Genomic DNA, 858,136 nt, shown 5'->3' with positions numbered 1-858,136 from the left:
CTTTTTTGAATATACTTATTTATATAAAAAGCAAAAAACTCGTTACCATGATAGTAACGAGTTCATCTCCAATACTTTATGCGCTAGTATTATTTTCAATAATATGGCGGAGGAAGAGGGATTCGAACCCCCGCGGGCTTTAACACCCCTGTCGGTTTTCAAGACCGATCCCTTCAGCCGGACTTGGGTATTCCTCCGTATCGACAAAAATTAATATACCATAGTTCAAAAGTGGATGTCAACATTATTTAATAAATTTTTTATAGGCCAGGATAAAAGAAAATCCTGGCCATTTCGTTTTCTTACTTTTTCGGACCGATTACTTCCTTATTCCCCATATATGGACGTAATACTTCAGGAATGATGACTGTACCGTCTTCCTGTTGGTAATTTTCTAAGATCGCAGCTACAGTTCGACCAATTGCAAGTCCAGAACCATTTAATGTGTGAACATGTTCTGGCTTAGAATCTCTGTCGCGACGGAAGCGTATATTTGCACGTCTTGCTTGGAAAGCTTCAAAGTTACTACAAGAAGAAATTTCACGGTACGTTTCATAGCTTGGAATCCAAACTTCAATGTCATACTTCTTTGCAGCCGTGAATCCTAGATCAGCACTACACATGCTTAAAACACGATATGGAAGACCGAGTAGTTGAAGTACTTTTTCAGCATTTGCTGTTAGGCTTTCAAGTTCTGCGTAAGAGTCTTCTGGTTTAACAAACTTCACCAATTCCACTTTATTAAATTGATGTTGGCGGATCAAGCCTCTTGTATCTCTTCCTGCGGAACCCGCTTCAGAGCGGAAACACGCACTAAATGCTGCATACTTAATAGGTAGTTCTGCCCCACTCAAGATTTCATCACGGTGAAGATTCGTAACCGGAACCTCTGCAGTTGGAATTAAGAAATAGTCTTCACTTTCAATGAGGAATGCATCCTCTTCAAACTTTGGAAGCTGGCCTGTTCCAGTCATACTTGCACGGTTCACTAAATATGGAGGGATGACTTCCTCATACCCATGCTCCTCCACATGAAGGTCTAACATAAAGTTAAATAATGCCCTTTCTAGTCTAGCTCCAAGCCCCTTATAAAACACAAAACGGCTTCCAGTAACCTTTCCTGCACGTTCGAAATCTAAAATCTGAAGTTGATCAGCAACTTCCCAGTGTGGTTTTGGTTCAAAACCAAATTCAGGGAGTTCACCCCACTTGCGAATTTCAACGTTGTCATCTTCAGATTCACCAATAGGCACACTTTCATGAGGAATGTTTGGTATAGATAACATGAGATGTTCTAATTGTTCCTCGACACCCCTTAATTCCGTATCCAATTCCTTGATTTGATCTCCTACCTCACGCATTTCCAAAATAAGAGCGTCAGCATCCTTTTTCTCTTTTTTTAAAGCTGCAATTTGGCCAGAGACCTCATTCCTACGGCTCTTTAGCTCTTCAGTTTTCGTAATAAGCCCACGGCGTGTCTGGTCCAATTCTTCAAAACGCCCAAGGTCCGTTAAATCCTCACCACGATATTGAAGTCTTTCCTTTACCTCATTAAAATGGCTTCGTAAATATTTAATATCTAACATCACTAAAACCTCCTAAAATCTATGTAGTAAATACCGTAAAAATGAAACCCTCCCAGTGACTGTCTTGAATCAAGCCAACGAAGAAACTCGCTGCTTATCGACAGCTAAACGGCAAATAAAAAACTCCCGCCCCTAAAAAAAGGGACGAGAGTTAACCCGCGTTACCACCCTAGTTGAGGATACAAGTATCCCCCTCTTGAAAAAGATAACGGATTTACCGAAAATACCTACTAGAAAACTTACGGTTCAGTATTTCACTCAAGGATGGATTCACAAGCCTTTTTCGTCGGTTCACACCAGCCACCGACTCTCTTAAGAAAAAAAACAAGTTACTATTTCCTATCATAGATTTTTCATTTAATTATTTATCTTAAGTTTTACCATGTTTTGATTGTTTATACAAGGTTTTTCGCTTTTGATTCTTCGACCATTTTTACAAAATATGCAGTAAAACGATGATCATCTGTTAATTCTGGATGGAAAGAACAGCCTAAAAATTGCCCTTCGCGCGCTGCCACAATTCTACCATCATGTTTTGCAAGGACCTCAACATTTTCTCCCGCTTCTACAATATGTGGTGCACGAATAAACACACCTACAAAATCCTCAGCGATCCCAGGTATCATTAACTCTGCTTCGAAGCTCTCACGTTGACGGCCAAATGAATTTCGTTCAACCGCTACATCCATCAGCCCAAGATGAGGCTCTTTATAATCAACTAGCTTCTTTGCTAGAAGGATTAACCCTGCACACGTACCAAACATCGGTTTTCCTTGTGCTGCAAATGTACGAAGTGGTTCCATAAAATGATATTTATCAATTAAACGGCGCATTGTAGTGCTTTCCCCACCAGGGATAATCAATCCATCAATTTCTTCAAGCTGTTCTACTTTTTTTACAATCACTGCTTCTGCTCCAGAGGCTTCTACTGAACGAACATGTTCCCTTACAGCCCCCTGCAGCCCTAAAACACCAATTTTAACCACGACTGAACACCTTCTATCTTACCAGCCTCGTTCTTGCATGCGTTGGTCTGGTAATAATGATGAAATTTCAATACCCTTCATAGCATTTCCTAAACCTTTTGATAGATGGGCAATTAATTCGTAATCTTGATAATGTGTAGTTGCTTCAACAATTGCACGAGCAAATTTTGCAGGATTGTCTGATTTAAAAATACCAGAACCTACAAACACACCGTCAGCACCGAGTTGCATCATTAATGCAGCATCTGCTGGAGTTGCAACACCACCTGCTGCAAAGTTAACAACTGGTAAGCGTCCTTCTTGTTTGATTTGAAGTAATAATTCAAATGGCGCCCCTAAGTTTTTCGCTTCTGTCATCAATTCATCTTCGCTCATACCGACAACCTTACGAATTTGAGCATTTACTTTTCTCATATGACGTACTGCTTCTACGATATTTCCTGTTCCAGGCTCACCCTTTGTACGAAGCATGGATGCACCTTCAGCAATACGTCGAGTTGCTTCACCTAAATCACGGCATCCACATACAAATGGAACAGTGAAATCACGTTTATTTAAATGGAACTCCTCATCTGCTGGAGTTAATACTTCACTCTCATCAATATAGTCAACACCCATAGCCTCTAATACTCTTGCTTCTACGATATGACCAATACGAGCTTTTGCCATAACAGGAATAGTAACAGCATTCATTACTTGCTCAACTATTGTTGGGTCTGCCATTCTAGCTACTCCACCTGCTGCACGAATATCAGCTGGAACACGCTCTAATGCCATTACTGCCACAGCACCCGCTTCCTCAGCTATTCTAGCTTGCTCTGCATTCACAACGTCCATAATGACGCCGCCTTTTTGCATTTCAGCCATTCCTCGTTTTACTCGATCTGTACCTGTATTTGCCACTACGATTCCCCCTATTAGATGTTAATTTAGCTTATTATTTATAGGCTTTATCATATCATATTTTGATAGATAATATATAAATGCCCATTAAAAAAATCTTAAGATTATTCTAACGCAATTTTTCTATATTTCCTAGTAATTGTATCAAAATAGTACACAGTGGATAATATTGAAAAAACCTCCCTCTATAAATAGAAGGAGGATGTTACCAATTAAAGCTTAAAACCAGCCTTTTACGGTATTCGCTACACTTGACCAAATATCACCAAAGAAGCCGCCGATTCCTCTCATCATGAGAACAAACCAATTTGTCTTCTCAACGCCTTTATCTGTTACAAGTGCAACCTGTAATTTATCACCGCCGCCTGGTGTGATATATCCTAAATCATCGCCATCATAGGAAACTGCCATATGGCCGACCTTTGTTCCCTCTTTAAATGGTGCTGTTAACTCTTTGTCTTTTGAAACAACCTTTTTATCAAACACATACTTTGCTTTAAATGCTGACTTATCTACACCCTTTGGAACAATAATTCTCACAGGTGCTTCAGTTGAAATTTCTACTTCTTTTTCTTTTCCTTTAACAACCTTTAGATCTTTATTACCCTTTAATTGGTAGCCTTCAGGGTAAACTTCAATTTGCTCAAAATTATTAAAACCGTAATCTAACAATTTACTTGTTTCTCTGAAGCGTTCAGGTTCACTAGTAGCACCCATTACTACAGAAATTAATCTTTTCCCATTTCGTTCAGCTGTTCCAGTGAAACAATAACCAGCTGCAGGCGTAGTACCTGTTTTTAACCCATCCATTCCTTCATAATAAAATTGAGCAAGGTATGGAGAAACACTTGGATCATGCTTTAACATCCAGTTCCAGTTATCAAGTTTTTCACCATAGAAATCAAGTTGTGGGATACTCGAAATATCCAAAACATGAGGATAATCCCGAATTAATGAATAGGCTAATAAAGCTACAGATCTTGCAGAAAGCATATTATCTCCATCTGGACTTGTTCCTTCAGGATAATTGTCACCTAACATAGAATTCGATAGCCCTGTACTATTTACAAACTCATAGTCAGGAAGACCTAATTCTTCTGCTTTTTTATTCATTAACTTTACAAATTCGCCTTCAGAACCAGCTAGTAATTCTGCTAATGTAATCGTTGTTGCATTATCAGAGTAAATCGCCATTGCTTTATAAAGCTCTTCAACCGTATAATCGTGATTTAATCGTAAGCCAACACCTGAGAAGTTATTATTCGCAGATATATCATAGGCATATTGACTAATTTGAGTCGTCTGATCCCATGAAAGTCTACCTTCATCAATAGCCTCCAATACTAAGTACTCGGTCATCATTTTAACCATACTTGCAATTGGTGCTGCTTGATCGGCATTTTTTTCATATAGGATCTTACCTGTAGTTGCATCTATCAATATTGCATTTTTTACATTTATATCAAGAGCAGGAGCCGCCTTTGCCGGAGGTACTTGCCCCACAATTAGCGATAGCAAAAAGACTGCTATAAAACTTAAAATCAATCTTTTTTGTGTTTGTTTTTTCACGTTTTAAACCTCCACTTTCGTATTACACACAAAAATCATTTTAACACATCAGCACCAAAAAAAATAGACAGAGTACATGACTCTATCTACCTTAATATAAAAATCCTACCAATGGATTATATTGTCGGAATTTAGCTTATAATGTTGAATAGTTTGGTGCTTCTTTTGTAATTTGAACATCATGTGGATGACTCTCACGTAATCCTGCACCTGTCATTTTAATAAATTGAGCATTCTCTCTTAGCTCTTCAAGATTCTTTGTACCACAGTACCCCATACCTGAACGAATACCACCAATTAACTGATAGATTGTATCTGTAAGTGGTCCTTTGTATGGAAGACGTCCTTCAATACCTTCAGGAACAAATTTCTTTGCATCCTCCTGGAAGTAACGATCTTTACTTCCTTTTTCCATTGCAGCAACAGAACCCATACCGCGATATACCTTAAAACGACGACCCTGGAAGATTTCTGTTTCACCTGGGCTTTCGGATACACCTGCAAGTAAGCTACCAAGCATAACTACGTGTCCTCCTGCAGCTAATGCCTTTACAATGTCACCAGAGAATTTAATACCACCATCCGCAATAATCGAGACACCATGTTTTCTTGCTTCTGTCGCACAATCATAAATAGCTGTAATCTGTGGAACACCAACACCTGCAACAACACGTGTTGTACAAATTGAACCAGGCCCAATACCAACCTTTACAACACTAGCACCAGCTTCAATTAGAGCTCGAGTTGCTTCAGCAGTTGCCACATTACCAGCAATTATATTTAAGTCTGGATACTGATTTCGAATTTTTCTTACTGTTTCAAGAACACCTGCTGAGTGACCATGTGCTGTATCAACAACAATTGCATCAACTCCAGATTCTACAAGCTTCGCAACACGTGGCGCCGTATCTTTTGATACACCAACAGCTGCTCCTACCAATAAACGTCCCTGTGCATCCTTTGCAGAATTAGGAAACTCAATTACTTTTTCAATATCCTTAATCGTAATAAGTCCTTTTAATACACCACTCTCATCAACAAGTGGAAGTTTTTCAATTTTATACTTTTGTAAAATCTTTTCCGCCTGTTCTAAAGTCGTACCAACAGGGGCAGTCACGAGATTTTCTTTTGTCATGACATCAGAAATCAGAATGGAATAATCTTGAATAAAACGAAGGTCACGATTGGTAATAATACCAACTAAGATTTGTTCTTGTGGGTTATTTACAATTGGGACACCAGAGATACGATATTTCCCCATTAAATGCTCTGCATCAAATACTTGATGACTTGGAGTTAGGAAAAATGGATCGGTGATTACGCCACTTTCTGAACGTTTCACTTTATCAACCTGTTCGGCTTGTTGCTCAATAGACATATTCTTATGAATGATACCTAATCCGCCTTGACGCGCCATGGCAATTGCCATTTCGTGCTCTGTAACAGTATCCATACCTGCACTAATAATCGGGATATTTAATTTAAGTGTCTCTGTTAACTGAACCCCAAGATTTACATCTTTAGGTAATACTTCTGACTTTGCAGGTAATAATAATACATCATCAAATGTTAATCCTTCTTTAGCAAACTTCGTTTCCCACATGTAATAAATCCCCCTTCGATTGAAAAATATTATTAGTAGATTATCAACTGGGTAAACTACTGTCAAGAAAGGAATGATAAGTTTAATTATTCTGAGTTTTTTATTATTTACTTACCCTTAGTCTTGCACTTTCTTTTGCTTGTTATTGGAGGTTTCGAATTTGTTGGATTATCGTTTTATTTGGCAATCATTTAATGCACTACATGCTGCAAATACTACTCAACATGTACTTCAAAAATGCTATGAAAAAGCTGCTGTCCCCGATGCTGAGAAAAAAAGTTATGAAAACAGCTATCCCTTTATATATTATTTGGAGCATGGTCAAAATTACTATCAACTTTCTCAAAATGCTCCACTATCCATTAAGCCCGTTCTTCTTTTTTACGGCATGGTACAGTTGTTGAAGGCTTGTCTGCTTACCGTTGATCCTCAGTATCCAGAATCAACCTCTGTACTAGCTCACGGAGTCTCAACTAGAAAACGAAAAAAGCAAAGCTATGAGTTTTTCCATGATGAAGTGAAGGTCCAAAAAAACGGATTGTTTTCACATTTTTCTGAACGTATGTTTCATGTGAAACAGATGGAAGGCGAAAAGTTCACAATGGAACAGCTATTTAAAAGAATTCCTGAATTACAAAATTTGTTTAGTTTACATTTTCAACAACATTGCTATTTTGAAACACCCGTAATCGATGGAAAAATGCTTGTCATTCCGACAGATGCATTAGATAGTTATCACATGACATCGCGGAGATTCCTGGATTTCATTGCACACACATTACCCTTTTCAACTTCTCAAAGTAATGAAGAAACAAATCGAGAAAATCGTAATCCTATTTCATTAAAGATAAATACAACAAACTTTCCTTTGCCACTGGCAAGCTCTCCACTTTTATATCATTTATACGAAAATAACTATTATTTGCCAAAGGAGCGTGAACTATTAACGTTCTTCCCAGAAATCATGACGCATTATTTATTACTGTACAATCTAAGTATGATATCAAGATATGAAACAGAGTGGTGGAGCGAATTGCTTCATTCATATTCTAGTAATGATTATCCGTTTATTAGACAGTTTCTAGCAGTATCAGCAGACAAAGTACCTTTTCTACTTTATCTTTTTTTAAAGGAGAAAATTGATGGGGTTTGAAGGCTTAGTATGTATATTGCAGTTGTAATCCAGAGAAGACCCTAGGTTTTTAACAAATGAATTAACTGGGATAGATATGTGGTATACCGTTTATACCTTTGTTGTTTTTCGGTTAGGCGATTCACAGCTTATAGAGTCTAGGGTTTTCCATTTATCGTTTTTCAATTTGATAATAGCTCGATAATAATACTTCATTATGCTTTTTATTAACTCAACACTAAAAAGGTTCACGATTCCCGAATGATTTATTTAAGCACAAAAAAAGACCAACCATATTGGCTAATCTTGTGTGTGCCTAGCGACGTCCTACTCTCACAGGGACAAAGTCCCAACTACCATCGGCGCTGAAGAGCTTAACTTCCGTGTTCGGTATGGGAACGGGTGTGACCTCTTCGCTATCGCCACTAGACTATTTGAAGGATTCATTCCTTCAAAACTAGATAACGCTCCTACATTCATCAGTTTGGTTAAGTCCTCGATCGATTAGTATCAGTCAGCTGCACATGTCACCATGCTTCCACCTCTGACCTATCAACCTCGTCATCTTCGAGGGATCTTACTAGTTTAACACTATGGGAAATCTCATCTTGAGGGGGGCTTCATGCTTAGATGCTTTCAGCACTTATCCCTTCCACACATAGCTACCCAGCTATGCCCTTGGCAGGACAACTGGTACACCAGCGGTGTGTCCATCCCGGTCCTCTCGTACTAAGGACAGCTCCTCTCAAATTTCCTACGCCCACGACGGATAGGGACCGAACTGTCTCACGACGTTCTGAACCCAGCTCGCGTACCGCTTTAATGGGCGAACAGCCCAACCCTTGGGACCGACTACAGCCCCAGGATGCGATGAGCCGACATCGAGGTGCCAAACCTCCCCGTCGATGTGGACTCTTGGGGGAGATAAGCCTGTTATCCCCGGGGTAGCTTTTATCCGTTGAGCGATGGCCCTTCCATGCGGAACCACCGGATCACTAAGCCCGACTTTCGTCCCTGCTCGACTTGTAGGTCTCGCAGTCAAGCTCCCTTGTGCCTTTACACTCTACGAATGATTTCCAACCATTCTGAGGGAACCTTTGGGCGCCTCCGTTACTTTTTAGGAGGCGACCGCCCCAGTCAAACTGCCCACCTGACACTGTCTCCAAGGCCGATAAGGCCTTCGGGTTAGAATTTCAATACAGCCAGGGTAGTATCCCACCGACGCCTCCACCGAAGCTGGCGCTCCGGCTTCCAAGGCTCCTACCTATCCTGTACAAGCTGTACCAAAATTCAATATCAGGTTGCAGTAAAGCTCCACGGGGTCTTTCCGTCCTGTCGCGGGTAACCTGCATCTTCACAGGTACTATAATTTCACCGAGTCTCTCGTTGAGACAGTGCCCAGATCGTTACACCTTTCGTGCGGGTCAGAACTTACCTGACAAGGAATTTCGCTACCTTAGGACCGTTATAGTTACGGCCGCCGTTTACTGGGGCTTCGATTCAGAGCTTCGCTTGCGCTAACCCCTCCTCTTAACCTTCCAGCACCGGGCAGGTGTCAGCCCCTATACTTCGCCTTGCGGCTTCGCAGAGACCTGTGTTTTTGCTAAACAGTCGCCTGGGCCTATTCACTGCGGCTTTTCAGGGCTATTCACCCTAAAAAGCACCCCTTCTCCCGAAGTTACGGGGTCATTTTGCCGAGTTCCTTAACGAGAGTTCTCTCGATCACCTTAGGATTCTCTCCTCGCCTACCTGTGTCGGTTTGCGGTACGGGCACCTTCTACCTCGCTAGAAGCTTTTCTTGGCAGTGTGGAATCAGGAACTTCGGTACTATATTTCCCTCGCCATCACAGCTCAACCTTACGGTAAGCGGATTTGCCTACTTACCAGTCTAACTGCTTGGACGCGCATATCCAACAGCGCGCTTACCCTATCCTCCTGCGTCCCTCCATTGCTCAAACGGTAATGAGGTGGTACAGGAATTTCAACCTGTTGTCCATCGCCTACGCTTTTCAGCCTCGGCTTAGGTCCCGACTAACCCTGAGCGGACGAGCCTTCCTCAGGAAACCTTAGGCATTCGGTGGAGGGGATTCTCACCCCTCTTTCGCTACTCATACCGGCATTCTCACTTCTAAGCGCTCCACCAGTCCTCTCGGTCTGACTTCGCTGCACTTAGAACGCTCTCCTACCATTGTTCGTAAGAACAATCCACAGCTTCGGTGATACGTTTAGCCCCGGTACATTTTCGGCGCAGAGTCACTCGACCAGTGAGCTATTACGCACTCTTTAAATGGTGGCTGCTTCTAAGCCAACATCCTGGTTGTCTAAGCAACTCCACATCCTTTTCCACTTAACGTATACTTTGGGACCTTAGCTGGTGGTCTGGGCTGTTTCCCTCTTGACTACGGATCTTATCACTCGCAGTCTGACTCCCGAGAATCAAGTCTTTGGCATTCGGAGTTTGACTGAATTCGGTAACCCGATGAGGGCCCCTAGTCCAATCAGTGCTCTACCTCCAAGACTCTATACTCGAGGCTAGCCCTAAAGCTATTTCGGAGAGAACCAGCTATCTCCAAGTTCGATTGGAATTTCTCCGCTACCCACACCTCATCCCCGCACTTTTCAACGTGCGTGGGTTCGGGCCTCCATTCAGTGTTACCTGAACTTCACCCTGGACATGGGTAGATCACCTGGTTTCGGGTCTACGACCACGTACTATATCGCCCTATTCAGACTCGCTTTCGCTGCGGCTCCGTCTCTTCAACTTAACCTTGCACGGGATCGTAACTCGCCGGTTCATTCTACAAAAGGCACGCCATCACACATAAATGTGCTTTGACTACTTGTAGGCACACGGTTTCAGGTTCTATTTCACTCCCCTCCCGGGGTGCTTTTCACCTTTCCCTCACGGTACTGGTTCACTATCGGTCACTAGGGAGTATTTAGCCTTGGGAGATGGTCCTCCCAGCTTCCGACGGGATTTCACGTGTCCCGCCGTACTCAGGATCCACTCAAGAGAGAACGAAGTTTCGACTACAGGGTTGTTACCTTCTCTGACGGACCTTTCCAGGTCGCTTCGTCTACTTCGCTCTTTTGTAACTCCGTATAGAGTGTCCTACAACCCCAAGAGGCAAGCCTCTTGGTTTGGGCTATCTTCCGTTTCGCTCGCCGCTACTCAGGAAATCGCGTTTGCTTTCTCTTCCTCCGGGTACTAAGATGTTTCAGTTCCCCGGGTCTACCTTCTCTTACCCTATGTATTCAGGTAAGGATACTGCCCCATTACGAGCAGTGGGTTTCCCCATTCGGAAATCTTCGGATCAATGCTTACTTACAGCTCCCCGAAGCATATCGGTGTTAGTACCGTCCTTCATCGGCTCCTAGTGCCAAGGCATCCACCGTGCGCCCTTCATAACTTAACCTATTCGGCTTTGATAAGCGTCGAATCTCTTTGTCACCTCATTCGTCATCATCCTTACGTACGTTAAAGTACGCTCCGGTGATTCCTCAATCGGTTCCTCGACCTTCTCGCTTCTCATTCACCTTTAAGTTTTAAAGAACTTTACTTCAATGAATGTTTTGTTACGTTATCTAGTTTTCAAGGAACGAAAAAACTGATTTCAATCAATGATGATTTTGTCAGTAAAATTTGGTGGAGCCTAGCGGGATCGAACCGCTGACCTCCTGCGTGCAAAGCAGGCGCTCTCCCAGCTGAGCTAAGGCCCCGTAAGATATTTAATTGAATGGTGGGCCTAAATGGACTCGAACCATCGACCTCACGCTTATCAGGCGTGCGCTCTAACCAGCTGAGCTATAGGCCCATTCAAATATTTATTTCGAGAACAATTAGTTCTCTCAAAACTAAACATAATACAAAACGTCTTATTATGAAGTTCGTAGAACTTCAGTTTCCTTAGAAAGGAGGTGATCCAGCCGCACCTTCCGATACGGCTACCTTGTTACGACTTCACCCCAATCATCTGTCCCACCTTAGGCGGCTGGCTCCTTACGGTTACCCCACCGACTTCGGGTGTTACAAACTCTCGTGGTGTGACGGGCGGTGTGTACAAGGCCCGGGAACGTATTCACCGCGGCATGCTGATCCGCGATTACTAGCGATTCCGGCTTCATGCAGGCGAGTTGCAGCCTGCAATCCGAACTGAGAATGGTTTTATGGGATTGGCTTAACCTCGCGGTTTTGCTGCCCTTTGTACCATCCATTGTAGCACGTGTGTAGCCCAGGTCATAAGGGGCATGATGATTTGACGTCATCCCCACCTTCCTCCGGTTTGTCACCGGCAGTCACCTTAGAGTGCCCAACTAAATGCTGGCAACTAAGATCAAGGGTTGCGCTCGTTGCGGGACTTAACCCAACATCTCACGACACGAGCTGACGACAACCATGCACCACCTGTCACTCTGTCCCCCGAAGGGGAAAGTCCTATCTCTAGGAGTGTCAGAGGATGTCAAGACCTGGTAAGGTTCTTCGCGTTGCTTCGAATTAAACCACATGCTCCACCGCTTGTGCGGGCCCCCGTCAATTCCTTTGAGTTTCAGTCTTGCGACCGTACTCCCCAGGCGGAGTGCTTAATGCGTTTGCTGCAGCACTAAAGGGCGGAAACCCTCTAACACTTAGCACTCATCGTTTACGGCGTGGACTACCAGGGTATCTAATCCTGTTCGCTCCCCACGCTTTCGCGCCTCAGCGTCAGTTACAGACCAGAGAGCCGCCTTCGCCACTGGTGTTCCTCCACATCTCTACGCATTTCACCGCTACACGTGGAATTCCGCTCTCCTCTTCTGCACTCAAGTCCCCCAGTTTCCAATGACCCTCCACGGTTGAGCCGTGGGCTTTCACATCAGACTTAAAGGACCGCCTGCGCGCGCTTTACGCCCAATAATTCCGGATAACGCTTGCCACCTACGTATTACCGCGGCTGCTGGCACGTAGTTAGCCGTGGCTTTCTGGTTAGGTACCGTCAAGGTACCGCCCTATTCGAACGATACTTGTTCTTCCCTAACAACAGAGCTTTACGATCCGAAGACCTTCTTCGCTCACGCGGCGTTGCTCCGTCAGACTTTCGTCCATTGCGGAAGATTCCCTACTGCTGCCTCCCGTAGGAGTCTGGGCCGTGTCTCAGTCCCAGTGTGGCCGATCACCCTCTCAGGTCGGCTACGCATCGTCGCCTTGGTGAGCCGTTACCTCACCAACTAGCTAATGCGCCGCGGGCCCATCTGTAAGTGATAGCTAAAAGCCATCTTTTAATACGAGACCATGTGGTCTCATATGTTATCCGGTATTAGCTCCGGTTTCCCGAAGTTATCCCAGTCTTACAGGCAGGTTGCCCACGTGTTACTCACCCGTCCGCCGCTAATCTTTGGGAGCAAGCTCCCTCAGATTCGCTCGACTTGCATGTATTAGGCACGCCGCCAGCGTTCATCCTGAGCCAGGATCAAACTCTCCAATAAGAGTATTGATTGCTCAATAAGTTTGTTACTTAGAATTAACGTTGACGCTTGTATTATGTTTAGTTTTCAAAGAACTTCATTATCGCTCTCAAGCGACTTTATTAATATATCATATTATCATTAATAAAGTCAATTACTTTTTTAAAATAATATTTCTTGCGGATACAACTTTAAAAGTATAAACGGAAATAAACTTATTATCAAGTATTTCAGTAATAAATATTATTTAACTTTACTTCTTACAAAAAAATAAAACCTCCTATTGGAGGTAATTAAATGATCTCTTCTATGAAGATTTCACGGTAGTTTTTTAAATCTAAAAACTCACTTTCGCTAACCTTTAGTAATGGCCTTGTTGGTTGAGATTTATCAATAAATACAATCTCTCCAGATTGCCCATTTGATAGTTTTATTTTTGTTCCAATTGAAATGTTTCCAACTCCATTTGTTAGCGCCTCAACAACTTTCATGTCAAATTTCCCAAACGTTTCCCTTCTGATTTCCTCGAGGGCTTTGAACGGGGATTGGCGGTTGCTGTAGGGTCTTTCTAGGGTTATCGCCGAGTACACATCAGCTACTGCTACTATTTTACTGAATGGATGTAGCTTTTCCCCGGTAACCCCTAGCACATAGCCGGTTCCATCAATTCGTTCGTGATGCTGGAAAACTGCTAATTTTACGCTATCTTTTACAAGTGGTATCTTTTCAATCATGCGATAGCTGTATAAAGGGTGCTTTTTTACTTCATTGTATTCAGCTAATGTTAATGATGAATTCTTTAAAAGAATTTTAGGATCTATTTTTGACATTCCACAGTCACTAAGTAGTCCCGCTATCGCTAGATGATTGCAATCAGCATCGCTATATTTTAGCTTTTTCCCTAAATATCCTGAAAGCAAACCTAGCATGAGGGAGTGATGGTAGATATAGTCTTCTCGATTTGTATATCTATGTAGGGAGAAAAGTTCTTTAGGTTGTTCCTGTATTCTTTTAAATAATGGGAGAATTATTTGGCGAACTTTTGAAATCTCAACAAGTGCACCAGCCTGCCAACTTTGGAATATTTGCTTGTATTCCTTTACCGATTTAAGATAACTCTCCACAATAGAACTTTCTTTTTCCGTAACATCAATTTCTACTACTTGGTCAGTTGGGGTAAAAGGCTCTCCATTGATTAAAAAGGATTCAACCTGTACATCTTTTACTAAAAAAGCCTCAAGCACATGGATATGTTCGGAAGCTAAAACAGTTTTTTTAGGAATGATTGGTTTATTTGTTAAGGAAAAAATGTCATTTGACAGAATACATCCTTCTTGTAGTTGGCTTATTCTTACACGCATATTATTCCGCCCTCGTCTCTCATTCGAATACTAGAATCATTTTACCAAAAAAAGAGAAATACTGCACTGCAGCATTTCTCTTTTTAGACAATTTATTCGATTTCGTCTTCGGTTTCTGATTGTTGTTCTTCAGTAGCTGTTTCTTCTACAGTTCCCTCATTTTCAACATCGTGCTCTTCTTCTTCCTCTTCCTTTTCAACGACTGCAACTGTTGCTACATGTCCATTTTCATCTAAACGGATGAGCTTAACCCCTTGAGTTGTACGGCCAATTTGCGAGATATCGCTGATTGACATTCTAATTAGAACACCATCAGCAGTAATAAGCATGAGGTCACTTTCCTCTGTTACAGCCTTAACAGCAATAACCTTTCCATTCTTTTCGGTGATATTGACTGTTTTTAGTCCCTTACCACCACGGCTTTGGATCCGGTATTCACTTGCCGGGGTACGTTTTCCATAGCCATGTTCAGTGACAATGAGGACATCTAGATTGTCTTCTAATATTTCCATTCCTACTACTTCGTCACCTTCGGATAGGTTAATTCCTTTAACCCCCGCAGCAGTACGACCCATGGATCTTACATCAGATTCTGGGAAGCGAATGAGCATACCATCTTTCGTTCCAATGATAATATCCTTTGAGCCATCTGTAAGACGTACAGATATAAGTTCGTCACCTTCATGAAGTCCAACCGCGATTAAACCACCTTTACGAATATTGGCAAAGGATGAAAGTGGAGTTCGTTTTGAAATACCTTTTCTTGTTGTAAAGAATAAGAACCAATCATCGACAAGCTCGGATACTGGAATAATTGCATTGATCCATTCTTCTTTATCAATTTCGAGTAGGTTGATGATCGGAATTCCTTTTGCTGTTCTACTAAATTCAGGAATTTCATACCCTTTTAGACGGTAAACTTTTCCTTTATTTGTGAAGAATAGGATTGTATCATGGGTTGATGTTGATAAAAGTTGTTCAACAAAGTCATCTTCATTTGTGCCCATTCCTTGAATTCCTCGACCGCCACGTTTTTGGCTGCGGTATGTTGATACTGGAAGACGTTTGATATACCCTTTGTTAGTGAGAGTTATAATAATATTCTCTCTTGGGATTAAGTCTTCGTCTTCAATCATTTCATATCCGCCTGCAAGAATTTCTGTGCGTCTTGTATCGTTAAAACGCTCTTTAATCTCTAGAAGTTCTTCACGGATGATTTCGAGTACCTTTTCTTCGTCAGCAAGAATTGCTTTTAATTCTGCAATTAATGCAACTAGCTCTTGGTATTCTGCCTCAATCTTGTCGCGTTCTAAACCTGTTAAACGCTGCAAGCGCATATCTAAAATCGCTTGAGCTTGTTTTTCAGATAGATTAAATCTTGTCATTAAGCCTTCGCGAGCAATATCTGTAGTTTGAGAGCCACGAATTAACGTGATAATTTCATCAATATGATCTAACGCAATACGTAAACCTTCTAAAATATGTGCTCTTGCTTCAGCTTTTCGAAGTTCAAATGCTGTTCTACGTTTAATGACTACGACTTGATGGTCTAAGTAATACTGTAAGCATTGCTTTAAGTTTAGAACCCGTGGATGACCATTCACAAGAGCAAGCATATTGATTCCAAACGTTGTTTGCAATGCAGTATGTTTATATAAATTATTCAAAAGAACATTTGCATTGGCATCTCTTCTTACTTCCATCACGATTCTCATACCGTTACGGTCTGATTCATCACGAAGATCCGTTATACCATCAATTTTTTTATCACGAACTAATTCTGCAATCTTTTCAATTAATTTCGCTTTGTTCACTTGGTATGGAAGTTCAGTTACGAGAATAACTTCCTTTCCATTTTTCATCTGTTCAATTTCAACTTTTGCGCGTAGGGTAATCGAGCCTTTTCCAGTTTCATAGGCTTTTCGAATCCCACTTCTACCAAGAATATGACCGGCAGTTGGGAAGTCTGGACCAGGTATAATATCCATCAATTCAGCAATTGTTATCTCAGGATCTTTACTAACCGCCAAGACTCCATCAATAACTTCACCTAATTGATGTGGTGGGACATTCGTTGCCATACCTACGGCAATACCCGCTGCTCCGTTTACTAGAAGGTTAGGGAATCGGGCAGGGAGAACGGCTGGTTCTCTTTCAGAACCATCGTAGTTATCCTGGTAGTCAATGGTGTCCTTGTTGATATCACGCAAAAGCTCCATTGAAATTTTAGACATACGTGCTTCCGTATAACGCATCGCAGCGGCTGCGTCACCATCGACAGAACCGAAGTTACCATGGCCGTCAATTAGCATATAGCGGTAGTTAAAGTCCTGGGCCATACGAACCATCGTATCGTAAACAGCAGAGTCCCCGTGTGGGTGATATTTACCAATTACTTCACCAACGATACGAGCTGACTTTTTATAAGCTTTATCAGCTGTCATACCTAAGTCGTTCATCGCATATAAAATCCGGCGGTGTACCGGCTTTAGGCCATCACGAACATCCGGTAGGGCACGTGACACAATAACACTCATCGCGTAGTCCAAAAATGATGTTTTCATCTCTTGGCTTATATTAATCTCATGAATATGCGAATTTTGATTTTCAGACATAAAAAGAAACCTCCCTTATCAGGGGTATAAAATAAATCGGATTCTTATTTTAACCCATTCCATATATGTAACCAAAACACAGGATAGTTACGAAAAGCACAAGGTGCACAGCTTTCGGTGAGATAAGACAAGCACCGAGAGAAGGTGTATTTTACCTTCTGAAGTGATTGTCTTATGATCAGAGAGCAGATGGCACCTGAAGCTAGACATCAGAACTATCCTGCATAAAATCATTAAACGTCTAAGTTTTTCACGTATTGTGCATTTTCTTCAATAAAATTACGTCTTGGCTCAACCTTGTCACCCATAAGCATTTCAAAAGTTTCATCCGCTTCAATTGCATCCTGAAGGGTAACCTGTAGCATCGTACGGTTGTTTGGGTCCATGGTCGTTTCCCAAAGTTGCTCAGGATTCATTTCTCCAAGACCCTTGTAGCGTTGAATACCTGGCTTTGGATTGCTTGGCATTTCTGCTAAATACTTTTCAAGTTCTCGGTCATCATACGCATATTCAACACGTTTACCTTGTTGGATTTTGTATAATGGCGGTTGTGCAATATAGACAAATCCATGTTCAATAATCTGACGCATAAAGCGATAGAAGAATGTCAATAATAAAGTCCGGATATGCGCACCATCAACATCGGCATCAGTCATAATGACAACCTTGTGATAACGTGCTTTTGAAATATCAAAGTCTTCTCCAATACCTGTTCCTAGTGCTGTGATCATAGAACGCACTTCATTATTTGATAAAATGCGGTCGAGTCTTGCCTTTTCGACGTTAAGAATTTTTCCTCGAAGTGGCAGAATTGCTTGGAAGTGACGGTCACGACCTTGCTTTGCTGATCCACCCGCTGAATCACCCTCAACGATGTAAAGCTCACTAATGGAAGGGTCCTTCGATGAGCAATCAGCCAGTTTTCCAGGTAGGCTTGAAACCTCTAATGCACTTTTTCTTCTTGTTAATTCACGTGCCTTTTTCGCAGCCATACGAGCTCTTGCTGCCATTGTTCCTTTATCGACAATTTTTCGAGCGACAGATGGATTTTCTAATAAAAAGGCTTCAAACTTCTCAGAAAACACAGATTCAGTAATCGTTCTTGCTTCACTGTTTCCAAGCTTTGTTTTAGTTTGTCCTTCAAATTGTGGGTCTGGATGCTTAACAGAAATAATCGCAGTTAGTCCTTCACGAACATCATCACCTGTTAAATTCGTATCATTTTCTTTGAAAATATTATTTTTGCGTGCATAATCATTGATAATTCGAGTTAACGCTGTTTTAAACCCTGATTCATGCGTTCCACCTTCATAGGTGTGGATGTTGTTTGCGAATGAATAGATATTACTTGTATAGCTATCGTTATATTGAAGGGCAATCTCTACTGCGATTCCTTCCTTTTCACCTTCAACAAACACTGGCTCTTCATGAATGACTTCTTTTGTACGGTTAAGGTGTTCAACGTACGATTTGATTCCACCTTCGTAATGGTATTCCCTACGCTTGTTTTCTTCACGTTTATCTTCAATTGTGATTTTAACGCCTCTTGTTAAGAAGGCAAGTTCACGAAGACGGGTCGCTAGTGTGTCAAAGTCATACTCTAGTGTTTCAGTAAAGATTTCACCATCTGGTTTAAAATGTGTTGTTGTACCTGTATGATCTGTTTCGCCGATTACCTTTAATTCAGAAACGACATGACCACGTTCAAAAGCAATATAATGGATTTTACCATCTCGGTGTACATATACTTCTAGTTTAGTGGATAGGGCGTTAACAACAGACGCACCAACTCCGTGTAAACCACCAGAAACTTTGTAACCGCCACCGTCAAACTTTCCTCCGGCATGAAGGACAGTCATAATAACTTCGACAGCTGGACGACCCATTTTTTCTTGAATTCCGACTGGTATACCACGGCCATTGTCTTTTACGGTAATACTATTATCTTCTTCGATGATGACATTAATCTCATCGCAATAACCTGCTAATGCTTCGTCAATACTATTATCGACAATTTCCCATACTAAATGGTGCAATCCTTTCCCAGATGTTGAACCAATATACATACCTGGGCGTTTTCTTACCGCTTCTAAGCCTTCTAAAACCTGAATTTGACTCTCATCATATTCTTGTTGTTGCAATTCTTTTTCTTCCATTGCCACCAATATCACCTACACTTTATTTTAACGAAAAAAGATCGAGTTTCGAGTCGCTCTTTATCCTTATATCTCTTCTAAAATGGTTTCAAAATCAGATACTTGCTGTGAACGTTTTTTCAATGTACTAGAGGACAAAGGTGAAAAATATACGTTATCTACCGTTACCACGACTGATTTTGTATTCCCATTAGACAATTCTACCACTCTGTCTTTTTGTACATCTAAAAATTCATTAACGATAGAGGAGGATTTTAAAAGCTGTCGATCTAATATCGTAATGACATCTGATGAACGAACCATAACATTATCTCCCAAATGTATGAACAAACCTCATCACCTCATTTTAACTTTGTTATAACTCCTGCAGACACAGCATAAGTAGCTGCTTGCTTCAGTGTATCATGAGTGATTCCCTCTACGCTTGTTGTTGTGACAAAGGTTTGCACTTTGCCTTGAATTGTATTTAATAAATGGGACTGTCTAAAATCATCCAACTCCGAAAGGACATCGTCTAATAGTAGAATTGGATATTCCCCAATTTCTGCTTGAATTAATTCTATCTCTGCTAACTTTAATGATAGGGCTGTCGTACGTTGCTGTCCTTGGGATCCAAAGGTTTGAACATCCTTTCCATTCACAAAAAATGCAAGGTCATCCCGATGTGGCCCCGCTAATGTAACGCCTCTTTCAATTTCCCTCTCTCTTATTTTAGCAAATTTTTCGTCGTATACATCTACCATTTTCGACAAATCAGCGGTTTCTAATACCTCAATAGACGGTTTATATTCAATTTGAAGCGTTTCGAGCCCTCTACTGATTCCATGATGGATGGGTTCAGCCCATTTCTGTAATAATACGAGAAATTCAAATCGTTTTTTGACAATTTTTGCTGCTGCTTGAATTAATTGTGAGGTTAATACATCATGCATCGTTTGATCGTGTTGCTTTTTAGTCTGAAGCTGTTTTAAATAGTGGTTTCGCTGGTGGAGAATTTTTTGATACTGGCTTAGGTCGTGTAAATAAACAGCTGACACTTGACCAATTTCCATATCAATAAACCGTCTTCTCACCTGTGGACTTCCCTTGACAAGATTTAAATCTTCTGGGGCAAACATGACCACATTCATATTTCCAACATATTGGCTCAGCTTTTGCTGCTCCAAATGATTACTTTTTGCTTTTTTACCCTTTTTAGAAATAACAAGCTGCAAGGATAGAGGACCGTTCCTTTTTTGAACCCTACCTTCTATTTTAGCATATTCTTCATCCCAGCGAATCAATTCTTTATCATTTGAGGTACGATGTGATTTCGCCATCGCTAAAACATAGATGGATTCCATCACATTTGTTTTGCCCTGTGCATTTTCACCTAGAATGACATTGACCTTATTTTCGAATTCGATGGACAATTTTTCATAGTTACGATAATTCGTTAGTTCTATTTCTTCAATGAACAATGGATTCACCCTTTGCGCTAAGCGCCAGGGAAATCTCCCGGGCTAAGCTTTTGATATGACAAATGTTCCAAAGCCAGGGATGTCAACCACATCCTGATCAACTAGCTTTTTTCCGCGGCGATTCTCTAGCTCTTCATTTACGTAGACTTCATGTTCACTAAGAAACCACTTTGCCATACCACCCGATTGGATGACTTCCGCAAGCTTTAAAAACTGTCCTAATGTGATAAAGTCTGTCGAAATTTCTATTTCTTTTGCCATTTAATTCGCCTTCTTTCTTTTATTTTACTAAAGAAACCACAACTAGAAAAGAAAACTACTAGGTTTTTACGGCCTAGTAGTTCCTTTTTAGGCCCACACGAGGTGGGGCACAAAGACGTTGCCACAGGACGTGGCATTCTTAGTCTTTAATCAATTTAATAAGTACGCACTGGGAGAATTAAGTGAAAGACTGTATCGTCATCAAGTGCTTTTATATAGAACGGTCTCATTGCACCGGTAAAGCTAATTCGAATTTCAGAGCTTTCTATTGCTTTTAATGCATCCATCATATATTTTGCACTAAAAGAGATCTTTAATTCTTCACCGTCAATTGATTTAGTTTGTATTTCCTCATTTACCTTTCCAATTTCAGGGGATGTGGACGAAATTTCGACAACTCCTTCAGGTAAAGTCGTAAATTTTACAACATTGTTATTTGCTTCTCTTGCAAGCAGAGAAGCTCGATCGATTGATTGTAAAAATTCCTTTGTTGCTAAAACAATCTCCGTTTTACTTTCAGTAGGAATCAATCTAGATGTATCTGGATAGCTGCCATCTAATAAACGAGAGAAGAATAACAAATGCTTTGTTTTAAATAGTATTTGGTTTTCAGTTATGACGATATCCACCAAATCTGTTGTATCATCTAAGATTTTACTTAATTCATTTAAGCTCTTTCCTGGGATCACAGCACTATAAGATCCATCATTCTCTGTTTCAATCGTTGCCGTTCTCATTGCAAGTCGGTGACTATCTGTTGCGATACATTGTAGTGTATTGTTTTCAACCTTCCAGTTTACACCGGTTAAAATAGGTCGTGTTTCAGATGTTGATACAGCAAAAACTGTTTGACGAATCATATTTTTTAGTAGATCTGCTGGAATGCTAAATCCATGATTACCTTCAATTTGTGGTAAATGTGGATATTCATCAGCATCTAGACCATTTAAATTAAATTCAGCTTTACCTGAACGGATAATCGTGAGTAGGTTGGAATGAACTTCAATTTCAACAGTATCCTTAGGAAGCTTTTTAACAATCTCACTAAAGAAACGTGCTTGTAAAACAATGCTTCCTGTTTCTTTAACTTCAACAATTTCATCTCCAGCTTCTTCAGTAGGAATAAAGGATTCGATTGAAACATCAGAATCGCTACCTGTAAGAGTTACGCCTTCAGTTGTTGTGACAATTTTTATCCCCGTTAAAATTGGAATAGTTGTTCTTGAAGATACAGCTTTCATTACATCTTGAACACTTCGAACAAGATAGTCTCTTTGAATGATAAATTTCATCAAAAATCCTCCTAAGATGGTTCTATTTTTGATTTCATGCGAATACATTTGTTAGTTATATATTTATATTTTTTTTAAAAGAAAAGATCGTAGAAGTACTAGTAGGCCCTGTGAATATGTGGATAACTAGAATAAAGCAAATCAAAACAGCCTATCCACATGTGGACAGACTGTGCGCAACAACAAAGAAGTTATTCACAGTATTCACGTTACAAGTACTTGTCCAAAATAAAAGATAATTTCCTTAGCCCTTTAATTGGGTGATGATTTCATCTATTTGTTTTTGTAATTGTGTGTCTGTTTTTAATAGGTTTGTGATTTTCTCATGGGCATGAATAACCGTTGTATGGTCACGTCCTCCAAATTCCTCTCCAATTTTAGGCAGTGAGGAATCTGTCATTTCTCTTGATAGATACATCGCAATTTGACGAGGGAAGGCAATCGATTTTGTACGTTTTTTTGCCTTAAAATCCTCAAGCTTTATATTATAGTGCTGTCCAACGACCTTTTGAATTTCAAAAATGGTGATCACTTTTGGTCTTGAACTTGGAATGATATCTTTTAAAGCTTCTGCAGCAAGATCCGCATTTATGTCTTTATTAATTAAAGAAGAGTAGGCAACGATGCGAATAAGCGCACCCTCAAGCTCACGAATATTCGTGTTGATTTGGTTCGCAATATAAAGCATAACCTCATTTGGAATGTCGAGTCCCTCTGCCTTTGCCTTTTTGCGTAAAATGGCAATCCTCGTTTCAAGATCTGGAGGGGTAATATCGGTAATTAATCCCCATTCGAAACGGGAGCGAAGCCTATCCTCTAATGTTGGAATCTCCTTCGGCGGTCTGTCACTCGAAATGACGATTTGCTTACTTTCTTCATGCAAGGTATTAAATGTATGGAAAAATTCTTCCTGAGTAGATTCTTTTCCTGCCAGAAATTGAATATCATCTATAAGTAAGATGTCGACATTTCGGTATTTATTTCGAAATTCAACAGCTTTGTTATCCCGAATGGAGTTAATGAATTCATTTGTAAATTTTTCTGATGAGAGATAGACCACTTTCGCATTTGGATTATGCTCCTGGACATAATGGCCAATTGAATGCATTAAATGGGTTTTACCCAATCCAACTCCACCATATAGAAAGAGTGGGTTATAGGCTTTCGCTGGTGCTTCTGCAACGGCTAAGGATGCAGCATGTGCGAAGCGATTACCAGATCCAATTACAAATGTGTCGAATGTATATTTTTGATTTAGCATGTTTTGAGAGTGTTCAGCTGGTTCATCTTGTTTCGTAGCTTTTTTCTCAGGTGTTTTCAATTCGAATTCTTCATCTAGTTGATTTTGAGGAATAATAAATTTGATTCCGAGTTCTGCACCGGTTAAATCGTAAATTGTTTCAGCGATTAGATGCAGATATCTAGATTCTAGCCAATCTCTAGCAAACTCATTAGGAGCTGTAATAATAAGTGTATCTTTTTGTAGGGCATGGGCCTTTGTTGATTTCAGCCATGTTTCAAAGCTAGGTTTGCTTAACTTTTTCTCGATCTCCTGGAGTGCTTTTGCCCATAAATCTGCAATATTCTCCAACAATATCCCTCCTTTTTTTTCTAAATATGATTTATTAATGTATAAAAATAAGTATTTATGCAAATTTTTATTTGTGAATGAATAGGATTTTATAATTATACATTTAGTAAAATGTGAATAACTATATAATATAGTAGGAAAACATCTTTTCGACATAATCCACTGGTTGTGGACAAGTCTCTATTCACAATGTTGAAAAATCTATCCACACGATATCCACATTCTGTGGATAAATAAAAATTGTTGATAACTTATTACGAGTGAAAACAAAACTATAATATCAGATAATGACTAGATAATCAATGGTTTTTGAAAACTTATCCACATAATCTATACCTTGTGGAAAATAATTATCCACAACACAAGATGATGTGTAAAACTTGTCGATAATTGTTGTGGATTAAAAAAACTGTCGAAAAAAGTTGTCCACAACCAAGAAAAGCGGAAGCGACTCGCCCAGAAACGAGGAAATTGGCCGACTTAGATCGCCACGTCCTGTGGCTAAGTCGGCACTAGCACTTCCTGTGCGTCGAAGGCTCCGACAAAGAGGCGCTTTTTGCCTCTGCCGGAAGAGATGAAATTTCTTGAGTTTCTAGCCGCTGGAGTTGGACAACATAGAAAAGCGGAAACGCCTCGCTCAGAAATGAGAAAATTGGAAGCTCCGACAAAGAGGCGTTCTTTGCCTCTGCCGGAGGAGGCGAAGTTTCCCGAATTTCTAGGCGTTGAAGCTGGACAACATAGAAAAGCGCAAACGCCTTTCTCAAAAATGAGAAATCTGGAGGGATCCGACAAAGAGATGTTCTTTGCCTGTTTCGGAGGAGGTAAAGTTACCTGAATTTCTAGGCGTTGAATCTGAACAACCAAGAAAAGTGGAAGAGGGAATTTTAGGTTTGAGTAAATTTAAGGGGACTGTTACCGATCTCAATGCCCTTTTTCTATGAAGGAAATTTTATATCCAAAATATAGTACTTCAAATAAGGTTGACATCTTTTATTGATTTTCACTATAATTAGTAAGACTGTCTGATGTGTAAATTGAGAGTTAATTCCTCAGGGAGGTGTCATATATGAAAAGAACATATCAACCAAGCAAACGTAAACACAGTAAAGTTCACGGATTCCGTAGTCGTATGAGCTCTAAAAACGGACGTAAAGTTCTTGCTCGTCGTCGTCAAAAAGGAAGAAAAGTATTATCAGCATAGGCCACTGAAAGCTCAGTGGTCTTTTTTTCTAAAAGGACATGCCGTACGGGAGTTGTAAAAAATGAAAAAAGAATACCGTATAAAAAAGAATCAAGATTTTCAAACGGTGTTTAAATCAGGGAAATCTTCAGCCAACCGGCAATTTATTGTCTACGTCTATCATAGAGAAGAGTTAGAGCATTTCCGCATTGGCTTATCCGTCAGTAAAAAAATTGGAAACGCTGTTACTAGAAATCGCATTAAACGATTGATTCGTCAATTCTTTCATGAGCACAAAGAACAGGTTCAAATTAAGGATTATGTGATCATTGCCAGGAAGCCTGTTGCTGAGATGAACTATGAAGAAGTAAAGAAAAGCTTACTTCATGTACTTAAGGTGGCAAAAGTGTTAAAAAAAGTCCAAAAATAGGCGACTTTTTTCAAAGGAAAGAAAGAAATTTGACTATAAAGATGGTAGAATACAAGGGTACATATTGATTTTTATTCGAATGAATATGTTTCATAATATATATTTACCTTTAGGATATTTAGAACTAGGAGGAAAAGTAGTTGAAAAGGCGAATATTACTAATAAGTGCGCTAATAGGATTGATTCTTCTATTATCTGGGTGTTCCCAAATAAATGATCCGATTACCGCGGAAAGTACAGGGTTTTGGAACAAATATTTTGTTTATCCATTATCCTGGCTGATTACTTATTTTGCTGAACTTTTTGGCAACAACTATGGTTTAGCAATTATCATTGTTACTCTATTAATTCGTTTTGCTTTATTGCCATTAATGATCAAACAAACAAAGAGTTCAAAAGCAATGCAAGCAATTCAACCTGAGCTAAAAGCACTTCGTGAAAAATACAGCTCAAAGGATCAAGCAACACAACAAAAGCTACAACAAGAAACGATGCAGCTTTTCCAAAAACATGGTGTTAATCCACTAGCGGGATGTTTTCCTTTATTGATTCAAATGCCAATTTTAATTGGATTCTACCATGCAATTATGAGAACGAGAGAAATTGCTGAGCACAACTTCTTATGGTTTGATTTAGGTGAGTCAGATCCATATTATATTCTTCCTTTAGTTGCTGGTATAACGACTTTTATCCAACAGAAAATTACGATGATGGGTATGGAAAACAACCCACAAATGGCAATGATGCTATGGTTAATGCCAATTATGATTGTTGTCTTTGCGATCAGCTTCCCAGCAGCGTTATCTTTATACTGGGTAGTGGGTAACATCTTTATGATTGTCCAAACGATTTTAATAAAAGGTCCAGATATTAGAGCGGCTAGGTCTGGAGATGCGGGAGGAGCGAAAAAGTGAAACAAGTAACTGCTACAGGGCAAACCGTCGATGAAGCAGTAGAGTCAGCTTTAGCTCAACTAAGTACAACAAGAGACCGCACCGAAATACAAATCATCGATGAGGGTAAAAAAGGGATATTTGGAATTTTTGGAACAAAGCCAGCTGTTGTCAAAGTAACGGTGAAAATCGACCCGGTCGAAGAGGCACAAAAGTTTTTAGAAAAGGTTATTTCATCAATGGGTGTTCAAGCAAAATTGGATGTTTTTCGAAATGGAAAGAATGTGACTTTCCAATTATCCGGTGAAAAAATGGCTGTATTAATAGGAAAAAGAGGCCAAACCTTAAATTCATTACAGTATTTAACACAACTGGTTGCCAATCGATTTTCAGATCATTATTTAAACATTATGGTGGACGCTGAAAACTATCGAGGTCGTCGAGAAGAAACCTTGGTTCAATTGGCAGAAAGACTTGCTGATAAAGTAAGTCGAACAAAGCAGGATGTTAAATTAGAGCCAATGCCTTCGTACGAACGAAAGGTTATTCATACAGCCCTTGCCAATCATGCGAAGGTTAAAACATCTTCAAGTGGTTCAGATCCAAACCGATATATTGTGATTTCACCAGTAAAATAAATAGAGAAGAAACCTAGGCGTATGTGCCTAGGTTTTTTTGTGCGCTTTTTTAATAGGGAAAGGGACCTATTCTTTTTAGAGAACAAACTGTTATATTACAGCGATTATGTTTAATGTACCTAAGGATGAGTTCTTCATGATTGTTATTCACATGTGGATAAGATAAAATGGAGTGTAGTTTATTTTAGGGAAACTAGAATTTGTTTTCCTTGTGGATAAATAGGTAATACTAGTGGAAAGAAGATATCTAAAAAGTTATTCACAGTTTTAGGAAAAGCAGAATGAATGAAATGTTGATATATAAGAAGGTGAAAAAATGGAGTTTGATACAATAGCAGCCATTTCAACTCCAATGGGAGAAGGAGCAATTGCGATTGTTCGATTAAGTGGGGATGAAGCAGTTGATATTGCTAACCGAGTATTTAAAGGGAAAAATCTAAAAGAGGTAGACTCACATACAATTCATTATGGACATATTGTCGATCCAGATACGAATCAAGTCGTCGAGGAAGTAATGCTAACCTTGATGAGAGGACCTAAGACCTTTACGAGAGAGGATGTAATTGAAATCAATTGCCACGGTGGACTCGTATCGGTAAATCGAGTTCTACAATTGGTCCTTACCAATGGCGCAAGACTAGCTGAGCCTGGAGAATTTACAAAGCGTGCCTTTTTAAATGGTCGGATAGATCTCTCGCAGGCAGAAGCAGTTATGGATTTAATCCGTGCAAAGACTGACCGTGCAATGAATGTAGCAATTGGTCAAATGGAAGGGAAGTTATCTACCCTTATTAATCGTTTACGGCAAGAATTGCTTGAAACATTGGCTCATATTGAAGTGAATATAGATTATCCAGAGTATGATGACGTCGAGGAAATGACCCATCGTGTGTTACTGGAAAAAGCCAGCAAAGTACGTGTGGAAATCATAAAATTATTAGAAACCTCAAACCAAGGGAAAATTTTACGAGAAGGCTTATCTACTGTTATTATAGGTAGACCGAATGTTGGAAAATCGTCTTTATTAAATAGCCTCGTTCATGAAAATAAGGCAATTGTAACAGATATCCCAGGAACAACTCGAGATGTGATTGAAGAATATGTCAATGTACGAGGTGTTCCTTTACGTCTTGTCGATACTGCCGGAATCCGTGAAACGGAGGATATCGTAGAACGAATTGGTGTTGAACGTTCACGCGAAGTTTTGAAAAAAGCGGATCTTATTTTACTTGTGTTAAACTACGGGGATGAGTTCACGGAAGAGGACGAGCGTTTATTTGAAGCCGTCTCAGGTATGGATACAATCGTTATCATTAATAAAACAGACCTTCCGCAAAAGATAAATATGGAAAGAGTTAGGGAGCTTGCAAAAGACAATCCAATGGTTACAACCTCTTTACTAGAGGAAAAAGGGGTAGATGCTCTAGAAGAAGCTATTTCCTCCTTGTTTTTTACTGGTAATGTCGAAGCAAATGATTTAACATATGTTTCTAACTCTCGTCATATTGCCTTGTTGACGCAAGCGAAAAAATCAATTGAAGATGCTATTTCAGGTGTGGAGTCTGATTTACCAATTGATATGGTTCAAATTGATTTAACAAGAACATGGGAGCTATTAGGGGAAATTGTCGGAGATGCTGTTCACGAAAGCTTAATCAATCAGCTATTTTCACAATTTTGTTTAGGGAAATAGAAGTAGAGGAGGAAGTAACATTGAGCTATGATGCCGGTAATTACGATGTCATTGTCATTGGTGCAGGTCATGCGGGCAGTGAAGCGGGTTTAGCTTCTGCTCGTCTAGGTGCCAAAACACTGATGATTACAATCAATTTAGATATGGTCGCATTTATGCCGTGTAACCCATCCATAGGAGGACCTGCCAAAGGAACTGTTGTTCGTGAAATTGATGCCTTGGGCGGTGAAATGGCTAAAAATATAGATAAAACACATATTCAAATGAGAATGCTGAACACAGGGAAAGGTCCAGCTGTTCGTGCTTTACGTGCACAGGCTGACAAGTTTTCCTATCAACATGAAATGAAAAAAACATTAGAAAACGAACCGAATTTAACCCTTGTTCAAGGAATGGTGGAACGTCTAATCGTTGAAGATGATGTCTGTAAAGGTGTTGTTACGAAAACAGGTGCCACCTACCATGCCAAAACAGTAGTCATTACAACAGGTACATTTTTACGTGGTGAAATCATTATTGGTGAATTAAAGTACTCAAGTGGGCCAAATAACCAACAGCCATCTATTAAGTTATCTGAGCAACTTGAGGAGCTAGGCTTCAATTTAGTGCGTTTTAAGACGGGTACACCACCACGTGTTAATAGCCATACGATTGACTACAGTAAAACAGAAATCCAACCAGGTGATGAGACACCTAGAGCTTTTTCCTATGAAACGACAAAATACATCACCGACCAGCTTCCATGCTGGTTAACATACACAAGTGAAAAAACACACCAAATTATTGATGCAAATTTACATCGTTCTCCTATGTATTCTGGAATGATTAAAGGAACTGGACCACGTTACTGTCCATCAATTGAGGATAAGGTAGTACGTTTCCATGACAAGCCGAGACATCAAATTTTCCTTGAGCCAGAAGGAAGAAACACACAGGAGGTCTATGTTCAAGGACTTTCTACAAGCTTACCTGAAGAAGTACAGCATCGTTTAATTGCGTCTGTTCCAGGACTTGAAAACGCCCAAATGATGAGACCAGGATATGCGATTGAATACGATGCGATTATCCCGACTCAACTTTGGCCAACACTTGAAACGAAAAAAATTAAAAATCTTTATTCAGCGGGTCAAATAAATGGAACATCTGGATATGAGGAAGCGGCAGCCCAAGGGATTATGGCTGGTATTAATGCGGGGAGACGTGCTCTTGATAAAGAGGAAGTTATTTTAAGCCGTTCAGATGCTTATATCGGTGTACTTATTGATGATTTGGTTACAAAAGGTACAGCTGAACCCTATCGTCTCCTAACTTCACGTGCGGAATATCGTTTACTTCTTCGTCACGACAATGCCGATCTACGTTTAACCGAGCTTGGTCATGAAATTGGGTTAATTCCTGAAGAAAGATATCAAAAATTCTTAGATAAAAAAGCAGCTATTGAACAAGAAATGGAACGTCTTCAAGGTATACGCATCAAACCAACAGATGAAGTACAAGAACTAATTCGTTCAGTTGGTGGAAGTGAGTTAAAAGATGGCATTTTAGCATCTGATTTATTAAAACGTCCTGAAATGACATATGAGCATATTCGGAAATTAGCTCCTAGCGAACAAGTGATTCATCCTGATGTTGCGGAGCAAATTGAGATTCAAATCAAGTATGAAGGATATATTCAAAAATCCTTACAGCAAGTTGATAAATTAAAGCGGATGGAAGATAAAAAAATCCCTGAAAACATTGATTATGATGCTATTTCTGGATTAGCAAATGAAGCTAGAGCGAATTTGAAAGAAGTACATCCTTTGTCAATTGCTCAAGCGTCTAGAATTTCAGGTGTAAATCCAGCTGATATTTCCATTCTGCTCGTATACCTTGAGCAAGGGAAAATTGCACGGGTAAACTAATTGGGAAGGAAACGCTAAATGGACACTTCATTATTTACATCTATGTTGGAGGAGAAGGGGATTTCCCTTTCTTCAACCCAACTAAATCAGTTTGAAACCTATTACAAATTATTAGTTGAATGGAATGAAAAAATGAACCTTACGGCGATTACAGAGAAGCCTGAGGTATATTTAAAGCATTTTTACGATTCGATTTCAGCTGGATTTTATTTTGATTTTACAAAGGAATATTCGATTTGTGATGTAGGAGCGGGTGCGGGCTTTCCAAGTATCCCTCTAAAAATCTGTTTTCCAAATTTAAAAATTTCAATTGTTGACTCCCTTCAAAAGCGAATTACTTTCCTCAACGCGCTTTCAAAGGAGCTTCAGCTTGAAAATGTGACATTTTATCATGATCGTGCTGAAACCTTTGGGCAAAAGAGAGAAATTCGGGAATCTTTTGATATTGTAATGGCAAGAGCTGTTGCTAGAATGTCTGTATTAAGTGAATTATGTTTGCCACTTGTGAAGGTAGATGGAACGTTTATTGCAATGAAAGCTGCCTCCGTAGCAGAAGAGCTGGAGGAAGGGAAAAAAGCCATTACAGCACTGGGTGGAAACTTAAAAGAGGTACATCACTTTTTATTACCGATTGAAAATAGTGATCGAAACATTGTAATCATCGAAAAGAAGAAGCCAACACCAAAAAAATACCCTCGTAAACCAGGGACACCAAATCGTTCACCTATTAAATAATCAGTGGTGGACGATTTTATTACATGTATATCTTTTGTAGCCCCACGAATTAGTAGAAAGATAGTAAGATTTTTGTAAAATTCATGTTATAATAGAAGGAATGAGAGAGAAAATAGAGAATACGTATTAGTGGGAGTTCTAAGGGGTGGTGGAATTATGAAACATCCATTTTCACGATTATTCAGCATCGGTGAAAAAGATGATAAACAACAAATGAATCAAGAACAGGTGGTAGAAACACAATTAGAGGATTCAATAGATGATGAAGAGACACACCTGGAGGAAGTACGACAAATTCCGATAAATGAGATTGTTCCAAACCGATATCAACCAAGAACTGTTTTTGCAGAGGATAAAATAAAAGAGCTTGCATTAACCATACGTACACATGGAATCATCCAACCAATTGTTGTTCGACAATTTGCTGATAATCAATATGAAATCATTGCTGGTGAACGACGTTGGAGAGCCGTTCAAACCCTTGAATGGGAGACAATTCCAGCAATTATAAAAGAATTCAATGATGCAGAAACCGCATCCGTTGCGTTAATCGAAAACCTACAACGAGAAGAATTATCAGCGATTGAAGAAGCGTATGCTTATGCTAGATTACTAGAATTACATAATCTTACACAGGAAGCGCTAGCTCAGCGATTAGGGAAAGGTCAGTCGACAATCGCAAATAAGTTGCGTTTATTAAAGTTGCCTGAAGAAGTCCAACAAATGCTTATGCAAAAGAAGCTTACAGAGCGTCATGCAAGAGCCTTGATCCCTCTTAAAGATCCAGAAAAACAAATTAAACTGATGCATGACATTATTGAAAAAGAGCTTAATGTTAAGCAAACAGAGGATCGTGTCGTAAAAATCCTTGAATTAGAAAAGGAGCAAAAGCGACCAAAGCCTAAATTCAAAGCAGTCAGTCGCGATATGAGAATCGCAATGAATACGATTCGTCAATCATTAACAATGGTTGAGGAAAGTGGTGTCAACTTAAATACAGAAGAAGAAGAATTTGACGACTACTTCCAATTCACGATTCGAATACCTAAAAATAATTAATCAAATTCATTTCCTTACCTATACGTGGTAAGGGATTTTTTTTGAATTAGTTTGTAAACTGTTTATTTTTGTGAAAAACTTTGTGAAAAACAAACAGTTTGTCATAAGAAATGTTTCACGTGAAACATTTTTTATAAAAAAAGATAAACCCTATCATTTTTTCATGATAGAATAGTAAAAGTGATAGTATAAACGTATTCAGTTGGCAAACCTCAACCGAATACGTTTAAGCCTCCGGCGGATGCCACAGATTTTCAAAGGGAATTTTGAGTATAGGATCAAAGACTAAGAACACCACTTCATGCAGCAACGTCTTTGTGACCCACTTCCTGTGGGCCTAAAAATCTGGGCGCAAATACGCCAAGGCGCATTTGATAAAAACCCTCACTTTGTAAAAAAATGTAGAAAAGTAGTTTATAAGTGAAAGTAGGTGACATCGTGGGGAAAATCATCTCAATTTCTAACCAAAAGGGTGGAGTAGGGAAAACAACTACTTCTGTTAACCTTAGCGCATGTTTAGCTTATGTCGGAAAGCGGGTTTTACTTGTCGACATTGACCCTCAAGGGAATGCAACAAGTGGTTGCGGCATAGAAAAGGCAAATGTAGATCAATGCATCTATGATGTGCTTGTTGATGATGTAGAAGCGAAGGATGTTACAGTTCCAACGACAGTTGAAAATTTATATATGATTCCAGCAACAATCCAATTAGCGGGTGCTGAAATTGAGTTAGTGCCAACAATTTCTCGCGAGGTTCGTCTGAAAAGAGCCTTAGATGAAGTTAGAGACCAATATGACTATATTATTATTGACTGTCCACCATCATTAGGTCTGTTAACATTAAATGCATTAACAGCTTCTGATACAGTGATCATTCCAGTTCAGTGTGAATATTACGCACTTGAGGGCCTAAGTCAGCTATTGAATACCATTCGTTTGGTTCAGAAACATCTTAATACAGATTTAATGATTGATGGAGTACTTTTAACCATGCTTGATGCAAGAACAAACTTAGGTATTCAAGTCATTGATGAAGTGAAAAAGTATTTCCAAGACAAAGTATATAAAACAATTATTCCAAGAAATGTACGATTAAGTGAAGCTCCAAGTCACGGAGAACCGATCATCATCTATGATCCAAAATCAAGAGGTGCTGAAGTATACTTAGATCTTGCAAAGGAAGTGATTGTGAATGGCTAAGGGGTTAGGGAAAGGTTTTAATGCTTTATTTCCAACCATGGACGAAGTAGGTAAAGAAGAGGTTGTACAAGAGATTAAGGTTAATGAGTTAAAACCAAATCCATATCAACCAAGAAAGACATTTGAGCCAGAGGCAATTGCTGAGCTAAAGGAGTCCATCCTTATACATGGAGTTTTACAACCTTTAATTGTCCGAAAAACGATTAAGGGATATCAAATTGTAGCAGGTGAGAGACGATTCCGTGCTGCAAAGGAAGCTAAGTTAGCAACAGTTCCTGTTGTAGTTCGAGAGCTTGATGAGCAACAAATGATGGAAATTGCATTGCTCGAAAATTTACAGCGTGAGGATTTATCACCAATAGAAGAAGCATTTGCTTACCAATCCTTAATAGACCATTTAAAATTCACCCAAGAACAGCTTGCAAAAAGAGTAGGAAAAAGTAGACCACATATCGCGAACCATCTTCGTCTTTTATCTCTACCTAAACATGTACAAAATTTAATTTCTGAAGGGAAATTGTCCATGGGACATGGACGTACATTATTAGGTCTTAAAAAGAAGGAAAAATTGAACGCGATAGTTGAAAAGGTTCTTGCAGAAGAACTTAATGTTCGTCAATTAGAGGCGTTGATTAATCAATTGAATCAAAATGTTCCACGTGAAACATCTAAACCACCAAAAAAGGAAAAGGATGTCTTTATTAAAGAACAAGAGTCCTTCCTTCGCGAACGTTTTGGTACATCTGTAACGATTAAACAAACGAAGAAAAAAGGAAAAATTGAAATTGAGTTCTTTTCAAATGAAGACCTTGAAAGGATTCTTGAACTGTTAGAATCACCAAAAATCTCATAATGACCAATAGAAAGCCTGCATGTTTTTATTTAATTAAATAAGACCGTGCAGTGTTTTTTATTACATATAAATTTATATACTAGGGGAAATGAAAATTGGTTTTATTAGGGACGATTGTAAATGGGTTGTGTATAGCAGCTGGAACCTTATTAGGTAAGGTGTTACACCGAATTCCTGAAAAGATAAAAACAACGGTTATGCATGGAATTGGGCTTGCGGTCTGTTTGCTAGGAATTCAAATGGGACTTAAAAGCGAACAATTTTTAATTGTTATTTTTAGTTTAGTATTTGGAGGCATTCTCGGTGAATGGTGGGGCCTTGAAGACAAACTAAATAAATTAGGAATATGGATTGAAAAGAAGGTTGGCTCATCTTCGGGTGAGGGTACGATTGCAAAGGGCTTTGTTACAGCTACCTTGATATTTGTAATAGGGGCAATGGCAATCATTGGAGCCCTTGATAGTGGATTACGCAATGATCACCGTGTTCTTTATACAAAGTCCATACTAGATGGATTTACTAGTTTAATATTATCGACGACATTAGGCATTGGTGTACTGTTTTCTGCAGTGCCTGTTATTCTTTATCAAGGCTCTATTGCTTTATTTGCAACACAAATTGATAAATGGGTACCAGCAGAGCTTATGGACTCGTTTATTGTCGAAATGACGGGAGCGGGAGGCTTAATGATTGTCGCAATCGGAACAAATTTATTAGGCATTACAAATATACGTGTTGCTAATCTTTTACCAGGTATTTTAGTAGTCGCTATCCTCGTAACAGTATTGTATTATTGGAACTCGATTATCTATTTCGCACAAGCTATTTTTTAAACCTCTTCTATCATTGAAGAGGTTTTTTTTATAGGGTAAATCGATCCTTCTCAATTGGGTCGAGTTCCATCTTTCGAAGATACTTATGTTCAGCCATATAAATACCATTTGAAATGGCATCTGCTAGTTTCATAACTAAACTTAATCTTGTGTTTTGTAGGACGAAAAACTCCATAAATCCACTCACATTTACAATCCCTGTAATATGCATGTCGCCAATAGGGGTTAATTCCTTGTTTACGCCCGCACCAGGCTTAATTGGCCCTTCACCAATAGTAATGGAACCTACGCTCTTTAAACGCCCTAAACAGGCATCTATTCCAATAATAAAGGGATTTACATAGGCTTGTTTCATTTCCTCAATTTTATCTTGAAGATTAACTGCATGAATAGGTTCGTCCAAAGTGCCATATACATGAAAGTGGGACAGTCCTTTTTCGATAATTTTTGAACCGATTAAGGGCCCAAGACAGTCGCCAGTGGAACGGTCTGTGCCAATACAAAAGATTACAATTGGCTGATCAATCGTTGGTGGGAGCATTGAAGTGATTTTTAAGGCAATTTGGTGGTCAGCTAATTCTTGGTCATGTGAAATTCGAAAAGGTTCATTTTTTAGATGGTCAAATAATTTGTATCTAAGATTCATAGGTTTTTCACCCCTTTTTAACTGTAGTAACAGTATACGGAAGAATCTTATATTCTATACATCTGAAAAAAAGGAATCTTAATTTTGCATTTAGTTCGTTTTAGTAGATAGAGGAATTATGAGCGGCGGGGGGATTATATGTTTCAGGCAGGGATTCGGTGGATGTTTCTAATTTTAGGAACGGCTATTGGTGCAGGGTATGCATCAGGCAGGGAAATTTGGCAGTTTTATGGTGAACAGAGTGGTCTAGCTATTATTTTTTTTACATTTATTTTTATCATTTGTTGCTATATCATTATGAAAATTAGCTATGAAAAAAAGGCGGAGCATTTTGTTCCGGTCTTAAAAGAACTAGTAGGAGAAAGGGTCTCACACGTATATGATGTCATTACGATTTTATATTTATTTTCTACGACAGTCGTAATGTTAGCTGGTGGTGGTGCTACTTTAGAATTGTTTAATATACCGTTTTGGTGGGGAATTTTAATTTTTGGCTTTTTACTTGTTTTAGTCTTTTTATGGAATATTAATGGTCTGGTCTCGATTAATATGGCGATTATTCCAGCCTTAATTCTATTTTTAGTCACGGTTTTGTTCATTTTTTTAACATCAGGTGGAAAGGAATTCTCATTTAATCTCCATGAGCAAAGCAATTGGCCGTCTGCCTTTACGTTTACAGCACTAAACATTTTACCACTTGTTGCTGTGTTAGGCGCAATTGGCAAGGAAATGAAATCAAAAGGAGAGGCCTGGGTTGCAAGTATTGGAAGTGGATTGTTTTTAGGTGTGATTACCTTTATTTATAATGAGGCTCTTATTGAGGTGGCACAGGAAATTATGCTATATGAAATTCCATTATTTGTGATCCTGAAGAACTTCCCATATGTTGCTGTATTTATTATGTCCATCCTCTTATTTGGTGCGATATTCACAACTGCTGCATCTGGGTTATTAGGATTATCCACACGTTATAAGGAAAAAATGAAAATGCCCCTGTGGATGATTGCCGTTGTCTTCATTTTGCTGATGGTTCCTTTTACAACTTTTGGCTTTTCAACCCTTGTTGCAATTTTATATCCTATTTATGGTATTGCGAATTTATATTTATTAGCCGTTATTTTACTTTATCCGATTGTAAATCGCTACAATTTCAAATGATTTCTTGGTACAATACAATAAATAAGAAGTGTAAAAGGGTGAATGTCATGGTTGATAAAGACTACGGATTACATGATGTTGTAGAAATGAAGAAACCTCATCCGTGTGGAACAAATAAATGGAAAATCATTCGACTAGGGATGGATATTCGAATAAAATGTGAGGGTTGCTCACATAGCGTGCTCATTCCGCGAAAAGAATTTGGACGAAAATTAAAAAAGATTTTAGTGAAGCATGAGGAATAGAGCCTCGTGCTTTTTTTTATGGATAAGATTAGCATGTTTGTGATGAATCTTTTTAGTAGTATTTTGGAAAAGGTGATTTATAATATAGGATATGATATTTGGTATATGTGGGGAGATGAGTGAATTGACCACATTTAAATCTGCATGTCCGTTAAATTGTTGGGATAGCTGTGGTTTTGTCGTTGAAGTAGAAGATGGAAAAATTTTAAAAATAGATGGCGATAAAGAACATCCAATTACAAAGGGGAAAATTTGCGGTAGAGGCCGTATGTTGGAAGCAAGAACAAACTCTGATGAACGGATTCTTTATCCTCTGAAAAAAATAGATGGAGAGTTTCAGAGAATTACGTGGGAACAAGCTTTAACTGAAATTTCAGCGAAACTTGCAGAGGTAAAACAGAAGTATGGTTCTACGGCTGTATTACATAGCCATGACTATGCAAATGGAGGACTATTAACAAAAATCCCAGATCGCTTTTTTAATTGTTTTGGAGGCGCAACTGAACTAGTTGGCAGCATTTGTTGGGGGTCCGGAATTGAAGCGCAAAATTGGGATTTTGGTAATGCGGCAAGTCATGCACCTGAGGATATTTACAATAGTAAAAATGTAGTTATTTGGGGAAGAAATGTGACACGAACAAATATGCATCTTTTTGCGTATTTACAGGAAGTAAAAAAGAAGGGTGCCAACTTAATTGTTATTGATCCTATCTATAATGGTACGGCAAAAATTGCACATTCATATATCTCCATTACTCCAGGAATGGATGGGTTCTTGGCGATTGGAATTATGAAGGAATTGCTTCGCTTAGAGCTACAGAATCAAGATTTTGTTGAAAAATATACAATTGGTTTTGAAGATTTAGTCGACGTAATAGACTCGGTTTCAATGGAACAAATTGAGAAAATAACGAATGTTCCACGTGAAACAATTTCAAATTTAGCACGTGTTTACGGTGATGGTCCAACAGCGACCTATATGGGATTAGGAATGCAGCGCTATGCTAATGGGGGAAATACAATTCGTTTAATAGATGCCCTTGTTGCAATTAGCGGGAATGTCGGGATTCCTGGTGGTGGTGCAAATTTCGGAAATACACAGGTTGGTCAAAGCTTTGATAGTGTTGCAATAACTCTTCCTGAGAGGAAAAAGGAAACAAGAGCATTTGTAATGGCTGAACAAGCGGAAAAAATCTTAACGGCTTCAGAGCCACCAATCAAAATGATTATGGTATCGTGTGGGAATCCATTAACGCAGGTGCCAAATACAGCACTAGTGGAGGAAGCTTTTCGGTCAGTAGACACGGTTGTTGTACTAGAACAGTTTATGACTGACACAGCAAGATTGGCTGATTATGTTCTCCCATCAGCGACAGTTTTTGAGGAAGAAGATATTTACTATTCTTCTATGTATCATCATTTTGTAAATTATGGACCAAAGCTAGTCGAACCCCGTGGTGAAGCAAAGTCAGATGTATGGATTTGGACAGAACTAGCAAAAAGGCTAGGTTTTGGAGAAGATTTTGACTATACAAGAGAAGAGTTTATAAAAATGGGATTGGGTTCATTACAGGATGAAGGTATTACTTTTGACATCATTAAAGAGAAAAACCATGTTCCACTTCCAGTGCAACTTGTTCCTTGGCACGATTATCAATTTAAAACTCAATCGAAAAAATTTGAGTTTACTTCATCGCTAGGGGAGATAAAAGGATATGATGGACGTTTGAAAATCTCATATCCGAGAGAATCCGTTTTTTCAAACAATGAATTAGCCAAAAAATATCCATATTCACTATTAACGATACATCCTTTGCGTTCGAATCATTCACAAAATTATCATTTAATTGAAGGATTGCAATCAGTAAAGGTTGAAATCTCAAAGGATATTGCAGAGCAAAAGGGTCTCGAGCCAAATGATAGGGTGAGAGTGTTTAATGAACGTGGTGAAATTACAGGAAACGTTCAAATTTTAAAGGACTCTGCTCAAAATATCGTTTGTATTGATGAAGGACAATGGCATATTTTTGGTGGTAGTGTAAATCAACTGACTTCTCACCAGGTTTCCGATAATGGGCTTGGTAGTACGTTATATGATTGTCTTGTTGGAATTGAGAAGATAAACGAATAGAATTATGTGTTATTCCTACGAAAGCCGTTTCTAGCCGAAACGGCTTGTGTTTTTGATGAGGAATATCTATAATTGTTGAAGGCTAGTTAGTATGTTACGGATAAGAGGAGTGGAAAAATCAATGGCGTTAACAGCAGGTATCGTTGGTCTTCCAAACGTTGGAAAATCAACTCTTTTTAATGCAATTACTCAAGCAGGCGCAGAATCAGCGAACTATCCGTTCTGTACAATCGACCCAAATGTGGGGATTGTTGAAGTGCCAGATGAGCGTTTAAATAAATTAACAGAATTGGTACAACCTAAAAAGACTGTTCCAACAACGTTTGAATTTACGGATATTGCAGGAATTGTAAAAGGTGCTAGTAAAGGGGAAGGTCTTGGGAATAAGTTTTTATCACATATCCGCCAAGTGGATGCGATTTGTCATGTTGTACGCTGCTTTGCAGATGATAATATTACACACGTAGCGGGTAAAGTGGATCCAATTGCAGATATTGAGACAATCAATTTAGAGCTTATTTTAGCGGATTTAGAATCAGTAGATAAGCGTATTGATCGTGTTGCGAAGCTCGCAAAGCAAAAGGACAAAGATGCTGTTGCAGAGCATGAAGTGCTTGTCATGCTAAAAGAAGCATTTGAAAACGAACAGCCGGCTCGTGCAGTAGAATTTAGTGACGAACAAATGAAATATGTAAAAGGTATGCATTTACTAACAAGTAAACCAGTTTTATACGTTGCTAATGTTGGTGAAGATGATGTAGTTGATCCTTCATCAAATGAGTATGTTCAATTGGTTCGTGAGTTTGCACAAAAAGAAAATGCTGAAGTCATTGTTATTTGTGCAAAGATTGAGTCAGAGATTGTCGAGCTTGAAGGGGAAGAAAAGGCAATGTTCCTAGAAGAGCTTGGAATTGAGGAATCTGGACTTGACCAATTAATTCGTGCTGCATATCATTTATTAGGTCTAGCTACTTATTTTACAGCTGGTGTACAAGAGGTAAGAGCGTGGACGTTTAGAAAAGGAATGAAAGCTCCACAGTGTGCAGGGATCATTCACTCTGATTTTGAGAGAGGGTTTATCCGAGCGGAGACTGTATCGTATGAAGATTTACTTTCAGGTGGTTCTATGACAGCTGCTCGTGAGGCAGGTAAGGTACGTCTTGAAGGAAAAGAATATGTTGTTCAAGATGGAGATGTCATTCACTTCCGTTTTAATGTATAAGGAATATTAAAAGTAGCCACAGGACGAGTTTTCGTTTTGTGGTTTTTAAACATTTCTTGCCTACAAATTATTCATGTGATATAATATCTTTCTGTGAGTAATTGAAATAATTGCTCCTTGCTCTTTTTAGATAAAGAGCCGTTAGTCCAAAAGGAGGTGTAACGTGATGAGAAAATACGAAGTTATGTATATCATCCGTCCAAACATTGATGATGAAGCAAAAAAGGCTTTAGTTGAGCGTTTTAATGGCGTTTTAACTGACAATGGTGCGGAGATTACAAACGTAAAAGAATGGGGTAAGCGCCGTTTAGCTTATGAAATCAATGATTTCCGCGATGGTTATTACATGATTCTTAACGTAGTGTCTAACGCTGAAGCTGTTAGCGAATTCGATCGTTTAGCGAAGATCAGTGAAGACATTATCCGTCATATCGTTGTTAAAGAAGAAGAATAAGAATATTTAAGAGTATAGACTCTGTTTCAATATCCTGTTAAGGAGATGGTTCTGATGATGAATCGCGTAGTTCTCGTTGGGAGACTTACAAAGGATCCGGAATTACGATATACCCCAAGTGGAGTTGCGGTTGCAACCTTCACACTCGCAGTGAATCGAGCATTTACGAATCAGTCAGGGGAACGTGAAGCTGACTTCATTAATTGTGTTGTATGGCGCCGACCAGCTGAAAATGTCGCGAATTTCCTAAAAAAAGGGAGTTTAGCAGGCGTTGATGGTCGTCTTCAAACAAGAAATTATGAAGGTCAGGATGGCAAACGCGTCTATGTTACTGAGGTTGTAGCAGAGAGTGTTCAATTCCTTGAACCTCGAAATGCAAATGACCAACAGCGCAGCGGTGGAGGTAACTTTGGTGGCAATAATGGCGGAGGCTATGGTGGTAATCAAGGTGGCTATGGTGGCAACCAGGGTGGAAACCAAGGCGGTGGCCAAGGTGGATACTCTCCATTTGGACAGAGTCAGAACCCGAATCAAAACCAAGGACCTACAAGAGTAGACCAAGATCCATTTGCAAATGATGGACAGCCTATCGATATTTCAGATGACGATCTTCCGTTCTAACTTGTAAGTCAATCGTATAAATTAAAAACTAAAAAAGGAGGGAAAATCAATGGCAGGCGGACGTAAAGGTGGACGTGCAAAGCGTCGTAAAGTGTGTTACTTCACAGCTAATGGAATTACACACATCGATTACAAAGAAGTAGATTTACTAAAAAAATTCGTTTCTGAGCGTGGTAAAATCTTACCTCGTCGTGTAACTGGTACAAGCGCAAAATACCAACGTAAATTAACTGTTGCTATTAAACGTGCTCGTCAAATGGCATTATTACCATATGTATCTGGTGAATAATAAAGAAAAGCGATGATCGTCAATGCGGTCATCGCTTTTTTTACATCTTGTTTTTAAAGGAACCGCGAGAACCGTCCCTATGGTTCCTATTTTTGTTTTAGTACGATAAAACGTGGTGAAGCAATGATTAGGATCGATAGTACGATTGTACATAAAACGAATGTTGCTAGCATTGTTATTCCGTTGAAGGTGAAGGAATACCAAACTGGGTTTTCAATTTCTGGTGCAAAATATTCAATAAAGATAAAGCCAGCTAGGAAGTGCCAGAAATAGCGTGCAAGACTACCAATAAATATTGCAAAGGTAATGGCAATCAGTGCTTTTGATTTCTGGTTGTTTTTTAAACTTTCCTGTACGATTGATTTGAAAATTCCTCCTAATCCAATGAACGAAAAGGCAATGATATATTCCATAATGGCTTGAACAGGGTGTACAATCCATGGGTCAAATACTAACTGCAGTAATCCCCATAACAAACCAGATAACATTCCAATTTTTATACCCCATCTTAAAGCAATAATAAAAACAGGGACCATTGCAAATGAAATAGATATGGCTGGAGTAATGTCAATCGATGGAAGTAAATCCAACACTAGTGCTAAGGCAGCAAAAATTGCGGCTTCAATCATTGCTTGTAATCTTGTGCTTCTCATAAAAAAATCCCCCTTGAAGTATGTTGTAAAAAAAACGCACCCCAAAGGAGAACAACTTTAATAAAAGTATAAGTTCACAGGTAACTCTCACATCCCTACGCTAGCATTAACTAACAGGTTCGAAGGGTCTGAACTTTAATGTTCACTCTCAGCAAAATTGCTCCCCTTGTGGTTACGTTTATTCATTTAATTACTATCATAATAGAAAATAGGGAAAAGTAAAACAAAAAGTTTTAGTTTACAGAGGAACTTCAACAAAAGACTGAACATCCGGTGTCAACATCGAAGTAACCCATCCTGTAGAAGTCCAAAAGTTGAAGACTTTCTAGTAAATCTTTAAAATAGAAAGTGATTGTAAAAATAGGCTCATGTTTACAAGGGTCATCTAAGTTGAGGTGAAAAGGTGAAAAACGCTAAAAATTTAACAGAAGGCGCCATGCTGCTAGCGGTATATAGTGTACTGTTACTTCTTACTTTATATATCCCACTACTTGGAACAGCACTTTCATTCCTTTTACCCATACCATTTATCTTGTTTACTGTGAAATATAGGGTAAAGCAGTCATTGTTATTTATACTAATTGCCTTTTTATTATCCGGTCTATTAGGTTCGGTTATGGGGATTATACATACGGTTACGTTTGGAATTACAGGAATCTTACTAGGTGAATTGATTAATCGGGGAAGAAGCGGTATCGAGCTATTTCTAGGCTCCTGTTTATCGTACTTGTTCTCAATCGTGCTCCTGTATGTTACAGCTATAATAGTTCTGCAAATTGATGTATATGACATGATTCGAGAGAGCTCGCGGGAATCTTTTGCCATGGCAGAGAGTATAATGAGGGCAACAGGGGGCGAAGTGAATAAAGAAGTCATTGCAAGGCTTGAAGATTCGATTAACATGATGCAATACATGATCCCAAGTATGTTTGTTTTGTTTTCGATGATTTTAGCCTTTGTTACGGTCGTAGCCATGAAACCGGTGCTTGTCCGACTTCAAGTAAAATTGAATCCATTCCCACCTTTCCGTGAAATTAATTTCCCTAAGAGTATTTTGTGGTATTACTTACTAATTTTACTTTTTAGCTTTGTTGAACTGGAAAAGGGCACGTTTGGGTATACCGCCTTTTTAAATCTCTTTTTTGTTCTGCAGTTGTTCATGGTGATTCAAGGCTTGTCGCTCATTTATTATTTCTGTCATCAAAAAGGAATTACAAAGGCTGTGCCAATTATACTGACAATCTTAACACCATTTCTCCTTTATATTATTCGAATCTTAGGTATAATTGACTTAGGGTTTCAACTGAGAAATCGAATTAGTGGAAAGAAGTAAAACAAAGCTTTAGGAGCTGAAAATTACATGCCAGACTTTTACAAAAGGAAGTTATTTCGCTATCCTATTTATGCATTGCTTGTTCTTACAAGTGTTTTTAGTGCAATTCTCATTTTTTTTCATTGGATGATTGGGTTAGCATGTTTTCTGCTCCTTGGATTTATTGTGTATTTTTTATTAAAAGCAAACTCGATTCTAAAAAAGGAAATGGAGCATTATATCTCGACCCTTTCGTATCGCTTAAAAAAAGTTGGCGAAGAAGCGTTAATGGAAATGCCGATTGGGATCTTGCTTTATAATGAGGAGTTTCAGGTAGAGTGGGCTAACGCCTACTTATCGAACTTTCTTGACGCAGATACGCTGGTAGGTAGATCACTTTATGATGTTGAGGAACTGATTGTTCCCTTAATTCAACAAGAAATCGAAAGTGAGACAATTACATTAAATGAGCAGAAATTTAAGGTCATCATAAAGAGAGAAGAACGTTTACTTTATTTCTTTGATGTAACTGAACAAATGGAAATTGTGCAATTGTATGAGGCTGAGCGGACTGTTTTAGGGATTATCTTTTTAGATAACTATGATGAAGTAACCCAAGGGATGGATGATCAACGAAAGAGTTCATTAAATAGCCAAGTCACATCCATACTGAATGAATGGGCGAATGAGCATGGTGTCTTTTTAAAGAGGACTTCGTCTGAGCGCTTTATCGCTGTGTTGAATGAAGAAATCTTATCGAATCTTGAAAAAACAAAGTTTACGATTTTGGATGATGTGAGGGAAAATACCGCAAAAGATAGCGTAGCATTAACCTTAAGTATTGGGATTGGAATAGGGGTCCAAACACTTCCAGAGTTAGGAGTTGCGGCACAATCAAGTTTAGACCTAGCATTAGGACGTGGCGGAGACCAGGTTGCGATGAAACTCCCGAATGGGAAGGTTAAGTTTTATGGCGGCAAAACGAATCCGATGGAAAAACGGACTAGGGTTCGCGCTCGCGTGATTTCACATGCATTAAAGGAAATTGTCTCTGATAGTGATAAAGTCATCATAATGGGCCATAAATACCCTGATATGGATGCAGTAGGGGCTTCCATTGGGATTTTAAAAGTGGCACAAATGAACCATAAAGAAGGATACATTGTTTTAAATCCGAATGAAATTGATTCAGGTGTAGGACGTCTCCTTGAGGAAGTGAAAGAAAATACAGAACTCTGGTCCTATTTTATTACACCGGAGCAAGCTCTTGAAATCGCTACAAATGATACGCTACTTGTTGTTGTAGACACCCATAAGCCGTCGCTTGTAATTGAGGAGAAACTCGTATCAAAAATTGATAAAGTAGTGGTCATTGACCATCACCGTCGCGGTGAGGAATTTATACAATCACCATTACTCGTATATATGGAACCTTATGCGTCATCTACGGCGGAATTGGTTACAGAGCTTCTTGAATATCAGCCAAAGCGTAAGAAAATCGATATGCTGGAGGCAACGGCTTTACTTGCGGGAATTATTGTTGATACAAAGAGCTTTACGCTTCGAACAGGATCTAGAACATTTGATGCGGCGTCCTATTTACGTGCTCAAGGAGCGGACACCGTTCTTGTTCAGAAATTCCTGAAGGAGAACATGGAACAATATAAAAAGCGTTCAAAACTGATTGAATCAGCGTTTATTTATAAAAATGGAATTGCAATTGCAAAAGGAAAAGAAAATGAGACTTACGATCAAGTGATGATTGCTCAAGCAGCAGATACATTACTTACAATGAATGATGTAGTCGCATCATTCGTGATTTCCATCCGCCATGATTTAAAAATTGGAATTAGTGCTCGTTCATTAGGAGATGTCAATGTACAATTGATTATGGAAGGTTTAGGTGGAGGTGGTCATTTGACAAATGCAGCTACTCAGCTAGAGGACACAACGATTGAAGAAGCAGAAGAACAGCTACTTTTAGTTATAGATGAGTATTTAGAGGGAGGTACCAAGGAATGAAAGTTATTTTCTTAAAAGATGTAAAAGGTAAAGGAAAAAAGGGAGAAGTGAAGAACGTATCTGATGGATATGCACACAATTTCCTATTCAAGCAAAACCTTGCGATTGAAGCGACACCAGCAAACATGAAAACATTAGAAGCAAAGAAAAATAAAGAATCAAAAGAAGCTGCAGAAGAATTAGAACAGTCAAAGCAATTGAAAGAGAAACTCGAAGCTTTAACTGTTGAGTTACAAGCAAAAGCGGGTGAGGGCGGCAGACTTTTCGGATCTGTAACAAGTAAGCAAATTGCCGATGAGCTTGCGAAAAAGCAAGGTATCAAAATTGATAAGCGTAAATTTGATCTTCCAGATGGAATTAGAGCATTAGGTTATACAAATGTACCTGTAAAATTACATCCAGAAGTATCAGCAACTGTAAAGGTACATGTCAAAGAACAGTAATTTCCATTGAAAAAGAATATAGAAAACAGATAGAATGAAAAATGTGGTTTTGTTTACATACAGGATCACATTTTTTTCGTATAACAAGCTTTTTCATTCTGAAATAAGTATAATAGATAAATAGATATATAAGAAAAGCTTAATGCTTCCGTTTATCGACGATAAGCATAAGACGAGCGCTGGCAGAATGTGCATTTTACCTTCAGAAGCTATTGGCTTAGACTAAAGAGTCTATAGCGCCTGGAGCTAGACAACAATCACAAATTTATACAAATAAAGGGAGTGGAGAATAGTTGAGTGACATTTTTGCTGATCGTATTCCTCCGCAAAATATAGAGGCAGAGCAGGCGGTTTTAGGTGCGATCTTTCTAGAACCAAGTTCACTTACTCTTGCTTCAGAAATATTGATTCCAGAAGACTTTTATCGGACATCCCACCAAAAGATTTTTGACGCGATGCTAAATCTCTCAGATAAAGGTGAACCGGTCGACCTTGTCACGGTTACTTCTGAGTTAGCGGATGTAAAAATTTTAGATGAAATTGGTGGAGTTTCTTACTTAAGTGAATTGGCAGGGTCTGTTCCAACCGCCTCCAATATAGAATATTATGCGAAAATCATTGAAGAAAAATCGATTTTACGACGATTGATTCGTACGGCAACGACGATTGCAACGGATGGTTATTCACGGGAAGATGAGGTTGACTCTCTTTTAAGTGAGGCTGAAAAAAATATTATGGAAGTGGCAAACCGTAAAAATGCGGGTGCTTTCCAAAATATTAAAGATGTTCTCGTCCAGACCTATGATAATATTGAAACCCTTCATAATCGTGTAGGCGATATTACGGGAATCCCAACAGGGTTTACTGAGCTTGACAAAATGACAGCTGGATTCCAACGAAATGACTTAATTATCGTAGCAGCCCGTCCGTCTGTTGGTAAGACAGCCTTTGCTCTTAATATTGCCCAAAACGTAGCAACAAAGACCGATGAGAATGTTGCCATCTTCAGTTTAGAGATGGGAGCTGAGCAGCTAGTAATGAGGATGCTTTGTGCTGAAGGAAACATCAATGCCCAAAATCTACGTACAGGCTCCTTAACACCTGAAGACTGGAGTAAGCTAACGATGGCAATGGGAAGCTTATCAAATTCAGGAATCTACATTGATGATACCCCAGGGATTCGTGTTAATGAGATTCGCTCAAAATGCCGTAGACTTAAGCAAGAAAGTGGATTAGGGATGATTCTGATCGATTACCTTCAATTGATTCAAGGAAGCGGTAGAAGCGGCGAAAACCGCCAACAAGAGGTTTCTGAAATCTCACGTTCCTTAAAAGCATTAGCTCGTGAGTTAAAGGTTCCTGTTATTGCCTTATCCCAGCTTTCCCGTGGTGTTGAACAAAGACAGGACAAGCGTCCGATGATGTCAGATATTCGTGAATCAGGAAGTATTGAGCAGGATGCGGATATTGTAGCTTTCTTATACCGTGATGATTATTATGACAAAGAGTCAGAGAATAAGAATATCATTGAAATTATCATTGCGAAGCAACGTAACGGCCCGGTAGGAACGGTTTCGCTAGCATTCGTAAAAGAATATAATAAATTCGTTAATCTCGAACGAAGGTTTGACGACGCCGGTATTCCACCAGGAGCGTAAAGAAAAGACGTGTCACAATTTGTGATACGTCTTTTTTTATCTATGTCATTTTATCTATGAAATATAGTAAATAGATGCCTTTAGATGTGGAGAATCGACAAAAAATGCGAGGTTCTATAAGTTGATAGACCCAAATCTATGTCAAAATCCCACATTTTTGTGTAAAAAATTGGAAGCAATACTACAATTATATTACATATTGGAAACTAGTATACTATTTTTCAAATTCTATGGTAAATTAATAAAGTATAAAATAGAGAGATTTGTCGAACTATCGAATACGTCTTGGCGTATTTTGTAAGACAACGCTTTTCAACTCACAGGGTGAGAGGAACGAGTATTTCGGACAAGCAACCTTTGTTCAGGGAGGAAAGACCGTGTCAAATCAAAATAATAATGAAAAAGCACCAAGAACATACATGACTTTATTTAAACGAGTTGCCATTACATCTGTTGCACTTTCAACACTCGTGTTTGGAACTGTATCAGCGGATACAAAAATTCAAACCGTGTATCACATATACATAGATGGCCAAAGAGTTGGAACAGTTGATTCCAAAAATGTCGTTGAAAAAGTAATTGATCAGAAGGTTGATTCTTTAAAGGACCAGTATCAAGGACTAGAATTAGTTGCAGATAATGTATCCGTGATTGAAGAACAAGCTTTTCATCCTACTTTTAATAATGCTACAACTGCAAAGAGGTTAGAAACTGAGCTAGAAATTGCAGCTGAAGCTAAAGCTATTACTGTTGACGGAGAGCCAGTTGCCTACCTTAAAAATGAGGAAGAAGCAAATGAAGCTCTTAAACAATTAAAATTACAATATGTAAACGAAGAAGAGTTGCAGGAGCTTGAAGCTAGAGCAAACTCAGAAGAGCCCCTACCAGCATTAGCTGAAGGACAATCTCGTTTATTAGACGTTTCATTTGTAGAAAAAGTTTCAATTTCAGATGAAAAAGTTTTACCTGAGCAGGTTCATAGTCCTGCTGATACTGTTACATTGCTTCAAAAGGGAACTTTAGAGGAGAAAAAGTATCAGGTTAAAGAGGGGGATGTTCTAGGCTCTATCGCAGTTGACCATGATTTGAAAACTGCTGAATTACTAGCATTAAACCCGGGGATGACTGAAGATACTTTGCTTCAAATCGGACAAGAGTTAAATGTAACAGCGTATAAGCCATTTTTAACAGTTGTTGTTAAAAAAGAGGAAAATCAAAAAGAAACAATTAAGTTTGAAACAAAGGTAAATGAAAATTCAAATATGTTTAAAGGTGACAATAAAGTAACCCAAGAAGGTCAAGATGGTGAAAAGACTGTTCACTATGAATATAAAATCATCAATGGTGTGACAACTGAAACAAATAAGCTGGGTGAATCCATCACCAAGGAACCAGTAACTGAGATTATCGAAAAAGGAACAAAGGTAGTTCCATCTCGAGGATCTGGTCAGCTTGCATGGCCGACAGTTGGCGGTTATATTTCTAGTCATGTTGGATATAGATGGGGAAGACTTCATAAAGGAATTGATATTGCAAGACCAAGCAATTATGCGATTAAGGCAGCGGACAATGGAACTGTTGTAGAAGCTGGTTATGATGGAAGTTTCGGTAATAAAATTGTGATTAACCACAACAATGGAATGAAAACAATTTATGCACACTTATCCTCGATTCATGTAAGTGTTGGACAAACTGTTACAAGAGGCCAACAAATTGGTGTAATGGGGTCAACTGGAAACTCAACCGGAACTCACTTACATTTTGAATTATATATAAATGGGGCTCTGAAAAACCCGTTAGAATATCTAAACTAAACTAAATGTGACACAAAACCTTCAGCATGATGCTGAAGGTTTTTTCATAAGTATAAAGAATGACAAAGGCGGAAAAGGAAAGGACAAACGTCCTAAATCACCGTTTTTTTCACACTTACTAATGATATACCTCCCTTTTTCTGCTAAAGTTAGAGATAAAGGAGCAAAATAAAAAGAACAATTCGAACTATATAAATGAAACCACATAAATTATTTCAAAGTGAAGGAGTAATCGCGAATGGAAAAAGTAATTCTTGTAGTAGATGATGAGAAACCAATTGCAGATATATTACAATTTAATCTTGAAAAAGAAGGATATAAGGTAGTATGTGCCTATGATGGCAATGAGGCCTTAGAAAAGGTGGAAGAAGTGGAACCAGACCTTATTCTTCTCGACATCATGTTACCACATAAGGATGGGATGGAGGTATGTCGTGAGGTACGAAAAAAACATGATATGCCAATTGTCATGTTGACAGCAAAGGATTCTGAAATTGATAAAGTATTGGGTCTTGAGCTAGGTGCTGATGACTATGTCACAAAACCGTTTAGTACAAGAGAACTGCTTGCACGGGTAAAAGCAAACCTACGTCGACACCAACAAATTTCCGAGGCGGTTAGCCAGGATACATCAAGTGAAATAACAGTAGGTTCACTTGTCATCCATCCTGATGCCTATGTAGTAAGTAAACGTGGTGAAACGATTGAATTAACTCATCGCGAATTTGAACTCTTGCATTATTTAGCGAAGCACTTAGGTCAAGTCATGACAAGAGAGCATTTATTACAAACCGTATGGGGCTATGACTATTTTGGAGATGTACGAACAGTAGATGTTACCGTCCGTCGTTTGCGTGAAAAAATTGAAGACAGCCCAAGTCATCCAACATGGATTGTGACAAGGCGTGGAGTTGGCTATTATTTACGAAATCCTGATCAGGAGTAAATCCCAAAATGAGACGACTAGGTTTTTTTCAGTCCATTCACATTAAATTTGCACTTATTTATTTGCTACTCATTTTAATTGCCATGCAAATTATCGGTGTATATTTTATTGGGAAACTGGAGTTGCGATTAGTAGAAAACTTTAAAGTATCGTTAAATGAACGTGTCAATATGCTAGCGTTTAGCATGGAACAGGAAATGATTAAGGAGCGGGAGGATCCAACAACTTTAGAAAAGGATATCCGGAGTATTTTAAGAGACTATGAGTCAGAGGATATTCAGGAAATCCAGGTAATTGATAATAAAAGTCGCGTAATAGGAACCTCCGATCCGTATAGTCAAGGCGTTGTTGGACGAAAGTCAAATATAGATTTGGTCAAACGTACGTTATTATTAGGTGATAATCTAGATGATGTACGGCGACAGGAATATGACCGCGTATATATATCTTCAACACCGATTCGTTCGAATGGAGATATCATTGGCGCCATTTATTTAAAAGCAAGGTTGGAAAATGTCTACGATGATATAAAAGAAATCAACGACATTTTCGTAACAGGAACAGGGATTGCGATGGCGATTACCGCAATTCTCGGGATCTTTGTTGCACAGACCATTACAAGGCCAATTTCCGCAATGAGGAAGCATGTAGTGGAATTAGGGAAAGGGAATTATTCGAAAAAGGTAAAGGTGTTTGGTCAAGATGAGATTGGTCAATTGGCCATGACCTTTAATAATTTATCCAGTAAAATACAGGATGCACAGGCGACAACAGAAGGTGAACGTCGGAAGCTTTCCTCGGTATTGGCCCATATGACAGATGGGGTAATTGCCACTGATAAAAAGGGAAGAGTCATTTTAATTAATACGCCTGCAGTTAATATGCTTGATGTTTCACGTGAAACAGTCCTTAATGAATCCATTGTATCTGTCTTAGGATTAGACGAGCAATACACGTTCGAGGAGCTTGTTCACGATATTGATACAGAAATACTTGATTTTAGTACCCATAAAAAGCAATACATTATCAAGGTTAGCTTTTCGGTTATTAAAAAGGAGTCAGGCTTTATTAATGGGTTAATTGCTGTTTTATATGATGTAACTGAGCAGGAGAAAATTGAAAGTGAACGAAGAGAGTTCGTGGCAAATGTTTCGCATGAACTTAGAACGCCATTAACGACCATGCGTAGCTATCTTGAAGCACTAGCAGAAGGAGCATGGAAGGACGAAAAGATTGCACCGCAGTTTTTAAATGTTACACAAACTGAAACTGAGCGAATGATTCGACTCGTGAATGACTTGCTGAAGCTATCAAAACTTGATAGCAAGGACTACAAATTCTCAAAAGAGCTAATTAACTTTACAAAATACTTTCATCGAATTATTGACCGATTCGAGATGTCGAAGGAGCAGCATGTTTCATTCGTCCGTAATTTACCAGAGAAGTCAATTTATCTAGAATTCGATCCGGATAAAATTACACAGGTACTTGATAATGTCATATCAAACGCATTGAAGTATTCCCCAGAGGGAGGTACAGTCACATTCCAATTGATGGAGGTAAATGATGAAATTGTAATAAGTGTGGCTGACCAGGGTGTTGGAATCCCTAAGGATAACATTAATCGTATTTTTGACCGTTTTTACCGGGTGGATAAAGCGCGAACTCGTAAATTAGGGGGAACTGGGTTAGGACTCGCAATTGCCAAAGAAATGGTCGTTGCTCATGGAGGTAGAATTTGGGCTGAAAGTGAAGAAGGGGTTGGAACAACTGTTTTCTTTACTCTACCAACTGATGGAAATCAAGAGGGGCTAGAGGATGAATGGGATGAAGTATGAATCAATTAAAACAACCATATTAATCATCTTGGTGCTTTCAAGCATTGTTCTAACTTGGACTTTGTGGACTTATCAGCCCGAATATAAGGCCATAGAAGGAGACAATTTAGTTCAGGAAGTAACGGAAAATGTTAAAAAGGAAACATCTTTGATTATTAAACCAAGTAAAATTCTCTATCACATTGATGGCCAGCATTTTGGAACCTTTAGTGAGACAGAACTAAATCGAGTGATGAAAGAAATTGGGACATGGGAAATTCAAGATGTTCAAAACATTACACATGCTGTTCAAGAAGTTGGTTTAGCAGACTTTTTGAGTCAAAGTGGACATGCTGAAATTTTCTTCCCAGATCCATTTCCCTTGCAACTATATAAATCATTTTTAAAAATTAATGATAAAGAACATTCGTTGATTTCATTTGATCGATTTGTTATTGATGTCAATTCGGAGAATCGTGAAGAGGGCATCGTGTACTTTGTGTCAACAGGTGATAACTTGGTGTATGAGGCCCGGATTAATAGCAGGTTAACACGAGATTTTAAAAGAAGTTTCTATAATACGGCGAAGAGATATCCTGAGCAAATTGAATATTCACTTTCAGAGACAAATTCGGTTTATTTGCCAAAGGATGAAACAGTTGTAAATCGCCTTGACTATTTTACTGATACAATCGATATTAAAACCTTTATTGACCGTTTATTTACGGATCCTGACCTTGTAAAAGGGGATAGACTCTCTACAGGTGAGGTTCATACGGATGGAACAAGACTTCTTAGGGTCTTTAACAATCAGAAGTACATTGAATTTATTAATCCAACGGGAATGAGTGGAAATCAATCAGATACGACAGATTTAATTCAGACAAGTATAGATTTTGTTAATGAACATGTTGGCTGGACAGATGACTACCGCTTTTTTAGCTGGAATAAAGAGAGCCAAACGACAGTGTTTAAATTATATGTTAAAAACATTCCTGTCTTTGACCACAGGGGTCTGGTGGATATCACACAGCAATGGGAGAATAATGAGATTGTGAAGTATGACCATCCGATGGTAAGCCTACAAATTGGTTTGCCTCCAAGCCCGGAGAACCTTTTAAAGGGTGAATTAGTAATGGAGAAAATCACCTCTAAGCGGGATTTTAATCCTGAGTTGCTTGACAGTGTGACAGTTGCATATGAGCTAAAGGAGAATGAAGATAATTCCCAATTTGTTTCACTTCAACCGATTTGGTCATACAGGTATAATGGACAATGGGGAAAGGTTGATGTAAAGGGTGAGGATATAGGGGGGCGTGAAGATGGATTGGAGTAAAACCAAGTCTGTATTTATCATTACCTTCCTGATTCTAAATATCTTTTTAGGGTATCAGCTTGTTCAAAAAAGGGATAGTAGCCAATTGGATGAAATAGCAGAACGTACTATCGATGAGAAACTAGCGGATGAAGGAATTACGTACGAAGCTTTACCGAAGGAACCGAAAGAATTAAGTTATATCAGTGGCAAGGTAAAGATTTTTACAGAGGACGATGTCAAAAAACTTAAAAACCAGGACGTTAACCTCGAAACCACTGGGGTGTTAAAGGGTAAATTTAGTGACCCTATTAAAATATCGATAACGGACCAAGTGAAAATACATCAGTTTGTGAAGGATCATTTGCTAGACGGTGAGAAATATACCGTTTGGAGTGTGGATGAAGAGACAGGGACGATTGTTTTAGTTCAACAACATAATAATTACAAGATCTTTGGTCAGTCTCTAAATATTAGTGGGGTTATTTACTTATATGTAAATGACGATCATGAAGTCGTATCATATGAGCAAACATTAATTCCTGAGTTTGAAGAGCATAAGTTGGAAGAGTTAATTACGCCTATCAAGACCTTAGAAAATCTTTATGAAAATTATCATTTAAAATCAGGTAGCCATGTATCTAAAATGGAATTTGGGTATTACCCACTCGTTCCATATTCTGAATCACAGTTATTAGCACCGACATGGCATGTTGTTATTGATGATGAGACAGAGGTTTACGTAAATGCCATTGAAGGACAAATTCTTAATAAGACGGAGTGAACGATTATGGGGTTGCATTTTAGTGTGCTTGCAAGTGGGAGCACAGGAAATGCGTTCTATGTTGGGACAGACAAGCATTCCTTGCTTGTAGATGCAGGGTTAAGTGGGAAACAACTAGAACTTTTATTTAAAGAAATCAACAAAGAAATTAAGCATCTTTCAGGGATCCTTGTGACACATGAGCATAGTGACCATATAAAAGGGCTTGGTGTACTCGCAAGAAAGTACAAGCTACCCATCTATGCAAATGAAAAGACATGGAAGGCAATGGAGCACAATATTGGAGAAATCCCGACTGAACAGAAGTTTATTTTTCAAATGGGGACGGTAAAGACATTTGGAAATATGGATGTTGAATCATTCGGTGTTTCTCATGATGCGGCCGAACCGATGTTTTATGTATTCCATCATGAGGGGAAAAAGGTTGTTGTCATTACGGATACAGGCTACGTCAGTGATAGAATGAAAGGTACGATTGAAAATGCCGATGCCTATGTGTTCGAAAGCAACCATGATGTGTCGATGCTTCAAATGGGCCATTATCCATGGAGCATCAAGCGCCGTATTTTAAGTGATGTTGGGCACGTTTCAAATGAGGATGCGGCACTCGCGATGTCAGATGTGATCGGAGACCGCACGAAACGAATCTATCTGGCGCATTTAAGTAAGGATAATAATTTAAAAGAATTAGCACGCATGTCTGTTAAGCAAACTTTGGAAAGCAAGGGGTATGTGGTTGGAGAACAATTTGATCTGTATGATACTGATCCAAAAGTTCCAACGAAGCTTGCTTACGTGTAATGAAAATAGCCCAGAAGATTATGCAAGGGGGCATTTTCATAGAAGCTCATTTGATTTTGATCAGATGGGCTTTTTGTTTTGGAAAACACTTGCCGTACCCATTATTTTCTAGTAACTTGAAACTAGGATGAAAGTGGGGATGGTATGAAAGCTTTTGTTTTGCGGACAGCGGGTTTCATGGTGATTTGGACGTTGTTTTTTATCTGTGAAAAGTCAGTTCCATCCGCGTATTCAATTATGATTTGTGCGGCTGTCCTGACATTCTATTTTTTTCTGAAAATCTCACCTAATCCGGTTTATTTATATGGGGGAATAACCGGACTTCTATTGGTGCTTGGTGTTGTTGAAGAAGGAAACTCATTTATCTACTTATTATTGATGTATGTTGTCATGTTAGCAGCGAATCAGTTAGAAAGTAAAACATTTAAATGGTTTGGAGCTATAACGATAGCTGCTTTATTGGGCTTGTTTTTATTAATGGAAATGGAATTATCCGTGTATGTTTTGATACTCTTATTCTATCTTGTTGCGCTACAGGTTAATGAACTGTGGACTAAGCGGGAAGAACAGCGCGGCCTATATGAGGAATTGCTTGGGGAATATCGAAAGGTAAAAAGGGTTGCTCTTGTTACCGAGGAGGAAGCTCGCTATCAGGAAAGGACCAAGATAGCTAGGGACATTCATGATTCAGTTGGGCATAAGCTTACAGCACTACTTATGCAGGTAGAGATTCTTTCTATCCAACAAGGTCCTGAACATTACAACGAATTAAAGGAATTGGCAAAAGAGAGCTTAGAAGAAACTCGATTTGCAGTCCGAACCTTAAAAAACAGGGAGCATGAAGGAATTGCAACGATTTTACAGTTGATTAAAAAGCTTGAGGCAGAAAGTCATATCATGGTTCAGTTTACAACAAAGCAAGGCATTCTTTCAGAGCGACTTACCAATGAACAAAGTGTCGTGCTCTATCGCGTCATTCAGGAAGGACTAACAAATGCCATGCGACACGCTCACTCACGTGAAGTTCAGGTGGTACTAGGAAAGACAGCAGACGGGAATATGGAGTTTGTCATTAAAAACCGAATTCATAAGAAGGAGCCATATCAAGAGGGGTTTGGGCTTTTAAATATGCGAAAACGTGTTGAGGAAGTAGATGGAACACTAGCAGTCTATCAAACGGATGAACAGTTTGTGATTAAGGGAATGATTCCGTTGGAGAAACTGTAAAGGCGGGGAAACGAACATGTGGAATGTGTTAATTGTAGAGGACCAATCGATTGTGAGACAAGGCTTGAAGTTGATGCTACAACAGGACGAGCAAATACGGGTTGTAGCAGAAGCAGAAAACGGAGAAGAGGCCATCAAAAAGATGGAGGCCCATGTTATCGATGTTGTGCTAATGGATATCCGCATGCCGGTTATGAATGGCCTTGAAGCGACGAGAAAGATTAAGGAGCGCTGGCCAAATGTGAAGATTTTAATCCTCACGACCTTTAATGATGATGAATATGCAATCCAGGCATTGAAATATGGTGCCAATGCATTTCTATTAAAAACATCAGATCAAAAAGCATTGATACATGCCGTTCATAGCTGTTTTCAAGGCGGGCTGCCGATTCATGAGGAGGTTGTGGCAAAGGTGATGCCGCGATTATTACATAAAGTGGAGAAAAAGCTTGAATTGCCTTTGTCTGCAAGGGAGTTGGATATTACCAGATTAGTAGGTGAAGGAAAGACAAATAAAGAAATCGCAGATGAATTATTTTTATCGATTGGTACGGTAAAAAACCATATTACACAAATCTTGCATAAGCTAGAGCTTCGGGACCGTACTCAGTTAGCGATTTTTGCTGTAAAAAATGATATTACATAAGGCGTAAGGGATGTCCAAACAAAAGGGTCAGCCCTTTTTTAATGGAAACATGACTAAAGTCATGTTTTTTACATAAACAAGTGACCGGAGATAGTGCTGTCTAGAGAAAGTAAAGTCTATGATGGAAGTATAAAGGAGGATGACGTGATGTTAGAAATTATTGATTTATCGAAGAAATATAAACAAAAGTTTGCTGCACAAGGGATCAATATGTTTTTGGAAAAAGGAGAGATTGTTGGGCTACTAGGTCCGAATGGAGCGGGAAAATCGACGACCATTTCGATGTTGTCATCATTGGTTGTTCCGACTTCAGGGGATGTACGGTTAATGAACGAAAGCACGATTAAGCATCCACATAATATCCGAAAAATTCTAGGTGTGGTTCCACAGGAAATTGCCCTATATACGGATTTATCAGCGGAAGAAAATTTACGTTTTTTTGGAGAGATATATCGATTAAAGGGTGCCGAATTGAAGCAGCGAATCGAAGAGGTATTGGAGCAAATTGGTTTAACTGACCGAAGAAAGGATCTCGTGAAAACTTTTTCGGGTGGTATGAAAAGAAGGTTGAATATTGGAGTGGCACTGTTGCATAATCCAGAAATCATCATTATGGATGAGCCAACGGTTGGAATTGACCCACAATCCCGTAACTATATTTTAGAAACGGTTAAGCGTCTGAACAAAGAACGTGGAATGACTGTTTTATATACGAGTCATTACATGGAGGAAGTCGAGTTCTTATGTGACCGGATATATATTATGGATAAAGGACATATTATTGCATCTGGAACGAAGGAAGAGTTAAAGAATATTTTATCCTCTGAAAATACGATTTCTATCAAAGTAGAACGAGCAAATGAGGAATTTACTCAGTTGCTTGAAGCAGATTCGACCGTTCGTCAAGTAAAGGTACAGGATCGTGATGTTACGGTTATTGTTCCAAAGGAGTATAATCTGTTCCAAAAAATCTCTCAATTTGCTGAAGAAACAGGAACAGTATTAATTTCAGTTGAAGTAAAGGCACCGACACTTGAAGATGTCTTTCTGCATCTGACAGGTAGAGCACTAAGAGACTAGGGGGTGAAGCAATGATTATTCCATTTATAAAAAAAGATTTATTAGTGTTAATACGGAATCCACAGGAACTACTCGTTTTAGTTCTAATGCCTCTCATCCTTATTGCCATTCTGGGCTTTGCTTTAGGTGGGGTGATGGCAGGTGACACAACTTCCATTTCAGCTAAGGTTGCTTTCATTGATCATAGTGATGAACAAAAGGACATAGATGCTTTTGTCCAAAAGGTAAAGGCAGAGGGATTGCCACAAGAGGCAGAAACTGCATTAATCCAGGGAGCGGACCAACTACGTCCTATTCAGATTTTACTAGATGAAGTGTTTGGTAGTAAGGAATTAAAAGAAATTGTAGAGCTTGAGCAAGTGAAGCCCGAACAATTGAATGAACTTAAAAAAGATGACCAGTATTCTGCTGTCATAGAGATACCTGAAAATTATACATTTGATGTACTTTCCTCAGCATTACTTGATGAGCCTTCCACAGCGACGATCAGACTCTATAAAAATGAAGGAAAAGAGATTTCTCCAAAAGTAGTGGAGGATGTACTAGTGAATTTTCAAAAGCAATTGACTTCTATGATTGTCATTGGAAAAGCGGGAATCCAGTTAGAAGCAGTTGGTAGTGCAAAGTTAGGAGAAATTGACACTGTAACCAAACGAGAACCAATCAATTCCCTGCAATATTATTCCGTCGGTATGAGCGTTATGTTTATTATGTTTATTGCGTCTCATCTAGGTTCATTTGCGTACCGTGAAAAGCAGTTACAGGTGTATAATCGAATTATTTTATCGAATACATCAAGATGGTCGTATTTAGGTGGTATTTTTTTCTCAGTTATGGTGATTTCGATTGTTCAGCAAGCGATTTTATATGGAGTTACTTCTCTTGTATTTGATGTGGTTTGGAATGATCTTCTTGGTTTTTTCCTGGTTAATTTGTCATTATGCTTTGCGATTGGTGGAGTAGGGGCATTGTTAACCGCATTAAATTTCCGAATTGATTCAGAAGGTGTGTCAAACTTTTTTGGAAATGTGATGGTTGCGATTTTATCCTTTTTAGGTGGTAGTTTTACACCGATTGGTGAAACTTCTTCGCTAATTGGGGTATTGGGCAATTTCACGCCAAATGGTGCAGGGATGACTGCATTATTGCAATTGCTGCAGGGAGTAGAGCTTTCAGAAATTGATCATCATATCATATATTTGCTTGGCTTTGGTTTAGTGATGTTAACAGCGGCTGTATTTAGCTTTCCGAGAAGAGGTGATGCTATATGATAAGTATTTTACAGGCAAAATTTAAATTGTTTTTGAGAAAGCCAATGCTTATGATTGGCATGACCGTGATGAGTATTGTCTTTGCATTATTATTAGGTGCTGCAAATTATACAAATATCAATATACCCGTTTATACAGATATTGAAAACATAGAAGAAACGACTCTCTGGAAGAATTTAACCCAGTCGCAAAGCTTTGAGTTTAAACCAGTTACGGAAGAGGAAGCTAAGAAAATGGTGAGTGAAGGTGATGCTGAGGCTGCGGTGAAGTTGGAGGAGGACTCCTACAAGATTGTCGTAGTGACAGAAACGTCTAATCTTCATTTGTTAGAAAGCTATCTTCAAACCTTTTATGGGGATCTTTTGCTGGAAGATAAAATTAAAGAGGCAACGGCAACAAGTAGCCATATCGACCCTAATGCCATTATAGAAGAATTAAAAGAAAAGGAAGAGAACCCGTTATTTAAGATTCAGGCTGCTTCATTCCGTGGTGATGATGCCGTGATTATTGATAACCAGCTACAGACGATTTTCGGGTTTACTTTATTCTTTGTCATTTACACGATCTCCTATAATGTCCACAACATTTTACAGGAGAGAACGTGGGGAGTCTGGGACCGCATGATTTTATCGCCATTAAAAAAATGGGAGATGTACGCGGGTAATTTAGTATATAGCTTCCTCATGGGATATGCTCAGGTTGCTCTTATCTTTTTCGTGTTCCGGTATGGTGTTGGAGTGGACTTTTACGGGGGATTTGGAAAAACATTAATTGTTTTAGTCCCATATGTGTTTTCAATTGTCGCCTTAGCTCTGTTTTTAGTTAGTGTTGTAAAAAGTACGCAGCAATTCAATGCCATTATTTCACTTGTATCGGTCTCTTTATCGATGCTTGGCGGGGCTTATTGGCCATTGGAAATTGTTAGCTCTGACTTTTTATTGAAGGTATCAAACTTTGTGCCAATTAAACATGCGATGGAAGGCTTAAAAGCCGCTACCATTTACGGAGCATCGATTAATGAATTACTATATCCAATCAGCATTTTAACATTAATGGGAGTGGTGCTAATCGGAATCGGAATAAATGTGATGGAACGAAAAAACGCATAATCTTGGACTGGAAAAAGGCAGGGGTGATCAGCTCCTGCCTTTTATTCGTTTAGGGTTAGGTCATGATTTACATAAAATATGGGTAAAATTGAATATAAAAAGAACTTTGAGAAGGAGAAATGGCGGTATGGGGTATTATGATCAGGATTATGTAAATCAGAGATCAAAACGAAGAGGTCGTGGTGGCTGGTTTTTTTCAGCATTAATTGGGGCCATCATTGGTGCGTTGCTTGTTATTGTTTTATTACCGACGTTATCCAAGTATCATTTACTTCCATACGAGGAGAATGCTGCTCCCGAAGAGGTAAACGGACTAGATGATGTGGAGAAAAAAGCACCGGCAACAGGAGAGAGTGTCCAGCAGACAATTAATGTTAGCGTGACGTCTGAAATCACCAATGCTGTGAATAAGGTAAATGAAGCAGTCGTGGGCATTGTTAATCTTCAACAAACCAATTTTTGGGCGGAGGAGGCTACTGCAGCAGGAACAGGCTCAGGAGTTGTCTATAAAAAGGGAAATGGAAAAGCATTTATTGTTACAAATCACCATGTCATTGAAGGAGCTTCAGATATAGAAGTTAGCTTAAGTGACGGCTCAAGGGTGAAGGGAAGATTACTTGGGAGTGACATTTGGACGGATTTGGCGGTCATTGAAATTGACGCGAGCCATGTAGAAAAGGTTGCTCAATTTGGGAACTCCGATACTATTAATCTGGGGGAGCCGGTCATTGCTATTGGAAACCCATTGGGACTTGAATTTTCCGGGTCCGTTACTCAAGGCATTATTTCTGGCTTAAATCGGACGATTCCGGTTGATATTAATCAGGATGGAGTGCCAGATTGGAATGCCGATGTCATGCAAACAGATGCTGCAATTAATCCAGGGAATAGTGGAGGAGCGCTTGTGAACATCAAGGGCGAAGTCATCGGCATCAATTCGATGAAAATCGCACAGGAAGCGGTTGAAGGAATTGGTCTATCGATTCCCATTACAAGTGCAAAGCCCATTATTGAGGATCTTGAACTATATGGAGAGGTGAAACGCCCATTTATGGGAGTGGGACAGCTTAGGTCACTAAGTGAGATTTCCTCCTACCATCGTGCACAAACCTTACATCTACCGAATGACGTAACAGAAGGAGTAGCTGTTTTAGAGGTATTACGAAATACACCGGCATCTCAAGCGGGATTACGCGAGCTAGATGTTATTGTAGAACTAGATGGTGAAAAAATTATATCAGTGGTAGAACTAAGAAAGCATTTATATAAAAGATCGGTAGGAGACAAAATGGAGGTCACCTTCTATCGAGCGGGCGAAAAGCAAAAGGCGACCATTCAATTAGCAAGAGAATCCATGTAGTGTCAAAAACAGGGGAGTGAGAATTCGCCTGTTTTTTTGTGGACAAAATAATGTGCTAAAATGGGTAAGATAGGAACATGTGAATAAGAAAAAATAAACAGAAAAAGTTATACCCATAATTCCCAAGTGGTTGTGGGTAAGATAGATGGAGGAAGAAAAAATGATTAAATGTTGTGAAGAGCATATCGAATTAGCGTTGGATATCGTGGTGGATGAACATGAGGTTGCACCAATTATGACGAAAATTGAAGATGAAAACTTATCAACAACCTGTGAATTTTGTCAAAATAAGGCGGTATATGTTGTGGGGAACTAATATTCCCATACAAGATGCGGATAGAAAATGTGGATATGTGGATAACTTCTGTGGATAGTTTGTTTGTAAAATGTGAGTGGGGTGGGGATAACTGTGAACATCACAATTGTGACAATTGGAAAGTTAAAAGAAAAATATTTGATCCAAGGGATCAATGAATACTTAAAACGATTAACAGCTTATGCAAAAGTGGAAATCGTGGAACTTGCTGATGAAAAGGCACCGGAAAATTTAAGTGAGACTGAAATGGAGCAGGTGAAGCAAAAAGAGGGAGAGCGGATTCTAGCAAAGCTATCAGATGACACCCATGTGATTGCATTAGCGATTGAAGGGAAAATGAAATCATCCGAGCAGCTAGCAGCGGATATTGATAACCTAGCAACCTATGGAAAAAGCAAAATTGCCTTCGTGATTGGAGGTTCTCTAGGATTAAGCAAGGATGTCATAAAGCGAGCGAATGATACATTGTCATTTTCAAAAATGACTTTTCCGCATCAGTTGATGAGGTTGATATTGGTGGAGCAGGTGTATCGGGCTTTCAGGATTATTAGGGGAGAACCGTACCATAAGTAAATGAGGTTTTCTATGTAATGGTGATTTTATGTTGAAAGTGAGTTAATTAGCTATAATGTGAAAGCCTAACTTCGTTTAGTTAGGCTTTTTTCATTGTATAATTGAATTAATTAACAGTTTGTCAAAGGGGGATATTATTGAAGTATCTAAGAACTATGAACCATGATTTATATGGTATAAAGAAATTGCTTTTGTTTAGTAATGACAATAATTATTCTAGTGTGGCTGTACATTCACTTTTTCGTGATAGTTGTTTAATGCTATATGAAATAATAAAGGTCCTAAGAAATGACGGAGTATTAAAGGGAGATATTCCTATTTATAAAAAAATCGAACCTATTCGTCACAAAGTTAAATCTAGTCAGGGAAAGAATAACAGAGATATTTTAAATAATATACTTAATGTTCATTTTAACTTATTTGGTGAAGATATTGATAACTTAGGATTTTATTTAGATCAAGGCGAGCTTGTAGGAAGTACAATATACGTTACTTATGTGTTAGACAATACGCCATTTTTTAATTCTATTAATTCTGGACAGATAATAAAAGGGTTCTCTGAAGAAATTGGACAAAATATTGCTGATATTATTAATACTATTCAACAGCCACTTTTAATACCTTCGAAAAATATATTGTGTACTAATGAGCCAGACTATGATTTGAAAGATGTTTGGCACAAAAGGTTTTTCACTGAAGATATAACATTAAATGTTTGTTTAATGAGATTATTAATAATACAAAATGAAATTTCCAGCTGCTTATGGATTGAAAAACACCTTGATTATAATGTAAAAGAGTTTAGTTTAGAAAAGTATTTACTTTTAAGATTATCATCAATTAAATTTTATCAAACAATGGAAAATTTAATTGATATTAAAGATAGAGCTCCTCAATATTACTCTTCTTTAGGATTAAATGATTTGGATATAATTTTAGTACAATATAAAAATTACTTAAGAAAGGAGTGTAAAATTCTAAGAAATTTATTGCACTATAGTAATAATCAAATTAATTTCTTTGAATATGTAACAGAGAATATTGAGAAAAACAATGTATACGTAGATAATTTACTGCAAACTGTATTGCTAGAGTTTTTTCCAAAGATTAAAAGTGAAATATCCAAATCATTAAATATATCTTCTATTGAAAGTATGAGTGATTGGGAAAAAATAAAAAGAAGAATATGGACAAAATTTAAATCTAGAAAAAAGTTATAAGGCATACTACAGAGTTGGAATACTTTTCCATAGCCCTAATTTAATAAATTATCTTCGTCTTTACATAGAATTACTCTAATAAATGGTTTTAAGATGGTATCGCGTTAATATGTACAAAGTTGTAGAATGATGTCTAACACAAGAAAGGGGCTACTTATGATTAAGCCAGATTGGGATATCTTTAAAGCAAAATTTAGCGAGAACCCACAAAATAACTTTGAATGGCTATGTTATCTTTTATTTTGCGTAGAATTCGGAAAAGAGTTTGGTATTTTTAGATATAAAAATCAATCAGGTATTGAGACCAATCCAGTATATGTAGATATGGAATTTATAGGATGGCAAGCGAAGTTTTATGAAACCACTTTGTCAATCCATAAAAGTGATCTAATTAAAACCTTAATAAAAAGTAAAAGGGACTATTCAAATTTAACAAAAATTATTTTTTATACAAATCAAGAGTGGGGACAGAGTCATAATCCTGAAAAACCTGAACAAAACGATCCCCAAGTAAAAGTTGATATTGAAAATAAGGCTAAAGAGCTTGATATCGAAATTGAATGGAGGACGGCTAGTTTCTTTGAATCACCATTTGTAGCTGTGAAAAATGAGTTAATTGTTGAACATTTCTTTAGTTTTGCAAAAAATATTGTTCAACTCTTAGCGGAAAAAAAAGCCCATACCGAGTCTATTTTAGAGGACATTCAAACATCCATCAACTTCAATGAGGAGAATATAGAAATAAGTAGAAATGTCCTTCTTGAAAGGATAAATAATGGTATTGAAAATGAACAAGTATTGATGGTAACTGGTGTAGGTGGAGTTGGAAAAACAGCGGTTATCAAAAGGCTATATGAAGATCTAAAAATAAATACTCCTTTTTATATTTTTAAGGCAAGTGAGTTCGAATTAAATAATGTAAATAACTTATTCGGCGAACATAGTTTGCATGATTTCATTAGAGCTCATCAAGAGGAAGAAAAAAAATTAGTCGTAATTGATTCAGGTGAAAAGTTATTAGATTTAGATGATACAGACCCATTCAAAAAATTTGTCTCCGCTCTAATAAAAAATGAATGGAAAATTATATTTACAGCAAGAAGCAATTACTTGTCTGACTTGGATTTGCAGTTTATTGACCAATATCAAGTTAAACCCATCAAATTTTATATTGAAATTTTAAATGTAGAAGAATTGATAGAATGCTCTCAAGCCTATAATTTTAACTTGCCAACCGACAAGAAACTGTTGGAGTTACTAAGAAACCCTTTTTATTTAAACGAATATTTAAAGTTCTATAATAATGACGAAGTTATTGACTATCAAATTTTTAAAGAGAAATTATGGAATATGTTGATAAAAAAATCCAAGCCAATCAGAGAGCAATGTTTTATGAGGATTGCTTTTCAAAGAGTATGTGAAGGGCAATTTTTTATTTCTCCTGATTGTAATGAATCGACCCTTAATTCCTTGGTGCATGATGGGATCCTCGGATATGAAACAGCGGGATACTTTATTACCCATGATATTTACGAAGAGTGGGCTTTAGAAAAGAAAATCGAATCTGAATTTATCAGACAAGAAAATTACCATGATTTTTTCAAGGAAATTGGGGAGTCTCTGCCCATTAGGCGAAGTTTTAGAAAATGGGTGTCTGATAAGCTTTTATCCGAGGATAATTCCTTTGAAAATTTTATAGAAGAAATCATTGAAGATGAAAGCATTCCTTATTTTTGGAAGGATGAAGTTTTGATATCAGTGTTACTGTCTGCTTACTCGGATTACTTTATTGATTTATTTGAGGAAAAGCTACTTGAGGATAACCAAAGATTATTAAAAAGAGTAACTTTTTTATTAAGAATAGCATGTAAAGAGGTTGATGAAGATTTACTTAAAGGGTTAGGATTCGATAAATATTCCATATCCGATATGCAGTATATATTTACGAAGCCAAAAGGAAAAGGCTGGGGAAGTATAATTGAACTAATTAACAAATATAAAGATGAATTTGGAGTGGAAAAACTAAACTTCATATTGCCGATAATAAATGAATGGAATAAAAAATTTAAAAGTGGAGTAACGACAAAGTTAGCAGCTTTAATTGCCCTAAAATATTACCAATTAATCGTTAAGGAAGACATTTACCTTTCAAAAGGAGAGGACATTGAAGATAAACTTATTCAAACAATTTTAAATGGAGCTGCTGAAATTAAGGAGGAACTTTCTACTGTTTTTGATGAGGTAATAATAAATGATTGGAGAAATTATAGAGATCCTTATTATAACTTAGTAAATACTATTTTATCGAAACTGGGCGAAAATCAGGAAGTTCTTAAGTCACTTCCTAATTATGTATTAAGACTGGCAGATTTATATTGGTTTAATCCTCAGGAAAAACGTCACCAATTTCATTATAGTCCTGGTGTCGAAGATGATTTCGGTATAAATGGGAATCAAGAAGATTATTATCCTCCAAGTGCATTCCAAACACCCGTTTATTGGTTGCTCCAATATTCATTTAAAGAAACGGTTGATTTCTTACTTAGCTTTGTAAATAAAACGGTTGAATGCTATGTAAAATCAGATATTGATAAATTCGAAGTTAAAGAAGTGGAAGTTGTTACAGAACACAAAAAAGTAAAACAATATATAAGTGAAAGACTTTGGAAAGCGTATAGAGGCACCTCGGTTACACCTGATGTTTTTCAATCGATTCATATGGCATTAGAAAAGTTCCTTCTTAAAACAGCAAAGAACATTGATTCTAAATTACTAGAAAGTAATCTTTTATACTTAATAAAAAACTCAAATTCTGCATCGGTAACTTCAATAGTGGTGAGCGTAGTTCTAGCCTACCCTGAGAAAACTTTTAATGTTGCCAAAGTTTTATTCCAAACAAAAGAATTTTTTCTTTATGACTCTAGCAGAATGTCAGAAGATAACTCTGCAATCAGTCTATTTTTGATTGGAAGTGGTTTGATACCTAAAAATAAAATTCATGAAGATGAGAGAATAAATTCTTGCAATGACAGTCATAGAAAAAAATCACTTGAGCAACTCGCTTTAATGTACCAATTTATTAAGGGTGAAGGTGTAACTGATGAGGAAGTAGAAGAAAGGCAAAAGGTAATATGGGCGATTTTTGACCAGTATTATAAGGAAATTACAGACAATACAAGTGAAGAGGATAAAATATGGAGACTTTTTCTTGCTCGAATGGATAGGAGAAAAATGAATCCTACTTTTGAAGAAGTCGATGAAGGATTTCAAATAAGTTTTAATCCAGAAATCGATCCTAGCTTGAAAGAATATAGTGATGCAGCACTTAAAGAAAGTTCTGAAGCAACAAAGTACCTTTCATTAAAACTGTGGGCTGAGTTTAAAGTCAAAAATGATGAAAAGTATAAAGATTATACTCAATATGAAGAGAATCCAAACCAAGCATTGCGGGAAGTTAAGGAGATTCTTGAAAACTTTAAAAAAAATGATGAGACTTTTCAGCTTTTCGAAGAGAAGATTCCTGCTCATGTTTGTACTGTTTTAGTCCGGGATTATTTTGAGGATCTTTCAAAACCTGATAAGGAATTATGTAAAGAAGTCATTTTAACAATTGCTTCTTCCTCTTTTAGACCGAATTATTTGTATCAGATATGGGACGGAGTTGAAGCTGCAATTTCTGTATTGCCCCTTATATTTGAGAAGTTTCCCGAAGAAAAAGAAAATATAAAAGTCATTTTGTTATTAACTTTATTCGATCCTCGTTCCATAGGAGCCTATGCTAAATTTTCAGATTACTCAGCGAATGCAATACTTAATCATTTGTGGGGCATTAGTTTCTCTGACGCACAATCCTTACTCCTTGGATTTCTATATTTAAAACCGAAATATGAAGCGATGCGAGAGGATATGAGACAAGAAAATTATAAACAAAATAAATACGAACTATATGAAAATGAATTAATCGAGAATTTTATCAGTGAGTATGAAAAAGATATAGAAAAGGTTATAAAAAATTCAATTACCTTAGATGATATAACAAATATACAAGATATAAATTTACGCATCTTAAGAACAGCATTTCAATTAATTCCTTTAAAGAGTATTGATAAGACCCATAAATTAATAACTCAAAACATCATAAATGCTTTTGCAGAAAAATTACTATCCGCTGATAGAGACAAAAAAGTTGATTACCAGGTTAGACATGATTTCTTAATGAAACTTTCTAGGGTAGTTTTAACTTCGCCAAGGGATGATGTCAATGTGTATTTAAACCCATTTATTGAGGGTTTTAATAACACTGAATCTATGGCAGATTTATTCAAAGAGTTCATCATTGCTGAGGATGCACTCAAAACTTATGAAAATTTTTGGTTGGTATGGGACTTGTTTTATGAAAAAGTCGCCGAGTTAAGCAAGGGTGAAAGTTACGGTTATTATAATCAAAACATCATTAAAAGTTATCTCTTTGCTCTGTCACCATGGAAAGAAAACGTTACGCAATGGCATGTGTTTAAAGATACGAAAAAAAGGTTTTTTAGTAAAGTGTCAAGAAATATTGGAAAATCTCCATCTGTTTTATATGCAATAGCAAAATTACTAAATGGAGTAGGGCAAAGTTATCTTTCTAATGGAATCAAGTGGATTTGTACAATTTTAACTGAGCATCAGAATATATGGATAGATCAGTTGGAAGTTAATACTATTTACCATTTAGAAAACATAATTAAAAGCTATATTTATAAGAATCGTGAAAAGTTAAAAAGAGAAACAAAATTAAAACAAGAAGTTCTTGTCATATTAGACTTTTTAGTGGAGAAAGGTTCAGTTGCTGGATATATGTTAAGAGAGAGCATTTTATAGTAACTTGTAGTATTGCTAAAAAATAAATATAGTGAGAGCTTGAAAATTATTTTAGGTTCTCTCTTTTTATTTCTATTCTTAGTATCAATTGGTTACATAATGAAATTCAATATGTATAGAAAAAATTATTTAACAAAATAATTAACTAAGTAGCATATATGTTCCAAATATAAAAAGCACATCATTTTTTTATTTTACTTAATATCGACCTTCTTTAATCAATAGTGTTTTCTCATTTTGATTTATTACGGAGAACCGTACCATAAATAGAGGCAAGTTAAGGTTGTTTGAATTAGTTAAAACTGTATTAGAAAAAATATACATAATAAATTGACAGCCCCCTGGGACTCTTAAACTGGTCTTAGGGGGCTTAATTTTAACGATAAGATAAAAGTTTTCTGTTAGTTAATATTAAATATCTAGTGTTGAAATGTTATTAAGCATTTGTCGATACAGGGAAGTGTACCTGTTCCTCCCCTATATATTAAAGTTATGGGAAATACTGACACCCAAAAATAATCAAATCACATCATTCACATGAAATCCAACTTGTATATGGCTTGGTTTTATGAGGTTTGTGTATTCCCATGCTCCGCGACCGCCAATATAAAAGTCAATTTCAGGAAATTTTTTCGCAACAAGATCTAGATCTTGCAATAAATCTTCTGTTTCTTGAAAAGGAATGAGAGTTGAAGCAGAAAATAATACTTTCTCTGGTTGTAGATGGTTGATTAACCTTTCAATTGCTGTGAACTTAGGGGATGCAGAAATACGTGTCGTGCGCCAACCTTTCATCTTTATTTGTAATAATATAATTTGTAAAGGAATTTCATGTAATTCGCCTGGTAAGCAGAAACCTAGTACATGGGGAGCATCATCTATAATTTGAAAATGCCGATCAATCTCTGCTAGGTAATCTTTTACAAGGAGACTAGACACGCTTTCTTGACTTTCGTCCCATTCTTTCGTTTCCCATAGAACCCCTATTTTCTCCAAAAAAGGCTGCACCGTATTTTGTAAAAATAAAGCTAGTCCATATTGATGATGCGCTTTTTGAAGTATATGCATCATTCCCTCTTCATCATAAACCATTCCTCTATCAATAAGTTGCTCAACATACGGGCTTTGCTCAACCTGAGGTAATCGTTCCATTATACTCTCTAATTTTTTATTTTCTAAAATGATTTGAACAGCATTTTTTATTGAAACGTTTTGGTCACGTAATTTTTTCAATTCCATAAATGTAGTTACGTCGTCGGAAGAGTAGACGCGATAACCGTTAGCTAATCTTTCTGGTTTTATGATATGGTAGCGATTTTCCCATTTGCGAATCAGTTGTTCAGAAAGGCCAGTAATCTTAGCTACATCTTTAATGTATAATTTCGAATCCTTTTCCACGTTAATACCACCTTCATAAGCATCATATCATAACATTGTACAAAGTTCATCACCTTTTAATTAGATTTGTAAGATGATTTTACTTTTAATTTGATACAGAGAAAAAGTATCGATCTAGGTAAAACGTGGATGAAAGCCAAAAATACAAGGAAATAACCTTGATGAGCACAAAAATATATACTTGTTCTTAAATTTTATTCGAAACAAACATTGTACAAAAGAATAATATAAATGTATAATGTTTGTGAGATGGCAAGATGGAAACAACATGCCCTCCTTATTCAATTCGGAGGGCAATGTTCCAATGGTGCTTATAGGAAGCTTATGAATGAAGAGTTAGAAATAAACTACATACAGGTTTCTTGGTGATCAATGAATATACAAACGTTATACAAATGTACGTAATTTATAAAGAAAAAGAAAAGACAGAAATAACCTAGAGGAGTACAAATATGAAGAAAAAAGTAATTGTTATTGGAGCAGGTGTAGCAGGCTTAGCAAGTGCGATTCGTTTACAACATGCAGGGTATGAGGTGGAATTGTTTGAAAAGGAAGCATTACCTGGAGGGAAGATGCATCGCATTGAAAAGGACGGTTTTAAGTTTGATTTAGGACCGACCATTGTCATGATGCCGGAATTGTACAGAGAAATATTCGAATTATGCGGACGTGATCCTGATGATTATATTCCAATGCAGCAGCTCAATCCGATGTTTCAAGTTTATTTTAACGATGAAATGGATCGCCCATATAAAGGTTCATCTGATTTAACAAAAATGATGAATACCCTAGAAAGTATAAATCCTGATGATGCGCAAGGTTTCCTTGATTATTTACAGGAAATCTATAAACGTTTTATTGTTGCAAGGGATCATTTCATTCAACGACCATTCCGCAATTATAAAGACTTTTACAATCTATTTATGCTTAAACAAGCCTTGAAATTGAAAACCTTTGACAGTGCAGATCATTTCATCGGTAAATATATCAAAGATGAACGAATCAAAAACATGCTTAGTTTCCAAACGTTGTACATAGGTATTTCTCCATATAACGGGCCTTCCTTGTACTCGATTATACCAATGATTGAATTCATGTACGGGGTTTGGTTTATCAAGGGCGGAATGCACACTATGGCTACATCAATGGAAAAATTATTCTATGAACTTGGCGGGACGATTTATTACAATGCAAATGTTGAAAAAATCTCCATAGAATCGGGGCGTGCAGATGGTATTTATGTGAATGGGAAAAAGAAAAAAGCAGATTACGTTGTTTGTAATGCGGATTTTCCATACGCAATGAAGTACCTTGTACAAGATAAAAAGGCGAAAGGAAAATATACAGATGAAAAGATTGATGCACTGAAATATTCTTGTTCTTGCTTCCTTCTATATCTAGGAACTAATCGAAAATATGATGAAGTCGAAGAAGTGCATAACTTTGTCTTTAAGAGTGATCTGGAAAAAAATATCAACGACATCTTCACAGGGGAAAAACTAGAAGAGGGTGCATTCTATATTCATATTCCATCTAAAGCTGACCCATCAATGGCACCTGAAGGGAAGGAAGGAATTTATGTCTTGCTCCCCGTGTCCGAGCTTTCAACAGCAAAGTACGAATGGAACAAGGAAACAATTCAATATTACCGCGATTATTTAATTCGAGAAATGAAAAAAATAAAGGGTTTTGAAAATATCGATCAAGAGATTATCTCGGAATCTTATATAACGCCAATAGATTTCAAAGAACGGTTTAATGCGTATAATGGTGCGACATTCGGACTACAGCCAACACTGAAGCAAAGTAATCATATGAGGCCGCAAAGTAAAGCAACCCATTGTGAAAACTTGTACTTCACTGGTAGCAGCACACATCCGGGAGCAGGTGTGCCTATAGTACTTCTGTCCGCAAAAATAGCTACCCAGGAATTAATATCAGATGACCAGGGAATTCTATTTGACTATTAAACTATTAAAGGAAGGGAGAATCATATGTTGCAGCATCAGTTAAAAGCAGATTTTCAATACTGTGAAAACATGATTAAAAAACATTCAAAAAGCTTTTATTATGCATTTTCAGGCCTTCCAGCTGAAAAGAGCTATGCTGTCTACGCCATTTATGCGTTTTGTAGGATTGCCGATGATAGTGTGGACGAAAACCATACGACTGCAGCTAAAAAGACAGCTTTAAAACAATTACGCAATGAACTTGATTCATTTAGCCGTCAGGAAGAGCCTGATTACCCACTGTGGCGAGCATTACGACATGTATTTAATACTTTTGAAATGGATATCCAACCATTTTATGATCAACTTATTGGGCAAGAGATGGACATTTATTTCTCATCTCCAAAAACATTGCAAGAGTTGGAACAGTATAGCTATTATGTTGCTGGCTCTGTCGGGTTAATGCTTCTCCCTATTATAGCCTCAGAGAAACAGCAAGAACTCAGACAAGCTGCTATTGATCTCGGTGTTGCCATGCAAATCACTAACATATTACGTGATATAGGAGAAGATTATTATGAAAAGAATCGAATCTATCTTCCTGTAACGGAGCAATTACGTTTTGGCTATGGGGAAGAAAAGTTGGTTGATGGGATAATTGATGATTCATTTATCACTCTCTGGGAACATTTAGCAATACGAGCTGAAAACTTATATAATGCTTTCACAGAACATCTTGCTAAGTTTGATAACGATAGTAGATTGCCAGTAGCGGCGTCTGCGAATGTTTACCGAGGTATTTTAGATGTTATTCGGGAAAATAACTATGACTGCTTATCGAAAAGGAATTTCGTTGCCCAAGAGCGACTGGAGCAGATTAGAGCTTAGAGAAAGAGAAAAGCAGAGGAGGTTACAAGATGTCCAATAAGAAACAAGTGATTGTAATAGGCGGTGGTCTTGGTGGACTATCTGCAGCGATATCACTTCAGCAACATGGATATGATGTTACGTTATATGAACAAAATAATCATCTCGGCGGGAAGGTGAATCGTTTAGAGCAGGATGGATTTGGCTTTGATTTAGGACCTTCCATCCTCACCATGCCTCATATATTCGAAACCTTATTCCAACAAAGTGGAAAGCGAATGACCGATTATGTACAGTTTCAACGATTGAATCACCAGTGGCGTTCATTCTTTCCTAACGGCAGTGTGCTTGATTTACATGAGGGTCTACAGGAAATGGAAGAGCGAAATCCATCCTTGACTAGCAAGGATATCAAAGAATATAAGAAGTTATTGAAATATGCGAAGGAACTATATGACATAACAGAACAAGGTTATTTTAAGCGAGGATTTGATAATTCAAAGGAAGTTATGAAGTACCATGGTGTCTATCAATCGATGCGTAAATTCGATTTATCCTCAACGATGTTTGATGCCATCAATCAGAGAATCAGTCATCCACAACTTCGAGATATGCTGAGTTATATCGTGAAATATGTTGGATCCTCTGCTTATCATGCACCTGCGGTTCTCAATATGATGATTTATATGCAGCATTCACAGGGGATTTTCTATGTGCCTGGCGGTATGCATCATCTAGCAAATGCCTTGGTAAAACTAGCGGAAGAATTAGGTGTTACTTTCCACCTCGGGAAAAAAATTGTGAAGTTGGATAAATCAAAGCAAAAAATTACAGCTGCATATGTAGATGATGGAACGAAACTAACTGCTGATTACTTCATCTCTAATATGGAGGTTATTCCGACATATAAACAATTAATCCAGGAAAAACCATCCTATATTGATAAACTAAATAAAAAATTCGAACCTGCAAGCTCTGGCCTAGTGTTGCACGTAGGGGTAAGAAATAATTACCCTCAACTTGCTCATCATAATTTTTTCTTTTCTAGAAATATGAAGCAGCAAATGGATTCGATTTTTAAAAAGCATAAACTTCCGGATGATCCGGTTATTTATTTGGTGAATGTGAACAAAACAGATGCGAAACAAGCGCCTGCTGGTCATGAGAATCTTAAAATACTTCCTCATATTCCTTATATCCAAAAAAATCATTTGACTCGACAAGAATATACGGAATTTGCCGAGAAGGTGTTAATTAAATTAGAAAATATGGGATTAGAACGGCTCAGGGAGAGTATTGTCACAAGGAATATGTGGACTCCACATGATATTGAACGCACTTATTTATCAGACCGAGGGGCGATTTATGGTACGGTTTCGGACAAAAAGGTGAATAAAGGGTTTAAGCACCCGAAACAAAGTGAACTCTATCGTAATTTGTATTTTGTCGGTGGTACTGTTAATCCAGGTGCTGGGATGCCAATGGTAACGCTTAGTGGACAACAAGTGGCCAAGAAGGTTTTAGAAAGTGATAAGCGAAATGGATAAGAAAGTCATTTCTATTGAAAAAAGAAAACAATTATTACTGCGATTAAAACGAATGTTAATGAAAAATGAAGGGGCACTTTTACAAGCATTGCAGGCAGACTTGGGAAAACCACAAATGGAAGGCTACACCTCGGAAATAGCTGTTCTATTAAATGAAATTGATTTTACGCTTAGACAATTACATAAATGGGTAAAGCCAGAGAAGAAATATGAAATAAAGATCGGATATTTCGCCAAAATAACTAAACGCCCCGTGCCATATGGTAGAGTGCTCATCATTAGTCCATGGAATTATCCCTTGCAATTAGCTCTTTTACCTGTAATTAATGCCATTGCTGCTGGGAATATCTGTGTCATCAAGCCATCCGAATATGCTCCTGTAACTAATAAATTATTGAAGAAACTCATTCACTCCCATTTTACGGAGAAGGAGATTTGTGTGGTTACAGGAGGTGCAGCTGTTGCACAGAGATTGATTGCTCGTGGTTTCGATTTAATCATCTTTACAGGAAGTCATGAAGTTGGACAGAAAGTGTACGAACAAGCAGCTGCAAAACTTACTCCTACCATAATGGAATTAGGCGGAAAAAATGCATGTATCATAGATGAAACAGCTTTTAAAGAGGTGCATATTCGAGAAATTGTTTGGGGGAAATTTTTTAATGCCGGTCAAACATGCATTGCCCCTGACACCCTCTATGTTCCTGAGTCGATTTATACCAAAGTAGTTGAGATGGTGGTGCGAACAATCCTTAATTTTTATGGTGAAGAACCTGACGAGTGTTCTGATTTTGCCACAATAGGGCATGATGTTCACTTTAAGCGTGTAAGGGAATTTTTATCACAAGGTACTATAGTGCATGGTGGCAAGGTTGATGCGTCTCGGCGGTCTATATCCCCGACGGTATTAACAGATATAGATGAATCCAGTGAAATTATGAAGAAAGAAATATTTGGGCCGCTTCTACCGATTATACCCTACTCTAGTTTGGAATCGTTACTCGCTTCTGATCTTCTTCAAAAAGATGCGCTTACAACATATCTGTTCACTAAAAAAATGGACCAAATACAATTGCTTCGTCAGAATTTAAAGGGAATGGTCAGTGTCAATAAGGTGATCCATCATGCAGGAAGCAGTCAAGTTGCCTTTGGTGGAATTGGGCGGAGCGGCTTTGGTGCCTATCATGGAGAAGCGGGATTTTCCGCTTGCAGCTATCAGCAAACAGATTATAGAGCGTTTAACTATAAATACTTAAGAAAGAAGTATCCACCTTATTATGATCATGCATTTGTATGGGTGAGAAGGTTACGTAGGTGGATATTTTAGTGGAAGGAACGTGAGAAATGGAAGCGTTGTATATTATCGTGCAAATACTTTCCTTAATAGGCTTATTTGCTGGACTGATTATGTTTTGGTCTGCTATCCATCCACAAAAACAACAGAAAGAACAATCATTCCCTCTATTGTCGATTATTATACCAGCTAGAAATGAAGCACATCGTTTGCCCTCATTGTTAACATCTCTACAAGCACAAAAATGGAAGCATTTTGATGTGATTGTTGTTGACGATGGTTCCGTTGATCATACGTATGAAATTGCAACTACATATGGGGCAAAGGCTGTAAAAAGTAACCCAATAGGCGAGATGAATCCGGGTAAATCTAATGCCTGTGCTTATGGAGCACGTCATGCAAAAGGAGAATGGTTGCTTTTTTTAGATGCGGATGTCCAGCTTGCAGATCAAGATAGCTTGTCAATGATACTCTCTACTTTTAATAAACAAGATGGGAAAGGCATCTTATCCATTCAACCATATCATCGCATAATTAAGCCATACGAAAATCTGTCCGTAATATTTAATATTATTGTTTTAACAGGAATGAATGTATTTACCATTTGGAAAGAAAAATTCAAAACAGCAGGGTCATTTGGTCCTTGCATTCTTTGTGATAAGGAGAGCTACCTAGCAACAGGAGGACATGAAGCTGCAGAAGAATCTATTATGGACGACTTCGCACTGAGTGATGTTTTTTTAGAAAAAGACTTAGCTGTCACTAATTATGTGGGTAGAGGAATAATAAACATACGAATGTATGGAGAAGGATGGGAGCAATTAATTGAAGGGTGGACAAAAAACCTAGCTATAGCATCTCAATCTACTCATAGAGTGGTTATGTTGCTGATTCAATTATGGATATTCGGTGTTATCATGGCAGTTGGTGCCCTGATAGTTGCTTTTCTAACTGAATCATATTTGGCAATCGGATGTAGTGTCATATGCTATTTAATTTATGGGGCTCATGTTTATTTTCTAGCTAGAAGAGCAGGCAATTTCCGAATTAGTGTTCTATTTTTTTACCCACTTTTTGTTCTGTTTTTTACAGCTATTTTTCTATATTCATTATATCGTACACATGTCTTACATTCAGTAATGTGGAAGGGTAGAAAGATAAAAGTGTAAATGGGGGGAAATTATGAAGGTTTCAGACGCAGTTTGTCTTCTTGTTGTTAATATAGTGGGGTGGTTTATCCTCCATTTTGCGATTTCAGCTATATGCTTTAAAATTCCTTTACGTTATCTTCTAAAAGATATAGCGTTTTTTCGAATCGCTAGTTGGGAGGGGAATGGAAGGATATGGAACCGTCTGTTTTTAGTGAAGAAATGGAAAAGGTACTTAATAGATGGGTCTTACATTGTGAAAAAAAGTTTCAATAAAAGCCATTTACATGGAACGAAACATGAGGATTTAATTATCTTTGCAGCCGAGACAAAAAGGGCTGAGCTCACCCATTGGTTATTAATGTTCCCAGCGCCATTTTTTTTCTTATGGAATCCATATTGGGCAGGGTGGATTATAATAGCCTATGCACTCCTTGCAAATATCCCATTTATCATCACGCAACGCTATAACAGAGGAAGAATTGAGTCTATTGTTAAGTAAATGAGGTTTTACTTAAGATTAAATATAGATGGCGAATTCCGCAATTGGCTAGGAAATGAAGAACAATTCTTTATAGAAAAGTTTGATAAAGCTCTTTCAACCAGTTAAGACTTCACGCTGAACCCATTTATTTAGGGGAGTACATTTCTTATCATAAATTAACCGATTGGTTTATATAAATAAATATGTTACACAAAAATTCCAATCCAATATGAAGAGGCTAGTCTTATATTCATGATACTAGGAGTGATTAGAATGAAGCCAATGATACATGTGGAGAATCTGGTTAAAACCTTTAAAGGGAATGTGCAAGCCGTAAAAGGGGTCTCATTCGATGTTGAAGAGGGTGAGTTTTTTTCTTTCCTTGGACCTAATGGCGCTGGTAAATCAACGACTATACAAATGATCACCACTTTATTAAAACCCACATCGGGCAGAGCTGAAATTGCAGGCTTCGATGTCATGAGTGAGCCGGAACATATACGGCGTGTGATTGGAGTGGCTTTACAAGAAACGGGAATTGACCCTCAGTTGACGGCTCGTGAACTCTTGGAGATTCAGGGGAGGTTATTTGGTTTTCAGTCAAGCGTGGCGAGGAAGAGAGCCGACGAATTATTAGAACTGGTAGGTTTAACTGAAGATGCCCATAGAAAATGTGGAAAGTATTCAGGTGGGATGCGTAGACGTCTAGACTTAGCATTAACTCTTGTTCAGCGCCCGAAGGTCTTATTTTTAGATGAACCTACGACAGGCCTTGACCCATATAACCGAAAACTCATCTGGGAAGAAATCCGTTCTCTAAATAAAGAAAAAGGCACGACGATTTTTTTGACAACTCAATATCTTGAGGAAGCGGATGAATTAGCAGATCGTATTTCGATTATCAACGAGGGGAAAATTGTTGCATCTGGTACTCAGGATAATTTAAAAGCATCTATTGGTAAAGATGTTATTGATTTGGTCTTCACAACTGAAGAAGAGGCTATGCGTGCGTCAAAATCGCTTGCACGATTAGCAGGTGATAAGAAACATACAGGGCCAGAACTCAGGTTGTTTGTGGAGAAAGGGACAACCAAATTGCCAGAAATTATTCGTCTATTAGATCAGGAGTCAATTACTCCTATTACCCTGAACGTGTCTCCTCCTTCTTTAGATGATGTCTTTTTAAACTTGACTGGTCATTCCATTCAATCTGAAAAATTAAAGAGAGAGGAGGCTTATGCATGAAAATATTTGTAAAGCACACATTGCTTTTTACTAATAGGAGTTTATTGAATACAATTCGTAACCCTTTCGCCTTCATTCCAAATATGGTGATTAGTCTCTTCTTTCTATTTGTATATCAAGCTGGACTAAGTGGGATTGCAGAACTTCCAGCATTTGGTGGTGCTAGTTATTTAGCGTTTATTTTGCCTGTAGCTATTGTTTCGGGAGCCATTGGAGGTGCAGGAGGTGCAGGACAGTCTCTTATTACAGATTTGGAAAACGGCTATTTTTCGAGATTATTATTGACCCCCGCATCACGTCTTGCTATTGTTTTAGGTCCCATTATTGCAGGGATGTTGCAACTTCTAGCTCAAACGATTCTCATACTCCTTATTGGGTTTTTAATGGGACTAAAAGTGGTAACAGGCTTCGGAGGAGTTGTCGTTGTACTTCTTCTCGCAGTGGGATGGGGTCTGGCTTTTGCGGGCTATTCCGTTGGATTTGCTCTTCGAACGAAAAATGCTCAAGCTGCACAGGCTGGAACGTTTATCTTCTTCCCATTGTTATTCCTTAGCACGACCTTTGTCCCATATGATCTCATTGAAGCAGGTTGGCTAAAAGTAGCTGCGTTAATTAATCCAACGACTTATGTCTTTGAAGGCATGCGTGCAGTCATGATTGATGGCTGGGGTGAAAGTGACATATGGAAGGCGTTTATTGTCATTGTTTTATTCTGTATTGCTACCATCAGTTTTGCTGCTGTTAGTGCTCGTCAGGCTGTGAGCAGAGGATAGGGTTATATATCAGTTGAAATGGAAGAAGATAACGACTCGGGTTGTTGTTTTTAGATGAAAAAGATTTGGAAGGTTCCTCAATTTTTCCGCCTTGAGTTTTTTGAAAAATTATAATTGGCTTGAGTGATATATTTTTAAAATTTTCTTTTGCAGTAACTTATGTTTTATATTAGGAATGATTGTGTCTTTTAAAGAAATTTTGCACCTAAGAAGGCCCGACTAGGATAGGAACCAGCCGGGCCTTTAGAAAACGAAAGGCAGGATTTATTTGAAAGTTTGATGTGATAGTACGTCCCTTGTTTCATCGTACTACCTGGTTGATACAATTGATTTTCTTTTATATAACAAGGAACCCATGATAAAGGCAATTCCACCCCATAGGAGCATGTTTCCAAAACCAAACCAAAGGGGGGCTGAAAGAATAGAAGTATTATAGACCATACTGTCTCTTAGACCGTCTGCAAAATAGGTGAGCGGAAGAATGTTTGATATAGGCTGCAGCCATTCGGGCATTGTTTCAATCGGAAAGAAAATCCCGCTTACAAACATCATCAGAAAGCTGATAATGTTCGCTACTCCCATATAGGCCTCATTTGTATTGCTAAAAGAAGAGATAAGATAACCAATTGCATTGAAGGAGAGGGCTCCCATTAAGAAAACCAGCAGTAAACTAGGGAAATTAATAAACAGATTAGCTCCGAATAGGAATACGCCTATTAAGGATAAGAGAAAGATTTGAATAATGCTAAATAACAGACGCATTACCATATCACTAAGGCCAAAGATACCCATTTTTGCCGGGGTCATCCGCAGCCTTTTTATTAACCCTTTTCTGCGCATGTCAACTAAGTCAACCATTCCGAATAAGCCACCTTGGGCAATCGACAAAGCAATCATTCCGGTTAAGAGAAAATCATTATACTTTAATTCCGGACTGCCTGAGGAAATGGTTTCAAATTGCTGCTCATAGGTTGGGGTTGCACCAACTGCTTGCAAGTTTGCCTGCTGAATGAATTTATCCAGGATACCTGATACGACTTGGGTTGAAACACTTTGTTCATTTTCTTTGTTTACGATCAGTTTAATCGAAGTTGCCTGTGCTGATTCTGGCAAGATGATGGCAGCATCGACTTCCTTCTCTTTTACTAAAGCTTTTGCTTTCTCTTCACTTACAGAACTAATTTCATTCGTTTCAATAATAGGGATTTTTTCTAATTGACTGGCCATCATAGTAGATATTTCATTTGAAGATTCATTAACAATAACAACTTTGGTGCTGAAATCGTCATTTGAACCACCACCAAAGATCGTCATAAAGATAACCATTAGAATAATTGGAAAAAAGATTCCCCAAAACCACGCTTGTTTTTCACGGAATGTTAATTTTAATTGTGCAAGGAACATTTGTTTAAATTGCTTGAAATTATTCATCTTAATCCCTCCACTCCTTACCGGTATAAGCGATAAAGACATCTTCAAGACTCATTTCATGAATCGAAACTTGTTCGACTTGATATTCCTTGTCTTTTGTAAATTTAAATAGGTCAAACAGTAAATCCTCGGGTTTAATTGTCCATAGCTTAAGTGCGGCATCTTCACGTTCCGTCCGTGTCACAGAATCAAGAGCTTTTGCAAAACGCTCTGCATCAAGAGCGGCTTTCTCTCCATCAAGGAAGGATAGTCGAACCTCTCTTTCATTTGTTAATTTTTCGATTAATCCGGTAGGGGAGTCCAAGGTTACGACCAACCCCTGGTCAACGATGCACACCCGGTCGCTAAGTTTTTCCGCCTCTTCCATGTAATGAGTGGTGAGAATAGTCGTTTTCCCTAATTTCTTAAGCTCAAGAATAATCTCCCAAACATTGCGTCGTGCCTGAGGATCCAGTCCAGTTGTTGGTTCATCCAAGAATACGACTTCAGGATCACTAATCATGGCAAGCCCGATTGCAAGGCGTTGCCGTTGACCACCAGATAATTTTTTGACTTGATTCTTACGGTGCTCGGTTAGATTAACTAATTTAAGAATTTCCTCTGTTGACCGCGACTTATCATAAAATGTAGCAAATAGATTCAAGTTTTCTTCAGGCGTCAATAAGTCAAACATGGCACTAGATTGTGGCTGAACACCAATTTTCTTTTTAATGGTTATTGCGTGCTTGTTCCAGTTCAATTCACCAAACTGTATTTCTCCATGATCCGGTGTAACCAAGCCTTCAATCATCTCAAGTGTTGTGGTTTTTCCTGCCCCATTTGGTCCGATGATGGTAAAAATCTCTCCTTCTTTTACAGAAAAGCTAATATCTTTAACGGCTTGAATGGAACCAAAGGATTTTTTTAAATTCCGAACCTCTAAAATATTCATAGTTACATCACCTTTCTTAAATGCCAGTGATTTTTGTAAAACTCTCAATTTCCAAAAATAATACCAAGTTATTTTTATGTTGTGGAATCTTTAAAGATTCATAAATTTTGAGGATACTCAGGTCAAGATTAGCAAATGGCTTTTTGAAAAACTGCCGCTTATACAGATAGGGAACTGGATCATAAGTAAATGAAGTTTTAAAAGAGGAGTCAAAAATTACAAAAAGAAGGGCGTTCTTGACGGGGAAAACTGTATAAAACAAAAAAATGGAGTTGTGACCCCATTTTTTCATCCCTTGTTTATCAAGGGGCGTTCTTGTAAGTATAAAGCGAGATCTGGACTGTTTCCTTCAACAATCTCCTTTACAATCAATTTCGAAAGCAATTGGCTGTAAACCGTGCCATTATCGCCAAAGGCAAATAGAAAATAGCTATTAGGATATTCTTCATATTTACCAATAATCGGAATGCCGTCTAAAATGCCTCCATAAAATGCAGTCAAGTAATATTCGGGCTGTACTCTAATATTTGGAAACAATTTATTAAACTCTTCAATTAGTTTATTCTTTTTGTGAATCAGTTTACTGTCGCGGTCATTAGGATAGGTGGTAGTATCATCAAGTCCGCCTATGATAATTCTGTTATCTCTAGTTGTACGCAGATATAAATAGGGACGTGCCGTTTCCCAGATAAGTGTCCGATTATACCATTCAGAGAGATTTTCAACTGGATTGGTGGTTACCGTATATGTACTTACAAAGGAAGCTTTTTTCTCCTTTTTAATTTCTATTCCTTCATAACCTGCTGCAAAAATAACATAGCGTGCTTGGATAGAACACTCATTCTTTGTAGAAACAATCATCTTTCCAAGTTCCTTATCATAACGGTGACCGTTCATTTCTGTATGTTCATATACACGGATTCCTTTTTTGGTGGAGTAATCCAACAAAGCATGGGTGAATCGGAAAGGGTTGATTTCTGCATCATCGTACGAATAAATAGCGGCATCTCTGCTAAAAGGATATCTTGCTTCAATATCTTCCTTTGTTAAAAAAGAAAGTTCACAATTATTCTGCTTTAAAAATTCATATTCTTTTTTTAGGCTTTCAACGTCTTCTGCACAGCTAGCAGAATAAAGAGTATCTCTTCTGTTGAATTCACAATCAATTGAGACATTTTTTGAGGATGCTTCAATGTCATTAATAGCCTCTTTTAATAGGTGTAAGTGCCTCTTTATGTAATTTTCTCCAAAGGTATTGATCAGATCTGTAAACATTTTTTCACCGGAGTATTGAATAAGAGCTGTATTCGTACTAGTACTGCCGCTGCCAATTTTTGATTTTTCAATTACAACCACATCTAAATTTGCATCAGCAAGATAATATGCACACTGTGCCCCGGAACTTCCACCTCCAATAATTAATACATCACAAGATAGGTCTTCTTCCAATGCTGGGTATGAGGGAGCATCAGGAAAAGTAACAGGCCAATAATATGTTCCAGATTGTAAATTCATTGATATCACCCCAAGTATAAAAAAGTATAAGGTTAATATACCCAAGCTTCTTTTTTACATGCCAAAATGACACTCGGACTTAAGGGTCTGCCGTATGGGAATGGACCGTTTTGGATTAAATATTGCTGTTAAAATTCTGGAAGGTACCCCAATTTTCCTGTTTTGCAAACTGTGGATACGTGGACATAAAGGTGATAATGATGGGAACTTGGTCTAAATGGGGAAATGTGTTGAAAAATACTCGATCGCCATAGCGAATTGCTGTTAATGCAAGTGGTAATTCACGTCTAAATATTTCATTTCGTTTTGCTGCTACTTTCTGGTTAAATTGTCCTTGATCTATATATAAATAAACACAATAATAAAAGGAACTTCCACTTAGCCTCCATTCGCCTAAGACCTCATCTCTCATTGAATTGATTTTATTCCAGGCATAATCAAATCCAATGGTTAAAAATAGGTCTCCTGTTAAATCAGAGTGTGTTAGTGTGTAACGTCTTGGTATAACAGGATGTGAAGAGGTCAAGCCATCCATATATTCAACAGATAATTTTTCAGGATAAAAAGTACTCAAGTAATCAACTCCCATCTTTTTTAATAGATATATGTCTTAATCCTAAAAAGATTTAAGTTTTTTGTCATTATAAACAAAAAGTAGCTCTACGCATAGGGGAGAGCTACTTTTTAGTTCCGAAACAAAGATGGTTATGAAAGGAAAGTTTCCTTTTTATCACCCCTCTGATTGAAGTACAGGATCCATTCTCTCTTCGAATGAAACTTGCGGCTTTTTCACATGTCTCTCGATTGCAGTGGAAAGGACACCATCCGTCATTTTATAAACTTTGTCACAATAACTTACGAGCCGAATATCGTGGGTTACCACAATAGTCGTTGTATTTTTCTGCTTTGTTACCTCTTTTAATAGACCCATAACTTCATAGGCTCGGTCAGAGTCGAGGGAGGCTGTAGGTTCATCAGCCAAAATGATTGAAGGATTGCTATACAAAGCCTTCGCGATAGCTACACGCTGACGCTCTCCACCGGATAAGTCGGAGGGATATTTCAAGAGTAAGTCAGCAATACCTAAGTCTTCGTATAGTTGGTTTCGCTCCTGTTTTGTCATATTTCCTTTTTTCACTTTGTCCAACAGTTTCAATTGATTGGCTACGGTGAGAAAGGGAACTAAGTTGGACGCTTGTAAAACAAACCCGATTTCCTTAAGTCGAATTTGTGAGCGTGCTTTTTCGTTCAAAGCGGTTAGGTTTTGCCCATTGATGATGACATCACCTGAAGTAGGTGATAATAATCCTCCAACAATAGTAAGAAAGGTACTTTTTCCAGATCCTGATGGTCCAATGATAGCAATCAATTCACCTCGGTTAGCATGAAAATCCGTTTCCTTTAAGGCTTCTACCATCTTATGACCACTACCAAAACTTTTCTTTACTTGATGTAACTTTAATACGGCCATGTTTATCCTCCTATCGCTTTCAGCGGATCAATTCGAACAATCGTCAAGACTGAGAAAACGGCACCGGCAGTTGCAACAATTATTAGGATTAGCCCATAAAATATCATTAAGGCGAGATCAAATGAAACAGGAACAGCTGCTGGTAAAAAGGCTCCTGAAAGGAGTGTTAAGACAAATCCGAGCAATGTCCCGATAAACGCTAAAATAAAGGTTTGTGCTATAACAGACCACGATAAATAAGAACTGGAAATACCTTGAGCTTTCATGACCCCGAACATACTGATCTTCTGCACGGTTAACACATACAAGAAAATGGCTACGATGATGGATGAAATCCCGAAGAGAAAGTAAATCATGAAATTTAAGGTGAGTTTCTGTTCCGTATAACCAGGTAAATTTTCAATGAATGATTGAATTTCAATGGTCTCCAGGTCAGTATTTTGGGTGAGATTTGTAATAGACTCATCCTGAACAACAATCCCGTTAATTTGGTTTACTTTCTGATCAGCTCCTTCACCAAATTTAATTTGGTGGAAGGTTTCAAGATCGGAATATAGAACAGGTGCAGCATTAAATCGAGCTTGATCTGTAAACCCAACGATGGTTAACAGTTGGTCACTGGAGGATAGGGATAATTGATCACCTAAATTGAATCCCATTTCTTTAAGAAAATCGTCGGCAATAACCTCATTGGTCCTTTCAAAAGGTTTTCCTTCTGTCACATCTGGCATCAGAAATTCTTCTTTTTTAATACCAAAGAGAGATATATTTTGCTTGTTTTCCCCGTTATTGGCAATCGCGTTTAGCTGACCAATTACAGCCGTTTTTTTCGCTTTAATGTCTTTAAGTTGATCGGTGGACATGAATGATTGGTATAAGCTTTTATCTGATTCCTCGGTTAGGATAATAGCGGTTGCATTCCATTTATCAACAGCTTCCCTATTTAGACTAGCGAGGCCAGTTGCAAGTCCAGAGAGAAAAAATACAAGATAAGAAACAAGCATTAAAATTCCTGTAATTAAGGTGAAGCGAAGTTTATTTTTTTTAATCTCCTGCCATGCTAAGAACACCATTTCACTCCCTTTCTAAAAACATATAAGATTTATATTTTATTTCATTATTAACTAAAACAACTCTCTTTGTCAAATGTTTGTATAATTATATTATATAAACATTATACATCAGTTGTGGTGTTTGATCATCAAGAAGGAGATCCTTCAACTTAAATGTTTGTACAATGTTATCTGGACAACATTGTACAAGCTGAAAGCATTGGTTATACTTAACATATCTACAGGACTCAACAAGGTATTAAGGGGATGAACGGAATGATTCAATCAGATGAAAAAGGGTTATTTACCATTCAACAAGTGGCAGATATGACCGGATTATCGAAACAAGTGATTAGGAAATGGGAAGAACGTTATGGAATTATTCAACCGAAGCGTTTAGAGAATGGTTATAGAATATATAGTCAACAGGATGTAAAAATGCTTTTAAAAATCAAATTGCTTTCGGAACAAGGTCACTCGCTAAAACAAGCGGCTCTTCTTGTAAAAGAGTTTTCTGAAGAACCTGAAGTACCAATGAAAAAGGAAAAATTACCCAATTACGAGCAGTGGAATGAGTATGTCCTCCAGCTTCTAGAAAAAGGTAGGCACTGTGATGAAATAGAATTAACGTATATTTTAAAACAAGCATACCATCATGTAGGGTTAGAGCGCTTTTTAACAAATATCGTGGTTCCTTTTTTAAAAGAGGTAGGGAAAAAGTGGGAGAACCATGAGTGGGATGAATATCAGGAATCTGTATCAAGTCTAGTTGTAAGAGACTTCTTAGTTCAGATTAGACGAAATTATCAATATAGGGAAGATGCACCATTCGTTCTTGGAGCATGTCTGCCTTATGAACATCATGAAGTACCCCTGCACCTGACCTTATTGCAGTTCATGATGAAAGGGTGGAAAACCCAATTAATCGGGGCATCTCCAGCTCCAGGAGCAATAGAATCATTGGTAAGCAAATTAAAGCCGGATGTGGTTTTGTTGTCCGCTACAACCACAATACCTTTTGAAACTGATCCTCATCTTCTAGAAAGATTGGAGCAATTTGCTGAGAAGCAAAAGGATATAGCCTTCTACCTTGGTGGTCAAGGGGCAGTCACGTATCTTGCTGATTATAAACCACGGGCAATTATTGTGACGAATGCCATTTCAGATATTTTAAAATAGAACATAGAAGCCGCGCAATGGCGGCTTCATTTTATTGCTCCGTTATTTTTCCTTCACTTAAAAGGTAGGTCTTGCCATATTGCGGTAATAGCTGCACTCCATTTTTCGGCTTCAATCTTTCTGGATAAAAGCTGTGAAGCGGGATAAGTGTTGCTGGATCCAGTTCATCGACAATGTATTTTAAATGCTGCGGAATCGCATGTCCGCCAGTTCCAATCAATACTCGTTCAAGTCCAATGAGCTGCAATACTCGTTCCAGGTTTTGAAATGCAGGATCAAATGAACCTAATGGTACTCCATTTGAGTGAAGATAAATGCCATTCTCTACATTCAAATCAAAAAGCTCCAAAGAGCGGTCATAGGAATTTTGGACAAAATACTGGTCAGGATGTTGGTTGATTTGTTTATATGAAATTGTAGAAACCTTATTAAATAATCGAGTTTGCCATTTTGGAACAGGAGCTTGTCTTATTTCTTCGGATTGAAACACGAGGAAATTTTGTGCTCCTAAATGGTTTAATGCGATTTGGGCAGTCTCAGCTTCTAATACAACTTTTCGACCAGATTCAACTCCAGCTTGTAAGATCCCGCGTATGCGATCAATATTTCGATGGTAGATATTAAAAATACCTATACCATTGGTTGCTTTTAATACCTCAGCCATTTTGGATGGAATCATTGTTTCTGTAACCAAATCTTCGGGAAGTGCCTTGTTAGAGACTAGCGTTTCTTCAGCTAATTCTTCTTCACTGGATAAAGTGGTTCCTTCCATAATGACAGCATCAAATCCGATTTCGTTTGCTTTCTGAATAAACGATTGAATTCGTTCTGGATGTGCACCGTGCATTCTCAAATCTCCGGTGTAAAGGATAGCTCCATCAGGTGTTTGAATATGAAAGGCACAAGCGCCTAAAACATCATGGTCAACTTGAATCGGTGTAATTGAAATTTCACCGACTGTAAAAGGCTGATTGTATTTACATGATTGATAACTACGATTTCTTTGAACACCCTCACCAATTTCGTCCAATGTTTGATATAAACTCAAGGAGTCTTCAGTCATGTAGACAGGTACAGAAGGGTCAATCATTCCCATTGCTCCCATATGGTCTAAATGTAAGTGGGAAATAAGAATAGCCGTATTGCCTGGATAGGTATCAGCCGAAATGAGAGTTGAATGATCGGGAAGGTCTTCTTTGCTGTATACACCATCAATACTTGGAATAAGTCCCAGTTTTAAATAATCTCTAACAACTGAGCTTTTCCTTAACTTGATTTGTCCATCAAATATATGATTTTGAGGACTATATACAAGCCCAAAATCAAAGATGATTCGAGAATCACCATATTGTAAAGAGATGATGGTTCCTCCAATTGTTCTAAGACCGCCATGAAAAGTAAGTGTCGTATGATTCATGCTTTTTCCACCTTCATTTAATAAAATTGAAGGAACCTGTTTTCCCAGGCTCCTTCACGTTAAACTACTAGATTATCTATTACTGACCAAGCTCTCTTTTGGCAGCATTTTCTGCATTTGTTAAGCCTTCTTCAACAGAAATTTCACCAAGTAGTACTCGGTCAAGCTCTTTTGCAACGGCATTTTTTAAAGCATAAGCTCCTTTAATACGAGGATCATAGAAACCTGCATCAAATTGTTGTTCACCTACACCATATTCGGGATTTTCAGCAATGTACGCTTTCCATTCTTCGCTTTCTAAAGCAGAATAACGAATAGGTAGGTAACCAGATTGCATTGCCCAATAAGTTGTATTTTCAGTGTTAATTAAGAATTTAATGTATTCCCAAGCAGCAAATTTTTCTTCATCGGTTGCAGATGCGAAAACAGATACGTTTGTTCCTGCAAATGGAGTAGCTGCTTTTTTACCTTCGGGTAATACGGTTGCCGCCCAGTTTATTCCGTTTTCCTCAGCAGGGGCAGCTACATAAGGAATACCAGCAGAAGATCCAATATAAAGTCCTACATCTCCACGTGCAAATGGTTCAGACATATATCCATCTTCACCAGCTGTACGTGCAATACCATCTTCAATCATTCCGTAAACAAATTCCAATGCTTCTTTTCCTTCAGGGGAATTCATCATAAATTTCTCTGAATCCTCATCGAAATAGACACCACCAGCTTGATGAACCCACTGATTAAACTCTAGAGTTACAGAGTTTTCTAAGCCAAGCCCGATTACATTCTTTCCATCTTTTTCGCCTGTTAATTTTTCAGCTACTGAATAAAGCTCGTCCCAAGTAGTTGGAGGTTCAACACCAGCATCTTCTAAGTAATCCACATTGTAGAACATAATACGAGTACTTTTGTTAAAAGGCATTCCGTAATATTTGCCATCCCAAACATTCATTTCACGGAAAACTTCAACAATATCATTTAATTCATCATCACTAAAACCAACTTCAGGATGGGTTACATATGGAGTTAGGTCTGCTACTAGATCATTTTCAAGATACTCAGTAATCCAGTCTTCATAAGCTTGAGTTAATACAGGAAGATTCTTCGCTTTCGCTGCAGCCATATTTTTAGTAGACAAGTCACCATAGCTACCTTGATTGACTAGTTTAACAGTAATCATTTCTTGAGACTCATTAAAATCATTTGTGATTTTTTCTAATGCTTTTTCGTGTCCACCACTCATAGCATGCCAGAATTCAATTTCAACTGGCTCATCTAATGAAGTTACAAGACCATCTGTTGCATTTTTATTTTCAGCTTCTTTGCTATCTGTGTTTGTTTTTTCTCCACCATTACATGCCATTAATGTCACCGCTAAAATTGAAAAAAGCAATGTTAGTAAGATTTTTTTCAAAGTCGTTTCCTCCTATAAATCAACAAAATTGTATTTTTAGTATGAAATTCTGTAGAGCCCATGATAGATGACTAGATTCGTGAGTATCACCTCCTTAAAGGATGAGAGCAGTTTAGCCTTTAATACCAGCTTTCGCAACACCTTCAATAATGTACTTCTGCAGAATGAGGTAAAGGATGATCATAGGTAGAATGATCATGGTTGATGCAGCCATTAATAATTCGTAAATCGTACCTGCTTCTGTACTAAAGGAGGTAAGCCCAACAGGAAGAGTCCGCATTTCTTTCGATTGGGTCACAATTAAAGGCCACAAGAATGCATTCCAGCTTCCAATAGCTTTTAATAATACAATGGTAATGAGAGCTGGCTTTGCCAATGGCACCATAATTGTCCACAGAAATCGAAAATCACGGCAGCCATCAATTTTTGCTGCATACGACAATTCTTTCGGTATTCCCAAAAAGAATTGACGCAATAAAAAGATAGAGAAGATACTTGCAAGCCATGGGACAATTAAAGCTTCATATTGGTCAATCCAACCGATATTCGATAGAGTTACATAGTTTGGAATTAACAGAACTTCCCCTGGAACCATCATCGTCCCTAGCAATATAGCAAATATCACATCACGCCCATAAAAATTCACTCGTGAAAATGCATAGGCTGCAAGAATCGTCGTTAGTAACTCTCCAATTGTTGAGAGCACCGTTACAATGACACTATTGATGGCATATCTAATAAAAGGAGCCATATCAAAGGCCTTTGCATAGTTTTCCCACTTGAAATCCTCTGGAATCCAAATAGGAGGCAGAGTGGTTACTTCACCGGAAGACTTTAAGGATGTACTAAGCATCCAAATAAATGGTAATAGCATCAATAAGCTTCCAAGAATCAATATGAGATAGATAAAACCTTTAGAAAGTGCTGCTTTTCTTTGCATTTTTCTTTCCCCCTCCGGTCAGTAAGTCACCCTGCGTTTTCCAATGTACAATTGGATAAGGGTAAAGATGAATATAATGATAAACAAAACATAGGCAGCTGCAGAGGCAATACCAAATTCCCACTCGTTATAAAATTTTTCATAAATATAGTAAACGAGCGTTTGCGCACTATAGGCTGGACCCGGCTTACCATCAAACAAAGCAAAGATTTCATCGAACACTTTAAAGTTATTGATAACCGCCACAATCGAAACAAAGAATGTTGTGGGGGATAAAAGTGGTACAGTAATATGCAAAAATCGTTTAAAAGGTTTGGCACCATCAATTTGAGCGGCTAAATAGTACTGCTTGTCTATATTCTGCAGGCCTGCTAGGAAAATAATGATGTTATAGCCTAATCCTTTCCAAATACTCATGATGATCAGGGCTGGCATCGCCCATTGCGGATCGGTTAACCATTTAATCGGTTCGATACCGAAGAAGCTAAGAAAATAGTTCATTAGCCCATACTCTGTATGGTAAATCCAGCGCCATACGATAGAGACAGCTACCACAGAGGTAACAAAAGGAATAAAGTAGATAGACCGAAATAAGCCCTTCAATTTAATATTTGAGTTTAGTAGAATGGCAATTCCAAGTGAAATTAAGATGGAAAGAGGAACTACACCAAGGACGAAAATAAAGGTGTTTTTAATAGCTGTCCAAAATTCCTCATCCTGAAAAATATAGGTAAAATTAGCAAACCCGTATTCTTTTACAATGTCATTAAAGTAGTCATAGTCTGTGTAAAAGCTCATTAAAAAGGATTTAATGATCGGATAAAAATTGAATACACCTAAAATGATGAGTGCTGGTGCTAAATATAAGAGAGCTTTTAATGTACTAGTTAATGTTGGTTTTTGATTCAACCAAAAGCCCTCCTTGTACATTATTTACGTTCAAATTCACTTCAGATTGAGCATCAAATAAGTGGAATCGGTTATTTCGAACGGATAGGTCCACATAATCACCAGCCTGAACCTCAAACTCCGGACTAACTAGGGCACGGATAGAGTGTTCACCTATAGTTGCACTTAATAATGTATCCCGTCCAATCCGCTCAACCATTTCTACTTTTGCTTTTAGAGAAAAAGTGGCGTTATGGGAAGCAATTATCCAATCTTCGGCACGCACACCTAAGACCATTTTGCTAGAAGTAGAAAGTTCTGTATTCAAAGGCAGGTCAAGTGCAAAAGACTCATCCGATTGATCAACAGTAAAAACGGATTGTTCCTGATTATATGAAACTGGAATCATGTTAATAGGGGGGCTCCCCATAAATTTTCCAACAAAGGCATTGACCGGATGATCATACATTTCTTGTGGTGGACTATATTGCTGATATTTCCCGTCCTTCATTAATAAGATTCGGTCGGAAATGCTCATGGCCTCTTCCTGGTCATGGGTAACGAATATCGTTGTTATACCGACCTCCTGCTGAATCCGACGAATTTCTTCGCGCATTTCTAAACGTAAGCGTGCGTCTAGATTTGAGAGGGGCTCATCTAAAAGTAATAATGATGGCTTTTTAACAAGAGCACGTGCTATTGCAACACGTTGTTGCTGTCCACCGGAAAGCTGTTTTGGTTTACGGTCGAGTAGATGATCGATTTGTACAAGCTGTGCCATCTCAATGGCTCTTTCTTCCGCTTCCTTTTTTGGTATTTTTGTCATTTTTAAAGGAAACATGATATTTTTAAGGACTGTCATATGTGGATAGAGTGCATAATTTTGGAAGACCATGCCAATCCCACGGTTTTCAGGTTCAACGTTATTCACTAATCTATCACCGAAATATAGCTCACCAGAAGATGGCTTATATAAACCTGCTAACATGAATAATGTTGTACTTTTACCGCAGCCACTTGGTCCAAGAAGACAAACGAGTTCACCTTCATTAATCGTGACATTTAAATTGTTAACTGCGGTCACATCATCAAATTTCATGGATATATCTTTTAACTCTAGTTTCAAGGTGCAACCTCCCCAATAAAATGTAATACCAAAGTCAACATTTCCATTCTAAAGCTACTCTTTTAACCTGCTGTAAATAATTTGTAAAAATATTATTTGTTATCTTAATATTCCAGGCACACAGAGATAATTTGAGTGGAATAAATAAGTATTTCCAACGATTAGCAACAAGTTTGCGAAAACAACCTTTAAAAAATCACACAATAGCCGTACTATAAGTAAATACGGTTTTTTCGCTTTTTGAGAAATAGAGTAATTAAGCGCGATTTGACGAAAGATAGTGATAAAAGAAAGGAGTCACCCCGTTATGCACTCAATAAACAAGATAGGAAAGAGTTTTTGGTATATCACGCCAATATCGGAGACCGACCGGCCCATTTTAGGGATGGTGGTTGGAAATAACAAGACATTAATGATTGATGCAGGTAACTCGGAAGACCATGCCCATTATTTTATGAAAGAAACGTTGAAAAATGAGGTAGGGCATCCTGATATGGTTGTTCTTACTCATTGGCATTGGGATCATATCTTTGGCCTTTCAGCTTTACCAAATACAGTTTCAATTGCTTCTACAAAAACAAAAGAGGAAATGGAGAAACTCATTCCGCTTTCATGGTCGGACGAGGCTATAGATGAACGAGTTAGAGAAGGAACTGAAATTGAATTTTGTGCGAAGGCTATTAAGAATGAATATACAGATCACCGAGATATCAAGATTGTCTTACCGGATATAACCATAGAAAAACGATTGGAAATTGACCTTGGTGGGGTAACTTGTGTAGTTCAACACGTTGGGGGAGATCACGCAGCCGACTCGGTCATTGTGTATATCAAAGAAGAAAAAATTCTATTTTTGGGTGATTGTATATATCCTGATATTTTTTCGGAAAAGGATAACTACACAATCAAGACAACTCTTGCGCTTTTAGATGAGTTAGAACCATTTGATGCAGATACATATATCCCTTCGCATCAACGGCCAATTTCAAAAAAAGAATATAATCAGGAAGTCGCAAAGCTTAGAACCGTTGCGAAATATACAGATATGTTCGGTGGTGATAAACCGAAAATAATAGAGGAATACGAAAAGCACGTAAAAAGGGAACTGACAGAAGACGAAAGGGAAACCATTGATAACTTTGTTAATGGATATTGATGTATCCCTTAAATAGCTAGATTAAAAATGGAACCCACTACTTAAGTAGTGGGTTCTATGTTTTATAAAACTAAACTAACGATGATACCTGATAGGATACTTACAAGTGTGGCACCATATAATAGCTTCAGCCCGAAACTTGCGACGACATTTCCTTGCTCTTCGTTCAAGCTTTTTACCGCCCCGGTAATAATGCCGATGGATGAGAAGTTGGCAAAGGATACCAAGAACACAGAAAGAATCCCAAGGGTGCGGGAACTAAAGTTATGATTACCTCCGGATAAATCCAACATCGCGACAAATTCATTCGTCACGAGTTTAGTCGCCATAATTCCCCCGGCATTAACGGCCTCTGATAAAGGAATTCCCATAATGAGGGCAATCGGAGCAAAAATATAACCTAAAATTTGCTGAAAGGATATATTAAATATGAGCTCAAACACGTGATTGATTCCCGCCATTAAAGCAATGAACCCGATTAACATGGCCCCGACGATAATGGCAACCTTAAAACCATCAAGGATGTATTCCCCGAGCATTTCAAAAAATGATTGCCTTCTAGATTCCTGTATCTCTAACATATCTTCATTTGGTTGTACCTCATACGGATTAATAATAGAAGCTATGATAAAACCACCAAATAAATTTAATGCTAAAGCTGTGACAACATATTTTGGTTCAAGCATTGTCATATAGGCACCCACTATGGAAATGGATACAGTCGACATCGCTGAAGCACAAAGAGTATACAAACGCTGTTTTGAAAGAAGGCCAAGTTGTTTTTTTAATGTAATGAAAACCTCAGATTGTCCCACCATTAACGAAGCTACTGCGTTATATGATTCAAGGGTCCCCATCCCATTCACTTTACTTAATAGCCATCCAATTCCCTTCATAAGAAGCGGTAGAATTCTCAGATGCTGGAGAATCCCAATTAATACAGAAATAAATATAATTGGCAACAATACAGTTAAAAAGAAGGGAGCCTCTCCTTCGTTTGCCATGCCGCCAAATACAAAGGAAATCCCTTCGCCTGCATATTCAAGCAGTTTGTTAAAAACATTTGAAATGGCTGTGATAAGGATAAACCCAAATTCTGTATTTAATAGGAACACCGATAAAATGATTTGAATAACAAGCATTGTGATAATAGGTTTAATTTTCACCTTTTTTCGATTAGAGCTTGCTAGCCAAGCTAAAAATAAGACAACAAGAATACCTAAAATTGAAATAACATATTGCATATGTAACCTCCTGATGATTTAAACATGATGTATATGCTTCCAGTATCGTTTCCGCTCGCAATGGATATTTTGCCCTTATTTTAGAAAAAGTACCCAGACAACATTCTTTAGAATGATAAAAAAATATGGACAAGATTTACGGTCACCACAATATCTGAAAACATAGGATAACATTAAAAAGGGAATGTAGGCAATTGACGAATATTTCTTAAAAAGATGGTATGATAGATGAAATATGCCTTAAGGAGAAGAGAATTCTATGAAAATTCCCATTTTGTATGAGGATAATCATCTGCTTTTGGTAGAAAAGCCAATTAATATTCCTGTACAAGAAGATAGTAGTGGAGACCTTGATTTGTTAACGATGTTAAGAAACGATATAAAAATACGCTACAAAAAGCCTGGTAATGTATATTTGGGACTCATACATCGTTTAGACCGTCCCGTTGGAGGTGCCATGGTGTTTGCAAAAACGTCTAAGGCGGCTTCTAGATTATCAGATATGTTTCGCAGACATGTGATTGAACGAAATTACTTTGCAGTTGTTCATGGAACCCTAAAGAAGAAGAGGGGGCAGCTCGTACATTATCTTCATAAGGATCATCGGAAGAATAAGGTGTTCGTTGTCCATCCTACTCATCCAAACGCTAAAAAAGCAGTGCTAGATTATGAGGTTATGGAATCGAAAAAAGGATTTAGTCTACTTTCTGTAAATCTTCAAACGGGGAGACCTCATCAAATCCGAATTCAGTTATCAACTATAGGTAATCCAATCTTTGGGGATCAAAAGTATGGAGGGCATCTAAAGAGGTCAGGCCAGCAACTTGCGCTTTGGGCCCATTCGCTTTATTTTGAACATCCTGTTAGGAACGAACCGATAGGGGTTTTTTCGTTACCACCAAGTCGTTATCCATGGGATCTATGGTCGATCATTGCAAATAGAGGTGAAAACTTCAAATCTAACAAAAATCCTGCCTTTTATTGACTTGGTTGGAGTTTTTTAATTTATAGCTAAAAAATCAAAATCCGCCCTCGCAAGTGCTTGGGCGGATTTTGACTTCCAAATGAGAAATAAATTATTTGTTTTTTCCAGGTTTTATTTTTTCTCCGACATTAGGAAGATCAATATATCCAATGTTTCCTGGATTTTGGGAACTGACCATGAGGTAATTTTCCCCATTTAAATCGTTTATGGCTTGTAGACCGGTTACTTCACCGCCATCCGGAGCTGAAATAATCCTTTCAAGTTCTTTCGTATCAATATTATAAGCCCAGCCAAAGTTATTGGTATGCATGCCACTATCTTCTGCAATAAACAGAGTTCTTAATTCTTCATCATATACAATGTTGTCCGGATTCGCCATCTTATCTGGATGTGCTGTATTCCCATCAGCATCTGGAGATGGGAGATCTTCACCGTTCAACATTCCATGCATATCAGTAACAACATAATCACTATTTATGGTGTTTCCATTCATATCCTTTTGGTTAGCTGCAATATTCATTTGATAGATTGTACCAGCGCTTAATTTTGGCAAGCGAATATCATCAACAGGGTCATTCGGGTTTTCTAACATCCCACCTTCTACATAGGACATTGCCATATAAACCTTGTTATCAGCTTTGTTAAACGTTAGTGTTTCCATTTTATTAAACTCAGATGTTGCACCAAGAATGGCACCATAACGACGAGACTCCAAGAAAGCTGCCGCTTTTTCCATACCTGGTTTAACTTTTAAGTATTCCTCGCCAACAGTTGTTTTGATATGAGAAAATCCATTCGCCTCAGCATAGGCAGGATCGTTTGTAGTTTCAAAAATGTCACTGAAGGTTAAAGTTTGGGCTAGATCTTTCACTTCTTCATCTGTTGCATGTCCCAATTCAATCCATTCAAATTCACCGGCACCACCATTTTCAGCACTAGTTTGATTAAATTTAGCAGCGTATAGGGTACCAGCGGATAAATCTCCGGCTTTGTCTGCAATATACATGAATGGCATTACATAACCACCGTCATCCCCATAGTAAACCGTACGATTATCTGGAGCAACGGCTACATTTTCAAAGGATAAGCGCCCCATGCTGTAGTGTTTTACAGCTTCTGCCTTACCATTTGGGGATACTGTAATTTCAGTCGTGTGCCCGTAAAGGTATGGATTTCCTACAGCATTTGCATCTTGATAATAGTTACGTGCAAATTGTGTGACTTTAGAGTTTTCTGGTTTTTTTTCATGTGCACGTGCATCCGGTTCGTATTCTTCACTGCCTAAATGAGTATTCCAAGGGGAAAGAACGCCCGCACAAGGTGTCCATACTCCACCATCAGCAGAAAAATCAATTGGTTCAATATCCGTAATTTTCAATTCACCCGTTTCCTTATTTTGAACGACAGTATTTAGGTAAACGGCTTTTGGCATTTCACCGATTTCATTTTTTGGCATACTTTCAAAATGGTTGATTAAATATAATTTTCCACTCTTTCCGTTTACACTTAACAGGGAATTCATATCTGGTGCAGTAGAAAAAATTGGGCTTCCATCGGCACGTGTAATAGCATTACCATTAACATCCACGGCACCCCCAACAATTTTGCCATTAATGACTTCACCTGGTTTAGCTAAGGAGTGATAGTCTAATTCCATCGTTTTTTGGGAGCCATCTGATAATGTAACGAGGGCTTTAGCATGCGTATGCATTGTTGATTTTTCCTCTTGTGTTTTAGGTGCCTCCATACCTATAAAATCAACCTTTGTAACCTCAAGTGGTTTGTTTGGTTGTGCAAATACGTTTGCTGCAGTCGGGAATAAAAGTGCTGCACTTAAAACGGGAATGACTAACTTTTTCTTATTCATTGACTATTTCCTCCTAAAATTTTTGATATTAGGTTTGTACAAATTAATGATAGGATTCAAATGTTAAGGGAATGTGCATTTATTATTAATAATATTTAAAATATTTTGGTTATTTAGACCTAGTTCAATTAGCATGCATTACTGAAGGGGAGATTGCGTATAGGTAAAAAGGATTAGAACGATGCAAAAAACCATATCACATCCTCCCTTATAAGAAATGGGTGCAATATGGTTTGAATAGAATTCACACTTAATAAAAAAATAGTTCGACTACAAAAACCGATAAACAGGCCAATAACGCCACACTTACTAGGCTTGCCCCCCGGTAGGCAAAAAGAATGGCTACAATAAAGCCAACTAGCGCAGACCATGTCGATTCTGTTGCGTCTAAAATGGCCGGAAAAACCATCACAGCCAATGTCACAAATGGAACATAGTATAAAAACGATCGGATATAGACATTTTTGATTTCTTTTCTGACAAGGGTAAGTGGGAGCACCCTAATGAGGTACGTCACAACTGCCATTACCAAAATATAAAAAATAGCATTATTCATACGTATCCTCCTTTACCGGAAAGGCAAACGCTGCAATACCTGCAATTAAAATCGTTAAGATGATAATTTTCACACCGGATGAGATAGATTCAAGAATCGGCAACTCAGCGAATAGTAGACTTAGTACCATTGATATGACAATCAATCCGGTAAGGACTTTATTCCCTTTTGCCGGAGGGATAATAACAGCAATCAGCATTCCAAACAGGGCGATACTTAGGGCACTAATTAATCTTGGTGGTAGTAAATTGCCAGAAAGAACTCCAAATAATGTACCCAGTGCCCATCCTGGGACCGCAGCACTCATCACGCCATAAGCGTAATAAGGACTTAACCTTCCAGGAACCGCAACAGTCACCCCGAAGACCTCATCTGTAATCCCATATGCCATGATTGAACGATGGAAAAAGGATGTGTTTGGGTCAATCTTTTGAGATAACGCAAACGACATTAGAAAATACCTAGAGTTGATAATTAACTGTGTAATAGCAATTTCGACAACTGTTGCAGCACCGGCAATTAACGTAAGACCAGCAAACTGTCCAGCTGATGTTAAATTTGTTACGGACATCAAGACGGCTTCAAACGGATTTAGCCCGGCTTGCTCGGCAAGAATGCCAAAGGTAAACGAAACCGCAAAATAACCGATTGCAATGGGAATTCCATTCTTTAACCCACTTGTCCATTCTTTTATGTTTGTTTTCATTTTTCTTTCCTCCAACGATGATCAAACAATATGATGTCAATTGATAGGTTTGGTACCTTTTCTATTAAAATGATTCTAGCATACGTTTGCTAGAAATGCCTTTTAGTAAAACTCTACTTTTTGTGAACAATATGTACAAAATAGTATTTAATTACCGAAAATAACTTTATTAGGTAAACGTTTTCATTTTGAGGTATTTTGGTTACTATTAGAGAGAGGTACGGACTAGATTAGTAGAGTAAATGAGAAAATTAGGTGGTACAAGTATGAAAATGAAGTTATTGCAAAAAACGCAGACGATCGTTCGTTATCAGAGTCAAAATAACCAAGTATATTATGGGATTGTAGAAGATGACGAAATTTTACAGTTATCTGGTAATTTTAATGACATGATAAACGATAAGTTCAAATTTGATGGCGTAAAAGTTAAAGTTAAAGATGTGAAAATACTAGAGCCTGTTACACCCCAAAAGGTGATCAATTTTGGATGGACATATGCACAACATGCAGAGGAGACCGGGGGTACGGCTAATCTCAAAGAACCATTTTTATTTCTAAAACCTACATCTTCCCTGATTCCAAATGAGGGTGAAATCATGCTTCCCCCAACACACTTAACGAAGCAGGTGGAAATGGAGGGCGAACTGGCACTCATTATAGGGAAACGCGGGAAAAATATTAAGGAAGATGAAGCGTTGGATTTTGTTTTTGGCTATACCATATTTAATGATGTAACGGCTCGGGACCTAACAAAAAAGGATCCACAATTTACACGAGGCAAAGGTTTTGACACATTTGGACCATTGGGTCCTTGGATTGTGACAGGAGTAGATCCAACCAATTTAAACATAGTTACAACGTTAAACGGGAAAGTGGTACAAGAAGGCAATACAAATCAGATGTCTTTGTCCATTCCTTATCTTATCAGTTGGATTTCGAATGTGATGACCCTGGAGCCAGGTGATGTAATAGCTACTGGTTCACCTTCAGGTAGCTGCCCAATGAAATCAGGAGACGTAGTTACTGTTGAAGTTGAGCACATCGGCAAACTGCGTAATTATGTAAAATAGTGTGATTTTTTAAAAGTTGAATGAATCAGGGTCTGGTATGCAACCAAAGTTGCATACCCTTTTTTCGATAGGAAGGTATTCGAGGAAAACATGTAGAACATATAAAGATGTACTGATTCATATCGTAAGATAATTTTATAATAGAAAGTAGTAGGTACGTCCGAAAATGATAGGGGAGGATTGGATGAAACAACTGTATATAAAGCAAAAGGTATTTAGTTTAAGCGGCAAGTTTACGGTCAAAGATCAGCAGGAGAAGGATGTCTATTATGTAGAGGGAAGCTTTCTGAAAATACCCAAGACCTTCTCCATATTGAATACAAAACGAGATGAAGTTGCACTCATTACGAAAAAGGTATTTAGCTGGTTACCTAAGTTTTTCGTTGAGGTGAATGGTCGAGAAGTGTTAACAATTAAAAAAGAGTTTTCCTTCTTTAAAGCACGTTATACGATTGATGCGGCAGGGATTGAAGTACATGGCAATTGGTGGGATATGGATTTTCAGGTTTTACAGCATGGGGAAGTTGTCGGCAAAGTGAGCAAAGAGTGGTTCACATGGGGTGATAGCTACAAGGTTGAAATCTTAAATGAAGAGATGGAAGCCATCATCATTGCAATCGTTGTCGCCATTGATTGTGTGAAAGCTGATCAAGCAGCTGCTTCTTCAGCAGCAACGACTTAACTTCGTTATACTAATTAATACAATTACTATGATTCTTTTAACAGCTAGTTCTCCACCTCCTCAATTCGGTGGAGAACTAGCTCTTTTATTTAGCCAAATGGCCATTTGTAATGCAAAGGCATCTTTAAAGTTTTGCGGATCATATCCGCTTTCTGTTTTGATTTTATTTAGACGGTAAATTAAAGTGTTGCGATGAATGTAAAGTTTTTTTGCCGCTTCCTTTATATTAAAATTTGAGTCAAAGAATGCTTGGAGTGTGTCTAAGTGATTGTTAAGATCACCTTCTCCCTGTAGTATTCTTTTGCAAAACGGTTCAGCTAGCTTCGGGTTAATTTGGTGAACCAGTGCCTCAGGTTCAATGTCTAGATAAGAAATTACTTTATGTTCAGATTTACTAATGGCTAAGGCAATTTCACATTCACAATAACCTTGGTTAATGATTCGAAGATGATCAATATGTGAAGAGTATGCCAAACGAGCATAAACCTTCATTCTTTCAAATTCTTTATGAAGATTTTTTAACTTCCTTTTTGCTTCCTCATGAGAAACCTCAGATAAAATCAACAGCAATTTGTTAACATGTACAAATCCAGCTAACACCTTTCCTTTACCAATCACTTCTTCCGTGTTTTTAATAAGAGAGTGACTTGAAAAAGAATAATCAACTATTTCGATTAAGCTAATGACGAAAGGGCCCTTTAGCTTCATTTGAAGTAGACTAAGCCAGCGTTCAATATTACTTGTGTTCGGTTCTTCCTTTAAAAGTTCTTCGATAATCCTTTCTTTTGTTCTTTGGCGCCACTCCGTCTGTGAAGCCATATAAGCTTGCTTAATTAATAGTTCTGCCATCATTTTTACAAGACCGCCGCGATCACCTATCATCCTTGGTTCGCCGGTAATGCCAATGACTCCGACAACCCCATCATGAAAATGAATCGGTAAATTTATTCCTTGTTGTGTTCCGCGAAGTTGCCCTTGATTTTCGGATGTAATTTCAAGTAGCTGTCCGGTTTTAACAACTTCTAAAGCACCTTCATGGATTGAATTCAGACGAGAGGGGTCACCCGTTGCAATAATGACTCCTTCTTCATTCATTATATTAATATTTAAATTAAGAACTTTGGAAGTTTCCTTTACAAGCATCTCAGCAATTTCCCGCGTAATCATTGAATTCTCCTTTTGGTTATTGCATACAAATAATTGTTTGAATTTATATAATAATTTGTATTTTACATATAAAGAAGATTTGAAGCAAGTACGTTATAATAAATAAACAGAAAATTGTAAACGTTTACAAGGGAGGGTTGCAAAATAAAAATTTTAATTGCACCCGATTCATTTAAGGGCAGTGTGACAGCAATTGAAGCAGCCTTGTCCATTGAAAAGGGAATAATAAATGCATTTCCACATGCAGAAACAAAGTTAATACCTATGGCAGATGGTGGAGAAGGAACGATGGAAAATCTCATTACTTCGACGGCGGGACATAAAGTTGCAGTAACTGTAACCGGTCCTTTAGGTAAACCAATCGAGGCATTTTTCGGGGTGCTTGGTGATAATGAGACATGCATTATTGAAATGGCCAGTGCGTCTGGCTTGGATTTAATTAGTCCTTCAGAGCGAGATCCATTAACTGCAACAACCTTTGGTACTGGGGAATTAATTAAGAGAGCACTTGACGATGGGTACCGAAAATTTGTATTAGCGATAGGTGGTTCGGCCACAAATGATGGTGGCGTTGGTATGCTACAGGCTCTTGGTATACAAATTATTGACAAGTCAGGGAACGAGATTGGCTTTGGTGGAGGTGCATTAAGTCAAATTCACGAAGTACGTATGGATCATTTTGACAAACGGATTTCTGAAAGTCATTTTTTAATTGCCTCGGATGTGGAAAATCCACTTGTTGGTGATAACGGAGCTTCTCATGTGTTCGGACCACAAAAAGGTGCAACAGATGAAATCGTTCAGATCCTTGATCAAAATCTTACCCATTGGGCGAATGTGGTAGAACAGGTAACAGGTATCCGATTACATGATATGCCGGGTGCTGGAGCTGCCGGAGGAATAGGCGGAGCCTTTCAAGCATTTTTCCCTTCAACAATGAAAAGAGGGATAGATGTTGTTATCCAATATTCAAAATTTGTCGATCATCTTGAGGATGTTGATCTTGTGATAACAGGGGAAGGACAGGTAGATTTCCAAACGGCGTTTGGAAAAACTCCTATGGGGGTGGCGCAAACAGCTAGGAAACTGAACATTCCAACTATTGTAATTGCAGGGTCTGTTGGTAAAGGAATTCAAACATTATATCAATTTGGGGTTATTGGGGTCTTTAGTATTATTAATCGTCCATTACGTTTAGAGGATGCGATGCAGGAAACGAAAAAGTTATTAGAACACACAGCTGAGCAAGTTTGCCGTACTTATTTTTTCAATAGACAGGGGGAAAAAAGAAATGAAGATCAAGCAAGCAATTGAAAAAGTACCTGGTGGATTGATGGTTGTACCTTTGATGCTAGGGGCATTGTTTAATACAGTGGATCAAATGCACATACCAGCAGTTATGAATTTTTTAAAAGCTTTAGGAGTTGCTCCAACTGCTGACGGCAACTATGAGCTTTTACGTATTGGTGGTTTTTCTGAAGCGTTATTTAAAAATGGTTCATTAACATTGATTGCATTATTCCTATTCTGTGCAGGTAGCCAAATGAATCTTAGAGTCGGTGGAATTGCATTGAAAAAAGGAGTAATGCTGACAACGTCAAAATATTTAACTGGACTTGCTGTTGGAGTATTGTTTGGATATCTTTTTGATCCAATGAATGGCTTTCTCGGGTTATCAACGATGGCAATAATTGCGGCAATGACAAATGGAAACGGTGGGATGTATGCTGCTTTGACAGGCCAATATGGAAATAGATCGGATGTAGGTGCTGTATCCGTCTTATCCTTGAACGATGGTCCGTTTTTTACGTTAATGTCATTAGGTCTTTTAGGTTCTAAATTCCCAATTATTGCGTTTATCGCTGTTTTATTACCGATTGCATTAGGAATGATTCTTGGGAACCTCGACCCTGAGGTTCGTGAATTTTTAGCTCCTGGTGAAATCCTGCCAGTTCCATTCTTTGCGTTTGCCCTAGGTGCTGGAATGAACTTTATGACATTCTTCAATCCTAGCGTCGTTGGGGCTGGGTTGCTTTTAGGGATTATGACGGTCGTATTAACTGGATTAACTGGAATTCTCGTGTTTAAGCTGTTTAGAGAAAAAAGTTATATCGCGCCAGTAGCTGAGGCGTCTACAGCAGGTAATGCAGTAGGTACGCCAGCAGCAATTGCAGCTGCTGCAGTTGTTGCATCAGGTTCTGGCATGATGAGTGCTGCAGAAGCCCAGGCTTATCAGGATATTGCGAACTTGGCGACGATGCAAATTTCAATATCTACCTTAACGACGGCCATTCTTTGTCCAATTGCTGTAATACTGGTGGATAAATACCAACGAAGTAAAGGCATTGACGGTAAACTGGAAAATCCTAAGGTGCCAAAAGATCCTGGATTACCAGTGTAAAAAAGTACCCCACCCCTGGCTGGATAAGAGGCTAGGGGTGGTTATTTATTAGAAGTGATGGATGAAAGGGAGAAGAAAATGCAAACAACTTTGTTATATGGAAAAGACAATTTAACGATCAATGTTCCGGATCATGCACTCATTTTAGAACCGAAAAATCTCTCAGGACTGAATGATGAAATGGGGGCATTAAAAGAGGCACTCAAAAATCCAATTGGGTCACCACCTTTAGCGGAAATGGTAAAAGCAACGGATAAGGTAGCCATTGTAATTAGTGATATTACCAGGCCGACACCAAATGAAAAACTCGTCCCAGCTTTAATAAAAGAATTAAGTCATGTTCCGCTTGAAAATTTTGTGATTATTAATGGAACGGGTACACATCGTGACCAAACGAAGGAAGAGTTCATCCAAATGTTAGGACAATGGGTTGTTGATAACATTCGGATTATTAATAACCAATGTCATAACAAGGAAACACTGATCAAAGTAGGACATAGTAAATTTGGATGTGACGTATATTTAAATAAAGAGTATGTTGAAGCGGATTTTCGAATTGTAACAGGTTTTATTGAGCCTCATTTTTTTGCTGGCTTTTCGGGTGGACCAAAGGGAATCATGCCCGGGATTGCAGGGATAGAGACCATAATGACCTTCCATAATGCACGGATGATCGGTGATCCATTAGCTACTTGGGGAAATATGGAGAATAACCCATTGCAGGAGATGACAAGGGAGATAAACATGATGTGCAAACCACATTTCATGTTGAATGTTACCTTGAACCGTGAAAAACAAATTACAAATGTGTTTGCTGGAGAATTAATAGCAGCCCATGACAAAGGCTGTGAATTTGCAAAAGAGCATGCAATGACGAAATGTGATCAGCGTTTTGATGTAGTTATCACATCAAATTCTGGTTACCCACTCGATCAAAATTTGTACCAAGCTGTAAAAGGTATGAGTGCAGCCCACAAAATCGTAGAAAAAGGTGGATCGATTATTGTCGCGTCAGAGTGCTCGGATGGACTTCCAAGCCATGGGAATTATGCGGACATATTAAAGATGGCCAATACCCCACAAGAACTACTAGATATGATTAATAATCCTGAATTTAAAACCTTTGACCAATGGCAAGTACAAAAGCAGGCAGTCATACAAGTATGGGCGGATGTATATGTATATTCACTGCTTACAGATGAACAAGTGACACAAGCGATGTTGAAGCCAACACACGATATTGAAGCAACGTTGGAACATCTTAAAGAAAAGTATGGAGAAGACATGTCTGTTGCCGTACTTCCATTAGGACCATTAACCATTCCTTATGTCGATTCGGAGGATAAGGAGTACGTCTCTATAAAATAGTCCAATCGATACTGTTATCGGCACCTAACAGTTGGCTTACCCATTATTCGTACGAGTGTTGACCATGGTACTGCTTTTGATAGTGCAGGTAAAGGGATTGCGAACGAAAGAAGCTTAACTGAAGCTATTCGCCATGGTAGATTTTGTACCGAAAAGATAGTGACTTCTTTAACATTTCCAATTGACGTTCTCACCTATATATTATATATTAGATTGAAGTAAAGAATGCCCAGGCAAGTATGGGAGAGGTTCATAGCTGATACCCTCTATAAAAAACTATGGAAACATGACAATGCCATGTCCATAAGCGGATGTGGCTTTTTCTGTTTTTACATACGTATTTTATAGAACTGGCTAAACCTCTTTTGATAAGTGTTGGGATACATTTACAAGGAGGTTTTTTTATGTCTGGCCGAAGCCATGAAGAAGGTTTAAAAGATTTAACACTATTAGGTAATCAAAATACTCAATATTCATTTGAATATGCACCAGAGGTACTTGAAGCAGTAGATAATCTTCATTCTAATCGTGATTATTTTGTGAAATTTAATTGTCCAGAGTTCACTAGTCTATGCCCACTTACACATCAACCTGACTTTGCGACAATATATATATCATATATTCCTGACAAAAAACTTGTTGAGAGTAAATCATTAAAATTATATTTATTTAGTTTTAGAAATCATGGTGATTTTCATGAGGATTGTGTGAATATCATAATGAACGATCTAATCAAATTACTTGATCCAAGATATATCGAGGTATGGGGGAAGTTTACTCCGCGTGGAGGTATCTCAATTGATCCGTGGTGTAATTATGGGAAGCCAGGAACGAAATACGAGGAAATGGCGGATTACCGTTTAATGAACCATGACTTAAACCCTGAAAAAATTGATAATCGATAAAAAAGAATTGAATGAAGAAAGAGGTTTTTAGCTACCCTCTTAAAAAAACTAAGAAACAGCACTTTTTCTTAGGGTGCTGTTTTTTCGTTAAAAGGTGGTTTTGACAATGAAGCGAGATAAAGCAATTGTTGTGTTTAGTGGAGGTCAAGATAGCACAACATGTTTGTTTTGGGCAAAGGAACGTTTTGAAGCGGTTGAAGCTGTGACTTTTGATTATGGTCAAAAGCATCGTCTTGAAATCCAATGTGCAAAGGATATAGCAGCAGAACTGGGTGTCAAACATCATATTCTTGATATGTCACTTCTGAATCAACTTGCTCCGAATGCATTGACACGTCAAGAAATAAAGGTAGAAGAGGGAGAAAATGGCGAGTTGCCATCCACCTTTGTGCCTGGTCGAAATCTGCTCTTCCTTTCATTTGCTGGGGTTTTAGCGCGTCAAATAGGAGCAAAGCATATCGTGACAGGCGTTAGTGAAACAGATTTTAGCGGATATCCTGATTGCCGAGATATTTTTATGAAATCGTTGAATGTAACGTTAAATTTATCGATGGACGATTCCTTTGTGATTGACACACCGTTGATGTGGCTGAATAAGGCACAAACTTGGGAGCTTGCTGATCAGCTTGGAGCTCTTGAATTTATCCGGGAAAGAACATTAACGTGCTATAACGGTGTAATCGCAGATGGGTGTGGCGAATGCCCGGCGTGCAAATTGCGCAAAAAAGGGCTAGATGAATTCTACTTAGGGAAATCAAACTTAGAGGAGTAATATCATGAGAATACTATTTTACTTGTTATCGATTGTTACCGCGAATGTGGTAACAGCAGCATTAGCGCCATTGCAGTTTGGAATTTTTATCGTTCCAATGGGGACGCTGTTGGTTGGAGCGACCTTTATTCTCCGGGACCTGGTGCAACATAAATATGGTAGAGGGAAAACATACTTATTTATTTTCATAGCTTTAATCCTATCAGCATTGGTATCATTCATGCTGGGGGATACATTATTGATTGTGGTGGCTTCGGCCATTTCATTTATTGTGTCCGAATCAGCTGATACAGAAATTTATACGAGATTGAAACTACCAATAGCTTGGCGCGTGTTCTACAGTGGAATTGTTGGAGGATTTCTTGACTCCGTTATTTTTGTAGTGATTGGCTTAAGTCCACTCGGGGCTAATATTCTACCTTGGGAGGCTGTGCCAGCGGCTATTTTAGGGCAAATTATTGTTAAGACCATCATTCAAATGATTGGTGCTCTAATATTGAACCAATCTCGATTGAAGGGTTTGAATAACGCAGAGAGCCATTAAATAAAATCCTTTGTAAAAAGCCACAAAAGGGTGGCTTTTTACTTTTATAATGAAAAACACTGCGAAACCTCGAATTTCCTGATTTTGCAGTGTCCTATCTAAAGCAAAGCTGATTCTGAATTAGTCTAAAACAGTCACCTTCACTTGTTTTCTACCGAAATTGATGGCTTCTTGTTTAGAAGGAATAAAGACATCGATTTTGTTTCCTTTGATGGCTCCACCAGTGTCTCCGGCAATTGCTTCGCCATAGCCTTCCACATAGACTTTGCTGCCAAGAGGAATAATAGATGGGTCAACTGAGATCACCTTTGCATTAGGGTTTTCTAATAGATTAATTCCAGTTGATGTAATGCCTGAGCATCCTTCACAAGTTGCGGTGTAAGCTGTAGCTTCCATGATAAATTCCTTTGAAGCTGTCTTACTTGTTTCAGTAACCGGCGCTGATGAAGTGCTAGTATTTGCAGCTACAGTTGTTGGTGCTGTAGCTGTCGTTTCCTTTTGTGTTTCAATAGCAGGTACTGAACTTGCACTTACCTTTGTTGCTACTTCAACAGACTGTACCGGTTTTTCCGCAGTAACAACAGCCGCTGCTTTTACACCTTCAAAGATTACTAGATTTAATCCAGGATGGATAAGATCTGTATGTAATTGATTCCACTGTTTAAGTTGAGAAACTGTAACCTGATGATCCCTTGCTATATCCCATAATGTGTCACCTTGCTTAACTGTATATTGTTTTTCGGGTACTATAGTAAGTTCATCCCCAGGATGGATAAGGTCTGTCGTAAGTTGATTTAGCATTTTAATATTCTTTACGGATGAGTTATTTGCCCGTGAGAGATCCCAAAGTGTATCTCCTTTTTGAACTGTAATCGTTGAAGCTTGTACATTAGCACTTACTGTTACTGAGAGCACAGTACCCGCCAAAATTGAGACCATTTTTTTAAGCATTCTTTTACCCTCCATGTTTCTTTAGTTGCTAATTTTCAATAATCGTAACATAGTTTTTTGGTAGACAAAGAACAGGGAGGTGTTAATTTGGTAACATCTATGGCAATTATATTGCAAGAATATTTCTGGTAGCCCATAAAAAGGGATACCACTGGTCATAGTAAAGTATAAAGTATGCTAATATGTAGAGGATGATATCAATATAATTAATGGAGGAATTAAATTTATGAGCAATCTACCAAATTGTCCAAAATGTAATTCTGAATACACTTATGAGGATGGAGCATTATTGATTTGCCCAATATGTGGTCATGAGTGGGCTCAAGGGTCAGAAGTGGAGAATAATGAAGATAATAATGTAGTCAAGGATGCAAATGGAAATATATTAAATGATGGAGATACTGTAACGGTTATTAAAGACCTTAAAGTAAAAGGAAGTTCCTCCACACTAAAGCAAGGTACCAAAGTAAAAAGTATACGTTTGGTAGAAGGCGATCATAACATCGACTGTAAAATTGATGGGTTTGGAGCAATGAAATTAAAATCTGAGTTTGTTAAAAAGGAATAATTGGTTTTTATTAAAGGCTCTTTTCTAAAAAATTGTTGTTATTAACTTAAAGTTTATTGGTGGAACTAGGGTGATTTCCGCTTCTGGCACTCGCTTTCCGCGGGCGATCCGCAAGCCTCCTCAGGCCTACACGATGTAGGTCACGAAGCCGTTGCCACAGGACGTGGCGCTCTTAGGCTTCGAACATTAATTCCTCACTGCGGGGTCTCGCTTGGCTCGCTATTCCCGCAGGACATTGAATAGGCTTCCTTGAAACTACACCGCACGAAGAAAATGCTTGCATTTTCAAGGATCTCGTACCATACGTTCCAATCACTTGAAGGTGCACCTAAGTGTCTAATAATACTTATTAAAGGCTATGTCAAAAACAACATAGTTTGCGAAAAATAGCCTTATTAAAAAAGCGTCAAAGACTATTCTATGTCTTTGACGCTTTAATTATGAAGGGTGTTCTAGAAAGCTTTCAAAACGCTACCCCTCAACTTGCTTTCTTGCTCTAGTAAGTCTACTACCAAGTTCATTCAAAGCAATCGCTGCTATTATAATAATGGTACCTAACCACTGAAGCCCCGAAACGGTTTCAGATAAAATAAGACTGGCTGATAGAATAGCAATTGGTAATTCAATGGGGGAGCCCACTGCGAAAAAGAGTGGGGGAAGAACAGCTCCAAATAATGAAACACCTGCGGCAGCTGATAATAAGTTTGTCTCCAATGGCAGTACGGATGGTATTTCACGCATGAAAAGGACAAGTATTAAGATGGTTGACCCAGTTGCCATTAAGGAAGTCCGAGTTAATGGATCTACATCTACTGCAACCTTTCCGCTGAAAAAAATAAACCCCGCATACGTAAATGCAGAAAGAATCCCAAATAGGAAACCTTTAAGAGGGAGCCCTTGGATGTCGCCATTTACTATATTGGAAGCAAAAAAGACCCCGATCAAAATGAATACGATAGAAAGAATCGTGATAGGTGCGGGTTTTATTTTGGTGAAAATCCACTCTAATATAATTCCAATCCAAACGAATTGAAACATTAAAATGATGGCCAATGAGGCTGGTAGATACTGCATCGACCCATAATAAAAAATACTTGTCAATCCGATAAAACAACCGGTAATCATAATTTGTGGGACATTCTTTTTATTCAGTCCTTTAAAGCTAGGGCGTTTTATTAGGGTGATAGACCATAAAATAAACGAGGATATAATCATCTGAACAATATTAATTTGGCCGAGGGAATAACCATAGCTGAAACCCAATTTAGCAAAAATCGGTGTAAAACCAAAACATCCAGCACCTAATAGTACAAATAAGATGCCCTTATTCATTTTCATTATGTAACCTCTTGATGCGTAAAAACTATTAGACTATTATAGCATACAATGGAGGGAGACAGGTCTTTTTCAAACCTTTATAAGAGTGGTTCTATTTGGAAGTTATCCAATAAAAAATCTCCTTGGAATCAAGGAGATTTTTTGTGCTGTCAATTCTTTATGAAGCGGGTTAAATTTTTATTTCCTTTTTGTACGTCAACTTCACTTTTTAAACCTTTCAATAATGAGAAGCACATGACAATCAAGATAATTGTAAAAGGAAGCGCTGCTGCGATGGAGGCTGTTTGCAATACCTCCAATCCCCCTGCTAAGAGCAGTACAGCGGCTAGAGCTGATTGAATAACGCCCCACGTGACTTTAATTTTATTCGAAGGATTTAATGTTCCGCCTTCACTCAACATGCCGAGTACAAAGGTGGCAGTATCGGCAACCGTTATATAATAAATAGCGACCACCGCAAACCCCAAGATACTTAACAAAGAACTTAATGGGAGATAATCAAAGAATGTAAAGATGGACAATGAAACATTTTCAGTAATATGGGTTGCTAGATCATGATTTCCTGTGTTTTGAACAAGTTCTAATGCAGAACCCCCAAATACGGACATCCAAAGACATGTTCCAAGGGTAGGGAAAATCAAGACGCCAATAACAAACTCTCTTACCGTTCTTCCTTTAGAAACGCGTGCAATAAACATTCCCACGAATGGCGCCCAGGCAATCCACCATGCCCAATAAAATAGAGTCCATGATGCAATCCATTCCCCTGTACCAAAAGGCTGTAACCTTAAACTCATATGAATAAAGTCACTAATATAGAGACCTGTTGTATTAAAAAATACTTTTATAACAGTCAAAGTTGGTCCCACAATTAAAATTGCGAGCATTATCGCAAACGATAAAATCATTGCAGCATTTGATAAGTATTGGATTCCTCTCTCTAAGCCTGTATTAATGGAAATTGTAAACAGGACTGTTGCGACTGCAATCACAATTAGCTGGACGATTAACCCATTAGGAACCCCGAATATGTCATGCATTCCAGCCGTAACTTGCATGGCACCAAGGCCTAAGGATGTGGCAATACCAAAAACGGTTGCGAAAATGGATAGTATATCAATTGTCTTTCCAATCGGTCCATAGATTCGATCGCCAAGCATTGGATAGAATGCTGAACTGATCGATGCGGGAAGCTTTTTATTATATTGAAAGAAAGCAAGAGCTAAACCAATGATTGTATAAATCGCCCAAGGGTCTAGACCCCAATGGAAAAATGTATATTTCATTGCGGTATTAGCTGCGTCAATCGTATAAGGCTCGCCATAGGGAGGATTCGTGTAATGGGTGACTGGTTCGGCAACACCCCAATAGACAATCCCTATTCCCATCCCTGCACCGAACAACATCGCAAGCCAAGAAGCGGTATTGAAATCAGGCCGGTCTGTTTTTTTACCTAGCCGGATATCACCATATCTTGAGAACAATAAAAATACAGAGAAAATCACAAAGAATAAGGTCGCCGCAAGATATACCCAGCCAAGGTAATCAATTGAACCATTATAGATGATATCGGTGACATGAGCGAGATTATCTGTAAAAAAGACTCCCCATACAATAAAAATCAGAGTAAGTATTAATGAAATAATAAAAACACTTGAACCGTTTTGACCTTTCTTAGCCATGGGAACCTCCTAGTAAAGTAAATACAATATTTTTGTGTCATCATTCGAACATGAAAAGAGGTTATCTTAATCCTGAAGATTATAAAGGAACTCCCACTTGTCGGCGTTCATCAACTCAAAAGCCGATACTTCTAGTCCTCCTCCTAGATAAACCGTTTCGGCTTTAACTGCCAGGACCATCGTTATAAATAATTCGGGACTGTCCTTTTTTTGATAGATGTCTCCTAAGGCTGGCAGCAAAACATTGTCTGAAAGATTCACATTTTGGGGCGGGAGCTCCTGTAAGTCTGCTACATCACCAGATTCCATGTCTTTAAAATCAATCGGGTAGCTGTTTTTGTCCCGTCCGGGTACCATTAACAAATACTCATTGTGCTTGACGCCGTGAGAATTACTTGTAATGATTCCTTTTTTATCTACCGTTTCAACCATTTCAATTTCATTTAGTGAATACGTATCTAAGGAATCGGGCCTTGGGTTGTGAATTAATATATAATCTCCTTCTTCAGCATTTTGGTCGAGTTTGAGCGTATAAGCCTTGTGATTGAAAATAAAGCTATCAAGCTCCTTAGGTTTGTACCTTTCTACTTGTGCTGCACTGGTTAAATGCTGTGATAAATCCCTTAACTTTATAAGATGAACAGATTGCTTATACATTGGTTTTACCCCATAAACCTTATGTAACTCATTGTTGTAATAGACAAATTGTCCTTTTCTGACTTGAAACAATTTCACCAATAAAACTCCCTTCGACCATAGGTTTATAAAGCTGCGTAATCACTCGAGATCTTGCATGTAGTGGAAGTCTTTTCACATTATCTTTTATTAGCATGTCTTTTTTATGGAAAACAATGTAGGAATTGGAAAGTTTAAAAGAGGGATTCGTTGAGGCATTTCGGAAGATTTTAATAAACTCAAACAAGCCAAAAAAAGATACAGACCTTTTCTTAAAAGAAAAGGTCTGTATCTTTTTTTATATGGACATCTCTCCGCTGTCATAGTTAATTTGCCAATGGATTCCGAATTTATCTGTTACTTGACCGTAGAGCTTGCTCCAGAATGTTTCTTGTAGCTCCATTTCAACATTTCCGCCATCTTTTAATTGTTCATACCAGGATTTTAAATGATCCGTATTTTTACTAATTAACGCTAGTGTAACGTTGTTACCTACAACAAATGGTTGGCCAGGGAAGTTATCTGAAAACATGACATTGCTTCCATCGATGTTAAGACGTGCGTGCAGCACCAAATCTTTTGCCTCCTCCGGAAGCGGGTATTCTGGACTTTGTGGTGATTGAGCAAAGGTCATAATGTGAGGTGTTTCAATATTAAACACTTTTGCGTAAAATTCAACAGCTTCTCGGCAATTGCCATTAAAAACAAGATATACATCTACAGACATCTCATCACTCCTATAAATTGTATTGTATACAAATTTCATTTTATCCGTTTTAGAAAATCATAGACACTTTCTTTAGTAAATATATGGAAAGGTAAAGCGAATTAGACTTTCCAAAGAAGGACTTACTCAATTGGAAATTGGGGTTATTTGCAAATTTTGTGTCGATTTAGTGACAAAGTGGTGATTCATTTTGGACAAAGAAAAAACGTAGTAAAATAGACTAGACACAAGGTTTAAAACATATTCTACCAAATGGGTAAGAGAGGAAGTAAGGGGTAAAATTGAAATCATATAATAGATTTTTTGCACTACTAATGACTTTACTGATGATTAGTTTGGCAGGTTGTGGAAAGGAAGAAATCATAACAAATGTAGGAGAGCTAGACTTTACGCAACCATTAAAAATTCCAGAACTTGTCGAACCTACAATAGAACCAGATGGCACTAAAAATTTTACTTTAACCATGCAAACAAGAAAAACTGAATTGTTGCCAGGGAAAATGGCGGACACATTTGGAATTAATGGGACTTATTTAGGACCTACCATTAGAGTTTTGCGCGGTGACAAGGTTTCTTTTAATGTTGTTAATGACCTAGGAGAGACATCCACTTTACACTGGCACGGAATGAGATTGCCGGCTGTAATGGATGGAGGTCCGCACCAGATGATTGAAGCGGGGGAGACATGGACACCACATTGGACAATTGACCAGCCATCTGCAACTACTTGGTATCACCCACACTTACATGGGAAGACAGCACAACACGTATATAAGGGACTTGCTGGCATGTTTATCATCGATGATGAAGATTCCAAAAAGCTTCCTTCTGATTATGGAGTGGATGATATTCCACTTATTATCCAAGATAAGTTGTTTACGAGCGATGGTCAAATGAAAGAGGATGAAGAAGGAATTTTTGGTACACTTGGGGATGAAATTCTTGTAAACGGAACGTATGACCCGTATCTTGAAGTGACATCAAGCCAGGTTCGATTCCGATTGTTGAATGGTTCAAATGCAAGAGCATATCATTTTGGCTTTACCGATGGTCGTTCTTTTAAGCTTGTCGCGAATGATGTTGGGCTTCTTCAAGAGCCAGCTTCGATGGAACAAATCATGTTAAGTCCTGGGGAACGTGCAGAAATTGTGGTGGATTTCAAGCCCGGAGAGGAAACCATTCTCCGTAGTTATAGTGGGAATAATGGTATTGATAATGGGGAATTTGATTTGTTGAAGATCATTGCAGCTTCAGATTTAAAAGAATCAGCGCCAATAGATGGACAGCTTTCAACCGTTCCACCAATCGAAGTACCAAAAAATGCACTGATTCGTGAATTCAAATTAACCATGGAGAACAAAATTAACGACAAAGTAATGGATATGTACCGGGTTGATGAAGTTATTCCAGCTGGTACAACGGAGATTTGGGAAATTAATAATTTTGGTTGGTCTCATAATTTTCATATTCATAATGCAGCGTTCCGTATTTTGGACATTAACAATAAGGAACCTCAAGAGTATGAAAAAGGCAGAAAGGACACCGTATTTATTCCAAATGGTTCAAAGGTTAGGATCGTTGTAGAGTTTGGTAACTATTCTGACCCTAATGTTCCGTATATGTATCATTGTCATTTACTGCGTCATGAAGATGACGGTATGATGGGGCAATTTTTATTGGTAGAACCAGGTACAGAATCACAGGTGCCAACGACATTGCCTAAAGGCGACAATGGACATGATAATCATCATGAATAAAGAGGATTAATAACGTAAGAAAAGGGTAAGAACTTTAAATAGTTCTTACTTTTTTTCATTTAAATAAAAAAAATCACCTTACTACCGGTAGGGCAATAAAGTGACTTTCCTATATATAATTTTATTGATGAACTAGTGTTTTCTGTTCAGCTTCATCAGCTTTTGTATCCCAATTGTTTCGGATGATGTAATCAAATGCACTTAAAGACGCAGTTGCACCTGATCCCATTGAAATAATGATTTGTTTATATGGACTATTTGTACAGTCCCCTGCAGCAAACACTCCAGGAATACTCGTTGCACCACGGTTATCGACAACAATTTCACCCATTCGATTACGTTCAATTGTGTCATCAAGCCAATCCGTATTTGGTACAAGACCAATTTGAACAAACACACCCTGTAATTCAATATGATGTTCTTTTTCAGTTTCACGGTCAACATAAGAAATACCGTTTACTTTGTCAGTTCCCGTAATTTCTGTAGTTTGAGCATTCGTGATTACTGTTACATTAGGAAGACTGTGAAGGCGATCTTGAAGTACAGTGTCAGCCTTCAATTCTGAATTAAATTCAAGAACTGTCACATGCTTCACAATGCCTGCAAGGTCAATTGCAGCTTCAACACCAGAGTTACCTCCGCCAATAACGGCTACGTGCTTGCCGGCAAACAATGGACCATCACAATGTGGACAGTATGCGACACCTTTGTTTTTGAACTCAGCTTCACCTGGTACATTGACATTACGCCAACGGGCACCAGTTGAAAGGATTACGGTTTTACTCTTTAAGACAGCGCCGTTTTCCAGTTCAATTTCAACAAGGTCTTTCTTTTCAATACGTTTCGCACGCTGTAAGTTCATTACATCAACGTCATATTCTTTTACATGTTCTTCAAGGCTAGCTGCTAGCTTAGGACCTTCAGTGTACTTAACACTAATAAAGTTCTCAATGCCAAGTGTGTCCATAATCTGGCCACCAAAGCGTTCAGCAACAATACCTGTACGTATGCCTTTACGTGCTGCATATACGGCTGCACTTGCACCCGCAGGTCCGCCACCAACAACAAGAACATCAAATGGCTCTTTATCAGCAAACTCTGAAGCGTCTGGAGTACCTCCAACTTTTGATAGGATTTCCTCTAATGTCATGCGACCGCCGCCGAATGCTTCACCATTTAAGAATACGGTTGGTACTGCCATGATATCTTTGCTTTCAACTTCCTCTTTATAAGCAGCCCCGTCAATCATGGTATGTGTAATGCCAGGGTTTAGAACGCTCATTACGTTTAATGCTTGTACAACGTCAGGACAGTTATGGCAACTTAGGCTGACATATGTTTCAAAGTGGTATTCGCCTTTCAAATCTTTGATTTGGTCGATCAGCTTTTGATCGACTTTCGGCGCTCTTCCGCTAACTTGTAAGAGAGCTAACACGAATGAGGTGAACTCGTGTCCAAGAGGGATACCTGCAAAGGTTACTCCGCTATCTTGGCCAACACGATTCACACTAAAGCTTGGTGTTCTTTCTAATTGTGTATGCTCCACTTTAATTTTAGGGGACATAGCTGTCAACTCTTCAACGAGAGACAGCATGTCCTTTGAAACATTATCGGAGCCTGTGCTAACTTTTAGTAGCACATCATTTTCTAAAAGCTGAAGATATTGCGCTAATTGTTGCTTAATATCTGCATCTAGTATCATTTTGGGCACCCCTTAAATTTTACCTACTAAGTCTAGGCTTGGCTTAAGTGTTTCGCCACCTTCTTGCCATTTAGCTGGGCAAACTTCACCTGGATTGTTACGTACATATTGTGCAGCTTTAATTTTGTTAACAAGAATGCTTGCATCACGGCCAATACCGTCTGCATTAATTTCCATAGCTTGTACAACGCCGTCTGGATCAATGATGAAAGTTCCGCGTTGTGCAAGGCCAGCTTCTTCATCTAGCACGTCAAAGTTACGTGAAACTGTTTGTGAAGGGTCACCAATCATAATATACTCAATTTTGCTAATCGCATCTGAGTGGTCATGCCATGCTTTATGAGTAAAATGTGTGTCTGTTGATACAGAATATACTTCAACACCTAATTCTTTTAATGTTGCATATTGGTTTTGAAGATCCTCAAGTTCAGTTGGGCAAACGAATGTAAAATCTGCTGGGTAAAAGCAAACAACACTCCACTTTCCTTTTAGGTTTTCTTGAGAAACCTCGATAAAATCGCCAGAACCGGCATTATAAGCTTGTGCTGTGAATGGTAATACTTCTTTTCCAATAAGTGACATACTAAATTCCTCCATTGTTATAATATTTAAAAATAGATTATTAGTAGTATGGACTAAAAATCTATAATTATTACTTGTTTATACTAATTATTATATAGACATTATTATTTATGTCAACGATAAAGCATTAATTAATTATAATTAAATAGTATTTTCCTTTTTTGATAAAACATTCATTCCCAATTCTTCCTCTCATATTATCAGTTAGCGACATTGACATTGCAACAAATTTGATTCATAATATTCCTAATCATAAAACATAATTAGTCATGCACACATGTATATATAAGAGGTAAAGATAGGGAACTAGTAAATAGTCCTCAGGTAAAAGAGAGTAAAATTCATTGGCTGAAAGATTTTACGCGCCTGCAATGCTATTGAACCTGTCCCTTGAACTGTTAGGCAAAACCTAACCGTTGCCCGCGTTAAAGGTTTTCGAGTGGGTATTAGAATGAATTTCTAGTGCCAATAAAGGTGGTACCACGAGAGACAATGGTCTTTTCGTCCTTTTTATAGGGATGGAAGGGCTTTTTTTTATAACAATTTGGCGGTGAATGAAATGAAGAAAAAACGCATTGTTGTCAAAATAGGGAGTAGTTCATTAACAAATCAAAATGGTGGCCTTAGTATTGAGAAACTACGCGAGCACGTTGATGCGATTGCACGATTAAAGAAGCTTGGGCATGAAGTCATTCTCATTTCATCAGGTGCTGTTGCAGCCGGGTTTATGGATCTTGGATATTCTTCTCGACCTAAAACCGTGGCAGGGAAGCAAGCAGCTGCAGCTGTTGGACAGGGTTTACTTTTAAAAGGGTATACCGAAGAATTTAAAAAACATGGGATTGTTGCTGCACAATTGTTGTTAACCAGGCAGAATTTCTTATATAAAGACCAATATAACAATGCTTATGCAACCTTATCGGAACTGCTAAAACGAAATGTTGTACCTATTATCAATGAGAATGATTCGGTCTCACTAGAAGAATTAAATTTCGGGGATAATGACATGTTATCAGCGCTAGTAAGTGGTCTCGTACATGCAAACTTTTTGATCATCATTACCGATGTCAATGGCATCTACGATCAAAACCCACGAACACATCCAGAAGCAAAAAGGTACAATTTCCTCGAAACCATTCATGATGAACTATTAAGTGGTGCCACCGAAACAGGTTCTAAGGTAGGCACAGGGGGAATGAAATCAAAAATTGAGGCAGCACGTACTGCGTTAGGTCTCGGGGTTAAAGTGTTTATTGGCTCTGGTTCTGGTGAGGAAAAATTTGTTGATATCCTTGCAGGAAAAGGGGATGGAACATATATTGGGAACTCCTCACTTACTAGTATGAATACATCAAAGCAGTGGCTAGCGTTACATTCAATTCCTAATGGAAAAATTGAAGTTGATCAGGGCGCAGCAACGGCTATTCTAAGACATGGTAAAAGTCTTCTTCCTGCAGGAGTGACAAATATTATTGGCAATTTTAGAATCAATGACGTTGTTGAGGTTGTGAACGTAAAGGGAGATATTATCGGAAAAGGAAAAGTTAATTTTTCTTCCGATCAATTAATCGAAATAAAAGGATTATCCAGCACCAAAGCAATGGTTAAGGTAAACAGTGATCAAGGTGTTGTCATTCATAGGGACAATTGGGTAAGTCAAAAAGGGAGGAGAGTTAAATATGAGTGAGTTAATTGAAAAGGCGAAAAAGGCAAAAAAAGCAGCTTCGGTTCTAGCAAAAGCGTCCACAGAACAAAAAAACAAGGCACTTTCTGCAATTTCTGAGCAACTCATAAAGGAACAAGCGTTTATTTTACAAGAAAATCTTAAAGATTTACAGGCTGGAAAAGAAAATGGGATGAGTGAGTCATTACTAGACCGCTTAACGCTAAATAAACAGCGAATTCAAGATATGGCAGACGCTCTTATTCTTTTGACAGAGCTTGAAGACCCAATTGGACAATTATTAGAAGAATGGGAGCGTCCAAATGGTCTTAAAATTGCACAGGTTCGAGTTCCTCTTGGGGTAATTGGAATGATCTATGAGGCAAGACCAAATGTAACAGTAGATGCATCAAGTCTTTGCTTAAAGACAGGAAATGCCGTAGTGCTTCGAGGCAGCTCCACAGCGATCCATTCTAACAAAGCAATCGTAAAGGTAATCCAGCATGCGCTTGAAGGAAGTAATCTACCAATTGAGGCCGTACAATTATTAGAAGATACTCGACGAGAGACAGCATCAGAAATGTTCAAACTAAATGAATATCTTGATGTTTTAATTCCGCGAGGTGGCGCAAAGTTGATTCAAACGGTTGTCCAAAACTCAACCGTTCCAGTACTAGAAACTGGTGCAGGAAATTGTCATGTGTTTATTGATGAAACAGCTGACGCTAAGATGGCTATAGACATTGCGATTAATGCAAAAACGCAAAGACCATCTGTATGTAATGCGATTGAAAATGTTCTTGTACAAAAGGATTGGGCGTCTAACCACTTAGAGGAGTTAATAACGGCTTTACAGGAGCATGATGTTCAAATTCATGGTGATGAAGTAGTCCAACAAATAGGGAAAGATATTATTCCTGCTCGTACGGAAGACTGGGGTACGGAATTTTTAGGGCTAGAGGTTGCCGTAAAAGTAGTTGAGAATGTAGGAGACGCCATTGCCCATATTAATCAATATGGAACAAAGCATTCAGAAGCGATTATTTCTGAATCAGTTGAAAATGTGGAGCAATTTTTCACAGAAGTGGATGCAGCGGCTGTTTACCATAATGCATCAACCAGATTTACAGATGGATTTGAATTTGGATTTGGCGCTGAAATCGGAATTAGTACGCAAAAACTCCATGCACGTGGACCAATGGGGTTACCGGCTCTTACTTCTACCAAATATACAATTCGAGGAAATGGACAAATAAGGTAAGTTGAATACAAAAAGCGGGGGATGTATCCAAGATATTTTGGAACATCCCCTTTTCATTTTTAAAGTTTACACATCTGTTTACACGTATACAAACTGTAAACAAAGTGTGCGCAATTCCGTTTACATGTTTACAAACTTGTATACATCCGGGAATACCGCCATGTGTACGGATTTGTACACAAAGATAACAAAAATGTTTACAAATAACGACATGTTTACAAGGTGTTTACAGGTTTACAGTTATGTTTCTTTTCGTCCAGAGTTATTGAGGAATCTAGCAATCTCTTATACCCTTTTATTAAGGCATACATAGCAATAAAAAAATCTACTAAAAGGGATGATGTTTGAATGTCTATGTCTAGAATTGCAGCAGTTGATGTTGGAAATGACTCTATAAAGGCGATCTTCGGAGAGCTAGATTACGAATTAAATATACCTAATATAATCGCTAGAGACACGGAGGATCGTCCAATAATTGGAATAGAAGAATTAAATAGTAAGGACCCACTGGAAGGAATACATATTAAGGTCCACTCCCCTGCTTTAAAGGAAAATAACGTGATTTATCGTGTTGGCCATTTGGCGACAAAAAGTGGCAGTGCTTCAGAATTGGACCCAGGGAGCAGCAAATCAGAAGAAGATCAAACATTGATTATGCTTTTTGCAACTTTGGCATTGGATGCGGTAAGTGAAGAAAACACGGCTTCTTTTCCACGTTCAAAAAATGTGATTGATGCGAATTACACGTTGGGAACAGGATTACCGCTTCGAGAAGTAAAGGAAGGAAAGGATGCTGGATACCGATCAAAGTTAACTGGTTCCGTTCATCAGGTGGAATTTCTTGTAACACCAAGATACCAAGGGCTAAAGGTAAATATTAAATTTAATGAAGTTAAAATTTATCCTGAAGGCTTTGCCGCTTATATTAATCTGGTAATGGATAATAATTTGAAGGTAATCAATAAGGATTTAATTGATAAACGAATTTTAATCCAAGATATTGGCGGACTCTCAACAGATATTGCGGTTATTCGAAACCGAACGGTCGATGATGATAAGGCTCAAGGCTTTAATCTTGGGGTATCTGAATCATTGGAAGCCATTAGAGAAGAAATCCGCTCCAAGCACGGAATAGAATTAGATAGTCGCCGAGATGTAGTTGAAATTATCACAAGAAAAAATAACCGTAATCATATTATGGTAAAGGGGAGCAGGACAAGTGTTCATGACATAACAGATCGAATTCTGCTCGAATTAGCGAAAAAGCAATATCGGTTACTCCGCAATGTATGGTTAAAAAACTCGCAAACGGAAATTTGCTATTTTGTTGGTGGTGGGTCCATTGTATTAAAGGATTATATCAAAACGTTAAATAATAATCTGGATGGCTATAATATTGAATTCTTTGAAGATGAAAAAGAGAGCATTTGGATGATGGCGAACGCTTATTATAAGCTTATAACGGATTATGTAAGGAAGAATGAGAAGCAAAAGGTATCACAAGAGCCGGTGAAAGAGCCAGTAAAGAAATAGAATAAGGTGATTCTATGAAAAAGTCTACCTCAACCGAGGTGAAAAGGGGCCAAGCGATATCATTTCGCGTACCATCCGATACACCTGATCATTTATTAAAGCATCTACAAAAATTAAAGGAAACCGAGCGAAGGAATTTTTCAAGTAAAATTGCCGAATTCGTCATGCAGGGTGTTGGCCAGTCCTACTCAAAGGAGAGAGAAGTCATTACGGTTCCACTCCCTCAGACTTTAAGTAAATCACAGCGGAACTGGCTAAAGCATGAGCACTCCGAGGCCTTACTTGGAAGTATCATTTATCATCTCTTATCAGATCCAGTTCGTGCAACTGCGCTACTTGCTTCGTTAAATAGCAATTCCTTGGATCTGGACGAGGCTTTGTACCTCCAAGAGGAAGTTGCGACTAATGAGATGCAAATTGCAGCTTCACAGGAGGAGGATGAAACTACCTCTATTAATGATAGTGATACGAATGATAGTGATACGTTCGAGGATGAATTAAATCAATTTAACTGGGAAACAGCAAAGCAAGATAACTCAATTGAAGAAGAAAAGGATGAGGATGTATCCGATTTAGATAGCCTATTAGGGGATTTCCTTTCTGCGATGAATAAGTAAAAAAAGGGGCAGTTCTTCGTTACTTTAAGGTAACGTGGGACTGTCCCCTTTTAAAATGACTTCGGGAAAGGTATCATAAGGAAAAAGCAGGTTAGAGATAAGGATGGAGATTATGGGAACGGAATTGAGTATAAAGGTAAAATCAAATCTTGTGAATAAGTATAGGGGAGGATATCCTCTGATTACAAAGCAAGTAATGAATAACATCGGTTCTTTAGAAGAAGGAGTACTTATTAACCTTGTTGATGAACATGATGCATTTATAGGTAAGGGCTATTACGGTAAGCAAAATAAAGGGTATGGTTGGGTGCTTACGAGGAACAAGGATGAAAAGATTGACCAATCATTTTTTGAAAGGAAGCTTAAATCAGCCCTAGATAAAAGAAGGTCTTTTTTTCAAGATAAGGAAACGAACGCCTTTCGAGTATTTAATGGAGAAGGGGACGGAATCGGTGGCTTCACCATTGACTATTTTGACGGTTATTACTTAATTAATTGGTATAGCAAAGGAATTTATAGATATTTCGACCATGTGCTTACATCACTAAAAAATCTTGTTCAGTATAAAGCGATTTACCAGAAAAAAAGGTTTCGTGCAGATGGGAAATTTGTTGAAGAAGACGGGTTTGTGGCAGGTGAAAGAGGCCAATTTCCGATTCTTGTAAAAGAGAACGGGGTTCATTTTGCTGTTTATTTTAATGAGGAAGCGATGGTTGGGGTATTTCTCGACCAGCGGGATGTAAGAAGAACCATTCGTGATAAATATGCAAAAGGGAAAACCGTATTAAATACCTTTTCTTATACCGGGGCATTTTCTGTTTTTGCGGCATTGGGTGGGGCTGCAAAGACAACCAGTGTTGATCTGGCTAATCGTAGTTTACCAAAGACGATTGAGCAGTTTAGTGTAAATGGCATTGATTATGAAGCCCATGATATTATCGTGGAAGATGTTTTCCATTATTTTAAATATGCGGGTAAAAAAGGTTTGAAATTTGATATGGTAATCCTGGATCCCCCAAGCTTTGCGAGGTCAAAGAAGTTTACCTTTAGTGCCGAAAAAGATTATAAGAATCTCTTGAAGGAAGCAATTGCGATAACGGAGAAGAATGGGGTCATTGTCGCTTCAACAAATAGTGCGTCATTTGATATGAAAAAATTTAAAGGTTTTATTGATACGGCATTTAAGGAAAGTAACAGCAAATATAAAATGGTCGAAGAATTTTCATTACCTCGGGATTTCCAAACAATTAGGGAGTTTAAAGAAGGAAATTATCTTAAGGTTGTGTTTATCGAAAAGATTAATGGTTAGATGAAGCAATCTGGTTCCGGGAAATTAAAGATATTTTGAAAAAAGGGATGGTTATTTTGCTTTGATGCAGAATAGCCATCCCCATTTTGTTTTATTAACTTGGCATTTGAATATCGATCAGTAAAAGTTCTTCATCACTATTTATTGCTTCCTTCAAAACTTGGTCGAACTCATTCAAATGAGTCGGTCTAACTCCCTTTACCCCAAAGCTTTCGGCAAGTTTCAGAAAGTCGGGGTTTCCAAAGTTGGCTCCGAAGCTGTGATAAAATTTTTCCTCCATCATTTGTTCCTCTAATTTTAACGTCAAATTATTTAACACAATCACAATAATCGATAACCCTAATCGATTGGCAGTCTCTAACTCTGAAATATTCATTAAAGCTCCTCCATCTCCAGTAATACAAATAACGGGAGCATCTGGGCATGCTAGTTTGGCACCAATGGAGCCAGGTAAGGCAATCCCCATTGAGGCTAAGCCATTTGAGATAATAAGTCGACCAGCTTGTTTTGGTGGATAGGTGCGGGCGATAGCTAGCTTATGGGCCCCAACATCAGAGACCACAATGGTCTTTTCTGTTGAATGAGATTCGATAACGGTAAGAATATTCTCGATTGATAGAGCTTGTTTTCCTTTTACATCTTGATTGATTTGATACATGGTTTCCATTCGTTCTTTTAGATTCCCAGTGGGTACCCATTGTTTTGATGGAAGTTCCAGTTGAGTTAGTGCCTGTAATGTCTCATTTAAATCTCCAATTAATTCTGCTTTTACAGGGTAGTATTCATCCGTTTCGGCCGGGAGTGGGTCGAGATGCAAAATGGGACATTTCCTTTTATTCCAATCCATAGGCGGTTTCTCAATTACATCATACCCAATGACAATAAGTAAGTCCGATTCATCTATTAAAGGTAAAGCTTCATCCTTCTTCATTAACCCAAACGTGAAATAATTAAGTGGGTGGTCTTTGGGCAAAATTCCTTTTGCCATAAAACTGTGAATAACAGGTGATTGAAGTTGTTTAACAAATGTATGGAGCTCTGCCACAGCGTCTTGTCTTACTACCCCGTTTCCTACGATTATAACCGGCTTTTGGCTCTGTTCTATTAAAATCCGTGCGGCTTCCATTGCTTCCACAGTTGGTTTACTTTTTGGGATAGGTATAAACGGTAATGGCTGGGAAGCAGTCTTTTCTGGTGCTAGATTTTCTGGCAATTCAATTAAGACGGCGCCTGGCTTTTCCATTTGAGCTTCCCTAAAACCCCTGCGGATTATTTTAGGTATGGTTTTTGAATCCTTAATTTGAACGCTCCATTTTGTGGCAGGTTCAAACATTTCCACGATATCAAGATATTGGTGGGACTCCTTATGTTGTCTTTCAAAGCCTGCTTGTCCCGTAATCGCAACAACCGGTGAATGGTCAAGAGTAGCACTTGCTATTCCAGTTATCAAATTGGTAGCACCTGGTCCTAGTGTCGCCAGGCAAACACCAACCTTTTTGGATAATCTTCCATAAACGTCGGCCATAAAAGCGGCTCCTTGTTCATGACGTACATTGATATACGTAATTTGTTTTGATTTTGACAACGAATCCATGAGATCAAGCGTTTCTTTTCCCATGATGCCAAACACATACTCAACACCCTCATTTTCCAAGCAATCTATAAGTAGATCAGTTGCCTTCATTGAAATCATCCTTTCGACCTTCGTTTTCCTTATCTTTCTCCTAGAATCAATTAAAAAACAATTTTTCTTCATCTTCTTTGAATGATTTCCATGTTTAATTGTAAAATGGGGATAGGCAGTAAATAGTTGGAAGATGGAGGCGGTTTGAGTGGATTTTATCGTGAATAAGGAATGGCTTGTTGAACAACTACAAAACAATGATGTAAAAATAGTCGATTGCCGGTTTGCATTAGGAAATCCAACCCAAGGGGAACAGCTTTATCAGGAAAGTCATATTCCAGGGGCCTTTTATTTTGATTTAGAACAGCAGATGTCCGCGCCTGTATCAGTGCATGGGGGAAGACATCCACTTCCAGATATGGAGCAGTTTAAGCATGAAATTGAGAAGGCAGGAATCGACCATTCAAAAATAGTCGTTGCCTACGATGGTGGCGAGGGGCAGTTTGCATCTCGCTTTTGGTGGCTGCTAACCTATCTTGGTCATAACAAAGTATATGTGTTAAACGAAGGTTTTAAGGGCTGGGTTGAAGCGGAATACCCGATGACGAAGGAGGTACCGAAAGGAGAACCTGCTTCATTTGAAGTTCGTATCCGCGAAGACATGCTGGCTTCTTATGAGGAAGTAAAGGAAATTGTTAACCAGAAGAAAAAGTCTCCCGTTTTAATAGATTCTAGGGATGAAAGTCGCTACTTAGGGGAGGTTGAACCGATAGACCGAATTGCGGGGCATATTCCAGGGGCGATTAATAAGTGCTGGGTAGAAGGTATGGAGCAAGGTATCTTTAAAAATAGCAACGAACAGAAAAAGAGATTTGCAGACCTTAACAAGGAAGATGAGATCATCGTTTATTGCGGCTCGGGTGTAACAGCGACACCGAATTTTATTGCCTTAAAAATGGCAGGATTTAAACATGTAAGATTATATGCAGGAAGCTATAGTGATTGGGTTTCCTATGAGGAGAATCCAGTAGCAAAAGGGAAAGAGGGTTAATATTTTGGCAAGGGGAGTAGTGGACATGCGTGTATCATATGATGAATTGAAAAGTGAATTGAAAAGGGTGCTTTTAAATAGAAGTTTTAAAGAGGAGATGGCAGAGACGGCTGCATCCATTATCGCTGATAATAGCCGTGATGGCGTCTATTCACATGGGTTGAACAGGTTTCCCTCTATTGTGCAGGCGATAGACGAAGGTGCGATTAAACCAAATATGCGTCCTGAAAAACGAAATGGGATTGGCGCGCTTGAGCAATGGGATGGGCAACTGGGCTTTGGTCCAATCAATGCAACAATCGCAATGGAAAGAGCGGTTGAACTAGCTGGGGAATTTGGCATTGGTTGTGTTGCCTTGAGCAACACAAACCATTGGCTTCGGGGCGGTACATATGGATTGAAGGCAGCTAATGCAGGCTGTATTGGTATTTGTATGACGAACACTTTTCCTAATATGCCACCTTGGGGTGGAACTGAAAAGCGAATTGGAAATAATCCGTTGATTATATCCATCCCACAAAAAAATGGCGAACATGTTTTATTAGACATGGCACAGTCCCTATTCTCATACGGGAAGCTGCAAACCTATTCGTTAGCAGGAGAGAAACTACCTTTTGCTGGAGGATATGATACAGCAGGTACTCTTACGAATGATCCAGACGCTATTTTGAACGGTGGCGAGATTCTTCCAGCTGGTTTTTGGAAAGGCTCAGGGCTTTCAATAGCGATTGATATGGTGGTTTCAGCATTGACCGTTGGGCGCTCTACATTTGATATGAGAATGGATAAAAGGGATGAAGGCATTTCACAAGTATTTATTGCAATAAACCCAATCGCCTATGCGGGTGAAAATTACGCTGATGCTTATATTAAGAATATGTCTGAGTATATAAAAACTTCAGCAAAAATGGACGGTGTTACGGATATACTTTACCCGGGTGAAAGAACGGCAAAAGAGCGCGAGAAGAATCTTGAAGAGGGAATTCCAGTCAATGAAAAAATCTGGGAAACTGTGAAAAAGTTATAAGAAGAGTAGGGGCTTTCCATATGGAGAGCTCTTATTGTGTTATTGAAAAAAATTTGAAAGTGGAAATTTGCTCCCGATTTCAATGAAAAAAAACGGTCTAACATGATGACGCTTCCACCATTCATAAAGTATAATTCAAATAATAAAAGATTATTGGGCGGGTGAATGGTAGGGTGAAAAAAATAACAGTAGAAGACTTAGTTCGCAAGTTTTCATTAAAGGTATTGGCCGGTGAAAGTAAGCTGAAAAATCCGATCAGCCAATCACGTGTGCATCGTCCAGGGCTAGAGTTCGTTGGCCACTTCGACTTTTTTCCAACAGAGAGGGTTCAAATTTTAGGAAAAAAAGAAGTAACGTATTTACATAAACTCACAAAAGAAGAACGTAGAATCCGGATTGGGAATGTTGTTCAGTATCATCCTCCTTGTTTTATCGTTACATGTGGGGAAGAAGGACTTACTTATTTAAAAAAGCATTGTGTTGAGCAAGGGATTCCATTGTTAGTTACGAAAGAACCTGAAATTACTTCAGACTTTATCGTAAGATTGGATGCCTTTTTGATTAAGGAATTAGCGGAAGAAATTGCTGTACATGGGGTTTGCATGAATGTATCTGGGATTGGTATTCTGATTCGTGGAAATTCAGGGGTTGGAAAAAGTGAGACAGCCCATACGCTAATTCGGAGAGGACACCGACTCGTAGCCGATGATATCGTTGTTTTGAAAAAGCTAAGCCCACAAACCATTCTGGGGACACATGATGAAAAGACAAAAGAATTTCTGGCTCTCCGCAGTATCGGATTATTAAATGTGGTTCGCATGTACGGACGTAAGGCTTTCCAAGATGAAACACGGATTTCTCTAGATATTCATTTAACGAAATGGGAAAAAGATGGCTTGTATAATGATTTGGATCAGGAAATTAACACAATGGAATATATGGGTGTTAAGATTCCTTCGATTGAAATCCAGCTCCAGCCTGGACGTGATGTAGCTGGTCTTATTGAGGCAGCGGCGAATAACTGGTATTTAAGGCAGCAAGGCTATAATGCGGCAGAGGAATTCATGAGTAGAATTGAAGCCGACATTAGCCAAGAATAAGTAGTACTTCACACTATTCCAAGAGATAAAATGCCAGATCCCTTATCACTAGCGTTATATGAAAGGGAAAGGGACCTGGCATTTTATATAAGTTACTTTCTTAATGAGGACAAGAAAACATGTTGTGCTGCATTTACCCCAGCACCAGGCTCAAATCGATAGCCAAAGTCTTGTAAACCTGCCTCCATTAGGGAGACGGCTTGAAGGATATCGCTTGGGAAACAGTAGCCCATATGGCCAAATCTGAAAATTTTACCTTGTAGATGGCCAAGACCACCTGCAAAGTCAAGATGATACTTCTTCTTTAAGTGTCCTAAATAGGCTGGAAGATCCAAACCTTCAGGGGCGTGGATTGCAGTGATAGTTGGTGACGCATATTGATCATTCGTTAATAATCCAATTGATAAGGCCTTCATAGATTCCCGAACCATTTTTTTCATGACTTCATGTCGTTCAACTGTTTTAGAAAATCCGCCTTCCTCTTCAATTAAATCGCACACCGCGGAAAGCCCCATAATGAGCGAAATAGCTGGTGTATTAGGTGTCATTCCTTTTGATGCCCACTCACGATAGCTTAATAGGTTTAGATAATAGGCAGTAGTAGGATTAGCCTCTATCACTTTCCAAGCACGGTCACTTACGGCTAAAAGTGCAAGTCCCGGAGGAAGCATCATTGCTTTTTGTGAACCTGTTACTAAAATATCAATACCCCATTCGTCCATTTCAGCAGGGGCGCCGCCAATACAGCTCACACCATCGACGATAAAGAGAGCATCTGAATGATTGCGAACGACTTCTGCTAATTCACTAATTGGATTTAATATACCTGTAGACGTTTCGTTATAAGTAGCAAAAACGGCTTTAACAGTAGATAGCGGTTTCAAAAAGTCAACCAGATCTTCCTTGGTACAAGCTTCACCCCAACTTTTTGCAAGTTTATGTACCTTTAAGCCATATTTTTCGCAGATTGAAACGAAATAATCACCAAATGCGCCTACTGTAATGACAACTACTTCGTCTCCTGGGGAAACCGTATTTACAACAGCTGCTTCTAATGCTGCAGTTCCCCCTGAAGGAAGAAGTAAAATATCTTGTTTCGTCCCGAAAACGGCTTTGACACGTTCCGTAGTGTCTCGGTATAGCTTGACAAATTCTTCAGTGCGATGGCTGATCATATTCTGAGCCATTGCTAGTTCCACTTTTTTAGGAATTGGAGTAGGTCCAGGATGTCTAAGGATATTAGGATACATTATTAGTTCCCCCATTTCGCAATTTTCATAAGATTGGTATATCTAGAATTGATTATATCTTATTTTAATATATTTTTCAGGTGAAATTCCGCTTAATGTAAATGTTTGCAAAAAAATACCCTCTACACATAGATGTAGAGGGTTAACACGTTAAGCGACGTACTCTTCTTTTTTGACATCAGTGGCTCTCTTCTTTGTATAATATTTTCCCTTTGTAGCAATGGCTAAAATAACAGTTAGGATTGATGCTAGAATGCTAGCAAAAAATGCTGCCGTACTTTGTAAAAAGGTTCCCATAAATCCTAGTGCAGCCACAGTACCAAGACTACATGAAATTAACAGTGCCCCAACACCGACGGGATTCCATTTGTATAAGTTCTCTTGTTTAGCATCATAATACCGAGGTCCAATCTTTAATATTTTCTTAACAAAAACAGCATCTGTAACTAAAATAGATGCCCAAGACAAAAGGAAAACTCCTTGGAAGGTCAAGACTGTACCAAGATGGTTGACTATATCAGTAAGCATTAAGAAGATGGCAGATACTCCGGTTACAACGACCCAAAAGCGTCTTCCGGGTTTAAAATGAAAAATGTTTTCGAAGAAATTTGAAAGTGATAGTGATCCACTATAAATATTTGTAACGTTAATTCTTACTTGGGTAATCATCGTAAATAGTGCTCCCCACATACCTAGAAGCGTAACGATATAGACACCAGGATTTGGCTCACCAAGACGAACGCCAAACCAAATACCTAAGCCTCCCATCACACCGAAACAAAAGATTTGCGGGACAAATCCAATCGCAAATATTCCAATTTTCGTGTCCTTAGGTTTAAGAAAACGTGCGTAATCAGATGCAAGCAGGGGAGTTAATCCCATAATCCCGTGTTGCATACCAATACATAGAAGAAGAGCAGTTCCTCCAACTTGAACGTTTTCTGGCATGTAGGTCCAGAAACTTCCGTCGTAAACGGACGGTGTCATAGCAGCGACAATTATCGCAGCAAGTAAAAAAACGCCGAACAGCGGCAATGACCATTTCTGTAATTTATCCAATTGCTTGATTCCAAACCAATTTAATGGAATGACAAGGGTTCCAAAGAAAAGAATTAAAGCCCATTCGGGAATAATAGGTAAGAATTCGTGGACTGCGGAAACTAAAATTAAGCCTTCAAGTGCACAATACATGATGAAGTTTGTGGCATAAATAATGGAGGTTAATGATGCGCCAATATAGCCGAATCCGCCACCCCTTGATAATAAATTGACATTCATACCAGACTTTGCTGATAAGTACGCAATGAATGTTCCAAGAATACCGGCAACGATAATCGCATATATTGCGGAAATGATTGCGTTAATAGCACCAAACTGAAGGGCCATAACACTTCCCATTTGAAAATAAAAAATAGCCGTTGCAATTCCGAATGTAATATTCGTTATACTTAACCAACCCATGTTTCTTTTGTTAAGTGGTACTCTATCCAAGGAATAGTCATCACTCAACGCTTCGTTGCGATTTTGCTCCGATTGGATAACAGATCCCATCCTATCAACTCCCTTTTTCTTTGTGAATAATTTCACAATAATATTTCTTGAAAAATAAATAGTAACGTACGGTTTGCTTAACCGATTTTAAGTATATCAATAATAAAGTAAAGGAATCAAATGCGATAATCCAACGTATTTCGTGATAAGACCCCTTATAAGCGTTTCTAGTAGACATAATCTGCCGATATCTTAGGATTAGTCCTGAATACCGAATTATACACATAAAATGCTATTAAATATGCGTAATTACCATTTCGAAAGGAATAATTGACATGAAGGGGCATGGGAATTTTCGGATTTTGGTTAAAGGTAGGCATGTTAGTTATAAAAAGTGTTTCTTAGAAATATTTTAGTGAAGTAACTTCTAAAAAGTATGTTAAAATAAAAATAGTCGAGATAACGTTATCAAATAGAGTATGTGAATTTTTTCACAATAAATCCACTATTGAATAGTAGTCGCGACTACACAGGGATTGGGGGAAAAACTATGACTGCTGGACTTATTATCATTCTACTACTCGTTTTATTTCTACCTTTTGTTGTAAAGCCAATCGAACGAAACTTAGAACCTTTTTTATTTGTCATGGGCTTTCTAGCGGCACTCGTAAGTGGCGTCTTTAATGGGGAATTATTCGTTCATGCCTTAAAAGACCCCATTTTCATTACGCTAGCAGTCCTTATCGCGGGCTTGTTGTTCAAATGGTTGAAGAAGCCAATTGAAGGGGCAATCTTAAAAGTAAGTCACAAAATGGACATTCGTCTATTTCTTGCAATAATTATTGTCGTTTTAGGATTATTGTCAAGTTTGATTACTGCTATTATTGCAGCGATCGTTCTCGTATCAATTGTAAGTACTTTAAGTTTAGATCGTAAGACTGAAATTAGAGCTGTTATCCTAGCATGTTTTTCGATTGGATTAGGAGCCGTGCTTACACCAGTGGGGGAACCATTATCAACGATAACAACAAACAAATTAAATGAGAATTTTTTTTACCTCTTTCAGTTGATTGGGGTTGAGGTTATTGTTGCTGTTCTTGCGATAGGGGTTGTAGCATTCTTTGTCTTAAAACCAATTGAGGGTGATAGTGGGCTAGATGGGGACAACCAAGCAGAAGGCTACTCTGAGATTATTATTCGATCTTTTAAAATTTACTTATTCGTAATGGGTTTAACTCTTCTAGGCGCTGGTTATGAACCATTAGTAAACCAGTATTTACTACATTTACAACCAGGAGCTTTATACTGGATCAACATGATTTCAGCCGTTCTTGATAATGCTACACTAGCGGCTGCCGAAATTAGTTCATCGATGAGTACAGAAACGATTCGCTTCTTGTTACTAGGACTAATCATTAGTGGTGGAATGTTAATCCCAGGAAATATTCCAAATATCATTTCGGCAAACAAACTTGGAATTACCAGTAAAGAATGGGCAAAATTTGGTGCTCCATTTGGTTTAGTTATGATGGTTGTGTTTTTTATTTACTTGTTAATTATGGGATAGAGAAAAAGAGGAAGGCTACTTGCTTAAATTGATAGCAAGTGGCTTTTTTTGTGTTCATTACTATAGGAAAAACTTATCTATTCATATAACGAAGATTACATTTTCTAATCAGCCTTTTGCCACTATACTTAAGCTACAAGGGGTGGTAGTAATTGGAATATATTATTCTATTTTTTATTGGGATTTGTGCAACGACTTTAGGGACTCTTGCAGGTGGTGGGGGATTAATTAGCCTGCCATCGATGTTGCTATTAGGAGTACCGGTTCATTCGGCGATTGGAGCGAATAAGGTTTCGAACACAATTAGTTCGTTCTCAAGTTTTTTCTACTTATTGCGGAAAAAGCAACTCTCGTTAAAAGAATCTTTATGGATCATACCTGTTAGCCTAGCCGGTGGGATCAGTGGCGGCTTTATTGCTTCAAGGATTTCAGCTGAAAACATGTATATAGTGGCAATTGTTTTGCTATTGTTTGCTTTTTTTGTTTCCTTTGTGGGAAAAGGGAATTTTACAGGAAATGAACCATTGAAGTTCAATAAAATAAGTGCCCCAGGGCTGTTCAGTATTGGAATTTATGATGGGTTATTTGGTCCTGGGCAGGGGACGTTAATGCTCTATTTATATAATCATTTAAATGTCGCATATATTCGTGCAGTTGGATTAGTAAGGCTTGCTACGTTTTCTAGTTGTTTTGGGGCTGCGATAACCTATATTGCGACTGGTAAAATAATATGGCCAGTTACAATTGCATTGTTGTTAGGATCATTTACAGGGGCACAAATTGGGGTGCGGATTGCACAAAAATTAAAGCCTCAATATGTTAAGCCGATTTTAAGGATTGTAACAGTGCTACTTATTTTTCAAATCGTGAGTGAGAATGTACTTTAATACATTCTTTATCTTAGATTTTCATATTCCAGATTTGGTTATCCTAACCTCAAGGAGTGTGAAGGAATGTGAATTCGTTTTGTCCGGTTATGTGGCGGGAGGATCCAACGCCTGAAGACCAAAAGGATTGTAAGGAATGCGGCTTGTATCAGCAGGGGTCTAGAATGATATGGGGTGAGGGAAATCCGAAAGCACCGATTATGATTATATTGGATAATCCGGGCGCTCGTGAAGATCATGAAGGCAATCCGATGATTTGTGGAACAAGGCAGACCCTGCAGAAAGCAGCTTATGAAGCAGGAATAGATAAAGAACATTTGTATGTTACATATATTATAAAAAGACAACCCAAACGCGCCTATGATAAGGAGAAGACACGCGAAATCTGTATCAAGCATTTATTTGTTCAGTTGGAGGAACAGAAACCTAAGCTCATTTTATGTTTGGGTAATGTTGCGGTTCAGTCATTTTTCGGAAATCCAGAGCTTGAAGTTAAAGGATTAAGGGGAAATTTCTATCAGATGAATGGTTATCAAACAACTGTCGCATACCACCCACTCGCGGCGAGAAGAAGGCCGAATTTGTATGCACTTCTTCTTGAAGATATGCAATTAGTTGCATCGGAGCTTCGAAAGCAAATCTGAAAAAAAGGACAAGTCCTTCACATGAAGAACCTGTCCTTTTTAGTTGCCGGTATATTTAAATGAGTATATATGGGTTTTGGTTAACTCAATGACCTCCCCAATAAACTCCTCCTGAGATTCCTTAAAGTTACTTGTAATCCAATTTTGGATAAGTCCGTAAAAGCCATATGCCGTATACCGCTTGAAATAGTCCATGTTGACAGGAATGTTATTGATCGTTTCAAAAATAAATTTTTCTTGATATATTTTTAAAATCGTTTGTGGGAAACTTGTATGTAACCCTGGTAACGTGTCCTCATATTTAATTAGTTCAAAAAAATTCCGATGCTCATCAATGTAGGAAACGATATTAAAAGATGGTTTACCAATCTTTGATGTAAATACTTTTTGTCCAGGTCTATATGGTTTTCCAACAGAATTCCACAATCCTGTCATCATGGAATCTAGCAAGTCCTCGGCTAAATCGATTTTATCCTGGTAGTGAACATAAAAGGTGCTGCGATTATAGGAAGCTTTGTTCACAATGTCCTTTACAGAAATGGAATGATAGCCCTTTTCTTTGATAAGGTCGATGAAGGCGAGCTTTAGATGTTCTTTTGTTCGATTACGACGTTTCGATAGGTTATCTACTTCATCATTCATTTAAAAAACCTCCCCAAAAAAGACAATTATGATAAAACTGTCTACTAATTAAACAGTTTGCTTTTCTTTGATGATTGTTTACTATAACCAAAATAGTAGAATGAAAATGTGAACAAATGGTGACAATGCCGTTTGTAGAACATTATATCCATATTATATATTAAGGGGAGGATTTATAATGGGGAAATTACAAGATAAAGTGGCTGTTATAACTGGAGGAGCTTCAGGAATTGGAGCGGCTACAGCTCGTTTATTCGTTGAAGAAGGAGCAAAGGTTGTTCTTGTAGACTTAAATGAAGAAAAAGGAAAAGCTTTTGAAGCGGAATTGAAAGCGCTAAATAAAGAAGCTTTATTTGTAAAGGCAAATATTACAAGTGAAGAAGAAGTTGCAAACATCTATAAACAAACAATTGAAGCATTTGGTAAAGTGGATGTTGTTTTCAATAACGCAGGTATTGGTCGAGTTCAACCATCACATGAATTAGAATACTCAGAGTGGAGAAATACGGTGAATGTTGACTTAGACGGCGTTTTCCTAGTTGCACGCGAAGCAATCCGTGAATTCTTAAAAGCAGATGGTGGCGTAATCGTGAACACTGCTTCTATGTACGGATGGGTTGGTTCACCGGGATCAGCAGCATATAACGCAGCAAAAGGTGGCGTAGTGAACTTAACACGTTCACTTGCACTTGAATATGCTGAGAAAAATATTCGTGTAAATGCTTTATGCCCAGGCTTCATTGATACACCAATTATTCCTGAAGAGAGTAAAGAGGTATTACGCACTATGACTCCAATGAAGCGTCTTGGACAAGCAGAAGAAATGGCGAAAGCTGTATTGTTCCTTGCTAGTAATGATTCTTCATTCATGACAGGAAATAGCTTAATTGTTGACGGTGGGTATACTGCACAATAATTACAATTTAATCAATCAATGAAAAAGGGGCATCCAGTCAAACGGATGCCCTTTTTCAAATTATCGTTTACACATTTTATCTAGGTTTCCTCTATTACGATGAAGGGTGACCCGAAGTGACATCGGACTTGCCTTTTGCGTCGAATGCCTCTTTAATAGCTTTCCGCAATTGACGTTCAACTTCCCACTGCTCGCCATTAACTGTTTTAGCAATCACTCGCAACACAATATCAGAAGTTCCAATGTCTTGAACACCAATGACATTTGGACCATCGACAATACCGGGATTATTGGCAGCTACTCGTTCGCAAGCTTCTTGCATCACGATAATGGCTTGATCGATGTCTTCATCGTAAGCAATTTTTATATCGACAAGTGCACGCATATTACCGCGAGAATGGTTACTCACAGTTTTAATGTCACGATTCGGAATATAATGTAGGGTTCCATCAAATCCTCGGATTTGCGTAGTACGTAATCCTACAGATTCAACAACTCCATCAAGAGCTCCAAGGGTTACATAATCGTTCACATCAATTTGCTTTTCTAATAATAAGAAGAAGCCAGTTACAACATCACTTACTAGTCCTTGTGCTCCAAATCCAATTGCTAGTCCCACGACTCCAGCCCCGGCAATAAGACTTGCAACAGGGATATTAAAAATGCCAAATATCGAAGCCACTAATATGAAAATCAGCGCATATGATAGAATATTTTCCATTAACTTTTGAAGAGTATGAGCCCGTCCTAACGAAATATTTTGTTTATCCTTTAATTTCGTAAAGGCGCGGTCAATTACTTTGTTACCGATCTTTTTTACAATGAAAAAAGCAATGAAGATCCCAATTATCTTTAAGACTTTGATTCCTACTTCGATAAGGAGGGCTTCCCAATTGAAACTGAGTAAATCGAACAAACTATCATCCTTTCTCGTATCTTATCTTTTTCCTAAGTAAGAGAATACCACAATCGGCTGAAATGAAAACATGTTTGCGTAAAAAAGTCCCCTGGGTATTTACAGGGGACTTGAACCTACTTATTTTGTATAGTTATCGAAGTAACCTTGGATATATACGAATGGAGTACCTTTGTCTCCACTTCCTGAGGTTAAGTCAGAGAGAGATCCAATAAGGTCAGTTAGTCGTCTAGGTGTTGTTCCTTGTGCTTCCATTTGACCAACAAGGTCACCTTCTTTGTTCGCAATAAACTCAGAGATCGCTTTTTTAAGTTCTTCACCTTTTAAATCAGCAAAATTGTTATCAGCAAGGTACTTTAATTTCACTTCATTTGGAGTACCTTCAAGACCTGCAGTATAAGCAGGGGAAACAACTGGGTCAGCTAGTTCCCAAATTTTTCCGACAGGGTCTTTAAAGGCACCATCTCCGTAAACCATAACCTCTACATTTTTACCAGTTTTATCTTTAAGAAGTTCTTGAATTTTATCAACGATTGGTTGGCAATTACGAGGGAAGAGCTTCACGCTTTCCTCTGTTGCTTTGTTTGAACCAAGTAAACCATATTGTTCATTAAAGCCACTGCCATTGTTTGATTCAGAAAGAATATTGTCAAGGCTGTAGACCTTTTCGCCACCGTTAGCTTTTAAAATTTTCTTCGTACGGAATCTTGTATGAATGTCACAAGTTAACACACTCTTTGTATAGTCTAGAATGGTTTTTGGATTGTTTGAGAAGATAACCTCACATTCAACCCCATATTCTTCGATTAATGATTTATAGTAATCAATATAATCTACACCAGTAAAAGGATGTTTATTATGTCCGAATAGGTCACGGAATTGTTGTTCTGTTAAAACGTCTGTCCAAGGATTTACCCCTTTTTCATCAAGAAGATCAAGGTCCACTAAGTGGTTTCCAACTTCATCTGACGGATAGCTTAACATAAGGACAATTTTTTTTGCGCCTTTCGCAATTCCTCGAAGACAAATTGCAAAACGGTTACGGCTAAGGATTGGGAAAATAACGCCAATGGTCTCGTCACCAAATTTTGCTTCTACATCCTGCGCAATATCATTAATGGTCGCATAGTTTCCTTGAGCGCGAGCAACAATAGATTCAGTTATAGTTACGATGTCTCTATCTTGTATAGTGAAACCTTCAACCTCGGATGCTTTTAATACTGTATCTACAACGATTTGCTCAATGCTGTCTCCTTTATTGATGATGGGACCACGTAATCCTCTTACAACTGTTCCTACTACTCTTTCCAAAACAATCACTCCTAAATGCTGATAAGATTAATGTAAATATTATCTATTAGTACTATACATCTATTATGTGTTATAAGTAAAATTAATATATCTAATAATGGGTATAAGGGTGATTTATATGATTGGTAAATTAGATTTATATAAGGTTTTTAGTATAGTTGCTAAGAATGGAAGTTTTTCGAAGGCGGCAAAGGACCTTTTTATGACACAACCTGCCGTCAGTCAGTCAATAATGCAGCTGGAAAGGGAACTGGATATACGGTTGTTTAACCGAACGCCAAAAGGGGTTACCTTAACAAATGAGGGAAAACGTCTTTTTGAGTATGTCCATTCTGCAATGAATCTTCTCAACGTAGGTGAGGAGATGATTTTAGAATTTAAAAACTTAACAAAAGGTGAATTGAAAATTGGTGTAGGGGATACGATTTCGAAATACTTTTTGCTTACGTATTTAGAATCCTTTCACACAGAATATCCAAATATCAAGTTTAAAATTGAAAATGGGACTACCCAGGAACTGATATCTTTATTGAAATTGGGTGAAGTTGATCTTGCGATTTGTAATTTCCCTGTGGATGATCCTACCTTAGCTCAAATTCAATGCATGGATATCCACGATATATTTGTGTGTGGGAATAAGTACAAAAAACTCTTACCAAAGCAAATGAGTATAACGGAATTAATGAAGCATCCTTTAATTATCCTTGAACCAAAGTCCATTTCCCGTAAATATGTGGACGAGTTTTTATTATCCAAGGGCTTAAGAATTTCACCCGAATTTGAACTGGGATCCCATGACTTACTTTTAGAGTTTGCGAAAATTAATCTAGGAATTGCTTGTGTCACCAAGGAGTTTTCACAGGAATATTTAAAGAAGGGCATCTTACACGAGGTGGTGCTCAAAGAAAAAATCCCAAAACGAAGCATCGGTATTTGCTACGTAAAAAATGTTCCACTATCACCTGCATCGACAAAATTTGTCGAGATCATTAGGAGCCAGAGGGACGGTTCTTCTGGTTCGCATTGAACCGTCCCGAATCCTTATTCTACATAATAAATTTCTGAATGGCTAGCATCATAGCAATAAAGCCTTCCACCATATGCACAGCCACCATCAATGCCGATGATGTTATTTTTACCGAAATACATTTCGTTGCTTTTATGTAAGTATTTTGTGGGGGTATGTCCGAATACCACTGTCTTTTCTCCGGAATATCCATTGTGAAATTCCTCTCGAATCCAGACGAGCAGATGGGGGTCTGTTGATTCTAGTGGTGTTTCCGGATGAATACCTGCATGAACAAATATATGTGAATCCGTTTCATAGTAATAAGGAAGCTCTTTTAAAATGTCTAAATGGGGCCGGATTTCTTCTTTTATTTGAAGAAGGTTTGGCATTTCTTCGGTTGTGTACCAATATTTTGCATCATCTTTTTCAATATGGTATCCGTAATTTTGCAGGGTTTTAATCCCGCCATTGTAAAACCATCTTTTAACGCTCATTGAATCAGCGCGGAAAGCTTCCATCATCATTTTTTCATGATTGCCAATTAACGCAATCGCGCCTTCTTTTCGTAATTGAATCACTTTATCTAAAACAGCCCTTGACCTGGGACCACGATCCACATAGTCTCCTAACAACAAAAGCTGATCATGCTTGTGATCATATTGTACAAGCTCAAGTAGTCGTTCGAATTTATCTAAATCCCCGTGAATATCACTAATCGCAAGCATTCGCTTCACACACTACACAACCTTTTCAATATCGATTCTTCTATTTTATCACACCCTTGTTCTGATTGAGGAGTAGCCAATTATGTATAATCTTTATGCATTCAAAAATACTATAGGTATCAAAAGGAAAGAAAGTGCCGTATATGAAATTAAAAAGTCAGTTATCAATTGCTTTTATTCTTTGTCTGTTTTCGCTTATCGTGTTTGGCCTATTGGCGTATTTCGTTCATGGCCATGATATTATCCGGTTTGATAGCCGTGTAATATCGCTAGTACAGGGGTTGGAGTCCGTGGGGCTCACCTTCCTGATGAAATTCCTTTCGTTTATTGGTTCAGCACCGGTGATTATTGTTTTATCCATTTTTATTCTGTTTTTTCTATATAAAGTATTGAACCATCGCTATGAGCTCATTTTGTTTGTTGGAGTCATGGTTGGGTCACCGATTTTAAACTATTTATTGAAGGAGTTATTCAAGCGGGCTAGGCCGGACTTCCACCGACTGGTTGAAATTTCAGGTTATAGTTTTCCGAGTGGGCATGCGATGAGTGCTTTTACCTTTTATGGGATTTTTGCATTTCTGTTGTGGCGTCATATCCCGGCATGGTGGGGAAGGACAGCTCTTGTTTTATTTAGTGCAGTGATGATTTTTGGGATTGGGATGAGTCGAATTTATCTAGGGGTTCATTACCCAACCGATATAATAGGCGGATATTTTGCAAGCGCTACGTGGCTAGGATTTTCAATATGGACATTTCAGCGGTTTAAAGAACGGAGTGCACTTAGGCATACAAGTTTGAAAACGGGTTAAATTTCACGGCTGGACCACTAGAACCGTCCCAACAGTTCCATGTGTCGAATTTTAGGGAATGGTTTTTATTGAAAATGAAAGCGCTGCCAATTATAATAAAGACAGGTGGATGACATGTGTGGTCATCGTGGTATTTGGCGAAGGTGGGGCCGATACTGTAGTGGAGTAACACATTAATGAATAACTTTTTTAAAGCATTCTTTAAAAGAGACCTTTTAATTCGGAGAAGAATTAAAATGGTCTCTTTTCTTTTGATTTTTTTATCAGTCAAATCAAGTCAGTGTCATTATATTCTTGGTAACTCAATATTTGCTTTGGAGCAATCCATTTCTCATAAATTGTATTGAAAATAAAATTCATAAAAGCATTTAAGGAAAATAGTGTGAAAAGTTGGGCTGAACTAGTGTTTAATTTAAAAAACTGCAATTTTTTTAGCAATGTAATGAGTGGAAATGCGAAAATCCAATCTGCAATAAGGTTAATGAGGGTGTATAGGAGAATTTTTCCTTTTGATAAATGAAACACCCAAAAATTCGCAAAAACATAAGGACCTAACATAAATATGATGGCATCACATACCATAGCACTAACGCCACCTTTTACCTTCCATAGTTTGTGTACCGTAAAATAGAAGACTTCGAACATAAGAACAACAGAAGAAAATAAGGTAACAGGTAAGTATGTAATATAGGATCTTTTAGGAAGTAACACGGCAGCAACAACTGAACATAAAACGATAAAGACCCTGATGCTGTTTTTTATCATATAAGCACTCCTTTTGTTACCCATTTTTTTTAATTTGTTCTAAGGAAGTGATTCTTATTCGGAAAACAAACCTGCATCGTTTAACTGATGCAGGCTAATAACTAAATTTCGACTAATTTAATTGTAGAAAAAATTTCTTCCTCGGCATTAGCTGAATTCCACTCGTGTGGATAATATCCTAGTGGGTTGCAGATTATTTCGATTCCATTATAATGCTCATGATATCGCGTATGGATGTGTCCAAAAATATATTTTTTCACTTGATATTTATCCGCTAACTCACCGAAATGCTTACTTCCCATCATGGCATTGAAGAAATCCCAGCCAGGTTCGTCCTTTACTTGAATATATCGTGAGAAAGGGACGACATGTGTAACCATAATAATATTTTTACCTTCATTTTCTTTCAGCCAGCCTTCAAGTTTTTCAAGGTACCGTTTCGTTTCACATTGGTCAGAACTTTGCCAATGTGCACTTGTTTTATCAGGCCAGGTAAAATCATTAAATGTTCCAACTGAAAACTGTTCGTCTGTATAGCCCTGGATTCCAAAGGTATAGTCATACCAGCCCCCATCTCCAATTACAACCCAGCTGTCGTTCAATTCGACTGGACCGTTTCCAAGATTGCCTGGAAATTCAAGTAGCATATCATAAGCAGATTTGGAGTCTTCATGGTAAATATCATGATTTCCATGCACAAATAATAGTTTCATCATTGGGAATTCCTCTTGTAGGTGATTCAGCAGATCAAGGCTTTTTCTAGGACCAGCAGTGATATCACCACTTATAATAAAAACCTCAGGCGAGTTGACTTTGATCCACTTTATTAAGTGGGACATGATATCCATTCCCGTATTTTTCCGATTCAATCCCTCATGAATGTCCGATAAAATAGCAATCTTCATATGATCATCCCTTTCATCTTTTTAGTTATTACTACTTCTGTATTATAAGGGGAGAATCCTTCAAGTAATTTAAGTTAAAAATGAGCCATGGAACCATAGGAACCGTCCCTTTGGTCCGTTCTAGTACAATGGAACTATATTCCAATGCTTACATTTATTATAAATAATATTTTGATATAATTCTATTTTCTGAAAAGTGTTGCTTTTGGGTATTTTGTGTGATATATTAATGACTATCAAATTGAGATTTGTAAGCAAGCGAGTTTACTAGTATAATTTTTTGCTCTAGATATGTTAACGGAATTAAATAGATGTCTAGGGTGTTTTAGGAGGATACCGATATGTCATCAAGAGACTCATTTGGTAATATCATCGCGGTAGGATTTATGTTATTTGCGTTATTTTTTGGAGCAGGGAATTTAATTTTCCCAGTTCAATTAGGTCAATTAGCTGGGAGCAATGTTTTTTCAGCGAATCTTGGTTTTATTATTACAGGAGTAGGATTACCTGTACTTGGTATACTGGCTTTAGCCTTCTCAGGTAAAAGCGATTTGGAATCATTAGCAGGACGAGTAAATCCTATTTATGGAGTTTTCTTTACTGTAGCTCTATATTTAACAATTGGTCCTTTATTTGCTATTCCAAGAACAAACACGGTTGCATATGAGATCGGGATTGTTCCATTCTTAGAGAATCAATCAAGCTATATTCCATTATTACTTTTTACAATTGTTTTCTTTGGAGTAACATTATACTTTTCTTTAAAAACCAGTAAGATTGTTGATATTGTTGGAAAAATGTTAACACCAATCCTATTAGTGGTTATTGCTATTTTAATTATCGCAGCTTTTGTGAACCCAATTGGAGCAATCCAAGAACCTACTGAAACGTATATGACAAATAGCTTCTTTAAAGGCTTCCAGGAAGGCTATAACACTATGGATGCACTTGCAGCATTCGTATTTGGAATTATCATTATTAACATCATGAAAGACCGTGGAGCGACTTCCAGAAAAGAAATCATGGTTTCAACCGGTAAAGTGGCCTTAGTTGCGGGAGTATTATTAGCAGTTATTTATTCGTCATTAGCATTTTTAGGTGCTACAAGTGTTGAAGGACTTGGCTTATTAAACAATGGTGGTTCAATATTAGCAGCTGCTTCTCAGCATTTCTTTGGATGGTATGGTAAAGTCATTCTTGCTGTAATCGTTGTGGCAGCTTGTTTAACAACAAGTATTGGACTTATCACATCTTGTGCGGCGTATTTTACTAAATTAATTCCTGCTCTTTCTTATAAGCAATGGGCAGTTATCTTTACATTATTTAGTGCAGTAATCTCAAACTTTGGGTTAAAAACAATTATTAGCTTCTCTATTCCAGTTCTAGTAGCACTTTATCCATTGGCTATGTGTTTAATGGTATTAACATTCTTACATCCTCTATTTAAAGGTCGTAAGGAAGTATACCAAGTAAGTATTTTTGTTACATTTATCCTAAGTTTGAATGATGGATTGAATGCAGCTGGTGTTAAAATTGCGGCTATTAATGAAGTATTAGAATCCATTCTACCTTTATATTCTGTGGGCTTAGGTTGGATTGTTCCAGCAGTAGTCGGTGGGGTAATTGGATATTTAATTAGCATCATTAAGCACGGCGCTCTAAGTGCAGAGCCAATTGAAGAATAAGAATAAGGCTACTTGCGATATATCGTAAGTAGCTTTTTTATGTAATGAATCGTGAACTTTGTAATAATCGTTTAACTTGTTATAATAGAACATAGGATTGTTACTGGTAAAGCAGGCAAAACCTAAGTAGAGTGTTTCTTTTTGGGGACAGTTTATTTAGGTTTTTTTATTTTATAATGAAAGAGGGATTTGGGATATGAAACTGATTGCTTCTGATTTAGATGGAACTCTGTTAAATGAAGATAGCAAGGTAAGCGCGGCAAATGTGCGAGCGATTCAAAAAGCGATGGACAGAGGGGTAAAATTTGTGGTTGTAACAGGAAGATCCTATGATGCTGCTAAAATGCCTATTCAAGAAGTGGGAATCACTTGTCCGATTATTACTTTAAATGGCGCAAGTTCATTTGATATAGAAGGCAACGTTTTACGTGACATTCCAATGGATCCAGCAGTTTGTAAGAAAGTGTACACTGCGTGTCATAATGGTGAGATGTATACGGAGTTTTTTACAGACAAAGGTTTATTTTCATTTGGCAGGGACAAGTTTATTGATCGGATGACGAGATGGTGGAAAACGGTGAATCCCGATTTTACAGATGAGGATATCAATCAAAGAATTGAACAACGTTTCCAAGATGAGAGTGTTCAGTTTGTTGAGGATTACGACCAGCTTGAAGCTATAAAAGATCTTAAGATTTATAAGTTATTAAGCTTTGCAGAAGATGAAAAAAGCCATAAGCAAGTATTTAATAATCTAAAAGATGAGGCTGGAGTAGTAATTACATCTTCCGGATATTTGAATTTGGAATTTAACCACCCAGAGGCTAAAAAAGGCTTAGCCCTCCAGGAATTGGCGAAAAACATGGGGATTGACATGAAGGATGTCATGTCAATGGGTGATAATTTAAACGATAAAAGCATGCTCGAAATGGCAGGACGTGGTGTTGCGATGGGGAATGCTGACCCAGAAATTTTGAATCTATGTAAATATACGACAAAAACAAATGAAGAAGATGGGGTAGCATTCGCGATAGAAGAGATGCTACGAGAATATAATCTTTAAAAATCCCCTTTGGATTGGGGGGAATGACAGGTTTATTTATTTGATATAGACAAGGCAATCAATTAATATAGTTTTATGGATGTTAGGTTCGGTAGGAAAAACCTATATTTGTGGTAGATTATCATCAATGGTATTCTGTATACAAATATAGGCTTTTTTACTTTTATTTGGCTATGTAAGGAGGGGTGGGTGCATGAAAATTGAAAAGGTTTTAAATAACAATGTTGTGATGTGTAGAAATGAGATGGGGCAAGAAATTGTCGCGATGGGCAAGGGCTTAGCCTTTCAAAGGAAATCGGGAGACACGATTGACCCCTCAACAATTGAGAAAACCTTTGTATTACAAAAGCATGGGATTTCCGAAAAACTTGCCAATTTGCTTGAAGATATATCAGAACTCTATTTAAGTATATCTTCCAAAATTTTAGACTATGCCAGAACCCAATTGCCGAATAAGTTAGATGACTATTTATATGTTGCCTTAACAGATCATATTAGCTTTGCAATCAGTAGACATAAGCAAGGAATTCAATTGAAGAATGCCTTGTTATGGGAAATCCGAAAATATTACAAACAGGAATTTCAGATTGCATTAAAAGCATTGGATATTATTGAAGATGAAACTGGTATCCGGCTTGATGAGGATGAGGCGGCATCAATTGCACTGCATTTAGTGAATGGGCAGCTTTCAGGGGAGAATATGGGAGCAGCTATTCAGATTGCAGAGATGGTAAATGATATTTTAAATATTGTGAAACAGCACTATAAAATGGAGCTCGATGAGACCTCTGTTAACTATGAACGATTTTTAACACATCTTCGTTTCTTTGGAATGCGATATATGCGTAAGGAAAAGCTGTCTAATTCCATTGACGACTTTTTCCATGAACAAATTAAGCTTAAATATACAGATGCTTATACTTGTACGAAAAAAATTGCCACCTATTTAAAAACAAAGTTTGGGTGGGTGATTTCTAAGGATGAGGAAATTTATTTAACTGTGCATATTCATCGAGTTACAAATCGACATTATTTCATGAAATAAAGGAAAGGGGTTTACTTAATGAGCAAATTTATTGGATATGTAGGAACCTATACAAAAGGGGACAGCAAAGGGATATACTCTTTTACATTAGATACAGTTGAACAAAAAATATCAGACGTAAAACTTGCAGCAGAATTGGGAAATCCTACATATGTAACTGTAAGTCAGAACAATCGTTTTCTTTATTCAGTGGTAAAGGATGGCGAAGCAGGTGGCGTCGCAGCATACTCTGTAAACAGTCACACAGGTGAGCTAAAGTCACTAAATAACGACGTTTCAGAAGGAGCATCCCCTTGTCATGTCAGCGTGAATAAGGCAAACAACCAAGTTGTTACAGGCAATTATCATAAAGGTACAATCGAGCTTTACTCAGTGAATAGTGAAAGTGGCAGCATTGAATCCTCCCTGTCGGTGGTTGCACATGAAGGCACGGGACCACATGAAAGACAGGAAAAACCACATACCCATTATTCAGGATTTACTCCAGATGAAAAATATGTTGTTGCAATTGATTTAGGGATCGATAAGCTGATTACCTACGATATAAAAGATGGAGCTTTAAAAGAGGTTAACAGTTTGTCTGTTCGACCAGGAAGTGGGCCAAGGCATATTGCCTTCCATCCAAATGGAAAATATGCGTACATCATGACAGAGATTAGCAATGAAGTCGTTGCTTTATCTTACGAAAGCAGTAATGGTAGCTTTACAGAGCTTCAATATATTTCGACGATTCCTGAGGACTATACAGAAAACAGTCAAGGTAGTGCCATTCACATTTCAAAGGATGGGAAATTTGTCTATGCGGGAAACCGTGGGCATAACAGCATTGCAGTTTTCGAAGTAAATGAAGCTACAGGTGAACTAACACTGGTTGAAATGGCCTCTTCAGGAGGAGATTGGCCGCGTGATTTTGTATTTGATCCAAGTGAAAAATTCATCGTAGGCTCCAATCAAGAGTCAAGCAACCTGGTATTGTATGCAAGGGATGAACAAACCGGAAAGCTAACTCTAATTGATTCAGATATAACAGTTCCATACCCGGTATGTGTGAAGTTTCTTCATGTTTAATTATATTTAAGGAAGAGGACTTCGTAACATACTAAGCTAAGCCTTGAAAAAATTATTAATTGAGACAAGCGTTCAAGAATTAATAGATGCAGTAATGAAAACAATTCTTAAAATTTGTCGTTACTAGAAGATAAATAGTAAAAAGTTGTCTTGAATAGAAAATGGAAAACAGCGGGAAAATCATTTTTCGCTGTTTTTTTCTGCATAAAGGTATAGCAATCGACAGAAGTTGCGATATTTATATTTTTATTTTTCTAAAAATTATTGATTATTAGAATAGTAGTGTGGTAGTATACTAGTGTATTCATAAAGCGCTTTCATATAAATGGAAGCGCTTTATGGTAAAAATATAAAAAATAGGAGGGGCAAAATGAAAAAAATTATTAGTTTAGTAGTTTTAGTTTTCATTACAGCGATTGTTGCTGCAGGCTGTAGCAGCGATTCATCATCTGGTAAAAAGTCAGATGACAAGGTGTACATATTAAAAATGTCTACACAACAAGCTGAAACAGCTCCAATTGTTGAAGGTTTCAAAGAGTTAGCAAAGAATTTAGAGGAAAAATCAGATGGTAGACTTAAAATGGAAGTCTATCCTAGTGCACAGCTTGGATCAGATGATGACGTTATCGAACAAGCTGAGCAGGGTGTTAACGTAGCAGTATTAACTGACGGTAGTCGAATGGGTGTATATGTAGAAGAAATGGGAATTATCGGAGCTCCATATTTTGTAGATAATTATGAAGATGCTCTTAAAGTAACACAAGGTGATACATTTAAAGGTTGGGAAAAACAACTAGCTGAAGAGCATGGACTTCGTGTTCTTTCTTTCAACTGGTATGATGGTCCAAGACATTTTCTAACAAATGAGCCAATCGAAAAACCAGAGGATCTTAAAGGTCTTCGAATTAGAACTCCTGGTTCTCCTGTATGGCAAGAATCTGTAAAAGCGCTTGGAGCAACTCCAGTAGCAATGCCATGGGGAGAAGTATATACAGCAGTTCAACAAGGTGCAGTTGACGGAGCAGAGGCCCAACATACATCAACATATCCTTCACGAATCTATGAAGTCATTAAATATGTAAACAAAACAGGTCACTTCCAGCTCATCAATGGAATCATTGTTGGTGAAAAGTGGTTCGAAACATTACCCGAAGATTTACAACAATTACTTTTAGATGAAACTAAAGCAGTTGCACAGAAGAATGCAGAATACGTAGCAAGCCTACAAGCAGACTTTGAAGACAAAATGAAGGCAGAAGGTATGGAAGTTGTAGAACCTGATGTAGAAGCGTTTAAGAAAGCTGCAGAAAAGGCTTATGAAGTACTTGGTTTAACAGAATTAAGAGAGCAAATCTATCAAGAAATGGGTAAATAACTCTTTAAAGAGGGGTACAGATGAAGAAAGCATACGAGTATTTTTGCAAACTTGAAGAGTCATTTGTAAAGTTATTTTTAGTTTCAATTACATTACTCGTTTTTGTATCCGCTATCACAAGGACCTTTAAATACCCATTAAACTGGGCGACAGATGTATCATTGCTTCTCTTTGCTTGGGTTATATTTCTAGGTGCCGATATGGCACTTAGAAATACTAACCTAGTAAGTGTCGACATTATTCTAAAAAGGTTCTCTGATAAAGGGCAAAAATTTGTAGTAGTTCTTTGGAACGTTGTTATCATTGGGTTTTTAGTATTTTTAATATTCCATGGGGTTCCACTTGCAATCGAAAGTGTAGACAGATTGTTTCAGACCCTTCCTATTAGTTATTCTTGGGCAACAATGAGTGTGCCAGTTGGTTCAATTTTAATGATCATTACGACTTGTATTAAAACATACCAATTTCTGAAAGAAAATAAACGATAGGAGGGCAAACAAATGTTATTAGTATTACTTGTATTTCTATTTCTATTAATTTTCGGGATGCCTGTTGCCTTTGCTATCGGAATTTCAGGATTGGTATTCTTCTTAACAACTCCTGATGTGCCAATCTCAATTGCTGTTCAAAGGACGTTAACCACATCTCAATCATTTACAATGCTAGCTATTCCTTTGTTTATTTTTGCCGGTCATTTAATGAACAGTACGGGAATTACGAAACGACTGATTAAACTAGCAAATGTTTTAACAGGTCATATGTATGGTAACCTAGCACAGGTAAGTGTTGTGCTAAGTACTTTGATGGGAGGAGTTTCTGGCTCCGCTGTTGCAGATGCAGCAATGCAATCAAGAGTATTAGGTCCGCAAATGATTAAAAGGGGCTATAAGCCTGCTTATGGTGCAGCCGTTAACGGAATCACATCACTTATTACAGCAACAATTCCCCCAAGTATGGGTCTTATCATTTATGGATCTGTAGGTGAGGTTTCAATCGGAAGGCTTTTTGCCGGTGGTATTGTTCCTGGTATCCTGATGATGGTTGTCCTTATGGCTACTGTTTCTTACACAAGTAGAAGAAATAACTATTTACCAGAGCGTACAACCTATCCAAGTATTAAAGAGGTATTAGTTGCTTTTAAAGATGGAATTTGGGCACTTTTATTCCCAATTATCCTAATTGTGGGTATTCGATTTGGAATATTTACTCCGTCAGAATCAGGTGCATTTGCCGTTATGTATGCAATTTTCATAGGGGCAATCGTTTATAAAGATTTATCATGGGAAAAGTTCTGGAAGACGGTTCACGATAGTGCAATGGATATCGGGGCAATTATGCTAATTGTTTCCTTGTCTGGAATTTTTGGATATGGAATTGTGTATGATGGGGTAACTCAAAGCTTATCTTCCTTAGTGACTGGTGTTACGGATAATCCATATTTCCTATTTGCATTAATTATTCTATCCTTAATCATTGCTGGAATGTTTGTTGAGACGACGGTAGTAACATTATTATTAACGCCTATTTTTATACCAATTATAACAAGTGCTGGAATTGACCCAGTACACTTTGGACTTGTTATGATGACCGTTACAACATTTGGTATCATGACACCGCCATTAGGTGTATCATTATATGCAACATCACAAATAATGGGCGCATCTCCAGAAGATACCGTTAAAGAAGCGATTCCTTTCTATCTCGCGGTAATGGCTGTTGTATTAATTATGGTGTTCTTCCCTGATGTCGTTCTATTTATTCCTGACTTGGTGTTTGGTAAATAACATGATTTGATAATTGAAGGAAGGCAGGGTTTACTGGCTGTCTTCCTGTTGGGAATAAATAGGTTGTGATGGAGCCCACTTTTTGGAAAGTGGGTCTATTTTATGTAAGCGTTTTAGGTTAAAATTATACTAGATTAATAATTTTATAACCACATGAAGGGAAATGCTTACAGGTGGTATTTTTCAAGGAGAGAATAATCATGAAATATAGTGGAATGGGAAGAAATAACGGAGGCACAAGAAGACAATTTGTATACTCCTATTTATATGAAAAGATTATCGATTTATCTTTAAAGCCAGGGACACCTATTTCGGAAAGTGAGATTGGTGCACAGCTCAATGTGAGTAGAACTCCTATCAGAGAAGCGTTAATGCAGCTTGCCAAGGAAGACTTAATCGATATAAAACCACAAATCGGAACATTTGTATCATTAATTGACCCCAAAATTATTGAAGAATCAAGATTTATGAGAAAAGCTGTGGAGATCGCTGTTATTCGTGAAGCGACAGAGAAACTTACACAGGAAACATTGTACAAGCTGGAAAAGTGCATGACTATGCAGGAACTGGCACTTAAAGAGGAAAATAGTAAAGACTTTTTAGCTTTCGATGATCAATTTCATGAACTCATTTTTAAAGGGGTAGAGATGGACCGCATTTGGCAGGGGATCGATCAAATGAATGGGCAGTATAAACGGGTTAGGATGCTACGTTTAGTCACGACAGAACCGTCAGAATGGGCGACGGTGCTGGATGAGCATAAAGAGATCTATGATGCATTGAAGAGTAAAGAAGTTGAAGCTGCTGTGGCAGTTACAAATGATCATATTACTAAGGGTATTTTTCACATGTATGATATTAAAATACAAAACCCCGATTACTTTAAAAAGGAAAGTGTCACAAACATAAACTAAACATCAACTAGGGGGTATAAGTTATATGAATATGACTTTTCGTTGGTATGGCCGCGGAAATGATACAGTGCCTCTCGAGCATGTAAAGCAAATACCTGGAGTCAAAGGTATTGTTTGGGCTCTACACGAAAAACCTGTAGGTGAGATTTGGAACAAGGATGAAATAAAATCAGAGATTGATTATATTTCAACATTTGGTTTTCATGCTGAAGTCGTGGAAAGTGTAAATGTCCATGAATCTATTAAACTTGGAAATGAAGAGAGAGACTATTATATAGAAAATTATAAGCAAACCATTCGGAACCTTGGGCAATTTGGTGTAAAGGTCATTTGTTATAACTTTATGCCTATCTTTGACTGGACCCGTTCTGAATTATTTCGAGCTCTTCCGGATGGCTCAACTGCCTTATTTTATGAAAAGGAAAAGGTAGAAACAGATAATCCAAGCGAGTTGATTGAAATGTTCTCCTCCTACTCAGAGATGACTTTACCAGGGTGGGAGCCAGAAAAAATAGGGAGAATAAAGGAATTATTTGGTGCTTATGAAGGAATGACAAATGAGAATTTATGGGAGAACCTTGCTTATTTTCTAAATGAAGTTCTGCCTGTTGCACAGGAGTCTGGGATTAAAATGGCAATTCATCCTGATGATCCGCCGTGGTCGATCTTCGGGTTACCAAGAATTATCACCGGTAGGGAAAGTTTTCAAAAGCTTTTATCTATTTCCGACTCTCCATCAAATGGAATAACTTTTTGCACAGGTTCATTAGGGGTCAATCCGCAAAATGATATGGTGGCTCTTGCGCGCGAATTTGCTAGTAAATCACCATTTGCACATATACGAAATGTGAAGCTATTTCCAAATGGGGACTTTATTGAAACATCACATCTAACATCTGATGGATCAATTGATATTAAGGGTGTTATGAGAGAGTTATCGGATATGCAATTTGATGGGTACATAAGACCTGATCATGGAAGACATATCTGGAACGAGAAGTGCCGACCTGGCTATGGATTATATGACCGTGGACTTGGCATCATGCACTTACTTGGGCTTTGGGATGCCTATCAAAGTTTGAAATAAAAGGAGAAGTCAGAATGTTACCTATTCATAAAGGTTTAAAAGGAAAAACGGCTGTTATTACTGGAGGAAGTGGTGTACTTTGTTCAGAAATGGCACGTGAGCTTGCACGTCAGGGTGTTAATGTGGCAATCCTTAACCGTACAGCTGAAAAAGGGGAAATCGTAGCTTCTGAAATTAACAAAAATGGTGGACAGGCAATAGCTGTTGCGGCAGATGTACTCGACCGGCAGTCTCTGGAGAAGGCAAAAGAAACAGTACTAGAAGCTTTTGGTCAAATTGATATTTTAGTGAATGGTGCAGGTGGAAATCACCCTGATGCTATCACCTCTGATGAAAACTATCAGGAAGAGGGGACTTCTGAAAAGTCATTTTTTGATCTTGATGAAAACGGGTTTTCGAAGGTTTTTGCAAGTAATTTTACAGGCACGTTTTTGACGAGTCAGGTATTTGGTCAGGAGCTGCTTAAGCAGAAGTCTCCCATTATTATCAATATTTCATCAATGAGTGCGTACTCTCCTATGACAAAGGTCCCTGCCTACAGTGCAGCAAAGGCGGGCATCAATAACTTTACAATGTGGATGGCAGTCCACTTCGCTGAGAAGGGAATGCGTGTAAATGCGATTGCACCGGGATTTTTCCTCACAACACAAAATCGTAATCTATTATTAAATGATGATGGTACTCTTACAGCAAGGTCGCAAAAAATTATTGGTCATACACCAATGAGACGATTTGGAGATCCAAGGGATTTACTCGGTACTTTACTGTGGCTTATTGATGAAGAAACTTCAGGATTTGTAACGGGTGTAACAATACCTGTTGATGGCGGATTCATGGCATATTCCGGCGTTTAGCAGTGAGGGAAGTGATTATTTTGAATAAGAAGCTAGAGGGGTCAAAACCAATTAAATTATCTTCTACGAGGGCTTGGCGGACATATATAGGCGGCAAATTATTAGAGGAATTATTGGGAGAAGAAAATCCTACAGATAGCCATTTTCCAGAAGAATGGATTATGTCTGTTGTGTCGGCACGGAACAAGGGGCGCGAGCATGTTATTGATGAAGGGTTGAGTAAGGTTGATAGACATGATGTTGAACTTACATTAAAGTCACTAATTGAAAATGACCCTGAAGGATTTTTAGGAGCTGCCCATGTAGAAGAGTTCGGTGCGAAAACAGGTGTCCTAGTAAAAATCATAGATGCTGCTGAAAGATTAACTGTGCAGGTTCATCCCGATCGTATCAAAGCTCGTGAGCTTTTTAATTCAGCATATGGAAAAACAGAAGCTTGGCATATACTCGGGGGCAGAGAAATTGATGGAGAGCCTCCATATGTGTACTTAGGTTTTAAACCAGGAGTAACAAAAGAGAAATGGAAACAATTATTTGAGAAACAGGATATACAGAGTATGTTGGATTCTATGCATAAATATTATGTAGAGCCAGGTGACACCTTCTTAATTGAGGCAGGTACACCTCATGCAATTGGAGCGGGATGTCTTCTTGTTGAAATCCAGGAGCCAACAGATTTTACAATTCGTATCGAAAAAACCACACCTCAAGGGTTTACTTTGGATGATTTTATGTGCCACCAGGGAATTGGGTTTGAGAAGATGTTTGAGTGCTTTACGTATGCAAACTATACAAGAGAAGAAACACTAAATAAGTGGAAAATTACCCCTACACAAATAAAAGAGACGAATGGAAACAAAGAGTCTGAATTGATTGGGTATAACAATATTCCTTACTTTAAAATGGACCTACTCGAAGTAAATAATGAAACAAAGATAGAGGGAAATGATATTTTTTATGGTCTATTAGTTGTTTCGGGTAATGGTTGTATTGTTTCAGATAAAGATGAGCTATCACTTACTCGAGGGAATCAATTCTTTATTCCAGCAAAGGTGTCTTCTGTAACATTACGGAATACTGGTGAGGAATCATTGAAAGTCATGAGACTGTTTGGGCCACAGGTAATTTGAAAAATGAGACTAAAAATTATCGCGGTAGCTAAATGCTACCGCAAAATTTTTATTCCATTTCCTTTCGAAGCTCGTCCATTTTACGAGTAATGAGAGGATAGAAATACTTTTGTGCGCTAGTTGTGGAATTTCCTCCAAAAAATCCTGTTCCTGGACAGGTTTTTACATTGTAGTCAGGCCCTTTGTCCAAGACCCTCTCCCCATTTCGCAAATCCCACCAATGATGGTAGGTTATACTGTCAATCGAAGGAGTTAATCCAAATTTAAGGCTCAAAATAGCATTGACATAGATGATTGTGTCACTGTGTTCTTTCGTCATGACATCGTGACCGATATCAAAATTCCCAAGGTGTTCAATTGCAATTCCGACAGAGTTGGCTTTGCTACCAATGGTGCCTTCTGGGGCAATATAGAGTGGACGTGAGACAGCAACCTTCCCATCTGGAAAAGTTGTAATGTTTTGTGCGATATGTTTCCATCCCATCGTGTTTTTATGGTAATTTTCCATTCCAGTTAGAAGTACAAAGTGGTTGGAGCCATTAAATCGACTATAATCAGGCACCCATGTGTGATGCTGTTGGATGAGGGTTATTTTTCGTTTAATCTTCTGATTCATAAGCCAATCCTTAAACTCTTCTTTTGTCATTAAAATATGTTCACCATGCATGTTCATCTTTTTCGGGACAATTTTCAGTACTTGCCCAGGGACAACTTCCTCGGATGAAATCCCATTTGTTCTCTTGATCTGCTCAGGGGATGAATGAAACCTAGCTGCAATCTCCTTTAAGGTATCTCCAGATGCTACTTCATAGGAAAAAGGAACCCAAAGCTTTTGTCCGACAACTAATAGATCGGTTTGAAGACCGTTGGTGACTTTTAATTCATCAACTGTGGTATCAAATCTTTTTGCAACTTCAGGTAATGTATCACCTGCTTGAATAACATACGTATTTTCGTGATTGTTTGCACTTGTATGAATGGGTGAAAACATGAAAAAAACTCCGATTATCAAGGCAATCCTAATTTTCATAGCTCGTTTCCTTTCGTAACATGTTAGTATATAAATGCAAGTTCAAAAAGGAGGATGAAAAAGAACGCGTCCTTCTCACTGGACTTTTTGAGCAACCTTTATTAGTTTGTAAAAGAAACGTAATATTATGCGATATAGGTACTAATGGCGGGGGTATTTTGATTTTTTAAAGGAAAAGTGTGACAAAAATCGAAGGAGTATTACGAAAGATATAATATAAATTCGAATCTTTTTAGGAAGAAGGCAATGGGCGGCAAGGAGGAAAAATCATGCTCGAGTTTGAACCATACATAGATCAATTTGCAAGAATAAAAGTAGTAGGTGTTGGCGGCGGTGGGAATAACGCCGTTAATCGAATGATAGAGGCAGGGGTAGAAGGTGTTGAATTCATCGCAGTGAATACGGATGGACAAGCCCTTAATCAATCGAAAGCAGAGGTTGTCATTCAAATTGGGGCATCGTTAACACGGGGGCTAGGTGCTGGTGCAAATCCGCAAATTGGGATGAGAGCTGTTGAAGAAAGTGAAAGAGAAATTGAGGATGCATTAAGAGGAGCAGACATGGTCTTTGTCACAGCCGGAATGGGCGGTGGCACTGGAACCGGGGCAGCACCAGAAATTGCAAGAATCGCTAAGGAGCTAGGTTCTTTGACAATCGGTGTGGTAACTAGACCGTTTCGATTTGAAGGCCGTAAACGAGCTGTCAATGCAGATGCTGGGATTGACGCAATGAAGGAAGCAGTCGATACATTAATCATTATCCCGAATGAGAAATTATTGGAGATTGTTGATAAGCGTACGCCGATGATAGAAGCATTCCGAGAAGCCGATAATGTTCTTCTTCGTGGGGTTCAAGGGATTTCCGATTTAATTGCTGTACCTGGGTTAATCAACCTTGATTTTGCCGATGTAAAAACAGTTATGTCTCATAGGGGAACAGCTTTAATGGGAATTGGAATGGCAAAAGGAGAAGGGCGTGCGGTTGAAGCAGCCCATAAAGCAATCAATAGTCCACTGCTTGAAACATCGATAAGTGGCGCTCGAGGTGTTATTTTGAATATCACTGGCGGACGAAACTTAAGCCTCTTTGAAATTCAGGAGGCGGCAGATGTGATTTCGTCTGCAACACATGAGGATTTAAATATGATCTTTGGATCAGTCATTAATGACAATTTAAAAGATGAAATAATTGTAACTGTAATTGCTACAGGTTTTACGGAAAATTAATAGGAGAGGCACCTTTTTGTAGGTGCCTCTTTTTGCATTTATGGTAGAAGATAGCCAGCAGCAAGGAAAATGCTGTACCAATCTTCACGGCTTAACTGAACATCACTTGCTTTTACGGAATCCTTTAAACGATTAAGATTCATGGTGCCTATAACCGGTTGCATATTGGCTGGATGACGTAATAGCCATGCAATCGCAATCGTTGTGTTGGATACACCATATTTTTCTGCCATTTCATCAATTTTTTGATTTAATTCGGGGCATTTTTCATTGCCAAGAAAAGGTCCTTCGAAATAACCATATTGGAATGGTGACCAAGGCTGAATGGTAATGTCATTTAATCGGCAAAAATCGAGTACATCTCCATCACGGTTAATGGATTGATCAATTTGCATATTTGAAGAGACGCCATTTGCAATCATATGGGCATTCGGAATGCTTAGTTGCAATTGATTGGCAACGATTGGTTGCTTCACATATTTTTTAAGCAATTGAATTTGCATGGGTTTTTGGTTGGAGACTCCAAAGTGACGAACCTTACCTGAAGACTCTAGTTGATCAAATGCTTCTGCAACCTCTTCAGGCTCAACAAGGGCATCGGGACGATGTAAAAGTAAGATATCAAGATAATCTGTTTTGAGTCGTTTTAAGATACCGTCCACAGAATTGAGGATATGTTCCTTTGAAAAATCAAACATACCTTTTCGAATGCCACATTTGGATTGAAGTATGATTTTTTCTCTCACGTCATCATTCATATGTATTGCATCTGCAAAGATTTCTTCACAAGCACCACTACCGTAAATATCGGCGTGATCAAAGAAATTGGCACCGATTTCTAATGCGGTTTGTACAAACTTTTCTGCTTCAGGCTTTTCTAAAGAATTAATCCTCATACAGCCTACTGCAACAACAGGTACCTCTAATGAACTTGTTCCTAGTTTTATTTTTCGCATAGCTGACTTACCTCCAATTTTTAGAACTGTTAATACTGTTTACTCTTTCTAGTCTACATATTTCGAGAGTGAATGGAAAGTCTAGAAAAAAGGAGGTTTTGTGATGAAACGGTTGCTAATGCTGTTCCTACTATCGTTCCCGATGTTTTTCTTAATGGGATGCGGAGATGATGATGAAATGCCAGAAAAAGGGGAAGACATTGAGGAAATCGAAGAAGAGGATGAAATAGGTGACGGCGAAATTGATGATGAATAAAACATAAAAAAGTGTTCCCCCTAGCTTAGGAGGAACACTTTCATTTATGTCTAGCTCCAGGGGCCATCGGCTTGTGCTGGTCGCCGATATGCAGGCCCCTTGCGCTTTTCTCGTTACGCTACGTTTGTAGCTGTTTTTGTAGCTTTTTTGTCGTTAATTCGTTTTGTAAGGTAAGGTACTGCGAATCTGTCTACACCGTAGTAGTAAGTTGCAGCTCCTGCGAATAAGAGAATGATTGCTACTGTGTAAAGCGTTGGGTTAGTGCTTGTTGTACCAGCAAGTAAGAAGTTAAGGTTCATGAATGCACCTGCAAGTAATGCTGGGATAGTTGCAAAACCTAGAATTAAACCAAGTCCTACTAAGAATTCACCCCAAGGAATGAGTACGTTGAATAACTCAATGTTTGGTACGGCAAATCCTTCAAGGAATGCTGCATACCAGCCTTGTACTGCTGGGTGATCTCCACCTGCATTTGCGATGGCACCTTGGATAAAACCACCTGCATCAAATCCACCTGCTGTTATTTTATGAAAACCAGCTTCTAGCCATTGAATTCCTAACCATACACGTAATACTGTCCAAATAACTGCCATTTTAGGTCCTTTTAAGAATGCTCTCATCTTAATCTCCCCTTATAATTAATTTGTGAAACTCTTCACAAGTCGTTGTAAAAAAATATGAGTGCGTTAGCTGCCAGCTTTTGTAGTAGTTTGTGAAGTATTTCACTAACTTTCTACACTCTTAATATACAGCGGATTTACAATAAAAGCAATAGGCTTCACAAATATGACACAAATGAATTTATGGTCTATTTTTAGTCGCTAAAACATAGGAATAAGGGGATTGATTATAACCTCAAATAATATTCAAATAAAATAAAATATTTCCAAAAGTGTTTGACTTTTGATTTTCCGCATACTATAATCCTTTTATAAAGCAAAACAGAGACGTATTAATTTAATAAAGAACTCTTATCCAGAGCGGTGGAGGGACATGGCCCTACGAAACCCGGCAACCTTCAAGGTAATTCTTGAAAAGGTGCTAAATCCATCAGGTACGATTACCTGAAAGATAAGAGGAGGAAAAAAGCCCTCTTCTTACTGAAGAGGGCTTTTTCTATCGCTTAAAAGATGAAGGTTTGGAGTTGTATTAATATTATTCTCAGTTTACCAATTGGAATTTATGGAAAAGGAGAAAAAAGATGAAAAAAATAAGTGCTGTTTTTATTGTTTTATTGTTGTTTGTTGGAATTGTAGGTTGTTCTAATAGTTCAGGTAAGGCTAGCCAAGGGAATGAAAAACCGGAGAAAATTAAATTGGATTATGCCTTTTATTCTCCAACAAGTCTTGTGCTAAAAGAGTTTGGTTGGGCTGAAGAGGCATTTGAGGAAGAAGGAATTGAGGTTGAGTTTGTACTTAGCCAAGGCAGTAATAAGGCCCTCGAATTCTTGAACAGTGGTAGCGTCGATTTTGGTTCATCGGCAGGGGCAGCGGCCTTAATGGCTAAAGCAAATGGTGCGCCGATTGAAGCTGTTTATATTTATTCAAAGCCAGAATGGACGGCATTGGTGGCAAATAAAGACTCAAAGATTCAAAGTGTAAGTGACTTAAAAGGGAAAAAGGTTGCCGCAACAATCGGAACTGACCCTTATATTTTTCTATTACGTGCCCTAGATGAGGAAGGACTCAGTCCATCAGATGTTGAGATAGTTAATCTACAGCATGGAGATGGAGCGGGGGCATTATCGTCTGGTCAGGTAGATGCTTGGTCAGGACTAGATCCTCACATGGCAAGAGTTGAATTAGAAACAGATGCAACTCTTTTCTATCGGAATGCTGATTTTAATACGTATGGGACCTTAAATGTCCGTTCGGAATTTGCTGAAAAGTACCCTGCATATGTTGAAAAGGTCATAGAAGTTTACGAAAAGGCTCGAAAATGGGTGTTAGAAAATCCAGAGGAAGCTGCAGAGATTCTAGCAAAATCAGCAAATATTGATATTGAAGTAGCAAATAAGCAATTAAATGAACGCAATGATTTTTCTAATCCGATGCCTGGTGAAGAACAAATTGAGGCTTTAACGGAAGCGGGTAAGGTTCTCCAAGCACAGAATATTATCAAAAAAGATGTTGAATTAGAAAAATTAGTTCAAGAATTGATTAATCCGACATTTGCGCAAAAAGGAATAAAGCAATAAGAGGAGGAGCTATGAACATAAAAGGTGAAGCGGTATCCAGACAAATAAAGGTGAAGTCAAAAACTCAGTTTGTTTTATCGGGCAATGTGAAAATCATTTTACTTGGTAGTATCATTCCTGCCATTTTACTAGTGGTTTGGCAGTATTTAAGCCATATTGGTGTCCTTGAAGCACATCTTATGCCGGCACCAACGGTCATTCTGGCAAAAATAATTGAATTTGCTGGAGATGGAAGCCTTTGGGGTCACATTGGGATTACTTTATATCGAATCTTTTTTGGTTTTCTTATCGGAGTGGTCGCTGCTGTCCTATTTGGTTCATTGGTCGGCTATTTTCGAGTAGCTGAAGCATTATTAGATCCAATGCTTCAAGCGTTCCGTTCAATTCCATCGCTTGCATGGGTACCCCTTTTTATCCTTTGGATGGGAATTGCCGAACCTTCAAAAATCACACTAATTGCTGTCGGAGTGTTTTTTCCGGTCTATTTAAACATCGTGTCTGGCATTCAGGGTGTTGACCGAAAGTTGATTGAAGTAGGGAAAATTTATAATTTTTCAACGTTCGAGTTAATTAGAAAGGTCATCTTGCCTGCTTCCCTTCCATCCTTTTTAGTAGGGATCAGAAGTGGTCTAGGGTTAGGATGGATGTTTGTTGTTGCGGCCGAATTAATGGGAGCCAGTCAGGGGATTGGGTATTTGCTTGTCGTTGGTCAAAACTCTTATTCTCCTGAAACGGTCATTGCCAGTATTGTGCTATTTGCAATCCTAGGAAAAATAACGGACTCCATTCTGAAGAAAACAGAGGAAAAAACACTTCATTGGCAAGATAGCTATGTGAAAAAGGCGTGAAAGGATGAAAAAGAATGCTAGCAGTTCAAAATGTTTCACGTACCTTTTCGAACGGTACGACGGGGTTTAGAAATATCAGCTTTGAAACAAAACAAGGTGAAATTATTGGCGTTTTAGGTACGAGTGGTTGTGGGAAAAGTACCTTATTGCGAGTCTTATCTGGATTAGATCCAGATTACACAGGAACGGTTGAAATCAGCGGTGACAAAATCAAATCCGTTCATGAAAAGGTAGGCGTTATTTTTCAGGAATCACGTTTAATGCCATGGTTAAAAGTAATCGAAAACATTTCATTTGGTTTGAAGAATGAGAGCCAGAAGCATGAAAAGGCACAGGAATATTTAAAACTAGTTGGGCTAGATGGCTTTGAAAATCACTATCCAAAGGATATTTCCGGTGGGATGGCGCAACGAGTTTCGATTGCTCGGGCACTTATTACAGCACCAGAAGTGTTGCTCTTAGATGAGCCGTTTAGTGCACTTGATGCATTTACGAAAATGCAGCTCCAGGATTTACTGTTAACTATTTGGGATACATACAAATCCACGATGATTTTAGTAACCCATGATATCGATGAAGCCCTTTATTTATGTGATTGGATTATCGTTTTAAAAGGGCAACCTGGCGAAGTCTATCAATCGATTCAAATTGATGAACCAAAGCCAAGGTCTCGTGGGGATGTAAAGCTAGCACAACTAAAGGCGGAAATATTGGAACTATTAAAATGAGTGATTAAAAAGGAGGATGAAAGGGACCAAGAAGTTCAAGGCGGTGCAGCTTTGAGCAGCGGAACGTATGCTGTTAATACGTGAGCATAAGGAGTGCTTCTTTGAATCTCCTTCGCACGCAGGAAAGGTGATTTTCCTTTCCAAGGAACGCAAAAGCAAGCCAACGAGCTTCCACAGGATGTGGTGACTTCGACGTTCGACACAGGACGTGTCGGCATTTAGTCGAAGTTCCTCTTATAATGTGTCATTTTCACCGGACTTTTTGAACATCCACTATTAAGTTAGCGAAAGGGGAGTGCAGATTTGACAACCACAAAATTAGATTTCATAAAACCTTTTGACGGAGATTATAATCTTCACAATTATGATAAGGTTCGCGAGCAATTTTCTTGGGAAGAGGTTAAAAAGGAATTTAGCTGGTACCAAACAGGGCAAGTGAATATGGCCTATGAATGTATCGACCGCCATGTTGTAGAAGGGTATGGGGACAAAATTGCCCTTCACTATATTAATGAAGAAGAGGAACAGATCTTTACATTTAAAGAGATAAAAGATAAGTCTGACCACCTAGCAACCGTATTGAAAAAATACGGAGTGAAAAAGGGAGATATCGTGTTTATCTTTTTGCCCAAAAATCCTGACATGTATATTGCGATGATTGCAGCGGTTAAGCTAGGGGCAATTGCGGGTCCTCTGTTTGAAGCGTTCATGGAGGATGCGGTTAAGGACAGGATTTCCGACTGCGAGGGTCGCTTTCTCATTACAGATTCTGAGTTGGTCAAAAGAGTTCCTAAACAACAATTGCCTTCATTAAAAACGGTGTTCATTACAGAAGGGCCAGAAAAATGTGAGGAAAATGAAATCTCACTTGTAGAGGTGCTAGCAAATACTCCAAGTAATAATCAGATAATCGAATGGTTGGACCTTGAGGCAAGGCTTAATATTCATTATACAAGCGGGTCTACAGGAAAACCTAAGGGGATTGTCCACGCACATCGAGCTATGATTCAGCAATACCAAACGGGAAAATGGGTCCTTGATTTAAAAGAGGATGATGTTTATTGGTGTACAGCACACCCAGGTTGGGTGACAGGAACCGTGTATGGAATCTTTGCACCTTGGCTAAATCGAGCAACAATTGTAGTCAATGGGGGGAGATTTAATGCAGATTCCTGGTATTCAACAATTGAAAAGACAGGTGTCACGGTTTGGTATAGTGCTCCTACAGCATTTAGAATGTTGAAGGCGGAAGGAAATGAGGTACTTAAAAAATATAAACTTCGTTCACTACGTCATATTTTAAGTGTGGGTGAACCGTTGAATCCTGAAGTTATTGTTTGGGGATTGGAAACGTTAGGGAAAAGAATCCATGATACATGGTGGATGACGGAAACAGGAGCGCAATTAATCGTCAATTTGCCTTCAGAGGTCATTAAACCAGGATCGATGGGTAGACCTATTCCTGGAATTGAAGTAGCGGTATTAGATGATGATGGAAATTCGCTCCCTAATGGGCAGGTTGGTCATCTAGGTATCAAGGCATCCTGGCCATCCATCATGAGAGAAGTATGGAAAAATGAAGAGAAATATCATTCCTATTTTTTAAATGGCTGGTATATATCTGGTGATTTGGCTATTTTAGATAGTGATGGATATGTGTTTTTCCAAGGACGCAGCGATGATATGATTAATTCATCAGGTGAACGTATCGGTCCTTTTGAAGTCGAAAGCAAGTTGATTGAACACGAAGCAGTGGCTGAGGCTGGTGTCATTGGAAAACCTGACACATTAAGAGGAGAAATTGTAAAGGCCTTTATTGTACTAAAGAAAGACTATCATCCAACAGCTGATTTACTGGAGGAAATTCGCGTATTTGTGAAACAACATCTTGCGGCTCATGCTGCACCAAGGGAAATCGAAGTGTTAGATGAACTTCCAAAAACAAAGATCAGCGGGAAGATTTTACGAAGAGAACTAAAGGCCCGTGAACTCCAAAAAACTCATTAAGAAGTAAGACTGGATATTTAACTGGAAAATGTAACCTTAAATGATGTAGATTCGTCATATAAGCAGGGGTGTTTACCCTTGCTTTTTTGTGTAAAAGAACTTTATCCAGTCCAAGATTTTTACGTAAGTGGGGCGCAAATGATATAATTTGTGAAAAAGGGCGGTGGCTAGAATGTGTTTAATTTTGTTTGCCTACCAAGCACATCCGGTCTATAAATTAATTGTTGCGGCAAACCGGGATGAGTTTCTGCAGCGACCAACAGCTCCGATTCACTTCTGGGAGGATGAGCCTACTCTATTGGCTGGAAGAGATCTTGAAAAAATGGGAACGTGGATGGGGGTTACTACATTTGGTCGTTTTGCGGCCTTAACAAACTATCGTGACCCAAGTGAGATATTAGAAGGCAAACAATCGAGAGGAAAACTAGTAAAAGATGCGCTTACCTATAATGGAGCCATTGCAGAATATATGAAGCAGCTAGAGAAGACGAACTCTCAGTATCCAGGCTACAATCTATTAGTGGGTGATCTGGATAACCTCTATTATTATTCCAATGCTGGAAAAATCATTGAAAGAGTAAAACCAGGTATACATGGGCTTAGCAACGATTTGCTCGATACAAACTGGCCGAAAGTGAAAAGAGGAAAAGAAGGGATTTCTACTATTATAAACGGAGAAAATCTAGTGGAGAACCTATTAGAATTACTTCAAAATACAGATCGGCCAAATGACAATCTCCTACCTAAAACAGGCGTGTCACTCGAATGGGAACGAATTCTTTCTTCTTTATTTATTAAAACAAATGGGTATGGGACGAGAAGTTCTACCATATTATTAATGTCGGAGACAGAAATTCAGTATGTGGAACGAACTTTTTCTAGCTCAGGAACAAGCGATCAAACATTCCGTTTTCCGATTAAATCTAAAATGAGCGGGACTGTGGAATAGTATATAATAGAACAAAGATGATAAATCTACTATAAAAAGAGTTGGGAAAAACGTCGAAAAAGGGGATTAGAGTACGAAAACATCTATACTGTACTCTATTTTTTGTTTTTATTTTTCAATTGTTACAGCTTAATAACAAGCGGGATAAAGGTGTATTTCATCTTGAAACACCCCTTATTCTGTGTCAATATTGTACTATTAGTACGAGTTCAAAAAGGAGAGTGAAAAGGACCGAGAATTTCAAGGCGGCGCAGCTTTGAGTACCGGAGCGTATGCAGTTAATACGTGAGGAACTCCAAAAGCAAGCCAACGCAGAAATTCGATGTGTCATTTTCGGACGACTTTTTGAACATCCTCTATTGACAAAGAGTCAAATTAGGAAGTAAATCAAGGAGTCTGGTAACGTATGAACAATAAAGCAGTTGTTTTAGGAAACAATTATTATATAGGCTTAAGTACGATGAGATGTTTGGGTAGTGAAGGGATACATACGGTAGCCGTAGATTATTCCTATGAAAATACGTACGGAGCGGAGTCGAAATATTGCTCGGAGCGCGTAATTGCACCGCATTATCGAAAAGAAAAGGAGCAATTTATAGCCTTTTTAAAGGAATATTCGAGAAAGCAAACGGCAAAACCGGTGTTAATTCCATGTCACGACTCCTATGTAGAAGTGATAGATGAATATTTAGATGAACTAAAAGAATTCTATCTCATCCCTCAAACGGAGCAAGGACTTTATACCAAAACGATGGATAAGGATGAATTACATAAATTGGCCGTGAAACACGGAGTTGCGGTACCGGAAACTGTTCATCTTGGGGAAGAAAACTTTTATGAGAAAATTGAAGAAAATATTAAATTTCCATGTTTAGTGAAACCAACTGATTCTCCTACGTTTGTATCTATTTTCCGCAGGAAGTTATTTAAAGTTAACAACCGTCAGGAATTAGATGAGGCATTACAAAAAGCGAAAGAAGCGAATCAAGAAGTCATTGTGCAACGAATCATTCCTGGGTTTGATGACCATATGTATACATTTGATGCGTACTTAAACCAAGAAGCAAAGGTAACGCACTGGATGACCTGTCAGAAATACCGTCAATATCCTATAAATTTTGGTGCATCTGTGTACACTGGACAGAAATATGTACCAGAGCTTTATGAAATTGGTTCTAAGTTTTTAGAAGCAATTGGGTTCAAAGGTTTTGTAGAAATCGAATTTAAAAAGGACTCTGAAACGGGTACCTATTACTTAATTGAATTAAATGTAAGGATTACTAATTTGAACAGTATGCTTTACAAGGTAGGGCTTAACTTTCCATACATTACATATCGAGAACTAACAGGTAACCCATTACCGCCAAAGGCGATTGAACATGATACAAACCTAGTCTTTTGGTATGCGTATGAAGACTTCTATGCAATAAAGGGTTATTTAAAAACGGGTCAATTAACGATGCCGCAGGTCATAAAGTCCTTCTTTAAACCGAAAGCATATGCGATATGGGATTGGAAGGATCCGAAGCCTGCATTTTCATATGCTGGTATCATTTCCAAAAAGCTACTAAAGAAAATAAAGAAATAATGCTGTAAGTTAAGGTCATTAATTGGAGTGGATAACAATGCAATTACAATCAATTTTACGTAATCTGGATTATACCGAAATAAAGGGAAGTCTTGATGTAGAAGTGACCTCTATCGCTTATGATTCAAGGGAAGTAACAACGAACGGCGTTTTTGTTGCCATATCTGGCTTCACAGTTGATGGTCATGATTATATAGAAAATGCCATTAAAAAAGGTGCAACTGTTATTATTGTTGAACGAGATATATGGCTTGAGGACTATGTGACAATCATCAAGGTTTCGGATACAAGATTAGCGTTAGCAAGAATGTCTGCTAATTTTTATGATAATCCCACTGAAAAATTAAATCTGATTGGGATTACAGGGACGAACGGGAAAACATCGACAACCTATTTTGTTAAGTCTATCTTTGAACAGGCAAAAAAATCCATTGGTCTGATAGGAACTATGGGTACTATAATAAACAATAGACATTTTGAAAATAAAAATACGACTCCTGAATCATTAAATTTACAGGGTATTTTTTCGAAAATGGTAGATGAAGGTATTGAAGATTGCATCATGGAAGTTTCCTCTCACGCATTAGACTTAAATCGTGTAGCTTATTGTGATTTTAATACGGCTATCTTTACGAATTTAACGCCTGATCACTTAGAGCTTCATAAAAATATGGAAGAATATTTTAACGCGAAGGCAAAGCTTTTTGATTTAGCTCAGGAACATTTAGTGATAAATGTAGATGATCCATATGGAAGAAGACTTATCGATAGGGTAAAAGACTCGAATAAATCGATTCTTACGTATGGTATCAATCAGAAAGCAGATATTTACCCAACAGATCTTCACTTTTATGCAGATTACAGTACGTATCAATTAAATACTCCAACTGGTTCAGTAGACATAAAGGTGAACATACCAGGTGTAATTTATGTTTATAATAGTTTAGCAGCTATCGCTGCTGCCTATACGAATCAAATGTCTTTGGAAGACATTAAAGAAGGAATAGATGCTGTAAAAGGAATAAGAGGAAGGCTTGAGGTCATCTACCAAGATAAAGCTAGAAAAGTTGTCGTTGATTTTGCCCATACGGAAGATGGCTTAGAAAAAGCACTCTCCACTTTAAGACCATTTACCAAAGGAAGACTAATTGTTGTCTTTGGCGTGTATGCGGCACCTGGAAAAGATGGAAGTGATAAGCGAAGAGCGATGGGAAAAGTTGCAGCTACATATGCCGATTTATCGATTGTAACCTCTGATAATCCGAAAGAACAGGATCCAAATTTGATTGCAAAAGAAATCGTAGAATCCATGAATGAGGTTGACGGTAAATATCATGTAGAAATTGATCGTAGAGAAGCGATTAAATATGCAATTGAAAACAGTCAAGAAGGAGATGTTATCCTTCTAGCAGGGAAAGGCCATGAAACTGCACAAGTAATTGGCGATAAGGAAATTCCGTTTAATGAAAGAGAAATTGTGAACGAACTACTAGCTAATATACGAAAAAACAGACTCAAATTACAGTCAACAAAGAAATTTATAAAAATAAAAAGGTGATTAAACTATGTGTGGCTTCGTTGGTTTTGCTGATTCAAAGCTTGAAATAGATAAAGTACAAGTAATAAATGATATGATGGACACAATTATTCATAGAGGTCCTGATAGTGGTAACTATTTTTCAGATGATCGAGCAACTTTAGGTTTTCGCCGCTTAAGCATCATTGATTTATCTGATGAAGGAAACCAGCCCATGCTCAATGAAGATGGTAGCTGTGTTTTAGTTTTCAATGGTGAAATCTACAACTATCAAGAGCTTCGCGAAGATCTTATTGAAAAAGGACATATTTTTAAATGTGATTCTGACAGTGAAGTTGTCGTCCATGCATACGAGGAATATGGGGTTGACCTTTTACAAAAGGTTCGCGGGATGTTTGCATTTGCGATTTGGGATAAGAACAATGAATCAATGTTTTTAGCACGTGATTTCTTTGGGATAAAGCCTTTATATTATACGCAAAATACAGCAGACAACTCGCTTATCTTTGGTTCTGAAATCAAGTCGTTTTTAAAACAGCCAGCTTTTAAGAAAGAACTAAATAAAGATGCGATAAAGCCTTATTTAACCTTCCAGTATTCAGTGCTTGATGAAACCTTTTTTAAAGGTGTTTATAAATTAAAGCCTGGTCATTATATGCTTTACAAAAAAGGGAATATTGAAATCAAGCCTTATTGGGATATTGATTTTGATGCCGATGATAAAGGGCTTGACCATTATATTGAAGAAATTAACAATACCTTAAAGGAATCGGTAAATTACCATAAAATTAGTGATGTAAAGGTTGGTTCCTTCCTTTCAGGTGGGGTTGATTCGAGTTATATCACGGCTTTATTAATGCCAAATAAAACATTTTCTGTAGGATTCCAAGATCATGAAGGAATCTTCAATGAAACGAACTTAGCAAAGGATTTATCCGATATCCTTGAAATTGAGAACTATAAAGAACTAATGACGGCAGATCAGGCGTTTGAAATGCTACCTACCATCCAATATCACATGGATGAGCCACAATCAAACCTATCATCGGTTCCATTGTACTTTTTATCAAAATTAGCAAGTGAGCACGTAACGGTTGTTCTTTCTGGTGAAGGAGCAGATGAAATTTTTGGGGGCTATGCATGGTACCAAAAGTCTGGAAAGCTAGAAAAATACGAAAAGATTCCCTATGGAATTCGACGTGTGATTTCCGGAATCAGTGCTGCTCTGCCGCAAAATAAAATTACAAACTTCCTTGTGAAGGGTGGTCAACCGGTTGAGGAAAAGTTCATCGGTCAAGCGAGAATATTTGAGGAAGAAGATGCTCGCAAAGTCTTAAAAGATGAATATCAAACAGGCCCTTCTGTACAAAGTATAACGAAAAAAGTATATGATAAGGTTAAAGGGAAAGATGATGTAACAAAAATGCAGTATCTTGACCTTAAACTTTGGCTTCCGGGGGATATCCTCCTAAAAGCAGACAAAATGAGTATGGCTCACTCCATTGAATTACGGGTACCATTTTTAGATAAAGAAGTCATGTCAATGGCTTCTCACATCCCTAGTGATTTACGAGTGAACGACATCGATACCAAGTATGCCCTACGTGCTGCATCTGAAAAGGTGCTACCTGAAGAATGGGCAAAACGTGAAAAAGTAGGATTTCCAGTTCCGATGAGACACTGGCTCCGTGAAGAGAAATACTACAACATCGTAAAAGAAATGTTTGAATCTGATATTGCAAAAGAATTCTTCCAAACAGAAGAGCTTATGAAATATCTTGATGACCACTACCATGGAAGACATAACTATGCAAGAAACATCTATACGGTTTATGTATTCCTTGTGTGGTATAAGAAATTTTTCATCGAGTTATAAAACCTGTTTTTTCACATATACATGGTTTCTAGTGATTGTCTAACTTTATTCAGCAGAAGGAACCTACTGGTAAGAGTGGGGGAAGGGGCAGATAGAAGTGAAAAAAATAGTAACGGGATTATTATTTTTGAATCTCATATGTGTCGGTTATTTATTATTGAATGTTGAAACTGTTAAGGGAATTGCTAGAAGTGTGATTTCTGGAACAGATGGAGTGTTTTCTGGGTTTACAACGGTGTATGCCCAGGAAGCCAATCCATATCGTGAAGTATTGAATGGTAAAATTGAGGTGTTTATTCCAGTTGACAAAGTACTCCAGTTACCGGAGTTGCCGAACGGATGTGAAATTACCTCGTTGACTTCGGTATTAAATTTTCATGGTTACGACGTTTCTAAATTAGACATGGCTGACAATTATTTACCGAAGCAGCCCTTTAAGACAGTCAACAAGGTATTGTATGGACCAGATCCGAATAAAGCATATGCTGGAAACCCACGCCAATGGAGTGGCTTCTTTTCCTATGCGCCTCCGATTGTAACAGCAGCACAAACTTACATTGATAAGGTAGGTGCTCAATTAGAACCCATTGACCTAAGCGGGAGTTCACGTGATGAAATCATGATGGAGCTTGAAGAAGGGAACCCTGTGGTCGTTTGGGTAACCTTAGATTTAAGTAAGAAGAAAGTGAATTATTCTTGGAATATTCACGAGACAAACGCAACGTTCAATGCTCCGACGAACTTACACGCTGTTGTCCTAAATGGCTATGTAGGAAACAAGGTGCACGTCATGGATCCATTGCAGGGGCAAATTACGTATGATGCGGATGCGTTTTTTGCAAGCTATGAGGACTTAGGGAGTCATGCAATGACAGTTAAGTAATTAGGAAATAGGTGTTAACATGGAACAAAAAACATTAGGTGTTATAGGTGGCATGGGTCCAAAGGCAACCTCTGTTTTCTTTGATAAAATTGTTAATCGAACAGAGGCTCATCAGGACCAAGATCATCTCAATATGGTCATTCTTAATCATGCAACCCTTCCAGACCGAACCCGTGCAATTCTTACAAATACGGGTGAAACGTTTTTAAATGCCGTTAAAAATGATTTCAAGTTGCTAGAAGCAGCAGGAGTTGCGAACATTGCCATTCCTTGTAACACTTCTCATTATTTTTACAATGAGCTGCAAAAAATGACGAAGATCCCGATTATCAACATGGTCGAAGAAACAATAAAGGATATCCATGATATGTATGGGGAGGGCGCGAGGATTGGTATTCTTGCTACAAACGGAACGATACAGAGTGGAATCTACGCGGATGTTTGTGAGAAGTATAAGCTAAATCTTCATGCCCCGAATGATAGCTTACAAGAAAAGGTCATGGATATTATTTATAACAATGTCAAAAGTGACCTAGATGTAGATTCGAGTGAGCTTGAAGAGTTGATTATGCACCTTGTTGAAAAAGAGAATTGTAAAACGGTCATTTTGGCATGTACGGAACTATCCTGTATAAAATTAAATGATGAAGCAGCAAAGTATAGTATAGATGCGATGAACGTACTAGTGGAGAGATCCATTTTACGTTCGGGCAAACATCTTAAATAAATGTTCGGAGAATTATAGGAAACTCGTCTAATAAGGCGAGTTTTTTATATTTATGAAGTGCTATACGTGTCTACTTCGTTTGTCGAAAAATCTTTGCTTAATCCAGTGTTTTCAACAGATTATGAAATATATTTGTAATATTACTTTGACGTTTTGAGACAAATTTTTATGTTATAATACAAAACATGAGAATATATAGCAAAATATGATATTTGTGGTGATGGACTAATAGGGTTGTCACCCATTAAAATGATAGATTGCTAGGTTGGTAGAAGGGGGATGCTATTTCGTTGAAGCGCAAACTTCTAATGGTTGGAGTAGGTATATCAATAGGAATCGGAAATTTATTGACGGCCATGCCTAATACTGCATTAGCGATTCAAAAAAATGAACAGCTAGAAAGTGAAAAGAAGGAAGTTCAGGAAAAAAAATCAGAGTTAGAGTCTGAAATTACTCAAAAAGAAGAAAAAATTGGTGAGATTAAACAACAAAAAGTCGGTGTCGAGCAGGAAATTAAACGACTTGATCTTGCCGTAAGTGAAACCCGCAGCAAAATTGATGGAACAAAAGCACAAATCCAAGAAACAAAAGAAGAAATTGAACGTCTTGAGGCCGAAATGAAGGTGCTTGAGGAACGGATTCAAAAGCGGGACGAGCTTATCAAAGAGCGGATGCGCAGTCTTCAGCAAAGCGGTGGAGTAGTTAGCTATGTGGATGTGTTGCTCGGCGCTAAAAGCTTTAATGATTTCATTAATCGGATTAGTGCAGTATCTACATTTGTACAAGCTGACCGTGAAATTATGAATGAGCATGAAGCAGACATTAAACAACTTGAAGAAAACAAAGCAGAGGTTAAAACCTTACTTGCACAGCAAGAAGACCAGCTAAAAGAACTTGACCGGTTAGAAGTTCAGCTACAGGGTCAAATTCAAGAACAAAACAAAGTAATGGCCCAATTAGAGGTTGAGGAGCAAAAGATGCACGAGGAGCTCCATGCTTTGGAGGATGTTGGAGAATTATTAGCCGCGCAGGAAAAGGCGATCCAGATGGAAATCAATGCTTGGAACCAAAGGCAAAAAGAGCTTGAGGAGCAGCGAAGAAAAGCTGAAGAAGAGCGGAAAAGGGTCGAAGAGGAACGTAAAAAGGCCGAAGCAGAAGGGAAAACACCGCCTCCTCTACCTGAAGCACCGCCTCCTGTTGTGAACAATGGGGCATTTATGAACCCGACAACAGGGCGTTTAACGTCAGGTTTTGGAATGCGTTGGGGAAGAATGCATTTTGGAATTGATATCGGAAAAGGTGGCCGTGTAGGAAATGTTCCAATTTATGCAGCGGCAAGCGGTACAGTTACACGTTCCCGTTTAGAAAGCAGTTATGGAAATGTCATTATGATTACCCATTATATCAATGGACGTCAAATGACAACCGTATATGCCCATTTAGATCAACGTTTTGTTGGCCAGTATGACCGAGTAGAGCAAGGTCAACTAATTGGCTACATGGGGAATACAGGTGACTCAACCGGCCCGCATCTTCACTTTGAAATCTATGACGGACCATATAGCCCGACCCAATACAGTGGAGGACACTCAAATGCAGTCAATCCACTTCAATATGTTTCATTTTGATGATAAAAGCGCCTGACCATAGATGGTCGGGCGCTTTTAATTTGATACAAAAACGCCCCACATTTCCGAATGTGGGGTTAGACCTTTATAATGTTTTTGCCTTCTTTTTTAAGCCCTCAAGATCGAGGATGTGAATATTCCTTTGACCATTTACCTCAATTAAGTTTTCTGAAATGAACTTAACAAACTTCCGGCTGATGGTTTCAGGTGTTGTACCGATAAGAGAAGCCAAAACCTTTTTTGTAATAGGAAGCTTAAAGCGACCATCCTTGGAACGAACTCGATTATTAAACAAGAGGAGTACACTTGCTAACCGTTGCTCAACCTCCATTAAGCTTAGTAAACTCATCCATTCGTCAGCTTGATAAATTCTTTCGTTTAAAGCCCGCATGAAGCGTAGCGCCATTTTATGATTGCGCTCTAATGTATTAAAAAAGTCCTGTTTCTGAATGGTATAGATAACGGTATCATTTATGGCAACCGCATTAGCATAATGATTTTCTGATTGAAGCATTGCAGACTGACCAAAAAAATCGTCAGGGAATAAGAGACGAACAATTTGTTCCTTGCCGTCCTCTGCCACCTTTGTGATTTTGATAATGCCCTCTCCAATAATATAGAGAGTGTCAGAGGGATCACCTTCTCTAAAAATCACATCGCCTTTTTGATAATCTCGAATTTGAACGACGTTTTGTAAAAGAATCATTTCTTCCTCATTTAAACCTTGAAAAATAGGTACCTGACAAATATAGCTTGGATCATGTGGACTGCTTATCATACAGAACACTTTTTCTCCTTTCAAAATGCCCATAAAATGCGGACTCCTGTTGTACTTTAGTTTACCTACCCTGCCGAAGTCTAAACGGACTTTTGGTTCTAAAAGTGTAAGTGGATCAACAACTTTTCTAACGGTTCCTTTACTTCAAGTGGAATGTTGTACTACAATAGAGACTTCACTTTATGTTATTCCAAATCATGTATTTTTCTTTAGCAAAATTCCTTCGAAAACTTGATTTATATCAAGGAAACTTTCTGCTTTCAACTATAAGATAAGGATAACATATTTAATCAGAATTATGACTATATAATGACTCTTATTTTGCCTATTTTTCTGGCTTTTTTCTGGAAAATTCCAATGTAAGCATTTTACTAGAAATTAATTGGAAATGGGGTATAGTATGGGTAGACGTCATAGTTCAAAAAATTTGTCTATTAAGTATTACAAAGTATGAATGTAATATGGAGGCTAACAACAAAATGGATAACCAACAAAGGAAAAATGTGTGGGAGTCATTCTATGGCCCAAACATGGGTTATGTCTTTGACATGTATGAAAAGTACAAGAATGATCCAAGTTCAGTAGACCCTTCTGTGAAAGCGCTTTTCGAAGAACTTGGTCCACCACCAGCAGATGAGAATGCAGCAACAGCAGAATTAGTAAGTGGGGGTATCTCACCGAAGACAATCAAGACGATCACATCTGGAAGTAAATTAATCAAAAACATTCGTGCGTATGGGCATTTGGCAGCTGATATCTATCCGCTTCGCACCAGACCGAAACCGGATACAAGCTTTTTAGAGCCTAGCTACTACAACCTCACGAAAGAAGATTTAATGGATATTCCAGCGACATATATATGGGAGGAAGCTCCTCCATCCGTTCAGACTGGATGGGATGCATATGAGCATTTAAAATCTGTTTATACGCAAACCATTGCTTATGAATTTGGACATGTTGATGCTGAAGATGAAAGACAATGGTTAAGACAGCAGGTTGAAATCAATGGAATGGGCTTAAAACTCAGTGCCGATGAAAAGAAACAACTTGCAGAGCGTCTAATGAATGTGGATGGCTTTGAAAAGTTCTTACACAAAACATTCGTTGGCCAAAAGCGTTTCTCAATCGAAGGATTAGATATGCTGGTACCAATGCTGGAACGTTTAATTCAAGAAGGCAGTAGTGATGGTACCGACAATATTATGATCGGTATGGCTCACCGCGGCCGATTAAATGTGTTAGCACATGTTCTTCACAAGCCATATGAATTGATTTTCTCTGAGTTCCATCATTCACCAAACAAAGATTTAATTCCTTCTGAAGGCTCACGAGGAATTAACTATGGTTGGTCTGGAGACGTGAAATATCACTTAGGAGCTGATCGTAGATTTAAAGGTCCTAAGGAGCACGTAACTCATATTAATCTTGCGAACAATCCAAGTCACTTGGAGTTCGTAAACCCTGTTGTATTAGGGATTACCCGAGCTGCACAGGACAACACTAGAAAAGCAGGATACCCTGTTCAAGATAAGCAAAGCGCAATTAGTGTTCTTATTCATGGTGACGCTGCATTCCCTGGAGAAGGTGTTGTAGCCGAAACATTAAACTTAAGCAGATTAAAAGGCTATGAAACTGGCGGAACGGTCCATATCATTGCCAATAATATGGTTGGATTTACAACCAATAATACAGATTCTCGTTCAACACGTTTTGCAAGTGATCTTGCGAAGGGGTATGAAATTCCGATCGTACGTGTCAATGCAGATGACCCTGAAGCATGTCTTTCAGCAATTCACTTTGCTTATGAATACCGTAAGCGTTTTGAAAAAGATATTTTAATTGACTTAGTTGGATACAGACGTTTTGGTCACAACGAAATGGATGACCCGAGTGTGACACAGCCATTATTGTACAAGAAAATTACAAATCACCCTGTTATTGCTGATAAATACGGTCAAGAGTTAGTTGACAAAAACGTTATGACAGCTGAGGAGCTTTCTGCAAAACGTGAAGAATTCATGCAAAGTCTTCAAGCGATTTATGATGATTTTGTTGAAAATGAAGAGCGTGTGAAGCCGAAGAAACCGAAAGCTCTATCTGCTATTCCAGAATTCGATACGACAGTTCCTGCTGAGCTATTACGTAGTATGAATAAGGGATTATTACAATGGCCACAATCTTTATCTGTGTATCCAAAGCTTGAGCGTATTTTAAAGCGCCGCGAAACGGCTTTGGATGAAGACAATAAAGTAGACTGGGCATTAGCTGAAACACTAGCATTTGGATCTGTTCTTGCAGAAGGAAAAACCGTTCGCTTAACGGGTCAGGATAGTGAAAGAGGAACCTTTGCTCATCGTCATGTCGCATTAAATGACTATGAAACTAATGAAAAATATATCCCATTACACAATATACCAGAAGCAAAAGCTTCGTTCTCCATCTATAACAGCCCATTATCTGAAACTGCTGTTCTTGGATTTGAGTATGGGTATAGTGTACAAGATGAGAATGCGCTTGTCCTTTGGGAAGCACAGTTTGGTGACTTTGTGAACGTGGCTCAGCCAATTATTGACCAATTCATTTCTTCAGGCCATGCGAAATGGGGTCAAAAATCAGGTCTTGTCATGCTTTTACCACACGGATATGAAGGACAAGGTCCAGAGCACTCAAGTGGTAGAGTGGAGCGTTTCTTAAATGCGGCTGGAGAAAATAATTGGATAGTTGCGAACGTAACAAGTGCTTCACAATATTTCCATTTATTAAGAAGACAATCCTTGCTTACTTCAACTGATGAAGCAAGACCATTGATTGTCATGACACCAAAGAGTCTGCTTCGTCACCCGCAAACAGCTTCATCACTAGCTGATTTAACAAATGGAAGCTTCAAGCCATTACTTGAACAGCCAGGAATGGGAACTGAGAAAGATAAAGTAACACGCTTAATACTTTGTACTGGAAAAGTAGCAATTGACCTAGCGACAGAAGCGGCTAACTTACCTGCGGAACAAGCACAAAGCTTGCATATTGCAAGAGTGGAACAACTGTATCCATTCCCTAAAAAAGAGGTAGAGGAATTAGTTAGTCAGTATCCAAACCTTAAAGAGGTTGTTTGGGTTCAAGAAGAGCCTAAGAATATGGGTGCATGGCCAGCTCTACAACCAGTATTAATGGACGTTTTATCTGAAGAGATTAAAGTAGATTATATTGGTAGACCGAAGCGCTCAAGTCCAGCTACGGGCGACCCAGATATTCATAAACAAGAACAAGCTTGGATCATGCAAGATGCATTGCATACAGACAAAGGAGGGAATCAGCAATGATCGAAATTAAAGTACCGGAATTAGCTGAGTCCATTACAGAAGGAACAATTGTTGAATGGTTAAAAAAAGAAGGCGAGCTCGTTAACAAAGGTGAGTCAATCGCTGAACTTGAAACGGACAAAGTAAATGTTGAAATTAACAGTGAATATACAGGGGTTATTAAGGAATTCTTATTCCAACCAGGTGATAATGTGGAAGTAGGTCAAGTGATTGCAAAGCTTGATGAAAATGGTTCTGAATCAAGTGCTCCAGCACAAGAAGCAGCACCATCTGAAGAGCCTAAAGCGGCTGCACCAGAAACAAAACAAGAGCCAGTTGAACCTGAATCTACAGAAGAAAAAGGTAAGCAAGCCATTGCTTCACCTGCAGCTAGAAAACGAGCAAGAGAGCTTGGCATTGACTTAAATGAAGTTCCATACAAAGATCCACTTGGTCGCGTTCGTGTTGAGGGAGTAGAAGCTTATAAGCAAGCACAGGCAGCACCAGCTCCAGCGCCTGCAGCAAAACAACCTGCAGCAGCACCAGTGGTAAATGACGATCCACGTGTAGAACGTATTAAAATGTCTAGACGTCGTCAAACCATTGCAAAACGTCTTGTTGAAGCACAGCACACAGCTGCAATGCTAACAACATTTAACGAAGTAGATATGACAGCTGTGATGGATGTAAGAGCTCGTCGTAAAGATGCTTTCTTTAAAAAGCATGGCGTTAAACTTGGTTTCATGTCCTTCTTTACGAAAGCTGTTATCGGTGCATTAAAGGCATATCCTTTTGTTAATGCTGAAATTCAAGGAAATGAAATCCTGCTTAAAAAATTCTATGACATCGGTATTGCAGTCTCTGCAGAAGAAGGATTAGTAGTACCAGTTGTACGTAATGCTGATACATTGAGCTTTGCGGGTATTGAAGCTGAAATTGGCCGTCTAGCAGAAAAAGCAAGAAATAACCAATTAGGTTTAAGTGACTTACAAGGTGGTACATTCACCATTACAAACGGTGGTACATTCGGTTCTCTAAATTCAACACCGATTATTAATGCACCACAGGTTGGTATTTTAGGAATGCACAAAATCCAAAGACGCCCAGTTGTTGTAGATAATCAAGACACTGTAGAAGTACGTCCAATGATGTATGTGGCACTATCTTATGACCACCGAATTATCGATGGTAAGGATGCTGTAGGATTCCTTGTAAAAGTAAAAGAACTATTAGAAGATCCAGAAGACCTTTTATTAGAAGGTTGATCTTAAGAAAAGCGCAAGCGCCTTGTCCAGCCCCGACAAGCATAAGAAAAGCCGGCGAGAAGGATGCCTTTTATCCTTCTTGACGGATTGGCTTATGACCTCGAGGGGCTAGGCGCTGGAGCTGGACAATAAAAATAGGGCGCATGCTCCAATTGGGGGCATGCGCCTTTTTAATGGGGACAAAAAACGCTGTTTCCCATAATTGAGAAACAGCGTTTGTATGTTTATATTTGAATTAGATTACACCGTGAGCGATCATTGCGTCTGCTACTTTTATGAAGCCAGCGATGTTCGAACCATATACTAGGTTTCCAGGATGGCCGTATTCCTCAGCAGCATCCATGCTGTTGCGATAAATGGAAGCCATGATATCCTGTAGCTTGCTGTCTACTTCTTCGAATGACCAAGAAAGTCTCATACTGTTTTGTGACATTTCAAGAGCAGAAACGGCAACTCCACCAGCATTCACAGCTTTTCCAGGTCCAAAAAGAATATCACTTTCTACGAATAAGTCAATTGCCTCTAATGTAGAAGGCATATTAGCACCTTCACCAATTGCTTTTACTCCATTTGAAATGAGAGTTTGTGCAGATTCACTATCAATTTCGTTTTGAGTCGCACACGGTAATGCGATATCACAAGGAATCGACCAAATACCTGAGCAGCCTTCAACATATTCTGCTTCTGGGTGCTCTAACACATATTCCTTAATGCGTTTACGGTCTACTTCTTTAATGCGTTTGATTGTTTCGAGGTTTAAGCCATTTTCATCATAGATATAGCCATTGGAATCACTACACGCAACAACCTTTGCACCAAGCTGTTGAGCCTTTTCAATTGCATAAATAGAAACATTACCAGAACCTGAAACGATAACTGTGCTTCCCTCAAAAGAAAGACCTTGTTCTTTCAGCATTTCTTCTACGAAGTATACAGTACCATAGCCTGTTGCTTCCGTACGGACTAAGCTTCCACCATAACCAAGACCTTTTCCAGTAAAAACGCCTGCTTCAAAGCTGCCACGAAGTCTTTTATATTGACCGAACATGTAGCCGATTTCTCTTGCGCCTACACCGATATCTCCTGCTGGAACATCGATATCTGGGCCGATGTGTCTTGTTAGCTCAGTCATAAAGCTTTGCGTAAAGCGCATGATCTCATTATCGGATTTTCCTTTTGGATCAAAATCAGCGCCACCTTTACCGCCACCAATTGGAAGACCAGTCAATGAATTTTTTAGGATTTGCTCAAAGCCAAGAAACTTTATGATGCTTGCATTTACGGAAGGGTGGAAACGCAATCCGCCTTTGTATGGGCCAAGTGCGCTGTTAAACTGAACACGATAGCCACGATTCACATGAATTTGACCTTGGTCATCAACCCAGGGTACTCGGAATGTAATCATTCTTTCCGGTTCTACGAGTCTTTCTAAAATAGCGTGTTTCATATATTTTGGATTTTTAGCAAATACAGGTACAAGCGATAGGAAAATTTCTTTCACTGCCTGGTGAAACTCAGGTTCGTGAGGATTTCTCTTCTTAACCTCCTCATATACTTTGTTCATATAATCGGTTGCTTGTTTTAACTCTGGTACAGGAATAGACTGTTCGATCATAGCCATCGTGTACATTCACCCTTTCTTTGCTATATATTTTTTTAAGGATGTTCAAAAAGAACAGTGATCTTTTTGAACATACACATTCAGTCAAAATCAACGGACAAAATTTTTATCTGTAAATTCTTGATATTAATCATTGTATAATGAATAATTAATCTAAACAATATTAATAAAAGATATAAACGATGCCGAAATGAGATGAATCGAGGAGGAAGGCCATTGGAACTCAGACAACTCACCTATTTTATTGAAGTTGCTAAGCGAGAACATGTAACGGAAGCGGCAAATTCCATGCATATTGCACAATCAGCGGTAAGTAGGCAATTATTCAATTTGGAAGCGGAATTAGGCGTAGATTTATTTATACGAGATGGACGAAATGTGAAGTTAACGCCAATTGGGAGAGTCTTTTTAGATCATGTTGAGCAAGCATTAAATGTTTTGGATAATGCTAAACGTGAGATTGAAGAATATTTGGACCCAGAACGCGGGACAATTCGAATTGGATTTCCAAGTAGCTTGGCTGCTCATACATTACCAACAGTTGTATCGGCTTTCCGAGACAAGCATCCTAAAGTGAAGTTTTCATTATCACAAGGTAACTACTATTCATTAGTTGAGCGTGTCAAAACGGGTGAAATTGATATGGCATTGCTTGGACCCGTACCAAACCAGGAAAAGAAACTCATTGGAACCACTTTGTTTACCGATAGAATGGTAGCACTTTTGCATCGCTCACATCCACTGTCATCCAATAAATCATTAAGCCTAAGTCAATTAAAGGAAGAGCAATTTGTGTTATTTCCAAATGGGTTTGTGTTACGAGATATTATCGTAAAAGCATGTAACCAACTTGGTTTTCAGCCGACCGTTTCGTTTGAAGGAGAAGATATTGATGCAATCAAGGGACTTGTGTCAGCAGGACTTGGTATTACAATTATACCTGAAGTAACCTTGATTGAAAATATTCCGCATTCAACTGTGAAACTTCCAGTTGTACACCCAGAAGTTACCCGTTCAGTAGGAGTTATTATTCCCAGAGAGCGAAAATTGCTTCCTACGGAACAACTCTTTTACGACTTTTTAAAGGACTACTTCTCATTTTTAGACAAATTTCAATACTGATCCTCGTTGTATTTCCTCGGAAATAGGAGGAACTTGTCGATTGGTGGGGAGCCTAGTAGTGGAGGCTCCCTTAAGATTATTGTCAAACCTCTCATACAGCCCTCACTTGGCTCCGCTCGTCCGCTCATAAGATAACTGTGTACAAAGGAATTTTCAGTTTTTCTCTTTTTTCTCCTTTCTCTCCTTTCTAAAAAATGGTTGTTATTAACTTAAAGTTTATAAGTCGAAGTAGGGTGATTTTTGCTTCTGGCACTCGCTTTCTGCGGGTGATCCGCAAGCCCTTCAGGCCTACACGATGTTGGTCACGACCCTTGAAAAAGCACGCAATTTCTTCGTGTGGTGTAGTTTCAAGGAAGCAAACTCAACGTCCTGTGGGAACCCTTATGTGAGAAGGGGAAAAATTTCCTTGGATGTTTTTGGTTGAAAGTGAACGTTTTTGATTGATTTATAAAAAAGGCTTCAATATAATGAGAGTACAATCCATTAAGGAAGTGACATGATGTTAACTCCAGAAAGACATCAGCTTATCTTATCCTTATTAAAGGAACACGGTGTTGTGAAACTCCAAGAGTTGATCGAAAGAACAAACTCTTCGGAATCAACGATTCGTCGTGATTTAGTGCAGCTTGAACAAGAAAATCAGTTGAAAAGGGTTCATGGTGGAGCGGCTCTTATGCATGGAAATCGAACAGAGCCCAGTTATAAAGAAAAAATAGCAAAGAATATAAAAGAAAAAATAGCGATCGCTAAATTTGCTTCTCAGTTCATTCAAGAGGGTGATTCCATTTTTCTAGATGCAGGGACAACTACACAGGAAATCATCCCATTTCTTGACCACGAGGGACTTACAGTCGTAACAAATGGGGTGAATTTAATTGAGCCATTACTTGAAAGAGGAATCGCAACCTATCTCATAGGTGGGATTATTAAACCACAAACGAAAGCAATGATCGGGAGTAGAGCGTTATCAAGCTTGAACCTATATCGGTTTGATAAATGCTTTTTAGGAGTGAATGGGATTGATTTGAGATATGGCTTTACAACCCCTGATCCTGAAGAAGCACTGATTAAACAAACGGCTATGGGATTGGCGAAGAAAAGTTTTATTCTAGCTGATCACACAAAATTCAATGAGGTTTCATTTTCAAGAATTTCTTCATTAAAGGATGCCGTTTTAATTACAGATGATGGATTAACCAAAAAGGAACTAACATCCTATCAGGAACATATCAACATAAAGGTAGTGACAACATGATTTACACAGTTACATTAAACCCCTCCATCGATTATTTTATCGAGTTGGATGACTTTAAGGTTGGAGAACTAAATCGCATTAAAAACGATCGAAAAAGCCCTGGCGGAAAAGGGATAAATGTTTCAACCGTATTGCAAAATGTTGGAATAAGTAGTGTTGCCTTAGGGTTTGTTGGCGGTTTTACAGGAAAATTTTTAGTTGATACGTTAACGGAAAAGAACATCCAGACGGACTTTGTAGCTGTTGAAGGTGACACTAGAATCAATGTGAAGCTCCATTCAAATATTGAGACAGAGATAAACGGCGCTGGTCCGAAAATAACATCTGTTGAGCTTGAGCAACTTTTTGAAAAGTTTAATCAGCTACAAAAAGGAGATGTGTTGGTACTTGCAGGAAGCATTCCTTCTTCGTTGCCGTCCACGTTGTATCAGCAAGTCACAAACAACTTACAGGACAGGGAAGTTAAAGTTGTCGTGGATGCTACAAAAGATTTATTAGTCGAAGTCCTTCCTTATAAGCCTTTTTTAATCAAACCCAATCATCACGAACTAGGTGAAATATTTGGTGTTGAGATAAAGAGTGCAGAAGAAGCTATACCTTATGGGAAAAAGCTCATTGAAATGGGAGCGGAGCACGTCATTGTTTCGATGGCTGACAAGGGCAGTCTGCTATTTGTGGGAAACGAAGTCTACTCTGCAAACATTCCAGATGGAAAGCTTATTAACTCGGTTGGTGCTGGAGACTCTGTTGTTGCAGGTTTTATTGCATCTTATTCAAAAAATCAAAATGCAACAGAAGCCTTTCGCTTTGGGGCAACGGCAGGCAGTGCAACAGCCTATTTAGAAGGATTAGCAACAGAAGAGAAGATAAACGAATTAATTTCACAAGTACAAGTGAAGAAGTTATAGAAAGGAACATGCAGTATGAGAATTACGGATTTGTTGAAGAAAGATACAATCATTATTGAACTTTCTTCTTCATCAAAAGCCGAGGTCATCGACGAATTGGTCTCCAAACTTGATGAAGCTGGACGATTGCAAGATAAGGAACAATTCAAACAAGCCATTTTAACTAGGGAAAGCCAAAGCACAACTGGAATTGGTGAAGGAATTGCCATTCCGCATGCGAAGACTGCTGCGGTGAAAACACCAGCGATTGCGTTTGGACGTTCGACTAACGGAATTGATTATGAATCATTAGATGGACAGCCAAGTCATTTATTTTTCATGATTGCCGCAAGTGAAGGGGCGAATAATGCGCATCTTGAGACCTTATCAAGCTTGTCTTCATTGTTAATGGACGTTGGTTTTCGTGAAAAATTAATGAAGGTACAAAGTCCAGATGAACTCATTCGAGTTATTAATGAAAAAGAAAGTGAGTCGGAAGAAGAAGAAGCCCCAATTGAGAAAAAAGAGGGGCAGAAAAAGGTTCTTGCGGTGACAGCTTGTCCGACCGGAATTGCCCATACGTATATGGCTGCAGACGCATTAAAAGCGAAGGCAAAAGAGATGAACATTGATTTTAAGGTTGAAACGAATGGTTCAACTGGTGTAAAAAATGCACTTACCCAGGAAGAGATCGATGAAGCAGTAGCCATTATTGTTGCTGCCGATAAACAAGTGGAAATGGCTCGTTTTAATGGTAAAAAGGTCATTCAAGTTCCTGTTGCCCAAGGGATTCGCATACCAGAAGAATTGTTAACAAAAGCCGTTAACCAGGATGCGCCAACCTACCATGCCGAACAAACAACTAAGCAAAAAGCAGAAGGTGGAGAAAGAAGTGGCTTCTATAAACACTTAATGAACGGTGTCTCCAACATGCTTCCGTTCGTTGTTGGTGGCGGTTTGTTGATTGCCATTTCATTTATCTTTGGAATCAATGCATCTGACCCGAATGATCCATCTTATAACCCGATTGCTGGTGCTTTGATGACAATCGGAAGTGCAAATGCTTTTCAATTAATGATTCCTGTATTAGCCGGATTTATTGCAATGAGTATTGCTGACCGCCCGGGATTAGCACCAGGTATGATCGGTGGTTTAATGGCGACAACTGGTGGAGCCGGATTTTTAGGTGGACTTATTGCAGGGTTCCTCGCTGGTTATGTTGTACTCTTAGTGAAGAAAGTTGTTTCAGGTTTACCTTCGTCATTTGAAGGACTTAAGCCGGTATTGATTTATCCATTCTTTGGAATTTTAATTACAGGTGCAGTCATGTATGTTCTAGTAGGTCCATTAAAATATGTCATGGATGGGTTGACTGCATGGCTTGAAGGATTAGGAACTGGAAACTTAATTGTACTTGGTTTAATACTAGGTGGAATGATGTCGATTGATATGGGTGGTCCAATCAATAAGGCTGCATTTACCTTTGGTATTGCGATGATTGACGCTGGAAATTACGCACCACATGCAGCAATCATGGCAGGTGGAATGACCCCACCACTAGGACTAGCCTTAGCGACTACACTATTCAAAAATAAATTTACAAAACAAGAACGCGAGGCTGGAAAAACAGCTTACTTCATGGGAGCGTCGTTCATTACTGAAGGTGCGATCCCATTTGCAGCTGCTGACCCCGGACGTGTTATCCCGTCAGCTGTGATTGGATCTGCAATTACTGGTGCGCTAACAATGCTGTTTGGAATTGGGTTACCTGCTCCACACGGAGGAATTTTTGTCATTCCGTTTGTGACAGGTAGCTGGATGCTATATGTACTTGCGATTATCATTGGTACAATTGTTACAGCTCTGTTAGTTGGATTCTTAAAAAAGCCAATTAAATAAAGATGTGTACCCCGTGCTAAGGTGAGCACGGGGTTAGTTTTTAAGTGAGTGGGATAGGGTCATAGGTAATTATATTGTTGGTTTGTAGCAATACATTTTGGACAGTGTCCTGAGTGAGGATGAGATGTCCAAGGTTATTGTCGGTTTCAATAATGGGACCTTGGTTTGTTGATAAATATCTTATTTTTTCTTTCCACGTAAAATTAGCTGGACAAGAGTCCTTTCTTTTTTGCTTTACGATATCGTAGGTCTCATCACAATATCGATTGATTTCCTTGTTTCTTCGTTTAGCTGCATTTATTGTAACAATTGCCTTCATTAATCCACCTTGTATGCCGGAAAAGCTCATATTGTTCATTGGACTACTTGTAAATTGGTAGATGCAAAGGTTTTCGCCGGTATTGAATTCGACATTGGTTTTGACAGCAGATGCGTAATGGACGTCGCCTGATAAAATAAGGCAATGACTAGGATGCCACTCTTTAACCTGGTTAAGGAGTTCGCTAAAACCCTCTCCGTTATATTTCCAAGACTCGAAATCAAAAGCTGTTGTCACAGGGACCCCAATTGTTTTTAAAGGATAAATATATTGATTGAGAAAAGATTCGATTAAACCAATTCCATAGACAGGTGTTGGAGAAACTACTAGGAGTGGTTCTCCATTTTTCCATCCGCTTGCGTATAAACAGTCTGTAGTCGAATGCCAACCTTGTTCACCGATGAGCTGTGGGGGACGATCCTTTTCTTTGATGTTTCGACCAAGGGATACAGGAAGTGGGGAAGGATCGTATTTTCTCTGTGTCCGCGTATCGAGAAAGATTGAAGTTGGATTTGTCGGTGCGACAAAATGCCATTCATCAAAATTCCAAAGTGCTTCCTTCCACACCTCATGGGAACGTGAACCTGAATCATAGCTTTTGCTATACTTCCACATCTTCTTAAGAAAGGATTGATCAAAACGGTCAGGGTCATTGCCCCAAGCTTGAAACAACCAATAAGCCATAAGCCCGTTGGCGATAACATGTCTTCCAAGGTTGGATTGGTGTACACTGCTCTTCCAATGATGGCTAATGTTCCAGTCATCTGTGATATCATGGTCATCGAAAATCATATAAGTTGGAATATTGGCAAGTAATCTTCTCACCTTTGAAAGAGTTTGATATGTTTCCTTCACATCGGTGACATGTTCTTTATACTCTTTTTTGTAAATCTTTTCTTCTTTTTTTCGTTTATCTTTCTTCTTTTTTTGGTAAATAAAGTAGATCTGATCCTTCTCGATGGCTTCTTTAAATGCAGGGAAATCCCCACTGTCTACATAAGCATTCCACAGCTCAGGTGACCAAGATAGTAAATATAAGGTTGCATATTCACCAAATGTCATCGCATGATTACCTGAATGTGAGGAAGTGAATTTGCAAAAGCTCTCCATGATATATTGTCTTCCACGAGTTTGAAAGATTGATTTTTTAAAAGGATTCTCGTTCAGACGAGGTTCAATTTCAGTAAGTTTTTCACCTTTTCCAATAAGCTCTTTACCGGCTTTCACCATAATAGGAAAAACCGGATTAGGCACATCATCTGCATAAATTTGATCACCCAATAGAAATAAGGCGCTGGGGCGTTTCTCAAGGTCAAGGAAATTCCTTTCAATTGTTTCGTCTCCTTGACTAAGAGCATCCTCACCTTTCCCATGAAGCTTACGACATGATCCATATAAGAGATTCGTTTGTTTTTGGTAGGGGTCAGGAATAAAAAAGCTTGGAAATGGAAGGTCTCCATATGTGATGGAATTTAGTTGGTCTTTCCCTAAAAGACCGAAATCGTGTAGATCCTGAATTTCAGCATTCCTTTGAAAAAAAATATTATACCCAAGCAGTGTATCTATAGGAAATTGGGTTTCGTGAGGTGTCAGTTTGATAAGGCTGATATAAAGTTGTTTCCCTGCACGAAATGTGGTCGTTTCAGTATTGCAATTTATTTCATGGTACGAAATAGCTGTACCCTCTTTATTTTCAACTTGGTACAGCTTTGCACCAAGTTTGTATCGTTTGCTTAAAGCAATCCAAATATAGATGTGAGAAGGCTCAACACGACGCAGGATTGGCCCCGATAAAACCGTTGGTATATCCATCTGGTTCACCATCCCATTTTGTTATTTCTATATAACTATTCAGGGACCAAGGGGACGGTTCTTGTGGTTCGGGAAAGTACTTATTGTTGGGGAGGAGGACACGGTGGTGAGAAAGGTCTAGCGGTAGTAGGCAGAGAGAAAAAGAGTTAAAGCATGTACCGTGAGAAGGTTCTAGAAGTACAAGGCAGAGAGAAAAAGCGTAAGAGCATGTACCGCAAGAAGGGTCTAGAGGTACAAGGCAGAGAGAAAAAGCGTAAGAGCATGTACCGCAAGAAGAGTCTAGCGGTACACGAAAGGGAAAAGCGGCCAAGCATGTATCTCAACCTCACTATTAATATTTCGACCAACTAAATAGTTTGTCAAATTCAAGGGTAACAGCTTATAATTCGTAATAGGTATGTGTCATAAGGAGAGAATAGGATGTTACGACGTTTTTTAACATATTACAAGCCACACCGGACGCTATTTTTAATTGATTTCAGTTGTGCGGTGATTGTGGCAATTTTAGAACTTGCCTTTCCGCTTGCAGTGCAGTGGTTCATTGATTCACTTTTGCCAACCAATAACTGGTCTGCAATTGTGTGGGTGAGCATTGGTTTATTAGTTTTATATTTAGTTAGTTCAGGGTTGCAATTTATCGTGGGTTATTGGGGCCATAAGCTTGGAATTAACATAGAAACGGATATGAGGCAGCAGCTGTTCCAGCATGTGCAACGTCAATCGTTTCGTTTTTTTGATAATACAAAAACAGGTCATATTATGAGTCGGATTACAAATGATTTGTTTGATATCGGTGAGCTTGCCCATCATGGTCCAGAGGATTTATTCATTGCCATCATGACCTTTATTGGGGCATTTTGGATTATGCTAACGATTAATGTGAAGCTAGCCTTAATTGCAATCATTGTTGTCCCATTTTTAATTTGGCTTATTGCTTTTTCGAATGTTCGCATGAATCGTGCATGGAAAGCGATGTATAGCAATATTGCCGATGTCAATGCAAGGGTAGAGGACAGCGTTGCAGGGGCGCGAGTGGTCCAATCCTTCACAAATGAAGAATTTGAAATTTCAAGGTTCACGGTAGACAATCGTAAGTTCCGCCGATCTAAACTGAGTGCGTACAAGGTAATGGGGTCAACATCTGCTGGGATTTATCTCATGACGCGCTTGTTTGTGTTAATCGTGTTAGTCGTTGGCGCATGGCTGAGCTTTAATGGGGACCTGACTTATGGGGAACTAGTTGGATTTGTCCTTTATGTCAATGTTCTTTTTAAGCCGATTGATAAAATAAGTGCTTTGTTGGAGCTTTATCCAAAGGGCATGGCAGGCTTCAAACGATTTACAGAGCTCCTCGATATGGAGCCAGAGGTAAAGGATGCAAAGGATGCAGTGGCTGTTCCATCCCTCCGTGGTGATATCGTGTTTGATCATGTCACTTTTGGCTACGATGAAAAGCAGGGATCTGTCTTAAAGGATATTAATTTAAAGATCCATGCAGGGGAAACGGTTGCGTTTGTCGGTCCGTCCGGGGCAGGGAAAACAACCATTTGTTCCTTAATCCCACGTTTCTACGATGTGGATGGTGGTGCCATTTCAATTGATGGCATGGATATTCGAAAAATGACAAAGCAATCACTGCGGTCTCAAATTGGAATCGTGCAGCAGGATGTTTTCCTTTTTACAGGGACATTAAAGGAAAATATTGCGTACGGGATGCTTGGGGCAACAGACGAACAAATTGAAGAAGCGGCAAGACGTGCCCATTTAGAAGACTTTATCGCTGGTCTGCCGGATGGTTACGAAACGCAGGTTGGAGAAAGAGGACTTAAGCTTTCGGGTGGTCAAAAACAAAGGATTGCGATTGCTCGGATGTTCTTAAAAAACCCGCCAATCTTAATTTTAGATGAAGCTACTTCGGCTTTAGATACAGAAACAGAACAAATTATCCAAAAGGCGCTAACAGAGCTTTCGAAAAATCGCACAACCCTTGTGATTGCTCACCGTCTGGCAACGATTCGTAATGCAGACCGCATTGTGGTTGTAACAGAGGATGGTATAGCTGAACAAGGTGGACATGATGAGCTACTTGAAAAGGGCGGCATCTTCGCGAATCTACATCAAGTTCAATATCAATCTTAATGACCAGGAAATCCTGGTCATTTTTTTATTGACTAGGTCAATAGTCATATAAAAATTTCAGCCATAAAGCGGTCAATTGCTATAGATAGAATAGAAGAAAAAAGAATCTTGTCGTTTTCTATCAGAAGATAGAAAACTGTAAAATACATATTTAAAATTTAATTTTAAAAAATAGTAAATTTGTATGAAAGGTAATTTTAACCCCCTAACGAACTTATCTATATGACGAAAAATGAGTAGGGGGAATAGCGTGTGAAGAGAGTTTTAAAGATATTATTTGTGTTTACCTTTGTCAGCATTTTATCGCTGCAGGGGATATGGGACAATCTAGCAGAAGCAAGTGAGGGAGAAGAACCAACGATTCGCATTGGAGTTGTGCCTTCTGAGGAGTCACTTAGTGTGGGAGGAGTGAATGATTTTTCTATCAAAGACAAAGTAACAGGTGAAGTCCTTTTAACAGGATCTAATAATGAAGTACAAGTCGAATTAGCGGGATCATCCGTTGTAAAGACAAACTATCGATTACAGGTTGCATATTCAACGAGCAATGCTTATATTGCCGATTGGCTGCAACGAGCGGAATCATTTGGGTATCCAACTTATATCGAGGAATACAATAATGGGTGGAGATTATTGATTGGCGAGTTTCCAGCTGATGCCTCATTTTCAGTGAGAACGGCTTTTAAAAATGAAATCATCTCCAGAGGTTTAGGTGCTAGCGATGCTTATTGGAGGCTCATTACAACTGTTGAAGGTGAGTCCACAATCAAGATTTCTGATGGAGAAACAGCAAAAACAACGACTAACTCCATCCAGGTCATTTCAAATGATTTAGTGACAATTAACGGTAAAAAATACAGAGGTATCGCGGAGGTTGGTTTTAACAGTTCTGGGTCACTTGCGGGAATTAATGAACTTCCCATAGAGGAATATTTATATGGTGTCGTTCCACGTGAGTTGCCCCCTGTTCCATATGGTGAATTAGAAGCGCAAAAATCACAGGCGATTGCTGCTAGAACCTATGCCTTATCCAATATGGGAAAGAGAGGCAAGGATGGCTATGATCTTCTTCCAACAACATCTGACCAAGTGTATGGTGGCTATGAAGCTGAACACCCAATCTCAAATGGTGCAGTTGATGGCACACGAGGAATTGTCGCAACTTATGAAGGTAAATTAATAACGGCCGTCTTTAACTCTACTAGCGGGGGATTCTCGGCAAATAATGAAGATGTGTGGAGTTCAGAGCCTGTTCCATACCTAAGAGGGGTGCCAGATGCACAAAGAGGAAAGGCGTTTGAGCATGTTCCATCCTTAGAGGTCTTTAAAAATCATAGCAATTCAAAATCTTTACGAGCAGCAAAAGAAGGAGACTTTGAAGCAGATTGGTCGAAATACCATCGCTGGAATTTTGAATGGACGGCAGAAGAAATGAGCGATGTGTTAAGCACATCATATAATACGAAAGTAGGTAAGGTGCACGAAATCAATGTGACTGAGCGCTCAAGCTCAGGCCGCGTGATCGAAATTGAGTTTGTCACGGAAAATGGTACTTTTTATGAATACAAAGACCGAATTCGTACGACATTAAAATACATTAATGCGAGCGGTAACCAAGCTTCACTTTTAAGTACTTTGTTCCACATTGAACCGGTTATAAACAATCAAACAAAAGAAGTCGTTGGCTTTAAAGTATATGGTGGTGGCTGGGGCCATGGTGTCGGCTTGTCACAAACAGGTGCAGTGGGTATGGCTGAAAAAGGCGCAACCTTTGAGGAAATTCTTAAACACTATTACCAAGGCATTGATTTAGAGGACAGATACTAAAAAGAAGACTCGTGCAACACGATTGGTGTGCACGAGTCTCTTTTTTATAATTTGAATGAACTTTTTAATGAAACAATTCGGTTAAAGACAAGATGGTCTTCGGCAGTGTGTTTTGGATCCACATTAAAGTAGCCATGTCTAAAGAATTGGAACTTATCCTGTGGCTTCGCATTTTTCATGTTTGGTTCAACGAACCCATTTAAAATCTCAAGGGAGTTTGGATTGACATAATCAAGGAATGTTTTGTCTTCATCCTCATCCTCATTTTCTTCCGCATCTAAAATCAGTGGCTCATAAAGACGGAACTCAGCAGGCACCGCTTGTGTAGCCTCAACCCAGTGAATCGTACCCTTTACCTTACGACCAGTAAAGCCAGTACCACTCTTTGTTTCAGGGTCATACGTACAACGCAGTTCAACTACATTTCCTTCTTCATCCTTAATGACTTCTTCACATTTAATAAAGTAAGCATGCTTTAGACGCACCTCATTACCAGGGAAGAGACGGAAATATTTCTTAGGTGGATTTTCCATGAAATCCTCTTGTTCGATATAAATTTCACGAGAGAATGGGATTTGTCTTGTTCCCATTTCTGGATTTTCAGGGTTAATTTCCGCATCAAGCATTTCCACTTGTCCTTCTGGATAGTTCGTAATCACGACTTTAAGTGGGTTAATAATACCCATTGTACGTGGTACTTTTAGTTTCAAATCTTCACGAACAAAATGCTCTAGCATTTGTGTATCAACGGTACCGTTGTTTTTTGCGACCCCTAATTCACGCAAGAATGTACGGATTGCTTCAGGTGTATACCCTTTTCTTCTTAATCCCGAAATAGTTGGCATGCGAGGGTCGTCCCATCCGTCCACATGGCCTTCCTCAACTAGTTGCTTCAACTTACGCTTACTCATGACAGTATTTGTTAGGTTGATGCGACCGAATTCAATTTGCTGCGGTTTTCTTTCCATTTCACATTGCTCAACAACCCAATTATAAAAAGGACGTTGATCCTCAAACTCAATTGTGCAAATAGAGTGAGTCACACCCTCAATTGCATCCTCAAGTGGGTGAGCAAAGGCATATAATGGGTAGATACACCATTTATCACCTGTATTATGATGAGTCGTATGTGAAATTCGGTATATAACAGGGTCACGTAAATTGATGTTTGGTGACTTCATATCAATTTTTGCACGTAATACTTTTTCACCATTTTCGTACTTGCCAGCACGCATGTTTTCAAATAACTCAAGGTTTTCCTCGATCGTACGGTCACGGTATGGACTTTCCTTTCCAGGCTCTGTTAGGGTTCCGCGGTATTCACGGATTTCATCTGCACTCAAATCATCCACATATGCAAGGCCTTTTTTGATTAATAAAACAGCCCGGTTATACATTTCTTCAAAGTAATCCGAAGCAAAAAAGAGACCGTCCCAATCATATCCAAGCCATTTTACATCCTCTTTGATTGAGTTAACGAATTCAATATCCTCTTTCAATGGGTTTGTATCATCAAATCGCAGGTTAGTTGTACCCTTAAATTCATCCGCAAGGTCAAAATTTAGAATGATTGATTTGGCATGTCCGATATGTAAGTACCCATTTGGTTCTGGAGGGAAACGGGTAACGACATGATCGCGTTTTCCTGTTTCTAAATCATCGATTATAATATTTCTAATAAAGTTTGAAACGTTATTATTGTCCACGCTTATAACCTCTTTCGTTATCCTGTAGTAAACGCTCAAAAATCACAATCGGTTCGTTTTTTTTTGAACATCCTCTATAATGGATGAATATATCATAAATCCAGAAGAATTACCATTATTCTCATGTTTACCAAACTTTAAGTTGATTATGAGGCTGTCTTTCATATAAGCTTTACAATATGTTATTTTTTAATCTATGGAGCGGTGTTTTATGGAAAAAAAGAGTGAAGTTATGGAAATCTGCTTGTTAGCGGGAAAAATAATGCTTGAAAGTGGAGCCGAGACGTATCGAGTAGAGGATACGATGAACCGAATGGCCGCTGCATTTGGGATTTTATCTTCCCATAGTTATGTGACACCAACTGCCATTATGTTTTCGACGAGTGATACAGAACCTACTAACTTAATACGAATCAATGAGCGCTCAACTGATTTAGAAAAGGTAACCCTGGTGAATAGCATTTCACGCAAAATTAGCAGTGGGGATTTAACCCTTCAGGAGGCAAAGCATGAGCTAGACGACCTTTCAAAAAAGGATCTCTCCTATCCCGTCTGGATTCAGATTCTGGCAGCAACCCTTGCTAGTGGATGTTTTACCATCATGTTCCTTGGAACGTGGACGGACTTTTTACCAGCATGTGTTGCGGGAGGAGTAGGATTTGCCTTTTTTATCTACCTTCACCGGTTGATTCGAATCAAATTCTTTGCGGAGTTTTTGGCTTCATTTTTAATAGGAATGGTTGCCTATCTATTTATTAGGACAGGGATTGGAGCAGAGCTTGATAAAATTATTATCGGATCTGTGATGCCACTTGTTCCCGGGTTGGTGATTACAAACGCAGTTCGTGATTTGATTGCAGGACACCTCGTTTCCGGGATTTCAAAGGGAGCAGAAGCGTTTTTAACAGCCTTTGCAATTGGAACGGGAGTAGCTGTGGTCCTTGCGATTTTCTAAGATGAAAGGAGTTTACAATGCTTGCTCATTTGATTACAAGCTTAATTGCTTCTAGCACATTCGGGATCATCTTCAATGTTCCTAAAAAGTCCCTTTTAAAATGTGGACTAGTTGGGATGATTGGTTGGATGTTATATATCTTTTTATTTTTGCGAGGCGTCGATGCCGTTTATGCGACGCTTGCTGCCTCTGTATTGGTCGCGATTATCAGCCATATTTTTGCTAAAGTATATAAAAACCCAGTTATTATCTATAGCATCGTCGGAATCATCCCGTTGGTGCCAGGTGGAATTTCGTATGACGCGATGAGGAACTTTGTTGAAAATGACTATTCTACAGCTTTGCCACTAGCGGCAAGGGCTTTTATGATTTCAGGTGCAATTGCATTCGGTCTCGTTATCTCAGAGGTATTGAATCAATTGATTATCAGAAGAAGAAAAAAAGTGTAGTTTGAAGCCACTGGGAAACGGATTTCCAGGTGGCTTTTTATTATGCGCTAAAATCGATAGAGCTGAAATAAAAACGATAGATCTGGATTAAAATCGATAGAATCAAAATAAAGTCGATAGAATTGAAATAAAACCGATAAAGCCCAGAACCGCCAAAGAAAATCATAAATATGTAGGATTTTTCAGCATATTCATAGAAAGTAATGAGTAGGATTCAAAATGGAAAGGAGATGTGTATGAGTAAAAACGACGGTATTTACAATGATCTATCAAAGGACATGACGTATGGTGATTATCTTCAGTTAGATACTTTGCTTTCAAGCCAGCAACGACTGTCTGAACACCATGATGAGATGCTGTTTATCATCATTCACCAAACGAGTGAACTGTGGATGAAGCTTATTTTACATGAGGTAAATGCGGCAAAAGCATCTATTTTAAAAAATGACCTTGAGCCCGCGTTTAAAATGTTATCAAGGGTCTCACGCATTCAGCAGCAATTGATTCAATCATGGGATGTTCTATCAACGTTAACTCCATCAGAATATATGGAATTTAGAGGCGAACTTGGAAAATCCTCAGGCTTCCAGTCGTATCAAAATCGGTTAATTGAGTTTGCGTTAGGACATAAAAAGCCGAATGTACTCGGTGTTTATAAGCATCAGCCTGAAGTTTACAAGCAGGTTGAGGCGGCGCTCAGAGAAAAAAGTATTTATGATGCGGCAATTCTTGCCCTGTCAAAAAGAGGCTTTACAATCGACAAAACCTGCCTACAAAGGGATTGGACAGAGGATTATAGGGCCAACGAAAGCGTCGAACAGGCTTGGCTTGAAGTCTATCAAAATATTGAAAAGTATTGGGATTTTTACGAGCTTGCGGAAAAGCTAGTGGATATTGAATCCCATCAACAGAAATGGCGCTACAATCACATGATTACCGTCGAACGAATCATCGGGTACAAGAGGGGGACAGGTGGCTCGGCAGGGGTCGAGTATTTGAAGCAGGTCATGAACCATCGCTTTTTCCCAGAGTTGTGGAATATACGGACGAGACTATAGAGGTGTATCACTTAAACATGGACATTCAAATTCAAGCTGTTTCGAAAGAGGAAGAAGAGGTCTTACATAACCTCATGGAATTTTATATATACGAATTTACAAAGTATATGAGTACGATAAAGATAAACGAGGATGGTTGTTTTGACAGGTTTAATCTTGATGCCTATTGGACAGGTCGAAACCATCACGCTTATTTTGTAAGAGTAGATGGTTTGCTTGCAGGCTTTGTATTAGTGCAAAGCCAAACGGAAGAGGAACCTAATTCAATAGAGGAATTTTTTATTATGAGAGGTTATGAGGGTAAAGGAATCGGGTCAACTGTTGCCGAGCAAATCTTTGCTATGTTTCCTGGAAGGTGGCAGGTGAGACAGTCAGAGAAGAATGAGCGAGCCCGGGCATTTTGGAGAAATATCATTTCAAAATGTACAAAGGGAAACTTTGCGGAACGATTTGATGAAAGAAACTGTTCGATTCAGGAGTTTACCATATAGTTGTCTTTATAAAAAAAGGAGTTTACCGCGAGGAGAACTCCTTATTTTATGACAAATTGGTCAAACAGCAAGTAATAAACGGGGTAATGATCTAGTTGTTCAAAGCCAACTTTCTTTGCAATCGCAATGGAGTCCTTGCGAAATGATTCTGTTGTCCAATGCGGGTTTCCGCCACGACTCAGACATTCCTTAATAAAGGCGCTTGCCATTGCGGTAGCAAGCCCTTTTCCGCGATGACTTGGGTCATAAGTGTTAATTCCTATCTCGTATTCATTGTTCGATACAAAAACAGACAGACATGTTCCGATAATAGTTGACCCTCGAACGACGGCACATCCCAAGCCTTTTTGAAAAAATGAATCTAAGGATTCGCCCCAAAACTTCGTGATTTCATTTTTAACGATGTGGCTTTCATCCCAATCAATAAGATCCTTGTTAATTACTTTTAACTTATAGCCCTCAGGAATGACCTGTGTATCGTTTGGAGTAAACCATTCTTTATGAAAAACAAAAGGAACACGTTCACCTTTCAGCAGAGGAACTCGTGTGAAAATGGATTCAATGGATCCATTCCACTGATGGTTTGGATAAATTTCGAGATTTAATGTATCTTCCTCTGGGAGTGCCTCGAACCTAATCACGGATGCAATATATTCCTCAAGTTTAGAATTAAATTCCTGATTATCAACCTTGCCACAAAGATAGAACATCTCATTTTTCGCCCAAAAAAATGCTGTTTCGGGGTAATTCTGATTGTCTACAAAAATCTCTCCTGGATTGTTCCCATCAATAACACCATTTATAACTGGATGGTTCGTTAATCCCGGAAGAAGTGGTTTTACTACTTTAAAGTTACCTTTTTTTAGCTTATCAATCATTTCCCCCACGACCTTTTCCGATTTAAATACCCTTGTATATTCAATTTATTATAATGGATTCGGACATCCCAAAGAACAAATATTTATCGAAGTTACTAAAATTCCTTTTGTACTTGAAAGAATTGTGTAAAATAAAGAGGAATGAACTGTACTGGAGGAAATGTCATGGTGACAATGAAGGAAATTGCGAGACTGGCGAATGTGTCGAGTGCGACTGTTTCGCGCGTGCTGAACAATTCAGGATATGTAAGTGATGATGTTCGCAAGCGTATTTTAAAAATTATCGAGGAAACAGGCTATATACCAAGTGAGCACGCAAAAGCATTGCGGACCAAGCAATCCAATGTCATTGGTGTCATCCTGCCAAAGTTAAGCACAGAAACAGCAAGTAGGATTGTTAATGGAATCAGTGAAGAACTCGCAAAACACGGCTATCAAATCTTACTTACAAATACAAATTTGGATCCGAAAAAAGAAATCGAGTATGTAAAGCTTTTAAAAAGCAAACAAGTTGATGGAATTATTTTGCTTGCAACCAATCGAGGCGAGGAACTTTTAGAGGAAATCAATAAACTACGCATTCCATTTGTTGCGACTGGACAGGAGATGGAGGGAGTACCTTCTGTCATTAATAATAACTTCCAAGCAGCAAAGGAAATCACAAATCTGTTAATAGAAAAAGGTCATCGGAATATTGCATTTATTGGTGTAGACGAGATGGATTATGAGGTCGGGTACAAGCGAAAAGCTGGATACTTAGCGGCAATGGAGGAAAACCTACTGCCCGTTGTTAACAAGTGGATTGGAAAAGCAGAATTTACAATCGAATCAGGGTATTTGGCGGCGAAGAAAATTTTTGAAGCTTCTATTAAAAAACCAACTGCTATTGTGGCTGTAACTGACCGTTTGGCGATTGGAGCAATGGAATATTTAAAAGAACAGGGAGTGGAGCTTCCAAATGATGTTGCCTTAACTGGAATGGGTGCATCTGATTTATCAAAGTATGTTTCTCCAAAATTAACGACCGTTGATTTTCTTAGTGAATATACAGGCGCTGAGGCAGCTAAGACATTGTTGGAGATCATACAGGAAGGGACTTCCATAGAAAAAAAACAAATCGATTATAGACTAATTGTTCGAGATAGTATATAATCGGTTTTATAACGAATGTGTAATCGATTACACAAAAAACCTTTAAATTTTTTTAACGGGATGTGTAATCGATTACCTATTCTTTTGAGGTATATGTAATCGATTCCATACAGACACTATTTTTAGGGGTGATTCTAAATGTCAGAAAATCGTCGAATTGCAGAAGAAATTATCGAAGCAGTTGGGGGTAAAGAAAACATTCTTTCTGCTGCACACTGTGCAACAAGATTACGAATTATGGTTCAAGACAAAGAAAAAATTAATCAAGAAAAAGTTGAAAATGTAGATAAGGTTAAAGGGGCATTCTTTAACAGTGGTCAGTTCCAAGTCATCCTTGGTACAGGAACAGTAAATCGGATTTATGAAGAGGTTGAAAAGATAGGGATTGAAACAACAACAAAAGCTGATCAATCAAAAGAAGCAGCGAAAAGCGGAAATGCTTTTCAACGTGCAGTTCGTTCATTCGGTGACGTGTTTGTCCCAATCATACCTGCACTAGTTGCAACAGGTCTTTTCATGGGTGTCCGTGGATTGGTGATGCAAGAGCAAATTCTAGCATGGTTTGGCTTAACGCCCGCGGATATCTCTCAAAACTTTATATTATTTACTGAAATCTTAACGGATACAGCCTTTATTTTCTTACCTGCACTTGTCGCATGGTCCACATTCCGTGTGTTTGGGGGTAACCCAACGATCGGACTAATACTTGGTTTAATGCTTGTTAGCCCTTCATTGCCAAATGCATGGGGAGTTGCAGGCGGAGAGGTTGACCCAATTAAATTCTTTGGATTTATACCAGTAGTCGGTTACCAAGGTTCCGTTATTCCAGCGTTTATCACAGGTATTGTTGGTGCGAAGCTTGAAAAATGGATCCGTAAACGTGTTCCAGAAGCACTAGATTTAATTGTGACTCCATTTTTAACATTACTCATCATGATTGCATTAGCTCTATTTGCAATCGGACCAGTGTTTCATACAGTTGAAAATATCATTTTAGATGCAACAGTTGCAGTACTTGAGTGGCCATTTGGTATTGCCGGATTAATTATTGGCTTCCTTAACCAAATTATCGTTATTACAGGTGTTCACCACGTCTTTAACCTATTAGAAATCCAATTACTTGAAAAATTTGGATTCAACCCGTATAACGCCATTGTCACATGTGCAGTTGCAGCACAAGGTGGTGCGGCTTTAGCAGTAGGATTAAAAACAAAATCCGTAAAATTAAAAGCTTTAGCCTTACCATCTACCTTGTCTGCATTCTTGGGAATAACAGAACCCGCGATTTTCGGAGTTAACCTTCGTTATGTAAAACCATTTATCATGGGACTCATCGGCGGTGGTGTTGGAGGCTTCTTAGCTTCGATCCTTGGTCTTAAGGCAACAGGAATGGCAATCACGGTAATCCCGGGTACATTGCTATATTTAAACGGACAAATTTTACTTTATATCCTCGTGAACGTAGTATCCATTGCTATTGCCTTCGTTCTAACTTGGATGTTCGGGTACTCAGATAAAATGCAAGAAAAAACAGAAGGCAAGTAATCACTTGCCTTCTTTACGTAAGGAGTTCATCATGAATCAGCATGAATTAATCGAAAAAGCAAATCAGGAAGTTGAGCGAAATAGGGTGAAGGTCGAAAGCGACCCGTACCGTTTGAAATTTCATTTAATGCCACCAGTTGGTTTGTTAAATGATCCGAATGGGTTCATTCAATATAAGGGTGTGTACCATTTGTTTTACCAATGGAATCCCTTTGAAACGGCACATGGTTCGAAGTTCTGGGGACATTACACCTCAAAAGACCTTGTGAATTGGGAACACCAGCCGATTGCACTTGCCCCAAGTGAATGGTTTGAGAAAAATGGCTGTTATTCGGGAAGTGCGGTTGAGCATGACGGAAAAATGGTGTTATTTTATACAGGGAATGTGAAGAGTGAAAAGGGTGAACGTGAGACATATCAATGTATGGCGATCTCAAGTGATGGCAATACTTTCGAGAAAATGGGACCAGTCATCCATCTTCCAGAAGGCTATACAGCCCATTTTCGTGACCCAAAGGTTTGGAAAAAAGAAGATACATGGTACATGGTGTTGGGTGCACAAGACCTCGACGAACAAGGGAAGGTTGTTCTTTACTCTTCACAGAACTTAACAGATTGGGAATATCAAGGTGCTGTTACAGGTTCTGAAATGAACGGATTAGGATCGTTTGGATACATGTGGGAATGTCCCGACCTTTTTGAATTGGATGGTAAGGATGTTCTTCTTGTTTCTCCACAAGGGCTTGAGCCAGAAGGTGATTTGTATCATAATTTATTCCAAGCGGGCTATTTTGTGGGAGAGTTAAATTATGAAGAGCCATCTTTTCAGCATGGTGTTTTTACTGAATTAGATCGTGGTTTTGACTTCTATGCTCCTCAAACCACCATCGATGAAAAAGGACGAAGACTTCTTTTTGCATGGATGGGAATGACCGATGATTATGAAAAATATCAGCCGACGATTGAAAATGGCTGGATTCATGCGATGACATTGCCACGTGTTCTTTCACTTAAAGGTGAAAAAGTTATCCAACAACCTGTAGAAGAACTAAAGCAGTTAAGGAAAAATGAAATATCGTATCAAAATGTTCAAGTCCATAGAGAGATTAAAACGCTCGAAAAGATACAAGGGACATCAATGGAAATGCTCATTGACGGAATCTCGTATCATTCAGATTCCTTTGAAATCACATTTAGAGGGGCCACGAGCTTCTTTTATTCCGCAAAAGAAAATAAAATAAGTCTTCATCGAAAGAACTTTAAAAATGGGCGTGTGGAATCACGGCATTGCCAGATTTATGGGATTAAAAAGCTACACGTGTTTTTGGATACCTCCTCAATTGAGATTTTTGTGAATGATGGAGAGGAAGTTTTTACAGCGCGATTTTACCCAAGTACGGAAAACGAGTCCATTTCTTTAAAAGCTGAAGGTAATCTTCAATTTAATATGAAGAAATGGGATTTGGCTTGAGGTATATCTTCGAATTAAGCATGGTTCCGTAAGAGAGGTTTCAAGGTACATGCTCAGGCGAAAAATGTTCAAGGGTGTAACATGGTTTAAGCAGTCTAATAATAACGAAGGGAAGTGAAAAGGTGAAACAGGGAGTCATTTGTTTAGGTGAAGCTTTAATTGATTTCATTCCACTTGACCAAGACAATATGCAATTTTTAAAAAGCCCGGGGGGAGCACCGGCAAATGTAGCGGTTGGAGTAGCGAGACTTGGTGCGAAGTCCTCTTTCATAGGTAAAGTAGGAGACGATGTTCTTGGGAATTTTTTAAAACAGACCTTGGAAAATTACAATGTCCAAACAGGGGCTATGTTTCTTTCAAAGGAAGTGCGAACTGGACTTGTATTTGTAACTCTTGATGAAGAGGGGGAGCGGGAGTTTTCGTTTTATATTGAGAAAAGTGCGGACCGCTTTTTAACTCCTGAGGAGATTCCTGCGTCTCTTTTTGATGAGCATAATGTGTTCCACTTCGGTTCCATTTCGTTAATAGACGATCCGGCGGAATCCGCGACGAAAAAGGCACTTCAACTGGCAAAAGAAAAGGGCCTACTCGTTTCTTATGATCCTAATTTACGACCAATGCTTTGGGAGAGTCTCGACATAGCGAAACAAAAAATAGTTTCCATGCTAAGTGAAGCGGACGTCGTTAAACTATCAGAGGTAGAGTTAGAGTTCATTACGGGTGAAACGGATATAGAACGCGGTGTTGAAAAACTAGCTGAGTACAATATTCCGCTCTTATTCATCACGCTTGGCAAGGATGGTGTGCATGCATTCTACAAGGGTGAGGCTATTTTTGTGAAAGCTCAGAAAGTAAAAAGTGTGGACACGACAGGTGCGGGAGATGCGTTTGTGTCAGGTTTGCTGTACAGATTCAGCGAAAGAGATATAAAGGTAACAGATTATACCTTAGACGAAATTAAGGAAATCGCTACTTTTGCCAGTGTATCTGGTGCGCTGGCTGTTTCACAAAAAGGAGCTATGAGCGCATTGCCAACGATTGAGCAGGTTCAAGCGTTTTTGGCAGGAAAATAAGGTGCGGTCAAAAGGACTCTTTTGGTTGATTGCGTATTAATAAAGGATAATTGCGCTTTATTTTTATGAACATGCCCCTGTCAAGTAGACACTATTAAAAACGCACAAAATTAAGCTGCTTGAGTCCTATATTCAACAGGACTCATTTCTAATTTCGTTTGGATACGTTTATTGTTATAATAATGAATATAAGCTTCTACTGCTTGTCGCACTTCTATCACTGTTTCAGGGTGGCTGAAACAAGGCATTTCACATTTCAAATGCCCAAAGAAGTTCTCTATGCAAGCATTGTCCCAGCAGTTGCCTCTGCGGGACATAGATTGGCTAATACCCATTTCTTGTAGTCGCTTCATATACCGATGGTTTGTGAATTGAGTACCTTGATCGCTATGCATGATCGCTCTATTCTCAAACCCTCTTTTTTTCAATGCATCTAACGCTCTATATACTAGTTTCATCCCCTGATTCGTTCCAAGTGAATGAGCTACTATTTCCCCGTTGAATAGGTCTTTTATTGCACATAAATACATCCATTTCTGAGAACCTTTTTCCACTTCAATATATGTAATATCAATCGCTAATTTAATCCCAGGTCTCATCGCACGAAAATTTCTATCCAATATATTCGGTATTAATCCATTTGGTTGAGGTCTATTTTTGAACTTCTTTCTTCGAACCTTACACTGTAATCCATATTTACGCATGATTCTAGAAATTCGTTTCTCATTAACAACCAACCCATAATCTTTCTTTAACCCAATTTTAATTCGCTTTCTACCAACTGTTCCTCGATTATCAGTAAATATCTTGTGAATATAAAGAAATAGAGATTCATCTATCCTATCTTGATTATTGCTTCCGTTCCTTTTTAACCATTTATAGTAACCAGAACGTGATACCTCCGTTATTTCCACCAATTTTGTGACTGGGTATTCAGTTGAATAAGCATGAATAAAAGCGTATTGTTCTTCCTTATCGTTCACCCCCTTTTTAGATCCAACAACTTTTTTAAGTATTCATTCTCCAACTTTAGTAATTCGAACTCTTCTTCTAACGTCTTTTTCTTCTTACTCTTCCCCTTACTTTTCTGTCCCCTAGAATTGTTTAATGCAGAGTACCCCTCGGCTCTCACCTTCTCTACCCAGTCATATACTCTACGTTGATTTTTTATCTCAAATTTCGTTGCCAATTCAGCCGCAGAATATCCCTCTAAGAACATCTCTACAACTTGCTTCTTTAAATCATATGGATAATTACTTTGAATACTCATTTTTACACTCCCCCTAAACTAAATGTAACATTTTGAGAGTGCGTTTTTCTAAAGTTGTCTACCATATGGGTACAATAGCATTATTAATTGCGTACTAATCCCTAAGATATGCGCGTTAATTTTAATAATTGCGTTATACCAAGCTTCAACCCCAAAAAAGGTGGACCCCAACACGGGGATCCACCTTTTCTCTTACAATGACTTCTCTAACTCAAACCAGTACGTGCACAATGTCTCCAATCCCTTATCAAAATTCTCAAGATGGAAGTGCTCATTTGGAGCATGGAAGTTTTCAGTTGGAAGTCCAAAGCCCATCAATACAATTGGAGCATGTAGAACTTCGTCCAATGTCGCAATAATCGGCAATGATCCACCGCCGCGAGTAAATGATGTTGGCACCTTGTAGACTTCCTCATAAGCACGGCTTGCTGCTTGAATCGCTGGATGGTCAAATGGCGTCACATATGGTGCACCCTTATCAAAAAGCTGAAGGCTGACTTCAACACCAACTGGTTTGTTTTTCTCAATATGTTGCTTTAGCTGTTCAACGATCACATCAGGATTCTGATTTGGAACAAGACGGCATGTGATTTTTGCATGAGCTTCTGATGGAATAACAGTCTTAATACCATCACCCTGGAATCCACCGTAAATGCCATTAATATCAAGGGTAGGACGGACCCATGTTCGTTCAAGGTAGCTATAGCCCTTTTCACCATAAAGAGCAGGAACACCAAGCTCTTGACGTTGTTTTTCCTCATCAAAGTTTAATGCTTCATATGCTTGCTTTTCTTCATCTGTTAATGGCTGCACATCTTCATAGAATCCTTCAACAGTTACTTTTCCGTCCTCATTATGGAAGGTGTCCAATAATTGAACAAGCGCATTGATTGGGTTATGTACACCACCGCCGTATAGACCAGAGTGTAAGTCGCTGTTAGAGCCTTTTACATCAATTTGAAGACCTGCCAGTCCTCGTACGCCGTAGCAAATCGTTGGTTTTCCACGTTCGTTCATGCTTGTGTCAGAAATAACAATGACATCAGCGGCGAGTAACTCTTTATTTTCCTCAACAAAAGCAGGGAGGTTCGGGCTTCCGATTTCTTCCTCACCTTCGATACAAAATTTGAAATTAAGTGGCAATGTTCCTTCTGTTTTAAAAATGGTCTCTAACGCCTTCAAATGCATGAAGGTTTGCCCTTTATCATCACTTGCTCCACGTGCGAAAACTTTATCATCGCGAATTTCTGGCTCGAAAGGAGGGTTGTCCCATAAATGAAGGGGGTCAACCGGCTGAACATCATAATGCCCATAAATTAATACAGTTGGTTTGCCTTCAGCATGCAGCCAGTCCCCATATACAACGGGATGTCCTTTCGTTGGATGGATGCTGATATTTTCCATCCCAATTTTACGAAGGGCCTCAGCAACCCATTCTGCAGTACGGTTGACATCGTCCTTGTGGTCAGGCAATGCACTAATGCTCGGAATTGAAAGTAACTCAAAAAGCTCCTGTAAATGTGATTCTCGGTTTTCTTTTAGATAAGTTTTGATATTTTCGTTCAAAGCTGTTTCCTCCTTTTCGTAAATCAGCTCTATGTCATTATTTTACATCAATTAAAAAGGCAATGGAATGTTTCTAGATTTTGAAAAGTAAAACAAAAGGACTAAAATTTTATTTCATAAAATGGTACAAAAGTATGAAGGTAAATTTTAGATATTTAAAGAAATGAGTATGTAAGTAAAACTAGTACATTTTTTCTGATTGTGCGTTAAGGAAAAGCATGCTAGTTCTAAACTATACTAGGGGAGTGGGGAATTATTTTGCTGATTAGAAAGGGACGTAGCTTTGTAAGCGCTTTTGTGATGATTGTTCTTATTACTGGTCTATTTTCTCAAACGGGCCAAGCTTCAGCAGCCGAGGATAACAGATCATGGGTTGAATACACAGAAAAAATTATGGCGAAGGATACAGATAATGGAACTTTAGAACTTGAGCTACAGGGCAATATAAAGCTTGCAAAAAATTATGATGTCACTCTAAAAGGAAAAAAACGAGTATACCAAAAGTCACTTGCTGATGTAAGAGTTGGCGCGGAAAATGTAACGGTTCGCGTGAATCATAAAGATGAAATTACAAAAATTTTTATTGATGGACCTACCCCGATTGAAACGATGCGTGTGGGGATTATGACATCAGGCTTTGCAACGGTTGACCACGATACAATTGTATTAAGCTCTCAAGCAGGGCTTGAAATCGTTGATAAAGTAGCAGAAGAAACATTCGTAGTCCCAGCAAACGAGAAAGTCACGTTCACGCCTTCTAATAATGAAATCACTGTAACAAGTGCTACAGGTGAGGTTTTATATACAACAACTAACAGACTTTATGCCTTTACCGATGAAGGAAACAAAATTAAAGTTGAAAATATCACACGAGCAAGTGGTGACCCGTCATATCGTGGGTTCTTTGAAATTACTACTTCCTCAACAGGAAACAAACTTAACCTAATCAATGAAGTTGATTTTGAACAGTATCTGTATCAAGTGGTTCCAAGTGAAATGCCTGCATACTTTGGTGTAAATGCACTAAAAGCCCAGGCTGTAGCAGCTAGGACCTATGCGTTAGGTGACTATTTAAGCGATCGTTTTGCAAAGGATGGATTCTTTGTATTAGATAGTGTGATGAGTCAGGTTTATAACAACACACCTGAAAATGCTGCAACAACTCAAGCTGTGAATGAAACAGCGGGAGTTATTATGTTAGGTGAAGATGGTAGTTTAGTAGATGCACGATATTATTCAACGTCAGGGGGCTATGGTGCATCAAAGCATCAGGTATGGGCTGAAGCAGACGGGACATTCCCAAGCAAGGTACTACCATACTTAATTGCACAAAGCCATACATTTGATCCGAATGATCCTAGTAAAATGTTAGAAATTGATACACAAAGCGAAGAAGAGATTCTTGAATTCTATAAAACCTTATCCCATACAGGATACGACGGAAATTCTCCATGGTTTAGATGGAAGGTAAGCCTTTCTAAAGAAGAGTTGGAGAATACAATTAATGCTAACATTATAAGTAGACAAGCTGCTGATCCTAAGTTTGTGTTAACTCAAAATGAAGTAGGAGACTTTGTAAGTCAGCCAATCCCGGCAGAAGGAATTGGGGAGTTCGTTAATATGTATGTTGCAAAACGAGGTGACGGCGGAAACATCATGGAGCTTGTCATCGAAGGTACAACGGGGACGTACAAAATCATTAAAGAATATAATATTCGTTTCACGATTAGACCAACTAATGCATTTACAAAGGGAGAAACGGTTGTTCTACACCGTGCTACTGCAGGAAGCTCAGGCTACACAGGCACACTAGATAACTACACCATCCTGCCTTCAGCCTTCTTTGGTTTTGAACTTGATGAAGAGAATACCGTCACGTTCTATGGGGGCGGAAATGGTCATGGTGTTGGTATGAGTCAATACGGTGCCTATTATCTTGGCACAACGTTAGGGTATGAGTTTGATAGGATTTTAACTTCCTATTATCCAAATATGTCGTTGGAAAGTACGTCTATTTTGAGTAAAGAATAAAAATATCTAAAACTGCTGTTCCAAAAGGGCGGCAGTTTTTTATTTTATGAAATAATATTTTATAATTATTTAAAATATATTGAAATTTAATTTCTGTAACGTATAATAAAATTAACAACCAATTGAAAGTTGGGGGCTAGAATATGTATGTTTTAGGGATTGATGGGGGAGGAACGAAGACGAAAGGAATTATTGCTGATGAGTGTGGGAATGTTTACGCTGTGGCTCGGGTTGGGGCGACCAACCAGAATGGAGCTGACCTCGAAAGCATTGAAAAAGAATTTGAGTCCTTGTTTTCGTCCTTAGAAAATCAGAATAAAGATGCCTTTAATAACCTACATACCATTTTTGCTGGAATAGCGGGTGTAGATCGACCTGAAGCAAAGGAGATTATTAAGGCCATACTTGGTAAACTCGCACCTTCCCAAGCAACAATCATCATCGATAATGATGGGGTCAATGCTTTATATTCAGGAACCCTTGGGGCACCAGGGATTGTCCAAATTTGCGGAACCGGTTCAATCACCTTTGGTGTAAATGATCAAGGTGAACGAAAACGTATTGGTGGTTGGGGTTATTTGATTGATGATGAAGGCAGTAGCTATGAACTAGGTAGGGAAGCATTATATGCTATTTTTAAGGCATATGACAAGAGAGGCCCTAAAACAGCACTCACAGAAAAAATCGTCCAGCATTTTCAAATCGCGGATCCAACAGATTTAATATCCATTGTATATAGTGCCAAACATCCACGTGATGTAATTGCACCATTAAGTAAGTACGTGACAGAGGCAGTTGACCAAGGAGATGAAGTGGCTAAGGAACTCATCCGAGGCTCTGGAAACAGGATAGCAAGGTCCATCCATCATTTGTACGATCAGCTTTTCCCATTAAATGAAAGAGAAGTTCAAGTAGTGCTGGTTGGTGGTCTATTTACACGCAGCGATTTGTTTATTCCGATCATTGAGACTTATTTGCAAGAAGCTTTTCTACCACTCAAACTTGTCACACCTCATATTGAGCCTGTAGGAGGAGCGGTTGCTGCCGGGATTGTTCAAGCGGGCGGCACGTTAGGTGTGGGGTTTAAAAACAATATAAATGAAATAATAGTACAATAATTTTATATTAATATTGATTTTTTATTTCAAACCTTACAAATATTTGCTATAATTGGTTTAAAAATAGGTTGTAAATGTTAATGGGGGAACCATGATGAAATTTTTACAGTTGGATGTGCAATGGGAATCACAAGTCATAAATCTATGGAATCGTGAACTTGGTTCTGATTTCCCAATGAGAGACACGCTTTTTAAACAAAATAGCATTCAAGATCCTAGTGTACTTTCTTCAGGTTCGTACCTTGCTGTAAATGAGCAGGACCAGGTCATTGGTTTCGTTATAAGCAAATACGTTCAGGATAAAACGGAAGCACTTGTGAATCGTGAAATCGGTTGGATTCAGGCATTACTTGTTGATTCACATTTTCGTAAAAATGGAATTGGAAGCGTTTTATTGGAGAAGGCTGAAAAAGCGCTGGAAAAACAGGGATGTAAGACCATTTTTCTCGGTCGTGACCTAGCACATTACTTTCCCGGGATTCTACTCCAATTTAAGGGCACTAAAGAATGGTTTGAAAAAAGAGGCTACCAAGCTTCTGGTATTGAATCGGACTTAATTCGAATCTTTGCCCCCTATGAAAAGTTCGTTTTTCAAACACCTAAGGATATCGAGGTTTCCTTAATAGAAAATAAGGATGAACTTGTCTCCTTCATGCATCGTTGCTTTCCTGGAAGATGGGAGTATGAAGCAAAACAATATTTTGAAAATGGTGGAACAGGTAGGGAATTTGTTGTATTTCGTAAAGACAATAAAATCATTGGCTTTTGTCGAATTAATGATCCTGAGTCACCAATAATTGGACCCAATGTTTATTGGGCACCACTGTTCAACGAAGGAGTGGGCGGTGTAGGACCACTTGGAATCGATAAAGAGGAAAGGAAAAATGGTTATGGGCTAGCGATTGTTAAGGCAGGTATTTCTTTTTTAAGAGAAAGGCAAATAAACACGATCATTATTGATTGGACAGGATTACTAGACTTTTATAAAAAGATAGATTTCAAGGTTTGGAAAGAATATCAGCAATATAGTAAACAGATTTAGTCCTTTCTAAAGAAAGAAAAAGAACCCAGACAGGTTGGAAAGGCGTGGCGAATTTGAAGGTTAATATTACATCACTAACAACAGAACAACGAAATCAAAGGTCTGTAAATATTGATCAACTCACGACATCTCAAATTATTGAGCTAATGAATGAGGAGGACGAAACGGTTTCAAAGGCCGTTAGAATGGTTCTTCCTCAAATTGATAATGCGATTGAAGCCATCTATGCCACTTTAAAACAGAATGGACGTCTGTTTTATATCGGTGCAGGAACAAGCGGTAGACTTGGAGTCTTAGATGCAGCAGAATGTCCACCGACATTTTGTACGCCTCCAGAAATGGTTCAGGCGATTATGGCAGGTGGCGAGACAGCGATGTTTACTGCGGTTGAAGGAGCAGAGGATGACCTAGAAGGAGGCGCAAGGGACTTAGAAAAAAGAGGCTTTACGAAAAACGATATTTTAGTGGGAATCGCGGCAAGCGGTCGCACACCATATGTCATCGGTGCATTAAAGTATGCACAGAGTCTCGGTGCCATCACAGTTTCCTTAGCCTGCAATCAGAATGCAGAAATAAGTAAATATGCACACCATAGCATCGAAGTGATTGTTGGACCTGAAATTCTCTCAGGATCAACAAGGTTGAAGTCAGCAACAGCACAAAAAATGATTTTAAATATGCTATCAACAACAGCAATGATCAAGCTTGGTAAGGTCTATGGAAACTTAATGGTCGACCTCCACGCAAGTAATCTGAAGCTAATTGAGCGAGCTAGAAGAATTGTTATGGATGTGACGGGCATTACGTATCAGGAAGCCGAAACAATCCTTAATCAAACAAACCAAAAAGTAAAGCCGGCAATTGTAATGGTGTTAGCAGGCGTCTCCTTGGAAAAGGCCAATGAAGTGATTGATAAAGCAAATGGATTTACGAGGAAGGCAATCGAATTAGCAAATGAAGGGAAGTGATGGGGATGAGGGATAGGGTGTTGGCTTTCCTACAAGAGGAAATCGACCAGCAGCACATACCAGGTGCTGTCATTCACATCTCATATCAAAAGGAATGGATTCTTCAAGAAGCAATTGGACATAGAGTCGTTTATCCGAAAAAGGATCCAATGAAGCTTGATACCATTTTTGATCTTGCTTCCCTGACAAAGGTGGTGGCCACCCTGCCCTCGATTTTATTGCTTATCGAGGCAGGAAAGCTACACCTTGATGATAAAGTTGCTTATTTTTTACCGGAATTTGCAAAACACGATAAAGCAGCTATTACGATTAAAGATTTACTTACACACTCATCAGGATTACCTGCACATCGGGAGTACTTCAAAGAGACTTTAAATACCAATCAAATCATGGAACGGGTTTTTGATGAAAAGTTAGCTGCGGGAATTGGCGAGAAGGTCATCTATAGTGACCTAGGATTCATCCTTCTCTATAAAATAATCGAAAAAGTAACAGAAGAGGACTTTCAGACCTTTCTAAAACGTGAGTTATTTGACAAAGTGAATATGAGTGAAACTAGTTTTCTACCAAACTATGAACGAGAAAGATTTGCGGCAACTGAATTTAGTGAAGCCTTACAGGATTATAAGCATGGGATTGTTCATGATGACAATACCGAAAGTATGGGGGGCGTAAGCGGTCATGCTGGTTTATTTTCCACTATTTCCGATCTCGCCAACTATGCTTTGATGATTGAAAATAATGGGGTATTTCAAGGGAGACGGATTTTGTCAGAGCAGTCCATTCGCATAACGAGGCAAAATTATACCACTTTTAGTCGTGAATATAGGGGCTTAGGTTGGATATTAAAAAACCCAACGTTCTCAAGCTGTGGCGACCTATTCTCTAGTGATTCTTACGGTCATACCGGGTTCACAGGAACGAGCATCTGGTTTGATCCAGAGATTCAGTTAAATGTCATCCTTCTGACCAACCGCGTTCATTTTGGAAGGAAGGATCCAATTCTTAGGTTAAGACCAAGGTTACATAATTTAATTAAAGCGCAGCTTACGAGGGGGTAAGAAAGATGGCTGAAAAAATCCATTTGATGATTGTTGGGGCACACTGTGGCGACGGAGAAATCCAAGCGGGAGCCATCGCTCATAAATATGCCAAAGCAGGACATGAGGTCACCTTCCTTCACCTAACTGCAGGTGAAAAAGGCACGCCACCCCATCTTAGCGTGGAAGAATACAGGATTCAGAAAATAAAAGAAGCCGAAAAAGCAGCTGAAATATTGGGAGCCAAGAGCTTTACTCTTTCCTATAAGGACGCAGAACTGAAGGAAGATGAGGAAACGGTCACTGAACTTGCAACCATTTTTAGGAGGCTAAAACCGACTCTTGTTATTACGCACTGGGAAAAAAGTATGCATCCTGATCATGCCCTTTGTCCACGACTTGTTCAAGCAGCCTGGTTAAAGGCGGCATTGCCGGGCTTTGAAATGGAAGGGCTTCCACCACACTCCCTTCGAAGAATGCTGCATAGTGAGAATTGGGAGGACATGGAGGGATATGTCCCGGATATTTATGTAGATGTAACAGACGAATTTGAAACCTATTTAGAGGCGTTGTCCCAATACTGGTTTATTATGAATTCTACTGATTTCAGGTATTACGACTATTATAAGGCGCTTGGAACTATGAGAGGTTGCTTGAATCGTACAACATACGCACAAACCCTTAAGTTCCCGGTAGGTGCAAATGTTCGAAAAGGACCAAGTATACCTGGCTTTGAATTATAGATGTGGAGGTGCGTCCTATGGATATTACACGTTTGCGAAAAAAAGTCGGTCAGTTGATGGTCGTTGGATTTAAAGGAATAACAGCCTCCGATGATATAAAAGAACTGATTCGTGAGCATCATGTTGGCGGAATCATTCTTTTCGGACGAAATATTGGTTCACCCCAGGAGATTCTTTCGCTAACCCAGGAACTACAACAGGTCGCAAAGGATGCGGGGCATGAGCAACCACTCTTAATCTGTATTGACCAAGAAAATGGAGTAGTTCGTAGACTAGGAGAAGGCACAACCATTTTTCCCGGAGCGATGCTTTTAGGAGCAACAGGTGAGCCAGAGAATGCCTATCAAGTAGGTGTAGCAACTGGAAAAGAGCTAAAAGCACTCGGAATTAACTGGAATCTAGCACCTGTCATGGATGTCAATAATAATCCTGAAAATCCAGTCATCGGCGTAAGATCCTTTGGTGAAGCAGCAGATATGGTTTCAGAGTTTGGAAGAATGGCGATGAAGGGAATGCAGGAAGCTGGTATCATCACAACATTAAAGCATTTTCCTGGACATGGGGATACAAATGTCGATTCCCATCTAGATCTACCTGTGATTTCTCATAACATCGAACGTTTGGAACAAATTGAATTAAAGCCTTTTATCGACAGTATAAAAGCGGGTGCAGATACGATTATGTCGGCACATGTATATTTTCCGGCAATTGAAGATACACCGGGTGTCCCTGCAACATTGTCGAGAAAAGTAATCACGGGTCTTCTTCGAGGAAAGCTTGGATTTGATGGAGTCGTAACAACCGATTGTATGGAAATGAATGCAATAGCTAATACAATCGGTACGGCAAAAGGCGGGGTTGAAGCAATTAAGGCGGGTGTTGACCTGATTATGGTCTCGCATCTCCATCACCTTCAAAAGGAAACAATTGATGCTATAGTAGCAGCAGTGGAATCTGGGGAAATTGATGATGCTCAGATTGAAGCAGCCGTTACGAGAGTGACGAGATTGAAAGAAAAGTATTGCAGCTGGGATGAGGTTGGTTCAAGTCAGGTACCGTCAATTGTTGGCGGAAAAGAGCACCAACAGCTGGCACATGACATCTATAAGCAAGGAATTACGATTGAAAAAAACAATGAGATTTTGCCATTGAAGGATAAGCGTGTTCTAGTCGTTTACTGTGAAAATAAATATACGATGCAGGTTGAGGATAAGCGCTATTCATCGATGTATCTCGGCGAAGCCATTAAAGAGATAGATGAGACAGCAGAGGTTGTTGAATTATCAAACCCAGCGACAGGCGAAGAAATTCAGGAAGTAGCTGCAAAAGCCCAACATTATGATGCGGTTATAGTTGGAACCCTGACTGTTCAAAAAAGAGATGCACAGACAAAGCTAGTCGAGGCACTGGTTAACACAGGCGTACCGGTTGTCGTTGTTGCGACAAGAAGTCCGTATGATCTTGCATTTTTACCAGAAGTTCATGCCTATATTTGCACATATGAATTTCCATACCCAGCTTTAAGAATGGCAGCAAAAGCAATCTATGGACTAGAAAAGGTAACGGGGAAATTACCAGTTACCATTCCAAAGTAAGGGAGATGTTGGAGTGAGTGAAAAGGTAGTTGTGGGATTAATGTCAGGCACATCACTTGATGGCATTGATGCAGCTTTAGTTAACATTTCCGAAAGTGACAATCAAAAAATCCGTGTAAAACTTATTCATTTTTCAACACTTCCCTACTCGGAATCAATGAGAGAGAGAATATTAGAGCTGTGTGACCCTAATAGAGCGCGGCTCGAGGGTATTTCAATATCCAATATGCTTCTGGGTGAACTGTTTGCGAAAGCGACGAACAAGGTCGTTGCTGAAGCGGGTCTTGAGATGAAGGACGTGGATCTAATCAGCTCACATGGTCAGACAATTTTTCACCAGCCTGAAGGTAAACCTGTAGAAGGCTACAATCTTACATCAACCTTACAAATTGGAGATATCGCAGTAATAGCAGAGCGTACAGGCGTGATGACGGTAGGGGACTTTCGCCCGCGTGATATGGCAGTTGGTGGTCAAGGTGCACCATTAGTTCCATATGCCGATAATCTTCTTTTTCGGACAAAATCACATGGTAGAATCCTAGCCAACATTGGAGGAATTGCCAACATAACCGTTTTACCACCTACCGACAGTGATGAACAAGTACTCGCGTTTGATACAGGCCCAGGGAATATGCTCATTGATGCATTTACGACATGGGCAACACATGGAAAGCAAACCTATGATAAAAATGGTGAGCTGGCTGCAAAGGGAAAAGTGGATGAGAAATGGCTTGAAGAGCTGTTAGCTCATGACTATTACCGGTTGCCAGCACCCAAAAGTACAGGTCGAGAGCTATTTGGACTTCAATATGCCAAGGACCTGTGGAATACAAAAGCCGATTTGGCACCAGAGGATCAGATAGCGACGATTACGGAGTTAACGGCTCGTACAATCGCAGATGATTGTAAGAGATTTGTAGATTCCTATAAAATCAATGAGATTTTTATAAGTGGTGGTGGCTGGTACAATCAAACGCTACGAAGAAGATTGCAAGAACATCTGCCTCCATCCATCAAACTAGGCAGCACAGATGAACTGGGACTCCCAGCCGATGCCAAGGAAGCGATCGTATTTGCATTACTAGGATACCAATGCATCAACAAACGACCGAATAATTTACCATCAGCAACAGGAGCAAGTACCCCTGTTATCATGGGAAAAATTGCTCTAGCATAACTTTATCCAGCAGAGCTGAATAAAGTTAAAGCCTCCGGCGGATGCCACAGATTTTCAAAGGTTACTTTTCGCGTGTAAGGCCAAAGACTAAGAACGCCACTTCCTGTGGCAACGTCTTTGTGACCCACATCGTGTGGGCCTAAAAAATCTAGGCGCAAATACGCCAAGGCGCATTTGATTATGTAACAAAATGATGAAGGGAGGCGAGGGCAAGAGCTACTTAATAAAGTTTGTGTTGGCACTGCAATGAAAACAATGATGAAAGATACGTAAGGGGGAAAAGTAAAATGAAAAAATGGCTTAGTCTTTTTCTTATAAGTATTTTAGTAATTGGATTGTTAGCGGCATGTAGCAAGAAAGAAAACACAACAAAAGGCAGCGATGGGGACAGTGATAAGGCTTGGACAGGAACGATCACAGTGTGGGATGGACCACGTTGGCCAGATGACAAAGATAATAAATTCCACTGGATGGAAAGTAAAATTAAAGAATTCGAAGCAGCTCATGAAGGTGTAAAAGTTGATTTAGTTCAGGTTCCATGGGCAGAACTTCCTGATAAATTAGGCGTTTCGATTGCAGGGCAATCTTGGCCAGATGTTGCACCAGTTGACATAAGTGGTAGTGCAGTAAGCATCGACCATATAGAACAAGGTGTCATTGAGTCGGTTGATGATTTATTTACTGAAGATGAGCTAAAGGACTTCTATGAAAATGCACTTGATGCTTATACATTTGATGGAAAATTATATGGCGTTCCTAACTCTTTAACCGTACATGCAATGCTTTTAAACTTAGATTTATTTGAAGAGCGTGGAGTTGAGCCTCCTGCAAACGGTGAGTGGACATGGGATGAATTCTTTGCAGCAGCAGAAAAGCTAACATTTGACCGTGATAACGATGGTAAAACAGATGTATACGGATTCTCAACGTATATCCTTCCTGGATATTATGAAGCTTGGCCATTCTTCTACATCAATGGTGGAAGTCCATTGAATGAAGATATGTCAAAATTCACTTTTACTGAGCCGGAAGCAGTAGAAGCCATTCAACAGCTTGCAGATTTAAAATTAAAGCATAATGTAGCTCCTGAAACATTAGGAGGTCAAGATGTTGGTGGTACATTCCAAGCGTGGGCAAACGAAGAGCAACGTACTGTTGCGATGCAACCTTGGGCTACTTGGGCAATCAGCTCAGCACAAACAAAATATCCAACAAACTTTGCAGTTGCTAACTACCCAACAGGTAAATCAGGTGACCCTGTAACAATCGGTGGTGTAGGTGGTTGGACAATGTTCCACCAAGAGGATGCAGGTAAGAAGGAAATGGTTGGCGAATTTATTAAGTTCATTTCTACAGCTGATGAACAATTTACAATGGCAACTGAGTATGGAATTTTCCCTGCACGTAAGAGTGCTGCAGACATGGATCCATATAAGGACAATCCAGAAATGAAGCGCGCACAAGAGATGTCTTCACAAGTCGTGATGCTACCACGTCACCCTGAGTGGAAGAAAATTGACGAAGCGATTCAAACAGAGCTTCAATTAGTATTTAATGGTGAAAAGACAGCCGAAGAAGCAATGAAAGCGGCTGAGAAGAAGGTCAATGAATTATTAGGTGAGTAGTAATTGGCAAGGTGGGCAGTCCATATTGGGCTGCCTACTGCCAAATGAAAGATTGGGGGAATCGCGGTGAAACCCGTTCATCAAGCTGCCAATGCAGTAGTACTGACAAAAAAGACTAAGATATGGAAAGAAATGAAAAAGAACTATTCCGCATATTTATTTTTACTTCCAAAACTTATCCTGTTTATTGCATTTATTGCGATCCCGGTGGTGTGGGCGTTTATCATCTCCTTCCAGGAATACAAAATTTTTGGGAGTGAATGGGCAGGTCTCGACAACTATATTAAGGTGTTTAAAAGTGACGCCTTTTACGATGCGCTAGGTAATACATTCCTTTTTACAGTTGTAACGGTACCTTTTAACGTAATAAGTGCACTTATCATTGCTTCTCTCATCCATCCTCTTGGAAAATTATCTCAAAGCTTCTTCCGGGGAGCCTTTTATTTACCAACCGTTACATCGATGGTTATTGTAGCGATGGTTTGGCGCTGGATGTATAACTATGATTTTGGATTATTTAACTATGTGTTAGGGTGGTTTGGCATGGAGCCGCTAAACTGGTTGGGTCAATCCTCATCCGCACTATGGGCTCTAATCATCATGCAATGTCTAATTCCATTCGGAGTTGGGATTATTCTTTACCTTGCTTCAATGGGTTCCATTTCAAATACATTATATGAGGCAGCTACCATTGACGGGGCAAATAGCTTCCAAAAATGGTTTCACATCACATTGCCATTACTAAAACCTTCAACATTATATTTAGTTTTATTGAGTACCATCGGTTCGTTTCAGGTGTTTACACAAATCATTATGATGACGGGTGGAGGACCAGGAACGGCGACAGAAACCCTTGTTCACTTAATCTATAAAACTGGTTTTAGGGACTTTGAATTTGGTTTTGCTGCGGCACAATCAGTTATTTTATTCTTTATTATTCTACTATTTTCTGTTATTCAATTCCGTTTACTTCGGTACGATGACTAGGAGGGAAACACAATGACAACAGGTATTCAAAAAGTAAACAAGCTTATAATTTATGTGCTCTTGTCCATCTTCGCGATTGTTTCCCTTTTACCATTGTATTGGGTTTTCAGTACATCCTTGCAGTTAAGTAGCTACCAGGATGAGGAACTAGAACGTCAAGTATCGTATGTTGATTCAAACCCACCGAAAATGTACCCAATGGGGATTACAGAGTACTTTGAGCATTGGGGAAAAGCCAGAGATGCAGAAAATTCTGGTGATGCTGAAGCTGCAACCTATCACCGAGAAGTTATGGATAACATCATTGAAGATACATTTTCAGGATTTACGACACTGTTTAATAAAAATAACGTAGGCATCTGGTTTTTTAATAGTTTTTATATTGCAGTCGTCGTAACAATTGGAATTCTCCTCTTTGACTCGATGGCGGGGTACGTCCTCGCTAAAAAACGGTTCCCGGGACGGAATCTCATTTTCTGGTCAATTATTGCGACAATGATGATACCAGGACAGGTTACCCTAGTGCCGTTGTTTATTATGGTTCGAAATTTTGGGATTATGGATACACATTGGGCGCTTATTTTCCCAGACCTAGCAATGGTTTTCGGGGTATTCTTAATGAGACAATTTATGCACTCAATTCCGGATGAACTCATAGATGCCGCCAAAATCGACGGTGCAAGCGAATGGAAGACGTATTGGAAAATCATTCTGCCACTTGCTAAACCAGGTCTTGCAGCTCTAGGAATCTTTACATTTATGAACGTCTGGAACTCCTTCCTATGGCCAATTATCGTATTAAACGATGCAAATCTATATACATTGCCAGTTGGATTAAAGACATTACAGGATGCAAACTTGGCAAGCTTCAAGCTTCTAATGAGTGGAGCAGCAATCGCATCCGTCCCAATGATTATCGTGTTTATGTTGTTCCAACGTCATTTTGTAAAAGGATTAACACTCGGTGGAGTGAAGGAATAAGGAGAGAGTATCTCTCCTTTTTTGAGGCGAGGAGGAAGAGGTTTTGGAGATTGGGCTTGATCGCTTTTTAAAGAACTCTGTGAATCTATGTAAAGGAAAGCGTGTTGGAGTAGTAACGAATATGACTGGGGTTAACCAGCGTCTAACACCAACCATTGATTTATTCCATGCGCATCCAGATATTCATGTTACTGCCCTGTACGGTCCGGAACATGGAATTCGAGGAAGTGCCAAGGAAGGAGAAAAGATTGATTCCTTTGTAGACCCTTATACAAAAATTCCAGTCCATAGCCTGTACGGAACAACGAAAAAGCCAACAAAGGAAATGCTTGAAAATGTGGATATGATTGTCTTTGACCTTCAAGATATTGGGGCGAGGTATTATACGTTTATTTATACAATGGCTTATGTCATGGAGGCATGTGCTGAGTTCGGAAAGCAATTTGTTGTCTTGGATCGACCAAACCCCATAACCGGCACCGTAATGGAAGGGAATTTGGTAGAAAAGAATGTACGCTCCTTCGTTGGTCTCTATCCGATTCCAAATCGCCACGGGATGACCGTTGGAGAACTGGCGCTCATGTACAAGCACGAATTTGGCATCAATTGTGAGGTAACGGTGATACCAATGGAAGGCTGGCGTCGTGTTATGTTTTATGATGAGACAGACCTGTTTTGGATCCCACCTTCGCCTAATACGACAGGAATGGACATGTGCACCTTGTACCCTGGAACTTGCTTGGTCGAAGGAACAAATTTGTCGGAAGGCAGAGGCACAACGAAGCCTTTTGAATATGTAGGAAGTCCCTATATCGATGGCTACCGCTTGGCAAAATATTTTAATGAGAAAAAGCTACCTGGCGTGATTGCTCGGCCGATTTCCTTCGTTCCAACTTATCAAAAACATAAGGAAAAGGTATGCGAGGGTATTCAGCTTCATGTGACAGATCGAAGAAAAATACACTCGCTGAAAACAGGTCTAACCTTATTGGAAACCATTGCTGAGATGTACCCTCATGATTTTGAGTTTCTTCAATTTGGTGAAAAGAAAACCTATATGTTTGATCTTTTAGCGGGGACAAAAGATCTTAAGAAACTCGTTTTAAATGGCAAGACTAGTCATTTTATAGAATCTTGTGAAGTGGAAACGGAAGCCTTTAAAAAACAAAGAGAACCTTATCTATTGTACAAATAAGGAAGGAGATGGGCCGTATGGTATCATTTCGTTATTATCAATCAGGTGATGAAAAAGGGATTGTCGAGCTTTGGAATGAGTGCTTGTTAAGGGACCCACTCACACAGAAAAGGTTTCGAAATCTTGTTCTTTTAGATGCAAATTTTGATCCGCTGGGATTACGTGTTGCTATAGAGGGGGGTAAAATCATTGGCTGTTTATATGCAATACGGAGATTGCTGCCGATGGCTGGTACCGAGCTAGAACCAGAAAACGGCTGGATTCCATTCTTTTTCGTTCATCCAGACATCAGGCGGACAGGTGTCGGAGATAAATTGATGAAAGACGGCTTAGAATTCCTTGCAGCAAATGGTCGGAAAAATGCATTCTTTGCTTCATATGCGCCGAATTACATCCTTCCGGGACTTGATGAAGAAGCCTATCCAGAAGGCTATGCCTTCCTCTTGAAAGAAGGTTTTGAAAAACAATATTCACCTGTCGCAATGGATCGAAGCCTAGTGGGATTTACTCCATCCTCAGATGTGCTTGAACTAAAAGCAAAACGGGAAAAAGAAGGCTACACCTTTTTAACGGCAGAAGACAAGGATATATATGAAGTGATTCAATTTGCAAAAAATGTTTTTAATCCTGATTGGGGACGTGCGATTCGAGAAGGAATCTTGCAGGGGCTGCCACTCCACCGCATTTTGATTGCAAGAGACAACGAAAAATTAGTAGGCTTTTGCATCTATGGTGGTTATGAAGGAATTCCAGAACGCTTCGGCCCATTCGGAGTCGGCCCAGACCAACAAGGAAAAGGGTTAGGCAAGATTTTACTGAATGAATGCTTGAAAAATATGCGTGCTGAAGGATTACATGGGGCTTGGTTCCTCTGGACAGGTGAGAAGAGTTCAGCAGGGTATCTTTATAAGAAAACAGGATTCGAGGTAACACGAAAGTTCCATGTTATGAAAAAGTCGTTATAATAATAGTAGAATGAATAAAGAGAGTTGATGAAAATGTCCTTTATGACCGGGGGACTCGTCATGCTTCAGGAAATGCATGAAAACCTCCCACCATCTGAAAAGAAAATAGCTCTATATATATTGGGAAATCCGCAGGAAACGATCACACTAACGGCCAGTGAACTTGGAAAAAGAAGCTCAACAAGCAGTGCCGCTGTTATTCGACTTTGTAAATCACTTGATTTAAAAGGATTTCAGGATTTGAAGCTGCGCATTGCAGGAGACCTGCAAAAGAAAAAAGCAACTGGCTTCCGCGATATTGAGCCGAATGAGTCAACATTGTCTATTATTGAAAAAATGACTGACAATAGCGTTCAAACCCTAAGGGAAACAGCAGAGTTGCTAAACAATGAGGAGCTTGAGCGAGCGGTAGAAGTCCTGAAAAGTGCTGGGACGATTCACTTTTTCGGTGTAGGCGCATCAAGCATCATTGCCCAGGATGCTCAACAGAAGTTTTTGCGAATTAACAAAAAAGCAACAGCATTTCCAGATGTACATATGGCGGCAACTTTGGTTGCGAATGCTGGTGAAAATGACGCTGTTGTTGGAATTTCTTTTTCAGGTGAAACGTTTGAGGTTGCAAAAATCCTTGAGCTTGCGAATAAAAAGGGTGCCCGTACAATCAGCTTAACGAAATATGGTTCTTCGCTTGTAACTGAACAGGCAGATATTCGTCTGTACACTTCAGCTACCAGGGAACCAACATTCCGAAGTGGTGCCACTTCATCTAGAATCGCTCAGCTTCACGTGATCGATATTCTTTTTATGAGTGTCGCTTCTCAGGCGTACGACCAAACAGTAAGACATTTAGATGAAACACGAGAAATGATCAATATCTTGCATGACCCAATAAAATGAGACCAGAGATGGTCTCTTTTTGTTGGTCGAAAATGTGGGGGGAGGGGCGTCAATCTCCTAGAAAAAGGTAATTAGTAGCACTCCTGAGGGGTTGGAGAGTATTCAGACTCCTAGGAAAAGGAAATTGGTAGCGCTCTAGGTGGCTTGAAGAGTAGTCAGTTTCCTAGAAAAATCCAATTGGTGGCACTCCAATAGGCTTTATGCTATCTTATTTTACTTTTTATTCCAAAAGCAATGTCATATCATTCATTTAAGTAAAGGGTTTTTCCTGAAATACCCAATAGTGTATACATAACGGACTTTTATATCATGGGTGGTTCCATAAATATCCAAAGGTCATAACCTATCACACTTTTACACCACCTGTTTTTCTAATATTATACAATCACCTCCCGTATCATACTTTTATATGACGCCATTTCCCTAAAAATTCCAAAACCCCATCCTTATCATGCTTATATACCTCAACATTTCCTTAAATCCTCCAAATGCACACTCAAATAATACCCGTCTCAGAAACATAAAACTGACCTTTTGTATCACAATTTCAAAACTAACAAATAATATAATAATGATTAGAAAAAGTGTCCACTGGGTATAAACATTTGATGAATAATGTGGTAAAGTATAAAGTATAAATGTTGATATAAAAGGGTTTGTAAAAATAGATTTGTGTTTTTGGAGAGTACACTTGTGTTTTACAAACATACAAAAGGAGGATATTCCATGTCGAATGTGTTGGACTCATTTTTGCATGAAAATCTGGAGGATTTAAAGAAGAAAGGTCTTTATAATGTGATTGACCCTCTTCAAGGTGCAAACGGACCTATCATCAAAATCAATGGGAAGGAACTGATTAACCTTTCCTCAAACAACTACTTAGGCTTAGCTACGGATGAGCGCTTAAAAGAGGTAGCGAAGGAAGCAATTGATACGTATGGGGTTGGTGCAGGTGCGGTTCGGACCATTAACGGAACACTTGACCTTCATCTAAAACTAGAAGAAAAGCTTGCTGAGTTTAAGCACACGGAAGCAGCTATTTCATATCAATCTGGATTTAATTGTAATATGGCTGCGATTTCAGCTGTTATGGATAAAAATGATGCAATCCTTTCTGATGAACTCAATCACGCGTCAATCATCGATGGATGCCGTCTTTCAAAAGCAAAAATCATCCGTTTTAACCACTCTGACATGGATGATTTACGCAAAAAAGCAAAAGAGGCAACTGAATCTGGTTTATATAACAAAGTTATGGTCATCACTGATGGTGTTTTCTCCATGGATGGTGATATTGCAAAACTACCTGAAATCGTACAAATCGCTGAGGAATTTGACCTTATTACATATGTAGACGATGCCCACGGTTCAGGAGTATTAGGAAAAGGTGCGGGTACGGTTAAGCATTTTGGTCTTTCCGACAAAGTTGATTTCCAAATTGGAACTCTTTCAAAAGCCATTGGTGTTGTTGGTGGGTATGTAGCGGGTAAAAAGGAGTTAATTGACTGGTTGAAGGTTCGAAGCAGACCCTTCCTATTTTCTACAGCTGTGACACCTGCTGATGCTACTGCTGCAACAAAAGCTATCGAAATTTTAATGGGCAGTACAGAACTCCACGACAAACTATGGGATAATGCCAACTACTTCAAACAGCAATTAAAGGAACGCGGCTTTGATATTGGTCACAGTGAAACTCCAATCACACCAGTTATTGTTGGTGAAGAAGTGAAAACACAGGAATTTAGTAAGAGATTAATTGAGGAAGGCGTCTATGCAAAATCAATCGTATTCCCAACTGTCCCACAAGGTACGGGAAGGGTGCGTAATATGCCGACTGCGGCACATACAAAGGAAATGCTCGATCAAGCAGTAGCCATCTACGAAAAAGTTGGTAAGGAAATGAACATTATCTAAGTCGACAAACTCGGGGGAATGAATCATGGAGAAAATTATTGTTACCGGAGCCCTGGGCCAGATTGGGTCAGAGCTTGTCACGAAGCTTCGCAAAGTGTATGGTGCTGATAATGTTGTTGCGACAGATATTCGAAAAACAGATTGTGAGGTTGTTCAATCTGGTCCATTTGAGCTTTTAGATGTAACAGATGGAAAAGCGATGTATGACATTACGAGAAAATACGATGCTGATACGTTAATTCACTTAGCTGCATTGCTGTCTGCAACGGCAGAAGCAAAGCCGCTGTTAGCATGGAATTTAAACATGGGCGGACTCGTCAATGCATTAGAGGTTGCTCGTGAGTTGCGTTGCCAATTTTTCACGCCAAGTTCAATCGGTGCTTTTGGTCCATCTACACCAAAGGATGGAACCCCGCAGGATACGATTCAGCGTCCCACGACAATGTACGGTGTAAACAAGGTTTCAGGTGAATTGCTATGTGATTATTACAATCATAAGTTTGGCGTAGATACGAGAGGTTTGCGTTTTCCAGGACTCATCTCATATGTGACCCCACCTGGTGGCGGTACAACGGACTATGCAGTAGAAATTTATTATGAAGCTCTGAAAAACAAAAGCTATACTTCTTATATTGCGGAAGGAACATATATGGATATGATGTATATGCCAGATGCGCTTCAAGCCATCATTGATTTGATGGAAGCTGATGAGTGCAAGCTGAAGCATCGAAATGCCTTTAATGTAACGGCTATGAGCTTTGCGCCAGAGGAAATTGCGGCAGAAATTAAAAAGCATATTCCGAAGTTTGAGATGACATACGAGGTAGACCCAGTTCGCCAAGCCATCGCTGAAAGCTGGCCAAATTCAATTAATGCCACAGCGGCAAAAGAAGAATGGGGCTTTAAGGCAAGGTACAATCTTGAAACAATGACAAAGGATATGCTTGATCAATTAAGTATGAAGATTGTAAAAAGCGCAGGATGAATAAATGAGGAGTATGGAGAAATTCATACTCCTTTTTTGATGGGAAAAGAAGGGTATTCAATGTGCCGTACGGAATAATTACGGGTAGAGGAGGTCATATCATGGAATTTTATAAATTTGATAAAAGTAGCGGTAAACAAATTCCACAGTTTGATTCTGATTTCGTTATGTCTCGTATTATTCAAACCAGTAAACCTGCCCACATTGGTTGTATGCATCTTGGGGAAAAGGGGATTGTCGGGTACCACCAAGCTACAGTGCCACAACTGCTTTTAATAGTTAGTGGTGTAGGATATGTCCGAAATGAAAAAGATGAGTATGTGAAAGTTTTGCCTGGTGATGCCGTATTTTGGGAGAAGGATGAATGGCACGAAACGAAAACAGATACCGGATTAACTGCGATTGTCATTGAAAGTGAAGAACTGATGCCGTCATTGTTCATGCCGGTAAAGAAGCTTTGACAATACGGATAAGTGATAAGGGAGAAATTTATGGGAGAGCAAGAAAGAATAAAGATTTTTGATGATCATAAGAACCTAATCGGTGTAGCTTCTCGGAGTGATGTACATAGAATTGGATACTGGCATGAAGTTTTTCATTGTTGGTTTATTCGTAACGAAGAGGGAATCGATTATATCTATTTACAGCTTCGAAGTAAAAATAAAAAGGACTATCCTAATCTATTAGATATTACTGCTGCTGGACATTTGTTAGCTGATGAAACAGTAGAGGATGGAGTAAGAGAAATTAAAGAAGAACTTGGGATAGATGTTGCTTTTGAGAAGTTAATAAAATTAGGTGTAGTTGATTATTCTGTTGTGCAAGAAGATTTTATCGATAAAGAATTAGCAAACGTTTTTTTATATAAGAGCACAAATGACCTTGATGACTTCACTCTTCAAGTGGAAGAGGTTTCTGGAATAGTGAAAGCTACATTTTTTGATTTTTCTCAACTTTGGTTTGGTGCAGTAGATGAAATCGAAATCAGTGGATTTGAAATAAAGGATGATGGGAAAAAGAAAAAAATTAACAAAAAAGTGAATAGGGATAGATTCGTTCCACATCAAGTTTCTTTTTATAGAGAAGTTATTCGAAAAATACACGAACACGTATGAAAATCTTCAGTTATTGGTGCAAGGGTATTTAGGTAGCATTTTAGAATGTAACTGGGGAAAAGTGAGGGATAGGCATTTCATCATACCTTTTGAGGAATAAATAAAACCAAAGCAAAAAGAGATGACCACCCAAAAAGGTAGTTACCTCTTAATTGTTAAAAATATCATTTTTTATTCGATAATCCTAAAATTAACTCTTTATAGATTTCAAAGAATGCAAAGTAGTAATCTTTATAGACATATTCATCTGTTTTGTGTGCCATTTTTGTTTGGCCTGGACCAAACATCATGAAAGGGAAGTTTTCATCTTTACCTCTTAATAGGTTTGATGCATCTGTCACCCCAGGCGAACCTTTAACCGAAATTTCTAATCCTAAATGTTTTTTACCGAGTTTTTTAGCGAAATCTACCATTTTAGATTGTCCTGAAGTGAAGACACTCGGTAGTGACATTGTTACTTCAACACCAATATCAGAGCCTTTTTCATTGTATTTTTTAGCTGTTGTGTGGAAGATGTCAATCACTTCATCGTTATTAAATTCTGGGATAGTACGCACGTTTATTTCAGCAACAGCTTTTGCAGGAACTGAGTTTACTTGGTTCCCTGCATTAAAAATAGTTGTACTCATAACCAACTTATCTAGAACTTCATTTTTCCGATCATCGCCATTCAATTTTTCGTCTACTTCTAAAAGATATTCCATTAATGGATTAATTGCATTATACCCTTGGTCAGGCATAGAACTGTGTGCTGCTTCACCAATAGACGTTACACGCAAGTTAAGTGATCCTTTGTGGGAGTAAATAATCGTGTCATGAGAAGGTTCAGCTACCCATAGGTAATCTACATCATCCATATAGCCTTCTTCAAATAATTTTTTTGAACCTGCGCCACCGACTTCTTCACCAGTGGTTGCCATAAAACGGACAGTGCCATTTTTTAGATCATTATTCTCTTTGAGTTCAATCATCACTAAAGCAAGGTTTATTAAACCTGCTTTCATGTCATTTGTTCCTCGTCCGTATAATTTTCCGTCTCTTACTGTCAATGTGAACGGATCTGAAGTCCACTCGCTTTCATCACCAGGAGAAACGACATCCATATGACCAGAAACACCGATGACTGGACTCCCGCTTCCAACTTCAGCCACTAAGTTAACACGAGTGTCTGTAACGGGAACGATTTTAGATTCAATGCCGTATTCTGCAAATAAATCTTTCAAGTAATTTGCCACTTCGATTTCGTTTTCATTAATCGACTTGATCGCAATGATGTCAGATAAAATTTTTATCTTTTCCTCTTCTGTAAAAAGTTTAATATGAATCCCTCCATCATTTTCTCTATCTTAATTAGAATACAATTTTATTTTACCCGAAGACTTCATTGAAAATATCGAAATTGCTTTTCATCTGAGAGTGCAAGCGGTATGTCAATTAAACAAAGACTTTTAGCCTGTATCATTGATTACTAAGTAATCTGATACAGGCTTTGTCTAACAGTAGAAAATGGTGTTAATCGCGCATTGCACCAGCTTCGCGGGAGGTTATGTCACCTTGTCCTTGACTGACATCCTTTTGGATTTCTTGTTTTACTTTCTGTGGATTGGTTCCAGCAACATCTGTCTGCATATTACTTTTTTTAGGTTGTTTTTGTGGCATTCGAATCCTCCTAAATTTGATTTACTAGGCTTAGTATTTACATAAAGTGATTATAAATTCGAGAATTCGTTAAAGGAGAGTCTTCTCATTAAGATCAATTAAAGCGAGTGCATTAATACTCAGATAGCGATCCTGGTTATGCGTAAATGCTAATGTACGAGGTAGGGCATTCCTTTTCGTGAGGAATGTTTATTTTCATAAAAAATCAATAATACTTTATTGCAAAACGATAAATTTTATATTAGAATCAATATGTAAATGATTTAATGAGGTGTTTTTTTATGAAACGAGGGTCAACGCTCTTTTTAAAGGTAGCTTTATTGATAATAGGAATCCTAGTTCTAGTTGTGTTTATATTTGGGTTGTTTTCGCTAGTCGATAATCCGGTAAATCCAGATGATGCCTATATACTTTATCCGATTGTAATAGGTATATATGTATCTGGGATCCCGTTTTTCGTAGCATTGTATCAGGCTTATAAACTTATAAGCTATATTGATAAGAACCATGCCTTCTCAGGGTTGTCTGTCACGGCTTTAAAGAAAATCAAGTTCTGTGCGATGACATTTAGTGGATTATATGTTGTAATCTGGCCATTTCTTTTTCCCATTGCAAAGCTAGAAGATGCACCAGGTCTCGTCGTGATCGGTATAGTCCCTATCTTTGCATCAATGGTTGTTGCCATTTTTGCTGCTGTGCTCCAACGGCTATTACAAGAAGCAATTAATATTAAATCAGAAAACGATTTAACGGTCTGAGGTGAAAATGATGGCGATTATAATTCATCTTGATGTGATGTTAGCTAATAGGAAAATGAGCGTCACAGAACTTTCGCAAGAGGTTGGAATAGCAATTGCTAACCTTTCTATATTAAAAAATGGTAAGGCAAAGGCGATTCGATTTTCGACTTTAGAAGGGATCTGTAAGGCATTAAAAAATGTCAGCCTGGAGATATTTTAGAATTCCGGAGTGAGGAATGAATACCTGTCCCTATAACCATCTACAAAAAAGGAGGCACAATTGATGAGAGCTTTAAGTCAGCTTGTACGTTTTGGATGGGAGCAAGCCTTATCCTGTTTGTTTCCTGTTGTTATTTTTGCTTCATTGGCGATTACTCAAGTAATCTCACTCCCCTTCTTACCTAGGTACGACTGGCTACTTATCATTTGTCTCTTCATGCAGTGGGTGATGGTGCGCTCTGGGCTTGAAACACGTGATGAACTAAAGGTTATTACCATGTTCCATCTTATTGGTCTAGCGCTTGAAATCTTCAAGACACATATGGGGTCATGGTCCTATCCAGAGGAAGGGATATTTAAAATTTTTGGAGTGCCTTTGTATAGCGGATTCATGTATGCAAGTGTAGCAAGTTATCTTTGCCAGGCGTGGAGGAGGCTTAAGGTGGACCTAGTAAAGTGGCCACCGTTTTTGATAGTGGTACCTCTCGCAGCGGCGATCTATTTAAATTTTTTTACCCATCACTTTTGGGTGGACGTCCGTTGGTGGTTATCTGCTCTTGTGATTATTGTTTTTTGGAAATCATGGGTTACATACGAGGTTGGTGGAACTCGCTACCGTATGCCACTCGTACTATCGTTTGTGCTCATTGGATTTTTTATATGGATAGCTGAAAATATTGCGACATTTTTTGGTGCGTGGCAATATCCAAACCAAACTGAAGCATGGAGTCTCGTTCATCTCGGAAAGGTAAGTTCGTGGCTTTTACTAGTGATTGTTAGCTTTCTAATCGTAGCGACGTTAAAACTCGTTAAGGGGAAAAACTCTACAAGGGTTGTTACGGGTCAAACTGTTGGTCGAGGGTGAATGTGAAACATATGATTACAGATGGACATTTAATGGAGATTAAGAAAAAGTATGAGGAGCTAGGTGTTCGAAATGAAATTTATCTCTTTACTACTAATAGTATTTCAATCCGTTATTTTAATACTATGGGTTAAGAATTCGAGTTATTTATTTTCTAAAATAGGAATAATCATTTGGGTCATTTCAATTTTTATTGGTTTTATCTTGATTAAGATGATGAATAAAAAAAGTAGTATAATAAGAAATTTAATGATACTATCCAATTGGTTTATGTTGTTTTTAGTTTTCATTACGATATGTATTCATTTCATTACGAGTTCAATGCCATAGATTTATTTTCGTATATGTCCCTCTAGCTCACAAGTTAATTACGCATAGTACTAGTCCAATCGTGGATGTTATGTAAAAATAGGGTGAAACTAATTTTCAAGCACATCAGAGGGAGCGATAATATGATTGAGGGTTTAAAACGGATTAATGAGTTAGCGAAGAAAGCACGTGAAGAAGGACTAACGCCCGCGGAAAAAGTGGAACAACAAGTACTACGTGAAGATTATCTGCGTGAAATCCGAGGTCAAGTAACTCATACTTTCTCATCATTAAAGGTGCTTGATCCACTTGGAAATGATGTGACACCTGAAAAAGTGAAGAAATTAAAATCTGACGAATAAGACAAATACAATTTTATACGTAATCAAAAAGCTAGGGGCCGAGCATCCCTAGCTTTCTTCATGTACCTTAATTCATTTCAACCTGTACGTTTTCCTTCTTCATCTTAATGGCAAAATACCCAATTGTAATCGCCATGAAAGCAACCATATAGGTTAAGAGAATCAAGTTGTTATGCCACATGTAGGCAAAGTCACCACTTGATATAACCGCCTTAAACGACTGAACCGAATACGTCATTGGTAACAGTGCGTTAATTGGTTGAAGTGCATTTGGAATTAATTCAAGTGGGAAGGTTCCAGCACTTGTTGTTAATTGTAAAATTAAGATCACAATCGCAATAAAGCGACCAGGGTCACCCATCATCGTAACAAGCATTTGAATTAAGGTTAAAAAGACAAAGCTTGTGATCAATGAAGTAATAAAGAATAATGGAATGCTAGCGACCTCAATTTTTAATCCTTCTAGTAAAATGAAATCAACTAGAATTGCCTGGATGACGCCGACAATTGCCAACACACCAAATTTGCTAAAGAACCAACGAAATGCATTTTTCGGTTGAATAACAGGTTCTTTAAGCTTAAACACAATTGACATGAGCAATGCACCAACAAATAAACCGAGTGAGATGAAATAAGGTGCAAAGCCGGTTCCATAGTTAGGGACTGTGTTAATTTCTTGTTTTTTGACGGTAACAGGTTCACCCATCATGTCATATGTTTCGTCATTCGCTTCAACAGAATTTGCTTGTTCAGCACCTTCTGCTAGTTTCCCTGCAAGTTCGGCTGACCCATCAGCTAGTTGAACCGTACCTTCTTTTAATTCCTTCGATCCTTCTGCAAGCTGTCCGGCACCATTTTGTAGTTGGCCAGCCCCGTTTGTTAACTGACCCATACCGGCTGTTAAATCTTGGGCGCCATTTTGAAGTGCGACCGAACCGTTGTATAATTTGTCAATTCCTTGTTGTAGGCTGACTTGACCTTCATTAACCTGTTGTAGCCCTGCTAGTAATCGGTTAAAGGAAGGAGCAGTTTGAGAGGCTAATTTGTTTTTTAAGCCTGCTGTTGCTGTACCGAATTGTTGGTGTAAACCAGTTTTGAATTGACTAAAACCTTGATCTAATCCATTAGACACTCCAGCTGTTATGCTTGGTTTAAGCTGTTCGATTAATTGTTGTTTAAGTTGTTCTTGGAGTTCGTCTCTCGTTGGCTGTCCTTGTGCCATTTGGGCGATAAAAGCAGAGGCATGTGCCTCATCCATAATTTGATTTTCAATAAGTGCAGCTTTTAGTTGCCCCATTTGTTGCGTTTGAGATGCAATCATTTGATCTGCCAAACTTTTCGACAGCTTATCTGCAATCCCATTTGTAAGCTGTGTGGGAAGACCAGTGCTAAGCTTTGTTTCTAACTCATCAAGACCAACATCTACCTGACCAACACTTTCGTTAAGTTGAGCGGTTATGCCTTCAGCAATTTGCTCTGGAAGTTCGTCCTTCATAAGGGCAACCCCGTCTTGGACTTGGTTTGTTCCATTTACTAAAGAAGGAAGTTTTTCATTCACTTCGCGAAGCCCAGCTTTTACTTGGTCCGTTCCAGCTGCAAGATCGCTTGCACCTGACGACGCTTTTTGGACCCCATCTGTGAATTCAATTGATTTTGAGGCTAATACGGCTACATTTTCTTCCAGCGTTTTTGAACCGTCATTAACCTTCGCGACACCTTCAGCCAGCTGTTTAGATCCGTCACTTGCTTGAGTTAATCCGTCTGCTAAGTCCTGAACCTTGTCAAACATCGTTTCAGCGTAAGTGGCTGTTACGTTTTTTGAGATTTCAGTCTTTATTTTTTCGATCGCTGTTTCTCCAATCTGTGAAGATAAAAAGTTTGTGCTTTCGTTTGGCACATATTTAAGCTCTAATTTTTGTGGATGGCTATCTAACAAAGTAGTTGCATTCGATGAAAAATCTTCAGGAATCTCAACTAGTAAATAATAGTCCCTGTTTTCAAGTCCTTTATATCCATCTTCCTTAGACACAATATGAAAATTAAAATTGTTGTTATCCGAAAGCTTATCGGTCAGCTCTTTTCCAAGCTGTAATTCGTTTCCTTCGAAATTAGCTCCTGCATCCTCATTTACAATCGCTACCGGTAAATCCTCCATATGGTCGTATGGATCCCAAAATGCCCAAAGGAACATTCCGGCATATAAAACCGGTACAAAAGTGACTGCCAAGATAGGAATAAGGATATTTCGATTGGAAAGGATGCTTTTTAATTCAGCAAAAAAGGATGATCCCTTCATATAAAATCCCTCCTAAATAAATAATTGACTATTTTGTTCAAATGGTCATTTTTAACCAAATAAGATGGGTACTCAATTTGAGGACCCTTGATATATGGCTATTTTTCCAATCCGTTGAAGAAATACAGCTTAAATAAATTTGAGATTTCTTCTTTTTCTAGTGGCTCGTGATTTCGTTCCCAATCAAAAATTAACGAAACATAAAGCTTTAACATGACAAAAGCGGTAATTTCAGGGTTGCAAGGCTTAATCTCATCACGGTCAATGGCCTCTTGAATAATGCCTTTCATATAGTTGATGATGGCTTGCTCGACGCGTTGAACGACTTCAACAACAGCTTGCGTTCCAATATCTCTTTCTTCCTGAAATAGCTTGATTGTTAGCTGGTGAGACTTACGAAATTCTAGCAATCGAAAGAGCACACGGTGCGCATTTTCATAAAAGGTACTATTTTTGTCCATCGCTTCTTCGGCTACAACCTTCATGTCCCGTATTAGAGTACTGATGATTTCATCGAATAATTCCTCTTTGTTTTTAAAAAAGGTATAAATCGTGCCTTTTCCAACATTCGCGAGCTTAGCAACTTGGTCCATTGTCGTCGCTTTGTATCCGAATATAGAGAATGACTTTGTAGCAGCTTCAATGATAAGTTGTCTTCTATCAATTGCCACCTTCGTTCACCCCATTTTTAGTAATGTGACCAAATGAGGAATTTGGTCATTTGATTGACAACGAACAATATATCACATCAAAAACAGCATTGCAAGTATCCATTTATTGTTCACGTTAATAATAGTTTTAATAGAAAAAATGAAAACGATTAAACTTTTTTGTTGAAATTCTATTTTGCTCATGCTAATATAAATCTTGTAAAGGGAATGCAACCGTTTGCGCAAAGTTGCGCAAATGTGATATAACATGTTAAGTATAGTAGTATCAAGGTTTTTTGAGTGTAAAATATGGTGTTGTCGTTTTGTGTATGATTCACAAAGTTGACAAAACATCTAAATTCATGCAAACGATTTCCTAAATTTGTGCAACGGTTCCTTCCTTTCAAAAATGAACATATGGGGGTTTTACCATGAAGGCAAAGAAAATTATCCCTACATTAATGGCACTATTAATTTTAATAAGTGTTGCACTTGTAGGATGTTCTTCAAAAGAAGAAGGCTCAAGCAAAAGTGAAAGCGGTTCAACAACTAAAGTTGATATCTTCCAATTCAAAGTAGAATTCAAGGATCAATTTGAAGCTGTTGCAAAACAATACGAGGAATCACATGATGGAGTTAAAATCAACATCACAACTGTTGGTGGTGGTGAAGATTACGGTGCAGCACTTCGTTCAAAATTTGCTTCAGGAGAAGAGCCAACAATCTATAATATTGGTGGACCTCAAGACGTTGCAGACTGGGCGGACAGCCTAGCAGACCTTTCTGACACTGCTGCTGCTGATGCTGCATTAGAAGGAACTCTTGAAGGTGTTTCTCAAGACGGTAAAGTATTGGGACTTCCATTTAACCAAGAAGGATATGGATTGATTTACAATACTGCAGTTTTCGAAAAAGCTGGAATTAATCCAGATGAAATTACAACATTTGCTGCTTTAGAAGAGGCAGTTAAAACATTAGACAGCAAGAAAGATGAATTAGGTTTAGATGCAGTGTTTGCCCTACCAGGTAAAGAAAAATGGGTAACAGGCTTACATTTATCAAACGCATTCTTATCTCCTGAATTCGAAGGAAATGTATTAGGAACTTTTGATTCTAAGTCTGTAGAATTTGAATATAGCGATGCATTTAAGAAAGTATTAGATTTACAAAATGAGTATTCTGTTCAACCAACAGTAAGCTTAGACTATGCAATGCAAGTAGAAGAGTTATTCTCTACTGGTCGTGTAGCAATGATTCAACAAGGTAACTGGGTATATGGTTCAATCGCTGGTATTGATGAAGAACTTGCAAACAACGGTGTAAGTATTCTACCAATTCCTGTTGAAGGCTACAAAGAAGATTCAATCCCAGTTGGTATCCCAATGTACTGGGCTGTAAACAGTAACAAAGATGATGCAGAAGTTAAGGCAGCAAAAGACTTCTTAGATTGGTTATACACTTCTGAAGAAGGAAAAACAGCTGTATTAGAAGACTTTAAATTCATTCCTGCATATGAAGGATTTGACGCTTCAAAAGTTTCTGATCCACTTGGAAAAGCAGTTTATGAGTATTCAACAGAAGGAAAAACAATTCCTTGGGTATTCATGGGCTACCCAACTGGTTGGGGAGAGCAACAGCTTGGTGTAAATATTCAAAAATACATCAGTGGCGAAATGAGTTGGGATGACCTTGTGAAGGAATCTCAAAAAGCTTGGGAAGATTCAAGAAAATAAGATTTTACAATCGAAAACAAGGCAGCACAACGTTGCTTTGTTTTCTTTTTAACAAAACGTTGACTCATTAAATGTTTCGGGATTTCGAGCAAATGGAGGAATTATATTATGCGAAACCGGAATCTATGGTATTGGTTATTTTTAGCACCAACGCTATTGGCGCTTGCAGTTGTTGTAATCGTACCATTAATTTTTGGAACTTATTACTCTTTTACAAACTGGAATGGAATTAAGATTACCGAGTTTGTCGGACTTGAACACTATCAAAAGCTAATTCAGGATAAAGAATTCATTGATTCCCTATGGTTTACTGTGAAATTCTCAGTTGTTTCCATCTTCCTAATTAACTTTTTCGGACTATCTTTAGCTTTGCTTGTTACACAAAAGCTTAAAACCAATAATATTTTACGTACTATCTTTTTCATGCCTAACTTAATTGGTGGACTCATCCTCGGATTTATTTGGCAATTTATTTTCATGAAGGTATTTGCGAGTATTGGAGATTTAACCGGTATTGCAGCGTTCAAAGGCTGGTTATCTACGGATACAACTGGTTTTTGGGCATTGGTTATTCTCATGAGTTGGCAAATGTCAGGTTATATCATGATCATCTATATTTCTTACCTAGAAAGTGTTCCACAGGAATTACTAGAAGCAGCAGAAATCGATGGAGCAAGCAGTTTCCAACGTTTTAAAAATATCACGTTCCCTCTTGTTGCACCAGCGTTTACGGTTAGTTTGTTCTTAACGTTATCAAATACGTTTAAGCTTTATGACCAAAACCTAAGTTTAACAGGCGGTGGTCCATATAACTCAACTCAAATGGTAGCAATGGAAATTTTTAAAACAGCGTTCTCAGTCAACCAATACGCATACGGACAGGCAAAAGCGATTATTTTCTTCTTGATCGTAGCAGCTATTTCATTAACACAGGTTTACATTAATAAGAAACGGGAGGTCGAAATGTAATGAAAAGTAAAAAAAGAAATCTATACTTGCTTGAAATACTAGGCATTGTTCTTGGCCTCATTTGGCTCTCCCCTTTCTATTTAATGATCGTAAACTCATTTAAAACAAAACGTGAAATTTTTACAGATACATTAAAACTACCGGATGTTTTTACATTTGATAACTATGTTCAAGCATTTGAAGAACTTGATTTTATCCGCACCTTCTTTAACTCTGTGCTGATCACGGTATTAGGTGTTGCGGTGATTGTTCTTTTTTCATCAATGGCAGCATATGCGTTAAACCGTCGTAAAGGAAAAATTAGCGGTCTGATTTTCTTCCTGTTTATCGCGGCCATGCTAATTCCATTCCAATCAGTCATGATTCCATTAGTATCACTGTTTGGTAAATTTGATTTATTAAATCGATTTGGCATTATTTTCATGTATCTTGGTTTTGGTAGTAGTTTATCGATTTTCTTATATCATGGTTCCCTTCAAGGAATTTCAAAATCATTGGATGAAGCCGCTACTATTGACGGCGCAAACCGATGGCAAATTTTCTGGCACATCATTTTCCCGATGTTAAAGCCAATTTCAGTAACGGTAGCCATTTTAAATATCATTTGGATTTGGAATGACTATTTATTACCATCCCTTGTGATTAACCAAGAAGGAATGCATACAATTCCGTTGAAGATGTTCTTCTTCTTTGGTCAATATACAAAACAATGGCATTTAGCCCTTGCAGGTTTAACAATAGCGATTATTCCGGTGATTCTTGTGTATTTCTTCATGCAAAAACACATTATCAAGGGAATTGCAGAAGGCTCTGTAAAGTAAAATTGGATAATCAAGGGGACTCCCCCTTTTTTTAAATAAAGATAATATAGTTTAAATATTTTAAATGAGTTTATCTATGTCTAGCTCCAGGCGCCATCGGCTCTATGGTCATAAGCCAATCGCTTCGGAAGGTGAAAAACACCTTCTGTTAGCGCTCGTCTTATGCTTGGACTTGCACAGGACAAGGAAGGCTTCGACAGTATAATCATCGCACGAAGAAAATGCATCGCATTTTCGAGGAAGTGCTGACATCGACGTTCGCCACAGGACGTGGCGGTAGTTAGTCGATGTTCCGCTAACAAGGCGCCTTGCGCTTTTCTGATATGGAGGGTATGTATGGCTATTACGATTAAAGATGTCGCAAAAGAGGCAAATGTATCGCCATCCACTGTTTCAAGGGTCATTGCGGATAACCCTCGAATAAGTGAAGAAACGAAAATACGCGTACGAGAAGCGATGGAAAAACTCGGGTATCATCCCAATTTTACAGCGCGTAGTTTAGCCGTGAAAAGCACGGCAACAATTGGGGTTGTGATGCCATTCTCAGCATCCCATGTGCTCCAAGACCCCTTCTTTCCGGAAGTCATTAGAGGAATCAGTGTTCAAGCCCGCGAGCATAAGTACGGATTGTACCTTTCGACAGCTGGAACTGAGGAAGAAATCTTTGAGGAAGTTGTGGGGATGGTTCAAGGTCGCCGTGTGGATGGCTTAATTCTCCTTTATTCTCGGACGGATGACCGAGTCATTAATTATCTACAGAAAATTGATTTTCCTTTTACAGTCATTGGTCGTCCAGTGCTTGGAGCAGAACGTATTATCCATGTTGACAACGACAATATTTATATTACAAAAGTTGTAACGGAATATCTGATTGGATTGGGACATACGAAAATTGCGTTTATTGGTTTTGATGGCGACTTCGTGTTTATGCTAGACCGCCTCGAGGGCTATAAACAAGCTCTAAGTGAGTCTGGGATTCCTTTTAATGAGGACTATATCGTTCATAAACGTGCACTAAGCAAAGGGAAAGAGGCAATTAAGTCTTTTTTAAGGTCTGTTGATTCCCCTTCTGCATTGGTTTGTACAGATGATTTTATCGCAATCGAGTTGATGAGTCATTTTGAGGAAATGAATATTCGAGTGCCAGAAGATGTTTCAATTGCAAGCTTCAACAATGTGTTACTTGCACAATATTCAAAGCCTCCCCTCACTTCAGTGGATATTGATATTTTTCAGCTAGGAATGCAAAGTGCAAGTTGTTTACTTGAAAAAATAAAAGATCCGAATGTCCTACCGAAACGGATTACAATACCGGCCAGGTTAATTGAACGAAAGTCGTGTGCACGGATTAAGTAGAAAGTGGGGAATAGGAAATGGGAAACAAAGCATGGTGGAAAGAAAGTGTTGTTTATCAAATCTACCCAAGAAGCTTTAACGATACAAATGGTGACGGAATTGGGGATTTAAAGGGAATAACGGAAAAGCTTGATTACTTAAAGGATCTCGGCGTTGATGTTATCTGGCTCTCCCCTGTCTACGATTCTCCAAATGATGACAACGGATATGACATTAGTAACTATCGCGAAATCATGAAGGAATTTGGTACGATGGCCGATTGGGATGAATTGCTTTCACAAATGCATGAACGCGGGATGAAGCTAATGATGGACTTAGTTGTCAATCATTCCTCTGATGAACATGAATGGTTCCAACAGTCACGGAAGTTCAAGGATAACCCTTACCGGGATTACTATATTTGGCGTCCTGGTAAAGACGGAAAGGAACCGAATAATTGGGAGTCTGTCTTTAGTGGTTCAGCATGGGAATATGATGAACAAACCGATGAATACTTTTTACACCTATTTAGTAAAAAACAACCTGATTTGAATTGGGAGAATCCAAATGTTCGTCAGGAAGTCTATGACCTGATGACGTTCTGGCTTGAAAAAGGAATTGATGGTTTCCGTATGGATGTGATCAATTTTATTTCAAAGGTACCTGGATTGCCAGATGGTGAGCTTCAAGAAGGAAAAAAATATGCTTCCGGTGCACCGTATTATATGAATGGACCACGCATTCATGAGTTTTTACAAGAAATGAATCAACAGGTTTTATCGAAATATGACATTATGACTGTTGGTGAAATGCCGGGTGTTACGGTCGATGAGGCGAAAGCTTACACAGGAGCAGACCGGAATGAGCTCAACATGGTCTTCCAATTCGAGCATATGGATTTAGACTCAGGCCCAACTGAAAAATGGGATGTACGTCCATTGAATTTACTAGATTTAAAGCAAAATATTACGAAATGGCAAAAGGGGCTTGAAGGTTCTGGCTGGAACAGCTTGTATTTAAACAATCATGATCAGCCTAGAATGGTGTCCAGGTTTGCAGATGATGGTGAATATTGGGCAGAGTCAGCGAAAATGCTCGGAACATTTTTGCATATGTTGCAGGGAACCCCATATATATATCAAGGTGAAGAAATTGGGATGACCAATGTTCAGTTCGATTCGATTGACGATTACAAGGATATCGAAACCCTTAATATGTATAAGGAAAAAGTAGAGGTTGGTGTAAAACCGGAACAGATTATGCAGTCAATCTACGCAAAAGGAAGAGACAACGCGCGTACACCGATGCAGTGGGATGACAGTGAGAATGCTGGGTTTACAACAGGAACACCTTGGCTATCTCTGAATCCGAATTATCGTGAAATTAATGCAGCAAAACAGGTTGGCGATCCAAATTCTATTTATACCTATTATCAAACATTGATTAAGCTACGAAAACAGCATGAGATTATGGTGTATGGCAGCTATGATTTGCTGTTACCGGAGCATCCAACGATCTACGCGTATACTAGAATACTAGACAATGAAAAATTACTTGTAGTATCGAATTTTTCAAAAAAGAAATCATTATTTGAGCTACCAGAAGATTGTAGCTACAAAACACAAGAATTATTGATTAGCAATTATGAAGTAGACCGAAATGAATCAATTGAAAAAATAGAATTAAAGCCTTACGAGGCAAGAGTGTATCGGTTAACGATCTGAGTAGAAATGCAAAAAGAAGAGGGATAAAAATGAAGCAGGTATGGTGGAAGGAAGCTGTCGCCTATCAGATCTATCCAAGAAGCTTTATGGATTCGAATGGTGATGGAATCGGTGACTTACAAGGGATTATTTCAAAACTAGATTATGTAAAAGACCTTGGCATTGATGTTATTTGGATTTGTCCTGTTTATAAATCGCCAAATGACGATAATGGATATGATATTAGTGATTATCAGGACATAATGGCCGACTTTGGAAATATGGCCGATTTTGATGAGCTTCTCGAGGAAACGCATAAGCGTGGGATGAGGTTAATAATTGACTTGGTGATCAACCACACAAGTGATGAGCATCCTTGGTTTATTGAATCTCGTTCTTCAAAGGATAATCCAAAGCGTGATTGGTATATTTGGAGTGACGGTAAAAACGGGAAGGAACCAAATAACTGGGAAAGTATTTTTAGTGGCCCCGCTTGGGAATTTGACGAGAAAACTGGGCAATACTACATGCATATTTTCTCAACGAAGCAACCTGATTTAAACTGGGAAAACAAAAAGGTTCGTCATGAGTTATACAGCATGATCAACTGGTGGCTCGATAAAGGGATTGACGGGTTCCGAGTGGATGCCATCAGCCATATTAAAAAGGTTCCTGGTTTCCCGGATATGCCAAATCCAAACGGTTTAAAATATGTTCCGTCCTATGATGGTCATATGAATCGCCCGGGAATCCAAGAATTTTTACAGGAATTAAAAGAAGAAACCTTTGCGAAATATGACATTATGACCGTTGGGGAAGCAAATGGTGTCAGTGCAGATGACGCGGACGAATGGGTCGATGAGAAGCAAGGTAAATTCAATATGGTCTTCCAGTTTGAGCACCTAGGCCTTTGGGATGTGGAAAAGAGAGAACTGGATGTCGTTAGTCTAAAAAGGGTTCTTACAAGATGGCAAAAAGGACTTGAAAACAAAGGCTGGAATGCATTGTTTATTGAGAACCACGATCAACCTCGTGTCGTTTCAACATGGGGAAATGACCAGGAATTTTGGAAGCAAAGCGCAACAGCTCTTGGTACAATGTACTTCTTTATGCAAGGAACTCCGTTCATCTATCAAGGTCAAGAAATTGGGATGACAAATGTTCAATTCCAGACAATTGACGAGTATAACGATGTCGCAACGAAAAACCTGTATCGGGAAAAGCGCAGTGAAGGCGTTTCGCATGATGAAATTATGAAGGGAATCTGGGCGACAAGTCGTGATAACTCCCGTACGCCAATGCAATGGTCGAGTGATGTAAATGCTGGCTTTACTACAGGAAAACCGTGGATGGGTGTAAACCCAAATTTTGTTGAAATCAATGTGGAAAAGCAGTTGGCTGATAACGATTCAGTCATACATTTTTATAAAAAAATGATTGCACTCAAAAAGAGTAACAAGGTGTTCACTTACGGTGTGTATGATTTATTGTTAGAGGAAGATCCAAAACTGTATGTTTACACACGAACACTTAGTGACGAGAAAGTGATTGTGGTAACGAATCTGTCTTCTGAAAGTGCGGTTTGTCGAGTGCCAGAGGGTGAGTTTACGTACGATGGGCTAATGCTAGCTAATTATCCTGTTGAGGCCCATGAGGCGACTGATTTGATTGAATTAAGACCGTATGAGGCGCGAGTGTATCGATTAGCTTGATTTTAGACCCCTATGTTTAGTGACATAGGGGTTTTGTGTTCGCCCAGCATGGGCGAACTCTAACGGGTGAAAGTCCCGAGTGCGACCTTGTAGCGGTAAGCACATAGCTAAAAGCAAGGGTGTCCATGGAGACGTGGAATCTGAAGGAAGCTCACGGCAAACCTCCGGTCTGACGAACAGAAACCATATAGGAGGCAACGTATGAGGATAAGACTGCACAAGAAGTTAAAGTCCAATAGCTACAGTAATCATACGGTGTAAATATGGCAGATAGATGGAGGGAAAGAGTTCGTACCTTAACTGGGGAGGTCTCACTAAGCTATACCAAAATCTTATAGAGATATAAGACTGGATGGTGAGAAGTCAGCAGAAGCCGTAGTAGTGAAGATGTCTAATGAAAGTTAGAAGGAGCGAAGGGCTGAACAATTTTATCGTTATAGAAATCTCAATTGGAAGAGGAAATAGACCACTGGCACATCGCGACAAAGTGGATACCGCCTTCACGAGACAGAAAGGAAATAACAAGCATGTATGAAGGAAAACTACTTGATAAAATCCTAAACAGGGATAATCTTAACCTGGCATTCAAGCAGGTGGAAAAGAATAAGGGTGCAGCTGGTATAGATGGAATGACTGTAGATGAATTGGGGGCATATATGGCATTAAATAAGGATGAAATCATCTTACAAATTCGCCAAAGAAAATATCAACCCTCTCCCGTATTAAGAGTGGAGATTCCTAAACCAAATGGCGGAGTTAGACTTTTAGGAATACCAACGGTCAAAGACAGGGTCATTCAACAAGCAATTGCACAAGTACTTACACCTATATTTGATAGGCAATTTAGTGAATATAGTTATGGATTCAGACCAAGACGGTATGCAGAGATGGCTATATTACAAGCTCTAGAATTTCTAAATGAGGGTCATGATTGGATTGTAGATATTGACCTAGAACGTTTCTTCGACACGGTCAATCACGATAGACTAATGAATCTTGTATCAAAAACAGTAGATGATGGTGACGTCATTTCTCTCATTCGTAAGTTTTTAGTGAGTGGGGTACAAATAGATGAAGATTATGAAGAAACAGTTATAGGAACTCCGCAAGGAGGAAACTTATCACCCTTACTCAGCAATATCATGCTTAATGAATTGGATATGGAACTTGAAAGACGAGGTCTCCGTTTCGTCAGATATGCGGACGACTGCATTATTATGGTCAAAAGCGAGATGGCTGCGAGACGAGTGATGAGGTCAGTGACAAGGTTTATAGAAGAGAAGCTAGGCTTGATTGTTAATGCCAGTAAAACGAAAGTAACAAGGCCAAATGACCCCTCCATGAAATTTCTAGGATTCGGTTTCTTCAAAGATTATCAAATGGATTTGTACAAAGCAAAACCACATCAAAAGTCAGTAGAAAACTTCAAGTTTAAGTTGAAACAATTAACACGGAAAAACTGGAGTGTTGATACGAAGTATCAGGTTGAAAGAGTCAACCAAGTAATACGAGGATGGATAAACTATTTCAAAATTGGTTATATGAAAAAGCTGTTGGGAACAATAGATTCCCACACAAGAGTTAGACTACGGATGTGTATTTGGAAGAAATGGAAAACAGCCAAAAACCGTAGAAAGAATTTAATTAAACTGGGAATGAACAAATATAATGCTTATAAATATAGCCACACCAGTAAAGGAATAGTACGTATCGCTTACTCATGGGTACTTACCACAACAATAACGAATAAGAGATTAGCCCAATTTGGACTAATCTCATGCGTGGAACATTATAACAAAGTACATGCTTAGTATAAAATTGAACCGCCGTATACGGAACCGTACGTACGGTGGTGTGAGAGGACGGCACGAAAGTGCCTCCTACTCGATTATGGGCTAAGCTACCCCTTCACAGAACCTGCAAGAAGGCCACGGACAAAGTATTTGCCGAGGAAGATATAGACTAGCAAGGTGGGAAGAGCTGCAAGTAGGGCTCCTGCCATTTGCACGTTCCATTGGACAATCTGACTGCCTGATAAATTTTGTAAGGCGACCATGATCGGTTGTTGGTCTGATGTTGTAATCGTAACCGCAAATAAAAACTCATTCCAAATATTTGTGAATTGCCAGATGGCAACAACAACAAAGCCAGAAATAGAAAGAGGTATCATAATATATCTAAAAATTCGCAGGAATCCAGCTCCGTCTATTTTTGCTGATTCAATCATTTCATCAGGAATATTGGCGTAAAAGTTCCTAAACATGAGTGTCGTAATCGGAATCCCATACACCACATGGACAAAAATAAGTCCTGTAATTGAGTTGTAAAGTCCGACTTCTCGTAAAAATTGAATCATAGGAATTAAAATGCTTTGATACGGGATAAACATCCCGAATAAAATCAACGTAAATAGTGAATTAGCGCCTTTAAAACGCCATTTTGATAGTACATAACCGTTCAATGCGCCTAATAAGGCAGACAGCAACGTCGCGGGTATTACTAAATAAATAGAATTAAAAAAATTTGGGACAAGCTTTTCAAATGCGAGCTGATAGCTGCTAAAGTCAAGTGTGGCAGGTAATTTCCACATCTCACTTAATGAAATTTGATCAAGCGGCTTAAGGCTTGTCACGATAATCACGTAAATGGGCATTAAATAAAAAAGGCTGAGGCCAATTAGCGCCAGGTAAAGCAATGGCCGAGTGATTGTTTTAATGGTCATGATGCTTCACCCTTTCTACTTGAAATCAAATACGGAACAATAAAAATAGCAACAGAGATGAGCATGATGATCGCAATAGCGGCCCCGTTTGCATAATAATTACCACGGAATGTTGTTTCAAACATGTATACTCCCGGAACGTCAGTGACAAAGTTAGCCCCTGGACCAGTCATCGCATAAATTAAATCAAATATTTTAAGAGAGATATGTGCCATGATAATGACGACACTCACCGTAATTGGACGTAGGATGGGGAGGATGATCTTTGTGTAAATTTGAAATTCCTTTGCCCCGTCCATGCGTGCAGCTTCTCTTACTTCTTCAGGTATTCCGCGAAGCCCCGCAAGATACATCGCAAGTGAGAATCCCGTCATTTGCCAGACGGCGGCAATGATGACAGCGATGATCGCGAATGGAATTCCAAACTCAATTTTCCCCCAATTAAATCCAAATAAGATCTCAGTATTGGTATACCACTTTGAATCTAGCCCAATTTTTTCTAAAAATAGGTTGACCCCTGTGGAGGGATTTAGCAGCCATTGCCATACGACACCTGTTACAACAAAGGATAAGGCCATTGGGAAAAAGAAAATGTTACGGAAGATGGACTCCCCTTTTAAAAAACTTTGGTCTAGTAATATGGCTAAAAGCTGGCCGATAATAATCACTACCCCGATAAATAAAACAGTGAAGACCAGTGTATTCCGTAAATCCGCTTGGAAACGGAAGTCGCCAAATAGATAAAGATAGTTTTTCAGGCCGGCAAACGACATATCAGGAACAAGTGAATTCCAATTACTAAGAGAAACGTATCCCGTCCATCCGATAAACCCGTAAACAAAAATGGTTATTAACAGAATAGAGGGCAAAAGGAAGGCAATGGCCAATAATTGGTCGGTATTAAAAACACGTTTCTTTTTAGGAAGGATTTCTGCTTGTTTTTGAGTGGATTTTTTCGACTGTTTTGCTAGTTCCATAGATATCCTCCTCTTTATAGTAAGATAATTGTCCAAAAAGTTGACGAATCAAAAAGCAAGAAGATCAAAGAACTCGCGACTCGAGGACCTGAGCGTATGTTTTTGATACGAGAGGACTGGAGAGAACGAGTGACGCAGAGATTCGAAGCTTATCATTTGGCGACTTTTTGAACTTCCTCTAAAAAGAAGGGGTGAGAGAGCTCTCATCCCCTTCATCGTATTATTTCAATTCCGCAGCAGCTGAAGTAAGTGAATCCGTAAATTGGTTGACATCGAGCTGTGTAACGAAGATGTTAACAGCTTGGTTTACCTTTGTTAGGAAACCTTCTGCAGCAGCAGAGCCGTGTGCTAGGCTTGGTGCTAGCTTCGCAGATTTGAAATCTTCAATTGTATCTTTTCCGTATTGGTCGTATTTGGAAACGTCAGCATCTACACGTGCAGGGATAGATCCCTTTAGCGGGTTGAATTCATCCTGACCTTCAGTTGAACCTAATACAGATAAGAACTTCTTCACGTCTTCAGCATTTGAAAGCCCCTTTGGTAATCCAAATGTATCTGTAATAACCATGAACATACCATCCGTTTCAGGAGTTGGGATATAGCCAAAGTCCTCATTGACTACTAGTTTTAGGTCGTTAACGAAATAACCCTTCGCCCAGTCACCCATGACGTTCATAGCTGCTTCGCCATTAGCTACTAACTGAGAAGCATCCTGCCAGTTGCGAGAGGCATGGTCTTCATTAATATATCCAAGCATCTTCTTGTAAATTTCGGTAGCTTCAACAACCTTTGCATCATCGAAGGCTATTTCCCCTGTCCATAGCTTCCCATAACCCTCTGTACCAAGAACTCCTAATAGAACTGTTTCATAGAGGTGGGTAGCCGTCCAAGGCTCTTTATCGCCTAATGCTAGTGGTGTAATTCCTTTTGCTTTTAACGCATCAGCAACCTCGAAGAATTCGTCAAAAGTAGTTGGTGCCTCAAGACCATTTTCTTCAAACACATGCTTGTTGTACCAGAGCACGTTTCCACGATGAATATTCACTGGGACTGAGTAGATATTACCGTCTTTACTAACCATATCAATTAAGTCTTGTGGGAATTTGTCATTCCATCCTTCAGCTTCATAAAGGTCGTTTAATGGTTCCATTTTTCCAGCGGCAACCCAACCTTCGTTAAGCTCAGCTCCACCATGAACCTGGAATGTAGCCGGTGGATCATCCCCTTGCATCCGGCTAGCAAGAACCGCCTTTGCGTTTGTTCCAGCCCCACCTGCAACAGCGGCATTTTCAATCGGCACATCTGGATATTTTTCTTCAAACAAAGCAATTAAAGCTTTTAATCCATCTTCCTCACCAGCACCTGTCCACCAGCTGAAGATATCTAACTTTGCTTTGTCTCCATCCTTTTCCTTTGAGCCGGGTTCGGAGCTACATGCAGTCATTGCAAAAACAAATACAAACAAAAGTGACAATAGAAAACCTTTTTTCATACGAATATCCCCCTTATTTTTATTGGAAGCGTTAACAATTTAAATGTAACACGGATTAGAGGGAGGGAGAGAAACTACAATCTGTACTTTCTTGCGAATACCTTCACTTTTTTGTGGTGGTTGAAATGACAAAAAAAAATCAGCTTATCCCAAGCTGATTTCGAAAGGTTATTTCAATGAGATGCTTCGATATTCTGATGGTGACATACCGGTATATTTTTTAAAAACCCTGCTAAAATAATTGGGGTCCTTATAGCCAACGGAATAACAGATTTCTTTTAAGCTTTTACTAGGGTCATCCATTTCCTTTTTCGCATGATCAACTCTCACAGTTGTGAGGTAGTCAATGAAGGTAACGCCCATTTTTTCTTTAAAAAGCTTACTAAAATGATACGGGCTTAGTTCTACATATTCTGCTACTTCCTCAAGTGTTAGAGATTCATAGTAACGCAAATCAATATATTTTTTGGCTTTTGACAATAACCCGTGGAGTTGATTGTTTTTCCATAGTTCGGTTGAATGGTGATGATCCTCATTGATTGATGTGATTCCTTCCTTTTGGGCGAGGACCAGTAATTCCTTCATTCGATTTTTAAGCTCGGTTTGAGCTTCGGCCTGTCGTCTTTCCTGCTCAATCTCCGCTTTCACTCTATCAATGGCAGCTAAGATGTCGGCTTTACGACTTGGCTTTAAAATGTATTCCTTCACACCCTGCTGCATCACTTCTTTTGCATATTCAAACGTGTTAAATGCGGATACCATAATGAATTTAATGTCAGGTTCTAATTGTTTAATCCGCTTAACCGCTTCCACTCCATCAATCCCGGGCATCTTGATATCCATGAGGATCAAGTCTGGCTTGAGTTGTGTAGCTTTCTCAATGGCTACTCTTCCGTTTGGAGCCTCACCGATAACTTCAACATCTGTACATTCGGTTTGAATGATTTTTGTAATCGCCTTCCGTTCAAATAATTCGTCATCGACAATTATCACTTTAATCATGATCTGTCACCCCTTTTTGATCATAAGGAAGCAAAAGTCGAAATGTGGTTCCACTATCTTTTATTGATTCTATTTCTACAACGTCCATTCGCTTATAAAATAACTGAAGTCTTTGGATGACATTTTTTATCCCAATTCCGGTTGAATGTCCGGTTGATTTTTCAAGAGGGACACGATCCTCTGGCGAAGTTCCATCTGCCATCTGCCTAAGCTTAGTTAGTGTGTTTTCATCCATCCCTGCTCCATTGTCTGTAATTTCTACACATATTCGATCAGACACCCGAAAAACGTGTAGCTTGATGATGCCACCATCCTCCATCGATTCAATCCCATGAATAAATGCATTTTCAATGATGGGCTGGAGGGAGAGAGATGGTATCTCGATGTTTAAGCAATCCGGGTCAACCTCCATTTTAAAATCAATCCGTTCGCCAAAGCGGGTACGTTGGATATAGAAATACTCTTTAACAATTTTAACTTCGTTTAAGAGAGTCGAAGATTTATGTAAGTCTCCCAAATTATAGCGAAGCAGTGCAGCAATTGCTTCGATTAACCGAGAGGTGTTTTGAGCCTCTTCCAAGTAAGCCATCTTTGAAACAGTATTAAGTGTATTAAACAAAAAGTGTGGGTTGATCTGGTTTTGTAGGCTTTTTAATTCCAATTCCTTCAGGAGCTTATCAAGCTCTGATTGTTCCTTGATCTCACTTACCAATTGACGAATATTAAGCCTCATTTGATTAAATGTGTTCGTTAATAATTTTAACTCATCATTAGTTGTCACCTTGATTTCATCACCGGAAAAGTTACCTTCTGAAATTTCAGTGGCTGCCTTGGATAATTGACGAATTGGTTTTGTAATTCCGCCTGATAACCACATAGCTAGAAGCAAACTTAATAGAAATGTTGAACTAAACAGGGACATACCCATTAAATTAAAATAACGGTTCTGCTTTTCGATTTCTTCATAAAATAATTGATAATCGGTTAGTTCGTTATTGACTAATGACAACGTTGTCTCTTGAATAAAACCTGCAAATTTCGTTGCTTCATTTAGGTGTGTGGAGTATCGATTAATTTCTTTGTTCTGGAACATCCCAATCGTTAGATCGGTGGCTTCAATATAACTACTAATGATATTTTTATAATTCGATAGAGTAATGGCGTTATTTTCATTCGATAGCTTATTGGTCAGCTGTCCCTGATAGGTTAAAAGCTGCTTTCTAGCGCCAAAATAGTCTTTGAGAAAGGTATCTTCCTCTTCAACGATAAAGGATTGCATTTTTTCATGGACGAGATTAACCTGCTGAGAAATATCATTTAATAACAGAAATTTTTCAAAGCTATCATCATATTCAGAAACGATTTTTTCACTGCTTTTATAAAACAAAAAGGCAACAGCATTCAAAATAATAAAGACAATCATAAAATAAAGAAGTAATTTCGTACGGATTCGAATAATCATGATGGATCCATCCTTATGATACGCTTTGAATCAAGTGGCAGGTCTTCGGGCCGTATGACTCTAGTCTCTGTATGTACCGTATCCGGAACGTTTCGTCCCTCGATTAAGTCGATCATCAGTTGCACAGAACGATATCCCATTTGATAAGGCTCTTGCATGACGGTAGCGTCGATTGTGCCTTTTTTCATATAGTGAAGGGTATCTTCAATGGTATCAAATCCAATAATATAGATTTGATCTTGTTTCTGATAATGCTCAACAACCTGTGCAATTCCGATCCCATCTAAGGCGCTTGTTCCATAAAAGGCCGTGACCTCTGGATGATCTTTAAGGATTTTGTTAGCGGCCTCTGCGGCTCGGACCCTTGTGATATTTGATTCTTCAATTGCAATAATTTGAATCCCTTCCTCATTCTGAATCGCATCTTTAAAGCCTTGAACACGCAGCTGTTGATGAGAAGCGTAGAAATGTCCAGTGACAATCGCAACATTTGCTTTCCCGCCTGTATCTTGAATAAGCGCCTGACCGGCAATAAAGCCCGAATAATAATTATCAGTACCAACATAGGAGTATCGCTTGCTTGTTGCTGCATCGGTATCGACGGTAATCACAGGGATCCCCTTTTCAACGATCTGATTTATCAGTGGGGTAAATTGATCTTCTTGAAGACCTTGTGTTAAAATGCCGTCCACCCTAGAAGCAACGGCCATTTCCAGTGTCTTAAGATGCTCCTCTGTATTTGCTTGTTTTGGTCCGGTATATTCAAGGACAACATTGAAATGCTGAGCAGCTGCTTTTGCTCCATTTTCAACAAGTCGCCAATAATCATTATCCAGCTCTTGTGGAACAAGAACGAAATGATAACGAGGCGCTTCGCTTGTTGCTTTTGCAGAATTGTTCCCAAAGTGGAAAATTTGATAGGCATAATAGCAGGTAAGTGAAAAAGTAATGAGAAATAATAACACCCCAATGCCGTATAGGAATTTGGAAAGGGCAGACAAAGCGAATTCACCTCCAATTTGAAAGCGTTTGTATATTCATTTTAGCGATAAATGGTTGGGGTGTAAAAGAAAAAACTGCCCAGGTGTTTTTGGGCAGTTGCAGAATTATTGATCTTTCCTTCCTATTTCATTACCTGTTGTGTACTCATAGCTTGCTTCATAGCCAGATTCTCTTGCTTTTGGTCCTTTTGCAACCTTGTACTGACCATGATTGGATTGACCGACACGGTTTTTGGTCTTTGCCATATTGAAGAATGCCTCCTTACCCCCGTTTATTTAAGTTCTCCTGTGCCATGCGGATCATTTCTTTGACCATATTGCCACCGATGTTTCCACCTACTTTTCCGGCTTGTTTGGATGTAAGGTTGCCGTTGTACTCATCATTTAGTGGGATTCCTAGTTCCCTTGCGACCTCATATTTTACGTTGTCGGGATTAGTTGGGTCTGTTTTATACCCTTGCTTTTTCATGACGTTTGCTTTTAATTGGTCAAGTTCTTCTCTTGCTTCTGGAACAAGTGGTCGACGTTTTCTTCGTGCCATGTTGAGTCCTCCTTTCATGCTTCATTTTTTAGTAGTATTTCCAAGTATAAAAACTAGAATTTCGGTAAAACTTGGTAGTAACAAGAAATTTTTAAAATATTTATCGAAAATTAGTTTGAAATGCTTGTTTTTTGACTAATCTAGTGATGTAATAGCTTATACCAACAGTTTAATAGGGAAATTTCGCTTAATATCTTGCGAACCTATGAAAAAAGTGGTAAAAAGAATATGTGCTTATTTGGAGAGGAGAATTTAAAATGAACAAAACAGAACTAATCAGTGCAGTTGCTGAAAGTGCAGAACTATCTAAAAAGGATGCAACAAAAGCTGTAGATGCAGTATTTGAAGCTGTTCAAAATGCATTAAGCAACGGAGATAAAGTACAATTAATCGGATTCGGTAACTTCGAAGTTCGTGAGCGTGCTGCTCGTAAAGGCCGTAACCCACAAACTGGTGAAGAAATCGAAATCGCAGCTAGCAAAGTACCTGCATTCAAACCAGGTAAGGCTCTTAAAGACGCAGTTGCTGGTAAGTAATTTTACATAATGATCTGCGTAAATGCCCCTCAGAGATGATCTGAGGGGTTTTTTCATACGGTTAGACTCCAAATTGCTAGATTGACAACATGTGAGTTTGACGCGCATCCTCCTACATGGGAAAATGAGAGTATCGATTTTTACAAAAAGGTAGTGAAGGGATGCAAAAGAGAGTCAATTGCTTAAAATGCAAACACTTTTACACGACATGGGACCCGAAATTTCCTCGCGGGTGTCGTGCCTTCAACTTTAAAACGCAGGCGATGCCGTCTATCACGGTATTTCGGTCCTCTGGGGCACATTGTATGAAGTTTGAAGAAAAGCGTCTACAGACGAAGCAGAAGCCTTCCTACAACGTAGATATTCGGGCATAGGGGTTGAAATTTATGAATATATCTGTCGGTAAGATTTTAGATAAAATGCAACAAGAATTACAGATGGCAAAAAGTGAAGCAAGTGAACAAAAGGTAAGAGAGCGGTTAATGGCAATTCGAACATTATGTGACCTTGTTTTGGATGAGGCACCAGCTGAGGTGAGACGGGTTGAAACTGTGCCAGTGCAGCCAATGCCGAAGGTTGTGCAACCCATTCAGACGATGCAACCAACGACGATTCAAAACTCAACAAAATTAGAAGAAGACGATGCAAACGGAGACTCTCTATTTGATTTTTAAGTAGAGATTTTCCTATTTTGGGCTTTGTCCGATATCCTGGACGTGAAAAAAAACCTTCAGGGTAACGTTATCCCTGAAGGTTTTCAAGAAATTTTTCTCTTTTTTTGTAGAGTTCGTGCGCGGTTTCGATCCTGCAGTGCTCAAATCGAATCTTTCCACCGGGTGCCAGTTGCGCAATTTTATAAATATCAACAGAAATGACGGTTGCAATCCGGGGATAGCCTCCTGTCGTTTGTCGATCGGCTAATAAGATGATGGGTTCACCGCTACTTGGGACCTGAATGCCACCAAGTGGGATGGCGTCAGATGGGATTTCAGCTTTGTCTTTATGCTGTAACGGCGTTGTCCCCTGTAATCGATAGCCCATTCGATCGCCTTGAACAACTCGATAAAGATCTGTGAAGAATTTTTCGATCGCATCCTCTGTAAAATAATTGTCATGTGGTCCCAGAATGGCGCGGACTGTAATCTCTTTTTCAAACGTTGGAATAAAATGACGCGAGAGCCCGGTATTTTTTCGGAAACGACTCCTAGTTCCATAAAGAATATCCCCATCATTGATTTCCGTTCCAAGCTTTGCCTTCGGGTAATACGATTTGCTTCCGAGTACTTCCTCTGCATGAAATCCACCAGCCGCCGCTAAGTATGTGCGAGTACCTGAAACTGGTTTGCCAAACCGGATAATGTCCCCTTTTTTCACGATAAAGGATTTCCATAACGGAGCTTTATTTCCATTAACGGTCATGCTTAAATCAGCACCACATACTGCGATTGAAATTGTGTCTGCCTCAACAAGTAATGTTGGTCCAATCATAGTAATTTCAAGTACAGCTTCACCCCTTGGATTGCCGACAAGAATATTTGCGAGTTGGCTTGAATATGAATCCATTGCGCCGCTTGTGACGACTCCAAATTGTTGATACCCATAGCGACCTAAGTCTTGAAAAGTGGTATATAGCCCTTTTTTAAGGACGGTAAAAAGTGGTTGTCCCATTTAAATCACCTGATTGCCTTAATTGTGATGCCTTCATTGGTTAGTGCGTGATTTAACCTTTGTACGAATTGAATGGCATGAATGTTGTCTCCATGAACACAAATCGAGTCTGCTTTGATGGGAATGACTTCGCCAGTAATCGTTTGGACGGTTTGCTCTTTCACCATTTGCAGAACTTGTTTGATGGACTGGTTGCTGTCATGAATGACGGCGTTTGGCTCGGTTCTTTGGGTTAAGGTTCCGTCAGGCTGATAGGTTCGGTCTGCGAAAACTTCGGAAACGGCATGTAGTCCGTATTTTTCCCCTGCTTCGATTAGCTTGCTACCGGCAAGACCGTATAACACAAGTGTAGGGTCAAAATTAGCGATTGCCTTTGCAATCGCCTCAGCAAGGCTTGTATCGACTGCAGCCATATTATAAAGGGCTCCATGTGGCTTTACATGCGTGAGTTTCACATCATGCACCTGGCAAAAGGCAGAAAGGGCCCCGATTTGATAGATCACGAGATCATAGACGTCAGACGGGGAAACGGCCATGGCTCTTCTGCCAAACCCAACAAGGTCCTGGAAACCAGGGTGGGCACCGATGGCAACGTCATATTTTTTCGCGAGCTGGACGGTTTGACTCATCACATGTGGATCGCCAGCGTGAAACCCACAAGCGATGTTGGCACTAGAGATATGTGGTAATACCTGCTCATCGTTGCCGATTTTATAAGCTCCAAAGCTTTCTCCTAAATCACAATTTAAATCAATCGTTTTCAATTATTTTCACCTCAACCTATCAAATGCGCCTTGGCGTATTTGCGCCCAATTTTTATGCCCACAGGAAGTGGGTCATAAAGACGTTGCCACAGGAAGTGGCTTTCTTAGTCTTTGATCTTATGCGAGATACAGTGAAACTTCAATCTGTGGATGTATTTTTCCGCAGATTGTTAGTTGAACCAATCAGGCTTTTACTGGCAATTGCCCTCAGTGAGGGCTTAGTGCCAGTTAATGCTGAAAAATTTCCTTTGAAAAATCGTGGCATCCGCCGGAGGCTTTACTTTATTTAGCAGAAGTTTGGGACTTCTGCTGAATAAAGTTGTATCGATTTTCGTTTACGAGATTTTCAATTTCCTGATATTCATCAGCCGATATCGGTGTAAACCGTAGAAAGTCCCCTGCTTTCAGTAAAAAAGGTTCTCTCTTTTTAGGGTCAAATAATGGTACCGGTGTTCGACCAATGAGATTCCAGCCTCCTGGTGATTCGAGTGGGTAAATGCCAGTTTGGTCACCGCCGATGCCAACTGCCCCTTTAGGAACTTTAAGTCTAGGGTTTGATAGACGCGGTGTTGCAAGCCTATCTGAAAGCCCTTTTAAATAAGGGAAGCCTGGTAAAAAGCCAATCATATAGACGAGATAGTCAACACTACTATGTATGGATATGACTTCTTCCGTTGATAGTCCTGAATTAAGCGCAACATGCTCAAGGTCCTCGCCATCATAGCAGGTTGGAATAACGATTACCTCTTTTAAAGTGTCGTTCTCGATTGGAGATATTCCTCTGCAAATCTCTGAAACCTGCTCAGAAAGACTTTTATAGGAAGTGAGAATGGGATTATAGTAAATCGTGATCGATTGAAAAGCAGGGACAAGCTCGACGACCCCTTGTAACCTCATTTTCTCAATTTGTTTAGTCGTTCTCTGGATTTGTTTCTGCAAGTCTTTTGAAGCCGGTCTGTTGTAAAAAATCTGTAAGGCCATGTCTCCGACAGGTAATATGTCTAGGTCCATAACAAAACACCTCTTACTACTATCTTATAATGAATATGTTAAAATGAAATAGGAATTTTCAAAAAAGGATGGAGAACGAAAATGAAACTATTTTTAATATTGGGAGCGATTAATGCATTTTTAGCGGTTGCGCTGGGTGCTTTTGGTGCACATGGATTAGAAGGTAAAATCACAGAAAAATATTTAAAAACGTGGAACACAGCGGTTCAATATCAAATGTTTCATGCCATCGGCTTGTTTATTGTGGCGTTTTTAGCGGACAAGTTTTCACAGGTAAACCTGATTACGACAGCTGGTTGGAGCATATTTGTCGGGATTATTTTATTCTCAGGAAGCTTGTATGTATTAAGTGTATCTGGAATTAAAATACTAGGTGCCATCACTCCACTTGGTGGTGTAGCCTTTTTACTAGGCTGGGTTTTATTGATGGTGGCAGCCGTAAAACATTTATAGTATGTGAAAAGGAGTGTCCGTGGACACTCCTTCTTTTTAGCGTGGTGGGTAAGATACTAGACCTTGTTGGGCTCCACCGCCAAATGGATATTGATATTCGATTTCTTCGTCAAACGTAATATATTGTAGGAAGACCATTAACAATAAGTAGCGCATACCTGTTTGTGGATCACTTAAAATCAGGTGGTCACGTCCTGCAGCTTCAATAAGCCCTTTAAATACTTTTTGTTGGTTGGTGTTATCAAAGCCCATGTATACAGTCGCAGCCTTACCTTTGTTCAGGCGAAGAATGTTTTCGATATAGGATTCTTCAAGTGGAAGCATCCCCGGTACATTTTGTGCGATACCACCCGTTTGAGCGAAAGTTGGCGTTTGTGGCATCTGAAAGCCCCCTTGTTGCTGTTGGGTCGGATACGTATATCCGAATTGGCGTGGATCCATGTAGAATCCATACTGTCCATAGCTTTGAGGGTTATACCCGTAAGCTTCATATGGATTTTGCGATTGTTGATTGTCTTTACTCAATGTAAGCCCTCCTCAGAATATGTTTTACTTTTTTTCTAAAAGGCGAATTGCCTTAAAACACGCCAGGACAATCCTCCTGAGTAGGTTGGTAGAAGCAATGTGCCTTATACCGTCCTACGTTCCACTGGTTATACCATTGTGCCGGACAGTTTCCTGATGGTTGAAAAAACCACAATGAAAACCTGGCAGGGTGAAATCTTTCCCCCTTTAGTACCCTTCGTGCAAGTGCGATCTCAGTTGGTCGAGCGGCTTGGTAAAAGTAGCCCTTTTGCGTCGCTTCAAAGCCTCCAGGACTTTGAAAGACCATTCTTCGAATGGTGTTAATGTCCTTAAAATCCAGGCAACGAGATCTCGTACGGTTTACCCCAACATTCCCTACTAATAGCATGCCTTGCCTGCCTTCGCCTTCTGCCTCAGCACGTAATAGCCTTGCTAATAGCTTTACATCTTCCTCCGTGTGCGCAACTACTGCCATTTTCTCACCTCACTTAAAAAAGAAGACTTGTCGAAAGTCTCTTTATTAACTTATTGATAAGGTGAAAAATGGGTTCCTACTTCTAGATTCGTTTTTGGGATACTTTATTAGATTTCTGGTGGATATGTTTAGTGGATTCATCATTGAATTGTATGAGAGAGGAAAAAGGATTATGAATATGGATGAAAAAAAAGAGAGGAAGCCCTCTCTTTTTTTTAATTTATGTGTAAAAATTGTGGAACTTTTTCTTCGGTTAAAATGTTTCCTACAAAGAATGCACCGAATTCACCATAGCGTGCACTTACTTCGTCAAAACGCATTTCATAAACGAGCTTTTTGAATTGAAGTACATCGTCGGAGAATAGGGTTACGCCCCATTCGTAATCATCAAAGCCGACAGAGCCAGTGATGATTTGTTTTACAATACCAGCATATTGGCGGCCAATCATACCGTGGCTTCTCATAAGCTCCTTGCGTTCTTCCATTGAAAGCATGTACCAGTTGTCATTGCCATCACGGCGCTTGTCCATTGGATAGAAGCACACATATTTGTTTTTTGGTAGGATAGGGTATAAGCGTCCGCGTACATAAGGATTTTGGTATGGATCCTCTTTGCTTTCGCCTGCCATATAGTTACTTAATTCAACAACAGATACATACGAATAAGTAGGAATTGTGTATTCAGCTAGCTTTGTTTTGTTGAATTCGTTTTCGATTTCATTCAACTCTTCCATTGTTGGACGAAGAATCATCATCATGAAATCAGCTTTTTGACCAACAATTGTGTATAATGCATGACTTCCTTGGCTTTCGCTTTGAGTCTTATTCCACTTCTCAACTAGACCAAGAAATTCATGAATTGCTGCTTGGCGCTCGTCACTTGAAAGAGTTTTCCAAGATGTCCAATCAATCGAACGGAAATCATGAAGGCAATACCAGCCATCAAGCGTTTGTGCTGCTTCAGCCATTACTATCACTCCTCGTATTACATTGATTATGTATTCAACCACTACTATATCATAGTTTCCCCTATAGCCAACTTAGTAAACTCCGGACAATTTTGTGAACATAAGCATGAGTGAGTAATTTGTAAGGTTGTTGGGAAAATTGAAGATAGTGTCATAATACTGTCACAAGAATTCTAAGGCTTTTTAGTTTTCATTTTGTAAAAAAAGCCGTATCCTTATGGTTGGCAGTTTTAACTTAATTCAGAAGGGGTTGAACCCCAACTAAATAAAGTTAAAGCCTCCAGCGGATGCCACGATTTTTCAATGGAAGTTTTTCGAGCAAGCTCGAAAAAAATCGGGCGGCAAATACGCCAAGGTGTATTTGATCGGGGTACTGGATGACCCAATTTACATAAAAGCATGTAAATGCACGAGATTTAGGAGGTATAAAAGTGAGCGATTTATTTACTCAATTAAAAGAAAAGGTATCAGGAAAGGACATGAAAATTGTGTTTCCTGAAGGACTAGATGAGCGTATTTTAAATGCAGTAAGCCGTTTAGCAAGTGAAAAGGTACTTGTGCCAGTCGTAATTGGTGAGAAGTCTGCGGTTGAAAGCAAAGCAAAAGAGGTAGGCGTTTCACTTGATGGAGTGGAAATCTATGATGCTGATTCTTACCCAGAGTTTGACCAACTTGTTGCTTCATTTGTTGAAAGACGTAAAGGGAAAGCAACGGAAGAGGATGCACGCAAAATTCTTAAGGATGAAAACTACTTTGGAACAATGCTTGTATACACTGGTAAGGCACACGGACTTGTAAGTGGTGCTGCCCATTCTACAGCAGATACAGTTCGCCCTGCTCTTCAAATTATTAAAACAAAGCACGGTGTAAAGAAGACTTCTGGTGTGTTTATCATGGTTCGTGAAGATGAGAAATATGTATTTGCTGATTGTGCGATCAATATTGCACCAGACAGCCAGGATTTAGCGGAAATTGCAATAGAGAGTGCCAATACAGCAGAAATGTTCGATATTGAGCCAAGAGTTGCAATGCTAAGCTTCTCAACAAAGGGATCTGCGAAGTCTCCTGAAACGGAAAAGGTAGTAGACGCAGTTAAGATTGCAAAAGAAATGAATCCGGCCTTGGTATTGGACGGAGAATTCCAGTTTGATGCGGCATTTGTTCCTTCTGTAGCTAAGAAAAAAGCACCGGATTCCGTGATTAAGGGTGACGCAAATGTATTTGTTTTCCCAAGTCTTGAAGCAGGTAATATCGGGTACAAAATTGCACAGCGCCTTGGAAATTTTGAAGCAGTAGGTCCTATTTTACAAGGCTTAAATCAGCCGGTAAATGACCTATCACGCGGATGTAATGATGAAGATGTGTATAAGCTTGCATTAATCACAGCAGCACAAGCTTTATAGGAATGAGAAATGGCCATGTCAGGGAACATGGCCATTTTTTGTGGTTGTATTTGGTTAGTGGCAGTATTTCTGGAATAGTGGCAGTAAACCCTCATCCTTGGACTCAAACCTAACAATCATAGTCCCCAATCCATTTTTAATACATTTTTAAGAAGTTTGATTTGGTCATCCCCGATTTTTTCAGCGAGCTGCTTTTCAATCTTCGCTTTAAGCGCCTCATTTTTCTCATAACATTCCTCACCAAATGATGTGAGTTCAATCGATTTTTCTTTTCTATTGTGTTCGACATCCATTACGTTAACGAGCCCTTTCGCCTTCATGTTTTTTATAAACTTATGAGTAGCCTGTCTCGAGATGTCTACATTTTTTGAAACATATGCAATTGTTGGTTGCTTTTTATATATTCTCGACATGATGTACCATTCGGAGTTTGAGATTGCGATGTCACTAGTCTCATTCCATAATTTTTCTGCAATACCACGAAGTTGACCATGCCTTTCACTTATAAGGTCAATGAGATCTAATTGTTGAAGTACAGGATCCATACATTCCACTCCCGTTTTAATAATCGTCATTACTATACAAAAAACGATAGACATTGTCAACTGAGTTGACAAACCGCGAAATAACTACAGTTAGGGGATTTTGTCTTTATTACAACCCGTAGAGATGATAATCTTCAAATGTCAACCAAGTTGACATTTTTCGCAAAATGGAGTATGATAAGTATAGTCAACTAAGTTGACAATCCATTGGATAGGAGCATGGTACATGTTTAATATTGGGGATCTGGTGATTTATTCAAATCAGGGGATTTGTCGAATAGATGATATTTGTGAGAAAACATATTCTGGGATTACTCGAAATTATTATATTATGAGCCCAATTGAGGATAGTACTTTGACGATTCAAAATCCAGTAGACAATGACCGCAATTTAATGCGAGAAATCATTGGGAAAAGTGAGTCAGAGGAGATATTGGACTCGTTTAAGCTACCGGGAATTCAGTGGATTGATCATGCGTCAGAACGTCATAAAAATTATTCTGAAATCGTTTCTTCTGGAGACAGAAAAGAAATTTCGAGCGTTTTAAATACATTAATGAGTAAAAAATATGAATTTGAAATGATTGATAAGAAGTTATCTGAACATGACCGTAGACTTCTCCTTCATATTCAAAAAATACTTTTTAAAGAGTTAGCCATTACGTTGGATACGACGGTAAAGGCCATCGAGAAAGATATTAATCGTATGATTGCGCAAAAAATGAGCAAGACCTCCCATCACGAGGTAGCCAATTTCGTAAATTAAAGGTAAAATAGGGAATGTTAAAACCAGGCAATGCCTGGTTTTTTAGGGTTCATTTGCATTTGCGATTTTTAAAAAAGTACCTTTTGTGTAATAGGAGTATGACGTATGACCGAAAGTCTTTTACACCAGCCAAGCTGGCGGATTATAGATCAATCAAGTTTAGGCTATCAATTTGATGCATTGCAATCGTTTGCGATAGATGATACGCTTTGTGCATTTGTAGGAAAAGGAGATTCACCAGCTACTGCAAGGGCCTGGGTTCATCATCAGACCATTGTGCTTGGGATTCAGGATACGAAACTTCCCTTTCTTGAGGAGGGGATAGAGCTCCTTGAGTCAATGGGCTTTCGTGCAATCGTACGAAATTCGGGCGGACTAGCAGTGGTTCTTGATGAGGGAGTGCTAAACATCTCGCTTATCTTTCCTGAAACAGAAAAAGGCATTGATATCAACCGTGGCTACGATACAATGCTTGAGTTGATTCGAAAAATGTTCGATGGCTATGAAGTCGACATAGTAGCACGAGAGGTTGTCGGTTCATATTGTCCAGGAAGTTATGATTTAAGTATAGATGGGAAAAAGTTTGCAGGAATCTCCCAGCGTCGTCTTCGTAATGGGGTGGCTGTCCAAATATATTTAGGTGTGACAGGAAGTGGATCTGAGCGTGCAGAAATCATTCGAAAATTTTACGAGGTGGGGCTGCAAGGGGCAGAGACGAAATTTGTCTATCCGGATGTAAAGCCCGAAACGATGGCGTCCTTGGCAGAATTGATTGATCCTAATCTTACTGTCCAAACCGTCATGTTACTGCTACTTCAAACCCTAAAAAACGAAAGTGAAAGTATCTTCGCTTCACAGCTTACCGAAGAAGAAATGCCATTATTCGAGCAAAACCTTTTACGAGTGCTCGAACGGAATAACAAAGTATTATAAGGGTCCAGGGGGACGGTTCTCCTGGTCCCTTTTTTTGTGGAAGCTGTTAATTGCGCGTTAGTCGGGCACATATGCGTCATGATACGAAAAAAGGCAAATTACTTCCTTTCCCACTATTAAAATATTTTTTATAATAAAAATATTGAAATTTGTTTTTGACCATGATATGATTCTCGTCAAGTAAGATATTTGAATATGATTGCTGTATTTTCTCTTATCAAGAGTAGGCTGAGGGATTTGGCCCGATGACGCCCAGCAACCGACCGTAATACCATTGTGAAATGGGGCGACTTAGTTCGCCGGGTAAACAACCCGCAAGGCACGGTGCTAATTCCAACAGAAGGATGATTCTTTCTGGTAGATAAGAGGTGCGAAGACTTTTGTATGCTTCAAGCCTCTTTCTGATAAGAAAGAGGCTTTTTTACATCTTCAAAAAGAAGCCTCAACAAACAGGAGAGTGATGGGTTTTCAACTTGAGTAAACAGATGTGAAAAATAAGATTACATACAAAAGAAGGGGAGAAAATTAAATGAAATTATCAAAACTATTATTCACGACATTATTAATTATTGCAGTACTAGTTGGCTGCCAACCGAAAGTAGCTGAAGAAACAACGAAAACAGATAGTACAGAAGTAAAGAATTCTGATCATCCATTAGCAAACAAAAAAGTTGCGTTAATCATGCAGCAAAACTTAGGAACATTCTCAGCGCAATATATTGAGGGTGTTGAGGAACAAGTGAAAAAGTTCGCAGGAGAAACAACGGTTTTTACATCTGATGGTGACCTCGCGAAAATGGCGTCAAACGTAGATGCAGCGTTAAACCAGGGCTTCGATGCCATTTTAATTGACCATGGAACAAAGGAAGCACTACAAAGTTCTGTTCAAAAGGCAGTCGATAAAGGAATTCCAGTTGTTGTTTTTGATGCAGAAGTGGAAGTGGAAGGTGTAACCGTTCTTGAACAAGGTGACCAGCAAATGGCACAAATGACACTTGAAAAATTGGCAGAAGACGCTGGTGGTGAAGCAAATATCGTAAAAATTTGGGTTGCGGGCTTCGCACCAATGGAAAGACGTCAGTTGGCCTACCAAGAGTTTCTTGATAACAACACAGGCATAAAAGAGATCGCAACATTTGGTGCCGCTACGGCAAACACGGCTTTAGATACACAAGCACAGATGGAAGCTCTTTTAAAACAATACCCTGAGGAAGGTCAAATTACAGCGGTTTGGGCAGCGTGGGATGAGTTTGCAAAGGGTGCTGTTCGTGCCATTCAACAAGCAGGACGTACAGATATTAAAGTGTACGGAATTGACATGAGCGATGAGGATTTACAAATGATTCAAGCGGATAATAGCCCATGGGTTGCGTCGGCAGCGGTTGATCCAAAAGATATCGGACGTATCCAAGTTCGTTTTGCATACCAAAAACTAAACGGTGACGAAACACCTGAACGCGTAAAATTAGAACCTGTTTTCGTAACAAAGGATGCACTTCCAGGAGAACAAATAACAACTGCCGAGCTTGACCAGTACATTGAAGGCTGGGGTAAAAGCGAACAAGGCTACACAGACGAGTTGAAAAAGCTTGAAGCTGGAGAGTAAAAGAGAGGGCCTTCAAAGGTTCTCTGTAAAGGAGGATATGTAGATGCCCTTACTCGACATGAAGGAAATAACAAAAAGCTTTGGAAAGGTGATTGCGCTGGAGCAGGCTTCTTTTGAACTAGAAGCTGGTGAGGTTCATGCCTTACTTGGTGCAAATGGAGCGGGAAAGAGCACGCTGATGAAAATTCTATCGGGTGCTTATGAGCTTGATACAGGGGTGATTACCCTTGAAGGCGAAACGATCAACATTCGTAATCCAAAGGATGCGAAAACACATGGAATCCACTGTGTCTATCAAGAGGTCGACACTGTGATTGTACCGCAGCTCACCGTTGCTGAAAACATTTTGCTAGATACGTTTTCGACTGAAAAGAGCTTATTTATCAATAAACGAAAGCTTCGTGAAAAAGCAGCTTCGATTTTAAAGCTTTTGAATGTAACAGACATTCCAATGACGAAACAAGCATTGGAGCTGTCACTAGCTGAAAAACAATTAGTGCTAATCGCAAGAGCACTCGCCCATGAGGCAAAGGTCATTATTTTTGACGAACCAACAGCGCCTTTATCGATTGAAGAAACGAAGCATCTATTTGAAATCGTAAAAACATTGAAGGATAAGGGAGTCGGCTGTATTTTTATTTCACACCGGCTTCCAGAAGTGTTTGAAATCTGTGACCGCTTAACGATTATGCGCGATGGGAAAACGATTACTACTTTTTCGACGAAAGAAGTTACCCAAAAAACCGTTATTGAAACGATGCTTGGTAATTCCTATAAAGAACAATCCACGAAACGGAAGACAGTGAGGGGTGACCTTCTTTTAGAGGTGAGTGGTCTTGATGATGGAGAAAAGCTTGCCAATGTATCGTTTACGGTTTCCGAGGGGGAAATTGTTGGGGTTGTTGGATTGGTAGGTGCCGGAAAAACGGAGCTTGCGAAAACATTGTTTGGTCTCCGCTCCTACGAACAGGGTGAAGTCAAAGTAAAGGGCAAGTCACGACATTTTACGCATTCCCAGCAGGCAATTGAAGCGGGGGTAGCACTTGTTTCAGAGGAGCGTCGTAAGGAAGGACTGTTCGTTCACGAGTCAATCTCTACGAATCTATCCTTTGCTAATTTGAAAAAATTCTCACCGTTTTTATTCATGGATCGGAAGGCTGAGAAAAGCTATGCTAGCTCTATCATTGAATTGCTTGGGATCAAGGCGAAAGATACGGAAGTGTTGGCTGAGCATTTAAGTGGGGGAAACCAGCAAAAGGTTGCAATTGGGAAATGGGTATCTCGAAATGCGAATCTCTATTTGTTTGATGAGCCGACAAAAGGGGTGGATGTCGGTGCAAAGCAGGATATTTTCCAGCTTATCTATTCCCTCGCCGATGAGGGGAAAGGGATCCTTTATTTTTCCTCTGAAATTGATGAAATCATCCGAATTTCAGATCGAATTCTAGTCATGTATGACGGGGAAATTGTGAAAGAACTTTCGCGAGAAGAGGCAACACAGGATAAAATCCTCTTGTATGCTAGCGGTGGAAAGGAAGACGTACATGAAAGGGAATATCATCAGCTTCTTGTTTAAATACGGGGCAATTGTATTAATGAGCTTTATCTTAATCTATTTTAGTTTTGTAAATGATGCCTTTTTTTCATATGGCAATCTATCCGATATCTTAAGGTCAATCTCAATCGTGACACTCCTTGCGTTAGGGGTGACCTTTACACTGGTTGTTGACGGCTTTGATTTATCGGTTGGGTCAACGATGTCGTTGTCGGTTGTAATCACGGCGTCATTGATGGTGTGGTATGAATTACCGCTTTGGGTGGTTCTGCTTCTACCACTTTTAGTTGGAGTTGCTGTAGGACTAGTCAATACGTTTTTAATCGTAAAGATAGGAATACCGGATCTACTCGCGACACTTGGAATGATGTATATCGTGTCAGGTTTACACCGGACCTACACGGAAGGGTACTCTATCTACAACCATATGCCATTAACTAGCGGAGGGACTGCACCAGGTGAGTTTAGTTCTGCATTTTTGTGGATTGGGCAAGGCGAGATGCTAGGACTCCCGGTTCCAGTCTGGATTATGCTTGTTTTTGTGCTTCTTGCTTATGTGATTCTCAACCATACAAGATGGGGACGGATTTTATACATGACAGGCGGAAATGCTGAAGCGGCAAGACTATCAGGAATCAACACAAACAAGGTGAAGCTGGTTGCTTATACGGTATCTGGTGTGTTTGCGTCAATGGCAGGGATCTTGTTTACAGCGCGCGTTGGCTCAGGGCAAATTGATGCAGGTGCTTCGTTGTTAATGGAGTCAGTGGCTGCTGTGTTTGTTGGATTTTCCGTGCTTGGTGCGGGTAAGCCAAATGCACTCGGAACCTTTTTTGGGGCAGCACTCATTGGGGTTCTACTAAATGGACTAACAATGCTGAATCTACCATACTATGCATTTGAAATTGTAAAAGGCTCCGTACTAGTTTTGGCACTAGCTGTGACGTACATTGGAGTCAAATATCGACCAAAGGTGATTCGAAAAAGGAGAGAGCAAAAACATGCCGCTTAAAAAACTAGAACATGTGGGGATTCAAGTAAAGGATTTAGATACAACGATTGAGTTTTATACAAGAGTACTAGGCTTGGAGTTGCTAGAAAAGCAGGATCATGTGGACCCAAAGCTAAAGCTTGCTTTCCTAGGTTTTAGTGATTCAGATGAAACGGTAATCGAATTGATTTCTGGATACAATCCAAACCTTCCAACAGAAGGAAAGGTTCATCATATCGCGTTTACCGTCGAAAACATTGAAGAGGAAATAGCGAGAGTGAAGGAGCACGGTGTTACATTTGTCGATGAAAACATCACAACCCTCCCAAGTGGAGCAAAATATGTGTTCTTTAATGGGCCAGACGGAGAATGGATTGAGTTGTTTCAAAAATAAATGACAAATCACAAATGGGCCCGCTCGAGTTTCAAAGGACTTGGGCGGTGTCCCTTTTTTTATTCGACAAAGATCAGAAGGGGGCACCAGGTTCTTGCATATTTTACATTATATATGACCTCACTTTTCAAAAATGGTAATATAAATGATGTAATAGTACTTGGTCTGTATGTGTTTACAAATTTAGAAGGCAGGATTGAAGTGTAGATGAACATTAAAATACACATCGTGGCACCCTATGAATCAATGATTCCAGTTATTCAAGAATGCATTGGTTTTTTTCCTACATTTGAAATTCGTTATTCAATAGGTGACTTACACGAAGGGGTAAAGCAGGCGATTCATGCCGTGAGTAATGGGGCAGAGATTATTATTAGCAGAGGTGGGACGGCTCAATTAATTAAAAAAAATGTCCGTGTCCCTGTGCTCGATATGCAGCTTTCTGGGTATGACATGATTCGGTCGCTATCTTTGGCTACGAATTTGGAGAGTAAGACGGCGATTGTTGGCTTTTCGAATATTACCTCTGGTGCTCAGTCCATCATAGATTTATTGGATCTGCCCTTAAAAGTTTTCACGGTTGCTGATTCTGATGAGGTAGCACCCTTAATCTTAGAACTTAAAAACTCCGGATATCAGCAAATTGTAGGGGATGTAATTACAGTTAAAACTTCGAACGCATATGGTCTTAAGGGGTTTTTAATTCAATCTGGTAAAGAGTCTATTATGAATGCGTTAGAAGATGCGAAACTGGTTTATGGTTATTTAAATGACAAAAATTATCTAATGAAAGTCATGGAGCAATTTATCTTAAAAGACCACCCAAATATGATGATATTGGACGATAAAAATGAGATTATCTATGAGCGCTGGAATGATTTTCACTCCAGCCCATTAACCGAAGCTGATTTATATATATTAATTACCGACCTCGAAATAAATAAACAGAAGGTTACAAGGAGCTTCATGACTCAGGATAATTTGTTTGATGTAACTGGCTATTTTATTCAAGTGAACCAACAGTCTTTTAAGGTCATTGTTACTGAAAAAACAGTTTCTATTCTGGAACAAAAGGGTCTTTCTATTGATGCCGATACGACAAGTGAACCAATTGCAGCAGCGTCGGAAGTAATTAGGAATATACTAATTCATATAGAAACCCTCTATAAAAATAATCAAATAATCCTTTTACAGGGTAGAAAAGGTACTAGTAAGGACTTTATTACTCGTTATATTCATCAGAGATATTCGGATGAAGGCTTGCTCCTTACAATTAATTTTAAAGAGTTCGATCATGATTATTTGGATAAAATGCCACTAAGGAATATTCGTACAATTAGACTTATACATCCTGAGTATATAGACGACTATCAAAGGCTATCACATTTTATAAAAGAGTGTCTGACACATCATGTACGTATTTTCATCCTTACAGAAAGTATGTTACCTACTGAGTTTATTCAAGAGGTAAAGATGAATAAGATTATAATGCCGGATTTATCTGAAAGAAAAGAAGATATTCGCATTCTTGCTCAATACTTTATTGCTTATTACAATCAAAAGTACGGAACGATACCAGTTAAGATTAACGGTGAGGCAATACGATTTTTGGAGAATTTTACCTATCCTAATAATATCGACAATCTAAAAAATCTTATTAAGCAGGTTGCCTTAAATGAAAAGGACTATGTGATTCAAAAAGAAACAATTGAAAGAGTAGCTACAAATGAGCATCTTCCGGCTGATGTGATTTTTCAACAAGGTACTTTAAAGGAAATCGAAAAGGAAATTATTAAATTAGTCTTGAAAGCAGAAAATAATAACCAAACAAGAGCAGCGGAACGGCTAGGAATTAATCGAGCAACCTTATGGCGTAAGCTTAAAGAGTAATCTTTAGGTTTACGCTTTTTAATTAGGTTGATTGTTGCATTTTTAAACACTTTTAATATTTAAATATATTTTTAGTAAAAAAGTGTTGCTTTTATAAACGATTTATTCTATATTACTAGTGTAAACGCTTTACGAAAATAAGGGGGAAAACAAAATGAAAATTAAAGCAACTTTAGATAAGATTCCCGGCGGAATGATGGTTGTTCCGTTGTTGCTAGCAGCAACGATTAATACATTCTTTCCAAATATGCTGAGAATTGGCGGTTTTACCGAATCGTTATTCGTAACAGGAGCAAATACATTGATTGCACTTTTCTTATTTATTGCGGGTGCACAAATCAGTGTGAAAAACGTAGGGGTATCACTTGGTAAAGGTGCAACATTACTTGGATTAAAATGGGTAGTAGGGGCAGCTTTCGGATTAGTAGCATACTTGTTAGCAGATAGTAATGGATTATTCATAGGAATGGCTCCGCTTGCAATTATTGCGGCTATGACAAATAGTAATGGTGGAATGTACATGGCCCTAGTTGGTCAATACGGAAAAGAAGATGACAAGGCCGCATATTCACTATTAGCTCTAAATGATGGACCATTCTTAACTATGATCGCATTATCCATTTTTGGTACAATGGGCTTTGTTGATGGAATGTTTTCTATTCAATCATTCGTTGCAGTACTTCTTCCTATCGTTATTGGTATGGTTTTAGGTAATTTAGATCCAGAAATGAAAGAGTTTTTAACCAAAGGTAGTGACATGTTAATTCCGTTTTTCGCTTTTGCACTAGGTATGGGAATCAACTTCACAGCGATTATTGAAGGTGGATTAAGTGGTATTTTACTAGGTGTTATTACAGTAATTTTCACTGGTGGTGCTGGTTACCTAGTATTTAAATGGATTGGCTGGAACCCACTTGTTGGTGCAGCAGAAGGTACAACAGCGGGGAATGCTGTTGCAACTCCGGCAGCTATAGTTGCTGCTAATGCATCTTTTGCACAATTTGCTGAACTTGCAACAGTTCAAATCGCAGCAAGTGTTGTAACAACAGCTATTTTACTACCAATTGTAATAGGATTCTTAGCAAAACGCTTAGAGAAAAATGGCCAGTTAGCTAAATATAATTAAGATTTTGTTTCAAATGGAAACAATCTCAGAGCAAAGTGACTATAGTAAAAGATTTATAGCTATAAAATAAAGAAGAGGGACGAAAATGCTCTCTTCTTTTTAGGAGGATTACACAATGAAATTAGCAATCATAGCAGACGATTTAACGGGTGCTAATGATAGCGGGGTTCAATTAGCACAGCATGGTCTTAAAACCTCCGTATTGTTTGATATAGATAGAGAATCTATTCATGCTTATGAAGCAATTGTATTTGATACAGATAGCCGATCTATTGATCGTGAAGAAGCCTATCAAAAGGTAAAAGATGCAGCCCAATTTTTAAAAGGTGCAGGCTTTTCATATATATTTAAGAAACTTGACTCAACGATGAGAGGAAATATTGGTGCTGAAATTGATGCAGTATTTGATGTATTGCAACCAGATTTCATGATGATTGCGCCAGGATATCCTAAAAACAATCGCACTATCCTACAATCAACCCACTATTTAAAAGGGATTCCGCTTGCTGAAACTGAAATTGCAAGGGATCCTAAGACACCTGTTACCCAATCCTATTTGCCTGATCTTTTAAAAGAGCAAACAAAGCAAAAAATTGGTACGATTACAATCGATGACTTGGATAAGGGCTTTACATGGATTCAAGAAAAAGTAGATGCGTACTTCCAACAAAAAATCCCGTATATACTTGTGGATTCAACCGAGGAACATCATCTTGAACAAATTTTAGATTATACTAAAAAGCTACGTTATCAGTTCTCTTGGGTGGGTTCGGCAGGAATTGCTAATTATTTACCTGATTATTATGATATGCCCAAAAGGCAGAAAGAATTGATTATTCCCCAAAATGAAGGACCAATACTTACTGTTGTTGGAAGTGTAAATAAAAATTCAAGGGCACAGCTACAGTTTCTAATGGAAAATACAAATGTGTATCCAATTGCGTTTGAATCATTTAAGTCCGTTTCAGATGAAGATGTACGTGAAAAAGAGATAAGAAGAGTATATAATCTAGCGATGGAAAAAGCACAGCAGGGATTAGATGTTATTATCTATTCCACAGGTGAAGCAAACGATATCGAAAAAGCATGGAATATTGGAGAAACTAAGGGTTTAACACATACTGAGGTAAGTAATGAAATTGTAAAGGCAATTGGCTCTGTATGCTCAGTCCTTTTGGAAAAGGGATATTTTAAAGGGGTATCGATGACCGGAGGAGACACTGCTAAGCAAATTTGTTATTTATGGGATGTAAAAGGCTTTGAGTTATTGGATGAATTGGAAATTGGTGTCCCACTATCGAAGTTTTTTGGACATGATAATTTATATGTTATTACAAAGGCTGGCGGGTTCGGTACACCGGAAGTATTTATTAATGCCATCAAAAAATTAAAGGGGGAACTATAATTATGAAGCCAGTGATTGGAATTACAATGGGAGATGCAGCAGGAATTGGACCAGAAATAATTGTAAAGGCCCTAACTCATGAAGAAATTTATCAAAATTGCCGCCCACTCGTGATTGGTGATGCAAAAATTTTAGAGCGAGTACAGCCAATTGTTCATTCAAATGCAAAAATAAATCTTATTAACGACCCTGAGGAAGCTAAATTTGAATTAGGTACAATAGATGTAATTGATTTAAACATTATTCCTGAGGATTTACCATTTGGACAAGTGTCTCCAGTTGCGGGAGATGCAGCGTTTCAATTTATTGCAAAAGCTGTTGAACTTGCAAAAGATAAAAAGATTGATTCTATTTGTACAGCGCCATTGAATAAAGAGGCGTTACACAAGGGCGGCCATATGTACCCAGGACATACAGAAATTTTGGCAGATTTAACAGGTACAGAAGATTTTTCAATGATGTTAACAACACCGAATCTAAAAGTAATTCATTTAACTACACATATAGGATTAATTGATGCGATTAACAGTATTAATCCAGAGAGAACCTATAAAGTAGTAAAATTAGCACATGAGACTCTTTCAAGAGCAGGATTTGACGATCCAAAGATCGCTGTTTGTGGAATTAACCCACATGCTGGGGAGAATGGTTTATTTGGATATGGTGAAGAAGAGGAAAAACTACAACCAGGTATTGAGCGTGCGCAAGCAGAAGGAATAAATGTAACTGGACCGCTACCTGCTGATACTCTTTTCTTTAGAGCAGGCAGAGGGGATTTTGATATCGTGGTTGCATGTTATCATGACCAAGGACATGCACCAATTAAAGTAATGGGAATTGAAAGTGGCGTAAACATTACGGTTGGGCTAAAGGGTGGAATAATCCGAACTTCGGTGGACCACGGTACCGCTTTTGATATTGCAGGCAAAAACATTGCCGATGAGCAAAGCATGATCGCAGCAATTAATTCAGCAATTGAATTAGCTCCAAAAAGATAATTGAGTAGAAAACATGATTGAAGCTAGGAGATTCATTTCCTAGCTTTTTTTGTTTGTAATCTATTCGACAAGTCTTACATGAAACTTCTTATAGTTTTTTTACGTCCCATATTATGGGTATTTTCTGAAAATAACATATATGGTAGTCTATAGGTACGTATTCCTATTTTTTACAATTGGTAATCTGGTAAGGGGGGATTTGGTTGCTTAAAAGAATAAGAGTGTTTAGTGGGCGGGATTTCATTTCGATTCTCTATTTCGGCCTTGTTGTTCTTGGAATTGCATATTTTTTAGGGAATGGGGATATTGTGAAGTTTTTCTCAACGATAAAAACGATGCTACCTGTTTCTGAGAGCTGGAACACGATCAAGCAATTAATTAGCAATCTACAAACCGAAGGAAGTCTTGGTGCAACAAAAAATAAGGAGCCGTATGAAGGGATCGTCCTTGAATATTTCCCACGAAGTTTATCAGTTATTGCAACAGCTTTATTGTTAGCGATTTCTTTAGGGATAGCAAAGGGGATCTTTGATTATCGAAATCGTTATACATACCTGAATTTTTTAGGAACAGGGGTAACCTCGGTCCTCAATTCTTTACCAGATTTTTTTATGATTATCGTTCTACAATGGGTGATTATGATTCACTTTAATTTTATTGACGTTTTTGGTCATGACCAGTGGTTTAACTTTATTTTTCCGGGGATTCTTGTATCTCTGTACCCCATGATGTATTTTGCTAGAATTACGTTTACAGCCCTTGCGAGTGAGGATGGGGAGATGTATATCCAATATGCTCGCGCGAAAGGATTAACTCAGAGGCTTGTTATACATAAGCATATCCTGAAAAAATGCATGCGCTCAATCTTACAGCATATTGGTGTTGTCATGACGTATGTCGTTTCCAATCTATTAATTGTTGAGTGGCTGATGGCATATAAGGGTGCTGCTTGGCGAATGATGCTATCGATTAATCGGTTGAATTTATCAATTCCACTAAGCCAACCCTATGCAGATTATCCGGAAATAGGTTTAATTGTAGAAATTTCTTTCTGCTTTGTCTTGCTTCTATTAATCACCCAAATCGTTAGTGTAATTTGGCAAAACAAGTACGAAATAGAGAAGCGTAACATTTGGGTCCGAATCACAAAAGTGATTGTCCAATATGCCTTTATTTGGATTTTTGTACTTTTTATTATTTCTTACTTAAAGGTAGGATACTAGGAAGGAGGAGCGCTTATGAAAAATTGGTCGCTTTGGACAGGTTTCGTACTTTTTGGACTCATGTTATTTATTAGCTTTGTTGGACCACAGTTTTCGTTTATTGAGCACACTCCTCCCGAGCATAGAATGAGGTTTTACGATGGAGGTGAACTTGGAAGGGCACCATTCCCACCTTCAAAAGAAGATCCACTTGGAACAGATCGTGAAGCAAGGGACATCTTAAGCATGCTTATTCTTGGAGCAAAGGACACGCTAAAAGTTATCGTGTTAATCACCTTGATTCGCTACATTATTGCGATTCCAATGGCTTTTTTGGCCTCCACGAAAAAAGGTCTTGCTTACATGGTTTCCAATGGTTGGTATTCCTTGTTTGGAAGTATCCCCACGATTTTCGCAGCGATTTTACTATTGGAAATTTTCCAGACAAACGGGCTTGAAAATGCTGTGTATTGGAATGTCCTATTATTAGCGCTCATCGAAGTCGGAAGGGTTAGCTATATTTTTGCTCATGAAATTTACGAGGTGTCTCAAAAAGAGTTTGTCCAAGCAAGCATGACGGTGGGGAGTACCCCGTTTCAATTATCATTGATGCATTATCTGCCCACCGTTGCCCAGAGTTTGGTCGTCAACTTTTTTAATGATTTGGCAAGGGTCACTTTATTATTAGGACAGCTGGCAATATTCCAATACTTTATTGAGCATGCGATTGAATTTATTCCAGGTGGTGGGGTTTTTCATGATGAATCTGGATATAACTCTTTAACCGGACTGTTTACCTGGCCAGGGTTATTGTCGGCGGCACGATATGAGGTAATGAAAGCTTTGTGGATTCCGTTATTCCCAGCGATTGCCCTAACGTTACTCCTCCTAACATTCCAATTGCTAAGTGAAGGCTTTAGGAAGTTGTTTGAAAGGCAGATGTCGAGTGGGAAAAATAGGGTCATGCACCGAGTGGCTGAACGAGTAGGCGAGGCGTTGGTTGCAAGTAAAATGGTAGGTGTAATAACACTGGTTGTGTTTGTGGTAGCTATAAGCGCTATGATTGTAACCGGTACTATGAAACATTCAACTGAAGCAGATGCGCCAGCTTTAGAAGAGATAGAAGTAGTAGAGGAAGAAGAAATCAATGAAGATGACCCATTTGGTGATGGGATGTATACCTTTTACAATGAAACTCTTGAGGCAAAGACTATAGCAACCACAACAAAAGGTGGGTATTATGATAAGCTAGAATTCCTTGAGTTCCAGATGGCGAAAAAAACAGATCGAGATTTTGAGACGGACACATTAACACTGAGGTGCAGAACAATTGGAACGGGAAGATGTGAGAAACCCATGATTACATTTAAAGAACCAGTTTCAACAGTGGAGGAAGCCTACCAGTTAATCCTCGACCATTTGCCAACTGATGCTACGATAAAAAATGAATGGCACAAAAATGAAAGTGAATACATTTATAATGTAACAAGTCCCATGTTGAAAAACAGCTATCATTGGATAAACAAAGACTATGGTTTAGGTGAACTGGCAGTAATTATGCACATAACAGCGGAAAAGGTAGTCGAACAAGTCGAAATCGAAGTCGGCTACCGATAACAGATTCAAACCCCTGAACTGTTGGTTATACAAACAGTCAGGGGTTCCTCTAATTTATTCCGCCAACTTCTCCAAATTACCATTTCGGTCCATTTTAAAAGTAGTAGCAGGACGTTCTTCCTCTTCGAATAAGACAAGTTTTCGTGCGCGATTCATGATTTTCATTAATGTTTCGTAGTCCTCTTGAATGTTCGCTGAGTTTTGCTCAAGTTGAGTAATCTTCTTTTGTAGTTCTTCATTTTTAAGAAGTATCTCATTCTTTTCATTTTTCAATCTCTCATTCTCAGATTTCAGTGCTTCAATTCCGAGACTTGAATTACCTAAGGACTGAAGGTAGGAAATCACGGAATCCAATGTCAATGTTGGTCGAGGAGAAGAATATTTTGGCATCTTCACTTCCTGACGAACACTGGTAGATTCAGATGTAAATAGCGGAAACTCGTCCGCAAATTCTTCTAGACTTGGTGTTGGTGGTGTATACAAAAGTTGTTTCTTCACTGGTTGATTCTTACCAAGTGCACGTTGGCGTTGTTTGCGGTGCTTTTTCGCAAGTTGAAGATCCTTCTCATAGCTATGGCGCACAACGGCGTTCCAGCGGAAACCGCATGCGGCAGAAGTACGATTTAATCGGTCACCAACCTCTTCAAAAGCGTTTAATTGAGTACTACCCTCTCTAACGTGTTTTAATACAGTCTCAGCTAATAAGAGGTCATTTTCCTCTGTCCAAGCGTCTTGTCTTTCCTTCATATTGATTCATCTCCCAATATATATGTTTATATTTGCGTTAGGTTATTACATATATTGGTCAATTGTTTCAAACTTTATACCAAAATCATAAAAAGGATAATAGATTAATTTACTTAAAAATATTTTAATATCGCAAACTCTTACTTGTGGAGATTTTTTGAAACTTATTTTGTTCCCTTGCAAATACTGTAGGGGAGGAGTAAAATACCGTTTAGTGTATAAAAATAGCTAAATCGACATGCTTAAACATGATCGATTCACATATGGAACCATTTAGAATTTACAAGATGAAAGGATTGTACGCAAAATGGCAAACGAATTTCGCATTTGTGATGATTGCCAGGCAACCAATATCAAAACCTTAGTGCCACGCTTAAAAGAAGTCGATGGAGAAGCAACGATTGACATCGGCTGCCAATCATACTGTGGTCCAGGTAGAAAAAAATCATTCGCATTTGTTAACAATCGTCCTTTATCAGCTCCAACAGAAGACGAATTAATCGAAAAGATTGAAAAGAAGCTGAAAAAGGACTAATATCGCCTTTCTCTCTTAAAGAGAAAAGGTGATTTTTTATGCTCCGCAAACAGGAGATTCCAAGTCCTTCCTCGAAACTTTTATTCATGTCGAAAAATTTTCCAACCATTGATATGACTTGGTTAAGCCGTTTTTTGGTGAATTTTAGGTTTTTTTGTCAGAAATAAATAGATATAATAGTAGCATGCCAGTATGGAAGAGGTTGAATACATGACAAATTCCAATGGGAAATTAAGTGAAGAAAAGGTTTTTAAAGACCCTGTACATAGCTACGTACATGTTCAGGATCGAGTGATTTGGGAGCTCGTGGCAACAGCAGAGTTTCAAAGACTACGACGAATTCGCCAATTAGGGACAACCTATTTTACCTTTCACGGGGCGGAGCATAGTCGTTTCAACCACTCATTAGGTGTATATGAAATTGTAAGAAGAATTATTGATGATGTGTTTCGTGATCGATCCTTTTTAAATGAAGAGGAGCGCTTGTTGTGCCTCTGCGCAGCTCTTTTACATGACCTTGGCCATGGGCCATTTTCACATTCGTTTGAAAAAGTATTCCATTATGATCATGAGGAATTTACACAGGCAATCATTGTCGGGGATACTGAGGTAAATCGAGTCCTTAAGCAAGTTGGGGATGATTTTCCGAAAAAAGTGGCTGAAGTGATTGCAAAAACATATAAAAATAAATTAGTTGTGAGCCTCATCTCCAGTCAAATTGACGCAGACCGTATGGATTATTTATTACGTGACGCATATTATACAGGCGTTAGCTATGGAAACTTTGACATGGAGCGGATTTTGCGTGTGATGCGACCACTCGAAGACCAGGTCGTTTTTAAAAGCAGTGGGATGCATGCGGTTGAAGATTACATCATGAGCCGATACCAAATGTATTGGCAGATCTATTTCCATCCTGTCACACGGAGTGCAGAGGTCATTTTATCGAAAATTCTCCATCGTGCTAAACAGCTGTATAAGGAAAACTACGCATTTCAAACGGCCCCAGTCCATTTTATATCCATTTTCGAAGATACGCTAACACTAAAGGATTATGTGAAGCTTGATGAAGGAATTATCTCTTTCTATTTCCAAGTTTGGCAGGACGAGGATGATGCGATTTTAAGTGATCTGTGCCGTCGTTTTCTTAATCGCAATCTGTTTAAATATGTGGAGTTTGATCCAAGTACACAAATGATGAAGATGATGGAGCTCAGAACGCTTTTTGAGGAAGCGGGGATTGACCCGACTTATTATTTAGTCGTCGATTCATCCTCTGATTTACCGTATGATTTTTATCGGCCGGGTGAGGAAGAGGAGCGACTTCCAATTAACCTTTTAATGCCTAATGGCGAGATTCGCGAGTTATCAAGGCAGTCAGAAATTGTGGATGCCATTTCCGGTAAAAGGCGAACCGATCATAAACTTTATTTTCCACAAGATTTGATTGAAACATTACCAGAAACATTCAAAGAGAAGATAAAAGCGGTACTAGGTATATAAGTTTGGGTGAGGAGATGAAGGGGTTTTGTTAACAGAACATGCAAAAGTAATGAAGGCATTCGCTGCTGCAGGGGAAATCACAGGTCGGAAAAAGCTACAAAAAATGATTTATATCGCGAAAAAGATTGATTATCCGTTTTATGAAAAGTACAACTTCCATTTTTACGGACCATACTCAGAGGAGCTAACGTTACGTGTGGAGGAGCTTTGTAACCTTGGATTTTTAGATGAGGTGAAAGAGAAAAAGGGTGGCTATTATCAGTATCGGTATTCATTAACTGAAAAAGGCGAGCAATTTTTAGGGCACTATCAGTTGGACATGCCACCATTAGATGACTGTATGCAAACCTTAAATAGTCAGTCTGCACGCTTTTTAGAGCTGGTGTCCACCGTTTTATACTTCGAGGGACTGGATAAGGAAGAAGTCAAAGAAAAGGTATTTACGCTTAAAGCAAAACAACGCTATACAGAGGAAGAAATTGACGAAGCCTATCAATATATTGATTCTCTTCGCGATCTTGTAAAGCATTAAACGAAAACTCGGCAGGTATAAATCCTGCCGAGTTTTTTTATTAGTGTGGTAAGAAGGCAAGCTGGTAGAAGAACAATACAGCAAATAAATAAACGAGTGGGTGTACTTCTCTCCACTTTCCTCTGACAACCTTCATCAATGGGTAAGAAATAAATCCTAATGCAATCCCAGTCGCGATACTAGATGTAAGTGGCATGCTTAGTATGATTAAAAATGCGGGAAAGGCTTCATCAATCTCATTCCACTTAATATCCTTGATGCTCCCCATCATTAAAGATCCTACAATGATTAAGGTAGGGGCTGTAATGGCCGCAATTCCAGAAACGGCACTCACTAACGGTCCAAAAAAGGCAGCTAGAATAAAGAGTCCTGCAACAGTAACCGAGGTTAAACCTGTTCTTCCACCTGCAGCCACCCCTGTTGAAGATTCAATATATGCACTAGTCGGGCTTGTTCCAAACATCGCTCCAACCGTTGTACCAACTGAATCCGCAAGTAGTGCCTGTCTAGCACGTGGCATGACATTTCCTTTCATAAGCCCAGCTTGCTCGGCAACTCCGATCATCGTACCTGTTGTGTCAAAAATGGTAACAAGTAAGAAAGAGAAGACAACAGCATATAGCCCGTACTGAATCACATCACCTATAGCAGTTAAAGGGTTTGCGATAATTAAACCTTCAGGAAGTGACGGTGTATTTACCAACCCTTCTTTAAATTCAAGCTGACCAGTAAAGTAAGCAATAATAGCAGTGATGATCATTCCGAAAAATAACGCACCATTTATGTTACGTGCCATGAGAATGAGGGTAATCGCCAATCCCACAAGCGCCAAAATGACCGATGGAGAGTGTAAATCACCTAGAGTCACTAAATTTGTTGGGTGTGCGGTAATAATTCCAGTAAGCCGAAGACCGATAAAGGCAATAAATAACCCAATTCCTGCGGTGATTCCGTGCTTTAGGTTTGGTGGAATGGCTTCAATTAACTTTTCGCGAAACGGCGTTAACGACAATATCACAAAAATGATACCTGCCACAAATACAGCGGCAAATGCCGTTTGGTAGGTAATATTTTCATTGGCACCAACAACGGAATAAGCAAAAAAGGCATTCAAGCCCATTCCTGGAGCAATCGCAATTGGATAATTTGCAAACAGTGCCATCCAAAGTGTTCCAACAACAGTTGCAATGATGGTTGCTAAAAATACTTGCTCAAACGGAACACCTGCATCTGATAAAATAACGGGGTTAACGACAACAACATATACCATTGTTAAGAAGGTCGTAATCCCGGCAAGAACCTCTTTTTTTACAGTTGTATTTAATTCTGATAACTTAAACATAGTTGTGTACCTCCAAAAGGCGAACAATTTTAAAAATCCTTTTCTATAATATTCGTTTTTGTTTAAGACTGCAAGACCTAATTAAAATTGTTTGTGGCTGTTTTCGTAAACATTGTTGTTTTTGGATATGATTGTGCGAAAGGAATAGTAAGTATTGTTCTTCCTGTGATTTCAGCGAATGGTACGAGATCCTCGAAAATGCACGCATTTTCTTCGTGCGGTGAAATTTCAAGGAAGCAAATTCAACGTCCAGCGGGAATAGCGAGCCAAGCGAGACCAATTAATGTTCGAAGCCCAAGAGCGCCACGTCCTGTGGCAACGGCTTCGTGACCTACATCGTGTAGGCCTGAGGAGGCTTGCGGATCGCCCGCGGAAAGCGAGTACCAGGAGCGGAAATCACCCTGTGTTTTAGAAACAATAATCTTTTAAAAAAGAGCCATTGTTTTTGACTCTCTTCTAGTAAAAGTTCAATAATGTCAACAATTTTATAGTGTCACCTTTAAATGTTAAGAAATAGGGTTTGTTTTCATCGTCAAACACCATTAAATAGGGACTCTCTTGATCAGTAAAAATAAGCGTTACTTCATCTACAAGGTCATCAAACCATTGAGTTCTTACCATTATAGTAGGTTCTAAAGGAATTCTTATCATTAAACCTGTATTCGGAATCGGATTGTATTTAACATATACACCGTTTATGCCTTTGAGAATGTACTCAACTTCTTGTTGGATATCTGTACTTACTGGTAAGTGTTTTATAACCATATCTTGGTTGATATCAAAAATTTGTATTTCCTGGGTTTGGGCCAGAACATTTGTTGAAAACAGTAGAAAAATAAAGATATGAAGCAATACACTTTTTAACATTTGGACCACCTCTTATGTATTGTTCCCAAAAACAAGTCAGTATTTGTATTTTTGGAAAAGTGAAACTTTTCCTTAACATTATTCGTAAATACTAATATGACTGGGGGGATAGAGCGTGTTGCAAAGAATTGATAAAGCATATTGGGTAGTTTTATTAATCATCAGTATAATCGTAGGCGTGATAGTTGGCTTTATAGGTCCAACCATATTCCATCACATATTCTTTAAAAATGGTGACACCTTTTTAGTTTTAACCCCATCCATTTCAAATATCTTCATGTTTATTGCAGTTGGCTTTTTTATTTTGTTTTGTATTGGAATGATAGTTGAAAATAAAAAATGGAATTATGTTGGTATACTATTTTTAGTATGTTCAATTGCAATGGGGTATTACGCTAGTTTTGGAAATTATACGCTTATCTCAAATAACGAGATTACCATTAAGAAGTCAATGTCCGAAAAAGTTTATAAATGGGATGAAATTAAAGAAGTTGCCTATATCAATGAAACCGAGGAACCCGTTAAAAGGATCCATCTGATTTTGGAAAATGGTAAAGAGGAAACACTAGAAATAAATAGACAATATGTTCAAGAACTCAATAAAATACAACAGAAGTTTATTCAGAATGATATTATGTTTTATAAGTAACGCAAAAAGGAGGAAATAAACGTGAAACAGGAGCTGTCATCAGAACAACGTGAACAATTAGTAAAAGTACTAAAAGCTCGTTTTGAGAAAAATCCAAACCGTCATGAAGGGCTTGAATGGGCAAAAATCGAAGCGAAGTTAGAGGCTAATCCTGAGAAACTGTGGTCGCTCAATGAGATGGAGAAAACTGAAGGCGAGCCAGATGTTGTGGGTTATGATGAAAAGAAGGACGAATACATATTTGTTGATTGTTCAGCAGAAAGCCCTAAAGGTCGCAGAAGTGTATGTTACGACCGAGCAGCACTGGAATCTAGAAAGAAATTCCCACCCGAAAATAGTGCGATGGATTTGGCAAACGAAATGGGCATTGAGATGTTAACGGAAGCACAATACCGTGCATTGCAGGAGCTTGGTCAATATGATTTGAAGTCATCAAGTTGGGTTCAAACCCCAGATAATATAAGAAAACTTGGTGGGGCCATCTTTTGTGATCGTCGTTATGACACTGTTTTTGTATATCATAATGGGGCAGATTCTTACTATGCCGCGAGAGGGTTTCGGGGTTCACTTAGGGTCTAAAAATAGGAGGATTGTTCATGATTTGGACAATCCTCCTTTTTGCATTTTTAATGATGGGCCTTTTCTAAAGCTAGTTTGATTCCAAAACCAATTAGGATAGCACCTGTGATTCCCTCAATCATATTTTGGGTTTTCGGTTTTTTCATGAACGTACTAATCTGGTTGAGTAAATAGACATAAAGGAAAAACCAAATGGCAGTCAATACTGTATAGGTGAACCCCATGATAAGAAATGGTAAAAAGGTATCGCTCCCAGCGTCCACGAATTGAGGTAAAAAAGTTAAGAAAAAGACAGCGACTTTAGGATTTAAGAGATTGGTTAGAAATCCTTGTTTAAAACAGGATTTGTTTTCAAACTGGCTTGCTGTGTTCATCTCCACGCTTGCAGCTACTTCCTTTTTCCGCAAAGCCCATAATGTTTTAACCCCTAGATAGATCAAATAGATAGCCCCAACGTATTTAAATACAGAAAATAATAAAGCCGACTTCACAATGATCGCTGATAATCCGAATACAGCTGCAGAAGTATGGATAAGAAGAGCGCAACAAGTTCCTAAAGCGGTTTTAAGCCCCCCAACTCTTCCAACAGTGAGAGTGTTTTTCGTAGCAATGGCAGTATCGGGACCAGGTAAAATAATAAGCAACACACACATAAAGACAAACAGATAAAAGTTCTCCACTTTATGCATCCCCTTGGCTTTTAATAGATAATTCATATTCTGTATTATATATAACTGGTGTTGTTAATTGAACATAATTTTTTGTAAAGTAAAACCCGGGGTTCGCTACCACGGGTTTTACACTTTCTATTCTTGGTCGCTTAAACGTTTGCCAGCTACTGCGTAGTGATTTTTAGTCATTTCCTCAATGAAAACTACAACTTTATCGACAGAGGCTCCTGTCGTTTCAGTTACAGCTGCAGTTACTTTTTCAACGAGCGCTTTTTTTTGTTCTTCAGTGCGTCCTTCTAGCATTTTAACTGTTACGTATGGCACAATGAATCTCTCCAATCTATGTTTTATAATGCTTTAAGAGTATTGTATACTGAAAATAATTACTTTTCTAGAAGAAGGGGAAATTTAGTGGAACAATTCAGTCGATTTTTAGCGTTTGATTTATCTTTGATACCATATGTAGTCATTACTCTACTCGTAGCATTTACCGTGCATGAATTCGCACATGCCTATGTCGCATACAAGTTTGGTGATGATACGGCAAAAAAGCAGGGGAGATTGACGTTAAACCCCATTGCTCATTTAGATCCATTTGGAACGATCCTTATTTTTCTAGCAGGATTTGGTTGGGCACGTCCTGTACCTGTAAATCGATTTTATTTTAAAAAGCCACGGCTTGCAGGAATTCTAGTCTCGCTAGCAGGTCCGTTAAGTAACCTTGTTGTTGCAGCACTAGCTTTACTCATTTACATCGTCCTTATTCGAGTAGGGGTGTTTGCTGCCATTCCAGAAGCAGCAGGAGAAGGTTTTGAAACGTTCTTTAACCTTTTTGTACGCCTAAACATTGTGCTTTTCATTTTTAATCTATTGCCGTTTCCGCCACTTGATGGATACCGTATCATTGAAGATCTTGTACCAGCACGGATTCGCCCTAGATTGACGCAGTATGAGGGCCTTGGAATTGTATTATTTCTTGTGCTTGTCATTACACCACTTGGCGAACGATTTTTGTTTCCGTTTCTTTATAAAGGAGTTTACGCCATCACGGGTATTTTGGTTGCGATTTTCAGACCAATCCTGCAATTATAAATTCAGGCACTCATATGATAAAATGGTTGGTAACGAGTAAAAGAGGATGTTCAAAAAGTCCGGTAAAAATGACACGTCTGTAGAGGAACTTCGACTAAGTACTGACACGTCCTGTGTCAAACGTCGAAGTCACCACTTCCTGTGGAAGTTCGTTGGCTAGCTTTTCCGTTGCTCACGTATTTAAAATGCATACGTTCCGCTACTCAAAGCTACGCCGCCTCGAACTTTCGACGCACAGGATGTGCTAGTGCAGGCTACGCCACAGGACGTGGCGTTTGTAGCCGGCGTGGCCTTTTTATCCTCCTTTTTGAACACTTAGTAAAAGGAGAAAGGTGGATGTATGGTGGATCAAAATAAGAAAAAGGTTGCTTTTAATATCATTAAAAATGATCCAACAGATGGTCACAAAGGATATGGGATAGGGGCACTTAGCCTTGAAAATATTTCACCTGTATTCATTGATATAGAAAATGAAGATGTTTTCGTGGATGTCGGCGCGATGCATGCTAGAAGTGTCGTTGAAAAAGGGATTAAATTTCTTCCGAATAAAGAAGACGTTCCAAATGGTAAGCCATTTTGGTTAGTTTGGGTTACGATTGACCGAAAGGAAGAAGGACCTTATTACGCGGGAGTCACAGCTTGTGAAATGACAGTTGACCGCTCAATTCGCCGTGGCTACAAATCATTACCAGAGCATGTGAACAAAATGGATAAATCATTAAAACGCCACATCATGGTTGATTTTATGGACAATAAATCCAAAAAGCTATTAGTGGACTTCTTAATCAACCATAACAAAGAAATTTGGGATAACTCAAGTGACGAGTTAAAAGAGGGGCTAAGGGTCGAATAAGGCTCTTTTAATTGTGACATTTTGGTGAACAAACGTACTTTAGCTTGAGCTTTTTTAATAAAATAAAGTACACTAAATTTACAATGTACACACATTGAAACTAGGACACAGAAACCCCCAGGACCTACACATCCTGGGGGTTTCGCTTTTTGGTTATTCTAAATGTGTCTTCGCATATTTACCTATCTGATTTTTTTAGGTTCACAGGAGGTTGCGACTCCTAGACGTACATAAGACCGATGAAGCCCGTTTTGAGTGAATAATCCCTTCAAAACGTTCTTCATAAGTAACCCGCATATCTCCCGTGGGACAAGTGACCTGTCCCCTATGTCCACCATTAAAACCAATCAAACATCCGTTTAAAGAAGCCTTTCTTTTCTTTTTCTTCCTTTTTCTTCGGTTTTTCCTTTTTCACATCTTCCACATTCTTTGAACAATACTCTGTTGGTTCAGTTCCTTTTTTATAATAAGTCAATCTTGAAACAGGGCAATCCTTTGTTGGAAGCAAGCCAGTGTCTGGGTTTACATATACCCCAACAACACCTTCTGTCGGTTTGAATGGCTTGGGTGCAATATCCTGATGGGCTTCCTCCATGAACCCGGCCCAAATATTTTTTGCATATTGGCTTTCTTCGACAATCGTCAGTGGTTCATTATTGTCGTATCCAGTCCAAATGCCGGCGACAAGCTGTGGCGAATATCCAATCATCCAGCTATCTGTTTCCGTTGAACCAGACTTTCCAGCGTAAAAGCGGGTCAGCTTATCGCTAATCGTCGTTCCCGTTACAGCCGTATAATCATTTAATTTTTCATCAAACATACCTGTCATGAGTTGTGTTGTCACAAACGCGAGATCTTCATCAAGCACCTTTTTTGGTTTTAGATTTTTTTCATAGATGACTTCACCTTTATAATTTTCAACTCTCGTGATAAAAATGGGCTTATGGAGTGTACCACCATTATCAAAAGTGGCGTACGCATTGACCATTTCTAGTACACTTACCCCAGAAGTCCCTAACGCAAGTGAAGGGACATCCTTAAGTTTGCTTTTGATTCCCACCTTTTTCGCGGTGTCAACCAATTCACCATCACCAAGGAAAAGATGCGTTTTAACGGCGTATACATTATCGGACAAGGCAATTGCCTGTGCTAACGTAATCGAGTCATTTGCATAGTAATTTTTATAATTTCGCGGTGTATATGTTGATCGATCATCATCATACGAGAATGTCGTGAGTTCACTACGAATTTGGGTGGACGGCGTGTAACCTTTCTCCAGTGCAGCGTAATATAATATGGGCTTAAAGGTTGAACCGGGTTGACGTTTTGCCTGTATGGCCCGGTTAAAAGGGCTCTCCTCGTAATCACGCCCGCCAATTAACGCTCGCACTTCACCATTCTTCGGGTCCATCGCAACAAATCCAAGTTGAATCCCGGAATCTTCTTTTACAAAGTTCACGACTTTTTCCTCCGCAATTTCTTGAAGGTCTGGGTCGAGTGTCGTGTAGACACGTAAGCCGCCCGTTTCAATCATGTCTTGGTCAAGTTTTAATTTAGAGTGCAGCTCTTTTTTTACAACATCCTGAAAATAAGGTGCAATGTCTTCACGTCCAACAACCTTACTTCCAGTAAAAATGAGTTTTTCTGTAAGTGCTTGTTCAGCTGTCTTTTTTGAAATGACACCATTCTCAACCATAGAATGAAGGACAACATTCTGGCGCTGCTTTGCCTTTTCTTCATTTACTAAAGGTGAGTAATGCGTGGGACCTTTTGGTATTCCTGCAAGCATGGATGCTTCAGCGAGTGAAAGTTCGCTGGCCCTTTTTCCAAAGTAGTAATTAGCTGCCGCTTCAATACCATAGACACCATGTCCATAATAGATCGTATTTAAATACCCCTCTAAAATCTCTTCCTTAGAATAATTTTGCTCAAGTCGAATTGTATAAAGGGCTTCGGTGAGTTTTCGATTCCATGTTTTTTCATGTTCTAAAAAAAGGTTTCTGGCGTATTGCTGGGTAATCGTGCTCGCACCTTGTACTTTTGCCATTGCTTTAATATCAGCAAGGACCGCTCCACCAATCCGCTTGTAATCAAAACCATTATGGTCAAAAAAGTTCCGGTCCTCAATCGAAACCGTTGCGTCAATAACAGCCTCTGACATATCATCGAGCGACACCCAATAGCGGGTTTCACCATGATGGCGTTCTTCCCCGATTAATGTTCCATCCTCCGCATAGAACAAGGTCGATAAAGGAACCGCAAGTGGAGGTGCTCCCTGGGTTTTTGCATAGGAAAGCACGCCCAAAATACCCACCGTTACAAGGGCACAACCAATTAGGCCAATAAAAAGACAAGCGCGCAAAATCTTAATTGCAATTTTTAACCGATCATTTGTAATAAGCTCCACCAGGGTTCACCTCTCTTTTTTTCTCTTTTTCTTAGGCATATATCAATCAGTATGAAAAAAAATCTTCCTTTCTAAACATTTATTTGCTAAAAGATGAAAAATTTTCTTGCATTTTCGCTAGTTTCATCTATACTTTTTTCAGTTGAGATAGAAAAGCGGAGGCGACTTGGTCAGAAACGAGAAAACTGGAGACTCCGACTAAGAAGCGCATTTTGCTTCTGTAGGAGGAGTTGAAGTTTCTCGAGTTTCTAGTCGCTGCAGCTAGACAGCGGAAGTACGGGACTAGGGTACATGCCAAGGCAATCCATCAACTTTTGCCTTTAGCGGATTAGGCAAAAACATCAATTTTTTTGAAGGAATAGGGAACGATAAGGGGATAGAATCCCTCAGACTGTTGACAAACGCTCGCATACTGCGTTGCTTGCCTGAAAAGTGTTTTCAAGACAGTCTGAGATGTTAATCAAACAAAGATTTTCTAGGGAAACAGGATATAAACCCCTGAATTTTTCAATCGAAAGGATGTTATAAACATGGAATTATGGTTTACGGAGAAACAAACAAAAAGCTTTGGGATCACAGCAAAAATTAAACAAACCTTACATACAGAACAAACGGAGTTTCAAAAGCTCGATATGATAGAAACTGAGGAATTCGGCAACATGCTTGTTCTTGATGGCATGGTGATGACCACTCAAGTGGACGAGTTTGTTTACCATGAGATGGTGGCGCATGTACCTCTATTTACTCACCCTAATCCTCAGAATGTCCTTGTCGTTGGTGGAGGAGACGGAGGGGTAATCCGTGAAGTGTTAAAGCACCCAAGTGTGAAAAAAGCGACAATAGTTGATATTGATGGAAAAGTAATTGAGTACTCAAAGAAATATCTTCCTGAAATTGCTGGTAAGCTTGAAGACCCACGTGTGGATGTAAAAGTGGATGATGGTTTCATGCATATTGCCAACAGTGAAAATGAGTATGACGTCATCATGGTTGATTCCACTGAGCCTGTAGGTCCAGCGGTAAATCTGTTCACAAAAGGCTTTTATGCAGGAATTTCAAAGGCATTAAAAGAAGACGGCGTATTTGTTGCGCAAACGGACAACCCTTGGTTCACACCAGACTTAATCCGTAACGTTCAACGCGATGTAAAAGAAATCTTCCCAATCACACGTCTTTATCTTGCGAATATCCCAACATACCCAAGTGGTCTATGGACATTCACAATCGGTTCGAAGAAATACGATCCATTAGAGGTAAGCGACGACCGTTTCCATGAGATTGAAACAAAATACTATACAAAAGAAATCCACAAAGCAGCGTTTGTATTGCCTAAATTTGTTGCTGACTTAACGAAATAATTGGGGGGTTTTTTGATGAGATTTGATGAAGCTTATTCTGGAAATGTATTTATCAAAAGCCATCCGAATTTTGAGGAGAGCGAAGCCGTCATTTATGGCATGCCGATGGACTGGACAGTAAGTTATCGTCCGGGTTCACGTTTTGGTCCAGGGCGAATTCGCGAAGTATCAATTGGGCTTGAGGAGTATAGTCCATACCTTGATAAAGAACTAGATGAGGTTAAATATTATGATGCTGGCGATATTCCGTTGCCATTTGGAAATCCACAGCGCAGTCTTGATATGATTGAGGATTTTGTGGATAAGGTACTAGCTGCCGGAAAATATCCACTTGGCATGGGTGGCGAGCATCTCGTATCGTGGCCAGTAATGAAGGCTGTGTATAAAAAGTACCCAGACCTTGCGATTATCCATATGGATGCTCACACAGATTTGCGCGAGAATTATGAGGGGGAGGCACTTTCTCATTCAACGCCGATTCGTAAAATTGCAGAATTGATTGGACCAGAGAATGTCTTTTCATTCGGAATTCGCTCAGGAATGAAGGAAGAGTTCCAATGGGCGAAGGAAAACGGCATGCATATTTCAAAATTTGAAGTACTAGAGCCGTTAAAAAAGGTTCTGCCGAAGCTAGCAGGTCGTCCTGTATACGTAACGATTGATATTGATGTATTGGATCCTGCACACGCACCTGGAACAGGTACGGTGGATGCTGGCGGAATTACGTCGAAGGAATTATTAGGTGCCATTCACGAGATTGCAAAATCCGATATTCGAGTGGTGGGGTCAGACTTGGTAGAGGTTGCGCCAATTTATGATGCATCTGAACAAACCGCGAATACGGCTAGTAAGTTAATTCGTGAAATGATTTTAGGGTGGATCCCAAAAAATAAATAAACAAAAGGTCATGAATTCCAAATAGGAGTCATGACCTTTTTTGCTGATAAAAACTCCTCAAATGGGGAGTTCTTCTAATTTTGACGGAGGTCAAATATTTAATCCTGACTTCCAATTATTATAAAGATATAGAAGGAAAGGGGAGAAATAAAAAATGATCAATTGGATAAATAAACAAAAAACGAAAATAACAGCCGTTTCGGGAGCACTGCTTGTTCTTGCATTGATTTTTCATTTAACAGGACATGACATGTTAAAATCAACGTCGCTTATCCTTGTGACAGTCATTGCAGGAATTCCAATCTTCATTAAAGCCCTTCAAGCATTAAGAATGAAGGCATTCAGTATTGAACTTCTCGTGACGATTGCTGTTATTGGTGCATTGTTTATCAGTGAATTTGTCGAGTCGGCAGTCGTTACCTTTCTCTTTTTATTCGGTGATTATTTAGAAGCACGCACGTTGGAAAAAACACGTACTTCACTAAAAGATTTAGTAGAAATGGCACCACAGGAAGCGGTTGTTGTCCGAGATGGCAGCCAAATCACGATACCGATTGAAGAAGTACTTGTAGGAGACCGTGTGATTATCCGCTCTGGAGGGAAGGTTCCAGTCGATGGCAGAATCGTTTCAGGTCAGGCTTCACTAAATGAAGCAGCGGTTACTGGTGAATCTGTACCGGCTACAAAGAAACTAGAAGACAAGGTATTTAGTGGAACCATCGTCGACAATGGCTATATTGAAATGATTGCAGAGAAAGTGGGAGACGATACGACTTTTGCCAAAATCATCGAACTAGTGGAAGAAGCACAGGAATCTAAATCAAAAACCGAAAAATTCCTTAATAAATTTGCAAATATCTACACACCAGCTGTCGTTGTTTTATCCGTACTTGTCTATCTATTCACTCGAGACATCCATATCGCGATCACCTTCCTTGTCATTGCCTGTCCAGGTGCACTTGTGATTGGAGCTCCGGTATCCAATGTTGCTGGAATCGGGAATGGAGCGAAGAACGGTGTCTTGGTTAAAGGTGGAGAAGTCATGGATATTTTCTCTAAGGTAGACACGCTCGTTTTCGATAAAACAGGAACACTGACGAAAGGGAAACCAGAAGTAACAGACATTAAGACGTTTGGAAACTTTGAAACAAATGAATTATTGCAGCTCGTTGCCCAAGCAGAAACCATTTCTGAGCACCATTTAGGACAAACAATTGTAAAAGAAGCAAAGGTGAGAGAACTAGCTTTAAAGAATGAACCGGAAGATGGCGAAGTCATTAAAGGAAATGGAATTCAAGCAAAGGTGGCTGGTCATGTACTCGCAATCGGAAATCGCAAACTGATGGATTCAGAAGGTATCGAAGTTCCGCAAAACGTTGGAGCCTATGCAATTGTTCAAGAAAAAGCGGGAAACACCGCAATCTTTGCTAGTGTCGATGGCAACATCGCAGGTGTTTTCTCAATCGCCGACCAAATTCGGGAAGATGCGCAAAGAGCACTTGCCCAAATGCGGAAAAATGGCATTAAGAAAATCGTCATGCTGACGGGTGATAACAAACACACCGCAGAGCTTGTCGCTACTACTTTAGGCTTGGATGAATTCCATGCAGAGTTGCTCCCAGAGGATAAAGTAGAATACGTGAAAAAACTAAAAGCAGCAGGTCATGTCGTTGCCATGGCAGGAGACGGGGTCAACGACGCTCCAGCAATCGCAACTGCGGACATCGGACTCGCAATGGGTGAAGGCGGTACAGATATTTCGATGGAAACAGCAGATGTCGTCTTAATGGCAGATAAGCTTATGCAGTTTTCACACGCTTATTCATTATCAAAAGCAACGATCCGTAACATGAAGCAAAACACATTCTTTGCAGTTGGCATTGCCTTTGTACTCTTAACGGGGGTACTCATGGGAACGGTTCACCTAGCATCTGGAATGTTCATTCATGAAGCAAGTGTCCTACTAGTTATCCTGAACGCAATGAGATTAATGGGCTTCAATCGCAAAACCATGAAGAAAGAACATGGCTTGCGAATAGCAACTGCCTAAATTTGACGTAGGTCAAAGAAGGACAAGAAAAATCATTTTACAATAATAATAGAAGGCGGTTTTCGTAAGCTTTGTTGTTTTGGGATATGAGTTTGCGAAGGACAATAGTAATTATTGACCCTTCTGTGATTTCAGCGGATGGTACGAGACTCCTGCGGGAATAGCGAGCCAAGCGAGACCCCGCAGTGAAGCGAGGAGGCTTGCGGATCACCCGCGGAAAGCGAGTGCCAGTAGCAGAAATCACCCTTTGTTTTAATAGAAACAATCTTTTAGAAATTAGCCTAATAGAAAAAGAAAAAAGGAGAGATTGACATGGAAACCATTAAACTACAATTAGAACCACTTACTTGTCCATCATGTATTAAAAAGATCGAAACAAAAGTTGGAAAAATGGAGGGTGTAGAAGAAGCAAAAGTATTATTTAACTCAAGTAAGGTAAAGGCAACATTTAATTCCGAGCAAGTTTCAAAAGGTCAAATAGCTGATACTATTGAAAAACTTGGTTACAAAGTATTACATTAAAGATGAACCGGGCTAGCGACCTTAAAGCTTGTCCGGTTTATTTTTGCGTGACCAAAGCCCATTATAAAATATATTTTAACAATTATGACAATTCTTTTTGCTTAAGTGAATATACTACATTTGAACTAGATGTTTACTTGAAAAAGGAGGAGTATCATGGTTGGGATTCGCTTTTTAAAAATGGCGGCAGTGTATTTTGTGATTGGTGTTCTGATCGGAATGGGTATGTCAATGTCACACTCGTACACCTTAACAGGAGTTCATGTTCATATTAACTTACTTGGTTGGGCATCTATGGGGCTTGCAGGAATTGTCTATTATTTATTCCCACAGGCCGGAGAATCAAAGCTTGGAAAGATCCATTTTTGGCTTCATAATATCGGTTTACCGGTGATGATGATTGGTCTCACGATGTTGTTGCTCGGCAACCCAGCGGTCGAACCGGCCATTGCGGTCGGCGGTACGGTTACAACCCTCGCAATCATCCTTTTTGCTGTTAATATCTTCATGAACGTTAAAGTCACCAAACAATAATACCTTCATAAAATTCACCCCTTACTCGGCATCCGCCGAGTTTTCTATTTTAATTTGAAATCCCCTCACAAAATGCCGTATACTAGTAAAGTTAATGACAAAGTTTAGTGTTCAAAAGGGAGGATGAAAAGGACCAAGAAGTTCAAGGCGCAGTTTTGAGTAACTGAACGTATGCAGTAAATACGTGAGTAACGGAAAAACAAGCCAACGAAGAAATTCGATGTGTCATTTTCACCGGACTTTTTGAACATCCACATATAGGGATGTGTAAAAATGAGTCAAGCAGGAGTACCTATTGACCTCAAATTTGTAACTGAAATTAGAGACGGCAAGCGGAAAGAAAACGTTGCTTTTGACGCAAATGGTCAATACTACATAAAGGGAAACAATACATACTTGCAGTTTGATGAAAAGCAAGAAGCAGGGACGGTTAAAACGGTCATCAAAATCTCAGAAAAAGAGGTTCTCATTCTTCGTTCCGGACAGGTGAAAATGAGGCAAGTTTACCGAAAGAATGAAACCACAACCGGCTCTTTTCAAAATCAGATCGGAACATTTAACCTCACAGCTAAGACGAATAATATCGAATACAAGTGGTACAAAAACTCTCGAAAAGGGATGTTGTTTTTAGCATATGAACTTTCACTTCACGGTGAAAAGTCTGGATTACATAAAATAACCATAACATTTAAGGAGCGAAACTAAATGAATGTTGTTGATCAAGTAAAAGAACGTTTGAAAGCGGAAGTTAAAGACGCAGTTTTAAAGGCTGGACTAGCTACAGAAGAACAAACTCCTGAAGTTGTGTTAGAACTTCCAAAGGATAAAGCGCACGGAGACTATGCGACAAACATGGCAATGCAGCTTGCACGTGTGGCGAAAAAGGCACCTCGTATGATTGCCGAAGACATCGTTGCAAACTTCGACAAATCAAAAGCATCGATTGAAAAAATTGAAATTGCTGGACCAGGCTTTATCAATTTTTATATGAACAATTCCTATTTAACGGACTTAATTCCGACCATTTTAACAGCTGGTGAGGCGTACGGTGAAACATCAGTAGGAAACAAGCAAAAGGTTCAGGTGGAGTTTGTTTCAGCAAACCCAACAGGTGACCTGCACCTTGGACATGCTCGTGGAGCAGCGGTGGGTGATTCGTTAAGTAATATTTTACAAAAAGCGGGCTATGATGTATCCCGCGAATATTACATCAATGATGCTGGTAACCAAATTAACAATTTAGCCAAGTCTGTTGAGGCACGTTATATGCAAGCACATGGCAAGGACGCAGAAATGCCCGAGGACGGCTATCATGGTCAAGATATTGTGGGAATCGGAAAGCAACTTGCCGAAGAATTTGGCGATAAATATGTCAATATGGATGAAAAGGAACGCTTCGATTTTTTCCGAGAATATGGCTTGAAATATGAAATGAAAAAGCTTCAAAAGGATTTAGAAGAATATCGCGTGCGTTTTGATGTATGGTATTCTGAGACTTCTCTTTACCATAACGGAAAAATTGACCGTGCTCTAAATGCGCTGCGTGAAGCAGGTCATATTTATGAAGAGGATGGCGCGACATGGTTCCGTTCCACAACATTTGGAGATGACAAAGACCGTGTTTTAATTAAAAATGACGGCTCATATACGTATTTAACACCGGACATTGCCTACCATCAGGACAAGCTTGAGCGTGGCTTTGAAAAATTAATCAACGTATGGGGTGCCGACCACCATGGCTATATCCCACGTATGAAGGCTGCGATTCAAGCATTAGGCTATGATAAGGACACACTTGAGGTTGAAATCATTCAGCTCGTTCACCTCTTTAAAAATGGCGAAAAAATGAAGATGAGTAAGCGTACAGGAAAAGCTGTTACGATGCGTGAACTTACTGAAGAAGTTGGCTTAGACGCTGTTCGTTACTTCTTTGCGATGAGAAGCTCTGATACACATCTTGATTTTGACCTAGATTTAGCAGTATCCCAATCAAATGAGAATCCTGTGTATTATGCACAGTATGCTCATGCGCGTATTTGCAGCATGCTTCGCTCTGGGGATGAAATGAATATTGCCCTAGACGGAAATTATGCGCTTGAACATATCAATTCTGAAAAAGAAATTGATCTCTTGAAAAAGCTTGGTGAGTTCCCAGCAGCTGTAACAGAAGCAGCTGAAAAGCGGATTCCACATCGCATCACAAATTATGTCAATGAACTAGCAGCGGCACTTCATAGCTTCTACAATGCAGAGAAAGTGCTGGACCAAGACAATTTGGAAAAAACAAAGGCACGTCTTGCGTTAATGAAGGCTGTTCAAATTACGTTACAGAATTCATTAAAATTAATCGGTGTATCTGCACCAGAGAAAATGTAATCTTTTTGCCTGTGGCCCCTACTTTGAGTAGAGGGCCTTTTTGTCCCGCATTAACGGGCAGTAAAACCCCACCTCAAAACTTTAGTTAAAACGAAGACGTTTAGGTAGGGGTAACTGCCCGCAAAAGCCCGATTTAAGGAACAAAGACTTAAATCGCCACGTCCTGTGGCAAAGTCTTTATACCCACATCGTGTAGGTATCAACTAACAACTAGTGGGGGATGAAAAACCCCCACTGATTGAGGTTTCATTTTGAGGGAATAATGAGGGAAAAGGGGAGGGTTCTACAAATGAAAGAAGTTATCATAGCACTCGTAACGGGTGTAATTGTCGGTTTTTTATTTGCTTTATTAAAACTTCCAATCCCAGCACCACCAGCGCTTGCAGGAGTTACTGGAATTATCGGGATTTATTTAGGATTTAAATTATTTCAATGGATAGCGCCACTTATTCAATTTGGACCAAAATGACAGGCACCCGTGCTGCAGCGGGTGCCTGATTTTCGTTTAGTGACAGTATTTTTCTGATAGTGACAGTAAATAGAAATAGCGGCAGTCTTCCGCACCATCAATTTACAAAAAGTGTGAAATCCAGGTTGCAATTTTAATTTTGAACTTTTTCTCCGCCTTAAGTTCATTAATTCGGTCTCGGGTGAGTTCATTTGATGTCGCGAAATCATCTTCCACAACCTTTTTAATCTCTTTAATCACGTTTTTATCATGGATATAACAATTAATTTCATAATTCGAATAAAGACTTCTTTTATCAAAATTGGCCGTACCGATGTCGCAAAGCTTGTCATCAATACAAATGACTTTTGCGTGGTAAAAACCTCGTGTGTACATATTAAACTGAATGCCAAGCTTTGAGAGCTCATCCAAATACGGAACGGAAGCTTCTTTTACGAGAGGATGGTCTGGTTTTTTTGGTAAAAGGATTCGTACTTTTACGTTTCGTTTTACGGCATTGATTAATTCTTTTTTGATTTGGTCGCTTGGTACAAAATAAGGGGATCCTATTATTATTTCCCTTTCAGCTTGTTTGATCATATTGACATAATCGTCCTCAAGATAAGCCCCGTTTGTTGCAATAAGCCTTGTTTGTGAAGGCCCTTTTGGAAGCGGTGGAAAATAGGTTTCGCGATTAGCAACGGCTTCCCTAGTTGAGTGATACCAATCCTCTAAAAACTGTGTCTGTAAGTCTGCGACACCCTCACCGGTCATCCTCAAATGATAATCGCGCCAGAATCCAAATTTCGGGTCCTTGCCAAGATATTCTTTTCCAATATTAAATCCGCCGATATACCCCATTTTTCCGTCAATAACGGTAATTTTCCGATGGTTACGTTCATTGAGTTTGTATAAATAGTATGGGAAGTTAGGTTTGTTGCTATAGGCAAACGAAACGCCTGAGCGGGTCAGACCTTTTTCCATCTCCTTCGTGACCTCATGGGCGCCAACCCAATCCAAAAGCAAACGTACTTTTACACCTTGCTCCGCTTTTTTCTTTAAAAGGGAAACAAATTCCTTGCTGATGTCATCGTTTTTCAAAATATAAAACTGGACATGGATATGTTCGGTCGCATTTTGAATGTCTGAAAAAAGGACGGAGAAGAGCGATTCCCCAGTCGCATATAGAGCGACTTCACTATTTCGCAATGGATACTCATCGTCCACTTGTTTTTTTAAGTGACTTTTTCTTCCGAGACTGTAATCAAGGCGGAGTAACAATAATAGAATGATGATAATAAGGACGATCCAGAAGATAGTTCTTAACAAAATTACCCCTCCTATAGTGGTGTTCACTTAGTTTATACGAAAATTAGCATGATTATTTGAGATTTCAAAAGAAAAATATATTGACTGAATGCTCATTCATTATATAATGAAAGTATAAACAATATAGTCAGAAAATATATTCCATTCAGGCAACAATGCCTAAATGAAATATAGCCCCGGCGGATGCCACAGATTTTTCAGATGAAATTATCGAAAACCTCGATAAAAATCTGGGCGTAATTCGCCTTGGCGAATTGATTTCTATTAAAAATGTTAAGAAAGGAGTTTAAACATGGATATCCTCTTGGTTATAAACCTTTTTGCGTTTCTAGCTGTAACCGCTTACGCAATTTATTTGTTTGTATACCTTATTAAGACTAGAATTGCTTATATCAAGCTTGGCAAAAAGGTCGAATTTGATGGAAAAATAAAGGAGCGCCTTGAACGGATTTGGGTAAATGTGTTCGGCCAGAAGAAGCTTTTAAAAGATAAAAAAAGTGGAGCCATCCACGTTATGTTTTTTTATGGGTTTATTCTTGTCCAATTTGGGGCGATTGATTTTATTTGGAAGGGCTTAAAGCCAGGATCCCATCTTCCACTGGGACCATTGTACCCAGGCTTTACATTTTTCCAAGAAATCGTCACATTTATGATTTTAGTTGCTGTCGTATGGGCATTCCATCGCCGTTATGTGGAAAAGCTCGTACGTCTAAAAAGAGGCTTTAAATCAGGGCTTGTTTTGTTATTTATTGGTGGCTTAATGCTGTCCGTTTTACTTGGGAATGGGGCAGGAATCGTTTGGCATGGTCATGATCCATCATGGACTGAGCCAATTGCATCTCTAATTTCACTTGCTTTAGGTGGTCTAAATGAAACAGCAGCGATCGTCGTTTTCTATATCGCTTGGTGGATTCACTTACTCTTCCTGTTAAGTTTTCTTGTTTATGTGCCGCAATCCAAGCACGCGCACTTAATTGCAGGACCTGCGAATGTGTATTTAAGCAGACTAACAATTCCAGGGAAGCTTGAAAAAATTGATTTTGAAGATGAAACACAAGAAACCTTTGGTGTTGGAAAAATTGAGGACTTTAAGCAAACACAATTAGTTGACCTGTATGCATGTGTTGAATGTGGCCGCTGTACAAATATGTGTCCGGCGACAGGAACTGGAAAAATGCTGTCACCAATGGATTTGATTGTAAAATTACGTGATCACCTAACGGAAACTGGTGCAGTCGTGACTTCACGTGTCCCATGGGTACCAGCAGTTGCTTTCAATCATACAAAGGGGAATCAGCTAGCACTAGCATCCGCTAGCCAAGGGGCAAATGAAACTGCTGCAACAGCTGAATTAGCCTACAGCCCAAGCTTAATTGGGGATGTCATCACAGAGGAAGAAATTTGGGCATGTACAACTTGCCGAAACTGTGAAGACCAATGTCCAGTCATGAACGAGCATGTCGATAAGATCATTGATTTACGTCGTTACTTAGTACTGACAGAAGGAAAAATGGATGCGGATGCTCAGCGTGCGATGACGAACATTGAACGTCAAGGAAATCCATGGGGTCTTAACCGTAAGGAAAAGGAAAACTGGCGTGAAGTACGTGAAGATGTCCATGTTCCAACTGTTAAAGAAATGAAAAAGGCAGGCGAAGAGTTTGAATACCTGTTCTGGGTTGGTTCCATGGGGGCATTTGATAACCGAAGCCAAAAAATCGCGCTCTCTTTTGCAAAATTGATGAATGAAGCAGGCGTGAAGTTTGCGATTTTAGGAAACAAGGAGAAAAACTCTGGTGATACTCCACGTCGACTTGGAAACGAATTTTTATTCCAAGAGCTTGCGACAAACAATATTGCGGAATTTGAAAAGGCAGAAGTGAAAAAGATTGTGACAATCGACCCGCATGCCTACAATATATTCAAAAATGAGTACCCAGACATGGGGCTTGAGGGTGTTGAGGTCTTCCACCATACAGAGCTCTTATATGACCTTGTAAAAGAAGGTAGATTAGTTCCTAAGCATGCAGTGAACGAAGTCATCACTTGGCATGATTCCTGTTATTTAGGACGTTACAATGACGTGTATGATCCGCCTCGTGAAATCCTAAAACAAATTCCAGGTGTCAAACTCGTTGAAATGGAACGTAACCGTGAAAAAGGGATGTGCTGTGGAGCTGGTGGCGGACTAATGTGGATGGAAGAGGATACAGGTACACGCATAAATGTAGCAAGAACAGAGCAGGCACTTGCTGTTAGCCCAACAACCATTGGTTCCGGTTGTCCTTACTGTTTAACCATGCTGAGTGATGGTACGAGGGCGAAGGAAGTTGAAGAGCAAATTGGCACATACGATATCGCTGAAATACTTGAAAGATCGGTTGTTGGAGAACAAAGAGAAATTGCATCTTAGTGGTAAAAGATGGTTTATCTTCCATTCCTAATGTTGTAAAATAGAATTATAGGAAACTTCCAATAATTTTTTAATAGTATAGGAGAAGCGAGAGAGGTGTACATTCGTACGCCTCCCTCTTTCAGACAAGGTTGAGCGAGCGTTCAGTCGAAAAAATGTAAGCGGTTTCTGATTTGCGTGTTTGAATAAAAATGTAGGAGGTTGGAGCATGGGGAAAACAGTTATTGTAAGCGGTGTTCGTACTCCATTTGGAAAATTAGGAGGAAGTCTGAGTTCGTTAACAGCATCTGAGCTTGGTGGAATTGCCATTAAGGAAGCGCTGCTGAGAGCAGGTATCGAAGGCGAAAATGTGGATGAAGTGATCTTTGGAACGGTTTTACAAGGTGGTCAAGGCCAAATTCCTTCCCGTCAGGCAGCACGAAACGCAGGAATTCCTTGGGAAGTAAAAACAGAAACCATAAATAAAGTGTGTGCATCAGGACTTCGCAGTGTCACACTCGCTGATCAAATCATTCGTGTTGGTGACGAAGATGTAATTGTGGCAGGTGGCATGGAATCCATGAGTAATGCGCCATACTTTTTATCGAAAGCACGCTTCGGACTAAGAATGGGAGATGCAAGCTTAAAGGACTTAATGGTTCATGATGGCTTAACATGCAGTTTCCAAGGTGTTCACATGGGTACCTATGGAAATGAGGTAGCATCAGAGCTCCACATATCACGCGAGGAACAGGACGAGTGGGCACTTCGTAGTCACCAGCGTGCGGTTGCGGCGATAGAGTCAGGTAAGTTTGCAGATGAAATTGTAGCGGTAGAAGTAAAAGGGCGCAAAGGTACAGTTACACTTGTTGACAAAGATGAGGCACCGCGTGCAGACACCACACTTGAAAAATTAGCAAAGCTAAAGTCTGTGTTTAATGCAGACGGCACAATCACAGCTGGAAATGCTCCTGGCGTGAATGATGGTGCAGCGGCCCTTGTTCTGATGAGTGAGGAGCGGGCAAAGCAAGAAGGAAAAGAGCCTCTTGCAACGATACTTGCCCATGCTGCAATCTCCGTTGAAGCAAGAGATTTTCCAAAGACGCCGGGACTCGTCATCAATGAACTACTAAAGAAAACAGGAAAATCCGTTGATGAAATTGATTTGTTTGAAATCAATGAAGCCTTTGCTGCAGTAGCGTTAACTAGTGGAAGAATTGCCAATCTTGATCCTGAAAAAGTGAACGTTAACGGAGGAGCAGTAGCGCTTGGTCATCCAATCGGGGCAAGTGGAGCAAGAATTATCATTACACTAATCCATGAATTAAAACGTCGTGGCGGTGGCATCGGAATTGCAGCCATCTGCAGTGGTGGAGGCCAGGGCGACGCGATTATGGTTCACGTATAACTTTATTCAGCAGAGGGTCCTACTTCTTTAAGTGACGGGATAGGTGTAAATAAGTAATCAATTAAGTAGTGACTTAAAACCTGGCTGAAAAAGTTAAAGCCTCCGGCGGATGCCTCAGATTTTTAGAGGGAATTTTTCGAGCAAGCTCGAATAAAATCTGGGCGCAAATACGCCAAGGCGCATTTGATTAATAGGAGGTATGTTAGATGAAAGTACAAAAGGTAATGGTTATTGGTGCTGGGCAAATGGGTTCAGGGATTGCGCAGGTTTGTGCAATGGCAGGCTATGACGTGAAGCTACACGATTTAAAGCAGGAGTACCTAGATCGCGGCTTTTCGACGATAACAAAAAACCTTACCCGGCAAGTGGATAAAGGTCGAATGAACGAAGAAGACAAGGCTGCAACATTAGGAAGACTCACCCCTTCTCTTGACTTACAAAATGCATCTGATGTTGACCTAGTCATCGAGGCGGCCGTTGAAAACATGGACATCAAAACAAAGCTTTTCTCACAACTAGATGAAATTGCACCTCAGAACGCTATTTTAGCAACAAATACTTCCTCTCTTCCAATTACAGAAATTGCGGCTGCAACAAAACGTCCAGAGAAAGTAATTGGCATGCATTTTATGAATCCAGTTCCAGTTATGAAATTAGTTGAAATTATCCGCGGCTTAGCAACAGCCGATGAAGTATATCAAGTCATTGAAGACATGACAAAAACGTTAAACAAGGTTCCAGTTGAAGTGAATGACTTTCCGGGATTTGTGTCAAACCGCATTTTAATGCCGATGATCAATGAAGCCATTTATACCCTTTATGAAGGTGTCGCCACAAAAGAAGCAATTGACGAAGTCATGAAGCTTGGCATGAACCATCCGATGGGACCATTAACTTTAGCTGATTTTATCGGACTTGATACTTGTCTATATATTATGGAGACCCTCCATGAAGGCTTTGGTGATGACAAATATAGACCGTGTCCATTGCTCCGCAAATACGTTAAAGCAGGTTGGTTAGGTAAAAAATCAGGTCGAGGTTTCTACACATATGAAGGATAGGGGTGAATTTGAGTGACAACTCTTACAAACTACCCACATCATCAAGATCCCACACTGGAGGGAAGCAGCATGAATTTTCATTTTACAGAAGAACAAACAATGATGCGAAAAATGGTCCGTGATTTTGCGAAAGAAGAAATCACACCATTTATAGAACGCATGGAAAATGGCGAGTTTCCACGAGAAATTGTTTCTAAAATGGGGTCCCTTGGCCTAATGGGAATTACAACCCCCGAAAAATATGGAGGCGCCGGGATGGATTTTACATCCTACATTATTGCGATTAATGAACTATCTAAAGTGAGCGCGACAATTGGGGTTATTTTATCCGTTCATACCTCAGTTGGTACACACCCGATTTTATATTTCGGAACTGACGAGCAAAAGCAAAAATACATTCCAAAACTCGCTAGCGGGGAGTATCTTGGGGCATTTTGTCTCACCGAACCGAGCGCTGGCTCAGATGCCGCCAGCTTAAAAACAAGGGCTGTGAAGCAGGGAGACCATTATGTGCTAAATGGCTCAAAGGTGTTCGTCACAAATGGTGGAGAAGCGGATGTATATATAGTGTTTGCCCGCACAAACCCTACCGAAACTGGTAGCAAGGGAATCACAGCGTTTATTGTTGAAAAAAATACCCCGGGCTTTGTGTTTGGGAAAGATGAACATAAAATGGGGCTCAATGGTTCTCGGACCCTACAAATTACATTAGAGGATGTTAGGGTGCCAGTAGAAAATGTTCTAGGTGTTGAAAGTGAGGGCTTTAAGGTCGCAATGGCGAATCTAAGTATTGGTCGAATCGGCATCGCGGCTCAGGCACTAGGAATTGCGGAGGCAGCCTTAGAACACGCCGTGGAATATTCGAAGAGTCGTTATCAATTCGGTAAACCAATTGCCGCTTTACAAGGTGTTGGCTTTAAGCTATCGGATATTGCGACGGCAGTGGAAGCTGCAAGACTACTTGTCTATCGTGCAGCATTTTTACAGGAGCAAGGTATACCATGTGCTAAAGAATCCTCGATGGCGAAGCTGTTTGCATCTAAAACCGCGATGGAAGTTACTACAGAGGCGATTCAGGTCTATGGCGGCTATGGCTATACGAAGGATTATCCAGTTGAGCGATTCTTCCGAGATGCAAAAATCACAGAGATTTATGAGGGCACCAGCGAGATTCAAAGAATTGTGATTAGTAAGCATTTGTAATTATTCATGAAAATTTGATAAAGCGTAATTCTGGATCGGGATAACGCAATTCATGGTCAGTAACGCGCAATTCGTGCTTCGGATACTGCAATTCCCGCCCGGGTCGAAAAACAATTACTAGGAACACGCAATTCATCACAAAAACTAACATTCTATAAAAGTGGAGGTACCAGCTATGTACTTTAAATTATCAGAAGAGCATGAAATGATTCGGAAAATGGTTCGTGATTTTGCCAAAAATGAGGTGGCACCAACTGCGGCAGAGCGCGATGAAGAGGAGCGCTTTGATCGTGAAATTTTCGATAAAATGGCAGAGCTTGGCTTAACGGGGATTCCGTGGCCAGAGGAATATGGTGGCATTGGCAGTGACTATTTAGCATATTGTATCGCTGTCGAGGAACTTTCAAGAGTTTGTGCATCAACAGGTGTCACTCTTTCTGCTCATACATCACTTGCAGGATGGCCCATTTACAAGTTTGGTAGTGAGGAGCAAAAGCAAAAATATTTACGACCAATGGCACAAGGTGAAAAAATTGGCGCTTATGGTCTAACAGAGCCCGGCTCAGGTTCAGATGCAGGTGGAATGAGAACATCTGCGAGATTAGAAGGTGACCATTATGTGTTAAATGGTTCTAAAATCTTCATCACTAACGGTGGGATTGCCGATATATATGTAGTATTTGCGCTGACAGACCCATCCTCTAAACATAAAGGAACAAGCGCGTTTATTATCGAGAGTGACTTCCCTGGCTTCTCTGTTGGGAAAAAAGAAAAGAAGATGGGAATTCGTTCATCACCGACAACTGAAATTATTTTTGAAGAATGCCGTGTACCTAAGGAAAACCTACTTGGCGAAGAGGGAGAAGGCTTTAAAATTGCGATGATGACGCTTGACGGTGGTCGAAACGGAATTGCCGCACAAGCAGTCGGAATTGCTCAAGGAGCACTTGATGCGGCAACAGAGTATGCGAAGGAACGTGTTCAGTTCGGCAAACCAATTGCTGCTCAACAAGGGGTTGGTTTTAAGCTTGCGGATATGGCAACTAGTGTTGAGGCAGCACGTCTCTTAACCTATCAAGCGGCATGGCTAGAATCAGAGGGGCTTCCATATGGTAAGGAATCCGCGATGTCGAAATTATTCGCTGGAGACACTGCCATGAAGGTCACAACAGACGCAGTCCAAATCTTTGGTGGCTATGGGTATACAAAGGATTATCCGGTGGAGCGTTATATGCGTGATGCAAAAATCACCCAAATTTACGAAGGTACTCAAGAAATTCAACGCCTAGTAATCTCTAGAATGTTAACAAAATAGTGGGACGCGGGGACAGGTCCCGTGTAGCAGAAGTAGAGCAGGGGGTGGAAAAATGCGTAGGAATGATGTGCCGGCCTCGGTAAAGGATGAACGGCTGATTAAGAAACGGCGAGACCAGATGATTAAAGGAGCAGTGACGCTTTTTAAGGAAAAAGGGTTTCATCGCTCCACAACACGGGAGATTGCAAAAGCTGCCGGTTTTAGCATCGGTACGCTGTATGAATATATTCGAAAAAAAGAGGATGTACTCTATTTGGTTGTAGATAGTATCTATGACCAGGTTCAAGAACGACTCCAGCAAGCGATTAACACGAAGGAAGGTAGTATCGAAAGCTTGAAACTGGCGATTCGTAATTACTTCCTCGTCATGGATGAGATGCAAGACGAAGTTCTTGTCCTCTATCAGGAGGCCAAGTCTCTTTCGAAGGACGCGCTGCCATATGTGCTAAACAAGGAAGTAGAAATGGTCGGCATGTTTGAAAAAGCAATTGAGGACTGTATTGCAAAAGGGGAACTTCAATTGCCAAAGAAGCAGGTCGAGCTTGTAGCCCATAATATTTTCGTGCTTGGTCAGATGTGGGGCTTTCGCCGCTGGGCAATGCGCAAGCTTTTTACACTTGAAGAATACATTGAAATGCAAACAGAGCTTTTATTAAAGGGGATTGAAAAATAAAAGGGGTTAGGGGGAGAAGTAAATGAGTACGGTAGAAGTATATCGTCCCAAGCATCATGTACGGTTTGTGACGGCTTCAAGTTTGTTTGATGGGCATGATGCTTCGATTAATATTATGCGCCGCATCCTGCAGGCAAGTGGAGCCGAGGTCATTCACCTTGGGCATAACCGTTCTGTGGAGGAAGTGGTCAATGCAGCCATTCAGGAGGATGCACAAGGCATTGCAATTTCCTCTTATCAAGGTGGTCATGTGGAATATTTTAAATACATGTATGATCTTCTTAAGGAGCGGGGAGCCTCTCATATCCGCATTTATGGCGGTGGTGGCGGTGTTATCATTCCTCGTGAAGTCAAGGAGCTTCATGAATACGGAATTGCCGGTATTTTTTCACCTGAGGACGGCCGTGTGATGGGACTTCAAGGGATGATCAACAAAATGCTACAAGAATGCGATTATCCAACAAGTACGGAGCTAACAGATGAGCTTGAGTTACTTCAAACAGGGGATTACAAAACAATCGCAAAGCTCATTACGATTGCTGAAAATCACATTGGAAACACAGCCGAGACAGCGGCAGCCGCAGAAACCATCATTCAAAAAATAAAAGACCTAGAGAAAAAGGTCCCCGTTGTGGGGATTACAGGCACAGGGGGAGCTGGAAAGAGCTCACTTACGGACGAATTAATTCGTCGTTTTATTAATGAAATGGAGGACAAAAAGGTAGCAATTCTGTCCGTTGACCCAACAAAGCAAAAAACGGGCGGGGCCTTACTCGGTGACCGAATCCGGATGAATGCGATTTTTAACCCAAGAGTCTATATGCGAAGCCTTGCAACGCGGGGATCAAAATCAGAGTTATCACTTGCGATTAAGGACGCCATCGCAGTTGTAAAAGCAGCAGGCTTTGACTTAATCATCGTTGAAACGAGTGGAATTGGGCAAGGAGATGCTGAGATTACTGAGGTCTGTGACATCTCGATGTATGTCATGACAAGTGAATTTGGTGCACCTTCACAGCTTGAAAAAATCGATATGATTGACTATGCCGACCTCATTGTTATTAATAAATTTGAGCGCAAGGGATCAGAGGATGCAAAGCGACAGGTGCAAAAACAGTATCAGCGCAGCCATCTTTTATTTGAAAAAGACTATGAAGCGATGCCGGTGTTCGGAACGATTGCAAGTCAATTTAATGATCCGGGAACGAACGCCCTTTTTGCAAATTTAGTTGCTACAATTAACGAAAAAATGGGCACGGATTGGAAAACGTCCTTTGAAAAAACAGCAGATGTTCAAAAACAAAATGTGATTATCCCAAATGACCGCCGTTATTATTTGCGTGAGATTTCAGATACGGTTCGAAATTACCATAAAAAAGCAGCAGAGCAGGTCGAAATTGCGCGTAAGCTATTCCAAATTAGCGGCACCATTGAAAGTGTGAAGGAGCTTGGAAACACCGAAGTCGTGACAACCCTTGAAAACTTAAAAGCTCAATATGAATCAAAGCTTTCGGATGAATCGAAAAAGATCCTAGCAAACTGGGGAGCGACAAAAGAAACCTACAAAGGCGACAAGTTCATTACGAAAATCCGCGATCGGGAAATCGTTACGATTCTCAAGACAAAGAGCCTATCTGGTTTATCGATTCCTAAAATTTCTCTACCAGGCTTTAAGGACTTTGGGGAAATTTTACGGTGGGTATATAAAGAAAATGTGCCGGGGGCATTCCCATATACGGCTGGGGTATTTCCGTTCAAGCGTGAAGGGGAAGATCCGAAGCGTCAGTTTGCTGGGGAAGGAACTCCTGAACGAACTAACCGCCGATTCCACTATTTATCCAAGGATGATGATGCGAAACGATTAAGTACGGCATTTGACTCTGTTACATTGTATGGAGAAGACCCTGCATATCGCCCTGATATTTATGGAAAGGTTGGCGAAAGTGGAGTCAACGTTTGTACGCTTGATGATATGAAAAAGCTATACAAAGGCTTTGACCTATGTGCACCTTCAACATCAGTTTCAATGACAATCAATGGCCCAGCGCCAATTATTCTGGCGATGTTTATGAATACAGCGATTCACCAGCAGGTGGAAAAGCGAGAGCATGAGCTTGGTCGCATGTTAACAGTGGACGAATTCCAAGAGGTACGCGCAAAAACTTTACAAACAGTTCGCGGAACTGTTCAGGCAGATATTTTAAAAGAAGACCAAGGTCAAAATACTTGTATTTTTTCAACGGAATTTGCACTTAGAATGATGGGGGATATTCAAGAGTATTTCATTGAAAACAAAGTGCGTAACTATTATTCCGTTTCGATTTCGGGCTACCATATTGCTGAAGCGGGTGCGAATCCCATTTCTCAGCTTGCTTTTACATTATCAAACGGGTTTACGTATGTGGAGTACTACCTCAGCCGTGGCATGAAGATTGATGATTTTGCGCCAAACCTGTCCTTCTTCTTTAGTAACGGTTTGGACCCGGAGTATACGGTTATTGGCCGCGTGGCACGCCGCATTTGGGCAACTGTTATGAGAGAGAAGTATGGGGCAAATGAACGCAGTCAAAAATTAAAATATCATGTGCAAACATCAGGTCGCTCCTTGCATGCTCAAGAAATTGACTTTAATGATATCCGTACGACTTTACAGGCGCTTATGGCACTTCATGATAACTGTAATTCCCTCCATACGAACGCGTATGATGAGGCGATTACCACACCGACTGAGGAATCTGTCAGACGGGCAATGGCGATTCAAATGATTATTACGAAAGAGCATGGCTTAACGAAAAATGAAAATCCGTTACAAGGATCATTCATCATTGAGGAGTTAACGGATTTAGTTGAGGAAGCAGTGCTACAGGAATTCGACCGACTAAATGACCGCGGCGGAGTTCTTGGTGCGATGGAAACTCAGTATCAGCGCGGAAAAATTCAAGATGAGTCGATGTATTATGAAATGAAAAAGCATACGGGAGAGCTTCCGATTATTGGGGTGAACACATACCTTAACCCTAACCCACCAACAGAAGAGGAATTAAACAATATCGAGCTTGCTCGCGCAACAAAGGAAGAGAAAGAACTTCAGATAAAAAATTTAAAAGAATTTCAGGATCAAAATAAGGATAAAGTAGAAGAAGCATTGAAGAAATTAAAACAGGTTGCAGTTAATAATGGTAATATTTTTGCGGAATTAATGGAAACGGTACAGGTTGCAAGTCTTGGACAAATCACACAGGCCCTTTATGAAGTGGGTGGACAATACCGTAGAAATATGTAGAATATTATCGAGGCTGGGTCAAAAAAGGTTGACTCAGCCTTAAAAAATGTATTGACTGGCATAAAGTGGTTGATTTTGTTTATAATGAATGATATGTATTTTACAGAACTTATTTTTATTGTAGTTCATGGTTAAACATTATACTCTAGTTTTTTACCAAGGTTTGTAGTTACATACATAGAAAGGGAGTGCCTTGATGAGTCTAGATCAATACTCACCAGAGCAAATAAAAGAAATGTCAATGCTTGAAGTAGCGTATGAGATTTTCTTAGGGAGAAAAGATGCAATCGCATTTACCGAGCTAGTTGACGAGGTAGCAAAAGTATTAGAGCTTTCTGAAGAAGAGCTTCACGCAAGAATTTCTCAGTTTTATACAGATATCAATATCGATGGTCGTTTTATTACATTAGGTGATAACCGCTGGGGACTTCGTACATGGTATCCGTATGAGCAAATCGATGAAGAGGTTACTCATACTGAAAAGCCGAAGAAGAAGAAAAAGGGCAAGAAGAAGAAGGACGAAGATGACGATCTTATCGACTTCGATGACCTTGATGAAGATGATCTTGATTTCGATGAAGATTATGATGAAGAAGACGAAGATTTGGTAGACATTGACGACGAAGACGAAGATGAAGATGACGACTTCGATGACATTGACGATGAGGAAGACGAAGATTTCGACGATGAGGAAGAACTTCTCGATGATGAAGAATATGAGTTAGATGAAGAAGATGAAGAACTAGCGGAAGAGGACGAAGACTAACGTCTAGAGAGATCATTGGTAACTAAATTCCACTTAAACTTCATATTGACTTTTCAATCTTAACTCGGTAGAATACTTTTTGGGCTCTAAAAAAAGAGTATCTACGAAACCATATTACAAGTTTCGCTCCCTTACTTATTGTAAGAGGAGCTTTTTTATTTTTATAAGGTAAAAAGGTACGTAAGTGAAAAAAGACATACCCCCGCATTAAGAAAGATTCCTTTATACAATTTCATAAATTTGAGCAAACTTTAACTAATTACATGATTGGGGGAAAAAAGAAAGATGACAAAATATATTTTTGTAACAGGTGGGGTTGTATCGTCCCTTGGAAAAGGGATTGTTGCCGCATCTTTAGGCCGTTTATTGAAAAACCGAGGATTGAATGTAACGATTCAAAAATTCGATCCATACATTAACGTGGACCCAGGAACAATGAGTCCATACCAGCATGGTGAAGTGTTCGTTACCGATGACGGCGCTGAAACAGACCTTGATTTAGGACACTATGAGCGTTTTATCGACATTAACCTAAACAAATATAGCAATGTAACGACAGGTAAAATCTATTCAACTGTCTTAAAGAAAGAACGTCGTGGTGATTATTTAGGTGCAACCGTTCAAGTTATTCCGCACATCACAAATGAAATCAAGGACAGAGTAATCCGTGCTGGCCATGAAACAAATGCAGATGTCGTCATAACTGAGATTGGTGGTACGGTTGGAGATATCGAGTCTTTACCTTTCCTAGAAGCTGTTCGTCAAATCAAAAGTGACGTGGGCTCCCGCAATGTCATGTATGTGCATTGTACACTTGTTCCATACATTAAAGCTGCCGGGGAAATGAAAACAAAACCAACCCAGCACAGCGTAAAAGAACTTCGTAGCCTAGGAATTCAGCCAAACATCATTGTTCTCCGTACAGAAATGCCGATTTCAGAAGATATGAAAGATAAAATTGCGTTATTCTGTGACATTGATTCAAGAGCTGTTTTTGAGAGCCGTGATGCGGAAACTCTGTATTCAATTCCGTTGTCTCTTCAAGAGCAAGGCATTGATCAAATCGCATGCGAGCATCTTCAACTAGATTGCAAGGAAGCAGACATGACAGATTGGGTCCAGCTTGTTGAGAAAGTGACAAACCTTACAAAAACAACAAACATTGCGTTGGTTGGAAAATATGTAGAACTTCAGGATGCGTATCTTTCTGTAGCAGAAGCATTAAAGCATGCTGGTTATGCATTTGACTCAGATATCAATATCAACTGGGTGAATTCTGAAGAAGTCACAGATGAAAATGTAGCTGAGTTTCTTGCTGGTGCAGATGGAATTCTCGTGCCTGGTGGATTTGGCGACCGTGGCGTAGATGGCAAAATTTCGGCACTGAAATATGCTAGAGAAACAAAAACGCCATTACTAGGCATATGTCTTGGCATGCAATTAGCTTCTGTTGAGTTTGCCCGCAATGTACTTGGTTTAGAAGGAGCACATTCTGCAGAGCTTGACCCAGATACTCCACATCCAGTTATCGACTTATTACCTGAACAAAAGGATGTTGAAGATTTAGGTGGAACGCTTCGTCTAGGACTTTTCCCTTGTAAAATTGAAGAAGGGACTAAGGCATACGAGGCATATAATGATGAAGTGGTGTATGAGCGTCACCGCCACCGTTATGAATTTAACAATCATTATCGTCAAGCAATGGAAGCTGCTGGATTTGTCTTCTCGGGAACAAGCCCAGACGGACGTCTTGTTGAAATTATCGAGTTGAAAGACCACCCATGGTTCGTGGCTTCACAATTCCATCCAGAATTTAAATCACGACCAAACCGTCCACAACCATTGTTTAGAGAATTTATTCGAGCATCATTAACAAGCGCAGAGAAAATGTAATAAGGGAATATAAGAAATGGCGAGTGGAATGCACACTCGCCATTTTCTTTTTTTATAAATGGTATATCATTTGACGATAAAACAATTATGTTATATATTTATAACATAATGTGAGAAATATATAACATTTTGACAGGGAGGAGGGTGTCGCTATTTGTTAAAGACAAAACTAAAGGAATTTCGTGCAAAACATAACATGAATCAACAGACATTGGCAGATAAGGTAGGTGTTAGAAGGGAAACGATTGGGCATCTCGAACGTGGAAACTACAGTCCTTCACTAAAATTAGCATGGGACATTGCTCAGGTTTTTGATGTTCGGATAGAAGAGATATTCCAATATGAGGAGGAATAAGAGATGGATGAAAGAAGTCAGCATCAGATTGCAAAGGGATTGGCGATTACTTTAGGCATTGTGTACTTATCTCTTTTTGGTTTCGCTATTTGGAAGTATGTGAGCACGAAGGATATATCCAGCATTACTTGGGAGTTAGTGTTCATAGTTATGATACCAGCATCCATTGCATGGTTTGCACGTCGTGATGAAAGCTTAACAATTCCTAAAACGATTTCAGGTAATTTAATCGATACCGGATTAAGTAAAAAGTCTCAATCAAAAAGAAAAAAATATTATTTTTTGGATTCATTGGGCTTTGCTATTGTTGTGTTGGTTCTCACAATCATTACAACCTTCTTTATCGAAAAAGATTGGCAACACTTATCTTTGTTCCCTCAATTGAGTGAAGTCTCAAATATTATTGTGACTTTGTCCCTTGAATTTGTAATCTCCCTAGTTGTGTTTTTTGCTATTTCCTACGTATGGGAGGAGTTCAATATAAGAAGATACAACCGAAAACTGGATGAGTTGGAGGACAACCATGAATAAATTTGATGAAAAAATCATGCAAATTGCTCAGGAAAATGATGAGATATTCGAATTGCTTCAAAGTGAAGTGCGCAGTAATGGTGGAAAAGTATTAAATTTTTTATTAGAGGGTTTATTTTCGTTTGACTCAGCTGTAAAACAATTGGAAAAGAGAGAGGCCTTTTATCTCGTCATGAATCATGAAAAGGCAGAACTAGTTACCTTTCAAAAAACACTAGAGCTTTCCCGTCAAGATGTAACAGAAGCTATACAATTGGCATCTGGTAAAAAAACGTTTGATTTTAATGGATATAAATATAAGCTGTTTCGAAAAATCAAATAACCACCATAAAAAAACTTGCCACCAAGTAGGCAAGTTTTTCATTCTAATCAAATTCCTCGACCATTTCTTTGATTGTGAATTTTAGTCCGAAATAGGCATATAAGGCTGTCATCACGCTGGGGAAACCGAAGCGGGTCCCGAGATCATCTGGAATAAGTGGCTTCGTTAGCTTACTATCAATATGGATATCGACGACTTCATTCAGAGTGTGTTCACCCTCTGTTTTTACAATGGCGGAAATCGCCACCGTTTGAATTCCGTTGTCATGAAGTTCTTCCGCGAGTTTGATCGCTTCTTTATCTGTTGAAAATCGTGTGATTAATAAAACAGAGTCAACACCCTCAACCTCATTCATTTTATCATTCGTAAACAAAGGCTTAGCCGAAAGTAAGGGTTCAGCACCAAATAAAGCTTCTGTTTCAACCGCAGCCATTTCACCGCAGCCATGAACGAAAATAGAACCTTCGCTTATGATAGACTGGGCAAGGATTCTTGCGCCATCCTCCATATTCATTTCTTCTTGTTCCATGATCCGATTAAAATGTCCCTGAAGTTGGGTTGTAAAAATTTTTAACATACGGGTAAAATTCCTTTCTATTGTATTACTCATTTCCACTATTTTCATTATAACGTTATATGAAAAAAATAAGAAATCATGTCGATTTGTGTTGGCAAATCTTGTTTCGGTCTTGGAAATAAAAGTTTTCTGCGTAAAAAGAAGGAAATTTGTTACTTTTGGTAGAATTAAAAATGAATAACGATATAATAATATTCGAAAAAACGAACGTATCAAAGCGATCGTAAAAAACAAAAAATCATTTTACATTTTTTATTTATTTTAAGGGGGGTTTTTACAAGAATGTCAGAGAAAATCTTAATTGTTGATGACCAATACGGAATACGAATACTGTTAAACGAAGTTTTTCAAAAAGAAGGTTATAAGACATTCCAAGCAGCTAATGGAGTACAAGCAATCGAAATCGTTCAAAAACACTCTCCAGATTTAGTGTTACTAGATATGAAAATCCCAGGTATGGACGGGATTGAAATCTTGAAAAGACTTAAAAAAATCAATAAGGACATTCGAGTCATTATTATGACAGCTTATGGTGAACTTGATATGATTCAAGAAGCTAAGGATTTGGGAGCAATTACCCATTTTGCAAAACCTTTTGACATTGATGAATTACGTGAAGCGGTTAGAGCAAATATCCCATTAAAATCCGAATAAAAATCACAAAAAATACAAAACCGCATTGTTATTAATATGAAAACGCTTCATGGTAAAATCGGGAAATAATGGTCTCTTGCGAAATCAAAATCTTGTGATATGCTTAGTACTGTATTGTTGCTATTCCTTAAGGCGAAGGGCATTTTGTGTGCTTTTTGACTGTTATTTTCTATCTTAAGTCTACATATTATGTTTTTGTTTCGGTCACTCTATTAGGTGATACGAAATTCTTGGAATAGGTATACAATTAACCCCGGCGTTTCTTTGCCGTGGTTCTATGTGTATAGGGACTAATCCTTATTTTACACAATAAAAACGGTACAAAAGGAGGAAATTCACATGCCTTTGGTTTCAATGAAAGAAATGCTTGAAAAAGCAAAAGCAGAAGGGTATGCAGTAGGTCAATTTAACCTAAACAATCTAGAGTTCACACAAGCAATTTTACAAGCTGCACAAGAAGAAAATTCACCAGTTATTTTAGGTGTTTCTGAAGGTGCTGGCCGTTATATGGGTGGATTCAAAGTGGTAGTTGCAATGGTTAAAGCAATCATGGAAGAATCTAACATTACTGTTCCAGTTGCAATCCATCTTGATCATGGTTCTTCTTTCGAGAATTGTGCGAAAGCAATTCACGCTGGATTCACATCTGTTATGATTGATGCTTCTCATCATCCATTTGAAGAGAACATTGAGATTACTTCTAAGGTTGTCGAACTTGCACACTTCCACGGAGTATCTGTAGAAGCTGAGCTTGGTACTGTTGGTGGACAAGAAGATGACGTAGTAGCTGAGGGTGTTATCTATGCGGATGTAAATGAGTGCGTTGAGCTTGTTAATCGTACTGGCATTGATTGCTTAGCGCCTGCTTTAGGTTCAGTTCACGGTCCTTACAAAGGTGAACCAAACCTTGGTTTCAAAGAAATGGAAGAGATTGGAAACAAAACTGGTTTACCATTAGTACTTCACGGTGGAACTGGTATTCCTACAAAAGACATCCAAAAGTCAATTTCTCTTGGAACAGCTAAAATCAACGTAAATACAGAAAATCAAATTGCTTCAGCGAAAGCAGTTCGTGAAACACTTGCTGCTAAGCCAGAAGAGTATGATCCTCGTAAATACTTAGGACCTGCTCGCGATGCAATTCGTGAAACTGTTAAAGGCAAAATGCGTGAATTCGGTTCTTCTGGAAGAGCGTAAGAAACCTTTTTATTGAATCAAATGTGCCTTGGTGAATTTGCGCCCAGATTTAAGGCCCACACGAAGTGGCGTCTTTAGTCTTTGAACTTATGCCCGAAAAATTTCCTCTAAAAATCTGTGGCATCCGCCGGAGGCTGAAACTTTTAATAAAGTTTCCACGTCTAATTAAATAGATTGGAGATTTGTCTCCAAACCATATAGAAAAGCCGCTTATTTCCTGTTATGTATAACGTGATTTGGAAATAGCGGTTTTCTTGCGTTATAATAAGAAAAGCGCAAGACGATTTTGAAAAATCCTTGCCGATGAAATGGGAGTCTAGGGGTAATTACAGATCATCAACACATAAAATAAGTGGAAGGAGCTGATTTGTGTCTTTTACCCAATCATTTTGAAACTAGATGAACGTAGCAACGTAGATAGTAGAGACCTTCAACAAGATTCACTTCAATTGCACTAAACTTCACGTAAAACGATATCTCAAAACTAAAAAGAAAAAGTATAACCTAAGTCCTATGGAATTTTCCCTAAAGAAATATCTTTAGTGGGTTTATTTGATTGTTTTTGTTAAAAGGTATACAATGATACATGATTTTTATATTTTTGTGTAAACATAGAATTAATACTTGTACAAACTGCAATAAATTTATGTTAAAATATACCAACTTGAGTGAAGTGCCGTATGTTTTATTTAAGGTAAATAAGGGAATAGAACTGCCTAACAAGCTAGATTTCATCCAGTAGTAATCGTCGGATAGCGTCTACCCGTGGCAATTCGAGGTTTCCCTTACTAACCGTCATCTTCGCTAGAAGGGAGCCACATATGGAAAAACTTAAAATAGCAGGCGGTTATCCACTAAAAGGATCTGTAAAAATCAGTGGGGCGAAGAATAGTGCAGTTGCCCTCATTCCAGCAACAATCCTTGCAGAAACGCCAGTTACAATTGAGGGTCTTCCTGATATTTCAGACGTGCAAATTTTAGGTGATTTGCTTGAAGAAATCGGGGGCCATGTCGAGATAACTAAAGAAGAAATTTATGTTGACCCAACTAATATTGTGTCAATGCCATTACCGAACGGAAAAGTAAAAAAGCTTCGCGCTTCTTACTACTTAATGGGTGCGATGCTCGGTCGCTTTAAAAAGGCTGTAATTGGTTTGCCGGGTGGTTGTCACCTAGGTCCAAGACCAATTGACCAACATATTAAGGGCTTTGAAGCACTAGGTGCAAAAGTGACGAACGAACAAGGTGCAATTTATCTTCGTGCAGACGAGCTAAGAGGTGCTCGTATATACCTTGATGTTGTTAGTGTTGGTGCAACCATTAATATCATGCTGGCAGCAGTGCGTGCAAAAGGACGTACAATCATTGAAAATGCCGCGAAAGAACCAGAAATTATCGATGTTGCGACATTATTGACAAGCATGGGTGCAAAAATTAAAGGTGCCGGAACAGATGTCATCCGTATTGATGGCGTTGATTCCTTACAGGGTTGCCGCCATACCATTATTCCAGACCGTATCGAAGCAGGTACATATATGATTATTGGAGCCGCGATGGGTGAAGGAGTATTAATTGATAACGTGATCCCACTTCACTTAGAATCCTTGATTGCCAAGTTCCGCGAAATGGGTGTAACTGTTGAAACAAGCGACGATCAAATCTGGGTTGCTGGCAATAAAGATTTAAAATCTGTTGATATTAAAACGCTTGTGTATCCAGGTTTCCCAACTGATCTTCAACAGCCTTTTACATCTTTACTAACAAAAGCAAGTGGAACAGGTGTTGTCACAGATACAATTTATGGCGCAAGATTTAAGCATATCGACGAGCTACGTCGCATGAATGCACAAATTAAAGTTGAAGGTCGTTCAGCCATTGTCACTGGACCTGTTCAACTACAAGGTGCAAAAGTGAAAGCAAGTGACTTACGTGCGGGTGCTTCACTTGTTGTTGCAGGCCTCATGGCAGAAGGTGTAACAGAAATTACAGGACTAGAGCACATCGACCGTGGCTATAGCCATTTAGAAGAAAAACTAACAGGATTAGGCGCTACCATTTGGAGAGAAAGCCTAACAGAAGATGAAATTGAACAACTGCAAAATTCATAATCGAGTAATAATATATAAACTCCCACTACAAAAAGTGGGAGTTTTCATGTATCCTTAAAAGGAAAAGTAGAGAGAAAACGTTTTTATGATATGAGAATGTTAAACATACGGCAGAAAGAGACTACTACCGGCTAGGGGGAAGGATCATGGAAAGAAGCTTATCAATGGAGCTTGTACGTGTAACCGAAGCAGCAGCATTGGCATCAGCTCGTTGGATGGGGCGAGGTAAAAAAGACGAAGCAGATGGTGCAGCAACATCCGCGATGAGAGATGTATTCGACACAATCCCAATGAAGGGACAAGTTGTTATCGGAGAAGGAGAAATGGATGAGGCCCCAATGCTTTATATAGGTGAAAAGCTTGGGAATGGCTACGGACCAAGAGTGGACGTTGCAGTCGATCCGCTTGAAGGAACCAATATTTTAGCTTCCGGCGGATGGAATGCGCTTTCTGTTTTGGCGGTTGCCGATCATGGGAATTTGCTGCATGCTCCAGACATGTATATGGATAAAATTGCAGTGGGTCCAGAAGCAGTCGGGTTAATTGATATCAACGCACCTATTATCGATAACCTAAAAGCAGTCGCAAACGCAAAAAACAAGGATATTGAAGACGTTGTGGCAACTGTATTAAATCGTCCGAGACATGAGCATATCATCGCACAGCTACGTGAAGCAGGAGCTCGTATTAAATTAATTAATGACGGTGATGTTGCAGGTGCGATTAACACAGCCTTTGATCATACTGGTGTAGACATTTTATTTGGCTCAGGTGGTGCTCCCGAAGGTGTGTTGTCAGCGGTTGCATTGAAGTGTTTAGGTGGAGAAATTCAAGGAAAGCTTCTTCCACAAAACGATGAAGAGATTGCCCGTTGTATAAAGATGGGACTAGATGTTACAAAGGTTCTTCGTATGGAAGACTTAGTCAGCGGTGACGATGCCATTTTTGCAGCAACAGGTGTCACAGATGGAGAGCTTTTACGTGGTGTTCAATTTAAAGGCTCAATCGGAACCACTCATTCTCTGGTTATGCGAGCAAAATCTGGAACTGTTAGATTCATAGATGGAAGACACAGCTTGAAGAAAAAGCCAAATTTAGTAATTAAATAGAGTAGAGGCGAGTCTTTGTACTCGCTTCTCTTTATAAAACAAGGACTTTACCACGAAAACGTCATAACTCTATCAAAATAAGGGTATTGATTAAAAATACGAGAATAGGGTAAAATAAAGGAGAATAGACTGGTCATTATACTTCTTAAAAATTTCAAAACAAGGGATTTCCTTTGCACAACCGCAACGCGGTTAAAACTTCAATGCAATCCTCAAAATGCTTCTAAATCATTCCATCCATATCTATCCATATAAAATGTTTCATGGTGTCTCTTTATTTCTGAGAGGAGAAAGTACGAAAACGCTTTTATATGATGGAGAATGAACCAATCAAATGCGAATTGGTGTATCTGCTAAAAAGTGTTAAGCGAATCAATTGGAAAGCATTACGAGAAATCGAAATAAACTAAAAATCAAAGAGTGGTGTACGAATGAGTATTACAATTTCAAGCTTGGAAAACATGAAGCTAAAAGAATTATATGAATTAGCGCGTGAATATAAGGTTTCCTACTACAGCAAATTAACGAAAAAAGAGTTAATTTTTGCGATTTTAAAAGCGCGCGCTGAGCAGGATGGCCTTTTATTTATGGAGGGTGTCCTTGAGATTATCCAATCAGAAGGATTCGGATTTCTTCGCCCGATCAATTATTCCCCATCCTCAGAGGATATCTACATTTCAGCCTCCCAAATCCGTCGTTTTGACCTACGAAATGGGGATAAGGTTTCAGGTAAGGTACGTCCTCCAAAAGAAAATGAGCGCTATTACGGTCTTCTACACGTAGAGGCTGTAAACGGGGATGACCCAGAATCTGCAAAGGAACGTGTTCACTTTCCAGGTTTAACACCTCTATATCCAGATCGCCAAGTGATCTTAGAGACAAAGCCAAACCATATTTCAACACGAATTATGGATATTCTAGCACCAGTTGGTTTCGGTCAGCGTGGACTAATCGTGGCGCCTCCGAAGGCTGGTAAAACAATGCTGATAAAGGAAATTGCAAACAGCATTACAACTAACCATCCAGAGGCTGAATTGATCGTTCTATTAATCGATGAGCGTCCGGAAGAGGTTACAGATATTGAACGTTCAGTAGCAGGTGATGTGGTAAGTTCCACATTCGATGAAGTGCCAGAAAACCATATAAAGGTTGCGGAACTCGTGCTTGAAAGAGCGATGCGCCTTGTTGAGCACAAACGTGACGTAATCATTCTAATGGATAGTATCACACGTCTTGCAAGAGCTTATAACCTTGTAATTCCTCCAAGTGGGCGTACGCTATCAGGGGGGATAGACCCTGCAGCATTCCACCGTCCAAAGCGGTTCTTCGGTGCAGCAAGAAATATCGAAGAGGGTGGAAGCTTAACAATCCTAGCGACTGCACTGGTTGATACAGGCTCTCGTATGGATGATGTCATCTATGAGGAATTCAAGGGTACTGGTAACATGGAGCTCCACTTGGATCGCTCACTTGCTGAGAGACGAATTTTCCCTGCCATCGATATTCGTCGCTCTGGTACACGTAAAGAAGAGCTTCTAATCGAAAAAGAAAACCTCGATAAAATCTGGGCAATCCGTAAGGCAATGTCAGATCAACCAGATTTTGCGGAGAAATTTTTACGTAAACTTAAGCAAACTAAAACAAATGCAGAGTTCTTTGAAATGCTTGAAGCAGAAAAGAAAGCGGCAATTGCTCGAAGAAGCAGCAGTAGACCTGAGGCATAAGAAGTATGTGGTGACGTGAGTCTGCGCTGAAATTCATGTTGGAAAAATTAACGTTTTTTAACAGCAGGATTAAGTTGCAATTCATGGCTTCACTTGTTATAATTTCAACATGTGCGTTTTAGGTTTTCAAAATTGTACATGCAACTATGTCATTTTGCTAAAACGTAACTCTGTTTCGATCAAGGATTCAGGGCGGAAGGAGATGAGACGAATGAAATCAGGAATTCATCCAAACTACAAAAAAGTTATGGTGAAATGTGCTTGTGGAAATGAATTTGAATCTGGTTCTGTAAAAGAGGAGATACGCGTTGAGGTATGCTCAGAGTGTCACCCATTCTATACAGGCCGTCAAAAATTCGCTGATGCAGGTGGACGTGTAGATAAATTCAACAAAAAATACGGTATTAAATAATATCGTTTTTGAAAAGCCAAAAACAGGCAAGTTTTTTCTTCTTGCCTGTTTTTTGTGCTACTAGACATATTTTTCTCGCATTTATTTTAACCTCATATCAATAATCCTCATACTTACGGTCAATAGTTGACTCAAGAATAGTAACAACCGAGGAAAGGAAGGACCAAGTTTCATGTATATTATGAAGCAAAGTGGCTGGCTTGAAGTAATTTGTGGAAGCATGTTTTCAGGAAAATCCGAAGAGTTGATTCGACGTGTTCGTCGTACTGAATTTGCCAGACAATCTGTTCAGGTGTTTAAGCCTCAAATTGATAATCGATATAGTGATAATTCTGTTGTGTCTCACAATGGGACATCCTTTGTCGCAATTCCAGTGGCAAGCTCTGCTGACATTTTAGAAGAAGTATCTGCTGATACAGATGTTGTCGCAATCGACGAAGTGCAATTTTTCGATGATGAGATCGTAGAAGTTGTCCAAATTCTTGCAAACCGTGGCCACCGCGTCATCGTTGCTGGATTAGACCAAGACTTCCGCGGTGAACCGTTTGGAAAAGTTCCAGAATTACTTTCTTTAGCTGAGTTGGTTACAAAATTACAGGCTGTTTGCTCTGTATGTGGATCTCCCTCAAGCAGAACACAGCGTTTAATCAATGGAAAACCAGCCTCTTATGATGATCCAGTAATTTTAGTCGGTGCTTCTGAGTCATACGAGCCTCGTTGCCGCCATCATCATGAAGTACCAGGAAAACCACTATTAAAGGCAGTTGCACAAAAGGATACAATGAAGTTATAAAGCGCTCCGAGTGGGTGCTTTTTGCTATTTGTGCATGAAAAAAGACCAGGTTGTTCTTCCTGATCTAAAATAGAAACCCAAGTACTTTTTTACGTTTTCTTGACCCTTCTACTTTTTCAAGGGTAATGGCTGTTTGTTTTTGAAGCTCTTCTTTTTCCCTTTCCAGCTGCTCGATGTATGCTTCCATTTTCTGCATTCTTTTTTGTAGCTCATCGATTTCTTTGCGATGCTGCAGTAGCTGGTAGGATACTACATCACTTGCTTTTTCCTCGATTCGCCTTTCGTTCTCTTTAATCCGTTCCATGATCGTGTTTAATTTATCTGAAAGAGTTTTTTCTGAAGCTTGTACCATTTTCCGTGCAGTCCCCTTCCTAGGTTCTGGTGGTGATAGTTTGATTTTATCAAATGGGACCCCAGATTTCACTTGATTCCGTATCTCTTCGAATAATGGAAGGTCGATTTCCTCAAATACATAGTGCCCATATTCATTTTTTTTACATGGTATTTCAAAGTTTTTAATCCACTTCCGGACGCTTTTAGTTGAAACACCCAACTTTTTTGCAAACTCCGCAGTATTCACACCAATCACTCCCCCTAGTTTTCCTCTTCTTCTCCAAGCCTCAATGTTCACCGATTCTTTGTATAGTAGTACGATTCTCCCTATTCAATGTAAAATCCTGCCGGGTAGACAAAACTAGTACCTTTTCGTCAAAGAAAGAAGCAAACCTACAGAAAACCAGCTATTCGACAGCGAATTTTGTGGGAATTAAGTTTGGGGTGAAGGTACAACGGGACAATCTAAGGAGGAGTTCGAACAAAAGAGAAAATGGGTCTGCCAAGAGCATTTGGAGTGCCCTCAACATCCTAGAAAAAGGAAACTGGAGGCAGTCCAAAGGTTCTGGAGTGCCCTCAACATCCCAGAAAAAGGAAACTGGAGGCAGTCCAAGGGTTCTGGAGTGCCCTCAACAACCTAGAAAAAGGAAACTGGAGGCAGTCCAAAGGTTCTGGAGTGCCCTCAACATCCCAGAAAAAGGAAACTGGTGACAGTCCAAGGATTCTCTGGAATACCCCCAACATCCTAAAATGAGGAAACGGGTGGTGGTCTAGAAACTTAATCATTCCGAATGAGTATCGTCAAACATTCATCCCACTGTAATTTGCTTTGACCTATATGGGTACCCTATACTATAATTATACTGTTATGGACTAAATTTTGAGGTGAAGAGCGTGTTCGATCGTTTAGAGGCTGTTGAGGCTCGTTATGAAAAATTAAATGAACTATTAAGTGATCCAGATATCGTTAGTGATACAAAAAAACTACGTGAATATTCAAAAGAACAATCTGATATACAAGAAACCGTTGAGAAATATAGAGAGTACAAAGAGGTTAAGGAACAGTTAACCGATGCGAAAGCGATGCTTGAAGAAAAGCTCGATGCCGAAATGCGTGAAATGGTGAAGGAAGAAATTAATGAACTTGAGGACCAAATGGAGGAGCTTGAGGAGCGTCTTCATGTACTCTTATTGCCGAAGGATCCAAACGATGACAAAAACGTTATCATGGAAATACGCGGTGCTGCAGGTGGAGATGAGGCTGCGTTATTTGCTGGTGACCTTTACCGCATGTACAGCCGCTTCGCTGAGCACCAAGGTTGGAAGACTGAAGTTATGGATGCCAACACAACAGGTGTTGGTGGATATAAAGAGATCATTTTTATGATTTCCGGAAAAGGTGCTTATTCGAAATTGAAATTTGAAAATGGGGCACATCGTGTGCAACGTGTTCCTGAAACGGAGTCAGGCGGACGTATCCACACATCAACAGCAACTGTTGCGGTATTACCTGAAGCAGAAGAAGTTGAAGTTGAAATTCATGAAAAAGATATCCGTGTGGATACATTTGCATCCAGTGGACCAGGGGGACAAAGTGTTAACACCACAATGTCGGCGGTTCGCTTAACGCATTTGCCAACTGGAACTGTGGTTTCCTGTCAGGATGAGAAATCTCAAATTAAAAATAAGGAAAAAGCAATGAAAGTATTGCGTGCACGTGTTTATGATAAGTTCCAACAAGAAGCACAAGCGGAATACGACCAAAACCGTAAGCAAGCCGTAGGAACAGGTGACCGTTCTGAGCGTATCCGTACGTACAATTTCCCGCAAAACCGTGTAACTGACCACCGCATCGGGTTGACCATACAAAAGCTTGATCAAATTCTAACTGGGAAGCTTGATGAAGTGATCGATGCACTAATCATGGAAGACCAAGCTAGAAAAATGGAGCAAGCCGAATAATGGCGGAATTCCAAAAGATATTCGAAGCCCTCAAATGGGCTTCTTCTTTTTTACGGGAAAATGGTCGGGACGAAAATATTGCGGAAATGCTGTTGTGTCATTATCTGGGGATGAGTAGAGCAAAGTTACTCGGTGAACTACGTGAGGAACTAGATGATGCAGTGAAAGAAAAATTTATGGGTGCTGTTGATAAGGTTGTGAGCGGAGTTCCGGTTCAACACATTATAGGCTATGAGGAGTTTTACGGGCGTAGATTTTTGGTAAATGAGGAAGTTTTAATTCCGAGACCTGAGACTGAAGAGCTGGTTCAAGGATTGCTTGCCAGAATTAAGCGATTATTCGGTACAACCGAAGGAATTAAGGTTGTGGATGTGGGAACAGGAAGTGGCGCGATTTCGATTACGCTTGCTCTTGAAAATGAGCACCTTGACGTAATGACAGTTGATATAGCGAAGGCTTCAATTGAGGTTGCCCGAGAAAATGCAGATCGGTTAGAGGCGAACGTAAGGTTCTTTGAAGGTGATTTATTAGCACCGTTAGTGGAAGAAGGAATGACAGTCGATGTGGTCGTTTCGAATCCGCCATACATTCCAGAAGAAGACATTGAGACGCTATCTACAGTCGTGAAGGACCATGAACCACTCCGGGCGTTAGTTGGCGGTCAGGATGGCCTAGATTTTTATCGTAGATTTATGAAGGAAATTCCACTTGTATTGAAAGAAAATGGAATTGTAGCCTTTGAAGTCGGGATTGGGCAAGGTGAGTCTGTTGCAATCATGTTGCGAGATACTTTTCCTGGGGCAACCGTAGATGTCGTTAACGATATCAACGGCAAAGACCGAATGGTGTTTGCGGAAATAGGTTTTTAGAAAAGGCTTGGGGACGTGAACCCAAGCCTTTTTTAATGAATCGGCAGTTTCAATAGTTTCTCTTCCACGAAATAAAATAAACGATCATCTGAATCAACGGATATAGCAGTAGTAAGATAATTGGATAGTACGGGGCGTAATCTGAGATGAATGGATAGACAAAAAATAGGGCAGTGATGATTGGAAACGTGTACCACATACTAATATAAGAAGCCCGACATGCTTTTCCGGTTAGTTCCTTTTCACGCTCATCTCCTTCTTCAAATTCGACTGGTAACAAAAATGCACCTTTCCATGATTTGCGTTTCTTCTTCAGTTGTGGAACCATAATGGCTGAAAAAATAATTCCCACTACGATTGCAATAAACGTGGGTAACATGTTAATTTCAACGGTCCAAGGTGGTTCTTGATTGGTTTTTACAATCTCAGCAAAGTCTAAATGTGCGTAATACATCGTTGAAAATGCCCAACCCAAAAGTGCGATCGAAATAATTGAATACACCACATTACGAAAAATACTCATTTTTCCTCATCCTCCAAATAAAATATTTCTTCAATTGGCAAGTTAAACGTTCGTGCGATGTTCATTGCGAGTAGTAGGGAAGGGATATAGCTTCCTTTTTCCATGGCGACGATTGTTTGCCGTGTTACATTGACCCTTTCAGCTAGTGCGCCTTGTGTCAAGCTGTGCTTTGCGCGGAGTTCCTTCACGCGGTTTTTAATCTCCATTTACAATATCCTCCATTTGTTTCTACACTCATTGTAAAGTAAACTATACATTTTGTAAAGTCAACTTGACATATTTTTTAAAAAATATGAAAATCACCCATTAAAAACTAGTTTAATAGATTTTTCAAATTTGGTAGTTTAGGAATCTATATTTTTGGCGAGAATGGGTTGTGAAGGGATGGTGCTAGAAAATGAGTAAACAAATTACGATTGTATCATTTATATTTTTACTGTTAATTGGGGCGAATAGCCATTTATTGATAAAAGAAACAAGTGCACAGGAGCCACAGGTAATTCCGGATGAAGCAATTCGTCTTCGGATTTTAGCCAATAGTGATTCCGATAAAGATCAGGCTTTAAAGCGCAAGGTACGTGATGCGGTCAATGCAGAAATTACGGACTGGGTGGCGGAGTTAACTTCGATTGATGCGGCTAGAGAGTTAATTCAAGAAAGACTACCAGAAATTGAAAAAATCGTTGCTGGTGTATTAGAAGAAGAAAATAGCAATCAAGCATATACGGTTGATTACGGACGCAATGTTCAATTTCCAACAAAGCTTTATGGGCAATTCCTATATCCGGCCGGTGAGTATGAAGCAATCCTGATTTCATTAGGTGAAGCTGAAGGTGCAAATTGGTGGTGTGTGTTGTTCCCGCCTTTATGTTTCTTAGATTTCTCAACAGGAGATGCTATTGAAGCATCTGATGAGGAAGGAAAAGATGTGGCGCTTGAGCAAAAGACTGAAAAGGAAGATAAGAAAGAAAAGAAGGACAAAGAAGATAAAGATGAAAATGACGAGGAAGAAGTCGAGGTCAAATTTTTCTTAGTTGAATTTTTCACATCTTTATTTAGCTAAAAATCTAGCATTTAGTTCTATTTTTTAAGATGCCTCATAGAGTAGTTACTAGGATAACGAAAGATGGGGTGGCGAAAATGAAACAAATTAGAACGGCAAATGAGCAAGATATTGAAAAGGTCTCTGCCTTTTTGGGACAAGCTGAAGTTAGTTCTGAAGGTGTTGGTTCGATTATTGATCACTTTATTTTATTGGAGGACGCTGAACAAAAAATCCTTGCGACGTTAGGGATTGAAAGAATTGAGCAAGATGGATTGCTTCGATCGCTGGTGATTTCTCCTGGTGTAGATCAAACGAATTTATTAACTCTATTTAAAAGTGCCATTTCACTTGCAAAGCATAAGGAGTTAAATCGACTGTTTTTAGCGACAAATAAACAAGCGTCGATTCAATTTTTTGCAATGCTTGGCTTCGAGCAAGTAGAAGTCGATGAGCTTCCTGGCCATATTGAAAGCTCGAATCATATCTCACAGCTCCTTAAAAAGGCTGATCCGATGTTCATGGTTTCGCAAATTGAAAAATAAGAGTATTTTTAAACTCCTAAATGTGGACGGTATGTGCGCAAGTGGGGGTTTTTATTTTGGTTTTGACGTCTGATTGTGGATAATGTGGGTAAGTTCTGTTGTTAAAGGATGGATAAATGTGATAATCTATGGAACATGGTGAAAAATATGGGCTGTGGATGAAATATTTCCTCTTTGTGTGGGTTGTGGCAAAACTGGTTATATCCACATAATTATCCACATTTTAGAGTTTGTTATCCACAAAATGTGGATAACACTTGTTTTCCACCACTTATAAACCTATACTTTTTTATATTACAATAATTAAAAAGTGACATTACTAAAGGATTTTTACATAGGAGTTGCGTTACATGGAAACAAAGCAATGGGTTGTGGATAAACACCAACAAAATTTAGAAATTTATCCACAAATAATAGAAGCGGCAAGTCTTCTACAGAAAAATGAAGTGGTGGCTTTCCCGACGGAAACAGTATATGGGCTTGGGGCAAATGCCTTATCAGATGAAGCTGTTTCGAAAATTTACGAGGCGAAGGGTCGTCCTAGTGATAATCCACTGATTGTCCACATCTCCACAATCGGGCAGCTACATAAATTTGTTCAGGAGATTCCTGAGCAGGCGGAGCGGCTAATTGCGAAATTTTGGCCAGGTCCCCTAACACTTGTTTTAAATAGAAAAGAAGATGCAGTTTCGAAAAAGGTGACAGCAGGACTTAAAACGGTAGCGGTACGAATGCCAAGTCATCCGGTTGCATTAGCTTTGATTTCCGCAACAGGTCTACCACTTGCTGCGCCGAGTGCAAATACTTCTGGCAAGCCAAGTCCGACACTTGCAAAGCATGTAGCTGATGATCTGACTGGTAAAATTGCGGGGATTCTTGATGGCGGAGCAACAGGTGTTGGATTGGAGTCAACTGTTCTGGATTGCACGGGTGAAGTTCCTGTGATTCTACGACCAGGTGGAGTGACAAAGGAACAGCTTGAGGCAGTATGTGGTATCGTCGAGGTCGATAGGGCCATTTTAACAGAAGGCGAAGCACCGAAGTCACCTGGAATGAAATATACACATTATGCGCCAACTGCACCTCTTACGATTGTGAATGGCCAGGTGGAATTTATCCAGTCTCTTGTAAAAGAAAAACAAAACGAGGGGTTAGAGGTTGGAGTCCTGACAACGAAAGAGCGCGAAAATACGTATGAAGCGGATAAAGTTATTGCTTGTGGTTCCCGCGAGGACTTGGAGTCAGTTGCTAATAGACTGTATGATGTGTTGCGCTTATTTGATGAAAGTGGTGTCGATGTGATTTTTAGTGAGAGCTTTCCAAGTGAAGGCATCGGACAAGCGATCATGAATCGCCTAACCAAGGCAGCAGGACATAAAATGATAACTGAATAATTGGGAAATCCTTCTTCTATTTCGATTTGTACATGCATATGTTGAAATAGGCACGTCCAAGGAGGTAGAAGATGGATATTACAGCATTTCTCGGAGAAATTATAACCTTATTTATCATGGCATTTGCTTTAGGAATGGACGCATTTTCCGTTGGGCTTGGGATGGGATTAATCCGGTTGAGGCTCAAGCAAATTTTTTCAATCGGGATCACCATTGGTCTGTTTCACATGTGGATGCCATTGGCGGGCATGATGATTGGACATTTTTTATCAGATACATTTGGAGCTATTGCAACCTATGTAGGCGGTGGATTGCTTTTATTTTTAGGCTTACAAATGATTATTTCTTCCTTCAAGGACGATGATCACCAGCGTATGATTACACCGGTTGGATTCGGCTTATTTATTTTTGCTTTAAGTGTGAGTTTAGATAGTTTTTCCGTCGGGCTTTCGCTAGGGATATACGGTGCAAAAACAGTCATGGTGATTCTCATGTTTGGGATCGTTAGTATGGTTCTTTCGTGGATCGGACTTCTATTAGGTCGAAAGGTCCAAAACTGGCTTGGTACATACAGTGAGGTTTTAGGTGGATGCATTCTCCTCGTCTTTGGGGTAAAATTACTATTTCCTTTATAAAAGGGTAAAATTATGACAAAACTGCGAGTGCGGGTGAAAATCCGTGCTCTTTTTTTAAATATTGGCTATATCTTTCATGTGAATCTCGATTATAATGGAATTATATCGAATTTTGTCTAAATATTTGGGTCGAAAGTAGCATGAGGGCAATGATGAAAAAGGGTGATGAAATGATACGTGTTTTATTTGTTTGCACAGGAAATACATGTAGAAGTCCGATGGCTGAAGCCATTTTACGAAAAAAGGCAGGCGAAAGCATTGAGGTCAAATCGGCAGGGATTTTTGCTAGTGACGGAAGTCCTGCTTCAACGAATACTGCCCATGTTTTACAGGAAAATGGAATCGAGTGTCAGCATTCGTCTTCCTTGTTAACGCAAGATCTTATAGAGTGGGCGACTTGTATTTTAACCATGACCAGTCATCATAAACAGGCAATTCTTCACAGTTTCCCGGAAGCTCGGGACAAGGTATTTACATTAAAAGAGTATGTGGACAGCGGTGGAGATGTTTCAGACCCTTTCGGAGGACCGGTTGACATTTATAGAGAAACCTATGTGGAACTCGAACCATTAATTGAAAAAGTACTTTCTAAACTAAAATAGATAGATTCAGGGGGAGAATCGGGTGGAAAAAAGGCGCTACAAATTTGGTTTAAGATTAAAATTAGTACTATTTACAACTATTTTAGCGGTTGTGACGTATTCAACATCAGCATTATTCATTTATTTTGTGTATCCTTTCGTTGAAGAAATGGTGAGTCAACAAGTCTTTGTGATAAGCACATTGGCTTTAGGTATTATCTGGTCTGGCATTCTTGCTTATTTTGCGGCATCCTTTATTACAAAGCCACTTCAGAAGTTAGAACAGGTGGCTATTCATGCTGCAAACGGTGATATTCGCGAGGATGTACCTGTTTTAAAATCAGATGACGAGATTCGTAGCCTAAGTCTTGCGTTTAATAAAATGCTACATAATCTACGTGAGATGGTACATAATATCGAGGAAAACTTTGAAAATACAAATGAAAAAGTGATTGAGATTACGAAGGCGTCCAGTCTTGCTTCTGAGCAGGCAGAAAATATTAATCGTACAATATCTGAGATTTCCAAAGGTGCTGACAGCTCTGCAGTATCGATTCAAGAAACGGCTGAATCCGTGGAAGATGTGATTCAAATTGCCGAAGAGGTTCAGCAAAATGCGAAAACGTCACAGAAATTATCTGTTGAAATGGTTGATACCTTAAATGACAGTAAAGATGTTGTGCATTCGCTCGTATCTGGAATTAATAAGCTTGTTGAAAACAATCAAACCTCGCTTGAGGCGGTAAATCGTCTAGAAACGAATGCAAAGGAAGTAGAACATATCATTTCACTTGTTGGCGATATCGCTGGTCAAACGAACTTGCTTGCCTTGAATGCTTCGATCGAAGCGGCACGCGCGGGTGAACATGGAAAAGGTTTTGCGGTTGTAGCGGAAGAAGTGAGAAAGCTAGCAGATGAAAGTTCAAAGGCCGTACAAGGCATTTCCGAGTTGATTAAAAATATCCAGCAAGAGGTTCGAAATGTAGTTGTTCAGATATCCGAACAAGTTGCGGTTGCTAACGAAGAAGCGAAAAAAGGAACGATTACAAATGAGGCAATTGCTGAAATGACAACGTCTGTCCATGAAGTGGCTGATGCCGTTAAGCAAATTGCTACATTGGTTGAAAAACAAATGGACCGTATTCAAGCGACTTCCTTGCAATCACAGGAGGTTGCGGCGATTGCAGAAGAAACATCAGCTGGTGCACAGGAAGTAAGTGCAGCAACCCAGCACCAAACAAGTGTGATTTGTGATGTGGACAGTTTAGCCCAGGAGCTTGCTGGTCAAGCTAGTCAGTTAAAGCAAACCATTCAGCGATTTACGTTATAAAACTCATGAAAAAAAGCTCCCGTTTTGGTTCGGGAGTTCTTTTTTAGGTATAATAAGGGTAAAGTTTATGTCTTTTGGTGTTGAAATAGTCAAAAGTACATTTGATACTAGGGGGATTTACAATGAAAGTTGCAATTGCATCGGACCATGGTGGTCTAAACTTACGTGAAGAAATCAAGCATTTAATGGACGAACTTAAGATTGAATATGATGACTTCGGTTGTGAATGCTCAACTTCTGTTGATTATCCGGATTATGCCTTACCAGTTGCTAATAAAGTAGCAGACGGGGAATATGATCGTGGTATTTTAATTTGCGGAACTGGAATTGGAATGAGCATTGCTGCGAACAAGGTTCGTGGTATCCGTTGTGCACTTTGCCATGATGTATTTAGTGCAAAGGCAACTCGTGAGCACAATAACAGCAACATCCTGGCAATGGGTGAGCGTGTGATTGGCCCAGGACTTGCCCGTGAAATTGCAAAAGCATGGCTTACAACTGAGTTTTTGGGCGGTCGCCATGAAAACAGAATCAATAAAATTACTGAATACGAAAACAGCACAGAAGAATAGAAGATATGGCGCCTGAGAACTTTTTGAATCAGGCGTATTCTATTAAGTTTATGGAGTCAAACATAAATGTTCGACTCCATAAACTTACAGCCTCCGGCGGATGCCACAGATTTTTAAGGGAAACTTTTCGAGCAGGCGAAAAAGTCTGGGCGCAAATCCGTCAAGGCGTATTTGATTGCAGGGGGGGTTCGGTAATGGTTGGGGATATTGAAGTATGGAGAGGTCAGCTTCGGACGATCCTTTTAGAGTTTGCGGAAAAAGCTTCGTTGAAAAAAGGAGAACTGCTCGTTGTTGGTTGCAGTACGAGTGAGGTTATTGGCGAACGTATTGGAACAGCAGGGTCTGAGGAAGTGGCCGAAATGATTTTTAGTGAGCTAAATTCTCTTCGTAAAAATGTCGGCGTCGAGCTTGCGTTTCAGTGTTGTGAGCATTTAAACCGCGCATTGGTTGTTGAGCGTGAAACTGCATCACACAAAAATTATGAGCAAGTAACGGTGGTGCCTGTTCGAACAGCCGGTGGCGCAATGGCAACCTATGCATACGGACATTTTAACGATCCAGTTGTAGTTGAGTTTATTAAAGCTGAAGCGGGAATTGATATTGGCGACACCTTCATCGGGATGCATCTAAAGCATGTTGCAGTACCCATTCGAAGCTCAGTAAAGGAAATTGGTGGAGCCCACGTCACAATGGCCAAAGCCAGACCAAAACTCATCGGAGGAGAGCGTGCTGTCTATCCCGATAAAAAAGAAAATAAAAAATGCTAGATGAGCTACGAGGAGTCGCGGGACCAAGGGGACGGTTCTGTGGCTCTTTTTTTATTTTTGATTTTATGTGTACAATTAACGGAAATTCTGGACAGTTTAGAATCCGCCCCCTATAAATCACCAAATGTAAAACCGATAAAAGACTCTGATTTTGTAGACTACAGATGCCGGTTTGGTGACTTTAGAAGAAAATGTGATATTAACTATCATAGTTTTAGATATTGGGTCAGGTAGTGAAATATAAACGGATATGCTTTCCTATTAACTTCTTCAATATTAACCTTCATATGAATTTCCACAGATAAATAAAATCCTATAATTCTTTTTAAAGTAAAAATATAGTTGCATTGGTATCTCTTTTAAGGAGCCAATAGAACCGTCCCTACGGTTCTAAATAAGTGAACGATTTTTTAAAAAAACAATTGAATGTTCGTGTTTTGCGAAAAGAATATAAGTCTATTAAGTTGAAGCGAAAACCAGCCATAGCAACGTTTTAACAGCTAATAAACCCGGTTAATAGCGATTTTGTAGGGATATCGATAAAAAACTTAATCTTCCTACTACCGAATAAAAGTGTTACAATGGAAAGGTATTTTTCAAATTAGCGGAATAATTCATACATCGATTAAAAGGAGGATTCCAAATGAAACATTTATCGGAGCAAGATCAACAAGTATTTAGTGCGATTCAAGATGAACTACAAAGACAACGTACAAAAATTGAACTGATTGCATCTGAAAACTTTGTAAGTGAAGCAGTTATGGAAGCTCAAGGTTCTGTATTAACAAATAAATATGCAGAAGGGTACCCTGGCCGTCGTTATTATGGTGGTTGTGAGCATGTGGATGTTGTGGAGGACATTGCAAGAGACCGTGCGAAGGAAATCTTCGGTGCTGAGCATGCGAATGTGCAGCCACACTCTGGAGCTCAAGCAAATATGGCTGTATACTTTACAATCCTAGAGCAGGGCGACACTGTGCTTGGGATGAATCTTTCCCATGGTGGACATTTAACACATGGTAGTCCGGTAAACTTCAGTGGAATTCAATATAATTTTGTGGAGTACGGAGTCGATCCTGAAACACATAAAATTAACTACGACGATGTACGTGCGAAAGCACTAGAACATAAGCCGAAGCTGATCGTTGCAGGTGCGAGTGCATATCCACGTGCCATTGATTTTAAAAAGTTCAGAGAAATTGCGGACGAAGTTGGCGCTTATTTAATGGTGGATATGGCTCATATCGCAGGATTAGTTGCGACTGGTCTTCATGAAAACCCAGTTCCATATGCGGATTTCGTTACGACAACAACTCATAAAACATTACGTGGTCCACGTGGTGGTATGATCCTATGTAAAGAAGAATATGCAAAGAAAATCGATAAGTCAATCTTCCCTGGTATCCAAGGTGGTCCTTTAATGCACGTAATTGCAGCAAAAGCTGTTGCATTCGGGGAAGTTTTAACAGACGAATTCAAACAATATGCTAAAAATATCGTGGCCAATGCAGCTAGATTAGCAGAATCTTTACAAAAAGAAGGCTTAGACCTCGTATCTGGTGGAACTGACAATCACTTATTACTATTGGATGTTCGTTCATTAGGACTAACTGGTAAAGTGGCTGAAAAGGTTCTTGACGATATCGGCATCACTGTGAACAAAAATACGATTCCATTCGATCCAGAAAGCCCATTTGTAACAAGTGGTATCCGTATCGGTACTGCAGCAGTAACAAGCAGAGGCTTTGGTTTAGTGGATATGGATGAAATTGCGTCAATCATCGCATTTGCATTGAAAAATTCAGATGACGAAGCGAAGTTAGCTGAAGCAAGCGGGCGTGTAGAAGCATTAACTAGCAAGTTCGTACTTTATAACGAGTATTAAGATACTTGAAGGCAGGACTCCTTTTTTGGGAATCCTGCCTTTTTTAGGTAGGGTGTGATTATTTATAGGTAGGGAACAATCCTCTTAGGTCAGGGCACTATTATGGAACTTGGGGCGCAATCCCCGAAAAGCCTTCCGTGTAAATGAGTTTTTTTCGATAACCGAAGCCATTGTCCGATAAACCTCAACCATCCCCCAGCCAAAAACAAAGCGCCTAGACCATGGTCTAAGCGCAATCTCAAATTACTGTTTATTTTTCGGAATTCTACCTGCCTTTTTAGCCGCTTCTCTTAAAAGAAACTCGATATGGCTGTTGACACTTCGAAAGTCATCGGCAGCCCATTTTTGTAAAATTTCATAGAGGTCGGGATCTAGCCGCAATGGAAAGCTCTTTTTTTTAGACATGCTAGCCCCTCATCAATAGAGAGTACCTGCGTTAATGACAGGCTGAGTTGATTTTTCAGAGACGATTGCGACTAATAGGTTGTTCACCATTTGCACCTTACGCTCATCGTCAAGGTCCACGGTCTTATCCTGCTCGAGTTGCTTGATTGCCATTTGTGCCATTCCGACCGCACCTTCGACAATTTTTTGGCGAGCTGCAATAATGGCAGTGGCTTGCTGACGTTGAAGCATCGCTTGGGCAATTTCGGTTGAGTAGGCAAGATGAGTGAGGCGCGCTTCAAGAACTTCGACACCTGCTACTTTTAAACGATCCTGTAGCTCCGCAGCCAATTCATTTGAGATTTCCTCGGAATTTCCACGCAAAGTGAGTTCAACATTTTCAAATGTGTCATAAGGGTAGCGAGTAGCAACATGTCGAATCGCGGTTTCGCTTTGAATTTCTACGAATTCCTCGTAATGGTCTACATCGAATACGGCTTTTGCTGAATCAACAACCTTATACACAATAACTGCCGCAATTTCAATTGGATTCCCTTCAACGTCGTTAACCTTTAGCTTTTTACTATTAAAGTTGTTTACGCGTAAGGAGACGCTTCGGCGAATAGAGAATGGTACGGTTAAAAACATGCCACTGTCGCGAATGGTTCCCAAATATTTTCCGAAGAAGATTACAACACCTGCCTTGTTAGGTTGAATGATTGTAATACCAGAAGCCAAAATCACCGCAATAGCGACAAACAGAACTCCAAACACAACCTTTGTGTTGATCAGCATCATGACTCCTAGTGTAATGAATACAGCAATGACTAGAACCCCTAAAAAACCGTTAAGTTTCCATACTTGTGTTTCTTTCATGGGATCGACCTCATTTCATTTCGATATTTATTTTATATTATTATGATATCACTTTTGTATAAAAATGTAAATAAATTAACTGAACATTTAAAATTTAATCATTCTATGTATTTTTTAGTTTCGTCTTGAACATGCTTTGTTTTTTCTGTAAAATTTATTGAAGTGCAAAAAATGCAGTTCGTAGTGTTATTTTTTCAACAGAAGGAAATTCTAAAAGAAGCATACTTAAAAAGGAGAGATGGACGATGGGGAAAGTGTACGTTTTTGATCACCCACTAATTCAGCACAAGCTTACATACATACGTGATATAAACACAGGTACGAAGGAATTCCGTGAATTAGTAGACGAAGTAGCAAGCTTAATGGCGTTTGAAATCACACGTGATATGACACTCGAGGAAGTGGAGGTTACAACTCCTGTAGGTAAGGCAAAATCCAAGGTTTTATCTGGGAAGAAAATCGGGATTGTACCAATTCTTCGTGCTGGTTTGGGTATGGTAGACGGAATTTTACGTTTGATCCCAGCAGCAAAGGTAGGGCATATTGGTCTTTATCGAGATCCTGAAACCTTACAGCCGGTTGAGTATTATTTTAAAATGCCTTCTGATATCAAAGAGCGTGAATTCATCGTGGTGGATCCAATGCTTGCAACAGGTGGTTCAGCAGTTGAAGCCATTAATGCTTTAAAGAAACGTGGCGCAACGAATATTAAGTTTATGTGCCTAGTAGCAGCACCTGAGGGTGTGGAAGCAATGAAAAATACTCATCCTGATGTTGATATCTATATCGCGGCACTTGATGAGAAGTTGAACGACCATGGTTATATCGTTCCAGGTCTTGGAGACGCTGGAGACCGTCTATTCGGAACAAAATAAGCGAAAATGATGGAAGCGCCTTGCATAGAAATGAGAAAACTGGCCGGCTAAATTCGCCACGTCCTGTGGCGCCGTCGGCATTAGCACTTCCAGTGCGTCGATACTCCGACAAAGAGGCGTACTTTGCCTCTGCGCAGAGGAGTTGAAGTTTCTCGAGTTTCTAGGCGCTGCAACTGGAACTCACATATTCGACCACCTTTTGAGAAATGCTATCTCAAAGAGGTGGTTTTTTTGTGAAAATGTTACTGGGTATTTGTATAAGTATGATCCTCCTATTTTCAGCAAATCCTGTCGAAGCGCACCGTTTTCCAGACCGACCCCCTTTGCCTAAAGAGGATATGGATGAAATGGTGCACGAAATTATAATAACGGATGAAAATCAATTTAATTCCATAATAGAGAAAACAAAAACAATCTATTCCTCCATAAAAATTAACCACATATACAAGCATGTATTTTCAGGTTTTTCCGTAACAGGAAGAAGACGTGAGGTTCAACAGTTAAAAATGGAGTCTGGCGTTCAACATAGTTCTCCGGTTACAACCTATCAGATTTCTGTTAAAGAAAGTGTTCCTTTTATTGGGGGGGACGAGATTCGAAGTCATTTTGATAAAAAGGATCATCGCTTAACCGGAAAAGGCGTCAAAGTTGGTGTGATTGATACCGGTGTTGACTACACACATCCAGACCTAAGAAGAAATTATAAAGGGGGCTATGACCTCGTTGATGGTGATGATGACCCGATGGAGACCAAGGGAGTTGAAGGGCGAAACACCTCGCATGGAACCCACGTTGCGGGGATTATAGCGGCGAATGGAAAAATCAAAGGAGTGGCGCCTGAAGCTGATATCATTGGCTACCGCGCACTTGGACCAGGGGGAATGGGAACCTCTGAACAAGTCATTGCGGCTATAGATAAGGCAATTGAGGATAAGGTCGATGTCATCAATCTATCTCTTGGTAATACCATCAATGGACCCGACTGGCCAACAAGTCTTGCGTTGGATAAAGCAACAGAAAAAGGAATTGTGGCGGTAACTTCGAGTGGAAATTCAGGCCCAAAGGTATGGACGGTTGGTTCACCTGGGACATCATCAAAGGCGATATCTGTTGGTGCATCAACACCGCCAATGACTGTACCATATCTTACAATAGGATTTTCGAATCGGAAAATTGAGCTTCAACCTCTCCAAGGGTCAATACCATGGAAACTCATAAAGAAATATGAAATTGTTGATGCGGGAATAGGTACGGAAAAAACATTTCCAAAGGCAAAAAATAAAATTGTATTAATGGAAAGAGGGCAAATAACATTTACCGAAAAAGCCGTTCGCGCCCTCAAAGCCGAAGCGATTGCTGTTCTAATCTATAACAATACGGATGGAAACTTCTCAGGTTCATTAGATCAGGAACTTCAAATACCTGTTGCATCCCTTTCAAAAGCAGATGGGGAATGGCTAAAGAAACAATTGAAGTCTCAGAATGCTGTTGTGAAAACCTCGTTCCAAGAGGTGAAAGACACAATTGCTTCCTTTAGTTCCCGAGGTCCTGTCACGCACACATGGGCGATTAAGCCGGATGTGGTGGCACCAGGAGTAGCGATTGATAGCACGATTCCAAATGGATACGAGGAAATGCAGGGGACAAGTATGGCTGCGCCGCATGTAGCTGGAGCAAGTGCCATTTTAAAACAGGCACACCCTGAGTGGACACCGGAACAAATTAAAGCCGCACTCATGAATACAGCACGGCTATTAGAAAAAGATGATGGAACCTTGTACAAGCCATATGAACAAGGAGCGGGTAGAATTCAGCTTCATGAAGCAATTCACTCGGAAACACTAATCTATCCAGGTTCTTTTTCGGCGGGGCTGTTACATCATCAAGATAAACGCACAGAAAAAAGGATAAACATAACGATAGATAATCAGTCTGAAGAAGAAAAGAAATATTCTTTCGAGTTTCCAAAAAACAGAAAAGGAATTCAATGGGACTTGCCCATACCCTTTACTGTAAAACCGAAACAAAAAAAGGAGATTTCAATCGGGCTTGATATCACACCAAGTACCATTGGTGCTGGGCTCCACTATGGGAATTTATTTTTAAACGAAGGAAAAAATCGATATCACATTCCATATATGTACGTGATTGAAGAACCCGATTATCCTCGTATTATGGGATTTCAATTTGGAAAAGGGGATAAGAAAGATGTGTTTCGATATGAATTGTACTTACCTGGTGGAGCAGATGAGTATGGGATTGTTCTCTATAATCCAGACAGTTTAAGGTTTGTGACGTTTTTAGATTGGGACCGAAATGTCGCAAGGGGATTAGTAGAGAAAGAGGTGAACAGAAAAGATCGAAACTTAAGTGGAATATTTAAGGCGATCATTTTTGTTAGAAAAGCCGGCAAAGAGGATATACTAGAAACTGAAATCTCATTTGAGGATACAATGATAGGCGGCCACTAAAACTTTGGTCGCCTACATCTAATTATGAACTTTTTGTGAACGATAAGTGAATTTTTGGATTAATACTACGGTGATAGGACTAACAAAAATCACGATTAAATGGCTTTTGTAAGCGGATGTGGAATGCGATAAAATCGCTTGTGAGAAGGTGAACTTTTTCCTTACAAACAATTGACATTAATAGGTGCCTATTGTATGCTTACAAAGGGTATGAATGAGAAGGTTTTCATCGTAGTATTACTTGGAAAATTGAGTATTTTCTGACACGTTCAAAACCTACCTCAAACGCGTAAAGTGGGGGTTGCTGATGTCTAAAAATGATAAGCATCCTTTACGAGCTTATGCGCTAATGTCTGGTATTCTATCTCAGTTAGTAGGATCGATTCTAATAGGTATTTTCCTCGGTAGATGGATTGATCAGATGCTAGCCACTGAACCGCTTTTTTTAATTCTTGGCCTTCTATTAGGACTAGCAACAGGAGTCTACGCAACACTTCGTCTAGTCAATCATTTTTTCTCGGGAGATTAACTTGATATGCAGGATCTATCCATAGCGTTTACGAGATATCGTAAATACATATTCTACTTACTCGCAATCTATGTACTAGGCTGGGGATTCACTGCATATAAATCGGTCTTCCTAGGATTAATTCTAGGAACACTAGGAAGTCTGTGGATTCTATTTTCGTTGGCTCGCAAAAACAAGCAATTTACGAAAGCCTTTGAAGAGGGTCGAACAGTCCGATCGCTTGGAACAATGTCTAGAATGGCGGTTGCAGGTTTAGCGGTATTAGTCGTAATGGAATATCCAGAAAAGTTCCACTTAGGTAGTATGATTATTGGATTAATGACAGCATACTTTGTCATTATGATAGATTTCTTTTTTCAAAAACTTCATAAATAGACTAAAGCGTAAAACTCAGGTTTGCGCTGGACAATATGGGAAGAGAGGTGAATACTGTTGGGTCACGAAGCTCCTACGTTTGAATTGTTTGGACTTTGGTTTAGTAAATCTAACATGCTGATGATCACAATCGCGAGTGTGATTGTATTCATTATCGCGGTTCTCGGAACTCGTACCCTTGCAATGAAGCCAACCGGTGCTCAGAACTTTATGGAATGGGTCATGGACTTTGTTCGAGGAATTATCAAAAGTTCAATGGACTGGCAAACAGGTGGACGTTTTCAAATACTAGGGATTACATTAATCATGTATATCCTTGTAGCAAACTTTCTAGGATTACCGTTTGCGATCATTTTGGGCCATGAATTATGGTGGAAGTCCCCAACTGCTGATCCAACGATTACGTTAACACTAGCAGTTATGGTTGTTGGATTATCGCATTACTATGGAATAAAGATGAAAGGTGCAAAAGAATACGGTAAAGATTTCTTTAAACCTATGTCATTTATGTTCCCATTAAAAATTATCGAAGAATTTGCAAACACATTAACTCTCGGACTGCGTCTATTTGGTAACATCTATGCTGGTGAAATCCTACTCGGATTAATTGCTGGTATGGCAGTAAGTGGTTATGAAAGTGGCATTCTCGGAGGTATCTTAGGTACAATCGGAGCCTTTATTCCGATGATTGCTTGGCAAGGATTTAGTATCTTTGTTGGTGCCATCCAGGCATACATTTTTACAATGTTAACAATGGTTTATATTTCACACAAAGTAAGTACAGACCATTAAAAATAAACCTTGTCCAAAATGAGACTTTTTGGGCAAACAAAAATCAATTATTATAAATTTTTTTATACAATTAAAGGAGGACTTTTTCAATGGGTTTATTAGCAGCAGCAATTGCAATTGGTTTAGCGGCACTAGGTGCTGGTATTGGTAACGGTCTTATCGTATCTCGTACAGTTGAGGGGATTGCTCGTCAACCAGAAGCACAAGGTAAACTTCAAACTACTATGTTCATCGGGGTTGCGTTAGTTGAGGCGATTCCTATCATCGCAGTAGTTATCGCGTTCATGGTATTCGGCGCTAACGCATAAGATGATTTTTCGAAGCTTTCCTTGAAGTTGCATCTAAGGTCTTTCCTTATTTCGTAACCTTAAAAAGTGAAGGCTAGATAACAAAATGGCGAAGATCATTCCAAGAGAACCTTCGCCATTCCTTTGTATTACCCAAAAAAAGACTTAATCGTGCTTATTATTGCACGTGATGATGAAATGAAGGACTTCCATTCGACCTGGAACTCGCGAAAAAGGAGGGAATATAGGTGTTAGATCTTTTTGTCTTAGGCGCTGCCGCTGGTAAATTGCCTGTTAACCTTGGAGATATCATTTTCCAATTGGTTGTATTCATCATTTTATTAGCGTTACTTCGTAAATTTGCGTTCGGTCCAATCATGAATATCATGAAACAACGTGAAGAACATATCGCAAATGAAATTGATTCTGCAGAGCAAAATCACCAAGAAGCGAAAAAATTAGCAGAAGAACAACGTGAACTTCTTAAAAAGTCACGTTCAGAAGCTGCTGAATTAATCGAAAATGCACGTAAACTAGGTGAAGAGCAGAAAGAAGGAATTATTCAAGCTGCTCGTGACGAAGCCAACCGTTTAAAAGAAGCTGCAAAGCAAGAAATCGTTCAAGAAAAAGAACAAGCCGTTGCTGCTTTACGTGAACAGGTTGCATCACTTTCAGTGTTAGTTGCTTCTAAAGTGATCGAAAAGGAACTTAGCCTTGAAGATCAAGAGAAGTTAATTAACGAATATATTCAAGAGGTAGGAGAAGGGCGATGAGCAAAGGAATCGTAGCAAAGCGATATGCAGTAGCTCTTTTTCAATTAGCAAGTGAACAACATGCACTTGATCAGTATGAAGAAGAAATTCGTACAGTGAAACAAGTGTTTTCAAATAGCGGTGATTTCCAATCTGTATTAAAAAATCCAAAGCTTACAGCTGATAAGAAAAAAGCGATTGTAACACAATCCTTTCAAGGTTTTTCACAGATGACATTAAATACGCTGTATTTATTAATTGATCGTCATCGTGAAGATATTATCGCTGATGTTGCGGAAGAATTTATTGCACTTGCAAATGACAAACGCGGAATTGCGGATGCAACTGTCTACTCTGTCCGTCCATTAACAGACTCAGAGGAAGCAGGAATCTCAAGTGTATTTGCTAGAAAAGTTGGAAAATCTTCTTTACGTATTCAAAACATTGTAGATCCAAGTCTGATTGGTGGCGTAAAGCTTCGAATCGGAAATCGTATATTTGATGGAAGTGTAAAAGGTAAGTTAGACCGCTTAGAGCGTCAACTTATTGCGAAAAGATAGGGGTGAAATTCATGAGCATCAAAGCTGAAGAAATTAGTGCGCTGATAAAAAAGCAAATTGAAAACTATCAGACTGAAATACAAGTGAGCGAAGTTGGTACAGTTATCAGTGTCGGTGACGGTATCGCACGTGCTCATGGCCTCGACAATGTCATGGCTGGAGAACTCGTTGAATTTTCAAACGGTGTCATGGGTATGGCACAAAACCTTGAAGAAAACAACGTAGGTATTATCATCCTTGGTCCTTTCACAGATATTCGTGAAGGTGACGAAGTACGTCGTACAGGACGTATCATGGAGGTTCCAGTTGGTGAAGCATTGATCGGCCGTGTTGTTAACTCTCTAGGACAACCAGTTGATGGTCTAGGTCCAATCGAAACTACAAAAACTCGTCCAATCGAAAGTCCAGCTCCTGGGATCATGGACCGTAAATCTGTTCATGAACCACTACAAACTGGTATCAAAGCGATTGACGCATTAATTCCAATCGGTCGTGGTCAGCGTGAGTTGATCATCGGTGACCGTCAAACAGGTAAAACATCTGTTGCAATCGACACAATCCTTAACCAAAAGAACGAAAATATGATCTGTATTTACGTTGCTATTGGTCAAAAAGAATCAACTGTTCGTGGTGTTGTTGAAACATTACGTAAAAATGGTGCATTAGATTACACAATCGTTGTAACTGCTTCTGCATCTCAACCAGCTCCAATGTTATTCTTAGCTCCTTATGCGGGTGTAACAATGGGTGAAGAGTTCATGTACAATGGTAAGCACGTTTTAGTTATTTATGATGACTTAACAAAACAAGCTTCTGCATACCGTGAACTATCATTATTACTACGTCGTCCTCCAGGTCGTGAAGCATATCCAGGGGATGTATTCTACCTACACTCTCGTTTACTTGAGCGTGCTGCGAAGCTTTCTGACGCAAAAGGTGGCGGATCGATTACAGCTTTACCGTTCATTGAAACACAAGCTGGTGACGTATCTGCATACATTCCAACGAACGTTATCTCGATTACAGACGGACAAATCTTCTTACAATCTGACCTATTCTTCTCAGGTGTGCGTCCTGCTGTTAACGCAGGTTTATCCGTATCACGTGTTGGTGGATCTGCGCAAATCAGTGCGATGAAGAAGGTATCAGGTACATTACGTCTTGACCTTGCTTCTTACCGTGAGCTAGAAGCGTTCGCTCAGTTCGGTTCAGACCTTGATAAAGCAACTCAAGCGAAACTTAACCGTGGTGCACGTACAGTAGAGGTTTTAAAACAAGGTTTAAACAAGCCACTAGCAGTAGAAAAGCAAGTTGCGATTCTATATGCATTAACTCGTGGATTCCTTGATGATATTCCAGTAGAAGATATCTCTCGTTTTGAAGAAGAATACTTCGTATGGTTAGAACATAACCGTAAGGCTGAAATCTTTGATCACATTAAGTCAACTGGTAAGCTTCCAGAAGATGAAGTATTTACTTCTGCAATCAATGATTTCAAAAAGACATTTGCAGTTTCTGAGTAAAACGAAATGCGTAAGCGACGTTCAATACGTGCGTCGCTTATCTGAATAAAGCTAGGAAGACTCGGTTCCAAAGCGTTTACGAATAATCGAGGAAAAGGTGGTGAGAACCTTTGGCATCCTTACGTGATATAAAAACAAGAATCACTTCAACAAAGAAAACAAGTCAAATTACTAAAGCGATGCAGATGGTTTCAGCATCTAAATTTAGCCGTGCTGAAGCAAATGCAAAATCGTTTGTTCCATATATGGAAAAAATTCAAGAGGTCGTTGCAAATATCGCAGTGGGCAGTTCGGAAGCAAGTCATCCGATGCTACTTCACAGACCTGTTAAAAAGACTGCTTATATTGTCATCACATCTGACCGTGGATTAGCAGGTGCATATAACAGTAACGTGATTCGTGGTGCGTACCAGGCGATGCAAAAACGTCATAAAAGCACTGATGAGTTTACAGTTATTGCAATCGGTCGTGTCGGCCGTGACTTCTTTGTAAAAAGAGGGATTTCCGTTAGCTTAGAAATCGCTGGTTTATCTGATCAACCTTCTTTCGCTGAAATTAAGGATATTGCAAATGCAACTGTAAATATGTTTGCAGATGGTACGTATGATGAGCTTTACATGTGGTATAACCATTTCGTAAGTGCGATTCAACACGATGTAACGGAGAAAAAGCTATTACCGTTATCGGATTTAGCTGCTAACAAAAAACAAACTTCTTATGAATTCGAACCTTCACAAGAAGAGATCTTAGAGGTATTGCTTCCTCAGTATGCTGAAAGTCTCATCTACGGAGCACTTTTAGATGGAAAGGCAAGTGAACACTCTGCTCGTATGACTGCGATGAAAAATGCGACAGACAATGCGAAAGAGCTTATCGATTCACTTACTCTCTCATACAACCGTGCTCGTCAAGCGGCAATTACGCAAGAAATTACGGAAATTGTCGGTGGAGCAGCAGCACTCGAATAGAACATATAACAACATTAGATAGATTTTAAGGCATTCAAGTGAACGTTAAGAATTGAATGACCGCCAAAAGTAAGTTAGGAGGGAAAACGATGACAAAAGGACGCGTTACCCAAGTTATGGGTCCTGTTGTAGACGTACAGTTTGACAGCGGCCATCTTCCTGAGATTTATAACGCCCTTACTATTAAACATAGTGCGCGTAACGAAAATGAAGTTGACATCAACTTAACATTAGAAGTTGCGCTTCACCTAGGTGATGATACTGTACGTACAGTTGCGATGTCATCTACTGACGGTGTAGTTCGTGGATTAGAGGTAACTGACACTGGTAAGCCAATTTCTGTACCAGTTGGTGATGTAACACTTGGACGTGTATTTAACGTTTTAGGTGAAAACATTGACCTTGATGCTCCAGTACCTGCTGATGCACGTCGTGATGCAATTCACAGAGAAGCACCAACATTTGAACAACTTTCAACTGAGGTTGAAATTCTTGAAACAGGTATTAAGGTAGTAGACCTTCTTGCTCCATACATTAAAGGTGGAAAAATCGGTCTATTCGGTGGTGCGGGTGTTGGTAAAACAGTTCTTATCCAAGAGCTTATCAACAACATCGCACAAGAACACGGTGGTATTTCCGTATTCGCTGGTGTAGGTGAGCGTACTCGTGAAGGAAACGACTTATACTACGAAATGAAAGACTCTGGAGTTATTTCAAAAACAGCGATGGTATTCGGACAAATGAACGAACCACCAGGTGCGCGTATGCGTGTAGCTTTAACTGGTCTTACAATGGCGGAATACTTCCGTGATGAGCAAGGCCAAGACGTGTTATTCTTCATCGATAACATTTTCCGATTCACTCAAGCAGGTTCTGAGGTATCAGCCCTACTTGGACGTATGCCATCTGCCGTTGGTTACCAACCAACTCTAGCAACTGAGATGGGTAAATTACAAGAACGTATTACATCAACAAACGTTGGATCTGTTACGTCAATCCAAGCGATTTACGTTCCTGCCGATGACTATACTGACCCGGCTCCAGCTACAACGTTTGCTCACTTAGACGCAACAACAAACCTTGAGCGTAAGCTTTCTGAGATGGGTATTTACCCAGCGGTGGATCCATTAGCATCTACTTCTCGTGCTTTATCTCCTGAGATTGTTGGCGAAGAGCACTACAATGTTGCACGTCAAGTACAACAAACATTACAACGTTACCGTGAACTACAAGATATTATCGCGATCCTTGGTATGGATGAGTTAGGTGATGAGGATAAGTTAGTCGTACACCGTGCGCGTCGTGTCCAATTCTTCTTATCTCAAAACTTCCACGTTGCGGAGCAGTTCACTGGTCAACCAGGTTCATATGTTCCAGTTAAGGAAACTGTTCGTGGATTCAAGGAAATCCTAGAAGGTAAATACGACTATCTTCCTGAAGATGCGTTCCGTCTAGTTGGTCGAATTGAAGAAGCAGTAGAAGCTGGAAAGCGCATGGGTGTTGAAGCATAATTAACGGGACCTAGGAGGGTATAAAATGAAGACAGTAAAAGTCAATGTCGTGACTCCTGATGGCCCAGTTTATGAAGCTGATGTGGAAATGGTAAGTGCCAAAGCTCAAAGCGGTGAGCTCGGTATTTTACCAGGACATATTCCTATGGTTGCTCCTCTTCAAGTAGGGGCAGTTAGACTTAAGAAGGAAGGCAACACTGAACTTGTGGCTGTAAGTGGAGGCTTTCTCGAGGTTCGTCCTGACCAAGTAACAATTCTTGCTCAAGCTGCTGAAACAGCAGAGCACATTGATGTTCACCGTGCACAACAAGCAAAGCATCGTGCTGAACAACGCTTGCAGGCGAAACAAGAACATGTCGATTTTAAACGAGCAGAGCTCGCTTTAAAACGTGCCATCAATCGATTAAACGTAATACAAAATAAATACTAATTTTAGTATTGGAACCCCCGGAGACCTTTGGTCCCGGGGGTTTTTTTCGTATTTGGGGTTGGGTTATGGGATGGATTCGCTGACAGGTATATTGAAAAATTGGCTAAAATCGATAGAATCAGATTATAATCGATAGAATCAAAATAAAGTTGATAGGATTAAAATAACGTCGATAGAACAAAATTAACGCCGATAGAATCCGATTATCGTTGGTGGAAGGCTGAAATTTAGTAAGTAGGATTAGAATTCAAACTAGCTATCCCTATAATTTAATCCCTTATATAATGGTTTTAACAGTATTGGCCATTAGATAGGGGTTTTTTTTATATTTGTTGAAACCTTTTGCCTTTTTCTTGTATCTAAGGATTAGGTTGACTCGGAAAGGAGAGCATACTTTGGATATTGCAAAAGAGGTGAAAAAGGCGAGGCGTGGGAGTAAGTCTTCCTTTGAAAAACTAATTATGGCCCATAAGCTTTTGATGTATCGTGTGGCGAAAACAATCTTAACGAATGACGAAGACTGTGCGGATGCGATTCAAGAAGCGATCATCAAAGCTTATCAAAAAATGGATACGTTGAAAGAGCCTGCTTATTTTAAAAGTTGGTTGTGCCGAATTGTTTTAAATGAATGTTACCAACTGTTAAGGAAGAAAAAGAATGTCATAAATTTTGATGATTTGTTTGAGCCTCAGATAACGGAACAAGGATATGAGGAAGTAGAGGTTGAACAAATGCTCGGTAAACTACCTGAAGAGCAATCTCAATTGTTGAAGCTTTTTCATATAGAAGGAATGTCAATTTTGGAGCTAGCGCAAATATATGAGGTACCGGAAAATACCGTAAAAACTAGATTACGTCGTGCGCGTGAAAAAATGCGTGAGCTATGGGATATAAAAGAGGAGGGATCATCATGGATAAATGGGAAAATCAAATAAGGATGAGGGCAAACCCACAGGTTCCTACAAATGTGGAACAGCGCATCAACGAAACACTCCGTTCCCTTCCAAAAAAGAAGACATATCCACGCTTCTACTATCCAGTTGCAGCTGTGTTTTTGGTGGGCTTCCTTTTGTTTGGAATATCCTTTATGTCGCCAACTTTAGCTGAGACGTTGAAGTCTGTACCAGTCATCGGGTCTATTTTTAAGATGGTAGGGGATGTCGGTACCCAGAAGGGAGAGAAAGAGGGGTTAACCACTTTATTAGGGCAACAGGTGGAAATAGATGGGCAAGTGATTACTTTTACGGAGAGTCTTTATGATGGATCACAGATTCATATTGGGTATCTGATTGAATCTTATACCCAAGTGACGGCAACCTATCCTACTGATTTTTTATCGAACTTACAGTTAACCATTGATGGCAAGGGTGTGAGTTATGGGATGGGAGAACGCGGTGAGGTATTAGAAAATGGAGATTACGCTGGGATATTGAGTATTCGTGTGGATGACGAATTACCAGATCAGTTTACTCTTGGCATACGTTCTCAAAAAGAAAAAGCATTACATGTAGAGTTGCCAATTACAAAACAAGGAGACAACCGATCGTTTCTTGTCAATGAAACGGTAGAGTCTGAGGATTTAACGATGCATGTGGATAAAGTGACATTTTTTCCAACAAGTACGGAGATTATGTTTCGTCAGATTATGGACGAAAAAGTATTTGAGAGTAAAAAGTATGATTGGTTAGATTATCAAATCGTTGATGACAAGGGGAATGTACTGCAGCCGTTTAGCGGAGGTGGTGGTGGGGGACCAATGAAGAACGGTCAGTTACTACAAACCTTCAATTATTACTATGAGCCTCTGGAGACTATACCGAAGTCACTAACGTTTAAACCTTATTTGAATGTTGGGAACGAGAAGGTGGAAGAAGTGAAAGCAGACTGGACGGGTGAAAAACTGACTCTTTCACAAGGAGGAATAGGAGAAATAACTGTATTAGACATTAAGAGTGAAAATAACTTAGTAACCCTCATTGTGGAAACAAAGGGTGATGATGCGTACTGGCAGGCAAATAGCATTTTGATTGAGAAGAATAATGGAGAGCCTTTTTATCAGGAAAAGACACCAAAGCGAGTCGAGAATGCAGTAAATCAATATGAGATTCAGTTTGCGGCCGATGTGGCAGAGAAAGATATTCGTGTTGTCACCTATAAACAAAAAGCTCCGAAATTTTTGGAGGAGCTAGAGGTGACGATTGAGTTGGGTGAGTGAATGTGAGTTAGGGCTACTATTATGTAGTCCTTTTTTCGTTTTTGGACAATAATTTTGAATTATGGCTGATAATTTTTGTTATTGGACAATAGGTTATTAGTATAGATGATATTTTGTAATTATAGGCTGAAAGGTTATTGGGGAGGGCTTGGATGTATTGGGTAAGTAGGTTTCTAGAGGTGTAATCTTGCCATCAAGGGGCTGAAGTCGAGGAGATGATGGTACGAAAAAGGGATAAACGTGCCCTCAGGAGATGGAAAGCGATAGGGTGATGGTACGAAAAAGGACTAATCGTGCCCTCAGGAGGTGGAAATCGATTGGGTGATGTTACGAAAAAGGGTTAATCGTACCATCAGGGGAGATATATCGAATGAGTGATGATACGAATATAAAAACACTTTTTTGTGGGCGTAACTTCGTTACGATTATTTGTTTTGTTGAAGAAATGGGGAATACGCCAAAAACGCCTGCGGCCTTTTTGGCTAGAAAGGGGGGACCAAGTGTCGACCAACTGAGTTCTTATGTTCTATGAAATAGGAAATTACCATTTTGATGAAACTAAAGTTTCATCATTTCAGCCAAGGCTGAAACTGCAAATGGGGAAAAATAGTATAGGGAAAGCGAGCTTTCCCAGCCTGTTTTTTCCCCATTTGTCAGAAATGGTAATTTCGTAGAATAAGTGGCAGGTTTGGTCGACACTTGGTTGGGAAAAGTGCTATAATGAATTCGGTTACATTTATAATATTTTGTTAATAAAATATTGGGGATATCGGAGGGGGCTGCATGGAGGATCTGTTGAATCAGTATTTGAATAGTTACATGATTGTGTTTGTCTTCTTGTTGTTGGGTATTCTACTCCCGATTGTGGCGTTGTTTCTGGGGAAGTTGCTTCGTCCACACGCACCTAGTGAGGAGAAGGCTACTACATATGAGAGTGGGATTGAGCCATTCCATGATTCTCGGGTACAGTTTAATGTACGTTATTATATTTTTGCGCTATTGTTTGTTATTTTTGATGTTGAGACTGTATTTTTATATCCATGGGCTGTTGCCTACGAAAAACTCGGAATTTTCGCAGTAGTTGAGATGTTTATTTTCGTTGTTATGCTCGTTATCGGCTTAGTATATGCTTGGAAGAAGGGCGTGTTGAAATGGATTTAAAAATGGATGGTATTTCAGATTTAGAGATGGAAGAATTAAAGAGAAGTATATTTTTGACGACGCTGGAGCAGGTGAAAGGTTGGGCACGAAGTAATTCGTTATGGCCACTTACATTTGGTCTGGCTTGTTGTGCGATTGAAATGATGGGGACAGGTTCTTCTCACTATGATTTGGATCGATTTGGTTCCTTTTTCCGTACATCTCCTCGTCAGTCCGATTGTATGATTGTGTCTGGGACGGTAACAAAGAAAATGGCGCCAGTTTTAAAGAGATTGTATGATCAAATGCCTGAGCCAAAATGGGTGATTGCGATGGGTTCTTGTGCAACTGCGGGGGGACCTTATGTGAAATCGTATGCGGTTGTAAAAGGGGTTGACCAAATTGTACCGGTTGATGTGTACATTCCGGGTTGTCCTCCAAATCCTGCTGCGCTCATTTACGGGATTAATAAATTAAGAGAGAAGATTCGCTATGAGGCTAAAACGGGGAAGAAGGTGATTTAGCATGAGCGAAGAAAAAGACCTTGAACAACTTAAGCGTGAGGCTGCGGAAAAAGCGAAGGAAGCTGCAAAAAAGCGACTAGCTGAAAAACAGGCGGCTGAAGCGAAAAGTGAAGATGAATCAAAGGAAGAGAATATAGATTTTGCGAAGGCGAAAGCAGCTGCTGCGGCGAAGGCGAAGGCAGCGGCATTAGCCAAGCAGAAGGCGAAACAGCAGGCTGAAGAGAAAGCAGCGACTGAAAAAAAGTCAGAATCATCAGAAGAGGGTGATTTGGACCTTGCAAAGCAAAAAGCCGCGGCGGCAGCAAAAGCGAAGGCCGCAGCGCTAGCGAAGCAAAAAGCGGCAGAAGCGGCATCCGAAGAATCACCGCAAGCAGATGACAAAGCAACGGCGAAAGCGAAAGCAGCTGCGGCAGCCAAAGCAAAGGCAGCAGCACTAGCAAAGCAGAAAGCAGCAGAAGCTGGTTCTGGTGGAGACGACGACTTAGCAACGGCAAAAGCGAAAGCAGTTGCGGCGGCGAAAGCAAAGGCAGCAGCGTTAGCGAAGCAGAAAGCGGCTGAAAAGGCAGGAGCAGGCTCGGACGATGACGAGCTGGCAAAAGCCAAAGCGAAGGCGGTAGCAGCAGCCAAGGCAAAGGCAGCGGCCGCAGCGAAAGCGAAAGCAGCAGCTGGTGCCGGTGGAGCAGACGATCTTGCTAAGGAAAAGGCAAAAGCCATTGCGGCGGCAAAAGCGAAGGCAGCCGCAGCAGCAAGAGCAAAGGCCGCAGTTGGCGGAGAGCCGGAAGAAGTCGAAGAGGCAGCGCCATCTCCAAACCAAAAATATTTAGATAAGTACGTGAAAGTAATCACGGAACACCTTGGGGCAGACGTTTTAGAAGATTCATATATTAATACACTATCAAAAGACGTACCAACACTTGTTGCAAAGCCAGATACATATTTTAAGATTGCACAGTTTTTAAAGTTTAATGAGCAACTTGGGTTCGATTACCTGTCAGAACTGCATGGCACAGACTTCCAGACACATATGGAAGTGTATGTTCACTTATTCTCTTATAAAAACCGTCAATCTGTTGCGTTAAAAGTAAAACTTGACCGTGATGAGCCAACAGCTGCTTCCTTGCAGCCATTATGGGAAGGGGCAAATTGGCCTGAGCGTGAGACATATGATTTGCTCGGTATCACATTCACTGGACATCCGAATTTAACACGAATTCTTTTGCCGGATGACTGGGTGGGGTATCCACTTAGAAAAGACTATGAACCGTATGATGTGGAGGTGTAGCATATGATTCGTACAGAAGAAATGCTCCTCAATGTAGGGCCACAACATCCAAGTACACACGGGGTATTCCGTCTTGTTGTTAAGATTGACGGGGAAATCATCAAGGAAGCTACACCTGTAATTGGATATCTACACCGTGGTACTGAAAAGCTTGCAGAGGATTTGCAATATACGCAAATTATTCCGTACACAGACCGAATGGATTATTTATCGGCGATGACCAATAACTATGTACTTTGTCACGCTGTTGAAACGATGATGGACATTGAGGTTCCAGAACGGGCGGAGTATTTACGCATCCTTGCGATGGAATTGGGTCGCGTTGCAAGTCACCTTGTATGGTGGGGGACATATTTGCTTGATATTGGAGCAACAACGCCATTTCTCTATGCGTTTAGAGAAAGAGAAATGATTATTAATCTACTAAATGAACTGTCCGGGGCAAGGCTTACGTTTAACTACATGCGTGTTGGTGGAGTGAAATGGGATGCGCCTGAAGGATGGATTGAAAAAGTAAAAGAATTTGTTCCTTATATGAGATCACAGCTTCCAGGGTATCACCAGCTTGTTACGGGTAATGAAATTTTCCGTGACCGTGTAATTGGCGTTGGAAAGTACACGAAGGAGGATGCGTTGAATTATTCCTTGAGTGGTACGAACCTTCGCTGTACAGGGGTGAAATGGGATCTCCGTAAAGATGAGCCCTATTCCATCTATGATCGTTTCGATTTTGACGTTCCGACAAGGGATGGCGGAGATGCATGGGCGCGCTATCACTGTCGTATGGCAGAGATTGAGGAATCCTTAAAAATTATCGAGCAGGCAGTAGAACAATTCCCTGAAGAGGGAGAAATTATGGCTAAGGTTCCGAAAATTATTAAAGCGCCAAAGGGCGAGGCATATGTACGGATTGAATCACCACGAGGAGAAATTGGCTGTTATATTTCAAGTGACGGAAAAAAGGAACCCTATCGTTTGAAATTTAGACGACCGTCCTTTTACAATCTTCAAATCCTTCCGAAGCTTTTAAAGGGTGAAAATATGGCGAACTTGATTGCAATCTTAGGTGCGATAGACATTGTCCTTGGGGAGGTTGATGGTTAATGATCGAAAACCTATTAAATTCACCTCCGAGTTGGCTGAATTTTGGTATTTTCTTTTTACTTGCGACCGTCTTACTTTTTGTCATCTTAGGATTCGTTACATATGGAATCCTTGCAGAGCGGAAAGTTATGGGATTTATGCAAGCACGTATGGGTCCAAATCAAGTCGGTGGACGCTGGGGACTTTTACAAACAGTAGCTGACGTCTTAAAACTTCTTATAAAAGAAGACGTCATCCCGAAGGTTGCAGATCGTCCATTATTTATTATCGCACCCGTCATCGCATTCGCTCCTGCCTTCATGGTTGTTGCAGTACTGCCGTTTACGGATAGTTATAAGTTTGCAGATATTGGTGTGGGCTTACTTTATTATATTGCCGTATCTGGTCTTACTACGATCGGAATTGCTGCAGGTGGTTGGGCATCGAATAACAAATATGCCCTTATGGGAGGAATGCGTGCAGCAGCACAGATGATTTCCTATGAGATTCCACTCGTAATGTCAGTAATCGGAGTTATTTTATTATCTGGTAGCTTAAACTTATCTGATATCGTGGAAGCGCAGGATAAGGTTTGGTTTATATTTGCACAGCCGATTGCCTTTATTGTCTTTTTTATTGCGTCTGTCGCGGAGCTCAACCGTGTTCCGTTTGACTTACCTGAGGCAGAATCAGAGATTGTCGCAGGTTTCCATATTGAGTACTCAGGATTTAGATGGGCCTTCTTCATGCTAGCAGAATATGTATATATGTTTGCGATGGCTGCGTTAACGACTGTCCTATTCTTAGGGGGATGGAAACCTGTTTTATTCCTAGATTTTATACCAGGTGCCGTTTGGTTCTCCTTGAAATTTAGCTTGGTTATCTTCGTCTTAATCTGGTTCCGTTCCACATTCCCGCGTTTACGTGCGGACAGACTGATGGAATTCGGCTGGAAGGTCTTACTTCCAATCGCGCTAGCCAACATTTTCTTATCGGCTTTAATTAAGGAATTGTTTTTCTAGAGTAACTACCTAATAAAGGGGTGACAAACTATGTTTGGCTTACTAAAAGGGATGAAGTACACCCTTAATCAATTAACCTATAAAAAAGTCACATATGATTATCCGAATGAACCACTGCCACTGCCAGATCGTTTTCGTGGTATTCAAAAATTTTATCCGGAAAAATGTATCGTATGTAATCAATGCGCCAACATTTGTCCAACCGATTGTATTCAGTTAACCGGGAAAAAGCACCCTGATCCAACCAAAAAAGGGAAAATCATTGATACGTATGACATCAACTTTGAAATTTGTATTCTATGTGACCTTTGCACAGAGGTTTGTCCGACAGAAGCAATTGTCATGACAAACAACTTTGAGCTCGCAGAATATAGTCGTGACGATTTGTTTAAAAACCTTGAGTGGTTAGATGAAAACGATACGAACGTAAGGAAGGAGAATAAAGCGTGACCGGAGAATTTTTAGCATTCATTGTCCTAGCAATTAGTGCGATTGGCGGCGGTATATTAATGCTGAACCTCCAAAAGGTCATACATATGGTTATCGCACTTGTCTTCACCTTCATTAGTATCGCAGGTTTGTACGTCATGCTTCATGCGGAATTTGTTGCAGCTGTGCAGGTCTTAATTTACTCAGGAGCCATCACCATTTTAATGCTCTTTGGAATTATGCTCACGAAGCATAATGACACAAGCGAGCCAAAGGTTAGTCGAGGTCGAACCCTGCTTGTTGTTTTCGGGATTCTTGCATTCGGTGTTGCCGTGTATCTCGGCATTTACGACTTGGATTTTGGCGGGCAAGCAATCGAACTTCATGTGAACAACACTGAAAAGATTGGAATTGAGCTTTTTGCAAAGTATGTCATTCCGTTTGAATTAACTTCTGTTGTGTTGCTTGTTGCGTTAATAGGCGCCATCATCTTAGCGAAAAAAGACAATGAAGAGGAGGCGAATGAGGAATGAGTTCAATTCCATTAGCAGCCTACCTAGTCCTAGCGTTAATTTTATTTTGTATCGGCCTATATGGTGCGTTCACAAAAAGAAATACAGTGATTGTCTTGATTTCCGTTGAGTTGATGCTGAATGCAGTAAATATTAATTTTGTGGCTTTTAGTAAATACGGAATGGCCCCAGGGATTACCGGGCAAGTTTTCGCACTGTTTACGATCGCCATTGCAGCAGCTGAATTTGCTGTAGGTCTAGCGATTTTGATGGCACTGTACCGCAACAAACGCACAGTTAACATTGATGAAATGAATTCGATGAAACATTAAAAACGTAAAGGCGGTGGGCTCAGGAGGTTCTGCTTGCCTTTAACGCAAGTCAAAGAAGGGGATTGTGATACGATGATGGAAAATGCATGGATCATACCGCTTTTCCCGCTTATCTCTTTTTTGTTCCTTCTTATATTCGGTAAACGAATGAAAGAGTCGAGTGCCTATATTGGCATTCTGCTAACGTTTGTCTCATTCGTCTACTCGGTGTTGGTTCTCGTGGCAAGACTTGGAAATCCAACATTCAAATATGAGAGCACGTGGTTATCAATTGGGGATGTTCACTTAACAGCGGGGTTTGAAGTCAATCAATTAAATGCACTTATGTTAGTGGTAGTATCACTTGTTAGCTTTTTAGTACATATGTATTCCAAAGGGTATATGCATGGGGATGAACGCTTTCCTGTATTTTATGCGTACCTTGGGTTATTTACCTTCGCAATGCTAGGCTTGGTGATCTCACCAAACCTACTGCAAACGTATATTTTCTGGGAGCTTGTTGGACTCGGTTCCTTCTTATTAATTGGCTTCTACTTTTATAAGGAAGAAGCAAAGGCTGCTGCAAAAAAAGCGTTTATAATGACGCGCATCGGGGATGTTGGCCTATTAATCGGGATGATTCTATTATTCTGGCAAGTTGGAAGCTTTGAATATGATAAAATTTTTGACGCAGTTGGTGCAGGGGAAATTTCATCCACCATGATTACCTTAACCGCGATTTTAATTTTTGTGGGTGCCGTTGGTAAATCTGGTCAATTCCCACTTCACTCTTGGTTGCCAGACGCGATGGAAGGTCCGACACCTGTTTCGGCTTTAATTCACGCGGCTACGATGGTTGCGGCAGGGGTTTATTTGGTGGCAACAACTTATCCCTTATTTGCAGCAAGCCATGCTGCGATGATGACAGTTGCTGTGATTGGTGGTATTACTGCTATTTTTGCAGCATCTATCGGCTTAGCGCAAAAGGATATTAAACGTGTTCTTGCCTACTCCACGGTGAGTCAACTAGGCTACATGATGCTTGCGTTAGGATCAGCCGGCTATGTTGCAGGGGTATTCCACTTAATGACACATGCTTTCTTTAAAGCATTGCTGTTCCTAGCGGCGGGTAGCGTGATTCATGCCGTCCATACTCAGAATATCGAGGAAATGGGCGGATTATGGAAAAAGCTTCGTATTACAGGTCCGTTGTTCTTACTTGGAACCTTAGCAATCAGCGGTGTTCCGCTTTTCTCAGGATTCTTCAGTAAGGATGAAATCCTACTTGCAACCTGGGTACAAGGGAATTACGTATTGTTCTGGTTGGCAGTACTTGCAGCGTTCTTTACAGCATTTTATATGTTCCGTTTGTTCTTCATGGTCTTCACTGGTGAGGCAAGAGGAAACCAAACAAATGTGAAAGAGTCACCAAGCTCAATGACGATTCCAATGATTGTTCTAGGTGTCCTTGCGGTTGTAGCGGGTTATGTGAATACACCTTGGTTTGGAACGTTTTTAGGGGATTGGTTAACGGAAGGGACGAATCTATACGGACCGGGTCATATAGAAGGACCAGGTTGGATTATGGCGGTTGCAACTTTCGTATCTCTATTTGGTATCTTGCTTGCCTATGCGATGTATCAAAGAAAATCAATTTCAAGAGATTTTTTCAGTTCTCGAGCACCAATCATGTACAGCATCGTTTACAACAAATATTTTATTGATGAGTTTTACAACATGACCATTGTCTATGTGACAAAGGCATTCAGCTTATTCCTCGCGTTTATTGATGAATTTTTAGTAGGTGGCATTGTAAAGGGTGTGGCTCAGGCCACACAAGGAATCGGGAAACTTGGAGCTAAGCTTCAAAATGGCCAGGTACAAATGTACACATCCGTTGCCTTTGTGGGATTAGCCATTTTACTTCTCGTTGTAGCACTGACAGGGGGGTACTTAAGATGAGCTCATTTATTCTTTCACTTTTAGTATTCTTCCCGATTTTAGGTATTGCGGTTCTCGCGTTTATACCAAGAACTGAAGAAAAAACAATCAAGCTCGTTGGGGTCTTGGCAACGATTCCTTCACTTGTTCTTGCCCTGTATGCATACGGGTTTTATACAGGTGGTGGAGACCTTGTAAAGCTAAAGGAAACAGTCTCTTGGTTTGGCTTTTTACCGAAAGGAAATCCGTGGGAAGTCAATTATGAGATGGCACTTAACGGTCTAACCTTAGTGCTCGTCCTATTAACAACCGTGATTTCGACTCTTGCGGCGATTGCCTCTGTTCATATTAAAAAGGAATGGAAAGGGTATTTCATGTTATTCCTTTTACTCGAACTTGGCATGCTTGGTGTGTTTACAGCAGGTAACTTGATTTTATTCTTCATCTTCTTTGAAATGACACTCATTTCGACGTTCTTCCTGATTGGGAAATGGGGTTATTTTGAAAAAGAAAAGGCAGCGTTTAGCTTCTTAATCTTTAACGGACTCGGATCTGCCATTTTGTTGATTGTCATTATGATCATTTTTGCAAAGTCTGGAACAACGAACATTGCGGCATTAACCGCAATCTTTGCAAGCCCGGCAGATAGTTTACCAATTCCAGGTCAATTTTCGAAAGAATTGCGTCTTGGATTGTTGATTGCCATCCTTATTGGATTTGGGATCAAATTACCGATTTTTCCATTGCACACATGGATGTTACGTGTACACGTACAGGCACCACCATCGATTGTTATGATTCACTCTGGGATCCTTTTAAAAATTGGAGCGTACGGAATCATCCGCTTCGGAATGGGATTCTTCCCGGATGAGTTTAGCAGTCTAGCACCAATTGTTGCTGTTCTTGGGGTAATCAATCTTTTATATGGTGCCTTTCTAGCATTTGTCCAAAAGGACTTCAAAATGGTTCTTGCCTACTCGAGTATTTCTCACATGGGAATTGTGTTGATTGGTCTCGGTGCGATGAATGAGGCAGGAGTGCAAGGCGCGGTCTTCCAGGTTGTGTCTCACGGGTTAATCTCAGCATTATTGTTCTTCTTAATTGGGGTCATGTATGAGCGGACTGGAACATCGTATATTGACAAACTTGGCGGTCTTGCGAAGGTGATGCCACTAACAGCTGGATTTTTATTAGCAGCGGCAATGGCTTCACTTGGATTACCAGGAATGTCCGGATTTGTTAGTGAATTTATGGCCTTCCTTGGATTGTTCAAGGAGATGCCGGTACTTGCTGCAATTGGGGCAATTGGTATCATTATGACAGCTGTGTATTTATTACGTGCGGTGTTAAATGTGACATACGGAAAATCAAATCAATCCTATGAGGGCGCGGTTGATTTACGTCCGATTGAGATAGTTCCGGTATTTGTGTTACTTGCGTTTATCGTATTAATTGGTGTTTATCCTAACGTGCTTACACAGCCACTTCAGGTCGCACTTGAAACAATCATGCTAGGGTTAGGAGGGTGAGCCGATGGATACAGAAACTTTGTTAAGCTTTGAATGGGGAGTTATGGCACCAGAATTTATCATCCTCGGTGTTGCAACCCTTCTATCGTTAGTTGATTTATTTATGGGGAAAGACAAGGACCGACGCCCCCTCGGTTGGATTGGGATGGTTGGAATTCTTGTTGCGATTGGGTTTACGATCTCCTTAATTGGAAATGACGTTACGTCCATTTTGTACGATACATTTAGACTAGATTCATTTGCGATTGCGTTTAAATTGATTTTATTAGTAGGAACTGGCCTTGTCATCTTACTTGCCATGAGCTATGAGCCGAAGGATGGCATCGGTGGGTACCGCGGTGAATTTTACTACTTACTTCTAGCAGCACTCTTGGGTACGATGATTATGGCATCAAGTGCTGATTTGATTACATTGTTTGTAGGATTGGAATTACTTTCGATTTCATCTTATATATTAGCTGGAATACGAAAGCGCAATAAGCTTTCCAATGAATCCGCAATGAAATATGTGATTAACGGAACGGTTTCAACCGCAATCTTTTTATTCGGTGTCAGTTATGTATACGGGCTAACTGGAACCTCCAATTTAAAGGAAATCATGATGGTGTTCGCAAGGCTTCAGGATCCGCAGCATATTTATCTTGTCGCCCTCGCACTGTTTATGATTGTTGTCGGTTTATCCTTTAAGATTGCAGCTGCTCCATTCCATATGTGGGCACCAGATGTGTATCAAGGAGCACCAACACCTGTTACAGCCTTTTTAAGTGTTGTTTCAAAGACAGCGGGCTTTGTCATCATTTTGCGAATCGTGGTAACAGTCTTCATTCAAGCTCCGTCTGGAAATCAAGAAACGCAGTTTATCCTGTTCCACTTACAAGATCTGTTAGCGATTATTGCGGGAGCAACAATGATTATTGGTAACACTGTTGCTTTAAGACAACGAAATGTAAAGCGGATGATGGCCTATTCAAGTATTGCTCATGCTGGATATTTATTAGTAGCATTTGTCGCTTTCTCTTATTTTATGATGGATGCGATTTGGTTCTATTTGGTGGCCTATCTGTTCATGAGTCTAGGATTCTTTGCGGTTCTTCAAGTCATTACGCAAAAATCGGACTCAGAGGACATTAGTCAATTTGCAGGATTGTATAGGCGCTCACCTGTACTAGCTGTGGGACTTGGTGTATTCATTCTTTCGTTAGCGGGTATTCCGGGAACAGCAGGCTTCATCGGAAAACTTGAGATTTTCATTGGAGCATTTGTCACAAGTCCATCGCATTATGTGTTAGCGTCGATCATGATTGCGACAACCGTCGTTTCGTATTTTTATTACTTTGGAATCCTTACACAAATGTTCTTTAGACCAGCAGAAGATGACAGCAAAATTAAACTGCCATTAGGTGTGTTGATTGTTGTGATTGTTGCTGTAGTCGGAACAATCGGATTCGGGATATTCCCAGGTGTCGCCTTCGAATTCATTCAACAGTTCGAAAGCTTCGGTGACTTTATCGGTTAAAGAATAGGGCTGGAGCTTTCGAGAATAACTAGTCCTTTTCAAACAAATAGGGGTGTATTTTACTGGGAGAGGTATGGGGATGCCTCTTCCTTTTTTCATGCTTGTTTTTAGGGGACTTTCGTTATAATAGATGGTAAAATGGAGTGGTGTGATTTCGGCCCATACGAGGTGGGTAACAAAGACGTCGCCATAGGACGTGTGGTCTATGATTCCGAAAGGAGTGGTTTTATGTTAGCTGGTTTTGGGTATCAAGCACTTATCAGTATTATTTCACATTTATTTTTTATAGCGATTACGTGGTGGGCCCTGCAAAGCATTCGGTATGAGCATTTGGTGAAGCCAAATCATGTTTTCCAAGTGCGCGTTCTTCTGATCCTAGTGACAATTGCTATCGGGTCAACGGTCAGCAATTTCTTCTTAGATTATCTCCTCTGGTCACAACAATTACCAACTATACTTGATTAAAGGTCTGACCCTTATGCAGGAAGTTTATGTAAGGTTAATCCTAACTAAAGCTTTGGAATACGTTCTCCACTACTTTCCACGTATCCGTAAGTAGGGCACTGGTAAAAATGTAAGTAAGGAGAGGAAATCAGAAAAACATGAACTCATGCTCCAAAAGCGCATGGCTTTTATCAAAACATTTCTTAGTATGCTTCATCATCGAAAATATACGATGGATATTATTGGGATGACCCTTTTGAAGGGAAAGGTGATAATACGAGGAACTTCATTTTTAGACTTGATGATTTTCACGGACTAATTCCATTGGCGATAATTCTGCATAAGTTTGCCCCCTATGAATGTCATCAAATTCTATATTAGGATAATTTGAAATGTAGTAAATAAAGAAGACAAACCCTCATAAATAAGAAGTTCCTTTCGTATTAAATGTACTATGTGAACTATGGAAAGTTTTCACCTAAAAATATTCCTTCAAATATTCAAATATTTGTCGACAATTATTGCGAAATTCCCACAAATTTCACTTGTGCCAATGTGGCTTTGAGTGATATGATGTAAATTGGTTTTGTGTAAAATTTGTACATGAATAAGCCGTGTTAGCACGGTGATCATTCAATTTTTATGGATTGATGTACACAATACTTTCACACCCAAAACAGAGACATTTGCCCGGTGGGTTGCATATACTACATCAGTGCGAACGAAATTTTCCACTACAAGTAATGAATATGCAAAGATTGGGTTCTATAAACAGCAGTCAAGATGGAACACCAATTGTTACGAATGAATATGAATATATAGAAAATGGGACGCGGAGGGGAATACCTTGGAAAAAATCATCGTCCGCGGCGGTCATAGGTTAAACGGCACAGTCAAAGTAGAAGGCGCAAAAAACGCTGTTTTGCCAGTTATCGCTGCATCCTTATTAGCTAGTAATGGTAAAAGTGTGATAAATGAAGTACCCACGCTCTCAGATGTGTATACGATTAATGAGGTATTGCGCCATTTAAACGCAGAGGTTACATTTGCAAACAATCAAATCGTTGTCGATGCATCAAGAGAGCTAAAAACAGAAGCACCTTTTGAATATGTTCGAAAAATGCGCGCATCTGTACTTGTTATGGGGTCATTGCTTGCCCGCAATGGTCACGCGAGAGTTGCTCTTCCTGGCGGCTGTGCAATAGGTTCAAGACCGATTGATCAGCACTTAAAAGGATTTGAAGCAATGGGTGCAGTTGTGAAAGTTGGAAATGGATATATCGATGCCGAAGTCAATGGAAGACTTCGCGGTGCAAAAGTATATATGGATTTCCCAAGCGTAGGAGCTACTGAAAACATTATGATGGCTGCTACACTTGCTGATGGAGTTTCCATCATTGAAAACTGTGCAAAAGAACCAGAAATTGTAGACCTTGCCAACTTCCTAAATGCAATGGGAGCAAAGGTAAGAGGTGCAGGCACTGGAACCATTCGCATTGAAGGTGTAAAAGAATTGCATGGAGCAATACACAATATTATTCCTGATCGCATTGAAGCAGGCACATTTATGGTAGCCGCTGCAATAACAGGTGGTAATGTGCTTGTTCAAGGTGCAGTACCAGAACACCTTAGTTCGCTAATTGCAAAAATGGAAGAAATGGGCGTTACTATCATTGAAGAACAAGATGGTTTACGTGTCATTGGCCCAGAAAAATTAAAGGCTGTCGATATTAAAACGATGCCACATCCTGGTTTTCCGACTGATATGCAATCGCAAATGATGGCATTATTACTTCGTGCACAGGGTACAAGTATGATCACAGAAACTGTATTTGAAAATCGCTTCATGCATGTCGAAGAATTCCGACGCATGAACGGTGACATAAAAATTGAAGGTCGTTCTGTTATTATTAACGGAGAATCTCAGCTTCAAGGAGCTGAAGTAGCTGCAACTGATTTACGCGCTGCTGCTGCACTTATTTTATCCGGATTGGTTGCAGATGGCTACACTCGTGTAACAGAACTGAAGCACTTAGACCGTGGTTATGTGAACTTCCATCAAAAGCTTGCGGCATTGGGTGCTAACATCGAACGTATGAACGAAGAAACCGAAAGCCTCGTGGAAGAAGTTAAAGTGAACTTTTGACTAACCACAAAAAGCTAGGGACATTACCCATACAAGGTAATATCTCTAGCTTTTTTATTTTTATACATATAATGTTAATCCTTTTTTGTAAGAGGCATGATGTTTGCGATAATGAGAAGTACTAATATGACGCCTGTGGCTTGAGAGTCTGGATGATCAGTAATAAAAAAATTATAAACCGTAATTAACAAGGCAAGTGCAAGACATATTCTGATTACCAAGTTTTTATTCATTTTGCTCGTTTCCCCTTATATTAAAAATGGAAATACCAGGTAAATTATACTATGTATGGTAGAAAGTAGAATATATAATTTTTTACTATTTTTGAGTCATAAACGCTTGTCCACCACCATAAATATTGAGATATAGGTGCATGAACGAAATGCATTAATTTTAATGTGGAGGCTTGCATTCATGAAACAGATTAAACCCATCGTTGTACTAGTTTCTGTCCTTTTTGTCCTGATTCTATTGATTCCATCGATGCTTGTTATTCCGTTTTCCGGTAAGGAAGCGGTAAAACTCGCAGAAGAACGACAATCGAATCCAGAACCGCCTCAAATTGCTTCGGGCCCGACAGTGGAGGTGGCTGTGCACCGCGTCAGTGCTCAAAAGATTGAAAATGTTCCTCTTGAGGATTATGTGGTAGGTGTTCTAGCAAAGGAAATGCCTGCAAAATTTGAACTAGAAGCATTAAAGGCTCAGGCATTGGCGGCAAGAACCTATGTGGTGCGGCATATGCTCAGTGAGGAAAAAATCGGTGTTCCAGACGGTGCTGATGTGTCTGATACGACGAACCATCAAGTATATAAAAGCATTGAGGAGCTAAAAGCGGAATGGAAAGGCGATTATGATTGGAAAATCAAAAAAATAACGCAAGCCGTAAAAGAAACACAAGGTCAAATTCTTACCTATGACGGAGCGCCAATTGATGCCCAATTTTTCTCGACGAGTAATGGCTATACGGAAAATTCCCAGGATTACTATAAAAATGAGTACCCCTATTTAAAAAGTGTGGAAAGTCCGTGGGATGTAAATACAGAGAAATTTCACGATCAAGTTCAAATCTCAGTTGCTGATTTTGAACAAAAGCTAGGGATTAAGCTTGGCAGTGGAAATGATGTTGGAAAAGTAACAGCGAGAACACAGTCTAATCGTGTTGCAACGGTTGAGATTGGCGGAAAGAGTTTTACAGGCAGGGAAGTTCGTGAAACGTTAGGACTACGCTCAACAGATTTTTCATGGGAGCGCAAAGGCAACAACATTGTCATTAAGACGAAAGGCTACGGCCATGGGGTTGGCATGAGTCAATATGGTGCGGACGGAATGGCGAAGGATGGAAAGAGCTACAAGGAGATTGTGTCGCACTACTATCAGGGTGTAGAAATTTCATCCACTGAAAACTTTTTAAATAAATTAACGGTCAAGAAATAAGGGCAGAGGGATTAGTTCCCCTCTGCCTTTTTGCTGTTCAATCCTTCTATCCACTGAAGAAGATTTTTGAATCGTGGTAGCTTTTCACCAAAATAGCTTACTTTAACAATCGTAAATAGCACGAGTACGCCAATAGTGTCTTTAACCAGATCAATGACGGTCGCGGACCGGTAAGGGACAAAGTATTGGTGAAGCTCATCAGAGAACCCATACGCGATGGAGAGAACTGCAGCCAGAATACTTGTTTTGGGCGTAAACTTTCCTTGTACGAGAAAAAACATAACCCATAGACCGTAGAGAATTCCGAATTCGATTAGATGGAGTGATTCTTTAAAAGCATGATCCCACGAAAACGGCGTGTTCACGATTGCGTCAGATGGAAGGCTGGATAAAATAAAAATAAAAATCATATATAAAAAAGGTGCTATTAATAGTAGTAATCGCAAAAAAACTTTCATGAATGAGTCTCCTTTTTAAAATGTACTTACATATTATAGCATTCATTGTGGCTGTGAGGGAGATGCTGTTAGAGTATCCATGAAGATGTTTAGGATTGAAACGTTGTCAGGGCAGCTAGCGAAAGAGGAGCCTAAAAGGAAATTAACGGTGGTAATCTACTTCATTGAGGGGATGAAGAGGAAGGTGGGAGGTGCGCTAGGATTAAATCAACTTCTTGGGGTTATGAAGACCGAAATGCAGGTCCGGGTGAAGCCGGAAAGGTCATCATCGAGGTTATGAAGACCTGAGAGCGGACCAGGCGTTTTGAGAAAGGTCATCATCAAGCTTATGAAGTCCCGAAAGAGCCGAGGGTCAACTCCGAACGGTCCTCATCCGGCCGATGAAGACCCGAATGTAAGCCGGGATGTTGTGAAAAGTCCTTCATCTGAGTGTGAAGCCGCGATTGAGCGTCTGGCCGCGAAAAATCTCATAAAGTGAGAATAAGCCTCAAAAGCTCCCCCGCCCCCTGATAAATAAATTCCTCCATCAACACGGGATCCACAAGAACCATGCCTGTGGCTCCATGAACCACAAAACTTTGGGACCACCGGAACCGTCCCCTTAACCCCCTTTTTTAACAAAATTTTGGATTCTATGAATAATATTTTTAGGTTTGTCGAAAAATAATCGAAAAAAATTTTTTGAATATGTATATAATTCCGCGAATGTGTTCAGAATGGTTGCTGAGGTGATAAACATGAGAGAGGAAGAAAAGAAACGTACTTCTCAAAAATCAAGTTTACAACGCTTATTTAGAAAGCGTTGGGTGTTTCCAGCAATCTACTTGGTAAGTGCAGCACTCATTCTAACCGCGGTTTTATGGTTCACAGGACAAAACGATGTAGCGAAGGATGATTTGAAATATGGTGAAAATCAACCGGGAACAGCTACAGGTGATGAGCCAAGCTTACCAGTAAACCAAGCGGCAGAAAACTTTAAGATGCCTGTCATTGACGAGGATGCCATTCAAGTCTTTAGGGAATTCTACGATGCAGAGGCTTCAGCAGAAAAGCAAGAAGCAGCTCTTGTAGTCTATAACAATATTTATTCCCCTAACAAAGGAATTGACATCGTCGCTAAAGACGGTAAGACATTTGAAGTAGTTGCATCATTAGCTGGAACTGTAACACGTGCAGAAAAGGATCCACTACACGGAAATGTTGTGGAAATTGAGCACACTGACGGTGTGGTCACAATGTATCAATCACTTGCAGACTTAAAAGTAGCAAAAGGTGACGTAGTTGAACAAGGTGAAGTCCTTGGAATGGCTGGCGAAAATCAATTTGACAAAGAGGCAGCAATTCACGTACACTTTGAAATCCGTAACAACGGAGTAGCTGTTAATCCACTTGAGTACTTTGGACAATCTGTAACGAAGCTTGAAAAGAGTGAGCAAGGTACAGAAGACAAAGAAGCTGCAAGTAACGAAGAAGACAAGCAACCTGCAGAAGATAAGCAACCTAAAGAAGAGAAACCAGAAGACAGTAAGAAGCCAGCAGATGAAGAAGGCACTCCTGCTGACGATGAAGACTCAGATGAAGAGGAAAATGCAAATTCAACTGATGCTTCAATCGGAATGGCGAAAGCTTAAGCTAGGAGAAACAGTAGTCTAGCTGTGGTGGCAACTTTAGCTAAAATTCAAACCGATTACTCAAACCGAGTAGTCGGTTTTTTTATGATGTGCAAGGTTAGAGGGACCCTGCAAAAATATGGTGGCGCTATGAACTTGTCCCTCTATCCCAAAATCTTTTTATTTTCCACTGAACTTTTTCTTATCCTCAATCGTATTATCTTCGGAAAAACATTTGAAAGGAACGTGATCCAGCATGACAGGGTTTGAAGATATTAACTGGGCGCTTATCGCACCGATTATTGTGATTCAATTAATTTTAATGGTGACAGCTTTAATTGACCTTGCAAGAAGTGAAGGAACGAATGGGCCAAAGATTTTATGGGTGTTTGTCATCATTTTAGTCAGCATGATTGGTCCAATTCTCTATTTTGTAATTGGAAGGAAGAGATAGAATGACGGAAACTCTAGTTTCAATCGAAAATATAGTAAAGCGGTTTGGGAAGGAGCCAGCGGTGAATAATCTTTCTTTTGAGATTAAAAAAGGGAGTTGCACCGCATTGCTTGGTCCAAATGGAGCGGGAAAAACAACAACACTCAGGATGCTAGCGGGACTCCTTCACCCAACCTCGGGAAAAGTTGCATTTGATGGCATGGAAAATGGCGACAATCGGAAGTACATTGGCTATCTGCCACAACACCCGGTTTTTTACAACTGGATGTCAGCAAGTGAATTTTTAGTATATGTCGGACAGCTTGCACATTTATCAAAAAAAGAATCCCACCAAAAAGCGGAAGAATTACTAGAATTAGTAGGACTCGCTGACGCGAAGAAAAAGAAAATTGGCGGATTTTCGGGCGGTATGAAACAGCGCTTAGGAATTGCACAAGCGATGATTCATGAACCAAAGCTTGTCATGCTTGATGAACCTGTGTCCGCGCTAGACCCTGTCGGTCGCCGTGAGGTCATTGAAATGATGCGAGAATTGAAAAAGAAAACAACGATTCTCTTCTCTACACACGTATTGCATGATGCAGAAGAGGTTTGTGATGATATTGTCATCATTCGTAAAGGTGAATTGGCATTAAGCGATTCGTTGGCGGGTCTACGAAAAAAGCACCAGCATGATGTGATCGTTATCGAAGCCGAAACAGATATCTCTGACTGGGCAAACGGCTTAACAGCGATTGAGTCGGTTCATGAAGTGAGCGTAGAGCGGACGACGGCCACAATTGTGGTAACACAGCTTGATACAGCGCGAAATGCTATTTTACAAGATATCTTGATTAAAAATATACCAGTTTCCACGTTTAAAATTGGTCAATCGTCGCTCGAGGATGTATTTATGAAGGTGGTGAAGTCATGAGGCAATGGATGGTATTGTTTAAAAAGGAATGGATTGAGATGACACGGAATTTTAAAATTCTGTGGATTCCACTTGTGTTTATTTTATTAGGTATCATGCAACCGGTCACCTCGTATTATTTGCCGGAAATTATAAAAGCAGCGGGCGAACTGCCAGAGGGAGCGGTTTTTGAAATGCCAATCCCATCGCCTCAAGAGGTCATCGTGCAAACCTTTGGACAGTACACTCAAATTGGAATACTTGTGTTAGTGCTAGCGTTCATGGGGATTGTTGCAGCTGAAAAAAACAGCGGCGTGTCCGATATCATTCTCGTAAAACCCGTTTCGTTTGCCAATTACATTACAGCAAAATGGGTCAGTATCGTTTTCATGACAGTAGGTTCATTTTTATTAGGAATCTTAGCGTCTTGGTATTATACCGGAGTTTTGATTGGCGATATTGGATTCGGGGAATTAATAAAGGGCTCACTTGTCTATGGAACATGGCTTGTATTCCTTGTGACGGTCACACTTCTATTAAGCTCACTGTTTAAAAGTAATTTAATTGTAGCTTTTGTCTCGTTATTAGTAGCGATTGGGCTGTCAGCCATTACATCCTTATTATCGAAATGGATGACATGGAGCCCGGCAAGACTTTCAACACATGCAAGCAAGCTTCTATTAACAGGTAGCCCAGACAAACATTTTGCTCTATCATTGACGATATCCATTCTTTTAATTGTAATTCTGTTGATCGGTTCAATCTATCTTTTCGCGAAAAAAGAACGTGCAGCATAATGAAACAAAGCATGGCCAGTTGGCCATGCTTGTTATTTTACAATGACTTGTCCCGTCATTCCTTCCTTGGAATGGTACCGACATATCAGTTCATATGTACCGGGCGTTTTTGGTCCGACAGTAACAATTTTAATTTGTTTTGGTTTCAGTTCATAGTCAATTCCGAGCTTTTCTACTGTGAAGGTGTGTTCCTTAACTCCGTTGTTTTTCAAGACCAACACGAACGGTTTTCCTTGGGGTAACGTGATGGCTTTCGGGTTAAAATAATCATCGTTTATTTCGACCTCAAATTTTGCCATCGGCTCTAAAGGCTGTGTTTCGGCAAATACACCCATTGAGCCAACCACAAATAACGCAAGGATAACACTCAAGCTTGTTAACCACTTAATCGCAGACATTTGCATCCCTCCTTTCTAGTATTAGCTTCTTCTAAGTCATAAAATATTATCACTACAAGTTATCCTTAATATGAAAAAAACAACGCTGCGATGCTCCGACCGCTCCATTCATATGCAATCTTTCGTTTTTCCATAGTCATGTATTTTCAAGTATTGACTCATATCTACAAACCTCGAGTAAATACGAAGTTATTTTCGAAATAAGTCTGATCGTATCGGATTTATTGTCAGAATAATAGGGACAATTACTCAAGGAAAAAGGTGGGAATCCGTAGAATTTCTTAGTATTGGTGAAAGTCCTGCAAAAAGATAAAGGAGGAGGGATTGGTTTTATAAGAAAAAGGACTTGCCCAATAGTATGTTTAGGGAGATGAAACTTAGGTCATGGGTAAAAAACGAACACTTAAATTTACATTAATTCTATTAGTCTTTTTATTAACATTTTCTTCATTTGGAATGGGAGCATTCGCACAAGTAAACAACGAAAAATCCTCTGCTCCGAAACAACTAGCAGAACTATATGGCAACATAGATCTGAAATCCTCAAAGTCTACAACCGTAATAGTGGAACTTACCGAAGCATCGATTGTCGAAGCAAAACAGACTGGAAAATCTCAAACAAAAGCAAATCTAGCAAAAGAGCGTCAGAAGGTAAAGGACGCAGTGAAACAAGCGGCGAAATCTAGTAAAGTGAACCGCGAGTACGATTATGTATTCTCTGGGTTCTCTGTCGAATTAAAAGCAAATGAAGTTCCGGCATTACTTGCAGTGCCTGGGGTAAAAGCGGTATATCCCGATGTGGAATATACGATTACAGAGGATACTGGTGAAACCATTTCGCAAGAGGCATTCAGTCCTCAAATGGCTGCAAGTGCTCCATTTATTGGCGCTAATGACGCTTGGGAAGCAGGTTTTACAGGGGAAGGGATTACAGTAGCTGTTATTGATACAGGTGCTGATTATACTCATCCTGACTTAAAACACGCATTTGGAGACTACAAAGGCTGGGATTTTGTAGACAATGATAATGATCCACAGGAAACACCAGCTGGTGATCCACGTGGAGCAAAAACAGATCATGGTACTCACGTATCTGGCACAGTAGCCGCAAATGGTGGTATTAAGGGAGTAGCTCCAGAGGCCGCACTTTTAGCTTACCGTGTATTAGGCCCTGGTGGTAGCGGGACAACTGCAAATGTAATCGCAGGAATCGAGAAAGCTGTTCAAGATGGGGCGGACGTAATGAATCTTTCATTAGGTAACTCATTAAACGACCCTGATTATGCAACAAGCATTGCCTTAGATTGGGCGATGGCAGAAGGTGTTGTCGCAGTTACTTCAAATGGAAACGCTGGACCTGCAAATTGGACAGTTGGATCACCAGGTACATCGCGTGATGCCATTTCTGTAGGAGCTACACAGCTTCCGTTTAATGTGTATAATGCGTCTATTTCAACAACGGAGGGTGTTGAATATCCGTCTGCGAAGGTGCAAGGATTCCCAAGTGATGGTGAGTTACTCGCTCTGAATGGAAAAGAGTTTGAGTTTGTACATGTAGGATTTGGTTCACCAGAGGAGTTCGCTGGAAAAGATTTAAATGGTAAAATCGCGTTAATTAGCCGTGGAGCAGGAATTGCATTCGTTGATAAAGCAATTGCTGCTAAGGAAGCGGGTGCAGTGGGTGCGATTATTTATAACAATGTCGCAGGGGAAACTCCTGATGTTGCTGGCATGGCTGTTCCGACGATTAAAACAACGTTAGAGGACGGGAACAAGCTATTAGACGAGCTTGCAAAAGGAAATAACAAAGTAAGCTTCAATATTGAATTCTCACACGGTGTAGGTGAAACGATGGCTGACTTCTCCTCACGTGGTCCAGTAAACCAAACTTGGATGATAAAGCCTGATGTATCAGCACCAGGGGTAAACATTACAAGTACCATCCCAGGTGGTTATGGTGCGAAGCAAGGAACAAGTATGGCATCTCCGCATGTTGCAGGTGCAGCTGCATTGATTTTACAAGCACATCCTGATTGGAATGTAGAAGATGTAAAAGCAGCATTAATGAATACTGCAGTGGAGTTAAAAGATGCGAGTGGAAAAGTATACCCACACAACACGCAAGGTGCTGGAAGTATCCGTCCGCTAGATGCAATCAACACAAGCACACTTGCAGCCCCAGGGAGCTATTCATTTGGTGTGTTCGATAAGGACAAAGGAAAACAAGTTGAAAAGCAGCATTTTACACTGAAGAATCTTTCAAATGAACGAAAAACATATAGCTTTGACGTTTCATTCGCTGGAAACCCAGCAGGCATTAAAGTGATGACAAGCAACAACCTAAAAGTAAATGCAGGTCAATCTCAAAAGGTAAATCTGAATGTTCAGGTGGATGCTGGAAAGCTTGACCAAGGATACTATGAAGGAACGATTACAATTAGCGATGGAGACCAAACATTCGACGTACCGACAATCCTATTTGTGAAAGAGCCAGACTATCCACGTGCTGAAGCAGCATTTGTTACATTTGACGGTTATGGCAACCTAACTCAGGTTGGAGGCTTCTTCCCTAGTGGGGCGGAGGAAGTAGAATTCTTTGTTTATTTATCAAATTCAGCTGGTCAGGCAATTGGTTATTTGGGTGACATTGCTGTTTATGAAAACGTACCTGCAGGATATCAATATTTTGATTGGGATGGAACGATCACTTCTGCAGCAAATGGCCAAAAACTCAAATTACCAAAAGGCAATTATTACAACGTCTATGCTTATGCAACATACAAGGGTCAAAGTGACCTTGCAGGAACAAACTTCCTGTACAAATAAGTAAGAAAAATGGTGTCAGGCTCATTTGCCTTGACACCATTTTTCTTTATAGCTTCAACCCTGTTCGACTCTTAAATCTCCTTAATAAAATATGACTTTCCACTCTTGTGATCCCGTCCAAACTATAGAGCTCTTCATTAATAAATTTTTCAAGCTTGGCGAAATCCTCAACAAGGACGTGCATATGCAGGGTGCTTGGTCCTGTCATTTGATAACAACTTGCGACACTTGGATTGTTCGCGAGTGTCTCCGCGACCCTTACAAGTGAAGCGGGCTCACAGTCCACTTCGAAAAAGGCAGACACTCCTTTACCCACTTTTTCAGAGTTGATCACGACTGAAAATTTTTCAATGACGCCTTTTTCAATCAATTGATTGACGCGTTCGCGAATCGATACCCTTGAAAGACCAAGTTGTTTTCCAATATCCACGTAGGACATTCTTCCATTTATGGTTAACAACTCAAGAATTTTTTTATCCGTTTCATCGATTTTCATTGAATCCCCACTTTTCAACGGTTTACTTGCTTACATTTATTTTACCATCGGTTGAAACAACACACAGCAACAAAATGGACATGCTTACGTTTTGGTGTATGTCGAAAACCCACTTCTTCGCATTTTTGCTTATTTCGTTAAAATTATAGAATATATTTTAAATTTCAATTATAATCATAATTATAAACAAAAAATTCCGTTTGTTAATCAATTTTCGAAAAATAACTAACAATTGTCAAAAATGGGGTACATAGAAGGGGGATTTTAAAAGTGAAATTGGATTATTTGAATTACCCGTATGCTTCACAACGAATGGCGACTTTCGCGAAAAATGGGATGGTGGCAACGTCCCAGCCATTAGCGGCCCAAGCAGGGTTAGATATTCTAAAAAAGGGCGGAAACGCAATTGATGCAGCCATCGCAACAGCTGCAACCTTAACTGTTGTTGAACCGACCTCGAATGGAATTGGTGGGGATGCATTTGTACTTGTATGGGTGAAGGGTGAGTTGCATGGTCTAAACGCAAGTGGACCAGCGCCAAAAAGCATTTCAATTGATGCGGTGAAAGCAAAAGGTCACGAAGAAGTGCCGACATTTGGCTTATTACCAGTAACAGTGCCTGGTGTTCCTTCCGCATGGGCAGAGCTGTCTCGACGTTTCGGAAAGCTTCCTTTAACCGAAGTTTTAAAGCCTGCAATTCAATATGCTGAGGAAGGCTACCCATTATCACCTGTTCTTGCGAAATACTGGAAGGGTGCCTATAAAAAATACAAAGAAATATTTACAACACCAGAATATAAAAGCTGGTTTGATACATTTGCGCCTGAAGGTCGTGCACCTGAAATTGGAGAGGTATGGCGATCGGAAGGCCATGCAAATACTCTTCGTTCCATTGCGGAAACCAATGCGGAAAGCTTTTATAGAGGCGAGCTAGCAGATAAAATCGATGCTTTCTTCAAGGAACATGGGGGCTTCCTTTCAAAAGAGGATCTAGCAGACTATAAGCCTGAGTGGGTGCAGCCCATTTCGGTAAACTACCGTGGCTATGATGTATGGGAGATTCCGCCAAACGGTCAGGGAATTGTTGCGTTAATGGCGCTTAATATCCTGAATGGTTTTGATATAAAAGAAAAAGAATCGGTTGAAACCTACCATAAGCAAATTGAAGCTATGAAACTCGCCTTTTCAGACGGCAAAAAATATGTGACAGACCCTGAAAAAATGTCAGTGACGGCAGCGCAGCTCTTATCTGAAGAATTTGCGGCACAAAGACGAAGCCTGATTGGTGAAGAGGCACTAACACCTGAACCAGGAACACCACCACGTGGAGGCACTGTCTATTTAGCGGCTGCTGACTCAGAAGGTAACATGATTTCCTATATTCAAAGTAACTACATGGGCTTTGGCTCTGGAATCGTAATTCCGGGAACAGGGATTGCCTTGCAAAACCGTGGACATGATTTTTCATTAGACCCTGCACATGAAAATGCATTGGAACCAGGCAAAAAGACGTACCACACGATCATCCCTGGATTTTTAACAAAGGATGGGGAAGCGGTCGGTCCATTTGGAGTTATGGGTGGATACATGCAGCCACAAGGTCATGCGCAAGTGATTATGAATACGATTGATTTCCATTTGAATCCGCAGGCAGCACTTGACTCGCCAAGATGGCAATGGATTGAAGGTAAAAAAATAGTGGTGGAACCGAACTTCCCAACGCATGTTGCGCAAGCACTGGCAAGACGTGGTCACCAAATTCAGGTAGCTCTTGATGGCGGCAGCTTTGGTCGCGGTCAAATTATCTGGAGGGACCCGAAAACGGGCGTCCTTGCAGGAGGTACGGAAGCGAGAACAGATGGTAGTATTGCATCTTGGTAATCAAAACAGAAATGAGATGATTGTATGAAATACCTTAATATATTTATCGCCTTTTTTCGTTCGGGGATATTGGGTTATGGAGGCGGACCGTCTTCCATTCCTCTCGTTCATAAAGAGGTCGTTGGTACCTTCAAATGGATGAATGATGATGAATTTTCAGATGTACTCGCACTTGCAAATACATTACCGGGCCCGATTAATACGAAAATGGCAGGCTATATTGGCTATCGTGTAGCAGGAATCCTAGGTCTCTTGACAGCATTATTTGCAACGATGGTTCCGACGATTATACTCATGATTCTTCTATTAACTTTTTTATCGTCAATCAAGGATCAGCCTTGGGTGCACGGGATGGTAAAGGCGGTAATTCCAGTCGTCTGTGTCATGATGGCAACATTAACTTGGGACTTTTTAAAAAAATCAAAGGATTCTCTAGGCTGGAAGGTTGCTGTAGGAATCGTTGTAGTAAGCTTTATATTAATTGAGTTTGTGGGAATTCACCCGGGTATCATCATTGGGGTACTTCTTGTTGCCGCAATCGTTAAGAGAGACAAAGCAAAAGAAGTCGAGCAAACAATAGAAAAGGGTGTTGGCATGTGATTTATTGGCAAATTTTCTTAGCCTTTTTTATACCTGGCATTGTTGGATATGGTGGGGGACCATCCTCCATTCCTCTTGTTGAAAATGAGGTTGTTGGACGTTATGGTTGGTTAACCGTTTCCGAATTCAGTGAGGTGCTCGCTCTCGGAAATTCCTTGCCCGGTCCGATCGCAACAAAAATGGCAGGCTATATTGGGTATGAAGTAGCGGGAATACCAGGTTCAATTATTGCAGTCTTTGCGACTGTAGCTCCTTCTCTCATTTTGATGATTGTTTTACTGGGCTTTTTATACAAACATAAAGATTCGCCAAAGGTAAAACGCATGTCCAGCTATGTTCGCCCGGCGATTGCAGTTTTACTAGGTACTTTAACAATAAGCTTTTTCGCAACATCATATGCGGATGCAGGCATGTGGCAAACCATTATCATAATAGTGGTGAGTTTTGTATTAATGGAAAAATTGAAGGTTCACCCCGCCTATGTCATCATTGGGGCACTCGGATATGGCGCGTTTTTTCTAGCATAAAGAGGTGTAAAAAATGAAACTTTTATTAACAGGATTCGTTCCTTTTTTAGATAATCCCATCAATCCAACCGAGGAAATCGTAAGAGCTTTAGAAGGGCAAACCATCGGTGGATATGAAATTATAGGAACAGTGCTACCAGTTGATTTTGCAGAATCAGCTAAACAATGTATCGAGCATATCAATGAGGTAAAACCCGATGTTGTGATTTCATTGGGGCTTGCTGCAGGAAGAAATAAAGTCACGCCTGAACGAATTGCAATCAACTGTCGTGATGGGGCTGCGGATAACAGCGGCGTGAAATTGCAGGATGCACTGATTGAAGAGGAAGGTCCTGCGGGTTATTTTTCAACATTGCCGATTCGAGAGTTTGTAAATGCTTCGGTTGAAAAAGGATACCCTGCCACGATCTCAAATACAGCAGGGACCTATCTTTGCAACAATGTCATGTACTCGGTGTTGCATAAAATCGAGCAGGAGAATCTTGAGATGCGTGCGGGCTTTATTCATATTCCAGCTTCACATGAACTTGGACTTAAGAAAAATGGCATCCCAAGCTGGTCATTAGCGGATCTAACTGCTTCGATTCAAGCGATGATTGAGGTGCTAGGGGAGTAAAGTTGAATTAACGGCTGTTACACAAATAGCTGTTTGAATACAAGAACATTATTTGAAAACACTAAGAGGGAGCCTAATTCGAGGCTTCCTCTTTTTCACTTACGAAAGGACTTATACCATGAAGCAATTTCATATTTTTATTGCGTTTTTTAAAGTTGGTTTACTTGGCTATGGAGGCGGTCCGTCCTCCATTCCACTTGTCCATAAGGAAGCAGTAGAGCGTTACAAATGGCTAAATGATGATGATTTTGGCGATATCCTGGCCCTCGGGAATACTTTGCCCGGCCCAATTGCAACGAAAATGGCTGGCTATATTGGCTATCGTGTTGGCGGCTGGCTTGGGATGATCAATGCTGTTTTGGCAACCTCAGTCCCGACAATCGTATTAATGATTATTTTACTTACTTCATTGACCTCCTTTAAAAATCTTGCCTGGGTACAGGGGATGACAAAGGCTGTATTGGCTGTAGTTGGGGTTATGCTAGCCCAATTAACCTGGGAATTCTTCATCAATGCCAAAAAGGGACTGGGTTGGAAAAGGGTCATCTTATTAGGGGTGGTAAGTGTGCTAGTGTTGGATGTGTTTGGCGTGCATCCCGGTATTTTAGTTGGTGCATTACTTGTACTTGCCTTGGTGAAAAAGGATAAGCAGGAGGAGAAGCAAACATGATATACGTGCAGCTTTTTATTGCTTTTTTTATTCCTGGGATCCTCGGCTATGGAGGCGGTCCTGCATCCATTCCTCTTGTTGAAAATGAAGTAGTCCATCGTTATCACTGGATGTCAGTTCATGAGTTTAGTGAAGTGATTGCGATTGGGAACGCGTTACCGGGTCCAATTGCTACTAAAATGGCCGGGTATATAGGGTATCAACAGGCAGGTGTGATGGGCGCGACAGTTGCCATATTTGCTACAGTTGCTCCTTCACTACTTTTAATGATCGGCTTGTTAAGCATTTTGAAAAAGTTTAAGCACTCTCCGAAAGTAAAGCGGATGACGAACTATATCCGGCCAACAATTGCTGTTCTTTTGGGAGCAATGGCGTATCGCTTTTTTCAGGAATCATATGAGGATGCCGGGTTGGTCCATAGTATTATTTTAGTGGTGCTCAGTTTTTTGTTGCTTGAAAAATGGAAGGTTCACCCTGCGTATGTGATTGTTGGATCACTTGTATATGGGGCGGTGTTGTTATAGAAGGTTTTAAAAAGGAGACCGGCTTAACCTGAAAGTGCTTGGGAAAAGGCTATTATGGCTAGCGCCTTTTCTTGAAATATCTGGCTGTCAGTACAAATAGGAGATTTATATTATAGTATTTTCCAACAAAATCCAAAACTGTGGCCATAAAAGTTCTTTATGTTGAGGGATTTTCCTTATATATCCAAATTTCTAGACATAACATGCTTTTATCTTGTGGCTTTTTCCGGTATGTACCAAAACCGCAAACATAAAAGCGATTTAAGCGAAGAGGTTTTCCTTAAAAAACCAAAAGCCTACTAATATCATAACTTTATATCGAGTATCTTCCAATAAAATCCAAAATCGCACTTGTAAAAGGTCATTATGTTACTGCGTTTTCAGGTAAACCCCAAAGCTCATTCATAAGATTTCGACCTCTCTGAGCAGGACTCACAATGTCCTTCTTTCCCCAAAAATTCGCCAAAATCTTTTCTTGACGAGCCCTGAAAATAAATCGATAATATAAATATTAGTAATTTTCGTAATATTATAAAATGTGCATAGTAAATATAGAAAGTGTAATCGTCCACTATACGATATTTTTGACAACGCTTTCATATTAAGGGGTGTTATCTATGATCTTATATTTAATGCTAATAATTGTTGGATTTAGCCTTTTCATGGCGTTTAAGCGTAAGCGCCCACTCTTTTTACTTCTGCCGTTTGTGTCCATCTTTGCGTATTTTGTTTTTGAAATCATCCGTTTTCCCGCACCACTAGGGGAAACGCTCCGTTTTATTTTTAATCTAGGCTAATAACCTAGTACATACCTTAAAGGAGGTGATCTAAAAGACAATACGGATTACCGAAAGTTCACATCAATTCTATTTTTATGGAGGTGCTAGTAGTTGAAAAAAGTTGATAAGAAAATTGCCGATGGATACTTTAGGGAGAAAACGAGAAATATTATTATCTATCTCATTATCGGTTTTCTTGTTTCATTTGGGGTGGTCCTATTTGCGAAGCCACTTTCCACGTTTTCAGTAAATGGATTGCCATTCCATTACTTCATGGGAGCACAGGGTGCAGTTGTTACTTTTATCATTATTCTATTTGTTAACGCGAAGGTAAGCGATAAGATTGACCAAAAATACGGCATCGACGAAGAGAAAAATGAGCAAATCAGCTCTGGAAAAGTACTTGATCATTAAAAATCTATCCTATCAAACAATCATACTCACGAAAAACTAGTTCTACGTAACAGAAATAACCCCTACTTCTAAGACGTGCCTTGATGAAAAAGCAAGTCTCAGCTTAGCAAAAACTTTATCTCACACAATTTGACTCAAAACCTACAACAATTACACAAAACGATAGAAAAAAGAGACAGGTTTTCCTACAAATAAGCAGTACCTATATTTGAACCCAAAGGGGGAGGAAATTTGGATACACAATTTCTGGTCTCATTAATCATTATTTTAGCGTCTTTTGCACTTTATATCGGGATCGCCATTTTCAACCGGGTAAATGCGACGTCGGACTTTTATGTTGCAGGACGTGGTGTCCCTCCGATTTATAATGGAATGGCAATCGGAGCAGACTGGATGAGTGCAGCGTCGTTCATCGGGATGGCGGGAACGATCATGGCTCTTGGATATGGTGGTTTGGCCTATATCATGGGATGGACAGGTGGATATTTATTATTAACCTTCCTCCTTGCACCGCAGCTTCGAAAATATGGCCGCTACACAGTACCTGAGTTTATCGGGGACCGTTTTGATAGCCATACAGCTCGAATTGTCGCGGCAATCTGTACAATCATCATTTCGTTTACGTACTCCATTGGTCAGTTATCTGGTTCTGGGGTTGTAATCGGGCGTCTTTTTGAAATTGATGCTGGAATCGGAACAATGATTGGGGTAGTGCTAATTGCCTTCTACGCTGCTATGGGTGGAATGAAGGGGATCACTTGGACACAGGTCGCTCAATATATCGTGTTAATTGTCGCGTACTTGATTCCGGTTATTTTTATCTCCTTACAATTAACAAGCAATCCATTGCCATGGTTATCGTATGGAAAAGTTGTTGCAGAAATTGGAGAGCTTGACCGTCAGTTGGGCTTCACAGAATACTTTGCACCGTTTGCAACAGGTTCTGAGTGGCAGTTCCTTGCGTTAATGTTCACATTAATGTGTGGTACGGCTGGATTGCCTCACGTTATTGTACGATTCTACACGGTTTCGACAATGAAGGCAGCTCGATGGTCAGGTGCTTGGGCGCTTTTATTCATTGGATTATTATACTTGTCAGCTCCTGCGTATGCAGCATTCTCACGTTTCATTCTGATGACTAAGGTTGCTGGTCAAAAAATGACGGACCTTCCTCATTGGACGCAAAGCTGGATTGACACGGGTCTATTAAAGCTTGCGGATACAAATGGTGACGGGATTTTACAATGGCAGGAAATGACAATCGCTAATGACATCGTTGTTATGGCAACCCCGGAAATCGCAAATCTTGGAGTATTCGTTATTGGACTAATGGCAGCTGGTGCAATGGCGGCAGCATTATCGACGGCTGGCGGATTGATGATTGCACTTTCTTCTTCATTTGCGCATGACATTTACTATCGTGTCTTAAAGCCTGATGCAACTGAAAAAAATCGCTTGAATGTGGCACGTTGGTCAATTGTCGTTGCCACACTGATCGCAGGGTTAGTTGCGTTAAACCCACCGGGAGCAATCACACAAATTGTAGCTTGGGCCTTTGCGATTGCTTCTAGTACGTTCTTCCCGGCACTCGTTCTGGGAGTGTGGTGGAAGCGTTCGAATGCGAAGGGTGTTATAGCAGGTATGCTTATCGGATTGGTCGTCGTGTTATCGTATATTTTTGCAGCAAAATACGGTGGCTTCACAGTACTCGGTATTATTGATACAGGAGCAGGAATCTTTGGGGCATTAGCAGGTTTCTTAGGAAACATCATTGTTTCCCTTATGACTGAGGCGCCTTCACAGGCTAAACAAGACGAGGTAGTCGATATGCGTTACCCAGAGCAAATGGTATACAAGGATGGCGAGGTTTGGCTTAAAGAGGATGCTTAAAAGTAAATCTGACTCACGGAAAAAATTTCAACGGTTCTATGCGATTTTTGCATAGGACCGTTTTAAAAGAGGGGAAAACATGGAACAGATCTATGAATGGGTGAAGGATCATCCTTTGTTTAAAGGATGGTCGAAGAAGGATGTCTTTGAGTTTCTCTCCTTATGTCAGCAAAAAACAATTAAGCAGTCTGATCTATTGTTTCATGCCAATGAGCAGCGGGAGGGAATACTTCTGCTGCTTTCTGGCGTTGCGGAAGTGTTTGTGGGACCTAATGAAAATCGTGAGGTTCTTGAGATCATAAAGCCTGGAGAATTAATTGGACTATCAAGTATTGCAGATTTAATCGGGGGTCCAAAGCGCGACATGGAATACCGAGTTGGTGTCATAGCAACAGAGGCTGGACAATGTTTGTTCATCCCCAATCGTGTCATTCAAAAACGCCTCCACGACCCCAATTTTCATCATTATCTTTTCACTCAACTTGCGATTCGTTTGAAAGAAATCTATAACTCGTTAGCTGAGCAGGTGATGATTACAAGAAAAGCAAAAGATAGTGGATCCCTCGTCCGAAGGGTCCAGGATGTCATGACAACCTCACTCGTTACTGTTGATCAAAGCACAGTCTGCAGTACCGTTGCACAACAAATGACAGAGCGGAGAACGAGCTCTGTTCTTGTTGTTGAAAACAAAATACTTCTTGGAATTATTACAGAGCGAGACCTTGTTTCAAGAGTCATCTATAAAAGAAAAAATGGAAACACAAATGCTTCCGAATTTATGACGAAAAGTCCCATGACGATTTCGAAGTATGCCTATTGTTATGAAGCACTCTCAACTTTCATTTTACATGGTGTGAAGCATTTGCCTGTCATTGAAGAAAATGAGGTAGTGGGAATTATTACGTTATCAGATGTGTTGCGACAAAATACAGACAGCATGATGAGAACGATTAAGACAATCGAGATGGCTACACATGAAACTCTACCAACTGTAAAAAACGCAATTTATGATGTAGTTGATGCCCTTTTGCAAGACGGTGTTCCGATTTTTAAAGTATTAGATAGTGTCACAAAACTGTTTGACCGCCTCGTAAAACGATGTATTGAGCTGGCCATTGAAGAATTATCCGATAGCGAAGGTCTGCTGCCCCCAACCAAGTTCTGCTTTTACCAAATGGGAAGCGCCGGTCGTGAAGAACAGTTTTTGTTAACAGACCAGGATCACTTTCTTGTCTACGAAAATAGTTCACTAGAGGTGAACGACTATTTTTCAAAATTAGGAGATGAGATCGTAAGTTTATTAGAAACAGCAGGGTACGCACGCTGTCTTGGGGATATGATGGCGAGTAATCCAAATTGGCGAGGTTCAGTAGAAACTTGGATGTGGCGGGTTCAGAGTTGGATCAGCCAGGCAACAAATCAAAATATGCTACTTGCACAGAATTTCTTTTCCTACCGTTTTTTATACGGGGATGAAGAATTAAACCAGGAGTTTGAAACCCAACTTTTTGAAAAAATGAAGCATGCCAAAATTTTTTTGTTCCGTCTTCATGAACAGGAGCATCAGATTCCTTCCTTGGAACAACCAATTCGTGCCTTGTTTAAATTAGATCGTAAGCAGTTAGATATTAAAAAGGAAATCTTATTTCCTTACCACCATAGTTTGCAAGTCCTATCTTTGGAATATGGCATCATCTCAGGAACACCGTTTCAGCGGATTGATAGATTAGTAGAGAAAAAGGCGTTTAGTACAAGTTTTGGAAGAGATGTGAAGGCTGCTGTATCAGATGTGATGCGTTTTTATGTGAACCACAGGTGGCATCAATTTAAAAATAAGGAGAATCTCACATCTATTCTCCATTTTTCACATTTAACAACAAAGGAAAAGGAAGAACTAATTTTGAGCGTAAAAATAGTAAAGGAGATGCAAACTCTAGTAAATGCCCATTTTCAAATATGAGAGGAGTCGGATCTGTGATATTTGGTAAAAAGCCACTTTGTCCTCAAATTCATAAGGAAATTCCGTTATCGACTCCAATTGATGAGATTAGATTTACAGTTTTTGATACGGAGACAACTGGATTTCAGGTGGCAACTGTTGATCGATTAATTGAAATTGCAGCTGTTCAAGTGGATGGATTGAAGGTTTGTGAGGAAGTAAAATTCCATACATATGTGAACCCAAACCGACAAATTTCTCAGGAAATAATCGAATTGACAGGAATAACGGATGATACGGTCGAAAATGCACCAACCGCAATTGAAGGAATTACGAATCTTTTTAAATTTATAAAGGAGAATAACAGCAACTGCCTGATTGGCCATTATGTATTGTTTGATATTGTCACTTTAAAAAGTGAACTGAAGCGCCAGAAATACAGCCTACAGCGGGTGCCGACGATTGATACACTGGATTTGATTGGTGTTATCTCCCCATCCTATGATATGCGAGATTTACAAAGATACGCGCAGAACTTTGGAACACGCATCTATGAAAGACATACGGCCACTGGTGACGCTTTAACAACTGCCTATTTATTCGTTGAACTCCTCCAACATTTTAAAGATCGGGGGAAACGAACCTGGGGAGACCTTCTTCAGGCGACCGAAAATCAGAATCGGATTTTCTGAGAAAATGGGTTGTCCAGGGTTCAATACAACCTGTCCAAGAGGAAAAAAACAGCGATTTTCAAAAATATTTTGATAAAAGCCTTGTCCCTCTTGACTTTTATAGCATAATCCCTCAACCAAGCTAATAAAATGTTACAAACCTAACAAAGAGAGTGTTTGAGGTGAGGGGGCGTATACCGTCTTCAAAGATCTAGCAATTCATTTGACGAATATTATCCAAACAAGACAATTTCTTCGTTGAAGCAATAACGCGTCTCATTTCACACTTCTCACATCCACATAGGGAGGGCGAGTAGTGTGCACGATTACATCAAAGAACGAACTATCAAGATTGGAAAGTATATCGTGGAGACAAGAAAAACAGTTCGCGTCATTGCGAAAGAATTTGGCGTTTCCAAAAGTACTGTCCATAAAGATTTAACCGAAAGGCTACCTGAAATCAATCCCGAACTAGCAAATGAAGTAAAAGAAATCTTGGATTACCATAAATCAATAAGGCATTTACGGGGTGGAGAAGCGACAAAACTAAAGTATAAAAAAGAGGAAGAATTACAAGAAGAACCAGTTAAATAAGATGAAAGGGACTTTCTTCCTATATTTCACTACAGCGCCTAGGCCATTGAGGTCACAAGCAAATCCATCAAGAAGGTCAATAAGCAACCTTCTCGGTGGGACGTCTTGTGCTTGTCGGGGCTTGCACAGGATGTGCTGACGTTAACGTTTTCCACAAGACTTGGCAGGTTTTAGTCGACGTTCCATCCAAGGCGCTTTCACCTTAAAGTTAGCATTTTACGACATTTTCCTACAAAAAAATTACAAAAAGTCTATTATATATGGCAAATTGTGATACAATACAACATAGGAAAATATGTGCATTTGTGAATCAAATGCAAGGAGGAAAGTTACCCAAATGTTAGCTAGGGATATCGGTATTGATCTTGGAACTGCGAACGTACTTATACATGTTAAAGGCAAAGGTATTGTATTGAATGAGCCTTCAGTTGTGGCATTAGATAAAAACTCAGGTAAGGTTTTAGCTGTTGGTGAAGAAGCAAGACGCATGGTGGGTCGTACACCAGGAAATATTGTGGCTATTCGACCATTAAAAGATGGAGTTATTGCTGATTTTGACGTAACAGAAGCAATGCTCAAGCATTTTATTAATAAGTTAAATGTAAAAGGATTTCTTTCAAAACCAAGAATTTTAATTTGCTGCCCAACAAACATTACCTCTGTTGAGCAAAAAGCAATCAAAGAAGCTGCTGAAAAAAGCGGTGGGAAGAAAATTTATCTTGAGGAAGAACCGAAAGTGGCTGCAATTGGAGCTGGAATGGACATCTTCCAACCAAGCGGAAACATGGTCGTAGATATTGGCGGTGGTACAACAGATGTTGCTGTATTATCAATGGGCGATATCGTCACCGCCTCTTCCATTAAAATGGCTGGGGACACTTTTGATGCAGAAATCCTAAGCTATATTAAGCGTGAGTACAAGCTATTAATCGGGGAAAGAACAGCAGAAAACATTAAAATTCAGGTTGCAACTGTATTCCCAGATTCACGTCATGAAGAAATCGATATTCGTGGACGTGACATGGTAACAGGATTACCACGTACACTTACCATCAAATCTGATGAAATCGAAAAAGCTCTACGTGAGCCGGTTTCTGCCATTGTACAAGCTGCGAAAAGTGTTCTTGAAAGAACACCACCAGAGCTTTCTGCGGACATCATCGATCGTGGCGTGATTTTAACGGGCGGTGGAGCATTGCTGCACGGAATCGATCAGCTTTTAGCGGAAGAATTACGTGTTCCAGTATTAATTGCTGAAAACCCAATGGAGTGTGTAGCTATTGGAACAGGCATTATGCTTGAAAACCTGGACAAGCTTCCACGTAGAAAATTAGTCTAAATACTGTAAATAGGACCTTTCCGAAATGGCAGGTCCTTTCCCACTTTTTCTTAATAAATGCAAGTGTGGTAAATTTTACAGATGAAGAAATAGGGATTTCCTACTATAATAAAAATAATAAGTGCTCAAAAAGGAGGATGAAGAGGACCGAGAATTTCAAGGCGGTGCAGCTTGGAGTACCGGAGCGTATGTAGTTAATACGTGAGGAACGGAGAAGCAAGCCAACGCAGAAATTCGATGCGTCATATTCACCGGACTTTTTGACATTCCTTTAACTAGGTATATGTTCGGATATAAAAATGAGGTGAGACCATGTTACGTGGATTTTATTCTGCAGCAGCAGGAATGCTTGCGCAGCAACGTCGTACAGAAATGCTTACGAACAATATTGCAAATGCCAACACACCTGGCTATAAAGTGGACCAAGGCTCTTTACGTGCGTTCCCAGAATTGCTCATGCAACGTCTTGAAGGTGTCCAAAGCCCGGCAAAAAACGGCGGCACTCTTCGGACTTCAAGCAGCATTGGTGGACTTAACACAGGTGTATACATGCAGGAAATGATTCCGCTGTTCAAGCAGGGTGATATCCGCGAAACTGGACTTGCGACAGATGTGGCGTTGGTAAATGGCAATCTACCGATCAATGAGGAAACCAATAAACCAGGTTCCTTGTTTTTCACGGTTCAAAATGCAAATGGTGATGTGCGCTATACAAGAAACGGAAACTTCACAGTTGATCCGGCAGGTTTTCTAACCACGAATGAAGGCTTCTATGTGCTCGATGAAAATGGAAATCGGATTGCACTTGAAGATGATCAGTTCGAGGTTACAGCAGATGGAAGTGTTCTTGTCGGCGGTTTGGCACAAACACGTTTAGGGGTAGCCTTCTCAGAAAATCCATTGAACTTGATTAAAGAAGGAAACGGTTTGTACCGGACAAATGATGGTGGCGAGCTGCCGAATGCAGCGGCAAATCCTGAAGTGTCCTTTACGTTGAAACAGGGATTCCTTGAAGGTTCAAATGTCGATGTGACACAGGCAATGACAGAGATGATGACAGCATACCGTACGTTTGAGGCCAATCAAAAGGTACTTCAGGCGTATGATAAGAGCATGGACAAAGCGGTTAACGAGATTGGAAGATTATAAGAAAAGCATTATTGGCGATAAGGATAAGAAAAAGCGTTTGGTGTCTAATAGAAATAAAATTTGGGGTGAAGATAAATGCGTTCGATGATTACAGCAACAAATACGATGAGTCAGCTGCAAAAACAGATTGATACAATTGGGCATAATCTAGCTAATATAGATACGACCGGATATAAAAAACGTCAAGTCAACTTTAGTGAGCTGCTATCCCAGGAATTCAATAATCAACCCGTTAATGCGCAAGATGAAGGCCGCTTAACCCCAAATGGTATTCGTGTAGGCGTTGGTGCACGCCTTGGTCATACGAATATGGTGATGACTCAAGGTGCAATCAAAACAACAGACCGTGAACTTGATATCGCGTTTACGAAGGAAAATCAGTTTTTACAAGTGATAGTGGATGAAAACGGTGTTCAGGTTCCACGCTTTACAAGAGAGGGTGCACTTTATTTGTCTCCTGCAAATGATGGAACGAATCGTGTTGGCCTTGTGACAAGTGGTGGACATCCTGTTTTAGACCAAGATGGGGAGCCAATTGTGTTTGTTGACAATTTTAAGGAGATTAAAATTTCGACAAACGGGGAATTAACCGTTGTTCCAGAGGCGGGTGCGCCGCAACAATTTAATCTTTCCGTGGTGGAAGTTAAAAAACCACAGCTTTTACAAGCGATAGGACAAAATCAATTTTCGTTACCGGACTTGGCGGAACTCGGGATCGCGGCAGATGATGTATTTGTTTCCCTTCAGGGAGCTTTGCGGGAACAAGTAAGTATGCAGCAAGGTGCACTTGAACAATCGAATGTTGATTTGACAACTGAAATGTCTGTCTTGCTGTTAACCCAACGCTCCTATCAATTCAATGCAAAATCAATCTCCATCTCCGATCAAATGATGGGACTTGTAAATGGCATACGATAATTGAACAAAGTAGATACTATAAGGTAGGCAGACAATCGAGAAACTTGGCAACAACCTAAAGATAAGGGGTAATCTCAGTGACAAGTGAACTTAACAATACACAAGTAAAATCACGCGAAGAATTTCGAAAGGCGCGTGACGAAGAAAAGAATACGGATAAAGAGCCGAAAAAGAAGCGTGAAGGTAAACTTCGAATCCGCTTAATTCCAATTTGGATACGACTTTTGCTTGTCGTTGTTCTTTTTGCAGCCAGCGTCATGATTGGTGTGGTTGTAGGTTATGGAGTCATTGGAGATGGTGATCCGAGCGATGCCTTGAAAAAAGAAACATGGCAGCATATCGTGGACCTTGTCAATAAAGATGCTGAAAAATAAGGGGGCATAAGCCTTCTTTTTTTATGTCTAAACATGGAGCCTTTTGAAGCTTTGCAGATGAGGTTTACAACTTACCACAATACTTGTATTATAATAGGCATTATAAGCAAACTTTATTCAGTAGAAGATAATAACTTCTAATGAATAAAGTTAGAGCCTCAGGCGGATGCTTCAGATTTTTGAAGGAAGTTAATCTACCTTAGGATCAAAGACTAAGAACGCCACTTCCCGTGGCAACGTCTTTATGACCCACATCACGTGGGCCTAAAATTCTGGGCACAAATACGCCAAGGCGTGTTTGATGAGGATACATAAGGGAGGAAATGGTTAAATATGTACGATATCAATGAAATAAAAGAAATTATTCCACATCGCTATCCATTTTTATTGGTTGATCGAATTCTTGAACTGGAAGAAGGAAAACGTGCGCTTGGTATTAAAAATGTAACGGCAAATGAGGAGTTTTTCAATGGGCATTTTCCTGACTATCCAGTAATGCCTGGTGTATTAATCGTAGAAGCCTTGGCACAGGTTGGTGCAGTGGCCATGCTTAAAAAGGAAGAAAACAAAGGCAGACTTGCTTTCTTTGCGGGAATTGATAACTGTCGTTTTAAAAAGCAGGTAGTCCCTGGGGATCAACTTCGTCTAGAAGTGGAAATCACGCGTCTTCGAGGGTCGATCGGTAAAGGAAAAGGAATAGCAACTGTAGACGGCGAACTTGTTTGTGAAACAGAAATCATGTTTGCGTTAGGCGAAAAAACAGAATAAGTTCATTTGGAAAACCAGATGGGAGAAGCCATCTGGTTTTTTTATTCTCTTTTGATGAATTTGTAATTTCTTTGATACATTTTTAATCTTCGGGGAAAGCTAAGCGAAGACCAAGATGGTCACAACAATACTTAGAAGAAAGCAGAAAGGAGAATATGCAATGAACAACAAATGGTTCTTAAAGCTAATCGGGTCGCTCCTTGCCGTGTTTTTAATAACAGGCTGTAACAATGATGACCAAAATCCCCCACCACAGGATGATGGACTAGAAACACCTGGCGAGGATTTCAATAATAATAATAATATGGATAATAATGACCTCGATAACAATGTGACTCCAGAGGAAGACGTTGTACCTGACAACAATGGTATGAATCCTGGGGATCAAGACGTCGTTGAAGATGAGAATAATGACGGAGATCTTGATATCAACAAAGACGATGATGACAACAACAACAACAATCTGAGAGACGACGAAGTAAATCCTGGCGGAACAGGTGGAGCAGGCGGCGTTGGTAACGGTAAATAGTCAACACGATTGTAAAAAGGCGGGATTTTGTCCTGCCTTTTTAACTTTGTATGGGCTTTTTCTTTTCTTGAAGGCGGTTTTTGAATTCGGCAAGTAGACCTTCACCTTGTAGGCCTTGTTGAATAAGGTCGGTCAGAACAATCTCGGCCATGTTGAGTCGACTTGGAACTAAATTTCCCTCCAAAAGAACACTTACGCTATTGTCCATGTCTTTGATGATTTTAACTTCACCCATTAAAGAGGCAGGATCATTAGATTTTTTGGAAATGGTGACCTGGAGATTCAGCTTTGTATCATTTTGTTTTGCCTTTTCGAAAATGGATTTATACGATTTTTCAATAAAAGCTTCCACAATCCAACTGTTTTCCCCGTCCTCTTGATTAATGATCAATCCATCAATCAACGGTATTTCCTCAATACGACTAGGTTGTTCATCCTGGTGAAGAACCATAAGCGAAACCAATCTAAATGTTTTCAAAATCCTGACCTCCTTATATTTCGTTCGTACTATATCAGATAGTTAAATTATAGCATATTTACCTGTTTATTATATGGAGTAGACGAGGAAATGAACCAGAAGTTCTACTCTGAAAAAAATATGTAGAAATTAAGATAATGGTTCGTTATGAAAAATTAACGATATAAAATATGAAAATTGTATGGTGAATTTCCAGTTTTGTAGAAAAAAATCCTGTAATAATCCGTTTTCCCTTATTTTACCTATGTCGAATCCTGAAGTATGATAGCCTTGTTAGATTTAATCAAGGAGGAAAAATACATGATTAATCAGGTGATTTTGGTAGGACGATTGACCCGGGATCCGGACTTGCGTTACACCCAAGAAGGGAAAGCAATTGCTCATGTGACGCTTGCGGTTAGCCGGAATTTTAAGAATGCAGGAGGTGAAATTGACACCGATTTTGTGAACTGTACACTTTGGCGTAAAACAGCTGAAAATACGGCAAACTATTGTAAAAAGGGATCTATTCTAGGTGTAACAGGGCGCATCCAAACGCGTAACTATCAAAACAATGATGGAAAAAGGGTTTATGTGACGGAAGTGTTAGCAGATTCTGTGAAATTTCTAGGTGGAAAGCCAAGGGAACTCGTTGAAAATTAAGGTTCTTGGTGCTTAGAACTTGGGAGGAAACGATAATGAAACAGGATGAAATCAAGTCTATTAATGAAAAGCTAAATAAGCTTGCGATGGGAATTGCGCTACATCTGGAAACGTTACAGGGCCAAATCGGTGACCGGATGGATCAAATGGATCAAACCTATAATGAACGACTTTTACAAATTAATCGAATGTTAGAAGGGAAGTAGGTATCATATGAAAAATGTAAAAAAGAAATTCAGAATATGAAAAATGTATGTAAACCCTCTATCCATGTGCCTCGCAACAAGAAACCTCGTTTGCCTTTTCAAAAGTGATTCCTCAAGAGATAGATGGATACTTCGGCCATTCCTCATTTTTGCCAATCATGGTCACAACATGGTTGGCTTTTTCTTATTTAAAATATAGAACATTTGTTCCGGTTTGTCAATGGATATATTTTAAAAAATTCATGTTGACAGGGGTAGTGTATTAATCATATAATACATTGTGTATTAACCTATTGATACACGGTGTATTTTTTTATCATAGCTGTATGGTGCGTTTAATACAGTTTTTTTATATGTGGTGTATGAACCCCTTGATACAGGGAGATGAAATTTTTAGGAGTTGGGTCTATGGATATCAAATTTAACAATCGAGATCCCGTTTACGTGCAAGTCATTCAGTATTTCAAGGAGCAAATTGCAAAAGGCTTTTTTGAACCAGGTCAGGAGATCCCGTCAAGAAGGGAATTGGCGAATCGGTTGAAGATTAATCCGAATACGGCGCAGCGTGCGTATAAAGAAATGGAGGAACAAGGGTTGATTTTTACAGAAGGAAATTTACCAAGTCGCATTACGAAGGATGAACAGGTGTTGAAAATGGTTCGCGAGGAATTGATTTTGGATGCAGTATCTACCTTTATTCAATCAGTTCGGTCCATTAATGTACCTTTACCAGAAGTCTTACATCTCGTTGAAAAAGAGTACGAAAAGGAATAGGGGGGATTTTAAGTGATTGAAGTAAAGAATGTAACGAAGAAGTTTGGCAGGAAGACAGTGTTGAAGGGTGTTAACTTTACTGCTGAAAAAGGAAAGATTACTTGTTTGATTGGCATTAACGGTGTTGGGAAAACAACGGTCATGAAGGCGATAATGGCGTTAACCCCAATTAATAGTGGAGAAATTCTCATTAATGGTGAAAAAATTCATAAAGGTAGCTATGAAAAAGTAACGTTTATCCCAGATACAATTACGATGCTGCCACAAATGAAAATCAAAGAGGCATTTACATTTATGGCGGATTTCTATGACAGCTGGAATCCAAAACGTGCGAATGAACTGCTTGAATTTTTTAGACTAAAAGAAACGGATCGAATCTCAGAGTTATCAAAGGGAAATACGGCAAAGGTCAACCTTATCCTTGGACTTGCCTTGGATGTTGATTATGTTCTTATGGATGAGCCGTTTTCAGGAATCGATATTTTTAGCCGTGAACAAATTGCTGAAGTGTTTACGAGTCATTTAATTGAAGACCGTGGCGTGATTATCACAACACATGAAATTAATGATATTGAGCACTTAATTGATAAAGTTGTATTACTTGATGATGGTGTTGTGTTAAAAGAATTCGATACCGAAGAAGTTAGAGAGAATGAAGGGAAATCGGTAATTGATGTGATGAGAGAGGTGTACAAGGGATGAAACGTTATTTAAAACTAGTGAACTTCGAGTTCTCTCGATTTTTAAAACTCTATCTTGTTTTGATTGGGGTTACGGTATTTTTTCAGGTGATTGGCATTATTTTTACGTCAAAAAGATACTTAGGTAGAGCAAATGAAGCGATGTTTGAAGAGATGATTTCAAAGAATGACTTTATTTCACAATTTGGGAAAATCTCGATGATCGATTTTGCCCAGACCCTTTGGTTTATGGGACCGATTATGATGAGTGGTGCCACTTTACTGATTTATGTATTTTTTATTTGGTATCGTGATTGGCTCGGGAAAAACACATTCAGTTATCGTTTACTCGTATTGCCAACGGCTCGGTTGAATGTATATTTGTCGAAGGCTACAACGATTTTACTTTTTGTTTTAGGTCTCCTTGCTGTGCAATTAGTGTTAATACCTATTGAAAGCCGTGTGTTGCAGTGGATGGTTCCAGGGGAGTTTCGTACAGATTTCACAGTAGGAGAAATCACGAATATCCAATTTTTACAACTATTATTTCCAAGATCATTTGTGGATTTTATCCTCTACTATGGCGCTGGAATAGCGGCTGTCTGTGTTGTTTTTACGGCTATTTTGTTTGAACGTTCTTACCGTTTAAAAGGGATTTTCTTTGGAATTCTATATTGTGTAATTTCTTTCTTTTTCCTTTTGTCACCGATTTTTCTGGATGAATATATGTTAGGTAACTATTTTTATCCAAATGAACTGTTTTATTTGGTGGTTGGGGCAGGATTAGTTGCTTTGGCTGCAGCAATCTGGATTGGCAATTATCTATTAAATAAGAAAATAAGGGTTTGATAGGAGGTAGCATCAATGAAACGATATTGGAAAATCCTCACGCTCTGTCTCGTTACAGTTATCGTGCTTGGCACTTTTTATATACAATCTAGTGTAGCAGCTGAGAACATCCAAATTGAATTTGAAAAAGTGAGTGGCGATGAGAGTCTAGTGGAAAATGTGGAAATAAGTGCTGATTATGTAGTAGGAGATATTCATCAAACTCTACTGATATCTGATGAGGATACAAAGAATCTAAGCAATCGATCCGTAGTTCAACAACTAACTGGCCTTTACGCGGAGGCTCCTGCAGAACAATTAGTTGCGAAATATAAATCATTTATGAGAGGGAAAAATTTATTCTCTTCTAATTTTTATGAGGATGAACATGTAGTTGTTTATGCTAGTATTGAGCGCAAGAGTTTAAATGCTTCTTCCCTAAATTCCTTTTTTGATATTGACGTTTTAGATAAGAATTCAGAAAAATCTACTTCGTTGAAATTGGACCTACCTAAAACCGGAAGTTATGGCTGGGTTGATATTGTGGATATTCAAATAAAGGATGGAAAGTTACTAGTAATCGCACGAGGTTCTCGTATTAATGGCGGTGAGGATTTAGTTGCTTACACGATTGACTTAAATGGAAAGAAAATTACAAATGAAGAAGTCGTTTTCTCCACTCCAACAGTTGAGAATGGATGGTCAGATTTTAGGTTTTTGAGAGACTATCATTCGAATGAGCCAGAAAAATATCTGCTTTTTAAAGCAGAGGCTTTTGAACATGAATCTAGTGAAGGTCCAACTGCTGTTGTGGATGACTTCATAGTGTACGACGTCGAAAAGAATAAAATCGTTAAGATTGAACTACCTGAAGACTTTGTTGGAAACATTGAAAATTCATCTGTAGTAAATTCTGTCGTGTATATTCCCGTCCAGACCCCAAATGAAATAGAGGTTATTCAGTATGATATTGAAACAGAAAAATGGGACAAGAAACAAACAGTTGGAGTTGAACTATCTGGGAATTCCGAGGGTGTACCTTATGTAAAATTACAAGATGGAAAAATCTATATTGTTCGTTCTGTGAATGATGGACATTCACTTTCCATCGGAGATTTAAATACAGGGGAAACCTTGTATGAAGGAAAACTAAAAGTAAAAAAACAAAAAGCAGCCCATGAAAATTACCAATTCTACATTTTCGAAATAAAGGATGTCGGGTAATGGGCTACAGGTCTGGGTCACTGGGACAGGTTCCATGTCCCAGTTAATAGGGTGAGAAAAATGAAGGAACAACAAATCGAACAAATAATTCGTGAATATGAACCTGAATTGCGATATGCAGCTTTTCGCTATGTGCGAAATTGGGTGGTTGTGGATGATATTATGCAAGAAGTCTTTTTGAAGATCTTTTTAAAATTCCATTCTTTTAGGGATCCTTCCAAGATAAAAGCTTGGTTGTACAAAATTACCCGAAATCAATGCATTGATTATCTTCGTAGCAAGGTTGTGAAAGCTACGGTCTTAATGGAAGATATTGAAGTGTTACGGTATACGACCAGTGAAAATATTGAAAAAACGATAGTGGAAAAGTTTGATCGAGAAAGCCTGTACGAACATATCGAGGCGTTGCCGAAGGATTACAAACAGACATTATCTCTTTATTATTTTCATGATTATTCATATAGCGAAATAAGTCATGTATTAAGTAAGGATATTTCGTTTGTGAAAAACAAGCTTTTTAGAGGGAAACGTTTGTTGAAGAAAGTATATGAGAATAATAAGGTAATTGTGTAATTGAAGGCCAATCATGGATAACATGGTTGGTCTTTTTTAATGGGGAGGGGTGAGGTATAATTATCCAATAATGACAATTTGTTGAGGATGAGTAGGATGAGATTCGTAGTTTTGTTTGGGGTAGCGCTTGTTCTAGGAATTATTATGGCTTTTCTTGATGTAAGTGAGCCGCTTGGTTTAATGATAAGTATGATTGTGATTATTGGTCTTTCTACTTACTTATTTATTTATCCGATTTATGGGGAGAAAAATGTAAGAAGGATAGAATCCTATCTTGAAAAACGTAGAAAAAATCCAGTGTTCAAGCTTTATTACGGGATGGGCAATCGGATTGACCAGGATGTGAAGGAAGCAACAGAGGCATTGCTTCACAAGTATAAGCAGCCTGCACGTCAGGCATTGTTCAAGACTTTGCATGCTTTATACGAGGATGATATTTTACGAGTAAAGAAGGACATTGAGGATATCCACCCCCCTCAGTATAAAGCGTATTATCAAGCTATAGTGGCTGTAGAGGAAGGTAAATTGGAGCGGGCAGCTGAACTTGGGGAACAGATAAAGTCGGAGTGGATGAGTCACGCTTTAGCTGCTGGAATTGCTAAGAAAGCGGGAAATCACAAGGAGTATGTCGCTGAAATCCAAAAAGCGTTTGAGAAGACACGAGGAATGCAGCGGTATGTCATTTATAAGCAATACGAGAAAGATTTGAAGGTAGTTTAATAGAGAGGGATGGGATTGCAGCTTGAGTATGTGTCTGGGCACGGGGAATTGCGTCGCGGTTTTTGAAAATATGAATCAGTGCGCAGAAATTTGCGTCTAATTTTACACAAATTAGGGTGGTGACAACAGTCACCACCCTCTTTCATTTTTTCAGTTTTTCTTCGACTAGATGGTAGAATTTTTGCCAAGGTTCGGTTTTATCTTTGTGCTTTTCACTTGGCACAAATTTTTTCGCTCTTTTTTTGGGTTTGGTTGTTTTTTCTGCCAAATGAATCAGCTCCTTTGGATTTACAGTATATCTTAGAGTGCTTTTCGTACATGTGATAGACCGATTAGTTGGAATGCGGTATATGATCCCATTATCAACTGATATACCGCTAGCCCCGCAGAATTATGCGAGCAGGCTGGGACAGTGAACCTGTCCCCGTGTCCCGTGCAAGTAGAACAGCGCCGTGTCCCACTAAAACGCCCCCAATAGTTCTTTCAGTTCGTTCGTGGAGAGTTCGGTGATCCAGTTTTCGCTGGTGATGATTTCGTCGTTCAGCGATTGTTTCTTTTCGAGCATTTCGTCGATTTTTTCTTCAAGTGTGCCGGTAGCAATTAGCTTGTGCACGTGGACGAAGCGCTTTTGGCCAATGCGGTAGGCACGGTCGGTTGCTTGGTTTTCGACGGCTGGGTTCCACCAACGATCATAGTGGATGACGTGGTTCGCTTCCGTCAAGTTCAATCCGGTACCGCCTGCCTTTAGTGATAGGATTAGAATATTGAACTCGCGATTTTGGAAGCCTTCAATCATCTTGTCGCGTTGTGCTTTCGCCACACTTCCGTTCAAGAACTTTACGGATTCATCAAAGCGTTTTTGAAGCACATCCTGAATCATCTCTCCCATTTGAATATACTGGGTAAAAATCAAACAGCTCTCGTCTTGGTCACGAATGTGATCGACAAGTTCAAGCAACTTCTCCATCTTCACAGAGCGCTCATCCACATTCACAGGATTCTGTTCCTTTAAATAAAGCGCCGGATGGTCACAGACCTGCTTGAGCTGCCCTAGCATTTTCAAAATCAGCCCTTTACGCTGCATTCCTGCCAGCTGTTCGACTTGCTCCAGGGTATCCTTCACAAGCTGCTCATAAATCGATGCCTGCTCAACCGTTAACGGACAATATTCCTTCTGCTCGAGCTTGTCTGGTAGGTTCAATGCGACTGCTTCGTCATTTTTCGTACGTCTTAGTAAAAATGGCTTAATCAAGCGCTGCAGCTGAGCGATTGTTTCCTCATCATGATCCTTTTCAATCGGTGACACAAAGCGTTTTTGGAAGCCGCCGAGGCTGCCTAGATAGCCACGATTGATAAAGTCAAAAATCGACCAAAGCTCCGTTAATCGATTTTCCATCGGTGTTCCGGTCAAGGCGATATTATGGTCGCTTTTTAGCTTGCGAATCGCGCGAGATTGCTTCGTTTGCGCGTTTTTAATGTTTTGCGCTTCATCCAAGCAAATGGTCCCCCAGTCAAAAGCGGAAATTTCTTCCTCATCCATATGGGACAACCCGTAGGAGGTGAGAACGATATCGGCTGAGTTGACTTCTTTCGCAAACTCCTCGCCCTTCAAGCGGTTTGGGCCATAATGAAGGTGGACACGTAAGTCTGGTCCAAATTTCTCAAGCTCCTTTTGCCAGTTGCCGAGGACGGAGGTTGGGCAGATGATGAGCGCAGGTTTGGTACCATTTTCTTTGACCGCTAAAAAGTAAGCAATCATTTGAATCGTTTTTCCAAGTCCCATATCGTCGGCAAGACAGGCTCCGAATCCAAATTTCCGTAAAAATAAGAGCCAGTCTACACCCTGCTGCTGGTATGGGCGTAGTTCACCTTTAAATGTGTCCGGTATGCTAGCTTGAGGAATCTCTTTGATATCCGTTAGCAGGGTAACCATTTGTGACAGGTGGCGGTTCAGTTCAATTTGGACGCCAGCAAAGGCGCTCGCCGCTTCTTGTTCCTCACGCTCTGCTTGTTCCGATAGAGAAAGTAGTTCTTGTTCCAGGACATCTCGGACATGGAGTCCTTCTTTGTTTGCGCGCTCCAGGATGGATTGAACCTGTTTGATAAACGCAGGGTCAAGCTTGATCCATTTGCCGCGAATGTTGATTAAGCGTCTTTGTTCATTTACAAGTGACAAGAACTCTTCTTCGGAAAGCTCAACACCATTTGTTGAAAAACGCCAATCAAAATTAATGATTGACTGCAAGCCGACAAAGGATTGGCGACCGCCTCCAGAAGACGTTTTGACCTTTGCCTTGATCGCAAGCTGGGCGTCCTTAATGGCTTGCCACCAGGCTGGCAATAGAATTCCGACTCCTGCATCAATAAGCCTTGTGCTTGCTTCTGTTAAAAAGTCCCACGCTTGTCGCTCGGTTAATTCGTGAACAATTCCATCTTCATCACGAAGCCAAGGAACGAGCTTACACCACATGGTTTGGTCACTTTCAATTTTGCCCGCAAAATCTCTCCATTCTCGTGGCAGTGTGGTATACATGGTATGAGGTTTTTCTTTCTTGCGAAGCACTGTTTGGAGCTTCCAGACTCCGTTATCCACCTCGGGTTCTTCGATTTGCAGCATAACGTCAAAGGGTGTGTGATCTTCCTTCCATCCAATACGTTCGAGCCAATTGTTTTCATCGACGACGGACTCAGCGCCGGCGCTACTTTTTACAAGAGGGAAGGTTTGGACGATCTCTTCCCAGGCGTCAGACAACGCAGAATCAGACTGAATCCAGTCGCTGATGGCTTGAGAAAACCACTCTGCTGAGAATCCACTTAGCTCAGTGCCAGTCGGTTTCCAGCCAAAGCGTTCAGAGCTGCGCCAATAGTCGAAATCAGGCATAAATTCGCCATTCTCGATGTTTGGGAGCAAATTTCTAGCAATCGTGTGGTAATGATCCACAATTCCACTTAACTCGATTTCTATATGTGAATTGACGGGCAATTCGGCGAAAAAGGTAAATGCTTGCCAGGGTGAAAGAAGGACAGCATGACCATCCCCTTCGAGAAAGGTTCCGTAAAAGCTGGCCTCATGCCAGGCAAAGAGATTATTTTTCCACTCCTGCACTTCAACCTCATTGCCATCTTCTGTTGTGCACCAGACATGGCATCCCTTATCCACGATCCATTCTGCATGAACTACAAATATCATCGTCTCACCCCTTTACTCTGAAATCATGGAAGCCCGAAGCAGCTCCTGCTGAAATGCGCGTAGTCGCTTATTCATAGTGGCAAGCTTCGTAATGTAGTCATCCCAACGGTCTTCTTGTTTTAATTTTTTGTAATGAGTTCGGATCTTGCGCAAGTATTTAACTGCCTTTTTATAGCTTGGTCGGTTTTTGCCCTCGATGGCCTTTGCCACAGCCTGATGGTAAAGCGGAAGCAAAGCCGCTCGGTCAAGGGTTTCAATTTGTTTTATAATATAACGGTCCATTTCATCAATATCATAGCCGACCATGATCTGCAGCTCGACCCATTTCCGGTATTGGTCATTATCAAGCAAATAGTCGTTGTATTCCACATAGCTATACGGAAGAAGCTGTTTCAACGCGTTAATATACACGGCTGAATCGCGCTCATCTGCGTAAGCCATGATGTGTTGTAAAAACAGCCGCGTCATGTGGCGGCGTCCTTCGTAGCTTTGTATGCCAAAGATGTAGCAGCGGATTCCTTCTACCGCATGGTCAATCCATACGCGAGCCCGGTCCCAATTTTTCGATTCTGACAGATAGGAAATCCACCAAAAGCTATAGGGGATACCCTGGTTTCCAAGTTTTTTCATTGTGTTGATAGCAGTCGCGTCGTCCTGTTGTAAAAAGCGAATATGGGCATAGGCAATCAAGTGTGTTTGGTGTTCGGTGCCCAATGCATTTTCTTCAAGTTCTAGCCATTTTTTTCGATTGAAAAAGGTGGCCCAAAGTAAACGGTACATTTGCATGCGCTCATATTGGAATAAGGTGTCTGCCAGAAGTGTGTTGCGAACAAGTTCGAGGCTTTCCTCAAGCATTTCGTCAAGTGAAAAGGAAAGAGACACCTTCCGCATTTCAAGTGAGTTGTCGAGCACGACATCTGTGAAATTATGAAAGTAAGGTCGAATATACGTATCCACCTGGTAATTTCGAAATTCAATTTGTCCGAGTAGCTCTATTGTTTTGCGAATGCAAAAAAGAGCAGCATGGATGTGATACAAGCGTTTGAGCTCCTCGGAGCGTGGTGCTTTCCTTTGTAAGGTTTGAAAAAGGGAATGGTACAAGGTCGCGAATGAATACACATTTTTATCACGTTGACCTGATTCAAACCGCTGATATTCACTGTTAAAAAGGGTAAGCCAGCTCTCAAGTGAATTCTCCTTGTATTCGACACGCTGTAGGACGTTTCCTTTTATAACAGGAATCGAGGCTAGCGTAGGCTTCGGTTTGCTGCCAGCCTTCCACTGTTCAAGTAGAGACCCCACGCGATCGACACTTGCATACATATAGAAAAACAGTGCCATCCGGTGGCGACAAAAGGAAGGAGATGGGCAGCTACAGCTCGACATTTCTAGGAAATCAAGTTCAAGTGTGACATCAACAGGGGTGACGTCCTGCACGCGGCCCTCCAGGGTTTTTCCGTTGTATTGTACATTATAAACACTCCCCTGACGGTAGAGGTTTAGTCCTTTTTTAATTAAATTGCGGTCCTCTTCATTTTCGAACGTAATCATATTGCGAAGCTTTTCTGAAAAATGCATGACTGCATCTTTTGGTATATCGTTTTGAAGCAAAGTGGTCTCACTCCCCACGTGCAATAGTTAAATGTGTCATTCTTACCGTACTTTTTGAACATCCACTAAAATCATATCTTTTTATTATACCGCAAAATCGTATAAATTTGGATTCCTGGCTTTGAAGCGGTGTGCCTTTTACCTGTATTTAGAAATATTTTGAGTAAGACAGTCGCAAAAATGATGTCTCTGGCGTACATGTATAGTAAATACTTGGCGGAATTGGTTTCTCCATCCAAGCTCCCCGAGTAATCATTTTCTCCCAAAGTGCCATGATGGTACTTACTGAATTCTTGTCCCTGGTGAAGGCGTCTCCATTCTTCACCAGGCAATTTTTAAATCAAGGCACTTTTTCAGCTAGGAGTGAACATACATTGGATGATAAATCTTCAGATGAGGTTATTTCGATTGATGAGAAAAAGGTAAGAAGAGCGTTAATTCGAGCCTATATGAAGGGCGAAAGAAGTGCAGAAATCGATATTAAGCAATTCATTCAAGACTTAGCAAATGATATTAAAGGTTTTCCTACAACATAGTGATATGCCTAAACTGCCGTAATTCGACACATTTTGGGTAGTACAGGCTTGCCTTTAGCTGTCTGCCAAATAAGGATCTTATTTTTAGGGAATCCCTTTGGTGACGCGTTCTTAAGGACAAGACTTACTACTTTTGGCGTATGAAAATAATAAATTTGGGCAATAGAAATCCTCCCGTTTTTCTGACATAATTATCAACACAAACATTTAGCGGTGTTTGTGGTTACCCAGCATTGGTCAGTGGTTTTCACGCCATTCGACTAGTCTGGGTTTTTATTGGGTTTGAAGGATTTTTTTAAATGAATTCGTTTTCAAGGACTTGGATTGTGATTTATAGTTAATACATATATTATGATAAGACCAGACCCAATTAACTGAATGTTATGATAAGGGGGGAGCAAATTGAAGCTTCCAGTAGTATCCTCGCATAAACGGGAAAATTATGCGAAGTTTTATATGATTATTATCGCTGTGCTAGGTTGGGGTGCTGTGGTGAATGCACTTTTTCATCTTGAACCAACAAACGATATCACCGTTCTACTTTTGCTCACAGTGTTTTTAGCGATTACAGAGTATTACCCAATTCCGCTTTTGAGAGGTTCAACATCGATCTCATTCCCATTTATTTTTGTGATGTATGAGCTGTTTGGGGTATCGTATCCCATCATCATCTATGCGGTAATTGCATTAGGGATTAATATCCTTCACCAACGTCCGTTGAGACTTGTTCTGTTTAATCCCGCACAGTTGACTTTAAGTGTATTTTTAGCGGAATACATCTTATCACATACAAACGTGGATCAAATTCTTACATCAAGTAGTGACTTTTTTTCAGGATTTAGTACATATTTACTTTTTCTTATCTTCTTTTTTATCATAAATAATTTCATTGTCGATATCGTGTTGCTCATTCGTCCGCAACCCTATACGCTTTATTTATTTAAAAACAAATCACTAACTGAATTAAGCAATGTAGGCATTTCCTTATTATATGGAGCGATGATGTTTTACCTTGGGGGTCGTACAATTGACGAGTTCTCACTATTCTTCTTCTTCTCTCCATTGGTTGCTGTTTCGTTATTATACTCAGTCATCTCAACCCTAAGAAACGAAAAAAGAAGGTTGAATGCTCTTTTTGCGATTACAACCGGGGTTAACAAGAAAATCCACTCACCTGAGTGGATTGATACATTTAAAAATACGTTCTCGCAAATCGTGGATGTGCAGGCACTCATGCTATGGGTGAAGGAGAACGATGTATGGAAGATTTTATACTCTGACGGGCGTGTGATCCCGAAAGATGAGTTGACTGGTGAAGCGCTAGCTCGTTTTGATGGAAAAAAGCAACCGATTGTCTATCAAGATAGAGTAAAAAAGCTTGGCCCCATTGATGAGTATTTTAAAAAGGATATGAAGGCATTTGTGTACTCACCGATGGTCGTTGAGGACGAAACGATAGGGATGCTCGTTGTTGCAAAAAGTCGGTCACGAAGCTTTGAGGAAGATGAAATTCATTCAATCGCCACGCTTTCGAATCAGCTTGCGGTTGCGGTGAAGACTAGATTTTTAATCGAGGAACAAGAAAAGCGAATTATCCTTGAAGAGCGTAACCGAATTGCTAGAGGCATCCATGATGGTGTGGCTCAAACATTAGCCGGTGCCGTCATGAAGCTTGAGACGGCGGAGCGAAAATTTAAAAGTCATCCTGAAGAAACGCGAAAGCTCATTCGAGAAAGTATGGATAAGTTAAGGCTTAGTTTACGGGAAGTGCGCGAATCAATTTATGAACTGCGCCCATACCCAACGGAGCGGGTTGGGTTGTCAGTCGCTATAAAAAAGCGAATTGAAATGATACGGAGCGAGTACAATATTCATTTTTCATTTGATATTAGAGGCCAAGAGGTTACACTTAGTCCAATGGTCGAAAAAGAATTATTTGATATTTTTCAAGAGAGCCTGCAAAACACAATTAAGCATGCACAGGCCACCAAAATAGAAATACTGTTAAGCTATCAAAAGGAGCAGATTATTTTAAAAATAAAGGATAATGGTGTAGGGTTTTCATTGTTCCAGGCAATGGTCAAGGCACAAAACAATCCTCATTTTGGAATTTTAAATATCAATGACGCAGCAGAAAAAATTAATGCAACTCTTCAAATTGATACAAAAGAGGGACATGGTACGGATATTACATTAACTGTTCCAAAAATGGGACTTGAAGGAGGTAGTACTGTTGATCAAGCTTATGTTGGTGGATGATCATGCTGTGTTACGTGACGGACTGAGGAATATTTTAGAGCTTGAGGAAGATATTCGGGTGGTCGGGGAGGCGGTTTCCGGGGATGATGCGCTTGAGAAAGTGCCGATGTGCGAGCCTGATGTTATTTTAATGGACATCAACATGCCCCAGAAAAATGGTGTGGAAACAACAGGTATTTTGAAGAAAAAATATCCTTCGATTAAAATTTTGGTGCTGACGATGCACAACCATGATGAGTATTTTATGGCTGCCATTCGCGAGGGTGCCGACGGGTATTTGTTAAAGGATGCTCCATCTGAACAAGTGGTCGAAGCCATTCGAACAGTCGCACGCGGGGAGTCTGTGATTCATCCGTCGATGACCAAAAAGCTTCTTAACTTCCATCAACAACAACAGGAGCAACCGAAGGACAATGCACTAACAGAGCGGGAAACGGAAGTCCTTCAATGCCTGGTGGAAGGCCTGAGCAATAAAGAAATCGCCGAGCGCCTCTTCATTAGCGACAAAACCGTAAAAATACACGTCAGCAAAATCTTCAAAAAATTTGACGTCAAAAGCCGCTCCCAAGTCGTCATCTACGCCGTGCAAAACAAGTTAGTGCCGATGTAGGTGCCAGGGGTATGGTTCTCGTGGCCCCTTGGGTCGCGGGGACAGATTCGTTGTCCCAGTATTCTGGGCTTTGGAGGTGCCCCGCCCCAGCAATTTGCGCTTTTTGAATTTGAGGGTCAATAACTGCTTTCCGTTTGTGGAGGCAGTTTTTTTATGCCCCCAAATGGAGGTTGGGTACATTTGGGTATAAGCCTAATAGTCAAAACGAGTGCTGTTGACTGTATGCTTTTCTGATCGGTGAGCTGTAATTTATGTAATGGTTTTTGCGCGATGTTACAACAATATGTCTTTTGTATAACAAGAAATACTGCTTTTTTAGCGGAGTTTTACGTCTTTTGTGGAATAGGAAACCTTCAGTAGTGGCGCGATAATGGAGTTAAGAAAGTTACATATGTAGTCTGAAAGGGGAAAAAGATGAGAAAACTTGCTGTTGTATTATTTGCGCTTTTACTGGTGATCCCGACATTTTCACAAGAAAAGAAGACGGTTTCTGCAGTTGAGACGGGTTCAGTGATCATTGATCCTGCTTTAGAAGCAGTGTGGGACAAGGTTAGTTCCTTGCAGGTGATCGTGACGTTCAACGGGGATGGGGCCCCAAAGGAGCATCAATTGAATCTGTTAAAAATGCTTGGAATTAAGGTTGGCGTTTCGATGAAAAGTCTGCCAATTGCGGGAATTGTCGCGACGAAAACACAAATTGAAAAACTCGCACAAAGTAATGAAGTCCGCTCGATCTATTTTAATAGAAAGCTAGAGTATTTCAATGAAACATCGACGGAAATAACCGGTGTTGACCGTGTGAGGGCGGATGAGGAAATCAGATTGGCAAACGGCGACCAGCCTGTAACGGGTAAGGGAGTTGGGGTTGTCGTCAATGATAGTGGAGTTGATGGGACACATGGCGACCATCTTTTTGGAAAAAACCTTGTGCAAAATGTACTTGGATCTGTGAATTTGGCGAATTTGGCACCAGGACTTCTTCCGATTACTTACCTCGAAAATGTGCCGAATACGGATACGAATTCGGGCCATGGTACACATGTGGCCGGTACGGTTGGTGGAACGGGCGCGAAGTCAAATGGAAAATATGAAGGTGTAGCACCAGGAGCAGACTTAATCGGCTATGGTTCAGGTGCAGCGCTGTTTGTTCTAGATGGTATTAGTGGTTTTGATTATGCGATTAATAATAAGGATAAATACAATATTCGAGTCATCACAAATTCCTGGGGTTCAACAGGTGATTTTGACCCGAATGATCCAATTAATATTGCCAGTAAAAAAGCGTATGATGCTGGGATAACGGTGCTTTTTGCTGCAGGAAATGAAGGACCGAGTGAAAATACTCATAATCCATATGCAAAGGCACCGTGGGTGATTTCAGTAGCAGCGGGTGACAGTAGTATCAAATTAGCGGACTTCTCTTCACGGGGGACAAATGGAGTGGGTGGTACTTTCACCTTGGATGGTAAAGAGTGGACGTGGAAGGATGCTCCGACTATTACGGCACCAGGCGTGGATATCGTGTCTACACGGGCGATTGCACCGATTTCATCATTAGCGGCTTTACAGGACGTGCAAACCTTGAATCCATTACATTTGCCGTTCTACACGATTATGAGCGGGACATCAATGGCAACACCACATGTTGCAGGAATTGTAGCGCTCTTGTTGGAAGCAAATCCACAGCTGACTCCGGACGCCATTAAGCAAATTATCGAAGACACAGCGGTACCAATGCCGGGTTATGAGGAGTGGGAAGTTGGCGCCGGGTATGTTGACGCCTACGCAGCAGTGAAGATGGCAATTGAAATGAAGGAGACCGCGGGGACGGTTCCTGGGGCTCCTTAGTTATGGGCCACGGAACCTGTCAATTCGTCCCACGTACAGCCATTAAGTCATATCGACTTAATGGCGTTTTTCCGTACCTTACGGTAGAAAGTCAGCCTTCCAGATGAACTCCGAAGGCTTTTAAAATACCAAACATAGTGTTTATCCGGCACATCAAACCCTATCGATACGACCACAAGAGCGTCCAGTCGCCATCTTCTTGAACCACGAAGACATCTTGGTGGATGGTGAAGGTACCATATGTGCTTTTGTAGGTTTGAGTGATAGGCACTTTATAGACATCGTGGAAGATGGTGGAGCTTTTCGTCATCTGCCAGGATTTTAGTTTTTCAGCATCCTCCATCGTAAACTTGAACGTATCGGTCCCGAGATGTCCAACAAACACATGGTTGCGCTGCTGGATGTAATCGGCTTTTTCGAACCGCTCCTGCATCAGGGGATGGAATAATTCCCAGGAGCTTCCGAAATCTGCATCCTGTTCGTATTTATAAAAGGATTGAACAAGCTCTTTGGCTTTTTCCTCCGGCGAAGAACGAAACAATGATATTAATAGAATAACAAAAAGAATGACCCCAACTATGATCAAAATCAACTGAATGGGCAAGCCGCGTCGTCTTCTCATATGTAAACAAAATCCCCCTTAAGCTTGTTTACTATTATGGATATGCCTTCGGAAAGTTGTCCTAGTACAAGATTTCATTCTTGATTTGGTGTGGGACAACGAACCTGTCCCTCTGTCCCGTGAGCAAAAAAATAGGCTAGAGCCTATGCCCTAGCACTAAATTTACTCAATCGAGTTAAAAACGGACGACGTGGACCTTTGCCGTAACTTACAAAAAACAGCCGATCTTCAAGTCTTTTATAAAAACGAATTCCCACGATCTTTAATGGCGTCCAAATTTCTTTAAATGTATAATAAGGCAAGTTTAGCACTCCTCCCCAGGCAAAAAATGATTTTTATATTATTTTTTGAATTTTTTAATCTATTTAAAAAATAATAGCATGTCCATGGAGATAAAAATGTGGAATCGTGTAGAAAAAAATTAAATTATTTTGGTCAAATTTAGACAAAAAGCGCTAAAAAAGGCCCGTTTTAGGAAAGTTGCCTTCAAAAAGTGCTAATAATCGCTATATTTTTACATCGATTTTCCCAATATACAAATTTGTAATACATTGGTACTATATAAATATAGTAAAATACTAGATTGGTATTATAACCAGTCATACTCTAGTTAGTTAATGTAGAGAATGGGGATTTTCTACATTTGACTATATATTTTACCTGTAGACTTTTTTCTCTTTTGCCCTGCTCATGGTGAGCGGGGCTCTTTTTTTGTTTGTAATCGAAAGTGTATACTGGTATTTAGAGATGGAGGGGAGTCAGGTGGATCAACAAATTTTGCCCGCATCGACGACGATGAAGGAATTCGAGTATTTTTTAAAAAGTAAATATGAAATCGGGATTTTTACGGAAATTCACATTGCTCAGTTGAAAAATATTAAGAGGCTGGCCAATGAATATGGGAAGAAGATGATCTTTCATGTGGATATGGTACATGGGATCAAAAGTGATGAGTATGCGACGGAATTTATTTGCCAGGAATTTCAGCCGTATGGGTTAATCTCGACGAAATCAAGTGTGATTCAAAAGGCGAAGCAAAAGGGAGTTTTCGCGATACAACGGATGTTTTTGATTGATACGCATGCCCTTGAAAAAAGCTATAAGCTCATTGGAAAAAATCAACCTGATTATATTGAGGTGCTACCAGGAGCAATGCCGTGGATGATCCAAGAGGTGAAAGAAAGATTGAATGTTCCGGTGCTTGCAGGTGGCCTGATTCGGACAAAAGAGGAAGTGCAAAAGGCGCTTGAAGCGGGTGCTACTGCCATCACTACGTCAAAAAGGGAGCTTTGGGTATAACTTTATTCAGCTGATCACCCATTTCTGCTGAATAAAGTTAATGCCTCCAGCGGATAAAAAAGTTTTCAAATCCTATCGCAACGTATTTGACCCACCTCGTGTAGACCTAAAATCGGGCACAAACACGCCAAGGCTCTTCTTTTTTGATACAATTTGGCATAATTTGTTGGGAAGTTTATGTGTAAGCGTTGTCATTATTTCGTTATAATATAGGTAAGAAAGTGTGAGGAGGCGAAGTGATGGAAGAGAATCCGAATCAATTAGCGGTTGGTATGGTGTGGGGAACGACCTTGAGTATTCCGCTTTGGATTGCGTTTTTTGGTTGGTTGAAGCTTCTGTCACATCTCTTCTTGTAATCGGAATTACACGCGGACATTTTTAAATAGAGGGGCCACAGGAACGTCCCTGTAGCCCCTTGCCTGTGGTCCCAGCCAATAAAGGGACCACATGAACCGTCCCTATGGTCCCTTTAGCCATTTTTCTTCGAATTCGGTTTTGGGGAGGGGCCTGCTGAAGTAGTAGCCTTGGCCGTAGGTGCAGCCTTGGTTGATGAGAAATGCGAGTTGTTCTTTTGTTTCGATACCTTCGGCGACGACTTTGACGTTTAGGTTATCGGCCATTTGAATAATCATTTGAATGAGAGCTTTGGAATCTGAATTAAAATTTCGAATAAAAGAACGGTCAATTTTTAAACAGTCAATGGGTAGTTGATGAAGAACGCTTAAGGAGCTATAGCCGGTGCCAAAGTCATCAAGGCTTATGCTAATCCCAAGTTTCTTCAATTCGCGAACGGAATCAATCGATCTTTCCAAATTAATCAAAGCACTTTCGGTTATCTCGATGTCTAAGCGATGAAGGCAGGTGGTGTGTTCTTTATTCACTTCCTCTATAAAATGACACAAGCTATGTTTTTCAAAATGCTTTGGCGACAGGTTCACTGAAATATGCTCAAACTCATAGCCTGCCTCGGTCCACGAATAAATCAATCCCAACACTTCTGTAATAACCCATTCACCGACATCCACAACCAGACCAGTATCTTCAAGTACATGGATAAAAACGTCCGGCCCAAGCACTCCTTTTTCAGGGTGATTCCAACGTAATAAAGCTTCAGCCCCGCGAAATTTTCCTGTTTGGATTTCAAATTGTGGTTGAAAATATACTTCAAATTCCCGTTTTTCAAGAGCTTCCTTTAAATCCTGCTCAAGCTTAAAGCGTTCCTCAACCTTTTTTAAAAGTGTATCATGATAAAAAATAAGCTGACCCCGACCGTGCTCCTTAGATGCATACATCGCAAGGTCCGCCTTTTGTAGTAATTCCTCAATGGTTTTGGCGTCAAACGGAAAACGCGCAATTCCGATGCTTGCAAAAACCTCTAAGGTAAACTCCTGATAGGTAATAGGGAGGCAGATTTCATCAGCGATGGCCCATGCAATTTTTTCAATTGCATCATGCTGCACCAAGGGAAGAGTCACGGCAAATTCATCGCCACCGATATGGTATGCAACACCTTGGTTGTCTACTTCTCTGAGACGTTTGGCAACCTCCGTTAGAACTGCATCTCCAGCTAGGTGTCCATACCGGTCGTTGGTCTTTTTAAATTCATTCAAATCAAGGTAAATGAGACTAAAAGGAACTACATTCGCGATATTTTTGGCCACATCCTCACTTAGCTTCCGTTTATTCGGTAAATTGGTGAGAGGTGTATGGTAGGCCATGAAGTGGATTTTTTCCAAGTTTCTCTTTTCCTTGGTGATATTCATCATAATCCCGTAGATTCCATGGATCTTATTCTCTACTATAATGGGGATGTTCCGGACAAATACATCAATCAAGTCGCCCTTGGAGTTATGTATTTGAACCTCATATTCCACAACCTCTCCCGTCAATACTCTTTCAAATCGTTGTTTTGTTACTTCTAGCTCATGTTCAGGTAGAAAATGAGTAAAATGTAAGCCAATAATATCCCTTTTTTCCATCCCTGCTAGTTTTTCTGAACTTGGGTTTATATCAATGATGAATCCGTTCGGATCAATCATAATAATCGAGCTTGGGTTTAAATCGTAGAGAGGGCGAAAATAGCGCTCTTGCCTATTTAATTTTCGCTGATACCGATTGCCGAGAATCGCAACGAACGTACACAAGAACATACTCAATAAAAGGAAAGGCAAAAAGATACTACTAGAAAAAAAGCCGTCATCTGGGATTACTAGGCTCATTCCTCTAATATGTTGGAAGGTGATGAGGGAGTTTGTATATTTTAATATAAAGGTTGAAATCATACGTACACCTCGGCAAATGCAACTTATACGATTAGTATGAGCCATTGTGGTGAAAATATTGGAACCTCAGATATTTTTTTCTTTTTTGCGTATAAGATGGTTGAGATCTGGCAACGATGAATAATGTATTCCCCCCCTTTGTTTATATATTTTTGTTGAACCTCCTTTTTGGAGGTATTTTTTTTGTCTTTTTTTCAAAAACGATGCCCCTTTTTGCCCCTTACCTCTCTATAACATAGGTGTAAAGGAGGTGAGGGACATGGCAGTTTTACAGGATATTCAACGTACACAGTTACGATTTGTATTTGAAAACGGGATTGATGACAAAGGCAAGATGACTTATAAAAACAAAAACTACAACAACATCAATCCACTTGTCACAGCTGAAGATTTGTTTTCAGTAGCTATTTCAATTGAAAAGCTTCAAACATTACCGCTTGTCACATTGGAGCGTAATGATAGCTATTCACTAGCTAATGAAGGACAGTAAGCTTTAAAGAAATTTTAAAGAAAGGGGGACTGAAAAGTGGCAAAAACACTGGAAATGCAATTTAAAAATGAGGATGGAAAGACAACAACTATTTCCATTGAAAATCCAATTGAACCTGTTGATGCAGGAGCGGTTTCCGCTGCAATGGATCTTATCGTATCAACAAATGTATTTCTTACACCTGGTGGTGCGATTGTGGAGAAAAAAGGCGCACGCGTAGTCGAGCGAAATGTTGCAACAGTAGAAATGTAATGAGAATGGGCCAACTCTCTAGGGAGTTGGCTTTATTTATAACTTTATTCATTAAAAAAATGAATAAAGTTATAAGCCTCCGGCGGATGCCTCAGATTTTTAGAGGAAACTTTTCGAGCAAGCTCGAAAAAAATCTGGGCGCAAATACGCCAAGGCGTATTTGATATGGAAGGAGGAGTTTTGGTGGAACAGTTCTTGCCTTTTATTCAAGAGGTTGGTTTTCCAGTCGTCGTGACATTCTATCTTTTGCACCGGATCGAAACGAAGCTTGATAGTGTCATTGACTCGATTCAAATGCTGCCGCAAAGCATGAAGGCCGACCCACCGTATGAGACAAAGAAAAGTATATCGTAAAAATTGTGGCACCTGACTTAGGAAGTCGGGTGCTTTTTCATGTCTAAAAAAGGAATGAATAAAAAGGAAGGTGAGAAACTAAGACCAAAGATTGGATAATGAGGTGTTCCGTTTTGGAAATTCAAGGATATAAGCTTGTGAAAAATAAAGATGAATATACACTAGTGGTCTTCTTGGACTCACAAATGACAGAATTTGCATCCGAGTTTGGCGGGTATTTTCAACACAAAAAAAAGGACCTGAATACACAAATTCGCCAGCTCGTTAAACATAAATTCCCACATCTGCCGATTAGGGTTGCGAAGGTGCTAGCGGGTTCAATGCTGGTTACGACTTTTTATTTAGGAGCGACGGCCCCTAACGTTGGAGCGCAAACCATCAGTGGTCAAACCCAAGCAGTCAACGACATATACACGGTAAAAGCGGGCGATACCCTATACTCGATTGCCATGCGCTACAATGTGTCAGTGGATTCGATTAAAAAAGTGAACGGACTTACGTCAAATATGCTGTTTGTGGGTCAACAACTGAAATTGCCGTTTTTCACCTATACGGTGGCCTCAGGCGACACGCTTTACAATATTGCAAAACGTTATAACACAACGGTTGACCAAATCCGTACAGCCAACCAATTAAAATCAGACATGCTGATGATTGGGCAAAAATTACGGATTCCACTGTTGCAGGCAACACCTGCGCCACAGCCAGTGGAGGAAACCGCGCCAACACCAGCTCCAACACAAGAAACATTCACATATACAGTTGCCGCGGGTGATACGTTGTATGGGATATCCACAAGATTTGGCACGACAGTCGATGAGATAAAAGCGCTCAACAGCCTAACGTCTAATGTGCTAAACATTGGGCAAGTGCTGAAGATTCCCGGCAGTGAAGCTGAACCAGTTGTGGTTGCACCGACAAATCCAACGCCAACTCCGGAACCAACACCTGTCACATCGACCTATACAGTTGCTGCAGGTGACACGTTATATAGCATTTCGCAAAGGTTTGGTACAACCGTCGATGCGATTCAGACTGCGAATCATTTAACAACGACAAATTTAGTTATCGGCCAGGTGCTAACGATTCCTGGTGAGCAGGTAGCTCCTACTACACCAGAAGAGCCTATACAGGAAACTCCCGCAATTAACCTAAAAGCGCCAACTTTGGTTACTACACAGATTATCAATAGCCAATCAGCTGCCGCCTATCCGGTGAAAGGAACAGCTGAGCCTGCATCGCAAGTCCAAGTCGTCTTTTTCGATGGAGTCAATGCACCGATTACGACGGAAGTGCTTGCGAATGAAAAAGGCGAATTTAATACATTTGTGAATCTCAGCAAATTGCGAGACGGTCCAATCTCAATTACGTCGAAAGCCATTGCTTCGTCCGGAAACGAAAGTGGCATGACGAAGTTAACGGTGAAAAAAGATACCACAGTGGTGGCACCCATTTTTCAGGAATTACAAGACATCACCGGTAAAAATGTAGCAAATTATACGTTCACAGGAACGGCTGAGCCAAATGCGACAATTGCCATTCGCGCAACAGATGGTCTAAACCAGGCAATTGAATCGACAATTACAACGAATGAAAATGGCACTTTCCAGGCTGCTCTTAATCTTTCTGGTTTGAATGACGGTGTAATCACCATCACTGCAACCACAACCGATGAAGCTCAAAATCGTTCAACACCAGCACAAGTTACCGTTACAAAGGATTCGATCGTGGGTGAGCCTGTCCTAGACACAAAGCAAACCATTACCACACAAAACGCCAACCACTACACATTGGTTGGAATAGCAGACCCAGGCTCGACCGTCCAAATTGTGTTATCAGATGGAGTGAATCCGGAAATGACGGTTGAGGCTGTGGCGAACGAAAGTGGCGAGTTCCGCACAAATGTGGACCTTCGCGCTTTGAATGATGGGGAAATTTTTGTCACAGCGAGTGCAGTTGATGAGCATGGAAATCAAAGTGATGTCGAGCGCGCAACTCTCATCAAGGAAACAACCCTTGCACCCCCAGTCATTAGAAATACAGAGATCATCAACAGTCTGACCGCAACTAACTATCACATTTTTGGAATGGCGCAACCTGGTACGACCGTTGATATCACAGTGTCTGATGGGGTGAATCCAGATATCATCACATCAACAACTGCGAATGAAAACGGGGAGTACAATGCCGCCATTGATGTGAGTGCCATGTTGGACACGAATTTGACCGTCTCTGCATTTCAAACAAGTGCAGCCGGCATCACAAGTAATGTTAGTAATATAACAGTTGAAAAAGACACAAAAGCACCTACTGCACCGATTTTTAATAACAATCATTTTATTACTGGTGAAAATCAAGCGACCTACGAGCTAAACGGGAAAGCCGAAGCACATTCAGATCTCCGAATTCGGATTTTTAACGGAAATGGTCAGGAACAGGTGGTGACTGCAATCCCAAATGAAAATGGTGAGTACCGTGTTCCAGTTGATTTAACCGCTTTTTCAGATGGAGATGTGTCGTTTGAATTGACCCAGGTCGACCGAGCGGGAAATGTAAGCCCAGCAGTCACAAAGACTCTGGTCAAGGATACAGTGGGGCCTAACGCGATCCAGTTGGAAACGCCGCTGCCCATTTTTTCGGATAATGTGTTGGTTTACCCCATTCGTGGTGTCGTCGAACCACATAGTACAGTTGTGATCGAAACTTCGGACGGCGTCAATGTAGTCACGAAAACGGTAGAAACGGATGACGAAGGCAGATTTGAGGAAATTTTTGACCTGAGTACGTTGAAGGATGGGGGGCTGACCGCTACATTCCGTGCGACTGACAATGCTGGAAACGTGGGTGAAGCGCAAAGCTTTACGCTTGAAAAAGATACAACAGCACCGGCCGGGGTGGTGACGAATCAGCCAACGTATGTGAACAGCGGCAACCAGTCTAATTTTACTATTACGGGCTCTAGCGTCGAAGAAGGTGCGACCATTGAGATGGTTGTCAGCGATGGCACGACAACGGTGACGCAAACTGCCCAGGTTGTAAACGGTACGTTCGGCGCCAATTTGAATCTGTCGGGGCTGAAAGATGGACCGTTGACCTTTGAAGCGCGACAAACGGACCGAGCGGGGAATCGAAGTATTGCAGAGGCGTTGACGATTCAGAAGGATACAGTCGTTGAAAATGCGGTCGCAACGAAGAATGGATTCCGCTATGAAAACCTGCAGTACATTTATACGGTGATTGGAACGGCTGAGGCGAACGCAAAGGTTGAGGTTTCCCTTTTTGATGCGGATAAAAATGTACTTGTGACACGAATCGCAAATGCAGATGGAAATGGATACTATTCAGTGGATGTATATGTCGACAAGGCTTCTAGCGTTGCGTCGGCATCTGTTACGCAAACCGATGTCGCTGGAAATACGAGCGAGGTTACCAATGTTTCGATGAGTTCGTACGCCGTTACACAAGGTGATACTTTGTATAGTGTGGCGAAGCGCTATAACACAACGGTTGATTCATTGATGACATTGAATAATTTGACGAGTGACGTACTTCAGCCGAACCAAACATTACGGCTGCCGATTACAGCGAGCGAGGTTGTCAATTTAGGGTATATGTACTTTGGCAACACAAAGCAATATGTAAATACCGTAAATTCCACAGGGCATGCGGTGAATATTGCATCACCAAGCTATTTTGATATCAATGCGGATGGAACACTGAAGCTCACCTATCAGGTTGACCCGAATTTTATCGAGACGATGCATAGACAAGGAATACGCGTTGTTCCATTTTTAAGTAATCACTGGAACCGTGATGTGGGCCGGGCGATGCTTGCGAACAAGGAGCTTGCGGCCCAGCAAGTTGCCGATGCCATCGCACGTTATAATCTGGATGGAGTCAATGTTGATATTGAAAATGTGACCGATGCGGACCGCGCCAACTATACCGAATTCGTTCGGCTGCTGCGTGAAAAGATACCGCCAACAAAGGAGGTTTCCGTTGCCGTTGCGGCGAATCCGAATGGTTGGAATGCAGGGTGGCACGGGTCGTACGATTATACAAATCTTGCGAAATACGCAGATTATCTCATGATCATGGCGTATGACGAGAGCTATCAGGGTGGCGACCCTGGCTCGGTTGCGAGCTATTCGTGGGTGGAAAAATCAGTTCAGTACGCGTTGGCGCAGAATGTCGCACCGGATAAAATTGTCCTTGGAATCGCGCATTTTGGACGCTATTGGATGGAAGGACAAAGCTATGGTGGCTATGGCATATCAAACACTCTGGTCCAGACGTTGATTGATCGCTATAACGGAACCGTTGTGTTTGATGAGGTGAGCAAAACGCCTAAAGCAATTGTAACGATTAAAGAGGGTGATCCGGTGACATTTGTAAGTGGAGCTGCACTTTCACCAGGAACCTACACGATTTGGTTTGAAAATGACGAATCAATTCAGGCAAAGCTTGGGCTTGTCGGCAAATACAATCTTCGTGGGGTCGGAAACTGGAGCCTTGGCCAGGAAAACAAAAGTGTCTGGAACAGCTACACAACAACATTGCCTAACACCGTACCTGTTGTGTCACCGGTATACACTGGACCAGTTCAGAACTATAAAACGTACACAGTTGTTGCAGGCGATACGCTCTGGGTAATTGCGAACCGCAATGATATAACGGTGAGCGAGTTAAAAGAGGAAAACGGTCTAACATCGGATTCGTTGTATGTTGGACAGGTATTGCGGGTGCCAACGAATGAATCGGTGAGTGTCGTAACACCGCCGGCTCCGCCAGCACCTGTGTATACCATGAATTATACGGTTGTGGCTGGCGACACATTGTCTGGAATCGCTACTAAAAATGATACCACCGTGACCGCTATCAAAAATGCAAACAACTTAACAACAGACATGATTTACGTCGGACAAGTATTAAAAGTGCCAACAAATGTTGTGGTGCATACCGTCGCTTCAGGTGATACCCTATACGGAATTGCCAAACGCTATAACACCACCGTCGCCAACATAAAAACGGCAAATAACTTAACAAGTGACATCCTAAGTATTGGACAAACGTTGAAGATACCGGTTTAGGTAGTGGAACCCGAATGTCTTTGTGGCGTTCGGGTTTTGTGTTCGCCCAGCATGGGCGAACTCTAACGGGTGAAAGTCCCGAGTGCGACCTTGTAGCGGTAAGCACATAGCTAAAAGCAAGGGTGTCCATGGAGACGTGGAATCTGAAGGAAGCTCACGGCAAACCTCCGGTCTGACGAACAGAAACCATATAGGAGGCAACGTATGAGGATAAGACTGCACAAGAAGTTAAAGTCCAATAGCTACAGTAATCATACGGTGTAAATATGGCAGATAGATGGAGGGAAAGAGTTCGTACCTTAACTGGGGAGGTCTCACTAAGCTATACCAAAATCTTATAGAGATATAAGACTGGATGGTGAGAAGTCAGCAGAAGCCGTAGTAGTGAAGATGTCTAATGAAAGTTAGAAGGAGCGAAGGGCTGAACAATTTTATCGTTATAGAAATCTCAATTGGAAGAGGAAATAGACCACTGGCACATCGCGACAAAGTGGATACCGCCTTCACGAGACAGAAAGGAAATAACAAGCATGTATGAAGGAAAACTACTTGATAAAATCCTAAACAGGGATAATCTTAACCTGGCATTCAAGCAGGTGGAAAAGAATAAGGGTGCAGCTGGTATAGATGGAATGACTGTAGATGAATTGGGGGCATATATGGCATTAAATAAGGATGAAATCATCTTACAAATTCGCCAAAGAAAATATCAACCCTCTCCCGTATTAAGAGTGGAGATTCCTAAACCAAATGGCGGAGTTAGACTTTTAGGAATACCAACGGTCAAAGACAGGGTCATTCAACAAGCAATTGCACAAGTACTTACACCTATATTTGATAGGCAATTTAGTGAATATAGTTATGGATTCAGACCAAGACGGTATGCAGAGATGGCTATATTACAAGCTCTAGAATTTCTAAATGAGGGTCATGATTGGATTGTAGATATTGACCTAGAACGTTTCTTCGACACGGTCAATCACGATAGACTAATGAATCTTGTATCAAAAACAGTAGATGATGGTGACGTCATTTCTCTCATTCGTAAGTTTTTAGTGAGTGGGGTACAAATAGATGAAGATTATGAAGAAACAGTTATAGGAACTCCGCAAGGAGGAAACTTATCACCCTTACTCAGCAATATCATGCTTAATGAATTGGATATGGAACTTGAAAGACGAGGTCTCCGTTTCGTCAGATATGCGGACGACTGCATTATTATGGTCAAAAGCGAGATGGCTGCGAGACGAGTGATGAGGTCAGTGACAAGGTTTATAGAAGAGAAGCTAGGCTTGATTGTTAATGCCAGTAAAACGAAAGTAACAAGGCCAAATGACCCCTCCATGAAATTTCTAGGATTCGGTTTCTTCAAAGATTATCAAATGGATTTGTACAAAGCAAAACCACATCAAAAGTCAGTAGAAAACTTCAAGTTTAAGTTGAAACAATTAACACGGAAAAACTGGAGTGTTGATACGAAGTATCAGGTTGAAAGAGTCAACCAAGTAATACGAGGATGGATAAACTATTTCAAAATTGGTTATATGAAAAAGCTGTTGGGAACAATAGATTCCCACACAAGAGTTAGACTACGGATGTGTATTTGGAAGAAATGGAAAACAGCCAAAAACCGTAGAAAGAATTTAATTAAACTGGGAATGAACAAATATAATGCTTATAAATATAGCCACACCAGTAAAGGAATAGTACGTATCGCTTACTCATGGGTACTTACCACAACAATAACGAATAAGAGATTAGCCCAATTTGGACTAATCTCATGCGTGGAACATTATAACAAAGTACATGCTTAGTATAAAATTGAACCGCCGTATACGGAACCGTACGTACGGTGGTGTGAGAGGACGGCACGAAAGTGCCTCCTACTCGATTGACTTTTAGTTAGTGACAGTATTTCTTGGATAGTGACAGTAAATTGAGGTTAATGACAGTATTTTTCGGATAGTGACAGTAAATTGAGATTAATTACAGTATTTCTTGGATAGTGATAGTAATTTGGATTAGTGACTGTATTGTTGATAAATGTGAGCGTCGGGAATATGGATGAAATCGAACTAGTATCTGTCGGGCTGCGCAAATATGAGTGAATCGACGCAAATATGTGAGGTAAACGCAAAAATGTGTAGGTTGACATGACACAAAAATGTAAGGAACGACGCAAATACGTGCCCATACACGCAAATCCCGATTCAACGACGCAAATCCCAGCAAAAAGATGCAAACCCGTGTCTAGATCTTATTCCCCTTCTGCAAAATGTTACCAATCACATTATTTTACAAGGATTTATGATATGATAGTGTCATAGATAGAAGAGAAGGGTGAATGATTTGAAGGTTATTGGACGGAACGATCTTTGTTCATGTGGGAGTGGAAAGAAATATAAAAAATGCTGTGGCCGGTCTGCGGTTGTTTCAATCGATGAAGTCGTAGAAAATGAACTGAACGATATTCAGCATGATATGTTTCAGTACGCATTTCATATGTACGAAGAGGTTTTAGATGACGTTTTGGAAGAGTATGCGGAAATTTTTGATAAGCTTCCAGAGGATGTGTATGATTTATTCTCATTCTTTTCACGCGTTTGGGTGGTTAGCTCGATTCCGTTAGAGGAGAAAACGATTCTAGAAGAGTATGTTGATATATATGGTCCGAAATGTAGCCGCCCACGTACGCGCGATCTTTTAAAGAAATGGAAGGCAGCGCGACCGTCTGCCTACACGGTAACTGAGGTGGATGAGCGGGGAACCTATATGACGGTATGTGATATTTTTACGGAAATCGAACACCGCGTGCGGATTTATGAAACAGAGACGGAAGTAGAAGCAGGTTATTTTGTGTTCGGAACGCTGTTGCCTGCTGGAGCGAACTCCATCTTTTTCCCAACATTTCTTGAGTTACCAACGGAATTTGCGGGAGATATGCGAAACATGATTCTTGAACTCTTTGAAAAGAGTGGAGAGAGCAATCCTGTTGATTTTATGTCACATGAATTTATTAATGTATTTATGGTGTTTATGTTTGGAAAGGCGAATGTAACGGCAGAGGATTATCAATGGAAGACGCCAAAACAGCGAGAGGTCGCCGAAATGTTCCAGATTCGGATGAAGGAGTACGATTACGATGAAGACATTATTGGGATAGGTCTTTCATTGTGGCATATGTATTGTGAGCGTAAAAATCCAAGGATTATTAAAACGGGAATTTATGAAGCGGCATTGGTGTATATGGTTGAACAAACTTATCCATATGAAGGCACTTCTACTTATGAAGAGCTTGCGGAAGAATATGATGTATCACCAAGCAGTGTTTCATCAAAATTCAAGGAACTCGAGAAAATCCTTCGTGAGGAAATTGTGAAATACAAGGCACATGTCGATAGTGTTGAATTTGCTGATCAAGAATAATGCAACCCACTTGCTGGGTTGTTTTTTTTTATGAGCAAAAAGAACTACAACTCCGTCTTCCGACTCATTTTTACAGAAAATAAAGGAATTTGTCGGATTCCTGTGTAATTTGTAACAATGAAGCTACGAAAGGGAGGATTTAGAATGAAGAAAATGGTCAAATTTTTAGGTGTACTGGTTGTATTGTTGATGCTTGTTTTGCCTGGAAACCCCGCATTTGCACATGGGGATGATTGTGAATGTGGTGTGACCTATTTGCAAGGAGCGGAGCGCAACAAGGTTGTTGCGAACACGTTGAAATTAACTGAGTTTAAGAAAGTGAAGGCAGACATAGGAAAAGAGGGCTATGTATTTGCTGGAGCGGATCAGGTAATGGTTGTCCATATGCCTTTTGAAGGAAGCATTTTAACAATCGTCGCAGTTCCATTTGTTCATGAAAATGGAGATGTAATATTCGCAGGCTTTACGAATGGAAAATTCGCTGGATTTCAAGGAGAACCAATGGAATAAATCCACGTTTTAACCCCTAACATATAGTTGGGGGTTTTTTGTCGGTAATTTGTAACAATTTTCCTTTGCAAAATTTAGCGAATAGTGTAAAATGGATTTTAATTGGAAAATAAGATTGGTAGGTAAAAAGAATGAGTGCCGAGCAACTTTTAAAAATAATGATTGATATTCAGAAAAAAGTAGAAGATACATCTACGATTACCACAGAAGAGGTTATGCAAGACCTTATTGGTAGATTGAAAGAGTGTCAATCCGCTTAAAATCTAGTACCGAAAAAACTGTAGTCAGGAGCCAGAGGGAAATCTCTGGCTTTTTTGTGTGTGCGCCAGGCATGGCGACTATCTAGGTGGTGAAAGTCCACTGTGGGGGTACACATCGACCAACCACTAGAGAAGCGCAAGGTGCTTACCGCGAGGTAAGTGCTGAAGGAAGCGTGTATCAAAATCTTGGCTCGACGAACAGAAATCTGATACCAAGGCTCTATAGGAGGATAAGGCTCCACAACAAGTCAAAGTCCAAAAAGATGTGCGTAATCCTATCGAGTAAATCAGGCGAGTAAAAGAGGAAAGATAGTTTGTCTTACCCTGGGAGGTCTCACGGACAGCTGAGGAGTCCCCTATAAAGAAAGCTGGTCGAAAAAGGTTTACCGTGAGAAGTCAGCCGAAGCCATAGTAGTGATGAAAACATGAAGGGCTGAACAATTTATAGTGTTTCTACACCATGAATGCACGGAAGATATACTTCAGAATGTGTTAATGAGGAAAGTATGAGCGTATCTCAGAGGATACTCAAAAGTGAAGTGTCTTTTCGTCACATGAGAGGAAAGGAAGAAACGAGTGTGGAACTTTTAGAAGAAATTTTAAGCAACCAAAATATGAACCAAGCCTATAAGCGTGTATACCGCAAGAAAGGTGCAAGTGGAGTAGATGGTGTGAGTATAGATGAATTGAAGGAATACCTGAAAGAACATAAGGATGAACTTCGTTCTCAAATCCGAAAAAGGAAATACCAACCAGCTCCAGCACTGCGAGTAGAGATTCCAAAAGAGAATGGAAAAATGCGCAAATTAGGTATCCCAACAGTTGTTGACAGAGTGGTACAACAAGCAATTAGCCAAAAACTGAGTCCCATATTTGAAAAGCAATTCAGCGAATACAGCTACGGTTTCCGACCAGGAAGAAGTTGCGAAATGGCAATTATTCGGGCTCTTGAATATTTAAATGATGGATATGAGTGGTTAGTAGATATTGACCTGGAGCAATTCTTTGATACAGTGCACCACGACAAATTGATGAGAATCATATCCCATACGATAAAAGATGGGGATGTAATTTCCCTCATAAGGAAATATCTCGTAAGTGGTGTGAGGGTCAATGGTAAATATGAGGATACGCCAGTTGGAACACCGCAGGGAGGGAATCTCAGCCCTCTTCTAAGCAACATTATGTTAAACGAACTGGATAAGGAACTGGAAGCAAGAGGACTGCGTTTCGTTAGATACGCAGATGATAGTCTCATTTTTGTAAGAAGCGAAAAAGCAGCGAACAGAGTGCTAACTTCCATTAAAACATTTATCGAGAAGAAATTGGGGCTGAAAGTGAACGTAGAAAAGAGTAGAATCTCTCGTCCCACTGAAACGAAGTTTCTAGGGTTCGGCTTTTATTATGATTTCAATATGAAGAAATTTCAACCAAGACCACATGGGAAATCGATTCAGAAATTCCAAAGGAAACTGAGACAACTAACGAAACGGAGCTGGAGCATTTCATTAGATATAAGAATCGTTAAACTGAAACAAGTTATCTTTGGCTGGGTCAACTACTTTAAGATAGCCAACATGAAGAAAGTGCTTAGAGTAATAGACGCAAAACTTCGTTCTAGGTTACGAGTAATCATTTGGAAGCAATGGAAGAACAGCAGGAAGCGAATTAAATCTCTTGTTCGGCTGGGTATACCCAAAGAGGAGGCAAAAGGCTTAACATATTGCCGAAAAGGCTATCGTTTCATTGGACTATCGAAGGTAGTCCATAGAGCATTATCCAATAAACGTCTAAAGCAAAGGGGTATTCCCTTTACCCTAGATTATTATCTAAAAGTACACACTGTAATATAAATTGAACCGCCGTATACGGAACCGTACGTACGGTGGTGTGAGAGGGGAGGAAAGCTATTTAACTTTCCCCTCTACTCGATTTCTCTAACATAACCCCCGACAATTCGACTGCCTATGGGTATTCCTGTAATTATTTGATGAACGAAAGGTAGAGGATTGGCAAAAGACTCGTCTAAATATATGTGTGTTGGAGGCTCCATATCTCCAAACAACATTTATGAGGGGGAGTTTGATGAAAAAAGTATTTGCAGTTTTACTCAGTGTGGCTCTTTTACTGAGCTTCCTACCGTCTGTTTCTGCAGCTGGTAAAGATGTTCAGACGGAGTATTACTCGGTACTGTTCAATAAGAACAGTATTCCTGCTAGCTTTGCTAAGGAGGTTAGCAAATTTGGCGGCGAAGTCGTTTACACCGTTCCGGAAATTGGTTTCGCACAGGTGAAAGCTTCAACGGCTTCATTTTCAAAGCTAAGAGGAATCACAGGAGTGAGTGTAGCCAATCCGTCGATTTCCTGGAATCTTCCGGAATCACAGCGAATTAATGCTGGTCATGTAAATCCTGCCGATGCGGCATTATGGGATTTACAATGGGATATTCACCGCATCACAAATGATGGTGCCAGCTACGAATTAGGAACGGGCTCACATGATGTGGTTGTTGGAATCGTTGATACAGGTATCGACCGGGATCATCCTGACTTAGTCAAGAACCTATTACCTGGCTCTAAGAACTTTGTTCCAGCTGGTGGATTCCAAGGAACAGAGCCTGCTGAAACAGGTGATTCTGCTACGTTTGATGACCGCCATGGACATGGAAGCCATGTAGCAGGTTCCATTGCAGGAAATGGAGCAATGCTAGGAGTGGCTCCTGATACGGGCATCCGTGCGTATCGTGTATTCGGTAATAGTTCTGCTGAATCAGCGTGGATTTACGATGCAATGATTGCAGCGGCAAATGATGGAGTCGATGTTATTTCAATGAGCTTAGGTGGTTTTGACGTTATAGGTCAAACTTTTTATGTGGACCCGGTAACCGGCAAGAAGGAAAAACTAGGAAATGACGTTGCTGATTTTATAGGATATAAACGTGCTGTTGAGTACGCGACGAACAAGGGAGCGCTCGTTGTAGTGGCAGCCGGTAATGATGGAATTAATGCGACAAACAAGAAAGAAGTTATGGATTTCTTGAATAGCGAATATGCCGGAGATGGACTTTATTTTGTCGGGGCAGGCTTTGAAGTTCCTGGTACCCTTCCAGGAGTTGTAACTGTTTCAGCAACTGGACCTAATGATGAGTTTGCTAGCTATTCTAACTACGGCCCAGGCTTTATTGATATCGCAGCAGTTGGCGGTGATGCGAGATTATATGACCAATACGCAGCTGAAGGTAGATTCAATGAATACCTTGCAAAACGTCTGTTTGAAACTGAATTCAATTTAAGTGCAAGTGAAGATGGTGGGTGGTACTGGTCAATTGGTACGTCAATGGCAACGCCAAAGGTCTCCGCAGTTGCTGCGTTACTGATTGATAAGTATGGAAAAATGTCACCAGCTAAGCTTCAAAACCTTCTTTATAAAAAGGCGGTTGACCCTGTAAAAGGCAGTGACAAACAGTTTTTTGGTAACGGACATTTAGATACATATGATGCGTTAAAATAATCTTTTGATGGGAGCGAGCCTAGCCTGTGCTAGGTTTGTTTTTTATTATTATGTTACCCTCATTATAATAATTCTACAATATAAAGCCCTTTCATAATCTCCTAAAATATGAGAATATAGATTTGTTGAGTATCTAAACAAATAGGAGGAACTCCGATGACAAAGGTTCGTTTTGGTGTTTTATCTACAGCGAAAATTGCGAGAAATACATTGATTCCAGCGATGGAGCGTGCGCATAATGCAGAGGTCGTGGCTGTTGCGAGTGAGAGCGGAAAAGCGAAGGATTTTGCCGCAGAACTAGGCATTCCTAAGCATTATGAATCCTATACAGATTTATTAAATGATCCTGAAATCGACGCCGTGTACATTCCACTTCCAAATCAATTACATAAACAATGGGCGATTGAAGCAGCGAAGCATGGCAAGCATGTACTTTGTGAAAAGCCAGCCGCTTTGACATCACAAGACGTTGAAGAGATGTCGGCAGCTTTTAAAGAAAATAATGTCACATTTATGGAAGCATTTATGTATCAATTCCATCCTCAGCATAACCGTGTGAAGGAAATCATTGCTTCTGGTGAAATTGGTGATGTGAAACTAATTCGTTCGACGTTCTCCTTCCTACATGATTTAGATTCTGGAAGCATCAAGATGCAAAAAGAACTTGGCGGCGGTGTGCTGTACGATGTGGGCTGTTACTGCATTCATGCGAGTCGCTTGATTACAGGCGAAGAGCCGATTGAGGTAAAAGCAGCAGCAAATCTTCATCCGACACATGATGTTGATATTACTGTAGCGGGTACATTGAAGTTTGAAAGTGGTGTGATTGCCAATTTCGATGTGAGCTTTGAGCAAAACTTTAAAGCTTCCTATGAGATTGTTGGCACAAAAGGCTCTATTTTAGCCAAGCATGCATTCCGTCCAGATAATGAAGGTGGAAATGGAGTACTTGTTGTGAATGCTGAAGCTGGCCAACGTGAAGAAACGGTTCAAGGTGACCAGTACAAGCTTCAAGTAGAGCATTTTGCAGAATGTATTCTTTCTGACAAACAGCCGATGTACAGCGTCGAAGAAACATCGAAAAATATGCGTGTAATTGAACAGGCGCTTGCGTCTGCTCGTAATTAAAAGTCAACCCCTGGGTTGGCTTTTTTCGTTCCTTCCTCTTTTTCCTTGTTTTTAATTTAGGCTCTTTTCTAAAGGACTTTTGCTATTGGATAAAACAATACTATTGATTGAAGCGTAAGGTGGCGACTCCTCGAAAATGCATTCGCATTTTCTTCGTGCGTGGGTAATTTCAAGGAAGAAATTCAAAGTCCTGCGGGAAAACCGTGAGACTTGAGACCCCACAGGAGCGATTAGCGACGAGGAGGCTCAAGCCACGCCCTCGGAAAGCGTCCACCTCCTCGAAAATGAATTTTCATTTTCGTCGTGCGGTGCAAATTCAAGGGAGAATTTTCAAAGTGCAGCGGAAATCATTTGTGTCAAAAACAACAAAGTTTACGACAACAATCTTAATTTAAATACACTGTCGTTAACATGGACTTTACTGTTGATAATCTCCAAACACTGTTTTTAATTCGAGTTTACTGTTCTTAGCAAATTCCTTCCTCAAATCTATCAAAACTTTTTCTAGTAAACATGTATATCTATCAAAATTATGGCAATACTAGATTACTAGTGATAGAACGTTTAAAAATAGGAACCAGAGGAACCGTCCGTGGTTCAAAAGGAGGAATTCTAGTGAAAACTGGTGTTGAGTTGCCAGAGGTGTTACCAGTTAATAGGGAAGATTTTTTGAAGTTGTTGCTAGATTTAATAGTAAAAAAGTAGTGGGAATTGTGGTGTCGAGTATTGTTGAAATGTGCGAAAACTTATATACTAATAGGTAGAAAATCATATATTTGTAGAAAAGGGCAAACACTCTGAAAAAACAGGACTCTGGAGCATAGGGTCTATGCAACAAAATATATGAAGCGTGTGAGCCAATCTAGCAGAATTGGCTTTATTTTTTGCCTGATCTATTACTATTCAACAAGAAAGAGGTACTTTAGATGAAAAGTATTCGTACGCGGTTATTTGTTAGCTTTTTTGCCATCATTATCCTTTGTATAGGCTTAGCGGCATATAATTATTTTTCTGTGTCTACTATGAATCAAAAGACGGACGACATGGTATCCGAGGAACTTACGGTTTTACTACAATATGATAGTTTAAAATATAATATTGCTCAGAGTATTGCGTTGGCTCGTGGATATGTTTTGTATGGGGAATCTTCCTATAGAGATGATTATGACATCTATTCCGTGGAATTTGATTTAACGGATCGAAAGTTAGGCGCGATGAAGATTAAAGAGGTTGAGGGCATTTTACGCGAGACGAAAAAATGGCGTGATTTAATAAATGAAAAGGTGTTCATTCCTTATGATAACGGCAATATAGATCTTGCGAAGCATAATCTACAAACATACATACAGCCGGCAGCTAGGGGCTTGATGGATCAAGTTGAACAGCTATCAAAAGAACGGGAACGACAAATTGACTCAACCGGTAAGGACGTTGTGAGCTACGGTGAGAGTACGAATATCGCTGGACTCGTGGTGGCTGCAATTGCGATTATTTTAGGAACGATTATTTCCATTTACACATCTGTAGTGATTGCAAGACCAGTGAAAAATGTAGCAAACCGGATGAAGGCGATTTCGAATGGTGAGCTTCACGCTGAGCCTATTAAAACGAAGCTAAAAGACGAAATTGGCCAGTTGGTAACAGCAGTTAATGATATGAATGAGAATTTAAGAGGTATGGTCAAGCAAATGTCTGTTGTTTCAGACCATGTGACCGGTCAAAGTGAGGAATTGACCCAGTATGCGGATGAGGTCATGGCTGGTAGTCAGCAAATTGCGGTCACGATGGAAGAGCTCTCACGCGGTGCTGAGGAGCAGGCATCATCATCGACCCTTTTAATTGAGAAAATGTCCAATTTCTCGCAGGAGATCATGCAAGTTGCGGTCAATGGTGAGGACATTAAGGAACAATCTCAGGGAATGTTAACTCTGACCAACGATGGCAGCGCCTATATGGAAACATCGATTCAACAGATGAACAGCATCCATGAAAAAATGAAGCAGTCCCACGCGATGGTAGTTGGGCTAGATAACAAAACGAATGAAATCACAAAGCTTGTGAATGTGATTCAGGAAATCGCAGGACAAACAAATCTTTTAGCATTGAACGCAGCGATTGAGGCAGCAAGAGCAGGTGAACACGGAAAAGGTTTCGCAGTAGTCGCGGATGAGGTTCGTAAGCTTGCTGAACAGGTTGGTAAATCCGTTGCTGAAATAACGGTGATTGTAAAAGATATTCAAACGGAATCGAAGCAAGTCGTTCAATCATTAGATGATGGCTACCAATCTGTTGAAGAAGGTACCTCACAAATCCAGACAACTGGCGAAACATTTAATGATTTAAAACGTAAGATCGACGATATTAGTACCCAGTTTGAGTCCATGTCTAGCTCGCTCTACGGTATACTTGATGATACAAGAGAAATCAGCGGAGCTATCGAAGGGATTGCAGCTGTGGCGGAAGAATCGGCAGCGGGTGTCGAGCAAGTATCTGCAACTGCCCAACAATCGAGCAGTTCAATGGACGAAGTTTCAAAAAGCGCGAAACAGCTCGAAGAAAATGCTGGCGAACTCAACACCTTAATCCAACAATTCAAGTTGAAGTAATTTGTGGGTCATGGGGACAGGTCCCTTGTCCCGGAGAGGAGAAGATCCTGCATGGTAAATATCGGAGACATTCTTTTTCAGTTATTTGCATTTCTCGTTCCACTAAGTTTTGTTGCAGTACTCATCTATGTGATACGTTTTTCAAAACGTGTCAAACGGATGGAAGCAAAGCTAGATGAAATTTCAAAAAAGGTAGAGTAAGACTTGGGAGATAATCTCAAGTCTTTCTTTTTGGAGGAATCATTGTGATTGAAACATTAAAGGAGATTGTGGCTGCTATTGGCGAGCGAAAAATCGTTTGGGGTGTTGGCGGGTCGCTATTACTAAGCTTTCACGGACTTGTTCAGCATCCAAATGATATTGATTTGTTGGTGGATGAAGAGGATGCTTTATGGTTCAATAAGAAACTTGAGGTGCTTGGAACACCGATTGAGGCAAACGCTTTACGCCCTTTTAAAACGAGATATTTTGCGAAATTCCGCGTTAGAGGGTTTAATGTCGATAGCATGGGAGGATTTGCAATTGAACATCAAGAAGGGGTTTATCGGTTGCCATTTGATGAAAACTCGGTGGTCGGGAGTGTTGAGGGAATTCCTTTAAGTTCACTTGAGGATTGGTATGTTCTATACATGCTCATTCCAAACAGACAGGATAAGGAAACACTGCTCGAAGAACATTTTAAAAAGGATGGCGTGAAGCATCCGTGGTTGCTAGCACGTGCTTTGAACCAGCCGTTGCCTCATGGGATTAGAAAAAAAGTCGAGATGTTATTAAGATAGAAAAAGGATGCCTACGCGCGGGCATCCTTATTTTTTTACACTCATTTTTACATTTCGGAACATGAATGTGGTTTTCTCTTTCTGGTTAGTAAGCACCATTGCATCGATTTGCGAAGTAGTATCCTGAAGCTCAACCTCAAGTTGAATGGTTCGCCACGGATCATGCAAGCCTATCACTGCGGATACACTCTCCGCTAAAAAAGTTCCGCGTGCATCAGTCTCATCGACAAGTAAATAGACCGCGGTATTGCCCTTCACCTGAACCTCGAACACAATCGTTTCGCCACCCTTAACCCCTTTTGGTGAAAAAACAAATCCCTCGTTTTCCTCTTCGCCCTTCGTTTTTACTTCAAATGTACCATCCTCCACCTGTACCACCGTCGCACTTACTCCAAAAAATGGCGACTTCTCCGCAGCACTCGCTGGCGAAATGAATAGAAAGAATAACGCTATGCATAATAAAATTTTAAGTTTCAACGTAAGAACCTCCTTTGGGACACAGGTCCGTCGTCCACTTAGTATGTGGAAAAAGGAGGAAAATATGTAAGGCGTAAAAAAGCAACCGGAACGTGACCGGTTGCTCTCAGTAATTTATTTAATTTCCAAATGTTGTTTCAAGCGTGATGAGACGGCTTGTCGTTCTTCTTCAGAGACAATCCAGTACCACGCGTCAAGGGTTTGCCCAACACCGTCGATGCTGTATTGGTCGATGTTATGACGAGCATTCTTATACTTCGATTGGATAGTTTTCATTTCATCAAAGGAAATATCGGTTTTTACGTTCGTGCCAAGTGCACCAAGAATGTCATCAATTTTTGTGACAGAAGAGAAGTTTGCCCCTTTATCGATAATTCCTTGGATAACCTGCTTTTGACGGTCCTGTCGACCAAAGTCACCACGAGGGTCGTCATAACGCATCCGCGCATATTTAAGAGCTTGCTCGCCGTTTAAGGTCTGCGGGCCTTCCGTGAATGAGGCACCATCATAAGAGAATGCGAGTGTACTGTTCACCTGGACGCCACCAAGCGCATCAACGATTTGCTGCAGGCCTTCCATGTTCACTTTTACATAATAGTCGATTGGTATATCTAAAAAGTTCTCAACTGTGTCAATCGTCATATCCACACCACCAAATGCGTATGCGTGGTTGATTTTATCCTGTTTACCCCTTCCGACAATTTCAACACGAGTATCACGCGGAATGCTTAGCATTTGCATGGAATTCGTTTTTGGATTAACGGTAACAACAATTAACGAATCGGTACGTCCCTTGTCGCCCGAGCGTTCATCAACCCCCATGAGCAGGATCGAAATCGGATCTGCTTTCGAGATATCAATTTCTTCTGTACGTTTGTCAGATGGACCACGGTCGCTGTGCATTTTCCCAACTGTACTTGCAACAGATTGATATAAATAAACGGCGTATCCACCGATAGCTAACAATAAAACAAGAGCGATTGTTCCAACAACTTTTGGCCATTTCCGTTTTGTATTCTTTTTCGAATGGCGGTTAACTCGACTCATATTTATCAACACCTTTTCGTAGATTACTAGTTGAATTAATAGTACACAAGTATTAGACGTTTGAGAAGAGAAAAAGTTACAAAGTTTGGTGAAAAAATGTCTAATCGTGGTTGGAGCTTGTCGAAATGAGGAGAGAAGATGCAAAAATGTGAGTGGAGACGCAAATATCTGCGAGAAGACGTAAAATAGGTCCAAAGACGCAAAAATGTGTGAGATGAAGCAAATCCTGGAATTTAGATGCAAAACTATGGACCGAGCCGCAATACCGTGAAAGAGGCAACAGCTAAAAAAACTATGCGAAATTTTCTAAATTTATTTTACAAATAAAACCGATTGTGGTATTTTATAAAATAATTAGTCATATATTAGGATTAATTGAAGGGGGTGACTAAAACCAGGAGATTAAACAAGTTTTGCCAACAATCAACAAGGGGTTTGATGGGAGTTAAATTTAAAGGGGGAGAAACATGAGTGGTTTAGATTGGGGAGTCATTATTGCTTTTTTCTTACTTATGATTGTGATTGGGTTTTGGTCGTTTAATAAAGTACAGGGATCGAAGGATTTCTTCGTTGCAGGGGGGAAGTTGCCTTGGTGGCTAGGCGGGATTTCCCACCATGTTGGGGGATACAGTGGCGCGGTGTTTGTGGCGTACGCTGGTTTAGCGTATACACATGGTTTTAGTTTGTATGTATGGTGGGCAATACCGATTGTTGTTTCAGTGATTGTAGGCGCTTACATCATGGCGCCGAGATGGTCAAAACTAAGAACGAAGCTTGATATTGAATCACCGACGGAGTATTTAGCCATGCGTTATAATGTACCGACTCAACAGCTAGTGGCTTGGAGTGGTGTACTCGTAAAACTATTCGATGTTGGTGCGAAATGGGCAGCAATCGGTCTCTTACTAAATGTGTTTACTGGAATACCAATTGTATATGGAATTTTATTATCAGGAATTGTTTCGTTAATTTATATTACAGTTGGTGGAATTTGGGCCGATCTCTGGACGGACTTTGCGCAGTTTATTGTCCAAATTGTTGCGGGACTTGTAATGTTCGTTGTTGTATTAAACCAAATGGGTGGAGTGAGTTCGATTACAGGAATCTGGGATAAACTCCCACCAGCCAATAGCCAGCCATTCAACGAACCATACACGCTAGGCTATGTGTTAGTTTTCGTGTTCATTGTGTTCTTTAGCTATAACGGCGGAACTTGGAACCTTGCAGCACGATATATTGCGTCACCGTCAGGGAAGGAAGCGAAGAAATCTGCACTTTTTTCAGGAAGCCTTTATCTCGTATGGCCGTTAATCTTATTCTTCCCAATGTGGGCGGCACCGCTTATTTTACCGAATCTAGAAGATCCTACACAATCATATGCCTTACTCACGCAGGAGCTTTTACCAGCAGGATTGATCGGTCTTGTGCTGGCTTCCCTATTTGCCGCAACCATGTCAATGACTTCTTCAGATGCAAATACGATTTCAGCCGTTATTACAAGGGATATCCTCCCTGTGATGTCAGGCAAATTTAAAGGACTTGATCAAAAGAAATCCTTAAAAATTGCAAGGATTGTTACCTTTACGTTCACTTTCTTAACACTTATTATCGGGATTTTCTCAGATAATTTTGGTGGAGTTTTAGGACTATTGATTTCTTGGTTTGCGGCGTTAGTCGGACCAGTTTCAATTCCAATGCTGTTAGGATTACTACCTGCCTTTAAATACAGTGATTCCAAAGCGGCGATCTCCTCTATTCTTGCAGGATTAGCGATGTTTGTCTTAACAAAATACGGAGTCGATTGGGCGCTATATGTGGAACTTGGAGCTCCAATCTTTACATCTGGTTTAGTATTCATTGGTCTTGGATTACTCAATAAAAATAAACCAGTTAAGCCAGAAATTGAAGAAATGTTAGCAGCAATTAGCAAATCTGATGAAGAGTTAGCAAAAGATACGAAGAACATTACACCATCGCTTTAACTTTATTCAGCCGAGGTCACCTACTTTAAAAGTGGAGATTAATGCAATTAGTGAAACAAATTTATTTGGGTTCAAATCAGTCCGAATAAAGTTAAGCCTCCGGCGGATGCCACAGATTTTCAAAGGGAACTTTTCGAGCATAGGATTAAAGACTAAGAACGCCACTTCCTGTGGCAACGTCTTTATGACCCACCTCGTGTGGGCCTAAAAAATCTGGGCGCAAATACGCCAAGGCGTATTTGATTAAAGGAGATACGTCATGGATACTCAAAAACTAGTAAGTTTTTATCAAAAAGAAATCGAAGAAAACTTTTGGCCGTTTTGGGAAAAGGCGTTTGATGAAGAAGCAGGTGGCGTTTTTACCTGCTTCTCCAATGATGGAAGTACGTTAGTAAGCAAGGATAAATACACATGGTCACAGGGGCGTTTCCTTTGGTTATGTGCGGAGCTTTATCGGTTAGCGGAGCAAGGGAAGATTGCTTTAAGTAAAAATCGTTTAAAGAAGATGGCGGATAAAACGTATCTGTTCTTAGTGAACCACACTGTTATGGAAAATAACCATGTTCTGTATACCGTAACTGATGATGGAAAACCGGTTCAGGAAGACATTAGTGTGTTTGCCGATTGCTTTTTTGTCATAGGTGTAAATAAATATGCAGATGTCTTTAAAAATGAAGGTGCATTTGATCAAGCCTATCAGGTCTATGAATCAATTCATCAACGAATTGAGGAAGGCCATTTTAGAACAGAGCCTTATCCAATTCCGGTTGGTTACTCCTCACATTCGATTCAGATGATCATGTTAAATGTGGCACAAGAGGTGGAGGAGACAGCCGAAAAATTTTCAAAACCAATCCAGAAAAAGGCGAAATCCATCAGTAAAAAAATCATGCAGGAATTCATTTTAGAGGATGGCAGAATTATCGAACTGAAACCTGAGGATGCTAGTAATGAAGATACTTTACTTGCGAACCATGTTAATCCGGGTCATGCTTTGGAATCGATTTGGTTTCATGTTCATAGTCTCCATGAGAGGGATGAAAAGGTCCTACAGCTCTTATCAAAAGTCACACTGCAGGCGATTCATTTAGGATGGGATGAGGAACACGGAGGGCTGCTTCGGTTTGTTGATAAAAATGGTGCAGAGCCACAAGGAAGGCGAATCGACGATCCGTATGAAAAGTTGATTCTTGATACATGGGATACAAAGCTTTGGTGGCCACATTCTGAAGCACTCTACACCTTACTATTACTCTATAAAAAAACGAAGGAAGAACGCTTTTTAGAATGGTATAAAACGTTTTTTGAATATAGTTTCACCACCTTTCCAAACCCGAACAAGGAAATCGGAGAGTGGATTCAAATTAGGGATAGACAGGGAAGACCGTTACAAAAGGTTGTAGCATTACCGGTCAAAGATCCGTTTCATATCCTGCGAAACTTTATTTTAATTCTGAAGCTATTTTAATAGAGGAGAATGAATCATGAGTTTACTGCTTGGTACCTACGAAATCGATATTACCCCTGAGCTCCCTATCCCGTTGGCGGGATTTGCACATCGGGAAGGGAATGCTTTGGAGGTTCATTCTCCGCTTTTTCTTAAAGCTTATTATTTTGAAAAAGAGAATCATGCATTTTTGCTGATGGTTGGAGATGTCATTTGGTGGGATGACAGGTTTGTTCAGAAATGGAGAAAAAGGTTGGCGGATGAGTATTCTCTAAGACCGCAAGCCATTTGTTTTCATGCCACCCATAATCATTCTGGACCTCAAACAAGTGATGCCTTTACAAGCCTTTTAGGTGAAGCAGAACCAAGCTTTTTAGATTCATTGGAAGCAAAAATAGTCAAAAGCGTTGAATACGCAATCGCCAATAAAGAGCAGGTGACTATCGCACGAAGACAAACAACAAGTGAGATTGGTGTTTACCGCAGATTAAAGCATGAAAATAAAATCCTGATGAGACCTAATCCGAGTGTTCCGATAAACAAAGAGGTTACGATTATCACGTTTAAAAACGAAAAGAAAGAAACGAATGCAATGCTTATTCATTTTTCCTGCCATCCGACATCGACGGATGCAAATGTTGTTTCAGCTGAATACACGGGAGTTTGTTGTTCGTTGTTAAAAAAGACGTATCCTCATGCGGTAATAGGTTTTTTACAGGGGTGCTGTGGTGATGTTAGACCGGCTTTAATTAAGGAAGATGAATTTTATCGGGGGAGCCTTCATGACATGGAGACGATTGGTAACCAGCTTGCTATGGATATTTTATCTGGAGGTGACGAAGAAACCATCGTTTGTCACCAGCTACAGAGTAAAAGCATCAAATTACCCTTATATTTTCAGGAAAACTATATCGAAAATGAAGATATTGACCCCGAGGTACTCGAGATTTGGAAAAAACATAGCAGGAAGAGCGAAACTTTGTTGGAAATTCAATATTTTAAAATTAGTCCCGAGCTTCATTTTATCTTTTTTAATGGTGAAATGGTTCAAGGGTATGGTGAGTATATAAAAAGCCTGAACCCGCGAGTCTTAGCTCTCGGTTATAGCAATGGAATGATTGGATATATTCCAACCCAAATTCAGCTAATGGAAGGCGGGTATGAAGCCGAGGAATTCATTTATTACTTTGGCTTACCGGCGCCTTTTCACATAAAAACGGAAAAAGAAATCCAGAACGCAATAGAAAACATACTAGAAGGTGAATGGAAAATGACTGTAAAAAGAAGTGGACATAAAGATAAACTCGCATACTACGTTTTTGAAACACGGAATGAAATGGGTGAATATGCAGCACGTGATGTGGCCAATCAAATTGTAAAGCTTCAACAAGAGCAAGAAGAAATCCGCATGGTGTTTGCTGCTGCTCCATCACAAAATGAGTTTTTACAACATTTGATCAGTGACGACCGAATTCATTGGAATCAGATTATTGCTTTTCACATGGATGAGTATGTCGGACTTGATAAGGAAGCACCTCAGCTGTTTCAGAACTTTTTAAAAGAAAGATTGTTTCATAAAGTTCCATTCAAAGAGGTTCACCTCATTGATAGCTCAAATGAAAATGAGCTAGAGCGCTATTCGAAGCTTCTAGAAGAGCAGCCAATTGATATCGTTTGTCTTGGCATTGGTGAAAATGGCCATATCGCATTTAACGATCCACCTGTTGCGGATTTTCATGATCAAAAGGTAATCAAAAAGGTAGAACTCGATGCCATGTGCAGGCAACAGCAAGTAAACGACGGCTGCTTCGCTTCATTGGAAGAGGTTCCTTCGCATGCGTGGACGCTAACCATTCCAACTCTTTTATCTGGGAAATCGATGTATTGCATTGTTCCAGGAAGCACGAAACGACAAGCAATCTATCAAACGTTAAATGGTCCAATTAGCACAGAGTGCCCTGCCTCCATTTTACGAACACATGAGCATGCATATCTTTATGTCGATCAAGACTCATTTGGAGATGAATAGGATGGTTACTGTTGAAGGAATTCATTATAAAAATGATACCGGGATACGGATTGAGATAAGAGATGGAATCATTGAATCGATTGAACATACTGATGTGAAAAATAAAACCTACATTGCACCCGGATTTGTTGATTTACAAGTAAATGGATATATGGGGATTGATTTTAATTCTCTTGATCTAACTGAATCCGATATTGAAAAGGTTTGTTTGAGTTTATTAGAACAAGGTGTGACGTCATTTTATCCAACAGTCATCACGAATTCCTCTGATAATATGTTGAAACTGGTTGGAGAAATTTCAAATGCCGTTTCAAAAAATGAGCTTGCACGGCAGATGGTTGCCGGTATTCATTTAGAAGGTCCATTTTTATCAGTCGAAGATGGACCGCGGGGGGCTCACAACCGGGAATATATTCAAGCTCCTGATTGGGAGTTTTTTAAGAGATTAAATGAATCTGGTTTAATCAAAATCGTGACATTATCGCCAGAATGGGAACATGCGGAGGCGTTTATCAAACTAGCATCTGAATCAGGAATCCTTGTTTCAATTGGACATACAAATGCCAACTCAGAGCAGATTCAAAATGCGGTTAAAGCAGGTGCGAAAATGTCAACTCATTTAGGCAACGGGGCACATGTCATGCTTCCAAGACATCCGAACTATATATGGGACCAGTTGGCAGAGGATGAGTTAGCTGCAACTGTGATTGCAGACGGATTTCACCTTCCAACTTCCGTGTTAAAAGTGATTGAAAAAGTGAAGAAGGAAAAAATGGTCATCATCAGTGATAGTGTGGCATTAGCAGGCTTGCCAGCAGGGGATTATACGGCTGCTGTTGGTGGAGAAGTGACATTAACAGAAGAAGGACGGCTTCATTTGAGAGGGGAGCCACGACTACTTGCTGGCTCAGCTCAAAGTATCCTTTGGGGTGTAAACCGAATCGTTGAGATGGGGGTCACGGATTTACCTACAGCGATTGAAAAGGCCTCCGTTTTACCTGCAAAAATCATGGGGCTGGAGCATGGTCTTAAAGTAGGGGCTCCCGCCGATCTTATTTTATATAAAAAGGGTATGGAAGTGACCGAAACAATCAAGGCTGGGAACGTTTTGTATAGGGGTGATAAGGAATGAAGTATGCACTGGAATACTATGAAAAAGTGAAAACATATATGGATCAAGTGATTGAAACGGAATCAGAAAATATCATGAAAGCCGCAGAAATAGTAGCAAATCAGATTAAAGAGGATAAAATTGTCTATGCATACGGGCCAGGTGGACACTCAAATCTAGCATCCCAGGAGCTCTTTTTTCGTGCGGGGGGGCTGATGCATGTCAGTGCCATTTTAGATGAAGGGACCTTATTAAGTGGAGGCGCACTAAGGTCGATGGCGATTGAACGAAGACCTGGATACGGGAAGATCGTGTTAGATGATTATGGATTACAATCTGGTGATTTATTAATCATTATTAATGCATACGGGATAAATGCAGCTACAATCGATGCAGCTTTGGAAGCCAAGCGACTAGGAGTAAAAACGATTGGCATATCCTCAAAACAGCATGCGCTAGACACACCAAAGGATCACCCTGCAAGACATCCATCCAAACAAAATCTGCACGATGTTGTCGACCTTGCCATTGATTCAAAAGTCAAAGTCGGGGACGCTGTGATTGAAATTGAAAATCTGGATCAAAAAGTGGGAGCCGTCTCAACATTTGTTAATGCCTATATTGTCAATTCCATTTCCATGGAAGCTACGGCTAAACTAGTTGAACAAGGAATTCAGCCGCCGATTTGGAAAAGCGGGAACGCTACTGGTGGCGACGAATGGAACAACCAATTTACTTCTCGTTTCAAACATAAGATTAAGAAGTTATAAGAATGTATCCCGTTACTCTAGTAGGGGCAATTGGTATAATATTGATATGTTAGTGGATAGAGAGATGAGGACAGAGAATGAAAACAAGAGGCCCTGGGGTTTTACGAGAACAAAATCAGAAAAAGGTTTTATCCCTTTTGCGCCAATATAAGCAAACCTCTAGAAAAGATTTGGCGAAAGCGATGGGGGTTAGCAAAAATACCATTTCCTTGATTGTTGACCAATATGTGAAAGATGGCGTTATCAAAGAAGTCGGAGTTAAAGATGTAAATAAGGCTGGCCGTCCCAAGATCGTGATTGAATTGAATCAAAATGCCTTCAAAGCGATTGGGATTGCCATTCATCATGACGGTATTGAATATATGGTGACTGATTTTTATTTGCAACCTGTCATAAGCGGGTTTTGTGAGGTAGACGGAAAAGACTGTGGAAAGGTATGTGGGGAGATTCGAAAAATAGTTGAGAGCCTGCTGGGCGAACATCCAGAAGTTATCGGCGTTGGCATTGGAATTCCTGGAATTGTGAATGCGAGTGAAGGTATTGTGTACCATTCTACAAATCTGGGTTGGAAGAATATCCATGTCAGTGAACAGCTGGAAAAATCAATACCAGTGCCCATTATTATACAAAATAATGTTAATTTGGCTTCCCTGTGCTCAGCAGGAATGATGGATGAATCCTGTACCAGCAGCTCGTTTTATATTCGGATCGGCGATGGAATAGGCGGAGCTTTTACGGCAGAGGGTCAGATTTGGAATGGCGACAGCTGGACCTCTGGGGAAATTGGCCATATTTCCGTGGATCCAAACGGACCATTATGTGGCTGTGGTCAACGTGGTTGCTTAGAGAAAATGATAAGCCGAAAAGCTTTCCTGGAGTGGCTAGAACAAATGGAGGTTGAGGAGTTACCCGATGGTAGAGAACAACTTCTTAAGCAACAAATGAAAAAGTATGGAATATATTTAGCAACCTCCCTGATCAATATTATCCATTTGCTCAATCCGGGTACAATTGTAATTGATAGTCCCTATAATGAATATCGTGCTTTTCAAGAATCATTATTGAGTCATCTTGAGCAAAATGCTCTCAAAATTCCGTATTCCAAAACACAAATATATTTTAATAATGAACCTTATTCTCAATCCTTAGGTGCCGCAACCGCGGTCGTGTTGGATTTTGAAAGGGAGTAAAAAAAGGCAGGGGAGAGTCCCCTGTTTTTTTGATGGATTGATTATGGGATGGGGCTAAGCTTGGGCTAACGGGAGAAGATGCAAATCCCCGAACGAAACCGCCGCAAAATTGATCCAAAAGCAACTTCCACAGTTAAAGTCAATCTTTTATACCCCCTCATCTAAATACCGCTCACCAGTTTTGCCACTGTTTCTAAGTTTGTCTATAATAAACTTTAGTAATATCTTGTTTTTTCAAAGATTGGGGGAAGTCAGATGGCTGCAGATATTGTGGTTGTAGGTAGCTTGAATGTGGATATGGTGGTGAATGTGAAGCAGCGGCCCGAATGGGGAGAAACGGTTCTCGGCCATGGCTTTTTTACGGGGAATGGTGGAAAAGGCGGTAACCAAGCGTATGCAGCTGCGAAACTTGGAGCTTCAGTTACTATGCTCGGCTGCGTCGGAGAGGACATTTTTGGCGAGCAGCTTTTAAAAGGACTGAACGAAGTCGGTGTGGACACTTCTACTATTGAAAAAATTCCCGACGTTTCGTCCGGCGTGGCTGTTATTAGTGTGAATGAAGATGGAGAAAACAGCATTATTGTTTCACCTGGTGCCAACGACCATGTGACACCTGAATATGTAAGAAAACATGAGGAAATCATTCGCCAGGCAAAGCTTGTCATGCTACAGCTCGAGATTCCTCTTGAAACAGTCATTGAAGTTGCGAATATTGCTCATACATACAAAGTTCCAGTTATGCTCGACCCTGCACCTGCACGAACACTTCCTGATGAGCTTTATAAAAAAGTGACCTATCTCGTCCCGAATGAGAGTGAGTTAGGAATTGTGGCCGACGCGAAAATTTCAGATGCGGAATCTGCAAAAACGGCTGGGACAAAACTATTGAAAAAAGGTGTCGATACGGTATTTGCAAAGCTTGGTGGGAAAGGAGTCGTCGTGTTGCGGGCAAACGAAACCTTCTTTGTCAACCCACACACTGTGACAGTGGCTGATACGACGGCAGCGGGTGATGCATTTGCTGGGGCGCTCGCTACAGCACTCGTGAGCGGTCAAAAACTGCAAGAAGCCACTGAATTTGCAAATGCAGTCGGCGCGTTGGCCGTAACCAAAAAAGGCGCTCAAGCCTCAATGCCAACACTTGAAGAAACAAGAAAATTTAGGAGGTAAACGATGAAGAAAATTATTTTTGATGTGGATACAGGAATAGATGATGCGATGGCGATTGCCTATGCTGTGAACTCACCAGAGCTTGAGATTCTAGGATTAACGACAAGTTACGGGAATGTTGCGGTTGATGAGGCGACACGAAATACGCTAGCGGTTTTAGAGAAGTTAGGAAAAAGGATCCCGGTGTTTGCGGGTTCGGCAAAGCCACTAATCCGAGAAAATCGTGAAGGTTTTGCGAAGAAGGTACATGGAGAAGATGGTCTAGGAAATGTGTTGGATTTTGAACCTGCTGCATCCGCTGAAACTCAGACTGCAGTTGATTTTATTATCGAACAGGTCAAAAATCTTCCCAATGAGGTGACCCTTATCGCTGTGGGACCGTTGACAAATCTTGCTCTCGCGCTTCAAAAGGCACCAGAGATTGTCGAATTTGTTTCCGAAGTAGTGATTATGGGTGGCGCGGTCTTCGTACCTGGTAATGCAACACCACATGCTGAGGCGAATATTTTTACAGATCCCGAAGCAGCTAAAATCGTGTTGTCATCAGGTTTACCGATAACCTTGGTTGGTTTAGATGTGACGATGCAAACCTTGTTGCCAAGAGAAAAAGTAGATGTGTGGCGAGGTTCAGAGGTCGGCGATTTTTTCGCGGACATGGTCAGCTTTTATCTTGACTTTTATGAGTCAGCTAACCCAGGAATCGGTGGCTGTGGTCTCCACGACCCATTAGCAGTAGGTGTAGCGATTGACCCAAGTTTAGTAAAGACGAAGTACATAGCAGTTGACGTGATTTCTGAAGGAAGAGAAGATGGAAGAACCATACCAGTACCGGAAGGGAATCCAAAAATCCACGTATGCACCGAAGTTGACGCGCCAACATTCTTGGATCACTTCTTAAAAAGAGTGCCCACTGCACAATAGAAATTTCGAACCCATGCTATAAAATAGTAGCATGGGTTCAATTGTTGTAATATTGTTATAATATATAAATTATTAGGGACACGAAATCTCTGTCTCAAATGGATGGGATAGGGAAAGCTCTGTCCCAATAGAAGGTGGCATTGTAATGGAACTGCAGGTTGTAGCATTTTTAAAAGAGAAAGAGTCTGAAATGGTGGAGGTTTTGAAGGGCTTAGTAGAGTTGGAATCTCCGTCTCATGATAAAGAAGCGGTGGACCAGGTGGGTGAGCAGGTTCAGGATCTTTATAAAAAATATGTGGGTGGCTCGATTCAGAAGTTTAACAATGAGCATTTTGGGGATCATTACCGCTGTGAGTTTGGCGAGGGTGATGAGCAAATATTAATTTTGGCGCATATGGATACAGTTTGGCCAAAGGGCACGCTAGAAGAACTTCCATTCCGTATTGATGGTGACAAGCTTTACGGGCCTGGGTCTTTCGATATGAAGGGCGGCATCGTCCAAGGTTTGTTTGCACTGCATGCACTCAAAACACTTGAGGTTCCTTTGAAAACAAAGGTTGTCATGTTGTTTACGACAGATGAGGAGATTGGAAGTGAGTCCTCACGCGAATTAATCGAAGCGGAAGCGAAAAAGAGCAAATATGTGCTTGTTCTGGAGTCCGCGGCTGCGTCTACGAAAGGAAAGCTAAAAACCTCTCGCAAAGGTGTCGGCATGTTCACGATAAATGTAAAGGGACGTGCGGCACACTCCGGCATTGAGCCTGAAAAAGGCATTAGTGCAATTGAGGAACTTGCTCGACAAACCCTTTATTTGCATGGCTTAACAGACTTCGAAAAAGGAACTACATTAAATATTGGACTAGTAAAAGGCGGAAGTGCGTCGAACGTGGTGGCTGCAGAAGCGGAGGCAGAATTGGATTTGCGTGTAAAAAACACCGCCGAATTTAATCGAATCATTCCATTGATTCAAGGCTTGACGCCATCCAAGGAAGGCTTATCCATCGAGGTTACAGGTGGCATCAACCGTCCAGTTATGGAAAAGACGCCAGAGATCACAAAAATGTTTGAAATAGCGAAGGAAATAGCGAAGGAATACCTTGATTTTGACTTAGAAGACCAAGCAAGTGGCGGCGGTAGCGACGGGAGCTTTGCTTCACAATTTGCCCCAACCTTGGATGGATTAGGACCAGTCGGTGACGGCGCTCACGCATCAAATGAGCATTTACTTATCTCGCAAATGCCGATTAGAAGTGCGTTGGTTGCGTTACTTATTGAAAAACTAGCGAATGAATAAGGGACCTGTCCCATTGTCCCAAAAAGTTTCCGAATTGTTTAGACAACTCATCATGATACTGTTATAATATTCCTCATTAATTATTGTGAGGTAATGATCATGTATTTTAACAAGGAAGAGTTTCAAAGCAAACACCAAAATCACGGAAGGCTTTTGGTGAGCTGTCCGGACCAACCGGGGATCGTGATGGCCATCTCTGCATTTTTATATTCATTCGACGCCAATATCATTGAGTCCAGTCAGTATTCTACGCATCATCAAGAAGGTACATTTTATCTTCGAATTGAATTTGAATGCCCATCCTTAACGGAGAAAAAGTCAGGGATGGAGGCTGCATTTTTAGAAGTTGCCGAAAAGTTTTCAATGAAATGGAAGCTAATTGACGTTCAAGATGTGAAAAGAACGGCGATTTTTGTTTCTAAGCAGCTTCATTGTTTGCACGAGCTTTTATGGGAATGGCAAAGCGGTGACTTGATGGCGGAAATTGCGCTAGTCGTGAGTAACCATGAAGATGCAAGACCTGTTGTCGAAAATCTTGGGATTCCGTTCGTCTACATTCCAGCGAACAAGGACATTAGAAAACAAGTTGAGGAACAGCAATTACAGCTTTTAAAAGAATATGATATTGATTTGATTGTGCTTGCGCGATACATGCAGGTGTTAACACCCGATTTTGTTGCGGCATTTCCAAACCAAATTATTAACATCCACCACTCATTCCTGCCAGCATTTGTTGGAGCAAGACCGTATGAGCGCGCTTATACACGCGGGGTAAAATTAATCGGAGCAACCTCTCACTACGTAACGAACGATTTGGACGAGGGCCCAATTATTGAACAAGACATTGCACGTGTGGATCATCGTGACGATGTAGCGCGATTGAAGAAAATCGGTCAATCCGTCGAACGAAGCGTGCTTGCCCGTGGAGTGAAATGGCATCTTGAGGATAGAATTATTGTTGATCATAATAAAACGATAGTGTTTTAAATAGGAGGGGCGCCACTTGTTAACGGGTTCCGTATCCTATCGAAAACATATAAATTGTAAGCTAAAATACCTATCAAATTGTAAAATAATTTGATAGGTATTTTTTGTTAGTATAGAGCGTTTTTATGCTGTTAAAGGGAGGATTTTGCGTATCAAAATGCATACCAATTTGTGAGGTAACAACAGCCAGTGTTATCTCACATTTTGACCTCCATTTTTGTATACAAATTGATATACATATAATTGGCGAATATAGGATATTGATTGGATATTATTTGTGTTTTAATTATATTCTGGATACTTATGTTAAAGTTAACATAGGATTGTGAAAAAGTGTACTTAAAGTAAAGGGGCAGAAGATTTGAATAAGCATTGAAACTTTGTATTATCAATTTTCGTCTATGTTTGTAAAGGAAGTGGTTGTCAAATGCGACTGATGTTTTATGTATTGGTATTGATAACTATACTTGTTGGGTGTAGTTCAGAAGAAAAATTAACTGAAGACAGTGCTACAAATAAGGTTTTGCAGGAAGTTCCCAAATGTGCAAACAATTTAGAGACGATAAACAATGTGACGAATGTGAAAGAGCAAGCAGAAGAATTTATAATAACAGTTCAAAAGGACTGTGAACCAAAAGGGGGAGAAGGTCCAAAAATGCGTACAACTTACATTTATAAAGTAACTTCTAATGAAGTACAGTTGATTGAGAAAGACGACAAATAGAATAGCTCAGTAACTGCTGAGCTATTTTTATATACAAAAAGCACCGCAAATTGCAGTGCAAATAGACATACATTTTATTGTGTAAATTAGGTTTTTGCGATAGATAACGGAACCCGTTAGCCACTCGTGGTGCTCCTTTTTTTGAAGAGAAGGATAAATTTTTTATTTATCGAATACCTTTTATAGGTAGTAAAAGGGGGGATAGGATGCGTGAATTCGTTCAGAAATCATTTTTATCATTACTAGGTGTGTTTTTGCTTGTTGTTTTCTTAAAAAACGAACACTACCTAAATTTCCTTTTCATTCACTTTTTGATAGAAATTAACATTTATATTCTCATCATAATGTTTATAGTATGGGTGGTTAAAAAGCTAAACAAGTGGATGTCCGCTTTGAGATATAAGCTTTCAATTGAAATGATGGCCAGCCTTTTTATTATTATTTTCTTTACATATGAATTATTTACTCCCTATTTTTACCCTGAAGATTATTTAAAAAAGGTTGGACTTGAAAAGATTGAGGTACTTCATCAACTTACGAATCCTGAACTTACCAATAAAGAGCGTGACAGCCTAGCGAAAGATGCAGTCGTGAAAGAAATGGCAGCTTCCTTTTCGATGATAGGACATTATCCCAACGTTGGGCTTAATGATCAGGGTGAAGTTATAGATTTTAGACGCCATTTTAATCGATATGAGTTAATTATTGAAAGTGACCCCCCTGAATTGAAAAAATTCCAATATATATTTTCTAAAGAAGGAATGGACTTTAAAATAATAGGGTTTGGAGAATTCCATTAGGTTAGTGGAAATCCGGTAAAATCGGGGTTTCCAATTTATTTCTGTCGAAATTTGTAACTTGGCACTATGTAAAGATTGTAAAGATAGGTTATATTATATATAGACTATATTTTGCATGGAGGACGAACAGTGGCTTACCAATTGAATGAGTGTTTTAAAATGTTTAGTTTAAATTCAAATCCAGAACTAGCAGAGGAAATGGCATCGTTACTCGGTTGTGAGTTGGGGAAATGTTCAGTTTCACGTTTTAGTGATGGAGAAATTCATATTAATATAGATGAAAGTGTACGTGGAAGTGAAGTGTACTTGATTCAATCAACTTCACAACCCGCAAACGAACACGTGATGGAATTATTAATCATGATTGATGCACTAAAAAGGGCTTCTGCCAAAAACATCAATGTGGTGATTCCGTATTATGGATATGCTCGTCAGGACCGTAAAGCGCGCTCCCGTGAACCAATCACGGCGAAGCTCGTTGCGAATTTACTTGAAACAGCGGGTGCAACCAGGGTCTTAACAATGGACCTTCACGCACCACAAATTCAAGGATTCTTTGATATTCCTGTGGATCAATTGCTAGGTGTGCCACTTCTTGCGCAATATTTTACTGATAAAGGGCTTGAGGATGTCGTCGTGGTTGCGCCTGACCAAGGTGGAGTTGTGCGTGCAAGAAAATTGGCAAGTCAACTAAATGTGCCAATTGCCTTTATCGATAAACGTCGCCCGAAGCCAAATGTGGCACAAATTATGAACATCGTGGGGAATATCGAAGGGAAAAATGCTATCATTATCGACGACTTAATCGATACAGCCGGAACGATAACCATTGCTGCAAAAGCTTTAAAGGAAATGGGGGCAAAAGGAGTATACGCATGCTGTACGCACCCAGTTTTATCCGGTCCAGCAATTGAAAGAATTCAATCTTCCCCAATTCAGGAATTGGTCGTCACAAATACCATTCAATTACCAGAAGAAAAGAAAATCGATAAAATCACAACCATTTCCGTGGCTCAATTGCTAGTTAATGCAATCGACCGCATCCACAATGAAAGAGCTGTGAGTCCTTTATTTGAATAGAAAAATGAACGGAGGCTGTTCCACTAAGTGGGATGGCTTTTTTTGGTGAATATCAAGTTAACGACGATAGAATTTAATTTTCGTTGATAGAATTAAAATAACGCCGATAGAAATATATTATTATCGATAGAAATAAAATAACGTCGATAGAATAGAATTATCGCCGATAGCTAACCTTGTGCTCAAGTTCAGTATTGGAAAAATACCCTATTTTCAATGAAATATGGTTATAATGGAAATATTCAAACCGATGGAATGCTAATTGAAATAGATTACCGATTGAAAGGACCCAATCCCATGACATTTTTAGAAAAAATCAAACCACATTTACTTTCAGATGATATCTTAATCCAACAAACAGTCTTGCATGCACTTCATGAATATCCGAACGTTCCAGAGGAATGGACGGTCGAGTTGCTAAAGGAAGCATTCCGAAACGAAACGAAGCAATCTGACATTTTAATGTATATCGAAAATCAAACAATCAATGAAGAAGCGCTCAATATTTTAATCGACAATATCCCAAAAATGAACGAGGATAAGCGTCGCCAAGCACTAAATTTATTAAATAATATTGATATTTCACTTGCTTTTACATATAAAGAACAACTTGAAAAATATATTCCTAAACAAACCCGGGAGATTTTCGAAGCAATTGAAAATGGATCAGAGGAAGACGTTTATTCAATGTACGGAAAAATATTGAATAAACTTGATCAATCATCGTCCCGAGGATATGACTTTTATCAAGCGGCGAAAAAACTATCTGAGTGTATTGTGAAAAAAGGATGGGTCACAGAGAAAGAAATTGATATTGTGTTGTCAGAGGAAAACAATGATGATTGGTTCTCCTCAAATGGTATCATGAATGTCTATATGGCCGGGCTACTAAATCTTGAAAAACATATCCCTCTTTTTGCAAGTTTCTTAACAAGAGATGATGACTTTTTATTGGAAGTGGTTTCGGCAGCATTAGTTCGTTTTCAATCGGATCAAGTAGTAAAAGAGGTTGCACCATATGTAAGAGAGCCAGAATCAGCTATATATGCAGCATCAATCTTAGGGAATATTAAAACGGATCTTGCGCTTGAGGAGTTACGAAAAGCTTATCGTGAAACGGATGAATTGGATGAGCAGGAGCCAATCATAGAAGCTCTTAGCCACCATTTTTCAAAAGAGGCTCTCCCTGAATTCAATGCTCATATGGAATACGAATATGAATATTCCCTAATCGATATAGAGCAAGTTGCTTACAGCTTCTACACAATTGTGGGAGTAAAACACCCGGATTTATGGGAATGGAAGAGCGTGGCAATGGGAAAAGAGATGCAGTTCCAAAATACAATGAAGGAACCAGTCCCGATTAGAAATGAGAATAAAGTAGGCAGAAACGACCCTTGTCCATGTGGAAGCGGAAAGAAATATAAGAAGTGTTGTGGAAAATAACGGTTGACCCCTGTTTTGGGGTTCGCCGTTTTTTGTTTGCCTTCGACTTGACATGTTCCGATTCCTCTAGGAATAAAGTAGTAAAAAATAAGGGGGAATCCATAAATGGTACGCCAACGACTTGGTGGTTATTTTGCAATTATTTCTGCATTGATGCTTGTTCTTGTGATGGTTATTTCACAGGCAGTTGCTGTCGAGGGGAAGGATGTGTATGAGCGAACGGTGCCTTCGCTAGCGACTTATCCTGTAGTGAACTGGGTATTACTGCTGGCCGGAGCATTCGCAATGATACTAGTATTCTGGATGGTTGAAGCGGTTGATACGCGACTTCGCTCTGGATATCCGGAAATGAGCTCAAATGTATCCAGATTCGCCTATCTTCATCTATTTTCCTACACCTTTTACATGCTGCTACCAGCTGCCGCCCATCACGACCTCGTTAATAAAGATCAGAACATCCAAGAGGCCATCACGACCATCCACCCATTGATTGAACTAGGACTCGTCATATCTGTATTTTCTAGCATCTGTCTGAGCATTTGGCTCATACAAGTAGGATTACTCATTTTAAAAACAGGTTTGTTTTCAAAGGCATTGGGCGTATTCACTATCATCATAAGCTTAATCGTACTTTTCTCAGGCGCATATGAAGCGTTATATGGGAGAGGTTCGGTGATCGGAATCATCTCCAGTATGCTAACCTTTGTTGGAGCATTTGTTATATGGAAAATTTGGGTGGGAATCGAGTTGTTGAGGGGGTAAGAAATAGCTCTAACGTCGATAGAACTGAATTATCGTCGATAGAATGAAAATAACGCCATAGAAATAGATTATCGCCGATAGAATCAAATTATCGATGATAGAGATCTAAAGAAGGGGGTACAGTTGTACCCCATAGTAGAATGTAGACAAAGTCAGTGCTGACTTTGTCTAAAGGACTTTTTCAATGAAATCTAGATTTTAGTTATTTCCCCAGACTGTCTTAAACCACCTGAAAGACAAGGCCCGCAACCGATCGAAAACGCGTTTAGAGGCTGTTGATCCAACAAGAGAGGCAAAAACCGCTTTATCAACCGTCTGCAAGGGGTACAGTTGTACCCCATTCGGAGGCCAGTACCAGTCTGTCTACACGACTTTTCCTAAGATACCCTGGATTAAATTAATTACAGATTGTCTTTAAAACGCATGTTAGCCGAGGCGCGCAACCGAAAACGCGAATAGAGGCTGTTGAATAAGCACAACGAGAGAGGCAAATACCGCACAGTATACGAGAGTTTATCAACCGTCTGCAAGGGGTACAGTTGTACCCCATTGGTAGGCCAGTACCAATCTGTCTACACGACTTTTCCTAAGATACCCTGGATTAAATTACTGACAGATTGTCTTTAAAACGCTTGTTAGCCGAAGCGCGCAACCGATCGAAAACACGAATAGAGGCTGTTGAATGAGCACAACGTGAGAGGCAAAAAACGCAGTATACGAGAGTTTGTCAAACGACTGCAAGGGGTACAGTTGTACCCCCATTCGTAGGCCAGTAACTTAACTATCTACACGACCTTTCCTAAGATACCTAGATTAAATTACTTACAGATTGTCTTTAAAACGCATGTTAGCCGAGGCTCGCAACCGAAACCGCGAAAAGAGGCTGTTGAATGAGCACAACGAGAGAGGCAAAAATCGCAGTAAATGAGAGTTAGTCTACCATCTACAAGGGGTACAGTTGTACCCCTTGTGCATCTTGCTGGATAAATTCATTAAGGTTAATTTAAATTAAATGATGCTAGCACTGACATCAATTTAGTTTTGATAGGGGCTATTACAATTGTTTCAAGGTCTTCAAAACATAGAAAAAAGTAGCTGCCCAATCCCTAATAAAGGATGGATAGCTACTTTTTTCAATAACATATATTAAGAATTTTTTTGACAGTCACTCACTCTCTTCTTACAGCATGTAGCTGCAATGACTTTTTGTTGGAAAAAGGGACAAGTGAATTGTACCTAGGGATAAATGGTGGGACAAGGAACCTGTCCCCTTGTTCCTATGATGCCTTCTGCCCCTCCAGTACCTGCACCGCTTTTTCTGAAGGTTTTTTCATGAAGATGAGGTTCATGACGATGGCTGTTAGGCTTCCGATAACGATTCCGTTGCTGGTTATGATTTGCATGCCTTCTGGTAGGTTCGCAAATAGGGTTGGGACGGTTGTGATGCCAAGTCCCATTCCGATTGAACATGCCATGATTAATAGATTTTCTTGTGATGAAAAGTCAACTTTGCTAAGCATTTTGATTCCCGCAGAGATAACCATTCCAAACATCGCAAGCATCGCGCCGCCGAGAACTGGTGTTGGAATAACAGTTGTGAACGCGCCAACTTTTGGAAGGAATCCAAGTATAATTAAAAATGCCCCAGCGGCGTAGATTACAGTGTTCTTTTTTACACCTGAAAGTTGGATTAGTCCAACGTTCTGTGAGTACGTTGTATATGGGAACGCGTTGAAAATTCCGCCTAAAATGGTCGCAATTCCTTCTGCGCGGTATCCCTTTGATATCTCTTTTTCTGATAGTTTTTTACCAGTGATATCACTGAGTGCGAAGTAAACGCCTGATGCTTCAACAAGCCCCACAATTAAAACTAATATCATCATGATAATCGCTGATGGCTCAAACGTTGGCATACCGAAGTAGAATGGTTTCGGCATGTGCATCCAAGACGCATCTGCTACTGCTGAAAAATCAACCTTGCCTAAGAAATAAGCAACTGCTGTCCCAACGATTAAACCAAGTAAAATGGCAATTTGACGCATAAAACCTTTTGCAAAACGATACAGCACTAAGATGAAAAATAAAGTTCCGAATGAAAGGGCAAGGTTTTGAACCGAACCGAAATCTGTACTTCCAACTCCGCCCGCCATGTCGTTCATTGCAACTGGAATAAGCGTAATCCCAATGATGGTAACAACTGACCCGGTCACGACTGGAGGGAAGTATTTTACGAGCTTACCAAAGATAGTAGAAACAAGAACAAGGAATACACCACCAGCTAAAATCGAACCGTAAATCGCGGATACCCCATACTGCCCTCCGATTGCAATCATCGGTCCGACCGCTGTAAATGTACAGCCGAGCATAACTGGCAAACCGATACCGAAGAATTTATTTTTCCACACCTGTAAAATCGTTGCGATTCCGCACATTAATAAGTCGATTGAAACGAGGTACGTGAGTTGCTCACCCGATAAGCCGATGGCGCCACCTACAATGAGGGGCACAATCACGGCACCTGCGTACATCGCAAGCACATGTTGAATTCCGAGAGAGGCCGTTTTGAATAGATTCCCTTTCATTAGCGACCAACCCCCACTTCTTCTAAAAATGTCACTTTTCCACCTTCGAGAGATTGGATTCTTGCGAGAGATTCAACCTTGAAACCATTGTCGCGAAGCAGTTTACCCCCGTTTTGGAAGGACTTTTCAATTACAATTCCGATTCCAGCGGTTTTAGCGCCAGCTAACTCTACGATGCTAGCAAGACCAAGTGCAGCCTGCCCATTTGCCAAAAAGTCATCGATGATCAGCACATTGTCTGTTGGTTCGAGGAATTTCTGAGAAACGGAAATTTCATTGGTTTCTTTTTTCGTAAAAGAATAAACAGACGCAGTAAGTAGGTCGTTTACGAGTGTAAGAGATTTTCTTTTTCGTGCAAAAATCACCGGCACTCCCAGATCGAGCGCTGCCATCATAGAAGGCGCAATCCCTGAGGATTCGAGTGTTAAAACCTTTGTAATGTGATCATTTTCGAAGCGACGCGCAAATTCTTTGCCGACTTCGACCATTAATTGTGGATCTATTTGATGATTCAAAAAGGCGTCGACCTTTAGGACGTGGTCGGAGAGGACAGTACCTTCGTTAAGTATTTTTTGTTGTAAAAGTTCCATTTGAGTTTCCTCCTTATAAATGAAAAAGCCTGAACATCATTGCACTCCCCAATACGAGTGAGTCAATGACCTTCAGGCTTTCAACGAAGGAAAGTGGAATAAGCATAAATGCATTCCCATTGCTCACTCATAGTCAGCACATTTACGGTGCGCTGGTAGAAACTTACGGGCCCTATCCCCGTGATTATATGAGTGAATGCCGATATTCAAATGGTATGTTGGTATTATATGACGGGAGGCGGGATTTGTAAATGGTGGGAGTTGGAAAAAGGGATGGGGGCAATAGAAGAATGTTTGGTAATTGGGGGGATCAGAGACAAATAGGCATGGGTGAATTGGAGAAATGTCTCTGAGCGAGGTTATCGCGGACAATTCAATGTTTGTATAGAAGGTGAAATGTCTCTGAGGCAGGGTATCGAAGACAAAATGAAGAGAAAAGTAATTTAGATTGTCCTTGAGACAGGTCTTCAAGGACAAAACGAAGCGAGCAATCATGCAATTTGTCTCTGATAAGGCTTATCGAAGACAAAAACATGCGGATACCTAAACGAAATGTCTCTGAGGAGTGGTCTCAGAGACAAAACGATCTATAAAAATGTTTTTGAGACGATATAATGGTCGCCCAACACGTCAAAAATCAAAAAAAGGAAGCACAAATCGTGCATCCTTTTCACAACTGCTATTTATCATACCCCTCCAAAAAATCCTTCAACACATGCACAGATTGCACGCAGTCGCTTAAAGCCGACCATTCGGCTGGGTTATGGCTGATGCCATCTTTGCTTTGGACGAAAATCATGGCGACCGGCAACACATGGCCGACAATCATTGAATCGTGGCCAGCACCACTAGGTAAAAACACCGGTTCAATCCCTTGTGCGAGCACAGATTTTTCGAGTTTTTGCTGCATGTTCTCGCTGATTGGAACAGGTGCTTCGCGCAATGTTTCTTCATATTGAAGTTCAATCCCATGTGCAGCGCAAATGGACTTTGCTTTTTCAATGACTAGGTCAACAAGTCGATCCCTAGTTTCTTTTTTGATATCACGAATATCAACAGTGAGTCGGACTTCGCCAGGAATGACATTCACGCCGTTTGGCAGTACATCAACCTTTCCGACGGTTGCGACCGCTGATGAGCTAACTTGCTCTGGTAACGATTGAACTTCGTAGATAAACTGGCTCGCAGCAACAAGCGCATCCCTACGGTCGTCCATTGGCGTGTTGCCTGCATGTCCAGCACGACCCGTAAACGTCATTTTCAACCAGCAAGGTCCCGCGATTCCAGTTACAATGCCCACTGGCACCCCAGCGCGCTCCAACCTTTTTCCCTGTTCAATATGTATTTCAACAAACGCCTCAAGTTGTTTGAGATCTCTTTTTGAATTGAAAAAGTCGTCAACAGACAGTCCAATATCCTCTAAAACCTTTGCAAAAGAGTCACCATGGATGTCTTTTTTCGGAAGAAGGTCCTCTCTTGTCGCTTCACCAATCATCGACGAACTTCCGCTGAAACCTCCATTAAATCGTGCGCCTTCCTCATCAGAAAAAATGACAACCTCAAAAGGACGTTCCGGTACAAAGTTTGTTTGTTTCCAAGCCTCGGCAACCTCAAGGGCTGCAAGTACACCAAGGGGACCGTCGAAATGTCCGCCGTTAGGAACACTATCAACATGGGAGCCGGACAGGAGTGCAGGAAGACCAGGATTTTTACCATTGAGACGTCCGAATACATTACCAGCGCCATCCATGGTTACAGTAAGTCCTGCTTCTGTCATCCATTTCTTCACCAAATCCTTTGCAGCCTTTTCTTCGCGGGAAAAACCGATTCGGTGTGAGCCGTTATCAGGGGTTAACCCAATTTCTGATAAAGCAGCGAGTCGTGACGCCAACCGCTTTCCACTGACGCCGTTTTTATCTAGTGAAAAATCATAATCTGATAGTAATATTTCGAAAAAATTCATAGGAAGCGCTCCTTTTACTAGATTTTTCTATATTTTATCATATGGTTGTCAAAAATAACGGGAACAAATGTTCTGTTTTTACTGGTAATCTATTATCTGAAATGTTAAAATAGGGGTACAGTTACATAAAGCGGGTGGGCGGTTAGCCACTTCCTTGGGAAGGGAGGTGGTCAGATGAGTTTATATGAGACAATGTCAGTGGCACTGCAATCTAATGTAGTTTTGCTAGGGGTCATAACAATTGTAGTTACGTTAGTCGTTGCAAACAAAAAGAAGTAACCGCCCCGCCTCGACCAAGGTATAAGGGATGATTACTTCATTTTGTGAAACTTCAAATTAATTGGTTAGCCGCTCACTTTGCGGCATGTAATTGTGTTGATCAGGTGTTGACGCACCTGATCTTTTTTATTATATCTCTATTATAAGCTTTATAAACGCTTATTTCAATCTTCAGAGGGAGTCAATTTTGATGAAAAGTCAACAAAATATAAATCCTTCACCTTTACGCGTAGTCCCACGCCCTCACTCATAACTTCCCTGCACATCCAGCGCCTTTTTCAGCATTTTCTTCTTCTTTTCCTCGTATTGTTCTCGGAAGGTCACAGCTTCGTCTTTTGAATAGCCGCCTGCCTCTAGTTCGGTTTCGAGTTGCGCATAGATTTGTTCGAAGGTCTCGTCGGTTTCAGTTTCAAGCGTCTTGAACTCGTTATAATAGCTGCTCATGACCTGAAGAGCGGCAATGCCATCGGTGGATTCCTCTACGAAATCCTCTTTAGCTCGTGCCAGCAGATCCTTCGCCTTCTTTTTTGTTTCCTTTTCTAAATTCTCAAATTCAACCGTATATTTGTCTTTTATAACCGTCAAAGGATCCGTTGTTGCAGCTGTTTCAACCGCAGGCTCCGGTTCGTCAGCAGGAACCTTTTTCTTGTCCAATACAAGCTCGCGCTGTGGGAAATTCGCCACCTGAACCTGGACGGGGGTCTTTTCGTGGTGCACATACCAAAACACACCGAGCTCTACAATGATTGCGAGTAGTAGCAACCTCTTAATCATGTTCTCACCTCACCATACATTGTTGCCCAACGTCACAATCCTAATCATTTATTATTCTCAAAAAAAGAACTCAATCCTCAAACAAGCGCTTGTTTAAACACGGAGGTCCGCACTCGTTACCAGAAAAAATTCAAACAAACATTTAGTTGAAAAAAGTTATCTTTCTAGCATAATGATTTTCCGCAATTTCTTAACAGCCTGTCGTCCCCATGACTTTACCGATTCCACGGTAACACCATGCTCATCGGCGATTTCCTTATAACTTTTATCCTCTATAATTCGCCCCTGAACCCACTTTACCTGATTGTCCGTCAACCCTTCGCTGTACTCTTCAATTAAATCCGGAGAATACCCATTAGAGCCCTCCGTAGGACTCAAGATAAGCAGTTCACCCGTAGGTTGACAACGCTCCCGGTGGAGGGCTTCCTTTTTTAAATGATCAAGAAGCTTTCCACGAATTGTCGAATAAGCAAATGTCGAAAATTCAACACCTTTTTCTGGGGCAAAGCGAGTCGACGCTTCCCAAAGTCCGATTAAGCCAATCTGATAAAATGTCTCCTTGTCCCCATACAACCGTAAACTTTTAATCACCTGAAAAATCAATGGTTTATACTGTTCAGCAAGTTCCTCAAATGCCATAAAAATGTCCTTTTAAAGAACGCGTTCTTCTTTTATTCCGCCGGTAACTCAAATTTACTTGTTAGGAAGGAGGGGAGTCCAAAGCGTAAACTTCACGTATGAAGGGGGTAGGAGATGGCCGTATGTAACGTTTGCTATAGTGAAACTTCAAGTATGCTTTCCTTAAAGGGAAAAAAACTTCAAATAAATTGTAAAAAAATACAAAAATGTGATGAAATTAACAGAATTTTGTTGAATGAACGGTTAATCTATAGGTAGAAAGTCGCAGATAATTAATCGGCAGCTGTTTTACTTGTTTAAAACACAGCTCAGATTTATACATATATTTTGTAATACATATTTAAAATTGGAAGCGTTTCATTAGCTTTCAATCCTCTTTATTCCCCGTTTTTCCCACTATTGACAGCCAAGTTCAACATAAACAACTGAATGAGTCTAAGTTAGGTGTACAGAAATGTACACCTCCTCTACATTATTAGTCAGAATATTCATTACATATAGCAAGCAACGTGGTAAACTAATTAAAAAAGGAGGTATTGCCAATGGAATCAATTTATATTGTTGAAGGAGCTCGTACAGCATTTACTAGTTTTGGAGGTTCGTTTTCAGGGACGGGTGCAACAGAGCTAGGACGCGCTACCGCAGTTGAGGCAATGAAGCGCTCCGATGTTGATCCCGGACAAATTGATCACGTCATTTACGGCAACGTCATTCATACTGAAAAGAACGCTTCTTATCTGGCGCGGCATATTGCCCTACATAGTGGTGTTCCTCAAGAGGTACCTGCGTTTATGGTGAATCGCCTATGTGGCTCTGGGTTGCAATCTGTTGTTTCCGCAGCACAGCATATTTTAGTAGGGGACGCGAAATTGGTACTTGCCGGAGGAACGGAGAACATGTCCCAATCACCGTTTGCGAATTTTACCCAGCGGTTTGGTGGCTCAAAAATGGGTAATCTTCAATTTGAAGACATGTTGCTGACAACCCTCACCGACCAATACACGGGAAAAGGAATGGGCATGACCGCGGAAAAACTAGCAGAAAAGTATTCAATCTCCCGCGAAGAACAAGACAGATTTGCGATTGAATCAAACCAAAGAGCTGCAAAAGCATCTGAGAACGGAACTTTTGCTGAAGAAATCGTTGCTGTTGAGGTGAAAACGAGAAAAGGAAGTATTTTAGTAGAAAAAGATGAACATATCAAGCCAAACGCGAATTTGGAATCGATGAGTAAATTGCGTCCGTCCTTCATTGCCGACGGAACAGTTACTGCCGCAAATGCATCGGGTATTAACGACGGAGCTGCATCTGTTGTGGTTGCAGGTGAAAGAGCGGTTCGTGAAAATGGGCTAAAGCCTCTTGTAAAGGTAATTTCGTGGGGAGTAGCGGGAGTTGACCCGACTATTATGGGGATTGGTCCTGTACCAGCCATAAAAAAGGCACTTGAACGAGCGGGACTTAGCTTAGCCGACATGGACTTGGTCGAAGTAAACGAAGCATTCGCTGCCCAATATCTCGTAGTTGAAAAAGAACTCGGACTCGACCGTGAAAAAACAAATGTTAACGGTGGGGCAGTTGCGCTTGGTCACCCTGTTGGGGCGAGTGGTGCACGAATCCTGTTATCTGCAGCATACGAACTAAGACGCAGCGCTAAAAGATATGCAGTCGTTAGTCTCTGCATTGGGGGCGGTCAAGGAATCGCGATGGTCATCGAAAATACTAGCTTATAAGATCCTGAAAGCTTTTTGGGTCGTGGGGACAGATCCCTCGGCCCAAAAGTTTCATTGGAGCATTAACTCATGTTCACTATTCCACCACATCTTCAACAAACAAATAATCTTTCAATGCCAGCTGTAGGGTACCCTTTGACTCCGCGATATCCGCAAAGCTGATTCCCAATGCAATCATCTTTTTCACAATTTCCGCCCGAATTCCGGTAAGGACCGTTTGGCAGCCCATCATTTTAATACCCTCAATCAACTTTCTGAAGCGGTAAATGACCTCGTCCTCCATGAAGGCGACACCAGATAGATCCATGATTAGCGTGCGGATATGTTCATTTTCAATGGTAAACAGGATTTTATCCTCGATCGTCAAGAGGCGACGTTGGTCGATGCCACCAATCAATGGGATTATGTACGTATCTTGGTTAATCGGAATGATCGGCACAGATAGATTTTCAACAAGCTGTCTTTGCGACTCCAGAAGTCCGTCCTTGAACTTCGAATAGCTGATGAAAAAGTGGGTTAAAAAATGGTCGAGTAAGATATTCATTTTTTTCTCAAGCGCAAAAAATTCGTCACGACTTGATTCGTTATTCAATAACAGGTCATAATTGTACAGGAAGTCCCAAAGGGTACGGCGTATGGATTGAACCCACTCAAGCTTAAACGCAAGCGTTAGCGAATTTTTAGCCCATGCGATGCCCTCCCGCTTAGCAAATGTAATCAACTCGTGTTCGCGTTCTTCAACGACATAGAGTACGAGTTTATGAGCATTATCAAGGAGATTAATGTTTCCAACCGTATGAATATCCTCGATCTTATCCTTCACATTAATGGCTTCCTCTAGCAGCTTTTCTTCAAAATAGACTTTGTTTTCTAGGAAAAACTCTTTAATAGAATCTTTGTAGATTAGATTCAATTTTCGAACACCTCGATCAATGGGTTTGAGTTGTTTTGGCAATCTAATCGTAAACGTTGTTCCGGCGTTTAATTCACTGTCAACAGAGATGTCTCCGCCATGCTGGTAGACAACGGAGAAAACTTGGGCAAGTCCCATCCCAGTACCAGCGTCCTTTGTTGAAAAAAATGGCGTTCCGAGTAGATTCATTTTTTCCTTTGGGATACCGACGCCTGAGTCCTCAATGGTGACAAACACATCCTTGTCATTAGCTCGGTGCGTAATCTTAATTTTGCCGTTCCCCTCAATCGACTCAATCGCATTTTTGATCAAATTAAAAAAGGCTTTCTTGAACTGATTTTTCTTTCCGACAATGGTAGCATCCGTATTTTGAAAGTCCGACTCGAGCTCAATTTCATACAACTTATCTAAAAATAGATTTAAAATAGATTCTAATTCGGCCGCTAGATGAATCACTTGGGCATCCTCGTCTTCCAAATCAGGCTTAGACACCTGAAGCAAATTGTTCAAGGTATGAAGGGCATTGTTGAGTTCGCTTTGTGCAATATCCAGGTATTCATGCTCTTCCTCCTGCTGTAGAAGCTGTAAAAATCCTTTTACGGCTGTAAGTGGGTTGCGTACCTCATGTGCAATCCCGGCAGCAACTTGCCCAACAGAGGCAAGCTGTCGTAAATGTGTATCTCTCCTTTGTCCTTCATTTTCTGTATCATTTGGAACCATAAATAGAAAGCCTCCTACCTATTGACTTAAAAAAATTTCCAATTTTTTTGATATATACATAGAAAGCATACCGAATGAATATTCAATACAGCAATGAAAACATACGGAAAGCGAAGGAATTTTTTTAAAATACTACAAAAGTAGTAGGGATAGGGGGACAGGTTTCTAGTCCCAAGACGAAGCTGAAAGTCAAAATGAAATGTTTCTGAATTTACCAAACTCCAAATACTCCACCCCTTGCAAATAGTCCTTTCGTAGGAAGGAAATCCGATGCAAAAGAAGAAGTAATAGGAAAGTTTACAATGATGAAAAGAGGTTCGACAAGATGTCTTTAATAGATACGGAAGCAAACATAATTGAAAAATTGCCACGTATATTTGAAGGAAACCCAGAAAAAATTAAACAAGCTGAACATGTAGCAGATGCATTAAAAAGTCTGATTGAACTATGCGGGGACGATCCGAACCGTGACGGACTCATCGAAACGCCTCAGCGCGTCGTCAAAGCATTCCTCGAATACACTGAAGGCTACCAAGAAGATCCAAAGGACCATTTGAAAAAGGTGTTCGACGTCACGCACCGCGAGCTCGTTTTGGTTAAAAATATCGAGTTCCATTCTATGTGCGAGCATCATTTCGCACCGTTCTTTGGTGTCGCACACGTCGGCTATATCCCGGATAAAAAAGTAACGGGACTTTCCAAGATTGGAAGAATGGTAGAAGGCTATGCGAAACGATTCCAGGTTCAAGAGGTGTTAACAAACCAAATTGCGGCGGCCATTGAAGAAATTCTCGAGCCACAGGGCACCATGGTGGTCATCGAAGCAAAGCACATGTGTATGTGTGGCCGTGGAATTAAAAAAACAAACGCCGAAACCACAACAACTGCCGCAAGAGGCATATTCGAAGAACGCCCAGACTCGCGTCTTGAATTTTTAACTCTATTAAATAGGTAAGGGACCATGGGGTACAGGGGTGCCAAAGGGATGGTTCTCGTGGTCCCTCGGAACCAAAGGAGCCGTCCCAATCCAATAAACAAAAGGCAGGTGATGTAGGTGAGACATGCAGTGATTACAGCGGGAACGAAGGGCTTAGGAAGAAAAGTGACTGAGGAATTTTTAAAAATGGGCTGTTCGGTGACAGTGAACTACAGGAGCGACGAGGCTCGCGTCGAAGAGCTGAAAAAGGAGTGGAAACCCTATTTAGAATCCATTCAGTTCGTTCAAGGTGACATCACAAAAAAAGCGGATATCACAAACATTTTCAACCAGGCAATGAGCCGCTTTGGGCGAATTGACTACCTCATCAACAACGCCGGTCCGTATATTTTTGAGCGAAAAAAGTTAGTAGATTACAAGGATCACGAATGGAACGAGATGATTGACGGCAACCTCAGCTCAGTGTTTCATTTTCTCAAGCTAATCATCCCCGTCATGCGGAAGCAAAAATTCGGCAGGATTATCACCTATGGCTTTCAGGATGCGGAGAGCGCACCTGGCTGGATGTATCGCTCAGCCTTCAGTGCGGCAAAAGTTGGCTTGGTGTCACTTACAAAATCAATTGCCCTCGAGGAAGCTGAACACGGAATTACCGCCAACATGGTGTGCCCAGGCGACATAACTGGTGAGATGAAAGAAGCCACCATCACCACAGCTCGAACACGAAAGGACCCCGAAACCCCAATCGGTCGCCCAGGTACAGGTGAGGATATAGCCAGAATTATCGCCTTTCTCTGTGAGGAAAACTCGGATTTCATCACGGGGAGCGTAATTTCGGTGTCAGGTGGAGTGAATGTTGTGAATAAAACAGGGGCAAGAGAACAAATCGATAAGCAAAGTTAAAGGTGACTCAAATCTTGGGTCACCTTTTTCGTCTTTAAAAGGACAGGGTTTTGTTACTGCTCTATTGGAACTAAATAACAATTATGGTAAATTCAAAATAATAATAATTTTATGAGATTTGAGGCGAGGGACCTGTCTCTCTGCCCCAAAAGGAGATTACGTGATGGGAAATGTTGAGGCGAGAGTGCGGGATGTTTGCACAGTTTTGTTTGTGATTGCGGTTGTGTTCGGGATCCGTTTGTTTTTGCCGGATGTTCCGGATACGGCGGAGAACAAACTGAAATCATGGAACGAATATAAGCAAGTGATTCAACATACGGTTTCAGAAGCCTGGAAGAATCATAGTTTGGGAACGACAAAAAATGGAGAGCCAATCGAGTCTGTTGCGGTCGAACATTTTTCTAGAAGTCTAAAGATCGTGATTACTTCCTTTATCCTTGCACTTACACTTGGAATACGGAAGGGGATTTTTGATTTTCGAAAAAGGAAACCGTACCAAAAGCTCGTTGGGGAAGGGTTAACCAGCTTCCTTTCGGCGTTGCCAGATTTCTTTGTGATTCTCTGTCTTCAGTGGATCATTCTCTTTTACATGCCGTTTATCTCCTGGTTTGGGCATGAGGAGTGGTATAGCTTTCTGCTTCCTTCGGCTTTGGTAGCCCTGTACCCACTTTTATATCTGGCAAAGGTGACGACCTCAGCTTTGAATGAAGAAAGTGACCAAGTATTCGTAGCAGTCGCAAGGTCGAAGGGGTTAATCGAAAAAATTGTCACGTACAAGCACATCCTGCGTAATAGCATGATCCAAATCATTAGCCATCTACCGTCGATGATGGTCTATGTTTTATCAAACTTGTTGATTGTGGAGTGGCTGACAGAGTATAAAGGTGCGGCCTATCGATTGTTTAAGACAGTTGACAAGAAAAATGTTATGACAAAACTATCAGGAGCGGACGTTGAGCGAAACATAGAAACGGGAATGATTCTTGAAATAGCGTTGGGCTTTATGATGCTCTATTTCATAACGATCCTTGTCAGCAAGTTTTTATTACGCATAGTCTCTCCATTCTATACAACGACGATGTTAGTGAAGGATGTAACAAGACAAATGATCATCATAATTCCCGCAATGGCAGGGGTTTCACTCTTTCTTTTATATATCATTTAAAAAATTGGGGAGAAACGGAGCAGGACCAAGAGAACCGTCCCTCTGGTTCCGTGGGAGGTGAGATACATGAAAAATTGGTATTTGCGGATAGGGGTTTTGCTCGCCATTTTACTTGGGAGCACAATGATAGTTGGTTCGAATTTTGTAAAAACAGAGCTCCAGCCTGAGCGTTTACGATTTTATGATGGTGGTGAATTTGAGAAGGCGCCGTTTCCTCCTTCTGCCGAAAATCCACTTGGGACTGATGCGGATGGAATTGATATTTTTTCTGTCCTCATTCATGGGTTGGATGACACGGTCCGGATTATTTTACTAATCACGATAATGACTTTTTTGATGGCGATTCCGCTTGCATTTTTAGCGAGCAATCAACAAGGACTTGCGCACTGGATTATACAAGGGCTTAGTTATCTTTTTTCGAGCTTACCACCGATTCTAGCGGTTGTGTTGATTCTTTCTACCCCATATGTGGATTCATCTCCAATTCGTAAGGAACTCATGATTCTCACCATAGCCATCGTTGGGGTTGGTCGAGTGGGCTATCTGTTTCAGCAGCAAATCGTCCAGCTCTCACGAAAAGAGTATATGCATGCTGGGCTCATCTTGGGGAATAACCCTTTTCAAATGTACATACGACATTACCTGCCGAATTTATGGCCAAGCTTTATGTCGAATTTCTTCTTGGAGGCGGGTCGAGTCACCTTATTAGCAGGGCAGCTCGCATTATTCTCCTACTTTTTCAAGCAAAAGCTTGTGATAAAAGACGTAGGTGATTATGAATGGCAAAGTGCAGACTTTGATTGGCTGTCATTTTTGGCGAGTGGGCGAACGGAAATCATACATGCGTTTTGGATTCCATTGTTTCCGGCGCTTGCAATTGCCATCCTGATAATTACTTTTCAGCTTTTGGGGGAGGGGCTTCGTCTAAAATTTCACACCAAAAGTGCCAAGCAACAAAACGGATTTCTTTATCGTGCCCAATTAATTTTCGAGGGGCTGTGGTTTGACTATATAAGAGGACCCCTCATAAAAATAGCAAAAAATCCAATGGTGTTGAGCCTTGTCTGCCTATTTATTTTAATCAGTAATTCTTCTCAAACAATTCCAGTTTTCACCCCGGCAAGCGGGACAAACAGCTGGGTGGATAAAGAAAGACAGCTTGCAAATGTTACCGCGTTTGCCAACCTGTACGGGTATGTCCGCTTTTTTCATCCGAGTGATGAGGTGGAAGAGGTCGATTGGAACCAATTTGCTCTCTATGGAATGGAAAAAGTCAATGGATCCAAAAATGAACAAGAGTTAAAAGAGAACCTAGAGGAGATTTTTCAACCGATAGCCCCAACCTTAAAAATTTACCGTACTGATGAAGAGTATGACCGATATGTGCCAGATTATAAGAAACTACGAGATTCTGCGTACGAATTAGTTGTTTGGCAGTATGAGGGGGTCAAAATAAAAGAAAATCTGTCATTTTTGCCCCTCCTAACTGAAGAAGAAATGCAAGATAAATTACTTATATTAGGGCTGAATCAGTCTTATAAAAGTAAACGGGTGTACAATTCATTTTCTAATGGAAAATTTTCAATATGGGCTCTCCCACTTTTTAATCATTTTCCTAACGAAAAAGACGTGATTGAGGAACCGATTAATCAAGAATTAAAAATTCAATTGCCTTTAACCCTCGTGTCTTACCAAAAGTCAACAGACGTCGATGGTGAAAACCAGGAATTTTTAGCTTTGCAGAATCAACTTAAAAAAATCGATGTTTTTTCTGAAGATACGATGGACCCCATTGTCCAGCTCAGCAATGTGGTGATCGTATGGAATATCGTAAAATACTTTTATCCTCATTATGAGATTGTGGATGTAGACATGAATCAGCAGCTGAACAATGCGATAAAAGAATTGCTTCCACCCAATTATGTGAATTATGTCCAATTCAAACATGTGTTAGAAAGAATGCTAAGACCGCTTAATGATGGCCATATAAATATTACTGATAAGCAATATCATACGAGTAAATATTTACCATTCTGGGCGGACGTATTTGATGGAGAGGTTGTCGTAACTGCTGTGAGTGAGGATTCTCCTTTTAAAGTAGGCGACGTAATTGTGGAACGCTCTGGTGAATCAGCAATTGAGTGGATAAATGATGTAATTAAGCTCGAGTCAGGAACACAGCATTATCGAGAATTTGCGGCATTAAAACGATTTGTTCGCGATTTAGATGGACGAAAAGAGGAATCGTTCACGTTAAAAAGGGATGGACAACAGCTCAAAATCAAGGCAACCTATCATCTTTCGTCAATGGTTGATCGCTTTCACCGGTCTCCTGGGGAAGGATACAAATATCTAGGAAATGATATTTATTATGTGAATATCGATTATTTTACAGAAGTAGCATTGGAGGAGTTTCAACACGCAAAGGGGATCGTATTTGATTTCAGGGGTTACCCAGCTACTGATATAAGTGCGCTATTCCATAAATTATCGGAAGAAATTGTTTACACAATGCCGATTAATGTTCCGCAAATTATGTACCCGAACAAACATCCAGTCGGTTTCCAGGAAAATCAGGGAAGATACGATCCGAAGGGTGAGACTTTTACGAGAAAGATTGTGGCGCTAATAGATGGAAGCTGTATAAGTGCTTGCGAAACATATGCTGAAACATTCAAGGGTAACGGGCTTGCGACGATGATTGGAGGACCAACAGCTGGAACAAACGGAGCAATCAATCTTATTAAACTACCAGGAAACATGGGCGTCTGGTTTACAGCCATGCAAGCACTGAATGTCGATTGGTCACAACACCATATGATAGGGGTTCAGCCGGATATCATAGTAGAACGAACACGAGAGGGCGCATTGGAAGGCAGAGATGAACAGTTAGAGGCGGCAGTTGAGTATTTGAAGAGGGAGATAGATGAAGATTAGGTGTTTGGTAATGTGGAAAGAGGACAACGGACTTGTCCCAGGGGGTGACTCACATGAAAAATTGGTATTTGCGGATCGGGGTTTTGTTGAGTTTCTTGCTTGGGTGCACGATGTTAATTGGGCCAAGCGTTGCAAACACAGAGCTAGAACCGCAGCGTATAAGATTTTATTCAACTAGTGAATTTGAGAAGGCCCCGTTTCCACCTTCTACCGAAAGTCCACTTGGTACCGATGCAGATGGGATTGATATTTTTTCCGTCCTCATTCATGGGTTGGATGACACTCTCGGGGTTATTTTGCTGATCACGATGATGACTTTTTTGATGGCGATTCCGCTTGCATTTTTAGCGAGCAATCAACGAGGTCTTGCGCATTGGATTATACAAGGGCTGAGCTATCTCTTTTCGAGCTTACCACCGATTCTAGCGGTTGTTTTGATTCTTTCTACCCCATATGTGGATTCATCGCCAATTCGGAAAGAGCTGATGATTCTCACCGTAGCCATCGTCGGGGTCGGTCGAGTGGGTTATCTGTTTCAGCAGCAAATCGTCCAGCTCTCACGAAAAGAGTATATGCACGCTGGACTTATCTTGGGGAATAACCCTTTTCAAATGTACATACGACATTACCTGCCGAATTTATGGCCAAGCTTTATTTCGAATTTTTTCTTGGAGGCAGGTCGAGTCACCTTATTAGCAGGGCAGCTCGCGTTATTCTTCTACTTTTTCAAGCAAAAACTTGTTATAAAAGACGTAGGTGATTATGAATGGCAAAGTGCAGACTTTGATTGGCTGTCATTTTTAGCGAGCGGGCGAACGGAAATCATACATGCGTTTTGGATTCCGTTGTTTCCGGCACTAGCGATAGCGATTCTTATGATTACTTTCCAGCTCTTAGGGGAGGGATTGCGTCTAAAATTTCACTCAAAAAGTGCGAAGCAACAAAACCGAATCTTCCATCATGCCCAATTATTCTTTGAGGGAATGTGGTTTGACCATGTAAGAGCTCCACTTATCAAACTGGTCAAAAATCCAATGGTACTCAGCCTTGTTTGCCTATCTATTTTAATCAGTAATTCATCTCAACCAATTCCAGCCTTCACCCCGGCAAGCGGGACAAACAGTTGGGTGGATAAAGAAAGACAGCTTGCAAATGTCACGGCGTTTGCCCAACTGTACGGATATGTCCGCTTTTTTCATCCAAGTGACGAGGTGGAAGAGGTCGATTGGAACCAATTTGCCCTTTATGGAATGGAAAAAATCATTGGATCGAAAAACGAACAAGAGTTAAAAGAGAATCTGGAGATGGTTTTTCACCCGGTTGCGCCTACTTTGAAAATCTACCAAGCTGATGAAGAATATGAGCGGTTTTTACCAGATTACAAGAAACTACGAGACCCAGAATACGAATTAGTTGCTTGGCAGTACAAGGGACTTAATATAAAAGAAAATCTATCATTTTTGCCTTTCCTGACAGAGGAGGAAGCACAAGATAAATTATTTATAGATATACTGAATTTGGAATATAAAAGTAAACGGGTTTACTATTCCTTTTCGAATGGAAAATTTTCATTGAGGACACGCCAACTTTTTTCCGATTTTCCTAAGGAAACGGACGTGATTGAGGAACCGATTAATGAAGAACTTAAAATTCAGTTGCCGCTTTTCCTACTTGCACAACAAGGGACCACCACTCGGGATGGTGAGAACGAAGAATTTATCAAACTACAGAACCAGCTTAAAAGAATCGATGTCTTTTCTGCTGATACAATGGACCCCATTGTCCAGCTTAGCAACACAGTCATTGTATGGAATATCGTGAAATATTTTTATCCGTATTATGATATCGTCGAAGTGGACATGAATCAGCAGCTGACTGATTCGTTAAAGGAATTGGTGCATCCAGCCAATTATGTAAGTCATGTCGAATTCAAAAGAGTGTTAGAAAAAATGCTCAGACCGCTTAATGACGGCCACATTAATGTAACTGACAAGCAATATCATAAGGGTAAATATTTGCCTTTCTGGGCAGATGTATTTGATGGGGAGGTTGTCATAACCGCTGTAAGTGAGGATTCTCCTTTTAAAGTAGGGGACGTGATTGTTAAACGCTCTGGGGAGCCAGCTCTAAAGTGGATAAATGAAACCATCAATCGGGGGTCAGGGACACTCCATTTTCGGGAACATATTGCATTAAGTTGGTTTGTTTTCGACCGAGATGGGCGAGGAGAGGAATTGTTTACCGTTATCCGAGATGGACAACAGCTTGAAATCAAAGCAATCTATCACCTCTCGACATCAGTTGATCGCTTTAACCGGTCTTCCACAGAAGGATTCAAATACCTTGGGAACGATATCTATTATTTGAATTTCGATTATATAACAGAGGAACAGTTGGAAATCGCATTGAAGGAGCTTCAGCACGCAAGGGGGATTATTTTTGATCTAAGGAGTTACCCTGCGATCGATATGTCGCCACTACTTTATAAGTTATCGGACGAGACTTACTACACAATGCCGATGAACGTCCCTTATATAATGTACCCGAACGCACTTCCTGTGGAATTCGATAGAAATATAGGAATCATCTCTCCCAAACCTGAGACTTTTAAGAGTAAATATGTGGCCCTAATCGATGGAAGCTGTATAAGCTCTTGTGAAACATATGCCGAAACATTCAAGGGTAACGGGCTTGCCACGATGATTGGAGGACCAACGGCTGGAACAAACGGAGCAATCAATCTTATAAAACTACCAGGCAACATGGGCGTCTGGTTCACAGCCATGCAAGCACTAAGTGTAGACGGGTCACAACACCATATGGTAGGGGTTCAGCCGGATATCATAGTAGAACGTACACGAGAGGGCGCATTGGAAGGCAGAGATGAACAGTTAGAGGCGGCGCTTGAATATTTGATGGAGGAAATTGGGTCACAGGGACAAGTTCCGTAACCCTCCTCGAAGACTAGCAAACCATTAGGGGTGCTAGTCTTCTTTGTTTACATCCTGATAATCGTACTATCCGTTGACCAAATAATTCGCTCAAGCGTAATTGCGCAATTCTTCAATTTAAGACCTCCGAAAGAGGGACCAGTGGAACCGTACCCGTGGTCCCTTAAAGACATGATAAAGACAACTTCTCGACTTATTATAGACTTGTTAGCGGAAATAGGTGAACTATATAATTGGTTCAAGATTTGTGATTTTCATCATTGTTAAGCCGCCGACTACATTTTTTAGGGGAGGTATGAAAGTTATCAACCAAAATGAATGCGCTATCATTATTTGACGAAGGGAGATTTAATATGGGGAAAAAAAGGGTTCGAAAACTACTCTCAAGTTTTTTAATTGTCATGTTGTTCACTAGTTTCTTTCAATTCAGTGCAAGTGCAGAAACGAATAAAGGTGAGACTGTGGTTGCAAAATTGAATGGTCGCGGTTTTAAAGAAGTGCAGAATCTGGGTACTCCTGCTACTGGCGCTGTTGTGACTGATGCAGTATTTGGAAAAGAGAATGGGAAAGATGTTGTTTACACAACGGCAAATGGAGGGTTATTTAATGTCATTGATGTAAAAAACAATACGGTTCTCTTTAATGCTCAATTAGGAAAAGTAAACCAGGTTTGGACACATATTATTGCTCCAGATGGAACGGTGTATATTGCTGGATTAGCTGATAAAAATGCTGGAGAACTATGGAGCTATTCACCTGAAACAAAGTCCGTTAAGAATCTAGGAATTCCTGATGCTAGCCATCAATTTTGGAGCAGCACAACAGACGATGATGGAAATGTTTATATCGGAACATACAAAGAAAAAGAAGGTAAAATTTTTAAATATGATGTTTCCAAACAAGCATTTGTAGATCTTGGAAAAGTAGATGTAGAAGGTGATGCGAGTTATGTCCGATCGTTGACCTACCATAACGGTTACCTTTATGCAGGCTTGGGCGTTACAGGGAATGTATACCGAATCAATACCGAGACCCTTGAAAAGGAGAAAATCACTAAAAATGCACCTGACATTCTAGGGACAACAGTGGAAGCAATGGGATTCGCCTATGATATGGAGGTTGCTGGAAAGTACCTCGTTATCAGATTTAGCGAACTAAGTGCTATTTTGTTTTATGATTTAGAATCACAAGAATGGGTCGAGGATACTGTAATCGGAAAAATCGGCGATGGTTCTGAAGATGACTACGGTGCTTTTGGCTATTCCCAATTGGCCGTAAATGATAACAAAACGTATGTGATTAACAATCGCCATATTTTGGAGATCGATGTAAATACACTAGAAACGAGGGAAACGGGTATCCGTTATCCTGCAGGGTGGAGGGGACTTGCATTTGTTGATTTTGGGGAGGCTTCATCAGATTTACGTCTTGTTACGGTAAAAAGATCTGGAGAGATTATGACCGTAGATTTGGATGAGAAGAAAATCATTGATTTACCTTTAGCGATGAATGGTAATTTGCCATTAGACTTACATAGTCTTGGACTTGGTCCTGATGGGAACCTGTACATGACTACGTACCCTGGAGGTCCAAAAGGGGCAAGATATAACACGAAAACAGGTGAAATTACCACGTATTCTCAAGGGCAAGCGGAAGGAATGGTTGCTGGGAATGGCTCTGACATGTATTTCGGAATCTACTCCGGGGCATCTATTCAAAAGATGAATACAGATACACTAGAAGTTAAAACACTTTTCAATTTATATGATGAGTATGAACAAGACCGTCCATATATTATGAAATTCGAGAACGATAAGCTATTAATTGGTACGATTCCTTACTATCAAAAATTAGGTGGAACCCTGACAATCTATGACCCTACTACAGGAGAAAGAGAGACACACAGAAATATCGTTCAAGATCAAAGTATCGTAGGACTTGCTTATAAAGATGGTAAAATTTATGGCTCGACCACCGTCCGTGGAGGGTTAGATATTGAACCAACTGCGAAAAAGGCAAAAATGTTCGTTTGGGACGTCAAAGGTAAAAAGAAAATCACGGAATTTGAATTAGACCTTCCAGAATTGGATACACCACCAATGATAAGCGGGTTAACCTTTGATGGAGAGGGGTTGTTATGGGGAGCAGTTGACGGCATATTATTTGCCATGGACCCTGACACTTATGAAATTGTAAAATCGAAGAATCTATATCCGAATATCAAAAATAGAGGGATGTGGAGACCTGTTCATATCTTGTTTGGCGAAGATGGTCTATTGTACACGGATATTGGTGGAAAACTAGCGGTTGTGGATCCAAAATCGGAGGAACTCAAGCATGTTAGCTTAATTGACAACGGACCAGAAGTTACATTTATGGAACTAGCCTATGATGCCGAAGGAAATCAAAACATCTATTTTATCGACGGTGACAAGCATTATTTAAAAATGATTCCTGTCATTGATGGTGGAAAGCTACCTGTTGATCCTGTATACGAGACAGTTCCAGTCTCATTTCAAAATCCGGGATTTGAAGAAACTGTAGGGGAAGATAATCGTATTCCAGGTTGGTCATCTTTATTTAGCCTTTCAGGTAATGTTTCTTACGGGGTAACTAATGAAAGAGCCAAAACAGGAAATTATTCCTTGAAGATTAAGGATACGGCTCAAAATGAAACGGTGTTTGTCCAATCAGACCCAATTCCGGTTTCTGCTGGAGTTGAGTATACAGCCACAGTTGAAATGTATTTAGAAGATGGAAGTGCTAGTTTCTTCGTCCGCTATTTTGATAACGCTGGTAAACAAGTTGGGAAGGATGTGGATGGTGTCAACATCATTCATGTTAGGGGCGGACATAAACAATGGCAAACGGTACGTGCAACGGTTGAAGCACCTGAAAATGCCGCATATGCAAAGTTATTTGCAGGGGCATCTAATTTCTTTACAACATCAGGTGCCTATTACGACGATTTCAAACTTACGTATGAAAGAGAAGTTGTCTTAGATAAAGTTGTTCTCTCTGCAGACAGTGCGAAGGTACTCCAAGGCGAAAAAATGGGAACAGAGCTTTCTATCCTTCTTACGAATGGAGAGCAAGTTGATTTAGGTGAAATTGATGCTGTAGAGTGGGTAAGTAGCTCACCTCAGGTTGCTACGGTAGACGCCGGAAAAATAATGGCGAACAATGCAGGAACTACCGATATTCAGGCGATTGTTACTTACCAAGGAGAAGAATTTACATCAAATAAGCTGACTGTGACAGTGACAGTCACGCCAGCTACATTAACTAAACAAATTAGAGATCTTTTCGAATCAAACCAAATTGACCATTCACTAACCAAACAACTAACAAACCGATTAGATCAAGCACAACATCACTATGACAAAGGCGATGTACAACAAGCAAAAAAACATTTGCAAGACTTCATAAAACACCTAAATAACAGCAATGCTAGTAACGAAATAAAAGCTATGCTCACCAATAACGTAAACGCAATATGGGAATAAAAGAAGGATATGCAAAATACCTCCATTTTAAATGGGGGTATTCTTGTATTTTCATATAGTAAAAGTATATTTTAAAAATATCTGTACTAATCACGAATTATTAATTCAAACAAACGTTTGTGTAGCGTATTGATTTAGGATTGACGAGGGATTTAAATTTCAAACAAATGCTTGATTAACGGGACTTTGGTACCTCGAAAAAGGCCTGTTACAGTGAACATTTTTATAAGAAAATTATTCTAATGTACTTACACATATCAGCCTCAATATCATCGTCAAAACGCCGTGATTTTGCCAATTCCACTCATCATATTCAAGTCTGAATCGAACGAAAAGGAATACTCAATATTCAACAGGAATCAACTCGTTTTATGTGGTATATTGTTAAATAAAATTCTAACCTAAAAAATCGCTAAAGCGCAATTATTCCTGCCTTGGGCGCAATTCTCCAAAATACAGCGCAATTAAACTACGCTAAAGCTCAATTCTCCAAAATATAGCGCAAATAGTACCAAAAAAGACGCAATTCCTAAACTGGGACCAAAAGAACCATCCCTCTGGTCCCGTTTATGGTAAAATAGTTCTAGTCTAAAAATGCAGAATTTTGTAGATACATCAGGGAGAAGAGGGTCATTATGAAGATTAAAACAAAACTTAGTTTGCTCGTATCTTTATTGTTGATAGCTTTGGTTGTTACTGGAGGGTTATCCATCTATCAACAAAATGAAACGGAGAAGGTAAATAAAAATATGGAAGTTCATCAAGACTTACAATTTACACTGAAGTCGATCGAATACCGTTTTACAGGGATTTCAAATGATGAACGAGCGTTTCTCCTTACTGGGGATGAAGAACTAGTAGCTGGAATTGCGAAAAAAGAAAAAGATATTGAGCAATATTTTTCAGAAATGAAAAAAGTAAAACTGGATAAAGAAGATGTGAAAGCACTTGAAGAAATCGATAATAACCTAAAAACCTATTTTGAAACAAATAAAAAAGTGGTAGATACATACAGAAGCGGGGAGCAGGAAAAGGCCCTTGAGATTCATATGGAGGAACAAAGATCCATCAGAAAAGAGGTGGTGGATCCAAGTATTGAATCTCTTATAAATGAAGTAACCGAAACAATTAACAGTGATACAAAAACGTTAGAAAAAGCCCAAGAAATAAGTTCAATGGTTTTATATGCAGTTGTGATTTTGTCACTTGTTGGTGGGGTTTTCACTTCATCTCTCATCATAAAATCAATTAATAAGCCAATTATGATCATGAATAGGCGCTTGAAGGAAATTGCAGAAGGCGAGGCTGACCTTACCCAAGCCATATCTATAAAAACAAAAGATGAACTAGGTGAAATGGCGTCATCCTTTAATCTGATGGTAAGTAAATTACGAGATTTGGTCAGACAGGTAGCGATTAACGCAGAGCAGGTTGCTGCAGCTTCAGAACAATTATCAGCAAGCTCTGAAGAAACGACAAAAGCAACCGAACTCATTGCTTCAACTGTTCAAGAGGTAGCCGCCGGAACAGATAAACAGGTGCTAAGCATGGACGAAACCAACCAAACAATTATAGATTTAACTTCATTAGTACGCCAAATTGCTACAAGCTCAGCAATTGTTTCAAATACTTCAGTTGAAGCTTCCGATAAAGCCATAGATGGCAATCGTTCCGTTTCAGGGATTATCACCCGTATGAACGAAATCAGTCAAACGGTAAACCAACTCTCTGAAAAAGTGAAAACATTAGGAGAAAGCTCCAATCAAATTAACCAAATTATTGGCGTGATTACAGGGATTGCCGAACAGACAAATCTATTAGCATTAAATGCGGCCATTGAAGCAGCGAGAGCAGGAGAACATGGGAAAGGATTCTCAGTCGTTGCGGATGAAGTTAGAAAACTAGCAGAACAATCATCAGCTTCTGCTCAACAAATATCGTCTCTCATTGCTGGAATCAAAGAAGATACAGAGGAAACTGTTCAATCCATGGATGACACAACAACAAAAGTGTCTGATGGAATCAAATTTATCCAGGACGTGGGAAGCTCATTCAACCAGATCGGCCAAGCCATTCAAGAGGTTACTTCCCAAATCCAAGAAATTACATCTGCTGTACATGAATTATCAGCTGGCTCCGAACAAATGGTTAAGAGTATGGAACTGGTAGGTGACATCACACAGGTAACCTCTGAAGGGACTCAAAGCATGTCAGCATCAACAGAAGAACAACTCGCTGCCATGGAAGAGATCACCGCGTCATCGAATTCATTAACTAGAATGGCAGAAGAATTACAAGAGTTGGTTAAGAAGTTTAAGATTTAACTTTGGTCTGTCCCATTTGAAAACTCGCCGATACTGCTGGCCAAGCAATACGCATTGAAGCGGTCGAGATAAAGCTTGAGAATAGACTTTTCTTATAACGGTTAAACTATACTTACTCCAATGATTTCCTTATTAGTAGCCCTGTCTCTTCGGAGATGGGGTTATTTTATTTGAGGCCATTCTTAATATTTCTCGATTTTAACCGATAACACAATTAGACAATATTCGACATGACTTCAAAGGAGCTTAACAATGGATATAGAACAGGTCTGTAAGGAAATAAACAACAGCGTAGATGAACTGGATTTAGTAACTGCAAGAAAATACATTGAAGAAAATATTGATTTGTTACAATCTAAAGGGCATTACCTAAATAAAAATGCTCGGGAACTATTGAAAGTCATAACCGACATGCATAATTCTGATTACAAGCCGTTACAAAGAAACGAATTAGCTATAATAAATACGATTAATGCCTATGCTACAAAGTTCGATTTAAGAGGATTAAAATTGCTTGTAAAGGAAAACTCCCAGCTATTGCTGCGCGAGGATCTAATTCCTTACTTTAATAAGGATGCTATAATTGTACTAGAAGGTATGGGAGCAATTTCAAAACATTAACTAAAATGCTTGTAGATAGTTGTTTGTTACCAATCAATGATACTTATCATTCGCTAAGAACGTAAAGTTTGTAAGAACAATGATAAAAATTTAGCACTTTTGGGAAAGGAGGAATCTTGTGACATATTTATTATTTGTTATATTTCTTGGAATTTTGATTTTACAGTTTGTTTGGGTAAAAAAAGCAAGAACATCTAAAACCTTAATTTTGCCTATTTTATTCAGTTTGGTCTACCTTTCTATTATTATCTTTAAACTTGATTTTGGCACTTTTTTAATACCTTTTACTGTTTTATGTATTGTTCTTTGGTTACTATTTATTTGGAAACTGTATATAAATAAAAGAGGGTAATCGGTAAATAGATTGGTTATATGATGTAGAAATCATTTAAATAATATACTAAAAGGAATTTCCTTTGGATGTTCTATTTTTATGGTATATTTATCAACAATCTTCTTTAACATAGCCTTTTTAAAAAAGAAAGTTTCCCTGTACCAGTTGAATGTTAGAAGACTAGCCATCTCGTTATGATTGCTAGTCTTCTTTGTGTTTGACGCACGAAAGAAGACCGGCCTAAATCGCTAAAGCGCAATTATACGAAATAAAACGCAATTCCTTCTCGTTAAGGCACAATTCTGTAAATTAAAACGCAATTCGTCTCCGCTAAAGCTCAATTCCCCAAAATAAAGCGCAAATCTCATCACGAAGGGCGGAGTAAACCAACCATTGTGCCTTTTTAGTCCAAGGGAAAAACGTAATGTAAAAGGCTGCCAATCACCATGGCAGCCTTCCTACGTTTTCACTTATCTTTCTGGAACAAAGTAGATAACCGAAGGACCAGATGCGCCGCCTGGGAGACTTGTGACAAAATCATATTGATTCCCGTTGGCTCCAATTGTTTCAGATGCAAATTTCCATGCATTGACATAGCTTAAAAATCCAGTTGTATTAAGTTTACCGTTCCATACCATTGCGAAATGACCGAATCCACCTGCTGGGTTATCGTAGATGGAGAGTTCCAGTGGACGATGTAAACTATTTTCCACGTTCACGTCTAAATTATATAAAACACCATAGTTCCCATTGTTGATCACAGGTTTGTTTCCATCGACTACATTAATTCCTTCTTCGTATTCTCCTGGTAATTTATCGCTCCATTGACCATAGGCAGCGGATGAAAGTCGAATATAGGCATTTCCCAATTCGGTATCATACGTAAGTGTACCCTCACGATCAAAATGTGGAAAACTTCCGCGAACATGTGAATCAGGAGGTAAGATTTCTACAGAGAGCGGGTCAGCTGGACGTTCTGCATAGTTAAGTGTAGTTGCAGTAACAGTAGCTGGCTCATGACCATGTTTCGTGTAGACATCATATTGTGCAATTCCACTTACCGTTTCTCCATCGTTTGCATTGGTTTCCAAGTAATAGCTTTCACCTGGCAGTAAAGTCTGAATGTATTTTTTTTCAGCTTTTTCTTCAAGGAATTGTACTAACGCTTCTTTTCCAGCTACGTCAGGATAAATACTTACTGAAGCTCCAACCCCTTTAGAGAATAACATCACAGGTTCATTTGAAGTGTTCGTTAGGGCTAGGCTGACGTTTCGATTCTCCCCACTCACATTCTGATGATGCCAGAATACACGGAATTCGCCTGTAGCAGTGTCGCGATAAAATGCACCACTATCGGAGTATGTTTCTGGAGAATCACTAAGGATTAGTTTTCCTCCTGTTTGTTTTAACTCTGGTTTTTCTAAGTGAACCGCGGGCTTAAGCGTTTCAATAGGTACATAATTTTCATTGGCAGATGTCTGGTTTGGCAGAAGAAATGCCAATAAAACAGTACCTAAAACGAAAGCAGACTTCATTTTCATTCTTTTTCCTCCTCTCAATTTTATTGAAATCCCAATAATGGCTGTTTAATCATCTTAGGAGGTTGAGATGGGAATTCAATGTTTATGTCAATTCGATGATGGATGAATATATCCTTCTTTTTTTATAAAAATAAGGAAAAAGTCCCCCTTTTTTAAAAATTATGCACCTGTGAAAATATGGTGGAACGAGGGACGTGTCCCCTTGACCCAACGCAGCAAATTTTGTATTCTGGAGTTGGAGGATATATTCTCTTTTAAATAAACTGGAGGAATATTTCTTCATAACCTTTCTAAATCAAAAAGGAGAATTTTTATGCCAAAAACAGAGAAAGTAAATCCGTTATTAATTATCAACTCTGTCTATAACTCACTTACGAAAACAGAACAAAAGGTAGCAGATTATATAATGGTCAATCATGCGGAAGCCGTGTATTCCTCTGTTACAGATTTAGCAGAAGTGGTTGGAGTTGGCGAAACAACGGTTTTACGTTTTTGCCGAAAATTAGGCTATCGAGGGTTTCAGGAATTTAAATTAGCAGTCGCACAAAATCTCATGGAAGCAGATGAACAGGTTTACGGAAAAATAGATGAGGATGATCCGGTTGATGTAATCGCAAAAAAGATTGCTAACCAAAATGTAAGTGCTTTAAATGATACGGTGGCACTTCTTCAAGATAAAACATTACAGCTAGCGGTAGAAAAGATTAATAGTGCCAAAAAAATCTTTTTCTTCGGCGTGGGTTCATCAGGCTTCACGGCTTTAGATGGCAAGCATCGATTAATGAGACTAGGCTATAATACGGAGCATGTCTCTGATTCGCATATCATGTCAATGACTGCGTCGCTATTAGGAGAAGAGGATTTAATTATTGCGATCTCTTCATCGGGGAGCACAAAGGACGTTGTCGATGCGATTGAAATTGCGAAGGAAAACAAAGCATATATCATTTGTATCACAAACCAAGCAAGGTCACCCATTACTAAATATGCGGATTTAATTCTTCTAGCTGCAAACAAAGAATCTCCATTTGAAGGTGGCATTTTTTCTTCCAAGATTGCTCAGCTTTTACTATTAGATGTTCTAGCAACGACTGCTGCCCTAAATAATAAAGAACAAGCATCTAGAGCCATAAAAAATACTGCAGAATCCGTTCTGGACAAATTGTACTAACACAACTAGTAGAAAAAAGGTGGTAATCATGGTTTCTTCAAATAATAAACTATTTGAAGTTCTAGAATATATCGTAGATTTAGTTCTATTAAACTTTTTATTTATTATTTGTTCACTTCCCTTAGTAACTGCATATCCTGCCTTTGTTGCTCTGGTAGGGGCTATCAAATATACATCAGAAGAGGATCCAACGCCTGCATGGAAATTATTTTTTAAGCTGTTTTACAATTATTTAAAAAACGGGTTGAAGCTTTGGGTGGCTCTTCTTTTGGTATCAGTTGTCATAATGGGGGACATCATTGCTGCTTTTTATATGCCAAATGCCCTCCAAAATTTTCTTCTTCCTTTTAATATGATTGTGATTCTTGTATTTTTCGGGGTATTTAGCTATCTTACAAAACTATTTATTTTGGGAGAACGTCATTTTAAAACAGTAGTGGTCCGGAGTTTCCTACTCTTTTTTAGGAAACCACTAAAACCTGTCCTCATCACGATTATCAATGGCATTATCGTTATTTTATCTATCTATTTAAGGTTTGTACCGTTTATTATTAGTTTCAGTCTTCTAGCATTCACCTATTATTTTCTGATGTTTGCACGTAATCATGAAATGGAGAATAGTTAGATTAGAATAAAAAATGGAGATTTTTTTATTTTTTTATAAAAAAGGTGGATTAAATCTCCAAAAGGTGATACATTTTTAATAGAGAGTTGATTCTCTGATGAAAGCGCTTAAGAAATCCTGGTTTTGAAGTCTAATAGGGGGTGCACAAAAACAATTACTATTAGGATTCGAAACTCAAAAAATCCAACGAGGTGAGAAGAAATGAGTAGATTCAAAAAAGTACTATCAGTAGCTATGGTGTTTTTACTTGTTTTAGGTGTCTTAGCTGCATGTGGCTCTGAAAATTCAGGAGCAAAAGATTCAGGCTCAGATTCAAAAAAAGGCGGAGACGAAAAAGCAACAGTTGAGTTTTGGACAATTTCGCTTCAACCAACATTTAATGATTATTTCAATGATCTTATTGCAAAATATGAGGAAGAAAATCCAAATGTAAAAATAGATTGGAAGGACTTCCCGTATGATGCTGTTCAAAACAAATTATTGACAAGTATTGCAAGTAAACAAGCTCCAGACGTAGTGAACTTAAATACGGAGCTTGCGAACCAAATGGCTTCAAAAGGTGCACTAGTTGACTTTAACCAACAATTAACAGATGAGCAAAAAGGAATCTATTTTGAAGGAATCTATAATTCTACTGCACAAGGTGAAGGTGTATATGCGCTTCCTTGGTATACAGGTATTCCAGTCCTTTATATCAATACGGAGTTAGCGGAAAAAGCTGGCCTTGATATAAATACTCCACCAGCAACAAAAGCAGACTTAGCAGATTGGGGTAAACAAATTCAAGATAAAACGGGTGCCTTTGGATACGTATTCACAATGGAAACTCGTTCCATTCTTGAAGAAGGCTTTAAAATTGTCGAAGGTGATAAAGCTGTATTCAATAACGACGAAGTAAAAGAATATATCCAAAGCAATATTGATTTAATTGGTGATGGGGTAATTCCTAAGGATATTCCTGCATTTGATAAGCAAGTTCAATTATTTGGTAGTGAGCAAGTAGCGATGATTATCTCAAGCTCTTCATTCATTAACCAATTGAAAACGGCTTCACCTGATGTGTATGAAAAAACAATTGCAGTTCCAGCTCCACTTGGAAAAGCAGGAATCCGTTTTACAAACTCTATGAATCTAGTTGTTCCAAAGGATTCAAAGAATGTTGATGCAGCAACTGCTTTTGCACATTATGTAACAAACGATGCAAGCCAATTAGCATTCTCTGAAGTAGCAAGCACACTTCCATCTACTAAGGAAGCTGCAAAGAATGAATTCTTCTATAAAAATGATGGAACATTAGAGGGACAAGCTTTAACTGCATCTGTTGAAAGCTTAGATAAAGCAACAGACTTTTATCTTGGAATTGAAAACGCTAACGATGTGAATAAAACATTAAATAAGCATCTTCAAAACATCTACATCAATGATCAAGATCTTGATGCTGAGCTTGAAGCTGCAGAAAAAGAAATTAATGATATTTTAGCTCGCTAACTTTATTCAGCAGAAGTCCCTCACTCATATAAGTGGGGACAAATGTAAGAAAGTATCTAATTTGCTGGAGGTTCAAACATTGGCTGAATAAAGCTAAGCCTCTAGCGGATGCCACGATTTTTCAAAGAAAGTTTTCGATCATAGGATCAAAGACTAAGAACGCCATCCTGTGGCAACGACTTTGTGACCCACATCACGTGGGCCTAAAAAATCGGGCGCAAGTATGCTAAGGCGTATTTGATTATATGAAAATTGAATGGGCAGATGAATTTCTGCCCATTTTCAATAGGAGGGAAATACCCTATGGGAAAGAAAAGAGCTTCCGGTTATAGCCGATTTACCGAGGTTCAAACAGCCTGGCTTTTCATGGCACCAGGGTTACTATTACTTGCTCTTTTTACCTTTTGGCCGATTATTTTCAGTGTTCCTTTGGCGTTTACCAACTATTCGGTTATCGGTGAAACGAGTTTCGTAGGACTTGACAACTTTAAACGTGCATTTTCTGACGTGGACTTTATTGCTTCGATTAAAAACTCTCTATTATATATGATTATCGTACCTTTTATCCAAATCATCTCTATCTTAATGGCTATTTTAGTGAATCGAAATATAGCCGGTATTAAGTATTTCAGAACAGCCTATTATATTCCGGTTGTTACATCGATGGTTGCGGTGGCAATTATCTGGGGCTGGTTAATGAGCTCAAACGGGGTTCTAAACTACCTCTTAATGTCAGTTGGGATCATTAGTGAAAAAGTAAACTGGCTATCTGATAAAGACACGGCACTTTGGGCTTTAATGTTTATTACCTTATGGAAGGGTCTAGGTTATTACATGATGATCTATCTTGCGGGCCTCCAAGCAGTTCCAACAGATTGTATCGAGGCAGCAAAAATTGATGGTGCGAGTAACTTCCAAATCATTCGTAAGATTACCATTCCTTTATTAAAGCCATATGTGTTCTTCTGTACACTCATTTCCTTAATGGCAGCGATTCGTGTATTTGATGAAGTCTTCGTCTTAACTTCAGGTGGTCCTGGTAATGCAACCTTAACGAGCAGTGTGTATATCTACCAACAAGGTTTTGAACAATTTGAGTTTGGTTATTCATCTGCATTAGGCTTGATTGTTAGTTTCATTATTATGTTCTTTAGTATTTTCATCTTCGTGTTTAACAAGAAGGGTGGTGTAAATCCATATTAATATGGATGAGCCTATGAAAAAAAAGAATTTACTAAAAAGAATTCTCAATAAAACCTTCGTTTATGTGTTGTTAATCATTTTTGCTCTATTTATGATGGGACCATTCTTATGGCTCTTAAGTGTATCACTGATGCCAGGGAAAAATATCTTTGCTTTTCCACCTGCGATACTTCCAACCTTTATTGATTTCAAAAACTATTTGGAAGTATGGGAGTATATGGACTTTCTTAAATATATCTGGAATACGGTGATTATCACCTTCCTAGGTGTTACCTTTAGTATTCTATTTAGTGCGTTAACTGCATACCCATTAGCTATTTTTAAATTTAAAGGAAGAAACTTTATTTTCTTGTTACTCGTTTCTACTATGATAATTCCTGCAGCTGCAGGCCTAGTTGTTAACTATTTAACGATTAATAAAATGGGATTAATTAATACCTTTACTGGAGTAGTTCTTCCTACGCTTGTTTCCGTATTTAATGTATTCCTGTTCAGACAGGCGTTCATGGGGATTCCAACAGATATTAGGGACTCTGGAAAAATGGACGGAGCTTCCGAACTTCGAATTTGGGGTCAATTGATGATGCCAATGATCAAACCAGCGGTAGCGGTTGTTGGATTATTTGAATTTATGGCGAACTGGAATAGCTTCTTATGGCCAATCATAGTGTTAAATACAGAAAAATACCCATTAGCCTCAGCATTGAGCTTTTTAAATGGTCAGTTTTCATATAACTTTGGGTGGATTGCTGCCGGCACAGTCATTTCGGTATTACCAATCATCTTCGTCTTTTTATTCACTCAAAAATATTATATGGAAGGTATTTCAGGTGCGGTTAAAGGATAAATCACCTGAAATAAAAAGTACTAAGAAAAAGGGAGATTTCGAATGTACAAAATTGCTTATATCCCATTAGACGAACGCCCATGTAACTATGATTTTCCTAACCTTCTAACTGGGAACAAAGATTCTTCTACCCAAGGGGAAGTGAATCTAGTAAGACCCGATTTAGACCTGATGGGGGAAAAAAAGGTACCAGGAAACACAGAGAAGATTTGGAAATGGCTTTACGAGGAAGCTAAGGATGCGGATGGTCTGATTCTTTCATTAGATACGTTGCTATATGGAGGAATCATCCCTTCTAGATTGCATCATCTAACATTGGATGAATGTAGGAATGCAATCGCCGGGCTTTCACGGATTAAAGAAATTAATCCAAACGTAAAAATATACGCATTTAACTTAATCATGCGATGTCCAAAGTATTCAAGTAATGATGAGGAACCGGACTATTACGAAGATTGGGGAAGTGAAATCTTCCAATATGGGAAACTGCATCATCTCATCTCTGCCAATCTTGCATCAGAGGAAGAGCAAAAGCAGTACGAAAACCTAAAGCAACAGCTTCCAAAAGAGGTTGTGGATGATTATCTTTCTCGAAGAAAAATCAATGTTGAAGTAAATAAGCTTGCGCTTGAATATGTGAGTAATGGAACGATTGATTTTATGATCATTCCACAGGATGATTCCGCACCTTACGGATGGACAGCGATAGATCAGCAGGAGGTTAGAGGAGCGATTGCCTCTCATAATCTTGAGCTTGATGTGTATATGTATCCTGGGGCAGATGAGGTTGGGTGTACGTTGTTAGCCAGAATGGTCAATAGCTTTAAAGGAAAGAGACCATTGGTATTTCCGGTTTTTTCAAGTAATCAAGGTCCTTCTGTCACACCGTTATATGAAGATCGTCCCTTAATGGAGACTCTTAAATATCAAATATTGGCAGCAGGTGGACTCATGACTTCAAATCTCTCTGAGGCTGATTTTGCGTTATATGTAAATTCACCAGTCGAGCCAATGATGGAGGCTGCCTACCAGGATCAGCTAAGTACAAAATATCAGGTGAATCGAAATCTAATCGATTTTGTAGAGCAGCTTGAATATACAGTAAAAGAACGAAACATTCCATGTGTAGTGGGCGATGTTGCCTTTGCGAATGGTTCAGATTTAGGACTGTTAAAGCTAATAAAAAGAAAAAATCTTCTTTTTAGATTAGCAGGTTACGCAGGCTGGAATACGAGTTCAAATACCCTCGGAACATGCATTGCACAAGGAATGATTCACAATGTGTATGGGAGCTCGCAAACTCATTTGAATTTTCTTGCCCTACGCTATGTGGAAGATGCTGGATATTGTAGCGTTGTCAGAAAAAACATCACAAATAACGTGTTACCTGATTTAGGATATGACTATTTCCTTGTAGACGGGAAACGCGGCAAGGTTTCTGAAATTGTACAAAAACAATTAAATGAGTTTATCAAGGAAGACCTAAGTGATGAAGAAAACAATCTACTTATTAAAGAATGCTACATGCCTTGGAACCGTATGTTTGAAGTTGGTCTGGATGTTGAACATTTACCTAGAGTAAAAAATTAGTCGTTTATAAAGGAGTTATTGCAATGATGAAGCAAGAATCTACAGATGTCGTGGTAATAGGCGGAGGTTTAGGTGGCTGTATGGCCTCATTAGCTGTTGCCAAAATGGGCTTAAAGGTCATTATGACGGAAGAAACAGATTGGCTGGGTGGACAACTTACAAGTCAGGCAGTACCTCCTGATGAACATAAATGGATTGAAAGATATGGTCGTACCGATACCTATCGGGAATTTAGAGATCGCGTCCGCCAATATTACCGTGACAACTATCCGCTCACAAAGGAAGCAAAGGAAAATGACATATTGAACCCAGGAAATGGCTGGGTGAGCCGATTGGCACATGAACCAAAGGTGGCATTAAAAGTCATTGAGGATATGCTCGCCCCTTATATCAATAGCGGAAAAATAAAGGTCTTATACAACTATAAGCCTTTGGAGGCGAAGACAGAAGAAGATGTCGTAAAATCCGTCACGGTGACACACATCTCCGAACCTCGAAAAATCGAGTTGGTCGGTCGATACTTTTTAGATGCCACCGAATGTGGCGATGTTTTACCAATCGCAGGTGTTGAATTTGTATCGGGAGCCGAATCTAGAGAACAAACTGGAGAGCCCCATGCTTTAGAAGAAGCAAACCCACTCGATATGCAATCCTTTACCTATGTGTTTGCAGTGGATTATGTAGAGGGTGGAAATTTTGTAATCGATAAGCCTGAACAGTATGATTTTTGGCGTGAATATATGCCAAGCTTCTCGCATTTACCACTTTTCAGTTGGTATGCAACAGATGCAGATGATACATCAAAGCTAAAGCAATTTACACTATTCCCTAATGATCAAGGGATTCCTTCCTTATTTACCTATCGAAGAATACTAGATACAGAGAATTTGGAAGGGAATTTATACGAAGGCGATATTTCCCTCATCAATTGGGCGCAAAATGACTATTTTCTAGGACCGATCTATGGAGTGCCAGAAGAAGAAGTAGAAAAAAACTTATTTAACGCAAAACAACAAAGCTTGTCTCTTTTATACTGGCTGCAAACAGAAGCACCAAGACTCGATGGAGGTAAGGGCTTCCCTGGCTTAAGGCTTCGTAAGGATGTATTGGATACAGAGGATGGTCTTGCGAAATATCCGTACATTCGTGAATCCAGAAGAATAAAAGCGGTTTACACCATTACCGAACAGGATGTTAGTAAAGAAATCAGAGGAGACAAAGGGATATGTGAGTATTTCGATAGTGTCGGAGTTGGAAGCTATCATTTAGATTTGCACCACACAACGGTTTCAAACCGAAGCTTCTATATTCCAAACTATCCATATGAAATACCACTAGGGTCACTATTACCAGTACTTGTGAAGAATCTGATCCCTGCTTGTAAAAATATTGGGACCACCCAGATTACAAATGGATGCTACAGACTGCACCCAACCGAGTGGAATATTGGAGAATCAGCGGGATATCTAGTGGCCTATTCCTTATTAAATAATGTGACTCCACATCAGGTAAGGGAAGAACAGAATCACTTAGAGGAATATCAAAATCTACTACTAAATCATGGCGTTCAGCTTCATTGGCCAGAGGATATTGACCTATAAGGAGGAGCCCAAATGGAACAACCAAACATACTATGGGTGGATTTTTTAGCGAATGGTACTCGATTACTAGAGCCAGAAAAAATGAAAGAGCTCATTCAACACGCCCTAAAATGTAAAATTACACATCTAGTCGTAGATGCAAAAATCCCATATGGATTTACTACCTATCCAAGTGAATTTGCATACCATGTAAGTGAATTGAAGGATGAACAGTACCATGCTTGGAAAGGTCGAGACTTTCTTCAGGAAGTAATTCATCATGCCAAAGGCTCAGGCTTGAAGGTTATTGCGAATGTCGACGTATTTGCAGAAGGAAATGGAATCGAAAAAGAAGGAATGGTGTATGACAAGCCAGAGTGGCAAGTTGTTCATTATAACGAGGCACTTTCGAAAATGCCGACAGCTGCGGAAAATCACAATGACCCAACGGTTTTTGTAAATCCGATTCATCCAGAGGTTGAAGCCTATGAACTTAATATTATTCAAGAAATTGTCCGTAACTATGAAATAGATGGTGTTGTTTTAGATAGATGTCGCTACCCGAATATTTTTGGTGATTTTAGTAGCTTAAGTCGCTCTAAATTTGAGGCTTATATCGGTGAAGAGGTTAAACAATGGCCAGAGGACATTATGACCCTTGAGGACAAGAAACCTGTTTTTGGTCCCCTTTTTCCGAAATGGGCAGAGTTCCGTGCTAGAAACATTAAAAACTTTGTTCAAAAAGCAAAAAATGTGGTGAAAACACAGAATTCAGATCTCGTTTTTACAATCTATGTGGGTTCATGGTATCCATTGTATTATAACGAAGGCGTTAACTGGGGAAGTGAAACCTATCAGCCAACATTGGATTGGACTGCCGAGACGTACCACACATCTGGATATGCAGAGGAATTTGATTTTATCATGACAGGCTGCTATTACCCAGAGGTTACGATTGAGGAAGCGTTAACCAATGAAAGACCTGCAACTTGGTACAGTGTGGAAGGTGCAATTGAAATGAGTAAGGAAGCAATCAATGGACAAATTCCTGTGATTGCAAGCCTATTCTTAAAGGATTATAACAACAACGTAGAACAATTTAAGAAAGCCGTCAAGCTTTGTAAGGAAAAATCGGATGGAGTTATGCTGTTTGACACAGTGTATTTAGAGGATTATCAGTGGTGGAATGAGCTAGAGGAGACCATCTAACTTTATTCAGTTGGGGTATAAACCCGAACTGAATAAAGTTAGAGCCTCCGGCGGATGCCACAGATTTTAAAAGGAAACATTTCGAGCGGGCTCGAAAAAATCTGGGCTCAAATACGCCAAGGCGCATTTGATTTATCAATCTTAGATTGCAACTGGAGTGTATGAAAATGGAGAAGAAACAAGCGTTTTTTGACAAAATATATAGAAAGTTAGTTGTGTCTTGTCAAGCCTTGCCTGATGAGCCTCTTCATAGCTCCTATATCATGAGTAAAATGGCGGTGGCTGCAACCCAAGCAGGTGCAAGTGGTATACGAGCTAACAGTGTAGAAGACATCCATGAAATTAAAAAGGTAACCAACCTGCCAATTATCGGTATCATTAAACAGGACTATGACAATTCCGATGTGTTTATCACCCCAACCATGAAGGAAATTGACCTTCTTGTAAATGAGGGTGTAGATATGATTGCGTTGGATGCAACAAGAAGGGTACGGCCAGATGGTCATACAATCTCAGAGATTTTTCCAGAAATCAGACGAAAATATCCCGATCAACTGTTTATGGCGGATTGCTCGACCTTAGAAGAGGGCATTCAAGCGGAAAAATTGGGATTTGATGCCGTTGGAACAACATTATCTGGATACACAGAATATACGAAAAATGTACAATTACCCAATATTGAGTTGATCAAACAATTTGTCGAGCATTTGAGTGTACCAGTCATTGCTGAAGGTGGAATTTCTTCACCCGAAGAATTGAAGGAAGTGTTTGCAACAGGCGTTCACTCAGCGGTCGTAGGGTCTGCAATCACACGCCCACAAGAAATCACAAAAAGATTCTTACAAGCAATAAGCGACATGGGGACAGGTTCCTTGTCCCTGTAAAAGTGGTGGTTCCCCGTGACCCACTCTTGACCTATATAGAGGTGAGAAAAAGATGAAAATATTTGCTGCGGATATTGGTGGGACAACGATAAAAATTGGTGTAACGGATGAGAATGGTAAGATTCAGATATTTGATGAGGTCGAAACAGAAAGAAAAAAAGGTGGACCTGCCATTATTCAAAAATTAGAGGATATCATCGCTAAGTACCCAGATATTGACGCAATCAGTATTAGTACAGCCGGTCAAGTGAATAGTGAGGAAGGCTATATTATCTATGCAAATGACAATCTACCAAACTATACCGGTACAAGAATTAAAGATCTCCTAGAATCAAAGTTTCATGTGCCTGTAAAGGTAGAAAATGATGTAAATGCAGCGGCTCTTGGTGAAAAATATTTTGGGGTTGGTAAGGAATATCGCGGTTTTCTCTTTTTAACCTTCGGGACTGGTATCGGTGGCGCTATCGTAATTGATTCAAAGCTGCATCGAGGTTTTACGGGTAGTGCTGGAGAGTTTGGACATATGAACCTTTACCCGAACGGTATCCCTTGTGGTTGTGGAAAACGAGGATGCTATGAACAATATGGCTCTACAACAGCCCTCATTAGGGAAGCGAAAAAGGTAAATCCTGATTGCACAAACGGTAGACAGTTGTTTGAAATGATTGAGCATGGTGATAAACGGTTATATGAAGTATTTGATAATTGGACAAATGAAATCGCTCTTGGGATTGCTAGTTTAATTCATATCTTTAACCCACCTTGTGTCATTTTGGGTGGAGGGATCATGGAACAGGAATTGTCTATCAAACTCGTTTCTGAGAAGGTACAGCAACATATTATGGATAGTTACTCAGGTGTGAAGATTTTGAGATCCGAATTTGGCAACAAAGCTGGACTATATGGCGCAATTTCGCTGCACAAATTTAGCTAAAAGGGGCTAAATACAATGAAAAAAAATAATCGTAAATTTCATAGTAGCAACTTAAATAAATCACTAGATTACATCGTTTTAACGATGAGTGAGAATATTGAAGATGCGTATATCTTATATGTACAGGATGGAAGGGACTATTTAGAGTTGGGGGGGCTGGAGAAAGCTGTTCAGGATTTAGTACGTACAAATCCGGAGCTGGCCAACCGCCTCGTTTTCGTCCTAATTCACCCTGGGGATTCACATGAAAGATGGGATTCGTTTAGTAGAAATGGATCTTCCTTTAGACACTTTATTCATTTTATGAATGATGAATTTATCCCGGAGTTTGAAAGAAACCTAGGGGCTAGCATCTCTAGAAGAGGTCTTCTAGGGGACTCCTTAGCGGGTAATATTAGCTTAAATATTGCATTAGAAAAGCCGGAATTGTGGACGCATTTATTGCTCCAGTCTCCGGCTATTTCTGATGGAGATATTAGACAGCTAGAGGATTTAGAAGTACCTGCGTGGAACGTGTATCAGACCGTGGGGATTTATGAAGATGAATTTGTATCCTCAATATCTAATGAAAAACTATTTATTTTGACTAGGAATCGTCAATTATATAGAAGCTTTTTATCGAAAAAAGTAAATGTGAAATATATCGAGTCTGAAGATGAACATCTATGGAAGGTTTGGGAGAGGGATTTACCTAACCTATTGGAGTTTTTTGTGAAGGAGGTTTGACATGAAAATACGTTTTACAGGTGAATTATCCGAGGTTTTAGAGGGGATTTCAATTCTCCGTGAAGATTTAAATATAGAAATTGCAGAGAATGGATACCCGATTGAGGTAATAAATCGTCATGGACCTTTAGTTGTTACGAACAAACAGATCATCTATGATAAAAAGATTCATTTTTTCAGAGGTTTAGGATTGTGGCTTCAACACATGGAAAAAAACAAAGAATTCCATCTAACTGAAGTTTCTCAATTTGAAACAAGTGGTGCAATGATTGATGTTTCGAGAAACGCAGTACTGACTGTTGATGGAGTAAAAATGCTTTTACGTAAAATGGCTGTGATGGGTTTAAACATGGTCATGGTCTATACAGAGGATACGTATGAGGTTCCGGAAGTTCCTTATTTCGGATACATGCGTGGAAGATACAGTGAGGAAGAAATTAGGGAATTTGATGAGTATGCCCATCTATTAGGGATCGAGATGATACCGTGTATTCAAACATTAGCTCATTTAAAAGAGGCGTTAAAATGGGGCTATGCAAACGAGATTAAGGATACCGATGATATTTTGCTAGTCGGTGAACCAAAAACGTATGAATTATTAAAGAAATTAATTGAGACCGCTTCGAGGCCATATCGGACAAAAAGGATTCATATCGGCATGGATGAGGCCTTGCAACTAGGACGCGGTAAGTACATGGAGAAAAATGGGTATCATAATCGATTCGACATCATGAATCAGCATCTTCAGGAAGTCGTAACAATTACTGAGGAATTCGACTTACACCCAATGATATGGAGTGATATGTATTTCCGTTTGGCCTCTCGGGAGGGCAATTATTACGATTTTGATGAGTCATTGTTGGAACAAGTGAAACAGTCAATTCCGAATGTACAAATGGTCTACTGGGACTACTATCATGCAGATGAAGCATTTTACGAGGGAATGCTTGAGACCCATAAAAAGCTCGATCCAGATCATCTTTTTGCAGGAGGATTATGGACGTGGAACGGAATTTCTCCGAACTACGCCAGAGCATTTAGAAATACGGAAGCGGCTTTAAATGCCTGTCGAAAAACTGGAATCAAAGAAGTCTTTGCAACCATGTGGGGAGATAATGGAGCGGAAACCCCGATTCAAACTGCGCTTCCTGGATTACAATTGTTTGCGGAACATACGTATCATCAAGAAGTGAGTAGAGAGCATTTGGAAGAACGATTCTACCACTGTACCGGTTATCAGCTAAATGATTTCCTTTTATTGAATCAATTCGATGAAATACCAGGAGTTATGGAGGATAATTTATATTCCTCGAACCCATCTAAATTTTTGCTTTGGCAGGATATCTTATTGGGATTGTTTGATGAAAATATAAAGGGACTTCCGATTGCAAATCATTACAGAGGTTTAGTGGATCAGATACGGGTAGCGAAGGAACGGAATCAAAGTGTGGAAAAATTATTTCGCTTTTATGAGCAATTAGCAAGAGTCCTATGCATGAAGGCGGAGATTGGTATTGATGTAAAGTCAGCCTATGACAAAAGAGATAAAGCAAAAATTAAGGTCTGTCTTGATAATCTAGAAATTCTAAAAGTAGGTATTGATAGATTAAGAAAGGCACATCGAGATGTATGGTTTTCCGTGAATAAACCTTTCGGATGGGAAGTTTTAGATATTCGTTATGGCGGTATACTGACACGAATGGAAACAGCAGAGTATCGCTTGGGTCAATGGTTGAATGGGGAGATTTTAAAATTAGAGGAACTAGAAGAAGTACGCCTTCGTTATGACGGTCCTGAACAATTCCCCGAAAACGTAACTTTGGGAAGAGGCGAAACCTATAATCGGATTGTAACGGCTAGTAGTTTATAGGTAAGATGGTGGGGCATTTTGACGAAGGATCTGTCCAATGACCCACCAGTGAAAAGAGGGATGAAAGGTGCAAGATGAGATAAGATGGTACAGCCCAAAAGAAAAACCATTTCGTATTAGTGGATTTGCTTGGTTTAACAAGGAAGAACGATATCGGCGACTTCCTGCTAAACCCGTTTATGACATACCACCACGCGTGGATGAATTAGCGGATAATACCTCCGGTGGACAAATTTGTTTTCGTACAAATGCTACGAAGCTTGAAATAAAAGTAAAGCTAACGGATGCTGCAAATATGGGGCATATGACTGCCTCTGGTCAATGTGGATTTGATGTATACGTGGGGGATCCTGGAAAGCAACAGTATTATGCAACTGCAATTCCATCACTCCTCGAACAATCGTATGAGAAAACGATTTGGGATTTTTCAAGCAGAAGTCAACACATTACTGAGCAGTTCAGGGAAGTAACGTTGAATTTTCCTTTGTATCAGGGGGTAGAGGAGGTACTAATCGGGACAAATTCAAGTGCAATCATTGAACCGCCTACTCCGTATGATTCAGATAAAAGAGTGATTTTTTATGGTACTTCCATTACGCAGGGGGCTTGTGCAAGTAGACCTGGTATGTCCTACACAAATATCCTCAGTCGAAGAATGAATTTAGAATTTATTAATTTAGGATTCTCCGGAAGTGGGAGAGGTGAACATGGGGTAGCCTTAACCATCAGAGAAATCGAACGTCCAGCCTGCTTTGTTCTTGATTATGAGGCAAATGTTACATACAAGGAATATAAAGATACACTCATTCCCTTTATCGAAACCTATCGGGAATATCATCCGGATGTCCCTATAATCATTGTGTCAAGAATTCCGTTTGTACAGGATAAAGCAATAGGTGAATACGAGGATTATCAAAACCGTAGGGAATACTCGAAATCAACTGTAGAAAAATTACAGCAACAAGGCGATAAAAATATTTCCTTTATAGACGGGGCTAATTTGTTAGGCGAATTATGGCATGAATGCACAGTCGATGGAATCCATCCGAATGACTTAGGATTTATGGAAATGGCGAATCGTATGGAGAATGAGTTTGTATTTTTAAGGAACTTAAAATAGATGATGAGCTCTGGTGCACGGGGACAGGTTCTGTGTCTCCGTTATGGCTCATGGAATGATAAAACTACATGGGAGGATTATTTTGTAATACTTTGAAAAACAAATGAAAGAATATGAAACATATAAACCCCCTTTGACAAAGACGGAGGACTTCCACACCTTTTGGGAAAATACCTTAGATGAGTCAAACCGACTTCCCATACAAAGCGCTCTAGAAAGAGAAGAATATCCGATTAAACAGGTTGACGTATATCGTGTTACCTATCAGGGATTTGGTGGAACACCTATTAGAGGGTTTTATATTTTACCGAAAGAAACAAAGGAAAATCTGCCTTGTATAGTTATGTACCATGGCTATGGAATGGATAAAGGGTCTGCTTCAAATTACATGAAATGGGTCATGCAGGGAATTGCTGTTTTAGCAATTGATCATCGAGGACATGGTGAGAGTAGCGACGACTCTGGCTATATGTCTGGAACTAATGGAACGTGGATTTTACATGGGATTTTAAACAAAGAAGAATATTATTATCGTAAAGTGTATATGGATAGTAAACGTGCTATTGATTTTATTTTCTCTAGACCTGAAATTGATAAAAGTCGGGTTTGTATTTATGGTGGTAGCATGGGTGGGGGAGTCGCACTAGCCGTGGCTGCCTTAGATCATCGCCCTAAGTTAGTCATAGCTGATGTACCAAATATGTGTAATAGTGAACTAGCAATTCAGCAGAAACAAGGTGGGTCCCTACTGAGTCTTGAAGGTTATTTAGCAAGGTATCCAGAAAAGGCACAACAAGTTTTCCATAACCTAACTTACTTTGATAATCTTAATTTCGCCTCCATGATCAAAAGTAAGATAAGGGTAGCGGTAGGGCTAAAAGATATCGTTTGTCCACCAAAAGCGATATTTGGCGTATATAACCACATCGAAGCAGATAAAAGCATAGTAGTTTACCCATTCACAGGACATGACATCGGGAGCCTTGCCTCACATCTCGACGATACACTCTATTATGTAAGCAAAAATTTATAAATGTGAATGTAATTCGCTTCTTGAAAATTTTAAAAACCCTTTATTCCAACAGCCTTGTTTGGTAGTCACATGGCGGTTGTAGAATTAGTATTTTGTCAAAGTAAAATATTAATTTGAAAAGATCTGTAATAATTAAGGTTTTAAAATTCAATCAAACGTTTGATTGGTAGATAGCCGTTGCGATTACTGGGAGAATGACATTCAAACAAACGATTGATTAGTTGTGATTATTAAGCGGGAAAATAGGCTGTTATAGCGAGAAAAAACTAAAAATTATTATCTTAGAATTATAAATCAAGCTCAACGAATGGATTTGGAATCCGCGTTGGGCTTTTTTGTTCTTTCGGTTTAAAGACACCGCCTGGTGGGTGGGACAGGGTGCTGATACCCCTGTCCCAAAAGCCAAGCACTACGTTGCTAATTTATTGAAACACATCTCTTCATAATAAAACGCAAATATCATACGAAAGACGCAATTCTCCATTATCGTAGTCCGAGCAGGGGGCCAGAGGAACCGTCCCTGTGGTTCTTTTTAAATATGTAAAATACAGGAAAAAAATCAATATTAATATCCTACCCTCTGATATATAATATTCTGGACAGTATCTATTAATATCGGAATCAAGCAGGATGAAGTGTTTAAACTATCAATATAACGATTGAGGTGCACAATGAAAATCGTCTTTTTCGTTCTTGCAGTTGCCTTTTCAGTTTTTTTAGTCTTTCTGAAAAAAGAAGAAGAAGTAAGCGGAGATGAAATAGATCCATCCGTTTTTAAGCACTTTCTAACTATCCTTGGGTTTAGTCTAATGGTCTTCTTTTACGGATGGTTTATTTTTAAGGAAGACCTGTTTCTCTGGTTCACTTTCTATGCGGGCATACTCTTCGTCCTTTTAGTAGGTTTAGCTGAAAAAAAGAACAAACTCAGAGTATGGGTAGTAGGTTTTATCCTCATGACATTTCTATTTTGTGGGTTTCGAGTTCCAACTCATCCTCATTCATTCCAGGATTGGGTAAGTAACAACAAACAACTCTACTGCCCGAGCGGTTTTGATTGCGTAAAGGTGTCAACCTATATCGATGAAAAAGAAAACTTGGTTACAACTTCGGAAATCGTTCCAATAATCAGTGACTACACAAACTGGTATCTCCTCTTCGCAACCGGTTACTTTTCTTACGAAGATAACAGCGGGAAAGAAGTGCATTTCAAAGGAATCAATATTGCAGGTTGGTGGATTGAAACTTCCGATTAAAAAGTTCCCTCATGCCAGTCACCGCAGTAAGGTAATTTGGCTGGTGACTAGGCATTTACTATTTCAAAATAGGAACGACTAGAACCGTCCCACTGGTCCCGACTTGTACCCACAACAATTCATCCCTTTACCCTACTACAAATTCTATGTGTCAGAGCCTGAACCTGACCTTTTTCCTATACATAACCACGACGATAATCCCAAATCGACAAATTCCTACAAGGCCAAATCCCGTTTTTAGCCTAATTTTACTATGACTTTTAGTGCTAGTCCAAAAAATAGTAATTTAGTATAGTGTGAATACCCAGAAAATTTTGTAACGTTTTGGTGTCGAAATTTTCGTGAAGGGTAAATTTTTTTCGGTTTTTGTAGATAAATAGATTTTTGGACACGGGGACAGGTCCCTCGTCCCACAGACCTGGGACAGTGAACCTGTCCCTCTGTCCCAATGTAAAAAGGGAGGATGAAAATGGCTAAGAGAATTACGGCATTATTACTAGTTTTACTACTTGCATTTAGTGGTAGCGCTTTTGCGTTTACTGGATTTACACCAAACCAACTAGATGCACAGAAACCAACGAACGACATCGTAAACAGAGAGGCAACAGATGTACCGAATATTGATCCAGACCAAGAGGTGCGTGTTGTTGTCGAAATGGATGGAGATGCTCCGGTCGAAGTAGCAACGAAAAAAGGGAAAAAGTACGATCAGCTTTCAAAAGGGGAAAGAAAGCAATTAGAAAAGGCTGCGAAGGACAAGCAAAAGGCAGCGAAAGATAAAATTAAAGGCAAAAAAGTAAACATCAAGTATGAGCAAGAATTCGATGCAATCGTAAATGGCTTCAGTGGAAAAGTGAAATACGAGGATATCGCAAAACTTAAAGAAGTTCCTGAAGTTAAAAATGTATACATCGCAACTGAGTATGAGCTTCCAGAAGAAGAAGCAGACATGAAGTATAGTAAAGAGTTAGTTGAAGCACAGCAAGTTTGGCGTGACTTCGGTTACAAAGGGGAAGGCATGATTGTCGGGATTATCGACTCTGGTATCGACCCGTCTCACAAAGACCTTGTCTTAAACGATAGTTCCTCAGCTGATTTATCAGAAGCTGACGTCAACAGTGCAATTTCTGAGTTTACCCTTCCAGGAAAGTTCTGGACTGAAAAAGTTCCTTATGGTTGGAACTACATGGATAACAATGACCACATTGTGGATGTCAATGCCGATACAAATATGCACGGTATGCACGTAGCAGGAACAGTTGCGGCAAACGGTGACGAAGAAAATGGCGGCATCCAAGGTGTTGCTCCAGAAGCACAATTACTTGCATTACGTGTATTTGGTGAAAATGTAGCAACTACTTACGGTGATATTTACATTAAAGCAATTGACGATGCAATTAAGCTAGGTGCAGACGTTCTTAACATGAGTCTTGGGTCAGCAGCGGGATTCGTAGATGCTGAATCTCCAGAGCAACAAGCGGTTAAGCGTGCGGTTGATAATGGAGTTGTCATGTCCATTTCTGCTGGAAACTCTACGTATTTTGGAAATGGTTATTTCTATCCGTATGCTTCAAACCCTGATTATGGTTTAGTTGGATCACCTGGAGTATCCTATGATTCTCTTCAGGTCGCATCATTTGAAAACACGAACATGATTGTTGATGCAGTCAGCGTACAAGTGGGCGAGGGTGAACCATCACATGTCATGTATTTATCTGCAGGTCAAGCGGACCCTGTGGGCGGGACAAGCTATGAATTAGTGGAAGCTGGCCTTGGAACTCCTGAAGATTTTGCAGGTAAAAATCTAGAGGGCAAATACGCCTTAGTTCAACGTGGTGTAATTGGCTTTGTCGATAAAGCGTTAAATGCACAGAAAGCGGGTGCTGCTGGTGTATTCATCTATAACAACACAGATGGAACAGTGAGCATGGCGTCTGATGCAGCCATTACAATTCCACAATTATTCATGCTAAAAGCAGATGGCGATCGCTTTGCTACGGCACTTAAAGATGGACAAACGGTTACCGTTTCATTTGATGGAAATCAAATGTCCATTCCAAACACAAATGCTGGAAAAATGAGTGATTTCTCATCTTGGGGAATTACACCAAACCTTGATTTCAAGCCAGAAATCACAGCTCCAGGAGGGCAAATTTACTCAACAATCAATGACAACAAATATGCCATTAAGAGTGGTACATCAATGGCAGCTCCACATGTATCAGGTGGTTCAGCATTGGTATTAGAACGTGTAGATTCTGAATTCGCTCTTGAAGGTGCAGCAAGATCTGAGCTTGCGAAAAAATTCTTAATGAACACAGCTAGTCCGGTAGACTTTGGTGGAGCACCTGTTTCGCCGCGTCGTCAAGGTGCAGGGTTAATGCAGCTTCATGCAGCACTAACAACACCTGTTACAGTAACGGACTCAAACACAGGCGAAGCAAAGGTAGCGCTTAAAGAAGTAAAAGAAAATGTTGTCACATTCTCATTAACGGCTGAAAACTTGTCTAATGAAGCCGCTACGTATGAAGTAAGTGCAAGTGCTCAAACGGATGCCCCTGTTAATGGTGGAGGAGTATTTGTTTCAGCACCGAACATGTTTGGAGCAATCGATTTAGGCGGAGTTGCAACAGTTAATGGTCAAGCAACAAGCACAATCGAAGTACCTGCAAATGGTACAAAGACATTTGAAGTATCTGTAGATGTTAGTGAGTGGGATAAGGATTTAAAATCATACTTCACAAACGGCTATTGGTTAGAAGGTTTTGTAAAACTAACTGACCCAACCGATACAAATCCAGACTTAGTAGTACCTTATGTAGGTTTTAAAGGTGACTGGAATGCAGCACCAATTTTTGATGCACCAATCTGGGATGAAGCTACTTTCTATGGCACAACAGGAGTATTGTCACATGTTGGCGGAACAAGCTACGAATACTTAGGTGTCAACCAAGTAACAGGAGACATTGACACAGATCTAATCGCGATCTCACCAAACGGGGATGGAAAGAACGACAGCGCAACCTATCTGTTATCGTTCCTCCGAAATGCAAAAGAATTAACCCTATCTGTAATAAATGAAGATGGCAAGGTTGTAAAAGAAATTACGTCAGAAGAATTTGTCCGCAAGAACTACTATGACGGTGGACAAGGCCAAATGTATTACCTAATCTCTAATTGGACGTGGGACGGAAAAGCTCAAAATGGAAAGGTTGCACCAGACGGTCAATATTACTTACAAGCAAAAGCAACTCTTGACTATGATGGTGCAGAAGCACAAACTCTAACAATCCCAGTAAAACTGGACGTAACAACACCTAAACTCAAAACAAAACTAGGTGCAGATCGTAAAACTGTATCAGTTGATGCTACAGACAAAACAAGTGGCGTAGCATACTGGGATGTATACGTCGATGGTAAGCCAGTTACAGAGGCACCATATGTAAACGGTGAAACACAGCACGTTCTCGCTGAATCAGTTACAAAAGGTCAAACTGTAACAGTAGTAGCAGTTGACTACGCTGGTAACGTAACAACGAACGACGTAAAAATCGGCAACAACGGCAATAACGGAAACACAGGAAATAAGAAAAACTAATCTATTAGGCTAGCAATCAAATATTTGGTTGCTAGTTTTTTTACACTTACCGTATTTTAGATGCCTGCAAGTCTGTAAATGGGATAAAAATCAATTATCCTCTTAAGCGCAATTCCGTCCTGTTAAAGCGCAAATATCATCACTTACACGCAATTCCCAATATCATCTTTTTAAACTATATGACTTAGGGACCTGTAGAACTGTCCTTCTGGCTCCTGTTTCGACAAAAACCAATAAAATTCTATTCCAAAAGTCCTATTCGTTATCAAAATAGGACTAAAGACCCTTTTAATAGTTTCGTGCATTATTCTATAGTAAATAGGAATCATACATAAATCGTACGAAATGGCAAAATCATTGAAAGATGATGACGCAAAACTAGAGGGGCTACGGTCTTTTGGACTATGCCAGCCAGTTCCCGAACACGAGGCTCCGTCGGTTTATGTTTACAAGATCGAAAGGGGAATATGCGTGAAGAAAGCTATTTACAAAGTAAAATACTATTGGCACAGCATGCAATTTAATAAAAATCGAACCCTATTAGAGGATTGTCTCTCCCAAAAGCTAAAATCTGATATTGAATCTAAAATGAAATACCACGAGCGTGAAGCAATCAATTACATTACAAAACTATAACTCGGGTCCCTCCGACCCACCAAAAAAAGGAATGACCCCAACGTACAGGTCATTCCTTTTGCTTATATTTTATCTTGATCAGCAAATAATATCCACTAGAAGCGAGTATTAGAAGCAATAATCCCAATAGACTTATACTGATGACAAAAGTCATATCAGTGCTGTTATCAGACTCTATCTTCGTAGTTTTTAATCATAGTATTCGTTTCGACCGCTTCTTCCTCAGATTCTTCAACTTCGGGTTCTTCTTCAGTCTCTTCCTCTACACCATTAATGGATTCAATTTCCCCGCCAAGAAAAAACCTATCCCAAATTACTTTTGTTTAAGTGTCTTTGCGGCTCTATTACAACAATTGAAGGTACCACTTGTAAACTATTGATTATATAATTCTTTATAAGCAATCACTTTTAATGCTAATATTTCTTCTTCCGTTAATTTTCCTTGTACATCTTCAAGTACTTCTTCTTTGGAAATTGTACCCTCTTGTACTTGTTTTCTAATATCATTAAATTCAGTAATTCCTACTTTTTTTATTAGAACCTTTGTAGCTTCCTCTTTTGTTCGAAATGGAAGTTTACTCTCATCAACAGATTTTGCATCTTCTATAAAAGATAGTAACTCTGGATCGTTCTCAATAGATTGTTTTATTTTTTCCATTTCTCCACTACTATCTAATTCTGTAGATATAGTATCCATTAACTTATCAGAAGCTACTTTTGTTCCAAAATGGTATACCCCATATCCAAGAATCACCAAAACAGTTATAGTTAAAAATACAAATTTTAAAAACTTCATTTATCCATCCTCCCAATATTAATATACTATAAATTCATGTAGGACTGAGGAGTATTAATATTTTTGGTTATCTATTTGGATATTAAGTTACTGACAGTTTTGTAAAGACATCCGTTAAAATGACACGGTTTCGTTCGTATGTTCATCTTACTTATTTGTTAAACTCATTGCTGTGGTATTCCTGAGCTGTGGATCTCTGGCATCTTTGGTTAACCGCGAGTAATATTTCATTTTTAGGAAATGCCAATATTTAAAAATCATTTTCTTACCACCTTGCAGCATAATTATAAACTTATTATCGACAAATATCGACATTTTTTAGGTGGTATTAATTATAATTATTGTCCTCCGTTAGATAAGTCACTCTGTATGCCTTAAATAATAATAAATTTATCTTCTTTTACTGTAATTCCGTTTTATCCACTCTTTTCTAGCATTCATAAAAAGGAATAATTGAAGCACTACAATTTGACTGAAACGGTTTCAAGTATATTCACAACTAGGAATAAGTCTCTTTTTAAGTTGTATAGGTCTTGCAGGATGGCAGATTATTGAGTTAGACAATGGTAATCAAAAACTTTTAGACATCAAGCCACATATGAAAGGCGTCTTAAAAAAGCTCAAAGAACCAGGAGTATTTTGAACATGTGTATGTAAATCTTGAACTACAAACTATCTCATGGCCAGGAGATCTGGAATTAGATTCAGACATTCTTGTACACCGCAGGAATCAGTATAAAAGTAGCTCATAACCTTGCAAAAGTCATTAAAACAAAAGCAAAATTCGCAGAATTCATAGACTAACAGTAAGGAACAGAGGGAAAGGTCCATTGTCCCGCATTATTTTTATCACAATCTACTAAGACATCTTTAATCGCTCTTCAAACAGTCTTTTTTTCTCTTCGAAGTTAGGATTGTGAACAAATTCTTGTGGGCCAAAAGTTTCTTGTTCTCTAGGCTTTTTCAAATGTTCCTCAACCATCCTTTCATCATCTTCAGAGATAGTCTCATGCTGAGTTTCATATTCCTGATCACGCTTATGAAACCATTCTGGAATGTATTCCTGTCTGACTGGCATTTTTAGAGATTGGGGGTTCGTTTGATTTTTATAGGCTAGACGTGCTGCATGTACATCCTCAATTGTTTGATAGCCTTTTTCCACCCAGTCCCGTAATATCGCTTCGACATAGCTCCAGCGCTTTGATGAATTTTCTACAGCTAGTTTCATAGCCTCAATCACAAGTTCGTCTGATAAATCGATACACCAGGCATTGATTTTGTCAGCAATAAAGCTTCCGATTGTTCCGAATCCATTTTGCCCAAAGAATCGGAATGGGTCTTCTTTTACTTCGTCCTGTTGTAAATCTTTTGAAGAAGAAGAAGTCTCTGAAGTATTCTTTGTAGTACTCTCTGAAGTACTCTCTAGTAATGGTGTGTTCAAGTTGAGCACATCCTCCATCCAAATTGAACAGCTCATCTGCTCATTTTGAACACATGGGCTGTCCAGATTGAGCAGATCGTCTGTCTGATTTGAACACATCGTATGTTCATTTAGGACAGGTGGTAGAATTTTTCCGTCTGCTTGAGTAGGGTCAATTGTTTTCAAGTTTTCGAGATTTTCGTAATTGATGGTGTACCATTTTGTCCGATCAATTTTTAACCTGTTGAAATGATTAGAAGAGAGAAGTCCTTTGTTTTCTAAACTTGAAATCAGTCTTCGAATCGTGCTTTTTGAGAAGAAGGGGAACTGCTCGGTAAAGTCATCATAGGTAAAATACACCCATTTCCGGTCCAATTGAATATGATGTGTACGCTTTAACCAATAATGAATTTGCTGTAAAATAATGCTCTCATGTAAACCGACCAGTTTAGCTAGTGAGGGGATAATAAGTAGAGGTCTTTCCTCAATTAATAAATTTCCATTCATGTCTATTCATCCTTTTTGAGTTATTTGGGGTTGAAGGGACAGGTCATTTGCCCCCCGGTTATTACAAACTTAGCGGTGAATGCGATTACAAATATTCGGGTGTTGAGTATTGTAGAATACACATCCCTGTACGCGTTAATTGTTTTTGCAAGATATAGTGAGATTCATTCATGGGTAGTTCTTGATTATTTTTAAATAGGATAATTGATTGGGTTGTTGGATTGTTTTTTTCGGAAGGTCTGATTGTTTTTACGTGATGGTGGAAAATCCAGTTGCACTCAAACGCGGTAGGTGAGTGAGTGGGAAATGCGAAGATCTTTCTTCGAGGGTTAATCGGAATGGGGACCTTTTGCACTGCTCCAGTTAAGTGGGTGACGGCTTTGCGTCTGCCCTCGTAGGTTGCTCCGCCTTCAAGGCAGGCTGCTTGAATAATTTGCAATGGTGTTTGCAGGACGTAGAAGATTTTGTACACTTCGATGACGATCGCAAAGTACTCGATTTCTCTCGCTGGAAGGATGGCCATTGTGTGGGGATTCACTTCATAAAATTGTTGAATTGTTTTCATGTGTTCGCTCCTTTTTGTGTGGGTGTGTTGCGGGGGATTTTCATTCATAGATATAATAATTGGTCGGTAACAGGTCAAATTGGAGAGGGATGTTGTGGAACCATTTTCTTGATGTATGATACGTATTATCCTTTATCACTTTGTTTCGGATTCTTTTATGCTAATAATGTTTGCTAGACTCATGTTAAACTTAATAATTTCTTCGTGGTATTTTTCAGGAATGCCCTCATAAATTTCAGCTAGAGTCAGCTTTAACTCTACATTTTTATCACTTTTGATGATATCACCATTTATCATAAGCTCATTACTTGATACATCAAGTTCTGTAGAAATCCTTTCAATCAAAGGAATTGAAGGTGTTGCCTTGCCATTTTCAATTCTATTTAAGTAGGTAGGAGATATCCCTATATCTAGTGCTAAGTCTTCCTGAAATACTTTTTTCTTTGTTCGAATCCGCTTGACATTATGACCAATTACTTTTTCTAGCACAAAATCACCTCTACCCTTAGTAAAGCCCAGATCAAAGGAAACGTGAAGAAACAGACAGTTTAAGTTTCGTTATGTTTGTACTGTTAGTTCAATTTAAATAAAAATTTTTGTTCAGAAGAATAGGGGAAATACTAGTAGCTGAGTAAGTTCCTGGACGTTGGGGACTGGCACCAGATACCAAATTATGTTATAAATATACAAAAATCATATGTGAACGATTCAATTTTTAAATCAAATTACTAGTCATTTAAATAGATTAATAGTAATAGGGAAGCATTTATACCTGATAAGGTGGCTAGCCTTGGCTAAAAATATTATGGAAGGGGTTACAAATGAAGAAGCTATTAGTTGTATATGCTCTATTAATTATTGCTTTTCTACTATATCTAAAAGATTTTCAATCACATGAAGCAACAACAAATTTGAATGAAACAAAAGGACTGCAGGGACAAGTAGACGAGAAATATGTCATGGTCACCTTCCAAGCAGGTACCGATTATTGGAAAAAGATTTTAAAAGGATTTGAGGATGCGGGTCAGGCACTTAATGTTTCTGTGGAATACCATGGGGCATCGCAATATGATGTAAAGGAACAGATCACCGTCCTTGAACAGGTAATTGCGAGAAAGCCGTCGGGGATCGCGCTGTCTGCTATCCACCCGGATGCACTTGATGTAACCATATTTAAAGCAATAGATGCAGGGATCCCTATTGTTCTATTTGATTCGGACGCTCCGAAAAGCAATGCCTATACATTTATTGGCACAAATAATGTAAATGCAGGTGGTACAGCAGCTCATGAACTGGCGCATTTCATCAATCGAAATGGAAAAGTAGCGGTAGTCACCATACCGAATCAGCAAAACCAAATTAGTCGTCTTAAGGGGTTTCAAGAGACAATCGAAAACCAATATCCGGATATAGAGATTGTGGGTGTGAAAGATGGAAAAGGGGATCAATTAGTCTCTGAACAAGTCGTCATAGACCTATTAACTGAACACCCTGATTTGAAAGGGATTTTTCTAACGGAAGCTAATGGTGGAGTAGGTGCTGGAAGGGCTGTTATAAAGTTGAAAAAGGATAAAGATGTTAAAATCGTCAGTTTCGATACAGATAAACAGACACTTGATATGGTGAAGGCAGGAACGATAGAGGCTACCCTTGCGCAGGGCACTTGGAGCATGGGGTATTGGTCATTAAACTATTTGTTTTATCTAAACCATGGACTTATTAAATTGCCAAGTGATCCTTACGCACAAAATAAACTTCCAAAAATGGATACAGGGATAACAGTTGTGACTAAAAAAAATGTAGATAGTTATTATGCGGAATAGGAATGAAGGAATAGAGTGATAGAATTGAAAAAAGTCATTTCATTAGGAATAAATGATATCCCGATTCGTTATAAAATCGTAGCGCTACTACTAATTATAAGTATCCTTCCCTCCATCGGTCTGGGTTCGTTGATTAGTCTTACCGTTGATAAGATTATCGATAAACAAGTGACAGATCATACTCTTCAATTATTAGGTCAAGCAAATAAATCATTAGAATCGTACGTGGAAAATATGCAAGATATCTCGTATTTTATCTCAATGAATCCACAGGTTATTGATTTTCTTCAACAAGATGAAATCAAAGAATCAGATCATGAGTACGAGATTGAGCAATTCTTGCAAGCTTTAACCACCGTCAATCCTGAAATTGCGGGAATTCTTATTATGGACCATAAGGGTAACTATATCAGTAACGAGTTGTATCCTCGAAACATCCATTCTTTAATTGAAGAGGAATGGTATCGAGAGGCTATTGAGAATAATGGTATTTTTAAAATTATCGGTCACCCTGCGGGGAGAAGTATAAAATCACATGCCAATTATTTGAATAGTGAGATTGTCTCAGGTGTACGTGCGATTATGGAGCCTGAGAGGCAAACAGTCACAGGTGTCATCTTAATCGATTTAAAGATACGGGCCATTTCAGAAGTCATTAAGGATGTCAGATTAGGGAAGTCGGGTTATTTAATGGTAATCGACGATAAGGGGGAAGTGATTTATTCTCCACAAGTTTCCTTAGTGGAAAAAGTCAAGTCAGGATGGTTTGACAATGATTCCTCCGGTTCATTTACTAAAATGATCGATGGGGAAAATATGCAGTTTATTTATAGGAAGCTACCATTTTCGAATTGGACGACAATTGGTGTATTTCCAACGAATGAATCCGTTATGGAGGTTCAACAGATTAATTTTTATGTAATTAGCTTTTTATTTATCGTTTGTGCGTTTGGCATTGGTGCGTCTTATTATTTGTCCCATTCAATGACAAGACCAATCAATCAATTAAATGCGTTTATGAACCAGGTCGAGTCTGGGGATTTATCGATTCGATATAAGGGAAATCGGGTAGACGAGATTGGGAGGCTAGGTAGGAGTTTTAATACCATGCTAAACAAGATTAACAATCTGATTTCTCTAATCGAAATTCAAGGGAGGCAAAAGCGGGATGCTGAATTACAAACGCTACAGTCTCAAATTAAACCACACTTTTTATACAATACATTGGATACGATCAACTGGATGGCTCGAAAAAAAGGTGCAACGGATGTATCTGAGGTTGTTGAATCCTTATCACAGCTTTTCCGGATTGGTCTAAGTAAAGGGAAAGACATCATCCCTTTGGAAAAGGAAATCGAGCATATTGAAAGTTATTTAAAAATCCAAAAGGCTAGATATAAAGATAAACTGAATTATCGTATTTCAATCGACCCCAAGCTAAACCATATACCAGTTATTAAACTGGTGTTGCAACCAATTGTAGAAAATGCAATTTACCACGGAATCAAGGAACGGCGGGGACCAGGTAATATTTCAATCGATGCTAAAGAACAAGCAGGTAAACTAGTGCTTTCCGTTGAGGATGACGGGGTGGGCATTTCAGAAGAAAGATTAACCAAACTTCGTGAAAATTTAGCGATTAACTTTAATAGTTTGGAAGAGACAAAGGATAAGACGACGATTGGGTACGGAATCATGAATGTACAGGCTAGAATCAAGTTAACGAATGGAAATCCTTTTGGCTTATCCATCGAAAGTGTTCAAGGAAAGGGTACGTCAGTACAGGTTTTGCTTCCTCTGAATCTAGATTTTTAATGACAATGGGGGTGTGATAAGTGGAGCAACTTTTAAAGGTATTAATCGCAGACGATGAACCAAATATTCGAGAAGGGATCCGTTATTCGATTGACTGGCTAGAAAATGGAATGGAAGTAGCAGCAGAGGCCGAAGATGGTGAAGAAGCACTGGAACTTGCGCTGAAACATGAAGTGGATATTCTTCTAGTAGACTTGAATATGCCCATTATGAATGGTCTTGCCCTAATAAAAAATATCAAGGAAAGGCTTCCCAAATGTAGAGTAGTCATCATTTCAGGGTATGATGAATTTAGTTATGCCCAAGAGGCACTACGCTTACAGGTGGAGGACTATATTTTAAAACCGATAAAACCTAATAGCTTAACAGAGGTTCTTAAGAAAGTTCGAAATACAATCCAATGCGAGATAGCTCAAACTAAATATTTGGAAATCGCCTCAAACCATATATCACAAAATACGTTGATCCTACAAGAGCAGTTTTGCCTTGAATGGGTTGATAAGAAACTTTCGAATGAGGAAATTATTGAGCAGTTACACTTTTGGGAGCTCCCAAAGGAAGTGCCTCAAGTGATGGTAGTCATCCGTTGTCGGGATTTAGAAATAAGTCAGTCTTTGAGTCAAGGAACAAATAAGGACTTGCTCCATTGGGAAATGAAGAAGATTATATTAGCTGCTTTAGGAGACCGAGACACACTTGTATTTTATGATTCAACAGGCCTTTTATTTATGTTGCTGTGGGGGCAAGTTGATGAGGAATTGTTTTCAAAAATAGACATGGATATCCAATCTGAATTAAAAGTATCCCTAACTCTCTATTCAGAAACGATTTCAGAAGGTTTTGATTCGATTCCTGCTGTTTATCAGAGTTGTATAAAACAGATTTCAGAAGAGTCTCTCATATCTCCGATTGTAAGGCGTGCAAAAAGTATCATCCGCCAGCAATATACGGCCCCTGACTTTACACTAGAATCGGTCGCGCAACAATTACAAGTGTCAACTGTATATCTAAGCAGGATCATCAAACAGGAATTAGGGACCTCTTTTACCGGTTTAGTTACTGAATTGAGGATAAGGAGGGCAATACACCTTCTGAATTCTACCAACTTACAAGTGTATGAAATTGCAGAGCAAGCAGGCTATGAGTCTCAGCACTATTTCAGCACTGCCTTTAAAAAAGCTGTAGGGGTTTCCCCCAACCAGTATCGTAAAGGTGCACTACAATAGTGAAAGTATAACAAAAGGGTAGGACGCTTGGTTTACAGGTGTCCTACCCTTTTAAAATTGTAAGCGTTTTTATAAAAGTTAAAAATTCGCAAAAATTGTTAAATTTTCGAAAAGACTAAAATTTGCGCGATTGATACGATAGTACCAGAGAAAGGGCTTACATCCTTACTCGCAAAAATTTCACATATTTAACAAAGGGGGAAATCTCATGAAAAAATTAGTATCTGTTTTCTTAGTTGCATTGCTTTTGGTGGTATTAGCTGCTTGTAACAACAGCGAAGGATCAGGTGGAGATGGTAAGGAATCAAAAGACAAATATGTGTTTGGCTACACATCAATGACACAGAATAATCCTTTCTTCCAGGTGCTGGAACAAGCCATCCGCGAAAAGGTTGAAGCAAATGGTGATGAGCTTATTACAACAAATCCAGCGATGAATGTAGAACTTCAAATTAACCAAATTGAAGACATGATCTCACAGGGAATCGACGCTATTTTCCTAAACCCAGTTGACTGGGAAGGAATTAGACCTGCATTAGTCATGCTGGAGGAAGCAGGAATACCAATCATAAACTATGACACAGAGGTAAAAGATTTCAAATATGTGACCGCATATGTTGGTTCTGATAACAAAAATGCAGGCCGTGTGGCAGGAGAAGATTTGGTGAAAAACTTCCCTGATGGCGGAAAAATTGCGATTCTTGATAGCCCAACCATGAACTCTATCAATGATCGAATTGAAGGTTTCATGGAAGCGATAGAGGGTAAAGGCTTCGAAGTCGTAGCGCAGCAGGATGGTAAAGGGGACTTAGAAACATCTCTTGATATTACAGAAGATATCCTTCAAGCTCACCCAGATATTATTGCCATTATGGGTGGAAATGACCCAAGTGCGTTAGGAGCATTAGCAGCTGTTAAAGCGGCTAATAAGACCGACATTGCTATTTATGGAGTCGATGGTTCTCCAAGTGCTAAAGCTGAAATTGCTGAAGGAGGTCCGTTTGCAGGATCAGGTGCTCAATCACCGATTTCCATTGGACAAATCTCAGTTGATGTAGCCTATAAAGTACTAAAAGGTGAAAAATTTGAACAGAGAACGCCAGTAGAAACATTCATCATCAATAAAGACAATGTGGATAAATACGGCACTGATGGTTGGCAGTAAAATACGATAAATAATGCTTTTGACTGATGGGTGACTCTTAAAGAGGAACAGAGCCTATTTAGCTTGGCATCATTTTAAGAGTCACTCCTTTCAAATGAAATGAGGTGGTAAATATGAGCGGTAAACTGTTAGAAATGAAAGGTGTAACGAAACAGTTTCCTGGAGTTTATGCCTTAAAAGGTGTTGATTTTGAACTAGAAAGTGGAGAGGTCCATGCACTACTTGGAGAAAATGGCGCTGGAAAATCAACATTAATGAAGATATTGAATGGCATTTATGACATTAACGAAGGGAAAATTTTTATAAATGGGAATGAAGTCCAGATAAATGGTGTCAAAGATGCACAGAAATTTGGGATTAGTATAATTCATCAAGAAATCAGTTTAGTCCCTTATTTATCGATAGCGGAAAATATTTATTTGGGTCGTGAGCCGTTAACGAAGGCAAGATTCGTAGATATAAAATTGATGTATGAAAATGCGCAAAAATTTTTAGATGATTTTGATTTAGGATTATCAGCTAAAACAGTAGTCAATCAATTAACTGTTGCACAGCAGCAAATGATTGAAATCATAAAAGCAGTTTCTTTTCATTCGAAAATTATTGTAATGGACGAACCAACCTCGTCATTAACGGATAAAGAAGTAGAGTTCTTATTTAAGACAATTCGAAATTTAAAAGAACAAGGCGTAGGAATTGTTTATATCTCTCATCGTATGAATGAGTTATTTGAAATTACCGACAGAATTACAGTTATGCGGGACGGTACTTATGTAGGTACAGTGGTAACGAAAGAAACAACAAATGATAAATTAATCGCTATGATGGTTGGCCGCGAATTAACAAATTACTATGTCAGGGATTTTTCTGCGACTGGTGAAACGATCTTGAAAGTTAGCAATCTAACAAGAAAAGGTGTTATTGAAAATGCCAGCTTTGAGCTGAGGAAAGGTGAGATTCTTGGTTTTTCTGGGCTAGTGGGAGCTGGAAGATCAGAGTTGATGAAGTGTATCTTTGGCCTAGACCTATTTGAGCAGGGCGAAATTATGGTCAATGGCACAAAGGTGAATATCAAAAATCCTAACGATGCCATTAAAAATAGAATTGCTTATGTTACGGAAAATCGTAAAGAAGAAGGATTATTCTTAACACAATCGGTTAAATACAATTTAACGATTAAAATTTTACAAGACTTTATAAAATTTTTAAGGGTTAATTTTAAATATGAAAACAATGAAACCAATCATTATATAAACGAATTATCAATTAAGACGCCAAGCCCGGAGCAGGAAGTAGGAAATTTAAGTGGTGGAAATCAGCAAAAGGTATTGATTTCTAGATGGTTAGCAACAAAGCCACAGGTTTTGATTCTTGATGAACCGACTAGAGGTGTTGATGTTGGAGCAAAGGCAGAAATCTATGCAATCATGAACAGATTGGCAAAAGAGGGTGTTTCGATTATCATGATTTCTTCTGAACTTCCTGAAGTTATCAACATGAGTGATCGAGTTGCCGTTATGTACAAGGGTAAAATTCAAAAGATATTAAATAAGGAAGACTCTGATCAAGAGACAATCATGCATTACGCGACTGGGGGGAATTAAAAATGTCTCAAGTATCTTACAATTTAAACAAAAAGGATAATATTGTCATGAACCTGGGGGTCAGTATTAAAAACTTCTTAAGGGAAAACTTGGGGATTATTATCGGACTAATCGTTTTATGTATCGTGATATCTCTCGTTAATCCCAACTTCCTTTCATCCAATAACTTATTAAATGTATTAAGACAAACATCTACCAATTTATATTTGGCCTTAGCCATGACGATGATCATTATTATCGGCGGTATTGACCTTTCAGTTGGATCAATTATGGCGGTAGTAGGCGTTGTCACGACATCGCTCATTGCATTATTTAGTTTTCCAGTTGCTGCAGCAGTGGCTGTAGGGGTTTTAGTTGGGATGTTAATTGGTGCACTAAATGGGTATATTGCTGCAACTACTATCATCCCACCATTCATTATAACTCTTGCGACGATGAATATCGCAAGAGGCGCGGCTTACGTAATCTCTGACGGGAAACCAATTCGAGTCATGTCAGATTCTTTTAATTCAATTGGTTCCGGTTATATTGGTGGGATACTACCAATGCCGGTATTTTATTTAATTATTCTTTTAATCATATGTTATTTCATCATGAACAAAACGAAGTTAGGCCGTTATATGTATGCGGTAGGCGGAAACGCGGAGGCAGCTAAATTTTCCGGAATTAATATCAAAAAAGTAAAGTTCTTTGCTTATACATTTGGTGGGTTCATGTCTGCAGTAGCGGGAATCGTTCTTGCCTCACGTATGTTTTCTGGACAGCCTACATCAGGAACTGGAGCAGAACTTGATGCAATCGCAGCAGTAGTCCTTGGTGGAACAAGTATGACAGGTGGCTACGGACGGATTGGCGGTACAGTAATTGGTGCCCTGATTATCGGCGTACTTAGCAATGGATTAAACCTGATGGGTGTCAGTTCTTTTTGGCAATATATCGTAAAAGGGATTGTAATTTTAGTAGCCGTGTATGCAGACGTCATTAAGAAAAGAAAGTCCTAAAACCTACGTGATAAAGAAGGTGATGATTTGAGAGAGGGAATATTGTTTGCAGGCACGATTGCCGTAGATGAAATAAAGAAAGTAGAAAAGTATCCGAATCGATCTGAATTGACCACAATCCGTAGTATTTCAAGGTCAAATGGAGGAGCAGTTTCGAACTGTGCAATTACAATGGCTAAAATCGATTCAGATCTACCGATTGAAATTGTAGCCTTGATTGGTGACGATGAAAAGGGTCACTTTCTTAAAGAGAGATTAGGAAACTATCAAAATATTGATCTCGGCCATGTGAAGGTAATAGGAGATACTCCCTTTACAGATGTGATTCAAGATGAAACCGATCATACCAGAACCTTTTTTACCTACAGAGGCAATTCATCCTTGTTTGATGAAGATACGATTAAATTTGAAAAATTAAATGCGAAGCTTCTACATATTGGCTACATACTTCTATTAGACTCTTTAGATCAAGAAGACAGTGAATTTGGAACAAAGATGGCTAAGGTACTTAAACAGGCACAGGACAACGGTTTGAAAACGTCCATAGATATTGTCAGTGAAAATAGTAACAGATATGAAAAACTTGTCCCACCCAGTTTAAAGTATACAGATTATTGTATTATCAATGAAATTGAAGCGGGAAAAAGTGTTGGTATTCCATTAAGAGAGTCTTCTGGGGATTTAATCACTTCTAATATTCAAAAAGTTCTTTTTAGGTTGATGGAATTAGGAGTCAAGGAATGGGTTGTCATCCATACTCCTGAAGGAAGCTTTGGGTACGATGGGACATCATTCTATAGCATTCCTTCTTTATTGATAGACCGAGAATCAATTAAAGGAACAGTAGGTGCGGGCGATGCTTATGTAGCCGGAGTGTTGTATGGCGCTATAAAAAATGTAAGCCTTCCCGAGGCAATGGAATTAGGAACAGCGTCTGCAGCATCCTCTTTATTTGCGGAGGACAGCACGTCTGGAGTTAAAAGCTATGGAGAGCTAGTTGCCATGTATCAGGAGTTTCCGAAAAGAGAACGTATTGAATTTTAAAGGAGGTTGTTTTTATGTTAGTCACATTAAAAGAAATTTTGGCAAAAGCAGAAGAAGAAAATTTTGCAGTAGGGGCTTTTAACTCCCCAACATTGGAATCAGCAAGAGCAGCGGTTGAAGCGGCCGAAGAACTACAGGTTCCAATTATTTTGTCTCATGCCGAAGTACACTTTGAAGTTACGCCGCTTGAAGTCATGGGACCCATTCTCGTTGAACTTGCAAAAAATGCTAGTGTTCCAGTAGTCGTACACCTTGACCACGGTTCAAGTCTTGAAACAGTCAAAAAGGCAATCGACACCGGGTTTAGCTCCGTTATGATTGACGCCTCACATATGAGTTATGAAGATAATGTGAAAACAGTTACCGAAGTAGTGGATTATGCTCATTCCCATAATGTATCAGTTGAAGCAGAACTTGGTATGATCACATCATCTGGAATTGGTGGCGAAGAAACGGCAGGCGGAGAGGAACTTTTAAAAGGAGATGCAGAAGATTATTACACAGACCCAGAGGTAGCTAAAGATTTTGTTCAGAGAACAGGAATTGATGCATTAGCTGCCTCTTTTGGAACAGTACACGGAATCTATATTAAAGAACCTCAACTAGATATCAAACGATTGAAGTTGATTTCTGAGAATACTAAGATACCCATTGTCATGCATGGTGGTTCTGGATTAAACGAGGAAGAGTATTTAGCTGTCATTAATTCAGGGGTAAGAAAAATCAACTATTACAGCTATGCTGCTAAAGCAGGTGCGAATGCCATAAAGGAATATATCGAGCAAAACAAAGATCTTTTCTATCATGACTTTGCGGTAATTGCAAAGGATGCGATTAAAAAAGATGTAAAGAGAGCGATGGAAATCTTTTCGAATAAAGAGCAATATGTGAAAAAATAGACAAGACTGACTGCCTACAAGGAGGTTTGAAAAATGAAAAAACATGAGTATGAAAAAATAAAAGCACAGGCTTTAGAGCTATTTGAGAAAGCTCATATTATTTTGACGGATAAAGAGAAAAGTAGTTTAGAAGTGGCTGAATTTGGACTTAATAATGTTGAAGATACAGGGCTGCAATTGATTACCTATGTGAATACAGAACTGGTTTGCGCGAAAGAGTTGGCATTACTTCCATACCAAACCTGTCCTGAACATAAGCATCCAAAAAGAGATTTTGATGAAGGCAAGGAAGAGACTTTTCGATGCAGATACGGAACGGTATATCTTTATGTAGAGGGTGAAGAAACAAAGAACCGCGCGATGAATCCACCACAGGGGGATGACGAGTACTATACCGCTTTTCATGAAATTATTTTACAGCCAGGCGAACAATATACCATTTATCCCAATACCCTACATTGGTTTAAAGCAGGAAGTGAAGGCGCGATTGTCTCCGAATTTTCAACAAAAAGTACAGATGAAAGTGATATCTTTACAGATCCAAGAATTCAAAGAGTTCCGGAAAGAGAATAAGAGATATCGCCAGTATGCTTGTGGAAAGCTATTTTAAGAAAAAGAAACCCCAAGAACCATGTTAAATCAAGATTCTTGGGGTTTTTAAGTGAATATTACAACAGATTCTTCCCTATTGATGAAGAAAAATCCGCTCTGTTGGAAGTTTGATTTCGACTAATGTATTTCCTTTAGTACTTTCAAAGGTCATTTGTCCTTGGAAGTCGCTTGATACAATCCCTTGGATAATGGATAATCCTAAGGATGCTAACTTGGACATATCGAAGTTTTCTGGAACTCCTCGACCATTATCTCTAACCGATAGGTATATCGTGTTATCTATTTTCTTGCATGTGATAACAATAATGCCGCTATCATCATCTGAAAAAGCATGCTTAAAGCAGTTAATGACTAATTCATTAATGATTAGGGCGATAGATGTTGCCTTATTATAAGGGATGAAAATATCTTCAAGTTCAAATTGAATCCTTATGTTTGGATTGGTATTGATAATGCTTATGATTGCTTCAATAATTTGTTTCACATTTATTATACTTCTACCTAATTTCTCCTTTGAAAGAAGATTGTGAACGGATGCGATACTTTTGATTCTAAAAATTATACTATCAAGTAATTCACCCACGGATTGCTCGGGGTTATTTTTTACAAACATTTTTTGTGCTGAAATAAGTCCGACGATTGATTGAAGATTATTTTTAATTCGGTGGTGGCTTTCTTGAAGAAGAGCTGATCTTCCCATTAATCTTGTATCTTCAATTGCAATTGCCGCATGCCGAGCTAGAGCTGATAAAAATTTCGTCTCCTCTTTTGAATAAACATATAAGTTTTCATAAGAAACTTGAATAATCCCTGTTACTTGGGAACGAATCAGTACGGGGATACAGATAATCGTTTTTACATTATCAATTTTTTCAAACAAAGAGGGAAAGACTGAATCATTTTTATTTGCGTAATAGATTTCATTTCCCTTCGCTATTTTTACAATGGCTTCTTTCGTTAATTGAGCTGTTACAGTTTGGTTATTTTTATATTCAAAATCATCAATAATACTCCAGGTAGCTTCATCGAGTAACTTAATCGAACTACTGTCAGCATTCATAACTCTCGTAACTTCTTTCGCTAAAAGTAACAATACATCTTTCAGCTCATATTCAGATGTCAGAAATTCTGCGGCCTTAAAGACAGCGTCAAGAACTGGTTTCGTTTCATCGTCTTTATACTCATCATGATAATTAAAATGGTAGTTCTCAATTTTCTTTAGTAGTTTTTGAGGATCAGCTATTGCTTCCTCAGCTGTCATTTCCGCAGTGATTCTTCCGTTGGATAGGATTGATATTCGGTTTGCAAGTTTTAATGCGTCTTCCCATTGTTTTGTAATGTAAATAATGCTCCCACCATCAATTTTAAATTGTTTCAATGCGTTATATAATTTTGACGCATTAATATCAGAGAGACCTTCCATCGGTTCTTGAATGACAATGATTTCGGGTTTTTGGATAAAGCTTCGTGCAATATACACAATTCTTTTTTCCTCATCGGAGAGACTTTTTACTTTTTTCTTATAATCGAATTGAAAATCAAGCAAATGTAAAACCTGTTCTGCTCTTTTAGTGACTTGTTTCCAATCGACAAAAGGGAGAAATTTCCGTGTTGGTATGCTAGACAAACTAAGATTTTCTGCAATGGAAAAGTTATTAATCAAAGACGGTTCTTGTTGTATAATTGCTATTTTATGTTTGGTGTGTTTATAATTCGTTAACACTTTGTCCTTTAATTTAATTTCCCCATGCAGACCGGGTTTTTCTAATAACTTCCTGAGGGCTTGAATGAACACCTTTTGCTCAGAACTATTCTTTATAATAAAAGCATGTATTTCTGAGTCTTTAAGATGAAAGTTTAGATGATCGATATCTCCATCGGGGCTAATATATGTTATATTCGTACACTCCAAAATAAACTCACTCAAACGATTACCTCCAACCAAGGAAAAAATAGTAGAGAAACACAATAGAAATTAATGTTATTTCAAAATAGTTTGATAACCTTATTATCATCATAAAACATTTTTTTGATAACGACAAATGCCATTACCCTAGTGTTCAATCAGACTATACAAATTTCGACTGTTTTCGCTTTCATTATTCGACCATTTTCTATATAATTAGAAGAAATGTAACAAACTGTTTTCTTTGCAGATGTAACTATGAATAAATAGGGTGGTGATAACCATGACTCAATCTTTACGAATCTTAATAGCCGAGGATGAATTCTTAGTATTAATGGCTACAAAATCCTATGTAGAAAAGCTAGGGCATGAAGTTGTTGGCGTTGCAACAGACGGAGAAATGGCTGTTGAAATGGCATTAGAAAAAAAGCCAGACCTCGTTATCATGGACATTAATATGCCAAATCTCGATGGAATTGATGCGATCAAAAAGATTAACGAAAGCCTATTTATTCCAAGTATTATTGTAAGCGGTTATCATGACGAACAATTAATTAATAGAGCTACTGATGAGGGTGTACTCTATTATTTACTAAAACCTATTGATATAGAAGAACTAAAAATTGCCATTAATATTAGCTTAGCTAAGTTTGAAGAATTTAAGAAGCTGCAGGAAGAGCTACAAAGTACTAAGAATGCATTAGAAGCACGTAAATATATTGAAAAAGCAAAAGGAATAATGATGGATCGGATGAATTTGAAAGAGCCAGAAGCCATGAAACGATTACAGAAAATGAGCCGGGATAAAAATAAAAAATTAGTGGTAATCGCGAAAGAGCTTATTGAAGCAGACTCTTTATTTCGTTCGGATGAGAAATAAATTTTCATTAAAAATGATTTGATAGTTTGAAATAATTCTTGACTATTAGATATTTCGACAATATACTATAAATATAGTTACAGAAACGTAATAAATTTGAAATTAACTTAATATCTATACTAACGTTTGGTATAGAAAAATATAACCGTTTTCAATAAACTTAATATAATGTGAATTTTATGCTTATGGCTGGTATAAAATTTACGATGGCTATGGGTGCCTTATATGCGTTATCTATTATTCTCTCGTGATGTAGAGTCTAACTTGATAACGTGTTTAAGGCACCCTTTTGTTTTTAACTGACAATGGAAGCGCGTTCAACCTATTGGAAGGGGTGATGTCTCAAAAAATGAATTGAAATGCTAGTTTGTGAGGGGATGCAATAAAGAAGGTAACGAATTTATATCTTGTTTGATCTGGTGTAAATGACCATTTTGCTTAGATAAATCTAACGAAATGTAACCGCTTTATACTCATTCTATTTACAATATTCTTTTAACAATTTTATTTGAATAAAAAACAGGGGGTAAACACCAATGAAAAAATTTAAAAAGTTAGTTGTACTTTCACTAGTATTACTTCTATTCGTTGCAGCAGGTTGTTCAAACCAAAGCAATGCTGGTGGTGAAGGTAGTGGGGAAGCGAAGAAAGAAAAGATTAAAATCGGTATGTCTTTCCAAGAAATGAACAATCCATACTTCATTTCAATGAAAGAAGCTTTTGAAGAGGCTGCTGCACAAATTGGTGCTGAAACCGTTATTGCAGACGCTCAACATGACGTAACAAAACAAATCAATGATATTGATGACATGATTCAGAAAAAAATTGATATCTTATTAATCAACCCTACTGACAGTGATGGTGTTGAAGGAGCTGTAGAAGCAGCGAAAAAAGCAGGTATTATTGTTGTGGCTATTGATGCTCAAGCAAAAGGTCCTATCGACTCTTTCGTAGGATCAAGAAACTATGATGCTGGTTATTTAGCTGGTAAGCAAATGGCAGAAGATTTAGGTGGACAAGGTAAAGTTGCCATTCTTGATGGTATTCCAGTTGTACCAATCCTAGAGCGTGTACGTGGTTTTGAAGATGCTGTTAAAGAGTATTCAGGAATTGAAATTGTGGACAAACAAAATGGTAAACAAGATAGAGCTGAAGCGATGAAGGTTACAGAAAACATGTTACAAGCAAATAAAGATTTAAATGCAATTTTCAGTGTTAACGATGAAGGTGCATTAGGTACATTAGGTGCAGTTGAAGCATCTGGTAAAGATGTATGGATTTACAGTGTTGACGGACACCCAGAAGCGATTGAGGCTATCACAAAAGGTGGCGTGTTCAAAGCAACTACTGCTCAATTCCCAAGAGACCAGGTGAGAATTGGTCTTGGTATGGCATTGGCTAAACTTTGGGGTGCAGAAGTAGTTCCTACTGAAGTTCCAATTGATGTAGAACTACAAACAAAAGAAAACGCTGCAGACTTTAGCTGGTAATTTAAAAATTAAGGCGCTTTTGCACAAATGCAATAGCGCCTCTCCTAAATACGTGTAAGAAGGAAGGTGATTGCTATGGATAACATACTAGAGATTGAGAATATTACGAAGGAATTTCCTGGGGTAAAAGCGTTAAATGGAGTGAGTTTCAATATTAAACGTGGTGAAGTTCATGCATTAGTAGGAGAAAATGGTGCAGGAAAATCGACATTAATGAAAATTCTTTCTGGTGTTTATGCACCTACTACAGGAAAAATTCGTTTGGATGGAAAAGAAGTCACATTCAAAGATCCTAAGCAAGCACAACAATTAGGGGTTAGTATTATCCACCAAGAATTTAGTTTAATACCTTACTTGAGTGGCGTAGATAATATTTTTTTAGGCCGTGAGAAAAGGCAAGCAAATGGATTATTAAACCGAAAAAAGATGCGCAAGGAAGCAGAAGAAGTATTACAAAGACTAAATGCAAACATTGATTTAAATAAACCTGTCGCACACTTAAGTGTGGCAAACCAACAATTTATCGAAATTGCAAAAGCGATTGCGATCGAAACGAAAGTATTAATTTTTGACGAACCAACCGCAAGTTTAACTGGAAAAGAAATTGACAAGCTGTTTGAATTAATCGCCAAATTGAAAGCCGATGGTGTAACCATTATCTATATATCGCACCACTTAGAGGAAATTCTGAAAATGTGCGACCGCTTTACCTGTTTACGTGATGGTGAGTTCGTTGGAACGCGGGATGTGAAAGATTCTACGAAACAAGACATTGTTAAAATGATGGTTGGTCGTGAAATCGTCAATGCCTTTCCTGAAAAACCAGTGAAAACGGGAAATGAAGAAGTATTATTAGAAGTTAAGAAAATAAACAATAAACAGATTCATGATATTCAATTTGACCTGAAAAAGGGAGAAATCATTGGAATCGCTGGTCTTGTTGGTTCCGGACGAACAGAGGTTGTAAGAGCACTAATCGGTGCTGATGAAGCACAAGAAAAAGAAGTGTTAATCAATGGCCAAAAGGTGTCTATCAAGAACCCAACAGATGCACTCGCACATGGAATTGCATTGATTCCAGAAAGCAGAAAAACACAAGGTCTCGTACTAAGTCAATCTATCAAGAACAATATTAGCATTCCAATATTAAAAGATTTGTCCAACTTCTTACGAATCATTAATAAGAAAAAAGAAAATGAAATTGTTGAGCAATCCATTAAGGACTTATTAATCAAAACACCAAGTAGTACACAATTGGTGAAAAACCTGAGTGGAGGTAATCAACAAAAGGTTGTTTTAGCTAAATGGTTAAATACAGATTGTAAAATATTAATCTTTGATGAACCTACCCGTGGAATTGACATAGGGGCTAAGGAAGAAATTTACAAGCTAATGAGAAAATTGGCAGATGAAGGACTCTCAATTATTATGATTTCCTCAGAATTACCAGAAATTTTAGGGATGAGTGATCGAGTTCTTGTTATGCACAAAGGAAGAATAAAGGGAGAACTTCTGGGAAGTGACGCAACTTCAGAAAAAGTAATGTATTTTGCAACGGGTGGTGCTGATGAATGATTGAATTAGATTATAAGAGAAAAGGATCTAGCATTAAGGACTTGTTAAAGTACCCTGAAATGCTAACGCTGATTGGATTTTTAGTTTTATGCATATTCTTTTCCTTTGCAGCAGATAGCTTTTTAACGACAGATAATATCTCAAATATTATCCGACAAGTTTCAATAAACGGGATTCTAGCTGTTGGGATGACATTTGTAATTTTAACAGGTGGTATTGATTTATCAGTTGGTTCTGTAATGGCGCTAACTGGGACAATTATAGCCGGCATGATGATAAATGTTGGATTACCTCCAATCGTAGCCGTATTAATTGGAATTGTTTTAGGTGCGGTTCTTGGATATATCAACGGTCTATTTACAGCCTATGCAAAAATACCGGCAATTATCGTTACATTGGCAATGATGGAGGCTGCACGTGGTTTAGCCTTACTTTATACGGGTGGATATCCACTTTCAGGATTACCAGATTCATATGCATTTATTGGAAGAGGCTATTTATTCGGAGTCATTCCGATGCCTGCCGTGATCATGATTCTAGTCTTTATCATCGCTTATATCATTTTGAATCATTTACCAATCGGTCGTTATATCTATGCACTTGGTGGTAATGAGGAAGCCGTTCGATTATCAGGGGTAAAAGTGAAACGTATTAAAACGATTGTATATCTAATTAGTGGTGTTACAGCTGCAATTAGTGGAATGATTATGACTTCAAGACTTTCTTCTGGACAACCGATGGCTGGGGAAGGCTATGAGTTAGACGCAATTGCTGCAGTCGTACTAGGTGGAACAAGCATTGCAGGCGGGCGCGGACATATTTTTGGAACATTTCTAGGTGCCTTGTTATTAGGTGTTTTAAGTAATGGATTAAACCTTATGGGTGTATCACCATATGTACAACGTGTACTTAAAGGTGTGATTATCGTTGGTGCTATCTACTATAGTAGTACTCGTCAAAAAGACTAATATACTAGGTTAACTAGCATTAGCGTTAACAATATATAGTTACAATTATTCTATTAAAATCTTAAACATATAAGGAGATGTAGAACAATGTCAGTATTACCAGAAACAATGAAAGCTGTAGTCGCACATGGTCCAGAGGATTATCGAGTTGAGGAAGTTTCTGTTCCGAAGGCTGGACCAGGGGAAGTTATCATCAAAGTTGAAGCTTGTGGTATTTGTGGTAGTGACTTAAAGGCATATCATGGTTCTGCACAGTATTGGGCCGGAGAAGACCCTTGGATGAAAACACCTGTAATTCCAGGACATGAGTTCTATGGAATTGTTGCTGAATTAGGAGTAGGAGCAGCAGAGCAACACGGGGTAAAAGTTGGAGATCGTGTTACAACTGACCAAATTAATCCTTGTGGAAAATGTAAGTTCTGTAAAACAGGTAAGTACTGGATGTGTGATGTTCACAATATTTATGGGTTCCAAAAAGATGTAGCTGATGGAGCTTGGGCTGAATACATGAGATTCAGTAATACATCAACTATTTATAAAATTACAGACGGCGTAACAGCTGAAGAAGCAGCCTTAGTAGAGCCAATGGCATGTGCCGTTCATACAGTTCAGAGAGCTACAATTGAATTTGAAGATGTGGTTGTACTAGCTGGTGCAGGAACTCTTGGATTGTGCATGGTTCAACTCATTAAATTAAAAACACCTAAGAAATTAATTGTATTAGATGGAAATGAAAATCGACTAGCGGTTGCAAAAAAATTAGGTGCCGACCTTGTCATTAACCCACTAAAAGAGGATGCAGTCCAAATCGTAAAAGATTTAACGGAAGGTTATGGCTGTGATGTTTATATTGAGGCAACTGGCCATCCAAGTGGTGTAACACAAGGACTACAAATGGTTAGAAGGCTTGGAAGATTTATTGAATTTAGCGTATTTGGTTCAGAAGTAACAACGGACTGGAGTGTTATCGGTGACCAAAAAGAGTTAGATCTTAGAGGTTCTCATTTAGGGCCTTACACATATCCAATTGCAATCGACCTTTTTGAACGTGGTTTATTAACAGCTGAAGGCATTGTAACACATAGCTACAAAGTAGAAGACTTTGAAGAGGCTATGGAAATGGCACACAATCCACAAGCTATTAAAGTATTATTAAAACCTTAATTCAGATGTAATAAATAAAGCAGTCCAATAGTAGATATAAAAAAATGGTGTGATTTGAGTGAAGGGTGGTGACTTCAGCGGTTCCAAACGTGTCAAGGTATGCTACAAAAAGGCAATACAGCACGCAAGGCCGAATAAAGAAGTCCGCCCTTTTCTACTTTTTGCAAGGGAATATCACAAAACGGTTACGAGTATCGAAAATAAAAAAATTGGGAACTCGGCAATTGCCGAGTTTTCTTTATAGAATGGAGTGATTGGATATGTTAGAAGAATTAAAACAAAAAGTATTAGAGGCGAATCTAGAGTTGCCGAAAAGAAACTTAGTCATATTCACATGGGGAAACGTTAGTGGAATTGATAGAGAAAAAGGACTGGTCGTTATTAAACCAAGTGGAGTCGCTTATGAGGACTTAAAAGCTGAAGATCTTCCGGTAATCGACTTAGAAGGAAATAAAATTGAGGGTAACCTTAATCCATCGTCTGACACTGCCACCCACTTAGTCCTATATAAGGCATTTCCTGAGATAGGAGGGGTTGTGCATACCCATTCGCCATGGTGCACAAAATGGGCTCAAGCAGGAAGATCGATTCCTGCATATGGTACGACACACGCAGATTATTTCTATGGGGACATTCCTTGTACTCGACATATGACTCCTTTTGAAATTGATAATGAATATGAGCACAATACGGGTGAAGTCATAGTAGAAACCTTTAAAAATATCGACCCATTATCTATTCCTGGTGTCATTGTGAATAACCACGGTCCTTTTAACTGGGGAAAAGATCCGATGAAGGCGGTTGAAAACGCAGTAGTAATGGAGGAAGTTGCAAAATTTGCTTACTATACTCAAAGTCTATCACCCGAAATTGGTCCAATTGATCAACATTTACTAGATAAACACTTCTTACGAAAGCATGGAAAAAACGCATATTATGGTCAACAAAAGAGGGTGAATAGTTAACCGGGATATAGGGACAGGTTCTTGTTCTAGGAAAAATATAGTACAAAAAGGAACCTAACCTTCTGACCAACAAACGTACAAACAAAAAATACACTTAGATGTAAGCGTTGTTAATAGATCCTTTATCATTGGATTAGCTACTAGAGGAGGATATAACGTGAAAGCGAATCAAGAAGACATAAAAAAAGCGATTATCAATGGAGAAACTTCACTTGGTATCGAGTTAGGATCCACACGGATCAAAGCAGTTTTAATTGATAAACATTTTGAAACAATTGCAACTGGAGGTTATGAGTGGGAAAATCGTTTAGAAAACGGCTTTTGGACGTACAACCTAGAAGATATAACCACTGGTTTACAAGTAGCTTATCGTGAAATGAAAAATGATGTTGAACGAAAATTTGGCATCACGATTCAAACAATTGGCTCTATTGGATTTTCTGCCATGATGCACGGCTATATGGCTTTTGACAGGGCGGGAGAGCTGCTCGTTCCTTTTCGGACTTGGCGGAATACTACGGCTGGTCGAGCAGCGAAAGAATTAACCGATCACTTTCAATTTAATATTCCGGAAAGATGGAGTATCGCCCACCTATATCAAGCGATTTTAAATGAAGAGGAACATGTACCACACATTGATTACATCACGACGTTATCTGGCTACATTCATTGGCTACTAACTGGGAATAAAGCAATTGGGATTGGCGATGCTTCTGGTATGTTCCCGATTAACGAAGGAACAAAGGATTATCATGAATCAATGGTTAAACTATTTGATGAACTAGTTGCACTCAAAAACTATCCTTGGAAGCTTAGAGACATTCTTCCTCCTGTTTATATCTCAGGTGAGAATGCTGGAAAATTAACGGATGTTGGAGTAAAAATTCTGGACCCATCACAAGATTTGAAACCGGGTATTCCAGTTTGTCCGCCAGAAGGTGATGCTGGAACGGGAATGGTTGCAACAAATAGTGTTAGGAAACGTACAGGAAACGTCTCAGTCGGAACTTCTGTATTTGCGATGATTGTATTGGAAAAAGAGCTTTCAAAACTATATCCGGAAATTGACATGGTTACAACGCCGAACGGGAGTCCTGTAGCGATGGTTCATGCGAATAACTGTTCAAGTGATATCAATGCATGGCTGGGATTGTTCCGTGAATTCTCAGAAGCGATGGGCTATAAGGTTGATACCGCTCAATTATTCAGTGTGATGTTCAATAAAGCTTTAGAAGCGGATCCGGATGGCGGAGGCTTGCTAAGCTATGGTTATTTTTCAGGCGAATATATCACCGGATTAGAAAAAGGTAGACCATTGTTTGTTCGTTCACCTGAGAGTAATTTCAATTTAGCAAACTTCATGCGGACACATCTATTTACAGCATTCGGTGCGCTGAAAATGGGGATGGATATTTTGACTAAGAAAGAAGATGTTACTATAGATAGCATTCTAGCGCATGGTGGATTATTTAAAACGCCTGTAGTGGGACAAAAAATTGTGGCAGCTGCAATGAATACACCCGTTTCTGTAATGGCAACAGCCGGAGAAGGCGGTGCGTGGGGAATGGCTATACTTGCTTCTTATTTGTTGAATGATAACAAAGATGAAAGTTTAGAAGACTTCCTCGAGAGAAAAGTCTTTAAAGATGTTGCTGGACAAGAAATTTATCCTGATCCTGAGGATGTAAAAGGGTTTGAAGAATTTATCGAGCGCTATATAAAAGGGATAGAGATTGAACGGGCTGCTGTAGAACATTTACTTCCATAAACGGATTGGTTAAGGTTACATTTATGATTCGAGGTTTGTCGAAGTGCATAAAGGATTGCTGCTGTATTTTTAAAAGGAACGTATTACAATAGAATATTAAAGGGCCGATTAATAGCATTCTGTACTAATCGGTCCTTTTTTGCCAATATCGATTTCAAACAAGCGTTTGTTTAATGGTTCAGAGTAGTGATATCCCGGAGTTTCCAATTCAATCAATCGTTTGTTTGAATTTTTTACGGGAAGGAAAAGCAGATTAAATTTAAGGTGTTATACTATTAATTTAGTAGCCTACTATAGGAATAAAGGTCCGTTATTGTGGGTATAGGGGAACAGGTGTTTTAGAATATCTATTAATTCCATCTTGATAAAATTGAGATAAGGATGATCACATTGAATATTAATCGCATCCATCATGTAGCAATTATCTGTTCAGACTATGAAAAGTCCAAAGACTTTTATGTGAATAAGTTGGGGTTTACGGTATTAAATGAAACGTTTCGTGCAGAACGTGCATCGTACAAGCTAGGTTTATCAGTTGGGAATACCTATCAGATTGAGTTGTTCTCTTTTGTGGATTCACCTAAGAGACTAAGTTATCCTGAGGCAGCAGGACTTCGCCATCTAGCTTTTGAGGTGGACGATATAGAAGAAGCGGTAGAGGAGCTAATATCAAAGGATATTGTAGTAGAAGATATTCGTATTGATGAAATAACTGGTAAGAAATTTACCTTCTTTAAAGACCCAGATGATTTGCCTTTAGAAATTTATGAAAGATAGCAATTAAAGAAGTGGCACAGGAAAGCTAGTAAGTTTGATTTCCTGTGCCACCTTATTTGTTATATCATCCCAAACTCCCCTTGTTCAATCGTCTTTGTAGTTCTTTAATGACAAGAGATGGCTTACTTATGACCCCATCAACAGGAGTATCAAAATATCTTTGTAGAGCGCTGATTGTTTTTGGGTTTAAATAACCGTCAACTATAAGGTTCTCTTTTGGTAGATTTGAAGGTTGGGATATAGGTTTAGGTGTTTGTCCAGACCCAGGGGCTACATATCTAACACCTTCCTCCCGACAAATAGCGCGTACCGCACTTTCATACATACCTTCACGATAAGTTTTATCTTTGATTTGTTCTGATTGCGGGCCATCCAAAAAATCGTATTCTAGTACCGTAGTACGACAGGTTCCTGTAAGTCTGTGCATATAGTAATAATCCCCTCCGGAAGAATGTTTGAGAGTGTATACAGGTCGGGGTCTAACAGGATAACTAGATTTTCTAAATTCCTCAATTAGTAATTGCTCAAACTTGCCGTCAGAATAAATGGAATGGATTGTTTCAGTCCCACTTCCTCCACCTGCGTTAAAATGATGTGAAATACACTTTTTATAATTCTTAACTTTCGAAGTTCTTGGTTCAGGATTTAGTGTAACATCATTTGTTCTAGTCGTATCACTAGCAATTCCTAGTTCGGATAGACGACTGTCTACATAGAGTGCAGCTTCTAAGGTATACATCTTTTCCATATTTCCATTTGCAATAGCTCCCGGATCACTACCACCATGTCCTGCATCTTGAATCCAACTCATTTAAAAACACTCCTTTTTCTGTTAAATTTTATTTTGTATATAACACTATTTTAGAAAGTAGGATATGGATGAAAAACATATAGATTGCCACATTGAGATCCGTAAACATTTTCAGTCTCATAAGCAGTTAACATATTAAACTCAATACATTTCCAAACCAGTCGCTTAAACGTTGAGCGGGAAATAGCATGTTCATTCAATCCTATTTCTGTGCTACGTACGATCGATTTCATGGATTCATGACAAACCCCTGGGACTTTTGAGGCAAATTGAATTAACTGATTCAATCCGAACATTTCCCCTCGCGTGAACTTCATTTGATAATCAATAAGCCAAATCTCCATATTGGCTTTGTATTCCTCGTAATCGTGAAACTGTGAATATTCTTGAATATCCTTATCAGAGCATACTTTTATTCTTAGCATAACTTGAACCCCCTTTTACCTTTGTTATAGATAGCTAATGGGAAAAGGGGGCATTATTTCTGAAATTTTTTTGAATGGGGGAGGAAAAACGCTTATAGGATTGTTGTTCACACTTAATGGGTCATCCTAGATGTGAAATTATAGTTCCTTTCGTTTTATTTATGATCGATTGGATAAATTCCTGATACATGTGTTTCTTCCTCACTTAGTAGTGCATTAGACCTATGTCTTTAAATCTAAATAATTATTACCGAATCATACTAAAATCCCGTTTTGTGTTAATTATGAAAATACTGGATTAAATTTAAGTAATATGTAAATGGTGTGACTTTAGATATGTTTGGAGGGGAAAATATTTGAAGAGGCTTTTATTGATTTTTGTCATGTTGGCATTGGTGCTTACGGCCTGTTCTAAAGATGAGAGTCAGCGGGCGAACGCTAAGCCGAAGGAACCTAAGACTGAAGAATCAAAGCAGGCGGAAAAAGAAACTAAAGCTGAGAAACAAGAGGAATCATATACTTCAAAAGAAGTGTCCTACTATGAAATTGCGGGTATTGAACGTGAGTTAACAGAGCTTGAGCAGGAAATGCTGCGACACCCTGGAATTTTTAGTGGTGATAACTACGATGAAACCAAGGTGAAGGAAGCGCTCGATCAGTTGCCAGATAACCTAACTGAGGAACAGTATGTCGAAGAACTAAAGTATTTATTTACCGAGGATTACCATGAAGAATTGGAAACGCTCCTGACGTTTGATTCCACTATTGAGGTCGATATTGATCGTCCGGATGAAACCGTAAATGCACCAACCTTAATAACAGCTCATTATGCCATTTTAGTGGATGCCAGTGGGAGTATGGCGGCAAAAGTAGGTGGCAAGACAAGAATGGAAGCTGCCAAAGAAGCCGTAATGGAATTTGCCGAACAAATCCCAGAGAATGCTACGATTTCGCTGCGTGTTTACGGGCACAAGGGCTCAAACAGTAATGCCGATAAAGCTTTGTCCTGTGATAGCTCTGAAGTTTTATATAACAATAGCTTTGAAGAAGAGGGATTTCAGAATGCGTTGGCACAGGTGAGGCCTGTTGGTTGGACGCCAATTGCTCTTGGATTACAAATGGTAAAAGGAGATATTCCTGAAGGTACAGACGATGTCGTGGTGTACGTCGTTAGTGACGGAATTGAAACATGTGACGGGGATCCAGTTCAAGAGGCGAAAAACCTTGTATCTGCAGACATTCAAACTGTTGTAAATATCATCGGCTTTGATGTTGATAATGAGGGACAAAAACTGTTAAAGGAAGTTGCAAATGCTGGGAATGGGGAGTTCACGTACGTTAACTCTGAACAGGATCTAAAGAAATACATGAGAGCCCAATACGAAGAAATTCAAAAGAGATGGTACGAGTGGAAAGAAGCAGGTAAGACGCAAGCCTACGAAATGAAGGGAGAGAAAAAGAAATTAGCGTATGACACAAAAGAGAGCATGAAAGAAAAAAGCTATCGAGAGAAGGAGCGTATGAAAGAAGCGCAAGCCTATCTTAAGGAACGTTTCGAGGACTACGATCATCCAACTCGGAAAATATTCTCTGATATCGTCGATTACGGAAATTCTAAATGGCGGTACGCTGTCGATAATGGAAATCGCCTATGGAGAGAAGCGGTCGATAACGGCAACCGCGAATGGCGTGAGTATGTCGATGAAGGGAATCAGAAGATACGAGAAACGATTGATAAGAAGAATGGGAACTAAAAGACCGGGGCAATTGTGCTGAACCCTAAAAGTTAGACCAAAATATTTATGAAGCTTGTTGACTGGTATGAAGACTGTATTCCACCGGGCTCATGCCAGTCAATTTTACTTTTATCCGTTCATTGTTATAGTAAAAAATATAATCAGTTACTGCTTGTTTAAGCTCTTCAAATGACTTATAAACTCTACCGTAAAACATTTTCTGTTTCATTATCCCGAAGAAATTTTCCATTGGTGAATTATCCAGACAGTTTCTCTTTCGGGATATACTTTGAAAGATACCGTTATCTTTTAGTTTACTTACATATCTTTTCATTTGATAACCCCAGCCTTAATCAGAGTGTATAGTTGTTCGATAGGGGCAATCTTTTGTTATTTCAATTGCTTCGTCTAAAGCATCCATAATTGCTTGAGAGTTTGGCCGTTCTGAGAACCGTAAGGATAGAATTTCACCATTAAACATATCTAAAAATGAATCTAAATAAGCCTTCTTAATGATTATCTTCCCATCAGAATCGGTAGTATAGTATTTGAATTCAGATGTATCAGTCGTTAATTTTTGATGTGGAATGCTTGTATGGAATCTACGGTTTACAAGGTTTTTCGAAATCTTTCCTATAGTTCCCTTTATAACTGCTGTATTTACGAGATTTACGTGTGAATGATGTACAAGTAATACCAAGTTTATTGGTAATCCGTAGGATTTTTTTATGATTTACGATATAACCACTCTTACGTAATTCTATATAAATTCGACGATAGCAGCAATTTCCATTATGTTTCTCTACAATATCTTGGATAATCTTTTCAATCTCTTCATCTTGATTGGGTTCATTATATCGTTTTTACCAATACATATAGGTTGCCTTTGGAAAGCCTGTGGCTTCAAGGATAACTGCTAATTTGAATTCTTTTCTGAGTTCGTGGATGACCCTGTATTCTGTTTTAGCAGTCTGCTCGGAATATTTACCCCTGAAGCACGTAGCTTTTTTAAATAGGCATTCTCCGCACTTAGTAACTCTATTTCTTTTAATAGTTGTTGTTCTTTCGTCAATTTCTTCTCATTTTTATTCTTCTTTGATTCGTTGGACAATGATGGACGCCACTTTGATCTAGAGAGTCCTTCAATACCTTCATTTTGCCATTTCCTCAACCAATTAAGAATCATAGGTGGTTCAGTAATGCCAAATTTTTAGCAACTTATTCAAAGGAATCTCCTGTTCTTACCTTATAGTTTAAGACATCTATTTTAAATTGAACAGGATAATTCGTAATTGCTTTTTTATGAGCCAACCCCTGTTTTCCAAATTGTTGGAACGCACTGACCCATTTTCTTTGGTTTTACTTTGAATACCAAATCTAATAGCTAAGGAAGCATATCCACCTTCACCAACTAAATAAGCGTCGACTACTTTTTGCTTAAACTCTTCATGATATTTGACCACAAAAAACACCCCAAAAGTTAGAATTGGTTGGTCTAACTTTCGGGGTGCACATCAAATCCCGGTCTTTTGTTTGGACCAAGGTACTATTCCTGGGTATTTTCCGACGGGACAGAAGATAAGGGGAAAGGTCCCTTGTTAATTGGATGAAAACTAGTTCAAATATGCTACGGAGGTTTGTTTAATTTTAATTTTCAAGCAAAAAAGTTAAATTACAGAAAAAAGCTTTGCAAGCACAGAAATTAATGTATAAGTAAGCTATCTCATTCGAGCTAGCTTTTTTAAATTTTTGTTAAATAATTGTTTCAACATAAACGAAACTAACAGACTAACATAGTTTGTTAAAAAGGGAGGCAATTTTATGTACCAGATTAAAAGGGATTACATTAAAATCGGTAATTCACGCAGTGGTCAGCGTATTGGCATGGTGCGTTTTATCGTGAGTCATGACACTGGTAATCCAGGATCAACTGCTTATCAAAATTGGAATTACTTTAATAAACAACAACCAAGTGCAAGCGCTCATACCTTTATCGATGATAAATATATTCTTGAAATGATCCCACTTACTGAAAAAGCATGGCATGTACAATACAACAAACCAACGGATAATCGTATGTTTGGTGACGATGCAAATGATGCTGCTATTGGTGTAGAGTTGTGTTGGGGTGGCAAAATTAACTTCGATGAAGCTTATAAGCGTTATGTATGGTATCATGCTCATTTATGTAAGACATATAGTTTGAATCCAAGAAAGCATATTGTCTCACATAAAACACTGGATCCACAAAGACGGAGTGATCCAGACAATGCACTCAATCGATATGGCATTACATGGAATCAATTTATTGATGATGTAGCAAAGGCATACGGTGAAAAACCAAAGGCACAATCGAAAGAGCAGTCTAAACAGCTGTACCTCTTATATATAGAGGGACTGCTTATTGGTCGTTACACTGCTTATAATGCCCTGAAATTTGCAGGAGATCATCTAGATAAAGGTCCAAAGGAAATAACAATGTTGCGTAATGATGTAGCAAAGGCATACGGTGAAAAACCAAAGGCACAATCGAAAGAGCAGTCTAAACAGCTGTACCTCTTATATATAGAGGGACTGCTTATTGGTCGTTACACTGCTTATAATGCCCTGAAATTTGCAGGAGATCATCTAGATAAAGGTCCAAAGGAAATAACAATGTTGCGTAATGATGTAGCAAAGGCAAACAGTGAAAAACCAAAGGCACAATCGAAAGAGCAGCCAAAACCACAGGTTGGTGAGTTGTACCTCTTATATGTAGATGGATTACTCATTGGTCGTTACACTGCTTATAATGCCCTGAAATTTGCAGGAGAGCATCTAGAAAAAGGTGCAAAGGAAATAACAATGCTGCGTAATGATGTAGCAAAGGCAAACAGTGAAAAACCAAATGAACAATCGAAGGAGCAGACTAAACCACAGGTTGGTGAGTTGTACCTCTTATATGTAGATGGATTACTCATTGGTCGTTACACTGCTTATAATGCCCTGAAATTTGCAGGAGAACATCTAGAAAAAGGTGCAAAGGAAATAACAATGCTGCGTAATGATGTAGCAAAGGCAAACAGTGAAAAACCAAATGAACAATCGAAGGAGCAGCCAAAACCACAGGTTGGTGAGTTGTACCTCTTATATGTAGATGGATTACTCATTGGTCGTTACACTGCTTATAATGCCCTGAAATTTGCAGGAGAACATCTAGAAAAAGGTGCAAAGGAAATAACAATGCTGCGTAATGATGTAGCAAAGGCAAACAGTGAAAAACCAAATGAACAATCGAAAGAGCAGCCTAAACCACAGGTTGTTGAGCATTACCATTTATATGTGGATGGACTGCTTATAGGTCGTTATACTGCCTATAATGCCTTGAAATTTGCAGAAGAGCATCAAAGCATGGGAGCAAAGGAAATTAAAATGGTACGTGTTTAAAATGAATCTGTTAAGAGGATTGTTCTAGGGGATAAAGGTATTTTTCCTTTGGTATCATTCATTGGTGGATAATGTTACTTTGTAATGGATAAAATCAAACCCAAATTTTTCTTTAGTAGTAGGCCCTATCTTTTTGAAGGTAGGGCGCCCATGTTTTTCTGAAAAATTAGTCTAAAAGTTAGATGTTGAAACTAATGGGTGCAGTAAGAACTTTGGGGAGGGGCTAGCCAAATCGTTCCCTCCTACGTTATGTTTATTTATTGCTTTTTAATTACAAAATAATTATTTATTCTTACATTGCAATGGGTCAGCCCAAATTCCCCTTATTTAATCTTCTTTGCAGTTCTTTTATGATGAGAGAAGGCTTGCTTATTACGCCGTCAACTGGTGTGCCAAACCGTTTTTGTAAGGCTGAAATTGTAATTGAACACAAGTATCCGTCCTGCTTGACACCGAGCCATTTTTGCAATGCCTTTATAACAAATGAAGGTTTACTAATATATCCATCTACTGGTGTTCCGAAATATCTTTGGAGGACGCTGATTGTTTTAGGGCCGAGATAACCGTCAACAACTAAGTTTTCTTTGGGTGGCTTAACTGATTTTGGTTCGGGTTTAGGTGCTGATATTGCTTCATGTCCAGACCCAACATAATTAATGCCTTCCTCCCGACATATAGCGCGGACCACACATTCATACAAGCCTTCACGATATGACTTGTTTTTGATTTCCTCTGATTGTGGGCCATCCACAAATTCGTATTCTAGTATAGTAGTGCGACAACTTCCTGTAAGTCTAAGCATATAGTAATAATCGCCACCTGATGCATTTTTGCGGGTGTACACAGGTCGCGGTCTCACGGGATATCCAGCATTTCTAAATTCCTCAATTAGCATTTGCTCAAACTTACCATTAGAATAATTCGAGTGGACTGTTTCAACTCCACTTCCTCCACCAGCATTAAAATGATGTGAAATACATTTATCATAATTCTTCACCTTCGTGGTTCTTGGCTTGGGATTAATGGTGACATCGCTTGATCGAGTCAAATCACTTGCAATCCCCAGTTCTGCCAACCGTTTGACAACATAAAGTGCAGCCTCTAATGTATACACCTTCTCCGTATTCCCATTCGCCACTGCACCTGGGTCACCACCACCATGCCCTGCATCTTGAATCCAACTCATAAAATTCACTCCTTCTCTACTAAAATATGCAAATAATTTTTTGTACAGGCACGTACCCTGTTTGGTGAAATAGGAGCTCTCGTTGGATGAACTTCAGACACAATCTTGCTTTTTCGGTGTTTCAAGTCGGAAGTTTGCTTAGCTTCACGGGGGGATAAGTTTACTTTCAAAAATTACTTATAGGGTGGAACGAGGGACCTATCCCCGCGTCCCAAGCAGGATAGGGATGAAACACATAGAGGTTACCTCCTTGGGCACCATTTTTGTCTTCGGTTTCATAGACTTTTATCATTCCAAAACGGATACACTTTCAAACCATGCGTTTAAATGTTGAGCGGGAAATGGCGAGTTTGCCCAAACCTGTCTGGGCAACACATGATTGTTTTCATGGCTTCAAAGCAAACTCCAGGGACTTTCGTAGATAATAGAATTAATTGATTCAATCCGTCCATTTCCCCCCGTGTGAAATTCCGTTGATGATCAATAAGCCAAATCTCGATATTGGTTTTAAATTCCTCAAAATCGTAAAACTGAGAATAATCCTGAATTTCGTTGCTAGACGCTATTTTTACTTTCAGCATCTTCTGAACCCCCTTTTACCATTGTTATAGATAGCTTCAAAGTAAAAAGGGGCATCAATTTTAGAAATTATAGGACAGAGGTTTGGAACGGAGGGATAGGTCTCGTGTCTATGGTGGAACTTCAAAAACCAAAAACCCTTTAATTTTTTATACGAATTATACTTTTAATCGCATAACTAATGGAGAAACTAAGTAAGAAGGAGATTTCTGAGAGCTTAGCTAATGAATTGGTTACATAAACAAGGGTTACCTTTATGACTCCACAATAAGGTAAGGTGGTTAGGCATTGTGATATAAGGTTGAAAACCTTAAATTATTGACCCATTTTCTTAAGTGTGGGATTATATTATTTGATTACTAAAATGTATTTTTTGAAGAATTTGTTTCGTTTACTTATTGAAAGTTATATATAAGGAGAGAACTCAAAGATGAAAATTACTATCGCTGGTACGGGTTATGTTGGTTTATCCAATGCGATTTTGCTAGCGCAGCATAACGAGGTAATAGCCCTAGATATTATTCAGGAAAAGGTAGATTTAATAAATAATAAAAAATCTCCGATTGCTGATCATGAAATTGAAGAATATTTGGCAACAAAAGAATTAAACTTAACGGCAACTTCTGATAATTTTAAGGCATTTAAAGATGCGGAATATGTTATCATTTCTACTCCAACCAATTATGATTCGGAAAAGAATTATTTTGATACTAGAACAGTTGAAGCTGTTATATCCAATGTAATATCTATTAATCCAGATGCAATTATGGTAATAAAGTCAACTGTACCCGTGGGATATACTGAGAAGATTAAGGAGGAATATGAAACAAACAATATTATCTTCTCGCCAGAGTTCTTAAGGGAAGGTAAGGCTTTGTATGATAATTTATATCCTTCACGAATTATTGTTGGTGAACAATCGGAGCGAGCAAAAGTGTTTGCAGATTTATTAGTACAGGGAGCTCTTAAAGAAAATATACCTGTATTATTCACAAATTCAACAGAAGCCGAAGCCATAAAATTATTTGCCAATACTTATCTTGCAATGAGAGTTGCGTTCTTTAATGAACTAGATTCCTATGCAGAGGTTAGAGGGCTAAATACGAAGCAAATTATCGAAGGTGTGGGGCTTGATCCGCGTATTGGTAACCACTACAATAATCCTTCGTTTGGTTATGGGGGATACTGTCTCCCTAAAGACACTAAGCAATTATTAGCGAACTACGCTGATGTACCGAACAATATCATGACAGCTATTGTTGATGCAAATAGAACACGAAAAGACCATATAGCTGAGATGATTCTAAAGAGAAATCCAATGGTAGTAGGAATCTATCGACTAACCATGAAGATGGATTCTGATAACTTTAGGCAGTCCGCTATTCAGGGTGTTATGAAGCGTATTAAAGCACAAGGTATCGAAGTAGTGATATATGAGCCAGCTATGCAAGAAGAGACATTCTATAATTCAAGAGTTATTGAAGACTTCGAAGAGTTTAAAAAAATAAGCGATGTCATCGTAGCAAACAGACTCACAGAAGATTTGCAAGATGTTGTTGACAAAGTCTACACAAGAGACATCTTTAGCAGGGATTGAGGGATAGCCCCCTTATCCCAATTATATAAATTGTATAAAGATAAAAGCAGCGAGTGAAAAAACATTGTTTTTTCGCTTGCTGCTTTATTTTTTCGAGATCCATCAGACAGCCCTACTAAAAGAAAAGAAAGTGGCACATTGTACATGTTTACAATCATCCAACGCGGAGTATCTTCTCTGATATCGTCGATTACGGAAATTCAAAATGGCGCTATGCTGTCGATAATGGAAATCGCCTATGGAGAGAAGCAGTCGATAACGGTAACCGCGAATGGCGTGAGTACGTGGATGAAGGGAACCAGAAGATACGAGAAACAATAGATAAGAAGAATGGGAACTAGACCGGAGGAGAATCTCTGGTCTTTTTATTGGTTGGATGTAGGATTAATCTTTTCGTCGAAAGGTGTCACACGTTATTTCTAAAATTTCACTAAACATTTACAAGCTCTCAATAATCTCCTTTTATAATTGAATGTAACCAGATTTTGGGACAAGGGACCTGTCCCACTGTCCCACCACAAAGGGGAGATTATCAATATGGATTTTCCAAAAGGGGTTATGAACAAGCCTGTGTTTATTAAATTATGGGAGAATTATCCGCTGTTTTCAAAGGTAATCTTAGATGTTGGTATTTTTTTAAAGTATAAAACGCTGAAATTGACTAAAATTCCGAGTACGATCACCCTTCCCTCACGAAATGTAATTTATGTGAATAATGCAGAGAATCGAGGAAGGGCGCTATTGATTAGTGATGGTATTACACAATCGCGCGTTACCGAATTCTGGGGAAAGGCCGTGGAATCGTACAAGCCTACACTCGTTCTGGATATTGGTGTGAACTATGGGGAGTGCATTTTCTCTACAAAGTATGAAAGAGATACGACCATCGTAGGGATTGAGGCAAATAAATATTTAATTGATTATATTGAGCGTTCTCGGCAAAGGCATGTGAACGGTAATCAAATCAATATTATTCATGCTTTTGCGGGGGAAAAGGTAAAGGAGGATCAAGCCTTCTTTATTGATACACATTGGTCAGGCGCCTCTTCAGGCGTGCAAATCTCGGAAAAAAACTCGATTGAAAAAACGGAAGTGCCTGCGATTACAGTTGATTCTCTCTTTGATACAGAAGCATTAAGCAATCAACGGCTTTTGTTTAAAATTGATGTGGAAGGCTACGAATTTATGGTTATGAAAGGAATGCGAAAACTTTTAAGTAATTGCCATGAGGTCCTAGGAATCGTTGAATTTGATAGTCGCTATCTCGAAAAGGCGGGTGTTAACCTAGATTCTTATATGGAATTTTTAGGTGAGTATTTTGAGATTCAATTTTATGATATGGATAATCAATTGAAAAAATTATCATCAAACTCCATTTCTGAACTACAGAAGGGTTTTGGAGCGGAGCATGTTCATACGGATCTTATTGTTACGTTGCGAAATCGTTTTGAGGAGGGTACCTGACTTAGTATTTTCTTGAAAAAGTGAATTTTTCATTCGAGAAAATCTGTATTAATTAAGAAGTGAAAATTCAAACAGTCGTTTGTTTAGTGCGTGAATTCAGTTTTTAAATAAGGTTTAAAATTTAAACAATCGTTTGTTTGAATGAAATTTATAGGTCCTAAAATCAGCTGTTACAGTAGACATTTATCAACAAAAATTATATCAGTATTATGAAGGTGCGATGAGCAAAAGCTTGTTGTGCCTTTTTCTCATGTTTAAGTAAGACCTTCTGACCCACAATTTTAAAATAAAAAATGGAATTTACTCTAATACTAAGGTTGTAATTCACTTAACGTAAAGGCGAGGGATACGATGGAATCCACTACTTTTCAAAAGGACTTATCCTCTAATGCATTAAAATATATCGCGCTCATTGCCATGTTTTTTGATCATCTGTTTGCTGGTTTTATCCCTCAGGAAACGGTAGCGGGGTTTGTTTTACGAATTCCTGGAAGGGTCGTTGCTCCGATTTTTAGTTATTTTATTGCAATGGGATATTTTTACACATCCAATATTACCAAGTATATCGAGAGATTGGTTATTTTTGCAGCTATCTCTCACTTTCCGTACGTATTATACTTTAAATTACCATGGTGGAAAGCAACGAGTGTCATGTGGGGATTAGCATTGGGGTTAATCGCTTTGACCATTGTAAAAAGTGAAAGACTGCCGCTTTACCTGAAACTAGCCCTCGTGTTTGTGTGTTGTATGCTCGCTTATCCAGCAGATTGGAATTATATTGCCGTTTTGTGGATTGTGTTTTTTGGCATTTTTCGAGGTAAATTAAATAAACAAATTATCAGCTTTATTTTCATAGGACTTTTTTTGCATATCATACCTGAAATCAGCAATTTGGGTTGGCATCATGCCTATCAATTTGGAATTTTCTTGGCCATTCCATTGTTGGTTATGTACAAAGGCAGACGTGGTAAAAAATCAAACCTGTTAAAATGGGGCTTTTACGTCTTTTATCCAGTACATTTAATCATTTTATATATGTTAAAATACATTGTTTTTACCTAGTGGAGGTAGTATGAAAAAAATTACTTTTGCACTTATATCGTTAGTATTTGTACTGACAGCTTGTTCATCTACAGTTGTGGAAGAACCAATTGTTGAAGAGGCAATCGCGCCTGTTCAGGAAACAGATTCACTAGAAGAATTGGAACCAATCCCAACTCCAGTAAAATATGAAGGAGATTTGGAATTACCGATTAATGGGGCGACAGGTTACACATCTATCGATTTAAACGTAATGTCATCTCCAACGTTAGAATCTGAAACGGTTGAAACACTGAGGGCTGGAACAGCTTTTACGATCCATAAAGAGGAAGGGAATTGGTGGTTCATTAAAAATGAGACATCAGAGGGTTGGGTAGACAGTACGTACTGTTTCATTAACCTTCCGGACGTGATTCCTTCCATTGTATATGATAGTACCAATACCTATTCTTCCGAATTTGTTTCTTCTGGAAAAACAATTCCTGGAATAACCGGACAAGTTCTATACGAAGGAAAAACATTTAACGAGAGACTCGGAAAAGAGGAATTTATTGTTCCTGTTTTGTATTCCATGTCTAAAAAAATATTTCTCGCTCAGCAAGAAGCACTAGCTAATGATAATACGTTGGTTATCTATGAAGGCTATCGTCCATATTCCGCTCAAAAAGCAGTCGTAGCAGCATTGACGAAACTAGCAAACGTCGATAAAAGTGTGATGGCTGGCATCAACACAGCTCCTTGGAGCACAAATTGGTTTATCGCTACAAGTGTATCAAATCATCAAATGGGTTATGCGATTGATGTAATGTTGGCTAAAATTGATTCAAAAGAAGAGGTAGCAGTAGGTGAGTATTTAGTTGTTGATATCACTGATTACTCAGAGTACACAATGCCAACTCCAATGCACGAACTAAGTTTGGCATCTATTACATTTACCAAACCAGTTCCATCCACATCTCCAACAGCTTGGAAAAATGCTAAATTAGCAGATTCAATGAATGAATCAGCCATTACACTTCAAAAATATCTAACAAATGCAGGTCTTACCCCATTAGCATCAGAATGGTGGCACTTTAATGATTTAGATGCAATGAATGCTATCAAACAGCATCCAAGTGATGGAGGATATGTATTAACGGAATGCTTGAGTGTAAGTCCATAGAGGTTGGGTTAGAGGGAAAGTTGCTTCGTCTTAGATTCTTTTAAACACCTTAATGATCTTAAGGTGTTATTTTTATATAATGGAATTATTTTTTAGGATAATCTGTACTAATTAAGGTTTTATATTTCAAACAAATGTTTGTTTGGTGGGTAAGAATAGCTATATAAATAAGTTTGGAATTCAAACAAGCGTTTGTTTGGACGAAATCCTGTGCTAAGAATATTGCTGTTATAGTGAAGAAAAATAGAATCGTGTTTTCCTGAAATACTAATTAGGGTATTGGTAAGCAAAAGTATATTTTAGATATAGCAAATTCCCTAAATATGTCATACACTCTAATTATAGTACATATGACAAGGAGGCTTTACTATGATATCCAGTAAAGAATATGAGCAAATTAAACAGGAAACATTGGAATACTTTAAAAAATGTAAGATTGAATTGACAGAAGAAGAAATTGATAGACTTGAAATTGCAGATTTTGGGTTAAATAGAGTGAGAGAGCTCGGTTTACAGTTGATGGTTTACATCAACACGGAACGCTGTTGTGCAAAGGATTTAGTGCTGCTTCCAAACCAGACATGTCCTGAACATCTACATCCACCTGTAGGGGAATCTCCGGGTAAGGAGGAGACTTTTAGATGTCGTTATGGAACCGTTTACTTGTATGTGCCGGGTCCTGCTGTAGATCATCCAAAGGCTAAACTTCCGGAGGATAAAAAAGATACATTCACGGTATGGAATGAAATCGTATTAAAACCTGGTGAACAGTATACGTTAGAACCAAATACACTGCACTGGTTCCAAGCAGGGGAAGAAGGGGCAGTCGTATCCGAGTTTTCAACGATGAGTACGGATGAATATGATGTTTTTACTGATCAAGAAATAAAGAGGATTCCTGTGATTGAGTAGTGTTATCCAGTTAATATAATAGGTTTTATCTAAAAATAATAGGCACAACACGTGGTTAAAGACCAGTTCGTTGTGCCTGCTTTGTATTTAGCGAGATTGAGAGTGGGCCAAGGAATCTGTGTCCCGGCTTTTCTTCCAAATCCTTTCATTTTGAACAAGCCTTGTTTCAAATAGCTTTAACGGATCATAATAGATCTCTGGGTTTGATTTCATTTTTGCTAATGTTTCTTTGTCACGTTCAATACGATTCTTCGTGTCGTCAATTACTTTTGAGAGTTCCTCTAACGATTCCTTATAGAATAAGCCAACATCCTGCTGTAGTGATTTATTGAAAAAGTCAAATTGCTGCCAAAACTTTCTCTGAATTGATTCGACAACTTCCAAGTACGACGCATTTTCCACATAGCGTTTGTACTGATTGAGCATATATGCTTGCTGTTTTTGTGGCAGTATGCCTATCACTTTGCCCGCGCCTTTCAGCAATACTTGTGCCGGGTTGTGACGAAGCATGATGTTTTCCTTCTCAATTTCAATTTGATAGGTCATGCGACTGATGTCTCTACGCCAGTCTTCAACCACCTTGAAGTCACATTGTAGCTTAAGTTCTTTTTCAGGATATCCCTCAGCGAGTGATTCGGTCATGCCATCTAAGTAGTCCTGAGTAGCCACTAATTTTTGATTTGTACTCTCAATCCAATCCTGAAGTTTTTCAGTAAGACCTGGTACAATCTCTTGATTAAATAAGCTTCGAATCTCTTCATTCATTTTTTCATTTAACTCAATATGAAGTTGGGTTAGATTACTTTCTTCGGTTATATATTTCGAGCAGTCTGCAAGGATATTCGGTATATTTTCAGCAATGTTATGTTTAACCTCCGTAATTACCTCTGTAAACGAATCAACAATTTCTTTACTTTGGCTAATTTCTTTATCATGCAGACTGTTATTGAATCCAGTTAGTCTGGTGATAAATTCTTCATTATGCGCAATTAAATCTATCAACTTGTTTTCCGAGTCAACTCTCTTTTTGAGAAGATTAGAAATGGTTTTTCTAAGTAAAAATAGGATTTTCCCAATTCGATTGGCAGTACGGTAACTGGCCTTAATGTCACGTAGGACGTTTACGTTGCTAAAAGAATGAATAACCGCACCTGGGAAGTACTCCTTAATTTTTCCCTCGTCAAACATGTTACGAAGAACAAAATGAACCGGAGTATCCTTGGCGGAATGTTTAATTTGTGCAAGATAATCTAGGTCTAATTCTGTGAGAACCTCGGCTTCATGCACAAATAGAACGCCGTCTACGACAGGCAAATAGCCAAATGTTTTTCGTTTTTCCATGAAGTACTCGTTGTAGCCGGTGGTGTTCAACCTTAGACCCGATTGTTGTAATCGAGTGGAAGGTAGGCTTGCTTCTACAATTGAATCTGGATTTGTAACCTCCTCAAATGCTGTCAGAGGAATACGACCTGTATCCGATACTTCGATTAATTCTTTGTTTTTTCCGTATTGAATGCATGCAAAGGAAGAAAGAGATGGAGTCAGAATTTCTTCTTCTAATAATAAGTTAATGAAAGAACCTTTTCCTTTACCAAGAGCAAGCAAGTTTATAGTATCCTTATCAAAAAGTTGATCAAAGCCCCATACTAAGCGTTTGCTTGTTTCAATATTATTTTTTTGAGCCCAATCGATAATGGTCTTCATAAAGTGATGACACTCATCCATGGATATCTTGCGGCTTTGTGCATTTTCTAGAACAATCTCAGCCTCTTTGACAATCACGGTTTTGAACGCTGATGGAAAAATGTCATCCCACGCTAAGATTGCAGCTGCGGCATTCAATCCATTAGTTGCTGTAGTAGTATTCAACCAATTTATCAGCAATTTTGGCATCAATTTTCCAATGTCACGCAATAAATAATTACCGGTAGTGAGTACAATGTATGTTGCTTCAAATAACTGAGAAATCTCATGCCAGGAATCGTACGGATCAATCTCTAAATCTTTCATGATTTGAATAACTGAATCTAACCAATCTAGATAGTGGTCCGTACTTTTGTAGTTTTTCCATATAACTGCCAGTAGCTGTTTGAATCTAGGCTGATCCAATTCATATAATGATCGTAACAATGAAACGAATGTATCAGGAGAAAATGCATGACCATGATCAGCTTCACAGTACGTAATTAATGCGTCATACCAAAATAGGTCTCGTGTCCGGTTTACCTCATTAATCGCTAGCTCAACCGCATTTTTCCAATCTTCCTGTTCCTCATAAAAACGCTTTGCAATCGATGTTAGTTCAGGATAATCAGGATTTCCTTCAATCGCTTCCTGCAAAACCCGATAAGCGGCATCAAGCTTGTTATCTTCAAGATAAAGGGAGAACAGGCATAATGAAATTTCACTAGTAAGTATTTTATTTTTCGAAATGATTGAGCCATACATTTCTTCTGCGTTTGAGAGTAAACCAAGCTCATAATACGCATCCGCAATATTCTTTTTCGCCCAAGGTTGGAGATCATTGTTAATATTCTCCCATTTATAGATGGCTGCTTCATAATCCTTAGAATGAAAGTAAACTTCCCCTTGAGCAAAGCGAATATTCGCCAGGTCATACACTTCCTTTTCCTGCTCAACCATGTATGCCTCGCCTAGAATATCAATCGGATGTCTCTTATCATTTTCAGGAATAAACGCCTCATAGTACCTTTTCGAAATAAACTCATGTTCAGATTTCATATGTAGACCTCCATTGATGGAACAGGGGACATGGCCCATATCCCGTTTCATTCTTGTTTGTTAGGTGAAGGAGTAATTATCCTTTTGAGATAGATTTATACCTATTACAAATATATACGATGTGATTGCTCAATTTGTGTCGTTTTGTGGATTTTAAAATTTAGTAAAAGGATATCTATTATTTGTAATCGCATAGACCTATATATAGGAAAAGGCCCAATAAGAAAACATCTTATTGGACCCTTCAAAAATATTATAAACCATTTGCGAGTAAAGTCATAGTTGCACTAATTAAAATAGCAAGAACTGGGATAGAAACATATAAAAGAATTTTATTTCTCTTACGTTTTCTTTCCATTTCTTCAGGTGTAACCCATGTGCTCATTATTCAGTTTTCCTCCTCGTTTTCGGTAACTGGCTGGCTTTGTCGATTGGACGTTAGCCCCTTTAGCTTTGCGTCATTCACATTTCAGTGGTTTTGCTATTATCGAACGAATATTATAAATCAATACTATTTTCGTCGCATTTTGTCGAAATGTTAATAGGTAAAAATTATTATTTTATTTCTAATAAATAGAAAAATTCAGATTAAAACTAAAAAAAATAAACCGTTAAGCTTGTGCCTGTCGGCTGTATGAAAGAGCGGGACAGGAGTATCGTTTTGTTACACATTCACTTATTTTTAGGTGTTGTTTTAACTTTGCTGAAAGAGAAAACGTCCCTTATCAGGAACGATATAATAACAGATTCCGTCAATTCTAGTACCGCTTCCGCTAATTTGGTTTTGTTTTAGTTTAGTAGAAGCTGCTTTATAGTTCTTCTGAATATCAATCTGTTTGAATGTTAGGTTTGTTTGGATGTTTTCTCCAAATATAGACAGAATATCGCCTGCTTTTGGAAGTGTTGAAAGTGATGCACCTTGCTTTATAAGGATTGAATAATTTGACGTTGGCGTTCTTGGCGCCCGAAGTCGCCTATTGGATCCTCATATCTCATCCGTAAATAAGCTAGAGCCTCTTCACCATTTAATGTTATACTGCCTTCATTAAAGGAATACCCACCAGAAGAAACACAAATGAATTGTTGACTGTAACTCCACCGACTGATTCACAATATCTTTAAAGATTTCCATTTTTACTTGGATAAAGTAATCAATCGGAATATCAAGGAAGTTTTTAACTGTATCAATTGCCATCTAAGGTCCGCCAAAAGCATAAGCATGGTTAATTCTATCATCGAATCCTTTTCCGATAATTTCAGTACTAGTATCACGAGGGATACTTACCATTTGTATTGATTTTTCATTAGGATTCACAGTGAGGACAATTAATGAATCGGAACGACCTCGATCTCCTTTTCGCTGGTCAACACCCATTAATAAAATAGAGATGGGGTCTCGTTCCTTAAACTCAACTGCCTCTGTCCTTTTCTCTGAATTTTCCCTATCAATTGGATTGTGCATCGACTCAACCGTATTTTCAACAGAATTATATAGATAAAAAGCATATCCTCCCAAACCGAGAATAAGAACGCCAATAATGCTAACTAAACTACCGATCCATTTTTTTGTTTTACTCATTTTCTTCTTTTTAGTTTTCTCCATACATATCTCCCTTTGGATGAAACTGTAAATACCATAAGGTTATAGACCTATTTGTAAAAATATACAATAAAAAAACGAAAAGTCTCTAAAAATACTATAATATGTATAATATAGGAATAATACATAAATATGGAAGGAGTGAATTTAGATGAAACGGTATTTATGGTTAATTGCGTTTTTTGCATTAAGTGCTTTATTGTTAACGGGTTGCAATCAAAAGCCGCTTCCTGAAGAACGCTTTGACTCATTTATTCAAGATTGGGAGAAACAGGATTTTGAAAAAGTTTTTGAGCAATTTTCCTCTGATGTAAAAGCAAATGTTCAAAAAGATGAATTCGAAGAGCGTTTTACGAAAATTTACAATGATATTGATGTTCAAAACTTAAAAATCAATTTCAAGGCTCCAGAAGAGGAAGTCAAACCTAATGACAAAGATGAAGTTGTTTTCCCATATGAACTTTCAATGGAAACAGTCGCAGGTCCCATTGAGTTTAAAGAACAAGTAACACTTGTATTAGAAGAAAAAGACGAGGAAAAAAAGTGGGCAATTAGGTGGAGACCATCAATGTTCTTCCCAGACATGGTGGAAGGGGATGGGATTGGTATATCGATTTCCTCCCCAACAAGAGGTGAAATTCTCGACCGAAACGGTGTCCCATTAGCCGAAAACGGGATTGTGTATGAAATTGGATTAGTCCCACAAGACCTTGGTGAAGAAAAAGACAAAACTATCGCTACTGTAGCAGAATTGTTAAAAATAACACCTGAGTCAATCGAAAAAGCATTAAATGCTTCCTGGGTCCAACCTGATTATTTTGTGCCAATTAAAAGGCTCTCTTTGCAAGAACAGGAGCTCGCAACACAAGTAACCCAACTTAATGGTGTACTATCGAAAAAGGTAGAATCGCGAGTATATCCATTTAATGAAGCAACCGCTCATTTGATTGGTTATATTGGAACTGTAACAGCAGAAGATCTAAAAAATCTTGAGGAAAAAGGCTATTCGCCAAATGATGTTGTCGGGAAAAAAGGTCTTGAGATGGTACTAGAAGATCGACTTAGAGGAGAAAAAGGAGCTAAAGTCTACATAAAAAAGGCAAATGATGCTGGTGAGGTTATTCTTGCTGAAAAGAAACCTACAGATGGAGAGACGATTACATTAGCGATCGATATCGATGTTCAACTTATAACATATGATCAACTTAAAGGAGGTGCAGGTGCAGCAGCTGCTATCCATCCATTGACAGGGGAAACGCTCGCACTTGTAAGTAGTCCTTCCTTTGACCCAAATGCCTTTGTTCTTGGAATTTCGACAGAAGAATGGAATCGATTGAATGAAGATCCGTTAAAGCCTTTAATTAATCGTTTTGGTGCTACGTATGCTCCTGGTTCAGCGTTTAAACCAATCACATCAGGAATTGCTCTTGAGAATCATGTGATTACACCTGAGACAACAATAGATGTAAAAGGCAAAGAGTGGAAAAAGGATAGTTCGTGGGGAGGTTATTCAATAACGAGGGTAACTGACCCTGGCAAACCAGTGAATTTAAAAGATGCTTTTGTTTACTCAGACAATATATATTTTGCCCAAGCGGCACTAGGAATTGGCGGAGAGACATTTGAAGCTGAACTAAAGGAATATGGCTTTGGTGAACCATTTCCTTTCGAGTATCCTTTATATGAATCAAAAGTTTCAAAAAAAGGTTTGAGTTCCGATATTCTAATAGCGGATACTGGCTATGGCCAAGGTCAACTTGAAATGAGTCCAGTTCATTTAGCGAGTTCATATACACCATTATTAAATTCCGGAAATTTAATCAAACCACGTCTAGTATTAGATGGTTCAGAAACAGAGGTCTGGAAGAGAAATGTTATTTCACCTGAAACTGCTCAGCTGATCCTTGGACATCTAGTCCAGGTCATAGAGGACCCTAACGGCACTGCACGTGATGCGAAAATTGATAGTATTAAGTTAGCTGGCAAAACTGGAACAGCAGAGCTCAAAACTAGTAAGGATGAGGATGGAAAAGAAAACGGTTGGTTTGTTGCCGTTAACACTGATAATCCTAGGTTATTGGTGGCTATGCTGATGGAGGACGTCAAAAATGGAAGTCATGATGTCATTCCAAAGGTTAAAGCGGTATTTGAATCTGTGTTAAAATAATAAAAAGGCTGACGACAATGTCGAGGTTCGTCAGCCTTTTATATGCCGATTTCCAATTTCTGAGGAAATATTACATGAATTCCCCCAAAAAGCTAAAAAACGTTTGTTAATATTGTATAATATAGTCAATTCGTAGTGTTCTGTTTGGGGGTTAGTATATGAAAAAGATACTTATTTTTATTGTCATAGTTCTTTCCATTACAATTGTCGTGACTGGGAAATTGCATTGGAATGATAAAATTCAAGCAACTGCTAAGACTGCATAAGTCAAAAAGGCAGAGAAAGTAGAAGTGAAAACTGCAGCTGAAGAATGAAAAGAGAATAAAGCAAATGAAATAGAAGCGTATTCGAAAAATTTACCGAAAGAGATACAAACAAAACTTATTTCTGCTGTAGAAAATGGTAAGCCAGTGAATCTAGTCATCGCCGGTTCAAATGCAACAACGGAAGATCCGAAAGGCTGGCCAACGCTTTTAAAAGAAGAACTACAAAGTGCATATGGTGAAAATATACTGAACGTTGCAATAAAGGAAATAGCTGATACATCATCAAAGGAAGTGGTTGAAGAGGAGTTATATCAAGAAATCATAAACCTTTCCCCAGATGTTTTATTATTAGAACCGTTTATTTTGCACGATAATGGAGAATTGATCAAAATCGCAGATCGACTAGCTAATCTTACAACCATCATTGAAGCTATAAAAAAGGAGCTACCAGAAGTTAGTGTACTATTACAACCAGCCAATCCAATACATAATGCAAAGCACTATCCAATAGAAGTTAATGGACTCAAAGCCTAAGCAGAAGAGAGTAATATTAAATACCTTAATCACTGGGAGGCTTGGCCAGATTATCAATCCGATGAGATTACCGAATATTTAATTGATGGTGAACCAAATGAAGAGGTCATAAACTTTAGGCAGGTTATTTGTCTAATTACTTTATTTCAATGGATGCTGAAGAATAATTAGGAATTATCCACACTATATGGATAGACTATAAATAACTAAAGTATTCATTCATAATTTGTAGGTTTGGCAGTAGAGCCTTTTTGTAATAAAATAAGAGAGGGCTTTAAAAAATATGACGAATATCGTCAAAGTCTTACTAAAATTGTTGTTACGTTTTTATTAAGGAGGAGCAACATGACTTTAAAATATGCATTAATCGGTTGTGGACGTATTTCACCAAACCATATCGCAGCTGCTTTAGAAAATGAACTAGAAATCGTTGCCTTATGTGATGTTAAACCTGAAAATATGGAGGATAAATTAAAGAAATTTAATCTTCCTACATCAACAGCACAATATACCGATTATAAAGAAATGCTAGAAATGGAAAAACCAGAACTAGTAGCTATCTGTACTGAAAGTGGCAAGCATGCCGCAATCGCGTTAGATTGTATCGAAGCGGGAGCTAACCTTATTATCGAAAAACCAATCGCTCTTTCACTAGAAGATGCAGATGAAATCATTCAAAAAGCGCAAGAGAAGAATGTAAAAGTTAGTGCATGTCACCAAAACCGCTTTAACAAATCCATTCGAAAGATCCGTGAAGCCGTTGAAGCAGAACGTTTCGGTCGTCTTTTACATGGGACAGCTCACATCCGCTGGAATCGAGGAGAAGACTATTATACACAAGCTCCTTGGCGTGGAACATGGGAACAAGATGGTGGTGCCTTAATGAACCAATGTATTCACAATATTGATCTCTTACGCTGGATGATGGGTGGCGAAATAAGTGAAGTTGTCGGAATGACTGACAACCTAAAGCATGGCTTTATTGAGGCAGAAGACCTTGGTTTGGCTTTAATTAAGTTCACAAATGGTAGCTATGGAATTGTAGAGGGAACGACAAACATTTTCCCAACGAATCTAGAAGAAACGCTTTACATATTCGGAGATAAGGGAACTGTAAAGGCTGGAGGAAAGTCAGTTAATATCATTGAAGAATGGCATTTTGCTGATAATAGCGATAACCCCGAGGAGGTTAAAGCGAAATACCAGGAAAATCCACCAAGCGTATATGGATTTGGTCATAATCCACTTTATGGTGATGTAATTGATGCGATTAAAAATGACAGAGATCCATACGTAACAGCAAAAGACGGAAGAGATGCTTTAGAACTTGTGCTTGCGATTTACAAATCAGCAGCTGAAGGCAAGGGAGTTAAGCTTCCATTAGAAAAATGTAGTACTATTGATTTTAAAGGTAGATTTGATAAATAATTATATATTTTACCAACAGAAAGCCATTCCTAATAAATTGGAATGGCTTTTTTTAAAAAATTTACTTTGCACTTGAAAAAAATATATCCACTTTACTTCTGTGTTAAGTCGTTTTGTCACCTTTATCATCTAAATTGAGTTCGATTATATAATCTTTTTTTTCCGAGTGTTCAGCTTCGGTTCCTAAATAGATTGGCCAAATTAGCTTGATTTCATCTATTTCTGATATATTAGGGTTTTTTAACCTCCAGTAAATAAAACCTTCTTGAATTTCGTTTTGTCCGAGATTTTGATTAATTACATCCGATAGTACGACAGTTGCTTGAACCTGTTCTCCAGTATTCGTGAGTAAGACGGCCTTATTCATACCTGTTTCAAATGAGTTTGTTGATGTGTTTGTTACCTCATATTTAATACCCAATAAGGAATATTTAGTGTCATTGTGGGATTCGACTTCTTCTTCATTTGTTATAATTATTTCTTGAATGGATGTTTGATATCCATGAAAATCGTTTGTCCAATTTTCCTCTACCTTTAATGTGTAGGGTTCTACATTTTCATCTGGCTCCAAGACATCTCCTTTATCATTATTACATCCAGCTACAAAGAATAAAATAAGTATAAACAGAAAGATGTTTTTCATACTTGACTCCTTTTATTTCTATATTAGACCTTTTAAAGAATATTGTACTTTTTATTACGGAATGAGTAAAGTTTTGTCATAAAAAAATAAAGGCTACATTTAGTAGCCTTTATTTTAAAAAGTATTCACTTCCGTAAGTCAAGTACATAGTTCACCAAGTTTTTAGCAATATTCACTATCTTTAAGTGCCAAGCATCATCAGTTGCATATTGATGAGAGCCATTATTGTTTCTCATAGAATGAACGGTATCTTGGTTTTTCGTTGTATAGTTATTATTAATCCAACGAGCACCTTCTTTAATACCTTCTTCTTTTGTTGCAAACGAATATGCATTTCCATATGGATCACGATCGTAAGCAGCTATTCCAAAGTAATTGTACTTATCTTTTACTATAGCCGATTTTCCATATCCTGTCTCTAATGAAGCGTGAGCAACAAGGTAAAGAACATTAATTCCAGTTGATTTTGCAGCTTCTACAAAGGTGTCTCCCATTCCAATCATCATATTATTAGTAGTGTCGTTCCATCTATTAATATATGCAATGAAGGAATTAATTTCAGAACCAGTTATATTAAATGACGAGTGAAGCGGCGTATGAATACCTAAATAAGTGTTGTTGACATTAGAAAAATCATATGGGTGGATAGTTGAACCAACATCATACGTTGAATCAAGGCCTCCCCACATCCATCCAATTGTTCCATTAGGTAGCAAGATCTTATACCAATCTTTATATTGAGCATCTTCACCAATCGTATAATCTAGGACCTTAACCTTTGTATTAGCAGGAACTACCTGGCTTTGAACCGTACCATATGCTGTAGATGGACCATAACGGATATTTTTAGCGACTCTGGTGATCCAATCTAAATCCATAATATCATCGTACAAGTAATTACTAAATACCCAGCCAGTTTGTCCACTGCTTGTTACAATTTTAGAAGTGTATCCAGAGTTCTCGAGGATTGTCACTTTATCTCCAAAATGTAATGTACCAATAGTTCCACTTCTTTGATATTCAGCATTTACAGCACTGTTATAAGAATCATAGATTGATAGTCTTTCGGTAAGAACATACTTACCATCTACAATATTGTTTTGATGGACATAACCAATTAGGTCACCAATTTTTATCTGATACCAATATCCAGTCTTCTTAATATAAGGATAACTTACACCCTTGTTAATTTTGACAAAAGACTTAAGAGGATTAGATGTCAGATCCTGATAAATATTTGTATCGTTTTTAAATTGGATGTAACCTTGGATTCCTTCAGAACCACTTGCCTTATTTGTGACAGTTTTACCTTCATTTGGTAATGTATTGTACTTTTGAACATAGGCAATACTGTCACCAAATTGTATTTTATGAAGATTATCGTTTTCATCCCCAAGACGTTTAATTATACTTCCTTGTGGAATGGAGCCAACAACATTTGATAAATTTATATCTTGATAGATAGGAGTTTCTAATGTTGTTTTAATATAATCTTCGAATACAATGTTGACGTTATTCTGATGAACGTAGCCGATAAGATTTCCAATTTGAAGTTTATACCAGTATCCGTCCTTTTCAATAAAAGAATAGGTTGTACCTTTTTTGAATGTAAAGAAAGGGACAATTGGATTGGACGTAAGGTCTTCATAAACTAAAGCATCATTAGTAAATTGGATTGTACCCTGATTTATTGGAGAGTTTCCAGTCTTGTTCGGAACTGAACTTCCATTATCGATTGATGTCGATTCTTTTTTAATATAGGCAAATCCATCTCCATAATCAATTTGATGCCAATTTCCTAAGTCTGCAGATCTTTTTAGCATTTTCCCATTATGGAGGGTTCCTACAATTGTTGAAGACGTAGTATCCTTATAAACTGGAATAGCACTTCCGGCTTTTACATAGTCAGTGGTGATGACGTTGTTTTGATGAACGTATCCAATTAAGTCACCAACTTGTACTTTATACCAATATCCAACCTTTTCTAAATAAGGATAGGTTACTCCTTGTTTAAACGTAAAGAACGTTACTACTTGTGCAGCTTCTAGATCTTCATAGGCATTAGTATCAATTTTAAATTGAATTGAACCTTGAGAAGTTGCTTGCCCAGGTGCTTTGTTTACAACTGAAGTCCCGTCATCTGGGATTGTATTTTGCTTTTTGATGTGAGCAGTACCTTCACCAAAGCTAATCTTATGCCAATCCCCAGTTTCGCCAGTTCGTGTCATGACTTTACCAGCTTGAAGAATCCCCACAACAGTTGTTTCATTCGTGTCCTTGTATATAGGGGTATCAGAAGTTACTTTCACATAGTCGGAAAAATTAGTTGTTACTGTAACATTATTTTGGTGAACATATCCAATTAGGTCACCAACCTGTACCTGATACCAATATCCAACTTTCTTAATATAGGAGTAGTTTACCCCTTGTTTAAATGTAAAAAACGTAACTACAGGAGATGCATCCAGATCCTCATAAGCATTAGTATCAATTTTAAATTGAATTGTTCCTTGAGGGGATGCAGTTCCAGATGCTTTATTCGGAATTAAAGTTCCACTATCCGGAATTGTAGAGCCCTTCTGAATATATGCTGTACCGTCCCCAAAATTAATTTTATGCCAATCCCCAGTTTCTCCAGTGCGTTTTACCACTTTACCAGATTGTAAAATACCCACAACAGTAGTAGTGTTAGCATCCTTGTATACTGGAACATCAGAGGTTACCTTTATATAATCTGTGAATTCACTCGGGGTAACTGTAACATTATTTTGGTGAACATACCCAATTAAGTCACCAACCTGAATTTGGTACCAATATCCAACCTTCTGAATGTAAGAGTAGGTAATCCCTTTTTTAAACGTAAAGAAGGTAACAACAGGAGATACATTTAGGTCTTCATAGGCATTAGTATCAATTTTGAAGGTGATTTTACCTTGTGGTGTTGCAGGCGAAGTTACTTTGTTTGGAATCGACAATCCATTATCAGGAGTCGTGTACTGTTTTTGAATATAAGCAGCCCCATCTCCAAAGTTAATCTTATGCCAATCCCCAGTTTCTCCAGTGCGTTTTACTACTTTACCAGCCTGAAGGAACCCAACAACAGTAGTAGTGTTAGCATCCTTGTAAACTGGAACATCGGAAGTTGCCTTTACGTAATCGCCAAAAGAAGGTGCAACAGTAACATTGTTTTGATGGACGAATCCAGTTAAGTCGCCGATTTGTACTTGATACCAATATCCAACTTTTTGAATGTATGAAATCGTTACTCCTTGTTTAAACTTAAAAAAGGTAACAATAGGAGATACTGAAAGATCCTCATATACATTCGTATCAATCTTAAACTGTAATGAACCTTTTGATGATAGAGAACCTGAGGCTTTATTTGGAACAAGTGAACCACTATCGACAGTGGTATCTTGTTTTTTAACAAAGGCTTGGTCGTCTCCCAAATTAATTTTGTACCAATCACCAGCATCACCAGCAATCTTTAAGACTTTACCAGCTGGAAGAGTCCCTAAAATTGTGCCACTAGTCGTATCTTTGTGGACCGAAATATCCTTAGTAGCTTTAAAGAAACTAGCAGCTGTAACAGCCTGTGTTGTGGCCATTTTTAACGTAGTCGTGCTCTTTGGCTCCACGTTTTCAACTATCTCATCTGATGTTTCCAAGTTAGATGTCTCAGTTTCACTTACTATAGCGGATTCGCTAGTGGCTGTTGCCTCACTTGTTGTTTCAATGACACTCATGGACTTCATTTGTATAGGATACTTTTGATCCCCCAAAATAAAAAAAACAGTTTCGTTTTCAATAAAAGTCGGTAGATTAATAGGGTTTAAGACTTCAATTGAAGAGACCCCACTTTGGGCATCGTAAGTTCCAGGCTCAATTACTTGAAAGTCAGAATTATTTATAGATTCATTCTTGTAATCTATAAGTTCTAGATTTCGTAAAGATATCGAATAAGATGAACTATCGATTAAAATCTCAAAGTTTTCATCCTCTACTATCTTTCCTTCAATCTTTGTACCTTTACTTAACAAAGCTACAACGTTTTGCTCGTTGTCTATTAATTCCGTTTCATTCTGGGCAATTTCAGCCCAAACCATACTATCATCGCTAATGTTGGTTATTTCACTTGCATAAACTGGAATAGCTTGTACAAGCAATAACATACAAATGAAAAAGGACAAAATGGATTTCCATCTATTTAGTTTTTTCATGTAGTTAAACAATCACTCCCTATAAAAAATTACTTTCCCATTTATTATAAATGATTAAGTAAAAATGTGAAGATAATTGTTGAAAAAGGTATTTTTTTCGTACTTAGGTAATAAGAAAATCGAATCTAGTCAAAAAAAGAAAGAAGTGGTAATTGGCCACTTCTTTTGGTTAATCTTTTATAAATTTATACATCTCACCTGAAAGGTTTGTATCATTATAAAGAATAAGTACTATATCGATGCCATTAGAGGATACATATTTTGAAATATCACCTTTGTAATGGCGTATGTCCAATATGAATGTCTCTGAAAAATGACTTGCAATAAGTGGAATAATAGGGTTTGCGTAAGAGTCCTTTAAAATTAAAAGACGTCTGTTATTTGTATTTTCAAACGAAAACTTAATTTCCGGATAATCATATGAAAAAAGGTCAGTATAGCTAACTTTTTTGTTATTTAATCCACTACCAAATATTTTGTTGAAATCAGTAATATGATTTCCATTTCTATCGATTGCACTAAATTCGGATAGATTTATTTTATTTGGAAGATAACGGCATACTTGTTCGCCTCTAGCATCAATTAGCCCGTACAATTGAATGTTTCTTGAACCGACAAAAGCTGCCTCATTGTTACAATCTATTATAAAATCATCTGCATCTTTTGCCTGAACTTTAATGCCAGATGAAGTTTTTTCCATTTGGTTCATGATTTCTTGATATCCGATAAATGCACCTTTCATGTTCCAATGGTGATCAGTTCTATAGTAGAAACCCTCTTGTTCAGCATATGAATAATGGTCCGAGAAGTAGTCAGGAAGATCAATCAAATGCATATTTGTTGGAAACTCCGAAAGGAAATAGGACCTATTTTCAATACCTTTGTTTTCTTTTAGATAATCAGGGTATTTATTAGAAAACAAGTTCATTGAATTTGGAGCAAGTGCAAAATAAGCTTCTACTTGATTTTTCTCTAGAAAGTTCGAGAATTTATAAAGGTTATCTAACCCTATATCTATATCGTTTTTATTTTCTTCAATGGGCTCCCCTAACAACCAATTATCCTCTGTAATAACGATATTATTGATCATTGATTTATTTAACAATAGCTGACCTTTAGTGTAAATCTTAATTAAAAAATCTCTCGTATAAAACTGATCATTAAAATAATCTTGGAAATTTGTTAGAGATTCTCCATTAAGTATATTATCTCTAGTTACATTTGGAAGTTGAGCTAGTTCTCTTTTTTCAACAGCAGAAATTTTTTTATCCGGTGTTATAAATGTAAGGATTCCAAGTGAAAAAATGATAAAGAGAAAGTTTGCTATGAACATTTTATTTTTCATGGTACACCTCGCAGTTACTAAAAAGTACTATTCTACTAGAACCTAAAATAAATAAAAGGATTATAGGTTGAATTAACAAGATAAATAATTGTAAGGATTAAAAGTACAATATATAAAATTCGAATTAGTGAATGAATGATCTTATTAGTGCTTTTTTCTATAGCCATAATTAATTTATTTATTATAGGGGTAGAGCATAAAATTGCAATGCTAAAAAGTAAACCGTAATCGTGAACATAGTAAAGAGCTTGTCTATCAATAAGTCCTTGGCCATGAATACCAAATAGGGTTTTAATATAATTGAGCGAGTATGAAAAATTATCCGCTCTAAAGAAAACCCAACCAATCATAACAATTACCAATACATATAAATGCTGGATAGGTGCCCATGTTCTCTTTAGTAAATTCCCTAGGCCAAGTTTTTCAATGGTAAGAAGAATTCCGTAATATAATCCCCACGCTACAAAAGTCCAACTCGCTCCGTGCCATAAACCGGTTAAAGCCCATACTACGAAAATATTACGGTAATGTTTTAATTTAGTGACTCGGTTACCACCCAATGGGATATAGAGATAATCCCTAAACCATGTGCTGAGAGAAATATGCCATCTACGCCAAAATTCAGTAATCGACCTTGAGATATATGGATAATTAAAGTTCTCAAGGAATTCAAAGCCGAACATCTTGCCTAAGCCTATTGCCATATCTGAATACCCGGAGAAATCAAAATAAATTTGTAATGTATATGATATAATTCCTATCCATGCTAAAGATGTGCTTATTTCTTGTGGATCCATGCTAAAGATTTGGTCTGCAATAAATCCAACCTGGTTCGCTATTAACACCTTTTTTGCTAATCCAATAATAAATCTTCTTATACCTTCTGCGAATTTTTGAGAATTAATAATCCTCTCTTTTATTTGGTTTGCAATATCGTTGTAACGCACAATAGGACCTGCTACAAGTTGTGGAAATAATGAGATATAAAGTGCTAAATCAAATGGATTTTTCTGAACATGTGAATCCTTCCTGTATACATCAATAACGTATGAAAGTGCTTGGAAGGTAAAAAAGGAAATTCCAATGGGAAGGGGAACCTCCTCGATATGAATGGAAAGTCCTAAAAGTTGGTTAATGTTATCGACAATAAAATTAATATATTTGTAATAGCCTATAATTAACAGGTTCCCAATTATCGCTAATACAAGTACAGCCTTTTTTAATGCACTTTTACTTTCAAGTTTATCAACGATTAAGCCGAATAAATAGTTCATAATGATAGAAAAAATCATTAATAAAACGTATTTGGGTTCGCCCCATGCGTAAAAGAACAAACTGAAAAGTAGTAGTAAGATATTTCTAAATCTTTTACCTACTATAAAATACGTAAATATGACAATTGGTAAAAAAACAAATAAAAAAATCAAGCTACTAAAAACCACAAAATCAATCTCCTTACTAAAAAATGCAAATAAAAAGTGCACTTTTTTTAGTGTGCACTTTTTATTTTCTTCCTACTAATTCACTCGGAAACTCAATCGACTTCATTTTGAATAGTTGGTCAACCTTGTCCCACCTTGTAACAAACAAAACATCGTTATCAGAACCTACTCTATAAACGGTGTTACCCACTCTAAAAAGTTTTGAATTATCGTATTCAGCTGCGATTTCTTTCGATTTATGAAAGTCCTCTTCAGAAATAATACCTGGTTCAACAGTCAACTCCTGGAATGTTTCCCAGCTCATCTTATCAAGATTAAACCAAATATATTGTTCTGCTTCTAACACACTTCTACTTTTTAATGGTTTAGATCCACAAGCAACCAGTGTTGAACAGACTATTAATATAAGAATAATTTTTTTCAAATCGATCAAACCTTTGTTCAGAATAATGTTGATATATGTAAAACAAATTTTATTATACCTTAAAGGTCTCTCAATATTAAAGAGGATATACAAAAAAAGCGAAAATAATTAAACAAATAATGCTAATAATAATTATTAAAGCTGTCTTAAAACTGTAATAAAGAAATAGTTTCTATTTTATCGGTTGTGATATAATATGAAAATTGGGAAGGTAAATCGATTTTTGAGGGTTTTTGTCGGTTATAAACATGCTATTTTTTGAAAACCACAATTCATTAATTGAGTAATCTACAATCGAGTCTTCCTTATACATAAGTTAATTAAATAGAGGAAGAATAGCTCGTATATAAATTGGAGGAATAGAATAATGAGTGTCTCTAATACTTATTCAGATTTAATTGCAAAAATTTCTAATAAGGAAGCAACTATTGGTGTTGTGGGACTTGGATATGTGGGTCTGCCACTAGCGGTCGAAAAGGCTAAAGCAGGATATAATGTAGTAGGTTTTGATGTTCAGGAACAGAAAGTAGATATGGTAAACCGTGGTGTTAACTATATTGGTGATGTTGTTGAGGAAGATTTAAAGGAAATCGTGAAGCAAGGTAGGCTTACTGCAACAATCGACTATTCGAGCATCGGAAATGTAGATGCGGTTGCTATTTGTGTTCCTACTCCACTTGATATTTATCAACAGCCAGATACTTCTTATGTAGAAAGTTCCGCTAAAGAAATTGCTAAGTATTTGAAAAAAGGTATGTTGGTGGTTCTAGAAAGTACTACATATCCAGGTACTACTGAAGAAGTTTTGAAGCCTATACTAGAAAATAGTGGGTTAAAATGTGGTGAAGATTTCTTTTTAGCTTATTCACCAGAAAGAGTAGACCCAGGTAACAAATTTTATAATACAAAAAATACACCTAAAGTAGTCGGTGGTATCACTGAAGAATGTACAAATGTTGCGGCAGCTTTATACTCAAGCGTTTTAGAAGGTGAAATCCATAAGGTTTCAAGCCCTGCCGTTGCTGAGCTTGAAAAGATTCTTGAAAATACATTTAGAAATATCAACATTGCTCTTGCAAATGAAATGGCTATTTTATGTAATCGAATGGGGATTGATGTTTGGGAGGTAATTGATGCAGCTGCAACAAAACCTTATGGCTTTATGCCGTTTTACCCTGGTCCGGGTTTAGGAGGGCATTGTATCCCGATTGATCCATTTTACCTAACGTGGAAAGCAAGAGAGTATAATTACCATACTCGTTTAATCGAGGTTGCAGGAGAAATCAACAATTATATGCCTGAATTTGTAATCGAACGAATTAGTTACTTGTTAAATGAAATAGGAAAGCCATTAAAAGGCTCTGATATAGTAGTATTAGGGGTTGCATATAAGAAAGACATTGACGATTACCGAGAATCTCCAATTTTAAAAATTATTGAAATGCTAGAAAAAAGGGGAGCAAATGTATCGTTTCATGATCCTAATATCTCATCTTATAAATATAAGGGAGAAACTAAAGAAGGCGTTCCATTTTCAAATGAGTTACTTGAAAATGCAGATATAGTTGTAATTGCTACAGACCATAGTGACTTTGATTATAAGACGATTGGTGAAAAGAGTAACATTATCTTCGATACAAAGAATGCAATGAAGGGTTATGAAGTGAAAAATCGATACGATAGAATATAACATCTCCTTGAATGATGAGCAAAGAAGCTAATCCCTTCTTTGCTTTTCCGTCTTTTAAAAAAATATAGGAGGTATGTGTACATGCAGAATGAGAGAAAAAGTAATTTATTTTTAATAACAAATCGGTTTCCATATTATCCTGGGGAAGAGTTTCTTGAAAATGAAATCCAATACTTAGCTTCTGTATTTGACACTGTTCATATTATTCCTTTAAATTCTGTTAAGTCACAAAAGGACAGGATGAGACAAATTCCTAGCAATGTTGTCGTACATAATAGCTATAGAGCAGGGACTAATATTCAAAGAATTCTAAAACTGGCTGACCCTCAAGCAATAAAATGGTTAATGAAGGAAATGGGAAACGCTGGTAAATATCTGTCAAAGCTATCTTCAAAAATTACAAAACATATTATTTCTGCTACTGAAGTTAGAAACTATTTACAAAAAATAATAAATAAAAATGAAGACAATGCTTTATACTCGTATTGGCTAAATACTGGCGGGACTGCTATTGCTATGTATAGAGAATTAAACCCTGATGTATTTGGTTGTTCAAGGACTCATAGGGTTGATTTATATGCATATGCCAATAATCCTGCGTATATTCCTTTTCAAAGTCAGGCTATTATGGGGTTGAGTAAGTTATTTGTAATCTCAACTGATGGTTACAACTATTTATTAAATAAGAATAAAGCTTATGAACCCAAATTAGAGGTTAGTCGATTAGGTGTTAATAAAGCAAACAACCTTACTAAGAGTTCTGATGATCATATGTTTAGAATTGTAACATGCTCGTATATGTCGCCAGTAAAAAGATTACATATAATCATTGAGGCTCTCTCCAAGTGTAAGGAACCCATTCAATGGACACATATTGGGGAAGGGGATTTACGTCCTGTTTTAGAAGAAATGGCGAATAAATTGCCAGAGAATATTAACTGGGAATTTAAGGGCCATCTTACAAATCAAGAAGTCAATCGTTATTACGAACAAAATATTATTGATTTATTTATTAATGTAAGTGAATCAGAAGGTGTACCAGTATCCATTATGGAAGCGTTAAGTTATGGAATTCCAGTAATGGCTACAAATGTTGGGGGCACTTCTGAATTAGTAAATAACGAAAATGGTGTGTTATTAGATGCAAATATAACCTCAGAAGAGTTATTTTCTAAAATATCAAAGTATGTACAGATGCCTTATTCTGAAAAAGAGAAAAAACGCAAGCTATCATACGAGACTTGGGATCAATTAGCGAATGCAGAAAAGAATTATACGGAATATGCACATAAACTAAAAGAACTTCTTTGATATATTGAAAGGATAATTATATGGCTAAGGCAAGTTTTGCAAAAAACACATTTTATACATTGGTTAGAATGATTGTTGGCATTGTTATTTCTTTAGTAACTACTATTTTGATTGCCAGACTTTTGGGGCCAGAAGGACAGGGATTATACTCTTTAATTATTCTTTTACCCTCTATGCTTTTAACCTTTATGAACCTTGGAATTGGTGTATCCACAGCCTACTATGTAGGAAAGGATGAAGTGGACCTTCACACCGTTTACAAAACGAATATATTATCAAACATTATATTAACCATACTATCAATAATCATTGGTGTGATTTTTGTCCTCTTCTTTAGAGAGCAATTCCTTGGTGGGGCACCTGTTCTACTATTGTTACTAGCTTTATCGAATGTCCCTTTTTTACTTCTAAATCAGTCATTACAAGGAATATTCCAAGGAAAACAAGATTTTGAATCGTTTAATGTTACGCTTATTATCGGTCATATCATAAAATTAATAGCTGTTATATTTTTGTTGGTAGTTTTTGACCTTGGTCTAAATGGTGCTATTTATAGTTATGTTATTAGTAATATAATTGTTTACATATTAACCATTTATCTATTGAACAAGAAGCATGGTGCACGTTATAAACTAGGTACTTTTTCTATTGAATTGTTTAAAAAGACAATTGTTTATGGATTGAAAAGTCATTTAAGTAATATAGCGACATTTCTAAACTATAGAGCTGCTCTTTTACTTTTAGCCTTTTTCATTAATCCGATAGCGGTCGGTATCTATGTGGCCGCAGTAAATGTAGCCGAGCGCCTATGGGTTGTTTCACAAGCAATTTCGTCTGTTCTATTTCCAAAAATCACATCACTAACTGATGAAGACAGCAGAAATAAAATCACATCAATTTTAAGTAGAAATATTTTATTCCTATCCATTATTTTTGGTTTTGCACTATTCGTATTATCAGACCTTGCGATTACTATTCTCTATGGCCAAAAATATGAAGAAGCTGGGCTTGTTTTAATGCTATTAATTCCAGGTATTATCTTAGGTTCTAACTCAAAAGTCCTCTCTAATGACATTGCAGGTAGAGGAATGCCGGAAATTAATATGTACATTTCTATCTTAAATTTAGTAATCAATGTCGTTTTAAATATTATTTTTATTCCTAAATATGGCCTATCTGGGTCAGCTATCGCTACAACAATTGCATACGGGTTTGATTTCTTTGCAAAGATTATTATGTTTAAAAGGATTACCCATTTACCTTATAGAGAATTTTTAATAATTACAAAAGAGGATATACAGTTGTATATAAAATATTTAAAGAAAATGACAAAAAAGATAAAATTAAAGACAAATTAGTATTATTTTCTCCTCTATTTAGAAAGTGGTAAGGGAGTTTTAGCATGAATCATAAGACAGTCGTAGTAGGACTTGAACATTTTATTGACAAAATAGGATATCAGGCAATGGAATATAGAAGGATAGGTATACCAGTTAAGTATTTAGTAATGGACAAAAGTGGCCTATCAAAAACAAAGGCTGAGAAATATAAGGCAGATGTTGAGGTCGTTCCTAAAAACATTAAGAATAGAATTCTTCAAACGATCCGAATTTACAGGTCATATAAACCAAAATGGACCGAGATTTATGATATTGGGAAACTGACATTTATCTATGGTCTTATTGCAAAGCTTTTTGGGACAAAATTAATTTTTATACTACGTGGCGGAGAATTGGCTAAACGTGATACGAAATTTGATATTAGGCGTTGGGGTCTTCTTCTTACTCTAAAAATAAGCAATCACATTATTGCAAAAGAAATTAATATTATGAATGATTTAAATACACTGCATATCCCGAAAAACAAAATAACTCATTTGCCAAATTGTGTTCCAGTTCCAGAACTAGAAAAACAAGAACAAGAGAAGGATATTGATATTCTGTTTCTTAACTCAGTAAGGAAAATGAGAAATGTAGATATTTTAGTAGAAGCGCTACATAAGCTCTTGAGCAAGAAACCTGACTTAAACATTGTGATTACAGGTTTTACGACGTTGGATGATAATGAATATAAAATGGATCCAACATTTGAGCAGGTTGTTTTAGCAAGGTTAAAGGAGTTAAATTATCCACAAATTCATTATCAAGGGTTTGAAAAGAATCCTGAAAGACTTTATAAAAGAGCTAAAATATTTGTTTTACCTGCAGATGTTATCTATTTAAATTACAGTTTGCTCGAATCAATGTCCTATGGGGTCGCTCCTGTAGTTGGCGATGGTGAAGGTGCAGAATTAATTATTGATGATTACGAAAATGGTCGGATTTCTAAGAGAGACGCTGATGCTTTATGTCAGGTTTTATACGAATCACTAGATGAACAAGCCTATGAAAAGTTCGGAGAGAATGCAAGAAATACAATTATTTATAAATATAGTATTGAAAAATGGGGAGAACGCATGTTAGAAGTTCGGAAAGGAATAAAGGGGTGAGAAGTATGTCTAAAACTGATATATGTATCCTAGCCCCAGTTCATCAATATTCCGATATTCGGGTTTTTCAAAAAGAAGCCAAAACATTGGTTGAAAATGGATATAATGTGACATTGGTCGCGAGGATTGATGAAAGTAGCGTAATTAACGGAATTAATATAGTAAAAGTACCTACCTTTGCAAGCAGACTCAAAAGATTTCTTTATCAGCCAAGTCTAATAAAAGAGGTATTACGAACAAAGGCAACCATTGTTCATTTGCATAATCCTGATACAATCCCAATTGGTTTCATATTAAAGCTGTTTGGGAAAAAGGTTATTTATGATACTCATGAAGACTTCTCAAAGCGAATTTTAATGAGAGATTGGATTCCAAAGCCTTTACGCAAGACAATTGCATCCATTATAATATCACTTGAAAAATTAGCAGGAACCTTCTTTGATAAAGTCATTGTCACACAAGAAGAAGTAGCAAATCGAATTGGATCGAATTCATTGCTACTTGAAAATGCCCCTATTACACATGGGGAATTAATAGAAAGTGCAAAGGAAATTTCAAAGACGATTTTAAGAGACCCTTCTATTTTTCGCCTTGTATATGTAGGGGGCGTATCAAACACTCGTGGATTAAAACAAATGGTAGAAGCATTATCAATAATTAATCATTCTATTGAAACTAGACTTTGGTTAATTGGTCCGGAAATTGAGAAGGGATCAATTGAAGCCGCTGAAAAAATGGAAGGTTGGGAGTATGTAGACTATTTAGGTCCGAAACCTCAGGATGAGGCGTTTGCATATATTATTCATTCAGATGTTGGGCTTATTACTATTCTAGATATTGGAGACCATCGTCAAACAAGTCCTAACAAGATATTTGAATATCAAACCTTTGGTATCCCATATATTAGTTCAGATTTTCCTAAATGGAGAAACATGCTTGAAAGCGTCGGCTCGGGAATTTTTGTAAATCCCGAAAACCCACAGGAGATAGCTGATGCTGCTCTACATCTGGCTCGAAATGAAGAACTCAGAAAAGAAATAGGTTTCAAAGGCCAGACGTATATTCATGAACAATATAATTGGGAAAAGGAATCCAAAAAACTCCTTAACCTCTATCAAGCTTTAGAAAAATTAAAACTAAAACAAACTAATAATTAAAGAATCACTAAATGGAGGTATTAAAATGAGAGTACCTATGTTAGACCTAACTGAACAGTATCAGGAATTAAGAACGGAGATATTAAGTCAATTAGAGGATGTAATGTCCAAAGCATCTTTTATTCTTGGGAATAATGTGAAAAAACTTGAAGCGGACATTGCGAGCTATAGTAATGTGAAGCACGGAGTAGGTGTTGCTAATGGTAGTGACGCTCTACATATTTCATTATTGGCGTGTGGAATTAAAGAAGGGGATGAGGTCATTACAACGGCATTTACCTTCTTCGCTACAGCTGGAGCAGTTGCTCGTATAGGTGCGAAGCCAGTTTTTGTTGATATTGACCCACAAACATTTAATATTGACCCTACTAAGATCGAGCATGCTGTTACTGAGAAAACCAAAGCAATTATTCCGGTTCATCTATACGGTCAAACGGCTGATATGGACGCAATCAATGAAATTGCAAAAAATCATAATTTGTTTGTGATTGAGGATGCAGCACAAGCAATAGGGGCGAAATATAAAGGTAAAAAGGTTGGAGAACTTGGAACCACTGCTTGTTATAGCTTTTTTCCAACAAAGAATTTAGGAGCATATGGCGATGGTGGAATGGTTGTCACAAATGATGATGAAATAAGTGAAAAAATGAGAGTTCTACGCGTTCATGGTAGCAAACCAAAATACCATCATCATGTATTAGGTTATAACAGTAGACTGGACGAGCTGCAAGCTGCAGTATTAAATGTTAAGTTCCCACATTTAGACCAATGGAGCGAATTAAGAAGAGAAAAAGCACGCGTATATTCTGAGTTGTTAAATGAGGCTGTTGGCCAACATGTAACAACTCCTTATATGGCAGAAGAAAACTATCATATTTTTCACCAATATACGCTAAGAGTGGATAGACGTGATGAGTTACAACAGTATTTAAAAGAGAATGGAATTGATACCATGATTTATTACCCAATTCCATTACATCTACAGCCGGTATTCTCTGAATTAGGTTATAAAGAGGGAGACCTTCCAGAAACCGAGAAAGCATGTAAGGAAGCATTGTCTTTACCTATGTACCCTGAACTACCATTGGAAATGCAGAAATATGTTGTTGAAAAGATAGCGGAATTCTACACTAAATAATCCTAGTTAGGGTGAGAAATGTGAACATACCAAAAAGTATTGGACAAAATGTTGTAATAGACGAAACGGTACAACTTGGGGAAAATGTGACAATTGGCAATAATGTTATCTTATACGCGGGTGTTAGTATCGGTAATGATGTTGTTATCCAGGATAATGTCGTTATTGGGAAACAACCTGCAAGAGCTAAAAATTCTATTCTTCCGGAAACGGGTACGTTACCCCCAACCGTAATTGGATCAGGTTGCACGATTGGGACGTCGGCGGTTATTTATGCGAACGCTCAAATTAGCGACAATGTTTTTATAGCGGATATGGCTACAATCAGGGAGCGTGTATCGATCGGGGATGGCACAATTGTAGGAAGAGGAGTAGCCGTAGAGAATGATTGCAAGGTCGGTATACGTTGCAAACTTGAAACAAATTGTTATATAACGGCTTATTCAGAATTGGGGAATTTTGTATTTATGGCACCATGTGTTGTAACTACAAATGATAATTATATGGCGAGATCAAAGGAAAGGTACTCTAAATTTAAAGGAGTAACCATAAAAGACGGTGGTAGAGTAGGTGCTAATACTACAATCATGCCAGGAATCGTTATAGAAGAGGATGGAACAGTAGGTGCTGGAAGTGTAGTCACAAAGAATGTGGAAAGTGGAAAATTATATATCGGGGTACCGGCAAAAGTATACAAGGATGTTCCAGAGGATCAACTGTTAAAAAACCAGTAGATTTCGGAAATAGAAAAGGTTTTTTTCGATAAAATATTATGGTATTCTAAAACAGTATGTATTTTAACATACTGTTTTTTTAATGAATTGAACTGGTTTTGTTCAAACTATAAAGAGAAACTAAAAGAAATAAACGGTGGGGGAAAAATTGAAGAAACATCAATACATAAACTTAATTGCGGATAATAAACAACTTAATACAGTAACGAATTATGTAATATTGGCCTTTTTTCTCTTTGCTCCATTTTCTGTGTCGGGTGTTTTTAAGGCTATCACTTCTCCAATTCCTACTAGCGTAGCGATAACTATGTTAGCAGCTGGACTTGTCTCTATCTATTTATTAAGTGACATATTGCTAAATAGAAAAATTCACATTGAGAATATGGATTATATTATCCTAATTGGCTTTTTCCTACCAGCATTCTTATCATTGGTTGGCTTAGTATCAAATATTATGACGTTACTTTCCCATGAGTATATGCTTTATGTTAAAAGTGAATTTGTATCAAGGTTTATCAATATAATCGTATTTCTTTTCTTGTTTATAGGGATAAAGAACTATCTGTCAAATAAATCAGATATGGAACTTTTTAAATATATTAAAGCCTATTCAATTGGTATTACGATATTAGTACTCGTTGGAATTTGGCAATTTTTACATTTTACATTAGGTCTGCCATTTCCTGATCTCGGTACAAGAAGTTTTATTCATGGGATATCAGACGATACCCACTTATTATTTAGGCGTAGGTTAACCTCCTTTGCAAATGAACCAAGCTTCTTAGCTCCATTTCTGATTGATGGGATGATTATTGGTTATATGGTGTTTCATCAGAATATCAAAAAATATTTTCTCTATATCTTTTTACCTGCAGCATTTGTACTTTTTTTCTCCTTTTCTTCAGGTGGCTATTTTAACTTCATGCTACTGGTAGGTATCTTAGTGGTTGTATTAATGTTTAGTAAGGTGAATATTTTACGATTATTTAAATCTAAAGGCTTTTTAATTGCTTCGGTTCTTTTTATATTATTACTCGTAATTGGTTGGGACTATGTTCAAATTCTTACAAAACCTGTTTTTGGAAGGTTCGAAACGTTTTTCGATATAAATAGTCATGCAAGACTTTATATGGTTATAATGCCGTTTATTTGGATTTTTGATCACTCTCCATTAAGCGTTATTTTTGGAAATGGTCCAGCGTCTTATTCATTTTTACAGACATCCAAATTTCTTCCTACAGGATATCGAGTTCATATTACATCAAATAATTACTTCGTAGATATACTATTTGAATATGGCTTCTTAGGATTAATTTTAGCATTATGGATGTTTGCCTATATTGCGTTAAAATTTTTTAAAAAAATCAATGAACATAAATTTTACATAGTGGGGCTCTTATTAATCATACACCTAGGAATATCCTCAATGTATCGTGCTGATTTTACTTCACCGCGATTTTGGTCAGTGCTTATTATCGTAACAATCATTTTCCAATTAGCAAGTAGATATTCAAAGAAACCAGAATAAATAAAGGGGGTAGAACCATTTTTAGTGGTACTACCCCTTTTCCTTTTTGTTATGAATTTACAAGCTCTTTTAACCATTTTTTTAATGGCTCTCCAATATCATCTCTCATTAATGCAAATTCTACTGTGGCTTTAACAAATCCATATTTATCCCCAATGTCATATCTTTTTCCATCAAACATATACGCATGTGCCATTTGATTTTGTGCTTGAACACGTAAAGCATCAGTCAGTTGGATTTCATCCCCCTTGCCTGCTTCTGTTCTTTCAAGAATATCAAGTATATCTGGAGTTAAGATGTATCTTCCCATTATCGCTAGATTTGATGGGGCATCTTCAGGATGAGGCTTTTCTACAAAATCCTTTACTTTTATTAGTTTATTATGATAATGGTTCTCTCCTTCAAAATCGACAATACCGTACTTTGAGACGTCTTCATTTGGAACCTCTTGTACGCCGATTACAGAGGTTTCGACTTCTTCAAAGACATCAATAAGTTGCTGGAGACAAGGCTTTTCAGAGACAACAATATCATCTCCTAAAAGGACGGCAAAAGGATCATTCCCGATAAATTTTCTTGCAGTCCAGATTGCATGTCCTAGTCCTTTAGGCTCTTTTTGTCTAATGTAGTGGATGTCAGCCATTTCACTAATACGGTTTATTTGTGACAATTCTTTGAACTTTCCTTTGGATTCTAAGATACTTTCGAGTTCCTGGGATTTGTCAAAGTGATCTTCGATTGCCCTTTTTCCTCTTCCCGTTACAACAATGATATCCTCGATACCAGAATTAACAGCCTCTTCAATGATATATTGAATAGTAGGGGTATCTACAATTGGTAACATTTCTTTTGGTTGTGCTTTTGTTGCTGGTAAAAACCTAGTTCCCAACCCAGCGGCAGGGATAACGGCTTTTTTTACCTTCATAATAATCCTCCTATTGCTCGTCTTATATATTGCATTATAACATACCTAATACGTTTAAAATAAATAGGCAGATGCTAGTACATAAATTATCATTATTTATCGAATTATGTCAAAAGAAAGGATATACTAAAAGTAAGATTTAGTAGTAAACCTTTGTTTTATGAAAATTATTATTACCAATTATTAATTTGTTATAATAATTAGGAATCGTATATAATTATAATTTGGCAATTAATGATGTAAATACAGCTTTGGGGGTATATGTATGGATTTAGCAAAAAAACAAAATACGCCATTAGTATCTGTTATAACTCCCTCTTATAATTCAGCATTATTTATCGAGGATACAATTAAGTCTGTTCAAGACCAAACCTATACAAATTGGGAAATGATCATCGTGGATGATGTTTCAACTGATAACACTGTTGAGATTATTAAAGAGAAAATGAAAACAGATTCTAGAATCAAATTAATACCATTGGATAAAAATGGTGGGGCAGCTATTGCAAGGAATACTGCCATTAAAAATGCGAGTGGAAAATACATAGCTTTTTTAGATAGTGATGATTTGTGGGTTCCAACTAAATTAGAGAAGCAAGTTACCTTTATGGAGAGAAATGGTTATAATTTTACATTTACAGGATATGAAATTATGACTGAAGAGGGTGAACTTACCGGGAAAATCATAAGTATTCCGCCTAAAATTAATTATAATACTTTATTAAAGAACACAATTATCGGATGCTTAACAGTTATGCTAAATATTGAGAAACTAGGAAAGGTCCAGATGCCTGAGATCCGTACAAGACAGGACTTAGCTACATGGTTGTCCGTTCTAAAAATAGAAGACTATGCGCACGGTATACAGGAACCACTAGCGAGGTATCGTAAAGTAAGTGGTTCGATCTCTAGTAATAAAATAAAAGCAGCGAAACAAAATTGGAAGGTGTACAGAGAGATTGAAAATCTTGGCTTAATTAAAGCTGCCTGGGTTTTTGTTAATTACGCATTCAATTCGTTAAGGAAGTAGTTTGGAGGATATTTGGATGAAAAAAGTGTTGGTTACTGGCGGTCTGGGGTTTATCGGAACAAATTTAATACGAGAGTACAAAAATCATGGGTATGAGGTAATAGCAGTTGATAATTTATCAACTGGGAAACCTGAAAATCGTATAGAAGATGTTACATATCACGAGTTAGACATAACAAGTGAAGAATTTGTAGATTTAGTTATAAATGAGGCGCCTGACTTAATTAATCACCATGCGGCTCAAATAGATGTTCAGACTTCTTTAAAGAATCCCTTTTTTGATGCAAAAGTGAATATTCTAGGTACCATTAATGTCCTAGAGGCAATACGGGGGCTTGAAAAGCGCCCTCGGATTATATATGCTTCGTCTGCTGCTGTGTATGGAGTTCCTGAGTATTTGGGAGTAGATGAAAAGCATAAAGTAAATCCGTTGTCGTTCTACGGAATATCGAAACATACTCCAGAACATTATATCGAGGCATTCGCGGATCTTTATAATATTGACTTTACCATTCTAAGATATTCGAATGTGTATGGAATTGGACAAGACCCAAAAGGTGAAGGTGGGGTCGTTTCCATTTTAGTTGACAAATTCATTCATCAACAGGTTTTCACTGTTTATGGAGACGGAAACCAAACACGCGATTTCATATGTGTTGATGATATTGTGGGCGCTAATATGCGTGCATCGGAAATTCCGAGCAATTGTATCATCAACATTGGTACGGGCGTACAGACATCTTTAAACAACCTAATAAGTGTGTTTAAAGAAGTATCAGGTAAGGAAACCGAGATAAGATACAGTGAAGCTCGAAAAGGAGATATCAAACACAGTTATTTCAATAAACAAAAGGCATTTGATGTATTAGGTTGGGAGCCAAAAGTAAATTTACATGAAGGTATACAAAAAACCTTTAATTATTATAAATTAAATAAGTAGTCCATTCATGAAAAATCCCAAATAAGCTGATTTTTTTATCAAGCAATTGGGATTTTTTTTTGTGAAGGGGTCATTACAATTTAGTGACAAAATGGTTGAACCATTGTAAATCAAAGGAAATGTTCGAATATTATTAGTACATGCAATATAAGACATTGATAGTATGAAACTTATGTTTACCTAGTTTCGACTAATCATTCGATGACAAAATTAAAAATTCTATTGACAGTTAACCAAGTTCATAGGAAAATAGTGTTTGTTACGTGTAAATACGACAATATTTTTTCTATACAAGGATGTTTAATATAGAATTAAATCATTCCGAGGTGAATACCAAATGTCTTTACAACGAGTGGAAACAAATTATTATGAATATAAGACATCTAAAGAACAGCATATAATAATGGAACAAAAAAGCTTATATATGTTTACAAGAAGATTTATGGATTTATTCTTATCGATATTAGGGTTAATTATTACTCTACCAATTATGTTAATTACTATGCTTTTAATAGTCTTAGAATCTCCTGGACTACCAATTTTTACACAGGAACGTGTAGGCTTAAATGGAAAAACATTTAAAATATACAAATTACGTTCCATGCGAAATGATGCAGAAAAGAATGGTCCTCAATGGGCAAGTAAAAATGATGCACGTGTAACGAAGGTTGGTCAGTTTATAAGAAAAACTCGAATAGACGAGCTGCCACAACTATTCAATGTGATCAGGGGTGATATGAGTATTATTGGACCACGTCCTGAGCGACCTGTTTTCGTAAAACAATTTAACGAAGAAATTCCGGGGTTCAATAAGAGACTTTTAATTAAGCCTGGTTTAACAGGTTGGGCGCAAGTAAATGGGGGATACGAGTGTTCTCCGGAAGAAAAATTAACATATGATATTTATTACATTAAAAACATGAGCTACCTGTTAGATGTAAAGATTGTTTTCCGAACTGTTAAAGTAATTCTTACTGGTGAGGGAGCTAGATAATAGTAAAGACTGCTGAATTTAATCTCAGCAGTCTTTTATATATATCAGAAACTAATACACAAAGGGCATCAAAATTGGTGCCCTTTTGACTGTAATTAATATCTTAATTAATCCTAGTAGTGTTTATACCTTCTTAATGACTTTAACTTGCCGATGATATTTAAAATAAAGGTTCGTTTTCCTATGAGTCCTAAAAGCTCTGCTCCAATTTGAATAATAAATATTAACACAAATAAAATCGCTAATCCGAGCCATGCTGTTGACCTTGATACAGTTATTGCGATTATACCGAAGGCAATACTTATTAAGTAAATTATATATACTGCGGAGGGGTGGCTTAAACCTAATTGCATTAATCTGTGATGTAGGTGTGATTTGTCAGGAGCTGTAATATTCTGCTTATTATAAATTCTCCTCATTATTGCAAATAGTGTATCTAGGATTGGTACGCCTAAAATAATGATTGGAGCCAAAAGGCTAAAAATTGTAACACTTTTATAAAGTCCAACTACAGCTATGATGGCTAACATAAAGCCCAAAAATTGAGATCCACTGTCGCCCATAAAAATTTTTGAAGGATAAAAGTTGTGAATCAAAAAACCCACAGTACTTCCGATTAAGACTAATGAAAGCGAAATGACTAATAAATTTCCTTGTGTTGCTGCCATGTATACCATCGAACATAATGCAATAACAGAAATTCCCCCTGCTAAACCATCTAGTCCATCTATTAAATTCATGGCATTTGTAATCGCGATAATCCAAATAATTGTAATAATGTAACTAAATATCCCAAAGTCAAGATGTATGTCAAAAGGTAAATGTATATATTCGATCTTAATATCAGCAATGAACACAACAATTAGACTTGCAAGAGTTTGACCTAACAGTTTATAAATTGGTGTCAGAGTAAAAATGTCATCAAGTATTCCAAAAATGACTATGATGGATGACGCTATCAGTACTGCCATTATTGACTTTGAGAACAACTCCAAATAACAGACACCTAAAACGGTACCAAAATAAATCGCTAGTCCGCCTAGTCTCGGTTTTACATTTTGATGAACTTTTCGATAATTTGGTTTATCAACTGCACCAACTAAAAAAGAGAGCCTGACCATGATGGGGGTAAAAAGAGCAGAGAAAAAAAAGCATAATAATATTGCTACTATTTGATTCGACATTGTTTTTTACACCTCGTAGAGCGTTTTTGAACTACATCTTTAGGTTATGCCTATAGAAAGTTAATATATACCCAATATCTAGAAATGATATTAATTTGAAATGAAATTGATGTATATAAAAAGACTTACTTTTCTAAGTAAAAGTAAGTCTTGGATGGGCTATTCATTATTTGTCTGGTAATTTTCAGTTTTATGTTCTAAGTGTGCCTGAAGGCTTTGCTTTAGCTCGTCTAAATTTTCGTTGTCTGGATGAAAATAATAAACATTATCCATATACTCATCATAACCTTGAATTGATAATTTATCAATATTTGATGAAGAGAAATTTTGATAAGCTTTCTGCAGTGATAGACCCTGGGATACTGTTAAGTTTGTTTCAACATTTTTTCCAACAGCTTTTGCAACATCATCAAGTTTTAAAAGCATATTTGGTGAGGTCATTTTATCTACAACAGCACTAATAATTTGTTTTTGTCTATCGTTTCGTCCAAAATCTCCACGAGGATCTCTTTTTCTCATCCTTGCATATGCTAATGCTTCTTCGCCGTTAAGTTTCATTTCACCTTCTTTAAAATAAAGTCTTTTTTGACCTGGTACGTCACTCTTCTCCCAAAAATCGAAAGGAACATCAACTGTAACGCCACCGATTTCATCTATGATGGTCTTGAAGCCATTAAAATTAATTGTTGCATAATAGTCAATTGGGATATCTAAAAATTCTTCTACTGTTTCAATTGTCGATTCTTCTTCACCAGAACCATAGGCATGATTGATTTTATCTTTATAGCCTTTACTCGGTATATAAACAAGCGTATCACGTGGGATACTCAATAACTTCATTGTTTGATTTTTAGGGTTTAGCGTTGCTACTAAAAGTGTATCAGTTCTACCACCGTTTCCACCACTTGAATAGTCTTCAACACCCATTAGTAATATAGATACAGGATCCTTCGCAATTTTTACTTCCTTTTCCCTCAGCTTTGATTTGCTGCCACGGTCAAGCTCTTGATACGACTCATTCGCAGCATTTAAAGCCGTGGTTGTTAAGTAAACTCCATAACCAATTGGTATTAAAAGTAAAAGTAGGAGAACAAAAAGTACTCTCTTTAGTCTTAACTTTTTTCTTCTTTTTTTCTTCTTATATTGTGATCTTGTATTATGGCTCACATTTTCTCTCCCTTTACAAATTTGTGTTTACACGTTTTCCTCCAAATACTCCATATTACCCTCAGAAATCTGCGCCTGACCATTCGTAAGTTCAGTCATCCATTCGGTGAATTGTGGTGTTTGGCTTTCTTCTACATAGGTTTCGATTTCGACTGCATCAATATACTTGATTTCTTTGATTTGATAGATCGATGAGTGCAATTCGTTTTCAACTTTACCAAGCCACGTGTAATCAATCTTCGTATGCATGACCCTCACCAGTTTTCGTTCGACGATGCCAGTTGATTGGAGGCCTTCTGAGGTTGATTTTCCGTATGCACGGATTAGTCCCCCTGCACCTAATTTTATTCCTCCGAAATACCTAGTTATGACAACAACTGTATCTTTTAAGTGTTTTTTCTTGAGAACTTCAAGAATTGGCACTCCAGCTGTTCCACTTGGCTCACCGTCATCGCTTGTTTTTTGAATTTGGTCGTTTTCCCCAATGATATAAGCAGAACAATTATGGGTTGCATCCCAGTTTTGCTTTTTTATTTTCTGGATGAAATCCTGTGCTTCCGCTTCGGTTGTTGCGCGGTCGATATATGCAATAAAGCGTGATTTTTGAATATTTATTTCATGCTTGCCATACCCTTTTACTGTATAATAGGAATGAAGCATTACGCGTAATACCTCCTATCGGGGCTCATAACGATACTGTAGTGCAACAAAATTCGGCACTAACCAAGTTTTATATACATTTTTGCCCATTCTTCTATTATAGAACGACATAATTTTTACATCAATGGTTTGTTTTTGGCATAGGTAATATGTAATACAAATGTAAATGATATGAAATGCTGTAAAAAACAAATCAGTATATAATCTAGATGGAGGTGGAAGTATGGCCACCAAAGGGCTTGATATTAAAGTTCTTGATTCAATTTTGGAAAAAATGGTGCACACCGTTGATCATAGCAAGGAAGAAATTTTCCGGATTGGTGAGCAATCTCGCAATGAATTTTTAACCTTAACGGACGAGTTAAAGGATATTAAGGAACGTGTTGGAACGATTATCGATGATGTGGACCGTTTGGAAAACCACTCTCGATTTGCAAGAAAACGCCTTTCTGAGGTGAGTAGCCATTTTAAGAAGTATTCAGAAGAGGAAATTCGGAATGCGTATGAGAAGGCCCACGATTTGCAGATGCAGTTAACTGTAATACGGCAGGAGGAAAAGCAACTGCGTGAACGTCGTGATGAGCTTGAAAGACGATTAGTGGGTTTAAACGAGACAATTGAACGTGCGGATCATCTTGTTGGTCAAATTTCCGTTGTTCTCAATTATTTAAATAGTGATTTCAAGATGGTTGGGGAAATGATAGAGGATGCAAAGCAAAAGCAGGCATTCGGTTTGAAGATTATTGAGGCGCAGGAAGAGGAACGTCGTAAGCTTTCACGTGAAATCCATGATGGTCCAGCCCAGATGCTTGCAAATGTGATGCTCCGCTCGCAAATTATTGATAAGGTCTACCGTGAAAGTCCAGATCAGGGTGTTAAAGAAATTCACGATTTACGTAAAATGGTTCGTTCCGCATTGTATGAAGTGCGTCGGATTATTTATGACTTACGTCCAATGGCACTGGATGATCTTGGATTAGTTCCGACCCTCAAAAAGTACCTGTCCACCATCGAAGAATATAATGGGGACACTACGATTTCATTTAGCTTTATAGGTTCGGAGCAAAGAATCCCGTCCAAATTTGAGGTGGCTTTATTCCGAATGGTACAAGAAGCCGTCCAAAATGCCTTAAAGCATGCCGAAGCTCGTGAAATCGTCGTTAAGCTTGAGATAAGTAGAAATCATGTAACAGTTATCGTAAAAGACAATGGAAAAGGCTTTGATATCCGAGAGAAGAAAAAAGACTCGTTTGGGTTAATTGGAATGCGTGAACGAGTAGATTTACTCGATGGAAATTTAACGATTGATTCAAGTGTTGGTGCAGGAACAATTGTGATGATTCAGGTGCCGATTGAGGTTTAACTAGTAGAGCGCAAATACGCTAAGGCGCATATGATTTTAATTCCCTTTTCTATATGTGAGAATATTTCGGCTATTCGATGATACGTTACAAGAAATGGTTAAACTACTATATGCTACTTATTTATATAGGAAAAATAAGAATAATCTTACAAACATGTTCTGTTAATACTGCTTATGGAGTATTGACCGAAATTGCCTCGATTGTCAAAATGAAAGGGGGAGGCGTTATTCATGAAAACAAGCATAGTTATAATTGATGATCACCAATTATTTCGCGAGGGTGTAAAACGAATACTAGATTTTGAACCAACCTTTCAAGTGGTAGCAGAGGGTGACGATGGAGAGCAGGCGGTGGCGCTAATTGAGCAGCATAAGCCTGATGTTGTCATCATGGATATCAACATGCCTAACTTGAACGGAATTGAAGCAACAAAACAATTAATTGACACTTACCCTGATACGAAGGTTATTATTTTATCGATTCACGATGATGAAAGCTATGTGACGCATGCCCTTAAAACTGGAGCAACTGGTTATTTATTAAAAGAAATGGATGCGGATTCTCTAGTCGAAGCGGTAAAAGTCGTTGCAGAAGGTGGATCATACTTGCATCCAAGAGTAACACATAATTTAGTGAAGGAATTCCGTCGCCTTGCCGTCGCAAGTGGACAATCCGGAGCATCGCATTCACATTTAGCAACGGAGGTTCGTCGTCCACTCCATCTGTTAACAAGAAGAGAATGTGAGGTTCTTCAACTGTTAACGGACGGAAGAAGCAACCGCGGCATTGGTGATGACCTATATATCAGTGAAAAAACGGTTAAAAACCACGTAAGTAACATTTTACAAAAAATGAACGTAAATGATCGTACCCAAGCTGTTGTTGTAGCTATTAAGAATGGTTGGGTTGAGGTTAGATAAATTAATAAATTAATAGATTAATAGATTTATAGAAAGCTGAGTTCTCTTTTGGGGGCTTAGCTTTTTTTGTTTCAGGCAAGGATTTCCATCACAATCCCTGTCTTTTTTGTATTATTCGTTCTTTCTAGAGAATTTGTTTGTAGGTTAATTCTTGAAAAATAGCGATTAATAGGTTATGTTATATACATATCGTTCCTTTTAAAGAACGACACGGAAGTTAATTCTTTTTTTATAGGGAGTGGGACGATGTTTAAGAATGCTATTAGATGGTGTGGAAATGTATTATTTGCATCTTTGGTTCTATTAAGCGTTTTAGCAATGGTGTCTGTTGTTCAATACAAAAACCAATCTGGACAAATTCCCTCTATTCTTGGTTTTAAGACTATGACGGTCATGACTGGTAGCATGGAACCAGAATTACAACCTGGAGATATGATAATTGTCAGGGAAAAGAATCCAATTGAGTTACAAGTAGACGATGTCATTACTTATCAATTGAACCAACATACTCTTGTTACCCACCGAATTGTTAGTTTAGTAGAAAAGGATGGGGAATCCTTTTTTTTAACAAAAGGCGATGCAAATAATGTAGTAGACAATGATTTTGTGTCCCCAGACAAGATTGTTGGGGTTGTAGCTTTTACGATACCGAAGCTAGGTCATTTAGCACAGGTCCTGCAAACTCCAACGGGTATTATCTTACTCTCACTTATTATTCTGTTGATAATAACGATTGGTTTGATCAAAAGGATATTAACAGCACAGCGAAAAGAAAGTAGTCATACATAATCATTCCACCGTTATTACTCATAACTATTTTACAGAGGAGGTGCAAAAGCAACCTTAGTAGGTTAATAATTTTTAAAAACGGGAGGATACCATGAAGAAAAAGAGTATTTTTGGATTAGTTTCTTTATTTGTTGTGTGTATTGCAGTAGTTGGTACGATAGCATATTATTCACTTAGTTTTTCCAGTAGTAATAATATTGCTACAGCTGCTAGCTTCAAGGTTGAAGCAACATCTAATGGACAAGCAATTGGTGATGAACAGTTTGATTTACCAGATGTGCTATATCCAGGGATGGAAACTGTAGAAGCTTATAACTTTGAAGTGGATAAGACTGGTACGGATGTGCCGGTGGAATATACTGTGAAGTTAACTCCAAGCGGGGAGCTGTTCCCACAAGGTGTAAAGTCTCCTGTTGCATTAACAGTACAGCGTCAACTTGATGGCGACTGGGTGGCACTCGATCACACTGCTGCATTCAAACCAGTGGCTAACAAAGAAAGCTATCGAATTTTAGTAGATTGGCCACATAGTGATTACGATATCGACTTTGAAGGCAAAACAGGGAACATCCATTTAGAGGTTATTGCGACACAGGTTGATGCAAGTAACGCTCAGTTGGCAAGAGAAAAATATGAGGCAGTTAATGAAGCTTTCCTTGCATTAGATAAGGTTCATAGTAATACTTCTTTTAATAGAGGGAACTTTACAAAAGCTCAATCTGATGCTGTACAAGATTCACTTAATAATCTAGATGCATATGTTGATGGATTAGTTGATGGGAAAATAAAGACAGAATTAAAGGCGAAAGTAGCAGAGCTACAAAAGGCCCTTGATGAAAAAGTAGCATCTCGATATGTGTATTATGAGGTTGTTAAAGAGGAGACACATTTCGAACAGTTAAAACTTTCCATCACAGCTGATATTTTCTCATCTGCAAACGGAAGAACACAGAATAATAACCCTGTGTATACAAATAGTGGTGGTGAAGCTAGAACCCTATATTTAAGGTATACGAACCAATCTTTTGTTAAACCAACGGTTGGGGACACCGCTACTTTGAATATCAGATTTAGCGGAGGCTATAAAAATATCGACGTTACATTCACAAATCTTGGCGATGGCAAATGGCAAATTGACAGCGATTGGTTGGTAGAAAAGAAATAATTGAGGGATTAGTTTTGTTTCATTGTTCTTAATTAAGAACGTGGCGTCAAAATGAATTTCTTTTGAGGGGGAAACAAAATGAAGAAAAAGGCTGTATTTGGACTAGCTTCACTATTTATCATTGCGATTGCAATTGCTACAACGATAGCATATTATTCGAAGGAATTTGTCAGTGGTAATAACGAAGCGAAGGCAGCGGATTTTAATGTTGATGTTGTGAATGCGAATGGACAAACAATCGGTGATGGGCAGTTCAATCTAGGGGAAGATTTCTATCCAGGTATGGAGCCAGTTGAAGTATATAGCTTCACTATTAATAAAAATGACACGAAGCTACCAGTGGAATACAGTGTGAACTTTACTCCAAATGGTGAATTATTAGCGGCTAATACACCGATTGTCCTTGATCTTCAGAAGAATGTAGCGGGTAAGTGGACATATATTGATTATTCAACAACATTTAAACCTACAAATGACTCTGAAAGCTACCGTATTCTTGCTAGTTGGCCACATGGTCAAAATGACATTACATTCCAAGGTAAAACAGGAAATATGAAATTAGAGGTTACAGCTACACAGGTTGACCCGGAAGAGGAACCTGAAGAGCAGGAGGTACCACCGTATTTTACGGGAGAGGTTGCATTTAAAGCTACTCCCAATGGTTCTACTAGGAAAACTAATAATAAAGAAGTTAATTTTTCTCTGAATAATGAAGGATACAAGGTAATCGAAATCAGCATGGGTGATGGAACGGGTGATTTTGAAGACAAGGTAGGCAATGTAAAGGTCGTAGAGTACAAAGAAAACGGTACTGTTTGGTACAGGGTGTATACGGATAACGAATATTTCGCAAGTAATTCTCAATTGTGGAGAGTGAGCAGTGTTGATACATCAGTAGAAGGCATTGTAAGGTTGGCTAAAATTAATGGACCATACCTATCTATCGAATCCAAAGCCCTATACAACTGGTTTACTTCAAACTAATTAAAAACAAGCATAGGCTGACTTGCTTAGTCAGTCTATGTATCTCCATATAACAGGAGGTGACTTGATTGAAGAAAACAATTCTGAAAGCGACTGGATTTTTATCGGCTGGGGTATTAATATCCGTCGTATTACAAGCAAATAGTCCTACCTTTTCATACTTCACTACACAATACCAAAATATGATCAATGTTTCGACGGCTTCTGCTGAAAACTTAATTAAACACATAGATGTTATTGAGAAAACAGATGGGAGCCTGGTCATTGAAGTTGTCCGCGATAGTGATTTTGGATATCGACCGGATGTTGGTTTTTTAATAGAAGGGGATTTAGCCGAATACATATTACATGTCAATCCAATTAAAGTGGATAAAAACGGAACCTATCACATTCCCGTTGAAGCGAATATTAACGCATATCAATTTTTAGAGCTGTTAACTATGAAGTTTTCTGGCAAAGAAACAACTGTCAAGGGAAAGCTCACTGCGAAGAACTTTGATGGTCAAGTGCTTGGGACCAAGGATATATCCCTCGACATTGAATACTTATTAGGTCGAATTGATGATGAAATTGTAAGAGGTGATCCTAACTTAAAATTGGTGGATGATCCGAAAGCAATTGAAGATATAGTGAATCTCTTTCGTTTTTTAGCTGATGGTGTAGACTTGGAGAAAAAATCTAGTGAGGCTCTCATTCAAGCCATCGCACCGCAAGTTATAGAGGAGCTTGAAAACGAGCGTAAACAACTCGATGAAAGCAACAAAGAAAAAGCTCAACTTCTTAAGGAAGTTGCGAAGCTGAAGGAGGAGACGATAAGGCTTCAAACGAGTTTAGAGCAAGTAGGAAAGGTTCTAGTGGAGGAATCGAAAGAACTAGAAACAAAAGATGAATCAAATGAGGACAATAAGTAATGAGTTATGTAAATATAGGTGTATAAAGGTTTAAAAGACGGGAAACGACATCGTGATCCCGTTATTTTAATGTCTTAGGAAGATGGAAAAATGCTTAGCTTCTTGTTTGGTGATTGGCTTTTTTTGTTTCTTCATGGGAATGCATCCAAGTTTATAGTAAAATTTAACTACTAGTAATTAGGATGTGATAATAGAATGAAGAATAGTGTATTTCATTTTATAGGAGACTTTTCTAGCCAATTAGAGGAACTGGCATTACGGGTTGAGGCGCTTTTATGGGATCAACCACAAGCGGCGATGACACAGGCTCGTTTGTTTGGAGAGCTATTGGTTAATATGATTTTTGAGCAAGAAAATATGAGTGAAGTGTATCCGCTGAAATTAGTAGAAAAGATAAATCGATTATATCGACATGATGTGATTCAAGATGATATGTATAAAAAACTAGAATTCTTAAGGAAAAATGGTAATATTGCGTCTCATCAAGTGTTAGAAATGGACCAAGAAGTGGCGAAGGAAGCACACCGGATTCTTTTTGAGTTAGGTGTCTGGTATTCAGAAGTCTATGTAAGCCATACTTTCAGTGCACCTAGATATGAATTACCTTCTAAACAAAACCAAGATCTTGATGCTATGAAACAATGGATGGATGCGTACATAAAAGAAACGCAGGCCAGGATTTCGGAAATTGAAGAACAACTTCATCAGTTGAAGGAAGAAAAGAAACAGCACCCTGTTGTTAAGGAGAAGAGGATTTCTACGGAAAAACGGGCTGAAAACAGAATTGTTCCTTTAGAGCGATTCCAATTAACCTTTGAGAATGCAAACTTTACTTATAGAAACCTTTCAAAAAAGGCTGCTGAATTTCAATTCGAAAATTTTAAAACAGGGTATGTATATTTATTAGATAATGTTACACCTACTATTGTCATACATCCTTGGTTGGTGGAGCAAGCTAAGTTATTTGAAGAGGTGGAAATAAAGCCAACTAGAAGTACTGCATTAAGAAAATTCCCTAGACCAGAAGAAAACGGTCAACTTAAGTCCAATTATGGATATCCGTTCACGTTCCAAACGAAAGGTGAACTAGAGGTTTTATTGCAACGAATTGCAGAAGAATTTGAATCAAAATATATGATTAAATAGAATTTCTTAGGCTAACTTCCAGATGGAGGTTGGCTTTTTTGTTGGTTTGGATGGTAAAGGAATTGTCAATCTTTTCAACTTAAACATCCCTCAACGTATGCCGATAGAATAATAGGAAGCATATAGTGCGCAACGAGATATAGCTTGTTGTGCTTTTATTTATTGGTTTATTTGTATAACAAATGAGAAAGGAAATTCACCTATGAAAAACAACGTAGAAAAGCGTCAACGAAAGAATTTATTTAATTTTACCATTGGCAAGAGGTTGTACATAACCTTTATCTTAATCATCCTATTACCAAGTTTTATGATTGGTTTTATGTCTTACAATAATGCACAAAAGGAAATTAAAAGCCAGATACTTGCAAGCTCAACAGCAAGTGTAAATCTTCTAGATGGTTATATTACAGATAACTTATCTTCAAAATATAATGATGTTGAGTATTTCGCATCCAAGCTAAATGCCGGGTCTTTTGCTGAATCAGAAACATCAAACATAATTGAGACATTTACACAATATTCGCTGCTTCATCCTGACATTGTGACAATTTTTTCAGGAACCAAAGATGGGAACATGTTTTTATATCCTCATGCAAATCTACCAGAAGATTTTGATCCGAGAGAGAGGGAATGGTATAAACAAGCCATTGCTAACCCAGGAAAAGTGATTATTACAGAGCCATATGAGGATTTGGCTACCAGTGGCATCTTAGTGACCGTAGCGCAAACGATAAATGATGGTTCAGGAGTTATCGGTTTAGATATTAATTTAGAGTCTTTAAAAGAAATCACTTCGAGTGTAAAAATCGGTGAAAAAGGATATGCGTTTATCCTTACTGCACAGAAAAAATATTTAGTGGATCCAACACAAGAAACTGGTTCAGTCCCACAAGGGGAAACTTACAGCAAATTAATATATGAAAAGCAAAGTGGAATTCTTCATGATGAATTTCAAGGTAATGAATACGAAACTGCCTTTGTGACGAATGAACTTACAGGCTGGAAAATCGCAGGTGTAATGGAACAAAACGAAATTAATGAAGCCACTCAAGGAATTCTTCTATCAACATTTTGGGTAGTAGCTATTTTTATTGTGATTGGAATTGTCATTGCCATTCTAATTGTCAGAAGCATTACGAAACCTCTGAATACATTAGTGGAGGTTACTGATAAAGTAAGTAATGGAGACCTTACTCAATCTATAAAAGTGAAAAACAATGATGAGGTCGGACAATTAGGAATTAGCTTTAATAAGATGTTGGCATCATTAAGGGAACTATTAACACACGTAGAAGAAAAGTCACAGACCTTAGCTGCATCCTCTGAGCAATTGACTGCAAGCTCAGAACAAAATACCAAGGCAACTGAACAAGTGGCAAATGCGATCCAGGAGGTTGCGGTCGGAACTGAACAACAGACAGAAATGGTAAGAAAAACGACTGAGGTCGTAACAGAAATGAATATTGGCATTCAACAAATTGAAGTGAATGCTCAAACTGTTTCTCGCACTTCAGTTGAAGCGCTGGGTATTGTAGAGAATGGTGAACAAGCTATCCAGGAATCCATTCAACAAATGCAAAATATTAATGCGTCTGTATCTGATTTAGGAAAAATCATATATTCATTAGGAGAACGCTCCGAAGAAATTAATCAGATTGTAAATGTGATTTCAGATATCGCGAGTCAGACGAATCTTTTAGCGTTGAATGCGGCAATCGAAGCAGCAAGAGCGGGAGAGCATGGAAAAGGCTTTGCGGTTGTAGCAGACGAAGTAAGGAAGTTAGCGGAGCAGTCAGCAAAATCTACAGAAAGCATTCGCCAATTAATCTCTACAATACAAGAAGACACAAAACAAGCGGTAGAGTCGATGAATCATGGAACAGAAGAGACTGAAAAGGGAATAAGTGTGGTTAACAATGCTGGTTCATCCTTTAAGCAAATTCAACAATTTGTAGATGATGTATCATCACAAATACAAGAAGTTTCAGCATCGATTGCACAAATGACACAAGGTGCGCAACAAGTAGTTGAAGCAGTAAGTGAAATTGATGAAATTGCTAAGAAGACAACTGGACAGGGCCAAGAGGTATCAGCAGCCACAGAAGAACAATTGGCCTCTATGCAAGAAATTGCGTCTTCAGCCGCATCGTTATCCTTTATGGCTGAAGAGTTACAAGATGCGGTTAGGAAGTTTAGGTTGTGATAATAAACAAGGCTTTACGTAAATATAATCTAAATAGATTAATGTAAATTTCCACACAGCGGGTTGCTTAACAGCAGCTCGTTGTGTTTTTTTAATAGGATAAATTACCTATTATTAATACTGAAATTTTAGAATAGTTGTTGACCTTCGGTTTTTCTATGTTTAAAATCTATGACATAAGACCTAAGAAGGTGGAAATAAGGTGAAAATTGAAAGCGTTATTCGATTGGTTAACATTATGGTTTCTGAAAAAAATTACCCTAATGCCAGAAACATGATAATCAATGAATGGAATCGATTAACAGAGGCTCAAAATTATGTTCTGTTACATTCTAATGCACAACAGTTTTTAAAAATAATTAAAGAGGAGCTAGAGCAAGGTACCTTTGGAACTCTATCGGATTCAGATAAAAAAGTCTTAATTTTGGTGAACAGGTACATTAAAGATCTGCAGTTCCGTACTGCAAAAAGGATATGCGAAGAACATCAAGTACTATTAGAAAGACCTGAAGCTCAAAAATGGCTTACCTCAGAGGCTAGGTACATATATGAGGTTTGGAAAAAATCTGTCTAGGAACATTTCGAGATAATCGTAGAATGGAACTTTAAAAGGTTTCTCAATTATTAATGAAAATTTGGATCTGGGAATTCAAACACTTACCCCTGTAAAACACTTATCTATAAACAAGTGACATCCCCGTCCATTTCATTTAAAATGGAATTTATAAAGAATCAGGACAGGAAGGTAAAAATTATGAAAACGGCGATTGTAACTGATAGTACAGCTTACATACCAAAGGAACTTCGTGAAAAACTCAATATACATATGATTCCGCTAAGTGTCGTATTTGGAGAAGAAACCTATCGTGAGGAAGTCGATATTACGGCAGAGGCATTCTATGATGAGCTTAAGGCTCGTAAGGAATTGCCGACAACATCTCAGCCTCCGATTGGTGAATTTGTTGATCTTTTTGAAAAGCTAGGGCAGGAGTACGATGCTGTTATTAGCATTCACTTATCGAGTGGTATTAGCGGTACCTATCAGGGTTCAGTTTCGGCTGGTGAAATGGTTGAGGGTGTGAAGGTGTATCCGTTCGACTCTGAAATTAGCTGTATTGTGCAAGGCTTCTATGCGCTCGAGGCTGCGGAAATGGCGAATGAAGGAAAGCCGGTTGAAGAGATATTAGAGCGACTCGATGAGATAAAGAAATCCGTCCGCGCTTATTTTATGGTAGATGATTTAACAAATCTTCAGCGTGGTGGTCGCTTGAGCGGAGCAGCTGCATTTGTTGGCAGTTTGTTACAGGTGAAGCCGATCCTAAACTTCGAGGATAAAGTGATTGTGCCTTTTGAAAAAATCCGCACACGTAAAAAAGCATTGAACCGGGTGTTTGAACTGTTTGATGAAGATGCAAGTCAAGGAGTGCCAATGCGTGCAGCGTTGATCCATGCTAATATCGAGGAAGAGGCAAAGGAATTAAAGGCTGAACTTGAAAAGAAATACCCACATGTTGAATTTTTACTAAGCTATTTCGGACCTGTTATTGGAACCCATCTGGGTGAAGGTGCGATTGGGTTAGGTTGGTATAAGAAATAAAAAATGAATTGCGCCGTGCTTGAGTGCGGCGCTTATAAAAAAATTGGGAGGTCATTCATGAGATTTTTACTAGAAAACGATATATTAATCCCTGAACCATTATCGGACAAGCATGATGCCAAGCGTATTACCGATTTTGAATCAATCTACACACAGCCAATGAATCCCACATTTGAGTACTCCTCTGAACTCCAACATCTACTCTACGGTAAGCAACTCCTACTTGAAGAAATTCCTTATTTCTTAGAAGACATACATCACCACTATTTAAATGGTTATTTACAATATAGAAAATGTATCACGAAAACAAAAGATGGTAATTCGTGTGTTCGGTGTGGCAACTCCGATCAAAAGCTTTTCGCTTCTTTTAGCTGTGCAAGGTGTAAAAATGATTGTGCATATTGCAGGAAGTGCATCAATATGGGGCGGATGAGTGAGTGTACGGTTTTGGTGAGTTGGACAGGGCCAAGTCCAAATGTTGAGATTCCGGATAAGCCACTTGTGTGGAAAGGAACGCTTTCTCTAGGACAACAAAGGGCTTCAACAGAGCTAATAAAAGCTGTTCAAACTAATGAACAATTGCTTATCTGGGCGGTGTGTGGAGCAGGAAAAACTGAAATTCTTTTTGAAGGAATCCAAACTGCACTTCATACAGGTAAAAAGGTTTGCCTCGCTACACCACGAACTGATGTTGTAATAGAGCTAGCTCCACGGATAAAATCTGCATTTCCAGGAATTGAGGTCATCGCCTTATATGGTGGAAGCGAGGACCGCGACAAAACAGCTCCCATCACACTTGCCACAACCCACCAGCTACTTCGTTTTTACAAAGCCTTTGATATGATCATTATCGACGAAGTAGACGCCTTTCCGTACTCAGTTGAGCCTATGCTACAATATGCCGTTAACCAAGCAAAAAAGGATACCTCCTCGACCATCTACCTTACCGCAACACCCAATCAAAAATGGAAAAAGGAAATTGAAGCGGGGAAAAGAAAGGCTGTAATTATTCCGGCGAGATACCATCGCTATGCATTGCCAGTTCCGGAATTTATATGGTGTGGGAATTGGGAAAAGATATTGAAAAAGAAGAGGCTTCCGCGGAATGTGATGAGGTGGATTAAAAAACATCTTGAAATTGGAAAACAAGCCTTCTTGTTTGTGCCACGAATTACCTATCTTGAAAGCATCGTAGAAATTTTACTAACTCTCGACCCTGGAATTGAAGGTGTCCATGCCGAGGACCCGGACCGAAAAGACAAAGTAGCACGCTTTCGCTCAGGTGAAATCCCCATACTTGTGACAACAACCATTTTAGAAAGAGGCGTAACCGTCCCTAATATTGATGTCGCTGTCTTAGGCGCGGAGGATAAAATTTTTACGGAAAGTGCCTTAGTCCAGATTTCGGGCCGTGTTGGCCGTAGTGCTCAATTTCCAACCGGCGAGATTTTATTTTTCCATTACGGCAGAACAAGAGAAATGATTAAGGCAAAAAAGCATATCGAAAATATGAACAAAGAAGCCATTCAAAACGGCTTCATTGATTGATTTCACAATCCATTTTGATTATGATAAAAAGTAACGGAGAAAGAACGGTGAGGCGGTGATTTCCAGTGAAAAAGGTTGTTTATACAATTGCCCTATTATTCATCATCGGCGGTGTGTCATTGACTGGTTACTCGATTTTTCAAATTTGGGATTCGAATCAGGCCCAAAAAGAAGCATTGGTTCAAGCCGAAGAACTCATTTCCAAACCTCCAACCGAGGAAAAAGCCGAAAAGGAAACTGTCATTCCAACTTACGAAAAGGGGGAGACAATGGGTCTTTTAGAGGTTCCGAAGCTTGGTGAGGAAATGCCAATTATTGAGGGGACGGATGAAGAGGAACTCAGAATAGGTGTTGGGCATTACATAGGCACTGCACTACCGAGCCAAAACAATCAAATCGTACTATCAGGTCACCGCGATACACTCTTTAAACGATTTGATGAGCTGGAAATCGGCGACACCTTTATTGTGAAATTAGAATACGGCGACTTTACCTATGAAATTGTCGATACGAAAATCGTTGATGCGGATGATCGAACCGTCATTAAATCAACCGCGCCAAACGAGGAGCTTGTTGTAACCACCTGTTATCCATTTGGATACCTGGGTGACGCACCCTATCGATACATTTTTTATGGAAAAAAAGTAGAATGAATTGTGACCCCTAGGTTGGACGAAGAATCCAGCTTAGGGGTTTTTCTTGTAGTTCAAAAGTATTATTCACCATAGTATAAAAGGGGAATTTACAATTGTCTTTAATCAATTAATCTTAATGTTGGGATAAGTAAAAATATATTTCCAAATTATGTTTGTTATGTGATAATAAAAAAAGAAAGAGAGAATGGAGAGGTTCGTGTGAAGGTTTTTAATGCAATGGAGCCGTTAGTGGCTGAAGCTATCAATGAAAACTGGTCTGAATACAACTTACCCTGCAAATGTGAACAATGCAAAAACGATGTATTTGCCCTCACGCTAAATAATCTACCACCGCGTTATGTATCGAAGGAAAATGGGGTGGCGTATGTCCGAGCCCAATATTTTAATAAACAAATGATGGCCAATATTTATGTGAAAATCGCAGAGGCTGTAAACATCGTCGCGAAAAATCCTCAATGCGACCATTTCAAAAGGAGCTGAAGTATGTCTACATGCCTACTTTGCCACAATTATTTTGAAGAAGTGGATTCCTGGTCGACATTGTTTTCGTTGACCGAACCGGATCCACTCTGTTCTACCTGCAGTGAAAAATTTGAAAAGGTGGATGGTGAGACTTGTGAAATTTGCGGTCGACCATTTTCGGAGCTGTCCGACGAGTATCGCGAAGGTAACCTCTGCTACGACTGTGTTCGCTGGGAAAAGGAAGCGGAATGGCAGGGTGTACTCACAAAGAACCGGTCAATTTACCTCTATAATGACTTTGCCAAAGAAGTAATTTCCCTCTACAAATTCCGCGGTGACTACGTAATTTCTTCTATATTTAAAACACCTCTGAAAAAAGCTTTTAAAACCCATTTTAATTCCTCTTATTTAGTTGTTCCAATCCCATTAAGTGATGAGCGTTTGTATGAGCGCGGATTTAACCAGGCTAAGGCGTTAGCGGAGTTATTGGATGTTCAGGTACATGAAGTGTTAGCGCGAACCCACCTAGAGAAACAGTCGAAAAAAAGCCGAAAAGAACGTATTTCTAGGGGGAATGTGTTTCGAGTGATTGATATTGTTAAGGATAAGGATATTTTATTAGTGGATGATATTTATACAACTGGATCAACTTTAAGGCATGCGGCTACAATGTTGTTAGAGGCTGGGGCGAAGTCGGTATCCTCGTTGACGTTGATTAGAGGATAGTCATTTCAAAAATCTGTCACTATAAACTTCGTCGAAAACACCGATATAATAGATGGAAATAAGGTGTTTGAGGAGAGAATTAACATGGCAGAACTAATGAATTGTCCGAATTGTGGAGCTCTATTTGTAAAAACAAATATTCGGGATGTATGTGAAAAATGCTTTAAGGAGGAAGAAGTTGCGTTCGAGACCGTTTATAAATTTATTAGAAAAAAAGAAAATCGTACAGCGACTATTTTCGAGACATCTGAAGGAACAGGTGTTGCTGAAGAATTAATCATCAAATTTATCCGAACAGGAAAGCTGAAATTGGCTCAATTCCCAAACCTTGGATATCCATGCCAAACATGTCATACCATAATACGGGAAGGGATATTATGTGACGATTGCTCAAATAAATTCCGAAGCGAGTTATCAGCCTTCCAAAAGGAAGAAGAGCGTAAAAAAGAATTAAAAGAACGTAATAAAGGAACCTATTTTGCAGATAAAAATTTCTAAACATTTTCATGCTTTTGCCGATATAAAAAACAAAGACATGAAGTTCGGATAGAAAGCGAGGTTTTAACATGAAAATTAACCAGTTCGGACCCGTTGGAATGAATCCATATAAAAAGCAGATGAACAAAATTACAGCAACAGAAAAGTCTACACAAACAGATAAGGTTGAAATTTCTTCTGCTGCAAAGCAACTACAAGAAACGTCACCAATTACTATTGCGCGCCAACAAAAGGTAGAAGCGCTCAAACAACAGGTTCAAAGCGGTACCTATAAGGTAAACGTAGAAGATGTTGCGAAAAGCGTCTACGATTTTTATTTTAAAAAATAAAATCAGTATTTACATGTACTGATTTTGTTTTTTAAAAGATTACAATTGTGAAATTCTAATGTTTTAAAAAACAAAAGGAGGGATCACGTGTCAACTGAAATTTTAATCAATTTGCTTGAAAAGATATTACTCTTACACAAAAAATTATATACACTTTCTGAGCAAAAATCAGAAATTCTAAAAAAAGATGACATCGAGGCCCTCAGTGCACATATGAAGGATGAACAACAGTATATATTGGCAATAAAGCAACTTGAAAATGAACGTATAGCTGTTGTTAAAAAGTTATTTGGCGATCAATATATTGATGAAAATGCATACACATTATCTAATGTTATTGACCATAGTGAAGAACCTAACAAATCGATTCTATCAAAACTACAAAAAGAGATAACTAATACAGTCAGCGAACTAAGAGAACGGAATCATTTAAACCAACAGCTAACAAATCAATCTTTACAGTTTGTAAATATGACTTTAGATATGATATATCCAACTGAAAGAAATGTGAATTACGGAAATCCGTTATCTAATCAAAGTAAAAAAGAACATCGCTCTATGTTTGATTCAAAAGCATAGGGCATTCGGAGGACAAAATAATGGTATCAACCTTTCATGGATTAGAAACAGCACGCCGTGGTATGAACACCCAACAAAGTGCGTTATATACAACTGGACATAATATATCAAATGCAAATACACCTGGATATTCAAGACAACGTGTAAATTTTGAGTCAACTACTCCTTATCCGGGTCCAGGTATGAATGCTCCAAAAATACCTGGTCAAATGGGGACTGGTGTTCAAGCAGGATCAATCCAACGTATTCGTGACCAGTTCGCAGACAAACAATTTCGTGATGAAAATAATAAATTAGGTTATTGGGATTCGCGTGCAGATGCACTTAAACGAATGGAAGAGATCATGAATGAACCATCTACTGAGGGGTTATCGGCCTCCTTAGATGAATTTTGGAAAAAACTTCAGGACTTAGCAACTGATCCTCAAAATACAGGAGCTAGAGATGTGGTACTTACTCAAGGGCGAGCTGTTGCTGATTCTTTTAAGTACATTGCAGAGTCTTTAAATGGAATAAGAGACAATATAAAAAGTGAGATAGATCTAGCAGTTAGCACTATTAATTCCATTGCGGAACAAATTAATGGGTTAAATCAACAGATTAAAAGTGTAGAACCAAATGGGTTTTTACCGAATGATTTGTATGATGAGCGTGATCGTTTATTAGATCAATTGTCAGAAATGGTTAATGTTAAAATTACTCCTAACCCTAGTGGGGGGAATAAGGACCCACTAGCAGTCGGAACATATACAATTGAAATAGTTGGTGATGATGGCACATCTTTAGGTGTAATAGTAGATGGGGAAAATCTAACTACAAATGCAATAAGTTTAACAACAGCTACCGAAACTGGCGACCCAACAAACAAAACCTATATAGACAAGATAGCTTTAAATGGTACAAATATATCAACTGAATCCTTTTCAGCCGGAAAACTTAAAGGATTAATTGAATCATATGGATATGTTCAAAATGATGGGAAGATGGCCGGAATATTTCCCGATACTATGAAAAACCTAGACAAACTTGCATATGTATTTGTGACTGAGTTTAATCAAGTCCATCAAAATGGTAAAACCCTTAATGGTACAACAGGACAAGCATTTTTTGAATACGAAGGGAATATTACAATCAATAGTGATGCGACAAATCCATCAAACTGGATGGGGGCTGCTTCAAAAATAAAAGTGGCTATTACAAATAGAGATGAAATTGCTGCTTCCCCAAATAGCCCTCAAACAAATTATGGTGATGGTGCTAATGCGTATGCATTGGGTGATGTGATAACAAAAGATTTTACAAAATTTACCGGAACAGGCGCAATACCTTCTGATTTAGGTATACAAGGAAACGTAAAATCATTTTATGCTGGAATGATTGGGACACTGGGTGTAACAGCTCGAGAAACAAACTTACGGAAGTCTAATGCTGAGTACACGAAAGATTCAGTTGAACTACGACGCCAATCAGTTATGGCTGTTTCACTAGATGAAGAGATGACGAATTTGATTAAATTTCAGCATGCATATAATGCTTCTGCACGACAAATCACAGTGATTGATGAAATGTTAGATAAAATAATAAATGGAATGGGTGTAGTAGGGAGATAGGTGATATAAATGAGAATAACCCAAACAATGCTTTCTAATAATATGCTCCGCAATTTAAATAATAGCTATGAAAGATTAGCAAAGTATCAAGAGCAGCTATACACTCAAAAGAAGATTTCTCGTCCATCTGACGACCCTGTAATTGCAATAAAAGGGATGCAAAATCGTACAAGTTTAATAGAAGTTGAACAGCATGAGAGAAATTTAAGCAATGTATATAGTTGGCTTGAGAATAGTGAAGATTCCTTAGAAAAAGCTGGAGATGTTATTCACCGTGTGAGTGAATTAGTTACACAGGCGAATCATGGTTCTTTAACAAATGATGACAGACAGAAGATTAACACTGAAATTGAACAACTAAAAGAGCATATGATATCAATAGCTAATTCTCAAGTAGCAGGAAAGTATATATTTAGTGGCTCTAGCACGAATGAAAAGCCGATTGAATATGATGGCACAAACTTCACCTACAATGGGAATCAAGACAAAATTGAGATCGAAGTATCCAAGGGAGTCAAATTACAGGTGAATCAAACAGCAGATAATCTCTTTGTTGATGCTTTAAAGGATTTGCATGATTTACAGAGTGCAATAAATGACCCAGCTTTAGGTGAGAATGATCCTGATTTAAGTGGATTTATTAAGGGGTTTCAGAATCACCTTGACACTATTACAGCTGCACGCTCAAGAATTGGAGCAGTCACAAATCGAGCAGAATTAATTGAATCACGATTGAGCTCTCAGAAAATAATTGCAACAAAAATGATATCCGAGAATGAAGATATCGATGTTGAAGAAGTGATTATGAATTTAAAGACACAAGAAAGCATCCATAGAGCGGCCTTAAGTGTTGGTTCTAGCATCATACAACCAACTCTTGTAGACTTTATAAGATAAGATAAAAAAGCTATCGTTAAAGATAGCTTTTTTAATAGGAGAGAACATATGAAATTACCACAAATTCGTATTCAATCTCAGTATGCAAAGTTAAATATAGATATTCAAAAGCCAAGTCAGGAAATTGAGCAACGACCTGCAGACATGACAATTGAACAACCCTCTGCAGAAATGGATATCAATAGAACTCCTGGAAGACTTACGATTGACCAGACGCTCGCATGGGAAAATTTAGACTTGAAATCCCCATTAAAAAGAGTAGCAGAGAATGCTCGGTACGGAATGGATGTTTCCTTCGAGGCGATTGGGAGAATTGCTGAGGAAGGAAATGAATTAATGAAAATTGAGAATGGGGGAAATCCTATTATTGAACAGGCAGTTAGAAATAGCCAGAACGAGACAGTGTTTCATACTGGTTCAACTCCTTCTCAGTTTAGTGTCCAAGTAAACTATGCCCCAGCCCAAGTATCAGTTGATTGGACGACAAACAGTCCACAAATTGAAGTGAATGTGAATAAACCTGTTCATGCATATACCCCAGGTAAGGTTACAACATTTGTTAATCCTAGAGAATCTCTTTTGATAGATTTTGTCGGATTGAATTTTGATAAAATAAAATAATATTTGGTGATAATTATGAAAATAAATACAAAGTATCATGGTGAAGTTGAAATAGAACAGAAAGATGTAATATCATTTGATTTTGGAATACCAGGATTTCCTGACGAAAAGGAATATGTCATATTGCCACTAGCAAAGGAGTCCGTATTCTTCATTCTGCAATCATTTAAGACTGAGGAATTAGCGTTTATTATTTCTGATCCATTTATCCATTTTTCGGAGTATCAATTCGATATTCCAATTGATGACCTGGAAACTCTAAAAATAGAGCAAAAGGAAGATGTTGTAACCTTTTCTATTATTACCTTAGTTGAACCCATAGAGGAAACTACAGCGAATTTACAAGCACCTTTACTTATAAACAGGAATATAAACAAAGGAAAGCAACTTATTTTAAATGATACTTTATACAGTACAAAACATAGGATTTATCGCAAAAAATCCTCCACCGGGCAGGAGGGATAACAGTGTTAGTTTTATCAAGAAAAATAAAAGAGTCGATTTTGATTGGTTCAGATATTGAACTTGTAGTCGTAGATATAGACGGAGACCAAGTGAAGTTGGGCATAAAAGCACCAAAAAATGTAGAAATTTTTCGGCAAGAAGTTTATGAAAAAATCATAAAAGAAAATAAAGAAGCTTCAAATATAAACATTGATCTTGTAAAAAAAATTGAATTTATTAATGATAAATCACTCTAAGGCTCATCGGTTGATGAGTCTTTAGAATTTGCAAAAAAAATTTTGCTAATCTATTAAACATCTAAAAATATTGTCGATATTATAAGGGAAGGCAGTTGTTGAGTAAAGTGCGGCCGACTTAATTCTTCAACTGTTAAACAAAAATTATACCACATGGATGTGGGTTAAACTCAAGGAGGAAATAATAATGAGAATTAATCACAATATCTCAGCGATGAACACTCATCGTCAATTATCTTACAACAACGATGCATCTGCTAAATCTATGGAGAAATTATCTTCAGGGTACCGTATTAACCGTGCAGCAGACGATGCAGCTGGTTTAGCAATCTCTGAAAAAATGCGTAACCAAATTCGTGGATTAAACCAAGCACAAAGTAACTCTCAAGATGCAATTTCTTTAATCCAAACTGCTGAAGGTGCACTTAACGAAACCCATGCAATGCTTCAACGTATGGCTGAATTAACTACACAAGCAGCTAATGAAACATTAACAACTGATGACACAGCTAAGATCCAAAAAGAGATTTCACAATTAACATCTCAAATTGATAATATTGCATCTCAAACAAAGTTTAATACAAAAAATATTTTAAATACAACTTCTTCATTGTCGTTTCAAGTTGGTGCAAACGCTGGAGAAACAATTTCTCTAACATTAGTTGATGCAACTGCAAGTACACTAGGTGTAGCTGCAGGGGGTGCAGGATTAACAGATTTAAGTTCTGGATTAGCAGGTACAACTGATGGGACTCTTAACAGTGTAGCTAAAGGAAACTTAGACAAAATCCAAGAGGCTATCGATAAAGTATCAGTTAGTCGTTCAGACCTTGGTGCTGTTCAAAACCGTTTAGAGCACACTATTAACAATCTTGGTACAACATCTGAAAACTTACAAGCAGCTGAATCTCGTATTCGTGACGTAGACATGGCAAAAGAAATGATGGCTATGACTAAGAATAATATTCTTACTCAAGCTGCACAAGCTATGCTTGCTCAAGCTAACCAACAACCACAAGGAGTTCTTCAACTTCTTCGTTAATATTTATTAGTAAGGGTCCTTAGGAAGCTAAGGCCCTTTTTTTATGTTAATACTTAGTTCTACGCTATGTAAATTAATTCCTGTTAAGAAAGGAAGAAATTTGTCGATATTAGTAATGGTATATTAAATCCGAATACTACGTTGAAAATAGGATATGGGTGATTTGATTGGTTGAGAAAACATTGTCAGTCTGTATGATTGTAAAAAATGAAGAAAAGTATTTAACAAGATGTTTGGAAAGTATACGAAATCAGGTAGACGAAATAATTATTGTTGATACCGGGTCCACAGATAATACTGTAAAGATTGCTGAAGAATTTGGAGCAAGGGTATATCATTATGAATGGAAAAATGATTTTGCAGATGCTCGTAATTTTTCAATTAACAAAGCTTCGTATGAGTACATTTTAGTGTTAGACGCTGATGAATTTTTAGATCATGATGCAAGGATAAAAGAAGTCTTATCATTAGGGAAGGATTACTATGTTCTCAATATAAAAAATAATATGAGTAATGGATATGTATCCTATCACCAAGCAATAAGGCTTTTTAAGAACAATATTAATTTGAGTTATTATGGTAAAATTCATGAGCATCTAAATGTTGATGAGTCTAGCAATCTAACGAATGGATTTGGAAATTTTATAATTCATCATGACGGTTATATGCAAGATACTTTTAAAGAGAAAGATAAGTATAACAGGAATATCGAGATATTGCTGAAAGAAGTAAGTGAATCTCCATCCGGATATAATTTATTTAATTTAGGAGTTCAATATAAAGTCGGAAGAAAATATAAAGAGGCTTTAAAAGCTCTTAAAAAGTCATATTTTTTAAGTAAAGATCAAGTCTACGTTCCATATCTTCTTTATCAAATGGGCGATTGCCTATTAATGATAGGGAAAATAGAGGATGGAATTAACCTAATGAAGGATGCAACAAAATTATTTCCTAAATATACTGGATTTTATTTTATGTTGGGGACTCTTTACTCAAATAAAAATTATCTACTGGATGCAGAATATGCATATAAGAAATGCCTTGAATTAGGGGAAGTGAAATATTTCCAAACTATTGAAGGGGTTGGAAGTTACTTAGCAAGTATTAAATTATCGGAAGTGTTACAACGACAAGGGAAACTAATTGAAGCATTGAATCATTCATTTAACGCTATTGTAGAAAAAAAGAATTTTGCTCCTGCTATTTCTCAGTATTTAAATGTATTAATTCAATCAGGGATAGAAAAAGACGAAATTTATAAAAATATTAAACAAGTTTTTCCTATAAATAATAGTGATGAATTACTCCTTTTGTTGGGAGTATTGCTAGCGAAAAGATCAAAATTGCTTTTAGATTTGATAATAGAATACAACTTGAAAGTTGATGAGCAGTTATTATTGATAGCACTTTTATATGGGAACAAATATGAAGAGGCTTATCTACATTTGAACGATATCAGTGTTTCTAAGGAAGAATATTTAATTGATATTCTCAGTTTAGCTATACTAAGAAATGATGGAAATTTGAAAAATGAAATAGTTTTAAAGTTAAATTTAGAAAAAGAGGAGAAGGAAATTTTACTTGGATTTTTAAATGATGGCAATGGAGATATTACTAAATTAACTGATAAAGTAATTAAGATTATTGTGAAATCAATATCAAATTTTATTAATATGAATGAAAAACAATTATTCATCAATATGGCAAATATGGTAAGTGTAAATGAAAAAATTGCTTTTGAGTTGAAAAAACAAGCCCGTTTACTTGGTTTTTCAGAATATGTAATTTGTAATGAAAATATTAATAATATAGGAGTTTCAGATAGTTTATTAAGTCTTCAAGGAGATATATATCTTACTAGCGGAAATTTAGCAATGGCCATTCAGGTGTATAACGGGCTGTATAATAGTACACCAGATTACCAACATTTAAATAAATTATATAATTTTTATGAGAAAATAAATGATACAGAAGGAATGAATATCATCTTAAAAGAAATGTCTTTAGATCACTTGTCAATGTTACAAGAATATTAAGTAGTAATTTATTTTTTATACTGAATACGAGGGATTAACTTATGACAGGAATTATAGAAAAACTAAGAATTAATGAATATATTAATAGAGCAAATCGAGTAAATAAGATAAGTAAACAAATTGTGGATGAAATCTATGATAATACAACTGTTAAAGAGGATATCCATGTCGTATATGTAATGAATCATGTAGGGGTCTGTGGTGGAACAAAGATTATATTTGAGCATGCGAATGGATTAACAGAACTTGGGGTTAAAGTAACAATATTATCACATTTTGCTAAACCAGACTGGTTTCCAATAAAGGCCAACTATGTTTTTGTACCTTTTCAAATAGAATTAACTAGATTCATGCCTCAGTGTGATCTAATTATAGCCACATACTGGGAGCATATAGGGGCTTGTGTAGAAATGGGTGTTGCACCCGTTATTTATTTTGAACAAGGGGATTTTCATCTGTTTGATTGGGATAATTTATCTGAGGAAAAAAGAAATATAATTTATACAAATTTTCAACTCCCTTATAAGATAATGGCTGTTTCTAGTCAAATTTCAAAATTAATTAAAAGAAATTTTAATAGGGAGTCAGATGTTGTACACAATGCGCTAAATAATGAAATCTTTTATCCGAAAAATAGAACAGTTACTGAAAAAAAATACATGCTTATAGTGGGAAGCGAGCATGCAGAATTTAAAGGAATAAAAGATTTAAAAGAAGCATTTTTAAGGGTTAAAAATAGAGGATATAATATTGAACTTTTGTGGATTACACAAAATGAACCAATTGAAAAATTAGGCGAAGTTTATGTTAGCCCGCCACAAAAGGTCATTGGAGAAATCTATAGAAAAGCAGACTTTTATGTGTGTGGTTCTTATTATGAGTCATTTCCTCTACCTTCATTAGAGGCAATGTCTTGTGGAACACCTGTAATTACAACAGATAATACCGGTATTAATGAATACGCCATTAATAATTTTAACTGTTTAATGACTGCCCCAGGCAATATTGATGAAATGGTTGAGCTAATTATTAAATTAATTGAAGATGATGACCTTTATACTAGGTTAAAATTCAATGGAATTAAGACGTCAGAAAATTATAAGTGGGAAAATATTTTATCTGATTTACTTGTTTATTACAAAGAGGTAGCATCTCATAAATTATCAAAAAAATATACCTTGAATGATTGGGAAAAAAAATACACAATTGCAGAACTTGCTGATGTAAAAGATGAAGAGTTAATAAACTCTTTTATAGAGAATACAAATGCTGATATAGTTCAACTTCTAATGGAAATTAATATAATTCCAGGTCTGACGTTATATAGGTGGGAGTCTTTAATAAAAAGAATAAATGTGAATGGTAGTGGCGTTGTTGAAAAACTTCATGTGAAACTAAAACACAATAAGGAAAATCGTCAGTATTACTCTGAGGGACTACTACATTTTAAAAATAATAACTTTCAGGAAGCTTTGAAGTTTTTTAATCAAAAATTAAGGTCATTGCCAATAGGATCAAATGAACATGCAATATGTTTACGCTGGGTCGCTCTTTGTTTATATGAATTAAACTATGATGATCTCCTAATTGATATATTGGAAGAGGGGGTAAAAGAATACCCATTTTATAGTGATTTACTATATTTATATGGCATTCTATTAATTGAAAAAGGTAATCAGGAAAAGGGAGAAAATCTTTTGCGTCAAGTTATGATAATGCAGGATGCATATAGCTTTCCTGAATTTTTTGGTAATATAAATAATTTGCTTATAAAAAACATACTACAAAATGGCTAGGACATTAAAAATATCTAGCAGTTGTGTATTATAAAATCGAAGTTTTGAAAATGCTTTTCATCATATTAGTAAATTGATGTACGAAGTTAAAGATAAAAGAGGATGTGTTATTTTTGAATGAGGAATCAAAGGACCTTACATTAATTAATCAAATAACAACATTGATAGAGGACGGTAATTTAGAAAAAGCAAAAGAACAAATAATTGATTACTTACAACGAAATGATATTAATGCAAAAATATATAGTTTTTTGGCTATAATTGCAATGGTAGAGCGTGATTTTAATAATGCAGAAGGATATATTACAAAAGGACTTAACCTGGAACCCGAGAATGTCGATTTAATATTCAACTATGCCTATCTTTATCAACAACAAGGTAATATTGAAAAAGCAAATGAACTATTTACTATAGCTAAAAATTATTCTCAAGATACAGAAGTAATATTAGAAATCGACAAGTATATAGATGATTTAAAGTATACCGAAGAATATTTTCCAAAGGTAAATATCATAATAACTACTTATAATCAAAAGGAACATTTAAAACGAGCTGTAGATAGTGCACTAAATCAAACTTATAGAAACTCTGAAATAATAGTAGTTGATGATTGTTCAACAGATGGCACAGAAGAAATAATGGAAGGTTATCAAAGGGATAAAGGAATAAAATATATTAAGAATCCTACCAATTTTGGGATGGTCTTTAATATTATGCAAGCATTTTATAATTATGCAGACGGGGAGTACGTAATTTTTATTGACCACGATGATTACTTAATTGATAACTTCTTTATTGAAAAATCTGTGAAAATACTTAATGCAAATAGTAATATATCTATGGTGGCCGCTAATTGTTATTTCCTTAACGAAGATACAGGACATGTAAGTGAAATAGGGTTTGAAGCCGATGAAATAATAAACGGAAGAGATTACTTTTTAAATTATAAAGTGGGTAAATATCAAAACATTAACAGTGGATTAACTAACGTCTTTAGAAAAGAAAATGCAGTATCAATGGGATGTTTTAAAGAACTATCTTTTTGTAAGGATTTATTTTATCACTTGAAATTATTGCTAACAGGTGATGTAGCAGTTTTGAAAGATTATGTAGGAGTTTATACTCTACATAGTGAAAATATATCCAAGTCACTTCCACTTGAATATGATTATACTACCGTAAATGAACTTAAATCTTTAAGGGACTATTGTTTGAAAAACGGATTTACAAATGAAGAAATGAATAGATGGCTGGAAATACAGGTTTTTTTATATCTAAGATGGAGATTTTATGAGCTTTGGAATGTTAATAAAAATGAATCATTACAACTATTAATGAATTTTAAGAATGAATTTCCTTTATCAGTTAATCAAATTTTAATGGAGATTTAGTATTCGTAAAAAATCATAGTTCATTGTTTTGAATACTTTTTGATTTATGTTGAGCAAATCTAGGATGTTTCAAGATTTAGTTTGTACGAGTAAAAAAGAGCTTATATTAGAATATCAAACAGTATCTATTTACGCGTAAGTTTATGGTACAGAAAGACTAATTCTATTGTTTTGGTTTAATTATAAAATACTATAATTAGCTAATAAGGAAGGTATAGTATGAAAGGAATAATTCTTGCAGGAGGTAAGGGAACTAGATTATACCCTCTTACAAAGGTTACTAATAAACATCTTCTCCCGGTAGGAAAAGAGCCAATGATTTTCAATCCAATAAAACAATTAATATCATCGGGCATTACAGATATATTAGTAGTTACGAGCACCCAGCACATGGGTGCTGTAGTAAATTTATTGGGCAGTGGGAAAAAATTTGGTTGTTCTTTTACATATAAAGTTCAAGAGGAAGCGGGGGGCATTGCACAAGCTCTAGCGCTGGCTGAAAACTTTGCTAAGGGTGAGAAAATCGTGGTCATTCTTGGAGATAATATTTCTACTACGTCTATAAAGCCGAATGTTGATCGTTTTGTAAATCAAAAGTGTGGTGCAAGGGTATTACTAAAAAAGGTTGGAGACCCAGAACGATATGGGGTAGCTGCAATTGATGAAAAAAAAGTAATACAAATTGAAGAAAAGCCAAATAGTCCAAAATCTGATTATGCAGTTATTGGTTATTATATGTATGATAGTCAAGTCTTTAACTTTATAAGGGAAATTAATCCTTCAGATCGAGGAGAGATGGAAATATCATCTGTCAATAATCTTTATATTGAAAAAGGACAATTGGAATACGATATCCTAGAGGGATCATGGACAGATGCGGGTACCTTTGAATCTTTAAAATTTGCAAATGAAATTGTTCTTGAGACAAATAACCAATTAAAAAACTCTAATTAAGTAATAATAAAAATTACAAAATCTTGGTAGAGTGAATTTGAAAATAACCCTTGATATAGCAATGATAGCTTGAGATTGACTATTCAAGTTGACTTTGTATTATTTTTGATTTCTTATATTTGGATTAATTAATTGATTGATAGGAGAGAATATGCAGCAAAATGGGAATGTTTTTGCAATTAACTATGAAAATTTAATATTAGAGGGAAATGTAAAATTTGTTCAAACCACTATATTTAATGGGTTAGGTAAAGTAGTAATTGGTGGTGACGTAAATGTTGGTTATGAACTGGCTCCGCATTTTTATGGGTTGCATACCTTAATACAGGCCCGTTATGAAAATTCCTATGTCTCTATTGGAAGTAGCAGTCATTTAAGTAACGACATTACTATAATTGCTGCAGAAAGTATTGTGATCGGTCAAGATTGTCTGATAGGTGACAGGGTAACAATGATGGATCATGATGGGCATGAAATAAACCCAACATCAAGAAGCAGTTCTTTTGGAAAATGTGCACCTATTAGAATTGGTAACAATGTTTGGGTCGGATCAAATGTTACAATTTTAAAAGGAGTAAATATAGGAGATAATGCAATTATTGCTGCAAATAGTGTTATTACTCGAGATGTGATGAAAAATACAATTGTTGCAGGAAACCCTGGAAAGCTAATAAAAGAGATAAAAGTTGAAAATGAAGAGCAATTATCATTAAGAACTCAAATTAAAAATAATATCGATAAATTAATTAACGATGGAAATACCAAAGAAGCGAAAAATATCTTAGAGAATTATGAAAAATTAGTTGAACATGATAGTGACATATATTCTTTGAAAGCGGCAATTTCAGTTACAGAAAATAATCTAGAGATGGCTAAAACTATTTTATTGAATGGGTTAGAGAACTACAAATATGACTTTGATTTATTATATAATTTGGCCTATGTCTATGAACTTTCTGAATTATATGTCGAGGCTTTGGAATATTACTTATTAGCATCTAAGAAATGTACTGAACAAAAAATACAAAATGAGATCGAGAGAAAAATATCTATTCTTCAAAAATAATAACAAAATCTAAAGAAGAAAGAGAATCATATTAATAAGTCTTTTGAAGATTGTCTTTTTATATGGTTTCAAAATACAATTTTAACCAATTATAGAAGGGGTACCATGAAAAAAAAATCATTATTGATTACTGGTGGAGCTGGGTTTATAGGTTCCAATTTTATTCCATTCTTTTTAGAAAAATATAATGACTACCACCTTATTAATCTAGATGCATTAACATATGCAGGTGATTTGGAAAATTTAAAAGAAGTTGAAAAAAATTTGAATTATTCCTTTGTCAAGGGTGACATTCGTGATCAGGAATTACTCTTTCATTTATTTCAAAAATATGAAATAAATGGAGTAATTCACTTTGCAGCAGAATCTCATGTAGATAATTCAATTAAAAATCCAACTATTTTTGCTGAAACAAATATAATAGGTACATTAAATTTATTAGAAATAGCAAGAAATCATTGGATGGAACAGCCATTTGTCTATAAAGAACAATATGTTGGTGCACGGTTTTATCATATTTCTACTGATGAAGTATATGGGTCCCTTGGAAGTACAGGTTTTTTTACTGAGCAGACCCCATACGCACCAAATAGCCCATATAGTGCGAGTAAAACAAGCTCGGATATGCTAGTTAGAAGTTACTTTCATACTTATGGAATGAATGTGGTAACTTCAAACTGTTCAAATAACTTTGGACCAAAACAACATGATGAAAAATTGATCCCAAAATTAATTAATAATGCAATTAATGGAAGGCAATTACCGATTTATGGGGATGGGAAAAATATCAGGGATTGGTTATTTGTGGAGGATCACTGTCGTGCAATCGATCTTGTCTTCCATGAGGGAAAAGCAGGTGAAACGTATTTAATTGGTGCGCATAATGAGCGTACAACAATAGAGATCACAGAGTATATATGTGAATATTTAGATAAAGTGTTTCCAAAAAGTAAAAGTTATAAAGAGCAAATGCAGTTTATAAAAGATCGTCCAGGGCATGATTTTAGATATGCTATTGATGCAAGTAAGATAGAAAAAGAACTTGGATGGAAAGCAGAGATTTCTTTTGAGGTGGGAATGGTTAATACAATTAATTGGTATATTCGGAAGTACTCCAAAATGGTGGAGGAATTATGAAGAATAATTTATTAAATTTTATAGATATAAATGATGAGCGTGGTTCACTTGTATCCCTTGAAGCATTCAAAAATATTCCCTTTGAAATAAAACGTGTCTATTATATATATAACACAAAAGCAGATACTGCAAGGGGTTTTCATGCTCACAAAGACTTGAAACAAGTATTAATATGTGTGAATGGTTCATGTGATGTGTTGTTAAATGATCGAAGGGAAAAGATAACAATTCACTTAAATAAGCCCTCTCAAGGTCTTCTTGTTGATAAAATGATATGGCACGAAATGCACAATTTTAGTCCTGATTGTATTTTGATGGTACTAGCTAGTGATTATTATGATGAACAAGATTATATTAGGGAGTACGAAGAGTTCCTTGAAAGGTGATTGACAAAGATGCAAATCGATTCTAAGGCTGTAATAGGAGAAAATGTAGAGATTGGTTTTGGAACAATAATTTACGGCAATGTTGAAATTGGAGCTAATACGGTTATTGGACCATATTCAATTATTGGTGAACGAGTGGCTGAGGCATATTCAAATAAAGAATACAATTCAAAAAAAACATATATTGGAGAAAACTCTATTATAAGATCCCATAGTATTATTTATGAAGATGTAGAAATTGGGGAGAATTTTCAATCTGGACATAGGATAACCATAAGAGAAAAAACAATTATTGGAAAAAATTGTAGCGTTGGAACCCTATGTGATTTGCAGGGGGATTTGCAAATTGGCGACTTTGTCCGCTTACATTCCAATGTACATATTGGTCAAAAGTCACGTATTGAGGATTTTGTTTGGATTTACCCATATGTTGTATTAACTAATGATCCATATCCACCCATGGGGGAACTAAAAGGAGTTACAATCAAGCAATATGCTCAAGTTGCTACTGCTTCGGTTATTTTACCTGGTATTACAATAGGAGAAAATTCATTGATTGGCGCATATTCACTTGTTAGGAAAGATGTACAACCGGAACGTGTTATTGTAGGAGTACCAGGTAAGGATTTATGCTCAGTAAGAGAGATTTTAAATGATAAAAAAGAAAGAGTTTATCCATGGAAAGAGTATTTAAAAGATTTTAGAGGGTATCCTTGGCAAATTAAAAAGGATTTCGAAAATAACTAAGCTATTGTTTTAATTAAAGATAGGTTGGCGATTAATATGGTATACGCACGAATTAAAGGAATTGAATATTACCTACCAGATAGAGTAGTAAAAAATAATAGAGAAAATAAGACGGTTAAAAAAATAGGCATTTTTCAAAAACACATAGCAGCTGAGGATGAATTTGCTTCAGACCTTGCAGTAAATGCTGCAAAAAAGTTACTAGAACATCTGGATATTAATCCAAAAGATATTGATTATATATTATACTGTACCCAGTCACCAGACTACTATTTACCAACAACAGCATGTTTAATTCAAAATCGCCTAGGTGTTAAAACAAGTGCAGGTGCTTTGGACTTTAATCTTGGGTGTTCAGGATATGTATATGGATTATCAATGGCAAAAGGCTTAATTGAATCAGGGCAGGTAAAAAATGTCCTTTTACTAACAGGGGAAACATATAGTAAATTTATTAATCCTAAAGATCGAAGTGTAGAGTTGTTATTCGGTGATGCTGGATCAGCTACTTTTATAGAGGCCTCTGAAGTAAAGGGTCTTGAAGGGTTTGCTTTTGGTACTGATGGTAGTGGTGGAAACAATTTAATCGTACCTGCGGGTGGTTTAAGACAAAAACTTAATGAAAAGTCACTTATTGAAGTTACAGATGAATTTGGTAATACAAGAAGTAACGCTAATCTTTATATGAGTGGTGCAGAAGTATTTAATTTTACACTGAGAGAAATACCACCTACGGTTAATCAGTTTTTAGAGGTAAATAACTTGAATTTTGATGATTTCAATAAAGTTATTTTTCATCAAGCAAATCAACATATGCTAAAATTTTTGCGAAAAAAGATGAATATTCCAGAAGAGTTATTCTCCATTCATTTAGAGGATTGCGGGAATACAGTCTCTTCATCTATTCCTATTGCCCTAAAGAGGGAGATTGATTCAGGGAAAGTAAAAGATGGTGACCATATTTTAGTCGTAGGGTTTGGGGTTGGCTTTTCCTGGGCAGTAGGATCATTTTTTTATTAATATGTTTTTGGGAGGGAATACATTGGATAGGCAGGAATTTTTAAAAATATTTGCAGAAGATATTGTAATGGTGGAACCTAAAGATGTTACACTTAATACGGTATTAGATGAATTAGAGGATTGGGATTCATTAGCAATTATATCTTTAAACGCAGCTTTAGATGAGCATTTTGGTTTTACTTTGAATCAGGAAGAAATAAAAAACATAGAAACAGTTAGTGATATACTTACCTTCATTTATAAAAAATCTATTAGTAAATCAACAAAATAAGTAGAAAATTTTATAAATAAGGTTTATCAAAAATGAAATTAAGGCTTATTTAAAAATCCTGAACTCGTAGTACCTGGATTATCTAAATAATTCATTTGCGGTTTAATAAAAAGGGGTTTAATTATGTTTTCTTTAAAAGGAAAAACTATCCTAATCACAGGAGCAACATCTGGTATTGGACTTAAAACAGCTTTCTTATTACATGAATTAGGTGTAAATTTAATTTTATTGGGACGAAATAAAGAACGACTAGAGAAATTAAAGAATTTGATGCCTAATCAAATAACGATTGGTTTTGAAATGAACCAAATAGAAAGAATAGTAAATTTATTAAAAGACATCTCGAAAGAGTATGGTGAATTACAGGGATTAGTTCATGCAGCTGGTATTCATGAAATAACTCCACTTAGAACTGTTTCAATATCTAAAACTAGAGAACTTTTTTCGACTAATATTGAAACTACTATTCAACTATTAAAAGCATGCAGTAATAAAAAAATCATGTCGGATGGAGGAAGTGTTGTATTGCTTTCTTCGAGTTCAGGAATAGTTGGAGAGCCGGGAATAGTTCCATATAGTGCAACTAAAGGTGCGGTTATTTCAATTACAAAATCCTCAGCCATGGAACTGGCAAATCGAAATATTAGAGTAAACTGTTTAGCACCAGGTATTGTTGATACTCCAATGTCAAATTCTATATATGAAAAAATTGGAAGGGATCAGTGGGAGATTATTGAAGGACAACATCCACTTGGGATAGGAAAACCAGAATATATTGCATACCCAATTGCATTTTTATTATCTGAAGGATCAAAATGGATAACTGGTACTGTAATTCCTGTAGATGGTGGATATACTGCACACTAGAATTATTTCAATAGAAGGAGTAATAAACTATGATTCCTTTTTTAAATTTAAAAGGCATAAATGCCCAATATGGAGAAGAATTAAAGAATGCAGTTTTCAGAGTAATTGATAGTGGTTGGTATATTCTGGGGCAAGAAGTAAATAACTTTGAAGAGGAATTTGCAAAATATTGTGGTGTTGAGCATTGTATTGGGGTTAGTAACGGGTTAGATGCATTAAAATTAATCTTAGAAGCATATGACATTGGACCGGGTGATGAGGTAATAGTTCCCTCAAATACTTACATTGCATCTATACTTGCTATAACAAAGGTCGGGGCTACACCAATTTTGGTAGAACCAAATATATTTACATATAATATAAATCCATTATTAATAGAAGATAAAATTACACAAAATACGAAAGCAATACTTGTTGTGCATTTATATGGTCAAATAGTAGATATTGAACCAATAATAGATATTGCAACTCGTTATCAATTGAAAGTGATTGAAGATGCTGCACAGTCTCATGGAGCAGTCTATAAAGGGAAAAAAGCAGGAAACCTAGGAGATGCAGCAGGATTTAGTTTTTATCCAGGAAAGAATTTAGGAGCACTAGGAGATGCAGGTGCCATTACAACGAATGATTCAGAAATAGCAAAAAAGATTCGTGGGCTTAGGAATTATGGCTCTCTTAAAAAATATGAAAATATATATAAAGGAAGTAATAACCGACTTGATGAATTACAAGCATCAATCCTTAGGGTTAAACTAAATTACTTAGATAAAGAAAATGCAGCTAGACGGCAAGTCTCATCTATGTATCTTAAAAATATTAAAAATGAGCACATAATATTACCTACTGCTCCAATAAAACCTGAAGAACATGTTTGGCATGTGTTTGTAATTAGAGTAAAGGAACGAGAACAATTTCAAATGTATTTAGAAGAACACGGCATACAAACGGTTATTCACTACCCAATTCCTCCACATAAACAAAAAGCATACTCAAAATGGAACGCTATACATTTGCCAATTACAGAAAAAATTCATAAAGAAGTAATTAGTATTCCGATTTCACCAATACAGCCTATTGATGATACTAATCACATAATTGAAGTAATTAATAGTTATAAAAAAAATTAATCAAGAACGAAAAACTAATAATACAATGAAATTCGATGATATAATTGGGAAGTTTATTTTATTTAGGTTGACAAAAGAAGTGATATAATTTTCAAAAATAAATCAGCCTAAGTAATTCAAACCACTTTTTTTGCAAAGATGGGTATTACAAACACTGTATCATTTGATGAGAAGAGTTATTAGAAATAACTAATTACTCTTCTTTTGTTTTGTAAATATTTCCCTTTTATGCACTTGAATTGTATTTCTAATTTTGGAAGTGTGGGTCATAGTTGAAAATTAACAAAAGAGTATTCTTTAGGAGGATATTATGCTAAACATTTCATTAGTAATGATTGTGAAAAATGAAGGAAAAAACTTACGTAATTGTTTAATTCATAGTAAACCTTTTCTTCCTGAGATTATTATTGTCGATACAGGTTCGACTGATGATACGAAGGAAGTTGCACAGGGATTTGGCGCGCAAGTATATGATTTTAAATGGAACAATGATTTTTCAGAAGCGCGCAATTTTGCTTTATCCAAATCTAAATCTGACTGGAACCTCATACTTGATGCAGATGAGCAAGTTATGAATTGGGATCAAGACAAAATCAACCACCTCCTCAAATCAAAGAGCTTTATTGGAAGGATCAACATCAGAAACAAATTCCTCCAAAATAATGAAGAACGGTATTCACAAACATACATCTCACGTATTCTTCCTAAAGGAACATTTTATACAGGAAAAATCCATGAACAAGTAGTATCAGATTTGCCAAGAATTGATTTACCTATTGAAGTACTTCACACAGGCTATTATCAGACTGATAAATCAGAGCGAAATTTATTGATTTTGAGGGCTGAGCTTTCCGCTAATCCTCAAAACACTTATATAAATTATCAGCTTGCCAGGCAATATAGAGTACTAAAACAGTTTTCAAAAGCGCTATCATATTTTCGACAAAGCTATGAATTCACGGATAGAAAAGAGGATTACTACACAGATCTAGTAGTTAATTATATTTATACACTGATTGACATGAAGGAATTTACTTTAGCTTTTGAAATTATTGAGAGGGAGAGTTCCTTCTTAAAAAACAGTCCTGATTTTCAATTTGTTACCGGAGTATACTTTATGAATTATGTTTTACATAATGTTAATCTAAATATAGACTTTCTTCCTTTAATTGAAAAGTCATATTTGCAATGCTTAGCTTTAGGTGAAAAGGGAGAGAAGGAAATAGTTTTAGGTACAGGTACATTTCTAGCAGCTTATAACCTCGGGGTTTACTATGAAATGTTTAATCAAAAGGAAAAAGCGAAGCAACTGTACAAGCTTTCAGCGAGTTTTCAATACGAACCGGCTAATAAGAGATTAATGAACCTAAAAATGTAAACCTTTATCAGAATTAACCGATATAAAAGATATAAAAAACCTTTAGGGGGATAATGATGGGCTCTGTTGATTCTATTTCAAGGTATTCAATCAGTGAGGTAAATAATAGAACCTCACCTAACTCAATGGAAAAGAAACAATACAACTTAGACCAGCAGCCTGATAGTACATTACAAAAAGAGAAAAATAAAAAAGATATTAATGAAAAAGAATTAGATCAAGTTGTTACAGACATGAACCAAGTGTTGGGGAATACACATACATCGTTAAAATATGTGTACCATGAAAAGCTTGAGAAGTATTATGTTTCCTTAGTAAATGATGATACAAAAGAGGTAGTTCGGGAGATACCACCCAAAAAGCTTTTGGATATATATGCCTCAATGAGAGACTATTTGGGTTTATTTGTTGATAATAAAATTTAATGGAGGTGTTCAAGGTGGTTAATAATCAAATGAGAATTACAGGTTTTGCGTCTGGGTTAGACACAACACAGATTATAAATGACCTGATGAGAGCGGAAAGAATGCCCCTTGATAAGCTTTTTCAGAAAAAAGAATGGTTAGAGTGGCAAAGAGACTCGTACCGAGATGTTAATTTAGAATTGGATACCTTTAGAAAAAGTGTGGATAAACTGCGTTTTCAATCCTCGTTTAACGGTTATGCCGCATCTATTTCTGATTCAAGTCTAGCGACAGTTACTGCAAAAGGATCTGCTGTTCCCGGGAATTATACGTTAGAAGTTATCTCAATGGCGGAAGTAGCAAAGCTAACGTCAGGAGATGCGATTACTACTGTTAGCGGTAATGTTAAGTCAACTGATAAGATTTTAGCTACAGGAGAATCAACAATAATAAATATAGAAACTTCTGCAGGAAATCAAGATATCACGATTGATGACACAACTACTTATGGTAGTCTTGCAAATCAAATTGCTAGCTTAACTGATGCAAGTGGGAAGTCTCTCGGCTTACGTGCCAACTTTGATGAAGCCACGTCACGATTTGTCATTTCAACAAAGGAACTTGGGGCAAATCAAAAAATTACGGTTTCTGATAAAGGAGCTATCGGCGTGGCAAATGCAATCGTAAATGGGGGGACAATTAATGCAACAACATTAACTCCTACAGTACCTCAGGCGACTGGTAGTGATGCGAAGGTTAAGGTTGATGGGGTGTCTGTTACGAGTTCAACGAATAACTTGAGTGTGTATGGAATGGATATTAAAGTTTTGAAACCAGGAAGTCAAACGACTGTTAGCATTTCTTCTGATACTCAATCCATCTTTGATAATATTAAAAAATTTGTAGATGACTATAACTCTTTGATTGATAGTTTAAATACAAAGGTAAAAGAAAAACGCAATAGAGATTATCCGCCATTAACAGATACACAGCGCGAAGCTTTAACGGAAAAGGAAGCAGAGAAATGGGACGAAACTGCCAAAAAGGGGCTTCTGTACAATGACTCTATAATAAGTAGAACCCTGAATGATCTTCGAGTAAGCATGTACAAACCAGTGGAAAGTATTTCAACAGGATATATTAGGACATTAGCTGAAATAGGGATTACAACTGAGTACTTATCTACTGACGGGAAGCTTGTACTTAATGAGGATAAATTAAGAGAAGCGATAGCGAACAACCCTGATGAAATTATGAATCTTTTTACTAGGGATGACGGGATTGCAACGCGAATCTATAATGAAGTCAATACTACAATTGACAGATTAAATAAGAAGGCTGGCCGTGTCGGTAGCCCTGATAATTTAAATAATAGTGTAATTGGTCAAGACCTATCTGAAATTAGAAAACGTATGAATGCGTGGGACAATAAATTAGCGATGATTGAGAATCGGTATTGGAAACAATTTACTGCGATGGAGCAGGCTATTGCAAAATTTAACGAGCAATCTAGCAGCATCATGGGCATGATGGGTTTTTAAGGAATAATTAGTATTATAAAAGGAGAATGAATGATGTCTGTACACAATCCATATCAAATGTACCAGGATAATTCAGTTTTTACTGCAGCACCTGGTGAATTAACACTTATGTTATATAATGGGTGCCTCAAGTTTATTTCACAGGCTAAAAAATCCATTCTAGAAAAGAATATTGAAGGTAAACATATTAATATAAATAAGGCTCAAAATATTATTAGCGAACTTATGGTTACTCTAAACATGGATTATGCCATATCAAAAGAGATGCGTAATTTATATGATTTTATAAATAGAAAACTCATTGAAGCTAATATCAAAAACGATGTAAAACTATTAGAAGAAGCTGAGGGTCTCGTGACTGAATTTCGAGATACTTGGAAAGAAGTTATTCGGATAAATAGAGCAAAGCAATTTAAAACTGGTGGATTGGCTTAATGGCTTTTACTCAGCTATATAATCTTACTGAGGAGCTCCTTTTACATTTGGAGAGACAACCTGATCAGGAGGAGAGGGAAGAGTATATAGATAAAATAATGGGCCTCCTTGATAAGCGAGATCAAGTTTTAACACAAATTGTTTATCCTAGTAATAGAGAAGAAAAACAAAAGGGAGAAAAAATTGTAGAAATGGACAAGGTAATTAAACAAAAACTAACAGTCCTCTTTACAACAATTAAGCAAGATATTTCGAAATTGAACCAATCAAAAGAACCTCAAAAGAAATATCGGAACCCTTATGATACCTACAATCCGGACGGTAGATTTTTTGATAAACGAAAATGAATTCTTTGGCTCCTAGTATGTTGGATTAATAATCAACATATTCATATATACTTTATGATTATAAAATGTCATCTGTAACCGGATGGCATTTTCTTTTACCATACCCCCAATATTCCTCCCACATTTTGGACATACTATTATTGAAGAATTCTTCAAGCACTTTCACCTTAGAATCCACACAAGTACCATTCATAACTCACCTTAGACATGCATATATTTTTATTCCTACACATATTGTTTACAAATTTACATTCACAACATAATAAGTGGAAAAGCTGGTGACATCACGTGGGATAACGTACCTGTCCCTGTGTCCCAGAACAGCGCGGGACAACGAGTTCTTTCCCACATCCAACAACGTTAATAAATTCACAATTTCTTCAAATTTCCTTTACAAAAAAGCAGGAATTGGGGAGGTGTTTGTGGAATTAGTTATTATAACCTTAAATCAAATAGGGTTATATTGTTACACAGGTTGGATACCCTAAAAAGGGTCTTGGCTGTGTCCAATGCATTATAAGGACTAGCGAATGCTAGTCGAGTTAAAAGGAGGAGTTCATGTATGAATTACAACGTTCGTGGTGAAAACATTGAGGTAACTCCAGCATTGCGAGAGTATGTTGAGAAGAAACTTGGCAAGCTTGAACGGTATTTTGAAAACACTCCGGATGCAAATGTAAATGTTAACTTAAAAGTGAATAATGCAAAGGATCAAAGAATAGAGGTAACGGTTCCGATGCCGCAGCTTGTGCTTCGCGGAGAGGAGTCTCATGAGGATATGTACGCAGCGATTGACCTTGTGACTGACAAGCTTGAGCGTCAAATTCGCAAGTATAAAACAAAAGTCAACCGCAAGCTTCGTGAAAAGGGTTCTACCAAGAGCATGTTTAATGGTGGAGCTGGAACTGCGACAGCGGTTCAGGAAGCAGAGGATGAGGATTACGAATTAGTTCGTACGAAGCGTTTTGATTTGAAACCGATGGATAGTGAGGAAGCGATTCTGCAAATGAATATGCTCGGTCACAACTTCTTCGTATTCACAAACGCCGAGACGAATACAACCAATGTCGTGTATCGCCGTAAGGATGGCAAATACGGCATCATCGAACCTAACTAAAATAACGAATTTCCAAGAGTGCAGTCTGAATCCAGGCTGCCTCTTTTTTGAAAAAATGTACTCTGACTCTAGGACGATCGGCTCTCCTTCTTGCCAATCATTTCAGAAACTTTCCCAACGTTCGTCCTATCATTCATGCCGATAGACAGATGAATTGTATTTTTCTTTAAAAATAGTGGGAATCCCCCATAGCCAAAATCTTTCACATCGTAGATAATACAAATGCACAGGTAACTCGTAAGCCACCGATTTTCCCAGGCGGTAAGTACTGTCACTAGATGGGGAATCGTTACCCATAAAAGCCTGGTTGTCCATTGGCATTTTCTTTGTCCAACATCAGGGATGGGCGGCGTTATCATTTTCTGTGAGTCAAAAACCTAAAATTTGAAGTTTCACTTTATAAATAAAGCAGGGATATCTATGATTAACATTCTACAACCAACCCTTTCCAATATTGCGGTCATCTTGTTCATGTATTTATGCATCAGCATCCTGGTGACGAATCGAAAGTCGATAAACAAGTATCTCTTTTCAGCCGGTGTTCTTATTCTTATCTCGGCATGCGTGATTTCTCTTTTTTATTTGCCAATCCGCTATGATGGGTACAAGTTTGATCTTCGCCTTGTTCCTTTGGTGATCTTCTCCATCTTGTTCGGATGGAAGCATGCGATTCCTACCCTTGTTATTGCGGTTAGCTGGAGGCTCGGCATGGGTGGAGTGGGAGCTTTGCCTGGCGTGGTATTCGGCATGATCCTGCCTGTTTTACTGGCTCTTCTTTTTCATAAAAAGGATCGAGCGATGCCAAACCCACTTGCCTTGTTTTTGTTAATGACGGCGTGCTGGCTTGTATCGGATTTGCCAATTCTGTTTCTTGTTCCAAATGGGGCAGATATGTTCGGTGAAATCTATCTTATCCGGATAGTGGGACTCCAAGTGTCTGCGTTTATTCTGTATTTTTTCATTTTTCAGCTGGACCGGGAAGTGGTGTTAAAGAGAAGACTCCGGTTTTATGCGGAACGTGATCCTTTGACCGGGCTTTACAATATGCGTTATGTGGAGAATTATATTAAAAAAGGGACAAGCTCTCGCCAAACGTATATTGTGATGATTGATGTGGATCATTTTAAGAGAATTAATGATACGTTTGGTCATCTTCATGGTGATTCGGTATTAAAAAATGTAGCGGCAACATTATCAAGGCTCATTCCACCACACCATTCGTTACTTGGGCGCTATGGTGGTGAGGAGTTTATTCTGTTTTTAGAGGTTGATTCGAAGGAAAGCTTGATGAGCATCGTTTCTGGGATTCGGAGCGGGATTGAACATACCCCGTTTTATGTGGAGGACCAGAAGCTTCAGGTCACGGTATCGATTGGCGTTTCTGAGCTCAAAGATCCTGCAGGGCTTTATGAAGCTATTGAAAAAGCAGACAATTCCTTGTATGCGTCAAAGCAAAATGGTCGGAATCAAATTAGTTACGCGATTTAACTGTAAAATAGTTTCCTTTTACAGCTCTTTTTGTTACCATTTTTATAGGAAAATACAATTATACTAATATTCTAATTTCATGTTCTGCCAAGGAGTGTAATGGATGGCATATTTACGTATTAAGGACCCCAAGCAGCTGGCGCAAATTTCACTAACGGGTTTAACGGAAGAGTCGCTAGAATTAATCCATCGTCATAAGGATTTATTACTTCCTTTGGTTGATGAAATTGTAGATGAGCTGTATGACGAAATTTATCGAGTTGACCATTTGAGGAACATTATCGATAACCACTCGAGCCTTGAACGGCTTAAGGCGGCTCAGCGTCATTACTTAAAGCAGGTTTTTTCGCCAATCATTGATGATGCTTATACACATAATCGCTTTTTGATTGGAAAAGCTCACTCCAAAATTGGATTGGACTTGCCGTGGTTTATTTCAACAAATCGTCGCTATTGCCAAATTATCTCGAAGTTACTTGGCGATTTGCTGCCAGGGGACGAAGCGATTCATTTGTTAAATGCCATTGAGGCCACGCTAAACTTTGATATGCAAATGACAGTGGATGCGTATAATGAGGTTGAATTAGATAAAGCCTTATATCCGTTACGCTATGAATTTCGTAATCTCGAAAAAAAGTCAGGATTGACGGACGAGGATTTCGATATTTTGGATGCCTATAGCGGGTTACTGACATTTCGTTTAAATGAAATGATGAATCGTTATAAAAAAGTTCTAACAAACAGGGTTCCAAAGGATAGTACGAAATTTATGGATTCGTTTATTCCATACATCAAAAACTTTCTGAAACAATTTTTCTATGAAAAAATGTATCGGGATGAGGCAGCTTGTTATCGAATCATTCGGGATTGGACGCGAAGTATAAATGAACATCATGTCAATGACCATCTATTAACCTCGCTGGTGGACACAATGAATGAGGTATTTCGAGATGTTTTTCAGGAGAAAATGCAGAGGAATGAAAAAGGAGTTTCTTTGTTTTTAGCTTCCTTTGAAAGGTATTCACGGTTTATTCTTTCGATTATTAAAGAGTTCCTTAAACCGTATCGCTTTTTGCATACATATAGTTTTCTTAATATGTATTCCTATGAAATTAGCACATTCGATTTTGGTAAGTTAACTTGGATTGATGAAAAAGCTAGTAAGTTGCTTGAGAATAGAGGAGCTACTGCTTCTGATAGTATTGGTAAGCGCTGTTATGAAGTGTTTTATGATCGTGTTCTCCCTTGTATTGGATGCCCGGCAAAGGTCACCAATATCAATGAATCTGTGTTAACGACCCATGAAAAAGAAGGAGAATCCTCTTATTATAAAACATGGCGTTTTAAACAGTCTCGGCTTGCTGAACTCGATCATCTCTTGCTTGTTAGTCAAGATATAACGGAGGATGCAAAGGTGATATTTGATACGGTGGAAAGTTTACTTGATCTTGCTGAATTTCGTGATGACGACACAGGCCAGCATGTCAACCGGATTGGTGTGCTAGCGGCTAAGCTTGCGGAATTGGCAGGGTGTGATGAGAAATTTATTCAGGATATCGGGGTGGCAGCGAAATTTCATGATATCGGAAAAGTGGGGATCCCTGATTCGATTTTGAATAAGCCTGGAAAATTATCGAGTGAAGAATGGGAATCGATGAAAAAACATGTCCAGATTGGTCATCAAATTTTATCAAAGCTTGAATTGCCTGTGATTCAAATGGCTGCTAGTATTGCGAAAACGCATCATGAGCGCTGGGACGGTACGGGATATCCGAATCAATTAAAGGAAAAAGGGATTCCGTTGGAAGGTCGAATTGTTTCGATTGTGGATGTATTTGATGCGTTGTTATCCAAGCGTGCATATAAAGAACCGTTCGCTCCGGAAAAAGTGAAGGAAATCATCGTGGAAGGTAAGGGATCGCACTTTGACCCAGAATTAACGGACTTATTTCTTTCGATGTGGGACGAGTTTTTAGAAATACAACGTGAGAAAACAGATTTAAGTCAGTTTGTTTGATTTGGTGAGGTGTCTTGTTGTTGGTGACAGGATGCCTTTTTCTTATTTGTCTAGTTCCAGCGCCTAGCCAGTTTTCACCCTGAATAAGCATCTATGAGTATCTTGCGAAAAGCTTTGCTTTGAGCAGCTCGAGGTCACAAGCCAACCCAGCAAGAAGGTCAAAGAGCAACCTTCATGCTTGCTCGTCTTGTGCTTGTCTGACTTGCACACGATGTGCTGACGTCTACGTTTGCCACAGGACGTGGCAGTATTTAGTAGACAATCAACTAAAAAGGCTTGCACTTTTCGTTTTTGTCGAATCCCATCAAATCGCGAAACCCGATAATATTTTACCCGTGTCCTTTTTAGTGGTAAAATAGAAGATATTTATTTCATTAACGTTTTCAACAAAATCATTCAGCTCACAGCTGGTGTGAATTTTTACGATAGAGGAGCGTACATGATGCTTGGAATTTTAAACAAAGTTTTTGATCCAAACAAACGCACAATCAAGCGCTTGGAATCACTTGCCGATAAAATTGAGGCACTTCATCCTGAGATGGAGAAGCTTTCAGATGAGGCCCTTCGCAACAAAACCGAAGAGTTCAAGGAACGATATCAAAAAGGTGAAAAACTCGATGATTTACTAGTTGAAGCTTTCGCTGTTGTTCGTGAGGGAGCAAAGCGTGTATTGGGTCTGCATCCATACCGCGTGCAGCTCATGGGGGGGATATCCCTGCATGAAGGAAATATTTCTGAGATGAAGACTGGGGAAGGTAAAACTTTAACTTCCACAATGCCTGTTTATTTAAATGCGATCACAGGTAAAGGGGTTCACGTTGTTACTGTCAACGAATACCTTGCGAGTCGTGATGCGCACGAGATGGGCCAGCTTTATGAGTTTTTAGGATTGTCTGTTGGGTTAAACCTAAATTCCATGTCACGTGAGGAAAAAATTGAAGCGTACCGCGCTGATATTACGTACGGAACGAACAATGAATTTGGTTTCGACTATCTTCGTGATAACATGGTCCTTTATAAGGAACAAATGGTACAGCGTCCGCTTTATTTTGCCGTAATTGACGAGGTTGACTCGATTTTAATTGATGAGGCGCGTACACCGTTGATTATTTCCGGTTCTGCTCAAAAATCGACTTCCCTTTATGTGCAGGCAAACGGATTTGTAACGACTCTTAAAAAAGAAGATGACTACACCTACGATGAAAAAACAAAAGGTGTTCAACTTACGGAAGAAGGGATTTCAAAGGCTGAACGAGTGTTTGGCGTTGAGAACCTGTTTGATATTCAAAATGTGGCATTGATTCACCATATCAACCAAGCGTTAAAAGCGAATGCAAGTATGCACCGCGATATTGACTATGTCGTTGATGATGGACAAATTGTGATTGTTGACCAATTCACAGGTCGTTTAATGAAGGGACGTCGTTATAGTGAAGGCCTTCACCAAGCAATTGAGGCGAAGGAAGGCGTCGAAATTCAAAATGAAAGTATGACGCTTGCGACGATTACGTTCCAGAACTATTTCCGTATGTATGAAAAGCTTTCAGGTATGACCGGTACGGCGAAGACTGAGGAAGAGGAATTCCGCAACATCTACAATATGAACGTTGTTGTGATCCCAACGAATCGTCCGATTGCCCGTGATGACCGTCCTGATTTAATTTATAAATCAATTGAGGGCAAGTTTCGCGCGGTTGCTGAGGATATTGCGGAGCGCCATGCAAAGGGACAACCTGTTCTAGTTGGTACAGTTGCGATTGAAACATCTGAAATTATTTCGAAGTACCTATTGAAAAAAGGTGTTAAACACAATGTCTTAAACGCGAAAAACCATGCGCGCGAGGCTGAAATTATTGAGCATGCTGGTCAACAGGGTGCGGTTACAATCGCAACCAACATGGCTGGTCGTGGTACGGACATCAAGCTTGGCGAAGGTGTGAAGGAGCTTGGCGGTCTTGCCGTAATCGGTACAGAGCGACATGAGAGCCGTCGTATCGATAACCAGCTTCGTGGACGTTCAGGTCGTCAAGGGGACCCTGGTGTGACTCAGTTCTATCTATCAATGGAAGATGAGCTCATGCGCCGTTTCGGTTCTGACAATATGAAAAATATGATGGAGCGTCTTGGCATGGATGATTCCCAGCCAATCCAAAGTAAAATGGTCTCAAGAGCGGTTGAGTCTGCGCAAAAACGCGTTGAGGGCAATAACTTTGATGCTCGTAAACAGCTTTTACAATATGACGATGTGCTTCGTCAACAGCGTGAGGTTATTTACAAGCAACGTTTCGAGGTTCTGGATTCCGAGAATCTTCGTGACGTTGTAGAGAATATGATTAAGTCCTCCCTTGACCGCGTGGTTCAAGCTCATACACCAAAGGATGAGGTGGAGGAAGACTGGAACTACAAAGGCATCATTGATTATGTCAATGCGAACCTTTTAAATGAGGGAGACGTAACGGAGAACGATCTTCGTGGTAAAGAGCCAGAAGAAATGTCCGAGCTCATTTTTGAAAAGGTGAAAGTGCGCTATGATGAAAAAGAAGCGCAAATCGAGCCAGAACAAATGCGTGAATTCGAACGTGTTGTTGTGCTTCGTGCCGTTGACAGCAAGTGGATGGACCACATTGACCAAATGGATCAGCTTCGTCAAGGTATCCATTTACGTGCGTACGGTCAAAATGATCCACTTCGCGAATACAATTTTGAAGGCTTCGCGATGTTTGAAAACATGATTGCTTCAATAGAGGATGATGTGGCTAAGTTCGTGATGAAGGCGCAAATCCGCAGCAATCTACAACGTGAAGAAGTAGCGAAGGGCCATGCTGTTCAACCAAAAGAAGGCGGCGAGGCAGAAAAGCCGAAGAAACGCCCTGTTCAAAAAGCTGTTAACATTGGCCGTAACGACCCATGCTACTGCGGTAGTGGCCTGAAATTCAAAAATTGTCACGGTAAATAATGGGACATCCCAGCTATGAATAAATTTGGAAAGGGTGAGAGGTGGCTCTCACCTTTTCCTTCGAAATAAACCGGGACTTCTTGCGGAAAAATGAGTAAGATAATCAAGTGTAAATCAATATAAGAATAGACTACATCTTGGAGGAAAATTTATGGAATTAGTAGATATTAAGCATGAACTTGACAAAATGGCTAAGAAATTAGCGGGCTTCAGGGGGTCTCTTTGACTTAGAGGCCAAACAAGCGCGCATCACTGAGCTTGACGAAATTATGTCAATGCCTGATTTCTGGAATGACCAGAATGCGGCGCAAACCATCATCAACGAATCAAATGCATTAAAAGATCAAGTCGTTGAATTTACAAATCTAAATGATGCCTATGAAAATTTAGAGCTTACTTATCAGCTTGTGAAGGAAGAACCAGACGAAGAATTACAGGCAGAGCTTGATGAGGAAATTCAGGAATTGTCTAAGAGCGTAAGTGAGTTTGAGCTACAGCTCCTTTTAAGTGAGCCTTATGATAAAAATAATGCAATCTTAGAGCTTCACCCAGGTGCAGGTGGTACGGAATCACAAGACTGGGGATCCATGCTCCTTCGTATGTACACTCGTTGGGCGGAGAAAAAAGGCTTCAAAGTTGAAACATTGGACTATCTTCCTGGAGATGAAGCGGGGATTAAGAGTGTGACCCTTTTAATTAAAGGTCATAATGCCTATGGCTATTTGAAGGCAGAAAAAGGAGTTCACCGTCTCGTTCGTATTTCACCGTTCGATTCATCAGGCCGCCGTCACACTTCATTCGTGTCTTGTGAGGTTATGCCAGAGTTTAACGATGACATCGAAATTGACATTCGCAGTGAAGATTTAAAAATTGATACGTACCGCGCTAGTGGTGCAGGTGGCCAGCACATCAACACCACCGACTCAGCAGTTCGTATTACACACATCCCAACGAATACCGTTGTGACGTGTCAAACGGAACGTTCACAAATCAAAAACCGCGAGCAAGCAATGAAAATGTTGAAGTCTAAGTTGTATCAATTAGAAATTGAAAAACAACAAGCAGAACTAGACGAAATTCGCGGCGAACAAAAAGAAATCGGTTGGGGCAGTCAAATACGCTCCTACGTCTTCCACCCCTATTCCATGGTTAAAGACCACCGTACAAATGTGGAAGTTGGTAACACCGGTAGCGTCATGGATGGCGAAATTGATATGTTTATCGATGCATACTTGAGATCGAAATTGAATTAATATGTTGGAGGGGTAGCCGTGGGCTGCCCCTTTAGTGTGCTTTTTGATGAGGAGGTGCTATTGGCCGGAAAAGTGAAATATCAGCCGTAAATTAAATTTATTGTCTATAAGGTAGTGGATAACAGCCATAAATTTAATTTATTGACCACAAATCCAGTGGGTGGAATCCCTTTGATTTAAAGGTGGTATCTTCCTTTTGAAGTAGACGCCAGGTTAAATAATTCATACTCTTTTTCTAGTTCACTCAACGTCAACTCATACAAATGTTTGTCATTTGTTTTATAAATGCCTCGTTTAATTAGCTTGTTAATTAGATCTTTCTTTTTGGACTGAACAGCATATCGTAAAAGATTTCCCATTTTTATCACCTCAACTTTTTAAAGATTATAGTAATCGATATATTTAGAATCGGTTTATTGTTTATTGTCGTTGATTCTTGTGTTTGTATCACTTAAAAGGTTAAAGGCTCGATTCAACAGCCAAATAATACAAATGGAACCCAAGATATATGTGCTAAGGTAGCTAACAATTGTCATTTTGAAATATCCTCCATCAAGAGTTGCTAAAAATAGTGAAGTTGGTAAAAGGGGTTTTATTGGAATTAGTGTTGGAATTGGAACTGCTATAAACCTTTACTCCTTTCCCTTTGACACTTGTCATTATAGACAAGCCATTTTTTATAATTTGTCGATTTATCTGGAAAACCCAACTCTTAATTAAATTGTTATCTTTCCTTAATAAACGAAAAATTTTTGAAAGGACTTCTTCATTTTCAACAACCGAACATACCCCTTAAACAAGCGTTTGTTTGACCCCCATATCCAAATTCAAACAAACGCTTGTTTGAATCCTCAATCCCATGCACCGCTTATACGCAACCGCTAAACAATCGTTTGTTTGAATCCAAATCCCCAAACATATCTATATTCAAATCTATGAAAAAAATGTAAAATAGAGGGAGAAATATAAATTGGGGGAGAATCTTATGGATGAAACGATTTTATCAATTGAAGAGCTAAAACGAGAGGATCTGATTCGAAAAAACAAATTGGTCGGTCTTGTTTCCTTAATTTCTGTCATTCTAGCAATTATTGTTGAAGCTTCAATTGGACAACCCCTACAAATGATTCTCACGATCGGAATTGGTGGGGCGATTTTTTTATCTATCTTACATATACTGATTTATAAGAATCTATTTTTAACACAAACACCTTATTTTTCAGTGATAGGGATATCGGTAGTCCTGTTTGTTATTATGTCTAGCTCGCAATCAGCGCCAATCGTCCTTTTACCGTTCTACCTTTTGACAACGGTTGCAATTTATAACAAGCGTAAAACCTTATACTTTGGTGTGGTTTGTGCGATTGTGATCACGGTTTTATTTTTCGTGACAAAGGGGCAGGAATTTGGGTATACCCCGAAGGAACTTGTCATCTATTATTTAATTTTTACAGTTATCATCGTAACCCTGTTTTTCCAGAGTTTTGTAACTGGACGACTAACCCAAGATATGCAGGCTACGCAGGAACAAACGGAGCATCTTTTACAAATGAGAAAGCAGCATGCGGCACAGCTTGAAGCGAGCTCACAAACGATTAGCGACAACATTACAAACATTCGTCGCCAAGGTGAAGAGCAAATGCATACATTCAATGAAATGACCATTGCTGTTTCTGAAATTTCTGCTGGTATGAATACGCAAAACGAATCCGCATCAACGATTACTGAATCTATAGAGAATCTCAATAGGGTTGTTCAGGAGCTTGTAAAAGGCTCAAACCACTTAAGTATTCAGACGGATAATGCCAATCAAGCAGCTGACAATGGAAATGAAACAATTGACCTTTTACTAACAAAAATTACGGACTTTCAGGCATCTGTATCTTCTATGTCTGAAACAATGAATCTACTTGTTGAAAAAATTAATGAGACCAATGGATTTACGGACCGTATACAAGAAATTGCATCACAAACAAATTTACTTGCTTTGAATGCCTCAATTGAAGCGGCTCGCGCCGGTGAAAGTGGCAAAGGCTTTGCCGTCGTTGCGTCTGAAATACGAAAGCTTTCTGAGGTGACATCTAACACAGCCAACCTCATCGCAGAAAATCTAAAAGAAGTAAACGAAAGCACGACCTTAACACAAAAACAAATGACAGAGAATGCTGAAAAAATGGACGAGAGTGTGAAGCTAACAAAGGATACAAAAGGCGTCTTCACAGTCATCGACGATACTGTTTCCGAACTGAACGAAGCTGTAAAACATTTCGAAAAAATTACGAACGAAATCGGTAAATCAGCGGTTTCTATGGAAACCTCTGTCAGCGAATTTGCGGCTATCATTGAGGAAACAACCGCATCACTCGAGGAAATCACAGCATCCATCGAAAACCAAAACGACCAAATGCAGCATCTCGTCTCTTACGTCCAAAACACAGACGACGTCACTGCAGAATTGATGGAGATTTTTAAAGAAAAATAGGGCGGGTTCACCTGTCCTGGCGGGACACGGGGACAGGTCTACTTTCCCATTAAAGGAGAGATACATATGGTCTATCAAGCTAGTGAAAATCGGTATAGTGAAATGAAGTATAATCGTGTTGGAAAGTCTGGTTTGTTGTTGCCCGCAATTTCCTTAGGATTGTGGCATAATTTCGGGGGAGTCGACTCATTTGAAAATGGCCGTAACATTTTACGAAGAGCTTTTGACCTTGGAATTACCCATTTTGATTTAGCGAACAATTATGGTCCGCCTCCAGGTAGCGCGGAAGAAATGTTTGGAAAGATGCTGAAAGCTGATTTTGCGCCATATCGTGATGAGATGGTGATTTCTACGAAGGCGGGCTACCATATGTGGGAAGGTCCATATGGGGACTGGGGTTCAAGAAAGTATTTGATTTCAAGCCTTGATCAAAGCTTAAAACGAATGGGTCTTGAGTATGTCGATATTTTTTATTCGCACCGACCAGATCCGAACACGCCACTTGAGGAAACAATGGGCGCTCTTGACCATATCGTAAGACAAGGTAAAGCGTTGTACGTGGGGATTTCCAACTATAGCCCAACGCAAACGTTAGAAGCGAATCGTATTTTAAAAGAGTTAGGAACACCACTGCTCATTCATCAGCCAAGATATTCAATGTTTGATCGTTGGATTGAAGATGGACTGCAGGATGTGTTGATAGCAAATGGCGTGGGCTCTATCGTCTTTTCACCGATGGCGCAAGGATTATTAACGAATAAGTATTTTGGTGGCATTCCGAACGATTCAAGGGCAGCGAAAGAAAACACATTCCTTCAAAAAGACCAAATTACAGAAGATGTTTTACAAAAAATCCAACAGCTAAACGAACTTGCTTCAGAAAGAGGACAAAGCCTTGCGCAAATGGCGTTAGCATGGGTTCTCCGCGAAGGACGTGTCACATCGGCTTTGGTTGGCGCAAGCAAAGTGAGCCAAGTAGAGGACAGTGTAGCAGCCTTAAAAAACCTCGATTTCACAGAAGAAGAATTAACCAAAATTGAGGATATTTTAAAATAAAACAAGTCATACTAGTAAAGCGCATAATAGAAGGGGAGTAACCTGCATTCGGGATACTCCTCTTTTATTTTGGGACCGCAGGGACGGTTCCTCTGGTCCCCTCCTTGCGCGGAACCACGAGAACCGTCCCTCTGGTTCCGCTGATCCTCTTTAATTTTTTAAATGAAACGCCCGATGTTTCCTCCATCCACGCCTCTTCGACCAAAATCCGAGTAGTGACAAGTACTTTACATTATGGTATTTTCGTTGGTAAGAAAACACAAAATTATAGGAATTTAGTGAATAGTAAAAGAGTGATATTGGGAGGTTGATAGAATGCTAGTTACAGCAGTTGTAATTGGGGCGGGTGACCGCGGGGCGAGGGCATATGCTCCATATGCTTTAGATCATCCACACGAACTCAATATTGTGGGTGTGGCTGAACCCAATGAAGATAGAAGAAAAAAATTTCAAGAATTGCATTTGATTGAAGATAAACATGTTTTTACGTCATGGGAAGAGTTGATGGAGCAAGGTAAAATTGCGGATATCGCAATCATTTGTACACAGGACAAATTCCATTTTGAACCCACGATTCATGCACTAAAGCAGGGATACCATGTGCTTTTGGAAAAACCGATGTCGCCGGATGTACGGGAATGTATTGAAATGGAACGGGTTGCCCGGGAGTATGATCGTAAATTAACGATTTGTCATGTTTTACGTTATACGGAATTTTGGTCGACGATCAAACAGATAGTTGAAGAAGGAAAAATAGGTGAAGTCGTCTCCTTGCAATTAAATGAAAATGTGGAAGTCATGCATATGTCTCACAGCTTTGTAAGAGGGAACTGGAGTAATAAGGAGAAGTCCAGCCCAATGATTTTACAAAAGTCGTGTCATGATATGGATATTATTAGCTATGTCATGGACAAAAAGTGCGAACGGATTAGTTCCTTTGGGTCTCTGATTCATTTTAAGAAAGAAAATGCACCAGAAGGCGCTCCGAAAAGATGTTTGGATGGGTGTCCGGTTGAGCTTGAGTGTCCATTCCATGCGGGCAGGTATTATCTAGGGGAGGGTAAAGGCTGGGCCAAGAAGTTTACAGAAGATCACTCACGGGAAGGGATCATTAAGGCACTACACGAAACTCCTTACGGCAAATGTGTATATCAATCGGATAATAATGTCGTTGACCATCAGGTTGTAAATATGGAGTTTGAGGGTGGTGCAACTGCAACCTTTAGTATGTGCGGGTTCACACGCGAACAAACCCGTATCGTGCAGATTATGGGAACGAAAGGTGAGATACGTGGAAAGATGGATGAAAATACCCTCTCCATCTATGATTTTCTTACGAAACACGAAACTATTATTCGCCTCCCGAATTCTGTTGGAGGGCATAGTGGTGGTGATTTCGGGATTATCCGCTCATTTATAAAAGACATACAAAACCCATCACAAAAAGAAAGCATAAGTTCTGCTGCGATTTCGTTAAGAAGCCACCTCATGGCCTTTGCTGCCGAGGAATCCAGATTGCAACAAGGAAAATCCATTGAGTTAGATGAGTTTTATCAGCAGTATACGAATTAAATAGGTACAGAGTGGTCAAGGGGACAACTACCTTGGCTCACTCTCATTTGGGTGTGGGATCACAAGAACCGTCCCTCTGGTTCCTACTGATTCCGGATAAAATCAACAAAATGCTGCAATCCGATTTTAGGGAAACGATGTGGTTTTTGAACCATCCATAGTGCACGTGTGAGTGAAAAATTGCTCACATTGATCTGACATAATGTTCCTAGTTCTAGTTCCTTTAAAACGGTAATCCTCGGGAGAATGCTGATTCCAAGTCCAGCTTCAACGGCACTTTTAATAGATTGAATGCTTCCTAGCTCCATTTCACTCTCAATGTCGTCAAGAATTCCATACTCACGAAGGTAATTTTCAACAATCAAACGAGAACCCGATTCAGGCTCCCGCCAAATCATTTTTTCCTCAACCAATTCACTAATCTCTATTGTTTTGCGCTCCTTCCAGCGGTGTTCATTCGACGTGACTAAAACAAGCTCATCTTCGGCAAACTTTTCAATGGTTAAAATCGGATTTTCTACATGACTTTCTACGAGAGCGATATCAATTTCATTGTTTTCTAGCATGGCGATCATATTTGGGGTATTTCCTATCGTAAGGCTAAACGTTATATGTGGATATCCTTTTTTTATCGTTCCAAGAATTTGAGGCAATAGATATTCACCGATCGTTAAGCTTGCACCTATATGTAAATTCACTTCCTCATTTCCAGTCACTTTCTGAACAGCGTCAAATGATCTTTTGATATTTTCAATCACTTCTTTCGCGTATGGATAGAGGACTTCCCCGGCCTTTGTAAGTTCAAGTCGCCCACCGTTTCTCTCAAAAAGCAAGGTACCATACTCATTTTCAAGTTGGCTTATTTTTTTAGTCACAGCTGGTTGAGAGATATAACTCATCCGGGCTGCAGTTGTGATACTTCCCTCTTCAACCACGAGGCAAAAGAGTTTAAGATTCTCAATGTTCATGGTATCCCCCCTTCGATAGTAGTTTTTAATTTCATTATATAAGAATGAGAACGTATTATTCTATATCGTCAGCGATATTACGTTTTGTTATGACCTATTATACATTGTTATTTTACTACAACTAGGATGTTTGATAGGTTAGTAGGGAAGCATACATAGGGGGAACGTAATTATGGATATTGTAACAGGCGTTTTACTTGTGGCAATTGGGATTTTTGCCGGCGGTTATGGTGCGATTGTTGGGGCTGGAGGCGGCTTTCTATTTGTACCAGCACTATTGCTGCTCTTTCATGTCGATCCGATTATTGCCGCAGGAACAGGACTGGTCATTGTATTAATTAACTCATTGTCTGGTGTATTTGGATATGCCAAACAAAAACGGATAGATTACCGAACAGGAATTCTAGTAGGGATAGGAGCGTTCCCGGGAACATTTATCGGTGTGAAGCTTCTACAATCCTACTCTTCTACCTATTTTTATTTTTTCTTTGCGAGTGTACTCGTTTTTTTAGGCTTCTTTTTAGTAATTAAAAATACGAATCTGCTAAAAAAGAAGAATATGAGACAAGAAGCGAAAAATGAAGCCGCAGCAACGGGAGAAGCTATCGATAACATTACCTTTAATCCTCAAGCAGCCACAAGGTTACAAGCTAAATGGCTGATTCCACTTGGTTTTTTCATGGGAATTCTTTCAAGCTATCTTGGAATTGGGGGAGGTTGGATGCTTGTCCCGATTTTGGTATACATATTTCGTGTTCCAACCTATATTGCAACCGCGACCTCCATCTTTTCCCTATGTCTGTATTCTTCTGTTGGTGTTTTTCTTCAGGTCTGGCACGGGAATATTGATTGGCTTATCGTTGCCTTTGGAGGAGCTGGAATTATATTGGGTTCACAACTAGGCGTCTTTCTCTCACAAAAAATCCCTAGCCGAATCATTATGCAAATGCTATCCTTTTTATTAATCGTTATTGGATTTCGTATGTATTTTCATTGAACCAAAGGGACGGTTCTATTGGTCCCTTTGGTTCTCTTTTTTTATGTAACCACGAGAAACGTCCCTATGATGCCCCTGGCATCCCTAAAAATAAAATGTTTACTAAAAATGTTTACTTTGAGGTAATTTCTGTATACTATATAGGTAGAGGGAAGACAGAAGGGATGAGAAAAATATGACCACGATTCGTGATATAGCCCAAAAATCTGGCTTTTCAATTGCGACTGTATCTAGGGTACTTAATAATGATATGAATTTATCTGTTAGTGAAGAAACAAGAGATAAAATTAAAGCGGTTGCGGAAGGATTAGGGTATAAAAAGAAACAAGGGATTACGCAATTAAATAATATTGCCTTCCTTTATTGGATATCCAACGAAGAAGAATTGGAGGATGTTTTTTTTAAGGGAATTCGGACGGAGATTGAAAAGCAAGCGAAGCAACGGAAAATCGAATTGGTTCGTTATCATATAGACGATGGTATAGAAAAGGTAGATAAGAATTCAACTGGGTTTATTGCAATTGGAAAATTAACAGAACGGGAAATCAAGTACTTAGAGGAAATCACACCACATGGCGTGTTCTTAAATACTAGAAGAGACCCGCAGAATCTAGATTCTGTTCTCCCAGATTTGAAGTTTATGACAGAATATATGATTCGGTTTTTTGAAGGCCTTGGTTACAACCGAATAGGGTTTATCGGTGCGGATGATTATGATGTGGAGACAAATGAACCGATTCCTCAGTTAAGGGAGATTACATTCAGAAACTACCAACGCGAACGAAATAAATTAAGAGAAGAGGATATCTTAATCGTACCAGCAAGTACGGTGAAGAATGGTTACAAAGTTGCAATGAAAGCCATTGAGGAAATGGGAGATAACCTCCCAGAAGCATTTTGTGTTGCGACAGATCCACTTGCGATTGGGGCACTTCAAGCATTTAATGAGATGCAAATTCCAATACCACAAAGAGTCGCCTTCTTTAGTATTAATAATATCAGTGTTACGAAATATGTTTCCCCGCCATTAACAACCTTTCATATTGATATTCCCACTCTTTGTGAAACAGGGTTGGATCTGATAGAGGAAAGGTTAACAAAAAATAGAACAACAGCGAAAACGGTATATATACAAGGGAAACCAATTTTTCGAAAAAGTACACCATCTATAGGGGAAGAAAAGTGAGCTAAACGGCTCGCTTTTTTTATTGCTTTTGATTGCTTAACCTTGCCATTCTTACTGTATGAACACGAATTCCATGGAAAAAGTAATAGTAGATTTGTTGGTAAATGGAAAATCTGGCATTTAGTTAGTAAAAACAAGATATTTTTTAGTAAAAAACATAAATTTAAACGTTTACATGTTTAGTTAAAGGTGATATGATTTTATTAGTAAACAAATTACTAAAAAAGGGGAATTAGTTTATGAAAAATAAGTTCAGCTTTTTTATTGTAGGGATTGGATTGGCTATTTTATTGACTGCTTGTGGTAGTTCGGGTGGTCAAAGCGCTGCAGATGATGAAGTTATTACAATCTGGGCAAATAATATTAATGTTCCAGTCTTAGAGAAGGCAGCAGAAATCTATAAAAAAGATCACCCTGATTTTAAAGTAGATATTATTGAAACCGGTGGTCAGGACATTAAGAGTAAAACAACAACAGGTTTACAAGCGGGTGGTAAAGGTTTACCAGATGGAATGCTTCAAACAGACGATGAGCTACAAGGTAAATTAGAAGCTTTCCCAGGTGCGTTTGCTAACCTGAGTGAACTTGGCTATGACGAATTTAAAAATGATTTCCCGGATTTTAAGCTAGAGGCAGGATCTAAAGATGGAAATATTTATGCGATGCCATTTGATACAGGCCCAGCAGCTGTATTTTATCGTACAGATATCTTCGCAGAAGCAGGCGTAAATCCTGATGACATTAAAACATGGGATGACTTTGTTGAAGCTGGTGGAAAAGTGAAAGAAGCTACTGGTAAAGCGATGCTAAGTTTCGACCAAGCAGATGCGAACCAATACACAATCATGCTAAACCAGCAAGGTGAAGGCTATTTTGACGAGAACAATAACTTAACTGTTGGTAGTGAAGCTTCTGTTAATGCTCTTGAAGTATTGAAAGGTTTACATGAAAAAGACGCTCTTTTAGGTGTTACGGGTTGGGATGCATGGGTAACGTCGATTGCGAATTCAGATACCGCATCTGTTATTGCGGGTGGTTGGTTAGTTGGAACAATTAAACAACAAGCACTTGATACAGAAGGTAACTGGGGCTTAATGCCGTTACCAGCACACGAGGAAGGTGGATCACGTTCATCTGTCCAAGGTGGTAGCTCATTTGTTATTCCTTCAACTGGTAATCAGGTTCAGGAAACTTATGACTTCTTATCTTGGTTTACAACAAGTGTGAAGGCGCAGGAAATCGCTATGGAAGGCGGATTATTCCCGACCTATGCACCAGTGTTTGAATCTGAAATGTTTGATGCAGAAGAGCCATTCTTCGGAAATCAAAAAATCTGGCGTTTCTTAGCAGATGAAATGGACAAGATTCCGACGATTATCTATACAAAAAATGATCCAATCGCACGTGATGAAATCGTAAAAGCACAAGGTGAAGCTTTGAATGGCAAAAGCCCAGATGAAGCGATGCAACAGGCTAAGAAAAACATTGAAAATCGAATGAAATAATTCTATTAACGAAAAATGGGGTAATGGAGGAAATCTTTCATTACCTCTCCCATGAATAAGGGGGTTGACAACATGATAAATCAAATCAACAAAACAAAATGGACGCCGTATTTATTTTTAGCCCCGGCGCTCATTTTATTTCTTATATTTACGGTATATCCGATCGTTTCTTCCTTTATTTTAAGCTTTCAAACGTCTCAAGGTGGAGTTTATGTATTTACTGGGCTTGATAACTATATACGTCTACTCAAAGATACAACATTCCATCAAGCCCTATATAATACTTTTATCATTTGGATTGTTCAAGTGCCGATTATGATACTTTTTGCGCTTGTTTTAGCAGCGCTTTTAAATAGTAAACTATTAAAGTTTAAGGGTTTATTCCGGACAGGGTTCTTTCTACCAGCTGTCACTTCATTGGTGGCATACTCTATTTTATTCTCAATCATCATGATGGATAAAGGGATCTTAAATCAATTTTTAAGTCTTTTTGGGATTGATGCTATTCCTTGGTTAAATGATCCGTTCTGGGCGAAGGTTTCTATTATTATTGCAATGACGTGGAGATGGACAGGTTATAACATGGTAATCTATCTTGCTGCGATGCAGAATATTTCAGAGGAAACGTATGAAGCAGCTTCAATGGATGGTGCAGGGAAGGTTCGACAATTCTTCTCTATCACAATTCCGCAATTGAAACCAATTATTTTATTCACTTCAATTATCTCAACGATTTCGACCTTACAGTTGTTCGATGAACCATTCAACCTTACAAAAGGTGGTCCTGGAGATTCAACGGCAACACTAGGATTACTGATTTATAAAAATGGATTCCAATACTATGACTTTAGCTATGCGTCTGCCATTGCATATGTAGTTGTAGTAATCGTTGCAATCCTATCACTTATTCAATCAAAAGTAACGGGAGATGGTAAATGATGCAAGAAAATAAAACATCTAGATTCTCGAGAAAAGCTGGTATTTTTCTTCTCTTGCTAATCGGTATCGTGATATCAATCTTCCCATTTTATTGGATGCTTGTTGGTGCAACAAATCATACAAGTAAAATGTTTTCGAATCCTCCAACCTTGTCATTTGGTGATCAATTTATAACCAACTTTACGAATCTGAATGAGAGTATCAATATTTGGCGGGTATTGTTTAATTCCGTATTTGTTTCAGGTGTTTATGTCATTTTGGCACTCTTGGTTTCAACAATGGCAGCATATGCATTAGCGAAATTTCATTTTAAAGGGAATAAATTTATTTTTACAACATTTTTATTATCGATGATGATTCCGTATCAAGCCCTTCTTATTCCTCAGTTTAGGATGATGGCTGATTACGGATTATTAAATACGTATATTGCCCTAATTTTACCGACTGTTTGTACACCTTTTGCCATCTTTTTGATGAGACAAAACTTTATGGCGTTTCCAACAGAATTGATTGAAGCGGCCCGCATGGATGGAGCCGGAGAAATGAAAATTTTCTTTCGTATTGTCATCCCATCTATGAAGCCGGCGCTTGCGGCGACATCCATTTTCTTATTCCTATCACAATGGAATAACTTTCTATGGCCGTTAGTGGTAACAACATCAACTGATATGTATACGTTCCCTGTTGCGTTATCAAGTCTAAAGGGTGTTTCTATCATCGATTATGGTCAAATAAATGTCGGAATTTTGATTGCAACGATTCCAATTATCATTTTCTTCCTTGCTCTACAGAAGCATTTTATCCAAGGTATGCTGGGAAGTGCGATTAAATAGGAAATACAACTAACTTTTGGAGGTCAAAATGAAGCAGCTAAAAGATTACGAGAACCAGAATGTTCTTCAAAAGAATCGAATAAACGATCGTTCTTACTTTATGTCTTATCAGAACTTGGAGGATGCGCTTAGCTTTGAGAGAGGTCGTGCGCCAGGGTTTATTTTATTAAATGGAATGTGGAAGTTTCATTATGCAGAAACGCCCGAACATGCACCAGAAACATTTTATAAAAATGACTTTGATGCGAGCAATTGGGATGATTTACAAGTTCCCTCAAGCTGGCAGTTGCATGGGTACGGAAAGCCGCATTATACAAATGTTCAATATCCATTCCCGGTTGATCCGCCTTATGTTCCAACTGAAAATCCAACGGGTTCCTATCGACGTGATTTTTATGTAACTGATGAAATGCTTAAAGGATTAGTTTTTCTTCGTTTTGAAGGAGTAGATAGTGCCTTTCATGTGTGGATCAACGGTCAGTTTGTTGGCTATAGTCAAGGGAGTCGCTTACCGTCTGAGTTTGATGTGACATCCTTTGTTCAGGAAGGAATGAATACCATTGCAGTACGGGTCTATCAATGGTCTGATGGTAGTTATATTGAGGATCAGGACATGTGGTGGTTAAGTGGGATTTTTAGAGATGTGTACTTACTAGCAAAGCCGAAAGTATATACACATGATTTCTTTGTAAAAACGAACCTGGATTCAGAATTTAAGGATGCAGAATTGCAGATTGAAACGGTGATACATTCACAAAGTGCTAGTTCTAAAGAGTACGAGTTGGATATCCAGTTTTTTGATGCAGACTATAGAGAGATAAAAGAAGCGCAACGGGAAGTAAAAGTTCAATTGGGTGGGGCAGTTAAGGTAAAACTAGATACTAGTATACTAGTAACTAATCCCCATAAATGGACGGCAGAAACTCCGTATTTATACTACTTGGTTATGACGTTAAAGGATGATCAAGGCAATATTATTGAAGTAATCCCATCAAAGGTTGGATTTAGACAAGTAGAGTTAAAGAATGGCTTAATACAAGTAAATGGCGTACCTGTCCTTTTTAAAGGTGTCAACCGTCATGACCATCATCCAGATTTAGGTCGTGCTGTTCCACTCGATTGGATGATAAAAGATATTAAACTAATGAAGCAGCATAATATTAATGCCGTGCGTACTGCACATTATCCAAATGACCCGCGCTTTTATGATTTATGTGATGAGTATGGGTTATATGTCATTGATGAGACGGACATAGAATGTCATGGATTTGATAGAATTGGGAAACCACATCAGTTAAGCCAGGATCCGGAGTGGAAGGATGCCTATGTAGACCGTATGAAGAGAATGGTAGAACGTGATAAAAATCATCCATCTATCATTATCTGGTCGTTAGGAAATGAATCTGGATTTGGACAAAATCATATTGAAATGGCGGAGTGGGTAAAACAAAAGGATCCGACCAGACTTGTTCATTATGAAGGGGAAACTCGTTTCATAATGACTCAAGAAAACAATAATCCAACACGTTTGCATGAAGCAGCTGACATGTTCTCCACCATGTATACCCCACATGCCATTATGGAGCAATTAGGTAAACGAACAGATTTGGCTCAGCCTCATATTTTATGTGAATTTGCTCATGCGATGGGGAATGGACCAGGTGGGTTCAAAGAGTATTTTGACTTGTTTTATAAGTATGAACGTCTTCAAGGTGGATTTGTCTGGGAATGGCTAGATCACGGTATTCGTCAATTTACAGAAGATGGCGAGGAATATTTTGCATATGGTGGGGATTTTGGAGAAACGCCACATGACGGTACATTTGTTATTGATGGGCTTGTCATGCCAGATCGCACTCCATCTCCAGCGCTGTTAGAATATAAAAAGGTGATTGAACCTGTGAGGGTTGACGCGGTTGATCTCGCAAAGGGTACCGTTCGCATTCATAATCTGTACAATTTTAGTACATTAAACCACCTAACACTATCATGGTCTCTCGTTTCAGACGGAAAAGTGTTAGCTAGTGGAATGGTAGAGATGCCAACTATTCATCCGGGTGAGTCGGATGTAGTTTCGATTCCATTCGCATTGCCAGAGATGAAAAAGGCTAATACCGATTACTGGTTAAACCTCCAATTTAATCAGTCGATGGATACAAAATGGGCAAAAGCAGGTCATGAAGTGGCATGGGCACAATTTGAGTTACCGGTAAAAGAGGTTGCAGAAGTAAAAGAGCACCGAGCGTATTGTTCATTAAATGTGAATGAATCCGAACATAAGCTTGAGGTGTGCGGAGAGTCCTTCCAGTATACCTTCAATAAAATATACGGTGTACTCGAGTCGTGGAAACACCAAGGTGTCGAATTGTTAGAACATGGTCCGAAGATTAACATCTGGAGAGCGCCGACGGATAATGACAAGCTCGGCTTAGAGGAATTTAGCGTAAAAAAAGAAGAAGCAGAGTGGAGAGAGTTCGGTCTAGACCACATGCAAACTCGCGTAATTGATGTAGCGCATGAAGTGACGCAAACGAAAGATCAAGTAAAAATTTACGTAAAGTCTCGAATGGCACCGCCTGTATTTGCGTGGGGCTTTGAAACTACAATGACGTATACCATTACGAAGAATGGGGCATTGACGATTGAGGTGGATGGAAAGAAACGAGGAAAATCATCGTCCACATTACCGAAAATTGGTCTGCAAATGAAATTGAATCCAGAGTTGAATCAAGTCGATTGGTACGGTAGAGGACCGGGTGAAGCCTATTCCGATAGCAAGCTTGCAAATCGCTTTGGGATTTGGGCTAATACAATAGAGGAGCTCCACACTCCATACGTCGTTCCACAGGAAAATGGAAATCGACATGAAGTAAGGTGGGCTTCGCTAACAGATCTCTCAGGTGTTGGTTTACTTGTGGTAGGGCAACCAAGCTTTGATTTTAGCGTAAGCTATTATTCAACTGAAACGCTTGAAAATGCGGATCATACCTACGATTTGATGAAGGATGATTTTATCACCTTTAACGTAGATTACAAGCATCAGGGCTTAGGGTCAGCAAGCTGTGGACCGGGAGTTCTAGAACACTATCAATTAAAAAATGAGGACTTTCACTTCACGGTAAGCTTTCGTGCCTATTCAAAAAGAGAGCACTCACCAATCCAATTAAGTAAAATGATATAATTACTCACTTTTTAGCCTGTTACCATCTCTAGTGGTGACAGGTTTTTTCTAGTATGTGGGACACAAGGACAGGTGCACTGTCCCTTGAGATCGAGATGTATATTAATTTTTAGTAAAAATTAAGTAAAAAACGTTGACGTTTTTTACCTACCTCTCTACAATAAAAGTAGAAACAATAGTATTGGAGGCAACCATCATGGATCTCAAACAACTTTCAGATAAATTCACTACGATTTTTAACGAAAACGATTACAGAAGCTTCTTTGCGCCTGGGCGGATTAACCTCATTGGTGAGCATACCGACTACAACGGTGGTCATGTGTTCCCTGCATCCATCACAAAAGGAACGTATGCCCTTGCTAGAAAGCGCGAAGACAACAAAATCAGAATGTACTCACTGAACTTCAAAGACCTTGGGGTAATCGAGTTTGACATCAATAATCTTGACTACAACAAAGCACATGACTGGGCTAATTATCCAAAGGGCATGATACGTTACCTCAAAGAAAAAGGTTACTCAATTACAAAGGGCGTGGATGTTCTTTTTTACGGAAACATTCCAAACGGCGCGGGTCTTTCTTCATCAGCATCCATTGAACTTGTATCAGGAGTGATGTTTGAAAAACTATTCGATCTTGAAATTGACCGCGTGGAACTTGTAAAAATTGGTCAACTTGTGGAAAATAAGTTCATTGGTGTAAACAGTGGGATTATGGACCAATTTGCAATCGGCATGGGTAAAAAGAATGCAGGAATTTTACTAGATTGTGATACATTAAAGTATGAATACGCGCCATTGGAACTCGACGAGCATCTTATTTTAATCATGAACACAAACAAGCGTCGTGAGCTTGCGGATTCAAAATATAATGAGCGTCGCAGCGAGTGTGAACAGGCGCTTGCACAACTTCGAAAAGAACTTGATGTTCAAGCACTCGGGAATATCACTAGTAACCAATTTGAACAGCATAAGCATCTAATAGAAAATGAAACATTACAAAAGCGTGCGAAACATGCGGTATATGAAAATGAAAGAACTTTAGATGCGTTAAAAGCCCTCAAAGCAGGCGACTTAACAGAATTTGGTCGCTTACTAAACGCATCTCATACATCATTACGTGATGACTATGAAGTAACTGGCAAAGAGCTTGATACTTTAGCTGAAGCAGCATGGGCGCAAGAAGGTGTATTGGGTGCTCGCATGACAGGTGCTGGTTTCGGTGGCTGTGCGATTGCCCTTGTCGAGAAAGACAAAGCACAACAAATCATCGAAAACATTGGAAAAGTCTACGAAGAAACCATCGGCTATCCGGCTTCCTTCTATGAAGTAAGCATCGGTGATGGGGCGAAAGAATTATAAAAGGGACACAGGTGCCCAAACAAAAGGAGCGAATCTACAATGAGTATTTTAGTTTTAGGTGGAGCGGGTTATATCGGTTCACATGCCGTTTACCAATTAATTGACGCAAACGAAGACGTGGTGGTTGTTGATAATCTTCAAACGGGTCACAGAGAGGCGGTTCATCCGAAGGCGAAGTTTTACCAAGGGGATATTCGTGACCGTGCCTTTCTACAATCTGTTTTTGAAAAAGAAAACATTGACGCAGTGATCCACTTTGCGGCAAATTCACTTGTCGGTGAATCAATGGTTGACCCATTAAAATACTACGACAACAATGTGTACGGAACACAGATTGTGCTTGAAACCATGAAAAACAATAACGTGAAATATATCGTCTTCTCATCAACAGCAGCAACCTATGGTGAACCAAAACAGGTGCCAATAACCGAGGACATGCCGACAGTTCCAACAAACACGTACGGTGAAACAAAGCTTGCAATGGAAAAAATGATGAAATGGTCTGAGATGGCGCATGACATTAAGTTCGTGTCACTTCGTTATTTCAATGTGGCAGGTGCGCGTGCAACGGGTGAAATCGGTGAAGATCATGATCCGGAAACACATTTAATCCCGGTCATTTTACAAGCAGCTCTTGGAACACGTGAGTTCATCACAATCTTTGGTGAGGATTACGATACTCCAGACGGCACATGCATTCGTGACTACATCCATGTCGAGGACTTGATTAACGCCCATATTTTAGCATTGAAATACCTGCAAAATAGTGGCGAGAGCAACTATTTTAATCTTGGAAGCAACAGTGGCTTCTCTGTTAAAGAAATGGTAGAAGCAGCAAAAGAGGTTACACAACGCGATATTCCTGTAAAGTTAGGTGACCGACGCGCGGGCGACCCAAGCATTCTTATCGCTTCATCTGGAAAAGCGAAAGAGGTACTTGGTTGGGAGCCAAAACGTACATCTATCAATGAAATCATTAAGGATGCGTGGAACTGGCATGTAAACCACCCAAATGGGTATGAAAGCGAAAGGGATGCGCAATGAACATTTACGGAAGCGTACAACAGCTAACAGAGCAAGCGATTAAAGTCGGACTGATTGAAAAAGAGGACAAGGTTTACGTTCGCAACCAGGTGCTTTCTTTGCTAGGTCTTGAGGACTTCGTGCCAACCGAACAGGTATCACCTGAAAAAGACATCCCAACTTTGGTTGAAGATTTAGTGGAGTATGCGTGTGAAAATGGAGTCATCGAGGATTATTTTGATGCAAAAGAAATTCTAGCGAGTAAAATCATGAACACGATGATTCCACTCCCGTCCGCAGTCACACGTCATTTTTATGAACTTTATGAAAATGACCCGGCAGAAGCGACGAACTATTTTTATGAGTTAAGTAAAAATAGCAACTACATTCAAATGAAGCGAATCGAAAAAAATATTGAATATAAAGTGGAAACGGAGTACGGAGAGTTAGATATCACGATTAATTTATCAAAGCCGGAAAAGGACCCAAAGCAAATCGCGCTTGAAAAAGAGGCAAAAGCGACTGGAGAGAAGTATCCAAAGTGCTTACTTTGTGTGGAGAATGAGGGCTATGCGGGTCGCATCGGTCATCCGGCTCGCTCCAACCACCGCATCATTCCGGTTCCGCTTGAGGGCGAAAACTGGTATCTCCAGTACTCACCATATGTTTATTACAACGAGCATTGTATTGTCCTTTGCGAGGAACATCGCGATATGAAAATCAGCAAGGACACGTTCGCAAGATTACTCGGTTTTGTTGAAAAGTTTCCGCACTACTTCCTGGGTTCAAATGCGGATATTCCGATTGTTGGGGGTTCCATTTTGACCCATGATCACTATCAAGGTGGAAATTACGAGTTCGCAATGGCGAAAGCTGAAGATGAGTTGCAATTTAAGTGGGACCGTTATGGCACTATCGAAATTTCAACGGTAAAATGGCCGATGTCTGTTCTTCGTTTAAGAAGCAGCGACATGGCATCCTTAATTGAAGCAGGAGACCATATACTGCAAGCGTGGCGTCAGTATAGCGACCCTGAAGTCGATATCATCGCATTCACTGGGGATACGCCACATAACACGATTACACCAATTGCTCGGAAGCGAAATGGAAAATACGAACTTGATCTTGTACTTCGCAACAATCGAACAAACGACGAGCATCCACTTGGCATTTTCCATCCGCATGCAGATGTGCATCATATAAAAAAGGAAAATATCGGTCTCATCGAGGTAATGGGATTAGCGGTGCTTCCGGCTCGCCTGAAAACTGAGCTACAAGAGGTCGAAAACTACTTAATTGATGAAGCAAACTCGGTCAACCCCATCCATCAGGAATGGGCGGACGAACTAAAGATGTACAACCCAACAAAAGACAACGTTCACGAGCTTGTGAAGCGAGAAGTCGGTAAAAAATTCATGCGCGTCCTTGAGGATGCCGGTGTATACAAGCGTGATGAAGCGGGTCAAGCGGCGTTTAAGAGATTTATAGACCATTTAACGAGTTAGGAGATTAGGAAAATGGAAGTTAACACACATTTATACGGAACGTTTGATAATCAAGAGGTCCAAGCCTTTACATTGAAAAATGACCAAGGGCTTAGCGTGACTTGCATTGATTTCGGCTGCATAATCACGGAAATTCTAGCACCTGACCGTACTGGAAATTTGGAAAATGTCGTACTCGGATTTGACCGTCTTGAAGGGTATCTTGCTGATACTAGCTACCAAGGTGCAATTGTTGGCCGTACCGCGGGTCGTACTAGAGGCGGACAATTTGATCTGAACGGAAAAACATACTCCCTTGATCAAAATGAAAATAACAATCATATCCATGGTGGGGTAAAAGGGTTCAGCAAGGTAGTCTGGGATTCACGGATTATTAATGAAGAAAACAGAGTCGGAGTTGAGTTTACGTATCTGAGCGAGGACGGTGAAGGGGGCTACCCTGGAACTGTCGAAATGACTGTAGCATACACACTCAACAACGATAATGAATTTGTGATCATGGGGAACGGGACACCTGACGCGGACACTATTTTAAACATCACAAATCATGCATATTTTAATCTATCAGGTGATGTAAAAAATGACGTGCTTGATCATGAGCTTACGATAAAAAGCAATAAGTTTCTTGAGTTGGACGAAGAGTTCCTTCCAACTGGCAAGCTGCTAGATGTCACTGGAACGGTGTTTGATTTTAAAAATGGTAGAAAAATTGGAGATGGTCCGAAATCAAAGGATGAGCAAATTGTGCTCGTTGGTCAAGGCTACGACCATCCATTTTTACTAGATGAAAAAGTGGTCCAACTTTACGATGAAGCATCTGGTCGAAAATTAGTAGTAGAAACAAACCAACCAGCAGTCGTCGTTTACACAAGCAACACGCTAAAAGGCTTTAACATGCGCGGTGGCGAAGCACGACCATACTTAGGCGTTTGCCTAGAAACACAGGGATTACCAGACGCAATCCATCACCCTAACTTCCCATCCGTTGTAATCAAAAAGGGCGAACAATACCACTGGGAAACGAAGTATACGTTTTTGGCAAAATAGGGGCCGCGGGGACGGTTCCGCTGGTTCCACAAAAGCAAAAAGATGCACGTGATTACAAGGTAAATTAAACCTTTCTGAGAAAGAAGGTGAACCATGGCGACAATTAAAGATATCGCGGAAAAAGCGGGTGTCTCGATAGCAACGGTATCAAGGGTTCTCAATTATGATGCCAGCTTATCCGTCAGCGACGACACGAAAAAGAGAATATTTGAGATCGCAGAGGCACTGTCGTATAAAAAACGTCCCTCCAAAAAGTCTCCTTCTGCACGAATTGGGATTCTCCTTTGGTACACCGAAAAAGAGGAGCTCAATGACCTTTATTATATGTCGATCAGGCTCGGAATCGAGCAACGCTGTGAGCAGCAAGGCATCCAGGTGGTCAACTTTTATAATAGCATTGAGAGCATGAAGCAGGAGGATCTTCAGGGGATTATCGCGGTTGGCAAGTTCAGCGTCACTCAAGTCAATGAACTATCAAAAATGGCTGAGCATCTCGTGTTCGTCGATTCAAACCCTGACGAAGATGTCTACGATGCGGTCGTAATTGACTTTGAAAAAGCAACGCGAATGGTGTTGGAGCATTTTATTCAAAGTGGACATACGAACATCGGTTATATAGGTGGTCGCGAGGAGTACAAAGATTACTCTGCGGAAATTGAAGAAATCCGAGAAAAAACATTCAAATCCTATCTCAACGAAGCGAATCTATTAGATGAAAGCAATGTTTATATAGGTCATTTTACGGTTGTTGATGGCTACAGGTTGATGAAGCAAGCAATTGAAGAAAAAGGTGACGCACTTCCGACAGCCTTCTTCGCTGCCAATGACCTGATTGCCATCGGTGCATTGCGCGCGCTAAATGAAGAAAAGATTGACGTGCCAAACCGTGTGAGCCTCATCGGCGTCAATGACATCAGTGTATCCAAATATGTCTTTCCACCACTGTCAACGGTCAAGGTCCACACCGAAGTCATGGGTGAAACCGCCGTCGACACGATCCTTGAGCGAATCGCCGGAAGACAAATCGCGAAAAAGATATTCATCACCACGAAATTAGTGATACGAAAAACCTAGTCCCACGACTAGGTTTTTCTCGTCCTATTTAATAGGAAAGAAAGAGTATAAATATCCCCTATGAACCGCGAAAATCCAAGAAACCTTAGTCCAATCCTCTCATGACTCTTCTGATGTTATTTTCTACCTTTTTACACTTGAAATGCTAAAATGACAAAAAATGGACCCTCTTTTACAAATCTATTACTAATTTTCTTTGGGCTGATTTTTCTTTTCTTATGAGATGAAAGTGCTTCCAATGTTTAAAATACCGCCGAATCTTGTCAAGTTAAATTTATATTACAAGGATTAATGATAAAAGGACTATTTTCCTACGAAATGTAATAAAGTGCTTCAAGAGGCTTGAATTCGAGATATTATGTCGAGGTTTATCAACATTCTTCTGTTATATGAATTCATCAAAGGTACTAGGGAACTAGTACGCCTTAGGTAGTAAGCGAGTCCAACAAAGCTAGCAATTTGTAGAAAAATGTAGACAAAACAGGTCTTTCGTATGAAATCTCGTGTTATCAGAATATTTCGGATAAATTGACCTAAACCTAAATATCGGGTAATTTTTAGTATATATTTGGAAAAAATGTGAACGAAGTATGTAATTTTTGCCCTCTAAAAGGGCATTCCACTATATAAAACTTATTTACGATAAGCAGGTGATCTTTATGGGAATTAATGTTTCTGCTGCCATTTCACAAGCTAACCAACTTCGCAACTATGCCTCACAACTTCGTAATCTAAAAAGCTCTCTAAATGGGTTTCAGGGAAATATCAACTCGGCCTGGCAGGCGACAGAGGTCCAGTATATCAATCAAGCAATCGCGGAAATCAATCGTGAATTAAATCAGATTGCCTCGAAGCTTGATTCAGTCGCACCAGATATCATTTCGGTTGCAAACCAAATCAAACGTGAAGAAGAGGCAGCTGCTCGCGCGGCAGAGGAAGCTAGAAGGAGAGCTGAGGAGGAAGCGCGAAAACGAGCTGAAATGAATGGACCATATCCACGCTATTATTAGTAGGATGTTAGGTTCGAAACAGTTGGTGGGGATTAGATGTTACGAAACTTTTATCAAACCTATCAAAAATCGAGCGTAATTGATGAGGGATATAAATGAGTAAATTAAATAAAAAAAAATTTTCCCTTCAGTTTTGTTGTTTATATCCTTTTGTGTGGCTATTTATTTTACAATCGATAGTTTTTTATTTATTTACAATCATCGAGGAGAGATGAGCTTCGGATTATGGGTGCTTTTAGTAGTAACCTTATTTTTAATGTGGTTGAGTTTTGTTTTTTTAAAACAACTTATCAAAGTTTTGTTGGCTAAAACTTTTAAAGAACTTTATAAAATTTATAATCCGTTTAACCCATTTAATCCTTTTAAATTCTAGCATGAGTGAACATTACATAATCAACACCTGATGATGGATGGGACTTCAAGTGCCTTACCAGGCTCTGGTCCCTCAGAACGGTTTCATCTAGTTTTTAGTACTCAAGTGATAGTCGCATAACATCGAGACGAAATATGGCAGGCGGGCTATCAGAAGTCTATCAAAAGGCTTTAGACGAAGTATTTTGGTAGGAGATGACAGAATGCTAAAAGGAGCAAAAGAAGAGGATTTCTACAACATAAAAGTAGTTGCGCAAAATAGACTCAGACCAGATAAGATTACTGGATTCTTCTGGCTAACGCTCATTTTTAGTGGGTTAATAACGGCTCTTACTTCATTGGCTTTAGATGCAGGTATAGCGATCACTAATCCTATCTGGCTAACGATTCAAAAAATAAGTATTGCATTTTTGGTCCTAAATGCAGTTGTTGCCCTATTCTTTACACCTGAAAAAAATGCGTATCGTTATCAGCGTTTGCAGGCTATTTTTCTAAGTATCTTTGGATTAAAGTTTTCCGTGGATTTTTTTCCGTTTTATTTCCTTGCTGCAGAAGATAGGGTGGCTCCAAGTTATATGAGTATCTATGGATGGGTCATATTCCTTGGCGGACTTGTGCTAACTCTATACACGACATTACGAGCTTTTAAAAGGGTAAAACGGGGAGAGTTCCGAAAAGACGGAAATGGACTTTACAAGTTTAAAGAATCGAAAACTGAAATAAGCATTCCGATTGTTTTTGGTTCCGTCATGATAGTTGGAGCAATCATTCAATTATTATCAGATTCAGAAATAATCTTTGTAAATATGATTGAAGTTCTGTTTGTCTTACTTCTTTGTACAGCCCTTCAATATGCGATTGCGTTAGCATGGCCGGAATTTTTATTACTAACCATTAGTAAATTTCAGTTTGAGTCATTCTGTATTCCAAAGATAAAAAGGAAGAAACCGATAAGGCATAAGTTACATAAAAAAAGTGCGAAGGTGAAGAAGTAGTTTAATAGTCACTAGCTGTAACTGTCAACCTCGGTCAGATTGGGAGACTTATGAACAGTTTTTTGTGTCTAACTTCAGGCGCATCGGCTCGAGGTCACAATTCAATCGCTCTGAAGGCAAAAAACGCCTTCTGTCAGTGCTTGTCTGGGCTGAGCAGGGCGCTTGTGCATTTGTTATAAGGGAGAGATTCACTTTGATATTAACTCTATTTGATCGGGAAAAGGCTTTTACATTTGTACTGCCAGAGCGTGTGACAGGGCGTTATATTTTAACGTCTGAGGATGCGCACGGAAAAGCGGCGGATATGATGGCGATTGAAGCGGAGGACGGAAAATGGTTTTTGAAGTCCAACAAATCCGCGTTTCTGATGAATGACAAGCAGGAGATCCTTGTCAAACAAGAAATTGAGCCATTTAAAACGTACACGATTTCCCGCAATAATGACACTTCTGCGCTTTTATATGTAGAGCCACCGACAAGTGATCGAAATGAGTATACAAAGCACGAGGTGACGGGAAGCAGCATTCGCATTGGTCGTGGCAATGACAGCCACATCCGATTTTCAAATAAGCTCGTATCCAGCTCCCACTGTGTGATCCAATACGATGCACAGGGTCATGCTATTATCCGTGATAACAACAGCTCGAACGGAACGTATGTCAACGGAGAACGTGTAAAGGAAAAAGTGCTATCAACCGGTGATGTCATTTACATCATGGGGCTAAAAATTATCTACAATGGCAAATTACTTTCATTAAATAACCCACATCAATTGGTATTTTTAGACCGCAATGCCTTTCGTCCGTTTGAGGTGCAAAAGCCGATTATTGAGGACGAGGAACCGCTTGACGATTTCGAAACCGAAGAAATAAATGACGACTTGTTTTATCGTTCACCACGGTTTAAGCGGGACATTAAGAGGACGGAAATCAGAATCGACCCGCCGCCACAACAGCGAAACATTGATGAAACGCCGTTAATGTTCATGCTCGGACCTTCGATCACAATGGGGATGGCGTCGCTCTTTATTGGGCTTTTCACGCTAAACAATGTGATGGCACGAGGCGGGGACCTCATGATGGCGATGCCGACATTGATGATGTCGTTCAGTATGCTGATTGGAACGGTACTTTGGCCGATTTTAACGAAGCGTCATGAAAATAAGATGCGTATCAAGCATGAAGCAAAGCGCCAGGAAAAGTACTCAAAATACATTGAGGACATGGCACAGGTCATTGAAGAGGAATGTGTCCGTCAAAGTGAAATACTTCATGAAAACCATGTGGCTCTGCAAAATCTCATCTCTCGGATTACGATGCGAAAAAGAAATCTCTGGGAGCGTGCGATTGGGCAAGACGATTTTCTCAAGGTTCGCCTTGGAATTGGGGATCTCCCGTTAAATGCTGAACTGAAGTACCCTGAGAAAAAATTCACATTAGAGGACGACAATCTCCAGGATGAGCTTTATAAAATGGTAGAAGCGCCGCACATTTTAAAACAGGTACCTGTCACTTTAAGCTTTGTTGAGGAATATGTCAGTGGTGTAATTGGGCGTCGCAGTCGTGTGCAGGATTTTGTGAAGGGACTTATTTTTCAATTAACAGCCTTACATAGCTATGACGAGCTCAAGCTTGTATTCCTTTACGATAAGGATGAGGAAGAGTACTGGAAGTTTACGAAATGGCTCCCGCATGTCTGGGATGAGTCGAAGCAGATTCGATTTATTGCAACAGATGCGACCGAGGTGAAGGAGCTGTCTGCTTATTTTGAAAAAGAAATCACAAATCGCGCAGCAATGGATGAGGAGCAATTAAAGGATCTTGACCAGCATTATTTGATTTTCTCGATGAGCAAGTCGCTTGCGTCAAGGGCTGAGATGTTCAACCTCCTTTTAGAGGAGAAAAAGAACATCGGGATTAGCCTCGTTACTCTGTACGATGAGCTCAAAAATTTACCGAAGGAATGTACGATGGTTGTTGAGCTTGCAGACGACATGTCCAAGATTTACGACAAGGACGATATTTCCGGGTCATATACTGCGTTTGATGCTGAGTTTTACGAGCGTGATGATGCCGAGGAGGTTGCGATTCGCTTAGCAAATATCCAGCTTGCATCCTCTGTTGAAGCATACACACTACCAGATATGGTCACCTTCCTTGAAATGTTCGGGGTCAGTAAAATTGAGCATTTGAACGCACTGACTCGCTGGAAGGAAAACAACCCAGTGCTCTCAATTGAAACACCGATTGGGGTAGACACGATGGGTGAGCTGTTCAAGTTAGACCTTCATGAAAAATACCATGGTCCACACGGGCTGATTGCTGGTATGACAGGGTCTGGTAAATCTGAGTTCATCATGACGTTTATTTTGTCACTTGCGGTAAACTATCACCCGGATGAGGTTGCGTTTATATTAATCGACTACAAGGGTGGCGGAATGGCGAATGCCTTTTTAAATCTACCGCATCTCGCTGGAACGATTACGAACCTTGATGGGGCAGCGGTGAAACGCTCATTGATTTCGATTCAAAGTGAGCTAAAGCGTCGTCAGTCGATTTTTAGTGAGACGAGTCGACGGATGAATGTGAGTAATATTGATATTTATAAATACCAAAAGCTGTATCGTGAGGGGCAAGTTTCAGAGCCACTCCAGCATTTGTTTATGATTTCAGACGAGTTCGCCGAGCTTAAAACGCAACAGCCAGAGTTCATGGAGCAGCTGGTGAGTGCGGCTCGTATCGGACGAAGCTTAGGTGTCCATCTGATTTTAGCTACACAGAAGCCGTCCGGTGTGGTGGACGACCAAATTTGGAGTAACTCGAAATTTAGAATCAGTCTGAAGGTACAGGAAAAAGCAGATAGTATGGAGGTCATCAAGCGACCAGATGCTGCCGAGCTTTCACAAACCGGCCGTTTTTACCTGCAGGTTGGCTATAACGAATTGTTTGAGCTTGGTCAATCCGCATGGGCAGGGGCACCGTATTATCCAGCTGAAAAAGTGGAAAAACACGTGGATGAAAGCATAAGCGTCATTGACCACTTAGGCCGCGTCATCAAGAGTGCGAAGATCGATCGTAGAACGATGGTGAAGAATCCACCAAAACAAATTGATGAAGTAACCAAGTACTTAGAGAGTCTAGCAAAACAGGAAAATATCTCGGTCAAGCAGCTATGGCTGGATCCAATACCTGCGAAGATTTATTTAGATCAATTAGTAGAAAAATATCCTGAAGCAATAACGAATCGCTTTGAATTGAACCCTGTGATTGGGGAGTATGACGATCCGGCGAACCAGCGCCAAAATGTGATGAGACTACCAATTACGCAGGATGGCAATACTATCATCTATGGGGTAGCGGGAAGCGGAAAGACTACCTTTGTTGCGTCCATCATGTACTCTCTCATGGAATCTCATACGCCTGATGAGTTAAACGCATATTTACTAGACTTTAGCTCGGAGACGTTAAGTTGGTTCCGCGAAGCGCCACATGTTGGGGATGTTCTTTTATCCCATGATAGTGAGAAGATTGATAATCTCTTTAAAATGATGAATAGCGAGATTGAGAGACGGAAAAAGCAGTTGTCTAATTACGGCGGTGACTTGCAGACATATAACCGTTTATCAAATGATGGCCTGCCATCGATTGTGATTGTGATTCACAACTACGCAGCGTTTTCTGAAATGTATGAGGCGTACGAAGAAACGATTTCGTACCTCACTCGTGAAGGGACAAAGTACGGGATTTATTTTATCGTCACAGCCGCCCATACGGGTGCAATTCGCTACCGCTTGATGCAAAACTTCAAGCAACTGTATGTACTCCAGCTTAATGATACATCTGAATATTCAGCGGTTCTCGGAAATGTTGATGGCGTCTTCCCATCGAAGCACAAGGGTCGAGGCATTTTCAAGGCTGATGGTGTGTATGAGTTCCAGGTTGCCCTGATTACTGAGGGTGTCGAGGACATGTACCAATACATCACCGATTACTGCCATCGTTTGCGCGACAGTTGGGGCAAGAGTGCTGCGAAGCGGATTCCAGTCTTACCGGAAAAAGTCGATATCGAGTATCTGCATGATGAAATTCGTTACAACAAGTCTCATAAACTACCTGTTGGGGTGGAAAAAGATTCACTTGCCGTTACCTATTTCGATTTCGGTCAAAACTGTGTGAATCTTGTGTTGGCTAGCAGTAGTGAGGCATGCACAGGCGTGATGCTGGGAATTTCTGAAATCATTCATGCCAATGAGAAAAATGAAGTCGTGGTGCTTGACCCGAATGAGGAGCTCATCCGAGTCGGAGGGAAGCATGTATCAAATGCAGCCGACCTTGAAGAGACCATCGTTTACCTGTTTAACACATTGGTGTTCCGCAACAACACAACGAAGGATGCGATTGAAGAAGGCACAACACCACCAGAATTCGAACCGATTTACTGTATCATCCATTCATTCAACGACATGATGATGCTGTTATCAGAGGATGCTCAGGATAAGCTGAAGGTATTTTTAGAACGAATTGATGGCCTCAATGTATTTATGGTCATCTCCGACCGCGCTGATTCCTTGAACTCATTCGCATTTGAGCCTTGGTTTAAAAAGCAGGTTTCGTTAAGTGATGGAATTTGGGTTGGAAACGGCATTACCGATCAGTATTTAATGAAAGTATCAAAAGTCACAAACAGCATGTATCAAGAAATTCCAGAGGACTTCGGATATGTGCTAACAAAAGGAAAACCAAAGTTAGTCAAACTTTTGACGGGTTCGGCAGTTCGTGAAGAGGAGGCGGTTTACCATGGATAAAGTGCTGGTCGAGGTGTTTATTCCAGCCTCTGGCGAATCCTATGACGTCTTCATCCCGGCCCAAAGCAAGCTCTATGAAGTCACATTTTTACTCGCAAACACCATGACAGAGCTCTCGGGTGGCTACTTCGTTGCTACTGACACAACAGTCGTCTGTGACCGCGAAACCGGCACGATCTTTGACATCAACCAAACCGTGGAAGAATTAGGATTTTTAAATGGAAAGAAATTGATGCTGGTGTAGGTAGTACAAAGCATAATTCCTATGGTTTAGTAAATTTTTGAAGCTGTTTAAATTTCTTGTCACTAACCAATACATGCTGTCGTTTCCCGGGAAATGCTGTCGGTGATAGAGAATAATGTCAGATAGATCTCAGTTATTAAACATAAATTTAAAAGGAACAAATCTCATTTCCGGATGTTAAGTTTCTATCGATCTTATATTTCTCTGTTTAAGGGATTGGCTTAGGGCTGGGACCGGATCGATTAGGCAAGAGTGGAAATTCCGGTAATGTCCGATATCCGGAAAAAGGGGGGCAGGGAACACATCCCAAAAGCGTCCCGCCAAACCATATCGCAACAACCAAGTGGCAATAGACACTTTTTATATCAATCAAAGTCATTTATAAAGTTAGGAAGGTGCCAAATGAGGTTACAAAAGAGGGTAGTCTTATTCCTTCTTCTATTCATTCTCATAATAGGAGGAACAGGGTGTATGAGTTCAAGTAGTGCAAGTACGGAAGAGAAAATCGTTAAGCATTTAGAAGAAAAGTATAAGGAAGAATTTGAACTTGAATCCAAAAAAGAAGGTAGTGAAATCTTCGCCAATATGTACGGAAAGGATCGTTTCATTTTGTACCCAAAAGGGGATAACCAAACCGTGTTTATAGGTCGAGAAAAGACGGATGAAGACGATGTATATTGGGATAACTATATAGCTGCTAATTGGGGTAAAGAGCTAAAGCAGGATTTAGCTGAAGACATTGAAAAACACCTCCCTGCAGATAGCGAATATAAGGTTTCAGTAGAACCTTATTCAGCAAACTTTGAGGACGCTTCTTTGAAGGATATGAGTATCCAAGACTTTTTAAAAAATGATCCAGATGCCAAAGTGTCATTGACTGTAGGCATAAAGACAGAAGGCGAACCCGATGTTAATCAATATAGTGAAGGGATTTATCAGCTTTATGAACTTCTAAAAGGCTTAGGAACTTCACAGTATGTGGTGTCAGTTGGTTTTGTAGATAAGTCAGAGGATATTTCAGATTATATTAGGACCTCCTATGTGAACAATACTCCATGGACTAATCTAGATATGAAAGTATACGGAGGAATCAATGTTCATCACCGCTTAGATACTGTCAATCCACAAGTTGTGGAAGAGAGTTATCAGGCATTTGGGGAGTGATTGAATGTCTCTTACAAATTTAACCGAGGAAGAGAAAAATATCTTACTTCAACTATCTTATATTGATTTACCGACAGATATATGGGTGAGCGATCAAGCCCCCATAACAATCGGGGACTTTCTTTCAGAGGTAGACCTGGAGCAAAGAGAGGTTCAAAAAGAACGGTTTACGAATATTGATACATTTTTAAAAAATAACCCTGATTCACCTTTGCACAATATTGAGTTAGTCCAATATCAGAACCATAATCCAACAAACTACAATAATTCTGATGTGAATTCGAAAACGAAATCTGAATCAGGCTTTGTAGGGTATGGATTTAAAGATAGTGAAGGAAATGCAACAGCGGTATTTCGCGGAAGTGAAGATATGAAAGACCCTGTCCACTTCGATACGGATTGGAAATCAAATATTAAAGCGGGTATTGGATATGAAATACAACAACAGCGTGAGGCAGATGCATTTTATCAAAAACTCACTACCGGTTTAGATGGGCAAGTCTTATTGCTGGGACACTCCAAAGGTGGGAACTTAGCTACATATGTGTATGTCAATAATCTCGGTGACAAAGTCGTTGCTTATGTGTTAAACGGTGCACCTATTTATTGGAACAATTTAACGGATGAACAGAAAAAAGCGTTGAGGGGGGATCGATATACCTTCGTTGTATATGAGGGTGATGTAGTATCGCAGACGGGAGTTGCCCCCTACGTTGATAAAATTGTAGAAATTAAAAAGGATCCATCCGAATACATGCTTGGTGAGGATAAAGATTTCTTTTATCCACACTATGAAACCAGTGCTGAATTTGATGAGAATGGCAATTATAAAAATTTCCGAGAGGGAACCTCACTCCCAAGGGCCACTTCCAACGTAATCATGCTGAAGCTAACTGAGTTGGTCGATAAATTCAAGCTCGCCTATCATATTGGTAAGGCAATGGCGGAAGCAACAATGAAAGTGATCCATTCAATCCAAAAAGGAATTGAAAAGGCCGCAAACTATATCAAAGAACAAATTATTACTTATGTAAAAAAGACAATCAAAGCCGGAATGGACTTGATAAAAGCGGTTGGCGACTACTTTGATAATTTAGTAAAAGATGTAACTTCGTTTGTGATCAATATCATAAAAAAACTAGGAGGCTACTTCCCGGTTGAACCCTATTTAAGAGTTAACCTCGACAGGCTTTACTACTATGCGCAAAGGCTTGAAAGGATTAAACGACGCGTAAGTGCACTAAATGACCAAATTGACTCCCTCTATTGGGAGGTTGACCTTTTAGATATGCGTCATGTGCTGAGTGCGGACATTTTAACATCGTTCACCTACAGGCTTAACCAAAACATTAATTACCTGAATACCGCAGCACGATTGCTCGAGTCGAGCGAAACCAAGCTAGTCGGGAAGGCAAGGATTATTCGATAGGAGAAATGTAAAGGAGGTACCTCAATGAAGCCTCATGTGCGACGGAAGATTAATAGTATTATTTCTGAAATCAATGCGATCTCTCGTGAACTCGATGAAATCTCGAATGGTCTAAATCGAGAATTCAAGGGGATAGGCTCAACCAAAAGTGCGTCCAGCCTTCAGAGTGCAGCTGACAAATACCGAAGGGTCGGCTATAACCTGAGAAGGATTTAAGTTTTGAAGCTTCCAGACTAAGAAACTAGAAAAAATAAAAAAACGAATCGAAAGCAGGTTAGCGGTCTATCAAAGGGCTGATTTAAACAGAATGGTATACCGCAAACCCAGTTATCGGTATATCGTGGGTTTAGAATCTCAGGCGTGGTATACCGCAAACCCAGTAATCGGTATATCAGATGTCCGGAATCGCAGGTGCGATATACCGCAACCAGTCCCAGCGGAATACCACCAAGCAAGAAACGCAAAACCGGTATACCGCTAGACCCAAGCACGGACCCAAAACCCGTGCACCAACACGAATCCAAAGTTCTCTCGGTCCCAGCCGAGTTAACTCATACATATTCCAATTTAAAGGAGGTGAAAACACAATGGCACGTTCAATTACAGTTGATCCAGCGAAACTAGAGACTTCAGCTACTCGCATTGACCAACAATCTGCTGACTATGAGAGACTTTACAAGGCTCTTTATACAGAGGTTGAAGGCATGGGTGCAGCATGGCAAGGTACTGATAATATGGCATATGTTTCTCAAATCAAGGGCTTCATGGATGACTTCCAAAAAATGACGAACTTGATGAGACAATACTCTGAATTCTTAAAGCTTAGCGCAAAAACATACCGTGAAACACAAAACGAGGTAGTAAACCAAGCACGTCGCTTAACAAACTAATCTCGATACCTACTAATCTATTAACAAAGGAGGTGCCACCATGGCAATTGATGGAATCAAGATTTCCCTTGGCGAGGTAAGTAAAACCGCTGGCCAAATCCGTAACCTAAACCAACAGCTTTCGACTGCATTAGAAGATATCAAGAAGGAAATGAACGGCTTAGCCGCTACATGGAACTCTGATGCTTCTAATACAATTCGCGGAAACTTCAATGCATTGGCTCCACGCTTCGAGGAGTATCGCCAAGTCATTGATAGCTACGCAAAATTCCTAGACAACACAGTTACAAACTATAACGCAGCTGAAACAGCAATTAACAATAACGCTAGCGCATTTAAATAATCCATGAGGAGGGCAATTGGCCTCGCCGGTTGTCCTCCTCATCTTTAAAGTATGGGAGTGCAAGAAATGATCAAACATGTTGATTTACATATTGAAAACTACGGTGTTTCGAAATTCATCTTTTACAAGGTGCCATCTGAGCTCCGTGTTGATTTTACAGAAGCTGATAAGCTAAAAAACAATAAGGTTCCAGGGCTTTTGCCGTGTGTTGTGATTAACAAGGGCGATGAGGCGTACTTTCGCTATGACTTGGTGTCTGAAGTAACGCTTGCACAAAGCTCAACGGACCAACTCACCAAGGAACAGCTCTACTCATTTTTTACCAACATTATCGAATCATTGATCGAGGCCGAGCGACTTGGGTTGAATGTGAACAACTTTGTTTTTGATGAGAACTACATCTTCATTGATAATTTTTCAAACAGATTAATTCTACTGTACATGCCAATTAAAAATAATATTTTTGAAAAGGTATCAATCCGGGAATTCTTCACCAGCTTCTTACACTCCCACTCCTATGATGAAAATGATGACCTCACTTTTTTTGTACGATTACATAATTATTTTGCGACATCAGAGGAAATCAATCTATATGCGCTACAACAAAAGCTGCATGAGCTGTTGGTGAACAAGCCGGCTTCACCTCAAAGTTTTAAGAAACTGCCGATCCAGGATGAGGAACCTAGGACTCCAAATTACTATAGCCCTGGTAGTGAAAGTAAGGCGTCTGAAGAAAATGGCGTCCTCACTTCCGAATACAGTAGTAAAAGGTCTGATAAAAAGAAAAGTCAAAAGCTTGAGATTGAGGAAGAGGTTCAGTACAAGCGAATCACTCGTACCGAGCTTGGTGAAGGAAATTCCGTATTAGCCGGTGGAACCTCCATTAATATTAAGCCGAATGTCGGTAGCCCGATTTCTTTTGACACAGATGAGCCAGAGGAGGAAGAGGGTACAACCGTCCTCACTGCCTACAAGGAACCGGAAGAGGAAGAAGGAACAACGGCACTTGGTGTTGGCACAAGCTTCCACCAGCAGAGCCCATACCTACTTACAGCCACTCAAGAAAAAATCATGGTGTCGAGGAAAGTGTTTAAAATCGGACGTGACCCACAACAAACTGATTACACATCAAAAAATAAAGTGGTTGGGCGCGTGCACGCGGAGTTGATTACCGAAAACGGAGAATACTTTATCGTTGACAAGGAATCGCGAAACGGAAGTTATGTAAATGGCGTTAAGCTTGTACCGAAGAACAAAGTGAAAATCAAGCATGAGGATAAAATCAAGCTAGCAAACGAGGAATTTGAATTTAGGCTCTTTTAAAGATTGAGGTGAAAAAAGTGGCGTTCATACATGCATACCACACTGATGTTGGAATTAAGAAAAAGACAAACCAAGATGCCTTGCTCGTGAAGACGGCAAAAACTCCGAATGGGTATGTCGGGATGTTCGTTGTTTGCGACGGAATGGGCGGGCTCGCTCATGGAGAACTCGCGAGTGCAACAGTCGTTCGTGGTCTATCCGATTGGTTTGAGCAAGAGCTACCAGACCTGCTGCATTCAAGCCAACAAGATGAGGACATCCACGAAGCACTCAAAGCCTGCATTACGGAACAAAATCAAAAAATACTAGAGTACGGGGATGAAACAAATACCCAAGTTGGAACAACAGTGACTGCGCTACTCATTATTCATTCCCGTTACTATATTGTACATATTGGAGACAGCCGAGCCTATCAAATTCAGGAACAGGTGACAAGGCTGACAAATGACCAAACCTTAGTAGCACGTGAGGTGGAGAGAGGAAACATTACACCCGAACAAGCCTTGAAAGACCCGAGACGAAATGTACTTTTACAATGTGTGGGTGCAACGAAGGAGCTTGAGGTCGTCATCTTGACCGGTGAGACCGAGCCAGGAACCGTGTTCTTGCTTTGTACAGATGGTTTTTACCATAAGATTTCAGATGCGGAGCTACTCGAAGAACTCCGACCGAATCCGTTTTTAAACGAAAAGCAGTTAAAATACAAGGCCATTAAACTAGTTGATGCCGTAAAAGAACGAAAAGAGGTAGACAATATCTCTATCGTACTCGCGCATGTCGTGTGAAGGACTAGATTAAGGCTTAAAGATTTGACTTCGAATGTAGTATTCGGTGTCTAGCTCAAGTAGCTCTGTGGTGGTAACACAAGGCACTTAGGGCTTTTCAATTTTGGAGGAATTACGTTGATTAAAATCGGAAGTTTTATAGATGATAGATACGAAATATTGAAGGAAATAGGGCGCGGTGGGATGAGTATTGTCTATTTGGCGATGGACAACCGGCTTAACAAGTCTCTCGTCGTCAAGGATATCCGCAAACGCGACAATAGTAATAACGAGCTTCTCATTAATAGCTTAGTTGTTGAGGCGAATATGCTTAAAAAACTCGATCACGGGGCGCTTCCGAAGATTTACGACATCATCGAATCGGAGGGCGACATTTATGTCGTGATGGACTATGTCGAAGGTGAGTCGCTCAAGCAAAAGCTGAAGCGGGAAAAAGTGATATCCGCAAAGCTCGTAATTAATTGGGCGAAGCAGCTTGCTGAGGTGCTTCACTATTTACATACGAGAAAGCCTCATCCGATTATTTACCGCGATATGAAGCCGGATAACATCATGCTTACACCGGAAGGAAAGATCAAGCTAATTGACTTCGGGATTGCGCGGGAATTTAAGGATGAAAGCCTGACAGATACGACAAATCTCGGGACGAAAACCTATGCCGCACCCGAACAACTTTCTGGAAAACGCACCGATGCCCGAACCGATATTTATAGCTTAGGATTAACGCTTTACCAGCTTATCACCGGTAAAAGTCTTGCAGATCCGCCGTATGAGGTACGACCAATCCGTCAATGGGATCCAACTTTACCGGAAGGGCTCGAGCATATCATTTTAAAATGCACTCAAGCTGAACCAGAGAATCGTTACCAAACATGTGAAGAGCTTCTTTATGATCTCGAAAACATCAACAAGCTTACTGCAGGCTACCGGAAAAAAATGATGAAGCGACTCTATCTCTTTTTAATTCCAGCAGTCTTGTGTCTTGGTTTTTCAACGACATCTGTATTGGGCTATCAAGGTATGAAAAATGTACAATTCCAAGATTACATGGGGCTTGTCAATGAATCTAGCATTGCGTTAATTGAGGGTAATGATACCGAAGCAATTAAGTTGCTAGAAAAAGCAATCAAGGTTGACAAGGGACGTGCATCTGCTTATACCAACCTGCTCGACGTGTATATCAATCGAAATGAAGTCGACACTGGTCTTTCAAAGATCGAGTCCTATGTGAATGACGAATACGGGAATATTCATAAAAACAGTGAAGTTCTTTTTAAACTAGGGATGACGTATTTTGACCGGAAACGCGATTACCCTGTCGCTCTGAAATATTTTAAGCAGGTGAATGAAAAAGAGATTCCGGACGCGTCTTATTATATTACACTTGCGACGACATTAGGCGGGATGAATATCGATTACGACCAGTTCTCTACGAATCTCCTAGAGTTTGAGTCATATAACGACAACCTCCCGAACAACGCCAAAAAGGTAGATAACTATAACTCACTTGCGAATATTTACATTTCGTATAAGGGACAAATCGCGGATGCCAATACAAAGGCGATTACAGTCGTACAAAAAGCGCAGAGAGTTCTCGAATTAGCGCCAGACGAGCAACTGCAGCTAAAATACGAAATTGAATTTGAGCAAAAGCTTGCCCAGGCTTTTTATAGTCGAGGTGTAAATATAGGTTTAGGGGATCAGGTTGCTGCTCGTGACGATTTCGAGCAGGCGGTTGAGCACTACAACACATTGCTCGAACTGAATGTGCCGAACAAAGAAGAGGTTATGGTCAATATCGGCGTCATTTATCAGGAGATGGGAGAACATTCCCAAGCAGTCGAGCAATTTGAAGGAATCATTAAAGAGTATCCGAAAAGCCTGAACGCGTATGTAAAACTTGGCAATCTGTTGCTTGACATTGAGCAAGTCAAACAGGAAGAACAGCGAAATTACAGCAAGGCGAAAGAAGTCTTTGATAAGGCAGGCGCACTTGAAGGTGCTAAAGACAACGAAGCCTATAAAAAGCTTGCAAGACGCATGGCGAATTTAAATATCAGTTAGGGAGGGGGGCTCTCGTTTGGAATATCAAATCATGTTCTATGGGGGATTAGCGGGTGCGTTAGTTACGCTCATTATTTCCATTATCGTCTATATGAAACTACAAATCTCTCAAGTTTTGGCGGACATTACAGGAAATCGATTTAAGAAGAAGAAGAAAAACGACCGCATCTCCCTTGAAGCTCAGGAAACGAAGAAAACAACAAGTGAAATCAAGCTTCGAAAAAAGGAGGTTCCAGTTGCGGCATCGATAGAAGACACAGCCCTCATGAGCCAGGAGCTCGAGCCAACCTCCTTGCTTGAAGATACAACAGTCGCACCCACTGCGTTGCTGGCAGAAAGCAATTCAGCAGAGGAGACGTCGCTATTGGAGGAAACCTCGCTTTTATCAGAGGAAACGGCACTTTTACATGATGACGATGAGACAACATTGCTTGTGGATGACGAGGAAACATCGATTCTCCTTGAAGGCGATGGTGAAACAGCCATCCTCATAGAACCAGAGGAAGAATCTGATTTTGCAATTGAAGTGGATGTAATGATTATTCATACAAATAAAGTGATTGAACAAAGGAGCGTAGTAAAGTGATAGCAATGATCTCAAAAAGCTACCGAAAAAACAAATCGGTTTTCTGGATCCCGATCGCGATTGTGTTGGTGCTGTCGGCGGTTTTGTTTAGCAGCAAAGCATTTTCATCACCTGAGACCATAATGAAGATTACCTTTAACGGTGATACTTGGGAAACAAATAAGACAGCTTTTAACAAGGAATGGATCACAACTGCACCTGGAAACAAGATAACATTTGAAGTAGATTTAAGCGAAAATGTTCAAGAAGGTACAAATACTTCAGACGTGCCTTTCGAGATATCGATTAGGAATGGTTCGGAAATAAAAGAAGTTGCATTTAATATTGATGAATTACCTGGAGCAGTGGGAACTGGTCTATATTCAGTAACGATTCCTGTAAATGATGCAACACCTGACGGAGAATTAAAACTTACAATAAAAACTATCGATGGAAATTCTTGGGGTTTGCCGTATTATGAGAGGGATTTTTCGATTAAAAAAGATACTACAGCCCCTATTGTAGAAATAACCAACCTTGACGGTTCTGAGTATGTAGATGACCGGGTACATTCGAGTGGCTTAGGTTTAAAGGTAAATGTGACTGAGAAAAATTTAAATTTGGACGACGTTGAAATCTTAATATCGAGAAATGATAATGATTATAAAAAAATTTCACCAAATGTAAGTTATAACGGAGATGTAACGTCTTTTCACTATTCCTTTATTGATGAAGGGGATTACAATTTAACCGTAACCACAGTAGATAAAACCGGGAATAAAGATGCAGCATCCAGTGCACACGCTACTTTTTCTATCAAAAAAAGAATACCAACATTATCGGTTTTTAATAAGGAGGCTGACAAAGCTACAGAAGTAGCAAATAACGGTTTCACTAATGCACAAGAATTAGAGTTAAAGGTTGATAGTAATATATCTATTAAGACAGTAACCTTAACAGCAAATAGGGACGGTAAGCCATATAATCTAGACGACGAAAGTTTCAAGTTTAGTATATTAAAAAGAACTGCAACCCTAACACATCAATTTCCTATAGGAAAATATGATATTGATGTTGTGGTAACAGATTCGCGTTCTAACGGAGAAACGTATAAATTACCAAGACTTTTTTTCACAGTTGACCATGTGGCTCCTACTCTTTCAATAAGCTCGGATGAAACCGAAATAACTAAGCCCAAAAATGTAATAATAACTGCGGAGGATACAAATCTGGATTTGTCACAGACTATCCTTACAGTAAAAAGAAATGGTGAAACATATGAAGTTGAAAATTTAGAATTGGATTCTTCAGGTAAAAAAGCTACAAATGTTTACAAATTTGAAGATGAAGGTTCATATGTTGTTAAACTTGAATCTATTGATAAGGCAGGAAATAAAGCGGAATCTGAAGAATTCTCATTTACTGTAGATATGGATGCACCGAGATTTACAGTTGAGGGTGTCGAGGATAAAAAATATTATAGTGTAGATCAACAAAAAGTAAAAATTAAAGTTGAAGACTTACATTTAGATTTAGCGCAAACTTCTGCTGAGGTTAAAAAGGATGGATCAAGTTTTACAATTCCGTTTACATTGATTGAAGGTAGTACAACTGTTGCTGAGGCTACCCATACATTTACCGAGAATGGTGAATACACTATTACGTTAAATTCTAAAGATAGCCTTGAAAATACAACAGAAACTCAATTAATTACATTTACAATCGACAATAAACCTCCGGAAATTAATGTTTCATTTGAAAATGCTGAAGAGGGACAAAGAGATTTTAATAAAATACAAAAAGTAATTGTTAGTATTACAGATAGTAATTTTGATTTAAATAACTCCACTTATACTGTAACGAAGGACAACAAAGATCCAGAAACAAAAAACGACTTTAAAGTAGAAGGTAATAAGGCTACGAAAGAGTTAACATTTGCTGAAGATGGAGTTTACAAGCTAAAAGTTAACTCGATTGACTTAGCGAAAAATACAGCAGAAAAGGTTGAGGTAACATTTACGATTGACCAGGTTGGTCCAAAAATTAATATAAATGGTGCAGAAAACAATAAGCACTACAATAAAGAAGAAATGGAAGGCAAATTCAAAGACGGAATTAAAATTAATGCTTCAGTTGAAGATTATACATTAGATGAATCATCACTTAGATTAACAGTTACTCGTGACGGTCAAACTATTATCGACGTTAAGGGTCCAGAAGGCTGGAAGAACTTATATGAGTGGTGGTGGATTAAAGGTAAAAAGCAAGAGCTAACCTTTCAAGAGGATGGAGAATACAAAGTAACTGTATATGCTGCTGATGGCCATAAAGCTAATACAAGTGAAACGTTAACATTTACAATTGATAGAGTAGCACCTGTGGTGACTGTCTCTGGCGATGAAGATGGAATTAAAAATAATGCTTTCGTCAAAAGAGGCGAAGAATTAACAATCACTGTAGATGAAAAGCACTACGAAAATAATAAAGTTAAAATCGAAGTTACAAAAGACGGTAAACCTTATAACGTTGGTACTTGGAAGAATAACGGTAAAATATCCAAACTAAAATATACCTTTAATGAAGATGGAACATACCATGTATCAGTTAGTGCAGTTGATTATGCCGGTAATGTTGGTAACACTGAAACGTTGAGCTTCACGGTTGATGAAACACCACCAGTTATCAAAATTAATGTTAGTAAAGACTTTAAAGAATTTAATGCAAAAGAACAATGGGTAGAAATTCAAGTTGATGAAAAAAACTATTTAAATAGTGACGTAACGATAAACGTAACAAAAAACGGGAAACCATTTGATGTTGGAACATGGGATGAGCATGGAACTACATCCAAACTTAGTCATCTTTTTGATGAAGACGGAGACTATGTAATAGCTGTAACAGCTAAGGATGCAGCGAAAAATGAGGCAGTCCCAATTTCAAAACATTTCACAATTGATAAAGCCTCTCCTGCTCTTAAAATCACAGGCGTCGAGCATATGACGAATTACAATGTGAATAAACAAGTTTCATTTGAAGTAAATGATGCAAACATCGACCAAACTTCAATACGAGTGACAAAGAACGGCAAGGCTTATAATGTTGGTACACCAGCACAGTCTAGAACAAAAGCAAGTTTAACTCATACTTTCAAAGAAGAAGGCAGCTATGTCCTATACTTCAATGCAACTGATAAATCAGGCAACAAAACAACACATGACGAAATTGCGTTCATTATTGACAAAACCAATCCGGTTGTGAAAATTGACGGGGTTGATCATCAGTCATTCAACCCAACCGCCAAGCGGGTAACCGTTTCAGTTGATGAATTGAATTTCGGTACTAACTATGTTGTGCTATCTGTAACAAAGGATGGCAAGGTATTTAACATCGGAACATGGCAAAACAACAACAAGCTTTCAAGCCTAGGCTATAATTTTAAGGATGATGGCTTGTACACGGTCGCGATTAGCGCAGAAGATAAAGCTGGTAACGGTCCAATTGCTGCGAACAAGACATTTACAATTGATACAACAAAGCCGACAATCGAAATTACCGGTGTTGAAAATGCAGCACATTATAATGTCGATAAGCCAGTTAGTGTAACCATTCGTGATGTGAACCTTGATGTGAATCGTATTACCGTGACACGAAATGGTCGAGGCTACAATGCGGGTGGATTTGCAGTGGCGAATCAGACAGCACGACTCAGCCATAATTTTAGCCAGGAAGGCGACTATGTCATCAACGTTGAAGCGATTGACAAAGCGGGCAACCAGTTCAGCAACAAGATTGCTTTTACAATCGATAAAACGGCACCGGTCATCACACCGAAGTTTAAAGGTCAAAGCCGTGTGATTAAGGATGGCGAATATATTAATGAAGTATTCACACCTGAATTTGCGCTTGACCAAGCTGACGACACCATTGTTTCCGTAACGATGAATGGTTCAAATGTGACAGGTCGAATTCCAACGGCTTCACTTGAAATGACGTACAAATTCAGTGTTCTTGCACGAGATAAGGCAGGAAACGAATCAACGATTAATATTAGCTTTATCCTTGATACGACTAAGCCAACGCTGAATATTACTGGGGTAATCGATGGATTCTTCAATAAGAATCAAATGCCGACTGTTACTTATTCAGATCGTTATCTAGACACAAGTCGTACCAGAGTCACCTTAAATGGCCGCCCATTTGTAAACGGGTTGCAATTAAGTGATGAGGGTGATTACATTTTAAAAGCAGAGATTTATGACTTAGCAAACAATGTATCATCCCGAACAATCGTATTTACAATTGATAAAACAGCTCCAGTCATCAAGTTTAAGGAAGCTATTTCAGATAAGTATTTCAAGGAAAGCTTGCTTCCAGAGCTATTGATTGAGGATCTCAATGCGTATGATATCATTTCACAAACCTTGAATGGTCAGCCTTATAACTTAGGCGACCCAATTGAGGAAGAAGGGAAGCACGTGCTCTTCTTCGAGGTGAAGGATAAAGCAGGCAATATTCAACAGCTTAGTGTGGAGTTTATTATTGATAAAACACCGCCGAAAGTGAATTTCGAGGGTGTGAAGAAAAACGAAACATATCGTGACCCAGTGACTCTATCCATCAGCCTTGATAATCCAAGTGATACACTTAAGTCTGTGATGATCAATGGAGAGCTCTTCAATGGTGATGTAAAAGAGGTAAACGGTACGAAAGTGGTTACTGTTACACTTTCTGATATCAACAAATATAAGGTTGAAGTGTTGGCCTTTGATGAAGCGGGGAACGAGAATAACGAAGCAGTTGAATTTGAAATCGTTGAAAAAAGCGTACTCGTTAAGTTTTACGAGAATAAAACGTTATTTGCGGGCACAATGGTCGGACTTGTCGGTGCTGCAGCAGCAGGTGCTGTCGCACTTCGTCGCAGTATCATCCGCAGAAAAGATGCGAAGGATATGTAATTTTGAAGCATAAGATTAAAGACTAGCGCCACGTCTTGTGGCAACGTCTTTGTGACTCACATCTTATGGGCATCAGGCATTCGCTGTTTGGCGGATGCCTGTTTTTGAAAAAATAGTTTGGTAGAATCAAAGGAGGTGTAGTTTTGTCCAGAATCACGATTAAACCTAATCAAGTAATGGGAATGAGTCCTCAATTAGGATCCATAGCTTCAAAACTTTCCTCTATTGAGGGAGGCGTGGCTTCTGTCCGAAACGCCATTGATTATCGCATTTTGGCCAGGACTTCAGCACGGTCGCAACTAACTGAAGCAGGTCAATCAATCGATCAATTAGAAACAAAATTAAAGAGGATAGAGTCCTTTTTGAATCTAGCAACAACGCGCTATTCGTCGACAGAACGTTACTTAAACAGTACATTTATGACGTTGGAGGCAGTTCGGAATATGAAGCCGGCGATTCCGGAAACAGGTGGAAAAAAGGCCGAATCGACAAAATCGAAAAAGAATGTCCCATCAGGACTTGTGCATAAAGTACTGTCCTATTTTAAAACGATTAATGACGGGCTAAGTGCCGGGGACATCGCCTTAGTTGGCTCCCAGGTATTGTCTGTGGCAACCTCAACCTTTTTAATGAGGAATTTAAAAATTAACTATGTAGGCGGTAAACCAACTGTAGGGCAAAGATTTCGCGGACAATATAAATTTACGGTAACCGCAAAGCCTTCATGGACGAGCCGAACGGGGTATAGTTCAAAGATTGCAAACTACATTCATAAATTTACTCAGACAACACCTACGAATCCGCTTTTAAAAAGAGTGCATTCTTTTGTTAGTTCCTATAGGGGACCAGCCGCCTTGTTAAAGCATGCAGCAGGTTTTTCAAAAAACGTGAATGCAGCCATGCATGGAACAACTCTAATGGGTCGTTTCCATGAGAGGATTACAATTGGTTCAAAAGAAGTGGCACAGAACTTGGCTAAATCAAAAGGGTTTACGAGTGTTGCCAAAAGAATACCAATATTAAGTACTGTTATCTCCGTAGGGGCAAATGCCACAGAGTTTGTAGACCCGAAGAATGCTAGTTTATCAAACGCTGAAAAATTTGGTCGATTTGGTGCAGGAGTAGGTGCAGACATTGTTGCAATTGCAGGTGGTGCAAAGGTTGGTGCAATGATTGGAAGCGTCGGTGGTCCAGTTGGAGTAGTCGTTGGTGGAGCTGTTGGAGGACTTGTTGGCGGAATTGTCAGTTCTAAGTTTGGTGATCAAATTAAGGATGTTGGTCAGAAAGTAGCTGGATTCGCAGAGGATGTTGGTAAAAAAATTGGAGGAGCAGTTGAGGATTTTGGGAAATCAGTCTTTAAATCAGTTAGTAGTTGGTTTGGCTAATTCAAAATTGAAGGATGAAAATTATGTATAGTACTGAATTAATAATTGAAATAATAACAACCGTTATAGGAGCTTGGTTTACACTTCAGTTTGTCGTCTGCCTAGTTACAATCCTACTAGGAAATGTGATGGTCGAGCACGTAGAAACGGGTGTTTTTAGAAACACCCAAAATCTATTTCTCAAACTTTTTACCTTTATCGTTTTATTCCTACTGGGCCTTGGTCCGTACATTTACAAAAGGCTAGAACGTTTTTCATGGCTTGTACGGAGACTACTTATGCTTGTCATCACACTTGTTATGGGGCTTTTGTTTATGCTCATTTACTACATAATCAAAGTTGCTTTGCATGCGGTGTTTTTGTAGTGTACTAGTAACTAGAAGGAAGTAAAATGATGAACAATGCTAGTGAAATAATCGAAACAGTTATGCTTACTATTACTATGTGGTTCACACTGCAGTTTGTCAGTTATCTAGTAGTTTTCTTGTTAGGGAACGTGATGGTTGAACACTTAGAATAAGGTGTTTTTAAAAACACAAATAACCCAATTCTTAAACTCATTACTTTTATAAAACAACTCTTATTAGGCGTAGGCCCATACATTTATAAAAAGCTAAACCGCTATTCATGGATTGTATGGAGACTCCTTATGCTCTTTATAACGTTTATAATAATCTATTACATTATCAAATTGATTTTGCATGCGATATTTTTGTAGTTGATTATGTGAAAAGTGGTAACCGTACCCTCACAGGTAGGCAGCCAGAACAACGATGGTAAGAATAAACAGTAGTCATACCCTCACAGGCGACCAATCGAAGGAGTGAGGGTTAGAAAAAACGTTAATCGTACCTTCAAAGACAAGCAACCGAAGGAATGAAGGTAAGAAAAAGCAGTATTCGTTCCCTCACAAGACAGAAATCAACGAGGTGAAGGTACGAAAACACAGCTGTTTGCAAAATAAACGCACCACACCAACCAAAACCAAAGGAGGTACCAAAATGAATCATGCGTTAACATGTACAACTGAGGAATTGGCTTTATTGGTTACAGTTTGCGGTTATCCGGCTGTGGCTAAGGGAATTGCAGAAGCATCGTATGGGGAAAAGTCTCCTGCGGAGTGGGATGCCATCATGGAATCAACTATTCACCAGCTGGTGATTAAGTCGCTTTGGGATCCTGATAAAACAGGGGAAGATGAACACCCCTTAAGCGATGAGATGCAAATTTTTATTAAGCAATATGTAGAATCCAAATGGATGATTCGGTGCTCGAACCTCTCTGGACGAAGTGTTTTAATGATCCACCATTTTGAAGATGACATTTGGCTCGCCCATGTCATTGCAGAAGACATCATGCATGAATTCGCCCTATTATCAAATGAGGAAATTCCGACGGTCATAAAGGACTTTTACGCATTTGACAACGCAGGCAAACACCCCGAAGAAATGCACGAATTCTTCCTCACTGACCAAGCTTTTGATTGGTTGAGTGATCAGTCAAAAACAGCGAAGGTCCGAAAAAAGGCAAAATTCACACCACCAGAAGAACAGAGCTTCAATTCCTTCATCGAAGACCTGGAAGAACACGAATGGTCACTTTATAATATTTCACGCTTTGAGATTCCCAACATAGAAGGAGATTTTCTGCTCGCAAATATTGTTTTCTTTTTACCTTCAACACAAGGAATGTGGATCGTGGAATACGTGGAAAATGAGAAAAAGCCAGTCCACATCAAATTAAATACATACGAGGAATGGCACGAAATACTAGACGCTGTTGGAACAGTGGCTGCTTCAGTTGAGGTATAAAATCATATCCCGAAACCAAAGATGACTTTTACAGTCGTCTTTTTTTATTTAGTAGCAAATAGGAACTATCAATGTAACATAACGTGAGTCTTAATTCCTATTCCTTCCAATTTTATTATAATTTTTACCTTAAGTTTACAAGCTATTAACAGAGTACAGATAAGATTTACATGAAGGATAAATATTGCGGGAGGAACGCGAGATGATTTTAGGGAAACGAGTGAGAAACAAGCTGAAAAAAGGATTGATTGTCAGTTTTACACTTACCATTTTACTGTCCAATGTAAGTCTTGCAACAGGATCGAAAATGGTATTTGCAGAGGAAAACCAGTTTATTAATTCAGCACTGGAGACACAGAACCAACAATCTGAGGATCTTGGGGAAGAAGCGTCTCCACAAGAACCAACTAAGACTGAATCGGAAACCAAAGAAGAGCAAACCACCGAGGTAGCAACCCCGGAAGAACCTGAAACCGAAATACATCCAGCAACCGTGGAACAACCTGAACCTCAAGAAGAATCAACAACCGAAGAGGCACCACCAACTCAAGACGACTCAACAACTAAAGAAGAACCACCAACCCAAGAAACCACAACAATTAAAGAGGTAACTCCGCCAGCAACAACTGGTGAAGAAACTCAACCAACTGAAGTTAACACGGATCAGCTTCCACACCTTCTTATTACTGAAATATCACCGAATTCAAAGGGTGCTGGAACCGATTATTACGAGTATTTTGAGCTTTATAACAACACCAATCAACCGCAAACATTAACAAATTACACGTTTACATATCGTTATACCGACACTGGGAAAGACTTGCTATTTCAAATCCCGGCAACAACGATTGAACCGCAAGAAACATTAGTTTTTTGGTTTAATAACGGTAATAAAACGCTAGCTGATTTTAATGCGAATTTTGGAACAGAATTACCCGAGGAGAAAGTCATCCAGTTTACAGATGTATTCCCTGGCTTTGCAAATGGCGGCAATCGTGCCATCGTCATTAAAAATCATCAAGGAACTGAAATCGTTTCTGCTAGCTATCTAGCGGGGGAAACCGATAATACGGGGGCAGTTGTCGAATATAAATTCCCACCTTCAGGAACGGAAATGGTAAAGCACCAAGTGCTAGCGCAGCCAACACCAGGTGAAATCCAGCAAGCACAGGTTCCGGAAACACCGGTGAATCTTCCGGATGTACCTGATGACACAGAAGCACCTGTGATTACACATACACCAGTTACAAGCAGCAAGCCTCTGGCGCCGATTCAACTCGAGGCAAATGTAACGGATAATCTTGCTATTCCAAGTGTGACGCTTTTTTACAAAATCGGTGACAAAAATGAATTCACTGCGCTACCAATGAGTCCAAACAATCAAACTTATACAGCGGAAATCCCGAGTTTCCATGTGTATGATGAAATCACCTATTATCTTGAAGCAAGTGATGGTGTAAACACAGAAAAGACCGCAGAATTCACGATTCAGGTCGTGCAGCCAGAGGTTGATTTTTCAAAAATCCCTCATTTGCTTATAACTGAGCTTGTCCCTGATTCATCGAATGTAGGGTCTGCTGATGGTTATGAATTTATCGAAATCTACAATAACAGCAGTGAAGACATCGATTTTAAAAATTATAAAATGTACTACAGATACGGAACAGACCCTGGTACCGATGTTGTCTGGCCGTCCGTGCCAGAGGATGTTGTAATTCCAGCAGGGGAAACACTTGTCTTTTGGATCATTAATACACAAAACGGTGAGAAGACCGTTGCTGATTTTAATGCCAACTATGGCTCCAATTTGGTTGAAAACAAGAATATTGTTCGTATCTACAGTGACGGTATGGCAAATGGCAGCATGCGTGGACTAGTAATTGGAACGAACACACATAAAGAGATTTCGGTCGCTTATTATAACGATGAGCCGAACGTAGATGACACTTTTCCGAACAAAGGGATCGTCTATCTCTATCCAACTGATAAATCTACACTTTCAAAAAAGGTGGGCATCCTGGATGCGACTCCAGGTCGAGTTGAAGGCTTCCAAGTACCAAGTCAGCCTGTCCAAATCGAAGAAGACACAGTGCCACCAACGATTGACAATCTAACGAAAACGACCGAGGTGAACCAGAAAGATAATATAGACATTGTGGCAAACGTAACAGACGACAAGGAAGTTAAATCTGTTCGTTTGTACTATAAAATTGACCATCAAGATGAATATAGTGAAGCGATTTTACAAGAGAATTACGATGATCTCCTTTATCATCACACCATTTATTCACCTGATTTAATTGGACATGAGTATGTGGATTATTACTTCGTCGTGTCCGATGGAAGAAATGAAGTGAAAAGTGAGGATTATCGCGTAACCATTACGAATGACCTTGACAGTTCAAGCCTCCGTCTCAATCTGGAAGAAGGAGAAATGCTTCGAGGGGAAAAAATCATTAAGGCTACATCTGCGGTAGATTCTCCAGATAAAATGAAGCTATTGATTGATGGCAAAGAAGTAACGGAAGGCATCTATCCGTCCCTTGAACACACAGCATATTTTGCATTTGAGGTAAATGGGTTGAATACGTATTTCCAAAATGCCGTTACAATGGGAGAAGAAGTTTTATATGTGATGGATAAAGATTGGCTCACGCAGTGGAAAACGTTCAGTATCCCAATTGAGCCTGAGCGACTTCCAGTTGGGGACACGACGATAACCGTTCGTTCCGGTAACAAGGCATCCCCATTTGATCTTGAATCCGCGGAAAACCGTGATGACTATGATTTACGAAATGTACGTCTAGTTCTTGCAGATGGAACGGTGATCAAGGATTCGAACTACAGTGATCCATCACGTATTCTAAAAATGAATGATAACAATCCATTCGTAGATTTTACGTTTACAATTACCGAAGAGGAAGCACACTCCTTAACCTATAAATGGGATACGACTTCTGTTAAGGATAAGAAGCACAAGGTTCTTGTCCAGGATGCAGATGAAGAAGTTAGCGCAGAGGTTTTAGTCGATAACACCGCACCTGATGTTAAAACGAACCTGAAAAAGAAAGCATACAAGGGTGCTTTTACGATTGATGTAGATGTGAAGGATAAGCTCTCCGGGGTTGATCAAGTAACGGTTACTTTAGATGGCAAGGAAATTCAAGTTCCGTTTGAAACAGCGTCCTCCAAGCTTGAGGCAGGTAAACATGAGATTAAGGTTGTGGCAACGGACAAAGTAGACAATCAAAAAGAAGAGGTATTTCATTTTGAAGTTGCTGATGAAAATCCATTGAAGCCAGAGCTCGTCTCACCTAAAGAAAATGCGCAGGTTGATGGCGACCCCGTTTTACAGGTAAAGGTGAAGGACCCAACGAAGGATCAGTTAGATGTCACGTTTTATGAGGCGTATCAATACGATGTGAACTCAGGTGTGAAAGGCTTTAAAAATGCAGGTGATTTTGAGCCGCCAAAAGAAATGATACCTCAAGGGGAAGAGTCGTTCACGTCTGAAGATACATCACTTGTTTCAAAAGCAGACGGCAAGTATTTGGTATCTGAATCGGATACTCAATTTCCTTATCATCGATTTGACGTCACAGTAGATGCCTCACTTGATGAAAAGGATCGTGTCGAGCTTTTATGGAAAGGAAATTCCCTTGAGGGTAGAAAGGTTTCGATGTACGCATGGAACCATAATACAGAAAAATGGACATTAATTGATTACAAAGTAGCGGGTAAAGAGGATTTTGAACTCTCCGGTGAAGTTGGTGTGAATGACTTTGTACGAGAGTCCAAAATAAATGTGATTGTTCAGGATGAAATTCCAAGCTCGCCAGATGAATATGACTATACCTTCGTTTGGATGTCAGATACACAATTTTACTCAGAGAGCTATCCGTATATTTATGACCGACAAACTGAGTGGATTGCCGAAATGAAGGAAAAGCTCAAAATTAAATATGTGTTCCATACAGGTGATTTAGTGAATAAATCAAATCAGGATTATCAATGGAAGAACGCGGATAAAGCGATGAAGGTACTTGATGACAATAACATCCCATACGGAGTTCTTGCAGGAAACCATGATGTGGATCAAGTGAGCAATGATTATTCCCAGTTTTATAAGTATTTTGGGGAAGATCGATTTAAGGATAAGCCATATTACGGTGGTTCCTACCTAAATAATCGAGGTCATTTTGACTTAATTTCAGTCGGTGGCAATGATTATATCATGGTGTACCTTGGTTGGGGTATAACGGATGAAGGTATTCAGTGGGTGAATGATGTGCTAGCTGCCCATCCTGATCGCAAGGCCATTTTAAGTTTCCATGAATACTTGCTTGCGACAGGTACTAGACATCCATTAGGTGACAAGCTCTATAACGAAATTGTTGTTCCAAATAAAAATGTGATCATGGTGTTGAGTGGTCATTACCATGAGGCGCAAACGTTAGTCGATGAAATTGATGATAACGGAGACGGTGTTCCTGACCGTACTGTGACACAAATGCTTGCTGATTACCAGGCAGGACCAGAGGGTGGCCAAGGTTACATGAGGCTACTGCATTTCGATCAAGATAATAATCGAATTATAGTTAATACGTATTCCCCTTATCTTGACGATTACAATTACTACAACCCAGATGCGTATCCGGAAAAAGATGAATTTGTGATTGAAATGGATTTAGCACCAGTCACAAAACGAGTCGCAACCGATTATTTTTCAGTAAATGTCTACACAGATCATGTAATCGGCACTGACAAGGCGAAAAGCGGAAAAATCGCAGAGACTGTCTGGAAAGGGTTAGAAAGTGGACGTTCTTACTCATGGTATACGATAGCTGAGGATAAATACACGGGCCAAACCGTTTCAGATATTTGGACATTTCGTAAATAAGCACAACGAAAAAAGAGTCTGAGATGGCTCTTTTTTCACTTTGATATTCATTTTTGTAATAATTATTCATATCTCGTTACAAACTAATTCTGTAGATGTATATTTTGTTGCTTTACCACGTTATATGGCTGGCGTTTACTTGGTTTTGAGCCCATGATATACTGCCATAGGCTAGCAAACGGAGGTATTTTCATGAAAAGAAGAAAACGTCAGCACGAAGTACATCCAACACTTCAAAAGGTAAGGGAATACATATACATACTACTTGGTTCAGCCACGGTGGCCCTAGCTTTCAATCTGTTTTTGTTACCGAACAAGGTAGCCTCTGGCGGTGTAAGTGGGATTAGTACCATCTTGAACTCCCTCTTTGGTTGGGATGCCGCCTATGTTCAATGGGCTTTTAATATCCCTTTATTTATTGCAGGGGTCATTTTTCTTGGAAAGGTATATGGTGCTCGTACATTAATTGGCACTCTTTTTCTACCATTTGTTGTTTACCTTTCGAGAAATCTGGAACCCGCAACACTTGACCCATTGCTCGGTGCACTATTTGGCGGGATTGGAATAGGTTTAGGACTTGGCATCACATTCCGGGGCAATGCGTCAACAGGTGGGACAGACCTTGCCGCTCAAATAGTTCATAAGTATACAGGAATCTCCCTTGGAAAATGTGTCGCTTTTATTGATGGTTTAATTGTTGTAACGGCTGCAATTGTATTCGATATTGAGAGTGGACTTTATGCACTGATTGGACTTTTTGTCACAAGCAAAACGATTGATTTGGTACAGGTTGGTCTAGGTAATTCAAAAATGGCTCTCATTATTACGAACCTTCAGGATGAAGTTCGACAGGAGATTTTTGACAAATTGGACAGAGGGGTAACCAAGCTCTCCGGATACGGGGGCTACACCGACGATGAGCGTCCAATGCTCATGTGTGTGGTTGACCAGAAAGAGTTCACAAAATTGAAACAAGTGGTTCAAAGCATTGATACCTCTGCATTTGTTGTCGTTATGGACGCTGCAGAGGTATTAGGAGAGGGTTTTAAAAGGGCGTAAAAGGGGTATAATAAGGATTGTATAATGGAAAAATTTATTACAGGGGGTAAATTCTGTGAAACGTAAGCTATTTGGATTTCTATTAGGAACTACGCTTGTACTTGCTCTAGCAGCATGTGGTGGTGGGGACGACGACAATGCAGCCAATGAGCCAGCAGGTGATAATGGCGGTGCTACTGCCGTAAATGCAGAGGAAGTCTACCAAGGAAACTGTGCTTCATGCCATGGTAAAGATTTAGCAGGTGCTGGAAGTTTCCCAAGTCTACAACAAGTCGGAGCTAAATACTCTCAAGACGAAATTGCGGGCATCATCGAAAATGGCCGTGGCGCAATGCCAAAAGGTCTAATCAAAGGTGACGAAAAAGACGCAGTTGCTGCATGGCTAGCTGAGAAAAAATAATTTAATTAGTATGTAAGCCTTCCGGATGAACCGGAAGGCTTTTAAATTGGTTAAAATAGGCACAATGTCTGGCACTACCAAGTCCAAAACCTACAGCCTCCCCCAATACCAAAATTTACACACCAGCATCTAAAACTATCTCCAACGCAACCTTAACTGCCATGAAACGAAAATGTAATAATTTTAGGTCGTTTTTTGACGAAAAATGATGTTATAATGGAAAAAGTAATGAAATCTAGTTCATTTTGTCTTATAATTTCAAGTTGCATAGATTAAAAGGGGCGCAAGTATGTTCAAAGAGACATGAGCGCTTCTATTTTCATTTGATAGATTACTAACTATCCCACATAATAGATGGTGGGCCATAATACCCAAATAAGAGTGATAAAAAAACGATGATAGGTGATTCGTATGATAGAAATGAAGGACGTCTATAAAAAGTATCCGAACGGCGTCATGGCCGTTAATGGTATAAATGTAAAAATCGAACAAGGTGAGTTCGTGTATGTCGTTGGTCCGAGTGGAGCGGGGAAGTCGACGTTTATTAAGATGATGTACCGCGAAGAGAAGCCGACAAAAGGATCAATCGTCATAAACGGCATTGACCTTGCAAAATTAAAGGAAAAAAGGGTCCCCCTCTTACGGAGAAATATTGGGGTCGTGTTCCAGGATTTTAAGCTTTTACCGCGATTGACTGTATACGAAAACGTAGCATTCGCACTTGAAGTAATCGAAGAAAACCCGAAGAATATCAAAAAGCGTGTGATGGATGTGCTTGACCTTGTTCGTCTAAAGCATAAGGCACGATTTTTACCAGATGAATTATCCGGTGGAGAACAGCAACGTGTGTCGATTGCACGATCCATTGTAAACTCTCCAGGTGCGCTCATTGCGGACGAGCCTACGGGTAACCTTGACCCAGAAACATCATGGGAAATCATGAATATTTTTGAAGAAATTAATTTCCGCGGGACGACCATCATTATGGCAACCCACAACCGTGAAATTGTGAATACCGTTAAAAAGCGTGTAATTGCGATTGAAAGTGGAAAAATTGCGCGCGATGAAGTAAGGGGTGATTACGGCTATGAAGCTTAACACACTCCGCCGTCACTTTAGAGAAAGTTCAAAAAACCTCGGGCGTAATGGCTGGATGACATTCGCATCTGTCAGCGCCGTGACCGTCACACTACTCCTTGTAGGTGTATTTTTAGTCATCATGATGAACTTAAACAGCATGGCGACTTCACTTGAAAAGGACGTCCGTATCAGTGTACTCACGGACTTAACGTCAACAAAAGAACAACAGGATGCCTTAAAAGCAGAAATTCAAAAAATACCTGAAGTTTCAGAAGTTACATTTTCATCTAAAGAACAGGAACTTGAAGAAATGATCAATAGCTTTGGTGAAGACGGGAAAGTTTTTGCATTATACGAGCAAAGTAACCCACTTCGTGATGTGTTCGTTGTCAGAACAAAGAAACCACAAGATATCATGAAGGTTGCCGAACAGGTTGAGAAAATGGAATACGTCTATAATGTAAATTATGGAAAAGGAAAAGTTGAAAAGATTTTTAGTAGCGTTGGTATTTCACGCAACATTGGAATCGGTCTAATCATCGGTCTCCTTTTCACTGCCATGTTCTTAATTTCAAATACAATTAAAATTACGATTTTTGCAAGACAAAGAGAAATTGAGATTATGAAGCTAGTTGGGGCAACAAACGCGTTTATTCGCTGGCCATTTTTCCTAGAGGGCTTGTTCCTTGGAATTCTGGGTTCCATCATCCCAATTGGGATCATTCTCGGATTCTATAATTTCTTATTTGATTTGATTCAACCACAATTAAGTGGAACATTCCTAGAGCTATTGCCATTTAATCCATTTGCCTTCCAAGTAACGGGGCTGCTGCTTCTAATTGGCGCATTTATTGGAGTATGGGGAAGTTTAATGTCCGTTCGAAAGTTCCTAAAAGTATAAGCAAAAGCACACCTTATTGATATGCTCCCCTAAAGGTAGACAGATGAAATAAAAAAATCTGTTTCCTTTGGGGGAGTATTTTTGTATGGCTAAAAGTAAGTTTTCTAAGGAAGAAAAATATAAAATTTTAAAGGCTTATGAAAAGGGAGAATTAAACTTAGGGGAGTTTCTCCAGAGACATCAAATCTCTAAGCGAACTCTTTATACTTGGAGAGAAAAGTACGAACAATTTGGTTTAGACGGGCTTGAAAGATCCAATGGTTGGAAGCGATATTCAAAGGGATTAAAGTTAGCTGCCGTAAGAGATGCCTTGTCTGGAAACTATTCTCTTATTGAGTTAACTCATAAGTACGAAATATCTAGTCACTCTGTACTGCAAGGATGGATTAAGCTTTATAATGGTCATAGAGAATTAAAGGAAACTTCGAAGGGGAGAAACCAGTCTATGACCAAAGGTAGAAAAACAACAGTAGAAGAGAGAATTGAAATAGCGAACTACTGCATTAAAAATCGAAAAGATTATCAGAGGGCAGCCGATGTCTATAATGTCTCATACCAGCAGGTATATCAATGGGTTAAAAAGTATGAGGATGGCGGAGATGAAGCGCTGAAAGATAAGCGTGGGAGGAAAAAAGAAGAAGCTGAATTAACTTCAGAAGAGAAAATAAAGCTTCAGATGAAAAAGTTAGAAAGAGAAAATGAACGTTTACGTGCAGAGAATTTATTTTTAAAAAAGTTAGAGGAGATCGAAAGGAGGCGAAAGTAAGCCAAGTTCGATTTGAGGACAAGTATATCGCGATTCAGGAACTTCATAAGAAAGAAAATCTAAGCATCTTGTTACTTTGTGATGTCGCTGGTATTACACGGGCTGCTTACTATAAGTGGCTAAAGCGTACTCCTTCTGATCGGGAACTTCAGAATGCAGAAATTATTAAAGAGATGAAAGCTCTTCATGAAGAAGTAGAAGGCATCTATGGATATCGTAGAATGATGATGACCATTAATCGAAAACTTGGGCAAAACTTCAACCACAAACGTTTTTATAGACTGATGAAAGTTGCTGATATACAGTCTGTCATCCGTCAAAAGAAGAAACGTTATAAGCACTCTACCCCTCAACAACATATTGCGGAGAATGTGTTAAATCGGGAGTTCGCGGCTGAAAAACCAAATGAAAAATGGGTAACTGATGTCACGGAATTTAAATATGGAACATCAAAGAAGGCCTATTTAAGCGCTATTCGTGATCTATATGATGGATCGATTGTAAGTTATGTATTAGGACATTCAAATAACAATAAACTTGTGTTCAATACTCTTGACCAAGCTACCAAGTTGTTGGATGGAGCCCATCCTCTTATTCATAGTGACCGTGGTTTTCAATACACATCTCATGGCTTCAAACGGATAATAGACAAGGCAGAAATGACACAAAGTATGTCTAGAGTAGGACGATGTATAGATAATGGACCAATGGAATCCTTTTGGGGAACACTCAAATGCGAGAAGTTTTATTTGCATAAGTACGCTACATTTGAAGAACTATCTAAAGCGATAGACGAGTATATATATTTCTATAATCACAATAGATATCAAAAACGGCTAAACGGCCTTAGCCCTATGGAATATAGAGCTAAAGCCGCTTAGGTCATTTTTTATTATTTCCACTGTCTACTTGACAGGGGGCAGTTCATATTGGGTGTGCTTTTTTGCGCTTTGACTCCATTCTATCCCGCAAGAATGGTTTTTGTTTTCTTTAGTTTCATCCCACATTTGCAGCTTGTGCTGTGTTTGAGGATTTTGATTTCTGTTTTACATACTGGACAGATTTGTTTTGGCATTTTAAAAATCACCTTCTTTTCTCTGACACGATTGACAAAGTCCGTACACTTCCATCTGATGTGAATTAATTTTAAACTTGGTTAGCTTGTTCGCAACATCCTCGATTTGAGTAAGAGTCGGGTAATTGAAATCAATAATGTCTCCACATACTTCACATAAAATATGGTAGTGATTTGGTTGATTGGAAAGCTCATATTTGCTCAATCCATTGCCATATGGCAGTTCTTTTAAAATCCGTAGTGAAACAAACAGTTTGACATTGTTGTAAATGGTGGCAAGGCTAATATGCGGTATTTGACGATGAATGTCTTCCACAGTTGGATGGCCTTTTAAAGAAAGGATAGTCTGTAAGATTAATGTTCGTTGAGGCGTAATACGTAATCCGCGTTCTTTTAAAAAGGGTACGAGTTCTTGCATGAGTAACAACCTCTTTTATTGATTTTTAAAAGAATAGGTATCCAAGAAGCGGATACCTATACTATGTGAGAATAAAATGAAACGAAACTTATTTTGCTACTACTTCACCAGGTACTGCTAGTCCAAGGCCTTCTGCGATACGAGTTCCGTATTCTGGGTCAGCCTTGTAGAAATGACTGCTCTGACGAAGTTTGATTTCCTCTAACTCCACTGGCTTCATTGATGACACTATTGTGTCAACAAGACGGTTGCGCTCTTCCTCACTCATCAAGCGGTAAAGGTCACCAGCTTGTGTGTAGTGATCGTCTTGATCGTAAGCTACACTGTTCGCAATACCTTCAACAGGGAAAGCGTGCTGCTTCGCTTCTGGCGCTTCTTTTGGACCGCTAAAACTATTAGGCTCGTAATATACTGAACTACCACCGTTGTTATCAAAGCGCATTTGACCGTCGCGCTGATAGTTGTTCACGTCCACTCTTGCGCGGTTGATTGGTAAGGCTTGATGGTTCGCACCCACGCGGTAACGATGTGCATCATGGTATGCAAAGAGACGACCTTGAAGCATTTTGTCAGGTGACACATCGATACCAGGTACTAAAGTCCCAGGAGAGAACGTCGCTTGTTCAACCTCTGCAAAATAGTTTTCAGGGTTGCGATTTAATACCATGCGGCCGACTTCGATTAGCGGATAGTCTTTTTGAGACCATACCTTCGTGACATCAAAAGGATCGAAACGGTATGTATTCGCATCCTCCAATGGCATAATTTGAACGTAAAGCTTCCAAGAAGGGAAGTCCCCTTTTTCGATCGCATTGAACAAATCCTCTGTATGATAATCTGGATTTTCTCCAGCAAGTTTTGTTGCAACCTCATTTGTTAAGCACTTCACACCTTGTTCTGTACGGAAGTGGTACTTAATCCAAACACCTTCACCTTCTGCATTTGTCCACTTAAACGTATGACTTCCATATCCATGCATATGACGCCATGTTGCAGGAATTCCACGATCACCCATTAACCAAGTCACTTGGTGTAAAGATTCAGGAGAATGAGACCAGAAATCCCATACTGCTGTTGGATTCTTTAGGTGTGTTTGGGGATGACGCTTTTGTGTATGGATAAAATCAGGGAACTTAATCGCATCACGGATAAAGAAAATTGGTGTGTTGTTTCCAACGATGTCATAGTTTCCTTCTTCTGTATAGAATTTAACCGCAAAACCACGTGGGTCACGCGCTGTATCAGCAGAGCCATTTTCCCCAGCAACCGTTGAGAAACGGATAAATAGAGGAGTACGCTTGCCAATTCCGTTAAATAGTTTTGCTTTTGTATATTTGGATACATCATTCGTCACTTCAAAATAACCGTGTGCTCCACTGCCTTTCGCGTGAACAACACGTTCTGGTACACGTTCTCTATTAAAATGTGCTAATTTTTCTAGAAGGTGTACGTCCTGGATTAGTACTGGTCCTCTTGAGCCAGCTGTGATTGAGTTTTGGTTATCTCCAACTGGAGCTCCCCAACTTGTCGTTAGTTTAGTAGTAGTCAATTAGATCACCTCTTGGTAGTATTTTTGAATATGTATATTATAATAACAAGTATAAATTAAAAATCAATACATTTTTATAATAATTATAATATGGATAAAATGGATTATCCAAAATTAACGATATTTATGCTTGTAATAACGAAATATCGCTTGCGGAATATTCATGTTCACAATTGGGATTTTATTTAACGGAATCTATTGATTTTCAATTAAGTCTGGTTTTTAATTGTATTTGAGAATTTTGAGAGTATCATAAGTTACGCTCTTTCTCTAATTACGCAGGAAAAGAAACAATTGGAAATAACTACGTTGACTTTTGAATTTAGGAGGCAATGTGACATGAAAGATAAAAAGCATCATGGAAGCGTGGAAGGAGTGGGGGGACCTCACGATGAACGCTTAGGCACAGGGGAATCGGCTGATTCGTTAACAAAAAGGCAGGGACACCCGGTTACGGATAATCAAAATATCCGAACAGTTGGGAATCGTGGGCCATCCACACTAGAGAATTACGATTTTATTGAAAAGATCTCGCATTTTGACCGTGAACGAGTTCCAGAAAGGGTGGTTCACGCAAGAGGGGCAGGGGCGCACGGGTATTTTGAAGCGTACGGCAAGGTTGACGACGAGCCGGTTTCTAAGTACACTCGAGCAAAGCTGTTTCGGCAGGACCGATGCTTTCTTAGGTAAAAAAAGCTTTGAAATTTGCTAAAAGCCATAGAAACCTCATTAATGACCATAGGGTCCATGCTAACGCCAATAAAAATAAAATAAGAGCCATAGAGGTTGGGCTAACGACCATAGACGATTCGTTATTTACTGTCGTTAACTCAAAAATACTGTTGTTACTGAAGGAATACTATTTTTAATCATAAAATACTGTTTTTAAGCCAGAAATACTATTTTTAGCAAAAAACGAGGCCAAAAGCCCAGTTGCAACCTTACAACTCCCTCACAAACGCATAACTTTTCCGCTCATACCCCTTTTTTTTCGTAAAAGATGTGCCCTATAGGAACTGCTTATAATGTTACTTTCTAGTCAATATTCAAAGAAAATTGAAGAATTTTGTCTAATTTTGTTGAAATTATAGTAGTTTTGTCATATTATAAATAGGTCTAAAGTAATATATTAATGAATATGCTATACGATAACGGCAAACTTATCGAAAGGTAAGGACGCAAAGCCACGAGCCTAAAGCAAACATGCTATGGTAGTCGGGTTACCGAAATGGCGGAGATAGATGACTCCCGTTTATTCGGTTTAGTCATCTTTTTTTGTGCTTCCAGCTTCTTTCATTTTCACACCTTAGGCGCCTTTATCATTCTCAATCTAGCAAAGAATTGGTTTTGGGGTAAAAATATACCGATGTTTTCGGCATTTTTGTTGAAAATAGGTCTTTTTATGATGAAAAATGTTTTTAATTGAAGATTTTCGTGAATCGAAATTTGTTTAAGGAATGAAAGTAATTGTGTTATTGGTCAATATTGATATTAAACAAATGATTCGAAAGAAGGATTTTTTTCATCATGGTCAGACAATATACAACATAAATGAAATGAGAAAAATTGGAACAGAATTTCTTTTTCGGAAAAATCACGAAAATCCTGAATTGATCTTTAGAAGGGCAAAAGAGTTAAATAGGCTTTTTGAATTGGATACAGCATCAATTAGGAAAGCATTTTTTTCGTATTTTTCAAGTGGCCTATCACTTACAGAGGAATTGTTATTCGTAAATGTTTATCCATCTACGATTTTAAATCCTCAATTTCCCTCTTTTATAGAAAGTTTATTACAAGCGTTCCCTAATTCAAGATTTCGTTCAGTATTTGAAATTGTTGAGTCTGAAGTAATAGAGAATATTAATCTCATTAAAGAACGTGTTCGTTTTTTGCAAAAACTGGGATATTTTATCGCAATTGATGATATCGGACACGGATGGGCTTCCTTGTGTACACTTATTGAATTAGAACCCAATTATCTTAAGCTTGAAAGATATTTTTCTATAAATCTACCTAATTCATCTCAGAAACAAAGAATGATTTTATTACTTTTGCAATACTTTTACGACTCTGATACAAAGATAATCTTGGAGGGAGTAGAAACAATAGAAGAATTACATGTAGCACAATCATTGGGTGTGGAGTTTTGTCAAGGATACTTCTTATCCAGACCTCAACCAGTCCTTGTTTGACAGAATTAAGTAAAGTTATGAAAAAAAGATTCTGAAATTAGAATCATCAACTTATGAAGGTTGTAGTTAAAACTAGCAGAAGCAGTTATGTTGATACCTTGATCTAACAGAGAAAAATAAAGATGAAAAGTTGTTTTGAAATCGTGACTTGATATATTTTATGAGATTTATACAAAATCAAAGGTGTAATGCAGGAAATGAGCAAGCAAGATTCATTAATGTAAATAGTTTGTTTATTAAACATACATGAGATAAGTAAAAGATTACTAATTAGTGGCCATGATAGAGTTTTTAATTATAAAAAGCAGATGAAAATTTAGGAATAATGAAGGTGGAAAATTAATGAGTGAAATTACGAATTTTAAAAGTATTAGGACGAAAATTTTATTTGGATTTTTCGTTGTTATTTTGTTAGTTGTTATTTTGGGAGTTTATAACTTTTATGTTACGAAGAAAGCAAACCAAAATATCGAGATTATGGTTGACGACGAAGTTCAATTATTGATAGCAGATGAAAAATTAGTAGCATCCATTGCAAATAGAATTGGAACTGCACGAGGATATGTATTATTTGGTGGTGACTTTAAGGAACGATTTAATGAGTATTCAGAGCAAGGAAAGCAGGCAGAAAAGGTAATTAGGGAGATACAGGTTACCGATGAATTTGATGCTTTAATAAAGCGTACTGTTGATTGGCGAGAAAGCATAACCACTGAAGTGTTTAATGAATACGATGCGGGAAATGAAGAATTGGCACTTAGAAATCTTGAAAAACTTACACCAGAGGCTCGTGATTTAATGTCTGGCTATGAAAAGTTAGCGGCAGAGAGGGAGAAAAGATTAACAGAATTAGGAAAAGATGCAATATCAAATGGTGATAAATCATTAACTGTAACTTCAATAATTACAGTCCTAATTATTGTATTGAGTCTCATTGTTGGTTTTGTAACCTCGTACATTATTTCGAAACCAATCAAAATGGTAGTGGAACGGATGAAACAAATATCAAATGGGGATTTAAAACACGAACCATTGAAAACAAAATCAAAAGATGAGATAGGTGCACTTGTACAATCAGTCAATTTAACGAATGATAGTCTTCGTACTATCGTAGAAGATATAATAGTTGTTTCCGGTGACGTAAAGAGCAGGGGGGAGCAACTTACGCAATACGCTGATGAAGTATTGGCAGGTAGCCAGCAAATTGCAACAACAATGGAAGAGTTATCAGCTGGAGCAGAAGAACAAGCTCAATCTTCGACGGCCCTAAATGAAAATATGGGGAATTTCTCTCAAGAAATCATGAAAGTTGCATCACAGGGTGAGTCAATTAAAGGACAATCAGATACGATGCTTCAGTTAACGGAAGATGGTAGTGATTCCATGGAAGAATCTGTTCAAAAAATGGCTTCTATCAATGAAAAAATGAAGCAATCTCTTTCAAGGGTCAAAGGGTTAGATTACAAGACTAATGACATTTCTAAACTAGTAAATGTCATTCAGGAAATTGCTGCACAAACAAACTTACTGGCATTAAATGCTGCTATTGAAGCTGCACGAGCAGGAGAACATGGAAGAGGATTTGCGGTGGTAGCTGATGAGGTTCGCAAACTCGCTGAACAAGTAAGCGAATCAGTTACAGACATTACTTCAATTGTTTCGGATATTCAGGACGAATCAAAACAAGTCGTTGAATCACTTGATGAGGGCTACAATTTGGTGGATGAAGGTACCATGCAGATTAAAACAACAGGAGAAACATTTACACAGCTAAAAGAGGCTATTGAAACAGTTGGTGAACAGATTCGTTCAATGGCATCTTCACTTTATCATGTTTTAGACGATACAAAAACGATTAACTCTGCAATCGAAAATATTGCTTCTGTTTCAGAAGAAAGTGCTGCCGGAGTTGAACAAGTTTCAGCAACTGCCCAACAGTCAAGCACTTCAATGGAAGAGGTTTCAGCAAGTGCAAAATCATTAGAAGAAAATGCGAACACCTTAAATACCTTGATTCAGCGATTCAAGGTCAACTAGTAAAACAATGAATTAATATAGATTAATAGCGTGTGAGTACATGCCAATCATGAACATTATTATGATTGTTTGACCTCAAATTAAATTAGGATATAAAGCATGCGTGATATCCGGGTTAAATTGAGTGGGATTGAACAAAAGTTGTTAAGGAATTCTATGCTGGAATATTAATTGAATGAGGGACTTGTACTATTATTGACTTTTACAATTCTTATAAAAGTTTAAGAATTTATGCTATGAATTATGAAAAAGGTCCCGAACTAAACTTGTTTATGATTATCGATAGTATGGGAGATTAGAAAGTGGAAATCCTAAATGGATTTCCCTTTTTAGGTATTCATTTTAACCTTCAAACTATACTTTATCATCCGAACAGTGAATTAATAACACAGTAGAAGTAAATGCATCGGCAGAACTTTTAGTCCAATTAATACAAGAACTACAAGGGAATTTTTTAACTGTAACAGTTCAGACTATGAATGATAAGAAAGGGTGGTAGTCACTTTAACTACCATTCTCTTTTTTTGCGAAAATTCTATTGCTGATTTGGAAATATCATTAAGTGAAAGGAAGTAATAGAAGTGGCTGTAGATATAAAACAAAGAAATAAAACCGTTTTGGAATTATTAAACGGAACGCTTGGGGCAATAAAGACTGTTGTTCCTTTGGATTTTGGGCTAGGTAAACCTTTTTTATTAGATCAATCATTACAAATGTCATTTGGTGTCCTTATCGGATTTACGGGTGATTTAAAAGGGAAATTAGTTCTTAAAGGGAATGAAGCTCTTTTTGGCTCTATCGGTGAAATCATGTTTGGTATGGCTTTAGAAGGTGAAATGCTATCCTCGTTTGCGGGTGAATTAGGGAATATGATTGCTGGGGGAATGGCAACGAATCTCGCAGAGGATGGTGTATTTATTGATATTACTTCCCCTACAGTTATGAAGGGTGACACTGCTTTGTTAGGATTTGAAAAGGCAATTGGAGTAGCCCTATCCTATCCTAATATAGGTGATATGGACATTTATTTAGTACTAGACAACTAGAAAAAGGGTGAGATTCATGGATACGGGTGAATACTTAGAATTGTTCCTTGATGAAAGTCGGGAACATTTACAATCAGTGAATGACAATCTTCTATTATTAGAAAAAGATCCACATGAACGTAAGATTATTAATGAAATTTTCCGTTCCGCTCATACATTAAAAGGTATGTCTGCAACAATGGGATTTCAAGACATAGCGTCTTTAACCCATCAGATGGAAAATGTACTGGATAAATTACGGAACGAAAGTTTTGATGTGACAACAGATGTCATTGATACGATGTTTGAAGCATTGAAGTCACTTGAAGAAATGGTGACTGATATTAGTGGAGGTAGAGAAGGAAAAAAGGATGTAACAGCACTTGTTTCAAAATTAGAAGAAATGGAAAAGGGTGGTGGGCATTCACCAACTAGCAATAAGGAACAAAGAGATTCTCACCCCCAATCAGAAATAGCCCTTGATCAGTATCAATTATCTGTTGTATCTCAATCGAAAGAGCAAGGTTACAATGTCTATGAAATAAAAGTTCAGCTAACTGAAAGTTGTTTGTTAAAAGCAGCGCGTATTTTTATGGTATTCGATATTCTTGGTCAAATGGGGGAAGTCATTAAGTCTAATCCTTCCGTAGAGGAATTAGAAGATGAACAATTTGAACAAACTTTCTCAGTCGTTTTTTTATCAAAAGAATCAAAAGACGATATTCAAAATAGTATCTTGAAGGTTTCTGAAATTGAAAGAGCGGAAGTATCCCTATTTAATACTGATAGTACGAAGGAAACTATTAAGCAACCATCGGTGGAGGAAGAGGAACCCATTGAAAAAGATGTTAGAAAATTAAAGTCTCCTTCAAAAACCATTCGTGTTAACATCGAGCGAATTGACCGTTTGATGAATTTGTTCGAAGAACTTGTGATAGAAAGAGGGCTTATCGAGGACATTTCAGATAAAGTCAAAAATGTTGAATTAGATGAAGCTGTCAAGCACTTATCAAGAATTTCACAGGATATGCAACAAATGATGCTAGCGATGAGAATGGTACCTGTTGAGCAAGTATTCAATCGTTTTCCACGAATGGTGAGAGAATTATCAAAAGACCTACACAAAAATATCCACTTGGATATTAGTGGGGCAGAAACAGAATTAGATCGTACGGTGGTGGATGAAATTGGTGATCCCCTTGTTCATCTTCTTCGTAATTCCATTGACCATGGAATTGAACTACCAGAACGAAGAACAGAAATTGGCAAGAAGCCAGAAGGGAAACTGCTATTAAAAGCCTATCACGCAGGGAATCACGTTTTTATTGAAATTGAAGATGATGGTAATGGTATAAACCGTGAGAAAGTATTGAAAAAAGCAATCGAGAGAGGGCTTGTGACGCAAGAACAGTCGCGGGAACTTTCTGATGAAGAAGTCTATCAACTTATTTTTTCATCTGGATTTAGTACAGCTGACAAAGTGTCTGATGTTTCAGGGCGCGGTGTGGGCTTAGATGTTGTAAAAAGTAAGATTGAATCCTTAGGTGGAAAAGTGTTTGTTGAATCTGAAAAGGGAAAAGGAAGTAAATTTTCTATTCAATTGCCACTTACCTTGTCGATTCTTTCGACCTTGCTTGTAAATGTGAAGAAAGAAATATATGCGATTCCCCTGTCCTCAATCTTAGAAACACTGGTTATTAAGAATGATGAGATCATGAAAGCTCACCATCAAAACGTAATCGATTTTAGAGGAAAAGTTGTTCCATTAGTTTTCTTAAAAGATGTCTTTGAAGTACCGAATGAGAAAGAACTAGTGGAAACCACTCATGCGATTGTGGTGGTTAAACGTGGAGAAAAGGTAACAGGATTAGTAGTCGATTCTTTCATTGGTCAAAGAGAAATTGTATTGAAATCGCTAGGCGGTTATTTACAAGATATTCATGCCATTTCAGGGGCTACCATTTTAGGAAATGGACAAGTTTGTTTGATAATTGACCCGAATGAATTAGTGAAGTAGGAGTGATAAGTGGATGGAAGGTCAGTCAAAAGTGATTGTTTTTCGATTAGAAGACCAGGAATATGGAACAGATATACAAAAAATACGATCAATCGAGCGACTTCAAGAAGTTACCCGTATTCCAAATGTACCTGAATTTATTAAAGGAGTGATCAATCTTCGTGGCGAAGTGACCCCAATTATAGATTTAAAAGAACGATTAGCAATGGGACAAACAGTTCCAACTACTGAAACTAGAATTCTCATTGTGGAAATAAGTGATATCCAATTAGGGGTAATTGTAGATGCGGCCACTGATGTAATTGACCTTGATTTATCCCTTGTTGATTCTGCAACAGGCGTTATACATGGAATTAATGAATCCTATATAGAAGGTGTTGCAAAACTTGAGCATCGATTACTCCTTCTACTGAATCTGGACAAAGTCTTAAATAAAGAAGAAATAAATGAGGTAAAAGAAACAATTGAAGTTTAATTGAACAAATAGAAAGTGATTACAGGAGGCTATAATGGCGAAAGTATTAGTAGTGGATGATGCAGCTTTTATGAGAATGCAACTAAGAGATATGCTAACTAAGCTTGGACACGAAGTAGTAGGCGAAGCAGAAAATGGGGTGGATGCAATCGAAAAATACGAACAATTAATCCCCGAACTTGTCACCATGGATATTACAATGCCGGAGATGGATGGTATTCAAGCAGTGACAGAAATAAAACGGAAATATCCTAATGCTCAAATTATTATGTGTTCCGCAATGGGGCAACAAGGTATGGTTATTGATGCTATCAAAGCAGGTGCAAAAGATTTTATTGTAAAACCATTTTCAATAGATCGAATAAAGGAAGCTTTGGATAAATTTTTAAATTAAGAATATATAAATTTAGTAAGTAGATATAACGGTTTTACTATTTAAAAGTTCCTTTGATACTCAAAAATAAAGCACAAAAAGTTGCCTATTCAATAACTGACTTGCATCGAGGTGGTTTGTTAGCCCCGTAAATACATATTGGATTTCAATGACCACCTATATAATTTAATACAAGAGTTCAAAATTAGTTAGATATTGTACAGCCCATCAAATTTGTGTTTTTTAACCATAAGGAGAAAAAAGAATGAGTCAAAATGTAATTCTACTTGAAACTGGTACGAATGAATTGGAAATTGTTGAATTCACTATTGGGGAGACTCGCTTTGGGATCAACGTTATTAAGGTCAGGGAGATTATTAACCCTGTTCATGTAACCAAACTTCCAAATTCACATCCAAGTGTTGAAGGAATTGTCGAAATCCGCGGAGAAATCATGCCGGTTATTGATTTAGCAAAAGTCTTAGGAGAGGGACCATCTGAAAATGGGAAGCTTGATAAATTTATTATTACAGAATTTAATAAGCAAAAATTCATTTTCCGTGTTCACACGGTAACTCAAATATACCGGATATCTTGGAAGGATATTGAAAAACCTTCTTCGGTAAATAGTGGAACAGAGAATTCAATAATAGGTGTAGTGGAAATAAAAAATAATCTAATATTACTGTTAGATTTTGAGAAGATTATGGTGGATATTGATAATAAATTAGGAATTAACCCTGATGGCCTACAAGCTTTAGAAAGTCGAGAACGTTTTAACAAAACGATTGTAATTGCTGAAGACTCAATATTCCTTCAGAACCTTATTCGTAAATCATTAAATGAAGCAGGATATATGAATCTCTTATTTTTCGAAAATGGACAGGAAGCTTTGGAATTTCTAATTAGTAAGTCTTCAAATGGAGAAAAGATAGATAATAGTGTTCAACTCGTAATAACTGATATAGAAATGCGTCAAATGGATGGTCATTATTTTACAAAGCAAATTAGGGCAAATGAGGATTTGAAACACCTTCCAGTGATTATCTTCTCCTCCCTTATCACAGATGATTTAAGACATAAGGGCGAAATGGTTGGAGCTACTGCCCAAGTTAGTAAACCCGAGATTGTAGAACTGGTAGGTTTGATTGACAAACACGTTCTTTAGGATTTTTCCGGTCCGATTATCTTTTCCAATGTTTTAATTCGACTTGTGTAAAGTAGTAAAGGATGAGATTTATATCGACTATCCGTTATTCGAACGGAAGAATAGATATTCAGCTATAACAATATTTTGGCATTGAGAGTAGGGGAATATTATAAAAAAGTTAATATTGTTAACTATACTTCTATCATCTATTTTGGCGGGGGCAGTTGTTGCAGTACTGTACTTTACTCTAGATATTGATACAGTTGTTGAAGCCAGCCAAGTAGAGAAAAAAGAAGAGTTTTTTGCAGAACCATTTGAAATAATGGCAAATCTAAATTTAAAAGAAACTACTAGAGATTTTGTCAAAGCATCTGTTGTCATCTCTTCGACGAATGAAGAATTTATAGAGGAATCGAAAAAGTATCATTATCAGATGAATGATATCATAGTAAGTTTCATTAACTCTAAGACACTTGAAGATTTTAGAAACTTTGAAAACAGGGAAAAACTATCAGAAGAACTAGTAGAAAAAATAGAAGAGAAATTAAACTTAGATGTAGAGAATGTGTACTTTACGAACTTAATGCTACAGTAATAGAACAGGGTGTTACCGCCTTGTTTTTTTGTGAATGGACGGGTATGGCTACGTATTCGAATGCATGCATTTTCGCAATGATTCACAATCAGTGGTATGTAGTATCTCAGTGAACTTGAAAAAGGGAAGAATACAATAATGCAATGAGTTGGAAGACTTGAACAAAAAAGACAATAGCTTCTACAACTTGGAAAAGTCAAAGGGTTATCAAATTCAGTTACCATCCGTTGCAGTAAGGATAGTTTTAAGAATTAATGAATATAAAAAACTCAAACTTCCAGGAGAGAATAGCATGAATATAAAACTTAACAATAAAGAGTTCTTTGAGTTATTATTTGGAATTGGAGCCGTTACATCATTCTTATGGGTTTTATATTTGTTTTTAATCCATTTTTTCAAGTGAATGTAGTATAAATCGATAAAAGGAGTAATAAAGTGTCTAAGGTTTATTCAAAAGAAGAAATTGAATTTTTAAAACAGAATGTTGGTTTTATGAAACTTACAACCATTGCGAAAAAGCTAAATAGACCATATCATTCAATTTCAATTAAAGTTCACCGTTTAGGAATTGGTGATACTCGCTCACAAACCGGTATGGTAACTTTAGGGGAGCTTGCAAAGATACTATTTGTAGATAGAAAGACTGTAGAGAATTGGGTTGTAAGGCATGAATTACCCTGCGTAAAACAAATCACGAGGCAACATAAACAATATTATTTTATAAAGCCAGGAGAATTTTGGGAGTGGGCGGAAAAGAATAAAGAAAAGATTTCCTTCTATAAGATTGAAAAGAACATATTGGCTCCAGAACCAGAATGGGTTGATGAAGAGAGAGCCAAAAACCAAGACCGAATAGTTAATTATCGCGCATGGACGATCAGTGAAAAGAGAAAGGTATTAGAATTAAAAAATATGGGATATACATTTGGTGAAATTGGTAAGAAGTTAGGTAGGAGTGCATCAAGTGTAGGAAAACAATATTATAGAATGAAGGAAGAATAATATGTGAAAACGAGGGTGAATTTCACAATGAGGGGTAGAGCAGTTGGGCTTCTGTAAGGGAAAAAGAAATGAGTTAGTCAATTGATGAAAAGTGGCCTAGAAGGTAGAAAGCCTTCTAGGCGGGTCTTCGTAAAATCTTATTTAAGTCAAAAGGGGCTAAGCTTATGCTTATGCCCCCGAGTTGCAACCCTACAACTCCCTCACGAACGCATAACTTTTCCGCTCATACCCCATTTTATCTTCGTAAAAACGGTGCGCATCGACACGCTGCAGACCAGATGTCAATGCCACCTTACCACAGCCTAATTCGCGAGCAAGTTCATGTATATAAGATAGAATTGCTTCACCGTAGCCTTTCGATCGCCCAGCCTCATCCGTAACTAAATCATACACATACATATTTTTACCATAATAAAGATTGAGTTGCTGTGCGACGCCAGTAACGGCGGCAACCTTTCCCTCATCCATTAATGCAAATAACCGATAACCCTGAGGCTGCATCTCAGTAACTAAGTCCACAAATTCCTCGACCGTCAAATGTGTTCGTAATTGCTTCATAACCGGAAATGCCATTTTCCACTCATCGACCGTCTTTAATTCACGAATTTCATGCGCCAACTCAATCACTCCTCTGAAATATTTCCTCTATCATACTGCGGAAATCCTCCGGTTACTACATTTTTCTTTACTTCACTCTTAAAAAACTTTTATAATAAAAAAGGAACGAAAATTTTACCAATGCACATCGAGGCGTTGCCTCATTTTTGTCATAAAGTGTACAAGCATTACATATTTTTATACAAAGGCATCGCACTAACGCATGTGTGGTGCCTTTTCCTGCAACTCTAACCAGATAGTCAAAAAGCCCATGCTTACGGAGTAATCATGACTTTTCGACTATCATACATGAGAGAAGGCATGAATAAGAACATAAAAGCTACAAAAATTAACGGTAAGCATTTGTATTTAGAGATGAGGAGGAACACAGGTGAGTCGTAAAGTTGTCGCATTATATATGGTACTATCCTTACTATTAGGGGCGAGTGCTACGTTTTTAGTGGTTCAGTTGCTCGGCCAAAACGAACAACCACTTGTTCAACAGCCAAACCAAAACAAAGAAGGCACTACTAAAGAAGACACAGAAAATTTATCTAAAATTGGTCAAGCGTACAACCTGATTTTATCAAGCTATGTTGAAAAGGTTGACGAAAAAAAATTAATTGAGGGCGCCATTCAGGGGATGGTTAGTACGCTGAATGACCCGTATTCTGCATATATGGATGAAGAAACTGCTGCCCAGTTCAATGAATCTCTCGAATCCTCGTTTGAAGGAATTGGCGCAGAGGTAAGCATGATGGAAGGCAAGGTCACAATTGTCGCTCCATTTAAGGATTCACCGGCTGAAAAAGCAGGGCTAAAGCCAAATGACCAAATCATTAAAATCGACGGTGAAAGCATTGAGGGGCTTGATCTGTACGAGGCTGTTTTAAAAATCCGTGGTGAAAAAGGAACGGTTGTTACTCTGCAAGTCATGAGACCGGGTGTCACAGATTTAATGGACGTCAAAGTAACCCGTGACACCATTCCGATTGAGACGGTGTACACAGACTTAAAAGAATACAACAATAAAAAACTCGGCTATATTGAAATCACATCATTTGCCCAAGACACTGCAGAGGATTTTGTTGTGGGACTTAATGAACTAGAGGACAAAGGCATCGAAGGTCTAATCATCGATGTTCGTGGAAATCCAGGTGGACTCCTTGAAAGTGTGGAGGAAATTTTAAAACAGCTTGTTACAAAAGAAAAGCCATATGTTCAAATTGAAAATAGAAACGGAGAAAAGCAGCGCTTCTTCTCTACTCTTGAAAAACCAAAGGACTACCCAATCGTCGTGTTAACTAATGGAGGTAGTGCATCTGCGTCTGAGATATTAGCGGGTGCATTAAAAGAAGCAGGTGGTTATGACCTAGTTGGTGAAAAAACGTTTGGTAAAGGAACTGTTCAACAGGCTCGTGACATGGGTGACGGAAGTAACCTTAAGTTGACGATGTTTAAATGGTTAACACCAGATGGAAACTGGATTCACGAAAAGGGGATTGAACCAACCGTAGAAGTGAAGCAACCAGAATACTTCTATGCGAACCCAATCCAGTTTGAAAAAGAACTTACACAAAACATGAACAATGAAAAAATCAAGAATGCTCAAATTATGCTGAGTGGATTAGGATTCGACCCAGGTCGTGAAGACGGCTACTTCAGTGGAGAAACCGTCATCGCAGTAAAAGCATTCCAACAAGCAAATGATATACCAGCAACAGGCACTATCGATGGAAAAACAGCCGGCGCCATCGAAGCAAAAGTCATCGAATCCATCCGTGACAAAAAGAACGACCAACAACTCAAAAAGGCAATGGAAGTCCTATTTAAATAAAAACAAAGCGCACCTCTCCAGTCCGGAGAGGTGTTTTTTGGAACCAAAGGGACGGTTCTTGTGGTCCCGTTAACGTCTTCAGGCCTCCTGTTGACCCGGAATTCCGACTAACTTATGGGGATTTGGGGGGGTAACTCGCGAATATGTGTTTAGAACACGGAGATATGCGTCGAACCTAGAAAATATGCGTCAGAACCAGGAGATATGCATCTGAATTCGAGAATATGCGTCAAATCCCTCGGATATGCATCAAAACCCACATATATGCATCATCCCCTCGACCATTGCACTAAACTAGGAAATCGGTGCAAAGTTGATTTATCGGCAAAGCTTGGCAGCATACCTACAAACCCAAATCCCCGTCTCCAAATCCCCAACTTCCTTTTTCCATAAAATCGACGTATGCTTTACGTCAAGTATTTGGTACAATAAAAGTTAGTATATCGAACGAAATTTTTTACATATAAAGTCAAATCCATAGGTGGTGAAAAGAATGATTGAAGCATGGTTACTTGAATTTGCAAAAGGAATTGGACGATTCTTTCTGCACCCATTGTTTTACTATTTAGCAGGGTATTGCGTGCTCCTAGGCTATTTTCGCGTTAAACGCGAGCGACGCTCATTTCATATAAGAGTAGAAGACGGGTTCTACGACCTAAGATCACTCCTTCCAGGAGGCTGGCTTGGGGGACTGCTCATTTCCGTCGTAACCATCGCTGCTGGTGTTGTGATTCCATTCGGCAGTATCGTGTTAATTGCAATGGTCACATTATTATTAAGTTTACCGATCAATACACGTTTACTATCTCCAGCATATATTTTAGGAGTATCGTTTTTCGGAATTATTTTGCTCTCAAATCTAACAGTTGAAAATAAATTTATTACGAGATTGCTAGACGACATGGGTAACACAAGTCTAGCATCGATTGCAATTTTACTAGGTGCCCTTTTACTAGCGGAAGGAATTCTGATTCTGAAAAAAGGTCATATCGGTACGTCACCAGACCTTTTAAAAAGCAAACGCGGGCTTCCAGTCGGTGCTCACATTTCGCAAAGGTTGTGGCTTGCACCAGTATTTTTACTGATGCCAGGGGAGGCTCTTACCACACATTATGAATGGTGGCCGGTATTCACCGTGTCCGGACAAGCATACTCATTGATTTTAGTACCATTCGGAATTGGTTTTTATCATAAGGTAAAAAGCATGCTTCCAACCCAAAGTATTCCGGTCGTTGGAAAACGCGTCATCCTATTAAGCATCATCGTTACTGGTTTAGCGGTTGCGAGTATCTGGTTTCCAGTTGCAGCAATCATTGCAGCATGTTTTGCATTAGCCGGACGAGAACTCATCTACCTGAAGCATTATTTTATGGACGAATCGAAACCATCGATTTTTTCACAGCGAAACCAAGGTCTGCTCGTTCTCGGGATTATTCCCCAATCCCCAGCTGAAAAAATGCAAATCAAAATTGGAGAGACAATTTCAAAGGTCAACGGGATACAAGTAAAAACCGTCCAAGAATTTTACATGGCCCTCCAAAAAAATCGAGCCTTATGTAAGCTCGATGTGTTAGATATAAACGGAGAGGTTCGATACGTGCAACGCGCCCTATATGAGGGTGAACACCACGAACTCGGCATCCTTTTTGTGAACGAAGGTAAGAGATGGAAGCACAGAGCGGTGTAGCTGCATTTTTTCATAATTTACAAAAATGACTATTAAGAGAAACGGCATATGCTGTTTCTCTTTTGTTATTTATATAAAACAATCAGCCTCCTGTCCAATAGATTAAGGAGGATTATTATAAAAAATGAAGAAATACACTAAATGAATTTGAAACAAAATACATTGACACCCGACTTGTTAGTGAAAGGGGGATGTAAATGAGTAGCGGGTTGGATATAGAAAGTTTATATAAAGAATTTCATTTAGATATTTATCGTTTTTCGTTGTATTTTTCCAGTAATAAACAGGATGCAGAAGACATTACACAGGAAACGTTTATAAAAGCAATACGAAACAGTCACACGCTGAGGGATCATGCTCGTGCAAAGTACTGGCTACTGTCGATCGCTAGGCACACGGCAATCGATTATTTGCGAAAAAAGAAGCTGAAGTCTACATTACCTGATTTACTTCAAAAAATGACACACCATGACAAACGGGATTCCTTGGATGACCATCTTCTTATCAAAGAGCAGTGGCAAGAAATTCAAAGTGCTCTACTTCGAATAAAGCCTCATTATCGAAGTTTACTCATTTTAAGAGGAATTCAGGAAATGACAATCAAGGAGGCAGCTGAAATATTGGAGTGTACCGAATTAAAGGTCCGAGTTGACTTTTTTCGTGCGGTGAAGATTTTGAAAAAGGAACTACAGGTATTGGAAGGAGTGAATGAAGATGAAAAAGACCGAAAATCTAACTCAAGAGGCTAAACAGCTACTTCACCCAATTAAAGATAGGCCAGACCTAGTACCAAGTCAAGATTTTATGAAGGAATTACATGATGTAATCATGTTGGAAGAAACAAAGAAAAAACCAAGAGTGCGGGTATTTCCCTTATTTGCAGCTACAGCTGTTGTTCTGATTCTGCCGTTACTCATTTTATCTACACTGTTTGAAAAAGAAAAAACAAAAGCATTTGAGATTGAGGAATCCTCCCATATTCAATTGGTAGATAAGCTTGAATATGGTAATGGAGATGGAGAAATCGGTCTATATGAGGCTCAAGGTATGAACCCAGTTAGTAGTTTTGATATAGAGAATGGAACCTTATATCTTTTAGATGAAGTGAAGTATCAAGTAGTGATTAGAGATCGTGATGGAAAAACAACATCATTTCCTATCCAAAAAAAGCAAAATATGGTCGGTGTTCTTGAGGATATTTTGGTCACGAAAGATGGAGATATTTACATTTTAAACTCGGGAGAAGAGCTTGTGTATCAATACAAAGTGAACGGTGAGCTAACACATATTTATGATTTATCACAACTTGATTTATTCTTCCCAGATTCCTTATATGAATTTGAAAATAATGAAATTGTTGTTAGCCAAAATCAAGAGAAATTTGCGAGCTTGAAAGCAATGAGTTTCATAGAGGAAGAGAATCTGTCTTTTCATTTTAAGGTAGTAAATCGTAAGGAAAGTAAATTAGTACTAAATGATGAAGGAAAGCAGACTGAGCTTTCGTTGTTCTCAGATTTAGGACATGGCAATTTGGCTTTACAAAAGGTGACGGATGAACAAATTATTTATATGCAGACCGTTACTCCACCTGTAAATACTCCTACTTCAGAGACACATGTATTTGGGCTTGATAAGCAGGGTGCTTTGCTTGGAGGTGTACGTATTCCAGAGGAAAACTTTCTCTATAAACCTCAACGAATGGAGAATTATATTAAAACAGATCGAAATAAAGTTTACCTTCTTATTCCTGAAAACGAGCATGTAGCCTTATATGAATTAACCTTGGGAAAAAGGTATGAGAGCTTTATCGAGGAGCAGGTAGAAAAAGTCAATATTGGCTTTGATTATCGAACATTTGGAAAGCCTTTTCCAGAACTAGAAGAGGAAATGAACAGGCTTTTAAAAAGTGGCGATATCCAATACGGGAATGAAGATTCATTGAATGGAGTAGCCATCGATGAACATGGGACTGTTGTGATTGATTTTAAGGATTTCTTGGCGGGTAGTCCGGCAAGTGCGGAAGCGCAAGCCTTTTTTAGCGCACTGAATGCAGCAACTTTTGAGAAATTCCCAGAAATACAACAAATCTATTTTCAATTTGATGGTAGCTTTAGCGCGTGGGTTCATTGGTTAGAAAGCATTGAAGAACCTTGGAAAAGACAAGAATCACAATGAAAAATTTGCAGGAAAGATAAAAATTACCTCTCTAAGCAAGGCTGCATTTGTACTAAAAATGCAGCCTTATTTTATTATATGACTGTGACTTTCCTCTCCTCTTCCTCCACGTTCAATTTTGTTAGTTTAGTAAATCGTAAAGGCACGAGGAAGGAAATGAATCCAAGCGTAAAGAAGATGAACCGGATATCTATAGCTTCAGCAATAATCCCCGTTAGAAACCCTGCCAATGGTAGTGCCCCCATCCCCAGCATTGAGATAATTCCGTTTACCCTACCCAAAATATAGGAGGGAACAAGTCTTTGACGCATTGTTTTAAATAGCACATTGAACATAATGACAGGTGCACTTTGGATGGCGACAGCAAGTAATAAGGTTTGCCAATTCCAACTGAAGGAGACTGTGATAATGCCTAGTCCACTGATGATGATATTATTTAACATTAGACGAATGTGGTTACCTTTGTTTCCTTGATAATTAACGATTGCGATAGCGATTATTTGTGTAACTGCGGCTCCCGCATAAACCCATCCAATTTCCTCAGAGGTTAACAATAATTTTTCACGAGAAAAATAGATTAGCATACTAATTAGTGCTCCATTGGCTACATTTGCAAGTAATACAAGTAGGGTGAAGGGTCCTAAAATGGAGTGCTTAAACAAAAAGGTAGCCCCTTCACGGAGCTGTTGCCATGAATTTGATGTCACCTTCGAAGGAGCTTCCTTTGATAAAAACGTCAAAAATAAAATAGAAACTGCAATTGGAAAAAATGAGAACGCATCTAAGAAAAGAACATTGTATACGTTTATTTTTGATATTAAGATTCCTGCTAACATACTACCAAGCAGTACTGAAGAAGTATCAATAAACTGCAGAGTCGTATTGACTTTTATTAAACTATCTTTCTTGAACAGCTGTGGAACTAACGTTGCATTCACTACAGAGAATACGGCCCCAAAACTTGCAATAAAGAAGCCTAGAACATAAATATGCCATATCTGTAACACTTGTAAAATGCTTAAAATAGGTATGATAGCCACCAATAATCCTTGAAGAAGGGCACATGCAAAGAGTAGTGTTCTTCGTGGAAAACGATCAGCAAGGACGCCGGCGATTGGAGACACAAGAATAAAGGGCAATGTTTGAAAAAGAAACATCATTCCCATACTTGCAGCCGATTGAGTTAATTCATAGATGAGCCAAGGAATTGCAATAATGTAAAATTTATCTCCTAATTTTGATAATGCGGTTCCAGAGAAATAAAGAATTGCATTTTGTTCCCTCCAGATTGAATGTTTAAACATAGAATCCATCCTTTCCGTATTCACTCATCACTATTATGAACTTTCTAAAAAGGGGGAAAAAGGGTAATATTAGGATAAAAATGTCCCCTTTTAGGAGGTTGAAGGAGTGGAGGAACGTTATTTCCTATTACGGTCACATTTAGAGCATTATAAAAAAGGAAGGAACTATGAATGTAAGCTTGAAGATGTTGATGCAATTTGGTGTTGTACTAGAAAAAATACAAAACGTATTATCCGGCGATTAGAGGATAAAAAACGTTTAACCTATCAACCTGGTAAAGGAAGAGGAAATGTATCAAAAGTAACCTATTTTACTTCTTTTCAAGAAGAGATAGAGACCTTCATAAATGGTTGTCTAAAAAAGGGCGAACTTGAAAAAATCGCTGAAATTCTCCGTCTTCCAATTCCAAAGTCTTGGGTTGTGAATTTCTCAAATGAAATTAGGGGTTTGTTGGGAATTAGACACGATCAAACAGAGTTAAAAGATGTATTGTATGCATTTAAGGCGAGAGACATCAAGTCGCTGGATCCATTACGCGTTTCCTTTGCGTTAGAAACACATCTTTTAGAGTATTTAGGAGACACACTCATTCGATACGACAACGAGAACGATTGTTTTATACCGCATATTGCCCACCATTTTGATGTAGACACCTCAGGCAAAGTTTGGACGTTCTATTTAAGGAAGGGTGTATTTTTCCATAACCATGACTATGTTACGAGCACTGACGTAGCTTACACGATTAATCGATTTAAGAACGCTCCTCCCTCTTATTCGTGGCTGGTTCGAAATATACAAAAGGTGGAGTGTCCTCACCAATATAAGGTGGAAATCCATCTTGATGAGCCCAATCCGTTTCTTTTACGATATCTTTCTGCACCAATATTTTGTATCTTACCAAGCAATGTTGAATTTGATGAATTAGAGTGGTGTGGTACGGGTCCATTCCTTGTAAAGGAAAGAACAAATATAAAATTGGTATTACAAGCGAACGATTTCTATTTCAAAGAACGTCCATTAATAGACGAGATTCAGTTCTACCATGTATCGAATGAAGCTGTAAAAATGCTTTATCTTTCAAGTGAGGAAGATATGTCTCAGATAAAACCAACCAGGCATAAGATTATGAATTCCGGAGTGCAACTATTATCCTTTAACCTAAATCGCAAGAATATTATCCAACAGCAAACCTTCAGAGAAGCCATATTCCATTTATTTGACGTACAAAAAATGGCAAAGGACTTAAAGATAGATTTGGTTAAGGCAAGTAGCCTTGACATAGAACGTTCAAAATCAAGATCAAAGTCATCAAATGATATTCAAACACTCATTCAATTATCTGGCTATGGAGGAGAAACTTTAAATCTCTATTGCTTTGATCACGAACGCGCTCGTAGAGAAGGAGAGTGGTTAAAAAAGGAAGCAAATAAATATGGTGTTTACATGAATGTCTATCCAACTTCATACACTGAAGTTTTAAAAGAGGGAATTGAGGAAGAGATTGATATGTTAATCATGGGTTTGTCACTTTCTTTTGATAAACACCTTGCATTCTCATATGCTTTTATGAATAAATCATTGTTGTTTAATAGATTATTTTCAAAGAAAGTTGAGGAATTTGTACATAGAAAAATAAGATTATTTGAGCTTGAAGGTGATATTGGAAAAAGGACACAAATAATGGATGAAGTCGAACACTATCTACAATCTGAGCTTGCGATGTTCTTTTTATATCATCCTATTATTACTAGAAATTTAGACTCTAACATAAGAGATGTTGAATCGCATTCCTTTGGACATATCGACTATACAAAGGTATGGATTCCAAATTAACTCTGCATTCAGAGGAAAATACAAATGTGTGATTTGTCATAAAATGTAGGTGAACGTAAACATGCACGCTTTTTAGTGGTACAGTGATTTCACTTCTCAACTTAATGGAATACATTTGGATTGGCACCACCTTGAATAGGGACACATACACTATGGTGCAGCCTATTTGAGGAGGAGAGATCATATGGACAGACAAATGTTTGGAATGTTCCCAGGTTATGGCTATGGTCAAGGTGGTTTTTACCCAGGTTATGGCTATGGTCATGGCGGATTTTATCCAGGCTACGGCTATCACCATGGTCACGGCGGATTCTATCCAGGCTATGGTTACCACCACGGCCACGGCGGATTCTATCCAGGCTATGGTTATCACCACGGCCACGGCGGATTCTATCCAGGGTTTGGCAGATAATTGAAAACGTCTAGTATTGAGAGTGCTACTTTCCAATGAGTAGCACTCTTTTTCTATATTTGAAATGTACATATTAAATGTTTTATGTCATGTTCCGTTGCAAAAAAAATGAACCTTTCCCTCCCCTCATTAGTATAAGAAGTAAGAACAAAAAAATGAGGGAGTGTTAAAGATGACGACAATCACGGGGATGGTTGTGAGTTCTATCGTTGTTGCAATTCTTGGAACGGTTTTTGCGATGGTGATTGGTTCGATGAATAAGAAGGTTGTCCGAGATCATAACGGGAAAATTGATTTTACGAAATCAAACATCTATTTTTATTGGTCAAGATGGGATACGATTATTACAATAGCGGCTGTGTATACCTTTTTATGTATCACGGGGCTTTTGGTTTTCCTTTTACGAGGGGACAACATCAACAGTCCGATTATCCAGTTTTTCATTCATCAAACCTTTGTTTTTAGCTTGATTACATTTATATGGTTTATTACGAAGCTTGCTTATGTATATAAAGGAATAAAAGAGCGGTGGTCAGATGAGTTACAGTAGGGCGGAGGAGGCAATCCTCAAATTTCAAAAAGGGGATAAGGAAGCATTGGAGGTCATTTACAATGTGTACAAAGCCCCTTTGTATCAGTTTATCTTTCGGTATACGAACAACGAACAGCTCAGCATTGACCTTGTTCAGGACACCTTTGAAAAACTACAGCGGAACTTTCATCAATTTGATCAGGAAAAAGGAAAATTTAAAACCTACCTCTATCAAATTGCCTACAACACGATGATGACGAGGCTGAGGCGACAGAACTTATTTCGCAATTTATTACCGATTCTGGCCGACCGACATCCACATCACGAAAACTCCGATGAAAAAATAACCGTGCAATCTGCCATTCAATCGCTTCCGGAGGATTTACGGGCGATTGTGTTGCTAACCTACTACCATGATCTTACACAAAAAGAAATCTCCATGATTTTACACATCCCGGTCGGAACGGTAAAATCCAAGCTACATCGTGCGTTGAAAAAACTAAAAGAAGAATTAGAGGTGAATGAGGATTGAATCACGACCTATTTGAAAAAGAATTAAAAGAAAAGCTTGATCAATTCACGGTTGAAGTACCTGACTTCCCGATGAAAAAATCACGACTTAGCCGAATGGCGAACTGGTTTTTTAATCCGGTATCAATTCCATTCCCAGAAGTCGGGTATAAAAAGAACGCATTTCTGTCGATTTCATGGCTTCCTGTACTGATATTACCATTAACATTTGTGCTATTCTTATTGTAAAAAAAGTAACGAGGGATTTCTTTTCCCTCGTTTTTCTTTTTCGGAGTAAACCGATTCTCACATAAATGAACTAATAGGAGCAAACGCTATATTTGGATAATTAATTTTAGGAGGTAGCGTTATGAAAGTTGTTGGAATATCGGGTTCACTAATTGGTGCAAAAACATCGAAGGCTGTCTACGAAGTGTTAGCGGCAATTAAAGCACAGGACTTCTCCGTTCAAATAGAATTACTTGATCTAAAGGATTTCGAAATGGAATTTGTAAATGGAAGCCCATTAAGCTTTTATAATGACGATACCATTAAAGTGGTCAATAAAATGTTAGAAGCGGACATGCTTGTTTTCGGATCACCGATTTATCAGGCGTCCATTTCAGGTGTCTTAAAAAATCTCTTAGATTTTTTTCCGGTCGATTCCTTCAAAAATAAGGTGACCGGGATCATTACAACCGGTGGGACAGAAAAACACTTCCTTGTTTCGGAATACCATCTAAAGCCCATCCTTTCGTATTTAAAAGGGACAGTACCTGTTCATCAAGTTTTTATTCAAAATGATGAATTCGATGACGACAATGAAATTTCGAATAAAGGACTCCTAAAACGAATAAATAAACTGGCTGAAGAAATGATCTCTTTGCAAAAGAGTATGAAAAAGTGAAAATAGATAGTACATGTTTCCCATGACCCCAATCTTAAATGGGGGTCATTTTTTATACACTTTTTCAAAAGTGTTGGATAAACAACAAATCCAATTTACTGTTGGTGTCCTCCTGTTTTCGTCCTTGTTATAGTGAAGATACATCATACATACACAATAGGAGGAAATAAGAATGGTTAAAATCGGTATTATTACAGGAAGTACAAGAGATTCAAGGGTAAATCTACAAGTAGCAGAATGGGTGAAATCTATCGCGGACAAACGAACAGACGCAGAATTTGAATTGGTCGATATTAAGGATTACAACCTACCAAAATTTAATGAGCCGATTCCAGCAATTATGTCTCAGGATTATCAAGCACCAGAAGCACATGCTTGGTCTGAAAAAATTAATAGTCTCGACGGATTTATTTTTGTCACACCAGAGTATAATAAGGCTATTACGTCTGGATTAAAGGATGCTATTGATTATTTATACGTAGAGTGGAACCATAAAGCCGCGGGAATCGTAAGCTACGGATCTACTTTAGGTGTAACAGCTGCAAACAATTTACGTCTCATTTTGACGGTACCAAAGGTAGCGACTGTTGGACCTTCTGTAGCAATGAGCCTATTCACGGATTTTCAAGATATGAGTAAATTTAATCCAGCACCATACCACGAGGATTCTTTAAACAATACATTAGACGATGTTGTCGCTTGGTCGACTGCATTGAAAGGAATGAGAGAAGGAGTTTTAGTATAACGATTCATAAAAAGGAGAAATTACCATGCCATATGTATTACAGGTAGATTTTAAAATGGATGGGCCATTTGGAGATGAAATGGCAAATGCATTTACCGATTTAGCGAAAAGCATTACGGAGGAACCAGGGTTCATCTGGAAAATCTGGACAGAGAATCCCGAAGCAAAAGAAGCGGGTGGAATTTATTTGTTCGAGACAAAAGAAACAGCTGAAAAGTACCTTGACATGCATACGAAACGGTTAGGTGGTTTTGGAATAAATGGGGTAAACGGGAAAATCTTTGCCATCAATTCAAAACTAACCGAAATCACGAATGGTCCGGTAAAATGAAACAGGAGAAGTGGATTCTAAATAGAGTCTACTTCTCTTTTTTTAGTTTAAATGTGGCTTGGTCAGTGGGAACCTCAACGGTCTCGGGGAAAATAAACGTCCACGGCATGCTGGTTTTAGGTGGTACCTGAAGTGTAGGATAGGTAAAATTGTGTTCGGCTAACCGTTTATCCCCGACCCAAATTTCTAGTATTGTATTTTCAAAAATGAGAGTTTGCTCCGTTCTATTATGTATGATAGATGTTACTAGACGTTCGACCTTATGGTTTACTGCAATTCGGACGGTTGTGAATGTAACTCCCATATCTAGGTTCAAAACCACATCTTGAAAAATCCGTTCAATTTCCTCTCGATCCTTCTGCGAAATCGTCCGATCCCACGCCTCTTCAAATAGTAATCTTTGCATATGCTCACCTCTCTTACCTATAATTATAGCAGAGCCATTGTGTTTTAAATAATTTGCGCAGGGTCCGATACCCACAGACTACTCCATATTTTACCTATGCATTGGTTATGCTAAACTTTAATTTAGTTGAACGAAAAGGAGTTCTTTAACATGGTTGCATTTTTTGAGAATTTTCATCCGGTTATGCAAGCCTTACTTGCGACATTGTTTACGTGGGGGATGACCGCGCTTGGGGCCACGCTTGTTTTTGCAACGAAGACCATCAATCAGCGACTTTTGGACAGTATGTTAGGTTTCGCTGGAGGCGTGATGATCGCCGCTAGTTATTGGTCGTTATTGGGACCGGCAATCGATATGTCTGGCGATAACCCAATCGGAGCGTGGTTTCCGGCCGCTTTCGGATTCTTATTAGGAGGCATTTTTCTATGGGGAATAGACAAAATTTTGCCTCATCTGCATCCAAACGCACCAATTAAAGATGCAGAAGGACTACATTCAAAAGGTCAAAAAAGAAGTACCCTTCTAGTGCTCGCAATCACGCTGCATAATATCCCGGAGGGTCTTGCGGTCGGAATTGCGTTTGGTGCCCTTGCAAATGGAGGAACAGAAGCTTCCTTAGCAGGTGCGCTGACATTGGCGATCGGAATCGGAATTCAAAACTTTCCAGAGGGCATTGCGGTTTCGATGCCTTTAAGAGGAGATGGTATGTCGCGTAGAAAAAGCTTCTTCTACGGGCAGTTTTCAGGAATGGTTGAACCAATCGCAGCTGTTATCGGAGCATTTGCTGTTTCGTTCTTTGAACCACTACTTCCGTATGCCTTAAGTTTTGCAGCAGGCGCGATGATTTTCGTTGTCGCTGAAGAAGTGATTCCGAGTTCGCAGGAAAAAGGAAATAAAGATCTGGCTTCGATGAGCCTCATGATTGGGTTTGTCGTGATGATGATTTTGGATGTAGCGTTAGGATAAAAATATTGGCCTTGCCAAACCGAAGAACCGTGCATATATGCGCGGTTCTTTTTAGCTTTATATGCATGTTTTTCCAATCTATGAAGCAAACTAAACCATCATATCATAGGTGGGTATTCGTATGTCTTTTTTCAAAAAATATAAGAAGGAACCTCAGCAACAACAATCAAATCCTAGCGAAAACTCAGGGTCAAACGAGGAATTGATTAGCACACAATTAGAACAGAATCTTACTGAAGTAAAAAGCATTTTCAGTAAAACGCCTGATTTAGTTGTGACAAACCTTGTGATTAAACAAACAAAGGCGAAAGCTTCACTCGTCTATTTAAGTGAACTTACTGATTATACAGTGGTTAATGATCATGTATTAAAACCATTGTTATTTCAGGTTGATGTGAATAATGAGAATCCCACACCAAAGGTATCGCTTGCCACAATTAAGGAAGCGAACACATGGTCACAAATTACAGATGGAATTTTGCAGGGAAAGAGTGTCTTGTTTGTTGATCAATCCGCGGTGGCATTCCTTTTAGATACTGGAAAATGGCCGGAACGTTCGATTGAAGATACTCCGATTGAATCTTCCATTTATGCAGAACATATCGGTTTTACTGAATCGGGAAGTAAAAATATTGCACTCATACGAAAGCATATACAAAATCAAAATTTGAAAATAAAAGAATACATCATTGGCGAAAGAGGGAAAACAAAGGTCTCCATTTTATATTTAGACGATGTTGCCAACCCGGAGTTGATTAAGGAACTTGATACCCGTCTTATAAAAATTAAGGTTGATAGTATTACAAATTGTGTGGTGTTAGAAGAATACATTGAGGATAATCCCTATTCACCATTTCCACAATTTCTTGTAACGGAGCGAACTGATTTGGCAGCTTCGGAAATCTTAGCTGGAAGAATGGTGATGGTGGTGGATGGAGCCCCAAATGTCTTAGTGGCTCCAGCGACTTTTTTTTCGTTTTTTAAAAGCATGGATGATTATACCTCGCGTTGGTTAGTCGCTTCCTTTATCCGACTGTTAAGGTATGTTGGTTTTTTTATGGCCATCTTTTTACCGGCGACTTATATCGCGGTGATTGCGTTTCATTTCGAAGTAATTCCATTGAAATTGCTTATGTCCATTGGGGTGTCGAGGGAACGAGTGCCATTTCCACCGTTCATTGAAGCATTAATTATGGAGATTGCCCTGGAGATGTTACGTGAGGCCGGAATTCGACTCCCCGCAAAAATTGGACAAACCGTTGGAATCGTCGGTGGTATTGTCATTGGACAGGCTGCAGTACAGGCTGGGATTGTCAGTAATATTATGGTCATCGTTGTGGCGTTAACAGCCGTTGCCTCTTTTATTATCCCAAATTATCAGATGGGGGCCTCCATTAGGCTTATTCGTTTCCCGATGATGATTTTGGCCTCATTATTTGGTTTTGTAGGATTAAGTGTAGGTTTAATGATATTAATCATCCATCTCATTGAGTTAAAATCACTTGGTATTTCCTATGCTAGCCCTGTATCCCCCTTGCGATTTCAGGACTGGAAGGATTTGTTTATTCGTTTCCCACAATGGTCTATTCTCAAACGTCCAGTTAGTTCTATGGCCATTCAATTGAGAAGGGCCGATTCCAGTCGTCCAAAGGGTGACAAAAAATGATGAATGTTCAAGGAAAACAAATCACATTGTTGCAGTTCATCTTATTAATTCATGGTGTTCAAATTGGAGTTGGCGTCCTTACCTTACCTCGAGATTTAGCAGTAAAGGCGGGGACTGATGGGTGGATCGGCATTATTTTAGGGTGGTTCATCGCCACAGTTACAAGTTTAATTATTATTCAAATTATGAAAAAACACCCGAATGGAACGATTCTTGACCTGCTCTCATTTTACTTTGGAAAGTGGGGAGGGAAAGTGGGTGGGGTGGTCTTGGGATTGTATTTTGCTCTTTTAGCTCTCTACTCGTTTTTTACAGAAGCGATGTTTATCCAAGCCTGGGTTTTACCTCGAGCATCCATACCCTTACTCGTGATAATGTTAGCAATCCCTTCGTATTTATTGGTACGTAACAATATTCAAATTATTGGAAGATATTCTGTGGTTGTTTTTTTTATGACGATTTGGATCATTTTCTTTTATATGCTTTCTTTAAAAGAAGCCCAATTTCTGAATCTACTTCCCCTACTAAAGGAAGGTTGGCACCCAGTCATTAAAACTGTAAACATAACCATCATCACATTTGTTGGCTTTGAAATCGCCTTTTTCCTTTATCCATATTTACAAAAGAAGGAATACGCTTCAATCGGGGTTGTTATTGCGAATACAATTACCATGTTTGCCTACTTGATGATTACGCTTGTTGCATTTGTCGTTTTTAGTCCTGATGAAATTGCAAAGTATAATGAACCAACTATCACCATTTTGAAGGTCATTGAGCTTAAATTTATTGAACGATTAGAGATTGTTTTGTTCGCTTTATATATCTTTGTCATGTCTACAAAAGTCCTCCCACTTATGTTTGTATCTGTCTTTAGTACAAGTTGGTTATTTGGTAAAGAGGAACACACAAAACCGTTATTTTGGTTACTCGTATTTAGTGTGATTTTTGTTATTTTGTTTCCACCTTCCGCAAATATTAGTTTGACATGGCGTAAGGAACTACAGATACTAAGTTACCTCTTTACGTACGCTTTCCCTATTTGTTTATGGGGATATGTCCTGATACATGGCCTTTTTAAAAGGAGGAGCATAAAATGAAACGTTCGTTCCATACTTTTATAATCATTCCACTTTTAATGATGCTCACTAGCTGTGGATACCAAGTCCCTTTAGAAGATACGACGATTGTCTTCATTTTAGGGATTGATCTTGATGAAAACAATAATCTTGTTTTCTATGAGTCCAGCCCTGTATTTAATAAAGGAGCAAAGGTTCAAACTGAGACATATCACACAAAAGCGGATACGATACGGGATTCTAAGAAGTATTTTGATGCAGTAGAAAGTGGCGAGGTTACAGGTGCCAAAATCCAGATCCTCTTATTAGGAAAAAAGGTTGTGGAACATGAAAATTGGTTTCCGATATTAGATACGTTGTACAGGAACAGTACTTTTTCGCTTAATACAAGAGTTGTCGTTGTGGACGGTCAGGTATCGGAAGTTATCAACTATCAGCCGAAAAGTAATGCCTATCTTGTCATGTATCTGAAGAATGTCATTGATAAAAATCATAAACGAACGAGAACGGAAAAAGGGACCCTTCAACAGCTCCATTCTGAGTTTTATGATAAGGGAGTGACACCAGCTTTATCCAACGTGAAAAAAGGTGAAAGGGTTGAAGTGATTGGAAACGTGTTGCTTGATAATAGTGGGAAATATGTAGATTCTCTTAATTTATCAGAATCCACGTTATTCCTCTTTTTAAAACATAATCAGAAACACCCAATTAGTTACACAACAATCACTATACCGACAGATAATAAGGACGGAATTTTTAATAAGCACGATCTGAGTTTTGAAGTGACAGATGTGAAGTCCAAAATTAAAACATCGCATGAAATGGCCAAGTTTACATTTGATGTCAAAGTCTCCATGACCATTTTTATTCTCGAAAGTCTATTATCTATGGATATAAAAACAAATGAAGCGAAAATCAAGGAAATCATTGAGCACCGGTTGAAAACGGAATATGAAAAACTGTTTAAAAAAATCCAAAGCCATAAAATCGACCCAATTGGATTTGGAATCTATGCTAGAGCCTATGAATACGAACATTTCAAAAAAGTAGAAGACAATTGGACCGAAGCCCTATCCCAAGCCGACATCAACGTATCCGTCGAAATCGAAATCAAAGGCATAGGCACCGTCAACGAAACCAGCAAGTAACCAAAGGGTGCCAAAGGGACGGTTCTTGTGGCTCCGCCGAGACAAATTCCAGTTCCACCCTAACTCCGCGGCAACAAATCCCTACCCAAATATCAAAGCCTGAATCCATAATCGGATTCAGGCTTCTTATGGTAGTTTATGGTATTATTGATTTATCAAGGAGTCTACCCTCTGCATGAGGAAGTGACTTTCCATAAAATGGTGGGTCGCGAAACCTGTCCCTGTGACCCAGAAGGAAATGGTGGTAGTGTGTTTAAGATATTGTTGATTGAAGATGATGTGACGCTTTATAACGAGATCCGGGAGCGTCTGTCCCAATGGTCGTATGATGTGTACGGAATCAAGGATTTTGGCAATGTGATGAAGGAGTTTACCAGTATCCAGCCTGACCTGGTTATTATTGATATACAATTACCGAAGTTTGATGGCTTTCACTGGTGCCGGATGATTCGAACCCACTCCAAGGTCCCGATTATTTTTCTGTCATCAAGGGATCATCCAACCGATATGGTGATGTCGATGCAACTGGGTGCCGATGATTTTGTTCAAAAACCGTTTCATTTCGATGTCCTGATTGCGAAAATTCAAGCCGTTCTTAGAAGAGTCTACAACTATAGCCTTGAACAGCAAATCCATTTAAAAATATGGAACGGGGCTTCTATTGATTACGTACAAAACACCGTGCAAAATAAAGCCGGAACAATTGAATTAACGAAAAATGAAATGTTTATATTAAAAATCCTAATCGAGAACGTGAACCAAATCGTCAGCCGCGAGGAACTCATAAAAAGCTTATGGGATGACGAACGTTTTGTGAGTGACAACACACTAACTGTTAACGTCAACCGTCTGAGAAAACGACTAGAAGAAATTGGTCTTGGTCAACATATTGAAACCAAAGTTGGACAAGGGTATTTGGCAAGGGAAGAGGTAGGCATGGAATGATTAAGAAGTTTCTCGTCGAAAGGCGCAGTTGGATTCTATTTTTCTGTCTTTTTCAGGTCTTCATTTTATTGATTGGCTATCTTGACTCGTCTCTGTCATTCCGTTCTATGCTTTATATTGTCTTCGTCTTTTTCGTCATTTTTTCTTTGTTTCTTATCATTCGTTACAACCGGGAAGTTTCCTTTTATCAAAACCTTGATGATTGGGATCCGATTGTCGGTGTTGATAGTCTTCAAGAAGGAAAGACCCCATTTGAAAAAATGGTAGAATCCACTCTCAAACAGCAACATCATTTTTATTTAAGTGAGATAAGCCACCATGCAACAAGCGTTGAGCAGGAAAAAGATGAGTTATTATCTTGGATTCATGAAGTGAAGACGCCACTTACAACTTTGAAATTAATGATTGAAAGAGTGGAAGATAACAAGTTAAAAGAACAATTGATGTCAGAATGGCTTCGGGTCCACTTGCTGCTCGACCAACAATTGCATCAGCGCCGAATCCCATCCATGGAAAATGACCTTTTTATCGAAAAGGTGGATTTGGAAAAACTACTGATACCAGAAATCCAATCATTAAAATCATGGTGCTTTCAAAAAGGAATCGGGTTTGACATGTCATTTGAGGTTTCAGAGGTATACTCTGACGGAAAATGGCTCCAATTTATTTTGCGTCAAATCTTAACAAATGCGGTGAAATACAGTGAAAACGCAGAAATAGAAATTCGTAGTTATCGAAAAAATGAAACTGTCATTGTGGAAATCCAGGATTACGGTCGTGGAATAAAGGAAAAAGACCTGTCACGCATTTTTGAAAAAGGCTTCACGTCTACAACCGATCATCGGGATCATGCTGCAACGGGCATGGGTCTCTATCTTACAAAAAATGCGGCCAAGCCGTTAAAAATACATATAGATGTCCAGTCTACATATGGTGAGGCTACGACTTTTACATTGACCTTTCCAAGGAAAAATGATTTTCTTAAGCTAACAAGCATGTGACGAAAATGTCACATGCTTTCATGTTTTGTTCGCTGATTCGAAGGAAAAAGCACTGAATCCTGTCTATGATAGAGATAAGGAGTTGATCAGATTGAATATTTTAGAGGCAAATAAAATAACTAAAACGTACGGAAACAAGTGGAACCGCCAAGAGGTTTTAAAAGGAATCGATATAGAAGTAAAAAAGGGTGAATTTGTTGGGATCATGGGTCCATCAGGCTCTGGTAAAACGACGTTGCTAAACGTGCTCTCATCGATTGATCGAGTGAGTTCTGGTTCGATTCTTGTTGAAGGTAAGGAATTCACGAGCATGAAGGATAAGGAACTAGCTGAGTTTCGAAAACGTCATCTCGGGTTTATTTTTCAGGAATACCATCTATTAGATACATTAACAGTCAAAGAAAATATTATGTTACCATTGACGGTTAATAAAATATCTCCGAGGGCTGCACAAATCATGTTTGAAGATGTAGCAAAGGAATTAGGTATTTTTGAGGTGAAGGATAAGTATCCAAATGAAATTTCAGGCGGGCAGAAGCAGCGTACTTCAGCAGCACGAGCTTTCGTTCACGAGCCAAGCATTATTTTTGCGGATGAACCAACGGGTGCGCTTGATTCGAAATCTGCCTCAGACTTACTGAATAAATTAAGTGACTTGAACGAAAAACGAGAAGCGACGATTGTCATGGTTACTCATGACCCTCAAGCAGCAAGCTATTGCAGCCGCGTTATTTTTATCAGGGATGGTCAAATCTTTACGAAATTAAATCGTGGCGAGGAGAGCAGGCAAGACTTCTTCAACGATATCATTAAGACGCAAGCCGTGTTGGGTGGGGTGGGAGCATGAGCTTTAAAAGCCTCATCTTTCGAAATTTAGTAAAGAACATCAAAAACTATTACTTATATGTGTTTGCACTAATCTTTAGTGTTGCCTTGTATTTTGCCTTTGTGACACTGCAGTATGACCCATCGATGGATGTAACAGAGGGGTCGGTTAAAGGGGCTGCCGCAATGAAAGCTGCGTCCGTCATGCTAATTGGCATCGTCACAGTCTTTCTTGTCTATGCCAATACATTGTTCATTAAGCGTCGTGGTAAGGAAATCGGCTTGTTCCAGCTAGTTGGAATTTCAAAAAGAAAGACTTTTTGGATCTTAAGTGTTGAAAATATGATTCTGTATTTCGGGTCAATGATCATCGGAATTTTCCTCGGTTTTGTTTCATCGAAACTCGTGATGATGATTCTTTTAAAAATCATTGGGATTGAAGAAGTTGCTAGACTTCACTTTTCAATAGAAGCCCTCGCACAAACGGTGATTGTATTTGCAGCTATTTATATTGTGATCATGTTGTTAAATGCCTTGTTTATTAAAAGACAACAGATTTTATCATTGTTCCATAGCACTTCAACATCTGAAGAGAGAAAAAGAAAGGTCTCTGTCCTTGAAGTTATTATGGGGATTCTCGGACTTGCACTTATCCTCTTTGGCTATTATTTATCTACAAAATTATTTGATGGTCAGTTTACGATGATGGAGCAAATGTTTATGGTGATGTTGGTGATTCTTGTATCCGTGATTATCGGAACGTATTTCTTTTACAAGGGTTCCATCCGGTTTATTTTTAATCTGATTCGTAAAAAGGATAACGGGTACTTGTCGGTGAATAAAGTGTTGTCCTTATCTTCAATTATGTTTCGGATGAGATCGAATTCGGTGTTGCTAACCGTAATCACAACCGTGTCTGCATTGGCACTCGGGTTGTTATCGCTCACTTACATTTCGTATTATTCGGCTGAAAAAGCAGCGGAGGAGTCTGTGGTGAATGACTTTTCGATTCCAAATGAGGAGCGCGCGAAACAATTTACGGATTTGTTAGATGCAAAGAACATTAGCTATACGAAAACGGAGATTGATTTGATGAATGTTAAGACGGATTTGACGAATGTTTTGGAGGTGGAACAAACAGAAATGCTCGATCTCACAGCTCCGATGACAGTCGTGTCAGACCGTTTTGTCGAGGACATTGATGTGGCTGAAAATGAATCTGTGTTCGTTAATAGTAATTCAGCCCTGCAAGCATTCATGACCTTTAAAACAGGTCCAATCACCATGTCCGGAAAAACCAAAGCATTCGAATTGAATTACAGTAAATATGAAGATAAACGTATACTTCCATTGCGCTTAACAGGTGGAGGATTCCCTGTTGCAATTGTTGATGACGCAGTGTACCAGCAATTAGCGGAAGATGTTGACCCAGAAGTGATAACTGAGTTTCCAAAATATGTAGGAATTGATATTGAAAAAAGATCAGAGCTCAAAGAAGCTAATCAAATCTTCAATGACTCAGAAATAGGACAATGGGCTGGTCACCAGTCACAACTCGATATATTAACAATGCAAAAACAAAACATGGGCTTCATGATGTTTATCGTCGGATTTCTCGGATTAACCTTCTTAATTACATCGGGTTGCATCCTGTACTTCAAGCAAATGGATGAAGGCGAGGAGGAAAAAGGCAGCTACACGATTTTACGTAAACTAGGGTTTACAAGAACGGATTTATTAAACGGAATCAAGGCGAAACAATTGTTTAACTTTGGCATCCCGTTAATCGTTGGGCTATGTCATAGCTACTTTGCGGTAAAATCAGGCTGGTTCTTCTTCGGAACCGAGCTATGGGCACCGATGATCATCGTCATGGTGTTCTATACATTGCTGTACTCTATCTTTGGAATTCTGTCCGTGATGTACTATAAAAAATTGATTAAAGAAGCATTGTAAAATAGGGCCGATTTCCTTGTATGCAGGGAATCGGCTTTTTGTGTTTGATCGTTGTTGGTTTTGTAAGCATGAAGACCATTCCGGGTAAAAGTCACGTACAAAAGGTCTTTCATAAGCCCGATGAAGAGCACTTGTAAATCAAAATCCCCTTCATAAATCGCCTTTCCGCCCAATTCCATCGCCTTATCTTAAATTTATAAAGAAAATTTAGTAATTTTCAAAAAGTACTTGACAATACTTGCATAAAGGAATTAATCTTTCTTTAAGGAAACATTTCGGCGCGCATAAAAAACATTAGCGCAAATTTTTTTACGCAAAAAGTTTCCTGAGTGCAACATTTCTTCATTAATGCAAGGAGGAGCTAATAGTGAAAAAGCGAAAAACGAGTTTTGGTCTATGGATTTTTGCACTAACCATGATCGTATCTTTAATGGGGTGCGCTAGTTCAGCAACTCAAATGAGCGAAAAGAATCCAGACGAAGCGATTCAAATTGTCACGACGATTGCACAAATTGGAGAACCAATGGAAGTCATAGGTGGTGACCGTGTAAAAGTAACAAGTCTAATGGGGCCGGGTGTGGATCCGCATTTGTATAAAGCTACTCAGGGGGATATCACAAAGCTACAAAACGCAGACATCATTTTATATAGTGGCCTGCATCTTGAGGGCAATATGGGAGATATCTTCTCGAAGCTAAAAGAAACGAAACACATATTCGCGCTAGGAGAGTCCATCGATGAAGGGCGATTATTAAAGGGTGATGAGGGTGCGATCGATCCACATATTTGGTTTGATTTAGATCTTTGGAAGGATGCATTAGACAATGCTACCGAGGAATTAAAAGACTTTTCTCCAGATGATGCTGACTACTTCGAACAAAACAAACAAGAGTATTTTAAAAAAATCGAGGAATTAAAGGCAGAAACAATTGAGAAAATGTCGGGAGTCCCAGAGGAACAACGTGTTCTTGTAACCGCCCATGATGCATTTGGCTATTTTGGTCGGATGTTTGATATTGAGGTTGTAGGCTTACAGGGGCTTAGTACGGAGGATGAAGTTGGGTTATCTGATATCCAAGACACTGTTGATTTGTTAATTGAAAAACAAGTTCCAGCTGTATTTGTTGAAAGCAGTATTAACCAGAATTCGATAAAAGCCGTTATTGAAGGAGCTAGTGAAAAGGGGCTTGATGTGACACTTGGTGGTGAACTATATTCAGACGCAATGGGTCAGGCAGGAACCGAGGAAGGCACCTATCTTGGCATGTATCATCATAATGTAACAACCATTTACAATGGGCTAACAAGGAGCGGGCAAAAATGAGTGTACTTCAAGTCGACCAATTAAGTGCAGCATATCGAAAAAATACGGTTCTTAACAATGTTTCATTTACAATCAACAAAGGATCTCTCACAAGTATTGTGGGGCCAAATGGAGCTGGTAAGTCGACACTCATCAAGGTGTTGCTTGAGCTACATCCACGATTATCAGGGACTACATCATTTTTTGAAACATCCTTAAAAAAGGCAAAAACAAGAGTCGGATACGTTCCACAACGAGGATCGGTTGATTGGGATTTTCCTACGGATGCCCTAGATGTTGTCATGATGGGAATGTACGGTCAAATCGGTTGGGTGAAGTGGCCAAATAAACGCCATCGAGAAAAGGCACTTGAGGCATTGGATAAAGTGGGGATGGCTGATTATGCCAACCGCCAAATTAGTGAATTATCAGGTGGACAGCAACAGCGTGTATTCTTAGCGAGAGCACTGATTCAAGATGCTGACTTGTATTTTATGGATGAACCTCTTGCGGGTGTTGATGCAGCAACGGAGCGTGCGATCATGACGATTTTAAAAGAATTAAAAAACGAAGGGAGAACCGTTTTAGTGGTCCACCATGATCTTCAAACGGTAGAGGATTATTTTGACCAAGTCTTGTTTTTAAATCGAACTGTCATTGCCCATGGCGATGTCTCCACAACATTCACAGCGAATAATATTGAAAAAACTTATGGTGGAACTGTTCGTTGGTTAAAGGAGGCGGTTGGCATTGTTCAACATACTCTCAAGTAACTTTCAATGGGTTCTCTTTAGTACTCTGCTTCTTGGGATTGCATCAGGTCTTGTCGGTAGTTTAGCGTACTGGAAAAGGCAAAGTCTAATCAGTGATGCTTTATCACATGCTGCCCTTCCTGGTGTTGTCATTGCATTCTTGCTGTTTCAAGTAAAAGACCTGTTTGTCCTCATTATTGGCGCAGGTGTCAGTGCGCTTCTTGGAGCATTGTTAATTAATCTAATCAAATCATCAACACGTATCACCGAGGACACGGCGATGGGGATGATTTTGTCGGTCTTTTTTGGAGGGGGGATTGTCCTCTTAACACTAGTGAATCGAACCAGCCAAGGTAATCAAGCGGGGTTAGACAGTTTTATCTTCGGCCAGGCAGCATCCATGGTCAGATCCGATGTAAATATGATGTCGATCCTCGCGGCAGTAGTTATTTTGATCATCATCGTAGGTTTCAAGGAGTGGAAATTGTTTTTATTTGATCCAGCATTTGCGAAAGGGTTAAACCTATCGATAAAAGGATTGAATCTCATCTATTTATTCCTTCTTGTAACAACAATTGTCATTGGCATTCAGGCTGTAGGTGTCATATTAATGTCAGCACTTATTATCATACCGCCTGTTAGTGCACGCTATTGGACGCACTCCTTTAAGACCATGATGTGGTTATCAGGGATCTTTGGAGGAACAGCAGGAGCGATTGGAACGACATTAAGCACCTTAGGAGTCGGCTTGCCAACAGGACCCTTCATTGTAGTTACGTCTGGTACCATCTTTTTATTCTCCTTATTTTTTGGACTAAAAAAGGGAATGGTTGTCGAATATATCATGCGTCGAAATAAGCAGAAGGAAGTACAAGGACATTTGGTTTCTACTTCCTACGTGAGGGAGGGAAATCAATGACATATACAGGATGGATTCTTCTAACCGCTTCATTAGTTGGTGTTTCCTGTGGAATTGTCGGTGTGTTCCTCATCTTGCGAAGGGTGGCGATGATGGCTGATGCGATCAGCCATACGGTCTTGCTTGGGATTGTGATGGCCTATATAGTAACACAAAGCTTAAGCGGAATTCACATGTTAATCGGCTCAGTGATTTCTGGAATATTGACCACCTATCTTGTGCAATGGTTTCACTCAAAAGGAGTCCAGCAGGATGCGTCGATTGGGGTCGTTTTTACAACCCTCTTTGCAATTGGGGTTATACTGATTGCTACAAATGTAGGAAATGCTCACCTGGATGTTCAGCATGCGTTGATGGGGGAAATTACGTTTGTTCCTTGGAATATCATTCATGTACCGATTCTAGGTGAGATTCCATTAGCTACATTTATGCTCTCGTGCATCTTGCTTTTAGTCATATTAGTAATCGGTCTTTTTTACAAAGAGTGGAAAATCACCACCTTTGATCCAGCCCTTGCAGCAAGTATTGGAATCCCAGTGTTGGCGATGCATTATTTGTTTATGACGCTCGTTTCTGTCACAACAGTAGCTGCTTTTGATGCAGTGGGTGCGATTATGGTGGTTGCGATGCTTATTACACCAGCGGCAGCTGCCTATCTCTGGACTGACAAACTTCTAGTTATGATGGGGTTAAGCTCGATGTTTGGAATTATTTCTGCGATTGGGGGATATTATTTTGCTCTTTGGATTGATACCTCGATTTCAGGTTCTATGGCTTTTGCGACAGGGGGAATTTTCTTCATAAGCTTTCTCTTATCACCAAAGCACGGGATGCTTTCCAATTGGTTACGCCCTGGGACAAAGGGACAGGATCCCCGTCCAACTTTACCACGTAATTAAGAATAGGACATGGGACTGTCCTGTGTCCCTCACTAGAATGAGAAAGGATGGTGGAAAATATGCAAAGAAGTTCTAGGATCAACTCCAAAATTGTAAAATACTCAATTATTCTAAAAGCTTTAGGAATAATTGATCAGGATGATTTTCAACAAATTATCGGAAGTCCTTTGAATGATTCGGATGAATGATTAAAGGTGGTGTTGAAATGTGATTTCCGCTAAGCGGGAAACATACCTTTTAGAGATATATGCAAATTTAAATGAAGAAGGTTTTACGCGTGTATCTCAATTAGCGAAGTCATTGAATGTTTCCGTTCCCTCCGCATCAAAAATGGCAAAGAAGTTGAAAGAGGACGGACTTATCGAATTTCAGCGATATGGAAATCTCACACTCACAGAAAAAGGAAATCGATTGGCTAAGGAATTAGCCTTAAACCATGAAGTTCTTTCCCGTTTCTTTCAATTAATTAAAGTCGAAGACGAGGAGATTGAAAAGGAGGTTAAAAAGATAGAATCACATATTAGCAGTGACGTCATTAAAAAATTGGATGATTTTCTAACAAATAGGTAGTAGGAGACTCAGGTCCATTGTCCCTTGGGATGATGGACCTGCGTTTTCGCCTATCTATTTTTTACGGAAAAAATGGCCGTAATCCATGCGGTAATGGGAATCACGAGGGTGACACTAATTCCAGCAATTAGAATGGTTATCATTTCAGCACTAAAAATTTTTGAGTTTACGATTTCTCCCATTGAATAGGATAAATCTTTGAACCATATAAATAGGGCGAGATAGCTACCGAAGAAGGCAAAAAATAAAGTATTGGCGCTTGTTCCAAGGATATCCCTTCCTATGCTTAACCCAGAGGCGAATAACTCTTTCCGACTAAGAGTGGGATTATGGTAATAGATTTCACGCATAGGCGATGAAATCGCAATTGCTGCATCCGTTATAGCACCAATGGTACTCATGATGATGACCGAAGCTCCAATCTTTACAAAATCCACCCCAATATATAAGGAAAACATCCCAAGCTCCTCTATTTCTTCCTCCCCAAAACCTTGAATCATCGACTTGTTCGTAAGTAAAAGAATAAACAATAATAATATGATTGTTGTAATGATAGTGGAAATGAAAGCTGTCTTTGTTGTGCTATTTACTTCATTTATATAGAAAAGATTGATTCCGCTTATCGCAACGCACGCAAGCAGGGTCAAGTAAATCGGATTCAGATTTGGATCATTCATAAAAATGATCGTAATGATTAGTACACCGAAGTTAAAGAATAGAGCCAAAAAGGACCGTACTCCTTTTTTTCCACCAATAAGGGTCATTAATATAAATAATATGGCTGCGAGTACAACTAATGTATTCATGATCTCGCCCTCTTTCTGCTTACAAAAAATATCGTCGTGTACAAACCTATTGGAATCGTTAACGCAATTCCAATCCCACCTGCAAGTGCACGCGCTAATTCCAGGGAGAGATTCATGTTGAGAGTAAATCCTAGTGGAGATGCATTTTTAAAATACAGAATCAATAATGGAATCGAGCCACTTATGTAGGCGAAAAATAAAATGTTGGTCATCGTTCCCATTATATCTCTGCCAACCTCCATCCCCGACTTTACAAGAGCTTTGATTGAGATATTATTATTTTTTTCATACAACCCAAAGATGGTAGAGGACATTGTGATAGCTACATCCATGACAGCCCCCAAAGAACCTATAAATAATCCAGCCATAAATACCGTTTTATACGGTCTCGTAATAAACTGAAGTTCTTCATATCGAAGCCCCTTTCCTGAAGTGAACGTGATCACAACATAGGCAACAGCCAATGAAACAAAAGTTCCAATAAGGGTCGCAATAATGGCCGAATATGTTTTTTCATTTAAACCGTTAACAAGTAACAGAGATAGGATCGTAAATAAAATAATTCCGATACTGCAAATCAATAAGAGACTACGGTCTGGTTTATTCAAGTAGAAATCCAATGCATACGATAATAGGATAGCATTGATGATTAGGCTGAAAATCGAGAAAAGTCCTTGTTTCTTTCCGACCAAAAGTAAGATAAAAACAAAGAGCCAAGCTGCAATCAATATATATTTATCACGTTTTACCTCTATGATTGTTCCAGTTAAATGAGTATCTTCCTGTTTATTCGCATCTATTTTAACAAATAGTTCATTCCCAACACGGAATTCATAATCGTATGCTTTCGATGCTGAGTATTCATTGACTAAATGGATCAGACTTCCTTTTTCCTCTCCATTTTTGATTTCCGCGATGATGTACTGGGTGAACAAAGTATCTTTGTTCTCAAATCCGTCCACGATTTCCGTCTTATCCTGCAACTCTACTTCTACAACTTTTGCAATCGGGCGTTCATAAAATGAGTAATTGTTATGGATAAACACGATACTGGCTACAAAACAAAGAAATAAGATTATGTAAAATAATTTATACTTGAAAGCCATCTTTCTATAAAACGTAATAATTGAATTCACAAAATAACCTCCAAATTACAATATGCAGACAGTATACCACAGGTCCATCGTCTGTTTTATACAGCTACTAGAGGACCTTTCTTCATACTAACAAGTAAAATTCACCTCATTTTACTAAAAATTCCACCTTGTTAATAACCTTTAAAAAGCATCCCCCTTTAAAGATTATGTAAAAACTAGGATATTTTACATTATACTAACAATATTATGAATAATTTTTAGTAAAATTAATATTAAAAGCGTTTACATTTACTAAAATCGACTATATAATAAACCTGTAAAATGAAATGGAGAAAAACGAACTGACTTAACAAAAAAGGGGTTATGAAAATGAAAAAGTATCTTTCATTCATCATGGTTTTATTGTTATTAGTAGTATCTGCTTGTTCAAACAAGACGGATGAACAAGGCTCTAATGGAGATTTTGATAATCCGTCAGGGAAGATTACCGTTTGGGGATGGGATGTTGCAGCTGAAACTATGAAACTAGCTGTGGAAAACTTCCAGAAGAAATATCCTGATGTTGAAGTTACAGTAGAAGATTTCAATAGTTCCGATTTATATGAGAAGTTAACTGTCGGTCTAGCAGCTAGAGGTTCGGGTTTACCAGATGTAATCCTTATGGAAGACGAAAGAATTCCTGGGTATATCAATCAGTTTCCAGAGGGGTTCATGAAACTGAACGAACATGGTTATGACCAATATAAGGATTCTTTCAACCCAGCTAAAATGGCATCAGTTCAGAATAAAGACGGTGACATTATAGCTGCTCCTTGGGATATTGGACCAGCTGTTATGTTCTATCGAGTTGATTTTTTTGAAAAAGCAAACGTAGATCCAGATTCAATCAAGACATGGGATGATTATATTGAAGCTGGAAAGAAAATAAAAGAAGCAACAGGTGCACAGCTATTACCAATTGATATTGCAAAATATGATGGCGTGTTCCACATGATGCTTCAGCAACAAGGACTGTCTTATTTCGATGCTGAAGGTAATATCAATCTTCAATCGGAAGAGGCTGTGCAAGCAATGAAAGCAATTAAAAAAATGCATGAAGAGGATTTAGTTTTTAACAATGATGGTTGGGATGGGATTGTAACTGCCACTGTAAATGGTGCGGTAGCAACAGTTCCTTATGGAATTTGGTATGCAGGAACAATCATGGATCAAGCTCCAGATCTTGCTGGAAATTGGGATGTATTCTATCTTCCTAGTTTCAAAGAAGAGGGAATAAGATACGCAAACGTCGGAGGATCATCATTGCTGGTTCCATCATCTAGTAAAAATCAATCCGCTGCGTATGCTTTTGTTGAGTATTTTACAACGAATGTGGATGCCCAATTAGTTGGTTTTGAAAAGTTTGGTTTATTCCCTTCTTTAAATAGCACGTATGATTCACCAATATTTACAGCTGAAAGCGAGTACTTTAATAAGAGTGCAATCTTTAAAAAGGTATCCGATATCGTTGACCAAGTACCAGAAATTCCGTTAAATGAAAACTTTGCTCGTGGAAGTAAAGTTATGAGCAATACACAAGCATCAATTTTACTAGAGAATAAAGAGGTTGAATCAGCATTACAAGACGCTAGTAAGCAATTAGAAAACGAAATTAAAAAATAATCTACTTAATATATCTTTGGGATGAGGGTGAACGAGAAATATTGTAAAAAAACCCTCATCTTTATTAATAGTTAGGGGTGTGTTTTAGTGGAACAACCGGATAAGACCGTTACATTCACTACAGAAGTTAAAGGTAAAACCAAAAAGAGAGTCAGTTCACAGTTCATTACTCCCAAAAATGCACCATACTTTTTTATGGGCCCTGCTCTTCTGTTAATTATTATTTTTACTATTTATCCCGTAATCTCTTCTTTCATTTTAAGTTTCCAAGAAGTTCGTGGAGTTGAGAAAACATTTGTTGGACTATCAAATTACACCAGGTTATTCCAAGACCCGATTTTCTATAAATCATTACTAAATACATTTCAAATTCTCATCGTACAAGTACCATTGATGCTTTTTCTTGCCTTGTTAATTGCAGTAGGACTTCACTCGTCAATGGTTAAATTTAAAAGCCTTTTTAGAATTGCTTATTTTATGCCGGCGATTACGGCGCTTGTCGCAGCATCAATTGTTTTCATGATTTTGCTTGATGAGCAGTTTGGTCTTGTAAACTATCTTTTATCATCAGTAGGTATTGAGCCAATTGCATGGCTTACATCCCCATTTTGGGCAAAGGTTTCAGTTATTTTAGTTATGACGTGGAGATGGACGGGGTATAACATGGTGATCTTTTTAGCTGGATTACAAAATATCCCGGATTCATTATACGAAGCTGCAAGTATTGATGGGGCAAGTAAATTCAAACAATTTTTTATGATTACTATTCCTCAATTAAAGCCTGTTTTCGTATTTACAGTAGTGATGTCTACAATTGGTACCCTTCAACTATTTGATGAGCCATTTATTTTAACTGAAGGTGGCCCGAATAGTGCAACAATGACGATAACGCTTTACTTATATGAGGTAGGCTTTAAATATTTTGAGTTTGGTTATGCCTCTTCGATTGCGTATGTACTTGTTTTAATTATTGCGGTTATTTCTTGGATTCAAATGAAGTTGGTAGGTGACACAGAGTAATGAAAACTTCGAATAAATTCTCAAAAATACTTATTTATAGCTTACTCCTTATTGGTGTAATTATCTCGATTGCTCCGTTCTATTGGATGATTGTAGGATCGACCCTGCCAACAGGACAGATATTCTCATTACCACCTAAATTGTCACCAGGGGATTTTCTTGCAAAAAACTTTGCGTCATTAAAGGACTCGCTAGGTATTGCGCGTATCTTTTGGAACTCAATTTTTATTGCGATTATCTATACCGCTTTAAGTACGCTCATAGCGGCAATGGCAGGTTATGCGTTTGCTAAGTTTCGTTTTAAAGGGAAGAATGCGATTTTCTTCATTATTTTATGCTCATTAATGATTCCATATCAGGTTACGCTCATTCCATTGTTTGAAATGATGGTGACCTTTGATTGGCTGAATACATATCAGGCTATTATTCTACCAACGTTAGCATCACCATTTGCGATTTATTTAATGAGACAGAATATGTTGGCTGTGCCTGATTCCATTATTGAGGCTTCACGTGTTGATGGAGCTGGAGAAATGAAAATATTCTTCACAATTGTATTACCAGTTGTTCGACCAGCATTGGCTGCTGTTTCGATTTTTCTATTTATGTCACAATGGAACAGCTTAATCTGGCCGCTTATTACATTAAATTCAAAGGACATGTTTACGTTGCCTGTGGCATTATCAAGTTTAATTGGATTGGCACGAATCGATTATGGGCAGTTAATGCTTGGAACAGCTTTATCGACCCTACCAATCATGGTCTTTTTCTTACTTATGCAAAAGCACTTTATTTCAGGGATATTGGGTGGGTCAGTTAAAGAATAATTAAAAAGTTAAATTGAGTAAATATAGGTTTCCGGAGGAAGATAACATGCGACGAGAAAAGAAGAGATGGGAGAACATTCATCTAACTGGGATCAACAGACTCCCAGCTCATACTGATTTTTATAGATATAACACAAGAGAGAATGCAATCACTTTTAATAGAGAAAAAAGTATTGGATATACATTGCTTGACGGCGTGTGGAAGTTCTTATTTGTAGATGCACCAGAACTTTCACCGAAGGGATTTGAAGCTGAGAACTTTGCAATAGAAGGGTTAGACGATATTGAGGTTCCATCGAGCTGGCAAATCAAGGGCTATGGAAACATGCACTACACAGATGTATTGTATCCATTTACGATTAATCCACCATTTGTACCACAGGAAAATCCAACTGGAATTTATTTTAGAGAGTTAGAGGTTACTGACCTAGCAGACAACGAAGCTCTGATTTTAAAATTTAATGGGGTCGACTCTGCATTTGATTTATATGTGAACGGACAGCATGTCGGCTATAGCAAGGTGTCACGAGTTCCTTCTGAATTTGACATCACAGAATATGTGAAACAAGGAATCAACCGTCTAACCGTACGAGTCTATCAATTCTCTGATGGAACATATCTTGAGGACCAGGATATGTGGTGGTTATCTGGAATCTTTAGAAGTGTGGAGCTCTTTAAAATCAACAAGGATACACTTCAGGATGTATATGTAGAAACACTTCCAGATGAAAACTATGAAAATTTCACGTTGAAAATCGCCGGGGCATTTCTAACAAACCATGTAAATGGCTTATTCGCTACTCTTTACCACGGCGGTGAAAAAGTAGATAGATTTGAAATAGAAGTAGTTGATGGCGAATTCGAGACAAGTAGATTAGTTGAAAATCCACTTCTATGGAATGCGGAGGAACCAAATCTTTATTACCTTCTATTTGAATATTCCTTACAAAATGGTGATCAGGAAGTTGTTCCGCTACGTATTGGGTTTCGTGCAATTGAAGTGATAAACAATGAAATTCGCGTAAACGGTAAACGTATTTTCTTTAACGGGGTGAACCGCCACGATTCACATCCGAAGACAGGTAGAACGGTAACCTATGAAGACATGCTTCAGGACATTAAGATGATGAAGCAGTACAATATCAACGCGGTTCGTACAGCGCACTATCCAAATAATGATGTGTTTTATGACTTATGTGATGAGTACGGACTCTACGTCATTGATGAAGCAGACCTTGAGTGCCATGGCTTTGAAAACACTGGCAACTACAATTGGATTTCTGACAACGAGCTATGGGAAAAACAATATGTCGATCGTGCTGTAAGAATGGTAAAAAGAGATCGCAACCACCCAAGTGTTATTATGTGGTCACTAGGAAATGAGTCAGGTGCTGGACGCAACTTCACGGCGATGTACAATGCAATTAAAGCAATTGATGCCACTAGATTAGTACATTACGAGGGTGACAGAGTTGCTGCATACAGTGATGTGTATACAACGATGTATACTCGTTTAAAACCGCTTGAAGAAATCGGAAAAGATGCGGAAGGCAAGAAGCCACATATTCTTTGTGAGTATGGCCATGCAATGGGGAACGGCCCTGGTGGGTTAACTGAGTACCAACAAGTGATGAGAAAATATCCTCGATTGCAAGGTGGCTTTATTTGGGAATGGTGCGACCATGGAATCGAAGTGACGAACGAAAATGGTGAAACCTACTATTTATATGGTGGCGATTACGGAGACTTCCCGACTAACGGAAACTTCTGTATCGATGGTCTTGTGTTCCCGGACCGAACTCCTTCACCAGGTCTTATCGAATATAAAAAGGTTATTGAGCCAATTGTAACGGAAGAAGTAAACCTTGCTGAAGGAAAAATCCGCGTTAAGAACCTTTACGATTTTAGAAATTTAAGCGGGATTGTTCTTCACATTGAAGTTCAATCGTTCGGTACTCTTATTGAGGAAGTAGAAATGAAATTACCAAGCATCCAAGCGCATGAAGCAGCAGAAATTGTTTTACCAGTCAATCTAGCAAAAGCTGCTCAACACGATGATGTTCGCATCTACTTTAGCTATCGTGAAGCAGAAGATACGCTTTACGCCGAAAAAGGTCATGAGATTACAAAAGAAAGCTTCCTATTAGAATCGACTAAGGTTGAAAAAGTAGTGAAGGCTGTCACATCAACTGGTTCAAATTTCATGATTGAAGAAGATGCAGCACAGCTTGTCATTGAAAACGATAAGGTCAAGGCTGTTTTCTCAAACGTCTATGGAACGCTAGAATCGTTCGAATCCGAAGGGGAAGCAATCATTAACAAAGGACCGGAAGTAACCCTTTGGAGAGCGATTATCGATAATGATATGTATAAAAAGGATGACTGGATTAACAAGTACTTCTTGAAAAATACAAAAGAACAGCTTGGTGAAGTTTCTTATGAAGTGACTGATGACCATGTGGATGTTGTCATCACAAAGTACTTATCAACCGTTAACCAAGCATGGGGCTTCCACTTAACGTACAATTACCGCATCACGAACAATGGTGCCTTAAACATTGACCTAAAAGGTGAAAAGGTCTTACGAGGTATAGAAATTCCAGAAATGCTGCCACGAATTGGGGTAGCGATGCATCTTAACCAAGATTACAACAATGTCACTTGGTACGGACGTGGAGATTCCGAATCCTATCAAGATACAAAGCGTAGCCAGCCGATTGGACTATATAGTAAGACCGTTCAAGATATGCATACTGATTACGTGTACCCGCAGGAGAATGGATCTAGATGTGACACATCTTTCTTAGCAGTAGCAAAAGGTGAGAACGCGTATCTCATCAATTTTAAAGAAGAACATGACTTCACGATTCATGACTATGAAACAAGTGCTCTTGAAGAGGCAAAGCACCGTGGTAAAATTAAAAAGTCACCATTCAATGTGTTGACGATTGATTACAAGCAAAGCGGTGTCGGAAGCAATAGCTGCGGAGAAGAGCAGCTACCTCCATATCGTACAATCATCGAGGACTTCCACCTTCAATTTGAAATTCGAAGCATCAAAAAAGAAAATCTAGTTGAAGAAGCTAAATTCTTTGTTGTACGATAAAATTAACAACAAGCATGGGACAGGGGGACAGGTACACTGTCCCGCAAACTAAAAAACGGGACGAGGGACTGTCCTTTTCGCCCACTGTGGAGGTTTACATGCGTAAATATATTGGGGAACTAGGTCTTACGATTGTTGCCATCATTTGGGGAAGTGGGTTTGTAGCAAGTGCGGTGTCGCTTGACCATTTCACACCGTATCAAATCCTTGCGATCCGTTTCCTGATTGGTGTCATTTTGTTAAGCCTGGTCTTTTTTAAGAAACTAAAACATATTAAAAAAAGTACGATTATCAAAGGTTCAATCATTGGAGTCTTTCTATACCTGGCATTTGCCTTGCAAACAGTTGGGTTAGTATACACCACACCATCGAAAAATGCCTTTTTAACGGCAGTGAATGTGGTGATCGTGCCGATTATTGCGTTTTTCGTCTTTAAACGAAAAATGGATAAATTTGAACTCCTAGGTGCAGTGTTTGCGATTACCGGTGTGGGTGTGATGTCCTTACAACTCTCTGGAGGCCTGAACTTTGGTGATTTCCTGACGTTATTATGTGCGGTTGGATTCGCTTTTCACATTTTTTACACGGCCCAATTTGTGAAGGATGAAGACCCTGTGTTGCTAACGGTCATCCAAATGGCGGCGGCTACAGTTTTAGGCTTTATCGTAGTCCTTTTCAAAGGTGAAACGGATTTTGCGGCTAGCATTGAAGGCGTTTCGGCAGTTCTATACTTAGGTGTATTTTCAACAACGATTGCGTTTTTATTACAAACCGTCGCGCAGAAATTCACAACCGAAACGAATGCAGCGATCATATTATCAACAGAAGCATTATGGGGTATGGTATTCTCGATCATCATTTTAAGTGAGGTATTAACTGTACGAATGATCATTGGAGCAATCATTATCCTTGCAGCAATTATCATTTCCGAAACAAAACTAAAGTTTTTGAAGAAAAAGAGCTACAAAGAAGCGATATAGCGAGTTTTCTCAAAAAGGGATGGGTATGAAAAATGGCGACGATTAAAGATATAGCGGATTTAGCACAGGTTTCCATGGCAACGGTCTCTCGGGTGTTAAACTATGATGAAACGTTAAATGTAACACCTGAAACAAAAAAACGGATATTCGAAGCAGCAGAGGAACTAAACTATGTCATCACCCCGAAAAAGAAAAAAACGAAAAAGAAAGGGGTCGTGGGGCTCTATTATTCTTATTCGCTTGAAGAAGAATTAGTCGACACCTACTATCTTTCGATTCGGGTGGCCCTAGAAAAGAAACTTGAAAGCCTTGGCATGGAAATCATAAAAATAACCAAAGACGACACAAAAAGAAGTCTTTCTAAATTGGATGGAATCATCTGTCTGGGAACCTTTAAAAAAGCAGATATTGAATTGATCAAGAGCTTTGATAAGCCCTCAGTCTTTATCGATGCAAACCCAGATGAGGACCATTTCGATGCCGTAGTGATCGATTTTAACTCAGCAACAAAAAAAGCCCTCAATTATTTGGTGGAATTAGGACATAAAAATATTGGGTTTATCGGCGGTGTCGAAACCGATATGTATGGCAATCGATTCAAGGATTTACGACAGGACGTTTTTGAATCTTATCTAATGGAAAAAGGAATTTTCAACGAGGATTTCGTTAAAATTGGCGGATATAATCCAAAGGACGGTTACCAGATCCTGAAGGAAATGCTAAGTGGAAAAGTAAAGCCAACTGCCTTATTTGTAGCGAACGACACAATTGCGGTTGGTTGCTACAAGGCAGCCTATGAATTAGGAGTGAAAATTCCAGAGGACCTCAGCATCGTTGGTTTTAACGACGTTTCCTCTGCACAATACATGGTGCCACCGCTCACCACAGTTAAATTGTACACGGAGATTATGGGTGAATCTGCGGTGGACCTACTGCTAGAGCGTATCGCCACCAAGCGTGAAATCTGTAAAAAAATAACCATTCACACAAAACTCATCGTACGAGGCAGTGCGGCGAAGGTTAAGAAATAATAAATTAAACCACGAGACACCCGTTTCGTGGTTTTTTAATCAAGATGAATGGTTTTTCCTAAATAACCCATCCTAATGATAAGTAGTTGGACCGAAGTAAATCCGTTGAAAAGGTGTTTTAATGTTGGTTTCTACCCATGAAAGCTATGTGACTGAGTATCATGTAGGGATGGTTATTCTGTCTATTTTAATTGGTATTTTTACCTCGTATGTTGCGCTTCATTTAATCAATCGAGATGCAACAAGCACAAGAAATGACAAATTTTGGTTGGTTTCAGCCTCGCTCGTGATGGGTGGCGGTGTGTGGGCCGTTCACTTCATCGGAATGCTAGCTGTCCATATTAAGGTTACCGTAACCTATAATATTTGGCTCGTCCTTGCTTCCTTATGTTTGATTGTACTATTTTCCATTCTTGCTTTTTCACTAATCTTACATTCTCAAGAACGTAAAACGGTAGTGATAAGTAGCTTTTTAATGGGATTTGGTATTTTTAGCATGCATTATTTAAGCATGCGTTCGATGCAGATGGAGGCCAATCTTACCTATGCAACTTTCTTGCTGCTTCTATCGTTACTTGCAGCAATCATCGGATCTTGGGTGACATTTTGGTTGTTTTCTCAATCTCGTGATGCAACTTGGTTTGGAAAAGTCGGCTCTATCACTTTAGGTTGTGGAATTGCAGGGATGCACTACATAGGAATGAGTGCGACAACATTTGAAAACTTAGATTCCCATCAGCATAATGAGAGTTTTGGGGGCTACGTGTTATCAGGGTATACCATTGCGACGACAATTACAATCTTCCTTCTTATTTTGTTAGTTCTCCTCCTTTTTCAAGCAAGCAGGGATCAAACAATGCAAACTCGTTTATTAGTGAGCGAGGAACATTATAAACGATTGGTGGAACTAGCGCCAATTGGGATTATCATTCATAAGTTTGGAATCATTCATTTTATCAATTCAACAGGTATCAAAATCTTAGGTGGAACGGATGCAAAGCAAATGATTGGAAAACATTTTCTCGACTTTGTTCACCCAGATTATCATCAAATTATTAAAAGTCGTTGGAAATCCATTCGTAATGATAAACCTGTTGGGGCAATCGAAGAAATCATGATTCGGCTGGATAAGCAACCGATTTATGCTGAAGTTTCTGGTTCTCCGTATGAAATGGATGGAGAAACATTTGTCCAAGTATTTTTTGCTGATATCACCGCACGTAAAGAAGCAGAAAGGATGATGTACCAACTCGCGTTCTATGATGCATTATCAGGTCTGCCGAATCGGAGGTACTTTGCCAAAGAACTAGAAAAAGAAATGGATAAGGGAGAGCCTCTTTCTGTTATATTTCTTGATCTAGACGGATTTAAAGCGGTTAATGATACATATGGACATGATGTGGGTGATAGACTCATTCAGCATATTTCAACACGATTGAAAGAAATCGTACCAGTAAAGGCCGTGTTATCGAGGATGGCAGGGGATGAGTTTAATATCTTCCTTCCTGACACAAACGTAGAGGAAACAAAGCGATTAGCTGAAACGATTATTCAATCCGTTCAGGAGGCCGTCATTATCGGGGAGTTTTCCGTTTTTGTGACTTCTAGTATAGGCATTTCCTATTTCCCTGAGGATGGTGGGACAGTAGGTGCTCTTATGAAACATGCAGATATGGCCATGTTTGAAGCAAAACGGAAAGGTAAAAATCAGTATCATTTTTACAACAGATAGAATTTCGCATGAGAAGAAAGTATTGTTTTTAAACATCATCTAGTGAAAAAGTCACGTATCCCTTTTTGTGAAAATAGGGAGTTTTTACTTATTTTTCCTTAATTATTCCCTTTCTTGTTGTTTGCCCAAAATTTGGATACTATAATGAATTTTGGAGAAAAGATGGGAGGATCATTATGGAGAAAAAATGGGGAAGTATACTTATAACGTTGGTATTAGCCGTGTTTTTAGCAGCTTGTGGTAGTACGAATGAAGCAGCAAAGGACAGTGACAACCAGTCTAATACGTCTACTACGAATGGGGCAGAAACTGAGACTGATGATCAGAAAGAGGACTCGGAAGCTCAAGAATCAGAAGAAACTAAAAAAGAAGATAAAAACAAGGATGCAGAGGTTTTTAGATCTTCTAGTGATGATGAGAAAAAATCAGTAGAACCAGCTGAAAATGTATTTGATTCCGATAAGGTATTTTATTATGATAATGACTCTGTCGAAATTACTCTTACGAATGCGTCTTTTGTCAAAGAATTTTCAACTTCCAATGCAGACCCGAATGATACGTGGGCAAGTCGTAGTACAAATACAGATTCCCAAATCTATTTTCATATAACAGGAACGATTAACAATGATACAACAGATATTTTTCACTATGGTCACAAGCTGGCACCAGTAAAATTCTTTTTACTATATGATGGTAAACATGAATTTGAAAGTTTAGCTGCAACCGAGGAAGAGAATGGTACAAAATTTGGTGGGGCTAGTGTAGATCCGTTAACAAAGGGGAATGTACATATTTATTTCCAGGTTCCGACACCGGTATCTGAAACCGATAAACCGTTAATTCTAAAAGTGCTCTTAGGTGAAGAAGAGTTTGAAATACCTATAAGATAAAAAGTAGAAGCTGAGCAAAATTGTTTGCTTGGCTTTTTTGAATTCAAAGGATAATTCTTTTCAAGTCTTTCGAAATTTGGTAACATATTGGCAATACGTAAATCGGGGGAAGCGCTAATGAACAAAAAAATGGCGGGGCTTTCAATTGCAGCAGGTGCATCATTATGGGGGATTATCGGCTTGTTTGTAAGCAATCTGTACGCAATTGGTTTTACGCCATTACAGGTTGTAGCGGTACGAGCAATTGCCGCTTCCATTTTTCTGATTACATATGCATTACTAAAAAGTCCCCATGCCTTTAAAATCAAGATATCCGACAGCAAATATTTTATTGGAACTGGAATCATTAGTATTGTCCTGTTTAACTGGTGCATGTTTGTGGCGATTGAGGAAACCTCGATTTCCGTTGCCGCTATTCTGCTTTATACTGCACCGGCATTTGTCACGATTTTTGCAAGATTCCTATTTAAAGAGAAACTCACCATTCGAAAAATGCTGGCTCTCGCAGTAACCATTGTAGGCTGTGCGTTTGTAGTTGGAGTCTTTCCGAACTTTACAGGTACAATCTCCCTCTTCGGACTGATAGTAGGGATTGGTTCTGGTTTCTTTTACGCACTTTATAGCATTTTTGGTAAGTATGCTCTTGAAAAATATGATTCTCTTACTGTCACGGTCTATACGTTTATTTTTGCAGCAGTTGCCGTGACGCCGTTTAGCGGAATCTGGTCCTCGCTGAACTTGTTTGCTGATATCAAATCATGGATGTATATCATAGGACTTGGCTTTCTATCAACGATGCTGGCGTTTATTCTATATACAAAGGGTTTACAATATATTGAATCAAGCAGGGCTTCCATCATTGCAACCATTGAGCCAGTCGTTGCTGCCATTATCGGTTATTTTATCTTCCAGGAAACATTGCAAATGTGGCAATATGTAGGGGTTATCATGGTGATTGTGGCCGTAATCATCGTTCAAGAGAAGAGTGAAAGGCTTCCGAAAAAGTCTTTGCTTGAAACTGAGACAACTCTATAATCGAGGTGAATATAAATGAAAATAGCCATTATACTCGTTATTGTGATCGGTATTATCGCACTTATTGGAACCATGCTAATAGCAGGGAAAGGCGATGCGAACTACCGTGAAAAAACGAAGAGAAACAGCATCAACCTAACCGTTATTTATGCAGTTGTCATACTGCTTTCTTTGATTGCAGTTGGGGTCTATATTAAGATGTATGCGTGAAAATGAAGTGCTCAAACGGGCGCTTTTTTTGTTTTCAATAGGACGCACACCTTTCCCTCGCACACCCATAAATTAAATCTAGGGTGATTAACTATGCGAAATCAGAATCAAAAAAAATTTACTGCCTATCATCAAAAATACTTTCGTCCATCTTGTTTGGAAGCTTTAAATGTAAGATTTAACGATTGGAAATTCTACGATCCTTATTATGAAAAAACGTATGTTCAAATCCAGCTGCCACGAGAATTAACGAAGACACCTGAGGATACACTCATCAATTATTTCAGTATTCTACGGGAGGCTGCAACTCTAGGTATCAGGTCTTGCGGTTCCATAGGTAATGGCGATCTTCCATTTCCGATTGCCTATAATTTTTTGTCCAAACAATACCAAGAAAAACTAAGCTATGAAAAATATGTAGAGTCGTTTGCTGGAATCGGCCATACGAGTTTACTAAAGCTTTGCCGAGTACCAGCTGGAGAGCGGGAAATTAAATTTTTTTATGAAATTGAAACAATAGAATTGCGGGAAGATCTGATGGTGGAGTACTTTGGCTATTCGTATGGATTCATCCAGCTTGAACACGAAAAGGATGGCTTTCGAATTTCTGAAGTGAGTAAGGTTAGAGAAGACTTTCTATGTGCGCCGTACCATGGCTGGAGCCATGATGGGGAATCGGTCGTAGACATAAAATTTGGGGAATGGTGCAAAATGATTCAACATAAGTACCCCATAATGAAAAATGGATACACAAAAAATATCTGCTTCCATGGCCGTGACGGAGCGGATTATTGTATCGTATTTTTCACATTAACAAATGGAACAGACGTTGAAATTGCACAATTTCGTAAAGTTGAGAATGGACTATGGGAACAGGTTCATATAAAGCCCGAAGAAGAATGTATACCTAAAAAGGAAAATGATCACAAATAAAATTAGAACTGTGCGTTAATCTGTGATTAACGCTTTTTTATTGTTTGAGAAACAAAATTTCAATAAAAATAAAACTAAAATCAATAATATTTTATTGTAAAACAATAAAAACTATGATAAATTAAATTGACAATAAATGAATGAGGTGCTTTTTATGAAAAGAAGTTCAACACTTTTTTTAAAACTAGCTGTTATTATAATGGGAATTCCCGTTTTGGCTCTGTGCCTATTTTTATTACCTAAAATAGCGAAGGGAGCATTTGGGGAAGCGGCAGATGGTGCCACATTAGGGTATATGGTACTTGGCATTTTAACACTAATGTATATTTCGGCGGTACCGTTTTATATTGCATTGTTTCAAGCGTTTAAGCTTTTGAATTATATTGACAAGAACATTGCGTTCTCGGATTTATCTGTACGTGCTCTAAAGAAAATTAGAAACTGTGCCATCACTATCAGTTGTCTGTATCTAGCTGCCTTACCATTCGTCTTTATCATAGCGCAGTGGGATGATGCACCAGGTCTTGTTTTAATCGGAATGGTTGTTGTGGGTGCTTCAATGGTGATCGTTGTCTTTGCAGCGGTTCTAAAAAAACTTTTACAGGAAGCGATTCGTATAAAAACAGAAAATGATTTAACGGTCTGAGGTGAAAACAGTGGCAATTATAATCAATATTGATGTGATGTTAGCAAAAAGAAAAATGAGCGTAACAGAACTATCTGAAAGAGTTGGGATTACGATCGCAAACATTTCCATATTAAAAAATGGAAAGGCAAAAGCGATTCGACTATCCACATTAGAAGCAATCTGTAAGGCTTTAGAATGTCAACCTGGCGATCTACTAGAATACCGAAGCGATGAATAATGGGACACTCAGGACTCACTACTCGTCCCAATGGAGGAGAAACACAATGTCAATGAAAATTCCATTTTTTAATCAAAAACAATTGAATACTTCACTACAGTATTCAGACCATGATACACCGGATCATGTAGCAATTGTAATGGATGGAAACGGACGCTGGGCTAAGAAGCGTGGCTTGCCCAGAGTTGCAGGACATAAAGAAGGGGTATCTACTGTTTTTAAAATTGTTAAAGCTGCGGCTAAATGTAATGTGAAGGTACTGACACTTTATACATTTTCCACAGAAAACTGGAAACGCCCCAAATCTGAGGTTGAAACGATATTGAGACTTCCTAAGGAGTTTCTTCATATATACCTGCCTGACCTTATAGCAAATAATGTTCGAATTGAGGCAATCGGGGATATAAACAATCTTCCGGCCTATACACGTGAAGCCATCCAATATGCAATCCAACGTACCCGAGACAATGACGGTTTTCAGCTGAATTTTGCACTTAACTATGGAGGCAGAACTGAGATTTTGAATGCTATGAAAAATATGTTCTCAGATATCAAGGATGAAAAATTGTCGTTGGATGAACTTGATGAACAGCAGTTTTCAAGGTATCTGTATACAGACGGTTTACCAGACCCAGACCTGTTGATTCGCACCGGTGGTGAAAAACGCCTAAGTAATTTTCTTCTTTGGCAGTTAGCGTATACGGAATTCTGGTTTTCCGATGTGCTGTGGCCAGATTTCTCTGAAAAGGAGTTTCTTCAAGCACTAGAAGAATATCGGAAACGAAAGAGAAGATATGGCGGAATATGAGTTAGTGAATGGGAAGCTTAGTTGAAGTGATTAAAAATTCGGCTGACTTAAACAACTTTTAATACAGAACGGCTAAATGCACCTTGCTTGAGCATGCTTATTGAATACATTTATTTTAAGCAATGACAAATTTATAACAGCAAGAATTTTCCCGAGAAAGCCCCGTCTCCTAGAAGACGGAGCTTTTTTATTATCTGAGGTATTCTTAACTCTCTAATTTCAATAGCTTGAGAAGTTTGGGACTATGTTAGTTTTTTTGAATTTTAACATTCAAAGATTGTGACCTAATGTTGGCTTCATTTTAATATAACTGTAGTGGAAGTTCATTATGAATCAGTTTTTGGCAACTTCACCAAAATACACAACTTGTTACATAGGTATAAATACCTATTTCTGGGTGATTATACAGTATTTTGTTGAAATTTGTTGAAAAACCTCTACTTTTGTATTATGATAAAAATAGTTTATTTAAACTATTGACAAAAATTGAAAAAGGCAAACTTATCGAAAGGTAAGGACGCAAAGCTGCGGGTCTAAGGTTCTGACAACTATGATAGCCGAGTTGCCAAAAAGTTTGTGAATAAATATTTCGGTTATAAAAATAATCATATAATCAAATTTATCCACCATCTTTTTGGTGGATTTTTTTATTTTAAAACAAGTGAGCTTCTAAAATGACTATTAAAAGAATCTTGATTAGTACGAAAGAAGGTTGAATTAAGATGAAGACGATCACTAAAGAACAAGTTTGTTTTAAGTGTAAAGAACCAAAACCAGTTAATGACTTTTACGATAAAGGAAATCGCTTTATGAATTGTTCAGAATGTCGAAGGGACAGATACAATCGAAAAAAGTCGATGGAAGTATTACTAAATAAAGAGAAGCAAACAAGACAATATGTTTAAGGGTAGTCTGATATTCATATCCATTGTCTGTAAATATAAATTAGTAAGGTAGTAACTTAATAAGAAATTGGCTGTTCTAGCTATGATTTTTATTTGAAAAGGGGATGTTTATCATGACCGTGTTATTTGGAACTGTTGAATATTTCGAAAAGGAAATAGTTGACCAAATGTCTACTGAACAATTGCAGAATTTGACTATTAGTAATAGTTTAGAATTTGCCTATTCATCGGTAAAAAATGAAATTATGAATGTTTTTATATGTAGTGATATATTCCGGAAAGATTTGTTGGTGAATATTGAAAAAGCATATGAAAAGGTTAGAGGTTCAATGGTGGGTGTTGATTGAAGGTTTTAGTTGATCTAAAATCATATTTAAAATACAGCAGAAAGACTAGTGGAAAATTTAATCCTAGTCTTTTTATTTTGCTAAATTTTATCATAGTAATGTTCATTTATTATTTACTTTCTATATCTTATAAAGTATTATTATGTTATGCGATATATCGATATGCATAATATCGAGGTACATAATAAATAAGGGACACGGGGACAGGTTCCTTGTCCCAACGAAAGAAGGGATATGAGTATGGCGTACAATGGGGGACCGATGACGGAAGCAATGTATTATGTCCTACTAGCATTAATGCATCCAAATCATGGCTATCAGCTTATGCATGCAATTACGGAAGTTTCAAACGGTCGAGTGAAAATGGGGCCTGGAACACTATACGGAGTCCTATCACGAATGCAAAAAGACGGCCTCATTTCATTAGCGGAAGATGACGGGAGGAGAAAGACCTATGAAATTACACCTGAAGGAGAACAAGCATTAAGGGTAGAGTATGACCGACTCAAATCCATGATTCAAGATGGGAATATATTAGAGGGTGGTGAGGGGAATGAATAGGACCGTTCGGAAATTTCGTCCTAGTGATTATTGGCGAATCGGAGAGCATGAAAGCTGGTTTCAAGATATGGCAGCTCAAGGGTTACATCTAAAAAAGATGGGGAAATTTTTTGCTCATTTTGTTAAAGGTGAACCGAAAAAAATGAGATACAGAATAGATGTAACAATGAAAAACAAGATTTCACCAGAACAAATGGAGATGTATGCAGAAAGTGGCTGGGATTATGTGACAGGTTATCAATATTTTCAAGTGTATTCATCGCCTGAAGAGCTCGATGCACCAGAGATCCATACCGACCCTGCTGAGCAGTCTTTTACGTTAAAGGAACTGGACAAAAAATTAGTCTTAAATGCAGGTTTCGTTGTTGTCGCAATGCTTTTAATAATTGGCATGTTGTTTTCCATTTGGTTTCTCGATGGGACACCTACCTACATTTTGGTTGAAGGATTAGTTATTCCACAAACGTTTTTGACCATCATTCTCGGGTATCAGGCATACAACTCACTGCTAGCAGCGAACTCTATTCGCTCAATACGAAAAAGTTTAATTGAAGGAAAAACGATTGATCATCATGCCCCATGGAAGAAGCAGCATCAGTTAAATTCGGTTATCGGTTTTCTTTTTACGATTGTTGCTGGATTGACCGTCATCTTTTCATTTACACAACTAATAAAAATGGATACGAAAACATTGCCCGAAGGTAGTCTTGCTTTACCGATTGTCAGATTAGCGGATGTAGAGCAGAATCCTGCATTGGTTCGCGGGAATTCTGAATATATGAGTGACAATGTTGATTGGTCCAATCGATATTCATCTAATTGGAGTCCGTTTGCACCAGTTCAATATGAATCCGATGAAAACGGGTTGGTTCCAGGGGAAAGGTGGGAAGACGGGAGCGGTGAGTATTCACCAAGCATTGAAACAAGGTTTTACCAACTGAGTTTTCCAGATATGGCGGAGCCTCTAATATCTGATTTAATAAAAAGACATAACTATGAAAATAGAATAGAAGATTTTATTGAAACTAAGAATCCAAGCTTTGATTATTTAATGGTTCGAAAGGAAGAGGATTTTAAAGAAGTCTACGCATCAAAGGGAAAGAACGTCATCTTTGTTCGATATTATGGCTATGCAGATATGGATTCGGTAGTAAAAGCCATTGAAAAGAAGATTACAGAATAATTCATTCAGATTCTATAAAACTATTGAGCTGTAGGTCAAAAAAATGAAGCCAAAAAGGTATAATTAACCAAAAATGGGCAAATCCTAATCAAGAATATTATGCTTGAGGTGATTTGTCGGTGTTTCAGAGTTTAGTGACTGGTTTTGATTTTGAAATGCCAGTGCTTCTATCCTGGGATGGTGCAATGGCTGTCATTTTTTTCTTTACCATCTATTCGTTTTTGGGATGGCTCCTAGAGAACAGTTATAACTATGCTAGGAAACGAGTGTTTTTTAAGGACAACTTTTTCTTCGGGCCATTTAAGCCAATGTACGGATTTGCACCCCTTCTGCTCATCTTTTTAATAGGAAGAGATACGCATTGGTCCATGGTGTTGTTACTATGTTTTCTAATTCCAACAATCGTAGAGTATTGCAGTGGCTTCCTTCTAGAGTGGTTTTTTGGCCGGAAATGGTGGGACTATTCAGGGCATAAGTGGCAGATACAGGGACATATTTGTATTTCCTATTCGGTTTGTTGGATTGTGCTATCGTTAGTGTGCTTAGCTTATGTTCAACCAATACTTCGGGATTTTTATGAGGTTGTAGGAAGCTATTGGGCATGGATATGGCCAACTGTAGCACTCTATTTTCTTGGTGATCTCCTGTTTGCGATTAGGAGGCATATACCAGAAAACATACGTGCCGGAAATCCAATTCAATAATACGTTTATTAGACCAAATCATCCTTGATTTGGTCATTTTAATAAAAAGAATGTAACATATATATTGCATTATGTAATATATATGTTACCCTTATATTAAGGAGGGATGACGACAATTGGAAAATAAAGTGAAGATTGCTCGTATCCAGGCAGGTTTAACACAGCAGCAATTAGCGGTAAAGATTGGAGTCACCCGCCAAACGATTAGTTTAATTGAAAAAGGAAAGTACAATCCAACCTTAAAGCTCTGTCTAGATATTTGCTATGCTGTCCATCAAACATTGGATGAAATATTTTGGGTCGACAAGGAGAGTGGCAATGAATGAAAAAGATTAGAGATGAACGCTTGATTTTGAAAAACCTAAAGAATGTTCGAATCGCGTATATCGTTCAAACAGTTGGGATTCTAGGAATATTGGGATATGATTTTTTGACTAAAGGACTAGAAGGAATGAGGCAAAACCCATTATGGATGGTCTTTATGATTACGATTATTGTTTTTACCTATCTTTCGATGGGAATTAGTGTGGATCATGAAAGTGATGAAAAGTCTCCTAAAAAAGGTACCATCATTTCACTTATTGTATTAATGGCTATTGCGACCATCATTGGCATTGCTGTAAATTTCACAGATGGGTTTGGAATCATGGATGGATTTATTATGGGTGGCATCATTTTTATGTGCGGGCTTATTCCAATCTTTTATATCCATTATTTGAAAATAAAACGACAAGAAGAAAACTATAAGGAGTAACAATATAACGCTTAGTTTAACTAGGCGTTTTTAATTTAATTGTTTTTTAGGTCTTTTGGTTGACAAGATCCTTTTTTTAATATAACATTTATCTTGAAGTTAAGATAAATACTTCTGAGATAAAATAATTAAAGGTATTTTTAAAAAATATCCTTTAATATAAAAAAGGAGAGACATCATGGGTTTATTAGATAAACTTTTTGGTAACCAACAAAAGGAGGAAGAAGTAATGTCAAACGAAAAATTAAACATTGGTATTATTTTAGGTAGTACTCGTGAAGGACGCGTAAGTCCTCAAGTAGGAGCATGGGTAAAGGAAATCGCTGATAAGCGTGGAGATGCTAACTACGAAATCGTAGACATCGCAGACTTCAAATTACCATTCTTAGGTGAAGCAGATGCACCTGGAATTGCTGCTTGGAACGAAAAATTAGCTAATCTTGATGGATTCGTATTCATCGTTCAAGAATATAACCACTCTATCACTGGAGCATTGAAAAATGCGTTAGACCTAGCTCGTGAAGCTTGGAACAACAAAGCTGCTGGTATCGTAAGTTACGGTTCAACTGGTGGTGCACGTGCTGCTGAACACCTACGTGGAATCATGGGTGAATTAATGATCGCGGACGTTCGTACACATCCAACACTTTCATTATTCACTGACTTCGAAAACGGTTCTGAGTTCAAACCTCAAGATCTACACTTAGACAACGTAAACTTAATGTTAGACCAAGTAGTAGCTTGGAGCGGAGCATTAAAAACAGTTCGCTAATAACGAAATAAACAGGATGAGCCTTTATTTGGCCATCCTGTTTTTATTAGTTCTGTATTTCCTAGAAATATCCAACAGTGTACTCGCAAACAGCGTTAACTAGCTCGTATTCTCCTAAAAGTATATCCGTATGTAAACCCGCAAACAGCGTTATCAAGCTTGAACCCTCCTAAAAATATCCAAGTGCGAACCTGCAAACTGTTTTATCTAGTTCGGAATCTCCTGGAAATATCCAATTGCGAACTCGCAAACAGCGTTAACTAGCTCGTGTCCTCCTAAAAATATCCAGATACGAACCTGCAAACTGTGTTAACTAGTTCGGAATCTCCAAGAAATATCCAATTGCGAACTCGCAAACAGCGTTAACTAGCTCGTGTTCTCCTAGAAATATCCAAATGGAAACTCGCAAACAGCGTTAACTAGCTCGTGTCCTCCTAAAAATATCCAGATGCGAACCTGCAAACTGTGTTAACTAGTTCGGAATCTCCTGGAAATATCCAATTGCGAACTCGCAAACAGCGTTAACTAGCTCGTGTTCTCCTAGAAATATCCAAATGCAAACCCGCAAACAGCGTTATCAAGCTTGAAGTCTCCTAGAAATATCCAAGTGCGAACCCGCAAAGGACCGTACCTAGTTCACAATCTCCTAATAGTATCCATTTGCATACTAGATAAATATCCCCAATGCCTTCTACACATGTGCTCTCCGCGCAAAATCGACAAACCGGAATTTGTCCGGGCGGTGGCGGGACTCGGTGTATTGAAACAAACTAGCATTATCTAAATATACATAGTTTTTTATGACTACAACATTATGAAAACCATCCAAATCAAGAAGCTCTAGATCTTCTTCCGTTGGCTCCACAACCGTAATTTCTTTTTTTGCAAAGCTAATGGTTAGCTCCAATTCGTTTTCCAAATAGGCATAAATGGAATTCTCACAAATCTCCTTGGTGAGCTCTGGGACGAATTTACGTGAAATAAAATCCTTGTCCAAAATAATTTTCTCTCCGCCCATTTCTCTTGTGCGTACGACCTTCCATATCTGTTCCTTACTAGAAAGCTGAAGCTGCTGCTTAATGAACGTATCTGGCTTACCAACTGTCAACTCATGCACATTTGTCTTCGGCTTTTCCCCCATTTTCTCTGCAAGCTCTTTAAAACTTACAAGCCCGGAAACAGGAAAATCAAACTTATTCACATCAATGACAATTGAACCTTTGCCCTTCATCTTTTGAATATACCCATTTTGCGAAAGAAGGTTAAGCGCCTTTCTGATTGTTTCGCGAGAGGTATTGTACGTGTCCTTTAGCTCATTTTCAGAAGGTAAAAGACTATTTGTCTTAATGTTACCGTTTTTAATTTCTTCTACTATATCGCTATAGATTGTTAGATACTTGTTATTCATAAAGAATCCCCAATCCTGTATATATTTATAACTATTTTACCGCATTAACGCAAAAAAAGGGGAGGGAAATTTTCCCCTCCCACCCGTATTATTTTTTACCAAATGAAATTTTGCCAACATTCGCTTTTGCGAAAATCACAGTTAAGATAAATGGAATGACAATCGCTACAAGCATCGCAATGAAGAACATGAACCAGTGACCAGCCTGGATGGATAAAATACCAGGAAGTCCACCAACCCCGATGGAGTTAGCCATAACGCCGCTACCCACTGAGATAATCGCAGCAACCATGGAACCAAGCATCGCAGCTAGGAATGGGAAGCCGTATTTTAAGTTAATACCAAACATTGCAGGCTCTGTTACACCAAGGTAACAAGAAATGCATGCTGGGATGGAAACTTGTTTTTCCTCTTCATTTTTACGATTAATATAAATCATCGCTAGAACGGCAGAACCTTGGGCAATATTAGATAATGCAATCATTGGCCATAGGTTTGTTCCGTTAAACTCACTCATCAATTGAAGGTCAATCGCATTTGTCATATGGTGTAAACCAGTGATAACAAGTGGTGCATAAGCAAATCCAAAGATAGCCGCAAATAACCAGCCAAAAGCTGAAGTTAAGCTAGTGTACACAACGTCAGAAATCCAAGAACCAATTGTCCAACCGATAGGTCCAAGAACAATATGAGCAATTAAAACAGTAGGAATTAGTGCAAAAAATGGAACAATAATCATTGAAATCGCATTTGGTGAAATCTTACGTAACCAACGCTCTAAATAAACAAGTACGAAACCAGCCAAGATAGCTGGGATAACCTGTGCTTGGTACCCAATCATTTCAACCTGTGCAAAGCCAAAATCCCAGACTGGAATATCTTCTGCGCCAGCAACTCCATATGCATTTAACAATTGTGGAGATACTAGTGTAATTCCTAGGACAATCCCGAGAACTTGTGAGGTTCCCATCTTCCGTGTAATAGACCAAGTGATTGCCACCGGTAGGAAGTGGAAGACCGCTTCACCGATTAACCAAAGGAATGCATGCACTCCTGCCCAAAACTGTGAAACCTCAACGATTGTTTTTGTACCGTCATCAAGTAATTTAATGTCCCCAATGACATTTCGGAAACCTAAAATCAGACCCCCAACAACAAGGGCTGGAATGAGCGGTGTAAAAATATCCGCTAAATGCCCCATCATACGTTGAAGCCAGTTCATATTTTGCTTTGCAGCAACCTTTGCTTCTTCCTTGCTTGTGCTATCAACACCAGCGTGCTTTACGAATTCATTATAAAAAGAAGCAACTTCATTACCAACAATGACTTGGAATTGACCGGCTTGTGTGAAAGTCCCTTTTACTAGCCCAATCTCTTCGATTTTTTCTATGTCGGCGTCTTTCGGATCGTTTAAAACGAAGCGCATTCTCGTTGCGCAATGTGTAACTGCTGCGATATTTTCTTTACCACCAATGTGGTCAAGCAATTCCTTCGCAGGATCAGTATACTTACTCATTGTTATTTCCCCCTTACTTCACAAGATGTCGAATCTTGTATATACATGTCGTGATTACGTTTTCAGTTTAACCTGTATATACAAGTATGTCAATTGTTTTATCTCATAATTTTTAGCTTCTTCGAATAAAGGATTTTTATGCCAAAACAGCTTTAGTATAACTTCCCACACGTCGCAAAAAATAACCAAGAAATCAAAATGGGAATGGAGTGTAAAAATGAAGGCTGTTACGTATCAAAATCCATATAAAGTTGAAGTCAAGGAAGTCGAGGATCCCAAAATCGTCAAAAAGGACGATGTCATTGTGCGTATTACCTCAACTGCGATTTGTGGTTCAGATCTCCATTTATATCAAGGGAATTTCCCACTGCCGGATGGCTATGTGATTGGACACGAGCCGATGGGGATTGTCGAAGAAGTAGGTCCTGAAGTCACTCATGTCAAAAAAGGCGATCGCGTGGTTATCCCTTTTACGGTTGCTTGTGGTAAATGCTACTATTGTGAACATGAACTAGAAAGCCAATGTGACAATGCAAATCCACATTATGATTCAGGTGGATACTTTGGCTATTCAGAAAAATTTGGTGACCATCCTGGAGGACAAGCAGAGTACTTAAGAGTTCCATTCGGAAACTTTACTCCTTTTAAAATACCTGAGTCGTGCGAATTAGATGACGAAGCCTTGCTTTTCCTTAGTGATGTCCTTCCAACTGCTTATTGGAGCGTAGTTAATGCTGGTGTAAAGGAAGGAGACACAGTGATTGTCCTAGGATGTGGTCCGGTAGGTTTGATGGCGCAAAAATTTGCCTGGATGAAAGGAGCAAAACGCGTCATCGCAATCGACTATATTGGCTATCGATTAGACCATGCGAAAGCGACAAATAAAGTAGAAGTTTTCGATTTTACAAAGCATGATGATATGGGCGAGCATTTAAAGGAAATTACGAGCGGTGGGGCCGATGTTGTCATTGATTGTGTGGGTATGGATGGAAAAAAATCTCCGCTTGAGTTCATTGAGCAAAAGCTAAAGCTACAAGGAGGAACACTTGGCCCCATTCAAATTTCCACGAAAGCTGTTCGAAAAGGCGGGACTGTTCACCTGACCGGAGTATACGGTGCGAACTATAACATGTTCCCACTCGGTGCTTTTTTCTCCCGTAACATCACCTTAAAAATGGGACAAGCTCCGGTTGTCCATTTCATGCCAGAGCTCTATAAAAAAATCGTCGACAAGGAATTCAATCCAACTGATATCATCACTCATAAGCTTTCCCTTGAGGAAGCAAGCCACGGCTATAAAATCTTTAACGGTCGCGACGATAATTGCATAAAGGTAGTTTTAAAACCATAAAGAACTTTTTCGACAAGTACTTCACTTGTCGATTTTTTCTTGATACGCCTTTCTGTTAAATTTAGTAAAATGGATGTAGTAAGGGATAGACCGGAGGGGATTGCGAATGTGGTACTATTGGTTCACGCTTATTTTTTGTTTGTCCATTGTTCTTATGGCCCTTATTATCATACCTAGGATAATCATAGCTTTAGGAATTGAAACCATACGTGAGAGATTGAATAAACCTCGGACAAAGAAAAGCGAAAAGGGCAAGCCATTTGAAAATGTTAAGTTTGTTATGCAATTTACTGGAGCACTCCTTGTCTTTGCCCTTGTTGCCACCTTTTTGGGATATATGAGCGTTCCATATCTACACGATTTTCCACATGTTATACAAAGAGAATATTCTTCCGAAGAAGGATATATTGATGATGTGTATGATCCAGGAAAAAGCTGGGATAACGAAGTTGAAGTTAATGGAGAATTGTTTTACTCAACTAAAATAAAAGAAAAACATGAAGGACGTTTTATGACGTTTGAGTATTTACCAAATACAAAGTTGATAGTTTCGTATAAATTATGGGAGTGAAGGTGATGTTTCGTTTGAAAAGTGGGAGTTTGGCTCTGATTTTATTGTGTGTCCTTTTATTAGTAGCCTGTGCCCCAAAAAGCGGAAAGAAGAATGTAGAGATTACATTAAAAGATTTAGAGCATGAATATATGGAAGAATTTGAGTTTATTGAAGTAGTTGGAGTGAATGATGAAGGGTATGATGTCCTTTTATTAGCCCCTAAGTCAAATCCTGATATACAATTTCATGCATACCTTTATCAAGGGGATGCGGGAGGACTACCGGTTATAGGAATGAATAATAATTATATGGATGTTGCGTTTCTTTATTATGCATCAGAACTATATGAAGAGCATTTTGGAATCTTGATTGATAAGGATAAGGCAATAAATGATTATTATTTTTTTCTCGAGAAAAACCAGTTTTCTGATATTCGGGACTTCAATGAGTATTTAGAAACAACCAATTTTGTAATTAAAGATGTAAATGAAAAAAATATGAAAGAGATGTCTGAAAAAATGGCAGGAGCTCTACTGGATTTTTTGGAAATCCATCCATTTAGTATGAGGAAAATTGACGGTGGCAGTGCTTATGATGTGTTTCGGGCGGAGCTTCCTTATGAGTTTACAGGAGAGAAATTTAATGAAGGTAATTTGTATAACTCAATATCTACCGGATCGGTTGTAAATGAGGTAAATCCTCAGCAAGCAGTTTACGAAGTGCTTCTTTGGCATAAAGAACAAAAAGAGAAACTACGGAAGAATAAAAGTGAGTAGCGTGTACTGATCTTTTCTGTATGTTGAGAGTGGTTACTCATTACAACAAGGGGGTCTAGTTCATGATAGGAGGTAATCTCAGTGGATAAAATGAATCTAAAACTGGCGATTCAGTTACGTCACGAATTACATATGCATCCCGAATTGTCCTATCAAGAGGTTTGGACGAAACAGCATTTAATGGACTTCCTTAAAAAACATACAACAAACTTAGAAATCATCGATAAGGGGAACTATTTTTATGCAAAATATACGGCCGGTGATGATAAACCAACTGTTGCATTTAGAGCCGATTTTGATGCCCTTCCCATTCCTGAAACCATTGACCTTCCATGGAAGTCTACTGTTCCGGGGGTTTCTCATAAATGTGGCCATGATGGACATTCTGCTACTCTAGCTGGATTTGCGCTTGAAGTGGATCAGAAGGGAGCCAATCAAAATATTATTTTCCTCTTCCAACACGCAGAGGAGACAGGTCAAGGAGCCATTGAATGCACAGAAGTAATAAAAGAAGAAAAAATAAATGAAATTTTTGGCTATCATAATATGTCAGGAATTGAGTACAATGCGGTGCATGTGATCGATGGTACAGCCCATTGTGCATCTAAAGGGATGTCCATTGAAATGAAGGGTTCACCAGCACACGCTAGTCAACCGGAGAATGGAATTAATCCATCCTTTGCAATTGCTAGAATCATAGAGGCTTTACCAGAGCTTACGTCTCCAGAACAGTACGAAGGTCTCGTTCTATGCACGGTTGTTCAGGTTGAGATTGGTGCGGAAAATTACGGGATTGCAGCCCATCAAGGTGTCCTGCGACTTACCATCCGTGCTGAAAAAGAAGCAGAATTAAAAATGCTTCAAAAAAAAATCGAAGACCTTGCATTAAAACTGGGGAAAGAGCAAGGCATTGGGGTTCACTTTTACGATCGGGATGAATTTCCGGAAACTGTCAATCATCAGGAATCGGTTGATAAAGTGCGAAAAGTGGCTGCCAAAAAGGGATTTTCATTACGTGAGCTAACCTCGCCGTACCGTGCATCAGAAGACTATGGCTACTATTTAAAACTTGTACCAGGTGCTTATTTCTATATTGGAAACGGTGAAGAGCATCCACCCATCCACACCTTTGAATATGATTTCCGCGATGAAATCATCGAAACTGGGGTAGAAATGTTTAAAGGAATCGTGGGGATGGAGTAATTGAACTTTTCCAAGGCCTATCCCCAAGAAAAAGGCATTAACTCTCGGAAGCTAATGCCTCAAGGGATTTGCCAACATTACCTATCAACATCCGGTGAAATTATAGTTTCTTTAAATCAGCGTTTAATATCCTAGCTTGTTTTTTGAAGTAAAGATAAAAGGCAGTCCAAAAGATTGCATAGACAATTACGGCGATGATGAGCGTTAATAAAACTCCTTTAAGTGTAAACGGAATCCATCCAATCGTAAGCGCCAAAATTAGGTAGAGGATTAGAACAGTTAAAAAGTGAAGGATCGTTTGCTGGTAAAGTTTCAATTGTCTAATTTCAAAGTACGAAGGGGCGACTGTAAAAAACCATCCGCAAAGAATTGAACCGATGGAGTTCTTGAGAAATAAGCTTCCTTCTATCGTTTCGATACCACCAAACAGGTATATTAAATTGGTGCTAAGCACCGCGACAAAGCTACCGAAGAAAATCCCTAACAAACTACGGAATAACATTTTTTTCAATCTCATTTCCTCCTATTCAATTTTAATGCGGCTTTTATGGACGGCACATAGGTGCGGGATACATATTCCTTTTTTCCGGATTTGAAATACACGCAGAGTGTCCCATTGAATGACGCTTCAAAACGGCTTAATTCATGCAAATTGGCAATCACCGATTTAGACAGACGGATAAATTTAGAAGAAGGAAGCAAAGCCTCGAGTTCATATAACTTTTCTTTTAAAATAAAAGAATCTGTCCCAGTTACGGCGACAACCTGTTCGTTTTCAGTATGAAAATAGTGAATATCAGCTGGTGTTAGAATATGCTGCATGTCACCCTTTCTTCCAATGATAAACGGGTGCTCTCTTTCGTGAATAAAATCAATTAGCTCCTTAATGTTTTCATCTAAATTCGGGGATTCGATGGTTACCTTCGCTTCTTTAAACGCTTTATCAATATTTACGAATAGCTTCAAATTTTTAGACACCTCATTTCAGATATAGGATAATCGTTCTTACTATCGACTCCTTCTTTTTCCATTGTACTGGGAATTCCCTTTAATGTCTGGATAATTCCGGTAAGTGGCAGATAATTGAGGGTAAGATGCTGAAAGAAACCAGTCACATTACTTGATGCCTCTTTTTTTAGTAGCTTCCTAGAAGGGAAATGTTTCAACCTTGTAGAATCTCTAGAGAAAAGGGGTGATTTTTTATGAAGAAAATATTACTCGTCATTTATGATTCTTTTTCAGAGTTTGAGATAACCGTGGCCACCGCCATGCTACGAGGGACATATGAGATCGTAACAGTTGCGGATTCGCTCAAAACAGTCACTGGTGAGTCAGGGCTTCAATTTGCACCTCACATGATGTTTCAACAGGTGGATGTAACAGAGTATGAGGGCATTATTATCCCTGGAGGAGACCTGATCAATGTGAAAGATGTGATGGAACTGTATGATTTAACGAAAACACTAAACGACCATCATAAACTAACTGCAGCTATATGCAGTGGTACATATGTGCTAGCAAAAGCGGGAGTACTTGAAGACAAACCATATACAGTCACTCTCCATCAGGAGCAGCGAAACTTTTTAGGCTGTTTTGAAGAGGAAAATTTTCGTTATGAACCAGTAGTGACGACTGAAAATGTGATCACCGCACAGGGCCATGCCTATGTTGACTTTGCACTTGCCATCGCAGAAAAGCTTGGAGCACTGAACCATCCCGATTTTACGAAAGAATTTTATAAAGGAGAACGGAATCGATTGATGGAAGAAGGGGTGAAATGAGCAGCTATGGACAATATCAAAGTTCAATAATAAACTTGTTTATCTTATTGTTCCCACCACTATATCTCATTCACGACATCGAAGAAATATTTACTGTGGAGCCATTTCTAATCGAGCATTCAGATATCATTCCGTTTCATGTTACAACGCTAGAGTTTGCAGTTGCTTTTTCGCTGCTATGGGTGATTGCATCGATTGGGTGTTATCAAACATCTCGAGAAAGGCGTTTCCTTGGAATGAAACCAGTAACGTATCTTTCGTTTTTAGTTCCAGGAATCATTTTGGCAAATGCTATCGGGCATGTCCTGCAATTTTTGTATTTCAAGGACTATGTGCCCGGAATGATCACCTCAATTTTGATTCTAATACCGTATTCATTTGTAACGGCAAGATTTTTGATTATGAATGGAAAAGTAACGGTAAAAAAACTAGTAACCTATTTTCTAATTGGGTTTGTGGTACAAGGTCCGCTTGCCTTATTGGCACATATCTTCTCTTCCTTTATAGTAGAATAAGAGATAGAAAGGGGGAACAGCCATGACAATCGAAATCAAGAATTTTTCAATTGGGCTACCTAAAAAAATGACGTACGGAAAAAATGAGGAAATAATAACCGCGATTCGTAAACAAGCTGTGGAAGAGGCATTTTTAACAAAAGACGGCTTCCGTGGAGATGGAGTTGCCGATTTAAAGCATCATGGTGGCCCTGACCGTGCTGTTTGTGTATATCCATTTGAACATTATTCACTGTGGGAAAGTGAATTTTTGGTTCAGTTTCCGCTTCCAACTTTCGGGGAAAACTTAACCCTTACGAATATGGAAGAGAAAGATGTGTGTATCGGCGACATTTATCAGATTGGGGACGCAGTTATCCAAATCACCCAAGGTCGTATTCCATGCAGCACCATTACAAAAAGAACAAACAACCCATATCTTCTAAAAATGATGGTCCAAACAGGATTTACTGGTTATTTGGCACGTGTTTTAAATGAGGGAATGGTACGAATGGACTCCACGATTTCGTTAGTAGAGAGAAACTCTAAGCAAGTCTCTATTCTGGAAGCGAATGAGATTTATTATAAAAAGCCAAGAGATATTGAGGGGATCCAAACGATTTTGGGAGTTGAAGAATTGGCGGTTGAGTGGAAAGAAATGTTGCATGAGCGGTTAACTCGATTAGAAGCTAGCCACTAATTTTTTGAAACCTTTTGTGGGAACATTCGTAAAAAGGAGATAACAAGTTCATTCGGGGAGTTGAAAGGATGAAAAACATATACTGTGACAGATGTTCCGCAGAAATCACAGATAAAAGCAATCTTGTTATCACAACGTATTTCCTCAGTGTCAGGGCTTATCATGATCGGTGTTATTCAAAATCGTTAAAAGGCTGGGAAACGGTGTTTGTCGGGAATGAGCCAATAAACGGAACTTCCGGAAACGTTAAAGCGATTCTTGGATTTGTTTTGGCTATGATTCTATTTCTAACAAGTAGTTTATATTCGCTTATAGGTATTGTTGCCCTATACCTTCCGCTAATGCGATTGTATGCTTGGTACAATATTGAACGACATCTAGAGTAGTGTATGGGGGAGTTAATCCTGAGAGGATTAGCGCTCTTATTAAGGGGGAGTTTAATGAAATACAAAAAGACAATCATTCTTATAGGGGGCGTTATTCTTTTATTTTTTCTATTTAAAAAGGATCTGTGGGAGAAGAATGAAGACATGCTTCGGGAGAACGTCCTAAAGATTGGACAATCCGTCGAAACAGTTGAATTAACCGAAGTCACGCCGTTTGAATGGGATACGGTTTATTCTTTTAGTCCATACACTCCGAAGAATGAAATCTATGAAACTGTCGGGTACAAATGGGACCGCATTCAAGAAACCGTGAATGAGGGAATGAATCAAATCGTGTTTCTTCAGGATGGAAAAGTAGTTTGCTATGTTTATGGATACCCGACTAACAACAGGTATGGAATTTATTACTCAGGGGATGTTACCTCGGGGGGAGCAACTGTTTTAAATAGTAGCGAAGACCTGAAGTTTCAGGTAAAGCGGGAAGATGATGTTGTTTATTTAATAAAAGAGTAATAGTTATGTAGTGAAAACTCGAACTAGGAGATTAGTCAGGGCAAATGGTCTTCATAAGGTAGATGAAGACCTAAACGAGCAGTCTGCTTCGTGGAAAAGGTCTTCATAAGATAGATGAAGACCTAAACGAGTTGCTTAATCCGTGGAAAAAGTCTTCATAAGGTCGATGAAAACCCAAACGAGCAGGTTGGTCCGTGGAAAAGGTCATCATAAGGTCGATGAAAACCTAAACGAGCAGCCTGGTCCGTGGAAAATGTCTTCATAAGATAGATGAAGACCCAAACGAAGAGTCCAGCCCGTGGAAAAAGTATTCATAAGCTCGATGAACACCCAAACAAGCCACCAAGTCCATGGAAAAGTCCTTCATCCTCAAAAAAACAATCTTGAAAAAGGTGCCCACATGCGAAGATTGATAGAATTCCTTTTATTTTTACCTACATATTTAAATAAAAAGAAACTTCACGCCCAACTAACTGGAAAAACCATCGTCATCACTGGTGCGAGTTCAGGAATAGGAAAAGAGGTGGCTTATCAATTAGCTGGCATCCAGTGTCATCTAATCCTAGTCGCGAGAAGAGGAGAACTGCTCGAAACCATTAAACATACAATCGAAAAGCAAACAACCAAGGTGAGTATCATCCAAGCGGATCTTAGAAAAGAGGATGAGCTCAACAACTTGCTAGCCATTTTACACAATCAACCAACTATAGATATCTTCATCAATAACGCCGGTCTCTCCATAAGACGCTCTATCTATGATTCTCTTGATCGATATCACGATTTTACAAGAACAATGGCGATTAACTACTTTGCCCCCGTAAAAATAATGTTATCCATTATTCCGGCACTACAAAAAAGCCAAGGACAGGTTATCAATGTATCGACTGTTAACACAAGATTAGCACCAGTTCCATATTTCGCGGCCTATCAGGCATCGAAATCAGCATTTGATGTATGGTTAAGATCGGTTGCACCTGAATTAAACAAAGATGCTATTGCTTCCATTTATTTACCACTAGTCCGGACACCCATGATTGAACCAACGGAAGGGTATCGAAATACGCCCGCAATGACGTCACACGATGCTGCAAAAATCATCTGTAAATCAATGTACACTCGTAAGAAAAAGTATCAACCGTGGTGGCTTATTTTTGGACAACTGGTCTCCATTTTCCTAACGAATTTAAGAGATTTTTCAAAGAAGGGAAAGCAAAATGATTAAACTTTTTTATGTGTTATATAAAATAAAACTGCTTTCTCCCATGGGTTTGTACCGCTTATTCACGTCGGTCATTACATGCGGTATCAATTTGATGACACTCTTACATTTTGCAGAAAAGAAATACTCCAACAGAATTGCACTCGTAGACGACCATGAAACACTCACTTACAAACAGCTCCTAGACCAATCGACGAAACTAGCTCAGTCTCTGGTAGAAAAAGCCGACCTACAAGTTGGACAGAAAGTCGGTATTTTATGTAAAAACCATGCCTCACTCGTAAAAACGATTTTTGCTGTGTCTAGAGTGGGTGCAGACCTCTATCTATTAAACACGGAAATTAGCAAACAACAGTTCAACGGTTTTGCAGAGCGGCACAGTTTCGACCTTATCATCTATGATGCTGAATTGAGTCCCATCATTGATAACTATTCTAAACCAAAAATACTAAGCTATCATCCTGACCTACAGGCTATCAATAACTTTCTAAACTCAAAGACAAACCAAGTAGCCTTGTCACGTACCACTAAAGGAAAAATCGTACTGCAAACCAGCGGTACAACGGGAATGTCTAAGGATGCGGCACATCAACCGTCACTTTTTCATTATTTACATCCATTTGTGGCATTTATTAAGCGATTGCGGATTTTGGATTATCACAATGCGTTCATTGCAACCCCAATTTATCATGGATATGGGATTGCTGTTCTACTGTTATTCATACCGTTAGGAAAAAAGGTAGTCATCACCAGCGGATTCAATGCGAAAAAAGCATGCGAAATCATAAACGATCAACAAATCGAGTCCGTCACTGTTGTCCCACTAATGCTCCAAAAAATGCTGCAGACCAACCATGAACATTTAAAATCGCTCAAATGTATCGCATCAGGAGGTGCAAAGCTGCCAACAAAGATTATTGATGAGACGTTTCAAAAACTAGGTCCAATCTTATACAATTTGTACGGCACCTCAGAATCAGGCTTGAACTTCATTGCCACCCCGCAGGATTTAATGTATTCGGCGACAACCATCGGTAAAAAGATAGATGGGCTTAAAATTAGAATCTTAGATTCCAACAAAACTGAAGTTTCAAGGGGGACAATCGGTCAACTCCATATTAAAAATGATTGGTCCATTCGAAAGGACATTTGGGTTGGAACAGGAGACGCTGGCTATCGTGACAAAAATGGTTATTATTTTTTGTGTGGAAGAATGGACGAAATGGTCATTTCAGGCGGAGAAAATGTTTACCCAGTTGAAGTTGAACAAGTCCTCAACCAGCACCCTCACATTCTAGACGTTGCGATTATTGGAATCGACGATGAGCAATTTGGCCAACGCTTGAAAGCAATTGTTGTTCCAGAAAAAAATACAAGCCTAACAGAAGAAGAATTACGAGAGTGGCTCCGCCCTAGGTTAGCTAGATTTCAGCTCCCAAAAGAAATCTCAATAGTTGACCATCTCCCCTATACACCTCTAGGCAAACTTGATAAAAAACAACTAGAAATAGACAAATAAAAGACTTTTTAGAAATGATATGCTAGCTGTAGTGTTGTGGTTAATAGTAAAGGAATTTGGCACATCAATGTCGAATTCTTACAGATATTGTTAACTAAAGATTACGCTTTTGGGAGGGTATATAAAAATGAAAACGCTATTTCGATATAACTGGCAGGTTAGAGATGATTGGTTTACATGGTGCGAAGATGTACCTGAAGCGGAATTACTTAAGAAACGGGTTGGTGGGGTCGGCAGTATCCTGCACACCCTATTTCATATCGCGGAGGTAGAACGAAGTTGGATTCACCTTTTGAGAACACAACGAGATCCAGGAGAACCACCATTTGAGGATTACGCTAGCTTGGAAAAAGTGAAAGTTCTATCCAACCAGTTTCATAAAGAAATTGAACCGTTTATTATGTCTTGGTCAAATGAAATGGACTCAGAACCCGTTACCATTACCTATCCTAATGGCCAAAGTGAAACCTTTAAGCAAGGCGAAATCATGCGGCATGTTATAGCTCATGAAATACACCACATTGGTCAGTTGTCCGTGTGGGCGAGAGAACTTGGACGGGAACCTGTGACAGCAAATGTAATCTCTAGAGGGCTTTTCGAATAATAAGCAATAGTCTCTCAAGGAAGAGGAAGAGTTCAAAATGAGGTGTGTGAAATAAAAAAAATATTTATGTTATTTGCGTTTTTAAGTGTAATGATTGGATGCCAAAACAAAGAAGTTTCCACAGATTTTAAGAAAGTTGAGAGATTAGTAGAAGAGATCCAAATCTTGAAAGATGAAGCCATGGAAACAGAAAAGGAATTAGAGGCATTACGGGATATTGAAAGACAATACAAGTACCAATTCACAAACACCCCATACATTAACATGAATACATCTTTCTTTTTTTATGATTTACAGAACGAAAATGTGGAAAGGTTGAATGAACATACCTCTGATGAACTTCGTTTCGAAAAAAAGAATGGTGAAATATATGCGATAACACAAAGTTATGAAAGAAAAGTCACTTATAATACGGATAATCAGACCTTAGAAAGTTGGTATATCGAAGGGATTTCATTTGAACCTATGGATAATAGAGCAGAAGTAACAATTCGTCCACATTATAGTGGGGAAAGTGTTGCGGTTCTGGAAGCTAGATACTTCAATTTAACCTTCGTAAAGATAAATGAAGATTGGTATCTCCAGGATATAGCCTTGTAATGGATATCATTCTTTTGGAAGAAATCTTACAGTTAGAGTGTGGATGAAACAAGACATAGATAAATGTTAGGTATGTATCGTTAGAAAAAGGGAGATAAAATGGATACCAATATGACGATTAAAGAAATGCAGAATTACATAAAGGAGAGGGACTATAAACCTGAACTAAAAAATGCCTACTTTCAAAAGTTAATTGAAGAAGTAGGTGAGCTCGCAGAAGTATTACGTAAGGATATACGAATGGAACAACAAGGCACCATTAAAGGCACAATTGAAGAAGAACTATACGATGTTCTGTACTATGTGATTGGATTAGCAAATATTTATAATATTGATTTAGAAGAGTGTTTTCGCCTAAAGGAAGAATTCAATAAAGAAAAATATAAATAAGTGATCGGCGCAAGATAGTGAAAGTTTTGAAGAAGGACAGGATATAGTCCAATTATTGATCTATACAAAAAATAATATAAGCAAAAATGCGTCCCTATTTAATAGAGACGTATTTTTTATCTATAAAGGGTAATTCTTCAATCAGGTGTAAAAAAGCCATATTGTCAGCTTTTGTTGTATGGCTGCAATGTGTTTTGGTAAGTAAGAAATAACTAAGATGCGGGTTTGTTATGAAAAAAATTGTCAAAGGAGTAAAATATGAAATTAGATTTACATGTTATCAAAAAGATAAAAGGAATGGCAATGGAGGGGATTTACGGGAAACTCCTTCATATATACAACAATAATGGCGAACTTATTTTACACTGCTCGAAGCCACTTATCAGATTCCAAACATCTCATGTAAACATGGATGAAAGATTTTGGCTTTTTGAATGGGAAGAGCTAGAAACTGGGGAAAATATCCTTATATTGAATGAACAAGGAGAACCAGATTCACTTGAATATGAAGTGATTGATAGTCTTAATGAGAAGTATTTAATTCCTGCTTCAAGCTACTCTACAAGTAAAAACTTAATTAAAAAAGTATGGGGCTATGGTTTTAGTGAATTGAAGGAGGAAAAATTAACCTCGGTTGTTTTAGAATTAGAAGATTCATTTATTCATATAGAAGCTTCACCAGCTATTGAAATCAGGATTACTAAAGAGAAGCCTAATATTCATTGGACTCTATTGGTATCATCATAATAAGGAAATCTATCTTCATATCAATTATTTTTTCCTTTTCATTGACTAGTTGTATAAATTTGTATACCAAAAGGAGATCTATTGTAATGAAACAAATTAACAGTTACATTGATTCAATTTTTTATAATCAAGATGACATTTTGGAAGAGGTTCTGGTTTCTATAAGAGAGAATGGTATGCGATCAATTTCAGTATCTCCTTCTACTGGGAAGTTTCTTACGTTACTAGTATCAATTTCAGGAGCAACAAATGTTCTTGAGATTGGAGCGCTTGGGGGCTATAGTGGGATTTGTCTTGCTAAAGGGTTCGGTAAAGAAGGAAGATTAACCTCACTTGAATTAGTAGAGAACTACGCAGAGTTAGCGTCTAGGAATTTATCTAAAGCAGGTTTTGGTGACCAAGTTTCCTATATGGTAGGACCGGCATTGCAAAATCTTGAACACCTAATTAACACCAATAAACGATTTGATTTTTTCTTTATCGATGCAGATAAAGAAAACTATGAAAACTATCTGAATTACTGTATTAAACTTTCAGAAAATGATGCTCTAATTGTTTGTGATAATGTACTTGCGAGAGGGACAGTCGCAGACGAGCAAGCTGAACCAAGCCGACATACTGAATTTATGAAAAAATTCAATACTACTGTTGCTAACCAACCTCAATTAGAATCTGTACTTATTCCAATCGGTGATGGGCTGGTTGTTTCAAAAATAAAAAAATTGGTCTAGCATAGAGGAATGGCTGAAAGAGCGAAAATAAGGTCATTAAATGATAGTCTTTATTTTAGGCTGTTTTCGTAAACTTTGTTGTTTTTGGAAAAGATTGTGCGAAGAAAAATAGTAATTATTGACCTTCCTGTGATTTCAGCGGATGGTACGAGATCCTCGAAAATGCTGGCATTTTCTTCGTGCGGTGAAGTTTCTAGGAAGCAAACTCAACGTCCTGCGGGAATAGCGAGCCAAGCGAGACCAATTAATGTTCGAAGCCTAAGAGCGCCACGTCCTGTGGCAACGGCTTCGTGACCTACATCGTGTAGGCCTGAGGAGGCTTGCGGATCGCCCGCGGAAAGCGAGTACCAGAAGCGGAAATCACCCTATGTTTTAAAAGCAACAATCTTTTAGAAATGATCCTTATTTTAAGAATATCATACTAACAAGCAGCATAGTGGAAAAGAAAGGGTGTTTTTATTGGCAAAGGGGTTGCTCCATCATATTGAAATATATGTATCAGATTTAAAAAGGACAGTCGATTTTTGGGGTTGGTTTCTTGAAGAATTAGGCTACACTCCGTTTCAAGATTGGAAAAGTGGACGAAGTTGGAAAATGGATGACACATACATCGTTTTTGTACAAACAGAGGACAGGTTTTTAGATATTCCGTATCATAGATGCCGGGTAGGTCTTAATCACTTGGCGTTTCATGCAAGTTCACGTCAGCACGTGGATGAAATGACAAGTAAATTAAAAGAAAAAGGAATCAACATTCTTTATTCAAAAAAGCACCCTTTTGCTGGGGGAGATGACCACTATGCTGTTTATTTTGAAGACCCAGATCGAATAAAAGTAGAACTTGTGGCTCCTCAATAGTTTTTTAGGGTCAGGGGCTATAGACAAAAAAGAAGCATGCACTTTTTTGTTGAAATTTCACAATTTAATTAGCACGGAAAGGGTGAACCAATATGTATATACCCAAACAGTTTAAAATCGAGGATGAAAGCACGATTTATGAGTTTATAGAAAACTATAGCTTCGCGACTTTAGTTTCTATGCACGAAGGAGAACCTTACGCTACGCATCTTCCACTCGTATTAAACAAATATGAACATGCTTTGTACGGTCATTTTGCACGTCCAAATGAGCAATGGAAGGATGTCGAAAACCAACAAATTCTTGTTATTTTTCAAGGTCCTCATTGTTATATTTCTCCTTCTTGGTACGAAACAATGAAAGCAGTACCTACATGGAATTATGTATCAATCCATGTATATGGAAAGATGGAGATTATAAAAAATCAAGAAGTAATACTTGATTCCTTAAATGATATGGTAAAAAAATATGAAAGTCCTGATAGTCCATACAATTTAAGTGATGTAGACCCCAACTTTATCGAAGGAATGAACAAGGGGATTGTAGCATTTAGAATCAACATTACAAAAATAGAAGCAAAGGCTAAATTAAGTCAAAATCATCCTGTAGAACGACAAGAGTTAATAATAAAACAATTAGAAAACACTTCCCACCAAGAAAATCTTCAAATAGCATCGTTAATGAAGAAAAATCTACAAAAGTAAAGGAAATACGATTTGATTTTGAATAGGTTAGTCTTCGGTAGCGGTAGTCCAATTACGGATTATCGCTTTTTTTGGTAAATTAAGCGGATTAGCTTTATAAAAAAGTTAGGCTAGTATGGTGGAACCATATGAGGAGGTGAAAGGAGTAAAAAGAAAAAGGTATGAAAATGGTGTCACCAATGAAATAAGTGTGCAGGCTGACGTAGGACACCTCTTTAGGAAATTAATGAATTTGATACTTTTTAAAAGCATTTAATAGACGATCGAGTTCTTGACTACATTTTAGGGTTTCACTGTTTAACATCCCATTTAAAGCAGCAAGACGAATCATTTCATCTCTTTTTCGGACTATTGATAATATAAGAAATTCCCTATTAAGTTGTGTGCTTTCTTGTAACAATTTTTACACCTCTTTATTAATTTAAAGCTTTACTTAAAACAAACCCAAACAATATTATGCAAAATTCTTAACAAAAAGAAAAGACCTTCGACAAAATAAGTCAAAAGAAGCTAAAAAGAATGTGACAAAAATTTAACGAAAATAACTTCCTCTTTACGAAAGATTCATTCTGGGATAGGGAATCCAAGTTTTTTGCTTGTGATTCGTTTTTAAATTTCCGCTATAACAAAAGTGTAACTCCTTCCCCACTTCTCTCGTAACATGGTAATCACAAAAATATTCCTTTATCACTTTATAATCCAAAAGTCCTAAAAAAGTACTATTTCTCCTGAATTTTACATGAATCTACACACTTGACACAAAATACCAAACTGAAGGAGGGGGAAAGATGCCGTCATTTTTTAAAAAGAATGAAAGACACGAACAGGAAGTCTCCTTTCCTGAGAATGCGATCTTAGAGTTAAAGCATGAAAATATAAGTGGTGACGTAGAACAAACAGTAGAAGAGTTTAAGCAAATATACGAAAATGATATCGATTTTTCAACGAGAAGGTTTCATTTATTTGGTGAAACCCTATCTGTTGTGCTTTATATGAGCAGCCTCGTAGACCAAGAAAAGTTGGATAGAGATATTATTAAACCTCTTCAAGAGACAAGACTTAGTCAGGACTACATTCCATCAAAACTCAGTGCTAATAGTCTCACGTCCGGCCTACTTGAAGATGTGCTCTATCATTGTTCAGGAACATCCGAGTCAAGACTATCAACTTTATTGTCTGGTCTCTTGAGAGGGAAATGTGTCGTTTTAATCGAGGGTTCCGATCAAGCTCTTTTTCTTGATGCATTCAAGCCTGAAAAGCGGAGTCTTGAACAACCTGAGACTGAACGGGTAGTTCGAGGTCCTCGTGATGGGTTTATCGAACAAATTATGACGAATGTATCCCTGCTCCGCTATCGATTGCCTGTTCCTGAGTTCAGAATCGAGCAAATAGAGGTTGGTAGGCGTACAAAAACAAGAGTGGGAATTTGTTATATTGAGGGAATTGTCAACAAAGAGTTATTGAATGAGGTGAAAAAGCGTTTAGATCGGATTGATATCGACCGTATCCTGGATGCGGGATATATAGAGCAGTTTATTGAGGATAACCCTCGGTCGCCATTTCCACAAGTTCAAAGCACAGAACGGCCAGACAAAGCGGTAGGTAATTTACTAGAAGGTAGAATTGTACTTATCGTAGATGGTTCTCCGTTTGTTTTGATTGTACCCGCCACTTTCAATCAATTTTATCAAACGAGTGAGGATTATAATGAAAGATTCTTAATAACAAGTGCTATTCGACTGATTCGTTTTATGGCTCTTATATTCTCTTTAACATTTTCGTCCTTTTATGTAACGGTACTTTCCTATCATCCAGAGATGATTCCAGCAAAATTTGTAGTCGCTGCCTCAAGCGGACGTTCAGGGGTTCCCTTCCCAGTGTTTATTGAAGTGTTCTTGATGGAGGTAGCGATGGAAATATTACGTGAAGCAACCGTCCGAATGCCTCAGCAGGTGGGTGGAGCGCTATCGATTGTGGGGGTGCTTGTGATTGGACAAGCGGCTGTGTTAGCTGGATTCGCTAGTCCAATTACAGTTGTCATTATCGCATTATCAACGATTGGGTCGTTCGCTACACCTTCGTATAATGCAGCAACAGCTTTTCGGATGCTGCGTTTTCCCTTAATCATTCTCGCTGGAACCTTTGGATTACTTGGTTTAGCGTTTGGGGTTATTTTCATCCTCAATCATATGCTATCACTACGTTCCTTTGGTCTTCCGTATATGGCACCTATTGCCCCAGGGAATTTTACGGGCATGAAAGATTCATTCATTCGCGCTCCACTTCGATGGTTAAAGAATCGGCCAGCAGAGATAAAACCTCAGGATGTAAAAAGGATGGACCCTAAAGAAGAAAGGATTCCAAAGTCGTCATTGAATGGTCAAGAGGATGGTGATTCCAATGGATAAGCAAGGAGATAAAATTACAGCGGTACAATTGGCATTCATTGTAATCAGTTCTATCCTTGGTGTTGCAATGCTCGCCTTTCCGAGATTTGTGGTCAAGGGAGCGGGGATAGGAGCTCCATTTGCAAGCATAATTGGAGTTGGAATTACTTTCATCGGTCTTTTAGCAATTGTATATTTGGGAAAAAGATTTCCAAAGCATACCCTCATTACATACAACGAAATAATCTTAGGGAAATTTATTGGTCGTATTTTTAGTATAATGATTATTCTATTTTTTACCGTAAACATGGGCCTTGAAACACGACAATTTGCTGAAGTAGTAAAAGGCGCACTTCTACCAACTACACCCATTCAAATTGCCATTTTTATGATGATTTTCTTATGTGCAACAACTGGGTTTCAAAATGTTTCAACCTTTGCCTATATCCATTTTTTCTATATGCCGTTGATCATTTTTCCATTCGCACTTGTCTTACTTCCAGCCTTTGGAGACATTGAGGTGTATCACATTACTCCATTTTTGGGTAACGACCCAACTTGGAGAGAATTTTTAAAAGGAAGTATTGCGGTTACACAGTCGATGTTAAGCTTTTTCATTATCACAATGGTCATCCCCTATATGAAACAACCAGAAAAGTGTTTGAGAGGTGGAGTCTGGGGACTTCTGATAGCCGGTTTTATTGTCATTTTTATTGTGTTCATGACGGTGGGTGTATTTGGAGATGAGGATATTCTCCAAATGATTTGGCCAACATTAGTTCTAGGTAAAATGATTACTGTTCCTGGTGAAATTTTAGCAAGGGTGGATGCAATTTTGGTTATTTCCTGGATATATGGCGTTTTTACGACACTTCTATCCTATTATTTTATAATTGTTCGCGGAATAGGGGAACTTTTTCGATACTACAATTACCGGGTGATCGCAGTAGCAGGTTTTCCGGTTGTTTTTTGTATCGCCATTTTTCCACAAAATATTTATCATATGTATGATTATATATTGCTAGTAACAATGTATGGCCTTCTGTTAACGATTGTATATCCTGTGATCCTTTTAGGATTTGCAAAGCTGCGTAAAAAAGGAGGAGTTTCAGCATGAAAATGATACGAGTTTTTATGCTCCTTCTTGTATTTATTCTTTTTTTAACAGGATGCTGGGACAGGTATGAACTGGAGGACCGTGCAAATATACTGGCACTTGCAATTGATCTTGCTGAGGGGAAAGATAACGCAGAGGTAACACATCTTGACGGAGACTTTCCTGAAGGGAAAAAGGATATTTTATATAAGGTTACTGCCCAAATCGCTTTACCTGGAAAAATCAAGCTTGGCCCTGAAGGCGGTGGAGGGCAAGGATCTGAGAAAACAGTGTGGTTATTAGACACATATGGTCATACGATAAAGGATGCCATGTCCAATCTCCAGCAACAGCTTGCTGAAAAGTTATATCTTGGGCATCTACAGATTATTGTGGTTTCCGATGAAGTTGCGAAGAAGGGGATTAAAGATATAAGTGAATTTTTAAAGCGTGATAACGAGGTCCGAAGAACAGCCTGGATGGCTGTTAATAAAAAAGATGCGGCAAAAGTTTTGAGAACAGCGCCACCACTTGAAACAGTACCAGCACTTTATTTAGCAGATACATTAGATAATGCGGTACGTTTTGGAAAGCTACCAAGGGAATATCTCGGGAACTTTTGGATAGATGTTTTAGATAAAGGGATTGACCCAGTACTGCCGGGGGTAAAAGTCATTAACAATGATCGAATTATGGTGGATGGAATCGCTTATTTTCGAGGTGAAAAAATGGTGGGTCTAACATCCCCGATTGAAATAGGTGCCTTTATGGATATGAAAGAGAAGGCCTCCGGCGGTTACCCTTTAAGTATTTCTCTAGATGATAAGAGTGTTTACATGATTCAAACTCAAGAACGAAACTCTAAAATAAAAGTCGATGTAAAAAACGGAATACCAAGAGCAACAATTCATGTAGAAATAGATGCCATTCTTGAGGAAGCCATTGACGTAACCTTAAGCGGCGACAAAATGAAGCAAATCGAAAAAGCAGCCAATAAAAAAATGGATGAAGTCAGTAGCGAATTCATCAAGGAGCTTCAGGGGCACGGGGCAGATATCCTTGGTCTAGGCGCTAGAGTCAGAGCCAAATTCGGAACGTATTGGGACGAGGAAGTAAAAACCGATGAAAAGTGGTCTGACATTTACAAAGAAATGGATATTAAAGTGACTTTTGACTATACCATCCGGCGAACCGGGATGAATTGGGAGTAGAGGGAGCAATTACAAAGGTGCAGGCTAATAGGTCAATAAAAAAAAGACTACGAGCTTTTTTATTTCTGGGCTTATTTTATAAAAGGATTACCATTCATACATATTAGAGGTAATTTATGGGGATGGTATTTATAGTATTTCGACTTTGGAGGTTACTTATGAAGGAAAAGGGAACCCAGATAAGGTTAACTGCCGGTGAGATAGCGCAGCTTTGGGTGCAATACTTAAATGATAGTGGTAGCAAATGTGTCCTCGCATACTTCTTAGAAAAGGCGGAGGACGAAGAGATCAAACCTATCATTGAATATGCTCTGGGGTTATCTACATCCCACATAGAAATAATTGCTGCTATACTGACTGAGGAAAAACATGTAGTTCCTTATGGTTTTAAAATGGAAGAAGATGTTGATTTAACAGCTCCAAGATTGTATTCCGACGGTTTTGTGCTAAATTATATAAACCAGATGTCAAAAGTCGGTCTTACCTTATATGGAGCAGCTGTAGCAACATCTGTAAGAAATGATATAAAAACATATTACATGGACTGCCTTACGAAAACAATGGAATTATATAAACGCTCTACGGATTTATTATTATCCAAAGGATTGTTTATACGATCTCCCAGCCTTCCTAATTTAGAAAAGATTGAATTCGTAAAAAAGCAAGGGTTTATGTTTGATGTTTTAGGAGAAAAAAGACCGTTGATTGCTGCAGAAGTCGCTAATTTATTTGCGAATCTGCAAAGAAATGCCCTTGGAGTAGCTGTACTCACTGGATTTAGTCAGGTTGCACAGGATAAGGATGTTAAAAAATTCTTTTTAAAAGGCTTAGAAATAGGAAATAAACACATTACATTATTTAGAGGAAAGTTAGAGGAAAGTAAGCTCCCTGTACCGATGGGATGGAATTCAGAAATAACAAACAGTACCGCCAAAACTTTTTCAGATAAACTCATGATGTTCATGACATCTGGCTTGATTTCCATGAGTGTTGGATATTACGGTACAGCTGTCAGCCAAAGTCCTAGAGCGGATCTTGCTTCAATGTATAACAGGCTATCTTTAGAGGTTCAACTGTATTCTGAAGATGGAGCAAATATTTTGATAAAAAATGGCTGGATGGAACAGCCTCCAATGGTAGCCGATCGTGATGAATTAATCAGAAAACAGAAATAGTTTCTATATTTAAGCCCTTCTCTTATAAGCGAAAGGGCTTGTTTTGTATGATTTACATCATGCTACACGATGCATTCCATACTGGTGAAAATAGATGAAAGGCTTTTGTTAGTAGGGGATTATCTTTAAAATGTAGAAAAATTATGCGTGGATATATCTGTAAAAATTGCTCTTAAAAGGATTTTTTATTTTGTTTTGAATATTCCTTGACATGAATATTCCTTATCGGGTATATTTTAATAAAGATAGATATTACATGATAGGCTTTATATCTGAAACCTGGAAATGGAACAAAATAAAGGGTTTATAAAAACAAAAGTTGGGAGATGATTCAAAATGAACCTACATACCTTCAGTGCCCTGGCTGAGCCCAACCGCCTTGATATCGTTGACCTATTACTAGAAGGACCACTTCCGGTCAGCGAAATAGCAGAAAAGTTAGAATTAAAGCAACCGCAAACCTCCAAGCATCTTCGCGTGCTCTGTGACGCTGGGTTAGTTGAGGTTCAGCCAATAGCGAATCGCCGAATTTATAGGATAAAACCAGAACCGTTTCAAGAGATAGATAAGTGGTTGAACTCCTATAGGCGATTGTGGGAAGACAGGATGGATAGGTTGGACGATTATCTAAATATATTGCAGGGCAAAAAGACATTGAATTAACGAAAAAATTTAGTAAGGAGTGAAAATGAATGATTCGTAATTTAGGTCAAGTGATGTTGTACGTCAAAAATCAAGATCAAGCTCGTGACTTTTGGACGGAAAAAGCAGGGTTTAAGGTAGTTGCAGAAGAGGATAACGGTCAAGGTATGAGATGGATTGAAGTGGCCCCTGAAAATGCGGAAACAAGTATCGTTATTCACAATAAAGATTTCATTGCTCAAATGGAACCGGAATTAAATTTAGGTACCCCCTCTTTGATGTTCTTTACTGACAATGTCGAACAATTATATTCAAACTTAAAAAGTAAAAATGTCAAGGTCGGAGATATCGTTGAGATGCCTTCTGGAAAAGTATTTAATTTTGCCGACGATGAGGATCATTACTTTGCTGTTATGGAAAGGAATTAAACACTACAATTGATGATCTAGCCCTAAGTAATTCAAATACTACTTAATTGGGGGAAAGTTGATAATGTCAAAAAATGCAATGATTACAAGAGTAGAGAATGATCGGATACTAATTCTAGAACGCATATTCAATGCACCGCGAGACCTTGTATTCACTATGTTTAAAGAGCCTGAGCATCTCAAAAATTGGTGGGGACCTAAAGGCTGGGAACTTCCGGTTTGTACTGTTGACTTTAGACCAGGCGGTATTTGGCACTACTGCATGAAATGTGTTGACCGGAATCAAGGACAATTTTATGGAATGGAGTCCTGGGGGAAAGGAATCTACAAGGCTATAGTTGTACCGGAGTTAATTATGTATACAGATTATTTCTCGGATGCTGATGGCAATATTGATGAGAAATTGCCTTCAACTGAGGTCACGTTGGAATTCATCGATATGGACGGAAAGACGAAACTAGTTAATCGGGGAGAATATATTTCTGCTGAAGCTCTCAAGACCGTTATGGATATGGGTATGGAACAAGGTATCACCGAAACTTGGAATCGCCTAGAAGAATATTTAAGTCAAATAAGATAAGAATTATCACTTTTTTAAGGAAGGAAGATGGAAAGTATGGGAGTTCAAAATATTTTTGTGAATTTGCCAGTTAAAAATCTGGAAAAGACCATGGAGTTTTTCTCAAAATTAGGTTTTGAGTTTAATCCCCAGTTCACCAATGAATCAGCCACATGTATGGTTATTGGCCAAAATTTGTATGCCATGCTTTTAGTAGAGGAGTATTTTAAATTTTTTACAAAAAAAGACATTCCCGATACGGCCAAAAGCGCAGAAGCTATTATCGCTTTGTCGGTTGAAAGCAAGGAAGAAGTGGATGAGCTTGCAGAAAAGGCATTGGCAGCCGGCGCAAAGCCCACAAGTGAGCCGCAGGACCACGGCTTCATGTACTCACGGAGCTTCGCCGACCTTGACGGTCATTTATGGGAAGTATTTTTCATGGAGCAAAGGGATAGCTCTCCTGATTCCAAACAATGAAATAGACAAGATAGAAACAAGAGACGGTTCAGGTACTTTAAAGAGTACTGAACCGTCCTTTAGCTTAAATGATAAAAAGGGTATTCGGGATCGGATATTTCATGGACGGTAGAAGAAGTGCGCATTTCTTATGTATAGACCTGATTGTTTTAGAATTAAATTTCACTGTTTTTTAAATTGGAAATACAGATATTCACTTTAATGCTGGAGATGATCCGTTTGATTTTGCTACAAAAAGCTTTGAGGCAGCAAAAGCAGCAAGGCTATTCGGAAAATAAGCTGTATAATAATATTCGAATCTCTGTTGGTCGGGAGGCGATTCCTTTTAAAAGGTATCGCCAATTTTCTCATATTCAACTAGAAAGACTTTATTAAGAGGATTATTCAAAGCTTGAAAATTAGTATTAATAGGTCTATTGTCTCGTTACTAAGCAGGAATATAATGAACAATGTCGAAATAGTAATATAACAACATACGGTAATAAACCAAAGGGAGGCATAAGACAGTGGATAAATTATGGATCAACTCTTCAAAATAAGATATTTTTGAGGAGGAAAATGAGTGAAAATTAATTTTACTAATAGTAAAAATATAAATAGAGAACAACTAGAGAGATTATATAATGATGTAGAATGGTATGCTTATACACAAGATTTAGAAGTTCTTCAACAGGCAATAGAGCAGTCATTAGAAGTTGTAACTGCTTGGAATGGCGAAGAATTAATTGGATTAATACGTATAATTGGTGATGGATTAACAATTATCTATATTCAAGATATTCTTGTGTTAAATGCTTATCAAAATCAAGGAATTGCTACTCAACTGATGCAACAGGTTCTGGAGAAATATAAAAATGTTCGTCAAAAAGTTTTATTAACCGAAGAAGCTCCTGATGTAAGACATTTTTATGAAAAAAATGGTTTCGAATCTTGTGATAAGGGTTCATTAGTAGCATTTGCGAGGTTGAGTTAGGGGATTTATTCAAAGATAAGAAATAAAATACAAAAACGTTGCATCGATAATATGGTGCAACGTTTTTTTTAGAAGATTTTTCAACAAACCTGAAAGTTATTCTCATCAAAATAAAGTTGACAATGGTACAGCATAATTTGTTATGGTTTATCCCGTTCTTATGCTGCTGCGTTGGTTAGTGAGGATATCCTCGATCGTTTCAAATGATACCGTTTTAATGTTTCGGTTGGATACAAATGAGAATAACAAAATTATTTAGAATTTCAATCAAATAATTTAAGGGAGTATACAGATGTTTAAAAAATGCATTTTTGATTTAATTAATAGTAAACAAGATACTATAACCCCTTTAGTGGTTATGATGTGTGGTGTGTCTGGTTCTGGGAAAACTACATTCTCACGAAAATTAGAAAAAGAAGGTTTTATACGTCTTTCAATTGATGAAGAAATATGGGCCACTCATGGTCGTTGGGGAGTCGATTTTCCTATTGAAAAAATTGAGGAATATAAGAAAGATGCAGAAAGAAAATTACGCAACCGTTTAATAAAGTTAATTTACGAAAAACAACAGGTTGTCCTTGATTTTAGTTTCTGGAATCGTGTTAAAAGGAACCAATATAAAAAACTTATTGAGGATTCAGGAGGGAACTGGAAACTTATCTATTTAAAAGTTCACCCAGATGATTTACGTGAACGACTGAAATTACGCAACAACCGTTTGGATGCAAATTCATTCCCGATTTCAGAAGAAATGTTATCGTCTTACCTTAATGGCTTTGAAATACCAAATGGTGAAGGAGAAATTGTTATCGAAAATTAGACCTATCTACACCTCAATTATTTTCCACAACCATATTCATTAGGTATACTACTTTGCCGAGTATCTATTTCCAATCATTATGTGATGACAAGAAGATAAAAGAAAAATTTAAAGCAATTGAGAAGAAGCCAATTGCAATTAATTGTCCGGTAATATTCTTAGTTTTTTGAGGAACAATAAATGCTAAAAAGAAATAAAAAGGATACAAAGCGAGGAGTATTATGAAAAAGGTTGCAATTTTTTCTTTAAGTCTTCTTATATTGTTTGTTCCATCACAAGTATTGGCTCAACCTAAAATACCTATTTTAGTCTATCATTCGATTGACGAATTTAAAGGGCATGGTTCTAAGGAATTATATGTAACACCGAAGAATTTCGAGAAACAAATAATTTATTTAAGAGACCATGGCTACACATTGTTAACTTTTGATCGTTGGCAAGACATTGATAAAGTAAACAAGCCCATTTTCATTACCTTTGATGATGGGTACAAAGACAATCTGAATGCATTTGATATTTTTCAAAAACTTACAAACGAATATTTTAAACCATCTGGAACCATTTTTGTTATTTCTGACTTTATCGGTCGCTCCAACCGGTTATCAAAATCCGATTTAAAAATGATGGCTGATTCAGGGATTTTCTCCATCCAGTCTCATACAGCTACACATCCTGATTTGACGAAAATAAAAGATTATGAATATGAACTGAAAGGATCTAGAGTTAAAATTCAAAAAATAACGGGCAAACCAGTTATTGCTCTTGCATACCCGTACGGCAATTTCAATAACAAGGTCGTAGAAGAAACGAAGAAATACTATTTATTTGGAATTACGACAACTCCTGAACTATTTTCTGAGAAAGGCATAAAAGACGAAGTATATCTTTTACCGCGAATCTATATCAAGTATTCAACCACTCTTGATGACTTTGCAAGAATCGTTGAAGGAAAATGAAGGCGATTACGATACGGGTAATCGTTTTTTCTGTTTGATCCAATAAGATTGGACGTAAGGTCACCATCGATTCTTCTTACAAATAACCGTGCTATCTAACATTTTTGTCACAATGAGAAAAATTAAGTGACTCTTCAACTAATGTATTTAATAATAATAGAATAAAGGTATGGGTACTTTACAACACATGTTATTGTTCCAAATTACTTGTATTTGTTCTAACTGAATCACAAAAAGGCAATACGAGTGCATGATAAGATAAAAAGAAGTTTAAAATTGGGGTGATAGGGTGTCAGTTAAAGGTCTTAATCATTTTTTATTTTCAGTTTCAAATTTAGAAGATTCCATTGGATTTTATAAGAATGTATTCGATGCAAAGTTGTTAGTAAAGGGAAGAAGCACTGCCTATTTTGATTTAAATGGGATATGGATTGCCCTTAATGTGGAAAAAGAAATTCCTCGAAATGAAATTAGCTACTCATACACTCATATTGCTTTTACAATAGAAGATAAAGATTTTGATAAGATGTACCATAAACTCAAGAAATTCAATGTAAACATTCTACCAGGTCGTACAAGGGACGAAAGAGATAAAAAATCAATTTACTTTACTGACCCTGACGGACATAAGTTTGAATTTCATACGGGTACATTACAAGACAGGCTGGATTATTACAAAGCAGAAAAATTACATATGGAGTTTTATAGTTAGTGATTTTCGTGTGAAAGTATGGTCTTTGTTTTTAAAAAATGGAGGTGCTTATGTGGAAAAAAAGATCGAGTATACGATACAGCCCCCAGAAGATTTCGAGCAATTATGGAATTTATACGAGTCTTTAGGTTGGAATTCCTTAAAGTTAAGCGTGAGTGATTTAGAAAGAATGTGTATACAGAGCTGGTATGCAATTTATGCTTTTGATGAGCAACAATTAGTAGGCATGGGACGTGTCATTTCGGATGGTGTTATTACCGCCATTATATGTGGAGTGGGTGTTCTGCCAAGTTATCAGTCCAAAGGAATTGGGAAAGAAATAGTAAACCGAATCGTAACACATTGTGAGCAAAATAAAGTAATTCCTCAACTTATGTGTGTAGAAGGTTTGGAGCCTTACTATACAGAATTGGGGTTTAAGAAATTCTCCATTGGTATGACAAAAAGTAGGAAGCGATGATATACTAAGCGACAGAAATAACAAATTTTTTTAGTTTGAATATGGAGGACAAAATGGGAGAATCAGAGTTTATCTATATACTTAAAATGATTATTATAGGAATCGTTCAAGGTTTTACAGAACCTATTCCTGTGTCGTCTAGTGGCCATGTCATGATTGCGAGTGAAATATTGGGGCTGGGTGAACAAGGATTTACTTTTGCTATCTTAACAAATACCGCTTCACTACTAGCGATCGTATTTATCTACAGGCAAGATATTGGACGGCTTATCATGAATACAATTAATTATTTGAAAACGAGAGAACAGCGTTTTAAAAGTGACTTTCTCTTTGCTTGCTACATCGTCATAGGAACGATTCCTGCTGGAGTCCTTGGTTTTTTGTTAAGTGATTATATTGCAGAAAATGTTAGTATGACAACAATTGCTTTGATGTTATTCATAACAGGTATTGCGTTATGGTTGATTCGTAATATGAAAGGATATAAGGAGGATCGCGATCTTACAATGAAAGATGCGTTCATTGTAGGTTTAGGTCAGGCTGTTGCCTTAACTCCCGGAATTAGTCGCTCTGGTGCCACCATTATTTCATCGATTGCTGTTGGAATGAAACAAGAAACTGCGCTTCGGTTTTCATTTATGTTGTATATTCCAGTAAGTTTAGGAGGGGTTATCCTTGGCTTTTCCGATTTTATGAATGAATCGAATAAAGCCGACCTGGCCGTTCCATATTTAGCAGCATTTATCGCAACACTTTTCATGACTTATTTTGCGATGAGATGGTTTATGGGAATTATGAAGAACGGAAAACTAGTTTATTTCACCTATTATTGTTTCATCGTTGGTGCATTGCTGCTAATCTTCTTCTAAAAAACACAAAAGCAGGTGTTAAAATAACACCTGCTAAAAATCATGGAATCAGCTCAAATACAGTACCTAGATTTAATTCACTTACATTCATTGAACTATAAACGCCTAAAAATAATCTAGTTTGGTCTAGACTCGTTCCCAAGCTTACGTAATAAGCAGATTGAGAACCAAAATCATAATCGATTTCGATCACTTGAAAATCGCTTAGCTTACATTCTGGTCTTACCGTCGTATAAGCTAAAGCACCTCTTACCGGAGTTAGAGATTCCTCCTTCCGGGCAATGTCCGTAAACACCACACTTCCTGTTAGAGAAGGGATTCCTTTCCCCATATATGGTTGGACACCTGTAAGTGCAGTTCCCGCAAACTTATCGGAGCGTGCATCTTTATGAAAGTAACTAGTTAATGGCTGAATCCGCCTCACTGAAGTCTGAATAGCTTCATTGTAATTAGCCATCACTTTTTCATCCAAATGTGGATTTTCATTGCAGCTTCTTATTATCGAAGTAGGAAAAGCACCTTCCCACCCTCGCCAACCAAAATTTATAAATCCATCTTGATTAGTTGACATGTCCCCTTGTCGCACAATTTGAGTGACTGGGATTGGTTTGTAATGAACGAATGAAAAAATTGATTCTACTAAATCCTGTCCGACATTCCCCACATATTTAATATACTGATTGTGATACCTTTGAAACGAAATCCCTGGTATGTTGCGAACGCCTTTGGCCATGACCGTAAGTGTTTCCTGAATAGGTACCGGTAGTTCGTTGAAACGTGTGACGACGGGGGGATTATCAATAGATGAATGTTTACCAACATCTATTTCTATGATTTTACCCGCGATTTCCATTTCATCTTGACTTAAATTAAACGGGTCATAGCCTAATCCACCATCTCCGGTTGTTAAAATGAGCTTTCCTGTTTCAGGTGAAAAGTTTAAGCTATTGACACCATTATGATTAAAAAATGGTCTTCTTAGGTTAAGTATCGTCCGTCGTTTTTGAGGTTGACCATTCGAATGAAAGATCCATTCTTCAACCGTATCAATATGATCATATTGAGTGTCTCTATTTGTCCATCTTAGGTTTAACGTTTTAGGATCACACGGGTTCGGTTTAAAAGATTCAGAAAGAGCACCTGGACCTTGTGTGCCGGCTACTGAATAATGAAGATAAAACAAACCGTTGTTAAAAAATTGGGGATGAAACGCTAGTCCTAGCAATCCACGTTCATCATATCCACGACCAGATACACCAGGTTCAGAAGTACCTAGTTTTAGAGTTCGAGAGCGAATATCTAAAAAAAGTCTAATTTCACCGTTTCCTATGTAAAAGATTTCTCCAACCTGTGTTGCAATAAATAGTCTTTCGGTGAAGTCACCTGGAAGTATAGTGGATTTTATAACAGTGGGTAAATTGATCCGATTTACTACGGGACGTAAACGAACTTTAACTTTTCTCAACAAACTTTACACCCCTTCTCATCGTTTTCTTTTATCAGAATATGATTAGGAAGGTTCTAATAGTACCTATTGGCTGTTCGGAATCTTAAGGGTGTGGCAAGACATGTAAATGTCCTAAAAAAGGTCAGCTTATCTTTATTCAATTACTGGTATAATCTTCTTTCTACCTGCATCTACCTATTATGGGGGTGTAAGATGAGGTCATTATTCAAAAAAGTAACATCTAGCGTGTGGGGAGAGGAACTAATCCCAACAACTGATAGGTATTCTAAGACAACGCGGATTGTTGTCGGTTCCATATTAGGTTCATTAGCCGTTGTTTTTCAATCGGCGGGGATATTTACGGGTATTGGTTATGTCCTGAGCATGATGAGTACGGGGCCGCTTGTGCTTGCTAGCCTCATGTCACTCAGGATAGGTGTGATGACATACTTCGTAACTATTTTTCTATTAGCCCTCCTCCAGCCAAGTGAGCTATTGGTGTTCATATTTACTACAGGTTTATTAGGACTCAGTTTAGGTATTGGTCTTAAGTATGTAAAGAAAAGCCTATTTATTATTCTATTTGCGGGACTATGTTTGACACTAGGAATAAGTTTTTTATTATATGTAGTAAAGTTTCCAATACTTGGACCATCGGTAACATCTCATTTTAATAGTATAGTGATTCTCGGGACGTTTGCCTTTTCCTTATTGTATAGCTGGATTTGGAAAAAAGTGAGCATCTCTGCTTTTAAAGTCCTCCATACGTTTTTTACCCGAAGATAGTGGGAGGGGAAAGCAACATAAGCAAAATCAAACTTCTTCAACAAAAGAGACAGAATTCCTTAGATCATCCATAGGATGGTCTTTATTTTTTGCTCATTTCTAAAGATTGTGCCATTAAAACTAAGGGTGATTTCCGCTCCTGGTACTCGCTTTCCGCGGGCGATCCGCAAGCCTCCTGAGGCCTACACGATGTAGGTCACGAAGCCGTTGCCACAGGACGTGGCGCTCTTAGGCTTCGAACATTAATTGGTCTCGCTTGGCTCGCTATTCCCGCAGGCCGTTGAGTTTGCTTCCTCCAAACTACACCGCACGAAGAAAATGCTGGCATTTTCGAGGATCTCGTACCATCCGCTGAGATCACTGGAAGGATAATAACTACTAATTCCTTTCGTACAAAGATATCCAAAAACAACAATCTTTACGAAAACAGCCGTATATTTTATAAGGATTTTTTGGTAATTTATGTTAAAATTAAACTACAAATCCCATATGCCGAAATAGCTGAAATATAGGTGTTTATGGGGGAAGACTGTTATTCAGACGAGTAGATTACGGAAAGGAATTTATCCATGAAAATAAGACTTGCTGAGGCAAAAGATATTAAACAATTAATAAGAATGAGATGGGATTTCACAATTGAGTATGATGATAGTAAAAAGAATGAATCATACGATGACTTTGAAAAGGAGTGTCGACTATTTTTAGAGAAAGCAATGAATAGTGGTCAATGGTTCATCTGGGTTGCGGAGGATCATGGGAAAATTACTTCTCATATTTACATAGAATTGATTCAAAAAGTTCCACGCCCAGGTAGAACAACCTATCCATTTGCGTATATGACAAATGTTTATACCGTTCCGGAATATAGGAATGCGGGTATTGGAAGTAAAGTACTAAGCACAATCAATGAATGGATTAAAGAAAACAATTTTGAATTTGTTATTGTATGGCCGAGCGATGAAGCGATTCATTATTATAAGAAAAATGGATATGTTCATTGTACGGAGCCTATGGAGTATTTTCCTTCTTGAAATACCTGCTTCGCGGCATATTTGTTATCAGATGCTCTACTAATCATAGGTGGTTAAGTGAATGTTTAAAGGGGGAAGTTTGGTGGAGAAAGCCATCTTAAATTATGATGATTTACTAGAAATGTTGGATGACTTTTTACGAGAGCCAAAGGAGTTTTGGGAACATTTTTATGAGGATCGAACGAAGGAGATTCCTTTTTTTAAGGTAAATGGACCAGATGAGAATTTAGTAGAGTACTTTAATAACGGACTTGCTCCTAGACGTGTGTTGGAAGTAGGATGTGGACCCGGGAGAAATGCGATTTATATGGCTAAAAACGGTTGTAAAGTAGATGCTTTAGATATTGCTGAAAACGCAATAAATTGGGGAAAGGAAAGAGCAGATGAGGAAGGAGTAAATATTGATTTTCACTGCACATCTCTTTTTGACTTTGAATTCGAGCCACATTCTTATGATTTTATTTATGAATGTGGTTTATTTCATCATTTAGCACCCCATAGACGTTTAACCTACATGGAAATCATAAAAAAAGCATTAAAGCCAGACGGACATTTTGCACTTGTTTGTTTTAATACAGATGGAGCATTGGCCACATCTGACTGGGATGTTTATAAAGAAAAAAGCCTAAAAAGAGGAATAGGCTATACGGAAGAGAGACTTAGAAAAATATTTGAAACGGACTTTACTATTAAGGAATTTAGGAAAATGAAAAAGATTATACAACCAAATGACGTATTAGGAGAAGATTTTCTCTGGACGAGTTTAATGCAGATAAAAAATTAAAGTAAAAAATAGCATTATTCGACCTATTGAATTGAGTTATTAAGTTACTTTGTATTTAGTTTGACAAGGGGGGATATGGTTGAAAAAAGTATACTTAGGGTTTTTAACAACAATGCTTATTATATCCATATTAACAGGGTGTACAAAACTTGAACCAATGACTTTCGAGGAAATATACTCGGACGATTTATCGGAAGTGTCCAAAATAGAGATTAGACATGGAAGCGGAGAATTAAAAAGAATTACAGATAAATCAATTATTAACCCGTGGTTAGAAAGTATTAAAGGAATCGTGTTTGATCCTTCTACTAACCAAGATGGGGAGGTTGGATATATTTATAATGTGGACCTTTTCGAAGGGGAAAAATTAAAACTTTCCTTTTCAACAACACAAATAAATGATGTTTATTATAAAGAAAATGAACAGATTTTGGAGAAATTACATTCGTTATTTAACGGAAATTAAAGATATTAGCTTCAATAACTTCTTTTCAAACTTCGATAAAAGGGGATACCAAAATGGACTATCGGATCGTGAATCTTGATTTTGATTTAAAAATTATAGGAAAAGGTAAGGTAGTCAAAACAAGTAGAGCCTTTAAAACAATTCCTACGCTTTGGAGTAGTGCGAAAAAAGATGGATTTATGCAACAATTGATTGATATGTCCTGGGAAGAACCGAAATGCACACTAGAAAGTCTCTTGGGCATTTGTGGAAACGAGGCAGTCATTATGGATGAAGAATTTACATACTTTATGGGTGTCCGATATGATGGGGAGGTTCCAAATGATATGGAAACTCTCTCTATTACTCACAGGACATGGGCTGTATTTCCGGGTATTGTCAATGCTTGGAAACGATTATACACAGAGTGGATTCCAACTTCTGGATATGAACTTACTGATATACCTTGTATTGAGTGTTTTTATCCACCAAAGCATAAACCTAGAAACGAACTTTGGGTTCCTGTAATTCCTAAATCAATACATAATACAAAGAAAGAATTGGACACATGAATGTTGAAGAGGTGTGAAAATTGAAAACGAGAAAAGATGTAATTGAATACTGTTTGAACTTGGAAAACACTTATGAAGATTATCCATTTAATGATAAAAACTGGACATTAATGCGACATAAAGAAAACAATAAAGTTTTCGCATGGATATTTAATAAAGAGGACCATATTTGGATTAACCTGAAATGTGAACCCGATTGGTTGGATTTCTATCGACAGAATTATTCTTCAATAGTTCCTGCTTTTCATCTTAATAAAGATCATTGGAATTCCATTATTCTTGATGGTACCATTCCAGAGGGAATTATATATGATCTGATTGGACGTAGCTATCATCTAACGAAGCAAAGGTAGTTTCCAACTTCTAATGATAAAATAAAGAGGTAAAAAGGTCTAATTTATACAGATAGACCAAATAAGGGAGATTTATTCTTTGTTCATTTTTTATCATGAAATTTGCTGATAGCAGCAGTTGCAACAGCTGCTGCGAAATCGCCAATTACACGTAAAATACCAATAATAACTTCCACTTAATCAGCTCCTTTATATATAAGTTAATTCAGGAAGAATTAACGCTTTTTTGTTTTAAGTTGTTAAGCTAACATACCAGTATTCTTGTTGGGATTTTAAATGAATTTTCGGATAAAAAGGTATATAACAATGGAAACAACCGCAAAAATAAATTTAACTATTTTACCATTCTTGTTTATCGCTGATTCAATAAATAGTACTGCCGCCAATAAAACCCATATCTTCTCAAGAAAAAATATCCCAATTAATGTAAAGAATGAAAATCCAAATATCGGAAGTATCATAATGAATGATAAGATAAAAAGTGCACCTAAATAGGATAGTCTTGTTTTAAGCGAATATCGTTTATAATATGAGAATGCTAAGAAGCAAATAACAATGAATAAGGAAATCCAATGTATTATCATCTATAATCCTCCACACTAAATATAAATTGATAGTAAAATTATATTTTTTGTAATAACCAATAATGCAGTGAAGTAACCCATGGTTCAATCCTTACTTCTGGGATATTTCTTTGTTCCAAAATGTCCCCCCCTTTGTTTTTGTATTCCTGACTGTACTGTAGTGGTTGGGTAATTGTCTAATAATTCAAAATGCTAACGACTTATATTTTATACATATATATTTTTTAGTCAATTTATTTTTTATATACGATGGCAAATCATACTGAAGATAAGGGTTCTTTTGTTGAATAAACATATATAAACGTAGGCTATTGAATGTCGTATGATTGTTTCATAGACAAATGAGGAGGTTATTGGAGTTTATAGAAATTATTAATTTAGCCAAACAGTCAAAAATTCATTAATAGGAGTGAGAAAAGGTGGAACTTAAACAACAAAGGAAAGGGAAATTTGGGCAAACTATTCAAGTACGTTTAGTCTCTGATTTTAAAGTATCGCAGAAATATTACCGTGATGTACTTGGATGTAAAATTGATGATTGGGGGCACGCGGAACGAGACGGAATGACTATTATTCTTCAACAGTCAATTTCCCCAGAAGATGTACGACCAAACGCTATATCAAAAAAGCGTATAGATTATCCTACAGATTGGGAAGGTCCAGAATTTGGATGGGACACGTTTATTCATGTTAGTTGGGATGACTTGGACTCCCTAGTTGAAGAAATTCGAGGAAAAGGTGGAAAGATTGCAGTCGAGCCATTTACAGGTACACACGGCAAATGGGAGTTTAAAAATACCTGCATAAAAGACCCCGATGGATACAATATCGTATTAGGTTCTATGCGAGAAATTTAGTATTAATCTTAATTCGTTTTCACATATCTAAATAATAAATCATTTTTTGTTCAACTAGAGGATGTAAGAGTTCAACAAGGGGCGTTAAATGGATGGTCATTTTAAAAAGAGTGCTATAAAAACAGTGTGTCATATTAAGTGGGCAGTATGATCACGAACGTAAAGGGGTGGAGAAGACCCTACGCTGTTACTATCTTCTATTGGAATAGCTAGTATAGGAGACTTTATTAAACGCAGGAGGATTAAAAAATGGACCATCCAGTTATATGCACGGAAAGGTTAATGTTAAGAAGAATGACTAAAGATGATACTCGAAATTTGATGGAAATCTTTTCAGACCCTGTAGCAATGAGGTATTATCCTTCGACTAAGAACGAAAATGAAACAATGGAATGGATTAATTGGACACAAAAAAATTATGATGAATATGGAGTTGGTTTGTGGATTGTTGAAGATAAAGTAACTGGGGAATTTCTAGGGCAATGCGGGATTGTACCACAAGAAGTAGATGGTGTAATGGAGATGGAGATAGGTTATTTATTTGTCCGGCGTGCTTGGGGAAATGGATATGCAACAGAAGCAGCTTTAGCCTGTAAGAATTACGGATTTGAGCAATTAAAATTAAGTAGGATGGTCTCATTGCCTGATGTAAACAATATTCCTTCAACTAAAGTAGCAGAACGAATTGGTATGCGTGTGATGAAAACAATAAACAAATGGGGAAAAGATGTGTATGTTTACTCTGTGTCGATTTAAAATCAATGGTTAGATTGAAGAGTGTAAAGGATTACACTTGAAATTTTGAGGGTTTAGTCATGTAGAGGCTGTCCCAAAAGTCAATATTAAGACTGGTACAGCCCCTTTGTTTTGGTTTATTCCGTTCGAATGTATGTGTAGTTAGGATCATTTTACCTTATTAGCTTCCAATGCTACCGTTTTCCTGCTCCCCAATAGATACATTAACAAAATAATAATCATAAAAGCTGCAGAGTAACTAAAAGTCATGCCATACCCAACACTTTTAGCTAAGAACCCAAGACCTACTGATCCAATAGCTAGTCCAGAGTCTATAAAAATAAGTAGCATAGAATTTGCAGTTGCTTTTTTCTCAGGTGGAACAAGAGTTAATGCCCACGCTTGGATAATTGGATGGATGATGGCAAATGCGATTCCAAATAATACACCTGAAACCCAAACCATCCACATAGTCGTAGAGAAGCCTAATAAGATTAATCCTCCAGCCCCTGAAATAGCGGCTGGAATAATAAGGATTCTGTGACCGAACCTATCGAAAATTCTACCGGAAAAAGATCGAACTAATACCATTGCAAGCCCTTGTGCGATAAAAAACTGAGAAATTTTTCCGCCAACATTTATCTCTTTTCCAAACGCCCCCATAAAGTTGACTGTCCCTGCAATTGTAATATAATTTAATGCTACCAGAATACATGGAAGAAGGACGCGCTTATCGAACATGTACCTATAGAAAGGTTCATTCTTTGTCGCCTGTGGATTTTCTTTTTCTTTAATAGCCGTATTTTTTGTGAAAAAACTGCAAACAAATGAAAAAGACATAAGCCCGAGAGTTAACACCATCATGGAATGGAATGAATACTTTGCAAGATAAGAAATGGCGATCAGTGGCCCCATTGTAGTCCCAACACTTGTAGACATTGCGAAAAATACAATGCCCTCACCTAACCGAGATTTAGGAACAATTTGACTTGATATCGTAAAGACTAAAATCGTAAGCATACTAAAGCCAATACCTTGTAGTGCTCGAATGAATATCAAAAATCCGATAGAGTCGTTTACAAAAGTAAGAGCGATCGTGCCTAAAAAATAAAGGAGGGAAATAATGAGGAGCAATTTCATATTAACTTTTTGGATAATGACACTTGCAAAGAAGCGCGTAATTAGTGATGCAACCATTAATGTTGTGGTCATGATCCCCGCAATCGCAGGATTATCACTAATAGTTGAAACAAAGATTGGAAAACCTGCTGTAATCATATAAAAAGAAGCGAACATCACTAAAGACAATAAAATAATAATGACATATTGGTTTGTCCATAATTTACCTTTTACTTTACCCATGGAGTATAGGACCGCCTTTCGAGGCTATTTCTGAATATAGTGATGACTTTTACATGAGGATTGCTTTTTTATTCATTATAAATTTATTCTTCTCATTTTTTAAAAAAATATTTAGAGTTGTTTTCAATAAATTAATCGTGCTATTGCAAAAATACGAAGAATAAGATTTCTCTTCTTCAACCATTTGGCGAGTGTAAAAAAAGGACAGAAACCTTATTGAAGGATCTGTCCTTTTGCTTATTCTATTCCTTTGCCAGCATTGGTTCCCCTTGTTTCGGGCCTTTTAAATTGTATAAAGGCAGGATTACGAGCATACCGAATACAAATAAAATGGCTGCCAACTCGAACATGACAACGATTGAAAATGCCTCCTTTAAAACACCTGCAATACTCATCGTTAATACCATGGAACCTGTGAACAATGGACTAAGTGTTCCGTTCACTCGACCAATAAATTCAGCCTTGGTATTTTGAAGGATCATCGTGTTAATTCCAATTTGAATACAAGGGAAGAATAGCCCGTTAAAGAATTGGGCACCTAGTGTAATTGGCAAACTGGATGAAAAGCCAACAACTGCCATGCCAATCGCATTCGCTAACATTCCAATCATTAATAGTCTTTGTGGTGGAACTGCTTTGGAAAAAATAACAGAAACCGCGCCACCTACTATCATACCGATTCCGTTAGCCATTAGTAGCCATTGTAAATTTTCCTTTGGCAATATTAATTGTTCTGTTACCAGGAAGATTGTTAACGGTTGAATTAATCCTATTGCAAGCCCCGCTGCCATAAAACAAAGGCCCAGCAACTTTAGTTCTTTTTTGGAAAGGACATACCGAATTCCACTTTTCATTTCTTCAAGCAAAGTTGACCCCTTCTTCTCTCGTTCCATGGAATGGTCAGCAGGAATAAATGCCAGCATTGCCGCTGAAAGTAAGAACGCAACTCCAGTTATTGCAATAGACGTATCGATTCCAAATTGCTGAAACACAAAGGTTCCTAGCACCGGTCCAAACACCATGAACACAGCGAAAATCGTTTGGTAAATAGACATAGCTTGTTGGATGAGTTCATCATTTAGATGCATTTTGAATAATTTCATCCCAGAAGGCTGAGAAAATTGTGATAAAATGGCCGAAATTAGAGTGGCAAAAAAGATAATCTTCCACGATCCAATGACAAGGGTGATTAATACGGCAAACACTGAAACGGCACTTAAAATATCACACCAAATCATCGTTCTTTTTGGCCTCCAGCGATCAGCAAAGGTTCCGCCAATAAAGGAAAAGATGAAGATTGGTGCAAACTCTGCAACTGAAATCATCGACACTGCAAAAGCATCTCCATTTGTTTTTTCCATGACGAATAAAAGAACAGCAAAATTCCGAATCCAAATCCCGACTTGGAGAAATAGGGCGGAAAGGAAAATGGCTTGAACGAAACGATTTTTAAATAACTTTGACATAAAATTCCTCATTTCTGAATTTAAATTTCAGTTTAGGTGTTAATACGTAAAAACACACAAAAATTCCCATCCGTCATATTTGGATGGGAATCCTAAAAAAACATAGGAAAAGACATAGCACACACCTGTACTATTGCAACGATCTTCTTTTACCTATAAATAGATACACTAATCCCATTCAAATATGACATCGTATTTTACGAATGTACGTATGAAACCGGGATTAGTAGATCATCGCCCTATGGTCACCCTCTCGTATAGTAGTGTAATTATCTTACCTCAAGATTATTTGGCTTATCAAGTATTTATTTTATTAAGGACCATGTAATTTTCTTAACACTTAAAAGGAGAGTTTTTTGTTGAAGTTCTTTTAGTGGGAAAAACAATGTTGTGGTACTATCAAAGTATCTTTCATGGATATGGATTATACTTTTAAAAAACAATGAGGAGTAAATTATGTGCAGAAACATTCGAACATTATTTAATTTTGATCCCCCAGCTACCGACGAAGAGATTCATGCAGCATCTTTACAATACGTTCGAAAGATAACTGGCTTTAATAAGCCTTCAAAGATGAACGAAGAGGCATTTAATCAAGCAATCAGTGAAATTGCTTTGGTAACTAGAAATTTGTTAAATGCATTGGTGACCAGTGCAGAGCCTCGTAATCGCGAAGTAGAAGCTGAGCGTGCACGCATTCGTTCAGCTAAAAGATTTGGACCCAAATAAATGTAGACTTTCAACCCAAAAGCAAGCCCTCCTAGTAGTAAGGAGGGTTTCCCATCAAAACATATCCGGATATAGTAGCACCATAGCATCAGAAATAGTATCTGCCATCATTCTTGCCTGCTTTTCAATTTTGTCATATACATCAATGTCTTTTTGATAATCCTTATTGATCATAAAGACAGCTTCCTGTTTCGTTAAATCTAAGTGTTCATAGAACATTTTTCTAAACGTCTCTTCAGAAATATATGGATTCCCAGTACTTAAAAACTTCGCGATTGCATCCGCATTTTGATACCATTTCTTTTCAGCTGTCATAGCTGCTTGCTGGTCCCCAGCTAAGGCTGCTTTGACAAGGTCAGCTGCAATCAACAAATGTTCCTTAATTAAATTTCCATAAGCTGTTGCGGCAGCGTCCCCATATAAACGACGAATCATATTTCCCATGTCTGTTGCGTTTCTTAATAAACGTTGAAGAACAAACTCAATGTCAGGGAGCTTGAATATTAGACTAATAATCGCCATCCTTGTCCATGCCACATGCTCCTCCCAAAGGCTGCGCAAATCGTTCCGATAATCTACTTCAGCTTGGCTAATGCAACGATCCTTACTTAATTGGATATTTGGAACTTTAATAAACTCTCCCACTCGTAAATAATATGGGTTTATTCCCGGATTTGCTGTAAAAATATCCTCCACCGTTGTTTTATATGCTTGAGCCAACCTCCAAAGACTGTCCCCTGGCTGAACGGAATGTGTGTAGAAACGATTCAACTTTTGACCCTCCTTTTTAAATAAACAAGGTTTGATGTTTACTAGCATATTCGTAAAGAACCTTGTAGGTGAATGTCCTAAAAATTTAAGGGAATGGGAATTAGATAAAAGGTGATTGGATAAGTTTGGAGAACTAAATAAACAAAGACTTGAAAGGAGGAAAAAGATGAATAGACTGAACCTGATAACACTTGGCACAAAGGACATTGTGAAGGCGCACGAGTTTTTCAAAAAGCTAGGATTTGATACTTCCATTAGAGGTTCTGAATCGAATCCGGACATTATTTTTTTTAGAAATGAAGGCACGAGAATCGCTCTATATCCTATTGAAGAATTAGCACTGGATATTAACGAAGAAAATCCGCCAAAGATTGGAGATGGTTTCCCGGGGATTACTCTCGCCTATAATGCAAAAACCATGGAAGAAGTAGATGAGGTTTTAAAAAAGGCGGAGATTGCAGGTGCAAAAATAGAAAAAACACCCAAAAAGACTGATTGGGGTGGCTATGGTGGTTATTTTACGGACCTTGATGGCTACTATTGGGAAGTAGCTTACGGAGAATTATGGGAATTCGATGAATCAGATATGTTAGTTATTGAAGATCAGTAGGAGGAAAATTTATTGGCAACACTGGTAGAAATTAAAGAAGAAATCGTAGATGGGGGGAATGCCTAGAATTAATCCCAACTTCATAGGTTACAAGAATAAAAAGTGAAACACTACAGTGAGTCCAGCCAAAGGCCAACTCATATTTGGTTAAAAAGGTTTTGTTTCCTGGCTAACATGCAGGGTTCGTTTTGAACGATTAAAAATAGGGCATATTTTATGTAGATATCAAATTCCAGAAAGGGAGTAGAAAGCGTATGTTTAGTCAAGTAGGTCAAATCATGTTATATGTGAATAATCAAGATGAGGTAGTGAAATTTTGGACTGAAAAACTAGGATTTACTGTAATTGCTGAAGAGGATAATGGCCAAATGAGATGGATTGAAATTGCTCCAAATAAGGATGCAGAAACTAGCATCATTCTACACAATAAGGAATTCGTTGCGAAAATGTCACCTGGCTTAAATCTCGGTACACCTTCCTTAATGTTTTTTACAGAAAACCTAGAACAACTACATTCCGACTTATCAAACAAAAATGTAACAGTAGGCGAAATAGTAAATATGCCTTCAGGAAAGGTATTTAACTTTGCTGATAACGAAGAAAACTACTTTGCGGTTATGGAGAAAAAATAATTTTTAAATAGTCCCTACTTTGTGTAAGGGTAGGGACTATTTGTTGCTATACACTCAGAAATAAGATTAGAATAGAAGCCAGTAATGCGCTCCTAGTAGGGATTAGTATCCTCCGCCCATGAATGAAGCACCAACAATAATTAGTAGGATGAAGAGTACAACAATTAACGCAAATCCCATTCCGTGTCCGCCTCCGTAGCTCATAGATACACCACCTTTTTCAAAGATAACATAGTCTATGCATCATCAATATTGCCCGACATGGACAAGAGTGGAATTACAACACGATTAGTATCTCCGTCTATGATGCACAACTTCAGTTTTTCTAATTGGTTTGATAATGTGTCTTGGTACGTCTAACACATTTATACGATTAATCTCTACAACTGGATGGATGACTGGATGGACTCGTTTAACAAACTCATTTCTAACGTTAAATACCGGACGAGCAAAAACAGGTCTTGTACGATGCATTTTCATTTCACCTCCTCTTATCTTATATAAGATGAGGAAGTGATAGATTTTGAAACGGACAAATCCATTAGATTCTTATAAAAATAGTTTTATGAACTAGTAATAGAATTCATACCAAGCTAACTAGAATACCCTTCAAGAAAAGAAGATAGTCTAATGTACCTTAAAGGCTAAAATGATCTACCGTGAAATCCTCCGCCGGCAAATCCTCCACTGTGAAAACCATGGATACCTCCTCCACCTTGAAATCCATGCGATCCAAGAAATCCGTGTGCTCCATGATAAGCACCGACGGGGATGCCGCCAATGGAAGGTATTACTACTGATATGTTTGAAAGTGGTGTTAATTGTTGGATTGAAGGGGGATACCAATAACCTAGTCCATATGGGGGGAATCCTCCAGGTGAAAAATACGGGAAACCATAATACCATGGAAATAAAGGTTGTCGTACGTTCCTTGTTAATCTGAAATCGTTCATCATTCTAAACCTCCTTGATTAGTCTAATGTATTATATTTATGGTTTTAATGAGAGTGATGAAATAATGTGCTTCAAACAGCTGTCTTTTAATGATTAACATACTGAATGACTGATTTTGCTTAGCCAATTAACCTGAGCCGTATTATTTACGATTTGTTTAACCATTGAAGACATGCTCCTAAATAGGTAATGAACGTATATTGTGAATATCTACCATATAGGAGGAGTTTGAATTGTACTATAATCATCCATATTTGTACCATGTCTCTAACAGTTTTCACTATGGTCGGCCATATCCTTATCCAACTACTGTACGTCCAAACTGGAGTGGAACTCATCGTACTGCAACAAGGGTAAAGTCTTTTTCTAAAGAGGAAGCTGCAGCAATCGCCTTACTTTTAGGCATTGATTTTACTAAAAGCAAGTTTGATTTAGATGAGTTTTGGATGGGAGTCAATACAGAGCTTGAACATGGAACAATATCCAGCCAATCTAATGTGACAGATGATAATCCGCTTACTACCGGGAAAATTGCACTGGCTCATCTTAACGAATTTCCTGATTACTACAAAAGATTAAAGGTGCTTGAGAAAGAAGCAAAGGCTTATTGGAACAAATGATGGGATGACGACCAGTAGTGTGGTCGTCTATCCTCGTGGAAAAACATCAATATGAATTTTAAAACAATATGTTAGTATTAACGTATATGGTTAGCAAAAAAAGCGATAATGGGGACAAGGGCTGTTTTATTAACAAACTAGAAAAAATATGGTTCTACATAGGTTGAAAAAGGAGTGCAAACAATGGATTTTGAAACGGTCATGCAGGAGCTCGAAGCTCTCGGCAAGGAACGAACTAAAAAAATTTACATATCGAATGGTGCAAAAGAGCCGGTTTTTGGCGTTGCTACAGGGGCCATGAAACCAATTGCCAAGAAAATAAAAATAAATCAACCGTTAGCTGAGGAGCTTTATGCCACAGGGAACTATGATGCGATGTACTTTGCGGGAATCATTGCGGACCCAAAGGCTATGACGGAGGCGGATTATGACCGTTGGATGGATGGGGCGTATTTTTATATGCTATCTGATTATGTAGTGGCCGTCACTTTGTCAGAGTCCGATATTGCACAAGAAGTTGCCGATAAATGGATTGCAAGTGGTGAGGAGCTAAGAATGTCAGCGGGCTGGAGCTGCTATTGCTGGCTTTTAGGAAATCGCAAAGACCATGAATTCTCCGAAAGTAAGCTATCTGAAATGCTTGAACTTGTGAAGAATACGATTCACGAATCACCAGAACGAACGAAGTCTGCTATGAATAATTTTTTATACACTGTAGGAATTTCCTATGTCCCACTACATGAAAAAGCAGCAGAAACTGCACAGGAAGTAGGTATTGTAGAAGTCAAAAGGGAGAAGAAAAAAAGCAGTTTCCTAAATGCGTACGAAAATATTCAAAAAGAACTGGATAAAGGAAGACTTGGTTTCAAACGGAAATATGTAAGGTGTTAAAAAGTTTTTCATCGGGGTGTTGATCTAAGAAGGATTGACACCCTTATCTAATTCTTTCCAATACTTTAATCTTGGAATTTGATTTAAATCTGTGTATAATGAAAAGCAATTGCATAAATGAAATGTTTTCTAGGGTTCCGCAACCGTATTGTTGGTCTGGTCCGAGAGAAAACTCACAGCACTTTGCTGTGTCACGGAGGGATAAAAGCCTGGGAGAATACTAGTAAAACAGTTTCTCTTGGGCTTTTTTGTTTTGAGAGTCAAAAATTGGAGGTGTCCTATAGATGAATACAAATTGGATTAAAGTTTTTATTGCAGCCGTATTGGAAGTATTTTGGGTGATTGGATTGACTCATTCCTATGATTTTTGGACGTGGACTGGGACTGTTATCGCCATTATCATTAGTAACTATTTAATGATTACAGCCGCGCAAGTACTTCCGGCTGGGACAGTTTATGCCATTTTTGTGGGATTGGGAACAGGAGGTACTGTCATTGCAGACATTCTTTTCTTTGGGGAACCATTCAAATGGACAAAAATTCTATTAATCTTACTATTATTAGTTGGTGTTATTGGTTTAAAACTAGTCACCGATGAAAAGGTCGAGAAAGGGGCTGAATCTTGATGGCTTGGTTTGCTTTAATTTTAGCAGGCTTATTGGAGACATTTGGTGTTGCAATGATTAATCAGTTGTCAGTTAAGCGAAATTGGCAAACAGTCGTTTTACTGATAATAGGTTTTGGCTTTAGCCTTGCCTTACTTAGTTATTCTTTAAGATATATTCCGATGGGGACAGGTTACGCAATTTGGACAGGAATTGGTGTTGTTGGAAGTGCCATAATCGGAATGCTCTTTTATGGAGAATCAAGTGATTGGAAAAGACTGGTCTTCATCGCGATGGTTTTAGGGGCAGCTGTCGGATTGAAACTTGTCTCATAATAATAGGGTAAGAGAACAAAGAAGAGCAAGAAGTGACTCGTAGAAGTTAACTTGTTCTTCTTTTTTTATTTTGGTTACACAAGAAAAAAGTCACTTCTCCCCTTCTTATTTGTTTGATACATAATGAATGTGGCACGGTTTTAAATGATAAACATTTTCCTTTTTAAACTTGTTTGAAATAATAAAAGTGAAGGTTTTCAAGTGTGAATAAGGAGGCAAATATAATGATTCAACTTCAATGCTTTGAACGCTCGGATTTTAGACAACTGATTGATTGGATTGAAACACCTCAGTTCCTGCTCCAATGGGGAGGCCCTGCATTCGAGTATCCATTAACGGATAGCCAATTAGAAAAATATATGGAGAACGCGAATAGCAGTACATCAGAAGCATTGATTTACAAAGTATTAGATAAAGAAGCTGGAACTACTATTGGACATATTTCTTTGGGGAAAATAGACTGGAGAAACAAATCGGCAAGAGTAGGTAAAGTATTAATTGGTGATAAAAGTGCAAGAGGCAAAGGAATTGGCCAACAAATGATCAAGGAAGTCCTAAAAATTGCTTTTGATGATCTTAAACTACATAGAGTCAGTTTGGCGGTTTTTGATTTTAATCATTCTGCTATTGCCTGTTATGAAAAAGCAGGATTTATAAAAGAGGGGTTACTTAGGGACACAGGGAAAAATGGTGAAGAATACTGGAGTGTATGGGAAATGAGCATTTTAGAGAATGAATGGGTGCAACTAAAAACCAAAGGTTGTTAATCAATAGAATTCTATATAAATAGAATCTGGATTTTAGCGAGGAAAAAAAGACTTTGGAGTAACGTTCTGGATACTTTGTTGTAAAACTGCTGTAGGAAATACAACTAGAAGTTATAAGATTCCTTCTCCCATGAATATACCTTTATATAGACAGTGAATGGAGGACTGATTATGGCTTTAATTGCAATTTATACGGTAGGCAGGTTAAATCACCCATATGACCACCCTGTCTCTCGTGATTTTTATGAGTTTGGATATAAAGTAATGCGTCAGGCATATGTATCAGGATATCTTATAGAAGATTTTTCATCAGAGGCAGTGACTTTCTCAAAAGAAGAAAAAGGGAATGGTTACCCTGTCGTGACATTAACTGTATGGGAAAGCCTTCACTCTTTGTATCGTTTTACTTATTCAGGTAAGCATAGTCAAGCGTTACGAAATAGGAGCAGATGGATGGAACCTAATCATGAGGAGCACCTTTCATATGTCGTGTGGTGGACAGAGAAGGTGAAGGATATCTCATGGGAGGAGGCTTTCAAGAGATACGATTATTATATTCAACATGGACCTTCGCCTTTTGCGTTTGACTTTAAGCATGCTTTTGATGAAAAAGGAGATTCATGTGTCCTTAAGTAGATTAAAACAAATAACAACTTGGAGCGATGAATGGTGAAAATAAATTATTCCATTGTTGATGTGTTTTCAGAAGGAAGATATACAGGAAATCCACTCGCCGTTTTTAAAAACGCAGGAACTCTTTCTGAACAGGAAATGCAGCAAATAGCCAAAGAAATTAATTATTCCGAAACCACTTTTATCTTGTCTAATTTGAAAAAAAATAATGGTTTTGATGTTCGTATTTTTACACCCAATGAAGAGGTCCCTTTTGCTGGTCACCCTACATTAGGAACAGCCTTTATCATTCAAAACGAAGTGCTAAAGGAACCTTTGGACAAACTTCATCTGAATTTTAAAGCGGGACAGATACCAGTTTCGTTTGATAATCGGGGAGAAGTTCTATGGATGAAACAAAACGAACCTTCTTTTGGACAAATTTTAGATAAAAAAATAATTTCGGATGTTTTAAACATAGATGATGAATACATAGACGATAGGTTCCCTATCCAAGAGGTTTCGACTGGCCTTCCAGTCATTGTTGTCCCTTTGAAATCATTGGAGGCAGTTAAGAAAGTAAACATGAATAGGGAAAAATACTTTACGTTAATTGAACAAACGGATGCAAAAGCTATTCTGGTTTTTTCTCCGGAAACATACCGTACGGAAAATGATTTAAATGTTAGAGATTTCGCAGATTACTATGGGATTCCCGAGGATCCAGCTACGGGGAGTTCGAATGGATGTTTAGCCGCGTACTTAGTTAAATACCGATATTTCAACAAAAGTGAAATTAACGTTAGAGTGGAACAGGGGTATGAAATAAAAAGACCTTCTTTATTATTTTTAAAAGCAGATGAAGTTAACGGGAAAATGAATGTTCATGTAGGCGGTAAAGTAGTGAAAATGGCTCAAGGTGAATGGTTTCTATAAATTCATTGAGAGGAGGAATGGAAAGTTGGTGAAATTATCTCGATCTCAACAAATGGCGATAGACCATATTACGAATTATGCTAGGAACCATAGTCTTGAAGCTAAAGAACGAATAAACCATATCCTAAAAATGTCGAATATCCCAAGTGATATTTTTAATAAAGCGGTTAGTAGTTTAAAAGAGAACGCACGAATTGGACTCCATTTTCATCCCGATCGACCAGATTCGAGTATGAAAAGCGTTGCCGAAGCACTACTAGAACAGGGAATATATAGGAGTCAGTTTGAAACTCTCATATCAAATGCTAGCTTATCTGCTTTTCCAGGTGGAGCCCGCGACATTTGGGAAAATAGACTCTTTGGAGGAGCATATCAAACAGAGGGGACAACTGATAACCAACGTCCTAAATACGGTGCACTGAATATAATGTTGCATCCAGATGGGCCTGCTCCACGTTTTGGCTCCTGTTACTTACTTTTATCTCCCAAAGTCTCACACCGCTCTACATTTACGTATTTGGATTCTCATCAAGAACCAAAGGAAAAGGGGTCATATGAAGAGTTTGATATGATTCTAGCTGCACTTTTGGAAGAGACGTTCTCAAGGGAATCTGCAATTGGTAAACGGGATCTAACACCACCAAAATTAATCAATCATTTACAAGTTAATCTCAAGAAAAAGGTACCGGACCTAGTAAAAGAAGAACCAAAACGGAATCTTGATCACTACATTGAAGCTCAAGTTCATGGAGATATTTCACTGAAAAAAGACGTGGAAGTGCTTGTGGCAGACCCATCTTATAAAGGGACTAGAATCGGGGAAACATTAGAAAAACTATGCCAGATGTATTCGATAGATTTATATTGGCATCGGGGATTTGTCCTTGAGGTAGATGATGTTCCATCTGACTTTAGAGGACCAACCATGCCATCCTTAGCAGCACGCATTGCAAAAAATAATTGTATCAATGCAAGTGTAATTGGTTGTGCAGTAATGGAACTTTACCGAAATCCTCAAAATTGGAAGGAACGTGGAACCTATAAGGAGGTACTTCAGGAATTAAAGCTATTGTGGCATGTTCTTGTTAAATATGGAAAGCCGTATACAGAATAGACTATCAGCATTAATTGCGAGTAAAAATCATTAAGTGAAATCCACCCTGAAATTATTAAATTTAGTGTAAAGTAATGATAGGTAATTGTTTATGAGGTGGGAGATACGATGGAAATAACTCAAGCAACAATAGAAGATTTAGATGGTGTAGCAAACTTATTTAATTCGTATCGGATGTTTTATCAACAAAATTCCGATCTTGAAGGTGCCATGGCTTTCATAAAAACGCGAATGGAAAGCAATGAATCTGTTATCTTTGTGGCTAAAGATAAAGCAAAATATGTTGGCTTCACTCAACTGTATCCTACATTTTCGTCTATATCTATGAAAAGGGCTTGGATCTTAAATGACTTATATGTTGATTCAAAAGCGAGAAAACAAGGTGTAGGAGAACGGCTTTTACAGAGAGCAAAGGAATATGCACTGGAATCAGGTGCTAAAAGCCTTAGTCTCAGTACAGCACCAGATAACCATACTGCGCAACGATTATATGAAAAAAATGGATACAAAAGGGATTCTCAATTTTATCATTATGAATTAGAGTTAGCTGAATAACTGTTAGTTATTATTCACTCAAGTGCGTTGATCCAAAGAGTAAAAATCAATTCCAAAGTTTTCTTGAAGTTGTAAGTTCTTAAGATAAAAATAGGGGAAGCCATTTATATGGATTCCCCTAATATTAAATTCTTTTACAGAAATTAAAGTCTAACAGGGAGTATTTTTTAATCTCCGCCCCCACCACAGCTTGAGCAGGAACTACAAGAGGAGTAAGAGCTACAGGAACTAGCTGACCCGCAACTTGAACAACTTGATGATTGAACGCTACCAACTTTCATGTAACTTGAAAACTCATCATAATGAAAATAAGAAACAGATAAGAAAGGAAACAGGATTGCGTTGTAATTTTTCTGAACCTTGCTTTTTCTCAATTTTCCCTGTATGACCTTTTTTTCAGCATCTTTTACTCTATTTGCTGTCTTTTTCATGGAGGAAATAAGCGAGAGTACTGTAGGCAAATAGTGGGTATTACTATTAAAATATCTATTTATTAGTTCGCTTTCTGGTAAATTCTTAAATTCATCAACGATAACTGGATTAACAGGGTACTTGAAGAAGCCCCTATACAAATGGATATTCTCTTTTCTTATGAAAAAAAGCTCAGCATACACCCAATCAAAAAATCCTCTCAAATCAGGATCAGGCGTCTTTTTTATATTTGGACTATGATGAAGAGTGCTGCCTACATACTTCTTTGAAAAGTCATCATACTCACGAGTAAACATGAGCATCTCATGCCACAAATCATCGACTTTCTCGCTAAACATTGGAGCCTCTTTCAAAAGTGAAGTCAAAATAAAGTAGCGTTTTAAATCCAGTAGACGCCACATGTATTCATTTTCTTTTAACTTAATTTCGTTTTTTACTCTCTCTTCTACGTTTTTTAAATAACTTTTACTCAGGGACTGCTCCAGGTTATTACTTAGTTTTTTTAACCCTTTGATTGGTTTTGTTTCTAACGATTTTGGAGATAAGTCAAATTTAAACGAAAGTTTTTTACGTAAAAATAAAATAAACCCAACGACTACTGCAAGCAGGAGTATCCATCCCATCTAATCCCTCCTAAATAGATCTTAATACTAAAATAATACAGTTATGTAATATCTACAGAAAACAATATTAAAATCCAACTCTCTAAACCCCTCTATATTCTAATACGAAATTTGCTGTGATTGGTTCCACAATTTACAATTTTTTAATTTTGCATTATTTCACGATCCTGTCCCAATTGTAGAGCAGACAAAAATCTACAGCAGTAGCTATTTAACTTTGCACTCATTAGTTTACGTGCAATCCTTCACAATCTAAAAAATGATGAAATGGACAGAGGAACTTCATTTATTTAGCTCTTACCACATTATTTATTAAACTGTACTTTCGCAATAAAAAAAGGCGACTCTCATCTTGAAGAATCGCTCCAACTACTTGATCAGTATGTCGATTGCAAGTATCTCATGACTTTTTAATAAGTTTCCCTCTTTCTTCCATCTGTGGTGGTTCTTCCATCCAACCATTTTTAATCATAATTTTTGCCCCTTTATGGGCATATTCGAATATATCTTTCATAAAAATACTCATTTTTGCTGATATATCATTTCGTAAACTAAAAGCAGTTCCTAATGAGTTACCACCTAAACCAAAACTACAAAAAACACTGATGCAGTACATCATCAATTTATCAGAAAATGGGGCCACAGTAGAACGGGTTGCATGACCACCTGATGTTTCTGGTGATTGAATACCACTTTGCAGCAAGGTCTCGCTTAGTTGTTTAATAATATTCTTTGAAAGTTCGGCTCCTTCATTAAAGAAATTTTTAACTTCTTCATTCTTTGCACATTGAGCAAAACCGATAATCATCTGCATCCCGGTAATATTTGATTCAATTGAATGATGAATATGGGCAACCTCGACCGTATTTAATGTCCTTTTCTCATTAAATGGATTAATGGCTAATCCACCTAAATAGTTGGTGTCCTTAACAAACTCGACTGAATGCGGCATTGTAACATAAGGTGGGCGTACGAGCATTCCTTTCTCAAGCAAATATTGCGTACACAGATTGTAATACGTTTGAGTAATAGCAGTAAGTTCTTTAAATATGGTAACAATATCTTCCCGATAGGACATGGTGATATTAAGTGAATGCAATCCCATACTAATTTCTTTAAGTAAGCGAATATACATAATATCAAAGCCATTATCATATAACTTGGGCACATCTTTGTAAACATCCTGAGAAGTAAACCCTACTGGTATGACAGCACCTTCATTTTTAAATATTTCTGTAATTTTACTAACATAACGGTTAATGTCTTCATAAAGATTCGTCATTATTTCCCGGGCTTTTTCATCATCAGCTTTCTCTATAAAATATTCTAACATCCGTAAATTCATTGTTTTCTCTTGATATGTAAGCCATAATACGCCTAACTCAGATGAGGTAATTACAGGTTTTTCAGGCAATTCACATTCCTCCCTAAAAAGTTTGTTCAATTTAGGTTGAACATTAATTAAAAGAATCATTCAATTTATATAAGTTCTAATTTTTTTCTTACGTTAACCTGCATCTTTTCCAAAATAGATGATACTTCCCAATCAACACCTAACGATATAAATAATATTGTTTTGTAGTATTGCCCCCTAAGGACATTTTTTAAAAACCCTATTTATTAAAATTCATACAATGGTTTGCCCTAATTAAGTGGTCAATTTTTAAATATATGAAATATATATAGAGTAGCGTTTAAGTGAGGAGGATGAATATGTTTCAAACACTAAACGGTTTTTTTACATTATGGAAATTTGAATCAGATGCTACTCAAAAAGTTCTTAATCAACTTACAGATGAATCCTTTTCCCAAGAAGTAACCCCTCAAAATTGGACCTTAGGCCGAATCGCTTGGCACACTGTAACAGCAATTGGTGTTATCGCTTCTCAAACAGATCTTTCCTTTGACTCGCCTACACAAGATTATCCTGTTCCAACCTCAGCAACGTACATATCAGAAAGCTATAAAAAAGCAAGTAATGCCTTGTGTGAAGCCCTAAAAAACCAATGGAGTGACGAAAAACTTAAAGAAGTACAAGATGTTTTCGGACAGAACTTTTCCAATTCCGAACTGCTATTTTTTATGATCCAACATCAAATTCACCATCGTGGTCAAATGACCATTCTTATGCGTCAAGCGGGTTTAACTGTCCCTGGCATATATGGACCAGCAAAAGAGGAATGGGCTGTGATTGGAAGGGAAGCACCTAAGATGTGAATGAATCGAACCTTATAGGTGTATAAAAGGCCGGAGGCTCAACATGAGTTTCCGGCTATAAATATTAAACTGTTTTCTTTCCTTTTCTAGAGAATAAGAGAAGGATGCCGTTTACAAACAAGAATACGGTTAAGAAAACGGTGAGGAGAGCAATATCAGGTGCAAATAATGTAATTGAATGCCAAGGTGATGATGAAAAATAGATGAGCAATGGAATTAATAAAATAGCTAGAAAAACCATTATTATTCCTAAAACTATATTCATACGACGATATCTAATTACTTTACTAGATTTATTTTTTAATAGGATTCGAATAATGTTTCCTGCAAGAATCAATAGTAAAAGAGTAATAGCAATTTGAACAGTTGGTTTATACGCATCCACATCCATTGGTTCTTCGCCATTCATAATGGAAATAATCCCATTCCTGAAATGTATGAGGGCGGACTCTTCTAAAATGTGTTCCTTATTTGTTAGAATAACGGCTCCCCACTTACTTTTAGGATAGAAAAAAATATCTGTCCGAGAGTCAGGGGTGGATCCGGAATGCCAAATCATTTCGTTGTCCGAACCTGGGGCTGTTATTCTCCAACCAAAGCCATAATACCTTGTTTCTCCCGTTTGCACATGTGGTGAAAAGGCCAGATTTAAAAGCTCTTCGTTCACAAGCTTTTCCGTATTTCCGTCAATCAAGGCCTTTATATAATGAATCATGTCATTTGAACTTGCCGTTATGTATCCGTACGGGGCACCACCATTGTCATATGGGACTTCACTTTTAACAGGGAATCCGAACCAAGATTGGTAGCCTGATTGATACCCTCGGTCAGTTGCTCTTTCCATGTCGGCGGCAGCATGAGTCATTCCTAATGGTTTGAAAACACGTTCGTCCATAAAGTCTGCATAAGATTGCCCAGACACTTCCTCAATTAATCCTGCAAGAATAGAATAGTTTGCATTACTATATTGGTGTTTAGTTCCTGGAGTTTCTGTCAATTTGGTATCTGAGAGGATCTGTATATTCGTTTGGATTGCATCACGCTCATTAGAACCTAAATCCGATATGGTCATCCCTTCATATGTACTAAACCCACTAGCTTGTGTAAGTAGTTGTTTAATGGTTATCTTTGATGCAGCCTCTTTATCTTGTAACGTAAAAGAGGGGAGGTATATTTGGATTGGATCTTCTAGTCCTATCACTCCTTCTTCTGCTAGTTTAAGTACTGCAAGAGCAGTCAAGGATTTGCTAATGGAACCTAATAAAAATGGAGTGTCAGGTGTTATTTCAATTTCTTTCCCTCCTGTTTTTCCAAATGATTCCGAGTATAAGACATTATCATTTTCAACAATTGAAACCGCAGCACCCGGAATGCGTTGCTCTTCGATGTATTTCTCAATATACAAATGCAACTTTGACTCTATCGTATCCTGGGCTGAACTATGAGGAGATGGCAACAAGAATATGAATAATATCGTAAAAATCAGGTAATGTGATATTCCTTTCACCTTGTCGACCTCCTTCTCAAAATGACAGTTATAACAACCGAAAAGGCGAGGGCTGTGAATAAGCTTATTGAAACTAGTAACGTATTCCACCACGGCTGTTCAGAAATTCGATAAATGATATTGTATTCGAACGATCTTTGCTGTGAGAAAGATTGGGTTAAAAATAAGGATAAGATTAGCTGACTGAATAGATACACAACTGGAAATGAGATGGCTCCCAAAAAGAAAGGAAATGGTTTTAATTTCTGTCTTTCTGGATATTCCTTATCGATACCGTATATTTCTAAATAATCTTTAACGAGTGTTTCAGAATCGCCAAGTTGTTCGATGCTATTTTCACCGTTTTCATGTGAGGATGAAATGTGATCCAATAACTGCTCGTTGATACTATCCAATTGCTCCTTATTAATCTTGTATTTTTTTAATTCCAAAAGAACCTTTTCTACATAATCTTTTTCAATTTTTGTTAATGTAGTCATCTTCATTGGTCTCCTTCATGTTATCAGCAAGCAAGGACTTTATATCATTTTGTAAATGAAGCCATTCGGCTATTTTATTGGTAAGGGCGCGCTGACCCTTTTTATTGATTTCATAATACACTCTTACTTTTCCTGATTCAGTTAATTCCCTTGATGTATAAACCCATTCCTGCTCGCTAAGCTTTGTGAGGATTGGATAAATACTGCCTACTCCTTTCAACTTTAAATTATGTTTTTCTAGTTCCTTCATAATTTCATATCCATAGCTTTTCTGACGAGATAAAATTGCTAACACACACATTTCTAAATGACCTTTTATTAAACTTGTTCTGTCCATATTTTCACTTTAATTCAAATATATACTTCAATCAAGTATATAATTGTAAAAAATATGTAAAGATGGATAAAATCATAGTAAGATTTATAAATGTAATCCTTTGGTTGCGTTGTATCTAGCAGGAATTTGAACTTATTTGTGGAATATAATAATTAAAACAGGATTCCTTTTTCAAAAAATAGAAAACGTAAGAAGGTGAAGAATTGGTTGAAAAGAGAAGTGAGATTTGGGAATGGATGAAAGCCCTCTTTATTGCAATTATCGTAGCTTTTATTGTTCGTGCCTTTTTCTTTACTCCTGTTGTCGTGGAAGGGGCTTCGATGGCGCCGACTTTGCACGATCAAAATCGAATGATTGTCACAAAAATAGGAGAACCGAAACGATTTGATGTTGTTGTTTTTCACGCGACAGGGGAAAAAGACTTTATTAAAAGAGTAATTGGTTTGCCAGGAGATCGCATCGAATATAAAAATGATATGTTGTATATAAACGGTGACCCTTACGATGAACCCTATTTAGATAAAAGTAAAGAAGCTGTAAAGGATGGACCACTAACGTATTCATTTACACTAAGGGAAACCCCAGTGGGTGGTGATGTGGTTCCAGAAGGACATTTATTTGTAATGGGAGATAATCGCCGGAATAGTATGGATAGTCGTCACATCGGAGCTATTCCAATAGATAAAGTTGTCGGAACCACGAATATTGTGTTATGGCCAATTCAGGAGATTAAAATAATTGATAAATAAGTTTTAGAAAGGTGCGTCCCGATTGCACCTTTTTTTAATACCGCTGTTATTATCTTCTACCTATATGAAACCTTCTACTTGTGTATTCGTATATTTATATATAATGAACCAAAGGGGCGGTTTTGGTGGAAGCGATCTTTACACTTTTTGCGGATATATTTGGGGCAATTGTTTTAGGTTTTATGGACAAAAGGAATAGTAAAAAAGGGAAGAATTAAATGATGTTAACAAAAATAAAAGCGTTACCAGAGAAGAAGGCATTTTTAATTGGTTTTTCTTTAATCATTATTAGTCCAATCTTATTATTACTGTTTACACTTTTTTTCAATATTGGTAATTGGATAATCACGATTATACAAGGAATTATCTGGTGTTTTGCTTTTTTATTTATAGTAAGTGCTGCATATAAAAGACATTCACGAACGAAGTAAATTCTTATACAGTGTTCTTTCACATTACGTTACAGCAAGCTAATTTAAAATTCAAAAATATTGCATTGTTGTTCCCTCTGCTTCTCAACAAACTTCATTCAATCTGCACACAGAGTTTACTTGGCTTTAATATTCGGATGGTATGATTGCTTTACCAACGAATAAGGAGGCATTTTAAATGAATGTGCGTGCACTATTTATTGACATGGATGGGACATTGTTAACAGCCTCAAATAACATTTCTCAACGGAACTTGGAAGCTATTTACCGGTTGATTAATCAGGGAGTAAAGGTTTTTCTAGCCACTGGTCGTCACTATGAAGTAACTGCTCCGTACCATAAAGAAATTGGATTGCGAACTCCCATGATCTGTTTGAATGGAGCCGCTATTCACGATGCATTGACGGGGAAAGCGATACAAACGAGAACTGTCCGATTAAACGAAGAGCGATTTCATCATCTGACTGCTGAAAGACCTTGTAATGTTATCGTTCATACAGCTGATGGGCTATATTGTAAGGAACAAGATGAAGAAGTCGATTATTGGACAAAAGTGGGGCGAATTCCGCCACGATATATTGGGGATTTAAGGCAAGCGGATTATCAAGATGTACTAAAATATAGTGTACGTACAGGTACAGCAAATCCTGAGTTTTCAGCTTTATTTAAAAGAGAAGCAGAAGTCATCGATTGGAATGATGGGTTTGAATTAGTTGCTCCGAAAGTGTCTAAATGGTCTGCAATAAAAAGCTTAATACATGCCTATCGAATAAACCCAAATGAAGTCGTCGCCATTGGTGATGGACCCAACGACATCGAAATGCTTCGTCATGCTGGTACAGGTGTGGCAATGGGAAACGCAAGTGAGGATGTTAAAACAGCAGCTGATTTTGTGACAGGGCACCATCAAAATGATGGATTAGCTGACTTTATCGAACGTTATCTTTGTAAACCATATGAACCGTTTGCTTTGTAATGAAAGTTGGATAGTATCCAATATTTAGCTAACTTTTCACAGTAAAATCTAAATATACATTATAAGTCGAATTTTAATATACAACAGGAGCCGTCAGTATGATTGTTCCTGTTTTTTATTTGTAAATAAGGAAGGGAAAAATGATGGGAGAATTCTATCGTAAACATTTTACACTGGAGAAAGTCAGTCAACTTGTTTACGCTGCAATCGCAAAAGAAGGAGGAGGTTCGGTAGCCAATGCAGGATTTGTTGACCTCGGTAATCAGATAATCATTTTCGATACGTTTAACACACAGCAAGCTTCAGAGCATTTAAAAACGTTTGCTGAAAAAATAACAAATCAGCTAGGAACAACGGTCATTAATAGTCATTGGCACGGTGACCATATTCGCGGTAACCAAATCTTCAAAGAAAGTAAGATTATCTCAAGTGAACCGGAGTTTATCAAAAAAATGTAAAAATGCTTCGTGAAGCATTGAAAAACTGAATCGAATGAAGGAGAGAAATGTGAAATGAGTTTATTAGAGCGGATCGATACCATTTGTTTAACCGTTCGTGACGTTGAAAAAGCCAGTACTTGGTATCAAGAAGTTTTGGGATTAAGCGAATCCTATAATGGTGGTCATTATCGGATATTGAGTATAGGGAATAGTGGAGTACCTTTAACGATTGAGGAGGGGAAGGTAAACCCTTCGAATAGTCAAGTTTACCCTATTTTTTACACAAAAAATATCGAAGAAGTATATAAGGTGCTACAAGAAAAACGTGTGAAAGTTAGTGAACTACATAATGACGGAGTAAATCGATTTTTTGACTTGTATGACCCGGATGGTAATCGGCTGCAAGTTTGCTTTTGGAAATAGACTGTAAAAGCGTATCACACCAGTCCAATTAAAAGATAAATCGCAGTTCCCCAGATAAAGATGGCAGAGAATTTGTTGAACATTTTCATTAAAACCCCAGTACCATCTATTTTTTTCATAACCGCACCTGCCAGCGTTAAGCCAAAGAACCACAACCAAGATACGATAATACAAGCAGCTGTAAATAAAATTTGATCGGTCCCAACATATTTTAAGGCACTTGTCCCAATCACACCGACGATATCTAAAATGGCGTGAGGATTTAAAAATGAAACAGATGAAGCAAAAATGATTTGTTGTCGAATGGGTAATGCCTTGTTTGTTTCATTTTTAGTAGGTTCAGACCGCCAAATTGCAATCCCCATGTAAAGTAAAAATAAAACCCCAGCACTCATGAGACCAATCCGTAGCCATTCAAATTGTAGAACGATAACGGATAAGCCAAATACAGCTAAAAGAATTAAAAGTGTATCACAAATTGCAGCTGTAATCGTTGCTGGAAATGCTCGAAGTAGTTTTGGCTGTGTTGCTCCTTGTGAAAAAACAAATACATTCTGTACACCTAAAGGTAAAATAAGTCCAAATGCTAAGATGATTCCATGTAGAATGGCTTCCATTGTATCAACCCTTTCAATTCCTATCTTACTATGATACATGGGAATGGGCACTAGTTTAATTACGTAAATTTTCCAATCCCTGAATATTTATGTAATGGAGTTTTTGTGATTTTAATATGTTATTCTTGAGTATACTTTCATCAAAAGCTAGTATAGAGTGTGGGATATAATTAGGAAGGAAGACAACATGGATAAGCGTATTTATTTTTTAATGGTCATAGCCTTTGTAATAGGAATGGTTGAACTGATCATTAGTGGTATTTTAGATTTAATTGCAGAGGATTTACATGTAACACTCGGACAAGCGGGTTTGCTGATCACTGTTTTCGCTGTCATTTTTGCAGTTGCTTCACCGATTTTGCTCGTCATGACAGCTAAAATTGAAAGAAAACGGCTAATGTTGGTTTGTTTATATATTTTTTTAATTGGCTGTATCGTCACAGTCTTTGCACCAATTTTTTCGATTTTGTTTATAGGCAGAATTATTTTAGCATTAAGTGGAGCGTTATTAATCATATTGTGTTTAGTTATGGCTCCAAGCTTAGCAGGAGAACAGTATAAAGGTAGGGCCATTGGGATTGTCTCGATGGGAGTGAGTGCTTCATTAGTATTAGGGGTACCGATCGGGCTTATTCTAGGGGATAAATTCGGATGGAGAGCACCATTCGTACTTATAACGGTGTTGACAGCATTATCCATTATTGGTGTTCATGTATTAATGGGAAAAATACAACCAAAACCTCAAATACCGTTAAGACAACAGCTTAAAGCATTTAAAAATCACAAAATTACTTTAGGGCTATCTACAACATTCTTTTATATGACAGGTCATTCCATTCTGTATACCTATTTTAAGCCTTATTTAGAAGCAAATACTGATTTTAATGGAAATTGGATTAGTGTCATTTATTTAATTTTTGGTGTTTCTGCTGTATTCGGTGGAGGGATTGGCGGTGTATTGGCAGATTTATTGGGTTCAAGAAAAACAATGGTTATTGCTTTAATCGTATTTAGTGCTTTATTTTTCGTATTTCCGTACACCACAGATTTTTATCCTATGTTTTTTATAATCTTAATTGTATGGGGGATTCTTAGCTGGGCGATTTCACCGGCCATGCAATCTTATTTGATTGAAATAGCACCCGAATCATCGGAAATTCAGCAAAGCTTAAATAATTCATCACTTCATTTAGGTGTTGCTGTCGGTTCTGTAATTGGAGCTGGTATAGTAGATACACTCTCAGTCAATGTAAATCCATATGTTGCCGGAATCTTCATCATTTTATCATTGGTTACTGTCGTTATTTCGGTTAGAAGCAAGGAAAAGAATACGTATAGAACAAGGAGCGCAAGTTGAATTTGCGCTCTTTTCGTGTATTTAAACCTCAAGGTTTTTTGATATTTAGAAGGAATTCCCAAATGAATAGGAGAATAGGTAATTAAAACGAATATTAGGGGGAAAGGTTTTGATTCAAGAAGCATTAGATGCGGTTTACGAATATCGGAATGACTTAAATGAAGGTAATATTGATAAAATAAATGCCTGGATATCGGATGATTTTATTGGCTATTTTGGTTACTACGCAGACAAAGAATTTGAAATTTATAGGGCGGATTCTTATAAATTAGATAACATTGAAACGATAAAGGGTTATGAAGGAAAAAGCCCATATTGGAAATACACCGATTTAACTCATAATTTAAGGACTGATGACGAGATCATCTTTTCTTCAATTGTAGAGTTTTATTTGCAAGAGGAGAAAGTTGCAACCGCTTTAGCGATGGAGGTTTTTAAAAAAGAATCAGGTGGATGGAAGTTATTTAGGCAGCATATGGAAAGTTACTCAAAATAAAAAGGAAAGGAGGAAATCAATTGGAACAAGACGGTCAAAATATGTACTCGCCACCCAAGCATATCGTTTCAGCGGCGACTATTGTAATCAATGAAAACAATGAAATTTTATTAATTAAGGGACCTAAAAGAGGTTGGGAAATGCCTGGTGGACAGGTTGAAGAAGGTGAGTCATTAAAAGCAGCCGCGATTAGGGAAACGAAAGAAGAAACAGGAATTGATATTGAGGTTTTACAGTTTTGTGGCATCTTTCAAAATGTGAACAGATCAATATGCAATACATTGTTCTTAGCTAAGCCAGTGGGAGGTAAATTAACCACTTCACCAGAAAGCTTGGAAGTCGGGTACTTTTCGATTGAGCAAGCGCTAGAAATGGTAACATTTATGAATTTCAGACAAAGAATTGAATTATGTTTAGATGAAGACTCCCAGCCTTTTTTAATAGAATTTTAAAATAGCAGTATTTAAGTTGAAAAGTATTTGTTAATAAGGGGAGTCAAATGAATAAGGTACAGGAGAGAATACGAAAATGAAAAATTGGTGGTTTAGCTTTTATTTTTTAGTTATAGGCGTAGTGTCCTTTTTTACTGGTGAAATAGTGACTTTCATTATGCTAGGGTTTATATTACTGGCTTTAAATAATATCCACTCCACGCTTAAACAAATATATAAACAAAATCACGGGGATAAGCAGAATTAATGAAGATATAGATTTTTATGAATTTTTGATGGAGATGTAAAGATGCTAAGAAATGAAGATGATGTGATAAAAGTAATAACTGATGATGATTGGATGATGGAGATATTAAGGGCTGCAAAATCATTACAATTACCTGACTGGTGGATATGTGCAGGGTTTGTACGCTCAAAAATATGGGATACACTACATGGCTTTACCGATAGAACGAATACACCTGATGTTGATGTTATTTACTTTGATAAAGAAAATATAGATGAATCAACAGAGAAGTTTTTTGAAGAAGAATTAAGAAGTCTTATTCCTAACATTCCTTGGTCGGTCAAAAATGAAGCAAGAATGCACGTTGTAAACAATATACCCCCATATACATCCGCAGTTGATGCCATTTCCAAATTTCCAGAAACAGCAACTGCACTTGGGGTGAAAATAGATGATAAAGACAATGTAATTCTTACGGCTCCTTGTGGAATAGAGGATGTTCTCAATATGGAGTTAAAGCCAACAAAGTTTTTTGCAGAAAAAAAAGAACGAATTGTGATTTTTGAGGAACGGATCGTGAAGAAAAACTGGAAGGCTATCTGGCCAATGATAAAAGTCTATCGTGGGTAAATTGTGTCCAACTACCTGCATAGAAGAGGAGGAGTATTTTGAGCAAGAATCCTAAATTACCATTATCGCTTGAGGAAAAAGGAAAGCTTAGAAAAGCTAAGGTTAAAATAGGAGAGATACATAAGCTTAGCACCTCTCAAATAAGGAAAACTTTGGATGTTCCGGAAGAAAGAGCTCGAATGATTAAAGGATTGGCGGATTTTCAAACTGTTCCTTCAGTTGGTTTTGAGCTGGCTTCTAAACTAGTGAACGACTTATATATCTTTTCATTGCAAGAGATTATACAAAAAGATGGAGCTACCCTATTCGACCTACTGGAAAAGGAATTAGGTGTATGGACGGATAGCTGTGTAGAAGATCAAATCCGCTGTGTGATAAATTATGCGAACAACACGAATAGCAATAAACAATGGTTTGATTTTACAGATGAAAGAAAGATATATCGTCAAATGTATGGATACCCAAAGGACAGACCACAAAAAGCTTGGTATGAATAACAGCTACCATTAATTTGAAACAGGAGGACTTAAGAAAATGCAGGTAATCTCAGTAAAAGAAAATCCTGAATATATGAAACTAGCAATCACATATATTCAAAGTAAATGGGCAAGTGAACAAAGCATGAAGGTATATGAAGATTGTATCGAACATTGTATGACGAGTCCCAATCCATTACCTCAATGGTATCTTTTAATGGAAGATGAAAATATAATTGGCTGTGCAGGGCTAATTACAAATGATTTTATAAGTCGGATGGACCTGTATCCGTGGGTATGTGCTGTATACATTGAAGAGAAATATAGAGGAAATAATTATAGTTCTATACTGCTAGAACGAGCCAAAAAGGATGCAAAAGCAGGAGGTTTTTCGAACTTATACCTTTGTACAAATCATATTGGATTATATGAAAAATACGGCTTCAACCACATTGGTACAGGTTATCACCCGTGGGGTGAGAGTTCGCGTATTTATTCAGTAACTTTATGAACAAAGAAAGTTAGAGGATACAGTGAATATTGGAATCCTTAACTTTCTTTTGCACGGTCTATATGAAGATCCTCTATCTTTCTAGCGGTAATGCATCTATTAAACAAAATTTTCTTAGCTATTCTACTACTAAGAATTAGGTATCTCTTGCTCATTTTTTAAAGGGCAATCAAGAGGTAAGCAAACTTCAACTGTTGTGCCTTTATTTAACTGACTAGAAATGTTCATTATGCCACCATGTTGTTCAATGATTCTAAAACAAACCATTAAACCTAATCCAGTTCCATTTTCTTTTGTTGTATAAAAGGGTTCTCCTAGTTTTGGGATTCTCTCCTCTTCTATCCCCATGCCTTGATCAACAATTTGAATACTTACCATTTTGTTATTAATTTCCTTAGCCTTTACAATAATTTTCCCACCATTTGGCATAGCTTCTATCGCGTTTTTTATAAGATTAATAAAAACTTGTTTTAACAGATTTTGCTCACAAATAATGAGCGGTATATTTAAATCATATTCTGAAATAAGTTGTATACCTTTTAATGTGGCCTGGGTTTCAAGAAGTGACGTGATATTATTTAGTATAAGTTTTATATTTTGCGATTGATATTTTATGACTTGTGGCTTTGATAGAATCAGGAATTCACTCACTATCATGTTTATTCGATCTATTTCCGATAACAAAATGTTTGCATAATGTTTATCAATATCAGATGTAAGTAATTGAACAAAACCTTTAAGAGTAGTTAATGGATTTCGAATCTCATGAGCCACTCCAGCAGCTAATAGACCTACAGCTGCCAGCTTATCGGACCTTCTTATCCTTTCCGCTGCCAATTTAGACTCAGTGATATCCTTTGTAATTTGATAGATTCCAATACATTGATGGTCAATTATGATAGGTATCATTTTTAACTGAATTACTCTGTTACTACCATCTTTATGAATCATTGATAGGGTAGATTCCTTCCATTCTCCTTGGCTCACAAGCTTAAAGTGCACATTGTATAAATCTAGGTCTCCTGGAGCGATTATTGAATCCCACTCCATTTGTTGGAGCTCTGTTATCGTATAACCAAGTATATTTTCTGCAGCTGGATTTGCTTCTATTAATTTCCTGTCTAGATTAAACGTAAAGATGGGATCAGAATTATGAACAAATAATGACTCAAAACGTTGTTGGCTTTCCTTAAGGCGTTTTTCTAATAGTTTACGATTTTGTTCCTGGCTATGCGTAAGTAATTCCTCTACTTTTTTACGTTGATCGATATCAATATCAATTCCATTAAACTTTATAAGATTTCCATCCAAGTCAAAAATAGGTGTAATGCGTTTTTGAATCCACTTTAATTGACCATTCGGTAGTAGTATTCGGTACTCAGCAATGCATTCTTCTCCATTTATTAACTTTTGCTCTAATTCGTTTACAATATTGATATCTTCTTGGAAAACGACTTCTTTCCAGAACATTATGTTTTCTTTAAATTTAGTAGGTGAATACCCAAAGACATCGCTAATTTTTGATGAAACCATCAATCTATTAGAACGGAAATCATATGAGTAAATGGTAGCATCTACATTGTTGAAAAGATCATTTAATTCCTTATCCTTTTTCTGAGCTTCTTGAGCATAATATTTAGCTTTATCATACTGTAACCCAGTCCACCATACGGGATAAACCATTATTGCAGAAATGATGTATTCGAATATTGGTACGTACCCCAACTCAAAATAATCAAAAATTTTAAAAGCAGCTGTTACAATAACATAAATCAACATCATTATTATTCTACCTGTATATTTCATCATTAATCTCCTCAACAAATCCTTACAATAAATATCGCTTTCTAAACAGTAAAAGTTATAACGAACTGATTTTATCAGTATTCGCTCAAAAAAAATAGGACTATTATCATATTAGACATACTACGCTTGTTTTTAGTATGGAATCACACCTATGTTTTCTTTATATTGTTTGGGCGCTTTTCTTTAATAAGAAGGCTTCTTTTGGTAATGCTCCATCACATTTAAGAAATTATTTTTAGGAAGGGACTACAGCTTTTGAAATTAAAAAACAGGTAAAGAAATTATTTATACAATGTTTAAACTTTGCTAAAGAAACTTACATATATTGAATACAGAAAAAAATAAGGTGTGAAACAAATGATTACAGCTAACATTGGAAGTAAAACCTTTCGATTCCCGGAAACCCTTGAAGAATATTTTCAACCATTCCGATTACATGTGATTGGATTGAACCAAGATTTTGATTCACCCTATGGAAAAAAGAAAATTATTTATGCCGACTGGATAGCAAGTGGGCGATTGTATCGGCCTATCGAACGAAAAATATCCGAGGAATTTGGACCTTTTATGGCGAATACCCATACAGAGTCGAATATAACCAGTTCAATGATGACTGGGCTATACAAGCAGTCAAAAATTATTATTAAAGAACATGTTAATGCAGATAAACATGATGTAGTAATCCAAGATGGTTTTGGGATGACATCGGTAGTCAATAAACTACAACGAATCTTAGGGTTACGAGTACCAGAGATATGGAGAAATCATCTGCAACTTCCAGAAAAGGAAAGACCGGTTATTTTCATGACTCATATGGAGCATCATTCAAATCAAACATCTTGGCTCGAGACACTTGGGGAAGTCATATTGATAAACCCGGATAGAGAAGGAAGAGTGGACTTAAATCATTTAGAATATCTGCTTAATATTTATAAGGACCGCCAGCTGAAAATAGGTTCCTTTACAGCGTGTTCAAATGTTACAGGAATTCAAACTCCTTATCACAAGCTTGCCAAGATTATGCATCAACATGGAGGACTTTGTTTTGTTGATTTTGCAGCATCGGCACCATATGTCGAGATCAATATGCATCCTGAAGATCCGCTTGAGAAACTGGATGCGATATTTTTCTCACCACATAAGTTCTTAGGCGGTCCAGGAACAAGTGGAGTATTGGTTTTTGATTCGAGAATTTACACAAATAAAGTTCCAGATCATCCCGGCGGAGGAACGGTGTTATGGACTAACCCTTGGGGGGAACACAAATATTTCAATGACATAGAGCTGCGAGAAGATGGCGGAACTCCAGGCATTCTACAGTCCATTCGGACAGCACTTTGTATGAATTTGAAAAATGAAATGGGAATAAAAAATATGTTAAATAGAGAAAAAGAACAGCTTCGTCTATTATTTTCCCATTTGGAAAAGATTCCAGAGATTCATATATTAGCTGGAAACATTAAGGATAGAATCGGTATCGTCTCGTTTTATATTGAAACCATTCATTATAATTTAATTGTTCGTCTTTTAAACGACAGATATGGTATTCAGGTAAGAGGGGGATGTTCATGTGCTGGAACATATGGTCATTATCTTTTAAACATTAATAAAACGACGTCCAAGCAAATTACAGAAAAAATTACGCATGGAGATATGTCTGCTAAACCTGGGTGGGTCCGATTTTCAATACATCCAATTATGACAGATGAGGAAATTCTAATTTTTATTCAGGCGCTAAGGGAAATTATTAAAAACATTGATGAGTGGAAAAAGGACTACGTTTATGATCCAGTAAGTAATGATTATTTTTATATCCACTATCTTCGAGAAGATATGTCGCCACTTTTTAGATTGAGATGATTTATTCAAGAAACGGATGCTTTAGTAAAAAACATGAAGAAGAATGGTGCACTTTTATGGAAAGTTTGAAAGGAATTTTGTCTGCTAACATAAAAATATAAGGCTGGAGAAGTACCCATTCATGTTTCTTTTAGGAAAAAAGGTGAAGAAAATGCAAACTATTTTGTTCATAGTGTTTTGCATTCATAAGGTATTTTTCACTACCATGAAAATAAACTTCTCTGACCTCGAAAAAAGACAATACCAAAGATAACCCCTCTCATGTGTTAAAAAAAATTGAGAGAGCTGCAAATCATTGCTATGGATTGGTTGACTGGATTAAGGTCAGTATCGTATGGACACTTCCTAACCATTTTCATTCTCTGTGATGAATCGCTGATCCTTGCGATTCATAGAAGTCTAACGGGTCGGTTGATCTAATAGGGTTATCGCACTTTTTTGTTGAAGTTATCAAACTATAGAAAGCAGTTTAGCGGAAGAGTGGTTTAAAGAAATTGCACCTGAATATTTATAAAAGTGTTAAAATGTTGTAAATTGGAAATTTGGTAAGGGGTATTATTATGACGATTAAATTTAATCAGTTTTTCAAAGAAGAATTAACGATTAATGAGATTCAAAGTGCAATGGGAGAGGGGGTAGTAACTTCAAAAGAATTAGTGATGTATTATTTATATCGGATAGCGAAATATGATCAGGACGGACCGGGAATAAATTCCGTTCTTGAAATAAATCCTGACGCTATCTTTATAGCTGAAGCACTTGATATTGAAAGAAAGACAAAGGGAGTTAGAGGCCCTTTGCACGGAATTCCTGTCCTTCTAAAAGATAATATTGAAACTTCGGATTCAATGCATACAAGTGCAGGTACGATTGCATTGGAGAATTATATTGCGGAAAAAGATGCATTTCTTGTGGAAAAGCTTCGTAAAGCAGGTGCGGTTATTTTAGGTAAGGCGAATATGACTGAATTAGCTAATGCAATGTCTTCGACAATGTGGGCAGGTTATAGTTCTAGAGGAGGGCAAGTATTAAATCCTTATGGAGACCCTGACCTTTTTGTGGGCGGGTCTAGTTCTGGTTCTGCTGTGGCAGTTGCTGCTAATTTTACGGTTTTATCCGTAGGTACGGAAACAGATGCTTCAATTCTTAGTCCTGCTATACAAAATTCAGTAGTAGGAATCAAACCAACTGTAGGATTAATTAGCAGAAGTGGTATTATTCCTTTTACATATTCTCAAGATACTGCAGGGCCAATGGCAAGGAACGTTACGGATGCTGCCCTTTTGCTCGGGGTTATGGCTGGTGTTGATAATGAAGATGCTGCGACATTAAAAAGTGAAGGAAGGATCGAGCAGGACTATTCTATATTCCTTGATTCCGATGGCCTTAAAGGAGCTAGGATCGGCATATTAAAAGATGCATCCAATGACGTTCTAAATTCGGATGAGTACGATGAGGACTTGTTTGAAAAAGCTATAAAAGTTATTAAAAATCAGGGAGCTATTATAGAAGAGATAGAAATACCTTCCTTTCATAGAGAATGGAATTGGGGAGTAAATCTATACGAATTGAAACACAGTTTAGATAATTTTCTTTCACAACTCCCAACAAACTTACCTATTCATTCAATTAAAGATTTAATTCAATTTAATCAAATCAACCAAGAAAAGGCATTAAAATATGGACAGGATAAACTGGAACAAAGAGCTCTCTTTTCAAATACATTAAGGAATCCCGATTATTTATTAAACAAGTTGGAGGACCTGTATTTTTCACAGGATCAAGGTATCGACCTTGCTTTGGAAAAATACAATCTAGATTCAATTCTTTTTCCCTCATATATAGGTTCAACTATTAGTGCAAAAGCAGGGTACCCATCCATTGCTATACCTGCTGGTTATCAGCATAATGGCCGGCCTTTTGGAGTTACCTTTGCAGGAACAGCTTATAGTGAAGGAAAATTAATTAAGTTAGCGTATGCCTTTGAACAGGCCACTAACCATCGAAAAAGTCCGAACATAGGAACTGAAATATTGAACACTACTAAATAGTATGAAGCGTTCTCACTTCAAAGTTATTGTGTGTTGATACAAAGAGAATTAATGTACTACCTTTATCCTATTTACATTCAATCCAGGATATAGTCCGTTAATTGATATTTATTACAAATATTAAAATTTATGAAAATTTCGAGAACGAGTGTGATTGTGAAAACATTGTAAAAAATAACGGGTGCATACCTATAAGAAGGAAAAGTACCCTTTTTTGTAGAAGTTATTGTAGTACGAGGCATTTACAATGGATTTTTCAAGTATAGAGTTACATTTCCACTTCACTTATAAACGCATGCGTATTTCCTTCTGTATCTTTAAAGAAAGTCATCCAAGTTTCAGTTCTTCCCATTTTTGCTACAATATGTGGTTCATCCATAAAGAACAGTCCATCATCTTTATATTTTTCATAGGTTTCCCTTATATTCTCAACTTGAAAATATATGACAGAACTTGAATGAGAAAACCCCTCGTTCTCAGGCAAACTTAGAAGAATTCTTGTTCCTTTACAATCAAAAAATGCCATAGTTTCCGTTGAAAAAAGTAGTGGTAGACCAAGTGCCTTGTAAAATGTTACTGCCCTATTTATGTCCTTAACAGGCACCCCGATTTGATTTATCCTTTGGATGAAATTCGTTTTCATATAATCGCGCTCCTTATATTGATTTCCTCAAAATGCTGATAAACACTATTACTAAATTATAAAACAAAAAATCAAAATAGTTAATTAAATTGTGGATGTCAGGTAAATATGGATTATGTAAAGTATTTGACTTTCGGGATTACATTGAAATAAGTGCTTATTTTTAATTATGAAAAATGGTATTTAAAATTGGGAAACTCTCGGAAATGGTAGTTTTATCCATGGCGTTTCTTGAAGATATGGAGAGAAAATCTAGACATTATATACACCATTTAACCTGGAACAACATATAACGTTTGTATAAATATAATTTACTTGCTCGGAGGAGCAAGATGAAACGTTATATGTGTAAGGGAAAAATCCATAGAGCGACAGTTACTGAAGCAGATTTAAATTATCCTGGCAGTATTACGATTGATAAAGAATTAATGAAAGCAACTAACATTTTACCTTATGAAATAGTTCAAATCACCAATCTTAGTAATGCAGCTCGTTGGAAAACCTATGCGATTCCTGGAATGTCACATTCAGGTGTGATTTGTTTAAACGGCCCACCTGCCCATTTATTTTCGAAGGGTGACATTGTCATCATTTTAAGTACTGGAATATATGAAGAAGAAGAAATAGCGAACTTAAAAACAAAGGTGGCTTATGTCGATGGCGAAAACAAAATAACGCAGATTTTAGAAAATCCATTAATGGATTCATGGGAGATGGAATAAGATGACATCTATTCTAGACCCTGACAGGGAGTTTATTAACAAATGGGAAATGTATAAACTACTAAGTTTACATTCCATAAAAAATATTAAAATTCCAGAAACTAGTTTATTAACCAAAGATGCGTTGTCAAAAATGCTTACTAAGTACCCCCTTCTTTATCTTAAATCCATTGCAGCTTGGGGAGGAATGGATATTAGTACCGTTCAGAAGAAAGGGAACGTCTTTGTATGGACTATACAGGGAAAAAAAGCGATTGTTTTTAAAGACTTCGAAGAGACCTATAGCCAGATTGATCAATTTTACCATGGCAAAACTACAATCATTCAAAGAGGAATACCGGCAATCCATTATAACGGGTGTCCATTTGACATAAGATCACATTTATATAAGGAAATGGATGGTTCATGGATTTATGTTGGTGATTTAGTAAGAATTGGAGGGGAAGGGTCTTTAGTATCGAATATTAAAATTAGTAATGGGTCCGTCAAACCTACGGATGAGGTAATTGCCCTTCTATTTCCCGAACAAAACCACAAATTTTCACAAGACATTTTGAAGACAGCCTGTTTGGACATTTGTAAAATGCTAGACCAATACCATTTCTTTACTGAAGTTGGACTAGACCTTACCCTAGATCATTATGGAAACCTATGGATTATAGAAGTAAATACAGATGATTTAAAAGGCGGTCCTGATCCAGAATTATTCTCCTTACTGCCTGATCAAAGTGCATATGAAAGAATTATGAACTACAAAACGATGATTCATGAAAAATGGATCGAATTTATGTTTCATTCTTTTGATGATTATTTAAAAGAAAAAGAAAAACAACAAGATTAAGTAATTTAGGAAAATTGAAGGGTATGAGAAAACTCAACCTATCTTCTGAAACTACTCCATAAAACAAAGGGAATCCAAAATTGGATTCCTTTTTTACTATTAATATATGACTCTAAGTTCTAACAAACGGAGGAAATCTATATGAATAATTACTTCGTACAACAAAACACCAACACAATCGGAATTCGCTGCCTTCTTTTAAACTCTTTCTCATTGGAAAAATGCTCACGCATTGGAGTTCCCTCACGTAAATCCCCCACTTTAAAACCGGTCAAAGTCAAAGCGCGAAAATACTGTTCAATGGTTCGATGGTACTTTAATACAACGTGACCAATCCAAGGTTCCTTTCTTTCGCCATCTAAGAAATAGTCATCAACAACCCAGTTCCCACGTTTATCTCCTGTTTGTTTACTAATAAAAGCAGACGTGATGAGAGGGTGCTGAACACTGAACACAAATTTTCCTTTCTCTTTAAGTGCTCTATATACGTTTTGAAAAAGCGAATGAATATCTGAAACGTAATGTATCGAAAAGCGAGATGTGACAATATCAAATTGGTTTGAAGGGAAGCTAAATGTCTCCATACTTTCATGCAAAATGGTTCCGCACGAACTATGTATATTAAGTCTCGAGGCTTTCACCATCTGTTCAGATCCCTCAACACCTGTGTAAAACGCAGCACCCTGATTGAGCAATTCTTTACCAAATGAGGCATCCCCACAATGAACTGCCCCCTGTCAAGTAGACAGTGGAAATAATAAAAAATGACCTAAGCGGCTTTAGCTCTATATTCCATAGGGCTGAGGCCGTTTAGTCGTTTTTGATATCTATTATGATTATAGAAATAAATATACTCATCTATCGCTTTAGACAATTCTTTAAATGTCTCATACTTACGTAAATAATACTTTTCACATTTGAGTGTTCCCCAAAATGATTCCATTGGTCCATTATCTATACATCTACCTACTCTGGACATACTTTGTGTCATTTCTGCCTTGTCTATTATACGTTTGAAGCCATGAGAAGTGTATTGAAAGCCACGGTCACTATGAATAAGAGGATGTTCTCCATCCAATAATTTAGTAGCTTGGTCAAGTGTCTTGAACACGAGTTTATTGTTATTTGAATGTCCTAATACGTAACTAACAATCGATCCATCATATAGATCACGAATAGCGCTTAAATAGGCTTTCTTTGAGGTTCCATATTTAAATTCTGTGACATCAGTTACCCATTTCTGATTTGGTTTTTCGGCCATGAATTCTCGATTCAACACATTTTCTGCCACATGTTGGGGCGTTGAGTGCTTATAACGTTTCTTCTTTTGTCGAATGACAGACTGTATACCAGTGACTTTCATCAGTCTATAATAACGTTTGTGATTGAAGTTTTGCCCAAGCTTTCGATTAATGGTCATCATCATACTGCGATAACCATAAATACCTTCTACTTCTTCATGAAGGGCTTTCATCTCTTTAATAATTTCTGCATTTTGAAGTTCCCGTTCGGAAGGTGTACGCTTTAGCCACTTATAGTAAGCTGCTCGTGTAATATCAGCGATTTTACAAAGTAAGAGAATACTTAAATTTTCTTTCTCATGAAGTTCCTGAATAGCGAAGTACTTGTCCTCAAATCGGATTTGGCTTATTTTCGCCTCCTTTCGATCTCCTCTAACTTTTTTAAGAATAAATTTTCTGCACGTAAACGTTCATTTTCTCTTTCTAGCTTTTTCATCTGCAGCTTGATCTTATCTTCTGGAGTTAATTCAGTTTCTTCTTTCTTCCTCCCACGCTTATCTTTCAGCGCTTCATCTCCGCCATCCTCATACTTTTTAACCCATTGATATACCTGCTGGTATGAGACATTATAGACATCGGCTGCCCTCTGATAATCTTTTCGATTTTTAATGCAGTAGTTCGCTATTTCAATTCTCTCTTCTACTGTTGTTTTTCTACCTTTGGTCATAGACTGGTTTCTCCCCTTCGAAGTTTCCTTTAATTCTCTATGACCATTATAAAGCTTAATCCATCCTTGCAGTACAGAGTGACTAGATATTTCGTACTTATGAGTTAACTCAATAAGAGAATAGTTTCCAGACAAGGCATCTCTTACGGCAGCTAACTTTAATCCCTTTGAATATCGCTTCCAACCATTGGATCTTTCAAGCCCGTCTAAACCAAATTGTTCGTACTTTTCTCTCCAAGTATAAAGAGTTCGCTTAGAGATTTGATGTCTCTGGAGAAACTCCCCTAAGTTTAATTCTCCCTTTTCATAAGCCTTTAAAATTTTATATTTTTCTTCCTTAGAAAACTTACTTTTAGCCATACAAAAATACTCCCCCAAAGGAAACAGATTTTTTTATTTCATCTGTCTACCTTTAGGGGAGCATATCACAACCTAAATCTAGAATACTTTTATTTTGAAAATCACCGATGAGCTCATAAATAACAGGCCCCTCTATTGCAGCATTGGGACTATCTATCCTGTTCCTTCGCTTCATATAATTTGTAAAGAAATCTTCCTGGTCGTATGCACTTGAACCTCTAAATTCCATATAAACCAACTCCCTTTCGCCCCATATTAACGTTGCTATTGGATATTTTAGCATGTATTGTAAAATTATAGGAATCTATTAGTATGCATTTAAATCAAAAACGAAGGAGTCATTTTGAAATGCTGAAAATACTTGAAAAGGTAAACGAAATAGAATCAGGCGAAGTGGGAATGATTATTTATTCAAAGCTCAAACAGGAGATTGTATTGTCGCATAATGAAAAATTAGTAGTACCTCTAGCTTCAACTGCCAAAGTTGCTATTGGGTTTTGTGTTGCAAAATCAGTAGAGGAAGGAAATTGCAAATGGTATGACATAATAAAAAACATTAGCTATGACCCGAAAGAGGATAGTAACGAATTATATCCTCATTTTCAAAATAGGGACAACCTAGCCCTTCAAGAAGCTGTTGAAGTAATGATAGCTTGCCACGATCAATCAATTGCTAATCGTATTGTTCAATTTTTAGGTGGATGGGAAAAGGTAAATAAAATGATTAAATCCTATTTTAATAGAGTGAATATCTCCCCAGATCCCAGGAGTTCAGATAACAAGGGCGAATTGAATCATCTAATGAACCTCCTATGTGAAGTATACCAAGGCTATGAACATAATCCGGAGTTATGGCATCCACTTATAAACGGCTTAGTTAGGCAACGTGGGGAGATAGACGGAATACCGTCCCATTTTTTGAACCATATGACGGGAGGATTGGAAGACCTAATTGTTGATATGGGGATAATGGGTGAATTCACTAAACATCCATTATTGTATGTTTTTGGGGCAAAGAATCTTCCCAATCGGAACACAGAAAAATGGGCTGATGAAAAAATGATTGAAGTTATGAAATTAATTTATAATGAGTATTGTGATCAAGGGGAAGCGCAAAAAAGATAAAAAATGGTTCCTAGAAAGGAGAATGCCAGTTGAGTGAATGGAAGGAACTTACCGATGAATCGCGAGAGAGATGGGAACAGAATGCGGAACATTGGGATGATTATATGGGAGAAGAGAGCAACCGATTTCATCGAGAACTGATCCGCCCTTATACTGAAAAACTATTAAATATAAAAGCAGAGCAGACCATTTTAGATATTGCGTGTGGCAATGGTAATTTTTCAAAGCGACTTGCAGAATTAGGAGCAAAGGTTGTTGCATTCGATTACTCTCCAAAAATGACAGAACGAGCAAAAATCAGAACAAAGGAATACAAAAATCAAATCGATTATAAAGTGATAGACGCGACCAGTTACGAGCAATTATCCGAACTAGGCAATGAAAAATTTGATAGTGCCGTTGCAAATATGGCCTTAATGGATATTGCGGATATCCGACCATTAGTTAATTCCTTACATAAGATGTTAAAGCCTGATGGGATTTTTATTTTTTCTATCACACATCCTTGTTTTCAACCCCCAGGTTTACGAAAAATCACCGAAACAGAAGATAGGAATGGACATGTGGTTACAACCAACAGCATCCAAATATCAAAATATCTCACCTCTGAGCCTTATAAAGCGATTGGTATAAAAGGTCAGTCCATCCCTCATCTTATGTTCCACCGCCCCTTATCGTATTATATGAATCTATTTTTTGAATCAAATTTTTTATTGGACGGTATGGAGGAGCCAAGCTTCCAAAATGAAACCAATAAATTTGAGTGGCATGAGATACCGCCTGTGCTGATTTTACGGTTTCGAAAGGTGGCGTAGTGGATTCATATTTTAGGCCCACAAGAGTTGGGTAAGTTTTAAATAACGTTTATAATGAAGGTAGAGATGGTTTTAGGAGGAGAAAACGATGTACATAACTGACGAGGCAAAGCAATTACTGGAAAAATCCGGTGCGGTGGGGATTCGTCTATACACCGTTCCTAACAGCAGTGAAGGACCGCAAATCGCTTTTGCGATTGATGAGCCACATGAATTTGACCGTGTTCAAACGATTAAAGGAATCAAAGTAGCATTCGATCCAAGCGTAACAGGAACTGAGATTCTAACGTTAGATAAAGAAGAGAATGAAAACGGTGTTGGATTAGTATTAACAGGTCCTGGAAGCTATTCGTAAAAAAGGAGGAACAAAAATGCCCCTTAAAAAGATTACATCTGAAGAATTGTTTCAAAAAATGAATGAGCAAGAAAAGGTTGTCCTATTAGATGTAAGGGCTGAGGACAAGTACGATGATTTTCATATAGAAGGTCCCACAATCGAAAGTCAAAACATACATAAAGCTGAAATATTTAATTTAGAAGAAAACAATGGAAAGGCGATTGATTCATTGCCTAGGAACAAAGAAATTATCGTAACGTGTACAACAGGAAACTCTGCAACTAAATGTGCGAACATCCTTTCAGAACACGAGTATAATATTGCTGTATTAGAGGGTGGAATCACTGCATGGAAAGAATATCTAAAAACGAAATAATGAAAAACAAAGGTGATTGCTATTGTAAGGGCAATCGCTTTTTTGTAGCTGAAACTTTATTTGCTGAAAGTCTTATTCAGGGGGTGGTTATTTTGAGGAGGAAAGGCATTTTAGTCGCGATATTGTTTTGTTTTTTAGTTGGCTGCAATCAAACCGCTACAGTTACGACAAGCGAAAATCCTGATGCGGAAGAGGCTTTGAGGCTTGATAACAAAGCTGATATTTTCCAATGGGAAGGCGACATATATAAAACAAATATTGACTGGGTAGATGAACTGGAATTAACCGAAAATGAACAAATTGGTGAGATAAAATTTAATGAAACGAAGGCAGAGGATTTTAAGGATGGCACAGCGAATTATTTACCATTGGGTGCACAGATTTATACTGCTAAAGAACGTAACGATATTTTAATTGTGAAATACGAAAATGTGATAAAACGTTATCTAGTTCTTGCTGAAGGCTAGAATAGTCGAAATCCCTCATGATTGAATAATAGAAAACATATATTTTACATACGACAAGTTCTCCTGTTTCAAAGTCATGTATCAGAGGGGAGATGGCAAAATGAGTTACGAGATGCGGATTGCGACAATGCTAGCTGACCAGATTGATGGCTTTATTCAATTCGTCCAAGAAAACTATGATCATAAATATAAAAGCTATGTGGAGAATCCCGATAAATTGTACCAGGTCAAGCTGTTAATTGAAGAATTTAAATTCCAACTTAACGCTGCTGAACTAAGGAGAATCAACCGGTTTTCTTGGAATGAAAAGTACACCTATCTATTAGTTGAAGATGTAAAAAAAGGATTGGACGTAATTGAAGAATATGTGGAGCGGAACTACAACGATTTATTTATCTTAACCGGAAGACTGCACACGCTACGAAGCCTATGTTCTTCATTTCAATTAATGACAAAGTAGGGGGAAATGACATTAAACAGGCTCTCTTATTGATATTGATGCTGTCTGTGATGACTGGATGCTTAAGCGTACAAGACTATGATGAACAATACATAAAAATTCAAAAGCGCATAGCCAATGATAATAATTATGAGGACTTTAAGGAAATAGTCGATAACGAACAAGTTCAAACGGTAAAAAGGATAGTAGATAATGCAGATTGGGAAAAAGCAAAAGTTGAAATGGATAGGCCTCCTGATTACCAATTTAAATTCCAATTTAAAAATCCCAATTTCGAGGCTAAAGCAGTGCCATATCAACTTTGGGTAAATAATCACATTCTGTCTTTAGTAAGAAGTAATGATGCGTACGTTCAACTAGACAAGGAAGACTCGGAGACGTTACTTGAAATGATAGTTGAGGAAAATTAATTGAAAGGAATGCTGTCATGACCTATCACATACGCGTAAGAGCCGGTGCAGTTATTATTGAAAACAATTCAATTCTCCTAGTTGAATTCCATGATGAAAAGGGCCTTCATTATAATTTGCCATCTGGCGGTGTAGAACCTAACGAAACAGTAATTGAAGCAGTCGAAAGGGAAGCGATGGAAGAGGCTTCAGTTGAAGTTGAGGTTGGCTCGTTAGCGTTTGTATACGAATATGCTCCTCATAAAAACTCCAATATATATGGTGAAACACATTCAATCTCCTTGCTATTTGAGTGTGAAATAAAAAATGGTTCGTCACCAAGTTTTCCTAGCAACCCAGATCCAAACCAAACGGGTGTAAAATGGATTCCACTTGCTGAATTAAATCAAATCGTTTTATACCCAAATATCAAAGAACATCTTGTTAATTATGTTTCAAACCGAAAGAATATTGATTTAATCGAAGAGCATTTGTTAAGGGAAATTTATTGACCCAACAATGTAATAGATCATAAAATCACCATGACCTAAAATTAGGTTATGGTGATTTTTATACTTCTAGAAATCTGAAAAAGGATTAACATAATTTTTGTGGAAATAATGACTAGAAGTTTTTTACACGGGGGAATTTCAAATGTATTCATATACAATCTGTTTTATCAAACAAGGTAATAAAATTTTGCTGCTCAATCGGGAGTCGCCTGAGTGGATGGGAATCTGGAATGGCGTTGGAGGTAAGTTAGAGGAAGGTGAGACTCCGCTTGAATGTGTTCTTCGAGAAATTAACGAAGAAACAGCTATTGAAATGAAGCCGGAAAACGTTTGGCATAAGGGAAACATCACCTGGACGAATCCAAGGCATTCATATTTTGACGGTATGTATGTTTTTATAGCAGAGCTGCCAGAGGCTTACGAATACTTTACGCCACTCAAAACCAATGAAGGTATCTTGGATTGGAAAGAGCTTTCTTGGATTCTGCATCCGAAAAACGTAGGACTAGCCAACTTAAAATACTTTTTACACGAGATTCTTAATGATGAAACGAAATATGAACACCGATTTCTTTATGATGGAGACGATGTAGTGGATTTCTCCAGAATACCATTAGTAGAACCTGTATTTACTAAGTGAATAGTTTAAGAGTGGAGCTTATTAATGAACGTTTTGCTGGAGGAATTCTATGAAAAGACTAGTGATTATGACAGTGGGCAAAACACATAGCGGGAAAACCACATTCGCAAGAGCGCTAGAAAAAAAGTTAACCAACTCTATTGTAATGGACCAGGATAACCAAGCTGAGTTCATCAATACTTACTACAAGAATTTACAACCTAAACAAGGACCAAACACTCTCAAGCACGCCATATCGCGATTAATTGTGGATTATGCAATTGAAAACACTGATTTTCATTTAATTATTGCAAATTCGAATCGAAATCGAAAAAGTCGTTTGTACATACTAGAAGAACTATTTAATAAAAATGAGTTTGTCCGCATCCTTGTCCATTTTGATATACCTGATCATGTTCTTCGATTTCGGGTAGCCCACAGTCAACGAAACACGAATATCTTTCGGGGAGCTTCTACTTTTAAAGAGGTGCTAGCTCGCCAACAAAATGAAGATATTACAGACCCGGTTGAAGGTGAGGCGGACCATTTATTCTTAATTAGGGACAACAAGGAAGTAGATTCTGTTATTCAAAGAATCCTAGAAATTTCAAAAAATGATTAAGACCAAGGTTTACCCTTTGGTCTCTTTTATTAGAACTGAAACTGATTCATATTTTTCTATTAATTTGAGAGGATTCTTACTAATGTTTCTGAGTGTAAAAGGAAAAATCCTGTCCATATCGAATATACATATTATGGAAGGCGGTTGGGTTTTGACAAATAACATACCAAAGCGAATCCACATTATTGGTTCGGTTGGAAGTGGTAAGACAACATTCGCAAAACAACTTTCATCAAAGCTGAAAATCCCATTTTACGAGTTAGATAATGTTGTTTGGATTAGGGATAAGGCTGGAGACATAAGGAGAACTGAAAAAGAAAGAGATGACTACCTCAATACGATTATTCAATCAGACAGTTGGATCATTGAAGGTGTCCATAACGAAGAATGGGTATCAAGTAGTTTTCATCATGCTGATTTGATTATCTTTCTAGACCCTTGTTATCCAACCCGGACATATCGTATCATCAAGAGGTTTCTGAAACAAAAACTCCGGCTAGAGGATTCAAATTATAAACCTACATGGAAAATCTTCTTGAAAATGTTTAAATGGAACCGTCATTTTGAAGAGGTGGGTAAACCCCACTTTTTTAAAAAAATTGGAGTTTATAAAGATAAATTATTCATTATTAAAGACAGGAATCCACTAAAAGTATACGTTAGATCCTAATGTGCTTGTCTAAGAGTGGACCACTGCAAGCTCGAAGGAAATTTTGGACCGAAGGGAGTAGCCTAATTTGCGAACGAATTTGTATTTTGTTCGTCATGCCCATTCCATCTACACCCCAGAAGAATTAACAAGACCCCTATCTGAAAAAGGCAAGGCGGATGCGCTAAGAGTTACTAGCATTCTTTCAAAAGAAAAGATTGATGTAGTCATCTCAAGCCCCTATAAAAGAGCCATTCAAACAGTAGAAGGAGTTGCAGATTACATTTATCAAAACGTAAATATAATAGACGATTTTAAAGAAAGAATGTTGTCTAAAGGCCCTGTCGCAGACTTTGATTCCGCCATTCGAAAGGTTTGGGAGGATGAACGTTTTTCGTGGGCAGGTGGAGAATCTAATCTCATCGCTCAGAAACGGGGAGTCGAGGCAACTTATAGAGTTCTCGAAACCTATGAAGGAAAAAATATTGTAGTCGGAACTCATGGTAATTTGATGGTGCTGATTATGAATTATTTTGATAAAAAATATGATTTTTCCTTCTGGTGTGAACTCGATATGCCAGACATTTATAAACTCACTTTTGAAAATAATAAATTAACGGGGGTAAATCAAGTCTGGCAAAGATAAGGAGGAGAAGGCATGTTTGATCCGGTTTCTGCAGTTTTAAATGTAGTTTTTTTCGTACTAATCATCTATTTAATTTCACGGGTCGCACATTTTATGAAGGACGTTAAAAGTAAGTTAAATGAGATTGATAGAAAGATAGAAGAAATTAAAGAAACGACGGCCAAAAACGACTAGGGAAGGGGCCAAAACCTTGAAAAATTTATTTTTAGGGATTTTCCTCTTAGTATTTCTAACAGGGTGTTCCCCTGAAATATGGAAAGTTGTTGCGAGTGAAAAAAACATGCCTTCCAATATACTTGAAATTAAGAAAGATCCTAGTGAATCTCCGAACATTGACTCTTTAGTAATCAAAGTCACGAATGCCGAACAACTAACCGAGGCTTGGGATTATTTTTCGATGGAGAAAAAAACTCCTAAAGCCGATTTCGATACATATGACTACTATTTTGTAAGTATTAGAGAATCGAGCAGTTGTCCTTATAAATTAAAGGATGTAACCGTAAATGATAGTAATGAGGAAATTAATTTTTATTTTAGACAAAAAGCTGGTTCGTGTAATTCTGATGCAACCCCCAGAACGGTTCTAGTCGAAGTGGAGAAAAACGATGCGATTCGTTTAGAAAATGCATCAATTATCTATCATTCCGGGAATCGAGAGACAAGAACTACTGAAATAATTAGAGGAATAGAGTGAGGGATACTAATGTTACATGTAAAACCATTAGAAGACAAAGATTATGAACTTATAAAAGTAGCGGAAAAGGTGATTGAAAAGAATTATAGATATGGACGTCATCATATTGGTGCAGCAGTTCGAACTACGTCTGGCAATGTGCATGCTGCTGTTCATTTGGAAGCGAATGTTGGAAGAATAGCGGTTTGCGGGGAAGCGATGGCCATGGGGAAGTCCATCTCTGAAGGGGATCACGAATTCGAAACAATCGTAGCAGTCGCGCACCCACATCCCCACGAAGATATTGAAAAATGCTGGGTGGTAGCCCCATGTGGCATGTGCAGAGAGCTCATCAGCGACTACGGTAAAGATACCAATGTGATCATTTCGTATAACGGTGAATTAGTAAAATGCAATATCATGCAATTGCTGCCTGAAAAATATGGAAGTGAACTTGAATAGAGTGACCGTTATGAATGGAAAGGAGTTTGTTATATGCCTACATGTCAAAAGTGTAAAAACAAATGGAGCTGGAAGCAAACCTTCAAAAAATCCTTTACATTCACGAATGCAATGACCTGCCCCTATTGCGGGGAAAAACAATACATTACCGCCCGTACAAGAAAGATATCAGCATCTTTTAGTTTGGCTGTTTTCGCATAGATTGTTGCTTTCTTGATGTGTATAAAAAATAACCTCAAACTGAGGTTATTTGATTGTTCAACCTTCTATACCTTTCTTTTGGATTAGTAGTATAGATGAAGCCATTCCCGTAAGGCTTAAAACTATCCCGATTGGTAAAAGAATAAATTCTATTATTGAAGGAATACCCATCATCGGGGTAAATATACATAATGGGACACCAATTAATAAAGTAATTAAAACGAGTATATGTAATTTTTTGGAATTAATTTCAAAAACCTCCTTTCATGATAACATTACCATATTTCTGTTTTTCCCTCCATATTTTAACATTAAAATTACAATTTCAATCTTTTATTCAAAAGCAACAATCTTTTAGAAAACAGCCTTTAGTTTTATAGCACCTTTTTTGGGTCTTTTTTTGAATTTCTATTTTGATTCTCCTCATGTCATATTGTTTATAATGTTAGGATTTTTGTCGCTTTTTATAGTGATTTATCCATTTTACCTAGATACTTCAAACAAAGAAGAGCCATTATTCGGCTAGTACCAGGGAGACGATAAAAAAATGTATAGTCCAGAGGAAAGAAAAAGTTATTTTGATACGATGATTGAGAAGATCCAGACATTTGATCTTGTAGAAGGAATTGTACAAATCGGTTCAGGAGTCACCGGCTACAGTGATGAGTATTCGGATGTTGATTTAATGGTGGCTACTACTAGAACTGAAGATGCTGAGCCAACGAAGGATGTTGTACGTGCGTTTTTTTCAGAATTACATCCTATTTATATAAAAGAAAAACAGTTTAGTAAAGATATTTTTCTCCTAATTGTGTTTTTGGAAAATAAACTTGAGTTTAATGTATCGATTGTTCCAAGAGAATTTTTATCCGTGAAATCGCCTCTATGGAAAGTGCTTGTAGATAAAACAGGCTTAGTGGCTGAAAAAATGAATCAAGAAAATAAAAACTTTATTAGTATGGATGCTCCCTATGATGTGGGATTTGATGTGCCATTTGAATTTGTTTACTGTGCAATGAGTTTAGAGAAAGCATTAAAGCGAAATAATGTCATTTATGCACTCAAAATGCTAGAGACAATGAGGACCTACACTTTACTAGTACAAGCGATGAATGAGGATAAGAAACTACACCAATTTAAGGCGTATGATTCATTAAACCCATCCTTTATAAAGTCCTATCTATCAACTTATCCTGAAAAAATGGATCCTATCACGATAGATTGTTCAGCAAAAAAGGTTATCGGACTTTTTGAAGATGTGGTAAAGCATCATTCTACCTTCTCCATGGATGAACATTTGCACCAATTACTAAACAAGACCCTGGTTTAAGTTTAGGCACTGAAATGCAGGAGTTTATGTTGCTGCATTTCAGTACAGCTGTTTTTTTACCAATAATGGCATGGAATAGCTATCTTTCATACAAGACTTTTGATATAATATTTCTGAATATTATTAACTTTTAAATAAAAAAAGGGGGCTTATGGAATGAAGAAATGGGGGTTTTTGTTTGTACTTGTTTTATCAGTTTTCCTAATTAGTGCATGTGGTGGGGATTCAGAAACCGGAGGAGATGGAATTAGTGAGGATGGAACCTTAACAATAGGTGAAACCGGGCTTTACACATCTACTGCAGGTGATTTTGAGGTAACAATAAACAGTGTTAAGTTTGAAACAGGTGAAGATGGTGAAAAGGCTCTAAGAGGTACATATGTTGTGGCCAACGCAACCGTAACAAGCCGAGCATCAAAGGCGGTAAATATAGAAGATGTTTTACCATTTAAAATCTTTGTCGATAATGTCGTTAACTGGAACAATGTTACAGCTGGAACGGAATTCAGTTTTGGAACTCAAATCTCGGGAGAAATAAAGGATGGGGAATCCATAACGGGTGAAATTATATTTGATGCCAGAGAATCAGAAACGTATAAAATCATGCTTGGTAGCAAAGCAGAAACGACCAAACTTGAATGGGATTTAACTTCCGACGATTTTCAATAAATATAATTTTTAAGCGTTGATTTAAGAGTGAATCAACGCTTTTTTTATGAAGAGAAATAAACAAAGAATGAATTTTCATGAGGAGAGTTCTTTTTTTACTTAACTTTAATAAATTACCTTTTTCGTGGGAAATGTAAGAAAGATAAAAAAAAAGATAGGGTGATTCTAATGAAAGTTAAGTTCAAAAAACTCTTTGTATTGTCAATATTACTCTTTGTTTTAGTAGCGTGTGGTGGCGGAAACGATAATGGAAACGGAGGAGGGCTTGAAGGTAGTGTCGTTATTGATGGGTCAGGAACCGTTTTTCCGTTAATGTCAAAGCTTGCAGAGGATTACATGGTAAATGAACAGGAAAACGTGTCTGTTGAAGTAAGCCGAGCTGGGACAAGTGCTGGCTTCAAAAAGTTCTTAGTAGAAAGTGGCGGAACAGATTTCAATGATGCCTCAAGAAAAATAAAAGAGGAAGAGCTTGCTAAGGCTGAGGAACTAGGAATAACAGTGAAGGAATTAAAAGTTGCTCTAGATGGCATCACAATTGTTGTTAATAAGGAAAATGATTGGGCGACAGAGCTTACACAACAAGAAGTCATTGATATATTCTCAGCAAGTGCAGGTAAAAAGAACTGGTCAGATGTTCGAGAAGGGTTCCCTAATGAACCAATAAAAACTTATGGTCCCAACGAAAACCATGGTACATACGAATTCTTCTGGGAAACTATCTTGAAAGAGCAGGATCTCGTTGGAGGGATTAATCTACAGCAGGAGTATTCAACCTTAGTGGACTTGGTGACAAAAGATAAAAATGCGATTGCGTTTTTTGGATATGGCTACTATGCAAGCAATAAGGATAAGTTAAATGCGGTAAAAATTGATTTTGGTGATGGTCCGGTAGAACCAACACTTGACACGATTAAAGAAGACGGTGCCTATGCCCCATTTACCCGACCTGTATTTACCTACTTAAACGAGGGAAATGCTCAAGAGAAGCCACAAGTTTTAGACTTTGCTATCTATGCAATGAAGAGTGCAGAGGCAGCTGCAGCAGAAACAGGTTTTGCCCCATTGCCAGCTGAGGAACTTCAGACATCCGTAGATTATTTAGAAGGCTTGAAACAGCAGTAATCGGCTAGAGCGAGTGTTTTCTTTATATTAAAGGGTGAAAGGGAGGTAAGCAAATGGGAAAACAAAAAGAATTAAATGTAAGAGAGATGATACAAGAAAAACAAAAAGCAGTGAGTTTTAACAATCTTACTGAAAAGTTTATTCCAAGGTTTTTGTTTATTATTGCAATCATCTCCATTCTTACTACGATTGGAATCCTATATACCCTTTTGAGCGAAGCGGTGCATTTTTTTAAAGATGTGCCCTTCCTTGATTTCTTTACAGGTACCGAATTAAAACCACTGGGTGCTAATGCGAAATTTGGAATCTTGCCATTATTGACGGGTACCGTTATTTCTTCAACGATTGCCATGTTTGTTGCGATACCTATCGGGATCATGTCAGCTATTTATTTAAGCGAATATGCATCAGAAAATGTTAGAAGAACATTAAAACCACTGTTAGAGATACTAGCCGGAATACCGACTATCGTGTACGGATTTTTTGCATTTACGTTTGTTACTCCTTTATTGCAATCGTTTATTCCTGGATTAGAATCAACAAATATTCTAAGTCCTGGTCTTGTTATTGGCGTCATGATTATTCCGATGATTGCGTCCCTCTCTGAAGATGCGATGAGCTCTGTTCCAAATGCAATGAGGGAGGGAGCTTTGGCACTGGGGGCAACAAAGCTTGAGGTAACATGGCGTGTTGTAATCCCGGCTGCGATTTCCGGAATTATCGCATCCTTTGTACTCGGGATTTCTAGAGCGATTGGTGAAACAATGATTGTCACGATTGCTAGTGGTAGCTCTAAAAATTTCACGTTTGATGTTACCCAATCCATGCAAACAATGACCGCTTATATAGTTGAGGTAACAGGCGGAGAGGCAGCAGCAGGATCAACTTTATACTATAGCTTATATGCTGTCGCCATCACGTTATTTGTATTTACGTTGATTATGAATCTTATTGCCCAATATATCTCTAAAAGATTTAGGGAGGGGTATTAATCATGAAATATGTGGATGCAGACCAGGTACAGAAAAAGATGGGTTCTCGACTCCTTACAAATCGAATTACAAAAATCATCTTTCTTTTATCTACATTAGTAGGACTAGTTGTTCTCGTTATGTTATTTTATCGAGTTTTAGCAGATGGGCTAGGCTGGATTAATTTAGACTTTATAACTGGTAAATTATCTACAGATCCCGGTAGAGCGGGAATTATGGGTGCCATTTTAGGAACAGTGTGGTTGATGGTTGTAGTTGCCCCAGTAACTATGTTCCTTGGGATAGGTACTGCGATTTATCTAGAGGAATACGCGACAAAAGGCAGGTTGCAATCTTTTATTCAAACGAATATTGCAAATTTAGCGGGTGTCCCTTCGATTGTTTTTGGTATTCTTGGGTTGACTGTCTTTGTAAGAACGATGGGTCTTGGCAATATTGTACTTGCTGGTGGACTTACAATGTCGCTACTTGTGCTCCCTATTGTTGTAGTGGCAAGTCAAGAAGCACTCAGAGCCGTTCCTCAATATTTACGGGAAGCGTCCTATGGATTGGGAGCAACAAAATGGCAAACGATAAAAAAGGTTGTACTCCCTGCTGCGATACCAGGAATCTTAACAGGTGTAATCTTAGCTTTATCACGTGCAGTTGGTGAAACAGCTCCACTGACTGTAATAGGAATCCCTGCACTGTTAATTCCATTTCCAGATACCATTTTTGACAAATTTACTGTGTTGCCCATCCAAATTTATTATTGGACATTAGACTCAGCTTTGGTGGCGGAATATGCAAATTTAGCGGCTGCAACAATCATAATCCTACTTGTAATACTTTTGATCATGAACTCAATCGCAGTTATCATTCGAAATAAATTTCAAAAACGATATTAACTTAACCTACCTACTGGAGGAAAGAACAAATGCCAGTTGAATATGAAAATAAGCAGAAGTTTGTACAAGGAATTAATAAAAAGGCTGAGCCAACAGATACCAATAAGAAAATCGTTTATGATACGAAAAATTTAAACTTATGGTATGGCGAAGATCAAGCCTTGAGGGAAATTAATCTTCAAATTGCCGAAAATGAAGTAACGGCCATTATTGGTCCCTCAGGGTGTGGAAAATCGACATACCTCAAAACCTTGAACAGAATGGTTGAATTAATACCGATTGTTCGTACATCGGGCGAAATTTTATACAGAGGAAAGAATATTTTTGACAAATCCTATCCAGTTGAAGCATTAAGAACGAATGTGGGAATGGTGTTTCAGAAACCAAATCCTTTTCCAAAATCAATCTACGATAATATTGCATATGGTCCTCGAATTCATGGGATTCGTAATAAGAAAGTATTAGATGAAATTGTAGAAAAAAGTCTGCGGGGGGCAGCGATTTGGGATGAAGTCAAAGACCGTTTGAAAGAAAATGCCTATGGGATGTCAGGCGGTCAGCAACAGCGTCTTTGTATTGCAAGATGTTTAGCCATTGAACCTGATGTCATTTTAATGGATGAACCAACCTCAGCACTTGATCCGATCTCTACTTTAAAAGTGGAGGACTTGATTCAAGAATTGAAAAAGAATTACAGCATCATCATTGTGACACATAATATGCAGCAAGCGGCAAGAATCTCAGAAAAAACAGCATTTTTCTTAAGTGGAGAAGTCATTGAGTTTTCAAATACAAGCAAAATGTTTTCAAATCCGGACAAAAAGGAAACAGAAGATTATATCACGGGTCGTTTTGGGTAAAAAAAGGGGGGACTTACGATGACAGTAAGAGCGACGTTTCAAGCCGAATTAAACGAGTTAAAAGAAATGATTATACAATTAGGGAATCAAGCACAAGAAGCAGTTGGACAAGCCATCGACGCTTTAAAAAATCAGGATGTAGATAAAGCATTAAAAATAATCGAAAATGACAATCAACTAAATATAATGGAAGAAGAAATTAATGATAAAGCTATTTTGCTAATTGCACAGCAAGCACCAGTAGCTATTGACCTTAGAAGAGTCATTGTTGCGATTAAAATTTCATCAGACCTTGAAAGAATAGGGGATTTAGCAGTAAATATTGCGAAGTCAGTCATTCGAATTGGAACCCAACAATTGATTAAACCAATCGAAGACATACCACGAATGGCGGAGGTAGCCAATAAAATGGTAGCAGATTCGCTTAGAGCATATAACGAGGAAGATGTTGTACTCGCAAAAAATGTTGCCAAGGTGGATGACGAAGTAGATGAAGCATATGGAAAGCTGATTAAGGAATTATTGGAACTAATGACCCAAAAACCCGAAAATATTTCACAAATTACACAATTGTCTTTCATATGTAGAAATATAGAAAGAGTAGCAGACCATTCAACGAACATTTCGGAAAGCATTCTGTATTTAATAAAAGGGAAAAGATATGATTTAAACCAATAATGAAATACAACTCGAGGAGGTATCACAATGAAAGACAAGAAGTCCGAAGCTGAAACAGCTAATATAAAGATTAATCAGATACTAAACGGTGAGGAAGATCAAGATGCATTTGATACCGACTCTCTAATCAATAATAATAATACTGCACTTGTCGTGAAAAATATGGAAACAGATGATGAATAAAAGCAAAAAAATGCTTGGCTACCAAGCATTTTTTATTTTTAAGTATTTGTAAGTAAGTAGAAAAGTAGCGTGTTTATATGTTTAAATGGTATTAATAATGGAACGATGGGAAGGATTCGCTTGGTAAAACGGTATTTGATTCTTACATTGTTAATAAGCCTTGGATTTGCGACAATCGCATTGGCGATAACGGAACGTAAAGAAGAACCTGTGAAAGCAGGGGAATCGTTGATCATTGCTCATCGAGGAGCGAATGATCGGTTTAATGAACATACATTAACGGCCTATAAAATTGCTTCTCAGGACGGGGTAGATTATTTAGAAATTGACCTGCGTATGACAAAGGATGGCGAACTTGTAGCCATGCATGATGATACTATCGATCGAACGACGAATGGAAAAGGAAAGGTTTCTGATTATACATTGGCAGAGCTAAAAAAGTTCAAAACAGTGTCGACTTTTGAAAATAAAGTGGTATCAGAGGAAATTCCAAGCTTACGAGAGATTTTTGATGAGTTTTCTGGCACGGAGAATTTTTATATCGAAACAAGACTTGTGAATAACCAGTTAGCTATGGAGGAGAAAGTCATTGCTCTCTTAGATGAATATCATTTACTTGATGATAAAAGAGTCATCCTTCAATCCTTTTCTACAAAAAGTCTAGAAAAGCTTAGTAGGTTAGCACCGGATCTTCCACTGACCTTTTTATTTAAAAAAGGGAAATTTGATTTAAATAAGGCTATTGCAACCGACTATCCTATTATTGGTATAGAATCAAGTGATGTCACAAACCGCATTGTAAAGAAATTACACAATAATGGAAAGAAAGTACATGTTTATTTTACGAATAAGAAAACACAAAAAAGGGAACAAACTCAGTTGAAAGACCTCCCAATAGATGGTTATTTTACCGATTACATCCTTTATACAAAGAAATTATAACAGGACACGAGGTCAGGTACATCGTCCCTATGACCCACCAAGGAGGGAACTATGAAAACCACAATTAAAATTATTGATAAGGAAAAAGCCTGGGAAGTCCGGCATAAAGTCATGTGGCCTGATAAGGATTTTGACTATATAAAATTAGAAGTTGATGATATCGGGATTCATTATGGTCTGTTTGTGGAGGACGAGCTGATTTCGGTTATCTCCCTTTTTGTCAATCATCATGAAGCTCAGTTTCGTAAGTTTGCAACACTCCAACATGCACAAGGTAAAGGATACGGTAGTAGATTATTAGACTTTGTGATAAATGAGGCAAAGAATCAAGGCTTGAACAGAATATGGTGTAACGCAAGACAGAATAAGATAGATTTTTATAAAAAGTTTGGTTTGCAAGAAACAAGTCACCGTTTCACAAAAGGTGGTAAATCCTATGCCATAATGGAGAAGATTATCGAAGGTTAGGAGGGAAGTAGATTGCTAGTTAGAGAAATTACACCCGAGGATGCTGAAAACTTTGTTAAGTTGACCCAGCAGGTGGAAAATACCTCAGAATATATGCATTGGGAAGCGGGAGAAAGAAAAGTGAGTCCTGACCAGCAACGAAAAATGATCGAAAGAATCGGATCAGATGAGAACTCGACGATTTTTGTTGCGGAGGAAGACAATCAGTTGATTGGATTCTTAATGGCTATTGGCGGCAATGCAAGAAGAAACAAACATTCCGTTTACATTGTGATTGGAATCTTGAAGGATTTCAGGGGAAAAGGCGTGGGTACAAAGCTATTTAAACAACTGGAAAAATGGGCGTTGACCCAACAAATCCATCGCTTGGAATTAACCGTTGTGACCCAAAATAAAGCAGGATTATCTTTATATAAAAAGATGGGATTTGAAATCGAGGGTACCAAACGACATTCTCTATTAATCGGTGGTGTCTTTGTTGATGAATACTATATGGCAAAGATATTGTGAATCGTAAAGTGTGTTGTCCTATGCAGGAATCACACTTTTTTTGTGGAATAAAACTACCAAAGAAAAGGTTTTAAAAGGGAGCGATACTTATGAAAAACATCTATATTATCAGGCATTGCGAAGCGGAGGGGCAGGAACCGGAAGCACCTTTAACAAATAATGGTCTAACTCAAGCTGCTGATGTAGCAGCCTTTTTTGAACATAGAAAAGTCGATCGAATTATTTCAAGTCCCTTTAAACGTGCCATTCAAACGATTCAGCCACTCGCAAAAGAAATAAATATCGAGATTGAAACGAATCAGCAACTAGCCGAACGCGTGCTAAGTTCAATAAATATGCCAGATTGGTTTGAAAAACTAAGAGCAACATTTGAAGATTTTGACCTTGCATATGAAGGTGGAGAATCTAGCCGAGAAGCTGCAAACCGAATTCTAGGCGTTGTGGACGATGTTTTAAAAAGTGATGCTGAAAATACCATTTTAGTCACGCATGGCGGCTTAATGTCATTGCTATTAAATCATTACAATAAAAACTTCGGATTTGAACAATGGAGAACACTGAGCAACCCTGATATTTATATTTTAAAACTAAATCAACATATTTCTCTTGAACGGATTTGGAGGAGTTGAAAAGGATAATCTCTAACGTTCAATTACATAAATATAGAATAACCCTTAATGAAAGGAGAACATTCCATGAAAACAATAGGAATTTCGCTTTTAGCCACAATTGCTTTATTTTTTATGAGTGTTTTTATCGTAGGTCCTATTATGTCTAATATAGGCTACTCTTCAGTTGAATCCTCGTATCATTTACAAACGCATGCCTTATTAGTAACGCTAATCTTTACTGTGATTCTATGTACAATTTTAGGTTCAAGATATATTGTAGAAGAACTTAAAAAAGAAAAAGAGTAAGCTAGTATGGAAGCATTAGTCCAACAAGGATTAATGCTTATTTATTTATTAAATACCAGATGAGACTTTCGAGTGCCTAATTAATAAAGTAGGAAGTACGTTCATCACGTACTTCCTACGAATCTAGTGGAGCGAAGGTAACTTTACTAGAAGGAATCTGTTCAAGTTAACCTTCATATTTTGAAGAGGTGCGGTTTTTCTCCTAAACAAAGAAACGCTTATAGAGGGTAATGCAGTATCGGCCAGTTTCGTTTGCATCAAGAGTAACGATAAAGGTTGTTGGGTTATTCACTGAAGCTGAGACTGTATTGCCAGGAGGTACTGTATACACTACGCCATTGACAGAAAAAATGAACGGAGTAGCACCAGTGTTTGTTACTGAAAACGTTCCTTGAAAATAATCATTTGGAGAAGGTGCAGTCCACACAGCCTGGTCAATTGGGCCGTGCAGGTTTCCACAAATTTCTTCTGTTAACACTTTTGATTCAGGGCAGCAAAATGATCTATTGTTTTTTTCACACATATTCTATCGCCTCCTTTCAGGATACTAACTACAGTACTATAGAATGCAGTCTCTCAACATTCTGCACCATATAAATGCGGATTTTGATAGAAATGGACAATCGTACCCCGCAGGCTAAAAGTCGTTTTTTAATTGTTAATAGACTCACTAACCAGAAACAGGAAATTCTACTATATAAATCTCCCAATTTGGTCTATTATCTTAAGTTATTAGTCCAAGCCACTAAACTCCTATATACATAGGATAAAGAAATATGAGTGGAGAGAGGTGTAAATAAAATTGTCAAAGAAAAAACACAAAAAACACAAAAAACACAAAAAACACAAAAGTGATGTAAGTACGATTAATAAAAACTGTGGGAATATCTGCGGGAACCTTCAACTAGATAACCAGGTCCCAAAATTAGATATTTGGGAAATATACCACGAAAAAGATGCAACCGTATTTGTTTCTGTATACAATAGCCCAACGAGTACGGATTCCATAAAGGTTCAAGCATTCAGAAAGGATGGATCCAGTCTCTTTTTCAATGTTCCACCAGGAAACACAAGTTCAGGAACGGTTGATTACGCTGAACTAATTCGAGTATCTAGAGTAAATCAAGGCACAATTGAAGGTAGATTTTGCTTAGATATTAATTTTCAAACTAATAAGGATTAGTCAAAATTTCGTAAAGTGTTGATCAGCGGAAGATCAGCGCTTTTTTTCGTGAAGAAAAAAACAAAAAACTGAAACTTCTGCTAATATTTCACGTAAATGTATAAAGAAGGGAGTGGGTTCCATGAAAAGATACATGCTCGTTGTTTTATTAGTGGTAGTTGTAGAATTATGCTTGCTTTTCGGAATTTCATTAGTTTTTGACACAAACCTTGTTAATACCATGTTCCTTGGCTCTTGCATATTCGCCATTTTTGCCTTTTTGATGAGTTCAACCGGGGATGTTTTATCGAAAAGTGGTCAAATGGCCGTTTTTGATGCTCTTTTAGGGAACTACAAAACACAACACGAGAAAATGACATTAAAAATTAGTCCCTTTTTAGTCGGTTCGATTCTATGTTTTGGAATGTATTTTGTTTTATATTATTTAGGGTTTTTAACCTAATGGAGAATTGAAATGAAAAAAACAATTTATTTAACGATTGTAATTTTGTTAGTTACTTCAACCTTTGCCAGTGCTCTTAGTTGGGCCTATATCTTTGTTGTTCATGATGGGAAAGTATATGAGGTTAAAGAAGACATGCTACTCGACCAATCTGAGGTAGGGAAAATGATTGGGAAAGTGGAAACAAAAGCGGATGAATATACCGGTGACTATTACGGAAATGCATCCAACTACTATGAGATTGGAACAGATTATTTTAAAATTGAAGATATTCCAATCAATGAAGCAATTGCTGTGGAAACGGAAGAAGGTCACTTTGTAAAAGCAGTCTATGTCCACGATGCGCTATCCAGTTTTAAGAACGTATTCCTGGGCATGAATGTATGGGTAGTTGTTGGGATTTTTGTAATTGTATTGGTCGGCATAACTGTGTTACGCTCAAAACAAAGGTGATATTTAGATGGAGTTGAATGGATTTGGCAGAAAAAAAACAACACGTACTACCAAGAAAACTACTCACAGCATCCCTCACAGGTTCGCTATTTGCAGTCCTCCTAGGCTTTTTCGTTCAAGGCCCATTTGGGGATGATATCAACTCTATAAAAGAATACTTGTGGAGTATCACAAGAGCTGTACCCTTTTACCTCATGTACAGTTTTCCAGTCATCTTCGTTTACGGAACAATAACATCCATCATAAGTGACTTCCTTTCAGGACTTATTGCGAAAAATTGGTTGAGACGGACGGAGCCATACCTATCCTTCGTCTTTCATATATTATTCGGTTCCATCCTTCAATGGGTTAGTTTAAGTGCAGCTATCCTTTATTTTACAATAGACAGTATTTTACGAAAAAAGAAGAGTCGATACAAATGGCGCCAAGCTTTCATGAGCCTTGCTATTCCGTTACTAGTATGGATCTTTTTCATGGGAATTATTTGGATTATGGATTTTTTTAAGGATGGCGCGGACTATTTTGTTTATTCATTTTTCCAGGAGGAGAAAAAATGAGTCCTTTAATAGCTCTTTTAATTATTGTTGTCGCTCTCTTAGCGGACTATTTTTGGTTTGATGTCGATAAGAAGCGATGGGGATGGATGAAAAACTGGTCAAAGTTCCATAAAGGGTTGTTTTTTTCAGGATTTGCCGTCGTTACAGTATTGGTTTACGTAGGATTAAGTATCAAATATTTCAACTAAAAGCCGCGTTTTTTACATAGCGTGCTCTGGTAATTGCATCCTTTTCCAAATGAAAGGATAGCTCTTTTATTAAAGGAAATTCTAATGATAAGTGAGTTTGAATGGTATTCTTAGTTATGTAAGGAGCGAAATAGATGGAGACAATATGGCTAGAATATGCCTGGGCATTGTTGATTTTAATTGGCTTGGAAGGATTGTTATCAGCTGATAATGCCCTCGTACTTGCAGTTATAGCCAGACATTTACCAGAGGATGAAAAAAAGAAAGCCATAAATTATGGAATCCTAATGGCCTTTGCTTTCCGCTTTGTAGCCCTTTTTGCTATTTCATTTATCGCAAATGTGTGGCAAATACAGGCGATAGGGGCACTTTATCTCCTATACCTAGGGTTAAAGCATATCATTCAGGCAAAGTTTGGAAAAGATAATAAAAACGTTCATAAAGATGATGAAAAGGAAGCAGCTGCTAAAGGTTTTTGGCCTACCGTTGGGAAGATTGCATTAGCTGACCTTGCATTTGCCATTGATTCGATTTTAGCAGCAGTTGCACTTGCCCTTGGTTTACCAGATTCACCACTAGGCGATTTCGGTGGTATGGATGGTGGACAATTTATTGTTGTCGTTCTTGGAGGAGTTGCTGGCTTAATCTTAATTAAATTTGCAGCCACATGGTTTGTGCAGCTTCTTGAGAAACGTCCTGCACTAGAAACAACCGCTTATGCCATAGTAGCCTGGGTCGGCGTCAAACTTGCTGTCATTACCCTTGCCCATAAGGATATTGGGATCTTAGACCATGATTTTCCTCATAGTACCGTTTGGACGATCATCTTTTACGGAGTATTAGTCGCCATTGCCTTATTCGGCTGGTTTGCACCAAGTAATAAGAAACATCTAAAAGATAAAGCTTCATAAAGATAGCGATGCAGCAGGTACTTTTCTTCATGGAGGAAAAGTACCTGTTTTTTCTAGGCTAGTTAGACCTATTCTGAACAGAAAAGTTTTCCAAACTGTTAAGAACAAATTCCCCAGTCTGCTTTGCTGAGCTTTTAAATAACTTGTCAATGGCATTCATAACAGGACGGTGATACTTGGTTTCAAACTCTTGCTCCACGAGCGTATGCTCACCCTGTTGATGTAAATGATACGAAAAAGTCATGATATAGGTTTGTGATTCAAGCTCGAACGCAAAGAGTGAGGGATGGCTGATTTCTTTATTTCTCCCCTGTAACACAACATGTTCCTTACCTTCCTCAGCTGTCAGCTGAAAGGAAGCCCCTGTTTTTGACTCTTCATTTGGGTTAGAATAACGAATAGAAGTTACGTTTGGAAACCATTTTTCACGTAAATTAGCGGTTGCAATGCATTCAAATACATCTGAAATAGGTGACTCAATAACGATAGATTGTTTCATAATAAATGACCTCGAAAGATTTAATAGATTAAACATAACAGAAAAGGTGATGCTTGTGGAGAGAATTTTTGGTCTTGAGCCTATTGTTGGTGAGGACCCAAGAATACTAATCCTAGGCTCAATGCCGAGTGTCGAATCACTAAGGAAACATGAGTACTACGGGAACAAACGTAATCATTTTTGGAAAATCATGTTCATGCTTTTTGACAGTCCTGAGCTGGGAGAGTACAAAGATAAGATTGCCTTTTTAAAAAAGCAAAAAATTGCACTTTGGGACGTGTTATATAGCTGCTATCGTGAAGGCAGTTTGGATTCCAATATAAAAGATGAGGAACCGAACGAGATTGAGGCATTTGTAAGAAATCACCCGAATCTCCGCTTAATCGTTTGTAACGGTACAAAATCATATAAAAGTTATCAAAAATATATTGGGCTTAATCGCTTACCTGAGGTTGAGGTAATTAAGCTTCCGTCTACCAGCCCTGTTCCTGGCAAATACAATAAAACTCTTGAAGGCAAGCTTCAAGAGTGGAAAATTATCAAAGACTATCTATAACACTTTTTCAATGTCTTTCTCTATTTTAGTTGGCTCGGTTTGTGGGGCATAGCGTTCCACAACCTGCCCGTTGCGATTGATTAAAAACTTAGTGAAGTTCCATTTAATCGCTTTTGACAATACCCCTTTTTGTTCGTCTTTTAAAAATTGAAATAATGGATCTGCATTCTCACCATTTACATCAACTTTTGCAAACATTGGGAATGACACGCCATAATTCGTCTCGCAAAAAGAGGTGGTCTCCTCGATTTTTTCGAATTCCTGATTTCCAAACTGAGCACACGGGAACCCAAGAACAACCAAGCCATCTTTTTGATATTTTTCATACAGCTCCTGCAATCCCTTAAATTGCGGCGTAAATCCACATTTACTCGCAGTATTGACAATTAAAAGTGGCTTCCCCTCGTATTCTTTAAGCGACTTCAATTCCCCATTCACCGTTTTTACTTCAAAATCATACACACTTGCCAATTTTCCCACTCCCTTATGTACGAATTACCACAATCGTAAAGGAAGTTTGTTTGAGATTCAAGTAAGTCTACTTTTAAAAAGCTTTGTTTTGCACTATAGCACATTGAGAAAGATTATATGGTCATTAAAACGATTCCTATGGTCGTTACGTCAATCCTATGGTCATTATTTCATTTCAATGGTCGTTAGAAAACGCCGACCCAAAGCAGCGCTCACTCCTCCACTATTTCAATTTTACTTGCTTTCGCCTGTGCTGGCGCAGATTCTGCGATGGCGCCTTCAACTACAATCTTTACCTTTTGACCTACTTCAAGCTTTGAAACAACGACTGATCGACAGAACTCATACTGAAAAAAGTACTTGAAAGGTAGTATTCATCATGAATTTCCTGTTCTGTTTTTGTTTCAAATTCCTCTTCTGTAATTTTTTCATTTACTAAAATTCTCTCTCCAACCTCAAGAACATAACCAGTTACAGTCATTTCGGCAACATCACCATTATGACCACTCGTACCACAACCAACAAGTAAAAAAATGAAAAGAAAAATAAACCGTTTCATGCCGTCACCTCAACCTATTTGGCGAAAGTTGAGGTCAAAAGGTTACGAATTAAAAATATTGCGTGAAATTTTGTACATTTATGGTAGAATATTCAAAAAGAAAAGAGGAAACCTTATGAAATTTGTACATATCTTTGGACCTCAAGCGGTTGGGAAAATGACGGTTGGGCAGGAACTAGCGAAAATAACAGATTTAAAGCTTTTTCATAATCACATGACAATCGATTTAGTAAGCCACTTTTTCGACTACAGTACAAAAGAAGGGAAACGGCTAGTCAAATTGTTCCGTCAGGAGATTTTTGAAGAAGTTTCAGAAAGTGATTTGTACGGCATGATTTTCACGTATGTCTGGATGTTTAACCTCGAATCAGATTGGGAGTATGTGAAGGGGCTTTCTGAGTTGTTTGAATCCAGAGGTGCCACAGTATATTATGTTGAACTTGAAGCTGACTTAGAAGAGAGGCTTGAAAGAAATAAAACGCCAAATCGACTGGAACACAAACCGAAAAAGCGCGATATTGAATGGTCTGAAAATGACATAAAACAAACGATGGAGAAACATCGCTTGAACTCATATGATGGTGAAATCACCTTCGAAAACTACCTAAGAATAGACAACACGAACCTTAGCGCTGAAGAAGTTGCCAAGATGATTAAGGAAAATTTTCAATTATAAAAAACAACGCTTGGAATTCACACCCCAAGCGTTAGTTATGCCCGTTCTGAACCTCATCACGAAGCAACTCGAATTTTCTCCCTAATTCATGTGTAAAATGTTCACGTGCCTGTTTTGCATCCATATCTGGTGATGCAATAAACATTGGATCACCGAAAATAAGCTTTGCTTTTTTTAACTTCAATAATTCCTTAACTGTATTCGGTCCAACATACGCAGCGGGTACAACAGGAACCTTGCTACGTTGCGCAATCGTAATCGCCCCCTGCTTTAAGGCAGTTTGCTCATTCGTACGTGTTCCGCTTGGGAACATTCCTACAATCTCTCCCTTTGAGAGCAATCGAGATGGAATTTTTAAAACGCTTGGACCTGGGTTGTCACGGTCAACCGGGAATGCATTTAGCTTTGATAAAAAGTTACCAATCAGCTTGTTTGTGAATAATTCCTTTTTGGCCATGTAATGAATTTGGCGTGGCAACAATGAAACACCCAGCCACAAAATATCGATATACCCTGTATGTGTACAAGCAATCACATAGGCGCCGTCCTTTGGCAGTTTCTCTTTGTTATAAACCTTAATACCACCTGTTACGGTAAGAATGCCTTTTAAAATAGATGCAATGAAATGATACATGTTGACTTACCCCTTCTGAATGACTTTTAATCTAGTAAAATTATAGCATGAAATAACAACGAATAAAGTGAGGAAACACATGAAAAAAATCATGGTTATCGGAGTTTCAGCTGGTGTTGGAAAATCGACATTTGCTCAAAAGTTAGGTGAAAAAACTGGAATTGACGTGTACCATTTAGACAGTTTTTATTGGAAACCAGGATGGGTAGAAGCATCGCATGAAGAATTTAAAACAGCCCAAGAGGAAATTCTCACAAAAGACAGCTGGATTATTGACGGAAATTATAGCAAAACCTTCGAATTGCGCGCAAACCAAGCTGACACCATCATCTATCTCGAACTACCTAGATATCAGTGCCTTTACCGAGTGTTCAAACGCTATTTTAAATACATCGGGAAAAAGCGTCCAGATCTTGGCTGTACCGAAAAAATAGATAGGGAGTTTATCAAATTCATTTGGACGACCTACAAGCCAAGAATACATAAAATGCAGGAACGCCTTAACCGATTATCCCAAGATAAAACAGTAATTATCCTGCGGGGGAAAAAAGAGATTAATGACTTTGTAAATAATAACTGGGAGGATGTAAGATGAACAAAGCAGCCGAACAATATTGGAATGAATTCTGGGAAGGAAAAGAAAAGCCGGAATCAGTTAGTGCATGGCAGTTTGGGGATGACCCTGACTACCTTGCACAATTAGTAATTGATGGAATTAAAACAGCTACCTGTTCTGGATATGTTTTTTATGAAATTGAAAACGCACCCCTTCCAAAGGTAGACGATTATAGCATTCTATTAAATAGCAAGGATGAACCAGTGGCGATTATAAAAACGGTTGAGGTAACAATTCAACCGATGAATGAGGTTCCTGAGGAATTCGCAAGTGCTGAAGGTGAAGGAGATCGAACCTACCAGTATTGGAAGGATGTTCATGTTAAGTTTTTTACGGAAGAACTACGGAAAATTGATCGTGAATTTTCAGAGGATATGTTACTCGTCTGTGAGCGTTTCGAGTTAATTGATGTGAAATAAAAAACACCCAATTGGGTGCTTAGATTATTTTTGTTTCATCCTTTGGAGCGTCCAGCTTCATTTTTTCAAGCTCGACACGCATTTTCTCTGTTTCAAGCAAGTAATTCTCATGCTTTAATTTTTCTAACTCCAATTCATCCTGAATGATTCTTTGTTTGTATTTAGATTGTGTTTGAAAATGGCTCGTAATAATCGCAACCAGTGGAATTGAAAATACCATGACAACCGCAACTAGACCCGTCATTGAATAACCTCCTGACAATATAGACCCGTTTCTTCATATATATTCCATTATACCAAATATACGGAAAAATAAGCGAATTGGTTTCAAATTGTGTAACCTTTTTTAGAGGGTTTCGTCAATTTAATAAAAGCGCACAATTGGAGGACATAGGATGAAAAAATGGATGCTTGTCTTTTTAATAGGAATTTCAATTATTCTATCAGGTTGTGGAGGTAATACGTCAAGCAAGCTATCAGGAAGTAAGCCACCTGAAACGAACATTCAAATCGGGAATGAAACCTTTCAAACGACACTCGGAACTTATTGCTGGAGCAGTAAGTTTAAAGGAGTATGTGTGGACACAGCAGGACCTGAAGTACTTTTAGAAGGTAAAGAGCCAATTGTCGTGCAGCCAGGTGAAGAAGTTGCTTTCGCGATGGATTATGAACCACTGCCCAATGAGGTCCATGTAGCGTATTACCAGGGTGACAAGGAAACGGAAGTGAAAGTAGAAAATCATCGTTTTAAAGCACCTGAGGAAAAAGGGGTGTATTACTATTCTTATGGAGTATGGTGGATGGATGAAAACGAAGAGAATGTATCAAACGGTGACGCATTTTATGCCTTTGCGCTGGAAGTAAAATAGGGGAACGTTATGAAAATAAGAAAAGCCGTTTTAACCGATGCAAGGGGTATCGCCCAAGTGCATGTTGATAGCTGGAGAACGACCTATTCTGGAATTGTTCCTGATGAATATCTTGAGAAATTATCCTATGAATCTAGGGAAAAGATGTGGAAAAGCGGAATTCCAAATGGACATGTTTTTGTAGCAGAGAATGAACAAGGAGAAATAGTTGGGTTTTCGTGTGGCGGAAAAGAGCGTAGTGAAAACTATGAAAATTTTCAGGGTGAGCTCTACGCTATCTATATTTTTCAAGAATATCAAAGACAAGGTCTGGGTAAAAAGTTAGTAACTCCTGTAGTTCAGCAGCTTTTGGACAAGGGTATTAACACAATGCTAGTATTAGTATTGGAAGAAAACAAATCATGCCTATTTTACGAAGCGCTTGGAGCTCGCAAACTAGATGTCGTTGAAGTTGAAATCGGTGGAAAAAATTTAAAAGAAGCTGTATACGGATGGGACAATCTAAAAGCAAGATTTCACACGATAGTTTAAAAACAGGAGGCACAACATGCTCGCAACTCTTACAAAAAACGAACCAAATTACATAGCCACATTCAAGCGTCATTACCTTCATTCAATTGATCAGGTTTGGGAAATGCTAACTGACAATGACAAACTACCAACATGGTTTCCAGAATTAAAAGTAGATGATCTTCGAAAAGGTGGTCGTTTCCTATTTGATATGGGAAATGGGGCCTTTGAGGAAATGACAATCACTGACTTTCACGACCGTGCGGTATTGGAATTCACATGGGCAGACGACAGCGTGCGCTTTGAACTCACCCCAGACCCAGAAGGATGTAAGTTGCTTTTGATCGAAACGATCACAAAGCTAAACGACCATACACCAAGAGACTTAGCGGGATGGCATGTATGTCTGGATGTCATAGGGATTTTACTAGACGGAAAACAGGTAGAAAACCGAAAAAAAATGTGGGAGCCATTATATGAAAAATACATCCAAGCCGTCAACGATATAACCGAATAATCTAAGTGAAGCCAATCCTATTAACGGATGGGCTTCTTTTTTTGCTGGAAACGAATTGAAGGAATATGAAAGTATATCTCGAATTTAATACATAACATATCCTCACGCGAAATGGAGAGAGTGCCGATGACATTTGTTTTTCTCGCCATTATAGTAGTCGCTGTAAGTTTGTCCATTTTTAAAGCTGTTCGAAAGAAACAAATGCCTAGTAATGAATACACACCGTTCGATGACGTAACGATGGGGAGAACGGAAGATAAAAAATAGGAGGGCTCATAAAATGAAACAAACACTCCAACGTGTCGGAACGACATATTTACCAGTTACAAACGTTCAGCGTTCAGCCACCTGGTACACAGAAAACCTTGAGGCAACGCTAAATTATATGGACGAGGATAAAGCAATTCTTGACTTAGCCGATCAAAGTTTTTTCCTCGTTGCTTCAAAGGAAGGACAAACCTCAAACTTCATTGATGCAAAAGGCCATGAACGATTTTCCGTAACCTTTGAGGTTGATGGTGTACAAGCTTTAGAGAACTTACATAAAGAATTCAAAGAACGTCATATCACGGTCGGGGAAATTGAAGACCGTGGTCACGTCGGGAAAAACTTTGTATTCGAGGATCCGGATGGTAACCTATTTGACGTCTGGAGCGAACTTAGTCCCATTTTTAAAAAGAGGAGGAATGAAAATGCAAGCATTACTAGTGATTGATGTCCAAAACGGAATTGTCAATTTTAAAGATTTTAGCGAAGAACTTACCAAAATTCAACACATCATTCAAGATTTTAAAGCGAAAAAGCTACCTGTGATCATGGTTAGGCATTTTGACAAAAATGAAGAGAACCCTCTTCACAGAAATTCAAGCGGTTCGGAGATTCATGAATCAGTGAGAGATTTTGCAGATTATATAGTTGAAAAAGAGACACCGAGTGCATTTTTTCAGACGAATCTTGCATCCATACTAGAGGAATTAGGGGTTAAACATATTTTCATAACCGGTTTTGAAACCGAATTCTGCTGTATGTTTACTGCAATTTCGGGATATGATCGAGGGTACAAAGTAACCTTTATTGAGGATGCTACTGGGACAACGAATACCGAAGATACATATGAGATGAAGGGACTCGATATTAAGGATTTTGTGGGAACCGTCCTTAATTGGTCAGAAACAACAGAGGTTCTTTATTATGACGAATATAAGGAGACCTATCAGAAATGAAGCAAGCCATAGAACTTAGAAAAGAGGGCAAGCTCAAAGAATCGAACGAAAGACTATTGAGGTTAGTAAAGGAGAATCCCGAGGATCCCCAACTAAACTATCAAGTTGCTTGGAGTTTTGATGTGTTAGGGTTGGAATCGGAAGCTGTCCCTTTTTATGAAAAGGCAATTGGATTAGGTTTACAGAATGAAGATTTGGAAGGCGCCTTATTAGGTTTGGGCAGCACCTATCGAACACTTGGGGAATATGAAAAATCCGAGGCTACTCTGTTAAAAGGGATAACGTTATTTCCAAAAAACCACGCGATAAAGGCTTTTTATGCAATGTCGCTTTACAATCTTGGGAGACATCAGGATGCAATGGAACTTCTTTTAAAAGGTTTAGCTGGGACTTCGAGTGATGCGTCCATCCAAAGGTACAAGCGTGCCATCGAATTTTATTCCGATAAGCTAGATGAAGTTTGGAACTGAAATAACCCTCCTGCTTGGAGGGTTATACTTCTATGATAAACGGTAGAATCATCGGTTTGCGTTTTGTTTGTGCAAATAAATATTGTCCTACTGCCTTTTTAATCTCCTTTTTCATGGCATTCCACTGGTACTTGTTTTCACTTTGCAAATTAAGAATCGCTTTTTTTACGAGGCGATTTGTCTCTCGGAGAAGCTCTTCAGAGTCTCGATTGAACACAAAACCGCGCGTAATCGTATCGGGTCCAGAGATGATTTTCTGATCTCTTTTACTTAGAGTGACCACAATGACGACCATCCCATCCTCAGAAAGTTGCTTACGGTCACGCAGAATAATATCGCCAACATCGCCAACACCAATCCCATCCACATACGTATCACCGGACGGAATTTTCCGAGTTTGGCGCGCCTCCGAATGTTTCACATCAACCACATCGCCATTTTGAATGATAAAAATATTTTCAGGCTCTACTCCAACAGATACTGCAAGAGATTTGTGTTGGTGAAGCATCCGGTATTCCCCGTGAATAGGGATAAAGTATGTTGGTTTCATTAAAGTTAACATCAGCTTGAGATCCTCCTGAAAACCATGACCGGAAACATGCATTCCAGTCGAGCTTCCTCCATATAAAACAACTGCCCCAAGCTGGAATAAATTATCGATGATGCGAGACACATTTTTTTCATTGCCAGGAATCGGACCTGCCGCTAAAATAACCGTATCTTCTGGGAGAATGTGCACATCGCGATAGCTGGCATTTGAAAGACGAGCAAGCGCAGCCATCGGTTCCCCCTGACTTCCTGTACATAAAATGCAAACTTTCTCCGGTGCGAGACTTTCCACTTCCTGGGCATCAATCAGCATGCCATCGGGAATGTGAAGATAGCCACGCTCAACCGCCACATCCACGACATTCACCATACTTCTTCCTAGCAGGGCGAGCTTGCGGTTCGTTTTCATCGCAGCAGCGACAACCTGCTGAACCCGGCTAATATTCGAAGCAAATGTTGAGACAAATACCTTTCTTTTCGCTTTCATAAAGGCTTCCTCAATAACGTCCCCAACCTTGGACTCAGTCGGTGTCGATCCTGGTCGCTCCGCATTCGTACTTTCGGATAATAAAACAAGCACACCCTCACGCCCGATTTCAGCCATCCGATGAATATCTGAGTGCTGGTCATTCACTGGCGTTAGATCAAACTTGAAATCTCCCGTATGTACAACCTTGCCTTCTGGTGTATCAAACACTATCCCGAGGCAATCCGGAATACTATGATTCACTTTGAAAAAGGAAACCTCTGTTTTGCCAAATTCTAGCTTAGATTCAGCATCAATCGGAATTAGTTTGGTATCTGCAAGAAGACGATGTTCAGTTAGCTTCAATTCAATTAACCCAAGCGTAAACCGAGTCGCATAAATCGGTACATTGAGCTTTTTAAGAAAATAGGGAATCCCGCCAATATGGTCCTCATGCCCATGCGTAATCAGCATTCCGCGGATTTTTTCCCGATTTTCCTCCAGATATGTCAGGTCCGGAATAATCAAATCAATTCCAAGCAAGCTCTCGTCCGGAAACTTCCCCCCGCAATCAATCACCAAAATATCATCCTCATACTGAAGCACATACATATTTTTCCCAATCTCATTAATCCCACCAAGTGCAAAAATGGACAATCCATTCTCCATTACACACGCCTCCTACTTCTTACATCGTGTCCTTAGTTTTACCAGAGGTCGGTGGAATTATTTATAGGGTGTTCCAGAATATGTAAGGTTTAGTTATGAGGATATTGATGTGAACTAGTCTAACGCCCATAGAAGTGAAATAACGACCATAGAAATAAAATACTGGCCATAGAAGTAGATCTAATGACCATAGACACAAAATAACGACCATAGGGATAAAAAATATAAAAACTTTGAAGGAATTCACAAAAAATTGTAGAAAAAAGACTTATCAAATACAAAGGAGTAAAATAAATGAACAAAAAAGAATTAAAAATTCCACTAAGGGTGAGGAAATTAAAAGCATTATTAGGACGATTGTCAGAATCTCATCCAAAATATCAAGAAATTAGCGATGAATTTCATCGAAGGATGTCGGGTTACCGCGGAGAACAATCTTTGCAATATTATTTAACCTTTTTGAAAGAAAACAATTATCTAATCTTCCATAATCTTCGTCTTCCAGATATCTCCGGTAAACATTTTTTTGAAATTGACATACTTCTAATTAGTCCCACATTTTTATTAATCATCGACGCAAAAAACTATCGCGGAGAACTATATTTTGACTGGAAGTTTGACCAATTAATCCAAAGCTACAAAGATACTAGAAAATCGTATAATTGCCCTGTCACTCAAATCACCAGACATCAGCTACAGCTTAAAAGACTTCTAGAAACCTTCAAAATCCCCTTAACTCCAATTGAAACCCTTGTAATTTTTACAAATCCTAACGCTTTTATTGATGCCAGCAAAGACTTTAAATACTATAACAAAGTAATTAAAAGCCCGAGTTTTCTTCAAAAGATTGAGTTGTTTGAGAAAAGGAACAAAAGAGTAGTTTTAGAAAAAAGTAAAATACAAAAACTTTCAAAATTACTCTTAAAACATCATACACCTCATGACCCAGATATATTGGCACAATTCGGAATAATGGAGGATGAACTCATTAAAGGTGTACGATGTCCGAAATGCGACTTCCTTCCAATGAATCGAAAGCAAAGATCATGGACTTGCCCTTCTTGCCACTATTCTTCTTCCAAACCTTATTACAATTCTTTAAAGGAGTATATTCTTCTCTTTGGAAACACGATTACAAATCGCCATTTGCGAGGTTTTTTAGGTATTCAGTCGATATCTACTGCAAAACACATCTTAATTTCATTAAATCTACAATATAAAGGGAGCTATAAAGATAGAATTTACTTAATAAACGAGGAAGCATTAAAAAATATACACAATAATTGACCATAATACGAATTGCCTCAAACTTTACTGTCACTATTCGAAAAATACTGTTACTATTGCAGATTTACTGTCACTATCTGAATTTTACTGTCATTATTTTAAAAATACTGTCACTAGCACTCCCACAATAAAAAAAGCAGGAATCCCCACCCAACGTCTCGAATAAATAAACAATGTCAATCCTACTACTAAAAAGGAGGACCACCAAACAATGTACGAATTAAAAACAAAAGAAAACGACGCAAGTGTGATTGAATTCATTGAAAAAGTCGATAATCCGAAAAAGAAGGAAGACGCTTACAAGCTATTAGATATTTTTACAGAAACGTCTGGGTATCCGGCTAAAATGTGGGGTCCGAGCATAATTGGGTTTGGTTCTTACCATTACAAATATGCAACTGGTCACGAGGGCGATGCGCCACTTGTTGGTTTTTCACCACGCAAAGCAAAAATTAGTTTGTATTTTGCAACTGGCGATACGAAGCGTGAGGAGTTACTCGAAAAGTTTGGCAAACATACATCTGGAAAAGCATGTGTCTACATCAACAAAATTGCGGATATCGATGTAGAAGTACTTAAGCAACTTATTACCCAATCGATAAAATTCTTACAAGAGACTTACCCATCCGAATAAGCAAAACTAATACCAATACATAAAATTAATCAAATTTAGTTATCCCCTGAAATGGAGTACGATGAAGGTAGCTTACAAAATAGGGGGAATGAACATGGCTTTTAAAATTAAAGCGATTGACCATATCCAACTTGCTGCTCCAAAAGGGAGCGAAGAGGAAGCGCGGCACTTTTATGCAACCATTTTAGGCTGCCAAGAAATCGAAAAGCCCGATACCCTTCGGAAAAATGGCGGTGTTTGGTTTTCGTATGGATCGGTGCAAATTCACATCGGCATTGATGAACCATTCGTACCCGCAAAAAAGGCACATCCTGCCTTTGAAATCCAGAACCTTAAAGCCTTAAAACTAAATCTAGAAAACAACAATGTGAACACAATGGATGACAATAATCTCCCAGGTGCCAATCGCTTATATGCCTTTGACCCGTTCGGCAATCGTTTGGAATTTTTAGAATGGAAGAATGCATGAACAACGAGCTGAATGCCCACAATATGGCTAATGTAGATAATCGCCAATGTTGGAGGTGGTCAGTTTGCCAAAGGATACAAAAGAGGAAAGTCTTGAAATATTTTCAAATGATGCGCTACGTGGAAAGCCTTATCTTGATATCGATCGCACAATTACTGAAGGAATATCGGTATATGCTCAAAAAGAAACGAAAACAAAGGAAGTGTAGAGGCTTGAAGCCTCTTTTTTCTTTGCTAAAAAAATAGCCCCTATCTAGTTAGGAGCTATTCAGAACGTTCCAGATTGAAAGCTATAGAATTTACGCTGCATCCTCAAATGTTAGAGAAAGTATGTTTGATATATTTCGGATTCATGCATCCTACGGGGTGCTTTTTTAATAAAGAATCCAAAATCTGTATTTTAATCCTATGTAAATTGTCTTATAATTAGATGAATTTAAGGAGGATTATTATCTATGTGGAAAAAATTTTTAGAGTTGTTCATTAAAAAGGCTTGGCCAGTTATTAGAAAGTTATTGGTCAAATATGGTAAAGAGATTCTTGAATTTGTATTTGAAAAAGTTACAGAATTATTTAAGAATTGGATAATAGGAATGGGTAAGGAAAAAAAGGCGAAAGCTGAAGAATCCTATGAGAAAGCTAAGGCAGCAACTAATCCTGAAGAAAAGAAAAAATTTGAATTCGAATATGAATTTTATAAAAAAGAAGCAGAATCCTATAAAGAAAAGATTAAAGTTATGGAAGAAGAATTAGAGAAACTTAAAGAAACACTTAGAGAAGATATTAACAAGAAAACAACGGATTTAAAAGCCGAAGACTTATTCTCTACAAACTCAAAGGATTCCTACAATCCGTTTGTCTTAAAGGATACAAATAACATTCTAAAATTAGAAGATAAAAACGATAACTAATACAATATTAAAGCCTATCCTTTTGGGGAGGCTTTTTAATTTACTCCTCAGTGGGGGAGGTTAGAAACAGGGGCTGTAGGAACAGTCTCCATATTGAGTTTTTTTTGATAATCTGGTTCGGAAATAGTTAGGAAATGCAGTCTAAAATCACATAAATAAAATCCGCCACCCATGCCTAATTCTGACTCGAACAATAATTATTTCAAAACATAAAAAAGACCACAAAACCCTTTATTTATAAAGGTTTCATGGTCAATCTTCTTAGCGTCCCAGATTGGAATCGAACCAACGACCTACAGCTTAGGAGGCTGTCGCTCTATCCTACTGAGCTACTGGGACATGATGAAATTGTAAAAGCACTTCAGAAAATAATTATAGAATTAATTAGCACCAACGGTCAAGACATATGAATGCCAAATAAAAAATCCATCCCCCTCTTGGGAAATGGATTAGCATGTAATTGGAAAAGCCACAATTGCCGTAATACCCTAAGAAAGTTTAAAACCACCACTCCTCAAAGTGGGTGTTTGCAGAAACGTTCCTGTATGTCCTTCATGTCGCCATGGACGAAGGCCTGCCATTCCAGTTTCAATGTTAAACTCCCTATTTCAGTTCAAAGGTTAAACTTTATTATGATTACGAACAATGTAGCTTGTATTTGTATACTACATGATTGAATCGTGGAAATCAAATGTAAAAATCATCCAAAATGTTGAACTTTGTCACTTGATTTTAAAGATGAAATTGGGTGCAACCTCAAACCCTGATGAAACAACAATCTTTCACGTAGATACGAGGGAATAATGTCGAAAAATATTTCGAAAGGCTAGATTCTTGAATACATCCGCTCATCTTGCAAAATACTAGATAAAAAAGTAATGAGGAGATAGGAAATGAAACCCAACAACGAACAACTTACTTCAGCGGAAATGGGAAAGCTTTGGGCAGTTTATATGGGGAACACAATGGCTATTTGCGTGTTAACCTATTTTCAAAAACATTGTCAGGATCCTGACATCATGGAAATCTTAAAAAAAGCGAAAAGCACCAGTCAAAAAATCACTGACGACATTACGAAGATTTATAATAAAGAAAACTTCCCTATTCCAATTGGTTTTGATGTTAAAAAAGACGTAAACATAGATGCTCCTCGGTTGTTCGCAGACGAATTTTACCTTCATTATCTAAAATATACAGCGAAAGCAGGGCTAAGTCTTTACTCCACAGCAATACCCATGATGATCCGGCCAGATATAAGAGATACGGTAATCAAATTTGATGTGGACACGATCCATTTTTTAGTTGATTTAAATGAAACTTTAGAAAAAAAGGGTTATTTAACGAAACCACCGGTTATCCCAATTCCTAAAGAAGTAAGTTTTGTAGAAAAACAAAACTATTTAGCTGGATTTTTCGGTGATGTTAGACCACTCCATGCTTTAGAAATTGCACATCTTCAAGATAATCTTGAAAATAATGTAGCAAGTAAAGGACTATTGATGGGATTCAGCCAAGTGGCAGAGCGTAAAAAGGTGAAGGAATTTATGCTCCGTGGCAAGGAGATTACAATGGATCATATTAAGGATTGTTTAGCAAAGCTTCACGAAGAAAATTTGCCGGGGCATCCATTACTTGATGATTTAGTGGAGGCTTCAACGATTCCACCATTCTCAGATAAATTAATGACGTTCCATAAAATTGATATGTTCTCGATGAAGATAAGATCCTATGCAAATGCAATGTCACTAAACGGCAGACGAGACCTTGGGCTAATGTTTAGCAAATTCATCTTGGATATTGGGCGTTATGTTGAAGATGGCGCCAATATCATGATTGATGAGGGATGGTTTGAAAAACCCCCACATGCGGTTGACAGAAAAGCACTTACAGATGGTGAATAACGAATAAAGTCAGGCAACAGGGCCTGACTTCTTTTTATGGTAATGTAATTTCAAAAGGTTCAAACGTAATTGGCTTAGGGAGTTTAGTAGCCTTAAATTTGACGTCTTTAGTCTTTGTCGCTTCAAATTCCTGCATGAAAAGATTTCCTTTAATTCGTTTCGCAAAAGGATTGTCTTGGAACGTTAAATCCTTGCCATCCTTCGATTCTAACCATGTTCGATTCATCGTTAAGTTATCGTCAAATGGGAACTCACTATCCAATTCAAAATACACGACTGTTTTATCATCAAGAAACTCAACATCCGTTACGGTTATTTTTCCTACCTCGCCTTGGTCGATTTCAACTGGAAGTGTTTCGATTAATGAAACGGATAGCTCCTCAAAAGTACCCATTTCAGTTGGAATCTTATATGGAAGGATCGTCAAGCTTTTCGCTCCATCTTTAATTGGTGTAAAAAGATAATCAAGGTTTGCAACCTCAACTCCGTCGATGGCTTCCCCATGCCCACTTCCAGAAAGACTTCGTAGAACTCTACCCTGATCATCGATCATAGCAAAATGTAAATCCATATAAGGATCAATTTTTGTGTTGTTAGGGTCAACTTTTACTTGAACAGCTAAATCTGTTCCGGCCGGGCCGATCTTCACGGACTCTACAGTCACTTCCGTATCATAAATGACGTTTGTTAGGTTTGGTCGAATAACCGTCACTTCATTTGATTGCTTCACTGGAAATTCAAATTCCCAATTACCCGCTATTAGCCCGACAGCATCAATGATGACCTTCATATCAAATTCTTCCGGCAAATCTTCTGTCGGCTTAATATCCATGACTACTTCATATTTAGAGGGGGTAATAAATTTTCCAGTGGTACCTGCACCAAAATTAATCTCTTTTCCGTTCACCAAAATGGTAGGTCGCTCAATATCGCCAATTGCAATGAGTGACTCGTGGGTCATGCCAAATGTTAGCCGAGTACCATCATAAAAAATTTCATTCATTGTTAGTTTCACACCATTATCTTTGGCAGTCCGGTTAACGACTTGAGTAAGCCCACTTTTACCTGCGATTTGCAGCCCTTCATCACTGGACTCATTGAAAAACGTTCCGACTAATGGAATTTCAGACGCAACCTTGGCTAATGTTGGTGAAAAAGTAGCCGACCCTAAAAACAGGATAAAAGCTGCAGCAACTGATCCGATGGTTGTTAAGATTATTTTTATGCGTCGTGGTTTCTGTTTATTGTGTTCATTAATGGTTTGTTGAATAATGCGATCAAGCTTCTCAACGGGCACATGAATGTTTTCAAGCTCTTTATTGAACTCAGGGTACTGTTTACTCATTCACAATGACCTCCTTTAATTGATCTCGCAATAGGGCAATCCCGCGGTGTATATTTGTTTTCACGGTTCCTTCTGGACAGTCAAGAAATTCAGCGATTTGCTTGATTGTGTAGTCCCTGTAAAAGCGTAAAACTAAAACGGTTTTATATTTCTCATCTAATCCTTTTATGGCGTTCAATAAGTCGGAATCAGCTTCCTTATCTGTGTACGAAGGAGCCTTGCTTTCAAGGAAATCCCGTTCCATAGGAATCACTCTCTTTTTCCTGCGCAGCTGATCAATCGCAGTATTTATCAGAATGCGCGTAATCCAAGTTGAAAAATATGTATCATTTTTTAAATCCTTAAGCGAGGTGAGGGCCTTATAAACTGTTTCCTGGAACACTTCAAGTGCATCATCCTCATTTTTCATATACAAATAGGCCATTTTATAAAGTTTTGTTTTTTCGGTATTAATTAATTCCTGAAATGCCCGGTTATTTCCCTTTTTTGCTTTTGTAACCAGTTTACTGATATTCAAAACTCTTCCTCCTTTCATCTATTAGTTAGAGAAACTAGTCATGCAAAACGTTTCAAATATATAAAGGATTTTAGTCGTTATTATCGAAATACATATAAATCTTATCATTTTCAAAAAAGGGCGGAAGATAAAAATGAGAGAAACACATCTATTTTTGTTTGGGGGAGGACCTCCTTTTACTGATAAATTAGGGGAACGGTTTGCGAGATTTGCTGGAAACAAGACTGCGAGGGTGGCCATTTTGTTTCTTAAGCGGCCAGGCTGGCAAGAATATATGCCGAGCTACACGAAGGTTTTAGAAGACAATGGAGTGCGTGATTTTTATTATTTTGGACTTTCGGAAAACCCAACTCATGACCAACTGGGTCAGCTAGAAACATGCACCGGGATTATTATTGGCGGCGGGGTAACCGAGCTTTACCGTACTTATATTGTCGATACTCCCGTAGGTGATACCATTCGAAAAGTGTTTGATGAAGGCGTTCCTGTTGCTGGATTTTCAGCAGGAACTTTAGTCTCCTGTGAACATTGTGTTATCTCACCAGAAGATGCGCTGCAACAAGAACAGTTATATTTACTAGGCTTAGGCTTGTTAAAAAACTGTGTCATATCCGTCCACTTTTCAGAATGGAACGAAGAGAAGAACCTGATAGAGGCGGTTTCAAAATTGAAAGTTCCTGGCTATGGAATCGACGAAAACTCTGGGATTTATTTTAAAAATGGACAGTTGGTTGAACACGAGGGAAGTGAGCCCTATCTCTATGATTAGACAAGCGGTGGGGGCAATTGTCTATAAGGAAGATCAATTTCTGCTCGTACATAAAGTAAAAGCTAGTTCGGAAAAGATACCAGGTGAGTGGGATTTCATCAAGGGTGGAATTGAAGATAGTGATGAATCACCTCGACATGCGATACTCCGAGAACTTAAAGAAGAAACAGGCTCAACTGATTTTTTAATTAGTAAAGAGTTTGGAGAGAAAATTTGTTTTACGTTTCCTGAAAAAATCAAACTGAAAATTGGGTTTGAGCGCCAGGAGACGACGATGTTCTTGGTTGAATACAAAGGTGTTTTAGAGGATTTGTCCCAAATGGATGAAGAAATCGCTGAACTTCAGTTTTTGACAAAAAATGAGGTGTCGGACAAACTCACTCACGATGATACCCGTAGCTTTTTTATCAATCATCTGTCCTCACTAAGCACAAAATGACAGGATGGGAAAAAGGTTGGCAGATAGAATTGAGGTAAGGAGTGAGGGAGAATGAGTTGGCTAGGATCATTACAAAATGCAATTGATTTTATGGAGGACCATTTGCTTGAGGATGTGTCAATCGAGGAAATCGCAGGGCATGCGAATGCATCACCGTTTCACTTTCAACGCACGTTTTCGATTTTAACAGACATCACAGTGGGCGATTACCTCCGTCGACGCCGGTTAACACTTGCAGCTGAGGATTTAATGAAAACTGAAACAAAGATTATTGATCTAGCCTACAAATATGGCTACGACACTCCCGAGGCTTTTACAAAAGCTTTTCGGAAACAGCATGGTGTTACGCCAAGCGACGTTCGGAAGGGGATTGGAAAGCTGCAATCATATAGCCGCCTGGTTATCCAGGTGAGTTTGAAAGGAGCAGATCCAGTGAAGTATCGTATTGTTGAGAAGGAAGGATTTAAAGCAGTAGGTGTTAAGCGACAATTTTCTTGTGTGAATGATGAACATCTCAGTAGGATTCCGAAATTATGGGAAGAAGTGAATACAGACGGTACCTGTGATTCTTTGGTTCCACTGAATAACGGCGAAATAAATGGGATTTTGGGAGTCTGTGTGAGTGAGCCAAACGTCAGAGCCATCGATTATTGGATTGCGGTGGAGAATGTAGAGGGTGAATCAGGAAAGTTTGACGTTTTAGAAATTCCAGCATCAAAATGGGCCGTATTCGAGGTTCATGGCGCAATGCCAAACGCAATGCAAGATGCGTGGAAAAAAATCTACTCAGAATGGTTCCCATCAAGTGGCTATGAGTATGCAGGGACAGCTGAGTTCGAACTGTACCCTGCTGGAAACGCATATGAACCTAATTATTACTCGGAAATTTGGATACCAGTGAAGTAAAGTGAGAGCCCCAAGGAGATACCTTGGGGCTTTGACTTGCTTTTTAGAACGAAACAGGATGAACAAACATCAAAAATCAGTCCTATGGTCGATAATTTATTTTTGTGGTCGTTAGCGTTAGCTTTATGGTCGTTATTTTAATTCTATGGTCGTTAATGAATTTCTATGGATGTTACGGAATTATTCAAGGAAATAATTAGACGGAAATTTTTGAAAAATATATAATGGAAACAGTGAGATACAAAAACTGAGGTGACTCATATGAATCTACATTATCAAGAATACGGCGATACGAGTGCGCCTCTTATGGTCTTTCTGCATGGCGGTGGGGTAAGTGGCTGGATGTGGGATAAACAGGTACAGTATTTTTCCCAATACCATTGTCTCGTTCCAGATTTACCTAGTCACGGGAAAAGCATTGAGATTCCTTTTTCAATCAAAGACAGCGCAGAAAGACTCATAACATTGATCGAAGAAAAATCAATCGGTAAGAAAGTAATCCTGATAGGATTTTCCCTAGGTGCTCAAATTATCGTTCAGCTCCTAAACATGAAACCTGCCTTAATTGATATTGCAATCATTAATAGTGCCCTAGTAAGACCGATGTCTTATGCAAAGAAGTGGATTCGTCCGACTGTTAAACTATCAGCCCCTCTCATTAAAAAAAGATGGTTTTCCAAACTCCAAGCAAAAACATTATATGTCGGTGACGATTATTTCGAAAAATACTATGAAGAAAGCTGCCAAATCACTGCCGACGCTCTAACAAGTGTCTTAGAGGAGAACATGTCGTTCACAATCCCAGCTGATTTTGAAAAAGCAACCACCAACATATTGGTAACCGTGGGTGATCAAGAAAAGTCTATTATGAAAAAATCAGCCAATGACATCGTAAAAGCAAACCAAAATGCTAAAGGTGTCCTTATTCCAAACATGGGTCACGGGGTTTCGATGGCGATGCCGGACTTTTTTAATAAAATGATCGAAACATGGATCAATGATGGGGAAGTACCTGTAGAATGTAAACCAATAAGCTGAGGAGGACCAAATGAACGTAACACATATCCGTCTGTTAGTAGATGACTATAAAGAATGTTTCTCATTCTACCGAGACATACTAGGTTTTGAGGTTTCATGGGGAGACGAAAATTCCCGATATGCCGATTTTACTGGTATCGGTGGGGTAAAGCTTGGTCTTTTTGAAAGAAAGCAAATGGTGGAAGCGATTGGTGCAGAGTATGTACCACTAGTTGAGAACCAAGATAAAACAACATTGATTTTTAAAGTGGAAAGTGTTGAGGATACATATGAAAAAATGAAAGATACACTCGAGTTTATTACAAAGCCACATGAGCAAGTAGACTGGATGCTAAAGGTTGCACATTTCCGAGACCCAGCCGGCAACCTTATTGAAATCTACGAAAGTCTTTAAATACAAGAAGGAGAGCTGACCATGCATTATGGCTGGGTTGTGGTTTGGATTACGTTTGTTGCAGTGTTAATTGCAGCGGGGATACGCTCCATAACAGGAGTTATTTTGATTCCGCTCGAACAAGAATTTGATTGGAGCCGATCTTCGATTTCGTTTGCATTTGCCATTAACCTCATACTCTATGGTATATCAGGACCGTTCATTGCCGCAGGACTTGAGAGATTAGGTGTTCGCAAAATCATGTCCTATTCGATGGTCCTGTTAGTTATCGGGTTAGTCACAAGCCTCCTTATGACGCAGATTTGGCAGCTTCATCTCATCTGGGGAGTCGTTATTGGCATCGGTTCGGGCGTGTTTTTATCGGTACTTTCCGCCAATATCGCAACGATATGGTTTGAAGAGAAGCGTGGAATGGTGCTAGGCTTACTTATGGCTGCAACCGCAGCTGGACAAATGATCTTTTTACCGATTCTATCATTTCTAACGGAGGAATATTCCTGGCGAGTGGGAATGGCTGTGTTTATCGGACTTGGTCTCCTGATTACTCCGATCATTTTAATCTGGATGAAGGATCATCCGCGTGATAAAGGACTTCTTCCGTACGGTGCTACCAAGGAGGAGACAAAAACTGAAAATAAAAAGAACCCAATTTTATCAGCCTTTGAGGTGCTTTGGATTGGAGTTCGATCTGGCCCTTTTTGGTTATTATCGGGCAGTTTCTTCATCTGTGGTTTATCCACGGCAGGACTTTTAGGTACACATTTTATCCCAGCCTCAACCCATCATGGAATTCCCGAGGTGCATGCAGCAAGCATATTCGCCTTCATGGGTATCTTTAATATTATCGGAACGATGATTGCCGGGTGGCTATCTGATCGATTCGACAACAGGTGGCTATTATTCTGGTTTTATGGACTTCGTGGTCTATCATTACTCGTGTTGCCTTCCGCACTCCAGATGCAATCCTATGTGATGCTCATCGCATTTGCCGTATTCTACGGACTGGACTGGATTGCTACCGTGCCACCAACAGTAAGACTTGTAGCCGACTTTTTCGGGAAGGAAAATGGACCCATTGTATATGGTTGGGTATTTGCAGCACACCAAATCGGATCAGGTGTTGCGGCGTATTTAGGTGGCTATTTCTATGATGTCTTCCATAGTTACACCATCACGTTTCTATCCGCAGGAGTCCTTTGTATTGTCGCAACATTATTCGTTTTAATTATAAAAAAACAAGCTACCCTCATCGCTCAGAGTCCTCAGATGACAGTAGATAAATAAGGAGGGACTCTATGAAACTTTGTCTACATTGCGAATCAGATATGCTAGTGAAAAAGAACTTTTTTATGTTCAAAATCCCAGCTGCAATCCTATTGCTTTTAGTTCCATACGGCTTCGTTATTTGTTGGCTTCCATTTTTAATACCACCAAACTACGCATGTAAAAAGTGCGGAAGAGAGTTTCGAAAAGTAAAAGAAGTAGACTGGCATGAATACGAAAAAATGAAGCAGGAAAAAGAAGAAGGTAAATGACATGATGTATGTTGGGGTAATCTTAACGCTTGCACTCATACGTTGGGAACAAAAGGAATTGCATCATAAAACCTTTCTAGTGGAAGTTGTTTTTGTATGTATCTTCATTTTCCTTTTTAAGTTAATCTTGTCTTTTATTACGGGATGGTGGGAATGAATCAATGTTTAAGATTAAAAGTTAATGAAAATAATAACAAAACAACGGAAGCCTACTACCCCCGTTGTTTTTTATTTTCCGCAATCGATTGTTTAATCAAGGCCTTGCAGCACATAACAATCCCAGTCAGAAACGCTGCAAGGGTGTAACCAAAGGACAGGTAAAAAAAGCAAATCAGGGTTGAAGCAAACAACCAAATCAACCAAAAGAGTAGCTCTTTATTCATGAGAGGCGTTCACTTTCTCGGCATCGATAATGTGTTCACAAATCACTTTCGCAAGTGCCTCAACCGTATTTTTTAATTCCTTCATATCATTATCGACTCCACCGATTTCAATCAGAATGGAGTTCTCCGCTAGATCTTGATTATATACTCCATTTCCTTGATTCAGTCCCTTCGCAACCACACCCCGACTGATTCCAGGAAACTGCGATTCGATTGCCTTGTCTAGAGATTCAGCTAATGCATAACTTTGTTCAAAATGACTACTTGCTTTTCCGACAACAAATAAGACTTTTGCATATGGTTTATTGTTGATTGAAACAGTTGTCACATCTTTTCGCATACTATCACGGTGTAGATCGATTAAAAAGTCAATATCAGAGTTACTTGCCATTGCCGATTGAACGATTCCTCGTGAGATTGCATAAGATTGGGTGGTATCCCAGCCTTTTTTCTTCAATTCCTGTCCAATATTCGTAGTATCAACAACAGAACCAATTCCGTATTTTTCTAGCTCCTTACCAAGTAGGTCGCCAACAAGTGTAATGTTTGTTTTAGAGTCAACGGCTTTATTCATATCAGGGTCGCCTGTAAGCCCAAGTAGCGGAAGGTAGGATTCATAACTATGAGAGTGATAAATAAGCACCTTTCTATCGGTTGCTAGATTGACTGGTGGTGTTTTCGGATCTTCCTTATGTAGTTCTTCCAATTCCTTTTGTGCCATTTCCCTTTCCTGCAGTAAATCATCTAAAGGAGGCGCTGATTCGTATGGAAGATTGGTATAATCTGTGCCATCCCTAGAAATCAGAATTTCGGTATGGTACATCGATAATCCAGGGAGTTCATTACCGAAAAAACTTCGTAAATCCCCATACTTAAATTGAAGGGTTGATTCTACCAACATTTTGGTGATAGATTCTGGTTCTTCACTTAAGGTTTGTCCGAAATAAGCATTCTCGAATTCAAGCAGTTTAACAAAAGCATCGGTCGGAAGAGTTCGGATATTAATATCAAATTGACGAAAATTAATCCATTCTTTTTTGACAGAGGATATGCTTGAAGCAGCTACGAAACATATGAATACCGTTAAGATAAACATAAAGGCAATTCTTGAAATAAAAATTGGCCCATATTCAGTACTTTTCATGATATCCGTCCTTTATGTCTTTTGGACATATATATGAGGAAGAGGACTAAAATAGAATCTTTCAAATGAAAAAAGCATGGTGCACCATGCTTTGTCTATGTTTCTTATTTATCTTCTCTTAACAAATACTCATTTCCATCCTGATCATAGAAGGAGAACATCGTGCCAAACGGCATTCTCAACATTTCCCCGACCTTTACGTCATTTTGCTTCATTTTTTCATAAGCTGCATCGATGTCAGTAGTGCTGAAAAGAACGGTTGGATGTGAAACCTTTGATGGGTCATGCTGTTCCATAGCCGTCTTTGAGTAGAGAACCAATTTCGTGAACTCATCTTCACTAGGTCCAACCTCAATCCAGAAAAAGTCAGGCCCCATCGGTTGTTCCAACTTTAAAACAAAACCAAGTTTATTGACCCAGAAGTCCTTAGCTTGTTCTTGATTTTCCACATAAACCGTAATTTTTCCAATTTTATTAATCAACGTTATCACCCATTTTCTTTAGATTGTAAAGAACCGCTCTTTAATGTCCCTCACCGTTTCCGAAATTACTACCCGTTACATCTGCCATATTTTCGATTGCTATTAAGGCACTTGGGTCAATTTCATGAGCAATTTCCCTTAGTGTAGAGAGTTCAATCCGGCTAACAATGGTATAAATAATTTTTCTAGGTTCATTTGTGTAGGCCCCTTCACCATGAATAAAGGTAATTCCACGACCCAGAACCTTGTTCAATTCAGTAGCAAGCACATCAGGCGTGTCTGAAATAATCGTTACTGATTTTAATTCCTCGATACCTTCAACCACAATATCAATCATTTTAAACGCGATGTAATAAGTAATAATGGAGTACATGGCTGTTTCCCAACTGAATACGAGCAAGGCAGCAAGGATAAAAATAAACACGTTCATGATCATAACCGTTTGTCCAACAGACACTGGCCGTTTCTTACTCACAATGATGGCTAAAATTTCAGTACCATCCAATGCCCCACCAGTACGAATGACTAACCCGACACCTGTACCTAAAATAACCGCACCAATGACTGTTGCTAAAAATAAATCATTTGTTACTGGTTCAAAATGATGTAAATACGCAGTAAATGCTGATAAAACTAAAACACCAAATAATGTATGTAAAGTAAACTTTGTTCCCATTTTTCGATATCCAAGAAACAGGAACGGGATATTTAAAACAATCAGAAAGATACTCATCGGAACACCAAATATCTTTGATGCAATGATGGATAGACCAATAACTCCACCATCCAAAATATTATTTGGTACTAAAAAAAGTTCCAATCCAAAGCCTGCGATAAGAGCCCCAATGGTAATCATAATAAGCTGTTTAATCTCAGCTAACACCCGTTTTTTCTTTGTTTTTACCACAAAAACCAAGCCTTTCAATTTCAAGATAGAATTACCTTTTTAATATTACCATAAATCATAGGTTTGCTTACAATTTTAGAAGGAAATTACTACCTTTATGTGGAAAATAGTATAAAGATTAGTTGTGCAAGGGGTGGGGTATGGGAGATTACACGAGAGAAATTAGAAAATTAATTGGAAATAGACTTTTCATTTTGGTTGGTTCTACAATAATCGTAAAAGACCATGAAGAAAAAATCCTTTTACAGCATCGTTCAGATACTCTTGAATGGGGTTTGCCAGGTGGTGCAATGGAGCCTGGAGAAAGCCTTGAGGAGACAGCAAAAAGAGAATTGTTCGAAGAAACAGGATTAATTGCCGAAAAATATAAACACATTGATACATTATCTGGTAAGGAACTTTACTATAAATATCCAAATGGTGATGAAGTCTATAATGTGATCGCGTTATTTATAGCAAGTGAAATAAGTGGTGAGTTAAAAGCAAACGATGATGAAAGCTTAGACCTTCGATTCTTTTCAAAAGAAGAAATTCCAAACAATTTGGATGAAAGGGCAAGGATTATTATAGAGAAGCATTTGAGGTAAGGGGTAAATAAATGAACCAATTTGACAATTTTGAAGAGTACGAGGAACCAGACCTTTATGACCAAGAAAACGATTCTTTCCAAGAGGACGTGAATTTTTTACAAAAATGGGCTACAAAAGTGAGCGGTCCAATCATTGATTTAGCGTGTGGAACAGGACGAGCAACCATACCCCTTGCGGAAACCGCTATCCACGAATTGCCGCCAAATGATCTATGTATGCAGAAAGAATACAAATAGTGAATAGAAGTATAGTGGGTTATTCCGTCAGTTCTTTCGGATTAGGTATATTAGTATGTGCTATTCTCTATCCACTTGGATTCATAGAATCTAAAACTGTTTTTAACACAATGAATATTACTGGACTTGCGTTCGTCATTATTGGAAGTTTCATCAGAACTTCTAAAAAGGAAGTGCCAAAATGGTCGTCACGAAAAAATTAGCACAAGCCTTAGAAACATCTGAAATCGAAGTGTTGAAATCAAGACTAACGGCGATCCAAGCAATCGAAGGAAATCCAATGGGCGTCGAAATTGAACAGTTCGGAAAGGCAACAGCCTTTTCAGTTAAGTACATTCCAGGGCCTTCTTTCAATACGGTAAAGGGCCTATCAAATGGAGATGAAACATTCATCGAACCAATCCTGCACTTTTACAAACAAAAGGACATTCCGGTTCGATTTGAACTTACACCCGGTCATGTTTCGTCGGAATTGCTTACGTACCTGAGTAACAAAGGACTGTATCATCATGACTTTCACACAACCCTTTATTCAGAGCTTTATCCATTATCAGAATCTGAAAACCTTTCTAAAATCACGATTCGTGAATTAAAAAAGGATGAGTTCGATTTGTATGCCGAAATGTATACAAAGGGATTTGGGATGCCTTCATTCTTAATAGAGGGTGTTGCTCAAAATAATCAAGTTCTTTACAACAATGAAAATTGGACATTCTTTCTTGCAAGCATTGAGGATGAACCTGCTGGAATTGGGGTTTTATTTTCAAGAAATGGCATTGGTACCCTCGCATCCGCGACGACCTTACCGGAATTTCGTAATCAGGGTATTCAAACAGCACTAATTAAGCAGCGCATGCAAACAGCACTGGAACAGGGTTGTAGGATAATTGTAGGTCAGGCAATATTTGGCTCAGTCAGCCAAAATAACATGGAACGAGCAGGCATGAGAATAGGGTATACAAAAGCAATTTGGAAAATGAACTAAGGGAGAGATGAAAATGGCAAGAGTTGTAGGTTTTGAAATTAGCAGTCAAGATCCTGAAAAAGCAGTTCAGTTTTATTCAACCGTTTTAGAATGGGAAATGGGAGAGCCGAATTGGGGGTTTTGGCCCGTTAAAAATACTGATTCAGCAGAAATTCAAGGCGGAATAAGCAAAGGTCCCCATGATTATCCGCACGGCACCAGAATTCAGATTGAAGTTGATTCGATTGAAGATACAATCACGAAAGCTGTCGATAATGGAGCGCTGATTGTTCGTGAAAAAATGGAATTCGATGAGTTTTATTTAGCATATTTAGTCGATCCAACTGGAGTAGGTTTTGGGCTTGTTGAGAGAAAATAAAAAGAAAAGTTGGCGTGCAATTTTCAGAGAAAAGGCAGAGGTATTGAGGCTAAAGGAATACATCATGAATCTGATTTTAGGAATCGGAATTCTTTTGGTCATTCTTTTTATTTATGAAGGGGAAGTGTATTGGCAACCGGTTTTACCGGTAGTTATAGTCGCGACGATCGTACATTCAATTTTTCTTTTCTTTAAATGGAATTGGAAAATCTAATCGTTCATATTTAGAAAATGCCGCAATACATTAGAGCTTACTAGTGTATTGCGGTATTTTTAGTTTTTTTCGATCCTACTAAAATAGGGACCACATAAACCTGATTCGTGTGTAATGACGAAAGTCCACTGAAAATGTTTATCCACAACATAAACATCAACTTCGTCCCCTAAATCACTTGTGTTCATTTTTGCTGCATGTTCAACAAGAAGCGCATAGTCCCAATGCTGGTAGAAAATATAGCATTCACTTTTTGGTTCATTGTTAAAAGCGTCTTCAGCAACTGTTTCATCAAAATACTCCTTTTTTTCGTAACTAAACAAATGCCACAAATAACCGTTGCTGGAATTTAAATGAATAGCTTTCTTTTCATATTCTCTAAGGTGCCCTGCAAAATGGGATTCCCACTCGCTCCGTAAGTAGGAGCCCCATTTTGGAAGTTCCCGTACCTTCATATTTTTATTTCTTAATCTATTGAAAATGTCCATTAAACGTATCACTCCAATTATTAAGCCCCTCATGCTTATGCAACTTCCATAAAAGGACAAGAAACATAATCTCCATAATGAGACCTACCGGAATTGTGAAAAATAAGTACCCTGCCATAATGTTAGTAGAAAAATTCATTGCAAAGGTATGTGAAAACGTGATGAGCAGCATGACTGGCATATAAATCTTAAATGTTTGCGCGCTTCGTCTGGCTAAAAAGTCATCATTGGTTGCTTTGACAACCTCCATGATCAATTGAAAGACAAAGAAAACAAGTATCAATTTTAAAATTTCAAGTAAGGATGTATAGTAATCCAAAAGAGAAATACCAACATAGGATCCAAATTCGTTACCAGTCGCATTCTGCTGGATAAACACTGTCGGAATGCTGATAATGATTAGGCCAATTAACAGCTTTTTAAGTTTGTTACCAATGCGGCTTTCAGCTGGTACAGCAGCTATTCCTGAAAAAATAAGATAATATCCGATTGGTTCTGGCAAAATATCAACTATGAACAAATGGATTTCAAGTAAAATAAAAATATAGCCCCAAAATACTCGCTTAAAATTCATTGTTCTCACCGCTCTCTTTAGCCTTGATGATTCGATTAATTGCTTCCTGGTCTAGGTAAGGATAATCGATAATCGGAAGTTCCCTCACGAATTTTTCACCTGATTTTGTTTTTCCAAAAAGTTTGATACTAAATTGAAAATAGCTATCCCGTTCAGGGTTGAATTGCATCAAGAAACGAATCCATTCATTTTGTTTAAGATGAAGCGGGAGTAAGTCCTCATTTAGTAAAACACCAGGCAAGTCACTCCACTCCTTATCTCGTTCCTCATCAAACCATGTTGGTGGATTAGCACCAGTCATAAGTTTTTCAAGTTCATTCAATCTATCTTGTTCAAGATCAACCTTCATAAGGATGTCATCAGATAATTCGTCGGCAAAAGGAAATTCGATTTTTTCAATCGTAATTGGCTGTAAAGCAACCATTGATTCCTCTTCACGATGCTGGTTACTGCCCGAACTTATTCGGGTCTCTAACACATTTGGATTCTCCGTACTTTTATGAAGAATGACCTTGCCGATATTCGCTTGAACAGTTTTACCATCCGATAAATGAACCTCCATTTCTGAAAACGATAGAGGACCGTCACCCTCAAATTCAGTCGGTAATGAAACATAAACAGATTTTAAATAATGGTGGATATATTCCTGTTCAAATTGAGGTGCTTGCGACTCCCACATAAAACCAACATTTGAATCGGCATAGGCTTCTACTCCATCAATTCGTACAAAATTGACATATGATGGGTCCGATTTATTTGTTAAATAATAGAAGGCAAGTGCGGTCTCATCGTCTTCATTCATAGTGAGTTCATAAAAATGCTCCAAAAATATGGGTGCATCCAACTGCTTGGATTGGAAATAAAGATAATTGCCGATATAGCTAAGGATGATAATTAAAATACCCGCCCAGAATATTTTTTCCTTCAAATAAAAACCCCCAATTCTAAAAATCTCTAACTCTATTTTACCATTTGACAATGGAATATTTTTTGTGAATTTCAAGTTTTTTGAAAATGTGAGATAATGGAATAAAAATACAGACCGTTTTATTTCATCTGGAGGAAAAGGGGGAGTAGCGACAATGTTTTACGATAGTTTCAGTACCGTCATTTATATGTTGCTGATTTGGTGGGGCGTGTTTCTTGTTTTTCAACGGATCAATAACCGCTATCCAAAGAGCAATCCGTGGAAGAAGGATATCATTCTTACGTTCATACAATCTTTAGTCGTCACGCTTTTAATTCCATTTATTGTAATGTTAGTTAGATTATCCTAGCTTAGAGTAGGAGTCATTTTCTTCGGAAAGCGACTCCTTTTTCATATTAATTTTGAAAAAGTGCGATAACTTCGAAGCGAGAACGTCTAATGGTATAGATGGCAAAATAAATTGGGGAGAAAATTTGGATATGAGAGAGAAAGAAATCATCTCAGATTGGTTTCATCAATATAGCGATGACATCTACAATTTCCTGTTGTATCGAGTAGGAAAAGCAGATGTGGAGGATTTGGTCCAGGAGGTTTTTATAAGGGCGATGAAGGGTCTTCATGCTTTTAAAGGAAACTCTAATCCAAGAACCTGGCTTTACAGTATTGCCAGGAACATTGCAATTGATGAAATCAGAAGTAGAAATCGAAACAAATGGAGAACGATTTTGTCTTTTGATTCCAGTCACGAACCAAGGACGGATGAAACACCAGAGCAGCTTCTTCAATTATCAGAAGAAAATAGAGCGATATTTGAGGCCATTCAATCCTTAAAATCTAGTTATCGTGATGTGATTGTACTAAGAGGAGTAAAGGGGTTTTCCGTTCAGGAAACGGCTGAAATATTACAATGGAGCGAAAACAAAACGCGGTCAACCTATCATCGAGCCAAAATGGCCCTGCAGCAACGGGTGGGAGGTGCTACACATGAATGATCATTTGGAAAATCAATTACGTTCCTTGCCAACAGCAACACTTGGGTTTGAAAACAAGAGAAGGATACATGATAGATTAATGAACTACGAGGAACATCCTGTACAAAAAACATGGAAAAAGATGAAATGGGCTTTACCCACTATTGGGAGTCTAGTAGTAGTTGCTTTATTAGCCTTTTACATTTGGACCTTGCCACAAAAACCATTCTCACATCAAGCTTTTTTAGCTGAAGAACAAATCGCGGAAATACAGGAACTTCAAGAGATTGAGAGAAAGATTAAACTTCCAACATATGCACCTTTTGAGGTACATGAGGTTGAATTTATGGAACAATACTTAGGACCTCAATCTATAGAGGATGGTGAACTTAAACAATTAGAACTCGATAATCCAAAGTTTCATGTTCAAAATATTAGCTACCTATCATTTAATAAACCTTTTAAGAGTATACATCTAATACTTGCAGATAGCTCAGTAGAGAGTGTAAATACAAAGGGATATGAAACCATTCAATTAAATAATGGTATTACTGCTTATTATATGTTTAACGGAAATGCCCAAATGCTTTTTTGGATTGATGATGGCGTCAATTATACCCTAAATATTTTCGTGGAAAATAAAGAAAAAACAAGCTTAAGAAAAGAACCGTTCCCAAAAGAAGAAATGATCAAAATCGCTGAGTCATTCAGAGTTTATAAAAAGTAAATCTGTTAAAAAGGGGGATGATTTTTTGTACTTACTTTTAATAGCCTTATATGCAATTGGTATTGGGGCGGTAGGCTGTGCAATCTTTATGT

General features: G+C 38.7%; 817 protein-coding genes, 4 tRNA genes, 3 rRNA genes, 1 other RNA gene, 12 pseudogenes, 10 riboswitches and 1 other annotated feature (1 of these 848 only partly in view). Of the genes and pseudogenes, 644 read left to right on the top strand and 193 right to left on the bottom strand.

Translation table 11 applies throughout. The features are described 5' to 3' along the window. Positions 1–104 precede the first annotated feature (104 nt). The 6 genes from RGU12_RS23720 to guaB all read right to left on the bottom strand — a co-directional run bounded on the left by RGU12_RS23720 (position 105) and on the right by guaB (position 6,647). Positions 105–197, bottom strand: a tRNA-Ser gene (locus RGU12_RS23720). Positions 198–302: 105 nt separating this feature from the next. Next, positions 303–1,586: a serine--tRNA ligase gene (gene serS, locus RGU12_RS23715; protein ID WP_309538253.1), complete on the bottom strand. Its 1,284-nt coding sequence runs from the start codon at positions 1,584–1,586 to the stop codon at positions 303–305. A gap of 137 nt (positions 1,587–1,723) precedes the next feature. Continuing rightward, positions 1,724–1,941 (bottom strand) — a binding site (T-box leader). A gap of 40 nt (positions 1,942–1,981) precedes the next feature. Beyond that, positions 1,982–2,572 (bottom strand): pyridoxal 5'-phosphate synthase glutaminase subunit PdxT, encoded by a 591-nt coding sequence (gene pdxT, locus RGU12_RS23710; protein WP_309538252.1) that lies wholly within the window; start codon positions 2,570–2,572, stop codon positions 1,982–1,984. 18 nt (positions 2,573–2,590) lie between these two features. Continuing rightward, the gene (pdxS, locus tag RGU12_RS23705) at positions 2,591–3,475 is read right to left on the bottom strand and encodes a pyridoxal 5'-phosphate synthase lyase subunit PdxS (RefSeq protein ID WP_309538251.1); all 885 of its coding nucleotides are present in this window, start codon (positions 3,473–3,475) and stop codon (positions 2,591–2,593) included. Between the two features lie 219 nt (positions 3,476–3,694). Continuing rightward, positions 3,695–5,044 carry a D-alanyl-D-alanine carboxypeptidase family protein gene (locus RGU12_RS23700; RefSeq protein WP_309538250.1) on the bottom strand — a complete coding sequence of 450 codons (1,350 nt, stop codon included), beginning with the start codon at positions 5,042–5,044 and terminating at the stop codon, positions 3,695–3,697. 136 nt (positions 5,045–5,180) lie between these two features. After that, positions 5,181–6,647: an IMP dehydrogenase gene (guaB, locus tag RGU12_RS23695; protein WP_309538249.1), complete on the bottom strand. Its 1,467-nt coding sequence runs from the start codon at positions 6,645–6,647 to the stop codon at positions 5,181–5,183. A 160-nt stretch (positions 6,648–6,807) separates the two neighbouring features. Here guaB and RGU12_RS23690 point away from each other — a divergent pair, with 160 nt between their 5' ends. Further along, the gene (locus tag RGU12_RS23690; protein WP_309538248.1) at positions 6,808–7,800 is read left to right on the top strand and encodes a YaaC family protein; all 993 of its coding nucleotides are present in this window, start codon (positions 6,808–6,810) and stop codon (positions 7,798–7,800) included. A gap of 293 nt (positions 7,801–8,093) precedes the next feature. On the opposite strand, the gene rrf is transcribed toward RGU12_RS23690, so the two are convergent. From rrf to dnaA, 13 genes are all read right to left on the bottom strand, one after another. Beyond that, a 5S ribosomal RNA gene (gene rrf / locus RGU12_RS23685) occupies positions 8,094–8,209 on the bottom strand. A gap of 54 nt (positions 8,210–8,263) precedes the next feature. Next, a 23S ribosomal RNA gene (locus tag RGU12_RS23680) occupies positions 8,264–11,195 on the bottom strand. Between the two features lie 228 nt (positions 11,196–11,423). Then, positions 11,424–11,499, bottom strand: a tRNA-Ala gene (locus RGU12_RS23675). Between the two features lie 18 nt (positions 11,500–11,517). Next, positions 11,518–11,594, bottom strand: a tRNA-Ile gene (locus tag RGU12_RS23670). Between the two features lie 96 nt (positions 11,595–11,690). Beyond that, a 16S ribosomal RNA gene (locus tag RGU12_RS23665) occupies positions 11,691–13,242 on the bottom strand. Together the 16S, 23S and 5S rRNA genes with 2 tRNA genes alongside form the textbook arrangement of a ribosomal RNA operon. A 272-nt stretch (positions 13,243–13,514) precedes the next feature. Beyond that, positions 13,515–14,582: an HD-GYP domain-containing protein gene (locus RGU12_RS23660; RefSeq protein ID WP_309538247.1), complete on the bottom strand. Its 1,068-nt coding sequence runs from the start codon at positions 14,580–14,582 to the stop codon at positions 13,515–13,517. Positions 14,583–14,674: 92 nt separating this feature from the next. After that, complete coding sequence (gene gyrA, locus RGU12_RS23655; RefSeq protein WP_309538246.1) at positions 14,675–17,197, bottom strand: DNA gyrase subunit A; 2,523 nt, start codon at positions 17,195–17,197, stop codon at positions 14,675–14,677. Between the two features lie 233 nt (positions 17,198–17,430). Beyond that, complete coding sequence (gene gyrB / locus RGU12_RS23650) at positions 17,431–19,353, bottom strand: DNA topoisomerase (ATP-hydrolyzing) subunit B (RefSeq protein ID WP_309538321.1); 1,923 nt, start codon at positions 19,351–19,353, stop codon at positions 17,431–17,433. Positions 19,354–19,419: 66 nt separating this feature from the next. Continuing rightward, the gene (gene remB, locus RGU12_RS23645) at positions 19,420–19,671 is read right to left on the bottom strand and encodes an extracellular matrix regulator RemB (RefSeq protein ID WP_396232420.1); all 252 of its coding nucleotides are present in this window, start codon (positions 19,669–19,671) and stop codon (positions 19,420–19,422) included. A gap of 23 nt (positions 19,672–19,694) precedes the next feature. Further along, positions 19,695–20,813, bottom strand: a complete 1,119-nt coding sequence (gene recF / locus RGU12_RS23640) for a DNA replication/repair protein RecF (RefSeq protein WP_309538245.1) — start codon at positions 20,811–20,813, stop codon at positions 19,695–19,697. 42 nt (positions 20,814–20,855) lie between these two features. After that, a complete protein-coding gene (rlbA, locus tag RGU12_RS23635) occupies positions 20,856–21,074 on the bottom strand; it encodes a ribosome maturation protein RlbA (RefSeq protein WP_309538244.1) in 219 nt (72 codons plus the stop codon). Between the two features lie 155 nt (positions 21,075–21,229). Beyond that, a complete protein-coding gene (gene dnaN / locus RGU12_RS23630) occupies positions 21,230–22,366 on the bottom strand; it encodes a DNA polymerase III subunit beta (protein ID WP_116354445.1) in 1,137 nt (378 codons plus the stop codon). A gap of 244 nt (positions 22,367–22,610) precedes the next feature. After that, entirely contained in the window at positions 22,611–23,957 is a 1,347-nt protein-coding gene (dnaA, locus tag RGU12_RS23625; protein ID WP_309538243.1) for a chromosomal replication initiator protein DnaA, read from the bottom strand. A 556-nt stretch (positions 23,958–24,513) separates the two neighbouring features. Here dnaA and RGU12_RS23620 point away from each other — a divergent pair. The 12 genes from RGU12_RS23620 (at position 24,514) to RGU12_RS23565 (ending at position 35,375) form a co-directional block, all read left to right on the top strand. Continuing rightward, complete coding sequence (locus RGU12_RS23620) at positions 24,514–24,792, top strand: hypothetical protein (protein ID WP_309538242.1); 279 nt, start codon at positions 24,514–24,516, stop codon at positions 24,790–24,792. Positions 24,793–25,023: 231 nt separating this feature from the next. Continuing rightward, entirely contained in the window at positions 25,024–25,158 is a 135-nt protein-coding gene (gene rpmH, locus RGU12_RS23615; protein ID WP_057997955.1) for a 50S ribosomal protein L34, read from the top strand. A gap of 61 nt (positions 25,159–25,219) precedes the next feature. Continuing rightward, a complete protein-coding gene (gene rnpA / locus RGU12_RS23610) occupies positions 25,220–25,567 on the top strand; it encodes a ribonuclease P protein component (protein WP_309538241.1) in 348 nt (115 codons plus the stop codon). Between the two features lie 140 nt (positions 25,568–25,707). Beyond that, on the top strand, positions 25,708–26,481 hold the full coding sequence (gene spoIIIJ / locus RGU12_RS23605) for a YidC family membrane integrase SpoIIIJ (RefSeq protein WP_309538240.1): 774 nt from the start codon (positions 25,708–25,710) through the stop codon (positions 26,479–26,481). Continuing rightward, positions 26,478–27,098 (top strand): RNA-binding cell elongation regulator Jag/EloR, encoded by a 621-nt coding sequence (jag, locus tag RGU12_RS23600; protein ID WP_309538239.1) that lies wholly within the window; start codon positions 26,478–26,480, stop codon positions 27,096–27,098. The genes spoIIIJ and jag overlap by 4 nt, the downstream gene beginning before the upstream one ends. Before the next feature lie 316 nt (positions 27,099–27,414). Then, the gene (gene mnmE, locus RGU12_RS23595; protein ID WP_309538238.1) at positions 27,415–28,791 is read left to right on the top strand and encodes a tRNA uridine-5-carboxymethylaminomethyl(34) synthesis GTPase MnmE; all 1,377 of its coding nucleotides are present in this window, start codon (positions 27,415–27,417) and stop codon (positions 28,789–28,791) included. 20 nt (positions 28,792–28,811) lie between these two features. Continuing rightward, positions 28,812–30,695, top strand: a complete 1,884-nt coding sequence (gene mnmG, locus RGU12_RS23590) for a tRNA uridine-5-carboxymethylaminomethyl(34) synthesis enzyme MnmG (RefSeq protein ID WP_309538237.1) — start codon at positions 28,812–28,814, stop codon at positions 30,693–30,695. Positions 30,696–30,713: 18 nt separating this feature from the next. After that, positions 30,714–31,430 (top strand): 16S rRNA (guanine(527)-N(7))-methyltransferase RsmG, encoded by a 717-nt coding sequence (rsmG, locus tag RGU12_RS23585; RefSeq protein WP_309538236.1) that lies wholly within the window; start codon positions 30,714–30,716, stop codon positions 31,428–31,430. Between the two features lie 156 nt (positions 31,431–31,586). Continuing rightward, positions 31,587–32,489 carry a nucleoid occlusion protein gene (noc, locus tag RGU12_RS23580; protein ID WP_309538235.1) on the top strand — a complete coding sequence of 301 codons (903 nt, stop codon included), beginning with the start codon at positions 31,587–31,589 and terminating at the stop codon, positions 32,487–32,489. Positions 32,490–32,927: 438 nt separating this feature from the next. Then, the gene (locus tag RGU12_RS23575; RefSeq protein ID WP_136381896.1) at positions 32,928–33,689 is read left to right on the top strand and encodes a ParA family protein; all 762 of its coding nucleotides are present in this window, start codon (positions 32,928–32,930) and stop codon (positions 33,687–33,689) included. Then, positions 33,682–34,542 (top strand): ParB/RepB/Spo0J family partition protein, encoded by an 861-nt coding sequence (locus RGU12_RS23570; protein ID WP_309538234.1) that lies wholly within the window; start codon positions 33,682–33,684, stop codon positions 34,540–34,542. The genes RGU12_RS23575 and RGU12_RS23570 overlap by 8 nt, the downstream gene beginning before the upstream one ends. Before the next feature lie 95 nt (positions 34,543–34,637). Further along, positions 34,638–35,375, top strand: a complete 738-nt coding sequence (locus RGU12_RS23565; protein WP_116354455.1) for a DUF554 domain-containing protein — start codon at positions 34,638–34,640, stop codon at positions 35,373–35,375. Positions 35,376–35,403: 28 nt separating this feature from the next. Here RGU12_RS23565 and yyaC read toward each other — a convergent pair whose 3' ends face one another. Beyond that, a complete protein-coding gene (yyaC, locus tag RGU12_RS23560) occupies positions 35,404–36,021 on the bottom strand; it encodes a spore protease YyaC (protein WP_309538233.1) in 618 nt (205 codons plus the stop codon). A 138-nt stretch (positions 36,022–36,159) separates the two neighbouring features. Here yyaC and RGU12_RS23555 point away from each other — a divergent pair, with 138 nt between their 5' ends. The 7 genes from RGU12_RS23555 (at position 36,160) to rpsR (ending at position 42,141) form a co-directional block, all read left to right on the top strand. Then, entirely contained in the window at positions 36,160–37,179 is a 1,020-nt protein-coding gene (locus RGU12_RS23555) for a YkvI family membrane protein (RefSeq protein WP_116354457.1), read from the top strand. 47 nt (positions 37,180–37,226) lie between these two features. Beyond that, a complete protein-coding gene (locus tag RGU12_RS23550) occupies positions 37,227–37,424 on the top strand; it encodes a DUF951 domain-containing protein (protein WP_309538232.1) in 198 nt (65 codons plus the stop codon). A 115-nt stretch (positions 37,425–37,539) separates the two neighbouring features. Next, on the top strand, positions 37,540–39,555 hold the full coding sequence (locus tag RGU12_RS23545) for a molybdopterin-dependent oxidoreductase (RefSeq protein WP_309538231.1): 2,016 nt from the start codon (positions 37,540–37,542) through the stop codon (positions 39,553–39,555). A gap of 121 nt (positions 39,556–39,676) precedes the next feature. Next, entirely contained in the window at positions 39,677–40,777 is a 1,101-nt protein-coding gene (gene ychF, locus RGU12_RS23540; protein ID WP_309538320.1) for a redox-regulated ATPase YchF, read from the top strand. Between the two features lie 166 nt (positions 40,778–40,943). Continuing rightward, entirely contained in the window at positions 40,944–41,231 is a 288-nt protein-coding gene (gene rpsF / locus RGU12_RS23535) for a 30S ribosomal protein S6 (protein ID WP_116354461.1), read from the top strand. Positions 41,232–41,285: 54 nt separating this feature from the next. Next, complete coding sequence (gene ssb / locus RGU12_RS23530) at positions 41,286–41,852, top strand: single-stranded DNA-binding protein (RefSeq protein WP_309538230.1); 567 nt, start codon at positions 41,286–41,288, stop codon at positions 41,850–41,852. A 49-nt stretch (positions 41,853–41,901) separates the two neighbouring features. Continuing rightward, on the top strand, positions 41,902–42,141 hold the full coding sequence (gene rpsR, locus RGU12_RS23525; RefSeq protein WP_010677416.1) for a 30S ribosomal protein S18: 240 nt from the start codon (positions 41,902–41,904) through the stop codon (positions 42,139–42,141). 86 nt (positions 42,142–42,227) lie between these two features. Here rpsR and thiT read toward each other — a convergent pair whose 3' ends face one another. Further along, positions 42,228–42,794, bottom strand: coding sequence for an energy-coupled thiamine transporter ThiT (thiT, locus tag RGU12_RS23520; RefSeq protein WP_309538229.1), 567 nt, complete (start codon positions 42,792–42,794; stop codon positions 42,228–42,230). A gap of 75 nt (positions 42,795–42,869) precedes the next feature. Then, a riboswitch (TPP riboswitch) is annotated at positions 42,870–42,971 on the bottom strand. 226 nt (positions 42,972–43,197) lie between these two features. On the opposite strand from thiT, the gene RGU12_RS23515 reads away from it, so the two are divergent. From RGU12_RS23515 to avs4, 20 genes are all read left to right on the top strand, one after another. Next, positions 43,198–44,127, top strand: a complete 930-nt coding sequence (locus tag RGU12_RS23515) for a YybS family protein (protein ID WP_309538228.1) — start codon at positions 43,198–43,200, stop codon at positions 44,125–44,127. A 27-nt stretch (positions 44,128–44,154) separates the two neighbouring features. Next, positions 44,155–46,128 (top strand): DHH family phosphoesterase, encoded by a 1,974-nt coding sequence (locus RGU12_RS23510; protein ID WP_309538227.1) that lies wholly within the window; start codon positions 44,155–44,157, stop codon positions 46,126–46,128. Further along, positions 46,125–46,571, top strand: coding sequence for a 50S ribosomal protein L9 (gene rplI, locus RGU12_RS23505; protein WP_309538226.1), 447 nt, complete (start codon positions 46,125–46,127; stop codon positions 46,569–46,571). Before RGU12_RS23510 ends, rplI begins: the two co-directional genes overlap by 4 nt. 293 nt (positions 46,572–46,864) lie before the next feature. Next, positions 46,865–48,229 (top strand): replicative DNA helicase, encoded by a 1,365-nt coding sequence (gene dnaB / locus RGU12_RS23500; RefSeq protein ID WP_309538225.1) that lies wholly within the window; start codon positions 46,865–46,867, stop codon positions 48,227–48,229. A gap of 377 nt (positions 48,230–48,606) precedes the next feature. Beyond that, the gene (locus RGU12_RS23495) at positions 48,607–50,043 is read left to right on the top strand and encodes a peptidoglycan DD-metalloendopeptidase family protein (protein WP_309538224.1); all 1,437 of its coding nucleotides are present in this window, start codon (positions 48,607–48,609) and stop codon (positions 50,041–50,043) included. Between the two features lie 238 nt (positions 50,044–50,281). Then, positions 50,282–50,989 (top strand): response regulator YycF, encoded by a 708-nt coding sequence (gene yycF, locus RGU12_RS23490; protein ID WP_116354469.1) that lies wholly within the window; start codon positions 50,282–50,284, stop codon positions 50,987–50,989. Between the two features lie 8 nt (positions 50,990–50,997). Continuing rightward, positions 50,998–52,827 carry a cell wall metabolism sensor histidine kinase WalK gene (walK, locus tag RGU12_RS23485; protein WP_309538223.1) on the top strand — a complete coding sequence of 610 codons (1,830 nt, stop codon included), beginning with the start codon at positions 50,998–51,000 and terminating at the stop codon, positions 52,825–52,827. Then, the gene (locus RGU12_RS23480) at positions 52,808–54,142 is read left to right on the top strand and encodes a YycH family regulatory protein (protein ID WP_309538222.1); all 1,335 of its coding nucleotides are present in this window, start codon (positions 52,808–52,810) and stop codon (positions 54,140–54,142) included. The genes walK and RGU12_RS23480 overlap by 20 nt, the downstream gene beginning before the upstream one ends. After that, a complete protein-coding gene (locus RGU12_RS23475) occupies positions 54,129–54,905 on the top strand; it encodes a two-component system regulatory protein YycI (RefSeq protein ID WP_309538221.1) in 777 nt (258 codons plus the stop codon). Before RGU12_RS23480 ends, RGU12_RS23475 begins: the two co-directional genes overlap by 14 nt. A gap of 6 nt (positions 54,906–54,911) precedes the next feature. Beyond that, positions 54,912–55,706 (top strand): exodeoxyribonuclease YycJ, encoded by a 795-nt coding sequence (yycJ, locus tag RGU12_RS23470; RefSeq protein ID WP_309538220.1) that lies wholly within the window; start codon positions 54,912–54,914, stop codon positions 55,704–55,706. A gap of 144 nt (positions 55,707–55,850) precedes the next feature. Beyond that, complete coding sequence (locus RGU12_RS23465; RefSeq protein ID WP_309538219.1) at positions 55,851–56,933, top strand: sensor histidine kinase; 1,083 nt, start codon at positions 55,851–55,853, stop codon at positions 56,931–56,933. Positions 56,934–56,949: 16 nt separating this feature from the next. Beyond that, the gene (locus tag RGU12_RS23460) at positions 56,950–57,579 is read left to right on the top strand and encodes a response regulator transcription factor (protein ID WP_309538218.1); all 630 of its coding nucleotides are present in this window, start codon (positions 56,950–56,952) and stop codon (positions 57,577–57,579) included. Positions 57,580–57,726: 147 nt separating this feature from the next. Then, positions 57,727–58,659 (top strand): ABC transporter ATP-binding protein, encoded by a 933-nt coding sequence (locus tag RGU12_RS23455; RefSeq protein ID WP_309538217.1) that lies wholly within the window; start codon positions 57,727–57,729, stop codon positions 58,657–58,659. Positions 58,660–58,670: 11 nt separating this feature from the next. Further along, positions 58,671–59,930 (top strand): ABC transporter permease, encoded by a 1,260-nt coding sequence (locus RGU12_RS23450; RefSeq protein WP_309538216.1) that lies wholly within the window; start codon positions 58,671–58,673, stop codon positions 59,928–59,930. Further along, positions 59,927–61,039 (top strand): ABC transporter permease, encoded by a 1,113-nt coding sequence (locus tag RGU12_RS23445; protein ID WP_309538215.1) that lies wholly within the window; start codon positions 59,927–59,929, stop codon positions 61,037–61,039. Before RGU12_RS23450 ends, RGU12_RS23445 begins: the two co-directional genes overlap by 4 nt. Positions 61,040–61,166: 127 nt before the next feature. After that, positions 61,167–62,399 (top strand): S1C family serine protease, encoded by a 1,233-nt coding sequence (locus tag RGU12_RS23440; RefSeq protein ID WP_309538214.1) that lies wholly within the window; start codon positions 61,167–61,169, stop codon positions 62,397–62,399. A gap of 160 nt (positions 62,400–62,559) precedes the next feature. Continuing rightward, complete coding sequence (locus tag RGU12_RS23435; protein WP_010677398.1) at positions 62,560–62,715, top strand: CxxH/CxxC protein; 156 nt, start codon at positions 62,560–62,562, stop codon at positions 62,713–62,715. 93 nt (positions 62,716–62,808) lie between these two features. Continuing rightward, complete coding sequence (rlmH, locus tag RGU12_RS23430) at positions 62,809–63,288, top strand: 23S rRNA (pseudouridine(1915)-N(3))-methyltransferase RlmH (protein ID WP_309538213.1); 480 nt, start codon at positions 62,809–62,811, stop codon at positions 63,286–63,288. A gap of 137 nt (positions 63,289–63,425) precedes the next feature. Next, a complete protein-coding gene (locus RGU12_RS23425) occupies positions 63,426–64,508 on the top strand; it encodes a hypothetical protein (RefSeq protein WP_309538212.1) in 1,083 nt (360 codons plus the stop codon). 156 nt (positions 64,509–64,664) lie between these two features. Continuing rightward, positions 64,665–69,371 (top strand): AVAST type 4 anti-phage nuclease Avs4, encoded by a 4,707-nt coding sequence (avs4, locus tag RGU12_RS23420; protein ID WP_309538211.1) that lies wholly within the window; start codon positions 64,665–64,667, stop codon positions 69,369–69,371. A 519-nt stretch (positions 69,372–69,890) separates the two neighbouring features. Here avs4 and RGU12_RS23415 read toward each other — a convergent pair. Beyond that, a complete protein-coding gene (locus RGU12_RS23415; RefSeq protein ID WP_309538210.1) occupies positions 69,891–70,769 on the bottom strand; it encodes a MerR family transcriptional regulator in 879 nt (292 codons plus the stop codon). A gap of 452 nt (positions 70,770–71,221) precedes the next feature. Between RGU12_RS23415 and RGU12_RS23410 the strand changes: the two genes are divergently transcribed. The 8 genes from RGU12_RS23410 to RGU12_RS23375 all read left to right on the top strand — a co-directional run bounded on the left by RGU12_RS23410 (position 71,222) and on the right by RGU12_RS23375 (position 80,076). Continuing rightward, on the top strand, positions 71,222–72,739 hold the full coding sequence (locus RGU12_RS23410) for a phytoene desaturase family protein (RefSeq protein ID WP_309538209.1): 1,518 nt from the start codon (positions 71,222–71,224) through the stop codon (positions 72,737–72,739). 24 nt (positions 72,740–72,763) lie between these two features. Continuing rightward, positions 72,764–73,606: a phytoene/squalene synthase family protein gene (locus tag RGU12_RS23405; RefSeq protein ID WP_309538208.1), complete on the top strand. Its 843-nt coding sequence runs from the start codon at positions 72,764–72,766 to the stop codon at positions 73,604–73,606. A gap of 29 nt (positions 73,607–73,635) precedes the next feature. Beyond that, positions 73,636–75,132 carry a phytoene desaturase family protein gene (locus RGU12_RS23400; RefSeq protein WP_309538207.1) on the top strand — a complete coding sequence of 499 codons (1,497 nt, stop codon included), beginning with the start codon at positions 73,636–73,638 and terminating at the stop codon, positions 75,130–75,132. Beyond that, the gene (locus RGU12_RS23395; RefSeq protein ID WP_309538206.1) at positions 75,125–76,459 is read left to right on the top strand and encodes an aldehyde dehydrogenase family protein; all 1,335 of its coding nucleotides are present in this window, start codon (positions 75,125–75,127) and stop codon (positions 76,457–76,459) included. Before RGU12_RS23400 ends, RGU12_RS23395 begins: the two co-directional genes overlap by 8 nt. A gap of 17 nt (positions 76,460–76,476) precedes the next feature. After that, entirely contained in the window at positions 76,477–77,595 is a 1,119-nt protein-coding gene (locus RGU12_RS23390; RefSeq protein WP_309538205.1) for a glycosyltransferase family 2 protein, read from the top strand. Between the two features lie 13 nt (positions 77,596–77,608). Next, on the top strand, positions 77,609–78,076 hold the full coding sequence (locus RGU12_RS23385) for a glycosyl-4,4'-diaponeurosporenoate acyltransferase CrtO family protein (RefSeq protein ID WP_309538204.1): 468 nt from the start codon (positions 77,609–77,611) through the stop codon (positions 78,074–78,076). A 255-nt stretch (positions 78,077–78,331) separates the two neighbouring features. Further along, positions 78,332–79,303: an ATP-binding cassette domain-containing protein gene (locus RGU12_RS23380; protein ID WP_309538203.1), complete on the top strand. Its 972-nt coding sequence runs from the start codon at positions 78,332–78,334 to the stop codon at positions 79,301–79,303. Beyond that, entirely contained in the window at positions 79,300–80,076 is a 777-nt protein-coding gene (locus RGU12_RS23375; RefSeq protein WP_309538202.1) for an ABC transporter permease, read from the top strand. The genes RGU12_RS23380 and RGU12_RS23375 overlap by 4 nt, the downstream gene beginning before the upstream one ends. Before the next feature lie 309 nt (positions 80,077–80,385). Here the strand turns inward: RGU12_RS23375 and RGU12_RS23370 are convergent, their stop codons facing one another. From RGU12_RS23370 to RGU12_RS23345, 6 genes are all read right to left on the bottom strand, one after another. After that, complete coding sequence (locus tag RGU12_RS23370; RefSeq protein WP_309538201.1) at positions 80,386–81,507, bottom strand: ABC transporter permease; 1,122 nt, start codon at positions 81,505–81,507, stop codon at positions 80,386–80,388. Position 81,508: 1 nt separating this feature from the next. Continuing rightward, positions 81,509–82,438, bottom strand: a complete 930-nt coding sequence (locus tag RGU12_RS23365; protein WP_309538200.1) for an ABC transporter ATP-binding protein — start codon at positions 82,436–82,438, stop codon at positions 81,509–81,511. 288 nt (positions 82,439–82,726) lie between these two features. Continuing rightward, complete coding sequence (locus RGU12_RS23360; RefSeq protein WP_309538199.1) at positions 82,727–83,953, bottom strand: NAD(P)/FAD-dependent oxidoreductase; 1,227 nt, start codon at positions 83,951–83,953, stop codon at positions 82,727–82,729. 115 nt (positions 83,954–84,068) lie between these two features. Then, entirely contained in the window at positions 84,069–84,527 is a 459-nt protein-coding gene (locus RGU12_RS23355) for a staygreen family protein (RefSeq protein WP_309538198.1), read from the bottom strand. A 156-nt stretch (positions 84,528–84,683) separates the two neighbouring features. Then, positions 84,684–85,424 carry an ABC transporter ATP-binding protein gene (locus RGU12_RS23350; protein WP_309538197.1) on the bottom strand — a complete coding sequence of 247 codons (741 nt, stop codon included), beginning with the start codon at positions 85,422–85,424 and terminating at the stop codon, positions 84,684–84,686. Between the two features lie 2 nt (positions 85,425–85,426). After that, entirely contained in the window at positions 85,427–86,494 is a 1,068-nt protein-coding gene (locus tag RGU12_RS23345; RefSeq protein WP_309538196.1) for an ABC transporter permease, read from the bottom strand. 258 nt (positions 86,495–86,752) lie between these two features. On the opposite strand from RGU12_RS23345, the gene RGU12_RS23340 reads away from it, so the two are divergent. Beyond that, positions 86,753–87,655: a MerR family transcriptional regulator gene (locus tag RGU12_RS23340; RefSeq protein ID WP_309538195.1), complete on the top strand. Its 903-nt coding sequence runs from the start codon at positions 86,753–86,755 to the stop codon at positions 87,653–87,655. A gap of 31 nt (positions 87,656–87,686) precedes the next feature. On the opposite strand, the gene RGU12_RS23335 is transcribed toward RGU12_RS23340, so the two are convergent. From RGU12_RS23335 to RGU12_RS23315, 5 genes are all read right to left on the bottom strand, one after another. Next, positions 87,687–89,072, bottom strand: a complete 1,386-nt coding sequence (locus RGU12_RS23335) for an MBL fold metallo-hydrolase (protein ID WP_309538194.1) — start codon at positions 89,070–89,072, stop codon at positions 87,687–87,689. A 79-nt stretch (positions 89,073–89,151) separates the two neighbouring features. Further along, positions 89,152–90,486: an ABC transporter substrate-binding protein gene (locus RGU12_RS23330; protein WP_309538193.1), complete on the bottom strand. Its 1,335-nt coding sequence runs from the start codon at positions 90,484–90,486 to the stop codon at positions 89,152–89,154. Positions 90,487–90,598: 112 nt separating this feature from the next. Continuing rightward, positions 90,599–91,426, bottom strand: a complete 828-nt coding sequence (locus RGU12_RS23325) for a carbohydrate ABC transporter permease (RefSeq protein WP_309538192.1) — start codon at positions 91,424–91,426, stop codon at positions 90,599–90,601. An 18-nt stretch (positions 91,427–91,444) separates the two neighbouring features. Further along, on the bottom strand, positions 91,445–92,335 hold the full coding sequence (locus RGU12_RS23320) for a carbohydrate ABC transporter permease (protein ID WP_309538191.1): 891 nt from the start codon (positions 92,333–92,335) through the stop codon (positions 91,445–91,447). Next, positions 92,310–93,440, bottom strand: coding sequence for an ABC transporter ATP-binding protein (locus RGU12_RS23315; protein WP_309538190.1), 1,131 nt, complete (start codon positions 93,438–93,440; stop codon positions 92,310–92,312). The genes RGU12_RS23320 and RGU12_RS23315 overlap by 26 nt, the downstream gene beginning before the upstream one ends. A gap of 307 nt (positions 93,441–93,747) precedes the next feature. Between RGU12_RS23315 and RGU12_RS23310 the strand changes: the two genes are divergently transcribed. Then, on the top strand, positions 93,748–94,596 hold the full coding sequence (locus tag RGU12_RS23310) for an MBL fold metallo-hydrolase (protein ID WP_309538189.1): 849 nt from the start codon (positions 93,748–93,750) through the stop codon (positions 94,594–94,596). 62 nt (positions 94,597–94,658) lie between these two features. Here RGU12_RS23310 and RGU12_RS23305 read toward each other — a convergent pair whose 3' ends face one another. Then, the gene (locus tag RGU12_RS23305; RefSeq protein WP_116353834.1) at positions 94,659–95,840 is read right to left on the bottom strand and encodes a NupC/NupG family nucleoside CNT transporter; all 1,182 of its coding nucleotides are present in this window, start codon (positions 95,838–95,840) and stop codon (positions 94,659–94,661) included. A 259-nt stretch (positions 95,841–96,099) separates the two neighbouring features. Between RGU12_RS23305 and RGU12_RS23300 the strand changes: the two genes are divergently transcribed. After that, the gene (locus RGU12_RS23300) at positions 96,100–96,825 is read left to right on the top strand and encodes an RluA family pseudouridine synthase (RefSeq protein ID WP_309538188.1); all 726 of its coding nucleotides are present in this window, start codon (positions 96,100–96,102) and stop codon (positions 96,823–96,825) included. A 91-nt stretch (positions 96,826–96,916) separates the two neighbouring features. Here RGU12_RS23300 and RGU12_RS23295 read toward each other — a convergent pair whose 3' ends face one another. From RGU12_RS23295 to RGU12_RS23285, 3 genes are all read right to left on the bottom strand, one after another. Continuing rightward, positions 96,917–98,692, bottom strand: coding sequence for a PhoX family protein (locus tag RGU12_RS23295; RefSeq protein ID WP_309538187.1), 1,776 nt, complete (start codon positions 98,690–98,692; stop codon positions 96,917–96,919). 250 nt (positions 98,693–98,942) lie between these two features. After that, a complete protein-coding gene (locus tag RGU12_RS23290) occupies positions 98,943–99,248 on the bottom strand; it encodes an AzlD domain-containing protein (RefSeq protein WP_309538186.1) in 306 nt (101 codons plus the stop codon). Then, the gene (locus RGU12_RS23285) at positions 99,241–99,954 is read right to left on the bottom strand and encodes an AzlC family ABC transporter permease (protein ID WP_309538185.1); all 714 of its coding nucleotides are present in this window, start codon (positions 99,952–99,954) and stop codon (positions 99,241–99,243) included. The genes RGU12_RS23290 and RGU12_RS23285 overlap by 8 nt, the downstream gene beginning before the upstream one ends. Positions 99,955–100,220: 266 nt before the next feature. Between RGU12_RS23285 and RGU12_RS23280 the strand changes: the two genes are divergently transcribed. Beyond that, positions 100,221–101,024: a fumarylacetoacetate hydrolase family protein gene (locus tag RGU12_RS23280; protein WP_309538184.1), complete on the top strand. Its 804-nt coding sequence runs from the start codon at positions 100,221–100,223 to the stop codon at positions 101,022–101,024. A 184-nt stretch (positions 101,025–101,208) separates the two neighbouring features. Beyond that, on the top strand, positions 101,209–101,706 hold the full coding sequence (locus RGU12_RS23275) for an LURP-one-related/scramblase family protein (protein ID WP_309538183.1): 498 nt from the start codon (positions 101,209–101,211) through the stop codon (positions 101,704–101,706). A gap of 60 nt (positions 101,707–101,766) precedes the next feature. On the opposite strand, the gene RGU12_RS23270 is transcribed toward RGU12_RS23275, so the two are convergent. After that, entirely contained in the window at positions 101,767–102,873 is a 1,107-nt protein-coding gene (locus RGU12_RS23270) for a CdaR family transcriptional regulator (RefSeq protein ID WP_309538182.1), read from the bottom strand. A gap of 144 nt (positions 102,874–103,017) precedes the next feature. On the opposite strand from RGU12_RS23270, the gene RGU12_RS23265 reads away from it, so the two are divergent. From RGU12_RS23265 to RGU12_RS23235, 7 genes and pseudogenes are all read left to right on the top strand, one after another. After that, positions 103,018–104,187 carry a glycerate kinase gene (locus RGU12_RS23265; RefSeq protein WP_309538319.1) on the top strand — a complete coding sequence of 390 codons (1,170 nt, stop codon included), beginning with the start codon at positions 103,018–103,020 and terminating at the stop codon, positions 104,185–104,187. Next, positions 104,165–105,274 carry a 2-keto-3-deoxygluconate permease gene (locus RGU12_RS23260; RefSeq protein WP_309538181.1) on the top strand — a complete coding sequence of 370 codons (1,110 nt, stop codon included), beginning with the start codon at positions 104,165–104,167 and terminating at the stop codon, positions 105,272–105,274. Before RGU12_RS23265 ends, RGU12_RS23260 begins: the two co-directional genes overlap by 23 nt. Positions 105,275–105,352: 78 nt before the next feature. Then, on the top strand, positions 105,353–106,642 hold the full coding sequence (gene larA, locus RGU12_RS23255) for a nickel-dependent lactate racemase (protein WP_309538180.1): 1,290 nt from the start codon (positions 105,353–105,355) through the stop codon (positions 106,640–106,642). A 21-nt stretch (positions 106,643–106,663) separates the two neighbouring features. Continuing rightward, positions 106,664–106,802: pseudogene (locus RGU12_RS23250) on the top strand (4-hydroxythreonine-4-phosphate dehydrogenase PdxA); the annotation flags it as partial. Between the two features lie 79 nt (positions 106,803–106,881). Next, positions 106,882–106,928, top strand: a riboswitch (PreQ1 riboswitch). Between the two features lie 118 nt (positions 106,929–107,046). Continuing rightward, the gene (gene queF / locus RGU12_RS23245; protein ID WP_309538179.1) at positions 107,047–107,547 is read left to right on the top strand and encodes a preQ(1) synthase; all 501 of its coding nucleotides are present in this window, start codon (positions 107,047–107,049) and stop codon (positions 107,545–107,547) included. A gap of 106 nt (positions 107,548–107,653) precedes the next feature. Next, positions 107,654–108,319, top strand: a complete 666-nt coding sequence (queC, locus tag RGU12_RS23240; protein ID WP_309538178.1) for a 7-cyano-7-deazaguanine synthase QueC — start codon at positions 107,654–107,656, stop codon at positions 108,317–108,319. 4 nt (positions 108,320–108,323) lie between these two features. After that, complete coding sequence (locus RGU12_RS23235; RefSeq protein ID WP_309538177.1) at positions 108,324–108,863, top strand: VUT family protein; 540 nt, start codon at positions 108,324–108,326, stop codon at positions 108,861–108,863. A gap of 120 nt (positions 108,864–108,983) precedes the next feature. On the opposite strand, the gene RGU12_RS23230 is transcribed toward RGU12_RS23235, so the two are convergent. Further along, entirely contained in the window at positions 108,984–109,814 is an 831-nt protein-coding gene (locus RGU12_RS23230) for a LysM peptidoglycan-binding and 3D domain-containing protein (protein ID WP_309538176.1), read from the bottom strand. A 226-nt stretch (positions 109,815–110,040) separates the two neighbouring features. Between RGU12_RS23230 and RGU12_RS23225 the strand changes: the two genes are divergently transcribed. Next, positions 110,041–110,382: a zinc ribbon domain-containing protein YjdM gene (locus RGU12_RS23225; protein WP_309538175.1), complete on the top strand. Its 342-nt coding sequence runs from the start codon at positions 110,041–110,043 to the stop codon at positions 110,380–110,382. 471 nt (positions 110,383–110,853) lie between these two features. Here the strand turns inward: RGU12_RS23225 and RGU12_RS23220 are convergent, their stop codons facing one another. The 4 genes from RGU12_RS23220 to RGU12_RS23205 all read right to left on the bottom strand — a co-directional run bounded on the left by RGU12_RS23220 (position 110,854) and on the right by RGU12_RS23205 (position 114,804). Beyond that, entirely contained in the window at positions 110,854–111,720 is an 867-nt protein-coding gene (locus RGU12_RS23220; RefSeq protein ID WP_309538174.1) for an EamA family transporter, read from the bottom strand. A 149-nt stretch (positions 111,721–111,869) separates the two neighbouring features. Continuing rightward, complete coding sequence (locus RGU12_RS23215) at positions 111,870–113,402, bottom strand: glycine betaine uptake BCCT transporter (protein WP_309538173.1); 1,533 nt, start codon at positions 113,400–113,402, stop codon at positions 111,870–111,872. Positions 113,403–113,468: 66 nt separating this feature from the next. Then, positions 113,469–114,137: a hypothetical protein gene (locus RGU12_RS23210; protein ID WP_309538172.1), complete on the bottom strand. Its 669-nt coding sequence runs from the start codon at positions 114,135–114,137 to the stop codon at positions 113,469–113,471. Positions 114,138–114,375: 238 nt separating this feature from the next. Further along, positions 114,376–114,804 carry a VOC family protein gene (locus RGU12_RS23205; protein ID WP_309538171.1) on the bottom strand — a complete coding sequence of 143 codons (429 nt, stop codon included), beginning with the start codon at positions 114,802–114,804 and terminating at the stop codon, positions 114,376–114,378. A gap of 281 nt (positions 114,805–115,085) precedes the next feature. On the opposite strand from RGU12_RS23205, the gene RGU12_RS23200 reads away from it, so the two are divergent. Beyond that, positions 115,086–116,561: a multicopper oxidase family protein gene (locus tag RGU12_RS23200; protein WP_309538170.1), complete on the top strand. Its 1,476-nt coding sequence runs from the start codon at positions 115,086–115,088 to the stop codon at positions 116,559–116,561. A 121-nt stretch (positions 116,562–116,682) separates the two neighbouring features. On the opposite strand, the gene ahpF is transcribed toward RGU12_RS23200, so the two are convergent. Next, positions 116,683–118,263, bottom strand: coding sequence for an alkyl hydroperoxide reductase subunit F (gene ahpF / locus RGU12_RS23195; protein ID WP_309538169.1), 1,581 nt, complete (start codon positions 118,261–118,263; stop codon positions 116,683–116,685). 12 nt (positions 118,264–118,275) lie between these two features. Then, the gene (gene ahpC, locus RGU12_RS23190; protein WP_309538168.1) at positions 118,276–118,845 is read right to left on the bottom strand and encodes an alkyl hydroperoxide reductase subunit C; all 570 of its coding nucleotides are present in this window, start codon (positions 118,843–118,845) and stop codon (positions 118,276–118,278) included. A 559-nt stretch (positions 118,846–119,404) separates the two neighbouring features. Between ahpC and proB the strand changes: the two genes are divergently transcribed. The 5 genes from proB to RGU12_RS23165 all read left to right on the top strand — a co-directional run bounded on the left by proB (position 119,405) and on the right by RGU12_RS23165 (position 125,228). Continuing rightward, entirely contained in the window at positions 119,405–120,532 is a 1,128-nt protein-coding gene (gene proB, locus RGU12_RS23185) for a glutamate 5-kinase (RefSeq protein WP_309538167.1), read from the top strand. After that, complete coding sequence (locus RGU12_RS23180) at positions 120,525–121,769, top strand: glutamate-5-semialdehyde dehydrogenase (protein ID WP_309538166.1); 1,245 nt, start codon at positions 120,525–120,527, stop codon at positions 121,767–121,769. The genes proB and RGU12_RS23180 overlap by 8 nt, the downstream gene beginning before the upstream one ends. Positions 121,770–122,117: 348 nt before the next feature. After that, entirely contained in the window at positions 122,118–123,302 is a 1,185-nt protein-coding gene (locus RGU12_RS23175; RefSeq protein WP_309538165.1) for an Alp7A family actin-like protein, read from the top strand. Between the two features lie 14 nt (positions 123,303–123,316). Further along, complete coding sequence (locus tag RGU12_RS23170) at positions 123,317–123,919, top strand: hypothetical protein (RefSeq protein ID WP_309538164.1); 603 nt, start codon at positions 123,317–123,319, stop codon at positions 123,917–123,919. Between the two features lie 112 nt (positions 123,920–124,031). Then, a complete protein-coding gene (locus RGU12_RS23165; protein ID WP_309538163.1) occupies positions 124,032–125,228 on the top strand; it encodes a class I SAM-dependent rRNA methyltransferase in 1,197 nt (398 codons plus the stop codon). Positions 125,229–125,322: 94 nt separating this feature from the next. Here the strand turns inward: RGU12_RS23165 and RGU12_RS23160 are convergent, their stop codons facing one another. Continuing rightward, a complete protein-coding gene (locus RGU12_RS23160; RefSeq protein ID WP_309538162.1) occupies positions 125,323–126,912 on the bottom strand; it encodes an acetolactate synthase large subunit in 1,590 nt (529 codons plus the stop codon). A gap of 148 nt (positions 126,913–127,060) precedes the next feature. Between RGU12_RS23160 and RGU12_RS23155 the strand changes: the two genes are divergently transcribed. From RGU12_RS23155 to hprK, 3 genes are all read left to right on the top strand, one after another. Next, positions 127,061–127,903: a sulfurtransferase gene (locus RGU12_RS23155; protein WP_309538161.1), complete on the top strand. Its 843-nt coding sequence runs from the start codon at positions 127,061–127,063 to the stop codon at positions 127,901–127,903. A gap of 25 nt (positions 127,904–127,928) precedes the next feature. Next, entirely contained in the window at positions 127,929–128,930 is a 1,002-nt protein-coding gene (gene yiaK / locus RGU12_RS23150) for a 3-dehydro-L-gulonate 2-dehydrogenase (RefSeq protein WP_309538160.1), read from the top strand. 173 nt (positions 128,931–129,103) lie between these two features. Then, on the top strand, positions 129,104–130,030 hold the full coding sequence (gene hprK, locus RGU12_RS23145) for an HPr(Ser) kinase/phosphatase (protein WP_309538158.1): 927 nt from the start codon (positions 129,104–129,106) through the stop codon (positions 130,028–130,030). 92 nt (positions 130,031–130,122) lie between these two features. Here hprK and RGU12_RS23140 read toward each other — a convergent pair whose 3' ends face one another. Both RGU12_RS23140 and RGU12_RS23135 read right to left on the bottom strand, forming a co-directional pair. Continuing rightward, a complete protein-coding gene (locus RGU12_RS23140) occupies positions 130,123–131,280 on the bottom strand; it encodes a pyridoxal-phosphate-dependent aminotransferase family protein (protein WP_309538157.1) in 1,158 nt (385 codons plus the stop codon). A 150-nt stretch (positions 131,281–131,430) separates the two neighbouring features. Beyond that, complete coding sequence (locus RGU12_RS23135) at positions 131,431–132,831, bottom strand: purine-cytosine permease family protein (protein WP_309538156.1); 1,401 nt, start codon at positions 132,829–132,831, stop codon at positions 131,431–131,433. Positions 132,832–133,321: 490 nt separating this feature from the next. Here RGU12_RS23135 and RGU12_RS23130 point away from each other — a divergent pair, with 490 nt between their 5' ends. The 3 genes from RGU12_RS23130 to RGU12_RS23120 all read left to right on the top strand — a co-directional run bounded on the left by RGU12_RS23130 (position 133,322) and on the right by RGU12_RS23120 (position 135,869). Beyond that, complete coding sequence (locus tag RGU12_RS23130; protein ID WP_309538155.1) at positions 133,322–134,338, top strand: DUF1646 family protein; 1,017 nt, start codon at positions 133,322–133,324, stop codon at positions 134,336–134,338. Between the two features lie 152 nt (positions 134,339–134,490). Continuing rightward, on the top strand, positions 134,491–135,225 hold the full coding sequence (locus RGU12_RS23125) for a sulfite exporter TauE/SafE family protein (protein ID WP_309538154.1): 735 nt from the start codon (positions 134,491–134,493) through the stop codon (positions 135,223–135,225). A 68-nt stretch (positions 135,226–135,293) separates the two neighbouring features. After that, positions 135,294–135,869: a uracil-DNA glycosylase gene (locus tag RGU12_RS23120; protein ID WP_309538153.1), complete on the top strand. Its 576-nt coding sequence runs from the start codon at positions 135,294–135,296 to the stop codon at positions 135,867–135,869. A gap of 39 nt (positions 135,870–135,908) precedes the next feature. On the opposite strand, the gene RGU12_RS23115 is transcribed toward RGU12_RS23120, so the two are convergent. Next, a complete protein-coding gene (locus tag RGU12_RS23115; protein WP_309538152.1) occupies positions 135,909–136,511 on the bottom strand; it encodes a TetR/AcrR family transcriptional regulator in 603 nt (200 codons plus the stop codon). 178 nt (positions 136,512–136,689) lie between these two features. On the opposite strand from RGU12_RS23115, the gene RGU12_RS23110 reads away from it, so the two are divergent. Further along, on the top strand, positions 136,690–137,427 hold the full coding sequence (locus RGU12_RS23110) for an SDR family NAD(P)-dependent oxidoreductase (RefSeq protein ID WP_309538151.1): 738 nt from the start codon (positions 136,690–136,692) through the stop codon (positions 137,425–137,427). Positions 137,428–137,521: 94 nt separating this feature from the next. Here the strand turns inward: RGU12_RS23110 and RGU12_RS23105 are convergent, their stop codons facing one another. Both RGU12_RS23105 and RGU12_RS23100 read right to left on the bottom strand, forming a co-directional pair. Beyond that, positions 137,522–138,343 (bottom strand): mechanosensitive ion channel family protein, encoded by an 822-nt coding sequence (locus RGU12_RS23105; protein ID WP_309538150.1) that lies wholly within the window; start codon positions 138,341–138,343, stop codon positions 137,522–137,524. A 120-nt stretch (positions 138,344–138,463) separates the two neighbouring features. Continuing rightward, a complete protein-coding gene (locus RGU12_RS23100; protein WP_309538149.1) occupies positions 138,464–139,654 on the bottom strand; it encodes a coenzyme F420-0:L-glutamate ligase in 1,191 nt (396 codons plus the stop codon). Positions 139,655–139,772: 118 nt separating this feature from the next. Here RGU12_RS23100 and RGU12_RS23095 point away from each other — a divergent pair, with 118 nt between their 5' ends. Further along, on the top strand, positions 139,773–140,681 hold the full coding sequence (locus tag RGU12_RS23095; RefSeq protein WP_309538148.1) for a LysR family transcriptional regulator: 909 nt from the start codon (positions 139,773–139,775) through the stop codon (positions 140,679–140,681). Between the two features lie 14 nt (positions 140,682–140,695). On the opposite strand, the gene RGU12_RS23090 is transcribed toward RGU12_RS23095, so the two are convergent. Further along, complete coding sequence (locus RGU12_RS23090) at positions 140,696–141,397, bottom strand: metallophosphoesterase family protein (RefSeq protein ID WP_309538147.1); 702 nt, start codon at positions 141,395–141,397, stop codon at positions 140,696–140,698. 134 nt (positions 141,398–141,531) lie between these two features. Between RGU12_RS23090 and RGU12_RS23085 the strand changes: the two genes are divergently transcribed. After that, the gene (locus RGU12_RS23085) at positions 141,532–142,197 is read left to right on the top strand and encodes a phosphatase PAP2 family protein (protein WP_309538146.1); all 666 of its coding nucleotides are present in this window, start codon (positions 141,532–141,534) and stop codon (positions 142,195–142,197) included. Between the two features lie 267 nt (positions 142,198–142,464). On the opposite strand, the gene RGU12_RS23080 is transcribed toward RGU12_RS23085, so the two are convergent. Then, positions 142,465–142,962: a hypothetical protein gene (locus RGU12_RS23080; RefSeq protein WP_309538145.1), complete on the bottom strand. Its 498-nt coding sequence runs from the start codon at positions 142,960–142,962 to the stop codon at positions 142,465–142,467. A 101-nt stretch (positions 142,963–143,063) separates the two neighbouring features. Next, complete coding sequence (locus RGU12_RS23075; protein WP_309538144.1) at positions 143,064–143,867, bottom strand: metallophosphoesterase; 804 nt, start codon at positions 143,865–143,867, stop codon at positions 143,064–143,066. Between the two features lie 341 nt (positions 143,868–144,208). On the opposite strand from RGU12_RS23075, the gene brnQ reads away from it, so the two are divergent. The 11 genes from brnQ to RGU12_RS23020 all read left to right on the top strand — a co-directional run bounded on the left by brnQ (position 144,209) and on the right by RGU12_RS23020 (position 155,872). After that, positions 144,209–145,552 (top strand): branched-chain amino acid transport system II carrier protein, encoded by a 1,344-nt coding sequence (gene brnQ, locus RGU12_RS23070; RefSeq protein ID WP_309538143.1) that lies wholly within the window; start codon positions 144,209–144,211, stop codon positions 145,550–145,552. A 196-nt stretch (positions 145,553–145,748) separates the two neighbouring features. Next, a complete protein-coding gene (locus RGU12_RS23065) occupies positions 145,749–146,615 on the top strand; it encodes a Cof-type HAD-IIB family hydrolase (protein WP_309538142.1) in 867 nt (288 codons plus the stop codon). Positions 146,616–146,808: 193 nt separating this feature from the next. Beyond that, positions 146,809–147,660 carry a BglG family transcription antiterminator LicT gene (gene licT, locus RGU12_RS23060; protein ID WP_309538141.1) on the top strand — a complete coding sequence of 284 codons (852 nt, stop codon included), beginning with the start codon at positions 146,809–146,811 and terminating at the stop codon, positions 147,658–147,660. Between the two features lie 18 nt (positions 147,661–147,678). Continuing rightward, entirely contained in the window at positions 147,679–148,728 is a 1,050-nt protein-coding gene (locus RGU12_RS23055; RefSeq protein WP_309538140.1) for a lactonase family protein, read from the top strand. 370 nt (positions 148,729–149,098) lie between these two features. After that, on the top strand, positions 149,099–150,103 hold the full coding sequence (locus RGU12_RS23050; RefSeq protein ID WP_309538139.1) for a C4-dicarboxylate TRAP transporter substrate-binding protein: 1,005 nt from the start codon (positions 149,099–149,101) through the stop codon (positions 150,101–150,103). A gap of 20 nt (positions 150,104–150,123) precedes the next feature. Further along, positions 150,124–150,591, top strand: coding sequence for a TRAP transporter small permease (locus tag RGU12_RS23045; protein ID WP_309538138.1), 468 nt, complete (start codon positions 150,124–150,126; stop codon positions 150,589–150,591). 12 nt (positions 150,592–150,603) lie between these two features. After that, positions 150,604–151,887 carry a TRAP transporter large permease gene (locus RGU12_RS23040; protein WP_309538137.1) on the top strand — a complete coding sequence of 428 codons (1,284 nt, stop codon included), beginning with the start codon at positions 150,604–150,606 and terminating at the stop codon, positions 151,885–151,887. Positions 151,888–152,087: 200 nt separating this feature from the next. Continuing rightward, positions 152,088–152,801: a GntR family transcriptional regulator gene (locus tag RGU12_RS23035; RefSeq protein WP_309538136.1), complete on the top strand. Its 714-nt coding sequence runs from the start codon at positions 152,088–152,090 to the stop codon at positions 152,799–152,801. A gap of 25 nt (positions 152,802–152,826) precedes the next feature. Next, positions 152,827–153,888 (top strand): mannonate dehydratase, encoded by a 1,062-nt coding sequence (uxuA, locus tag RGU12_RS23030; RefSeq protein ID WP_309538135.1) that lies wholly within the window; start codon positions 152,827–152,829, stop codon positions 153,886–153,888. A 14-nt stretch (positions 153,889–153,902) separates the two neighbouring features. Next, the gene (locus tag RGU12_RS23025; RefSeq protein ID WP_309538134.1) at positions 153,903–154,742 is read left to right on the top strand and encodes an SDR family oxidoreductase; all 840 of its coding nucleotides are present in this window, start codon (positions 153,903–153,905) and stop codon (positions 154,740–154,742) included. 20 nt (positions 154,743–154,762) lie between these two features. Then, positions 154,763–155,872: a type I phosphomannose isomerase catalytic subunit gene (locus RGU12_RS23020; protein ID WP_309538133.1), complete on the top strand. Its 1,110-nt coding sequence runs from the start codon at positions 154,763–154,765 to the stop codon at positions 155,870–155,872. Between the two features lie 49 nt (positions 155,873–155,921). Here the strand turns inward: RGU12_RS23020 and RGU12_RS23015 are convergent, their stop codons facing one another. Next, positions 155,922–156,902, bottom strand: coding sequence for a LysM peptidoglycan-binding domain-containing protein (locus tag RGU12_RS23015; protein ID WP_309538132.1), 981 nt, complete (start codon positions 156,900–156,902; stop codon positions 155,922–155,924). A gap of 269 nt (positions 156,903–157,171) precedes the next feature. Between RGU12_RS23015 and ftsZ the strand changes: the two are divergent. Continuing rightward, positions 157,172–158,125 (top strand): annotated as a pseudogene (gene ftsZ / locus RGU12_RS23010) (cell division protein FtsZ); the annotation flags it as partial. Positions 158,126–158,166: 41 nt separating this feature from the next. On the opposite strand, the gene RGU12_RS23005 reads toward ftsZ, so the two are convergent. Then, a complete protein-coding gene (locus RGU12_RS23005; protein ID WP_309538131.1) occupies positions 158,167–159,084 on the bottom strand; it encodes an aldo/keto reductase in 918 nt (305 codons plus the stop codon). A 103-nt stretch (positions 159,085–159,187) separates the two neighbouring features. On the opposite strand from RGU12_RS23005, the gene RGU12_RS23000 reads away from it, so the two are divergent. Further along, complete coding sequence (locus RGU12_RS23000; protein WP_189655306.1) at positions 159,188–159,340, top strand: hypothetical protein; 153 nt, start codon at positions 159,188–159,190, stop codon at positions 159,338–159,340. A gap of 113 nt (positions 159,341–159,453) precedes the next feature. On the opposite strand, the gene RGU12_RS22995 is transcribed toward RGU12_RS23000, so the two are convergent. Further along, on the bottom strand, positions 159,454–159,960 hold the full coding sequence (locus tag RGU12_RS22995) for a DoxX family membrane protein (RefSeq protein WP_116353894.1): 507 nt from the start codon (positions 159,958–159,960) through the stop codon (positions 159,454–159,456). Positions 159,961–160,308: 348 nt separating this feature from the next. After that, a riboswitch (SAM riboswitch) is annotated at positions 160,309–160,418 on the top strand. Positions 160,419–160,541: 123 nt separating this feature from the next. On the opposite strand from RGU12_RS22995, the gene RGU12_RS22990 reads away from it, so the two are divergent. The 11 genes and pseudogenes from RGU12_RS22990 to RGU12_RS22940 all read left to right on the top strand — a co-directional run bounded on the left by RGU12_RS22990 (position 160,542) and on the right by RGU12_RS22940 (position 174,308). Then, the gene (locus RGU12_RS22990; protein ID WP_309538130.1) at positions 160,542–161,537 is read left to right on the top strand and encodes an aliphatic sulfonate ABC transporter substrate-binding protein; all 996 of its coding nucleotides are present in this window, start codon (positions 160,542–160,544) and stop codon (positions 161,535–161,537) included. A gap of 11 nt (positions 161,538–161,548) precedes the next feature. Continuing rightward, positions 161,549–162,385, top strand: coding sequence for an ABC transporter permease (locus RGU12_RS22985; RefSeq protein WP_309538129.1), 837 nt, complete (start codon positions 161,549–161,551; stop codon positions 162,383–162,385). Between the two features lie 77 nt (positions 162,386–162,462). Next, positions 162,463–163,113 (top strand): annotated as a pseudogene (locus RGU12_RS22980) (ABC transporter ATP-binding protein); the annotation flags it as partial. A gap of 303 nt (positions 163,114–163,416) precedes the next feature. Continuing rightward, a complete protein-coding gene (gene acsA / locus RGU12_RS22975) occupies positions 163,417–165,120 on the top strand; it encodes an acetate--CoA ligase (RefSeq protein WP_309538127.1) in 1,704 nt (567 codons plus the stop codon). Between the two features lie 172 nt (positions 165,121–165,292). Then, positions 165,293–166,069: an NRDE family protein gene (locus tag RGU12_RS22970; protein ID WP_309538126.1), complete on the top strand. Its 777-nt coding sequence runs from the start codon at positions 165,293–165,295 to the stop codon at positions 166,067–166,069. 406 nt (positions 166,070–166,475) lie between these two features. After that, on the top strand, positions 166,476–167,657 hold the full coding sequence (locus tag RGU12_RS22965) for a carboxylate--amine ligase (RefSeq protein ID WP_309538125.1): 1,182 nt from the start codon (positions 166,476–166,478) through the stop codon (positions 167,655–167,657). Positions 167,658–167,694: 37 nt separating this feature from the next. Continuing rightward, a complete protein-coding gene (locus RGU12_RS22960) occupies positions 167,695–169,215 on the top strand; it encodes a UDP-N-acetylmuramoyl-L-alanyl-D-glutamate--2,6-diaminopimelate ligase (RefSeq protein WP_309538124.1) in 1,521 nt (506 codons plus the stop codon). A 7-nt stretch (positions 169,216–169,222) separates the two neighbouring features. After that, the gene (gene asnB, locus RGU12_RS22955; protein ID WP_309538123.1) at positions 169,223–171,070 is read left to right on the top strand and encodes an asparagine synthase (glutamine-hydrolyzing); all 1,848 of its coding nucleotides are present in this window, start codon (positions 169,223–169,225) and stop codon (positions 171,068–171,070) included. Positions 171,071–171,167: 97 nt separating this feature from the next. Then, a complete protein-coding gene (locus tag RGU12_RS22950) occupies positions 171,168–171,953 on the top strand; it encodes a C39 family peptidase (RefSeq protein WP_309538122.1) in 786 nt (261 codons plus the stop codon). 19 nt (positions 171,954–171,972) lie between these two features. Continuing rightward, positions 171,973–172,680, top strand: coding sequence for a cysteate racemase (gene cuyB / locus RGU12_RS22945; protein WP_309538121.1), 708 nt, complete (start codon positions 171,973–171,975; stop codon positions 172,678–172,680). A gap of 290 nt (positions 172,681–172,970) precedes the next feature. Then, positions 172,971–174,308 (top strand): murein hydrolase activator EnvC family protein, encoded by a 1,338-nt coding sequence (locus RGU12_RS22940; RefSeq protein ID WP_309538120.1) that lies wholly within the window; start codon positions 172,971–172,973, stop codon positions 174,306–174,308. A gap of 85 nt (positions 174,309–174,393) precedes the next feature. Here RGU12_RS22940 and RGU12_RS22935 read toward each other — a convergent pair whose 3' ends face one another. Continuing rightward, positions 174,394–175,119, bottom strand: coding sequence for a Crp/Fnr family transcriptional regulator (locus tag RGU12_RS22935; RefSeq protein WP_309538119.1), 726 nt, complete (start codon positions 175,117–175,119; stop codon positions 174,394–174,396). Between the two features lie 446 nt (positions 175,120–175,565). On the opposite strand from RGU12_RS22935, the gene RGU12_RS22930 reads away from it, so the two are divergent. Then, positions 175,566–178,406: a 2-oxoglutarate dehydrogenase E1 component gene (locus tag RGU12_RS22930; RefSeq protein ID WP_309538118.1), complete on the top strand. Its 2,841-nt coding sequence runs from the start codon at positions 175,566–175,568 to the stop codon at positions 178,404–178,406. After that, entirely contained in the window at positions 178,403–179,650 is a 1,248-nt protein-coding gene (odhB, locus tag RGU12_RS22925) for a 2-oxoglutarate dehydrogenase complex dihydrolipoyllysine-residue succinyltransferase (protein ID WP_309538117.1), read from the top strand. Before RGU12_RS22930 ends, odhB begins: the two co-directional genes overlap by 4 nt. Before the next feature lie 235 nt (positions 179,651–179,885). Here the strand turns inward: odhB and gdhA are convergent, their stop codons facing one another. Beyond that, positions 179,886–181,265: an NADP-specific glutamate dehydrogenase gene (gdhA, locus tag RGU12_RS22920; protein ID WP_396232419.1), complete on the bottom strand. Its 1,380-nt coding sequence runs from the start codon at positions 181,263–181,265 to the stop codon at positions 179,886–179,888. Positions 181,266–181,487: 222 nt separating this feature from the next. Here gdhA and gltC point away from each other — a divergent pair, with 222 nt between their 5' ends. From gltC to RGU12_RS22900, 4 genes are all read left to right on the top strand, one after another. After that, positions 181,488–182,393: a glutamate biosynthesis transcriptional regulator GltC gene (gene gltC, locus RGU12_RS22915; RefSeq protein ID WP_116353909.1), complete on the top strand. Its 906-nt coding sequence runs from the start codon at positions 181,488–181,490 to the stop codon at positions 182,391–182,393. Between the two features lie 499 nt (positions 182,394–182,892). Further along, entirely contained in the window at positions 182,893–183,648 is a 756-nt protein-coding gene (locus tag RGU12_RS22910) for a DeoR/GlpR family DNA-binding transcription regulator (protein ID WP_309538115.1), read from the top strand. After that, on the top strand, positions 183,645–184,556 hold the full coding sequence (gene pfkB, locus RGU12_RS22905; protein ID WP_309538114.1) for a 1-phosphofructokinase: 912 nt from the start codon (positions 183,645–183,647) through the stop codon (positions 184,554–184,556). The genes RGU12_RS22910 and pfkB overlap by 4 nt, the downstream gene beginning before the upstream one ends. A gap of 15 nt (positions 184,557–184,571) precedes the next feature. Then, a complete protein-coding gene (locus RGU12_RS22900) occupies positions 184,572–186,434 on the top strand; it encodes a PTS fructose transporter subunit IIABC (protein ID WP_309538113.1) in 1,863 nt (620 codons plus the stop codon). Positions 186,435–186,474: 40 nt separating this feature from the next. Here RGU12_RS22900 and RGU12_RS22895 read toward each other — a convergent pair whose 3' ends face one another. Next, positions 186,475–188,565: a metallophosphoesterase family protein gene (locus tag RGU12_RS22895; protein ID WP_309538112.1), complete on the bottom strand. Its 2,091-nt coding sequence runs from the start codon at positions 188,563–188,565 to the stop codon at positions 186,475–186,477. A gap of 420 nt (positions 188,566–188,985) precedes the next feature. Between RGU12_RS22895 and RGU12_RS22890 the strand changes: the two genes are divergently transcribed. Further along, positions 188,986–190,704: an ABC transporter ATP-binding protein gene (locus tag RGU12_RS22890; protein WP_309538111.1), complete on the top strand. Its 1,719-nt coding sequence runs from the start codon at positions 188,986–188,988 to the stop codon at positions 190,702–190,704. Between the two features lie 252 nt (positions 190,705–190,956). Beyond that, positions 190,957–192,531 (top strand): SpoIID/LytB domain-containing protein, encoded by a 1,575-nt coding sequence (locus RGU12_RS22885; RefSeq protein WP_309538110.1) that lies wholly within the window; start codon positions 190,957–190,959, stop codon positions 192,529–192,531. 44 nt (positions 192,532–192,575) lie between these two features. On the opposite strand, the gene RGU12_RS22880 is transcribed toward RGU12_RS22885, so the two are convergent. Next, entirely contained in the window at positions 192,576–194,237 is a 1,662-nt protein-coding gene (locus tag RGU12_RS22880) for a glutamine--tRNA ligase/YqeY domain fusion protein (RefSeq protein ID WP_309538109.1), read from the bottom strand. 211 nt (positions 194,238–194,448) lie between these two features. Here RGU12_RS22880 and RGU12_RS22875 point away from each other — a divergent pair, with 211 nt between their 5' ends. The 4 genes from RGU12_RS22875 (at position 194,449) to RGU12_RS22860 (ending at position 197,190) form a co-directional block, all read left to right on the top strand. Beyond that, positions 194,449–195,192, top strand: a complete 744-nt coding sequence (locus RGU12_RS22875; RefSeq protein ID WP_309538108.1) for a threonine/serine exporter family protein — start codon at positions 194,449–194,451, stop codon at positions 195,190–195,192. A 17-nt stretch (positions 195,193–195,209) separates the two neighbouring features. Then, positions 195,210–195,641, top strand: coding sequence for a threonine/serine exporter family protein (locus tag RGU12_RS22870; protein WP_309538107.1), 432 nt, complete (start codon positions 195,210–195,212; stop codon positions 195,639–195,641). Between the two features lie 236 nt (positions 195,642–195,877). Next, entirely contained in the window at positions 195,878–196,699 is an 822-nt protein-coding gene (gene kynA / locus RGU12_RS22865) for a tryptophan 2,3-dioxygenase (protein ID WP_309538106.1), read from the top strand. Positions 196,700–196,716: 17 nt separating this feature from the next. Continuing rightward, entirely contained in the window at positions 196,717–197,190 is a 474-nt protein-coding gene (locus RGU12_RS22860) for a GNAT family N-acetyltransferase (RefSeq protein ID WP_309538105.1), read from the top strand. A 41-nt stretch (positions 197,191–197,231) separates the two neighbouring features. Here RGU12_RS22860 and RGU12_RS22855 read toward each other — a convergent pair whose 3' ends face one another. Next, the gene (locus RGU12_RS22855) at positions 197,232–198,068 is read right to left on the bottom strand and encodes a GNAT family N-acetyltransferase (protein ID WP_309538104.1); all 837 of its coding nucleotides are present in this window, start codon (positions 198,066–198,068) and stop codon (positions 197,232–197,234) included. A 165-nt stretch (positions 198,069–198,233) separates the two neighbouring features. Between RGU12_RS22855 and RGU12_RS22850 the strand changes: the two genes are divergently transcribed. From RGU12_RS22850 to RGU12_RS22835, 4 genes are all read left to right on the top strand, one after another. After that, positions 198,234–199,220, top strand: a complete 987-nt coding sequence (locus RGU12_RS22850; RefSeq protein ID WP_309538103.1) for a LacI family DNA-binding transcriptional regulator — start codon at positions 198,234–198,236, stop codon at positions 199,218–199,220. A gap of 138 nt (positions 199,221–199,358) precedes the next feature. Further along, positions 199,359–200,765 carry a sucrose-specific PTS transporter subunit IIBC gene (locus RGU12_RS22845; protein WP_309538102.1) on the top strand — a complete coding sequence of 469 codons (1,407 nt, stop codon included), beginning with the start codon at positions 199,359–199,361 and terminating at the stop codon, positions 200,763–200,765. A 31-nt stretch (positions 200,766–200,796) separates the two neighbouring features. Next, a complete protein-coding gene (locus RGU12_RS22840) occupies positions 200,797–202,236 on the top strand; it encodes a glycoside hydrolase family 32 protein (protein ID WP_309538101.1) in 1,440 nt (479 codons plus the stop codon). A gap of 122 nt (positions 202,237–202,358) precedes the next feature. After that, a complete protein-coding gene (locus tag RGU12_RS22835; RefSeq protein ID WP_309538100.1) occupies positions 202,359–203,309 on the top strand; it encodes a carbohydrate kinase family protein in 951 nt (316 codons plus the stop codon). Positions 203,310–203,419: 110 nt separating this feature from the next. On the opposite strand, the gene RGU12_RS22830 is transcribed toward RGU12_RS22835, so the two are convergent. The 3 genes from RGU12_RS22830 to RGU12_RS22820 form a co-directional block, all read right to left on the bottom strand. After that, complete coding sequence (locus tag RGU12_RS22830) at positions 203,420–204,292, bottom strand: IS3 family transposase (RefSeq protein ID WP_309537426.1); 873 nt, start codon at positions 204,290–204,292, stop codon at positions 203,420–203,422. Further along, entirely contained in the window at positions 204,289–204,579 is a 291-nt protein-coding gene (locus RGU12_RS22825) for a helix-turn-helix domain-containing protein (RefSeq protein ID WP_309537340.1), read from the bottom strand. Before RGU12_RS22825 ends, RGU12_RS22830 begins: the two co-directional genes overlap by 4 nt. A 192-nt stretch (positions 204,580–204,771) precedes the next feature. After that, the gene (locus RGU12_RS22820; RefSeq protein WP_309538099.1) at positions 204,772–206,145 is read right to left on the bottom strand and encodes a dipeptidase; all 1,374 of its coding nucleotides are present in this window, start codon (positions 206,143–206,145) and stop codon (positions 204,772–204,774) included. 258 nt (positions 206,146–206,403) lie between these two features. Between RGU12_RS22820 and RGU12_RS22815 the strand changes: the two genes are divergently transcribed. The 18 genes from RGU12_RS22815 to RGU12_RS22730 all read left to right on the top strand — a co-directional run bounded on the left by RGU12_RS22815 (position 206,404) and on the right by RGU12_RS22730 (position 226,523). Continuing rightward, positions 206,404–208,176 carry a SpoIID/LytB domain-containing protein gene (locus RGU12_RS22815; protein ID WP_309538098.1) on the top strand — a complete coding sequence of 591 codons (1,773 nt, stop codon included), beginning with the start codon at positions 206,404–206,406 and terminating at the stop codon, positions 208,174–208,176. A gap of 143 nt (positions 208,177–208,319) precedes the next feature. Further along, positions 208,320–209,294 (top strand): N-acetylglucosamine kinase, encoded by a 975-nt coding sequence (locus RGU12_RS22810; RefSeq protein ID WP_309538097.1) that lies wholly within the window; start codon positions 208,320–208,322, stop codon positions 209,292–209,294. A gap of 94 nt (positions 209,295–209,388) precedes the next feature. Further along, positions 209,389–210,336, top strand: a complete 948-nt coding sequence (locus RGU12_RS22805; RefSeq protein WP_309538096.1) for a GNAT family N-acetyltransferase — start codon at positions 209,389–209,391, stop codon at positions 210,334–210,336. A 44-nt stretch (positions 210,337–210,380) separates the two neighbouring features. Further along, positions 210,381–211,304 (top strand): N-acetylmuramic acid 6-phosphate etherase, encoded by a 924-nt coding sequence (gene murQ / locus RGU12_RS22800; RefSeq protein WP_309538095.1) that lies wholly within the window; start codon positions 210,381–210,383, stop codon positions 211,302–211,304. A 17-nt stretch (positions 211,305–211,321) separates the two neighbouring features. Continuing rightward, positions 211,322–212,365: a serine hydrolase domain-containing protein gene (locus RGU12_RS22795; protein WP_309538318.1), complete on the top strand. Its 1,044-nt coding sequence runs from the start codon at positions 211,322–211,324 to the stop codon at positions 212,363–212,365. Between the two features lie 5 nt (positions 212,366–212,370). Then, a complete protein-coding gene (locus tag RGU12_RS22790; protein ID WP_309538094.1) occupies positions 212,371–213,087 on the top strand; it encodes a PIG-L deacetylase family protein in 717 nt (238 codons plus the stop codon). Between the two features lie 17 nt (positions 213,088–213,104). Next, complete coding sequence (gene nagZ, locus RGU12_RS22785) at positions 213,105–214,682, top strand: beta-N-acetylhexosaminidase (RefSeq protein WP_309538093.1); 1,578 nt, start codon at positions 213,105–213,107, stop codon at positions 214,680–214,682. Between the two features lie 13 nt (positions 214,683–214,695). Next, on the top strand, positions 214,696–215,859 hold the full coding sequence (locus RGU12_RS22780; RefSeq protein ID WP_309538092.1) for an anhydro-N-acetylmuramic acid kinase: 1,164 nt from the start codon (positions 214,696–214,698) through the stop codon (positions 215,857–215,859). A gap of 287 nt (positions 215,860–216,146) precedes the next feature. Next, complete coding sequence (locus RGU12_RS22775; RefSeq protein ID WP_309538091.1) at positions 216,147–217,484, top strand: ABC transporter substrate-binding protein; 1,338 nt, start codon at positions 216,147–216,149, stop codon at positions 217,482–217,484. A 66-nt stretch (positions 217,485–217,550) separates the two neighbouring features. Continuing rightward, complete coding sequence (locus RGU12_RS22770; protein WP_309538090.1) at positions 217,551–218,471, top strand: carbohydrate ABC transporter permease; 921 nt, start codon at positions 217,551–217,553, stop codon at positions 218,469–218,471. A 12-nt stretch (positions 218,472–218,483) separates the two neighbouring features. Then, positions 218,484–219,452, top strand: a complete 969-nt coding sequence (locus RGU12_RS22765; protein WP_309538089.1) for a carbohydrate ABC transporter permease — start codon at positions 218,484–218,486, stop codon at positions 219,450–219,452. A gap of 43 nt (positions 219,453–219,495) precedes the next feature. Next, on the top strand, positions 219,496–220,647 hold the full coding sequence (locus tag RGU12_RS22760) for an exo-beta-N-acetylmuramidase NamZ family protein (protein ID WP_309538088.1): 1,152 nt from the start codon (positions 219,496–219,498) through the stop codon (positions 220,645–220,647). Positions 220,648–220,664: 17 nt separating this feature from the next. Further along, positions 220,665–221,612, top strand: coding sequence for a GNAT family N-acetyltransferase (locus RGU12_RS22755; protein WP_309538087.1), 948 nt, complete (start codon positions 220,665–220,667; stop codon positions 221,610–221,612). Between the two features lie 60 nt (positions 221,613–221,672). Beyond that, entirely contained in the window at positions 221,673–222,509 is an 837-nt protein-coding gene (locus tag RGU12_RS22750) for a MurR/RpiR family transcriptional regulator (protein ID WP_309538086.1), read from the top strand. Between the two features lie 726 nt (positions 222,510–223,235). Continuing rightward, complete coding sequence (locus tag RGU12_RS22745; protein WP_309538085.1) at positions 223,236–224,423, top strand: glycine C-acetyltransferase; 1,188 nt, start codon at positions 223,236–223,238, stop codon at positions 224,421–224,423. Between the two features lie 25 nt (positions 224,424–224,448). Further along, positions 224,449–225,408, top strand: coding sequence for an L-threonine 3-dehydrogenase (locus RGU12_RS22740; protein ID WP_309538084.1), 960 nt, complete (start codon positions 224,449–224,451; stop codon positions 225,406–225,408). A 101-nt stretch (positions 225,409–225,509) separates the two neighbouring features. Further along, the gene (locus RGU12_RS22735; protein ID WP_309538083.1) at positions 225,510–225,869 is read left to right on the top strand and encodes a cupin; all 360 of its coding nucleotides are present in this window, start codon (positions 225,510–225,512) and stop codon (positions 225,867–225,869) included. 30 nt (positions 225,870–225,899) lie between these two features. Next, positions 225,900–226,523, top strand: a complete 624-nt coding sequence (locus RGU12_RS22730) for an NUDIX hydrolase (RefSeq protein ID WP_309538082.1) — start codon at positions 225,900–225,902, stop codon at positions 226,521–226,523. Positions 226,524–226,687: 164 nt separating this feature from the next. Here RGU12_RS22730 and RGU12_RS22725 read toward each other — a convergent pair whose 3' ends face one another. Both RGU12_RS22725 and RGU12_RS22720 read right to left on the bottom strand, forming a co-directional pair. Next, positions 226,688–227,842: an ArgE/DapE family deacylase gene (locus RGU12_RS22725; protein ID WP_309538317.1), complete on the bottom strand. Its 1,155-nt coding sequence runs from the start codon at positions 227,840–227,842 to the stop codon at positions 226,688–226,690. Positions 227,843–228,035: 193 nt separating this feature from the next. Next, a complete protein-coding gene (locus RGU12_RS22720; RefSeq protein ID WP_189655195.1) occupies positions 228,036–228,182 on the bottom strand; it encodes a hypothetical protein in 147 nt (48 codons plus the stop codon). 281 nt (positions 228,183–228,463) lie between these two features. Here RGU12_RS22720 and RGU12_RS22715 point away from each other — a divergent pair, with 281 nt between their 5' ends. From RGU12_RS22715 to RGU12_RS22695, 5 genes and pseudogenes are all read left to right on the top strand, one after another. Then, complete coding sequence (locus RGU12_RS22715; protein WP_309538081.1) at positions 228,464–228,940, top strand: DUF2975 domain-containing protein; 477 nt, start codon at positions 228,464–228,466, stop codon at positions 228,938–228,940. A gap of 10 nt (positions 228,941–228,950) precedes the next feature. Continuing rightward, positions 228,951–229,162: pseudogene (locus RGU12_RS22710) on the top strand (helix-turn-helix domain-containing protein). A 43-nt stretch (positions 229,163–229,205) separates the two neighbouring features. Continuing rightward, complete coding sequence (locus tag RGU12_RS22705; protein WP_309538080.1) at positions 229,206–230,006, top strand: DUF817 domain-containing protein; 801 nt, start codon at positions 229,206–229,208, stop codon at positions 230,004–230,006. Positions 230,007–230,008: 2 nt separating this feature from the next. Then, positions 230,009–230,140 (top strand): hypothetical protein, encoded by a 132-nt coding sequence (locus RGU12_RS22700; protein ID WP_309538079.1) that lies wholly within the window; start codon positions 230,009–230,011, stop codon positions 230,138–230,140. A 318-nt stretch (positions 230,141–230,458) separates the two neighbouring features. After that, entirely contained in the window at positions 230,459–230,677 is a 219-nt protein-coding gene (locus tag RGU12_RS22695; protein WP_116351905.1) for a DUF896 domain-containing protein, read from the top strand. Positions 230,678–230,744: 67 nt separating this feature from the next. Here RGU12_RS22695 and RGU12_RS22690 read toward each other — a convergent pair whose 3' ends face one another. Beyond that, positions 230,745–232,973 (bottom strand): YhgE/Pip family protein, encoded by a 2,229-nt coding sequence (locus RGU12_RS22690; RefSeq protein WP_309538077.1) that lies wholly within the window; start codon positions 232,971–232,973, stop codon positions 230,745–230,747. Positions 232,974–233,071: 98 nt separating this feature from the next. Next, the gene (locus RGU12_RS22685) at positions 233,072–233,644 is read right to left on the bottom strand and encodes a TetR/AcrR family transcriptional regulator (RefSeq protein ID WP_309538076.1); all 573 of its coding nucleotides are present in this window, start codon (positions 233,642–233,644) and stop codon (positions 233,072–233,074) included. Between the two features lie 410 nt (positions 233,645–234,054). On the opposite strand from RGU12_RS22685, the gene RGU12_RS22680 reads away from it, so the two are divergent. From RGU12_RS22680 to ltrA (RGU12_RS22650), 7 genes are all read left to right on the top strand, one after another. After that, positions 234,055–235,356, top strand: coding sequence for an ABC transporter substrate-binding protein (locus RGU12_RS22680; RefSeq protein WP_309538075.1), 1,302 nt, complete (start codon positions 234,055–234,057; stop codon positions 235,354–235,356). A 108-nt stretch (positions 235,357–235,464) separates the two neighbouring features. Continuing rightward, positions 235,465–236,325 carry a carbohydrate ABC transporter permease gene (locus tag RGU12_RS22675; protein WP_309538074.1) on the top strand — a complete coding sequence of 287 codons (861 nt, stop codon included), beginning with the start codon at positions 235,465–235,467 and terminating at the stop codon, positions 236,323–236,325. Then, complete coding sequence (locus RGU12_RS22670; RefSeq protein WP_116351909.1) at positions 236,325–237,146, top strand: carbohydrate ABC transporter permease; 822 nt, start codon at positions 236,325–236,327, stop codon at positions 237,144–237,146. Before RGU12_RS22675 ends, RGU12_RS22670 begins: the two co-directional genes overlap by 1 nt. A 336-nt stretch (positions 237,147–237,482) precedes the next feature. After that, positions 237,483–238,502 (top strand): LacI family DNA-binding transcriptional regulator, encoded by a 1,020-nt coding sequence (locus RGU12_RS22665; protein WP_309538073.1) that lies wholly within the window; start codon positions 237,483–237,485, stop codon positions 238,500–238,502. Positions 238,503–238,519: 17 nt separating this feature from the next. Further along, complete coding sequence (locus RGU12_RS22660) at positions 238,520–240,205, top strand: glycoside hydrolase family 13 protein (protein ID WP_309538072.1); 1,686 nt, start codon at positions 238,520–238,522, stop codon at positions 240,203–240,205. Between the two features lie 29 nt (positions 240,206–240,234). Next, positions 240,235–241,896 carry a glycoside hydrolase family 13 protein gene (locus RGU12_RS22655; protein WP_309538071.1) on the top strand — a complete coding sequence of 554 codons (1,662 nt, stop codon included), beginning with the start codon at positions 240,235–240,237 and terminating at the stop codon, positions 241,894–241,896. 527 nt (positions 241,897–242,423) lie between these two features. After that, positions 242,424–243,707: a group II intron reverse transcriptase/maturase gene (ltrA, locus tag RGU12_RS22650; RefSeq protein ID WP_309534225.1), complete on the top strand. Its 1,284-nt coding sequence runs from the start codon at positions 242,424–242,426 to the stop codon at positions 243,705–243,707. Positions 243,708–243,796: 89 nt separating this feature from the next. Here the strand turns inward: ltrA (RGU12_RS22650) and RGU12_RS22645 are convergent, their stop codons facing one another. The 8 genes from RGU12_RS22645 to RGU12_RS22610 all read right to left on the bottom strand — a co-directional run bounded on the left by RGU12_RS22645 (position 243,797) and on the right by RGU12_RS22610 (position 251,093). Continuing rightward, on the bottom strand, positions 243,797–244,618 hold the full coding sequence (locus RGU12_RS22645; RefSeq protein WP_309538070.1) for a carbohydrate ABC transporter permease: 822 nt from the start codon (positions 244,616–244,618) through the stop codon (positions 243,797–243,799). Next, a complete protein-coding gene (locus RGU12_RS22640; RefSeq protein WP_309538069.1) occupies positions 244,615–245,595 on the bottom strand; it encodes a carbohydrate ABC transporter permease in 981 nt (326 codons plus the stop codon). Before RGU12_RS22640 ends, RGU12_RS22645 begins: the two co-directional genes overlap by 4 nt. Before the next feature lie 220 nt (positions 245,596–245,815). Beyond that, entirely contained in the window at positions 245,816–247,087 is a 1,272-nt protein-coding gene (locus RGU12_RS22635; protein ID WP_396232399.1) for an ABC transporter substrate-binding protein, read from the bottom strand. 168 nt (positions 247,088–247,255) lie between these two features. Beyond that, positions 247,256–248,089 carry a response regulator transcription factor gene (locus tag RGU12_RS22630; RefSeq protein ID WP_396232398.1) on the bottom strand — a complete coding sequence of 278 codons (834 nt, stop codon included), beginning with the start codon at positions 248,087–248,089 and terminating at the stop codon, positions 247,256–247,258. Continuing rightward, positions 248,082–249,551, bottom strand: a complete 1,470-nt coding sequence (locus RGU12_RS22625) for a histidine kinase (protein WP_309538068.1) — start codon at positions 249,549–249,551, stop codon at positions 248,082–248,084. The genes RGU12_RS22630 and RGU12_RS22625 overlap by 8 nt, the downstream gene beginning before the upstream one ends. After that, positions 249,548–250,552, bottom strand: a complete 1,005-nt coding sequence (locus tag RGU12_RS22620; protein WP_309538067.1) for a sugar-binding protein — start codon at positions 250,550–250,552, stop codon at positions 249,548–249,550. Before RGU12_RS22620 ends, RGU12_RS22625 begins: the two co-directional genes overlap by 4 nt. A gap of 105 nt (positions 250,553–250,657) precedes the next feature. Next, on the bottom strand, positions 250,658–250,798 hold the full coding sequence (locus RGU12_RS22615; RefSeq protein WP_309538066.1) for a hypothetical protein: 141 nt from the start codon (positions 250,796–250,798) through the stop codon (positions 250,658–250,660). A 16-nt stretch (positions 250,799–250,814) separates the two neighbouring features. Then, the gene (locus tag RGU12_RS22610) at positions 250,815–251,093 is read right to left on the bottom strand and encodes an alpha/beta-type small acid-soluble spore protein (protein ID WP_309538065.1); all 279 of its coding nucleotides are present in this window, start codon (positions 251,091–251,093) and stop codon (positions 250,815–250,817) included. Between the two features lie 257 nt (positions 251,094–251,350). On the opposite strand from RGU12_RS22610, the gene hbs reads away from it, so the two are divergent. Then, positions 251,351–251,629, top strand: coding sequence for a non-specific DNA-binding protein Hbs (gene hbs / locus RGU12_RS22605; protein ID WP_116351918.1), 279 nt, complete (start codon positions 251,351–251,353; stop codon positions 251,627–251,629). Between the two features lie 386 nt (positions 251,630–252,015). Continuing rightward, on the top strand, positions 252,016–252,303 hold the full coding sequence (locus RGU12_RS22600) for a YwdI family protein (protein ID WP_309538064.1): 288 nt from the start codon (positions 252,016–252,018) through the stop codon (positions 252,301–252,303). A 67-nt stretch (positions 252,304–252,370) separates the two neighbouring features. Here RGU12_RS22600 and RGU12_RS22595 read toward each other — a convergent pair whose 3' ends face one another. The 3 genes from RGU12_RS22595 to pxpB form a co-directional block, all read right to left on the bottom strand. Beyond that, on the bottom strand, positions 252,371–253,297 hold the full coding sequence (locus RGU12_RS22595; RefSeq protein WP_309538063.1) for a 5-oxoprolinase subunit C family protein: 927 nt from the start codon (positions 253,295–253,297) through the stop codon (positions 252,371–252,373). Between the two features lie 5 nt (positions 253,298–253,302). Beyond that, positions 253,303–254,061 carry a 5-oxoprolinase subunit PxpA gene (gene pxpA / locus RGU12_RS22590; protein WP_309538062.1) on the bottom strand — a complete coding sequence of 253 codons (759 nt, stop codon included), beginning with the start codon at positions 254,059–254,061 and terminating at the stop codon, positions 253,303–253,305. A gap of 282 nt (positions 254,062–254,343) precedes the next feature. Continuing rightward, positions 254,344–255,072, bottom strand: coding sequence for a 5-oxoprolinase subunit PxpB (gene pxpB, locus RGU12_RS22585; RefSeq protein WP_309538061.1), 729 nt, complete (start codon positions 255,070–255,072; stop codon positions 254,344–254,346). 81 nt (positions 255,073–255,153) lie between these two features. Here pxpB and RGU12_RS22580 point away from each other — a divergent pair, with 81 nt between their 5' ends. Then, positions 255,154–255,525, top strand: a complete 372-nt coding sequence (locus RGU12_RS22580) for a DUF423 domain-containing protein (protein ID WP_309538060.1) — start codon at positions 255,154–255,156, stop codon at positions 255,523–255,525. Between the two features lie 36 nt (positions 255,526–255,561). Here the strand turns inward: RGU12_RS22580 and gerQ are convergent, their stop codons facing one another. The 3 genes from gerQ to hemQ all read right to left on the bottom strand — a co-directional run bounded on the left by gerQ (position 255,562) and on the right by hemQ (position 257,493). Next, positions 255,562–256,050 (bottom strand): spore coat protein GerQ, encoded by a 489-nt coding sequence (gene gerQ, locus RGU12_RS22575; RefSeq protein ID WP_309538059.1) that lies wholly within the window; start codon positions 256,048–256,050, stop codon positions 255,562–255,564. 52 nt (positions 256,051–256,102) lie between these two features. Further along, positions 256,103–256,525, bottom strand: coding sequence for a cell wall hydrolase (locus tag RGU12_RS22570; protein ID WP_309538058.1), 423 nt, complete (start codon positions 256,523–256,525; stop codon positions 256,103–256,105). Between the two features lie 215 nt (positions 256,526–256,740). Further along, entirely contained in the window at positions 256,741–257,493 is a 753-nt protein-coding gene (gene hemQ, locus RGU12_RS22565) for a hydrogen peroxide-dependent heme synthase (RefSeq protein ID WP_309538057.1), read from the bottom strand. Between the two features lie 431 nt (positions 257,494–257,924). Here hemQ and pta point away from each other — a divergent pair, with 431 nt between their 5' ends. Next, the gene (gene pta / locus RGU12_RS22560) at positions 257,925–258,896 is read left to right on the top strand and encodes a phosphate acetyltransferase (protein ID WP_309538056.1); all 972 of its coding nucleotides are present in this window, start codon (positions 257,925–257,927) and stop codon (positions 258,894–258,896) included. A 116-nt stretch (positions 258,897–259,012) separates the two neighbouring features. Here the strand turns inward: pta and RGU12_RS22555 are convergent, their stop codons facing one another. Continuing rightward, the gene (locus RGU12_RS22555; protein WP_309538055.1) at positions 259,013–259,441 is read right to left on the bottom strand and encodes a MarR family winged helix-turn-helix transcriptional regulator; all 429 of its coding nucleotides are present in this window, start codon (positions 259,439–259,441) and stop codon (positions 259,013–259,015) included. Between the two features lie 226 nt (positions 259,442–259,667). Between RGU12_RS22555 and RGU12_RS22550 the strand changes: the two genes are divergently transcribed. From RGU12_RS22550 to RGU12_RS22495, 12 genes are all read left to right on the top strand, one after another. Beyond that, a complete protein-coding gene (locus tag RGU12_RS22550; RefSeq protein WP_309538054.1) occupies positions 259,668–260,207 on the top strand; it encodes a CarD family transcriptional regulator in 540 nt (179 codons plus the stop codon). Positions 260,208–260,312: 105 nt separating this feature from the next. Continuing rightward, complete coding sequence (gene lipL, locus RGU12_RS22545) at positions 260,313–261,140, top strand: octanoyl-[GcvH]:protein N-octanoyltransferase (protein ID WP_309538053.1); 828 nt, start codon at positions 260,313–260,315, stop codon at positions 261,138–261,140. Between the two features lie 211 nt (positions 261,141–261,351). Then, positions 261,352–261,508: riboswitch (SAM riboswitch) on the top strand. 161 nt (positions 261,509–261,669) lie between these two features. Then, positions 261,670–262,746, top strand: coding sequence for a sugar ABC transporter substrate-binding protein (locus RGU12_RS22540; RefSeq protein WP_309538052.1), 1,077 nt, complete (start codon positions 261,670–261,672; stop codon positions 262,744–262,746). Between the two features lie 43 nt (positions 262,747–262,789). After that, on the top strand, positions 262,790–264,322 hold the full coding sequence (locus tag RGU12_RS22535) for a sugar ABC transporter ATP-binding protein (RefSeq protein ID WP_309538051.1): 1,533 nt from the start codon (positions 262,790–262,792) through the stop codon (positions 264,320–264,322). Next, entirely contained in the window at positions 264,291–265,313 is a 1,023-nt protein-coding gene (locus RGU12_RS22530; RefSeq protein WP_309538050.1) for an ABC transporter permease, read from the top strand. The genes RGU12_RS22535 and RGU12_RS22530 overlap by 32 nt, the downstream gene beginning before the upstream one ends. After that, positions 265,303–265,686, top strand: coding sequence for a VOC family protein (locus tag RGU12_RS22525; RefSeq protein ID WP_309538049.1), 384 nt, complete (start codon positions 265,303–265,305; stop codon positions 265,684–265,686). The genes RGU12_RS22530 and RGU12_RS22525 overlap by 11 nt, the downstream gene beginning before the upstream one ends. Positions 265,687–265,893: 207 nt before the next feature. Beyond that, positions 265,894–267,576: a PrpR N-terminal domain-containing protein gene (locus RGU12_RS22520; RefSeq protein WP_309538048.1), complete on the top strand. Its 1,683-nt coding sequence runs from the start codon at positions 265,894–265,896 to the stop codon at positions 267,574–267,576. Between the two features lie 154 nt (positions 267,577–267,730). Beyond that, on the top strand, positions 267,731–268,702 hold the full coding sequence (locus RGU12_RS22515) for a 2-keto-3-deoxygluconate permease (RefSeq protein WP_309538047.1): 972 nt from the start codon (positions 267,731–267,733) through the stop codon (positions 268,700–268,702). 115 nt (positions 268,703–268,817) lie between these two features. Further along, positions 268,818–270,107, top strand: a complete 1,290-nt coding sequence (locus RGU12_RS22510; RefSeq protein WP_309538046.1) for a four-carbon acid sugar kinase family protein — start codon at positions 268,818–268,820, stop codon at positions 270,105–270,107. Between the two features lie 2 nt (positions 270,108–270,109). Beyond that, positions 270,110–271,105: a 4-hydroxythreonine-4-phosphate dehydrogenase PdxA gene (gene pdxA, locus RGU12_RS22505; RefSeq protein WP_309538045.1), complete on the top strand. Its 996-nt coding sequence runs from the start codon at positions 270,110–270,112 to the stop codon at positions 271,103–271,105. 203 nt (positions 271,106–271,308) lie between these two features. Continuing rightward, positions 271,309–272,328 (top strand): ABC transporter permease subunit, encoded by a 1,020-nt coding sequence (locus RGU12_RS22500; protein WP_309538044.1) that lies wholly within the window; start codon positions 271,309–271,311, stop codon positions 272,326–272,328. Positions 272,329–272,343: 15 nt separating this feature from the next. Continuing rightward, entirely contained in the window at positions 272,344–273,924 is a 1,581-nt protein-coding gene (locus tag RGU12_RS22495; protein WP_309538043.1) for a hypothetical protein, read from the top strand. A 54-nt stretch (positions 273,925–273,978) separates the two neighbouring features. Here RGU12_RS22495 and RGU12_RS22490 read toward each other — a convergent pair whose 3' ends face one another. Continuing rightward, positions 273,979–274,671 (bottom strand): RsfA family transcriptional regulator, encoded by a 693-nt coding sequence (locus RGU12_RS22490; protein ID WP_309538042.1) that lies wholly within the window; start codon positions 274,669–274,671, stop codon positions 273,979–273,981. A gap of 307 nt (positions 274,672–274,978) precedes the next feature. Here RGU12_RS22490 and RGU12_RS22485 point away from each other — a divergent pair, with 307 nt between their 5' ends. The 3 genes from RGU12_RS22485 (at position 274,979) to RGU12_RS22475 (ending at position 277,241) form a co-directional block, all read left to right on the top strand. Then, a complete protein-coding gene (locus RGU12_RS22485) occupies positions 274,979–275,206 on the top strand; it encodes a YuzB family protein (RefSeq protein ID WP_309538041.1) in 228 nt (75 codons plus the stop codon). A gap of 210 nt (positions 275,207–275,416) precedes the next feature. After that, a complete protein-coding gene (locus tag RGU12_RS22480) occupies positions 275,417–276,709 on the top strand; it encodes an HD domain-containing protein (RefSeq protein ID WP_309538040.1) in 1,293 nt (430 codons plus the stop codon). Positions 276,710–276,734: 25 nt separating this feature from the next. Further along, positions 276,735–277,241, top strand: coding sequence for a YwgA family protein (locus RGU12_RS22475; RefSeq protein WP_136381891.1), 507 nt, complete (start codon positions 276,735–276,737; stop codon positions 277,239–277,241). A 40-nt stretch (positions 277,242–277,281) separates the two neighbouring features. Here RGU12_RS22475 and RGU12_RS22470 read toward each other — a convergent pair whose 3' ends face one another. Both RGU12_RS22470 and RGU12_RS22465 read right to left on the bottom strand, forming a co-directional pair. Next, positions 277,282–278,583 carry an NCS2 family permease gene (locus RGU12_RS22470; protein ID WP_309538039.1) on the bottom strand — a complete coding sequence of 434 codons (1,302 nt, stop codon included), beginning with the start codon at positions 278,581–278,583 and terminating at the stop codon, positions 277,282–277,284. 456 nt (positions 278,584–279,039) lie between these two features. Further along, entirely contained in the window at positions 279,040–279,450 is a 411-nt protein-coding gene (locus tag RGU12_RS22465; protein WP_309538038.1) for a hypothetical protein, read from the bottom strand. 115 nt (positions 279,451–279,565) lie between these two features. Between RGU12_RS22465 and RGU12_RS22460 the strand changes: the two genes are divergently transcribed. Then, entirely contained in the window at positions 279,566–280,099 is a 534-nt protein-coding gene (locus tag RGU12_RS22460; protein ID WP_309538037.1) for a hypothetical protein, read from the top strand. 21 nt (positions 280,100–280,120) lie between these two features. Beyond that, positions 280,121–280,678, top strand: coding sequence for a DUF4256 domain-containing protein (locus RGU12_RS22455; RefSeq protein WP_396232397.1), 558 nt, complete (start codon positions 280,121–280,123; stop codon positions 280,676–280,678). Between the two features lie 47 nt (positions 280,679–280,725). Here the strand turns inward: RGU12_RS22455 and RGU12_RS22450 are convergent, their stop codons facing one another. After that, entirely contained in the window at positions 280,726–281,358 is a 633-nt protein-coding gene (locus tag RGU12_RS22450; RefSeq protein WP_309538036.1) for a LysE family translocator, read from the bottom strand. A 126-nt stretch (positions 281,359–281,484) separates the two neighbouring features. After that, positions 281,485–281,673, bottom strand: coding sequence for a 2-hydroxymuconate tautomerase (gene thmT / locus RGU12_RS22445; RefSeq protein ID WP_136381886.1), 189 nt, complete (start codon positions 281,671–281,673; stop codon positions 281,485–281,487). Between the two features lie 87 nt (positions 281,674–281,760). Between thmT and RGU12_RS22440 the strand changes: the two genes are divergently transcribed. Next, positions 281,761–282,441: a site-2 protease family protein gene (locus RGU12_RS22440; protein ID WP_309538035.1), complete on the top strand. Its 681-nt coding sequence runs from the start codon at positions 281,761–281,763 to the stop codon at positions 282,439–282,441. A 340-nt stretch (positions 282,442–282,781) separates the two neighbouring features. After that, the gene (locus tag RGU12_RS22435) at positions 282,782–283,294 is read left to right on the top strand and encodes a YwhD family protein (RefSeq protein ID WP_309538034.1); all 513 of its coding nucleotides are present in this window, start codon (positions 282,782–282,784) and stop codon (positions 283,292–283,294) included. Between the two features lie 337 nt (positions 283,295–283,631). On the opposite strand, the gene RGU12_RS22430 is transcribed toward RGU12_RS22435, so the two are convergent. Beyond that, the gene (locus tag RGU12_RS22430; protein WP_309538033.1) at positions 283,632–285,701 is read right to left on the bottom strand and encodes a transglycosylase domain-containing protein; all 2,070 of its coding nucleotides are present in this window, start codon (positions 285,699–285,701) and stop codon (positions 283,632–283,634) included. 530 nt (positions 285,702–286,231) lie between these two features. Here RGU12_RS22430 and speE point away from each other — a divergent pair. From speE to RGU12_RS22390, 8 genes are all read left to right on the top strand, one after another. Next, a complete protein-coding gene (gene speE / locus RGU12_RS22425; protein ID WP_309538032.1) occupies positions 286,232–287,059 on the top strand; it encodes a spermidine synthase in 828 nt (275 codons plus the stop codon). Between the two features lie 15 nt (positions 287,060–287,074). Beyond that, complete coding sequence (gene speB / locus RGU12_RS22420) at positions 287,075–287,956, top strand: agmatinase (RefSeq protein ID WP_309538031.1); 882 nt, start codon at positions 287,075–287,077, stop codon at positions 287,954–287,956. Positions 287,957–288,110: 154 nt separating this feature from the next. Continuing rightward, a complete protein-coding gene (locus RGU12_RS22415) occupies positions 288,111–290,006 on the top strand; it encodes a heavy metal translocating P-type ATPase (RefSeq protein WP_309538030.1) in 1,896 nt (631 codons plus the stop codon). Between the two features lie 312 nt (positions 290,007–290,318). Next, on the top strand, positions 290,319–290,528 hold the full coding sequence (locus tag RGU12_RS22410; RefSeq protein ID WP_309538029.1) for a heavy-metal-associated domain-containing protein: 210 nt from the start codon (positions 290,319–290,321) through the stop codon (positions 290,526–290,528). A 156-nt stretch (positions 290,529–290,684) separates the two neighbouring features. After that, entirely contained in the window at positions 290,685–291,062 is a 378-nt protein-coding gene (locus RGU12_RS22405; RefSeq protein WP_116351962.1) for a cbb3-type cytochrome c oxidase subunit I, read from the top strand. Between the two features lie 273 nt (positions 291,063–291,335). Beyond that, positions 291,336–291,767 carry a YwiB family protein gene (locus RGU12_RS22400; protein ID WP_309538028.1) on the top strand — a complete coding sequence of 144 codons (432 nt, stop codon included), beginning with the start codon at positions 291,336–291,338 and terminating at the stop codon, positions 291,765–291,767. Beyond that, the gene (argS, locus tag RGU12_RS22395) at positions 291,768–293,438 is read left to right on the top strand and encodes an arginine--tRNA ligase (protein WP_309538027.1); all 1,671 of its coding nucleotides are present in this window, start codon (positions 291,768–291,770) and stop codon (positions 293,436–293,438) included. Positions 293,439–293,727: 289 nt separating this feature from the next. After that, a complete protein-coding gene (locus RGU12_RS22390; protein WP_309538026.1) occupies positions 293,728–293,907 on the top strand; it encodes a XapX domain-containing protein in 180 nt (59 codons plus the stop codon). Positions 293,908–294,009: 102 nt separating this feature from the next. Here the strand turns inward: RGU12_RS22390 and cls are convergent, their stop codons facing one another. Continuing rightward, on the bottom strand, positions 294,010–295,215 hold the full coding sequence (cls, locus tag RGU12_RS22385) for a cardiolipin synthase (RefSeq protein ID WP_309538025.1): 1,206 nt from the start codon (positions 295,213–295,215) through the stop codon (positions 294,010–294,012). A 292-nt stretch (positions 295,216–295,507) separates the two neighbouring features. Between cls and RGU12_RS22380 the strand changes: the two genes are divergently transcribed. From RGU12_RS22380 to RGU12_RS22325, 12 genes are all read left to right on the top strand, one after another. Beyond that, a complete protein-coding gene (locus RGU12_RS22380; RefSeq protein WP_309538024.1) occupies positions 295,508–297,628 on the top strand; it encodes a (Fe-S)-binding protein in 2,121 nt (706 codons plus the stop codon). 208 nt (positions 297,629–297,836) lie between these two features. Further along, positions 297,837–299,015: an acetyl-CoA C-acetyltransferase gene (locus RGU12_RS22375; protein WP_309538023.1), complete on the top strand. Its 1,179-nt coding sequence runs from the start codon at positions 297,837–297,839 to the stop codon at positions 299,013–299,015. Positions 299,016–299,221: 206 nt separating this feature from the next. Continuing rightward, positions 299,222–300,076, top strand: a complete 855-nt coding sequence (locus RGU12_RS22370; protein WP_309538022.1) for a 3-hydroxybutyryl-CoA dehydrogenase — start codon at positions 299,222–299,224, stop codon at positions 300,074–300,076. Positions 300,077–300,145: 69 nt separating this feature from the next. Then, complete coding sequence (locus tag RGU12_RS22365; protein WP_309538021.1) at positions 300,146–301,279, top strand: acyl-CoA dehydrogenase; 1,134 nt, start codon at positions 300,146–300,148, stop codon at positions 301,277–301,279. A gap of 175 nt (positions 301,280–301,454) precedes the next feature. Then, a complete protein-coding gene (locus tag RGU12_RS22360) occupies positions 301,455–302,594 on the top strand; it encodes an acyl-CoA dehydrogenase (protein ID WP_309538020.1) in 1,140 nt (379 codons plus the stop codon). Positions 302,595–302,646: 52 nt separating this feature from the next. Beyond that, on the top strand, positions 302,647–303,267 hold the full coding sequence (locus RGU12_RS22355; RefSeq protein WP_116351972.1) for a TetR/AcrR family transcriptional regulator: 621 nt from the start codon (positions 302,647–302,649) through the stop codon (positions 303,265–303,267). A gap of 22 nt (positions 303,268–303,289) precedes the next feature. After that, positions 303,290–306,550 carry a fused isobutyryl-CoA mutase/GTPase IcmF gene (gene icmF / locus RGU12_RS22350; RefSeq protein ID WP_309538019.1) on the top strand — a complete coding sequence of 1,087 codons (3,261 nt, stop codon included), beginning with the start codon at positions 303,290–303,292 and terminating at the stop codon, positions 306,548–306,550. Between the two features lie 196 nt (positions 306,551–306,746). Next, positions 306,747–307,316, top strand: a complete 570-nt coding sequence (gene rpoE / locus RGU12_RS22345) for a DNA-directed RNA polymerase subunit delta (RefSeq protein ID WP_309538018.1) — start codon at positions 306,747–306,749, stop codon at positions 307,314–307,316. A gap of 285 nt (positions 307,317–307,601) precedes the next feature. Then, positions 307,602–309,209, top strand: a complete 1,608-nt coding sequence (gene pyrG, locus RGU12_RS22340) for a CTP synthase (RefSeq protein ID WP_309538017.1) — start codon at positions 307,602–307,604, stop codon at positions 309,207–309,209. Between the two features lie 154 nt (positions 309,210–309,363). Then, positions 309,364–309,564 carry a helix-turn-helix transcriptional regulator gene (locus RGU12_RS22335; RefSeq protein WP_116351976.1) on the top strand — a complete coding sequence of 67 codons (201 nt, stop codon included), beginning with the start codon at positions 309,364–309,366 and terminating at the stop codon, positions 309,562–309,564. Between the two features lie 3 nt (positions 309,565–309,567). Beyond that, positions 309,568–310,095 carry a hypothetical protein gene (locus tag RGU12_RS22330; RefSeq protein ID WP_309538016.1) on the top strand — a complete coding sequence of 176 codons (528 nt, stop codon included), beginning with the start codon at positions 309,568–309,570 and terminating at the stop codon, positions 310,093–310,095. Then, a complete protein-coding gene (locus tag RGU12_RS22325) occupies positions 310,088–310,417 on the top strand; it encodes a hypothetical protein (RefSeq protein WP_309538015.1) in 330 nt (109 codons plus the stop codon). The genes RGU12_RS22330 and RGU12_RS22325 overlap by 8 nt, the downstream gene beginning before the upstream one ends. Positions 310,418–310,460: 43 nt before the next feature. Here the strand turns inward: RGU12_RS22325 and RGU12_RS22320 are convergent, their stop codons facing one another. Then, positions 310,461–310,994, bottom strand: a complete 534-nt coding sequence (locus RGU12_RS22320; RefSeq protein ID WP_309538014.1) for a DUF2529 domain-containing protein — start codon at positions 310,992–310,994, stop codon at positions 310,461–310,463. A 282-nt stretch (positions 310,995–311,276) separates the two neighbouring features. On the opposite strand from RGU12_RS22320, the gene RGU12_RS22315 reads away from it, so the two are divergent. The 7 genes from RGU12_RS22315 (at position 311,277) to RGU12_RS22285 (ending at position 318,991) form a co-directional block, all read left to right on the top strand. Further along, complete coding sequence (locus tag RGU12_RS22315; protein ID WP_116351980.1) at positions 311,277–311,648, top strand: response regulator; 372 nt, start codon at positions 311,277–311,279, stop codon at positions 311,646–311,648. Positions 311,649–311,987: 339 nt separating this feature from the next. After that, positions 311,988–312,845 (top strand): class II fructose-bisphosphate aldolase, encoded by an 858-nt coding sequence (locus RGU12_RS22310; RefSeq protein ID WP_309538013.1) that lies wholly within the window; start codon positions 311,988–311,990, stop codon positions 312,843–312,845. An 821-nt stretch (positions 312,846–313,666) separates the two neighbouring features. Next, a complete protein-coding gene (gene murA, locus RGU12_RS22305; protein WP_309538012.1) occupies positions 313,667–314,953 on the top strand; it encodes a UDP-N-acetylglucosamine 1-carboxyvinyltransferase in 1,287 nt (428 codons plus the stop codon). A gap of 146 nt (positions 314,954–315,099) precedes the next feature. Next, positions 315,100–316,062 carry a class II fructose-bisphosphatase gene (gene glpX / locus RGU12_RS22300; RefSeq protein ID WP_116351983.1) on the top strand — a complete coding sequence of 321 codons (963 nt, stop codon included), beginning with the start codon at positions 315,100–315,102 and terminating at the stop codon, positions 316,060–316,062. 431 nt (positions 316,063–316,493) lie between these two features. Then, positions 316,494–317,786 (top strand): transcription termination factor Rho, encoded by a 1,293-nt coding sequence (rho, locus tag RGU12_RS22295; RefSeq protein ID WP_116351984.1) that lies wholly within the window; start codon positions 316,494–316,496, stop codon positions 317,784–317,786. A 211-nt stretch (positions 317,787–317,997) separates the two neighbouring features. Continuing rightward, a complete protein-coding gene (gene rpmE, locus RGU12_RS22290; protein ID WP_116351985.1) occupies positions 317,998–318,198 on the top strand; it encodes a 50S ribosomal protein L31 in 201 nt (66 codons plus the stop codon). Positions 318,199–318,370: 172 nt separating this feature from the next. Next, positions 318,371–318,991 carry a thymidine kinase gene (locus RGU12_RS22285; RefSeq protein ID WP_309538011.1) on the top strand — a complete coding sequence of 207 codons (621 nt, stop codon included), beginning with the start codon at positions 318,371–318,373 and terminating at the stop codon, positions 318,989–318,991. 64 nt (positions 318,992–319,055) lie between these two features. On the opposite strand, the gene RGU12_RS22280 is transcribed toward RGU12_RS22285, so the two are convergent. Beyond that, positions 319,056–319,571: a MerR family transcriptional regulator gene (locus RGU12_RS22280; protein ID WP_309538010.1), complete on the bottom strand. Its 516-nt coding sequence runs from the start codon at positions 319,569–319,571 to the stop codon at positions 319,056–319,058. A gap of 638 nt (positions 319,572–320,209) precedes the next feature. Here RGU12_RS22280 and prfA point away from each other — a divergent pair. Together prfA and prmC are read left to right on the top strand one after the other, a co-directional pair. Beyond that, positions 320,210–321,286, top strand: a complete 1,077-nt coding sequence (gene prfA, locus RGU12_RS22275; protein ID WP_309538009.1) for a peptide chain release factor 1 — start codon at positions 320,210–320,212, stop codon at positions 321,284–321,286. After that, a complete protein-coding gene (gene prmC, locus RGU12_RS22270) occupies positions 321,286–322,155 on the top strand; it encodes a peptide chain release factor N(5)-glutamine methyltransferase (RefSeq protein WP_309538008.1) in 870 nt (289 codons plus the stop codon). Before prfA ends, prmC begins: the two co-directional genes overlap by 1 nt. 49 nt (positions 322,156–322,204) lie before the next feature. On the opposite strand, the gene RGU12_RS22265 is transcribed toward prmC, so the two are convergent. Beyond that, positions 322,205–322,678, bottom strand: coding sequence for a hypothetical protein (locus tag RGU12_RS22265; RefSeq protein ID WP_309538007.1), 474 nt, complete (start codon positions 322,676–322,678; stop codon positions 322,205–322,207). Continuing rightward, positions 322,675–322,884 (bottom strand): helix-turn-helix transcriptional regulator, encoded by a 210-nt coding sequence (locus RGU12_RS22260; RefSeq protein ID WP_309538006.1) that lies wholly within the window; start codon positions 322,882–322,884, stop codon positions 322,675–322,677. Before RGU12_RS22260 ends, RGU12_RS22265 begins: the two co-directional genes overlap by 4 nt. 191 nt (positions 322,885–323,075) lie before the next feature. Here RGU12_RS22260 and spoIIR point away from each other — a divergent pair, with 191 nt between their 5' ends. The 9 genes from spoIIR to glyA all read left to right on the top strand — a co-directional run bounded on the left by spoIIR (position 323,076) and on the right by glyA (position 331,429). Further along, complete coding sequence (gene spoIIR / locus RGU12_RS22255) at positions 323,076–323,741, top strand: stage II sporulation protein R (RefSeq protein ID WP_309538005.1); 666 nt, start codon at positions 323,076–323,078, stop codon at positions 323,739–323,741. Between the two features lie 77 nt (positions 323,742–323,818). Then, positions 323,819–324,265 carry a GNAT family N-acetyltransferase gene (locus tag RGU12_RS22250; protein WP_309538004.1) on the top strand — a complete coding sequence of 149 codons (447 nt, stop codon included), beginning with the start codon at positions 323,819–323,821 and terminating at the stop codon, positions 324,263–324,265. A 350-nt stretch (positions 324,266–324,615) separates the two neighbouring features. Further along, entirely contained in the window at positions 324,616–325,659 is a 1,044-nt protein-coding gene (locus RGU12_RS22245) for an L-threonylcarbamoyladenylate synthase (protein WP_309538003.1), read from the top strand. A 71-nt stretch (positions 325,660–325,730) separates the two neighbouring features. Next, the gene (locus RGU12_RS22240) at positions 325,731–326,294 is read left to right on the top strand and encodes a manganese efflux pump MntP (protein WP_116351996.1); all 564 of its coding nucleotides are present in this window, start codon (positions 325,731–325,733) and stop codon (positions 326,292–326,294) included. Positions 326,295–326,464: 170 nt separating this feature from the next. After that, on the top strand, positions 326,465–326,896 hold the full coding sequence (locus RGU12_RS22235; RefSeq protein WP_309538313.1) for a low molecular weight protein arginine phosphatase: 432 nt from the start codon (positions 326,465–326,467) through the stop codon (positions 326,894–326,896). A 22-nt stretch (positions 326,897–326,918) separates the two neighbouring features. After that, positions 326,919–328,205: a methyl-accepting chemotaxis protein gene (locus RGU12_RS22230; RefSeq protein ID WP_116351998.1), complete on the top strand. Its 1,287-nt coding sequence runs from the start codon at positions 326,919–326,921 to the stop codon at positions 328,203–328,205. 122 nt (positions 328,206–328,327) lie between these two features. Further along, positions 328,328–328,777: a ribose 5-phosphate isomerase B gene (rpiB, locus tag RGU12_RS22225; RefSeq protein ID WP_309538002.1), complete on the top strand. Its 450-nt coding sequence runs from the start codon at positions 328,328–328,330 to the stop codon at positions 328,775–328,777. A gap of 194 nt (positions 328,778–328,971) precedes the next feature. Continuing rightward, complete coding sequence (locus RGU12_RS22220) at positions 328,972–329,544, top strand: TIGR01440 family protein (protein ID WP_309538001.1); 573 nt, start codon at positions 328,972–328,974, stop codon at positions 329,542–329,544. A gap of 643 nt (positions 329,545–330,187) precedes the next feature. Then, a complete protein-coding gene (gene glyA / locus RGU12_RS22215; protein ID WP_309538000.1) occupies positions 330,188–331,429 on the top strand; it encodes a serine hydroxymethyltransferase in 1,242 nt (413 codons plus the stop codon). A 243-nt stretch (positions 331,430–331,672) separates the two neighbouring features. Here the strand turns inward: glyA and RGU12_RS22210 are convergent, their stop codons facing one another. Beyond that, a complete protein-coding gene (locus RGU12_RS22210) occupies positions 331,673–331,834 on the bottom strand; it encodes a type II toxin-antitoxin system antitoxin (protein ID WP_083497317.1) in 162 nt (53 codons plus the stop codon). Between the two features lie 12 nt (positions 331,835–331,846). After that, on the bottom strand, positions 331,847–332,689 hold the full coding sequence (locus RGU12_RS22205; RefSeq protein WP_309537999.1) for an SPFH domain-containing protein: 843 nt from the start codon (positions 332,687–332,689) through the stop codon (positions 331,847–331,849). 245 nt (positions 332,690–332,934) lie between these two features. Between RGU12_RS22205 and upp the strand changes: the two genes are divergently transcribed. The 29 genes from upp (at position 332,935) to spoIID (ending at position 361,290) form a co-directional block, all read left to right on the top strand. Further along, a complete protein-coding gene (upp, locus tag RGU12_RS22200) occupies positions 332,935–333,564 on the top strand; it encodes a uracil phosphoribosyltransferase (protein ID WP_309537998.1) in 630 nt (209 codons plus the stop codon). Between the two features lie 239 nt (positions 333,565–333,803). Further along, a complete protein-coding gene (locus RGU12_RS22195) occupies positions 333,804–336,035 on the top strand; it encodes a S8 family serine peptidase (protein ID WP_309538312.1) in 2,232 nt (743 codons plus the stop codon). A gap of 307 nt (positions 336,036–336,342) precedes the next feature. Further along, complete coding sequence (locus RGU12_RS22190; protein WP_116352006.1) at positions 336,343–336,564, top strand: AtpZ/AtpI family protein; 222 nt, start codon at positions 336,343–336,345, stop codon at positions 336,562–336,564. A gap of 6 nt (positions 336,565–336,570) precedes the next feature. Beyond that, a complete protein-coding gene (locus tag RGU12_RS22185; protein ID WP_309537997.1) occupies positions 336,571–336,939 on the top strand; it encodes an ATP synthase subunit I in 369 nt (122 codons plus the stop codon). A 57-nt stretch (positions 336,940–336,996) separates the two neighbouring features. Beyond that, positions 336,997–337,731, top strand: a complete 735-nt coding sequence (gene atpB / locus RGU12_RS22180) for a F0F1 ATP synthase subunit A (RefSeq protein WP_309537996.1) — start codon at positions 336,997–336,999, stop codon at positions 337,729–337,731. Between the two features lie 89 nt (positions 337,732–337,820). Continuing rightward, positions 337,821–338,039, top strand: a complete 219-nt coding sequence (gene atpE / locus RGU12_RS22175; RefSeq protein WP_116352009.1) for a F0F1 ATP synthase subunit C — start codon at positions 337,821–337,823, stop codon at positions 338,037–338,039. 227 nt (positions 338,040–338,266) lie between these two features. Beyond that, the gene (atpF, locus tag RGU12_RS22170; RefSeq protein WP_309537995.1) at positions 338,267–338,791 is read left to right on the top strand and encodes a F0F1 ATP synthase subunit B; all 525 of its coding nucleotides are present in this window, start codon (positions 338,267–338,269) and stop codon (positions 338,789–338,791) included. Further along, positions 338,788–339,330 (top strand): F0F1 ATP synthase subunit delta, encoded by a 543-nt coding sequence (locus RGU12_RS22165; protein WP_309537994.1) that lies wholly within the window; start codon positions 338,788–338,790, stop codon positions 339,328–339,330. Before atpF ends, RGU12_RS22165 begins: the two co-directional genes overlap by 4 nt. A gap of 11 nt (positions 339,331–339,341) precedes the next feature. Further along, positions 339,342–340,853, top strand: a complete 1,512-nt coding sequence (gene atpA / locus RGU12_RS22160; RefSeq protein ID WP_309537993.1) for a F0F1 ATP synthase subunit alpha — start codon at positions 339,342–339,344, stop codon at positions 340,851–340,853. A gap of 110 nt (positions 340,854–340,963) precedes the next feature. Next, positions 340,964–341,821 (top strand): F0F1 ATP synthase subunit gamma, encoded by an 858-nt coding sequence (locus RGU12_RS22155; RefSeq protein WP_116352013.1) that lies wholly within the window; start codon positions 340,964–340,966, stop codon positions 341,819–341,821. An 89-nt stretch (positions 341,822–341,910) separates the two neighbouring features. Next, the gene (gene atpD / locus RGU12_RS22150; RefSeq protein WP_116352014.1) at positions 341,911–343,332 is read left to right on the top strand and encodes a F0F1 ATP synthase subunit beta; all 1,422 of its coding nucleotides are present in this window, start codon (positions 341,911–341,913) and stop codon (positions 343,330–343,332) included. 25 nt (positions 343,333–343,357) lie between these two features. Next, complete coding sequence (locus RGU12_RS22145; protein ID WP_116352015.1) at positions 343,358–343,762, top strand: F0F1 ATP synthase subunit epsilon; 405 nt, start codon at positions 343,358–343,360, stop codon at positions 343,760–343,762. Between the two features lie 395 nt (positions 343,763–344,157). Further along, a complete protein-coding gene (locus RGU12_RS22140; protein WP_309537992.1) occupies positions 344,158–344,697 on the top strand; it encodes an RNA polymerase sigma factor in 540 nt (179 codons plus the stop codon). Beyond that, a complete protein-coding gene (locus RGU12_RS22135) occupies positions 344,673–345,977 on the top strand; it encodes a DUF4179 domain-containing protein (protein ID WP_309537991.1) in 1,305 nt (434 codons plus the stop codon). Before RGU12_RS22140 ends, RGU12_RS22135 begins: the two co-directional genes overlap by 25 nt. Before the next feature lie 370 nt (positions 345,978–346,347). Further along, complete coding sequence (locus RGU12_RS22130) at positions 346,348–346,509, top strand: hypothetical protein (RefSeq protein ID WP_309537990.1); 162 nt, start codon at positions 346,348–346,350, stop codon at positions 346,507–346,509. 251 nt (positions 346,510–346,760) lie between these two features. Next, complete coding sequence (locus RGU12_RS22125; protein ID WP_116352017.1) at positions 346,761–347,138, top strand: NADH-quinone oxidoreductase subunit A; 378 nt, start codon at positions 346,761–346,763, stop codon at positions 347,136–347,138. Further along, positions 347,129–347,641 (top strand): NuoB/complex I 20 kDa subunit family protein, encoded by a 513-nt coding sequence (locus tag RGU12_RS22120; RefSeq protein ID WP_309537989.1) that lies wholly within the window; start codon positions 347,129–347,131, stop codon positions 347,639–347,641. Before RGU12_RS22125 ends, RGU12_RS22120 begins: the two co-directional genes overlap by 10 nt. Before the next feature lies 1 nt (position 347,642). Beyond that, the gene (locus RGU12_RS22115; protein WP_309537988.1) at positions 347,643–348,923 is read left to right on the top strand and encodes an NADH-quinone oxidoreductase subunit C; all 1,281 of its coding nucleotides are present in this window, start codon (positions 347,643–347,645) and stop codon (positions 348,921–348,923) included. Positions 348,924–348,926: 3 nt separating this feature from the next. Further along, entirely contained in the window at positions 348,927–350,027 is a 1,101-nt protein-coding gene (locus tag RGU12_RS22110; protein ID WP_116352020.1) for an NADH-quinone oxidoreductase subunit D, read from the top strand. Further along, entirely contained in the window at positions 350,027–351,028 is a 1,002-nt protein-coding gene (gene nuoH, locus RGU12_RS22105) for an NADH-quinone oxidoreductase subunit NuoH (protein WP_136380710.1), read from the top strand. Before RGU12_RS22110 ends, nuoH begins: the two co-directional genes overlap by 1 nt. Before the next feature lie 30 nt (positions 351,029–351,058). After that, complete coding sequence (gene nuoI / locus RGU12_RS22100) at positions 351,059–351,478, top strand: NADH-quinone oxidoreductase subunit NuoI (protein WP_010677182.1); 420 nt, start codon at positions 351,059–351,061, stop codon at positions 351,476–351,478. Beyond that, the gene (locus RGU12_RS22095) at positions 351,475–351,990 is read left to right on the top strand and encodes an NADH-quinone oxidoreductase subunit J (RefSeq protein WP_309537987.1); all 516 of its coding nucleotides are present in this window, start codon (positions 351,475–351,477) and stop codon (positions 351,988–351,990) included. The genes nuoI and RGU12_RS22095 overlap by 4 nt, the downstream gene beginning before the upstream one ends. Further along, positions 351,987–352,301, top strand: coding sequence for an NADH-quinone oxidoreductase subunit NuoK (nuoK, locus tag RGU12_RS22090; protein ID WP_116352023.1), 315 nt, complete (start codon positions 351,987–351,989; stop codon positions 352,299–352,301). Before RGU12_RS22095 ends, nuoK begins: the two co-directional genes overlap by 4 nt. Positions 352,302–352,373: 72 nt before the next feature. Next, positions 352,374–354,242: an NADH-quinone oxidoreductase subunit L gene (gene nuoL / locus RGU12_RS22085; RefSeq protein ID WP_309538311.1), complete on the top strand. Its 1,869-nt coding sequence runs from the start codon at positions 352,374–352,376 to the stop codon at positions 354,240–354,242. Continuing rightward, positions 354,239–355,750: a complex I subunit 4 family protein gene (locus RGU12_RS22080; protein WP_309537986.1), complete on the top strand. Its 1,512-nt coding sequence runs from the start codon at positions 354,239–354,241 to the stop codon at positions 355,748–355,750. The genes nuoL and RGU12_RS22080 overlap by 4 nt, the downstream gene beginning before the upstream one ends. A gap of 4 nt (positions 355,751–355,754) precedes the next feature. Beyond that, entirely contained in the window at positions 355,755–357,266 is a 1,512-nt protein-coding gene (gene nuoN / locus RGU12_RS22075) for an NADH-quinone oxidoreductase subunit NuoN (RefSeq protein WP_309537985.1), read from the top strand. Between the two features lie 228 nt (positions 357,267–357,494). Next, positions 357,495–357,731: a DUF1146 family protein gene (locus RGU12_RS22070; protein WP_136380703.1), complete on the top strand. Its 237-nt coding sequence runs from the start codon at positions 357,495–357,497 to the stop codon at positions 357,729–357,731. An 826-nt stretch (positions 357,732–358,557) separates the two neighbouring features. Further along, positions 358,558–359,856, top strand: a complete 1,299-nt coding sequence (murA, locus tag RGU12_RS22065; protein ID WP_309537984.1) for a UDP-N-acetylglucosamine 1-carboxyvinyltransferase — start codon at positions 358,558–358,560, stop codon at positions 359,854–359,856. Between the two features lie 414 nt (positions 359,857–360,270). Next, positions 360,271–361,290 (top strand): stage II sporulation protein D, encoded by a 1,020-nt coding sequence (spoIID, locus tag RGU12_RS22060; RefSeq protein WP_309537983.1) that lies wholly within the window; start codon positions 360,271–360,273, stop codon positions 361,288–361,290. Positions 361,291–361,301: 11 nt separating this feature from the next. Here the strand turns inward: spoIID and RGU12_RS22055 are convergent, their stop codons facing one another. Beyond that, entirely contained in the window at positions 361,302–361,748 is a 447-nt protein-coding gene (locus RGU12_RS22055) for a VanZ family protein (protein WP_309537982.1), read from the bottom strand. 737 nt (positions 361,749–362,485) lie between these two features. Here RGU12_RS22055 and spoIIQ point away from each other — a divergent pair. The 4 genes from spoIIQ (at position 362,486) to RGU12_RS22035 (ending at position 365,501) form a co-directional block, all read left to right on the top strand. Further along, positions 362,486–363,379 (top strand): stage II sporulation protein SpoIIQ, encoded by an 894-nt coding sequence (gene spoIIQ / locus RGU12_RS22050; protein ID WP_309537981.1) that lies wholly within the window; start codon positions 362,486–362,488, stop codon positions 363,377–363,379. Between the two features lie 235 nt (positions 363,380–363,614). Continuing rightward, on the top strand, positions 363,615–363,812 hold the full coding sequence (locus tag RGU12_RS22045) for a PLD nuclease N-terminal domain-containing protein (protein ID WP_116352033.1): 198 nt from the start codon (positions 363,615–363,617) through the stop codon (positions 363,810–363,812). Position 363,813: 1 nt separating this feature from the next. After that, positions 363,814–364,725: an ABC transporter ATP-binding protein gene (locus RGU12_RS22040; RefSeq protein WP_309537980.1), complete on the top strand. Its 912-nt coding sequence runs from the start codon at positions 363,814–363,816 to the stop codon at positions 364,723–364,725. Continuing rightward, positions 364,722–365,501, top strand: coding sequence for an ABC transporter permease (locus RGU12_RS22035; protein ID WP_309537979.1), 780 nt, complete (start codon positions 364,722–364,724; stop codon positions 365,499–365,501). The genes RGU12_RS22040 and RGU12_RS22035 overlap by 4 nt, the downstream gene beginning before the upstream one ends. A gap of 32 nt (positions 365,502–365,533) precedes the next feature. Here the strand turns inward: RGU12_RS22035 and RGU12_RS22030 are convergent, their stop codons facing one another. Further along, positions 365,534–365,899, bottom strand: a complete 366-nt coding sequence (locus RGU12_RS22030) for a cupredoxin domain-containing protein (RefSeq protein ID WP_309537978.1) — start codon at positions 365,897–365,899, stop codon at positions 365,534–365,536. A gap of 384 nt (positions 365,900–366,283) precedes the next feature. On the opposite strand from RGU12_RS22030, the gene RGU12_RS22025 reads away from it, so the two are divergent. Further along, complete coding sequence (locus RGU12_RS22025) at positions 366,284–368,725, top strand: S8 family serine peptidase (protein ID WP_309537977.1); 2,442 nt, start codon at positions 366,284–366,286, stop codon at positions 368,723–368,725. A 46-nt stretch (positions 368,726–368,771) separates the two neighbouring features. Here the strand turns inward: RGU12_RS22025 and RGU12_RS22020 are convergent, their stop codons facing one another. Then, on the bottom strand, positions 368,772–369,221 hold the full coding sequence (locus RGU12_RS22020; RefSeq protein WP_309537976.1) for an Lrp/AsnC family transcriptional regulator: 450 nt from the start codon (positions 369,219–369,221) through the stop codon (positions 368,772–368,774). A gap of 312 nt (positions 369,222–369,533) precedes the next feature. On the opposite strand from RGU12_RS22020, the gene ggt reads away from it, so the two are divergent. From ggt to RGU12_RS21930, 18 genes are all read left to right on the top strand, one after another. Next, entirely contained in the window at positions 369,534–371,102 is a 1,569-nt protein-coding gene (gene ggt / locus RGU12_RS22015) for a gamma-glutamyltransferase (RefSeq protein WP_396232418.1), read from the top strand. 24 nt (positions 371,103–371,126) lie between these two features. Further along, positions 371,127–371,702 (top strand): chromate transporter, encoded by a 576-nt coding sequence (locus tag RGU12_RS22010; RefSeq protein ID WP_309537974.1) that lies wholly within the window; start codon positions 371,127–371,129, stop codon positions 371,700–371,702. After that, positions 371,699–372,229 carry a chromate transporter gene (locus RGU12_RS22005; protein WP_309537973.1) on the top strand — a complete coding sequence of 177 codons (531 nt, stop codon included), beginning with the start codon at positions 371,699–371,701 and terminating at the stop codon, positions 372,227–372,229. The genes RGU12_RS22010 and RGU12_RS22005 overlap by 4 nt, the downstream gene beginning before the upstream one ends. 13 nt (positions 372,230–372,242) lie before the next feature. After that, a complete protein-coding gene (pcp, locus tag RGU12_RS22000) occupies positions 372,243–372,845 on the top strand; it encodes a pyroglutamyl-peptidase I (RefSeq protein ID WP_309537972.1) in 603 nt (200 codons plus the stop codon). A gap of 118 nt (positions 372,846–372,963) precedes the next feature. Next, positions 372,964–373,515: a chromate transporter gene (locus RGU12_RS21995; protein ID WP_309537971.1), complete on the top strand. Its 552-nt coding sequence runs from the start codon at positions 372,964–372,966 to the stop codon at positions 373,513–373,515. After that, complete coding sequence (locus RGU12_RS21990) at positions 373,512–374,039, top strand: chromate transporter (RefSeq protein ID WP_309537970.1); 528 nt, start codon at positions 373,512–373,514, stop codon at positions 374,037–374,039. Before RGU12_RS21995 ends, RGU12_RS21990 begins: the two co-directional genes overlap by 4 nt. Positions 374,040–374,656: 617 nt before the next feature. Next, entirely contained in the window at positions 374,657–374,836 is a 180-nt protein-coding gene (locus tag RGU12_RS21985; protein WP_309537969.1) for a hypothetical protein, read from the top strand. 93 nt (positions 374,837–374,929) lie between these two features. Next, complete coding sequence (locus RGU12_RS21980; protein ID WP_116352046.1) at positions 374,930–375,232, top strand: DUF4212 domain-containing protein; 303 nt, start codon at positions 374,930–374,932, stop codon at positions 375,230–375,232. Between the two features lie 231 nt (positions 375,233–375,463). Beyond that, entirely contained in the window at positions 375,464–377,122 is a 1,659-nt protein-coding gene (locus RGU12_RS21975) for a sodium:solute symporter family protein (RefSeq protein ID WP_309537968.1), read from the top strand. 79 nt (positions 377,123–377,201) lie between these two features. Next, complete coding sequence (locus RGU12_RS21970) at positions 377,202–379,082, top strand: DUF294 nucleotidyltransferase-like domain-containing protein (protein ID WP_309537967.1); 1,881 nt, start codon at positions 377,202–377,204, stop codon at positions 379,080–379,082. A gap of 14 nt (positions 379,083–379,096) precedes the next feature. After that, the gene (locus RGU12_RS21965; RefSeq protein ID WP_309537966.1) at positions 379,097–379,753 is read left to right on the top strand and encodes a 3'-5' exonuclease; all 657 of its coding nucleotides are present in this window, start codon (positions 379,097–379,099) and stop codon (positions 379,751–379,753) included. Between the two features lie 297 nt (positions 379,754–380,050). Further along, positions 380,051–380,326: a sporulation transcriptional regulator SpoIIID gene (gene spoIIID, locus RGU12_RS21960; RefSeq protein WP_010677153.1), complete on the top strand. Its 276-nt coding sequence runs from the start codon at positions 380,051–380,053 to the stop codon at positions 380,324–380,326. A gap of 337 nt (positions 380,327–380,663) precedes the next feature. Then, entirely contained in the window at positions 380,664–381,665 is a 1,002-nt protein-coding gene (locus RGU12_RS21955; protein ID WP_116352050.1) for a rod shape-determining protein, read from the top strand. Positions 381,666–381,977: 312 nt separating this feature from the next. Beyond that, entirely contained in the window at positions 381,978–382,814 is an 837-nt protein-coding gene (locus tag RGU12_RS21950; protein WP_309537964.1) for a flagellar hook-basal body protein, read from the top strand. A 75-nt stretch (positions 382,815–382,889) separates the two neighbouring features. Next, complete coding sequence (locus tag RGU12_RS21945) at positions 382,890–383,732, top strand: flagellar hook-basal body protein (RefSeq protein ID WP_309537963.1); 843 nt, start codon at positions 382,890–382,892, stop codon at positions 383,730–383,732. Between the two features lie 77 nt (positions 383,733–383,809). Further along, positions 383,810–384,106 carry a DNA-directed RNA polymerase subunit beta gene (locus RGU12_RS21940; RefSeq protein ID WP_309537962.1) on the top strand — a complete coding sequence of 99 codons (297 nt, stop codon included), beginning with the start codon at positions 383,810–383,812 and terminating at the stop codon, positions 384,104–384,106. Between the two features lie 333 nt (positions 384,107–384,439). Further along, positions 384,440–384,874 (top strand): 3-hydroxyacyl-ACP dehydratase FabZ, encoded by a 435-nt coding sequence (gene fabZ / locus RGU12_RS21935; RefSeq protein ID WP_116352054.1) that lies wholly within the window; start codon positions 384,440–384,442, stop codon positions 384,872–384,874. 160 nt (positions 384,875–385,034) lie between these two features. Next, entirely contained in the window at positions 385,035–385,403 is a 369-nt protein-coding gene (locus RGU12_RS21930; RefSeq protein ID WP_309537961.1) for a hypothetical protein, read from the top strand. Between the two features lie 40 nt (positions 385,404–385,443). On the opposite strand, the gene RGU12_RS21925 is transcribed toward RGU12_RS21930, so the two are convergent. Continuing rightward, positions 385,444–385,881 carry a YwpF-like family protein gene (locus tag RGU12_RS21925; RefSeq protein WP_309537960.1) on the bottom strand — a complete coding sequence of 146 codons (438 nt, stop codon included), beginning with the start codon at positions 385,879–385,881 and terminating at the stop codon, positions 385,444–385,446. A gap of 300 nt (positions 385,882–386,181) precedes the next feature. Between RGU12_RS21925 and ssb (RGU12_RS21920) the strand changes: the two genes are divergently transcribed. The 8 genes from ssb (RGU12_RS21920) to RGU12_RS21885 all read left to right on the top strand — a co-directional run bounded on the left by ssb (RGU12_RS21920) (position 386,182) and on the right by RGU12_RS21885 (position 391,528). Next, complete coding sequence (ssb, locus tag RGU12_RS21920; RefSeq protein ID WP_116352057.1) at positions 386,182–386,523, top strand: single-stranded DNA-binding protein; 342 nt, start codon at positions 386,182–386,184, stop codon at positions 386,521–386,523. Between the two features lie 35 nt (positions 386,524–386,558). Beyond that, a complete protein-coding gene (locus tag RGU12_RS21915) occupies positions 386,559–386,729 on the top strand; it encodes a hypothetical protein (protein WP_309537959.1) in 171 nt (56 codons plus the stop codon). A 408-nt stretch (positions 386,730–387,137) separates the two neighbouring features. Further along, on the top strand, positions 387,138–387,503 hold the full coding sequence (locus RGU12_RS21910) for a GntR family transcriptional regulator (RefSeq protein WP_116352058.1): 366 nt from the start codon (positions 387,138–387,140) through the stop codon (positions 387,501–387,503). Positions 387,504–387,515: 12 nt separating this feature from the next. Then, the gene (locus RGU12_RS21905) at positions 387,516–388,205 is read left to right on the top strand and encodes an ABC transporter ATP-binding protein (protein ID WP_116352059.1); all 690 of its coding nucleotides are present in this window, start codon (positions 387,516–387,518) and stop codon (positions 388,203–388,205) included. Next, entirely contained in the window at positions 388,202–389,032 is an 831-nt protein-coding gene (locus RGU12_RS21900) for a hypothetical protein (RefSeq protein ID WP_309537958.1), read from the top strand. The genes RGU12_RS21905 and RGU12_RS21900 overlap by 4 nt, the downstream gene beginning before the upstream one ends. A gap of 15 nt (positions 389,033–389,047) precedes the next feature. Beyond that, positions 389,048–390,235, top strand: a complete 1,188-nt coding sequence (locus tag RGU12_RS21895) for a hypothetical protein (protein WP_309537957.1) — start codon at positions 389,048–389,050, stop codon at positions 390,233–390,235. Between the two features lie 60 nt (positions 390,236–390,295). Then, positions 390,296–390,808 carry an RNA polymerase sigma factor gene (locus RGU12_RS21890; protein ID WP_309537956.1) on the top strand — a complete coding sequence of 171 codons (513 nt, stop codon included), beginning with the start codon at positions 390,296–390,298 and terminating at the stop codon, positions 390,806–390,808. Positions 390,809–390,904: 96 nt separating this feature from the next. Further along, complete coding sequence (locus RGU12_RS21885; RefSeq protein ID WP_309537955.1) at positions 390,905–391,528, top strand: hypothetical protein; 624 nt, start codon at positions 390,905–390,907, stop codon at positions 391,526–391,528. 142 nt (positions 391,529–391,670) lie between these two features. On the opposite strand, the gene RGU12_RS21880 is transcribed toward RGU12_RS21885, so the two are convergent. The 3 genes from RGU12_RS21880 to RGU12_RS21870 all read right to left on the bottom strand — a co-directional run bounded on the left by RGU12_RS21880 (position 391,671) and on the right by RGU12_RS21870 (position 396,329). Beyond that, a complete protein-coding gene (locus RGU12_RS21880) occupies positions 391,671–391,796 on the bottom strand; it encodes a hypothetical protein (RefSeq protein WP_262983929.1) in 126 nt (41 codons plus the stop codon). 192 nt (positions 391,797–391,988) lie between these two features. Beyond that, the gene (locus RGU12_RS21875) at positions 391,989–394,718 is read right to left on the bottom strand and encodes a DEAD/DEAH box helicase (protein ID WP_309537954.1); all 2,730 of its coding nucleotides are present in this window, start codon (positions 394,716–394,718) and stop codon (positions 391,989–391,991) included. Positions 394,719–394,730: 12 nt separating this feature from the next. Beyond that, the gene (locus RGU12_RS21870) at positions 394,731–396,329 is read right to left on the bottom strand and encodes an SWIM zinc finger family protein (protein ID WP_309537953.1); all 1,599 of its coding nucleotides are present in this window, start codon (positions 396,327–396,329) and stop codon (positions 394,731–394,733) included. 374 nt (positions 396,330–396,703) lie between these two features. On the opposite strand from RGU12_RS21870, the gene RGU12_RS21865 reads away from it, so the two are divergent. The 4 genes from RGU12_RS21865 (at position 396,704) to RGU12_RS21850 (ending at position 401,582) form a co-directional block, all read left to right on the top strand. Continuing rightward, the gene (locus RGU12_RS21865) at positions 396,704–396,865 is read left to right on the top strand and encodes a YwzD family small protein (RefSeq protein WP_309537952.1); all 162 of its coding nucleotides are present in this window, start codon (positions 396,704–396,706) and stop codon (positions 396,863–396,865) included. Between the two features lie 402 nt (positions 396,866–397,267). Beyond that, positions 397,268–399,124: a GAF domain-containing sensor histidine kinase gene (locus RGU12_RS21860; RefSeq protein ID WP_309537951.1), complete on the top strand. Its 1,857-nt coding sequence runs from the start codon at positions 397,268–397,270 to the stop codon at positions 399,122–399,124. Beyond that, positions 399,099–399,734 (top strand): response regulator, encoded by a 636-nt coding sequence (locus RGU12_RS21855; RefSeq protein ID WP_309537950.1) that lies wholly within the window; start codon positions 399,099–399,101, stop codon positions 399,732–399,734. The genes RGU12_RS21860 and RGU12_RS21855 overlap by 26 nt, the downstream gene beginning before the upstream one ends. Positions 399,735–400,148: 414 nt before the next feature. Then, entirely contained in the window at positions 400,149–401,582 is a 1,434-nt protein-coding gene (locus RGU12_RS21850; protein WP_309537949.1) for a S8 family serine peptidase, read from the top strand. Between the two features lie 160 nt (positions 401,583–401,742). Here the strand turns inward: RGU12_RS21850 and RGU12_RS21845 are convergent, their stop codons facing one another. Both RGU12_RS21845 and RGU12_RS21840 read right to left on the bottom strand, forming a co-directional pair. Then, positions 401,743–402,204, bottom strand: a complete 462-nt coding sequence (locus RGU12_RS21845) for a hypothetical protein (protein WP_309537948.1) — start codon at positions 402,202–402,204, stop codon at positions 401,743–401,745. A gap of 143 nt (positions 402,205–402,347) precedes the next feature. Continuing rightward, entirely contained in the window at positions 402,348–402,506 is a 159-nt protein-coding gene (locus tag RGU12_RS21840; protein WP_309537947.1) for a hypothetical protein, read from the bottom strand. A gap of 460 nt (positions 402,507–402,966) precedes the next feature. On the opposite strand from RGU12_RS21840, the gene RGU12_RS21835 reads away from it, so the two are divergent. Continuing rightward, positions 402,967–403,503 (top strand): glycerol-3-phosphate responsive antiterminator, encoded by a 537-nt coding sequence (locus RGU12_RS21835; protein ID WP_309537946.1) that lies wholly within the window; start codon positions 402,967–402,969, stop codon positions 403,501–403,503. A 458-nt stretch (positions 403,504–403,961) separates the two neighbouring features. On the opposite strand, the gene RGU12_RS21830 is transcribed toward RGU12_RS21835, so the two are convergent. Further along, entirely contained in the window at positions 403,962–405,785 is a 1,824-nt protein-coding gene (locus tag RGU12_RS21830) for a putative bifunctional diguanylate cyclase/phosphodiesterase (RefSeq protein ID WP_309537945.1), read from the bottom strand. A 259-nt stretch (positions 405,786–406,044) separates the two neighbouring features. On the opposite strand from RGU12_RS21830, the gene RGU12_RS21825 reads away from it, so the two are divergent. The 14 genes from RGU12_RS21825 to RGU12_RS21760 all read left to right on the top strand — a co-directional run bounded on the left by RGU12_RS21825 (position 406,045) and on the right by RGU12_RS21760 (position 424,190). Beyond that, entirely contained in the window at positions 406,045–406,275 is a 231-nt protein-coding gene (locus RGU12_RS21825) for a DUF1659 domain-containing protein (protein WP_309537944.1), read from the top strand. Positions 406,276–406,311: 36 nt separating this feature from the next. Beyond that, positions 406,312–406,527 carry a DUF2922 domain-containing protein gene (locus tag RGU12_RS21820; RefSeq protein ID WP_309537943.1) on the top strand — a complete coding sequence of 72 codons (216 nt, stop codon included), beginning with the start codon at positions 406,312–406,314 and terminating at the stop codon, positions 406,525–406,527. A gap of 183 nt (positions 406,528–406,710) precedes the next feature. Beyond that, positions 406,711–406,881 (top strand): YvrJ family protein, encoded by a 171-nt coding sequence (locus RGU12_RS21815; RefSeq protein ID WP_116352074.1) that lies wholly within the window; start codon positions 406,711–406,713, stop codon positions 406,879–406,881. Positions 406,882–407,435: 554 nt separating this feature from the next. Beyond that, entirely contained in the window at positions 407,436–411,971 is a 4,536-nt protein-coding gene (locus RGU12_RS21810; protein ID WP_309537942.1) for a LysM peptidoglycan-binding domain-containing protein, read from the top strand. Between the two features lie 530 nt (positions 411,972–412,501). Then, positions 412,502–413,785: a group II intron reverse transcriptase/maturase gene (gene ltrA / locus RGU12_RS21805; RefSeq protein ID WP_309534225.1), complete on the top strand. Its 1,284-nt coding sequence runs from the start codon at positions 412,502–412,504 to the stop codon at positions 413,783–413,785. 535 nt (positions 413,786–414,320) lie between these two features. Then, positions 414,321–415,397: a YecA family protein gene (locus RGU12_RS21800; protein WP_309537941.1), complete on the top strand. Its 1,077-nt coding sequence runs from the start codon at positions 414,321–414,323 to the stop codon at positions 415,395–415,397. 144 nt (positions 415,398–415,541) lie between these two features. Next, positions 415,542–415,907 carry a hypothetical protein gene (locus tag RGU12_RS21795; RefSeq protein ID WP_309537940.1) on the top strand — a complete coding sequence of 122 codons (366 nt, stop codon included), beginning with the start codon at positions 415,542–415,544 and terminating at the stop codon, positions 415,905–415,907. Positions 415,908–416,038: 131 nt separating this feature from the next. After that, complete coding sequence (locus RGU12_RS21790; protein WP_262983931.1) at positions 416,039–416,167, top strand: YwzD family small protein; 129 nt, start codon at positions 416,039–416,041, stop codon at positions 416,165–416,167. A 578-nt stretch (positions 416,168–416,745) separates the two neighbouring features. Further along, a complete protein-coding gene (gene ltrA, locus RGU12_RS21785) occupies positions 416,746–418,020 on the top strand; it encodes a group II intron reverse transcriptase/maturase (protein ID WP_309535409.1) in 1,275 nt (424 codons plus the stop codon). A 232-nt stretch (positions 418,021–418,252) separates the two neighbouring features. Further along, on the top strand, positions 418,253–419,677 hold the full coding sequence (locus tag RGU12_RS21780; RefSeq protein ID WP_309537939.1) for a S8 family peptidase: 1,425 nt from the start codon (positions 418,253–418,255) through the stop codon (positions 419,675–419,677). 156 nt (positions 419,678–419,833) lie between these two features. Then, complete coding sequence (locus tag RGU12_RS21775; RefSeq protein WP_309537938.1) at positions 419,834–420,805, top strand: Gfo/Idh/MocA family protein; 972 nt, start codon at positions 419,834–419,836, stop codon at positions 420,803–420,805. A 926-nt stretch (positions 420,806–421,731) separates the two neighbouring features. Next, positions 421,732–423,411 carry a methyl-accepting chemotaxis protein gene (locus tag RGU12_RS21770; RefSeq protein ID WP_309537937.1) on the top strand — a complete coding sequence of 560 codons (1,680 nt, stop codon included), beginning with the start codon at positions 421,732–421,734 and terminating at the stop codon, positions 423,409–423,411. 51 nt (positions 423,412–423,462) lie between these two features. Beyond that, on the top strand, positions 423,463–423,612 hold the full coding sequence (locus RGU12_RS21765; protein WP_309537936.1) for a hypothetical protein: 150 nt from the start codon (positions 423,463–423,465) through the stop codon (positions 423,610–423,612). Positions 423,613–423,656: 44 nt separating this feature from the next. Continuing rightward, on the top strand, positions 423,657–424,190 hold the full coding sequence (locus RGU12_RS21760; protein ID WP_309537935.1) for a nucleotidyltransferase family protein: 534 nt from the start codon (positions 423,657–423,659) through the stop codon (positions 424,188–424,190). A 27-nt stretch (positions 424,191–424,217) separates the two neighbouring features. Here RGU12_RS21760 and RGU12_RS21755 read toward each other — a convergent pair whose 3' ends face one another. Both RGU12_RS21755 and RGU12_RS21750 read right to left on the bottom strand, forming a co-directional pair. Beyond that, the gene (locus RGU12_RS21755; protein ID WP_309537934.1) at positions 424,218–424,667 is read right to left on the bottom strand and encodes a hypothetical protein; all 450 of its coding nucleotides are present in this window, start codon (positions 424,665–424,667) and stop codon (positions 424,218–424,220) included. Positions 424,668–424,781: 114 nt separating this feature from the next. After that, positions 424,782–425,714 (bottom strand): LCP family glycopolymer transferase, encoded by a 933-nt coding sequence (locus tag RGU12_RS21750; RefSeq protein ID WP_309537933.1) that lies wholly within the window; start codon positions 425,712–425,714, stop codon positions 424,782–424,784. A gap of 467 nt (positions 425,715–426,181) precedes the next feature. Here RGU12_RS21750 and RGU12_RS21745 point away from each other — a divergent pair, with 467 nt between their 5' ends. From RGU12_RS21745 to RGU12_RS21675, 15 genes are all read left to right on the top strand, one after another. Continuing rightward, a complete protein-coding gene (locus tag RGU12_RS21745; protein ID WP_309537932.1) occupies positions 426,182–427,696 on the top strand; it encodes a sodium:solute symporter family protein in 1,515 nt (504 codons plus the stop codon). 259 nt (positions 427,697–427,955) lie between these two features. Then, positions 427,956–429,164 carry an AGE family epimerase/isomerase gene (locus RGU12_RS21740; RefSeq protein WP_309537931.1) on the top strand — a complete coding sequence of 403 codons (1,209 nt, stop codon included), beginning with the start codon at positions 427,956–427,958 and terminating at the stop codon, positions 429,162–429,164. Positions 429,165–429,180: 16 nt separating this feature from the next. Next, positions 429,181–431,172 (top strand): glucosamine-6-phosphate deaminase, encoded by a 1,992-nt coding sequence (locus RGU12_RS21735; RefSeq protein ID WP_309537930.1) that lies wholly within the window; start codon positions 429,181–429,183, stop codon positions 431,170–431,172. A gap of 1 nt (position 431,173) precedes the next feature. After that, positions 431,174–432,304, top strand: coding sequence for an N-acetylglucosamine-6-phosphate deacetylase (gene nagA / locus RGU12_RS21730; RefSeq protein ID WP_309537929.1), 1,131 nt, complete (start codon positions 431,174–431,176; stop codon positions 432,302–432,304). Next, entirely contained in the window at positions 432,301–433,053 is a 753-nt protein-coding gene (locus RGU12_RS21725; RefSeq protein WP_309537928.1) for a sugar isomerase domain-containing protein, read from the top strand. Before nagA ends, RGU12_RS21725 begins: the two co-directional genes overlap by 4 nt. 77 nt (positions 433,054–433,130) lie before the next feature. Continuing rightward, positions 433,131–434,243, top strand: a complete 1,113-nt coding sequence (locus RGU12_RS21720; RefSeq protein ID WP_309537927.1) for an ROK family protein — start codon at positions 433,131–433,133, stop codon at positions 434,241–434,243. 255 nt (positions 434,244–434,498) lie between these two features. Beyond that, positions 434,499–435,413, top strand: a complete 915-nt coding sequence (gene rbsK / locus RGU12_RS21715) for a ribokinase (protein WP_309537926.1) — start codon at positions 434,499–434,501, stop codon at positions 435,411–435,413. Between the two features lie 3 nt (positions 435,414–435,416). After that, positions 435,417–436,334 (top strand): nucleoside hydrolase, encoded by a 918-nt coding sequence (locus RGU12_RS21710; RefSeq protein ID WP_309537925.1) that lies wholly within the window; start codon positions 435,417–435,419, stop codon positions 436,332–436,334. Positions 436,335–436,479: 145 nt separating this feature from the next. After that, positions 436,480–437,628, top strand: a complete 1,149-nt coding sequence (locus tag RGU12_RS21705; RefSeq protein WP_309537924.1) for a M20 family metallopeptidase — start codon at positions 436,480–436,482, stop codon at positions 437,626–437,628. Between the two features lie 99 nt (positions 437,629–437,727). Beyond that, on the top strand, positions 437,728–438,615 hold the full coding sequence (gene purU, locus RGU12_RS21700) for a formyltetrahydrofolate deformylase (protein WP_309537923.1): 888 nt from the start codon (positions 437,728–437,730) through the stop codon (positions 438,613–438,615). 427 nt (positions 438,616–439,042) lie between these two features. Further along, a complete protein-coding gene (locus RGU12_RS21695) occupies positions 439,043–439,339 on the top strand; it encodes a hypothetical protein (protein ID WP_309537922.1) in 297 nt (98 codons plus the stop codon). A 206-nt stretch (positions 439,340–439,545) separates the two neighbouring features. Then, positions 439,546–440,139, top strand: coding sequence for a hypothetical protein (locus RGU12_RS21690; RefSeq protein WP_309537921.1), 594 nt, complete (start codon positions 439,546–439,548; stop codon positions 440,137–440,139). 159 nt (positions 440,140–440,298) lie between these two features. Further along, positions 440,299–441,219, top strand: a complete 921-nt coding sequence (locus RGU12_RS21685) for a ribose-phosphate diphosphokinase (protein WP_309538310.1) — start codon at positions 440,299–440,301, stop codon at positions 441,217–441,219. A gap of 297 nt (positions 441,220–441,516) precedes the next feature. Then, on the top strand, positions 441,517–442,665 hold the full coding sequence (locus RGU12_RS21680; RefSeq protein ID WP_309537920.1) for an SEC-C metal-binding domain-containing protein: 1,149 nt from the start codon (positions 441,517–441,519) through the stop codon (positions 442,663–442,665). Between the two features lie 105 nt (positions 442,666–442,770). After that, on the top strand, positions 442,771–443,427 hold the full coding sequence (locus RGU12_RS21675; protein WP_309537919.1) for a hypothetical protein: 657 nt from the start codon (positions 442,771–442,773) through the stop codon (positions 443,425–443,427). Positions 443,428–444,704: 1,277 nt separating this feature from the next. On the opposite strand, the gene RGU12_RS21670 is transcribed toward RGU12_RS21675, so the two are convergent. The 5 genes from RGU12_RS21670 to RGU12_RS21650 all read right to left on the bottom strand — a co-directional run bounded on the left by RGU12_RS21670 (position 444,705) and on the right by RGU12_RS21650 (position 450,254). Continuing rightward, positions 444,705–446,009: a nucleobase:cation symporter-2 family protein gene (locus RGU12_RS21670; protein ID WP_309537918.1), complete on the bottom strand. Its 1,305-nt coding sequence runs from the start codon at positions 446,007–446,009 to the stop codon at positions 444,705–444,707. Continuing rightward, positions 446,009–446,599: a xanthine phosphoribosyltransferase gene (locus RGU12_RS21665; RefSeq protein WP_309537917.1), complete on the bottom strand. Its 591-nt coding sequence runs from the start codon at positions 446,597–446,599 to the stop codon at positions 446,009–446,011. The genes RGU12_RS21670 and RGU12_RS21665 overlap by 1 nt, the downstream gene beginning before the upstream one ends. A gap of 110 nt (positions 446,600–446,709) precedes the next feature. Continuing rightward, positions 446,710–446,811, bottom strand: a riboswitch (purine riboswitch). A 467-nt stretch (positions 446,812–447,278) separates the two neighbouring features. Next, a complete protein-coding gene (locus RGU12_RS21660; protein ID WP_309537916.1) occupies positions 447,279–448,562 on the bottom strand; it encodes a M20 family metallo-hydrolase in 1,284 nt (427 codons plus the stop codon). A 522-nt stretch (positions 448,563–449,084) separates the two neighbouring features. Then, a complete protein-coding gene (locus RGU12_RS21655; protein ID WP_309537915.1) occupies positions 449,085–449,615 on the bottom strand; it encodes a hypothetical protein in 531 nt (176 codons plus the stop codon). 156 nt (positions 449,616–449,771) lie between these two features. After that, positions 449,772–450,254 carry a sigma-70 family RNA polymerase sigma factor gene (locus RGU12_RS21650; protein WP_309537914.1) on the bottom strand — a complete coding sequence of 161 codons (483 nt, stop codon included), beginning with the start codon at positions 450,252–450,254 and terminating at the stop codon, positions 449,772–449,774. A 542-nt stretch (positions 450,255–450,796) separates the two neighbouring features. Here RGU12_RS21650 and RGU12_RS21645 point away from each other — a divergent pair. Beyond that, positions 450,797–451,984, top strand: coding sequence for an acetyl-CoA C-acetyltransferase (locus tag RGU12_RS21645; RefSeq protein WP_309537913.1), 1,188 nt, complete (start codon positions 450,797–450,799; stop codon positions 451,982–451,984). A gap of 76 nt (positions 451,985–452,060) precedes the next feature. Here RGU12_RS21645 and RGU12_RS21640 read toward each other — a convergent pair whose 3' ends face one another. After that, a complete protein-coding gene (locus RGU12_RS21640; RefSeq protein ID WP_309537912.1) occupies positions 452,061–453,617 on the bottom strand; it encodes an ATP-binding protein in 1,557 nt (518 codons plus the stop codon). Positions 453,618–453,942: 325 nt separating this feature from the next. Between RGU12_RS21640 and folE the strand changes: the two genes are divergently transcribed. From folE to RGU12_RS21595, 10 genes and pseudogenes are all read left to right on the top strand, one after another. After that, positions 453,943–454,572 carry a GTP cyclohydrolase I FolE gene (gene folE / locus RGU12_RS21635; RefSeq protein ID WP_309537911.1) on the top strand — a complete coding sequence of 210 codons (630 nt, stop codon included), beginning with the start codon at positions 453,943–453,945 and terminating at the stop codon, positions 454,570–454,572. A gap of 99 nt (positions 454,573–454,671) precedes the next feature. Next, complete coding sequence (locus RGU12_RS21630; protein WP_309537910.1) at positions 454,672–455,457, top strand: SDR family oxidoreductase; 786 nt, start codon at positions 454,672–454,674, stop codon at positions 455,455–455,457. A 163-nt stretch (positions 455,458–455,620) separates the two neighbouring features. Further along, positions 455,621–456,622: an ABC transporter permease subunit gene (locus tag RGU12_RS21625; protein ID WP_309537909.1), complete on the top strand. Its 1,002-nt coding sequence runs from the start codon at positions 455,621–455,623 to the stop codon at positions 456,620–456,622. A gap of 66 nt (positions 456,623–456,688) precedes the next feature. Next, entirely contained in the window at positions 456,689–459,559 is a 2,871-nt protein-coding gene (locus RGU12_RS21620) for a S41 family peptidase (protein WP_309537908.1), read from the top strand. Positions 459,560–459,612: 53 nt separating this feature from the next. After that, positions 459,613–462,510 (top strand): S41 family peptidase, encoded by a 2,898-nt coding sequence (locus tag RGU12_RS21615; RefSeq protein WP_309537907.1) that lies wholly within the window; start codon positions 459,613–459,615, stop codon positions 462,508–462,510. Between the two features lie 353 nt (positions 462,511–462,863). Next, entirely contained in the window at positions 462,864–466,016 is a 3,153-nt protein-coding gene (locus RGU12_RS21610; protein ID WP_309537906.1) for an FIMAH domain-containing protein, read from the top strand. 635 nt (positions 466,017–466,651) lie between these two features. Beyond that, complete coding sequence (locus tag RGU12_RS21605; protein ID WP_309537905.1) at positions 466,652–468,340, top strand: methyl-accepting chemotaxis protein; 1,689 nt, start codon at positions 466,652–466,654, stop codon at positions 468,338–468,340. 32 nt (positions 468,341–468,372) lie between these two features. Then, positions 468,373–468,438, top strand: a pseudogene (locus tag RGU12_RS23805) (hypothetical protein); the annotation flags it as partial. Positions 468,439–468,592: 154 nt separating this feature from the next. Next, the gene (locus tag RGU12_RS21600; RefSeq protein ID WP_309537904.1) at positions 468,593–468,961 is read left to right on the top strand and encodes a hypothetical protein; all 369 of its coding nucleotides are present in this window, start codon (positions 468,593–468,595) and stop codon (positions 468,959–468,961) included. A gap of 118 nt (positions 468,962–469,079) precedes the next feature. Continuing rightward, complete coding sequence (locus RGU12_RS21595) at positions 469,080–469,313, top strand: hypothetical protein (protein ID WP_309537903.1); 234 nt, start codon at positions 469,080–469,082, stop codon at positions 469,311–469,313. A 452-nt stretch (positions 469,314–469,765) separates the two neighbouring features. Here RGU12_RS21595 and RGU12_RS21590 read toward each other — a convergent pair whose 3' ends face one another. Further along, positions 469,766–470,836 (bottom strand): hypothetical protein, encoded by a 1,071-nt coding sequence (locus tag RGU12_RS21590; protein ID WP_309537902.1) that lies wholly within the window; start codon positions 470,834–470,836, stop codon positions 469,766–469,768. Positions 470,837–471,149: 313 nt separating this feature from the next. Between RGU12_RS21590 and RGU12_RS21585 the strand changes: the two genes are divergently transcribed. The 17 genes from RGU12_RS21585 to RGU12_RS21505 all read left to right on the top strand — a co-directional run bounded on the left by RGU12_RS21585 (position 471,150) and on the right by RGU12_RS21505 (position 492,603). Next, entirely contained in the window at positions 471,150–472,007 is an 858-nt protein-coding gene (locus RGU12_RS21585) for a MurR/RpiR family transcriptional regulator (RefSeq protein ID WP_309537901.1), read from the top strand. Between the two features lie 28 nt (positions 472,008–472,035). Continuing rightward, positions 472,036–472,632: a DUF624 domain-containing protein gene (locus RGU12_RS21580; protein ID WP_309537900.1), complete on the top strand. Its 597-nt coding sequence runs from the start codon at positions 472,036–472,038 to the stop codon at positions 472,630–472,632. A 201-nt stretch (positions 472,633–472,833) separates the two neighbouring features. Continuing rightward, positions 472,834–474,120, top strand: coding sequence for an ABC transporter substrate-binding protein (locus RGU12_RS21575; RefSeq protein WP_309537899.1), 1,287 nt, complete (start codon positions 472,834–472,836; stop codon positions 474,118–474,120). A gap of 303 nt (positions 474,121–474,423) precedes the next feature. Continuing rightward, positions 474,424–475,323: a carbohydrate ABC transporter permease gene (locus RGU12_RS21570; protein WP_116352127.1), complete on the top strand. Its 900-nt coding sequence runs from the start codon at positions 474,424–474,426 to the stop codon at positions 475,321–475,323. A 13-nt stretch (positions 475,324–475,336) separates the two neighbouring features. After that, the gene (locus RGU12_RS21565; RefSeq protein WP_309537898.1) at positions 475,337–476,170 is read left to right on the top strand and encodes a carbohydrate ABC transporter permease; all 834 of its coding nucleotides are present in this window, start codon (positions 475,337–475,339) and stop codon (positions 476,168–476,170) included. A gap of 42 nt (positions 476,171–476,212) precedes the next feature. Continuing rightward, on the top strand, positions 476,213–477,760 hold the full coding sequence (locus tag RGU12_RS21560) for a DUF4127 family protein (RefSeq protein ID WP_309537897.1): 1,548 nt from the start codon (positions 476,213–476,215) through the stop codon (positions 477,758–477,760). A gap of 23 nt (positions 477,761–477,783) precedes the next feature. Beyond that, positions 477,784–479,361 (top strand): FAD-dependent oxidoreductase, encoded by a 1,578-nt coding sequence (locus RGU12_RS21555; protein WP_309537896.1) that lies wholly within the window; start codon positions 477,784–477,786, stop codon positions 479,359–479,361. A gap of 12 nt (positions 479,362–479,373) precedes the next feature. Beyond that, positions 479,374–480,549 (top strand): alpha amylase family protein, encoded by a 1,176-nt coding sequence (locus RGU12_RS21550; protein ID WP_309537895.1) that lies wholly within the window; start codon positions 479,374–479,376, stop codon positions 480,547–480,549. A gap of 167 nt (positions 480,550–480,716) precedes the next feature. Further along, positions 480,717–481,433, top strand: a complete 717-nt coding sequence (locus tag RGU12_RS21545; RefSeq protein ID WP_309537894.1) for an N-acetylmannosamine-6-phosphate 2-epimerase — start codon at positions 480,717–480,719, stop codon at positions 481,431–481,433. A 52-nt stretch (positions 481,434–481,485) separates the two neighbouring features. Beyond that, on the top strand, positions 481,486–482,367 hold the full coding sequence (locus tag RGU12_RS21540; RefSeq protein WP_309537893.1) for an ROK family protein: 882 nt from the start codon (positions 481,486–481,488) through the stop codon (positions 482,365–482,367). Between the two features lie 15 nt (positions 482,368–482,382). Continuing rightward, positions 482,383–483,093: an alpha/beta hydrolase gene (locus RGU12_RS21535; protein WP_309537892.1), complete on the top strand. Its 711-nt coding sequence runs from the start codon at positions 482,383–482,385 to the stop codon at positions 483,091–483,093. A gap of 1 nt (position 483,094) precedes the next feature. Further along, the gene (locus tag RGU12_RS21530; RefSeq protein WP_309537891.1) at positions 483,095–484,963 is read left to right on the top strand and encodes a beta-N-acetylhexosaminidase; all 1,869 of its coding nucleotides are present in this window, start codon (positions 483,095–483,097) and stop codon (positions 484,961–484,963) included. 67 nt (positions 484,964–485,030) lie between these two features. Next, entirely contained in the window at positions 485,031–486,083 is a 1,053-nt protein-coding gene (locus tag RGU12_RS21525) for an SGNH/GDSL hydrolase family protein (RefSeq protein ID WP_309537890.1), read from the top strand. Positions 486,084–486,186: 103 nt separating this feature from the next. After that, the gene (locus RGU12_RS21520) at positions 486,187–487,116 is read left to right on the top strand and encodes an acetylxylan esterase (RefSeq protein ID WP_309537889.1); all 930 of its coding nucleotides are present in this window, start codon (positions 486,187–486,189) and stop codon (positions 487,114–487,116) included. 671 nt (positions 487,117–487,787) lie between these two features. Then, a complete protein-coding gene (locus tag RGU12_RS21515) occupies positions 487,788–488,369 on the top strand; it encodes a hypothetical protein (protein WP_309537888.1) in 582 nt (193 codons plus the stop codon). A gap of 469 nt (positions 488,370–488,838) precedes the next feature. Beyond that, positions 488,839–491,967: a S8 family serine peptidase gene (locus RGU12_RS21510; RefSeq protein ID WP_309537887.1), complete on the top strand. Its 3,129-nt coding sequence runs from the start codon at positions 488,839–488,841 to the stop codon at positions 491,965–491,967. Between the two features lie 337 nt (positions 491,968–492,304). Further along, positions 492,305–492,390: riboswitch (cyclic di-GMP riboswitch) on the top strand. 48 nt (positions 492,391–492,438) lie between these two features. Next, positions 492,439–492,603 carry a hypothetical protein gene (locus RGU12_RS21505; RefSeq protein WP_309537886.1) on the top strand — a complete coding sequence of 55 codons (165 nt, stop codon included), beginning with the start codon at positions 492,439–492,441 and terminating at the stop codon, positions 492,601–492,603. A 373-nt stretch (positions 492,604–492,976) separates the two neighbouring features. Here RGU12_RS21505 and RGU12_RS21500 read toward each other — a convergent pair whose 3' ends face one another. From RGU12_RS21500 to RGU12_RS21485, 4 genes are all read right to left on the bottom strand, one after another. Next, positions 492,977–493,399, bottom strand: coding sequence for a hypothetical protein (locus RGU12_RS21500; protein ID WP_309537885.1), 423 nt, complete (start codon positions 493,397–493,399; stop codon positions 492,977–492,979). A gap of 859 nt (positions 493,400–494,258) precedes the next feature. Continuing rightward, a complete protein-coding gene (locus RGU12_RS21495; protein ID WP_309537884.1) occupies positions 494,259–495,326 on the bottom strand; it encodes a DnaD domain-containing protein in 1,068 nt (355 codons plus the stop codon). An 85-nt stretch (positions 495,327–495,411) separates the two neighbouring features. Beyond that, positions 495,412–495,891 carry a competence protein ComK gene (locus RGU12_RS21490; protein WP_309537883.1) on the bottom strand — a complete coding sequence of 160 codons (480 nt, stop codon included), beginning with the start codon at positions 495,889–495,891 and terminating at the stop codon, positions 495,412–495,414. A 135-nt stretch (positions 495,892–496,026) separates the two neighbouring features. Further along, positions 496,027–496,380, bottom strand: coding sequence for a helix-turn-helix domain-containing protein (locus RGU12_RS21485; protein WP_309537882.1), 354 nt, complete (start codon positions 496,378–496,380; stop codon positions 496,027–496,029). 332 nt (positions 496,381–496,712) lie between these two features. On the opposite strand from RGU12_RS21485, the gene RGU12_RS21480 reads away from it, so the two are divergent. From RGU12_RS21480 to RGU12_RS21440, 9 genes are all read left to right on the top strand, one after another. Then, positions 496,713–497,714, top strand: a complete 1,002-nt coding sequence (locus tag RGU12_RS21480; RefSeq protein ID WP_309537881.1) for a substrate-binding domain-containing protein — start codon at positions 496,713–496,715, stop codon at positions 497,712–497,714. 15 nt (positions 497,715–497,729) lie between these two features. Then, on the top strand, positions 497,730–499,529 hold the full coding sequence (locus tag RGU12_RS21475) for a cache domain-containing sensor histidine kinase (protein WP_309537880.1): 1,800 nt from the start codon (positions 497,730–497,732) through the stop codon (positions 499,527–499,529). A 20-nt stretch (positions 499,530–499,549) separates the two neighbouring features. Further along, positions 499,550–500,755, top strand: coding sequence for a response regulator transcription factor (locus RGU12_RS21470; protein WP_309537879.1), 1,206 nt, complete (start codon positions 499,550–499,552; stop codon positions 500,753–500,755). Between the two features lie 208 nt (positions 500,756–500,963). Continuing rightward, positions 500,964–501,920 (top strand): sugar ABC transporter substrate-binding protein, encoded by a 957-nt coding sequence (locus RGU12_RS21465; RefSeq protein ID WP_309537878.1) that lies wholly within the window; start codon positions 500,964–500,966, stop codon positions 501,918–501,920. Positions 501,921–502,033: 113 nt separating this feature from the next. Beyond that, positions 502,034–503,524, top strand: coding sequence for a sugar ABC transporter ATP-binding protein (locus tag RGU12_RS21460; protein WP_309537877.1), 1,491 nt, complete (start codon positions 502,034–502,036; stop codon positions 503,522–503,524). A gap of 2 nt (positions 503,525–503,526) precedes the next feature. Next, on the top strand, positions 503,527–504,525 hold the full coding sequence (locus RGU12_RS21455) for an ABC transporter permease (protein ID WP_309537876.1): 999 nt from the start codon (positions 503,527–503,529) through the stop codon (positions 504,523–504,525). 27 nt (positions 504,526–504,552) lie between these two features. Further along, the gene (locus RGU12_RS21450; RefSeq protein WP_309537875.1) at positions 504,553–505,569 is read left to right on the top strand and encodes a carbohydrate kinase family protein; all 1,017 of its coding nucleotides are present in this window, start codon (positions 504,553–504,555) and stop codon (positions 505,567–505,569) included. 14 nt (positions 505,570–505,583) lie between these two features. Next, entirely contained in the window at positions 505,584–506,468 is an 885-nt protein-coding gene (locus tag RGU12_RS21445) for a class II fructose-bisphosphate aldolase (RefSeq protein WP_309537874.1), read from the top strand. Between the two features lie 33 nt (positions 506,469–506,501). Beyond that, entirely contained in the window at positions 506,502–507,041 is a 540-nt protein-coding gene (locus RGU12_RS21440) for a D-lyxose/D-mannose family sugar isomerase (protein ID WP_309537873.1), read from the top strand. Positions 507,042–507,153: 112 nt separating this feature from the next. Here RGU12_RS21440 and RGU12_RS21435 read toward each other — a convergent pair whose 3' ends face one another. Continuing rightward, complete coding sequence (locus RGU12_RS21435) at positions 507,154–509,007, bottom strand: histidine kinase dimerization/phosphoacceptor domain -containing protein (RefSeq protein WP_309537872.1); 1,854 nt, start codon at positions 509,005–509,007, stop codon at positions 507,154–507,156. A gap of 262 nt (positions 509,008–509,269) precedes the next feature. Between RGU12_RS21435 and RGU12_RS21430 the strand changes: the two genes are divergently transcribed. From RGU12_RS21430 to gloA2, 8 genes are all read left to right on the top strand, one after another. Then, positions 509,270–509,866 carry an ANTAR domain-containing response regulator gene (locus RGU12_RS21430; protein WP_309537871.1) on the top strand — a complete coding sequence of 199 codons (597 nt, stop codon included), beginning with the start codon at positions 509,270–509,272 and terminating at the stop codon, positions 509,864–509,866. Positions 509,867–510,402: 536 nt separating this feature from the next. Continuing rightward, positions 510,403–511,356, top strand: coding sequence for an ABC transporter substrate-binding protein (locus RGU12_RS21425; RefSeq protein ID WP_309537870.1), 954 nt, complete (start codon positions 510,403–510,405; stop codon positions 511,354–511,356). A gap of 75 nt (positions 511,357–511,431) precedes the next feature. Beyond that, positions 511,432–512,931: a sugar ABC transporter ATP-binding protein gene (locus tag RGU12_RS21420; protein WP_309537869.1), complete on the top strand. Its 1,500-nt coding sequence runs from the start codon at positions 511,432–511,434 to the stop codon at positions 512,929–512,931. A gap of 59 nt (positions 512,932–512,990) precedes the next feature. Beyond that, entirely contained in the window at positions 512,991–513,899 is a 909-nt protein-coding gene (locus RGU12_RS21415) for an ABC transporter permease (RefSeq protein ID WP_396232416.1), read from the top strand. Between the two features lie 87 nt (positions 513,900–513,986). Continuing rightward, entirely contained in the window at positions 513,987–515,063 is a 1,077-nt protein-coding gene (locus RGU12_RS21410) for an alcohol dehydrogenase catalytic domain-containing protein (RefSeq protein ID WP_309537867.1), read from the top strand. Positions 515,064–515,323: 260 nt separating this feature from the next. Further along, entirely contained in the window at positions 515,324–516,028 is a 705-nt protein-coding gene (gene araD, locus RGU12_RS21405; protein WP_309537866.1) for an L-ribulose-5-phosphate 4-epimerase, read from the top strand. A 157-nt stretch (positions 516,029–516,185) separates the two neighbouring features. After that, positions 516,186–517,796, top strand: coding sequence for a xylulokinase (locus RGU12_RS21400; protein ID WP_309537865.1), 1,611 nt, complete (start codon positions 516,186–516,188; stop codon positions 517,794–517,796). A gap of 390 nt (positions 517,797–518,186) precedes the next feature. Next, entirely contained in the window at positions 518,187–518,573 is a 387-nt protein-coding gene (gene gloA2, locus RGU12_RS21395; protein WP_309537864.1) for an SMU1112c/YaeR family gloxylase I-like metalloprotein, read from the top strand. Between the two features lie 64 nt (positions 518,574–518,637). Here gloA2 and RGU12_RS21390 read toward each other — a convergent pair whose 3' ends face one another. Both RGU12_RS21390 and RGU12_RS21385 read right to left on the bottom strand, forming a co-directional pair. After that, complete coding sequence (locus RGU12_RS21390) at positions 518,638–519,384, bottom strand: N-acetylmuramoyl-L-alanine amidase (RefSeq protein WP_309537863.1); 747 nt, start codon at positions 519,382–519,384, stop codon at positions 518,638–518,640. A gap of 50 nt (positions 519,385–519,434) precedes the next feature. Beyond that, positions 519,435–519,809 carry a hypothetical protein gene (locus RGU12_RS21385; protein ID WP_309537862.1) on the bottom strand — a complete coding sequence of 125 codons (375 nt, stop codon included), beginning with the start codon at positions 519,807–519,809 and terminating at the stop codon, positions 519,435–519,437. 356 nt (positions 519,810–520,165) lie between these two features. Here RGU12_RS21385 and RGU12_RS21380 point away from each other — a divergent pair, with 356 nt between their 5' ends. Next, positions 520,166–521,563 (top strand): VWA domain-containing protein, encoded by a 1,398-nt coding sequence (locus tag RGU12_RS21380; protein ID WP_309537861.1) that lies wholly within the window; start codon positions 520,166–520,168, stop codon positions 521,561–521,563. Positions 521,564–521,609: 46 nt separating this feature from the next. Here the strand turns inward: RGU12_RS21380 and RGU12_RS21375 are convergent. The 5 genes and pseudogenes from RGU12_RS21375 to RGU12_RS21360 all read right to left on the bottom strand — a co-directional run. Continuing rightward, positions 521,610–521,885, bottom strand: a pseudogene (locus RGU12_RS21375) (transposase); the annotation flags it as partial. A 9-nt stretch (positions 521,886–521,894) separates the two neighbouring features. Continuing rightward, complete coding sequence (locus RGU12_RS21370; protein ID WP_309537859.1) at positions 521,895–522,245, bottom strand: hypothetical protein; 351 nt, start codon at positions 522,243–522,245, stop codon at positions 521,895–521,897. Further along, positions 522,148–522,354 (bottom strand): IS3 family transposase, encoded by a 207-nt coding sequence (locus RGU12_RS23800; RefSeq protein WP_396232415.1) that lies wholly within the window; start codon positions 522,352–522,354, stop codon positions 522,148–522,150. The genes RGU12_RS21370 and RGU12_RS23800 overlap by 98 nt, the downstream gene beginning before the upstream one ends. 107 nt (positions 522,355–522,461) lie before the next feature. Then, entirely contained in the window at positions 522,462–522,656 is a 195-nt protein-coding gene (locus tag RGU12_RS21365; protein ID WP_309537858.1) for a hypothetical protein, read from the bottom strand. 151 nt (positions 522,657–522,807) lie between these two features. Then, positions 522,808–523,008 (bottom strand): transposase, encoded by a 201-nt coding sequence (locus tag RGU12_RS21360; RefSeq protein WP_309537857.1) that lies wholly within the window; start codon positions 523,006–523,008, stop codon positions 522,808–522,810. A 358-nt stretch (positions 523,009–523,366) separates the two neighbouring features. Here RGU12_RS21360 and RGU12_RS21355 point away from each other — a divergent pair. Continuing rightward, positions 523,367–523,876, top strand: a pseudogene (locus RGU12_RS21355) (peptidoglycan recognition protein family protein); the annotation flags it as partial. 1,402 nt (positions 523,877–525,278) lie between these two features. On the opposite strand, the gene RGU12_RS21350 reads toward RGU12_RS21355, so the two are convergent. Both RGU12_RS21350 and RGU12_RS21345 read right to left on the bottom strand, forming a co-directional pair. Beyond that, the gene (locus RGU12_RS21350; protein WP_309537856.1) at positions 525,279–526,157 is read right to left on the bottom strand and encodes an N-acetylmuramoyl-L-alanine amidase; all 879 of its coding nucleotides are present in this window, start codon (positions 526,155–526,157) and stop codon (positions 525,279–525,281) included. A gap of 323 nt (positions 526,158–526,480) precedes the next feature. Then, complete coding sequence (locus RGU12_RS21345; protein ID WP_309537855.1) at positions 526,481–526,738, bottom strand: hypothetical protein; 258 nt, start codon at positions 526,736–526,738, stop codon at positions 526,481–526,483. A gap of 428 nt (positions 526,739–527,166) precedes the next feature. Between RGU12_RS21345 and RGU12_RS21340 the strand changes: the two genes are divergently transcribed. The 6 genes from RGU12_RS21340 (at position 527,167) to RGU12_RS21315 (ending at position 532,912) form a co-directional block, all read left to right on the top strand. After that, positions 527,167–528,333: a nucleotide sugar dehydrogenase gene (locus RGU12_RS21340; RefSeq protein WP_309537854.1), complete on the top strand. Its 1,167-nt coding sequence runs from the start codon at positions 527,167–527,169 to the stop codon at positions 528,331–528,333. A 144-nt stretch (positions 528,334–528,477) separates the two neighbouring features. Further along, a complete protein-coding gene (locus RGU12_RS21335; RefSeq protein ID WP_309537853.1) occupies positions 528,478–528,654 on the top strand; it encodes a hypothetical protein in 177 nt (58 codons plus the stop codon). Between the two features lie 216 nt (positions 528,655–528,870). After that, positions 528,871–529,797 carry an FkbM family methyltransferase gene (locus tag RGU12_RS21330; protein WP_309537852.1) on the top strand — a complete coding sequence of 309 codons (927 nt, stop codon included), beginning with the start codon at positions 528,871–528,873 and terminating at the stop codon, positions 529,795–529,797. Positions 529,798–530,148: 351 nt separating this feature from the next. Then, the gene (locus tag RGU12_RS21325) at positions 530,149–530,859 is read left to right on the top strand and encodes a TraX family protein (RefSeq protein ID WP_309537851.1); all 711 of its coding nucleotides are present in this window, start codon (positions 530,149–530,151) and stop codon (positions 530,857–530,859) included. Between the two features lie 10 nt (positions 530,860–530,869). After that, a complete protein-coding gene (locus tag RGU12_RS21320; protein ID WP_309537850.1) occupies positions 530,870–532,000 on the top strand; it encodes a M15 family metallopeptidase in 1,131 nt (376 codons plus the stop codon). 369 nt (positions 532,001–532,369) lie between these two features. Beyond that, positions 532,370–532,912 carry a D-lyxose/D-mannose family sugar isomerase gene (locus RGU12_RS21315; RefSeq protein ID WP_309537849.1) on the top strand — a complete coding sequence of 181 codons (543 nt, stop codon included), beginning with the start codon at positions 532,370–532,372 and terminating at the stop codon, positions 532,910–532,912. Positions 532,913–532,999: 87 nt separating this feature from the next. Here the strand turns inward: RGU12_RS21315 and RGU12_RS21310 are convergent, their stop codons facing one another. The 3 genes and pseudogenes from RGU12_RS21310 to RGU12_RS21300 form a co-directional block, all read right to left on the bottom strand. Beyond that, a complete protein-coding gene (locus RGU12_RS21310; protein ID WP_309537848.1) occupies positions 533,000–535,654 on the bottom strand; it encodes a tetratricopeptide repeat protein in 2,655 nt (884 codons plus the stop codon). Between the two features lie 253 nt (positions 535,655–535,907). Further along, positions 535,908–536,039, bottom strand: a complete 132-nt coding sequence (locus RGU12_RS21305; RefSeq protein WP_309537847.1) for a hypothetical protein — start codon at positions 536,037–536,039, stop codon at positions 535,908–535,910. A 21-nt stretch (positions 536,040–536,060) separates the two neighbouring features. After that, a riboswitch (cyclic di-GMP riboswitch) is annotated at positions 536,061–536,147 on the bottom strand. 118 nt (positions 536,148–536,265) lie between these two features. Further along, a pseudogene (locus RGU12_RS21300) lies at positions 536,266–537,257 on the bottom strand (LCP family glycopolymer transferase). A 148-nt stretch (positions 537,258–537,405) separates the two neighbouring features. On the opposite strand from RGU12_RS21300, the gene RGU12_RS21295 reads away from it, so the two are divergent. The 3 genes from RGU12_RS21295 (at position 537,406) to RGU12_RS21285 (ending at position 541,649) form a co-directional block, all read left to right on the top strand. Beyond that, positions 537,406–539,421 (top strand): penicillin-binding transpeptidase domain-containing protein, encoded by a 2,016-nt coding sequence (locus RGU12_RS21295; RefSeq protein ID WP_309537846.1) that lies wholly within the window; start codon positions 537,406–537,408, stop codon positions 539,419–539,421. Positions 539,422–539,831: 410 nt separating this feature from the next. After that, a complete protein-coding gene (locus RGU12_RS21290; protein WP_309537845.1) occupies positions 539,832–540,221 on the top strand; it encodes an SGNH/GDSL hydrolase family protein in 390 nt (129 codons plus the stop codon). A 345-nt stretch (positions 540,222–540,566) separates the two neighbouring features. Continuing rightward, the gene (locus RGU12_RS21285; RefSeq protein ID WP_309537844.1) at positions 540,567–541,649 is read left to right on the top strand and encodes a Gfo/Idh/MocA family protein; all 1,083 of its coding nucleotides are present in this window, start codon (positions 540,567–540,569) and stop codon (positions 541,647–541,649) included. Positions 541,650–541,752: 103 nt separating this feature from the next. Here the strand turns inward: RGU12_RS21285 and RGU12_RS21280 are convergent, their stop codons facing one another. The 5 genes from RGU12_RS21280 to RGU12_RS21260 all read right to left on the bottom strand — a co-directional run bounded on the left by RGU12_RS21280 (position 541,753) and on the right by RGU12_RS21260 (position 549,723). Then, a complete protein-coding gene (locus tag RGU12_RS21280) occupies positions 541,753–542,292 on the bottom strand; it encodes a hypothetical protein (protein WP_309537843.1) in 540 nt (179 codons plus the stop codon). Positions 542,293–542,417: 125 nt separating this feature from the next. Further along, on the bottom strand, positions 542,418–546,512 hold the full coding sequence (locus RGU12_RS21275) for an SH3 domain-containing protein (RefSeq protein ID WP_309537842.1): 4,095 nt from the start codon (positions 546,510–546,512) through the stop codon (positions 542,418–542,420). Positions 546,513–546,681: 169 nt separating this feature from the next. Continuing rightward, positions 546,682–547,857, bottom strand: a complete 1,176-nt coding sequence (locus RGU12_RS21270) for a DHHW family protein (RefSeq protein ID WP_309537841.1) — start codon at positions 547,855–547,857, stop codon at positions 546,682–546,684. Positions 547,858–547,892: 35 nt separating this feature from the next. Continuing rightward, positions 547,893–549,299 (bottom strand): MBOAT family O-acyltransferase, encoded by a 1,407-nt coding sequence (locus RGU12_RS21265; RefSeq protein WP_309537840.1) that lies wholly within the window; start codon positions 549,297–549,299, stop codon positions 547,893–547,895. Positions 549,300–549,360: 61 nt separating this feature from the next. Further along, positions 549,361–549,723, bottom strand: coding sequence for a hypothetical protein (locus tag RGU12_RS21260; RefSeq protein WP_309537839.1), 363 nt, complete (start codon positions 549,721–549,723; stop codon positions 549,361–549,363). Positions 549,724–550,090: 367 nt separating this feature from the next. On the opposite strand from RGU12_RS21260, the gene RGU12_RS21255 reads away from it, so the two are divergent. From RGU12_RS21255 to RGU12_RS21220, 8 genes are all read left to right on the top strand, one after another. Beyond that, entirely contained in the window at positions 550,091–551,413 is a 1,323-nt protein-coding gene (locus tag RGU12_RS21255) for a nucleotide sugar dehydrogenase (protein ID WP_309537838.1), read from the top strand. Positions 551,414–551,494: 81 nt separating this feature from the next. Beyond that, a complete protein-coding gene (locus tag RGU12_RS21250; RefSeq protein ID WP_309537837.1) occupies positions 551,495–552,724 on the top strand; it encodes a glycosyltransferase in 1,230 nt (409 codons plus the stop codon). Between the two features lie 20 nt (positions 552,725–552,744). Then, complete coding sequence (locus RGU12_RS21245) at positions 552,745–554,082, top strand: flippase (protein WP_309537836.1); 1,338 nt, start codon at positions 552,745–552,747, stop codon at positions 554,080–554,082. A 44-nt stretch (positions 554,083–554,126) separates the two neighbouring features. Continuing rightward, entirely contained in the window at positions 554,127–555,212 is a 1,086-nt protein-coding gene (locus tag RGU12_RS21240) for a glycosyltransferase family 4 protein (RefSeq protein ID WP_309537835.1), read from the top strand. Positions 555,213–555,217: 5 nt separating this feature from the next. Further along, positions 555,218–556,369 carry a glycosyltransferase family 4 protein gene (locus RGU12_RS21235; protein ID WP_309537834.1) on the top strand — a complete coding sequence of 384 codons (1,152 nt, stop codon included), beginning with the start codon at positions 555,218–555,220 and terminating at the stop codon, positions 556,367–556,369. Positions 556,370–556,394: 25 nt separating this feature from the next. Then, positions 556,395–557,507: a DegT/DnrJ/EryC1/StrS family aminotransferase gene (locus RGU12_RS21230; protein WP_309537833.1), complete on the top strand. Its 1,113-nt coding sequence runs from the start codon at positions 556,395–556,397 to the stop codon at positions 557,505–557,507. A gap of 20 nt (positions 557,508–557,527) precedes the next feature. Beyond that, positions 557,528–558,241, top strand: coding sequence for a DapH/DapD/GlmU-related protein (locus tag RGU12_RS21225; RefSeq protein ID WP_309537832.1), 714 nt, complete (start codon positions 557,528–557,530; stop codon positions 558,239–558,241). Between the two features lie 148 nt (positions 558,242–558,389). Beyond that, positions 558,390–559,769, top strand: coding sequence for an O-antigen ligase family protein (locus RGU12_RS21220; RefSeq protein WP_309537831.1), 1,380 nt, complete (start codon positions 558,390–558,392; stop codon positions 559,767–559,769). Between the two features lie 49 nt (positions 559,770–559,818). Here the strand turns inward: RGU12_RS21220 and galU are convergent, their stop codons facing one another. Beyond that, positions 559,819–560,694: a UTP--glucose-1-phosphate uridylyltransferase GalU gene (galU, locus tag RGU12_RS21215; RefSeq protein ID WP_309537830.1), complete on the bottom strand. Its 876-nt coding sequence runs from the start codon at positions 560,692–560,694 to the stop codon at positions 559,819–559,821. 265 nt (positions 560,695–560,959) lie between these two features. Between galU and RGU12_RS21210 the strand changes: the two genes are divergently transcribed. The 3 genes from RGU12_RS21210 (at position 560,960) to RGU12_RS21200 (ending at position 563,658) form a co-directional block, all read left to right on the top strand. Continuing rightward, a complete protein-coding gene (locus RGU12_RS21210) occupies positions 560,960–561,724 on the top strand; it encodes a glycosyltransferase family 2 protein (protein ID WP_309537829.1) in 765 nt (254 codons plus the stop codon). 16 nt (positions 561,725–561,740) lie between these two features. Then, positions 561,741–562,664, top strand: coding sequence for an NAD-dependent epimerase/dehydratase family protein (locus RGU12_RS21205; protein WP_309537828.1), 924 nt, complete (start codon positions 561,741–561,743; stop codon positions 562,662–562,664). Between the two features lie 403 nt (positions 562,665–563,067). After that, on the top strand, positions 563,068–563,658 hold the full coding sequence (locus tag RGU12_RS21200; RefSeq protein WP_309538309.1) for a sugar transferase: 591 nt from the start codon (positions 563,068–563,070) through the stop codon (positions 563,656–563,658). A 113-nt stretch (positions 563,659–563,771) separates the two neighbouring features. Here RGU12_RS21200 and RGU12_RS21195 read toward each other — a convergent pair whose 3' ends face one another. The 3 genes from RGU12_RS21195 to RGU12_RS21185 form a co-directional block, all read right to left on the bottom strand. Next, positions 563,772–564,842, bottom strand: a complete 1,071-nt coding sequence (locus RGU12_RS21195) for a glycosyltransferase family 4 protein (RefSeq protein ID WP_309537827.1) — start codon at positions 564,840–564,842, stop codon at positions 563,772–563,774. A gap of 159 nt (positions 564,843–565,001) precedes the next feature. Continuing rightward, the gene (locus RGU12_RS21190) at positions 565,002–566,009 is read right to left on the bottom strand and encodes an LCP family protein (RefSeq protein WP_309537826.1); all 1,008 of its coding nucleotides are present in this window, start codon (positions 566,007–566,009) and stop codon (positions 565,002–565,004) included. A gap of 27 nt (positions 566,010–566,036) precedes the next feature. Continuing rightward, positions 566,037–566,669, bottom strand: a complete 633-nt coding sequence (locus RGU12_RS21185) for a YigZ family protein (protein ID WP_309537825.1) — start codon at positions 566,667–566,669, stop codon at positions 566,037–566,039. A 223-nt stretch (positions 566,670–566,892) separates the two neighbouring features. Between RGU12_RS21185 and RGU12_RS21180 the strand changes: the two genes are divergently transcribed. The 45 genes and pseudogenes from RGU12_RS21180 (at position 566,893) to prfB (ending at position 613,151) form a co-directional block, all read left to right on the top strand. After that, positions 566,893–568,032: a sensor histidine kinase gene (locus tag RGU12_RS21180; RefSeq protein WP_309537824.1), complete on the top strand. Its 1,140-nt coding sequence runs from the start codon at positions 566,893–566,895 to the stop codon at positions 568,030–568,032. A gap of 231 nt (positions 568,033–568,263) precedes the next feature. Then, positions 568,264–568,953 carry a response regulator gene (locus RGU12_RS21175; RefSeq protein ID WP_116354312.1) on the top strand — a complete coding sequence of 230 codons (690 nt, stop codon included), beginning with the start codon at positions 568,264–568,266 and terminating at the stop codon, positions 568,951–568,953. Positions 568,954–569,199: 246 nt separating this feature from the next. Next, positions 569,200–569,742 carry a signal peptidase I gene (locus tag RGU12_RS21170; RefSeq protein ID WP_309537823.1) on the top strand — a complete coding sequence of 181 codons (543 nt, stop codon included), beginning with the start codon at positions 569,200–569,202 and terminating at the stop codon, positions 569,740–569,742. 91 nt (positions 569,743–569,833) lie between these two features. Next, complete coding sequence (locus RGU12_RS21165; RefSeq protein ID WP_309537822.1) at positions 569,834–570,907, top strand: hypothetical protein; 1,074 nt, start codon at positions 569,834–569,836, stop codon at positions 570,905–570,907. Between the two features lie 78 nt (positions 570,908–570,985). After that, positions 570,986–571,891, top strand: coding sequence for a hypothetical protein (locus RGU12_RS21160; protein ID WP_309537821.1), 906 nt, complete (start codon positions 570,986–570,988; stop codon positions 571,889–571,891). Between the two features lie 68 nt (positions 571,892–571,959). Further along, positions 571,960–572,802, top strand: a complete 843-nt coding sequence (locus RGU12_RS21155; protein WP_309537820.1) for a hypothetical protein — start codon at positions 571,960–571,962, stop codon at positions 572,800–572,802. 195 nt (positions 572,803–572,997) lie between these two features. Then, positions 572,998–573,948 (top strand): DUF4145 domain-containing protein, encoded by a 951-nt coding sequence (locus tag RGU12_RS21150; RefSeq protein ID WP_309537819.1) that lies wholly within the window; start codon positions 572,998–573,000, stop codon positions 573,946–573,948. 202 nt (positions 573,949–574,150) lie between these two features. Further along, on the top strand, positions 574,151–576,151 hold the full coding sequence (locus tag RGU12_RS21145; RefSeq protein WP_309537818.1) for a methyl-accepting chemotaxis protein: 2,001 nt from the start codon (positions 574,151–574,153) through the stop codon (positions 576,149–576,151). A gap of 202 nt (positions 576,152–576,353) precedes the next feature. Continuing rightward, entirely contained in the window at positions 576,354–576,725 is a 372-nt protein-coding gene (locus RGU12_RS21140; protein ID WP_309537817.1) for a hypothetical protein, read from the top strand. Positions 576,726–576,905: 180 nt separating this feature from the next. Beyond that, positions 576,906–577,748 (top strand): DegV family protein, encoded by an 843-nt coding sequence (locus RGU12_RS21135; RefSeq protein WP_309537816.1) that lies wholly within the window; start codon positions 576,906–576,908, stop codon positions 577,746–577,748. 57 nt (positions 577,749–577,805) lie between these two features. Beyond that, the gene (locus tag RGU12_RS21130) at positions 577,806–579,296 is read left to right on the top strand and encodes an ATP-dependent helicase ComFA (protein WP_309537815.1); all 1,491 of its coding nucleotides are present in this window, start codon (positions 577,806–577,808) and stop codon (positions 579,294–579,296) included. Between the two features lie 65 nt (positions 579,297–579,361). After that, a complete protein-coding gene (srtD, locus tag RGU12_RS21125) occupies positions 579,362–579,949 on the top strand; it encodes a class D sortase, LPxTATN-specific (protein WP_309537814.1) in 588 nt (195 codons plus the stop codon). A 201-nt stretch (positions 579,950–580,150) separates the two neighbouring features. Then, positions 580,151–580,432: a late competence development ComFB family protein gene (locus RGU12_RS21120; RefSeq protein WP_223254528.1), complete on the top strand. Its 282-nt coding sequence runs from the start codon at positions 580,151–580,153 to the stop codon at positions 580,430–580,432. Between the two features lie 3 nt (positions 580,433–580,435). Then, positions 580,436–581,140 carry a ComFC family protein gene (locus RGU12_RS21115; RefSeq protein ID WP_309537813.1) on the top strand — a complete coding sequence of 235 codons (705 nt, stop codon included), beginning with the start codon at positions 580,436–580,438 and terminating at the stop codon, positions 581,138–581,140. Between the two features lie 84 nt (positions 581,141–581,224). Further along, positions 581,225–581,638 carry a TIGR03826 family flagellar region protein gene (locus RGU12_RS21110; RefSeq protein ID WP_309537812.1) on the top strand — a complete coding sequence of 138 codons (414 nt, stop codon included), beginning with the start codon at positions 581,225–581,227 and terminating at the stop codon, positions 581,636–581,638. Positions 581,639–581,706: 68 nt separating this feature from the next. Continuing rightward, positions 581,707–581,967, top strand: a complete 261-nt coding sequence (gene flgM / locus RGU12_RS21105; protein ID WP_309537811.1) for a flagellar biosynthesis anti-sigma factor FlgM — start codon at positions 581,707–581,709, stop codon at positions 581,965–581,967. Between the two features lie 87 nt (positions 581,968–582,054). Further along, positions 582,055–582,546 carry a flagellar protein FlgN gene (locus RGU12_RS21100; protein ID WP_309537810.1) on the top strand — a complete coding sequence of 164 codons (492 nt, stop codon included), beginning with the start codon at positions 582,055–582,057 and terminating at the stop codon, positions 582,544–582,546. Between the two features lie 20 nt (positions 582,547–582,566). Beyond that, positions 582,567–584,156, top strand: a complete 1,590-nt coding sequence (gene flgK / locus RGU12_RS21095; protein WP_309537809.1) for a flagellar hook-associated protein FlgK — start codon at positions 582,567–582,569, stop codon at positions 584,154–584,156. A 9-nt stretch (positions 584,157–584,165) separates the two neighbouring features. Further along, positions 584,166–585,053: a flagellar hook-associated protein FlgL gene (flgL, locus tag RGU12_RS21090; protein ID WP_309537808.1), complete on the top strand. Its 888-nt coding sequence runs from the start codon at positions 584,166–584,168 to the stop codon at positions 585,051–585,053. A 48-nt stretch (positions 585,054–585,101) separates the two neighbouring features. Next, a complete protein-coding gene (locus tag RGU12_RS21085) occupies positions 585,102–585,674 on the top strand; it encodes a DUF6470 family protein (RefSeq protein ID WP_309537807.1) in 573 nt (190 codons plus the stop codon). 15 nt (positions 585,675–585,689) lie between these two features. Next, on the top strand, positions 585,690–586,139 hold the full coding sequence (gene fliW, locus RGU12_RS21080; protein ID WP_309537806.1) for a flagellar assembly protein FliW: 450 nt from the start codon (positions 585,690–585,692) through the stop codon (positions 586,137–586,139). Positions 586,140–586,141: 2 nt separating this feature from the next. After that, positions 586,142–586,375, top strand: a complete 234-nt coding sequence (gene csrA / locus RGU12_RS21075; protein ID WP_309537805.1) for a carbon storage regulator CsrA — start codon at positions 586,142–586,144, stop codon at positions 586,373–586,375. Positions 586,376–586,562: 187 nt separating this feature from the next. Then, a complete protein-coding gene (locus RGU12_RS21070) occupies positions 586,563–587,417 on the top strand; it encodes a flagellin N-terminal helical domain-containing protein (protein WP_309537804.1) in 855 nt (284 codons plus the stop codon). Positions 587,418–587,584: 167 nt separating this feature from the next. Beyond that, on the top strand, positions 587,585–589,453 hold the full coding sequence (locus RGU12_RS21065; RefSeq protein ID WP_309537803.1) for a glycosyltransferase: 1,869 nt from the start codon (positions 587,585–587,587) through the stop codon (positions 589,451–589,453). 41 nt (positions 589,454–589,494) lie between these two features. After that, complete coding sequence (locus RGU12_RS21060) at positions 589,495–591,249, top strand: glycosyltransferase (protein ID WP_309537802.1); 1,755 nt, start codon at positions 589,495–589,497, stop codon at positions 591,247–591,249. A 113-nt stretch (positions 591,250–591,362) separates the two neighbouring features. Beyond that, a complete protein-coding gene (locus RGU12_RS21055; RefSeq protein ID WP_309537801.1) occupies positions 591,363–592,640 on the top strand; it encodes a glycosyltransferase in 1,278 nt (425 codons plus the stop codon). Positions 592,641–592,859: 219 nt separating this feature from the next. After that, positions 592,860–593,594 carry a sugar phosphate nucleotidyltransferase gene (locus RGU12_RS21050; protein WP_309537800.1) on the top strand — a complete coding sequence of 245 codons (735 nt, stop codon included), beginning with the start codon at positions 592,860–592,862 and terminating at the stop codon, positions 593,592–593,594. A gap of 526 nt (positions 593,595–594,120) precedes the next feature. Further along, positions 594,121–594,267 (top strand): annotated as a pseudogene (locus RGU12_RS23795) (DapH/DapD/GlmU-related protein); the annotation flags it as partial. 498 nt (positions 594,268–594,765) lie between these two features. Further along, the gene (gene rfbB, locus RGU12_RS21040; RefSeq protein ID WP_309537798.1) at positions 594,766–595,797 is read left to right on the top strand and encodes a dTDP-glucose 4,6-dehydratase; all 1,032 of its coding nucleotides are present in this window, start codon (positions 594,766–594,768) and stop codon (positions 595,795–595,797) included. After that, entirely contained in the window at positions 595,794–596,183 is a 390-nt protein-coding gene (locus RGU12_RS21035) for a sugar 3,4-ketoisomerase (protein ID WP_309537797.1), read from the top strand. The genes rfbB and RGU12_RS21035 overlap by 4 nt, the downstream gene beginning before the upstream one ends. Positions 596,184–596,192: 9 nt before the next feature. Continuing rightward, positions 596,193–596,930, top strand: coding sequence for an N-acetyltransferase (locus RGU12_RS21030; protein WP_309537796.1), 738 nt, complete (start codon positions 596,193–596,195; stop codon positions 596,928–596,930). Positions 596,931–596,966: 36 nt separating this feature from the next. After that, positions 596,967–597,950: a ketoacyl-ACP synthase III gene (locus RGU12_RS21025; RefSeq protein WP_309537795.1), complete on the top strand. Its 984-nt coding sequence runs from the start codon at positions 596,967–596,969 to the stop codon at positions 597,948–597,950. Positions 597,951–597,972: 22 nt separating this feature from the next. Continuing rightward, positions 597,973–598,221 carry an acyl carrier protein gene (locus RGU12_RS21020; RefSeq protein ID WP_309537794.1) on the top strand — a complete coding sequence of 83 codons (249 nt, stop codon included), beginning with the start codon at positions 597,973–597,975 and terminating at the stop codon, positions 598,219–598,221. Positions 598,222–598,344: 123 nt separating this feature from the next. Continuing rightward, positions 598,345–599,088 (top strand): SDR family NAD(P)-dependent oxidoreductase, encoded by a 744-nt coding sequence (locus RGU12_RS21015; RefSeq protein ID WP_309537793.1) that lies wholly within the window; start codon positions 598,345–598,347, stop codon positions 599,086–599,088. A 29-nt stretch (positions 599,089–599,117) separates the two neighbouring features. Then, the gene (locus tag RGU12_RS21010; protein WP_309537792.1) at positions 599,118–600,215 is read left to right on the top strand and encodes a DegT/DnrJ/EryC1/StrS family aminotransferase; all 1,098 of its coding nucleotides are present in this window, start codon (positions 599,118–599,120) and stop codon (positions 600,213–600,215) included. 310 nt (positions 600,216–600,525) lie between these two features. Continuing rightward, entirely contained in the window at positions 600,526–601,593 is a 1,068-nt protein-coding gene (locus tag RGU12_RS21005; protein ID WP_309537791.1) for a glycosyltransferase family 2 protein, read from the top strand. Positions 601,594–601,649: 56 nt separating this feature from the next. Further along, entirely contained in the window at positions 601,650–602,018 is a 369-nt protein-coding gene (gene flaG / locus RGU12_RS21000) for a flagellar protein FlaG (protein WP_309537790.1), read from the top strand. 14 nt (positions 602,019–602,032) lie between these two features. Beyond that, on the top strand, positions 602,033–603,538 hold the full coding sequence (gene fliD, locus RGU12_RS20995) for a flagellar filament capping protein FliD (protein WP_309537789.1): 1,506 nt from the start codon (positions 602,033–602,035) through the stop codon (positions 603,536–603,538). Positions 603,539–603,571: 33 nt separating this feature from the next. Beyond that, entirely contained in the window at positions 603,572–603,973 is a 402-nt protein-coding gene (gene fliS / locus RGU12_RS20990; protein WP_309538308.1) for a flagellar export chaperone FliS, read from the top strand. Continuing rightward, positions 603,973–604,320 (top strand): flagellar protein FliT, encoded by a 348-nt coding sequence (fliT, locus tag RGU12_RS20985; RefSeq protein ID WP_309537788.1) that lies wholly within the window; start codon positions 603,973–603,975, stop codon positions 604,318–604,320. The genes fliS and fliT overlap by 1 nt, the downstream gene beginning before the upstream one ends. Before the next feature lie 562 nt (positions 604,321–604,882). Then, positions 604,883–605,437, top strand: coding sequence for a ribosome hibernation-promoting factor, HPF/YfiA family (gene hpf / locus RGU12_RS20980; RefSeq protein ID WP_309537787.1), 555 nt, complete (start codon positions 604,883–604,885; stop codon positions 605,435–605,437). Positions 605,438–605,857: 420 nt separating this feature from the next. Continuing rightward, positions 605,858–606,925 carry a GGDEF domain-containing protein gene (locus RGU12_RS20975; protein WP_309537786.1) on the top strand — a complete coding sequence of 356 codons (1,068 nt, stop codon included), beginning with the start codon at positions 605,858–605,860 and terminating at the stop codon, positions 606,923–606,925. A 103-nt stretch (positions 606,926–607,028) separates the two neighbouring features. Beyond that, a complete protein-coding gene (locus RGU12_RS20970) occupies positions 607,029–608,942 on the top strand; it encodes an HD domain-containing phosphohydrolase (protein WP_309537785.1) in 1,914 nt (637 codons plus the stop codon). A gap of 442 nt (positions 608,943–609,384) precedes the next feature. Next, positions 609,385–611,898 (top strand): preprotein translocase subunit SecA, encoded by a 2,514-nt coding sequence (secA, locus tag RGU12_RS20965; protein WP_309538307.1) that lies wholly within the window; start codon positions 609,385–609,387, stop codon positions 611,896–611,898. Positions 611,899–612,049: 151 nt separating this feature from the next. Then, a protein-coding gene (gene prfB, locus RGU12_RS20960; RefSeq protein ID WP_309537784.1) for a peptide chain release factor 2 occupies positions 612,050–613,151 on the top strand; the annotation gives its coding sequence in 2 pieces (ribosomal slippage) (positions 612,050–612,121 and positions 612,123–613,151; 1,101 coding nt in all). A gap of 176 nt (positions 613,152–613,327) precedes the next feature. Here the strand turns inward: prfB and RGU12_RS20955 are convergent. Continuing rightward, on the bottom strand, positions 613,328–613,510 hold the full coding sequence (locus tag RGU12_RS20955; RefSeq protein ID WP_309537783.1) for a Fur-regulated basic protein FbpA: 183 nt from the start codon (positions 613,508–613,510) through the stop codon (positions 613,328–613,330). A 626-nt stretch (positions 613,511–614,136) separates the two neighbouring features. On the opposite strand from RGU12_RS20955, the gene RGU12_RS20950 reads away from it, so the two are divergent. The 3 genes from RGU12_RS20950 to RGU12_RS20940 all read left to right on the top strand — a co-directional run bounded on the left by RGU12_RS20950 (position 614,137) and on the right by RGU12_RS20940 (position 618,261). Then, positions 614,137–615,633: a methyl-accepting chemotaxis protein gene (locus RGU12_RS20950; protein ID WP_309537782.1), complete on the top strand. Its 1,497-nt coding sequence runs from the start codon at positions 614,137–614,139 to the stop codon at positions 615,631–615,633. A gap of 66 nt (positions 615,634–615,699) precedes the next feature. Beyond that, positions 615,700–616,689: an L-glyceraldehyde 3-phosphate reductase gene (gene mgrA / locus RGU12_RS20945; RefSeq protein WP_309537781.1), complete on the top strand. Its 990-nt coding sequence runs from the start codon at positions 615,700–615,702 to the stop codon at positions 616,687–616,689. A gap of 315 nt (positions 616,690–617,004) precedes the next feature. Then, positions 617,005–618,261 (top strand): Gfo/Idh/MocA family protein, encoded by a 1,257-nt coding sequence (locus tag RGU12_RS20940; RefSeq protein ID WP_309537780.1) that lies wholly within the window; start codon positions 617,005–617,007, stop codon positions 618,259–618,261. Positions 618,262–618,344: 83 nt separating this feature from the next. On the opposite strand, the gene RGU12_RS20935 is transcribed toward RGU12_RS20940, so the two are convergent. Next, positions 618,345–619,229: a LysR family transcriptional regulator gene (locus RGU12_RS20935; protein ID WP_309537779.1), complete on the bottom strand. Its 885-nt coding sequence runs from the start codon at positions 619,227–619,229 to the stop codon at positions 618,345–618,347. A 172-nt stretch (positions 619,230–619,401) separates the two neighbouring features. Here RGU12_RS20935 and RGU12_RS20930 point away from each other — a divergent pair, with 172 nt between their 5' ends. The 35 genes from RGU12_RS20930 to RGU12_RS20760 all read left to right on the top strand — a co-directional run bounded on the left by RGU12_RS20930 (position 619,402) and on the right by RGU12_RS20760 (position 668,005). Then, complete coding sequence (locus RGU12_RS20930) at positions 619,402–620,226, top strand: sulfite exporter TauE/SafE family protein (RefSeq protein WP_309537778.1); 825 nt, start codon at positions 619,402–619,404, stop codon at positions 620,224–620,226. A gap of 175 nt (positions 620,227–620,401) precedes the next feature. Further along, a complete protein-coding gene (locus tag RGU12_RS20925) occupies positions 620,402–621,412 on the top strand; it encodes a LacI family DNA-binding transcriptional regulator (RefSeq protein ID WP_309537777.1) in 1,011 nt (336 codons plus the stop codon). Between the two features lie 239 nt (positions 621,413–621,651). Continuing rightward, the gene (locus RGU12_RS20920; RefSeq protein WP_309537776.1) at positions 621,652–622,917 is read left to right on the top strand and encodes an ABC transporter substrate-binding protein; all 1,266 of its coding nucleotides are present in this window, start codon (positions 621,652–621,654) and stop codon (positions 622,915–622,917) included. 72 nt (positions 622,918–622,989) lie between these two features. Beyond that, a complete protein-coding gene (locus tag RGU12_RS20915) occupies positions 622,990–623,856 on the top strand; it encodes a carbohydrate ABC transporter permease (RefSeq protein ID WP_309537775.1) in 867 nt (288 codons plus the stop codon). Continuing rightward, positions 623,856–624,689 (top strand): carbohydrate ABC transporter permease, encoded by an 834-nt coding sequence (locus RGU12_RS20910; protein WP_396232414.1) that lies wholly within the window; start codon positions 623,856–623,858, stop codon positions 624,687–624,689. Before RGU12_RS20915 ends, RGU12_RS20910 begins: the two co-directional genes overlap by 1 nt. A gap of 28 nt (positions 624,690–624,717) precedes the next feature. Then, positions 624,718–627,870 carry a beta-galactosidase, LacZ type gene (gene lacZ, locus RGU12_RS20905; protein ID WP_309537773.1) on the top strand — a complete coding sequence of 1,051 codons (3,153 nt, stop codon included), beginning with the start codon at positions 624,718–624,720 and terminating at the stop codon, positions 627,868–627,870. 196 nt (positions 627,871–628,066) lie between these two features. Beyond that, the gene (locus RGU12_RS20900; protein WP_309537772.1) at positions 628,067–629,230 is read left to right on the top strand and encodes a galactokinase; all 1,164 of its coding nucleotides are present in this window, start codon (positions 628,067–628,069) and stop codon (positions 629,228–629,230) included. Between the two features lie 39 nt (positions 629,231–629,269). Then, a complete protein-coding gene (galE, locus tag RGU12_RS20895; protein ID WP_309537771.1) occupies positions 629,270–630,274 on the top strand; it encodes a UDP-glucose 4-epimerase GalE in 1,005 nt (334 codons plus the stop codon). Further along, positions 630,271–631,758, top strand: coding sequence for a UDP-glucose--hexose-1-phosphate uridylyltransferase (gene galT / locus RGU12_RS20890; protein WP_309537770.1), 1,488 nt, complete (start codon positions 630,271–630,273; stop codon positions 631,756–631,758). Before galE ends, galT begins: the two co-directional genes overlap by 4 nt. Before the next feature lie 12 nt (positions 631,759–631,770). After that, entirely contained in the window at positions 631,771–632,805 is a 1,035-nt protein-coding gene (locus tag RGU12_RS20885; protein WP_309537769.1) for an aldose epimerase family protein, read from the top strand. Positions 632,806–632,898: 93 nt separating this feature from the next. Further along, positions 632,899–633,879: a LacI family DNA-binding transcriptional regulator gene (locus RGU12_RS20880; protein WP_309537768.1), complete on the top strand. Its 981-nt coding sequence runs from the start codon at positions 632,899–632,901 to the stop codon at positions 633,877–633,879. A 659-nt stretch (positions 633,880–634,538) separates the two neighbouring features. Beyond that, complete coding sequence (locus tag RGU12_RS20875) at positions 634,539–634,889, top strand: kinetochore Spc7 family protein (RefSeq protein ID WP_309537767.1); 351 nt, start codon at positions 634,539–634,541, stop codon at positions 634,887–634,889. Between the two features lie 575 nt (positions 634,890–635,464). After that, positions 635,465–636,256, top strand: a complete 792-nt coding sequence (locus tag RGU12_RS20870) for a hypothetical protein (protein WP_309537766.1) — start codon at positions 635,465–635,467, stop codon at positions 636,254–636,256. Positions 636,257–636,449: 193 nt separating this feature from the next. After that, positions 636,450–641,060: a type VII secretion protein EssC gene (gene essC / locus RGU12_RS20865; RefSeq protein ID WP_309537765.1), complete on the top strand. Its 4,611-nt coding sequence runs from the start codon at positions 636,450–636,452 to the stop codon at positions 641,058–641,060. Beyond that, entirely contained in the window at positions 641,053–641,304 is a 252-nt protein-coding gene (locus RGU12_RS20860; RefSeq protein WP_116353253.1) for a methyltransferase, read from the top strand. Before essC ends, RGU12_RS20860 begins: the two co-directional genes overlap by 8 nt. A gap of 471 nt (positions 641,305–641,775) precedes the next feature. After that, a complete protein-coding gene (locus RGU12_RS20855) occupies positions 641,776–642,468 on the top strand; it encodes a hypothetical protein (protein ID WP_309537764.1) in 693 nt (230 codons plus the stop codon). A gap of 4 nt (positions 642,469–642,472) precedes the next feature. After that, positions 642,473–643,897 (top strand): Mbeg1-like protein, encoded by a 1,425-nt coding sequence (locus RGU12_RS20850; RefSeq protein WP_309537763.1) that lies wholly within the window; start codon positions 642,473–642,475, stop codon positions 643,895–643,897. A 24-nt stretch (positions 643,898–643,921) separates the two neighbouring features. Then, a complete protein-coding gene (locus tag RGU12_RS20845) occupies positions 643,922–644,113 on the top strand; it encodes a hypothetical protein (protein ID WP_136379701.1) in 192 nt (63 codons plus the stop codon). Between the two features lie 371 nt (positions 644,114–644,484). Then, positions 644,485–644,787, top strand: coding sequence for a WXG100 family type VII secretion target (locus tag RGU12_RS20840; RefSeq protein ID WP_116353249.1), 303 nt, complete (start codon positions 644,485–644,487; stop codon positions 644,785–644,787). Positions 644,788–644,827: 40 nt separating this feature from the next. Next, positions 644,828–645,130: a pore-forming ESAT-6 family protein gene (locus RGU12_RS20835; RefSeq protein ID WP_309537762.1), complete on the top strand. Its 303-nt coding sequence runs from the start codon at positions 644,828–644,830 to the stop codon at positions 645,128–645,130. A gap of 66 nt (positions 645,131–645,196) precedes the next feature. After that, positions 645,197–646,453 (top strand): DUF6382 and FHA domain-containing protein, encoded by a 1,257-nt coding sequence (locus tag RGU12_RS20830; protein ID WP_309537761.1) that lies wholly within the window; start codon positions 645,197–645,199, stop codon positions 646,451–646,453. Between the two features lie 17 nt (positions 646,454–646,470). Beyond that, positions 646,471–647,238 (top strand): PP2C family protein-serine/threonine phosphatase, encoded by a 768-nt coding sequence (locus RGU12_RS20825; RefSeq protein ID WP_309537760.1) that lies wholly within the window; start codon positions 646,471–646,473, stop codon positions 647,236–647,238. 117 nt (positions 647,239–647,355) lie between these two features. After that, positions 647,356–649,302 (top strand): protein kinase domain-containing protein, encoded by a 1,947-nt coding sequence (locus RGU12_RS20820; protein WP_309537759.1) that lies wholly within the window; start codon positions 647,356–647,358, stop codon positions 649,300–649,302. Between the two features lie 16 nt (positions 649,303–649,318). Continuing rightward, positions 649,319–649,888: a hypothetical protein gene (locus RGU12_RS20815; protein WP_309537758.1), complete on the top strand. Its 570-nt coding sequence runs from the start codon at positions 649,319–649,321 to the stop codon at positions 649,886–649,888. A gap of 5 nt (positions 649,889–649,893) precedes the next feature. Then, entirely contained in the window at positions 649,894–654,822 is a 4,929-nt protein-coding gene (locus RGU12_RS20810) for an Ig-like domain-containing protein (RefSeq protein WP_309538306.1), read from the top strand. A gap of 143 nt (positions 654,823–654,965) precedes the next feature. Continuing rightward, positions 654,966–656,207 (top strand): hypothetical protein, encoded by a 1,242-nt coding sequence (locus RGU12_RS20805; RefSeq protein ID WP_309537757.1) that lies wholly within the window; start codon positions 654,966–654,968, stop codon positions 656,205–656,207. Between the two features lie 23 nt (positions 656,208–656,230). Next, a complete protein-coding gene (locus RGU12_RS20800) occupies positions 656,231–656,572 on the top strand; it encodes a hypothetical protein (protein ID WP_309537756.1) in 342 nt (113 codons plus the stop codon). 29 nt (positions 656,573–656,601) lie between these two features. Beyond that, complete coding sequence (locus RGU12_RS20795; RefSeq protein ID WP_309537755.1) at positions 656,602–656,727, top strand: hypothetical protein; 126 nt, start codon at positions 656,602–656,604, stop codon at positions 656,725–656,727. 481 nt (positions 656,728–657,208) lie between these two features. Further along, positions 657,209–658,018: a YfjC family protein gene (locus RGU12_RS20790; protein WP_309537754.1), complete on the top strand. Its 810-nt coding sequence runs from the start codon at positions 657,209–657,211 to the stop codon at positions 658,016–658,018. Positions 658,019–658,220: 202 nt separating this feature from the next. Next, complete coding sequence (locus tag RGU12_RS20785; protein WP_309537753.1) at positions 658,221–662,918, top strand: lamin tail domain-containing protein; 4,698 nt, start codon at positions 658,221–658,223, stop codon at positions 662,916–662,918. Positions 662,919–663,110: 192 nt separating this feature from the next. Next, a complete protein-coding gene (locus tag RGU12_RS20780; protein ID WP_309537752.1) occupies positions 663,111–663,977 on the top strand; it encodes a YitT family protein in 867 nt (288 codons plus the stop codon). Positions 663,978–664,032: 55 nt separating this feature from the next. Further along, positions 664,033–664,377 (top strand): cytochrome c551, encoded by a 345-nt coding sequence (gene cccB, locus RGU12_RS20775; protein ID WP_309537751.1) that lies wholly within the window; start codon positions 664,033–664,035, stop codon positions 664,375–664,377. A gap of 411 nt (positions 664,378–664,788) precedes the next feature. Continuing rightward, positions 664,789–665,475: a cell division ATP-binding protein FtsE gene (gene ftsE, locus RGU12_RS20770; protein WP_309537750.1), complete on the top strand. Its 687-nt coding sequence runs from the start codon at positions 664,789–664,791 to the stop codon at positions 665,473–665,475. Next, complete coding sequence (ftsX, locus tag RGU12_RS20765; protein WP_309537749.1) at positions 665,465–666,358, top strand: permease-like cell division protein FtsX; 894 nt, start codon at positions 665,465–665,467, stop codon at positions 666,356–666,358. The genes ftsE and ftsX overlap by 11 nt, the downstream gene beginning before the upstream one ends. Positions 666,359–666,443: 85 nt before the next feature. Then, positions 666,444–668,005 (top strand): IS3 family transposase gene (locus RGU12_RS20760; RefSeq protein ID WP_309536917.1). Its coding sequence is split into 2 segments (ribosomal slippage): positions 666,444–667,086 and positions 667,086–668,005, totalling 1,563 coding nucleotides; the frame shifts between segments, so codons are not numbered across the junction. 195 nt (positions 668,006–668,200) lie between these two features. Here RGU12_RS20760 and RGU12_RS20755 read toward each other — a convergent pair. Next, the gene (locus RGU12_RS20755) at positions 668,201–668,617 is read right to left on the bottom strand and encodes a Fur family transcriptional regulator (RefSeq protein WP_309537748.1); all 417 of its coding nucleotides are present in this window, start codon (positions 668,615–668,617) and stop codon (positions 668,201–668,203) included. Positions 668,618–668,705: 88 nt separating this feature from the next. Continuing rightward, on the bottom strand, positions 668,706–670,166 hold the full coding sequence (gene katA / locus RGU12_RS20750; protein WP_309537747.1) for a catalase KatA: 1,461 nt from the start codon (positions 670,164–670,166) through the stop codon (positions 668,706–668,708). A 339-nt stretch (positions 670,167–670,505) separates the two neighbouring features. Between katA and RGU12_RS20745 the strand changes: the two are divergent. The 10 genes and pseudogenes from RGU12_RS20745 to RGU12_RS20700 form a co-directional block, all read left to right on the top strand. Then, positions 670,506–670,835: pseudogene (locus RGU12_RS20745) on the top strand (catalase); the annotation flags it as partial. Between the two features lie 474 nt (positions 670,836–671,309). Next, positions 671,310–671,394, top strand: a riboswitch (cyclic di-GMP riboswitch). A gap of 241 nt (positions 671,395–671,635) precedes the next feature. Then, a complete protein-coding gene (locus tag RGU12_RS20740) occupies positions 671,636–672,358 on the top strand; it encodes an EAL domain-containing protein (RefSeq protein WP_309537746.1) in 723 nt (240 codons plus the stop codon). A gap of 342 nt (positions 672,359–672,700) precedes the next feature. Beyond that, positions 672,701–674,395, top strand: a complete 1,695-nt coding sequence (locus tag RGU12_RS20735) for a methyl-accepting chemotaxis protein (protein ID WP_309537745.1) — start codon at positions 672,701–672,703, stop codon at positions 674,393–674,395. Positions 674,396–674,976: 581 nt separating this feature from the next. Continuing rightward, positions 674,977–675,441, top strand: coding sequence for a chemotaxis protein CheX (locus RGU12_RS20730; protein ID WP_309537744.1), 465 nt, complete (start codon positions 674,977–674,979; stop codon positions 675,439–675,441). A gap of 16 nt (positions 675,442–675,457) precedes the next feature. Further along, positions 675,458–677,437: a chemotaxis protein CheW gene (locus RGU12_RS20725; RefSeq protein WP_309537743.1), complete on the top strand. Its 1,980-nt coding sequence runs from the start codon at positions 675,458–675,460 to the stop codon at positions 677,435–677,437. Between the two features lie 13 nt (positions 677,438–677,450). Beyond that, entirely contained in the window at positions 677,451–677,912 is a 462-nt protein-coding gene (locus tag RGU12_RS20720; RefSeq protein WP_309537742.1) for a chemotaxis protein CheW, read from the top strand. Between the two features lie 34 nt (positions 677,913–677,946). Further along, on the top strand, positions 677,947–678,306 hold the full coding sequence (locus tag RGU12_RS20715; RefSeq protein ID WP_309537741.1) for a response regulator: 360 nt from the start codon (positions 677,947–677,949) through the stop codon (positions 678,304–678,306). A 244-nt stretch (positions 678,307–678,550) separates the two neighbouring features. Next, positions 678,551–679,453 (top strand): chemotaxis protein, encoded by a 903-nt coding sequence (locus tag RGU12_RS20710; RefSeq protein WP_309537740.1) that lies wholly within the window; start codon positions 678,551–678,553, stop codon positions 679,451–679,453. Positions 679,454–679,619: 166 nt separating this feature from the next. Continuing rightward, a complete protein-coding gene (locus tag RGU12_RS20705; RefSeq protein ID WP_309537739.1) occupies positions 679,620–680,030 on the top strand; it encodes a flagellar basal body-associated FliL family protein in 411 nt (136 codons plus the stop codon). Between the two features lie 435 nt (positions 680,031–680,465). After that, entirely contained in the window at positions 680,466–681,032 is a 567-nt protein-coding gene (locus RGU12_RS20700) for a helix-turn-helix domain-containing protein (RefSeq protein ID WP_309537738.1), read from the top strand. Between the two features lie 189 nt (positions 681,033–681,221). Here the strand turns inward: RGU12_RS20700 and RGU12_RS20695 are convergent, their stop codons facing one another. Next, entirely contained in the window at positions 681,222–681,650 is a 429-nt protein-coding gene (locus RGU12_RS20695) for a GNAT family N-acetyltransferase (protein ID WP_309537737.1), read from the bottom strand. A 370-nt stretch (positions 681,651–682,020) separates the two neighbouring features. Between RGU12_RS20695 and RGU12_RS20690 the strand changes: the two genes are divergently transcribed. From RGU12_RS20690 to RGU12_RS20675, 4 genes are all read left to right on the top strand, one after another. Continuing rightward, positions 682,021–683,466, top strand: a complete 1,446-nt coding sequence (locus RGU12_RS20690; RefSeq protein WP_309537736.1) for a S41 family peptidase — start codon at positions 682,021–682,023, stop codon at positions 683,464–683,466. Between the two features lie 493 nt (positions 683,467–683,959). Beyond that, positions 683,960–685,153 carry a PDZ domain-containing protein gene (locus RGU12_RS20685; RefSeq protein ID WP_309537735.1) on the top strand — a complete coding sequence of 398 codons (1,194 nt, stop codon included), beginning with the start codon at positions 683,960–683,962 and terminating at the stop codon, positions 685,151–685,153. A gap of 197 nt (positions 685,154–685,350) precedes the next feature. After that, positions 685,351–685,902: an RNA polymerase sigma factor gene (locus RGU12_RS20680; RefSeq protein WP_309537734.1), complete on the top strand. Its 552-nt coding sequence runs from the start codon at positions 685,351–685,353 to the stop codon at positions 685,900–685,902. Further along, positions 685,868–687,328, top strand: a complete 1,461-nt coding sequence (locus tag RGU12_RS20675) for a hypothetical protein (protein ID WP_309537733.1) — start codon at positions 685,868–685,870, stop codon at positions 687,326–687,328. Before RGU12_RS20680 ends, RGU12_RS20675 begins: the two co-directional genes overlap by 35 nt. Positions 687,329–687,402: 74 nt before the next feature. Here the strand turns inward: RGU12_RS20675 and RGU12_RS20670 are convergent, their stop codons facing one another. Further along, complete coding sequence (locus tag RGU12_RS20670) at positions 687,403–688,632, bottom strand: MFS transporter (protein WP_309537732.1); 1,230 nt, start codon at positions 688,630–688,632, stop codon at positions 687,403–687,405. A 106-nt stretch (positions 688,633–688,738) separates the two neighbouring features. Here RGU12_RS20670 and RGU12_RS20665 point away from each other — a divergent pair, with 106 nt between their 5' ends. From RGU12_RS20665 to RGU12_RS20630, 8 genes are all read left to right on the top strand, one after another. Next, positions 688,739–690,466, top strand: a complete 1,728-nt coding sequence (locus RGU12_RS20665; protein WP_309537731.1) for an ABC transporter substrate-binding protein — start codon at positions 688,739–688,741, stop codon at positions 690,464–690,466. 166 nt (positions 690,467–690,632) lie between these two features. Further along, positions 690,633–690,878 carry a hypothetical protein gene (locus RGU12_RS20660; protein WP_309537730.1) on the top strand — a complete coding sequence of 82 codons (246 nt, stop codon included), beginning with the start codon at positions 690,633–690,635 and terminating at the stop codon, positions 690,876–690,878. 172 nt (positions 690,879–691,050) lie between these two features. Then, on the top strand, positions 691,051–691,428 hold the full coding sequence (locus RGU12_RS20655) for a hypothetical protein (protein WP_309537729.1): 378 nt from the start codon (positions 691,051–691,053) through the stop codon (positions 691,426–691,428). After that, entirely contained in the window at positions 691,415–691,942 is a 528-nt protein-coding gene (locus RGU12_RS20650; protein ID WP_309537728.1) for an RNA polymerase sigma factor, read from the top strand. The genes RGU12_RS20655 and RGU12_RS20650 overlap by 14 nt, the downstream gene beginning before the upstream one ends. After that, positions 691,939–692,169 carry a hypothetical protein gene (locus RGU12_RS20645; protein ID WP_309537727.1) on the top strand — a complete coding sequence of 77 codons (231 nt, stop codon included), beginning with the start codon at positions 691,939–691,941 and terminating at the stop codon, positions 692,167–692,169. Before RGU12_RS20650 ends, RGU12_RS20645 begins: the two co-directional genes overlap by 4 nt. A gap of 121 nt (positions 692,170–692,290) precedes the next feature. Next, positions 692,291–692,827, top strand: coding sequence for an NADPH-dependent FMN reductase (locus RGU12_RS20640; RefSeq protein ID WP_309537726.1), 537 nt, complete (start codon positions 692,291–692,293; stop codon positions 692,825–692,827). Between the two features lie 172 nt (positions 692,828–692,999). Beyond that, positions 693,000–693,572, top strand: a complete 573-nt coding sequence (locus tag RGU12_RS20635; protein ID WP_309537725.1) for an NADPH-dependent FMN reductase — start codon at positions 693,000–693,002, stop codon at positions 693,570–693,572. Between the two features lie 25 nt (positions 693,573–693,597). Further along, entirely contained in the window at positions 693,598–693,903 is a 306-nt protein-coding gene (locus RGU12_RS20630; RefSeq protein ID WP_309537724.1) for a monooxygenase, read from the top strand. Between the two features lie 28 nt (positions 693,904–693,931). On the opposite strand, the gene RGU12_RS20625 is transcribed toward RGU12_RS20630, so the two are convergent. Then, on the bottom strand, positions 693,932–694,309 hold the full coding sequence (locus RGU12_RS20625; protein ID WP_309537723.1) for an SLAP domain-containing protein: 378 nt from the start codon (positions 694,307–694,309) through the stop codon (positions 693,932–693,934). A 150-nt stretch (positions 694,310–694,459) separates the two neighbouring features. Here RGU12_RS20625 and RGU12_RS20620 point away from each other — a divergent pair, with 150 nt between their 5' ends. From RGU12_RS20620 to RGU12_RS20560, 13 genes are all read left to right on the top strand, one after another. Next, positions 694,460–695,275: a ZIP family metal transporter gene (locus RGU12_RS20620; protein WP_309537722.1), complete on the top strand. Its 816-nt coding sequence runs from the start codon at positions 694,460–694,462 to the stop codon at positions 695,273–695,275. Between the two features lie 121 nt (positions 695,276–695,396). Then, a complete protein-coding gene (locus RGU12_RS20615) occupies positions 695,397–696,941 on the top strand; it encodes a spore germination protein (RefSeq protein WP_309537721.1) in 1,545 nt (514 codons plus the stop codon). Next, positions 696,938–698,038, top strand: a complete 1,101-nt coding sequence (locus RGU12_RS20610) for a GerAB/ArcD/ProY family transporter (RefSeq protein ID WP_309537720.1) — start codon at positions 696,938–696,940, stop codon at positions 698,036–698,038. The genes RGU12_RS20615 and RGU12_RS20610 overlap by 4 nt, the downstream gene beginning before the upstream one ends. After that, positions 698,035–699,165: a Ger(x)C family spore germination protein gene (locus RGU12_RS20605; protein ID WP_309537719.1), complete on the top strand. Its 1,131-nt coding sequence runs from the start codon at positions 698,035–698,037 to the stop codon at positions 699,163–699,165. The genes RGU12_RS20610 and RGU12_RS20605 overlap by 4 nt, the downstream gene beginning before the upstream one ends. A 249-nt stretch (positions 699,166–699,414) precedes the next feature. Continuing rightward, entirely contained in the window at positions 699,415–700,110 is a 696-nt protein-coding gene (locus RGU12_RS20600) for a response regulator transcription factor (protein WP_309537718.1), read from the top strand. Further along, positions 700,107–701,111, top strand: a complete 1,005-nt coding sequence (locus tag RGU12_RS20595; RefSeq protein ID WP_309537717.1) for a sensor histidine kinase — start codon at positions 700,107–700,109, stop codon at positions 701,109–701,111. Before RGU12_RS20600 ends, RGU12_RS20595 begins: the two co-directional genes overlap by 4 nt. A gap of 91 nt (positions 701,112–701,202) precedes the next feature. Continuing rightward, positions 701,203–701,958, top strand: a complete 756-nt coding sequence (locus RGU12_RS20590; RefSeq protein WP_309537716.1) for an ABC transporter ATP-binding protein — start codon at positions 701,203–701,205, stop codon at positions 701,956–701,958. After that, positions 701,955–703,892 carry an ABC transporter permease gene (locus RGU12_RS20585; RefSeq protein WP_309537715.1) on the top strand — a complete coding sequence of 646 codons (1,938 nt, stop codon included), beginning with the start codon at positions 701,955–701,957 and terminating at the stop codon, positions 703,890–703,892. The genes RGU12_RS20590 and RGU12_RS20585 overlap by 4 nt, the downstream gene beginning before the upstream one ends. A gap of 367 nt (positions 703,893–704,259) precedes the next feature. Beyond that, complete coding sequence (locus RGU12_RS20580) at positions 704,260–705,216, top strand: metal ABC transporter solute-binding protein, Zn/Mn family (RefSeq protein ID WP_309537714.1); 957 nt, start codon at positions 704,260–704,262, stop codon at positions 705,214–705,216. Continuing rightward, the gene (locus RGU12_RS20575) at positions 705,213–705,968 is read left to right on the top strand and encodes a metal ABC transporter ATP-binding protein (RefSeq protein ID WP_309537713.1); all 756 of its coding nucleotides are present in this window, start codon (positions 705,213–705,215) and stop codon (positions 705,966–705,968) included. Before RGU12_RS20580 ends, RGU12_RS20575 begins: the two co-directional genes overlap by 4 nt. Beyond that, positions 705,946–706,866: a metal ABC transporter permease gene (locus tag RGU12_RS20570; protein ID WP_309537712.1), complete on the top strand. Its 921-nt coding sequence runs from the start codon at positions 705,946–705,948 to the stop codon at positions 706,864–706,866. The genes RGU12_RS20575 and RGU12_RS20570 overlap by 23 nt, the downstream gene beginning before the upstream one ends. After that, entirely contained in the window at positions 706,863–707,765 is a 903-nt protein-coding gene (locus RGU12_RS20565; protein WP_309537711.1) for a metal ABC transporter permease, read from the top strand. Before RGU12_RS20570 ends, RGU12_RS20565 begins: the two co-directional genes overlap by 4 nt. 207 nt (positions 707,766–707,972) lie before the next feature. Beyond that, positions 707,973–708,335: a metal-dependent transcriptional regulator gene (locus RGU12_RS20560; RefSeq protein WP_309537710.1), complete on the top strand. Its 363-nt coding sequence runs from the start codon at positions 707,973–707,975 to the stop codon at positions 708,333–708,335. Positions 708,336–708,385: 50 nt separating this feature from the next. Here the strand turns inward: RGU12_RS20560 and RGU12_RS20555 are convergent, their stop codons facing one another. Together RGU12_RS20555 and RGU12_RS20550 are read right to left on the bottom strand one after the other, a co-directional pair. Beyond that, complete coding sequence (locus RGU12_RS20555; protein ID WP_309537709.1) at positions 708,386–709,141, bottom strand: YibE/F family protein; 756 nt, start codon at positions 709,139–709,141, stop codon at positions 708,386–708,388. Then, complete coding sequence (locus RGU12_RS20550) at positions 709,138–710,247, bottom strand: YibE/F family protein (protein ID WP_309538305.1); 1,110 nt, start codon at positions 710,245–710,247, stop codon at positions 709,138–709,140. The genes RGU12_RS20555 and RGU12_RS20550 overlap by 4 nt, the downstream gene beginning before the upstream one ends. Before the next feature lie 360 nt (positions 710,248–710,607). Between RGU12_RS20550 and RGU12_RS20545 the strand changes: the two genes are divergently transcribed. The 22 genes from RGU12_RS20545 (at position 710,608) to RGU12_RS20440 (ending at position 730,564) form a co-directional block, all read left to right on the top strand. Continuing rightward, positions 710,608–711,900 (top strand): ABC transporter substrate-binding protein, encoded by a 1,293-nt coding sequence (locus tag RGU12_RS20545; protein ID WP_309537708.1) that lies wholly within the window; start codon positions 710,608–710,610, stop codon positions 711,898–711,900. 195 nt (positions 711,901–712,095) lie between these two features. Further along, positions 712,096–712,920, top strand: a complete 825-nt coding sequence (locus RGU12_RS20540) for a carbohydrate ABC transporter permease (RefSeq protein WP_309538304.1) — start codon at positions 712,096–712,098, stop codon at positions 712,918–712,920. After that, positions 712,920–713,747 carry a carbohydrate ABC transporter permease gene (locus RGU12_RS20535; protein WP_309537707.1) on the top strand — a complete coding sequence of 276 codons (828 nt, stop codon included), beginning with the start codon at positions 712,920–712,922 and terminating at the stop codon, positions 713,745–713,747. Before RGU12_RS20540 ends, RGU12_RS20535 begins: the two co-directional genes overlap by 1 nt. Positions 713,748–713,793: 46 nt before the next feature. Then, positions 713,794–716,853, top strand: coding sequence for a glycoside hydrolase family 2 TIM barrel-domain containing protein (locus tag RGU12_RS20530; protein ID WP_309537706.1), 3,060 nt, complete (start codon positions 713,794–713,796; stop codon positions 716,851–716,853). Positions 716,854–716,951: 98 nt separating this feature from the next. Beyond that, a complete protein-coding gene (locus tag RGU12_RS20525; RefSeq protein WP_309537705.1) occupies positions 716,952–717,833 on the top strand; it encodes a DMT family transporter in 882 nt (293 codons plus the stop codon). 32 nt (positions 717,834–717,865) lie between these two features. Continuing rightward, positions 717,866–718,864: a LacI family DNA-binding transcriptional regulator gene (locus RGU12_RS20520; RefSeq protein WP_309537704.1), complete on the top strand. Its 999-nt coding sequence runs from the start codon at positions 717,866–717,868 to the stop codon at positions 718,862–718,864. Positions 718,865–718,988: 124 nt separating this feature from the next. Next, complete coding sequence (locus RGU12_RS20515) at positions 718,989–720,596, top strand: sensor domain-containing diguanylate cyclase (RefSeq protein ID WP_309537703.1); 1,608 nt, start codon at positions 718,989–718,991, stop codon at positions 720,594–720,596. A gap of 176 nt (positions 720,597–720,772) precedes the next feature. Further along, positions 720,773–721,486 (top strand): hypothetical protein, encoded by a 714-nt coding sequence (locus RGU12_RS20510; RefSeq protein WP_309537702.1) that lies wholly within the window; start codon positions 720,773–720,775, stop codon positions 721,484–721,486. 117 nt (positions 721,487–721,603) lie between these two features. Next, positions 721,604–722,521, top strand: coding sequence for a DMT family transporter (locus RGU12_RS20505; RefSeq protein ID WP_309537701.1), 918 nt, complete (start codon positions 721,604–721,606; stop codon positions 722,519–722,521). A 15-nt stretch (positions 722,522–722,536) separates the two neighbouring features. Further along, a complete protein-coding gene (locus tag RGU12_RS20500; protein ID WP_309537700.1) occupies positions 722,537–722,731 on the top strand; it encodes a hypothetical protein in 195 nt (64 codons plus the stop codon). Between the two features lie 93 nt (positions 722,732–722,824). Beyond that, entirely contained in the window at positions 722,825–723,664 is an 840-nt protein-coding gene (locus RGU12_RS20495) for a hypothetical protein (protein ID WP_309537699.1), read from the top strand. A gap of 154 nt (positions 723,665–723,818) precedes the next feature. After that, entirely contained in the window at positions 723,819–724,310 is a 492-nt protein-coding gene (locus RGU12_RS20490) for a DUF2975 domain-containing protein (protein ID WP_309537698.1), read from the top strand. 10 nt (positions 724,311–724,320) lie between these two features. After that, a complete protein-coding gene (locus tag RGU12_RS20485) occupies positions 724,321–724,530 on the top strand; it encodes a helix-turn-helix domain-containing protein (protein WP_309537697.1) in 210 nt (69 codons plus the stop codon). A 46-nt stretch (positions 724,531–724,576) separates the two neighbouring features. After that, a complete protein-coding gene (gene uppS / locus RGU12_RS20480; protein ID WP_309537696.1) occupies positions 724,577–725,338 on the top strand; it encodes an undecaprenyl pyrophosphate synthase in 762 nt (253 codons plus the stop codon). 484 nt (positions 725,339–725,822) lie between these two features. Beyond that, a riboswitch (cyclic di-GMP riboswitch) is annotated at positions 725,823–725,908 on the top strand. 152 nt (positions 725,909–726,060) lie between these two features. Continuing rightward, entirely contained in the window at positions 726,061–726,243 is a 183-nt protein-coding gene (locus RGU12_RS20475) for a hypothetical protein (protein ID WP_309537695.1), read from the top strand. A gap of 113 nt (positions 726,244–726,356) precedes the next feature. Next, positions 726,357–726,590, top strand: a complete 234-nt coding sequence (locus RGU12_RS20470; protein WP_309537694.1) for a hypothetical protein — start codon at positions 726,357–726,359, stop codon at positions 726,588–726,590. A 240-nt stretch (positions 726,591–726,830) separates the two neighbouring features. Next, positions 726,831–727,151 carry a PadR family transcriptional regulator gene (locus RGU12_RS20465; RefSeq protein WP_309537693.1) on the top strand — a complete coding sequence of 107 codons (321 nt, stop codon included), beginning with the start codon at positions 726,831–726,833 and terminating at the stop codon, positions 727,149–727,151. Further along, positions 727,144–728,334: a DUF2812 domain-containing protein gene (locus RGU12_RS20460; RefSeq protein WP_309537692.1), complete on the top strand. Its 1,191-nt coding sequence runs from the start codon at positions 727,144–727,146 to the stop codon at positions 728,332–728,334. Before RGU12_RS20465 ends, RGU12_RS20460 begins: the two co-directional genes overlap by 8 nt. A 119-nt stretch (positions 728,335–728,453) precedes the next feature. Continuing rightward, positions 728,454–729,038: a putative ABC transporter permease gene (locus RGU12_RS20455; RefSeq protein ID WP_309537691.1), complete on the top strand. Its 585-nt coding sequence runs from the start codon at positions 728,454–728,456 to the stop codon at positions 729,036–729,038. Positions 729,039–729,154: 116 nt separating this feature from the next. Continuing rightward, entirely contained in the window at positions 729,155–729,364 is a 210-nt protein-coding gene (locus RGU12_RS20450) for a helix-turn-helix transcriptional regulator (RefSeq protein ID WP_309537690.1), read from the top strand. Further along, positions 729,361–729,792, top strand: a complete 432-nt coding sequence (locus RGU12_RS20445) for a hypothetical protein (RefSeq protein ID WP_309537689.1) — start codon at positions 729,361–729,363, stop codon at positions 729,790–729,792. The genes RGU12_RS20450 and RGU12_RS20445 overlap by 4 nt, the downstream gene beginning before the upstream one ends. 178 nt (positions 729,793–729,970) lie before the next feature. After that, positions 729,971–730,564: an NADPH-dependent FMN reductase gene (locus RGU12_RS20440; RefSeq protein WP_116353183.1), complete on the top strand. Its 594-nt coding sequence runs from the start codon at positions 729,971–729,973 to the stop codon at positions 730,562–730,564. A 691-nt stretch (positions 730,565–731,255) separates the two neighbouring features. Here the strand turns inward: RGU12_RS20440 and treR are convergent. Further along, the gene (gene treR / locus RGU12_RS20435) at positions 731,256–731,972 is read right to left on the bottom strand and encodes a trehalose operon repressor (RefSeq protein ID WP_309537688.1); all 717 of its coding nucleotides are present in this window, start codon (positions 731,970–731,972) and stop codon (positions 731,256–731,258) included. An 88-nt stretch (positions 731,973–732,060) separates the two neighbouring features. Continuing rightward, the gene (treP, locus tag RGU12_RS20430) at positions 732,061–733,488 is read right to left on the bottom strand and encodes a PTS system trehalose-specific EIIBC component (protein ID WP_309537687.1); all 1,428 of its coding nucleotides are present in this window, start codon (positions 733,486–733,488) and stop codon (positions 732,061–732,063) included. Positions 733,489–733,705: 217 nt separating this feature from the next. Between treP and RGU12_RS20425 the strand changes: the two genes are divergently transcribed. The 4 genes from RGU12_RS20425 to RGU12_RS20410 all read left to right on the top strand — a co-directional run bounded on the left by RGU12_RS20425 (position 733,706) and on the right by RGU12_RS20410 (position 737,371). Continuing rightward, positions 733,706–734,839, top strand: coding sequence for a zinc-dependent alcohol dehydrogenase (locus RGU12_RS20425; protein WP_309537686.1), 1,134 nt, complete (start codon positions 733,706–733,708; stop codon positions 734,837–734,839). A 106-nt stretch (positions 734,840–734,945) separates the two neighbouring features. Then, entirely contained in the window at positions 734,946–735,410 is a 465-nt protein-coding gene (locus tag RGU12_RS20420) for a hypothetical protein (RefSeq protein WP_309537685.1), read from the top strand. A gap of 5 nt (positions 735,411–735,415) precedes the next feature. Further along, on the top strand, positions 735,416–736,168 hold the full coding sequence (locus RGU12_RS20415; protein WP_309537684.1) for a hypothetical protein: 753 nt from the start codon (positions 735,416–735,418) through the stop codon (positions 736,166–736,168). A 90-nt stretch (positions 736,169–736,258) separates the two neighbouring features. Then, complete coding sequence (locus tag RGU12_RS20410) at positions 736,259–737,371, top strand: M20 metallopeptidase family protein (protein WP_309538303.1); 1,113 nt, start codon at positions 736,259–736,261, stop codon at positions 737,369–737,371. A 100-nt stretch (positions 737,372–737,471) separates the two neighbouring features. Here the strand turns inward: RGU12_RS20410 and RGU12_RS20405 are convergent, their stop codons facing one another. Next, positions 737,472–737,873 (bottom strand): DUF3021 domain-containing protein, encoded by a 402-nt coding sequence (locus RGU12_RS20405; RefSeq protein ID WP_396232413.1) that lies wholly within the window; start codon positions 737,871–737,873, stop codon positions 737,472–737,474. An 11-nt stretch (positions 737,874–737,884) separates the two neighbouring features. Then, positions 737,885–738,337, bottom strand: a complete 453-nt coding sequence (locus RGU12_RS20400) for a LytTR family DNA-binding domain-containing protein (RefSeq protein ID WP_309537682.1) — start codon at positions 738,335–738,337, stop codon at positions 737,885–737,887. Positions 738,338–738,573: 236 nt separating this feature from the next. Here RGU12_RS20400 and RGU12_RS20395 point away from each other — a divergent pair, with 236 nt between their 5' ends. The 14 genes from RGU12_RS20395 to RGU12_RS20330 all read left to right on the top strand — a co-directional run bounded on the left by RGU12_RS20395 (position 738,574) and on the right by RGU12_RS20330 (position 748,617). Then, a complete protein-coding gene (locus RGU12_RS20395) occupies positions 738,574–739,152 on the top strand; it encodes a DJ-1/PfpI family protein (RefSeq protein WP_309537681.1) in 579 nt (192 codons plus the stop codon). Continuing rightward, positions 739,149–739,667 (top strand): HXXEE domain-containing protein, encoded by a 519-nt coding sequence (locus RGU12_RS20390; protein WP_309537680.1) that lies wholly within the window; start codon positions 739,149–739,151, stop codon positions 739,665–739,667. The genes RGU12_RS20395 and RGU12_RS20390 overlap by 4 nt, the downstream gene beginning before the upstream one ends. Before the next feature lie 22 nt (positions 739,668–739,689). Next, a complete protein-coding gene (locus RGU12_RS20385; RefSeq protein ID WP_309537679.1) occupies positions 739,690–740,346 on the top strand; it encodes an MOSC domain-containing protein in 657 nt (218 codons plus the stop codon). A gap of 68 nt (positions 740,347–740,414) precedes the next feature. Further along, entirely contained in the window at positions 740,415–740,732 is a 318-nt protein-coding gene (locus RGU12_RS20380; RefSeq protein ID WP_309537678.1) for a hypothetical protein, read from the top strand. Positions 740,733–740,786: 54 nt separating this feature from the next. Then, on the top strand, positions 740,787–741,245 hold the full coding sequence (locus RGU12_RS20375) for a hypothetical protein (RefSeq protein ID WP_309537677.1): 459 nt from the start codon (positions 740,787–740,789) through the stop codon (positions 741,243–741,245). Positions 741,246–741,543: 298 nt separating this feature from the next. Beyond that, positions 741,544–742,467, top strand: coding sequence for an SDR family NAD(P)-dependent oxidoreductase (locus RGU12_RS20370; RefSeq protein WP_309537676.1), 924 nt, complete (start codon positions 741,544–741,546; stop codon positions 742,465–742,467). Beyond that, positions 742,460–743,983 carry an AMP-binding protein gene (locus RGU12_RS20365; protein ID WP_309537675.1) on the top strand — a complete coding sequence of 508 codons (1,524 nt, stop codon included), beginning with the start codon at positions 742,460–742,462 and terminating at the stop codon, positions 743,981–743,983. Before RGU12_RS20370 ends, RGU12_RS20365 begins: the two co-directional genes overlap by 8 nt. A gap of 127 nt (positions 743,984–744,110) precedes the next feature. Continuing rightward, positions 744,111–744,587 (top strand): DinB family protein, encoded by a 477-nt coding sequence (locus tag RGU12_RS20360; protein ID WP_309537674.1) that lies wholly within the window; start codon positions 744,111–744,113, stop codon positions 744,585–744,587. A gap of 42 nt (positions 744,588–744,629) precedes the next feature. Beyond that, complete coding sequence (locus RGU12_RS20355; protein WP_309537673.1) at positions 744,630–745,187, top strand: hypothetical protein; 558 nt, start codon at positions 744,630–744,632, stop codon at positions 745,185–745,187. 99 nt (positions 745,188–745,286) lie between these two features. Further along, positions 745,287–745,577: a MazG nucleotide pyrophosphohydrolase domain-containing protein gene (locus RGU12_RS20350; RefSeq protein ID WP_309537672.1), complete on the top strand. Its 291-nt coding sequence runs from the start codon at positions 745,287–745,289 to the stop codon at positions 745,575–745,577. Between the two features lie 258 nt (positions 745,578–745,835). Continuing rightward, positions 745,836–746,324, top strand: a complete 489-nt coding sequence (locus RGU12_RS20345; protein ID WP_309537671.1) for a hypothetical protein — start codon at positions 745,836–745,838, stop codon at positions 746,322–746,324. A gap of 86 nt (positions 746,325–746,410) precedes the next feature. Continuing rightward, positions 746,411–747,055 carry an O-methyltransferase gene (locus tag RGU12_RS20340; protein ID WP_309537670.1) on the top strand — a complete coding sequence of 215 codons (645 nt, stop codon included), beginning with the start codon at positions 746,411–746,413 and terminating at the stop codon, positions 747,053–747,055. 459 nt (positions 747,056–747,514) lie between these two features. Next, entirely contained in the window at positions 747,515–747,913 is a 399-nt protein-coding gene (locus RGU12_RS20335) for a VOC family protein (RefSeq protein WP_309537669.1), read from the top strand. Between the two features lie 92 nt (positions 747,914–748,005). Then, positions 748,006–748,617 carry an FMN-binding negative transcriptional regulator gene (locus tag RGU12_RS20330; RefSeq protein WP_309537668.1) on the top strand — a complete coding sequence of 204 codons (612 nt, stop codon included), beginning with the start codon at positions 748,006–748,008 and terminating at the stop codon, positions 748,615–748,617. 223 nt (positions 748,618–748,840) lie between these two features. Here RGU12_RS20330 and RGU12_RS20325 read toward each other — a convergent pair whose 3' ends face one another. Then, a complete protein-coding gene (locus tag RGU12_RS20325; protein WP_309537667.1) occupies positions 748,841–749,017 on the bottom strand; it encodes an aspartyl-phosphate phosphatase Spo0E family protein in 177 nt (58 codons plus the stop codon). Between the two features lie 388 nt (positions 749,018–749,405). Here RGU12_RS20325 and RGU12_RS20320 point away from each other — a divergent pair, with 388 nt between their 5' ends. The 14 genes from RGU12_RS20320 to RGU12_RS20255 all read left to right on the top strand — a co-directional run bounded on the left by RGU12_RS20320 (position 749,406) and on the right by RGU12_RS20255 (position 761,382). After that, positions 749,406–751,025, top strand: coding sequence for a spore germination protein (locus tag RGU12_RS20320; protein ID WP_309537666.1), 1,620 nt, complete (start codon positions 749,406–749,408; stop codon positions 751,023–751,025). Beyond that, positions 751,018–752,121 carry a GerAB/ArcD/ProY family transporter gene (locus RGU12_RS20315; RefSeq protein WP_309537665.1) on the top strand — a complete coding sequence of 368 codons (1,104 nt, stop codon included), beginning with the start codon at positions 751,018–751,020 and terminating at the stop codon, positions 752,119–752,121. Before RGU12_RS20320 ends, RGU12_RS20315 begins: the two co-directional genes overlap by 8 nt. Beyond that, a complete protein-coding gene (locus RGU12_RS20310; RefSeq protein ID WP_309537664.1) occupies positions 752,118–753,311 on the top strand; it encodes a Ger(x)C family spore germination protein in 1,194 nt (397 codons plus the stop codon). Before RGU12_RS20315 ends, RGU12_RS20310 begins: the two co-directional genes overlap by 4 nt. Positions 753,312–753,469: 158 nt before the next feature. Next, positions 753,470–754,486, top strand: a complete 1,017-nt coding sequence (locus tag RGU12_RS20305) for a DUF3231 family protein (RefSeq protein WP_309537663.1) — start codon at positions 753,470–753,472, stop codon at positions 754,484–754,486. A 336-nt stretch (positions 754,487–754,822) separates the two neighbouring features. Further along, positions 754,823–755,149, top strand: coding sequence for an ArsR/SmtB family transcription factor (locus RGU12_RS20300; RefSeq protein ID WP_309537662.1), 327 nt, complete (start codon positions 754,823–754,825; stop codon positions 755,147–755,149). A gap of 29 nt (positions 755,150–755,178) precedes the next feature. Next, entirely contained in the window at positions 755,179–755,556 is a 378-nt protein-coding gene (locus RGU12_RS20295; RefSeq protein ID WP_309537661.1) for a VOC family protein, read from the top strand. A 64-nt stretch (positions 755,557–755,620) separates the two neighbouring features. Further along, positions 755,621–756,136 carry an SRPBCC domain-containing protein gene (locus tag RGU12_RS20290; RefSeq protein WP_309537660.1) on the top strand — a complete coding sequence of 172 codons (516 nt, stop codon included), beginning with the start codon at positions 755,621–755,623 and terminating at the stop codon, positions 756,134–756,136. Between the two features lie 36 nt (positions 756,137–756,172). Then, the gene (locus tag RGU12_RS20285; protein ID WP_309537659.1) at positions 756,173–756,592 is read left to right on the top strand and encodes a VOC family protein; all 420 of its coding nucleotides are present in this window, start codon (positions 756,173–756,175) and stop codon (positions 756,590–756,592) included. Between the two features lie 562 nt (positions 756,593–757,154). Then, the gene (locus RGU12_RS20280) at positions 757,155–757,565 is read left to right on the top strand and encodes a GNAT family N-acetyltransferase (RefSeq protein WP_309537658.1); all 411 of its coding nucleotides are present in this window, start codon (positions 757,155–757,157) and stop codon (positions 757,563–757,565) included. A gap of 292 nt (positions 757,566–757,857) precedes the next feature. Further along, a complete protein-coding gene (locus RGU12_RS20275; protein WP_309537657.1) occupies positions 757,858–758,385 on the top strand; it encodes a P-loop nucleotide/nucleoside kinase family protein in 528 nt (175 codons plus the stop codon). A 221-nt stretch (positions 758,386–758,606) separates the two neighbouring features. Beyond that, entirely contained in the window at positions 758,607–759,341 is a 735-nt protein-coding gene (locus tag RGU12_RS20270) for a polysaccharide deacetylase family protein (protein WP_309537656.1), read from the top strand. A gap of 289 nt (positions 759,342–759,630) precedes the next feature. Continuing rightward, positions 759,631–760,053, top strand: coding sequence for a FosM family fosfomycin resistance protein (fosM, locus tag RGU12_RS20265; protein WP_309537655.1), 423 nt, complete (start codon positions 759,631–759,633; stop codon positions 760,051–760,053). A 52-nt stretch (positions 760,054–760,105) separates the two neighbouring features. Further along, positions 760,106–760,513, top strand: coding sequence for a GNAT family N-acetyltransferase (locus RGU12_RS20260; protein WP_309537654.1), 408 nt, complete (start codon positions 760,106–760,108; stop codon positions 760,511–760,513). Between the two features lie 53 nt (positions 760,514–760,566). Continuing rightward, on the top strand, positions 760,567–761,382 hold the full coding sequence (locus tag RGU12_RS20255; RefSeq protein ID WP_309537653.1) for an undecaprenyl-diphosphate phosphatase: 816 nt from the start codon (positions 760,567–760,569) through the stop codon (positions 761,380–761,382). A gap of 40 nt (positions 761,383–761,422) precedes the next feature. On the opposite strand, the gene RGU12_RS20250 is transcribed toward RGU12_RS20255, so the two are convergent. Continuing rightward, positions 761,423–762,847 carry a PQQ-dependent sugar dehydrogenase gene (locus RGU12_RS20250; RefSeq protein WP_309537652.1) on the bottom strand — a complete coding sequence of 475 codons (1,425 nt, stop codon included), beginning with the start codon at positions 762,845–762,847 and terminating at the stop codon, positions 761,423–761,425. A gap of 195 nt (positions 762,848–763,042) precedes the next feature. Between RGU12_RS20250 and RGU12_RS20245 the strand changes: the two genes are divergently transcribed. The 6 genes and pseudogenes from RGU12_RS20245 to RGU12_RS20220 all read left to right on the top strand — a co-directional run bounded on the left by RGU12_RS20245 (position 763,043) and on the right by RGU12_RS20220 (position 766,800). Continuing rightward, positions 763,043–763,615 carry a hypothetical protein gene (locus RGU12_RS20245; RefSeq protein ID WP_309537651.1) on the top strand — a complete coding sequence of 191 codons (573 nt, stop codon included), beginning with the start codon at positions 763,043–763,045 and terminating at the stop codon, positions 763,613–763,615. Between the two features lie 569 nt (positions 763,616–764,184). After that, positions 764,185–764,646: a GNAT family N-acetyltransferase gene (locus RGU12_RS20240; RefSeq protein WP_309537650.1), complete on the top strand. Its 462-nt coding sequence runs from the start codon at positions 764,185–764,187 to the stop codon at positions 764,644–764,646. An 82-nt stretch (positions 764,647–764,728) separates the two neighbouring features. Beyond that, positions 764,729–765,430 (top strand): class I SAM-dependent methyltransferase, encoded by a 702-nt coding sequence (locus tag RGU12_RS20235; protein WP_309537649.1) that lies wholly within the window; start codon positions 764,729–764,731, stop codon positions 765,428–765,430. 79 nt (positions 765,431–765,509) lie between these two features. Beyond that, entirely contained in the window at positions 765,510–765,896 is a 387-nt protein-coding gene (locus tag RGU12_RS20230; RefSeq protein ID WP_309537648.1) for a hypothetical protein, read from the top strand. A 20-nt stretch (positions 765,897–765,916) separates the two neighbouring features. Continuing rightward, a pseudogene (locus tag RGU12_RS20225) lies at positions 765,917–766,447 on the top strand (GyrI-like domain-containing protein); the annotation flags it as partial. 20 nt (positions 766,448–766,467) lie between these two features. Continuing rightward, positions 766,468–766,800, top strand: coding sequence for an MmcQ/YjbR family DNA-binding protein (locus tag RGU12_RS20220; protein ID WP_309537647.1), 333 nt, complete (start codon positions 766,468–766,470; stop codon positions 766,798–766,800). A 272-nt stretch (positions 766,801–767,072) separates the two neighbouring features. On the opposite strand, the gene RGU12_RS20215 is transcribed toward RGU12_RS20220, so the two are convergent. After that, positions 767,073–767,384, bottom strand: coding sequence for a hypothetical protein (locus RGU12_RS20215; protein WP_309537646.1), 312 nt, complete (start codon positions 767,382–767,384; stop codon positions 767,073–767,075). 419 nt (positions 767,385–767,803) lie between these two features. Here RGU12_RS20215 and RGU12_RS20210 point away from each other — a divergent pair, with 419 nt between their 5' ends. Next, the gene (locus RGU12_RS20210) at positions 767,804–768,241 is read left to right on the top strand and encodes a VOC family protein (protein WP_309537645.1); all 438 of its coding nucleotides are present in this window, start codon (positions 767,804–767,806) and stop codon (positions 768,239–768,241) included. Positions 768,242–768,490: 249 nt separating this feature from the next. After that, entirely contained in the window at positions 768,491–768,997 is a 507-nt protein-coding gene (locus RGU12_RS20205; protein WP_309537644.1) for a GNAT family N-acetyltransferase, read from the top strand. A gap of 147 nt (positions 768,998–769,144) precedes the next feature. Here the strand turns inward: RGU12_RS20205 and RGU12_RS20200 are convergent, their stop codons facing one another. Both RGU12_RS20200 and RGU12_RS20195 read right to left on the bottom strand, forming a co-directional pair. Continuing rightward, complete coding sequence (locus RGU12_RS20200; protein ID WP_309537643.1) at positions 769,145–770,338, bottom strand: MFS transporter; 1,194 nt, start codon at positions 770,336–770,338, stop codon at positions 769,145–769,147. A 242-nt stretch (positions 770,339–770,580) separates the two neighbouring features. Then, the gene (locus RGU12_RS20195) at positions 770,581–771,804 is read right to left on the bottom strand and encodes an MFS transporter (RefSeq protein WP_396232396.1); all 1,224 of its coding nucleotides are present in this window, start codon (positions 771,802–771,804) and stop codon (positions 770,581–770,583) included. A 456-nt stretch (positions 771,805–772,260) separates the two neighbouring features. Between RGU12_RS20195 and RGU12_RS20190 the strand changes: the two genes are divergently transcribed. Beyond that, the gene (locus RGU12_RS20190) at positions 772,261–772,533 is read left to right on the top strand and encodes a DUF2277 domain-containing protein (RefSeq protein ID WP_309537641.1); all 273 of its coding nucleotides are present in this window, start codon (positions 772,261–772,263) and stop codon (positions 772,531–772,533) included. 54 nt (positions 772,534–772,587) lie between these two features. Here RGU12_RS20190 and RGU12_RS20185 read toward each other — a convergent pair whose 3' ends face one another. Then, the gene (locus RGU12_RS20185; protein ID WP_483867256.1) at positions 772,588–773,253 is read right to left on the bottom strand and encodes a LysM peptidoglycan-binding domain-containing protein; all 666 of its coding nucleotides are present in this window, start codon (positions 773,251–773,253) and stop codon (positions 772,588–772,590) included. Positions 773,254–773,470: 217 nt separating this feature from the next. Here RGU12_RS20185 and RGU12_RS20180 point away from each other — a divergent pair, with 217 nt between their 5' ends. Together RGU12_RS20180 and RGU12_RS20175 are read left to right on the top strand one after the other, a co-directional pair. Next, the gene (locus RGU12_RS20180) at positions 773,471–773,914 is read left to right on the top strand and encodes a VOC family protein (protein ID WP_309537639.1); all 444 of its coding nucleotides are present in this window, start codon (positions 773,471–773,473) and stop codon (positions 773,912–773,914) included. A 254-nt stretch (positions 773,915–774,168) separates the two neighbouring features. Beyond that, positions 774,169–774,546 carry a VOC family protein gene (locus RGU12_RS20175; RefSeq protein ID WP_309537638.1) on the top strand — a complete coding sequence of 126 codons (378 nt, stop codon included), beginning with the start codon at positions 774,169–774,171 and terminating at the stop codon, positions 774,544–774,546. Between the two features lie 102 nt (positions 774,547–774,648). Here the strand turns inward: RGU12_RS20175 and RGU12_RS20170 are convergent, their stop codons facing one another. From RGU12_RS20170 to RGU12_RS20160, 3 genes are all read right to left on the bottom strand, one after another. Beyond that, positions 774,649–774,750, bottom strand: a complete 102-nt coding sequence (locus RGU12_RS20170; RefSeq protein ID WP_116353139.1) for a YjcZ family sporulation protein — start codon at positions 774,748–774,750, stop codon at positions 774,649–774,651. An 84-nt stretch (positions 774,751–774,834) separates the two neighbouring features. Beyond that, positions 774,835–775,026: a spore coat protein D gene (locus tag RGU12_RS20165; RefSeq protein WP_309537637.1), complete on the bottom strand. Its 192-nt coding sequence runs from the start codon at positions 775,024–775,026 to the stop codon at positions 774,835–774,837. A 164-nt stretch (positions 775,027–775,190) separates the two neighbouring features. Next, positions 775,191–775,499, bottom strand: coding sequence for a hypothetical protein (locus RGU12_RS20160; RefSeq protein ID WP_309537636.1), 309 nt, complete (start codon positions 775,497–775,499; stop codon positions 775,191–775,193). 234 nt (positions 775,500–775,733) lie between these two features. Here RGU12_RS20160 and RGU12_RS20155 point away from each other — a divergent pair, with 234 nt between their 5' ends. From RGU12_RS20155 to RGU12_RS20115, 9 genes are all read left to right on the top strand, one after another. Beyond that, positions 775,734–776,120: a DUF5661 family protein gene (locus RGU12_RS20155; protein WP_309537635.1), complete on the top strand. Its 387-nt coding sequence runs from the start codon at positions 775,734–775,736 to the stop codon at positions 776,118–776,120. A 183-nt stretch (positions 776,121–776,303) separates the two neighbouring features. After that, complete coding sequence (locus RGU12_RS20150) at positions 776,304–777,011, top strand: DNA alkylation repair protein (protein WP_309537634.1); 708 nt, start codon at positions 776,304–776,306, stop codon at positions 777,009–777,011. Between the two features lie 118 nt (positions 777,012–777,129). Beyond that, a riboswitch (guanidine-I (ykkC/yxkD leader) is annotated at positions 777,130–777,229 on the top strand. Positions 777,230–777,295: 66 nt separating this feature from the next. After that, positions 777,296–777,637 (top strand): DMT family transporter, encoded by a 342-nt coding sequence (locus RGU12_RS20145; RefSeq protein WP_309537633.1) that lies wholly within the window; start codon positions 777,296–777,298, stop codon positions 777,635–777,637. Then, positions 777,637–777,951, top strand: a complete 315-nt coding sequence (locus RGU12_RS20140) for a DMT family transporter (protein WP_309538302.1) — start codon at positions 777,637–777,639, stop codon at positions 777,949–777,951. The genes RGU12_RS20145 and RGU12_RS20140 overlap by 1 nt, the downstream gene beginning before the upstream one ends. Positions 777,952–778,175: 224 nt before the next feature. After that, on the top strand, positions 778,176–778,718 hold the full coding sequence (locus tag RGU12_RS20135) for a GNAT family N-acetyltransferase (protein ID WP_309537632.1): 543 nt from the start codon (positions 778,176–778,178) through the stop codon (positions 778,716–778,718). Between the two features lie 171 nt (positions 778,719–778,889). Continuing rightward, entirely contained in the window at positions 778,890–779,354 is a 465-nt protein-coding gene (locus RGU12_RS20130; RefSeq protein WP_309537631.1) for a DUF3291 domain-containing protein, read from the top strand. Positions 779,355–779,384: 30 nt separating this feature from the next. Then, positions 779,385–780,266 carry a PhzF family phenazine biosynthesis protein gene (locus RGU12_RS20125; RefSeq protein ID WP_309537630.1) on the top strand — a complete coding sequence of 294 codons (882 nt, stop codon included), beginning with the start codon at positions 779,385–779,387 and terminating at the stop codon, positions 780,264–780,266. A gap of 28 nt (positions 780,267–780,294) precedes the next feature. Continuing rightward, the gene (locus RGU12_RS20120; protein ID WP_309538301.1) at positions 780,295–781,380 is read left to right on the top strand and encodes a DUF3626 domain-containing protein; all 1,086 of its coding nucleotides are present in this window, start codon (positions 780,295–780,297) and stop codon (positions 781,378–781,380) included. A 108-nt stretch (positions 781,381–781,488) separates the two neighbouring features. After that, entirely contained in the window at positions 781,489–781,935 is a 447-nt protein-coding gene (locus RGU12_RS20115; RefSeq protein WP_309537629.1) for a GNAT family N-acetyltransferase, read from the top strand. Between the two features lie 167 nt (positions 781,936–782,102). On the opposite strand, the gene RGU12_RS20110 is transcribed toward RGU12_RS20115, so the two are convergent. Further along, entirely contained in the window at positions 782,103–782,990 is an 888-nt protein-coding gene (locus RGU12_RS20110; protein WP_309537628.1) for a UCP032817 domain-containing protein, read from the bottom strand. Positions 782,991–783,390: 400 nt separating this feature from the next. Beyond that, the gene (locus tag RGU12_RS20105) at positions 783,391–784,404 is read right to left on the bottom strand and encodes a DUF3231 family protein (RefSeq protein WP_309537627.1); all 1,014 of its coding nucleotides are present in this window, start codon (positions 784,402–784,404) and stop codon (positions 783,391–783,393) included. Between the two features lie 299 nt (positions 784,405–784,703). Between RGU12_RS20105 and RGU12_RS20100 the strand changes: the two genes are divergently transcribed. Continuing rightward, positions 784,704–785,207 (top strand): DinB family protein, encoded by a 504-nt coding sequence (locus tag RGU12_RS20100; protein ID WP_309537626.1) that lies wholly within the window; start codon positions 784,704–784,706, stop codon positions 785,205–785,207. Between the two features lie 64 nt (positions 785,208–785,271). On the opposite strand, the gene RGU12_RS20095 is transcribed toward RGU12_RS20100, so the two are convergent. Genes RGU12_RS20095 through RGU12_RS20085 form a run of 3 tightly spaced genes read right to left on the bottom strand, consistent with a single transcriptional unit; the run spans position 785,272 to position 787,530 of the window. Then, a complete protein-coding gene (locus RGU12_RS20095) occupies positions 785,272–786,714 on the bottom strand; it encodes a serine hydrolase domain-containing protein (protein ID WP_309537625.1) in 1,443 nt (480 codons plus the stop codon). Further along, positions 786,711–787,193, bottom strand: coding sequence for a hypothetical protein (locus RGU12_RS20090; protein WP_309537624.1), 483 nt, complete (start codon positions 787,191–787,193; stop codon positions 786,711–786,713). The genes RGU12_RS20095 and RGU12_RS20090 overlap by 4 nt, the downstream gene beginning before the upstream one ends. Further along, positions 787,171–787,530, bottom strand: a complete 360-nt coding sequence (locus RGU12_RS20085) for a PadR family transcriptional regulator (RefSeq protein ID WP_309537623.1) — start codon at positions 787,528–787,530, stop codon at positions 787,171–787,173. The genes RGU12_RS20090 and RGU12_RS20085 overlap by 23 nt, the downstream gene beginning before the upstream one ends. A 203-nt stretch (positions 787,531–787,733) precedes the next feature. Between RGU12_RS20085 and lepB the strand changes: the two genes are divergently transcribed. The 5 genes from lepB (at position 787,734) to RGU12_RS20060 (ending at position 790,549) form a co-directional block, all read left to right on the top strand. Then, on the top strand, positions 787,734–788,279 hold the full coding sequence (lepB, locus tag RGU12_RS20080) for a signal peptidase I (protein WP_309537622.1): 546 nt from the start codon (positions 787,734–787,736) through the stop codon (positions 788,277–788,279). 218 nt (positions 788,280–788,497) lie between these two features. Continuing rightward, positions 788,498–788,710 (top strand): hypothetical protein, encoded by a 213-nt coding sequence (locus RGU12_RS20075; RefSeq protein WP_309537621.1) that lies wholly within the window; start codon positions 788,498–788,500, stop codon positions 788,708–788,710. A gap of 178 nt (positions 788,711–788,888) precedes the next feature. Further along, complete coding sequence (locus RGU12_RS20070) at positions 788,889–789,686, top strand: HAD family hydrolase (RefSeq protein ID WP_309537620.1); 798 nt, start codon at positions 788,889–788,891, stop codon at positions 789,684–789,686. A 143-nt stretch (positions 789,687–789,829) separates the two neighbouring features. After that, positions 789,830–790,144: an MBL fold metallo-hydrolase gene (locus RGU12_RS20065; protein WP_309537619.1), complete on the top strand. Its 315-nt coding sequence runs from the start codon at positions 789,830–789,832 to the stop codon at positions 790,142–790,144. Positions 790,145–790,198: 54 nt separating this feature from the next. Further along, positions 790,199–790,549, top strand: a complete 351-nt coding sequence (locus tag RGU12_RS20060) for a VOC family protein (protein ID WP_309537618.1) — start codon at positions 790,199–790,201, stop codon at positions 790,547–790,549. A gap of 14 nt (positions 790,550–790,563) precedes the next feature. Here the strand turns inward: RGU12_RS20060 and RGU12_RS20055 are convergent, their stop codons facing one another. Beyond that, complete coding sequence (locus RGU12_RS20055; RefSeq protein WP_309537617.1) at positions 790,564–791,166, bottom strand: LysE/ArgO family amino acid transporter; 603 nt, start codon at positions 791,164–791,166, stop codon at positions 790,564–790,566. Between the two features lie 187 nt (positions 791,167–791,353). Between RGU12_RS20055 and RGU12_RS20050 the strand changes: the two genes are divergently transcribed. The 6 genes from RGU12_RS20050 to RGU12_RS20025 all read left to right on the top strand — a co-directional run bounded on the left by RGU12_RS20050 (position 791,354) and on the right by RGU12_RS20025 (position 795,314). Beyond that, entirely contained in the window at positions 791,354–792,523 is a 1,170-nt protein-coding gene (locus RGU12_RS20050) for an MFS transporter (protein WP_309537616.1), read from the top strand. A gap of 109 nt (positions 792,524–792,632) precedes the next feature. Next, the gene (locus tag RGU12_RS20045; protein ID WP_309537615.1) at positions 792,633–793,019 is read left to right on the top strand and encodes a DUF4440 domain-containing protein; all 387 of its coding nucleotides are present in this window, start codon (positions 792,633–792,635) and stop codon (positions 793,017–793,019) included. 20 nt (positions 793,020–793,039) lie between these two features. Continuing rightward, the gene (locus tag RGU12_RS20040; protein ID WP_309537614.1) at positions 793,040–793,471 is read left to right on the top strand and encodes an NUDIX hydrolase; all 432 of its coding nucleotides are present in this window, start codon (positions 793,040–793,042) and stop codon (positions 793,469–793,471) included. Between the two features lie 289 nt (positions 793,472–793,760). Then, complete coding sequence (locus tag RGU12_RS20035) at positions 793,761–794,327, top strand: nucleotidyltransferase family protein (protein WP_309537613.1); 567 nt, start codon at positions 793,761–793,763, stop codon at positions 794,325–794,327. Between the two features lie 38 nt (positions 794,328–794,365). Beyond that, complete coding sequence (locus RGU12_RS20030) at positions 794,366–794,824, top strand: helix-hairpin-helix domain-containing protein (RefSeq protein ID WP_309537612.1); 459 nt, start codon at positions 794,366–794,368, stop codon at positions 794,822–794,824. A gap of 37 nt (positions 794,825–794,861) precedes the next feature. Continuing rightward, the gene (locus tag RGU12_RS20025; RefSeq protein ID WP_309537611.1) at positions 794,862–795,314 is read left to right on the top strand and encodes a GNAT family N-acetyltransferase; all 453 of its coding nucleotides are present in this window, start codon (positions 794,862–794,864) and stop codon (positions 795,312–795,314) included. A 129-nt stretch (positions 795,315–795,443) separates the two neighbouring features. Here the strand turns inward: RGU12_RS20025 and RGU12_RS20020 are convergent, their stop codons facing one another. Beyond that, positions 795,444–797,120, bottom strand: coding sequence for a PAS domain S-box protein (locus RGU12_RS20020; RefSeq protein WP_309537610.1), 1,677 nt, complete (start codon positions 797,118–797,120; stop codon positions 795,444–795,446). A gap of 357 nt (positions 797,121–797,477) precedes the next feature. Between RGU12_RS20020 and RGU12_RS20015 the strand changes: the two genes are divergently transcribed. Both RGU12_RS20015 and RGU12_RS20010 read left to right on the top strand, forming a co-directional pair. Beyond that, complete coding sequence (locus tag RGU12_RS20015) at positions 797,478–798,980, top strand: aminotransferase class V-fold PLP-dependent enzyme (protein ID WP_309537609.1); 1,503 nt, start codon at positions 797,478–797,480, stop codon at positions 798,978–798,980. A 560-nt stretch (positions 798,981–799,540) separates the two neighbouring features. Beyond that, the gene (locus RGU12_RS20010; RefSeq protein WP_309537608.1) at positions 799,541–801,031 is read left to right on the top strand and encodes an amidase family protein; all 1,491 of its coding nucleotides are present in this window, start codon (positions 799,541–799,543) and stop codon (positions 801,029–801,031) included. A gap of 268 nt (positions 801,032–801,299) precedes the next feature. On the opposite strand, the gene RGU12_RS20005 is transcribed toward RGU12_RS20010, so the two are convergent. Then, entirely contained in the window at positions 801,300–801,674 is a 375-nt protein-coding gene (locus RGU12_RS20005; protein ID WP_309537607.1) for a VOC family protein, read from the bottom strand. A gap of 332 nt (positions 801,675–802,006) precedes the next feature. On the opposite strand from RGU12_RS20005, the gene panD reads away from it, so the two are divergent. Beyond that, entirely contained in the window at positions 802,007–802,396 is a 390-nt protein-coding gene (gene panD / locus RGU12_RS20000; RefSeq protein ID WP_309537606.1) for an aspartate 1-decarboxylase, read from the top strand. A 1-nt stretch (position 802,397) separates the two neighbouring features. Then, positions 802,398–803,237, top strand: a complete 840-nt coding sequence (locus tag RGU12_RS19995) for a YheC/YheD family protein (protein ID WP_309537605.1) — start codon at positions 802,398–802,400, stop codon at positions 803,235–803,237. A 149-nt stretch (positions 803,238–803,386) separates the two neighbouring features. Here the strand turns inward: RGU12_RS19995 and RGU12_RS19990 are convergent. The 3 genes and pseudogenes from RGU12_RS19990 to RGU12_RS19980 form a co-directional block, all read right to left on the bottom strand. Further along, positions 803,387–803,950, bottom strand: a pseudogene (locus tag RGU12_RS19990) (class I SAM-dependent methyltransferase); the annotation flags it as partial. 56 nt (positions 803,951–804,006) lie between these two features. After that, positions 804,007–805,565 (bottom strand): IS3 family transposase gene (locus RGU12_RS19985; protein ID WP_309537604.1). Its coding sequence is split into 2 segments (ribosomal slippage): positions 804,007–804,923 and positions 804,923–805,565, totalling 1,560 coding nucleotides; the frame shifts between segments, so codons are not numbered across the junction. 52 nt (positions 805,566–805,617) lie between these two features. Further along, a complete protein-coding gene (locus RGU12_RS19980; protein WP_309537603.1) occupies positions 805,618–805,794 on the bottom strand; it encodes a hypothetical protein in 177 nt (58 codons plus the stop codon). A gap of 119 nt (positions 805,795–805,913) precedes the next feature. Between RGU12_RS19980 and RGU12_RS19975 the strand changes: the two genes are divergently transcribed. The 29 genes from RGU12_RS19975 to RGU12_RS19835 all read left to right on the top strand — a co-directional run bounded on the left by RGU12_RS19975 (position 805,914) and on the right by RGU12_RS19835 (position 823,476). Next, positions 805,914–806,690: a serine hydrolase gene (locus tag RGU12_RS19975; RefSeq protein ID WP_309537602.1), complete on the top strand. Its 777-nt coding sequence runs from the start codon at positions 805,914–805,916 to the stop codon at positions 806,688–806,690. 29 nt (positions 806,691–806,719) lie between these two features. Further along, positions 806,720–807,505, top strand: a complete 786-nt coding sequence (locus RGU12_RS19970; RefSeq protein ID WP_309537601.1) for a class I SAM-dependent methyltransferase — start codon at positions 806,720–806,722, stop codon at positions 807,503–807,505. A gap of 88 nt (positions 807,506–807,593) precedes the next feature. Beyond that, positions 807,594–807,860 (top strand): adhesin, encoded by a 267-nt coding sequence (locus tag RGU12_RS19965; RefSeq protein ID WP_309537600.1) that lies wholly within the window; start codon positions 807,594–807,596, stop codon positions 807,858–807,860. A 16-nt stretch (positions 807,861–807,876) separates the two neighbouring features. Further along, on the top strand, positions 807,877–808,218 hold the full coding sequence (locus RGU12_RS19960) for a rhodanese-like domain-containing protein (RefSeq protein ID WP_309537599.1): 342 nt from the start codon (positions 807,877–807,879) through the stop codon (positions 808,216–808,218). Then, positions 808,191–808,685: a hypothetical protein gene (locus RGU12_RS19955; protein ID WP_309537598.1), complete on the top strand. Its 495-nt coding sequence runs from the start codon at positions 808,191–808,193 to the stop codon at positions 808,683–808,685. The genes RGU12_RS19960 and RGU12_RS19955 overlap by 28 nt, the downstream gene beginning before the upstream one ends. 100 nt (positions 808,686–808,785) lie before the next feature. After that, positions 808,786–809,145, top strand: coding sequence for a hypothetical protein (locus RGU12_RS19950; protein WP_309537597.1), 360 nt, complete (start codon positions 808,786–808,788; stop codon positions 809,143–809,145). Between the two features lie 50 nt (positions 809,146–809,195). After that, positions 809,196–809,555: a YhfM domain-containing protein gene (locus tag RGU12_RS19945; protein ID WP_309537596.1), complete on the top strand. Its 360-nt coding sequence runs from the start codon at positions 809,196–809,198 to the stop codon at positions 809,553–809,555. A 17-nt stretch (positions 809,556–809,572) separates the two neighbouring features. After that, positions 809,573–810,046 (top strand): NUDIX domain-containing protein, encoded by a 474-nt coding sequence (locus tag RGU12_RS19940; protein WP_309537595.1) that lies wholly within the window; start codon positions 809,573–809,575, stop codon positions 810,044–810,046. 142 nt (positions 810,047–810,188) lie between these two features. Further along, complete coding sequence (locus RGU12_RS19935; protein ID WP_309537594.1) at positions 810,189–810,686, top strand: NUDIX hydrolase; 498 nt, start codon at positions 810,189–810,191, stop codon at positions 810,684–810,686. A gap of 49 nt (positions 810,687–810,735) precedes the next feature. After that, positions 810,736–811,287, top strand: coding sequence for an AAA family ATPase (locus RGU12_RS19930; protein WP_309537593.1), 552 nt, complete (start codon positions 810,736–810,738; stop codon positions 811,285–811,287). A 151-nt stretch (positions 811,288–811,438) separates the two neighbouring features. Then, positions 811,439–811,957, top strand: a complete 519-nt coding sequence (locus tag RGU12_RS19925; RefSeq protein WP_309537592.1) for a P-loop NTPase family protein — start codon at positions 811,439–811,441, stop codon at positions 811,955–811,957. Between the two features lie 67 nt (positions 811,958–812,024). Then, the gene (locus tag RGU12_RS19920) at positions 812,025–812,582 is read left to right on the top strand and encodes a histidine phosphatase family protein (protein WP_309537591.1); all 558 of its coding nucleotides are present in this window, start codon (positions 812,025–812,027) and stop codon (positions 812,580–812,582) included. Positions 812,583–812,594: 12 nt separating this feature from the next. Continuing rightward, positions 812,595–812,756 carry a hypothetical protein gene (locus RGU12_RS19915; RefSeq protein WP_309537590.1) on the top strand — a complete coding sequence of 54 codons (162 nt, stop codon included), beginning with the start codon at positions 812,595–812,597 and terminating at the stop codon, positions 812,754–812,756. A 16-nt stretch (positions 812,757–812,772) separates the two neighbouring features. Further along, positions 812,773–813,276 (top strand): hypothetical protein, encoded by a 504-nt coding sequence (locus RGU12_RS19910; RefSeq protein WP_309537589.1) that lies wholly within the window; start codon positions 812,773–812,775, stop codon positions 813,274–813,276. A 9-nt stretch (positions 813,277–813,285) separates the two neighbouring features. Next, positions 813,286–813,717, top strand: coding sequence for a cytidine deaminase (locus tag RGU12_RS19905; RefSeq protein ID WP_309537588.1), 432 nt, complete (start codon positions 813,286–813,288; stop codon positions 813,715–813,717). 33 nt (positions 813,718–813,750) lie between these two features. Further along, positions 813,751–813,918 carry a TIGR04104 family putative zinc finger protein gene (locus tag RGU12_RS19900; protein ID WP_309537587.1) on the top strand — a complete coding sequence of 56 codons (168 nt, stop codon included), beginning with the start codon at positions 813,751–813,753 and terminating at the stop codon, positions 813,916–813,918. Positions 813,919–814,465: 547 nt separating this feature from the next. Then, on the top strand, positions 814,466–815,248 hold the full coding sequence (locus tag RGU12_RS19895; protein ID WP_309537586.1) for an aminoglycoside 6-adenylyltransferase: 783 nt from the start codon (positions 814,466–814,468) through the stop codon (positions 815,246–815,248). 156 nt (positions 815,249–815,404) lie between these two features. Next, positions 815,405–815,917, top strand: a complete 513-nt coding sequence (locus tag RGU12_RS19890; protein WP_309537585.1) for a DUF4352 domain-containing protein — start codon at positions 815,405–815,407, stop codon at positions 815,915–815,917. Between the two features lie 168 nt (positions 815,918–816,085). Beyond that, complete coding sequence (locus tag RGU12_RS19885) at positions 816,086–817,039, top strand: PstS family phosphate ABC transporter substrate-binding protein (RefSeq protein WP_309537584.1); 954 nt, start codon at positions 816,086–816,088, stop codon at positions 817,037–817,039. Between the two features lie 53 nt (positions 817,040–817,092). Further along, on the top strand, positions 817,093–818,031 hold the full coding sequence (gene pstC, locus RGU12_RS19880; RefSeq protein ID WP_309537583.1) for a phosphate ABC transporter permease subunit PstC: 939 nt from the start codon (positions 817,093–817,095) through the stop codon (positions 818,029–818,031). 2 nt (positions 818,032–818,033) lie between these two features. Further along, a complete protein-coding gene (gene pstA, locus RGU12_RS19875; protein ID WP_309537582.1) occupies positions 818,034–818,918 on the top strand; it encodes a phosphate ABC transporter permease PstA in 885 nt (294 codons plus the stop codon). A gap of 29 nt (positions 818,919–818,947) precedes the next feature. Continuing rightward, entirely contained in the window at positions 818,948–819,778 is an 831-nt protein-coding gene (pstB, locus tag RGU12_RS19870; RefSeq protein WP_309537581.1) for a phosphate ABC transporter ATP-binding protein PstB, read from the top strand. 18 nt (positions 819,779–819,796) lie between these two features. Further along, positions 819,797–820,456 carry a phosphate signaling complex protein PhoU gene (gene phoU / locus RGU12_RS19865; RefSeq protein ID WP_309537580.1) on the top strand — a complete coding sequence of 220 codons (660 nt, stop codon included), beginning with the start codon at positions 819,797–819,799 and terminating at the stop codon, positions 820,454–820,456. A 27-nt stretch (positions 820,457–820,483) separates the two neighbouring features. After that, positions 820,484–820,639 carry a hypothetical protein gene (locus RGU12_RS19860; RefSeq protein ID WP_309537579.1) on the top strand — a complete coding sequence of 52 codons (156 nt, stop codon included), beginning with the start codon at positions 820,484–820,486 and terminating at the stop codon, positions 820,637–820,639. Between the two features lie 120 nt (positions 820,640–820,759). Continuing rightward, positions 820,760–821,581: a glycerophosphodiester phosphodiesterase gene (locus RGU12_RS19855; RefSeq protein ID WP_309537578.1), complete on the top strand. Its 822-nt coding sequence runs from the start codon at positions 820,760–820,762 to the stop codon at positions 821,579–821,581. Between the two features lie 51 nt (positions 821,582–821,632). Further along, positions 821,633–822,049 (top strand): GNAT family N-acetyltransferase, encoded by a 417-nt coding sequence (locus RGU12_RS19850; protein WP_309537577.1) that lies wholly within the window; start codon positions 821,633–821,635, stop codon positions 822,047–822,049. 12 nt (positions 822,050–822,061) lie between these two features. After that, the gene (locus RGU12_RS19845; RefSeq protein WP_309537576.1) at positions 822,062–822,559 is read left to right on the top strand and encodes a GNAT family N-acetyltransferase; all 498 of its coding nucleotides are present in this window, start codon (positions 822,062–822,064) and stop codon (positions 822,557–822,559) included. A gap of 89 nt (positions 822,560–822,648) precedes the next feature. Next, positions 822,649–823,188 (top strand): histidine phosphatase family protein, encoded by a 540-nt coding sequence (locus tag RGU12_RS19840; RefSeq protein WP_309537575.1) that lies wholly within the window; start codon positions 822,649–822,651, stop codon positions 823,186–823,188. Between the two features lie 66 nt (positions 823,189–823,254). Next, the gene (locus tag RGU12_RS19835; RefSeq protein WP_309537574.1) at positions 823,255–823,476 is read left to right on the top strand and encodes a hypothetical protein; all 222 of its coding nucleotides are present in this window, start codon (positions 823,255–823,257) and stop codon (positions 823,474–823,476) included. Between the two features lie 202 nt (positions 823,477–823,678). On the opposite strand, the gene RGU12_RS19830 is transcribed toward RGU12_RS19835, so the two are convergent. Next, on the bottom strand, positions 823,679–823,999 hold the full coding sequence (locus tag RGU12_RS19830; RefSeq protein WP_309537573.1) for an S-Ena type endospore appendage: 321 nt from the start codon (positions 823,997–823,999) through the stop codon (positions 823,679–823,681). 279 nt (positions 824,000–824,278) lie between these two features. On the opposite strand from RGU12_RS19830, the gene RGU12_RS19825 reads away from it, so the two are divergent. The 6 genes from RGU12_RS19825 (at position 824,279) to RGU12_RS19800 (ending at position 827,210) form a co-directional block, all read left to right on the top strand. Next, positions 824,279–824,659 carry an S-Ena type endospore appendage gene (locus RGU12_RS19825; protein ID WP_309537572.1) on the top strand — a complete coding sequence of 127 codons (381 nt, stop codon included), beginning with the start codon at positions 824,279–824,281 and terminating at the stop codon, positions 824,657–824,659. A gap of 121 nt (positions 824,660–824,780) precedes the next feature. Next, positions 824,781–825,101: a hypothetical protein gene (locus RGU12_RS19820; protein ID WP_309537571.1), complete on the top strand. Its 321-nt coding sequence runs from the start codon at positions 824,781–824,783 to the stop codon at positions 825,099–825,101. 12 nt (positions 825,102–825,113) lie between these two features. Next, positions 825,114–825,554 (top strand): hypothetical protein, encoded by a 441-nt coding sequence (locus RGU12_RS19815; protein ID WP_309537570.1) that lies wholly within the window; start codon positions 825,114–825,116, stop codon positions 825,552–825,554. A 17-nt stretch (positions 825,555–825,571) separates the two neighbouring features. Continuing rightward, positions 825,572–826,111: a hypothetical protein gene (locus RGU12_RS19810; RefSeq protein WP_309537569.1), complete on the top strand. Its 540-nt coding sequence runs from the start codon at positions 825,572–825,574 to the stop codon at positions 826,109–826,111. Beyond that, on the top strand, positions 826,108–826,299 hold the full coding sequence (locus RGU12_RS19805; protein WP_309537568.1) for a hypothetical protein: 192 nt from the start codon (positions 826,108–826,110) through the stop codon (positions 826,297–826,299). Before RGU12_RS19810 ends, RGU12_RS19805 begins: the two co-directional genes overlap by 4 nt. A gap of 134 nt (positions 826,300–826,433) precedes the next feature. Further along, entirely contained in the window at positions 826,434–827,210 is a 777-nt protein-coding gene (locus tag RGU12_RS19800; RefSeq protein ID WP_309537567.1) for a TerC family protein, read from the top strand. 58 nt (positions 827,211–827,268) lie between these two features. On the opposite strand, the gene RGU12_RS19795 is transcribed toward RGU12_RS19800, so the two are convergent. Next, on the bottom strand, positions 827,269–827,709 hold the full coding sequence (locus RGU12_RS19795) for an SRPBCC family protein (protein WP_309537566.1): 441 nt from the start codon (positions 827,707–827,709) through the stop codon (positions 827,269–827,271). Positions 827,710–827,758: 49 nt separating this feature from the next. On the opposite strand from RGU12_RS19795, the gene RGU12_RS19790 reads away from it, so the two are divergent. Continuing rightward, positions 827,759–828,265, top strand: coding sequence for a DNA-deoxyinosine glycosylase (locus tag RGU12_RS19790; protein ID WP_309537565.1), 507 nt, complete (start codon positions 827,759–827,761; stop codon positions 828,263–828,265). Here RGU12_RS19790 and RGU12_RS19785 read toward each other — a convergent pair. The 3 genes from RGU12_RS19785 to RGU12_RS19780 all read right to left on the bottom strand — a co-directional run bounded on the left by RGU12_RS19785 (position 828,260) and on the right by RGU12_RS19780 (position 829,295). Further along, on the bottom strand, positions 828,260–828,736 hold the full coding sequence (locus RGU12_RS19785) for a glutathione peroxidase (RefSeq protein ID WP_309537564.1): 477 nt from the start codon (positions 828,734–828,736) through the stop codon (positions 828,260–828,262). The two genes, RGU12_RS19790 and RGU12_RS19785, sit on opposite strands and share 6 nt — an antisense overlap. A 212-nt stretch (positions 828,737–828,948) precedes the next feature. Next, positions 828,949–829,026: a DUF3221 domain-containing protein gene (locus RGU12_RS23790; RefSeq protein ID WP_396232412.1), complete on the bottom strand. Its 78-nt coding sequence runs from the start codon at positions 829,024–829,026 to the stop codon at positions 828,949–828,951. 14 nt (positions 829,027–829,040) lie between these two features. Then, positions 829,041–829,295 (bottom strand): hypothetical protein, encoded by a 255-nt coding sequence (locus RGU12_RS19780; protein ID WP_309537563.1) that lies wholly within the window; start codon positions 829,293–829,295, stop codon positions 829,041–829,043. 115 nt (positions 829,296–829,410) lie between these two features. On the opposite strand from RGU12_RS19780, the gene RGU12_RS19775 reads away from it, so the two are divergent. After that, a complete protein-coding gene (locus tag RGU12_RS19775) occupies positions 829,411–829,971 on the top strand; it encodes an ATP-binding protein (RefSeq protein WP_309537562.1) in 561 nt (186 codons plus the stop codon). Positions 829,972–830,002: 31 nt separating this feature from the next. Here RGU12_RS19775 and RGU12_RS19770 read toward each other — a convergent pair whose 3' ends face one another. After that, complete coding sequence (locus RGU12_RS19770; RefSeq protein ID WP_309537561.1) at positions 830,003–830,605, bottom strand: lysophospholipid acyltransferase family protein; 603 nt, start codon at positions 830,603–830,605, stop codon at positions 830,003–830,005. A gap of 79 nt (positions 830,606–830,684) precedes the next feature. Between RGU12_RS19770 and RGU12_RS19765 the strand changes: the two genes are divergently transcribed. Together RGU12_RS19765 and RGU12_RS19760 are read left to right on the top strand one after the other, a co-directional pair. Next, positions 830,685–831,200 (top strand): P-loop NTPase family protein, encoded by a 516-nt coding sequence (locus RGU12_RS19765; protein ID WP_309537560.1) that lies wholly within the window; start codon positions 830,685–830,687, stop codon positions 831,198–831,200. After that, positions 831,197–831,640 carry an ASCH domain-containing protein gene (locus RGU12_RS19760; RefSeq protein WP_309537559.1) on the top strand — a complete coding sequence of 148 codons (444 nt, stop codon included), beginning with the start codon at positions 831,197–831,199 and terminating at the stop codon, positions 831,638–831,640. The genes RGU12_RS19765 and RGU12_RS19760 overlap by 4 nt, the downstream gene beginning before the upstream one ends. A gap of 19 nt (positions 831,641–831,659) precedes the next feature. Here RGU12_RS19760 and RGU12_RS19755 read toward each other — a convergent pair whose 3' ends face one another. Further along, positions 831,660–831,884 (bottom strand): hypothetical protein, encoded by a 225-nt coding sequence (locus RGU12_RS19755; RefSeq protein WP_116353063.1) that lies wholly within the window; start codon positions 831,882–831,884, stop codon positions 831,660–831,662. A 151-nt stretch (positions 831,885–832,035) separates the two neighbouring features. Between RGU12_RS19755 and RGU12_RS19750 the strand changes: the two genes are divergently transcribed. From RGU12_RS19750 to RGU12_RS19720, 7 genes are all read left to right on the top strand, one after another. Then, complete coding sequence (locus tag RGU12_RS19750) at positions 832,036–832,509, top strand: hypothetical protein (RefSeq protein ID WP_309537558.1); 474 nt, start codon at positions 832,036–832,038, stop codon at positions 832,507–832,509. A gap of 9 nt (positions 832,510–832,518) precedes the next feature. Beyond that, positions 832,519–833,040 carry a GNAT family N-acetyltransferase gene (locus tag RGU12_RS19745; protein WP_309537557.1) on the top strand — a complete coding sequence of 174 codons (522 nt, stop codon included), beginning with the start codon at positions 832,519–832,521 and terminating at the stop codon, positions 833,038–833,040. Positions 833,041–833,056: 16 nt separating this feature from the next. Further along, positions 833,057–833,536: an SRPBCC family protein gene (locus tag RGU12_RS19740; protein ID WP_309537556.1), complete on the top strand. Its 480-nt coding sequence runs from the start codon at positions 833,057–833,059 to the stop codon at positions 833,534–833,536. A 126-nt stretch (positions 833,537–833,662) separates the two neighbouring features. Continuing rightward, positions 833,663–833,803, top strand: coding sequence for a DUF3951 domain-containing protein (locus RGU12_RS19735; RefSeq protein WP_309537555.1), 141 nt, complete (start codon positions 833,663–833,665; stop codon positions 833,801–833,803). A gap of 13 nt (positions 833,804–833,816) precedes the next feature. Then, positions 833,817–834,251, top strand: a complete 435-nt coding sequence (locus RGU12_RS19730) for a VOC family protein (RefSeq protein WP_309537554.1) — start codon at positions 833,817–833,819, stop codon at positions 834,249–834,251. Next, positions 834,229–834,759, top strand: a complete 531-nt coding sequence (locus tag RGU12_RS19725; RefSeq protein ID WP_116353058.1) for a cysteine hydrolase family protein — start codon at positions 834,229–834,231, stop codon at positions 834,757–834,759. The genes RGU12_RS19730 and RGU12_RS19725 overlap by 23 nt, the downstream gene beginning before the upstream one ends. Then, entirely contained in the window at positions 834,756–835,229 is a 474-nt protein-coding gene (locus tag RGU12_RS19720) for a tetratricopeptide repeat protein (RefSeq protein ID WP_309537553.1), read from the top strand. The genes RGU12_RS19725 and RGU12_RS19720 overlap by 4 nt, the downstream gene beginning before the upstream one ends. A 22-nt stretch (positions 835,230–835,251) precedes the next feature. On the opposite strand, the gene RGU12_RS19715 is transcribed toward RGU12_RS19720, so the two are convergent. After that, on the bottom strand, positions 835,252–836,913 hold the full coding sequence (locus RGU12_RS19715; RefSeq protein ID WP_309537552.1) for a ribonuclease J: 1,662 nt from the start codon (positions 836,911–836,913) through the stop codon (positions 835,252–835,254). Positions 836,914–837,207: 294 nt separating this feature from the next. Here RGU12_RS19715 and RGU12_RS19710 point away from each other — a divergent pair, with 294 nt between their 5' ends. The 5 genes from RGU12_RS19710 (at position 837,208) to RGU12_RS19690 (ending at position 840,213) form a co-directional block, all read left to right on the top strand. Then, entirely contained in the window at positions 837,208–838,200 is a 993-nt protein-coding gene (locus tag RGU12_RS19710) for a nuclease-related domain-containing protein (protein WP_309537551.1), read from the top strand. Positions 838,201–838,411: 211 nt separating this feature from the next. Then, positions 838,412–838,834, top strand: coding sequence for a DUF1801 domain-containing protein (locus RGU12_RS19705; RefSeq protein ID WP_309537550.1), 423 nt, complete (start codon positions 838,412–838,414; stop codon positions 838,832–838,834). Between the two features lie 94 nt (positions 838,835–838,928). Then, on the top strand, positions 838,929–839,303 hold the full coding sequence (locus RGU12_RS19700) for a VOC family protein (RefSeq protein ID WP_309537549.1): 375 nt from the start codon (positions 838,929–838,931) through the stop codon (positions 839,301–839,303). Positions 839,304–839,367: 64 nt separating this feature from the next. Beyond that, a complete protein-coding gene (locus RGU12_RS19695; RefSeq protein ID WP_309537548.1) occupies positions 839,368–839,511 on the top strand; it encodes a hypothetical protein in 144 nt (47 codons plus the stop codon). Between the two features lie 246 nt (positions 839,512–839,757). After that, the gene (locus RGU12_RS19690) at positions 839,758–840,213 is read left to right on the top strand and encodes a hypothetical protein (protein ID WP_309537547.1); all 456 of its coding nucleotides are present in this window, start codon (positions 839,758–839,760) and stop codon (positions 840,211–840,213) included. Positions 840,214–840,478: 265 nt separating this feature from the next. Here the strand turns inward: RGU12_RS19690 and RGU12_RS19685 are convergent. Continuing rightward, positions 840,479–840,552 (bottom strand) — tRNA-Arg (locus RGU12_RS19685). 123 nt (positions 840,553–840,675) lie between these two features. Further along, positions 840,676–840,870: non-coding RNA, 6S RNA (gene ssrS / locus RGU12_RS19680), on the bottom strand. Positions 840,871–841,106: 236 nt separating this feature from the next. On the opposite strand from ssrS, the gene RGU12_RS19675 reads away from it, so the two are divergent. Further along, the gene (locus tag RGU12_RS19675; RefSeq protein WP_309537546.1) at positions 841,107–842,114 is read left to right on the top strand and encodes a DUF3231 family protein; all 1,008 of its coding nucleotides are present in this window, start codon (positions 841,107–841,109) and stop codon (positions 842,112–842,114) included. A gap of 34 nt (positions 842,115–842,148) precedes the next feature. Here RGU12_RS19675 and RGU12_RS19670 read toward each other — a convergent pair whose 3' ends face one another. Together RGU12_RS19670 and RGU12_RS19665 are read right to left on the bottom strand one after the other, a co-directional pair. Continuing rightward, positions 842,149–843,459 carry a DUF4179 domain-containing protein gene (locus tag RGU12_RS19670; protein ID WP_309537545.1) on the bottom strand — a complete coding sequence of 437 codons (1,311 nt, stop codon included), beginning with the start codon at positions 843,457–843,459 and terminating at the stop codon, positions 842,149–842,151. Beyond that, positions 843,452–843,994: a sigma-70 family RNA polymerase sigma factor gene (locus RGU12_RS19665; protein ID WP_396232395.1), complete on the bottom strand. Its 543-nt coding sequence runs from the start codon at positions 843,992–843,994 to the stop codon at positions 843,452–843,454. The genes RGU12_RS19670 and RGU12_RS19665 overlap by 8 nt, the downstream gene beginning before the upstream one ends. Positions 843,995–844,109: 115 nt before the next feature. Here RGU12_RS19665 and RGU12_RS19660 point away from each other — a divergent pair, with 115 nt between their 5' ends. The 7 genes from RGU12_RS19660 (at position 844,110) to RGU12_RS19630 (ending at position 849,057) form a co-directional block, all read left to right on the top strand. Continuing rightward, positions 844,110–844,745 (top strand): Type 1 glutamine amidotransferase-like domain-containing protein, encoded by a 636-nt coding sequence (locus RGU12_RS19660; protein WP_309537543.1) that lies wholly within the window; start codon positions 844,110–844,112, stop codon positions 844,743–844,745. Then, positions 844,738–845,184: an NUDIX domain-containing protein gene (locus tag RGU12_RS19655; protein ID WP_309537542.1), complete on the top strand. Its 447-nt coding sequence runs from the start codon at positions 844,738–844,740 to the stop codon at positions 845,182–845,184. Before RGU12_RS19660 ends, RGU12_RS19655 begins: the two co-directional genes overlap by 8 nt. Before the next feature lie 51 nt (positions 845,185–845,235). Continuing rightward, entirely contained in the window at positions 845,236–846,090 is an 855-nt protein-coding gene (locus RGU12_RS19650; RefSeq protein ID WP_309537541.1) for an AraC family transcriptional regulator, read from the top strand. 261 nt (positions 846,091–846,351) lie between these two features. Beyond that, positions 846,352–847,128, top strand: a complete 777-nt coding sequence (locus tag RGU12_RS19645; RefSeq protein WP_309537540.1) for an alpha/beta fold hydrolase — start codon at positions 846,352–846,354, stop codon at positions 847,126–847,128. Positions 847,129–847,138: 10 nt separating this feature from the next. Continuing rightward, a complete protein-coding gene (locus RGU12_RS19640) occupies positions 847,139–847,522 on the top strand; it encodes a VOC family protein (protein WP_309537539.1) in 384 nt (127 codons plus the stop codon). 21 nt (positions 847,523–847,543) lie between these two features. Further along, complete coding sequence (locus RGU12_RS19635) at positions 847,544–848,806, top strand: MFS transporter (RefSeq protein ID WP_309537538.1); 1,263 nt, start codon at positions 847,544–847,546, stop codon at positions 848,804–848,806. Positions 848,807–848,817: 11 nt separating this feature from the next. Next, positions 848,818–849,057, top strand: coding sequence for a hypothetical protein (locus RGU12_RS19630; RefSeq protein WP_309537537.1), 240 nt, complete (start codon positions 848,818–848,820; stop codon positions 849,055–849,057). Between the two features lie 375 nt (positions 849,058–849,432). Here the strand turns inward: RGU12_RS19630 and spoIIP are convergent, their stop codons facing one another. The 3 genes from spoIIP to RGU12_RS19615 form a co-directional block, all read right to left on the bottom strand. Beyond that, positions 849,433–850,584 carry a stage II sporulation protein P gene (gene spoIIP, locus RGU12_RS19625; RefSeq protein ID WP_309537536.1) on the bottom strand — a complete coding sequence of 384 codons (1,152 nt, stop codon included), beginning with the start codon at positions 850,582–850,584 and terminating at the stop codon, positions 849,433–849,435. A gap of 104 nt (positions 850,585–850,688) precedes the next feature. Next, positions 850,689–851,075: a VOC family protein gene (locus RGU12_RS19620; protein WP_309537535.1), complete on the bottom strand. Its 387-nt coding sequence runs from the start codon at positions 851,073–851,075 to the stop codon at positions 850,689–850,691. A gap of 31 nt (positions 851,076–851,106) precedes the next feature. Continuing rightward, entirely contained in the window at positions 851,107–851,991 is an 885-nt protein-coding gene (locus RGU12_RS19615) for a YitT family protein (RefSeq protein WP_396232411.1), read from the bottom strand. Positions 851,992–852,113: 122 nt separating this feature from the next. Here RGU12_RS19615 and RGU12_RS19610 point away from each other — a divergent pair, with 122 nt between their 5' ends. The 5 genes from RGU12_RS19610 (at position 852,114) to RGU12_RS19590 (ending at position 854,356) form a co-directional block, all read left to right on the top strand. Beyond that, positions 852,114–852,560 (top strand): NUDIX hydrolase, encoded by a 447-nt coding sequence (locus RGU12_RS19610; RefSeq protein ID WP_309537534.1) that lies wholly within the window; start codon positions 852,114–852,116, stop codon positions 852,558–852,560. Positions 852,561–852,571: 11 nt separating this feature from the next. After that, a complete protein-coding gene (locus RGU12_RS19605; protein ID WP_309537533.1) occupies positions 852,572–852,799 on the top strand; it encodes a class I SAM-dependent methyltransferase in 228 nt (75 codons plus the stop codon). A 181-nt stretch (positions 852,800–852,980) separates the two neighbouring features. Then, positions 852,981–853,784: a GNAT family N-acetyltransferase gene (locus RGU12_RS19600; protein ID WP_309537532.1), complete on the top strand. Its 804-nt coding sequence runs from the start codon at positions 852,981–852,983 to the stop codon at positions 853,782–853,784. A gap of 13 nt (positions 853,785–853,797) precedes the next feature. After that, a complete protein-coding gene (locus RGU12_RS19595) occupies positions 853,798–854,142 on the top strand; it encodes a VOC family protein (protein ID WP_309537531.1) in 345 nt (114 codons plus the stop codon). Next, positions 854,126–854,356, top strand: a complete 231-nt coding sequence (locus tag RGU12_RS19590) for a hypothetical protein (RefSeq protein ID WP_309537530.1) — start codon at positions 854,126–854,128, stop codon at positions 854,354–854,356. The genes RGU12_RS19595 and RGU12_RS19590 overlap by 17 nt, the downstream gene beginning before the upstream one ends. Positions 854,357–854,415: 59 nt before the next feature. Here RGU12_RS19590 and RGU12_RS19585 read toward each other — a convergent pair whose 3' ends face one another. From RGU12_RS19585 to RGU12_RS19575, 3 genes are read right to left on the bottom strand one after another with little or no spacing between them, the layout of a single operon-like run. Further along, the gene (locus RGU12_RS19585; protein WP_309537529.1) at positions 854,416–854,844 is read right to left on the bottom strand and encodes a DUF4275 family protein; all 429 of its coding nucleotides are present in this window, start codon (positions 854,842–854,844) and stop codon (positions 854,416–854,418) included. Then, on the bottom strand, positions 854,828–855,418 hold the full coding sequence (locus tag RGU12_RS19580) for a hypothetical protein (RefSeq protein WP_309537528.1): 591 nt from the start codon (positions 855,416–855,418) through the stop codon (positions 854,828–854,830). Before RGU12_RS19580 ends, RGU12_RS19585 begins: the two co-directional genes overlap by 17 nt. After that, positions 855,408–856,346, bottom strand: a complete 939-nt coding sequence (locus RGU12_RS19575; RefSeq protein ID WP_309537527.1) for a hypothetical protein — start codon at positions 856,344–856,346, stop codon at positions 855,408–855,410. The genes RGU12_RS19580 and RGU12_RS19575 overlap by 11 nt, the downstream gene beginning before the upstream one ends. Positions 856,347–856,500: 154 nt before the next feature. Between RGU12_RS19575 and RGU12_RS19570 the strand changes: the two genes are divergently transcribed. From RGU12_RS19570 to RGU12_RS19555, 4 genes are all read left to right on the top strand, one after another. Further along, the gene (locus RGU12_RS19570; RefSeq protein ID WP_309537526.1) at positions 856,501–856,695 is read left to right on the top strand and encodes a hypothetical protein; all 195 of its coding nucleotides are present in this window, start codon (positions 856,501–856,503) and stop codon (positions 856,693–856,695) included. 130 nt (positions 856,696–856,825) lie between these two features. Then, entirely contained in the window at positions 856,826–857,338 is a 513-nt protein-coding gene (locus RGU12_RS19565) for an RNA polymerase sigma factor (RefSeq protein ID WP_309537525.1), read from the top strand. Next, complete coding sequence (locus RGU12_RS19560; RefSeq protein WP_309537524.1) at positions 857,331–858,044, top strand: DUF4367 domain-containing protein; 714 nt, start codon at positions 857,331–857,333, stop codon at positions 858,042–858,044. The genes RGU12_RS19565 and RGU12_RS19560 overlap by 8 nt, the downstream gene beginning before the upstream one ends. Positions 858,045–858,069: 25 nt before the next feature. Next, positions 858,070–858,136, top strand: partial view of a hypothetical protein gene (locus tag RGU12_RS19555; RefSeq protein ID WP_309537523.1) — the beginning only. Its footprint extends 326 nt past the window's final position; only the first 67 of its 393 coding nucleotides appear in the window; its start codon is at positions 858,070–858,072; the stop codon falls past the right edge of the window.

Source organism: Ferdinandcohnia sp. QZ13, from assembly GCF_031324165.1.
Taxonomy (GTDB): Bacteria; Bacillota; Bacilli; order Bacillales; family Bacillaceae_L; genus Ferdinandcohnia.
Note: the sequence above shows the minus strand (reverse complement) of the source record. Positions and strands in the feature narration are given on the sequence as shown.

Excerpts from the sequence above, each read along its gene's own strand:
- serS (WP_309538253.1), bottom strand. The coding sequence starts at position 1,586 with ATGTTAGATATTAAATATTTACGAAGCCATTTTAATGAGGTAAAGGAA.
- guaB (WP_309538249.1), bottom strand. The coding sequence starts at position 6,647 with ATGTGGGAAACGAAGTTTGCTAAAGAAGGATTAACATTTGATGATGTA.
- RGU12_RS23660 (WP_309538247.1), bottom strand. The coding sequence starts at position 14,582 with ATGCGTGTAAGAATAAGCCAACTACAAGAAGGATGTATTCTGTCAAAT.
- gyrA (WP_309538246.1), bottom strand. The coding sequence starts at position 17,197 with ATGTCTGAAAATCAAAATTCGCATATTCATGAGATTAATATAAGCCAA.
- gyrB (WP_309538321.1), bottom strand. The coding sequence starts at position 19,353 with ATGGAAGAAAAAGAATTGCAACAACAAGAATATGATGAGAGTCAAATT.
- rlbA (WP_309538244.1), bottom strand. The coding sequence starts at position 21,074 with ATGGCAAAAGAAATAGAAATTTCGACAGACTTTATCACATTAGGACAG.
- dnaN (WP_116354445.1), bottom strand. The coding sequence starts at position 22,366 with ATGAAATTTATCATTCAAAGAGACTATCTTGTTCGAAGTGTTCAAGAT.
- rpmH (WP_057997955.1), top strand. The coding sequence starts at position 25,024 with ATGAAAAGAACATATCAACCAAGCAAACGTAAACACAGTAAAGTTCAC.
- rnpA (WP_309538241.1), top strand. The coding sequence starts at position 25,220 with ATGAAAAAAGAATACCGTATAAAAAAGAATCAAGATTTTCAAACGGTG.
- mnmE (WP_309538238.1), top strand. The coding sequence starts at position 27,415 with ATGGAGTTTGATACAATAGCAGCCATTTCAACTCCAATGGGAGAAGGA.
- rsmG (WP_309538236.1), top strand. The coding sequence starts at position 30,714 with ATGGACACTTCATTATTTACATCTATGTTGGAGGAGAAGGGGATTTCC.
- noc (WP_309538235.1), top strand. The coding sequence starts at position 31,587 with ATGAAACATCCATTTTCACGATTATTCAGCATCGGTGAAAAAGATGAT.
- RGU12_RS23570 (WP_309538234.1), top strand. The coding sequence starts at position 33,682 with ATGGCTAAGGGGTTAGGGAAAGGTTTTAATGCTTTATTTCCAACCATG.
- yyaC (WP_309538233.1), bottom strand. The coding sequence starts at position 36,021 with ATGAATCTTAGATACAAATTATTTGACCATCTAAAAAATGAACCTTTT.
- RGU12_RS23555 (WP_116354457.1), top strand. The coding sequence starts at position 36,160 with ATGTTTCAGGCAGGGATTCGGTGGATGTTTCTAATTTTAGGAACGGCT.
- RGU12_RS23550 (WP_309538232.1), top strand. The coding sequence starts at position 37,227 with ATGGTTGATAAAGACTACGGATTACATGATGTTGTAGAAATGAAGAAA.
- RGU12_RS23545 (WP_309538231.1), top strand. The coding sequence starts at position 37,540 with ATGAGTGAATTGACCACATTTAAATCTGCATGTCCGTTAAATTGTTGG.
- ychF (WP_309538320.1), top strand. The coding sequence starts at position 39,677 with ATGGCGTTAACAGCAGGTATCGTTGGTCTTCCAAACGTTGGAAAATCA.
- rpsF (WP_116354461.1), top strand. The coding sequence starts at position 40,944 with ATGAGAAAATACGAAGTTATGTATATCATCCGTCCAAACATTGATGAT.
- ssb (WP_309538230.1), top strand. The coding sequence starts at position 41,286 with ATGATGAATCGCGTAGTTCTCGTTGGGAGACTTACAAAGGATCCGGAA.
- rpsR (WP_010677416.1), top strand. The coding sequence starts at position 41,902 with ATGGCAGGCGGACGTAAAGGTGGACGTGCAAAGCGTCGTAAAGTGTGT.
- thiT (WP_309538229.1), bottom strand. The coding sequence starts at position 42,794 with ATGAGAAGCACAAGATTACAAGCAATGATTGAAGCCGCAATTTTTGCT.
- RGU12_RS23510 (WP_309538227.1), top strand. The coding sequence starts at position 44,155 with ATGCCAGACTTTTACAAAAGGAAGTTATTTCGCTATCCTATTTATGCA.
- rplI (WP_309538226.1), top strand. The coding sequence starts at position 46,125 with ATGAAAGTTATTTTCTTAAAAGATGTAAAAGGTAAAGGAAAAAAGGGA.
- yycF (WP_116354469.1), top strand. The coding sequence starts at position 50,282 with ATGGAAAAAGTAATTCTTGTAGTAGATGATGAGAAACCAATTGCAGAT.
- walK (WP_309538223.1), top strand. The coding sequence starts at position 50,998 with ATGAGACGACTAGGTTTTTTTCAGTCCATTCACATTAAATTTGCACTT.
- RGU12_RS23480 (WP_309538222.1), top strand. The coding sequence starts at position 52,808 with ATGAATGGGATGAAGTATGAATCAATTAAAACAACCATATTAATCATC.
- RGU12_RS23475 (WP_309538221.1), top strand. The coding sequence starts at position 54,129 with ATGGATTGGAGTAAAACCAAGTCTGTATTTATCATTACCTTCCTGATT.
- yycJ (WP_309538220.1), top strand. The coding sequence starts at position 54,912 with ATGGGGTTGCATTTTAGTGTGCTTGCAAGTGGGAGCACAGGAAATGCG.
- RGU12_RS23465 (WP_309538219.1), top strand. The coding sequence starts at position 55,851 with ATGAAAGCTTTTGTTTTGCGGACAGCGGGTTTCATGGTGATTTGGACG.
- RGU12_RS23460 (WP_309538218.1), top strand. The coding sequence starts at position 56,950 with ATGTGGAATGTGTTAATTGTAGAGGACCAATCGATTGTGAGACAAGGC.
- RGU12_RS23455 (WP_309538217.1), top strand. The coding sequence starts at position 57,727 with ATGTTAGAAATTATTGATTTATCGAAGAAATATAAACAAAAGTTTGCT.
- RGU12_RS23450 (WP_309538216.1), top strand. The coding sequence starts at position 58,671 with ATGATTATTCCATTTATAAAAAAAGATTTATTAGTGTTAATACGGAAT.
- RGU12_RS23445 (WP_309538215.1), top strand. The coding sequence starts at position 59,927 with ATGATAAGTATTTTACAGGCAAAATTTAAATTGTTTTTGAGAAAGCCA.
- RGU12_RS23440 (WP_309538214.1), top strand. The coding sequence starts at position 61,167 with ATGGGGTATTATGATCAGGATTATGTAAATCAGAGATCAAAACGAAGA.
- RGU12_RS23435 (WP_010677398.1), top strand. The coding sequence starts at position 62,560 with ATGATTAAATGTTGTGAAGAGCATATCGAATTAGCGTTGGATATCGTG.
- avs4 (WP_309538211.1), top strand. The coding sequence starts at position 64,665 with ATGATTAAGCCAGATTGGGATATCTTTAAAGCAAAATTTAGCGAGAAC.
- RGU12_RS23410 (WP_309538209.1), top strand. The coding sequence starts at position 71,222 with ATGAAGAAAAAAGTAATTGTTATTGGAGCAGGTGTAGCAGGCTTAGCA.
- RGU12_RS23405 (WP_309538208.1), top strand. The coding sequence starts at position 72,764 with ATGTTGCAGCATCAGTTAAAAGCAGATTTTCAATACTGTGAAAACATG.
- RGU12_RS23400 (WP_309538207.1), top strand. The coding sequence starts at position 73,636 with ATGTCCAATAAGAAACAAGTGATTGTAATAGGCGGTGGTCTTGGTGGA.
- RGU12_RS23395 (WP_309538206.1), top strand. The coding sequence starts at position 75,125 with ATGGATAAGAAAGTCATTTCTATTGAAAAAAGAAAACAATTATTACTG.
- RGU12_RS23390 (WP_309538205.1), top strand. The coding sequence starts at position 76,477 with ATGGAAGCGTTGTATATTATCGTGCAAATACTTTCCTTAATAGGCTTA.
- RGU12_RS23385 (WP_309538204.1), top strand. The coding sequence starts at position 77,609 with ATGAAGGTTTCAGACGCAGTTTGTCTTCTTGTTGTTAATATAGTGGGG.
- RGU12_RS23380 (WP_309538203.1), top strand. The coding sequence starts at position 78,332 with ATGAAGCCAATGATACATGTGGAGAATCTGGTTAAAACCTTTAAAGGG.
- RGU12_RS23375 (WP_309538202.1), top strand. The coding sequence starts at position 79,300 with ATGAAAATATTTGTAAAGCACACATTGCTTTTTACTAATAGGAGTTTA.
- RGU12_RS23370 (WP_309538201.1), bottom strand. The coding sequence starts at position 81,507 with ATGAATAATTTCAAGCAATTTAAACAAATGTTCCTTGCACAATTAAAA.
- RGU12_RS23365 (WP_309538200.1), bottom strand. The coding sequence starts at position 82,438 with ATGAATATTTTAGAGGTTCGGAATTTAAAAAAATCCTTTGGTTCCATT.
- RGU12_RS23360 (WP_309538199.1), bottom strand. The coding sequence starts at position 83,953 with ATGAATTTACAATCTGGAACATATTATTGGCCTGTTACTTTTCCTGAT.
- RGU12_RS23350 (WP_309538197.1), bottom strand. The coding sequence starts at position 85,424 with ATGGCCGTATTAAAGTTACATCAAGTAAAGAAAAGTTTTGGTAGTGGT.
- RGU12_RS23340 (WP_309538195.1), top strand. The coding sequence starts at position 86,753 with ATGATTCAATCAGATGAAAAAGGGTTATTTACCATTCAACAAGTGGCA.
- RGU12_RS23335 (WP_309538194.1), bottom strand. The coding sequence starts at position 89,072 with ATGAATCATACGACACTTACTTTTCATGGCGGTCTTAGAACAATTGGA.
- RGU12_RS23325 (WP_309538192.1), bottom strand. The coding sequence starts at position 91,426 with ATGCAAAGAAAAGCAGCACTTTCTAAAGGTTTTATCTATCTCATATTG.
- RGU12_RS23310 (WP_309538189.1), top strand. The coding sequence starts at position 93,748 with ATGCACTCAATAAACAAGATAGGAAAGAGTTTTTGGTATATCACGCCA.
- RGU12_RS23305 (WP_116353834.1), bottom strand. The coding sequence starts at position 95,840 with ATGCAATATGTTATTTCAATTTTAGGTATTCTTGTTGTCTTATTTTTA.
- RGU12_RS23300 (WP_309538188.1), top strand. The coding sequence starts at position 96,100 with ATGAAAATTCCCATTTTGTATGAGGATAATCATCTGCTTTTGGTAGAA.
- RGU12_RS23295 (WP_309538187.1), bottom strand. The coding sequence starts at position 98,692 with ATGAATAAGAAAAAGTTAGTCATTCCCGTTTTAAGTGCAGCACTTTTA.
- RGU12_RS23290 (WP_309538186.1), bottom strand. The coding sequence starts at position 99,248 with ATGAATAATGCTATTTTTTATATTTTGGTAATGGCAGTTGTGACGTAC.
- RGU12_RS23285 (WP_309538185.1), bottom strand. The coding sequence starts at position 99,954 with ATGAAAACAAACATAAAAGAATGGACAAGTGGGTTAAAGAATGGAATT.
- RGU12_RS23280 (WP_309538184.1), top strand. The coding sequence starts at position 100,221 with ATGAAAATGAAGTTATTGCAAAAAACGCAGACGATCGTTCGTTATCAG.
- RGU12_RS23275 (WP_309538183.1), top strand. The coding sequence starts at position 101,209 with ATGAAACAACTGTATATAAAGCAAAAGGTATTTAGTTTAAGCGGCAAG.
- RGU12_RS23270 (WP_309538182.1), bottom strand. The coding sequence starts at position 102,873 with ATGATTACGCGGGAAATTGCTGAGATGCTTGTAAAGGAAACTTCCAAA.
- RGU12_RS23260 (WP_309538181.1), top strand. The coding sequence starts at position 104,165 with ATGAAGATCAAGCAAGCAATTGAAAAAGTACCTGGTGGATTGATGGTT.
- larA (WP_309538180.1), top strand. The coding sequence starts at position 105,353 with ATGCAAACAACTTTGTTATATGGAAAAGACAATTTAACGATCAATGTT.
- queF (WP_309538179.1), top strand. The coding sequence starts at position 107,047 with ATGTCTGGCCGAAGCCATGAAGAAGGTTTAAAAGATTTAACACTATTA.
- queC (WP_309538178.1), top strand. The coding sequence starts at position 107,654 with ATGAAGCGAGATAAAGCAATTGTTGTGTTTAGTGGAGGTCAAGATAGC.
- RGU12_RS23235 (WP_309538177.1), top strand. The coding sequence starts at position 108,324 with ATGAGAATACTATTTTACTTGTTATCGATTGTTACCGCGAATGTGGTA.
- RGU12_RS23230 (WP_309538176.1), bottom strand. The coding sequence starts at position 109,814 with ATGCTTAAAAAAATGGTCTCAATTTTGGCGGGTACTGTGCTCTCAGTA.
- RGU12_RS23225 (WP_309538175.1), top strand. The coding sequence starts at position 110,041 with ATGAGCAATCTACCAAATTGTCCAAAATGTAATTCTGAATACACTTAT.
- RGU12_RS23220 (WP_309538174.1), bottom strand. The coding sequence starts at position 111,720 with ATGAAAATGAATAAGGGCATCTTATTTGTACTATTAGGTGCTGGATGT.
- RGU12_RS23215 (WP_309538173.1), bottom strand. The coding sequence starts at position 113,402 with ATGGCTAAGAAAGGTCAAAACGGTTCAAGTGTTTTTATTATTTCATTA.
- RGU12_RS23205 (WP_309538171.1), bottom strand. The coding sequence starts at position 114,804 with ATGTCTGTAGATGTATATCTTGTTTTTAATGGCAATTGCCGAGAAGCT.
- ahpF (WP_309538169.1), bottom strand. The coding sequence starts at position 118,263 with ATGATACTAGATGCAGATATTAAGCAACAATTAGCGCAATATCTTCAG.
- ahpC (WP_309538168.1), bottom strand. The coding sequence starts at position 118,845 with ATGTCACTTATTGGAAAAGAAGTATTACCATTCACAGCACAAGCTTAT.
- proB (WP_309538167.1), top strand. The coding sequence starts at position 119,405 with ATGAAGAAAAAACGCATTGTTGTCAAAATAGGGAGTAGTTCATTAACA.
- RGU12_RS23180 (WP_309538166.1), top strand. The coding sequence starts at position 120,525 with ATGAGTGAGTTAATTGAAAAGGCGAAAAAGGCAAAAAAAGCAGCTTCG.
- RGU12_RS23175 (WP_309538165.1), top strand. The coding sequence starts at position 122,118 with ATGTCTATGTCTAGAATTGCAGCAGTTGATGTTGGAAATGACTCTATA.
- RGU12_RS23170 (WP_309538164.1), top strand. The coding sequence starts at position 123,317 with ATGAAAAAGTCTACCTCAACCGAGGTGAAAAGGGGCCAAGCGATATCA.
- RGU12_RS23165 (WP_309538163.1), top strand. The coding sequence starts at position 124,032 with ATGGGAACGGAATTGAGTATAAAGGTAAAATCAAATCTTGTGAATAAG.
- RGU12_RS23160 (WP_309538162.1), bottom strand. The coding sequence starts at position 126,912 with ATGAAGGCAACTGATCTACTTATAGATTGCTTGGAAAATGAGGGTGTT.
- yiaK (WP_309538160.1), top strand. The coding sequence starts at position 127,929 with ATGCGTGTATCATATGATGAATTGAAAAGTGAATTGAAAAGGGTGCTT.
- RGU12_RS23140 (WP_309538157.1), bottom strand. The coding sequence starts at position 131,280 with ATGTATCCTAATATCCTTAGACATCCTGGACCTACTCCAATTCCTAAA.
- RGU12_RS23135 (WP_309538156.1), bottom strand. The coding sequence starts at position 132,831 with ATGGGATCTGTTATCCAATCGGAGCAAAATCGCAACGAAGCGTTGAGT.
- RGU12_RS23130 (WP_309538155.1), top strand. The coding sequence starts at position 133,322 with ATGACTGCTGGACTTATTATCATTCTACTACTCGTTTTATTTCTACCT.
- RGU12_RS23115 (WP_309538152.1), bottom strand. The coding sequence starts at position 136,511 with ATGAATGATGAAGTAGATAACCTATCGAAACGTCGTAATCGAACAAAA.
- RGU12_RS23110 (WP_309538151.1), top strand. The coding sequence starts at position 136,690 with ATGGGGAAATTACAAGATAAAGTGGCTGTTATAACTGGAGGAGCTTCA.
- RGU12_RS23095 (WP_309538148.1), top strand. The coding sequence starts at position 139,773 with ATGATTGGTAAATTAGATTTATATAAGGTTTTTAGTATAGTTGCTAAG.
- RGU12_RS23085 (WP_309538146.1), top strand. The coding sequence starts at position 141,532 with ATGAAATTAAAAAGTCAGTTATCAATTGCTTTTATTCTTTGTCTGTTT.
- RGU12_RS23080 (WP_309538145.1), bottom strand. The coding sequence starts at position 142,962 with ATGATAAAAAACAGCATCAGGGTCTTTATCGTTTTATGTTCAGTTGTT.
- RGU12_RS23075 (WP_309538144.1), bottom strand. The coding sequence starts at position 143,867 with ATGAAGATTGCTATTTTATCGGACATTCATGAGGGATTGAATCGGAAA.
- brnQ (WP_309538143.1), top strand. The coding sequence starts at position 144,209 with ATGTCATCAAGAGACTCATTTGGTAATATCATCGCGGTAGGATTTATG.
- RGU12_RS23065 (WP_309538142.1), top strand. The coding sequence starts at position 145,749 with ATGAAACTGATTGCTTCTGATTTAGATGGAACTCTGTTAAATGAAGAT.
- licT (WP_309538141.1), top strand. The coding sequence starts at position 146,809 with ATGAAAATTGAAAAGGTTTTAAATAACAATGTTGTGATGTGTAGAAAT.
- RGU12_RS23055 (WP_309538140.1), top strand. The coding sequence starts at position 147,679 with ATGAGCAAATTTATTGGATATGTAGGAACCTATACAAAAGGGGACAGC.
- RGU12_RS23050 (WP_309538139.1), top strand. The coding sequence starts at position 149,099 with ATGAAAAAAATTATTAGTTTAGTAGTTTTAGTTTTCATTACAGCGATT.
- RGU12_RS23045 (WP_309538138.1), top strand. The coding sequence starts at position 150,124 with ATGAAGAAAGCATACGAGTATTTTTGCAAACTTGAAGAGTCATTTGTA.
- RGU12_RS23040 (WP_309538137.1), top strand. The coding sequence starts at position 150,604 with ATGTTATTAGTATTACTTGTATTTCTATTTCTATTAATTTTCGGGATG.
- RGU12_RS23035 (WP_309538136.1), top strand. The coding sequence starts at position 152,088 with ATGAAATATAGTGGAATGGGAAGAAATAACGGAGGCACAAGAAGACAA.
- uxuA (WP_309538135.1), top strand. The coding sequence starts at position 152,827 with ATGAATATGACTTTTCGTTGGTATGGCCGCGGAAATGATACAGTGCCT.
- RGU12_RS23025 (WP_309538134.1), top strand. The coding sequence starts at position 153,903 with ATGTTACCTATTCATAAAGGTTTAAAAGGAAAAACGGCTGTTATTACT.
- RGU12_RS23015 (WP_309538132.1), bottom strand. The coding sequence starts at position 156,902 with ATGAAAATTAGGATTGCCTTGATAATCGGAGTTTTTTTCATGTTTTCA.
- RGU12_RS23005 (WP_309538131.1), bottom strand. The coding sequence starts at position 159,084 with ATGCGAAAAATAAAACTAGGAACAAGTTCATTAGAGGTACCTGTTGTT.
- RGU12_RS23000 (WP_189655306.1), top strand. The coding sequence starts at position 159,188 with ATGAAACGGTTGCTAATGCTGTTCCTACTATCGTTCCCGATGTTTTTC.
- RGU12_RS22995 (WP_116353894.1), bottom strand. The coding sequence starts at position 159,960 with ATGAGAGCATTCTTAAAAGGACCTAAAATGGCAGTTATTTGGACAGTA.
- RGU12_RS22990 (WP_309538130.1), top strand. The coding sequence starts at position 160,542 with ATGAAAAAAATAAGTGCTGTTTTTATTGTTTTATTGTTGTTTGTTGGA.
- RGU12_RS22985 (WP_309538129.1), top strand. The coding sequence starts at position 161,549 with ATGAACATAAAAGGTGAAGCGGTATCCAGACAAATAAAGGTGAAGTCA.
- RGU12_RS22970 (WP_309538126.1), top strand. The coding sequence starts at position 165,293 with ATGTGTTTAATTTTGTTTGCCTACCAAGCACATCCGGTCTATAAATTA.
- RGU12_RS22965 (WP_309538125.1), top strand. The coding sequence starts at position 166,476 with ATGAACAATAAAGCAGTTGTTTTAGGAAACAATTATTATATAGGCTTA.
- RGU12_RS22960 (WP_309538124.1), top strand. The coding sequence starts at position 167,695 with ATGCAATTACAATCAATTTTACGTAATCTGGATTATACCGAAATAAAG.
- asnB (WP_309538123.1), top strand. The coding sequence starts at position 169,223 with ATGTGTGGCTTCGTTGGTTTTGCTGATTCAAAGCTTGAAATAGATAAA.
- cuyB (WP_309538121.1), top strand. The coding sequence starts at position 171,973 with ATGGAACAAAAAACATTAGGTGTTATAGGTGGCATGGGTCCAAAGGCA.
- RGU12_RS22935 (WP_309538119.1), bottom strand. The coding sequence starts at position 175,119 with ATGGGCATTTTGAAAGGAGAAAAAGTGTTCTGTATGATAAGCAGTCCA.
- RGU12_RS22930 (WP_309538118.1), top strand. The coding sequence starts at position 175,566 with ATGGATAACCAACAAAGGAAAAATGTGTGGGAGTCATTCTATGGCCCA.
- odhB (WP_309538117.1), top strand. The coding sequence starts at position 178,403 with ATGATCGAAATTAAAGTACCGGAATTAGCTGAGTCCATTACAGAAGGA.
- gdhA (WP_396232419.1), bottom strand. The coding sequence starts at position 181,265 with ATGATCGAACAGTCTATTCCTGTACCAGAGTTAAAACAAGCAACCGAT.
- RGU12_RS22910 (WP_309538115.1), top strand. The coding sequence starts at position 182,893 with ATGTTAACTCCAGAAAGACATCAGCTTATCTTATCCTTATTAAAGGAA.
- pfkB (WP_309538114.1), top strand. The coding sequence starts at position 183,645 with ATGATTTACACAGTTACATTAAACCCCTCCATCGATTATTTTATCGAG.
- RGU12_RS22900 (WP_309538113.1), top strand. The coding sequence starts at position 184,572 with ATGAGAATTACGGATTTGTTGAAGAAAGATACAATCATTATTGAACTT.
- RGU12_RS22895 (WP_309538112.1), bottom strand. The coding sequence starts at position 188,565 with ATGGATATACCAACGGTTTTATCGGGGCCAATCCTGCGTCGTGTTGAG.
- RGU12_RS22890 (WP_309538111.1), top strand. The coding sequence starts at position 188,986 with ATGTTACGACGTTTTTTAACATATTACAAGCCACACCGGACGCTATTT.
- RGU12_RS22875 (WP_309538108.1), top strand. The coding sequence starts at position 194,449 with ATGGAAAAAAAGAGTGAAGTTATGGAAATCTGCTTGTTAGCGGGAAAA.
- RGU12_RS22870 (WP_309538107.1), top strand. The coding sequence starts at position 195,210 with ATGCTTGCTCATTTGATTACAAGCTTAATTGCTTCTAGCACATTCGGG.
- kynA (WP_309538106.1), top strand. The coding sequence starts at position 195,878 with ATGAGTAAAAACGACGGTATTTACAATGATCTATCAAAGGACATGACG.
- RGU12_RS22860 (WP_309538105.1), top strand. The coding sequence starts at position 196,717 with ATGGACATTCAAATTCAAGCTGTTTCGAAAGAGGAAGAAGAGGTCTTA.
- RGU12_RS22855 (WP_309538104.1), bottom strand. The coding sequence starts at position 198,068 with ATGATTGATAAGCTAAAAAAAGGTAACTTTAAAGTAGTAAAACCACTT.
- RGU12_RS22850 (WP_309538103.1), top strand. The coding sequence starts at position 198,234 with ATGGTGACAATGAAGGAAATTGCGAGACTGGCGAATGTGTCGAGTGCG.
- RGU12_RS22845 (WP_309538102.1), top strand. The coding sequence starts at position 199,359 with ATGTCAGAAAATCGTCGAATTGCAGAAGAAATTATCGAAGCAGTTGGG.
- RGU12_RS22840 (WP_309538101.1), top strand. The coding sequence starts at position 200,797 with ATGAATCAGCATGAATTAATCGAAAAAGCAAATCAGGAAGTTGAGCGA.
- RGU12_RS22825 (WP_309537340.1), bottom strand. The coding sequence starts at position 204,579 with ATGAGTATTCAAAGTAATTATCCATATGATTTAAAGAAGCAAGTTGTA.
- RGU12_RS22810 (WP_309538097.1), top strand. The coding sequence starts at position 208,320 with ATGTATGTTTTAGGGATTGATGGGGGAGGAACGAAGACGAAAGGAATT.
- RGU12_RS22805 (WP_309538096.1), top strand. The coding sequence starts at position 209,389 with ATGAAATTTTTACAGTTGGATGTGCAATGGGAATCACAAGTCATAAAT.
- RGU12_RS22790 (WP_309538094.1), top strand. The coding sequence starts at position 212,371 with ATGGCTGAAAAAATCCATTTGATGATTGTTGGGGCACACTGTGGCGAC.
- nagZ (WP_309538093.1), top strand. The coding sequence starts at position 213,105 with ATGGATATTACACGTTTGCGAAAAAAAGTCGGTCAGTTGATGGTCGTT.
- RGU12_RS22775 (WP_309538091.1), top strand. The coding sequence starts at position 216,147 with ATGAAAAAATGGCTTAGTCTTTTTCTTATAAGTATTTTAGTAATTGGA.
- RGU12_RS22765 (WP_309538089.1), top strand. The coding sequence starts at position 218,484 with ATGACAACAGGTATTCAAAAAGTAAACAAGCTTATAATTTATGTGCTC.
- RGU12_RS22755 (WP_309538087.1), top strand. The coding sequence starts at position 220,665 with ATGGTATCATTTCGTTATTATCAATCAGGTGATGAAAAAGGGATTGTC.
- RGU12_RS22750 (WP_309538086.1), top strand. The coding sequence starts at position 221,673 with ATGCTTCAGGAAATGCATGAAAACCTCCCACCATCTGAAAAGAAAATA.
- RGU12_RS22745 (WP_309538085.1), top strand. The coding sequence starts at position 223,236 with ATGTCGAATGTGTTGGACTCATTTTTGCATGAAAATCTGGAGGATTTA.
- RGU12_RS22740 (WP_309538084.1), top strand. The coding sequence starts at position 224,449 with ATGGAGAAAATTATTGTTACCGGAGCCCTGGGCCAGATTGGGTCAGAG.
- RGU12_RS22735 (WP_309538083.1), top strand. The coding sequence starts at position 225,510 with ATGGAATTTTATAAATTTGATAAAAGTAGCGGTAAACAAATTCCACAG.
- RGU12_RS22730 (WP_309538082.1), top strand. The coding sequence starts at position 225,900 with ATGGGAGAGCAAGAAAGAATAAAGATTTTTGATGATCATAAGAACCTA.
- RGU12_RS22720 (WP_189655195.1), bottom strand. The coding sequence starts at position 228,182 with ATGCCACAAAAACAACCTAAAAAAAGTAATATGCAGACAGATGTTGCT.
- RGU12_RS22715 (WP_309538081.1), top strand. The coding sequence starts at position 228,464 with ATGAAACGAGGGTCAACGCTCTTTTTAAAGGTAGCTTTATTGATAATA.
- RGU12_RS22705 (WP_309538080.1), top strand. The coding sequence starts at position 229,206 with ATGAGAGCTTTAAGTCAGCTTGTACGTTTTGGATGGGAGCAAGCCTTA.
- RGU12_RS22695 (WP_116351905.1), top strand. The coding sequence starts at position 230,459 with ATGATTGAGGGTTTAAAACGGATTAATGAGTTAGCGAAGAAAGCACGT.
- RGU12_RS22690 (WP_309538077.1), bottom strand. The coding sequence starts at position 232,973 with ATGAAGGGATCATCCTTTTTTGCTGAATTAAAAAGCATCCTTTCCAAT.
- RGU12_RS22680 (WP_309538075.1), top strand. The coding sequence starts at position 234,055 with ATGAAGGCAAAGAAAATTATCCCTACATTAATGGCACTATTAATTTTA.
- RGU12_RS22675 (WP_309538074.1), top strand. The coding sequence starts at position 235,465 with ATGCGAAACCGGAATCTATGGTATTGGTTATTTTTAGCACCAACGCTA.
- RGU12_RS22670 (WP_116351909.1), top strand. The coding sequence starts at position 236,325 with ATGAAAAGTAAAAAAAGAAATCTATACTTGCTTGAAATACTAGGCATT.
- RGU12_RS22665 (WP_309538073.1), top strand. The coding sequence starts at position 237,483 with ATGGCTATTACGATTAAAGATGTCGCAAAAGAGGCAAATGTATCGCCA.
- RGU12_RS22660 (WP_309538072.1), top strand. The coding sequence starts at position 238,520 with ATGGGAAACAAAGCATGGTGGAAAGAAAGTGTTGTTTATCAAATCTAC.
- RGU12_RS22655 (WP_309538071.1), top strand. The coding sequence starts at position 240,235 with ATGAAGCAGGTATGGTGGAAGGAAGCTGTCGCCTATCAGATCTATCCA.
- ltrA (WP_309534225.1), top strand. The coding sequence starts at position 242,424 with ATGTATGAAGGAAAACTACTTGATAAAATCCTAAACAGGGATAATCTT.
- RGU12_RS22645 (WP_309538070.1), bottom strand. The coding sequence starts at position 244,618 with ATGACCATTAAAACAATCACTCGGCCATTGCTTTACCTGGCGCTAATT.
- RGU12_RS22640 (WP_309538069.1), bottom strand. The coding sequence starts at position 245,595 with ATGGAACTAGCAAAACAGTCGAAAAAATCCACTCAAAAACAAGCAGAA.
- RGU12_RS22635 (WP_396232399.1), bottom strand. The coding sequence starts at position 247,087 with ATGAAAAAAGGTTTTCTATTGTCACTTTTGTTTGTATTTGTTTTTGCA.
- RGU12_RS22630 (WP_396232398.1), bottom strand. The coding sequence starts at position 248,089 with ATGATTAAAGTGATAATTGTCGATGACGAATTATTTGAACGGAAGGCG.
- RGU12_RS22625 (WP_309538068.1), bottom strand. The coding sequence starts at position 249,551 with ATGATTATTCGAATCCGTACGAAATTACTTCTTTATTTTATGATTGTC.
- RGU12_RS22615 (WP_309538066.1), bottom strand. The coding sequence starts at position 250,798 with ATGGCAAAGACCAAAAACCGTGTCGGTCAATCCAATCATGGTCAGTAC.
- RGU12_RS22610 (WP_309538065.1), bottom strand. The coding sequence starts at position 251,093 with ATGGCACGAAGAAAACGTCGACCACTTGTTCCAGAAGCAAGAGAAGAA.
- hbs (WP_116351918.1), top strand. The coding sequence starts at position 251,351 with ATGAACAAAACAGAACTAATCAGTGCAGTTGCTGAAAGTGCAGAACTA.
- RGU12_RS22600 (WP_309538064.1), top strand. The coding sequence starts at position 252,016 with ATGAATATATCTGTCGGTAAGATTTTAGATAAAATGCAACAAGAATTA.
- RGU12_RS22595 (WP_309538063.1), bottom strand. The coding sequence starts at position 253,297 with ATGGGACAACCACTTTTTACCGTCCTTAAAAAAGGGCTATATACCACT.
- pxpB (WP_309538061.1), bottom strand. The coding sequence starts at position 255,072 with ATGGACCTAGACATATTACCTGTCGGAGACATGGCCTTACAGATTTTT.
- RGU12_RS22580 (WP_309538060.1), top strand. The coding sequence starts at position 255,154 with ATGAAACTATTTTTAATATTGGGAGCGATTAATGCATTTTTAGCGGTT.
- RGU12_RS22570 (WP_309538058.1), bottom strand. The coding sequence starts at position 256,525 with ATGGCAGTAGTTGCGCACACGGAGGAAGATGTAAAGCTATTAGCAAGG.
- hemQ (WP_309538057.1), bottom strand. The coding sequence starts at position 257,493 with ATGGCTGAAGCAGCACAAACGCTTGATGGCTGGTATTGCCTTCATGAT.
- RGU12_RS22555 (WP_309538055.1), bottom strand. The coding sequence starts at position 259,441 with ATGGATCCTGTACTTCAACAATTAGATCTCATTGACCTTATAAGTGAA.
- RGU12_RS22550 (WP_309538054.1), top strand. The coding sequence starts at position 259,668 with ATGTTTAATATTGGGGATCTGGTGATTTATTCAAATCAGGGGATTTGT.
- lipL (WP_309538053.1), top strand. The coding sequence starts at position 260,313 with ATGACCGAAAGTCTTTTACACCAGCCAAGCTGGCGGATTATAGATCAA.
- RGU12_RS22540 (WP_309538052.1), top strand. The coding sequence starts at position 261,670 with ATGAAATTATCAAAACTATTATTCACGACATTATTAATTATTGCAGTA.
- RGU12_RS22535 (WP_309538051.1), top strand. The coding sequence starts at position 262,790 with ATGCCCTTACTCGACATGAAGGAAATAACAAAAAGCTTTGGAAAGGTG.
- RGU12_RS22530 (WP_309538050.1), top strand. The coding sequence starts at position 264,291 with ATGAAAGGGAATATCATCAGCTTCTTGTTTAAATACGGGGCAATTGTA.
- RGU12_RS22525 (WP_309538049.1), top strand. The coding sequence starts at position 265,303 with ATGCCGCTTAAAAAACTAGAACATGTGGGGATTCAAGTAAAGGATTTA.
- RGU12_RS22520 (WP_309538048.1), top strand. The coding sequence starts at position 265,894 with ATGAACATTAAAATACACATCGTGGCACCCTATGAATCAATGATTCCA.
- RGU12_RS22515 (WP_309538047.1), top strand. The coding sequence starts at position 267,731 with ATGAAAATTAAAGCAACTTTAGATAAGATTCCCGGCGGAATGATGGTT.
- RGU12_RS22510 (WP_309538046.1), top strand. The coding sequence starts at position 268,818 with ATGAAATTAGCAATCATAGCAGACGATTTAACGGGTGCTAATGATAGC.
- pdxA (WP_309538045.1), top strand. The coding sequence starts at position 270,110 with ATGAAGCCAGTGATTGGAATTACAATGGGAGATGCAGCAGGAATTGGA.
- RGU12_RS22495 (WP_309538043.1), top strand. The coding sequence starts at position 272,344 with ATGAAAAATTGGTCGCTTTGGACAGGTTTCGTACTTTTTGGACTCATG.
- RGU12_RS22490 (WP_309538042.1), bottom strand. The coding sequence starts at position 274,671 with ATGAAGGAAAGACAAGACGCTTGGACAGAGGAAAATGACCTCTTATTA.
- RGU12_RS22485 (WP_309538041.1), top strand. The coding sequence starts at position 274,979 with ATGGCAAACGAATTTCGCATTTGTGATGATTGCCAGGCAACCAATATC.
- RGU12_RS22480 (WP_309538040.1), top strand. The coding sequence starts at position 275,417 with ATGACAAATTCCAATGGGAAATTAAGTGAAGAAAAGGTTTTTAAAGAC.
- RGU12_RS22470 (WP_309538039.1), bottom strand. The coding sequence starts at position 278,583 with ATGTTTAAGTTATCAGAATTAAATACAACTGTAAAAAAAGAGGTTCTT.
- RGU12_RS22465 (WP_309538038.1), bottom strand. The coding sequence starts at position 279,450 with ATGTTAAAAAGTGTATTGCTTCATATCTTTATTTTTCTACTGTTTTCA.
- RGU12_RS22435 (WP_309538034.1), top strand. The coding sequence starts at position 282,782 with ATGGTGGATCAAAATAAGAAAAAGGTTGCTTTTAATATCATTAAAAAT.
- speE (WP_309538032.1), top strand. The coding sequence starts at position 286,232 with ATGGAATTATGGTTTACGGAGAAACAAACAAAAAGCTTTGGGATCACA.
- speB (WP_309538031.1), top strand. The coding sequence starts at position 287,075 with ATGAGATTTGATGAAGCTTATTCTGGAAATGTATTTATCAAAAGCCAT.
- RGU12_RS22415 (WP_309538030.1), top strand. The coding sequence starts at position 288,111 with ATGATCAATTGGATAAATAAACAAAAAACGAAAATAACAGCCGTTTCG.
- RGU12_RS22410 (WP_309538029.1), top strand. The coding sequence starts at position 290,319 with ATGGAAACCATTAAACTACAATTAGAACCACTTACTTGTCCATCATGT.
- RGU12_RS22405 (WP_116351962.1), top strand. The coding sequence starts at position 290,685 with ATGGTTGGGATTCGCTTTTTAAAAATGGCGGCAGTGTATTTTGTGATT.
- RGU12_RS22400 (WP_309538028.1), top strand. The coding sequence starts at position 291,336 with ATGAGTCAAGCAGGAGTACCTATTGACCTCAAATTTGTAACTGAAATT.
- argS (WP_309538027.1), top strand. The coding sequence starts at position 291,768 with ATGAATGTTGTTGATCAAGTAAAAGAACGTTTGAAAGCGGAAGTTAAA.
- RGU12_RS22390 (WP_309538026.1), top strand. The coding sequence starts at position 293,728 with ATGAAAGAAGTTATCATAGCACTCGTAACGGGTGTAATTGTCGGTTTT.
- RGU12_RS22380 (WP_309538024.1), top strand. The coding sequence starts at position 295,508 with ATGGATATCCTCTTGGTTATAAACCTTTTTGCGTTTCTAGCTGTAACC.
- RGU12_RS22375 (WP_309538023.1), top strand. The coding sequence starts at position 297,837 with ATGGGGAAAACAGTTATTGTAAGCGGTGTTCGTACTCCATTTGGAAAA.
- RGU12_RS22370 (WP_309538022.1), top strand. The coding sequence starts at position 299,222 with ATGAAAGTACAAAAGGTAATGGTTATTGGTGCTGGGCAAATGGGTTCA.
- RGU12_RS22365 (WP_309538021.1), top strand. The coding sequence starts at position 300,146 with ATGAATTTTCATTTTACAGAAGAACAAACAATGATGCGAAAAATGGTC.
- RGU12_RS22360 (WP_309538020.1), top strand. The coding sequence starts at position 301,455 with ATGTACTTTAAATTATCAGAAGAGCATGAAATGATTCGGAAAATGGTT.
- RGU12_RS22355 (WP_116351972.1), top strand. The coding sequence starts at position 302,647 with ATGCGTAGGAATGATGTGCCGGCCTCGGTAAAGGATGAACGGCTGATT.
- icmF (WP_309538019.1), top strand. The coding sequence starts at position 303,290 with ATGAGTACGGTAGAAGTATATCGTCCCAAGCATCATGTACGGTTTGTG.
- rpoE (WP_309538018.1), top strand. The coding sequence starts at position 306,747 with ATGAGTCTAGATCAATACTCACCAGAGCAAATAAAAGAAATGTCAATG.
- pyrG (WP_309538017.1), top strand. The coding sequence starts at position 307,602 with ATGACAAAATATATTTTTGTAACAGGTGGGGTTGTATCGTCCCTTGGA.
- RGU12_RS22330 (WP_309538016.1), top strand. The coding sequence starts at position 309,568 with ATGGATGAAAGAAGTCAGCATCAGATTGCAAAGGGATTGGCGATTACT.
- RGU12_RS22325 (WP_309538015.1), top strand. The coding sequence starts at position 310,088 with ATGAATAAATTTGATGAAAAAATCATGCAAATTGCTCAGGAAAATGAT.
- RGU12_RS22320 (WP_309538014.1), bottom strand. The coding sequence starts at position 310,994 with ATGTTAAAAATTTTTACAACCCAACTTCAGGGACATTTTAATCGGATC.
- RGU12_RS22315 (WP_116351980.1), top strand. The coding sequence starts at position 311,277 with ATGTCAGAGAAAATCTTAATTGTTGATGACCAATACGGAATACGAATA.
- RGU12_RS22310 (WP_309538013.1), top strand. The coding sequence starts at position 311,988 with ATGCCTTTGGTTTCAATGAAAGAAATGCTTGAAAAAGCAAAAGCAGAA.
- murA (WP_309538012.1), top strand. The coding sequence starts at position 313,667 with ATGGAAAAACTTAAAATAGCAGGCGGTTATCCACTAAAAGGATCTGTA.
- glpX (WP_116351983.1), top strand. The coding sequence starts at position 315,100 with ATGGAAAGAAGCTTATCAATGGAGCTTGTACGTGTAACCGAAGCAGCA.
- rho (WP_116351984.1), top strand. The coding sequence starts at position 316,494 with ATGAGTATTACAATTTCAAGCTTGGAAAACATGAAGCTAAAAGAATTA.
- rpmE (WP_116351985.1), top strand. The coding sequence starts at position 317,998 with ATGAAATCAGGAATTCATCCAAACTACAAAAAAGTTATGGTGAAATGT.
- RGU12_RS22285 (WP_309538011.1), top strand. The coding sequence starts at position 318,371 with ATGTATATTATGAAGCAAAGTGGCTGGCTTGAAGTAATTTGTGGAAGC.
- prmC (WP_309538008.1), top strand. The coding sequence starts at position 321,286 with ATGGCGGAATTCCAAAAGATATTCGAAGCCCTCAAATGGGCTTCTTCT.
- RGU12_RS22265 (WP_309538007.1), bottom strand. The coding sequence starts at position 322,678 with ATGAGTATTTTTCGTAATGTGGTGTATTCAATTATTTCGATCGCACTT.
- RGU12_RS22260 (WP_309538006.1), bottom strand. The coding sequence starts at position 322,884 with ATGGAGATTAAAAACCGCGTGAAGGAACTCCGCGCAAAGCACAGCTTG.
- spoIIR (WP_309538005.1), top strand. The coding sequence starts at position 323,076 with ATGAGTAAACAAATTACGATTGTATCATTTATATTTTTACTGTTAATT.
- RGU12_RS22250 (WP_309538004.1), top strand. The coding sequence starts at position 323,819 with ATGAAACAAATTAGAACGGCAAATGAGCAAGATATTGAAAAGGTCTCT.
- RGU12_RS22245 (WP_309538003.1), top strand. The coding sequence starts at position 324,616 with ATGGAAACAAAGCAATGGGTTGTGGATAAACACCAACAAAATTTAGAA.
- RGU12_RS22240 (WP_116351996.1), top strand. The coding sequence starts at position 325,731 with ATGGATATTACAGCATTTCTCGGAGAAATTATAACCTTATTTATCATG.
- RGU12_RS22235 (WP_309538313.1), top strand. The coding sequence starts at position 326,465 with ATGATACGTGTTTTATTTGTTTGCACAGGAAATACATGTAGAAGTCCG.
- rpiB (WP_309538002.1), top strand. The coding sequence starts at position 328,328 with ATGAAAGTTGCAATTGCATCGGACCATGGTGGTCTAAACTTACGTGAA.
- RGU12_RS22220 (WP_309538001.1), top strand. The coding sequence starts at position 328,972 with ATGGTTGGGGATATTGAAGTATGGAGAGGTCAGCTTCGGACGATCCTT.
- glyA (WP_309538000.1), top strand. The coding sequence starts at position 330,188 with ATGAAACATTTATCGGAGCAAGATCAACAAGTATTTAGTGCGATTCAA.
- RGU12_RS22210 (WP_083497317.1), bottom strand. The coding sequence starts at position 331,834 with ATGTCTAAAAAAAAGAGCTTTCCATTGCGGCTAGATCCCGACCTCTAT.
- RGU12_RS22205 (WP_309537999.1), bottom strand. The coding sequence starts at position 332,689 with ATGAAAGAAACACAAGTATGGAAACTTAACGGTTTTTTAGGGGTTCTA.
- upp (WP_309537998.1), top strand. The coding sequence starts at position 332,935 with ATGGGGAAAGTGTACGTTTTTGATCACCCACTAATTCAGCACAAGCTT.
- RGU12_RS22195 (WP_309538312.1), top strand. The coding sequence starts at position 333,804 with ATGTTACTGGGTATTTGTATAAGTATGATCCTCCTATTTTCAGCAAAT.
- RGU12_RS22190 (WP_116352006.1), top strand. The coding sequence starts at position 336,343 with ATGTCTAAAAATGATAAGCATCCTTTACGAGCTTATGCGCTAATGTCT.
- RGU12_RS22185 (WP_309537997.1), top strand. The coding sequence starts at position 336,571 with ATGCAGGATCTATCCATAGCGTTTACGAGATATCGTAAATACATATTC.
- atpE (WP_116352009.1), top strand. The coding sequence starts at position 337,821 with ATGGGTTTATTAGCAGCAGCAATTGCAATTGGTTTAGCGGCACTAGGT.
- RGU12_RS22165 (WP_309537994.1), top strand. The coding sequence starts at position 338,788 with ATGAGCAAAGGAATCGTAGCAAAGCGATATGCAGTAGCTCTTTTTCAA.
- atpA (WP_309537993.1), top strand. The coding sequence starts at position 339,342 with ATGAGCATCAAAGCTGAAGAAATTAGTGCGCTGATAAAAAAGCAAATT.
- atpD (WP_116352014.1), top strand. The coding sequence starts at position 341,911 with ATGACAAAAGGACGCGTTACCCAAGTTATGGGTCCTGTTGTAGACGTA.
- RGU12_RS22145 (WP_116352015.1), top strand. The coding sequence starts at position 343,358 with ATGAAGACAGTAAAAGTCAATGTCGTGACTCCTGATGGCCCAGTTTAT.
- RGU12_RS22135 (WP_309537991.1), top strand. The coding sequence starts at position 344,673 with ATGGATAAATGGGAAAATCAAATAAGGATGAGGGCAAACCCACAGGTT.
- RGU12_RS22130 (WP_309537990.1), top strand. The coding sequence starts at position 346,348 with ATGAGTGATGATACGAATATAAAAACACTTTTTTGTGGGCGTAACTTC.
- RGU12_RS22125 (WP_116352017.1), top strand. The coding sequence starts at position 346,761 with ATGGAGGATCTGTTGAATCAGTATTTGAATAGTTACATGATTGTGTTT.
- RGU12_RS22120 (WP_309537989.1), top strand. The coding sequence starts at position 347,129 with ATGGATTTAAAAATGGATGGTATTTCAGATTTAGAGATGGAAGAATTA.
- RGU12_RS22115 (WP_309537988.1), top strand. The coding sequence starts at position 347,643 with ATGAGCGAAGAAAAAGACCTTGAACAACTTAAGCGTGAGGCTGCGGAA.
- RGU12_RS22110 (WP_116352020.1), top strand. The coding sequence starts at position 348,927 with ATGATTCGTACAGAAGAAATGCTCCTCAATGTAGGGCCACAACATCCA.
- nuoH (WP_136380710.1), top strand. The coding sequence starts at position 350,027 with ATGATCGAAAACCTATTAAATTCACCTCCGAGTTGGCTGAATTTTGGT.
- nuoI (WP_010677182.1), top strand. The coding sequence starts at position 351,059 with ATGTTTGGCTTACTAAAAGGGATGAAGTACACCCTTAATCAATTAACC.
- nuoK (WP_116352023.1), top strand. The coding sequence starts at position 351,987 with ATGAGTTCAATTCCATTAGCAGCCTACCTAGTCCTAGCGTTAATTTTA.
- nuoL (WP_309538311.1), top strand. The coding sequence starts at position 352,374 with ATGATGGAAAATGCATGGATCATACCGCTTTTCCCGCTTATCTCTTTT.
- RGU12_RS22080 (WP_309537986.1), top strand. The coding sequence starts at position 354,239 with ATGAGCTCATTTATTCTTTCACTTTTAGTATTCTTCCCGATTTTAGGT.
- nuoN (WP_309537985.1), top strand. The coding sequence starts at position 355,755 with ATGGATACAGAAACTTTGTTAAGCTTTGAATGGGGAGTTATGGCACCA.
- RGU12_RS22070 (WP_136380703.1), top strand. The coding sequence starts at position 357,495 with ATGTTAGCTGGTTTTGGGTATCAAGCACTTATCAGTATTATTTCACAT.
- spoIID (WP_309537983.1), top strand. The coding sequence starts at position 360,271 with ATGAAACAGATTAAACCCATCGTTGTACTAGTTTCTGTCCTTTTTGTC.
- RGU12_RS22055 (WP_309537982.1), bottom strand. The coding sequence starts at position 361,748 with ATGAAAGTTTTTTTGCGATTACTACTATTAATAGCACCTTTTTTATAT.
- spoIIQ (WP_309537981.1), top strand. The coding sequence starts at position 362,486 with ATGAGAGAGGAAGAAAAGAAACGTACTTCTCAAAAATCAAGTTTACAA.
- RGU12_RS22045 (WP_116352033.1), top strand. The coding sequence starts at position 363,615 with ATGACAGGGTTTGAAGATATTAACTGGGCGCTTATCGCACCGATTATT.
- RGU12_RS22040 (WP_309537980.1), top strand. The coding sequence starts at position 363,814 with ATGACGGAAACTCTAGTTTCAATCGAAAATATAGTAAAGCGGTTTGGG.
- RGU12_RS22035 (WP_309537979.1), top strand. The coding sequence starts at position 364,722 with ATGAGGCAATGGATGGTATTGTTTAAAAAGGAATGGATTGAGATGACA.
- RGU12_RS22030 (WP_309537978.1), bottom strand. The coding sequence starts at position 365,899 with ATGTCTGCGATTAAGTGGTTAACAAGCTTGAGTGTTATCCTTGCGTTA.
- RGU12_RS22025 (WP_309537977.1), top strand. The coding sequence starts at position 366,284 with ATGGGTAAAAAACGAACACTTAAATTTACATTAATTCTATTAGTCTTT.
- RGU12_RS22020 (WP_309537976.1), bottom strand. The coding sequence starts at position 369,221 with ATGAAAATCGATGAAACGGATAAAAAAATTCTTGAGTTGTTAACCATA.
- ggt (WP_396232418.1), top strand. The coding sequence starts at position 369,534 with ATGGCGACTTTCGCGAAAAATGGGATGGTGGCAACGTCCCAGCCATTA.
- RGU12_RS22010 (WP_309537974.1), top strand. The coding sequence starts at position 371,127 with ATGAAATACCTTAATATATTTATCGCCTTTTTTCGTTCGGGGATATTG.
- pcp (WP_309537972.1), top strand. The coding sequence starts at position 372,243 with ATGAAACTTTTATTAACAGGATTCGTTCCTTTTTTAGATAATCCCATC.
- RGU12_RS21995 (WP_309537971.1), top strand. The coding sequence starts at position 372,964 with ATGAAGCAATTTCATATTTTTATTGCGTTTTTTAAAGTTGGTTTACTT.
- RGU12_RS21990 (WP_309537970.1), top strand. The coding sequence starts at position 373,512 with ATGATATACGTGCAGCTTTTTATTGCTTTTTTTATTCCTGGGATCCTC.
- RGU12_RS21985 (WP_309537969.1), top strand. The coding sequence starts at position 374,657 with ATGATCTTATATTTAATGCTAATAATTGTTGGATTTAGCCTTTTCATG.
- RGU12_RS21970 (WP_309537967.1), top strand. The coding sequence starts at position 377,202 with ATGGAACAGATCTATGAATGGGTGAAGGATCATCCTTTGTTTAAAGGA.
- RGU12_RS21955 (WP_116352050.1), top strand. The coding sequence starts at position 380,664 with ATGTTAGCTAGGGATATCGGTATTGATCTTGGAACTGCGAACGTACTT.
- RGU12_RS21950 (WP_309537964.1), top strand. The coding sequence starts at position 381,978 with ATGTTACGTGGATTTTATTCTGCAGCAGCAGGAATGCTTGCGCAGCAA.
- RGU12_RS21945 (WP_309537963.1), top strand. The coding sequence starts at position 382,890 with ATGCGTTCGATGATTACAGCAACAAATACGATGAGTCAGCTGCAAAAA.
- fabZ (WP_116352054.1), top strand. The coding sequence starts at position 384,440 with ATGTACGATATCAATGAAATAAAAGAAATTATTCCACATCGCTATCCA.
- RGU12_RS21930 (WP_309537961.1), top strand. The coding sequence starts at position 385,035 with ATGAACAACAAATGGTTCTTAAAGCTAATCGGGTCGCTCCTTGCCGTG.
- ssb (WP_116352057.1), top strand. The coding sequence starts at position 386,182 with ATGATTAATCAGGTGATTTTGGTAGGACGATTGACCCGGGATCCGGAC.
- RGU12_RS21915 (WP_309537959.1), top strand. The coding sequence starts at position 386,559 with ATGAAACAGGATGAAATCAAGTCTATTAATGAAAAGCTAAATAAGCTT.
- RGU12_RS21910 (WP_116352058.1), top strand. The coding sequence starts at position 387,138 with ATGGATATCAAATTTAACAATCGAGATCCCGTTTACGTGCAAGTCATT.
- RGU12_RS21900 (WP_309537958.1), top strand. The coding sequence starts at position 388,202 with ATGAAACGTTATTTAAAACTAGTGAACTTCGAGTTCTCTCGATTTTTA.
- RGU12_RS21895 (WP_309537957.1), top strand. The coding sequence starts at position 389,048 with ATGAAACGATATTGGAAAATCCTCACGCTCTGTCTCGTTACAGTTATC.
- RGU12_RS21890 (WP_309537956.1), top strand. The coding sequence starts at position 390,296 with ATGAAGGAACAACAAATCGAACAAATAATTCGTGAATATGAACCTGAA.
- RGU12_RS21885 (WP_309537955.1), top strand. The coding sequence starts at position 390,905 with ATGAGATTCGTAGTTTTGTTTGGGGTAGCGCTTGTTCTAGGAATTATT.
- RGU12_RS21875 (WP_309537954.1), bottom strand. The coding sequence starts at position 394,718 with ATGATATTTGTAGTTCATGCAGAATGGATCGTGGATAAGGGATGCCAT.
- RGU12_RS21850 (WP_309537949.1), top strand. The coding sequence starts at position 400,149 with ATGAGAAAACTTGCTGTTGTATTATTTGCGCTTTTACTGGTGATCCCG.
- RGU12_RS21845 (WP_309537948.1), bottom strand. The coding sequence starts at position 402,204 with ATGAGAAGACGACGCGGCTTGCCCATTCAGTTGATTTTGATCATAGTT.
- RGU12_RS21830 (WP_309537945.1), bottom strand. The coding sequence starts at position 405,785 with ATGATTTCAACCTTTATATTAAAATATACAAACTCCCTCATCACCTTC.
- RGU12_RS21825 (WP_309537944.1), top strand. The coding sequence starts at position 406,045 with ATGGCAGTTTTACAGGATATTCAACGTACACAGTTACGATTTGTATTT.
- ltrA (WP_309534225.1), top strand. The coding sequence starts at position 412,502 with ATGTATGAAGGAAAACTACTTGATAAAATCCTAAACAGGGATAATCTT.
- RGU12_RS21795 (WP_309537940.1), top strand. The coding sequence starts at position 415,542 with ATGAAGAAAATGGTCAAATTTTTAGGTGTACTGGTTGTATTGTTGATG.
- RGU12_RS21790 (WP_262983931.1), top strand. The coding sequence starts at position 416,039 with ATGAGTGCCGAGCAACTTTTAAAAATAATGATTGATATTCAGAAAAAA.
- RGU12_RS21780 (WP_309537939.1), top strand. The coding sequence starts at position 418,253 with ATGAAAAAAGTATTTGCAGTTTTACTCAGTGTGGCTCTTTTACTGAGC.
- RGU12_RS21775 (WP_309537938.1), top strand. The coding sequence starts at position 419,834 with ATGACAAAGGTTCGTTTTGGTGTTTTATCTACAGCGAAAATTGCGAGA.
- RGU12_RS21770 (WP_309537937.1), top strand. The coding sequence starts at position 421,732 with ATGAAAAGTATTCGTACGCGGTTATTTGTTAGCTTTTTTGCCATCATT.
- RGU12_RS21765 (WP_309537936.1), top strand. The coding sequence starts at position 423,463 with ATGGTAAATATCGGAGACATTCTTTTTCAGTTATTTGCATTTCTCGTT.
- RGU12_RS21750 (WP_309537933.1), bottom strand. The coding sequence starts at position 425,714 with ATGAGTCGAGTTAACCGCCATTCGAAAAAGAATACAAAACGGAAATGG.
- RGU12_RS21745 (WP_309537932.1), top strand. The coding sequence starts at position 426,182 with ATGAGTGGTTTAGATTGGGGAGTCATTATTGCTTTTTTCTTACTTATG.
- RGU12_RS21740 (WP_309537931.1), top strand. The coding sequence starts at position 427,956 with ATGGATACTCAAAAACTAGTAAGTTTTTATCAAAAAGAAATCGAAGAA.
- RGU12_RS21735 (WP_309537930.1), top strand. The coding sequence starts at position 429,181 with ATGAGTTTACTGCTTGGTACCTACGAAATCGATATTACCCCTGAGCTC.
- nagA (WP_309537929.1), top strand. The coding sequence starts at position 431,174 with ATGGTTACTGTTGAAGGAATTCATTATAAAAATGATACCGGGATACGG.
- RGU12_RS21725 (WP_309537928.1), top strand. The coding sequence starts at position 432,301 with ATGAAGTATGCACTGGAATACTATGAAAAAGTGAAAACATATATGGAT.
- RGU12_RS21720 (WP_309537927.1), top strand. The coding sequence starts at position 433,131 with ATGAAAACAAGAGGCCCTGGGGTTTTACGAGAACAAAATCAGAAAAAG.
- rbsK (WP_309537926.1), top strand. The coding sequence starts at position 434,499 with ATGGCTGCAGATATTGTGGTTGTAGGTAGCTTGAATGTGGATATGGTG.
- RGU12_RS21710 (WP_309537925.1), top strand. The coding sequence starts at position 435,417 with ATGAAGAAAATTATTTTTGATGTGGATACAGGAATAGATGATGCGATG.
- RGU12_RS21705 (WP_309537924.1), top strand. The coding sequence starts at position 436,480 with ATGGAACTGCAGGTTGTAGCATTTTTAAAAGAGAAAGAGTCTGAAATG.
- purU (WP_309537923.1), top strand. The coding sequence starts at position 437,728 with ATGTATTTTAACAAGGAAGAGTTTCAAAGCAAACACCAAAATCACGGA.
- RGU12_RS21695 (WP_309537922.1), top strand. The coding sequence starts at position 439,043 with ATGCGACTGATGTTTTATGTATTGGTATTGATAACTATACTTGTTGGG.
- RGU12_RS21690 (WP_309537921.1), top strand. The coding sequence starts at position 439,546 with ATGCGTGAATTCGTTCAGAAATCATTTTTATCATTACTAGGTGTGTTT.
- RGU12_RS21685 (WP_309538310.1), top strand. The coding sequence starts at position 440,299 with ATGTTTAGTTTAAATTCAAATCCAGAACTAGCAGAGGAAATGGCATCG.
- RGU12_RS21680 (WP_309537920.1), top strand. The coding sequence starts at position 441,517 with ATGACATTTTTAGAAAAAATCAAACCACATTTACTTTCAGATGATATC.
- RGU12_RS21675 (WP_309537919.1), top strand. The coding sequence starts at position 442,771 with ATGGTACGCCAACGACTTGGTGGTTATTTTGCAATTATTTCTGCATTG.
- RGU12_RS21670 (WP_309537918.1), bottom strand. The coding sequence starts at position 446,009 with ATGAAAGGGAATCTATTCAAAACGGCCTCTCTCGGAATTCAACATGTG.
- RGU12_RS21665 (WP_309537917.1), bottom strand. The coding sequence starts at position 446,599 with ATGGAACTTTTACAACAAAAAATACTTAACGAAGGTACTGTCCTCTCC.
- RGU12_RS21660 (WP_309537916.1), bottom strand. The coding sequence starts at position 448,562 with ATGAATTTTTTCGAAATATTACTATCAGATTATGATTTTTCACTAGAT.
- RGU12_RS21655 (WP_309537915.1), bottom strand. The coding sequence starts at position 449,615 with ATGATTAAGAGGTTGCTACTACTCGCAATCATTGTAGAGCTCGGTGTG.
- RGU12_RS21650 (WP_309537914.1), bottom strand. The coding sequence starts at position 450,254 with ATGGCATTTGAGGAACTTGCTGAACAGTATAAACCATTGATTTTTCAG.
- RGU12_RS21645 (WP_309537913.1), top strand. The coding sequence starts at position 450,797 with ATGGAATCAATTTATATTGTTGAAGGAGCTCGTACAGCATTTACTAGT.
- RGU12_RS21640 (WP_309537912.1), bottom strand. The coding sequence starts at position 453,617 with ATGGTTCCAAATGATACAGAAAATGAAGGACAAAGGAGAGATACACAT.
- folE (WP_309537911.1), top strand. The coding sequence starts at position 453,943 with ATGTCTTTAATAGATACGGAAGCAAACATAATTGAAAAATTGCCACGT.
- RGU12_RS21625 (WP_309537909.1), top strand. The coding sequence starts at position 455,621 with ATGGGAAATGTTGAGGCGAGAGTGCGGGATGTTTGCACAGTTTTGTTT.
- RGU12_RS21620 (WP_309537908.1), top strand. The coding sequence starts at position 456,689 with ATGAAAAATTGGTATTTGCGGATAGGGGTTTTGCTCGCCATTTTACTT.
- RGU12_RS21615 (WP_309537907.1), top strand. The coding sequence starts at position 459,613 with ATGAAAAATTGGTATTTGCGGATCGGGGTTTTGTTGAGTTTCTTGCTT.
- RGU12_RS21610 (WP_309537906.1), top strand. The coding sequence starts at position 462,864 with ATGGGGAAAAAAAGGGTTCGAAAACTACTCTCAAGTTTTTTAATTGTC.
- RGU12_RS21605 (WP_309537905.1), top strand. The coding sequence starts at position 466,652 with ATGAAGATTAAAACAAAACTTAGTTTGCTCGTATCTTTATTGTTGATA.
- RGU12_RS21600 (WP_309537904.1), top strand. The coding sequence starts at position 468,593 with ATGGATATAGAACAGGTCTGTAAGGAAATAAACAACAGCGTAGATGAA.
- RGU12_RS21590 (WP_309537902.1), bottom strand. The coding sequence starts at position 470,836 with ATGAAAATGAAGTCTGCTTTCGTTTTAGGTACTGTTTTATTGGCATTT.
- RGU12_RS21585 (WP_309537901.1), top strand. The coding sequence starts at position 471,150 with ATGCCAAAAACAGAGAAAGTAAATCCGTTATTAATTATCAACTCTGTC.
- RGU12_RS21580 (WP_309537900.1), top strand. The coding sequence starts at position 472,036 with ATGGTTTCTTCAAATAATAAACTATTTGAAGTTCTAGAATATATCGTA.
- RGU12_RS21575 (WP_309537899.1), top strand. The coding sequence starts at position 472,834 with ATGAGTAGATTCAAAAAAGTACTATCAGTAGCTATGGTGTTTTTACTT.
- RGU12_RS21570 (WP_116352127.1), top strand. The coding sequence starts at position 474,424 with ATGGGAAAGAAAAGAGCTTCCGGTTATAGCCGATTTACCGAGGTTCAA.
- RGU12_RS21565 (WP_309537898.1), top strand. The coding sequence starts at position 475,337 with ATGAAAAAAAAGAATTTACTAAAAAGAATTCTCAATAAAACCTTCGTT.
- RGU12_RS21560 (WP_309537897.1), top strand. The coding sequence starts at position 476,213 with ATGTACAAAATTGCTTATATCCCATTAGACGAACGCCCATGTAACTAT.
- RGU12_RS21555 (WP_309537896.1), top strand. The coding sequence starts at position 477,784 with ATGATGAAGCAAGAATCTACAGATGTCGTGGTAATAGGCGGAGGTTTA.
- RGU12_RS21550 (WP_309537895.1), top strand. The coding sequence starts at position 479,374 with ATGGAACAACCAAACATACTATGGGTGGATTTTTTAGCGAATGGTACT.
- RGU12_RS21545 (WP_309537894.1), top strand. The coding sequence starts at position 480,717 with ATGGAGAAGAAACAAGCGTTTTTTGACAAAATATATAGAAAGTTAGTT.
- RGU12_RS21540 (WP_309537893.1), top strand. The coding sequence starts at position 481,486 with ATGAAAATATTTGCTGCGGATATTGGTGGGACAACGATAAAAATTGGT.
- RGU12_RS21535 (WP_309537892.1), top strand. The coding sequence starts at position 482,383 with ATGAAAAAAAATAATCGTAAATTTCATAGTAGCAACTTAAATAAATCA.
- RGU12_RS21530 (WP_309537891.1), top strand. The coding sequence starts at position 483,095 with ATGAAAATACGTTTTACAGGTGAATTATCCGAGGTTTTAGAGGGGATT.
- RGU12_RS21520 (WP_309537889.1), top strand. The coding sequence starts at position 486,187 with ATGAAAGAATATGAAACATATAAACCCCCTTTGACAAAGACGGAGGAC.
- RGU12_RS21515 (WP_309537888.1), top strand. The coding sequence starts at position 487,788 with ATGAAAATCGTCTTTTTCGTTCTTGCAGTTGCCTTTTCAGTTTTTTTA.
- RGU12_RS21510 (WP_309537887.1), top strand. The coding sequence starts at position 488,839 with ATGGCTAAGAGAATTACGGCATTATTACTAGTTTTACTACTTGCATTT.
- RGU12_RS21500 (WP_309537885.1), bottom strand. The coding sequence starts at position 493,399 with ATGAAGTTTTTAAAATTTGTATTTTTAACTATAACTGTTTTGGTGATT.
- RGU12_RS21495 (WP_309537884.1), bottom strand. The coding sequence starts at position 495,326 with ATGAATGGAAATTTATTAATTGAGGAAAGACCTCTACTTATTATCCCC.
- RGU12_RS21490 (WP_309537883.1), bottom strand. The coding sequence starts at position 495,891 with ATGAAAACAATTCAACAATTTTATGAAGTGAATCCCCACACAATGGCC.
- RGU12_RS21480 (WP_309537881.1), top strand. The coding sequence starts at position 496,713 with ATGAAGAAGCTATTAGTTGTATATGCTCTATTAATTATTGCTTTTCTA.
- RGU12_RS21465 (WP_309537878.1), top strand. The coding sequence starts at position 500,964 with ATGAAAAAATTAGTATCTGTTTTCTTAGTTGCATTGCTTTTGGTGGTA.
- RGU12_RS21460 (WP_309537877.1), top strand. The coding sequence starts at position 502,034 with ATGAGCGGTAAACTGTTAGAAATGAAAGGTGTAACGAAACAGTTTCCT.
- RGU12_RS21455 (WP_309537876.1), top strand. The coding sequence starts at position 503,527 with ATGTCTCAAGTATCTTACAATTTAAACAAAAAGGATAATATTGTCATG.
- RGU12_RS21445 (WP_309537874.1), top strand. The coding sequence starts at position 505,584 with ATGTTAGTCACATTAAAAGAAATTTTGGCAAAAGCAGAAGAAGAAAAT.
- RGU12_RS21440 (WP_309537873.1), top strand. The coding sequence starts at position 506,502 with ATGAAAAAACATGAGTATGAAAAAATAAAAGCACAGGCTTTAGAGCTA.
- RGU12_RS21430 (WP_309537871.1), top strand. The coding sequence starts at position 509,270 with ATGACTCAATCTTTACGAATCTTAATAGCCGAGGATGAATTCTTAGTA.
- RGU12_RS21425 (WP_309537870.1), top strand. The coding sequence starts at position 510,403 with ATGAAAAAATTTAAAAAGTTAGTTGTACTTTCACTAGTATTACTTCTA.
- RGU12_RS21420 (WP_309537869.1), top strand. The coding sequence starts at position 511,432 with ATGGATAACATACTAGAGATTGAGAATATTACGAAGGAATTTCCTGGG.
- RGU12_RS21415 (WP_396232416.1), top strand. The coding sequence starts at position 512,991 with ATGCTAACGCTGATTGGATTTTTAGTTTTATGCATATTCTTTTCCTTT.
- RGU12_RS21410 (WP_309537867.1), top strand. The coding sequence starts at position 513,987 with ATGTCAGTATTACCAGAAACAATGAAAGCTGTAGTCGCACATGGTCCA.
- araD (WP_309537866.1), top strand. The coding sequence starts at position 515,324 with ATGTTAGAAGAATTAAAACAAAAAGTATTAGAGGCGAATCTAGAGTTG.
- RGU12_RS21390 (WP_309537863.1), bottom strand. The coding sequence starts at position 519,384 with ATGAGTTGGATTCAAGATGCAGGACATGGTGGTAGTGATCCGGGAGCT.
- RGU12_RS21385 (WP_309537862.1), bottom strand. The coding sequence starts at position 519,809 with ATGCTAAGAATAAAAGTATGCTCTGATAAGGATATTCAAGAATATTCA.
- RGU12_RS21350 (WP_309537856.1), bottom strand. The coding sequence starts at position 526,157 with ATGAGTTGGATTCAAGATGCAGGGCATGGTGGTGGTGACCCAGGTGCA.
- RGU12_RS21345 (WP_309537855.1), bottom strand. The coding sequence starts at position 526,738 with ATGCTGAAAGTAAAAATAGCGTCTAGCAACGAAATTCAGGATTATTCT.
- RGU12_RS21340 (WP_309537854.1), top strand. The coding sequence starts at position 527,167 with ATGAAAATTACTATCGCTGGTACGGGTTATGTTGGTTTATCCAATGCG.
- RGU12_RS21335 (WP_309537853.1), top strand. The coding sequence starts at position 528,478 with ATGTTTACAATCATCCAACGCGGAGTATCTTCTCTGATATCGTCGATT.
- RGU12_RS21330 (WP_309537852.1), top strand. The coding sequence starts at position 528,871 with ATGGATTTTCCAAAAGGGGTTATGAACAAGCCTGTGTTTATTAAATTA.
- RGU12_RS21325 (WP_309537851.1), top strand. The coding sequence starts at position 530,149 with ATGGAATCCACTACTTTTCAAAAGGACTTATCCTCTAATGCATTAAAA.
- RGU12_RS21320 (WP_309537850.1), top strand. The coding sequence starts at position 530,870 with ATGAAAAAAATTACTTTTGCACTTATATCGTTAGTATTTGTACTGACA.
- RGU12_RS21315 (WP_309537849.1), top strand. The coding sequence starts at position 532,370 with ATGATATCCAGTAAAGAATATGAGCAAATTAAACAGGAAACATTGGAA.
- RGU12_RS21310 (WP_309537848.1), bottom strand. The coding sequence starts at position 535,654 with ATGAAATCTGAACATGAGTTTATTTCGAAAAGGTACTATGAGGCGTTT.
- RGU12_RS21305 (WP_309537847.1), bottom strand. The coding sequence starts at position 536,039 with ATGAGCACATGGGTTACACCTGAAGAAATGGAAAGAAAACGTAAGAGA.
- RGU12_RS21295 (WP_309537846.1), top strand. The coding sequence starts at position 537,406 with ATGAAACGGTATTTATGGTTAATTGCGTTTTTTGCATTAAGTGCTTTA.
- RGU12_RS21285 (WP_309537844.1), top strand. The coding sequence starts at position 540,567 with ATGACTTTAAAATATGCATTAATCGGTTGTGGACGTATTTCACCAAAC.
- RGU12_RS21280 (WP_309537843.1), bottom strand. The coding sequence starts at position 542,292 with ATGAAAAACATCTTTCTGTTTATACTTATTTTATTCTTTGTAGCTGGA.
- RGU12_RS21275 (WP_309537842.1), bottom strand. The coding sequence starts at position 546,512 with ATGAAAAAACTAAATAGATGGAAATCCATTTTGTCCTTTTTCATTTGT.
- RGU12_RS21270 (WP_309537841.1), bottom strand. The coding sequence starts at position 547,857 with ATGAAAAATAAAATGTTCATAGCAAACTTTCTCTTTATCATTTTTTCA.
- RGU12_RS21255 (WP_309537838.1), top strand. The coding sequence starts at position 550,091 with ATGAGTGTCTCTAATACTTATTCAGATTTAATTGCAAAAATTTCTAAT.
- RGU12_RS21250 (WP_309537837.1), top strand. The coding sequence starts at position 551,495 with ATGCAGAATGAGAGAAAAAGTAATTTATTTTTAATAACAAATCGGTTT.
- RGU12_RS21245 (WP_309537836.1), top strand. The coding sequence starts at position 552,745 with ATGGCTAAGGCAAGTTTTGCAAAAAACACATTTTATACATTGGTTAGA.
- RGU12_RS21240 (WP_309537835.1), top strand. The coding sequence starts at position 554,127 with ATGAATCATAAGACAGTCGTAGTAGGACTTGAACATTTTATTGACAAA.
- RGU12_RS21235 (WP_309537834.1), top strand. The coding sequence starts at position 555,218 with ATGTCTAAAACTGATATATGTATCCTAGCCCCAGTTCATCAATATTCC.
- RGU12_RS21230 (WP_309537833.1), top strand. The coding sequence starts at position 556,395 with ATGAGAGTACCTATGTTAGACCTAACTGAACAGTATCAGGAATTAAGA.
- galU (WP_309537830.1), bottom strand. The coding sequence starts at position 560,694 with ATGAAGGTAAAAAAAGCCGTTATCCCTGCCGCTGGGTTGGGAACTAGG.
- RGU12_RS21210 (WP_309537829.1), top strand. The coding sequence starts at position 560,960 with ATGGATTTAGCAAAAAAACAAAATACGCCATTAGTATCTGTTATAACT.
- RGU12_RS21205 (WP_309537828.1), top strand. The coding sequence starts at position 561,741 with ATGAAAAAAGTGTTGGTTACTGGCGGTCTGGGGTTTATCGGAACAAAT.
- RGU12_RS21200 (WP_309538309.1), top strand. The coding sequence starts at position 563,068 with ATGGAACAAAAAAGCTTATATATGTTTACAAGAAGATTTATGGATTTA.
- RGU12_RS21195 (WP_309537827.1), bottom strand. The coding sequence starts at position 564,842 with ATGTCGAATCAAATAGTAGCAATATTATTATGCTTTTTTTTCTCTGCT.
- RGU12_RS21185 (WP_309537825.1), bottom strand. The coding sequence starts at position 566,669 with ATGCTTCATTCCTATTATACAGTAAAAGGGTATGGCAAGCATGAAATA.
- RGU12_RS21180 (WP_309537824.1), top strand. The coding sequence starts at position 566,893 with ATGGCCACCAAAGGGCTTGATATTAAAGTTCTTGATTCAATTTTGGAA.
- RGU12_RS21175 (WP_116354312.1), top strand. The coding sequence starts at position 568,264 with ATGAAAACAAGCATAGTTATAATTGATGATCACCAATTATTTCGCGAG.
- RGU12_RS21170 (WP_309537823.1), top strand. The coding sequence starts at position 569,200 with ATGTTTAAGAATGCTATTAGATGGTGTGGAAATGTATTATTTGCATCT.
- RGU12_RS21165 (WP_309537822.1), top strand. The coding sequence starts at position 569,834 with ATGAAGAAAAAGAGTATTTTTGGATTAGTTTCTTTATTTGTTGTGTGT.
- RGU12_RS21160 (WP_309537821.1), top strand. The coding sequence starts at position 570,986 with ATGAAGAAAAAGGCTGTATTTGGACTAGCTTCACTATTTATCATTGCG.
- RGU12_RS21150 (WP_309537819.1), top strand. The coding sequence starts at position 572,998 with ATGAAGAATAGTGTATTTCATTTTATAGGAGACTTTTCTAGCCAATTA.
- RGU12_RS21145 (WP_309537818.1), top strand. The coding sequence starts at position 574,151 with ATGAAAAACAACGTAGAAAAGCGTCAACGAAAGAATTTATTTAATTTT.
- RGU12_RS21135 (WP_309537816.1), top strand. The coding sequence starts at position 576,906 with ATGAAAACGGCGATTGTAACTGATAGTACAGCTTACATACCAAAGGAA.
- RGU12_RS21130 (WP_309537815.1), top strand. The coding sequence starts at position 577,806 with ATGAGATTTTTACTAGAAAACGATATATTAATCCCTGAACCATTATCG.
- RGU12_RS21115 (WP_309537813.1), top strand. The coding sequence starts at position 580,436 with ATGTCTACATGCCTACTTTGCCACAATTATTTTGAAGAAGTGGATTCC.
- RGU12_RS21110 (WP_309537812.1), top strand. The coding sequence starts at position 581,225 with ATGGCAGAACTAATGAATTGTCCGAATTGTGGAGCTCTATTTGTAAAA.
- flgM (WP_309537811.1), top strand. The coding sequence starts at position 581,707 with ATGAAAATTAACCAGTTCGGACCCGTTGGAATGAATCCATATAAAAAG.
- flgK (WP_309537809.1), top strand. The coding sequence starts at position 582,567 with ATGGTATCAACCTTTCATGGATTAGAAACAGCACGCCGTGGTATGAAC.
- flgL (WP_309537808.1), top strand. The coding sequence starts at position 584,166 with ATGAGAATAACCCAAACAATGCTTTCTAATAATATGCTCCGCAATTTA.
- RGU12_RS21085 (WP_309537807.1), top strand. The coding sequence starts at position 585,102 with ATGAAATTACCACAAATTCGTATTCAATCTCAGTATGCAAAGTTAAAT.
- fliW (WP_309537806.1), top strand. The coding sequence starts at position 585,690 with ATGAAAATAAATACAAAGTATCATGGTGAAGTTGAAATAGAACAGAAA.
- RGU12_RS21070 (WP_309537804.1), top strand. The coding sequence starts at position 586,563 with ATGAGAATTAATCACAATATCTCAGCGATGAACACTCATCGTCAATTA.
- RGU12_RS21060 (WP_309537802.1), top strand. The coding sequence starts at position 589,495 with ATGACAGGAATTATAGAAAAACTAAGAATTAATGAATATATTAATAGA.
- RGU12_RS21050 (WP_309537800.1), top strand. The coding sequence starts at position 592,860 with ATGAAAGGAATAATTCTTGCAGGAGGTAAGGGAACTAGATTATACCCT.
- rfbB (WP_309537798.1), top strand. The coding sequence starts at position 594,766 with ATGAAAAAAAAATCATTATTGATTACTGGTGGAGCTGGGTTTATAGGT.
- RGU12_RS21035 (WP_309537797.1), top strand. The coding sequence starts at position 595,794 with ATGAAGAATAATTTATTAAATTTTATAGATATAAATGATGAGCGTGGT.
- RGU12_RS21030 (WP_309537796.1), top strand. The coding sequence starts at position 596,193 with ATGCAAATCGATTCTAAGGCTGTAATAGGAGAAAATGTAGAGATTGGT.
- RGU12_RS21025 (WP_309537795.1), top strand. The coding sequence starts at position 596,967 with ATGGTATACGCACGAATTAAAGGAATTGAATATTACCTACCAGATAGA.
- RGU12_RS21015 (WP_309537793.1), top strand. The coding sequence starts at position 598,345 with ATGTTTTCTTTAAAAGGAAAAACTATCCTAATCACAGGAGCAACATCT.
- RGU12_RS21010 (WP_309537792.1), top strand. The coding sequence starts at position 599,118 with ATGATTCCTTTTTTAAATTTAAAAGGCATAAATGCCCAATATGGAGAA.
- RGU12_RS21005 (WP_309537791.1), top strand. The coding sequence starts at position 600,526 with ATGCTAAACATTTCATTAGTAATGATTGTGAAAAATGAAGGAAAAAAC.
- flaG (WP_309537790.1), top strand. The coding sequence starts at position 601,650 with ATGGGCTCTGTTGATTCTATTTCAAGGTATTCAATCAGTGAGGTAAAT.
- fliS (WP_309538308.1), top strand. The coding sequence starts at position 603,572 with ATGTCTGTACACAATCCATATCAAATGTACCAGGATAATTCAGTTTTT.
- fliT (WP_309537788.1), top strand. The coding sequence starts at position 603,973 with ATGGCTTTTACTCAGCTATATAATCTTACTGAGGAGCTCCTTTTACAT.
- hpf (WP_309537787.1), top strand. The coding sequence starts at position 604,883 with ATGAATTACAACGTTCGTGGTGAAAACATTGAGGTAACTCCAGCATTG.
- RGU12_RS20975 (WP_309537786.1), top strand. The coding sequence starts at position 605,858 with ATGATTAACATTCTACAACCAACCCTTTCCAATATTGCGGTCATCTTG.
- RGU12_RS20970 (WP_309537785.1), top strand. The coding sequence starts at position 607,029 with ATGGCATATTTACGTATTAAGGACCCCAAGCAGCTGGCGCAAATTTCA.
- secA (WP_309538307.1), top strand. The coding sequence starts at position 609,385 with ATGCTTGGAATTTTAAACAAAGTTTTTGATCCAAACAAACGCACAATC.
- RGU12_RS20955 (WP_309537783.1), bottom strand. The coding sequence starts at position 613,510 with ATGGGAAATCTTTTACGATATGCTGTTCAGTCCAAAAAGAAAGATCTA.
- RGU12_RS20950 (WP_309537782.1), top strand. The coding sequence starts at position 614,137 with ATGGATGAAACGATTTTATCAATTGAAGAGCTAAAACGAGAGGATCTG.
- mgrA (WP_309537781.1), top strand. The coding sequence starts at position 615,700 with ATGGTCTATCAAGCTAGTGAAAATCGGTATAGTGAAATGAAGTATAAT.
- RGU12_RS20940 (WP_309537780.1), top strand. The coding sequence starts at position 617,005 with ATGCTAGTTACAGCAGTTGTAATTGGGGCGGGTGACCGCGGGGCGAGG.
- RGU12_RS20935 (WP_309537779.1), bottom strand. The coding sequence starts at position 619,229 with ATGAACATTGAGAATCTTAAACTCTTTTGCCTCGTGGTTGAAGAGGGA.
- RGU12_RS20930 (WP_309537778.1), top strand. The coding sequence starts at position 619,402 with ATGGATATTGTAACAGGCGTTTTACTTGTGGCAATTGGGATTTTTGCC.
- RGU12_RS20925 (WP_309537777.1), top strand. The coding sequence starts at position 620,402 with ATGACCACGATTCGTGATATAGCCCAAAAATCTGGCTTTTCAATTGCG.
- RGU12_RS20920 (WP_309537776.1), top strand. The coding sequence starts at position 621,652 with ATGAAAAATAAGTTCAGCTTTTTTATTGTAGGGATTGGATTGGCTATT.
- RGU12_RS20915 (WP_309537775.1), top strand. The coding sequence starts at position 622,990 with ATGATAAATCAAATCAACAAAACAAAATGGACGCCGTATTTATTTTTA.
- RGU12_RS20910 (WP_396232414.1), top strand. The coding sequence starts at position 623,856 with ATGCAAGAAAATAAAACATCTAGATTCTCGAGAAAAGCTGGTATTTTT.
- lacZ (WP_309537773.1), top strand. The coding sequence starts at position 624,718 with ATGAAGCAGCTAAAAGATTACGAGAACCAGAATGTTCTTCAAAAGAAT.
- RGU12_RS20900 (WP_309537772.1), top strand. The coding sequence starts at position 628,067 with ATGGATCTCAAACAACTTTCAGATAAATTCACTACGATTTTTAACGAA.
- galE (WP_309537771.1), top strand. The coding sequence starts at position 629,270 with ATGAGTATTTTAGTTTTAGGTGGAGCGGGTTATATCGGTTCACATGCC.
- galT (WP_309537770.1), top strand. The coding sequence starts at position 630,271 with ATGAACATTTACGGAAGCGTACAACAGCTAACAGAGCAAGCGATTAAA.
- RGU12_RS20885 (WP_309537769.1), top strand. The coding sequence starts at position 631,771 with ATGGAAGTTAACACACATTTATACGGAACGTTTGATAATCAAGAGGTC.
- RGU12_RS20880 (WP_309537768.1), top strand. The coding sequence starts at position 632,899 with ATGGCGACAATTAAAGATATCGCGGAAAAAGCGGGTGTCTCGATAGCA.
- RGU12_RS20875 (WP_309537767.1), top strand. The coding sequence starts at position 634,539 with ATGGGAATTAATGTTTCTGCTGCCATTTCACAAGCTAACCAACTTCGC.
- RGU12_RS20870 (WP_309537766.1), top strand. The coding sequence starts at position 635,465 with ATGCTAAAAGGAGCAAAAGAAGAGGATTTCTACAACATAAAAGTAGTT.
- RGU12_RS20860 (WP_116353253.1), top strand. The coding sequence starts at position 641,053 with ATGGATAAAGTGCTGGTCGAGGTGTTTATTCCAGCCTCTGGCGAATCC.
- RGU12_RS20855 (WP_309537764.1), top strand. The coding sequence starts at position 641,776 with ATGAGTTCAAGTAGTGCAAGTACGGAAGAGAAAATCGTTAAGCATTTA.
- RGU12_RS20850 (WP_309537763.1), top strand. The coding sequence starts at position 642,473 with ATGTCTCTTACAAATTTAACCGAGGAAGAGAAAAATATCTTACTTCAA.
- RGU12_RS20845 (WP_136379701.1), top strand. The coding sequence starts at position 643,922 with ATGAAGCCTCATGTGCGACGGAAGATTAATAGTATTATTTCTGAAATC.
- RGU12_RS20840 (WP_116353249.1), top strand. The coding sequence starts at position 644,485 with ATGGCACGTTCAATTACAGTTGATCCAGCGAAACTAGAGACTTCAGCT.
- RGU12_RS20835 (WP_309537762.1), top strand. The coding sequence starts at position 644,828 with ATGGCAATTGATGGAATCAAGATTTCCCTTGGCGAGGTAAGTAAAACC.
- RGU12_RS20830 (WP_309537761.1), top strand. The coding sequence starts at position 645,197 with ATGATCAAACATGTTGATTTACATATTGAAAACTACGGTGTTTCGAAA.
- RGU12_RS20810 (WP_309538306.1), top strand. The coding sequence starts at position 649,894 with ATGATCTCAAAAAGCTACCGAAAAAACAAATCGGTTTTCTGGATCCCG.
- RGU12_RS20800 (WP_309537756.1), top strand. The coding sequence starts at position 656,231 with ATGTATAGTACTGAATTAATAATTGAAATAATAACAACCGTTATAGGA.
- RGU12_RS20795 (WP_309537755.1), top strand. The coding sequence starts at position 656,602 with ATGAACAATGCTAGTGAAATAATCGAAACAGTTATGCTTACTATTACT.
- RGU12_RS20790 (WP_309537754.1), top strand. The coding sequence starts at position 657,209 with ATGAATCATGCGTTAACATGTACAACTGAGGAATTGGCTTTATTGGTT.
- RGU12_RS20785 (WP_309537753.1), top strand. The coding sequence starts at position 658,221 with ATGATTTTAGGGAAACGAGTGAGAAACAAGCTGAAAAAAGGATTGATT.
- RGU12_RS20780 (WP_309537752.1), top strand. The coding sequence starts at position 663,111 with ATGAAAAGAAGAAAACGTCAGCACGAAGTACATCCAACACTTCAAAAG.
- ftsE (WP_309537750.1), top strand. The coding sequence starts at position 664,789 with ATGATAGAAATGAAGGACGTCTATAAAAAGTATCCGAACGGCGTCATG.
- ftsX (WP_309537749.1), top strand. The coding sequence starts at position 665,465 with ATGAAGCTTAACACACTCCGCCGTCACTTTAGAGAAAGTTCAAAAAAC.
- RGU12_RS20755 (WP_309537748.1), bottom strand. The coding sequence starts at position 668,617 with ATGCAAGAACTCGTACCCTTTTTAAAAGAACGCGGATTACGTATTACG.
- RGU12_RS20735 (WP_309537745.1), top strand. The coding sequence starts at position 672,701 with ATGAGTGAAATTACGAATTTTAAAAGTATTAGGACGAAAATTTTATTT.
- RGU12_RS20725 (WP_309537743.1), top strand. The coding sequence starts at position 675,458 with ATGGATACGGGTGAATACTTAGAATTGTTCCTTGATGAAAGTCGGGAA.
- RGU12_RS20720 (WP_309537742.1), top strand. The coding sequence starts at position 677,451 with ATGGAAGGTCAGTCAAAAGTGATTGTTTTTCGATTAGAAGACCAGGAA.
- RGU12_RS20715 (WP_309537741.1), top strand. The coding sequence starts at position 677,947 with ATGGCGAAAGTATTAGTAGTGGATGATGCAGCTTTTATGAGAATGCAA.
- RGU12_RS20710 (WP_309537740.1), top strand. The coding sequence starts at position 678,551 with ATGAGTCAAAATGTAATTCTACTTGAAACTGGTACGAATGAATTGGAA.
- RGU12_RS20685 (WP_309537735.1), top strand. The coding sequence starts at position 683,960 with ATGATTGAAGCATGGTTACTTGAATTTGCAAAAGGAATTGGACGATTC.
- RGU12_RS20680 (WP_309537734.1), top strand. The coding sequence starts at position 685,351 with ATGAGTAGCGGGTTGGATATAGAAAGTTTATATAAAGAATTTCATTTA.
- RGU12_RS20675 (WP_309537733.1), top strand. The coding sequence starts at position 685,868 with ATGAAAAAGACCGAAAATCTAACTCAAGAGGCTAAACAGCTACTTCAC.
- RGU12_RS20670 (WP_309537732.1), bottom strand. The coding sequence starts at position 688,632 with ATGTTTAAACATTCAATCTGGAGGGAACAAAATGCAATTCTTTATTTC.
- RGU12_RS20655 (WP_309537729.1), top strand. The coding sequence starts at position 691,051 with ATGACGACAATCACGGGGATGGTTGTGAGTTCTATCGTTGTTGCAATT.
- RGU12_RS20650 (WP_309537728.1), top strand. The coding sequence starts at position 691,415 with ATGAGTTACAGTAGGGCGGAGGAGGCAATCCTCAAATTTCAAAAAGGG.
- RGU12_RS20640 (WP_309537726.1), top strand. The coding sequence starts at position 692,291 with ATGAAAGTTGTTGGAATATCGGGTTCACTAATTGGTGCAAAAACATCG.
- RGU12_RS20635 (WP_309537725.1), top strand. The coding sequence starts at position 693,000 with ATGGTTAAAATCGGTATTATTACAGGAAGTACAAGAGATTCAAGGGTA.
- RGU12_RS20630 (WP_309537724.1), top strand. The coding sequence starts at position 693,598 with ATGCCATATGTATTACAGGTAGATTTTAAAATGGATGGGCCATTTGGA.
- RGU12_RS20625 (WP_309537723.1), bottom strand. The coding sequence starts at position 694,309 with ATGCAAAGATTACTATTTGAAGAGGCGTGGGATCGGACGATTTCGCAG.
- RGU12_RS20620 (WP_309537722.1), top strand. The coding sequence starts at position 694,460 with ATGGTTGCATTTTTTGAGAATTTTCATCCGGTTATGCAAGCCTTACTT.
- RGU12_RS20615 (WP_309537721.1), top strand. The coding sequence starts at position 695,397 with ATGTCTTTTTTCAAAAAATATAAGAAGGAACCTCAGCAACAACAATCA.
- RGU12_RS20610 (WP_309537720.1), top strand. The coding sequence starts at position 696,938 with ATGATGAATGTTCAAGGAAAACAAATCACATTGTTGCAGTTCATCTTA.
- RGU12_RS20605 (WP_309537719.1), top strand. The coding sequence starts at position 698,035 with ATGAAACGTTCGTTCCATACTTTTATAATCATTCCACTTTTAATGATG.
- RGU12_RS20595 (WP_309537717.1), top strand. The coding sequence starts at position 700,107 with ATGATTAAGAAGTTTCTCGTCGAAAGGCGCAGTTGGATTCTATTTTTC.
- RGU12_RS20585 (WP_309537715.1), top strand. The coding sequence starts at position 701,955 with ATGAGCTTTAAAAGCCTCATCTTTCGAAATTTAGTAAAGAACATCAAA.
- RGU12_RS20575 (WP_309537713.1), top strand. The coding sequence starts at position 705,213 with ATGAGTGTACTTCAAGTCGACCAATTAAGTGCAGCATATCGAAAAAAT.
- RGU12_RS20565 (WP_309537711.1), top strand. The coding sequence starts at position 706,863 with ATGACATATACAGGATGGATTCTTCTAACCGCTTCATTAGTTGGTGTT.
- RGU12_RS20555 (WP_309537709.1), bottom strand. The coding sequence starts at position 709,141 with ATGAATACATTAGTTGTACTCGCAGCCATATTATTTATATTAATGACC.
- RGU12_RS20550 (WP_309538305.1), bottom strand. The coding sequence starts at position 710,247 with ATGGCTTTCAAGTATAAATTATTTTACATAATCTTATTTCTTTGTTTT.
- RGU12_RS20545 (WP_309537708.1), top strand. The coding sequence starts at position 710,608 with ATGAAAAAGTATCTTTCATTCATCATGGTTTTATTGTTATTAGTAGTA.
- RGU12_RS20540 (WP_309538304.1), top strand. The coding sequence starts at position 712,096 with ATGGGCCCTGCTCTTCTGTTAATTATTATTTTTACTATTTATCCCGTA.
- RGU12_RS20535 (WP_309537707.1), top strand. The coding sequence starts at position 712,920 with ATGAAAACTTCGAATAAATTCTCAAAAATACTTATTTATAGCTTACTC.
- RGU12_RS20530 (WP_309537706.1), top strand. The coding sequence starts at position 713,794 with ATGCGACGAGAAAAGAAGAGATGGGAGAACATTCATCTAACTGGGATC.
- RGU12_RS20525 (WP_309537705.1), top strand. The coding sequence starts at position 716,952 with ATGCGTAAATATATTGGGGAACTAGGTCTTACGATTGTTGCCATCATT.
- RGU12_RS20520 (WP_309537704.1), top strand. The coding sequence starts at position 717,866 with ATGGCGACGATTAAAGATATAGCGGATTTAGCACAGGTTTCCATGGCA.
- RGU12_RS20510 (WP_309537702.1), top strand. The coding sequence starts at position 720,773 with ATGGAGAAAAAATGGGGAAGTATACTTATAACGTTGGTATTAGCCGTG.
- RGU12_RS20505 (WP_309537701.1), top strand. The coding sequence starts at position 721,604 with ATGAACAAAAAAATGGCGGGGCTTTCAATTGCAGCAGGTGCATCATTA.
- RGU12_RS20500 (WP_309537700.1), top strand. The coding sequence starts at position 722,537 with ATGAAAATAGCCATTATACTCGTTATTGTGATCGGTATTATCGCACTT.
- RGU12_RS20495 (WP_309537699.1), top strand. The coding sequence starts at position 722,825 with ATGCGAAATCAGAATCAAAAAAAATTTACTGCCTATCATCAAAAATAC.
- RGU12_RS20490 (WP_309537698.1), top strand. The coding sequence starts at position 723,819 with ATGAAAAGAAGTTCAACACTTTTTTTAAAACTAGCTGTTATTATAATG.
- uppS (WP_309537696.1), top strand. The coding sequence starts at position 724,577 with ATGTCAATGAAAATTCCATTTTTTAATCAAAAACAATTGAATACTTCA.
- RGU12_RS20475 (WP_309537695.1), top strand. The coding sequence starts at position 726,061 with ATGAAGACGATCACTAAAGAACAAGTTTGTTTTAAGTGTAAAGAACCA.
- RGU12_RS20470 (WP_309537694.1), top strand. The coding sequence starts at position 726,357 with ATGACCGTGTTATTTGGAACTGTTGAATATTTCGAAAAGGAAATAGTT.
- RGU12_RS20465 (WP_309537693.1), top strand. The coding sequence starts at position 726,831 with ATGGCGTACAATGGGGGACCGATGACGGAAGCAATGTATTATGTCCTA.
- RGU12_RS20460 (WP_309537692.1), top strand. The coding sequence starts at position 727,144 with ATGAATAGGACCGTTCGGAAATTTCGTCCTAGTGATTATTGGCGAATC.
- RGU12_RS20445 (WP_309537689.1), top strand. The coding sequence starts at position 729,361 with ATGAAAAAGATTAGAGATGAACGCTTGATTTTGAAAAACCTAAAGAAT.
- RGU12_RS20440 (WP_116353183.1), top strand. The coding sequence starts at position 729,971 with ATGGGTTTATTAGATAAACTTTTTGGTAACCAACAAAAGGAGGAAGAA.
- treR (WP_309537688.1), bottom strand. The coding sequence starts at position 731,972 with ATGAATAACAAGTATCTAACAATCTATAGCGATATAGTAGAAGAAATT.
- treP (WP_309537687.1), bottom strand. The coding sequence starts at position 733,488 with ATGAGTAAGTATACTGATCCTGCGAAGGAATTGCTTGACCACATTGGT.
- RGU12_RS20425 (WP_309537686.1), top strand. The coding sequence starts at position 733,706 with ATGAAGGCTGTTACGTATCAAAATCCATATAAAGTTGAAGTCAAGGAA.
- RGU12_RS20420 (WP_309537685.1), top strand. The coding sequence starts at position 734,946 with ATGTGGTACTATTGGTTCACGCTTATTTTTTGTTTGTCCATTGTTCTT.
- RGU12_RS20415 (WP_309537684.1), top strand. The coding sequence starts at position 735,416 with ATGTTTCGTTTGAAAAGTGGGAGTTTGGCTCTGATTTTATTGTGTGTC.
- RGU12_RS20410 (WP_309538303.1), top strand. The coding sequence starts at position 736,259 with ATGAATCTAAAACTGGCGATTCAGTTACGTCACGAATTACATATGCAT.
- RGU12_RS20405 (WP_396232413.1), bottom strand. The coding sequence starts at position 737,873 with ATGTTATTCCGTAGTTTGTTAGGGATTTTCTTCGGTAGCTTTGTCGCG.
- RGU12_RS20395 (WP_309537681.1), top strand. The coding sequence starts at position 738,574 with ATGAAGAAAATATTACTCGTCATTTATGATTCTTTTTCAGAGTTTGAG.
- RGU12_RS20390 (WP_309537680.1), top strand. The coding sequence starts at position 739,149 with ATGAGCAGCTATGGACAATATCAAAGTTCAATAATAAACTTGTTTATC.
- RGU12_RS20385 (WP_309537679.1), top strand. The coding sequence starts at position 739,690 with ATGACAATCGAAATCAAGAATTTTTCAATTGGGCTACCTAAAAAAATG.
- RGU12_RS20380 (WP_309537678.1), top strand. The coding sequence starts at position 740,415 with ATGAAAAACATATACTGTGACAGATGTTCCGCAGAAATCACAGATAAA.
- RGU12_RS20375 (WP_309537677.1), top strand. The coding sequence starts at position 740,787 with ATGAAATACAAAAAGACAATCATTCTTATAGGGGGCGTTATTCTTTTA.
- RGU12_RS20365 (WP_309537675.1), top strand. The coding sequence starts at position 742,460 with ATGATTAAACTTTTTTATGTGTTATATAAAATAAAACTGCTTTCTCCC.
- RGU12_RS20360 (WP_309537674.1), top strand. The coding sequence starts at position 744,111 with ATGAAAACGCTATTTCGATATAACTGGCAGGTTAGAGATGATTGGTTT.
- RGU12_RS20350 (WP_309537672.1), top strand. The coding sequence starts at position 745,287 with ATGGATACCAATATGACGATTAAAGAAATGCAGAATTACATAAAGGAG.
- RGU12_RS20345 (WP_309537671.1), top strand. The coding sequence starts at position 745,836 with ATGAAATTAGATTTACATGTTATCAAAAAGATAAAAGGAATGGCAATG.
- RGU12_RS20340 (WP_309537670.1), top strand. The coding sequence starts at position 746,411 with ATGAAACAAATTAACAGTTACATTGATTCAATTTTTTATAATCAAGAT.
- RGU12_RS20330 (WP_309537668.1), top strand. The coding sequence starts at position 748,006 with ATGTATATACCCAAACAGTTTAAAATCGAGGATGAAAGCACGATTTAT.
- RGU12_RS20320 (WP_309537666.1), top strand. The coding sequence starts at position 749,406 with ATGCCGTCATTTTTTAAAAAGAATGAAAGACACGAACAGGAAGTCTCC.
- RGU12_RS20315 (WP_309537665.1), top strand. The coding sequence starts at position 751,018 with ATGGATAAGCAAGGAGATAAAATTACAGCGGTACAATTGGCATTCATT.
- RGU12_RS20310 (WP_309537664.1), top strand. The coding sequence starts at position 752,118 with ATGAAAATGATACGAGTTTTTATGCTCCTTCTTGTATTTATTCTTTTT.
- RGU12_RS20305 (WP_309537663.1), top strand. The coding sequence starts at position 753,470 with ATGAAGGAAAAGGGAACCCAGATAAGGTTAACTGCCGGTGAGATAGCG.
- RGU12_RS20300 (WP_309537662.1), top strand. The coding sequence starts at position 754,823 with ATGAACCTACATACCTTCAGTGCCCTGGCTGAGCCCAACCGCCTTGAT.
- RGU12_RS20295 (WP_309537661.1), top strand. The coding sequence starts at position 755,179 with ATGATTCGTAATTTAGGTCAAGTGATGTTGTACGTCAAAAATCAAGAT.
- RGU12_RS20290 (WP_309537660.1), top strand. The coding sequence starts at position 755,621 with ATGTCAAAAAATGCAATGATTACAAGAGTAGAGAATGATCGGATACTA.
- RGU12_RS20285 (WP_309537659.1), top strand. The coding sequence starts at position 756,173 with ATGGGAGTTCAAAATATTTTTGTGAATTTGCCAGTTAAAAATCTGGAA.
- RGU12_RS20275 (WP_309537657.1), top strand. The coding sequence starts at position 757,858 with ATGTTTAAAAAATGCATTTTTGATTTAATTAATAGTAAACAAGATACT.
- RGU12_RS20270 (WP_309537656.1), top strand. The coding sequence starts at position 758,607 with ATGAAAAAGGTTGCAATTTTTTCTTTAAGTCTTCTTATATTGTTTGTT.
- RGU12_RS20255 (WP_309537653.1), top strand. The coding sequence starts at position 760,567 with ATGGGAGAATCAGAGTTTATCTATATACTTAAAATGATTATTATAGGA.
- RGU12_RS20245 (WP_309537651.1), top strand. The coding sequence starts at position 763,043 with ATGAGGTCATTATTCAAAAAAGTAACATCTAGCGTGTGGGGAGAGGAA.
- RGU12_RS20240 (WP_309537650.1), top strand. The coding sequence starts at position 764,185 with ATGAAAATAAGACTTGCTGAGGCAAAAGATATTAAACAATTAATAAGA.
- RGU12_RS20215 (WP_309537646.1), bottom strand. The coding sequence starts at position 767,384 with ATGATAATACATTGGATTTCCTTATTCATTGTTATTTGCTTCTTAGCA.
- RGU12_RS20205 (WP_309537644.1), top strand. The coding sequence starts at position 768,491 with ATGGACCATCCAGTTATATGCACGGAAAGGTTAATGTTAAGAAGAATG.
- RGU12_RS20200 (WP_309537643.1), bottom strand. The coding sequence starts at position 770,338 with ATGGGTAAAGTAAAAGGTAAATTATGGACAAACCAATATGTCATTATT.
- RGU12_RS20195 (WP_396232396.1), bottom strand. The coding sequence starts at position 771,804 with ATGTCAAAGTTATTTAAAAATCGTTTCGTTCAAGCCATTTTCCTTTCC.
- RGU12_RS20190 (WP_309537641.1), top strand. The coding sequence starts at position 772,261 with ATGTGCAGAAACATTCGAACATTATTTAATTTTGATCCCCCAGCTACC.
- RGU12_RS20180 (WP_309537639.1), top strand. The coding sequence starts at position 773,471 with ATGAATAGACTGAACCTGATAACACTTGGCACAAAGGACATTGTGAAG.
- RGU12_RS20175 (WP_309537638.1), top strand. The coding sequence starts at position 774,169 with ATGTTTAGTCAAGTAGGTCAAATCATGTTATATGTGAATAATCAAGAT.
- RGU12_RS20170 (WP_116353139.1), bottom strand. The coding sequence starts at position 774,750 with ATGAGCTACGGAGGCGGACACGGAATGGGATTTGCGTTAATTGTTGTA.
- RGU12_RS20165 (WP_309537637.1), bottom strand. The coding sequence starts at position 775,026 with ATGAAAATGCATCGTACAAGACCTGTTTTTGCTCGTCCGGTATTTAAC.
- RGU12_RS20160 (WP_309537636.1), bottom strand. The coding sequence starts at position 775,499 with ATGAACGATTTCAGATTAACAAGGAACGTACGACAACCTTTATTTCCA.
- RGU12_RS20150 (WP_309537634.1), top strand. The coding sequence starts at position 776,304 with ATGGATTTTGAAACGGTCATGCAGGAGCTCGAAGCTCTCGGCAAGGAA.
- RGU12_RS20145 (WP_309537633.1), top strand. The coding sequence starts at position 777,296 with ATGAATACAAATTGGATTAAAGTTTTTATTGCAGCCGTATTGGAAGTA.
- RGU12_RS20140 (WP_309538302.1), top strand. The coding sequence starts at position 777,637 with ATGGCTTGGTTTGCTTTAATTTTAGCAGGCTTATTGGAGACATTTGGT.
- RGU12_RS20135 (WP_309537632.1), top strand. The coding sequence starts at position 778,176 with ATGATTCAACTTCAATGCTTTGAACGCTCGGATTTTAGACAACTGATT.
- RGU12_RS20130 (WP_309537631.1), top strand. The coding sequence starts at position 778,890 with ATGGCTTTAATTGCAATTTATACGGTAGGCAGGTTAAATCACCCATAT.
- RGU12_RS20125 (WP_309537630.1), top strand. The coding sequence starts at position 779,385 with ATGGTGAAAATAAATTATTCCATTGTTGATGTGTTTTCAGAAGGAAGA.
- RGU12_RS20115 (WP_309537629.1), top strand. The coding sequence starts at position 781,489 with ATGGAAATAACTCAAGCAACAATAGAAGATTTAGATGGTGTAGCAAAC.
- RGU12_RS20110 (WP_309537628.1), bottom strand. The coding sequence starts at position 782,990 with ATGGGATGGATACTCCTGCTTGCAGTAGTCGTTGGGTTTATTTTATTT.
- RGU12_RS20100 (WP_309537626.1), top strand. The coding sequence starts at position 784,704 with ATGTTTCAAACACTAAACGGTTTTTTTACATTATGGAAATTTGAATCA.
- RGU12_RS20090 (WP_309537624.1), bottom strand. The coding sequence starts at position 787,193 with ATGACTACATTAACAAAAATTGAAAAAGATTATGTAGAAAAGGTTCTT.
- RGU12_RS20085 (WP_309537623.1), bottom strand. The coding sequence starts at position 787,530 with ATGGACAGAACAAGTTTAATAAAAGGTCATTTAGAAATGTGTGTGTTA.
- RGU12_RS20075 (WP_309537621.1), top strand. The coding sequence starts at position 788,498 with ATGATGTTAACAAAAATAAAAGCGTTACCAGAGAAGAAGGCATTTTTA.
- RGU12_RS20070 (WP_309537620.1), top strand. The coding sequence starts at position 788,889 with ATGAATGTGCGTGCACTATTTATTGACATGGATGGGACATTGTTAACA.
- RGU12_RS20065 (WP_309537619.1), top strand. The coding sequence starts at position 789,830 with ATGGGAGAATTCTATCGTAAACATTTTACACTGGAGAAAGTCAGTCAA.
- RGU12_RS20060 (WP_309537618.1), top strand. The coding sequence starts at position 790,199 with ATGAGTTTATTAGAGCGGATCGATACCATTTGTTTAACCGTTCGTGAC.
- RGU12_RS20055 (WP_309537617.1), bottom strand. The coding sequence starts at position 791,166 with ATGGAAGCCATTCTACATGGAATCATCTTAGCATTTGGACTTATTTTA.
- RGU12_RS20050 (WP_309537616.1), top strand. The coding sequence starts at position 791,354 with ATGGATAAGCGTATTTATTTTTTAATGGTCATAGCCTTTGTAATAGGA.
- RGU12_RS20035 (WP_309537613.1), top strand. The coding sequence starts at position 793,761 with ATGCTAAGAAATGAAGATGATGTGATAAAAGTAATAACTGATGATGAT.
- RGU12_RS20025 (WP_309537611.1), top strand. The coding sequence starts at position 794,862 with ATGCAGGTAATCTCAGTAAAAGAAAATCCTGAATATATGAAACTAGCA.
- RGU12_RS20020 (WP_309537610.1), bottom strand. The coding sequence starts at position 797,120 with ATGAAATATACAGGTAGAATAATAATGATGTTGATTTATGTTATTGTA.
- RGU12_RS20015 (WP_309537609.1), top strand. The coding sequence starts at position 797,478 with ATGATTACAGCTAACATTGGAAGTAAAACCTTTCGATTCCCGGAAACC.
- RGU12_RS20010 (WP_309537608.1), top strand. The coding sequence starts at position 799,541 with ATGACGATTAAATTTAATCAGTTTTTCAAAGAAGAATTAACGATTAAT.
- RGU12_RS20005 (WP_309537607.1), bottom strand. The coding sequence starts at position 801,674 with ATGAAAACGAATTTCATCCAAAGGATAAATCAAATCGGGGTGCCTGTT.
- panD (WP_309537606.1), top strand. The coding sequence starts at position 802,007 with ATGAAACGTTATATGTGTAAGGGAAAAATCCATAGAGCGACAGTTACT.
- RGU12_RS19995 (WP_309537605.1), top strand. The coding sequence starts at position 802,398 with ATGACATCTATTCTAGACCCTGACAGGGAGTTTATTAACAAATGGGAA.
- RGU12_RS19980 (WP_309537603.1), bottom strand. The coding sequence starts at position 805,794 with ATGGAATTTAGAGGTTCAAGTGCATACGACCAGGAAGATTTCTTTACA.
- RGU12_RS19975 (WP_309537602.1), top strand. The coding sequence starts at position 805,914 with ATGCTGAAAATACTTGAAAAGGTAAACGAAATAGAATCAGGCGAAGTG.
- RGU12_RS19965 (WP_309537600.1), top strand. The coding sequence starts at position 807,594 with ATGTACATAACTGACGAGGCAAAGCAATTACTGGAAAAATCCGGTGCG.
- RGU12_RS19960 (WP_309537599.1), top strand. The coding sequence starts at position 807,877 with ATGCCCCTTAAAAAGATTACATCTGAAGAATTGTTTCAAAAAATGAAT.
- RGU12_RS19955 (WP_309537598.1), top strand. The coding sequence starts at position 808,191 with ATGGAAAGAATATCTAAAAACGAAATAATGAAAAACAAAGGTGATTGC.
- RGU12_RS19950 (WP_309537597.1), top strand. The coding sequence starts at position 808,786 with ATGAGTTACGAGATGCGGATTGCGACAATGCTAGCTGACCAGATTGAT.
- RGU12_RS19945 (WP_309537596.1), top strand. The coding sequence starts at position 809,196 with ATGACTGGATGCTTAAGCGTACAAGACTATGATGAACAATACATAAAA.
- RGU12_RS19940 (WP_309537595.1), top strand. The coding sequence starts at position 809,573 with ATGACCTATCACATACGCGTAAGAGCCGGTGCAGTTATTATTGAAAAC.
- RGU12_RS19935 (WP_309537594.1), top strand. The coding sequence starts at position 810,189 with ATGTATTCATATACAATCTGTTTTATCAAACAAGGTAATAAAATTTTG.
- RGU12_RS19930 (WP_309537593.1), top strand. The coding sequence starts at position 810,736 with ATGAAAAGACTAGTGATTATGACAGTGGGCAAAACACATAGCGGGAAA.
- RGU12_RS19915 (WP_309537590.1), top strand. The coding sequence starts at position 812,595 with ATGTTTGATCCGGTTTCTGCAGTTTTAAATGTAGTTTTTTTCGTACTA.
- RGU12_RS19905 (WP_309537588.1), top strand. The coding sequence starts at position 813,286 with ATGTTACATGTAAAACCATTAGAAGACAAAGATTATGAACTTATAAAA.
- RGU12_RS19900 (WP_309537587.1), top strand. The coding sequence starts at position 813,751 with ATGCCTACATGTCAAAAGTGTAAAAACAAATGGAGCTGGAAGCAAACC.
- RGU12_RS19895 (WP_309537586.1), top strand. The coding sequence starts at position 814,466 with ATGTATAGTCCAGAGGAAAGAAAAAGTTATTTTGATACGATGATTGAG.
- RGU12_RS19890 (WP_309537585.1), top strand. The coding sequence starts at position 815,405 with ATGAAGAAATGGGGGTTTTTGTTTGTACTTGTTTTATCAGTTTTCCTA.
- RGU12_RS19885 (WP_309537584.1), top strand. The coding sequence starts at position 816,086 with ATGAAAGTTAAGTTCAAAAAACTCTTTGTATTGTCAATATTACTCTTT.
- pstC (WP_309537583.1), top strand. The coding sequence starts at position 817,093 with ATGGGAAAACAAAAAGAATTAAATGTAAGAGAGATGATACAAGAAAAA.
- pstA (WP_309537582.1), top strand. The coding sequence starts at position 818,034 with ATGAAATATGTGGATGCAGACCAGGTACAGAAAAAGATGGGTTCTCGA.
- pstB (WP_309537581.1), top strand. The coding sequence starts at position 818,948 with ATGCCAGTTGAATATGAAAATAAGCAGAAGTTTGTACAAGGAATTAAT.
- phoU (WP_309537580.1), top strand. The coding sequence starts at position 819,797 with ATGACAGTAAGAGCGACGTTTCAAGCCGAATTAAACGAGTTAAAAGAA.
- RGU12_RS19860 (WP_309537579.1), top strand. The coding sequence starts at position 820,484 with ATGAAAGACAAGAAGTCCGAAGCTGAAACAGCTAATATAAAGATTAAT.
- RGU12_RS19850 (WP_309537577.1), top strand. The coding sequence starts at position 821,633 with ATGAAAACCACAATTAAAATTATTGATAAGGAAAAAGCCTGGGAAGTC.
- RGU12_RS19840 (WP_309537575.1), top strand. The coding sequence starts at position 822,649 with ATGAAAAACATCTATATTATCAGGCATTGCGAAGCGGAGGGGCAGGAA.
- RGU12_RS19835 (WP_309537574.1), top strand. The coding sequence starts at position 823,255 with ATGAAAACAATAGGAATTTCGCTTTTAGCCACAATTGCTTTATTTTTT.
- RGU12_RS19830 (WP_309537573.1), bottom strand. The coding sequence starts at position 823,999 with ATGTGTGAAAAAAACAATAGATCATTTTGCTGCCCTGAATCAAAAGTG.
- RGU12_RS19820 (WP_309537571.1), top strand. The coding sequence starts at position 824,781 with ATGAAAAGATACATGCTCGTTGTTTTATTAGTGGTAGTTGTAGAATTA.
- RGU12_RS19815 (WP_309537570.1), top strand. The coding sequence starts at position 825,114 with ATGAAAAAAACAATTTATTTAACGATTGTAATTTTGTTAGTTACTTCA.
- RGU12_RS19810 (WP_309537569.1), top strand. The coding sequence starts at position 825,572 with ATGGATTTGGCAGAAAAAAAACAACACGTACTACCAAGAAAACTACTC.
- RGU12_RS19805 (WP_309537568.1), top strand. The coding sequence starts at position 826,108 with ATGAGTCCTTTAATAGCTCTTTTAATTATTGTTGTCGCTCTCTTAGCG.
- RGU12_RS19800 (WP_309537567.1), top strand. The coding sequence starts at position 826,434 with ATGGAGACAATATGGCTAGAATATGCCTGGGCATTGTTGATTTTAATT.
- RGU12_RS19795 (WP_309537566.1), bottom strand. The coding sequence starts at position 827,709 with ATGAAACAATCTATCGTTATTGAGTCACCTATTTCAGATGTATTTGAA.
- RGU12_RS19790 (WP_309537565.1), top strand. The coding sequence starts at position 827,759 with ATGCTTGTGGAGAGAATTTTTGGTCTTGAGCCTATTGTTGGTGAGGAC.
- RGU12_RS19780 (WP_309537563.1), bottom strand. The coding sequence starts at position 829,295 with ATGAAACGGTTTATTTTTCTTTTCATTTTTTTACTTGTTGGTTGTGGT.
- RGU12_RS19775 (WP_309537562.1), top strand. The coding sequence starts at position 829,411 with ATGAAATTTGTACATATCTTTGGACCTCAAGCGGTTGGGAAAATGACG.
- RGU12_RS19770 (WP_309537561.1), bottom strand. The coding sequence starts at position 830,605 with ATGTATCATTTCATTGCATCTATTTTAAAAGGCATTCTTACCGTAACA.
- RGU12_RS19765 (WP_309537560.1), top strand. The coding sequence starts at position 830,685 with ATGAAAAAAATCATGGTTATCGGAGTTTCAGCTGGTGTTGGAAAATCG.
- RGU12_RS19760 (WP_309537559.1), top strand. The coding sequence starts at position 831,197 with ATGAACAAAGCAGCCGAACAATATTGGAATGAATTCTGGGAAGGAAAA.
- RGU12_RS19755 (WP_116353063.1), bottom strand. The coding sequence starts at position 831,884 with ATGACGGGTCTAGTTGCGGTTGTCATGGTATTTTCAATTCCACTGGTT.
- RGU12_RS19750 (WP_309537558.1), top strand. The coding sequence starts at position 832,036 with ATGAAAAAATGGATGCTTGTCTTTTTAATAGGAATTTCAATTATTCTA.
- RGU12_RS19745 (WP_309537557.1), top strand. The coding sequence starts at position 832,519 with ATGAAAATAAGAAAAGCCGTTTTAACCGATGCAAGGGGTATCGCCCAA.
- RGU12_RS19740 (WP_309537556.1), top strand. The coding sequence starts at position 833,057 with ATGCTCGCAACTCTTACAAAAAACGAACCAAATTACATAGCCACATTC.
- RGU12_RS19735 (WP_309537555.1), top strand. The coding sequence starts at position 833,663 with ATGACATTTGTTTTTCTCGCCATTATAGTAGTCGCTGTAAGTTTGTCC.
- RGU12_RS19730 (WP_309537554.1), top strand. The coding sequence starts at position 833,817 with ATGAAACAAACACTCCAACGTGTCGGAACGACATATTTACCAGTTACA.
- RGU12_RS19725 (WP_116353058.1), top strand. The coding sequence starts at position 834,229 with ATGCAAGCATTACTAGTGATTGATGTCCAAAACGGAATTGTCAATTTT.
- RGU12_RS19720 (WP_309537553.1), top strand. The coding sequence starts at position 834,756 with ATGAAGCAAGCCATAGAACTTAGAAAAGAGGGCAAGCTCAAAGAATCG.
- RGU12_RS19715 (WP_309537552.1), bottom strand. The coding sequence starts at position 836,913 with ATGGAGAATGGATTGTCCATTTTTGCACTTGGTGGGATTAATGAGATT.
- RGU12_RS19710 (WP_309537551.1), top strand. The coding sequence starts at position 837,208 with ATGAACAAAAAAGAATTAAAAATTCCACTAAGGGTGAGGAAATTAAAA.
- RGU12_RS19705 (WP_309537550.1), top strand. The coding sequence starts at position 838,412 with ATGTACGAATTAAAAACAAAAGAAAACGACGCAAGTGTGATTGAATTC.
- RGU12_RS19700 (WP_309537549.1), top strand. The coding sequence starts at position 838,929 with ATGGCTTTTAAAATTAAAGCGATTGACCATATCCAACTTGCTGCTCCA.
- RGU12_RS19690 (WP_309537547.1), top strand. The coding sequence starts at position 839,758 with ATGTGGAAAAAATTTTTAGAGTTGTTCATTAAAAAGGCTTGGCCAGTT.
- RGU12_RS19675 (WP_309537546.1), top strand. The coding sequence starts at position 841,107 with ATGAAACCCAACAACGAACAACTTACTTCAGCGGAAATGGGAAAGCTT.
- RGU12_RS19670 (WP_309537545.1), bottom strand. The coding sequence starts at position 843,459 with ATGAGTAAACAGTACCCTGAGTTCAATAAAGAGCTTGAAAACATTCAT.
- RGU12_RS19665 (WP_396232395.1), bottom strand. The coding sequence starts at position 843,994 with ATGAAAGGAGGAAGAGTTTTGAATATCAGTAAACTGGTTACAAAAGCA.
- RGU12_RS19660 (WP_309537543.1), top strand. The coding sequence starts at position 844,110 with ATGAGAGAAACACATCTATTTTTGTTTGGGGGAGGACCTCCTTTTACT.
- RGU12_RS19655 (WP_309537542.1), top strand. The coding sequence starts at position 844,738 with ATGATTAGACAAGCGGTGGGGGCAATTGTCTATAAGGAAGATCAATTT.
- RGU12_RS19650 (WP_309537541.1), top strand. The coding sequence starts at position 845,236 with ATGAGTTGGCTAGGATCATTACAAAATGCAATTGATTTTATGGAGGAC.
- RGU12_RS19645 (WP_309537540.1), top strand. The coding sequence starts at position 846,352 with ATGAATCTACATTATCAAGAATACGGCGATACGAGTGCGCCTCTTATG.
- RGU12_RS19640 (WP_309537539.1), top strand. The coding sequence starts at position 847,139 with ATGAACGTAACACATATCCGTCTGTTAGTAGATGACTATAAAGAATGT.
- RGU12_RS19635 (WP_309537538.1), top strand. The coding sequence starts at position 847,544 with ATGCATTATGGCTGGGTTGTGGTTTGGATTACGTTTGTTGCAGTGTTA.
- RGU12_RS19630 (WP_309537537.1), top strand. The coding sequence starts at position 848,818 with ATGAAACTTTGTCTACATTGCGAATCAGATATGCTAGTGAAAAAGAAC.
- spoIIP (WP_309537536.1), bottom strand. The coding sequence starts at position 850,584 with ATGAAAAGTACTGAATATGGGCCAATTTTTATTTCAAGAATTGCCTTT.
- RGU12_RS19610 (WP_309537534.1), top strand. The coding sequence starts at position 852,114 with ATGGGAGATTACACGAGAGAAATTAGAAAATTAATTGGAAATAGACTT.
- RGU12_RS19605 (WP_309537533.1), top strand. The coding sequence starts at position 852,572 with ATGAACCAATTTGACAATTTTGAAGAGTACGAGGAACCAGACCTTTAT.
- RGU12_RS19600 (WP_309537532.1), top strand. The coding sequence starts at position 852,981 with ATGGTCGTCACGAAAAAATTAGCACAAGCCTTAGAAACATCTGAAATC.
- RGU12_RS19595 (WP_309537531.1), top strand. The coding sequence starts at position 853,798 with ATGGCAAGAGTTGTAGGTTTTGAAATTAGCAGTCAAGATCCTGAAAAA.
- RGU12_RS19585 (WP_309537529.1), bottom strand. The coding sequence starts at position 854,844 with ATGGACATTTTCAATAGATTAAGAAATAAAAATATGAAGGTACGGGAA.
- RGU12_RS19580 (WP_309537528.1), bottom strand. The coding sequence starts at position 855,418 with ATGAATTTTAAGCGAGTATTTTGGGGCTATATTTTTATTTTACTTGAA.
- RGU12_RS19570 (WP_309537526.1), top strand. The coding sequence starts at position 856,501 with ATGTTTTACGATAGTTTCAGTACCGTCATTTATATGTTGCTGATTTGG.
- RGU12_RS19565 (WP_309537525.1), top strand. The coding sequence starts at position 856,826 with ATGAGAGAGAAAGAAATCATCTCAGATTGGTTTCATCAATATAGCGAT.
- RGU12_RS19560 (WP_309537524.1), top strand. The coding sequence starts at position 857,331 with ATGAATGATCATTTGGAAAATCAATTACGTTCCTTGCCAACAGCAACA.